The 922,746-nt window shown below is 40.6% G+C and carries 731 protein-coding genes, 10 tRNA genes, 9 rRNA genes, 1 other RNA gene and 4 pseudogenes (2 of these 755 cut by a window edge); 343 read left to right on the forward strand and 412 right to left on the reverse strand.

What is annotated here, in order from left to right; translation table 11 throughout:
• A protein-coding gene (locus AQ505_RS18995; protein WP_062549628.1) for a FecR family protein crosses the window boundary here: on the reverse strand, positions 1-567 show its 5' portion. 534 nt of this gene lie to the left of the window's left edge; only the first 567 of its 1,101 coding nucleotides appear in the window; its start codon is at positions 565-567; the stop codon falls past the left edge of the window.
• 114 nt (positions 568-681) lie between these two features.
• Positions 682-1,269, reverse strand: a complete 588-nt coding sequence (locus AQ505_RS19000; protein ID WP_062549629.1) for an RNA polymerase sigma factor — start codon at positions 1,267-1,269, stop codon at positions 682-684.
• A gap of 211 nt (positions 1,270-1,480) precedes the next feature.
• Between AQ505_RS19000 and AQ505_RS19010 the strand changes: the two genes are divergently transcribed.
• From AQ505_RS19010 to AQ505_RS19020, 3 genes are read left to right on the forward strand one after another with little or no spacing between them, the layout of a single operon-like run.
• On the forward strand, positions 1,481-2,071 hold the full coding sequence (locus tag AQ505_RS19010) for a porin family protein (RefSeq protein WP_062549631.1): 591 nt from the start codon (positions 1,481-1,483) through the stop codon (positions 2,069-2,071).
• 27 nt (positions 2,072-2,098) lie between these two features.
• The gene (locus tag AQ505_RS19015) at positions 2,099-3,172 is read left to right on the forward strand and encodes a sensor histidine kinase (RefSeq protein ID WP_062549632.1); all 1,074 of its coding nucleotides are present in this window, start codon (positions 2,099-2,101) and stop codon (positions 3,170-3,172) included.
• A complete protein-coding gene (locus AQ505_RS19020) occupies positions 3,159-3,902 on the forward strand; it encodes a LytR/AlgR family response regulator transcription factor (protein ID WP_062549633.1) in 744 nt (247 codons plus the stop codon). Before AQ505_RS19015 ends, AQ505_RS19020 begins: the two co-directional genes overlap by 14 nt.
• Here AQ505_RS19020 and AQ505_RS19025 read toward each other — a convergent pair.
• Positions 3,899-4,825, reverse strand: a complete 927-nt coding sequence (locus tag AQ505_RS19025; RefSeq protein ID WP_062549634.1) for a DUF6268 family outer membrane beta-barrel protein — start codon at positions 4,823-4,825, stop codon at positions 3,899-3,901. The genes AQ505_RS19020 and AQ505_RS19025 overlap by 4 nt on opposite strands.
• Before the next feature lie 221 nt (positions 4,826-5,046).
• On the opposite strand from AQ505_RS19025, the gene AQ505_RS19030 reads away from it, so the two are divergent.
• Together AQ505_RS19030 and AQ505_RS19035 are read left to right on the forward strand one after the other, a co-directional pair.
• Positions 5,047-5,847: a PAS domain S-box protein gene (locus tag AQ505_RS19030; RefSeq protein WP_062549635.1), complete on the forward strand. Its 801-nt coding sequence runs from the start codon at positions 5,047-5,049 to the stop codon at positions 5,845-5,847.
• 44 nt (positions 5,848-5,891) lie between these two features.
• The gene (locus AQ505_RS19035) at positions 5,892-6,374 is read left to right on the forward strand and encodes a GNAT family N-acetyltransferase (RefSeq protein ID WP_062549636.1); all 483 of its coding nucleotides are present in this window, start codon (positions 5,892-5,894) and stop codon (positions 6,372-6,374) included.
• Between the two features lie 94 nt (positions 6,375-6,468).
• On the opposite strand, the gene AQ505_RS19040 is transcribed toward AQ505_RS19035, so the two are convergent.
• The 10 genes from AQ505_RS19040 to AQ505_RS19085 all read right to left on the reverse strand — a co-directional run bounded on the left by AQ505_RS19040 (position 6,469) and on the right by AQ505_RS19085 (position 40,263).
• Complete coding sequence (locus AQ505_RS19040; RefSeq protein WP_062549637.1) at positions 6,469-6,789, reverse strand: helix-turn-helix domain-containing protein; 321 nt, start codon at positions 6,787-6,789, stop codon at positions 6,469-6,471.
• Positions 6,790-6,867: 78 nt separating this feature from the next.
• Positions 6,868-23,616 (reverse strand): hypothetical protein, encoded by a 16,749-nt coding sequence (locus AQ505_RS19045; protein ID WP_062549638.1) that lies wholly within the window; start codon positions 23,614-23,616, stop codon positions 6,868-6,870.
• A 36-nt stretch (positions 23,617-23,652) separates the two neighbouring features.
• Complete coding sequence (locus tag AQ505_RS19050) at positions 23,653-24,558, reverse strand: PorP/SprF family type IX secretion system membrane protein (protein WP_231634932.1); 906 nt, start codon at positions 24,556-24,558, stop codon at positions 23,653-23,655.
• 16 nt (positions 24,559-24,574) lie between these two features.
• Positions 24,575-25,336 (reverse strand): gliding motility-associated C-terminal domain-containing protein, encoded by a 762-nt coding sequence (locus AQ505_RS19055; protein WP_062549640.1) that lies wholly within the window; start codon positions 25,334-25,336, stop codon positions 24,575-24,577.
• A 35-nt stretch (positions 25,337-25,371) separates the two neighbouring features.
• A complete protein-coding gene (locus AQ505_RS19060) occupies positions 25,372-26,808 on the reverse strand; it encodes a TlpA family protein disulfide reductase (RefSeq protein WP_082461631.1) in 1,437 nt (478 codons plus the stop codon).
• Positions 26,809-26,826: 18 nt separating this feature from the next.
• On the reverse strand, positions 26,827-30,033 hold the full coding sequence (locus AQ505_RS19065) for a tail fiber domain-containing protein (protein ID WP_062549642.1): 3,207 nt from the start codon (positions 30,031-30,033) through the stop codon (positions 26,827-26,829).
• Between the two features lie 29 nt (positions 30,034-30,062).
• Positions 30,063-34,973 (reverse strand): beta strand repeat-containing protein, encoded by a 4,911-nt coding sequence (locus tag AQ505_RS19070; RefSeq protein ID WP_062549643.1) that lies wholly within the window; start codon positions 34,971-34,973, stop codon positions 30,063-30,065.
• A gap of 655 nt (positions 34,974-35,628) precedes the next feature.
• Entirely contained in the window at positions 35,629-37,827 is a 2,199-nt protein-coding gene (locus tag AQ505_RS19075; protein WP_062549644.1) for a hypothetical protein, read from the reverse strand.
• A 138-nt stretch (positions 37,828-37,965) separates the two neighbouring features.
• Entirely contained in the window at positions 37,966-39,519 is a 1,554-nt protein-coding gene (locus tag AQ505_RS19080) for an alpha-L-fucosidase (RefSeq protein WP_082461632.1), read from the reverse strand.
• Between the two features lie 129 nt (positions 39,520-39,648).
• Positions 39,649-40,263: a sterol desaturase family protein gene (locus tag AQ505_RS19085; protein WP_062549645.1), complete on the reverse strand. Its 615-nt coding sequence runs from the start codon at positions 40,261-40,263 to the stop codon at positions 39,649-39,651.
• Between the two features lie 242 nt (positions 40,264-40,505).
• Here AQ505_RS19085 and AQ505_RS19090 point away from each other — a divergent pair, with 242 nt between their 5' ends.
• From AQ505_RS19090 to AQ505_RS19175, 18 genes are all read left to right on the forward strand, one after another.
• Positions 40,506-41,441: a ring-cleaving dioxygenase gene (locus AQ505_RS19090; RefSeq protein ID WP_062549646.1), complete on the forward strand. Its 936-nt coding sequence runs from the start codon at positions 40,506-40,508 to the stop codon at positions 41,439-41,441.
• Between the two features lies 1 nt (position 41,442).
• Entirely contained in the window at positions 41,443-42,078 is a 636-nt protein-coding gene (locus tag AQ505_RS19095) for an alpha/beta hydrolase (protein ID WP_062549647.1), read from the forward strand.
• A gap of 9 nt (positions 42,079-42,087) precedes the next feature.
• A complete protein-coding gene (locus tag AQ505_RS19100; RefSeq protein WP_062549648.1) occupies positions 42,088-42,804 on the forward strand; it encodes a pirin family protein in 717 nt (238 codons plus the stop codon).
• Between the two features lie 4 nt (positions 42,805-42,808).
• Complete coding sequence (locus tag AQ505_RS19105; protein ID WP_062549649.1) at positions 42,809-43,114, forward strand: response regulator; 306 nt, start codon at positions 42,809-42,811, stop codon at positions 43,112-43,114.
• A 104-nt stretch (positions 43,115-43,218) separates the two neighbouring features.
• Positions 43,219-43,980: an ROK family protein gene (locus tag AQ505_RS19110; protein WP_062549650.1), complete on the forward strand. Its 762-nt coding sequence runs from the start codon at positions 43,219-43,221 to the stop codon at positions 43,978-43,980.
• The gene (gene gndA, locus AQ505_RS19115; protein ID WP_062549651.1) at positions 43,980-45,392 is read left to right on the forward strand and encodes an NADP-dependent phosphogluconate dehydrogenase; all 1,413 of its coding nucleotides are present in this window, start codon (positions 43,980-43,982) and stop codon (positions 45,390-45,392) included. The genes AQ505_RS19110 and gndA overlap by 1 nt, the downstream gene beginning before the upstream one ends.
• A gap of 33 nt (positions 45,393-45,425) precedes the next feature.
• Complete coding sequence (gene zwf / locus AQ505_RS19120; protein ID WP_062549652.1) at positions 45,426-46,937, forward strand: glucose-6-phosphate dehydrogenase; 1,512 nt, start codon at positions 45,426-45,428, stop codon at positions 46,935-46,937.
• A gap of 90 nt (positions 46,938-47,027) precedes the next feature.
• Entirely contained in the window at positions 47,028-47,753 is a 726-nt protein-coding gene (gene pgl / locus AQ505_RS19125; protein WP_062549653.1) for a 6-phosphogluconolactonase, read from the forward strand.
• 470 nt (positions 47,754-48,223) lie between these two features.
• Positions 48,224-51,259 carry a beta strand repeat-containing protein gene (locus tag AQ505_RS19130; RefSeq protein ID WP_082461638.1) on the forward strand — a complete coding sequence of 1,012 codons (3,036 nt, stop codon included), beginning with the start codon at positions 48,224-48,226 and terminating at the stop codon, positions 51,257-51,259.
• 27 nt (positions 51,260-51,286) lie between these two features.
• Positions 51,287-52,081 (forward strand): hypothetical protein, encoded by a 795-nt coding sequence (locus tag AQ505_RS19135; RefSeq protein WP_062549655.1) that lies wholly within the window; start codon positions 51,287-51,289, stop codon positions 52,079-52,081.
• A 17-nt stretch (positions 52,082-52,098) separates the two neighbouring features.
• Positions 52,099-53,040: a gliding motility-associated C-terminal domain-containing protein gene (locus AQ505_RS19140; RefSeq protein WP_062549656.1), complete on the forward strand. Its 942-nt coding sequence runs from the start codon at positions 52,099-52,101 to the stop codon at positions 53,038-53,040.
• Between the two features lie 157 nt (positions 53,041-53,197).
• Positions 53,198-54,325 (forward strand): NAD(P)/FAD-dependent oxidoreductase, encoded by a 1,128-nt coding sequence (locus AQ505_RS19145; RefSeq protein WP_062549657.1) that lies wholly within the window; start codon positions 53,198-53,200, stop codon positions 54,323-54,325.
• A 3-nt stretch (positions 54,326-54,328) separates the two neighbouring features.
• Entirely contained in the window at positions 54,329-55,078 is a 750-nt protein-coding gene (locus AQ505_RS19150; RefSeq protein ID WP_062549658.1) for a methyltransferase domain-containing protein, read from the forward strand.
• A complete protein-coding gene (locus AQ505_RS19155) occupies positions 55,075-56,127 on the forward strand; it encodes a type III polyketide synthase (protein ID WP_062549659.1) in 1,053 nt (350 codons plus the stop codon). Before AQ505_RS19150 ends, AQ505_RS19155 begins: the two co-directional genes overlap by 4 nt.
• Before the next feature lie 24 nt (positions 56,128-56,151).
• Entirely contained in the window at positions 56,152-56,598 is a 447-nt protein-coding gene (locus tag AQ505_RS19160) for a 3-hydroxyacyl-ACP dehydratase FabZ family protein (protein ID WP_062549660.1), read from the forward strand.
• Complete coding sequence (locus tag AQ505_RS19165; protein ID WP_062549661.1) at positions 56,591-57,868, forward strand: beta-ketoacyl-[acyl-carrier-protein] synthase family protein; 1,278 nt, start codon at positions 56,591-56,593, stop codon at positions 57,866-57,868. Before AQ505_RS19160 ends, AQ505_RS19165 begins: the two co-directional genes overlap by 8 nt.
• A 66-nt stretch (positions 57,869-57,934) precedes the next feature.
• Entirely contained in the window at positions 57,935-58,189 is a 255-nt protein-coding gene (locus AQ505_RS19170; RefSeq protein WP_062551118.1) for a hypothetical protein, read from the forward strand.
• On the forward strand, positions 58,186-58,653 hold the full coding sequence (locus AQ505_RS19175; protein WP_062549662.1) for a 4'-phosphopantetheinyl transferase family protein: 468 nt from the start codon (positions 58,186-58,188) through the stop codon (positions 58,651-58,653). The genes AQ505_RS19170 and AQ505_RS19175 overlap by 4 nt, the downstream gene beginning before the upstream one ends.
• Before the next feature lie 25 nt (positions 58,654-58,678).
• Here AQ505_RS19175 and AQ505_RS19180 read toward each other — a convergent pair whose 3' ends face one another.
• The 4 genes from AQ505_RS19180 to AQ505_RS19195 all read right to left on the reverse strand — a co-directional run bounded on the left by AQ505_RS19180 (position 58,679) and on the right by AQ505_RS19195 (position 62,595).
• Positions 58,679-59,560: a Ppx/GppA phosphatase family protein gene (locus AQ505_RS19180; protein ID WP_062549663.1), complete on the reverse strand. Its 882-nt coding sequence runs from the start codon at positions 59,558-59,560 to the stop codon at positions 58,679-58,681.
• Between the two features lie 5 nt (positions 59,561-59,565).
• Positions 59,566-61,623 (reverse strand): polyphosphate kinase 1, encoded by a 2,058-nt coding sequence (gene ppk1, locus AQ505_RS19185; protein WP_062549664.1) that lies wholly within the window; start codon positions 61,621-61,623, stop codon positions 59,566-59,568.
• Between the two features lie 109 nt (positions 61,624-61,732).
• On the reverse strand, positions 61,733-62,317 hold the full coding sequence (locus AQ505_RS19190; protein WP_062549665.1) for a hypothetical protein: 585 nt from the start codon (positions 62,315-62,317) through the stop codon (positions 61,733-61,735).
• Positions 62,314-62,595, reverse strand: coding sequence for a hypothetical protein (locus tag AQ505_RS19195; protein ID WP_062549666.1), 282 nt, complete (start codon positions 62,593-62,595; stop codon positions 62,314-62,316). The genes AQ505_RS19190 and AQ505_RS19195 overlap by 4 nt, the downstream gene beginning before the upstream one ends.
• Positions 62,596-62,746: 151 nt before the next feature.
• On the opposite strand from AQ505_RS19195, the gene AQ505_RS19200 reads away from it, so the two are divergent.
• Both AQ505_RS19200 and AQ505_RS19205 read left to right on the forward strand, forming a co-directional pair.
• On the forward strand, positions 62,747-63,238 hold the full coding sequence (locus AQ505_RS19200; protein WP_062549667.1) for a YajQ family cyclic di-GMP-binding protein: 492 nt from the start codon (positions 62,747-62,749) through the stop codon (positions 63,236-63,238).
• 98 nt (positions 63,239-63,336) lie between these two features.
• A complete protein-coding gene (locus tag AQ505_RS19205; RefSeq protein ID WP_062549668.1) occupies positions 63,337-63,780 on the forward strand; it encodes a GNAT family N-acetyltransferase in 444 nt (147 codons plus the stop codon).
• 102 nt (positions 63,781-63,882) lie between these two features.
• On the opposite strand, the gene AQ505_RS19210 is transcribed toward AQ505_RS19205, so the two are convergent.
• Positions 63,883-65,196 carry a hypothetical protein gene (locus AQ505_RS19210; protein WP_062549669.1) on the reverse strand — a complete coding sequence of 438 codons (1,314 nt, stop codon included), beginning with the start codon at positions 65,194-65,196 and terminating at the stop codon, positions 63,883-63,885.
• Between the two features lie 93 nt (positions 65,197-65,289).
• Here AQ505_RS19210 and AQ505_RS19215 point away from each other — a divergent pair, with 93 nt between their 5' ends.
• Positions 65,290-67,011 (forward strand): ABC transporter ATP-binding protein, encoded by a 1,722-nt coding sequence (locus AQ505_RS19215; RefSeq protein ID WP_062549670.1) that lies wholly within the window; start codon positions 65,290-65,292, stop codon positions 67,009-67,011.
• Positions 67,012-67,027: 16 nt separating this feature from the next.
• On the opposite strand, the gene AQ505_RS19220 is transcribed toward AQ505_RS19215, so the two are convergent.
• Positions 67,028-67,921 (reverse strand): mechanosensitive ion channel family protein, encoded by an 894-nt coding sequence (locus AQ505_RS19220; protein ID WP_231634933.1) that lies wholly within the window; start codon positions 67,919-67,921, stop codon positions 67,028-67,030.
• 174 nt (positions 67,922-68,095) lie between these two features.
• Between AQ505_RS19220 and rnr the strand changes: the two genes are divergently transcribed.
• Both rnr and AQ505_RS19230 read left to right on the forward strand, forming a co-directional pair.
• A complete protein-coding gene (gene rnr, locus AQ505_RS19225; protein ID WP_062549671.1) occupies positions 68,096-70,225 on the forward strand; it encodes a ribonuclease R in 2,130 nt (709 codons plus the stop codon).
• A 40-nt stretch (positions 70,226-70,265) separates the two neighbouring features.
• The gene (locus AQ505_RS19230) at positions 70,266-71,234 is read left to right on the forward strand and encodes a polyprenyl synthetase family protein (RefSeq protein WP_062549672.1); all 969 of its coding nucleotides are present in this window, start codon (positions 70,266-70,268) and stop codon (positions 71,232-71,234) included.
• Between the two features lie 50 nt (positions 71,235-71,284).
• On the opposite strand, the gene AQ505_RS19235 is transcribed toward AQ505_RS19230, so the two are convergent.
• The gene (locus tag AQ505_RS19235) at positions 71,285-72,247 is read right to left on the reverse strand and encodes an ATP-binding response regulator (RefSeq protein WP_062549673.1); all 963 of its coding nucleotides are present in this window, start codon (positions 72,245-72,247) and stop codon (positions 71,285-71,287) included.
• A 208-nt stretch (positions 72,248-72,455) separates the two neighbouring features.
• On the opposite strand from AQ505_RS19235, the gene AQ505_RS19240 reads away from it, so the two are divergent.
• Complete coding sequence (locus AQ505_RS19240; RefSeq protein WP_062549674.1) at positions 72,456-72,809, forward strand: helix-turn-helix domain-containing protein; 354 nt, start codon at positions 72,456-72,458, stop codon at positions 72,807-72,809.
• Between the two features lie 67 nt (positions 72,810-72,876).
• Here the strand turns inward: AQ505_RS19240 and AQ505_RS26990 are convergent, their stop codons facing one another.
• The 5 genes from AQ505_RS26990 to AQ505_RS19260 all read right to left on the reverse strand — a co-directional run bounded on the left by AQ505_RS26990 (position 72,877) and on the right by AQ505_RS19260 (position 75,644).
• Positions 72,877-73,017, reverse strand: a complete 141-nt coding sequence (locus tag AQ505_RS26990) for a hypothetical protein (RefSeq protein WP_231634934.1) — start codon at positions 73,015-73,017, stop codon at positions 72,877-72,879.
• On the reverse strand, positions 73,002-73,259 hold the full coding sequence (rpmA, locus tag AQ505_RS26125; RefSeq protein WP_231634935.1) for a 50S ribosomal protein L27: 258 nt from the start codon (positions 73,257-73,259) through the stop codon (positions 73,002-73,004). The genes AQ505_RS26990 and rpmA overlap by 16 nt, the downstream gene beginning before the upstream one ends.
• A gap of 57 nt (positions 73,260-73,316) precedes the next feature.
• Positions 73,317-73,628 carry a 50S ribosomal protein L21 gene (gene rplU, locus AQ505_RS19250; protein WP_062549675.1) on the reverse strand — a complete coding sequence of 104 codons (312 nt, stop codon included), beginning with the start codon at positions 73,626-73,628 and terminating at the stop codon, positions 73,317-73,319.
• 84 nt (positions 73,629-73,712) lie between these two features.
• Complete coding sequence (locus AQ505_RS19255) at positions 73,713-74,225, reverse strand: hypothetical protein (RefSeq protein WP_062549676.1); 513 nt, start codon at positions 74,223-74,225, stop codon at positions 73,713-73,715.
• Between the two features lie 33 nt (positions 74,226-74,258).
• Complete coding sequence (locus AQ505_RS19260) at positions 74,259-75,644, reverse strand: dicarboxylate/amino acid:cation symporter (protein ID WP_062549677.1); 1,386 nt, start codon at positions 75,642-75,644, stop codon at positions 74,259-74,261.
• A 147-nt stretch (positions 75,645-75,791) separates the two neighbouring features.
• Between AQ505_RS19260 and AQ505_RS19265 the strand changes: the two genes are divergently transcribed.
• Positions 75,792-76,289 (forward strand): RNA polymerase sigma factor, encoded by a 498-nt coding sequence (locus AQ505_RS19265; protein ID WP_062549678.1) that lies wholly within the window; start codon positions 75,792-75,794, stop codon positions 76,287-76,289.
• Positions 76,276-76,875, forward strand: coding sequence for a hypothetical protein (locus AQ505_RS19270; protein WP_062549679.1), 600 nt, complete (start codon positions 76,276-76,278; stop codon positions 76,873-76,875). Before AQ505_RS19265 ends, AQ505_RS19270 begins: the two co-directional genes overlap by 14 nt.
• A 417-nt stretch (positions 76,876-77,292) precedes the next feature.
• On the opposite strand, the gene AQ505_RS19275 is transcribed toward AQ505_RS19270, so the two are convergent.
• The 3 genes from AQ505_RS19275 to AQ505_RS19285 all read right to left on the reverse strand — a co-directional run bounded on the left by AQ505_RS19275 (position 77,293) and on the right by AQ505_RS19285 (position 79,101).
• A complete protein-coding gene (locus AQ505_RS19275) occupies positions 77,293-77,748 on the reverse strand; it encodes a hypothetical protein (protein ID WP_062549680.1) in 456 nt (151 codons plus the stop codon).
• Positions 77,749-77,831: 83 nt separating this feature from the next.
• A complete protein-coding gene (locus tag AQ505_RS19280; RefSeq protein ID WP_062549681.1) occupies positions 77,832-78,689 on the reverse strand; it encodes a helix-turn-helix transcriptional regulator in 858 nt (285 codons plus the stop codon).
• 10 nt (positions 78,690-78,699) lie between these two features.
• Positions 78,700-79,101: a VOC family protein gene (locus AQ505_RS19285; protein WP_157262483.1), complete on the reverse strand. Its 402-nt coding sequence runs from the start codon at positions 79,099-79,101 to the stop codon at positions 78,700-78,702.
• Between the two features lie 198 nt (positions 79,102-79,299).
• Here AQ505_RS19285 and AQ505_RS19290 point away from each other — a divergent pair, with 198 nt between their 5' ends.
• Together AQ505_RS19290 and AQ505_RS19295 are read left to right on the forward strand one after the other, a co-directional pair.
• Positions 79,300-82,167, forward strand: coding sequence for a ligand-binding sensor domain-containing protein (locus AQ505_RS19290; RefSeq protein WP_082461878.1), 2,868 nt, complete (start codon positions 79,300-79,302; stop codon positions 82,165-82,167).
• A complete protein-coding gene (locus AQ505_RS19295) occupies positions 82,160-82,792 on the forward strand; it encodes a response regulator transcription factor (RefSeq protein ID WP_062549684.1) in 633 nt (210 codons plus the stop codon). The genes AQ505_RS19290 and AQ505_RS19295 overlap by 8 nt, the downstream gene beginning before the upstream one ends.
• An 81-nt stretch (positions 82,793-82,873) precedes the next feature.
• Here AQ505_RS19295 and AQ505_RS19300 read toward each other — a convergent pair whose 3' ends face one another.
• The 5 genes from AQ505_RS19300 to AQ505_RS19320 form a co-directional block, all read right to left on the reverse strand.
• Positions 82,874-83,500, reverse strand: coding sequence for a hypothetical protein (locus AQ505_RS19300; RefSeq protein WP_062549685.1), 627 nt, complete (start codon positions 83,498-83,500; stop codon positions 82,874-82,876).
• A 37-nt stretch (positions 83,501-83,537) separates the two neighbouring features.
• Positions 83,538-85,439, reverse strand: a complete 1,902-nt coding sequence (locus tag AQ505_RS19305) for a beta-N-acetylhexosaminidase (RefSeq protein ID WP_062549686.1) — start codon at positions 85,437-85,439, stop codon at positions 83,538-83,540.
• A 134-nt stretch (positions 85,440-85,573) separates the two neighbouring features.
• Positions 85,574-86,536: a thioredoxin-disulfide reductase gene (trxB, locus tag AQ505_RS19310; protein WP_062549687.1), complete on the reverse strand. Its 963-nt coding sequence runs from the start codon at positions 86,534-86,536 to the stop codon at positions 85,574-85,576.
• Positions 86,537-86,661: 125 nt separating this feature from the next.
• Positions 86,662-88,290, reverse strand: a complete 1,629-nt coding sequence (locus AQ505_RS19315) for an acyl-CoA carboxylase subunit beta (RefSeq protein ID WP_062549688.1) — start codon at positions 88,288-88,290, stop codon at positions 86,662-86,664.
• Positions 88,291-88,421: 131 nt separating this feature from the next.
• A complete protein-coding gene (locus tag AQ505_RS19320; protein ID WP_062549689.1) occupies positions 88,422-88,646 on the reverse strand; it encodes a hypothetical protein in 225 nt (74 codons plus the stop codon).
• A 438-nt stretch (positions 88,647-89,084) separates the two neighbouring features.
• Here AQ505_RS19320 and AQ505_RS19330 point away from each other — a divergent pair, with 438 nt between their 5' ends.
• Positions 89,085-90,398, forward strand: coding sequence for a TIGR00341 family protein (locus AQ505_RS19330; RefSeq protein ID WP_062551120.1), 1,314 nt, complete (start codon positions 89,085-89,087; stop codon positions 90,396-90,398).
• 24 nt (positions 90,399-90,422) lie between these two features.
• On the opposite strand, the gene AQ505_RS19335 is transcribed toward AQ505_RS19330, so the two are convergent.
• On the reverse strand, positions 90,423-91,118 hold the full coding sequence (locus AQ505_RS19335) for a diphthine--ammonia ligase (RefSeq protein WP_062549691.1): 696 nt from the start codon (positions 91,116-91,118) through the stop codon (positions 90,423-90,425).
• A gap of 81 nt (positions 91,119-91,199) precedes the next feature.
• On the opposite strand from AQ505_RS19335, the gene AQ505_RS19340 reads away from it, so the two are divergent.
• The gene (locus AQ505_RS19340; RefSeq protein ID WP_062549692.1) at positions 91,200-91,907 is read left to right on the forward strand and encodes a hypothetical protein; all 708 of its coding nucleotides are present in this window, start codon (positions 91,200-91,202) and stop codon (positions 91,905-91,907) included.
• Positions 91,908-91,976: 69 nt separating this feature from the next.
• Here the strand turns inward: AQ505_RS19340 and guaB are convergent, their stop codons facing one another.
• The 6 genes from guaB to AQ505_RS19370 form a co-directional block, all read right to left on the reverse strand.
• Positions 91,977-93,452 (reverse strand): IMP dehydrogenase, encoded by a 1,476-nt coding sequence (gene guaB / locus AQ505_RS19345; protein WP_062551121.1) that lies wholly within the window; start codon positions 93,450-93,452, stop codon positions 91,977-91,979.
• Positions 93,453-93,592: 140 nt separating this feature from the next.
• Positions 93,593-94,039: a DinB family protein gene (locus tag AQ505_RS19350; protein ID WP_062549693.1), complete on the reverse strand. Its 447-nt coding sequence runs from the start codon at positions 94,037-94,039 to the stop codon at positions 93,593-93,595.
• Between the two features lie 538 nt (positions 94,040-94,577).
• Positions 94,578-95,636, reverse strand: coding sequence for a hypothetical protein (locus tag AQ505_RS19355; RefSeq protein WP_062549694.1), 1,059 nt, complete (start codon positions 95,634-95,636; stop codon positions 94,578-94,580).
• A 72-nt stretch (positions 95,637-95,708) separates the two neighbouring features.
• Positions 95,709-97,007: a hypothetical protein gene (locus AQ505_RS19360; protein ID WP_062549695.1), complete on the reverse strand. Its 1,299-nt coding sequence runs from the start codon at positions 97,005-97,007 to the stop codon at positions 95,709-95,711.
• 285 nt (positions 97,008-97,292) lie between these two features.
• Positions 97,293-100,517, reverse strand: coding sequence for a TonB-dependent receptor (locus AQ505_RS19365; protein ID WP_062549696.1), 3,225 nt, complete (start codon positions 100,515-100,517; stop codon positions 97,293-97,295).
• 107 nt (positions 100,518-100,624) lie between these two features.
• Complete coding sequence (locus AQ505_RS19370; protein WP_062549697.1) at positions 100,625-101,653, reverse strand: FecR family protein; 1,029 nt, start codon at positions 101,651-101,653, stop codon at positions 100,625-100,627.
• Positions 101,654-101,931: 278 nt separating this feature from the next.
• On the opposite strand from AQ505_RS19370, the gene AQ505_RS19375 reads away from it, so the two are divergent.
• Positions 101,932-102,738, forward strand: coding sequence for a hypothetical protein (locus AQ505_RS19375; protein ID WP_231634936.1), 807 nt, complete (start codon positions 101,932-101,934; stop codon positions 102,736-102,738).
• A gap of 106 nt (positions 102,739-102,844) precedes the next feature.
• Here the strand turns inward: AQ505_RS19375 and AQ505_RS19380 are convergent, their stop codons facing one another.
• Complete coding sequence (locus AQ505_RS19380; RefSeq protein ID WP_062549699.1) at positions 102,845-103,450, reverse strand: RNA polymerase sigma-70 factor; 606 nt, start codon at positions 103,448-103,450, stop codon at positions 102,845-102,847.
• 106 nt (positions 103,451-103,556) lie between these two features.
• Entirely contained in the window at positions 103,557-104,957 is a 1,401-nt protein-coding gene (locus AQ505_RS19385; RefSeq protein WP_062549700.1) for a S41 family peptidase, read from the reverse strand.
• A 99-nt stretch (positions 104,958-105,056) separates the two neighbouring features.
• On the opposite strand from AQ505_RS19385, the gene AQ505_RS19390 reads away from it, so the two are divergent.
• Positions 105,057-105,476 carry a GNAT family N-acetyltransferase gene (locus AQ505_RS19390; RefSeq protein ID WP_062549701.1) on the forward strand — a complete coding sequence of 140 codons (420 nt, stop codon included), beginning with the start codon at positions 105,057-105,059 and terminating at the stop codon, positions 105,474-105,476.
• Here the strand turns inward: AQ505_RS19390 and AQ505_RS19395 are convergent.
• On the reverse strand, positions 105,465-105,971 hold the full coding sequence (locus AQ505_RS19395; RefSeq protein ID WP_062549702.1) for a GNAT family N-acetyltransferase: 507 nt from the start codon (positions 105,969-105,971) through the stop codon (positions 105,465-105,467). The two genes, AQ505_RS19390 and AQ505_RS19395, sit on opposite strands and share 12 nt — an antisense overlap.
• 5 nt (positions 105,972-105,976) lie before the next feature.
• The gene (locus AQ505_RS19400) at positions 105,977-106,846 is read right to left on the reverse strand and encodes an alpha/beta hydrolase (protein ID WP_062549703.1); all 870 of its coding nucleotides are present in this window, start codon (positions 106,844-106,846) and stop codon (positions 105,977-105,979) included.
• Positions 106,847-106,948: 102 nt separating this feature from the next.
• Between AQ505_RS19400 and AQ505_RS19405 the strand changes: the two genes are divergently transcribed.
• Positions 106,949-107,896, forward strand: coding sequence for a ketopantoate reductase family protein (locus tag AQ505_RS19405; RefSeq protein WP_062549704.1), 948 nt, complete (start codon positions 106,949-106,951; stop codon positions 107,894-107,896).
• Between the two features lie 151 nt (positions 107,897-108,047).
• Here the strand turns inward: AQ505_RS19405 and AQ505_RS19410 are convergent, their stop codons facing one another.
• The 4 genes from AQ505_RS19410 to AQ505_RS27000 are packed head-to-tail and all read right to left on the reverse strand — an operon-like array spanning position 108,048 to position 112,038.
• Positions 108,048-109,643 carry an MFS transporter gene (locus AQ505_RS19410; protein WP_062549705.1) on the reverse strand — a complete coding sequence of 532 codons (1,596 nt, stop codon included), beginning with the start codon at positions 109,641-109,643 and terminating at the stop codon, positions 108,048-108,050.
• Positions 109,636-110,697, reverse strand: a complete 1,062-nt coding sequence (locus tag AQ505_RS19415) for an HlyD family secretion protein (RefSeq protein WP_062549706.1) — start codon at positions 110,695-110,697, stop codon at positions 109,636-109,638. The genes AQ505_RS19410 and AQ505_RS19415 overlap by 8 nt, the downstream gene beginning before the upstream one ends.
• A gap of 1 nt (position 110,698) precedes the next feature.
• Positions 110,699-111,409 (reverse strand): TolC family protein, encoded by a 711-nt coding sequence (locus tag AQ505_RS26995; protein ID WP_231634937.1) that lies wholly within the window; start codon positions 111,407-111,409, stop codon positions 110,699-110,701.
• Positions 111,406-112,038 carry a TolC family protein gene (locus AQ505_RS27000; RefSeq protein WP_231634938.1) on the reverse strand — a complete coding sequence of 211 codons (633 nt, stop codon included), beginning with the start codon at positions 112,036-112,038 and terminating at the stop codon, positions 111,406-111,408. Before AQ505_RS27000 ends, AQ505_RS26995 begins: the two co-directional genes overlap by 4 nt.
• Positions 112,039-112,123: 85 nt before the next feature.
• Here AQ505_RS27000 and AQ505_RS19425 point away from each other — a divergent pair, with 85 nt between their 5' ends.
• The gene (locus tag AQ505_RS19425) at positions 112,124-112,939 is read left to right on the forward strand and encodes an AraC family transcriptional regulator (protein ID WP_062549707.1); all 816 of its coding nucleotides are present in this window, start codon (positions 112,124-112,126) and stop codon (positions 112,937-112,939) included.
• A gap of 4 nt (positions 112,940-112,943) precedes the next feature.
• On the opposite strand, the gene AQ505_RS19430 is transcribed toward AQ505_RS19425, so the two are convergent.
• Positions 112,944-113,420 carry a GNAT family N-acetyltransferase gene (locus AQ505_RS19430; protein ID WP_062549708.1) on the reverse strand — a complete coding sequence of 159 codons (477 nt, stop codon included), beginning with the start codon at positions 113,418-113,420 and terminating at the stop codon, positions 112,944-112,946.
• Between the two features lie 222 nt (positions 113,421-113,642).
• Between AQ505_RS19430 and AQ505_RS19435 the strand changes: the two genes are divergently transcribed.
• A complete protein-coding gene (locus tag AQ505_RS19435) occupies positions 113,643-115,652 on the forward strand; it encodes a transglutaminase domain-containing protein (protein WP_062549709.1) in 2,010 nt (669 codons plus the stop codon).
• A 2-nt stretch (positions 115,653-115,654) separates the two neighbouring features.
• Complete coding sequence (locus AQ505_RS19440) at positions 115,655-117,547, forward strand: DUF3857 domain-containing protein (RefSeq protein ID WP_062549710.1); 1,893 nt, start codon at positions 115,655-115,657, stop codon at positions 117,545-117,547.
• Between the two features lie 30 nt (positions 117,548-117,577).
• On the opposite strand, the gene AQ505_RS19445 is transcribed toward AQ505_RS19440, so the two are convergent.
• Positions 117,578-118,852, reverse strand: a complete 1,275-nt coding sequence (locus tag AQ505_RS19445; protein WP_062549711.1) for a M16 family metallopeptidase — start codon at positions 118,850-118,852, stop codon at positions 117,578-117,580.
• The gene (locus AQ505_RS19450) at positions 118,845-120,089 is read right to left on the reverse strand and encodes a M16 family metallopeptidase (RefSeq protein ID WP_062549712.1); all 1,245 of its coding nucleotides are present in this window, start codon (positions 120,087-120,089) and stop codon (positions 118,845-118,847) included. Before AQ505_RS19450 ends, AQ505_RS19445 begins: the two co-directional genes overlap by 8 nt.
• Before the next feature lie 98 nt (positions 120,090-120,187).
• Here AQ505_RS19450 and AQ505_RS19455 point away from each other — a divergent pair, with 98 nt between their 5' ends.
• On the forward strand, positions 120,188-121,312 hold the full coding sequence (locus AQ505_RS19455) for a CofH family radical SAM protein (RefSeq protein ID WP_062549713.1): 1,125 nt from the start codon (positions 120,188-120,190) through the stop codon (positions 121,310-121,312).
• 86 nt (positions 121,313-121,398) lie between these two features.
• Here the strand turns inward: AQ505_RS19455 and AQ505_RS19460 are convergent, their stop codons facing one another.
• Positions 121,399-122,244: a ferritin-like domain-containing protein gene (locus AQ505_RS19460; RefSeq protein ID WP_062549714.1), complete on the reverse strand. Its 846-nt coding sequence runs from the start codon at positions 122,242-122,244 to the stop codon at positions 121,399-121,401.
• Positions 122,245-122,261: 17 nt separating this feature from the next.
• Positions 122,262-122,978 (reverse strand): ferritin-like domain-containing protein, encoded by a 717-nt coding sequence (locus AQ505_RS19465; protein ID WP_062549715.1) that lies wholly within the window; start codon positions 122,976-122,978, stop codon positions 122,262-122,264.
• A 228-nt stretch (positions 122,979-123,206) separates the two neighbouring features.
• Here AQ505_RS19465 and AQ505_RS19470 point away from each other — a divergent pair, with 228 nt between their 5' ends.
• Positions 123,207-123,989, forward strand: coding sequence for a LytR/AlgR family response regulator transcription factor (locus AQ505_RS19470; RefSeq protein WP_062549716.1), 783 nt, complete (start codon positions 123,207-123,209; stop codon positions 123,987-123,989).
• Positions 123,990-124,032: 43 nt separating this feature from the next.
• A complete protein-coding gene (locus tag AQ505_RS19475; RefSeq protein WP_062551122.1) occupies positions 124,033-126,930 on the forward strand; it encodes a ligand-binding sensor domain-containing protein in 2,898 nt (965 codons plus the stop codon).
• Between the two features lie 358 nt (positions 126,931-127,288).
• Here the strand turns inward: AQ505_RS19475 and AQ505_RS19485 are convergent, their stop codons facing one another.
• Entirely contained in the window at positions 127,289-127,960 is a 672-nt protein-coding gene (locus AQ505_RS19485) for an acetyltransferase (RefSeq protein ID WP_062549718.1), read from the reverse strand.
• A gap of 635 nt (positions 127,961-128,595) precedes the next feature.
• Between AQ505_RS19485 and AQ505_RS19490 the strand changes: the two genes are divergently transcribed.
• Together AQ505_RS19490 and AQ505_RS19495 are read left to right on the forward strand one after the other, a co-directional pair.
• Entirely contained in the window at positions 128,596-128,781 is a 186-nt protein-coding gene (locus tag AQ505_RS19490) for a hypothetical protein (RefSeq protein ID WP_062549719.1), read from the forward strand.
• Between the two features lie 71 nt (positions 128,782-128,852).
• Positions 128,853-129,971, forward strand: a complete 1,119-nt coding sequence (locus AQ505_RS19495) for a hypothetical protein (RefSeq protein ID WP_062549720.1) — start codon at positions 128,853-128,855, stop codon at positions 129,969-129,971.
• A gap of 8 nt (positions 129,972-129,979) precedes the next feature.
• Here the strand turns inward: AQ505_RS19495 and AQ505_RS19500 are convergent, their stop codons facing one another.
• The 8 genes from AQ505_RS19500 to mce form a co-directional block, all read right to left on the reverse strand.
• Complete coding sequence (locus AQ505_RS19500) at positions 129,980-130,309, reverse strand: helix-turn-helix domain-containing protein (protein ID WP_062549721.1); 330 nt, start codon at positions 130,307-130,309, stop codon at positions 129,980-129,982.
• A 40-nt stretch (positions 130,310-130,349) separates the two neighbouring features.
• Entirely contained in the window at positions 130,350-131,705 is a 1,356-nt protein-coding gene (locus tag AQ505_RS19505) for a UDP-N-acetylmuramate--L-alanine ligase (protein WP_062549722.1), read from the reverse strand.
• A 53-nt stretch (positions 131,706-131,758) separates the two neighbouring features.
• Positions 131,759-132,598 (reverse strand): 50S ribosomal protein L11 methyltransferase, encoded by an 840-nt coding sequence (gene prmA / locus AQ505_RS19510; RefSeq protein WP_062549723.1) that lies wholly within the window; start codon positions 132,596-132,598, stop codon positions 131,759-131,761.
• Positions 132,598-133,362, reverse strand: coding sequence for a triose-phosphate isomerase (gene tpiA, locus AQ505_RS19515; RefSeq protein WP_062549724.1), 765 nt, complete (start codon positions 133,360-133,362; stop codon positions 132,598-132,600). Before tpiA ends, prmA begins: the two co-directional genes overlap by 1 nt.
• Before the next feature lie 67 nt (positions 133,363-133,429).
• Positions 133,430-134,596 carry a putative sugar nucleotidyl transferase gene (locus AQ505_RS19520; RefSeq protein ID WP_062549725.1) on the reverse strand — a complete coding sequence of 389 codons (1,167 nt, stop codon included), beginning with the start codon at positions 134,594-134,596 and terminating at the stop codon, positions 133,430-133,432.
• Between the two features lie 71 nt (positions 134,597-134,667).
• Positions 134,668-134,916, reverse strand: a complete 249-nt coding sequence (locus AQ505_RS19525; RefSeq protein ID WP_062549726.1) for a type B 50S ribosomal protein L31 — start codon at positions 134,914-134,916, stop codon at positions 134,668-134,670.
• Positions 134,917-135,011: 95 nt separating this feature from the next.
• Positions 135,012-135,299, reverse strand: a complete 288-nt coding sequence (locus AQ505_RS19530) for a hypothetical protein (RefSeq protein ID WP_062549727.1) — start codon at positions 135,297-135,299, stop codon at positions 135,012-135,014.
• Between the two features lie 3 nt (positions 135,300-135,302).
• On the reverse strand, positions 135,303-135,710 hold the full coding sequence (mce, locus tag AQ505_RS19535) for a methylmalonyl-CoA epimerase (RefSeq protein WP_062549728.1): 408 nt from the start codon (positions 135,708-135,710) through the stop codon (positions 135,303-135,305).
• 124 nt (positions 135,711-135,834) lie between these two features.
• On the opposite strand from mce, the gene AQ505_RS19540 reads away from it, so the two are divergent.
• From AQ505_RS19540 to AQ505_RS19565, 6 genes are all read left to right on the forward strand, one after another.
• Entirely contained in the window at positions 135,835-137,046 is a 1,212-nt protein-coding gene (locus AQ505_RS19540; RefSeq protein WP_062549729.1) for an IscS subfamily cysteine desulfurase, read from the forward strand.
• A gap of 65 nt (positions 137,047-137,111) precedes the next feature.
• Positions 137,112-137,525 (forward strand): Fe-S cluster assembly scaffold IscU, encoded by a 414-nt coding sequence (iscU, locus tag AQ505_RS19545; RefSeq protein WP_062549730.1) that lies wholly within the window; start codon positions 137,112-137,114, stop codon positions 137,523-137,525.
• Positions 137,526-137,585: 60 nt separating this feature from the next.
• Entirely contained in the window at positions 137,586-137,912 is a 327-nt protein-coding gene (locus AQ505_RS19550) for a HesB/IscA family protein (protein ID WP_062549731.1), read from the forward strand.
• A gap of 115 nt (positions 137,913-138,027) precedes the next feature.
• Positions 138,028-139,935, forward strand: coding sequence for an AMP-dependent synthetase/ligase (locus AQ505_RS19555; RefSeq protein ID WP_062549732.1), 1,908 nt, complete (start codon positions 138,028-138,030; stop codon positions 139,933-139,935).
• A gap of 149 nt (positions 139,936-140,084) precedes the next feature.
• Positions 140,085-141,806, forward strand: a complete 1,722-nt coding sequence (lysS, locus tag AQ505_RS19560) for a lysine--tRNA ligase (RefSeq protein ID WP_062549733.1) — start codon at positions 140,085-140,087, stop codon at positions 141,804-141,806.
• A gap of 86 nt (positions 141,807-141,892) precedes the next feature.
• Positions 141,893-142,105, forward strand: coding sequence for a hypothetical protein (locus tag AQ505_RS19565; protein ID WP_062549734.1), 213 nt, complete (start codon positions 141,893-141,895; stop codon positions 142,103-142,105).
• Between the two features lie 46 nt (positions 142,106-142,151).
• On the opposite strand, the gene AQ505_RS19570 is transcribed toward AQ505_RS19565, so the two are convergent.
• A complete protein-coding gene (locus AQ505_RS19570; RefSeq protein ID WP_062549735.1) occupies positions 142,152-142,691 on the reverse strand; it encodes a hypothetical protein in 540 nt (179 codons plus the stop codon).
• Positions 142,692-142,812: 121 nt separating this feature from the next.
• Between AQ505_RS19570 and AQ505_RS19575 the strand changes: the two genes are divergently transcribed.
• Complete coding sequence (locus AQ505_RS19575) at positions 142,813-143,328, forward strand: thioredoxin family protein (protein ID WP_231634939.1); 516 nt, start codon at positions 142,813-142,815, stop codon at positions 143,326-143,328.
• Between the two features lie 21 nt (positions 143,329-143,349).
• Positions 143,350-144,027 (forward strand): uracil-DNA glycosylase, encoded by a 678-nt coding sequence (ung, locus tag AQ505_RS19580; RefSeq protein WP_062549737.1) that lies wholly within the window; start codon positions 143,350-143,352, stop codon positions 144,025-144,027.
• A 92-nt stretch (positions 144,028-144,119) separates the two neighbouring features.
• Here the strand turns inward: ung and AQ505_RS19585 are convergent, their stop codons facing one another.
• Positions 144,120-144,590, reverse strand: a complete 471-nt coding sequence (locus tag AQ505_RS19585) for an Lrp/AsnC family transcriptional regulator (RefSeq protein ID WP_048906633.1) — start codon at positions 144,588-144,590, stop codon at positions 144,120-144,122.
• Positions 144,591-144,727: 137 nt separating this feature from the next.
• Between AQ505_RS19585 and AQ505_RS19590 the strand changes: the two genes are divergently transcribed.
• The 3 genes from AQ505_RS19590 (at position 144,728) to smpB (ending at position 147,791) form a co-directional block, all read left to right on the forward strand.
• The gene (locus AQ505_RS19590; RefSeq protein WP_062549738.1) at positions 144,728-145,381 is read left to right on the forward strand and encodes a metal-dependent transcriptional regulator; all 654 of its coding nucleotides are present in this window, start codon (positions 144,728-144,730) and stop codon (positions 145,379-145,381) included.
• Between the two features lies 1 nt (position 145,382).
• Positions 145,383-147,245: an Nramp family divalent metal transporter gene (locus tag AQ505_RS19595; protein WP_062549739.1), complete on the forward strand. Its 1,863-nt coding sequence runs from the start codon at positions 145,383-145,385 to the stop codon at positions 147,243-147,245.
• A 96-nt stretch (positions 147,246-147,341) separates the two neighbouring features.
• Positions 147,342-147,791 (forward strand): SsrA-binding protein SmpB, encoded by a 450-nt coding sequence (smpB, locus tag AQ505_RS19600; protein ID WP_182961031.1) that lies wholly within the window; start codon positions 147,342-147,344, stop codon positions 147,789-147,791.
• A 16-nt stretch (positions 147,792-147,807) separates the two neighbouring features.
• On the opposite strand, the gene AQ505_RS19605 is transcribed toward smpB, so the two are convergent.
• The 3 genes from AQ505_RS19605 to AQ505_RS19615 all read right to left on the reverse strand — a co-directional run bounded on the left by AQ505_RS19605 (position 147,808) and on the right by AQ505_RS19615 (position 151,419).
• Entirely contained in the window at positions 147,808-148,464 is a 657-nt protein-coding gene (locus tag AQ505_RS19605) for a protein-L-isoaspartate(D-aspartate) O-methyltransferase (RefSeq protein WP_062549740.1), read from the reverse strand.
• Between the two features lie 85 nt (positions 148,465-148,549).
• Positions 148,550-151,027, reverse strand: coding sequence for a replication restart helicase PriA (priA, locus tag AQ505_RS19610; protein WP_062549741.1), 2,478 nt, complete (start codon positions 151,025-151,027; stop codon positions 148,550-148,552).
• Between the two features lie 2 nt (positions 151,028-151,029).
• Entirely contained in the window at positions 151,030-151,419 is a 390-nt protein-coding gene (locus AQ505_RS19615; RefSeq protein ID WP_062549742.1) for a DUF423 domain-containing protein, read from the reverse strand.
• Positions 151,420-151,511: 92 nt separating this feature from the next.
• Between AQ505_RS19615 and AQ505_RS19620 the strand changes: the two genes are divergently transcribed.
• Positions 151,512-153,074 carry a hypothetical protein gene (locus AQ505_RS19620; RefSeq protein ID WP_062549743.1) on the forward strand — a complete coding sequence of 521 codons (1,563 nt, stop codon included), beginning with the start codon at positions 151,512-151,514 and terminating at the stop codon, positions 153,072-153,074.
• 55 nt (positions 153,075-153,129) lie between these two features.
• A complete protein-coding gene (locus tag AQ505_RS19625; protein ID WP_062549744.1) occupies positions 153,130-154,533 on the forward strand; it encodes a DUF5723 family protein in 1,404 nt (467 codons plus the stop codon).
• 30 nt (positions 154,534-154,563) lie between these two features.
• On the opposite strand, the gene tsaB is transcribed toward AQ505_RS19625, so the two are convergent.
• The 7 genes from tsaB to AQ505_RS19655 all read right to left on the reverse strand — a co-directional run bounded on the left by tsaB (position 154,564) and on the right by AQ505_RS19655 (position 158,867).
• Positions 154,564-155,247, reverse strand: coding sequence for a tRNA (adenosine(37)-N6)-threonylcarbamoyltransferase complex dimerization subunit type 1 TsaB (gene tsaB, locus AQ505_RS19630; protein ID WP_062549745.1), 684 nt, complete (start codon positions 155,245-155,247; stop codon positions 154,564-154,566).
• A gap of 24 nt (positions 155,248-155,271) precedes the next feature.
• Positions 155,272-155,505: a membrane protein insertion efficiency factor YidD gene (gene yidD / locus AQ505_RS19635; RefSeq protein WP_062549746.1), complete on the reverse strand. Its 234-nt coding sequence runs from the start codon at positions 155,503-155,505 to the stop codon at positions 155,272-155,274.
• Positions 155,489-155,884 carry a ribonuclease P protein component gene (locus tag AQ505_RS19640; protein WP_062551124.1) on the reverse strand — a complete coding sequence of 132 codons (396 nt, stop codon included), beginning with the start codon at positions 155,882-155,884 and terminating at the stop codon, positions 155,489-155,491. The genes yidD and AQ505_RS19640 overlap by 17 nt, the downstream gene beginning before the upstream one ends.
• Positions 155,885-155,947: 63 nt before the next feature.
• On the reverse strand, positions 155,948-156,106 hold the full coding sequence (gene rpmH, locus AQ505_RS26130) for a 50S ribosomal protein L34 (RefSeq protein ID WP_073232865.1): 159 nt from the start codon (positions 156,104-156,106) through the stop codon (positions 155,948-155,950).
• 109 nt (positions 156,107-156,215) lie between these two features.
• On the reverse strand, positions 156,216-156,953 hold the full coding sequence (locus tag AQ505_RS19645) for a LytR/AlgR family response regulator transcription factor (RefSeq protein ID WP_062549747.1): 738 nt from the start codon (positions 156,951-156,953) through the stop codon (positions 156,216-156,218).
• Positions 156,950-157,948 (reverse strand): sensor histidine kinase, encoded by a 999-nt coding sequence (locus AQ505_RS19650; protein ID WP_082461645.1) that lies wholly within the window; start codon positions 157,946-157,948, stop codon positions 156,950-156,952. Before AQ505_RS19650 ends, AQ505_RS19645 begins: the two co-directional genes overlap by 4 nt.
• 82 nt (positions 157,949-158,030) lie before the next feature.
• Complete coding sequence (locus tag AQ505_RS19655) at positions 158,031-158,867, reverse strand: LiaF transmembrane domain-containing protein (protein WP_062549748.1); 837 nt, start codon at positions 158,865-158,867, stop codon at positions 158,031-158,033.
• 180 nt (positions 158,868-159,047) lie between these two features.
• On the opposite strand from AQ505_RS19655, the gene AQ505_RS19660 reads away from it, so the two are divergent.
• Positions 159,048-159,917, forward strand: a complete 870-nt coding sequence (locus AQ505_RS19660) for a ChaN family lipoprotein (RefSeq protein WP_062549749.1) — start codon at positions 159,048-159,050, stop codon at positions 159,915-159,917.
• A 297-nt stretch (positions 159,918-160,214) separates the two neighbouring features.
• Here the strand turns inward: AQ505_RS19660 and mscL are convergent, their stop codons facing one another.
• Positions 160,215-160,658, reverse strand: coding sequence for a large conductance mechanosensitive channel protein MscL (gene mscL / locus AQ505_RS19665; RefSeq protein ID WP_062549750.1), 444 nt, complete (start codon positions 160,656-160,658; stop codon positions 160,215-160,217).
• A gap of 318 nt (positions 160,659-160,976) precedes the next feature.
• Between mscL and rpoN the strand changes: the two genes are divergently transcribed.
• Entirely contained in the window at positions 160,977-162,446 is a 1,470-nt protein-coding gene (gene rpoN / locus AQ505_RS19670; RefSeq protein ID WP_062549751.1) for an RNA polymerase factor sigma-54, read from the forward strand.
• 14 nt (positions 162,447-162,460) lie between these two features.
• Here rpoN and AQ505_RS19675 read toward each other — a convergent pair whose 3' ends face one another.
• Together AQ505_RS19675 and AQ505_RS19680 are read right to left on the reverse strand one after the other, a co-directional pair.
• Complete coding sequence (locus tag AQ505_RS19675; protein WP_062549752.1) at positions 162,461-162,928, reverse strand: response regulator; 468 nt, start codon at positions 162,926-162,928, stop codon at positions 162,461-162,463.
• 227 nt (positions 162,929-163,155) lie between these two features.
• A complete protein-coding gene (locus AQ505_RS19680) occupies positions 163,156-163,623 on the reverse strand; it encodes a response regulator (protein WP_062549753.1) in 468 nt (155 codons plus the stop codon).
• A 265-nt stretch (positions 163,624-163,888) separates the two neighbouring features.
• On the opposite strand from AQ505_RS19680, the gene AQ505_RS26135 reads away from it, so the two are divergent.
• Genes AQ505_RS26135 through AQ505_RS19705 form a run of 5 tightly spaced genes read left to right on the forward strand, consistent with a single transcriptional unit; the run spans position 163,889 to position 170,562 of the window.
• Positions 163,889-166,225: an Rv1355c family protein gene (locus AQ505_RS26135; RefSeq protein WP_082461646.1), complete on the forward strand. Its 2,337-nt coding sequence runs from the start codon at positions 163,889-163,891 to the stop codon at positions 166,223-166,225.
• Positions 166,226-166,915 (forward strand): hypothetical protein, encoded by a 690-nt coding sequence (locus AQ505_RS19690; RefSeq protein ID WP_062549754.1) that lies wholly within the window; start codon positions 166,226-166,228, stop codon positions 166,913-166,915.
• A gap of 47 nt (positions 166,916-166,962) precedes the next feature.
• On the forward strand, positions 166,963-169,077 hold the full coding sequence (locus AQ505_RS19695) for a sensor histidine kinase (protein ID WP_197286233.1): 2,115 nt from the start codon (positions 166,963-166,965) through the stop codon (positions 169,075-169,077).
• 11 nt (positions 169,078-169,088) lie between these two features.
• Positions 169,089-170,168, forward strand: coding sequence for a hybrid sensor histidine kinase/response regulator (locus tag AQ505_RS19700; protein ID WP_062549756.1), 1,080 nt, complete (start codon positions 169,089-169,091; stop codon positions 170,166-170,168).
• Positions 170,158-170,562 (forward strand): response regulator, encoded by a 405-nt coding sequence (locus tag AQ505_RS19705; RefSeq protein ID WP_062549757.1) that lies wholly within the window; start codon positions 170,158-170,160, stop codon positions 170,560-170,562. Before AQ505_RS19700 ends, AQ505_RS19705 begins: the two co-directional genes overlap by 11 nt.
• Positions 170,563-170,616: 54 nt before the next feature.
• Here AQ505_RS19705 and fabV read toward each other — a convergent pair whose 3' ends face one another.
• Positions 170,617-171,807 carry an enoyl-ACP reductase FabV gene (gene fabV / locus AQ505_RS19710; protein WP_062549758.1) on the reverse strand — a complete coding sequence of 397 codons (1,191 nt, stop codon included), beginning with the start codon at positions 171,805-171,807 and terminating at the stop codon, positions 170,617-170,619.
• A 153-nt stretch (positions 171,808-171,960) separates the two neighbouring features.
• Between fabV and AQ505_RS19715 the strand changes: the two genes are divergently transcribed.
• Positions 171,961-173,850 (forward strand): TonB-dependent receptor plug domain-containing protein, encoded by a 1,890-nt coding sequence (locus tag AQ505_RS19715; protein ID WP_082461648.1) that lies wholly within the window; start codon positions 171,961-171,963, stop codon positions 173,848-173,850.
• On the opposite strand, the gene AQ505_RS19720 is transcribed toward AQ505_RS19715, so the two are convergent.
• Complete coding sequence (locus AQ505_RS19720; protein ID WP_062549760.1) at positions 173,847-175,178, reverse strand: MutS-related protein; 1,332 nt, start codon at positions 175,176-175,178, stop codon at positions 173,847-173,849. The two genes, AQ505_RS19715 and AQ505_RS19720, sit on opposite strands and share 4 nt — an antisense overlap.
• Before the next feature lie 242 nt (positions 175,179-175,420).
• On the opposite strand from AQ505_RS19720, the gene AQ505_RS19725 reads away from it, so the two are divergent.
• Complete coding sequence (locus AQ505_RS19725) at positions 175,421-176,401, forward strand: hypothetical protein (RefSeq protein ID WP_062549761.1); 981 nt, start codon at positions 175,421-175,423, stop codon at positions 176,399-176,401.
• A 64-nt stretch (positions 176,402-176,465) separates the two neighbouring features.
• Here AQ505_RS19725 and AQ505_RS19730 read toward each other — a convergent pair whose 3' ends face one another.
• Positions 176,466-177,047 carry a tRNA-(ms[2]io[6]A)-hydroxylase gene (locus AQ505_RS19730; RefSeq protein WP_062549762.1) on the reverse strand — a complete coding sequence of 194 codons (582 nt, stop codon included), beginning with the start codon at positions 177,045-177,047 and terminating at the stop codon, positions 176,466-176,468.
• An 89-nt stretch (positions 177,048-177,136) separates the two neighbouring features.
• Between AQ505_RS19730 and AQ505_RS19735 the strand changes: the two genes are divergently transcribed.
• Positions 177,137-178,381 (forward strand): glycosyltransferase, encoded by a 1,245-nt coding sequence (locus tag AQ505_RS19735; protein WP_062549763.1) that lies wholly within the window; start codon positions 177,137-177,139, stop codon positions 178,379-178,381.
• Positions 178,382-178,392: 11 nt separating this feature from the next.
• On the opposite strand, the gene AQ505_RS19740 is transcribed toward AQ505_RS19735, so the two are convergent.
• The 6 genes from AQ505_RS19740 to AQ505_RS19765 form a co-directional block, all read right to left on the reverse strand.
• Entirely contained in the window at positions 178,393-180,288 is a 1,896-nt protein-coding gene (locus tag AQ505_RS19740; protein WP_062549764.1) for an ATP-binding protein, read from the reverse strand.
• Positions 180,289-180,399: 111 nt separating this feature from the next.
• Positions 180,400-180,960 carry an alpha/beta hydrolase gene (locus AQ505_RS19745; RefSeq protein ID WP_062549765.1) on the reverse strand — a complete coding sequence of 187 codons (561 nt, stop codon included), beginning with the start codon at positions 180,958-180,960 and terminating at the stop codon, positions 180,400-180,402.
• A 56-nt stretch (positions 180,961-181,016) separates the two neighbouring features.
• Positions 181,017-182,459: an amino acid permease gene (locus tag AQ505_RS19750; protein WP_062549766.1), complete on the reverse strand. Its 1,443-nt coding sequence runs from the start codon at positions 182,457-182,459 to the stop codon at positions 181,017-181,019.
• A gap of 93 nt (positions 182,460-182,552) precedes the next feature.
• Positions 182,553-182,990, reverse strand: a complete 438-nt coding sequence (locus tag AQ505_RS19755; RefSeq protein ID WP_197286234.1) for an META domain-containing protein — start codon at positions 182,988-182,990, stop codon at positions 182,553-182,555.
• Between the two features lie 185 nt (positions 182,991-183,175).
• Positions 183,176-184,096 (reverse strand): molybdate ABC transporter substrate-binding protein, encoded by a 921-nt coding sequence (locus tag AQ505_RS19760; protein ID WP_062549768.1) that lies wholly within the window; start codon positions 184,094-184,096, stop codon positions 183,176-183,178.
• A 23-nt stretch (positions 184,097-184,119) separates the two neighbouring features.
• The gene (locus tag AQ505_RS19765) at positions 184,120-185,217 is read right to left on the reverse strand and encodes a c-type cytochrome (protein ID WP_197286235.1); all 1,098 of its coding nucleotides are present in this window, start codon (positions 185,215-185,217) and stop codon (positions 184,120-184,122) included.
• Between the two features lie 214 nt (positions 185,218-185,431).
• Here AQ505_RS19765 and AQ505_RS19770 point away from each other — a divergent pair, with 214 nt between their 5' ends.
• The 18 genes from AQ505_RS19770 (at position 185,432) to AQ505_RS19850 (ending at position 199,922) form a co-directional block, all read left to right on the forward strand.
• Complete coding sequence (locus AQ505_RS19770) at positions 185,432-185,779, forward strand: hypothetical protein (RefSeq protein WP_062549769.1); 348 nt, start codon at positions 185,432-185,434, stop codon at positions 185,777-185,779.
• Positions 185,780-185,797: 18 nt separating this feature from the next.
• On the forward strand, positions 185,798-186,274 hold the full coding sequence (locus AQ505_RS19775; RefSeq protein WP_062549770.1) for a tetratricopeptide repeat protein: 477 nt from the start codon (positions 185,798-185,800) through the stop codon (positions 186,272-186,274).
• Between the two features lie 176 nt (positions 186,275-186,450).
• The gene (locus AQ505_RS19780; RefSeq protein ID WP_062549771.1) at positions 186,451-187,638 is read left to right on the forward strand and encodes a sensor histidine kinase; all 1,188 of its coding nucleotides are present in this window, start codon (positions 186,451-186,453) and stop codon (positions 187,636-187,638) included.
• A gap of 11 nt (positions 187,639-187,649) precedes the next feature.
• On the forward strand, positions 187,650-188,090 hold the full coding sequence (locus AQ505_RS19785; protein WP_062549772.1) for a response regulator: 441 nt from the start codon (positions 187,650-187,652) through the stop codon (positions 188,088-188,090).
• On the forward strand, positions 188,090-189,619 hold the full coding sequence (locus AQ505_RS19790) for a sensor histidine kinase (protein ID WP_062549773.1): 1,530 nt from the start codon (positions 188,090-188,092) through the stop codon (positions 189,617-189,619). The genes AQ505_RS19785 and AQ505_RS19790 overlap by 1 nt, the downstream gene beginning before the upstream one ends.
• Before the next feature lie 176 nt (positions 189,620-189,795).
• Positions 189,796-190,539 (forward strand): ParA family protein, encoded by a 744-nt coding sequence (locus AQ505_RS19795; protein WP_062549774.1) that lies wholly within the window; start codon positions 189,796-189,798, stop codon positions 190,537-190,539.
• 4 nt (positions 190,540-190,543) lie between these two features.
• Positions 190,544-190,804, forward strand: coding sequence for a hypothetical protein (locus AQ505_RS19800; RefSeq protein WP_062549775.1), 261 nt, complete (start codon positions 190,544-190,546; stop codon positions 190,802-190,804).
• 167 nt (positions 190,805-190,971) lie between these two features.
• Positions 190,972-191,751, forward strand: a complete 780-nt coding sequence (locus tag AQ505_RS19805; protein WP_062549776.1) for a hypothetical protein — start codon at positions 190,972-190,974, stop codon at positions 191,749-191,751.
• 167 nt (positions 191,752-191,918) lie between these two features.
• Positions 191,919-192,854, forward strand: a complete 936-nt coding sequence (locus AQ505_RS19810; protein ID WP_062551127.1) for a hypothetical protein — start codon at positions 191,919-191,921, stop codon at positions 192,852-192,854.
• Between the two features lie 58 nt (positions 192,855-192,912).
• Positions 192,913-193,788 (forward strand): ATP-grasp domain-containing protein, encoded by an 876-nt coding sequence (locus AQ505_RS19815; RefSeq protein ID WP_062549777.1) that lies wholly within the window; start codon positions 192,913-192,915, stop codon positions 193,786-193,788.
• Positions 193,789-193,888: 100 nt separating this feature from the next.
• Positions 193,889-194,302, forward strand: a complete 414-nt coding sequence (locus AQ505_RS19820) for a hypothetical protein (RefSeq protein WP_197286236.1) — start codon at positions 193,889-193,891, stop codon at positions 194,300-194,302.
• Positions 194,303-194,307: 5 nt separating this feature from the next.
• Positions 194,308-194,550, forward strand: a complete 243-nt coding sequence (locus AQ505_RS19825; protein WP_062549778.1) for a hypothetical protein — start codon at positions 194,308-194,310, stop codon at positions 194,548-194,550.
• Positions 194,551-194,589: 39 nt separating this feature from the next.
• On the forward strand, positions 194,590-194,718 hold the full coding sequence (locus tag AQ505_RS27390) for a helix-turn-helix domain-containing protein (protein WP_442952127.1): 129 nt from the start codon (positions 194,590-194,592) through the stop codon (positions 194,716-194,718).
• Positions 194,719-194,872: 154 nt separating this feature from the next.
• Entirely contained in the window at positions 194,873-195,367 is a 495-nt protein-coding gene (locus tag AQ505_RS19830) for an SRPBCC family protein (RefSeq protein WP_062549779.1), read from the forward strand.
• A gap of 35 nt (positions 195,368-195,402) precedes the next feature.
• Positions 195,403-195,810: a Dabb family protein gene (locus AQ505_RS19835; RefSeq protein ID WP_062549780.1), complete on the forward strand. Its 408-nt coding sequence runs from the start codon at positions 195,403-195,405 to the stop codon at positions 195,808-195,810.
• Between the two features lie 111 nt (positions 195,811-195,921).
• On the forward strand, positions 195,922-196,530 hold the full coding sequence (locus AQ505_RS19840) for a TetR/AcrR family transcriptional regulator (protein WP_231634940.1): 609 nt from the start codon (positions 195,922-195,924) through the stop codon (positions 196,528-196,530).
• A 48-nt stretch (positions 196,531-196,578) separates the two neighbouring features.
• Positions 196,579-197,370 carry an SDR family NAD(P)-dependent oxidoreductase gene (locus AQ505_RS19845; RefSeq protein ID WP_062549782.1) on the forward strand — a complete coding sequence of 264 codons (792 nt, stop codon included), beginning with the start codon at positions 196,579-196,581 and terminating at the stop codon, positions 197,368-197,370.
• A gap of 149 nt (positions 197,371-197,519) precedes the next feature.
• Positions 197,520-199,922, forward strand: a complete 2,403-nt coding sequence (locus AQ505_RS19850; RefSeq protein ID WP_197286237.1) for an outer membrane beta-barrel protein — start codon at positions 197,520-197,522, stop codon at positions 199,920-199,922.
• Between the two features lie 89 nt (positions 199,923-200,011).
• Here the strand turns inward: AQ505_RS19850 and AQ505_RS19855 are convergent, their stop codons facing one another.
• Both AQ505_RS19855 and AQ505_RS19860 read right to left on the reverse strand, forming a co-directional pair.
• Positions 200,012-200,878, reverse strand: coding sequence for a DUF808 domain-containing protein (locus tag AQ505_RS19855; protein ID WP_062549784.1), 867 nt, complete (start codon positions 200,876-200,878; stop codon positions 200,012-200,014).
• Between the two features lie 212 nt (positions 200,879-201,090).
• A complete protein-coding gene (locus AQ505_RS19860) occupies positions 201,091-201,459 on the reverse strand; it encodes a winged helix-turn-helix transcriptional regulator (protein ID WP_062549785.1) in 369 nt (122 codons plus the stop codon).
• A 149-nt stretch (positions 201,460-201,608) separates the two neighbouring features.
• Here AQ505_RS19860 and AQ505_RS19865 point away from each other — a divergent pair, with 149 nt between their 5' ends.
• Positions 201,609-202,139, forward strand: coding sequence for an NAD(P)H-dependent oxidoreductase (locus AQ505_RS19865; protein ID WP_062549786.1), 531 nt, complete (start codon positions 201,609-201,611; stop codon positions 202,137-202,139).
• Between the two features lie 74 nt (positions 202,140-202,213).
• On the opposite strand, the gene AQ505_RS19870 is transcribed toward AQ505_RS19865, so the two are convergent.
• Complete coding sequence (locus tag AQ505_RS19870; RefSeq protein WP_062551128.1) at positions 202,214-202,840, reverse strand: class I SAM-dependent methyltransferase; 627 nt, start codon at positions 202,838-202,840, stop codon at positions 202,214-202,216.
• A 217-nt stretch (positions 202,841-203,057) separates the two neighbouring features.
• On the opposite strand from AQ505_RS19870, the gene AQ505_RS19875 reads away from it, so the two are divergent.
• Positions 203,058-203,933, forward strand: a complete 876-nt coding sequence (locus tag AQ505_RS19875; protein ID WP_062549787.1) for a DMT family transporter — start codon at positions 203,058-203,060, stop codon at positions 203,931-203,933.
• Positions 203,934-203,971: 38 nt separating this feature from the next.
• On the opposite strand, the gene AQ505_RS19880 is transcribed toward AQ505_RS19875, so the two are convergent.
• Positions 203,972-204,607, reverse strand: a complete 636-nt coding sequence (locus AQ505_RS19880; protein ID WP_062549788.1) for a LysE family translocator — start codon at positions 204,605-204,607, stop codon at positions 203,972-203,974.
• Between the two features lie 130 nt (positions 204,608-204,737).
• Between AQ505_RS19880 and AQ505_RS19885 the strand changes: the two genes are divergently transcribed.
• From AQ505_RS19885 to AQ505_RS19895, 3 genes are all read left to right on the forward strand, one after another.
• Positions 204,738-205,379: a Pr6Pr family membrane protein gene (locus AQ505_RS19885; RefSeq protein ID WP_062549789.1), complete on the forward strand. Its 642-nt coding sequence runs from the start codon at positions 204,738-204,740 to the stop codon at positions 205,377-205,379.
• 23 nt (positions 205,380-205,402) lie between these two features.
• Positions 205,403-206,188 (forward strand): helix-turn-helix domain-containing protein, encoded by a 786-nt coding sequence (locus AQ505_RS19890; RefSeq protein ID WP_197286238.1) that lies wholly within the window; start codon positions 205,403-205,405, stop codon positions 206,186-206,188.
• Between the two features lie 72 nt (positions 206,189-206,260).
• Positions 206,261-207,796, forward strand: a complete 1,536-nt coding sequence (locus tag AQ505_RS19895; protein ID WP_062549790.1) for an FAD-dependent monooxygenase — start codon at positions 206,261-206,263, stop codon at positions 207,794-207,796.
• Here the strand turns inward: AQ505_RS19895 and AQ505_RS19900 are convergent.
• Positions 207,783-208,499, reverse strand: coding sequence for an SDR family NAD(P)-dependent oxidoreductase (locus AQ505_RS19900; protein ID WP_062549791.1), 717 nt, complete (start codon positions 208,497-208,499; stop codon positions 207,783-207,785). The two genes, AQ505_RS19895 and AQ505_RS19900, sit on opposite strands and share 14 nt — an antisense overlap.
• A 123-nt stretch (positions 208,500-208,622) precedes the next feature.
• Entirely contained in the window at positions 208,623-209,084 is a 462-nt protein-coding gene (locus tag AQ505_RS19905; RefSeq protein ID WP_062549792.1) for a DinB family protein, read from the reverse strand.
• A gap of 174 nt (positions 209,085-209,258) precedes the next feature.
• On the opposite strand from AQ505_RS19905, the gene AQ505_RS19910 reads away from it, so the two are divergent.
• Positions 209,259-210,089, forward strand: a complete 831-nt coding sequence (locus AQ505_RS19910; RefSeq protein ID WP_062549793.1) for a sulfurtransferase — start codon at positions 209,259-209,261, stop codon at positions 210,087-210,089.
• 95 nt (positions 210,090-210,184) lie between these two features.
• Here the strand turns inward: AQ505_RS19910 and AQ505_RS19915 are convergent, their stop codons facing one another.
• Positions 210,185-210,790 (reverse strand): HAD family hydrolase, encoded by a 606-nt coding sequence (locus AQ505_RS19915; RefSeq protein WP_062549794.1) that lies wholly within the window; start codon positions 210,788-210,790, stop codon positions 210,185-210,187.
• 123 nt (positions 210,791-210,913) lie between these two features.
• Here AQ505_RS19915 and AQ505_RS19920 point away from each other — a divergent pair, with 123 nt between their 5' ends.
• On the forward strand, positions 210,914-211,654 hold the full coding sequence (locus AQ505_RS19920; RefSeq protein ID WP_062549795.1) for a 3-keto-disaccharide hydrolase: 741 nt from the start codon (positions 210,914-210,916) through the stop codon (positions 211,652-211,654).
• 11 nt (positions 211,655-211,665) lie between these two features.
• Here the strand turns inward: AQ505_RS19920 and AQ505_RS19925 are convergent, their stop codons facing one another.
• Positions 211,666-212,415 carry a DeoR/GlpR family DNA-binding transcription regulator gene (locus tag AQ505_RS19925; protein ID WP_062549796.1) on the reverse strand — a complete coding sequence of 250 codons (750 nt, stop codon included), beginning with the start codon at positions 212,413-212,415 and terminating at the stop codon, positions 211,666-211,668.
• 171 nt (positions 212,416-212,586) lie between these two features.
• Between AQ505_RS19925 and AQ505_RS19930 the strand changes: the two genes are divergently transcribed.
• From AQ505_RS19930 to AQ505_RS19945, 4 genes are all read left to right on the forward strand, one after another.
• Positions 212,587-213,762 (forward strand): MFS transporter, encoded by a 1,176-nt coding sequence (locus tag AQ505_RS19930; RefSeq protein WP_062549797.1) that lies wholly within the window; start codon positions 212,587-212,589, stop codon positions 213,760-213,762.
• A 73-nt stretch (positions 213,763-213,835) separates the two neighbouring features.
• The gene (locus AQ505_RS19935; RefSeq protein WP_062549798.1) at positions 213,836-214,411 is read left to right on the forward strand and encodes a gluconate 2-dehydrogenase subunit 3 family protein; all 576 of its coding nucleotides are present in this window, start codon (positions 213,836-213,838) and stop codon (positions 214,409-214,411) included.
• A gap of 26 nt (positions 214,412-214,437) precedes the next feature.
• The gene (locus AQ505_RS19940) at positions 214,438-216,138 is read left to right on the forward strand and encodes a GMC oxidoreductase (RefSeq protein ID WP_062549799.1); all 1,701 of its coding nucleotides are present in this window, start codon (positions 214,438-214,440) and stop codon (positions 216,136-216,138) included.
• Between the two features lie 176 nt (positions 216,139-216,314).
• Entirely contained in the window at positions 216,315-217,190 is an 876-nt protein-coding gene (locus AQ505_RS19945; protein ID WP_062549800.1) for a sugar phosphate isomerase/epimerase family protein, read from the forward strand.
• Positions 217,191-217,257: 67 nt separating this feature from the next.
• Here AQ505_RS19945 and AQ505_RS19950 read toward each other — a convergent pair whose 3' ends face one another.
• The 6 genes from AQ505_RS19950 to AQ505_RS19975 form a co-directional block, all read right to left on the reverse strand.
• Positions 217,258-218,082 (reverse strand): hypothetical protein, encoded by an 825-nt coding sequence (locus AQ505_RS19950; RefSeq protein ID WP_157262485.1) that lies wholly within the window; start codon positions 218,080-218,082, stop codon positions 217,258-217,260.
• Between the two features lie 199 nt (positions 218,083-218,281).
• A complete protein-coding gene (locus AQ505_RS19955) occupies positions 218,282-219,463 on the reverse strand; it encodes a basic secretory protein-like protein (protein WP_062549802.1) in 1,182 nt (393 codons plus the stop codon).
• A gap of 89 nt (positions 219,464-219,552) precedes the next feature.
• On the reverse strand, positions 219,553-220,524 hold the full coding sequence (locus tag AQ505_RS19960; protein ID WP_062551129.1) for a hypothetical protein: 972 nt from the start codon (positions 220,522-220,524) through the stop codon (positions 219,553-219,555).
• Between the two features lie 71 nt (positions 220,525-220,595).
• Positions 220,596-222,422, reverse strand: coding sequence for a RagB/SusD family nutrient uptake outer membrane protein (locus AQ505_RS19965; RefSeq protein WP_062549803.1), 1,827 nt, complete (start codon positions 222,420-222,422; stop codon positions 220,596-220,598).
• 5 nt (positions 222,423-222,427) lie between these two features.
• Positions 222,428-225,634 carry a SusC/RagA family TonB-linked outer membrane protein gene (locus AQ505_RS19970; protein ID WP_062549804.1) on the reverse strand — a complete coding sequence of 1,069 codons (3,207 nt, stop codon included), beginning with the start codon at positions 225,632-225,634 and terminating at the stop codon, positions 222,428-222,430.
• Positions 225,635-225,679: 45 nt separating this feature from the next.
• Positions 225,680-226,243, reverse strand: coding sequence for a discoidin domain-containing protein (locus AQ505_RS19975; RefSeq protein ID WP_062549805.1), 564 nt, complete (start codon positions 226,241-226,243; stop codon positions 225,680-225,682).
• A gap of 223 nt (positions 226,244-226,466) precedes the next feature.
• Here AQ505_RS19975 and AQ505_RS19980 point away from each other — a divergent pair, with 223 nt between their 5' ends.
• On the forward strand, positions 226,467-227,912 hold the full coding sequence (locus AQ505_RS19980; RefSeq protein ID WP_062549806.1) for a sensor histidine kinase: 1,446 nt from the start codon (positions 226,467-226,469) through the stop codon (positions 227,910-227,912).
• 5 nt (positions 227,913-227,917) lie between these two features.
• On the opposite strand, the gene AQ505_RS19985 is transcribed toward AQ505_RS19980, so the two are convergent.
• Positions 227,918-228,640, reverse strand: a complete 723-nt coding sequence (locus tag AQ505_RS19985) for a response regulator transcription factor (RefSeq protein ID WP_062549807.1) — start codon at positions 228,638-228,640, stop codon at positions 227,918-227,920.
• Positions 228,641-229,131: 491 nt separating this feature from the next.
• Here AQ505_RS19985 and AQ505_RS19990 point away from each other — a divergent pair, with 491 nt between their 5' ends.
• The 3 genes from AQ505_RS19990 to AQ505_RS20000 all read left to right on the forward strand — a co-directional run bounded on the left by AQ505_RS19990 (position 229,132) and on the right by AQ505_RS20000 (position 233,900).
• Complete coding sequence (locus tag AQ505_RS19990; protein WP_062549808.1) at positions 229,132-229,797, forward strand: CPBP family glutamic-type intramembrane protease; 666 nt, start codon at positions 229,132-229,134, stop codon at positions 229,795-229,797.
• Between the two features lie 207 nt (positions 229,798-230,004).
• Positions 230,005-233,151, forward strand: coding sequence for a ligand-binding sensor domain-containing protein (locus AQ505_RS19995; protein WP_157262487.1), 3,147 nt, complete (start codon positions 230,005-230,007; stop codon positions 233,149-233,151).
• Positions 233,136-233,900 carry a response regulator transcription factor gene (locus AQ505_RS20000; RefSeq protein WP_062549810.1) on the forward strand — a complete coding sequence of 255 codons (765 nt, stop codon included), beginning with the start codon at positions 233,136-233,138 and terminating at the stop codon, positions 233,898-233,900. Before AQ505_RS19995 ends, AQ505_RS20000 begins: the two co-directional genes overlap by 16 nt.
• Before the next feature lie 16 nt (positions 233,901-233,916).
• Here the strand turns inward: AQ505_RS20000 and AQ505_RS20005 are convergent, their stop codons facing one another.
• The 10 genes from AQ505_RS20005 to AQ505_RS20050 form a co-directional block, all read right to left on the reverse strand.
• A complete protein-coding gene (locus AQ505_RS20005) occupies positions 233,917-236,190 on the reverse strand; it encodes a GH92 family glycosyl hydrolase (RefSeq protein WP_062549811.1) in 2,274 nt (757 codons plus the stop codon).
• 15 nt (positions 236,191-236,205) lie between these two features.
• A complete protein-coding gene (locus AQ505_RS20010; protein ID WP_062549812.1) occupies positions 236,206-237,177 on the reverse strand; it encodes a DUF4973 domain-containing protein in 972 nt (323 codons plus the stop codon).
• Positions 237,178-237,184: 7 nt separating this feature from the next.
• Positions 237,185-239,161: a RagB/SusD family nutrient uptake outer membrane protein gene (locus AQ505_RS20015; protein WP_062549813.1), complete on the reverse strand. Its 1,977-nt coding sequence runs from the start codon at positions 239,159-239,161 to the stop codon at positions 237,185-237,187.
• A 13-nt stretch (positions 239,162-239,174) separates the two neighbouring features.
• Positions 239,175-242,243 carry a SusC/RagA family TonB-linked outer membrane protein gene (locus AQ505_RS20020; protein ID WP_062549814.1) on the reverse strand — a complete coding sequence of 1,023 codons (3,069 nt, stop codon included), beginning with the start codon at positions 242,241-242,243 and terminating at the stop codon, positions 239,175-239,177.
• A gap of 18 nt (positions 242,244-242,261) precedes the next feature.
• Positions 242,262-243,587, reverse strand: a complete 1,326-nt coding sequence (locus AQ505_RS20025; protein WP_062549815.1) for an IPT/TIG domain-containing protein — start codon at positions 243,585-243,587, stop codon at positions 242,262-242,264.
• A gap of 435 nt (positions 243,588-244,022) precedes the next feature.
• Positions 244,023-246,515: a glutaminase family protein gene (locus AQ505_RS20030; protein WP_062549816.1), complete on the reverse strand. Its 2,493-nt coding sequence runs from the start codon at positions 246,513-246,515 to the stop codon at positions 244,023-244,025.
• A gap of 56 nt (positions 246,516-246,571) precedes the next feature.
• The gene (locus AQ505_RS20035; protein WP_062549817.1) at positions 246,572-247,765 is read right to left on the reverse strand and encodes an aldose epimerase family protein; all 1,194 of its coding nucleotides are present in this window, start codon (positions 247,763-247,765) and stop codon (positions 246,572-246,574) included.
• Positions 247,765-250,227, reverse strand: a complete 2,463-nt coding sequence (locus AQ505_RS20040; RefSeq protein WP_062549818.1) for a glutaminase family protein — start codon at positions 250,225-250,227, stop codon at positions 247,765-247,767. The genes AQ505_RS20035 and AQ505_RS20040 overlap by 1 nt, the downstream gene beginning before the upstream one ends.
• 200 nt (positions 250,228-250,427) lie before the next feature.
• Entirely contained in the window at positions 250,428-252,260 is a 1,833-nt protein-coding gene (locus AQ505_RS20045) for a glycoside hydrolase family 2 protein (RefSeq protein WP_062549819.1), read from the reverse strand.
• Positions 252,261-252,397: 137 nt separating this feature from the next.
• A complete protein-coding gene (locus tag AQ505_RS20050; RefSeq protein WP_231634941.1) occupies positions 252,398-253,486 on the reverse strand; it encodes a glycoside hydrolase family 76 protein in 1,089 nt (362 codons plus the stop codon).
• Between the two features lie 195 nt (positions 253,487-253,681).
• On the opposite strand from AQ505_RS20050, the gene AQ505_RS20055 reads away from it, so the two are divergent.
• The 3 genes from AQ505_RS20055 to AQ505_RS20065 all read left to right on the forward strand — a co-directional run bounded on the left by AQ505_RS20055 (position 253,682) and on the right by AQ505_RS20065 (position 257,227).
• Positions 253,682-256,204 (forward strand): beta-L-arabinofuranosidase domain-containing protein, encoded by a 2,523-nt coding sequence (locus AQ505_RS20055; RefSeq protein ID WP_062549820.1) that lies wholly within the window; start codon positions 253,682-253,684, stop codon positions 256,202-256,204.
• A 131-nt stretch (positions 256,205-256,335) separates the two neighbouring features.
• Positions 256,336-256,749 (forward strand): VOC family protein, encoded by a 414-nt coding sequence (locus AQ505_RS20060; RefSeq protein WP_062549821.1) that lies wholly within the window; start codon positions 256,336-256,338, stop codon positions 256,747-256,749.
• A 19-nt stretch (positions 256,750-256,768) separates the two neighbouring features.
• The gene (locus AQ505_RS20065) at positions 256,769-257,227 is read left to right on the forward strand and encodes a VOC family protein (protein WP_062549822.1); all 459 of its coding nucleotides are present in this window, start codon (positions 256,769-256,771) and stop codon (positions 257,225-257,227) included.
• A gap of 11 nt (positions 257,228-257,238) precedes the next feature.
• On the opposite strand, the gene AQ505_RS27005 is transcribed toward AQ505_RS20065, so the two are convergent.
• Together AQ505_RS27005 and AQ505_RS27010 are read right to left on the reverse strand one after the other, a co-directional pair.
• The gene (locus AQ505_RS27005) at positions 257,239-257,649 is read right to left on the reverse strand and encodes a DMT family transporter (RefSeq protein ID WP_231634942.1); all 411 of its coding nucleotides are present in this window, start codon (positions 257,647-257,649) and stop codon (positions 257,239-257,241) included.
• 103 nt (positions 257,650-257,752) lie between these two features.
• Positions 257,753-257,908, reverse strand: a pseudogene (locus tag AQ505_RS27010) (hypothetical protein); the annotation flags it as partial.
• A gap of 473 nt (positions 257,909-258,381) precedes the next feature.
• Between AQ505_RS27010 and AQ505_RS20075 the strand changes: the two are divergent.
• Positions 258,382-259,149, forward strand: a complete 768-nt coding sequence (locus AQ505_RS20075) for a DUF6266 family protein (protein ID WP_062549823.1) — start codon at positions 258,382-258,384, stop codon at positions 259,147-259,149.
• 186 nt (positions 259,150-259,335) lie between these two features.
• Here AQ505_RS20075 and AQ505_RS20080 read toward each other — a convergent pair whose 3' ends face one another.
• From AQ505_RS20080 to AQ505_RS20105, 6 genes are all read right to left on the reverse strand, one after another.
• Positions 259,336-262,482 (reverse strand): GH92 family glycosyl hydrolase, encoded by a 3,147-nt coding sequence (locus AQ505_RS20080; RefSeq protein ID WP_197286239.1) that lies wholly within the window; start codon positions 262,480-262,482, stop codon positions 259,336-259,338.
• Between the two features lie 25 nt (positions 262,483-262,507).
• Entirely contained in the window at positions 262,508-263,812 is a 1,305-nt protein-coding gene (locus tag AQ505_RS20085) for a hypothetical protein (protein ID WP_062549824.1), read from the reverse strand.
• Between the two features lie 61 nt (positions 263,813-263,873).
• Positions 263,874-265,463: a RagB/SusD family nutrient uptake outer membrane protein gene (locus AQ505_RS20090; RefSeq protein WP_062549825.1), complete on the reverse strand. Its 1,590-nt coding sequence runs from the start codon at positions 265,461-265,463 to the stop codon at positions 263,874-263,876.
• A gap of 41 nt (positions 265,464-265,504) precedes the next feature.
• Positions 265,505-268,564: a SusC/RagA family TonB-linked outer membrane protein gene (locus AQ505_RS20095; RefSeq protein WP_082461651.1), complete on the reverse strand. Its 3,060-nt coding sequence runs from the start codon at positions 268,562-268,564 to the stop codon at positions 265,505-265,507.
• 190 nt (positions 268,565-268,754) lie between these two features.
• Complete coding sequence (locus AQ505_RS20100) at positions 268,755-270,140, reverse strand: sugar porter family MFS transporter (RefSeq protein WP_082461652.1); 1,386 nt, start codon at positions 270,138-270,140, stop codon at positions 268,755-268,757.
• Entirely contained in the window at positions 270,140-271,933 is a 1,794-nt protein-coding gene (locus AQ505_RS20105; RefSeq protein WP_062549828.1) for a class I mannose-6-phosphate isomerase, read from the reverse strand. Before AQ505_RS20105 ends, AQ505_RS20100 begins: the two co-directional genes overlap by 1 nt.
• Positions 271,934-272,149: 216 nt before the next feature.
• On the opposite strand from AQ505_RS20105, the gene AQ505_RS20110 reads away from it, so the two are divergent.
• On the forward strand, positions 272,150-272,905 hold the full coding sequence (locus tag AQ505_RS20110) for a GntR family transcriptional regulator (RefSeq protein WP_231634943.1): 756 nt from the start codon (positions 272,150-272,152) through the stop codon (positions 272,903-272,905).
• Here the strand turns inward: AQ505_RS20110 and AQ505_RS20115 are convergent.
• Entirely contained in the window at positions 272,874-275,210 is a 2,337-nt protein-coding gene (locus AQ505_RS20115; protein ID WP_062549829.1) for a GH92 family glycosyl hydrolase, read from the reverse strand. The genes AQ505_RS20110 and AQ505_RS20115 overlap by 32 nt on opposite strands.
• A 314-nt stretch (positions 275,211-275,524) precedes the next feature.
• Between AQ505_RS20115 and AQ505_RS20120 the strand changes: the two genes are divergently transcribed.
• Both AQ505_RS20120 and AQ505_RS20125 read left to right on the forward strand, forming a co-directional pair.
• Positions 275,525-277,861: a glycoside hydrolase family 3 N-terminal domain-containing protein gene (locus tag AQ505_RS20120; protein WP_062551133.1), complete on the forward strand. Its 2,337-nt coding sequence runs from the start codon at positions 275,525-275,527 to the stop codon at positions 277,859-277,861.
• A 2-nt stretch (positions 277,862-277,863) separates the two neighbouring features.
• Positions 277,864-279,171 carry a hypothetical protein gene (locus AQ505_RS20125; protein ID WP_062549830.1) on the forward strand — a complete coding sequence of 436 codons (1,308 nt, stop codon included), beginning with the start codon at positions 277,864-277,866 and terminating at the stop codon, positions 279,169-279,171.
• A gap of 176 nt (positions 279,172-279,347) precedes the next feature.
• Here AQ505_RS20125 and AQ505_RS20130 read toward each other — a convergent pair whose 3' ends face one another.
• The 10 genes from AQ505_RS20130 to AQ505_RS20175 form a co-directional block, all read right to left on the reverse strand.
• Positions 279,348-280,061, reverse strand: a complete 714-nt coding sequence (locus AQ505_RS20130; protein WP_062549831.1) for an SPFH domain-containing protein — start codon at positions 280,059-280,061, stop codon at positions 279,348-279,350.
• Between the two features lie 3 nt (positions 280,062-280,064).
• A complete protein-coding gene (locus tag AQ505_RS20135) occupies positions 280,065-280,253 on the reverse strand; it encodes a hypothetical protein (RefSeq protein WP_062549832.1) in 189 nt (62 codons plus the stop codon).
• Between the two features lie 232 nt (positions 280,254-280,485).
• Complete coding sequence (locus AQ505_RS20140; RefSeq protein ID WP_082461653.1) at positions 280,486-281,919, reverse strand: alpha/beta hydrolase family protein; 1,434 nt, start codon at positions 281,917-281,919, stop codon at positions 280,486-280,488.
• A 193-nt stretch (positions 281,920-282,112) separates the two neighbouring features.
• The gene (locus AQ505_RS20145) at positions 282,113-283,813 is read right to left on the reverse strand and encodes a sodium:solute symporter family protein (RefSeq protein ID WP_062549833.1); all 1,701 of its coding nucleotides are present in this window, start codon (positions 283,811-283,813) and stop codon (positions 282,113-282,115) included.
• A gap of 14 nt (positions 283,814-283,827) precedes the next feature.
• Positions 283,828-284,730 carry a DUF4886 domain-containing protein gene (locus AQ505_RS20150; RefSeq protein ID WP_062549834.1) on the reverse strand — a complete coding sequence of 301 codons (903 nt, stop codon included), beginning with the start codon at positions 284,728-284,730 and terminating at the stop codon, positions 283,828-283,830.
• A gap of 27 nt (positions 284,731-284,757) precedes the next feature.
• The gene (locus AQ505_RS20155) at positions 284,758-288,192 is read right to left on the reverse strand and encodes a hypothetical protein (RefSeq protein ID WP_062549835.1); all 3,435 of its coding nucleotides are present in this window, start codon (positions 288,190-288,192) and stop codon (positions 284,758-284,760) included.
• On the reverse strand, positions 288,183-290,783 hold the full coding sequence (locus AQ505_RS20160; protein WP_062549836.1) for a glycerophosphoryl diester phosphodiesterase: 2,601 nt from the start codon (positions 290,781-290,783) through the stop codon (positions 288,183-288,185). Before AQ505_RS20160 ends, AQ505_RS20155 begins: the two co-directional genes overlap by 10 nt.
• Positions 290,773-292,338, reverse strand: coding sequence for a RagB/SusD family nutrient uptake outer membrane protein (locus AQ505_RS20165; protein ID WP_082461654.1), 1,566 nt, complete (start codon positions 292,336-292,338; stop codon positions 290,773-290,775). The genes AQ505_RS20160 and AQ505_RS20165 overlap by 11 nt, the downstream gene beginning before the upstream one ends.
• 49 nt (positions 292,339-292,387) lie before the next feature.
• Positions 292,388-295,540, reverse strand: a complete 3,153-nt coding sequence (locus AQ505_RS20170) for a SusC/RagA family TonB-linked outer membrane protein (protein ID WP_082461655.1) — start codon at positions 295,538-295,540, stop codon at positions 292,388-292,390.
• Between the two features lie 143 nt (positions 295,541-295,683).
• On the reverse strand, positions 295,684-297,960 hold the full coding sequence (locus AQ505_RS20175; protein ID WP_062549839.1) for an FAD-dependent oxidoreductase: 2,277 nt from the start codon (positions 297,958-297,960) through the stop codon (positions 295,684-295,686).
• A gap of 142 nt (positions 297,961-298,102) precedes the next feature.
• Between AQ505_RS20175 and AQ505_RS20180 the strand changes: the two genes are divergently transcribed.
• The gene (locus AQ505_RS20180) at positions 298,103-299,116 is read left to right on the forward strand and encodes a LacI family DNA-binding transcriptional regulator (protein WP_062549840.1); all 1,014 of its coding nucleotides are present in this window, start codon (positions 298,103-298,105) and stop codon (positions 299,114-299,116) included.
• A 20-nt stretch (positions 299,117-299,136) separates the two neighbouring features.
• Positions 299,137-299,721, forward strand: a complete 585-nt coding sequence (locus tag AQ505_RS20185) for a protease (protein WP_231634944.1) — start codon at positions 299,137-299,139, stop codon at positions 299,719-299,721.
• 20 nt (positions 299,722-299,741) lie between these two features.
• Here AQ505_RS20185 and AQ505_RS20190 read toward each other — a convergent pair whose 3' ends face one another.
• The 5 genes from AQ505_RS20190 to AQ505_RS20210 form a co-directional block, all read right to left on the reverse strand.
• Entirely contained in the window at positions 299,742-300,137 is a 396-nt protein-coding gene (locus AQ505_RS20190) for a YybH family protein (protein ID WP_062549841.1), read from the reverse strand.
• Positions 300,138-300,209: 72 nt separating this feature from the next.
• Positions 300,210-300,866: a Crp/Fnr family transcriptional regulator gene (locus AQ505_RS20195; RefSeq protein ID WP_062549842.1), complete on the reverse strand. Its 657-nt coding sequence runs from the start codon at positions 300,864-300,866 to the stop codon at positions 300,210-300,212.
• Between the two features lie 51 nt (positions 300,867-300,917).
• Positions 300,918-301,130 (reverse strand): hypothetical protein, encoded by a 213-nt coding sequence (locus AQ505_RS20200; RefSeq protein WP_062549843.1) that lies wholly within the window; start codon positions 301,128-301,130, stop codon positions 300,918-300,920.
• Complete coding sequence (locus AQ505_RS20205) at positions 301,120-302,082, reverse strand: class I SAM-dependent methyltransferase (protein ID WP_231634945.1); 963 nt, start codon at positions 302,080-302,082, stop codon at positions 301,120-301,122. The genes AQ505_RS20200 and AQ505_RS20205 overlap by 11 nt, the downstream gene beginning before the upstream one ends.
• A 150-nt stretch (positions 302,083-302,232) precedes the next feature.
• A complete protein-coding gene (locus AQ505_RS20210; RefSeq protein WP_082461656.1) occupies positions 302,233-302,700 on the reverse strand; it encodes a nuclear transport factor 2 family protein in 468 nt (155 codons plus the stop codon).
• A gap of 238 nt (positions 302,701-302,938) precedes the next feature.
• On the opposite strand from AQ505_RS20210, the gene AQ505_RS20215 reads away from it, so the two are divergent.
• Both AQ505_RS20215 and AQ505_RS20220 read left to right on the forward strand, forming a co-directional pair.
• Positions 302,939-303,283 (forward strand): helix-turn-helix domain-containing protein, encoded by a 345-nt coding sequence (locus tag AQ505_RS20215; RefSeq protein WP_062549845.1) that lies wholly within the window; start codon positions 302,939-302,941, stop codon positions 303,281-303,283.
• A complete protein-coding gene (locus AQ505_RS20220) occupies positions 303,277-304,563 on the forward strand; it encodes a type II toxin-antitoxin system HipA family toxin (RefSeq protein WP_062549846.1) in 1,287 nt (428 codons plus the stop codon). The genes AQ505_RS20215 and AQ505_RS20220 overlap by 7 nt, the downstream gene beginning before the upstream one ends.
• Positions 304,564-304,591: 28 nt before the next feature.
• Here AQ505_RS20220 and AQ505_RS20225 read toward each other — a convergent pair whose 3' ends face one another.
• The 3 genes from AQ505_RS20225 to AQ505_RS20235 all read right to left on the reverse strand — a co-directional run bounded on the left by AQ505_RS20225 (position 304,592) and on the right by AQ505_RS20235 (position 306,410).
• The gene (locus tag AQ505_RS20225; protein ID WP_062549847.1) at positions 304,592-305,365 is read right to left on the reverse strand and encodes a GDSL-type esterase/lipase family protein; all 774 of its coding nucleotides are present in this window, start codon (positions 305,363-305,365) and stop codon (positions 304,592-304,594) included.
• 17 nt (positions 305,366-305,382) lie between these two features.
• Complete coding sequence (locus tag AQ505_RS20230) at positions 305,383-305,895, reverse strand: DUF2199 domain-containing protein (RefSeq protein ID WP_062549848.1); 513 nt, start codon at positions 305,893-305,895, stop codon at positions 305,383-305,385.
• Between the two features lie 116 nt (positions 305,896-306,011).
• Positions 306,012-306,410, reverse strand: a complete 399-nt coding sequence (locus AQ505_RS20235) for a hypothetical protein (RefSeq protein ID WP_062549849.1) — start codon at positions 306,408-306,410, stop codon at positions 306,012-306,014.
• Positions 306,411-306,581: 171 nt separating this feature from the next.
• Between AQ505_RS20235 and AQ505_RS20240 the strand changes: the two genes are divergently transcribed.
• Positions 306,582-309,074, forward strand: coding sequence for a TonB-dependent siderophore receptor (locus tag AQ505_RS20240; protein ID WP_062549850.1), 2,493 nt, complete (start codon positions 306,582-306,584; stop codon positions 309,072-309,074).
• A gap of 11 nt (positions 309,075-309,085) precedes the next feature.
• The gene (locus tag AQ505_RS20245; protein ID WP_062549851.1) at positions 309,086-309,778 is read left to right on the forward strand and encodes a hypothetical protein; all 693 of its coding nucleotides are present in this window, start codon (positions 309,086-309,088) and stop codon (positions 309,776-309,778) included.
• A 123-nt stretch (positions 309,779-309,901) separates the two neighbouring features.
• On the opposite strand, the gene AQ505_RS26495 is transcribed toward AQ505_RS20245, so the two are convergent.
• Positions 309,902-310,054 carry a hypothetical protein gene (locus tag AQ505_RS26495; protein ID WP_157262489.1) on the reverse strand — a complete coding sequence of 51 codons (153 nt, stop codon included), beginning with the start codon at positions 310,052-310,054 and terminating at the stop codon, positions 309,902-309,904.
• Between the two features lie 599 nt (positions 310,055-310,653).
• Here AQ505_RS26495 and AQ505_RS20250 point away from each other — a divergent pair.
• The 5 genes from AQ505_RS20250 to AQ505_RS20270 all read left to right on the forward strand — a co-directional run bounded on the left by AQ505_RS20250 (position 310,654) and on the right by AQ505_RS20270 (position 319,012).
• The gene (locus tag AQ505_RS20250; protein WP_062549852.1) at positions 310,654-311,019 is read left to right on the forward strand and encodes a hypothetical protein; all 366 of its coding nucleotides are present in this window, start codon (positions 310,654-310,656) and stop codon (positions 311,017-311,019) included.
• Between the two features lie 422 nt (positions 311,020-311,441).
• Positions 311,442-314,534 carry a DUF5977 domain-containing protein gene (locus AQ505_RS20255; RefSeq protein WP_062549853.1) on the forward strand — a complete coding sequence of 1,031 codons (3,093 nt, stop codon included), beginning with the start codon at positions 311,442-311,444 and terminating at the stop codon, positions 314,532-314,534.
• A 46-nt stretch (positions 314,535-314,580) separates the two neighbouring features.
• A complete protein-coding gene (locus tag AQ505_RS20260) occupies positions 314,581-318,006 on the forward strand; it encodes a DUF6443 domain-containing protein (protein ID WP_197286241.1) in 3,426 nt (1,141 codons plus the stop codon).
• 5 nt (positions 318,007-318,011) lie between these two features.
• Complete coding sequence (locus tag AQ505_RS20265) at positions 318,012-318,539, forward strand: hypothetical protein (RefSeq protein ID WP_062549855.1); 528 nt, start codon at positions 318,012-318,014, stop codon at positions 318,537-318,539.
• A gap of 113 nt (positions 318,540-318,652) precedes the next feature.
• Positions 318,653-319,012, forward strand: coding sequence for a DUF4180 domain-containing protein (locus AQ505_RS20270; protein ID WP_062549856.1), 360 nt, complete (start codon positions 318,653-318,655; stop codon positions 319,010-319,012).
• Positions 319,013-319,086: 74 nt separating this feature from the next.
• On the opposite strand, the gene AQ505_RS20275 is transcribed toward AQ505_RS20270, so the two are convergent.
• The 3 genes from AQ505_RS20275 to AQ505_RS20285 form a co-directional block, all read right to left on the reverse strand.
• Positions 319,087-321,333 (reverse strand): response regulator, encoded by a 2,247-nt coding sequence (locus AQ505_RS20275; RefSeq protein ID WP_062549857.1) that lies wholly within the window; start codon positions 321,331-321,333, stop codon positions 319,087-319,089.
• A 15-nt stretch (positions 321,334-321,348) separates the two neighbouring features.
• On the reverse strand, positions 321,349-321,939 hold the full coding sequence (locus tag AQ505_RS20280) for a TlpA family protein disulfide reductase (RefSeq protein ID WP_062549858.1): 591 nt from the start codon (positions 321,937-321,939) through the stop codon (positions 321,349-321,351).
• A 101-nt stretch (positions 321,940-322,040) separates the two neighbouring features.
• Positions 322,041-323,135, reverse strand: coding sequence for a ligand-binding sensor domain-containing protein (locus AQ505_RS20285; RefSeq protein ID WP_062549859.1), 1,095 nt, complete (start codon positions 323,133-323,135; stop codon positions 322,041-322,043).
• Positions 323,136-323,238: 103 nt separating this feature from the next.
• Between AQ505_RS20285 and AQ505_RS20290 the strand changes: the two genes are divergently transcribed.
• Positions 323,239-324,147: a winged helix-turn-helix domain-containing protein gene (locus AQ505_RS20290; RefSeq protein WP_062549860.1), complete on the forward strand. Its 909-nt coding sequence runs from the start codon at positions 323,239-323,241 to the stop codon at positions 324,145-324,147.
• Positions 324,148-324,162: 15 nt separating this feature from the next.
• Here AQ505_RS20290 and AQ505_RS20295 read toward each other — a convergent pair whose 3' ends face one another.
• The 4 genes from AQ505_RS20295 to AQ505_RS20310 form a co-directional block, all read right to left on the reverse strand.
• Positions 324,163-324,870, reverse strand: a complete 708-nt coding sequence (locus AQ505_RS20295; RefSeq protein ID WP_062549861.1) for a LytR/AlgR family response regulator transcription factor — start codon at positions 324,868-324,870, stop codon at positions 324,163-324,165.
• The gene (locus tag AQ505_RS20300) at positions 324,870-326,039 is read right to left on the reverse strand and encodes a sensor histidine kinase (protein ID WP_062549862.1); all 1,170 of its coding nucleotides are present in this window, start codon (positions 326,037-326,039) and stop codon (positions 324,870-324,872) included. The genes AQ505_RS20295 and AQ505_RS20300 overlap by 1 nt, the downstream gene beginning before the upstream one ends.
• A gap of 57 nt (positions 326,040-326,096) precedes the next feature.
• Positions 326,097-326,672 (reverse strand): CPBP family intramembrane glutamic endopeptidase, encoded by a 576-nt coding sequence (locus tag AQ505_RS20305; RefSeq protein WP_197286242.1) that lies wholly within the window; start codon positions 326,670-326,672, stop codon positions 326,097-326,099.
• A 414-nt stretch (positions 326,673-327,086) separates the two neighbouring features.
• Positions 327,087-327,956, reverse strand: a complete 870-nt coding sequence (locus tag AQ505_RS20310) for a hypothetical protein (RefSeq protein ID WP_062549864.1) — start codon at positions 327,954-327,956, stop codon at positions 327,087-327,089.
• 223 nt (positions 327,957-328,179) lie between these two features.
• On the opposite strand from AQ505_RS20310, the gene AQ505_RS26730 reads away from it, so the two are divergent.
• Both AQ505_RS26730 and AQ505_RS20315 read left to right on the forward strand, forming a co-directional pair.
• On the forward strand, positions 328,180-328,407 hold the full coding sequence (locus AQ505_RS26730) for a hypothetical protein (protein ID WP_197286243.1): 228 nt from the start codon (positions 328,180-328,182) through the stop codon (positions 328,405-328,407).
• Between the two features lie 111 nt (positions 328,408-328,518).
• Positions 328,519-329,265 carry a PDDEXK nuclease domain-containing protein gene (locus AQ505_RS20315; protein WP_197286244.1) on the forward strand — a complete coding sequence of 249 codons (747 nt, stop codon included), beginning with the start codon at positions 328,519-328,521 and terminating at the stop codon, positions 329,263-329,265.
• Between the two features lie 160 nt (positions 329,266-329,425).
• Here the strand turns inward: AQ505_RS20315 and AQ505_RS20320 are convergent.
• Positions 329,426-329,499: transfer RNA gene (locus AQ505_RS20320), tRNA-Ile, on the reverse strand.
• A gap of 67 nt (positions 329,500-329,566) precedes the next feature.
• Between AQ505_RS20320 and AQ505_RS20325 the strand changes: the two genes are divergently transcribed.
• The 3 genes from AQ505_RS20325 to AQ505_RS20335 all read left to right on the forward strand — a co-directional run bounded on the left by AQ505_RS20325 (position 329,567) and on the right by AQ505_RS20335 (position 332,182).
• Positions 329,567-330,202: an HAD family hydrolase gene (locus AQ505_RS20325; protein WP_062549865.1), complete on the forward strand. Its 636-nt coding sequence runs from the start codon at positions 329,567-329,569 to the stop codon at positions 330,200-330,202.
• A gap of 50 nt (positions 330,203-330,252) precedes the next feature.
• A complete protein-coding gene (locus AQ505_RS20330) occupies positions 330,253-330,570 on the forward strand; it encodes a DUF962 domain-containing protein (protein ID WP_062549866.1) in 318 nt (105 codons plus the stop codon).
• A 106-nt stretch (positions 330,571-330,676) separates the two neighbouring features.
• Entirely contained in the window at positions 330,677-332,182 is a 1,506-nt protein-coding gene (locus tag AQ505_RS20335; protein ID WP_062551137.1) for a catalase, read from the forward strand.
• A 75-nt stretch (positions 332,183-332,257) separates the two neighbouring features.
• Here AQ505_RS20335 and AQ505_RS20340 read toward each other — a convergent pair whose 3' ends face one another.
• Positions 332,258-333,442: a proline dehydrogenase family protein gene (locus AQ505_RS20340; RefSeq protein ID WP_062549867.1), complete on the reverse strand. Its 1,185-nt coding sequence runs from the start codon at positions 333,440-333,442 to the stop codon at positions 332,258-332,260.
• Positions 333,443-333,539: 97 nt separating this feature from the next.
• Here AQ505_RS20340 and AQ505_RS20345 point away from each other — a divergent pair, with 97 nt between their 5' ends.
• The 6 genes from AQ505_RS20345 (at position 333,540) to aroC (ending at position 339,632) form a co-directional block, all read left to right on the forward strand.
• Complete coding sequence (locus AQ505_RS20345) at positions 333,540-333,746, forward strand: RNA-binding S4 domain-containing protein (RefSeq protein ID WP_062551138.1); 207 nt, start codon at positions 333,540-333,542, stop codon at positions 333,744-333,746.
• Positions 333,746-334,810, forward strand: a complete 1,065-nt coding sequence (aroB, locus tag AQ505_RS20350) for a 3-dehydroquinate synthase (protein ID WP_062549868.1) — start codon at positions 333,746-333,748, stop codon at positions 334,808-334,810. The genes AQ505_RS20345 and aroB overlap by 1 nt, the downstream gene beginning before the upstream one ends.
• Positions 334,811-335,214: 404 nt before the next feature.
• The gene (locus AQ505_RS20355) at positions 335,215-336,051 is read left to right on the forward strand and encodes a prephenate dehydratase (protein ID WP_062549869.1); all 837 of its coding nucleotides are present in this window, start codon (positions 335,215-335,217) and stop codon (positions 336,049-336,051) included.
• Between the two features lie 66 nt (positions 336,052-336,117).
• Positions 336,118-337,257 (forward strand): chorismate mutase, encoded by a 1,140-nt coding sequence (locus AQ505_RS20360; RefSeq protein ID WP_062549870.1) that lies wholly within the window; start codon positions 336,118-336,120, stop codon positions 337,255-337,257.
• A 2-nt stretch (positions 337,258-337,259) separates the two neighbouring features.
• Positions 337,260-338,513: a 3-phosphoshikimate 1-carboxyvinyltransferase gene (aroA, locus tag AQ505_RS20365; protein WP_062549871.1), complete on the forward strand. Its 1,254-nt coding sequence runs from the start codon at positions 337,260-337,262 to the stop codon at positions 338,511-338,513.
• Between the two features lie 24 nt (positions 338,514-338,537).
• Complete coding sequence (gene aroC, locus AQ505_RS20370; RefSeq protein ID WP_062549872.1) at positions 338,538-339,632, forward strand: chorismate synthase; 1,095 nt, start codon at positions 338,538-338,540, stop codon at positions 339,630-339,632.
• A gap of 90 nt (positions 339,633-339,722) precedes the next feature.
• On the opposite strand, the gene AQ505_RS20375 is transcribed toward aroC, so the two are convergent.
• Positions 339,723-342,146: an alpha-ketoacid dehydrogenase subunit alpha/beta gene (locus AQ505_RS20375; protein ID WP_062549873.1), complete on the reverse strand. Its 2,424-nt coding sequence runs from the start codon at positions 342,144-342,146 to the stop codon at positions 339,723-339,725.
• A gap of 132 nt (positions 342,147-342,278) precedes the next feature.
• On the opposite strand from AQ505_RS20375, the gene AQ505_RS20380 reads away from it, so the two are divergent.
• The 3 genes from AQ505_RS20380 to ssrA all read left to right on the forward strand — a co-directional run bounded on the left by AQ505_RS20380 (position 342,279) and on the right by ssrA (position 344,330).
• The gene (locus AQ505_RS20380; protein WP_062549874.1) at positions 342,279-342,671 is read left to right on the forward strand and encodes a DUF1573 domain-containing protein; all 393 of its coding nucleotides are present in this window, start codon (positions 342,279-342,281) and stop codon (positions 342,669-342,671) included.
• Positions 342,672-342,732: 61 nt separating this feature from the next.
• The gene (locus AQ505_RS20385; RefSeq protein WP_062549875.1) at positions 342,733-343,935 is read left to right on the forward strand and encodes a pyridoxal phosphate-dependent aminotransferase; all 1,203 of its coding nucleotides are present in this window, start codon (positions 342,733-342,735) and stop codon (positions 343,933-343,935) included.
• Between the two features lie 28 nt (positions 343,936-343,963).
• Positions 343,964-344,330: a transfer-messenger RNA gene (gene ssrA / locus AQ505_RS20390) on the forward strand.
• Between the two features lie 677 nt (positions 344,331-345,007).
• Here ssrA and AQ505_RS20395 read toward each other — a convergent pair.
• From AQ505_RS20395 to AQ505_RS20475, 16 genes are all read right to left on the reverse strand, one after another.
• Positions 345,008-345,892 carry a hypothetical protein gene (locus AQ505_RS20395; protein ID WP_062549876.1) on the reverse strand — a complete coding sequence of 295 codons (885 nt, stop codon included), beginning with the start codon at positions 345,890-345,892 and terminating at the stop codon, positions 345,008-345,010.
• 297 nt (positions 345,893-346,189) lie between these two features.
• Positions 346,190-348,850 carry a shufflon system plasmid conjugative transfer pilus tip adhesin PilV gene (gene pilV / locus AQ505_RS20400; protein ID WP_062549877.1) on the reverse strand — a complete coding sequence of 887 codons (2,661 nt, stop codon included), beginning with the start codon at positions 348,848-348,850 and terminating at the stop codon, positions 346,190-346,192.
• A 230-nt stretch (positions 348,851-349,080) separates the two neighbouring features.
• The gene (locus tag AQ505_RS20405) at positions 349,081-354,015 is read right to left on the reverse strand and encodes a hypothetical protein (protein ID WP_062549878.1); all 4,935 of its coding nucleotides are present in this window, start codon (positions 354,013-354,015) and stop codon (positions 349,081-349,083) included.
• 56 nt (positions 354,016-354,071) lie between these two features.
• Complete coding sequence (locus AQ505_RS20410; protein WP_062549879.1) at positions 354,072-360,377, reverse strand: hypothetical protein; 6,306 nt, start codon at positions 360,375-360,377, stop codon at positions 354,072-354,074.
• A 130-nt stretch (positions 360,378-360,507) separates the two neighbouring features.
• The gene (locus tag AQ505_RS20415; protein ID WP_062549880.1) at positions 360,508-360,864 is read right to left on the reverse strand and encodes a hypothetical protein; all 357 of its coding nucleotides are present in this window, start codon (positions 360,862-360,864) and stop codon (positions 360,508-360,510) included.
• Positions 360,865-360,894: 30 nt separating this feature from the next.
• Positions 360,895-363,627 carry an EndoU domain-containing protein gene (locus AQ505_RS20420; RefSeq protein ID WP_062549881.1) on the reverse strand — a complete coding sequence of 911 codons (2,733 nt, stop codon included), beginning with the start codon at positions 363,625-363,627 and terminating at the stop codon, positions 360,895-360,897.
• A 2-nt stretch (positions 363,628-363,629) separates the two neighbouring features.
• Positions 363,630-365,786: a hypothetical protein gene (locus AQ505_RS20425; RefSeq protein ID WP_157262491.1), complete on the reverse strand. Its 2,157-nt coding sequence runs from the start codon at positions 365,784-365,786 to the stop codon at positions 363,630-363,632.
• 8 nt (positions 365,787-365,794) lie between these two features.
• Positions 365,795-367,702 carry a hypothetical protein gene (locus AQ505_RS20430; RefSeq protein WP_062549883.1) on the reverse strand — a complete coding sequence of 636 codons (1,908 nt, stop codon included), beginning with the start codon at positions 367,700-367,702 and terminating at the stop codon, positions 365,795-365,797.
• 50 nt (positions 367,703-367,752) lie between these two features.
• Positions 367,753-368,310: a hypothetical protein gene (locus AQ505_RS20435; protein WP_062549884.1), complete on the reverse strand. Its 558-nt coding sequence runs from the start codon at positions 368,308-368,310 to the stop codon at positions 367,753-367,755.
• A 172-nt stretch (positions 368,311-368,482) separates the two neighbouring features.
• On the reverse strand, positions 368,483-368,872 hold the full coding sequence (locus AQ505_RS20445; RefSeq protein WP_062549886.1) for a hypothetical protein: 390 nt from the start codon (positions 368,870-368,872) through the stop codon (positions 368,483-368,485).
• Positions 368,873-369,346: a M15 family metallopeptidase gene (locus AQ505_RS20450; RefSeq protein ID WP_197286245.1), complete on the reverse strand. Its 474-nt coding sequence runs from the start codon at positions 369,344-369,346 to the stop codon at positions 368,873-368,875. It abuts the gene before it with no gap.
• A 118-nt stretch (positions 369,347-369,464) separates the two neighbouring features.
• The gene (locus AQ505_RS20455) at positions 369,465-369,863 is read right to left on the reverse strand and encodes a hypothetical protein (RefSeq protein WP_062549887.1); all 399 of its coding nucleotides are present in this window, start codon (positions 369,861-369,863) and stop codon (positions 369,465-369,467) included.
• Positions 369,864-370,067: 204 nt separating this feature from the next.
• The gene (locus AQ505_RS20460) at positions 370,068-370,526 is read right to left on the reverse strand and encodes a hypothetical protein (protein ID WP_062549888.1); all 459 of its coding nucleotides are present in this window, start codon (positions 370,524-370,526) and stop codon (positions 370,068-370,070) included.
• Between the two features lie 72 nt (positions 370,527-370,598).
• The gene (locus AQ505_RS20465; RefSeq protein WP_062549889.1) at positions 370,599-370,838 is read right to left on the reverse strand and encodes a hypothetical protein; all 240 of its coding nucleotides are present in this window, start codon (positions 370,836-370,838) and stop codon (positions 370,599-370,601) included.
• 9 nt (positions 370,839-370,847) lie between these two features.
• Positions 370,848-371,030 (reverse strand): hypothetical protein, encoded by a 183-nt coding sequence (locus AQ505_RS20470; RefSeq protein WP_062549890.1) that lies wholly within the window; start codon positions 371,028-371,030, stop codon positions 370,848-370,850.
• The gene (locus AQ505_RS20475; RefSeq protein WP_062549891.1) at positions 371,020-371,406 is read right to left on the reverse strand and encodes a hypothetical protein; all 387 of its coding nucleotides are present in this window, start codon (positions 371,404-371,406) and stop codon (positions 371,020-371,022) included. Before AQ505_RS20475 ends, AQ505_RS20470 begins: the two co-directional genes overlap by 11 nt.
• Before the next feature lie 138 nt (positions 371,407-371,544).
• On the opposite strand from AQ505_RS20475, the gene AQ505_RS20480 reads away from it, so the two are divergent.
• The 3 genes from AQ505_RS20480 (at position 371,545) to AQ505_RS20490 (ending at position 373,237) form a co-directional block, all read left to right on the forward strand.
• Positions 371,545-372,327: a helix-turn-helix transcriptional regulator gene (locus AQ505_RS20480; RefSeq protein WP_062549892.1), complete on the forward strand. Its 783-nt coding sequence runs from the start codon at positions 371,545-371,547 to the stop codon at positions 372,325-372,327.
• Between the two features lie 47 nt (positions 372,328-372,374).
• Positions 372,375-372,749, forward strand: a complete 375-nt coding sequence (locus AQ505_RS20485) for a helix-turn-helix domain-containing protein (protein ID WP_062549893.1) — start codon at positions 372,375-372,377, stop codon at positions 372,747-372,749.
• A gap of 68 nt (positions 372,750-372,817) precedes the next feature.
• Entirely contained in the window at positions 372,818-373,237 is a 420-nt protein-coding gene (locus AQ505_RS20490) for a hypothetical protein (RefSeq protein ID WP_062549894.1), read from the forward strand.
• A gap of 249 nt (positions 373,238-373,486) precedes the next feature.
• Here the strand turns inward: AQ505_RS20490 and AQ505_RS26500 are convergent, their stop codons facing one another.
• Positions 373,487-373,660, reverse strand: a complete 174-nt coding sequence (locus tag AQ505_RS26500; protein ID WP_157262493.1) for a hypothetical protein — start codon at positions 373,658-373,660, stop codon at positions 373,487-373,489.
• A 175-nt stretch (positions 373,661-373,835) separates the two neighbouring features.
• Here AQ505_RS26500 and AQ505_RS20495 point away from each other — a divergent pair, with 175 nt between their 5' ends.
• Together AQ505_RS20495 and AQ505_RS20500 are read left to right on the forward strand one after the other, a co-directional pair.
• Positions 373,836-374,801: a polysaccharide deacetylase family protein gene (locus AQ505_RS20495; protein ID WP_062549895.1), complete on the forward strand. Its 966-nt coding sequence runs from the start codon at positions 373,836-373,838 to the stop codon at positions 374,799-374,801.
• Positions 374,802-374,937: 136 nt separating this feature from the next.
• Positions 374,938-375,969, forward strand: a complete 1,032-nt coding sequence (locus AQ505_RS20500; protein WP_062549896.1) for an Atu2307/SP_0267 family LLM class monooxygenase — start codon at positions 374,938-374,940, stop codon at positions 375,967-375,969.
• A 100-nt stretch (positions 375,970-376,069) separates the two neighbouring features.
• On the opposite strand, the pseudogene AQ505_RS20505 reads toward AQ505_RS20500, so the two are convergent.
• The 10 genes and pseudogenes from AQ505_RS20505 to AQ505_RS20550 all read right to left on the reverse strand — a co-directional run bounded on the left by AQ505_RS20505 (position 376,070) and on the right by AQ505_RS20550 (position 389,192).
• Positions 376,070-377,436 (reverse strand): annotated as a pseudogene (locus AQ505_RS20505) (aldehyde dehydrogenase family protein).
• 19 nt (positions 377,437-377,455) lie between these two features.
• Positions 377,456-378,172 (reverse strand): gamma-glutamyl-gamma-aminobutyrate hydrolase family protein, encoded by a 717-nt coding sequence (locus tag AQ505_RS20510; RefSeq protein WP_062549897.1) that lies wholly within the window; start codon positions 378,170-378,172, stop codon positions 377,456-377,458.
• Between the two features lie 33 nt (positions 378,173-378,205).
• The gene (locus AQ505_RS20515; RefSeq protein ID WP_062549898.1) at positions 378,206-379,354 is read right to left on the reverse strand and encodes an iron-containing alcohol dehydrogenase; all 1,149 of its coding nucleotides are present in this window, start codon (positions 379,352-379,354) and stop codon (positions 378,206-378,208) included.
• 12 nt (positions 379,355-379,366) lie between these two features.
• Positions 379,367-380,725 carry a glutamine synthetase family protein gene (locus tag AQ505_RS20520; RefSeq protein ID WP_062549899.1) on the reverse strand — a complete coding sequence of 453 codons (1,359 nt, stop codon included), beginning with the start codon at positions 380,723-380,725 and terminating at the stop codon, positions 379,367-379,369.
• On the reverse strand, positions 380,722-382,038 hold the full coding sequence (eat, locus tag AQ505_RS20525) for an ethanolamine permease (RefSeq protein WP_082461657.1): 1,317 nt from the start codon (positions 382,036-382,038) through the stop codon (positions 380,722-380,724). The genes AQ505_RS20520 and eat overlap by 4 nt, the downstream gene beginning before the upstream one ends.
• A gap of 61 nt (positions 382,039-382,099) precedes the next feature.
• Positions 382,100-383,662, reverse strand: a complete 1,563-nt coding sequence (locus AQ505_RS20530; RefSeq protein WP_062549901.1) for a SusD/RagB family nutrient-binding outer membrane lipoprotein — start codon at positions 383,660-383,662, stop codon at positions 382,100-382,102.
• A gap of 16 nt (positions 383,663-383,678) precedes the next feature.
• Entirely contained in the window at positions 383,679-386,666 is a 2,988-nt protein-coding gene (locus AQ505_RS20535) for a SusC/RagA family TonB-linked outer membrane protein (RefSeq protein WP_197286246.1), read from the reverse strand.
• Positions 386,642-387,070, reverse strand: coding sequence for an STN domain-containing protein (locus AQ505_RS20540; RefSeq protein WP_157262495.1), 429 nt, complete (start codon positions 387,068-387,070; stop codon positions 386,642-386,644). The genes AQ505_RS20535 and AQ505_RS20540 overlap by 25 nt, the downstream gene beginning before the upstream one ends.
• A 329-nt stretch (positions 387,071-387,399) precedes the next feature.
• Positions 387,400-388,527, reverse strand: coding sequence for a FecR family protein (locus tag AQ505_RS20545; protein ID WP_062549904.1), 1,128 nt, complete (start codon positions 388,525-388,527; stop codon positions 387,400-387,402).
• Between the two features lie 71 nt (positions 388,528-388,598).
• Positions 388,599-389,192, reverse strand: coding sequence for an RNA polymerase sigma factor (locus AQ505_RS20550; protein WP_062549905.1), 594 nt, complete (start codon positions 389,190-389,192; stop codon positions 388,599-388,601).
• A gap of 338 nt (positions 389,193-389,530) precedes the next feature.
• On the opposite strand from AQ505_RS20550, the gene AQ505_RS20555 reads away from it, so the two are divergent.
• Together AQ505_RS20555 and trxA (AQ505_RS20560) are read left to right on the forward strand one after the other, a co-directional pair.
• Positions 389,531-389,827: a Dabb family protein gene (locus AQ505_RS20555; RefSeq protein WP_062549906.1), complete on the forward strand. Its 297-nt coding sequence runs from the start codon at positions 389,531-389,533 to the stop codon at positions 389,825-389,827.
• 136 nt (positions 389,828-389,963) lie between these two features.
• Positions 389,964-390,254 (forward strand): thioredoxin, encoded by a 291-nt coding sequence (trxA, locus tag AQ505_RS20560; protein WP_062549907.1) that lies wholly within the window; start codon positions 389,964-389,966, stop codon positions 390,252-390,254.
• Here trxA (AQ505_RS20560) and AQ505_RS20565 read toward each other — a convergent pair.
• From AQ505_RS20565 to AQ505_RS20580, 4 genes are all read right to left on the reverse strand, one after another.
• On the reverse strand, positions 390,247-391,950 hold the full coding sequence (locus AQ505_RS20565; RefSeq protein WP_082461659.1) for an ArnT family glycosyltransferase: 1,704 nt from the start codon (positions 391,948-391,950) through the stop codon (positions 390,247-390,249). The genes trxA (AQ505_RS20560) and AQ505_RS20565 overlap by 8 nt on opposite strands.
• Positions 391,951-391,963: 13 nt before the next feature.
• Complete coding sequence (locus AQ505_RS20570) at positions 391,964-392,374, reverse strand: GtrA family protein (protein ID WP_062549909.1); 411 nt, start codon at positions 392,372-392,374, stop codon at positions 391,964-391,966.
• Between the two features lie 386 nt (positions 392,375-392,760).
• Entirely contained in the window at positions 392,761-393,948 is a 1,188-nt protein-coding gene (locus AQ505_RS20575; protein WP_062549910.1) for a glycoside hydrolase family 130 protein, read from the reverse strand.
• A gap of 9 nt (positions 393,949-393,957) precedes the next feature.
• Entirely contained in the window at positions 393,958-395,787 is a 1,830-nt protein-coding gene (locus tag AQ505_RS20580) for a sodium:solute symporter family protein (protein WP_062549911.1), read from the reverse strand.
• 162 nt (positions 395,788-395,949) lie between these two features.
• Here AQ505_RS20580 and AQ505_RS20585 point away from each other — a divergent pair, with 162 nt between their 5' ends.
• The gene (locus AQ505_RS20585; RefSeq protein WP_231634947.1) at positions 395,950-396,828 is read left to right on the forward strand and encodes an AraC family transcriptional regulator; all 879 of its coding nucleotides are present in this window, start codon (positions 395,950-395,952) and stop codon (positions 396,826-396,828) included.
• A gap of 10 nt (positions 396,829-396,838) precedes the next feature.
• Here the strand turns inward: AQ505_RS20585 and AQ505_RS20590 are convergent, their stop codons facing one another.
• The gene (locus AQ505_RS20590; RefSeq protein ID WP_062549913.1) at positions 396,839-397,528 is read right to left on the reverse strand and encodes an MCP four helix bundle domain-containing protein; all 690 of its coding nucleotides are present in this window, start codon (positions 397,526-397,528) and stop codon (positions 396,839-396,841) included.
• Between the two features lie 27 nt (positions 397,529-397,555).
• On the reverse strand, positions 397,556-398,992 hold the full coding sequence (locus AQ505_RS20595) for an ATP-dependent DNA helicase (RefSeq protein WP_062549914.1): 1,437 nt from the start codon (positions 398,990-398,992) through the stop codon (positions 397,556-397,558).
• A 68-nt stretch (positions 398,993-399,060) separates the two neighbouring features.
• On the opposite strand from AQ505_RS20595, the gene AQ505_RS20600 reads away from it, so the two are divergent.
• From AQ505_RS20600 to coaD, 3 genes are read left to right on the forward strand one after another with little or no spacing between them, the layout of a single operon-like run.
• Complete coding sequence (locus AQ505_RS20600; protein WP_062549915.1) at positions 399,061-399,891, forward strand: DUF3822 family protein; 831 nt, start codon at positions 399,061-399,063, stop codon at positions 399,889-399,891.
• Complete coding sequence (locus tag AQ505_RS20605; protein WP_062549916.1) at positions 399,882-400,421, forward strand: RsmD family RNA methyltransferase; 540 nt, start codon at positions 399,882-399,884, stop codon at positions 400,419-400,421. The genes AQ505_RS20600 and AQ505_RS20605 overlap by 10 nt, the downstream gene beginning before the upstream one ends.
• Before the next feature lie 56 nt (positions 400,422-400,477).
• Complete coding sequence (gene coaD / locus AQ505_RS20610) at positions 400,478-400,939, forward strand: pantetheine-phosphate adenylyltransferase (protein ID WP_062549917.1); 462 nt, start codon at positions 400,478-400,480, stop codon at positions 400,937-400,939.
• Here coaD and AQ505_RS20615 read toward each other — a convergent pair.
• Complete coding sequence (locus tag AQ505_RS20615; protein WP_062549918.1) at positions 400,910-401,542, reverse strand: NUDIX hydrolase; 633 nt, start codon at positions 401,540-401,542, stop codon at positions 400,910-400,912. The genes coaD and AQ505_RS20615 overlap by 30 nt on opposite strands.
• A 549-nt stretch (positions 401,543-402,091) precedes the next feature.
• Here AQ505_RS20615 and pyrE point away from each other — a divergent pair.
• Together pyrE and AQ505_RS20625 are read left to right on the forward strand one after the other, a co-directional pair.
• Positions 402,092-402,751: an orotate phosphoribosyltransferase gene (pyrE, locus tag AQ505_RS20620; RefSeq protein ID WP_062549919.1), complete on the forward strand. Its 660-nt coding sequence runs from the start codon at positions 402,092-402,094 to the stop codon at positions 402,749-402,751.
• A gap of 7 nt (positions 402,752-402,758) precedes the next feature.
• Positions 402,759-403,157, forward strand: a complete 399-nt coding sequence (locus tag AQ505_RS20625; RefSeq protein WP_062549920.1) for an SRPBCC family protein — start codon at positions 402,759-402,761, stop codon at positions 403,155-403,157.
• Between the two features lie 76 nt (positions 403,158-403,233).
• Here AQ505_RS20625 and AQ505_RS20630 read toward each other — a convergent pair whose 3' ends face one another.
• Both AQ505_RS20630 and AQ505_RS20635 read right to left on the reverse strand, forming a co-directional pair.
• On the reverse strand, positions 403,234-404,064 hold the full coding sequence (locus AQ505_RS20630; RefSeq protein WP_231634948.1) for an endonuclease/exonuclease/phosphatase family protein: 831 nt from the start codon (positions 404,062-404,064) through the stop codon (positions 403,234-403,236).
• A gap of 7 nt (positions 404,065-404,071) precedes the next feature.
• Complete coding sequence (locus AQ505_RS20635; RefSeq protein ID WP_231634949.1) at positions 404,072-405,328, reverse strand: MFS transporter; 1,257 nt, start codon at positions 405,326-405,328, stop codon at positions 404,072-404,074.
• Between the two features lie 255 nt (positions 405,329-405,583).
• Between AQ505_RS20635 and clpB the strand changes: the two genes are divergently transcribed.
• The 3 genes from clpB (at position 405,584) to AQ505_RS20650 (ending at position 409,629) form a co-directional block, all read left to right on the forward strand.
• Positions 405,584-408,178 carry an ATP-dependent chaperone ClpB gene (clpB, locus tag AQ505_RS20640; protein ID WP_062549922.1) on the forward strand — a complete coding sequence of 865 codons (2,595 nt, stop codon included), beginning with the start codon at positions 405,584-405,586 and terminating at the stop codon, positions 408,176-408,178.
• Between the two features lie 154 nt (positions 408,179-408,332).
• Positions 408,333-408,953, forward strand: a complete 621-nt coding sequence (locus AQ505_RS20645; protein WP_062549923.1) for an outer membrane beta-barrel protein — start codon at positions 408,333-408,335, stop codon at positions 408,951-408,953.
• Positions 408,954-408,987: 34 nt separating this feature from the next.
• Positions 408,988-409,629, forward strand: coding sequence for an outer membrane beta-barrel protein (locus AQ505_RS20650; protein WP_062549924.1), 642 nt, complete (start codon positions 408,988-408,990; stop codon positions 409,627-409,629).
• 73 nt (positions 409,630-409,702) lie between these two features.
• Here the strand turns inward: AQ505_RS20650 and AQ505_RS20655 are convergent, their stop codons facing one another.
• Complete coding sequence (locus tag AQ505_RS20655) at positions 409,703-410,914, reverse strand: MFS transporter (protein ID WP_062549925.1); 1,212 nt, start codon at positions 410,912-410,914, stop codon at positions 409,703-409,705.
• Between the two features lie 121 nt (positions 410,915-411,035).
• Between AQ505_RS20655 and AQ505_RS20660 the strand changes: the two genes are divergently transcribed.
• Positions 411,036-413,330, forward strand: coding sequence for a glycosyltransferase family 4 protein (locus tag AQ505_RS20660; RefSeq protein ID WP_062549926.1), 2,295 nt, complete (start codon positions 411,036-411,038; stop codon positions 413,328-413,330).
• A gap of 2 nt (positions 413,331-413,332) precedes the next feature.
• Entirely contained in the window at positions 413,333-414,340 is a 1,008-nt protein-coding gene (locus AQ505_RS20665) for a glycosyltransferase family 4 protein (RefSeq protein ID WP_062549927.1), read from the forward strand.
• On the opposite strand, the gene AQ505_RS20670 is transcribed toward AQ505_RS20665, so the two are convergent.
• Entirely contained in the window at positions 414,333-415,928 is a 1,596-nt protein-coding gene (locus tag AQ505_RS20670) for a glycoside hydrolase family 130 protein (RefSeq protein ID WP_231634950.1), read from the reverse strand. The two genes, AQ505_RS20665 and AQ505_RS20670, sit on opposite strands and share 8 nt — an antisense overlap.
• A 432-nt stretch (positions 415,929-416,360) precedes the next feature.
• On the opposite strand from AQ505_RS20670, the gene AQ505_RS20675 reads away from it, so the two are divergent.
• Both AQ505_RS20675 and AQ505_RS20680 read left to right on the forward strand, forming a co-directional pair.
• Positions 416,361-417,002, forward strand: coding sequence for an outer membrane beta-barrel protein (locus AQ505_RS20675; protein ID WP_062549928.1), 642 nt, complete (start codon positions 416,361-416,363; stop codon positions 417,000-417,002).
• A gap of 171 nt (positions 417,003-417,173) precedes the next feature.
• Entirely contained in the window at positions 417,174-418,277 is a 1,104-nt protein-coding gene (locus AQ505_RS20680) for a C1 family peptidase (RefSeq protein ID WP_062549929.1), read from the forward strand.
• A gap of 368 nt (positions 418,278-418,645) precedes the next feature.
• On the opposite strand, the gene AQ505_RS20690 is transcribed toward AQ505_RS20680, so the two are convergent.
• Positions 418,646-421,144, reverse strand: a complete 2,499-nt coding sequence (locus AQ505_RS20690) for a S9 family peptidase (protein ID WP_062549931.1) — start codon at positions 421,142-421,144, stop codon at positions 418,646-418,648.
• Between the two features lie 248 nt (positions 421,145-421,392).
• Here AQ505_RS20690 and AQ505_RS20695 point away from each other — a divergent pair, with 248 nt between their 5' ends.
• Positions 421,393-422,280 carry a polysaccharide deacetylase family protein gene (locus AQ505_RS20695; protein WP_062549932.1) on the forward strand — a complete coding sequence of 296 codons (888 nt, stop codon included), beginning with the start codon at positions 421,393-421,395 and terminating at the stop codon, positions 422,278-422,280.
• A gap of 2 nt (positions 422,281-422,282) precedes the next feature.
• Positions 422,283-423,155, forward strand: a complete 873-nt coding sequence (locus AQ505_RS20700) for a polysaccharide deacetylase family protein (RefSeq protein WP_335337971.1) — start codon at positions 422,283-422,285, stop codon at positions 423,153-423,155.
• A gap of 213 nt (positions 423,156-423,368) precedes the next feature.
• Here AQ505_RS20700 and AQ505_RS20705 read toward each other — a convergent pair whose 3' ends face one another.
• From AQ505_RS20705 to AQ505_RS20715, 3 genes are read right to left on the reverse strand one after another with little or no spacing between them, the layout of a single operon-like run.
• A complete protein-coding gene (locus AQ505_RS20705; RefSeq protein ID WP_062549933.1) occupies positions 423,369-423,839 on the reverse strand; it encodes a hypothetical protein in 471 nt (156 codons plus the stop codon).
• The gene (locus AQ505_RS20710) at positions 423,824-424,402 is read right to left on the reverse strand and encodes a nitroreductase family protein (RefSeq protein WP_062549934.1); all 579 of its coding nucleotides are present in this window, start codon (positions 424,400-424,402) and stop codon (positions 423,824-423,826) included. Before AQ505_RS20710 ends, AQ505_RS20705 begins: the two co-directional genes overlap by 16 nt.
• 60 nt (positions 424,403-424,462) lie before the next feature.
• On the reverse strand, positions 424,463-425,062 hold the full coding sequence (locus tag AQ505_RS20715) for a hypothetical protein (RefSeq protein ID WP_157262497.1): 600 nt from the start codon (positions 425,060-425,062) through the stop codon (positions 424,463-424,465).
• 92 nt (positions 425,063-425,154) lie between these two features.
• Here AQ505_RS20715 and AQ505_RS20720 point away from each other — a divergent pair, with 92 nt between their 5' ends.
• Positions 425,155-426,777, forward strand: coding sequence for an ABC-F family ATP-binding cassette domain-containing protein (locus tag AQ505_RS20720; RefSeq protein ID WP_062549936.1), 1,623 nt, complete (start codon positions 425,155-425,157; stop codon positions 426,775-426,777).
• Between the two features lie 187 nt (positions 426,778-426,964).
• Here the strand turns inward: AQ505_RS20720 and AQ505_RS20725 are convergent, their stop codons facing one another.
• Entirely contained in the window at positions 426,965-427,600 is a 636-nt protein-coding gene (locus AQ505_RS20725) for a hypothetical protein (RefSeq protein ID WP_062549937.1), read from the reverse strand.
• Positions 427,601-427,748: 148 nt separating this feature from the next.
• On the opposite strand from AQ505_RS20725, the gene AQ505_RS20730 reads away from it, so the two are divergent.
• The 5 genes from AQ505_RS20730 to AQ505_RS20750 all read left to right on the forward strand — a co-directional run bounded on the left by AQ505_RS20730 (position 427,749) and on the right by AQ505_RS20750 (position 431,158).
• The gene (locus AQ505_RS20730) at positions 427,749-428,150 is read left to right on the forward strand and encodes a MerC domain-containing protein (RefSeq protein WP_062549938.1); all 402 of its coding nucleotides are present in this window, start codon (positions 427,749-427,751) and stop codon (positions 428,148-428,150) included.
• A gap of 216 nt (positions 428,151-428,366) precedes the next feature.
• Complete coding sequence (locus AQ505_RS20735; RefSeq protein WP_062549939.1) at positions 428,367-428,996, forward strand: ABC transporter ATP-binding protein; 630 nt, start codon at positions 428,367-428,369, stop codon at positions 428,994-428,996.
• Positions 428,993-430,267, forward strand: coding sequence for an ABC transporter permease (locus tag AQ505_RS20740; RefSeq protein ID WP_062549940.1), 1,275 nt, complete (start codon positions 428,993-428,995; stop codon positions 430,265-430,267). Before AQ505_RS20735 ends, AQ505_RS20740 begins: the two co-directional genes overlap by 4 nt.
• Before the next feature lie 16 nt (positions 430,268-430,283).
• The gene (locus AQ505_RS20745) at positions 430,284-430,721 is read left to right on the forward strand and encodes a hypothetical protein (RefSeq protein WP_062549941.1); all 438 of its coding nucleotides are present in this window, start codon (positions 430,284-430,286) and stop codon (positions 430,719-430,721) included.
• A 2-nt stretch (positions 430,722-430,723) separates the two neighbouring features.
• Entirely contained in the window at positions 430,724-431,158 is a 435-nt protein-coding gene (locus tag AQ505_RS20750; protein ID WP_062549942.1) for a Fur family transcriptional regulator, read from the forward strand.
• A 101-nt stretch (positions 431,159-431,259) separates the two neighbouring features.
• Here AQ505_RS20750 and AQ505_RS20755 read toward each other — a convergent pair whose 3' ends face one another.
• The 5 genes from AQ505_RS20755 to AQ505_RS20775 form a co-directional block, all read right to left on the reverse strand.
• The gene (locus tag AQ505_RS20755) at positions 431,260-432,330 is read right to left on the reverse strand and encodes a dipeptidase (protein WP_062549943.1); all 1,071 of its coding nucleotides are present in this window, start codon (positions 432,328-432,330) and stop codon (positions 431,260-431,262) included.
• A 12-nt stretch (positions 432,331-432,342) separates the two neighbouring features.
• On the reverse strand, positions 432,343-432,810 hold the full coding sequence (locus AQ505_RS20760) for a RidA family protein (protein ID WP_062549944.1): 468 nt from the start codon (positions 432,808-432,810) through the stop codon (positions 432,343-432,345).
• Positions 432,811-432,843: 33 nt separating this feature from the next.
• A complete protein-coding gene (locus AQ505_RS20765) occupies positions 432,844-434,376 on the reverse strand; it encodes a SusD/RagB family nutrient-binding outer membrane lipoprotein (protein ID WP_062549945.1) in 1,533 nt (510 codons plus the stop codon).
• An 11-nt stretch (positions 434,377-434,387) separates the two neighbouring features.
• On the reverse strand, positions 434,388-437,558 hold the full coding sequence (locus AQ505_RS20770; protein ID WP_082461660.1) for a SusC/RagA family TonB-linked outer membrane protein: 3,171 nt from the start codon (positions 437,556-437,558) through the stop codon (positions 434,388-434,390).
• Positions 437,559-437,918: 360 nt separating this feature from the next.
• Positions 437,919-438,419: an FKBP-type peptidyl-prolyl cis-trans isomerase gene (locus AQ505_RS20775; protein ID WP_062549947.1), complete on the reverse strand. Its 501-nt coding sequence runs from the start codon at positions 438,417-438,419 to the stop codon at positions 437,919-437,921.
• Positions 438,420-439,173: 754 nt separating this feature from the next.
• On the opposite strand from AQ505_RS20775, the gene AQ505_RS20785 reads away from it, so the two are divergent.
• The 3 genes from AQ505_RS20785 (at position 439,174) to AQ505_RS20795 (ending at position 441,469) form a co-directional block, all read left to right on the forward strand.
• Positions 439,174-439,356: a hypothetical protein gene (locus tag AQ505_RS20785; protein ID WP_062549949.1), complete on the forward strand. Its 183-nt coding sequence runs from the start codon at positions 439,174-439,176 to the stop codon at positions 439,354-439,356.
• Positions 439,357-439,736: 380 nt separating this feature from the next.
• Entirely contained in the window at positions 439,737-440,831 is a 1,095-nt protein-coding gene (locus tag AQ505_RS20790; RefSeq protein ID WP_062549950.1) for a mandelate racemase/muconate lactonizing enzyme family protein, read from the forward strand.
• A gap of 164 nt (positions 440,832-440,995) precedes the next feature.
• On the forward strand, positions 440,996-441,469 hold the full coding sequence (locus AQ505_RS20795) for a MarR family winged helix-turn-helix transcriptional regulator (RefSeq protein ID WP_062549951.1): 474 nt from the start codon (positions 440,996-440,998) through the stop codon (positions 441,467-441,469).
• On the opposite strand, the gene AQ505_RS20800 is transcribed toward AQ505_RS20795, so the two are convergent.
• From AQ505_RS20800 to AQ505_RS20810, 3 genes are all read right to left on the reverse strand, one after another.
• The gene (locus AQ505_RS20800) at positions 441,470-442,414 is read right to left on the reverse strand and encodes a glycoside hydrolase family 25 protein (RefSeq protein ID WP_062549952.1); all 945 of its coding nucleotides are present in this window, start codon (positions 442,412-442,414) and stop codon (positions 441,470-441,472) included.
• 77 nt (positions 442,415-442,491) lie between these two features.
• Positions 442,492-443,862 carry a dipeptidase gene (locus tag AQ505_RS20805; protein ID WP_062549953.1) on the reverse strand — a complete coding sequence of 457 codons (1,371 nt, stop codon included), beginning with the start codon at positions 443,860-443,862 and terminating at the stop codon, positions 442,492-442,494.
• A gap of 220 nt (positions 443,863-444,082) precedes the next feature.
• The gene (locus AQ505_RS20810) at positions 444,083-444,628 is read right to left on the reverse strand and encodes a hypothetical protein (protein WP_062549954.1); all 546 of its coding nucleotides are present in this window, start codon (positions 444,626-444,628) and stop codon (positions 444,083-444,085) included.
• A gap of 114 nt (positions 444,629-444,742) precedes the next feature.
• On the opposite strand from AQ505_RS20810, the gene AQ505_RS20815 reads away from it, so the two are divergent.
• The 5 genes from AQ505_RS20815 to murA all read left to right on the forward strand — a co-directional run bounded on the left by AQ505_RS20815 (position 444,743) and on the right by murA (position 451,555).
• Positions 444,743-445,270, forward strand: a complete 528-nt coding sequence (locus AQ505_RS20815) for a PH domain-containing protein (RefSeq protein WP_062549955.1) — start codon at positions 444,743-444,745, stop codon at positions 445,268-445,270.
• Complete coding sequence (locus tag AQ505_RS20820) at positions 445,260-446,855, forward strand: PH domain-containing protein (RefSeq protein WP_062549956.1); 1,596 nt, start codon at positions 445,260-445,262, stop codon at positions 446,853-446,855. The genes AQ505_RS20815 and AQ505_RS20820 overlap by 11 nt, the downstream gene beginning before the upstream one ends.
• Positions 446,856-446,975: 120 nt before the next feature.
• Positions 446,976-449,282 (forward strand): ATP-dependent helicase, encoded by a 2,307-nt coding sequence (locus AQ505_RS20825; protein ID WP_062549957.1) that lies wholly within the window; start codon positions 446,976-446,978, stop codon positions 449,280-449,282.
• Positions 449,283-449,492: 210 nt separating this feature from the next.
• Positions 449,493-450,188 (forward strand): DUF4290 domain-containing protein, encoded by a 696-nt coding sequence (locus tag AQ505_RS20830; protein WP_062549958.1) that lies wholly within the window; start codon positions 449,493-449,495, stop codon positions 450,186-450,188.
• A 41-nt stretch (positions 450,189-450,229) separates the two neighbouring features.
• Entirely contained in the window at positions 450,230-451,555 is a 1,326-nt protein-coding gene (gene murA, locus AQ505_RS20835) for a UDP-N-acetylglucosamine 1-carboxyvinyltransferase (RefSeq protein WP_062549959.1), read from the forward strand.
• Between the two features lie 135 nt (positions 451,556-451,690).
• Here the strand turns inward: murA and AQ505_RS20840 are convergent, their stop codons facing one another.
• From AQ505_RS20840 to AQ505_RS20855, 4 genes are all read right to left on the reverse strand, one after another.
• Complete coding sequence (locus AQ505_RS20840) at positions 451,691-453,052, reverse strand: pyridoxal-phosphate dependent enzyme (RefSeq protein ID WP_062549960.1); 1,362 nt, start codon at positions 453,050-453,052, stop codon at positions 451,691-451,693.
• 153 nt (positions 453,053-453,205) lie between these two features.
• Complete coding sequence (gene dprA / locus AQ505_RS20845) at positions 453,206-454,288, reverse strand: DNA-processing protein DprA (protein WP_062549961.1); 1,083 nt, start codon at positions 454,286-454,288, stop codon at positions 453,206-453,208.
• A gap of 598 nt (positions 454,289-454,886) precedes the next feature.
• Positions 454,887-455,519 carry a 16S rRNA (guanine(527)-N(7))-methyltransferase RsmG gene (rsmG, locus tag AQ505_RS20850; protein WP_062549962.1) on the reverse strand — a complete coding sequence of 211 codons (633 nt, stop codon included), beginning with the start codon at positions 455,517-455,519 and terminating at the stop codon, positions 454,887-454,889.
• On the reverse strand, positions 455,510-456,631 hold the full coding sequence (locus tag AQ505_RS20855; RefSeq protein ID WP_062549963.1) for a glycosyltransferase: 1,122 nt from the start codon (positions 456,629-456,631) through the stop codon (positions 455,510-455,512). Before AQ505_RS20855 ends, rsmG begins: the two co-directional genes overlap by 10 nt.
• A gap of 129 nt (positions 456,632-456,760) precedes the next feature.
• Between AQ505_RS20855 and tgt the strand changes: the two genes are divergently transcribed.
• The 5 genes from tgt (at position 456,761) to AQ505_RS20880 (ending at position 463,174) form a co-directional block, all read left to right on the forward strand.
• Positions 456,761-457,891, forward strand: coding sequence for a tRNA guanosine(34) transglycosylase Tgt (tgt, locus tag AQ505_RS20860; protein ID WP_062549964.1), 1,131 nt, complete (start codon positions 456,761-456,763; stop codon positions 457,889-457,891).
• Positions 457,892-458,995: an LptF/LptG family permease gene (locus tag AQ505_RS20865; protein WP_082461661.1), complete on the forward strand. Its 1,104-nt coding sequence runs from the start codon at positions 457,892-457,894 to the stop codon at positions 458,993-458,995.
• Positions 458,996-459,889, forward strand: coding sequence for a DMT family transporter (locus tag AQ505_RS20870; RefSeq protein WP_062549965.1), 894 nt, complete (start codon positions 458,996-458,998; stop codon positions 459,887-459,889).
• Positions 459,890-460,081: 192 nt separating this feature from the next.
• Positions 460,082-462,892 carry a TolB family protein gene (locus AQ505_RS20875; protein ID WP_062549966.1) on the forward strand — a complete coding sequence of 937 codons (2,811 nt, stop codon included), beginning with the start codon at positions 460,082-460,084 and terminating at the stop codon, positions 462,890-462,892.
• 3 nt (positions 462,893-462,895) lie between these two features.
• Positions 462,896-463,174 carry a lipopolysaccharide assembly protein LapA domain-containing protein gene (locus AQ505_RS20880; RefSeq protein WP_062549967.1) on the forward strand — a complete coding sequence of 93 codons (279 nt, stop codon included), beginning with the start codon at positions 462,896-462,898 and terminating at the stop codon, positions 463,172-463,174.
• Here the strand turns inward: AQ505_RS20880 and AQ505_RS20885 are convergent.
• The 3 genes from AQ505_RS20885 to ispE are packed head-to-tail and all read right to left on the reverse strand — an operon-like array spanning position 463,167 to position 465,576.
• On the reverse strand, positions 463,167-464,345 hold the full coding sequence (locus AQ505_RS20885; RefSeq protein ID WP_062549968.1) for a trans-sulfuration enzyme family protein: 1,179 nt from the start codon (positions 464,343-464,345) through the stop codon (positions 463,167-463,169). The genes AQ505_RS20880 and AQ505_RS20885 overlap by 8 nt on opposite strands.
• Positions 464,346-464,349: 4 nt before the next feature.
• Positions 464,350-464,766: an OsmC family protein gene (locus AQ505_RS20890; protein WP_062549969.1), complete on the reverse strand. Its 417-nt coding sequence runs from the start codon at positions 464,764-464,766 to the stop codon at positions 464,350-464,352.
• Positions 464,767-464,772: 6 nt separating this feature from the next.
• Complete coding sequence (ispE, locus tag AQ505_RS20895) at positions 464,773-465,576, reverse strand: 4-(cytidine 5'-diphospho)-2-C-methyl-D-erythritol kinase (RefSeq protein WP_062549970.1); 804 nt, start codon at positions 465,574-465,576, stop codon at positions 464,773-464,775.
• A gap of 418 nt (positions 465,577-465,994) precedes the next feature.
• On the opposite strand from ispE, the gene AQ505_RS20900 reads away from it, so the two are divergent.
• From AQ505_RS20900 to AQ505_RS20920, 5 genes are all read left to right on the forward strand, one after another.
• Positions 465,995-466,789, forward strand: coding sequence for a thymidylate synthase (locus AQ505_RS20900; RefSeq protein ID WP_062549971.1), 795 nt, complete (start codon positions 465,995-465,997; stop codon positions 466,787-466,789).
• Positions 466,786-467,271, forward strand: a complete 486-nt coding sequence (locus tag AQ505_RS20905) for a dihydrofolate reductase (protein ID WP_062549972.1) — start codon at positions 466,786-466,788, stop codon at positions 467,269-467,271. The genes AQ505_RS20900 and AQ505_RS20905 overlap by 4 nt, the downstream gene beginning before the upstream one ends.
• A gap of 113 nt (positions 467,272-467,384) precedes the next feature.
• Positions 467,385-470,342, forward strand: coding sequence for a protein translocase subunit SecDF (secDF, locus tag AQ505_RS20910; protein WP_062549973.1), 2,958 nt, complete (start codon positions 467,385-467,387; stop codon positions 470,340-470,342).
• Between the two features lie 81 nt (positions 470,343-470,423).
• Positions 470,424-471,728, forward strand: coding sequence for an NAD(P)/FAD-dependent oxidoreductase (locus tag AQ505_RS20915; protein ID WP_062549974.1), 1,305 nt, complete (start codon positions 470,424-470,426; stop codon positions 471,726-471,728).
• On the forward strand, positions 471,706-472,572 hold the full coding sequence (locus AQ505_RS20920) for a hydroxymethylglutaryl-CoA lyase (protein WP_062549975.1): 867 nt from the start codon (positions 471,706-471,708) through the stop codon (positions 472,570-472,572). Before AQ505_RS20915 ends, AQ505_RS20920 begins: the two co-directional genes overlap by 23 nt.
• 65 nt (positions 472,573-472,637) lie before the next feature.
• Here the strand turns inward: AQ505_RS20920 and AQ505_RS20925 are convergent, their stop codons facing one another.
• Entirely contained in the window at positions 472,638-473,063 is a 426-nt protein-coding gene (locus AQ505_RS20925; RefSeq protein WP_062549976.1) for a GNAT family N-acetyltransferase, read from the reverse strand.
• Positions 473,064-473,244: 181 nt separating this feature from the next.
• Between AQ505_RS20925 and AQ505_RS20930 the strand changes: the two genes are divergently transcribed.
• Together AQ505_RS20930 and AQ505_RS26145 are read left to right on the forward strand one after the other, a co-directional pair.
• A complete protein-coding gene (locus tag AQ505_RS20930) occupies positions 473,245-473,496 on the forward strand; it encodes a hypothetical protein (RefSeq protein WP_062549977.1) in 252 nt (83 codons plus the stop codon).
• Positions 473,496-473,660: a gliding motility-associated C-terminal domain-containing protein gene (locus tag AQ505_RS26145; protein ID WP_082461662.1), complete on the forward strand. Its 165-nt coding sequence runs from the start codon at positions 473,496-473,498 to the stop codon at positions 473,658-473,660. The genes AQ505_RS20930 and AQ505_RS26145 overlap by 1 nt, the downstream gene beginning before the upstream one ends.
• Before the next feature lie 88 nt (positions 473,661-473,748).
• On the opposite strand, the gene fbaA is transcribed toward AQ505_RS26145, so the two are convergent.
• Positions 473,749-474,828, reverse strand: a complete 1,080-nt coding sequence (gene fbaA, locus AQ505_RS20935; RefSeq protein WP_062549978.1) for a class II fructose-bisphosphate aldolase — start codon at positions 474,826-474,828, stop codon at positions 473,749-473,751.
• A 141-nt stretch (positions 474,829-474,969) separates the two neighbouring features.
• Between fbaA and accD the strand changes: the two genes are divergently transcribed.
• Positions 474,970-475,815 carry an acetyl-CoA carboxylase, carboxyltransferase subunit beta gene (accD, locus tag AQ505_RS20940; RefSeq protein WP_062549979.1) on the forward strand — a complete coding sequence of 282 codons (846 nt, stop codon included), beginning with the start codon at positions 474,970-474,972 and terminating at the stop codon, positions 475,813-475,815.
• A gap of 164 nt (positions 475,816-475,979) precedes the next feature.
• Here accD and AQ505_RS20945 read toward each other — a convergent pair whose 3' ends face one another.
• From AQ505_RS20945 to glmM, 5 genes are all read right to left on the reverse strand, one after another.
• Complete coding sequence (locus AQ505_RS20945) at positions 475,980-478,274, reverse strand: GH92 family glycosyl hydrolase (protein ID WP_062551143.1); 2,295 nt, start codon at positions 478,272-478,274, stop codon at positions 475,980-475,982.
• A gap of 225 nt (positions 478,275-478,499) precedes the next feature.
• The gene (locus tag AQ505_RS20950; RefSeq protein ID WP_062549980.1) at positions 478,500-478,706 is read right to left on the reverse strand and encodes a hypothetical protein; all 207 of its coding nucleotides are present in this window, start codon (positions 478,704-478,706) and stop codon (positions 478,500-478,502) included.
• Positions 478,707-478,816: 110 nt separating this feature from the next.
• Positions 478,817-479,362 (reverse strand): GNAT family N-acetyltransferase, encoded by a 546-nt coding sequence (locus tag AQ505_RS20955; RefSeq protein ID WP_062549981.1) that lies wholly within the window; start codon positions 479,360-479,362, stop codon positions 478,817-478,819.
• A gap of 10 nt (positions 479,363-479,372) precedes the next feature.
• The gene (locus AQ505_RS20960) at positions 479,373-480,527 is read right to left on the reverse strand and encodes a cysteine desulfurase family protein (protein ID WP_062549982.1); all 1,155 of its coding nucleotides are present in this window, start codon (positions 480,525-480,527) and stop codon (positions 479,373-479,375) included.
• Positions 480,527-481,915 (reverse strand): phosphoglucosamine mutase, encoded by a 1,389-nt coding sequence (gene glmM / locus AQ505_RS20965; RefSeq protein ID WP_062549983.1) that lies wholly within the window; start codon positions 481,913-481,915, stop codon positions 480,527-480,529. Before glmM ends, AQ505_RS20960 begins: the two co-directional genes overlap by 1 nt.
• 175 nt (positions 481,916-482,090) lie before the next feature.
• On the opposite strand from glmM, the gene AQ505_RS20970 reads away from it, so the two are divergent.
• Genes AQ505_RS20970 through AQ505_RS20980 form a run of 3 tightly spaced genes read left to right on the forward strand, consistent with a single transcriptional unit; the run spans position 482,091 to position 484,113 of the window.
• Positions 482,091-482,825, forward strand: a complete 735-nt coding sequence (locus AQ505_RS20970) for a class I SAM-dependent methyltransferase (RefSeq protein WP_062549984.1) — start codon at positions 482,091-482,093, stop codon at positions 482,823-482,825.
• On the forward strand, positions 482,819-483,382 hold the full coding sequence (locus AQ505_RS20975) for a phosphatase PAP2 family protein (RefSeq protein ID WP_062549985.1): 564 nt from the start codon (positions 482,819-482,821) through the stop codon (positions 483,380-483,382). The genes AQ505_RS20970 and AQ505_RS20975 overlap by 7 nt, the downstream gene beginning before the upstream one ends.
• Complete coding sequence (locus tag AQ505_RS20980; RefSeq protein ID WP_062549986.1) at positions 483,382-484,113, forward strand: ZIP family metal transporter; 732 nt, start codon at positions 483,382-483,384, stop codon at positions 484,111-484,113. Before AQ505_RS20975 ends, AQ505_RS20980 begins: the two co-directional genes overlap by 1 nt.
• Positions 484,114-484,262: 149 nt before the next feature.
• On the opposite strand, the gene AQ505_RS20985 is transcribed toward AQ505_RS20980, so the two are convergent.
• From AQ505_RS20985 to AQ505_RS21020, 9 genes are all read right to left on the reverse strand, one after another.
• Positions 484,263-484,721, reverse strand: coding sequence for a MarR family winged helix-turn-helix transcriptional regulator (locus tag AQ505_RS20985; RefSeq protein ID WP_335337972.1), 459 nt, complete (start codon positions 484,719-484,721; stop codon positions 484,263-484,265).
• Complete coding sequence (locus AQ505_RS26735; RefSeq protein WP_197286247.1) at positions 484,714-484,887, reverse strand: DUF5522 domain-containing protein; 174 nt, start codon at positions 484,885-484,887, stop codon at positions 484,714-484,716. The genes AQ505_RS20985 and AQ505_RS26735 overlap by 8 nt, the downstream gene beginning before the upstream one ends.
• Before the next feature lies 1 nt (position 484,888).
• The gene (locus AQ505_RS20990; RefSeq protein ID WP_062549987.1) at positions 484,889-485,830 is read right to left on the reverse strand and encodes an MBL fold metallo-hydrolase RNA specificity domain-containing protein; all 942 of its coding nucleotides are present in this window, start codon (positions 485,828-485,830) and stop codon (positions 484,889-484,891) included.
• A complete protein-coding gene (gene coaE, locus AQ505_RS20995) occupies positions 485,830-486,426 on the reverse strand; it encodes a dephospho-CoA kinase (protein WP_062549988.1) in 597 nt (198 codons plus the stop codon). The genes AQ505_RS20990 and coaE overlap by 1 nt, the downstream gene beginning before the upstream one ends.
• A complete protein-coding gene (locus tag AQ505_RS21000) occupies positions 486,426-487,373 on the reverse strand; it encodes a YbbR-like domain-containing protein (protein ID WP_062549989.1) in 948 nt (315 codons plus the stop codon). Before AQ505_RS21000 ends, coaE begins: the two co-directional genes overlap by 1 nt.
• An 81-nt stretch (positions 487,374-487,454) precedes the next feature.
• Positions 487,455-487,799, reverse strand: a complete 345-nt coding sequence (yajC, locus tag AQ505_RS21005; RefSeq protein ID WP_062549990.1) for a preprotein translocase subunit YajC — start codon at positions 487,797-487,799, stop codon at positions 487,455-487,457.
• Positions 487,800-487,827: 28 nt separating this feature from the next.
• On the reverse strand, positions 487,828-488,283 hold the full coding sequence (locus tag AQ505_RS21010) for a DUF1573 domain-containing protein (protein ID WP_062549991.1): 456 nt from the start codon (positions 488,281-488,283) through the stop codon (positions 487,828-487,830).
• Positions 488,284-488,288: 5 nt separating this feature from the next.
• Entirely contained in the window at positions 488,289-489,182 is an 894-nt protein-coding gene (gene nusB / locus AQ505_RS21015; RefSeq protein ID WP_231634951.1) for a transcription antitermination factor NusB, read from the reverse strand.
• A 111-nt stretch (positions 489,183-489,293) separates the two neighbouring features.
• The gene (locus AQ505_RS21020) at positions 489,294-490,382 is read right to left on the reverse strand and encodes a Glu/Leu/Phe/Val family dehydrogenase (RefSeq protein WP_062549993.1); all 1,089 of its coding nucleotides are present in this window, start codon (positions 490,380-490,382) and stop codon (positions 489,294-489,296) included.
• 112 nt (positions 490,383-490,494) lie between these two features.
• On the opposite strand from AQ505_RS21020, the gene AQ505_RS21025 reads away from it, so the two are divergent.
• Positions 490,495-492,294 (forward strand): ABC transporter ATP-binding protein, encoded by a 1,800-nt coding sequence (locus AQ505_RS21025; protein ID WP_062549994.1) that lies wholly within the window; start codon positions 490,495-490,497, stop codon positions 492,292-492,294.
• A gap of 139 nt (positions 492,295-492,433) precedes the next feature.
• Positions 492,434-492,760, forward strand: coding sequence for a DUF3276 family protein (locus AQ505_RS21030; RefSeq protein WP_062549995.1), 327 nt, complete (start codon positions 492,434-492,436; stop codon positions 492,758-492,760).
• A 191-nt stretch (positions 492,761-492,951) separates the two neighbouring features.
• Here AQ505_RS21030 and AQ505_RS21035 read toward each other — a convergent pair whose 3' ends face one another.
• The 11 genes from AQ505_RS21035 to AQ505_RS21085 all read right to left on the reverse strand — a co-directional run bounded on the left by AQ505_RS21035 (position 492,952) and on the right by AQ505_RS21085 (position 510,190).
• Positions 492,952-494,079, reverse strand: a complete 1,128-nt coding sequence (locus tag AQ505_RS21035; protein WP_062549996.1) for a TlpA disulfide reductase family protein — start codon at positions 494,077-494,079, stop codon at positions 492,952-492,954.
• Between the two features lie 36 nt (positions 494,080-494,115).
• Positions 494,116-495,336 carry a thioredoxin family protein gene (locus AQ505_RS21040; RefSeq protein WP_197286248.1) on the reverse strand — a complete coding sequence of 407 codons (1,221 nt, stop codon included), beginning with the start codon at positions 495,334-495,336 and terminating at the stop codon, positions 494,116-494,118.
• Positions 495,337-495,439: 103 nt separating this feature from the next.
• Positions 495,440-496,888 (reverse strand): RagB/SusD family nutrient uptake outer membrane protein, encoded by a 1,449-nt coding sequence (locus AQ505_RS21045; RefSeq protein WP_062549998.1) that lies wholly within the window; start codon positions 496,886-496,888, stop codon positions 495,440-495,442.
• 18 nt (positions 496,889-496,906) lie between these two features.
• Positions 496,907-500,467 (reverse strand): SusC/RagA family TonB-linked outer membrane protein, encoded by a 3,561-nt coding sequence (locus tag AQ505_RS21050; protein WP_197286249.1) that lies wholly within the window; start codon positions 500,465-500,467, stop codon positions 496,907-496,909.
• A gap of 369 nt (positions 500,468-500,836) precedes the next feature.
• Positions 500,837-502,051 (reverse strand): FecR family protein, encoded by a 1,215-nt coding sequence (locus AQ505_RS21055; RefSeq protein ID WP_062550000.1) that lies wholly within the window; start codon positions 502,049-502,051, stop codon positions 500,837-500,839.
• A 119-nt stretch (positions 502,052-502,170) separates the two neighbouring features.
• A complete protein-coding gene (locus tag AQ505_RS21060; protein WP_062550001.1) occupies positions 502,171-502,746 on the reverse strand; it encodes an RNA polymerase sigma factor in 576 nt (191 codons plus the stop codon).
• Positions 502,747-503,049: 303 nt separating this feature from the next.
• Positions 503,050-505,992 (reverse strand): outer membrane beta-barrel protein, encoded by a 2,943-nt coding sequence (locus tag AQ505_RS21065; RefSeq protein WP_082461663.1) that lies wholly within the window; start codon positions 505,990-505,992, stop codon positions 503,050-503,052.
• Between the two features lie 75 nt (positions 505,993-506,067).
• The gene (locus AQ505_RS21070) at positions 506,068-506,940 is read right to left on the reverse strand and encodes a hypothetical protein (RefSeq protein ID WP_062550002.1); all 873 of its coding nucleotides are present in this window, start codon (positions 506,938-506,940) and stop codon (positions 506,068-506,070) included.
• 229 nt (positions 506,941-507,169) lie between these two features.
• Positions 507,170-507,574 (reverse strand): hypothetical protein, encoded by a 405-nt coding sequence (locus AQ505_RS21075; RefSeq protein ID WP_157262501.1) that lies wholly within the window; start codon positions 507,572-507,574, stop codon positions 507,170-507,172.
• Positions 507,575-507,837: 263 nt separating this feature from the next.
• The gene (locus AQ505_RS21080) at positions 507,838-508,857 is read right to left on the reverse strand and encodes a cytochrome d ubiquinol oxidase subunit II (RefSeq protein WP_062550004.1); all 1,020 of its coding nucleotides are present in this window, start codon (positions 508,855-508,857) and stop codon (positions 507,838-507,840) included.
• Positions 508,858-508,861: 4 nt separating this feature from the next.
• Positions 508,862-510,190 carry a cytochrome ubiquinol oxidase subunit I gene (locus AQ505_RS21085; protein WP_062550005.1) on the reverse strand — a complete coding sequence of 443 codons (1,329 nt, stop codon included), beginning with the start codon at positions 510,188-510,190 and terminating at the stop codon, positions 508,862-508,864.
• 255 nt (positions 510,191-510,445) lie between these two features.
• Between AQ505_RS21085 and AQ505_RS21090 the strand changes: the two genes are divergently transcribed.
• Positions 510,446-511,294, forward strand: a complete 849-nt coding sequence (locus tag AQ505_RS21090) for a hypothetical protein (RefSeq protein WP_062550006.1) — start codon at positions 510,446-510,448, stop codon at positions 511,292-511,294.
• On the opposite strand, the gene AQ505_RS21095 is transcribed toward AQ505_RS21090, so the two are convergent.
• Entirely contained in the window at positions 511,295-513,898 is a 2,604-nt protein-coding gene (locus AQ505_RS21095) for a M1 family metallopeptidase (RefSeq protein WP_062550007.1), read from the reverse strand.
• 112 nt (positions 513,899-514,010) lie between these two features.
• On the opposite strand from AQ505_RS21095, the gene AQ505_RS21100 reads away from it, so the two are divergent.
• The gene (locus AQ505_RS21100) at positions 514,011-514,859 is read left to right on the forward strand and encodes a DUF2911 domain-containing protein (protein ID WP_062550008.1); all 849 of its coding nucleotides are present in this window, start codon (positions 514,011-514,013) and stop codon (positions 514,857-514,859) included.
• 80 nt (positions 514,860-514,939) lie between these two features.
• Here AQ505_RS21100 and AQ505_RS21105 read toward each other — a convergent pair whose 3' ends face one another.
• From AQ505_RS21105 to AQ505_RS21130, 6 genes are all read right to left on the reverse strand, one after another.
• A complete protein-coding gene (locus tag AQ505_RS21105) occupies positions 514,940-516,646 on the reverse strand; it encodes a sodium:solute symporter (RefSeq protein ID WP_062550009.1) in 1,707 nt (568 codons plus the stop codon).
• 88 nt (positions 516,647-516,734) lie between these two features.
• Complete coding sequence (locus tag AQ505_RS21110; RefSeq protein WP_062550010.1) at positions 516,735-519,179, reverse strand: PIG-L family deacetylase; 2,445 nt, start codon at positions 519,177-519,179, stop codon at positions 516,735-516,737.
• A 96-nt stretch (positions 519,180-519,275) separates the two neighbouring features.
• Positions 519,276-519,869: a hypothetical protein gene (locus tag AQ505_RS21115; protein WP_062550011.1), complete on the reverse strand. Its 594-nt coding sequence runs from the start codon at positions 519,867-519,869 to the stop codon at positions 519,276-519,278.
• A 78-nt stretch (positions 519,870-519,947) separates the two neighbouring features.
• The gene (locus AQ505_RS21120; RefSeq protein ID WP_062550012.1) at positions 519,948-520,379 is read right to left on the reverse strand and encodes a DoxX family protein; all 432 of its coding nucleotides are present in this window, start codon (positions 520,377-520,379) and stop codon (positions 519,948-519,950) included.
• A gap of 47 nt (positions 520,380-520,426) precedes the next feature.
• Complete coding sequence (locus tag AQ505_RS21125; RefSeq protein WP_062550013.1) at positions 520,427-521,032, reverse strand: TetR/AcrR family transcriptional regulator; 606 nt, start codon at positions 521,030-521,032, stop codon at positions 520,427-520,429.
• A gap of 117 nt (positions 521,033-521,149) precedes the next feature.
• A complete protein-coding gene (locus AQ505_RS21130) occupies positions 521,150-521,746 on the reverse strand; it encodes an alpha-ketoglutarate-dependent dioxygenase AlkB family protein (RefSeq protein ID WP_062550014.1) in 597 nt (198 codons plus the stop codon).
• 293 nt (positions 521,747-522,039) lie between these two features.
• On the opposite strand from AQ505_RS21130, the gene AQ505_RS21140 reads away from it, so the two are divergent.
• Positions 522,040-522,735, forward strand: a complete 696-nt coding sequence (locus AQ505_RS21140) for a LytR/AlgR family response regulator transcription factor (protein ID WP_062550016.1) — start codon at positions 522,040-522,042, stop codon at positions 522,733-522,735.
• 54 nt (positions 522,736-522,789) lie between these two features.
• A complete protein-coding gene (locus tag AQ505_RS21145) occupies positions 522,790-523,161 on the forward strand; it encodes an Hpt domain-containing protein (RefSeq protein WP_062550017.1) in 372 nt (123 codons plus the stop codon).
• A gap of 65 nt (positions 523,162-523,226) precedes the next feature.
• Here AQ505_RS21145 and AQ505_RS21150 read toward each other — a convergent pair whose 3' ends face one another.
• From AQ505_RS21150 to AQ505_RS21185, 8 genes are all read right to left on the reverse strand, one after another.
• Entirely contained in the window at positions 523,227-524,003 is a 777-nt protein-coding gene (locus tag AQ505_RS21150; RefSeq protein ID WP_062550018.1) for a DNA-formamidopyrimidine glycosylase family protein, read from the reverse strand.
• 136 nt (positions 524,004-524,139) lie between these two features.
• Positions 524,140-526,209 (reverse strand): glycoside hydrolase family 2 protein, encoded by a 2,070-nt coding sequence (locus AQ505_RS21155; RefSeq protein WP_197286250.1) that lies wholly within the window; start codon positions 526,207-526,209, stop codon positions 524,140-524,142.
• A 15-nt stretch (positions 526,210-526,224) separates the two neighbouring features.
• A complete protein-coding gene (locus tag AQ505_RS21160) occupies positions 526,225-527,664 on the reverse strand; it encodes an alpha-L-fucosidase (protein ID WP_062550019.1) in 1,440 nt (479 codons plus the stop codon).
• Positions 527,665-527,683: 19 nt separating this feature from the next.
• Complete coding sequence (locus AQ505_RS21165) at positions 527,684-527,887, reverse strand: hypothetical protein (RefSeq protein WP_062550020.1); 204 nt, start codon at positions 527,885-527,887, stop codon at positions 527,684-527,686.
• 67 nt (positions 527,888-527,954) lie between these two features.
• The gene (locus AQ505_RS21170) at positions 527,955-529,697 is read right to left on the reverse strand and encodes a RagB/SusD family nutrient uptake outer membrane protein (RefSeq protein ID WP_082461664.1); all 1,743 of its coding nucleotides are present in this window, start codon (positions 529,695-529,697) and stop codon (positions 527,955-527,957) included.
• A 9-nt stretch (positions 529,698-529,706) separates the two neighbouring features.
• Positions 529,707-532,757 carry a SusC/RagA family TonB-linked outer membrane protein gene (locus tag AQ505_RS21175; protein ID WP_062550022.1) on the reverse strand — a complete coding sequence of 1,017 codons (3,051 nt, stop codon included), beginning with the start codon at positions 532,755-532,757 and terminating at the stop codon, positions 529,707-529,709.
• 25 nt (positions 532,758-532,782) lie between these two features.
• The gene (locus AQ505_RS21180) at positions 532,783-534,354 is read right to left on the reverse strand and encodes a RagB/SusD family nutrient uptake outer membrane protein (protein ID WP_197286251.1); all 1,572 of its coding nucleotides are present in this window, start codon (positions 534,352-534,354) and stop codon (positions 532,783-532,785) included.
• A gap of 87 nt (positions 534,355-534,441) precedes the next feature.
• Positions 534,442-537,312: a SusC/RagA family TonB-linked outer membrane protein gene (locus tag AQ505_RS21185; protein ID WP_062550024.1), complete on the reverse strand. Its 2,871-nt coding sequence runs from the start codon at positions 537,310-537,312 to the stop codon at positions 534,442-534,444.
• A gap of 370 nt (positions 537,313-537,682) precedes the next feature.
• Between AQ505_RS21185 and AQ505_RS21190 the strand changes: the two genes are divergently transcribed.
• A complete protein-coding gene (locus AQ505_RS21190) occupies positions 537,683-541,882 on the forward strand; it encodes a hybrid sensor histidine kinase/response regulator transcription factor (RefSeq protein WP_082461669.1) in 4,200 nt (1,399 codons plus the stop codon).
• 70 nt (positions 541,883-541,952) lie between these two features.
• Here the strand turns inward: AQ505_RS21190 and AQ505_RS21195 are convergent, their stop codons facing one another.
• The 7 genes from AQ505_RS21195 to AQ505_RS21225 all read right to left on the reverse strand — a co-directional run bounded on the left by AQ505_RS21195 (position 541,953) and on the right by AQ505_RS21225 (position 550,648).
• Entirely contained in the window at positions 541,953-542,351 is a 399-nt protein-coding gene (locus AQ505_RS21195) for a PEGA domain-containing protein (RefSeq protein ID WP_082461670.1), read from the reverse strand.
• 293 nt (positions 542,352-542,644) lie between these two features.
• Complete coding sequence (nudK, locus tag AQ505_RS21200; RefSeq protein WP_231634952.1) at positions 542,645-543,250, reverse strand: GDP-mannose pyrophosphatase NudK; 606 nt, start codon at positions 543,248-543,250, stop codon at positions 542,645-542,647.
• 11 nt (positions 543,251-543,261) lie between these two features.
• The gene (dnaE, locus tag AQ505_RS21205; protein WP_062550028.1) at positions 543,262-546,204 is read right to left on the reverse strand and encodes a DNA polymerase III subunit alpha; all 2,943 of its coding nucleotides are present in this window, start codon (positions 546,202-546,204) and stop codon (positions 543,262-543,264) included.
• Between the two features lie 3 nt (positions 546,205-546,207).
• Positions 546,208-547,365, reverse strand: a complete 1,158-nt coding sequence (dinB, locus tag AQ505_RS21210) for a DNA polymerase IV (RefSeq protein WP_062550029.1) — start codon at positions 547,363-547,365, stop codon at positions 546,208-546,210.
• 481 nt (positions 547,366-547,846) lie between these two features.
• Entirely contained in the window at positions 547,847-549,652 is a 1,806-nt protein-coding gene (locus tag AQ505_RS21215; RefSeq protein WP_082461671.1) for an alpha-L-fucosidase, read from the reverse strand.
• Positions 549,653-549,711: 59 nt separating this feature from the next.
• Positions 549,712-550,179: a VOC family protein gene (locus tag AQ505_RS21220; RefSeq protein ID WP_062550031.1), complete on the reverse strand. Its 468-nt coding sequence runs from the start codon at positions 550,177-550,179 to the stop codon at positions 549,712-549,714.
• Positions 550,180-550,189: 10 nt separating this feature from the next.
• Positions 550,190-550,648, reverse strand: coding sequence for a GNAT family N-acetyltransferase (locus tag AQ505_RS21225; RefSeq protein ID WP_062550032.1), 459 nt, complete (start codon positions 550,646-550,648; stop codon positions 550,190-550,192).
• Positions 550,649-551,529: 881 nt separating this feature from the next.
• On the opposite strand from AQ505_RS21225, the gene ppnP reads away from it, so the two are divergent.
• Positions 551,530-551,847 carry a pyrimidine/purine nucleoside phosphorylase gene (ppnP, locus tag AQ505_RS21230; protein WP_062550033.1) on the forward strand — a complete coding sequence of 106 codons (318 nt, stop codon included), beginning with the start codon at positions 551,530-551,532 and terminating at the stop codon, positions 551,845-551,847.
• Positions 551,848-551,925: 78 nt separating this feature from the next.
• On the opposite strand, the gene AQ505_RS21235 is transcribed toward ppnP, so the two are convergent.
• Positions 551,926-552,372 carry a KTSC domain-containing protein gene (locus tag AQ505_RS21235; protein ID WP_062550034.1) on the reverse strand — a complete coding sequence of 149 codons (447 nt, stop codon included), beginning with the start codon at positions 552,370-552,372 and terminating at the stop codon, positions 551,926-551,928.
• A gap of 222 nt (positions 552,373-552,594) precedes the next feature.
• Between AQ505_RS21235 and AQ505_RS21240 the strand changes: the two genes are divergently transcribed.
• The 5 genes from AQ505_RS21240 (at position 552,595) to AQ505_RS21260 (ending at position 560,360) form a co-directional block, all read left to right on the forward strand.
• Positions 552,595-553,278: a response regulator transcription factor gene (locus AQ505_RS21240; protein ID WP_062550035.1), complete on the forward strand. Its 684-nt coding sequence runs from the start codon at positions 552,595-552,597 to the stop codon at positions 553,276-553,278.
• Between the two features lie 12 nt (positions 553,279-553,290).
• Positions 553,291-554,649: a sensor histidine kinase gene (locus AQ505_RS21245; protein WP_062550036.1), complete on the forward strand. Its 1,359-nt coding sequence runs from the start codon at positions 553,291-553,293 to the stop codon at positions 554,647-554,649.
• Positions 554,650-554,770: 121 nt separating this feature from the next.
• Positions 554,771-556,039 carry a TolC family protein gene (locus AQ505_RS21250; RefSeq protein ID WP_062550037.1) on the forward strand — a complete coding sequence of 423 codons (1,269 nt, stop codon included), beginning with the start codon at positions 554,771-554,773 and terminating at the stop codon, positions 556,037-556,039.
• A gap of 81 nt (positions 556,040-556,120) precedes the next feature.
• Positions 556,121-557,215: an efflux RND transporter periplasmic adaptor subunit gene (locus AQ505_RS21255; protein ID WP_062550038.1), complete on the forward strand. Its 1,095-nt coding sequence runs from the start codon at positions 556,121-556,123 to the stop codon at positions 557,213-557,215.
• Positions 557,216-557,243: 28 nt separating this feature from the next.
• Positions 557,244-560,360 (forward strand): efflux RND transporter permease subunit, encoded by a 3,117-nt coding sequence (locus tag AQ505_RS21260; RefSeq protein WP_062550039.1) that lies wholly within the window; start codon positions 557,244-557,246, stop codon positions 560,358-560,360.
• A gap of 3 nt (positions 560,361-560,363) precedes the next feature.
• Here AQ505_RS21260 and AQ505_RS21265 read toward each other — a convergent pair whose 3' ends face one another.
• Positions 560,364-561,788, reverse strand: a complete 1,425-nt coding sequence (locus AQ505_RS21265; RefSeq protein WP_062550040.1) for an alpha-L-fucosidase — start codon at positions 561,786-561,788, stop codon at positions 560,364-560,366.
• 172 nt (positions 561,789-561,960) lie between these two features.
• Between AQ505_RS21265 and AQ505_RS21270 the strand changes: the two genes are divergently transcribed.
• Both AQ505_RS21270 and AQ505_RS21275 read left to right on the forward strand, forming a co-directional pair.
• Positions 561,961-562,212: a hypothetical protein gene (locus AQ505_RS21270; protein WP_062551147.1), complete on the forward strand. Its 252-nt coding sequence runs from the start codon at positions 561,961-561,963 to the stop codon at positions 562,210-562,212.
• Positions 562,209-562,898, forward strand: coding sequence for an SRPBCC family protein (locus tag AQ505_RS21275; RefSeq protein WP_062550041.1), 690 nt, complete (start codon positions 562,209-562,211; stop codon positions 562,896-562,898). The genes AQ505_RS21270 and AQ505_RS21275 overlap by 4 nt, the downstream gene beginning before the upstream one ends.
• A gap of 127 nt (positions 562,899-563,025) precedes the next feature.
• On the opposite strand, the gene AQ505_RS21280 is transcribed toward AQ505_RS21275, so the two are convergent.
• Complete coding sequence (locus AQ505_RS21280) at positions 563,026-563,496, reverse strand: DUF5362 family protein (protein WP_062550042.1); 471 nt, start codon at positions 563,494-563,496, stop codon at positions 563,026-563,028.
• A gap of 101 nt (positions 563,497-563,597) precedes the next feature.
• On the opposite strand from AQ505_RS21280, the gene ychF reads away from it, so the two are divergent.
• Complete coding sequence (gene ychF / locus AQ505_RS21285) at positions 563,598-564,692, forward strand: redox-regulated ATPase YchF (RefSeq protein WP_062550043.1); 1,095 nt, start codon at positions 563,598-563,600, stop codon at positions 564,690-564,692.
• A gap of 128 nt (positions 564,693-564,820) precedes the next feature.
• Here the strand turns inward: ychF and mgtE are convergent, their stop codons facing one another.
• Complete coding sequence (gene mgtE, locus AQ505_RS21290; RefSeq protein WP_062550044.1) at positions 564,821-566,194, reverse strand: magnesium transporter; 1,374 nt, start codon at positions 566,192-566,194, stop codon at positions 564,821-564,823.
• A gap of 401 nt (positions 566,195-566,595) precedes the next feature.
• Between mgtE and AQ505_RS21295 the strand changes: the two genes are divergently transcribed.
• Both AQ505_RS21295 and AQ505_RS21300 read left to right on the forward strand, forming a co-directional pair.
• A tRNA-Arg gene (locus AQ505_RS21295) sits at positions 566,596-566,667 on the forward strand.
• A 435-nt stretch (positions 566,668-567,102) separates the two neighbouring features.
• Positions 567,103-567,459, forward strand: a complete 357-nt coding sequence (locus tag AQ505_RS21300; protein ID WP_062550045.1) for a hypothetical protein — start codon at positions 567,103-567,105, stop codon at positions 567,457-567,459.
• Between the two features lie 63 nt (positions 567,460-567,522).
• On the opposite strand, the gene AQ505_RS21305 is transcribed toward AQ505_RS21300, so the two are convergent.
• The gene (locus AQ505_RS21305) at positions 567,523-567,930 is read right to left on the reverse strand and encodes a VOC family protein (RefSeq protein WP_062550046.1); all 408 of its coding nucleotides are present in this window, start codon (positions 567,928-567,930) and stop codon (positions 567,523-567,525) included.
• A gap of 184 nt (positions 567,931-568,114) precedes the next feature.
• Between AQ505_RS21305 and AQ505_RS21310 the strand changes: the two genes are divergently transcribed.
• Complete coding sequence (locus tag AQ505_RS21310) at positions 568,115-569,095, forward strand: GlxA family transcriptional regulator (RefSeq protein ID WP_062550047.1); 981 nt, start codon at positions 568,115-568,117, stop codon at positions 569,093-569,095.
• Between the two features lie 69 nt (positions 569,096-569,164).
• Here the strand turns inward: AQ505_RS21310 and AQ505_RS21315 are convergent, their stop codons facing one another.
• The 5 genes from AQ505_RS21315 to AQ505_RS26510 all read right to left on the reverse strand — a co-directional run bounded on the left by AQ505_RS21315 (position 569,165) and on the right by AQ505_RS26510 (position 573,044).
• Entirely contained in the window at positions 569,165-570,229 is a 1,065-nt protein-coding gene (locus AQ505_RS21315; protein ID WP_062550048.1) for an META domain-containing protein, read from the reverse strand.
• A gap of 118 nt (positions 570,230-570,347) precedes the next feature.
• Complete coding sequence (locus AQ505_RS21320) at positions 570,348-571,511, reverse strand: TIGR03364 family FAD-dependent oxidoreductase (RefSeq protein ID WP_062550049.1); 1,164 nt, start codon at positions 571,509-571,511, stop codon at positions 570,348-570,350.
• A 28-nt stretch (positions 571,512-571,539) separates the two neighbouring features.
• Positions 571,540-572,574, reverse strand: coding sequence for a DUF5690 family protein (locus AQ505_RS21325; protein WP_250636621.1), 1,035 nt, complete (start codon positions 572,572-572,574; stop codon positions 571,540-571,542).
• A gap of 26 nt (positions 572,575-572,600) precedes the next feature.
• Entirely contained in the window at positions 572,601-572,876 is a 276-nt protein-coding gene (locus AQ505_RS27110) for a DUF5690 family protein (RefSeq protein WP_250636622.1), read from the reverse strand.
• Between the two features lie 6 nt (positions 572,877-572,882).
• Positions 572,883-573,044, reverse strand: coding sequence for a hypothetical protein (locus AQ505_RS26510; RefSeq protein WP_157262503.1), 162 nt, complete (start codon positions 573,042-573,044; stop codon positions 572,883-572,885).
• Positions 573,045-573,262: 218 nt separating this feature from the next.
• On the opposite strand from AQ505_RS26510, the gene AQ505_RS21330 reads away from it, so the two are divergent.
• Entirely contained in the window at positions 573,263-573,739 is a 477-nt protein-coding gene (locus tag AQ505_RS21330) for a TspO/MBR family protein (RefSeq protein WP_062550050.1), read from the forward strand.
• Between the two features lie 79 nt (positions 573,740-573,818).
• Entirely contained in the window at positions 573,819-574,349 is a 531-nt protein-coding gene (locus AQ505_RS21335) for a hypothetical protein (protein ID WP_062551148.1), read from the forward strand.
• A 69-nt stretch (positions 574,350-574,418) separates the two neighbouring features.
• Here AQ505_RS21335 and tamL read toward each other — a convergent pair whose 3' ends face one another.
• On the reverse strand, positions 574,419-576,845 hold the full coding sequence (tamL, locus tag AQ505_RS21340; protein WP_062550051.1) for a translocation and assembly module lipoprotein TamL: 2,427 nt from the start codon (positions 576,843-576,845) through the stop codon (positions 574,419-574,421).
• Between tamL and AQ505_RS21345 the strand changes: the two genes are divergently transcribed.
• The 3 genes from AQ505_RS21345 (at position 576,836) to AQ505_RS21355 (ending at position 577,920) form a co-directional block, all read left to right on the forward strand.
• Positions 576,836-577,585 carry a TrmH family RNA methyltransferase gene (locus AQ505_RS21345; RefSeq protein ID WP_062550052.1) on the forward strand — a complete coding sequence of 250 codons (750 nt, stop codon included), beginning with the start codon at positions 576,836-576,838 and terminating at the stop codon, positions 577,583-577,585. The two genes, tamL and AQ505_RS21345, sit on opposite strands and share 10 nt — an antisense overlap.
• Positions 577,586-577,635: 50 nt before the next feature.
• Positions 577,636-577,706: transfer RNA gene (locus AQ505_RS21350), tRNA-Cys, on the forward strand.
• A 37-nt stretch (positions 577,707-577,743) separates the two neighbouring features.
• Positions 577,744-577,920, forward strand: a complete 177-nt coding sequence (locus AQ505_RS21355; protein ID WP_062550053.1) for a hypothetical protein — start codon at positions 577,744-577,746, stop codon at positions 577,918-577,920.
• Positions 577,921-578,279: 359 nt separating this feature from the next.
• On the opposite strand, the gene AQ505_RS21360 is transcribed toward AQ505_RS21355, so the two are convergent.
• Positions 578,280-579,308: a quinone-dependent dihydroorotate dehydrogenase gene (locus AQ505_RS21360; RefSeq protein ID WP_062550054.1), complete on the reverse strand. Its 1,029-nt coding sequence runs from the start codon at positions 579,306-579,308 to the stop codon at positions 578,280-578,282.
• 292 nt (positions 579,309-579,600) lie between these two features.
• Here AQ505_RS21360 and AQ505_RS21365 point away from each other — a divergent pair, with 292 nt between their 5' ends.
• On the forward strand, positions 579,601-581,517 hold the full coding sequence (locus AQ505_RS21365; RefSeq protein ID WP_062550055.1) for an ABC-F family ATP-binding cassette domain-containing protein: 1,917 nt from the start codon (positions 579,601-579,603) through the stop codon (positions 581,515-581,517).
• A complete protein-coding gene (locus tag AQ505_RS21370; RefSeq protein ID WP_062550056.1) occupies positions 581,517-582,785 on the forward strand; it encodes a type IX secretion system plug protein in 1,269 nt (422 codons plus the stop codon). The genes AQ505_RS21365 and AQ505_RS21370 overlap by 1 nt, the downstream gene beginning before the upstream one ends.
• On the opposite strand, the gene AQ505_RS21375 is transcribed toward AQ505_RS21370, so the two are convergent.
• Positions 582,775-584,259 (reverse strand): alpha-amylase, encoded by a 1,485-nt coding sequence (locus tag AQ505_RS21375; RefSeq protein WP_062550057.1) that lies wholly within the window; start codon positions 584,257-584,259, stop codon positions 582,775-582,777. The genes AQ505_RS21370 and AQ505_RS21375 overlap by 11 nt on opposite strands.
• Before the next feature lie 99 nt (positions 584,260-584,358).
• Between AQ505_RS21375 and AQ505_RS21380 the strand changes: the two genes are divergently transcribed.
• Both AQ505_RS21380 and AQ505_RS21385 read left to right on the forward strand, forming a co-directional pair.
• Entirely contained in the window at positions 584,359-584,880 is a 522-nt protein-coding gene (locus tag AQ505_RS21380) for an acyl-CoA thioesterase (protein ID WP_062550058.1), read from the forward strand.
• 41 nt (positions 584,881-584,921) lie between these two features.
• Positions 584,922-586,118, forward strand: coding sequence for a sodium:proton antiporter (locus tag AQ505_RS21385; RefSeq protein WP_062550059.1), 1,197 nt, complete (start codon positions 584,922-584,924; stop codon positions 586,116-586,118).
• Here AQ505_RS21385 and AQ505_RS21390 read toward each other — a convergent pair.
• Both AQ505_RS21390 and AQ505_RS27395 read right to left on the reverse strand, forming a co-directional pair.
• Positions 586,115-586,531 (reverse strand): EVE domain-containing protein, encoded by a 417-nt coding sequence (locus tag AQ505_RS21390; RefSeq protein WP_062550060.1) that lies wholly within the window; start codon positions 586,529-586,531, stop codon positions 586,115-586,117. The genes AQ505_RS21385 and AQ505_RS21390 overlap by 4 nt on opposite strands.
• Positions 586,532-586,934: 403 nt before the next feature.
• Positions 586,935-587,066, reverse strand: a complete 132-nt coding sequence (locus tag AQ505_RS27395) for a hypothetical protein (RefSeq protein ID WP_442952128.1) — start codon at positions 587,064-587,066, stop codon at positions 586,935-586,937.
• A 103-nt stretch (positions 587,067-587,169) separates the two neighbouring features.
• Between AQ505_RS27395 and AQ505_RS21400 the strand changes: the two genes are divergently transcribed.
• The 5 genes from AQ505_RS21400 to AQ505_RS21420 all read left to right on the forward strand — a co-directional run bounded on the left by AQ505_RS21400 (position 587,170) and on the right by AQ505_RS21420 (position 590,630).
• Entirely contained in the window at positions 587,170-587,484 is a 315-nt protein-coding gene (locus tag AQ505_RS21400) for a transposase (RefSeq protein WP_062550062.1), read from the forward strand.
• Positions 587,485-587,723: 239 nt separating this feature from the next.
• Positions 587,724-588,347, forward strand: a complete 624-nt coding sequence (locus tag AQ505_RS21405; RefSeq protein WP_231634953.1) for an IS3 family transposase — start codon at positions 587,724-587,726, stop codon at positions 588,345-588,347.
• 281 nt (positions 588,348-588,628) lie between these two features.
• Positions 588,629-589,198, forward strand: coding sequence for a hypothetical protein (locus AQ505_RS21410; RefSeq protein ID WP_062550063.1), 570 nt, complete (start codon positions 588,629-588,631; stop codon positions 589,196-589,198).
• 10 nt (positions 589,199-589,208) lie between these two features.
• Positions 589,209-589,727 carry a hypothetical protein gene (locus AQ505_RS21415; protein ID WP_062550064.1) on the forward strand — a complete coding sequence of 173 codons (519 nt, stop codon included), beginning with the start codon at positions 589,209-589,211 and terminating at the stop codon, positions 589,725-589,727.
• Between the two features lie 549 nt (positions 589,728-590,276).
• Positions 590,277-590,630: a hypothetical protein gene (locus AQ505_RS21420; protein ID WP_062550065.1), complete on the forward strand. Its 354-nt coding sequence runs from the start codon at positions 590,277-590,279 to the stop codon at positions 590,628-590,630.
• Between the two features lie 40 nt (positions 590,631-590,670).
• On the opposite strand, the gene AQ505_RS21425 is transcribed toward AQ505_RS21420, so the two are convergent.
• Positions 590,671-591,075 carry a hypothetical protein gene (locus AQ505_RS21425; RefSeq protein ID WP_157262505.1) on the reverse strand — a complete coding sequence of 135 codons (405 nt, stop codon included), beginning with the start codon at positions 591,073-591,075 and terminating at the stop codon, positions 590,671-590,673.
• Positions 591,076-591,394: 319 nt separating this feature from the next.
• Between AQ505_RS21425 and AQ505_RS21430 the strand changes: the two genes are divergently transcribed.
• Both AQ505_RS21430 and AQ505_RS21435 read left to right on the forward strand, forming a co-directional pair.
• A complete protein-coding gene (locus AQ505_RS21430) occupies positions 591,395-591,961 on the forward strand; it encodes a Crp/Fnr family transcriptional regulator (RefSeq protein WP_062550067.1) in 567 nt (188 codons plus the stop codon).
• 121 nt (positions 591,962-592,082) lie between these two features.
• Entirely contained in the window at positions 592,083-592,412 is a 330-nt protein-coding gene (locus AQ505_RS21435) for a DMT family transporter (RefSeq protein WP_062550068.1), read from the forward strand.
• Between the two features lie 109 nt (positions 592,413-592,521).
• Here AQ505_RS21435 and holA read toward each other — a convergent pair whose 3' ends face one another.
• Positions 592,522-593,547: a DNA polymerase III subunit delta gene (gene holA, locus AQ505_RS21440; RefSeq protein WP_062550069.1), complete on the reverse strand. Its 1,026-nt coding sequence runs from the start codon at positions 593,545-593,547 to the stop codon at positions 592,522-592,524.
• A 56-nt stretch (positions 593,548-593,603) separates the two neighbouring features.
• Between holA and AQ505_RS21445 the strand changes: the two genes are divergently transcribed.
• Together AQ505_RS21445 and AQ505_RS21450 are read left to right on the forward strand one after the other, a co-directional pair.
• Positions 593,604-594,065 carry a type I restriction enzyme HsdR N-terminal domain-containing protein gene (locus tag AQ505_RS21445; protein ID WP_062550070.1) on the forward strand — a complete coding sequence of 154 codons (462 nt, stop codon included), beginning with the start codon at positions 593,604-593,606 and terminating at the stop codon, positions 594,063-594,065.
• Positions 594,066-594,148: 83 nt separating this feature from the next.
• The gene (locus AQ505_RS21450; RefSeq protein WP_062550071.1) at positions 594,149-594,373 is read left to right on the forward strand and encodes a DUF6965 family protein; all 225 of its coding nucleotides are present in this window, start codon (positions 594,149-594,151) and stop codon (positions 594,371-594,373) included.
• An 86-nt stretch (positions 594,374-594,459) separates the two neighbouring features.
• On the opposite strand, the gene AQ505_RS21455 is transcribed toward AQ505_RS21450, so the two are convergent.
• The 8 genes from AQ505_RS21455 to AQ505_RS21490 form a co-directional block, all read right to left on the reverse strand.
• A complete protein-coding gene (locus AQ505_RS21455) occupies positions 594,460-597,129 on the reverse strand; it encodes a valine--tRNA ligase (protein WP_062550072.1) in 2,670 nt (889 codons plus the stop codon).
• 309 nt (positions 597,130-597,438) lie between these two features.
• Complete coding sequence (locus tag AQ505_RS21460; protein ID WP_062550073.1) at positions 597,439-599,595, reverse strand: S9 family peptidase; 2,157 nt, start codon at positions 599,593-599,595, stop codon at positions 597,439-597,441.
• A 76-nt stretch (positions 599,596-599,671) separates the two neighbouring features.
• On the reverse strand, positions 599,672-602,125 hold the full coding sequence (locus tag AQ505_RS21465; protein ID WP_062550074.1) for an outer membrane protein assembly factor BamB family protein: 2,454 nt from the start codon (positions 602,123-602,125) through the stop codon (positions 599,672-599,674).
• Between the two features lie 281 nt (positions 602,126-602,406).
• On the reverse strand, positions 602,407-604,209 hold the full coding sequence (locus AQ505_RS21470; RefSeq protein WP_062550075.1) for a RagB/SusD family nutrient uptake outer membrane protein: 1,803 nt from the start codon (positions 604,207-604,209) through the stop codon (positions 602,407-602,409).
• Between the two features lie 11 nt (positions 604,210-604,220).
• A complete protein-coding gene (locus AQ505_RS21475) occupies positions 604,221-607,700 on the reverse strand; it encodes a TonB-dependent receptor (protein WP_197286253.1) in 3,480 nt (1,159 codons plus the stop codon).
• A gap of 140 nt (positions 607,701-607,840) precedes the next feature.
• Positions 607,841-608,752, reverse strand: coding sequence for a FecR family protein (locus tag AQ505_RS21480; protein ID WP_062550076.1), 912 nt, complete (start codon positions 608,750-608,752; stop codon positions 607,841-607,843).
• A gap of 105 nt (positions 608,753-608,857) precedes the next feature.
• Positions 608,858-610,291, reverse strand: coding sequence for a glycoside hydrolase (locus AQ505_RS21485; RefSeq protein WP_231634954.1), 1,434 nt, complete (start codon positions 610,289-610,291; stop codon positions 608,858-608,860).
• A gap of 274 nt (positions 610,292-610,565) precedes the next feature.
• Positions 610,566-611,108 carry an RNA polymerase sigma-70 factor gene (locus AQ505_RS21490; protein ID WP_062550077.1) on the reverse strand — a complete coding sequence of 181 codons (543 nt, stop codon included), beginning with the start codon at positions 611,106-611,108 and terminating at the stop codon, positions 610,566-610,568.
• 229 nt (positions 611,109-611,337) lie between these two features.
• Between AQ505_RS21490 and AQ505_RS21495 the strand changes: the two genes are divergently transcribed.
• The 7 genes from AQ505_RS21495 to mazG all read left to right on the forward strand — a co-directional run bounded on the left by AQ505_RS21495 (position 611,338) and on the right by mazG (position 618,832).
• Complete coding sequence (locus AQ505_RS21495; protein ID WP_231634955.1) at positions 611,338-612,231, forward strand: DMT family transporter; 894 nt, start codon at positions 611,338-611,340, stop codon at positions 612,229-612,231.
• Between the two features lie 299 nt (positions 612,232-612,530).
• Positions 612,531-614,564, forward strand: coding sequence for a M13 family metallopeptidase (locus AQ505_RS21500; protein ID WP_062550078.1), 2,034 nt, complete (start codon positions 612,531-612,533; stop codon positions 614,562-614,564).
• A 103-nt stretch (positions 614,565-614,667) separates the two neighbouring features.
• A complete protein-coding gene (gene mnmD / locus AQ505_RS21505; RefSeq protein ID WP_062551151.1) occupies positions 614,668-615,330 on the forward strand; it encodes a tRNA (5-methylaminomethyl-2-thiouridine)(34)-methyltransferase MnmD in 663 nt (220 codons plus the stop codon).
• A gap of 176 nt (positions 615,331-615,506) precedes the next feature.
• Positions 615,507-616,457: an aldo/keto reductase gene (locus AQ505_RS21510; RefSeq protein WP_062550079.1), complete on the forward strand. Its 951-nt coding sequence runs from the start codon at positions 615,507-615,509 to the stop codon at positions 616,455-616,457.
• Positions 616,458-616,579: 122 nt separating this feature from the next.
• The gene (locus tag AQ505_RS21515; RefSeq protein ID WP_062550080.1) at positions 616,580-617,695 is read left to right on the forward strand and encodes an AI-2E family transporter; all 1,116 of its coding nucleotides are present in this window, start codon (positions 616,580-616,582) and stop codon (positions 617,693-617,695) included.
• A 22-nt stretch (positions 617,696-617,717) separates the two neighbouring features.
• On the forward strand, positions 617,718-618,014 hold the full coding sequence (locus AQ505_RS21520) for a hypothetical protein (protein ID WP_062550081.1): 297 nt from the start codon (positions 617,718-617,720) through the stop codon (positions 618,012-618,014).
• Positions 618,015-618,025: 11 nt separating this feature from the next.
• Positions 618,026-618,832, forward strand: a complete 807-nt coding sequence (gene mazG / locus AQ505_RS21525) for a nucleoside triphosphate pyrophosphohydrolase (protein ID WP_062550082.1) — start codon at positions 618,026-618,028, stop codon at positions 618,830-618,832.
• A gap of 72 nt (positions 618,833-618,904) precedes the next feature.
• Here mazG and AQ505_RS21530 read toward each other — a convergent pair whose 3' ends face one another.
• Positions 618,905-620,206 carry a DEAD/DEAH box helicase gene (locus AQ505_RS21530; protein WP_062550083.1) on the reverse strand — a complete coding sequence of 434 codons (1,302 nt, stop codon included), beginning with the start codon at positions 620,204-620,206 and terminating at the stop codon, positions 618,905-618,907.
• Positions 620,207-620,327: 121 nt separating this feature from the next.
• Here AQ505_RS21530 and AQ505_RS21535 point away from each other — a divergent pair, with 121 nt between their 5' ends.
• On the forward strand, positions 620,328-620,795 hold the full coding sequence (locus AQ505_RS21535) for a DUF2059 domain-containing protein (RefSeq protein ID WP_062550084.1): 468 nt from the start codon (positions 620,328-620,330) through the stop codon (positions 620,793-620,795).
• Between the two features lie 150 nt (positions 620,796-620,945).
• Here AQ505_RS21535 and AQ505_RS21540 read toward each other — a convergent pair whose 3' ends face one another.
• The 3 genes from AQ505_RS21540 to AQ505_RS21550 all read right to left on the reverse strand — a co-directional run bounded on the left by AQ505_RS21540 (position 620,946) and on the right by AQ505_RS21550 (position 625,730).
• Complete coding sequence (locus AQ505_RS21540) at positions 620,946-622,703, reverse strand: ABC transporter ATP-binding protein (RefSeq protein ID WP_062550085.1); 1,758 nt, start codon at positions 622,701-622,703, stop codon at positions 620,946-620,948.
• Complete coding sequence (locus tag AQ505_RS21545; RefSeq protein ID WP_062550086.1) at positions 622,687-624,423, reverse strand: ABC transporter ATP-binding protein; 1,737 nt, start codon at positions 624,421-624,423, stop codon at positions 622,687-622,689. Before AQ505_RS21545 ends, AQ505_RS21540 begins: the two co-directional genes overlap by 17 nt.
• Before the next feature lie 86 nt (positions 624,424-624,509).
• Positions 624,510-625,730 carry an ABC transporter permease gene (locus AQ505_RS21550; RefSeq protein ID WP_062550087.1) on the reverse strand — a complete coding sequence of 407 codons (1,221 nt, stop codon included), beginning with the start codon at positions 625,728-625,730 and terminating at the stop codon, positions 624,510-624,512.
• Between the two features lie 419 nt (positions 625,731-626,149).
• Here AQ505_RS21550 and AQ505_RS21555 point away from each other — a divergent pair, with 419 nt between their 5' ends.
• Together AQ505_RS21555 and AQ505_RS21560 are read left to right on the forward strand one after the other, a co-directional pair.
• Positions 626,150-627,430: an exo-beta-N-acetylmuramidase NamZ family protein gene (locus tag AQ505_RS21555; protein WP_062550088.1), complete on the forward strand. Its 1,281-nt coding sequence runs from the start codon at positions 626,150-626,152 to the stop codon at positions 627,428-627,430.
• Between the two features lie 25 nt (positions 627,431-627,455).
• Entirely contained in the window at positions 627,456-627,674 is a 219-nt protein-coding gene (locus AQ505_RS21560) for a hypothetical protein (protein ID WP_231634956.1), read from the forward strand.
• 34 nt (positions 627,675-627,708) lie between these two features.
• Here the strand turns inward: AQ505_RS21560 and AQ505_RS21565 are convergent, their stop codons facing one another.
• Complete coding sequence (locus tag AQ505_RS21565; RefSeq protein ID WP_062550089.1) at positions 627,709-628,770, reverse strand: DNA topoisomerase IB; 1,062 nt, start codon at positions 628,768-628,770, stop codon at positions 627,709-627,711.
• Positions 628,771-628,830: 60 nt separating this feature from the next.
• On the opposite strand from AQ505_RS21565, the gene fmt reads away from it, so the two are divergent.
• The gene (gene fmt, locus AQ505_RS21570; RefSeq protein ID WP_062550090.1) at positions 628,831-629,739 is read left to right on the forward strand and encodes a methionyl-tRNA formyltransferase; all 909 of its coding nucleotides are present in this window, start codon (positions 628,831-628,833) and stop codon (positions 629,737-629,739) included.
• An 18-nt stretch (positions 629,740-629,757) separates the two neighbouring features.
• On the opposite strand, the gene AQ505_RS21575 is transcribed toward fmt, so the two are convergent.
• Both AQ505_RS21575 and AQ505_RS21580 read right to left on the reverse strand, forming a co-directional pair.
• A complete protein-coding gene (locus AQ505_RS21575) occupies positions 629,758-630,597 on the reverse strand; it encodes an aminotransferase class IV (RefSeq protein ID WP_062550091.1) in 840 nt (279 codons plus the stop codon).
• A complete protein-coding gene (locus AQ505_RS21580; protein WP_062550092.1) occupies positions 630,598-631,629 on the reverse strand; it encodes an RluA family pseudouridine synthase in 1,032 nt (343 codons plus the stop codon).
• A gap of 345 nt (positions 631,630-631,974) precedes the next feature.
• Here AQ505_RS21580 and AQ505_RS21585 point away from each other — a divergent pair, with 345 nt between their 5' ends.
• Positions 631,975-632,844 carry a 1-aminocyclopropane-1-carboxylate deaminase/D-cysteine desulfhydrase gene (locus AQ505_RS21585; protein ID WP_062550093.1) on the forward strand — a complete coding sequence of 290 codons (870 nt, stop codon included), beginning with the start codon at positions 631,975-631,977 and terminating at the stop codon, positions 632,842-632,844.
• Positions 632,845-632,886: 42 nt separating this feature from the next.
• Here AQ505_RS21585 and AQ505_RS21590 read toward each other — a convergent pair whose 3' ends face one another.
• The 5 genes from AQ505_RS21590 to AQ505_RS21610 all read right to left on the reverse strand — a co-directional run bounded on the left by AQ505_RS21590 (position 632,887) and on the right by AQ505_RS21610 (position 637,958).
• Positions 632,887-633,552, reverse strand: a complete 666-nt coding sequence (locus AQ505_RS21590) for a DUF6266 family protein (protein WP_062550094.1) — start codon at positions 633,550-633,552, stop codon at positions 632,887-632,889.
• A gap of 325 nt (positions 633,553-633,877) precedes the next feature.
• Positions 633,878-634,639 carry a non-homologous end joining protein Ku gene (ku, locus tag AQ505_RS21595; protein WP_062550095.1) on the reverse strand — a complete coding sequence of 254 codons (762 nt, stop codon included), beginning with the start codon at positions 634,637-634,639 and terminating at the stop codon, positions 633,878-633,880.
• Position 634,640: 1 nt separating this feature from the next.
• A complete protein-coding gene (locus AQ505_RS21600; protein ID WP_062550096.1) occupies positions 634,641-634,898 on the reverse strand; it encodes a hypothetical protein in 258 nt (85 codons plus the stop codon).
• Between the two features lie 48 nt (positions 634,899-634,946).
• A complete protein-coding gene (ligD, locus tag AQ505_RS21605) occupies positions 634,947-637,697 on the reverse strand; it encodes a DNA ligase D (protein WP_062550097.1) in 2,751 nt (916 codons plus the stop codon).
• 9 nt (positions 637,698-637,706) lie between these two features.
• Positions 637,707-637,958: a hypothetical protein gene (locus tag AQ505_RS21610; protein ID WP_062550098.1), complete on the reverse strand. Its 252-nt coding sequence runs from the start codon at positions 637,956-637,958 to the stop codon at positions 637,707-637,709.
• A gap of 203 nt (positions 637,959-638,161) precedes the next feature.
• Here AQ505_RS21610 and AQ505_RS21615 point away from each other — a divergent pair, with 203 nt between their 5' ends.
• From AQ505_RS21615 to AQ505_RS21640, 6 genes are all read left to right on the forward strand, one after another.
• Entirely contained in the window at positions 638,162-638,482 is a 321-nt protein-coding gene (locus AQ505_RS21615; RefSeq protein ID WP_062550099.1) for an ArsR/SmtB family transcription factor, read from the forward strand.
• Position 638,483: 1 nt separating this feature from the next.
• The gene (locus tag AQ505_RS21620; protein WP_062550100.1) at positions 638,484-638,951 is read left to right on the forward strand and encodes an SRPBCC domain-containing protein; all 468 of its coding nucleotides are present in this window, start codon (positions 638,484-638,486) and stop codon (positions 638,949-638,951) included.
• A 52-nt stretch (positions 638,952-639,003) separates the two neighbouring features.
• Complete coding sequence (locus tag AQ505_RS21625) at positions 639,004-639,570, forward strand: DUF4256 domain-containing protein (protein ID WP_062550101.1); 567 nt, start codon at positions 639,004-639,006, stop codon at positions 639,568-639,570.
• A gap of 21 nt (positions 639,571-639,591) precedes the next feature.
• Positions 639,592-640,170: a YdeI/OmpD-associated family protein gene (locus AQ505_RS21630; protein WP_062550102.1), complete on the forward strand. Its 579-nt coding sequence runs from the start codon at positions 639,592-639,594 to the stop codon at positions 640,168-640,170.
• A gap of 153 nt (positions 640,171-640,323) precedes the next feature.
• Positions 640,324-641,655: an L-lysine 6-transaminase gene (gene lat / locus AQ505_RS21635; RefSeq protein ID WP_082461675.1), complete on the forward strand. Its 1,332-nt coding sequence runs from the start codon at positions 640,324-640,326 to the stop codon at positions 641,653-641,655.
• Complete coding sequence (locus tag AQ505_RS21640) at positions 641,655-642,071, forward strand: hypothetical protein (protein WP_062550104.1); 417 nt, start codon at positions 641,655-641,657, stop codon at positions 642,069-642,071. Before lat ends, AQ505_RS21640 begins: the two co-directional genes overlap by 1 nt.
• A gap of 33 nt (positions 642,072-642,104) precedes the next feature.
• On the opposite strand, the gene AQ505_RS21645 is transcribed toward AQ505_RS21640, so the two are convergent.
• From AQ505_RS21645 to AQ505_RS21660, 4 genes are all read right to left on the reverse strand, one after another.
• A complete protein-coding gene (locus tag AQ505_RS21645) occupies positions 642,105-643,466 on the reverse strand; it encodes an acyl-CoA dehydrogenase family protein (protein WP_062550105.1) in 1,362 nt (453 codons plus the stop codon).
• A 98-nt stretch (positions 643,467-643,564) separates the two neighbouring features.
• Complete coding sequence (bshB1, locus tag AQ505_RS21650; RefSeq protein WP_062550106.1) at positions 643,565-644,281, reverse strand: bacillithiol biosynthesis deacetylase BshB1; 717 nt, start codon at positions 644,279-644,281, stop codon at positions 643,565-643,567.
• Positions 644,282-644,307: 26 nt separating this feature from the next.
• Positions 644,308-644,805: a glutathione peroxidase gene (locus AQ505_RS21655; RefSeq protein WP_062550107.1), complete on the reverse strand. Its 498-nt coding sequence runs from the start codon at positions 644,803-644,805 to the stop codon at positions 644,308-644,310.
• A 3-nt stretch (positions 644,806-644,808) separates the two neighbouring features.
• Positions 644,809-645,426, reverse strand: coding sequence for a DUF4294 domain-containing protein (locus AQ505_RS21660; RefSeq protein WP_062550108.1), 618 nt, complete (start codon positions 645,424-645,426; stop codon positions 644,809-644,811).
• Between the two features lie 341 nt (positions 645,427-645,767).
• Between AQ505_RS21660 and AQ505_RS21665 the strand changes: the two genes are divergently transcribed.
• From AQ505_RS21665 to AQ505_RS21680, 4 genes are all read left to right on the forward strand, one after another.
• Positions 645,768-647,978, forward strand: coding sequence for a RelA/SpoT family protein (locus AQ505_RS21665; RefSeq protein ID WP_062550109.1), 2,211 nt, complete (start codon positions 645,768-645,770; stop codon positions 647,976-647,978).
• Positions 647,979-648,041: 63 nt separating this feature from the next.
• Complete coding sequence (locus AQ505_RS21670) at positions 648,042-648,533, forward strand: Fur family transcriptional regulator (protein ID WP_062550110.1); 492 nt, start codon at positions 648,042-648,044, stop codon at positions 648,531-648,533.
• A 32-nt stretch (positions 648,534-648,565) separates the two neighbouring features.
• Positions 648,566-649,843 carry an adenylosuccinate synthase gene (locus tag AQ505_RS21675; RefSeq protein WP_062550111.1) on the forward strand — a complete coding sequence of 426 codons (1,278 nt, stop codon included), beginning with the start codon at positions 648,566-648,568 and terminating at the stop codon, positions 649,841-649,843.
• A gap of 80 nt (positions 649,844-649,923) precedes the next feature.
• A complete protein-coding gene (locus tag AQ505_RS21680) occupies positions 649,924-651,177 on the forward strand; it encodes an anthranilate synthase component I family protein (RefSeq protein ID WP_062550112.1) in 1,254 nt (417 codons plus the stop codon).
• A 66-nt stretch (positions 651,178-651,243) separates the two neighbouring features.
• On the opposite strand, the gene AQ505_RS21685 is transcribed toward AQ505_RS21680, so the two are convergent.
• Genes AQ505_RS21685 through AQ505_RS21700 form a run of 4 tightly spaced genes read right to left on the reverse strand, consistent with a single transcriptional unit; the run spans position 651,244 to position 654,055 of the window.
• The gene (locus AQ505_RS21685; protein WP_062550113.1) at positions 651,244-652,071 is read right to left on the reverse strand and encodes a M48 family metallopeptidase; all 828 of its coding nucleotides are present in this window, start codon (positions 652,069-652,071) and stop codon (positions 651,244-651,246) included.
• Positions 652,072-652,083: 12 nt separating this feature from the next.
• A complete protein-coding gene (plsY, locus tag AQ505_RS21690; RefSeq protein WP_062550114.1) occupies positions 652,084-652,731 on the reverse strand; it encodes a glycerol-3-phosphate 1-O-acyltransferase PlsY in 648 nt (215 codons plus the stop codon).
• Positions 652,732-652,783: 52 nt separating this feature from the next.
• Positions 652,784-653,626: a carboxylating nicotinate-nucleotide diphosphorylase gene (gene nadC, locus AQ505_RS21695; protein ID WP_062550115.1), complete on the reverse strand. Its 843-nt coding sequence runs from the start codon at positions 653,624-653,626 to the stop codon at positions 652,784-652,786.
• Between the two features lie 36 nt (positions 653,627-653,662).
• On the reverse strand, positions 653,663-654,055 hold the full coding sequence (locus tag AQ505_RS21700; RefSeq protein WP_062550116.1) for a DUF4783 domain-containing protein: 393 nt from the start codon (positions 654,053-654,055) through the stop codon (positions 653,663-653,665).
• A gap of 173 nt (positions 654,056-654,228) precedes the next feature.
• Between AQ505_RS21700 and gpmI the strand changes: the two genes are divergently transcribed.
• The 4 genes from gpmI to AQ505_RS21720 all read left to right on the forward strand — a co-directional run bounded on the left by gpmI (position 654,229) and on the right by AQ505_RS21720 (position 658,289).
• Positions 654,229-655,749: a 2,3-bisphosphoglycerate-independent phosphoglycerate mutase gene (gene gpmI / locus AQ505_RS21705; protein ID WP_062550117.1), complete on the forward strand. Its 1,521-nt coding sequence runs from the start codon at positions 654,229-654,231 to the stop codon at positions 655,747-655,749.
• Complete coding sequence (locus tag AQ505_RS21710) at positions 655,749-656,279, forward strand: hypothetical protein (RefSeq protein WP_062550118.1); 531 nt, start codon at positions 655,749-655,751, stop codon at positions 656,277-656,279. Before gpmI ends, AQ505_RS21710 begins: the two co-directional genes overlap by 1 nt.
• 318 nt (positions 656,280-656,597) lie before the next feature.
• On the forward strand, positions 656,598-657,830 hold the full coding sequence (locus AQ505_RS21715) for a PAS domain S-box protein (protein WP_082461676.1): 1,233 nt from the start codon (positions 656,598-656,600) through the stop codon (positions 657,828-657,830).
• A 63-nt stretch (positions 657,831-657,893) separates the two neighbouring features.
• Positions 657,894-658,289 (forward strand): response regulator, encoded by a 396-nt coding sequence (locus tag AQ505_RS21720; RefSeq protein ID WP_062550120.1) that lies wholly within the window; start codon positions 657,894-657,896, stop codon positions 658,287-658,289.
• A gap of 55 nt (positions 658,290-658,344) precedes the next feature.
• Here AQ505_RS21720 and AQ505_RS21725 read toward each other — a convergent pair whose 3' ends face one another.
• A complete protein-coding gene (locus AQ505_RS21725) occupies positions 658,345-658,971 on the reverse strand; it encodes a tetratricopeptide repeat protein (protein WP_062550121.1) in 627 nt (208 codons plus the stop codon).
• Between the two features lie 367 nt (positions 658,972-659,338).
• Here AQ505_RS21725 and lon point away from each other — a divergent pair, with 367 nt between their 5' ends.
• The 3 genes from lon to AQ505_RS21740 all read left to right on the forward strand — a co-directional run bounded on the left by lon (position 659,339) and on the right by AQ505_RS21740 (position 663,384).
• Positions 659,339-661,810, forward strand: coding sequence for an endopeptidase La (lon, locus tag AQ505_RS21730; protein ID WP_062550122.1), 2,472 nt, complete (start codon positions 659,339-659,341; stop codon positions 661,808-661,810).
• A 39-nt stretch (positions 661,811-661,849) separates the two neighbouring features.
• Positions 661,850-662,359 carry a hypothetical protein gene (locus AQ505_RS21735; protein ID WP_062550123.1) on the forward strand — a complete coding sequence of 170 codons (510 nt, stop codon included), beginning with the start codon at positions 661,850-661,852 and terminating at the stop codon, positions 662,357-662,359.
• A gap of 62 nt (positions 662,360-662,421) precedes the next feature.
• Entirely contained in the window at positions 662,422-663,384 is a 963-nt protein-coding gene (locus AQ505_RS21740; protein ID WP_062550124.1) for a lipid A deacylase LpxR family protein, read from the forward strand.
• A gap of 12 nt (positions 663,385-663,396) precedes the next feature.
• Here the strand turns inward: AQ505_RS21740 and arfB are convergent.
• Positions 663,397-663,771, reverse strand: a pseudogene (gene arfB / locus AQ505_RS21745) (alternative ribosome rescue aminoacyl-tRNA hydrolase ArfB); the annotation flags it as partial.
• Positions 663,772-663,888: 117 nt separating this feature from the next.
• Here arfB and cmk point away from each other — a divergent pair.
• From cmk to AQ505_RS21770, 5 genes are all read left to right on the forward strand, one after another.
• On the forward strand, positions 663,889-664,569 hold the full coding sequence (gene cmk, locus AQ505_RS21750) for a (d)CMP kinase (RefSeq protein WP_062550126.1): 681 nt from the start codon (positions 663,889-663,891) through the stop codon (positions 664,567-664,569).
• Positions 664,570-664,765: 196 nt separating this feature from the next.
• The gene (locus AQ505_RS21755; RefSeq protein ID WP_062550127.1) at positions 664,766-665,353 is read left to right on the forward strand and encodes a TetR/AcrR family transcriptional regulator; all 588 of its coding nucleotides are present in this window, start codon (positions 664,766-664,768) and stop codon (positions 665,351-665,353) included.
• Positions 665,354-665,409: 56 nt separating this feature from the next.
• Positions 665,410-666,576 carry an efflux RND transporter periplasmic adaptor subunit gene (locus tag AQ505_RS21760; RefSeq protein WP_062550128.1) on the forward strand — a complete coding sequence of 389 codons (1,167 nt, stop codon included), beginning with the start codon at positions 665,410-665,412 and terminating at the stop codon, positions 666,574-666,576.
• Positions 666,577-666,585: 9 nt separating this feature from the next.
• A complete protein-coding gene (locus AQ505_RS21765; protein WP_062550129.1) occupies positions 666,586-669,762 on the forward strand; it encodes an efflux RND transporter permease subunit in 3,177 nt (1,058 codons plus the stop codon).
• Positions 669,763-669,782: 20 nt separating this feature from the next.
• On the forward strand, positions 669,783-671,189 hold the full coding sequence (locus tag AQ505_RS21770; RefSeq protein ID WP_062550130.1) for an efflux transporter outer membrane subunit: 1,407 nt from the start codon (positions 669,783-669,785) through the stop codon (positions 671,187-671,189).
• 103 nt (positions 671,190-671,292) lie between these two features.
• Here the strand turns inward: AQ505_RS21770 and AQ505_RS21775 are convergent, their stop codons facing one another.
• The 3 genes from AQ505_RS21775 to AQ505_RS21785 are packed head-to-tail and all read right to left on the reverse strand — an operon-like array spanning position 671,293 to position 676,961.
• Complete coding sequence (locus AQ505_RS21775; protein ID WP_062550131.1) at positions 671,293-674,472, reverse strand: efflux RND transporter permease subunit; 3,180 nt, start codon at positions 674,470-674,472, stop codon at positions 671,293-671,295.
• A 15-nt stretch (positions 674,473-674,487) separates the two neighbouring features.
• Positions 674,488-675,603 (reverse strand): efflux RND transporter periplasmic adaptor subunit, encoded by a 1,116-nt coding sequence (locus tag AQ505_RS21780; protein WP_062550132.1) that lies wholly within the window; start codon positions 675,601-675,603, stop codon positions 674,488-674,490.
• Between the two features lie 8 nt (positions 675,604-675,611).
• A complete protein-coding gene (locus AQ505_RS21785) occupies positions 675,612-676,961 on the reverse strand; it encodes a TolC family protein (protein ID WP_062550133.1) in 1,350 nt (449 codons plus the stop codon).
• Between the two features lie 363 nt (positions 676,962-677,324).
• Between AQ505_RS21785 and AQ505_RS21790 the strand changes: the two genes are divergently transcribed.
• The 5 genes from AQ505_RS21790 (at position 677,325) to AQ505_RS21810 (ending at position 680,849) form a co-directional block, all read left to right on the forward strand.
• On the forward strand, positions 677,325-678,008 hold the full coding sequence (locus tag AQ505_RS21790) for a response regulator transcription factor (RefSeq protein ID WP_062551153.1): 684 nt from the start codon (positions 677,325-677,327) through the stop codon (positions 678,006-678,008).
• 44 nt (positions 678,009-678,052) lie between these two features.
• Positions 678,053-679,372, forward strand: coding sequence for a sensor histidine kinase (locus AQ505_RS21795; RefSeq protein ID WP_062550134.1), 1,320 nt, complete (start codon positions 678,053-678,055; stop codon positions 679,370-679,372).
• Positions 679,373-679,453: 81 nt separating this feature from the next.
• Positions 679,454-679,672, forward strand: a complete 219-nt coding sequence (locus AQ505_RS21800) for a hypothetical protein (protein WP_062550135.1) — start codon at positions 679,454-679,456, stop codon at positions 679,670-679,672.
• A gap of 106 nt (positions 679,673-679,778) precedes the next feature.
• Positions 679,779-680,687, forward strand: coding sequence for a 3-keto-disaccharide hydrolase (locus AQ505_RS21805; RefSeq protein ID WP_082461677.1), 909 nt, complete (start codon positions 679,779-679,781; stop codon positions 680,685-680,687).
• 88 nt (positions 680,688-680,775) lie between these two features.
• Positions 680,776-680,849, forward strand: a tRNA-Arg gene (locus AQ505_RS21810).
• A gap of 173 nt (positions 680,850-681,022) precedes the next feature.
• Here AQ505_RS21810 and AQ505_RS21815 read toward each other — a convergent pair.
• Positions 681,023-681,475 carry a GNAT family N-acetyltransferase gene (locus tag AQ505_RS21815; protein ID WP_062550136.1) on the reverse strand — a complete coding sequence of 151 codons (453 nt, stop codon included), beginning with the start codon at positions 681,473-681,475 and terminating at the stop codon, positions 681,023-681,025.
• 321 nt (positions 681,476-681,796) lie between these two features.
• Here AQ505_RS21815 and AQ505_RS21820 point away from each other — a divergent pair, with 321 nt between their 5' ends.
• On the forward strand, positions 681,797-682,714 hold the full coding sequence (locus tag AQ505_RS21820) for a GlxA family transcriptional regulator (RefSeq protein WP_062550137.1): 918 nt from the start codon (positions 681,797-681,799) through the stop codon (positions 682,712-682,714).
• Between the two features lie 94 nt (positions 682,715-682,808).
• On the forward strand, positions 682,809-683,588 hold the full coding sequence (locus AQ505_RS21825; protein WP_082461678.1) for a DJ-1/PfpI family protein: 780 nt from the start codon (positions 682,809-682,811) through the stop codon (positions 683,586-683,588).
• A 40-nt stretch (positions 683,589-683,628) separates the two neighbouring features.
• Here AQ505_RS21825 and AQ505_RS21830 read toward each other — a convergent pair whose 3' ends face one another.
• Together AQ505_RS21830 and serC are read right to left on the reverse strand one after the other, a co-directional pair.
• Entirely contained in the window at positions 683,629-684,489 is an 861-nt protein-coding gene (locus AQ505_RS21830; RefSeq protein ID WP_062550139.1) for a sigma-70 family RNA polymerase sigma factor, read from the reverse strand.
• Entirely contained in the window at positions 684,486-685,589 is a 1,104-nt protein-coding gene (gene serC, locus AQ505_RS21835) for a 3-phosphoserine/phosphohydroxythreonine transaminase (protein WP_062551155.1), read from the reverse strand. The genes AQ505_RS21830 and serC overlap by 4 nt, the downstream gene beginning before the upstream one ends.
• Positions 685,590-685,905: 316 nt before the next feature.
• Between serC and AQ505_RS21840 the strand changes: the two genes are divergently transcribed.
• Positions 685,906-686,367, forward strand: a complete 462-nt coding sequence (locus AQ505_RS21840) for an Lrp/AsnC family transcriptional regulator (protein ID WP_062550140.1) — start codon at positions 685,906-685,908, stop codon at positions 686,365-686,367.
• A gap of 474 nt (positions 686,368-686,841) precedes the next feature.
• A complete protein-coding gene (locus AQ505_RS21845; RefSeq protein ID WP_062550141.1) occupies positions 686,842-687,816 on the forward strand; it encodes a GlxA family transcriptional regulator in 975 nt (324 codons plus the stop codon).
• Here the strand turns inward: AQ505_RS21845 and AQ505_RS21850 are convergent.
• The 3 genes from AQ505_RS21850 to AQ505_RS21860 all read right to left on the reverse strand — a co-directional run bounded on the left by AQ505_RS21850 (position 687,797) and on the right by AQ505_RS21860 (position 693,997).
• The gene (locus AQ505_RS21850) at positions 687,797-689,284 is read right to left on the reverse strand and encodes a PepSY-associated TM helix domain-containing protein (RefSeq protein WP_062550142.1); all 1,488 of its coding nucleotides are present in this window, start codon (positions 689,282-689,284) and stop codon (positions 687,797-687,799) included. The genes AQ505_RS21845 and AQ505_RS21850 overlap by 20 nt on opposite strands.
• Positions 689,285-689,378: 94 nt before the next feature.
• The gene (locus AQ505_RS21855) at positions 689,379-690,893 is read right to left on the reverse strand and encodes a SusD/RagB family nutrient-binding outer membrane lipoprotein (RefSeq protein WP_062550143.1); all 1,515 of its coding nucleotides are present in this window, start codon (positions 690,891-690,893) and stop codon (positions 689,379-689,381) included.
• A gap of 50 nt (positions 690,894-690,943) precedes the next feature.
• The gene (locus tag AQ505_RS21860) at positions 690,944-693,997 is read right to left on the reverse strand and encodes a SusC/RagA family TonB-linked outer membrane protein (protein ID WP_062550144.1); all 3,054 of its coding nucleotides are present in this window, start codon (positions 693,995-693,997) and stop codon (positions 690,944-690,946) included.
• A 75-nt stretch (positions 693,998-694,072) separates the two neighbouring features.
• On the opposite strand from AQ505_RS21860, the gene AQ505_RS21865 reads away from it, so the two are divergent.
• The 3 genes from AQ505_RS21865 to AQ505_RS21875 all read left to right on the forward strand — a co-directional run bounded on the left by AQ505_RS21865 (position 694,073) and on the right by AQ505_RS21875 (position 698,895).
• Positions 694,073-695,059 (forward strand): helix-turn-helix domain-containing protein, encoded by a 987-nt coding sequence (locus AQ505_RS21865; protein WP_062550145.1) that lies wholly within the window; start codon positions 694,073-694,075, stop codon positions 695,057-695,059.
• 124 nt (positions 695,060-695,183) lie between these two features.
• Positions 695,184-697,118: a 30S ribosomal protein S1 gene (gene rpsA, locus AQ505_RS21870; protein WP_062550146.1), complete on the forward strand. Its 1,935-nt coding sequence runs from the start codon at positions 695,184-695,186 to the stop codon at positions 697,116-697,118.
• A 94-nt stretch (positions 697,119-697,212) separates the two neighbouring features.
• Entirely contained in the window at positions 697,213-698,895 is a 1,683-nt protein-coding gene (locus tag AQ505_RS21875) for a beta-N-acetylhexosaminidase (protein WP_062550147.1), read from the forward strand.
• Between the two features lie 24 nt (positions 698,896-698,919).
• On the opposite strand, the gene AQ505_RS21880 is transcribed toward AQ505_RS21875, so the two are convergent.
• Positions 698,920-699,378 carry a thiol-disulfide oxidoreductase DCC family protein gene (locus tag AQ505_RS21880; protein WP_062550148.1) on the reverse strand — a complete coding sequence of 153 codons (459 nt, stop codon included), beginning with the start codon at positions 699,376-699,378 and terminating at the stop codon, positions 698,920-698,922.
• Between the two features lie 227 nt (positions 699,379-699,605).
• Between AQ505_RS21880 and pyrR the strand changes: the two genes are divergently transcribed.
• The 11 genes from pyrR (at position 699,606) to AQ505_RS21935 (ending at position 716,132) form a co-directional block, all read left to right on the forward strand.
• Positions 699,606-700,154 carry a bifunctional pyr operon transcriptional regulator/uracil phosphoribosyltransferase PyrR gene (gene pyrR, locus AQ505_RS21885; RefSeq protein ID WP_062550149.1) on the forward strand — a complete coding sequence of 183 codons (549 nt, stop codon included), beginning with the start codon at positions 699,606-699,608 and terminating at the stop codon, positions 700,152-700,154.
• 1 nt (position 700,155) lies between these two features.
• Entirely contained in the window at positions 700,156-701,088 is a 933-nt protein-coding gene (locus tag AQ505_RS21890) for an aspartate carbamoyltransferase catalytic subunit (protein ID WP_062550150.1), read from the forward strand.
• A gap of 132 nt (positions 701,089-701,220) precedes the next feature.
• The gene (locus AQ505_RS21895) at positions 701,221-704,238 is read left to right on the forward strand and encodes a tetratricopeptide repeat protein (RefSeq protein ID WP_062550151.1); all 3,018 of its coding nucleotides are present in this window, start codon (positions 701,221-701,223) and stop codon (positions 704,236-704,238) included.
• 10 nt (positions 704,239-704,248) lie between these two features.
• Positions 704,249-705,952, forward strand: coding sequence for a TonB-dependent receptor (locus AQ505_RS21900; RefSeq protein ID WP_062550152.1), 1,704 nt, complete (start codon positions 704,249-704,251; stop codon positions 705,950-705,952).
• A 55-nt stretch (positions 705,953-706,007) separates the two neighbouring features.
• Positions 706,008-707,552, forward strand: coding sequence for an SPOR domain-containing protein (locus tag AQ505_RS21905; protein WP_157262507.1), 1,545 nt, complete (start codon positions 706,008-706,010; stop codon positions 707,550-707,552).
• A 3-nt stretch (positions 707,553-707,555) separates the two neighbouring features.
• Positions 707,556-708,266, forward strand: coding sequence for a MotA/TolQ/ExbB proton channel family protein (locus tag AQ505_RS21910; RefSeq protein ID WP_157262509.1), 711 nt, complete (start codon positions 707,556-707,558; stop codon positions 708,264-708,266).
• Positions 708,266-708,667 carry an ExbD/TolR family protein gene (locus tag AQ505_RS21915; RefSeq protein ID WP_062550154.1) on the forward strand — a complete coding sequence of 134 codons (402 nt, stop codon included), beginning with the start codon at positions 708,266-708,268 and terminating at the stop codon, positions 708,665-708,667. The genes AQ505_RS21910 and AQ505_RS21915 overlap by 1 nt, the downstream gene beginning before the upstream one ends.
• Complete coding sequence (locus AQ505_RS21920) at positions 708,667-709,482, forward strand: hypothetical protein (protein ID WP_062550155.1); 816 nt, start codon at positions 708,667-708,669, stop codon at positions 709,480-709,482. The genes AQ505_RS21915 and AQ505_RS21920 overlap by 1 nt, the downstream gene beginning before the upstream one ends.
• 29 nt (positions 709,483-709,511) lie before the next feature.
• Positions 709,512-710,798, forward strand: coding sequence for a bifunctional folylpolyglutamate synthase/dihydrofolate synthase (locus tag AQ505_RS21925; RefSeq protein WP_062550156.1), 1,287 nt, complete (start codon positions 709,512-709,514; stop codon positions 710,796-710,798).
• A 122-nt stretch (positions 710,799-710,920) separates the two neighbouring features.
• Positions 710,921-712,588 (forward strand): alkaline phosphatase PafA, encoded by a 1,668-nt coding sequence (gene pafA / locus AQ505_RS21930; RefSeq protein ID WP_062550157.1) that lies wholly within the window; start codon positions 710,921-710,923, stop codon positions 712,586-712,588.
• 151 nt (positions 712,589-712,739) lie between these two features.
• Positions 712,740-716,132, forward strand: a complete 3,393-nt coding sequence (locus AQ505_RS21935) for a methylmalonyl-CoA mutase family protein (RefSeq protein WP_062550158.1) — start codon at positions 712,740-712,742, stop codon at positions 716,130-716,132.
• A gap of 101 nt (positions 716,133-716,233) precedes the next feature.
• Here the strand turns inward: AQ505_RS21935 and AQ505_RS21940 are convergent, their stop codons facing one another.
• The 32 genes and pseudogenes from AQ505_RS21940 to AQ505_RS22090 form a co-directional block, all read right to left on the reverse strand.
• A complete protein-coding gene (locus AQ505_RS21940; RefSeq protein ID WP_062550159.1) occupies positions 716,234-717,214 on the reverse strand; it encodes an acyl-ACP desaturase in 981 nt (326 codons plus the stop codon).
• Positions 717,215-717,618: 404 nt separating this feature from the next.
• Positions 717,619-717,730, reverse strand: a 5S ribosomal RNA gene (gene rrf, locus AQ505_RS21945).
• A gap of 146 nt (positions 717,731-717,876) precedes the next feature.
• Positions 717,877-720,757 (reverse strand): 23S ribosomal RNA (locus tag AQ505_RS21950).
• A gap of 218 nt (positions 720,758-720,975) precedes the next feature.
• Positions 720,976-721,049, reverse strand: a tRNA-Ala gene (locus tag AQ505_RS21955).
• A gap of 14 nt (positions 721,050-721,063) precedes the next feature.
• A tRNA-Ile gene (locus AQ505_RS21960) sits at positions 721,064-721,137 on the reverse strand.
• A gap of 176 nt (positions 721,138-721,313) precedes the next feature.
• A 16S ribosomal RNA gene (locus tag AQ505_RS21965) occupies positions 721,314-722,835 on the reverse strand.
• Together the 16S, 23S and 5S rRNA genes with 2 tRNA genes alongside form the textbook arrangement of a ribosomal RNA operon.
• Positions 722,836-723,686: 851 nt before the next feature.
• Positions 723,687-725,072, reverse strand: a complete 1,386-nt coding sequence (locus AQ505_RS21970; protein ID WP_062550160.1) for an FGGY-family carbohydrate kinase — start codon at positions 725,070-725,072, stop codon at positions 723,687-723,689.
• A pseudogene (locus AQ505_RS21975) lies at positions 725,072-726,345 on the reverse strand (TIM barrel protein). The gene AQ505_RS21970 and the pseudogene AQ505_RS21975 overlap by 1 nt, the downstream one beginning before the upstream one ends.
• A gap of 31 nt (positions 726,346-726,376) precedes the next feature.
• Complete coding sequence (locus AQ505_RS21980) at positions 726,377-728,497, reverse strand: bifunctional aldolase/short-chain dehydrogenase (protein ID WP_062550161.1); 2,121 nt, start codon at positions 728,495-728,497, stop codon at positions 726,377-726,379.
• An 18-nt stretch (positions 728,498-728,515) separates the two neighbouring features.
• Positions 728,516-729,607 (reverse strand): L-rhamnose/proton symporter RhaT, encoded by a 1,092-nt coding sequence (rhaT, locus tag AQ505_RS21985; RefSeq protein WP_062550162.1) that lies wholly within the window; start codon positions 729,605-729,607, stop codon positions 728,516-728,518.
• Positions 729,608-729,743: 136 nt separating this feature from the next.
• Positions 729,744-730,775: a GntR family transcriptional regulator gene (locus AQ505_RS21990; RefSeq protein ID WP_062551158.1), complete on the reverse strand. Its 1,032-nt coding sequence runs from the start codon at positions 730,773-730,775 to the stop codon at positions 729,744-729,746.
• Positions 730,776-730,784: 9 nt separating this feature from the next.
• Positions 730,785-732,554, reverse strand: coding sequence for an alpha-L-rhamnosidase-related protein (locus tag AQ505_RS21995; RefSeq protein ID WP_231634957.1), 1,770 nt, complete (start codon positions 732,552-732,554; stop codon positions 730,785-730,787).
• 12 nt (positions 732,555-732,566) lie between these two features.
• Positions 732,567-735,833 carry a glycosyl hydrolase gene (locus AQ505_RS22000; RefSeq protein ID WP_062550163.1) on the reverse strand — a complete coding sequence of 1,089 codons (3,267 nt, stop codon included), beginning with the start codon at positions 735,831-735,833 and terminating at the stop codon, positions 732,567-732,569.
• Positions 735,834-735,895: 62 nt separating this feature from the next.
• On the reverse strand, positions 735,896-738,709 hold the full coding sequence (locus AQ505_RS22005; protein WP_231634958.1) for a glycoside hydrolase family 78 protein: 2,814 nt from the start codon (positions 738,707-738,709) through the stop codon (positions 735,896-735,898).
• A gap of 8 nt (positions 738,710-738,717) precedes the next feature.
• Positions 738,718-738,948, reverse strand: a complete 231-nt coding sequence (locus AQ505_RS26515; RefSeq protein WP_157262511.1) for a hypothetical protein — start codon at positions 738,946-738,948, stop codon at positions 738,718-738,720.
• A gap of 147 nt (positions 738,949-739,095) precedes the next feature.
• Positions 739,096-741,663: an alpha-L-rhamnosidase gene (locus tag AQ505_RS22010; protein ID WP_231634959.1), complete on the reverse strand. Its 2,568-nt coding sequence runs from the start codon at positions 741,661-741,663 to the stop codon at positions 739,096-739,098.
• A gap of 344 nt (positions 741,664-742,007) precedes the next feature.
• Positions 742,008-742,119, reverse strand: a 5S ribosomal RNA gene (rrf, locus tag AQ505_RS22015).
• A gap of 146 nt (positions 742,120-742,265) precedes the next feature.
• A 23S ribosomal RNA gene (locus AQ505_RS22020) occupies positions 742,266-745,145 on the reverse strand.
• 218 nt (positions 745,146-745,363) lie between these two features.
• Positions 745,364-745,437, reverse strand: a tRNA-Ala gene (locus AQ505_RS22025).
• A 14-nt stretch (positions 745,438-745,451) separates the two neighbouring features.
• A tRNA-Ile gene (locus AQ505_RS22030) sits at positions 745,452-745,525 on the reverse strand.
• 175 nt (positions 745,526-745,700) lie between these two features.
• Positions 745,701-747,222, reverse strand: a 16S ribosomal RNA gene (locus AQ505_RS22035).
• Positions 747,223-747,987: 765 nt separating this feature from the next.
• Positions 747,988-749,109, reverse strand: coding sequence for a Fic family protein (locus tag AQ505_RS22040; protein ID WP_062550165.1), 1,122 nt, complete (start codon positions 749,107-749,109; stop codon positions 747,988-747,990).
• A gap of 399 nt (positions 749,110-749,508) precedes the next feature.
• Positions 749,509-749,620: ribosomal RNA gene (gene rrf / locus AQ505_RS22045) — 5S ribosomal RNA — on the reverse strand.
• Positions 749,621-749,766: 146 nt separating this feature from the next.
• A 23S ribosomal RNA gene (locus AQ505_RS22050) occupies positions 749,767-752,646 on the reverse strand.
• Positions 752,647-752,864: 218 nt separating this feature from the next.
• A tRNA-Ala gene (locus AQ505_RS22055) sits at positions 752,865-752,938 on the reverse strand.
• Positions 752,939-752,952: 14 nt separating this feature from the next.
• Positions 752,953-753,026: transfer RNA gene (locus tag AQ505_RS22060), tRNA-Ile, on the reverse strand.
• Positions 753,027-753,201: 175 nt separating this feature from the next.
• Positions 753,202-754,723 (reverse strand): 16S ribosomal RNA (locus tag AQ505_RS22065).
• 810 nt (positions 754,724-755,533) lie between these two features.
• Positions 755,534-756,394: a DUF6266 family protein gene (locus AQ505_RS22070; RefSeq protein WP_157262513.1), complete on the reverse strand. Its 861-nt coding sequence runs from the start codon at positions 756,392-756,394 to the stop codon at positions 755,534-755,536.
• Between the two features lie 519 nt (positions 756,395-756,913).
• Positions 756,914-757,639, reverse strand: coding sequence for a hypothetical protein (locus tag AQ505_RS22075; protein WP_157262515.1), 726 nt, complete (start codon positions 757,637-757,639; stop codon positions 756,914-756,916).
• Positions 757,640-757,675: 36 nt separating this feature from the next.
• Positions 757,676-758,053, reverse strand: a complete 378-nt coding sequence (locus AQ505_RS22080; protein WP_062550168.1) for a GntR family transcriptional regulator — start codon at positions 758,051-758,053, stop codon at positions 757,676-757,678.
• 1 nt (position 758,054) lies between these two features.
• Positions 758,055-758,834: a hypothetical protein gene (locus AQ505_RS22085; protein WP_062550169.1), complete on the reverse strand. Its 780-nt coding sequence runs from the start codon at positions 758,832-758,834 to the stop codon at positions 758,055-758,057.
• Positions 758,835-758,844: 10 nt separating this feature from the next.
• The gene (locus AQ505_RS22090; protein ID WP_062550170.1) at positions 758,845-759,675 is read right to left on the reverse strand and encodes an ABC transporter ATP-binding protein; all 831 of its coding nucleotides are present in this window, start codon (positions 759,673-759,675) and stop codon (positions 758,845-758,847) included.
• Positions 759,676-759,838: 163 nt separating this feature from the next.
• Here AQ505_RS22090 and AQ505_RS22095 point away from each other — a divergent pair, with 163 nt between their 5' ends.
• Positions 759,839-760,201, forward strand: coding sequence for a DUF5655 domain-containing protein (locus AQ505_RS22095; protein ID WP_157262517.1), 363 nt, complete (start codon positions 759,839-759,841; stop codon positions 760,199-760,201).
• A gap of 6 nt (positions 760,202-760,207) precedes the next feature.
• Here AQ505_RS22095 and AQ505_RS22100 read toward each other — a convergent pair whose 3' ends face one another.
• Entirely contained in the window at positions 760,208-762,619 is a 2,412-nt protein-coding gene (locus AQ505_RS22100) for a glycoside hydrolase family 3 N-terminal domain-containing protein (protein WP_197286254.1), read from the reverse strand.
• Between the two features lie 375 nt (positions 762,620-762,994).
• On the opposite strand from AQ505_RS22100, the gene AQ505_RS22105 reads away from it, so the two are divergent.
• From AQ505_RS22105 to AQ505_RS22145, 9 genes are all read left to right on the forward strand, one after another.
• A complete protein-coding gene (locus AQ505_RS22105; RefSeq protein WP_062550172.1) occupies positions 762,995-763,924 on the forward strand; it encodes an outer membrane protein assembly factor BamD in 930 nt (309 codons plus the stop codon).
• A complete protein-coding gene (locus AQ505_RS22110) occupies positions 763,924-764,250 on the forward strand; it encodes a DNA-directed RNA polymerase subunit omega (RefSeq protein ID WP_062550173.1) in 327 nt (108 codons plus the stop codon). Before AQ505_RS22105 ends, AQ505_RS22110 begins: the two co-directional genes overlap by 1 nt.
• Before the next feature lie 43 nt (positions 764,251-764,293).
• Entirely contained in the window at positions 764,294-765,490 is a 1,197-nt protein-coding gene (coaBC, locus tag AQ505_RS22115; RefSeq protein WP_062550174.1) for a bifunctional phosphopantothenoylcysteine decarboxylase/phosphopantothenate--cysteine ligase CoaBC, read from the forward strand.
• A complete protein-coding gene (locus AQ505_RS22120; RefSeq protein WP_062550175.1) occupies positions 765,490-766,404 on the forward strand; it encodes a type IX secretion system protein PorD in 915 nt (304 codons plus the stop codon). Before coaBC ends, AQ505_RS22120 begins: the two co-directional genes overlap by 1 nt.
• Positions 766,405-766,560: 156 nt before the next feature.
• A complete protein-coding gene (locus tag AQ505_RS22125; protein WP_062550176.1) occupies positions 766,561-766,944 on the forward strand; it encodes a BlaI/MecI/CopY family transcriptional regulator in 384 nt (127 codons plus the stop codon).
• A 4-nt stretch (positions 766,945-766,948) separates the two neighbouring features.
• Entirely contained in the window at positions 766,949-768,778 is a 1,830-nt protein-coding gene (locus AQ505_RS22130; RefSeq protein ID WP_062550177.1) for a M56 family metallopeptidase, read from the forward strand.
• Between the two features lie 135 nt (positions 768,779-768,913).
• Positions 768,914-770,569 carry a DNA repair protein RecN gene (recN, locus tag AQ505_RS22135; protein WP_062550178.1) on the forward strand — a complete coding sequence of 552 codons (1,656 nt, stop codon included), beginning with the start codon at positions 768,914-768,916 and terminating at the stop codon, positions 770,567-770,569.
• 59 nt (positions 770,570-770,628) lie between these two features.
• Positions 770,629-771,888: a carboxypeptidase-like regulatory domain-containing protein gene (locus tag AQ505_RS22140; protein WP_062550179.1), complete on the forward strand. Its 1,260-nt coding sequence runs from the start codon at positions 770,629-770,631 to the stop codon at positions 771,886-771,888.
• Between the two features lie 39 nt (positions 771,889-771,927).
• A complete protein-coding gene (locus AQ505_RS22145; RefSeq protein ID WP_062550180.1) occupies positions 771,928-773,001 on the forward strand; it encodes a PA0069 family radical SAM protein in 1,074 nt (357 codons plus the stop codon).
• Between the two features lie 14 nt (positions 773,002-773,015).
• Here the strand turns inward: AQ505_RS22145 and AQ505_RS22150 are convergent, their stop codons facing one another.
• The 4 genes from AQ505_RS22150 to AQ505_RS22165 are packed head-to-tail and all read right to left on the reverse strand — an operon-like array spanning position 773,016 to position 777,338.
• On the reverse strand, positions 773,016-773,951 hold the full coding sequence (locus tag AQ505_RS22150; RefSeq protein ID WP_062550181.1) for a hydroxypyruvate isomerase family protein: 936 nt from the start codon (positions 773,949-773,951) through the stop codon (positions 773,016-773,018).
• 29 nt (positions 773,952-773,980) lie between these two features.
• Positions 773,981-774,994, reverse strand: a complete 1,014-nt coding sequence (locus AQ505_RS22155) for an FAD:protein FMN transferase (RefSeq protein ID WP_157262519.1) — start codon at positions 774,992-774,994, stop codon at positions 773,981-773,983.
• A 13-nt stretch (positions 774,995-775,007) separates the two neighbouring features.
• A complete protein-coding gene (locus AQ505_RS22160) occupies positions 775,008-776,327 on the reverse strand; it encodes a Gfo/Idh/MocA family protein (RefSeq protein WP_062550182.1) in 1,320 nt (439 codons plus the stop codon).
• A 45-nt stretch (positions 776,328-776,372) separates the two neighbouring features.
• Positions 776,373-777,338: a formylglycine-generating enzyme family protein gene (locus AQ505_RS22165; RefSeq protein WP_062550183.1), complete on the reverse strand. Its 966-nt coding sequence runs from the start codon at positions 777,336-777,338 to the stop codon at positions 776,373-776,375.
• 234 nt (positions 777,339-777,572) lie between these two features.
• On the opposite strand from AQ505_RS22165, the gene AQ505_RS22170 reads away from it, so the two are divergent.
• A complete protein-coding gene (locus AQ505_RS22170; protein WP_062550184.1) occupies positions 777,573-778,490 on the forward strand; it encodes a sugar phosphate isomerase/epimerase family protein in 918 nt (305 codons plus the stop codon).
• 86 nt (positions 778,491-778,576) lie between these two features.
• Here the strand turns inward: AQ505_RS22170 and ettA are convergent, their stop codons facing one another.
• On the reverse strand, positions 778,577-780,256 hold the full coding sequence (gene ettA / locus AQ505_RS22175) for an energy-dependent translational throttle protein EttA (RefSeq protein ID WP_062550185.1): 1,680 nt from the start codon (positions 780,254-780,256) through the stop codon (positions 778,577-778,579).
• Positions 780,257-780,802: 546 nt separating this feature from the next.
• On the opposite strand from ettA, the gene AQ505_RS22180 reads away from it, so the two are divergent.
• Positions 780,803-783,343 carry an ATP-dependent Clp protease ATP-binding subunit gene (locus AQ505_RS22180; RefSeq protein WP_062550186.1) on the forward strand — a complete coding sequence of 847 codons (2,541 nt, stop codon included), beginning with the start codon at positions 780,803-780,805 and terminating at the stop codon, positions 783,341-783,343.
• A gap of 72 nt (positions 783,344-783,415) precedes the next feature.
• On the opposite strand, the gene AQ505_RS22185 is transcribed toward AQ505_RS22180, so the two are convergent.
• The 9 genes from AQ505_RS22185 to AQ505_RS22225 form a co-directional block, all read right to left on the reverse strand.
• The gene (locus AQ505_RS22185) at positions 783,416-783,697 is read right to left on the reverse strand and encodes a DUF4172 domain-containing protein (protein ID WP_062550187.1); all 282 of its coding nucleotides are present in this window, start codon (positions 783,695-783,697) and stop codon (positions 783,416-783,418) included.
• 40 nt (positions 783,698-783,737) lie between these two features.
• A complete protein-coding gene (locus AQ505_RS22190) occupies positions 783,738-784,556 on the reverse strand; it encodes an alpha/beta hydrolase (protein WP_062550188.1) in 819 nt (272 codons plus the stop codon).
• A gap of 8 nt (positions 784,557-784,564) precedes the next feature.
• Positions 784,565-785,431, reverse strand: coding sequence for an ROK family protein (locus tag AQ505_RS22195; RefSeq protein WP_062550189.1), 867 nt, complete (start codon positions 785,429-785,431; stop codon positions 784,565-784,567).
• 279 nt (positions 785,432-785,710) lie between these two features.
• Entirely contained in the window at positions 785,711-787,705 is a 1,995-nt protein-coding gene (locus AQ505_RS22200) for an OmpA family protein (protein WP_062550190.1), read from the reverse strand.
• 15 nt (positions 787,706-787,720) lie between these two features.
• Positions 787,721-788,716 carry a PorP/SprF family type IX secretion system membrane protein gene (locus AQ505_RS22205; RefSeq protein WP_062550191.1) on the reverse strand — a complete coding sequence of 332 codons (996 nt, stop codon included), beginning with the start codon at positions 788,714-788,716 and terminating at the stop codon, positions 787,721-787,723.
• A 22-nt stretch (positions 788,717-788,738) separates the two neighbouring features.
• Positions 788,739-805,907, reverse strand: coding sequence for a gliding motility-associated C-terminal domain-containing protein (locus AQ505_RS26520; RefSeq protein ID WP_062550192.1), 17,169 nt, complete (start codon positions 805,905-805,907; stop codon positions 788,739-788,741).
• A 452-nt stretch (positions 805,908-806,359) separates the two neighbouring features.
• Positions 806,360-806,608: a DUF1456 family protein gene (locus AQ505_RS22215; protein ID WP_062550193.1), complete on the reverse strand. Its 249-nt coding sequence runs from the start codon at positions 806,606-806,608 to the stop codon at positions 806,360-806,362.
• 50 nt (positions 806,609-806,658) lie between these two features.
• A complete protein-coding gene (locus AQ505_RS22220; RefSeq protein ID WP_062550194.1) occupies positions 806,659-807,966 on the reverse strand; it encodes a DEAD/DEAH box helicase in 1,308 nt (435 codons plus the stop codon).
• Positions 807,967-808,031: 65 nt separating this feature from the next.
• Positions 808,032-808,250, reverse strand: coding sequence for a hypothetical protein (locus AQ505_RS22225; RefSeq protein ID WP_062550195.1), 219 nt, complete (start codon positions 808,248-808,250; stop codon positions 808,032-808,034).
• Positions 808,251-808,572: 322 nt separating this feature from the next.
• Here AQ505_RS22225 and AQ505_RS22230 point away from each other — a divergent pair, with 322 nt between their 5' ends.
• Positions 808,573-809,046, forward strand: coding sequence for a ribonuclease H-like YkuK family protein (locus tag AQ505_RS22230; protein WP_062550196.1), 474 nt, complete (start codon positions 808,573-808,575; stop codon positions 809,044-809,046).
• On the opposite strand, the gene AQ505_RS22235 is transcribed toward AQ505_RS22230, so the two are convergent.
• The 3 genes from AQ505_RS22235 to AQ505_RS22245 all read right to left on the reverse strand — a co-directional run bounded on the left by AQ505_RS22235 (position 809,047) and on the right by AQ505_RS22245 (position 812,336).
• Positions 809,047-809,727, reverse strand: coding sequence for a DUF4468 domain-containing protein (locus AQ505_RS22235; protein WP_231634960.1), 681 nt, complete (start codon positions 809,725-809,727; stop codon positions 809,047-809,049).
• Between the two features lie 105 nt (positions 809,728-809,832).
• Entirely contained in the window at positions 809,833-810,852 is a 1,020-nt protein-coding gene (locus tag AQ505_RS22240; protein ID WP_062550197.1) for a porin, read from the reverse strand.
• A gap of 107 nt (positions 810,853-810,959) precedes the next feature.
• On the reverse strand, positions 810,960-812,336 hold the full coding sequence (locus tag AQ505_RS22245) for an ammonium transporter (protein WP_062550198.1): 1,377 nt from the start codon (positions 812,334-812,336) through the stop codon (positions 810,960-810,962).
• A gap of 329 nt (positions 812,337-812,665) precedes the next feature.
• Between AQ505_RS22245 and AQ505_RS22250 the strand changes: the two genes are divergently transcribed.
• Complete coding sequence (locus tag AQ505_RS22250) at positions 812,666-813,148, forward strand: SRPBCC family protein (RefSeq protein ID WP_062550199.1); 483 nt, start codon at positions 812,666-812,668, stop codon at positions 813,146-813,148.
• Here AQ505_RS22250 and AQ505_RS22255 read toward each other — a convergent pair.
• Positions 813,127-814,083, reverse strand: coding sequence for a TIGR01212 family radical SAM protein (locus AQ505_RS22255; RefSeq protein WP_062550200.1), 957 nt, complete (start codon positions 814,081-814,083; stop codon positions 813,127-813,129). The two genes, AQ505_RS22250 and AQ505_RS22255, sit on opposite strands and share 22 nt — an antisense overlap.
• An 88-nt stretch (positions 814,084-814,171) precedes the next feature.
• Complete coding sequence (locus AQ505_RS22260) at positions 814,172-814,765, reverse strand: hypothetical protein (protein WP_157262523.1); 594 nt, start codon at positions 814,763-814,765, stop codon at positions 814,172-814,174.
• 170 nt (positions 814,766-814,935) lie between these two features.
• Between AQ505_RS22260 and AQ505_RS22265 the strand changes: the two genes are divergently transcribed.
• Positions 814,936-815,160 (forward strand): ArsR/SmtB family transcription factor, encoded by a 225-nt coding sequence (locus tag AQ505_RS22265; RefSeq protein WP_231634961.1) that lies wholly within the window; start codon positions 814,936-814,938, stop codon positions 815,158-815,160.
• A 284-nt stretch (positions 815,161-815,444) separates the two neighbouring features.
• Positions 815,445-817,001: a protein adenylyltransferase SelO gene (locus tag AQ505_RS22270; protein ID WP_062550202.1), complete on the forward strand. Its 1,557-nt coding sequence runs from the start codon at positions 815,445-815,447 to the stop codon at positions 816,999-817,001.
• Between the two features lie 66 nt (positions 817,002-817,067).
• On the opposite strand, the gene AQ505_RS22275 is transcribed toward AQ505_RS22270, so the two are convergent.
• Entirely contained in the window at positions 817,068-818,411 is a 1,344-nt protein-coding gene (locus tag AQ505_RS22275) for a deoxyguanosinetriphosphate triphosphohydrolase (protein ID WP_062550203.1), read from the reverse strand.
• Between the two features lie 104 nt (positions 818,412-818,515).
• On the opposite strand from AQ505_RS22275, the gene AQ505_RS22280 reads away from it, so the two are divergent.
• From AQ505_RS22280 to AQ505_RS22300, 5 genes are all read left to right on the forward strand, one after another.
• Complete coding sequence (locus AQ505_RS22280; RefSeq protein ID WP_062550204.1) at positions 818,516-819,034, forward strand: OmpA family protein; 519 nt, start codon at positions 818,516-818,518, stop codon at positions 819,032-819,034.
• 191 nt (positions 819,035-819,225) lie between these two features.
• Positions 819,226-819,828: a TetR/AcrR family transcriptional regulator gene (locus AQ505_RS22285; protein ID WP_062550205.1), complete on the forward strand. Its 603-nt coding sequence runs from the start codon at positions 819,226-819,228 to the stop codon at positions 819,826-819,828.
• Between the two features lie 121 nt (positions 819,829-819,949).
• Positions 819,950-822,703, forward strand: coding sequence for a TonB-dependent receptor (locus tag AQ505_RS22290; protein ID WP_062550206.1), 2,754 nt, complete (start codon positions 819,950-819,952; stop codon positions 822,701-822,703).
• A gap of 24 nt (positions 822,704-822,727) precedes the next feature.
• Positions 822,728-824,011 carry a parallel beta-helix domain-containing protein gene (locus tag AQ505_RS22295; protein WP_062550207.1) on the forward strand — a complete coding sequence of 428 codons (1,284 nt, stop codon included), beginning with the start codon at positions 822,728-822,730 and terminating at the stop codon, positions 824,009-824,011.
• Positions 824,012-824,014: 3 nt separating this feature from the next.
• Complete coding sequence (locus AQ505_RS22300; protein ID WP_062550208.1) at positions 824,015-825,094, forward strand: SO2930 family diheme c-type cytochrome; 1,080 nt, start codon at positions 824,015-824,017, stop codon at positions 825,092-825,094.
• 140 nt (positions 825,095-825,234) lie between these two features.
• Here AQ505_RS22300 and AQ505_RS22305 read toward each other — a convergent pair whose 3' ends face one another.
• From AQ505_RS22305 to AQ505_RS22325, 5 genes are all read right to left on the reverse strand, one after another.
• Positions 825,235-826,692, reverse strand: a complete 1,458-nt coding sequence (locus tag AQ505_RS22305; RefSeq protein WP_062550209.1) for an aminoacyl-histidine dipeptidase — start codon at positions 826,690-826,692, stop codon at positions 825,235-825,237.
• A 151-nt stretch (positions 826,693-826,843) separates the two neighbouring features.
• Complete coding sequence (locus AQ505_RS22310) at positions 826,844-828,727, reverse strand: RagB/SusD family nutrient uptake outer membrane protein (RefSeq protein WP_062550210.1); 1,884 nt, start codon at positions 828,725-828,727, stop codon at positions 826,844-826,846.
• Positions 828,728-828,760: 33 nt separating this feature from the next.
• Complete coding sequence (locus AQ505_RS22315; RefSeq protein ID WP_157262525.1) at positions 828,761-832,204, reverse strand: SusC/RagA family TonB-linked outer membrane protein; 3,444 nt, start codon at positions 832,202-832,204, stop codon at positions 828,761-828,763.
• A 170-nt stretch (positions 832,205-832,374) separates the two neighbouring features.
• A complete protein-coding gene (locus AQ505_RS22320; protein WP_062550211.1) occupies positions 832,375-833,526 on the reverse strand; it encodes a FecR family protein in 1,152 nt (383 codons plus the stop codon).
• A gap of 142 nt (positions 833,527-833,668) precedes the next feature.
• Complete coding sequence (locus AQ505_RS22325; protein ID WP_062550212.1) at positions 833,669-834,235, reverse strand: RNA polymerase sigma-70 factor; 567 nt, start codon at positions 834,233-834,235, stop codon at positions 833,669-833,671.
• A gap of 149 nt (positions 834,236-834,384) precedes the next feature.
• On the opposite strand from AQ505_RS22325, the gene AQ505_RS22330 reads away from it, so the two are divergent.
• From AQ505_RS22330 to AQ505_RS22345, 4 genes are all read left to right on the forward strand, one after another.
• Positions 834,385-835,017: a hypothetical protein gene (locus AQ505_RS22330; RefSeq protein WP_062550213.1), complete on the forward strand. Its 633-nt coding sequence runs from the start codon at positions 834,385-834,387 to the stop codon at positions 835,015-835,017.
• A 127-nt stretch (positions 835,018-835,144) separates the two neighbouring features.
• Positions 835,145-835,774, forward strand: a complete 630-nt coding sequence (locus tag AQ505_RS22335) for an ABC transporter ATP-binding protein (RefSeq protein WP_062550214.1) — start codon at positions 835,145-835,147, stop codon at positions 835,772-835,774.
• A gap of 2 nt (positions 835,775-835,776) precedes the next feature.
• A complete protein-coding gene (locus AQ505_RS22340) occupies positions 835,777-836,889 on the forward strand; it encodes a hypothetical protein (RefSeq protein ID WP_062550215.1) in 1,113 nt (370 codons plus the stop codon).
• Positions 836,890-837,008: 119 nt separating this feature from the next.
• The gene (locus AQ505_RS22345) at positions 837,009-837,644 is read left to right on the forward strand and encodes a hypothetical protein (RefSeq protein WP_157262527.1); all 636 of its coding nucleotides are present in this window, start codon (positions 837,009-837,011) and stop codon (positions 837,642-837,644) included.
• Between the two features lie 9 nt (positions 837,645-837,653).
• On the opposite strand, the gene AQ505_RS22350 is transcribed toward AQ505_RS22345, so the two are convergent.
• Together AQ505_RS22350 and AQ505_RS22355 are read right to left on the reverse strand one after the other, a co-directional pair.
• Positions 837,654-838,967, reverse strand: a complete 1,314-nt coding sequence (locus tag AQ505_RS22350) for a gluconate:H+ symporter (RefSeq protein ID WP_062550217.1) — start codon at positions 838,965-838,967, stop codon at positions 837,654-837,656.
• A 12-nt stretch (positions 838,968-838,979) separates the two neighbouring features.
• A complete protein-coding gene (locus AQ505_RS22355) occupies positions 838,980-841,343 on the reverse strand; it encodes a glycoside hydrolase family 20 protein (RefSeq protein ID WP_231634962.1) in 2,364 nt (787 codons plus the stop codon).
• A 163-nt stretch (positions 841,344-841,506) separates the two neighbouring features.
• Between AQ505_RS22355 and AQ505_RS22360 the strand changes: the two genes are divergently transcribed.
• The gene (locus AQ505_RS22360) at positions 841,507-844,143 is read left to right on the forward strand and encodes a family 20 glycosylhydrolase (RefSeq protein WP_062550218.1); all 2,637 of its coding nucleotides are present in this window, start codon (positions 841,507-841,509) and stop codon (positions 844,141-844,143) included.
• 59 nt (positions 844,144-844,202) lie between these two features.
• Positions 844,203-844,979 carry a DeoR/GlpR family DNA-binding transcription regulator gene (locus AQ505_RS22365; RefSeq protein WP_062550219.1) on the forward strand — a complete coding sequence of 259 codons (777 nt, stop codon included), beginning with the start codon at positions 844,203-844,205 and terminating at the stop codon, positions 844,977-844,979.
• Here the strand turns inward: AQ505_RS22365 and AQ505_RS22370 are convergent, their stop codons facing one another.
• The 4 genes from AQ505_RS22370 to AQ505_RS22385 all read right to left on the reverse strand — a co-directional run bounded on the left by AQ505_RS22370 (position 844,980) and on the right by AQ505_RS22385 (position 848,666).
• Positions 844,980-846,086, reverse strand: coding sequence for a D-TA family PLP-dependent enzyme (locus AQ505_RS22370; protein ID WP_062550220.1), 1,107 nt, complete (start codon positions 846,084-846,086; stop codon positions 844,980-844,982).
• A 24-nt stretch (positions 846,087-846,110) separates the two neighbouring features.
• Positions 846,111-847,133, reverse strand: coding sequence for a sugar kinase (locus AQ505_RS22375; protein WP_062550221.1), 1,023 nt, complete (start codon positions 847,131-847,133; stop codon positions 846,111-846,113).
• A 15-nt stretch (positions 847,134-847,148) separates the two neighbouring features.
• On the reverse strand, positions 847,149-847,616 hold the full coding sequence (locus AQ505_RS22380) for a RidA family protein (RefSeq protein ID WP_062550222.1): 468 nt from the start codon (positions 847,614-847,616) through the stop codon (positions 847,149-847,151).
• Positions 847,617-847,844: 228 nt separating this feature from the next.
• Entirely contained in the window at positions 847,845-848,666 is an 822-nt protein-coding gene (locus AQ505_RS22385; RefSeq protein ID WP_062550223.1) for a universal stress protein, read from the reverse strand.
• 260 nt (positions 848,667-848,926) lie between these two features.
• Here AQ505_RS22385 and AQ505_RS22390 point away from each other — a divergent pair, with 260 nt between their 5' ends.
• The 3 genes from AQ505_RS22390 to AQ505_RS22400 all read left to right on the forward strand — a co-directional run bounded on the left by AQ505_RS22390 (position 848,927) and on the right by AQ505_RS22400 (position 851,124).
• Complete coding sequence (locus AQ505_RS22390; protein ID WP_062550224.1) at positions 848,927-849,553, forward strand: chloramphenicol acetyltransferase; 627 nt, start codon at positions 848,927-848,929, stop codon at positions 849,551-849,553.
• A 5-nt stretch (positions 849,554-849,558) separates the two neighbouring features.
• Positions 849,559-850,128, forward strand: coding sequence for a Crp/Fnr family transcriptional regulator (locus AQ505_RS22395; RefSeq protein WP_062550225.1), 570 nt, complete (start codon positions 849,559-849,561; stop codon positions 850,126-850,128).
• Between the two features lie 102 nt (positions 850,129-850,230).
• Positions 850,231-851,124, forward strand: coding sequence for an EamA family transporter (locus AQ505_RS22400; RefSeq protein WP_062551165.1), 894 nt, complete (start codon positions 850,231-850,233; stop codon positions 851,122-851,124).
• A 20-nt stretch (positions 851,125-851,144) separates the two neighbouring features.
• Here AQ505_RS22400 and AQ505_RS22405 read toward each other — a convergent pair whose 3' ends face one another.
• Positions 851,145-851,906, reverse strand: coding sequence for a DUF1269 domain-containing protein (locus AQ505_RS22405; protein WP_062550226.1), 762 nt, complete (start codon positions 851,904-851,906; stop codon positions 851,145-851,147).
• Between the two features lie 161 nt (positions 851,907-852,067).
• Between AQ505_RS22405 and AQ505_RS26525 the strand changes: the two genes are divergently transcribed.
• Positions 852,068-852,226 carry a hypothetical protein gene (locus AQ505_RS26525; RefSeq protein ID WP_157262529.1) on the forward strand — a complete coding sequence of 53 codons (159 nt, stop codon included), beginning with the start codon at positions 852,068-852,070 and terminating at the stop codon, positions 852,224-852,226.
• Positions 852,227-852,359: 133 nt separating this feature from the next.
• On the forward strand, positions 852,360-852,557 hold the full coding sequence (locus AQ505_RS22410) for a DUF5808 domain-containing protein (protein ID WP_062550227.1): 198 nt from the start codon (positions 852,360-852,362) through the stop codon (positions 852,555-852,557).
• 44 nt (positions 852,558-852,601) lie between these two features.
• On the opposite strand, the gene AQ505_RS22415 is transcribed toward AQ505_RS22410, so the two are convergent.
• Together AQ505_RS22415 and AQ505_RS22420 are read right to left on the reverse strand one after the other, a co-directional pair.
• Entirely contained in the window at positions 852,602-853,183 is a 582-nt protein-coding gene (locus AQ505_RS22415) for a helix-turn-helix domain-containing protein (RefSeq protein ID WP_062550228.1), read from the reverse strand.
• A gap of 58 nt (positions 853,184-853,241) precedes the next feature.
• The gene (locus AQ505_RS22420; protein WP_062550229.1) at positions 853,242-854,705 is read right to left on the reverse strand and encodes an APC family permease; all 1,464 of its coding nucleotides are present in this window, start codon (positions 854,703-854,705) and stop codon (positions 853,242-853,244) included.
• Between the two features lie 393 nt (positions 854,706-855,098).
• Between AQ505_RS22420 and AQ505_RS22425 the strand changes: the two genes are divergently transcribed.
• The 3 genes from AQ505_RS22425 (at position 855,099) to AQ505_RS22435 (ending at position 859,939) form a co-directional block, all read left to right on the forward strand.
• Positions 855,099-857,399 (forward strand): sodium-translocating pyrophosphatase, encoded by a 2,301-nt coding sequence (locus AQ505_RS22425; protein WP_062550230.1) that lies wholly within the window; start codon positions 855,099-855,101, stop codon positions 857,397-857,399.
• Between the two features lie 133 nt (positions 857,400-857,532).
• Positions 857,533-859,233, forward strand: coding sequence for an amino acid permease (locus AQ505_RS22430; RefSeq protein ID WP_062550231.1), 1,701 nt, complete (start codon positions 857,533-857,535; stop codon positions 859,231-859,233).
• A gap of 139 nt (positions 859,234-859,372) precedes the next feature.
• Positions 859,373-859,939, forward strand: a complete 567-nt coding sequence (locus AQ505_RS22435; protein ID WP_062550232.1) for a MarC family protein — start codon at positions 859,373-859,375, stop codon at positions 859,937-859,939.
• A 153-nt stretch (positions 859,940-860,092) separates the two neighbouring features.
• Here AQ505_RS22435 and AQ505_RS22440 read toward each other — a convergent pair whose 3' ends face one another.
• From AQ505_RS22440 to AQ505_RS22460, 5 genes are all read right to left on the reverse strand, one after another.
• A complete protein-coding gene (locus tag AQ505_RS22440) occupies positions 860,093-861,262 on the reverse strand; it encodes an RNA methyltransferase (RefSeq protein ID WP_062550233.1) in 1,170 nt (389 codons plus the stop codon).
• Positions 861,259-862,488 (reverse strand): ABC transporter substrate-binding protein, encoded by a 1,230-nt coding sequence (locus tag AQ505_RS22445; protein WP_062550234.1) that lies wholly within the window; start codon positions 862,486-862,488, stop codon positions 861,259-861,261. The genes AQ505_RS22440 and AQ505_RS22445 overlap by 4 nt, the downstream gene beginning before the upstream one ends.
• Complete coding sequence (gene guaA, locus AQ505_RS22450; protein ID WP_062550235.1) at positions 862,445-863,977, reverse strand: glutamine-hydrolyzing GMP synthase; 1,533 nt, start codon at positions 863,975-863,977, stop codon at positions 862,445-862,447. Before guaA ends, AQ505_RS22445 begins: the two co-directional genes overlap by 44 nt.
• A gap of 43 nt (positions 863,978-864,020) precedes the next feature.
• Positions 864,021-864,485, reverse strand: coding sequence for a deoxycytidylate deaminase (locus AQ505_RS22455; RefSeq protein WP_062550236.1), 465 nt, complete (start codon positions 864,483-864,485; stop codon positions 864,021-864,023).
• A 61-nt stretch (positions 864,486-864,546) separates the two neighbouring features.
• The gene (locus tag AQ505_RS22460; protein WP_062550237.1) at positions 864,547-866,154 is read right to left on the reverse strand and encodes an MFS transporter; all 1,608 of its coding nucleotides are present in this window, start codon (positions 866,152-866,154) and stop codon (positions 864,547-864,549) included.
• 198 nt (positions 866,155-866,352) lie between these two features.
• Here AQ505_RS22460 and AQ505_RS22465 point away from each other — a divergent pair, with 198 nt between their 5' ends.
• Entirely contained in the window at positions 866,353-866,979 is a 627-nt protein-coding gene (locus AQ505_RS22465; protein ID WP_062550238.1) for a LysE family translocator, read from the forward strand.
• A 58-nt stretch (positions 866,980-867,037) separates the two neighbouring features.
• On the opposite strand, the gene AQ505_RS22470 is transcribed toward AQ505_RS22465, so the two are convergent.
• From AQ505_RS22470 to ubiE, 15 genes are all read right to left on the reverse strand, one after another.
• Positions 867,038-868,939 (reverse strand): class II glutamine amidotransferase, encoded by a 1,902-nt coding sequence (locus AQ505_RS22470; RefSeq protein WP_062550239.1) that lies wholly within the window; start codon positions 868,937-868,939, stop codon positions 867,038-867,040.
• A gap of 231 nt (positions 868,940-869,170) precedes the next feature.
• Entirely contained in the window at positions 869,171-869,710 is a 540-nt protein-coding gene (locus AQ505_RS22475) for a GIN domain-containing protein (RefSeq protein WP_062550240.1), read from the reverse strand.
• Between the two features lie 284 nt (positions 869,711-869,994).
• Positions 869,995-870,825 carry a glutamate racemase gene (murI, locus tag AQ505_RS22480; protein ID WP_062550241.1) on the reverse strand — a complete coding sequence of 277 codons (831 nt, stop codon included), beginning with the start codon at positions 870,823-870,825 and terminating at the stop codon, positions 869,995-869,997.
• 63 nt (positions 870,826-870,888) lie between these two features.
• A complete protein-coding gene (locus AQ505_RS22485) occupies positions 870,889-871,443 on the reverse strand; it encodes an OmpH family outer membrane protein (protein ID WP_062550242.1) in 555 nt (184 codons plus the stop codon).
• A gap of 54 nt (positions 871,444-871,497) precedes the next feature.
• Positions 871,498-872,028, reverse strand: a complete 531-nt coding sequence (locus tag AQ505_RS22490) for an OmpH family outer membrane protein (RefSeq protein WP_062550243.1) — start codon at positions 872,026-872,028, stop codon at positions 871,498-871,500.
• A gap of 25 nt (positions 872,029-872,053) precedes the next feature.
• Positions 872,054-874,603, reverse strand: a complete 2,550-nt coding sequence (gene bamA / locus AQ505_RS22495; RefSeq protein WP_062550244.1) for an outer membrane protein assembly factor BamA — start codon at positions 874,601-874,603, stop codon at positions 872,054-872,056.
• A gap of 63 nt (positions 874,604-874,666) precedes the next feature.
• Complete coding sequence (locus tag AQ505_RS22500; RefSeq protein WP_062550245.1) at positions 874,667-875,407, reverse strand: isoprenyl transferase; 741 nt, start codon at positions 875,405-875,407, stop codon at positions 874,667-874,669.
• An 18-nt stretch (positions 875,408-875,425) separates the two neighbouring features.
• Positions 875,426-876,247 (reverse strand): type IX secretion system protein PorG, encoded by an 822-nt coding sequence (locus AQ505_RS22505; protein ID WP_062550246.1) that lies wholly within the window; start codon positions 876,245-876,247, stop codon positions 875,426-875,428.
• A 1-nt stretch (position 876,248) separates the two neighbouring features.
• Positions 876,249-877,130 (reverse strand): NAD kinase, encoded by an 882-nt coding sequence (locus AQ505_RS22510; RefSeq protein WP_062550247.1) that lies wholly within the window; start codon positions 877,128-877,130, stop codon positions 876,249-876,251.
• A 9-nt stretch (positions 877,131-877,139) separates the two neighbouring features.
• The gene (locus AQ505_RS22515) at positions 877,140-877,802 is read right to left on the reverse strand and encodes a CBS domain-containing protein (RefSeq protein WP_062550248.1); all 663 of its coding nucleotides are present in this window, start codon (positions 877,800-877,802) and stop codon (positions 877,140-877,142) included.
• A gap of 4 nt (positions 877,803-877,806) precedes the next feature.
• A complete protein-coding gene (locus tag AQ505_RS22520; protein ID WP_062550249.1) occupies positions 877,807-878,571 on the reverse strand; it encodes an alpha/beta fold hydrolase in 765 nt (254 codons plus the stop codon).
• Positions 878,572-878,683: 112 nt separating this feature from the next.
• Positions 878,684-879,130 (reverse strand): GatB/YqeY domain-containing protein, encoded by a 447-nt coding sequence (locus tag AQ505_RS22525; protein ID WP_062550250.1) that lies wholly within the window; start codon positions 879,128-879,130, stop codon positions 878,684-878,686.
• A gap of 18 nt (positions 879,131-879,148) precedes the next feature.
• A complete protein-coding gene (locus tag AQ505_RS22530; protein WP_062550251.1) occupies positions 879,149-879,904 on the reverse strand; it encodes an SDR family NAD(P)-dependent oxidoreductase in 756 nt (251 codons plus the stop codon).
• Between the two features lie 169 nt (positions 879,905-880,073).
• The gene (porT, locus tag AQ505_RS22535) at positions 880,074-880,832 is read right to left on the reverse strand and encodes a type IX secretion/gliding motility protein PorT/SprT (protein ID WP_062550252.1); all 759 of its coding nucleotides are present in this window, start codon (positions 880,830-880,832) and stop codon (positions 880,074-880,076) included.
• Between the two features lie 62 nt (positions 880,833-880,894).
• Positions 880,895-881,626 carry a bifunctional demethylmenaquinone methyltransferase/2-methoxy-6-polyprenyl-1,4-benzoquinol methylase UbiE gene (gene ubiE, locus AQ505_RS22540; protein ID WP_062550253.1) on the reverse strand — a complete coding sequence of 244 codons (732 nt, stop codon included), beginning with the start codon at positions 881,624-881,626 and terminating at the stop codon, positions 880,895-880,897.
• A gap of 52 nt (positions 881,627-881,678) precedes the next feature.
• On the opposite strand from ubiE, the gene yihA reads away from it, so the two are divergent.
• From yihA to AQ505_RS22565, 5 genes are all read left to right on the forward strand, one after another.
• Complete coding sequence (yihA, locus tag AQ505_RS22545; protein WP_062550254.1) at positions 881,679-882,305, forward strand: ribosome biogenesis GTP-binding protein YihA/YsxC; 627 nt, start codon at positions 881,679-881,681, stop codon at positions 882,303-882,305.
• 15 nt (positions 882,306-882,320) lie between these two features.
• Positions 882,321-883,190: a UbiA-like polyprenyltransferase gene (locus AQ505_RS22550; protein WP_062550255.1), complete on the forward strand. Its 870-nt coding sequence runs from the start codon at positions 882,321-882,323 to the stop codon at positions 883,188-883,190.
• A gap of 150 nt (positions 883,191-883,340) precedes the next feature.
• Complete coding sequence (locus AQ505_RS22555) at positions 883,341-885,056, forward strand: M3 family oligoendopeptidase (protein WP_062550256.1); 1,716 nt, start codon at positions 883,341-883,343, stop codon at positions 885,054-885,056.
• A gap of 56 nt (positions 885,057-885,112) precedes the next feature.
• Positions 885,113-887,068 carry an amino acid permease gene (locus tag AQ505_RS22560; protein WP_062550257.1) on the forward strand — a complete coding sequence of 652 codons (1,956 nt, stop codon included), beginning with the start codon at positions 885,113-885,115 and terminating at the stop codon, positions 887,066-887,068.
• A gap of 163 nt (positions 887,069-887,231) precedes the next feature.
• Entirely contained in the window at positions 887,232-887,480 is a 249-nt protein-coding gene (locus AQ505_RS22565) for a hypothetical protein (RefSeq protein WP_062550258.1), read from the forward strand.
• Positions 887,481-887,954: 474 nt separating this feature from the next.
• On the opposite strand, the gene AQ505_RS22570 is transcribed toward AQ505_RS22565, so the two are convergent.
• Positions 887,955-889,907 (reverse strand): KUP/HAK/KT family potassium transporter, encoded by a 1,953-nt coding sequence (locus AQ505_RS22570; protein WP_062550259.1) that lies wholly within the window; start codon positions 889,905-889,907, stop codon positions 887,955-887,957.
• 196 nt (positions 889,908-890,103) lie between these two features.
• Here AQ505_RS22570 and AQ505_RS22575 point away from each other — a divergent pair, with 196 nt between their 5' ends.
• The 4 genes from AQ505_RS22575 to bcp all read left to right on the forward strand — a co-directional run bounded on the left by AQ505_RS22575 (position 890,104) and on the right by bcp (position 893,516).
• Positions 890,104-890,619 carry a T9SS type A sorting domain-containing protein gene (locus AQ505_RS22575; protein WP_231634963.1) on the forward strand — a complete coding sequence of 172 codons (516 nt, stop codon included), beginning with the start codon at positions 890,104-890,106 and terminating at the stop codon, positions 890,617-890,619.
• 89 nt (positions 890,620-890,708) lie between these two features.
• Entirely contained in the window at positions 890,709-891,320 is a 612-nt protein-coding gene (locus AQ505_RS22580; protein ID WP_062550260.1) for a fumarylacetoacetate hydrolase family protein, read from the forward strand.
• Between the two features lie 5 nt (positions 891,321-891,325).
• Positions 891,326-893,047 (forward strand): M23 family metallopeptidase, encoded by a 1,722-nt coding sequence (locus tag AQ505_RS22585; RefSeq protein WP_062550261.1) that lies wholly within the window; start codon positions 891,326-891,328, stop codon positions 893,045-893,047.
• Positions 893,048-893,051: 4 nt separating this feature from the next.
• Positions 893,052-893,516, forward strand: a complete 465-nt coding sequence (gene bcp / locus AQ505_RS22590; protein WP_062551167.1) for a thioredoxin-dependent thiol peroxidase — start codon at positions 893,052-893,054, stop codon at positions 893,514-893,516.
• 15 nt (positions 893,517-893,531) lie between these two features.
• On the opposite strand, the gene AQ505_RS22595 is transcribed toward bcp, so the two are convergent.
• The 3 genes from AQ505_RS22595 to AQ505_RS27270 form a co-directional block, all read right to left on the reverse strand.
• Positions 893,532-895,046 carry a response regulator gene (locus tag AQ505_RS22595; protein WP_082461682.1) on the reverse strand — a complete coding sequence of 505 codons (1,515 nt, stop codon included), beginning with the start codon at positions 895,044-895,046 and terminating at the stop codon, positions 893,532-893,534.
• Between the two features lie 252 nt (positions 895,047-895,298).
• Positions 895,299-896,363, reverse strand: coding sequence for a glucose/galactose MFS transporter (gluP, locus tag AQ505_RS22600; protein ID WP_335337973.1), 1,065 nt, complete (start codon positions 896,361-896,363; stop codon positions 895,299-895,301).
• Complete coding sequence (locus AQ505_RS27270) at positions 896,336-896,581, reverse strand: hypothetical protein (RefSeq protein ID WP_335337974.1); 246 nt, start codon at positions 896,579-896,581, stop codon at positions 896,336-896,338. The genes gluP and AQ505_RS27270 overlap by 28 nt, the downstream gene beginning before the upstream one ends.
• 252 nt (positions 896,582-896,833) lie before the next feature.
• Between AQ505_RS27270 and AQ505_RS22605 the strand changes: the two genes are divergently transcribed.
• From AQ505_RS22605 to AQ505_RS22630, 6 genes are read left to right on the forward strand one after another with little or no spacing between them, the layout of a single operon-like run.
• Positions 896,834-897,679 (forward strand): transketolase, encoded by an 846-nt coding sequence (locus AQ505_RS22605; protein WP_062550263.1) that lies wholly within the window; start codon positions 896,834-896,836, stop codon positions 897,677-897,679.
• Between the two features lie 2 nt (positions 897,680-897,681).
• On the forward strand, positions 897,682-898,641 hold the full coding sequence (locus tag AQ505_RS22610) for a transketolase family protein (RefSeq protein WP_062550264.1): 960 nt from the start codon (positions 897,682-897,684) through the stop codon (positions 898,639-898,641).
• A gap of 53 nt (positions 898,642-898,694) precedes the next feature.
• On the forward strand, positions 898,695-899,255 hold the full coding sequence (locus AQ505_RS22615; RefSeq protein ID WP_062550265.1) for an RNA polymerase sigma factor: 561 nt from the start codon (positions 898,695-898,697) through the stop codon (positions 899,253-899,255).
• Between the two features lie 34 nt (positions 899,256-899,289).
• The gene (locus tag AQ505_RS22620) at positions 899,290-899,892 is read left to right on the forward strand and encodes a hypothetical protein (protein ID WP_157262531.1); all 603 of its coding nucleotides are present in this window, start codon (positions 899,290-899,292) and stop codon (positions 899,890-899,892) included.
• A 37-nt stretch (positions 899,893-899,929) separates the two neighbouring features.
• Positions 899,930-900,382, forward strand: a complete 453-nt coding sequence (locus tag AQ505_RS22625) for a hypothetical protein (protein WP_062550267.1) — start codon at positions 899,930-899,932, stop codon at positions 900,380-900,382.
• A gap of 15 nt (positions 900,383-900,397) precedes the next feature.
• The gene (locus AQ505_RS22630; RefSeq protein ID WP_062550268.1) at positions 900,398-901,594 is read left to right on the forward strand and encodes an aspartate aminotransferase family protein; all 1,197 of its coding nucleotides are present in this window, start codon (positions 900,398-900,400) and stop codon (positions 901,592-901,594) included.
• Here AQ505_RS22630 and AQ505_RS22635 read toward each other — a convergent pair.
• From AQ505_RS22635 to AQ505_RS22650, 4 genes are all read right to left on the reverse strand, one after another.
• Complete coding sequence (locus AQ505_RS22635) at positions 901,591-902,511, reverse strand: DUF58 domain-containing protein (protein ID WP_062550269.1); 921 nt, start codon at positions 902,509-902,511, stop codon at positions 901,591-901,593. The genes AQ505_RS22630 and AQ505_RS22635 overlap by 4 nt on opposite strands.
• Positions 902,512-902,578: 67 nt before the next feature.
• Positions 902,579-902,896, reverse strand: a complete 318-nt coding sequence (gene trxA, locus AQ505_RS22640; RefSeq protein ID WP_062550270.1) for a thioredoxin — start codon at positions 902,894-902,896, stop codon at positions 902,579-902,581.
• 134 nt (positions 902,897-903,030) lie between these two features.
• Positions 903,031-907,461, reverse strand: coding sequence for a DNA polymerase III subunit alpha (gene dnaE / locus AQ505_RS22645; RefSeq protein ID WP_062550271.1), 4,431 nt, complete (start codon positions 907,459-907,461; stop codon positions 903,031-903,033).
• Positions 907,462-907,577: 116 nt separating this feature from the next.
• Positions 907,578-908,063: a lipocalin family protein gene (locus AQ505_RS22650; protein ID WP_062550272.1), complete on the reverse strand. Its 486-nt coding sequence runs from the start codon at positions 908,061-908,063 to the stop codon at positions 907,578-907,580.
• A gap of 260 nt (positions 908,064-908,323) precedes the next feature.
• Here AQ505_RS22650 and mdh point away from each other — a divergent pair, with 260 nt between their 5' ends.
• Both mdh and AQ505_RS22660 read left to right on the forward strand, forming a co-directional pair.
• The gene (mdh, locus tag AQ505_RS22655) at positions 908,324-909,262 is read left to right on the forward strand and encodes a malate dehydrogenase (protein WP_062550273.1); all 939 of its coding nucleotides are present in this window, start codon (positions 908,324-908,326) and stop codon (positions 909,260-909,262) included.
• 5 nt (positions 909,263-909,267) lie between these two features.
• Positions 909,268-909,693 carry an aspartyl protease family protein gene (locus AQ505_RS22660; RefSeq protein WP_062550274.1) on the forward strand — a complete coding sequence of 142 codons (426 nt, stop codon included), beginning with the start codon at positions 909,268-909,270 and terminating at the stop codon, positions 909,691-909,693.
• Between the two features lie 170 nt (positions 909,694-909,863).
• Here the strand turns inward: AQ505_RS22660 and gyrB are convergent, their stop codons facing one another.
• Positions 909,864-911,822 carry a DNA topoisomerase (ATP-hydrolyzing) subunit B gene (gyrB, locus tag AQ505_RS22665; protein WP_062550275.1) on the reverse strand — a complete coding sequence of 653 codons (1,959 nt, stop codon included), beginning with the start codon at positions 911,820-911,822 and terminating at the stop codon, positions 909,864-909,866.
• Between the two features lie 257 nt (positions 911,823-912,079).
• Between gyrB and AQ505_RS22670 the strand changes: the two genes are divergently transcribed.
• The 3 genes from AQ505_RS22670 to AQ505_RS22680 all read left to right on the forward strand — a co-directional run bounded on the left by AQ505_RS22670 (position 912,080) and on the right by AQ505_RS22680 (position 914,036).
• Positions 912,080-912,682, forward strand: a complete 603-nt coding sequence (locus AQ505_RS22670) for an OmpH family outer membrane protein (RefSeq protein WP_062550276.1) — start codon at positions 912,080-912,082, stop codon at positions 912,680-912,682.
• A 133-nt stretch (positions 912,683-912,815) separates the two neighbouring features.
• On the forward strand, positions 912,816-913,301 hold the full coding sequence (locus AQ505_RS22675; RefSeq protein ID WP_062550277.1) for a nucleoside deaminase: 486 nt from the start codon (positions 912,816-912,818) through the stop codon (positions 913,299-913,301).
• An 18-nt stretch (positions 913,302-913,319) separates the two neighbouring features.
• Positions 913,320-914,036 (forward strand): EcsC family protein, encoded by a 717-nt coding sequence (locus AQ505_RS22680; protein WP_082461683.1) that lies wholly within the window; start codon positions 913,320-913,322, stop codon positions 914,034-914,036.
• A 6-nt stretch (positions 914,037-914,042) separates the two neighbouring features.
• On the opposite strand, the gene AQ505_RS22685 is transcribed toward AQ505_RS22680, so the two are convergent.
• Complete coding sequence (locus AQ505_RS22685) at positions 914,043-914,450, reverse strand: RNA-binding S4 domain-containing protein (protein WP_062550279.1); 408 nt, start codon at positions 914,448-914,450, stop codon at positions 914,043-914,045.
• Between the two features lie 79 nt (positions 914,451-914,529).
• On the opposite strand from AQ505_RS22685, the gene AQ505_RS22690 reads away from it, so the two are divergent.
• From AQ505_RS22690 to miaA, 6 genes are read left to right on the forward strand one after another with little or no spacing between them, the layout of a single operon-like run.
• Positions 914,530-915,348 (forward strand): 2,3,4,5-tetrahydropyridine-2,6-dicarboxylate N-succinyltransferase, encoded by an 819-nt coding sequence (locus AQ505_RS22690; protein WP_062550280.1) that lies wholly within the window; start codon positions 914,530-914,532, stop codon positions 915,346-915,348.
• 2 nt (positions 915,349-915,350) lie between these two features.
• Positions 915,351-916,478, forward strand: a complete 1,128-nt coding sequence (locus tag AQ505_RS22695; RefSeq protein ID WP_062550281.1) for a glycosyltransferase family 4 protein — start codon at positions 915,351-915,353, stop codon at positions 916,476-916,478.
• A 6-nt stretch (positions 916,479-916,484) separates the two neighbouring features.
• Positions 916,485-917,051, forward strand: a complete 567-nt coding sequence (locus tag AQ505_RS22700) for an L-threonylcarbamoyladenylate synthase (protein ID WP_062550282.1) — start codon at positions 916,485-916,487, stop codon at positions 917,049-917,051.
• 25 nt (positions 917,052-917,076) lie between these two features.
• Entirely contained in the window at positions 917,077-918,483 is a 1,407-nt protein-coding gene (locus tag AQ505_RS22705) for a CCA tRNA nucleotidyltransferase (protein WP_062550283.1), read from the forward strand.
• Positions 918,484-918,533: 50 nt separating this feature from the next.
• Positions 918,534-919,196, forward strand: coding sequence for an IS1096 element passenger TnpR family protein (locus AQ505_RS22710; protein ID WP_062550284.1), 663 nt, complete (start codon positions 918,534-918,536; stop codon positions 919,194-919,196).
• A gap of 9 nt (positions 919,197-919,205) precedes the next feature.
• A complete protein-coding gene (miaA, locus tag AQ505_RS22715) occupies positions 919,206-920,117 on the forward strand; it encodes a tRNA (adenosine(37)-N6)-dimethylallyltransferase MiaA (RefSeq protein WP_062550285.1) in 912 nt (303 codons plus the stop codon).
• Here the strand turns inward: miaA and AQ505_RS22720 are convergent.
• Both AQ505_RS22720 and rpoC read right to left on the reverse strand, forming a co-directional pair.
• A complete protein-coding gene (locus tag AQ505_RS22720) occupies positions 920,114-920,428 on the reverse strand; it encodes a DUF3467 domain-containing protein (protein ID WP_062550286.1) in 315 nt (104 codons plus the stop codon). The genes miaA and AQ505_RS22720 overlap by 4 nt on opposite strands.
• 124 nt (positions 920,429-920,552) lie before the next feature.
• Positions 920,553-922,746: the 3' portion of a DNA-directed RNA polymerase subunit beta' gene (gene rpoC, locus AQ505_RS22725; RefSeq protein WP_062550287.1), read on the reverse strand. The gene runs 2,093 nt beyond the window's last position; the window shows 2,194 of its 4,287 coding nt (coding positions 2,094-4,287); the start codon falls outside the window, past its right edge; it ends in the stop codon at positions 920,553-920,555.

Here is a 922,746-nt window from a genome sequence, read left to right on the forward strand (position 1 = left end):
GCTATCCTTATTGTAGCCATGGGGTACTTTCAGGATACTGTTGGCATTTAGAATGACCTTGGAATTATCCGCCAGCGTGATGATCATTCTTTCTCCGAAAGGAGATTTATACACCTGATATTGCTGCTGTTCTTTCTTAATGGCAAGCTCTACTTTGCGTTCTTCCTGGTAATGATTAAATAAGGCAAGGCCCATCACCAGCAGTACTGCTGCTGCAGAAGCATACCATACGCGTACAAAATTACGGCTCTTATACAAAGGCGAACGTCCTTTGGTTTGTCCCTCTTCTTGCAAATACTGTGGCACAGCATTGGGAACTGAGCCTGCTGCATAGCGTTGTTCCTGCTCCAGGGCTAGTTTCTTAAATTCAGAAAGGGCCATTTTTTCCTCGCGACTTTTCAGCATCTGATTCAGCAGCAACAGCATTTTCCTGGCTTCCGTCACTGCTGCTTCATTTTCAGGAGATTGTGCGGCATAACCCTCCCAGGTCTGCACATCCTGCACATTACTTTTATAACAGTAATGAATAAAAGTCGGATCTAAAATGAGTTGTTCTATCGTGTACATTCGTATTGCGCTTTCTTACTAGACGGGATCAGGACTGTTTTTTACCATCATAATTTTAACATTCTCCACAAAACCACCTAAACCTCTGTAAAACAAGAAAATACATTTACATAATTAGGCAAAAATCAAGGTCATAAATATGCTCAGGTCTTTAGGGCTCAGGTTTTCCTTCGCCATTTCTTCCCTCATTCGTTTAATTCCTTCGAAAAGATTGTTATAAACGCTCCTGATTGTCAATGAAGTCCGTTCTGCAATTTCTTCATTGCTCAGTCCTTCATAATATTTTAAAAAGATGGCCGTCTGACATCTTCCTGGCAATCCATCATAAATTCTGGATAGTTTTTCTTTAAGTTCATCCAATGCCTGGCTATTGAGCATCAGTTCTTCTGTAGAGGGTTCCGACCAGGTATCAGAGAAATCGTCCAGCGATTCTGTTTTATACTTCTGTTCCACCCTATAGGTATCTATCAATTTCCTGCGGAAAGAAGTGAGGATATAAGCTTTCACATTTGTGATTTTACTGAAATCCGTTCCTTTTTCCAGAAAGCCAAGGAAAGTCTGGTTGATGTTGTCCTTCACATCAGTTAAATCCATTCCGCTTTTTAAGCCTACAAAGACCAGATAGTTGTAATGCTGCTGATACAGCACATAAATATCGTCCGATAAAATTACTTCTGGTTGGGTTTCCTTTAGCTCAGCCATGATTCAGCACTTCTTAAAATTGAGACTGCAATCTACTATTCTAATTCTTCACCCTAAAATAAATTTAAAACCGTTATTTCTTACCGATGGTCAACGCTGCTTTACCCTTCATCAAATTCTTTTCCTGGTCTTTTTAATTATTCTCCTTTTTGCAGGACAAAGGAAGGCCGTTAAATAGGTCCTTCCCCATCAAATCTTAATTATCATTCAAATGAAAAAACATTTTCTATTGCCTGCCATTGCTTTAATGATGCTGGCTAACACGGCAAAATCTCAGGACAGCAACCCTATTCATGTGGGCTTAAAAGCAGGTGCTAATTACAACAAACTTTCTCTTTCTGCCCCAAATGTATCCGGAAAATATGCCACCGGTTTTTCTGCGGGTGCTTTAACCAGAATTGACTTAGGCTCTGCTTATGTACAGGGAGAATTATTGTACAGCAAGAAATCAGGTAAACTGGAAGGAAACGCATTAAACGATCAGAAAGCAAAGTGGTCAACGCTTGACGTTCCTGTATTGCTGGGTTATAAAATCCTGAATACAGCGCAGATGAACCTGAGGATTTTTGGCGGAGCGGTGTACAGTTATACCTTAAATGAAAAAACTTCGGTCTTCAAACAGCTCAATCCAGCCTTTAAAGCATTCAGCAAATCAAATATTGGTTACCAGGCTGGTGCGGGAATTGATTTAGGAAAGCTTACTTTTGACCTGCGTTATGAAGGCGCTTTAAAGGACATCGATAAAACATTCAAATCACGTCCTCAGTCCTTCCAGGCAAGTGTAGGGTTCTTGATTTTTTAATCCTTCTCTTTATTTATCATCTTCGTAATGAAAAAATTCCACTTAAATAAACCACTTGTTTTCATCTCCGGCTTTTGGATCTTACTGGGTTTTACCTTATGGTCTCAATTGAAAAGAGATTACCCACTGCTCAATACTTTTGGCACCGCAGCATTAATGGTTTTATGTTCAGCTGTTATTGCACATACTTTAAGTAACGTTTTACTGCCTACTGCATTGAAAAAGGGGAAAATGACCTTATTTGTGTTTCAAACCATTCTGGCCACTGCGATTTTAACCGCAGCAATTGCGGGGGTATTTTATGGTACCTACTGGTTAGCCATTCATGGCTCAGCCTATGACAGTGCTTCACAATTAGCACAGAACACTGATTATTTTGTGGTATTCATTAGAACCATCCCCTCTGCTTTACTGATCATTGGCTCGACCTGTGGTTTTCAATTTTACCAGGAACATTACCAGATGGCGCAAAAACATACCCTTTTACAGCAGGCGCATCTGGAGGCACAGCTGAGAATTCTGCAGGACCAGATCAATCCTCACCTCATGTTCAATGTGCTCAATCACCTGCATATTCTGATGAAGAAAGATGTGGATCTGGCCGCGACCTTACTCGTCAAATTTTCAGACATCCTGAGGTACCAGCTGTATGAATGTAACCGGGAAACCATCCCATTGGAAAAAGAAGTGACTTATTTAAAAAACCTGGTCTCCGTCGAGAAGATCCGATGGGGGGAAGAACTGCAGGTAAATTGTATATGGAATATTGCGAATGGAAAGCGGGACATTGTCCCGCTTTTACTCGTTCCATTTGTAGAGAATGCCTTTAAACATGTTGCCCGTTTACCGTCACAGAAAGGATTCGTCCGACTGTCCCTACAACAGGAGGAGGAACTCCTTACCTTTACCATTGAGAATTCCAATTCCCCGAAGCCTGCAAGAAAAAGCGACAGCAGCGGTCTTGGTCTGGAAAATGTGCAGAAACGTTTAGAGATTCTTTATCCGAAGCAGCACGACTTACAAATTATACGCAGTGACACCCTTTTTAAAGTTGTTTTAACCATTCATTTAGATCAAAAAGCAAACTATGTCGGTTATTAAGCCCAACTCAGATGTACCCTTACAATGTCTCGTTGTAGACGACGAACCTATTGCCCGGGCAGGAATTATAGATTTCATTGATCAGGTAGACTTCCTCCAGGTTGCAGGTTCCTGCGGAACTGCGATGGAAGCTTCCGATTTTATCCATAAAAATCAGGTAGATCTATTGTTTCTAGACATTAACATGCCTTATTTATCAGGCTTGGAGTTACTGGAATCCATGGAAAACCCTCCCTTAACTATTTTCACAACGGCTTATTCTGAGCATGCGCTGGATGGATATCGCCTGCAGGTGGTAGATTATCTGCTCAAACCCATTACTTTTCAGCGTTTTCATCAGGCAGCGAGTAAAGCCCGGCAGATGTATGAATTGCAGCGCCTGCAAAAGCAACCGGCTGCGATGGATCCTTATTTATTTGTTCGTCAGAAAGACAGCTTTAAAAAAATCCAGTGGGCTGATATTTTATATGTGGAAGGAATGCAGAACTATGCCAAACTAAAGTTTGCAGATCAGGAACTGATCATTCATCAGACTTTGGTTTCCTTAGAAGAGATATTGCCCAGCGATCATTTTTTCAGGATCCATAAATCTTATCTGGTCAATATCTCTAAAATTGATTTGGTGTCGGGAGGAAGGATTTTTATAGCTGAGCATGAGCTGCCTATTTCCCGACACCGGAGGGAGGATTTGTTAAAAGAAGTTGTTTACAATAAACTCATCAGTCGTTAGCGTTTCCCAAAATTCCATTTGAGGCCTATGGCACCATAAGCTGTGGTCTCAAAATGCGGTGGATTTTCGTCCTTTTCTTTAAAGAAATCTTTTAGTTTCCTGCTGGTAAATTCCATAGACCGGTACAATGAAGCACCTGCGGTCAGCTGTAAGGTCAGGGATTTATTCAGCTTAAACTCTGGTTGAAATCCTGAAATCACTTGGAGGTAGGACAGCATGGCTTTGTCTTCCCTGTTCACATCTGCCGTCATCGAACTCACTTCGGCTACGGCCTTCAGCCTGATCGCCGGACTGGCTTTGAAAGCCAATTCTACCTTTTCCGGGAAGTTCAGCATCACCTGGAACTTGCCGTTGGTTTTCCAATTTAAAAAGATTGCTGGCAATACCATCGGGACACCAAAGGTATTGGATACTACCGGTCCGACACCCAGGGCCAGATTAGGGTTAAACTGCTTGATGAAAATTACCCCGCCCATCAGCAGCACATCTTGAGAAGAAATGCCTTTAAGGTCGGTATACACACCTGCTGAGGCCATGAACAACATATTCCAGCTCTTACTCAATGGCCTCAGGTGCATCAAGCCTACACTCGCATTCAGCAGCTCATCAGGAAACAACTGCTCCGGGTAATCCTGGTTCTTTATTTTTGCATAGGAACCGCCCAGGGTGACTGCCCAAACCTTTGGCCTGCCCAGGGAATCCATCTTTAGGGATAAAGGAATGCTAATGCCACCTTCTACCCTTCTCATGTCGCTTTTCGCTGTAGTATATTCCTCCGTTTTCCCATCAGTTTTTTTTGGTATATACCTGGACATAGGGATGTATTCGGCTTTCAGCCTGAAGCCAGACAATTCCGTCTGGGCCTTGCTTTCCAGGCTGATCAAGGCCATAAATAAGACTAAGCCGTAATTAAGAAATTTCATAGTGTTTTTCTGTGTCAATGAATAAATATATTTTTCGGCGAATTACGTCAGGATTCCTGTACTGGAGAAATATTATTGACCAGTGGTAATTCCATGTTGACAAGCGGCTTAACTTTGGTTTATTAAATAAGATTATTATAAATTTAACCCGAGTTTCATTTTTTTAATACATTTGCAGCTGAGTGGGTTACCCTAATTTATTCTAAAGCAACATCAGCAGTTTGAAGACAAGAAACTATAGAATTCCTATCATTTATATCGTAGTTGGTGTTTTATGGATTACAGGGAGCGATTACCTTTTAAATTCCCTGACTTCCGAACTCAGTCCTAAACTAACCTGGTATACCTCTTCCATAAAAGGAATTTTTTATATTCTGGCTACTGCATTTCTCCTCTACTATCTGATTAAGAAAGAAAGGGAACGGATTGCTGCGGTAGACAATAAAAGGATGGCAGAGATTGTCGATAAGATGAATAACCTGATCATCATGTCTGATACTTCCGGAAAAATCACCTGGGTGAACCGGGCATTTGTCAGCATTACCGGTTACACCATGCAGGAAGCGCTGGGGAAAACACATTCCAACCTTTTATACGGTCCGAAAACCAATGCGGAAGTGGTCAGAAAACTGACTATCGCCATTGCTAATAAAGAGTTTTTTAGCGGGGAACTGGTCAATTACACGAAAGACGGAAAAGCCTATTGGTCTCAGTTTAACCTCTCTCCGATGTTCAATATAGATGGTGGACTGGAGGGCTACATTTCGGTAGAGAATAACATTGACGACAGCAAGCATCGGGAAGACCTGATCGTGCAGCAGCACCGAAAATTAAAGGCGGTTTCCTGGTTTAATTCACATGAAATCCGGAAGCCTGTGGCCTCTATTTTGGCCTTATCAGAATTGCTGATGGAGGAGAAAAATGCGATAGAACAACAGGAACTGATAAAATACCTCCGACAAAGCGCTGTCAACCTGGATCTTATCATTCATCAGATCAATGAAGCGGCAGCAGTAAAATAATTTATGTACCTTTGATCCCAGCATCAAACCAACATTTCCTTAAAATGATCCGGCAGTTTACACCATCAGATCTTAACCCGATGAGGGAGATCTACAATCACTATGTGGAAAATACACTAGTTACTTTTGACGAAGTAGCATTGAATGAGCAAGAATTTGCGGATAAATTGAATCCGGTGATCCACAAATATCCATGCTTCGTGTATGAGAAAGAAGGACAGGTTCTAGGCTTCAGTTATGCTACGGAATGGAAAGAAAATCCTGCCTATCGTTTTACAGTAAGCACTGCTATTTACCTGGATCCGGAAGCCATAGATAAGGGAACTGGTACTGCACTTTACAAGAAACTGATTGAGGAGTTACGCGAAATGAATACTCATTCTATCGTTGCCGGGATCTTGATGCCCAATGAAAAGAGTACCAGAATGCACGAACGGCTAGGCTTCAGCAAAGTCGCTCACCTGAGCCAGATCGGCTATAAGTTCAATAAATGGATAGATGTCAGTTATTGGCAAATGATATTATAGCTATAGATATTAAAATAATAAACTTACTGATTCTTTGCAGAAAAAGGATAAAAGTAAAGTTTTTTAAAAAGTCATGGACTGAATACTGATAGTGCTAAATATTTTCAGCACTATCAGATTTTTTAGTATTTCCAGGCTGCTGTGCTGGTAGGATATCTTGAATAGAAATCTCCAGTATCTCCGCGATTTGATACAGCCGACTTACCGTCAGACTTGTCAGACCTCTTTCCAACTTAGAATACGAGTTTTGAGAAAGGTGAAGCCTTTCGGCCATGTAATCCTGAGTATAGCCTTTTATAACTCTCTGGATCCTTAAAGCATTTCCAAATTGCATATTTCTTTGATCTTGAATAAATCTAATAAGAATAAATATAATCCAAGCGTTGGTGTGGAGATATTCTGCTTTTAAAGCCAAAAAGGAGTGTTTTTCGCCCTGAAATTAGTATAAATCGCAGAAAAAAAAAGTACAAAACGCAAATATTAATGGAGCTGATTACTTTAGACATCTCAGCGGCATGGCCTCTGCTTTATTGTTGTCAATGACCTGCAATATCCCATTCCAATGAAACATTTTACCTGCAAGATTAGTTCCGGTTGTTCCGGTCCAATAATATAGTGAATTCACTCGCCAAACATAATTACCTGCTGGCAGTATAGATCCTGCCATATGGATTTTCAGGGGAGAATTGTAAATATGATCCAATGTTGTCCAGGCCTGTGGCGGAGCAATTACGGTACTCATTTCGGTAGCCGTAGGCAATCTCCAGCCAGAGCCCATCAGCGCGGCGCAGGGGTCATTTGCAGCTGTCCAATCTCCTATTTCATTGATTGCAGTTGTCCAGGCTGTAGCAGGCGTACGGGTAGTACCATCGTGCTTATAACCTTGTTTCCGATTAAACTGCCAGTACCATCCTGATGCAGCCTCTGAATTGTCGGCTACATTTGTTGCCTGGCGGTCCGCACCCAGATTCTGGGTGATCCAGCAGCGTGCAGCCCCACTCAAATTACTGCTCAGTGTACTATATGTTACTGTTTTATCTACTGGAGCGCCATTTACTCCTGCAACATGACTCAGTGTAATTGGCTTACAAATTTTAAAACTGGCCGCATCTGGGCTGTAACCTGTTCCAGTCGCATTGCTCGCATAGGCACGTACATAAATGGCAGATCCTTCTGCAAGACCTGTGATGGTCGCATTAAAGTCACCGGTCGTATTTCCTGTTACCGGCAATACCTGATCGTTCAGGTCCGGTACTGGATTTATAGTACTCCATACCAATCCCTTTGCGGTAATCGCAGATCTGCTGTTAGAAACTACTGTCGCTGAAGCCGCAGCTGAACTTTCCTTTATTCCTACAGCCGGAATAACCACTGAAGTCAGCACAGGGACACTAGCTTCTACCCCATCACGTAAACAACGTATTGAATATCCAAAGGATTTATAAGTTTCGGAAAAAGCACCTTGATTTACCAAACTATTACCGGCAGTAAATTGCAAAGGGATACCATACACAGGGTCGCTTGGATAAGCAAACTGGTTGCTACTCCAATAACGTCCATTAGCTCCTCTGGTGGTTCCTTTAACCCCGGTATTGTAATCCAGGTATCCCGCATTGTGTAATTTTAAGTCAGATTGATAAGCTTCCTGATCTTTCGTCCAATTTTGTGGAGGCGCATCTGCTGCGGTCCATTCTGCGGCAGTCGGCATGCGCCATCCGCCACCAAGTAATAAACGGCAAGGATCATTGGCAGGCAGCCAGTCGCTGTTTAAACTGACTTTTATCTGCCATGGTGCCCAACTGGTTGCTGCAGGAATCCGGTCTGTAGTATTTTGCTCATAGCCTTGTAAACGGTTAAACTGCCAGTACCAGCCTGCGGATTCTGCTGAGGCATCGTTAAAGGCTGTGGCTTGCTGTGTGGCCCCCAGATTCTGGGTAATCCAGCAGCGAGCTGCTCCGGTAATCGTACTACTTACTGTATGGTAAATTACTGTTTTATCGACCGGTGCCCCGTTGAATCCAGCTTTGTGAATCATGGTCACTGGATTACATATTTTGAAAGTACTGGCTTCTTCGCTATACACAATGCCTACACTGCTTTGCGCATAAGCCCTAACATAATAAGTAAACTCTTCAGTTAATCCTTCCATCAAGATGCTATACGTGCCAGAACCGCTACCACTATCTTTGATCTTCTGATCTGCGGTGGTTGGCATTTTATTACTGGTACTCCATACCAAACCACGTTCGGTAACTGCAGCAGTTCCCACCCTGCTCATCGTTGCAGTAAGCGTTGCAGCATTGCTGGTCATTCCTGAAGCAGGAACCAGCACATTGCTCACTGCAGGCAAAGTAGCAGTCGGTTCATCTCTTAGACAGCGTACTGGCATAGCACCTGCTTTATTGTCATCTACGACCTGCAATGACCCATTCCAGAAAAACATCTTAGCCGTAGTCGTCGTCGCACCTCCCGTGCTGGTCCAGTAATACATAGAAGTGCCACGTCCGGTAAAACTACTTCCTGAAGTGACATATCCAGCCATGTGCATTTTCAAGGGGGAATTGTAAATCTCTGAAGTTGCTTTCCATGCCTGTGGAATAGCTACCACTGTATTCATTTCTGTAGCGGTAGGCAATCTCCATCCAGAGCCCAGAAGAGAAACACAGGGATCCTGTTCTGCAGACCAGCCGCCATTTTCATTGATTGCGGTAATCCATGGTGTCCAGGCATTGGAAGGCGTACGGGTTCCTTCCAGTTTATAACCCTGTTTGCGGTTAAACTGGAAGTACCATCCTGAGGCCGCTTCGGTGTTGTCAGACACTGCGGCTGCCTGGCGATCAGCGCCTAGATTCTGGGTGATCCAGCAGCGTGCGGCACCGCTCAAACTACTGCTTACCGTACCATAAGTAACTGTTTTATCTACGGCAGCACCATTCAGTCCGGCCACATGAATCGCGGTAAAGGGGTTACATATTTTGAAACTGGTGGCCTGTGTGCTGTAACCTGTTCCATTTGCATTGCTTGCATAAGCACGTACATATATGGTAGGTCCTTCAGCAAGACCTGTGATGGTCGCATTAAAATCACCTGTGGTATTTCCTGTTACCGGTAATACGTTATCATTCAAATCAGGTTTTGGATTCGTGGTACTCCATACCAATCCTTTTGCGCTGATTGGAGATCCGCCATTAGCAACCAAGGTAGCTGAACCCTCAGCTGAACTTTCTTTCATTCCAGAAACCGGAATGCTCACTGGTGTCAGGACAGGAACACTAGCCTCTACCCCATCACGTAAACAACGTATCGAATACCCAAAGGATTTATAAGTTTCGGCAAAAGCACCTTGATTCACCAAACTATTACCGGCAGTAAACTGTAATGGGATACCATAAACAGGATCGCTTGGGTAAGCAAACTGGTTGCTGCTCCAATAACGTCCGCTGGCTCCTCTGGTGGTTCCTTTAACTCCGGTATTGTAATCCAGATAACCCGCATTGTGTAGTTTTAATTCTGATTGATAAGCTTCCTGATCTTTCGTCCAGTTTTGTGGAGGTGCATCTGCGACAGTCCATTCTGCGGCAGTTGGCATTCGCCATCCGCCGCCAAGTAATAAACGGCAAGGATCATTGGCAGGCAACCAGTCACTATTTGAACTGACTTTTATCTGCCATGGTGCATAGCTTGGTGCTACAGGAATGCGTTCTGTGGTATTCTGCTCATAACCTTGTACCTGGTTAAACTGCCAGTACCAGCCTGCGGATTCTGGCGTGGCATCGTTAAAAGCAGTTCCCTGCTGCGTAGCGCCAAGATTCTGGGTAATCCAGCAGCGTGCAGCGCCGGAAACCGTACTGCTTACCGTTGTATAAGTCACCGTTTTATCAACTGGTGCCCCGTTAAATCCAGCTCTATGGATCACAGTGACCGGGTTACAGATTTTGAAGGCACTTGCTTCCTCACTGTATACCATGCCTACACTGCTTTGCGCATAGGCTCTTACGTAATAAGTAAACTCTTCTGAAAGTCCGTTCATCACCAGATTAAAATCACCGGTACCATTACCGATATCCTTGATCTTCTGATCTACGGCAGTCGGCATTTTATTGCTGGTACTCCATACCAAACCACGTTCCGTTACCGCAGCCGTCCCCGCCTTGCTTACTGTTGCTGTAGCAGCTGCGGAATTATTGATCATTCCTAAAGCAGGAAATAATACATTACTTACTGCAGGTAAAGTAGCCGTGATTTCATCCCTCAGACAACGTACAGTCATTGCACCTGCTTTATTGTCGTCTACGACCTGCAGTGATCCATTCCAGAAAAACATCTTAGCCGTAGTCGTAGTCGTACCTGCGGTGCTGGTCCAGTAATACATTGAGGTGCCGCGTCCGGTAAAACTACCTCCTGAAGTAACATATCCGCTCAAGTGCATTTTCAGGGGAGAATTGTAGATCTCCGAAGTTGCTCTCCATGCCTGTGGAATAGCAATCACCGTACTCATTTCCGTAGCGGTGGGCAATCTCCATCCAGAGCCCAGCAGGGAAATACAAGGGTCCTGCTCAGCAGACCAGCCGCCATTTTCATTGATTGCGGTAATCCATGGTGTCCAGGCATTGGAAGGTATACGGTTTGCCCCTTCCAGTTGATAACCTTGTTTGCGGTTAAATTGGAAGTACCATCCTGATGCTGCTTCTGTATTATCAGACACCGTGCTCGCCTGGCGATCAGCACCCAGATTCTGGGTAATCCAGCAGCGTGGGGCACCGCTCAAACTACTACTTACCGTACCATAAGTAACTTTTTTATCTACGGCAGCACCATTCAGTCCGGCCACATGAATCGCGGTAAAGGGGTTACATATTTTAAAACTGGTGGCCTGTGCGCTATAACCTGTTCCATTTGCATTGCTGGCATAAGCACGTACATAAATGGTAGGTCCTTCTGTAAGACTGGTGATGGTCATGCTGAAGTCACCTGTTGCATTTCCTGTTACCGGTAATACATTATCGTTTAAACCCGGAGTTGGATTGATGGTACTCCATACCAATCCTTTTGAGCTGATCGGAGATCCGCCATCAGCAACCAGGGTAGCTGAACCCTCAGCTGAACTTTCTTTCATTCCAGAAACTGGAACACTTACTTGCGTCAGTATAGGAAGACTAGCTTCTACGGCATCACGTAAACAACGTATCGAATATCCAAAGGATTTATATGTTTCGGAAAAAGAACCTTGATTCACCAAACTGTTACCGGCAGTAAACTGCAAAGGGATACCATAAATAGGATCGCTTGGATAAGCAAACTGGTTGCTGCTCCAATAACGTCCACTAGCCCCTCTGGTAACCCCCTTAACTCCCGTATTGTAATCCAGATAACCCCCATTGTGTAATTTTAAGTCTGATTGATAGGCATCCTGATCTTTCGTCCAGTTTTGAGGCGGTGCATCTGCGGCGATCCATTCTGCGGCAGTTGGCATGCGCCATCCGCCACCCAGTAATAAACGACAAGGATCATTGGCAGGCATCCAGTCGCTATTTGAACTGATTTTTATTTGCCATGGTGCATAGCTTAGTGCTGCAGGAATACGATCTGTGGTATGCTGTTCATAACCTTGTATCTGGTTAAACTGCCAATACCAGCCTGCGGATTCTGGCGTGGCATCGTTAAAAGCAGTTGCCTGCTGGGCGGCGCCCAGGTTCTGGGTAATCCAGCAGCGTGCTGCACCGGAAACCGTACTGCTGACCGTTTTATAAGTCACGGTTTTATCAACCGGCGCGCCGTTAAATCCAGCTCTATGGATCACGGTTACTGGATTACAGATTTTGAAGGTACTGGCTTCAGCGCTATATACGATGCCTACACTGCTTTGTGCATAAGCTCTGACATAATAAGTAAACTCTTCAGTAAGCCCATTCATCAATAGATTAAAATCACCGGTACCATTACCGCTGTCCTTGATTTTCTGATCTGCAGTAGTCGGCATTTTATTGTTTGTACTCCAGACCAAGCCGCGTTCAGTTACCGCAGCAGTTCCTGCCATGCTCACTGTTGCCTTCGGTGCAGCAGCGTTACTGGTTATCCCTGAAGCAGGAACCAGCACATTACTTACCGCAGGTAAGGCAGCAGTGATTTCATCTCTTAGGCAGCGTACTGGCATTGCCTCTGCTTTGTTGTTATCTCCAATCTGCAGTGCTCCATTCCAGTAAAGAAATTTACCCGTAGTGGTGTTGGCACCTAAGGTACTTGTCCAGTAGGTTAATGTGCTGCCACGTCCGGCAAAACTACCTCCTGCAGTAACAGATCCTGACATGTGGATTTTCAGGACTCCATTATAAATATCTGCCTGCGTTTTCCATGATTGCGGCGCAGCAATCACCGCAGTCATTTCCCCAGCGGTAGGCAGTCTCCAGCCAGAGCCGAGCAGGGAAACACAAGGATCCTGTTCAGCAGACCATCCACCATTTTCATTGATTGCGGTAGTCCATGGCGTCCAGGCATTGGAAGGTATACGGTTAGCCCCTTCCTGTTTATAACCCTGTTTACGGTTAAACTGGAAATACCACCCTGAGGCCGCTTCTGCATTGTCAGATGGGCTGCTGGCTTGGCGATCAGCTCCAAGATTCTGGCTGATCCAGCAGCGCGGGGCACCACTAACACTGCTGCTTACCGTACCATAAGTGACTGTTTTATCCACGGCAGCACCATTTAGTCCGGCCACATGAATCGCGGTAACTGGATTACATATTTTAAAACTGGTGGCTTCCGGACTATAGCCCGTGCCATTTGAATTGGTCGCATAAGCACGCACATAAATGGTAGGCCCTTCAGCTAGACCCGTTAAATTTCCGGCCATATTCTCCAGATTTGCGTTTACCGCCAGCCTCTGATCTGTCAAATCGGGTTTCGTATTCGTGGTACTCCATACAAAACCAGTTGCCGTTACGGCCAGGCCTCCAGTTGAAGTTAAGAAAGCAGTCGCTTCTGCTGATGCCTCTTTCATTCCAGATACAGGAAGCGTAACCATACTTAATTTAGGTTTCGTCAATGCAATCGTATCTCTGATACAGCGAACAGAGAAGGCGTAATTTTTATTCAGGTTCATGACCTGCGGCGTTCCGCCTGTCACCATTAATCGGCCCATATCATTGGCCGACATATTACTGCTCCAGAAATACCCGTTTGTTCCTTGATACTGCATGGCTGCTCCAACCGTATATCCTGAACTGATCAGTTTCAACGGAGAGTTATAAGTATCGGTTACCGTATTCCAGTTTTGAGGCGGCCCATCTGCATTGCTCCACTCTGTTGCGGTTGGCAAACGCCATCCTCCACCCAGTAACAGATCGCAAGGGTCGTTCTCCGGCAGCCAATCACTATTTTCATTTATGGTTGAATTCCATGGTTTAATGTTATTATCTGGTGTTCTGACTGTGCCTTCTATTTTATACCCCTGACTACGGTTGAACTGCCATAACCAACCTGTTGCAGGTTCTGAGTAATCAGAAATCGTAGTCGGTTGACGATCTGCACCCAGATTTTGTGTGGTCCAGCAGCGTGCTGCGCCAGACATCGAAGAACTCACCGTGCCATAGGTCACCGTTTTAGAAACCGGTGCGCCATTTAAACCTGCAATATGACTGATCGTCATCGGATTACAGATTTTAAAGCTCGTGGTTTCTCTGCTATAACCGGTACCATTTAAATTAGTGGCATAGGCACGTACATAAATCGTAGGTCCTTCCGCAAGGCCGGCCAAGGCAGCAGTAAAGGTTTGCAGGCTTGATCCAGCCACCTTATTGTCTTTCAATTCAGGTACTGTATTTTTAGTGCTCCATACAAAACCACGTTCCAGAACTGGTAAACCTGCATCCGAAATCATAGTCGCGGTAGCCTCTGCTGAACTTACTTTCATTCCTGATACCGGAACGCTGACCAAGCCAACTCTTGGTCTCGCCAGTAAGATTGAATCTCTTAAACAGCGTACAGAGAATGCATAAGATTTAGCCAGGTCCATTACCGAAGCTGTTGAACTGCTGATCATCGCTTTTCCCACACTACTAGACACTGCAGTGCTGCTCCAGAAATAACCAAAACGGCCCTGAAACTGTACACTTGATCCATCGCTGTAACCTGTGGTATTCAGTTTCAAAACGGAGTTATACGTATCTTCAATGGTATTCCAATTTTGAGGCGGTCCATCTGCATTGGTCCATTCTGTTGCGGTTGGCAAACGCCATCCTCCACCTAATAAAACATCACAAGGATCATTTTCCGGTAACCAGTCGCCTTTTTCATCAATCACTGCAATCCATGGTGCTACCACGTTATTTGGTGTTCTGGCACTTCCATCCTGTTTGAATCCCTGACTCCGGTTAAACTGCCAAAACCAGCCTGTAGAAGGTTCCGTATAATCTGTAACGCTGGTGATCTGACGATCCGCACCAAGATTCTGTGCGATCCAGCATTGTGCAGTACCTGTAATATCTGTACTCACCGTCGTATAATTTACGGTTTTAGTGACCGGAGCACCATTTGAACCTGCGGTATGGGTCATGGCAAAAGGCTTACAGAATTTAAACCTGTTCACCTCATCGCTATAGCTGATGCCCACACTAGTGATGACATAAGCACGTGCATAATAGGTTGGATTTTCCAGCAGCTGATCTAAAATACCAGTCAGGTTAGGGCTCAGGCCCGATCCTGTTATGATCTTTTGATCTGCGATGGTTGGTGTTTTTGAGCTACTACTCCAGACTAAACCTTGCTCGATTACCTCTGCACCACCATAACTCAATACCTGTGCAGATAAATGAACTGCTGATACTGTAGTTTTATCAATTTTCACTTTAGTGACAGAGGGTAAGGTCAAAGCCGTTTTTAAACTGTCTAACGGACCGTAACCAGTACCGATCGTGTTTGTCGCATAAGCCTTGAAATAGTACACTGTACCAGGTAACAATCCAGTCAGCTTGCTCATAAATACGCCTGTCCCTGCACCATCCAAAGTTTTGGTGGTTAAGGCAACAGTTGGGTTATTTGTAGTACTCCAAACCAGTCCGCGAGCGGTGGCTTTAATACCTCCTTCATTGGTCACTTCACCCCCAGCAGTTGCCGTAGCCGCTGTGATTTCTGTGGCCCTGCTGGTTTTCAGTGAAGGCACATTAATGGTAGTTAAGCTGTCCAGATTACCATAAGCAGTTCCCATATCATTGGTTGCATAGGCACGGATATAATATTTTGTTCCTTTGGTTAATCCAGTGATGGACACGTTGAAGCCCAGCATCCCAGATCCACCAGAGACTTTTGTTTCCAGTGCAATGGTTGGGTTTTTCTCTGTACTCCAGACTACCCCTCTGCCAGTCACGGTAAGATTTCCTGCATAGGTTACCGTACCGCCGGTTGCAGCGGTAGTTTCTGTGATTCCAGATGCTGCAGTGGTGGTAACTAATGGCAGTGCTGGGGTATTTAATACCGTTGGCGCTGCGCTCCATGCGGTACCTATTGCATTGGTGACATAGGCCCAGAAATTATATTTCACACCTGAACTCAGGCTTTTGATGGTTCCGCTAAAAGTTCCTTCAGTTCCTACTGAAAGGAGGCTGTCTGGATGTAATGGCAATACTGGTGCTTTCGCGGAAGTGCTCCAATAAAAACCGCGGTCGGTGATGCCACCACCACCGGTATTGGTGATCGTTGCAGCTGCATCTACACCCGTTAACTGTGCCTTTGCTAAGGTCACGACTGATACTACTGGCATTTCGGCCAGTGTCGTAAAGCTGTATTCTTCACCATAAGCCAGCCCTTGCGCATTGTTTGCAAAGGCCCTGTAGTAGTATTTTGTAGCTAAAGCAAGGCCTCTTATTTCACCAGTAAACATTCCTGCAGCAGTTCCAACCACCAGTCTTGAACTGTTTTCATAAGTAGGATTCGGACTGGTACTCCAGCAAATTCCATTATTACTTAAAGGCAAACCTCCTTTGTCCAATACATCACCACCACCAATTGCCGAGGTACTTTTGATCGAAGTCATCAATGTGGTGGTTACAATAGGAATATCCACGGTATTTAAACTGTCCAAATTACCGTATCCGGTTCCTATGGCATTGGTTGCATAAGCTCGAACATAATATAAAGTTCTTTTCTCCAGACCAGTTAATACACTCGCGAAGGCAGCAACTCCTGTACCGTCTGATGTTTTGGTAGGTAAATCTGTGGTTAGCTCTTTTGTTGTACTCCATATCGTTCCTCTGGCTGTTACCGGCGAACCGCCATCCATAAATGCAGCGGCACCAGAACTTGCACCGGTTTTAAGGATATTATAAGGCTTGGTCGTGCTTAAAACAGGCACCGTTTTCGTGGTCGTGATGGTTGGCGCAGTACTCAAACCAGTACCCATGCTATTGCTGGCATAAGCCCAGATATAGTATTTTCCTCCGCTGATTAATCCGTTCAACGTTCCTGCAAAAACGCCGTTCGTACCTGCAGAAACTAAGCTGTCCAGCTGGAAAGGAAGCACCGGTATTTTCGATACTTTGCTGTAATAGAAACCACGATCCGTGATTTCATCACCGCCATTATTGGTTACTATTCCGCTCAGGTCTATACTATTGCCCAATACATTAGACACAATGGCCAGGCCTACAGCTGGCGGAATAGCCAGGGTAAAGAAGCTCAGTTCTTCGCCATAGGCGGTACCTTTAATATTGGTTCCAAAGGCGCGCAGATAGTATTTCGTACCTGGCAGTAATCCGGTCACAGGAATAGAGAAATCTCCTGTACCCCCAGTGGTATGGTTCAATCTTGTAGTTAAAGCAGTGGTTGGGTTCGGGCTGGTACTCCAGCAAATGCCGCGCTGGGTTACTGGCATTCCACCATCGTCTATCACATTTCCTCCGGTAATTACCTTGATACTTTCGATTGCTGTCGGGCTGTTCGTTTGCAGGGTTGGCAGCATCACCGGCTTAGTGACAAATGAAATCTGGCTGCCATAAGTGGTACCTACTGCATTGGTTGCATAAGCACGAACATAGTAAGTCGTCTCCCCAGACAATCCGGTCAGGAAGGCTTCAAATTTGCCGATTCCTGTAGTTGTTTTATCAATTGTTTTGGAGCTCTTTTCCAGCGTTGGTTCACCGGTTGTGTTCCAGGTTACGCCTCTAACCATAATCGGCGACCTACCATCATCGGTAATGTCTCCACCACTGGTAGCAGTAGTTGCAATCACATTTGTAACAGCAGTAGTCACCGTCAAAGTAGGGAGTGCATCGGTCAGGAAGGTTCTTTCGACACCGTAAGCAGTTCCTATTTTATTTTGGGCATAGGCACGGACATAGTACAAAGTATTCGGAACTAAACCGGTCATGACCGCCGCATACGTATCCTGACCAGGGCCATTTGCAGTTTTACTGTCGTTAATGGTTGGGTTGCTTCTGATGCTCCATACCAGACCTTTCTGGGTCACATCGGCACCGCCATCACTGGTAATCACCCCACCACTGCTGGCGGAATAGCCACCTAGTTCCGTCACCGCTGTGGTGCTTAAAATCGGAGCTGTTGGGAATAATGTGACGGTAACCTGGTTGCCATAAGCAGTACCGATGCGGTTCTTAGCATAAGCACGAACAAAGTAAGCGGTACTTAATTTCAGGCCAGTCATTTCGCTGCTGAACGTGCCCATTCCTACACCGTCGGCTGTTTTGTTCATCAGCTCTGCATCCGGGTTAAAACTGCGGTCGGTACTCCAGACTACCCCTCGTTCCGTTACCGGAGCTCCGCCATCTTTAGTGATCATACCACCTGTAGTAGCTGTTGATTTAGAAGAAGCCGTTGCGTAATTGGTACTTAATGCTGGCAATATTGCAGGAGTGGTAAAAGTGACTTCATTGCCATAAGCGGTACCCTGACTATTGACTGCGTAAGCACGAACATAATATAAAGTGATCGGCTCTAAACCGGTCAGGTTACTTCTGAAAGTATTTCCTGTACCGCTGTCATTGCTGGTTTGATTTGGCGTTCCTACCATAGGATTTGGTGTGGTACTCCACACTAACCCTTGGTTGTTTACTGTTGCTGCCCCATCAGAAATGATGGTACCCCCACCGATAGCGGTGATCCCTGCAGAAGAAACAGTGACTTCCGAAGTGGTCAATGTAGGTACGATCAATGTAGTAAAGCTCAGTTCATTTCCATAGGCTGTACCTACGCTATTAATGGCATAAGCACGCATATAATAGGTAGTTCCAGCTTTTAAGCCTGGAATTGTGCTCAGGAAGCCTCCTTTTCCGAGCCCCGCCTGCACTGTTTTAGACTGAATCACGGTGTCCGGTCTGAAACCAGACTGAGTACTCCATACCATTCCTCTGGTAGTTGGTGCTGCGCCGCCATCATCAAAAATATCTCCTCCGGAAGTCGCTGCTGATCCGGTGATCGCAACTGCAGCTCTAGTGGTCAGCTGGGCCAATACCGGTGGATCTGTGGTAAAGTTCAGCAGGTTGGCATAGGTTGTTCCGGCAACATTTGTCGCATAAGCCTGTACGTAATAAGTAGTATTTGCTTTTAGGTTTTTAAGTGGACTTTCAAAGGCACCGCCCCCACTCTCATTGCTGGTTCTGTTCATCGTGATCGTATCCGGATTAAATACCGGTACCGGGCTGTACACCACCCCGCGAGCATATACATTAGATCCTCCTTCATCGGTTATATTACCTCCTGAGCTGGCAGTAGTACTGCCAGTTGCTTTTGAAAAAGCAGTAGTCAATACCGGCAATTGAGGGGTCATAAAGTTGACCACATCGCCATAGGTAATTCCTGCGCTATTGGTCACATAGGCACGCACATGATAAAGCGTATGCTGTTTTAATCCGGATATTTTTGTGGTAAAACTGCCGGTAAAATAGCCGGTTTCTGAAGTTTTATTTACGGTAACAGTATCCGGATTAAAGTTAAGATCTGTACTCCAAAGTACTCCTCTAGTGGTCACTAATGCACCGCCATTGGTTAAAATTGTACCACCGGCATTGGCCGTAGTAGTGGAAGCGGCAACAGCCGGATTGGTTTTCAGCGTGGCAAGGATTGGCGGCAAAGTGGTAAAGCTTTTTTCTTCAGCATAAGCGATGCCTACGGTATTCATCGCATACGCCCGCACATAATAAGTCGTATTTCCAAGGAGACCGCCTATTGGAGAAACAAAGTTCCCCATTCCTGCCCCATTTCCTAATTGCTGATCACTGATAGTAGGCAATTGATGTATACTCCAGCATACACCGCTCGAAGTAACCGGGGTACCTCCATTACTGGTAATCGTTCCGCCGGAAATGGCAGTCATGCTGCTGATCGTATTTGCCGCAATATCGCTTGTACTCAATTTCGGGAAACCGAAAGTGGTAAATTCTATTTCATTAGCGGCATAAGCGGTACCGGCACTATTGGTGACAAAAGCACGCACATAATATACAGTACCGGGTAATAAGTCGTTCATGGTCATACCGAAATTACCAGCTCCGAATGAGTTCCGTATTTTGGTGTTTGAATCTGCCGGATCGAAACCTTTCTGCGTACTCCAAACTAAACCGCGATCACTGATGACAGCTCCGCCGTTGCTGGAAATGGTACCTCCGCTATTTGCAGTTATTCCTTGCGGGCCACTAATCGCCGTCGTAGTACTGATGGTCGCCAGTACTGGTGGCGCAGTTACAAATTGCTGTACATTACCATAAGCGGGACCTGCACTATTGATGGCATAAGCACGTACATAGTAAGTTGTGCTTCCGATCAGCTCATTGATGCCCTGAACAAAATTACCAATTCCTGTCCCACCTGCGGTATGTGCATCATCGGTAGTTGGCAAACCTGCGGTACTCCAGCAAAGTCCACTTTGTAATACTGGTGTTCCGCCATCTGCAATAATATTACCTCCGCTACTTGCCGTATTTGCAGTAATGGAGTTCACTGGTAAAGTAGTCAAGGTCGCGATCGTTGCGGTGGTAAAAGTCAGTTCATTTCCATAAACCACACCAACTTCATTGATGGCATAAGCTCGTACATAGTACTTCGTTAATGGCAGTAAATCTTTCATTTCGGCAGAGAAAATTCCTTTCCCTGTGCCGCTCGCTTTATTGCCGTCTGTGATTTCCGGATCAGCTGTGGTGCTCCAGCAAATCCCTCTCGAGGATACAAAACTACCCCCATCATTGATAATTTCTGCTCTTGCAGAGGCGGTTATCCCACCTATATTTTCAATATTCAGCGTCGTGATTGCTGGTAATACAGCCGGGGCAGTCATGAATGTTTCTTCGTTTCCGTAAACCGTAGCGACGCCATTTCCTGCATAAGCACGTGCATAATATCTGGTACTGCCGGTTAGCCCGGTCAGGTAACTGCTAAACTGTGCTCCGGTTTCGCCATTGCTGACTACCGTTCCCCAGGTGCTTGGATTTGGGCTGGTGCCATAAGCGACGCCGCGGAAGGAAATCCCTGAGCCTCCAGGGTTTAAAATCTGTCCACCAGTACTGGCCGTAAAACTGCTGATTTGTGTCACCGGCAAGGTGCTGATACTGATGTACAATGGAGTGATGAAACTCATTTCCCTGGTATACACTGTACCTGCACTATTGGTCGCATAACCTTTTGCATAGTACACGGTACCCGGCAATAGCCCTTCCAGCTGCACATTAAATCCACCCACATCCCCAGGTTCTATTGCTTCCTGCTGCAGGTAAGTGAGTTTATCAGTGCTATAAGCGACTCCTTTGGATAAGATTTTTCCACCGCCGTTGTTTTGTATATATACCTGACCATGTGCCTGGGTATCTTTAATATTGTTGATGATTAGATTTTGAGCAGCAAGCGTAGGCAGCTGAGAAGCTGGTGTCACAAAAGTGAGCAGGTCTCCATACGCTTTTCCAAACTTATTTTCTGCATAAGCGCGGATATAATACGTCGTATTTCCGTACAAGTTGCTCAGGAAACTCTGATAAGTTCCAGCACCAGGGCCATCCTTGGTCTGGCCAGCTTCCCGGTCATCCCCAGGATCACCGGTTCTACTCCAATATACCCCTTTAGCAATAATGTCTGCATCGCCATTGCTGGTAATGATTCCACCGCCGGTAGCGGTCATATTGGTAATCGCTATTACCGGCTGTGTACTGACTTCCGGAATCCCTGGAATCAGGCTAAAAGTTTTATCGGCACCATAAGAAGTACCCACCACATTGGTGGCGTAAGCCCTCACATGATACACGGCATTTGGTTCCAGGCCGGTCATGGTGCTACTGAATACGCCAAGACCACTGCCGTTGCTGCTGCTGGAACTGTTGCTCAGTGATGGGCTCTCTAATAAATTCCAGACTACACCACGGGCAAGAATTGGCGCATCCCCGTCACTCAGCACTTCTCCACCACCTCTGGCTGTGTTGTTGAAGAAAGATCCCGCAGCAAGTGTACTTACTGTCGGATAATCCGGTGTGCGGAATACTTCTTCATTACCATAAGCCACACCCACTGCATTGATCGCGTAAGCACGTACATAATAAGTGGTAGCAGGCACTAAATTCTTGATTAGACTGTTGTAAGCCCCGCTGCCATCACCAGAAAAAGACTGCTCTGTTTTAGTGGGCAGCTCAATAGTTGGCGTAGGACTGCTGCTCCAGCAAATGCCCCTCACAGTAATTTGAACCCCACCATTATGGCTGATCTGACCTCCACTGTAAGCCGAGATTCCGGTTAAGTTGTTTGGCTTAATGGTGGTGATCAGCGCCAGTGAATTGGTGATGAAACTGGTTTCACTTGTATAAGCGGTTCCTGCAATATTGGTCGCATATCCTTTGGCAAAATAAGTAGTTCCGGGAGCCAGATTGGTTAGATTCCCAATGTACACGCCAATATCTGTTGGGTGAATGGTTTCTGAAGTTCCATGAATCCAGGTGATGCGATCGGTACTCCAGGTAAAACCTCTGTCGGAAACTACTGCTCCTCCATTGTTTAATATATTGACTTCGCCTTTGGCGGATTTATCGGTAATGTGGGTCAGGGTGACCGTTGCCGAACTCAATGCTGGAGGCACTGGCGGCGGCGTGGTAAAGCTCAGTAAATTACCGTAGGCGATGCCCATCGTATTTACCGCATAAGCCCTTACATAATAGGTGGTATTTCCTAATAAGCCCACTAATGAACTTGGGAAAACGCCTACTCCTGAACCATCGTTGGTCAGTATGGCATCTTTATCTGCTAATGGATCCCCTTTGATGCTCCAACGGATACCGCGGGCAGAAACCGGGCTGCCACCATCATCAGTAATGTCGCCGCCACTGATCGCATCAATACTGCTGATGCTGTTTAAATCTAAAGTAATAATAGTGGCCAGGTCGAAAAGCGTGGTAAATGTTTTGTCTTCCCCATACACGGTTCCCTGGCTATTGGTGGCATAAGCACGCAAATGATAAGTGGTATTTTGAAGCAAACCGCTCAATGTATTGCTGAATGAACCTAATCCAGCACCGGTAACATGATTTACTGTTTTTGTGTTTAAAGAAATGTCCGGGTTAGGGCTGATGCTCCAGCAAAAACCTCTTGCCGTCACATCAGATCCTGCATTGCTGATCACTTCGCCATGCGCCAATACGGTGGTTCCTTTAATATCGGTCACATCCAGGGTCAACACTTCGGCCATACATCTGATGTCCTGCCAAAGTATACCATCAAAATAACGCAGTGTTCTGGAACTTGCATTGAGGTAAAATGCACCGGTTTGTACGGAAAGGATGGCTGGATCTGTAGATAACACCGGGAGTTTAAAGGTCTGTGCTGCTGTTCCTGCTGCAAAACCTGTGCTTGGTGTGAATAGGCTTCTGCTCAGGTCTTGAATTTTCACCCATGCTGCTCCGTCATAAATCATGGCCGATTTCTGGATGGAGGAGAAGTAGATCGTGCCTGCTGTGATACTTTTCACTGGATCTTTAGCCAATACTGGCAAATAAGAAATCCCGGCTTTGACCATAAAATAATCCTCCGGACTCACCATTTGCATGGTATTCGTACACAGGGTTTCCCAGCTGCTGCCGTTATAGATTAAAGGTTTCGCCAGTACATTACTATAAATCAGCATTCCTGTTTTAGGACTGCTGATGCTTTGCGGGTCTACCACCGCCAAATGCGGGATACCGTTCAGTACGCTAAAAGAATGCTGTGCAACAGCAGTATTCCCTAGAAAGAGTAAAAATAGAAATACAGCGTACAGAATTCTTTTCAATGGTAGAGCGCTAATTTGTATAAAATGGAGGGTGGTTTATTTTCCTTCGTTGAATAGTTTAATCTTGATGTTAATCTCAAAATCTCCACCGGTTCGCTGGCGTTCACCGGCCAGCTGACTGGTGTAATACCCCTGGATCACATATCTATCGTAAGCCACACCTACCCCAAAACTGGAACTCTTGTCGCTATGGTACATTCCTAAAAATGAAAGGATGTTATTTTCCAGCTTCACATTGGTTCCGATGTCCCAGATGTTATCAATGTCTTTGGCGCCTCTGAAACTGATCTTTGGTTCAATGGAAACGACATCCAGGCTGGTTCCGATTTTATAGGAAGCGGCTACAAAATAAGTAGAGCCGTCTACCGTATTCTGATCGTCCTTCTGCATGAACTTCTTTAAGTTCGGCAGGGCACCCTGCAGGGTAAACCTTTGGTTGGTAAAGGCAATTCCGAAATCACCATCTACAAATGCTTTGCGCTGATTGAAGTTCTGCGCAGAGATGTCATCAGGTGCAGCGATGATGTTGTTGTTGTCTAGCTTTTCTTTCATCATGCCCAGTGAAACACCGAAATGCAGACTTCTATTGTCGCCGTTTAAGGGCAAATGATACGCATAAGTTCCCATCACCCGGGTACGTCCAATCAGTCCTGCATTGTCGTTGTAAACGGAAAGTCCCAATCCCACTTTTTCAAAGCGATAATCACCGGTCAGCGACATGGTGACTGGTGATCCTGGAATGGATCTCCATTGATTACGGTAACCTATATTTACATTTAGGCCTTCATTCATCCCTGCAAATGCAGGATTACTGAGGTATTGATTTTCATAATATTGGGCACCCAAAGGTCTGATCTGTGCCAAGGCATTCTGCCCTGCTGCAAACAGTCCCATCATTATACTTCCGCTAACTAAAATCCTCCGCACTACTAATTTCATCATGATCAATTTTATCTGATTATTTGTCTCTTACTATAGAAATAAATCCTGTTTTCTTACCCTTCCCAGAGTCTAAAGTCAGGATATAATAATACGTATCCTCTTGAAGCGGAATCCCGTTAAACATCCCATCCCAGGAATTGTCATAGCCAAACATGGTAAATACCACCCTACCCTCGCGGTCAAAAATCTTCAGCTCATTGTTAGGATAGAGTTGGATATTCTTCACGATCCAGGTATCATTCTTCCCATCACCATTTGGAGTGATCATGTTATTTCCTTCCAGATCTGCGTACGGTTTCGCTACCGAAGCCACCATACTCACCGCAGTAATGTCTGAAAGCAAGATTGCCTTGGCAAACAGCTGACCAATGTATCTGTGATCGGGGTTGACTACACTTTCCGTTACCTGAATAAAATCTTTGGCATTGTTGCTGGTCATCGGCGCATAAGTCAGCACCAGGTTTTTAGCTTCATTACCATTCAACTCTACATTCTCATAACTCAGGGCCAGTTCTCCATCAAAGCTGAGGGGTTTACTGAACCGATACATCCTTTGAATGCTGTTAAATTTCGGAAAAATCACCACCGAAGGCTGTTTACTGATCGTCAGGTTATTCAATTGCAGATCAGTGCTAGGTACCAGGGTTAATCCTTCCGTACTGAATACTGTTCCATTTTGAATAAAAAGACTTTCCGAATTCACTTTTAGCTGTGCCTTCAATTTTACTGCTGGTAAAAGCAGGAAACCGAAGGCTAGTGATGCGATTATTTTCTTCATTATGGTCTATTTTAATCCCTTTTATATCGGGCTTATTATTTCATTTCTGCTTCCAACTGGGCAACCGTTTCCGGCAAGCCCACAATCTTATTAGTTTTGGCTTCTACCAATACCATTGTTGGCGTAGAAAGCACAAAATACGCTGCAGCTTCCGGGCTTCTAATGCCCTGATCTGCCCTTTTATGTTTGAAGGAGCTCAGTTTTACTTTTGCCTTTTCCCAGGCTGGAATTTCCGTTTCCGTTTCATCCAGACTGATGGCAAACACGTCCATCATTTCTTTCTTTGCCGCATCCTGATACCAGGGATGTAATTTTTCCATCAACTCTTTACAATGCTGGCAATCTGCCGACCAGAATAAGACCAGTTTATATTTGGCTTCTGTTTTAAAATCGTGGAAAGGCACCGTTTTTCCCGATGCTAAATTCCATTTGAAATTTGGGGCTACAGCACCTACAGTTAGGGTCTCCATGCCTTTCAGTCTTTGCTCAATCGCTTTTCTTTTGCTCGTTAAACAGGAAGGATCATTCAGGTAAGGTTCCAGCATTTTAATACCGGCAGTCATGTTGAAACTTTCAAAGCCATTATAGAAATAGTCTACCATCCATCCGTAAACCTGTGGATTTCCCAGTTTTGCTTTTTCAATCGCTCTCTTTCCAGCAAGGGTAAACAGGGAATCACGGAGCTCTATGGTTTTAGACATTGCACCATAAATGTTCACATATTTATTCATCCATTCCTTTAGCTCATTGGTTTGAATAATTGCGGGATTCTTGAAATTCATGCCATCAAAATAGTGGTCAATTGCACTGTTCAAGCGATCTGTTTCTGTCCCGTTCCAAACGATTGGCGGGATGTGCTGGAACACAAATGTGTTGCTCACGAAAAGGTTTTTATATTGTTCGGTTTGTGCGGCTAACCATTTGTTGTAGATTTCACGTCTGCTGTCGTACTCAGCAGTGCCCATAAGGAAAAACTTAGCTGTTGGCTGGTCATAGTTCATCAGGAAATTCTGCAACAAACCAAGCTGTTCTCTTTTCTTAAAGTTTTCCATGCTGAAGCGGGTCATCAGGGTATTTTCCCTTTCGTCCTTTTGGAAGTAAGTGCTGTCTGGATTGGACAGTGATTTTGGTTTCACCCATAACTCCAGGTTTTGATCATTAATGAAAATGTGTTTTTCCGAAGGATATGGGTTGCTGCTTTCCTGTTCCTGGAAATCAAAACGCAATACGAATTCTGCGGGCAGCAATGTTTTTGGAATGTACAGTGTTGCCGTTTGCCCTTTATGGATTGCAGGATGTTCCACAACCGTTTTAATGGAAGCACCTGTTAAGGAAAGTAAGGAGATCTTACTTTTGGCTACTCCAGATAAATGTATTTTTAAACTGACATCCTGTGCCTGTACGGTGATAGACATCATACCCGTTAAGGCAATCGTCAGGATGATACTTTTAAATGGATTAATGGTCATCATTATGGCTTCAATTCTTTGTTATTTTAATCTTTTAAGGATCTGGTCGATCTGCTCCTGTTGTTTAGTCATTTGCGTTTTCAAGTCCTCAATTTCTTTTTGTTGTTCTTTTATGGCTTGAATCAGGATTCCCGTCAGCTGGGTATAATCTACTTTTAGAAAACCATCTTTGCCTTCTGTCACCATTTCAGGATATACTTTTTGTAATTCCTGGGCGATGACGCCGATTTTCGGTCCTGCTGCATATTTGCGCTGGTCTTTGTATTCGAACCTTACTCCCCTGATCTGATCGATCTTTTGAAGGGTGGAACTTAACGTTTCAATATGGTTTTTTAACCTGCGGTCTGATGGGGTGTAAAAGTTGGCGCGGATCGTTAAATTCTGTGCAAAAATGGCACTTCCATCGGTTTCAAAAGTGACGCCTTTTCCTGCCATCCCATCTGCACTGATGGCATTTCCAGCGAGGATCACATTGGTGGTAGCGGTATGGTTACCCAAATTGTCTTTTCCGGCAGCTGCCGCAGCAGTTAATCCTGCATCCAGGGTTTGCTTATTTACAGCGTCTAGTTTTTCGATTGGATCAGCAACATTGCTTAGTTTAAAATTACCCATATCCAAGTCTTTTAATGGCAAGCCAAATCCAGATAATGGGATGGCTGTTTTTTCAATTTCTGAGGCTTTACCTGCAGTGTTACCCACTAAAAAGTAATCCTTTTTCAGGGCGATTGCGTCCGGGTTAAATGACTTTGTATCCAGGTAGTTTTTCGTGACCGCGTCTTGTGCTTCGCTTGGATCAGCAAGGCCAGTAATTTTCACACTACCCATTGCCAATGGCGCTGTAGGTACAGCAAATCCTGTTAGTGAGATGGCTGATTTCTCAATTTCCGAAGCTTTGCCTGAAGCATCACCAATAAAGAATTTTCCTACGGCTAAAGCAGGAAGACCTGTTCCTGCTGTTCTTGAATCCACATAAGCTTTTGTGGCTGCATCCTGACCTGCATCAGGCTCGGCAAGGTTCATCAATTTAAAATTTGTGGTCCCATCGCCGAAAGAAATGTCTGCTTTTGGACCTGCAAAATCGCTCAGCGAAATGGCTGATTTCTTAAACGGCTCTGCCTTATTTACACTATTTCCAACCAGAATATGGTCTGTAGCTAAGGTCATCGTTGCTGGATTGGCCACCTTAAGATCCACATAAGCCTTCGTTGCAGCATCCTGAGGTTGTTTCGGATCAGCCATAAAATTGATCTGAAACATATTATTTACATTATCTGCATCTCCCATCTCAATATTCGCTATTGGCTTTGCAAATCCACTCAAGGGGATTTGAACTTTAGGAATCGCGGTTGCTTTTCCTGTCGCACTTCCAACAAACATATTGTCTTCAGGGAGTCTCAATAATTTTTCCGGGGCCGTAAAAAGACCATCTACATATTTCTTATTTACCCCATCAGTTTCTACTTTAGGTTCGGCAAGGTCAGTCAATATCACACCGCCAAAAGACACACTTTTTATCGGTACCCCAAAACCACTTAAAGGGATTGTATTTTTTAACACATCTGCTGCTTTCCCATTGGCATCCCCTACAAAAAAATTGTCTGCCGTTAAGTTCAAACTGGAAGCTGGGATCTTTAGTTCATCCACATATTTTTTAGTTACTGCATCCAATTCGGTCTCTGGCGCTTTCAGATTGGTAATTTTAAAACCAGCCATAGATAGCTCCTTAGTAGGATCAGCAAATCCAGTGATTGAGATGCCGCTTTTTAATATTGGGCTCGCCACATTCAGGTCACTACCAATTAAAAAGCTTCCCTTCGCCAGGGTAATTTTGTTGGGATTGATCGCTCTGGTATCTACATAATTTTTAGTAGCTGCATCCTGCGGATCTAAAGGTTCTCCAAGGTTGACGATTTTAAATTTCGCTCCTGCTCCGCTTACCCCCATAGATACATTATCTATGGCTTTATCAAATCCAGAAATAGGGATCAGGTTTTTTGGAGTTGGGGTAGCCACATTTAAAATACTTCCTACAAAAAAGTTATTGGATGGCAATGTCAGAGCTGCTGGGTCCGCGAACAGGCCATCAACATAACCTTTGGTTGCGGCATCATTCGCTAAAGATGGACCTTTCAGATTTTTAATCGCAAAATTACTGGTGCCATTCCCCATACGAACATCCGCTGTTGGGAAACTAAAACCACTCAATGGGATATTTCCTTTATCCAACTTTTCGTTGAGAATGGCTAAATTATTAATGGTCAGTTTACCAACACTGTTTAACGTTGCATCACCAGATAGAGGAACAGAAACTGCTTCATTGGAAGCATTCCCCACAAAAATATGACCTTCACTCAGCACATTGTCTATCGACACCCAGCCGATGCTATTGTAGACATAAAGTTTATGATCAGACTGGTTATAAAACAAATCTCCTTCTCTTACCTTTACAACCGAAGGATCAGGATTTGTATTTCCCGTAGGCGTAGATCCATTGGTAGAGATTTTAAACCATAAAGCACCATTGTAGATATAAGTATTGTTATCGTCTTTATTGAAGAACATTTCCCCTGCCTTTGCCGGATTTGGGAACTCAGATTTAGTACCGCTGGCAATGACTCCACCACCTAAAGTGATCCAGCCTTTTTCTGTAAAGGCATAAAGTTTTTTGTCGGTTACGTTATAGAAAATATCACCGAATTTAGGGTTTTTAGGAATCTCTGCATCGGTACCCGATTTAAATGCACGTATATCCTTATCTATATCTTGAATTGCGGCATTCATAACCGCTATTTTTAAAGCATCATTTGCATACTCTGGATCAAATGTTCCTAATGAATATCCATTTGCCGTAGGTCTAAACAATGCCCCCATCGCATATGGTGTAGGATAGGTTAAATAATCAAAAGCTGCTCCCCTTAAATAAGTTACATCAACTGTTAGTTTTCCCCCGGCAATGCTCACAATTTTATCAATCCTATAGGTTTGGCCTGCAAAATCAGCTATTATGTCTCCTGGTAATATTTCAGATACTGAGAAAATAAAAGCAGGATCAGTAAATGTCCCTTCAATAGAATAATTCGAATTAGCCGAAGTAGGAGTTTCTGACGCACCGCTAATATAGAACCTCCCACTAAGTGATGTCTGAGCTTTACTTTCAAATCCACAAAAAACGTATATAAGTGTCAATAAAAACACATAAAACAGACTTCTTCCTATTCCAAATTTCATTATATCTTGCTTCAATAAATCTCAATAAATTAAAAACTCAACACTGCAGTATATGTCTTAAATGGTCCAGGAACAAACCTCATCACCATAACATTATTACCTATACTTTCAAGAGAAAATATATTACTTACACCCTTCACTCCAGATACCCAATAATTAGCAGGGTACCCTGAGAATCTATCAATCACATTAATATTCGCTGGCGGCCAAAAATCATCTACTGTACTATTATTCATGTTTGCGTCTCTAATCTCAAATAATACAACAGGAGCTTGTTCAGCTGGAGTCTTACCAAACATTGTATTATCAATATTTATCCTTAGCACATCTAGTCTTGTCCCTGCAGGAACATTAACTATAAATTTAGTTTTTAGTCCCGGTACATCACCATCTACCTGGGCTATAGTTATTCCATCTCCACTTGCTTTAACCATTGCATAAGCTAAACTATTTGGATGATAGTACTTTATGGTACCTCCACCACCTCCAGTACCTCCACCCGTAGCCGGAGTAGCCCAGGTTGCGGCTGTTCCAGCTGCATTTACTGTTAATACTTTATCTTTATCTCCCGCTGTAATGATCGGATATGGCGTCAATTTGCTTTTTTCTGCTGGTAACATTAAACCTGCCTCAGTGGTTGAACTTGCAGGAATCACAGCAGCAACATTACTTGTAGAACTATTGATCGTTCCATTTGTAGCACTGGCAGTATAAGTAAGATCTGTCTTAGTAGAAATTACTCCGGCTGCATCAATCGCAATACCGGCACCTGTTTTCACCCCACCCAATGCAGCAGCTGTAGCTGCAGGCAAAGTGTAAGTAGCACCGCCACCAGCTGCTGGTGTTACCCAGGTCGCATCGCCCGAAGCATTAGCGGTAAGCACTTTACCTGCATCAGCGGCAACAGGGCTTGTAATTTTATTTAATTTAACTTTATCAGTGGCTGGCATTAATCCAGCAGCAGTAGTGGTTGCACCGGTAATCGTTGCTCCAGCTCCTGCTGCAGTACTGGACTGCAGGGTTCCGTTGATTGGGCCTACTGTATACGTCAGGTCTGTTGGCACAGGTGTTCCCGGAATCGTAATGTTTGCAGAGCCATCAAAATTAACTCCGTTGATTGTTCTTGGTGTACTTAGTTTTGTCGCTGTTGTGGCATTAAAACTACCCGTACCATCTCTTTTTACAATAGTATTTGCCGTACTCGCTGTGGTTGCGGCATTGGCCAGGTCTACCCCTGATTTAATATTTGCAGCAGTTGCTCCGCCAACAGTTGCGACTAAAGGAAGGTCTGCTGTTCCTGAAGCATGTGCTAAATCACCTGCCAATTTAAGGATACCTTTTGTGGTAGAAGTTGCTGGTGAGCCACCTCCCACCTGAGCATCCACATAAGTTTTCACTGCTTTGGCAGTAGGGTATTTAATATCTGATCCAGCATCTGTGGTAATGCTAAGGGTTTTGTTACTAACCTCCTCTTTATCATCGATGCCCAGTTCTGTTTTAAGCGCTGCAGGCGTCACCTGTCCTAAGGTGGTTGCGCTAGTTGCTTTGATATAATTCCCTGCAGTATAGGAGTTCATTCCAGTACCGCCATTTGCTACGCCTACTGTTCCTGTAACTGTAGTTGCCGAACTTGCGTTTCCTGTCAGGTCCCCAACAATTTTCCCTGTTCCATCTCTTTTAACGATGGTATTTGCGGTAGCTGAGGTAGTTGCAGCGTTCGCTGCATTTGCACCATTGGCTACCTGTGCAGCGGTTATTCCACCAACGAAAGCAACTTTAGGGGCTGCTGCCGTTCCGTTTAAATCACCAGCCAATTGTAAGATACCTTTCCCAGATAAGGTTGCATCTGGTGCTCCTGCTGAAGTAGAGGCATCCACATAGGCTTTTACAGCTTTTACACTTGGATATTTCTGATCAGATAAAGCATCTGTGGTAATACTTAGACTTTTATTAGCCAGCAGCTCTTTGTCATCTAGCAGGGCCTGGGTAGCAATACTGACTGGCTTATTGGCATCACTGGTATTATTTACATTGTTTAAGCCAAGATCTGCAGCCGTTAAGGTTACATTTCCTGTTTTTGTATTTACGGATTGTACACCCGCACCTGGCGTAAGAATTTCTTTCCAGTTGTTCAAAGCACTTGCTGGAAGTGCTGCCAGCACAAAACTTTTAGATTCGCTGGTATTAATTACTGTACTTCCCACCTGGGCTCCCGAAATGGCCAGCATCTCTGCCTGTGTGGTCACTACATTTACTGAAGAGAAAGAAATTGCAGGAATCTGGCTGGAAGGAATTTTTCCATTGCCATCTAAGGTGGCTACCCCATTTACTGCTGCTTTCTCGGCTCTATCAATTTTATCCTGCAAAGCAGTTTTTGTGGCATCACTAATGATTTTATCCTTATCGGCAACGTTAGATACTTTATCTAAGCCCAGGTCTGCTTTTAACTGTGTTTTAGTAATTTGTGCGAGTTTCGTTGGCGTTTCTGCAATTAGGATTCCTCCTGTGGCATAAGTATTCAATCCTGTTCCACCTTTTGCAACTGGTAAAAGAGTGATCAAAGGTTCTTTTAGTGCTAAGCCAGGAACGGTAGGTGCTTCTGCAATACCTCCAAGATCTCCGGCCAGCTGCACCTTACCCAATAATACGGAGGTTGCATTTGGCACCCCTCCTGCTCCGATTACAGCAGCATTTACTTTATCCTCTACATAAGTACGTACGGCACTTTCTGAAGGGTATTTATTAGGTGAGTTGGTAGCCAGTGTACCATCTGTGGTTTTATTTGCCACATCTTCTTTAGCATTAATGCCCAGATCTGCTTTTACCTGATCAGGTGTTCTTTGCTGTAAAGTAGTTGCATCCACCGCATTGATATAATTTCCTGGTGTGTAAGAAACAATGCCGGTACCACCATTAGGTACCTGGACTACTCCGGTAACAGAGGTTGCAGAAGTCGCAGTGGAAGCATTACCAATTAAATCACCAGTCACTTTTCCGACTACAATATTGCCATTGGCATCTCTTTTCACGATGGTTTCCCCCAGATTGGCAGCAGTTGCTGCATTTGCTAGGTCTACCCCTTTTTTAATGTCAGCTGCAGTTACGCCCCCAACCTTAATTACTTGCGGCGCATCAGCTGTTCCACCGAGGTCATTTGAAAGCATCAACTGACCTTTTAAAGTCGTTGTTGCATCTACAATAGCGCCTTTTGAGTCAATATAAGACTTAACTGCTTTTACCGATGGATACTTGATATCTGAAGCGGCATCTGTTAGAATAGAAGTGCTTTTATTTGCTTTATCTTCTTTGGCGTCCAGTGCAGTTTGCGTTAATGTACTGATGGGTTTATCAAGGTCACTTACGTTATCTACATTACCAAGGCCTAAATTTGTTTTTGCATCAGCGGCATTGGTTGCACCTGTACCACCATTTGCAATCGCTATAATACCGGTCACATTTGTGGCATTTCCTGGAATATTTCCAGTGACTTTACCCCCGCTTACGGTTCCTATTTTAGCATCAGTTACACTGCCATCTTTAATTTTATCGGCAGTAATCGCATTGTCAGCAATAGAGAGAGGTGTTGCATTTCCGTCGCCGGTTAAGGTGGCGTCATGCTTTACGGAAGTCATCCCACCACCAGCTGCAGTGGTGATTTTTGCTTGTAATTCTTCTAATGCAGCCTGTACATTGGTGGAGGTTACCCCTCCCCTTGGATCTACAGGTACAGTACTCGCTACTTGTTTTCCTCCCGAACCGCCATTTCCTAATAAGCCCTGTAAATCAACTTTACTATTTCTTGGTCCAGAGATCGAGATCACCGTCCCTTCCAGGCTTAAACTTTGGTTTAAATCGGCTAAACTCACCGTATTACTGCCTCTAATAGACAGGTTATATCCAGCATCAAAGCTCAGCATGGGTAATGCCCCACCTGCTACTAATTTATCATCTACATATTTTTTAGTTGCTGCATCCTGATTATTAGTCGGATCTAACAAGTTTGTTAATTTAAAACCGCCCATAGAAACATTCTTTGCCGCTGCGCCGAATCCACTTAAGGGGATATTCTTTTTGTCTAAATCAACATTTGCGATAGAACCATCTGCAATCTTTATAGAAGTAACCGCATTATCCGCCAGATCAAGGGTTAAGTCTGTCAACACTGCTTCTCTTCCGTTGCCAATGGCAATAGTTCCAGATGACGTGACTGCTTTCCCCATTCCAGGTAAAGAATTCCCCGGAGTTCCCGGATCTCCTTTTTCTCCTTTAAGTCCTTGATCTCCTTTTATACCTTCTGGACCAATTAATCCTTGAATTCCCTGAAGCCCCTGATCCCCTTTTAAACCTTGTTGACCAGTTAATCCCTGAATGCCCTGAGCCCCTTGGTCTCCTTTTAATCCCTGTAGTCCGTTTGATCCCTGATCACCTTTCAGTCCCTGATCTCCTTTTAAACCTTGTTCCCCTTTATCGCCTTTATCCCCTTTTGGGCCGACTAATAAAATACCATTATTTGGCCATGCTCCTGCTGTTTTTGGCCCATAAAGGCTGTTATTACCTAAATGAAGGTAAAAATCACCATTGGTACCAATCATTGGAGAAGGCGTTGAAGCACCACTTAAAATGGTATTTCCACTGGCTCCAGTTCCGCCGCCAGCACTTAATTCCGAGTTATTTACCAATCGCTGCCATTGGCCGTTATTAAAATAATAGAAACCAGGAAGCGTATTGGTTTGGTAGATCAATAAACCATTGGCAGGATTATTGATCCCTTCACGTTGAATAAGGGTGAGTCTAGGAATAAGTAAACCTTTGGAAGTAGAGAGCACTTCAAGCTGCGCACTGGCATCCGGTACGTTAGTACCTATTCCTACCTGAGCTTTTGCACCAAATGCAAATAGCAACCCAATAAGCATGGCGTATTGCTTAACTGTTTTATTCATGAGATTACGGTATTGTTAATTTAGATCGTGATAGTATAGCTTTTACCCAAGACACCAATTTCCAGGTGCAGGGGTCTGATTCATTAATAATTCTTAAGGATATCCCGAAATAATTGGCCACAGATGTAGCAAAGTATGTTCTGGACTATGACTATTTTTGCAGCGTTTCGGTTCTTTTTTCTTTACTGGAAACATAATGAATACCATAATATTGAACAACAAGGCATTTGCTTTTTTGTACATATTGGAAGGTCAACATCTTACAAAAAACATCAATCCGGAAGCAAAGCTAATATAGATAAATGGAATATTATTGTAACTATAGTAAAATAATTGATGTAACCTGCAATAATTTTACTTAAAAGACTGTATATCAGTAGTTTTTAATTTTACCCATTTATGGGTATTGCAAAACTTATTGAACTAAAAAGAACAAAAGCCTCAATTATGGGATTAATATCTTGACTTTAGCTTATCAAACGCCCTGCAAAATGCAGGGCGTTTAGTCAACAGACGATTGGCCTTTGGGAGGTATTTATATTTTAATTATCTTTTTTAACCGAAACACTTTTGTTTTTTGAGGTATAACAGCACCTTTCCATTTTTCGAAACTTTCCAATTGCTTTATGTTGCGATAAATATCTTGCATCGAAATTTATTCATTAATTTTTATCCAGGTATAACTTTCTGGCTTCATTACCACAGGAAGCTTAATGTTATATTCCCGATCCAGCGTATATTTTTTAGGTGTTCCATTTTGAACGCTTAAGGTCGCTGTGTTTTTTAATCCGGTATAATACATAGGAATTTTAAGTTCTCTTTTTATTTCTTCTTTCAGTGGATTGTATAATAATATCATCCCCTTCGTTTTCAGCTGTGGATTCACGTGCATCAATCCATCCCAATCCCTGTCATCAGCCCTTCGTAAATGGATGATGTCTGCGTTTAGAATTTCCCGATTCTCTTTATACCAGCCGACTACCTTTTGCACCATTTTCCTGGTTTCTTCGGTATCATACAACCTCGGGCCACGGTAACAGGCTTGAATACCAGCACCATAATATTGCACCATCAACTGTTCGTAATCTTTTAAATGGTCTTTTAAAGGTTCCAAAACAGCTTCTGGCCCACCACCCTGGTATTTTGTAAGGGGCACAAATCCCCATACCATGGATGGAATCTCGTCCCAGGTTCCATCAAAAATGTTCTGACGATTCAGGATCATCTGCTGTTCACGCGATAGGGAGAAATTCACTTCTCTGTAACCGATGCCAATTTTATTGATGCCGTCCATGAAATACCAATCTGGTGCATTCACATAGATCCCATTTTCATTACACCAATGGTATAGACTTTTTTGCAATTCCATCTGTTTCCACTGGGAATCTGCCAATCCTTCATGGCCAGGGTGACTCGTAGAGGCACATACATCTCCTGGATAAGGACCATCGTTTTCGAAGATGTCGAATCCGGTTTTACTCATGAAGGTCTTCAATTTTTTCAGGTAGCCTAAGCCCCAGTTACTGCCAAAGCAAGGTGCATTTACAAAAAAAGCACCGCCTGGTTTACCTGTTTTAGGATCAATCACATCATCAGCATCGCTGATTTTACGTGAGCTAAACAAAGAATAACTGCCGATAAATAAGCCTTTACTATGGGCATAATCACTCAATGTTTTCCATTTATGGAGATTGGTACTACTGGTATCCTCCATATTACAATGGCTGCCAAAGCTCAGAATCAAGGCTTCATAACCCGTTGCGGCACATTGATCAATTGCAGTACGCACTTCCTCGTCGTTTTTACTCACGAGGTGCATGAAAATCGGGTTTGCGGTGGTCCATGGCATGGTGGTTCGGTACATTTTCCGAATGGCCAATCCTCTTCTTTCCCGATCGTAACTGTCCATCAGCAACTCATTGGTACGGATCGACTGAAATGCAGTTCCTGCTTTCAGTTCCACACCTATATTTCTACTGGGATGAACTTCTAATAAACATGGGGTTTGGTAGTCGTAATTAACCTGAGAGGTATACAATTTATCGACTTTCCAATGGGTACTCTGGTCGCTGATCGGGTAACGCATGGCATTGTTAAAAGCGAAATTACTTTCCAGGTAAATCCCCTGTGGTACCTTCATTCCCCGCGCTGTAGTATGGTCTAAAGATGCTGCGCCAACCACTGCACTTTCTTCCTCTACTACCGCCAGAACTTCATTGACCACCTGGTCCAACTGAATAGATTTTCCAGAATTATTCTTTATGCTGAGCCATTTGGTGATTAAAGGAAGGCCATCATAAATGGCATAATTCACTTGTACTTCGATATTTTTTAAAGCAGGCAAGTCTGATTGATAGCTGAAGGAAAGTACTTTTCCAACTGCTTGTTTTTTATTCCCGGCCCACATTTGTGTTTTCCAGTTCAGGAAGGGTCTTAATTCGGCAATCTGATGGGCAACATAGTGAAAACTACTGTCTCCGGCCTTAAAATCTTTGATCCAGGAAGGCAATAAATATGCATTTTCTTTTTGACCATATAAACCGCCAACATTGTAATTCCGACCATCAATAACCAGGCGTGCTTCTGGTTTTACAGCCCTGAGCAATTGCTGCCCGTTCATCAGGTTGATGAAATCGACACAAGCTACATCAGGGCTGATCCTAAAAGTTCTTTTCAGCAGGCCATTATCGAGCACTACTTCTTTTTTCTCAGGAACCGCATATATCTTAGCGGGATAAGCGGTGTTATCCAGCAACCAATCTTTTTTGACAGTTTGCGCGTTTAACCCAGTACCATTAAAAATTAAAAGCGAATACGCTGAAATTCTTAAGGCTGAAAAAATCAATCTTTTCATCTTCAGTTTAATTTGGTTTATTTTGTTTTAGATCTTCACCTTAATCAAAGGTGGAAACCTGCATTCTATAATTCCATCTCAGCACCTGAAAACTCGAAGGTGCTTCATCCTTGTTCACGCCTCCTATTCCTCTACCTGCTATTTAGCAGCAGGACGAAGGTATAATCCGATTTCTGCAATCGCTGGTGTCAGTCTGGAAGAAAGCATACGTAACCTAACTTCATTAGCCGTCACAGCCGGAAACCGCAGTAAACGTTTGTAACCGATAGTCGTCCCCTCAACAATTTTCTTCCAGGTTTCCCCCTCTTTATATTCCAGTACAAATGATTCTACACGCTGTCCAAGCTGCAGGTTTTCCTGCAGCGACAGCACATCAAATTTCTGCGGTTTATCCATTTTGAATTCCAGCACATCAGGTGTGGATTTGTCCCTCATTTTCCAGTAAGAACTGTCTTTCCCATCAAATAAAAGGGCTGTTTTTTTCGGATTGCTGCCAGTTAGCTTTGCAGTTTTCAATAGATTATTGGCAAAGGTTTCATCGAGTTGTTTTTTGAAACCTCTTAGTGCATTTACATCACTTTCGTTGATCAATCCTTCTTTATCTGGTGGAATATTCAACAGCAATACGCCATTACGACCAACAGAGCTGTAATAGATATCCATTAATTTCTCCGGAGTTTTCACTTTATCGTTTTCTGCCGGATGATGGAACCATCCCGGGCGGATCGACACATCAATTTCTGCTGGGTACCAGACTAGGCTTTTCGCTTTTGCAATTTTCGCTCTGCCCCCCAGGTCATTGTCCATCATATCTCTTGGTGCGAATTCTGCTGCTTTCTGAGAATTATCCGCAATCACTTCAGTGCGCATCTGATCTGCCGGAACCACACTCCACTCTGTCTCTCTGCCATAACCGGTTTCTGTTCCTACCCACCTCACATCAGGGCCAGAAACAGCAATAGTTGCTGCTGGCTGTAATTTACGGATCAGGTTATACCATCTATTATATTCATAAACCTGCTTTTTACCAGAAGGTCCTTCACCATTGGCACCGTCAAACCAGACCTCATCAATCTGGCCGTATTGTGTCAATAATTCGGTTAATTGATTGATGAAATAATCATTGTAGGCCATGCTTCCGAAATACGGGGAATTGCGATCCCATGGAGAAAGGTAAATACCGAAACCAATGCCAAACTCTTTACAAGCAGCAGCCATTTCTTTCACAATGTCGCCCTCTCCGTTTTTCCAGGGGCTATTTCTCACAGAATGTTCCGTATATTTACTTGGCCATAAACAGAAGCCATCATGGTGTTTAGCAGTTAAGATGACTTGTTTGAAACCAGCATCTTTACATACTTTTACCCATTGGCGGGTATCTAGTTTCTCAGGATTGAAGATCTTCGGGTCTTCTGTTCCATCTCCCCATTCTTTATTGGTAAATGTATTAATTCCAAAATGGATAAAAGCGGTCAGTTCGAGTTGCTGCCACCTCAGCTGCCTTGGGGAAGGTATTACATTTGCTGCTTTTCTGATGATATCAGCTTCTGTATCTGTTGGGCTGATCTTGACATAATTCTTATCCGTGAAAATTTGTGCAGTTCCTTTTTGCGGCAAACCGGCAAGGACTCCACAAGTAAAGACTGCAGCAATCTGACTCAGTACTTTAGCCCCTAAAACTTTTGTTCTCATTGTATGCGTTGATAAATTGCCTCACCGTTAAATAATATGGTAGGACAATTCAAAGAAAGCAGGAATTTGAGGTATAAAGTTTGGGTTAATTGTCAAAACGTTAAGCTTTTTTGGCAATTAGTATAATGGTTATCTTTTGGTCAGTTCAGAACCAAACACTTTATCCCAAATATCAGAAGTTACCCCATAACCTTTAGTCGCATCATCATAATGGTGCAGCATGTGGTGCTGTTTTAACTTTTTCCAGAAAGGATTATTGAATTTAGCATGGTGCAGCATATAATGTGTCATATCATAAAACAGGTAGCCCATGATGAAACCGGCAAAGAAACCATCCAGCATATTTACAGGGAATATTGCGCGGAAAAGAAAATAGAACGCAGCAGCCAAAGGAATGCTGGCAGATGGTGGCATCACCAATCGCTGGGCATCATTCGGATAATCATGATGTACCCCATGAAAGATGAAATGAATCCTTCTACCCCATTCGGATTTCGGATAGAAATGAAACACAAAACGATGTAATATATATTCTGTAAATGTCCAGATGAAAAGTCCTAATAACACATGACCTATTGCAGTAAGTATTGAATTGAGTACTACCGCCTGCCAGCAAAAATATACAATAACAGGAACGTATACCAGCAACGGCACAAAATATGGGATCTTAGATAAACTTTCTAAAAGCGGACTCTTGAACATTCTGATAGATTCCGGAGAATTGGAGATAAAATTCTTTTTCATCGTATGGCAATTCGTTTTTTACAAGTTCGCAAACTTAGGGAGGAATCCTGAACATTTACCCCCTAATAGTCAGTTATGAAACTTTTATGACATTAATTAACCCGCTGCAGCTGACTTCTGTTTCAGGTATGGCTGATGTTTTCTTTTTCTTAAAGATAAGCAAAAAATGTATTTCTTACGATATGGTAAGATCCAGGAAAATCCATAGCTGTAAATTTGTATTGTAATTTAACAATTGAGCTATGAAAAATGAAATTTTAGGTATCCACCACATTACTGCAATCGCAGGCAATGCAAAGAAAAATTATGATTTTTACACCCGTATACTGGGCTTGAGGCTGGTTAAAAAGACCGTCAATTTTGATGATCCAAATACGTATCATTTTTACTATGGTGATGAGTATGGAACTCCTGGGAGTATTTTAACCTTCTTCCCATGGGAAGGGATTGGCGCTGGCCGTCGCGGAACCAGACAGGTGACTGAGATTGGTTATAGCGTTCCTGCAGGAAGTCTTGATTTCTGGCAAAAAAGATTAGAAGAAAACAATGTCATTTATAATAAACCTGCGGTAAAATTTGGAGAAAGGTACCTGACCTTTTTGGATCCTGATGGGTTAAAATTTGAATTAACAGAAGCACAGTATCCAGATACCAGGCCGCAATGGGAAACTAAAGAAGTGACGAAAGCCCATGCGACACATGGATTTCACCACATCACCATTACCAGTAATAAAATAGAGGCTACCGCAGCAATTCTGACCGGTGTTTTAGGCTACAGATTACTGACTACAGAGGTAAACCGCTCCCGTTTTATTACAGATGCAGTACCACATGCAGCTATTGTAGATTTAGTAGAAGCTCCAGGTGAAGCAATCGGTCATGTGGCAGGTGGGTCTGTACATCATGTTGCCTTCAGGGTAAAAGATGAGGAAACATTGATGTATTTCAGAGATCAAATTGTAAAATTGGGCTTGAACATCACGGAAAAAATCGATCGTAATTATTTTTACTCGTTGTATTTCCGCGAACCAGGAGGTGTACTTTTTGAATTGGCCACCGACAATCCGGGATTCACCATCGATGAACCTTTGGAAGAATTAGGCACGCATTTAAAATTACCTGCACAATACGAAAGTAACCGTACCATTATTGAAGGTATTTTACCAAAACTAGATTAATATGTATATCCATCATAAAAACATCAGTACTGCCGGATTGCCTGTGAATTCGGTAGCTAAAGCGATCATCTTTGTACATGGTCGTGGCGCATCTGCGGAAGATATCCTTTCCTTAAATCAACATTTACAGGTAAATGATGCCGCTTTGTTTGCGCCGCAGGCTACCAACCACAGCTGGTATCCTTATAGTTTCATGGCTCCGGTTACAGAAAACCAACCGGCCCTGGATTCCGCGTTATCAGTGATCAAAGAATTAGTGGAAGAAATTGAAGCACAAGGCATTCCTCAAAACAAAATCTTCTTTGTAGGGTTTTCACAAGGTGCATGTCTGACTTTAGAATACGTCAGTAGAAATGCAGGGCGATACGGAGGTGTCGTTGCTTTTACAGGTGGATTAATTGGTGAACAGCTTGATCTGTCCAATTATTCGGGAGATTTTAACCAGACGCCGATATTGATCAGCACTGGAGATCCAGATCCGCATGTGCCTGTATCGAGGGTAAATGAAAGTAAAAAGATACTGGAAGAAATGAATGCACAGGTCACTGTTAGCATTTATCCAGGAAGAGTTCATACCATTAGTAAAGCAGAGCTGGAATTGGCCAGAACCTTGGTTTTTCAGCTCACAAATAGTTAAGATTAAATTATGGCACAGACCGTATTACATAAAGCAGACAGCCGCAGCATCGCAGATCATGGCTGGTTAAAAAGTTTTCAAACCTTCAGTTTTGGAGGGAATTATAACCCGGAGCGCATCCAATTTGGTGCATTGAGGGTATTAAATGACGATACAATTGATGGAGGCACCGGATTTGGAGAGCACCCTCACGACAATATGGAGATTATCTCCATTGTATTGGAGGGTGGCTTGAAACATGAAGACAGTATGCACAATGTGGCCATTATTGAGCCGGGAGAGATTCAGGTGATGAGTGCCGGAACAGGTATTTACCACCAGGAGTATAATAAGGAAGAAAATGTGCCTGCCAAATTCTTACAGATCTGGCTGTTTCCAAATCAACGGAATGTGACACCTAGATATCAGCAGGAACGTTACGATACTACTTTATTGCCAAACCAGTTTATTCAGATTTTATCTCCGGATAAAAACGATGCGGGCGTATGGATTTATCAGGATGCCTGGTTTCATCTGGGGAAATTTGATGCTGGATTAAAAACCGACTACACTTTAAAAGGTAAAGGGAATGGCGTTTATGTTTTTGTGATCAAAGGATCGATTCAGGTGAATGGACAGGATTTAACAGAACGTGATGGTTTGGGGATCTGGGAAGTTGACAAACTGAACATCAATATATTAACAGATGCGGAAGTACTCTTAATGGAAGTACCTATGAATTATTAAGTCCATGAAAAAGAAAGAAATACTGGTGATGTGCTGTCACCCGGGAATTTTAACCACCTTGATCCGATTGATTGAAAAGTCTGGAGAATTTGCAGTTGCCGGTGCGGCAACTGCAGCGGAAGCATTAAATAGCTTTCGTTCCGGAGCTTTTGACCTCGTATTGATAGGTGCTGGCCTGAGTCCTGAAGCGGAGCAGGAACTGGAAAAAGAACTAAAAAAAATTAGACCAGAAACCCCTGTGGTCTACCACTTTGGCGGTGGAAGCGGCTTACTTTTCAGCGAGATCAAACAAGGCCTGGATCAGGCCTAATGTTTTTTTATTGTTTTATATTGACGTTTAGCATCTTTAAATGGTCGATTTTTTGTTATTTTGAGTGTTATTAATACACCGAGCTATCTTTACATCAATTACACATGCCTGAAGCAGAGAAAAACAGCAACATTTTATCCATCGACATAGGTGGAACCAGCATTAAGGCTTGTATTTTAGATGTTAAAGGAGAACTCCTATCTGAATACACCAAAATCCCTACTCCAAAAAACTCTAGTCCGGAGGTAGTGATCAAATGTATCAAGGACCTGGCTTCAAAGCTGGACCAGTCATTTGTTAAAATTTCTATCGGTTTTCCCGGATATGTGAAATGTGGTGTGGTACTTACTGCCCCAAATCTCGCAAAGAACAAATGGAATAATGTGGACCTTGCCCAACAGATCAGTGATACCTTTGGCAAACCAGTACGTTTGGTAAATGACGCCGATCAGCAGGCCTTAGGGGTAGTATCTGGAAAAGGTTTTGAAATTGTATTTACAGTGGGGACCGGTTTCGGCACTGCCTTATTATACGACGGTGACCTGCTTCCTCACCTGGAACTCGCACACTTCCCTATTAGCAAGAATAAAGACTACGACGATTACATCGGCGACAGGGGCTTTAATAAGGTTGGCAAAAAGGATTGGAATGAACGCTTACAGCGTGTTATTGAAATTTATAAAACCGTATTTAATTACGACACCCTATATATCGGTGGTGGCAATTCAAAAGAAATTACTTTTCAGTTAGACCCTAACATCATACTCGTTTCCAATAAAGATGGAATCAAAGGTGGTGCAAAGCTATGGGACTTGGAAGATAAATTTCATGTATTTACTACTCACCCTAAAATCAACAACAAATAATGAACAAGTACACTTTAGGAATGATTGGCCTGGGCACGATGGGCCGCAATTTATTGCTTAACATGGCCGACAATGGCTATTCTGTAACCGGTTATGACAAGAGTCCTGACATGTTGAAGAAGCTGGAAGAGGACGGAAAAGCACATCAATTGAAAGGTTTTGCCGTACTGGAAGACTTTATACAGAGTTTGGAATTGCCAAGAAGAATCGTTCTTCTGGTACCAGCGGGTGCAATTGTAGACAGTGTAATTCAAGAGCTTGTTCCATTATTGGATAAAGGTGACCTGATCATTGACAGTGGAAATTCTCATTTTACAGATACCAGCAGAAGAGCAGAAGAACTTGCAGCGCAAGGATTCCATTTCTTCGGTATGGGTATTTCTGGTGGTGAAGAAGGTGCAAGATTTGGTCCTAGTATGATGCCTGGTGGTGATAAAGAAGCTTATAATGCAGTTAAGCCAATTCTTGAAGCAGTTTCTGCGAAAGTAAACGGTGATCCTTGTGTGGCTTATATCGGCCCTGGTGCTTCCGGTCATTTCGTGAAAATGGTGCATAACGGTATTGAGTACAGTGTGATGCAAATCCTTGCGGAGACCTATGACTTGTTGAAAAACAGCCTTGGTTATAACAACGAACAGATTTATGCTACTTTCGATAAATGGAATAACGGCAGATTGAAGTCGTTTTTATTGGAGGTAACCAAAGACATTTTCAAAGTAAAAGATGTGAAATCTGGTGGTTACCTGATTGATGTGATCAAAGATCAGGCGAAATCTAAAGGTACTGGAAAATGGACTTCTCAGGTTTCTATGGACCTGCAGTTGCCAATTCCAACGATTAATGAGTCGGTGAGTGCAAGAGATCTTTCTAAGTTCAAAACTTTACGCGTTGCTTTAGGTGCGGCATTGCCTCATCCATCACAAAAAGTAGAAAACACAGTAGAGTTTGAAGCACATTTAGAGCAGGCGCTTTATTTTGCCATGATCACTTCTTATGCTCAGGGCTTACATTTATTAGCACAAGCATCTATTGAATATAAATATGAACTGAACTTACAAGAGATCTCACAGATCTGGCGTGGCGGATGTATCATCAGAGCGGTATTGTTAGAAGATATTTATCAGGCCTATAAAAAACACCCTGAGCTTCCTCATTTATACTCCGATGAAAGTATCCAGAAACAGTTAAAAGACATTTTACCAGGAACTAGAAATGTGGTGATTACCGCCATTCAACATGGTATTGCGGTACCTTGCTATGCTTCTGCCCTGACCTATTATGACTCGTTAAGAACTGCAAATTCGCCTTTAAACTTAACGCAGGCACAAAGAGACTTTTTTGGTGCACATACTTTTGAACGCACAGACGAAGAAGGTATTTTCCATGCCAACTGGAACGAAAATAACCTATAAATAACCCAGTGAACTAATACAACAATTTCACAAATGAAAACAAGCATCAACGTCAACCCAACCATAATCGTCATTTTTGGTGGTACCGGTGATTTAAATTTGCGCAAACTTGCGCCTGCACTTTACAATCTATATGCTGATGGTTTTATGCCGTCAAAATTCGAGATTATTGGTACAGCCCGAAAGAAGCTTACGGATGATGACTTCAGAAAAACACTAATGGGCGGTGTAAACAGCTTTTCAAGATCCGGTAAGGTGAAAGAAGAGAAGTGGAGCAAATTTGCAGCACATATTTCTTATAGTCCTGTAGATGTGGAAGCGCCGGAAACTTTTGGTGTTTTAAAAGCTAATATTGAAAAGTTCCAGGAGGAATTTGGACCAACTACACAGGTGCTTTATTACCTGGCTGTAGCGCCAAACCTTTTCCCACTGATTGCGAAATGTCTTTCTGAATATGAATTGGCAGGTGATGAAGACAATTGCAGAATTGTAATTGAAAAGCCTTTTGGAAGAGATTTAGAGACTGCAAAAGAACTGAATGCCATTCTTACCGGCATCTTTACCGAGAAACAGATCTATCGTATTGACCACTACCTGGGTAAAGAAACCGTACAAAATATCATGGCTTTCCGATTTGCGAACTCCTTCCTGGAGCCGTTATGGAACCGTACTTACATTGATCACGTACAGATTTCTGTAACCGAGCAATTGGGTGTTGGCGAAAGAGGGGGTTACTATGAAAGTGCAGGTGCATTAAGGGATATGATCCAGAATCACCTGTTACAATTGCTTTGTCTGATCGGAATGGAAACGCCAATTAACTTTGACGCTGACGAGATCAGAAATAAAAAAGTAGATGTATTGAAAGCGATGCGTCCTTTTAGTCCGGAAGATATCAGATTTAGTACCGTCCGCGGACAGTATTCTAAAGGATGGGTTGAAGGAAAAGAAGTACCGGGATATAGACATGAAACTGGTGTTGATCCAGATTCTAATACCGAAACTTTTGCTGCAATTAAGTTCTTCGTGGACAACTGGAGATGGCAAGGCATTCCTTTCTATGTTCGTACAGGAAAGCGTTTGTTCCAGACTTCTTCATTGATCACGATTCAGTTTAAAGACGTACCTCACCAGGTATTCCCCTCTGCGGTAACTGAACATTGGCAGCAAAACAGGCTGATCATCAGTATCCAGCCGGAAATGAGTATCCGTTTACAGGTACAGGCGAAAAGACCAGGTTTAGACATGGTATTAAACCCAGTAGATATGGTGTTCGATTATAAAGGAACGTATTCTTCTCAAGCACCAGAAGCTTATGAAACCTTGTTATTGGATGTCATGACAGGTGATCAAACGCAGTTTATGCGTGCAGATCAGGTAGAAAGTGCCTGGGAATTATTGATGCCTATCGTGAATGCATGGGGCAATAAAAAATCATTGAGCTTCCCGAATTATCCGGCAGACTCATGGGGCCCGGAAGATGCAGAAGCATTAATTGCCAGAGACGGCTTCCACTGGTTCACTTTACCATTGAAAGAAGATTAAAAACATAAAATAAACATTGTTCAAGAGGCTAATCCTGATACGGTCTACACCGATTTAGGATTAGCCTTTTAGCTAATAAAACAAATACGAATGAACTTATTGATTTATAAAACCCAGGAAGAATTACAGCAGGATTTAGTGGATTATATTGTTGCAATTGCCAACAAAGCGATTGAAGAACAAGGCTATTTCAATTTTGTACTGACCGGGGGCAACTCTCCAAAAGAATTGTACCACTCACTGGCTACAACCTATAAAGATAAAATCGACTGGACTAAAGTATATTTCTTCTTCGGCGATGAACGGAATGTGATGCCTGATCATGAAAGCTACAACGGCTTAATGGCAAAAAGAGCCATGCTCGACCTGCTGGAGATTCCTGCAAACCAGATTTTTTATGTAGATACTACCCTTGCTCCTGAAAAAGCAGCAATCGAGTATACGAAAGCAATTAATGCCCATTTCGATGGTGCTGACCTTTGCTTTGACCTGATTTTGCTGGGTATGGGTGATGATGCACATACAGCTTCCCTATTCCCAGGAACTACGATCCTGAATAATAAAGAAGTAGAAGTGGACTCTGTGTTTGTAGAGAAACTTTCTACTTACCGCATCAGCTTTACTGCTCCTCTAATCAATAAAGCAAAGAATATTGCATTCTTAGTATTTGGTGAGAATAAAGCAGAAGCAGTGAAACATGTGATCGAAGATCAAAAGAAAAACCCAAAATTATATCCTACACAATTGATTAAACCAGTAGACGGAAGCGTGACCTGGTTTTTAGATGATGCTGCCGCAGCTCTATTAGATCATTAGTCTATATTTTAAAATCGGTTAAAAAGACCGGCTTCCTATCAGGATAGCCGGTCTTTTTATTATTGGGACTTCAGAATTTTCATTTAGCGTAATCCAATACAACAAGTCATTGACAATGTGGTAATTTGAGGAGATACAACCCCAAAAAACAGCAATAATTTTATCAAATCCAGGAATAATACGCGTTCCAAAAGTTAATGATTTTTTACAATCATATAGGTTTTCGTTACAATAAGAGAAAGAAACAATGTTGATTTTCTTAATGAGAAATATTTTTCACCACAACCAATTATTAAAGAGAATAACGAATCATATATACCTCAAATTGGAATAAAAAGCTTAATTCCTTAAAATGGAATGAACAATATGAACAGCCGTTAAACACCTATTCTCTATTATGTTTGAGTAACGTAAAAAAATAGCTGTTTTATCGGCCCTGAGGGTAATAAAACAATAAAAACTCTCTTAAAATGTCGCTGTTCAGTTTAAAAAACATAAGTAGAAATTGTTTTTTATTACTATTAACGATTACGTTAATTGTGATCTGGGGAGGCGATGTGAAAGGACAACGGGTATATGGACAATATGTTGTAACGACTCCTGCAAATTCAGGTGGTTCGCCAGGAGCAGGTGGTGCGGGTGGACTTTTAGGCGGTGCTGGTAATCAAGGAACATTTTTAGTAACGAATCCAGGAAATGCAAGTGATGGTGACTTAACAAATTTTGCAACCCTTAGTGCAACTAGTGGTAGTGGAGGTAATTTAGGCGGAAATGTAGGTCAACTTTCTACTGCATTTATCAACCTAAACTTTACAGGCTCTGTTACGCCAGCAGCTCAAAATGCGATTATTTTTAAACTTACAGGTGGAGATTTAACTAAAATTTTTGTACAAGCATATAATGGCACTACACCTGTTGGCACCGCACAAGCAGTTAGCGGTCTGTCAAAAACAGGCTCCGGTGATTATATTTTTACACCTACTGCCGCATGTAATTCTATAGGAATTATAATCAACACAGCTGTTTCAGGTTTACTTGGAGTTACCTCAATTAATAATGCAAATATTTATTACGCTTATTTCATGGATCCAACCTGTTCCTTAAGCAGTTATACAACCACTAGTATGACTGGAATAAACGTCAGTTCTACTTTTCTAACCCCAGACAATGCAATTGACGGAAATATAACAACTTATTCCAGATTATCTACCGGACTCGGCGTAGCAACAACCTTAAATCAGGACATATACTTATCTAAATTAACAGGTGCTCAAGACGCAGCTACCATCACCTTTTCTATTCCACCATCTGTTCTGGCAGCCGGTGTTGCTGCTTACATTAATATAATCACTTATAATGGTACAACAAATGTTGGTCAGATAGCCTTTTCTGGACTCTTGCTAGGTACTGATTTATTAAACTTAGTAAAATCCGGATTACCAACTACGCTCTCTTACGCACCTGGTGTCCCTTTTAATCGTATTCAGATTTCCAGCTCTTCTTTGGTCGGATTGGCGACTAGTTTAGACATTTATGAAGTTACTACCACTCCTGCGAAGCCTACTTTTACCTCGACAACTACACAAAATGTGACCATTTGCGCTGGAAACCCTGCCACCTTAAACGCTATACCAGCTAGTTCAGTTAATGAATTGAGGTGGTATTCTGCCATAATGGGTGGAGCATTATTACATACCGGTAACTCTTATACACCAATCCCTACGCCTACCGCCGATACAACTACTTATTTTGTAGCGACTGGAAAAATAGGTTGTACTATTGAATCAGAACGTGTTCCAGCCAAAATAATCGTCCGACCGTTACCTGTTGTAGCTGCGATTACCGGAACTTTATCTACCTGTATGGGCTCAACAACCCAGTTGGGAAATCCTACCACTGGTGGTGCATGGTCTAGCCTAAATACAGCTATTGCAACCATAAGCAGTACTGGGCTTGTGAGTGGTGTTGCTCCAGGAACAGCCACAATTAACTATGTCGTCAACGGGACAAACGGTTGTCCGACTACGGTATTAGCAACCATCACCATAAACGCTTTACCTGTGGTTAATGCAATTACGGGAACTTTATCTGCCTGTATCGGTAATACCACACAATTATCCAGCAGCACTTCTGCTGGAGTTTGGACCAGCGGCACTCCTGCTGTGGCCACTATAAACAGCAGCGGATTAGTGACGGGAGTAACCACCGGAACTTCCCTGATCACTTATACGGTAACCAATGGAAATGGTTGTGTAGCCAGTCAAACCGCAACAGTAACCATCAACGCTTTACCGGTAGTTTCCGCTATTACTGGAACATTAACTGCATGTATAGGTAATACCACACAATTATCCAGTACTACTTCTGGTGGAGTCTGGAGCAGTGGTACTCCTGCCGTGGCCACTGTAAGCAGCAGCGGGTTAGTGACTGGTGTAACTTCCGGAACTGCTGTGATTACCTATACCGTAACCAATGCGAATGGTTGTACTGCTTCGCAAATGACAACTGTCACCATCAATCCTTTACCAGTTGTTGCCGCTATTACCGGCACTTTAAGCGCCTGCATCGGCAATACTACTCAATTATCCTGCAGCACTTCTGGTGGAGTCTGGACCAGTGCGACTCCTGCTGTAGCTACTGTAAACAGCAGCGGATTACTCACCGGAGTAACTGCCGGAACGTCAGTGATCACCTATACAGTGACCAATGCAAATGGTTGTATCGCTAAGCAAACCGCAACCGTCACCATCAACGCTTTACCTGTAGTTGCTGCGATTACAGGAACGTTATCTGCCTGTATCGGTAATACTACTCAATTATCCAGCACCACTTCTGCTGGAGTCTGGACTAGCGGTACTCCGGCTGTGGCAAGCATAAATAGTAGTGGATTGGTAACTGGCCTAACCTCCGGAACATCCCTAATTACTTACACAGTGACCAATGGAAACGGCTGTGTCGCTACACAAACAACGACAGTTACCATCAATGCTTTACCAGTAGTTGCTCCTATTACAGGGACAATGAGCACGTGTATAGGTAAAACAACTCAGCTAGCCAATACGACAAGTTCAGGAGTATGGAGCAGTGTTAATCCAACTATTGCGACTGTAAACAGTGCTGGTCTGGTAACTGGTGTTGCTGTTGGAACAGCTACAATTAACTATACAGTAACCAATTCAAATGGTTGTATCACAATAGTGACTACCAGCGTGGCTGTTCATTTGCAACCTGCCCTCCCAGCGATTAGTCAGAAAAACTTATGCTTAGGCCAATCCATAGACCTGAACACACTAAATCCAAGCGATGGAAACGGAACAACAGGCGGCAATTACTCCTGGTCTGCGATTGGTGCAGGAGGAACTCCTCTAAGCGCTACTCTGGTCTCCCCTGCACTTGGCAATACCACCTATTACTTAAGATATACAAAAGATGGCTGCTTCAGCGACAGCAGTGTGCTGATCATTATGCACCCAAAACCGCCTACCCCTCATGTCACTTTAAATTAACCTACATAAACTCTTAAAACTTAAATTATGAAAACGAAATTCAAAACCCTGAGCCTAATTGCAATTACATTTATCTTATTTGCATTACCTTTCAGCTCCTCTGCAGCTTCTTTTGCACTTTACTTATGCGGAGGGGCTACTGCCGGACTGATTCCTGACGCTGCTGTCAATGCCACGCTAAAAAATGGTGATAAAATTATGTGGCAAGAATTCGATGCTGCAGGAAATACCCCAATTGGTAGCCCTATAACGGTAACAGTAGCCGCAGATGCCACTCCACTACCTTTCACCGTAGGAAGCGGACTAAGTGTAGGCGCTCATTATTTTAAAGTATTTATTATTGCTGTTAACCCAAATAACTGTTCGGGGGATTTATCTGATCCATTCAGCCTTTATGTTTTACCTACCGCTGCTGTTGCTATTGGAACACCTTCCCAAACTAGTTTCTGCGAGGCCAATTCCAATCCAACTACCCAAAATTCAGTACTTACTGCCACTGCAACAGCATTAGATGCAGCACTTACAGATGTAACGTATGCATTTACCTGGACTGCAACAAAAGATGCGGCGGCTGTAACTGATGTAACTACCATTGGAGCAATCGGCCCAGTAAGCCCTGTAAATGTGAATACTTTTACTTTAAACAACACTGCAGGACATGGTGCTTATATATTCAAAGCAGGTGTTAAATATGTGATTGCTCCTGGGAATGGCGTATTAAAATCACCTAGTGACCTGGGCTGTCCAGCAGAATCTGCGGCATCAGCAACGATTACTGTAACTCCTAAACCAGGCAAACCAGGTATCCAAATTGCGTCCTAATCATTAGCTCATAATTAATGTTTAACAGAAAAACAGGTTTTGTGTCAGGTATGCTGTTGCTCAGTGCAACGGCATGCTTTGCGCAATCTAGTGGCCAGGCAACTGCAGTAATCCCTGCTGGTTCGTCCCTAAAACTTAGGGCTGCTTCTGTTAATGCAGTGAGTTACCAATGGTTAAAAAATGGTGTCATTATACCGGATGCCACTAATATTGAATATGCCGCTTTCGATCCCGGCATCTACACCGTAATTTCTTACAATACAAATGGCTGCGCTTCCGATATTTCAGACCCCCTCCTGCTCACTGGCGGGACGGTACTGGTGTTGAGTGCAGATGTGATGATCACCAAAAGTTCAGAGAATAAATCGATCACCGTAAATGATGCTTTTGAATACCTGTTACAGGTAAAAAACAATGGCGTCGGCTCTGCCAGCAATGTGAAAGTTCAGGACATCCTTCCGGAAAACATGGTCTTAGAACAGTTGCTTCACCCTAGCGTAGGTTACGCCGATTATACATTGGGCAGTAGAACCGTCTTATGGCAGATTCCAAAACTGGAGAATGGAGAATCAGCAAACTTAAGAATCAGAGTTAAACCTTCGAAACCCGGTATGCTGGAAAACACAGCGACTGTTTCCGCCACAGAATCAGATCCTGATCTGTCAAATAATACTTCTACCAACCGGAAATCAGTAACAGATTTAATTATTCCGAATGTATTTACGCCAAATGGTGATGGAAAAAACGACACGTTTACCATCCCACAATTGGAAAGATATCCTGAAAATGAACTGAGTATTTTCAATCGCTGGGGATCAGCAGTACTGGAGAAAAAACCTTACAAAAATGACTGGGATGGCTCTCAGCTATCAGAAGGTACTTATTTCTACCTGTTGAAGGTTAAAATGGCCAATAATACCTGGGAGGTATACAAAGGATTTGTCACGATTATCCGTTAAAATATAAAATATGCGCTCGATAGTTGAAAAAATCCGGCTCCTCTTCCTGAGGTAGCCGGATTTTTCATTTTTAGGAATTTTTAATACAATGTATGCCCTCAACAACAAAAAACAAATCATCAAGACCTTATGTTATTCACAATAACTATGAAAAGAGATGGAATCTAAGATTGAAGTACTGATAATAGGAGCTGGACTATCTGGATTAACGGCAGCACTTCATTTTTTAAAATCAGGATTTCCAGTTACGATGGTAGAAAAATCGTCCTATCCTCATCATAAAGTTTGTGGCGAGTACTTATCAAATGAAGTAATACCCTATCTGGAATGGCTAGGTATCGATTTAAACCTATTGTCTCCCGTATCCATTGATAAATTTCAATTTTCCACGAATGACGGACAACTGCTGCAAGCTACTTTGCCTTTGGGTGGTTTGGGAATCAGCAGGTATGCTTTAGATCATTTCCTTTTTCAGGAAGCGATAGCCAGGGGCTGTCATATCATCCAAGATACAGTAGTAGACCTGATTTTTAATGAAGATCTGTTCCTTGTTAAAATGGCAAATCACGACCCGATTACAGCAAAAATTGTGATTGGTGCTTACGGCAAACGAGATGGCCTGGATCAAAAACTATCCCGCAGCTTTATTCAAAAAAAATCACCATGGCTCGCTATAAAGGCACATTATGATGGTTCCTTCCCTGATGATCTGGTAGGCCTCCACAATTTTGAAGGTGGCTATTGCGGCGTTTCAAAAGTTGAAAAAGACAGGATCAATATCTGCTACCTTGTTGACTATGCTACTTTTAAAAAGTATAAAAGCATTCCAGAACACCGTTTGCAGGTACTTTATAAAAACCCTCATTTGAGAAGAATATTTGAAACTTCGAAACCCTTGTTTGATCAGCCTTTAACCATTGGACAAATATCTTTTGAGAAGAAAACAGTCATAGAAAACCATGTACTGATGATTGGTGATACTGCCGGTCTGATCCATCCTTTTTGTGGAAATGGAATGGCAATGGCCATTCATAGTGCAAAAATTTGTGCATCCAGCGTGATCGCCTATCTGGAAGGAGGATTGTTATCCAGGTCAAAACTGGAAAAACAGTACCGAACCTCGTGGAATCAAAATTTCCTGAGTCGCATCACTGCGGGAAAAATAATGTCTGGAATTCTAAGAAAAAAACAACTGACCAGTAAATTCATGCGTATATTAATAAAATATCCCTTTCTATTGTCCATGATGATCAAGCAAACCCACGGCAAACCGATAATACCCTAACCAATGGTAGATACCACTTATAGAAGCGAATTGCCAGAAATTATGGATAACTTTTCCATGGAAGGAGAAATATTAAAAGACGCACTCGACAAAATAGCAGGAATTAACCAATTGTTGGGAGGCAATAAAGTGACGCTTGATGGGGTAAAAAAACTCCTGAATGAGGCTACGTCTCCCTTAAATAAGCCTGTAGCAACAGGAGTTACCTCACACAGCACCACAATCAGTATACTTGATGTGGGTTGCGGCAATGGAGATATGCTGCGTGTTTTAGCAGATTACGCCGCCAGCCATCAGTTGAAATTTAAACTCAAAGGCATAGATGCCAATGCTTTCACTATTCAACATGCCAGTCGGCTGTCCGCTTCTTACGAAAACATCAGTTATGAATGTATAGACATTTTCGACAAATCCGCCTTAAACGTCCCTTTTGATATTATTTTATGCACGCTTACTTTACATCATTTTAAAGACCCAGAACTCCTGCATTTACTCTCTATTTTTAAAGAAAATGCAAGTTTAGGCATTGTCATTAATGATTTACAGCGCAGTGCGATTCCGTATTACCTGTTTATCGCCTTATGTTTCGTTTTCCGGCTCAATAAAATGTCAAAAGAAGACGGACTGATTTCTATCTTAAGGGGATTTAAAAGAAAAGATCTGGAACAATACGCCAGTCAATTGAAACTAGTAAACACCTCCATCCGTTGGAAATGGGCATTCCGTTACCAATGGATTATCCCGACCATATGAGCGTAAAAATTATAACAGTAGCAAAAGCAATTCCTGAATTTTCAAGAACCACCAGCGAAATTATCCCCTTTCTTGACAGCTGGCTGGCTGCACAGGAAGAGCGTTTCAAAAGAAAAGTCAAGAAAGTTTTTGAGAATGCAATGGTGGATCAACGATATTCTATAATGTCGCCAGAGGATGTTTTTGGAAAAACATCTTTTGAAGAACGCAATAACCTGTACATCCGGGAAGGCATCAAACTTGGCACTACCTGTTTAAGGGAGGCGCTGGCCAAAGCAAATTGGAAATCTACCGACCTGGACTATATCATTACCGTCAGCTGTACTGGTATCATGATTCCCTCTTTAGACGCTTATCTGATCAATGCTTTGAACCTTCGACAAGACATTGTGCGTCTTCCGGTGACTGAGATGGGCTGTGCTGCAGGCATCTCCGGCATCATTTATGCCAAGAACTTCTTAAAAGCAAATCCTGGAAAACGAGCAGCTGTTGTGGCAGTAGAATCCCCAACAGCCACCCTGCAGTTGAATGATTTTTCTATGGCCAATATGGTCAGTGCCGCCATTTTTGGCGATGGTGCAGCCTGTGTTTTATTATCAGCGGATGAAAATGACTCCGGTCCTGAAATTATTGGGGAAGAAATGTATCATTTCTACAATTCCGAGCAGCTCATGGGTTTTCATTTGAGTAATACCGGTCTGAAAATGGTGCTGGACGTCGATGTTCCGGAAAACATAGCCGCTCATTTTCCAGAAATCATCCACCCATTTTTAAAGAAACATGATTTAACCCTGCAAGATATTGATCATTTGATCTTCCATCCAGGGGGGAAAAAGATCATTCAGGTGGTAGAAGAACTTTTCGGAAATTCCGGCAAAAACATCCTGGATACTAAAGAAATATTGCGGCAATACGGTAATATGTCTAGTGCTACCGTCCTGTATGTTCTGGAACGATTTATGGAAAAGCAGCCGAAAAAAGGAGATTTTGGTCTGATGCTCAGCTTTGGACCCGGTTTTTCTGCGCAGAGAATATTATTAAAGTGGTAACTTTACCGGATAATTGAAACAAATATGAACAAAGAAGAAATCCTAACCCACTTACCTTATAGCAAGCCATTTTTATTTGTTGACGAACTATTATCTATCGATGAGAATGGTTCTATTGGAACTTATACGTACGATAAAGACCTTGATTTTTACAAAGGACATTTCAAAGATAACCCAGTAACTCCAGGCGTAATTTTAACGGAAACTATGGCACAGATCGGACTGGTTTGCCTGGGTATTTTCCTGACTGCCACTGCCACTTCCGGACTTCCAGGACACGTGATGCTGACCTCTACTGCCATTGATTTCATGAAACCAGTTTTTCCGGGAGAAAAAGTAACTGTAACTACTGAAAAAGTGTATTTCCGTTTTAAAAAGCTCCATTGTAATGTTCAAATGACCAATGCAGCAGGTGAAGTAGTTTGTAAAGGAACGATTTCAGGAATGGTAACCAATAAAATGAATGCCTAACAGAGTGGTCATAACAGGTATGGGTGTAGTTGCACCAAATGGAGTTGGTTTAACTCCATTTCTTGAAGCTATACAGAAGGGCCGCTCCGGCATCAGTTACCATCCCTTATTGGCCAGCCTTGAATTTTCCTGTCAGATTGCAGGTACGCCTGTGCTTTCTGAGTCCTTAATTGCCAGCTATTTCTCTGAACTTGAATTGAGAAACTTCAACAGTTCAGGTATCTTATATGGCGTTATCGCAGCAATGGATGCCTGGAAAGATGCAGGACTAACAATTGATACTTCAGCAGAACCGGATTGGGAGAGCGGGACAATATTTGGCAGCGGCACTTCCGGAGTAGATAAATTCCGGGAGGCCATTTACAAAATCGATGCCCTGCAAACCCGCAGATTAGGCAGCAATGTAGTTTCCCAAACAATGGCCAGCGGTATCAGTGCTTATATCGGTGGAAAGCTGGGACTAGGCAATCAGGTCAGCAGCAACTCATCGGCCTGTACAACTGGCACAGAAAGTATTTTAATGGCTTATGAGCGCATTAAATCCGGACAGGCGACTAGAATGCTTGCGGGAAGCACCAGCGACAGCGGGCCTTATATCTGGGCCGGATTTGACGCCATGAAAGTTTGTACATTTAAGCATAATGAATCTCCGCAAACGGGTTCCCGTCCAATGAGTGCAAGTGCCAGTGGATTTGTGCCCGGAAGCGGCGCCGGTGCATTTGTTGTGGAATCGCTGGAGAGTGCCTTGGCCAGAGGTGCTAGAATTTACGCAGAAATCCTGGGTGGGAATATCAACTCAGGCGGACAAAGAGGTACAGGTACCATGACTGCCCCAAATGCAATGGCAGTACAGCACTGTATCCGAAAAGCGATTCAAGACGCAGGGATCCAGGCCAGCGAGATCGACCTGATCAACGGACACCTCACCGCTACCTCAAAAGATACCCTAGAGATCCAAAACTGGTCTGAAGCACTGGAAAGATCCGGCGAAGATTTTCCTTATATCAATTCTTTAAAATCAATGGTCGGGCATTGCCTGACTGCTGCAGGCAGCATTGAATGTGTCGCAGCCCTATTGCAGATGGAGCGGAGTTTTATCGCCCCAAACCTCAATTGCGAAGACTTGAATCCAGCCATCACCGCATTGATTTCGGCCAATAAAATTCCCCAGAAACAAATCCCTCATCCCATCCGTATTCTTGCGAAAGCCAGCTTCGGTTTCGGAGATGTGAATGCCTGTATCATTTTTAAAAAACATATTGACAACTGAGCTGTTTGTAAGAAACACCATCTATGATCCATCAATATGTTAGCCATACCATTTCACAAAGAAAACATGGACAGATCCGTTTTACTCTCCAAATTAAAAGTCATTGTTGCCAATTACAGCCATGATAAAGACGCTTTAGAGTACCTCAATGAAAGCACAGACTTCATTAAAGACCTTAAAATTAATTCTGCCAATCTGGTAGATGTGGTCTTAGACGTAGAAGAAGAATTTGATATCGAAATCGACAACCTGTCGATGGAAAGAATGATCAATGTGAGTGCAGCGATGGAGATCATCAGCGACAAATTGAAAGAAAAATGATAGGAAATGATATTATTGATTTGCGACAGGCCATGCTGGAAAGCAACTGGCGCAGAAAGGGATATCTGGACAAACTATTCTCCACAAAAGAACAAAATTGGATTCTGAAAGCTAAAGATCAAACGCAAATGGTTTGGTTGTTGTGGAGCATGAAAGAATCAGCCTATAAAATTCATTCCCGGAGAAACAACTGGCGCGCATTTGCTCCTTTAAAACTGACTTGTCAAACCCTGGAAATCAAAGGAGAACGGGTTACCGGCAACGTGCAATGTGAAAATATTACGTTCTTCACGCAAAGCATGCTCAGCCAGCATTTCATTCATACGGTTGCAACAGAGCAATACCCCTTGCCCACTATTAAGGTGAGTATTAGCAGCTATAATCCCATGGATCCAAGTTATAGAAATACAGATCCGGCCACAGTGAGTCACCATGGCCGATACCTGGCATTGGCCTATTTATAATTGGCCAGTTTTATCTGTAGCGCTGCTAACTTAAGTTTTCTTCGATTAAAAGATTGATAATCCCATCAGCAAGCCCAACTTTGGGCACATATATCTGCTTAATTCCCGTCCATTTTAACAAGGTAATGTAAATCTCACAAGCCGGAATAATTACATCCGCACGATCTGGATTTAAGCCAAATACCTGAATCCTTTCTTTTAAAGAATGACCGTTCAGGTTATTGTAAAGGGTCTTCAATTTCAAAAAAGACATTGGCATCCCTTCTTTCTCATCAGACATCCGGTATAGCTTGTTGATGTTTCCACCAGTACCGATAGCGGCAAGGTTTTTTAGTGATTTTGTGTTTTCTTTAACCCACAATTTCATCTCTTCCCAGGTTTCTTCCCTATCTTGATTGTCCAAAATCCTGATCGTTCCAATATCAAAAGATTTTGAGGCCACCGGAATGCGGTTTACAAACACGGAAAGTTCCGTACTTCCACCACCTACATCAATATATAAATAGCTTTTTTTATTGTCGAGTGTTTCCTCAATATGGTTGGCATAAATGATGTTTGCCTCCCTTTGTCCATGGATAATTTCCAGCTTAAGGTCACATACTTCCTTTACCTGCTTGATGATTTCTCCTCCATTTTCTGCTTCACGCATGGCCGAAGTTGCACAAGCAAGGTATTTAGACACCTGATATACATCCATCAGGTTTTTAAATGCGCTCATGGTTTTTAGTAAATCTTCCGTTTTTCTCTTAGAAATGCGGTGATCTAAAAAAGCATCATCCCCCAAGCGTAAAGGAACCCTGATCAATGTATTTTTCTTAAAGCCAAAACCTTCCTCAGTTTTAGTGATGTCGGCAATTAACAACCTCACGGCATTGGACCCTATATCTATAGCAGCATATCTAAGCATTGGCTTTATTGATGTTTATTTTTTAAGTAATTATAGGTTTGAACCTGTGCCCTTACCTTTGTTTTAAGTCTATTTTTATGGTACTTATTATTGTTCATTTTCGTGATGTCCCGGGCTTTCACATTGTCCTGAAGCTGAAATTCAATGATGTCACGAATTTCTTGTTTCACCTCTTCATCCAGCACTGGAAAACCAACCTCAACGCGGTGCTCGAAATTCCTGCTCATCAGATCTGCAGAAGAGAGAAACATCTCTTCTTTGCCATTATTCCCAAAAATGAAAACCCTGGCATGCTCCAGAAATTTGTCGATGATACTGATGACTGTGATATTTTCACTATAACCAACCACTCCGGGCACCAAGGTGCAGATTCCTCTCACGATCATCTTTACCTGAACTCCTGCATTGCTGGCCTCATATAATTTCTCTACAATTCCCTCATCCGCAAGACTGTTTACTTTTAAGATCATATAAGCAGGTTTCCCTGACTTGGCGATCTTAATCTCACGATCGATCAATTGATAAAATTTAGTACGTGTTTCCAGTGGAGAAACGATCAGATGCTTAAATCCGCTGACCACCGTTTTTTTATTCAAGCCATCAAACAGTTTCACCAGGTCCTGTGTAATTTCCTTTTTTGCCGTGAAAATACTATGGTCACAATAGATGCCTGCGGTTTTTTCATTGAAATTACCAGTGGCCAGGTTGGCATAATAAACAGCTTTCCCTTTTTCCATTCGTTTAACCAAACAGATTTTCGAATGTACTTTATAATCCGTCAATCCATAATTGACATTTACCCCTTCTTCTTTTAATCTCGTGCTCCAGAAAATATTTGCCTTTTCATCAAATCTTGCTTTTAACTCTACCAGACAGTTTACCTTTTTACCGTTTTTAGCGGCATTGATTAAGGCGTTAACCACTTTTGAGTTCTCGGCAAGGCGATAAAGGGTGATGTTAATCTCAGTCACCTTCGGATCAATTGCCGCCTCCCTTAAGAATAAAATGATATAATCATAAGATTGGTAAGGTAAGTTTACCAGGTAATCTTTCTCTGCCAGCTTATTGAAAATACTTTCTGTACGGTGTAATCCAGCTACTTTCAAAGGAACATTCGGCGGATATTCCAGCTCTTTCCCACCTACATTCGGGAAGGCAATAAAATCACCAAAACGATGGTATCTATTTCCAGGAATCAAACTCTCCGCTTCAATCTTCATCTTATTCAACAATACGGTCAGCATCTCGAAAGGCATTTCCGTATCGTATAAAAGTCGCATAGGTTTCCCTCTTTTTCGCTTATCCAGACTGCTCTTTAATTCTTCAATAAATTTATCACTGACTTTTTTATCGATATCTAATTCTGCATCTCTGGTCAGTTGTATAGAATAAGCGTCAATAACGTCATAATTAAATACATAAAAAATATCGTCCAGACAGTATTTAATAATATCCTCAGCCAAAATGATAAACTTTAATCCATTGGTTTCTGGTAATACAAGGAATCGGGGAAGATTTGGGGGCAATTCTATGAGTGCATATCTGGCACTTGTTTTAGAAGAGGCCTTTGAAAGGCGCACGAAGAAATAAAGATACCTGTCTTTTAGCTCAGGGAAGGGTTTTTCCAGATCGATCATAATGGGCACGAGGTTAGAAAGGATTTTATCTCTAAAATGGTTCCTTACAAACTCACCTCTAGCCACATTTAATTGTGTTTCATTGAGGATAAAAATCCTGTTCTGTGCCAGTTCATTGATCAGTGTGGCTTGGAAAAGCAATTCAAATTTCCGCTCCTGTCGCACCACAATATTCTTTATTTCATTTAGGATCTTTTTAGGGTTGAAACCCAATAAGGCCTTCGCTTTTTCATTCAGATTTGCCAAACGGCTCATAGTGGCTACCCTCACCCTATAAAACTCCTCCAGATTGGAAGAAAAGATAGAAAGGAATTTGATCCTTTCTATCAAGGGTACAGTTTCATCCGCCGCTTCCTGCAAAACCCGCTCGTTAAAATATAACCAGCTGATCTCTCTATTTAGGAATGGTGCCTTTTTTCGTGTCATGTATAAATAAAAAATCCCTGTAAGAAACAGGGATGCTCAAAACTGCAAATTCTATTGTTAAGTCAGTGTTAATTATCACCTCCACATAGAATTAAAACTTAACCTCCCGTTATTTGCTTTCTACGGCATCTTTTGCAGGTGTTGAATCCGTTGCTGCTGGTTTTTCCACCGCTGATTCAGCAGGCGCATTGCCTGATTCAGGTGCTTTTTCCGGAGCTTTAGCCGCTGCAGGAGCCGTTGTTTTTTTAGCAGGTCTGCCGACACTGGATTTAGCTACAGGCGATTTTGCCGCTGGAGCTTTCGTTGCAGCAGTTTTAGCAGCAGCAGGTGCTTTTACAGCTGTAGCAGCTTTTGCAGCAACAGGTGCTTTTGCAGCCGTTTTAGCTGGAACTTTCGCTGCAGCAGGTTTTACTTTTACAGCTGTTTTAACGCCAGCAGCAGATTTTTGAACTGCTCCATTTACTGCTTCAGTCACTTCTTTCTTCACTACAACTGCTTTGTCAGCTGTTTTTTTGGCAACAGATTTTGCTTTAACTGTTGCTTTTTTTAAGGGCTTAGCCAAGGCAACAGCGGCTTTTTCTTCGGTAGCAATCGCCGCAACTTTTACGCTTTGAACCACCGGTTTAGCTTTTGCTACTGCTTTCTTAACCACTTTCTTTGCTTTCTTTACCTCCTTATTCAACTCTTTTTTCAAAGATTTAGCCTTTTTCTCTGCTTTCTTTTCAAAGGCTTATTAGCTTTTGCTGCTTCTTCCAATTTTTGATTTACAGCTTCTTTCACTTCAAGGAATTTAGTCGACAATTTTTTTGCAACTACTTTACTCGCTTTTGCAATGTCATCACCAATCTTCTCTGCATCATGTCCCAAATGTTTTACCACTTCGAAAAACTTCTCACTTAGACTTTTCTCCAATTGTTTTTTCGCTGCACTTTTAGCAACTTTCTTTTCTACTCTTGATTTTTTGCCTTTCATATTCGTTTATTTATAAGTTTTTAGGTTGATCAGATAAATAGGACACTGCTCAGTTCATATTCCTCGTTTAATGTTTATATTTGTAAGGATCACCCACTACGGGTTAAATTTCAATTAAATCTAATATTTTTTTTATTCTAAAGCTATAATCATGCCCACTTTCGATATTGTAAGTAAAGTTGACGCGCAAACATTTGATAACGCGATGAACAATGCCAAAAAAGAAATCCTAAATCGTTATGATTTCAATACTTCTAAGAGTACAATTGATCATGATAAGAAAACTAACCAGATCACGATTGTTACTGAAGATGATATGCGTTTAAAAGCGATTCAGGATGCTATCATCTCCAGAATGGTTAAACAAGGACTAGACTCCAACAGTTTGGACTTTGGAAAAGAAACCTATGCTTCTGGAAATATGATCAGAAAAGAGATTTCAATCAAAGAAGGTATCGACAAAGAAACTGCTAAAAAAATTGTTGCAAAAATAAAAGCCAGTGGATTAAAAGTTCAGGCGTCTATGATGGATGACCAGGTTCGAGTACAGAGTAAGAGCATTGATGACCTACAGGGTGTCATTGCACTTTGTAAAGGTGAAGATTTTGGCCAGCCATTACAATTCATCAACATGCGTAATTAAACATTTACTGCTATCCAAAGCTGACCGTATTTTCAATGCGGTCAGCTTTGATTTCTCTCTTCATTTTTTTCAAACCCGTATACCAAAAACACGAGCCAATGGAAATTATTGATAGTGGATTTGTTTATTCTGATGATCCTCAGAAAATTGATCCGATTGCCATTCATCATTTTTTAAGTACCCAATCTTATTGGGCACAAAATATCCCGCTGGAAACGGTAAAAAAGTCTATTGCACATTCTTTGTGTTTTGGCATTTATACGGAAGGAAAACAGGTTGGTTTTGCAAGATGGATTACCGATCGGGCAACCTTTGCTTATATGGCAGATGTCTATGTAGAAGAAATTTACCGCGGCCAAGGCCTGGCAAAAAAGCTGATGTCCTTAATGCTTTTTCATCCAGACCTGCAAGGATTAAGAAGGTATATGCTGGCTACAGTGGATGCCCACGGTTTATATACTCAATTTGGATTCAAACAAATAGACCACCCGGATCGGCTGATGGCTATCGTCATTAAAGACCCCTACCTGGATAACGAATAGTAAAAAGCCAGTAGAAGCACGAAGTCCATTAAAGATTTGATCTTCAATGGACTTTATACTACACTATTTATATATTTTTATATATTGATATTTAGCTATCAATTACACAGTTTTTACATCTCCTTCGCTGTAATCTCTGATATCAGCGATATATCCGTTCAGGATCAGGAAGTCAAACAATGGCTTTGCATCCGGTGTGACAGGCATATTCGCACTGGTAATCACCGTATTGGTTTTTTTATCCAGGAAAGGATAGGCAAATAAACGTACATTTTTGCTAAACATATCACTCACATAACTCAGCAGCTGACTAGAATAGTTTTCTCCAAAATTACTGGAGTTGAACACAAATTTCAAGTTGTTGATGTTGGTAGAGATCCCTACACTCTTTGGCTTGCAGCGGTCTAGGTATTTTGCCAGTTTATTGTGTCTGGCAAAGTTAGACACCATCACAAGGTTGCCCGTTTTACACATATCTTCAGCTCGTTTTGCAACGGCTTCCAGATCGAAACTTTCCGGCTCATCATCTCCTGCACTCAGCACATTAGATAAGAGTACCTCAATCAATACGCTTAAATTCTCTTTACTGACACTCTCTGAGCGGACAAACTGGTCTACCGCTTTGTTTAACATGCTAAAATTCGGATTCGATTTCTGCGCATATTTGGTACGTAGAATCATAATGTCCTTTTTATAAAGCAAGTCTTTCGGCAGACAAGGGTTTCCTAATGAATCAAAAATGGCTGCATCAGAAAAGTCCTTTACAATCAGATAAAGGTTTAAAAGAATATTGTTAATCTTTCCAAAAGCAGGCCCGCTCACAGAAATAAGGTCGATCTCTACAGAACCTACTGTCAGGTTATCTGCTAAAGATTCGATCATTGTTTTAGGATCGTTATTATAATAAAACGCTGCGTAAACTAAATTCACACCAATAATACCCAATACATTCTGCTGTAAAGCAGCATCAGTATCCAGCAGCCTTACATGGAAAAATATCTCATTAGGCTCTCCTCCTGGTTCCGATTGAAAACGAATTCCAATCCAGCCATGCGGATCATTTGATTTATTGTAATTTAAGGTCGTTACGGTATCTGCGAAAGCAAAGAAAGTACGGTCATCATACTTCACTCCATTCAATCTTTCATTTAACAGGCCAAACTCATGACCTAACATTTTCAACAATCTGGATTGACTCACATACCGTCCTGATTCTTCTACACCATAAATGGCATCACTGAAAGTCATATCATATGCAGACATGGTTTTCGCAACCGTTCCAGAAGCAGCACCCGCAGTAAAAAAGTTACGGGCCACTTCTTGTCCCGCGCCAATTTCTGCAAAGGTTCCGTAAATCTTAGGGTTTAAGTTAATCTTCAAAGCTTTACGCTTGGTATCCAGAATTTCTCTTTCCATGCTGCAAAAATAACACAATAAGACGGAATTCAGGCCATAAAATTGCCTATCTTGAGTCAAAAATTTAAAGATCAAAACAAAGCTTGATTTCCGATGCTAAACGTCACCAACCTCCATATAGAATTCCTGAATAAAGATGAAAAATCCTGGCACAATGCGGTGAGCGACATTAGTTTCCGTGTAGACAAAGGAAAAGTTTTGGGAATCGTTGGAGAATCGGGATCAGGAAAATCTGTCACCTCTTTTTCGATTATGCGGCTTCATGATCCTTTAAATACAAAGATTACCGGAGATATTGAATTTGATCGAATCGACTTACTGCAGCTTTCTGCCGAGGAAATCCGCAAGTATAGGGGCAATAAAATTGCCATGATTTTTCAGGAACCTATGACTTCTTTGAATCCGGTATTTACCTGTGGCTACCAGGTTCAGGAAGCGATTATGCTCCACCAAAACAGCTCAAAAGCATTGGCTAAAGCCAAGACTATTGCCTTATTTGAGGAAGTACAATTGCCGCGACCAGAACAAATCTTTGAAAGCTATCCGCATCAGCTTTCCGGCGGACAAAAGCAAAGGGTGATGATTGCGATGGCACTAAGTTGTAACCCGGAACTTTTAATCGCCGATGAGCCCACTACAGCGCTGGATGTGACTGTCCAAAAAACGATCCTCCAACTGCTCATGCGGATAAAAAAAGAAAGGGATATGGCTATGATTTTCATCTCCCATGATTTGGCGGTAATCACTGAAATTGCCGATCAGATTGCAGTGATGTATAAAGGCCAAATCGTGGAACAAGGCCCAACAAAATCCATATTTGAGGCCCCAAAACACCCCTATACGAAAGGTCTCCTGGCTTGCAGGCCAAACCCGATGCAGCTGTTAAAGAAACTACCCGTAGTTGCTGATTTTTTATCCGGAGATCCAGCGCTTGCAGCCGCCCATCTTTTAGAAAGCAACACCTATCAGCCCCAGGAAATCAGCGAGAGAAGAACGTTTTTATATGGACAATCTCCAATTCTACAAGTCAAAAACTTATGTACCTGGTTTCCAATTCGCAAAGGTTTATTTGGAAAAACTACTGATTATGTAAAAGCCGTAGATCAGGTAAGCTTTGAGGTATTCCCTGGAGAAACACTTGGCCTCGTTGGAGAATCTGGCTGTGGCAAAACGACTTTGGGCAGGAGCATTTTAAGATTGATCAACCCAACTTCAGGCCAGTTGATTTTCGAAGAAAAAGAACTCTGTAAATTACCTAAATCTGAGCTAAGGAAAATAAGAAGAGACATACAGATCATCTTCCAGGACCCTTACTCCTCTTTAAACCCAAGATTAACCATTGGCAATGCTTTAATGGAACCTTTACAGGTACATGAGCTATTCGATAACGATACAAAAAGAAAAGCCCATGTCATGGAACTTCTGGAAAGAGTAGATTTAAATCCGGATACCTACAATAAATATCCTCATGAATTTTCTGGCGGCCAAAGGCAGCGTATTGTGATCGCAAGAGCATTGGCTTTACAACCAAAATTTATCATTTGTGATGAATCCGTATCCGCACTTGACGTGTCTGTTCAGGCACAGGTACTGAATTTATTAAGACAGTTACAGCAGGATTTCGGCCTTACTTACATCTTTATTTCGCATGATCTTTCTGTGGTAAAACATCTTTCTGATCGGATTATTGTGATGAACAAAGGCAAAATAGAAGAATTGGATTTTCCAGAAGAGATTTACTTCCATCCAAAAGCGGAGTATACTAAGAAACTAATTGCGGCAATACCTGGCTTTTCTCCTAAAGATCAGGATTAAAAAACTGATCAATTATTTAATGAATTTCCGGCTCTGCTGAACCACTGGCCAACTGGATAATTGCCGTATTGAGCAACCTCCTTACGGCGCGTTCTTTTACCTTATCATAATGTTTCAAAAGCACCATCACTTTAAAGACGGCAACATCTTTATTGATGGCAATCGTTTTGATCGACAAGCCACCTTCTACTACGTTATCAGCGTCATTTTCAATCGCTTTTTCCAGATATTCCTCCAGAAAATCCGGTGTATAACTGTGTCTCAGTGACAGGTCAAACTCTATGCTCAATTTCTTTGTATTCTGCTTGGATTGATTCACGATTACAGTACTAAAAGCAACTGAATTTGGAATGATCACCATATCACTGTCTTCATTTTGAAGAATCATATTAATCAGCGTAATGTCCAGAATTTTACCTTCATACTCTCCCAATTTAATATGGTCACCTAAAGACAATCGATCTGAAAACATAATGATCAACCCATTGATCATATTGGTGATGTAATCTTTAAAAGTTACTGCTAAAGCTGCCGCCACAATGGATACACTGAACACCAGGTCTAAAGGATTGACACTAAACAAAGTGGTCAATGCCAAGGCCATAAAGGCCGTATTTAAGATCGACACGACCCTATTGATGCCCAGGATAAAATTGTCCTTCACCGTCTTTTTTAACCGGTGCTTTTTGATATACCAAAAAATCACTACTTGCCTAAGGACGGAAACCAGCAAACTAGGTCCTAAAAACAAGATGCAGGCTTTGTTTAATTTACCGAGAAAAAGGTATTTTTCATACAATTGCGGAACCTCGATCGCAAAATAAATCAGTGCCATACAAATCACTGCCTTAATGAGGATCATGATCAGCTCTTTTCCTGTTTCCCGCTCTTTATCGTCTATAGTTATCAAAACCTATTTTCTTTAATAAAACCTTATTTATTCAAAGATACAAAAATCAGCCATCCATTATCACAGATTTAAGCCCTTTTACAACGCCGTATTGCCTGATTAAAGACATTTAACTGGGCATTTGACAGCTTTTCCACTTCAAATTGTTACCTTCGAATGATTCATATCTATACTATGGCAAAAAATAAATCATCTCACTTAGAACTCGTTTTAATACAATTAATCAGCGACGTTCTGGAGAAAAGCAATAAAGAGGCCCTGAATTACAAACAGGTGTCTGCAAAATTAAACATTACAGATTCCGATGCTAAGGAAACCATCCTCGATATATTAAAGCAACAGGCTAAAAAAGGCATTTTCGCAGAACCTGAACGTGGCAAGTTCAGATTGAAAGACCTGAAAACATTTATCATTGGAAAAGTCGACATGACTGCCGATGGTGCGGCGTTTATCGTCCCTGACGATGAGTTTGAAAAAGATGTATTCGTCTCTTCCCGTAAACTTCACAATGCCCTGCATGGCGATAAGGTAAAAGTTTACATTTACGCCAAGAAAAGTGGACGTAAGAACGAAGGCGAAGTAGTCGAGATCATTCAACGTGCAAAAACTGACTTCATTGGTGTCATCAAGATCTCCGACCGGTTCGCTTTTGTAAACGTGGACGATAAGAAAATGCTGCATGATATTTTTGTTCCTTTGAGCGACCTTAACGGGGCAAAAAACGGGCAAAAAGTACAGGTTAGCATTACAGACTGGCCGGAAGGTGCAAAAAATCCGATCGGAAAGATCAGCACCATCCTTGGAGAACAAGGAGAGAACAATACAGAAATGAACGCAATTCTTGCGCAGTATGGCTTCCCTTTAAGCTTCCCACCAGAAGTAGAAAAAGAGGCTAATGCCATTCCTGAACAGGTTTCCGCTGCAGAAATTGAAGGCCGCAGAGATTTCAGAGATACCGTAACTTTCACGATTGACCCTGCCGATGCGAAAGATTTCGATGATGCCATTTCCTTTAAAAAACTGGACAATGGAAATTACGAAATCGGTGTGCACATTGCCGATGTTTCTCATTATGTAAGGCCAAATTCGGCGCTGGATAAAGAAGCGTATGGCAGAGCAACCTCTGTTTACCTCGTAGACCGTGTAATTCCAATGCTTCCGGAGCGTCTAAGCAATGGCGTATGCTCTTTACGTCCGAACGAAGATAAGCTGTGTTTCGCCGCTGTTTTTGAACTGGATGAAAAAGCAAATATCATCACCCAATGGTTTGGCCGTACGGTAATACATTCTAACAGACGATTCAGCTATGAAGAAGCGCAGGAAGTAATCGAAACCAAGGAGGGCGATCATGCAGAAGAAATTCTAAAACTGAATGAACTGGCCTATATCCTGAGGGAAAAGAAATTTAAAGAGGGTGCCATCAGTTTTGAAAGTACCGAGGTCAAATTCAAGCTTGATGAGTATGGCAAGCCGATTGGCGTGTACGTAAAAGAACGTAAAGATGCCCATAAACTGATTGAAGATTATATGCTGCTGGCCAATAGAAAAGTAGCGGAATTTATCGCCAAAAAAGGAAAAGGCAAGCAAAAATATACTTTCATTTACCGCTCTCATGATTCTCCGAATCTGGAAACCTTAAACACCTTCGCACTTTTTGCGGCACGTTTCGGCTACAAGATCAATACGAAATCAGATAAAGAGATTGCAAAATCTCTGAATTACCTGATGGAAGACGTGGAAGGTAAAAAAGAGCAAAACGTATTGACACAACTGGCTATTCGTTCCATGGCTAAGGCAGTTTATACCACTAAGAAAACCAGCCATTACGGCTTGGCATTCGACCATTATACCCACTTCACCTCTCCAATCAGACGTTACCCTGATGTGATGGTTCACCGTCTTCTTGCCGCTTATCTGAACGGAGAGAAATCTGCAAATGAAGAAGAATATGAAATTGCAGCTTCCCATTCTTCAGCGATGGAAAAACGTGCTGCTGATGCAGAACGCGCTTCGATCAAATACAAACAAGCGGAATACCTGGAAGATAACATTGGAAACACCTACACAGGAATCATTTCCGGCGTTACTGAATGGGGTATGTACATTGAACTAATGGCCAATAAGTGCGAGGGCATGATTCGCTTGAGAGACTTAACGGACGATTTCTATGTACTTGACGAGAAAAACTACTGTATTGTTGGACAGCGTAAAAAGAAAACTTATCAGCTGGGCGATGAAGTACAGGTAAAAGTGAAAAAAGTAGACCTCTCGAAAAGACAAATAGATTTTTCTTTAATCCAATAATATTAAAACAGATACTTCGGTAAATTCCTTTGCAAAAAACATGTATACTCCTTCCCAATTACAAGAAATTATAGAAAATGCTATTTATAAGATCGAATACCCAGCACATCCTGCAAAACTTTATGAGCCGATCCGATATATCATGAGCCTTGGTGGCAAAAGAATCAGACCAGCCTTAGTTTTAATGGCTGCTGATTTATTTGACACCGACATTGAGCAGGCGATCCCTGCTGCATTGGCCATCGAGACCTTTCATAATTTCACTTTAATTCATGACGATATTATGGACAATGCGCCATTGCGCAGAGGTCAGCAAAGTGTTCATGAAAAATGGGGGGTTAACAATGCCATACTTAGCGGCGATGTCATGATGGTAGAGTCCAACAAACACCTCTCTATGTTAGCTGGCAATGTGCTTAAAGACGCATTAGACACCTTTAACGCCACCGCCCAAGGTGTCTGTGAGGGTCAGCAGCTGGATATGGAGTTTGAAGAGCGTGACGTAGTGGGTATTGCAGAATACATCAATATGATTCGTTTAAAAACAGCGGTCTTATTAGGCGGGGCAATGAAACTTGGTGCTCAGGTTGCAGGTGCAAGCCCAGAAGATGCTGCACAGCTTTACGAGTTTGGAGAAAATATCGGAATTGCCTTCCAGTTACAGGATGATATTCTAGATGTTTATGGTGATCCGGAAAAATTTGGAAAACAGGTTGGCGGCGACATTATTGCCAATAAAAAGACCATGCTCCTGTTGAAACTAAAAGAACTGGCGGAGCCTGCGGATCTACTGGAAATGGAACAGCAAAGCAGCAACACTGATTTCGATGATAAAATTGCCAACATGACCATTTTATACAATAAGTATGACATCAGAGGTCTGGCCAGCCTGGAAATGAGAAACTACTCCGACAAAGCCTTCCAGGCTCTGAGCGCATTAGCGGTCCCTGAGGAACGAAAAAAAGAATTGATACTACTTTCTAATCAACTGATGAATAGAGAGCACTAAGACGCTTAAAATCAACACAAAGACAAAATAGGCAGCTATAAGGAGAACCATTAATCTTCTAATAGCTGCTTTACTTTTTCTGCAGTCAATGGTTTGACAAAAAAATCCTTAACACACATAAAGGATTTAGCCCTCAACCTCTCTCTGGGGTCTATGGAAGAAGAGACAATAATGACATCTACAAAGATCTGATGTTCTTCCATCATCTGTAGAAATTTCCATCCATCAATTTCGGGCATGTGCAGATCCAGCAGGATCAGATCGGGATTGTTCTCTTTAATGTATCCCAAAGCGATTTGAGGATCATTGAACAAGGCTATTTTTTTTTCATGATATTGTTTCCGAATCAGCATCTGATGCAGTCTATTGGTGATCACATCATCATCTACGAGCACAATATGGTTGGTATCGGTCTTTTCCGTAAGTTCTGCAAAGAGGTCTTCATCCTCTTGTTTATGCATCATAGAGTTGAGCATCTTAATGATCCCATCCAATTTTACGGCCTGCAGGTTAATGTCATTCAGCAACTGATTGATTTTAGCCATTTCAAAGCTCTCTAGCTGCTGGTAATTGGTTAATGTAGAAAGGCTCAGAATATTGGTGATGGGCGCCCTCAATTCATGCGAGGTCAGATGAGAATACTCTCCCAGCATTTTCAGAGAGCCGGACCGATCATTATCATTGACCAGTGTACACAATACCTGGTCTGCAGCCCCTGCTTTAAACAAAGGGGTAAAAATAATCTGAAGAAACAGATCATTGATATTCTCAATTCCAAATCGCTGTACAATGCTGAAACTTTGTCCGCCGAAACACCTGATCAGCAAACTTTGAAAATTCTTTCTGTATTTCTGTGTAATGATTTCCACAGCTGAGTCCCCAATTGAGGGAGATTTTAGCAGAAAGCCATCCAGGTAGTCCTGTGCTTCCATTTTAAAAGACACCAGCTGGTATTTTTTATCTATGGTAAAAAAAGAGCAGTCTGCAGCTTCGCAAATCCTTCTAATTGGCATATTTTAAGTCTTTTAACGCACTTAATGAGTATAAACAGCCTATAAATACTTTCCTCCTGGTTTTCATTTATTAGCCTTAGCATTAATACAATTGAATTCTGTTTTGGATAAACTGGTACCTAAACAGATTATGGAGTCATAATTGCCTTATTTATCAAACAATTAACTCATTTGTAATCAACGCAAATCAACGAAATATATATTAGTTATGCAAGAAATTCTATCAAAGAAGGATATTGGGGACAGGATTAAAGACTTGAGGGCTATAAATGGTCATTCCCAGTCGTTAATTGCGGAGGTTCTTAATTTATCAAGAAGTAATTATTCTCAAATAGAACTTGGAAATCAGTACCCCACCTTTCATACGCTTCATAAACTGGCCAGGTATTATGGCAAAACCTACCATTGGCTGATTCATGGTGAAGAGGAGGAGCATTCAGCAGCGGGCTGTGAGACTGCAAACCAGATTATTCAGGAACTGGAGCAGACCTTAAAGCAATTCAGCAGTGCAGTAGATAAGCTAGCAAAGGAATTGGATCTACTGAAAGAGAAAGTCCACTAAAATAATAATTAAGCAAACAAAAAAGGGCCATTACATTACGTAATGGCCCTTTTTAAATATTGTTCTACTATTCTGCTTTTGCAGCAGCTTTCTTAGCAGGTGCTTTTTTAGCTGGAGCAGCTTCTTCCGTTGCAGGAGCGGCTACTTTTTCAGCTTTAGCAACTGGTGCTACTACTTCTTCTTCAGTAATTACTACTGGAAAAGGCAAGATAGAAACATAAGATTTGTTGTCTTGTTTCTTTTGAAGATTACAGTACCATCAACTAAAGCGAATAAAGTATGGTCTTTACCAATACCTACTCCTTTATCAGGATGGTGTTTTGTACCGCGTTGGCGTACGATGATGTTTCCAGAGATTGCTACCTGTCCACCAAAGATTTTGATACCAAGGCGTTTACTATGCGATTCACGTCCGTTTCTCGAACTACCGGCTCCTTTTTTGTGTGCCATGATTTATATTTTATGAACTACCTGATGATCTGGTAACTCGTTTTGTTTAACAATTAATTATAAACTGATACCAGAGATCTGGATTTTAGTGAAGTACTGGCGGTGACCATTTTTCTTTTTGTAACCTTTTCTACGTTTCTTTTTGAAAACGATTACTTTATCACCTTTTAAATGAGACACGATCTTAGCTGAAACCGAAGCGCCTTTCAAAGTAGGAGCACCTACAAGAATTTTACCATCTTCTTCAACCAACAATACATTGTCAAATTCAATACTAGCGCCTTCATCTCCTTGCAAACGGTGTACAAAAAGGTGCTGGTCTTTTGCAACTTTGAATTGCTGTCCTGCTATATTTACTATTGCGTACATTGTTAAATAATTATTATTTTAAACTGTTTATTTTTTTTATCGAGGTGCAAATATAGAATTAATTATTTTAAATCCATAACAGATTTACTTTTTCTTTCCATACCTTTCTTCTGCGTCATTGATACTCTGTGACACAAGGGTTTTCATTTGCTCTGCCAGCCCTTTTAATTTAGGGATTTCATTGTAATCCGTCAGGTAAATTACCTTTTTGGATTTTTTCTTGTAATTGAATGTGATCTCATAACGCAATGCTTTATTAGAATCCAGATTGGTCCCCTGGTTGGCAATTACGTCAGGGAAGTTCCAAAAACCAATCTCCGCAGCTTTGCTGTGTAAATACAGCATGTCATTGTGACGAAGCTTTACATTTGTTTTGATGACTGAGTCTCTCCCATCCACATACTGATAATCCCCTGTTTCGGAATTATAAGTGTTCTCCAGATTATTACCTACGCCCCATTTGTATTCAATAGATTTGAATTCTGTAGATTTAAAGGGCGCATTACGAAACATTGGCGTGTAATAGATGACACAATAGGCCAGAAAAGGGACGACAATGGTGAATAATAGGAAGATTTTCTTCGCGTTTGTACTCATGTTATGTATTGTAATTATTGGTGTGTTTATAAATTAGTCGAGGGGCTCAGTGAGCTCACCTTCCCATTTGCTGACCACCGCTGTTGCGATGCTATTTCCAACAACATTAGTTGCAGATCTACCCATATCCAATAATGGATCTATACCGATCAGCAAGGCCAGTCCAGCTTCCGGAATATTAAAGGTGGCAATTGTTCCTGCAATCACGACTAAAGATGCTCTAGGCACGCCTGCAATTCCTTTACTGGTTAGCATTAGGATCAATAACATCGTAATCTGCTGTTCAAAAGACAAATGAATGCCATAAGACTGCGCAATAAATAAGGAAGCAAAGGTCATGTACAGCATGGATCCATCGAGGTTAAAGGAGTAACCCAACGGCAATACAAAACTCACAATTTTATCTTTACAGCCAAAACGCTCTAGCTGAAGCATGGTTTTAGGATAAGCGGCCTCACTGCTTGCGGTACTAAAAGCAAGCAATACCGGTTCTTTCATTCTGTTCATCAGGTTAAACACCCGACCTTTAAGAATAGTCCAGCCGATCATAATCAAGACCATCCACAGCAACAACATACTGCCATAGAATTCTCCGATAAATATAGCATAGGTAGACAATACGCTTAAACCTTGCTTGGCCACAATCGCAGCCATGGCACCAAATACAGCGAAAGGAGCAAAGTTCATCACATATCCGGTTACTTTAAGGATCACGTGTGCAACTGCATCAAAGAATTTAATGATGATCTGACCTTTTTCTCCTATTGCAGCTGTTGCGACGCCAAAGAATAGCGAGAACACAACAATTTGCAGGATTTCATTGGTTGCCATTGCCTCTGTCATACTTTTAGGGACAATGTGCGAGATGAAATCTTTCATGGAAAGTGCTACTTTATGAATTCCAGTATCCGCATTTGCAGGAGGTAAAGGTAAATTCATGGCTAATCCTGGCTCAAAAATATTAACCATGATCATTCCGAGAATCAGCGACAATAATGACGCACTCATGAACCACAGCATGGTTTTTCCACCAATACGGCCTACCGCTTTAATATCACCCACTTTTGCTACACCAACCACCAGGGTAGAGAAAACAAGGGGGGCAACGATCATTTTGATCAGTCTCAAAAAGATATCACTTAATAAAGTCAGTGGCTCTAATGCCTTTTCTCTCAATTTTTCCGCTTCTGCTCTTGCTTTAGTAGCGACTACCTTTTGCGTTTTCAGTTCAGCATATTGCTGTACAGTCGTATCTTTAACGCTGAGCAATTTTACTTCAACATTTTTAAGCTGAGTTTCTGTTTTGGCAATGTTTTCATTGTAATCTTTAAATGAAGAGACATTTAAATAATATCCTAATCCAACACCTAATACCAAGGCCAGAAAAATGAAAAATGTTAACTTATTATTTTTTGACATACTAACTTTTAAAGTATTTATACAGTTTGTAAAACTACAACAATTACTTTATTCTCTAAATATTATTACCAAAGCAACTAACTTTATACATTCAACTTGTAACAAAAAGCTATATTTTTATCTAACCAAATAATAAAAAGACGCATATTGAAAGAGAAAGACCTGTTATTTAAGCAAATCTTCGACACCAATTCCAAGAAAATATTCCATCTTTGTTACGGTTATACTGGCGATCAAGACGCTGCAAATGACCTGCTTCAGGAGACTTTTCTTAAGGTTTGGCAGAACCTGGACAAGTTCCGGAATAAGTCGCTGATCTCCACCTGGATTTATAGAATTGCAGTAAACACTTGCCTTACCTATTTAAGGTCAGAAAAGCGTCAGGCAAAAGATGAACTCACAGAAAACATCATTGAAACCCGTCCGGAAGAGCTCTCTGAAAAGAACGAGCAGGTCGCATTACTTTATAAATCGATCTCTCAACTGGAAGAAAACGACCGTTTAATCATTACTATGGTATTGGATGAATTGCCATATCATGAGATTGCGGACATCTCAGGAATCAGCGAGGGGAACCTGAGGGTAAAAATCCATCGCATAAAATTAAAACTTACAGAATTATACAATCAGCATGCAAGAATTTGATCAGATACAATCGCTTTGGCAATCCCATACTGTAGCAGTTAAACTATCTTCAGATGAGATGCTGGCACAGGCAAAAAAGGAAGTAAATTCCATACGCAGACGGTCGATTTTAAACATCGCAGGTATGGGCATCTCTTTTCTTGCTGTGGCAAGTTTATGGGTATTCTTTGATTTTCAATCCTGGACTACCGATGCCGGAATTGCAGTAGTGCTTCTGGCAATTGCCGCCTCTATATTTATGTTATATAAAGGGCACTTATTAATTTCTAAAAATGATTTCACTACCCACCCGAATGAGTTTCTGAATCGATTGAAACAATATCAGCTTAGCAGATTCAGCCTCTACCATCAGATGTACTGGATTTACACTGCTGCGCTGAGTATCGGTTCGGCACTTTACCTCATTGAAATCGTGACTTATATGCCACTCTGGGCACAGGTACTCATCGTTCTTTTCACTACGCTATGGATGGTATTTTGTTCCACACTCGTGAGAAAAGCAGTCATTAAAAAAGATAAAGAAAGAATTTCTTTATTAATTGAGAAGTTCGAACGTTTAGGAAGTCAGTTTCAGGAACAGCCTTAACCGGCTTCAGTCTAACCAGGATCAGTAAAAAAGGAGCGATGCAAATGGCTCCTTTTTTTGTAATTTAGCTTAGCATAGCTTGTTTAATTTACATTAGCTTGAGCTGGGCTTGTGACTTTTCCTGACAGACCTTTAAGTATGCCTTAGCAGGGGGCTGGCAGGGCTTTGTAGGGCCTGCTCCCCTATCAAAGCTCAGCTAGCAACTTGTCACCCCTCTGCATGGACCGAGGAGTACCAGACGACATCCTCCACTTCATCCCAGGAAAATTAAGACGCAAAAAAAAAGTCAGCTCCATTACGAAGTTGACTTTTCCTTTTATTAACTAACCCAAATTTAAATCATCCGAAATTATATCTGGATTTCCTACTCCAAATATAGGTAGGAATCAAAATTCCTGATAAGCGAAAATCACCAAGTTAAATATTTTCGTTAAATCTATTCACTTGTGTAATTTCCCAAAGGCCTTCATCTCCACGTTCAATGGTAATGAAATTGCGTTGTACAAACAGGGGAAATTTAAGGTCTACGCGTACTACAGTCAGCGTGTTACTGCTGGATACAATTTCATAGTCCGATTCGCAGTTCAGATCTGTTTTACCTGTTTTTTTATAAAATGAAACCAATTGCTGCTTGGAGTGCTTTCCTATTTTTTTTCCCAGACAGACACACACTTTTGCATTATCGCTCAATACTAAATTAAGCAGTTTGGCATCCATGTGCGTGCTTGCATCAATGAATGCATTTACAACTGTAAGGGGTTTATTATTTACTGTTTTTTTGAGCAGTCGATCATCATTATTCAGCGGGCGACTGGAGCCGAATGTGCTACCGATACAAAGCATCAGAAAGCACGTAAATAAAATCTTTTTCATGAGCAGTTTTTTTATTAAAAATAACTCAACAATCTGACTATCAATATGCTAAAAACACTTTTCAATAGAAATCGCAAGAAAAACTAGCGATATTGACCGGGAGTAATGTGGAAAGAATTTCTAAAAAGCCGAATGAAGGAACTCGGGCATTCAAAACCTACGATATCTACAATTTCATTGACTGGATAGTTGGTATGTTTTAGAAAATATTTGGCCTGACGCAACCTGATGCTGGTCAGGAATTGATGCGGCGATTGATGATAGGCTTGTTTAAAAGTTCTCAGAAAATGGTTGACCGAAAGACAGGCAATCCTGGCAATCTCTTCTAAACAAATGTTTTTATTATAGTTACTGATGATATAATCTCTTGCGATACTCAGCCTTCTCAAAATTTCAGATTTGGTCGTATGGCTTAGAAATTTCAAAGAAGCTTCTCTGTTTACGACTTCTGCATTATAGAGGGCATAATAGTTAACCAGGCAATGTTCAAGATAAGTATTCAATAATAAATTATCCTTACTCCCTTGTTCGACCTGCTTTTTCAGGTTCAGGAGGTTAAATTTCATATCTCCCTGCAGTGGATAAATGGCTTCTACAAAAACAGGTGCGATTCGTTGGTTAGCCTCAGGCTCATCTAATAACAATTCATCCTTTACGGTTCTGGAATACTCAAAATCAATCACAAAATCAGGATCGAAAAGTACAGACATGGAATCGACTTTCACCGAAGAATCAATTATTCTAGAGTAAGCAGTGTCCTGGTTCAAAAAGATAAAATTTCCTGAGTAAAGATTCAATTCCCGATTGGCAATTGTATACGCTGCAGCCCCATTAAAGATCATCTGAATGGCATACTTCCCTTTTGTAAACGGAGAATTTGCCTCATAAGCAGATTCCATAATGACCTCATTCTTATCGACTAATGTTTTCTGAAACGTCATTTCCTTTTATTTAAGCGTCTGTATAATCTCTTTCCTCCAGTAACAAAATATGATTTCCTGAGGGGTCAAAAAACTCACATGACAGGCCTTTTGTCCGATAGATTGGTACAGAGAACAGCTCTATACCTTGTCTTTTGAGCTTACAAAAATCCCGCAGGCAATCGTCTGTATAAATTACTGTGGGTTCAGTTTCGGGTTCAAAATGTTTCACCAGCATTAAACGATGGCCATTAAACATTTTCAACACCGGACAATTTATCCCGGCAACCAACAGCTCCTCCTCTTTTTTCAAACCCAACTTCTCTATAAAGAAAGCAGCCGCTAATGAAATGTCTCTTACAAAAATGACCTGGTAATTTAACTCATCAGCCATCATAGGAAGTAGCAGGTTAGTTTTTAATAATTTATTCAACAAATTTAAGCTTCGAAAACCAGCATCTGTTCCCCCTTGAGGGGGTATATTTCTCCCATTGCAAAAAATCACCCTTAAGGGGGTATTTTTTAATTCTCTCAGTATAAATATATTTACGGTGGTTTAAACCATCAATTCCCACCCATAGTGTATTACAAAACGATTTTTTCCATTGGACTGTTCCTACTGTTAGGCAGTATGTACAGCTTTGCGCAGCGGTATAATTTCCGCCAGTATGATATTGAAGATGGCTTAACGCAATCGCAGGTCACGGCAGTTACTCAGGACAGCAAACGCCGTTTATGGATCAGTACCCTGGGTGGTTTAAGCTGTTTTAATGGCAAGCAGTTTTCTAGTTATACCAAATCTAATGGCCTGAATAACAACTTTGCCCTGGCACTCAGCTTAGGAAGGAATGATGAAATATGGCTGGGTACTTCCCGGGGCATTTCCAAATTTAACGGCAATCGCTTCAATAATTACGCACAAACCAAAGAATGGGTGAGCAAACTAGCCACCAGCGCCAATGGAATAGTATATGGTCTCTCCTCTTCCAGGCTTTTTAAAACCGACGAAAAGCAAATCACTTTTCTAAATGTCAGCAATGATCCTAAGGAAAATGTAACGGCTTTAAAAGTTGACGATAAAGGAAAAATTGCTGTAGCAATTTCAGAAAAAGGCATTTTTTTCCTGGAAAAAGACCGTTGGGTACCACATCCACAAAATGAGCTATTAAAGAACCTGGTGATCTCTGACTTTTTCACAGACCATCAGCATCGGGATAAATTCTGGCTGCTGGCAGCCGATGGCTTATATGGTTTGGATACCAAGCGGATGCGTCAATATGTATCCGGGAAATTTACAGCTATAGAACAGGATGCCAAGAACAATATATGGATCGGTTATAGTACAGGGGCCTATTACCTGAGCAGCAGCAGCCTGATTCACTTTAACGGAAAAAATGGTTTTACAAACAACATGGTCAATGCCATCTTTAAAGATGCAGAAAACAACATTTGGCTGGCAACGGATGGAACCGGCCTTTTCAGATATGTAGACAGGGATTATGTGATTTTCGATGAATCTCAGGGGCTCAATAGTAAAATCGTCATGAGTCTGGCGAATGGTCCTTCTGCCGATGAAATATGGATCGGCACTTATGGTGGTTTATTTCAGTATAAATCGGGAAAAATTAAAGAAATCCCTATTCCTTCCACCCTAGAGGATAGTAAAAACATCAATTTTCTATATAACGACCATCAAAAAAACATCTGGATTGGAACAGTTTATGGCGGGCTTTGGTGTTATGATGGTAAAAAAATCAATCAGATGGCATTAGACCGACATTCTATTGCCTATAATGCCATTTTAGAAGACAGCAAAGGTAAGATTTGGCTCTCTACCAATGCAGGCTGCTATTTGCTGAATAAAAAGACAAAACAATTGGAATGGGTGAGTAAACAATTTGGCAGTACTCTTTTGGAAACTCCAGAGGGAGAAATTCTTGTGGGTACCCAGGATGGCATTTACGCCATTAATATCCCTGGACAAACCAAACCATTAAACCTGCCGCAACTCAACGGCTCCTCCATCCTTTGCATGGAAAAATTAGGGAAAAATACCTTACTCTTTGGAACTTCGGACAATGGGATTCTAATTTGGGATCGTAAAACCGGGAAAACCAAATCCATAAATACCCATCAAGGTCTGGCATCCGATCATATTTATAGCTTACTGCTGGATCAGCAGGGGATTTTATGGGTCGGTACCGGTAAAGGCATCAATAAAATTAACATCAAGGATTTTAGTGTAATCCGCAATAACAATGAACCTAATTTATTAGTAGAATGTAATCAAAATGCCATTCTTCAGCGGGATAATGACATCTGGGTGGGTACAACCAAAGGCGCAGTCGTGTACAACCGCAACCACGAGTTAAAACCTTCGGTCCCTCCTTTCATCTATATCAATTCGGTTACTGCATTTGCCCAGAATAAAGGAAGGCAAAACAAGCAGCAAACGGTATTTAAAGGGAATGAACTGAGTAATATGGCAACTCTTCCCTATCAGCAGAACAACCTCAACATCAATTTTACCGGGATCTTTTTAGCCAATCCCGATGGCTTGGTGTATCAATATCGATTAGTTGGACTAGACAACAAGTACAGTGAAAGTATCAGCAATACTTCCATGAATTTCTCTTCCATTCCTCCAGGAAGGTATACTTTTCAGGTAAGAGCCATTACAAAAGCAGGTATAGCCTCATTAAATACGGCTTCGTTTTCATTTGAGATTACCCCACCATATTATCAAACGGGTGTATTCCGACTGTTTATCTTTGTGCTCATTGTGTTTTTGATGTTACTCATGGTTTACATCATTCTGAACTTGAATGAGCGCAAGCGAAAATTAAGGTTAACAATCAAGCTGGAAGAGCAATTTAAGGTCAGAAAACAGACGGCTGAAGATTTTCATGACGATCTCGGTAACAAATTGACCCGAATCTCCGTCTTATCAGAAGTATTGAGCAGTATGATCGATGAACATGATACAGAAAAGAGAAGTATCATCTCAAAAATCAACGACAATGTAAATGAATTATATAGGGGTACTAAAGACATATTGTGGTCGCTAAATCCTAAAAATGACAAGCTAACCGAGCTGTTAGGGCATATCCAGGAATTTGGAAAGGAAATGTTTAACAACACGAATGTAGCGTTCCGGTCGCATATTGACCTGGGGGGATACGATGGAAAACTATCATTAGATGTGAGCAGAAACCTGCTCATGATTTTTAAGGAGGCGATTCACAATGCGCTGAAACACGCAAAACCGGGGATGGTTGTGTTTTCAGCAACAGTAGATGGGGAAACTTTGAAAATCGTTGTAAAAGACGATGGACAAGGGCTTGATCCCATAGGATCCATGGATGGTCATGGGATAAACAATATGAATGTGAGAGCAAAAAGAATCAATGCAAAATTAAACATCAATTCAGACTCAACTGGTACAGAGATTAAATTAACCGTTAGTCTTTCCACTTTAATGCGTCTTAAAAATGTATAGTCAGCCGGAATCAAGAATTGTGATCATTGAAGATGATCAAACCATTAGAGAAGGGTATGCTTACTTAATTAACCACACTTCTCCTTATCAGGTAGTGGCTACTTATCCTTCGTTCGATGCGGCAAAACATAAAATCAGTAAAGATCAGCCAGATGTGATCATTCTGGATATCCAGCTTCCTGGTACCAATGGCATTGATGCTCTTCCACAATTGAAAAAACTGCTGCCACAGGTATACATTATCATGCTGACTGTTTATGAAACTGAGAAGACTATACTTGATGCGCTGGCCAATGGAGCATCCGGTTATTTCACCAAAAACACCCCTACAGCCAAATTGATTGAGGCCATAAAGGATGTACTGAATGGTGGTGGTCCGATGAGTCCTGATGTAGCTAAAACAGTGATTCTTTCCCTCCAAAAGAATCCGGACAGTCCACTTACTAAAAGAGAAACCCAAATACTAGAGCTGATGACCACTGGTAAAGATCGCGGACAAATTGCCAAAGAACTTTTCATAGAGGTGGAAACCGTAAAAACTCATACCAAAAACATCTATACGAAGCTGAATGTAAATACCAAAGCCGAGGCGATACAGGTGGCAAAAGATAAAAAGCTGGTTTAATGACGCGCTAAAAATGCAACATCAAACGGCCGTATCCTTTTTAGGAATACGGCCGTTTGATTTGATCCAGCAACTATCTCGCTATTCTTTTATCTCATTTGTTGAAAAACTGTTTCCATTTAACCGGTATTGCAGCATTTTCACTGTTTCCGCTTTATTCGTGGTATCTTTCTCATCCTTTACAGGGAAAGAACGGAAAAGGTCTCCATTTTTAATGATAAACTTGTCGCCACCAGCATAATTCTTCTTCATGGAAGCACTCAATGGAGGGAAGTTGATTTTCCTGAATTCTCCACCAGCATACTCATAAACATTCAGATCCAGCACATTTTTCTTGCTCAGCAACTCAATATAGATTTCTGGGTTACCATCATTGTCAAGGTCCATGTTCCAGGCATCAGTAATGATTCCCTTACGTTCATTAGAAAAAGATTTATAATTATTTCTTAGCGTATCTGACAAAAGAATCAGGTATCCGCCAATGCTATCCACTCCTTTCCCCCAGCTAACCACTTCAAAATTAACACCAGGTCGGATGGCAATGTCCTTGTAAAAAGGAAACTGACCCTTTGTTTTTTTAGCTTCAGTGGTGTTGGCGGTAGTCGATGGAGCAGTGATCTTTTCAGATGTACTGTTTCCGCAAGCGGCCAATAAAAGCAGCCCTGCAAACAACAGGGGCAGCTTTAGGAAATATTTACCTGGTTTCATTTATATATATATTTTGCAATTTGTTTCTTTTTGCAGCCTATTTCGTTTTTACATCAGCAGCACCATTGTTCAGAATGGTTTCTGTAACTACACTTTGTTTGCCAGTTGGAGTGATCACGATTGTTTTCAATACACGTTTCTCTCCTTTAGGAACGATCACTTTCATCCCCTTAGTATACAAATTTGCCGCTGTTGAAGGACGGGTAAGGTCTAGCGTATAGTAAATACTAGCGCCCGGCATTGGTTCTTTCAGATCAATGCTGATCGTTTCGCCATTGATTACCTTTTCATTTAATCCCAATGGTGTAGGTACCCAGTAGTTAGTCCCTGTTTTATCTAATCTAGCCAAATGCAAAGGAAGACGTTCTTCAGAGAAGTTTTTCAAGTCTTTACGTTCTGGTTGTGACCAGGCGATTTCCGCAAGGGAGAAAATTCTTGGCATAATCATGTATTCCACTTTTGCAGGCGTTTGGATGTATTCTGTCCATAAATTAGCCTGAACACCGATGATGTATTTTTGCTGATCTGCTGTCAATTCCTTTGGCATTGGATCATAGTTATAAACCTTAGCATAATTAGAAAGACCGCCAATATTTGTTGGTTCGTCCTCAGAAGTAGATTGTTTATGATCGAAATATAAACCACCGCCGTTAGGTGTCATGATCACATCATGGCTTTGCTGTGCTGCAGCAATACCGCCTTCAGTACCTCTCCAAGACATTACTGTTGCATTTGGTGCTAATCCACCTTCGAGGATCTCATCCCATCCGATAATCTGACGGCCTTTTGCATTCACATGTTTTTCAATTCTTTGGATGAAATAGCTCTGTAAACCATGCTCATCTTTCAAGTTCAGGTCTTTAATCATTTTCTGGCAGAAAGCACTTTCTTTCCAGTATTCTTTAGGACATTCGTCACCACCGATGTGGATATATTTAGAAGGAAATAAAGCGATGACTTCATCTAATACATTTTCAAGGAACTTGAAAGTATTGTCGTTAGGTACAAATACGTCGTCAAATACACCGAATGTTTGTTGTACTTGTTTTCCTTTTCTGCTGCCTGACCATGGCGTTTTTGCATCTACAAAGGTATCTCTTTCCGGAAAGCAGCTCAATTCCGGGTAAGCAGCAATTGCTGCTGAAGCATGCCCAGGAAGCTCAATTTCAGGAATCACATTGATGTACCTTGCCGCAGCATAAGCAATCACGTCTTTCACTTCATTTTGCGTGTAATAACCTTTATATTCTTTATTATCTGTAGCTACACCTGGATGATGACCGATGATGGTTCCATTTCTTTTACCACCAACTTCTGTTAATCTAGGGTATTTTTTGATTTCAATTCTCCAACCCTGATCATCTGTTAAATGCCAATGGAAATTGTTCATTTTATAGTCAGACATCACGTCGATGTATTTTTTAACCAGTGCCACAGGGTACATGTGACGAGATACATCCAGGTGCATCCCTCTGTATTTGAAACGTGGATAATCATTAATTTCTGCAGCAGAGATCAAGATCTGGTTATTTGCTTTTTCAGGCATCAGCTGCATCATAGATTTCATTCCATAAAACAAACCTGCTTCTGCGCCAACAATTGTAATATTTTTATCCGTAATATTGATTTTATAACCTTCAGCAGGTAATTTATCAGCGCCTACAGAAGTCAGGATGATCGCTCTTTCATTCGCTGCTGCTGCTTTAGCCGGCCTTAGTGCAAATCCAGCTTTAGTAACTACAAAAGCATTGAATAGATCTGCTATTCTTGAGTTTTTCGGGTCATTGGAGACTAAAACTACCGTTTTATCCAATTTAAAGTTACCATTGGACTTCTTTACAGATACGGGAGCGGGAATAATACCCATGTTCTGATCCTGCTGTGCAGAAGCTTCTATTGCAATAAATGCCAACAGAACAATTGTAAATAATTTCTTCATTTGTTTTTTTGTGTTTTTTTAATTTGGTTAATCGAGCGCAGTTTTAAATTGACTGCACAAGATAAAAAAACCTTTGATACAAAAAAAGGCGGAATTCTTACAAATTCCGCCTTTTCGAACAATATTGTTGTCGATTAAGATAAAACTTTTACCTCATCTTCTTTCGCAGCCAGGTAACGTTCTGCATCTAAAGCAGCCATACATCCTGAACCAGCGGCGGTTACCGCCTGACGGTAATAATGATCCTGTACATCACCAGCAGCAAAAACACCTTCTACATTAGTTTTTGTTGATCCTGGAATAGTTTTAAGGTAACCGGTTTCATCCATATCTAACCATCCTTTAAAGATGTCTGTATTTGGTTTATGACCAATAGCCACGAAGAAACCATCTACAGGAATCTCCGATTCCACACCAGTTTGGTTGTTTAATACCCTTACAGCAGTTACATTTTTACCATTACCCAGGATTTCCTGAGTTTCAGTATGGTAAATAATTTCAATATTAGGTGTATTTAACACCCTGCTTACCATTGCTTTTGAGGCTCTGAATTCGTCTCTTCTTACCAGCATGTACACTTTTTTACAAAGTTTAGCTAAGTAAGTAGCTTCTTCCGCGGCAGTATCACCAGCACCAACAATGGCAACATCCAATCCTTTAAAGAAGAAACCATCGCACACTGCACAGGCAGAAACACCAAAGCCATTATATTTTTGCTCAGAAGGCAAGCCTAACCATTTTGCGGTGGCCCCTGTTGAGATAATTACCGTATCTGCAGTAATGGTTTTAATATCATCTACTACCACTTTATGTGGCATTGAAGAAAAATCCACTGAACTTACGTAACCAAAACGGATGTCAGTTCCAAAGCGTTCTGCTTGCTTACGGAAATCTTCCATCATTTCAGGACCCATTATTCCAGCAGGATAACCTGGAAAATTATCAACGTCTGTGGTTTGTGTCAATTGTCCACCCGGCTCCATACCGGTATACATTACTGGTTTCAGTTCTGCACGAGCGGCATAAATTGCTGCAGTATATCCTGCCGGGCCTGACCCTATAATTAAACATTTAACGTGTTCTATTTCTTGTGACATATTATTTTTTCTGTTATACTACAAAATTACGCTTTTCTACAACGCTTAGCAAGTCCCATCGTGCCCGAAGGCTGCATTATGAGGCAGCGATTATAAAATGATACCGGGTGATTTGTTCAGAAAAATTAGGTTTGAATGATCCCTACATTAAAAGCTTTTTTAATTGGAGATTGATTTGCGGCCTCTATGCCCATAGAAATCACCTTCCGCGTTTCCAGAGGGTCGATTACGCCATCTACCCAAAGCCTGGAGGCAGCATAATATGGTGTTGTCTGACTATTATACCGATCGGTAATTTCTTTTAAAAGTTCGGCTTCTTTCTCTGGAGTGATGGTTTCCCCTTTTGCTTTTAAAGAGGCTTCCTGGATCTGTAACAATACTTTTGCTGCTTGTGAGCCACCCATTACCGCTATTTTAGCACTCGGCCAGGCATAGATCAATCGGGGATCATAGGCTTTACCACACATCGCATAGTTACCTGCACCATAAGAATTGCCCAATACAATCGTGAATTTAGGGACTACAGAATTGGCCACAGCATTTACCATTTTGGCACCATCTTTAATAATTCCTCCTTGCTCAGATCTGCTGCCTACCATAAATCCAGTTACATCCTGTAAAAATACCAAGGGAATTTTCTTCTGGTTGCAGTTCATAATGAACCTGGCTGCTTTATCGGCACTATCCGAATAAATCACGCCACCAAACTGCATCTCTCCTTTTTTAGACTTCACTACTTTACGCTGATTGGCCACAATTCCTACTGCCCAGCCATCTACCCTGCCTAATCCACAGATGATGCTTTGGCCATACAGTTGTTTATATTCTTCAAAATCGGAACCATCTACTAAGCGATGAATAATTTCCAGCATATCATAAGGTTTCTCTCTGCTTTCCGGCAGGATTCCATAAATATCTTCCGGATTCAACTTCGGCATTTCCGGCTTAATGCGATCAAATCCAGCAACTTCTGGTTTACCCAGCATACTCATAAGGTTACGAATGCTGTCCAGGCAAGCCTGGTCATTGGGATGTTTGTAATCAGTTACACCAGAAATCTCACAATGAGTAGTTGCACCACCTAGCGTTTCATTGTCGATATCCTCACCAATGGCTGATTTCACCAGGTAGGAACCCGCAAGAAATACTGATCCTGTACCATCGACAATCATTGCTTCATCACTCATAATCGGCAGGTAAGCACCCCCAGCAACGCAGGAGCCCATAATTGCAGAGATCTGCACAATTCCATCTGCAGACATTAGTGCATTATTTCTGAACATCCGGCCAAAATGTTCTTTATCAGGAAAAATTTCGTCCTGCATCGGCAGGTATACTCCTGCACTATCCACCAGATAAATCACTGGCAATCGGTTTTCCATGGCAATTTCCTGTGCCCTTAAATTCTTTTTGGCGGTCATAGGAAACCAGGCACCGGCCTTTACGGTTGCATCGTTCGCAATGATCATACATTGCCTACCGGAAACATAGCCAATTCCAGCCACTACGCCTGCCGAAGGGCATCCCCCCTGCTCAGCATACATGCCATCTGCAGCAAAAGCACCAACCTCCAGAAATTCAGTTTCTTTATCAATCAGATAAGCAATCCGCTCTCTTGCTAAAAGCTTACCTTTATCTTTTTGTTTTGCTGCATTCTTTGCTCCTCCACCTTCATATATCTTTTTAAGCCTCGTCTTCAACTCGTAAACCGACTGCTTATTCAAATCTTCATTTTTGTTGAATTCTATATTCATTTGGGCAAGTTAAATCTATTTTCCAATGAAACAAAAGTCCGTTTCGGGCTTTGGTATAAAGCCTTCATTTGTTTCCTCTGCAGCTAGAAATTTCTGCCAATTATTTTAAACCAGATGCTTTAAGGCCAACATTATGGATCTTTTAACTTTTCCATATTTCCCAGCAGTTCCTTCAAATCTGAATAGCAAGTCAGTACGCGCAGCCTTTCCTGCCGGTTTGTTTTAATGGAAACCTGATAAGCCCAAGACCTGTACAGCTGATATAAAACATCCCATACTTCTTCCGGAGGATAGTCTTTCAAGAAAGACCGTACCAATAAATTTAACCGATGTGATTGCTTACGATTTAGCCGCATCTTTAATCATTTCCATTATCCGTAAAAAATATCTGCTGCTTTTGCAGCTTTACTTTAAGCTGTACGATTTGCCCAGAATACCTCGAAATACCAGCGTACTGGGTATTTCGGCAACTGTCCTTTCCATGGCATTTTTTCCATAGAGAGGAAATGTACATGGATTTTGCTGACAAAACAAAGCCATCATAAAAAAGCATACTCTTTTCCTACTGAGATAATTTTACGTTAATAATTTAATGAAAAAGGGATGGGATAAATTGATAGTCAGGCTTAAACAAATTTAAACCAGCTAATCGAAGCTATATATTTTAATCTATTGAGTGGTTATAAAAAAGTAATTATCTTCTTTTACCTTTTAAAATTTACAAAGCAAATCCATTAGGAATAAACTAGTAATTTTTAGGATCAATAATTGCGATGATTTTAAAAATACAGACCATGAATGAGCTATACAGCGTACTCAAAAAGTTTTTCAATTATCGATTCAACTTACAGGAAGATAGTGCTCCGCAGGCAGAAACTATCGCCTCAATCAAGAAGAATGTTGCTTTTAAAGGTGCCAATTTATGGACTTTGATTTTCGCGATTTTTGTAGCGTGTATAGGACTAAACGTTAACTCTACGGCAGTCATTATTGGTGCGATGCTGATCTCCCCATTGATGGGTCCTATTGTGGGAATTGGCCTTGGAATCGGCACTAACGACTTTGATCTGGTTAAAAAGGGACTTAGAAACTTAACCCTGGCCACTATCATCAGCATTATTGCTTCCACGCTATATTTTAGTTTTACCCCACTTCATGAGGCTTCTTCAGAGCTACTAGCCAGAACTTCGCCATCTATATGGGATGTTTTTATTGCTACTTTAGGTGGATTAGCAGGTATTGTAGCTGCGACCAGAAAAGAAAAAAGTAATGTAATTCCAGGTGTAGCCATCGCAACGGCCTTAATGCCTCCATTATGTACTGCCGGATTCGGAATTGCCACCGGAAATTTGTACTATTTTATGGGGGCAATTTATCTGTACTTCATCAATAGTGTCTTTATTTGCGTGTCTACCTTTCTGATCGTTCGTTACCTGAAATTCAGAAAGAAAACTTTTGAGAACAAAGAGGATGAACAAAAAGTAAGTCGTTATATCTGGATCGTGGTGATGATTACCATCGCCCCAAGTATTTACCTTACTTATCAGATCGTAGGTAAAAGTATATTTGAAAACAATGCAAACAGATTTATCAGTCAGCAGTTAAATTACACCAATACACAGGTGATTTCGAAAAAGCTGAAGTACAATAGAAAAGGAAGTGAAATTGACTTGCTACTGCTTGGTGCAGAACTTTCCCCGCTGCAATTGGATTCTTTAACCAAAAAACTCCCTAACTATCAGCTGAAAGGAACAAAGTTATTGATCAGGCAGGGCTTGAATGCTAAAAATGAAGTAGATCTTTCCCAGATAAAAGCCAGCATTCTGGAAGATGTTTTTAAAAGCAATAGCGAATCTACTACTGTTAATGATCCGTTACAGTTATTGCTGCCAGATTTAAAGCCAGAACTCCGGGTACTTTATCCAGATTTAAAAAATTACAGCATCAGCAATACTGTATTTAACAGACTGGATTCTAATCAGTCGGATACGCTCACAATGGTGGTGGCTTCTTTTTACAAGCCGATTCCAATAGCTGATCAGGATAGGCTGAGGTTGTGGTTGAAAAGCAGGGTAAAAGCAGATTCTTTAAAGCTGATTGTTTTGTAAAGAAAGGGCATTCATCTGTAATTCCTAGGGTAGCAAATCAACGTACCAATATCCTGAGACCTCCCCTTCTTCAGCATTTGGTTTTGGAAACTCTTTATATACCTTTTCTCCAAGACTGAATTGAATTGGGCTCTTAAAAATCGGGCCATCAAAAACAAAGGTATGAAACTCCCCATTCTCGCCGCAAGGATCAATTCCGGCAGGCAGATCGGCGATAAAATGCTCATCAATCACTCTACCACAGAAACCTTCCAATCCTTTCTGGGCGCAGACTACAATTGTCCGGTATCCCAGCGAAATAAACTCGCTGATCAGTTCTTTTGTATCGCGTTTCCATAAAGGGAATACAGCCTTTAATCCTATTTGTGACAATTTTTGCTCCCTGTACGTTCTCAAATCCTCCAAGAAAATATCTCCGAAAATTGAATATTCTACTCCTTTACTACGAAGGGCATCCAAGTGTATATGCATACTTTCTTCATAGGCCTCCATGGTTGGTGCTTCAGACAATCGGACCTGGTATAAGGGGATCCCTATACTTTCCGCCTGGGCAATTAACAGGGCTTCTCTTACTCCGTGCATGCTCACCCGATTAAAAGCTTCATTTACTGTAGTCAATAAACAGCGAACTTCGAAAGCATTGGCTGCTAAAATATGGTGTAATGCCAGGCAGCTATCTTTTCCACCACTCCAGTTAAACAGGCTAATCTTTTTATCCATGAGGCTGCAATATTACAAGAAATTCTGGTGTTGAAGCCAACAAACACACTTTTTTGCTGACATAAACGTTAAATTTAACGTATGAAACTAAAAATAATTCTATTTCTTCTGGGCTGTCAGACTGCAGTTTACGCACAGAACTTCAAGTTTCCGACCTTAGCAAACCAAGGAAAATCTCTAGCAGATATTGTTCCTGAAAAATGGAAAATCCTGGATTCTGTGTCTGGAGATCTGAACCAGGATCATGTAAATGATCTGGCTGTGATTTTAGAATACCATCAGCAAATCCGCGAAAGCAGGGCTTATGGAGACAATACCACAGACCTCATCACAGAAATCCAAAAACCAAGGATCCTGGCTATCTATTTTAAAACCAGGAACGGTTATCAATTGGCTGCACAAAATAACAACTTCATTTTACGGTCGGAAGAAGGCGGTAAAATGGGTGATCCATTACGTCCAATGGGCATTGAACAAGGACAGCTTTCTTTATCCTTTCAAGGAGGTGGAGAATGGCGCTGGAAATTAAAATACAGCTTCAAATACCAGGAAAAGAACTGGACACTGGAAAAAGCGAGTAACTATTATTACAATGAAAGTTCGGGAGAACTAACGGACAAGCAGTACGACTTTGTAAACCGGAAGCGGATGGTCACTACCGGGCTCGGCCGTCAGAGTAGGGTGGTCAATAAAACCATTACACAGGATTTCCCACTAAAAACCCTGCGTACTTTTGAAAGTTTCAAGAAACCATGGACCTGGGAAATCAGCCCCGACGAATTCCTATAACCATATATTACTTAAAAACACAAAAGGGGTATCCAAATCATGGATACCCCTTTTGTTATGATCAATAAACTAGCTTCTACTAGAATAATTTGGTGATTCTTTAGTGATAGAAATATCATGTGGATGACTTTCTCGCATACCTGCAGCCGTGATGCGTACAAATTTAGCTTTCTGAAGGTCATCAATAGTTGCAGCTCCACAATAGTGCATTCCGGCTCTCAATCCACCAACATACTGATAGATTACTTCTGCTAAAGTACCTTTATAAGGAACGCGTCCAACGATTCCTTCCGGAACTAATTTGGTCACTACATCTTCTTCATCCTGGAAATAACGGTCTTTCGATCCTTGTTGCATAGCCTCTACAGAGCCCATACCGCGGTAAGATTTAAATTTACGTCCTTCATAGATGATTGTTTCACCTGGAGATTCTTCTACTCCTGCGAACAATGAACCTGCCATAATACAGCTTGCTCCTGCTGCGATTGCTTTTACAATATCACCGGTTTGTTTGATACCACCATCAGCGATTACAGGAATTCCTGTACCGATTAATGCTTGTGCACATTCAAAAACCGCATACAATTGAGGTACACCAACACCAGCGATGATTCTTGTGGTACAAATAGAACCAGGACCGATACCTACTTTAACGGCATCAGCACCAGCCTCAGCCAATGCTCTTGCTGCGTCTGCAGTAGCGATATTTCCAGCAATCACCTGTAAATCAGGAAAGCGTGCTTTAATGGCTTTCACCATATCGATTACCCCTTTAGAGTGACCATGCGCCGTATCAACGGTCACTACATCTACTCCTGCAGCTACTAATGCCGCTACACGGTCGATATTGTCTGCTGCCACACCTACAGCTGCACCAACGCGTAATCTTCCACGCTCATCTTTACAGGCTTTAGGGTAGTTTTTATATTTCTGGATGTCTTTGAAAGTGATTAAACCTGCAAGGTGTCCTTCTGCATTAATTACAGGTAACTTTTCAATTTTATAATCTTGTAAGATTTCTTCTGCTTGTAATAGCGTAGTACCTTCTGGTGCAGTGATCAGATTTTCTCTGGTCATCACTTCTGATACTTTACGTTGCATATCTTTTTGGAAACGAAGATCTCTGTTGGTGATGATACCTACCAATTTATTGTCGGCATCAATCACAGGAATTCCACCTATTTTGAATTCCTTCATGATCTGGAATGCGTCTGCTACTTTTGCATCAGCATTTAGAGTAACCGGATCCTGGATCATTCCACTTTCTGAGCGTTTTACTTTTCTAACTTCTTCAGCCTGACGTTCGATGCTCATGTTTTTATGGAGCATTCCGATACCACCTGCCTGTGCGATGGCAATTGCCAGACCAGCTTCAGTTACGGTATCCATTGCTGCAGAAACTACAGGCACATTTAAACGTATTTTTTTAGTTAAAAAACTTCCGGTATCCACGTCACGTGGCAGAACTTCAGAATATGCAGGAACTAACAATACATCGTCGTATGTTAAACCTTCAGATATAAATTTATTGGGATCGAGTTGCATAGCAAATAATTTAGGAGTTACTATTTGCCGGGCAAACATACGATTATTATTGCAAATACGCAACAGGTCTGCAAATATGGGCTCTTTTAGCTAAAAGATTACACTAAGATTAAGATTCCTTAACCTCAGCAGAGAAATGTCTAATATTTGAGAATTTGTCGGAGGTGATATTCGAGATGACTCACATAATCGTTAAACAACCAGGCAATCGTATGCTCTTCCTCTCCGCCGGTGACACACCGCTTTTCCAGATTTTCTGGAGCCATCAGCTGCATCAATTCCACAAGGTGGAGGTTGTAAGCGATCCAGAAGGCAAGTAGTCTTTTGCTGTCCATTGATTGATAATGACTAACTGAATTCCAGTTATTCTGATCGTAAATGATTGTTGGCAAGTGCTCAAACTGTGCCCTTACAAAACGTTGATGGTTACAGGCCGCACTATCGATCAAATGTCCAAGGATTTCTTTTTTACTCCATTTATTTGGTGCCGGCTTATCTGAAAGTTCAGTTTCCCTAAGTTCAGCGAATAACATTGGAATCGTTTCGCATAAATACAGTAATCTATTCAGGTTGATATCAGTCGTCATACCGCTAAATTAGAAAACTTATAAGTTACTCCACAATTACTTTATGTCCTATCACTTTAAACTTCGCCATTTTGTTGATTTCCAGTATTTTTAGACTTTTTTAATGTCACTGAATCGGGATATAGAACCTCCAATTTCCAGGTTCTTTTTTTGCGGGTCGGAAAACTCTACTTCTACATTATACTCACCTGCTGAGTTGTCTCATGATTGCGCCAAGGTCTAGTCAAAACTAAGATTAGATTATCATTATAATAAACATTTAATCTTCTTATAGCATGTTCATATTTTTCGTATTAAATATGATTAAAAATCGCTTCATTTACCAACAGCACACAAGGCAGTATCATACTCCATGAAAACTTCATTCTGGGCAGCATTTTCTTTAGAATCCCCAGGCCTCTTAACTTTTGATTCTTCACCGTTTGAATGATTTTTAAGTAAAAACTGGATACTACACTGAGTTTTACAGGAACCAGCGAACAATAACGTCATGTCAGCAAGCCAACATGACGAATCGAGCGTAGTATATTTAAGTATGTTATTTAAAGTACTGAGCAATGTCTGTAGCCTCCAGATTGATTCTTGTTCCTTTTACCGTTGAAGGGCCTGTTTTGGTCACCACCTTTGAATCTGTCATCACTACAATAGCACAGCCCCCTGCCGCAAATGGAAGAGTGGTAAAGCCACTTTCAGGTCTCATCGGCATAAACTCATCCTTAGTGTTATAAGCTAAATCAATGAGGGTTCCCCGCTTCACCAATTTATAGGAATAGGATTCTCCTGCAGCTGGTGGAAGTAATTCAACGGACTGACTAAAAGAACCATCTGCTGGCAATGGGATTCTAATAGTGGTTGGAGGAAATAAAGTAATATTCCCTTTCCCCTTATGCACGACCAGATCCGCTGGTCCGGTAAAAATATCCAGGGTGCTAGTAAAAGAAGCACTAAACAAGGCATTTTCCATATTTACAGGCAAAGCGATGTCAATATTATCCAGCAGCTGACCTGGTTCATAATAGAAATTTAATTTTTGTACTGCTTCAGTACTGGTCAATTTCTTATGATAAAGCACTTTAGAATCGCCTTGTTTACGAATTTGTATTTCACGATCTACCCCATCATTCACTCCAATACTCAGTCCGGCAGGAAATTCTTTATTCGTCCCGCTGCCAACTACAGTACCATCTATTAATAATTCCAAAACATCAGTTTTGGCATAACCTTTAATTTTCAGCAATACGGAGTTTCCATAAGCGTTAAGCCCATCATAATAACACTTAATTGTTTGTTGATAAGCATTTGACCGGATGGACCTCGTTGCCAGAATTTCTGTAGTTCCTTTCTTTCTGATCTGGATTTTTTCATGATCGCCAGAAACATATACCTTAGCCTCCAGAGTAAAGCTTCCCTGATCAGATGGGGATTTTGCAATGATTTTACCGTCTTTCAGGAACTCCAGCGTATCCTTTACCGTCGACATTTCAATGGTCACATTCACTATTTCCGGAGGATTAGCAACCGCTATTTCTTGTTTTTTACAACTAAAAACCAGCAGTATCACTAAGCTCAAACCGGCATATTGTATAATTTTTTTCATGTATCAAGGAGTAGTTAAAACAAGCGCAGTTACCGTTTTCATACGATAACTACGCTTATCAATTATAATAGCTTATAAAGTTGACCAGGTATTTGCCCAGGTAGTATCAGATGAAAATGCACCTTTGGCTGAATTACCAGATAAGTTTAAAGTACCATCATTAAAGAATGGCTGCACCATGCTGAAAGCATTAACTGAACCACCAAAAGTGGCAGTATTTCCTGCATAAGTTCCTGCTGGAGTAATCGCTGCAGAAAAACCATAGAAATCATTGTTGCTCAATACAGAAACACCACTTGTATAGAATGCCTCTGTTCCGTCATTAAATACCAATCCAGAAGGATAGCCAGTAATTAAAGAATTGTACAATTCAATTTCTGCACCACGACGGTTACGGATTGCAAATTTATATCCAGAATTGCTGGTTGAAGTACCAATGATAGTAATGAAAGACAACACAGGATGTGTTTTAGGTAACAAGCTGAAAGTTGCATCTTCTACAGGTGAGTTGTTATCAGATTCGATACCATTTGAATCTGAACTTCCTCCACTCTGACTGTGCGTAGAATTTTTATCCGCTACTGCTACTGCATAAGAAATCTCTCCATTGTAACCATTGTCGAAATCGAAGTTATCATCATCTGCTGCTTTTGAAATCAAATAAGAAGCATTTACAGATCCACCAAAGAATTCGAAAGAGTCATCTCTGCCGTAGTTCACTTCGATATGGTCTAATGTAGTTCCATTTCCAACACCACCGCAAGTAAGGCCATTCACCTCATTGTCTGTAGTTAAGTTGAAACCTGCATACTCAATACGTACATATTGAATGATACCCGAGTTATCAGACTCATTGTTACCACCGAAGATATAATCAGTTCCTGTTAATCCTTCAATGTATTTAGTACCTGTATTTACATGTGCATTACCCAATAGAATAATACCTCCAAAGTCGCCTGGAGTAGGAACATGAGTCGCATCACCTAATTTATAACGGCTAGTGAAAACAATTGGATTGTCTACTGTACCTACCGCAGAAATTTTAGATCCTGGCTGAACCACTAGAATTCCATTAGGAACATTAGCTGTGTTTACCGTAGATTTAATATAAGTTCCTGGTTGAATCGTTAATGTAGCTCCGTTTTTAACAGTTAATATGCCGCTGATTTCCCAAACTTTAGAATTATCCCAAGTGGTATTTGTAGTAATGTTGCCACTAACAGTTTGAACCGGCAATGCCGATGCCGAAGCATAGCTTGCTTTTGTTTTACGTTGTCCGAAAGTAGTGTCTGTAGATTGTTGATCTTTTTTACAAGAAGAGGCAAAGGTAAGGGCTGCTAAAGCTAAACCAGTAAATAATAGATTTTTCATAATTTAACAATTATTGTATTCGGTTTTTGGATGATAATGTTACTATTGTATGTTTTTATGATTAAATTGCAGTTGTAACTAAGCGAACTAATGCTTTAAAACGCCTGGCCCTTGGCCAGTTGCTTTTAAATACCGGGGCTTTGTTGATCTTCTTTTTACTGTCCGCACCTTTAGGGGGAGCACAGATTTATATTGGCAGGGCTTCTCAAGGGCCCTGCTTTTGCTTCAGTAAAAATTAAGAATGTGTGGTTCTCCTTTCCTTAAATAAATGAATCCTTAGGTTAATTAAAAGTTATAAGTCAATTGCAGGCTATACGTACGCCCAATCTTTTGTCTGAAAGTTTTCATATCGTCCTTTTCAAAATCATCAGTATACCCTGGCTTAAGAATAAACTGATCAACATCGGTAATCGGGATTCCATCTTCTGGAGTAGCCTGACGGTAACTCATTCTATTATTATAGTATTCAACCGCGTTATTTAACAGGTTACCCGCATTTAATTTTATTTCAATTCGCGGCTGCAGAAAACGATAGCTGAGCTGGGCATCCAACTGACTGTATGGCCTTTGGTATTCACTATCAGGCATTCGGTTAGAAACGATATACATCTTACGACCAGATCTGTTGAACACCACATTAGTACCGAAATGCTTTCCATCATACTGCAAACCAGCATTGAACAGGTAAGGGGCCTGCCCATATAATGGCCTTTTATTTCTGCTCAGCACGAATGGCTCAGTAGATTTACTTTGACTGGAAGTCTGTACTTCAGAATGGATAAATGTGGCGTTTCCATATATACTCATGTTGGTTAACCAAGTCTTGTTGGCAATAAAATCGAGTCGCTTGCGTAATTCCAGCTCCAGTCCATAATTTTTTGCCCATACCGCATTGGTCAATACATAGTCATACCTGGCATCCTGAGAAGGCTGTCTCGTTAATTCCACCGGTTTATCAAAATATCGGTAAAAAGCACCTACAGAGATTATTTCTCCCAGCGCAGGGAACAGTTCTGCTTTAAAATCCAGTGCATCCACTACCGTACTGGTCAAACCCTTACTATATACGGGTGCATCCAAATCAGGATTATACATCATAAATTTCGCACGCTCCAAAAACTCCGGACGAATGGCCGTTCTGGAATAAGCGACTCTCAGATTGAGGTCTTGCAGCGGACTATATGTTAGATTTGCAGAGGGCAGCCACCTCCATGTTTTGTCTTTCAGGTCTTTTATTTCCTCCACTCCTCCACTTGAATTGGTCGGGTTCTTCAATTCTTTGTATTTGTAATATTCTGCACGTAGCCCCCATACCAATCTCCACTGTTCGGAAAAACGGTTATCAAACATTGCGTATCCGGCATGCTGCTGACTTTTACCTTCATAAAAATCTATCAAAAAGGGATGCACTTCCCAAACAAATCCCTTCGGATTTAAATTCTCTGGTTTGATCTTTTCTGAGATGGGCAGATATAGCAAGCTATCCGGGGTGTATTGATAAATATCGTTCAGCTGTGCACCTTCCCAGTTTAATTTCAGGTGTTTTTTAGTCCCTGAATAACCGGTCTTCAAAATATTACGGGTATTGCCCAATGTAAATGGCATTGCGCCTGAAATGTTCCAGTTAAAATCTGTTTCCTTATTCAGATAATGACTTCTGGAATTTGGAAACTCACCGGTTTGAGTAGAATTGGTAGCGTTAACCAAGACATATTCCCCATTAATCATTCGAGGGTAAAGGTCTCTGCGGATCACATCTTTCTCGTTCCTTTTGATGCCGGTACGGGCTATATCCCAATCCAGTTTTACCTTGCCGAGCTGATGCTGAAAGCTCAGTTTATTTTGCAGGAGGTCAAGAAAACTTGGCAACACCGTAATCCTCTGATTTGGAGGCATCAGACCGATTTCTTCCGAACCGATATTGTCCAGGTAATTGTTCATGATCCGGGTGATGCTTTCAAACTTTCGGGTGTAGGTATTTCTCAAACTGATCCGATGGTTTTTCAATTTCAAACCTGCATTCAATAAACCACCAAGACTGGTGTTGAAGTTATAATCATTGCCATAGTTATTGAATCCAGGATTATATGTACCCCTCCTTAGTTCAGAGATTTCTGAAATATTTTGGGTATTCCGATAACTCAGGGAACCCAGTACCCCAAAAATACTGGAACTGTCTGCATGGTTGACTCTACCTATAGTAAACTGATAATTTTGAGCCATAGCCGCCGGTGTTTTATACAAAGTCAGGTTATCATTGGTAAACAGCCTGCTCTGGGCAAATTTATCTTCTGCTCGCTGTAGATCCGGACGGTTAGAAGCCAATGCAGGCGTATACCTCAGGTCTTTTGGAAAATCCCTTCTGCCATCATCGAAGCCCAGGAAATCATACTTTCCACGTTTTGGCGAATAAAAATCTTTCCCTATACTCTGGTCGTTGATCCCGGTACCAATGGAAAAACTGCTGAAATTCTGATCGGGAATATCTTTGGTATTGATCTGCACCAGGCCACCGGCAAAACTGGTGTTCATATCCGGAGTAATCGTTTTGCTGACCACCACATTGTCAATCAGATTGGAAGGAATCAGGTCAAAGGCAAAAGCTTTTCTCCCCACTTCCGTACTTGGCAATACGGAACCATCTAGGGTAGCCGCATTATAACGCTCCCCCATTCCTCTCACCACCACATATTTATTGTCTATTGTAGAAATCCCGGAGATTCGCTTTATTGCCTCCCCAAGATTGCTATCTGGTGTTCTGGCAATTTGCTCTGCACTGATGCCATTGCTGATTTCGGCAGCATTTTTCTGACGTGCCAGCAGCCCATCGGTGGAGCTTTTTTTATAACCTCCCGTGATCACTACTCCTGCCAATGTTGCTGAACTAGGTTTCATACTAATCGTTAATGGCGTAACAGTTCCTGATTTAATCACTACATCTGTTATTCTCCGGCCCTGGTAACTCACATAACTGACTTCTACGGTGTATGTTCCCGGCTCCACTGCGATACTAAAAGAACCGTCGACGGCCGTACTCACTGACCGGTTCAGCTCTATAATTTTTACTCCGGCACCTGGTAAAGCTGCTCCTTTTTCATCCAGGATTTTACCTGTTAATTGTCCTGTTTTTACCGGATCAGGTATTTTGTACAAGAGGATAGTTTTGGCATCAGCGATTTTATAGGTCACTCCTGTGCCTTCCAACAATTTTTTCAGCACCTGAGTGATGGGTACATCTTTCACATCAATACTGATGCGTTTTACAGATTTAAAAATTGCCGGGTTATAATTGATCACACATTCTGCCTTGTCTTCCAGGGCAAGGAATGCCTTTTGCAATTCCACATCCGACAATTTAATGCTGATTTTATTGTTTAAAACTTGCTGTGTATAGGTATTTCCCAAAACAGGTTTCATCAAAGCAGTCGAAAGAACTACCGTCAGCAGCAAAAAAGAGGGTGTAATTTTATTAAAGTATTTTTTTATTAAAGCGTATAGCATTACCTTCATGGATTCAAAAAGTTTTTTAATTTTCAAGAGTTACAAAACATTTTTTTGGAACCGTCCTGTTACAGCAGGGCGGTTTATTTTTTATAGGATCACATTCCTTTACTGCCTCATTCGCAAGCCTCCCCCCATAAAGTAATTGTGGTATTCTGATTGTTAAATTCATAATGTATTTTACCCGCGCTCATCAGCTGGAGTTGTCCGGCGATTTCTTTAATCGTATTGTGTTGAAAAGTAGCGTTGAAACGGCATCTTAATAAAGCAGGATTCTTCACTTTAAAACTGATATTATAACTTCTTTCCAGTTGAAGAATGATGTTGCTTAAAGACTCATTTCTGAAAACAAAGCGACTTTCTGTCCAGGCATTTACAGCTTCTACCGAAAGTTGATTTAAGCTAAATTTCTCCGCTTTCAGTTGATATACCAATCGTTTCCCGGGAGTAAGGAAAGACAAGTGTTGTAATCCATTGACATTGGCCGCTGAGACCCCAACTTTGCCCGTCTTTACGCTCACACTAAAAGTCTCTTTTCCTGGATAGGCATCTATATTAAACGAAGTACCTAATACGCGGGTCTGCAAGGATCCGGTATGTACTATAAAGGGACAGTTCGGGTCTTCTTTCACTTCAAAAAACGCTTCTCCTTCCAGATAAATATCCCGGTATTTTCCTTTTTCAAAATGATGCGCAAAACTCAGCTTGCTCCCTCCATTTAAATAAACCACAGAGCGATCAGGAAGTACCAGTTTTAGTCTTTCACCCTGTCTTGTAGATTTAGTTAAAAAGGCAGTCGCCGCTGTCACTTTGTGATCTCCTATTTTCATGGCGTACCAGGTTAGTGCCGCCGTACAAACCAGGAATAAAGAAGCGGCATATTTTAGCCAGGAAATATGACGTTTTTTATCCTGCTCTTCTTCTCCAATTCTATTCCAAACCGATTGCAGTTCTGCCTGTGCTGACAGAGAATCATCCCTAAGCGGGACATCTTCAGCCCACATCTCTGTGGTAGTTTTTTCAAAAGACTCATTTAGCAGATCCTCTTTACTCAGGATAGCAAACAATCTTTCTTCCTGAGCAGGACTGGTATTCCCTTCCAGGTATAACTTAAATAAAAGCTTAATTTCTTCGTTGGTATTCACTTGATACAATTAAAAGTCAGAAAATTCTCTGCCTGTCTAATAGTATATATCCCGTCTGGAAGTCAAATGTCTAGTCGGGCTTGAAATATTTTTCATATATTTATAGAAGAGACTAACACCGATGATATTGATCAATAACCCTTAAAATATTTCGATGAATATTCGTTTAATTTAAAGCCTCAAACATAGATAATCATAATCCGGCTGCTTATATTTATAACTATAATCACATAACAATGAAAAAATGGTATAGCTTTTTAATTTTAGTCTTATTTTCTATGAATTTAATGGCTCAAACCGGCAATAATACGAAACAAGATGTGGTTCAAAAAATTGATGCTGAGCAAATGAAAGGTAAGGTGATCAAGATTACCGACAGTGATGTCACTTTTGTTTATGCCGGAGAGACTGCAGAATATGTCATCAAAAAATCAGAAATTGCCCGAATTGTACATGCAAGTGGCAGGATTGAGAACATTAGCCAGCAAAACAGTCCTGCACAAAACCGTCAGCAGGATCAGGTAAATATGTCGGCCACCTCAGTAGACCATCATAATAAAATTGCAATTCTCCCCTTTAACTTCCTCATGGACAATCAGCCCGGTGCCGAGGCCATCGGGTATAAGGCCCAGGAAGACACCTACGGTTTTCTATCACAGCATTCAGCAGGATACACCATTCTTGATCCAAGAACCACCAATGCCCTGCTAAATAAAGCCGGAGTAACAAAAGAAAAAACAATCAATTTTACCATGAAAGAGATCTGTGATATCCTTGGGGTAGAATATATAATTGATGGTTCAATTACACAGAACAAAGGTTATCAGACCAGTTACAGCAGCGATGTTGCCAGCACTAAAGTAAAACGTAATGATAACGATAAGTTAAAAGGTGTTTCCACTTATGGCACTACAAATAGTAATTCTGTACAACGATATGATGTATCGGTTAGCATCCATATCTATATGGATAATAATGCCAGCATTTATAACCAGACACACAAAGCTTTCCTCAGCAATACGGACGGATCCTATAGCAGTCCACTAGAATATTTATTGAAGAGAAGTCCTTTGTTCAGAAAATAATATAAGATTTTACTGTTATTATTCTAATTCTTTGCTGTTTTTTCAATCAGGCAAAACAAAAATACGGGAATATGATGGCTAATTAAGACTGTAAATAAAAGGTCAATTACCAATTGATAACTGCCGTACATATAACCGGAAGCCAAACCAATACCGTTTCCGGTGTATGGATTTTAAAATACTGTCGGATATGACTCAATGATTTTGCCATGTGACTGTGCACGGTATTTTTTGAAATGTTGAGTTCATTCGAAATTCGCTCATAACTGGCTCCTTCTTCCCTGCTCAGCTTAAACACTTTTTTACTTTGTGGAGGCAGGCTCTCGATGGCACTTTCTGCCAGCTGGCGATAATCTTGTAAGTCCATAAAACTGGCCACGGGATCGTAGGTATGTTCCTGTTTTGCGAGCTCATTTTGATACGTATCTGCTTTTGCTTTCCGCTGGAATTCTTTATAAACCAGATTCCTGGTAATGGTTAATAAGAAAGCATCAAAGTCTTTGCTTACATCCAGCGTATGTTTATATTTCCATAAGCGTACAAATACCAGCTGCGTTAATTCAGTCGCTGTTTCGGAGCACCTGACAAAGCGATAAGCAAATTGGTGGATTTTACCTTTATAACGATAATACAACTCATTAAAGGCAGCAGTATCACCTTCGCGGAGTAAAACAACTAATTTTTCAAGCAGGACCTTATCTAACTGTTTCAAAATAATTGAGAATTATGAGTGATGCGTTTTTCTATTTCGAAAGTACTGCCCTCATTTTAACTCAGTATTAAGCTTAAGTCAAATATATATACCTATCATCATCATTTTACCGGTGTGTGAAAACGAGGCTAGTTTGCGCTTTTTGCCGATGCGTGTCAGAAAAAACCATTGTATTGCCCGGTTTATTTCCATTTTGTTGTTGGAGCAGGGAAATTCTAGAACTGCTGGAGGCCAGTACTGCAGGCTTTAAGAAACCAATCTGATTCAGCGCAGCTTTTAACAAGGGATCATTTACATCGCCAAAGGGCAAAAGTGGCAGCTGATTCAATTCATTAACGGCTATATCAGGGGAAATACCATTCTGATAGCCTCCCTGTCCATTGGCATTAAATAATTTATAAATGATAGGGTACATTTCCCAGGCTACCTTTTTTGGACTGTGCTGATCTTCAATTAAAAAACTGGCTTCATCTTTTCCGAGCGTTTGTGCACCAACAACTTTAACCTGTAAGTAAGGCTTCAAGTTATTTACCACTAATTCAGCCGCTGAGGCCGTTGCAGCTGTTGTTAATACAAACACCCTGCTTAAGCTTAAATTACGTTGTAAGAATGCTTTAAAATCCACCAGGGGGACATCAGCGGCTGCAGTGCCAATAGATTCATTCCTGGTGCCCCCATTTTTATTTCCTTTGTATATAATAAATGGGCTTTCTGCGGTTATTCCTGCCGGAATCATGGCGCAAAGTCCTGCTGCTTCTGACACCTCCCCACCAGAATTATAGCGTAGATCAATGACTAAATCAGTCAGACCTATGTTTTTAAATTGAGAAAATATGGGCAGTAATCCATTCAGTGTTCCGGCGGAAAAATCATCGAGATAAATATACCCGATATGCTTCCCTCCACTTTCCATAGTTTGGGAAATAGCAGGCTGTGCATAAGGTGTTAATCCGGCAATCAGGTTTAGTTCCCGATCTTCATAAAACACCCCATCCTGAAATTTAGCTAAAGTCAGCAGCGTACTCCGCCCGTTAATCAGTTCTTTTTCCAACGCCTGAATACGGTCCTTACTAAATTCCTGTCCATTAATTCTACGGATGTAAATCCCTCTTTTCAGGCCAGATCGCTCTCCAGGAGATCCCTTTAAGACAGATTTAATCACACAAAGCACCTGTTTGCTTAATGGTTCTTCAAATATGGCATAATCAAAACCATATAAAGCACGTGTGCTGGTGGTAAAAGTGCTGGCATCACTAGCCAGGTAAAGCCAGGAAAACCGATCTGCGGAATTCCTAATCGAATTAAAAAACGCTGGTGGAGTTTGTTCAAGTGCTGCTGTTTTAGGCAGCGCATCAGACCAGTAATAGTACTTACGAAGGCTGTCTAAGATCCAGGTATTGATCTGTTCATTGCTCCCTTCGGGGTAGATAGGCGTAGATTTATCCTTTTTACAGCTCGTCAGCAACAGGAGTATAACCACACAGGAACACAGGCTTTTAAATTTCATAGTACAGCGTTAACCCTACAAACTTAAGGATGCAGTATAAACAAATTGTTAAGCCAGCAGGCTAAAATCATTACATTTGAACACTCAAATTATAGATTTATGACGACTTACCTTGCCGAATTTAAAAATATCCCCCTGACCACTTATCTGAATTTAAGAAAAGACGCTGGCTTGAGCCCAAAAACAATGGAGGCAGCAGAAATAGGTTTAAAAAATTCCGTTTGTGAGGTCTTGGTTTCCGATCCGGAACAAGGTGGTAAACCTATTGGGATGGGCAGAATTACCGGTGATGGCGGCTGCCATTGTCAGATTACCGATATGTGCGTATTGCCGGAATATCAAGGCAAAGGAATAGGAAAATCGATTATGGAGAAACTGATGGAATTTATCAATAGTGAATTACCGTCTTCCTGTTACATCAGTTTGATCGCGGATGGCGATGCCTCATTTTTATATGAAAAGTTTGGTTTTAAAGACACCTTACCTGCTTCTAAAGGCATGGCTTATTTAAAGCGCTGATCTTTTTACCGCTATTCCATAACGCAGTAACTTTTCGGAATCCCGGTTGATTTCTTCCTCAAATGTCATCCCTAACTTTTCCAAAAGGCGAATAGAACGGACATTGTCTTTTAAGCTAATGGCCAGTAATCTAGAATGGGCAACAAGAACTTCTGGTGCTTCCAGTAAGGCCGATGCGGATTCATAAGCATAACCTTTTCCAGCGTAACCTGGCAAAAAAGCAAAGCCAATATCGTGGTGTGCTAAGTCATCCCTTTTAATCATTGTCAAAACGCCGACTGGGATTTTTGAACCTTTTAAACGAACAACCCGATAGCTGACAGCCGGATCATTTATGATTTTGTGAATATAACGTGCTGCATCCTGTAGGTCATGCACATTTCGCTCGCCAATAAACTGCTTCCAACCTTGCGTATTGAGCAAGTCCAGTATAAATGGAGCGTCATTTATACTCAGCTGATCTACTATAAGACTGGAAGTAATTATCGGCTTCATTTAGGTTATTTTTTTTTATTAAAAAGTTCAAAACCTTTGTACAAAGCATTGTGTAATACATTGGCATGGTTCCCTTCTGGGAAATACACAAAATGAACTTCTAAATTAGTCGTCTTTAAGGTTTCTGCCAGCTTTTTCGCATCACCTTCCATTACTGCTCCTTCTTTCCCAACTGCAACGTAAACTTTGGTTTTTGTAGCTGGCAATGATTTCAACAGCTCAGGTGCTTTAGCGAGCAACGATTCATTGTCCCACCATAAACTTGGGCTCACAATCATGTATTGGTTGAATAATACTGGCGATTTTAACAATATTTCTGTCGCTAAAAGGCCGCCTAAACTTTGACCAATCAACATTTTACTGACATTTGTTTTATAATTCTTCTCGATATAAGGCTGCAGTTCTTTTCCGATAAAACTGATGAACTTTTCTGAATGTCCGGTAGTAGGATAATCTTTGATGTCCGCAGCAATAGTTGTAGGGAAAGTATAATCTCTTTTTCTATCTACGTTTGCAATACCTACTACAATTGCTGCAGGCATAGTTTCCGTCATACTTAAAAACTGAGTCAGGCCTGCAACATGTAAAAAATCCTCGTTTGCAGAACCATCCAACAAGTAAATTACCGGATAAGTTTTTGCAGAATCCGGATGGTAACCATCGGGTAGGTAGATATTTAGTGTTCTGCTCTCGCCAAGTATGTTCGATTTAATTATATCTGTCCGGCCAATAGAAAAAGGGCTGCTTTCAGTTTTTTGACTGCTGATTGAGGTTGTTGAGGTACTGGTTTTTCGGGCAGCTTTCTTTTGCTGCTGGGCATTGGAATCAATTGTTGTAAGAAGTCCCAAAATCATTAGGGAATACAAATATTTCATAAATAGGTAGTTTTTTCAAAAATATGAATCATTTGACACAAACAAACCACATTCAATGATTTATTGTGATAATTTGCAATGCATAATTTACTACCCTATAAAATGGAAACAACAATAAAAATTACTGTCATTGGCCTTGGAGGTGTTGGCGGTTACTTCGGATTTAAGCTGGCACAACATTACTCAGATCAGCAGGAAGTGCAGATTTCTTTTATAGCCAGAGGAGCAACTTATACTGTCGTCAAAGAAAATGGTTTGACCTTACTGTCGCCAGAACATGAAAACCCAATCGCCCATCCAGCAAAAATCTACTCAGACTTTGCTATGTTCCCTTCAGCAGATGTGCTCTTAATTTGTGTCAAAGAATATGACCTGGAAAAGGTCTGTATGGAGTTAAAAGATAAAATCAAAGCCGATACACTGATTTTACCTTTAATGAATGGTGTAGACATTTATGAACGGATTAGAAAGGTGATCAATACTGGCATTGTACTTCCCGCCTGCGTATATGTCGCTTCTCATATTAAAGAAAAAGGAACCGTAGAACATAAAGGAAATGCAGGTAAAATTGTGGTTGGAAACGACCCGAAATATCCGGATTATGATGCACAGAAATTAATCAACTTAATGAAATCCGCAGGTATTGACATTCAATATAAGCAGGATGCTTTCCCTGACATCTGGACGAAATTCTTCTTCATAGCTAGCTTTGGGCTGGTTTCTGCCCGTTACAATCAGTCAATTGGAGAAATTAATGAGCTCCCGAAATTACGTGAGCGAGCGACCTTGATTATGGAAGAAATTAAGTCGATTGCCCACAAGAAAAACATTGATATCCCATCTGACATTATAGAAAAAACATTTCAAAAGGCAGCTACTTTTCCTTACGCCACCCCTACTTCATTGCAACTGGATATTCAATCCGGAAAAGAACATACAGAACTGGAATTATTTGCCGGCGCGATCATGGATTATGGAAAAGCATTGGATATTCCTGTGCTGGAAAGTAAGAGAATTTATGAAGAAATAAAATCAGGAAAAATCAATTGATATTTCCTGATCCCTAATTCAGTATTCATTTTCAGTATTCATCAAAAGAGAATTAAGCCTTATCTTCTGATGAATACTGAATTTTTTGATGAGTAATGAATGATCGTTTGATAAAATTCAAAAGAGCCCATTTGTAAGCCGTATTTGCACATTAAAATCCTGCCGCAGCGGGTCTTTTCCCCTTCACATTAATCATCGTTCTACTGATTACTGGTTGAAGTGCAATCAGCACGATAGTCAACAAACAAAGTGCGGCAATAATTTCATAATAGTTGACACAATACTGGAGAAATGCTTGCTTTTGCACCGCTTTATTTAAGAGTCCGACCGCAACTTTTGCCGCTTCATCTTTTAACATCCCATGACTTGACAATGCATTTTGATAGCCGGTCAATCGCTCAGATAAGCCCAAATCCAGCACCGTTAATCCGCTCCTCATGTCATTATTATGGTTTCCTCTAAAATACAACTGAAAATAATTCATTAAGGCCAGACTCAGACTGAATGCCGAAAAACGCACCAATACCCCAACTGATGCTGCAGATTGGCCCATTTGAACCGGCACCGCTGATACGATAAACATCACGATTGGTGACATCACCATTCCTGCACCCAGGCCCTGCAAAAATAACGGCAGGATAAAAGTACTGGCATCTGCTTCTGTTGCAAACAGAAAGCACATCAGCGTAAAAAACATGGCTAATAATGCAAAGCCAGCAACCCATAATACCCGCAGCATTTTTTGCAGAATCAAGAAGCGAATTGCAATATAGGAGCCAGCAATAATCCCTAAAATATTAAAAATCATGAGTTCATTTGCATGTAAGGAATCCATTCCCAATACTGTGATGAAGTAAGTACTGGTTAAGGTAAAAGCACCTCTAATCAGATATAAGATCACTAAAAAAACAATTCCAACACTAAAATTCCGATACTTGAATACAGAAAGATCCACCGTAGGACGCTTTAAAGCTTTTTGTCGCAATACAGACAAGACAGCTAAGCTGAGGATGGCCAATATACTGTAAACAATGCTTAGGTCTTCCAGCCAGTCTTTTTGCTGGCCATAAATTAACACATAAGCAATGAGGATCAGCATCACCACAAACAGTAAAAAACTAGCCCAATCCAGTTGATATAAAGGTTTTTTACGGATCAGGTGTACACGGTTTAAAATCGAGAACAGCAATGCTGCAGTTGGCAAAAAACAAAAGATAATTGCTTTGTACAAAACATTGTATTCAAAGTTCTCTACTAAAGGCGCGGCAAATAAAGCTGTCACTGGTGATACACACAGAATCATTCCATAAAATATGGTATATCCTACTTCTCTGGAATGCTCCGATTTTAATCTTCCAAACAATAGCGTCAGACAAATACTGGTAATGCCGCAATTGACAATTCCCTGTAAAAATCTAAAAGTAAAAACCAGCCATATTTCCCGGGTATGGTAACAGCAATAAGCGATCAGGATTTCGAGAACGATACAGATCAAGAGATAATCTTTGGTGATGATACGTTCAAAAAAACGACGTTCTACCCCTGCAAAGCTAGCTACTGCAGCATAAAATAGCAATAAGGAAAATTGCACATCTGCAGGTTCCATGCCATAATACCCTGCTGCTGCTGCCCCATCTGCAGTAGATAAAGCAAATAACAATACCGAAGATAACAGCAGTAATAGAATACTCAGTTTGATAAGCCATTCGGGAACCCATGACTTAAAAATGGGCAGTGATTTACTCATGGTCTTTTTTTATGTGAACGGTTGCGCTCATTCCAGCGTTTAATTTTGTTAAGGAGGCATCAGCACCTTCGAGACGAATTCTTACCGGAATACGCTGTGCAATTTTCACAAAATTACCCGTGGCATTATCAGGAGGTAATAAAGAAAATCTGGAACCTGTTGCGGCAGAAAGAGATTCTATTTTCCCTTCAAAGGACTGACCGGGAAAAGCATCGACTTCAATAGTTACAGATTCTCCGGCATACATTTTTCCAATCTGGGTTTCTTTAAAGTTTGCGATTACCCATTTTCCTGCATCTTTATCTACGATATAGGCGATAGTTTGTCCGCTTTGTACCAGTTGTCCGGGTTGAATAGTTCTTCTACCCATTTTACCGTTGTAAGGGGCTAAAATCACGGTATAAGAAGTATTCAAATGGTTTCTTTTTAACACTGCATCTCTGCGTTGAATTTCAGAAACGAGTACTTCCGATTGCACTTTAATATCATTAGTTTTAGAAATTGCAGCTGCATAATCTTCTTGAGCAGCATTGTACTCAGCTTGTGCCACCTCCAGCATACTTTGCATGCTTTCTAACTGCTGACGGGTAGCAGATTCTGCCTCAAATAGTTTTTTATAACGATCATAATCCGCTTGTTGCTTCCATAGTTTTGCTTTAGCAGCTGCAATTTTTGACTTACTGGCACTTGCGAGTGTACTGGCCGTTTGCACATTGCTCTGCAACACGGAAACCTGTGCTTTTGCATTAGAAAGTGAAGCCGCTGCTTCCTCTTGCTGAACCGTATAATCACTGTCATCAATCACCACCAACGTGTCTCCCTTTTTAACGTCCTGGTTTTCGATGTAACGAACAGATTTGATATATCCACTTACCCTTGCAGTAACCGGATTGATATACTCTTCCACCTGGGCATCATTAGTTTCTTCAAAACGTAAATAGCTGAAGACGGTTTTACCTCCCCAGATCAGCAAAACGACCATCACTACAGCCGCAATGACCGTCGTGACTACTGAAATTCTTTTATCTGTTTTATTTTGTGTTTGCGTGTTCATATTATAGGTTTCCTACGGCTTTTTCTAATTGATAGTATTGTATTTTGGCATTTACTTTTGCCGTTGTCAGTTCAAAACGAGATTGCAATAGCTGGGTTTCTGCATCCAGTAAATCCGTCAATAAAGACAACTGGTTGAAATAAGTATTCTGTACAATTCGATAACTTTCTGCAGCTTGTTTAATGTTTTCATTTGCCACTTCTATTCGTTTCAAAGACTCCGTGTAACGGATATAGTTTTCCTGTACTTCCTGACGAATATTGTCTTTCACGTCTTCGTCTTCTACTTCCTGCTGATGCAGTTTTATCTCCGCCACTTTCACCTTATGTTTATTGGTATAAAAGTTAGAAATAGGGATTTTCAGTTTGATGCCGGCCATACCGTTGCGATATGGAGCAAGTGCATAAGGATAAAACTGGATCTGTGGATAGGCGAGCATATACTCTCCGAACAAGCCAACAGAAGGAAGGATATTAGATTTTACCTGTTTCAATTTCAACTCCCCAAGCTTTTGTTCTTTCTCAGAAATCTGTAGCTTAAAAGAATTCGATTGTCCGGCTGTGAGGTAATTGGCCAGTCCTTTAATTAAGACCGGATCAGTTTCCTGGTCGGAAATGACAGGTATTAAAGGTGTATCGTCAGCCCTGCCGATCAATATATTCAGCTTTTGCTCCGCAATATGGATGCTGTTTTCAATTTCCGTCAGCATCATTTTTTGTTTGACAAACGCAGTTCGGCACGCAGCACATCACTTTTAAGGACGGTTCCATTTTTATACAGGACATTAATTTCCTGCAGTTGTTTCTCCCTATCTTTAATATCTTGCAGCAACAAATTCTGATACGACTGATTGCGGTAAACATCATAGAAATATACCGCAGCCAGGAAATGGATTTCCTGTTTATTCAGGTTCTTTTTGGCGATGGCCAGCTCAGTTTCTGTCTTTGAAGCGGCGATTTCACGATTGGTTTTACCCCCATTGTAAAGGTTCAGGTAAGCATCTCCGGATATTTTATAATACTTTGGCTCTACTGGGAATTGCGTTGGTGTATGGAACAATCCATTTTCATAAATGGGCATTTTAAAGATATGTGCCAATACCCCGTTTGCGGCTATTTCAGGAAGCCTTTCCGATTTGGCCACTTTAATTCCTGCTTCGGAAGCCAGCACATCGAGTTGTGTCATTTGTATCTTCCTGCTGTTGCTGTCTGTAAGCTGCCAAACCTGGCGGATTGAAAGTGGATTTCCTGGATCCACAGGCCCTTGTGCGTGGGTAAAAAGAGAGGATAAAAGAAAGGTCATTCCGCCGAGGAATATTCTTTTATACGAGCTAAAATTCATATATATTATTTAATGCTACAAATTTCGGCTAAGAATTCTTTCTTTATTTTATCTAAAGTGACATATATTTGTTCAAACCAGCCACATGGATCATAACAGTAAAGAAAGCCTATTAGCGGCCATAGATGAACAGCCAAAAAGTACGTATGTATGGCATAGCAAGTTTGAAGATCGATTTCGTCACCATCAACATTTGAAAGGTCAGCTAACTTATGTAGAGGGCGGAGTAATTTTCCTATATGCGAACGACAAGTCTTATTTTTTACCTGGCCGTCATTACCTCTGGATTCCTGCGGGTGTTGCACACCATTTAGAACACCGATATAGATCTGCGGTGGTAAGAAATATCTATTTTACACCTGATGATTTAAATCAGGACCCTTTTTTCGATCGTATCGGCATTTATCCTGTGAACAACTTGTTATTGGAAATGCTCAAATATTCTGAACTTTGGAATGGAAATATTACGCCAGGCAGCCCGCAATATGATTTCTTAAATACGCTGAAAAACATTCTGCCGGATATCAGTAAACATCCGCTTCCAATTGTGGTGCCAACTACCGATAATGAGCGCTTGCGTCCTGCTTTACAGTACATTCATCAGCATTTATCGGAAGATTTGACTTTGGAGCGCATTGCCGCAGCAACCGGTTTTTCTGAACGCACCTTATCTCGTGTTTTTCTGGCTTCTTTGGATATCTCTTTTTTTCAATACCTGAAACTGGTCAGGATCACTAAGGCAATGGAAAAGTTATTAGAAAGCGATCTGACGATAAGTGAGATCGCTTATGAAGTAGGTTACGATAGCATATCCTCCTTCAGTAACACCTTTTTCAAGATGACCGGAAGAAGACCTTCTTCGTTTAGAGCACTGAAAACTGCCAGCCTCAGCACAGATTAGGGAATTACGCTGTAGGTTCTTCCGGATCTGGCTCGGTATGCAGTCTTTTTTGTTTCGGTCCTTGAGGCCAGATATAACAGGTAGACTGTTTTTTCCAACCCAGGCTTTTATAAAAATCGCCTTTACCAGGAGCAGCGGTCAGGTTAACGAAATGGTAATTGTCGCCCAGCTTCTCATTTAAGGTATTCACCAGGTATTTACCTAACCCATTTCCCTGAAAATCAGGATCCACAATGATATCTGCAAGGATGGCATAATACCTGCCATCGTCTATGGTTCTTCCAAAAGCAATCAGCTGATCTTCTTTATAAATAAATAAAGTCCAGCTGCTTCTTCTAAAAGCTGCTTCTATATCTGCTTCTACCCTTGTTCTCCAATCCACCTTATCAAATAACTCACATACGTAAGTCCAGTCGATCGTCGACAAATCAGGATTTATTTTGTAAGTCAGGTCGTTCACATCTATTTTAATCGGAGACATATTTAGCTTAAAGATTTTAATTGGGCACAAATATCAACAAATAATCCATCTGTATTTAATAGTTTAGATAATTGTGGAAAAATCAATTTCTTACCTAAAAGGCCTAGTTATCATCTGCTATGCGCAACAACAAGATAATTACTTTATTCTAAAAATAAAAACGGGCCACAAATTTTTACTATAGAGAAAAAGTATTTATATTGCACAATCAAATTAACACTCATGAATAAAATCAAGTCAATACTGTGCAGTCTACTGCTCATGACTTCAGTCTATGTCTTTGCCCAGGAAAACGGCAAAGAAATCAAAACATCCAAATTTGGGAAGATAAATCCTATAGAATTTGACATTAAACCGACGGGAGTTGATTCTGCTGCAGCTGGAATCGCCATCTTTGATATTGGCCGCGGATGGTTTGAAATCAGCCCGAAAACTAAAGATTTTGTCTTTGTTTACGAGCGCCATTGCCGCTATAAGGTCATCAATAAAAATGGGTATGACCTCGCAGACCTGGAAATACAGCTCTATAATAACAACGGTTATGAGAGTACCTTAAGTAGCCTGGAAGCCTGTACCTACAATATGGAAAAGGGCAAAATAGTTCCTTACAAACTCAATAGCGATGGGAAATTCTCCGAGAAACAGGATAAAAATTACACCTTAAAAAAGATGACTTTACCTAATGTAAAGGAGGGCTCAATCTTAGAATTCAAGTACAAAGTGACTTCCGATTTCATTTTCACATTGAAAAACTGGTACTTTCAAAAAACCATCCCGGTGTTATATTCCAGCTACAAAATAAAGATTCCCGAATATTTTACTTATAAAACCACTGCAGGAGGCTTTGTTTTCTTAAACCCTAAGATTGTAAATTCCAATGAATCAATCCACCTACCAAGCAGTACGGAAAATGTGAATGTAAATGCTGTGGAAAGCACTTATACCGCAGAAAATGTGCCTGCATTAAAGTCAGAGCCCTTCATTACGACGCTAACTGATTATGTTAGCAAAATAGATTTTGAACTGAGTAGCATTCAGTATCCTCAGCAGATCAGGAAGAACTACACCAATACCTGGCCGAAAATTGTGCAAATGATTAAGGAGAGCCAAAAATTTGGTGGGTTCGCAAGTAAACGAAGTTATCAGAAAACACTCGTGCAACAAATCATAAAAGAGGAGAAAAATCCCGATAATGTAGTCAGTTTAATCTTCGACTATGTGAAAAACAACATCAAGTGGAATAATAAAATGGACTATTATACTTCTGAAAACAATCCTAAATCGGTTATTGAAAAGAAGATAGGGAACTCCGCAGACATCAACCTGACGCTTTATGCCCTGCTAAATGAGGCCGGAATTCCTGCTTCACCGGTGCTATTGAGTACAAGAGGCAATGGAGTCCATTCAGGATCGCCGATGTTGACTCAGTTCGACAATGTGATTGTTGCTATACCCAAAGACGAAGCTTATATTTTTCTGGATGCCATCAATAAAAATCATACTCCAGGACTAATTGCTTTTGACAACCTCAATCATGAAGGACTTAAAGTAGATTTAGAGGGAGAGGCAGGCGTTTGGATACCAATTGAACAACCAGAAGCGAGTAGAAAACAAATTACTTATACCCTGGTATTGGGGGAAGATCATAAATTGACTGGAAAACGTTACTCTTCACTCACAAATTATGAAGGCTTGGACTTTCGCAATACCTACCAGAAATCGATAAATGAAGCTGCTTATTTGAAAAGTTTCAAGAGCAATAAAACAGGTTTGGGCATAAAATCATATGAACTGCTCAATGTAAATAAACAAAATGAGGCTATTGTAGAAACTATGGATATAGAAATCGAGGATAACATAGAAGAAGCAGGCAATCTACTTTACTTTATGCCACTACTCTATGATAGAACTGCAGAAAATCCGTTTAAGCTTGAAGACAGAAAGTTCCCAATTGATTTTGGGCATCCTTTAGAAGAAATGTACCGCATTAGTATTGAGTTTCCTGCTGGCTATCAATTGGAGAAATTGCCAAAAAGTGAAAAAATAAACTTAGGTGATGAAAGTGCTTCATTTACATTTCTGACAGCCTCAGAAGGAAATAAGCTACAAATCAGTAGTAAAATATCCATCAAAAAAGCACTGTACACTCCCGAAGAGTATAAAGACCTACAGAACTTCTTCAAAAACATCGTGAGAAAGCAGGCAGAACAAGTGGTATTAAAGAAGATCTAAGGATGAAAAGAATAATATTTATGGTCATAGTGGGTTTTACCAGCCTAAATTTGACCGCCCAGGGAGTTTACGATGTGAGTAAAATTCCTGCAGCACTTTTAGAAAATGCACATTCTGTAGTTAGAAATGAGACGATGACCTATGAAGTAAAGAGTATAGGATCGGCCACAAGACAGTTTAAAGTTGCCATCACTATTTTAAATGAAAGTGGAGAAGGTCGTTCAGACTTTAGCGAGTTTTACGATAATTTTTCCAGTATCTCTAATTTAAAAGCAACATTATACGATTCAAGAGGCCAGAAAGTTAAAGAGTACAGAAATACAGATTTTAAAGATCAAAGCGCTGTTTCTGATGGTTCGCTATATGAAGAAAGCAGAGTAAAATATTTGCATTTCAGACATACCAGTTTCCCCTATACCGTTGAATACAGTTATCAGATAGATTATAAAGGCTTGCTTTCCTATACTTCCTGGATTGCGACAAATTCTTTTGGAATAGCCGTTGAAAAATCGGAATACACCTTTAAAATTCCTAAAGAACTCAGTTTTAAGTATCAGCATAGCAAAGGGCTAAAAACTGATTCTAGCCTGGTCAAAGACAAGATGGAATACAAATGGACCTGTATGGCGGCACCAGCATTGGAATATGAATTATTAAGCACTGGAATAAAAACGGTTACGCCTTGGGTTAGCCCTACCCCAAATCAATTCGAATATGACAATTCAAAAGCTAATATTGAGAATTGGAAAAATCTGGGCTCCTGGATATTTGAGCTGAGCAAAAATGGCCATACGCTTACAGGATCAGCAAAGATTAAAGTGCATCACATTATAAAAGATGCAGGATCTACAGCAGAAAAAATAAAATTATTGTATCAATACCTACAGGAAAATACCAGATATGTAAGCGTTCAATTGGGCGTTGGCGGTTTTAGACCAATCTCAGCAGAAAAGGTATCTGCAGTTAATTATGGAGATTGCAAAGGACTCTCAAATTATATGAAAGCCCTATTGGAAGAAGCAGGAATCAAATCCAACCTAGTTGTGATTGGTAATGGGATGCCTTCTCTGGATCGTAAATTCGCAAGCATGAACCAAGCGAACCACATGATCCTTTGTGTGCCCCTGGGAAAAGATACTACCTGGTTGGAATGTACTAGTAGCTATACTCCGGTAGGCTATATTGGCAAAGGAAACTCCGGAAAAACGGTATTACTGGTAACGGAAGAAGGCGGAAAACTTGTAGAAACACCTGTACTTAAACCGGAAAGTAATTACATGAAAAGCAGCTCCAAAGTACTACTGCATGAAGAAGGATCGGCAGAAATTCAGATAGACAGTAAATATGCTAATGCACAATATGAAGATCAGTTGAGCATGCTGTTGATGGAACCCGTAGAACAGCGTAAAAGGGTGATGAATTCCTTCTCCATACCAAATATGGAAATCAGCTCATTGAGTTATACCAGACCGGATAAAAACCTACCCATGATCAACTCCAGTCTTCAACTAAAGAGTAGTCAGCTGATCACTAAAGGAGGAGATAAACTATTCCTGACCTTAAATTTATTAAATAGGATAGAAAACACACTCACCGCTATAGAACATAGAAAAACACCTTTTGCGGTACCATATGGCTACATGGATGAAGATGAGGTCGTCTATACTATCCCTCAGGGATTCAAGATTGAGTTTGCGCCTAAAGATGTAGCTGTGGACTCTGAATTCGGAAAATATACGGCAACGGTGGTCATCAAAGATAACACACTGACTTACCAGCGTAAGATCATCATCTCTAATAAAACCTATCCTGCCGAAAAATACAATGATTATGTGGCTTTTCGTAAAAAGCTGCATCAGGCAGATAAACAAAAAATTGTCCTGGCTAAGCTATAGCAGCCAGGACAATTTTCATAAAAACGCTTTTTATTTCTTTCCTACAATGACTTTACTAAAGTCGGTTGTATTCAAATATTGGTTGGCCAGTTGTTTTAAATCTTCTGGTGTGATCGTTTTCACTGTTTTGATATAGTTATCATAATAAGTGTAATCTAAGCCAGAGAAATATGCATTTTTAAACTTATCTGCATGAGAAAACGCATTTTCTAGACTGCCTAGCATAGAGCCTAACATGTAATTACGTACCAGATTCAATTCTTCTTCCGAAACCAGCTCTGATTTTAATAAATCAATCTCTTTTTCGATTTCAATCAGGGTGTTGTTACAAACCTCTGTCCCAACTTCCGTAGCAATAAAGAAATAACCAGCATCTTTCAAGGAAACAATTGCGGAGCCAATCCCATAAGTATAACCTTTATCCTCACGGATATTGGCCATTAAACGGGATCCGAAATACCCACCCAGCAAACAATTCATCACTTGAAATCCAGGGAAATCTTTGTGTTTTCTGGTGATAGCCAATTTCCCCATACGGATGGCCGATTGGATCGCATCTGCCTTTTCAATCAGCAGTTCCTTCCCCGCTATCGGAGAAAAGTCGAATTTGTTGACTGCAGATGGCTCATTGTTGTTCCAGGTTTTTCCTAAAATATTATTCAAAAGATCAAACTCTGATTGTTCAAACTTCCCAGCAATAAAGATAGTACAGTTTTCAGGTTTATAAGCAGCTTTGAAATAGCTAAGTAGATCTGCCTGCTGTATCGCTTCGTAATCTGCGGCTTCGATGTTTGAACCATAACTGGAATCTCCAAAGATAGCATGTGCAAAATGCTTTCTGGCTAAGAAATCATTCTTCTGCAAGCTTACTTGTAAAGATTGTTTTTGATTCTGTACATAAATATCAAGTTCCTGCTGAGGAAAAACACTTTCGTTGAGGATAGATTGCAATATTGGCAATACCGCAGCCAGGTGTTTATTCAAGGTATAAACTTTTACGCTCGACTGGTCTGCACCATATTCCGTTTGTAGAAAAGCACCATAATAATCTACCTTTTCAGCAATCTCTTTGGCCGTTAATTTAGCCGTTCCGTTATTGATCAGGTGGCTCACGGTAACCGCTTGTAATGGTTTATTCTGGTCCCAGTTTACGTTTTCAAAGATAAACTCAATACGTACCAGTTCCTGTTTACCAGCATTGATAGTAAATACAGGGATTCCATTATTTAGCTGCTGTTTTAGTGGCTGAATAAAATTTATTTCATCTACCTGTTTTGATTCAGGCGCTAATGTACGATTAAGCATCTTGGGCAGTTAAATAGTATAAAATTGAAGACTGTTCTTTAACGAAGGTGCGTTTTGCCACCTCCAAAATACGCGATGAAGTCACTTCATGGTACCTGTCGATCTCTGTGTTCAGCATATTTGCATCCCCTAATAACTCATAATAAGCCAGGTTCATGGCCTTATCTAAAAGGCTCATTTCTGCGAATACGATGATAGACTCCGACTTGTTTTTCACTTTCGTGAGCTCGTCTACAGTCACTTCTTCGGTAGCAATGGCATTCAGTTCTTTCCAGATCGCCGCTTCTGCTGCTTCCATCGTCACCCCTTCTACCAATTTACCTTCAACAATGAATAGACCTTTGTCTATACTTCCGGTGAGGTAGGCATGAATATCACTGAACAATTGCTGTTCTTTAAGCAGGCTATTGTATAATCTGGAAGATTGGCCCTGAGAAAGAATATCAGACATCAGGTCGTAAACCTGGTAGTCTTTATCCGCACGATCCGGCATTTGGAAAGCCATGTAAATTGCATTCAATGGCACTTCTGCAACCACTGTTTCCTCACGGGCAGCAGTTTGCTGTGGTTCTACAGGAAGGTTTCTTTCAATTTGTTCCCCGGCAGGGATAGAAGCGAACCATTTTTCAGCCAATGCTTTCACTTCTTCAGTTTTCACATTTCCCCCAACCACCATAATGGCATTCTTCGGGTGGTAATGTTTCTTGAAAAATGCTTTTACATCTTCCATTTTAGCATCTTCAATCTGCTTTAAATCTTGTCCGATAGTTGCCCAGCGGTAAGGATGTGCTTTATAAGCAAGCGGTCTCAGCTTCAACCAAACATCACCGTAAGGTTGGTTCAGGTATCTTTGTTTGAACTCTTCACAAACCACATTACGCTGTGTTTCCAGACTTTTCTCTGAAAAAGCAAGGCTCAGCATGCGGTCACTTTCCAACCAAAAAGCCGTTTCCAGATTGGTAGCCGGTAAAGTGATGTAATAGTTGGTGATGTCATTGCTCGTAAAAGCATTGTTTTCACCGCCTACTCTTTGTAAAGGCTCATCATAGCTCGGAATATTTACAGAACCACCAAACATCAGGTGTTCAAATAAATGAGCAAAGCCGGTTTTATCTTGTTCTTCGTCTCTTGCACCAACGTCATATAGAATGTTTAACACCGCCATAGGCGTTGTATCATCTTCGTGTACCAGGACACGCAATCCATTGGCCAATGTAAAACGGTTAAAATCTACCATATGTATATAAATAATCTGGCAAAGATAAGCATAAAGCAAAAGGGAAATGTGATAATAATGTGAAATAAAAAGAAAGGAACTTATGGTATATTTGCAGTATGAATACAGCCGAATTATTGCATAGGGCGCTAAAATTCGACTTTCTTACACAAGAAGAAGGCGTTTTTCTGTATCACCATGCGTCAACTGCCGAACTGGCCTATGTGGCCAATGAACTGAGGAAAAAACAAGTACCTAGCGGGAAAGTCACCTGGCAGATAGACCGAAATGTAAATACTACCAATGTATGTATTGCGAACTGTAAGTTCTGTAACTTTTTTAGAAGACCAGGACATGACGAAAGCTATATCACTGACATTGAAACTTATAAAGTTAAAATTGAAGAGACTTTCAGATTGGGCGGAGATCAGTTACTGTTGCAGGGTGGCCACCATCCAGACCTCGGACTGAAATTCTATGCTGATCTGTTTAGAAAGTTAAAAGAATTATATCCTGACCTGAAGCTCCATGCTTTAGGTCCGCCAGAAATTGCCCATGTGGCTAAACTGGAAGGAATTTCACATACCGAAGTTTTGAGTGCTTTAAAAGCAGCAGGAATGGATTCTTTGCCTGGTGCAGGTGCAGAAATCCTGAACGATCGCGTGAGAAGGCTGATCTCCAAAGGTAAATGCGGTGGAAAAGAATGGTTAGATGTGATGCGTGCAGCACATCAACTAGACATCACCACCTCAGCTACCATGATGTTTGGTCATGTGGAAACCATTGAAGAACGCTTTGAACACCTTGTGTGGATCAGAGAAGTGCAGAGCGAAAAACCGGCAGATGCCAAAGGTTTCCTTGCTTTTATCCCATGGCCTTTCCAGGATGACGGCACATTATTGAAGAGATTAAGGGGCATCAGCAATAATGTTTCTGGAGATGAGTACATCAGAATGCTTGCGCTGAGCAGAATTATGTTGCCTAATGTTAAAAATATTCAGGCTTCCTGGCTTACGGTAGGTAAAAATGTAGCTGAACTATGTTTACATGCAGGTGCTAATGATTTTGGATCGATTATGATTGAGGAAAATGTGGTTTCTGCCGCTGGTGCACCACACCGTTTTACAGCGAAAGGAATTCAGGATGCGATCAGAGAAGCTGGTTTCGAGCCTCAGCTTCGTGGTCAGCAGTATAATTACCGTGACCTTCCAGAACATTTGGAAGAACAAGTTATCAATTACTAAAGAACAGGTGATTAAAAGGTAAAGAAAAAAGGGAAGGAGCACTCGCTCCTCCCCCCATCTTAAACCTAAACAAATCCCTATGTTATTTAAGAAACCCCAAATAGCTTCACAATATCTAATACTTGCTGTGTAGTTAATGGCTCATCAAATGATTCTGAAGCGGCATTCGCAGTCACTGCAGTTCCATTAATTCCAGTAATCGTAATTCCTGCCTGGATCACATTTTCTTCTCCTGCATATACCGCTGCTGCATTTGCAACACCGCTATCATTACCACCGGTAATCCATGGTTTAATAGAAAAGCCATTCTGTGCACGCATGTAACGGATTTTCGCAGCATGACGCGCTTCAACTGAGTGAATATTCAATGCTGCTTCGAGCACGCCACCCTGCCCCACTAATGCTGGAGCCTGACCTTTATAGGCACGAACTCCAGTATCTTCCAATGCCTGAGCAACGGCAAGAAAAATACCATAATTACCTGTTGCAAATGGATTTGGGAAAGCACCGCTTGCAGTCCAGTCATAGCTAGGTTTAGCAGTAACTGCATCTGAACCAATCACTCCTTTTAAAAAATTAACGTGTGAAGTTTCATGTGCAGAAATGATCCCAATAGCTGCTTTATCCAAAGTTGCCTGTGTAGATCCTGAGAAATCCGCACCACCAGTGGTTTTCAATGCCTGAGTATAAAAAGCGGCTTCAAAATGCTCCAGCGTTAAAGCAAATTGCAATACTGCTTTGACATTAGCAGGTAATGTACTTTGTCCGTATGCTTTGTTAAACATTGAGCCTAGTGCCAATGGTACTGCAGCCAGACTTATTTTTTTTCCTACATTGAAAAACTCTTTCATTGCAGTTCTACGTGGACTAAAGCGTTCATACACTTCTCCATCTACTTTTTCAATTTCTTCTAATATATCGACGATATTCATGATGTTTCAGGTTAAGGCTATAAATTAATCACGTTGATTTTTGTTTTGACGAATCCACCAGCAATAGCCAGTACTGCTTTTGGGTCACGGGAGGTCTCTAATCCGTTTACGGCATCCACTACTTCTACGTTAGAGAAGGAGTTCGGTGAAATCAGCTCTCTGATATAAGCCGCATGACGCGCTTCTACAGAAACGATTTTTCCAGCCAAGGTCAGATAAGTTGTACTTTTCAGTAATTTTCCTGCGCCATTATAAGCGGAAACGCCTAAATCTTCGAAAGCTTTTGCAGTCCCCAATACACTGGTTCTATCGGCGAAATTGATTTTTGAAAAATCAACTTCCAGTCCTGCGATGGCGGATGTACCCAGTGCATTTTTGAAAAATTCCCGGTGGGCAATTTCATGAAACTGTATATCTTTAAAGTAAGCCAGCTCTGCTGCGCTGATATTAGCATACGGAGTGGCAGCTACCTGAATATAAAATGCAGCCTCTAATTGCTCCAGGGCATAAGCATAATTTAAGACCCCGAAATCGTCTTTAAAATCAAGGGTAACTCCCCCCATACTTCCACCATTATCAATGATGTTTTTATCTTTTTTACATCCGGCAGCGATCAAAGCGATGCCTGCTGCGCCTGCACCTGCAAATTGCAGAAATGAACGGCGTTGCAATGGAGCGGTAAGAATACTGCGTTCCTCTTGCAGCACTTCTTTTTCATCGTGTAAGTTTTTCATAGTTGTAGCTTTGAGTTAAAAAATCATGGTTTTGCATCTGCAAATCATAATTCAAGTTTTTAGTTCAAAAGTTTATGAAACTTACCTGCGCAGGTTTAGTTTTCTAAAATTTCTTAGGTTTTATAGAGGCACTTACGGCAGAAATGAGTGCTTGGTTTTCAGACTAGTCAAAAAATATTCTTACATCCCTCATTTTTTTAATAAATTGACCCTATAAACCCCATAGAAGTGCTAAATACGATTATTGTTGACGATGAAGAATTTGCCCGGTCCTCTCTTTATTTCCTACTTCAGGAGAATTGCGAGAACATTCATATTTCCGGAATTGCAAAATCTGTAGCAGAGGCAAGGCTGCTATTGAGCAATCACCAGATCGATCTGATCTTTCTGGACATTGCTATGCCCGGTGAAAATGGATTTGAACTGATCCCTCAGGCACAGCAGTACAATTCACATGTAATCTTTACGACTGCGTTTGATCAATATGCGCTGAGGGCTATCAAAGCCAATGCATTGGATTACCTGTTAAAACCTATTGATATCGATGAGCTCAAGCTCGCTGTAGAAAAAGCAGGAAAATACATCTCCCTGAATAAAAAAGAATACAACAGGAATGAAAGCTTACAAAACCTGGCTGCGAATCTTTCAGACCGCTCTGAAATCCGAAAAATCAGTCTGCCCAATGGCCAGGGCTATTCTTTAATAGACATCAACGATATTATTCACATTGAAGCAGACAGTAATTACTCTGTTTTTCATCTGTCTAATAAAGAAAAAATCACCGTTTCCAAGGTCTTAAAAGAATATGAAGAAATTCTTCCTGAGCAGCAATTCGTGCGCATCCATAAATCAAGTATTGTAAACTTGAACTACTTAAAGGAATACAATTCGAAAAATGGTGTCGAAGTGCTTTTAAAAAATGGCGAAAAGATTGCCGTTTCCAGAAGACGTGCCAGTGATTTTGCGGAAAAAGTTAAATCCTATATCCGAATTGAAAGTGATAAATCCTAATAAAAAAAAGGTGGTAAGACTGATTCTTCCCCTTATCTTGTGTATGTTAGGCAGCCTAACGGCTTTTGCGCAAAGTACCTATCTGCAGCATTTTGACACGAAAGCCGGCTTACCCAGCAACAACTGCTTTTACACCATGCAGGATAGTAAAGGCTATATCTGGATCGCTACGGATGCGGGAGTAAGTCGTTTTGACGGGAAAATTTTCGAGACTTTTTCGGTGAATGATGGTTTGCCTGACAATCAGATTCTTCAACTAAAAGAAGATAAAGATGGCAAAATATGGTTCCTGGCCTTAAACGGCCAGCTCAGTTATTTTTTTAACGGAAAAATCTACAATGAAACCAATAACCAGCTGTTAAAGCTCTTAAAATTCAATGCTGTTATTGTTTCTTTTTTCCAGGATAGCAAAGGAAGGATCTGGTTAGGCACTAATAAAAATACCCTGGTGATGTACAATGGCAAGTCGATCACGAAATACATTTCCGCAGACCACGATCGTCAGTTTATCAATGCCTTTGTCCACGAGGACGAACAGGGAAAAATATGGGCCATCAGCAATACCTCTGTTCGTGTCATGGAACAGCACACCTTCAAAGTTGTTCCGCATCAGAGCTTGCCCTTATCTTATAAAACAGCCTTGAATTTACCAAATAAAACCCTTGCCTACCTGGATAAAAGGGGCTTGAACATCAGAAGAGGGAATCAGGAAATATTGAAATTAAAGCTAAGCCCGGAACTCCTGAACAATGATCCTGGGTATTTCTATACCGATCAAAACATGAACCTGTGGGTGAGTAATGCTACAGGGATTTACCATGTGGAAGCTGATGGAAAAACCCAGCGCTATCTGAATAACATCTCCTCCAGTCAGGTGATCAAAGATGCGAAGGGGAATATGTGGTTTACCACTACTAATGGTATTTATATGCTTCCACAGCAAAATGAACGCCTATATGTGTTTAATAAGAGTAATGGCCTGAGCAGCGATATTGTAAAAAGCATTGCCCACGACGACCGCAACAGGCTTTGGCTTGGTCTCGATGAAGCAAAAATCAACCTCATAGACCTTAAAGATAGTGGGGTTAGTAAAATCGCATTGCCGGATCAAAAAAAATACAACATCATCAAACAGCTGGCTTTTGACTCCTTGAATCATGCCATTTATTTTGCCTCTGATTATGGCCTCGGCAGGATCAATGACATTTACCAGCACACCCGGCAAATTGATTTCCTGAAGGAAACCAATAACTCTATGTTTGTCATTAAAAGTTTTAGTATTGCTGCAGGAAAGCAACTTGCATTGGCACTTTCTTCTGGAGTCGTGATTATTCCCGATCGGCAAAGGAGGTTTGAATTCACTTCCCTATCCTTTAAGCAAGGAGAAGATTTCTTTAACAACCGCTCTTACCGGGTGTTTTATGATCAGGCCCAGCAACTTTGGTTTTCCAATGTGAATGGCTTATCGCAGTTTTCTAATGGGATATTGACCAATTTCTTTGTCAAACAACCACTGTTAACAAAAAGAATCAATGACATACAGGAACTTTCCGACCATACGATTGTATTGGCAACAGATGGGAATGGCCTTATTTTCATGAGAAATGGCCGTATTTTAAAAGTCATCACGCAAGAAGATGGCCTTGCTGATAACATTTGCAAAAGGCTATTTGTAAAAGACGACCAGACTTGGGTAGTCACCAATAATGGCATCAATAAAATTGATTTCAAAAATGACAAGGCGGTCGTAGAATCCTTTGGTTTTACGAACTCCCTATTAACTGATGATGTCAATTGCTTATTTATAGGAGATAAAAACGCCTATTTTGCAACCAATAGCGGTTTGGTTTATTTTGATGTGAATTACTCTATTCATAAAAATGAAGCACCAAAGGTTTACATCACTTCCGTGCTGAACAATAAAAATAAGCTGGGTATGAACCACCCGGATCATATATTGGAGCCTTCTAATAATAGCATTACGTTTTTTTATAGTGCCATTGATTTCCAGAATAAAAACATTTTATACCGTTATAGATTAAAACCGGATGCACCATGGACCGAGACCCGGAGTCGCAGGATTGAATTCTCTAGCCTAGAGCCAGGAGCTTACGTCTTTGAGCTCTCGGCAAAATCCAATAACAGCGACTGGAGCAGTCCTGCCAAAGTAAGCTTCGTGCTGAAAGCTTACTTCTGGCAAACAACCTGGTTCCTTGTGCTGGTATTTTTACTTGCAGGACTCGCTTTTTACAAGTTGGCAGTCGTCGTTACACGCCGTCAAAAAAACAAAGAACAGGAACAGCTGCTCTTAAAGAATAAAATCCTAATGCTGGAACAACGCGCTTTACAAGCGATGATGAATCCTCATTTCGTATTTAACGTAATGAATTCCATCCAGCATTATATCAACACAAAGGACACCAATTCTGCTAATAAGATCCTGACAGGTTTTGCAAAGCTAATCAGGAAGAACCTGGAAATCTGTACACGGAGTTTCATTACACTCGAAGAAGAGCTGGATTACCTGGAGCTTTACCTGAGCCTGGAAAAGAAAAGATTTGGAGATAAACTGATCTATCAAATCCGGGTGAGTTCAGCCATCGACAAGGAAGAAACGATGATTCCTTCCATGATTCTTCAGCCTTATATTGAGAATGCGATCTGGCATGGTATTATGCCTAAAGAAGAAGGAGGTAAAATCGACATCCTCATTGACCTAAAAGGCCCCGATCACCTCATCATTAAAATTATAGATGATGGCGTAGGAATAGAAAACTCTTTGAAAAATAAAAAAGGGGAACATCAGAGTAAAGGAATGGACCTAACAAAAGAACGCATCCATTTATTGAACCAGGTAGAAGCAAATCCTATACAGATTAGTGTACAGCAAACTGGTTTATCTGGCACATTTGTGTCCATTTCTATCCCTATGTACCCATAAATTACCGTTTACTCAATTATAAGTACCACTTACTAAGTAAAAAGAATTGATATCTAAATTTGCACTAAACTTGTTATAGATATTAAAACAAACATAGTTTGTAAAAAGCGTTCTTATAGAATTGATCAAAGATATTTTACCTAACCTAAAACTATATCTCAATTCAGGTTTCATTTGTGTGTTAAAAAATGGTAAAGCCTCAAACTTTACCATTTTTTTTGCCCTTGATTTTCCCGCATCAAAGTCCAGTCCAGTCCAGTCCAGTCCAGTCCAGTCCAGTCCAGTCCAGTCCAGTCCAGTCCAGTCCAGTCGCAACAGTTCTTGAACTGTCTAGATAAGTATTAAAACTTTGTTTTAATTATAGAACTTGAGCTGTTTTGTGGAACAGTGTAAACCGCTTCGCGTCCCCTATCCTTTGAATTGTTGGTGGATTGGAAATGATAACATCCTCTTCTGTATTCTTTGTCACAAATACCCCAGCACCAATAATATTGTTATTTCCTATAAACACATCTTCTTTCACGGATGAATTGATCCCTAGGAAAGAATTATTTCCTACCGTCACATTTCCTGCAAGGATATTACCCGAGAGCAGTACATTATCCCCAATTGTGGAATGGTGACCGATACGTGCGCCAATTAACATGCAATTATTACCAACCTTAACAAAAGGCTGAATATCACAACACTGGTCTATAAAAATATTTTGCCCAACTATTAAATCCGGCCAAAGATTTGCTTTTGAGGAGATGTAATTTGCAAAACCATATCCAGCTTCCTTTACCTTATAGTAAAGGCTTTCCCTGGCACTATTTCTACCTATTGCAATATGCATTAAGTAATCTTCTTTTGGATATTGCTCTGAAACCTGATAAAAACTAAGTATCGGCAATCCGAGCAATGTGGTACCAGGCTCTGGCACATAGGCTTCATCTACACAAAAAGCAACCACTTCATGAGGACTATCGTTGTTAAAAGAGTAGCAAATAAATTCTGCCATTTTTCCAGTTCCATAAATAACTACTTTCATAATTTTATGTCTTTCGTTTGAATATGCCAAATAAAGATATGTTAAAATGAGCGTAAACATTACACAAACTGCCTTATTGAGAAACACACATCACACAGTTTTACAGTCAATTAGCTATAAAAATCAGCAATTAGAAGGCTTAACTGAACATATATTCCACCTTTTCAGTAAAAGCACTCCTATTTAATAGAGGAATGGATAATTCTTCGATTGTAAACCCATTTCACATTTTTAGCTTTTTAGATTTACAATTTTCAGCAGCAGTAGACTTAGGTTGAAGCTCAAATTATTAGTTTTTTAGGATTAAAAAAAAATCAGCCCCCGCTTCCCATTCATTAATTTTCAAAAAAAAACATAATTCCATTTGAACTAATCGCGAAAGTATTTAAGCTTCACCTTATTTATCAAATCAGAAGAAACTTTTCTGCAATTACGGACGGATTTCAATAAAAATTATACTGCTAAGCAACACATGATTTCAGTGATTTTTTTTTTAAAATAACTCTTCCCATAAAAGTTTTTTATACTAATTTTGATGCACGAAAAAATCAAATAAACACCGTTGTTTATATTTAAAAAGATTTTTTGTAATTTTAGCGTATCCATACAAACCTTACTGAATTTATTTTTTTGTAATGAAAGATCCAAAAAAACCTACTAGTAAAAGTTCATTAGTTGACCCTGAAACTGACATCGATGATTCAAGTGAAGAAACCGGCAACAAGAAGTCGTATCAAGATGAAGACGACGACTTTGACATGCCTTTAGATGATCTGGATGGCTTCGATAATTTCAGTGACGACGATGACGACGATTATTAAAGAACAGTACATAGTATCTCTTTAAGCATCCCCTATAGGGATGCTTTTTATTTTAATTCAGCCCAGCATACATGCAGATTATACCCGTATCCGATTCAAAGACAAAAAAGGAATTTTTAAATGTGGCCCGTTTTCTTTACAAAAATGATCCCAACTGGATTTGTCCGCTGGATAATGATATTGAGCAAATATTTGATGTGAAGAAGAATACCTTCTTTAACCATGGAAAATGCGCCCGCTGGATCTTAAAAGATACTGCCGGTCAAACCGTTGGCCGGGTTGCTGCTTTTATCAATGACAAAAAAGCACATCAATACGAGCAGCCTACTGGTGGCATGGGCTTTTTCGAATGTACGGCCGATCAGCATGCAGCTTTCCTCTTGTTTGATACTGCAAAACAATGGCTGCAGGAACAAGGAATGGAGGCCATGGACGGTCCAATCAATTTCGGGGAGAATGATTCTTTCTGGGGTTTACTGGTAGAGGGCTTTACGCCGCCTTCTTACGGCATGAATTACAATCATCCATACTATCATGACTTTTTCAAAAACTATGGATTTGAGAAGTCTTATGAGCAGATCACCAATCACCTGGCAGTTAGAAAGCCATTCCCTGAACGCTTTACCAAAATTGCCAACTGGGTAGCCAATAAACCTGGTTATACTTTTGAACATTTCTCTAAGAAGAATTCTGAAAAATACGTACAGGACCTGATGGAAATCTACAATGATGGCTGGCAGGATTTTGAGAAGTTCGTTCCCATTAAAAAAGAAACCTTACAGGAAAGCTTTAAAAAGATGGAAACCATTATGGATGAAAAGCTGATCTGGTTTGCTTACATCAATGGAGAACCTGCCTCCTTTGTGGTAATCATTCCTGATGCCAATCAAATGATCAAAGGATTTAACGGTAAATTGGGCTTAATTGAAAAGTTGATGTTCCTTTACAAACGCTGGGTTGGCGTTAATAGGATGCGTGCCATCGTGATGGGAACTAAGAAATCTTTCCAGAAACATGGATTAGAATCTGCACTTTTTATTAAACTTAAAGAATATGTGCTGCCTTTAAATCAATATGATGAGCTGGAATTGAGTTGGGTAGGAGATTTTAACGACAAGATGCTGTCGATACATGAAGCAACAGGTGCCACTTTTGGCAAACGACACCTGACGCTACGTAAAATATTTTAATAGCAAGCCTATCTTTCGCGGATTTCCTCATAAAGATCAATTACCTTCTTTTGGAGTTTAATGATCTCTTCTTCTCTCAAAGCAAGTTTATCTTTAAGGGCATTAATTTCTTCAAAATTAAGGGACTGCGGGTTCTCACCTTCTTTGGAGATAATGTCCATCGTCGATACCTGGAATAGGTTAGCAATTTGCTCTAATCTGGAGATGTTAATATCTGTAATACCAGTTTCTATTTTTGAAAAGGCAGGAATTGAAATATTTAGACGTTTGGCCACTTCCCCTTGGCTCCAGCCGTTCTTCTGGCGTAATTGTCTAATGTTTTTTCCAATGATATTCATGTGATAAATTTAGGTGTATTATTCTAGTTTGTACTTTATGCTAGTTAGTAGTCAACTCACGTGCCAATCTCACCAAATCTAAGCCACCAAAATTACCAGAGCTCATTAATAATAAATTTGTGTGATTAAAATTCATACTCATTAAGTAATCTTTTAATTCGTCAGAATTATTAAAAAACTGTAATTCATTACAATTAAACGCATTTTGTACATCAAATTTGCTAAATGGTTTAATCTTTTTATGTTTAAAAGTTTCCTCATCAATGAATACAACTGAACAGTCAGCTTGTTTCATTGTATCTCTATATTGTGCTAAAAATTCTTTATTCAAACTACTAAATGTATGTAACTCTATACACGCTACCAATTTCCTTTCCGTAAACTGTGTTTTCACAGCTTCTATGGTCGCTTTCAACTTTGAGGGGGAGTGTGCAAAGTCTTTATAAACGTTCGTATGGTCCTTTTTGATCAATACTTCCAGTCTCTTTGCAGCACCTGTAAAGGAAGAAATTGCAGCATTAAACTGTTCATTATTCAGACCTAAAGCCTCACAAACTAAACGTGCCGCATTGAGGTTCATCAAGTTATGATTTCCAAACACATTTAACTCTGTGTGTTCAGGTAAAAGATAAGTTACACCATCTTTCACTTCATGCTCGGGAATCCCGTATCCTATTTTCTGTACATTGGTCGTAGACCTTGCCACCAATTGATTTAAATCTTCATCGGCAGTACAGTAAATCAATTTTCCTTCCGGTTGAATGGTATCAATAAACAACTCGAACTGACGGGTATAATCTTCAAAAGTTGGGAAAACATTGATGTGGTCCCAGGCAATTCCACTAATTACTGCAATATTTGCTTTATATAAATGAAATTTTGGTCTTCTGTCTATTGGAGAAGCTAGGTATTCATCGCCTTCAATAATGATGAGCGGAGCTTCTTCTGTGACTTTTACCATCGTATCAAATCCCGCCAGCTGGGCACCTACCAGGTAATCAAAATCGCGATTATAATAATTTAATACATGAAGGATCATAGAGGTAATCGTGGTTTTACCATGGCTACCACCGATTACTACACGAAGTTTATCCTTAGTTTGCTCGTAGATATATTCTGGGTAAGAGTAGATCTTAAGACCTAATTCCTGAGCTTTCAGCAATTCCGGGTTATCCAGTAAGGCATGCATTCCTAAAATTACGGCATCAAGATCCGCTGTAATCCTACTGGCATCCCAGCCCATTTGCTCAGGCAAAATGCCATGTCGGGCTAATCTGCTTACTGAAGGCTCAAAAATAACATCATCAGAACCTGTTACCTGGTAGCCTTTTTTATGTAAGGCAATGGCCAGATTGTGCATGGCACTACCGCCAATTGCTATAAAATGTATGCGCATATTACAATGATAAAATAAGGTGCAAAAAAATACCGCCGGAGCGGTATTGATCTTTAATCTTTTCTAAACTGGGCAGCAACCCATTCTCCTATTTTTTTATGGTCAACATACCTGATCTGCAAAGTTTCACAGGCTGTTTTAATCATATCCAGATCTGGGCTTTCATAAAACCCACTGAAGAAAATACTTCCTCCTGAGGCCAGAACATCAGCATAAGTAGGGATTTGGTCCAATAGAATATTTCTATTGATATTTGCCAGAATGATGTCGAAAGTTTGCTGAGGAATGGTTTCCTTACCACCGCAGGCAGCGGTTAAGTTGGTAATACCGTTCAGCTCAGAATTTTCTAAGGTACTCAGGTAACACACCTCATCGTTATCAATCGCGACCAATGATGCTGCACCTTTTTTAGCCGCTAAAATTGCAAGAATCCCTGTTCCACAGCCCATATCCAGGATATTTTTCCCATGAACATCAGTAGACAGAATGTATTGCATCATCATGGTGGTGGTTTGATGGTGACCGGTACCAAAAGCCATCTTAGGATCAATCACAATCTCATATTGATATTGTGGCTGAGGTTCGTGGAAAGTCGCCCTTACATAACACTGCTCATTGATAATAAGAGGTTCAAAGTTCTTCTCCCACTCCTCATTCCAATTTTCCGCAGCAATCTCTGTAATGTCGTACGTAATTTCCAGTTCTTCTTTATAACTATCCAGCACTTCCTCTAAATTTTCTAACGAATAACTGTCCAGGTCAATAAATGCGGCAAAGCCATTTTCGGTATCTTCAAATGTATTAAAGCCAATCTCCGCCAAATCACTGATCAGCAAATCCTGCTGATATTCTTCTATCGCTGTAAAGCTGAATGTTACCTTGATGTATTGCATTAAGAATTGAAAGTTTTAACGATGTCAGTAAAGTCTCTTGATTTCAATGAAGCACCACCGATCAATCCACCATCAATATCCGGCTGAGCGAATAATTCTGCTGCATTTTTCGGGTTACAGCTACCACCATAAAGAATACTGGTACCTTCTGCAATTTCAATACCATATTTAGTAGCAATTTCAGCGCGGATAAAAGCATGAACTTCCTGTGCTTGCTCAGAAGAAGCGGTCAAGCCTGTTCCAATTGCCCAAACTGGTTCGTAAGCAATCACAATTTTAGCAAAATCAGCTGCTTCTAAACCAAAAACACCGTTTACCAATTGAGATTTAAGGACATCAAAATAACTTCCGTTATTTCTTTCGTCTAAAGTTTCACCGATACAAAAAAGTGGCGTAAGGCCGTTTTGTAAAGCGATTACTGTTTTTTGAGCCAATAACTCATCCGTTTCCGCGAAATACTGACGTCTTTCTGAGTGTCCGATGATGACATATTCGCAGCCTACAGATTTGATCATCTTTGCAGAAGTCTCTCCTGTAAAAGCGCCACTTTCATTTTGGTGACAATTTTGAGCACCAATTTTAACGGTTTCACCACCTAATTGTGCCAAACTGTTTAAATGAATGAATGGAGAACAGATGATGGCGATTTGGTCACCTTTTTTCTCATCTCTTACCATATTTACGATTTCTGAGAATAAAGATACCCCTTCGGCATAGTCTAAATTCATTTTCCAATTTCCGGCAACGATTTTTTTTCTGGTCATAATTTTATTGTTTTAGCGCCATGAAGCTAAGATAAAGGCTTCAATTCTGCTGTTTTTTTAGTGATAATTAACTCCTGTATGACTTAGTCAATTCAAATACAGCGGTTAATATATTTCTTTCTACTTCTTCAAAAGGTAAGTTCCTGCGTTTTAAAACCTGTTCCGCAGTCTCAAACATCTTGTCGAGGCGATACGTTTCAAATCCCTGAGCCCCGCCCCATGAAAAATCAGGAAGAAAGGTTTTAGGAAATCCTGCACCAAAAACATTGGCTCCTACCCCGATCACCGATCCGGTATTGAACATGGTATTGATACCACATTTCGCATGGTCGGCCATGATCATTCCACAGAACAGCAATCCTGTTTCCCGGAAATCATCCTGAGTGTAGTCCCAGATTTTTACAGGCGCATAGTTATTCTTCAGATTGGAATTATTGGTATCTGCACCAATATTACACCACTGCCCCATTACGGAATTACCCAGATAACCTTCGTGACCTTTAGAGGAATATCCCCAGATTACTGCGTTATTGATCTCTCCACCAACCCTGCTAAATGGCCCAATAGTTGTCTGTCCGTAGATTTTAGCCCCCATCTTGACCTGAGAATCATGACAAAGTGCAAAAGACCCGCGAATGTGTGCACCTTCCCAAATCTGGCTGTTCTTCCCAATATAAATTGGTCCGTTTAAACTATTTAGGGTGGCACATTCAGCTCCACCACCTTCTTCTACAAAAACCTGGTCTCCAAGTATCACGTTGGTACTGCTCAATATTGCGGAAGAACGGCCTTTTGTCAGTAAACTAAAGTCTTTTCTCAGTTCTATATCATTGTTTTTAAAAATATCTTCCGGATGGAGGATTCTGATAATCGAGGGCTCATAAGCGACAGATTTCAGCGCATTCAGCTCCTCTGGAGAGGTTCCGAAAGGCGCGCGATAAGCAAGCAACAAGTCTTCTTGTTTTAACACTTCACCATCACGCAAACGATCTATTGCTTCCAGTAAGCCTTCGTCAGGACATACCGATCCATTGATGGATAAGCTGGCATCTGGCTGTGCTGGATATTTAACAGAAAGATAAGGAACGGTGAGATAGCCGGTCTTCGCATTTAAATGCTGCTCCCATTTTTGAGCTATGGTTAAAATTCCGACACGGAGGTCGGCAACCGGTCTTGTGAAAGATAGCGGACGTAAAGATGCCCAGGCATTATCATCAAATAAATTGATTGTCATAAGCAACAAAAATAAAAAAAGTCCCGAAGCAACAGCACCGGGACTTTAAAATAATTACTTTTTTGGTAGAATTACTTCTTAGCGTAACGAGTTTTAAATTTATCGATACGACCAGCTGTATCTACTAACTTCATTTTACCAGTATAGAAAGGGTGTGAAGTATGAGAAATCTCTAATTTGTATAGAGGGTATTCGTTACCATCTTCCCATTTGATGCTTTCTTTAGTATCTACACAAGATTTCGTTAAGAAAGAGTACTCATTTGACATATCTTTAAATACTACAAATCTATAGTTTGATGGATGCAGATCTTTTTTCATGATGCTTTTATATTATTATTTCCTTATTTCTCGCTTATTTTTAAGGTTGCAAATATCCTAAAATTATTTTTCATTAGCAAGGAAGTCATGAAAAATTATCTACTATACTTTTTCCGGGTCTCAATTTTCTCTTTTTGCCGTCTTAAATAGGCATCAGCAATGACTTCAGCAGAAGGGAGTTCGGAATTACTGATCAAAAGACTTTTTAATTTCTCCTCATCTACGTCTGTCCGGTACAAGATGTTCATCATTTTGGAGATGTCATTATCGAGCAGATACGCAAAAGCCTGTACCAATCGTTCCCTGATTTGTGCTTCTGTCCAGATTTCCTCGACTTCAAAGTCTTTCCCTATTATGCTGGTCAATGCTTTTAAAGCTTCCATTTTTTATAGCGCTTTAATCTCCTGACACAATTCTACCAATACCCCGTTTGTCCCTTTCGGATGAAGAAAACACACCAGTTTATTATCGGCACCCCGCTTAGGCTGCTCGTTTAAAAGCACAAAACCGTCATTTTTTAACCGTTCCATCTCCACCAGAATATCTTCCACATCAAAAGCAATGTGATGAATACCCTCTCCTTTTTTCTCGAGGAACTTTGCAATCGGACTTTCCGGATTACTCGCAGACAGCAATTCAATTTTATTGGGTCCAACCTGAAAAAACGCAGTATTTACGCCTTCAGAAACTACCGCTTCTTTTTTATAACAAGCAGTATTTAACAATTTCTCATAAAGATCACAGGAAAAATCCAGGTCTTTTACAGCAATACCAATGTGCTCTATCTTTTTCATAATTGCTTAAACGGTTAGAAAAATGTAAAAATGCAGGTTTTACCTATACGGTCATAGCTATTATTTATAATTGTTGGCATTCTTTTTTCGTACATTTGTCTATTATTAAGAATAATTACATACGATGGAACTTCCTATTTACTTAGATAACAATGCAACTACTCCTCTTGATCCAAGGGTATTAGAAGCGATGCTACCATATTTCACCAACAAATTTGGTAATGCTGCCAGCCGTAACCACGCTTTTGGATGGGTGGCAGAAGAAGGTGTTGACTACGCTCGTGAACAAGTGGCGAAACTAATTGGCTGTACTGATAAAGAGATCATCTTTACTTCAGGTGCTACAGAAGCAGACAATTTAGGTATCAAAGGAGTTTACGAAATGTATCAGGACAAGGGTAATCATATCATTACCGCTACTACTGAGCACAAAGCAGTTTTAGATGCTTGTAAACACCTGGAAAAATTAGGTGCTAAAGTAACTTACTTACAAGTGAAAGCTGACGGTCTGATCGATCTTCAGGAACTTGAAGCTGCAATGACTGAACAAACGATTTTAGTAACCATTATGTATGGTAACAATGAAATTGGCGTCATTCAGCCAGTTAAAGAAATCTCTGCAATTGCTCATAAACATGGTGCATTGTTCATGACTGATGCGACACAAGCTGTAGGAAAAATTCCTGTAGACGTAAACGCTGATGGTATTGACTTAATGGCATTTTCAGCACATAAAATGTACGGCCCTAAAGGTGTTGGTGCATTATATGTACGCCGTAAAAACCCAAGGGTTAAAGTAACTGCACAAATCGATGGTGGTGGTCATGAGCGCGGCATGCGTTCAGGAACATTAAATGTACCTGGTATCGTTGGTTTAGGTAAAGCATGTGAACTTTGCCGTTTGGAAATGGATGAAGAAGCAAAACGTTTATCTGCATTAAGAGATAAATTAGAAGGCGCTTTATCTCAAATGGAAGAAAGTTATGTAAATGGTAACACAGAACACCGTTTGCCGCATGTAGCTAATATTTCCTTCAAATATGTAGAGGGTGAAGGCTTAATGATGTCAATGAAAGACCTTGCCGTATCTTCGGGATCTGCTTGTACTTCCGCTTCATTAGAACCTTCTTATGTATTGAAAAGCTTAGGTCTTTCTGATGATTTAGCACATTCTTCTATCCGCTTCGGATTGGGTCGTTTCACGACTGAAGAAGAAATTGATTTTGCTATTGAGCATACTAAAGCAGCAGTAAATCACTTAAGAGAACTTTCTCCACTATGGGAAATGTTTAAAGAAGGAATTGACTTAAGTAAAATTGAATGGGCTGAGCACTAAGCCCACCCATTAATAAACAATATTTAAATACAATCCCCGGAGACGGAGATTTGGAGGAAAACAAAATGGCATACTCAGAAAAAGTAATGGAACATTATACCAACCCTAGAAATGTTGGTACTTTAAATAAAGATAGCAAGAATGTAGGAACAGGATTAGTTGGCGCACCTGAGTGCGGTGACGTAATGCGCCTGCAGATTGAAGTAGATGACAACAATGTGATCACAGATGCAAAATTCAAAACCTTTGGTTGCGGATCTGCAATTGCTTCTTCTTCTTTAGCTACAGAATGGTTAAAAGGAAAAACTGTAGATGAGGCTTTGACCATCGACAACATGGACATCGTGGAAGAATTGGCGTTACCGCCAGTAAAAATTCACTGTTCAGTATTGGCTGAAGATGCGATCAAATCTGCAATCAATGATTACCGTGTTAAAAACGGTATGGAGCCAATTGCAATGCCTAAATCTCATCACTAATTTCAATCATAGTTTGGCAGGCAGTTTGATTTGTTTTGCTAAACTTTAATTTTTAAAACGATGATTACGATAACCGATAAAGCAAAAAGCAAAATTGATCACCTGATGCAAGATGCGCAGATGGATGATACTTATTTTTTGCGCGTCTCTGTAAAAGGTGGAGGTTGCTCTGGTTTATCATACAATTTAGATTTTGATAACGAAGAGAAAACCGGAGATCAGTTTTTCGAAGACAGAGGAATCAGGATAGCATTAGACATGAAATCCTTCCTTTATCTTGCCGGCACTGAACTTGACTTTTCAGATGGTTTAAACGGAAAAGGATTCAATTTCCATAACCCTAACGCAAGTCGTTCTTGTGGTTGTGGCGAGAGTTTCTCTGTTTAATTCCTAAACCTTATTGATTTAAAAGGGCACTGATGTGCCCTTTTTTCATGAACTGATTTTTTCTTTACAAAGAAAAGTTTATCATTGTTCCTCCAATCAAACAAAATAAATTAACATGGTAACATTTAATGAGTTTTCTACTGTCCCAAGTCTCTTGAGAAATGTGGTGGAAAACATCCATAAACCAACCGAGACTTTTCTCATTCATAAAAAGAATGCAGACTGGGAAGAAATCTCTTTTGAAACCACACTGGAACGTGCAGATGCTGTAGCTTCATTTTTCCTGGATAAGGGAATTGTAAAAGGAGATCGGATGGGTTTAATGATCGAAAACTCTCCGGATTATGTTTATTACGACCAGGGGATCCAGCAGATTGGTGCGATTAACGTCTCTATCTACCCTACGCTCTCTGAACAGGAAGTCACCTATATCATCAATGATTCTGGAATCAGAGCCATTCTGATCGGCAATCCTTTCCTCTATAAAAAAGTAACAAAAATAGCAGAGAACTGTAAAAAACTGCAATACATCATACCAGTTTTTGCAGATTATCAAAAGATTCCTTTACCAGAAGGAATGAAAGCAGAAGTAATTCCTTTTTCTGCGCTATTGGAAAGTCCGGTAAGTGAAGAAAGAGCCGCCGAGATTACCCGCATCCGGGAATCACTGCGCCCTGCTGATACTTCTTCACTGATTTATACTTCCGGGACTACCGGTACCCCAAAAGGCGTGGTTTTATCGCACAACAACTTTGTACAAAACGTAAAAGTCTGTTTACAGCAAATTCCTATCATCGACGAAACGGAAACCTTTTTATCTTTCCTACCCCTGTCTCATGTTTTTGAGCGTACGGCAACTTACCATGTTTGCTGTGCACAGGGCTGTAAAATTGCTTATGCACAAAGTTTAGAGTTGCTGGCCAAAAACATGGCAGAAATTAAACCAACGGTGATGAGCTGCGTGCCTCGTTTATTAGAAAGAATCCATGACAAAGCCATCAAAAGCGGCACAGCTGGCGGTGGGTTAAAAGCAAAGATTTTCCTTTGGGCTTTGGACATCGGACAACAATACCGTGCTGAAAAAGAAGCAGGCAGAAAGCCCGGCTTGATCTTATCCGCCAAAAAAGCAGTGGCTGAAAAACTGGTATTCAGTAAAATTAAAGAGAAAACCGGTGGCCGCTTAAAGTTCATGTTATCCGGCGGTGCTGCATTACCTAAAAATGTGGGTGAGTTTTTCGGAAACCTGGGAATTAAAGTGCTGGAAGGTTTTGGCCTAACAGAGACTTCACCGGTAATGGCGGTAACGGAATACGATAGACAAGTTTACGGAACTGTTGGCCGTGTCATTCCAGGAATTGAAATTGGCATTCAAAATGTAGAAACTAAAGAAATCATCAATATCCAAACGCATGAAACCTTCCAGGAGGATTTTGAATGTGCAGAAGGTGAAATCATTGTCCGAGGACATTGTGTGATGCAAGGCTATTTTAACAAGCCTGCAGAAACCGCAGAAGCCATTGATAAAGAAAATTGGTTCCATACTGGCGACATTGGTCGCTTTTACAAAGGAAATCTTCAGATCACTGACCGTTTAAAAAATATGATCGTCAATGCTTACGGTAAAAATGTATACCCTACTCCGGTAGAAAACATTTACCTGAAAAGCCCTAAGATCGAACAATTGTTTCTTATTGGAGATAAAAGAGAGTATTTAACAGCGATCATTATTCCAAATAAAGAAAGCTTACAGGAAGAGTTCCAATTGACAGAATCCTTTTTCCAACAACCGCAGTTATTTATTGAAGATAAAGAAATCGTGGACTGGATGGCTAAAGACATCAAAAAACTCTCAAATGAGCTGGCCAAGTTTGAGCGCATCAAAAACTTCAAAATCAAAAGAAATCCTTTTAGCATTGAAGATGGAGAGCTGACGCCAACCATGAAAGCGAAAAGAAAAGTAATTGAAAACAAGTACGCTGCTAACATCGACGAGATGTATCAGGAAGAAGTAGAGACAGATTAATCCTCATTTTAGAACAAATGTGATATTAATACCTCCTTTAATCGTTTAAAAACCTCACAAATCACTATTTTTGTGAGGTCACAGAATTCTGTGAATATTATCAGCATAAAATAAACCTTTTCCGGCATGATGCCGGACAGATCACAAATATGAGTACAGGACTATCAGAACAAGAGTTGTTGCGTAGAAATTCGCTAAACCAACTTCGTGAATTAGGGATCGATCCCTACCCTGCTGAAGCATTTGAAATCAATGCCCATGCCGCAGATATTTTAGCTAACTACGAAAGAGATAAGACTGCATATAAGAACATCAGCATTGCAGGCCGTATCATGACCCGCAGAATTATGGGGAGTGCTGCCTTCGTGGAATTGCAAGATTCGACAGGAAGAATACAAGTTTATTTAAAAAGAGACGAATTGTGCCCTGATGAAGACAAAACCTTATACAATACCGTATTCAAGAAGTTATTGGATCTGGGCGACTTTATAGGCGTAAAAGGCTATGTTTTCACTACCCAGACTGGTGAGATCTCTGTACACCTTACTGAATTTAAATTATTATCAAAATCCTTAAAGCCTCTTCCAGTAGTGAAACGCGATGAGGAAGGAAATATTTACGATGGTTTTACGGATCCTGAATTGCGCTACAGACAGCGTTATGTGGATCTTACGGTAAACCCTGGATTCAAACAAATTTTCATCAACCGTTCAAAAGTCATCAATACGATGAGAAACTACTTTGATGAACAAGGCTGGATGGAAGTTGAAACTCCGATTCTTCAGCCAATCCATGGTGGTGCAGCAGCGCGTCCATTTGCGACTCACCACAACACCTTGGATATGCCTTTATACCTACGTATTGCGAATGAGCTTTACCTGAAAAGGTTAATCGTAGCTGGTTTTGACGGCGTTTATGAGTTCGGTAAAATGTTCAGAAATGAAGGTATGGACCGTACGCATAATCCAGAATTCACCTCTATGGAAATCTATGTAGCTTATAAAGATTATATCTGGATGATGGCTATGGTAGAAGACTGTCTGGAAAAAATCACTGTGGCTATTCACGGAAAAGCAGAAATTGAAGTGGGTAAACACAAGATCAATTTCGAAGGTCCTTATGAAAAACTGACTATGTATGAATCTATCCAAAAATATACCGGAATAGATGTATCGGATATGACAGAAGATCAGATCAAAGAAGTTTGTAAAAGCCTGAATATTGAAATAGACGCCTCTATGGGTAGAGGAAAACTAATTGATGAGTTGTTTAGCGAAAAAGTAGAAGCCAACCTGATCCAGCCTACATACATCACGGATTATCCTTTGGAAATGACACCGCTTGCTAAAAAGCACAGAAGCAAAGAAGGTCTGGTAGAAAGATTTGAGCTGTTTGTAAACGGTAAAGAAATTGCCAATGCTTACTCAGAACTCAATGATCCTATTGATCAGAAAGAACGTCTGATCGACCAATTGAAACTGGCTGAAAGAGGTGACGATGAAGCCATGGCTATGGATGATGATTTTATTCGTGCATTGGAATATGGTATGCCTCCAACCTCAGGATTAGGAATCGGTATCGACAGATTGGTGATGTTAATGACGAACCAGTCTACCATTCAAGAAGTTTTATTCTTCCCTCAGATGAGACCAGAGAAAAAAGCGAAAGTAACTACTGATGAAGATTTCGTAAACGCAGGTGTTCCAGCAGAATGGGTACCAGTGATCAGAAAGATGAACATCAATACCATTGAAGAGTTGAAAGCCGCGAACCCAAATAAGGTTTTTAATGACTTAGGTGGAATGCGCAAGAAACTAAAGTTGGAATTAACGATGCCTTCAAAAGAGGCTGTGGAAGCTTGGTTTGCTTAACAAACACATAACATAAACTTAAAGGCTTGCTGCATAATATGTAGCAAGCCTTTTTTAATTTAGGATATATTTAAAACCTAGAAATTATGTACAGTTCAAGCTTAGAAATCACAGACAACGAATACTGCATTAAGCTCAATAAAGAAGACTTTGACTTGACTTTAATCCGTCAGCTGATCACCAGGATCCAATCGGAGCAATTGTTCTTCAGCAAAAAGAAAGACGATATGGAAGATGACATCATCAGCAGAGCCAATCAAGACAGCTATGAGAATTTCGACAGACTAAGTGAAAAATAAAAAGCCACATTTTCGTGTGGCTTTTTACTCATTCCTTTAATATTTTCTATTTGTACCTTACTTGCTGCTGTCTGTCCATCATGCCCATCTGATCTTTCATCTGTTTGATCTGGTCAGCAAGTAATTTATTCTTATCGGCTTTTTTCGCTTCTGCTAAATACATCTGCGCTTCTCTTTTATTTCTCTTTCCCATTGCAATTCCCGCAAGGCTTAACTTAGCCAATGCGATGTTGTGGTCCATGGTCATTCCTAAAGTCAGTGCTTTCTTGAAATACTTCTCAGAAGCCATTGGTGCTTTTCTGGATTCAATTAAACCGATCAGCAAATTGTAATAACCGTGCTGTGCTCTGATTAATTGTTTTTCATAATCAGTGATTCTTCTTAAGAAAACTTCCGATTTCGGCATGTTGTCCTTTCTCAAATACCACTGTGCAAGCAACATATTCTCATTGAAGAAGTAAGTTACCAGGATTAAAAGACTGATGAAAAATGCTAAAATTCCCCATCCCCATAAACCGAAGACCATTAGGGCGATGGCCCCTCCTAACACTGCGAAACCTATAATAAGGCGAACTATATTTGGCATATTCCTTTTAAATTATTTTTTGCAAATATCGTGTTTATATCACAAAAAGCAGATTTAATTTATAATTTCAATAAAGAAAAGGAAGATGCTCCCGATCAACCTATAAAACCAACCCAAATCTATGATGAAAAAGTTAATTACCTTTACGCTATTATTATTTGCTATGACAGCCAGTTCACAAGAAATCAATAAGAAAACAAAAGATGCTGCCGGTAATACGACAGGATTGATCAACATCTGCAGCAGAGCGGGTTTACAAGCCTTGCCAGAGATGCAGCACAGATATGACGTCGAATATCCAGCCTATCAGCCGGACGCAAATACGATCCTTGCCTTGCAGCCTCTAATGAAAGGTAAAAAGATCACCATTGTAATGGGCACCTGGTGCGGTGATAGTCAGCTGCAGGTCCCTCATTTTTACAAAATACTGGATGCCTTACATTTCAAGGAACAAGACATTACCCTGATTTGTGTAGACCACAGCAAACAAGCCGAAAATGGGCTGATCGATGGCATGAACATCAGTCATGTCCCTACTTTTATGCTTACTGAAGAAGGAAAAGAACTGGGCCGCATCACAGAATCACCAAGAGCAACACTGGAAAAAGATATGTTGAGTATCTTCGCGAAAAAATAAAATATGTTTATTGATATAGATATGCCACTGAATTTAGATAAGAGCTGGCTAACCCATTTGGAGCCAGAATTTGACAAAGCCTACATGAAAGCTTTGAAAACATTTTTACTGGAAGAAAAAGGACAGGGTCATGAGATCTATCCTAAGAGCACAGATGTATTTAATGCCTTAAACCATACACCATTTGACCAAGTGAAGGTGGTGATCTTGGGGCAGGATCCTTATCATGGACCAGGCCAGGCACATGGCCTTTCATTTTCCGTGCAAAAGGGAGTCACAGTTCCACCTTCCCTAAAAAATATTTATAAAGAATTGAGTACAGATATTGAGGGGTTCAAAACCCCTGACCATGGAAATTTGACCCAATGGGCAGATCAAGGAGTACTCTTACTAAATGCCACGCTCACAGTTAGGGCAAGAACAGCGGGTTCCCACCAGAAAAGAGGATGGGAAACCTTTACTGACACCATCATTAAAGAATTATCAGCAAAAGGAACCGGATTGATTTTCATACTCTGGGGCGCCTATGCGCAAAAGAAAATTGCCTTGATAGATACAAGTAAACATACCGTGATTACTTCGCCTCACCCCTCTCCTTTTTCAGCTTACAATGGCTTCTTTGGCAGCAAGCCATTTTCAAAAACCAACGCACAATTGATCAAAGAAGGGAAAACTCCAATCAACTGGCAAATCAGTTAAAAACCAAAAGAGCTGAGACAAAATATGGTCTCAGCCCTTTTAACCTTAAAACAGGAGCTATCCCGTCTCTGCTAATTGAATAGGAAGTGTTTTTAGTATTCCAAAGGAACAATTGGTTCTTTCTTCGTCGTAGACATGATCATCATGGTCTGGAAAGTTTTCACTACAGAGATCTTACTGATCTTATCCATAATCAAACGTTCATACGCTTTGATATCATTCACATATACCTTCAACAAAAAATCTGCTTGCCCGGTTACATGGTGACATTCTGTGATTTCTTTAATTTGATTTACTTCATCCAGAAAAATCTGAATCGTGTTGTTCTTATGAAAATCCAATTGAACCTGGATGAAAGTTTTTATTCCTAAACCTAGCTTCTCTTCATCTACCAAGGCATGATAACTTTTTATGAAACCCGACATTTCCAGTTTTCGCACCCTTTCTAAGGTAGGTGCCGGAGAAAGTCCGATTTCCTGGGATAAAAGAAGGTTGGTAATCCTACCGTTTTCTTGCAATAGTTTCAGTATTTTAAAGTCTGTTTTATCTAGTTCTGCTGCCATCTGTGTTTAAAATATGATCAAAGGTAGACTACCAACGTAAAAACACCAAATTTTATTCTAAAAATCGTACAAATAATTGTAGTTTATTTCTCTTTATTTTTTTAGATTTGTCTAAACATTTAGTTAGATACACAAAAATGCAATCATTCACCGAAGAGAACTACCTGAAAATCATCTACCATTTATCGGAGAACAATGAAGAGTCGGTACAGACCAATGCGATTGCTGAAAAAATGCAGACGAGGGCTGCTTCCGTAACCGATATGCTCAGAAAGCTTTCAGAAAAGGAATTGATCCTTTATAAAAAGTATCAGGGTGCACGTTTAACTCCCGCCGGCCGACAAACCGCGATCAATGTGATCAGGAAGCACCGCCTTTGGGAAGTCTTTTTAGTGGAAAAACTAAATTTTAAATGGGATGAAGTTCATGACATTGCCGAAGAGCTTGAGCACATCAATTCTCAGGAGCTGGTAGAGCGGCTGGATGAATTTCTGGCATTCCCAAAAAATGATCCCCATGGTGATCCGATTCCAGACAAAAACGGAAATTTCGATTTCGTTCCATTTATAAAGCTCAGTAAGCTTAAAAAAGACGACCGTGGTCTGATCATGGGCGTAAGTGAACATTCTTCTGCTTTTTTAAAGCACCTGGAGAAATTGGGCCTTACGTTAGGGAAATCATTAACCATTAGTACCATCAATGAATTTGATGGATCCGTAGAAATTATTGTAGAAGAAAAGAAAATAAGTGTCACCAGAGAAATAGCCAAGCACATACTCATCAGGATCTAAAATGAAGCATTCCGAATCTCTAAGCGAAGTAAATCAAAGTGTAGACACCAGCAAACGCAAAGGCTGGCGTCGTATTTTATCATTTATCGGCCCTGCATACTTAGTGAGTGTCGGTTATATGGATCCCGGAAACTGGGCCACCGACATTGCCGGAGGAAGTAAATTCGGATATCAGCTGATCTGGATTCTGTTAATGTCAAATCTGATCGCTCTGCTCCTGCAATCTTTGAGTGCCAGACTGGGTATCGTTAGAGGACTGGATTTAGCCCAGGCTTCAAGAAATGCTTATCCTAAATGGATCAATATTCCATTGTTCGGACTTGCGCAAACCGCGATCATCGCCTGTGATCTGGCAGAGATCATTGGTATGGCCATTGGTTTACAATTATTATTCGGGCTGCCTTTAATCTGGGGAATCAGTGTGACTATTCTTGACACCGTCCTGCTGCTGTTTTTGATGAATAAAGGCATGCGTAAAATGGAGGCTTTTATCGTATCCATGGTGTTTATTGTAGGCCTCTCTTTCCTCGTAGAGATGTTTATTGTAGAACCTAACCTAAAAGAAATCGTTAAGGGGCTTGAACCTTCCGTATTGTCAGGTGAAGCCTTATACATTGCGATTGGGATTATTGGTGCAACAGTGATGCCCCACAACCTCTATCTTCACTCCTCTCTGGTGCAGACCAGGAAGTTTGAGCGGGATGAAAAGGGTATCAAAGAAGCCATTAAATTCAATTTCATTGATACTGCAGTCGCCCTAAATCTGGCCTTCTTTGTCAATGCAGCGATCTTGATTCTTGCCGCGGCAGCATTTTATAAAAATGGCTTACATGAGGTTGCAGAGATCCAGGATGCCCACAGACTACTGCAAAACATCTTTGGAGATGTAGCCCCTGCATTATTCGCTATCGCTTTGATTGCTGCCGGACAAAGTTCAACAGTAACCGGTACCCTTGCCGGACAAATTGTGATGGAAGGCCATTTAAAACTGAGAATCCAGCCTTGGTTGCGCCGTTTGATTACCCGTTTACTTGCAATCATCCCTGCTTTTTTTACCATCTTAATTCTCGGCGACAATGCCTTAGGCGGTTTATTGATTTTGAGTCAGGTGGTACTGAGTTTACAGCTGGGCTTTGCAGTGATTCCATTGATTCATTTCACTTCGGATAAGAAAACAATGAAAAGCTTTGCTATCAAACCATGGGTTAAAGTATTGGCCTGGATCAGTTCTATTCTCATTGTGGCACTAAATGTGAAACTAGTAGTAGAAGAAATTAGCAGCTGGACCAGCGACAATCACAGTTGGTACTTATATGTATTGGTCATTCCTGCGGCCATTCTGATCGGCTTATTGTTATTATATGTTTTCATTTACCCACTGCTAAATAAAACGGAAGAAGGACAGCACAATGTACCGCATGGCGATGCACTGGACATAGAAGAGATCGAAAAAATCAATTATTCACGAATAGGTATCACGGTTGATTTCTCAAAAAATGACCGGAACACCATTCGCCATGCCCTGATTCAGGGTGGAAAAAAAGCGGACTACTACCTGATACATGTCGTGGAAACTGCTGTGGCCAGGTATCATGGAAAAGCAGCACTAGATGCAGAAACCTTGAGTGACGGAGAAAACCTGGAAAAATACCGCGCAAATTTAAAAGACCTGGGGTATAAATCCAGTGCTCACATTGGATACGGAGGAACGGTGACTGCTATTGTAGAAATCAGTAAACAGAATGACCTGGAATTATTGGTGATGGGGGCGCATGGCCACCAAGGTATAAAAGACCTGATTTTAGGAACTACAGTGAACTCTGTAAGACATAAAGTAACTATTCCCGTATTAATTGTCCGATAAAATTCAGAAATCCCTATTTCTTTCGGATATTAGCGGTATTCTTATAAAATCCGGCATAGAATTTATCTCTGCCGGGCTTTGTGAAAATTGATACAAATGAAGAACGATATTCAAATTAAAAATAAAAGAGCTTACTTCGATTACCATATTGTGGAAGAATTTAATGCCGGATTAGCCCTTTTGGGAACCGAGATTAAAGCCATCAGACAAGGTAAAGCGAATATGTCCGATGCCTTCTGCATGTTCATAGGTGATGTTCTTTACGTTAGAAACTTACATATTTCCGAATATAGCCATAGCTCTTTCCATCACCACGACATCAAACGTGACCGGGTTTTACTGCTCCATAAGAAAGAACTTAAAAAGTTAAAATTCAGAAGCGAAGAAAAAGGCTATACCATTGTTCCTTTAAGGATTTACACTAACGACAGAGGTTATGCAAAGATTCAGATTGCTTTGGCACAGGGTAAAAAAGAATTCGACAAAAGAGACAGCATTAAAGACAGAGAATCCAAAAGAGAAATGGATCGTGCGATGAAAGAATAAAAGCCTGGAAATTATCCTACCAGGCCTGATCTCCTACTAAAGGAACAAAGCGGAAAGTATCCAGTTCAATCCTATCGTAATCTGTTTCACTGACGCGGATAACGGTCACCATTTTCTGGGTATTTTCATCGCCAACCGGGATCACCAGAATACCGCCTATTTTCAATTGTTTCAATAGCGTTTCAGGAACCCATGGTGCGCCTGCAGTCACGATAATCTTGTCGTAAGGAGCATGCTCCACGATACCCTTAGAGCCGTCGCCGAAGAAAAAGTGTGCATTATATCCCATTCCAGGTAAAACGCGAATCGTATGTCGGTAAATGCTTTCCTGGCGTTCAATCGTATATACGTTGGCACCCAATTCCATTAATACACAAGTCTGATAACCAGAACCCGTTCCAATTTCCAGTACCTGATCTCCTTTTTTAATGTGAAGCAGCTCACTTTGATAAGCTACCGTATAAGGCTGTGAAATGGTTTGTCCATCGCCAATAGGAAAAGCAATGTCCTTATAAGCCTGATTCCAGAAAGTTTCATCAAAGAAAAAATGACGTGGGACTTTCCCGATGGCATCCAGCACCCGCTTATCGGTGATGCCTCTACCTTGAAGATGAGTAACCAATCTCTTTCTCGCTCCCCGCTCCCTATAATTATCTACAAACTTATACGCCATTACCCAAAAATAGCTTTTTGAAATCTAATGTGACCACATAATCGGTGTCAAAATTATAATCCTCACAGTATCAATCGCAATAAAACTAGTAAGGGTCTACATCCACCTGAACAATTGCGCCACGGTACTCCTTTTCTGCCTGAAATTGCAATATAACGTCCTTTAATATCGATTTGACTTTAGTAATGGCTGTATTTTTATCCGTCTTAATAATGATTTGTTTGATGTAATAATTTCTGATTCTACCTACCATTGGCTGCTCTGGTCCGAGTACCCGGCTCCCCAAATGTCCTTTCAAAACATTCGCGAATTTCTGCGCGGCAACATTCAGCAGGTTCATGTCTTTATGCTTGATATTGACAAAAATAACCCTGGTAAATGGCGGATACTGGAATTCTCTTCTCTCACGAATTTCATCTGTATACATTTCCTGGTATTTATTATCAATTACCTGAGTAATGATCCGGTGTTTATCATCATAAGCCTGAATGATCACCTTTCCCTGTTTGTCCCTTCTTCCGGCTCTACCCGCTACCTGTGCCAGCAATTGATAGCTTCTTTCAAAAGCTCTGAAATCCGGATAGTTCAATAAAGTATCGGCATTGATCACCCCGATGAGGGTCACATTGTCAAAATCCAGTCCTTTCGCAACCATTTGTGTACCGATCAGGATATCAGTTTTCTTTTCCTGGAAATCAGAAATGATCTGCTGCAATCCATTTTTCGTTCTGGTACTGTCGACGTCTAACCTTGCTATTTTCGCTTCCGGGAAGATCAGCGTCAGTTCCTCTTCTACCCTTTCGGTTCCAAAACCTTTTTGCTCAATATGTACGGAACCACAAGCCGGACACACATTGATGCTATTTTGATGGTAACCGCAATAATGGCAATGTAACTTGCCGCTGGTTTTATGGTAGGTTAAACTCACATCGCAGCTCACACATTTTGGAGCATAACCGCAAGTTGCACAGATCAGGATTGTGGCATAACCACGTCTGTTTTGAAACAGGATCACCTGTTCTTTTAGCTTCAAAGTATTTTCAATTTCTTCCACCAGCTGACTGGAAAAATAAGAAATCATCTTTTTCTTTTTTGTCTCTTCTGAAATGCTGATGACCTCCTGAATGGGCAGAGCAACTCCCCCAAATCTTTCAGACATCGTCACCAGGCCATATTTTTGGTGTAGCGCATTGAAATAACTTTCAATAGAGGGCGTGGCCGAACCCAATACTACTTTTGCCTTATGTAACCAGGCCAGATACACTGCTGCATCCCTTGCCTGATAACGTGGTGCCGGTTCCTGTTGCTTATAGGAAGATTCATGCTCCTCATCGATGACAATCAGTTTTAAGTTCTGGAAAGGTAAAAACACCGCTGATCTGGCACCTAAAACGATCCGATACTTTCCATTGATCACTTTATTCCAGATTTCTACCCTTTCGTTATTGTTGAATTTAGAGTGATATACCCCAATTGCATCTCCAAAATAACGCTGGATGCGCTCTACAATCTGAGTGGTCAAGGCAATCTCAGGCAGCAGGAATAAAACTTGTCCGCCGTTCTCAATTGCTTTTTCAATCAATCTGATGTATACCTGTGTTTTACCCGAAGCCGTCACCCCATGTAAAAGCACCACATCTTTCTTTTCAAATTCTGTTTCAATTTGTGTCAAAGCCAGCTGCTGGTTTTCGCTCAATTCAAAGTTCAGCACAAAATCCTCGTCCTGCTCTTTGAGTCTGCTCACCGGCTTCTTCTCCATCACAAAAACTTCTTTATCCATCAACGTTTTTAGCGCTGCTGGCCCACAATCGCTCTCTTCCAGCAGTTGTGCCTTCGGAATTGCGCTTTGTTGCCTGGACAGCTTTAAATAAGTCAACAGTGCATTCATTTGCTTTGGAGCGCGCTCTAAAACAGAGAAGAGCTCTTTCAGATTCTCTTCATCCTGGTAAAAGGGATGGAGAGTCACAAAAGATTTTAACAACGGCTTATACTTTTCTATCACCTCTTCGGCAATATAAACCATCTCCTTATCCAGTAAAGTATTGAGGATCGGATACACGGTTTTCTGGCCTAACAAAGCCGATACCTGATCTATTGTCAACCGACCATGCACTTTTAACGCATTGATCAGTGTTTCTTGCTTAAGATTGAGGACTTCACCATCCTGAGGAAATTCTTCTTTCAGCACGATGATCGTTTCACTGGCCAGTTTCAAACCTGCGGGCAATGCCGCCGACATTACTTCTCCTTCATTACAAAGGTAATAGCTCGTCATCCATTCCCAGAACTCCAGCTGTAAAGCGGTAATTACCGGATGTTCATCTACCACATCAATGATGTATTTGGCCTGATAAATTTCCGGAGCCTGCTGGCTGATGCTTTTAATCAGCGCCGTATAAATTTTACTTTTCCCGAACTGAACCACCACACGCTTTCCTACCGCAATCTGATCATTCAGTTCAAAAGGCACCCTATAGATATAATTCTTCGCCAACGACAATGGCAAGATCACTTCGATAAACAGCGTTTCCCGTTCTTCGAATTCCAGTTGACCAGCACTCATCCTTACTTATGATTTGAAGCGGCGAAAAACAAACTTCCCCATCCAAGAATAAACAGCAAGCCACCAATCGGTGTAATTGGCCCTAAAATAGCACCAAAGCCGATATGTGTAATCTCTCTGGTCGCCAATAGATATAGTGATCCTGAGAACAGGATAATTCCGAAAGTAAAGAAATAATAAGCTAGCTTAAGTAACTTAGGTTGGTTCATGCTCAGCAGAGAAAGAAATAATAAAGCGAACGTATGATAAAACTGATATTCCACTCCTTTGCTCCATATTTCCAGGGCTTCAGGGCTGACCTGGCTTTTTAAACCATGGGCACCAAAGGCACCTAATACGACTGCTGTTAATCCAAATAGAGAGGCGGTTAAAATAATAGGTCTGTTGCTCATAAAATCGGCTTTTTTAATCTTCCAAAATTAAGAAACTTGGTTGCATTTTCTTAGTAATCCCAACTTATTAAATTAAATTTGTAAGGACAGCAATGAAAAAGATTCTACTTAGCATCATCGTACTCCTAACGGCCATTATAACCATGGCCTATCTCTATTTTTCTAAATTAAATACGGCTCATGCAGAGTCCGACCTAAGCCTCTATGCCGCAGTTAGTGAATCCGGGTTTATCTTCTCTTTTGAGCAAGATAAAAGCGTACTGGATCTATTAAAAGAACAGGATAATTTCGAGGAAATCATGGGTTCGGAGAAATTCAAATCCCTGCAGTCTTTAAAAAATGGGGTATTATCCTCGCCTGCTTTAAATGCCCTGACGCAAAAACAAATGGTGTATCTGGCCATCCTTCCCGGGAAGGGAAAGGCCCTGGATTTTGTCCTCAGCACACAGAGCGATAAAGACATCAGCAAGATACAACTGTTTCAGGCTTTAAAAATGGCTGCTATTCAGATAGACAGCATTGCCGGTCAGACCAAATTAACTTTGGCCGACAGCAGTATTTTTTATCTAGGGATCAAAGATCATTTGATCCTGCTGTCCAATCGCCCCGAACCTATCAAAACCATATTGACGAAAACTTATGATAAAAAGGACGAAGCCTTTGTGGACTACATTAAATCGGGCAGTAAATTGTCTAAAAATAGCCTGGCGCAGCTGTATATCAATTTCAACCGGATTCCGGCATTGCTTCAACCAATTGTTCCAGGAAAATTGAATGGCGAACTTTCAATCCTGGCTCATCAGGATGCCTTTGCACTATTAACTTACAACTACAGTAAAGAAAGGGTTCTTTTTACAGGAACTACTCAAATCAATACCTCAGACAGTTATTACCAATTATTTTCGGAGGAAAATCCTCAAAAGATGAGCATCCAGAATATTTTACCGGAACGCACGGCTAATTACAGCATATATGCTCTGGATAAATATGACCCATGGCTTAAAAAGCTGGATCATTGGTTTAAGGAACATAAAGAGGAGCAGAAAAGAACAAAACTGGCAGCAGCCATCAATCAGAAATACCACTTAAACCTGGACCTGCTGTTTCCGAAATACTTTCAAAATCAAATGATGACTTTTCAATTGAGTACCGGAGAAAAACTTGGCGCGATTAACCTGAGTAATGGGGACAAATTAGATCAGCTGCTCATTGATTTAAGCGAAGACTACTCCGAAGACCTTAAACTGTTTAAAGAACCAGATCTGCTGTACACTTATTTCGGGATGCCTTTTCAGTCCTTCAAAAAACCGTATTACCTGATCATCGATAATTACCTGGTTTTCGCCAATAACGCCGCTACTTTACAATCTTTCTTAAATGATTACAGGGCGAATAAACTACTGATCAATACGCCGGCCTTCATCCATCTGAACAACCAATTGCCAAATAATTCCAACCTTAATTTTTATATAGACCATCAGAATTCCCACAATTTATTGGCAAAAAATATTTATCTACCATTTTTCAATCAGCTAAATACCGAAAAAGCATTAAAAAATTATGAGTCTTTTGTATATCAATTGACTGGAGATCACGGGAAATTTCAAACCAATCTGCTTATAAACAAATTTATACCGGCTGAAAAAGATTTCTAATATTCTCACCATAAATCATTAATAATCATCAAGTTTGTTAAGCAAATAACAATATGTGTTAAAAAAGGCGTTCTCCGTTTGTATCTTATTACTATTCGCCCTTCAGATAAAGGCGCAGCAATATGGTCTTTTCAATACAAAAACACTCTTTGACGGTTTTGAGAACCCGGCTCAGAAAGTATTTACACTGGATTCATCCCGACAATACGCTTCGAACTTTTTCTTGCCTTATCTGGGGCTGAATGCAGCCAGTAAAGGCAATGGCAATTATATACGCAGGCTCATTACAGAAGGTTCCACCAATTCCAAAGATACTCCATTAGGAGGCAGTTTGAATACCATTTACCAGCAAAGCAATGCCTACCTCCTGACTTTAAAAATATTCAATTCTTATAAATATCAGAAAGAACTTGGCTTTTCCTGGCAGGTCAGAACCGATGCACTGGCCAAGTATACCAATGAAAGTTTAATCATCATTGACGATCCTGACCGGCTAACCAATCAATCTTTCAGGGATGGTATTTTTAATGACAAAGGTTATGCGCAGAGTTATCACCAGTTCAGTGTTACTTACCGCGAAAACTATACAAAAAGACTGGCTTTTGGCGCTAAATTAAGTCTGCTGAGCGGAACTAGTTACAACAAACTGAACATTAAAGAATCCGGAATAGACACTGATGGACCGGCAGGTACCGCTCATGCTATTTTCAAAGGTGCTTACCGCAGTACCTTTATAGATGTGGATGAATTGAGCAGCAATACCTTCATGCCTACTTTCAGAAATCCGGGTGCCTCGATCAGTTTAGGTACTTCTTACCAAAGTAAAAGCGGGTACTTCCTGATGGGAAATCTAAAAGACCTTGGATTCATCAGATGGAATAGTCAATCGTATTATAAGAATGTGAATGCAAAAATCCTGTTGGACGGCAGTCCTGGTGAGGATCAAAGGGTCAAAAATGAGATTACAAACGCCTTGACAAAAAACGCGGATACCGGGGGTTTTTACTCCGCAACCAATGCAAAAATAGATTTTATGGTTTCTAAAAGCTTCGGTGTATGGACGCCTTCTTTTATCGTATCTAAGAACCTGTTTTTTGAAGGTGGTGATGCGGTGATGGTCAATAAATTCAAGTACGATGGCTTTTCTGTAACCGCCAGTCCTACTTATAATTTTCACAATTTATTTTACCTTGGGCTTCAAACCATGTATCAAACCCCAAACTTTGAAGTATTTCTGGGTTCAGATGACCTGCTGAAAACGACCAGTCAGGGGCAGGGCCTCATTAAAAAAGACGCCAGCATTGGTAAAGGCTATAACGGTGCTTCGGTATACCTGGGTGTTGGAATAAAGTTTGGTAATTTTGTAGAACATCCACAAAACAGCAGTACGATGCCAGGTATTGGAGAAGAATCACCAGGATTATTCAAACGCATTTTCAGTATCTTCTCTAAAAAGTAACTATTTTACTTTTCCCGGAAAACAACTATTCTATTTTTTCTTGGGTGTAGTTAATACGAAATCCTTTAGATAAAAGGGTTCAAAATAAGCCACATCTTCAAACTTACCTTGTGTATAAGCCTGCATGGCCAGCTGGCTCATGTTGCCTGCTGAGTTATAATTGGTAATAGAAAAATGCGCATTTTCATGTGTTAATGTTACTGCGCATTTTGCGGCACCGTCGCCAATAAAGGTAACCGGGTTTGCCGTTAATAAGCTTTCAAAGCTTTGTTCATCAATAATTTTCGCTTCTACAGGGGATACGTAATCCAGTTGCGCATCAAAAACTGCAGTGAACACTTCCATTCTTCTGGCATCTATCATAGCGCAGATCAACCCTTCATGAGCTGGCTCGGCTTTCAAAAAACCTTCTGCCATCATTTGTAAAGTATCAATTGCAATCAGAGGCTTGTCTAATGCAAAGCATAATCCTTTTGCCGTAGACACTCCAATTCTTAATCCGGTATAAGAACCTGGCCCTTTACTTACTGCAATCGCATCCAGCTCAGAGAACTTTAATCCTGCAGTATCCATGACTGATTGAATGAATAGCGTAAGGCTTCCCGCATGAATATTACTGGCCATTTCTTCTTTCAGGGCAATGGTTTTCCCATCCTGAGAGATAGCGGCAGAACAAACTTGTGTAGCGGTTTCGATTTGAAGTATGGTAATCATCGGGTTCAATATAAATATTCAGGATTAAGGAACAGGATCATGGCCATGTGCGCCCCAAGGGTGACAACGGCCAATCCGCTTCAAAGTTAACCATCCTCCTTTAAAAGGTCCATGTTTTTTTATCGCTTCTATTCCATATTGGGAACAGGTAGGCGTAAAACGACAATTGGCACCTAATAACGGCGATATAAACCATTGATATAGCTTAATCAGTCCTAAAAAGAACCAACCGATCACCAGTTTAATTGCCCGGATCATTTTTGATATTGCCGATTAACCTTTTCAAAGCAGCTTCCATTTTTTTCTCTAAGAAAGAGAACTCATAGATCTTCTTACCTACATATTGAATAGAAAAGATCAAAAGCTTTTCTGAATCTTCCAATGATGGATAGAGTGCTATGTTCTTTTGCAAACGGTATACCTCACGAATCCGCCTCTTGATCAAATTCCTGTCGACCGCCCTTTTGAAGCGTTTCTTAGGGGCATTGATCACTACCTGAGCAGGGAAACTATGCGGCACATCTACAAAATGATAGGAAATGCGGAATGGGTATAATAAAAAAGAAGAACCGTCTTTAAATAGCAGATCTAAAAGTTTTCTACTACATAACCGTTCTTCTTTATTAAATGTGTTCATGTTTTTGATCGCAAATTTGCAGATATTGTGATCTGCTAACACTTATTGTGCTGCAATCAAAAATTATGCTTTGTGACGACGTTCGTCAGAAACTGATAGCTTACTTCTTCCTTTTGCACGACGAGAAGCTAATACTCTTCTACCGTTTGCTGTAGCCATTCTTTCGCGGAAGCCGTGTTTGTTTCTTCTCTTTCTTTGCGAAGGTTGGAATGTTCTTTTCATAACTGTATTATATCTTAGACTATTTTTTTAAATAAGAGGTGCAAATATAGCTTGATTTTATTTTAATTGCAAATAGAATTCAAGGTAGTTTTCATTTTTCCTTAAAATCTTACAAGCCAAGCGCTGCTTTAAGCTTAATATAGCCCGTTTTACTTACCGGAAGCCATATATCAGATTTTAAAAGAACAATATAACTGTCCTTTTCTTTCAGTTCTATTTTTGTCACCTGGGCCAAATTTATGATATATGATCGATGAATACGAATAAATTGTGAAGATTCTAACGTTTGTTCAAAAAAGCTCATCGTCTTATTCTTATGAAAAACGCCTTCAGTGGTACTTAACTTCACATAATCATCGTCTGCTTCGAGGTAATGAATATCTGCCACGGCGATGATTTTTATGATGCCATTCTTCTTTACCACTACCCTATTCTGCTGCGCAGGATTCAATGCGGCCGAATCCAGCAGTTCTCTGCTGTACTGTTCCGTTTGATTTAAGCGGGCAGGAAGTTTTTGTATCGCCATGTCGAACCGACTTTTTTCTATAGGCTTCAGCAGGTAATCTACCGCATTTACTTCAAAAGCTTTAATTGCATACTCATCAAATGCGGTGGTAAAAATGACTGCAGGATGCTGCTCTACCAGTTCCAGCATCTCAAAGCCATTGATCTTGGGCATTTGAATGTCCAGGAAGATAAAGTCCGGCTGGTGCTGTGTAATCGCTTTAATCCCCTCAAAGCCATCACTGCATTCCGCCACTACCTCAATATCGGGAAAGTTGCTCAGATAATGCTTCACTACGTCCCTGGCCAGGGACTCATCATCTATTAAAATAGTTCTCATCATTGGTTCTGAGGTATTTTTAGGGTGGTTATATATATATTATCTTTTGTCGCCTTGGTTTGGAGCAATTGCTCATCCCCAAACAACAGGTATAACCTGCGCTTAATCGCTGATAATCCAAATCCAGTACCACCTGTGGCCCTCATTTCCGGATCAAAAGGATTCTGCACAGTAATTACCAGCTTGTTATTTTCTACTTTTACGAAGATCGAAATCGTAATGGCAGCAGCAGTATTGTACAAACCAAATTTAATGGCATTTTCTACAATGGGCTGTAACAGTGTACCTGGCAGACATAAATCTAAGGTTTCTTCTTCAACATTTACATCAATATTTAATCGGTGACTAAAGCGTACTTTTTCAATATCTAGGTACAGTTGAATGTATTCCATTTCTTCGGCTACTTTTACCCAGATCTCATCGTCTCTTTTCAGATTCCCTCTTAAAAAAGAGGCTAGTTTCATAATCATTGTCCCAGCTTCTGTAGGATTCATAATGGTCAGCGCATATACAGAATTGAGACTATTGAAAAGAAAATGAGGCTGCAACTGATGGCGTAATTTATTCAATTCGGCTTCTTTACTGAGGTTTTGGGCAGTAAGCAGGCGCTCTTGTGTGGCCGATTGTTCTTCTAAACGGTACCATAAAATATTGGCTACCGCACACCAGGCCAGGAAAACAAAGACGATAATGAACCTTAAAATTAGCGAAAGCTGTAAAAAACTCCGGTAAGTCTGCGCATTAGCAAACAAATAAGAGAGGGATACATTACTGATGAAAGTAATCAGTCCGGCGAGGATCAGTGTAATCACCAGCACAAACAAAATGGTTTCATTTTTCGGCTGGTAATAGCCCAGCATATTACTTAAAATCATGCAGGCAAGTACCAGCAAGCCATTTGTAACCAGGCTATCAGCAGCAGATATATACCAGTTAAAGTTTAAAGTATAATAGAAAAGCAGGACAAATACCGAGGTCCAGGCTACAAAAATAACCATGGCATATCGTTTAATATTCTTATTGGCTAGCGGTCTGTTGGTCAAAATAAAAGGAGTTTAACGTGGTGATTTGATATTATATTTAAAAATTCCGAATCTCCACCCCACCAAATAAGGCCATTCCGGTAATCTTAACAATCTTCGTTCCGCCATCTGAAAGGATAACTGGACCTCTTTTGTCTTCTATCCCACCAAAAATTGCCACCACTTCCGACTTCACTATCCAGCTTGATGGTATAATGATTTTAACACCTCCAAAAACAGCCACAATCTCCAGTACAATTGCTCCTTCAAAATCTGCCTGTGTTAAATTTACATTACAGCCTCCAAAAACAGCCACCATCTCTCCACCTTTAAAATTTTTGGAATACACATGCGAATCTGTTCCACCGAAAACACATACCGCGGCGATCACATCATTTTCATCTACCCAGCCAGCCTGATCAGTTTTTGGCTCTTCTATATCCAGCTCTTCTGCCTCAGTACCCTGCGCTGCTGTATTTAAACCATCATCTGAATCTGCAGCAGCGGATTGATTTGCAAAAGCGCCATCTGTAAAGTTGGCTTGTTTCTTTTTCCATTTCGGGTTATTTAGTCTACTGGGCTTAGGTCTAAAGATCAGGTACAACCCCATGATGATAAAGGCCATTGCGAAAAAATATTTAGACATATTAGCGTCTGTAATGCGCTGCAGTGTAAAAAATGCACCTACTAAAAACATGGCCAGCCATCCGCCGCCCTGAAAATTCTTTTTATAACCAATCAGCAGACCGATGACCATTAAAATCGTATGCCAGCTCAGCAGCCAACCCGGGAGCTGGAGACCTATATTTTTCAATAGGAAGACCAATCCAAATACTAAAAGAAACAGCCCGGCCCAGATGCTGTTATTTTTTTTACCATCATTCCACTTTTCCATCGTGCTCAATTTATTCGTTTAATCTATGTGTTTTCTACTCAAATGTAGCAGATCAGTCGCCATTTAAAAAGCCTAATTACTCCGGATGATGATAATGGTCGGTAAAGCCCCATTTTTTATCGGTAAAAATTATTCGTTAATTTGGAATAATTCTAATTAACGAACAAACAAGTAACACCCATGAAAAAAATATTCGCTGCACTGATGTGCATTTTACCCCTACTATCCCTTGCTCAAGCACCAAAAGCACACTACAAAGTTTATGATGTAAAAAAACAAAAGCTCATCCAGTTGGAGGAGATCATCAGCAATATGAAAGATGTCGATGTATTATTTTTCGGCGAAGAGCACAACGATTCTATTGGTCACCAGTTAGAACTTGAGCTGTTTCAAAAGCTCAGCGGCAGCTACCCAAAAACAGCATTGAGCTTAGAGATGTTCCATACCGACGTTCAGCCGGTGATGGATGAATACCTGTTGGGGTTGATTTCCGAGAAAAACTTTGTCAAAGAAGCCAGAGTCTGGAAGAATTACGAGGACTATAAACCAATGATAGAATACGCAAAATCACATCATTTACTGGTCATCGCCGCCAACGCAGCCACCAGATATAGCAACGCAGTAAGTAAATCCGGCTTATCGGTACTGGATCAGTTCCCAAAAAGTTCCGATTCTTTTCTTCCACCTCTACCTGTAGATACGGCAACTGGAAAATATTATGAGAAGTTTATCGCCATGCTTGGCGGCCATGGCATGGGTACCATGAAAATCTACCAAACACAAAACCTTTGGGATGCCACCATGTCCTGGTCTATTGCTAAATATATGAAAAGTAATAAAGCAGCAAAAGTTTTTCAGGTGAATGGCCGTTTCCATAGCGACGAACAATTGGGTACCCTGGCAAAATTGAAAACTCTCCTGCCGAAATTGAAAATGGTCAATATCTCCTGTTTTTCAGGCGAGGATTTCAGCACACCAGACTGGACGAAATACAGCCATCTTGGTGACTACATATTATTGACTGATCCTGCTGTTAAAAGAACCTTTTAAATCAAATTTTACAGCTCAAAAGGACAGCTATACTGTTCGGAAAGAGACCTGATGGCCTTTAGCCGCAGGAAGGGCTTCGGTTAGGGTTTGGATAGCAGAGACTAAGGCAACCCTAGGCGAACCCTACACGAACCCTACGCAGTGCCTATTATAAGGCCGACCTCTTCCCGAACACTTCCCGAACAGTAACAGTAAAAATTCAATTTTTCTTATCTACGAGAATTTATCATTAAAAAACCCCTTAAATTGAACAAAAACTTATTCAATCTAAGGGGTTGAGATTATTTTAAAAACAGCTTATTTGTTTCTCAGCAAATCGCGGATCTCTGTAAGTAATACTTGATCTTGAGTTGGTGCAGGAGCTGCAGCTGGTACTTCTTCTTGCTTTCTTTTCATTTTATTGATTGCTTTTACCATTAAGAAAATGATCATTGCAAGAATTAGGAAATTGATCACCTCTGTTGCAAAGTTTCCCCAGGCAAATACAGGACCTATTTTCCTGGCATCTTCAAGAGAAGCGGTAGGGTTAGTCGCTACAAATTCTCTCACCTTCGCACTCAGCGGGACATAGAAATTGACAAATCCCTTATCGCCAATCAGCAAACTGATCGGAGGCATAATTAAGTCATTGACCAGGGAAGTCACAATCTTGCCGAAAGCCCCGCCAATAATTACACCGACAGCCAGGTCAATCACATTGCCTTTGACTGCAAATTCCTTAAATTCTTTTACAAAACTCATAAGTAGTATTAGTTTTAGATGTTAAACGTCCTAATAAAAGTAGGTAAATATTTTCAAAACCTGCACCTATTCCGGCTATTCATCGATATTTCATCTTTTTCCTACTCAAGACTAAGTATTTAACAACACTTTAATCGCGATTGTTTGGCAAAATAATAGTAGCTAAATTGGAGGATAGTAAAAAATGTTTTAAGAAAACCCGATTTCGAAAAGCCTTTATTCCTACTAAACACACAATAATACTTTGTCTTGATAGTTTATATGTAAACCAAATTCGTATTTTTGGAACGGGTACATATAATACCGCTTTGATAAAACATGCTTAAACAACATCTACAACAAAAATTACTTCAAAAGCTCTCCCCTCAGCAAATCCAATTTATTAAATTGCTGCAAGTACCTACTGTTGCATTAGATACCAGAATTAAAGAAGAATTGGAAGAAAATCCAGCGCTTGAAGATCCCAGCTTAATGATTGCTGAAGAACCTAAAAGCGAGTATGATGATCTAAATGATACACCGGATGATTTTGATCCAGGTGCGAAGGAAGAAAACACAGATGAGTTTAACGTAGATGATTATTTACAGGACGACAATGTAAACGACTATAGCACCTCTTATAACAATGAGGATGATGAAGAAAAAAAAGAAACTCCAATTGCGATTGAAAGTACTTTTTTTGAGAGTTTACAGGAACAGCTGGACCTGGTTCCATTATCAGATCAGGATTTCATCATTGGAAAGCAAATTATTGGTAGTTTAGACGATGATGGTTACTTGCGCAGGCCAATCACCTCTATGATCGACGACCTTGCCTTCTCGCAAAATGCGATGGTAGAAGAAGAGGATGTTCTGGAGATGCTGAAAGTAATTCAAAGCTTCGATCCTCCGGGCATTGCAGCCAGAGACTTACAAGAGTGCCTTACCTTACAATTAAAGCGTAAAGATCCTTCCAATCCAATCATTCAGAAAGCCATTGTCATCGTAGAAAATTATCTGGATGAATTTACCAGAAAACACTACGATAAACTGGAAAAAGCTTTAGGACTGAACAGTGAAGACCTGAAAGAGATCATTGCGGAAATCCTGCGTTTAAATCCTAAACCTGGAGATTCCAATCAGGTGACGACTAAACAGCTGCAAGTTATTCCGGATTTTCATGTGAGCAACAATGATGGAACATTAATTCTAACGCTAAATTCAAAAAATGCGCCTGAACTGAGAGTAAGCCGGTCCTATATTGACATGTTTGATCATTATGACAAAGCCGCACAAAAAGATAAAAAATTAAAAGAGGCCGTTCAGTTCGTAAAACAAAAGCTGGATTCTGCAAAATGGTTCATTGATGCCATTAAGCAAAGACAGCAGACCTTGCTGAAAACGATGAATGCCATCATGCAATACCAATATGAGTACTTGCTTACCGGTGATGAGCGCAAAATGCGGCCAATGATCTTAAAAGACATTGCCGATAAAATTGACATGGACATTTCTACGGTTTCCAGGGTAGCAAACTCAAAATATGTACAAACGGAATTCGGCACTTTTCTATTGAAATCTTTCTTCTCTGAAGCTATCCAAACCGAAAGCGGCGAAGAAGTATCGAATAAAGAGGTGAAAAAAATCCTGGAAGACTGTATTGGAAATGAAGACAAGCGTAAGCCATTGGCAGACGAGAAACTGACAGAAATCCTAAAAGAACAAGGATATAATATTGCCAGAAGAACGGTTGCAAAATACAGGGAGCAAATGAATATCCCGGTGGCCCGTTTAAGAAAAGAGCTGTAAAATATAAATGGGGACTATAAATCAGTCCCCATTCTTAATAAGTTTTCCAGTTTCTCATTGGCTACCAATAAGCTGGCGGTGAGATCTCTGTTATCTTTTCTCAAAGTATAAAGTTCAAAGGCTTTCTCGATATTGATTCTCAAATCATCCTCCATCCAGGGTTTTTGAATGTATCGGTACACCTGCCCCTTATTAATTGCATCGATAACCGCGTTAATATCTGCATAACCCGTTAGTAAAATTCTAATCGGATCTGGAAAATCCGGAATAATAGATTCCAGAAACTCTATACCAGTGGTGACCGGCATTCTTTGATCCGTAACAATCACATGGATATCCTCAGATTCTAAAACTTTTCTACCCTCTATTGCAGAATTCGCAATGAAAATATTGAATTTACGGCGGAAGCTTGCTTTGAAAGCATTCAGGTTGTGAACTTCATCATCAACATAGAGAACGTTTACGGAAGTGTCAGAATTCATAGAATTTTTGCCTTTTTTTTGTTAAATATATTTCAATTATTATGAACAAAAAAACTATTTAAAGATAAAAATCATTTGCGGTTTTATTCTTAAATAATTACACAAATAGGCATTAAAATATCCATAGAAGGCGATTTATTAAAGAAATCATAAATTCATAAAGGACATCTTTTTCGGATCAATATCCGCACGAAACTGATATCGATCCGAAATTCTGGTCCCGATCTTTAGGATAAGAGACTTTGGCGGAATAAAAATTCCAGCTGTTGATTCACGATTAATAATTTTTCTGTGAGCTCCCGGTTTTCTTTTCTTAACGAATAGATTTCAAAAGCTTTTTCAATATTGATCCTTAGATCTTCTGCCATCCAGGGCTTCTGAATGTATTTATAAACCTGCCCTTTGTTGATGGCGTCAATTACAGCATTAATATCAGCGTAACCTGTAAGCAATATTCTGATAGGTTCAGGAAAATCAGGAATGATAGATTCCAGGAACTCAATTCCCGTCATGACAGGCATCCGCTGATCGGTAATGATCACATGGATTAATTGCTTTTCCAAAACCTTTCTCCCCTCCTCTGCCGACTCAGCGGTAAAGACATTAAACATTCTTCTAAATCCCGCTTTAAAAGAGTTCAGATTGTGAGCTTCATCGTCTATGTACAGGACATTTATGGATGCGTTAGAATTCATCTTATGAATTTAATATAATTTTTTTAAATATATTGCTTTTATAAGGTTCAATGAAGTAATTTGGTTGAAAATTTCTAAGAATAGAATATTTCTATCCTATTTTTTTGGGTAGGAATCAAAGGAATGGCGCTCATTATTAGTAGGTAACGCATTAATTAAAATTAACATCTCCATAATAATAAAAATTATACTTTCATTATAACGGTTAAAAGTATAATTTTAATAGAATTTTTGTAATGATTAAAGGGTATATCTCATAGAACAAATGCAATTAGATAAAGAATTACGTCAACTTAAAAAAGAGCTAGCTTCGCAAACAAAAAAGTATAGTGAAATCTATACTCCAATATTTTTTAGAATTCTAAATCGAGAAGATCAATCTTCGCTATTGAATTTGCTTAAAGAAAAACCACATATCCAGGTTTTTGACAGCATTACAAATCAACTCACTGACCTGGTTAAAGGCCTAAATCCAACTTTAGTACTGAGCAAAGATCAAATCGACGAGCTTATAGTAAAACGTTTGAATGGCCAGGACGCAGATACTTATGGTGTTTGGGTTTATTATCCATGGATTGAGAAATTGGTTCATATCCTTGACAAAGAAGAATTTATCCTTGTTCGAACCAATAGGAACAAGCATAAAATTACACAGCAGGAACAAGATCAGCTGATGGAGAAGAAAATTGGTGTAATCGGCCTTTCTGTTGGCCAATCCGTTTCCCTGACCCTGGCTATTGAGCGTGGATGCGGGGAATTGCGCATTGCAGACTTTGACCACCTGGACCTCACTAACCTCAATCGCATCCGCAGTGGTGTTCAAAATGTAGATTTAAGAAAAACGGTGATTGTAGCCAGAGAGATTGCGGAAATTGACCCGTTTCTAAAAGTAACTTGTTTCCACGAAGGCATCACTGAAGAAAATATTGAAAGCTTCTTAACAGAAAACGGAAAATTAGACCTTTTAATTGATGAGTGTGATGGCATCGACATTAAAATTCTTTGCAGAGTAAAAGCAAAAGCCCATCAGATTCCGGTATTGATGGAAGCCAGTGATAGAGGCACCATCGATATTGAGCGTTTTGACCTGGAGCCAAATCGTCCAATTTTACATGGATATATTGAGCATCTGGACATTTCTAAAGTCAAACACCTTAAAACCAACGAAGAAAAAATACCTTATATTTTGCCGATTGCAGGCGTAGAAACTTTATCCACCAGGATGAAGGCTTCGATGATTGAAATCCAGCAAACCATCACTTCTTGGCCTCAGCTGGCCAGCGCCGTTACTTATGGCGGTGGTATCACAGCGGATTTGTCGAGGAGAATATTGCTACAAGAGCTTTCCGTTTCAGGTCGCTTCTTTGTAGACATCGAAGAGATCATCGCAGATCCTGTAAAAGAAAATACACATACTGAAATCCTGAAACCCGCGAAAGGAATTTCCTTTCCGGAGATGGAGGTGCTTGCTGCACAGTTAAAAATTGAAAAAGCAGTAAATGCGATTGAATTAGACGGCGAACAGCTGGACGAACTCCTGCATACCGCACAAAGAGGAAGCTCAGCTGGAAACAATCAACCCTGGAAATGGCTGTATAAAGACGGTGCCTTACTTCTTTTCCATGATACTGAACGCTCCTTCTCTTTTGCAAATCATAAAAATATCGTGGCTTATGTCGGTTTCGGACTAACTCTGGAGAGCATCCGATTAAAAGCGGAGACGCTCAACCTGCAAGTGCAGGAGCAGCTTTTTCCTGACCCTCAAATTCCAGAATTAATAGCGGTGCTGCAGTTTTCAAATATAGCAGCAGCACATAAAAAAGATGGTCTTGCGGATTTTACCGACCTAAGAAATACCAACAGAAATCAACCTAAAGTCATCAAAGCCATTCCTGCCGAGACATTAGCCGAAATAAAAGCAGAAACTGAGCAGGTAGCAGGCGCGAAAATATATTTTATTGAAGATGCAGCAGCCATCCAAAAAGTGGCAAACATCATGGGCGAATCAGATAAACTCCGTTTGTATACTCCTACCGGTCACCACGAACTCTTCAACCTGGAGCTGAGATTTACCAAAGAAGAAAGTGAAAGAACTGGTGATGGATTGGATCTGGAGTCCTTTGGTCTAACAGCTGGAGAAGCCATTGGGATGAGAATTGCAAAAGACCCAAAGGTGCTGGACTTACTGAAACACTGGAAAATGGGTACAGGATTGGAACGCTTGTCGAAAAAATCCGGACTGGCTTCCTCAGCAATTGCTTTGGTCACTATGCCTAATTATACCTCTTCTGATTTCATTAAAGGGGGAAAAGCAGTAGAGCGGATGTGGTTAACCGCCAATCGTGCAGGAATTTCCCTTCATCCGATGACGGCGAGCATTTTACACTTCAACATTTTAAAATACGGAGATGGACTGAATCAGGATCTTTATCTTAAAAACAAGTTTTCTGAATTAAATGAGATTTTCTACAATTGCTTTCCAACAGTAAATGAGCAGGAAGTGAGCGTTTTTCTATGTAGATTATTCTATGCAGAAGCAGAAGGAACACCTTCGAAACGTTTACCAATAGATAAAATATTCATAGCTAATTTAACCCAATAAATGGTAAAGTTCACCGCATTTAAGGCGACAGATAACGAGGCTTTATGTCATAAATTTATAGATGGCCATCGAAAGGTGTTGGAAATCTACGGCATCACCATGATCACCTCGGCGAAACACGCTTGGATGCAGCATGAAAATACTTATGTCATCCTGGTAGAATCTACGGAAGATGGGCGGGCATTGGGTGGCGCGCGAATTCAGATTGCCGATGAGGACTTGCCGCTTCCGATAGAAGATGCGATTGGAAAACTGGATCCTAAAATATTTGATCAGCTGAAAGAAAGAAAACTACTGAAAACAGGCGAACTTTGCGGTCTTTGGAACTCCAGAGAAATTGCAGGATTCGGAATTGGCAGTATCTTTTTAATCCGCGCTTCTGTGGCATTGGCTTACACGCTTGGACTGCATAGCTTATTTGCTTTATGTGCTCCAGCAACCGTTAGAGGTGGTAAAAGAACTGGTTTTGATGTGAATATTGCCGTTGGTAACAATGGACAATTTTACTATCCTAAACTTGATTTGATTGCTACAGCAGTAATTATTGACAATTTAAGAACCCTGGAAAAAGCCGAACCTACCATTAGAGAGCTGGTTTTTGACCTCATTGAAAATCCTGTACAGGTGCGCTCGGAAACAGGCCCTAAAGGAGACGTAGATATCATGTACGATTTAAAGTTTAACAGATAATGCAGTACCTAAATAGTTTAAAGCAAACTCCACAATTATTTTGTTTGATGATGCTTTTTTTGCTGGGGATTGGTTCTGCAAATGCACAATTGATTCAGCTAAACGGCGCAGCTACCACGCCAATTAACATCAGTGACCAGGTTTCCACCTATGAAGATTCTTCAGGAAACCGTTCCCTGGAAGAAGTCATCAAAAACGGGAAGTTTATCCCTAATCACCATAAAATCGCCAATTTCGGACTCACAAAATCTACGATCTGGATCAGGTTCAACGTGGCAGATGCTCAAAAACCAACGGATTTTTTTCTTCAATTGAAAAGTCCAAATCTGGATAAAGTTGCATTTTATTATCCGGAGCATGGACAATACAGAGAGATTAAATCAGGAAATGAGGTTTCTATCCATCAGCGTGATGTGGTACATCAGGACCCAATTTTCAGACTGAGAACAAGTACAGATACCACCACCTACTACCTTAAAGTTTCTGCATCCAGTCCGATTACACTGCCTTTATTTATAGGTTCCTATACCTCTATTATGCAAGGTTTAAACCTGGAAAGTAACGTTTTCAGCTTGTATATCGGCCTGATTATCACTATGTTTTTATATAATATCTTTATATATTTCACGGTAAGGGACCGCAGTTACTTATTTTATGTAGTCTATATCTTTAGCGTTGGCTTTACACAGCTTTCTCTACAGGGCTATGCGTTCTCTTTGCTTTGGGGTGATAACCTGAACTTAAATAATCAGGGACTGATATTTTCCATTGTTTTCGTAGGAATCGCTTCAATTCTCTTTACCAAAGAATTCCTCCACGTTAAAAACTTCTACCGCAAGGTCAATCGCTACCTGAACATTTTAATCCTGCTTTACCTGCTGTGCTTTGCCATCAGCCTCGTAGGCTATCCGGTAGAAGCACAAATGGCTTTGCAGCTGCTGACCATCATCGCTTCCATCTCAGTTATTGTTACAGGTATCTTAATTTATAGAAAAAAATACCGTCCAGCTTTATATTTTACAATTTCATGGTCTTGCTTCCTAATCGGAGTTATTATATTCATCATGAAGGATATCGGTATACTTTCCTATACCTTCTTAACGAATAATGCGATTTTGATTGGATCGGGTTTAGAAGCCGTATTGCTATCTTTTGCACTTGCCGACAAGATCAACATCTTTAAGAAAGAGAAAGAAGAATCACAATCAGAGGCTCTGCGAATCCTGACGGAGAATGAAAAACTAGTACGTGAACAAAACGTCCTGTTAGAAATTAAAGTAAAGGAAAGAACAGAAGCGCTGGAAAATATCAACACCAGTTTAAATGATGCTTTATCTAACCTGAAAGAGACCCAATCTCAATTGGTAGATTCGGAAAAAATGGCTTCTTTGGGTCAGCTTACTGCCGGTATTGCACATGAGATCAACAATCCGATCAATTTTGTGACCTCTAATATCAAGCCGCTTCAGATGGATATTGACGACCTGAATCAGCTGATCGATATGTATGAAAACGTTGATCCTGCAAAGGACCTCCATCCACAGCTCAGCGAAATTGAGAATTTTAAACGATCTATTGACCTTGATTTCGTAAGAGAAGAGATTAAATCCCTGCTTTCAGGAATTGGTGAAGGCGCAACACGTACTGCAGAAATCATCAGAAGTCTGAAAAATTTCAGCAGACTGGATGAAAATGACACCAAACCCGTGGACTTGAATGAAGGCCTGGATTCTACCCTGGTTCTATTGAGAAGTACCTTCCCTGGAAATCTACAGATTGTGAAGAGTTATGGTACGCTGCCAAAAGTAGAATGTATGCCTGGAAAAATCAACCAGGTATTTATGAACCTGATCAGCAATGCCATCCAGGCGATTAAAGGAAAACAAGTACCAGATACAGAGGAACAATTGAGCATCAGCACCTGGCAAGAAGGAGAAGAAGTGAAAATCAGTATTAAAGATTCAGGATCAGGAATGACTGAAGAAGTTAAACAAAAGATTTTTGAACCATTTTTCACGACTAAAGATGTTGGAGAAGGCACAGGATTGGGCTTATCTATCGTCTTTAGAATCATTGAAAACCATCGTGGACGTATAGATGTTGTGACAAAAGTAAATCAAGGTACAGAATTTATTATTACCTTACCAGTAATCTCACGATAATAAACTTTATTATGAATGCCACAACTATACGTGTTCTGTATATTGATGATGAAGAAAATAACTTGCTCGCCTTCAAAGCAAGTTTTAGGCGACAGTATGAAATTTATACCGCCCTTTCTGCTGACGAAGGATTAAAAATCCTTGAAAACGTTGCAGTACAAGTGATTATTGCGGATCAGAAGATGCCGAATATTACAGGGGTGGAGTTTTTCAAAAGCATCAAAAATACGTTTCCAGATCCAACCAGGATTTTATTAACTGGTTATACTGATATTGAAGCCCTGGCTGATGCGATCAATCATGGCGATATTTACCGGTACATTACCAAACCATGGAATGATCTGGAGCTGCACAACTCTATCAAAAATGCGTATGACGCCTATAAATCTAAAATAGACCTGAGGAATAAAGTCGCAGAATTAGAAAAAACCAATGATGAGCTGAATCGCTTTATTTATAGCATTTCTCATGAACTACGGGCACCATTGGTATCTACAATGGGAATTGTAAATCTGGTAAAAATGGAAGGCCTGTTTAATTCCAGCGGTGAGTACTGGGGATTGATAGAGACCTGCTCCAACAGACTAGATTATTACATCCAGAAAACGCTGCAATACTATAAAAACAACAAGACCGTTTCGGAACATACAGAAATCAATTTCAAAAAATTGGTGGCCGATCTGATTGAGCTGTATGCTTATACCGATAAGGACATGAAGTTCAATGTGAACATCATTCAGGATGAACTGTTTTTTGGAGATGCCTTCCGCATTGAAGTGATCTTAGGAAACTTGATTTCTAATGCGATCAAGTATCAGAAAGAAACAGAACTGAATAAGAATGTAAACATATCCGTAGAGGTTCAGCCTACCCAGGTGCACATTAGCATCAACGACAATGGGATGGGCATCCTGAACGAACATTTAGAAAAGATATTCTTACAATTCTTTAAAAGTAAAATCAACCATGGAAGTGGCCTGGGCCTTTTCATAGTGAAAGAAGCGCTAAATAAAATCAACGGAAAGATTACAGTAAGTTCGAATGCTATAGAAGGTACCACCTTTAAAATCACGATTCCAAATGTTAAATAAGGTCAGAAAGGTTATGTTAATTGATGACAATGAGGTTGACCTGAAAATCAACTCCAAGATCATCACCATCACTAAATTATTTGATGAAATTATTCTTTGCCAATCGGGCGAAGAGGCGCTGAACTACCTCAGCAGAAACCAAAATGAGGAGGATAAGATTCCTGATTTCATTTTACTGGACATTCAGATGCCGGAGATGGATGGCTTTGAGTTCCTGGAAATTTATAAAGGGCTGCCAAAGTCAATCACTGAAAAATGTGTGGTAGCGATACTCTCCTCAACACTCGATTTTGGAGACATCAAAAAAGCGGAAGCGAATCCACATGTGGTGAAGTTATTCCGGAAGCCATTGTTTCCAAAAGAGCTGGAAGAAGAACTAAATAAACACTTATAAAACGAAAAGCGCCTCCAAATGGAAGCGCTTTTCTGTTATCATGATCAGATGATTTTATACCAATCCTGAAATTTCTACCATTTCATTCACATCAGCTTCGTAATTCACACCCGCTACATCAAAACCAAACAGGTTTAAGAAATCTTTTTTGTAACCAGCAAGATCGCCGATTGCAGGAAGTGTTTCTGTAGTTGCTTCTGTCCAAAGAGCAGCAACCTGCGCCTGAACATCATCACGCATCTCTAAATCGTCTACACGGATTCTTCCTTGCTCATCTGTCAATACTTCAGCACCTGTATACAAACGCTCTTTGAACAAACGTTGAATTTGCTCAATACATCCTTCATGAAGGCCTTCTGCTTTCATAATTTTGTACAATAAGGAAATATACAATGGAATTACTGGAATTGCAGAGCTCGCCTGAGTAACCAGGGCTTTGTTTACCGATACATAAGCTTTTCCATTGATGTCTTTTAATTGATCAGCAATCTGGAACGCTGTAGCCTCTAAATGGTCTTTAGCACGACCAATAGTACCTTTACGGTAAACTGCTTCTGTTAGTGATGGGCCGATATAAGAATAAGCAACTGTTGTTGCACCAGCTGCAAGTAAGCCTGCAGCTTTCAATTCGTCGATCCACATCGCCCAGTCTTCACCACCCATAACGGCAATCGTATTTTCAATATCATCACCTTGAGCAGGTTGAATAGAGATATCAGAAACGATTCCTGTATGGAAGTCTACTGTTTTATTGGTATAAACTTCACCAATTGGCTTCAATACAGAGCTGTGTACCACTCCTGTTACCGGGTGAACTCTTTTTGGAGAAGCCAAACTGTAAATTACCAGGTCAATTTGTCCAAGGTCAGCTTTGATCAGTTCCAAAGTTTTTTCTTTGATCTCTTTTGAGAAGGCATCGCCATTTATACTTTTAGCATATAAACCAGCTTTATGAGCCTCTGATTCAAATGCAGCTGTATTGTACCAACCCGCTGAAGCAGTTTTTCCAGGTGCTGGTGGTTTTTCAAAATATACACCAATAGTAGATGCATTAGATCCAAAAGCACTGGTAATTCTTGATGACAAACCAAAACCGGTTGATGCGCCTATAACAAGGACTTTTTTAGGTCCGTCGATAGGTCCTTTAGATTTCACGTAATTGATCTGGTTTAACACGTTTTGTGCGCAGCCATCAGGATGTGCAGTCAGGCAGATAAACCCACGAATTTTCGGTTCAATAATCATATTTATTCTCTTTATACGTTTTTTCTGTAAATTTTCCGCAGGGCGGTTCTTATCAAATTATTCAGCAAACATAATTAAAACAAAATAAGTATGCCAGTTCTGGGCAAAATTGGTTGGAAAACAATATATCTTTGGCCCTCAAAATAAACCACAATGCTTTTTAAAAATTCCGTGTATTTTATGGCCCTGATGGGTTCCAGCATAACTTTAAATGCACAAACAGCCAAACCTTTGGCTGACACCACAAAATTAAATGAAGTCATGGTGCAAGAAAACCGACTTCAACTTCCTTTTTCGAAACAAAATAGAAACATCTGGATCATTGACCGGGAAAAGATCAAGAGCTTACCGGCCAGATCAGTTAGTGAATTACTTAGCTATGTAACTGGTATTGATGTTCGTCAACGCGGTCCTGGCGGTACTCAGGCAGACATCAGTATCGATGGTGGTACCTTTGATGAAACATTGGTTTTACTCAATGGCGTTAAAATTACTGATCCGCAGACAGGTCACAATATGATGAATCTCCCCATTACTATGGATGATATTGACCATATTGAAGTCCTGCGTGGCTCTGCATCCAGAGTTTACGGCATCAACGCATTAACCGGAGCGATAAATATTGTAACCCGCAGTCCGCAGAAGACCGGCATTTCAGCCAATGTGTTTGCTGGAAGTAGTTTCAAACAGAAAGATGGTGCTGGCGGTATTTACTTAAACAATGGCCAGCATCTGAGTGGCACCCTCACTTTAGATCAATCCAGTCATTTATTCTCCATCGGACGGGAATCAGGCAATGGATACCGTTACAATACTGCTTTCAATAACCAGAAACTATATTATCAGGGAAAAATCAAAGTGGGAAAAGAAGACCAGCTGGAGGTGATGGCTGGATATACCTACAATAAATTCGGTGCAAATGGATTCTATGCTGCACCAAATGATAAAGAATCAGAAGAAACCGTAAAAACAGCGATTGCTTCTCTGGCTTATACTACAAAAATCACAGCGCAGTGGACCATGGTTCCAAGGATCAGTTACCGTAATAACGTGGATAATTACCTGTTTAACAAGGTAACATTAGCTTACCCTCCTAATCATCACGTAAGCAATGTCCTGGATGCAGAATTAAACAATACGATACAAACGGGCTTCGGTACCTTCGGAGTAGGTCTGGAAACCAGGACAGAATATATTAAGAGCAGCAGTCTCGGCAAGAGAAACCGCAGCAATTCCGGTTTTTTTGGAGAATATAAATTTGAACCTTTCGATCGTTTATCAGTTAATGTTGGCGCCTATACCAATTACAATTCTGACTATGGATGGCAAGCTTTTCCTGGCCTGGACATTGGCTACAATATTTACGGAAACTGGCGGTTATATGGCAATCTAGGTACTGGGCAGCGTTTGCCAACCTACACCGACCTTTATTATAAAGGACAAACCAATATCGGGAATGACCAATTACGTCCTGAAAAGTCAAAATATGCCGAAGCTGGACTTAAGTTCAATAACGCGCATTTCACCGCAAATGCGAGTTATTTTACGCGCCGGATCAATGATTTTATTGATTGGGCAAAGGAAAAAATAACCGATCCTTATCAGCCACAAAACTATGGCCAGGTGAATACTACAGGATTGACTTTAAGTGGAGATTATCGCTGGACTGCCCCTTCCGGCAGCACTGGCATCCTGAACGGCTTCCGACTGGGCGCTGCTTACACCTATCTGGATCCAACAATTAAAACTACAATTTCTACTGCCAACATCTCCAGATATGCCTTAAGAAGTTTGAAGAATCAATTGAACGGTACTTTAACGACTTCTTTCTGCCAGGTAATGGATTTAACAATTGCGGCCCGTTATCAAGACCGTATTACTTATAAAGATTACACGGTGATCGATGCAAAACTGGCCTACAAGCAATCTCATTACAATATTTATGTGGATGCAGGCAACCTGTTTAATGCACAATTTATTGAAGCGGAAGCCATTCCAATGCCAGGATCCTGGTACACTTTAGGCTTTAAGCTGAATTATTAGGCTTTTGAGGAAACAGCACGGATCATATCCACAATTCCTTCTTTTTGGATGATGTACATCCCTAAACGTTCTTCAGAAACCCCTGCTTTGAGCCGGTATGTAAATACCGGCTTTTCTCCTTCAAAAAAGGTATCCAGGTATTTGAAAGTAATATGATTTAGTGGCTTGAGCGCAGCTGCAAGCTCTACCAGATGTGTAGAGATAAAAAATACCGAATTACGGATGGCCGTCAGTTCTGAAATGATCAGGAACGAAGCATCATAAGCATCTCTTACATTTGTTCCTCTAAAAAGTTCGTCAAAAACGATAAACATTCGGTTATTTTCCAGGAGTGCCGTTGCAGCTTCTTTTACCCGTTTTACTTCAGAATAATAATGGCTGAGGCCTTGTCCGAGCTGATCTGGTAGGTTAATTGTGGTCAATAGACCATTAAAAACAGCTGTTTTCATTGAACTTGCAGGAACTGGAAAGCCTATATGCGCCAGGTAAACAGCCAATCCCAACGACTTTAACAGGGATGATTTACCTGCCATATTAGATCCGGTAAGAAAAACCATGTTTTCAGCTTGATTCAAAAAAATATCATTTTTAACGGGCTGATCAAAGGAAGGATGGAAGAAACCAACGAGCCCCATCTCCAGATTTTCACTCTCTGAATATTCAGGAAAGCAGAATTGTCTTTTTCTGGCCACTGTAGCAATGGCTTCATAAGCGTCCAGTTCATAAATCAGCTGTAACAAATGGAGGAGTACCGTTTGCGATGTCCCACGAAAGCTATGGTCTAACTTACTCACCTGATAAAACTTAAGCTTTTTTTCCTGAAGCCCCATAGCAGCCTTTAAAGGCTCCATATTCAATATCCTTTCGATCTCTTCCAGTTTATTCTTCAAATATTCCGGCACTATTGTCAAGTCCTGTTCAGCTATAAAACGGGAAAGATATTTCAAAGTACTGATCAGAAACTCTAACCCTTTAATTACGATATAATAGTCGTTGGTAGACTTATTCCCTACGAAATCCACCAAAGCATCCAGCATATTATTTCTGGAAAGTACTTTATTGAATTTCAGGTAATAGCTGATCAAGTCTAATTGTTCGCTTTTAACCTCCATCTGGAGCTTATAGTCATGAAAATATTTGATCGTAGATTGACGCCCATTCAGTAAATGAATATCAGAAGATGGCCTTTCCATCATTTCCTGAATTTTCTCCTTCCCTCCTAATGTTCTCGTTGATTTAAAAAAACTGAATATAGATTCGTCAACCGATGCATCGTTAAATACATTCAGGTCCCTAAAAGTTTGACGATCCATTTTAAAATTAGTCATAGTTTATTTTATAGACTTAATAAAGGAGGCAAAAGCCATTTTCTTTTCACAAACCCCTTGAATACAATCAGACTCCGAACTCAATATAGCAACAATGTCTAGTTTAATCCTTTCTGGTACTCATTTAATTAATCTTCCGAAATTAGCTTACATAAATAAATTGATGTACTATATTCGTTATCAGATTGCATCTACCTTCTATATTAATATAAACGCCTTAAACCAAAGAATCAATCAACAACATGGAAGAAAAGATTACCAGAAGCAAAGCATCCTGGCCAATAAAAGCAGTTATTATCATTATTTTATTCATTGGTGCTGGTTATTGGGCTTTAGAAAGTGGCAGATTTGATGCAGAAGCGAACAACTTAATTTCAATCGATACCCTAAAAAAGAAAGCGATGGTCAGCAGCCCTGATGACCACCGCGAGTTTAATTATACCCCTGAAAAACCAGTAAATGGGGAGTACAAAGGCGTGGTGGAAGTAGGCGCTTCAGGTTTCAATTCCTTCATTGTGAACATAGACAAAGAGAAACGCTGGGAAATTGTTTCTAAAGATTTCGGAAAATCATTTGTTTATGAGGGGATGGCCAGCACCACCGACATCAGAATGGGATTAAAAGATTATATAGGAGGTATGTTTGATAAGGGACTGAAATCAAAAAACATCCATTTTGTAATCAGTTCTGGTGCGCAAAAAGAGCCTAAAACTGCAGTCATCTCTTCAGAATTAAAAAACATGGGCTATGTCGTAAACCTGGTGACACCAGAAGAAGAAGGAAAATTAGCCTTAAAATGTGTATTGCCAGACTCTTATGCCAACACCTCATTTGTAGTAGATATTGGTTCTGGAAACACTAAAATATGCTGGAAAGACAATACTGTACATTTTGAAGAAGCTCCGGGTGCAAAATATTATGAAAAGGACATTACCGATCAGGTCGTTTACGATAAAGTAAAACAGGCGGCTCAAAAAATACCTGATGCCCGGCGTAAAGTATGCTTTATTATTGGCGGAGTACCTTTTGAACTAGCCAATCAAGGCCGGAAGGGACAGGAAAGATATACGGTATTAAAGGATCCTGGAAAATATAAAACAGATAAAATCAAGATCAAAAGTGGCGTAAACATCTATCAGGGAATTAAAGATGCGACCAACTGCAATACTTTTGTATTCGATTGGGATTCCAATTTCACTATTGGATTTTTATTATCGATTTAGTCTTCAGCTAAAAAGCAGTTCCATTAAAATTTTGGAACTGCTTTTTAGTTATACTGCTTAAATATTAGCCGTGTATCGCTTCTTTATTGCCATAACTTTGGATCAGTTCGCCTTCAAAGGCTAACCATTCTTTCCACCTCGCATCCACATCTACATCAATGGTATATTTACGGGCAAAATTTAAAAAAGTCGTATAGTGACCAGCTTCTGATACCATAAGATCATGATAAAACTTCGCCAGTTCAGGGTCTTTGATGTTTTGTGACAGCACGCGGAAACGCTCGCAGCTCCTTGCTTCAATCATTGCGGCAAATAAAAGTCTGTCAATAAAAGCATTATTTCTACTGCCATCTCTACGGCTAAATTTCACTAATCGGCCCACGTAATCATCTTTACGCTCTCTTCCGAGAGTATATCCGCGTTTATTGATAATTTCGATCACCATTTGAAAATGCTGCATTTCTTCAATCGCAATGGCGGTGAGTTCTTCTACCAAATCCATGTGCTCAGAATTATTAGTAATTAAAGTAATCGCATTTGTTGCGGCTTTTTGTTCGCACCAGGCATGATCCGTTAGTATTTCTTCTAAATTCGATTCTGCAATATTAGCCCAACGGGGGTCTGTTAATAATTTTAGTCCAAGCATGAGGGTATAAATAAAATTCTCTGCCCCAAAATTAGGAATAATCGCAGGCTTTGCAGTAAAAACATCTATTTTGCGACAATTTTAAAGAAATGAGCGAAAAGAAAACATTAATTATCGGTTTAGTATGGCCAGAGCCATGCTCATCAGCAGCAGGAACAAGAATGCTTCAGCTGATTGATTTCTTTATTGCTGAGGGTCAACAGGTGATTTTTGCTTGCGCAGCAGCTAAAACCGTATATAGTTTTGACCTGCCAGGAAAAGGCGTTACCGAACTGGTTATTGAATTAAATGATGATGTTTTTAATGGATTGATTCGGGAAATTTCTCCCGATATCGTACTTTTCGACCGCTTCGTAGTGGAAGAACAATATGGCTGGCGGGTACAGCAGGAATGTCCTGATGCAATTAGAATCCTGGATACGGAAGACCTTCATTGTTTGCGCCATGCGCGGCAACAGGCTATAAAAAGCGGAGAGCCTTTCCAAATCAGTGATTTATTTACGGATATGGCGAAAAGAGAAATCGCTGCTATTCTGCGATGCGACCTTTCTTTGATCATTTCCGAACTGGAAATGAAAATCTTAAAGGAAACTTTTCATATCGATCCTTCTTTAATTTACTACCTCCCATTTTTAGAAGAAACATTGGAAGAAAAAGACCTTAAGCACTGGCCATCTTTTGAAGAAAGAGCAGGATTTGTGTTTATTGGCAATTACTTACATGAACCGAATTGGCATACCCTGCAAACCTTAAAAACAGCAATATGGCCATTGCTTCGGAAAAAATTACCGGGCATAGCCCTGCATATTTATGGGGCTTACAGCAATCAGAAAGTGATGCAGCTCCACAATGAAAAAGAGAAATTTCTGGTTAATGGCCGTGCTGAAGATGCTAAGACAGCGATTGCTCAGCATAAAGTACTGCTCGCACCGATTCAATTTGGCGCTGGCTTGAAAGGGAAATTCATAGATGCCATGTTAACGGGTACACCAAATGTGACGAGTACCATTGGTGCGGAAGCCATGGCTGGCGATTTAAACTGGAATGGGCTCATCGCCGATGATCCTGAGCTTTTCATAACCGCAGCAGTTACTTTATATCAAATGAAAGATAAATGGCTGCAAGCGCAACAAAATGGTATCAATCTCTTAAATAATCGCTATGCTAAATCGGCATTTTTACCGGCTTTTAGAATAACCTTGGAAAACTTAACTGCTCAGCTAAAAACTCATCGCCAGCATAATTTCTTTGGCCAGATCCTGCAATACCACAATGCCAGCAGCACTAAATACATGTCTTTATGGATTACTGAAAAGAAACGGCATCGCCCTTAAAACACGTATGACTAAGAGATGGGCAATTCAAAAATCATCCTGGTTCCCTCGCCGAATTCACTTTCTGCCCAGATTTTTCCGTTGTGACTTTTCACAATCTCTGCGCATAAATACAGTCCAATTCCAAAGCCAGCAATATTTTTAGTATCCGCAGTTTCAAATCGCTGAAATCTGGTAAACAAATATGGAAGATCCGTTTCCCGAATCCCCATCCCACGGTCCGTTATCGAAATCTGGGCATTGGATTCATTTTTGCGGCAGTCCAGCCGAATATCTTTATGGTGTAAGGAATACTTAGCCGCATTGCTCAGGAGATTGGTCAGCACCTGGCCTATTTTATCCCGATCTCCGGTTAGCCACAATTCCTCAGTCCCGTCAAAAGCAATCACATGAGGATTGATGATTGCTTTCACCTCCTCTATCACCTCAAGAATCAATTTATTGAATTCGAATGGTGATTTTTCCAATACAATTCCCCCCGCTTCCAGTCTGGAAATATTCAAAAAACTATTGATCATACTGACCATCTTATTCACCTGATTATCTGCTTTTTCTAAGATTTCAACGGCCAGGAGGTCTTTCTCCTTCTTCCCTGTTCTTTTCAACAATTGAACATACGCTTTCAGGGAGGTCAATGGTGTTTTCAATTCATGGCTCACCATGGCTATGAAATCATTTTTAAGCTCTTCTTCCCTTTTTTGACGGGTGTTATCGAGCACCGTTCCAATAAATCTGCCTGGCAGTCCCTGGTCATTGAAAAACAATTTACCCTTTGCACGAACCCAGCGCATTTGTTCGTTGATCAGATTTACTGTACGAAATTCCACGTCATAATCCCCATTTTTCAATGGCCTTTTAAAAGCATTCCTCATGAGTTTAACCAGTCTGGTTTTATCTTCTTCATGCAAGGCCATCATAAAATCCCTTGCCTGATCATACACATCCCCAGCTTCTATTCCAAAGATTTCCTGACACCGCAAATCACACTTCAACAGGCCATGTTCGACATCCATATCAAACACCCCCAAATCTGCAGCTTCAATGGCCAACCGACTTCTTTGCTGCTCCTGCATTAATTCAACCCTGCCTTTCACCTCTTCTGTAACTTCTGAAGCCATAATAATCACTCCGCAAACACAGTCGGAAGTATCTCTAAGGGGATGGTAAACCATGTTGAAATAAGCTTCCTGTAAGGAACCCTCCCTTGCAAGCAGCATTTTTATGTCTTCATTATAATGCGATCGACCGGTGCAGTAGGTCTGACTGATCAGGCTGAGGACTTCTAATTTAATAGCCCGGGGAAGTACTTCTGACATCTTTTTACCGATGATTTCCTCCGATTTCCCCCATACTTCGAGCATGAGTGCATTGGCTAGTTCTACTTTCAAATCACGCCCTTTCAGCATCGCAATGGCCACTGGCGCATGGGCAAAAAATTCACGAAGGTGTTTATTGGTCCAGTCTTCCACCTCCATCTCAATCCTTTCCTTTCTAACCAGATCATAGGTAGAGGTGACATCTACATTAGTATGGACAATATAGGCTACATTTCCCTGATCATCAAGCACTGGAAAATTAGTTACCATCCAGTATTTCACTTCAAATTGGTCTGTTCCCCTAATCGGAATATCATATTTGAGAATGCTGAGTACCTGCTGTTCTTTAGTTTCCAGCACACGGAGCAGACTGTTATAAAACAGTTCCGCATTCTTAGTACTGCTGTCCTTAGGGTTCTGCGGAAAAGCAGTCAGAATGGGCCGACCCAGCAGATCTTTAATCCTGCTTGAGGTTACTTTAAGATAAGCATCGTTGGCTTCTACGATAGTAAAATACGGCGGGTCCGGCTTCAAAACTAAAATTGGAGGTCCCGCTTTATAAAATGCGTCGAAGTTAATATTTGGTTTCAAAAGAGATGGCGTAAGAATGGATATAAGGATGCTCAAAAGTATAAAAACCTATGGTCTTAAGGGAGAAAGCATGGTTTCACATTCTAATGTGAAACCATAAATTATATGATTTTACAACTTGTTTAGCTTTTTAAGGCATTCCAGAGAACGGCTGAGTGCAAGTCTACCTTCTTTGCTATCCAGATTGAACTGGTACTCATGAGGTAAAGAAGGCTGATGATTGCTTTTAAAGAAAAGTGTATCAACAGGAACTTTCAAAAGCTTTAATTTTCTGGCCAATGCTACTGATTGTGGAAGCAGTGGATCTTCGTTTCCAGCGGAAATAAAAGTTGCAGGATAGTCTTTTGTGATATAATTGATTAGCGATGCAGTTTTGAATACGGCTGCGTCTAAGTTTTTCTTACCGCTATATGCCCATAAAATAGTATTTAAGAAGCCACTAAAGTCTCCTGCCAAATTCACTAAACTGGTATCAAAAGGTCCACAATATAATATTAATCCGGACAATTGCTGTGGATGGATTGCCGGCTTGATCTGTATTAATTCTGAGTATTTACCATTGTAAATGAGATGTGCAGATTGAGCAGCAATATGTGCACCATCGGAATCCCCGGCAAGAATGAAGCGATTGGTCCTACCCAGATCCGCATTTTTTTGAAGTTCATGAAGCAAATTCTAAATCCAGTATTTGACCAGAAAGTCTGGTCAATATACAGAAAAATAGCGTTTTAACTTTTAGCTTGCTTCAATTTCCTCCTATTGACCAATACGTAGCAGATATATAAAAGAAGAATCCAGGCAGGAATCAACTCTACTGAAAGTTTCATTCCAGTGATCCACATGATCACTAAAATCCCCAGTAAAAACACCAGACAGATATAGTTAGACAAAGGGTAGATAAAAGAAGGAAACTTTGTTTTCACCTGTGCTGCATCCTTGGACTTCCTGAATTTCAAGTGAGTAATACTGATCATCAACCAATTGATAATCAAAGAAGACACCACTAGTGACATCAATATTTCCAAAGCTTTTTCTGGAATCAGTTTATTGATGACAATACAAATAGCGGCGAAAAGACTGGAAACCAGAATCGCTTTAATTGGTACGTGATTTTTGTTCAATTTCGATAAGAAAGCAGGCGCATTTCCTTGTTCGGCAAGGCCGAAAAGCATTCGGCTGTTGCTATATACACAACTATTGTATACAGAGAGCGCTGCCGTAAGTACGATCATGTTCAACACATTGGCAATGATACTGGTAAAATATATGGTTTTCCCAAAGGCATGAATTTCAAAGCCTTTCAGGCTTTCAAACACCATCACGAAAGGACTGCTATCCGTGGTAATATTCTTCCATGGCGATAAGGAGAACAAAATAACCAATGCCCCTACATAGAAAATCAAGATCCGATAGATCACCTGGTTTGTTGCTTTTGGGATCGTTTTCTCCGGATTTTCAGCTTCTGCAGCGGTAATTCCGATGAGCTCCAATCCGCCGAAAGAGAACATGATCAGCGCAATTGCGGCAAATAGACCTTGAAAGCCTCCTTTTCCATCTGCACTGAACCAACCCTTAGCAAAGAAACCGCCGTCATTCCATAAGTTTTGTACACTGGCTTGTGCTCCGCCGCTGCCGCTTAAAAGTAAATAAGCGCCAAAAGCGATCATGGCAATGATGGCAACCACCTTTATGATGGAAAACCAGAACTCTACTTCCCCGTATACTTTTACTGAGGTCAGGTTCAAGGCATTAATCACGATGAAAAAGAATAGACTGGAAGTCCACAATGGGATTTCTGGCCACCAGAAATGCACATAAATCCCAATGGCTGTCAATTCAGACATGCTCACTAAAATATAGAGTGCCCAATAATTCCAACCGGAGGCAAATCCAGCAAAGGAACCCCAATACTTAAAAGCAAAGTGGCTGAAACTTCCTGACACAGGTTCTTCTACCACCATTTCGCCCAATTGGCGCATGATAAAGAAGGCGATAATCCCTGCCAGGGCATAACCTAAAATTACGGATGGACCTGCTAAAACTGCAGCAGAACCGATACCTAGAAATAAACCGGTTCCTATAGCACCGCCAAGGGCGATGAGTTGGATATGTCTGTTTTGTAAACCCCTTTGTAGCTTCTGCTCCTCAGGCTTTTCTTCTACTTGCTTCAATCTTTATGTTATTGCGCTAATGATAAATGAATATAAGTTGCACAAAAGTGTGAACTTATATTCATTTGAACGATTAAAAGCCTAAAAAATTTACTATTTTTTTGTGAACTTCATTGCCGGAACATCACCCATCATTAGGGTAAGTGTGTTACCATCTACGGTATAAGCATCTACTTTTTTAAGCATCTCCAGGAATCTCATTTCCCCTTCACCTTCACAATGTTTCATTGTCATTGGTCCTGATAAATCAACTTTAAATTTGCTGCCATTTACCACTAATTTCGAACCAAACGAATTACAGCTGGTATTTCCACTAAGCTCATTAAGCGCCGCATTGATATTGATATTCGGTTTTGATTCTGGATATAAACCATTAAAGGCGATTCTTACCCCTGTAATGTAATTTAACTCCCAGTTGCCGCTTAATTTTGAAGCTGCAGCATTTAGCTCTGTGTTTTGACCTTTGTTCATCATTTTACAAGATGTTAAAGCGGATAAAGAGATCAAGATAGCGAAGATTGCCTTTTTCATAATTTTTCTTTTTTTACTAAACAACCTAATTTCCATTAAGTTCTAAAGGTTTGTACAACCGTTGAAACGGCGTTTATTTCTAATGACAAATTAAGCAAAGATCCGGCCATTTAAATGCTAAAACCGCGTTTTCAGGCAATTTTCAGCCTACTTGATAAATCGTACCACTGAATTATTAACTCATATTACGGCAGATCAAAGCCAAATTTCTTATATATAGCGCCAGCTTCTTCGCCTACCAGAAATTCCATAAAGTCCTTTGCTGCTTCTGGATGCGGAGCATTTTTTAGCTGACCGGCAATATATTGAGAGCGGATATTTTCAGTTTCCGGAACTTCGATCATTTCTACCGGATGTCCCAGCATTTTCTGATAATAAACTTCAGTATACCATACCGGAGCAGCATCGCTCTGGTCATAAAGAATGCGCATTGGCGATTGTCGGTGATGGATCTGTGTAAGATAAGTACTTTTATCTGCCACTTTACTTTCCATAACAGTCTGTTTTAGCGCCTCACCTCCTGCTTTCACATAGGCTTCTTCAATTCTTTTTCCTATTCCTTCAAAATCCGGATTGGGCATACTGATTCTTAAATCTTTTCTGCCCAGGTCTTGTAGCCCTTTTACTTTTTTAGGATTTCCTTTTTGCACCATAATGGCCAATCTATTTTTAGCATAGACTTGTGTTTTACTAAACCATTCCGGAGTTTGTTCGATTCTGCTTTTTCCGGCAGTATACACATCAGGTTTTAAGGTAATCCTCATATTTCCAATCACAATACTGCCACTGGCAATTTGCTTGGCTAAAATACCTGGAGGAAGTGTTTCCGCGAAGACCCTTTGATATTGGGGATACTTTTTCTTAAAGGCACCAATCAATTCGTCAATGCACATAAACTGATTCCCTGCAAAGAACACCACCAATTGAGGGTCATTAATATCACCGAAAAGATCAGGAACATTATCTATTCCAGGAACGGTAAACTGTACTTTGCTTTCCGGCGGGGTATTCCATGGCGGATCAAAGCGATGTTCCTGAGCATTAACTTCGGAGGAAAGGGCAAATAGGCCGATTGCGCCACAAAATAGCTGATTTAAAATTTTCATATAGGTTAAAATGATCTAGGTTATTAATGATTAGAGGCGATATCTTTCAATGCCATCACGATTGGAGGAAAAGGTCCGTATTTATGCTGCTGCTCAGTAAAGCCATCCAGATAAGGACCATAAGGCGCATCAATAGGTTTTTTACTGCGATCTGGATAATCTTCTTTTTGTTCTTTATGAGGTCTGGGCTGAGTATTGACAAATGCAGCTACGTCCCAGGATTCTTCATCTGTTAATTGTGCATCTGGATAAGTCACGCCATAAGGCATATTATTTTTCACGAAACCTGCAAAATTGCTCAATCTGTACATACCTGCACCATCGTTATAACTCTGCGGTCCCCAGAGCGGTGGGTATACAAAGGCCAGCTGGTCTGCTGATTTAATTCCTTCGCCATGCTGTCCGTGGCAGCTTAGGCATTTATTCTGGTACACGATCAGGCCTTTTTCTGGATCTGCAGCTCTATCCATATAGTTCAATTTTTCCGTGCCCGAACCAAATGCTTTTTTTCCTTTTTCTTGTTCCGATCCTACCCATTGCATGTAAGCGAGCATAGCCTTTACTTCTTTTCCTGATAAATCAGGAACTTTTCCATTTAAGCTCCGCTGAAAACAATCGGCAATACGTTCGGTGGCTTCAGCCATTTTACCTGAGCGTGCACTCTTTTTGGGATAGCTGGCAAAAAATATCGAATAGTTATTACCAAAAGTTTTCGTTCCTGCTTCCAGGTGACAATTCTGACAGTTCATTCCATTGCTGATTCTGGCCACAGAACCATTTGGTCCAAAATACTTAGCGGTATTCTTCACCAGTTCCCTTCCATAACGGATCATTTGACCATACTCATCGGCAGGAATAGTGCTGTCCTCTGGTGATTTCCAGGCATCAGCAGGAATGGCCTTCGCTTGCTTTATAGTCTTTGTATTTACATTTCGGCTAATGCCCTGATCTGGTCCTGCAGCAGCACTTTCTTGAGTTGAGGTCGAAGGTGCATCTTTAAAATAGTAGGCGCTGATCCCAATTAAACTGGCTAAAATAAACAACAACGAAACTAACACGACGGATTTCGCGGTATAAATAAGGGTTTGCCGGCTTTGGTCAGGTTTAGTTTCTTCGCTCAAAATATTTGGTTTGGTACCCAAAAATGCTATTAATAATGAGGATGACAAAAATATATAAAGTTATCAGTCATAACTAAAGGTTATAATATAGAGAAAGAGATCCGCCCGCTAAAAAAATTGATTCCGGCTATTTTGTCATCAGTTTACAGATTAAAGGCTGCCAGCTCATGAATTCCTATTTTATTATCCTAATTTTGCGCCCAAAGAACGGATTATGGAATCAAGCGAATTAAGAATAGGAAATTATACATTAGATCACGGCCATCCTGAGCAAATCCCTTATGGATCTGATATTGACTCAGCCGGATTAATGGAGCCTATTAAATTAACGGTAGATTGGTTGATTAAATTTGGCTTTGAAAAATTCGTTTTTGAATATGAAGAAGGCGATGAGATCACTTATGTACTAGAGAAAAAAAATGGCCATCAGTTTGTTTTAAGTGATGACTTTCAGCCTATGGATGGTGAAATCGCCATGCTGGACTATAAATTACTATACGTACACCAGTTACAAAACCTTTATTTCTGTTTAACAGCTGAAGAATTGGTCTTAAAAGCATAATCTTATTATAAGCTTTACATGAAATCATTCCGAAACCTATTGAGCATCCTCCTCCTATCGGCCATTACTTTATTTAGTGCATCTTGTAACTCAAACAGCGCTTATGAAGATTGGAAAGTGCGTGCTAAAACGGACATGAGGTTAATGCCTAAATACGGTGGCCTGGTAAAATCACAAAAGTACTTAGAGATAGACCATCAGTTTATAAAAGAGGCAACGGAACAATTTGGCACAAAAGAACGTGCCTCTTATGTTTATTCCAGATGGGGAATGGAATATGCAAAAAAAGGTGATCCTAAAACAGCAATGTACCGTTTAAATCAAGCCTGGTTACTCAATTCAAAAAATGCGGAAGCTTACCATGGATTTGGCTATGTAATGGCAGGATTAGGTGCCTTCAAAGAAGCGCTGAATGAATATAATGAAGGGCTCAAATTTACGCCGGAAAATGAGCAGATGAAAATAGAACGTGCCGCTATTCAGCAAAAGCTTTAAATAACTCATCTTTCTACTATCGTTATACGATTGTTATAAGGATTTGTCCCTGATTATCATCAGGTCCCACTTTAATGTGTTAGCTTTATAAAATACAAAGAACAGCTAAATTCTTCCTTTAGCCTAATTCTTTTCTTCTTTCCATTATTTTCAACCACTACCCTTTTAATACGGACATGAAAAAAGACGATTCCGATGAATTGATGATTGCCAATAGAAAGATTGCTTTTCAACATCAGGAAAAAGAAAACCGGGCAGCAGAGTTAATCATCGCCAATAAAGAACTTCTTTTTCAAAATGAAGAGCGTGAAAACCGTGCTGCAGAGCTCGCAATTGCCAATAAAGAACTCATCTTTCAAAATGAAGAGAAGGAGAAAAGAGCCGCAGAACTAGTGATTGCGAACAGGGAACTGATTTTTCAAAATGAAGAAAAAGAAAACCGTGCGGCAGAATTAGTCATTGCCAATAAAGAGCTTGCTTTTCAAAACGAAGAAAAAGAAAACCGTGCGGCTGAACTGGTCATCGCCAATAAAGAGCTTGCTTTTCAGAATGAAGAAAAAGAAAAAAGAGCGGAAGAATTAGTTATTGCCAATAGGGAGCTTAAAAATGCAGAGGATGAAGTTCGTCAGCTCAATGACGAATTGGAACAAAAAGTAGCAGAACGTACTGCACAACTGGAATATGTTAATAAAGAACTAGAGTCCTTCTCCTATTCCGTATCTCATGATTTACGTGCACCAATCAGGGCAATTAATGGCTATACTAAAATTTTAGTAGAAGACTATGAGTCGGTCATAGATGAAGATGGGCTAAAGATCCTGCAATCCATCATTAACAATTCTAAAAAAATGGGTGTATTGATCGATGATTTGCTGGCCTTCTCAAAATTAGGAAGAAAACAAGTTACAGTTTCAAAAATAGATATGCTCGATCTTGTCCACCAGGTAAAGGAAGAGGTATTATTGGAGCAGCATAAAAACATGCCTGAATTTAACATCACAGCATTGCCAAATGCTAAAGGCGATAAATCACTGATTAAACAAGTTTGGATAAACCTGATTTCCAATGCCATTAAATACTCGCGGCACAAAGAAAAGACAACAATAGAAATTGGTGCTTACGAGGAAGAAGACCATATCGTATACTTTGTAAAGGATGGTGGTGCTGGTTTTGACATGCAATACTATGATAAACTCTTCGGGGTTTTTCAGCGATTACACTCCCAGGAAGAGTTTGAAGGTACTGGTATCGGCCTTGCTATTGTCCATAGGATTGTGCAAAGACATGAAGGAAAAGTTTGGGCGGAGTCAATATTAGACGAAGGATCTTGCTTTTATTTCAGCTTACTCCACATAAACCATTAATACTAAAAGAGATGAACTATCATAACATAGAAATTTTATTTGTAGAAGACAGTGCTGACGATGCCGCATTGACCATTCGCGCACTAAAAAAAGGTGGTGTGACCAATAAATTACATCATGTGATCAATGGTGCTGAAGCACTTGACTTTCTATACTGCAGAGGGGAATTTTCTTCCAGAAGCGATCAGGAGTTTCCTAAATTAATCCTATTGGATTTAAAAATGCCTAAGATATCAGGAGTACAGGTCCTGGAAAAGATTAAATCAGATCCAAAGCTAAAGTCTATTCCAGTAGTGATGCTGACCTCCTCTAATGAAGGTCCGGATATTGAAAAGTGTTTTTCATTGGGGGCAAACAGTTATATCGTGAAGCCTGTAGATAGTGATAACTTTTTCAAAACAGTCAAAGAGATTGGTTTATACTGGATGGTATTGAGCCAGCCGGCACATTAATGGCCACAATCCTTAGAATACTCATTGTTGAAGACAATGAAAGCGATGCTGACTTACTATTGCGTGAGCTGAAAAAATCTGAGCTGAGTTTTACATCAGCAGTGATTCAAACACGTGCAGAATTTGAAAAAGCGCTCGATAATTTTAGTCCTGACCTGATATTATCAGACTATTCGCTTCCATCATTTGATGCGGAAAGTGCTTTTCACATTAAACAGGAACACCATTCAGAAATCCCATTTATCATTGTATCAGGTATCATTGGAGAGGAAAATGCCGTTAAACTGATTAAAGCTGGTGTGACTGATTATGTATCAAAAAACAGTCTTTTCACCTTATCTACTAAAATCAACAGGGCCTTAAATGACAGTCAGATCAGGAAGGAAAAGTTGCTGGCGGATGAAAAGTTAAAACAGATTAATGAGGAACTTTCATTGCTAAATCAGGAGCTGGAAGACCGCGTGATCAAGCGCACCAGAGCTTTGGCTGAAAGTGAACGTCGTTTCCGAAGCATGATGGAGACCATTCCACAACTTGCCTGGACAAATACAATCAAAGGAGAAGTGGTATTTTACAACCAGCGATGCTCAGATTACACAGGTTTAGATCGCAAAATAAACCGAATGATCGCATTTAAATCGGTGATCCATGAGGAAGACCTCCATGCGGCCATTGACCAATTCCGCTCGATCCTAAACAACGATGAAGGCGGTGAGTTTCAAATTCGTATCAAACGCGTCGATGAGCTTTATAGATGGCACCTGATTCGTTTAATGCCCGTTAAAGATCAAACTGGCCAATTGGAGCTTTGGGTGGGAACTGCCACAGACATTCAGGAACTTCGCTTATTACAGCAGCATAAAGATGACTTTATCATCATTGCCAGTCATGAACTTAAAACTCCCATCACCAGCTTAAAGGCATCTTTGCAACTTCTAGATCGGATAAAAGACAACCCACCGGCTACTGGCATGCTGGCTAAACTGGTTGTTCAAGCCAATAAAAGTTTAGGAAAAGTCAATGCGCTGATTGAAGACCTATTGAACTCCAGCAGGGCCAATCAGGGACAGCTTCACATCAATCAGGAGAATTTTGTATTGTCCAGTATCATTAAAGACTCTTACCATGATTTAACCACTGATGGAGTTTACTCCATTAAAACAGAAGGTGATCTGGATATCGCCGTATATGCCGATGCGATTCGGGTGGAGCAGATTGTAATCAACTTCCTCAATAATGCGATAAAATATGCGAGCCAGTCTAAAGAGATCAGGATTCGTATTGAGAAGAAAAATGATATGGCTAAAGTCTCTGTCATTGACCGGGGTCCAGGGATACCACCAGAAAAATTGCGTTACATATTTGACCGCTATTATCGTGCAGATAATTCTGGCAATCAGTATACCGGATTAGGCCTCGGCCTATATATTTGTGCAGAAATCATCAAACAGCACAATGGACAAATCGGCGTAGAAAGTGTATTGGATGAAGGCAGTAATTTCTGGTTTACCATACCAATGGCCAATTAAACAATAGCCAGATATCTAGACATCTTCAGACACACCCATATTTCTGAAAATTATCAGCCTCAAAATCAGCCCATAAAGCGCTTAAATGAAAATTACTGGTGAATAATCAACATTAAGATATCTCCACATCAATATATCTTAGTATCATTGCGTATTCGTATAAAGGATATATAGACATGAAGATTATAGCTGTTATAAATCATAAAGGTGGTACAGGAAAAACAACTTCTACCTTAAATATTGGCGCCGGTTTAGCTCGTGCGAAAAAGAGAACATTACTAATTGATATTGACCCGCAATCTAACTTAACAGAAGGTTTAGGATTCAGAGATGTGAAGGTGTCGATTTATGACAGTATCAAAAGTGACACCCCTCTTCCTATAGAAAACATTTCAGAATATTTAGACATTGTCCCTTCCTCACTGGATTTATTAGGTGCAGAGATTGAACTGGTTTCCAGATTGGGCAGAGAAACTATTGTAAAAAGATTGCTGAAAGCAGTTGATGGAAAATACGACTATGTTTTGATCGATTGTGCGCCTGCTTTAGGCATGTTAACAGTAAACGCATTGGTTGCGGCAGATACTGTATTGATCCCATTAGAAGCAGAATACTTTGCCTATAGAGGTATTGACCGCCTGGTTTCCATTATTTCAGATGTCCGCACACATTACAATGAAAACCTGACGATCGGTGGTGTATTTATTACCAAAATAAACCCGAGAAGGGTGATCACCGAGCAAATCACAGACAGTATCAAAAAATATTTCAGTGATAAGCTATTTGATACTTCCATCAGGGTAAACGTAGCCTTGATAGAAGCACAGCTGAAAGGCGTAGATGTATTTGAATATGCACCGCTATCGAATGGTGCAGTTGATTACGAAAACCTTACGGAAGAAATTTTAGTTAAATTATAAGATTATGGCAAAGAAAAATCTGGGTGGCATAGAGGATAACAATAAAAACTTAGGCGGTGTATCCGCATTGTTCAATTCTCCTTCAAAAGAGACGGCCCCTGTAAAAGGAGAAAAGCAAGCTCCGCTAACGGACGACGAAACCGTCACTTATCCATTAAGACTTAAAAAAAGTGCTTTAAAAGCGTTGAAAATCCTGGGCGCACAGCAAGGAATAACCGTTAAAGACCTGATCTTAAAAGTGGTGGAAAAAGAATACAATTTATAAAATTAAGAATAGCCTCAGCTTATGATATGTTTATAATCAATCATGACATCTAGGTATCTTAATGTCAAAGTAACTGCTGGATAACGTCTACAATGTATTTTGTTTCTTACAAATAGATTTTTGGGTTGTAATTTGTGTTAACCACATACACACAAATGTAAACTGTTATGAAAAAATTACTCTTAAGCGTGATGGCATGCTATGCCCTGAGCGCTGGTGCCCAAGAGGTGCCCGACAACAAAAACTATCTATACCTCTATTCTGATTCCATCATTTACGCTAATAGAATTCAGCTGAGGCCTGATTTCTCGGGCTATTGGCAGCTGAGAGTAGATTCCCGCCGAATTCCGGTGGATCAGGTAAAGTTTTTCAACAATGAAGATGGCTTCTTTGCGAACACAAAAAAGCTGAATTTTGCCAGAATCAGTCAATTTTCTGAAAGGATTATTGAAGGAAAAATCAACCTTTACCAGGAAAGACCCTATGATCCATTCAGCTATGACGGAAGTTATAGACATGGCTATGGATACAGACCAGGTCGATATCCGGCAGTAGACATGTCTATGTATTACAACAAAGGTTATACTGACCTCAAAAAGGTAAACTACAACAACCTGAAGTATGATATGGCTGACAATCCGGAGAGCATGAAATTTCTAAATAAGTATAGAAAAAGCGCCAGCCGCAGTAAAATCATGTACGTCACTGCAGGCGCATCAATTATTGCTGGTTTTGTTTCTTTTCTGGCTACAGGAACTGGTCATAACGATAGGCCATCTGGCTTTGGTTTTGATAACGGTCCCAGCCTAAAAAGTCCAAGTTACACCGCCAGTTATGTATTAATGGGCGTTGGTTTCGGCATGGCAGTGGGCGGATACGCAGTACAATCTGCTGGTGCAGGAAACATTGAAAATGCGGTAGATGCCTATAATAGGGAATTAAGGTGATCCATTATAAAATAATGAGTAGCGAGCGAGTTGCTTAATTTCAATGCCCCCATTAATTATTTAAAATTTTTGGGGGCATTTTTTTTTAAAGTAACCTGGTTAAAAAATCTCATTAAAAAGGAATTACCTTGATCACAATTCAGGAAAAACCTCCTACTTTTAGCGTAATGAAAAGTACAGCCCCCATCATTCTTTTTGTATACAACCGTTTATCGCACACGCAGCAGGTGATTGCCGCTTTAAAAGAGAATCTGTTATCAAAAGATTCTGAATTATATATTTATTCCGATGCTGCAAAAAATGAGGATGCACTGGATAATGTGAACGAACTTAGAGCTTATTTACCTGGCATAACCGGATTTAAAGACCTTCATATCCGCCTGCGAGATCAAAATCTTGGAGTAGATGAAAATGTGATTTTGGGAGTAACCGAAGTCATCCATCAGCATGGTAAGGCCATAGTACTGGAAGATGATTTGGTGACCTCTCCCTGGTTCTTAAAATACATGAATGATGCTCTTGATTATTATGAAAATAAGGAAGAAGTAATTTCCATACATGGTTATGTCTACCCTATTCAGCGAGGATTAAAAGAAGTTTTCTTTTTAAAAGGAGCGGATTGCTGGGGTTGGGCCACCTGGAAAAGAGGATGGGATTTATTTGAACCAGATGGAAAAATATTGCTGGATCAAATGCAGGCCAGGAATCTTCAGAAAGAATTTGATTTTGACAATACTGCCCCCTATTTCAAGGCATTGGAAGAGCAAGCAATGGGCAAAACTAAAGTTTGGGATATCAGATGGTATGCTGCTGCTTTTTTAGCAGGAAAATTAACACTCTACCCTGGCCAGTCAATGGTGGCTAATATTGGTCATGACGCAACTGGGGAGCATTGCGGAGCCAGTACAAATTTTGATGTGGTCCTTGCCCAATCCCCTGTGTCGGTGGAAACAGAGGTTGTCCCAGACCCAGCAGCCTTTCTCGCATTTTCAGATTTTTTAAAAAAGCTATCGGCTGATCAAACTAGACCACCAAAAGGAATCCTGTCCAGATCTTTTAAAAAGCTGAAAGACACCACTAAAAAACTGTTCAAAGTGATTTAATTATTCTTTAATATCCATTACCTATTCATTGCATTTTTATGCGCCAAATATTTACATCATGAAAATTGCTTACGTTTCTTACCATATTCAGGAAATATATACCTCCACTACAGAAGATGAAGAGTTCACACTCTTAAATTTCCTTTTAGATAAAGGCCTATCCATTGAGCGCGTCATCTGGAATGACCCCTTGGTTAAATGGGAAAATTATCAGCTTGCTATTCTTAAATCACCATGGGATTATACAGAACACCTAACTGATTTTCAGAACTGGCTGCATCAGCTCGAATCTTTAGGCATTCAGCTATTGAATCCTTATGAACGTGTGAGATGGAACATGGACAAGCATTACCTCAAAGAAATTACGGACTCCGGCTTGCCAGTGATCCCTTCATCCTATCTTGAAAAAGGCAGTGTGCTGACTGATTTACAAGCCTTACTCAGCTCGTTTAATGTCGATAAACTGATTATTAAACCTTGTGTCAGTGCCGGAGCCAGGAATACATTTATCCTTAACGCAGCAAACTTTTCCGAAAAACAGGAACTCATCAACAGTCTGCTCCAGCAGGAAGCTTTTATAGTTCAGCCTTTTATGAAAGAAGTTTTTGAAGGTGAGTGGTCTTTTCTATTCTTTAACGGAAAATACAGTCATTGCCTTTTAAAAGTACCTAAAGATGGAGAATTCAGGGTCCAGCATTACTATGGCGGCAGCGTTAATGCCGCACAAACCGCAGACAAATACATTCCCGAAGCCCAGGCTTATGTAACTCAATTTGCGGAAGGATGCCTTTATGCCAGAGTCGATGGTCTCATCGTGAACGATCAATTAAACCTCATGGAACTGGAACTTATTGAACCTTATCTTTTCCTAAGTACACAACCTGAATCTTTTATAAATTATTATCAGGCTTTATCAGCTCATCTTCGGGATTAAGCTCAGGAAATCATAGCTAAAGGAACTGTCAGCTTAAAGCAATTTGATATTGGTTATTATTGACAGTTCTTTAGCCATTTTTAGCATTTATTGACCAGATTTGGAGGCTACTTTGTACCATGCATTAAAAAGCCATGGCCTTCCTAAAGACCAATTGCAATTGGTTTGGGACACCATTGCGCTGCATACCACCATCGGCATTGTAGAACATAAAGAGCCGGAAGTGGCATTGATGTACTCCGGGGTTGGACTTGATGTGATGGGTGAAGGCTATGAGCACCTGACTGAAACCAACCGGGTAGAGATCATCAAAGCATTCCCGAGAAATGATTTCAAGAAAAAAATCATTCCCACTTTTTTTGGCGGATTTGAGCATAAAACAGAGACGACATTTGGAAACATTAAAGCTGATGTTTGTGCTTATATGATCCCCAATTTCGAACGTAAAAACTATTCCGCCACATTAAAATGCTGGGTGAAGAGTTTAAAAAACCCAATTACGTCAATAAAATAGAAGTCATGGCTGCTTATTTAAAGATCATCATGATTAAGATCGCAAATATAAATATCGGTCAGAGCAGTGGCATTGATACCTATGAAAATCATCTTTACCGTCAATTCCTTGAATTACTTAGCGAGTACTACCGGAAATATCACGAAGTATCGGATTACGCCAATCTACTTTCCATCTCTTCCCGAAAGCTCACTGACCTCTCTAAGCGCTGTGCCGGAAAAGGAGCAAAAGACAACATCAACGGCTAACAGATTGAAGAGGCTAAACGCTCGCTGCAATTCAGTTCGCTGCCTGTTAAGGAAGTCGCGTATCAACTTAATTTTGCCAGTCCAGAGCAATTCAGCCACTTCTTTAAAAAACACACCACCTTCTACCCTGGCGACTACCGCAGCAATTTTGTGAAAATAGGCCCGTAATTATCATCCCAGTAAACCGATAAGCAGTTAGAACTCCTGAGGCTAATATTTTCCATTCAAAATATAGTTCCTATTTTTTTTTATAAATTAGATCACTGTAAATGAACACTTAACTCATTAAATTCTATTAATTAAACAATACCACTATTCGTTTATGAAAAACTTTGATTGGACTTCTTTTACTAAAACAATCGCCATTAAAGCACCTTTATCAACTATTTATAATGCCTGGACGCAAGTTGAAGAACTGGAGAAGTGGTTTCTGGAACGTGTGATTTTTACTGATGAGCAAGGAAAAACACTGGATAAAACGCTAAACGTGACCGCTGGATGCACTTATGACTGGCTTTGGTATTTATATGAGGATGCGATGCAGGGACTAATTAAAAAAGCAAATAGTAAAGACTTTATTCAGTTCAGTTTTGAAGGAGATTGCCTGGTAGATGTGAATTTATCTGAGAAAAACGGTTATACCATTGTCGTGCTCAGGCAGCACCACATTCCTGAAGACGATCAATCTAAACAGTTCATCAGGCTTGGATGTGCAAGTGGCTGGGCTTTTTACCTGCTCAACCTAAAATCCGTATATGAAGGTGGCCTGGATCTTAGAAATAAAGATGAACATTTACAACCAATGATCAATAATTAGTATTCAAATCTTTATTTTTCATAGATTTAGGAAATATGAATAAGGCTAACAGAAGAAAATTTATTGGGACTGCAGCTGTTCTTTCCGTTGGAACAATGGCAAGCGCAATACCCTTAACCCATACAAAAGATGATTATCCAGTGGTACATCATGTATTTTTCTGGTTGAAAAACCCAGAATCAAAAGCAGACCGTGATCAATTGATTGCAGGCGTAAAAACACTTTCTAAAATACCAACTGTACGAAAAATCCATGTTGGCGTTACCGCTAGCACAGAAAAACGTGATGTCATTGACAGCAGCTGGAGCGTATCCGAACTGATGTTCTTTTCTGATCTTGAAGGACAGGCCACTTACCAGACGCACCCCATACATCTGGAATTCATTAAAAACTACAGTCATTTGTGGGAAAAGGTGCTCGTTTATGATATAATAGAGGCCTAACTCAGCCTCTGTTTTCTTCATCTAAATTCTTCGTAATCTCCTAAAATAAAAGCCAACTTGTAAATAATAACATAAAAAACAGGAATTCTAAATTAATTCTCTAATTTTGTATTGAACAACACAAAATTAAATCTAGAGATGAGAGGCAGGCCAACTGTATACGATAACGAACAGATTTTACAAAAAGCACAGCATGTTTTTTGGACAAAAGGCTTTACAGCAACTTCTTTGGAAGACTTGCTTAAAGCCATGGAAATCGGAAGCGGAAGCTTCTACAATGCGTTTAAAGGCGGAAAAAAAGAGCTGTTCCGCAAGGCAATACAACAAAGGAGAATAGCTTTCAATCAATTTAAAGCCGAACTGAAACAAAGTGAATCTCCCATCAATTTAATCAAAGACTTTTTTCGAAGCATCGCTAAATCTGACCAGGAGAGCCACCTTCAAGGCTGTATTATTGCCAATACCGTGGTCGAAATGACTTTCGTAGATGAAGAATTAGAACAGGAGTCTGTGGCAATCTTGAAAGAAGTAGAAGCCATGTTCACAGCTGCAATCGACAAGGCACAGAAAAATGGAACACTTAAAAACCAAACAGATCCGATCGTTTTAGGAAGGTACCTGATCACCTTATGGAATGGTTTAAATGTTACCAGACGGATGTATCCAGACAATAAAGTGCTTAAAACACAAATTGAAATGCAATTAGAAATTATCAGCTAATTTTTTTGGCTATTTATGTAGTGATCAATACAAAATAAAAACAACAATATGGACTTACAATTAAAATCAAAAACGGCCTTTATAAGTGGTTCTACACAAGGAATCGGATTTGCTATCGCAAAACAGCTGCTTGCTGAAGGTGCTAAAGTAATCATCAATGGTAGAACACAAAAGAAAATTGACCTTGCTATACAAAGCTTAATCCGAGAAATCCCTGGTGCTGATGTTTCGGGAATTGCCGCTGACTTTAGTCAGACAGAAGAAGTGAATGAATTGCTAGCTAAACTCCCAAACATTGACATACTCATTAATAACGTTGGGATATTTGAACTCAAGCCCTTCACCGAAATTACAGACCAGGACTGGGCTCATATTTTTGAAGTAAACGTGATGAGCGGAATCAGGTTATCAAGACAGTTGCTTCCTAAAATGTTAGAGAGAAAATGGGGCAGAATCATATTTATCAGTAGTGAATCCGCGATAAATATTCCAGAAAATATGATTCACTATGGGATGACTAAAACAGCCATGCTTTCTGTAAGCAGTGGTTTAGCAAAACTCACCAAAAACACGCAGGTTACTGTAAATACAATATTAGGCGGCCCAACTTATTCTGATGGAGTGGCTGAAACCGTCACACAAATCGCATCGGCACAAAACCAGGATGTGGAACAGGTCAAAAATTACATCATGAATAATTTCAATCCATCCTCATTACTTCAACGATTTATTGATCCTTCAGAAATAGCGAATCTTGCAGCCTATCTTTCCAGTCCTTTGTCTATCGCGACAAACGGTTCTTCAGTTCGTGCAGATGGAGGTGTACTCCCTACGATTTAAGTATTCTTAAAATACTCCTTTAAATTATTATAATTTAAAACCCTTAAGAATAAATAAAAGATATATTTTTGAAAGAACCAAATTAACCAGCTATTCCCATATATCTCATGACCAACGCGCCAGTTAAGTGCTCCTACTTTTTAGTTTTTTTGATCACCTGTTTATTTTCAAAAGCATTCGCACAAATCAACCCAGAGATCACCTTAAAAGGCACCCTCAAGAATACGAAAAATGAGGGGATTGATGGGGCAACATTGCTGTTAAAGGACAGCAATAATGGTAAGCTGGTTAAACAAGGATTGAGCAATCCGGACGGCAGCTTCTCCTTTGAACTCGTTCCGGGAAGCTACATACTTTCAGTTAGCTATTTAGCGGCACTTGCTTACCAGACTGAGGTGTTGAAATTATCAGGCAGCACGGACCTGGGAATGATTAAGATCGAAACAAATCCACGCAGTTTAAAAGAGGTAGTCATTCAAAGTTCCAGCAATAAACCCTTGATTAAAATCGATGGACGGAAGATGATCTATAGCATAGAGAAAAGCATCACCGGACAAGGAACGAATGCACTAGAGGCCTTAAAAAAGACACCAGGAATTATTGTGAATCAGGACAACTCGATCACCTTGAATGGATCTAGTGCTGCTTTGGTGATGATCAATGGCCGACAAACCTACCTGCAGTCAGAGGAGCTGGCCCAATTGCTAAAAACGATGTCGGCTTCCGACTTAAAATCAATAGAAGTCATTAAAAACCCTTCAGCAGAATACGATGCTGCCGGAACTGGAGGCATTGTGAATCTTGTTCTCAAAAAATCAGTAGCTGAAGGCTTCAATGGCAGCATCAATAATGGACTTGCTTATGGTCGCAGTTTAAAGCAAAACACCAATCTAAACCTCAACTTCCGCAAGGGAAAATTGAATCTGTTTGGTGGCTACAATCATAATTTAGGGCATTTTGAGATGGATTATGACAACGACAGAACTACAAATGGGAAAATCTATTTAAATGCCAATCACGACATTGATAAACGCCGCAACATAGGTTCCACAGTTGGTGCCGATTATGAGATAGATACCACAAAAACACTGGGCATAGTCATGAATGCTAATTTTTCTAGTGGTGGTGGCCTAATCATCCCGACCACTGATATCTACGATCAAGCTGGTAACCAGCTTTTACAACAGCTGAGAAGCGAGAGCAGCTACCCTGCGCAGCGCGCAAACCGATACAATGCCAACGTAAATTACCGCTATAAAGGCAGTAAAGGTATCAGCCTGAATATAGATGCAGACTATGGAATTTTTGATGCAGCCACAAAAAATCTGAGCACCAACTCCTTGTATTCCCCGGATGGCACCTTGCTAAACAGCAATAATTTTCTGGTAGCCAATAGCAGAGACATCAAATTATACGCGGTTAAAGCGGATTATGGCTTCCCCATAGGGAAAGGAAAAGTATTAGCAGGTGCAAAATTCTCTGAGGTTAGCGCCGATAATGTGTTTAACCAGTATGACATGAACAAGGAGGCTCCCGTACTTGACATCGACTTATCCAATACTTTCAATTATAAAGAGCAAATCACCGCAGGATACTTGAAATATGAAAGGCCTATTGGTGATCAATTCAATTTTGATCTGGGCTTGAGGCTGGAAAACACACATTCCGAAGGCGATTTGCAACCCTCAGCAGGCAGCAGTGTATTGGCTACATCGGTAGTTAGAAATTATCTGGACGCTTTCCCAACAGCCTCTTTCACTTATAAAACCACCGAATCCGGTACTTATAATTTAAGCTTTGCCCGTCGCATTGATCGTCCTGCTTACAATAACCTCAATCCCTTTTCATACCCTGTAGATGAACTATCCTATTGGAAAGGAAATCCATTTCTAAAGCCTCAATATGCAAACACACTGGCGCTCCAGTATAGTCACAAAAAAACAACTATTGCAACCAGTTATACGCGTACCAATGACATCAGCAGTTCAATTACAGAAGTTTTGGAGGACAACCTGATTTATATGGTACCCAGAAATATTGGGTTACAAAACAACCTGAATCTGACGATTACACAGCAACTGCCATTGGCAAAATGGTGGAACCTGACCTTAACCGGTATAGGATACCGCCTGGAAAATAAAGTTGGTACCGCTGAATATGGAAATTATAACCGCAGCCGTTTTGCAGGTACACTTAATGTTCAGCAAACTTTTAACCTGCCAGCTGGCATTACCGGAGAACTGGCCAGTGTGGTTAATTCTAAAAACATCAGTGGCTTGAATACTTATATCCGGGGAAATTCACAGGTCGATCTTGGTTTTCAAAAGAATTTAATGAAGGATAAAGCCACCCTAAGATTGGCAGCTACTGATGTATTCAGGTCCAACAAAATCAGAACTGATACTCAGCTGAATAATTTATTACTGCATACCACTTACGTCGGAGAAAGCCGTCAGATCCGGTTAAATTTCAGTTACCGATTTGGTAATAACAAAATCAAGACGAAAGACAGCCGCGAGTCGGGCTTAGAAAATGAATCACAAAGGTTGTAACAAATGGGAATTAACTACTGCGGAATACAAAGCCTGTATTCCGCAAAAAGGTCCATATAATTTCTTTTGTCGTCGTAAATAGCTGACGATTATCGCTTAAATAAGGAGATGACTTTTTTAGTTCCTGTGATCACTGCCACGACAACTAATCCGGCAACTAATCCAATCAGCGCCTCTTTAACCATTGATGGCCAGGTCGGAAGTAAGTGATGTAAAAATTCGATATTATGGACAAAAATTCCACCAGAAACCAAGATCAGTGCTATAGTACCAACCACACTTAGAAACCTGATGATCAACGGCAATGCTTTTACCAATAGCTTCCCCAGGCCGGCAAACAAACCTTTATTATGGGAACGTTTGATTAAATTATGGCCTACATCATCCATTCTTACGATTACTGCAACGATTCCATAAACCCCCACAGTTGCCAATAAGGCAACCACTGAGACGGTCAGAATCTGTATCGGTAATGCTTCTGTTAAAACTGTGCCCAATGCAATAATGACAATTTCCACAGAAAGAATGAAATCGGTGGTTACTGCAGATTTGACCTTAGCTTTTTCAGCTTCATTACCGTCCTGTTTGATCTCTTGAACAACCTCATGACCTTCTTTTGGACGGTGAAAAAGGTATTCCACAATCTTTTCTACCCCTTCATAAGCGAGATAAAAACCACCCAAGACCAGGATAAATTTAATCGCCACCGGAAAAAAAGCATTTAACAATAAGGCGATGGGAACAATGATCACCTTGTTCAGTAAGGAGCCTTTGGTAATTGCCCAAAGTACAGGTAACTCACGTGAAGAGAGGAAACCAGTTGCTTTTTCTGCATTTACCGCTAAGTCATCCCCTAAAATTCCTGCTGTTTTTTTCGTTGCTATCTTTGCTGCAACTGAAACATCATCCATTAAAGCAGCTATATCGTCCAAAATCGCAAAAATACCTGAGGCCATATTTATTTATATTTTATTTAATTAGTTAATTTGTTCGCAAATTATAAATAGGATTTCAAACTACAGCTAAAACAGCTGTATATATTTATAAAAACTACTTTGATTGCTACAGGGAACATTTAAAAAACAGGATTGTTTAAAAGAATCGATCGCAAAGCTGATGGTCAAAGAATTTTTTTACTCCAACTCCCAGATTAAAAAATCTACTCAGATCAGATTTTTTCTACGAACTCCTCTTTTTCTAAGATCGTTTTCAATTGAGGTGCAAATTCCAAACCCCATTTATCAACAGCAGAAATTAAGGGTAAAATGGTTTTTCCCAATTCAGTGAGGTAGTATTCTACTCTTAAAGGGACTTCCGCATAAATTGTTTTTCCCAGAATACCATGCAATTCCAATTCACTCAGCTGCTTTTGCAAAACCCTTTTTGTAATGCCGTTTATGGAATTCACCAGATCCCGGGGTCGCGTGATTCCTTTTGAAATTTCATTCAATAAACAAAACTTCCATTTAGACCCGACTACTTCCATCGCGATACTCAGTCCACAACTATAATCAATTGGAATTTTTCGTTGATACATCTGCTTGAATTCTAATTAAGATTTACAAAAGTAAGCAAATAGACGGTTTAATGAATGGTGATTAATTTATCACCTAGTGATTAAATCAGCCCTTATTGTACAAGCAGTCAACATCGATCATCTTTGTAGCACAAATTAAAAATTACAAGATGAAAACTCTAGTCATTATTATACATTCAGATCTTGAAAACTCGCTGATCAATAAACGCTGGATTGAAGCCTTAAATAAACACCCTGAAAAATATACCTTACGTAACCTGCACAACTTATACCCAGATGAAAAAATCGATGTGGAAGAAGAACAGCGATGGGTAGAAACACACGATAAAATTATCTTCCAATTCCCATTTTATTGGTTTAACTCTCCGCCGCTTTTCAAAAAATGGCTGGATCAGGTGTTAACGCATGGATGGGCGTATGGTAAAGGCAGTCCGTATGCGCTAACAGGTAAAAAAATCGCTTTAAGCATTACTGCAGGTATAAATGAAGCTGATTATCAATCCTCAGGAAGGTATAAATATACGCTGAAAGAATTGACAGCACCATTTGAAGTGAGTTTTGATTATGTAAAAGCGGAGTACAAACCTTTGTTTGCTTTCTATGGGGCGGAACATGATCCCAATACAGAAATAATTGAAAAAAGCGCTCAGGATTACCTTTCTTTTATAGATGCTTTGTAAAATTAAAACCCAGGTAGAAGGTCGTTTTCCTATTTGGAAAACGACCTTCTACCTACACTTTCAGTAAGCTGCTTTTAACGCTGCTCCTTTTTACATTTGATCAGGAAAAACGGCTGACTTTCAGTAATTGCCGTCACTTCCAATAATCCGAATTCACCAAACTCCGTTTGAATGGACTCCTGATCATAAAAATACATGTTCAGGCCTTCGAATATTTCATAACAATCCTTACTCACAAATTTCCCCTTTCCATAGCTAGGAGCCGTTTTCGAAATCACCGCAAAAACCATATAACCACCATTTAATAGTTGATCATAGCAATCTCGAATGAGTTTTTCTCTCTCAGTTCTGCCCAACAAATGGATTAAAGCGTAACAAAATATTCCGTCATACAGGTTCTTATCGAAAGGCATAGCAGTCACAGAACCATGATGGATCAGCATCTTTGTTCCATAATGGTTCTCCGCCATTTCAATCGCTGTTTTTGATATTTCAATTCCGGTGACGGTCATTCTATTATCAGCGAAAATCTGTGCGTTTCTTCCATAACCAATTCCAGGTATCAGGATATTCTTCAATGATTTCCCGACAAAAAAATCCTTTATTAATACCGCAGAATTTGAAGGTTTAAAGCCCCACATCTCCTGTTTATCCTCAAAAGCTGTTTCCCAGAATTCTGGTTTCCCAGTGTGATCTTCCATAATGTTCATGCTAAGCTCAGGCAATTTAACAAGAAATGCCTGAAATTAATTTGAAGAATTTCCTATATTTATCCCAATATGAACAGAAGAAGCTGCCTTCCTCCTCCAACTCTGTAATTCCTTCTAAAATACGGCACCTATAACGACAATTAGTCGTCCATAATTTTGTGCACAAAGATTTCAGTTTTATTCTCATTTAAATTATAAGATCATTCTTATGAAAAAATCATATTTCCTATTGCATATCGCCATATTATTAGCCGGATTTACGGGAGTTTTCGGCAAACTCATCACACTTAATGAAGGTTTATTAGTATGGTATAGGGTGCTATTTTCCGCAATTATACTCCTTGCTGTCTTAAGGATATTGAACATACAATCGAAAGAAAGTCTTGCAGAGAAGTTTAACATTGGCAAAATTGGACTTTTCTTAACGATTCATTGGGTTTTCTTTTACGCCAGTATAAAGTACTCCAATATCTCAATTGGTGTAGTTTGCTACTGCCTAACCAGCCTTTTTACCGCAATATTTGAGCCCATAATCAACAAGAAAAGGTTTTCTACCTCACAACTTTTATTGAGTGGATTAACACTCATGGGGATCAGTCTTATCTTTCATTTCGACACTTCCTTCCAAGTGGGCATTATACTCGGCGTGATATCCTCATCTTTTGCTGCACTTTATACCGTATTTAATGAAAAACTGGTACAAAGATTTGAGAGTATCAGTATCAATTATTATCAAATGATAGGAGGAACTATTGGCCTGGGGCTGATCCTTCCGATTTATTTATACTATTTTCCGGTAGCCACAGTCCTACCCAGTCTTTCTGACTTTTGGTATTTGATACTACTGGCTTCGTTCTGCACGGTTGCCTTATATGTATTATTTGCGGAATCCCTTAAGAAGCTATCGGCATTCACGGTAAATTTAAGCTTCAATCTGGAACCCATTTATGCCGTAATGCTGGCCTTTGTCTTTTTTAATGAAGGAAAGGAGCTGAATGCTTCATTTTACATTGGCTGTAGTTTTGTCATCGCCTCAGTAGCCCTGCAGGGATTATTATCGGCCAGGAAACAGGCAATTGCGTAGTATTTTCAGGAAGGGGATCATGATATGATTCCCCTCTTTTATTTCGCTTTTGAAAATGCCATTTTTAGCGCAAGTCCGGTTAACACACTTGCCATAAACCATTTCTGCACTTTTACCCAGGATGGTTTCTTAGCAAAAAATACGGACACTCTTGAAGCAGTCAATACAATCGTTGTGCTCACCATTAAGCTCACTAAAATCTGAACGAAGCCCAGTTCTAAACTCTGCAACATAATGGAGCCATATTCCGGTTTTATAAACTGAGGAAAAAAAGACAGATAAAATATGGCCACTTTCGGATTGAGTACATTGGTTAAAAATCCTATGCTAAATAGTTTGCCGGGTTTATCTTCTGGCAAGTCATTTTTTGCTTCAAAAATATTTTTACTATTTGGCTTTACAGCCTCATAAGCTAAATACAGCAGGTAAATAACGCCTAAGGATTTCAATAAGGTATAAGCAAATGGGACGGCAAAAAGAACTGCGGTAAGCCCAAAAGAAACCATGATGATATGGAAAAAAAAGCCAACAATCACTCCTGCTAATGAAATCAATCCAGCCTTTCTCCCTTGGGTGATAGAACGGGAAATTAGATAAATCATATTGGGTCCAGGGCTGATCACCAGCACGAAAGCAGCCAATGCAAAAATTAAAATATCAGGTAAGGGTATCATATCCTTTAGTTTTTTCAAATATAGGAAGATTTGGATTTAATTTCTGTAACCATTCCCTGCGTAATTAAGTTACAGCCTAATTAAATGCAGACAAATAGCTATATTCATTACCTGATTAATTGTGAAAAGTATGACTGTAAAATACGATAAAGCAAACAAATTGCTGCTAACAACCGGGATGCTCAGTGGATGGTTTGCCTTAATCGCACAACTCTACCTGATGCTTCTAAATAATCCAATTCCTGCACTCGAAGCACTCACCAGGTATATCAGTTACTTCACCATCCTCAGCAATATCATGGTGGCTTTGTGTTGTACGATGCTGCTATTTAATTTCTATGAAAAAGCCGAACGATTTTATGCTCAGCCAAAAACTTTGGCAGCGGTCACCCTTTACATCTGCGTAGTTGGCCTCATTTACAACTTAATCTTACGCTTCACATGGCAGCCACAAGGATTGCAGCGCCTTGTAGATGAATTACTTCACTCATTTATCCCAGCTTTATTTCTGATATACTGGCTGATTTTTGCGCCTAAACATACCTTAAAATGGGCTGATGCCTTCCCTTGGCTGATCTATCCCTTAATTTATTTAATATTTATCCTGATTAGAGGCGCATATACTGGATTTTACCCCTACCCATTTGTGGACGTTACCGCATTCGGCTATCCAACTGTTTTCCAGAATAGCTTTTACATCCTGATTGTTTTTCTGGGCCTATCATTCCTGCTCATCTGGGTAGGAAAATCAATAGCCAAACGCCAGAAATAATCCCCAAACGCTTATCTTGTAAAATGCATCACGAAGAATTTGATCCGCCCAAAGAATTACAGAATAGTATAAAATGCTTTTGGTACAATCGTAGAGAATCAGGAGCATTACCAGCTAGTTTTGAGGTAGTCCCAGATGGCTATGCTGAAATCATTTTTCATTTCGGAAACAGCTGCAGTATAGCTTATGACGGAGGCTTGCTGCCATTACCATCTCCATTTTTGATTGGACTGCTCCATCAGCCGATCGTTTTTCATACCACAAACCGCTTAGAAATCATTGGGATCAGGTGTTTTCCATGGATGGTATTCGACTTACTTGGGCTACCGCCCGGTAAGGATGGCCTACGGGTATTTGAACATCCCATTACCCAGCTCCAGCCCCTATTACATCAATGTATTGAAGCTGGTCAGTTAGAGGAGGCGGTTGCTCATTTAATACAGTACTTTTTGAACCTAAAAACACAAATCACCGATCCTCCTCTCCTATTGAAGGCGGGAGCTGCAATCGTAAAAGGGAAAGGAACGATGCCGGTAACTGAAATCGCCGCGGTGGCTCATGCCACGGTTCGTACATTGGAACGAAAATTCAAGCAATCTGCTGGCTATACCGTTAAAGATGTGTCCGGTCTGCTGCGTTTTGAACAGGTACGCAACCATTTATGGCATTATCCAGATGGTAACATTGCCAGTTTAGCGTATGAGCTGGGCTATACCGATCAATCGCACCTGAGCAGGGAATTTAAACGTTACAGTGGCAGTACTCCGGCTGCATTCGCTCGGAAAGCAAAAAAGAGGAGTCAACAGTAAGCCGCGATTTTGTCGCTTTTATACAAGCCTGTGCCAAGCCCTTTCCAGAGATTTGTGCTTCAATCATTTTGTATGAAAAACCAATTTATTTACGATGTCATCATTTCCGGTGCAGGACCTGTAGGACTATTTCTTGCAGCAGAACTTGCCCTGGCCAAATGTTCCGTGCTGATACTGGAAAAATCAACGCATCCACAATCGCCATTAAAGCAGCTTCCTTTTGGAATAAGAGGACTTACGGCACCCAGTATTGAGGCACTGTACCGTCGCGGCTTATTAGGAGAACTGGAACTGCATAAACGCCTCAAAAACCCGCATTTAAATGCCGTAAAAGGAGCCCGACGACAAGTAGGACACTTTGCAGGCATTCCATTCCATGAAGGCGATATCGATACCTCACAATGGAAGTATCGTTTGCCAGGAGCCACAGAAACCAGTTTGATTTCTGAAATGGAAGAACTGGAGACTTTACTTTCCCATCGTGCAGCAGCGCTTGGTGTTGTGATCCAGCGAGGATTGCCCATTACCGACTTTCATCAACACAAAGACGACGTAACTGTGCTGTCGGATGCCCAATCCTTTCAAGGCAAATGGTTGGTCGGCTGTGATGGAAGTCGCAGCATAGTACGCAAATTAGCTGGGTTTGAATTTGCCGGAACCGAGCCAGAATTTACTGGTTACTCCGCCCATGTGGACATTGCCGACCCACAAAAGCTCAGTCCTGGTCGCAACATTACCTCAACAGGCATGTACCTGCAATCGCAGCCTGGCTACCTGCAGATACAGGAATTTGATGGCGGCGCATTTCATAAATCTGAAAAGCCGATCAGCCTTGAACATATCCAGGAAGTATTACGACGAATTTCGAACACCGAGGTGACCATAAATGCCCTTCACATTGCAACCACATGGACTGACCGTGCCCGACAAGCCACAGCCTACCGAAGCGGAAGGGTGCTTTTAGCTGGTGATGCCGCACATATCCATGCTCCTTTAGGAGGTCAGGGCCTTAACCTTGGCTTAGGTGATGCCATGAACCTAGGCTGGAAACTTGCTGCGACTCTTAAAAACAAAGCGCCGGAGGGACTGCTGGATAGTTACCAAAGTGAACGCCATCCTATTGGAGTACAGGTCCTGAATTGGTCACGTGCACAGGTTGCGATCATGAAAACAGATCCAGCCTCAAAAGCGTTGCATGCAATTGTCTCTGACCTCATGAACACCCGCGATGGTGCCAGCTATTTTGCAGGACGGGTATGGGGCATTTTCACTTCCTATAACCTTGGAGCTGATCACCCCTTGGTTGGTCAGACTGTCCCAAATTTTGAGTTGGAAGACGGTACAGCCATAGGCCAAATGATGCAGGACGGCAAAGGGATACTCCTGGATTTCTCCGGAGATACCACCCTAAAAACGATGGCAGCAGCATTTAGCAGCCAGATCAAGTATGTTTCGAGCCGGGCAAAAGAACAATTGGGTTTAACTTCAGTACTGATACGTCCTGATGGGTTTGTGGGGTGGCTTGCCGAAAATAAACCTGACTATAGCGAACTGAAAAAGACACTCAGCCGCTGGTTTGTTCCTGATCAATTCGTTAATCCTGCATAAAATCTATCCTCAATTTATTACTACCCGCATATTTCCTGGACATCTCATCAGGAAATATGTCCAGTTTATTTAATGCGATATCATTACAAATATTTCCAACTAATGCCGCTGGTGATATTTTCTCAATCACCACATCCGAAACCATAGAAGTATCTACATAGCCGGCATACACACCAAATACCTTAATCTCCTCCTTTAACTCTTGTCTGACTGCCTGTGTAAACAGATGCAACGCAGATTTCGAAGCACAATAAGTACTGATGTTTTTAATTAAAATCAAACTGCCTATAGAAAGAATATTGACGATTGCTGGATTCGGGTTTGCTTTTAGTACCTTAAGAAATTGATGGCATAAATCTACAGGTCCAATATAGTTGACCTTCATTTCAAATAGTGCTTTAGCAGCTGATTTATCCTCTAGGAAACTCGCTTTTAGCTCCACGCCTGCATTATTGATCAGGATGGTGGTATCTCCACATTTTTCTACACATCCTTTGATCTCCAAAGTGTCGGTCACGTCTAATTTCATAGGAAAAATCAATTCCGGATTAACCAGACTTAACTCTTCAAGAGCCGCAGTATTGATCCCTGCAGCATAAATTTTCTTAACCTCCCGGGTTAAAAGCTCCGCAATAAATGCCTTCCCAATTCCTCCGTCTGCCCCTGTAATAAAAACTACACTGTCTTTTAAAATATGATCCATGCTTCAATAAAAAATGATCTGCTTAAAGATGAGATTAATCTCAAGTTAAGACTGCCAATGTTAAGTATAATTTTTAACATCTGGACCTCAGCATCACAAAAGCAAGAACTGATCAATATCGCCTTATTTCCATATCCCTAGCAAACGCCGGATGACCACAATTTCAGCAACATGGTAGGCGGTATGATCCGCAATTTGAAGCGTTTCCCGCAGCAGGGTTTGTCCTGTACCATGAGGAATCGGCTCATACAAATCTCTCGTCTGGATCAGTTCAATAAATGATTTCAAATCGCCTTCATATTGCATCAGCGTTTTGTCCCAACTCTTTTCATCTGGCGGAGCGGCTTCTTTTGGCCAATATCCATCAGGCCATTCTGGTGATTTATGATGAGCGTCTTTGCTGAACTCCAGCATGTCCCATTGCGCAATTCTGATATGTTCCAGCAATTGCCAGATACTATAAGGTAAATCATGCGGTTTTTCACCAAGGGCTGCAAAGGGGATATTTGCCGTAGCCTCTCTTAATCCCACATGCGCTCCTCCACCTGCTAATAATTTTTTGAGTTCTTTTACCAATGGGTCCATATAATGATATCTAAATATGAGGTGTAATTTTTAAAAGCTCTCTTAATAATACAATTCATCATAAGTAATGTTTCGGCACAACACACCTTGATTAAATTACCTTTTATTTCTCCTCAACATCAATTGAGCTGGAATATCCAATAAGGTTGTTTACATTCATGTTTTCAAAAAACTATGAAATTACCATCGATTATACAACCTGAACAATTGCTGACCTCAGGCAAAAAAGATTTCCTTCTTTTTGATGTAAGTGCAGGATCGAAACCCAGATATGATGAGCAGCATTTGAAGGATGCCTTTTATCTGGATTTAAATACGGATCTGGCCGATATTAAAGATTTCGCCATTGGTGGTCGGCATCCACTTCCAACTTTTGAGCATTTTGCCCAGTTGTTAGGAAAATATGGGCTCACAAAAGATACGCATGTAATTGTTTATGACGATAAAAACGGATCCAATGCTGCCGCAAGATTCTGGTGGATGCTAAAGTCAATCGGTCATGAAAAGGTTCAGGTTTTAAACGGAGGTTATACTGCGGCAATAAAAGCAGGTTTTCCAGTGACTGCTGAAGTTCCATTAGCAAATCCAGTTTCCCCATATCAAATCAGCGCTTGGCAATTGCCATTAGCCGAAATAGAAGAAGTCGAGGCTGCGACCCAGCTGGAACACCATGCAATTATTGATGTCCGTGATGCAAATCGCTTTGCTGGTTTAACCGAGCCTATAGATTTAATTGCCGGACATATCCCCAACGCGACAAATATTCCTTTCACCGAGAACTTAGATGCTCATGGTGCTTTTTTAAGTCCTGAAATTCTAAAGGAAAAGTACTCCAAAGCGCTGGCAGATTATAATATTGAAAATGTAATCATACATTGTGGTTCTGGTGTCACCGCTTGCCATACGCTTTTAGCAATAGACTATGCAGGTTTACCCATCCCAAAATTGTATGTAGGCAGTTGGAGCGAATGGAGTAGAAACCATAAGAAAATGATTTTAACTTAAATCTCCATAAGCCAATTACAGCAGAACTGCAATTGGCTTATGGAAATCATGGATTACCAAAGGGCAAAAAAATTGCTCCAATAAATCAGGTCCTGTTAAAGCATTACATGATAGTGTTTCAGCTCCTCTTTTAAAGCTGGAGCACTTACAAAATGTATCGCATGAATCCCCAATTCCTTTGCTGCTGCAACATTCGCAGGATTGTCATCTATAAACAAAGACTCTTCCGCTTTAATACCGAACCTTCCCAAAAGCAGCTTATAGATTTCCTGATCTGGCTTGATTAATTTTTCCTCACCCGAAACAATAATACCCTCGAAATACTTAAAAAACTCATAGTTGTCATAAGCGATGTTAATCTTTTCCGCAGACCAGTTTGTCAGGCCAAAAATACGATGCGTTTTACTGAGCGCTCGCAATATCTCTACCGTGCCAGGGATTTCAGCGCGCAGCATGGTGCCCCAGCACTCATCATACAAGGCAATTTTCTCCGCGTAAGCTGGGAATTGCTCCTGAAGTACTTTCACCGCCTCTGCAAAAGGCCTGCCCCGATCCTGCTCCCGATTCCAATCATGATTGCATACATTTTCAAGAAAATAATTCATTTCACTTTGATCAGCAAAATGCTGCTCATATAAATATTTAGGATTCCAGTCCAGCAAGACTTCTCCAAAATCGAATATTATATTTTTAATTTCCATACTTCTTATCACTAATTGCAATTATAAGCAATATTGCATATAATTGCACTACAACTGCTCATTTACAGCGCAGCACCTTTAACTCAAACCTATCCAATTTCAAACTAATAATAAACTAATTTTATGAAAAAAATCAAGGCATTCCTCAGTGCGACAGCACTGACCGCGATGATGATTTCCGCCTGCAGCTCAACAAAACTGAAGGACAATGAACTCTCCAGAGAGGAGCAGGCACAAGGATATGAATTGCTCTTCGACGGCAAAACTTTAGATGACTGGCATGTTTACAATCAAGGAAAAATTTCCTCCTCATGGGTCGCACAGGATGGAGAATTAAAGTGCCTGCCAGGTACAGACGCCAGACACGGAGATCTCGTAACAGATCAGGAGTTTGAAAATTATGAATTCCAATTCGACTGGAAAATCTCCAAAGAAGGAAACAGTGGTGTATTCATTAATGTAGTCGAACGGGAAGACATCTCCACGGCCTGGTCTTCAGGACCAGAATATCAGCTCCTCGATAAAGAGCACCAGGATTATGTTAAGGAAATGAAACGTCCAGGCTGTCTCTACAATTTCTCTCCGCAATTGAATCCTGCAGAGCCGAAGTCCTCAGACGAATGGAACCACTCGGTCATTAAACAACAGGATGGAAAAATAGAATTTATGCTCAATGGGATAGTCACCGCTAAACAAGACTTTACTACTGCCGACTGGAAAGCTGCCGTTGCCAATAGCAGTTTCAAGCATTTCCCGGAATTTGGTAAACAAATCAAAGGTCGTATTGCCTTGCAGGACTGGAACAAAGGAGTGGCCTTTAAAAATCTAAAAATAAGAAAGCTGGAAAAGACTGCCGCGCTGTAAAACGGCAATTATTAAATAATCTTAAGGTTTTTAAAACGCAACTCGTCCAGCTTGGAATCATCACTTGGAAGCTCAGTAACCAGCACATGAATTCGTTGTAATTCACAAACCACAAAAGGTTCGTTGATACCGATTTTTTTGCTGTTGCTGAGCACTACCACCGATTTAGAACCCTTCAGCATCGCCTTCTTCACAGCCCCATCCTCTCTAATTGCAGCAGTAATACCGAAATCTTTGGAAATCGCGCAAGTGCCCATCAAATACAGATCAACCACAAAATCAGCCGCTTCCTCACAAGTTTTAGCCCCTAAATTGGTTTGCGTGTTCCGGTCGTAATTTCCGCCAAGTACAATCACCTCAATATTCTTAAAACGACCCAGCAAAGGAACAAGTGCGATATTATTTGTAATCACTCTCAATGAAGCATTCGCTGTTAAACATTCCGCAACCGCACACACCGTGGTCCCACCATCCATAAATACAGTCATCCCTGACTTCAGTAAAGGTTGAACCTTCAACGCGATGATCTCCTTTTCTGTAGCATGAAAATCAGCGCGATCCTGAAAAGAAAGCGGATTTTTATCACGTGATATGGCTCCTCCCCTAACTTTCGACAAAAGACCATTCTCATGGAGGTAGTCTATATCCCTGCGAATGGTGTCTTCAGAAACGGATAAGTCCATAGACATTCCGCTATAAGTAACCGCACCTGCCTTCTTAATACTCGATATTATATGCTCAAAACGTTTTTCTCTGATCATTTCCCAACAAATATAATTCTTTCCTCCCGATGCCTGAAATCCTTATCCCATTATAATCGTTTTGTAAAATGTAAGCTACGAAAGCATCAAAATCACCAACAACGCTGTTTCCTTAAAAAATCATTAAAGCTACTATTTGCAAATTTGCATGATTTTGCATTTATTTGCAGTATGAATAACCAAGAGGTCATCAATGATGCCAAAAAAGCAACACAATATATATTCCTGGTCTGCGGCTTTGCGCTTTCCAGCTGGGCACCCATGGTACCTATCGTAAAAGAGAGATTGCAGCTTAATGATGGCAATCTTGGCTTACTGCTCCTATTCTTTGGCGCTGGAGCAATTTCCATGATGCCTATCAGCGGATACCTTTCTAAACGTTATGGAACACGAATTGTCATTTTGTTTTCAGGAATAGTCGCTGCAATTTTCCTTCCCGTCTTATTACTGATGCCAAATCCATGGTTGATGGGAGCCGCCCTATTTATTTTTGGAGGAGGAATTGGAGTGATTGATGTAGCGATGAATTCCCATGGCATTCATGTGCAGAACCGATATGGACGCCCAATCATGTCCTCCCTTCATGGTCTTTTTAGTGTAGGTGGCTTATGCGGTGCCTTAGGATTAGGATTATTAATGAAAGCAGGGCTCAATCCACTAACTGCTGCAATTTCAATTGCTACACTCCTCTTGATCATCCTGGCCTGGAAATTTAAATCATTATTCTCTAAAGAGCAGGAAATTGAGGAACCGGCACACCACACCAATGAAGAACACCAAACGAAAACAGCAGCTGGCTGGTTCAGTACAAGAATAATCTTTCTCGGCGCTGCATGTTTTGCCGTCTTTCTTTCTGAAGGAGCAATGCTGGATTGGAGCGCGCTTTTCTTAAAAGAAAACAGAGGAATAGCAGCAGAACTTGCTGGAGTTGGATACGCCACTTTTTCAATTGCAATGGCAGCCATGCGTCTTTTGGGGGACCGCATTGTGGAGCGTTTTAGTGGAAAAACCGTCGTGGTTGCTGGTGGTCTTATCGCTGCCTTAGGAATATTCATTGCGGTATCAACGCCATGGATCCCAACCACACTGCTGGGATTTGTACTCTTAGGTATAGGCGCCGCAAACATCGTTCCCGTGTTTTTTAGTGAGGGAGGTAAACTTAAAGGGATCCCAGCATCAGTCGCCATTCCTGCCATCAGCACGATGGGCTATGCAGGTCAGCTCGCCGGACCAGCACTATTAGGATTTATTGCCTACCATTTTTCCCTGACCATTGCACTCACCTTCACAGGAGTATTGCTCTTAAGTGTTGCCCTGGCCTATGCCATCAGGAAACCCAGTGTATAAAAGAAAAATAAAGCTTTCAACAGCCCAACAAAGGCAAATGCCCTTGAAAATATAATTAATACCTAATATCAAAATGAAAAGAAGAGAAGCATTGAAGAACGTTGCGCTCCTACTGGGTACTGCGGTTTCTGCAACTACGATGAGCGCGCTGTTCGAGAGTTGCAACACGCCAGCAAAATTGGCTGATCAGATTCAGTTTTCAGCTGAGGATAAAAAGTTGCTTGCAGATTTTGCGGATATCATCATGCCTCCTACAAAAGATGCTGGCGGCGCAAAAATGGCCGGACTTGGAGATTTTATTCCAATGATGATCACAGACTGCTACCCAGAGAATGAAAGATCAGCATTTTATAAAGGATTATTGGAATTCCGCGAGAAAGCAGTACAGGACTATAAAAAGGATTTTACAGCAATGAGCCTGGCTGAGCAAAACAGCTATCTCGGAAAGATCAGAGAAATGCTGATTGGCCATATCAACACCACTTCAGAATCCCTGAAAACATTTTTCGTACTCGGACGCGACCTGACACTACTCGGTTATTTCTCCTCTGAAATCGGCTGTACACAGGCAAGAGCCTATGTGCAGGTTCCGGGAAGATATGACGGTTCTGCCCCAATGAAACCAGGTCAAAAATCCTGGGCAACATAATATATCAAAACAACTAACCACACCTCATGAATATAAATACAAATTTAAAGGCTGAAAATACTTACGATGCAATTGTAGTAGGCTCAGGGATTAGTGGCGGATGGGCTGCAAAAGAATTAACGGAGAAGGGACTTCGTGTGCTCATGCTCGAACGCGGGGAAAATATCGAGCACATTAAAGATTACGATACCGCTATGAAGAACCCCTGGGAGTTCGAACATGCAGGCAGACTAACCGAAGAGCAAAAAAGAACACATCCGGTACAAAAAAGAGACTATCCATATCAGGAAGCAAATGCAAAATGGTGGGTAAACGATCTAGAATGCCCTTATACAGAAGACAAAAGGTTTGATTGGTACAGAGGCTATCATGTTGGCGGAAAATCCCTGATGTGGGGCCGACAAAGTTACCGCTTTGGTGAAGCAAATTTTGAAGACAATGCCAAGGATGGATATGGGGCAGATTGGCCAATCCGATACAATGACCTCGCTCCATGGTATGACTATGCGGAAAAGTTCGCAGGAATCAGTGGATCAAAAGAGAACTGGCCGCTATGTCCTGATGGAAGTTTCTTGCCTCCAATGGACCTGAACATCGTAGAAAAAACGGTAAAAAAGAGAATAGAAGATAAATATAATAGGGAACGGATCATGATGATTGGCCGAGTGGCGAACCTGACTGTTCCACATAAAGGAAGAGGCAATTGCCAGTATCGTGACCTTTGCAGTCGTGGCTGCCCATTTGGTGCATATTTTAGTACCCAGTCTTCCACCCTGCCTGCTGCCGTTGCCACTAATAACCTGACTTTAAGGCCTTATTCGATTGTCAATCATATTATCTATGATAAAGACACTAAGAAAGCAAAAGGAGTGATGGTGATCGATGCACAAACGCAGGAAACTATGGAATTTTATGCAAGAATAGTTTTTGTAAATGGTTCAACCCTGGGCTCCACCTTTATCCTGCTCAACTCTACTTCTGAAGCCCATCCAAACGGTCTGGGAAATGGCAGCGGACAGCTTGGTCACAACCTGATGGACCATCATTTCAGATGCGGGGCCTCAGGAGAAGCAGCCGGATTTGAAAACACCTATACTTATGGACGCAGGGCAAACGGAATCTATATCCCCCGCTATCAAAATGTAGGTAAGGACAAGAGAGATTACTTGCGTGGATTTGGGTATCAGGGAGGAGCAAATCGGGACAATTGGCAAAATGATGTCGCAGAATTATCATTTGGAACAGACCTGAAGCAAAAATTAACCAGCCCCGGCAACTGGTCTATTGGTCTGAGTGGCTTTGGAGAGATGTTACCTTACTATGAAAACAAAGTATACATCGATCATTCCAAAAAAGACAAATGGGGACAGCCAGTATTGGCCATCGACTGCGAATACAAGGAGAACGAGAAAAAGATGCGCAAAGATATGATCAATGATGCAGCAGAAATGCTGGAGGCCTCAGGCATGAAAAACGTGCGTACCTTTGATGACGAGTGCTATCCAGGTATGGCTATCCATGAAATGGGAACAGCAAGAATGGGTAAGGACCCTAAAACTTCTGTGCTAAATAAATGGAACCAGATGCATGAGGTGAGCAATGTATTTGTAACCGATGGTTCCTGCATGCCATCTATCGCGAGCCAAAACCCTTCCTTAACATTTATGGCACTAACCGCCAGAGCATGTGATTATGCAGTGAAGGAAATGAAAAACAATAATTTATAAACCAACAGAAAGGAACGCAGCACATGAACAGACAAATTCATCAATGCTGCAGTAAATCAGCAAAATAACTAGCCAAAGGCTGATAAGAAATTTTGGTTAGGATCAAGGGGGCCGGGGCTAAATGTTGATTGTTGTGTACCCGGTACCCCTTCCTATTTAAAACTTAAAAAAACTATATGTTTAAATCACAGAAAAATCGATTAGGAGTACTGCTCGCTGGGATCCTGCTCTTCACAGCGGCATTGACCGCAAACGCTCAAAAGAAAAAAGATGTAGGCCTACAACTGTATTCTCTTCGTGAACTCCTGCCCAAAGATGTTAAGGGAACTTTGCAAAAGGTTGCACAAGCCGGCTACACTCAGGTGGAGCTTTATGGTTTTAATATCAAGAACCAGTTCTGGGGATTGAAACCAATAGAAATCAAAAAAATACTTGAAGAATACCAGCTCAAACCCATCAGTGGGCATTTTAATATGACGCCATACTTTGAGGATGGAAACACCGCTGAACTTAAAGCCGCAATTGATGCCGCTAAAATTCTAGGGCTAAAATATGTCACCATTCCATGGATAGAGCCAAATAGAAGAAATAGTGCCGAAGATTATAAAACCATCGCTAAAAGACTGAACTATGCAGGTCAGCTGTGCAAAAATGCCGGACTAAAACTGGCTTACCACAACCATGATTTTGAGTTTATCAAATACGGTAATGAAACTGGGTGGGATATCCTCCTGAAAAACACCGATAAAAAGCTAGTTAATTTTGAACTCGATATCTATTGGGTGATCCGTTCAGGCCTTCAGCCTTCCGATCTTTTTAAAGCCAATCCTGGCAGATATGTGATGTGGCATATTAAAGACATGGACAAAGCGGATCATACCTTAAATGCGGAAGTGGGTTCGGGAACTATCGATTACAAGGCTATTTTCAAACAGGCAAAGCTTTCCGGAATGAAATATTTTTTTGTAGAACACGAGTCGAATTATAAGCCGGATATGATCGGTTCCATCACTCAAAGCTGCAATTATATTAAAGAGCAGATTCTAAAATAATCGCAAAAAAACAGACGATGCTGGTGTTTCTAACATCGTCTGTTTCTTAAAAAAGCCTTCCCTAAGGTTATTTGATTAAATAAATTCCTGTAGCATAGCTGAATAAATAGTTCTGCCCCTTTAGCTGAATGACCTTGGGTAAAGTCATATCGTCACATTTAAACTTATACTGACCAACCTGATAATAGGCCAGATAAACAGGAGAAGCCATCCTTCCATTTTTCCAGCGAATCAATACGTCCTCATCGAAGCGCCTCGCCTCAACCGGTAGTTTAACAAAATCATTCTTATAGCGTTCCTCCTGCCTGACGAGTAAAACATTGTTCCTGATTTCAAAAACATCACACCTTTCTCTGTTCACAATCTGATACTCACAGGGCTTCAATCCATAGGGCTGCAGTAATTTAACTTCATAGTCATCCAGCATTTTAAACTTTACACTGTCGGCAAACCGGGAACCCAACACCTCAGACCTTTTATCAATACTGTCTTTAAAAACTACTGTTTTAAATGGCCCATGCTTTTTATAGTCTGGATACTCATATTTTTCCTGATTGAAGTATAGGTTTCCTAACTGATCCAGGTAAAATGGTAATTTCCAATCAAAATACTGCTCAATGAGCAGCTTTCCAGAAATGTCTATAATTTTAAAAGGGAGATCGCTATTGCCCGGCTTCAATAATATCCTGTCGTCCTTTAGGAAAGCCAATTCAGAAAGGTGATCAGTGCCTGCAATCTGTTTAAACTTAGCGCTGTCTTTTAAAAGATCAGCCAGCAAAGGCACTTCAGGATGGGTATCCTTTTTAGGAAAAGGATTACATCCGGCAAGAAATACTATTGAAAATAATAAACTAAGGGGTAACAGCAGCAATACTATCGGGACTTTTCTCATTTTATGATCTATTAAAGAACCCTGACAGGAGCCAATCATTCTTTTCTAACACCTAAAGTACGATCAATCTTGTAATAACTGGCCAGAATTGGAAATTTACAGATTAGATGATGTACAGATTTGATGTCGATCCCCTGGAATTACTTAACAATAACCTTCCGTTGCATGGACTTCAATACAACGGAAGGTATAGCTTATATTATAAAGCAGGATTTTGTGTGTAATCGCTCCAGAGCTGATCTACATTTTTACCTGTTTCTAATTGCCAGAAAGCACCATTGTTATAGGTACCTGTGCGTGCTGCGGTATTCAATTTAACCATGAGTCCAGGGTTTCTGATTTCCAGCCAAACAAAGAAACGTGCAGTGATTCTATAAGCATCCGTATAGTTTTGTCCGGCTTGATAATTAGGCAAACTCCATTTAGCAGTAGCATTGCTGAGGCCAATACGGTTGCGTTCATAATCTGCTAAACCTTCAGTAACCCATCCTGGTGCACCACCAGAATAAGCCTGCACGATGTGCATCATCTCATGAGTGGCTACATCTAAATCCAAAGGATTAGCTTTAAAATAAGCAGGGTCATAACGCACTACGCCACCTCCATAGGTTGCAGCAACGCCTTTATAATCAGGATCCATAATAAAGGTAATACTGGTCAACGCATTTGGATTATAGGTATCCACGGATTTACCATAGTTCTTTTTGAAAGCATCAATCAGTCCTGCTTTCACCGATGGCAGGACATCGGTATTGCGGTCTACATAAGTAAGCGTATATTTACCTTCTTTGATTGTTTCTACGGTCGCTGATGCTGGAGTTACGGTTTGTTCTTTTTCTGGAACCTCCAATAAGCGCCACTCTGCAAGTTGAAACAAAACGTTTGCACCTGTTCTGTTTTGCGAAGTCCCGCTAACATTCAAACGGTAATGCTTATAACCTTTCGTATTTTTAAAGTTAAAACGCTTCGTCTGCGTTCTAAAACCAAAAGCTTCATATTGTCTGGTATCCAGTTGAACCCAGTTTGTGCCATCATTTGACGCCGTTATTTTCCAGTCGCGGGGATCTCTTTCCTGAGCATCATCTCCAGAAGTAAGCGTATATGCAGCAATCACTTGTTCTTTTGGAAAAGACAGCTGCATATAGGAAGCAGCATCAAAAGAATAAGTCAGGAATTTCGTCGTAGTGATATTGTCTACTAACTTCGAAGAACCTTCTTTTCCATTCGCACCTGATGTATTCTCAGTGCTTACCGTAATTGTACCTGATGCCGTCACATCCTGCTCTTTAGTTGTTGTGATTGGATCTACGGTGTTATGATTTGATGTCGTTCCTTTATTACAGGAAGAATGCGCAACCAGCACGCAAAAAAGGGGCGCCATAAGGCATGAAAATTTCAACATATCAATTAGTTTATTTGTGTGTGTTTATCGCATAGAAAAAGCAACCTTAACAAGATTGCCTTCGTTTATTAATAGGTAATACCTGGAAAATCGATTTTAGCCTTTACCAATTGCGCCTTCCAATCATTTCCTTTTTCATCTTTATCTCCAAATGCAATCAAAGCCTGGTTTTCAAGATTAGCTCCTGCAGCACCGCTCCAGAAATGGATAAACTCACCGAAGTTCATTCTACGGTCGTACTCCATATATTGTTTCCCGTTAACAACGATCTGATGTTTTGGAAAATGCTCCGCTAACTTGCTGAAAAAGCCATTCAGCACGCGTGTTTTACCAAACTGATCATAGATGGGGAAGAACCAGTCTTTAAACCATTTTGTTCCGGCTCTAGGATAAGTATCAGTAGTGTTAATCATCAGGTTATACCAGCGTTTGGCATCATCAGTTCTGTTCAAGCCCAGATACACATCATATTGATAGATTTCCATCCATTTACTATCATGCCAGATGTCCCATGCTGGTGAACCTTTCACCCCTTTTACAGCACCTTCAACAATATGTCCGATCTCATGCGTAGAAATGTCAATGTCATTCTCTTTACCCGACATCCATGCATTGAAATCCCCAGAACCGCAATCGGTCACATTGCGATAATCATGACTGGCATCCATATAAGTGGAAGGATGACCACCGCCATATTTTCCTGCATGATAAATCACAAACAAACGACCATCATCACCAAAATTCCCATAAGTCTTTTTGGTATAATCCCAGGCCTCAGCCATGTATTGAAATGGCCAGGTAATCGTTCCTTTCACATCGCCATCATAGTACACCGCCACATTGCTATCATAATACACCCGGTTTACAACCTGAACATGATCAAACCAATGTTCTTTCCATGTTTTAGGTGGTGCACCTGGCGGATCCTGAGCTTCTGCAATTGGAGGGGCTGGTGGGATGGGTTTTATGATTTCTTTTTTGGAATTACATCCAACACTTAAACCGGCTAAAAAAATTACTGTATACACGCTATTCTTCATAAAATTTAATTTAACAGGCAATAAATAACACCGGACGATCATGCCCCGCCCGATGTTAATACTGCCTTCATTTACCAACCTGTGTTTTGTACAATTTGGGGTACTTTCTGTATTTCACCATTTGGGATAGGCCACAAATAATGTCTTTTTTGGAATACTCTGTTTTCAGTGGTCACCACAGTATAGAATGCCGGGCTATCCTTCGTGATGTCTAATCCACGAATAATATTATCGGTAGTTTCTGCAATTTTCCATTCTCTGGTATAGAAATAACGATCCAGTTCAAAAGCAAGCTCTACCCTTCTTTCCTTACCGATCGCAGCTCTCATATCAGTTGGAACAGGTAGTCCACCAGTACCGTATACAGGGATACCTGCACGTTCACGAATCCTGTTCAGATAAAGTAACAGGTCAGGATTTGTAGGGTCTGACTCCTGCAAGGCCTCTGCATAATCCAGATAAATTTCTGCCAAACGAATCACTGAGAATAAAGTACGACTGCTCGTCCATCCTGCCACTGTCAGGTGTTTTCTTGAAGTATAGCCTGTTTTGGTATAATCGGAATTCGCAATACCAGCTTTACCAGCATTTCCGGTATTGGTGAAATTAGTAATGATATTAGATTGCGGATTAATCCATTTACGACCTGTATACGTGATATTCGCATAAAAACGCGGTTCACGGTTCACATACATATTGCTGATCAAACGAACCGCATTCTGGTCATTCGGATCTGGTGCCTGATAGTCAGAGAAACCAGTAGCCTTATAACTTGGATCGCTGTTAATAGACAATCCATTTACAGTAAAAAATGCATCCACCATTTGCTGAGAAACAGACAGGAATGAGCCACCTTTATCACCTCCGGAAGCCCCATTATGATTTGGCGCTAATGAATATTGATAATTGGTCACATCTCCTGCTCTTCCAAAGATCATTTCAGAATTCCAGCCATTCAAGACTACATCTCTACTAGCCAGGAAAGCCCTGTTGAATGCCGTATTTGGAACTCCGGTTGGCGTGCTGCTGACCGAATATAAACTGTAACCTGAGTAATTCGCATTGTTTAAGAATTCTCTGGCAGCAGTAGCCAGTCTTGTCCATTTCGCAGGACTGCTGGTTTGATTGATCAATTGTTTACCATCTTGATTTTTAAGATTGGCATAGTCAGCATTGCCATTAAACAAAGGTCTTGCTGCACTAAGCAATGCTTTTATTTTATAAGCCTGGGCAACTGATCCATTTACATGTCCATAATCTTCAGATGATTGAGGGATAGGTGGAAGCCCAGCAGTTGCCGCATCCAGCTCAGCTACAATATAGTCGATACATTCATCAAATGAATTACGAGGTTTACTGATTGCAGCCAATGGCGCATCAGAAGGTATCGGTTCGTTGCCTAATAAAACAACCGGACCGTATATACGGACTAAATGATAGTAATAAATCGCCCTTAACGCTCTCGCCTCGTTGAAATAACGACCCACAAAATCAATTCCACCAAGGTTACAGTCTGTACATCTGTTTACATTCGCCATGAAAGTACTGGCTGCCTGTATCCCTTTGTAGAAATTCTGCCAGTGGTAATTCACTTCACCTCTTGTGGCATCCCATGCACCGGTATTTACGTTTTCAGAGAAATTGGCCAGTGTATAATCCGCTTCATCAGAAGCGGCCGTCCATGGACCAATATTACCTGTCTGACTTGGGAAACGATCCTGATTCTGACTTGGCAAAGTCGAATACACATTTGCCAGGGCCTGCTCTACAGTCGCTTTCTTTTCAAAAGCCTGCGTAAAAGTCAATCGGTCATCAGGTACCTGGTCTAAAAATTTTTTACAACCGTAATTTCCGGCAATTAGCAGAAAGGCTGTTGTATATATAAATATTCTTTTCATTATGTTTAAAAATTAGCGGTGAAACCCAGAGAATAATTTGAAGTCAGCGGATAACGGGTACCATTACTGGTCAACAGTTCTGGATCCCATAACTTAAACTTGCTGAAAGTATACACGTTATAACCCGTTGCATAAATTCTTAGACGTTTCACACCGATGGACTTAATTCCTTCTTTAAGGGTGTATCCCAAATCAACATTTTTCAATCTCAGGAAGCTCACATCACGTTTCCACCAGGTGCTCGACTGATAATTGTTGTTGTTGGTGTTGTAAGATAATCTAGGATAAGTAACATTCTGACTTGGGTTAGCTACCGTCCATCGGTCTGTAGCCACTGCCAGCATATTTCCCTGTCCTCCAGAGTTAGCAAATGAAGGAATGTCAATTAAGATATCCGCATTGCTTTGTCCTTGGAAAAAGGCACCAAAATCAAAATTCTTGTAGCTTAGAGAGAAACCAAAACCATAAGTGGTCGTTGGCATATCACCTCTTCCGATGATGGTCTTATCAAAATCGTTGATTTCACCATCACCATTCAAATCCTTGTACTTAATATCACCTGGCATTAGGGTACCAAATTGTTTCGGACTGGCATCAATTTCTGCCTGAGTATCGAATAATTTCTCTGCAATAAACCCAAAACGAGTCGCTGCTAAGATGTTATATCCTCTTTGCTCCATCCATGGATAAGCTTTAGGTGCCTGATCATTTTCAATCACCTTATCCTTGTTGTAAGTATAATTCGCTCTGAAATTGATAGACAAATCCTGGCTGAATTGCGCATTGTACTCTATTGTACCGTCAATACCTTTATTTTTCACTTCACCAAGGTTACCCAGTGGGGTATTGGCAAGTCCGATATAGTTTGGCACTACACCACGGCTGATAAATGTCCCTGTTCTGTGTTCTTTGTACACATCTACAATTAGGGAAAGGTTGTTATTTAAGGTCTTCAACTCGAAACCTAAATCCTGCTTGCGCGTCTCTGCCCAGGTAACATCCACGCCATAAGCAGTAATCGCTAAACCGCCAAAGCTGTTCTGCCCGGTCTGTCCAAAAGTATAACCGGGAATATCTGTATTGCTGATTTTGGTCAGGTAGAAGAAACGATCTGCTTCATTATCTGCATAATTTGCCGTACTTCCTCCAGATCCTACGATACCATCAGAATAACGGAACTTCACCATCTGGAAAGTGTTTTTCAACTTCTCAAAGAAAGGCTCATTAGACACCAACCAGCCTACACCAAATGCTGGAAATGCACCGTAACGTTTACTAGGCGCAAAATTCTCTGAACCATTATAACCCAGGTTAAACTCTGCAAAATACTTGTTATCATAAGCATAAGTAGCACGTGTAGCCACACCCTGCAACCTGTAAGGTATAGAAAGTGTTAAATTACCGGCAAATGGATTACTATTATCATTCTGATTGTAAAGTACCAAACCACTTACCGCATGTTTACCAAAAGTACGATTGTAATTGATCCCTATTTCAGCATATACTTTCTTGTCTCCAGAATTGGTATTGGCATAGTTTAAGAAATCCTGCCCTTGTAATACCAAGCCATATTTATAACCTGAACTTGGGTCGTTAGGGGTATTGTAAGGATCATTAGGGTTAATTCTGTACAAGGATTCTCTTTTAATCCTGTTGATGCGGTTATCGTTTTTAACATCGAATGAGAACATTCCTGTCATAGACAAACCAGGGGTAATCGCTTTTAAATCCTGGGTTAAACGAAGGTTGGAATACAGCTGAGTAGTATATCCAATGCGATATCCATTTCTGGTGATGTCACCATAAGGGTTACGCTGATCGGCCTGCGGACTAATTCCTGGCAAGCTTCCGTTTGGATATAAGATTGGAAATGAAGTTGGATTGATCAGGAAAGCCTGACTAAAAATATCCTGTGCATTAAAGTTACTTGGGAAGTTAGTTTGTGACAACACCCCTTTTACGCCCAGATCCATCTTAGTGGTTCCCGTAATGTCCCAGTTTAAATTGGTACTTACATTAAAACGGTCATAACTTTGGTTGATTTTCTTATTGTCTGCATCACTGGTTTTAAACAATCCGCTTTCGCCGTAATAACCTAAAGACACATAATACCTCGCATTACTTACCCCACCAGATAAATTGGCAGTAGCTGTTCTGTTTTGTCCGAAATCATTGTAAATGGCATCAAACCAATTTACATTTGGATACAGGATTGGATCAGCACCACTGGCTGTTTTTTGAATCGCATCCAGACTAAAAGCAGGATTAAATGCACCCGCAGCACCGCCTCTCAGGTATTCAGTATATTTTGCCTCATTGGCAAGGTTCATATAATCGATACCATCAATCAGCTGTGGCTTACGTGTAAACTTGCTGATCCCCTGATAAAAATCTACAGAGATCGTTGGTACACCCGTTTTACCCTGCTTGGTATTGATCAGGATGACCCCGTTTGCACCACGAATACCATATACCGCAGTCGCCGCAGCATCTTTAAGCACAGTAAAGTTCTCTACGTCATATACACTGATGTCATTTAGGTTTCTACCCGGCACCCCATCTATGATGATCAAAGGACTTCTGTCACCGGCCGATTGTGAAGTAATACCACGGATAAAAATATCTGAACCTGTAGCACCAGGCTCTCCATTTCTGCTCACATTAATTACACCTGGAATACGACCCGCCAACATCTGACTTAAGCTGGATACCGGCTGCTTTAAATCTTCTACTCTTACCGACGATTGTGCCCCTACCAGACTTTCTTTCTTCTGTGTACCAAAACCTACAATAGCGATCTCTTTCAGGTCTTCGCCACTTTTTGGTTTCATCTCAATAGTTAAAGCCGTTTGCTTTCCGACAGCAACTTCCTGAGTTTCATAACTTACATAACTTATAATTAAGACTGCATTTTCATTTGGTATGCTGATCGTAAAAGCACCATTCACATCAGCAGCAGCAGTAGTAGTGGTTCCTTTAACCCTGATACCGGCACCTGGTAATGGCAATCCTTTTTCATCCTTTATAATACCACGGATCGTAATGTCCGCATTTGGCTGTACTGTGGTGACAAACGTATCTGCTTTAATTGCAGGTACCGATGCTGAGGCAGTGCTGCAAGTTCCTGCAGCTACAGAAAAGGCCAGCACCCGAAGGGCAATATCCCTCGATAGCAGCTCTCTTCCAATTAACATTCGTAATTTTTTTCTCATAATCAATTTGATTGTATCTAATTTGTTTGTTGGTTTTTGATCTTTTTACTGTTGATCTTCGGGAACTTCTATCACTCTCCATTCACCCAGCTGAAATAAATCGCCAGAGCCAATTGAAGTAATACTAATGCGGTAATACTTGTACGCGTTAAGGTTTTTGAAACTGAAGAATCTGGTTTGTACACGTCCAGCAAAAGCTTCATTTGTCCTGGTATCCAATACCGTCCAGGTGCTGCCGTCATTAGATCCGTTAAATGTCCAGTTCTTTGGATCTCTCAAAGGAGCATCCCCTCCAGAAGTTAGTGAGTAAGAAGCCACTTGCTGAGCTTGAGGAAACTCCAGCTGCATGTAGAAATTAGGCGCATAAGAAAAGATTAAGAATTTCGAATTGACATCATCATCCACCACTTTCTTCGAACCTTCACCACTATCAATCCCATCTCTGTTTTCTATGTTCACACTCAGTTTACCTTTTGAGGTCACATCTACCTTCGCCTTCCAGGTAAATAATTCGGTTTTTGGATAGTCCTGCTTTTCACAGCCTGAACATAATGCGGCGACTAGGAAAAGCACTGGTGATGCTTTCCTGGGCAATTTTAATAAGTCCATACAAATTTGGTTAATTGGTTTTTAGTTTGTTATTGAATTGGTCATTAATTGTTTCATTTTCTTCTCCTGGATACTGTTAAAAGGTTTTAGGAAAATCTTTAAATAAAAACATTTCAATAAAAATAGGCTTTGCCGCATCTTGAAGTTGTTAAGGAAATCTTAATGAAATGTTAATGTTTATTTTAAAATCATTTGTTGTGATAAAACGATTATTTTAGCGTTAATGACCCTTAATAAAATACAAGCATCCCCTCGAACGCACAAGATAATTGCGCTGATTAGTCTGGTTATCCTTTCTTATTTACAATTCAATCTGATTTATACTACCTATAAATTAAAAGACAAGCAATATATATTAAAGGAAAGCCGCTCTATCGAGAATAGCTACAAAGAAGTGGTTCGTAATGACAAGTTATATCCTGGGGGACAGAAAATTGTAGATTCCGTCATTTACAGGAATATGCAAGCGATGGAAGATACTTATTACCATAATCCTGCTGCTTTTGAACGCCTTAAAGAAAGGGTTTGCGACAGTATCGTCCGGAATCTCCGCTTAAACAGCAACATGGACAGTGTCTTTACTGCGATTTTAACAAAGGATAACCTGGATCGGGATCTAAAATATCTATTGGTCATGAATGACCTTGCCATTACCTTTAATGGTGTCAATTACATTTCATTGTACAAACCAGAAAAAGAAAAGCTTGCTTACCTGGCCCTAAACATTCAAAACAAATACGGAATCGCCATAGATGGCAACCTCCAAAATCCTACAAACCAAAATCATACTGCAGGTTTGATGGTCAGCTCCCCAACACCAAGAAGCTATTACATGGGTTTTGCAATCCATGTAGATTACGACAACAGGAAAATGATTATCCTGAAATCAATGTCCTTCACCCTATTGCTCTCCATCTCCTTTATTCTGCTGGTCATCAGCATCTACTACTTCACGTATAGAAATTGGCTAAGACAAAAGAAACTGGCAGATATGAAGACGGATTTTCTAAATAGCATTACTCATGAATTTAACACGCCTATTGCTACAATTTTAGTCGCCAACTCCAGTATTCAGAACAAGGAAATTATTGCTGATCCTGCCAAGGTTTATCCACTCACAGAAGTCATCAAAAGGCAAACACAGCGACTTCAAACCCTGATTAATCAGGCGCTGGACATTAGCCAGATGAATAAGAATGAGATAGAAAGAGAACTTTATGACATGGCTTCTCTTTTAGAAGAACTCATCAACGACTATAAACTTAAAATCACCGAAAATGTAACTATCAGTTACAACTTTGAAGATATTCATGCTTTGGTGTTATTGAACAGGTTTTTACTGACCACCATGCTTTATAATATTTTCGACAATGCGCTGAAATATAACACGAAAGACGCCAAAGAAATTAAGCTGGAGCTGATAACCCATGGCCAAAGCTTAACACTCTGCATCCGGGATAATGGAGTAGGCATGAACAAAAAGCTCATGAAATCTATATTCGACAAATTTTACCGTGGTAAAAATGGAGTGAAGACACGTGGATTAGGATTAGGCCTGTTTTATGTCAAACAAACCGTAGAAGCGCACAACTGGGAATTAAATTTAAGCAGTGAACCAAACCAGTATAGTACATTTTGTATTACCATGCCGATAGAAAAAGAGAAATAACATCCTTACTTTTTTGAGAGTTCCGCAATGCTGAATATATAGCCAACACCATATACATTCTGGATACTCACCTCCGAAGAATGATTCAAAGCTTTACGTAATCTGGAAATGAATACATCCAGGCTTCTGCCCAGAAAATAATCATTCTCCCCCCAGAGCTCCAGCAAAATATCCGCCCTTTTTAAAATGCGGTTTTGATGTAAAAACATATATTCCAGCAGCTGAGCTTCGCGAAGGGTTAAAGAAATCACGGAATGATTAGGTAAAAACAACTTTAACAAATCCTTTTTAAAAGTTAAATCCCCTATGGCCAGCTCAGTTTCATTTACAGTAGACACCAGCGCTTCAGTCAGCTCAAGCGGTTCATTCCTTTTTAAGATGTTTTTTATTCTGAGTACCAGCTCATCAATATCAAAAGGTTTGACAATGTAGTCATCAGCGCCAATCTTCAAACCCCGAAGCCTGTCATTCTTTTCATTTCTTGCCGTAACGAAAATAAAACTCTGATTTTTATTCAGGGACTTAATCTTTTCTACCAACTCAAAACCATCATAATCTGCCAGTTGAATGTCAAGGATCAAGATGTGAAATTTTGTGGTCTGATAGATATTCAACGCATCTTGGGCATTTAAACACCAGGTCACTTCAAATCCTACCAGCTCCAAATACTGCTTTACCACATTACCAAGATCCCTTTCATCTTCTACAAAAAGTACATGTTGTTTCATTGCTTCATAAGAATAAGATTAACTGACTCCAGTTCATAGCTGAACTACCCCGAAGTAAACATATTCAAAAAAAACAATTCATTTACAGTCGACATAGATAAATTTTACAGGAGCAATGGGATGCACTGAGAAAACTATTACGTTTTAGCATTCAAAACCAAGCTCCTGAAACAGTTTCAGGCCTTTTTGAATCACCCTGTTCCCAGATAGATATTTTCAACATTTCAATTCAACACTTCAACATTATGTCTCATAAATTCCACCCCGGTATGAGCTGCTAAAAGCAAGTAAGCTTTTAATAGGTTAAAATTTGATGCCCTGGTATCCATTTCTTGAGCGACTAAAAGTCAACAGCACTTTAACTGGAACTCATCAGCCCTTTAATAGATTTACGGAATGAACCGAATAACTTCCTGCAACGGTAGATATATGATCAGTATTTGATTTTAAACAGTACTTTAGATTTAAATTAACGCCTTAAATCATCTGAAATGAATATACTACGTACCTGGAAAGATTTCTTTAGCTTTCTTTTAGCTCCGGCTATCGACCACAAGGAAGGCAGCCTGCTGGAGAAGTCGCTCAGCGCATTCTACATCTTTATCCTTAAAGTAATCCTGGTAATTATCACAGGGCTGCTGCTACATCTTTTATTCGGCAATCCGGATCCCAAAATATTAAATAGCACCTTAATTAATACCTCTATTTTTATTGCGCTCTTTGCAGGTGTATTTGAAGAAATCGTTTACCGCTTATCTCTCACTAAATTCAATCCCTGGTACCTTTCCATCTCCCTGGCTGGCTTCCTGTTCATCATCATCAAAAAACTATATTTCAGAAATATGCTGCTAGAAAATGAAGGCCTGCTGGTTTCTTCTTTGATCGCAGTCGCCTCTTTCCCTATATTTTATTTAATAACCAAAAAATTTACTGAGCAGCTGGAACGTTTCTGGCAGAAACATTTCGGAATTGTTTTCTATATCAGTGCCTTTCTTTTTGCCATTTCACATTTTTTTAACGCCAAAGAACTGGAACTAGTTAATTTAAAATCAAACATCAGCCATCTATTTAGCGCATTGATCCTGGGCTATGTGCGCATAAGATCTGGGATCGTAGCCGCAATAATTCTTCATATCGTCTGGGATTTAATGCTCTGATCATGTATACCATTCCGTTTATGGCTTTCTCATCCGCAAAGCAGTTTAGAGAATAGCCCTATCCTCAGCGCTAAATCCTTTTCTCCATAGCATCGCAGGTTTTAATCAAAATTTCAGCATTTTGTCTCAATCTCTAGGAGATACTAAAAGCAATGCTATATTTGATTAACGAGCCAAACTACATTGAGAATAACCACCTTCATTTTTTTGCTGCTATTCGCGAAAATATTACACGCGCAACCCTACTATTTTAAACACTATCAGGTAGAAAACGGGCTGTCCAACAACAGTGTATTTGCCGGTGTTCAAGATGATAAAGGATTTATGTGGTTTGGCACAAAGGATGGTTTAAACAGATTCGATGGCTATTCTTTCAAAACTTACCGCCATGATTCTGCAGATCCTACCAGCTTAGGAAACGACAAGATTTATTCCCTATTCAGCGATAAAACTACGGGCCTATGGGTGGGCACAGATCTCGGTCTGTATAAATACAACCCGGAGAAGGAAACTTTCAGCGCAGTCAAGGAAACCCTCCATATTGGCATCCGCAGCATACACGTCGACAAAAAAGGCAACCTTTGGCTCCTTTCAAACAGCAAACCCTATCGTTATAACCCAGCAAAAAAAGAGTTTTCAGCCATCAAAGTGGAGGACTCATTTGACGTTGGCTCTATTTACTGCCGTTCGAACGGAGAAATCCTCATCACCAGCCCTGATGGCAGGATTGCGATCTACAACCCCCAGAGCAAGTCTTTCCAAACCCGTTATCAAATGAATAAAAAAGGGGCTGTTAATATCGGCTGGATACCCGTATTTACAGAAACCAGCGACCAGCTGCTGCTGCTGGGTTCCAGCAGTCAGGGAATCAAATTATTCAACCCCAAAACAAATGAGTTAAAAGACATCATTACCCAGAATAAAGACAAAACACACATTTATGTGAGGGATATGCAGGCCAGAAATGAAGATGAATTCTGGATCGGTACCGAATCCGGATTATACATCTATAACCATAAAAATGGCCACATTATCCACCAGCAAAAGAAATACAGCAATCCATACACCCTTTCAGACAATGCCATTTACTCGGTATGCAAAGACAGAGATGGAGGCGTATGGATGGGCACCTATTTTGGTGGAACCAATTATTATGCCCCCTCTTCTTCCATCTTCAGCAAATACTTCCCGGAACAGCAGCCAAACTCCATTAGCGGCAGCGATGTCCGAGAAATCTGTAAAGATAAAAACGGCAATTTCTGGATCGGCACCGAGGATGCAGGCCTGAATAAAATGGACCCGAAAACAGGTCGATTTACCTCCTTTTTTCCTACCGGAAAAGAGAGCACCATTGCACATTCTAACATCCATGGCTTAGTAACCGATGGTGATAAATTATGGATCGGTACTTTTGAGCATGGCTTAGATGTGATGGACATCAATACCGGTATGGTCATTAAACATTACGTACCGGGGAAAGGAAATTCTTTACGCTCCAGTTTTGTATTGAGCATGTTTAAAACTAAAGCCGGGGATATCCTCCTGGCCACAACCGTCGGGCTCTATAAATACAACCGCAAAAAGGATGATTTTGATGCCATACCTGATATCCCGTTTTATTTCTTCAACAACATCATGGAAGACAGTGAAAGTAATATATGGGCTGGAACTTATGATAAAGGATTGCTTCGTTTCAGGTTGGGCGAAAAAGGTTATACCAATTTTAAAAACGAATATGGCGATAAAAACAGCCTGAGCAACAACACCATCAACGGGATATTCGAAGACAGTAAAAAGAACATCTGGGTGGTCACCGATGGCGGCGGATTGTCCTTGCTGGATAAGAAAAAATCAACCTTCAAATCTTACCAGACAAACGATGGGCTCCCAAGTAATTTCCTCTTCAGGATCCTGGAAGATCAGCACCATAAATTATGGATCAGCAGTACCCGCGGACTGTTTCGCTTTGATCCACAAACAGCAGAAGTAAAAATATATACCAAAGCAGATGGCCTGCTGACCGACCAGTTTAATTACAACTCTTCTTTCAAAGATACAGACGGCAGAATGTACTTTGGCAGCCTGAAAGGCATGGTGAGTTTCTTGCCAGACCAGCTCAATACCACCGCTAAAACAGCCCCCGTATTTCTAACCGGCTTCCAGATCGACAATGCAGACCGTACAGATCCCAATGCAGATAAGATCCTCACCAAATCCGTTACTTACACCAATGAGATTACCCTGGAGTACAACCAATCCTCTTTTAGTATAGACTTCGCCGCACTCAGCTATGCCTCGCCTGTTACCACAGAATACGCATACAAGATGACCGGACTATACAATAGCTGGGAATATTTAAAAACGAATAGAAAGGTATACTTTACAAAACTAGCCTCTGGAACCTATATATTTGAAGCCAAGGCAATGATTAACGGCAGTAAAGAATGGAGTAAAGACAACGTTAAATTACGCATCATTGTATTACTCCCATTCTGGAAAACCTCCTTAGCCTATGTCGGCTATTCGATTTTATTTCTAGGATTGCTCACCGCCATCATCCTCGAGTACCATAAGAGAACAGACCTTAAAAACAAAAGGCGCATGAAGCTTTTTGAGCATCAAAAAGAAAAGGAAATCTACCAGGCCAAAATCGAATTCTTCACCAATGTAGCGCATGAAATCCGTACTCCCCTTACCCTGATCAAAGGGCCTATGGAAAAGATTATGAAACTTTCAAAAGAAGTGCCAGCCATTGAGAAGAACCTGAATACCATGAACCGAAATACCAATCGTTTACTGGAACTCACCAATCAGCTGCTGGACTTTAGAAAAACGGAGGTACAGGGCTATTCCTTAAACTTTGTAAAAGTCGACATCTCAGAACTTATTGAAGATATCAGACTGCAGTTTCAGGATGCTGCTGAAAGTAAAAAGATCAGTTTTGAAACTCTCCTGCCTCCCACCCATTTTTTTGCTTACGTAGATACAGAAGCATTGTACAAAATCATGAGTAACTTGCTGGACAATGCTTTAAAGTATGGTCAATCGAAAGTGAAAGTCGTATTGAGCATCAACCAGGAGGAAGACCAGTTCAGTATTCGCGTATATAGTGATGGACCTAAAATTGCACCGGAGATCAGGAACAAAATCTTTGAGCCTTTTTTCAGGGCCAGAGAAACAGAAATGCAAAGGGGAACAGGTATCGGGCTGTCCATATCCAGATCGCTCGCAGAGTTGCATCAAGGGAGCTTGTACCTGGAAGAAAGTGGCCCGGAGGGCAATGTATTTGTAATAGTACTCCCCATACATCAGGCAATGGGATTTAACTTAGACGGAAAATGGAAAAAGAAATAACCATCCTACTTGTAGATGACAACGAAGAAATCTTAGAATTCATCGCAGATGATTTAAGCGAAAAATATCAAGTCCTGACCGCTATGAACGGCCTGGAAGCCCTTGCTATCTTAGAGACAGAAACCGTCCATCTGGTGGTTTCTGATGTCATGATGCCGGAAATGGATGGATTTGAGTTCTGCAAAAAACTAAAATCAAGCATTGAATTCAGCCATATCCCCTTGATTCTGCTAACCGCAAAAGACACCCTGGATTCCAAAATACAAGGATTGGAACTGGGAGCCGATGTGTATGTAGAAAAACCATTCTCACCAGAATTTCTGCAAGTACAGATCTCCAGCCTGATCGCCAATAGGAACAAAATCAAAGCTTATTTTTCCAATTCACCGCTTTTACACCTTAAAGGAATTGCCCATTCCAAAGCAGATGAGCAATTCCTGGAAAAGATTCAATACATTATTGATAAAGACATCAGCAATCCTGAGCTGGATGTAGAACACCTGGCCAACCACATGAACATGAGCAGACCCACCTTGTATAGGAAAATCAAATCTATTTCAAACCTCAGTCCCAATGAACTGATCAATATTTCTCGTTTAAAAAAGGGCGCAGAACTTCTGAAACAGAACGACCTGAAGATATATGAGATTTCCGAATTGGTTGGATATAGCTCTCAAACTCACTTTGGGCGAGTTTTCTCCAAACAATTCGGAATGTCTCCTACAGAATATGCGAACCACAAATCATAAGTTGATTCCTATCATTTTACTTTCCTGCACTTAAAGAAAATGGCCGATCAGCTGCTGCAAGCCCTCTGGTCAGCGAGGGCTGGTCAGACATTTCCAGCTTTAACACCCCGCCATTCAGTAGATCACTGTGACGGATATAATTAGCTGTATACGGCTTCCCGTTCAACGTGGCTGATTTAATATAGACATTTTTAGCGCTGTTTTCAGGAGCCTCAATCACAAACTGCTGTCCATTTTCCAGGTTAATCGTCGTTTTCTTAAACATCGGACTGCCCATCACATACTGATCCGTCCCAGGAGTCACGCTGTAAAATCCTAAAGCACTCAACACATACCAGGAAGAAGTCTGCCCTTGATCTTCATCTCCCGGATAGCCGTTTTCCGTCGCATCATAAAGTTTAGACATCACATTCCTCGCATGAAACTGCGATTTCCAGGGCTGTCCCGCATAATTATAAAGGTACACCATGTGCTGAATCGGCTGATTGCCATGTGCATACTGCCCCATATTTGCCATCACCATTTCCGTCATCTCATGGATCATTCCACCATAAGTCCCTACATTCACCGTATTTGGCTCAGAAAACACCGAATCCAGCTTCGCACTGAAGTTCTGCTCACCTTTCATTAAATCAATCAAACCCTTCACATCCTGGAATACAGACCACTGATAATGCCAGGCATTCCCCTCCGTATAAGGACCTCCCCATTCAAAAGGATCAAATTTCGGCGTCCATTGACCATTCGCATCTCTCCCTCTCATGAATTTAGTGGAAGGGTCATACACATTTTTATAATTGTACATCTGTCTCTCAAAAATACCCGCGTAAAAATCATTACCGGTCATTTTTGCCAGAGTCCAGCCACAATAATCATCATAAGCATATTCCAATGTTTTTGCCGTAGCCTCCCTGTATTTAGGATAAGGCACATACCCCAGCTCGAAGTATTCTTTCCAGCCATCCCTGCCATTTGCAGGGCCCCATGGGCCTTTATTCGTCGATTCATGCAGGTAAGCGGCCAGGGCTTCTTTAGGATCAAATGTCCTGATCCCTTTTGCCCAGGCATCTGCCAGCAGCGAAATCGCGTGATTACCAATCATACTGCCCGCCTCACTTGGGAAAGACCAGGAAGGCAGCCAGCCGCATTGCTTATACGCGTCAATTAAGGCCTGCATATAACGGCCATGCATTTCCGGATGCATCAAGGTATTTAAAGGAAATTGAGCACGAAAAGTATCCCAGAAACCAGTATCGGTGAACATATAACCGGGATGTACTTTCCCATCATACGGACTAAAATAATAAGGATTTCCATTGGCATCGATTTCATAAAACTTCCTGGAGAAAATACTCGCCCTAAAGAAACAAGAGTAGAAAGTTGCTTTATCGGCTTCCGTTCCACCCTCCACCACTACTTTCGACAATGATTTGTTCCAGACCTCTGCAGCTTTCTCCTTAGTCACTTCCAAACTTTTATCTGCGCCTAACTCCCTGCTCAGGTTCAATTCTGCCTGCTCCATACTGATGTAAGAGGAAGCGGTTTTCACCTGCACTTTCAGGCCATCTTTGAACTGAACATAGGCGCCTTTACCTGAACCTTCAGCACTTTTCTCTCCGGGATTAATGGTGTTCTTCTTATTTTCCCAGGTGCCATAAGCTTTAAAAGGCTGGTCAAAATAGAGTACAAAAAAGCTTTTGAAACCTTCTTTAAAACCCTCTCCATTGTTTATAAAACCAGTAATCTTGTTTTCCTCCGGATAGATTTTAACCCCGCTGATGCCAGTATACCCATCTAAAACCAGGAAACTTTTCTTACCTGATGGATAACTGAACCGCAAATGAGCACCACGCTCAACTGGTGAAATCTCAGTAGTAATCTGGTTTTCGAACTTCACTTTATAATAATTGGGTTTCGCCACCTCATCATGATGACTGAACTTCGCTTCCCGATCATTTTCATTCACCACCAAACGGTCTGTCATAGGCATCAAAGAGAATACCGCATAATCCCTGGACCAGGAACTGCATTGATGTGCCTGTTGGAATCCCCGGATCTTATCTTTAAAGTACTGGTATTTCCAGCCATCGCCGTTTCTTCCGGTCTGAGGTGTCCAGGTGTGCATGGCAAAGGGTAAAGCAGTGGTAGGATACGTATTCCCCCTGGTCAGTTCATGTTTTGAATTCGTTCCCTGCAAGGTATTTACATATTTAACGAGGTCGGCCTTTTGGGCCAAACCTCGTACACTAACCTGCACACAAATGAAAAAGACAATAAATTTAAGTTTCATAATGGGTAATAAATATTAGGGTATAATGATCGTTCCCTGCTGGTCTTCATCAGGAATTAAAGTATTTCGTTTTCTTTCCAGAATCATAGAGCCCACAAAGCGGTAGTCAATCGGGAAGGTCGGATTTGAAATATCGCTGTATTGATACTCCAGAAAGACAGTGGTATAAATGCGCTCCAGATATGGCAGCACCCCATCTTTTTCTTTCTTGACGGTAAAAGTCCCACGCTGCTGAGAAAACCGTATCGCCGGATTCTCGCTGCTGAGCGTCACCGTTTTATTGCCCTCATTAAAGGAAGCTTTTATCTTATATTCTCGACGGTCAAGCGCCTCCTCTTCTGTAACTCCCGCAAAGAAAAAAACGGTTTTTTCATCCACCACATAAGCATTTCTAAAAGGTACCGTTAATGGTTTCTGCTCATTCTGAGGACGGTTCCGGTCCCATACCTCTGCAGCAATAGAGTATTTCCCAGAATAATCATTAAAAGGAACGATCCGCATCAGCGATTTTTTATATCCCCTGCCAGTAGCAATAGCCAGGGAAGAGGTCGAAATGATCTGTACCGGTAAAATGTACTTGTTGCTAAAATCCAGTCCTGCCAGCTTTAGGTTCAAGTTATAGGAGCCCTGGTTTTTACCGGCAGGAATCGTCGTATTCATAGATTCAAATTGATAAGCTTCCTTCGGAAGTTCATTGAAATACAAATCACTCCTCAGCCTGAAGCGCTCGAAATTCAGGTTCTGAAGGGTATCCACATCCGTATTGATGGTCACAGTCACCTCAGCACTATTCTCCGTAGATCCGCTCACAATAATGGGAACTTTTACAGGAATAGCACCACCCGCAGCATTGTATTTCACATGGACTTCCACCACGCCATTGTTCACAAAAGACACCGATTTCCGGAATAACTCATCCTGCCACTCCTTGTTACAGGAGCTGATGAGCATGCAGCCAATTACAGCCAATATATATCCTCTTTTCATAAATTTTCTAGTTAAAAGTAGTCCAACCTGGATTCTGGGTCAATTTTCTGTTCTTCCTCAGCTCACTATGCGAAATCGGCCAGAGGTACATTTTGTCAACAAAAATGGTCGGCATAGAAGGAATTGGAACCGGCGTATTGAACAAATCCCTTTGACTCTCCGTCATATTCATATTGCAGCCCGTCACTGCTGTAGCCTCTTCTACCGGCGCATCTTTCCATCTCCTCAGGTCAAAATACCGCTGACCTTCAGCAAAAAGCTCTATCTGACGTTCTCTTTTTATCGCTTTTCGCAGCAAATCCGTACTGCCATAAACCTCATTTCCATAATCAGGAACACCGCCACGGATGCGCACTTCAGAAATATATTTACTCATTTCTGGTATATCCCTGCCCACTATAATGGTTTCAGTACCAGTATAACTTGGTATCGAATAGCTGCCCGTTAATTCATTCATCGCCTCTGCATAGACCAGCAAAATATCAGCATACCTCATGGCTGGTTCTACCTTTGGCACGATAAAACCACCCTCCATATAAGAATCAATCGGGTTGTAATACTTCTTGATGCCCAGACCGGTCCTGATGTAAAAATCAGGAGAGGAAGCTTGTTTACCATTCGGGTGATCCCTGTAGTAAAAGACCTGGATATGGCGATTTTCAGGTTTCAAAGCACTGATATTTTCCCATATACTGCCATTGTAAGCTACCGAAGCATAGAAACGTGGTTCCCGCTCTGCATACTGTAAAGATACTTTTGCTGGTAAGGGTAAATGTCCTGTTGCATCGGTAGTATAACCCGCCCTGCGTGGGAAAAGTGCAATATCTTTCCCATCATTCATGTAATAAGCATCTGCTTGTTTCTGTGTGATGCCATGGGTATTCCATCCTTTCATAGAAAAGGGCATCTGGTGCAGAACCATCTGGTCTATCCCCTCAGAACTCTGCTCCATGACTCTGGAAAAGATCAGCTCCGGGTTGTCAGAATAAGAAATTGCCCCATTGAACAGCTGCCTGTAAGATTCAAAAGGATCAATATTCTTCCAGCCATTCGGAAAGCTCTGATCAGAATATTTCGGATGATACGGAGGTACGATGGTTTTCGGTTGGCCCGGCCCCTGATCTGCAGCTTTAAACGGCGCAGTAAAAAGACGGTAAACGTTCATATTGATGACATCCTTTGCCGCGGCGGCAGCCTTCGCCCATTTTTCATTCCTGTAGTCCTGTGGGATCAGTTTCTTCCCCTCATTATCGACTAAATTCGCCATCCCTGAATTACCATTAAACAGCGGGCTCGCGGCAAAAAGATAGACCTTTGCCCTTGCAGCAAGTGCAGCACCTCTGGAAGCACGCCCTTTATCCCGATTGGTATGGTACAGCGGCAGATCCCTTGCCGCCAATGCAAACTCTGCAGTGATGAAATCTACACATTCATCATAAGAACTTCTTGGTCTGGCGATCTCCTGATAATCTTTGGTGTAATCCTCCCCCTCATCCGGTAATAAAGGAATCGGCCCGTACTTCCTCAGTAATAACCAGTAGTAATAAGCCCGAAGAAACCTGGCCTGTGCCTTCGTATCGGCCACTTCAGTAGGCGTCATCTCTTTATTCTTGTCGATATTATGAATAAAAATGGAGGCATCACGAATCCCTTCATAACAGGACCCCCAGCTGCCTTGCTCCGATCCTTCATCATATTCTCCATTTTTGAACCGCTTGTAGGCATTACTCCTATCGCCATAAAACATATCATCGGATATAAAATTAAATGGTGTAAGTCCTTTACTGGCCACTTCCGCATTTGATCCGCGGAGGTGGGTATAAACATCAGCAAGCCACTGATTGGAATAATTTTTATTGGTAAAGACTTTATCCAGATTCAGGCGATCTTCTTTAAAATAATGCTCTGTATTGAGGTACTTTTTACAGGCTCCAAATGAAAGCAGCAAGGCCGATAGCGTGACTATATAAATATATTTTTTCATCTCTAATTTGTGATTAAAAGTTCATGGTCAGTCCTAAAGTGATGGTTTTTGAGATCGGGTAATTCATACCGCTTCCGCTTCCCAATTCCGGATCCCAGATTTTCAGGCTATCCCAAACCGCAAGGTTATAGCCCATCACATAGACCCTGGTCTTGTTCATATGGATGGCCGACAGGAAACGGGAAGGCAAGGTATAACCCAGCTCCACATTCTTTAAGCGCAGGTAAGCACCATCTCTCAACCAATAAGAAGATGCCCGGTAATTGTTTCCATTTCCACCGTAACTCAGCCGCGGATATTTGGCATTTGGATTTTCAGTGGCAGGATCCCCGGAGATTTCCTGAGAGATCCAACGATTTTTAGGATTTCCGATCTCTGTGAGCACATTGCCCCAGCTTCCATCCACAAAAGGAAAAACACTGGCCCCATTGATAAAATAAGAAGAGCTTCCGGCACCTTGTAAATGGACGTTCACATCAAAGCCATTCCACATCACCGAAAAACCAAATCCATAGATCAGACTCGGAATGCGTGAGGCTCCAATCGGGACCACATCATCATCGTTGATAATTCCATCCCCGTTCACATCTTTGTACTTGACATCGCCTGGCATATACTCTCCAAACATCTGTTTTGGGCTGTTCCTGATCTCTTCATAAGACTGGAATAAACCCAAATCTATCAGCCCCCTGGCCTGGCCATAACGAAATCCCTGGGTCATCCGGTAAGGTAAATTATTCGCCTCTTCATCGAACTCCAATACTTTATTTTTGGAATAAGTGACATTACCACGGAAGGTAAAATCTACTTTATTCACGCGTTTGTTGATATTAAATTGTCCGTCAAAACCTTGAGACTCCATTTTTCCAACATTTGCCCATGGGTCACTGGATACCCCCACCATGTCGGGCAAATGCTGTCTTTGTTTAAAGATTTTCTCTCTGGTATCCTTAAAAACATCGATTCTGAAAGAGAATAAATTACCTAGCATATTTAGGTCGAAGCCCAGATTGTGCTTCTTTGCCACCTCCCAGGTCAGCTGATCAGAGGCCACCTGCGCATAATACAATCCCGGATAATAATTCGGACTGATGCTCTCGCCAAAATTATATCCTGGTCTTTCCCTAATGTCACTCAGGTAGGGAAAACGAATGTTGCCAAAATTATCATTCCCCACTTCACCGTAGGAATAACGGACTTTAAAAAGGTCCAGCCATTTCAGATTTTTCTTTAGGAAAGCTTCTTCAGAGATATTCCAGCCTACAGAAACTGCTGGAAAAAACCCAAACTGGTGTCCGATTTTAAAATTCTCAGAACCAGTATAACCGAAGTTAAATTCTGCTAAATAACGGTCTCTGTAGCCATACATCACACGGCCGGATACCCCCATATTACGTCTGGCAATCCCCTTAATAATGTCACCGCCAACGTTAGAAGTTTCCCTTTGTTCGCGCTGGTTGTACTTGATTAAAGCCCCGATGTTATGTCTTTCATTGATCGTGGTATTGTAGATCAGGTCGGTTTCAAACATATTGATCCGCTCTCCCCAGGCATTAGATTCCTGATACATCAGCCTTTCCGGCGACAAGCGTTTCATGATTAAATTGCCATCTCTGTCGCGTCTGCGCTCTACATTGTATTGTTCCGGCCATTTCACCCGGTTGATGTTATTGTCGTTATTCGTATCGTAAGCAAAACGCCCGATGGCCTGCAAGCCCTTGGTGATGAAATCCAATTTCTGCTCCAGCGTAACATTGATCTCATTTTTGTTTTTCCAATATTCACGGTATCCGGTTTGGGTAGCTAATACCCATGGATTAGTCCGATCTGCAGTACCATAAGAAGGCACCAATCCATTGGAATACAGCACAGGAGTGGATACCGGCGACTGTCCCACTAAGGAATTCCAAATGCCTGAAGTCAGCCCCGGGAAATTCTGCTTTTCAAGGTAGCCCGATACGCCAAGTTTCAATAAAGTGGTCTTCGTAATGTCCATGTCTACATTGGCCCGGTAATTAGACCTCGACATGTTCGCATTGGTATTGTAATCCTTCAGTGATTTATCCGATTTATACATTCCTTCTTCCTCCAGGTAACTTCCAGACACGAAATAACGTACCGTAGAGCCCCCACCATCCAGGTTCAGCGCTGCCCGGTAAGTATTTGCACCGTCACGCAGCATGACGTCCTGCCAGTTGACATTCGGATATAGATCAGGATCAAGACCATTTTTAAAAAGCATCAGCTCGATGTCCGTATACAGTGGTTCCTGATTACGGGTGATCTTTGCCTCATTCACCAGGCTGGCATAAGCCGGGCCATCTACAAATTCTGGTGTCCGCGTACGGGTCAGGTAGCCGTACTCCGTTTTAGCGTTGATATTTATTTTTCCGGCATGTCCCTTTTTGGTAGTAATGAGCACTACCCCATTCGCCCCTTTTGAACCGTAAATCGCCGTCGCAGAAGCATCCTTCAGAATCGAAAACGATTCAATATCTTCCACATTAATCTCATTAAATGCACGCTCAAATCCATCTACCAGGACAAGCGCAGCCGTATTGGCACCAAATGTGGAAATTCCGCGAATCCAGAATTCGGACCTGTTATTTCCCGGTTCCCCGGAACCCTGCATGGCAATTACTCCAGCCACATTTCCTGCCAGGGCGTTCGTGATATTTCCTGTTGGTGTGCGCAGGTCCTTCACATTCACCGTGGTAATGGCCCCGGTTACCGTCACCTTTTTTTGAAGTCCGGTACCCGTCACCACCACATCTGTCAGCACGCTGGCTTCACTCTCTTTTAATACAATAGAAATCCTGGTTTTTCCAGCCACTTGAATTTCTTGCTTTTCATAGCCCAGATAAGAAAAAATCAGGGTGCTGTAAGTGCCCGTTTTGATTTTGTAAACTCCGGCTTCATTGGTCATGGTGCCCAATCCTGGGCGGTCTTTGACCACCACCGTGACACCAGGGATAGGCTTATTATGACTATCTGTGACCATTCCTGTTACTTCTATTTCTCCCTGCGCATACGTCATGATGCGGCAGAATAGCAGAAGTAATGTGATATAATATAGTTTCATTTTAAGGCGTTTTATAGGTTATTCGATGGAAATTGTGCGTATGCGACGGTTAATTAGATCAGCAACATAGAAAGTACCAGTGGTGGAATCGTAGATGATCCCATAAGGCTGATCAAACTGTGCATCCCTAAGTGCACCATCTGCGTATCCGGCACTGCGAGGCCTGCCTGCAAAAGTGCTGACCACTCCCTGAGGAGTGATTTTACGGATGCAATGGTTAAATATATCGGCGACATAGAAATTGTCATTTTCATCGAATGCGCCTTGATGCGGCTGGTCAAACCTAGCGTCTACACCTACCCCATCATTATGCCCTGCACGCCCTCTGCCCCCCACAAAATGTACGGGAGCCTCCAGTTTTCTGGTCTGTCGGTTATACCTGGATTTCAAAATATAATGCTGATTAACGACCACGATATAAGCGAAATCCCCGCTTGGCGCAAACTGAATGTTGAACTCCCAGTTGTTATCGTCTACACGGAAAAGCAGCTCTGAAGCATTATTTTCCTTGTTCCATTTAAATACCTCGCCTTTTTCATAACTGTTATAAAAAAAGTCTCCGGTCTGAGGATGTGCAGCACCCCCATTAGTAGTTTTATTATAAATCAAAGAGTTCCATTCGGTAAAACCAGAAGCCGGTGTCAAAGCAGCCGTACTCAAGCCCCTTTCATCCCATTGATCATTGGTCACATACAAGGTATCCCAGGTTGGACTAAAGGAAAGTGTTCTTGGTCTGTCCATGCCTTTACCCGTCCTGAACAAGGTCTTCACCTCCTTTTTTGCCATATCAATAAAGCGTAATCCCCTGCGCTGCTCAATCAGATAGATATTTTTATGCTGATCAAAGGTCATCCAGTAAGGTTCTTCAAACTGCGCTTTATCAAAGGTTCCATCTACAATAGCGGTCCTTCCATCTTTATCGGTAAAGCCCACCAGGGTGCTCACCGCCGGCATAAAAATATACTTGAATTCGTTCTTGGAAATGATTTCCTGAACCTGATCGCCATTGCCTACCTCGATCCTTACCGGGCCTATATTTGCACGGGATGGTACCAGGACGTATAATGCGGAGGTACTTGCACCCACCAATGGCGCACGCTTATTATTGATGAATACTTTAATCAAAGAAGTATCACTTCCGAAGTTATTTCCTTCGATCACCATTTGTGTGCCCACTCCCCCGCTATCGGGAAGGAAACGTGACAATTCAATTGGTTTATTTGGATCGTAGACCTGGACAGCAGGTTCAGTGTCCTTCTTGCATCCCCAGAGGAAAAACAGGAGTACAAGACAAAAAAGGCATAGCTTGATATGCACTTTTAAGTAGGTAAAAATTTTATTCATAATTGTTTATTTGGTTTAAAATTTGGTTCGCTAAATGACAGTCCACATCCCGCAGAATTTGTGCAATACAAATCCTGACGACCTGTAAGAGACCATCGATTAACATTTAAAATGAAACGCAAAATTTGTTTTGCGCAGACTAAAGGAGGCTTAGCCTGCTAAGTTGAATTCCCGAAATTAGAGTTGATGTTCATGGTCTGTTTTGGCTTGGTTTATATATTTGGTTATTCTTTTGAATTCAACTTAATCTTGGCAACGGAAATCATTAAAACATGATGAACTGTGTTCATCTAAACAATATGAATTTGAGCAGCTTTTTAGGACTGCTCAGTAGGATGAATACTCTTTATTACAATGATGTTGTACTCCTGTTATTTTGTACAACTTTTATTTTTTATAACTGTTACTTTTTACAACTTTTACTAATGATGACTGCTATTTTGTGTTACTATGGTTCTCTTGTTGCTGATTCCACTGGCTTTCCAATAGCTTGATAAAATAGCCTCCTACCACACTCCTTGCCGTAAAATTCTGACGAAGCGCATCTGTTGTCCCATGCCAGTCGCTCAGTGGAGAACGCGAAGGTGTTTCTATCGCATACAAGTAAATCGGATCGATGAAAGCTTCAAAATCAGCCCGGTTATCGGCCAGTACAGAGGTCCAGATCACCCAATCAGATTTAGTATAGGATTTGCGGCTATCCAGTGGTAAACCATACTTATTTTGTTTACCTAGATAATACTTCACTTCCTTCTCATAAACCGTTTTAGGAAATAGATCAAGACCTAATAACTTATCCCATACTAAATTATACTTCTGACTCCAGGTATCTTTTTGACCAAAAGCCAGGCTATAATGATCGCCATCATCTGCCAGCTCCATCCATTTTTTAGCCATTTCTTTAGCCATGCTGGTATACTTCGCCGCAGTTGCGGTTTCTCCCATTTGCTGTGCCATCCAGCCATAAGAACCTAAAGCCACAATCGCTTTCGCGGATAAATTTGCATTTCTATTCAGGTGACCTGCAAAATCATCTGTACACAATTGATTTCCAGGATCAAAACCTTCTTTACTCAGGTATTCAGCCCAGGTCGTTAAAGTTGCCCAATGTTTTTTCGCATATTCTGGATTGCCTTCTGCTTTTACAGTTGCCGCAGTAATGATGATCATATTCCCAGCTTCTTCTACCGGCATGTCTTCCCCGTAAGTCTGACCATTTGCTAAAGGATAAGTGCCTAAATCATGTGCAGGATAAGGTTTTTTCCACCTGCCGCTTTCAGAATATTCGAACATACCATTCAACAAACCTTTCACTAATTCCGGGTTATAAGCCAGAAATAAAGGCGCAGATGGATAGGTAAGATCCACAGTGTAAATAGAGCCGTTACTGTAGTTCTCTTTCGACATAAACAGCAATTCTCCCTTCGGACTTATCACTAGTTTATGCGCAGAAATCGCTTGTCTGTAGGCAAGAACGCATAAACCTGCATACTTCTCTCCTCCGGATTTAACCGCAGCAGTATACATCTGGGTATCGAAAGCATTACATTTTTCCAGGATCTGCGCATACTCATTGGCAGATTTTTGAAGCATAGCAGCAAAAGTCGTTTTGCCATCATTCGTCCAGTAGGCTTTCAGGTTTTCACCGAAATACTGTATCGATTCCAGGTCCTCATAAGCCAGCATCACAAACTGTTGTTTTGCCTTATCTTCTACCTGACCAAAATCCAGCACCGTATTCAGCGCATACTTTGTTCCTTTCACTCTATTGGTATTTATAGCTTTACTACCGGATTGAAATAAAGCAGGACTAGCGGAAGATTTAGCAATAAACTGCGTACTCTTTTGGGATTGAGGTACCGCTACATAGACATACCCCCAGTCGATCCGCACATTATCGCCACTTTTTTGCAGCACCGGCTGAGAAGTTGTTCCAGCTTTCAAAACCGACAATCCAGGAACCTTTAACGATTGGGCTTCAATTTCCTGAGCAGGTGTATGTACCGCCAGATCCGAGGAAGCAGCAAAAAGAATTTTCACCTGATGCTTCTTTTTATCATTGGATTTAACGCGGTAAGTCAGGTAAGAAACAGGTCTGGAGATCAAGTCCAGATGATCCATCAACAATGGAGAAGTAAAGGCAAGCTCTAAATCAACACCGCCAGCTTTAAATGAATACGTAGTCTGGGTTGCTTTTACCATTCTGCTGGTCTGTGTGGCCAAGGCAACTTTAGGGTTGTTTGCAGGATCATCTGTGGAAAGCCCAACATCCAGCCATTGTCCACCAGCTGTGTTTTCAATGTGGACGGCCAAAACATTGTTTCCTTTTTTCAGGCTTTTCAATGCAGCTCCTTTTATAGGCACATATACATACTTACCTTCCGTGAAACCTATTTTCTTCAAGACCTCCTGGCCGTTTAAATAGACAGCCACATTGTCATCATGGTTGATTTTAAGGTATAATACCTTTGGAATTTCGGCACCAAGCTGAAAATCTCTAATTGCCCAAAGGTGTCTGCTTTTCCATTCCGTTCCTGCCTCATCAGGACGGTCGCCAAAAGGCGCCGCACCTGATTTCCAGCCGGAAGCGTCAAAGTTAAGGTCATTCCAATTCGATTTTGGCGCAGTTTCCGTATAACGGAAGGTATAAGGCTTTTCATCTGCAGCAGCCAATATGGTTTTATAAGTCCTCTCGGAATGCCCCATGAAATTATAGGACTTTCCATCCACCTGAATCAGCCCGCTCAATGCTTGTTCCGCACCTGTCCAGTGTGAAGTTGCGGATTGGGTCAGCTGATCGGTAGTAGACCAGATGCTGAAATAAGGATCGTGAGTAATTAAAGGGTATGCCGGGGCCTTACGCTGCTGTGCCTGAGCAGATACCAGCGTAAGTCCTAGAGTTATAAAGGTTAAAATTTGACGAATCATATAAATAGGGGATCTTTTCAATTTGATTGGATACGGAAATGAATTGGATACGGATGTTATTTAGCGACCGAGAATTGATAAATGGACTGGCTCTGATAAGTTTCGCCTGGTTTCAATACTGTCGTCGGAAAGGACGGATGATTTGGGCTATCAGGAAAATGCTGCGTTTCCAAAGCAAAAGCCGTTCTGAAATCATCTTTATGATTTCCTTTCATGGTATTTTTACTTTGCATAAAATTCCCGCTGTAAAACTGCAGACCCGGCTGATCGGTATATACGCGCATCAAAATCCCGGTTTTATTGCCAGTCACCACAGCCACAGCATCATTCGCCCCATGCGGATTCAACACAAAATTATGGTCATATCCCTTTCCATTATCCAATTGAACGTTTTTAATCTCAATATCCTTTCCTATAGTTTTAGGTTTTGTAAAATCAAAGGGCGTACCTTTTACACCCTCTATTTTTCCAGATGGAATTAACGTGGAATCAACCGGAGTATATTTATCTGCATTGATTTCAAGCAAATGATTTAATATACTTCCGCTCGCTGAGCCATTCAAATTGAAAAATGCATGGTTGGTTAAATTGACAACCGTCTTTTTATCGGTGGTCGCTTTGTAATTGATTTTAAGGGCATTGTCGTCGGTTAAAGTATAAGTTACCGTCACCTTCAGATTTCCAGGAAAGCCTTCTTCCATATCTTTTGATAAGTACTGCAGTTCTAAAGTTTGTGCATCTGGCTGTGTGGCTTCCCAAACTACATCCTGATACCCTTTTTTTCCGCCATGTAAAGTATTCAGCCCATTATTGGTGAAAATTTGATAGGCTTTCCCGTCCAGGGTAAACTTTCCTTTCGCAATCCGGTTGCCATAGCGACCGATCGTAGCGCCAAAATAAGGCTCTGTAGAATTCTGGTAGCCATCAATACTGTCAAATCCAGCCACTACATCCACTAATTTCCCCTCTTTGTCCGGAACAAATAGTCCAACCAGCCGGCCACCAAAATTGGTGACCAGCGCTTTTGAACCAAACTTATTTTTAAGACTGTACAGGCGAACCGGTTTACCGTCTATTTCTTTTTCAAAGTTTTTAGCTGCGATACTTGTCGTATCTGTAAGGCCTTGACTTGTGGTATCTGAAACGCCTTGATTTCCTGCAGACTTTTGCGAATTCATAGTACAGGAAGATGCAAAGAGCATCGTGCCTAGCGCTAAAGCTGGAATAGTTTTATTTATATATGCTTTCATTACCTTTTATTTAACTTATCATCCAATAATTTCATAGAATATCCACCCACTACACTACGTGCCTGGAAGCCAACTTGTTTTCCGTCTGTAGTCTCATGCCAGTCGCTCATTGGCACCCTGTCTGTAGTTTCAACTGCAAACTTGTATATCGGATTGACCAGCTGATCAAAATCAGCTTTGTTGTCTGTCAATGTTGCCGTCCAGATGATCCAGTCTGATTTGGTATAGGTCCTGCGACTGTCCAAAGGCAAGCCGTAAGCTTGTTGCTGTTTCAGGTAAAACTTGATTTCTTTGTCATAAACAGCCTTAGGGAAAATATCCAGCTTCAGAACTTTGTCCCATACCAGGTTGTACTTTTGGCTCCAGCTGTCTTTGTTGTCAAAAGTCAGGGCGTAATGGTCTCCGGCATCAGCCATCTGCATCCATTTTTGCGCCATTTCTTTGGCCATATTTTTATACTTCGCTGCGATCTCCGTTTTTCCTAATTGTTCCGCAAGCATGCCATAACTGCCCAGGGCAACGATCGCTTTAACCGATAAATTGGCATTACGCGCCAGGTGACCCGCAAAATCATCCGTACAAAGTTGATTGGCAGGATCAAATCCTTCTTTACTCAGGTAATCTGCCCAGATGCTCAGCGTTTCCCAGTGTTTTTTTGCGTACTCCGCATTGCCTTCCACTTTGGCAAGGGCAGCAGTTAAAATGATCATGTTTCCAGACTCTTCTACCGGCATATCTTCGCCGTAAGTTTGTCCGTTTCCTAATGGATAAGTACCGATATCATGCGCTGCATAAGGCTTTTTCCATCGGCCGCTTTCACTATAATAAAAAATACCGTTCATCATGCCTTTCAGCAATTCTGGATTATAAACCAGGAATAATGGTGCAGAAGGATACGTGATATCTACCGTATTGATAGAGCCGTTACTAAAGTTCTCTTTCGAAAGAAAAAGCAATTCCCCATCCGGGCTTTTCACTAATTTATGAGCAGAAATCGCCTGTCTATAAGCCAATACACAAAGTTTCGCGTATTTTTCGCCCCCGGCATCCAATACACTTTTGTACATCGAAGCATCAAACTCATCACATCTTTTCAGGAGTTGTTTGTAGCTATCGGCAGCAATGACCAATTCATTTTCGAAAGTCTTATCCCCATTGGTATTCCAGTAGGCTTTCAGGTTTTTACCAAAAAACTGAACCGATTCCAGGTCGTCATAACCAAGCATCACATATTGTTCTTTTGGGGTACTTCCTACCTGTCCGAAAGAAAGCTGAGTACTCAATGATAATTTAGTGCCAATAGCAGAAGTTGATTTAGCGGTTTGATTAGGGTTCACAAAAGCATCAACCGCATCTTTTAAAGGCAATACATATTGACTGCTCGAAGCTCCGGTAGGGGTAGCTACATATAAATAACCCCAATCTATTCTAAGGTCGTCACCAGCTCTGCTCATGATCTTCTGATCCACAGTTCCTGCTTTCAATACCGAAAGGCCTTTTGCATTTGCCTTAGATACTTTTACCTTTTGTCCGGTAGTATTCACGGCAAGATTGGTGGAAGCATTAAAAAGTACGGCTACCTGATGCTGCTTCTTATCATTTGATTTTACACGATAAGTAATATAAGAGATTGGTCTGGAGATCAAATTCAAATCATCCATCAATAATGGAGAACTGAAGGTTAAAGAAAGGTCTACCCCTCCTGCTTTGAAATCATAACTGGTTTGCGTGGCAGTGATGTCTGCCCGCTTCTGCTCTGCCATTAAAATTGGTTTTACCGCCGGAGCAGAAGAAATCAACCCGGCATCCAGCCAGGCGTCACCAATGGTATTTTTAATATGGATAGCCAGTACATTTTTACCTTTTTTAAGGTTTTTCAGTACCGCGCCTTTTAAAGGGATATAGGAAAAGCGGTTGCTGGTCCATCCGATAAAGCTATAAATCAAATCACCATTCAGGAAAACTTCTACGTTATCATCGTGGTTCAGTTTTAAAGTCAAGTCTTTTAAGGCAGGATCTTTGAGTTCAAAAGTTCTCCTTACCCATAATTCTTTGGTGGTCCAGGCGGTCTTTGCACCATTCCTCAAATCACCAAATGGTGCTCCGGCAGTTTTCCAGCCAGCAGCATTAAAATCAATACTTTTCCAATTTGCAGCCGGTGCAAATTCCGTATAGCTGAACTGATAATCTGCATCATCAGAGGTAGCCAGCACATTGGTATAAGGTTTAGACGCTGCGCCTAAAAAACTGTAAGGAACGCCGTCAACTTTAATAATTCCCGTTAAGGATTGTTCTGTACCTGTCCAGTGTTTGGTAACAGAGGAATTTACCTGATCCGTGACAGACCAGACGCTAAAATAAGGATCGTGTGTAATTAAAGGATAGGATGGGGCAATGCGTTCCTGAGCGGAAGCATTCCACAGCATAGCCGATAAACCTAAAGTCATCAATATTCGTTTCATATATTTTGTGGTGTGTTTGTGTGTTTTATATTTTCCGCATTCTATATATATATATATATATATATATATATATATCTAAACGTATAGATACATAAACACAAGATGTCTTGATAGGCAATCCTGTGTTTACATTTCAGCCCTTTACGCCGTATTTCTGCATGCTAACCTCTATTTTCTAAGTTTTGGCTTTAGTTTATAAATTAAGGCTTAACCAAATACAGCCTATCGTTTGCAGTTTTGATTTTTGCTTCAGGGAGTTTTAAGATTCTATCGTAGGTCATCAGCCCATTTGTTTCCTGCTCCACATCGGTGGTCTGTGTATATACCGCAGCCGACAATCCTTTTTTGATTAAACCTTCCAGGCTTCTGATAAAGGAATCATACTTTTCGAAAAGTTCATCCGCAGTTTTAAATGACTGGTATCCCCAGTTGTCTTTATCCTTCCAGGTATGCCCTGCTACTGGCAAGCCCAACCCGCCAAATTCTCCGAGAACAATTGCATGTGTAGTCCCAAAAAGGTCTGGTCTTGGCATTTTTGGTTCTGGATAATGGTGTAAATCGACGATATCTCCAGTGATGACGTGATTGCCGCCACTTGCACTATTCACCAATCTGGAAGGATCTTTTTTCTTGGTCCATTCTGCAATTTCCTTCGTTTTAAATTGTCCCCATGCTTCATTGAATGGCGTCCAAACTACAATTGAAGGGAAATTATGAAGGTCCTCCATGATTTTACTCCATTCTTTGCGGTACATGGCTTCTGATGCTGGACTCCGGTCTTTATCCGTTCCTCCCATTGTGCCCAGATTCGGTTCCCAATGGTTTCCAAGATCGCCGCTCGGCATATCCTGCCATACCAGCATCCCCAGCTTATCACATTCGTAATACCACCTGGCCGGTTCTACTTTAATGTGCTTGCGAATCATATTAAAGCCCATTTCTTTGGTTTTTATGATGTCGAAAATCAAGGCTTCTACTGTAGGCGCAGTATATAAACCATCTGGCCACCAACCCTGATCTAATGGACCATATTGGAATACAAATTCATTGTTCAGCAACATCCTTTCAATGCCATGCTGATCCTTGGCCATAGATGATTTACGCATGGCGAAATAACTACCAACCTGATCAATCACTTTTCCTTTACGGAGCAATTCAATTTTTAAATCATATAAGAAAGGGCTTGTTGTAGACCATAATTTTGGGTTTTCTATCGCTAAAACCACCTCTTCATTAATATCGGCTTCCTTTTTAGCGACTTCATTTTTACCATCAAATGCAGTAATTCTGACCTGATCCCCTGCTTGTGCAGCCGCAACATTTACATTTACTGAAAGTGTTTTTGCATCAATATCCGGAGTATGTTTTGTAGAAATCAAATGTGTTTTTGGAACGCTTTCCAGCCAAACGGTCTGCCAGATACCGGTAACAGGAGTATACCAGATTCCTTCTGGCTTTCTCACCTGCTTCCCTCTTGGCTGCGGCCCTTCATCTGTAGGATCCCAAACGCGTACTTTTATTTCCTGTGTACCGCTTTTCTTAAGCAGGCTGCTGATGTTAAAAGTAAATGGATCGAAACCACCTTCGTGCTTTCCTGCGCTTTTGCCATTCACAAAAACCTCAGCCTGCCAGTCTACTGCACCGAAATGCAACAACACTTCTTTATTTTTCATATTGGCAGGAATGGTAATGTGATGCTTATACCACAATACACTGTCTTTACCTACCGTTTTTCCTACGCCTGACAATGCTGATTCTACTGCAAAAGGGACAAGGATACTGCCTTGATATTTAACCGGATCATTTTGATCTTTTGGAGTAATCGCATAACTCCAAAGGCCATTCAGGTTTTTCCAGTTTTCTGAACGAACCAATTGAGGGCGGGGATAATCCGGCAAGGGAGCTTTCGGATTAACCTTTTCCGCCCAAGGGGTTGTTATTTTATCTTTAATTAATGTCCAATTTTTTTCTTGCGCAGGCAAGGAGGAATAGCTCAGCACCAAAAGCAGTGCGCCGGATAGTAGTCTCTTCATAAAGTTCAATATTTGGTGATCAAATATTGGAATTTACTCTTTAGATCGTCCTACAATTTTGTATCATAATTTCCTCATTTCGTCTCTATTTAATTAAAAATGAGCACATAAGGGTTTAAAAGCATTTATGACGGCCATTACTGCGCTAATTGTCTGAGTCGGGCATAGATCTCCATCATTGCAGCCTGATCAATTAAAGTTTTCTCCTGGTGTTCGCCAAGCAGGTTTGCGCCATCCCGTTCTTCGGTCCAGATCCGCTGGGCCTCATTTCTGAAAATATTGATCCAGTCGGGATTCTTGTCAATTTTATAAAGTTCGATATTGCCTCTTAACAAGACCGCATTGAACCAATAATGTCCGGGTAAACGATTGTCTTTAAAAAAATAGCTTTTAGCCGCTTTCGAAATCTGCTGTGCCTCTGTTAAATATTTCTTTTCAGCAGTGATGCCGAACAATAAGGCATTGGCCTGAAGCATTGCCCCCGTATTATAAGTATAGAATTTGCGGTCGATCTCCCCGGAAGGGATTTTTATTGCGTCATAAAACAGCCCTTCCGGAGCACGAAGTGTTTTATTGGTCCAGTTGTACACTGCTAAGGCCATCTCCATGTATTTCTTCTCTTTGGTAATCTTATATAACTGCAAAGCGACCAATATAGCAGGTGCATTGGAGCAGGTGTTTTTGGTACTGAAATCACCGTCCTTCCAGTATAAACCTCCACCAGCTTTCTCATCTACTCCTGTAATCATATAATCGTAGACCATGATCGCCTTTTTCAGGTACCCGGCTTCCCGGGTACGGTTATACGCATCCAGGTAAGCAATCGCGATCCACTGGTTATCATCATAAAAACGGGAGCTCAACCGCTCGGCGGTTACATAATCCTGATAAGCCACAGGCGATTTTTCACTATAATACTGATCAATCGCTTTATTGACCGGCTTCAGATATTGCTGCCGAGCATCTAATACATCCATTTCATTCGCCGCCTGTACCAATGCACATAGCGGCCATAACCAGGAGTGCGGGTTTTCCTTTTGTATGGAATCCGTGGTTTCAAAATACAGACCAGTCTTCCGGTCTCTCAAAAGGTGGTTGATATTTTTATGGATCGTCGAAGTATACGCTTTAAAATTAGCCGTCTTTTCTTTAAAACCGGAAGACTGGGCAAAGGCAGCGGAAGTTACCATGCAGGCTATGCACGCAAAAAATGTAAATGTTCTCATAAATCGTTTATTTTAACGAACTGGCTTAATAGTTTAAAGCTGAATGTAAGCTAAGCGCTTTTTGCCAGCCTTTCTTCAGCAAAACAGATCAATTTTTCAACAAAAGCGATCATTCTGAAAGCACAAGTAACTGATATCTGGCATTTTATAATAAACTTACCTTTTAAACACACACAAAGAAACCATTTATAAATTATGAACCTCAGGAAATCCATGCTGTTGATGCTGGCTATGACTCCGTCATGGCTATTTGCTCAAAATGAATCCAACGCGCAATACATTTTTAACCGAATTCCACTAAATACAGCCGCTTACGTACAACTGCCATTAGGCAGTATCAAAGCTAAAGGTTGGTTGCTAAAACAACTTCAGCTGCAAAAAGATGGTGCCACAGGAAATGCGGAAGCACTTTATCCGGAAAGCGGCAACCTTGGGGCTGAGTCCGACTGGTTAGGTGGTACCGGCGAAAGCTGGGAACGGGCCCCCTATTACGTAAAGGGACTGGTCGCATTGGCTTATACCCTTGGAGATACTGAATTAAAAGCAAAAGCAGAGAAATGGATCAACTGGACATTGGATCACCAACAGCCTAATGGTGCATTTGGCCCCGTTAAAATGAACGACTGGTGGCCAAGGATGCCCATGATGTACGCGGTTCAAAGTTATTATGAAGCAACTGCCGACAAGCGCGTCATTCCCTTTTTCAGCAGGTATTTTAAATACCAGCTGGACAACCTCGATCAAAAACCTTTATATGAATGGAGCAAATCCAGAACTGCCGACAATATAGAAATCGTCCTTTGGCTTTATAACAGAACCGGAGAAAAATCACTTTTAGTACTGGCAGAAAAGCTGAAATTACAAGCCTATCCATGGACAGACATTTTCACAAACAACCAGTTTTACCATTATGGAGATGATTTCCATACCAAACACAGTGTGAGTGTCGGACAGGCGCTTAAATTCCCCTCCCTCTATTCACAGCTGAACAACAGCCCATTTTACAGGGAAGCGACTCAGAAAGGGATCGACAATTTAATGAGAGACCATGGACAATCTACCGGTATTGCCTCGGGCACAGAATTTCTTGCCGGAAGAAGCTCATTTCAGGGAACCGAAACCTGTACCGTAGTAGAATGGATGCAGAGCCTGGAAACCGCAGCAAGAATCATCCATGATGCTCAACTTGGAGATCGACTGGAAAAGATTGCTTTTAACACTTTGCCGGCTCAGTTTAGCAGGGACATCAAATCCCATTTATACTATACACAGCCGAATCAGGTACTTTGCAAACATGGCAATTCCGGCTTTGATGAAGATTATGATGGTGCTTTACTATTGAGCCCCTACTCAGGAATGGGCTGCTGCAGGTACAATATGCACATGGGCTGGCCGTATTTCGTTAAAAACAGCTGGGCCGCTACACCAGATAAAGGTCTGGCCGTAATTGCTTATGCCCCTGTAGAAGTCAATGCTTTCGTTGCAGAGGGCATTCCGGTGCAGCTCCAGGTCATGACCGATTACCCTTTTGAAGAAGAAATCAAAATAAAAGTCACGTTGGAAAAGACAACCCAATTTCCACTAAAGCTCCGCATTCCGGCATGGTGCAAAAACCCCTTAATTACTGTGAATGGCAAAGCCTTGCCAGGTGTTAAAACCGGTCAGATTTATACCATTAGCAGGGTATGGAACAGCAATGATCTGGTTAGTCTGAACTTCCCAATGGATGTAAAACTGAGCAATCAGGTCAACAATTCAGTGACTGTAGAACGCGGACCGATTGTTTACGGACTGCAGATGGATGCCAAATACAGCATTAGCAAAAAACACCCAGTGGATGGCTTTTTCGATTATGAAGTCGCTTCCGGTTCCCCATGGAATTATGGATTACTGCTCAGAGGCAAAGACCTTAAAGAAAGTATCAAAGTTCAGCGTACTGCAATGCCCGAAAACCCTTTTATACAAGCCAATACGCCTGTAAAATTAAAGGTCAAGGCAAAGAAAATCCCTTCCTGGACTATGGCCTATAACAAAATGCACTCACTGGAAGTCCCTCGAAGTCCGGTAGCCTCCTCCGAGCAGACAGAAGAAATCACCCTGATACCATTCGGATCGGAAAATATCAGGATCAGTAATTTCCCGGTGATCGGAATACCAGAAATTGCAGTAAAAACCTATAAAGAAAACTTCAGCAAGGCCACACTAAAAGATTGGCTCCTCTATGGCGGCAGTTGGTTTATTAAAGATGGCGCCATCCATGCCGCCTCTAACAAAGGTTCCTGGGGATATGGCATACATGGCTCTAAAGCCATCGCCAGCAATACCAATTTTAAGGACCTCAGTTATGAAGCAAAAGTACAGCTGAACTCCACAGGTGATGCGGGACTAATGTTTAGAGTAACCGATCATGTGATCGGAGCCGACGCTTATAATGGCTATTATGTAGGCATCAATGCCGAGTCTGGACAGATACAATTGGGTAAATCTTCCCATCAAAAATGGCTGGTGCTGGCCTCTGCAAAGCAGCAGCTGGAAATTGGCAAATCCTATCCGGTTAGAATAGAAGCGAAAGGCGCTGACATCAAAGTATACTTTAAAAATGGAGTAAAGCCTATATTCTCTGTGACCGATGGGGAATTCAGCACCGGAGCTATTGGCGTCAGGGCATTTGATGCGCTGGCTAGTATTACCGATCTACAAGCACAAGCAATTAAATGACAGGCATTTCCCTTGAACCGTTCATCAGATGATTTTAATTAGTCGCATTTCCCCCCTTAACTTGTCACTTTTGCACATCCTAACGTAATCGGTATTACTGTAAATTTGAATAAACTAATCAGAAAAAACTCATGGCAACTCAAATTTTTGTCAACCTAGCCGTTAACGACCTCAACAAATCTGTTGAGTTTTTTACCAAACTTGGTTACAGCTTTAATCCTAAATTTACCGACGAGAAAGCAACCTGCATGATCATCAGCGATACCATTTATATTATGCTGCTGACCAGACCTTTCTTTCAGACTTTTACTAAAAAGGAAATCATAGATGCTCACAAGTCTTTGGAGTGCTCCATTTGCATATCTGCTGACAGTAAGGATGCCGTGAATGAAATGGTAGATAAAGCAGCAGCAGCAGGCGCCACGATACCAAATCCGGCCACCGACTACGGCTTTATGTACCAGCACAGCTTTGCAGATCTTGATGGTCACCACTGGGAATTTGTATGGATGGATCCTAATGGCGCGCCTGAACATCAGGGATAATTTTAAAGGAAGATAAATTATGGTAGAAAATAAATTAATAAGGATGGACAATGTCGGCATCGTTGTGGAATCGCTCGATAATGCCATCCTTTTTTTTTCGGAGATTGGTTTAAAACTTGAAGGGCGGGCCATAATTGAAGGAGAATGGGCCGGTCGTGTAACCGGCTTAGGCGATCAACACGTAGAGATTGCCATGATGGTTACCCCTGATGGCCACAGCCGTCTGGAGCTTTCCAAATTTCTCCACCCTGCTCCTGTTTCAGACCATCGTATATCCCCTGTAAACACACTCGGTTATTTACGTGTCATGTTCACCGTTGAAGATATCGATGAGCTGGTAGCCAGGCTCATCAAAATTGGTGCTCAGCTCGTTGGAGAAATCGTTCAGTATCAAAACTCCTACCGACTGTGTTATATTCGTGGAGCAGAAGGTATCTTGGTTGGTCTAGCCGAACAAATAGCCCTAAATAAGGATTAGAATAAATCCATTTATCTGGCGAATTTCTTTGTCCCTGCTACACACAGAATCACACCTACAGTGATGACTAACATACCGATGCTCACCTGCTCCTTTAGTAAGGTAGCCGCTAAACTTAAACCAAAAAGCGGTTGTAAAAGCTGCAACTGTCCAACGGTAGCAATCCCACCCTGAGCCAATCCACGATACCAAAATATAAAACCAATAAACATACTGAAAAAACCAACATAGGCTAAGCAAAGCCAGGCTTCCAGACTGATTTCCGCAAATGATTCAGGACGGAAGAAGATGGTTAGCGGAGCAGTGACAGGCAGGGACAGCACTAATGCCCAGGAAATGACCTGCCATCCGCCTAATGTCCTGGATAGTTTTGCTCCTTCCGCATAACCGAGTCCGCATAAAATGATGGCAGTGAACATCATAATATCTCCAATAGGAGAAGCAGCAAGGCCTTGGGAGATCGCAAAGTTGATTCCGATTGGGATGCTTTTCTTTGAAAATCAGCAGGACAGCAAGTGCCAGAATCCCCGCAATTGTTGCGCGGGCAGCAGTAAAAAATACCGGATCAAAATCTAAAACCGCGACTTTAGTTGCCGGCAATGATCCACTAAAGATGACTACCCCAATAAAACCATTCAGCCAACCACTGGAAGATTTCTCTTTATTTATTACCTCTTTCATTATTCTAAAAATTCAGCTGCAAAATAAGGACACATCATCTCACGAATACAGTCACAATTTCATGTTTTTTAATGGATACAGTTGATAATTTCGTAATGAAAAAGGTTTATAGTGGTCTACATTCATCGATAAAGAACATAATGAATTAATCAAAAAAAGGAAGGAGGCAGAATGGCTCGTTAGAATCCTTATATTGACGACTTATTTAGCTCTGCCTTTATTGCTTGTTACTTGGAGGTTGGTAGGGCCTAATTGGGCTAATAACCCTATCAAGACTTGTAAGAACCCGTAAAAACTTACTATTAATACTTTAAAAAGTATAGCCTCAATAGTCTGATAACCCGAACATTATACCTATATTGATCCTGCTACACCAAACTGAATATCAAACCCTTAACCTCTCAACTAGGGCAATCGCATCAAAAGGCCCACACGGCCACCTTAATGGAAAAGTAGGCAATATTGTTTTTTATATGCTGAATGGACAGCCTGTAGTACGCTTAATCGGCAAAAAAGGCAAACCAAGTACACTTCAGCTGGCCAATTACCAAAGCATGGCGGTGACCACCAAACTGCTCAGCAGAATGGGTAGTTTTATCAAACTCGGTTATGGTTTACAGGCAAAGGGAACAGTATATAACGCACACAACTTAGCAACCTCCTACCATAAAAAACAGGCTTTAACAGGCGATTACCACAATATTAAGGTGGATTACTTCAAAGTAAAACTGAGCCAGGGTGTGATGCCAGAGACTGCTGATGTAAAGATCAGCAAGGTTACCGGCGGACTAGAAATTAGCTGGGACCCTAGCTATAACGAAGATTTACAACATAACGACAGTGTAATGGTGATGATTTGCTGCCCGGAAACCGGAGCCGATAAAGAATATCTGAACATTGCCAGACGATCGGAAGGAAAATGTTTCATTCCTCTGCAGGAAGAAGTCCTGAATCAACAAATAGAGCCCTATATTGCCTTTATTTCTGCGGATGGAACAATGGTGTCCGACAGTATTTACCTGGGTAACCTGAACGGTCGGGGTAAAAATGAAGCACAAAAACAAGAAGAAGAAAAATACCAGCAGGTAAAAACAAGGTTTGACCAGGTCGCAGTCAGTTATTCCGCTCAAATGGAGGCACATTACGGCAATCGTCCAAGGACTAAAGCCTTTAAATTTTTGGAAAAAGAGTATGATACACTTAAAAATCAATTGAAACACTTACCCGGAAAGCCAGGTTAAGCAACAGCCATCTTTCATACCCGATTTTTACATTTTTAGACCTTAACTGAGCGTAGCTGATAGCAATTATGATCAGTTTCGCGCTGAGATCAGGGATACTATGGAATTTAAACTTAAAGAACATAGGTCAATTTTTGAAGCTGAGCTATGTTCTTCAGGATATTATTTTAAAATCCTTATCTCATTTTATTGTGCTGATGGAGGATGCTGAACCCCCCAGTTTTCATTAGGATGTTCCCCCATTTCCAAGGTCAGTTTCCCTCCTTTTAGCAATTCTGCTGCAGGAAACCAGAAGGAATTTAAGGCTTTGCCATTTAATGTAGCAGATTGTACATATTTATTAGCTCTCGAGGCATTGGCGGCTTCAATGGTAAAGCTTTCCCCTCTGCCATACAATTCATTCAGGTGAATGGTGACCTTCGGGAAGATCGGGCTTCCGATTTCATAGATCGGATTGACACTTGCTCCTCCGTCTGTTTGAAAGAGGCCAATGGCATTCATGATAAACCAGGCACTCATTTGCCCCTGATCTTCGTCGCCCAAATAAGCATTTGCCGGTCCGTAGCCATAGAAACGGTCCAGAATAGAACGGCTCCACTTTTGGGTTAACCATGGCTTTTCTGCCCAATTAAACAGGTAGGCAAAATGCATCGATTGCTGGTTGCCCTGGATCACCGGATAATCCCAGTATTGATCTCCTGGCGCATTAAAGCGAAGTTTATAACTTTCTCCAAATCCCCAAGACAAGCGGTCTGTAAAACGATCTTTACCTATCTTATGAATCAATCCAGGAATATCCTGCGGCACAAAATAGGTCAGCTGCCAGGCATTGCCTTCCACATAATGCTCGTTGGCACCGGATTTAAATGGATCGAAATCCGGAAACCAGCTGCCATCAGATTTCTTCAGACGTGCATATCCTGTTGTTGGATCGAGCACATTTTTCCAGTAACCAGAACGGCCCTGGAACTCTTTATATTCTTTATCTTTTCCTAGTGCCTTCGCGAACTGTCCAACTGTCCAATCGTCATAGGCATATTCTAACGTATTGGAAAAACGACCTTTGTCGTAAGGCACAAATTTATATTTCAGGTAAGGTTCCAGGTCTTCATTACCTGCAAAACCAGCAGTCCCCACCTTTTTAGCGGGTGTCGTCTGCATTTTATAGACCGCTTTAAAAGCCTTCTGCGCGTCAAAATCACGAATCCCCATTTGGTATGCACCTACTATTAAAGGAATCTCATGTTCAGCCACCATGACCGGAACATAGTTCATTCCGGCAGGGCCTTTAGAAAGCCAGCCATTGGCATCATACATCGCCAATTGCGACTTTACCCATTTGGAGGACCATTCTGGGGTAGCCAGGTTCCAGAATTGATTCAGGTTCCAGAAAGTATTCCAGAAAGCATCGCAGCCCAGGGCTAATGCTTCCGGATCTTTTAACTGCTGCACTCGTTTTGAAGCATCTACCCAGCTTCCATCTACATCACTCCAGGTATTTCTGCTGGCCAAAGCCCGGAACATATTGCTATAAAAGCGCATCTTTTCCCTTTTGTCGTTACTGCTGATTTCCAATCGGCCAAACCAGTTGTTCCAGCTTACTTTCTGAGCGTCTACGACTTTGGCAAAGCTCCAGCCAAAGGGCTTCGTAATTTCTTCTGATAAATTCTTCCCCGCACTTTCCAGGCTGACCAAAGAAATCCCTGTTCTTACCTGTACGGCCTGGTTTTCCCTCGTGTCAAATTCGACGAAGGCACCGGCATCTTTTAAATCTTTTGCCCCTATAATGTCTGTTCCGGCAATACTGCCATTTGTCCAGGTCCCATATTTTTTAATCGGGCGGTCGAATTCCATTACAAAATGAACCGTATAATCCTGGTTTACCCCGCCAGACCAGGCGTCTTTTGTAAACTGCTTGCTGGATCCTTCAATACGGTAATCACTTACCTTTTTAAGCGTAACCTCTTTCAGTTCATAACTATATTCCGCAGGGATCATTAAGTCGATCATTACCCTGGAATTTTCTCCCTTAGGATAGGTGTAGCGCTGGAAACTCGCCCTGGTGGTTGCGGTAAGTTCTGCCTGAATCTGATAATCTTTCAGCATCACTTTATACACCCCTAGCGGTGTTTCTTCTGTACTTTTATCAATTGCAGATCGGTATCCGCCGGAAGTATTGTGCTGATCGCCCATCTTGATCTGTAATGCTCCGCTGGTGGGCATCATGCCCAAACCGGCCATCGTCCATTCATGAATGTGACTAAAGGTACCAATGCTTTCGAAAGTGGGATCATAGCCCCCCATCCAACCAGAATTCTGATTATCAGGGCTTAATTTCACCATTCCAAAAGGCATCCAGGGCCCTGGGGCAATCATCCACCTGGAATGTGCCGAACCTAGTTTCGTATCTACATAATCAGCAGGGCTAGCTATTTTTTGAGGAGAACGCTTTACTTTCCCTTTCTGAACTACACGACCATTTACGAGAATTTCATACTCACTATTTCTGGGCTTAGTCACCGCAGGCATAGGCACTTCAAATTCGTATCTTGAGGTATCCAATTGCTCCTTAAAAATCTGTTTGCGGTCGAGTTTTACTACAAGTACAGGTTTTCCCTGCAAATGATTTACATCCAGCACCAATGGCTGGAAATTTTGCTCCTTTTTCCTGATCAGATAGTTTGCCGCTTTTACCTGACGAATATAAACCTCGCCGGGTTTTACCACCTGCAAACCTGAAGGCCCTTCCAGCTTCACCTGATCAAAAATCAGCCAGGAACCAGAAAGTGAAGTCAGCTGAATTTCGTTTCCTCCGTTCCTCAGGTTTTCAACTGGAATCGACAATTTATAGGATTTAGCGTTGGTTAAATCACCTTTCAGGGAACCTTCTTGATGCGGTCTTACCGGCAGCTGGGTGGTGCTGGCTTTTCCATTTACGGTTACCTTAACCAGTGGCGGCAAATTGCCTTTATAATCCAATAGCTCAATCATCAGGGTTCCTTTGCTGTTTCCAGCGACATTTCCCAAGCCAAATAGAATATTTAACACCTGCGACCGGATACCGGAAGTATTTCCCGTTCCACCCCATTCATCTGCAGGTCCTGGCAGGGCATAAGGCCATTCTTTGGCGGCATCCGAATAACCGACCAGGTAAAAACGGTCTTCCCATCCAAAATCTGATGCTAAGAAATGAGCATAATCTGAGGGGGCAAGCGCCATACCAGCACTGCTATGATCAGACTTCCCTATTTCCCAGATCGTTTTTTGCTGTGCGGAAACCACACTGGTGATCCAACAGCAAATAAACATCAATATTGCGCTTTTCTTTATCATGATGACAGCTCTCAAATTTTCAATATTACTTCTTAATTTCAGCCGCAGCCCATTTTTTCAACAGGGCAATCGCATCGTATAAAACCCCTGCTTCCCCTCTAAATTCTCCGGATCCTTTAGGTTCACCGTTTCTTACATCATACCATTCAAAAAAGCCTTTTTTGGCAATTGTACGGTCTACCATGGGCAGCAGCTCCTGATAAGCTTCATTGACCATACCGTAGTTCATTAAAGCAGGCATCATTCGTCCGCCAAACCAGGTCCAGTCGCCACCATTCTGATATTGATAAGCGGGCATATTAGGAAATTCTTCTACAGGATATGGCGGATAAACCGTGATTCCAATAGTAGCATGTTTCTCTTTTTTGGCAGCGGCTACGATTTGCTTATTGATTGCTGCAACTTCTGCAGGGGTATTGAAATCTGCCAGGATTGCACAGATGGAACCACCGGTGTACAAGATTTTATCTTCATCAAAGTTCTTTGAAAACGGACTGCTGTTTAAGTATAGATGTGGTCTGTATTTTTGGGCATCCTTCATCCATAAATGGATGCGAACATTCTTTTTAATCTGATCAGCTACATTTTTCCAATTCTCTACGGTCTTGTATCCTTTAGGAGCCATCGCTAAAAAGTCATGGATTGCGATCACATACATGGCATTATCATAAATATCAATCGCCATTTTAGTTTTATCATTGATGGAAACTCCCCAGCCGGTTTCTGGCTGTACATCGCCCCAATCTACAGTAGTTGCACCTGTCACCAGACCATGTTTTACTGACCATCTTTCTTTCCTGATATAGCTAAAAGCATCTTCCATACGTTGCAGCACAGATTTTCCACCGATCACTTCTGTCAGAATCGAGCGGTCATTGGTGACTTCAATATATTTCTTTACGGCCTGTACCAATGAGGATTCCTGATCCGTTTCCACGGTGTTTTTATGCGCAGCCCAACCCGGTAATAAGTCAGAATGACGATAATCATATCCTCCCGTTGCCTTTGTCGCCTCTACCACACCATCTACGATATTACCATCCTGACCTTGTATTTTGAAAAACATCAATAAGGCATTTTTCACCTCTTCTTTTGGTCTGACTTGCAGTGATCCTTTTAGGAAGGTATTAAAATCTCTGATCCAGATTTCACTATAAGATGTTCCGGCTGAAAAGCGGTCTAATAGTTTTAAAGCTTTCTTCTGAACGGTGTCTAAACGGGCATCTGCAAGAATTGTTTTCGCCAATGTTTTCCGGTCTTGCTTTTGTGCCTGCGCAGAAAAGGAAAGAAAAAACATGGCGATAAATACATAAATAGTAGTTGATTTCATAAATCAAAGTGTTTAAAATAAAAAATATAAATGGGTCTCCCCGGGGGAGACCCATTTGGGATTAATAACCTGGGTTTTGAACCAGTTTTCCGTTACGCTGTAACTCATCTGTAGCGATTGGAAAGAGCAGATTTTTCTCCTGGATGGTGGCACCAAAATTATTTGCATGACCAATCACCGGTTCAAACAAAATGTTTCCAGAGCCATCACTTGCCGGAACAGGAAATAACCTGGTCCGCTGGATATCAAACCAGATCCTGCCTTCAAATACCAATTCTCTGTAACGTTCTTTCCAAACTTCCTTGATGAAGTCATCTTTAGAAAGCTGGGAAAGCTGTGTTTTAATTGCTGTTATATCATCTTTCCAATACGCTCTGCCTCTAACCTGCGCCAAGTAACCTACTGCTTCGCTAGTCACACCTTCAGCCATTGCAATTGCTTCTGCTGCGATCAGCAATGGGTCTGAATAAGTGTAAATAGGCTGATCTTTCCCAGAAGTTGCCGTCTTAAAAGTGGCTTCTTCATCCTGCCAAATATAAGGGGCTGTTGCAAAGTTCAAAGTAGTTCCATTGCTTTTGATCAGGGAAGAATGAAAGAACTGTTTTTCCTGAATTCTTAAGTCCTGGGTTTTATTGTAACCTAGTAAGAATTTGGCCGTTGGCCCGTAAGTATTGACGGTAATTGCAAATTTAGTTTCTGAGGTTGCTGTGGCTGGCAATGACCAGGAAGCATAGGCTGAAGTAGAGATTCCAACTGCAAATTCATAGTAATAGATGTATTCATTGACTGAATTATCGGCTAATCGCAGCTTATTATACGCAGAGCTAGCAGGGATCACATTTCCATTGGCATCCACATTATGTGTGGTCAAACTGTATTTATTTGAATTGATGACCAGTCTGGCGTTTAATGCCGCCTTTGCATACATGTCCTTTTTCAAAGGAAAACCGCTCATTGTCAAATACACATCTGCCAGTAAAGTAGCTGCTGCGCCTTTAGTAATGCGTGCGCCATTGTTCAACATCGCCACATCCGGCAGTCCACCATCATTTACCGCAGACTCCAGATCGGAGGTAATTAAATTGTAAACCTGTTCTACTGTGCTTTTTGCTACGTCCATATTGCTGATATTTTCGTAAGGCTCTGTGATTAAAGGAACGCCTCCATACATCCGTACCAATTGAAAGTAACCATAAGCTCTGAAGAACCTGGCTTCAGCAGAAAGCTGTTTTGCTTTTTCCGCGGAAAGTCCTGGCGTTACAGGAATGTATTTAATGGCATTATTGGCTCTGGAAATTCCAGTATACATGCTGCTCCATATTCCCTGCAGGTAAGAAGAAAGATTGGTTCCGTTTAAAGTCATGTTCTGCGCATACTGCACATGAATCTCCTGCCCTTTATACTCATTGTCGATATAGCCCGACATATAAGGACCAAACATCATTCTTGAGCCAGAGTAGGCGCCCAGATTTGATTCATACATTTGCGGCGCACCACTTCTGTATAGTGCATTTACTGCATTTTCGGCATGTTTAGGATTCTGAAAATACTGGCCGCTGGAAATTTCGTCCCTTGGCACTTCATCCAGGAACTTTTTACATGATGTACTGAGCATCATGACTAATAATAAACTTATGATTGTAGGTTTCATAATCGTTTTTTTGAGTTCATTTAATATTCAATTTGCTCCACTTAAAACTGGAAACTAGCGCCCAATGTAAAAGTTCGGGGTTTAGGATATTGGTGGAAATAGATATTTTGTCCCCATTGGTTATCACCATAAGAAGTCGCTTCCGGATCATATCCTTTAAAGGATTTCGATTTAATTAAGAAGGCGTTCTGAACACTTACATAAAAGCGCATGCTTTTTAACTTAAGTCTGCCCATTTGCTCTGGACTAAGGTTATAGCCTAAGGTAATTGCACTGGCGCGGATGTATGATCCATTAGCCACCCAATGGTCGTCTACTTCACTGCTCTGACCAGAATAAGGACCATTACGGATCTGCTGAATCATGGTATTTTGGTTTTGTGGTGTCCAGCTGTCATACAGCGTCGATTTGAAACCATTTGAATACCCTGTTCTATCCTCCGTAGAGTGAAGAAACTGCTGTAGGATATCTACGCCAGCCACAAACTGCATTTCGATATTTAAATCCAGGTTTTTGTAGCGGAAGGTGTTGATGAAACTTCCGTTCCAATCTGGCAAACCTTTACCAATTACACCACGTTCCGTACTGCGTTTAGCGGTGCCTGGAACAGCACCTACCAGTGCAGCTTCTGCGGCTTCATCTGTACCCCAGGTTCCAAGTCGCTTATAGCCATAGAATGAACTCAGACTTTCGCCAACACGCAGGATGGTCTGACTGCCGGAAACAAAACCTGGTCCTGGAAATATGTCTTCATTATTGGCACCTAAGGCCTCGATTCTATTCTTGTTGTAACTAAAATTCAATGTAGTTTCCCATCTGAAATCTGGTGTTACGACAGGGCTGCCACTCAACAGTACCTCTACTCCTGTATTCAATACAGAGCCGATATTATCTCTAACCGCAGCAAATCCGGTAGAAGTAGGTACTGGTCGGTCTAACAGTAAATCTGTAGTGAGTTTATGGTAATAATCAGCGCTGAACCTTAACCTGCTTTTAAATAAAGAAAGGTCGAATCCGGCATCAAACTGTTTTGTTTTCTCCCATTCTAAATTTGGATTCGGAAGTCGGTTCACGAAGCTTTGAGATACCCTGGTGCCATTGAGCAAGGTGGTTTCAGATGAAATCGTTCCTAAAGATTGATAAGTAGGAATTTCGGTATTTCCCGTTACCCCATAACTTGCGCGCAGCTTCAATTCATCGATAGATTCCACTCCGCTAAGGAAATTTTCTTTAGACACGATCCAGCCTAATCCTAAGGATGGGAATACGCCATATTTATTGTTTTTTCCAAAACGGGAAGAGCCATCCACACGACCGGTAACGGTGAGCAGGTACTTGTCTTTATAGCTATAGCTACCTCTCAGGAAGTAAGAGTTCATACTCCAGCGGTCAAAAGAAGAGGTTGGCGCTCCTGGCTGACTGGCAGATTGTATGCTGTTGAACCTGAAAAAGTCATCAGAAAAACCCTGAGCAGAAACGGCGGTATTGTCTGCCGTTCTTTCCTGCCAGCTTAATCCCAGCACCGCATTGATCCGGTGATCTCCTAATTGTTTGTTGTAATTTAAATAAGTCTCTTCCTGCCAGTAAAAGGAATGCTGATTGTCAACAGACGCAGAGCCTAAAGGAGCAGAAATATTGATTAAGTCCGTCGGACTGTAGTTTTGGAATAGGTTATCTCTTTTGTCAAATCCAAATTGGGTCCGCAAGTCCAGACCTGGGATGATGTGAAAAGTCAGGTAGGTATTCCCGAACAATTGGTTCCTTTTTCTCAATCGGTCTTGTGTGGATAATACATGTACCGGATTCGCAATCGACTCCAGAGAATAAGGATCCGTGATCATGCTGCTGTTTGACCAGCTACCGTCTGGAAACTTCACTGGGAATATAGAAGGCATTTCCAGCATCGACCGTCTTGGCGACTGGTCTCCGCCGTCTTCCTGAGTTTCATTTGCTTTGGTACTGTTGACCAATAAATTTAAACCCAGGGAAAGCCATTTTTTAGGCTTTGCATCGTATACAATTTTGGAATTGATCCGATCCAGCCAGCTGTTGAGCATAATCCCTTCCGTTCTGCCATAGTTCATAAATGCACCAAAAGAGGACTTTTCAGATTTCCCTAATATGCTCAACTGGTGGTTGTTGGAGAATGCCGTACGTGTCGCTTCCTCCTGCCAATCCGTATCATACAATGGGTTGCCATTTGCATCAAATAATCGGGGATCAGATTTTGAAAACACTGGTGGTGTTCCTGTTGGATTGTATTTACTGTAGTTTTCGAAACCTTTTTGGATCACTTGTAAAAACTCGGCTGAGTTCAATACTTCCAGTTTTTTAGGCAATACGCCGACGCTGAGGTAGCCGTCATAACCTACGGTTACGCCTTCAGTTGTGGCACCACGCTTGGTGGTCACCAGGATCACTCCGTTCGCACCACGGGCACCATAAATTGCGGTTGAAGAGGCATCTTTCAGCACTTCCATGCGGTCAATATCATTTGGATTCAGGAATTGTACATCTTCCATCACTACTCCATCCACCACATACAAAGGGCTTGAAGAGGAATTGATGGTTCCCAGACCTCTGATCAGCACTTTTGGACTGCCTGTTGGAGATCCTGAATTCAGGAACACGTTTACCCCTGCGACCTTACCTTTTAAACCTTGCAGGGCATTATTTACAGGCGCATTCAGGAGGTCTTTTCCAGTGATTACAGCCACAGAGCCGGTCACATCAGATTTTCGCTGTGTGCCATAGCCTGTTACTACGACTTCGTCCAAAGCCTGATTATCAGCCGTCATGTATACGTTTAACTGTCCGCTTTCAGGAACTTTAACTTCCTGATTCTGCATCCCGATATAGCTGAATATCAAGGTAGAATTTGCAGAAGGCACTTCGATTTGGAACGTTCCATTTGCATTAGTAACGGTTTTTTTATTACCGCCTTTTAGCATCACTCCTACTCCGGGTAAGCTTACAGAACGATTGGCCGCTTCATAAACAACTCCTTTTACGACGATGCCCTGCGGAGTTTGCGCATAGCCAGGGCTGCCTCCTCCTAAATAGATCAGGAAGGACATTAAAAAAATAAACATTCTTTTCATTTCATACAGATTTAGTGATTTGGTATTTGGTTGTTTGTTTGTTATTCGGTTATGATTAGGGTTTTTGTTCAGTTAATATTGAAGCTTTATTTAGGTTATTATTGGGCTGCTCAGCAGGTTGTAATTCTTTTTTATTTTTTGCTGGATAAAGCCTGGCATCCTGGCTGTTATTCCGGCGAGACCCCTGAGCTCAGACCATGTTATTTTCTATGTCTTCTAATGATTTCCCTTTAGTTTCGGGCAGTAAAAAGTAAACGGTAATAAAGGCCGCGAGACAAAAGGCGGAGAATATCCAGAAAGTGTAGGCGGTACCTAATTCCTGGAGAAAAATGGGGGTCAATTGACCTACGATCGTATCTGCAATCCACATTACCATGATGCTCAAGGCCATTGCCCGGCCACGGATCCTTGCAGGAAAGATTTCGGAAGCCACTACGAATTTTAAAGGGCCAATAGAAAATGCGAAACTGGCTAGAAAAGCAAGAACTGCGATTAACAGAAATACGCTATGCGTTGCATGGTTATAGAAGCATAATCCTGTAACAAATAAGCTAATTGTGGCACCGACTGTACCAATCAGATATAGTGGTCTGCGGCCTAAAGCATCGACTTTCCAGACTGCAATTAGGGTAAACAGCATGTTTGCCAGGCCAAAAATCACCTGACTTTGGAAAGAGTTACTCAGGCTGATTCCTGCACTGGTCAGGATACTGGGGCCATAGTAAATAATGGCATTGATACCACTAAACTGAGAAAACAGGGGTAAGAATAAACCCAGAATTAATGCGCGGCGCAGGCGTGGCGACCATAATTCTTTGTAGGAACCTTTACCTGCTCCCTGATTCTTCTTTAGTTTATCTGCATCCTCTATAGCTTCTTTTTCACCGACTAATTCTTTCAGTAATTGTAAACCTTGTACTTCCCGTCCATTTTGAATGAGCCATCTTGGGCTTTCCGGCACAAAGAACAAGCCTGCCATAAATAGCACGGCGGGAATGATACCAATACTGAACATTCCTCTCCAGGCTTCTTCCACAAAGAGAAAATGAAATGGGGAATTGCTGCTATCAGCAGACCACGCTAATGAATACTTTAGAATCGCGGCATTACTCAAATAAGCCACCAAAATCCCCAGCGTAACTGCGAGCTGATAACAGGTCACCAATCGCCCTCTGATTTTTGTGGGTGCAATTTCCGAGATATAGAGTGGAACAATGTTAGAGGCAATTCCGATCCCGATTCCCGCCAATATCCTTGCAGTCACCATCAAGGAAAATGTGGGAGCCCAGGTACAGCCTACTGCGCCTATTAAAAATAGAATCGCCGAAAGCATCAATAATTTCTTACGTCCAAGGCGGTCTCCCAATTCGCCAGAAATGGCCACACCAATGATACAGCCCAGTAGTGCGGAGGAAACAAACCATCCTTCCTGTACGGCGCTGAGGTTAAATTGCTTTTGTACAAAAGGCAATACACCGGAAATTACCGCCATGTCAAAGCCAAACAGTACTCCTCCTAATGCTGCAATGCAGCAGACCATTAGGAGAAGATTTCTTTTATATACGATCGGTTCCATCAATCTTTAGTTTTTAGGAATGCTTTGATCACTTTTGCCTTATTATTTCCTTTATTGATCAGTTTATAGGAATTGGCTGCTGCAGGGACCACAAATGTTTCTGCGAAATGGAATGCTGCAGTAGTACCATCTGCTGTTTCTATCGCCAGGCCATCACCTTCTACCAGCATCAATACATGGCAGAGATTTTCGGTTTTTACATCAATTGTGGTTGAAAACTCCAGTCGTTCCACATCATAGAAATGATCCGGATGAGTGGGTAGATGGATGATTTCCCAGTCTGCACCTGAGCTTAGTAATTTTGGTTTTGACACCAGCTCTTCTCTAACTTTCTCCCCTTTTCTTTCAAAGTTTAAGTTGTTGAAAGCATGTTCAATATTGATTGGCCTTGGATTTCCATTTAAATCAGGACGAACCCAGTCGTACATTTTAAAGGTGAAAATATAGGGCGTAGCACTGATTTCCAGTACCAGATTATTGGTACCAGCACTGTGTACCGTACCATTAGGGATCAAAAAGAAATCGTGCTGGTGGGCAGGTAATTTTTGTACATATTTTTCTATGCCAACTTCTTCTCCTGAATTGAAACTATGCTCCAGTTCTGCTTTAAAAACTTCCGGCTGAATGTCTTCCTGAAATCCGATATATACGCCTGCATCTTCTTTGCAATCGAGAATATAATAGGTCTCATCCTGTGTAATAGTTTCACCAAATTGCTCCTGAATATATTTCAGACTAGGATGGCATTGAATGGAGAGATTTCCTCCATCAAAAGTATCCAGGAAATCAAAGCGGATTGGAAATTCGAATTTAAACTGCTCGGCATGTTTGCCTAACACAGCTTCATTTTCCTGGAACATCAGAAAGTCGAAAGAGATTTCCAGCAGATGACCATTGCTTTCAAATACCAGCCCATTTTCTGGGGTGATGAGTTCGAAAGACCAGGCGTAATTCACTTCCTCCTGGTTTAGTTCAGAGATGTGCTGCTTTAACCATTGTCCGCCCCAGGCTCCTGCTTCAAACCATGGTAATGCCCTGAATACTGAGGTTGACAATTTATGAAGGCCGTTTTTGATGGCTCCGAACATGGCCCAGTTGGGTTCTGGCAGGATTTGTCCATCTGCAATTGCGGTGATCTGATCTTTAATATTTTGCTTATGACGATTCAGCACTACCCAATCCACAAAGTAAAAACGCTTGTACATTTGTTCTTCATTGGCCAGGCCTGTTTTTCCAAGATTGCTGACAGATCCTCCGCGCATGCGGTACTTTACTTCATTTTTAGGCAGGTCAAAATAGATGATCGGAGCTTCCCAGTTTAACAAAGCGGCGCCTGTTCCAATCCCTATATTAATTGCGGTCTTTTGATCAGGCTGCTGTGCAGACAAAGTTTCCAGCTGGAAAAAGTCTTCTAATATCAAAGTGGTTTTTGTACCCCAAACGGAGTCTGGAGTTCCTAAGAATGGATCAACCAATCGGTCAATATCGGTATCCGGTTTCAGGTAATCTGCCGTTTTTACCCAGTTGACCTCCAGGTTTCTTTTTTTAAACTCCTTTTCCAATGCGGCAGCGATATTGTTCCATAGTGTTCCGGCATATCCGTCAATCAACACTGTTTTTTGACTGCAGATCCAATCTGCTAAAGAGGAATACCCTTTAAATACCTGATCATCTCCGATGGAATGAAAAGGATACATGCTGTAGTCCTGGTTTTTTTCAACTAGTTCATTAATACTTGAAGGCAATGGTTTCTGGCTTGCCTTCCTAATAGATTCTTGTACTTCAACCTTCATTAGTGTGTGTTTAAAATTATGTACCTACATATATACAGTAATCTTGTTTATTCAATTTATTTTAGTTAAAAAAACCGAAAAACAACATACATATATACATACATACGTTAGTATGTATAAACATACAAAAACATCACAATAATTATAAAAATATTTTAAATGAATTTTCGGGACATTAAAACACGTCATACTTTCCCCAAATGAATGATTTTGTATATGTTTGAAGAAAACACCTACATGAAATTGTCGATAGATCACAAAAGTCCGGTTCCTTTACATGTACAAGCTGAGGCTTTGCTCCGAAAACTGATCGAATCACCTGATTATCAGGGAGGAAAATTACTACCTATAGAAGTTCAGCTGGCACAGCAGCTGGGCATCTCCAGAACCACCTTACGTCAGGCCCTGAACAAATTGGTCTATGAAGGATTGCTGGTCCGTAAAAAAGGGGTGGGTACTAAAGTGGTAGAGCAGAAATCTGTCAGCTCAAAATCTAAAAACTGGCTGAGTTTCTCTCAGGAAATGCAGGCCCGTGGTATTGTGACCCGAAATTTTGAACTCCATGTCAGCTGGGTGTATCCGGATGAAAGGCTCGCTTCATTTTTTGACATCAAAACGGACAAAAGGATTTTAAAGCTGGTTCGTTTAAGGGGTAAACCTGATGGGCCTTTCGTTTATTTTGAATCTTATTTTCACCCTAGAATCGGCCTTACCGGAGAAGAAGACTATACCCGTCCATTGTATGAAATGCTGGAGAATGAATATTCCGTCATCGCCACCATCTCTAAAGAAGAGATCAGCGCCATCTTAGCGGATAAATTCATTGCTGGAAAACTGGAGTACGAAGTGGGCAGTCCTGTACTGCTGCGGAAAAGGTTTGTTTTTGATAAAATGGAAAGACCTATTGAGTATAACCTGGGTTTTTACAAGGCCGATAGTTTTATTTATACTGTGGAGAGCGAGCGAGAGTAAGGTCGAGGACTCCACCTTTTTCCAGGTCCTTAAATTTAATCTTCAGCTCGTTTAATGGCTTAGCATTGAGCCTTCCGCTCTGGATATAAGGATGATTTGGATCCTGCTGATTCACTTTAATGAGGAAATCATTTTTACGTATTTCCTTAGGCAGTTTAATCCTGACGCTTTCAAACAATGGCGCACCAATGAGGAAAGAAGGTTCAGCTGCTGTCAGTGCTTTTACATCAAAAAGCCCCATTGCGGACAATACATACCAGGCACCGAGTTGTCCCTGATCTTCATCCTGTCCATATCCATAACCATGGATGCCGTCGGTTCCATAGAACTCATTGCAGATTGCCCTTACCCATTTTTGGCTGAGATCCGGTCTTCCCGCATAATGGAACAGCCAGGAAATATGCAGGTTTGGCTGATTTCCATGATTATACAAACTTTCAATTCCTGCAAAGGCATCAATATGCTTCCCTCCCCCAAATAAGTTTTTCTGGGAAATGGTGAAGATACTGTCTAAGCGGTTGCTGAAAGTGGTTTTTCCAACCAGGTTGACCAGCTCTTCCGGAGCATGCGGCACATAAAAAGTATACTGCCAGGCATTGCCTTCCTGGAAACCACGCCATGATTCGTAGGGATTAAAGCGGTCCAGGAATTTACCTTCCACATCTTTCGGTCTGACAAATTTGGTTGCTGGATCATATAGCAATTTCCAGCCCTCTGCGAGTTTATACAGCTGTTCCGCATCTGCTTTCTTATCCAGTGATTTGGCAAATTGTGCTGCGGCGAAAGAAGAAAAAGAATATTCTAAGGTATGGGAGGCGCCAAAAGGAGAGCCTGCTGTATTTAATTCCGGGTTGCCGCTCGAGTCCTTTACATAGGGAGAATAGCCTTTTTCTACGAAAACGCCTACGTCAAGTTTTCCTGATCCGGGGATGCGGTTTTTTGCTTCCAGTTCATTTTTTCTGACCGCTTCATAGGCCAATTGGACATCATAATTCCGGATACCTGCATTATAAGCTGCAGCAATCGCCAGTCCGGTGAAATTCGTTCCAACACCGGAAACATATTTACTATTTGCAATCCCATCACCAAGCCATCCTGCATCTTTATAAACCAGCAATTGACTTTGCACCCAATCATTATAGTATTCAGGGTAGGCAATTGCCCATAACTGAGTCAGGTTCCAGAATGCACCCCAAATGGCATCTGTATTGTAATGATGATGTACAGGGCTGCCATTTTTCAATAAAGGAATCTGACCAATGCTTCCGTCATTTTTAGGATAAGCCCCATTCACATCATCTGCCAGGCCCCTGCCTAAAAGTGCATGGTATAGCCCGGTGTAAAACTTGATTCGATCGTTTAATAAGCCACCTTTCACCTCAATTCTGCCCAATGCGCTGTTCCAGTTTTCTGTAGCTTTATTTTTTGCTTTTGCAAAACTTAGTCCGGAGGCTTCTTTCTTTAGATTGAGCTGAGCATTCTCTACAGAAGTATAGGAAAGTCCGGTTTTGATGCCAATTTGTTCTCCATTTTTAGTTTTAAACCTCAGGTAGATGCCCGCGCCTTTTCCCTGTATACTTTTCTGCCCTTTAAATTGCGTGTTGTCTATAAATGTACCATAAGCAGCAGGCGTTTTATCCAGCTCCGCATAGAAATACATGGTCACATTTGCTGCTTCCTGATATTTCTGCACATATACCGGCTTTGTTACTACATAACCCCAAACATGACGGTCATCGTAAGTCACTTTAGCATCCAATACGGGTCCGCTCTCACCCATCTTATGGCCAATGTCAAAAATAACGTTGGCGGAGTCTGTTTCCGGGAAAGTATACTGATGAAAACCGACCCTTTCTGTAGCAGTCAGCTCGGCTTTGATCTGATAATCTTTTAATAATACGCGATAATATCCAGCAGTTGCAAACTCATCTGCCTTATCAAAAGAGGATCTGTACCCGGAATTCTTTTCATTTTCTTTACCTGGGACCGTTTTTAAGGTACCAACAGTTGGTGCAAATACAATCCCGCCTATCTGAAACTCATGAAAATTTGCAAAGCCTTCTATGGAGCGATGACGATCGTCGTAACCTACAGCCTCCCATCCGGAGGCGTTACCTTCAGATCCATTGGTACTCGGTGCTAATTTAGCCATCCCAAAAGGGACTGCTGCCGGAGTATAGAAAAAATACCGGCTATGCGCAGATCCGATGTTAGGTTTCACATATTGAATCAGATCCCTCGCTTCTTGTGCGTAAAGTAAGGTGGCTTGTATACTAATTAATGAGATTAAAAGAATCCTTTTCATTGTGGTTTAAGGTTTAAGTTTTATGCTGTATGACCTGTAAAGGCTGCGATCTGAAAAATGAAAACCTCAGATCCGCAAATCAAGGCCTCATCCAGAACAAACAAAAGCAACAGTCTGAGCAAACAAAAGCAGCATCCAGGCCAAATGTACATACATAGTTTTCAAATATATTTTAAATCTCCAGTACTTTAAAATTTATTATAAAATAAACAGTTAAACACTTAAAAAGAAGAATCAAAAGATAAAAATTCAATTATTTATGAGTAATATTTAAATTTCACTATACTTGTATGTACATACAATCTAACCAAACCATGAATAAGCTTAAACATTTGACCTGCTGTGCCTTTTTTTCTTTGCCATTGACTGCTATTTGCCAGCAGCCTTTATATAAAGATGCCAGTCAGCCTATAGCAATAAGGACCAAAGATCTGATCAGTAGAATGACACTCAAAGAAAAAGTAGGTCAATTGCTGAGTCCGCTGGGCTGGGAAATGTACGAGCGACAAGGGAACAAAGTGAAAGTGTCTCAAAAATTCAAGGATCTTATTGCTGAAAAACAGGCTGGGATGCTCTGGGCAACTTTCAGAGCTGATCCATGGACACAAAAAACGCTGGCGAATGGCCTTAATCCAGAAATGTCGGCGGAAGCAGCGAATGAATTACAGCAGTATATGATCAAGAATACCCGTCTGGGGATTCCTATATTTTTAGCAGAAGAGGCACCCCATGGCCACATGGCCATTGGGACCACCGTGTTTCCAACGGGCATTGGGCAGGCTTCTACCTGGAATCAGGCCTTATTAACCCGTATGTCGGCGGCTGTTGCTAAAGAAGTTCGTCTGCAGGGCGCTCACATCAGCTACGGCCCGGTATTGGATTTATCACGTGATCCACGCTGGTCGCGTGTAGAAGAAAGTTATGGAGAAGACCCGATATTGACTGCTAAGCTTGCCAGCGCTATCATTACTGGTTTAGGTGCCGGAAAACTTTCCAATCCTTATAGTACCATCGCCACGCTGAAGCACTTTGTAGCTTACGCCATACCTGAAGGCGGGCATAATGGCGCTGCTGCCAGTGTTGGTGAGCGTGAATTGCGGGAATATTTTCTCCCTCCTTTTCAATCTGCGGTAAAAGCAGGTGCAAGGTCCATCATGGCGGCTTATAATTCCATAGATGGCATTCCATGCAGTTCCAACAGTTTTTTATTGACGGATATTTTGATCAAAGAATGGGGATTTAAAGGATTTACGGTTTCTGATTTGGGCAGTATTGAAGGAATTAAAGGCAGTCACCGGATTGCCAGGGATTACACCCAAGCGGCCAAATTGGCCCTTACTGCAGGCTTAGATGCAGATTTGGGCGGAAATGCCTACCCTAACCTGATTGCTGCAGTGGAGCAGGGAAAAGTTGAAGCGCGATTTATTGATACTGCTGTATCGCGGGTACTCCGCCTAAAATTCGAAATGGGATTATTTGAACACCCATTTGTCGATGTGCAAAAAGCTAAGAAAGAGATTAAAACGAAAGAAAACATCCTGCTTTCCCGTCAGGTAGCCAGAGAATCCATCATCCTGTTAGAGAATAAAAACAGCCTGCTTCCCTTGAAAAAAGGGCTCAAACTTGCTGTTGTAGGTCCTAATGCCGACAATGTTTACAATATGCTCGGCGATTATACTGCTCCGCAAGCTGAAGGAAATGTAGTCACCGTATTGCAGGGGCTGCGTTCCAAACTCTCCCCTTCCATGGTGACTTATGTGAAAGGCTGTTCGATCCGTGATACCACAGCTAGCAGCATCCCTCAGGCAGTGGCGGCCGCAGCAGCGTCTGATGTGATCGTTGCCGTTGTAGGTGGTTCCAGTGCACGTGATTTCAAGACCTCCTACGCTGCCACAGGAGCGGCAATCGCCTCTGTTGAAACGATTTCGGATATGGAAAGCGGGGAAGGTTTTGATCGTTCTACGCTGGATCTGCTGGGCAAACAAATGGAGCTATTGCGAGCCTTAAAGAAAACCGGCAAACCATTAATTGTCATCTACCTACAAGGAAGGCCGCTCAATATGAACTGGGCTAAAGAAAATGCAGATGCTTTATTGTGTGCCTGGTACCCCGGACAAGAAGGTGGATCGGCAGTTGCCGATGTATTATTCGGAGATTATAATCCAGCAGGCAGGCTTCCAATTTCAGTCCCTCGGAGTGTGGGGCAAATCCCTGTTCATTACAATCGGAAAAGCCCTTTGGATCATCGTTATGTGGAAGAAGAAGCTACGCCACTTTATGCGTTTGGCTATGGTCAAAGTTATACCAGCTTTATTTATGATCAGCTGAATGTGAACGCCGCAGATGCAGATGGCAATTATAAAGTATCCTTTACTTTGTTGAATAAGGGCGCCTATGATGGCGATGAAGTAGTACAGCTTTACCTGAAAAATCAATATGCTTCCACCTCACAACCAGTTCAGCAACTGAAGAATTTCGAGCGGGTTCATCTTAAATCCGGAGCATCAAAGCAAGTCGAATTTGTACTGAGCAGGGATGACCTTTCCATCATCAATCGGGATATGAAAAAGGTATTTGAACCGGGCAGCACATTTACCCTGATGATCGGATCAGCCTCTGATAAAATTCAACTCCAAAAACAACTTAATTAAATATGAGAAAACATTCACTTTACGCTTTATCCTGCGCATTTTTTGTATTCGGATGCTATTCTAAGGGAAAAGCTCAGCATCAACAGCTGGCTGCACAAATTCTTGCAGATTCGTCCTTAACCATGGTTGATAGTCTGGCAAAAAGCATCATTAAAGAGGGCTTTAATGCTGGAAGCGGTTACTCTCAGATCTGGGCACGTGACTTCAACACACTTATTGAGACTTCCTTAGACGTACGTTCCAAGGAAGATGTACGGGGCGCTATCCTGATGTTTTTTGCCTTGCAGCAAAAGAATGATGAGATGGTAGATGGTTATGTGGTTAAAAAAGATTTCACCTGGAATGACGATACCCCATACTATTCTGATGCTGCCCCAGGTCATGTTGGCTTTAAAAACACTGTCGAAACGGACCAGGAAACTTCATTAATCCAGTTGGTAGGAAAATACATTCAAAAGACCGGAGATGTTGGACTGTTACAGGAAAAAGTGGCCGGAGTAACCGTGCTTGTCCGAATGGAAAAGATGATTGATTACCTGCTGCGTGAGCGTTACAACAAAAAATACGGTTTATTATGGGGAGCCATGACGGCGGATTGGGGCGATGTACAGCCCAACGACAGCTTTGGCTGCGATTGGAATGAGCTGTCTGACGAGGCCATCGATGTTTACGACAATGCCATGTTCATGATCGCGCTGCAATATTTAATTGAAGTGGTACCAGACCCACAAAAAGCTGCACAATGGGCAAAAATGAAAAAAGGCATTCATGAAAATGTGAGGAAATACCTTTGGGATGCAAAAAGACAGAAGTTCATCCCTCATATTTACCCTGGGAAATCACCTATTCCAGCTGGGTTCGATGAAAACACCATTCATTATCATGGCGGTACCGCAGTTGCCATAGAAGCAGGATTACTTTCTAAGAAAGAGATTGCAATAGTGAATAAGCAGATGCTGGAAAATGTAAAACTTTCCGGTATGCCGAGTATTGGCCTGACTTTATACCCTACTTATCCGGATGGCTTTTTTAAAGGTGGAATGGCCAAACCTTATCATTATCAAAATGGGGGTGATTGGACCTGGTTTGGTGGAAGAATGATCCAGCAATTAATAGCCAATGGTTTTGTAAAAGAGGCTTATGAAGAGGTTAGACCGATGATCAATCGTGTCGTAAAAAACCAGGGTTTTTATGAATGGTATGGCAAAGGAAATGTTCCTGATGGGTCTGGTAAGTTTAAAGGATCTGCCGGAGTATTGAGCAAAGCGATTTTACAATTCAGGGAATGGGCGGTGGTCAATCAAAAATAAACGAAGAAATTATTCGGGTAACACAATAATTTCTTCGTTCCAGCGTCTTTGTATATGAGAGCGTTAATTTAGATAAAGGGAAATTGTCTTCGGATAATTTCCCTTTTCTTTTATACTGGAAAAGAAGTTCTAATATTTTCCACTGAAGTAGGTTTTAATGGGAAGGTTCTAATTTTCTAGTCCTCTTTTACAGGCTGATCGTCTTTTTTCACTGTAACTTCGACCTTAGTCGCTCCTGCCCTTGCTGCTGATACTGCTTTTCCGATTTCAGTCAGTCCTTTTGATTCATAAATTTTCATTGCAGTCACCACATCAATTGCCTGTCTGGTTTGCTCTTCAGGAATTGGAACGAAGGAAAGGAAGTTTATAGTTACTCCTTTTGTTTTCAATAAGTCATTTACATTTTTTAGCAGCTCGGCTTCAAACTCATTCTGGTTGAAATCGACAATATCTTCCGTCAATAAAAGATCCCTGGCTATTTCCTTGATTCTTTTATCGATCACCGAGTTTTCAGCAGTTTCGTAGGCTTTTGAACTGTTCACCTCACTATCGCTGTCGCTATTCATTTTCCCCAGGTATTTCGCTTCTCCGATATACAATTTGGCGTCAGTTATGGAATAATCGTAGGTGACTTCAATCTTTGCCATGACCCGGTTTTTGAAGGCACTTTTGAAAACGCTCTCTCCTTGCATTGGATAATCAGGCACAGTAATTTTATAAGAGCACATGCCCACTCCTTTTGGAACGGTTTCTCCTGCTTTGATCAACTCCCAACTCACTCCGCAGTTACTGGTATATAAAGTCTGTACATTTGATTGCGCACGGTCGCAGGAAGTTAAAGAGACAGCCATCAGGCCGAAACATAAGGTGGTGGTCAATAAGTTTTTCATTGTTTAGCTATTTTTTATTCGTTTGATTAATAAGAAGGCAATGTAGATCAGCGCGATTGGAATCAATGCACCGATGGTGGTAAAGAATAAGCCGGCACTGGCGTAATACCTGCCGGTCACATAAATCTGATACCAGAAATTGATCAGGATGGCAGCTATTGCAGCTATCAAAATGTAGAGTGCTAATTTCATTTAGCTAAAATATAATTTTCGTTTGATTCTTGATTTAAATCTTCAATTATAACTTTCAATCTATACAGCAAGACATATAGATATATTTATATAAATACATAAAAAAAGCTCAAACATTCTTTGAAAATGCTTGAGCCTTTTTTATGTATTTGTATCAGTTAAAATCGTCAACTATTTTCAGGAAGTGACAAGGGTATTGATTTCGGCTGTTTCTTAGCCAAGTATTATACCTCTATTTTATTTTTAAGATCCAATTGTTCATAATCTCCAGTACCTCTGGGGCAATGGTTTCTTCAATTACACCGTATTCGTCTGCTCCCCCGGTCTTTGCATGCTGGAAAAGATGATTAAGATTTGGCAGCAGTACTACTTTAACATTTTTGTTCCCCGCTTTCTTTAAAAGCTGATCAAATCCTGCCAGGTTTTCTTTTGCACTTACCTGAATATCCTTTTCACCATTTAATGCCAGGAATGGAATTTGTATTTTAGTCAGAACAGGTGCAGGATCATATTTTAGAAAGTACCGCATCCATGGAGAAAAGTACAGCTCTGCACTTTTCCTGATGTGATCATCAGCATTTGGCCCTTTAAAACCTAATTTAACTAATAATGAATCGGGTTGCTGCTTAAGCCAGTCTGTCATCGATTTTTTAAACAGCGTTTTCCGTTCTTCTTCCCCTATATCCAAGCTGGCCACCTCAATGAGCATTTTTGTATAAGAGTTTGCAGCTTCCAATTCTACTTTATTAAGACCAGTCAGGCGGTACATTTCCGAGGATTGTTTTTTCATCAGATCAGCACCTTTAACTGCTACGCCTGCAAGACTTACAATGAAGGCAATATCTTTAGATTGGCTGGCGGCTAAGGGCGCAATAATACCACCTTCACTATGTCCAATTAAACCTATTTTCCCCAGGCCAAGCTCCTTACGGGATTTCAGGTAAGCTACACCAACGAGCACATCTTTAGCAAAATCAGCAGAAGTGGCCTCATAAACATTGCCAGTAGTTTCTCCAACTCCCCGATCATCCACTCTTAAAACGGCAATCCCATTTCTACTCAGGTGATCTGCAATTACCCAAAATGGTTTATGGCCAAAAAGTGATTCGTCACGATCCTGCTGGCCGGAACCGGTGATTAAAATGACTACAGGAGGATTTTTCACTGATGGCGGAAGCGTTAATGTGGCCCCATACTGAATAGTTTTATCCTTATTAAAATAGATTACTTTCTCTTCCGAATAAGGAAATGGTGCTTTAGGTGTTTGTGGCCTCTTCAGGAGAGTCTGATTGGCTACTCTTTTTAAAGAGAGGTCGAACGCTCTACCACTTTGGGTCCATTTACCGGATACTTCCGATTGATCTGCGTTGAACTTTCCCTTAAAACCACCTTTTAAAAGGGCTGTATAAGCGGTAAGGCTATCGCTGCTGATGGTCAACTTTGAAACTTTTATCCCAAAAGCACCTTGATCAGGACTATCGAATACAGCGGTTGGCTGTTTAGATAAGCTATCCTCTGATAGCTTTAAAACGAAACGCATACCAATCAGCTTCCCTTCCCAGGTAGTGTTTGGCGGCAGATTTTGTGCCGAGGAGTTAAAAGAGCAAATGAAAAGTCCAAGAAATGCCGAGATACGAATCGTACTATAAAAAGGGAGGTGATACATAGGATAAACAAGCGTTAAAATTGGAGAATAAATTTTCAGAAGATCAGAATTTATCTACCAAGATATACTAAAAAATTAGAAAAGGACATATTGGTCCGGCTATTAAAAATTACCATTGAGAGGCTGGAAACGAAAGCAGCCGTTCTCCTTTTCAGAAAAACGGCTGCTTCAGCTTGCCGACCTTGAGCAAAGCCTATTCAATAGGTGCTAAGGCTTCCATATTTTTTTTAGAGGCATGATACGGAATCCATGCACTGAGCAATATGATCGTTGCAATTACCGCTACCATCACTGTTCCTTTGGCTGTAAAAGCACAAAGTATGTATAACATGAGGGCAATAAAGCCTAATGAAAATGAGATGACCTGCAATCCAAACTTATTTTGTCTTTTGATTTCTGCGGCTTCTTTTTCATCAACTACGATGACCTTTGCGTCTCTTACCGCTTTACGCAGCTGCAAATCCAGGTATTCAGCACTCAGTTTCCCTTTTGCAGCAGCATAGATTTCATAGGCTAATAGCAGGACAAAAGGGAGCAATACACCCAGCAGCATTTCATTAGCCCGACTTAATTTGTCATCTGTCAGCAGTGGCAGTACGATCTTAAATATTAGGTTTACTGCCAAACTGATCATGGTAATGAAAATGGTCGCTTTACCTGTAATTCGTTTCGAAAACAAAGCCCAGATTGGCGGGGCCAATAAAGGACCACCAGTAATTGCGCCAACGCTCAATGTAAATTCTACAATCCCACCGATATAAGGCACAATCAGTGCAATCAAAATCATTCCGAAACCGAAGCACCAGGAAGAGGTACGTGCCACCTTCATTAGTTTCTCATCTGATGCTCCTGGATTGATCGTTCCTTTATAAACATCATTGGTAAACACTGCAGAAACCACATTTAAGGCTGTATTTGCAGAGGCTGAGGTAGAAAAATACATTCCAGTCAGAATGAGACCCATGAGTCCTGCCGGAAGCACTTGTTTACAGACCATCAAATAAGCATTTTCGGTTTCCAGTCCGGTTAATCCAGGATTAATGGTTTGATAAATCATTGGAGGCAGCATCCATAAAACCGGACTTACGATGTATAATCCAGCGAACAGAAAAGCCACTTTAGAAGCTGATTTTGGCGTATCCACACTGGTGTACCGTTGAACAAAAGTCCAGTTTCCGCCAATATAAAAGATGTGATAAAGGGCGAAAGCAGCAATGAAACCCCAGGTATACTCGCCATTTACGGCTTCAAAAAAGTGATCAGGAACTTTAGACACAAAACTATGTACTCCTCCGGCTTCTGTAAAAGCCAATGGAATGATCAGCAATACTGCGGTGGTTAGAATCACAAACTGCAAAATATCGGTCACCATTACTGCCCATAAACCACCCACGGCAGTATAGGCAATCATAAATATCCCCAGCACTAAGGTCACTGGGATAAGCGGGAATTCCAGCGAGGAGCCCACTAATTTAGAGACAGAGTACAATACTGAGCCTTTAATGAACAGCGATACCAGCATGAAAATATAGATAAAACTCTTCTGCACATTCTCCCCTAGCCTATCCTTTATAAATTCGGCTGCGGTCAGGTTTCCTGTTGCTTTCCATTTAGGGGCAATGTATAATCCGGTTACTAAACCACCGATGCACATCGTCCACTGAATGGTTACCGCTACCCAGCCGTATTTGTAGGCAATGGATCCCCAGGCTACAAAAGTACCGGCGGAGAAGAAACTCATAAACAGCGACAAGCCTCCAATAAACCAGGGTACAGCCTCACCACCTGCAAAAAAAGATTTAAGGTTTCTGCCTGTACGTGAAAACAGTAAACCTATAATCATAATGAATACTGAAAATACAACGATAACTGTGGTGTCTATTACTGAGTTCATATAGTTTGTTTAAATTATAAATTCTTCACTGTTTTTGCAGCAACATTTCTTAAATAGGCGGCAAAATCAGCAGGAACTTCTTTTGGCTGATAGGTTAGTTTTTCCGGCGACACCTTAAATAAAATGGCGTACCAGATTAAAGAACCCAGGTATCTTCCGGCTTCATTGGCGTGGTTAGGATCAAATACCAAGGCATTGTCTTTCCAATAATAGCCCATATTTAAGGAATTGGTCTGGATGGGAAGGTTTGGTGCTACCGCATGGTCAGCATCAAAATTCATATCTTTTGTAAAGCGAAATTCCGGTCCCGAAGCAACTGTGTTAAAGGCATCTCCCACAGGAATGATTCCTACGTTCAATTGCCTGGCTACTGTATGGTAGGCAGCCCTGGATTTCTGCCACATTTCCTGCTGATTTTTAGCGGGCTGCTCAGGAGCTACGCGACCAAATTTCTTTGCATCAGAACGGTATGCCCAGCTTTGATGTAAAAGAATCTTTGCATTTGGCTGCAGTGATTTAATGTAGTCGTACAGCTTTTGGGCATAAGGGCTATAGCTTTCCAGATCCGCCGACAAATAAGAAAACTGCTGCATGGTGACCACATCCCAGGTACCTTCCGCTAAAAGCATGCGCAGTGATTTTCCGTTGTATGGCTTGCCTTTGGGGTCTTCAGGATTGGCTTCCGCAGCTGCTGCATATTCCCAATGCTGCTGTAGGGAGCAACCGCCAAGCTCAGCTCTGCCCAGCAGCAATTGCTGGTTATTTTCCTTTGCAAAACTTGGCAGATAAGCAGTAGCATTTTTGGAGAAGCTGTTGCCAATAATAAACAATCGCATTGCTTTCCCGGCAACCTGTCCGAATGAAATATGGCTGATTAGCAGCAAGCAGAGCAATAAGGTATTTTTTAGGTATTTCATCTTTATATATTCTAGTTTAAAAATTCATTATTTATCATTATTTCCGAACAGCAGCTCTACTTGAAGGACTTCTTTACTGTCCTTACTTTTCAATTTCAAGCTGATAGATGCAGGCTTTTCCGGGTAAATCCGACTGAAAGACCATTCAAAAGGATATCCTACGCGTTTCACCATGCTGGCAGAATCCTCATTCAATTCCATCTCCGCTTCTGCTCCTGCTAAAGGTGCTGTGCTCAGGTAAGCATAAATGGAATCCCAGCCAAAGGGCGAGCGAATCCGAAAAGCGTGAAGTTTGCCCCATGGAGCGCCAATATTTATTTCCTGCATCCCATTTTTAACTGGAGAAAGCACTTTTTCAGCCACTGGTTTTGCGAGTGGGAATGAGTAGGCAGTTAGCCCTTTACCTGCAATCACCGCTTTCATGTTCTTTCCGGAAAGCGCTATATTTTCTGGCTTAGCAGCAGCACCTTTATAAAATTTAACGCCTGTATTTTTAACGGCCAGCTGATCCAGGTCCAGCCCAATTTCCAACTGCTGTTCCTGTTGTGCTTCATTTAATAAGACCAGCCAAAAGCGATCCTCAGAAATCCCTGTAATGTAATTAATCGCAGGATTATCAATCGTCACCAGGCCTTTCTTCAGCCAAAGTTTCACGCGGTTATCGTCGAAAATAGTTCCTTTTCCTGCACCATAAATCCGGTTGTTAAACCAAACAAAACCTTCTTGTTTCCCCCATGGGAAAGTGATACTGCCTTTAGACCTTTGAATGGCTTCGGTAACCAGAAAATCAAGGGTAAAAGCCAGGTGCGGTGAGATGTGATGGTAATAAATGGAATTGATATCCGGTCCTTTGTAAGGATAATCTGCCCGGTAAGTAAGGTCGGTATAGCCGGTTGCATAGTAACCTGGATAGTTAGAAAAACGGCCTATAATGGAGTTCCGCGCATAAATCTCAAAAATATCCTTGTTGCTTTCGGCAGAAAGGCGCAATAAATGCGGTGCCCAGGTAGACATAAAGATATGACGTACATTTTTATTGGGAAGGAAGAAAGTAATGGGCTGTTCCAAGCCCAAACCTACAGGTGAGATCAGTGATTCAGGGACTTCTTTCTCAGTGATATCGCCTGCGATGCGTGGAAATCCTAAACGGAATTTCTTCCCATCTTTCCACCACAGGTTTGTATTGCCCTCATAGTTGCCTCCTTCATGAATCAGCTGTGGCTTATTTTGAACCAGCGGATAGGAACGAATTCCTGCCATGGTAAAAAATGAGGAATATTTGGCGGCTTCTAAAAAGGTCTTGTCTTTGTTGATCTCATAGAGGTCCATCAAATCCCACCAATAGGGGTAAAATGAGGTATTGTAAAATGGCTGGGCCGTCAATAGCTGTGTCTTTTGGCCATAAACCTCTTTCTGGACAAACTCCTTCGCATGTAAAACCGCTTTATCAAGCCATTGTTTGTCTTTTGTGAGTCGGTAGGCTGCCAATTCCTGCGTCCATGCCGGAAGGTTTACGCTATAGCCAGACAATTTTCTAGGTTGCTGATCTGGCATACCTACCTGTACCAGCCATGGGTTCTTTTGTTCTAAAAGCTGGTTCAGTGCATCAAAATAAGCGGTGTTAAATTGTACGTTTTTATAGGGATCCAACACCAATGAAGCTTCTTTCAGGTTGTATGGTGCACCAGCAGCCTTGGCCCATCTGAATGCACTTCTTGATAAGGTATATTCTATGGTCGGTAGTGCACGACTGAGGTATAGTTCCTCATCCCGGCCCATAATCGCTGCAGAAATCACTGCCAGAGGGGCTGATTGTGCTACTGTTGGTGCTATTTTTGGATCGGCTTCGATATCATAAAAGCCTTTCAATTCGGGGTTCCATCCTGAAGCATCTTCGTTCCTGATCAGATCGATCATGTTAAATGCAGCATTGGTGAGGGAACTGGAATCCTGAGAACGGTAATCTTTGACCTGATAAATCGCATTCGAAATGTATTCTAATGCGCCATTCCAGTTGTCTGGTACTGCGCCAAGATTGAATGTTCTTTTTAAAGATTGTCCGGCCAGGAGTTTGGAATCATCCAGCCCTAAGACTGGTGCAAATGCTACTGGCTGTACCTTATTGAAGGCATTTTTAAGGGAGAAACCGATTCTGGAGGTATTGTCTTTTCCCCAGTCTAATGGAAAATCAGTTAAAGAGCCGGTGACAAAAAAACTCAGTTGCTTGTTATTTTGGCCAAGCTCTACTATCGCCAGCGGCTGTGGCGTCATCGCTCCGGGAACCATTATCGGCTCTGCTGGCAAACGTTTATAATTAAACATTGGAGGAAGCTGTACATTTTTCAGCTCCTGCTCAGGAACATCCTGGAATGCAGAAAGAACAAAACTGTAATAGCCAGCGTCTTTAGCTACATATGTTAAACTCAGCTCATAATGGGAGGCTCCGGGTTTAAGTTTCCAGACTCCTTTAACCTCCTGACCTTTATCCGTCAGGTACGTTACCCAGAGTTCTTCCGGGGAAACCTGCTTTACAGCGGAGGGCAGACAGGCGGAAAGTTCTCCGGCCAGGAAAGGATTTTTGGCCGCATTCTGGTCCATCGGATGATAGGTCTTTCCTTTTACCACGAACTCGGTTAAGCTCTTCACATTCTTCCATGAGGTAAAGTAAGCGCCAAATTCTACTTTAGCTTTTTTGGCAGTCAGCAGGAATACCCGGTGTTCTTCTACCTGCGCCTTTAATGTGGTCCAACGTTTATCCTGAAAGATGGCCGTAGTGGCAACGATCTGTTGTTTCCCCGTTTTATCATTCATTACTTCTTCAAAACTCAGCTTTAATTTATCATTAGACAGCGAAGCGAGCGTATTTGGCTTTTTTGTAAAGGTGCTGGGTTCGGAAATCGGTAACACTGCCGGCGTTTCTTTCACCAGACTTGGTTTTAAGGCATAACCAGCAAGGGCATTACTTTCCTTATTCGGATTAAAAGCCTCCTCAGTGGTCAGCAAAATGGCATCACAGCGTACAAAATACTTACTGGTATTTTTTAACCTTAACACATTTTCTCCGGCATCAAGATCCGCGCGGCCTACTTTTTCCCAGGCATAACCTTCTCCGATATGATGGCCGGATTCCTGGCTCATATCCTGTTCATTTACCGATAAAAGAAACCTTCTCGTTCCCGGCTTTTGGTCTGCATAGGCTCTGGATCTGGTCCAGACGAAAAAGCTGCCTTTTGTTTTTAGGGTAATCACGGTGAGTGCATCAGGAATTGGTTCTTTCGAAGCCGCCGAATATAAGGCACCTTTTCCGGAGACATTTGTTCCTGCTTCTTTACTAAATACCCAGCCTGCAGGAAACTGGAAGTCTTCAGCTTCGATAAAATAAGTATGTTGCCCATATATTTTACCAGAGGCAAATACAGAGCAGCTGAATACCAAACACAATATTATCTTTTTCAATAGCATAGTTCTATTACTTTTAAGCCAAAGGGGGCCAGTTCAATGTTCAGGGAATTGGAATTGCCGGACAATAAGCTGCGCTTACCATGTATATCAATCAGCGCAAGTTCTTTTGATACCCCCGCTGAATGGCCTGGAATTTTTCCGGGGTTAAGCTGTACCTGTGTGTTCAGCCTCTGATCTGAATTGTTCATGAGTACCACAAAACACTTACGTTGATCAGCATTGAATGCCGTTACATACTCCAGGTACGGACTTTCGGCCTTAACTAGTCCTTGTTCTAAAATTAAGGAAGCGGCTGTACCATACACTTTGCCTGCTGCAAAGCCATAAGTTTGATGCGGACCAACTTTAGGCGTAATAAAACCTCGTGGAAATGAGATCTGCCCATCTGAGCGAAGGTTTGCTTCTGAGATCAAATAATCCATGATCCAGCCAATCTGCCACCAGGCATGGTGGGGAAATGGCCCTGCTCCCTTATCCATTGCGTCCCAATAGTAAGAAGCTACGCCTGTTTTTTGATCCACAAAAGCATCTCTGCCCCATGCCGCAGCTCTGGACATGGTTAGAAATAAGGAATCTTTGGTGATGGAGAACATCCGGAGAAACATCCCTGCATGGCTGGCCAGTAAAATTGGCCCATGATGGTTTGCGGACCCAAGGATCCCGCCATGCTCAAAACTTAGTCCGGCCTGACTGATTTCCCAGTCTGCTCTTTTAACTCCATTTACCAGTTTTTCCTGTGCAGAAGGGATGGGATGTGTATAGACCGATGCGGTATAAATTTTAGCCGCAGCAATTGCAGCATTTTGATATTTGGGGTCTTTATCAATCTCATAAAGATCCAATAAGGCTTGTACACTCTGTGCAGTTGCGAAATCGGGTGCAAACCTGGTGTCGCCGCAAACACCGATAAATGCGCCTTTATTGATCGCCTGCTCGATGTACCAATCGGCCCCTTTTTTAGCGGCATTTAAATACTTTTGATCTCCTAATAATTTGTAGGCAATGAACAAGCCATAAAATGTGGGCCTTAGGTCTAAAATATCCTTGAACATGGCCTGATTGGTCTTATTGTCGTAAGCCACTTCCCAGCTTCCATCAGGTTTCATCCAGGACAATAATTTCTCAGCGGCTAATTTTAATTCCGCACGCAATTTCGCATCATCCGGGTTGAATAAGAGCATGTTTCCTATATCCATCATCAGGTAATAAGTACTTCCGATTGGTTCTGTATAAGGCCCCCACTCTTCCGTGAATTTCTTACTGTTTTGTAAAAAGTATTGGCCTTCGGAAGCGCCATAGAAGAAATCTTTTTCGGAATGCTGCTGTGCGATTTTAAAGTTTCTGGCATAAGGAAGGCGGTTATTGATCAGCTTTTGATTGCTGGTCAACTTTGCGAGCATCCACATCGCGCCATAATCTGAATTTTTGATCGCATCTTTTTCGGAGCCATACACTCCGCCCAGGTATTTCTGAGCACCGATCTCCATGTTCTTATAGGGAGAAAGCTGCCACATAGAAAGGCTGTCGTCAGTTACATATTTTGTCATTTTAAATACGCGATCTGTAAGGGAGCTTGCTGTCTTTTTCAGCGCCAGCACCTCTTTAAATTGGTAGATATCATTCGCAGCATGTTTCATGACTGTAAACCAGTCCTCCGCCATGATGGTATAGCGGAAAGAAAAGCTGACTGATTCCCCTTTTGCCAGATAAGAATTGGCTTGTCCCAGTACCGGGTGATAGGCTGTTGGCATCATATTCCCTTTTCTGTTCAATACTGATAGTCCAACATTCCAGCTTCCCTGAGTTTTTGTATCCGATGCCCAGGGGTCTCGTCCTGTCCCGGGTTCTGGAATAACCGCTAAGGTGATGTTTTGATTATTTTGAACTAAAGGCGAAAGGGTGGAAACCGTGCGCTCCCTCACCATCACTGGTACATCGGGAATCCCCTGTCCATAGGCATAAGCATTAACGAAATTTGCATTTAGTTGATTTCCTTGAAAAACACCTGGAACGGTTGCCCATTTAAAGTTGTTTTTATCAAACAATGCTAGTTCTGGCGAAGCAGTGGAATAATACCCTGGCTTTTTCGCTGTTAATTTCAGCGTCACCTTCAGGTCGTTTGGATGCTGTGCATCAAACTCCCAGGAAGAACTGAGGGAGAACTGGTCAAGTTCCTTCTGAAAAATCAGTTGATCAGGACTTTCTTTTGTCCTATCGGGATAAAAATCGAAAGCTTTTCCGGCCTTATTCATTTGAACCAAAGCGGTGCCTTGCTTCCAGATCGGAATGATGTAACGGTAAATAGATTCCGGAAAATCATTGCCTTGCGCTGTACCTTTCTCCTTTAGAGATAGGGTATCTGCAGTATACAGGACAGAAAATTCTCCGGATGGTTTTGCTGACAGCTCCATCCATGATCCTTTATTGAGGACTGATATCTTATTCAGGTGATACCCTTTCGCAGAATTTACCCATTCTAAGTTCAAATGTCCATTGGCCAAAGCAGGCCCTTTAGACTTTGAAGGTGCTTTAGACTGTGCGAAAACGAAATATGGGAAAAGACATATCAGTCCTATTAATCTACCAACCATTATTTTGTTTTATAAGTTTGTTCACTGTTAATTCTGTTGTAGGGATTGGGAAAAACACATCTCTATCTGTCGTATTGTTGCCGGCATTTGCGGCATATTTATAGGTGGAAGGTGCTGTTGCCGTAATGTTTTTACCTAAATCATTCATTGTCTTCACATAAATATCCCAGCGGATCAGGTCATGCTTGCGGATTCCTTCAAAGCACAATTCTCTTGCACGTTCGTCCTGAATATTTGATAAAAACTGTGTTTTATTTAATCCTGCTGGAATGTCACAAATGGCATTGGCAGTACCGAGCGGCTTATTAAATGCTCTTCTCCTCACCTTATTGATCGCATCGTAAGCAGCGGCTGTTGGACCTCCGTTAACTTCATTCTCAGCCTCTGCTTTCATCAATAAGACATCTGAATAACGGATCACCGGGAAATTAGTGGAGGTATAGCTCCTTGCTTTGGATCCGGTTTCGTACTCTCTTCTCCATTTACCAGGATTGCGGTCGTAGATTTGTTTATCGGTAAAATTAGACTTTAGGGTATTGCCGGCAGTCGTTACAAAGCGATATGGCGCGATGCTCCAGTTTCTCCTGGCGGTATCTGCGGTACCAAAAAGCTCATACAGTTTGGCGGTGATTTTCATCGCACCTCCGGAAAAACCGATGGCCTCACTTGGGCATTCAATTCCATTTTCTACGCCCATGGACCCGGCAAGGTCTACTGTCCCTACTTTATTGCCATACATTCCAATTTCCCAGATACATTCTTTCTTTTCATTGATGTCCTGAGTATGGTTAATGAAAATCTGCTTATAATTCGCGTTCAGCGCATGTTTGTTTGATAAGATCACTTTGTCTGCATATTCCAGCGCGTCTTTATATCGGGCCACGTCTTTTAATGGTGCACCTGCCATCTTCAGAAAAACCCTTGCCAGGATGGCCTGCACCCCCGTTTTGGAGATGCGTTCATTGTATGAGAAGTAGTCAATATCGTTGACCAGCTTTTCTGCGTCCTGCATATCTTTTACAATCGAAGCATAAACTTCTGGTAAAGGGGCACGTGGCAGGTAGGGATCATTGGGCGATTTAGTAGAACTTAGTTTTAGAGGGACAGGGCCAAAAAGATCTGCGAGCAGGTAATAATAATAGCCGCGCAAAAACAAGGTCTCCCCTTTGATGGCGTCGCGCTGCGTTTTATCCATATTCACTTGATCTACCTGTTCCAGCAGCAGGTTTGCACGGTTCACCCCTTCATACAATACTTCCCAAAGTCGGCCAATATCCAAATGACTGGCATCCATTACCATGACACGGATGTTGTTGATGGAAATGCTTTTAAAAAACGCTTCATCACTTACTACAAAATAGCTGAATAATCCACGGCCATACACGCGTCCATTAGGGTCGATCAATCTATTGTACACTCCATTAAGACCATTTTTCAGGTCTTCTTCTGTGTTAAAATAGGTATCTGGCGTTACAAAATCAGGATCTTTATTTAACAGTTTGGAGCAGGAAAGCATCATGATGCTCATCAGCAGTATTAATATTTTCGTTTTCATACCTCTATATTTTATTTAGGATAGTTTATCCCTATCACTGATTAAAGATTTAAAAATTAGCATTCAATCCTATCGCGATGGTCCGCGGTCTTGGATATGGCGACCAGTCAAATCCAGGAGTCAAAGCCGTATGTCTGGTTGACACCTCTGGATCCAGGCCAGAGTATTTTGTCCAGGTGATGAGGTTTTGAGCGGACAGGGAGAACCTCAGGCTTCTCATTTTTAAGGTTTTTAAAACTGAGGCGGGTAACCTGTAGCCAATGGAAACCGTTTTTAACCTGATGTAAGAGCCATCTTCAATGGTACGGGAAGAATAATAGGCAGGGCCTTGTCCACCTAACCGGTATAAATCATTGGTTTGATTTTCAGGAGTCCATCTGTTTGCAAAAGAAGCGAACATATTTAGCAGGTTTCTTTGCGTAGGATCTCCACCTTCAAATTCTATTCGGTTGGCATTTAATACATCATTGCCATAGCTCCATTGGAAGAAAATATTCAGGTCGAAATTACCATAGCTAAAATCGTTGCTAAAGCCACCGATATGAACTGGGTTAGGATCTCCAATCACCGTACGGTCATTATCATCGATCTGACCATCATTATTCAGGTCTTTAAACTTGATGTCGCCAGGAAGGATATTGGCACGCGGATTACCATTGTTCGGCACATTGGCTTTCAATACATAGGTTCCATTTGGCTGCACCTCAAAATCGCTATACTGGTATACTCCATCGAACCTCATCCCATAAAACTGAGCGATAGGTTTTCCAGGAACGGCGATGTAGGGGAAGGCATTGTTAAAATTTCCCCAGGTTACTCTTGAAAGCAGGCTTGGTTCATCATCGTTCAGTGCCAGCACTTTGTTTCGGTTAAATGCGATGTTGAAATTGGAGTTCCAGGAGAACATCTTTCCTTTAATATTATTTGTATTGATGCTTAGCTCGATACCGCTATTGGAGACCTTTCCTACATTTTTAAATGCAGTTAAGAAGCCCATACTTGGTGGTAAGGTGGCATTTAGCAGCAAGTCGCGTGTTTTCTTATGGTAATAATCCGCTGTTACTGCAACTCTATTTTTAAAGAAACTCAGGTCAAGACCAATATTAGACTGTATAGTGGTTTCCCATTTCAGCTTTGTATTTCCAAGGTTGACTGGTACGATTCCTTTTCCCGGAACATTTCCGGTAGAATATCCTGAAGAAGGCAGCATTTTCAAGGCAGTGAGGGCGGCATAATCGTCCACACGATTATTGCCGGTATGTCCGTAGCCTATTCTCAACTTTCCATCACTTAAAAAGCGGAGTTCTTTCATAAATGATTCGTCGCTGAAGCGCCATGCAAAGGCTCCGGAAGGGAAAGATGCCCATCTGTTGTCTTTAGGAAATCTGGACGATCCATCCGCACGGAAGGAAACGGTGATTAAATATTTCGATTTATAATTGTAATCTATTCTTCCCAGATAGGATAGCAAACCGTTTTTCAGATCTGAAGTTGGTGCTACTGTAATCTGGCCTTCGCCTATTCCTTTCATGCCCAAAGACTCATTAGGAATTTGAATGGAAGAAAAGCCATTAGAATAACTTCTTACATCCTGCATGGTTAAACCAGCAAGTACTTTTAAGGAATGTCCTCCTTTAAACTTGGTCTGATAAGTCAGTGTATTTTCATTCAGCAGGTTGGTATTATCGATATTATTTACCGCCCCATTGACCTTGTTATTGTTGTTTGGATTTCCGAGGCGGGAGGATGAATTATTGAAAACCTCCTGTCTGATGCTTGCTTTGTTAATCCCTCCGGTAATTCGCAGGGAAAGGTTTTTTAATAGCTTATAATCTAAATAAGAATTGATGGCCAATGAATTATTGAAAACCGGTTTATATTCGTTTTGTGCTGCTAGTCGCGGGTTAATCCGATAATCAGTAGTCATGTTTAAATCCGGGTCATACAGCTCATCGATCATATTGTCGTCGAAATCCACATTTCCGGTTACCGGACGGTAGCCCCATGCGCTGTACATTAAACTGGCAGTAGGACTGGTTTGTGATTCGGCGACTACCGTTCCAAATTTCTTTGAAGACGCGTAGTTGAGGTTTACACCTACTCTCATTTTTTTATTGATGGTCTGATCCAGGACAATACGTCCTTGATATCGTCTAAAACCGCTATTGATAATAATTCCGGGTTGGTCTAACAATGATCCGGAGATTGCGTACCTAGTTTGCTCGCTTCCTCCTCGCAGGGAAAGGCTATGGTTCTGTACATAGGCATTTCGGAAAATTTCGTCCTGCCAGTTGATGCCTTTGCTATCTCTATAACTTTCCAGCGTTTGTCCGTCTTTAAGATAAATAGGGCCATAGATGTCCGGGTTTAATTCCAGCTGATATTTAACAAATTCATAAGGGCTCAGCACTTCTTGTTTTTTGATGATAGAATTCATTCCTGCCCAGCCATCATAATTGATTTGTGGCGCACCGACTTTCCCTTTTTTTGTGGTGATCAACACGACCCCATTAGCGCCACGGGCGCCATATATCGCAGTTGCAGAAGCATCTTTCAATACTTCAATGGACTCAATTTCTTCATTATTGATACTATTCGCTGCTGAAGTTTCCATAGGGAAACCATCAATTACGTATAAAGGTGCATTATCCTGAGTCACAGAATTGGCTCCCCTAACGATGATATTCAGTTCATTTCCTGGTTGGCCATCGGTTGAAGAAACCTGAACTCCGGCAATTCTACCTGCTAATGCTTCAGTAAAGGTTCCCACAGGTGCTTTGGTCATGTCTTTTATATTGGCTGAACCGACGGAACCTGTTAGATCCCCCTTGGTGGTGCTTCCATATCCAATCACAATTACTTCATTCAATCCTTTGAGGTCCTCCTCGAGCCTCACATTGTAGATACTTCCTGCAGCCAGGACCAGCTCCTTTGTCAGGAAGCCGATATAGGAGAATACCAGCGTTCCTTTCCCTCCGGGAACACTAATTTTATACAGGCCTTCGGTACCGGAGGAAACTACTGTTTTTGTTCCCTTTAACTGGACGCTAACACCGATAAGCGGTTTTCCTTCGGCATCGGATACTTTTCCGGTAATCAATTTGACTGGTAAACTTGACTGTCCGTAGAGCAATTGCTGGGACATACAGAGGACTATGGATAGCAATAGCCATGTTCCAAAAATCGGGTAAATTTTTCTCATGCAATAGTTTATATTTGGTTATTTGGTTCAGGATCATTAGATCCAGGGTTTTATCTTCCCCGGATCTTGTGGCGGTTTGTGCCGAAAATAGCAAAACGAGTTTATCTAAATGATAACAAAAACGTTGCTGTGGTTAACAAAACTTAACTATAACAACGTACTGCAAATAATGCAGCTGGAATTTCCGCTGATGGGTGTTCAAATTTCAGTGTCAATTCATTGGTTAGCAGGGTCTCTGGCAATTCGATAATATTGATGGATTGGTAATTGTCTTTTTTAACGAAGAGTTCCTTTCCATTCCCATCTGTTATGGTATAATTTCTAATACAGAAGGGCATTGTTCTTTCTGGATGCGTCATCAATACGGACTCCATCGGATGATCGTAATCTGTATCAAAACAAAGTTCTATTCTCTTGATGCTGGTTTGGTCTTTCCATTTTAAAGAGAGTTCCGGATTTTGATCAGTGATGGAGGACACCCAGGCATTTGGTTGGTTTACAGGTCTGCCGATTCCATTTTTTAGCTGTTCCACTATAAAAGGATTTAATGGCGGGTTTATTTTCAGGGCAATATTATGGCCTTCAGGTCTGCGCTGCGGGCACCAGAACTCAAATTCATCCACACCAATGTCTTCAGTTGGCTTTTGGCGGCCGAAATTTGAAACTGCTTTATTTACCGAGTTAAAAACAGACAAAACGCCTGTGATCCGGGTATTAGAAAAGCCGAGTTTAACTGCAGAATTCTTCCTGAAACAAAGGTATACGTAAGCGTTTTCGTTTAGCTTCGCAGCAAAATCAGCACTTAGCACCTGAGTACCAATCTTTACTGGGATCTGCTGAATTTCTAATAGTTCATCAGGGCTAAAGTTTCCGGATTTAGAGCTGATTCTGAGTTCCACCTGCAGGGTGGTTTCTTCCGATGATGCTACTTTAAAAGAAAAAGAAGGAACGTTTCCAGCTTGTAGAGGAATCATTTGTCCGGCAGAAATATCGAGGTTCTTCATGAAATCAAAAGGGATTTCCTGCAGGTTCATTTCACTGGAAGCGGTAATCGCTGCCGATTGTACCAGATCTGCTGCATCTGTAAGGGTCATACCTGGAATGTGCTGACCGCTTTTCATGAGTTCCAGTTGCAGGGACTTCATGATTTCTTTTTCGTTCAGTTCTTTTGGCTGCAAGCCATTTTTCTTTGCAATGAATGCTGCCATCCCCACTGCTTGTCCAAGGTATGCTCCTGTGGCCATCACCCTTGAAGAGGCGAATGCCACATGGCTTGCGCTAATGATCCGGCCGGTCAGGAAGAGGTTTTTGATGTTTCTGCTGTATAGGCACCTGTATGGAATTTGATAAATGCCTTTACTATGCCATTGGTTACATCCTGGTTTATTGCTAAAAACGCCATCTGCCGGATGCAGATCGATAGACCAGCCACCAAATCCGATGGCATCATCATGTTGGTGCTGCGCAACGATATCCTGCTGATTGAGCATGTAATCTCCTTCAAATCTCCGGCTTTCTCTTTTACCTGGGATATTTCCCACCCATTCCAGTGTCATGGTTTCGGCTTCCGGAAATTCCCCAGAATTTTTAATGTAGTTCCAAACGCCATACACTACTTTCCAGAGTTCCTGTTTGATATTTTCACTTTCATGAACGGTGTCCATTCGTCCGCCGAATTCTAACCACCAGAGTTTACATCCAAATTCCTTCGCATTAAAACTCTTGAATCTTGGAATCTTCGTGATGTCGGCCAGGGCAAATGAAGGGGCGATATATTTGACAGGCTTGCCTGTATCTTTACTATAAAAATAAATGCTGTGTCCAAGCAGTTCTCCGTATTCCTTTTCGGGGGCAAACTTCTCTCCGAATTCTTCTTTATTCTCTGCGCCCATTCTAAACGCGGCACCGGCTATAAATCCTAGGATCCCATCGCCGGAAGCGTCACAAAACAGATTGGCAGCTAAGATATATTCGGTGGAATTCTGACTACAAAAACATTTCACCGATGAAATTTCATCGGTATCAGATTTTTCCAAGTCGTATACGACCGTATTTAAAAGCAGTTTAATATTTGGTTCCTGATATACTTTATCCAGCAATACGGTGTCGAAAATTACCGGATTGCCTTCGGGATTCCGCTGCATGTTTTCTATTAAGATTTCATCCACTACTCCACCTTCCCTGGCCCATCGGTTGTTATTTCCCATGTGGGATGTTGCACCCAGGATCCACAACCGAACTTCAGAGGAGGAGTTTCCACCTAAAACCGGTCTATCCTGAACAAGCACCACACTGAGGCCTTTTCTTGCGGCGGTGATGGCACAGCATACACCAGATAACCCTCCTCCAACAACGACCAGGTCGTACCCGGCAGATGCTGATTTAACAGCTCTTTTATTTTGAGATTCTTCCCTTATCATTTAGAAATATATTTGGTATTGGATCCAAATGTATTCGGTACTTCCTAATTACGTATTGAAAATGAGGGCAAAATAAATTGGGAGCGCTCCCAATTTTAGGGATCGCTCCCATGAAACATAATTTATGATATATTTGATTTGCATGAAAAATCATCAGATCACCATATTTGACCTGGCCAGGGAGCTGAACATCTCTAAATCAACGGTATCCAGGGTATTGACCGGCCATCCGAACGTACATCCTGATACGAGGAAACGGGTTTTGGACCTGGCGGAAAAACTAGATTACCAGCGCAATATGATTGCCATACAATTGGCCACGCAGCAGAGCCGCACGATTGGGATCATCATTCCTGAGATTTTGAGTTCGTACTTTCCTTATGTAATTGCCGCCATACAGGAGGAAGCACATAAAGAAGGGTATAATGTACTGATCAGTCAATCTAACGAGTCGTATGAAACGGAGGTGATGAATGCAAAGGTTATGCTGGACAACCGTGTGGATGGGGTTATTGTCTCTATTACTAAAGAAACATTAAACTACGATCATTTGAAAGTATTCCAAAAGAAAGGAATCCCAATTGTGTTCTTTAACCGGGTTTGCAATGAGATGGTGGTTCCTAAGGTGATTGTTGACGATTATGAAGGCGCTTTTGGTGCGGTGGAACATTTGATCCTGTCGGGAAGAAAGCGGATTGCTCATCTATCCGGCCCCGCTGCTTTAGCGATCAGCGTAAAAAGATTAAATGGTTATCTGGCCGCATTAAAAAAACATAACATCCCAGCAGATCCGGAGCTGATCATTTCCTATGATTTTAGCAAGGAAAAAATAGCCATTTATGTGAACCACCTGATTAACCTTGAAAATCCGCCTGATGCGATCTTTGCCATCAACGACCCTACCGCGATTGATACGATTCAGATCATCAAGAAGAACAATTTACGAGTTCCGGAAGACATTGCCGTTGTTGGCTTTAGCGACGACTATGTCTCTGCGCTGATTGAACCCGCGCTGACCACAGTTGCCCAGCCAGTTAGGGAGATTGGGATCACGGCTGCGCAGCTGTTATTCGATCAGATTAAGAAGGATTCTTCGCAATGGAAAACGCCGGTTAAGGTGCTCAAAACGAAGCTGATCATTAGAAAATCCTCTTAAGCTAAAAAATGGCTCCCGAAATGATCAAGCTATCTCCTAAAGATGATGCGGAAGCCAGGCAAAAAGGATATTTTTACAGTATGAAAAACTTAAGTATCTTAACATCTACCCTGATTGTATTGGCATTTTCATCTTGCGGGATGAACAACAATACGGCAAAAAACAGTGCTGACACCACTTTGACTACTGTGGCTGTAGATAGCACAGCTGAAAAAGGTCTATTTGCAAAGATGTCAGTGAAAGACACGATTAAAGCTGGCGAATTAGTGGAACTAAAATTTACAGTGTATAATCATGCTGACACTGCACAGCGTTTTTGCAAATGGCACACTCCTTTCGAGCCATTCATCAGCAAATATCTGGATGTAAAATCAGCTTCTGGTGAAGAAGTAAACTATAAAGGCGCGATGGCGAAACGGATGATGCCGCCACCGGCCAGCAGTTACCTGTCTGTAAATTCTAAAGACAGTGTTTCTACTAAAGTTGATCTTTTAAAAGGATATGACATCGCCAAACCTGGCCAGTACACCATTACTTATGTGGGGCAAAACATGAGTGGATTGGTGGTTAAAGACAGTATTTCTTTTGTTTACCTGAAAAAGTAAATATTACCTTTAGGGATCATTTACTGTTTTAGTATTGCTGCACCGAAGGGATTATCGACTAACCATAGCCAAATCCCTTCCGTGTTTCTTTTCATCATACAGGTCGTATGTCCATTCATTTTAATCGCCTGCCCGTCGGGTGTTTCACCTATCATTTCCCATTCGTCCAGCCAGAGTGATAAATCTCCAATGGTAGTGACATGAGGTTCGGTCCCTTTAATTTCAGGTCCCAATGCGCATAGGTATTCCATTGCCTTTTCCAGCTCTGTCCGCCCGCTTATTTTTTTACCCTGTCTATCAATATAAACTCCTTCTGGATCAAAGCAGCTCACTGCGTCTTTCACCTCTCTATTTTTTAGGCAGTTACGAAAAAAAGCTACTGCTCCAATCTGTGTTTTTCTGTTCAATTCTTCCATTTTTGTATTTCATTTATTGTGACACAAAAATCAGAGGAATCCGGGCCAATAAAAATGACAATTGTTAGGAAATTAACTTCTTATGCGGCTTAAAGATTCTGGTTTCACACCAATATAAGAGGCGATATATTGAACTGGTACATGGTTGATGAGGTCGGGTCTTTCCTGCATTAATTTTGCGTAGCGCGCTTTTCCCTTTAATTTACCAAAAGTGAGGATTCTTTCTTCTTTTTTCAGCAAGGCAGATTTGAGGCATTTCATGCCTAAGTCGATCCATTTTGGATCTTCCAAAGCCAATTCTTTAAAAGACGCTTCAGATATTTTACATACAAGCACATCAGTGATGCACTGGATACACTCGAAAGAAGGCGCTTCTTTCAATATACTGTACATTGAGGATGCGAACTCCCCTTTTCTCAAAAGATCGATGGTGACTTCCGTTCCACTTTCTGTGTTATAGAACGTACGCAGATAGCCCTCAAGAATGAAGAAATAATCGGTAGTTATTGTTCCTTCTTTGACCAGATAGTCCTTTTTCTTTTTATTATAAAAATGAAAATGCTTTTTGATGGATGAAAAATCAGGGATTGTAAAATCCAGGTGGTCTTTAAATAATTTTAGTAATAACTCCTCCTGGTCTGTTGCGATCTGTGGTTTGATCAATTCTGCTTGCTTCATTTCTAAAGCGAAGTTAAAATTCTTTCTCTCTTTTCCGGATCTGGAATTCATTTAATTAAAATCGGTTTGGGTTTAGCCCAAACCGATATTTTATTTATACGATCATCTGCTTTTATTTTTTCCTTTCACAGTTTTCATGATGCTATACTCGCTAAGTCCATTTTGAATATATTCTATTTTATATTCTGATAGCAGCTGGGTAATGATCTGTCGGGTATCACTTTCATTTAGACCCAATTTCTCGCCCAATTCTATTTCATTATAACGTCCATTACTTTCCTTGAAGGCGTTAAAGTATCTATCTTTATGATTCATAATTTGATTGTTTTTTTACCGCGATCATCATGTGCGGGCTAAAAGGTAAAAGGTTAGTATCGTTTTCGGTCAGCTGAATCAGCTCCAGCAGGGGTTTTCTTTTTTTCATATCCAGGATATTCAAAAAGTAGTCTTTATCCAGCCATACCATCCCCTCAACAGCATAGGTGTTTATATAGGTCAGATCCTGTTTCAGGAATTCATCTTTTAATTCATTGGGTTTATGATAATAGGCTTCTGCCAGCAACCAGGGAAAATCATCTGGAGGATTATGGATGCCGGTTGTCAGTTCTTCTTTACACATATTGAAAAAGCTACTTTTATGAATTAATCCCTGTAAAAGCCCCACTAAAGTTGATGCCGTATAGTTTATAGAAAATCCTAAAATGATACCTCCTCTTTTTACAACACGGCTGGCTTCAAGAATGGCTTTTTCTCTATCTTCTTTTTTCTGAAGATGATAAAGCGGGCCATGCAGAATGACGATATCAGCAAAATTATCAGGGAAATCTAAGTTCCTGGCTTCTCCCAAATGAACAGTATATTTATTTTTTAGCTTATTAGCTCTTTCCCTGGCTATTTGAATGTGTTTAGGTACGGGCTCAACTAAGTATACTTCGTGGCCTTTTTTGGCTAGCCATTCTGAATATTTACCTGTACCTCCACCAACATCAATTATTTTAGAAGGATGGGATGGAACATATTTTTCGATGAGCGTTTTAATCCTTTCAAATTCAAATATGCCCATACCTTTGTTCAGTCTGGTTTCTTCGGATGCTTTATTATAAAAAACTTCTATATCTCGACTTATTAACTGTTTACTATTCATCTTGAATATTTTAACCTCTATCAAATTGCAGGGGATATTATCCATTTTGCCAATGTGATAAAGTAATTGATTTAAAAAATCAATGCTTGTGTCATTAAAAATTGTGGGTTGAAATTGATGCACATATTATCCATTACATCTATAACCGAGAGGTTCTGATGCATTAGGTCTTCAAATAAAGCATGGCTTTATGGAAGGTTGATAATATGTTAATTAGCGTATAACAGATGATAAAGGTAGAAATTAAGAATGACCAAACAAGCTATATGGATCTTATTTATGTCGGTCACTGTCATGATATTGCCAAAGCACATTCACTATTTTCCATGAACCATTCAGTTTCGCGAGATGCAGGTAGTCAATCCATTCATCTGCGATGAGTTTCATTGAGGCTGTTTTGTCGGAAACGTCAAGAAACCGGACTTCCTTTTTAGGTACTTCAGGGAATTTATCTTTTTTCTTGTTATAGCTTTCGGCTAAGAGTGTCATGGATTCAGCATTGGTTTCCCTTAGGTAATCTTTCCCGGTCTCCTTATCTTTCCAAAAAGTACGCTTGACCATTCTGGGATGCAGTGCACGTTCCATTTGTGCTGCATTAGGGCTATGCTGCGACTCAATATAATCTAGAACAGCGATTTTTATCGCTAGGCTATCTTGCTTAGTCTGACTAGAACAGGTAAAACTTATGGCTAATAGCGCGATAAAAAATAGGATTGGATTGAGTTTGGATGGCGTTAACATTTGGATGCTGATTTTAATGAATATCCTAATGTAAGTTTTTTATTTGACCATGCCTCAACTGGAATGGTCAATAATGTATTACAAATACACATTACATCTAAACGAATGACATCTCATTCAATAAAGCTAAAAAAAGGGATAACGAATGAAATATCATACAAATACAACTCACTAATTAAGAGATTATTTTTGTATATTTGAATGAAAACTTATGCATTAAGTATAAAAATAGTACTTTATGAATGATATATCATACAACTCCAGCTATAGCGATGCTGCTATAATTAAAGAGATCGGGCATTTCATTAAGACCAAGCGGATAAATCAAAATCTTACACAGGATGAAGTAGCCAACAGGGCAGCGATCAGCCGCTCCACCCTTAGTCTGGCAGAGCGTGGCGAAAATATCAACTTTATGAGTTTACTAAAGATCTTACGTGTATTGGATGCACTCTATGTCTTTGATCAGTTTAGAATCACCCCGCAGATCAGTCCTTTACAATTGGCAAAGGAAGATGAAAAGATGCGAAAAAGAGTTTCCAGGAAAAATTCTCAACCCAATAAAGGAGATATAGGATGGTAAGGACGGCTTTTGTAAAATTATGGGGAAAGAGAATCGGCGCAGTAGCCTGGGATGAAAATCAGGAGCTTGGCTATTTTGAATATGAAAAAAAATTTATGGCGGGCAATTTGGATATCTCCCCATTAAGAATGCCCTTATCAACGCGTGTCTATTCTTTTCCAGAACTGCGCAATACTGCTACCTTTAAAGGCCTCCCAGGGCTTTTAGCAGATGCACTGCCGGACAAATATGGGAATGAGCTGATCAATATCTGGCTGGCCAGAAATGGACGACCAGAAAACTCCCTCAACCCTGTAGAGCTGTTATGTTTCATCGGTAACCGAGGTATGGGTGCCTTAGAGTTTGAACCAACTACCCTTCCCAAGAAGGATCATGCGAGTACCCTGGAACTTTCCAGTTTGATCACTATGACGATGAAATTATTGGAAAGCAGAGAGAATTTTGAGGCTCATACAGACCATGCCATGCAGGATGTATTGCTGGATGTATTAAAAATGGGTACTTCGGCCGGCGGTGCCCGCCCAAAAGCGATCATTGCCTATAATGAAGCCACTGGGATGATCCGTTCAGGACAAACTTCTCAGGATAAAGGTTTTGAACATTGGCTGATTAAATTTGATGGTGTGAAAGATACACAGTTCGGAGCAACTTACGGGTATGGTCGAGTAGAAATGGCTTATTACAAAATGGCAACTGACGCTGGTATCGACATGATGGAGAGCCGCCTCATTGAAGAAGAAGGAAGAGCTCATTTTATGACCAAAAGGTTTGACCGCAGGAATGGCAGCCAAAAGCTTCATGTACAAACTTTTTGCGCTATACAGCATTACGATTTTAACCAAATTTCAAGTTATAGCTACGAGCAATTGTTCCAAACCATGCGCCAGCTAAGGCTAAGTTATGCTGAAGCGGAGCAGATGTACCGAAGGATGGTATTTAACGTCTTTGCGCGAAATTGTGATGACCACACCAAGAATTTTGCTTTTTTGATGGAACCTGATGGTCAATGGAAACTTGCCCCCGCCTATGATGTATGTCATGCTTACCGACCTGAGAGCGATTGGGTCAGTCAGCACAACCTAAGTATAAACGATAAACGGAAAGACTTTACAAAAGATGATTTGTTAATCATCGCCAAGCAGAATTCAATCAGAAATCCAGAAGGAATTCTCGCTGAAGTATTGGATACGGTAAACAAATGGCCGGAATATGCCCAGGCCTATAAAGTAGAAGAGCCGCTGGCAAGAGCAATTGACCGCACACTCATCAGAACAATATAGGCCGAAGTTCAGAATACTGGTTAAACAATCATTTTGTTGCTTTTATAATCCCTTTTACCCAAAACTCAGCTAAAGCTTTAGAACCTTCAGCATTGGGATGCAAATAAAATAGGCCATGCTTGCCATCTTCAGGTTTAAACAGTTTTTTATGCTGCTGCTGAAAAAAACTAAAAACACCTTTATCGCCTAGATAAACCTTATTTGGCTGGCTAATTTTATACGCTGCATGTAAAGTTTCTATTTGCGTAAAGTAACTCTTTAAGCGATCAAGCCCTTCCTGCATATATCCTGCATTATTGTGTGTATTTGGGCTATACCAAAGCGGATATTGCAGGACAAATTTAGCATTGGGGTATTTCTCCATCAAGGCATTGATCAGCCCATTCAAATTATCCTTGTATTGAGCGGCCTGGACAGGGGCCCCGTTTGGTCCGAACATGGCGCTATCATTTGTGCCCAGCATAATAGAGAACAATAAAAGCGCTGTTTTATCTTTTGCAAAGGTATCGGCTGCCTGCAGGACTTTTGGGAAATCAATATTATTCTTTGGCAAAAAATCTACCGTGGTATGCCCACTAAAACCTTTATTACTAATATTCACAGCGCTAATGTCTTTACGTTGTCTCAATAACTTTGCGACATGGAGCGGTGCAGCTTCGGTTTTAGGATCTGCTAAAGCACCGCCTTCTGTAATGCTATCACCGATAAAAACAATATTGATTTGATGCTCTTTTTTTGCTGAAAAAGAAGTCAAAACGCATAGCAAAAGCAAACAGGTATAATTAAAGATAGGTTTCATCATGTTATTTATGAGTTATTTTATGCAAACAATGCCGCAATCCTGCACTCAGCTTCTTTCAATGGAATCCCCGAAAAATAGTCCTGAACGAATGGATGGCTGGTATCCTGATGAGGAATAACGTCTGGACGTTGATCCCCTTTTCTCGTTTCAACATTCATCGGAATTGAACCACTAAATTCATAGTCAGGAAGAAAATTTGACAGCCATCCAAAGTAAACTACCTCATGATTTTCATTATTAAAATTCTCACTGTAATCCAGAAAACTGGTTTCACTGAGTGAAACCCATACGCCGTAATCCAATCCATTACAGTTCCCTATTACTTTTTGAGTCAAGGTGACTCTTATAAAAAAATCAGTCTGATCTGGGCGGTCAATCACGCAAAAATCCTCATTGAGTTCAGTTTGTCCGTATTGTTTTTCTTCCTCGCTGAGTTCAGCATAGCTGGAGGGACATGGGAAAGCCAAAGCAGGCCATTCGTAATGTTCTTTGCCGCATGATTGGCAAGTAAAAGTAGTTAAAGCATTCATAATTCTTCTAATGTTATCATCTGATTTTTTCTAAAGGAGTTGATTGAGTTTTTCCATCCAATTGATCTATGTACTTCTTGCTTTGGTCAATCCTGGAGTAGTTTATACAAGAGTTATTATGGCAAGAAGGTTTCATGTAAATCCAGCCATTGTAATTGGACATTTTCATGATGCACAAATAAAGCGGTTGAAATGCGTTTATTATCTGCTCCTCCTCCGGTTTGGATCTCTATATATTCCATCAATATTATACCTTCCTGCTCAAAACGCAGACTGATATCTTTTACTTCTAATACGATTCCCGTTTTCGCGGCATATACTTCCGGCAACCAATCTGCCAGATCAGCGCGACTTCTTGCTACTCCTGTTGGACTGATCATTCTGAAGTTTGCATGAAAAGCCTTCAATGCCAGCATTTCTTCCATTTCCGAAGGGCTCATCTCTCCCCTAAACCATTTTTCAATTTGTTCATGGAAATGAACAATTTCATGTCTGGCCAATTCATTTAAATTCATAGTGATTAATTCTTATCGTTTTTCTACCATTGACAATTTCTGAGATATCAGTACCAGGAACGCAATATAAATGTCAAAACTAAGGAATAGATATGGAATAAACTGACAAAACAAAGCGACCTGTTTGGATTAAGTCTAAATAAGGTCTACTTTTGCAGGAAATTTCAAAGCATGAGAAAAATCTTATTCATCATACTATTTACCAGCATTCACATCATTGCATTCGCACAGCAAAAAACACTGATCCAAGGCCATATTCAGAACCCGAATGGTCAAGCACTAGACGGTGTGACCGTTTCTCTTGTTGAACAAAAGAGTACGACCATGACCGATGTGAAAGGCAATTTCCAATTCAGTACAGATTTAAAAGGGAAACTGACCATTAAGGCTTTATTGATCGGGTATAATATGGCTACGAGTAAAGTAGATATCCAGGATACTAACGTAAAGCAAATTAAACTAATACTCATCCCTAGTGATGAAACTTTACAAACAGTAGAAATCACAGGTAGAAAGGAGAAGAATTATACAAATTCTGTTTCTTTCGCTGGTACCAAGACCGCAGCAGAGATTAAAGATGTCCCACAATCCATCCAGTATGTCACCAAAGAACTGATGCAGGATCAAGGTGCGGTACGGATGACAGATATTGTAAAAAACGTGAGTGGTGTAAATCAGTACACTTTCTACGACGATGTTTCTATCCGTGGATTTAGAAATCAGGGTGGTGTGGGCAGCAACAGCTCTAACCAGCTCTTCAACGGATTAAGAACTTTTAACGGTTTCTGGCGACAAAACCTGCTGAACTATCTGGAACGCGTTGAAGTGATCAAAGGACCTGCTTCTGCTCTTTTCGGCAATGCAAATCCTGGAGGAACGATCAACAAAGTCACGAAAAAGCCTTTAGACACCACTCTTAGGTCCATCAATTTTCAGTTGGGCAGCTTCAATACGGTGAGAACAAATGCCGATTTTACCGGACCAATGAATAAGGAAAAAACATTATTGTACCGTCTTAACCTTGGTTATGAAAATGCAAATTCCTTCCGTGACCTCCTGTTTGACAAGAATATAGTGGTGGCTCCATCACTTTCTTACATTCCTTCGGACAGAACCAGGATCAACTTTGACCTGGTTTATAATAAGTCAAACAGCAGATTAGATCGTGGACAATCTATCTTTGGATCGACAGACCTTTACTCCACCCCAACATCGCTTAATGTGGCAGACATCAATGACTTCCTGAATGAGGAGACCTATCTTGTCACCACCTCAGTTAGTCATAAGCTAACTGACCACATCACCTTTAATACTTCATTTTTAAGAACTGGCTATCGTCAGGACTTATTCGAGCACCGCAGCACTGCATTTGCAGTAGATGAAAAGGGAAAACAAATTCAGGAACTTGCTTTCAGACGCGCGAGTTTACGTCACAACGAGCAATTTAGTGACAGTTTTACCGCTTACCTATCTTCAGATTTCAAAACCGGACCATTACAACACATGCTGGTGACCGGATACGATTACAATAATAGTGTGATCCCAATTGGCTCCTCACAGCAAGACGCAACAGGATACCGTTTAAAAGACGGCTCAGTAACTGCTAAATATGTAGTGAAAGACTCCGCTAAATATGAAATGTATTCCTACAAAGGAAAAATGATCCCAAAACCAAATGTTCCTTCCTTTGACCTGAGTAAAAATACTCACTCCTTACTTGATGTAAACGGTTATGTTTATGCGGCCAACAACACAGACGTTGTGGTGCCTTCTTACTCGCAGCAACACAGTATTTATGTGCAGGATCAAATCTCCATCAACAGACTTAAAGTTTTGCTTGGTTTACGCTATGACACCTATCTTACCGATATGGGTTATAAAACAAGTCAGGTAGAGCGTGTTAAACAAACGGCATTACTTCCGCGTTTTGGCTTAACTTATGAGGTTAGCCGGAATATAAACGCTTATGCGACCTACACCACCGGGTATAACCCACAGACTGCCAGCAGTCAAAATTCAAAATCAGGTGGACCATTTGATCCATTGAAGAGTAATTTATTGGAAGCAGGCTTAAAAACCGACTGGTTCAATAATAGGTTAAGTGCAACTGCTTCCGTATATAAGATTGAGCAGCGAAATGCACTTTACAATGCTTTGGATCCAGACAATCCTGACCTGATGATTCAAATCGGCAAGGATATTTCCAAAGGTGTAGAAATGGATGTGGTAGGTTATATTACCCCTAACCTAAACATTATTGCTACTTATGCCTACATCCATGCGGTACTGAAGGGAGCGCAAGGTGGTGCCGATAGTTTGTACAACAATCAACAAAAGCCAAACACCCCAAAACACATGGGTAGCCTATGGGCTAAATACCAGTTCAGCAATCCATTACTAAACGGTCTTGGTTTAGGAGCAGGTGCCTACTATGTGGGGAATCGTACTTTCGGTTTCCAGGGTCAGCAAAGTATATTGCCTTCCAAAGGCCCTTCTTATCTGCTATTCAACGCTGCCATCTATTACAAGATTGATAAAGTACAATTACAGCTGAACATGAATAACATCACCAATAAAACCCATTGGGTGGGTGGTTATGACAGCTCACGTTTATATCCAGGAGCGCCAAGAAACTGGCTCACTTCCGTTACTTATTCCTTTTAACAATAAATAATATGATGATACAAAAAACAATTACCTTCCTGATATTCAGTCTTATTTTTCTGGGTGTTCATGCACAAAGCAAAAAAAACCGTGGGAATATTCTTTATGTCCTAAGGATGGAATATCGTGACAGACCGATTGATGAAAAAGTAAAAGCACATTTGGATTCCCTGGGTTACAAAGTAACTTTCGCTGACCAGTCGGCGGAGGTGCCGAAAGCCCATGCTTATGATCTGATTATTATATCTTCGACGGTAGGCTCACAGGATTTTGAAGGAAAATACAAGGATATGGAGACTCCAATTCTAAGCTGGGAAAATGACATCCTCGACGACTTAAGATTTACTGGTAGAAATAAAGACGTAGATTTCGGCGAGGTGACCAAGGAGCATTACATCTGGATCGTGAATGCCCCTCACCCACTCGCAGCAGGACTTCCTGCCGGCATCAATTCGGTTTACAGGAAAGATCAACCAATGGGTTGGGGGAAACCTGGTTTAGGTGCTTCAATTATCGCTACGATTCCCGGACAGCCGGATAAAGCGATCATTTTTGGTTACGAAAAGGGAGCAACTATGGATTATAACTTTCTTGCGCCAGCGAGAAGAGTAGCTTTCTTTTTAGACAATACAACATTTCCATTGCTAAAAGAAAATGGGTTAAAATTATTCGATGCCGCAGTAAATTGGGCCATCGCAAAATAGATTAGGATCATCCAGAAGATGCTTTCAAAAAACACTAGAACCTGATTCCACTAGCGATTTATGTTCTGGTGTTTTTTTTTTACCTGCTTTTCCTAATTAGTCTTTTGAGATTTTTAACTTAATCTATTTATCCATTTTCAGCTTTAAGAAACTGCGAATGGAAATATCGACCCATTTAAAAATGATATAAGCAAAGGCAACCAGCAGTAAAACGCCGCCAGCAATAACTGGAGCCATCTGACCTATTGAAGGTTTCGTTACTTCCACCCAGCTCATGAACCACCAGTAAAAGGATAGTGAATCGATGCATAAATAATATTAGCGATGTATTCCCAGAACAAAGACCAAATTCGTGGGTTAAAATAATGTTCGGGAACGGGAGGGTAAGGAATACAGAATGTCAATTTCAATGGAGAAATCAAGATACAATTAAATAAAAAAGAGTATAAAACGTATTGGCTTTATCATTTTGTTCATCTCATACTGAAAATACAATTATTGAGTTATCCTAAATATTACAAATATTATCTTTAATGTAATGAAATTTCACTAAATATTTAAATCTAAAAAAACATAGTAGGAACAGCAGCAAATCTTTAGTAAATTGTAAATAAAACTCCTTTCCTAAAATTAGCACTTTAAACTACAGATAATTAAAATAAACAATAAAAAACTCAAATCAATCTATTAACAACAAACCCTTCATAAATTAATAGCAAAAAAATTCTATTCTAGATCCTTTTTTTAATACAAAAATTAATTATATGTAAATAAATTACTAAATAATACTACAATTTCCGTATTACTCTAGCTTTTGTCATTTTTTATATTTATAATTATTTATAATTATAAATATCTTACTATTAGCTAAGTTTATGAAATTAAAGTTATTATTTCTGTTTGCTTTTTACATATTAACACTTCCAACATCCGCACAGAATATACCAAAGTTACCTAGTGCCCCTGATATTGCTGTACTAAATAAATTTATCGATTTCCCTGTAAATAAAAGTACCGGTACAGTAGGCATAACTATACCAATATACACTATTGATGTAAATGGATATAGTTTACCGATATCTTTATCATATCACACCGGAGGCATTAAAGTCTCTGAAGTCGCTGGATCTTTAGGGCTGGGGTGGGCATTAAGTGCCGGAGGGCAAATATCAAGATCGATAAACGGTAAAAATGATGATGGTGGTTATTTTACACATGGGGGCTTTTTCCGTTATTCGTAGAAACCATAATTGATGTAAATGCCCCACCTAAACCTCAAGGTCATGCTTATTATAAGGATTCTTTTACGAATGCCGATCAAGATTTAGAACCTGATGTTTATTATTTTAGCATAAATGGTTATTCTGGAAAATTCATTTTCGATAAGAATAAAAAAGTACATTTAATTCCAGAACAAGATGTCATTATTCAAACCGACAACCTTAACTCATTTAACATTAAAACTCCAGATGGAGTTAAATTTTTATTTGAGGACAAAGTAGACAGAAATATATATTCTGACATAGCAGTAGGAAATGTTGAAAATACAAGTGCATGGCACCTTTCAAAAATTATAACTAATAAAAACGATACAGTAAATTTCCTTTACAACGAAATTAGTTATACATCAAGAGAAAAATCATTATCTACAGAGAAGGGAGGAATGGCTGGTATATGTGTGAATTGTATAACCAAAGAAGCACAGACAAGATTGTATGGTTATATTATTAGTGAAATTTCTTACAAAACTACTAAAGTTAAATTCAATTATAAATCTGAAAGAAGATTAGATGTAAAAGACGGGGGAACTTCACATGCATTAAATGACATCTCCATATATGATAATTTGTCTAACAGCCTAATAAAAAAAACTATTTTTTCAACCAGCTATTTCCAAAGCAATGATAACACACTAACAATCAATGGAATACCATCAATCATTGATGATTACTTGCAAAAAAGATTAAGACTTGATGAAATTTTGGAAATCTCTAATCTTGGTAAGGTGACTCCAGCTTATAAGTTTTCTTACAATAAGCATAATAAGTCGTTAAAGTTACCGCATAGATTATCAAATGCTCAAGATCATTGGGGTTACTACAATGGAGCTTCTCAAAATCTATGCTTGATAGGACAATATACATGGCTTAACTCTTCAGGTGTTTATGAATGTAATTTGGCAGATAGATTTGTTCATTCAAACTATAACAAAGCTTTTATATTGGACGAAATTATCCATACCACTAAAGGAACCACTAAATATTTCTACGACAATGACACAGATTTCCTACCCGGATTAAGAATAAAAGAAATTCAAAGTTTTTCTGGAGAAACGGCAGACGTTCAGTCTAAGCTTTACGAATACTCAAATGTTTCTATTGCTGGAGGAATACCTGTTTATAGACAGCAATATGATATTACTGAGATGCATCCTGGAACAATTGTTAATTCAGGATCAGTAGCAGTAGGCAGTACTTATTGCGATGAGAACTATGTAGAACCTTATCTGGCTTTCCAAAACCCAATAAATTTTTCTGGAGATTTTTTTGGAAGCAATGCCTATTATGGGCTTGTAAGAGAGAGTATACCTAATAATGGATATACTGAGTCATACTTTTCTACTGAAGAATCGGATGACATTATGTTGGATGCTTCCGTATATCCATTAATAATTAATAAACCTGGCTTGCTTTCCGGCAAGTTAATTCGTGAAACAACCCACAATGAAGAAGGAAAGTTGATTAAGGAGTCTAATTTCATCTATCGCAAGTATTATCGATTAATTGTAAAGGAGGAAGATTGCGCAAAGTTCATTAATTCGACTTGCTTCGAAAATGTTAGATTCTTCCCTTTATATACTGGTTTCGCTTTTTTAGTAAAAAAAGAAGAAATATCATTTAGTGGATTCAACGAGAACAAAATAATCACAGAATATAGTTATGATGGAATTCCTGATGTTTTCAAAAATGGTGAATGGGCTATGAAAATGAACTTATTAATGCCAGCTCCATTACATCATTTCATTTCAGGCACCCGTACTTCTTTAAGTGATAAATCAGAATTAATAGTTCAATCGAAATATCCAATAGATTATTCATCTGATATCAATGGATGGGCAACTACAAATAATTGGGATGCGGCATCATTAGCAATAAAGCACATGATTTCTAATTGGATAATTAATAAACCAATAGAACAGATAAACATTATAAAACGCGAAAACTCTGAGTATGTAATATCTTCTAATTTATTCACGTATGATTTTTTTTCTACTGCGGCTTTTTCTGGCATAAATATTAAATCAGTATTTGAGTTAAAACTTCAAAACCCAATTTCTTACAACGTGGGTTTTTCATCAAAAATTATCAAAGAAGGAAATAATTACAAATTCAATTTTAATGAAAATTACAAACCAAATATAATATTTGACGCATACGATTCCAATAATAATCTTCTGCAATACCATGAAATGTACAAACCAAACACAGCTTTATTAAGAGGTTATAAAAAAAGTTTAATAACTGTAAGTGCGGTTAATGCGGCATTTGATGAAGTATATTATGATGGTTTTGAGGAAAATCTTAACGTGAATGTACTAACTGATAAAAATAGCTCATATAATGGATTAAGATACATGAAAGCTAATAGCCTATTTATTGGCTGGATTAAGCCTAATGCCAAAACTTACATAATTACATATTGGTATCTTGTTGGGTTGGTTTGGAAATATGAAGAACAAATCTATGATGGACCTCTTACCCTATCCAAAGGAACAGGTTATGATGATATTTGTATTTACCCTTCTGATGCTAAGATAATGATATACAACTACAAACCCCTTATTGGACTAGAAAGTTTGACTGATTCGAGAGGAAATGTGAAACATTTTGAATATGATGATTTCAACAGACTCGAATCAATAAAAGATCAAAATAAAGATATAATCGGCGCATATATATATCATTATAATACGATTACAACTAATTTTCTAAACTCAGCGACAAGTATTACATTCAAAAAAGAAGGATGCCCCAATCAAGCTGTGGGTTCTTCTATAATTTATACTATCCCTGAAGGGAAATATAGTTCACCTTTTAGTCAAAAAGAAGCTGATGGAATGGCTCAAGAGGATCTAAAGAAAAATGGTCAAGCTTACGCAAATATACATGGGGAATGCTTAGGAGGAACCCAACCATATTTTAATGTTGATATGATTCGAAAATTTAAGGCCGAATGCGGCCCTGGTCAGGCAGGTGATGAAATAGAGTATATTGTTGATGCTGGAGACTTTAGTTCAATGATCAGCTTAAGTGACGCAAATAATAAAGCCCTGAATAAATTAATTTATCAAGGACAACTTGAAGCAAATCTTACTTGCCGTGATATGGGACAAGTAGAGTGGGATAGTTCTGTATCGGACAACAATGCTAGAATAGTTAGTATTAAATTCTATAATCTTAGCGGCACTACTCTATTATATCAATTAACAGCTCCAGAACTATATAATATGTATGATATTCATCACGTGAATACAGGAAATTATAAAATAATTGTAGAAGTACATGGGGACTATTACGAAGATATTGAACAAACTGGCTACAAGTCATTAAAGATGACTTCTTCTTCTGTGCCAATCCAGCAAATTTGTCTTAAACACCCACAAGAAGGTAAAAACTCTATATATATATTTAATTCCGTTAGTATTGGATTAATGGGTAGTGTTAGGTTTGTTATAATGGGAGTGAATTGTAATTGATATAAATTGTAAATAGCAGCATACAATGAGATTAAGGTATAAAATAATGGCACTAATCTGCACCCTAAGTACGACAAGACTTAGTGCTCAGGAGAGTATTTTTAAAAACGTTTATAATGGAGAAGCAGTAATTACATCTGCAGGTAGTATCACTTTTGAAAGTGGATTTCATGTCCCTTCTGGAGCAAATTTTAGAGCATTTATTACTAATAGCCCCTCTATGAACTGTAAATGGTTAGGTTCATTTGAAATTGAGAGCAGAAATTACATTCTTAGTTATTCTCCAAAGGTTGAAGGGATAAAAACAATAGAACAATTAAGAGCAAAAAGTATTTGTGCTGTCACGCCAACTATAAATTTCATTGATGGCCTCGGCCGTTCATTACAAACCGTTCAGATTGGAGCAAGTCCAAGTGGAAAAGATGTGGTTAAAACATTTAAGTATGATGCGAATGGTAGAGAAGTCATTAAATATTTACCATATTCCGATTTAAGTGGTCAAAATGGAAATTATAAGTCTGACGCAGTAGAAATAAATTCCGGAGTTTTTTCTTTCTATAATTCACCTAACAACCTAATTATCGGAATTGTAAAAACTCCAAATCCATATCAAGAGATTAAATTAGAAAACTCTCCTCTTAACAGGATGTTGGAGGAAGGGGCTCCAGGTGTTGATTGGCAATTATCCAATGGTCACACCACAAAAATTGAATATGGATTCAATGCTACAGATGAAGTTATATTATGGTTGGAAAATGGGAATTCCTGTGTGGGAAATTCATTTTTTTCTGAAAATCAATTATTTAAAAAAACTTTTAAGGATGAAAACTGGGTAAATGGTAAAACCGGAACCATTGAAGAGTTTAAAGATAAATTAGACAGAGTGATTTTAAAAAGATTATGGCAAAATGAGATGAATTCCTTATCAACATACTATGTCTATGATGACTTAAATAACTTACGGTATGTCATTCCACCAGGGCTTAATTTGCAGTCATTTAACGAAGGTAGCCCAGCTTTTAACAATTTCATTTATGCTTACTCTTATGATTCAGATAAAAAATTAGTTCGTAAAAAGATTCCAGGAAAAGGATGGGAAGAAATGGTTTATAATAAAATCGGTCAACTTGTTTTAAGTAGAGATGCAAGACAGTTCATTTCTAAAAATTGGTCCTTTTACAAGTATGATGTAATGGGAAGAAGGATCTTATCAGGCACTTTGACTAGTGAGGATACTAGGGAAAGCTGGCAGGAAAGATTTAAATCAAATGCACAAGTTAATATATGGGAAAACCGTGATAATGATAATTTATGTGGTAATGGGACTGGCTACACTTCTATTTCTCTACCTTTGGATAGTGAAAGGGTCACATATAAAATAAATCAATATTTAAATGTAAATTATTATGACGACTATTCTTTTTATAATAACACTTTTAAAGGAGATACAGCTAGGCATACTTCAAGAACTAAAGACCTACTAACTGGCACTAGAAATTGTATTTTAGACAGTAATTTATTCATGCTAAAAACACATTATTACGATCTTAAAGGACAATTAGTACAAAGTCAAGAAGAGAATCACTTAGGGGGGAAAAATCTCGTAAATTTTGCTTACAATTTTGTTGGAAATGTAACGGATAAAAATCAAATAAATACAGTAGATGGAAGTTCTATTATCATTGCTTCCCGCTTTGAGTATGATCAGGGCGGCAGAAAGACAGGGACGTTTGTAAAAATAAATGATTCTCCTGAAGTTATGTTAAGCAAACTTGATTATAATGAACTAGGACAAATTTGGAAAAAAGGTTTACACATTAAAGATCAAGGAGAAAATTTTCTCCAACAAACAGTTTATGAATATAACGAGCGAGGTTGGATAAAAAATAATATTTCAAATGAGTTTAGTACAAAAATACTTTATCAGGACGGAAATTCACCACAATACAATGGAAACATATCCGCACAGCACTGGGGCTCAGCGAATAACTATCCAAATAAATTCACTTACACATATGATGCAATAAACCGGCTTCTCAAAGCAATTAGCACAGGAGTGAGTATGTCGGAGGAGTTAAAATATGATGACATGGGAAACATCTCAATGCTAAACAGAGACGACCTTGGACAAAATCAATACAATTATACAGGGAATCGTTTGAATAACATCAGTAATGGACCGTTGGAAACTGGATTATATGAATACGATGCTAATGGAAATACAATTACAGATGGACGAAACCTAGTTAATGTGACTTATAATCAATTAAACCTTCCTGCTACTGTAAAAAAAACAGGATTAAACGTGGTATACACTTATAACTCCGAAGGAGTTAAGTTACAAAAAATAAGTAACGGAAATATTAGAAACTATGTTGGTGGCATTGAGTATATAGGTACTACTGTTGATTTGATTCATACTGAGGAAGGGATTGCCAGAAATAATTCGGGTGTATTTAGTTATGAGTATAATTTAACAGATCATCTGGGAAATGTGCGCTATAGTTTCCGTCAGCATCATGAGACCGGATTATTAGACCGTTTACAAAGTGATGATTACTATGCTTTTGGAAAACGTAAATCTTCAGGTACTTTTACCTCTACGTTAAATAAGTATCTATATAACGGAAAGGAAATTCAAGATGAATTGGATGGGCAATATGATTACGGTGCGAGGTTCTATGATCCGGTGACAGGCCGCTTTAATACTATTGACAGATTTTCCGAGAAGTATTATGATTTGAGCCCTTATCAATATGGGGCAAATAATCCAATAAAGAATATTGATGTCAATGGGGACAGTATAAATGTAGTTTTAATGCAGCAGTATGATAAAACGAATAGCACAAATCACGTTAGCCAAACATTAACTGATTTACAGTCTCAAACAGGTTTATCCCTCTCAATTGACGCCAAAGGCCAATTGAGTTACCTGAAAGACCCAGTATCAGGAACCCCATTTTTGAATATTCAAATGGGATCTGGAAATAATTTAATGGGAGTAGGAAGTGCAGAAGCCAGAAATCTTATAACATCCGCCATTGATAATACTACTACAGGATATGCAAGAATAACTTCATCTGGATCCAGTGCACCATTAGGAGGCAACTTGATGAGTCTTAACCCCAGCCAAATTAATAACTTTATAAGTGGAGTAAATGGAGTGGATTCTAGGACACTAGGTTTTGGAATGACATTTATGCACGAATTAACTCATTCAGGATTAGGAGGAGGATTGACCGATCCATCGAGGTCTGCAGGCTTTGGTCCAACAGGACCAACGGTTGACAGGATGAACATTATTAGAAGTGAACTAAATGACAAAGGTGGTAATTATGGTCAAAGATCTTCTTACCAAGCTGTGATGACTACTCCAGGAGGTCCTGCGTATTTGCCATTTAGCCCTAGTTCATTAAATTCCCTAAAAGGAGGCATTGTTCCTGCAATCACCGATAAATTTATTAAATTCTAATTGTTATGAAAATATCATCAAGGTTACTAATTTTAAGTCTTTACTTTTTTAGCTGCAATGCATCAAAAGTCGAATTACCTTTGGAGAGATATAAGTCCAAATATAAATTAGCTTATGATTATCTAATAATTAATCAAACATCTCAAAAAAACAATTTCACCATTGCTGATTCTACAGTTAATATTGATTTATCTCCGTTTTATGTTGAGTTGAGTTTAGAATTTCATAAATCTAAAGATGCTACACTGTTCGAACTCGATAGTTTAAATCACACAACTTCAGCTGAATTTATGATTGAGACAAGTGACCTCAAGCAACAACAAAACAAGGAGCTAAATCGCCCAACTTCTATTATATTTTTTTCCAAAATGCATGATTATATCTTAGCTGCCGAAATTCTGGATAATATCAGCAATCCAAAGGAAACTTATAAAAACGCTACGTCGTTTAATAACGGAACGCGTTACTTGTTTATATTCGATAAGAGAGGCAAAATCAAAAATGTTTATAAAAAAGGAATTCAATACAATTAATCAAAGCTATCTTGATATTAGAGTCTTCAGTGTAACTGGATATTCCAAATAAAGTTCTACCTGCTGTAGAAGAGATAATAATACTTATAATTTTTATATCATATTTAGCTACCATGAAAATAGAAGTCCACCAAAGTGAAGCAGTAAAAATTGCGGAAGTCATTTCGGATGTTATTATAGTGACGAATGCCGAAGAAGGTTTGCAGCTGATGGTCGATTTATATTATCAGGACTTTGACAAAATCATCATTCCAGAGCAAAGTGTAACTCCTGATTTTTTTGATCTGAAAACAGGAATCGCTGGAGAAATCCTACAAAAGTTTTCCAACTACAGGGTGCAGTTAGTCATAGTTGGTGATTTTGCTAAATATCCAGGGCAGCGTATTCAGGAGTTCATCTATGAAAGCAACAAAGGCAGGCAGGTCAATTTTCTGGGTACAGTTGAAGAAGCGGTTGAACGGTTGTCTAAGTAAAGGTTTATCAGCATTATTCTAAATCCGGTTTCCTTCACAAAGGCAATATATTTCATCTGCATTTTTCATTGTATCTATTTGCACCATTTTTTTAGTTTAGCCATTAAGTCTTCCAGACGAATAGGTTTAGCAATATAATCGTCCATCCCAGCATTTAAACAATCTTGTTCATCCCCTTTTAGTGCATTGGCAGTTAACGCAATAATAACCGGCTGTTTAATTTGCTCTTTTCTGATCAGTTGAGTTGCTGTTAATCCGTCCATTACTGGCATATGCACGTCCATTAAGACCAGGTCATACTCTTTTTTATGAATAGCCTCAATGGCTTCTTCTCCATTTTTCACCAGGTCTGGCTGATAACCCAATCGATTAAGAATATTAACGATTACCAATTGGTTTGGTAATTTATCCTCCGCAATCAGCAATGTACAAGGGAAATTTGCTGAAAAATCAGTCGACAATCTGTTTTGAAATACCTGTTCTTCTATCTCTTCATGCTTTCTTATTTGCAATGCATTTGAGACTTGTTCAGCAAGGATATGTTGGCGGATGGGCTTTGTCATCACAGAACAAAACAACGCAGGCTGACGCTCTTCAAAGTCTTCTCCAATAGAACTGAGCAGAAGAATCGGAATAATTGGATAGCGCATCTTCATCAACTTGGCCAACATGACACCATCCATTCCAGGCATCTGCAGATCTGTAATCATTAAATCAATTGCAGGATCAAGCGACAGCATTGCCAATGCCTGTTTAGCCGAACTTGCAGGTATAGGCTGTAATTTCCAATACTCAAGCTGCTTATTTAAAATACTCAGGCTCGTCGCATTATCATCAACAATCATTACCTTTTTGCCAGCATGCTCAGTCATCATGTAATTGCTGGACGGCAAGGGTAACTTAGTTCCAGTTTGCGTCAGCATCATAAATGAGAAGGTTGATCCCTGATCCAGCTCAGTCTCTACATTAATTTCGCCACCCATAAGTTTGACCAGCTTTTCTGAGATTGCAAGGCCTAAGCCAGTACCGCCATACTTACGGGTTGTAGAAGAATCAACCTGTGTAAAAGAGTTAAACAGATTACCCAATTTATCAGCTGGTATTCCTATACCTGTATCACGTACTGCAAATTTGAGTTCGAACTGTCCATTTTGTAAAACACTCCCCATAGAAAGGGCTACAAAAACCTCCCCCTGCTCAGTAAATTTCATCGCGTTTCCAACCAAATTAATCAACACCTGCCTCAGGCGCAGCTGATCACCAACAATCTGCGAAGGAATATCTTCGTCGATATGATATATTAAATCCAACTGAAGTTCAGCAGATTTAATTGCAAATATGTCAAGAACATCTTCGATGCACTTCCGCAAATTAAAATCTTCAGACGCTAATTCCATATTGCCTGATTCTATTTTAGAGAAGTCCAGTACATCATTGATCACATTAATCAATGATTCGCCGCAATTAGCAATCACATCCGTAAACATATACTGCTCTTTATTCAAATCAGTTTCCTTTAAAAGCATCGCCATTCCCATTACCCCATTCATCGGGGTACGGATTTCATGGCTCATATTAGCCAGAAAAACACTTTTGGCCTGATTGGCCCGATCGGCTTCTGTCCTGGCTTTTTCCAATTCTAAATTCGCTTCTTTAAGCTGCTCGTTGGCTTTTTCCAATACCTCTTCATTCTGTTTCCGAACTGAGGATAGTTGAGCTTCTTTTTGCAGTTCAGCCATTGCTAAGGTCTGGACAATCTGCCTTTCATTTGATTTCCTTAGTAAGTAGGCCCATAATCCACAGATAAAAAAGATCATGGCGGACAGCAATATATGAATTACAAAAGTCTGAAAATCAAAATAATCCAGCTGCGTAAAATAGATTCCGATTACCCCACTATTTTGCAAATAGCCAAATAATGCATGATGAACCATCACCACAATTAGCATAGGTATCTGTAATTTCCATTTCTCATAGGTGATTAACAGCGTACTGCCAATAAAGGCAAAGAAATGCATTTCAAATAATCCATGCATCTGGTAAATAAACTGTGCCATAAAAATACCCAGCACAGCGCTTAAAACGTATTGATAAAGATCAGATGATGGTAAAAGATATTTAACGGAATAATAAGCCAGTAAAGAAAGGCCACCTACTCCAAATGCAATTAACCAGGTATCATAAAATTGCGCAAAAATTAGCCCAAGTATGAAGTATCCCCATAAGAAGTAATTCATTAAACGATCGGTTCTTTCCTTTACTCCCAAGAAAAGCAAGTGATTTTGGTGATCAGAATTAGTGGTATGAAGGTTAGAAATCATTACTTAAATTAATTATTATCTGCAGTCTGGCAAAGTACAACCATAGGATTTTAGAGCTGCCTGACTGAAAACCAAGTCATTTTGTTTTTTCAATAAACCATTCAATGCTATTTTTGCGAAACTGGTCTTTTCATCTGTACAATAACGAGTGGTGTTATAGTTCCCTCTATAATATAAATGCTGAGCCTGGTCTAATAAAACTGCCTGAGGGGTAGAATACACACCACAAGCTTCGGCAAGGCTTTTATCAAATAGAACAGGGATTTGGAGACCAAACTTATCCTGGATGCTTTCTGGAGTAAAAGATTTTGGACTCAATACCACTACTCTAAAATCAATACGATTGCCGTATTCTTTAACCAGTGATTTAAAATGCTTCATGTTGAATCTTGAACAGGGACAGTCTGGATTAAAAAAATGAAGAAAAATTGGTTTACTATGGTTATTGTTCAAAGCCTCGTTAACGATCAAACTTCCTGTTTCCATAGATTTATAGTTTTTAGGAATTGGCGTTGGCAATTGGTAGATGATATCGTTGTACCAGAATAGATACCCAATGAGAGAAAACAAAAATATTAACCAGGAAAATACGAGCGCTTTTTTCATATTGAAATACAAAATAATATTAGGTTGTATTTGTAAGTCCAATAACGGCATTTATTATATTAAACGGAAGTAAATATCAAACATACCTATTATTTCTCTTCCTATTTACTTTGAAAGTCAGTGATGGTCTTTCCATCATAACGATATACTCCCTTCAAACCACCAAACCAGATACTTCCGTCATAGGCTTCTAAAATCCCGAAGATCATTGGTTTATTTGTTATTTCAGTTACAGTTGGCTTTTTACCAGACAAGGACTGCTGATCATAACGCGAAAGTGCCCATGCTGCAGTATTAGAACGAGCACCAGAAGGCATGCTAATTAGGTCATTGGAACTTTTTGAACTGGTCCAAATATTACCTTTTTTATCTTCGTAAATATAACCAACAAATTTCCTGGTAAAATTGGTAAATGTATTGCCGTCATAGCGGCAAAGGCCATCATTGCCCCCGAGCCAGATATTGCCTTTTTTATCTTTGATGATCGAACGAACATTCTCAAAAGGTTTTCCGTCTTTATTGGTGATCGTAGTAAATGTTTTTCCATCATACAAGAAGGCATAACCTCTTGTACCAAACCAAAGTTTTCCTGTTTTATCTTCGATGATCGCATTCACATCATTATGCATCCAATGACCTTCTGGAAGCGCTTGTTGGTAAAATGATACCTGGACAGAATCTGTAGCATTAGCGAATGCCCCTTCTTTCATTTTAAAATTTCGAAAGGATTTCCCATCGTAGCGACTTGCTCCCCCTTCAGTGCCGAACCAAATATTACCGGTTTTATCCTCATAAATATGGGTAACACGATCATTTGCAAGTCCATCCTTGGTTGTAAAATTATGAAAGGATACCCCATCGTAATGGTAAACCCCTGAGCCAACAGAAGCGAACCAGAAATTTCCCTTTTTATCTTCTAAAACAGAAAAAAAGCGCGCCGGACTCACTTTATTTGTAATATTGGTAAAAGACTTTCCATCGTATTTAAAAACACCCTCCCATGAAGCCATCCAAATGTTGCCCTTACTGTCTTGCTTGATCGTACGAACAATACTCTTTGGCCCATAGGAAGTGGAAATGTTTTTGGTTTCAACGAAATCTTTAGCGCCTTTTTTTTGCTGCGCCTGTACAGGAAAACAAATTACTCCAGCCAATATGATCAGCAGGTTGTAAAAAACGTTTCTTTTATTTTTCATATGCTATTAAAATTGATTCAGCGAATCTACTTTGATCTTTTTCGGCTGGAGAGAATTGGATTGTAAATAAAAATGTAAACTTTGTAAATAAAAAATTGACACTATGCATGTTAGCAGAAATCTCAGCGCCGCGAAACACAAGTACGTGTTTGGATTGATACTACTCTTGTTTATCTCTACCATCTGCGTAGCTTTCAGTATATCAGACAATGACGATTTCCATATCGCCAGGCGGGAGGTTTTACTCCGCAGGATCGGGCATGAGCTGCTTCTTCAGTCGGGCGATAGTACATCAAGGGTGCTGCCGGTAAAAAAGATCTCAGAAAATGAATACGAAATCCGGTTTGAGGATGAGCTTACTTTTCAACCGGATTCTCTGGTGAATACTAGCCTGCGTTTACTAGCCAAAGATCCCCTCACAGGTGACTATGTTGTTAATGTGCTGAACTGTGGCAACTCCAGTGTAGCCTATGGGTACGCTATATCCAAAAATAAAAAGGATGATATTGTGGCATGCCTGGGAAGAAAGCAACCCAGAGCATGTTACATGATCAATGTTAAGTTCAAATCAACGGGCATACCTATAACAAAGAATGGATATCTTCTAGGCAGCCTCCCATTTTTAGCAATTTTTGGTTTTATATTTTTGAGATCGTTTAAGCCAGGAAAAGCCTTCACTGAGCATCAGCATACAGACATGTTAACTTTAGGTGCGGTGCTGTTCGATGCGAAACATCGGAAGCTTATCATAAACGGAAAAACAATAGACTTAACAGGAACTGAAACACGTGTACTGCGCATTTTCGCGGTATCTCCTAATGAGACTATAGAAAGAAGCCGTTTACAAAAAGAGATCTGGGAAGATGAAGGTGTTATTGTAGGCCGCAGTCTGGATATGTTTATCTCAAAACTTAGGAAAAAACTGGAATTTGATCCGAACATCAACATTGTTGTGATACGTGGCAAAGGATATAAGCTTGAAATTACTACCAATTGTTTTGCAGATAGCTGATATGGTGCGTCAGCCTTATTTAATCCCTAAAAGATCAAATAATTCCTCTTTCTTGTTTAATGCAACAGAAATAGACTTGCCATTAATAAGTTCTACCATATTTCCATTTACACTTCTTACTGCCTCCAGATTCAGGATAAATGAACGCTGAATTCTGAAAAACTTTGGTAAGGACAAGATTTCTTCCATAGATTTAAGCGTTGCCTGTGTGCTATAAATAGCTGAAGAAATCACGATTTTTAAATAATCACCCTGGGCTTCAACGTATAAAATTTCTTCCAATAAAACCTTAATCAGCTTTCCTTCTGATTTTATAAAAATTCGATCATTATTTATCTGTTGCAGAGAAGAGGAACGTTTTAGATCCAGGTATTCTTTTGCCTTATTAACGGCTTTTAAAAAACGATCAAACCTTACCGGTTTAACCAGATAATCAGTTGCCCCAGTCTCAAAACCGTCTAGCGCAAAATCCCGGTAAGCCGTGATGAATATTACCACCATAGAATTTCCCAGAGCCCGTACAAGCTCTAAACCATTCATCTTAGGCATTTCTATATCGCTGAAGACGATATCTACAGGCTGATCTTTTACGAATAAAAGGGCATCAACAGGATCTTCAAATGCAGCCAGAACATTCAGAAAAGGAACGGCTTTAACAAAAGACTCCACAACATCCCTTGCCAGAGGTTCATCGTCAATAATGACACAATTTAATTTTTCCATTAATTTTTTAGCGCTAACTTTAGTGATACTTTAAAACATCCTCCGAGATTTTGAATTTGCAATTCATATTTATCCGGATACAATAGCTGTAATCGTTTCCGGGAATTCTCTAAACCAATTCCACCAAAATCTACCACTTTCCTAGTATCATCAATATCATTTTCGACATCAAAATAAAAACATCCATCTTCAATCTTTATACATAGATTCAGTAATGAACCAGTTTTGGACTTCAGCCCATATTTAAAAGCATTTTCAATAAAAGTAAATGTTAAAAGCGGTGCAATATATAACCCTGAACATTCCTCCTCAGCAGGAAATTCGAATTGAATATTTTTGCTTCCTGAATACCTCATTTTTTCCAGCTCCACATAATTTTTAATGAATTCCAGCTCCTTGCTGAAAGGAACTTTTTCTGTATTGGATTCATACAAGGTATAGCTCATCATATCGGAAAGATTCAAAACAACTTCTGGAACCAGGTCATCCTTTTTAAGACTTAAACTATACAGGTTATTCAATGTATTAAAAAGAAAATGAGGGTTGAGCTGGGCCTTCAGAAAATCCTTTTCAATATTGATATTCTGAATCTCCAATGCTGCTTTTTGCTTCTGTACAGTTAGTGTTCTATTATAAAGCCTGGAGATCTCAAAAAGAATTTTGACAATAAAAAACGGCGCCAAAATGGAGATAATAATAATTGCCTGGGATACCATCCTTTTTACAGCTATAGCCTGGAAAAAAGTCTGACTTGCAGCCCCTGCGATCGCCCCTTTCAATTCGCCATCTAAAATTTCGAAACCAAGTGAATGGTATGCAATAGAAAAAAAGTAAGTCACTAAAAGCCAGATCACCACAAACACTGGAAATGTAATGATGATCAGTAAAATCGCCGTACTTAACCTGACTTTAAAAATCCTGGGTAAGGCAACATAAAAAAACAAATAAAAAACAACCATATTCACAATGGTCATCCTCAACGTTAATATAAAACTGTTAAAGTAGGTCAGGTGATAGGCGATTCTGTAACTCAGGAATAAAAGTACAGCGAAGCTCAACCACATCAAACTATGAAACAAAAACCGTTTCCCTTTAGTATAGAATTTATCAAAATCAAACGCTCCAATCCTGTCTGTAAAATATTCTGAGAAAACCTGTTTATTCTGCATTTGTGTCTTTTAAAGCAAACCAAAGATAGTTTTTTGGTTCGCCTGATTATATTTCAATTATAAAATTCTGATGATCGCATTCATAATATTGATGGTGTTGTGTCCCAAAATAGGATAAATTAGATTACCGGAAAATTTTCTAAGTACACCAACGCTTAACGATGAAATTAGGGACAGATAAACAATCGTCATTAAATCGAATTTAAGTTCATGATTCGGTGTCAGAAATACTCCATGAGCCACTCCAAATAAAACAGTGACCATAATAAATCCCCAGCCAAACTTTATTCCTTTAAAAGTCCATTTTGGTGAAAAGGCCTTTTCCAGCAGCCATAAACCGATTCCTCTAAACGCAAGTTCTTCCGTTAATCCAGGTAGTGTGGCCTGAAAAGCAAAGGTTTCCAGATCGAAAGCACCTCCCTTTGGGAATAGAATCATCTTAAAAATGAAATCAAAAAATAAAAATCCAAAGAAGAACAAAAGACCAATAATCACCTGCTTTTTAGCATTCGTTTTTGTCGTAAAGCCAATTTCCTGCCTGTTGGATTTTGATACCGCATAAATGATCATTAAAGACATCAGTAGACTTAAGATCTTTCCAATCCAAGAAAACTTAAGTCCCATAAATTCCATGCTTATGTATTGTTTTGACAGTTGCTGAATATAACAGTCCGCTAAAAAATACAAAATAAAGAAGCCTAAATACTTTAGCTGGCCTTTTTCTGACTTGATTAATGCGAGGAGAATGATTGGCAGGAGGATTAGAATCCAAATAAGTGGTGTTAGTAGTGACATATCTTTTATAATTTTTATCAAAACTATCCAACCCTGAACCAGATTAAAATTCTACCGATGAGAACCCGTCTTTTGCCGATGAAACATGGGTATTGTAAGATTAAACAACATTAGAATTTGTTGTTTATCGATACATTTTACATTAGAAACAAAAAAGCCGTTATTCTTATCGAACAACGGCTTTTTAAACTGTGCGTCCAACAGGATGCTTATCGAAGCATTTGTTGTCTGACCTAGGTTTATCGGTATCTATTATTTCATTGTGATGATTTCACTTAAAAACTTTCCGTCCCAAGTATATTTTTTCTGACTTTTTGTTTCTTTATATTTTAGATCATCCGGATTCTCGCTGGTATTTTCGGCATCAATAATATTTTTATAGATCATTGATGGATCGCCTTTGTGCTCGGACGGGAATAAGATGTTCTCCTGGTGATAAAAAACACCGGCATCAGACACCGACATTTTTTCGGGAAAATGAATGAGGTTGGTCCCATTCCAGGCAAAGTAATAATACTGACTTGCAATGCCGCAGGCTTCGCCTAAAAAACCTAAGCGGTGAATATTTTTGATATTTTGTAAGCCCATTCCAGGCAATATTTTGGTCTCTATTCCCGACTGACCATTTATATTAGCATGGAAAATCTCTTTAGTAATGAACATTTGTTCTTTATCAAAAATTTTCAATTCCGATTCATAATATGAGGGAGAATATGCTGTAGCAGGCCTAAATTTCTTGAGACCGCAAATAAACAATTCTCCTTCATTATTCTTAGAACCGTTAAGGGCCAAAAGTCCTAGCCAAACAAATCCTTTTTTTTGTTGATTATCTTTTATATAACTAACCTCATGCCATGGGGCATAGAAACCTCTAATGGTATTACCACGATATGCAACGCTTTTAATGATAACTTGATTTCCTTGTGTTAAAGAATCAATTACTCCTGCCTCAAGATTTGGGTAGTCACGGATATAGGCTAAATCTGCAAAAATATAAGCGGTATCCGCTTTCTGGAAGTTCCATAAATTATATTCTTCATCCAAGGCGTAGGCTGTAGGTTTCTCCTGTGCTTTAGCAAATATGGATAACACACAAAAAAGTAGTAATAATGATGATTTCATATCGCCAAATTTATAATTTGATAATGAAATAAAATATATTCAAAGTTACAAAACATCAAATTACACCCGATGAGGTATAATAAACTCTGACTAAAAGATTATGAGTCTTCTACTCTGATAGTGTATACTATGATAAAAAACTGCATTCAAATCAAAATTTATTATATGTATCGAATTACCACATTAATTACAAAAGCAGTAATTTTACAGTACATGTAAAAGTATGAATTTCGAAAATCTTTTAATAGCAATTGAAGAGACCCATGTCAAGCTCAATAGAAAAGCTATTAGCCAAGTCAATTATTACAATACCATTCGCAACTGGTTAATTGGTTACTTTATAATAGAATTTGAACAATATGGTGAAGACAGAGCTACCTATGGAAATGCAGTACTAAAGAACTTAGCTGGAAAACTTATCCACATTAAGGGAATGTCAATGACGAATTAAAAGTTATTCAGACAGTTTTATCAAGTCTACCCTGAAATTGGTCAAACATTGTCCGACCAATTCAAACAACTGGGACTACCATCAATTGGTCAGACAGCGTCTGACCAATTGATGGGTAAAAAACATCCGGACTCTTCTCTTAGCCCTCAAGAATTACTGACCCAACTTAATTTCTCACATTTCATAGAACTGATTAGGGTAGAAGACACTTTAAAACGACATTTCTACGAAGTGGAAGCTGTTAAAAATGCTTGGAAAGTCCGAGATCTTGCCCGTGCCATTGATACTTTATTGTTTGAAAGAACAGGCTTATCGGCTAATAAGGCCGCTGTGATTGCAAAAATCAGAAACAATCAAAAGGTCGAAATGACAGATGTGATCAAAAATCCTTACTTACTAGAATTCTTAGGTTTGGAAGAAAAGTCAGAATACACAGAGCATGATCTTGAATCGGCCATTATTGATCATCTCCAGCACTTTTTAACAGAAATGGGCCGGGGATTTTGCTTTGAGGCAAGACAAAAACGCATTACTTTTGACAATGTCCATTACCGAATCGATCTAGTGTTTTATCACCGTATCTTAAAATCGCATATCCTTCTTGATCTAAAATTAGGCCGTTATGACCATGCCGATGCCGGACAAATGAATCTCTATCTGAATTATTACCGTAAGCATGAAATGAGTGAAGGAGATAATCCCCCTGTAGGGATTATTTTATGTGCAGATAAAAATGATGCCCTAGTAGAATATACCACAACCGGCTTATCAAATGAAGTCTTCGTCTCAAAATATTTGGTTCAGTTACCTAGCAAAGAGACTTTAGAAGCATTCATTCGAAATGAAATGAACCCGTAATCTTTGGAGTGTGGAATATTGAATCGAGTATTTCTCACGTATTGTCTTTAGTAAAACTATAATGGACTCTAACTATAAAACAACCTTTATACTACCATTAAGGCCGATAAATTTCCCAGCTAAAAACAAAACCCTCTTTACGGACTGTAAAGAGGGTTTGTGGGCCATGATGGGCTCGAACCATCGACCAAAAGATTATGAGTCTTCTACTCTAACCAGCTGAGCTAATGGCCCTGAAAAATCATATTGATTTTGCGAATGCAATGTTACATATTTGAATCGAATTTTGGAAACACTTTATATGAAAAAAATAAAAAATATCATCTTCGATTATGGCAACGTGATCTTTGAAATAGACTTTAAAAGGGCTCAAGAAGCTCTTATACAACTCGGTATCGAGAATATCGAAGACTTTTTTGCACATAAAAGTCACCACAATATTTTTAATGATTTGGAGACCGCAGCAATCAGTCCAGCCGAATTTAGGGCCGGAATTAGGGAAGCATCCTCAAAAAAAGACATCACAGATGAACAAATTGATGCTGCTTGGAACAGTTTATTGATCGGAGTTCCAGAAAATGTGCACGAAGTATTATTAAAAGTGAAGGACAAATACCGCACATTTCTACTCAGCAATAACAATGAAATCCATTACAACTGGATCGTGGATTATTTGAAAAGAGAATTCGATATGCCGGATAACAGCGGACTATTTGAAAAAGCTTATTATTCTCAGCAAATGTTTTTAAGAAAACCTAATGTAGAAATATTTGAAAAGGTTTTAAAAGAGAACAACCTCGATCCGGAAGAGACTTTGTTTATCGACGACAGTCCGCAGCACCTGGTTGGCGCAAAAGCCGCAGGTATGCAGACCTTATTGATGACAAAACATCCGAAATACCTCGAGGATGTATTAATTGAGCATCAGATCTTATAATGGCTCCCGAAAAAACTGTAAATTGCGGGCCTAAATAAAAATCACACCTAATGACTGAGCAAAAGTTTAAAACTCTGAAAGAATTCTATCCATACTATTTAACAGAGCATACAAATTTAACCAGTCGAGTGTTACATTTTATAGGAACAGGCCTCGTTATTCTTTCTGTATTTACAGGAATCCTGTTTCATGAATGGCGTTTCATTTTAGCGACGCCATTCCTGGGATATGGTTTTGCCTGGATTGGCCATTTCTTTTTCGAAAAGAACAAACCTTCGACCTTCAAATATCCGATGTATAGCCTGGCCAGCGACTTCCTTTTGTTCTGGGATTTATTGACCGGACATCAGGATTTCAAAGTAAAGTAGTCTCCAGATTTTCAGCATAGAAAAACTCTATATCAGTATAGATATTTACAGTTTGTGGACGAAAATTATTAACCATAGATTTATAAAAATCAATAAATCAATGTTTATGGAAAATAACAACACGAACAAGCGTAAACTCACTACTGCATCTGGCAGACCTTATGCTGAACATGAGAATACACAATCTGTAGGAAGCCGTGGCCCATTACTTCTTCAAGACTTTATTCTCCATGAAAAGATGGCCCACTTTAATAGGGAAAGGATTCCTGAACGCGTAGTTCACGCAAAAGGTACTGGTGCCTATGGTACATTTAAAGTAACAAACGATATCACCCAACATACAAAAGCTAAAATTTTTGGAGCTATTGGCAATGAATGCAAGGTATTTCTAAGATTTTCTACCGTTGGTGGTGAAAAAGGCAGTGCCGATTCTGAAAGAGACCCACGTGGCTTTGCCATTAAATTCTATACCGAAGATGGGAACTGGGACCTTGTTGGAAACAACACACCGGTATTCTTCGTTAAAGACCCTAAGAAATTCAGCGATTTCATTCATACTCAGAAGAGAGATCCAAGAACAAATTTGAAAAGCCCTACTATGATGTGGGATTTCTGGTCGTTAAATCCAGAAAGCTTACACCAGGTGATGATCTTAATGTCTGATCGCGGCACTCCTTACTCGCTCCGCAATATGGACGGATTTGGAAGTCACACTTACTCCTTCATCAATAAAGACAACGAGCGCGTATGGGTGAAATTCCACTTTAAAACACAGCAAGGCATTAAAAACTTTACGGGGCCGGAAGCTGATGCGATGCGTACGCAAGACATGGATCATTCTCAAAGAGATTTAGTAGATGCTATTGACCGTGGTGACTTCCCTAAATGGAACTTAAAAATCCAGATCATGACTGAAGCGGAAGCAAAAACTTTTAGATGGAATCCATTTGACCTGACTAAAGTATGGCCGCATGGCGAATTCCCACTGATAGACGTAGGCGTGCTTGAATTGAATCAGATCCCTAGAAACTATTTCGCTCATGTAGAGCAAGCGGCTTTTGCACCTTCTAATACTGTAGACGGAATTGGTTATTCTCCAGATAGGATGCTTCAGGGCCGTATTTTGTCTTATGCAGATGCACATCGCTATCGCTTAGGCGTAAATTACGAGCAAATTCCTGTAAATGCTTGTCCGTTTATGGTGAACAATTACCATCGCGATGGGCAAATGAGGATTGATGACAATGGAAATGACGATCCAAATTACTACCCGAATAGTTTTGGGGATGTCATACCTGACGAAAGCTATAAAGAGCCGGCATGGGAATTAGATTCTAACGTAGCCGATTGGTACGATAGAAATGCAGGTCCTGGCGATAACGATCATTATACTCAGCCAGGTGATCTTTACCGCAAAGCAATGAGTCCTGAGGACCGTATAAATCTGGTGAATAACATTGTGGCTGCGATGAGCGGCATCACCGGCCCTAAGAAAGCACAAATTATCAATTTACAATTGTGCCATTTCTTTAGAGCTGATATTCAATTGGGAATGGCTGTGGCTAAAGGATTGGGGGTAGACGTGGATCAGGCTATGGCCAGTAAACACTAATCAAAAACTTGTAAAAGTTCTAAATAAAAAATCCCCGTCTGATGTTCAGACGGGGATTTTTTATTTAGTATCGAATTATAATCTTCTGCGTTGTTTCTCTTTCATGATCAAACCCAACTCTCTGCTCGTTTGTCCAGCAATCGAAGTGTTTTCCTGTGCTCTTCTGAAAAGATAAGGCATAACCGCTTTAATTGGCCCATAAGGCACATATTTAGCGACATTATAACCAGCATCAGAAAGATTAAAGCTTAAATTATCGCTCATTCCCAATAATTGCGCGAAATACACATGAGGATGATTATGGTCTACTTTATGTTTATCTAATAGTTCCGCCAGCACTCTACAGCTGTCTTCATTATGCGTACCACAAACAATAGCAATCTCTTCAATATGAGCCATGCAATAGTTTAACGATTCATCATAATCTCTATCAGAAGCTGCTTTGTTAGGTTGAATCGGAGACAAATAGCCCATTTCTTCGGCTCTTTTTCTTTCTTTCTCCATATAAGCACCTCTTACCATTTTCACACCCAAAATATAACCTGCTGCTTTTGCGATCAAATGATCTGCTTTCATATCAGCCAGTTTATCATGGCGGTACATTTGATAAGTATTGTAAACAATGATACGCTCTCTGTTAAACAAACGCATCATATCTATAGCTAACTCATCAATCGTATCTTGAATCCAGGTTTCCTCTGCATCCACCATGATCGGTACATTTTTATCATAAGCTACTCTGCAAATCTTCTCACATCTGGCTTTCACTTTAGCAAATTCTGCTTCTTCAGCTGCAGTAAGCGCTTGTTTTGCATCTAGTTTTTCTAACAATCCAAAACGGCCAATCCCCGTTACTTTAAATACAGAAATCGGAAGACGTTGATCTCCTGCCGCTCTGTTTATCGTTCTGATGATCTCTTCACAGGTAAAATCAAATACTGATTCCTCCTCTTCTCCTTCTACAGAATAATCCAGAATGGTACCCACATTTCCGGCAGCCAATTGCTCAATCGTGTGTTCACACTCCGCAATTGTTTCTCCACCACAAAAATGTTTAAAAATTGTAGCCTTAATGATTGATTTTATAGGCAAGCCTATGTTTAGAAAAAAATTGGTGATTGGAGGGCCAACTTTTGTTAAGAAATTACTGCTGATTACCTTGAAAAGCCAATATCCAGCGTTTAGTTCTGAATTAGATTGGTTACGAAAAGCAACCTCGGTGTTGTCAAAGTTTAGTGTTTTTTTGGGGAAAATTTCCATTTAATTCGTATGGTTAGTCATATTGCATGCAAAAGTATAAATTCCAAGGCTATCCATGGTACAACACTTTATAAATAATTGTAAATTTGCAGGTATAATGATAGAATTCAAATTAGAAGGTGAGTTTATTCCACTCATTCAGTTGCTAAAAGCAACTTCACTAGTACAAAGTGGTGGCGAAGCACAAACAGTTGTAGAAGACGGTTTGGTAAGATATAATGGCAAAGTAGACTTCCGTAAGAGGTTGAAAGTACGCGTAGGCGATGTAATTAGCTTTATGGGTCAACAAATAACCGTAATTTAATGAACGTTATAGAAAGCTCAGGCCATAACATCCACTTTGAATCGGAACTTGCGCCATTAGCACAAATCATAGAAGAGGGTAACTACAGTAAGGTTTTTATCTTTGTAGACAGGAATACATCAGAATTTTGTTTGCCGCTGTTGCAGGGAATGCTGGACGATTATACTAATTTCGATCTAATTGAAACCGACCCTGGAGAAGAGAACAAAAACATCGATTTTTGTATTGGTATCTGGAAAACCTTATTAGATTTTGAAGCAGATCGCAAATGTTTGATGATTAACCTTGGTGGAGGTGTGATTACAGATATGGGTGGGTTCATTGCATCAACTTATAAAAGGGGCATTGATTTCATCAACATCCCTACTACCTTATTGGCACAAGTAGACGCTTCTGTAGGCGGAAAAACAGGTATCGATATTGATAATGTAAAGAATATGGTAGGCACATTTGCTCTTCCACAAGCTGTATTTATCGAAACATCCTTCCTAAAAACTCTGCCGGAAAGAGAATTGCTATCTGGATTTGCGGAAATGATCAAGCATGGTTTGATTGTGGATGCCGCTTATTACGAGCGTTTAAAAGTTGCAGACTATAAAAACATTGCTCCAATTGAAGTACACCGTTCGGTAGAGATCAAGAATGAAGTAGTGACTGAGGATCCTCAGGAGAAAGGTCGCCGTAAAATCTTAAACTTTGGTCATACGATCGGTCATGCCGTAGAAAGTTATGCCCTGATTAATGATAAAGCGCCGCTGACCCATGGGGAGGCTATCGCCATAGGAATGGTTGCAGAAGCTTACTTATCCAGCACAAATAACACGCTGACTTCTGAAGAGCTGGAAGATATTACCAGGTACATCCTTAGCATTTACCCTGCATATCACATCAAAAAGGAAAGCTTTACTGACCTTTTAGGTTTCATGCAGAGCGATAAAAAGAACGAACATGGACAAATTATGTTTTCTTTACTCAGCAAAATTGGTGTTTGCGACTATAATTGTATCGTTACAGAAAAGGATATTTTAGAGGCTTTAGCTTACTATAACAATCAGGCTAAATAGTGCGTTAAATAGATTTTTACTGCATTATTTTATAAAATAATTGTCGGCCTGTCTTTCAGAAAACACCTAATGTTTTGTGATACAATGAATAACAACCGACACACCATAAATAATTTTTTTAAAGAAAGTATTGACAAATTAAATTTTGTTAGTACATTTGGAAAAACGAAAACGAAAAAACAATCGAGATGAAAAATGTTACTACATATTGGTTTGGTTACTTTTACTACTTTAGTAAGAGCCGGGACTGATATGCAACATAAATCATAAGATAAGAGTGTATATGAAAAGTCCCGGCCTAAAGCCGGGACTTTTTTTTTAAAAAAAATTTTGGACCCCGCAGAAGAACAGCAATACCATCCTTCCGCAAGCGATAAGAACCACAGAAAATTCAATTAGGCAAAATGAAACAGAAAAAAACAAGAGTAGCAATTCAAGGTATTAAAGCGTCATTTCATGAAGAAGCCGCTTTCAAGTTCTTCGGAAAAGACATTGAAACCATAGAATGTAATTCTTTTAAGCAGACTTGCGAAAGCCTGGAAAACAAGCAGTCTGATTTTGTAATCATGGCTATTGAAAACTCTATTGCGGGTAGCCTTTTACCAAACTACACGCTAATCCGTGAGTACAATTTCGCCATCGTTGGTGAGGTTTACCTGCCGATTCAATTGCACCTGATGGCTTTGCCAGGGGTTAAATTTGAAGACATTAAATTTGCGACTTCCCACCCTATTGCGATTCGTCAATGTGTAGATTTCTTCGATGATTTCCCACACATCCAGGTGATTGAAAGCAATGATACTGCAGCTTGTGCAAAACGCATTAAAGAAGAACAACTAACTGATACCGTGGCTATCGCAAATACATTAGCTGCAGAATTATACGGACTAAATATCATTGAAAGAAGAATTGAGTCCAACAAAAAGAATTATACCCGTTTCCTAGTGTTAAAAAAAGACAAAACAGACGATCTGCCAGAAATCAACAAAGCATCTATCTGCTTCCAGGTAGGTAACCATGTTGGTGCCTTATCTAAAGTGCTCAACATCTTTGCGGAACAGGAAGTGAACTTGACAAAAATCCAAAGTATGCCGGTTCTTGGAAAAAGAAATGAATACTACTTCTATGTAGATATGGAATGGAACAGCAATGAGCAATATGACAAAGCCATCCGCCAAACTTTAAAATATACGGTCAACTTCAATATCATGGGAGAATACCTAAGAAACGACAAAGTATAATACAAGAAAAACCCCGATACAAATAGAAAACCCTTCATAAAACATACAATAAAAACCCCCAAAAAAATGAAATTACAATTGAACATCCAACCAATCAGTACTTGGTTGAACACCAACAACGAACCACTAATCATTTCAGGACCATGCAGTGCAGAAACTGAAGAACAATTGTTAACTACCGCACATTTACTAGCTGCAACAGGTAAAGTATCTGTACTTAGAGCTGGTATCTGGAAGCCTCGTACCCGTCCAGGAGAATTCGAAGGTATCGGAAGCATTGGATTAGAGTGGTTGAAAAGAGCAAAAGCAGAAACAGGCTTACCTACTGCTGTAGAAGTTGCCAACGCAAAACATGTGGAAGAAGCTTTAGCAGCTGGTGTAGACATCCTTTGGATTGGCGCACGTTCAACTGTAAATCCATTTTGTGTACAGGAAATTGCTGACGCTTTAAGAGGTGTTGACGTTCCAGTATTGGTTAAAAACCCAGTTAATCCTGATCTTCAATTGTGGATTGGTGCATTAGAGCGTATCAATGGTGCTGGTATCACTAAATTAGGTGCGATTCACCGTGGTTTCTCTTCATTCGAGAAAAGCTCATTCCGTAACGAACCAATGTGGGAACTTGCGATTCAATTGAAAACATTATGTCCTGATCTTCCGATCATCAACGACCCAAGTCATATCTGCGGTAACCGCGAATTAATCCCTTACATCTCACAAAAAGCATTGGATTTAGACATGCAAGGTCTAATGATTGAGTCACATGTTGACCCATCAGTAGCTTGGACAGATGCTAAACAACAAGTGACTCCTGCAGCTTTAAGCGAGCTTGTAGAGCGTTTAACTGTTCGTGAACCAGAATCTCAAAACGAAGCATTTGTAGATCAATTGGCTGATTTACGTAAGCAGATCGACAAAATTGACGATCAGTTGTTACAGAAATTAGGTGAGCGTATGGCGATCGTTGGTAAAATTGGTGAGTTCAAACGTGACAACCAGGTAACGATCCTACAAGTTAACCGTTGGGATTCGATCATGAATAAAGGTAAGGCATTTGCAAAGGCTTTGAAATTAGACCTGAGCTTTACCGAGAAATTCTTAGAATTGGTTCACGGTGAGTCTATCCGTAAACAAACAGAAATTATGAATGCTGGCAAAGCAGAAAAAGGTCTTGCAGCAGAAACACATACAGAAGTTAAATCTTAAGAATGAGTAAGCATGCACTTGTTTCTTTTACCGGAAACACAGAAATCCATACAGAGATCACCCTTACGGGTTCAAAAAGCGAGTGCAACAGGGCATTAATCATTAGTGCTTCAAGTAAAGGAGCGGTAAAAGTAGAGAATATGTCTATCGCTGCCGATTCCGTAACACTTGAACGCATCTTAAATCAGATTTCAACCGCAGCTCCACATCAACAAACCGTTGATGTGGGACCAGCGGGTACTGCCATGCGCTTTTTAACGGCTTACCTCCCTACTCTTCCAGGTCAGTTTTTACTGACTGGTACCGAAAGAATGAAACAACGTCCGATCGGTATTTTAGCAGAAGCTTTGAAAGCAGTAGGCGCGGATATCAGCTATGCTGAGCAAGAAGGCTTCCCACCGTTGAACATCCAGGGTCCATTAAAACAAACTCAGGCAACTGTGAAAATTAAGGGAGACATCAGCAGTCAGTATATTTCTGCCTTGCTAATGATTGCCCCGACTTTGGAACAGGGTCTTACTTTACAGATTGAGGGCGAATTAACCTCCCTTCCTTATGTCAACATGACGCTGAATATGCTGGAAGAAGCTGGTATCAGTCATTCCTGGGATGGTCAAAATATCAGCATCAAACCACAGCCTTTTAAAGCGGCAACGCTAGTAGTAGAGCCAGATTGGAGCGCTGCTTCTTACTGGTACAGCATTGCTTGTCTGTCTGAAAAGGCAGAAATCTCGCTTCCTTATTTAAAGGAAAAAAGCTTGCAGGGCGATAGCCGAATCCGATCTATCATGACTGCTTTTGGTGTAAAAACAGCAACTACAGCTCAAGGAATTACGCTTAGCTCTACTGATAAAAATTTCGGTGAAGAAGTTTTAGACCTTAAAGATTGTCCGGATTTAGCACAAACGATTATCGTATGTGCGGCTGCATTGAAGCAAAACCTTGCTTTCACTGGACTGGAGACCTTAAAAATTAAGGAAACAGACCGCGTTAAGGCGTTACAAACTGAACTTGCAAAAATTGGCGTAACTTTAAATGAAGACAACCTGGTTTATACTTTAAACTGCGAAAACCTTCATTTCCCTGAGCGTGTTACTTTCAGCACTTATGAAGATCACCGCATGGCGATGGCTTTTGCTCCGCTTAGTTTACTGATCAAAGAAGTGGTATTGAAAGAAATGGATGTGGTAGAGAAATCATATCCAGACTTTTGGAAAGACCTGGAAAAAGCAGGATTTACAGTTACAGTGATTTAAATTAACCTATAAACTAACGAAAAAATGGCAGGTAATACATTCGGACAATTATTTCGCATCAGCACTTTTGGCGAATCACATGGTGCAGCTATTGGTGTTATTTTAGATGGCTGTCCGGCACAATTGCCCATAGATCTGGATTTTATTCAGTCGGAACTGGATAAACGCAGACCCGGACAATCGAAAATTACCACACAAAGGAAAGAAAGCGATACCGTTCAAATTCTTTCCGGCGTATTTGAAGGTAAGAGTACTGGAACTCCTATTGCAATGTTGATTCCAAATGAAGACCAGCGCAGTAAAGACTATAGTCACAATACCGATGTTTACCGTCCTTCTCATGCAGATTATACTTATGATGCAAAATATGGTATCCGCGATCACCGTGGTGGTGGCCGTTCCTCTGCAAGAGAAACTGCTGCACGCGTAGCTGCGGGTGCGATTGCCAAGTTACTTTTAAAGCACCATGGCATTGAAATCTTTGCTCATGTATCTGCGGTAGGCAAAATTAATGCACCAAATCTGGAAGCTTCTTTAACTGTAGATCAGTTATTGGAGATCAGAGAAGAAAACATCGTACGTTGCGCAGATCCGGCTACGGCAAAGGAAATGATCGAGTGTATTGATGGTATTAGAAAAGATGGAGATACTATTGGTGGAAAAGTAAGTTGTATCATCAGAAACTGTCCTGTTGGCTTAGGCGAGCCTGTTTTTGATAAATTACATGCAGAGCTTGGAAAAGCAATGCTGAGCATCAATGCGGTACATGGCTTTGAATATGGTTCAGGATTCAGCGGAAGCGAAATGAGGGGATCAGAACACAATGATATCTTCCTTGTTGGAAAAGATCAGCCTAAAACACTAACCAACTTCTCTGGAGGAATTCAGGGAGGTATTGCTAATGGCATGGAAATCGACTTTACAGTTGCCTTTAAGCCTGTAGCAACGATTATGCACAACCAACAGACCATTAATGCAGCGGGTGAAGCCGCAGAAATTAAAGGGAAAGGTCGTCATGATCCATGTGTGGTACCTCGTGCAGTCGTGATTGTAGAAGCAATGGCAGCTTTGGTATTAGCAGATCAGCTTCTTAGAAATAAGAGCAGCAAATTGGATTAATCCAATCGCGGCTTAATGGTCAGAAATCTGGCTCATAAAAAAAGGTGTTCCTCATTGAGAAACACCTTTTTTTATATAAGTCAGTATTTATTAGAATATAGCGGGAAATTTAACCGCATTATGTTCATGCATCATCTGATAAACAGTTTCTACGATATCATCTACAGATGGCTTAGTGAAATAATCGCCATCAGATCCATAAGGAGGACGATGCGCTTTTGCGCTGATCGTTTTTGGCTGTGCATCCAGGCTATAATAACCTTTTTGCTCTTCTAAGATCTGCTGTAAGATAAAAGCAGATCCGCCACCTGGTACATCTTCATCTACCACCAGTAATTTATTGGTTTTCGTTAAAGACTGGGCGCAGAGTTTATCTGTATCAAAAGGAAGTAAGGTCTGAGGATCGATGATCTCTACAGAAATACCGAATTGAGCCAGTTCTTCTGCCGCTTCTTCAACCACTCTAAGTGTGGATCCATAAGAAACGATGGTTAAATCTGTTCCTTCTTTTACCACTTCGGCTTTACCTAGTGGGACGGTATACTCTCCTACATTTTCAGGAAGTTTTTCTTTTAATCTATATCCGTTCAGACATTCAATCACTAAAGCGGGTTCGTCAGATCTGAACAAAGTATTGTACATACCGGCAGCTTGAGTCATGTTACGAGGCACACAAATGTGTAATCCGCGCAATGAACCCAAGATCATACCCATAGGAGATCCAGAATGCCATACGCCTTCTAATCTGTGTCCGCGGGTTCTGATGATGACTGGGGCTTTTTGTCCGGCTTTAGTACGGTAGGATAAACTAGCCAAATCATCACTCAATACATTCAGTGCAAACAACAGGTAATCCAGGTATTGAATTTCAGCAATTGGCTTTAAGCCTCTCAACGCCAATCCAATTCCCTGACCAACAATCGTCATTTCTCTGATTCCTGTATCGGTAATTCTAAGATCACCATATTTAGCCTGCAAACCAGCAAAACCCTGATTTACATCGCCAATGGCACCTAAATCTTCTCCAAAAGCAACTAATCTAGGATCACGGCCAAAGTTTGCATCGAAACAAGCATTTAACAATTCGCGTCCATCCACCATTTTGCTGGATTCATTATACTCCGCATCAACCGCATTCACTAAGAATGGGCTTTCTTTTCCATCGGTAAATAATTTTGAATTGTATCTTTCTGCATTCAGCTCATGCTGTTCGTTATACCATTGCAACAATGCTGTTCTTTCGCTGCTCAACTGATGAACGGTTAAGCGTAATGCTTTTCTCGCAGAAGAAATCACTTCTTTACGCATTGCATCAGGCGTACTGGCCAATTGAGCGGTAATTCTCGTTATTGTAGGATTTCCGTTGGCTACGTTATTGATCAGCTCAGTTACCTGGTCTTTTTCAGTTTTAATAGAGGCAAGGAACTCATTCCAGGCTTCTTTTTGGGTATCACGAACCATTTTCTTAGCCGTGTTTTCCATTTCCAGCAATTCCTCATCAGAGATAATGGCAGATTCAATCATCCATTTACGCATCTGAAGAATACAATCGTACTCTTTCTCCCAATCCAGGCGCGCTTTATCTTTATAACGCTCATGAGAACCAGAAGTAGAATGTCCTTGTGGCTGAGTCACTTCAGTTACGTGGATCATTACCGGTACATGTTCTGTACGGCATACATCGATCGCTTTTTGGTAAGTTTCACATAAAGCCGGGTAATCCCAGCCTCTCACTTTAAAGATTTCATATCCATCGGCATTTTCATCCCTTTGAAAACCTTTGAGAATCTCAGAAATATCTTCTTTAGTCGTTTGAAACTTTGCAGGAACAGAAATTCCATATCCATCATCCCAAACAGAGATGGCCATAGGAATCTGTAATACACCGGCGGCATTAATGGCTTCAAAAAAGATACCTTCAGAAGTAGAGGCATTGCCAATCGTTCCAAAAGCCACTTCATTTCCTTCCACCGAAAAGTTTTTCAGGTATTCCAGTTCAGGGTTTTGTCTGAATAATTTCGATGCATAAGCCAGTCCGACTAATCTCGCCATTTGTCCACCTGTAGGTGCAATGTCTGAAGAAGAGTTTTTCATGGCTGTCTGATCTTTCCAATTTCCGTCTTCATCAATAGAACGGCTTGCAAAGTGACAGTTCATTTGTCTGCCTGCGGATGCAGGTTCAGCTTCAACACTAGGGTTGGCATATAATTGGGCAAAAAATTCTTTGATGGTGCAGATGCCTGTCGCAAATGCAAAAGTCTGATCTCTGTAATACCCAGCGCGCCAATCTCCATTCTTAAAGGCCTTGGCCATGGCAATTTGTGGAATTTCCTTTCCATCGCCAAAAATACCAAACTTAGCCTTGCCCGTTAATACCTCCTTACGACCTAATAAACTGGCTTGTCTACTTTCGAAAGCTATTTTATAATCGTTTACCACAATAGTCTTAAAGTCCTCAAAACTTAACTCTGAAGCATCAATAGGATTGGTAGTAGGTGTAATATCCGGCATCATAAGCAATATTAGTTAGGGCACAAAGATACATAAAATCTAAAGTATGACTTATGGCTGTTCTGTAATTTATATATTGGAATACTTTTTGATTTATGAATCAAAAGTTTAAATTTGCTTTAAATCACCATAATCATGAAAAAGTTATTACTATTATTTACATTAATTTTAGGAGTAAGTATTGCTACTAATGCTCAAACTAAACCGGCTGAGTTCAAATTTGATAAGGAGCTGAACGATTTTGGTAAAATCCCTGTTAACAAAGCTGCAACCGTGGAATTTAAGTTCGTAAACACTGGCGATCAACCATTAATCATTTCAAAAGTAGAAACGACTTGTGGTTGTACTGTTCCTGAATACACTCAAATTCCTGTTAAAAAAGGAGAAGCTGGTACCATCAAAGTTACTTATAACCCAACTGGTGCTGCAATGCCATTTAGCAAAGCGATTACGATCACTTCAAATGCTAAAACCACTACTAAAGTTTTATACATTAAAGGTGAAACTGTAGCGGCTCCTACTAAGTAATTTTATAAACGATATTTTTATTAAGACCTCGTTCTACAACGAGGTCTTTTATTTTTGCTATATGCCTAACATTTCAGAAAAAGGGTTCCAAATGCCCGCATCACCAATCAGAAAGCTGACTCCATTTGCTGACCAGGCAAAAAAAGATGGCAAGAAAGTATTTCATTTGAACATTGGCCAGCCAGACATAGCTACACCAGAAGGCATGTTAAATGCCATCAAAAATATAGACTTTGATGTATGGGCTTATACCCCATCAGAAGGCACGCTTTCTTACAGAACCAAATTAGCGGAATACTATAACAAATTAGGTTACAACATTACTCCAGCAGATATTTTAGTGACTGTAGGTGGATCTGAAGCCATCACTATTGCTATGCAAACCTGCGTAAATGAAGGTGATGAGATCATCATTCCTGAGCCTTTCTACGCGAACTATAATGGTTTCGCCTGTATGAGCAATGTAGTGGTAAAACCAATCTTATCTCATATTGAGAATGGCTTCGCCCTTCCTCCTATCGCTGAGTTTGAGAAATTAATCACGCCACGCACCAAAGCAATCATCATCTGTAACCCGAATAATCCTACTGGTTATTTATATTCTAAAGAAGAATTAGCAGCGTTGAAAGATCTTTGTCTGAAATACGACTTATTCTTGTTCTCTGATGAGGCTTACCGCGAGTTCTGCTATGATGGCAAAGAGTTTATTTCTCCAATGCATTTAGATGGATTAGAGGAGAATGTGGTAATTATGGATACTGTATCAAAAAGATACAGTGCTTGTGGCGCAAGATTAGGCTGTTTGATTACTAAAAACAAGGCAGTGATCCAATCTGGATTAAAGTTTGCTCAGGCAAGGTTAAGTCCGGGGATGGTAGAACAGATTGCCGGTACCGCAGCAGTAGACACTCCAGATAGTTATTTTGAGGCTGTGAATAAAGAATATACGCTTCGCAGAGATACAATTGTAAAAAGATTGAATGCAATTGAAGGTGTTTTTTGTCCGAATCCAGGTGGTGCATTTTACGTGGTAGCGAAGTTTCCAATTGATGATGCTGACGCATTTTGTCAGTGGATGCTGGAAAGCTTTGAGCATAACAATCAAACAGTTATGATGGCTCCTGCTACAGGTTTCTACTCTACCCCTGGTTCTGGAAAAAACGAAGTAAGAATGGCTTATGTCTTAAATACTGATGATATTAACCAAGCTATGGATTGTCTGGAAATTGCATTAAAACAATATCCTGGTAGAACTATGGCATAAATTTCGTAGATTTGTGTTACTAACACATGGGGCCGTTTTGGATTTGACAGGGTGGCGCTACGTATGTTAGCATGCAGTGCGTTGTACGGCGAGCACTTAAAAGAGAACGTTCACACTATAATTGGCGAAAATAACTACGCCTTAGCTGCCTAATTTAGAATTACGCTAGCTTTTGTCCCTCTGACTGCTGCATTGTTAGGTTAGAATATGGGGCATCGAAATAACAATGCTGGCTGCTAATAGGTACGGATTAGCGGCGAGATAAAGTACCTAAGGAAAAAGACAAGGTAGGTTTCCGGCCCGTCTGCTCCCGACAATAAATTGGAAAACAAGCATGTAGAAGGCATAACTTATCACACAACTGGACAAGGGTTCGAACCCCTTCGGCTCCACAATCAGCGAACAAGTCGGTTAAGTTTGGAAACAAACATAGCCGCCTTTTCTTTTTAAGACGGTTTAATAATTTTTTTAGTATTTTTGATACCACTCTAAACTCCTTATTGTTGACACCATGTTGACACCGGGCTTTGAAAAACTGTTGACACCATGAAAATCACACTTAAACTCTCCCTTTTTAAAGGCAAGGTATATGGAGTTGTCTTTACATCGCGATCTTCACCGGTAATTTTGAAGTTTAATTCTAGCATATGGCTAAATTACCATAGCTATTTCTTGATAAGGAAACCCTTTCTTGACAATAGAATTGTACAGAGCCTGATGATGAAACAGGAATACCAAACTTTACTCCTTTCTTTAATCTCTTTTCATGTCTCCTTTTTTTCATGTCTCCTTTATGTTTAACTTTTCAACAAAGCTATCATGAGACTCCTTTGGAAAGCAGAAGAGTTTTTGATTATAGAGCTGTTGGTCTGAAATTTATATTTAACACAAAAAACCCGGTTGTTAGCCGGGGTTTTATTGCTTTAAACTAATAACACACACACTCCACCTTATACATCTGAATTTATAAGATTTTGTAGTTTCTTATTATTTCCCTATTATAATTTATAATCCAATAAATCAAAAAAATATAATAATTAAAAATACAATAATTTAAATTAATATTTTTTTCTTAATTTGCACATTGATAGATAGTACTTCCCCTAGACCCTGCTACAAATTGGTAAACACCACCACCAGTGTGGAAGTAACCAGTTAACATAAGGCCATCCTGGCCTCTGTAATATGTTCTTCGACCTTTTTGCGTAGTTCTCAGCCATACCTCAACTGGTCTTTCCTGATTTTGACCATTTACACAAGCATCTTCCTTACTGTTACCTTCATAATACACACCTTGACGGGAGTTACTAACCAGCTTATCATAAGCTGGGTCATTAGGCGGCCAGTTGTCGGGATAACCACTTGAGGATGTCACGCTTCCCATTGCTGTAATCTCGTTTCTATCTCTAGCATTAATATAAGAAACCAGATACCACCTTACACCATCTGAATATGCGCCAGCTGCAACTTCATATCCGTCGTTTAAAACTGGGGGATCATTTTGGAAGATTCTGGTACCAATTCCAAAAGTTAAGGGCAAGGAATCAGTATAATAATTGATCCTTTCTCCGGTATTCCAATCCTGGTAAGCTATGGATGGAGAGTCGTTGCTAGCAAGAGTTACCAACCTGACACGCATTGTATATAATATTGATGAATCGCTTATAAAGGTTCCTTCTGCATTAGTAACCTGGGCCCTGAAATAAACCTGATCATCTGCTTTAAATAAATCTGTGTGATTAAATGGAATATCTTGTTCTAATGTTTGACCTAAACCGCCAATACCGGCTGGTGTGGTCCAAGCTTCACCATTAACTGAATACTGCCATTTAACTTCATCCGAATGGACGTAATAAGCGGATTTGGTTTTCACATACCCGGCGAGGGTTCCAACCCGGGTATTGGTGATCACAGGTGGATGAACAAAGGCTCTAGTGTTTAAACCAGCATCGTTCATTACGATGTAGGGTTGATTTGTCTCTACTGGAGCTAACCGTTGCTTAAACCAACGCGTCGTATTGTGCATTCGATAATTCAAGGATCCAGGGATATCTTTCAAAATGCCTAAGAAGGCTTTATTTCCCTGCTCATCATCGACTACCAGGAGTGCATCAACATAAAATAACTCTTTAATTTTGTCCTCATATTCGGGAGGAATAAGGCTGGAGAGCTATCCAGTTTTACCTCCCCTTCAATATGAATAGGTAAAGTGGCAGTCCCACCGAATAAATATTTGTTGCTTGATGCGCTCATGTTAATTGTCTTGTACGTAAAGTGACCATTGTTTGCCTGAGGTTGATGGAATGAGAAGTTTGCTGGTAGCTTTTACAATCGGAGTAGTTACCATTCCATCGAAAAATGCTCTACCATCATCTAAATCAATAGAAGCATGAACAGCTCCAGCTTGTCTAAATACCATTTGATGATTTCCATCTACATACTTAGTTTTATAGGAGTAACCAATTCCATACATACTTTCAATGGTGTTCCAGTTATCACCAATAGTCCATACTATTTTATCGGTAGTTCCAGCTGTATCATAATCACCGGCTATACCTCTAAATCCAAAGCATTTATAGTGACCTGATGTTTCGAATCTTTGTCCGGCTTGTATAGCTGTTCCAGAAAAAATACTAGCATTGTTGTATGTTCGAATCCATGTAGAATCTGACATATAAAGACCTCCTCCATAGGATTCATTAATCCATCCTGTATTTCCACTACTCCTAAACCAGTTAGAAGCACATACTGATCCTTGAAGACCTGAATCGTAACCAAAACTCCCCCTGCCTCCTGAGACGTTACCATTGGCTGAAATTCCTCCGTTTGCATATATAGTCTCAGCAATAAATGCTTCATAAGATGTCCCGGGATTATTTTTTATAGCGATTCTGCCACTTGGCTCTATTGAAATTTGAGAAGCTACCATACCAGGCCAATGGAAGGATAGGTTTGGTGACCTTCCTGATGAACTGCGAACCTCTAAATTTGCACTTTCAAAATCGCTACCTGTGCCTCCTAAAAACACACCTCTTCCGTAGACCTCTAAATTGCTAGCAAATGTGCCAGTGCTATTGCCAACGAATACGCCATCTGAAACTAATGAGCCGTTAATTCTTGTATTTCCTGAGAAATTGACATTGCCGTCAATATCAATACCATTTCCCCATATACTGACTTTTCCAGATGCTGATTGCAAGAACCCGTAATAACTAGCTGTATTAAAATCCCTATGGCCAAATCTCGCTATAGCAATATTACTAATCCATCCGTCGATCGCATATGAATGACCAACTATGGGTCCATTGAAATAAGAATTACCATTGACAGCAAAAGTATATCCTAGATCAGACGTATAACCAATATGTGTATTGCCGCTTTCAGCTATAAAAAATGGCGTTGTGCCTCTGTTATTATAAATTGAAAAACCATCTTGACTAATTCCCCAAACTCCTGAGATTAATCTGAATGAGGTTCCTTCTGAATTTAATACATTTTTTAGCTCATAATAACCATTTCCTGGGTCTGTAGCTTGTAATTGAATAGATTGCCCTTGATTGCCTTGGGTACCTCTCGCTAATACACTACGCAAAGTTTCACCTCCTGGATTTACTCCAATATACGCCTGCATTCCCTCTTGTGAAATAAGTCTTGCCTCATTAGTACCGGTAGTCCTGCCAAATATCAAATCAAAACCGGAACCGTATGCATTAGACTTATCAAAATCATAGCCATTCCACTGAGCTGAATTATAAGATAATGCCGAGGTACCGGATATATTATTGAACAATGTAGCCCCATTGTTAACATCTATAAAGGTCTGAACCGCTGTTTTGCTCTTTGGACTCCACTTGCTATCGTAACTGAAACCCATTAAAAAAGTATTCACAGCAGTTGTACCATCGCCACTATATTGTGCCTGACTTGTAGCATCACCCCAACTGTTGGCTGCATTATTCAATACTGAACCATTATTCAATCCTAGCCAGTTTTGAAATAAAGGTACCGTACCCAACTTCCCTTTTCCATCTGTACCATCTATTACTACAGGAGCAAACACAAGTGCTGCATTATTATTAAGTTCAGCACTTCGCCCTCCCCAATTCATTGCATTAGTCGCTACTGCTGCTGTTCCGGTAATATCTATTTTCCATGTACCTGTTGCGTTGTCTCCACTAGTATTCGCTTTGCCAGGCACAGTAGGTGCATCAGCTGTACCTCCAAGATCACCCGCCAATTTTAACTTTCCTTTTGACACAGCTGAAGCATCCTGGACTGTTGCATCAGAACCAGGCACCCCTTGATTTCCCTGGGCTCCCGTCGCACCGGAAGCACCTGTATCACCCTTCGGCCCCGGTGTTAACACAATGTCATTAATCGCGTCTACCACTGCCTGTGTTGTCGGGTATCTCGTGTGATCTGGATTATCCAGACTGACCGCCTTATTAGACGTATTTTCCGGGCTAAAATTCAGTGCATTCTGTTTGTCTCGCAGTGCCTGCAACGTTGCTACTGAAATTGGTTTGTCCGCATCTGAGGTATTATCGACATTCTCAAGATCAATAACGGCCTTATTCAACTGGCTAAAGAGCGCGATCTCCCCGCTTTCTCTTGGTAATGTATATATGTAATTCTGACTCTGATTTAAGGGATTTCTCAATAAACTGGCGAAGCCATTTTTTATAAAAGAAAGCTCTTCCACACTGATCTGAGTAAAGCTTTTAGTACCAGTGATGTGCTGAGTTCCACTAATATTTACGACATCAGAATTACTTTCCTCTATGCGGTCACGAAGTCGCTTAATCAGCTCCCTCAATTTAACACCTTGAGTTTTATTTAATGCTGGGTTATACACTCCAGCTGATTTAATAGTTTGATCAATATACTGATCATCGATAAATGGAATTTCCGACATGTTTTGTTTTTTTTAAATAAATGATTTATGATCTCCAGCTTCTTTGTTTAAGCTTTGGCAATACGAACTATTGAGCTGGATAAGAAGTTATCTGAATGCCTTAGTGAAATTCCAAAGTTTGGCTATCTTCAGAATTTAATTGTGAGGCACCTATCGCATTGAACACGATTTTAAATGCGTTTTCAGGGGTTAATTGTTGATTTTTCATATTTATTTTTGAATTGTTAATTTTATACAGTAAGCTCATTATCTATCAGATTAAATAAACTTGATGCATTTATGACCTGCATTTTAAACCTATGGTAAATTCGATTTCCATCCTCATCCACAGTAACTAAAGGAGTGGCTAAAGTGTATTCGGCAAGCCCATCAGATTCCGAATGGGAAACACTGTAGATTCTTTCCCAGTTACCACGGCTGTTCTGTTTAAAGAGGTAGTAAGTACCATAACTGGTAGTTGGTATCCAGGTTAATTTATGCGCTGAAGCCTGATAAATTAGTTGAGGTGCTTCTGGAGCTTGGGTATCCATCAATCTGGCTGTCAGCAATTCTGACTGATTTGAAAACACCTCTTCCCGCATTTCATTTTCATTAATAATCGTTCTGATTCCAACAAACCTGTAGTAAACTGTTTGTCCCAATGGTGCGCTACTTAGCTCAGAAAAATCATCTGTAACTTCAAACTCAGCAAGATTTGATTCTTCAATATCTACCTCAAAGTAACGATCCATCGCATAAATACTACTTGTTTTAGCCTGATCTGTGGTAGTGTAAATTCTAATTTTAGAAATGTGATCTGCTGGAGAAAAAGGTGCAACTAGAAAAGTTACCGCAACTCCGTGAACATTTGAAGCATAAGGTTTTACTTCAAACTGATTAACCAATGGCGCTGCAGCAGCAGCAACATTTAGTACGGTTACAGGTCCGGTAAACAAACTCAAAAGGCCAGGAACCAGTTGATTCGTTACTTCTGCTGCAGTATAGAAATAAAAATTTCTTGAAGATGCATTCAAATTATAATCAGTAAACCTAACATAGGTCACGTTCTCTTCTGCCGGTTTTCCGTATTTTCTTACCATCGGAAATGGATTGAAATCAGGACTTAACCCAGACAGTAAATGACCATCAACATCTCTGATGATCGGTAAAGTATTTTCTGTTTGCAGCCCCTGTTTAAGAAAACTGAAAATCGGTGGCTGCTCTGTAAGCGGCATTAATGTACCCTGAATAGCTGCGTATAATTTTTCCTTCTTCAGCGCATCAGAATCATCTGCATTTTTTAACAATACTTTATCCGGAACAGGAAAACCATAAGCCTGAGGTCTCGCTTCATAAATCTTAAATTCTAGGTCTTTGAGTGGATCAAAAATCAGGTTTGCCAGTTCATAAGCTCGCAGATTATAATGGGGATCTTCCTCCAGAGATACCAGATCAGTTAGTATCTGATGTACCGTTTCAGGCTCATAAAGTACATAAAGAATTTCTTCCAGAGTAGTCCTATAAAACATAAAACCAAATGGGTTCCTCATCATTCCTTTCTGACTTTCAGCTATCTTCATATCAAAAGTAAAAGCCGCTTTTCCTGTCTCATCCGGCCTCACCTTCAAGCCAACAGCTATAGGTGCTTCGAGTTCCACTGGTTCTTCAATTCTACGTGCCAACAGCACTACCGGCACAGATACCTGCGATACAAAATCATTTCCTGAAATTGTATCTACACTTTGTAAACCAAATAATGATTTCCTATCGTTCTCTTCATCAACAGGCAAGATGTTTGATCCGTTAAAACCATGGGGAGCCGACTCAGGGTATATATAAGCTTTATACCCTGGGTGATAGTTGACGTTAATCCACTCCCATTGATCTCTGGAATGTGTAATTGGCGACTCCTGGTAGCTGGTATCCTGTACATATAAGATCAGCGGATTGGTTTCCTCCACAAAGGCCACTTCTAACACTTTCATCTCCGCACCTTCTTTTACCTGAGGAATCCTAATCTGCCCTTTATACCATTCTACGTGTGTGGTGTTTAAAGAATCAGGATTATTTTTCTGAGGATTTCCTGGATCAAAAGGAAGGTTTTTCTGAGGATGTGCGGGCAATGATTCTGAGCAGCTGATCATGTAATAACCGGGTAGATCATCCGGACTTCCACCATCACTAAATAAAGGAATCACTTTTGCAGCACTATGCAGTCCACCGATCCAGTATTTACTGACGTTACCTTCGGAATCCACTGAGCTTTCGATATTCGGCTGCTGCGGATTGGTAAAGCTGACTAATGAAATACTTTCAGCCAAAGGCTTCCAATTTTCCTGATTACTCAGGTTCTCTACTATAGAAAACCTGCTATTCAGTTCAGGTGCACTATAATTCCTTTGTGAAGCATACAATCCCGGATCTGTTTCGTCATCAACCAGACTCAAATCATAAGCCTTTTCAATGGTAATGATCGGACCCAACAAGGCGTAATCTACCTGAACAACTCTGAACTGACCTGCTGGTGTAGACAAAATACAATCTTTAAACCTGAACAAATCTTCATGGGGAACAAAAGGCTTTACCACTGTACCATCAATCAACTTATAACTTCCGGTAGACAGCTTCAATAAAGTATCAGATCCTTTAATCGGTTGTATATTTTTAATCATTCCAATTACTTCCAAAGGGAGTCCTTGTTTGAAATGTGCTTTGATTTTATCAGGTCTTACCACAGTGGATAATTCCTCAACTGAGGTATCCTCCAGGTGAGAGACATCCACAATGTCCATCCAACTGAAAGTGGTTCTTGTAAAATTCGTATCCTGACCTGGAAAAGTACTGTTTTGATCTTTTAACCAGCTTTGTTCAAATCCCGTAGTAAAGAGTAGCTGATCTTCTTTTTGGATATATTGAACCGTCACATCGGTAGGCGGCATTAGCGAATTTTTGACTGGAATTTTAGTAGCATTGGTAGCTGCTTCATCGCTGATGGCAGAAGCTCTGGAAAACCAATTGATTCCATAGATGGCATAAAAATGCACTCCTGATTTTCTTTCAAAGTGTATGTACAAACTTGTAGGGTCATCAGGAACAGGGACCGTTTCAAGAACTCCTGTTGATGGAAATTCATCATCAAAACTATAGAATGAGCTACCAATTGCTTTTTCATGTGTAATCTCAGGTTTGATATAAGATTGCTGATTTTGTGCACGGTACTCAATACCATAAAGAACCGGTTTTGGGTTTTCAAAAACATTCTCATTTTCAATGAAAGAAAGATCAGCAAAGAAATCATGGGCTGGCATTTCATCATTAAAAGGGATCCTGCCAATATTCACCGCTCTTACATTATCTAAACTAGTATATCCCTGCTCGTCAAAACTATTGTTCAGCTCAGTATCCATTACAGGGAGACCATAATTGACCGCTCTCATCACTGGTTTTTCAGGTAAACGACTGTCCGACTTTTTTACAGGTAAGCTGGTATAGGTATAATTTATCATTTCAGCCCCGTTCAATTCCTTGCGATTCATGTACTCCAGTCGATAGATGAACTGATCATTCAACGCTGCATTTGTAGGGGTATCAATATGCCCAAGTCCGAGCATTCTTGCCATATGATAGTCCATTCCCTGCAGGTTTAAAATATCCAGGTAGCTCACAGACAGCCCGGGGATGTCTGCCCCGTCCTGATCATCCTTCAAGAGATCAACCGATCTTGGATCAACCTCACTTAATTTCAGGTAACGCGTTACTGCATCTTTAATTCCTGGCTCAGCAGGGTCTGAAGAATTCCATTTGGTCTGGTAATTGGCAATTCTTACTCTGGAACCGTTGTTGTAATGCGGCCATTTATTATCAATGGGATAAGCTGTACTTTCCAAACGCTCCATCACTTCGGCATCATCAAGGGAAAGACCAAAACCATTCCCTACAGGAGTCCATTCTGCAGAGGACCTAGTGATCAGGAAATCATGATAGGTTTCAAAAAAGAAAGTTTTAAATACACCAGTCGCTGATTTCCTAAGCCCTAAAGTTTTTATATTTTCTCCAATGAGCTCTACCTGATCAATAGCACCTTGCGGTAAAATGAGCGTCTTTCTAACATTTACCGGCTCTGAGGCTTCAACAGTATTGGAAGACTGGCAAAATGCCTCCATTTTCAGGTTAGCCTCCATTGAGGCAGAAGAATTTTGAAAACCTAAGGCTACCTTAAATGCGGTTTTGTTAATGATTCCGAGCTTAATCACTCCAGTGTAGCTATTCAGGAACTGGAAAGAACTTACTGCAGGATTCAAACTTTGAGTCAGGCGGTTATACTTATTCTTATCTGTAAAACTCAGCTTCATCCTGTTAGTAATGCGCTGTCCATTGATCGTTTTAGTGATCACATAAGTCCATTCCCTTTTGCTGTTGTTAACCACCGGCTTGTCCAACTCAAAATCGACATCCATGATTGCAGGATTGACATACGGCGTACGGGAGATGTGAGCGAAATCATCTGGCTTATTAAAACCAAGACTAGAGCCGCTGGTATTGTTATAAGTACCTTTCGGTATATGATTGGTTCCCAATTCCCCACTTAAGCTCCAGCGAAGGTGTAGTCCTTCGGCAATACCGTCTGCACCATCAGAACCCGAAGCCTGAAGGTAAACACCAGGTGAGTTATTTTTAAACCGATCATCCAGATTCCCGCAAGGATTTAACCCTAAAATGGATAGATAATCTTTAATTTCATCCAAAGCTTCGAGTACCGGAATCAGCGCATCATCAATCGCTGCTTTTCCTTCTTCAGTAATTTCAGCACTTCTGCTGCAAAGCGCTTGCAGCATGTTCAGTACGGTTTTGAAATCAGAACCATAACCATCATTGCTATCGTCCTTATATCCTACCCAAAAATCCAGGCTGGAGAAATCAACAGCATCAAAGTCGCCAAAATCATATATGAAATTTCTGCCACTTCCAGGATTCATTGAAACTTCTTCTACGCCATTAATAATCCCAAGGATTCTGATAACCCGTAGATATAATTTACGCAGGATGTCATTTTTAAAAAGTTTAAGCAGCCCTAATGCTTTCGCATTAAGGGCTCCACTATCTTCTAAAGCTTGTATTGAGAATAAACATGCTGATAATTCATTGTAATCAGCACAAAAGGCATAAGCCCTGCTTCTTGTCGGCATTGAGAAATATTTTATAGGTGAAATCAATAATTAAATTCCGTTTAAGAACGGATTGATTAAACAGCTGCTGTAATAGGGATTACAGGACTGGTGTAATCTTCATGCAAAGTCCGATAGTCATTGCCGTTGAAGATTTTATATCTGAAGTTCAATTGCATATCGGCTGCAGGAATTTCCATAGCTGCATTGGTTATAAAAACAGCTGAAGTATCCCTGGAATGGATGTAGATCAATTGACCCGCAGCTGAAATGACCTGACCAGCTGAGGACAGTATCATTTTAACAGTATTTGATAATTCTGACAGCGGAAGCTTAGGATCATTGAAAGGTTCAGGATTTCTGATTAAAATCCCAAGGATCTTTCGATCTGCTGGATCCTCCGGGTTGACATTAATCACAGGCTGGATCACCGTATGCGAAATCGCCTCCGGATTTTTCAGTCTTAGACCGCCATAAATTAATCTGTCGAACTTAACCGCATAATTCAGTACTGCCTCGGGATCATTTTCTGAATCATTATCTATCAGATTTTGTAAGGTACCTCTGATCTCCTGATTGGTAAAACCTACAAATTCCGGATCAATGGCATACACTGGGTTTTCTGCTGAGCTATCGAGGATAAAACTGCCTGCCTGTGCGGCAAAATTAGGGAAAGCGGAAGTTTTGAAACTAAACTTATGTACTTCTTCTTTTTGCTCCTCTTCTCCCTGAGGCTGATAAACTGCATTAAACAGTGCCGTATAAAGTCTTTTTGGCTCCAGATCAGGAAGGTGATATGCCCCTTGTTTTGTTCTCTTTTTAATGGCGATTGGATTGGCATTACAAGAGTCCGATAGTGCCGATAAGTTCATCAGGAATAAAATCTGCTGGTCTGGTGGCAGCGAGCGGAAATTATCAAGGGTGATTTCCTGATCAGGTAATTGCTCCCATATTAACTCCGGATTTATCGCTTCACCAAATGGATCAACTAACTGAAGTTCCAACCTGCTTTTTACCTCTGGCAGGCCTTTGTAACTATCCCAATTGGCATACATTGCATGAATATATGGCTTGGTAAATAGTAAGCTGATTTTTGGATCCTGACAGAAAACAGGTTTACTCAAATCATAACGGCTTAATGCATCAGGAAATGACCGTTCGTAATCAATATAATGTTTAAGGTTAGCCAATTTAAATTCAGCCGCACGATCCTGGGCTGCCAACTCTTTATAGACCTTACTTTTCTGCTGAAAATGGCCAATAGGTCCGGCAGTTTTAAATCCAAAAACATGGGTTTTAACCGTTCCTGAGCTCGAATTTCCTTTTGTTACTTTATCCCTCGTTTTAACTGCAATCGCAAAAGTAGTATCAGGCCGCCATACCGGTTGAACCGTTTTGCTCATTCCATCTCCAAGCACTTGAATCTCATTGATCAAGCCTTCTTCTGTGACATCATTTTCTTCCTTTCTGCGTTGTAAGCTTTCAGAAAGATAACTGATCTGATTCAGCATGGTAGCTCCCTCAGTATGCTCATAGGGCTTAAACACATTGTCTAAAGCGATACTTGTTTTTAAGATCTGATCGATGTAAAGGTTCAGTTTTCCAGTTTCTCGATCCACAGAGAGGAATATATTTTTATGCTGTTTCTCTGTGAGCAGACCTGTATTACAATCCAAAGTATACGTATCTGTACTTTCCACTACAGTATGGCTATGTCCATCATAAACTGTCAATACCACCTTGAACTGTGGGATCGTATTCTGATCATACGCTGTCTCTGCATCACCAGGTGTTTCCTGAATCAGCTGCATAACAAAACCTTTCTTTTCTCCTGTACTGAAATCTTCGTTTACCTTGTACATCAATGTGGATGCTCCAGCAATGAAGGGATTAAAAACTGTCAGAAGTTCAAATGCAAAACTTCCATTCTCCACTTTCAGATCAGGGTCATACGGTACATAAAAAGCATCAGTTCTGGCAGTGAATGAATAGCTGGAGTTTATCGTTTCTACCTGATTTTCATCCTTCTGATAAAAACAAGGAACCTTGTCTGGGCTTCCTAAGATCATTCCAAGATTTCTTCCGAGCTGGTCGTTGCTATTGTTCATTTTCCAATAACCTACCTGTCCTGACATCTGATCGTAGGTTTTATTTAGTACCTCTTCTGCATTCAGACTTCGGTTAAATAACCTGGCGAATAATATGGACTTGTCTAATTCCTGCAGCTCATAGTTCGTACCTGTATCGTAATATCCACCCATTAAAAGATCTGCCTCAAAATCCAGCATTTCATTTTTGAAAAACTTAAGCACGACTTTGTTTATAGGATTGGCCAGGTCATTGTAGATTAAACTACTATTCTGATTCCAATCGAAAAGCTTTTCTTCTTTTCTTTTGACATCTTTTCCTAATAGTTTCCCTAATAAACCAGGCCTATTGACTCTGCTGAAGTAATCGACGAGGATATTATTTTCATTTGGTCCGAAGTCCAGTTTCAAATAAGAAACAGGCTTTGATAAGTGAATCGTCATCATCCCCGTAGATGCTGCCAATTCCAGGCTATTTCCACCGTAACTACTGTTATAAGTTACCTTAGCTTTAACACCATCAAGAACAAACGTTTCTCCTTTAAAAGAGAAATCAATATTTTCTTCATAAATCTTATCCAGAGCTTCCGTTTTCCAATTGATGACCGTTTCTTTATTAACCGTTTCGAAGCAGAATAGGTCTTTACTCTTAAAATTCAATCCGTCCAGATCGGCTGCAGCACTAGTGGTCTGGTTCGCATAGCTGAACATATTCTGAGACATCAGGCGAATTTTATTGTACTTATTCGGCTCTGTAAACTGCCAGAATCCATCCTTAAGTGTACTCAAATCAATCGCATTTGCACCAGTGTTTTCAGAGGTAATAGCGGTTACTGCTTCATAAATATGATAAGGCTGCCATGAGCCTACACCTGAAGGATTCCAAGCATAAATATCAAGGCCTGTCAGTTCATATTCATGGCGGATCTGATCACCCAATCCTTTTTGAGGAGGCATAAACTCTGAATAACCATCAGGAAGCTGGTTGGCTCCTCCACCCAATTTTGAAAGTCCTGGTTTAACTGGCTTCAGTAGTTCAATGTCAATAAAACTATCCATCGGAATCGTAAAATTGAGCTCAGAATTTTGATCATTAAAATTGTATTTCCAACGTCCGTCACCTGGGATTGGAATAGAGTTCAGCTCCATACCGATGTCCTGGTTTATATAGTTCAGCTGAAAGGTTTCATTGGATAAAATATTGGTTGCTACTGCTGGCAGATAGCCTTTTTCAGGATCCGGCAATTGCAGCACTTCAACCGGTTGCAGCAGTGGTCCATCATTATTATTAATGTACCAGCTGACTTCAAATCTGAATTTAATATTCTTAATTGGCCATGGAAGTTTTAATTTAATTTCCAGTGATCCTGAAATATTGAAAGGGTGAGGTGCTTCCACAGCAAGGCCAATCTGTACGGCTAAACCTAATTTGATAAAGAAGATTTTCAGATAAGCGTATCCCCCAAACTGGATAAACGCACCAATTTGTACCGGCTTAATACTGATAGATCCGCCCATATCCAGGAAGGCACCAATACCGACTGCCACTGGACCGAATTTTTTGTTAAAATCAAACCTTGCACCGGCTCCTGCTTTAAACCCACGGGAGGAAATCATCAAATAAGCATAACCATTAAATAAGCTCAATATTTTCGCCCTTACTCTTGCATTTTCCGGTTGATCTTTACCAACATTCAGGTACCATCCAGAGGAGTTATTAAAGAAGAAGGCCATGTCGAGGTTACCACTTAAGGAGAATAAATCCCCATCAAAAGATCCCCCTTCCGGAAGTCTATAATTAACCCCAAGATTACCTCTGAATGAATTTCCATCAATGGCAATAAAGGCACTGAAAGGAGGATCAACATCATCTTTCAACCCTATTCTGGACCTTAAAATCCCTGCTTGCCCCTGTATTAAAAACACATCTGGTAAGCCCAGTAATAAAAATAGTTTGCTGGAGAATACCTTTCCTGAATCAAAAGCAGTAGCAATAGAAACACCTGCCCCAACAGAATATCCAGCCTTATCGGCAAACTTATCCAGTTCAATACCTTCACGCTTGGTAATTGTACTCTTGGTTTTATAATAATCCCACCAGGAACCGGTTTCCGGAACCTGAGGTGTTGTAGCAGATTTGGAAGGCAGGTAATGTTGTCCGATCAGACCTCTGAAACCATAGATCCCTAAACCCGTAGCTCCTAAAGGAATTGGGGTAGAAAGTTCCATACCAATGTCTACAACGAATGCTGGAATATTTGGATTCATCCTCATTCCAGCGCTTCCTGCCATTTTTAACTTAGGCATGGAGAAGGATACAGAACCCGTGTATTCTGATCCGGCATTCGAACCAGATATTGTCGGATCAGGATTGTTCATACTCAAATAACCATTGAGCAGGAATGCCGCATTATCTTTACTTGCATTACCGGGTACGGTCAGGTCAATTCCGATTTTATCAATACTGGCAAAACTATCAAATGGTTTATCCTGATCGTTATCGTCAACTGTGAAATAGTATTTAATTCCGTTACCTGTCGCATTGACACCTGCTCTTCCTGTATTGATCATTCCATCGAAGCCGAAGAAACGATATTTACGCTCGATGCCATTATGTTTTCTGGTGTAGGCACCCAGGGAGATATTATTTACCTCCAGTTTTACCGGTCCTACTGACAGACGGAAAGATTTAGGAACAGCCAGGCCTCCGCCTTCAAACTCAATATCCCCATTACTCCAGATGCGGAGCTTCTGAATGTCAATTCCTTTAGGCAGCACCTTCCCTAAACCTGGCAAATCTGCAATAAAATCAAGCTTCCCTGCTACCTCTACATAGAATCCACGGTCTTGCTTACCCAGGCTCAGGCTTCTTACCTCTAGTTCAAAAACCTTCGGCAAAGTGATTTTCAAGGGCGATCCCGTAGATAGAGCGGTCATATTGAAATCACCATTATCCATAATTTGTGCCTGAATATCAATAACTGCAGGCAAGCCATCCTGTTTAAAGTGACCGATCGTTAGTTTACCTTTGATATCACATTTGATAATCGAGTTTTGCTGAAAATTAATCGCAAACCTATTCAATTCCACATCGAAATTACCGAATTGCCTATGCAGCAAACCATTTGACTCTAGTGCGATCTTACCAGAAACACCACCTGTACCAATTAAAAGATCGTCTCCAATAATTTTCGCACTCAGCTTTTGCTGATGGTCTTCACCAAATTTATTAAAACCGATGACCGCATGCTTTACATACAATCCCATAAAATCCGGTAAATAGCCTGCTGCATCTGCTTCCGGAATATTTTTTTTTCGGCTTAGGTCGAGCTTTGCATTAGTGAAACCAATCATTAGACCAGTATTTCCAATCTGTGAATATTCAGGAACCAGTGATCCTGCCAATTCCAGTTGTGAACCAATACCTGCTTCAGTATCTGCATAGAAGGTAGCCTTTGCAAATTTAAACAGTGTTTTGGCATTGGGAATCGCAGTACCATCAGCTGTTACTGGTTTTAGTACATGACTTGGGAATTCTATACCTGCAGCTAGTGTTAAAGTCGCTTTGATTTTAGGGATCAACAGCTTTTTTATATAGTTCTCAATACCTTCAGGTACCATGGAGACATAAAATCGCTCCAAATTGTCCTTAACTATGGAAGTATCCGTATCCAAAATATAAATGGCAAACATCACTTCAGAAATGCTTTCTGGAATATTCGGATTTGTAGAGATGATAGCAGCTACCTGTTCCACAGTCACTTCTCCTTCTAGAGGCAAAGCGATTTGAGCATTGGGGTATGCCTCATTTATGGCATCAATTACATTTTGAAATTTTAATCTTGTGCTTTCTTCCTCTTCCACAAAGCGATTGAGCACATGTGCAATCACCTGTTCTTCTGATATTCGAAAGATCTTAAGACCTAGCTCAAAAAAAGCTTGTGGTGTAAATGCAAAGCTATCCAGGTTGAATGACCTTAAAAAAGCAAGTACTTCCCATTGGTATTGCAGGGAAACAGGAAATGAAGAGATACTGGAATCTTCATCAGGATTAAGAACCAGTCGCAAACCAAATGGTAAATCTATACCCAGGCTTTTTGATATGATATCCAGACTGTAAAATGCAGAGTCCCCTCTTGGGCTTCTGGAATATTGAAAGTTCTTATAATGGATGTGATCCAGAATAGAACCCAACCCATTTTCCGCAAAGTGCAAGAACTCTGGAAGATCATCCACCTTGATCACTTCTGATAAGGCAGGATAGTATCTTTTGGTTATGGCTGTTGTTTCTGACATAGTCATTTGTTTAAATTTTTGGGCAATAGAATCCCTGTGCAGATGTCGGGAGACAACAACAGGGCATATTTATCTCTTGATAGGTATGTTTTAGCACATGCCTATAGGAATTCCTTGAAAAATTTTGTTATTATGGTTTAGCTCCGTTTAAAGGGGGCGATAATAGAAAATCACGCCAGCCTTCAACAATTTGTTTGAATTCAATTGTAGGCATATGGAATTGCTGAATTTCATCAGAATAAAAATACACATCGTCTTTATTAACGTCAATTAAAACTATTTCATTCTGACTTTCAAACTCCTTATCTGGTTCATTCAATACTTTATTAATCTGAGGAAGAAGATCTTCATTTAATTCAGATGATCCCCAACCGTAAAGAAAAATGGTGAGATCAGGAATATTAGTATGAGGAACTTTATCTATTTTATTATTGATGTTCTTGTTTTTAAAATCTACACCGTATTTTTTGATTATATTTTGATTCATATTCTTTTTAGTTAAAATAATAACAGTTTATTAGATTTTAGGAAATGAAGGGTGAGCGGATGTTATTTTCCCATTTCTAATATAAAAAATACACTCCACACCGTCCGACATTACGCCCTTAAATATATCAGTACCATTCTGAGAATAGGAGTAAACTTTCTTCGAATATGCCAAAGCCATTTCCCGCTTAACTTTTAAAGCTGTCCATTCATCTGGAAAAAAAGTACTCAAATGTGCCTTAACTTTCCAACCTATAGCTCCATCGATCGAAGAAGCCCCTTTAAAAGCAACATCATAAACCTCTACCTTACAAGTATAATATCCTGAAGCAATGTTATCTCCTATGTTTCTTTTAGGACCAATCATTCGAGCGCCAATTTCATCCAGTGCATCGATATGATGCACACCTACAACTCTCCATTTATAATTTATATATAGATCTGTCGCTCCTTCCTTTAATTTCCCCACACACTTTCCCTTAAAAACTTCCTCGATCATCTCCTTAGAATTCTGAATTGTTTTGAAAGTACTAAAAAATGTTCTTTTTCCTTTAAAAAGGTTATAGTCATCACGGCTTAATTTTCCCCAAAAATCGATTAAACTACCATGATCAGCATTAAATAAATCAAGTAAATCTTCTGTTGCATTCTCAAATTCGAAGATAAAATCATCTTTTTTTACATTCGACAATTCACTTATTTGGCTTCTATCTATTTTCCTCCAGATATTAGAATTATCTCCATATTTTTGCATCAGTTTTACACGAAAAATTTCTCTGATTTCATCTAAGGAACCAGCAAATTTCCTTAGAACATTTAAGGCATCCGGGTTAAAATCATTAGGGATAGGACCATTTAACATCTCGCTTGCTGCAGTTCGCAGCTTTTTAGAAAATGCCAAATCAATTACCGATCCCACCAATTGTAAGGCAAAAAAGAAATTATCCAACCTTGTGTAGAATTTACAATCATCGGCATTGTATTTAGAACTTTTTACATCACAATAAGTTTCTCTGTAATTCGTACTATAATTAATAAAAATAGAAGCTAGTTCTGATGTGATCTCAATTGCACTTAATACTCCCTGGGCCAATTCATACCTGATCAACACTAACCCAGGTTCTGCCGCTTCAAGACTCAATGCAACTCGGCCCAATTTACCTAAACTCCTTAAATGCCTCAGTTTTGAAAGATTACCTACCGCAGAAAGAGTCATAATCAACTCAGCAGTTAATTCTGCCCCAGTGATTAAATTTTCTGTTGATTTTTTATCATCAATATATTTTAAATAAAAAATGGGAATCGCAACTTGTGACGTGCCATTCAGATTGATGGCAAGAAATTTAGTATCATTAGTATTGGTAGGTGTATTACTAATGGTTAATGCCTGGTACATCTCATAATCACCAATTTTATTGGTAAAAGTGGTCACTGTATTTTCACCTACCTGATCCATTTCTTCCGTAACTTCTATCCTTGAGGAATTGAATGAAAAATCATAGTTAGAGGCATTAAACATTCCCAGAATTCTTGATGATTCATACTTTAAAAGAATTGGATTACTGCGATAAGTACCTGGATTGATCAAGTTATCTTTCATTGGTGATCCATCTAAACTATATGGATTATAAGAACTTCCAACCCATATTCGATAAATTTCATCTATAAAAATTCTTAAATTTTCTGCGCCAATACCAGTATCATTAATCTTATCATATAAAGATTGATAAAGAGTTGTTCTCTTCTTTCCATCAATAAATGCTACATTTAATAATCCTGCTAAAAGATCATCCTGCTGATCACCTATTATTGATCGAAGGATTTTTATTGCATATTCTTCTTCATTTTGAGTTGTTAAAACAAAGTTACTCAACGCACCAAGAATTACCCCTTCTGCAATTGACCTCAAAATCTCTATCTTATCATAGGCTGGAATTATTTTTAAACTCCTCTCAGAAAGAACAAATCCAAGCCAATATAATTTGGTCTGGGATTTAGCATTTTTAATAGTCAATTGATTCGAATATAAAGCCTCGTAGAATTCAGTTATATTCTCCAGATAAGTTTTATAATCCTCCAAAATTGGATTATTAAAAATATCGACACTACTCCACTCCAGATTTTGAGAGGTGATGTAGGATTGAAATTTTTCATCTCCCATAAAAAGAGGATAAATATTATTTTGGATATTATTGATGTATAATGCAATTTTTGCAATTATATAGGCTGCATTCTCCTTTTGAGTATCGGGAAAAAGATTACTTTTCACCAATTCAATATTTCTTAAATAAAATGCTTTTGCTACGCTATGCACTGGAATATCCACAGTACTTACAGTAGATATAGGTTCCTTAGGTATATCAAAGTTACCATCTACAATTTCACCACCTTCATAGGTCCAGGAGATATCATATAATTTGCAAAATTCGAAATCAGGTCCCTTAATCTTCAATTTTTTGACTTGAACCCGATCACCAATAGATCCATTTTCAATCGTGTCTAAATTTAATTTGAACCCTGGAAGCTCCTTTCTTTCGATTTTTTTTACACTATAAAGTAAGAACTTGGCTTCTTCATAATAACCTGCTGTAGTATAGGCAGAATCTTGATCATCACTTCTAAAATCTGTATGGTTGACATGAACATAGACTTTGTTATTTAACGTGAATTTAACCAGATATCCACTTTTATGGCTAAAACCTAAGTTGCTAAGGTGGTTTGTTCTTTTTAGATACTCCCCTTTTAATACTGCTGAATTTGCCATAATTACATATATATATCTAAATCTAAAATCAGGTCAAGTTTTACCTCTTCCTTTACATTTTTGCTGTATTCATCCGAGAAGTGATATTTCCGATCTAATGAGTATACCATAATATCGTTCTCAGGCAGATAAAGCTTTAATTGTCCATTTTCTTCACCAACAATTCCTACTTTGTATTTTTGAAACCAGATGTTTTCAGTCGAGATAAACTCACTTCCATCTTCAAAGAGATCTATAAGAACCAAACTGGAATTATACATATTCTTACCTGCAATCAGACTTTTCAGCAACTCATTTTCAACTTCAGAAAGTCCCAAAATTATCTTTGACGGAATACTCTGATCAGAGGTATTCAGGATCAGGCCATTAATCAACTGAGCATTGTCTGTAAAAGGCTTTAACGTATGATAAAAAGGCTCGGGGAGCTGGTATTCATAGTTATCCTCATTGGATGCAGACACGGATGAAATTCCTTTAATATCAGTTGAAATTTTACTCGTTGTGGAAACATTTGTTTTGAGCTGGTCCACTGAGTCTGTGAGGTAAGTTATCCTTCCAGTATAAGCAGTGCCTGTTTTGATCCTATCTCTTACAATAACGGATTGAACTGCAGAAATTCCTTTTTGTTCTTTTCCATAATAATGGTTGATCAATTTTATTTTTTGATGTGAAATCAAGTAATATCCATAATTTCCCGCTTTTAGTAGCGACATAGCTTGAATTCCATGAAATACTTCATCAAAGAAATTGGGTTGGTCATACACTGCTATAGACTGATTCTGATCATTAAGAACCTGCCTCCTCAAGTAATTATATACTCTTCCCTGATATATCAAAATATTAAAAGATGCTACATTTACCTTGGCTCCCTCAGGTCCGACTGCTGGATTAGAAAGTTCAATGATCTTCGTAAATGAACTGGGAATTCCTTCCGGAGAATCCGGCAACCTCAGGTCTTCCGCATTACAAAAATTATTGTGCTGTGCATTTTCAATCTCTGCCACCTGACCATACAGCATTGTATTAATATGATTATCTGTCACCAATTGTAAAAACAATTTATTACGTGACTCCTGGTGCCCCTGAACTGCTTCATTAATGATAATTGGCCAACCCTGTATTCCATAAACACCTTCTGTTAAGCCCGTTAAACTGTTTCCAATTTTAATTGAATTGGCATTCCCTTCAGAGATGGTATAATTTCCGTAAAAATTATACGATCTCGTCCTGTCACTTTGAATATATAGATAGAGCCTATTTTTCGTTTTAAAATTAAAGATGACCTCATCATAAATCGCTCCAGCAGTTTTGCTAACTTTTGTACCATTGTGATCAATTTTAACCTTCCCTCCATCACTGTGAAAACCAAAAAATGCAGCTGCATCCAGAAATTGAAAGATCTGTTCACGTTTAACCTTCTTTTTAAAATCGGACAGGTTATTATCAAGGGTGATCACTGCTTCTTTCGCCCTGGCATAAGCCAGATCAAAAACAAACTCTTCATTTGGTAATGGCAGCTGATAATCGCCATAATTCAAAACGATATCAATACCTGCCTCAGCTCCAGAGAAATTCCCCAACGACTCACCCATTTCTACCAGAGGCAGTTCAAAAGCAGTTGCATCAATTTCAGAAGAGGATCCGTTCTCTTCAACAAGCTCTGTTTCTTTAAAAAAGAAGCTATCAATCATCAGCGCATCTTCCTGCACCAATGGATTATATCCAAGGTACTTGGCCAGAAATGGGGGTATTGGTTCATTTTCCTTCTGATGAAAAGAGAGAAAATCCTTATTTACCTTATTGATCAAATCAGAGGAAGTATCTGATTTTTCAATGACCTGATCAGCAGCAAAAAAACTACTTTTGTCCAGCCCTCTATAGATGAAATATTTAATATTAAATCCTGTGATCGGTTGTGTATAAGGTCGCAAAATTAGGTTCACCTTATCACTACTCCCAACCTGTGGCTGTATCAATACGATTCCTTTGCAGATTGCAAAGGCTGTTGCCGCGGGGGCGTTAAATTTGGTGGTCAGACGAAATTCACGGTCGTTTATCGGCCCGAATATTTGGGCCTCATTTTGAGTCATTACAGATGGATCCGTAAAAAAGTGTGATTCTGGTGAAAACCTTGACCTATAACTATTTTTAGTTGCCATAAAATTGATTAAGTAGATTCATTAATTGAGATGACAGCGGATGCTGTCCGTTTATTATAGCGCAGCGTGCCTATTTTGAAGTAACTGTAAGGTAGTTTCGAGTTATCTACTCTTAGCTTAGTATTCATCATTACGAGATTAGAAGAAATCTTCCTGCCTCCAATATTGACGAAGTCTGTCCCTTGGGTATTCATGGTACCACCTTTGTAAGTGATCAGTTCAACACTGAAATCTCCGCTTCCTGCACCTGAATACCAGGCGGCGTATAAGCCAACCTCAACCACCTCTGGTAAAGAAGGATATGCTGCTAAAAATTTATTCATACCAACCAGGACTCCTTCATAGCCACTTATTCCGGTACTATCTCTTGCCCACCACAAATAACCTTTAGATCCATCAAGCTCAAAAGATGGAATTATTACATTACCCTGGCCATACCCTACATACCGACCATCGTACTCCGTTCCCGTTTTTTCATAGCCAACAAGAATATCAAGATCTTGTCCTGCACCCTCTTCCCAATGATACCTGACCGCCATATAATCAAACTCAGCAACTTCTATTGGTGGCTGTATTAAAGAATAGGTCAACAAAGAATTCGGCACATTGTAATTGAAACTAATGACCAGGGGTAAATTATCAGAGTTATAATCTCCATTAGCACCATTAGAGACCTGAGCACTAAAATTCACAGGTGACCCCACATCCGCACCTCCAATTACATTTGGCATATACGTACCTTCACTTCCGTTCATAGCCATTTTTGCGGATCTGGTTTTAAGACTAAAAGCTCCTGAAACGGCTTTAGCATGAGCAGACCTTCCTTTGATTTGAAATGCAAAATCTGCAGTTCCCGGATTATCCCTGATCAGCTTTGCCAGGTTAAATTCAAACCTCCAATTTGTTGAAGAGGCTTGGTTAAGATCTGAAGCCAATACCAGCGCATCTTCCGCCAACAATGTATCTGAAGGAATAATATTAGCATGTTGATGTGCTGGTATGCGGTAGCCAGAAATGACCTGAGTATCAATCATGGCAACCAGGTTCATACTAGGGTCATTGTAGAAGTCAACCATCAGTACTCCCGACTTCATTTGGTCAATATGTACATTAATTTGTCTGCTGACCTGTACAAATCCATTTTTCATCGCAGTGATACTAACTGCTCTTACTTCATTTGCAATGCCATTTAAACTAGCCACATAGGTCTGTCCTCTGAAATAGCCCTCTGATGCAACGAGTACAAAATCCTGGGAGATATCCTTCTGACTTCCATCAGAATAATGACCGATAACAGCATATCTTGCTTGACCGCCCTGATCTACATTTGCCGGACCTGAAATCTCAGTAGACAATAATGTAACCGGCTTGACATTTTGTATCATCACCTGTTTTGTTAGAGTTTCAGCACCAGTTTTCGCTGCAGAAATCGTAATTTCCTCATCAACAATATGATTTGGATCCTTGCTGGCGAGGAATGTATTTTTGGTAAATGAACCCGCAGCACTGGCCGAGAAAGTGTAATGCGCTGAAATATTTTGATGAGACCCATCGGAGAAGAATTGCAGTACCTCATATTGGGTGCTGCTGCCTGCATCTACCGAAGCCGCACCATATAGGGTCACTGAGGTACGAGTTTTACAGGTCGTAAAAGGAATTGATTTTATGCCTGACCACCCTTCGGCAGTCAAAATCCTCAATCCAAGCTCATGTGTTCCACAGCTGATCTTGTCATTGAAATTTATGATACTCTGATCAATCACAAGCATACCATTAAGGTACCATTGATAAGTCAGCACCTTTCCCTGATCTGAAGAACTGTTAAATACAGCCTGGAAATTAGCGCCTTTGTCGCTAAAATACGCATCTCCATTAATGGAAAAGGCAGGGCCAAACAAGCAGTTGTTTACTGTCATTTTAATTTGTTTTATCGTAAAAAAAGGGGTTAATAATTAGATTGGAAAGACTATTTTCTTCCAATCATGAATACAAAAGTGACTGCAATGATCAGCACAACCATGGCTATCAGCCAATATTGAATTTGACCAGGTTCTTTCAGTTTTACCGATGTGGATTTCGTCACTTCTGATGCTGAAAATGAGCTTTCTGAACTTCCGACACTAGTGTGTAAGTCTTTATGGATCAGCGTTTCCTTCTGGATTTTGATGGGTATATGCCTCGGATTTAAAACCGCCGACACCGTTAGCCGCTGAGTTTGTGGATTTAAAATCAGTCTGACATCTACAAGCTCATTCTTTATCGCCGTAATTCCATTCAGCAGACTATCCAGTTGAAAATAACTCGCCTGACTAATTTCTTGTCCAGCCAGAGTAACCACCGTATCCGCATTTACTTTAATCTGGATCACCGATTGGTCTCTAATCACAGCTGTTGAATCCAAACGATGTATTTTACGCTCCTCCGAACGGTCAACCGTCTGGTCTATGGAAACCTTCCTAAACATTCCACAACCAGAAAGCACAAGCACTAAAAAGCATAAAATATAGTTTAAAAAATGTTTCATAATTTTCTGATTAAAAGTTCTAGTTCTGCCGCTTTAAGGTTTATGCTGTCGAGCTTCTTATTCATTGGAGTACCATAAGACCCTGCAGGTATTTTTTGGGAAAAATGTCGGTTTGAAGACACCCCGGATACACACAGAACCAATACCATCACTGTGGTTATCATTCTCTTTTTCATCTCTTCTTATTTTTGTTAAAATATTTCTTTACGGACTCTACAGTTCCATTTAAGTTGAGTAAAGAAGTGTCCAACTTCCTGCTATTGCTATCCTGCTGCTCTTTGTAAGGCGCCAATTGCCTGGGAAGTTCCCGCTGAACACCAGTAACCACTGCAAGATTTATCTTCTCATTTAGCATAGTAATGTCCTGAATCCGCAGACGGTTCATTTCATTATTGATGTTGTACTGCCAGAAATTTAATCCTACAGAAAGAATGAGCATGGTGGCAAAAGGATTCTGTTGAACCGCCATAAATAAACGATCAAACATCCTCTCTATCCAAGCCGTCTTTCTGTCAATAAGATCCTGGTTAGGGTCTGGATTATTAGTATGCATCGGTTCCATCTATTTCGCAATTTCAAAGTGCATCCAATCGTAGTTCTTTTCCCTGCCCAAGGAAAGAAAGCCATGCTGGTAAAAGATATCGATCATATCCCTATACTCAGACCTGGCAAATCTTGCCGTTTTCGAACTCTCTCTCAACAGATTTCTATCCGGATCCAGGTCAATAGCCGTTCCCCAGGAATGGCGGGATAAGGTTTGTGTACTGCCACGCATAAAGCGATAGTTGAAACATCCGCCGTATAAATCTATTCCCAATTCGACAATCTTTTGAACCCCATAATGGACCAGAATATCGTCGAAAGTAGCCACCAGTGGCTCAGCAATCAGTTTATGACACTGAATCCTAGTGACGTAAGAACTTCTTTGCCAGGCAATTCTCATTTCAAAAGGAAGTTCAATCGTAGTTAAATAGCCTATACCATTTGCATTGGGAATTCCATATTTTGCATTTAATTGTTCTGAACTTATCATCATTTTTCATCTATTGGCAGATACCAGGAGGTATCCGCCACACCACAATATTTTAATTTTACAAGATGAGGTCAACAAGAAACCAGCATCAATAGGAACTCAACCCGCTAAAAGGAAAAGATTAAGCCAGCATTAACATCAATACTTCCAGTTCATTGGTCGTTAATGTAGAATTCTCTGCAAATAAATCCTCCAGTTGTTTTTCCTTCAGCAGCTTTAAAGCCGCCAAACTGACCTCGGTTTCATCCTCACTTAATCTTTTGAGCGCCTGGCTTACCTGATTTACTTCCTCGATATCTGTGGCGCCGCTTAGTGTGCCATCCGCATTAAATACTAAACCACTTTCCTTATAAATGGCCTCTCTGATTTCATGAAATCTCTTGGTGGCCAAGGATAAATCTGTCTTAAGTTTAATCACAGGGAATAAAAGCTCGGCCCCTAAAGATTTGATGGTACATTTACCAAGAATAGCAGAAATTTCTAATGCTGTAGTGTAATTGATCACTGTGTTTGAAGTCATAATTTTGATATTATTATTGTATTATTTGATTAAATATATTGCAATTGAACGCCCTCTGCGAAATGGCGTTAAGCCAGATGCAGGTGCTGCTGAATACTAGAATTTGTTTTCTTTTTAGCTTTCGCTGAGATTGAATATAAAGGTACTTCAAATATCAATACCTTTGTTTTTTAAGGTTTTATGAACGTTATACTATAAAGTATATCAGTCGAAAAATTCATTTTCAATTCTAATGAGGTCGTAAATACGATAAACTTCTTCTCTAAAGTCCTCATAAGCTTTGAATGCAACAATCACACCGGGGATAGACATACTGAGGACCTCTTGAGAAGTCCCAATCAGGGCAGATGCCTGTTTCAGAAGTCCGGGTAAGGTATTCCTCCGTACCAGCTGCATGATCTTCTCTGGATCATAAAATAACAAAAGAACAGCGAGCAGCAATTCCCTTTCATAAGTGATGTTTACCCTGCCCTTTCCATTAGTCCAGGAATCTACTTCAATTCCTTTGATCTTTTTAAATGTAGAAACAATTCGTTCTATGTTAGAAAGATCCGTTAACCGTTCCTCGGGTAAAGTATCTTTAATTTTTTCTGTGATGACCTGTGCAATTTCAGGATACTCTTTGCGCAATACTGCAACCATTAATTTTGAACTGTATTCCATAATTATTGATGATAAGGATGTTTTGTGCGCAATAGTTCCTTTTTGCACAAATACTCCGTTTAAAATTAAATTTTATATATTATTTACTTCAAATGCACGGTAAGTGGCCATGTTCGCATTTGAAATGACCATGAGGTTTAGCTTCAGTTTAAAGATCAGTAATTTTGCAGCGGCAACATTTCTTTCCAGATCTGGCTGCCCCCTCAATTCAATCCCATTTTTCAGTCTTTTATATTTTCCAGGATCGAATAACAAAATAAAGGTCTGAAGATCATCTTTCTTTATTGCAGGTTTCAATGTTTGTTTGTTCATACGCTATTTTTATAGTATTTCCTGAAGGCTAATAACACTTTTTATCTTACCACGAGGAACCATGAATAAGCTGATCAGTGCATTTGATTTCTGACATAACAAATCATTTTTTAAAACCTCTTCCAACAGCATTCCCTCCAGTACTTTAACTCTTTGCTGCAGTTTTTTGATTTTAGAGCGTTTATCTGTCATACCTATCCTCCAACCTTTTAACGACCAAGATTTCTTCTCCAAGTATTTCTGATTTCTGAACATCAAAAATCCGATCGGAATATTTAAAAGTAATCACCCTGCTAATCATCAGTCTGATCAGCCCCATTTGCTCAAATGAACACTCAAATTGTCCCCCTATTTCCAGACTTTCAACCTTAGACTCCCAGGTCGTGTAATTAAAATGTTCCAGCACTTCCGCCCGATTAGATGCTACATCAGCCTTCGGAGAAATCAGTTCGCTTTCTCCTTTTACCGAACAATATCTTAATGGAGAAGTTCCGCTTTCAGGCGCTGGATTTGGAACCCCTGATGTTTCCAATTCAGGTGTTAATTCTGGTTTCAAAGTAGTTTCCATATTTATCATGAGTTTAAAATTGTTAATAAGCCACGTTTATATTTATATTTGCCGAATCAGTGAATCAAATATAGTTCGTAATTACGAACTATCAAAACACAAACGTTCGCTTTTACGATACTTAAATTATAACAATCTGTGAATCAAGAAGAAAAAATTTCAAATAAATTCCAGAGACTGAGAGAAGTTATCAGTTTTTTTAAATTTAAAAACGACAGCGAGTTCGCAAAAGCGATCAAAATGTCTAAATCTTATGTTTCAGAAATCCTTAAAAGCGAAAAAGCACCAAAAACAATGGGGCAAAAGCTAGAAGATAATTTGGGGGTATCCAGAAAATGGTTTGAAGAAGGAGATGGAGAAATGTTATTGGAGCCTAGTGTTTCCCAAAAAGAAAACAGTACCTTTATTGGAGAGATACATTACCCTTTAGAGGTGGGAGAAACTCCATTTATTGACCTTGGAGAAGGAAAATACATTATGGTTGTTCCCTTAGTTAATGAATATGCATATGCCGGATATTTACCTGGCTACAAAGATCCCGAATATTTAGAAGAATTACCAAAGCATACGATTATAGTGGACAAACATCACCGAGGTCAATACAGAGCATTTGAAATTGTAGGAGACAGCATGGATGACAATACCAAAGAAAGCATCAGCGACGGAAGTATTGTTACCGGAAGAGAAATACAACAGCATCTGTGGACCAGCAAATTCCACACACACAGATTCAAAGACTACATCATCGTTCATAAAAAATATGGCATCATGACCAAAAGAATTACACATCATGATACGGATACTGGCATCATTACCTGTCATTCCCTTAATCCTGATAAAAAAAGATATCCTGATTTTGATGTTCAACTAGACGACGTCAAACAAATGTTTAACATTGTCAATGTCTTACAAAAGCGATAATTAATCAAATGTACTTTTAGATCAAGGGCTAAGTAACTCTTCAAAAAATGGCAGAAATAAAAGAAACCACAGAAGCAGCAGAAAGGTTAAAGATATTCAGAAAAGCAGAAAAGATGGGCCAGGAAGAGTTTGGAAAAAGTCTCGGCCTAGATCATTCTGTCATCAGCAGGTATGAAAATAACCGGTTAAATATTCCCATCGACTTTGTCAAAAAGCTCCATGAGGTATTCAATATCTCTTTTGAATGGTTTTACACAGGTAAAGGAAATAGAAAACATACCCCAGAGAAAGCAAGTTTGATCAAAGACATCAAAACACTGGAAACCAATCAACAAATACTCAGCCAGCAAGTAGAGTCGCTAAAAGCAGAGTTATTAAAGCTTCACCGTGATTTTCATGCTTTTAAAGCGAATGTTAAATAATTAGAATAAACGGTAACCCGAGCTGTAAATTAACAAAATTTCAATAATTACAATAATTACAAATAGATATGAATGTAAACGAACTAAGAATTGGTAATTATGTATTCCCAAATAATGAAATCCTCAACGGGCTTGCTAATCCTTGCGAAGTACTTGGCATCCTGCCTAATCAAAAGATAGCCTACCAGGGAAACAGCAAAGATCCAGTCCAATTGATGGAATGCAGCCATGATCAGGTAAACCCTATTCTCATCAATGCGGATTGGCTAGTAAACCGGTTAGGATTTAAAGATAATGGTGGCGGATATTATCAGCATGAAGATTTCAACTTCTTCCTATTTCATGTAGAAGAAGATGAGTATTATGATTGCTATAAGCAGGTTCCGGCAAATGACGATACCGGTGATTTTAAAACACTGCAGCATGTCCATAAATTACAGAATCTGTTTTTTGAATTATTCGATGAGGAATTAATCAATAATAATTAGTCAGCAAATGTTCTTTTCCAGCATTCTAATAGTTTAATCTGTTTTCTGACAGTAGATAATCCCCCACTAAAAAGAAGGGATTATCTATCATAGCTATTTTAGAAGTTCTATCATCAGACTGGCAGTTTCCTGAGGTTTCTCCTCCAGAATAAAATACCCGATTTCTTCCATTTTAACCCATTCAAATCGCTAATATGAGCATCATTTTATGAAATGCCCCACAAGTCTGCGGCAAGCATGTGATTAAGATTAAGGGTTCTCCCTATCCACCTTCAACTCAATATCATTGTCCTTTAATGCCTGATTATATCCTATAGAATATTTAATATGCCCCCAGGCAGTCAGCATTAAGATCAAATCTTCTTCTTTTAATTCGCCAGTTACCTGAGCATTGCAATAATCTAAATATTCTTTTTCCGTCATCTGATGTTACTTTTTAGCAGTAGTGTCTTCGTAATAAATCAATTAAATGGCGTCAAAACTTAGTTTGAACCATTGATTTTCCAAAGATCGGAATATATATCATGATAAATAAAACCAGGGATCACATTCTGAACATAAACTACTATCTTGATTCAGGAATCTTTACCATTTACAAATGATAAAATTATACAGCACACTCCTGCTTCTTTTTTTCTGTCTTTTTTCACAGGCTCAAAACGAAATACAGCAGTACAAAACTTACTATGCAACTGGCAGTTACGCAGGGGAAAATATATTGATCTTACGGCAATTTAACCAAGCCGCACAGCAATCCTATCTGATTGTAAATCCACAGACCCTGGAAACACAAATCATCAGCAGCAGACAGGTAGCAGTAAAACCGATTACCTTTCAGGAATTCGGAACATTCCTCAAAAATACCCCTTATTACAAGGCGCTTCAAACTGCGCAGGAGCAATCGCTGAATCTTCAGGATGCGGGAATTATCCATGGCTTTCCCAAAGAAAAAGGGATAACACTAACCATAGACTTGTGTCCTTCTCATAAACCATTAGACAGAAACATATTTACCTCATTGATTGCTGCCTTTCAAAAAGAAGAGCGACCAGTTCCTGTCGCTTTATCAATTACGGGAAAATTTATGCTCAGCCATGCCGATGATATCCGCTGGCTACAGGAACTTCAAAAAACCGGAGACCTGGATATTACCTGGACCAACCACACCTACAACCACCATTACAACCCAAAAGCGCCTTTAAATATCAACTTCCTAATGGAACCAGGGACAGACCTTAATTTTGAAATATTAGGTCTGGAACAAGCCATGATTGAGCGGGGATTACTACCTTCGGTTTTCTTCAGATTTCCAGGATTGGTATCTGATCAAAAATTAGTGAATCAGGTGACAAGTTATGGCCTTATACCCATTGGAAGTGATGCCTGGCTGGCAAAGGGACAGGCGAGTCATGCCGGAAGTCTTGTGCTGATTCATGGAAACGGCAATGAGCCTATTGGCGTTAAAGATTTTATTAAATTATTGGCTACCGAGAAATCGACCATCAACCAGCAGCAATGGTTGCTTTACGATTTGAGATCTAGCGTTGAAAATGAGTTCAGGTGAGAAAATCCAAGTTTAATTAAAAACATAAGCTGTTTTAAGACTATTCCTCTATTTTAAATCACAAGGGAATAAGCCTTAATAAGATAACAGCAGAAGGTATAAAACGTATAAAAGCAAAGCATATTAAATTTATATAATGGAAATTGGGATCAGTACATTTGGAGAACTACAACCAGATGGTGTAGCAGGAAAAGCCGTTAACGCGCATAAAAGAGTTCAGGAATTATTAGAAGAAGTAAAACTTGCAGATGAAGTAGGTCTTGATGTTTATGCATTCGGAGAGCATCACCGCTCGGACTTTGTCATCTCCTCCCCTGAAATTATGATGGCAGCCGCAGCAGCCATTACTAAAAAAATTAAACTTTCCAGTGCTGTGACCGTATTGAGCTCAGCAGATCCGGTACGGACCTTCCAAAACTTCGCTACCGTAGACCTCATCTCTAATGGAAGGGCAGAAATCATTGCAGGAAGAGGCTCATTTACAGAATCCTTTCCTTTATTTGGGTACAATCTGAATGACTATGATGACCTTTTCAGGGAAAAGCTAGGTTTATTGCTGCAACTCAATGAAGAAGAAATCGTCACCTGGCAAGGAAAACATAGGAAATCAATTGTAAAAAGAGGAGTATATCCCCGTCCGATACAACCTTCTATCCCAATATGGATTGGCGTAGGCGGTACTCCTGCCTCTGCACAGCGCGCAGGAAGAATGAACCTCCCTATGGCAGTAGCGATCTTGGGCAGTCCGCCAGAACAATTCGTGCCTTTTATCAATCTATATCGTAAATCTGCTGCAGAAGCCGGTCATGACCCCGCTAAACTTCAGCTGGCCATCAGTTCGCAGTTTTACGTCGCAGAAAATGCACAGCAGGCAGCCGACGAATTTTACCCTTCTTATGAGCAATTGATGAACCGCGTAGGAAAAGACAGAGGCTGGTCGCCGATGAGCAGACAACAATTCGATTATTTACGCAGTGATGGACCATTAGTGGTCGGCAGTCCGCAGCAAGCGATTGATAAAATCATGCATCAGTATGAACTCTTCCAGAATACCAGGTTCCTGGCACAACTGGTTACCGGATCAATTTCGCATAAACAGGTCTTGAAAACCATAGAATTACTGGGTACAGAGATTGCACCAGTGATTAGAAAAGAAACTAAAAAATAAACAGTAGCTCTATAAAAAAACAACAGCAATTATGGTCTTCCCAACAAAGAAAACGATAATTGCTGTTATTGAGATCTTGCTGATCAAACCGTAATCAACTTTAGGACTTCCTCAGGTGCCAGGCTTTGGGTTTCACAAAAGCCCTAAATCCCTGATGGGAAAGCGTAGCGCCAAAGCCAGAATGCTTCCTCCCGCTCCATGGTAAACCTGCACTTACCCGATCGCAGCAATTCCAATATCCAGAACCAGCATCTATATCAGAAAGTATCCGCTGTGCCCGATCCACATCCTGGGAATATACCGCTGCTGTTAAGCCATAAGCAGTATCTTTCATAAAGATTAAAGCTTCCTCATCATCTTTTACTTTCATGATACCGATAATAGGACCAAAACTTTCTTCGCGCATCACTTTCATCTCATTCGTCACATTGACCAATACTGTGGGCTCAAAATAATAACCTTTACCCGCTCTTCTTTTCCTCCATACAGCAAGGCTGCACCTTTTGACAAGGCATCCTGCACCTGATCTTCCAATATATTCAATTGTTCTTTTCTAGTTAAGGCCCCTATATAAACGCCTTCTTCTGTAGGTAAACCTATTTTCCAGGATTGTACTTCTTTCAAAAATGCAGCTTCGTATGCCTCATAAACATCCTCATGCACATAAATCCGCTCTACTGCGCAACAGCTTTGTCCGTTATTATAAAAGGCACCATCGGCAGTTCCTGCAGCTACAGCAGCCACATCCAGTACATCATCAGCAACATACAGCGGATCTTTTCCTCCTAATTCCAGCTGACAAGGCACCATTTTATGCGCCACCTTTTCATAAATATACTTTCCGGTACGGTAAGAACCGGTAAAAAAATAACCATTAAAATCCAGTTCCAGTAAAGCTTGTCCTGTTTCTTTAGCACCAATAGCGACTTCAAAAACGCCGGAAGGCAATCCAGCTTTTTCCCATAATTGCTCAATTTCCAAACCTGTTAAAGTCGCATATTCTGAGGGCTTATACATCACCGCATTTCCTGCCATTAGTGCCGGTACAAATACATTTACGCCAACGAGATAAGGGTAATTCCAGGCCGAAATATTACAAATCACACCCAGCGGCTCATAAGAAATCTTTTCCTGCATAGCCTCAGTATCGCTGATCAATTCTTCAGATAAGTAACGCGCAGCATTGTCCAGCATCCAAAGTATCCTTGCTCTGGCTCCATTAATTTCATTGCGGGATTGCGCCAAAGGCTTACCAACTTCGGCTGTTAAAACTGCTGCCAGATTTTCAATTTCCTCAGCCAATAAATCATAAAAGCGCTGCACTACTGCCAGCCTTTCCGACAAGCTTTTCAAGCCCCAGGCTTTCTGAGCCTGACGCAATACCGTATATTTTTCATGTAACGCAGCAGGACTGTCGTCCTGAACCGTCTTTATAATTTCTTCTGTAGCGGGATTGATGATATTCATTTCTGATGAGTTCTAAATCCTAAATAAATTGATTTCTTACTTCCTGAATAAACTGTTTTTTGATCTTTTGAGAGAAAGGATTACTTTCTTTCTCTTTCATTCTTTCTGGATGCCATTGCAGAGCGATCATAAAACCGCTGTTCGTTTTATCCTTATACTCCAAACCTTCCACTATTCCTTTCCCCGACACCGCATACGCATTGATCATTAAATTCTGACCAAGACGATCCGGATTCACTGCCTGGTGGTGTGCACTATTCACGATACCACAATCTTCTCCTGTGATTTCTCCCAGCAAAGATCCTTCGACCACCTTTATTTCATGCGCTTTATCCAGTTCTCCTTTTTTATGAAGTTCATTTTCAGGCGCACCAATATCATCAAATACGGCTCCTCCCTCCATAATATTGATGTATTGCATACCTCTGCAAACTCCGAGTAAGGGCAATCGCTTTGTTTTCGCAAATTCATAAATCTGACGTTCAAATTCATCTCTTTCCGGCGAGAATGCCGCTGGGCGATGCGGGTAATCTTCTGCTCCACCAGAAATTGAAGGCGTTACATCGATCCCTCCTGTGAGTACAAAACCATCGCATTGCTCAATATCTTTCGTATTCCCCTTTTCAAAAGAGAGTTCCAGCAATTCCAGATCTTCTGCCAGTTCTGCAGTGCTAAACCAATTCCAATAATTTTGAAATCCTGCTTCTGTGAAGCTAATTCCTATCTTTTTCCGCATGGATTAAATACATTAACAATGATCAAATAATTTCTAAAGTGCTTCTAAATACAAAGCTTTAAAATCTTCCCTGCTTACTGGCTTAGGATTATTCGGATGCGCAAAATCTGCAAAAGCGAGATCTGCCAAGGTATCGATATGTTCCGTTCCCACACCAATATCTCTCAAATGATGCGGAATTCCTAAACTGGAATTGAGTTCAAAAAGGTAATTTACTACTGCGGCACCGTTTTCTTCTTTCAGCTCCAATACCTTAGCGATGCGCTTAAATTTATCCTCGAAACCAGCAATATTAAAGGCCATTCCATAAGGGATATTGACGGCATTTGCTAAACCATGATGCGTATCCAGCAAGGAAGAAAGCGGATGCGCCAAAGAATGGACTACTCCTAAACCTTTCTGGAAAGCAATTGCCCCCATCATAGAAGCCATCAACATCTTGCTGCGACTTTCTACATCTGGTCGATGAGTCGCAGTTTCCAGGGCATCTTTAATCAAATGAATCCCTTCCAAGGCAATTCCATCACACATCGGATGGTAGTTTTTAGCCAGGAAGGCCTCCATATTATGAGTAAGCGCATCCATCCCGGTGGCTGCAGTAATGTGCGGCGGCAAGTCCATCGTCAAAAGCGGATCTGCAAACACGATTTTCGCCATCAGTTTAGCTGAAAACAAGATCTTCTTCTGATGCGTCTCATCATCAGAAATAATGGCACTCCTGCCTACTTCGCTTCCTGTACCAGAAGTAGTAGGTACCGTAATAAAATGCGGTACTTCATTGGTCACGTACACATCTCCACCAATCAAATCATCATATTTGAACAGGTCTTCGCGATGGTTTACCCTTAGAACTATAGCTCTGGCTACATCTAAAGCAGCCCCACCGCCAATTCCGATCACTACATCCCTATCCTCTTCATCCCATACCTCTGTCCCTTTATACACATCACTTTTCACTGGATTTTTATGAATATCACTAAAAACTACCACGGAAAAACCCTGTGTTCTTAAGTCGGCTACAATACTGCTAAAAAAAGGCAGCGTCGCCACTATAGGATCACTGACCAGCAAGGGACGTTGTAACCCATTGGACTTTAAATAGGCAGGTAATTCTCTGATGACACCTGCACCAAAACGAATCGTAGTCGGAAAATTAAATTGGTGTATTTTATCAAATATCATGGCTCAACGAATTTAAATAATTTCAAAATATCTTTTCATCTCCCAGTCGGTCACAGCTTTAGCATACTGCTTACATTCCCATTCCCTGGTCAGCGTAAAATGTTCAACAAAGTCGGCTCCAAATAAAGTGGCGGCCAAAGGCGACTCCTTCATTTTTCTGGTCGCCTCTTGTAAACTACCTGGAAGGATGCCATTAGAAACATCCAGATAGCCGTTTCCGGTGGTTGCCGCTTTATCCAATACCAGGTTATTCTTGATCCCATACAGTCCCGCAGCCAGGCAGGCCGATAAGGCGAGGTATGGGTTCGTATCTGAACCTACCACCCTTGTTTCCAACCTTGTGGTTTTAGAATGCCCAGGCAATGCGCGTAAGGCTACCGTCCTATTGTCGATTCCCCAGGTTAAAGTTGTAGGTGCCCAGGCACCCTCCACCAATCTTTTATAACTATTGATCGTCGGTGCAATCATGGGTAAGATATAGGGTAAACAATGGAGCTGTCCGGCAATATAAGAGTTCATCATCGCCGACATTTTAGAAGGATCTTTCTCTTCATAAAACAGATTTTGTTTACTATTTAAATCCCATAAACTTTGGTGTACATGGCCACTGCAGCCAGGAAGATTTTCATTGATTTTAGCCATAAAAGTGGCCATGATACCATGTTGGTAAGCAATCTCTTTCACTGCTGTTTTAAATAAAACCGCCTGATCTGCGGCCTCCAACACCCCTGCGTACTTAATGGCGGCTTCATATACGCCCGGTCCAGTTTCGGTATGCAGTCCTTCAATAGGAATTCCGAATTTGCAGAGGAGCTCAAACAGGTCCGACATATAACTATTTTTCAAACTGCCTCGCAGGATGGAATAGCCAAACATTCCAGGCGTTAAAGGCTGGAGCTGCTGGAAATTTTTCTGATGGGCGGATTCTGGCGTTTCGGCGAAATTAAACCACTCAAATTCCTGGGAAAAATAAGGCTTAAAACCTAGGGATTCAGCCTCTGCACGTATTTTAATAAGCAATTGCCTCGGACAAGTATACAAGGCTTTACCTTGCTCATCCACAAAATCACCAAGAAAAAAAGGAAGGTCATTTTCCCAGGGGATCTTACGGAAGGTTTGCAGGTCTAATTTCACCTGAGCATCAGGATAACCGGTATGCCAGCCTGTAAAACGAACATTATCATAGGCAACATCACCCATATCCCAGCCAAAGGTGACATCACAAAAGCCCAACCTCCCCTCCAGAATAGAGAGAAATTTCTCTGTTGCAATATATTTACCCCTCAGCACCCCATCAATATCTGCAACAGCCACTTTTACTTTACCTGAGGGATGTTGTTTTACATAAGCTAAAATTTCTTCTGTTGTCATTTATCTGCAGATTTAAAAGTCCTGTATAATAAAAAGGTAACCGCTAAAATGGAGAAGTAGATCAAGCCCAGTTTAGGATTAAAAATAAACATCGCAATGATGGATATACTGGCGATGATTAATGCAATAATTGGGAACAAAGGATAGAAACGCAGTCGGAATGGACGCGGCAAATTGGGTTCTCTATTCCTTAAAATCATGATGGAGATCATCGAGATGATATAAAGTGTGAGTGCTCCAAAGACGGAAACGATAATAATTTCCGAAGTTTTTCCTGAAAGCAGCGCCAGAATACCGATGAGCATATTCCCGATCAGCGCATTTGCAGGCGTATGAAATCTCGGGGAAATTTTCCCTAAAAACGAAGGAATATGATGCACACGTCCCATCTCATAAGTGGAGCGTCCTGCGGCCAAAATCAATCCATGAAAAGAGGCAATCAGTCCAAACAAACCAACTGTAATCAATAAATGATACATCAAATGGTCATTTCCGGTGATTTTCGCTAATGCCAGTGGAAGTGGCGAATCCGAAGTCTCACCGCTCATTCCGTTTTTATAAACGATGGCTTCCCAACCGGCAATCCCTGTTGCCGTCACAAAAACCAGGACACACAAAATCGCCAGTGTAAAAATTGCCCATCCGAACCCTCTGCTGATGTCTCTTTGAGGATTTTTTGTTTCTTCAGCTACATTTGCGATTCCTTCAATCCCCAGAAAAAACCAGATGGCAAAAGGGAGTGCTGCAAATACCCCGCTCCAACCGTTGGGCAGGGCATTGTGTGTGAGGTTTTGCATTTCAAACTTCGGCATGGCAATTCCAGAAAACAGCAGTAATTCGCCAACGGCAAAAACCGTGATGATCACTTCAAATGAAGCTGCTGCTTTTACGCCATACACATTCAGTGCAGTAAAGATGAAATAGATGGAAATGGCACTGGTAAGAATAGGTACCTGGGGGTAGAAAGCATTAAAATAGGCACCGATCGCAAAAGCGATTGCGGGCGGTGCCAATATAAATTCGACAATTTGGGCAATACCGGCTATAAAGCCGATATTTTCTCCCATTGCTCTTTTTGCATAATCGAATACGCCTCCTGCTTTAGGAATTGCGCATGCCAGCTCTGCGTAACTAAATGTAAAAGTAATGTACATCAGCATGATGGCAAGGGTGGCAATGGCCATCCCTCCGGTCCCTCCTTTTTCAAGGCCGAGATTCCAGCCGAAATACATTCCTGAGATGACATATCCAACGCCAAGTCCCCATAACATAAAAGGAGTCAGTGTTTTTTTTAAACCCTTGCTTTGTGTCATTGGCCGTTCTGGTTTAGGTATTTACATAGAATTTACCGTATTATAAATATAACATAAAATCTTACTTTAAGATCCACATCGTCTGATTAACATCATCACTACCACCATATTGACTCTGAATAGCTGCTGAAACATTGGCTGCATTATAATCGAGTTCATTGGCAGGATAAAGCCAGCGCAATGGGAAATTAGTAGTAGGTGTATTTAAGTTGGTACTGCTGTTTAAAGTAAAGACCGGATAGCCCGTTCTTCGGTTCTCCATCCAGGCACTATACTTGCCCCCATGTAAGAAATTAGCCAGGTATTTTTGGGTGATAATTTGTTCCAGCTGCTGTGCATTGCTTCCTGATAGTGCTACACCTGCAGAATTTGGAAAGGACGAAATATAGGCCGCATCCATTTTCATATTGTGGTGATAATCGGCCATATCCGGCGTACTTGAGGCTACAAAAGTCATTGAACTGCTGATGCCTGAAGCATAATAAGACTGTGCAGTAGCAGTGCTGATCCATCCTCTTAAACTCGCTTCTGCCAGGATAAATTGCTGGTCCCAAAAGCTGAATAAGCTCACTGCTTCTGCATTCACCAACTGCACATAACGGTTATTTAAATCTGCATAATCCTTTCCTACCCTACGGGTCTGCAGACTAGAAAAAGCATCAGAAGGTGCTACGCCAGGGTAAGCATTATAATCTGAGGCCAATAGTCCGGCAGTAATTTTGATGGCTGATGGTTTCGCATAATAAAATAAACGCTGATCCTTTGAGGCTTTCATTGGTGCTAATAAGTTATCGGAAAGCATCGTATAATTGGATTTTACAAATGAATTTCCTGAACCTGCCGGCACATCCGACCAGGGGTAATTTTGTCCGGCAACATTGTTATAAGCTAATGCAAAGTTGTCTTTGTAATCCCTCATCAGCGGGCGATTGGCTACGATATCTTTAAAACGATCGGTTACTTTTAACTCTGCATCTCCTGTTTTTTTGTACAAATTCATCAAGACATGAAGTTCGAAGCTATTCGTCAGCCTTCTCCAATTGTCTATGTTCCCGCCATAAATTGGATCGCCCTCAAAATTAACGCCTTCGGAAAACAATTGATTGGCCTGATCCAGCTCATTTAAGATCCCTAGAAACACAGTTTTTTGGGAATCATATTTTGGCTGCAGCACTTTTTCACTTTCTCCTTTAATGGCATCTATATACGGTACATCTCCAACTTGCATGCTGGCATTAAAGAACTGCCATGCACGAATAAAATGACCCAGAGCCTGATAAGATTTTCTCAATCCATCGCTTGTCGCATATTTTTCCATTGGCGGAATGTTGCGCAAAACGGTGAGGCGGGTAAAATCTGCTCTCCCCAGCCTATTGTACTGCAGGTTTTCCTGACCTTCTCCCCAGGTGATGTATTTAGCTAATAAAAAGGGTTGTATGAAACCCTTCGTATTGGCGATTTCAGATTTGGTAATGTTCAGAATCATTCCTGTGGCCAGGATAGAAGAGCTGACCTCTGTCGTCTTATCCGGATTCGAATTGATATCTTCAAACTTCTGGCATCCAGTGCCCAACATTAGCAATGCCGGCAAAATCGATATATATTTTAAAACGTTAGTTTTCATAAGAATTTTTTAATGATTAGAAGCCTATTTTAAAATTGAAACCCAGCATACGCTGCGATGGTGAATTCAAGTTCTCTGTGTCCACATCTGGATCGGAATACTTAAAATTAGTCCACATCCATAAGTTTTGTCCTGTTACCGAGAAGGAAGCTCTTTTTAACCCTAGTTTACTAACGAATTTCTGGTTGAAACTATAGCCCAGCGACAACTCACGAAGTTTCACAAAAGACTCATTTTGAATCCCTTTATCTCCACCTCTAAAGTTCTGTGCATAATCCTGATAACCTACTTCTACATCATTAGGGGCATACTGACGGGTATCGCTTGTAATCTGGCCATACTTATCATAGGTGACATTTCCGGAGATTACTTTTACCCCTTTACCTACAAAATTATTCTTGCCATTGACCACCTGGTCATAGCGATACTCATTATCAGAATCAGGATTTGTACCGGTATCCCACATCTTATCGTACATATAATTGTACATCAGACCACCAATGCGGCCATCAATATTTACATTCAGGTTCCAGTTTTTATACCTGAAACTATTGATAAAGCCGAAGCTAAAATCAGGCTCTCCATAACCATATTTTTTGTTGTAATCACTTTCCACTGGAGAACCATTATTGAAAATGATATTTCCTTGTGGATCTCTCAGCCAATAACTGGCTTTATAAGTATCCAGTCTTTCTCCTTTTTTAGTCCATAAATCATCTGGAGAATATAAAGGATCGATATCTACATAATAACGGTGCTGCTGGGCCCAGTTCATGGTAGCATACCATTCAAAATCTCTTCCTTTAATCACAGATCCATCTACAGTAATCTCAATTCCCCTGCGTTCGTAAGTTTCCTTAGTATTGACGATTGCCATACTAAAACCGCTTGAATTAGGCAGATAAGCAGTATTTCCTTTTTCCTTAAGGTCGGTTTGTCTGTTATAATAGTACTTATTAAAATAAGCCACATCGAAATGCAGACGTTTTTTAAACAGGTACCCTACAGCACCAATCTCCCAGGTACGCTGTGAACTTGGCAACAGGTTTTCACCCAATAAGTAATTAGGATAGGTAGCGGCATTGAGTGTGTTCCAGGCTGCGGTATTCGTCGTGTATACGCTATTGATTGCATAAGGATCGAAGGCTTTTTTAAAGATTGTCCATGACCCACGCAGCTTAAACATATCCACTGCTTCAGGGAATTTCAGCAGTTCAGAGATCACCACACTGGAACCTATAGAAGGATAAAAATAGTCTCTTGACGATTTCGGCTGTGCCGAATTCCAGTCATTTCTACCGGTTACATCTAAGAAAACCGCATCATTCCAGCCAATAGAAGCCCGGCCATATAAACTATTGATTTGTCTGGAATTATGAAAAGGAACCACAGTTGGCGCCTCGATAGAACCTGCCAGAGAGAAGAAGGTCGGAGAGATCAAGCCATTTCTGGTGGTAGATTTCAATCCCTGATCCGCGAAATAATAAATCGTTCCTCCCACCAATCCATCAAATGACCATTTGTTCAATTTCTTTTTATAGGTTAAAATCAGGTCATCATTGGTACTATATCCTGTGGTATTGTCGATGCTATACATCCCTCTGGCATTCCAACCTCCTCTGGTAGAGAAGATATTTGCGGTCGGATTCCGCTTTGTTTCTGAGTTGTTGTAATTGTCGTAACCCAGACGCAGCATCAGGTTAAACGCTTCATTAAACTTATAATTTGCGGTTACATTCGCATTGACGGTATTTTCCGTTTTTCCATTTAACTTCTCATGGGCAATCAGATAAGGATTGTCATACCAGTTGGTGTACATCCAATTCTGCGTTTTATTGGGCACTACCCAGTAATCTTTATAATCACGAATATCGTATTCGGTACCCGTCCACATCACCAATTGATACAGGTAGCCCTGGTTGTCATAACCACCACCCCAGATTTGAGGTGCAGAACGCCTGCTCAGACCAAAATGACTTTCGATTTTAAATTTATCATTGATTCTAATCTCTCCACCGGAGGTCAAGTTCATCATGCTCAGCTTCTGATTAGGAAACTGTCCTTTATTATAAATGTGATTTAAGCCAATTCTGAAGCTGCCATTTTCCCCGGTCTGGGCAATCGAAATGTTATTATTGGTTACGATACCGGTATTCATAAAGTTCTTCAGGTTGTCTTTGCCGACAGATACCAGCGGGCGATTGTCTTCGAACTGTTTCGTTACCGGATTCCAATCTCTGGCAGTATTTCCAGCATCCAGCCTAGGGCCCCAAACATAATCGTTGTCGATCACCCCATTTTGTCCGCGGCCATAAGAACTCTGTACTTCCGGGACAGCCAGATAACCTAGCTGAAACATTGTATTGCTATTGATATCAACGGCGAAGCCTTTACCAGCTGCCCCTTTTTTAGTCGTAATCAGCAATACCCCACCATCCGCACGTGAACCGTATAAAGCAGAAGCGGTAGATCCTTTTAACAAGTCCATGCTCTCAATATCATCAGCAGGCACATCGCGAAGTGTCATATTCCCATAAGGTACCCCATCAATGACCAATAATACCCCTTCCCCACGAAGTTCCAGTTTTGGCTTTTCATTAAATTCCGTAGAATTCTTAACCACCAATCCGGCCACCTGCCCTGTTAAGGAAGTACCAAGATCCACACCTTTTACAGTCTGCACTTTATCGCCGCCAATCTTTTGAACGGCATATCCCAGAGATTTTTCCGAACGCTTCACTCCTAAAGCGGTAACGACTACTTCAGATAAATCTTGTTTTTGCGCTTCCAGTACGATGTTTAGCACTCCATTGGCAGATGCCACAGTAATTTCTCTGGTGCCGTAACCGAGGTACCTGACTACCAGTATATCTCCTGCTTTTGCATTGATCACAAAATCACCAGAGGTGCTGCTTGAAGCACCTTCTTTTGTGCCTTTCACAATAATTGAAGCACCTGGCAGGGGATTTCCTTCTGTATCTACCACTTTTCCCTTAATCGGCAAAAGAGCCACAACTTCCCCCTTGAACTTGCCTCCTTTTCAATTATTTTCTTCTTAATCACCACTGTTTTATTGAGGATCATATAAGAATAAGGTCTGTTTTTAAAAATCTGGTTTAAGGCATCTTCCAGGCTGACTTCTTCCATTTCAATGCTGATCCGGCCTTCCTCCTTGATCAATTTATTATTGTAGAAGAACGTATAACCACTTTGTTTTTTAATATTTTCAAAAAGGGCATTGAAAGTGGTGTTCTTTTCCGACAATGTAATTTTTTGGGAGAACCCATCTGCGGATACCTGGAGGCAGCCAAAGAAGATTAAAATTACGGTGAGTTTCATGGCCAATACGGTCTGTGTTGAGCATAACCACCTCATAAAAGGGGCTTTACTACATGAGTTTAATTTCATATTTTTGAATGTTTTGGTTTATTCATTAATTATCCAATAAGTTTTTTTGAGGTCAACCGGAACATTGTTCCATTCTGATAGGATCGGATTGGGCAGACAGGGCCCTGTTGCGAGCAGGGTCCTGTTTTTTCCTTCCTAACAGCGTTGTTTTGCAGGTATTATCTTTCCATAAGCGTTGGTGGTGGTTTTAGTTCGTTAGAATTTGTTCCTTTGGTTAGGGATTTATTAGCTTGTTTATAGGTTTAAGTGCTTATTTATAGGTTAATCGTTTAGGTACTGGTTTAAGTTTAGCTACTGGTTCAGGTGTTTGATTAAGGTTCAATTAGATTTTACTTCTTAACGATCAGCTTATGTCCCTCAATCCTAAATTGAGTTCCCTCAAAAGACAATATTTTGAGTGCTTCGCTGAGCTTAATTCCTCTGGGAATATCTCCCATAAATTCGTCATCATGACGGTCTACTTCATAGATAACTTCTATATCGTACCAGCGTGAAAGCTGTCTCATGACCTCATGCAGGTTTTCTTTTTCAAAATGGAAAAACCCGTTTTTCCATGCCATCACCTGTGTTATATTTGCCGTACTGACTTTTAAATCTCCTGATCCATTTCTTTTCAAATTGGACTGCTGCCCCGGTTTAAGCACAATGGTATTTGCGGCTATCACCTTTACGCTACCTTCAAGAAGTGTAGTTTTCAATTCTCCTTCATCACTATAAGAACTGATGTTAAAATGGGTACCTAATACTTGTACCTGCTGACCACCAGTAGAGACTACAAAAGGAACTTTCTTATTTTTTGCTACTTCAAAATAGGCTTCTCCTTCGAGTTCAACTTTTCGCTGACTCAGCTGCGCAAATGTGGTAGGGAATTTTATGGAGGATGCGGCATTCAGCCATACTTTTGTGCCATCCGGAAGATTGACCTGATAGACGCCGCCTTTGGGGGTACTGATGGTATTAAAAGCTAATGGTGTGGCATCAGATGCAATCACTGAATACACCAGTTCTCCATTTTTACTTTTGGAAATCTTTACCCCACTTTGCTTGGCAAGCTCTCCGTTATTGGCATCAGTTAAGGAAATTTTTGAACCATCGGCGAGTGTTAAAGTTGCTTTGTTTCCGCCAGGATCTACATCATGAGTGTTTACCGATAGCCGATTTTCAGTCTCTATGGACCTGTTTTGAGAATAAAAGTATCCACCAACAGACAGCACCATTAAAACAACGGCAGCCGCGGCAGCAACAGCTTTTGGCCAAAGGACCCTAGGCTGCTGACTGCGGTTAAAATCCAATTCATCTGCTTCCGTGATCTCAGCATCCCCATTCCATGCCCTAAGCAATTGATTGTCCAGTTTACCTGTACTCAGCAGTTCAGCAAAAAGCTCCAGCTCCTGATCCGTCAGCTGTTTCTTCAGATAACGTTCAACAAGTAGTTCATAAAATCTATTCTCTTCCATAGGATGTCCATTCAAATATTAAGACAATATTTATGGGGGCTCAGGGTAGCTGAAAATTATTTATTCTGTAATTATTTTAAGAAGACGGTCAGAAGTATGCCTAAAGATATTCCAAGGTCTTTTTTCACGGAAGCGCTCAATACTTTCATGGAACCCACCATGTGATTTTTGACTGCATTTCTGGAAATTCCCAAGGCCAGGGCCACCTCTTCATAACTTTTCCCTTCCTGCCTGCAAAGTTTAAAAATTTCCCTTGTCCTCAATGGCAAAGCTGCAAGCGCTTTCTCCAGGTATTCCAGGTATTCTTTTGCCAAGAGCTCCTCTTCAGTATTGTTCCTTTGTTCCACAAAATTATTGATCACCTCGCCCATGGCTACATCAGACCTCATTGCCTTTTTAAGGCTATTTAGCGTATGGTTTCTTGCCATAATAAACAAGTAAGCCTTTATCGATCTGACCTCTTCCAGCTTAGATCTGTGCTGCCATATTTTAATAAAAACCTCCTGAGTCAAGTCTTCTGATAGATCTGAAGAATTTACAAATCTTTTGATGTACAGGAAAATAGAAGGACTATACCTATCGTAGAGCTCAGAAAAAGCAGACTCCTCCCCTGCCATTATTTTGGCCTGCAGCTCCTGATCAGAAATGGTATGTTTTATTGACATTTAGAAATCCCCGAAACTAAATTATCGAAATTAAGTCAATGTTACCCTAATGTTTTCGAATTAACCAATTCCTTAATATAAGTGCTAAAATTTTGCTTCATCCTGTTGATTTCAAAATTTTTCAAAGCTGCTGTAGCGATTAGCAGATCAATCTCGTTTATTTAGATGCACGCTAGATTATGTTACCGGAGGGAGACCCATATCTTTCTCCGGTTTCTTTTCCACAGCAAACCACTAGCCCTGACTAGGGGATTCACGATTCCCTGCCAGCCGGAATATTCGATTCCGCTTTCTCCGGCACCATACAATTCCCTATATTTACCAAAAAACCCTTATATATGTTAGCTCATCACGTTTTATTCTGGCTAAAAGCCGACACTACAGAAGATCAAAAAGCCGCTTTCAGAATCGGTCTGGAAGGATTAGAAGCCATAGAGACGGTAGAAGCTTTCCACATCGGAACTCCCGCTCCAATTGACCGCGCAGTAGTGGACACGACTTATACTTTTTCTTTAATTTTATTTTTCTCAGACCTGGAAGGACACGATGTATACCAGATTCACGATTTACACAAAGCATTTTTGGATGAATTCCGTGGTCTTTTTGAGAAAGTAATCATTTACGACGCCCATTAATTTTTTAATAATGTCCGTTTTATTTTAATTAAAATTGTCGCATCCATATAAAAACCAGAGAAAAACAATACGCTAAGCAGGTTGTTTTCTCTGGAATACATTATCTCACCTTATTAGGATTTTAAAATAAACAGCTATGAGTGCATTTCAAGAATTGATCCAGTCAGGTCAGCCAATACTCGTTGATTTTTATGCAGATTGGTGTGGGCCATGCAAAACCATGAACCCTATCGTGCAGGAAGTCGCCAGAATTACTGATGGCACTGCTCGTGTAATCAAAATCAACATTGATAAAAACCAGGCCGCTGCACAAAAATATAATGTACGGTCTGTACCGACCTTTATGGTTTTTAAAAATGGAGAAATTGTTTGGAGGCATTCTGGTACTATCGACCAGATGAGCTTGTTAAAACAATTGTCTATTTAACAGTAACGGAAATCATATTGCTATTCCTGGCTCCTGAAAAAGGGTCTGTTCTTAAAGAAAAGATCAGTTTATACTTACCGTTTGCTTCAGGACTTTCGATTTCTGCATCTATCGTTACTGATTGTTTTGCAGGAATCCTTAGCTTTTCCAAATCAGCTTTCAGGATTTTAAATTCCCCGAAATCTTCCCCTTTTTTGTAGCCATACTCCAGTACGCAAGCCCATTTCTGCCCAGCATTTCCTAAGTATATTTCCTGATCATAAGGATTTTCGATCTTCAGTTTTAACTTTAATGTTTTGCCTTTTTCAAGTATGGAAGGAATTTCCAGCGGATTAACAGCTACCTTCTGGTACATCCTTACCGAATCCACCCAGTTGCCATAAAGCAGTCCCTTTGCCGTATTCAGTGTATCCTGACCCGGTAAACCTTTACTATCTTCTACCACCCAGTACACCCGTTTATTTCTTAAACTATCTTCCAATGGCCAGATATCGTATTGATTTTTGCGATAATCGCGTGAATCATAGCCAAAACCTTTCGTGGTTTTGTTGTAATAATTGTATTTCGAAGGCTCCTGAAAGGCATTCATAAAGATCACCGGAGCATCTCCTGCCTTTTCATGAATCTGTTTTGCCCAGCTTTCATTGCCAAAATAATAAGCAACACTCCTATTCTTTATCAGGAAAGGAATCGGAATCAACAATACCATTCTGACCAATAAAATCAGGACAATATTAACGATAGCCAGCCTTTCGAACCATTTAGGAACAGGTCTTTTTGATAAATAAAGATACGCCAGGATAAACAGGCAGATCATTCCTGGTAAAGTCCAGTGTGCCTCTACCCTGCCTTTAAAAGTGCTGAACAGGAAGAAAATGAATACCCCGTAAAAATTGACTTTAACTGCCCTCACAAAAGCATCAGGAGTTTTCAGCAAAGTTGCTGAACGGTATAGAAACCAACCCACTAATGGACCTGCCAATGCCAATTGAGCCAACAGGTATTCTGTGGTAAACTTTGATTTATAGAAAGCCGCAGAGCGATCAATTACATGGTAATAAAATGAAGGGTAATTGTTTTCTACCTGCCACCAGATGTGTGGGAGAAAAGCGAGAATAGCCAGCCCAACGATCAACCAGAAAGAAGGGCGTTTGAGCAGTTTCAGATTAGAAAGAATGCTGAAGCCCAATACTAAAATCCCATGGTACTTGCTATACAGCAGGCAAGCAATAACAATGGCCAGCAATAAGGCCCATTTCAACTCATCCGCTGCGACATATCTTTGATAGATATAAAAAAATAAGATCGTAAAAAAGAACAAAGGTGCATCTGGTGTGGTGATGAAACCATAGACATGAAAGAGCACGATGGAACTGAACAGCAGGATAAACAACTTGATATTCTCCCCATAAGGCTTTACAATTTTCCAGAGCAGCAGCACCGATAAGGAGCTCGTGATCACCGTAATAAAGCGCATCCCCAACGTGGAGGGCAATAACAGATCACCGATTTTGATAAACAGTGCCACCATTGGAGGATGGTCAAAATAGCCCCAATCTAAAAATTTAGCATACATCCAGTAGTAAGCCTCATCCGAATGAACCTCTACAAAACTAGCTTGTATGATGTTCAGCAACGTCCACACGCCTAAGAAAATAAATAATATTTGCTCAGTACTCTTTTTCGTTTGTAGCATTTACAGATTGATTTTAACTGGAGAAAGTATATAGGTAATTGGCAAAGAAGTTCCATAAGGAGATGACCACTATGGCGCAGCCTTTGGCCACATAAAAGTTCCATTTCAATTTATCATGAAGCAGATAAATCAGGATGTTGCTGAGGAATAGGCCCACGAGGGCGATCATAAAAAACTTACCGAATTGCGTGAAGCTGGCTCCGTCATGGTCTTCAAAGGTCCAGTTGCGATTGAGGGTGTAATTGGAGGCCGTAGCCACCATAAATCCCAATGAACTGGATACATATTTATGGATCTTAAGTTTTTCCTTGCAGAGGTAGGTAATGCCAAAATCTATGGCCAGACCAGAAAATCCCACCACACCGAATCTGATAAACTTATACAGTAAAGTAGGACTAAATTCAATTACGGCAAGCTTCATCATAGAAATAGAAATCGGTACGTTTCGCAAAAGTACATATTAATTTCATTTTCGGAGGATTTCAAACTCCTTAAAGCTTCAGGGATGGTTCGGGAAGAGACCTGCTGGCCTGTGGGGGGAGGAAGGGGTTCGGTTAGGGTTTGGATAGCAGAGACTAAGGCAACCCTACGCGACCCCTAACCGAACCCCTTCCTCTCCCCATTGTAAGGCAGGTCTCTTCCCGAACACTTCCCGACCAGTACCAGTAAAAAACTTCAATTCCCCAATAGTATCTTCTACTGAAATTATTTATCTACTTAGAGTAATTCCTGGGCATTACTAAACGTCTACCCTTTAAATCTGATTTCTTCCTGACATCTTTGAAATTAGTACGCTAAGCTCAGGATGTTTTATTTTGATCCGGGCTGGTCGTTTTCTTTATTCTGATCAATTAAATGATGAATGCGCTGCACAGTGGCTGCTGATCTCCAATCATCTTCTGGTGTATGCAGCACATAGTCCAGCAACTGATCAATGGTACTGGTAGCCACATGAATTCTGGAATCTGAAGCAGCGTAATAAATAAACACCTTACCATCTTCATCTGCAATCCAGCCATTACTGAACACCACATTAGACACATCACCAATGCGCTCTGATCCTTCTGGTGCAATAAAATATCCAGCAGGTTTATGCGTCACCAGACTAAGGTTATTAAGGTCTGTCATGAACATATAAAGTACGTACCTCAGTCCTGCAGCAGTATTTCTAACGCCATGAGCCAGGTGCAGCCAGCCGTATTTTGTTTTTATTGGTGCTGGTCCTTGTCCGTTTTTAGCTTCATAAACGGTATGATATTCTTTTCTATCAATCACCTGTTCTTCGGGAATCTCTGCATTTTCCATAGATTCGGAAAGTCCAAAAGCAATTCCTCCGCCGTTACCTGCTTCAATAAAAGAATCCTGAGGGCGGGTATAAAACGCATATTTTCCGTTTACAAACTCTGGATGCAGCACCACATTTCGCTGCTGCTGAGAGCCTGTTTTCAAGTCTGCCAGGCGTTCCCAGCTCAACAAATCTTTACTTCGGATAATTCCACATTGTGCCAATGCTGCCGACTGGTCTCCTATCGATGCGGAAGGATCTCTTCTTTCCGTACAAAACAACCCGTACACCCATCCATCTTCATGCGCTGTTAGCCGCACATCATACACATTGGTATCCGGCAAATCTGTTTCAGGAATCACTACCGGGTATTCCCAGAATTTAAACTGGTCAATCCCATTATCGCTTTCCGCAATGGCGAAGAAAGATTTCCTATCGCTAGCCTCTACTCTGGCCATCAACAGGTATTTATTGTTCCACTTGATTGCCCCGGCATTGAATACAGAGTTGATGCCAATCCGTTCCATCAGATAAGGGTTATTTTCTTTGCTCAAATTATAACGCCAGTAAAGCGGCGTATGGGCAGCAGTTAATACTGGATTTTCATAACGGTTGAAAATACCATTTCCTAAGTTTTCAGATTTGTTTCTGCGCGTAATTAAAGACTGATGGGCGCGGCTCAGCTCCTCCAGTCTTTTGTCGTAATCCATCATATAATTCTATTAATCTTCGAGTTTATTCCACCAGGTTCTTTTCAGGATGAACACAATCACAGCCAATATGGCGATGGTGATCATCAATGGCATTTTCATCATTAAAATCAGGTACATTGGTAACAGGGTGAGGCAAAGCTGTGCGATAATGCCCAGCAGCACATTGAACATATCCCTGCCAAAATTCTTGTTCGCCTCAAAGGAAGGGTCATCTTTTAAGACCATTTCATGAACGGGCTTCCAGAATCCCCATGGCCGCACTGTCTTATAAAAACTTTTCAAGGTATTTTCATCTGTGGGCGGTGCCATATATGTCCCGATCACTGATCCAGCTAAGGAAAGCAGGAACAGCAATGGGAAATAGTATAGAAATTCTACACCAGAGAAGAATCTCGTAAATACCAAGGCAGCTACAATACCAGTAAACATTCCCCAGAAAAAACCGTTGGAATTGAACCTCCACCAATGCCATTTCAGTACGTTTGCAGCGATATAGCCCCCATATAAAGCGGATACGATCCATTGCAGTACGCTATTTACATCTCTCGCAAAGAAACCTAGTATGATGCCTACGATAACGACCGATACACCGGATATATAGTTCATGGAAATGACCTTTTTAACAGAAGCATTCGGATTGATATATTTGAGGTATACATCATTTACGATATACGCCTGTGCAGCATTCAGTGTTCCGGAAAAAGTACCCATAAAAGCACCTAGCAAGCCTGTTAATACCAATCCGAACAAACCTACAGGTACAAAACTTTTGATACTTGCCGGTAAAATTCTTTCGTAATCTATCGCTCCGTCCAGCCCTTTTAAGTTCATTTGATCGTAGTAAAGAATACCTAAAACGGTGAGTCCTACAATCAGGGAATACCTGATCGGCAGCAATACAATAGATACAAAGCCACTCATTTTACTGGCTTCTTTTGGCGATTTTGTAGATAAGATCTTTTGCATATCATAGTTTGGTGGCGGGCCTGCAAGAGAGGCAAAAACCCCTTTGAACAGCATCATCATAAAGAAAATGCTGAATAAAGAATAGCCATCACTTTCAATTTTTTTATTGACATCGTCGATAATACCGGTCCAATTGAGCTCCAAATGTGTTCCGAAGAAAGGGTTATCCCAACCTTTTGGCACATTTAAATGCTGCCCATGCAAGTTAATCATGGCAATCACGGCTATAGAAATACAAACCACTGTCATGATGGCGTACTTGATCATGTCGCCAAACACGATCCCATGCATTCCTCCTAAAATGGAATAAAACATCGCAAAAAGCGTGAATATGATACCGTAAAAGTGAGGTACATAATGCGGGGAGACTTCAAAGGGCACATATCCTTTCACAAATTCCCAGGGAATAAAGATTTCGACAAACTTCCCTAGACCTATAAAACCATAAGCGAGGAAGCCCAGACAGCTCAATAGTGCAAAGGCCACCACTACCTTGTGTGAAGCACCAACTCCTTTTCCTTCCAATCCGAACCTAGTAGACAACCATTCGGCGCCAGTAGTCGCATTGGAACGCCTCAGCCATTTGGACAAATACATCATCAGAAAGACCTGATTAAATACCGGCCATAACCATGGAATCCAAATACTTTTCATGCCATAAACAAAGCAAAGGCTCACCATCCACATCGTGCCGCTAATGTCAAACATATCAGAGGCATCGCTTAATCCCAGTTTATACCAAGGCAATGATTTACCTCCCATGATATAACTCTGGTTATTCTCTTTAGCCTTTTTACGGTACCAAAAACCTATAACAATGGTGCTAATCAGATAAGTAATGATAATGAGCACATCAATGAGTTGAAACTTCATAAAATCAAAACTATACTATTTTCGCATACAGGTTCAATACTATTTTAACAATTAATTGTATTCACAAAACAAAAAGACTTATTACTATGGCATTAGTACTAATTTAGACTAGTACTATTTTAACATAAAGCTAATTCATTACGACTCAATTATTATATTTATATGATGGCCAATAATATAGTCAGGGAAATTACCCCTTTAACACAAAGCGATTGCTTTACTATCTTTTCCAGAACTAAAAAGGAGTTCGATTTCCCCTTACACTACCACGAGGAGTACGAATTGAACTTGATTCTCCATGCGGAAGGGGCAAAAAGAATTGTTGGAGATCATATTGAGGTGATCACAAATGCAGAACTGGTATTTATTGGCCCCAATCTATACCATGCCTGGTTTACTCATCAATGTAAAGGCGAGGAGATTCTGGAAATCACCATTCAGTTTCACAAAGACCTGTTTGACGATCGCCTGCTCAAAAGAAATCAATTGAGTTTCATTTCTAATATGTTTGAACGGGCACAAAAAGGGATATTGTTTGCTGCGGATACGATTGAAAGATTGACTCCACGCATCCTTTCTTTAAGTCAGAAAAAGGGTTTCGACTCGGTGCTGGAGCTTTTTTCTATTCTTCACGACTTGTCAATTTCCAGAAACATGCGCACGTTATCAAATTCCAGTTTCAATAATGAGCAGTTCAATTACAACAGCCGAAGGATAGAAAAAGCGTTTGATTACATGAACATGAATTACAATCGCGGCGTTTCACTGGAAGAAGTAGCGAAGGCGGCAAGTATGCCGGAAGTATCTTTCAGCAGGTTCATCAAGAAAAGGACAGGGAGCACTTTTATCGACAGCTTAAATGAGATCCGCTTAGGTCATGCCACAAAAATGTTGATTTCAAGTACACAGACGATTTCAGAAATCGCTTATAAATGTGGGTTTAACAACATTTCTAACTTCAACCGAATTTTTAAAAAGAAAAAAAACTGCACACCAAAAGAGTTTAGAGACAGTTTTTCGGGTACTCGTTCTTTTATTTAATAAAGCTCATCTAATTGAGGTTGAACTTATCACTTTTCACTTGTACCACATTAGAAGCAGAGATAATACCGACTACCAGAATCCCGATCAATATGGCCAATGCGATTTGCAGCGTGGAGTAGAGTTTGCTTCTGGACACCATAGATGCAGAACTTTGAATCAATTCCTGCCCTACCTGCGTTTGGATGGTCATCAGCTCTGTTAATTGCTGCAAGGTTCTTCTCGAAGTTGCTCTTCCCACCGTCTCATAAAGTTTTCTTCCATCCTCAATACTATGGCTATCACTTAAAGCAATCACGTGCTGTTCTGCTGCGATAGAGCCGATCAACCGAATTTTCAATTCTTTCAGCTGTTCCTTTTCCTGTTTCACCAAAAAAGTCTTTTCATATTTTTTCATCAGTGAGTCAATCGTAGTGTTGAACTTTCCAAATTGGGTTTTCAGTAAATTGACATCCTTATTATCGGGATTTCCAGAGTACAGAAAACTATCGAGGGTATATTTTTTCGCAAAGATGTTTTCTGCGATGTAGAAAAGGTCTGTTGCAGGAACCAGACGGTCGTTATACATGGAAACGAAAGATTCATTCATACTTTTCACACTCTTATCCTCGAGGATTCTAATGAGAATCATACAGGCCATAATCGCAAAAAGGAACGTAGCGATTTTCATTTTCTGTTTTAAAGAATAAGCAACTTTCATAGCATTCAGGTTTAATGGGCTTTAGAATTAGTCTTCCAAAGGGGTAATGAAAAGGTTAGCTGCAAAATTTACTAAAAATAATTCTCTTTTTGCCCTGGTGACCCCAGTATATAACCATCTCAGGAAATCCAGGTCGATCATTTCTTCTGTTAAATAGCCTTGGTCTACGAAAACAGCCTCCCATTGGCCACCTTGTGCTTTGTGACAAGTAACCGCATAGGCGAATTTGATTTGCAGCGCATTATAGTAAGGATCTTCCTTGATGGCTGCAAAACGTGCTCTTTTATTGGTCAGGTGTTCATATTCAACATTTAGTGCTTCAAACAGTTTATTTCCCAATTCATAAGAAAGGTTTGGTGTTTCGGCGGTTAACGTATCGAGCATCACTTTACAGGAAATTTGTCCGGCATCCGGGAAATCGAGAAATTCCAGTGCTACTTCGGCGAAACGGAAGCCAAAACGCTCTTCTGTACCCCTCACACGTACGATCTTAGCCATGTCGCCATTGGCAATAAAAGCAGCAGATTCATTATCCGGGAGCCAGTAATAATTATTCTTAACTACCATAATCTGGTCGCCGCCGGTTAGTTCTTCTTCTCGGTAAAGTATCCTTGCGCGAATTTGCTGGTTGTACACATTGGCTGATTTATTAGACCGGCAAACCACCAGTGTATTTTCCATACCAAATTTACTATAGGCATATTCCAGCCCTTCAACTAGCTTAAGGCCGGTCATCCTGAAAATGTCTTTATATCCAGTGGTGATAAATTTAGGCAGTTCAATTTCATCAGCCTCTTCAGATGATCCTTCATTGATCAGTTTCCGCAGCATGGTGGCATTGGCAAGAATTCCGGATTCCTTTTCTTGTCGCACCACCTCCTGAAGTTCTACCGCCCGCACTGACATCCCAAAATTAGCCGCTATATATTCTTTGTTTAGTGCCGGACTGTCAATACTGCCAACCGGTGGCAGCTGTGCCGTATCCCCAACAAAAATTGCTGCACAATTTTTCTGGTTGTATACATATTGCATCAGATCCTTCAAAAATGAAGAACTGGTTTGTGTATTCCATTCATCGGCAATCATGGAGGCCTCATCGATAATAAATACCGTATGTTCTGATATATTTGGCGTAATCTGAAAAGACATATCCGTGGATACTGCAGATTTTTTCCTGTAAATTCTCTTATGAATAGTAAGTGCTTTACGCCCGGTATAGTTGCTCATCACCTTTGCAGCACGCCCTGTAGGCGCCATCAGCACTGCTTTAAAACCAAACTTTGGTAAAGCTTTAACCAGTGCCCCAACAGAAGTAGTCTTTCCGGTACCCGCATATCCCCTCAATATAAAACACTGATCGTCTAAGTCTTGACTTAAAAAAGCAGCCATTTCCTGGCAGAAAACCAGCTGTTCGGCAGTCGGTGTAAAGGCATAAGACTGGGCTATAATTGATGCTTTATCCATTTAACAAAGATGCAATGGTGATGTTATAGAAAAAAGGATTAATTTTGATCTTAAATAATTAGATACAGATGAGCCATAAAAACAGCATTTTATTAGTTGATCCGGAATTTGATCCTAGTACTGCGCCAGACTGCAATTTACTGTTAAAAATTACCGCAGATAGCTTCTCTTACGCCATTATTGACAAAACCAGCAATCAGCTGAAAGCTGTTTATGATCAACAGGAATCTAAAAATATTCCTCATGATCTTGCTGTAAAATTAAAGAACGACAGTTACTTGAATTTGGTTTTTAAAGACATCAAAGTAGCAGTATACAGTCAAAACTCAATTTCTATCCCAACCGAGTTATTTGATGCCAAGAATTTGGATCAATATGCAAAGTTCTTCACAGATGAACAATCGGATAACCTTTATGTCAGGCCATTTGCTAATTATGGATTCACTTCTATTTTCACGCTGCAGCGTTTTATGGATGAGACCTTAGCGGATGCGCTGCTGAGCTGTAAATTATTCGACCAGATGGCGCCAATACTAGCCATGGTTCCGGATAAAACCAGCAAGACTTTGGTACTTGATTTTACCGCAGCCTCTTTTACAGCAGTGCTGACAGCAGGAGAAAAGCTGATTTTCCGCAATTCCTATGAGATTGAAAATGCGGAAGAGTTTAACTATTATCTGCTGCTGATGATGAACCAGGTTCAAATCGATACTAAAGAGACGGAGGTATTATTGAGTGGCATTGTTCACGAAGATGATGCTTACCATCAATGTCTGGAGAAATACTTCCAGAAGATAAAATTTAACACTCCCTTAAGTGATCAGGTAGATCACAAAATTTTAGAAGACATGCCTGCTCATTATTACAGCAGCTTGCTAGCACTGGATATATGCGAATAATTGGCGGTACATTAAAAGGCATTCGTTTCAATGCCCCGGAAAGCTTACCGGTAAGGCCCACTACAGATATGGCCAAAGAAGCTCTTTTTAACATTCTTTACAATACTTACGATTTTGATAGCTGCGATGTGCTGGATCTTTTCTGTGGTACAGGAAATATCAGCTTTGAATTTGCTTCCAGAGGAGCAAAAAGCGTGACAGCAGTGGATAAACATTCGGGATGTATCTTTTGGGTACAGTCGGTGATTGCCAAACATAAACTAGACGTGATTGAGGTGCAGAAGGCCGACGTGTTCAAGTTTTTAGATACGCATAAAAAATCTTACCAGATCATTTTTGCCGATCCTCCTTATGATTTACCTACGATTCCAAAGATTCCTGAATTGGTGATCAAAAATGATTTGCTGACTGATAATGGTTTATTGATCGTGGAGCACCCTTCATTGTTAAAAATGAACAATCAACCCGGGTTTAAAGAGACCAGAAGATATGGGAATTCGTCCTTTAGCTTCTTTGAAAAAGTAAAATAATCACTTCGCCACCTTTTTAAGGGTGGCGATTTTATAACCTACATATACTGATACTAATGAAAATCGCCCTGTTCCCAGGATCATTTGATCCGATTACTATCGCCCATGTGGATATCCTGAAACGTGCTTTGCCGCTATTTGACAAAGTGGTAGTGGGTATCGGATTGAACAGCTCTAAACAGAGTTATCTATCTGCAGAAAAACGGGAAGAAATTGTTAAAACGGTGTTTGAAGCAGAAGTTAAAGTGGAAGTACAGCTTTATGAAGGGCTAACTGTAGATTTCTGCAGGAAGATTAATGCGCAATATATGGTTCGCGGAATCCGTTCTGTAGGTGATTTTGAATACGAACGTGCCATTGCCCAGATCAACCAGACGATGATGCCAGAAATGGAAACGATTTTTATCCTGAGTAAGCCGGAATATTCGGCAATCAGCTCCACCATCGTCCGTGACATCCTAAGAAATCACGGAGATGTGAGTCAGTTTTTACCTCAAGATGCTATCCCGTTCCTCTAACAAAGAACCTACTTCCAACACCTGGATGATAGAAGGGTAAGTGTTTACGAGTACAGGAGCCAAATCAGCTTTACTTAGCCATTTGGCTTTCGTAATTCCTTCTTCTTTTTGGGGAATCAATTTTGGTTCTCCTTTAACGGTCATGCTGTACCATTTGGTTTTCTTTAAAACCAGTTTATTCCCCATTGGGTAAACATGGTAGGTTTTACAAAGCTTCTCATCGTTGGTATAAATCGTTACGCCGCATTCCTCTTCCACTTCTCTCAATCCGGCTTCTCTCATCTTCTCGCCTTTCTCTACTTTTCCTTTTGGCAGGTCCCACTTTTTATTCCTGAAGATAAACAGGTAATTGCCTTTTGCACTTTTAACGAGTCCGCCGGCAGCTTTGATCAAAGTAAGGTTGTTTTTAATCTGCTTAAAAACCGCTTTAGGGTCAGCTACCAACAGTAGATAATCTGTAGCAGCATTTAAAGGCAGATTTTTGTAGAACAATCTGAAATCAAAACCTTCCAGCTCCAATTGCTGAATTTCTTTTTCCTGTGTAGGCTTAGAATCTGCAATAAACAAGGTATTGTCGTTGATATAAATGCTGTATTTTTTCATGCTTAACGCTTAAAATGCTTTTTATGACAGGCTGTAAAATTTCCTTAGAAAAAACAGACCCCTTTGAATTGCATTCTAAAGGGGGTTTCAATCAAATTTCTTACAAAATCGCCTGGATGTTTGAGTTTTTAAAATTATAAATATTTATCTAATAATCCCCATCAAAAGAATGGAGGATGACTAAAAAAATATGGATCAGAGATTTTTAGCAGATTATTTTTCTACGTTTAGTGTAGCACTATGGAAAACAAGCAGCACGATAAAGGGCTATGCTAATTATCTTCCCTTTAATCAAACCTCATTAAGGAATTTAAGCAGGAGACCCTTCTTATATTAACCAGGAAAATTTATGTTTTTCCAGGTTTCCCAACAAATTTCTATTTATTTCCCTGATGTTCAACGACTCAGAAAAAACTCCTTTTCTTGCTAACAATAATTACCGACCTTTATGGGACACAAATAATTAATTAAACCAGGATTTATTTATTTTGCCCTTCACATTAGCAATTAGTGTTAGGACAAACGTATGAAAATCTGTAATTTTGTAGTATGTATAATAAAAGTGATATTGAATTAAAGGTAGCTGAATTTTTATTACAAATAAAAGCAATAAAGTTACAACCGAATAACCCGTTTACATGGGCATCAGGCTGGAAATCTCCAATTTATTGCGATAATAGAGTTACACTTTCCCATCCCTCAGTAAGAACATACATCAGACAAAAACTGACGCAATTGATCCAGGAAGAATTCGGTTCTGTGGACATCATTGCAGGAGTAGCAACGGCTGGTATCCCTCAAGGCGTACTTGTTGCACAAGAATTGGGATTACCTTTTGCTTATGTGAGAGCGAAAGCAAAAGAACATGGCACAGGAAGTCTGATTGAAGGAGAAATCGTAGAAGGTCAACGTGTAGTTGTGGTAGAAGATTTAATTTCTACTGGCAAAAGCAGTTTACAGGCAGTGGAAGCATTGAGAAATGCTGGACTATCAGTAGCAGGTTTGGTTTCTATCTTTACCTATGGTTTTGACCAGGCTGAAGAAAACTTTAAAGCGGCAAAATGTCGTTTCGCCACCCTATCTAATTACAATACATTAATTGAATATGCTGCTGAGCATAGCTTCATCGCTCAAAATGATGTTGATCTATTGACTAAATGGCGCAGAAACCCTTCAGAGTGGGGAAAAGAATTAGAACAACTAACCTAAAATCATAATGACAGTTATTGAGAGTACTACTGACATCAACCAACCTGTAGCAAAAGTCTATACATTTTTAGCTGATATGAACAATCATCAGCAATTGATGCCGGAAAACATCTACAACTGGTCGTCCACTACTGATGAAGCTAGCTTTACCATCCAGAACATGGCTAAATTAGCGATCAAGATTTCTAATCGTGTAGAAAACCAGGAATTAACCGCTATCCCAACAGAGAAACCTCCGTTTGATTTAGAGTTAAAATGGACAGTTGCAGACAATGGAAATGGTGGAACTACCGCAACATTGATCATTTCTGCAGACTTGAACATGATGATGAAAATGCTTGCTGCTGGCCCATTAAAAAAATTGGCTGACCATCAGACTCAAAAACTATCAGAAATATTGAATTAGTTTAAACACATAAAAAAATAGCCGATCCCTCAAGGACCGGCTATTTTTTTATGTTCAATTTTCAGAGATGCCACATTTAATTAAGAGAGAATTCCAGGTAAACAGGCACATGATCAGAAATGCTCCTCGCTTCTTTTAAGTCCCCAAATTCGGTGTAAAAAGGAACAATTCCGGTGCTGATCACCTTTAGCTTGTCTCCATGATAGAAGAAGTTGTCATATTCTGAAGCCAGAGACTCACCTTTGACCACCTTTTGCTTCAAAGAGGTCTTCTGATTTACCATTGCCGATACATAGCCCATATTCCTTAACGGATTAAACACAGAATGAGATTGCGGCAGATTGAAGTCCCCGCAAAAGATGAGTGTTTCTTTCGGGTATAGATCCGGCATGAATTTCAGGTATTTAATTTCTGTTTCCGGCTGTTTCGCCTTTGGCTTCGCATGAAAAGAAACCAGCGTAAATGTTTTCTTTCCGACTTGAAACCTCCCGAAATATGGCTCTCGCTCTACTTCCAAATGATATTTTGTCTCCAGCCAGGGCTCCCCAACTTTTTTCAACTTTTTGCTCTTCCACATAAAAGCATAACGTTCTTTGCTGTATCTATCGCTCGAAGTACCATGGCTAAAAACATACTCCCATTGCTCTCCGCTCCTATTTAATGCTTCCGCAAGCCTGATGACCGCTTTTGGTCCGCCATAACCAGCCACTACTTCCTGAATCGCAATGACATCAAAACGCTTGACCACATTGGCAATGAAAAGGATATTTTCATCTGTTTTGGACTGGCCAAAATCTTTAAGGTTCCAGGAACCTACACGAACACTTTGCCCGGAGGCACTAAAAAAACAAAACGCAAACAGCACCAGGAGCGTATTCCTACGCAGCCACAAAAGGGAATTTCTCAAAAGATATTTATTTAATGGTATTTAATTTCATTCTTTTCATCACGAAAAAGAAGCCGATGGCGGTTAGCAATAATACTGCTGCTGTTCCCCACCACAAGGTATTGAAACCATAAATTGCCGCAATACGGGTTCCCAGAAAAGGGGAAAACACATGCGCGGCAGAAGTACAAAGTGCATTAACCCCCATATACGCCCCCCGAGTTTGAATTGTAGAACGCTGCAAGGTGACAGTTGCCATAAAAGGCATGGCCAGAATTTCCGCCAGACAAAGTACGAACATTGCCATATAGAGTACCCATATTCCATGGGCAAGGTTTAAGATCAGGAAAGAAAAGCCGCAAAGTAGCGTCCCCATTACCATGATGTCTCTAGGGGTAAAGCGCTTCTCAGCAATATGTACCAGCAGCATTTCCAAAAGAAAAACAACAATCCCACTAAAGGCGAGTATGATCCCAATATTTCCTTCCGTCATCTGATATACTTCTCTGTAATATAGAGGCAGTGTGCTTAACAATTGAAGGAAGCAGATCGTGAAGATACTGCAAAGCAGACTGAACAGCATAAATAGCAAATCTTTATAAGGAGATTTCGCCGGGACTGTGGACACTGGATCTTCATGTAATGCTGCTTTCGCTTGTTCAGATTTCTCATTCCCTTTTCTATTTCTAAAATAGATGAAAAACAAGATGGCAGAGCAAAACGCAGCTATGGCATTGCCATAAAACAAAAAGGTATAGGAGATTGCCGCCAGGAAACCACCGAGTGCTGGGCCTATAGAGAAACCGAGGTTCATCGCCATCCGGTTTAAAGAAAAGGAACGAATGATGTTATCCGGTTTTGAATAGTAGGCAATCGATACAGAGTTTGCGGGTCTGAAAGTCTCGGAAATTACACTCAATATAAATACGCCTACCGCTAATTTTAAAACAGTATTCAGCTCAGGAAGCAGAAAAAACATAGGCACTGTAAAAATCAAACTAAATAGCTGCACTTTAAAGTGTCCCACCTTATCGGTTAGCCAGCCGCCGGCAAAAGAGCCCGCTACCGCTCCAACCCCAAAACAGCTCAATACCGTTCCGGTATCCTCCAAAGAGAAACTCAAATGATTGATCATGTATATCCCCAGAAAAGGGATCACCATGGCACCACTCCTATTGATCAGCATCACCAGCGCCAGCATCCAGGCTGGTGTGGATAGCCCACGATAGGCATCTAAATATAACCGTAAAAACTCCTTCATCTCTCTCCTTACTATAAAATTCATCAATATGCCAGGCTTGCGAATTTAAGAAGAATATTGCCTTTAAGACCAATATTTGGGCATTCAATTTCTAAAATGATGTTGCAGATTCGAATTATCCTTTAGCAGCTCCGATAGACTATTCCAGGGTTGCCGGACAAAACTTCAGGTGGCCACAGATTAAGCAGCCATTATGTCATATCAATCTCATTAAAACAGACAATATTTCCGGAATTTCTTTTAAGAACAATATGGCATCTACTTTGTTTAACAGATGATATGAACTTCAATAATTTCACTATAAAAGCACAGGAAGCGATTCAACAGGCTTCTGAAATAGCTCAAGGCAACCAGCAACAAGCTATTGAGACAGCGCATATACTTAAAGGGCTGCTCACTGTTGATGAAAATGTGGTTTCTTATATTTTAAAGAAATTAAATGTAAATCTAAATGTGGTGAATCAACATTTAGATAGCCAGATTGCAAAGTTCCCTAAAGTGAGCGGAAGTAGTCCGTATTTAACTTCAGGCAGTAACTCCGCAATTCAAAAGGCGCAATCTTATTTGAAAGAGTTCAAAGATGAATTCGTTTCAGTAGAGCACCTTTTACTGGGTTTGCTGTCTGTAAACGACAACACTTCTAAGCTACTAAAGGATCAAGGGGTGACTGAGAAAGACCTTAAAAAAGCCATTGTGGCTTTGAGAGGGGACAATCATGTCACTGATCAAAATGCTGAAGCAACATTTAATGCTTTAAATAAATATGCAAGAAACCTGAATGAATATGCAGAATCAGGAAAGCTTGACCCTGTAATTGGTCGTGATGAAGAGATCCGAAGAGTGATCCAGATTCTTTCCAGACGTACCAAGAACAATCCGATTCTGATCGGTGAACCTGGTGTTGGTAAAACTGCCATCGCCGAAGGGATTGCCCACAGGATTATTCAAGGAGATGTTCCTACCAATCTAAAGACAAAAACAGTATTCTCTTTAGATATGGGCTCCCTGATTGCAGGTGCAAAGTACAAAGGAGAGTTTGAGGAACGGCTTAAAGCAGTGGTTAAGGAGGTGACTCAAAGCGATGGAGACATCATCCTTTTCATTGATGAGATCCACACTTTGGTGGGTGCCGGCGGTGGAGAAGGCGCAATGGATGCGGCCAATATCCTAAAACCTGCATTGGCCAGAGGTGAACTTCGCGCAATCGGAGCCACTACCCTCGATGAGTATCAAAAATATCTGGAAAAAGATAAGGCCCTGGAACGCCGTTTCCAAAAGGTCATGGTGAATGAGCCGGATACTCAGGATGCGATTTCTATTCTGCGTGGACTGAAAGAAAAATATGAAACTCACCACAAGGTGAGGATAATGGATGAGGCGATTATTGCCGCAGTAGAGATGTCGCAGCGCTATATTGCTGACCGTTTCTTGCCGGATAAAGCCATCGACTTAATGGACGAGGCCGCTTCTAAACTACGTTTGGAAATGGACAGTGTTCCGGAAGAAGTAGATGAACTGAACCGCAAGATCATGCAGTTGGAAATTGAGCGTGAGGCCATCAAAAGAGAGAATGACGACAAGAAAGTACAGTCTCTCGGCGAGGAAATCGCCAATTTATCTGCGGAACGAGATCAGCTGAAAGCTAAATGGCAAGGTGAAAAAGACCTTGTAGATGCGATTAACGCAGAAAGCGAACAAATTGAGCATTATAAACTGGAAGCAGACCAAGCGGAACGTGCCGGAGATTATGGTAAAGTAGCGGAAATCCGTTATGGAAAAATTAAAGAGTCGCAGGACAAAGTTGAACAACTGAAAGCGAAACTGGAAGGTCAGCAGTCTGAAAGCAGAATGCTGAAAGAAGAAGTGACCGCTGATGATATCGCTGGAGTTGTAGGTAGATGGACCGGTATTCCGGTGACAAAACTGATCTCCAGTGAAAGGGAGAAATTGCTGCACCTAGAAGATGAATTGCACAAACGTGTGGCCGGACAGGATGAAGCAATCGAAGCCATTTCTGATGCGATTCGCAGGTCAAGAGCTGGATTACAGGACAAACGCAAGCCAATTGGCTCGTTCATCTTCCTGGGTACTACCGGTGTGGGTAAAACCGAGCTGGCCAAAGCATTGGCAGAGTTCTTATTTAACGATGAGAATGCCATGACCAGGATTGACATGAGTGAGTATCAGGAGCGTCATGCGGTATCCAGACTGATCGGAGCGCCTCCAGGATATGTAGGTTACGATGAAGGCGGACAATTAACGGAAGCCGTTCGTAGGAAACCATATTCAGTGGTACTGCTGGATGAGATTGAAAAAGCGCATCCGGATGTGTTCAACATCTTATTGCAGGTATTGGATGATGGTCGTCTAACAGACAATAAAGGCCGCATGGTGAACTTTAAAAACACCATCATCATCATGACCTCCAATATTGGTGCACACATGATTCAGGATAATTTCAAAGACCTGAACGAAGGAAACCGAGAAGAGGTGATTGCAAAGACGAAGAACGAACTGTTCGAAATCTTGAAACAAACCATCAGACCGGAGTTCTTAAACAGGATTGATGAGCTGATCATGTTTACACCATTGAACCGCAGCGAGATCAGAAACATTGTGAACCTACAGTTCAACCATGTGAAAGAGACGCTTGCTGAGATGGGCATCCAGATTGAAGCGACTACAGAAGCTTTAGACTGGTTAGCAGAATTAGGTTATGATCCTCAATTTGGAGCGAGACCGTTAAAACGCGTCATCCAGAAGAGAATTTTAAATGAATTATCTAAAGAGATTCTTGCTGGAAAAATAGATAAAGACAGTAAGATAAAATTAGATACATTCGACAACAAATTCGTATTCTTAAACAACAACTAAGCGTCATCGCTTATTTAATTGCGAAAGTTGTTAAATAAAAAGCCTTCAGATATAATCTGAAGGCTTTTTTTATATTAAAAAAATTTATAATTAATAAAAAATAAAATAACCAGTTGTTTTCATTAACATTACTACACACAAATGAAATCAACGCATGAAGAAGAAAATAATCATGATGGCGGTACTATGCGCCGTCGGGACAGCTGCAACCGCACAGCTTGAAAAAGGGAAAGTAATGGTTGGAGGCAATGTCAGCTATTATAAAAACGTTTACAGGAATGGTCCAGAATCTGAGACGACTTATAACAGCATCTCTCCAACAGCAGGTTTATTCCTAAAGAACAATCTTGCTATTGGGACTTCCGTACGCTACGGTCACAGTTACTCTGGAGATTTAGGTAACTTTGAAAGACAATCAAATTTCGCTCTCATCCCTTTTGTCCGTTATTATTTAAACATTACTACTGATTTCAAATTCTTCACGGAATTCGTGGCTATTGCTGGAATGGGTAGGTCAAAAGGATTGAGTAATTACGACAACCAGCGTTTTAAAAAGAAAACTCAGGAATTCGGAGCAGGCATCTCCCCAGGGCTTACTTTTCTACCTGCAAAAAGATGGTCAATAGACTTACGTTTTAGCCTTTTAGATTACACGAACGTACGTGTAAAGAACAACAGCCCAAATGCTGAAAATACAAAGTATGTTGGATCCGATAATTTTAATTTTGGATTAAACACTTTAAATCCATCAATCGGAGTCCAGTACCACCTATAATCCAGTTTTTCTTATCCCCATCTATATCAACAAAATGAAAAAAATCATAGTAACAATCGCAGCATTATCCATAAGCACACTTACCCTTCAAGCTCAAACAGAAAAAGGAACCAAATTCATTGGAGGTAATTTTGGTTTCAATAGCAATAACAATAGTAGAAATTCAGAAAATGTATCCAAAAACTCGTCCTATTCATTTAACCCAAAGGCAGGCTATTTCATCAGTAATAATTTTGTACTAGGGGCCAACCTGGGAATTGTCTACACAAAAACCAGATATTCGCCTTCGCAAACAGAGAACAACATTATTTCTTTTGGAGCTGGCTCCTTTTTACGTCATTACCTAACCATCACCGAGCGCTTCAGATTCTTTTCTGAAATTGAGCTTTCCTGGATAACCTCAAAAAATGAACCTACTAAAAATAATGAAAATGTGATTAAACAGTACGCTAGATATAACGTGTACAGCGCAAATCTAAGACCAGGCCTGGCTTTTTTCCCTACAAAAAATTGGGCAATAGAGATGTCATTCCCTTTATTCGGTTACACAAGACAGACTCAAAAAAATATTTTTAAAGAAGTTGACAGGTCGTCTGATTACACTATAATTAGTGACAACTTTAATTTCGGACTAAGTACACTGAGTCCCTTAATCGGCGTAAACTACCATTTTTAAAGAATTGTCCTTGTATTAAAAAAAAAATCCCGGTTAAACTCTGACTTAACCGGGATTTTTTTTAACATAATTTCTAGGCCTTCTTTTTACTGCCTTCAATATTTGGCAGGAACCCCGTCAATAGACCGATTAGCGGCAAGAAAGAACAGATGTGGAACACATAAGCAATACTGGTACTGTCGGCCAGATTACCTAACAATGCAGATCCTATCCCGCCCATTCCAAAAGCGAAACCGAAGAATAATCCGGACACCAGGCCTACTTTACCAGGAATCAGCTCTTGCGCATACACAAGAATTGCAGAAAAAGCTGAAGCCAGGATCACTCCAATCGGTACAATCAATACTCCCGTCCAAAACAAATTGGCATAAGGCAGCATCAAAGCAAATGGGGCGGTACCAAGAATTGAAAACCAGATCACATATTTACGACCGAAACGATCACCAATAGGTCCACCGATCAATGTTCCTGCCGCTACAGAGAATAAGAACACAAACAGGTATAACTGGGAAGTCTGCACAGAAACATGGAACTTTTCAATTACATAAAACGTGAAATAACTCGTCAGACTAGCCATGTAAAAATATTTAGAGAAAATAAGGATCAATAAAATTGAGACTGCAAAAATCACTTTTCTTTTAGAGAATTGACTGGCTACGGTCACTACAGGAGTACCTTGTTTGGCTTTCTTGATTACATGTCCTTTATACCACTTCCCTACCCTACTTAAAATCAGAATCGCCAGTAATGCAATCAACGAAAACCAGATCACGCTAAATTGTCCTTGCGGTACAATGATCCAGGCCGCCAGTAATGGTCCCAAAGAACTTCCTGCGTTTCCACCCAATTGAAAGATGGATTGCGCCAGGCCTCTTCTGCCACCAGAAGCTGCATGTGCCATCCTAGATGCCTCTGGATGAAAGATAGAGGAACCTGTACCAATTAATGCCACAGATATTAACATCATATAAAAACCATTGGAAAGGGATAATGTGACCAAACCAATCAATGTAAAGCCCATTCCTATGGCTAAAGAATAAGGCTGCGGCTTTTTATCGGTATACATTCCAACAAAAGGCTGAAATATAGAGGCCGCCATTTGAAACATTAAGGTAATCAGACCAATCTGCGAAAAACTAAGCTTATAACTCTCTTTAATTACCGGATAAATGGCAGGAATCAAAGATTGGATGGTGTCATTCAGCAAATGGGAGAAACTGATGGCGAAAAGAATAGGAAATACGGTATTTTCTACCATTTTCCCCGTAGAAGGAGCAGAATTCATAATAAAACTATAATTAAGCCCAAAGGTATAAAAAACAATCCCCTTTCATATATGTTGTTAGCAATGAGATCTCCGCATCTGCATGAACCCCTATTATTGAAGCTAAAAAACGCATATTATTATGAAAATCGCTTATATTTCTTCTTATCCACCACGAGAATGTGGCATCGCTACGTTTAACCATAATTTACTTCGGGCAATTGGATCTGATAAGGTTGCTGTATCAGACGACAGTTTCGTAGTGGCCATGAATGATTCAGAGCACTTAGACGAGTATGAGTACCCTAAAGAAGTGAAATATGTCATCCGCCAGGAAAATCAAAAAGATTATATCAGGGCAGCAGATTATATCAATACGAGTCTGGCTGACGCCTGTATTCTGGAACATGAGTTTGGAATTTATGGTGGAGAAAGTGGGATTTATATCCTTCCTTTAATTGCCAGGTTACAAAAACCACTAATCACGATTTTCCATACTATTTTAAAGGATCCGAATTACCTGCAGCTAACGATCATCAGAGAGATTGCAAAACACTCTTCCAGAGTAGTCGTGATGAGCCATCGTGCAGTAGGCTTCCTGACCGGAATTTATGGGATTCCTTTTTCAAAAATACAGCTTATTGAGCATGGTGTTCCAGATCTGGAAGCAAAAATTGAAAATCCAGTAAAACAATCCCTGGCTTTTAAAAATAACAAAGTACTGTTTACCTTCGGGCTGATCAGTAGAAATAAAGGATTGGAAACAGTGATTGAGGCTTTGCCTAAAATCGTAGCACAAAATCCAGATGTGATGTATGTGATCCTCGGGACTACCCACCCAGGAGTCATTAAGAACTCCGGGGAAGAATATCGCGACAGCTTAAAAAAGCTGGCAAAAAAATTGAATGTATCAGACAACCTGACTTTTATCAACAAATTTGTTTCGGAGGAAGAGTTGTTTGATTACCTGACTGCAGCAGATATGTACATCACACCTTATTTAAATGAGGCGCAAATTACCAGCGGTACTTTATCTTATGCAGTTGGCGCCGGTGCAGCAGTAATTTCTACCCCCTATTGGCATGCGCAAGAATTACTTGCTGACAATAGAGGTCGATTATTCGATTTCAGAGATAGCGACGGACTGGCTAACATCGTAAATGAATTGTTTAAAGAGAAAGATAAACTAGAACAATTACGTTCTAATGCTTATGAATATGGTTTGCATTTACGCTGGCCAAGTACCGGACAAGTATTTATTGATGTATTAGACGAAGCCGTTTCTAAATATCTTTCCGAAAAAGAAAAAGGTGGTAAACAAATTATAGATCCTGACATGATGCCTGCATTTAGTCTGGCGCATGTGCAGCGCTTAACAGATGACACCGGAATTGTGCAGCATGCAAAATATGGCATCCCAAATCTTAAAGAAGGTTATTGTTTGGACGACAATTCCAGAGCATTGATTCTGGCCATCCTGGCTTATCAGCAAAATAAAAGTAAAGCTGCATTGGAATTGCTGCCCATCTATTTGAGCTTCATCCAATACATGCAATGCGACGACGGGAATTTCAGAAACTTCCTCAGCTTTAAGCGCGAATACCTGGATGAAGTGGGCTCTGAAGACTCTTTTGGACGTACGGTATGGGCATTAGGCTACCTGATCAGTAATGCACCCAACAATTCATACCGGGAATTTGGTAAAGATTTATTCTTAAAATCTGCCCCTCATTTCAGCAAGCTGACCCATTTAAGAGGAATCGCCAACACAATAATTGGCCTAGAAAAATACCTGGAAGCGCATCCTTATGACGGCCATATCAAAGAGCAGATGAACATGCTGATTGTGCCTTTAAAAGCAGCTTACCAGACCCATCGCAATGATAAATGGCATTGGTTTGAAGAAAAAATGACGTACGACAATGGCATTCTTCCACTCGCTTTACTTTGCCATTATCAGGTGACCAAAGACGAAGAATCTTTAAGCATGGCATTGGAAAGCATGGCATTCCTATCTAAACACACCATTTCTGATGGTTATTTGAATCCAGTAGGCAATGATGGCTGGCTATTTAAAGAAGGCGGTCAAATGGCACTTTACGATCAGCAAGCCATTGAAACTATGGCTATGGTATTGATGTATTTCAAAGCTTATGAAATCACCTTAGACCTTGGGTATATCAAGCAAATGTACTTGTGTTACCAATGGTTTTTAGGCGAAAACAGCTTAAAACTTCCATTGTATGACCATGAGACTAAAGGTTGCGGCGATGGTTTACAGCCGCATGGTGTCAATAGAAATCAAGGTGCAGAAAGTACATTGGCCTATTGGATTTCACACTTAATTGTACTTCAGGCATTGGAATCAGAGTATGAATATATTCAAAGCGGCGAATTATTTGGCATTCAAAAAGAAGAGAACAAGCGTTTAATATAAGTATGAAAATCGCAGTATTAGCGCCCGTAGCCTGGAGAACTCCTCCAAGGCACTACGGGCCCTGGGAGCAGATGGCTTCAAATTTAACAGAAGGGCTGGTTAAATTCGGTTTGGAAGTCACCTTATTTGCAACCGGCGATTCGCTGACTTCAGGAAAACTGGATGCCGTAATCGGAGCAGGATATGAAGAAAATAGAGATCAGGATGCAAAAGTTGTAGAATGTCTGCATATCAGCAACCTGATGGAAAAGGCTGGATCATTTGATTTGATCCACAACCATTATGACTTTCTACCATTAACGTATACTGGTTTGATAGAGACGCCTATGATCACTACCATCCATGGCTTTTCTTCAGAAAAGATCATTCCTGTGTATCAAAAATACAATTCAAGGGGGCATTATGTGTCGATTAGTGATGCGGACCGGCATCCTGCTCTTGAATACCTTAAAACAGTTTACAATGGCATAGACCCTGCAGGTTTTGAGTTTAATGCAGTTCCTGAGGATTATCTTTTATTTTTTGGGAGGATTCATCCGGATAAAGGAACTGCTGAAGCGATACAGATTGCCATTCAGAGTAGCAAAAAGTTAATTATTGCAGGCATTATCCAGGATCAGGGTTATTTCAATTCCCACGTTGCCCCCTTTCTAAACGGAGCTATTGAATTTGTAGGTGCTGCTGGCCCTGAACAAAGAAATCAATTATTGAAACAGGCTTCTGCCTTGTTACATCCAATAAACTTTGAAGAACCCTTTGGCTTGAGTGTTGCGGAAGCAATGATTTGCGGAACACCAGTGATCGCTTTTAACAGAGGATCTATGTCTGAGCTCATCAAAGATCAGGAAACTGGTTTTTTAGTAACTGATGTGGAAGGAGCTGTAGATGCAGTTCATAAATTGGCTAGTATCCATAGGAAAAACTGCAGGGATTGGGCATTGAGTCAATTTTCGCAAGAAAAAATGGTAAAGGACTATATCAGCCTTTACCATCATATTTTAGCTACTTAGTTTTTTTTGGAATTTCCTTGTTTTGTTCTATAGCAGTTGGTGTAGCTATGAGTAATTCAGCCTCAGTTTTTTCCATCAACAGTTCGGTTTCCTCTTCTTCGCTTTTTTCCCCAGCTTTGATTAGACATTCAGAACTTCTCAAACGTGCTAAAACCAAGTCTATTTTAACGGAAGCGAATGAAGAACAATAATCGGACAAGCCATAAGGAATGATCAATTCACCATTGTGAATGATCGATCCACAAGAATAAAGCACATTGGGCACATAGCCCTCCCGCTCATCTGTATTTGGGATGACAAGGGGCTCGTTTAGTCGGCCGATTTCTATTGAAGGGTCTTCCAGATCAAACAAACTTGCACCTAAGCAATATCTGCGCATTGGCCCTACCCCATGCGTGATCACCAGCCAGCCATCCTCGGTCTCAATAGGGGAACCGCAATTTCCAATCTGTATGAATTCCCAAGGGAACTTTGGCGACTGCAGTTTCACTGGATTGTCCCAAACCGTTAACTTATCGGAATACATCAGGTAATTGTTCCAACCATCGATTCTGGACATCATTACATATTTCCCATTGATCTTTCTTGGAAACAATGCCAGATTTTTGTTCTGAGCTCCAATACCATGTAATGGGCTAACTTTAAAATCGTAGAAATCTGTGGTCTGAAGCAGCTTAGGCATGATCATCGCACCATCAAAAGCAGTATAAGTGGCATAATAGATGACCGATCCATCAGCTTTCACAAAGCGTACAAATCGTGCATCTTCAATTCCTTTCCTTTCAAATTCGGAGATTGGGAAGATCACACGGTCTGAAATATCGGTATCCCTGGAGAAACTAATTTCGTGATAGGTATCAGAAAGCCATAGAATCTTATCATATTCCAATTTTCTCAGGTCATCTTCCTGAAGGCTTTTAGTGTCCAGTATGATTCTCCTTAAGGTCGCATAATCGAATTTATCTTCTAGCTTATGACCTAGCTCATCCAAAATCTCAATATCAATCTTGGAATCCGCAGCTTTCTTAAGGAATAGTTTCTTGTTATAAACGGCATTTTTAATCACCTCTGCTTCGTCAATATAGCTTCCAGCAGGGATAACCGTAATATTATTGTCTTTATCGATCAGAGCCCTTCTAAAAACGACTGAGGAGATGTGTCCCTCTCCCACTGCTCTAAAACTGATGATGACTCTTTTTTCGCCTTCCACTAGTTCCGATTGATCTGGATCTTCTACAATAGAAGGATTGAAGAAGGCTGCTGACTCGATAGAATATTCATGTGTAAAATAAGAACCGATCAATAAACGTTGGTATTTATCCAGCGATTCAGGATCATGGCCCGCTTCTTTAATGGCATTGACTACCTTTTTGCAATGCCTGGTCAGGATTTTTGTAATGTTCCTATGCCTTTTCGAGTATTCTTGCAGCAATGGAGAGATGATGCCAAATACTTCCTGCTCAGAAAGTGCCAATACATGTTTGATCACTTCTACTGCCCGCTCTTCACCATTAAAGAAAAAACGTGCAATCACGCGTTTAGGATCGGGATATACTTTAACCGGTTTTCGTTCTACAGATAATCTCATGTGTTATTAACGTTTTATAGGGGTAAAAAGGTTTATGAAATTATACATTTTTTAAAATAAATACTGCGGTGTGCAGAATTATTCTTGAATTCCTCGAGAAATAGTGGGTACCAAAGTCTGACGTGAACCGGCTTTTTGTCAGACTTTGTACAAAAAGGCATACAAATAAACCTGACAATCCTACAAAAATAGTCAGGACGAAGGGTCTATTATCAGACCCTAAAATGACAATACTCAGGGCTTTGTCACCGGAAAATAATAATGAATTAATCGCATAAAACCTATTTGATTATCAATTAAGTACTTACAAAAAACAGGGCTCTCTGGCACGGCAAGAAAGATGTGCTTTGGCATAAGTGTTGACTATAGTACGTAAATGGTCAGAAATAACAAAAGTATTAACGACCAGATTAATCATTAAAAAACAAGAAAATGAAAAAATTAGTATTATCATTAGTTGCAGTTTCTGCATTTGCTTTCAGCACTCAAGCACAAACTGAAAAAGGAAAAATTATTGTAGGTGGTAATGTTGCATTCGATACTCAAAAAAGTGATGCTGCTGGTGCAAAATCAAACAGCAATTTTCAAATCGTACCAAGTGTAGGTTACTTTGTTTCTGATAACATCGCAATCGGTACTGGTATCGGATATGGTTATAGCAAAACAAATGGCACTGCAGGTGCTGACAACACTACGGCACAATTTGGTAATAAAAACACTTCATTTGTCGTAAATCCTTTCGGACGTTACTATGCAAACTTATCTGAGTCTTTTAAATTCTTCGGACAATTATCAGTTCCAATGGCATTCGGTAAAGACAAAGCAGTAGATGCAGCAGGTAACACAGGCGCAAAAACTGGCACTACTACTGAAATCGGTGTAGCTTTATCTCCAGGTTTTGCTTTCTATCCTACTAAGAAAATCGGTATTGAATTCGCATTAAATGGATTAAACTACAATACACTTCGTAAAGAAGGTGTGAATGATGAAAAATTAAAAGGTCAAGGTTATGATGAGTTTAGCTTCGGTGCAAACTTCTTCTCTCCAAAAATCGGTGTACAGTTCCATTTCTAAGCACTCTACTTAATTTAGTTTTTTATAAAGGCCCGGGGAAATTCTCCGGGCCTTTATAGTTTACACAGATTTACAGTTCACAAAGCTTTCTACTTTTACGGCTGTTTATTTTATTGATTTTCGTTAATTTAGCTCTTGATTTAGCGCCTAACTAACCTAACATTATTATACATGAAAAAAATATTTCTAATTGCCTGCAGTATTGGCTTCAGCTTTTCCCTGTATGCGCAGGAAGCCCCTTTAAAAAAGATTAAAGACAATGCGGCAACATCCGTGAAAAACCAGGGTCAGTCTGGTACTTGCTGGAACTACTCTACCACTTCCCTTATAGAATCTGAAGAAATGCGGAAGGGATTGGGCGAATTTAACCTTTCAGAGATGTTTCCCGCTAGAAATATCTATATCGAGAAAGCAAAAAATTACGTACTTCGTCAGGGGAAAGCGCAATTTGGAGAAGGTGGCTTAGGTCATGACCTGATCCGGGCAATTTCCCTGTATGGTGCCATGCCACAAGAAGCTTTTCAAGGTGTCAGCGGAGAAATCCCAGACCATAGCGGACTGGAATTAGCGCTTAAAAGCTATCTGGATACGGTATTAACAAAGCGCCCAATTGCAAACAACTGGCTTATAGGTTACGAGGAAATTTTAGATAAAAAATTGGGTACTCCACCTGCAAATTTTGATTATAAAGGAAAAAATTACACGCCAAAAACCTTTGCGAAAGAGGTGTTAAAGTTTGATGCCAGCGACTATGTAAATATTTCTTCTTTCACACACCATCCGTATTATTCTTCTTTTGTACTAGAAGCTCCGGATAATTTTGCCAATGGTTCTTTTTACAACTTACCACTGGAGGAGATGGTAAACCTGACAAAAACTGCCGTTAAAAACGGATATACCGTGATGTGGGATGCCGATGTGAGCAGCAAAAACTTCCAGCAGAAAAAGGGTTACGCGATGTTGTTTGCTGATGATGCAGATGTAAAAGCGGAAAAGTTAAACCCTAATGCAAAAGAAAAAGCATATTCCCCGGAATTACGTCAGAAATTGTACGAGGATTTGACCACACAGGATGATCATTTGATGCATTTGGTTGGCTTAGATCAAGCTACTGATGGCAAGTACTTTTTTAAAGTGAAAAACTCCTGGGGTGATGTAGGCCCATTCAAAGGATATATTGAGGTGTCTGAACCTTATTTTGCGATTAACACGGTGAGTTTGGTAGTGCCAAAAGCAGCACTTTCTTCAGAATTGAAAAAGAAATTAGGGATCTAATTCCGAAAAATATAAGCCTGTGCGCTTTAACTGCAGAAAATCTTGAATGATGAGATTAACATAGTTAAAGTACACAGGCTTTTTTTATGGTTCTCAAAACACAATGATGCATATTTACATCAATACACAATTAAATCAATACACCTTGATATCTATATATCAAAAAACAATCCTCAATTAGACCTTAAAACTACCCAGAACATTCTTCACAATGTAGAAGCAGCTTATGAAATAAACTACCTAAATCACAGCTTATTTTTAGCAGCAGCTAATTTTGAACATAAAAAAGCCCGGACTTTTTGAGTACCTGCAAACCTCTCCTTTAAAGATTTGAGTACGAAAAGAACCCGGGCTTTTAAAAATTAGAACTATTTCTTCGGCTCCAACTCCATACCAGTTACATCAACCTCGCCTGTCTGCGAAAAATCGCCAATCAGGTATTTATTGAAATGATCTGCCAGTTTCCAAAACGTATATTCTGTTAGGTCGCCAAAACCATGACGCTGACCAGGAACGATCACAAATTCGAATCTTTTCCCAGCTCTCATCAGCGCGTTTGCTACTCTAATTGTATTAGCAGGGTGAACATTGTTATCAATATCACCAGTCATCAACATCAAGTGACCTTTCAGGTTTTTAGCAAGATCAGGATTCTTATCAATACTATATTTGAAAGTCGTGTCGCCTTTAGCAGAAATCACTTCTTTCACACCATGGTGTTTCTCACTCCACCAACGGTTATAAATGCTGTTATCATGGTTACCGGCATTAGATACTGCTGCTTTAAAGAAGTCAGGATAAACCAACATCGCGGCTGTAGACATAAATCCACCACCAGAGTGGCCGGTGATTCCTACTTTAGTGGCATCAATAAACTTGTTTTTATCAGCCAATTGCTCTACTGCGGCTTTTTTGTCAGCCAATCCATAATCACGCAGGTTGCCATAACCGTAGGTATGATACCATTTAGAACGGGCAGGATTTCCACCTCTGTTCCCAACCGTGATCACGATATAGCCAAATTGTGCCAATCGCTCTGTTCTATCCATGCTTTTGCTGAAAGCTTTGTTTACAGCTTCTGTTTGAGGACCTGGATATACATACTCGATAATTGGATATTTTTTGTTTTGATCGAAATCAAACGGTTTATACATCACGCCATAAATATCTGTAATTCCATCGTCGGCTTTCACTTTAAAAGGCTCAGGGAATTTGTACCCAGTGGCCATTAGCAGGGATAAATCTGTGGTTTCAAGATTCATGACTACCCTTCCGTTATTGTCCATCACCACTGCTTTAGGCGCTGTGTTCACTCTAGAGAAATTGTCTACAAAGAACTTCGCTTCGTCATTCATGCTGATGGCATGATCGAAATCACCTTGATTTAACAGTTTCATACCTGAACCATCAAAGTTGATGCGGTACAAGTGCAGGTAATAAGGATCTTCTTTGCTTTCTTTGCCGTTGGCAGTGAAATAAAGCACCCTGTTTTTCTGGTCTACATTTACGATTTCTTCGCAATGGAAAGCACCTTTAGTGATTTGATTTTTCAGTTTACCGGCAGCATCGAACAAGTAAAAATGTCCCCATCCGTCACGTTCCGACCAATGAATCATTTCTTTCCCATCATTTACTAATCCCGGACGGTTTAACTCCAAATAAGTATTGAAACGTTCTTCAATTAATGGGGTAACTGTGCCAGTTTGAATATCTACCGCACACACATCCACACGCTTCAGGTCTCTGCTGGTACGTCCAAAATAAATTTTATTATTTGTACCTAACCAGATCGATGGTCTGAATTCATTGTCCCTATCCTTATTCAAATTAGGCGCTGACCATACCGATAAATTCTGGTCTTTAAACGATGCTGTGTTCAGCTTTTTATAAGTTTTGGCTGTGAAGTTGAACAATAGCATCTCGTCGATAGGTGCTTCTGCTTCACCGGGCATCTGGTATTTATAAGTTTCAAGAGTAGGCCTTCCAGGAGCAACATTATTGATCACCCAAAGGTCTTTTACTTTACGGCTATCAGATCTGTTCAACACAAAGTGTTTTGCATCCGGCGACCATAATACGTAGGCTCTTCTTCTTTTTTTATTGTTCTTTTCGTTCTCTTCATTGTTCTCACCATCGCCATTGCTGCCGTAAGAATAGAACTTCTGACCATCTTTTGTCAGCTGGTTTTCTACGATTGTACTGTCTTCCTCGTTCTTAACCGCTTTTTTGTAGTTTTCTTTATCCATCCAGTACAGGTTGTAATTTCTGGTAAAGATGATGGCAGAAGAATCCGGAGCTACTGCGCCCCAGGTTGGCTTCGCCTTTGGCTTGGTGTAATTAGGTACTTCGGTCAGCTTTGTTGTTGCCATTACATAGTTGAAAAAGAAAATCTTCTTCTGCAGGGAATCTGCTGCTTTTTTATCTTTTCTATCCTTCTTTAACTCGTCAATCGTACTTTTTACTTCAAAAGTAATTGCCTTCTCATCAGCTGAGAACTTCAGGTTTTCCAATGGCAGGTGTTGCGCATCAAAAGGATCACGCATGATCGTGGTGATTTCTGCGGCCAATTTAGCGTTGTCAAAAATCTTCTTTTTTGTTTTCGCAGATGGATCTACCAAATACCATTCTTTACCCGATGGTGTTTCATATTCATACCAGAATCGGTTGCTCAGCTTTAACCAATGTGGATCTACTGCTGTAGAATAAACCAGTTTTTTAAGCTTAGCAGGTGAAAATCTTGCTGCCAACTGGTAATTGGCCTTCGGAGCAGGAATGGTAGACTCTGTAATGGTAAAAGTTTTGGTTTGCGCCATCGCACCATAACTCATAACAAATGAGAGTAAAAGAGGGGTATAAAGTTTCTTCATTAGTGGTTTTAAATAAACCGTCTAAATTATTGATTAAAGGCGGTAAGAATGAGCTCTATTTTGTAATAAATGCGATAGATTTTGAATCTTTTTGAAAGATTCGATCAAAGTTTTATGAGCGAAGAGGGCCTTTCCATTACATCTAGCCGCTGTGCCAACAGTTTTGCAGTAGTGATTGGTATTCCCGCATTGCAAATATTATGAGTAAATCAGGATTGATTTTTTAGTTTTGTATGAAATACTTATTTATGAAACATACCTTCCTCCCTATTCTAGCAGCTGCAGTCCTATTTACTGCAGCTTGCCAGTCAAAATCCCAGACCAGTGCTGCTGGCGACCACAAAAAAGACTCTTTAACTACGGCTACTGCAGATGGCGCTGCAGCAGCGGATCAAAGTCCGACGCCAACTACAGACATCTCCAAAATCAAGGTTGCTGATGCTAAAACCATTCTTGCACGTAAGCAAGTGCCGATTTTATGTTACCATCAAGTACGCGACTGGAGAGAAAAAGACTCAAAAGCAGCTAAAGATTATATCATTCCTATCGCAACTTTTAAAGATCACATGAAAATGCTGGCAGATAGTGGTTACCATACTATCCTTCCTGATCAACTATATGATTACTTAAATAACGGCACTGCATTGCCAAGTAAGCCAATCATGCTGACTTTTGATGATACCGACCTGGATCAGTTTACCATTGCAGCTCCAGAAATGAAAAAATATGGTTTCAAAGGCGTGTTCTTCGTGATGACGGTTTCCCTTGGAAGACCAAATTACATGAGTAGAGACCAGGTGAAACAACTTTCCGATATGGGCCATGTGATTGGTTCTCATACCTGGGATCACCACAATGTGAAAAAATACCAAGGTCAGGATTGGGTAACACAAATTGAAAAACCTACCAAAACGTTGGAAGAAATCACAGGAAAAAAGATTCAACACTTCGCTTATCCTTTTGGATTGTGGAACCCAGAAGCAATTCCAGAGCTTAAGAAAAGAGGCATGAAATCTGCTTACATTCTTGCCACTAAACGTGATGAAAATGATCCTTTGTATACCATCAGAAGAATTATTGCCAGCGGTTACTGGACTTCTAAAACGTTAAGCAATAGCATCAAAAACAGCTTCTAAGAATGAACATGAGAAATATATTGTTCACACTGACCGGATTTTCGGTCTTGTTTTTTTCTTCTTGTGTGGAGAATAGTAAAGCTGAAAAAGAGGGCGCTACTTTAACTGGAACTAATCCTACTGGGGCCGCTTCTTCTTCCGACACTTCCGTTGTGAGAACGAAAAAAAAAGCAACCGCAGCAGAAATATTGGAAAAAAAAGAAGTACCAGTACTTTGTTACCATCAGATTAGAGATTGGAAAGCTAGTGATTCGAAACGTGCACATGATGATATTATCCCACCAGCAAATTTTAGTCAGCACATGAAGATGCTGGCCGATAGTGGCTACCATACCATTTTGCCTGATGAGTTGTACGATTACCTGAATTATGGAAAAAAGCTTCCTGAAAAGCCGATTATGATCACTTTTGACGACACCGACCTTGATCAATATACAGTAGGCGCTAAAGAGCTGAAAAAGCATGGCTTTAAAGGTGTTTTCTTTATCATGACCGTATCCATCGGCAGACCGAGGTATATGAGCAAAGCGCAGATTAAGGAACTTTCAGATGATGGCCATGTGATTGCCAGTCATACCTGGAACCATAAAAATTTCGCAGAGTTTACAGATGAGGATTGGGAAATTCAAATTGATAAGCCAACGAAAACTTTGGAAACGATAACTGGGAAAAAAGTGGAGTATTTTGCCTACCCTTACGGAGTTTCTAAAGCGGCAAACTTACATAAGTTACAAGAACACGGATTTAAAGCCGCTTTTATCTTATCGACAAAGAGAGATTCTGAATATCCTTTGTTTACGATTCGCAGGATTATTGATCCAGGAACTTATACTGCTAAAAATTTATACAATAGCATCAATAAAAGCTTTAAATAACAGAGTTTACTGGATTTTTAAATAAAAATAGAGGTATGCAAATAATGCATACCTCTATTTTTGTATAGGGGCATTTCAATGCATTAACCCATTGGAACTCATTTAATCGATTGGACGAATTCGTGCAGTCCATATTGGAAAAGCTGCGCCTTGTTTATTGAAATCATCAAAATATGTTTCATCAGTCATAATTTCTAAATAATATCGGAATAACTAAATGATTTGTTTAATGATATAATTCTTGCCATTAAAATCAAAAGATGCACCCTTTTCTTTTCCAATCAACAAGTTACCAATTGGAGAAGCTGCTGAAATTGCAAAAATAATTTCGTTCTCTAATTTTAATTGTCCGGCACTGATGCTGATATAAAATACGCCTTCAGAAGTGTGCACTAAATTTCCATTTCTTACTTTATCATTTAAGGGCATGTCTTTAATGGAATTAAGCAAAATCAGATTTTGCTGTGCATCCATCAACAGTCTTTTGTTCCTGCTGATATCTTGCTGCATCATTTCTCGTGTAGTTTCAAATTTATCGCCTGCACTACTCTTGGTATCGTCATTACTCGCTTCACGTGCCTGTTCCAAAGCCGTCTCAGCAGTATGAATTCTTTGTTCTATAAAGTTCAAACAGAGCTGGTATAATTTTTCTTTAATATCTTCCATAATTACGACTCTACCCATTTCACTTTATCTGCAATTGGACTTCTTTTTGCAGTTTTAGGCGCTTCATTATGGTAGCCCATGTAGAAAAGACCAAAGCATTTTTCATTCTTTTCCAAATTCAGAAAACTACTAAGTTGATCAATCGTACCAGGAGAACTCCAATAAGCCCCAATATTTAACGCCTCAGCAGTGAGTGCCATATTTTGCACAGCACAGGCCAGAGCTGCTAGTTCTTCCCATTCAGGTATTTTATCCGAATGTAAAGCCGCATTTAAGGTGATGATACAATTTGCTTGCGCTGCTTTTTCCAAAATGCTATCGTATTTCTTTTGGAGGAACTGATGCTCCGGAATTGTTTCTTTGTATAATCTTGCCAACTCTTCGCCAAGTTTCATTTTACCTTCGTTTCTGAATACAGTGAAACGCCATGGTTCTGTCAGTTTATGAGTAGGTGCATAGTTTGCGCTTTCCAGCACCTGCTTGATCAATGCGACTGGAATCTCCTGTGTGGTGTAACTAATTGGGAAAACACTTCGGCGACGCTGAATAATATTGGTTAATATATCTATTTCTTTTTCCATGAATCTTTGATGTGATATAACTATTGGCAAAAATAACAATATCAGCTCCCCTTTTGTTAGCTAAAGCTGATTGTTTTCCGACTTGATCTTTTTAAGCTGTTTTTTTACCTGTTTTGCCCTTCCAAAGAAAGCGATGCTTTCCAGATCTTCTAAATGAGCAATGGTTTCCAGTAATTCGTCTTTAACCCAGGGATATCTAGGCGCAAGATTCGCTAAGGCTTGCATGGCATGAACTTTTGCAGCTACTAATACCTTTTCATCAATCAGCCAATCGAACATTAAGCCGATGAGCGGTTCAAAATCTATCTTTTCTAGTTGCCCGGGATGTAAACCTTTTGCCTGCTTCCCAGTAAGAAAGGCGAGGATCTTACCATAATGCCGCATCGGCCCGGGCTGCCTTTGGTTTCGAAAACGGCTGAGGAAATCTTCCAGGTGATCTCCAATGCAATAGTAATTGAAGAAGATATGTTCGAGCAGCCATGCTGCCCTGAAAGCCAATTCTTTCCTGGAATGAAAGGTCAAATCAATCACATCTTTAACTGTGAAATCATTTTCAGTATCACGGTACAAATTCCGGTTTTCAGCAATTTCTGAGATTACCTTTACCATTTTAGCCTCCATAGAGGCCCCTAATCGGGTTGTTAATTCATCCTTCGTCACTATATTCAAATTAAATTACTCAAAACTAATCAATCCCCCATTCAAATCATTTTATAAATTATGACTACCTTTGCGGCTTATTTTTCAGCAATATGATTTCAGTATCTAACTTATCCCTCCGTTACGGAAAACGTACCTTATTTGAAGATGTGAACCTAAAATTCACTCATGGCAACTGCTATGGTGTAATTGGGGCAAACGGCGCAGGTAAATCTACATTTCTTAAAATTCTTTCAGGAGAAGTAAACCAAACTTCGGGTAGTGTGGCTTTTACTCCAGGCGAACGCATGGCAGTTTTAAAGCAAAATCACTATGAGTTTGATGAATTTTCAGTGATTGAAACAGTAATGATGGGTCACAAGGAATTGTACGACATCATGAAGGAAAAAGATGCCATCTATATGAAGGAAGATTTTACCGATAAAGATGGTGAGCGTGCTGGTGAGTTGGAAAACAGGTTTGCAGAAATGGACGGCTGGAATATGGAAAGCAATGCTGCTACTATGTTGAGCAACTTAGGAATTAAAGAAGAACACCACTATAAACTTTTAAAAGAGCTGGATGGTACTCAAAAAGTACGTGTATTATTGGCACAGGCTTTATTTGGTAACCCGGATGTTTTACTACTGGATGAGCCTACCAACGATTTGGACATTGAAACTATCGCCTGGTTAGAGAACTTCCTTGCGGATTACCAAACTATCGTATTGGTGGTATCTCACGATAGGCACTTTTTAGATGCGGTATGTACACATATCGTTGATATTGATTTCAGCAAAATGAGCATTTACTCAGGTAACTATACCTTCTGGTATGAGTCTAGCCAACTTGCGTTGAAACAACGTGGTGATCAAAATAAGAAACTGGAAGAAAAGGTTAAAGAACTTCAGGAGTTTATTCAGCGCTTTAGTGCGAATGCTTCGAAATCTAAACAAGCTACTTCTCGCAAGAAAGCTTTAGATAAAATAGATATTTCAGAAATTAAAGCTTCCAGCAGAAAATACCCTGCGATTTTATTCAATAATTTAGGTAGAGAAGCTGGTGATCAAATTCTGCAGGTGGAAAATCTTTCATGCACTTTAAATGGAGATGTGATGTTTAAAAACATCAGCTTTATGGTGAATAAAGGAGATAAAGTAGCTATTCTTTCTCAAAACAGTTTAGCGACTACTGCATTTTATAATGTGCTGACGGGTCGTGAGCAAAACTACACCGGTGAATTTAAGTTTGGTATCACCATCAGTATGGCAGATATCCCTAATGATAACACGCCTTACTTCGAAGGAAAAGACGAAAATCTGGTAGACTGGTTACGTGAGTATTCAGGTACAGAAATGGACGAGCAATTTGTAAGAAGTTTCTTAGGTAGAATGCTGTTTTCTGGTGAAGAGGTTTTGAAAAATGTGAAAGTATTGTCAGGTGGTGAGAAAATGCGTTGTATGTTCTCTCAAATGATGTTAAAACATGCGAACTTGTTATTATTGGATGAGCCTACGAATCACTTGGATTTAGAGTCGATTACCGCATTAAATAATGGATTAAAGGATTTCAGGGGTACCGCTTTGTTTACTTCACGAGATCATGCTTTAACAGAATCGGTAGCAACAAGAATTATCGAATTGACGCCTAAAGGTACAATTGATAAAATGATGACTTACGACGATTATATTACAAGCGAAGAAGTTGCTCAACTAAGAGCTGAAATGTATAAATAATTCCAAAGGGGGCCTCATAGCCCCCTTTTTTATGGACGTCTGATTAAACATTGGTCTCGATAAAGTTTTTGAGTAAGCGATACAGATTTCACTGCAATAAGCATAAGTATTTTGGAGCAATATAATAACCCGTTCATAAAGGTGCCGCCGGAAAATCAGCTAATTAACCGGGGCCCCTTATTTTTAATTAGTGGTTATGACCATCCGCTTCAACAGGATGCAGCTCAAATTTCAAGTCCAGTTCGTTCGCTCCGGAAAACTTAAGCGCAAAACCGGGTTCGTTCCAGTCTGCAGCAGTAATTCCAGCCTTTACACCTGAATTCAAATGGCGCAGTACATAACGAAATGTAAATCCTGCCGATGCCTCATCTACGGTTAGATATCCAGTTACCCCAACATTTATTTTCTTATTGTCTTTGTCGCGATCTGCATAAGCATAAGTTAAAACTCCTGCTGGAGCTCCCAAAATAAAGGCCTGATGCAGCTCCTGCTGGTCTAAAAAGGCTTGCTGCAATTCCTTGCCGGCAGCATCAAATGACCGTAAACTCAATTTATAGGTTTTTCCTTCCTGTAAATGGGCATGCGTCCCTGTCGGAGGCAATCCTTTACCATCAAATGTGATCACCAAAGGCTTTGCAGCAGTTATGGTATTGTAATGAAAATGATCTCCATGTGCTTCCCGCTCTACTTCTAAAAAAGTAAGTTCTGATTTTCCGGTCTCCTCTTCCGGTGATTCAGGTTGAGCATCTTTTTTACAGGCGTTAAAAGTTAACGCAATCAGCGCGACTAAAATGGCTAGGGAATACTGACGTAATTTGTTCATGGTTGTTTTTGTTAAGTATTAAAATTTGTAAGCTATTGATGTTCCTGGCCAGGTTTCTCATCTTATTGCAATCATGTTGCAAATATATCTCAATAAATTACAAATGCAACTATATTGCTTTTATATTTGTAACCTTAATATTTATACCATGATCAAAGCCCCTAACAAAAAAACATTATTGAACTCTGCCCGCTTAGACCAGTTTGGCATCACCGCCTCTGTCGCCTGCGCCATTCATTGTGCCGCCCTCCCTTTTCTCATCACTTTATTGCCGCTCTGGGGTTTGAGTTTCCTTGCCCATCCATGGGTCGAGTTCAGTATGATTGGCTTATCGCTTTTGATTGGCACCTGGTCTCTGGCACATTCCTATCCTAAGCACAAAAGAATCATTCCTATTCTGGTATTAATTATTGGATTTATGCTGATCGGAACCGGACATTACATTTTCCATTTTTTAGAAGCGCTATTGATTCCTTTAGGGGGGTTCAGTATCGCACTCGCACACTTTCTCAATTGGAAATACACGCGAAACTGTACACATCAATCCTAACCTGCACGCAGTAGCAAAGACTTTACAACCAAAGCACTTGCAATCTTATGGCATTTACTACTTTTGTAACTACACAAAAATGAATAGAAAACTAATATTCGGTGTATTTTTGCTCTTTGTGAGTATGATCAATCCTGGCTGCAATCACCCGCATCCAGATGCAAAACAGCTCTACTTAAAGTATTTAAAAAGTCGCGTAATAAATACCAAACATTTATGATCTCTTTAAAATCTGTAGCTCATCAATATACCCCTCAGCAAGACATTCGTTTTGAGGATTGGCAAATTGACGCCGGATCCCAATGGCTGCTTCTTGGAGCATCAGGAAGTGGCAAATCAACCTTACTTCACATCCTGACAGGAATTTTAAAACCTGCACAAGGTAATGTAACCATCAAAGGAACCTCCATCTATGACCTATCCGCCAAAGCACTGGATCAATTTAGAGGCCGGAACATCGGGATCATTTTTCAACGTCCACACTTGATTAAAAGCCTGAGTATATCCGAAAACTTAGTGATAGCGCAAAGTTTTGCAAATTTACCTACAGATCTGAAAAGAGTAAATGAGGTATTGGATGCTTTAGGCATTGCCGGTAAGAAGAATGCTTATCCAGATCAATTGAGTCAGGGACAACTGCAGCGAGTATCTATTGCGAGGGCAGTCATCAATAAACCCGCCTTACTGATTGCAGATGAGCCCACTTCCAGTCTTGACGATAAAAACGCCCAGATTGTATTGGAACTATTGATGCAGCAATCAGGTGCAAATCAGGCCACACTAATTGTGGCTACGCACGACAAAAGAGTAAAAGACGCGTTTAAACATACTTACGAACTATCATGAGCCCTATAAAGATCAGCTGGAAGAGCTTATGGTCTAAGCCGCTTTCTTCCGCATTAAACATGATGCTCATTGCCTTTGGCACTGGAATATTGACCATATTATTATTAGCATCCCATCAGATTTCACAAAAGCTGGACAACAACTCGAAAGATATTGACCTGGTAGTGGGGGCGAAAGGCAGTCCGCTGCAATTGATCCTGAGCAGCATTTATTACATTGATTTCCCTACCGGAAACATCCCGCTTAAAGCAGCAAAGGAATTGTCGCGCAGTCCTTTTGTGAAAAGAGCGGTACCACTTGCTTTGGGCGACAATTACAATGGAACCCGAATTGTGGGAACAGACAGTAATTTCGTAGCCTTATACCAATTGAAATTGAAAGATGGAAAGTTCTGGAACAATGATTTTGAAGCCACTGTAGGCGCTGGAGTCGCAAAAGAGCAGCAGCTAAAAGTTGGCGATACATTTTTCGGCGCGCATGGATTAAGCAGTACGAGTGATGTCCATAAAAGTCACCCGTATACGGTATCAGGAATTATGGAGTCTCAGGGAAATGTAACAGACAACCTCATTTTAACCAATATTGCCAGTGTATGGAAGATGCACGATGATCACGAAGATGACCATCAAAAAAAGGCAGCAGACAACCATGATGATCATCAGCATGATGTAACAAGCAAACAGGAAGACCACCAGCATGCTACTGCAAAGCAGGTAGATAATGATGAAGATAAAGAATTGACTTCTTTACTGATCCAATACCGTTCCCCTATGTCTGTAGCGATTTTCCCTAGAATGGTAAATGAAACTACAAATATGCAGGCGGCCTCTCCTGCACAGGAAAGTACCAGACTATTCTCTTTAATTGGGGTTGGTGTAGAAACACTGCAGTGGTTCGCCGTTTTAATCATGCTCATCGCAGCAATCAGCGTATTCGTAAACCTTTACAATTCGTTAAAAGAACGTCAATACGACCTGGCGATCATGCGTACACTAGGTGCCTCCAGAGGAAAGCTCTTCCTGATTGTCATCATAGAAGGAGTCATTCTTACCTTTGTGGGGACGATTATTGGGGTAGCACTAGGCCACTTTGCTTTACAATTTATTGGTAATTATCAGGAAAGTAATCAGGCCCGCCTTACAGGAATCATCTTCCTGAACGAGGAAATATATTTATTTGTTGCTGGCTTAGCGATTGGTATATTTGCGGCTATCATCCCTGCAATACAGGCTTACAAGTCCAATATTTCTAAAATATTGTCTAAAAATTAACACTAATACAAAAGAAATGAAACGATTCCTGCTCGCTATTTTACTCTTTACCGGATTTGCGGTAAAAGCCCAGCACAATCCTGATGATCAGATCCTGTCCGACAACTGGGATGTGGTAGGTGGTGTAGACTTTAAAATTGTTAAAGACTCAGAAATGTATGCGGTTTATTCGCCTGAAATTAAAAAACATGCCAATAAAACTTTTGAATTGGAAGGATATATCGTTCCAATTAAAGATGGTATGAAACAAACGAAGTTCATGCTTTCTACCTTGCCAATTAATCAATGTTTTTATTGCGGAAAAAATGGCGTTCCAATCATGGTGCTGGTAGAAATGACAGAACCAATTAAATTCACCTACAAAACAATTGTCGTAAAAGGCACGTTGAAATTAAATACAGGAAATGCAATGGACAACCCACCAATTTCCCTGATCAACGCAAAAACGATATAAGTATGAAACTAGATCCTGTAAATATTTTAAAAGAACACGACCTTAAACATACCAAACAAAGGGTACGTGTGCTGGAAGAAATTGCGCTGGATACGGTCGCAATCTCCCAGCCTGAGCTGGAAAAAAAACTAGGTAAAGAGATCGATCGCGTTACGCTGTATAGAATCCTCAATACCTACGAAGAAAAAGGAATCGTACACCGGATTATGGACATGAATGGCACTGCAAACTATGCATTATGCTCAGCTGCCTGCTCTGAAGACCACCATCATGATGAACATGTACATTTCAACTGTACCACTTGCGGTAAGATCTATTGCCTGGAAGTAACGGTGCCTAAAATTAAAATGCCAAATGGCTTTACTGCTAAAACAGTGAACACGACTGCTTATGGCACCTGCGAAAAATGTCACGCACTCATCCCCTTGTCCGCATAAAACAAGAGGCTTATCCAGCATAAAAAAACCGGAAACTTCTATTCTAAGCTTCCGGTTTTTTATTTTTATCTGTATTTGAATAGAAGTACAGCTTCAAGAAGCTAGGCCCAGGCTTTGTACAAAAAATTCAGCCAGTTCTTGTGAAAAATCAGTTCCAGGTCTGCTACAGTGTAGCCTTTATCCGCAAACATGGCGACCATCTTTTGCAAGTCGGAAATCGTATCCAGGTCAAAAGGCGATTGCTCTGTCCCAAAAGCACCATCCAAATCTGATCCGATACCAATATGTCTGGCATTACCTGCCAACTGGCAGATATGATCTGCATGCTCCACTACTTTTTCTAATCCACAGTTCATTCCCTTTGGTGTAGATACCCCTCTTTGCCAGTCAGGAACAATCATCCAGGCATCTAAAGCGCCGCCGATAACAGCTCCTCTATTGATCAATGCCAGAACCTGCTCATCGCTATATTGTCTGTTGTGGTTTACAAATGTCCGGCAATTGTTATGACTTGCCCAAACTGGGCCAGAGAAATAATCCAGTGCTTGCCAGAACGCATCATCACATAGATGTGTCGCATCCAGAATGAAGTTTAACCGCTCCATTTCCTTTAATAAATCCAAGCCCATTTGCCCCATCTTTCCGGTAGCATCGGTTCCATTTGCATATCTGCCAGGGCCATAGTGCGCAGGACCGATAGCTCTTAATCCATATTGATGGGCACGCTCCAGATAAGAGATGTCGACAATAGAATCTGCCCCCTCTAAGCTTAAAATATAACCGATCGCTTTCTGATCATTTGAAGTCCCATCGTTCCAGAGCTCATAATGGCTTTTCAATTGCTGCACATTCGTGATCTGAAACAGTTCACCCGCTTCTTCCATCGCTTTATACCAGGCCAGTTGTCCTTGAGTTTGCGCCCAGGCCTGTTCTGGCGAATTCCAGCCAGGAATTAAACTATCAGGTTTCACATATCTGGCAATCTGTGTCGCCACAACAATCCCAATATTTCCTTTCCTAAGTTCCGGAAATGAGACGGTAGACTTTTCACGGTCGGGTTTATCCTTCATCCCTTTTTCCAAAGTTCTGATCGTAGGGACTGGCAACCTCAAATCCCTGTTCCATTCCATGGCATTCATGCTAAGGTCCAGGTGGGCATCGATTATAAACATAGGTTCTAATGGTTAAAATAATTCAAAAACTGCTTCTACTTCTACCGGGATATTATCCGGCAAAGAGCCCATTCCTACTGCACTTCTTACGCCAATTCCGTTCTCCTGGCCCCAAACAGCCGCAAATAATTCACTGCAGCCATTGATGATGTAAGGATGTTTTTCAAAATCTGCAGAACAATTGACCATTCCCAAAACTTTGATTACTCTTTTTACTACATCAAGACTGCCAAAATTGGTTACAATGGTAGACAACATGGTCAAACCAACCTGGCGAGCAGCAAGCTTCCCTGCTTCAGGATCCATATCCTCACCAATCCTTCCTATAATCAGCGACTGATCTGGCTGTACTGGCCCGTGACCGGATAAATATAAATATTTACCATCTACCAAAAACGGTTTATAAATTCCCAACGGTTTTGGAGCGGGTGGTAATACGAGTTCTAATTTTAAAAATGCTTCTTGGGCTGATAAATTCATGGTAATTATGATATAATTTTTGTTAAAATTTGCTTATTTATCCCACCACACTCGGGTGGTCAAAGTGTTTGCTCCCTGTCGGGCAATCGCCTCCTGTACATTTTTTGTATTACTTGCACCTTCAGCATTTGGGTAGATCAACCTTCTTGGAATCGTTCCAGCAGTTACATTTCCAGGATAATTTACAGGAACCAACACCGGATAACCTGTTCTTCTCCAATTGGCAAATACTTCATATTCATCCAGGTATAAAGCCACCCAGATCTGGGTATTGATCTGCTCCAGCTGTTTCTCAAATGCCCCCCCTGTTTGATAGGAATGCGTCAGCCAATATTGGTTTTTCTTATCTGCAGCGATACTATAGTTCGAACCATAAATGCTGGCCTGATCAAATGATCCATTTACACCTTTTTCGTAAAACTCAGCAGCAGTACCCAATGTATTCCAGCCACGAAGCGCTGCTTCTGCCAGGTATAAATTAGTCTCGGCATTCCCTAATACCATCAATGGTGCATCTAATCTAAACACTGTACTTTGGTTAGGTTCCGAATACGTTCCCAGCTCATTTGCAGAGGGAGCTACACCTACCCCATTCGGAAAACCTTTTTGAATAGCAGGATTCAAATCTTGCGCTGTCCCGACCCATACACCAGCATAAACGCTCAATCTAGGATCATTGTTGCTTTTAAGGTAGTTGATAAATGTGGCGCTTAACTTCCCACCTTCAATATTATTCTTTCCAAATGAATTCGGAGAAAAGTCTCTGCTTCTGGATTCTCTTGCTACAGGATTACGGTTCAAATCTTGTGGACCATCAGTATATTTCATTGTAGCATTGTCTTCTTTATTTAAAATTACGCCACCGGAGATGGCCTTTTTTACCCAAATTTCTGAAAGTGCTGCATCCTTTTTGCTGACTCTTAATCCAAGTCTAAGCATCATGGAATAAGCAAACTTTTTCCATTTCAATACATCACCATTATAAATAAAATCGTTGCCACCATAAGAGGGCTTTGCAGCATCCAGTCCTTTAGCGGATTCGTCAAGTTCTTTCAATAAGTCCTTGTAAATTGATTCCTGAGTATCATATTTTGGGTTGAAATTTAAGTCAGTCAGCCCTTTTCCAGCTTCGCTATAAGGAACATCACCATATAAATCAGTGATTCTATGGTAAATATAGACCCTCCAGATACGTGCGATATTCAATTTATTAACATCGGCAGGGTTCGCTTTTACTGCTCTGATCACTTCCTCAATTTCATTGACTGCAACGGGATAACCATCTGTAAAATAGGGCGCCTGGTAAAAATCATTGGCAAAATACTTATCTCCAACTCCGGAAACCTCTTTATAAGTGGCATAATGCTGGATAAAACCACCTAAATTTAATACGGCGGTCAGGTAATAACTGTTACTCATCGCACTCAACTGGGACTTTGAAAACAAAAAAGCAGGTGTTGGTGTGGATAAAGAATTTGGGTTATCATTCAAAGTACCAAAATCTTTCTTGCATCCTGCGATCGTTAAGATCAACAGGGTAGCTATATAGTATATATATTTTTTCATTGCGCTGATGTTTAAAATTTAACACTTAAATTCAATCCGTAGCTTCTCGTGCGTGGCACACCGAACTGCTCAATACCCTGTGCATTTCCTGCACTAAACACAGATTCAGGATCTACATTTGGTGTTTTCTTGTAAAGGATAAAAAGATTACGACCTACCAATGAGAGGGTAGCAGAACTCAATTTGGATAACATTTTCACTTTACTTACTGGCAGCTGATAGCTCAGGACCACCTGACGCAGTTTAATAAAGCTGGCATCATAAACAAATAATGAAGAGATGTTCCTGAAACCATCGCCATAATATTTCTCCAGTAAGGAAGGATCGATTACCATATTTACAGGATTTCCGGCAACATCCACCCCGTTAATTGGCACACCTGTATCGCGGCCATCAAGGGTCATTTTTGTTAACCCCATACGGGTTCCGTATAAGTCAGTACCAGAGTATAAACTTCCTCCGAATTTGCCGTCAATCAAGACGTTCAAACTAAACTTCTTGTACCTGAAATCATTAGAAAAACCTACTGCCCAAGGATGCACTCCTTGTCCTAATTGCTCAAGAGGCCCTGGAACTGGAGTAGCTACCCCACCAGAAACATTATATACCGTTTTTCCATTTGCATCTTTCGTTTCTCTTCTACCCATGATTACACTGTAAGGGCTACCCACCTGACTATAGATGTAAGCGTAACCATTTACTGCAGAAGCCATCACAATAGAGTTCAGGTTTTCAGCCAACTGTAAAACCTCATTTTTGTTATAAGCAGTATTTACACTGGTATTCCAGGAGAAATTTGCCTGATCAATTAGCTTTCCGCTGATCAATAACTCGACCCCTTTATTGCTGATTTCACCCACATTTAATAAAGCTGTTCTATAACCCGATCCTGTAGAAACTGTAGTTTCTACAATATCTTTAGTGGTACTTCTATTATACCAGGCAAAGTCAATTCCTAAACGATTCTGAAATAAAGAGGCTTCAAAACCCGCTTCAAAAGTAGTAGAGGTTAAAGGACTTAAATTAGGATTGGGAATTCGAGTACTGGTAACCTGCTGTAATTGTTGTCCGAGGTGCCCGTTTTGAATCATCGAATAAGAAGGATTCAACGCATAAGGATCCGGAGTTGCTCCTCCTACCTGTGCCCATGAAGAGCGCAATTTCGCATATTGAATCCAGGAAGGCATTTTCAAGATCGACGAAAGGATGATACTCGTTCCAATCGAAGGATAGAAAATCGTGTTATTCTTAGGGGCCAAGGTAGAAAACCAATCCTGACGTCCAGTTAAAGTCAGGAAAACCAAGTTCTTATAGTCCAGATCTGCAGAGCCAAATAATGAAGAAGTTTTCGTTTTTCCATAAGGATAAGTGGTGGTTACTGTTCCCAGATTAGAGATCGAATAGAAATTAGGGGTGATAAAATCTTTCCCCTGAATGAGCACTTCATCCCTTGCAGAAGAGCGATTATTGACACCAAACAAAGCGTTTAAGGAGAAGTCTTTCAGCAAATTCTGCTTATTATAATTGATCGTTACTTCACTATTGATCGTAGTTAAATTAGACCTTTCTTCTTTTGCACCTCCTAAGGGCGTATATAGAGAGCCTGTTGGCACAATGCCCAGGTACTTAAAGTCATTATAATCCTGTCCGATCCTTGCATTGAAGAACAATTCCGGTAAAAGGTTCAACTTCAGGTTAACCATGGATAAAAAGCGGTTTCTGGTATCGTTCTTCTGGAACTTGTTGACCACAAAATAAGGATTACTTGCAATTGGAACTGGATTCCATGCGATTTCATTGCCATTAGCATCGTATCCAGGAGCCAGATTACGAATATCAACGGTATTCCCAATCATATAAGTTCCCCAGTTGGGATTACCATAAGCATCATTTACCACCGTTCTGTTTTTCGCGTTCTCCAGGTTATATTGCATCACCGCATCAATCCTCAGCCATTTAGAAAGCACCAGCTCTCCTGCAAAATTGAAAGTTTTTCTATTGAAATTAGTATTGGGAACGATACTTCTATTGTTCATATCCGACAATGAAAAACGACCGTTGGCGGATTCACTTCCACCAGAAAGTGCCAATGTATTGGTTGTAGTGGTTCCGGTTTGGTAAAAGTTTTGAATGTTACCTTTCTGTGGGCTATAAGGCCTTTTTACACCATCAAACTGGATCACATCAGAACCGTCAATTTTGGCACCCCAGGAAGAACGTCCCGCAGCAATTGCATCTGCCTGTGTCACTGGTTTTGTTCCGTTTTTACCTGAACCATATTCATATTGCCAGTCCGGAATAACAACCGGTGATTCCATCGTAAAACCAGAATTGAAATCAATTCCTAAACCTTTCTGTGCACCACCTCTTTTAGTTTTGATCAGAATTACCCCATTGGAGGCCAGAGAACCGTATAAAGCAGCAGCAGTACCACCTTTTAAAATAGTAATACTTTGGATATCGTCTGGATTAATCCCTGCAATTCCATCTCCACGATCTATGTTTAGGCCATTGGCGATCCCGTCCGATGTATAACCTTCCGTTAAGGGCAATCCCAACAAAGTATTGTCGATTGGCATATCGTTGACTACATACAAAGGCTGGTTATTCCCGTTTAAAGAACCATTTCCCCTAATGATCACCCTACTCGATCCGCTTGGCCCCGTAGCAGTACTGGTTGCATTTACTCCTGCAACTTTACCCACAAGCGCATTGGCCAAATTCGTTTCTCTTGCTTGTGTAAACTCCGTACCCTTTACTTCCGTTAAAGCGTAAGGAAGGGCTTTACGGTCTTTCTTAATTCCCATTGCAGTAACGACCACCTGATTCAAGGTATTTTCTTCCGCAGGAGAAAGTTCTACCTCCAGCTGTTTTTCAAACTGAACAGTTACTTCTTTTCTTTTATATCCGATGTAAGTAAAGACCAATACCTGTGGTCCTTCTGGGATGTTCAGCACAAAATTTCCTTTTTCATCTGTTTTCGTTCCTTTAGTTGGATCTGATTTTAAAAACACAGATACACCAGGAATAGAAAGCTGATCATCCGAAGCGGTTACGCGACCTTTAATTTCTCGCACATTCACCCCTACATGAGCGTAGGGAGGTAACGTAGCAAATACTGCTGTTGAAAGTACCGGTATCGGCCCGAGCAACAGAAATAACAATGGTAGTTTTCGAATCATGGTTTTTAGGTTTGGTTGGTTGGTTGGTTGGTTGGTTGGTTGGTTGGTTGGTTGGTTGGTTAAGTCAAATATAGAATTTTTTTAGATAATTTGCATATTATTTGCAATTATTTTTTGCAACTAAAATAATAAGATAAACAGGTTGCTCCAAAAAACTGGTCAATAAAAGGAAATAAAAACCACAAGAAAAATACATTCAAATAAATTAAATGCATATAAAACCAGAACAGGTTGGTCTGGAAATTAGTAAAAGAACAGTAAGTAAAGGAGATTAAAAACTGTCTAATTGCAAAAAATATGCAACAAAAAAAAATAGGGTATCCTGATCAGGATACCCTATTTTATATCATTTAAGATCTACTAGTGACCTTGGTGACCGTCTGCACCGTGTGCATGGCCATGACTTAATTCTTCTTCAGTTGCTTCACGCACAGAAAGGATTTTACCAGCAAAAATTAGGTTTTTACCAGCCATTGGGTGATTCAAATCTACAGAAACAGTAGTTTCGTGGATTGCAGTTACACCAGCTCTGAAATGGTTACCTTGGTTATCTTGCAAAGGAATTACATCACCTACAGCAGGTAATCCAGCTTCTTTGAACATATCAATAGGTAAATCAGCGAAAGCTCCCGGATCTAAATCACCGTAACCATCAGCTGCAGAAAGCTCAAAGCTATACTCATCACCAACATTTAATCCAGCCAAATGCTCTTCAAACTTAGGCAACATCATTCCTGTACCATATAAAAACACTAGTGCATTTTGCTCATCTGCTTTTTCTACGAAAACTTGTTGTCCTTCTTCATTAGTCGTATGCAATTCGTACGTTAATGATACTACTGTATTGGGTTTAATACTCATTATGATGTTATTTTAGTTATCAATTTTAATGTTTCATCACCGGTTTTAGGCAAAATGACCTACCGGTTTTATGCCATTTGGCATAATAAGTTGGCAAATATAACCAGATTTTTAATAAACCGGCTTTGTTTAATCGTGAGGGAATAGAATCTGTTTTAAAACCAACAATTAAACCGCCTTTATTGTTCGATACAAGCGCTTTAAAAAATTTCATTCACATTCAAAATACAGCATCAGAAAAAGAACAGGAACCCGCTGATAGAATCAGCTATCATTGTTCTTATTGGTCAAATAACAATGATACTTCTACACCAATCATTAGTTACTTTGCTGGTATTGTTTTTGTATCTTAACTTCTACACACACAAAGAAAACCAAATAAAAATATTAACGTTAGGCATCATCCTGTCTATTATTCCTACCTTAGTTCACAGCCAAACTACCCATTATAAATATATAAGTAGATTCTTTTGGTGATACCATTCTTGTTGATGAGAAAGACAATACCATCGGTAAGCAGAAAAAAGATGTTTTTGGCAATACCCTAACAGAAGATGCGAACGGCAAAGTTATAGGTAAGCAAAAGAAAGACATTTTTGTAAACATTGTAGTGGAAGATGGTAAGGGTAAACGAATTGGAATTTACAAAACGGATATTTTTGGTCATAAAGTTTTTGTCTCAGATAAATAACAGAAAAAGCCATAGATGCCCTTATCTTTAACCACTATTAAGAGCCGATAAATACCCTAAATCATGATCAGATTAAATAACGAAACCCCAGCAGAAGTATTACAAGAAGTAAAAAAAGGAGATTTGGTAACGGATACGTTTAGTAAAACAGGCCTTGTAGAAGAAATTGAAACGTCTGATGATGGCTTATATAGGATTTACACCTTCCACCTGGTCACTGGCAGAACTATTACCATCAAAAAGTAATTCCTGTGTGCTTAAAAAAATCATGCTGTATGTAAAGGTTATTCCTGATCATGTAAAGGCCCATGACTTAAATAAAGGTTATTCTTGCGAGCCTGCTAGCTTTTCTTCTTAATTTTCAAAGAATTTAATGCTGGTATTATTCACATGTAAGGTGGCCATAAATCCTTGGTAATAGTCATGCGCATGAACCTTAGCACTGTGTTTCTGATAAAATCATCATCCGTACTTAACAAAATGAGGGCGGTTTGCAGTTGGCATAATGCAAGAAATCAAGGGAGAATTCATCATTATCGTTGTTTTTCTAAAAATAAAAAGAAAGGCATAGCCGGATAGGGACAAATGACACAAAATCGGTAATTTTAAGAAAAACAAGGACCGCCATGAAGATCAGCCATACAGAAATATATCGCTTTAGTATCCCTATGATTCCATTTGTGATTGCCACTGGGACTATGGATTTCGCTCAGAATGTGTTGATCAGAATCCATACCGATACTGGAATTTATGGCCTGGGCGAATGCTCTGCCTTTCCAATGATTGTAGGTGAAACCCAGGAAACTTGTCTGGCCATGGCAAAAGTCTTTGCTAAAATACTGATTGGGAAAGACCCCCTGGATATCCCTGAGAGAATGAACGACTTAATGGGTTATGCCCACAATGGAACCATCAAAAGTGCGTTTGACATGGCCTTATTTGACATTTCAGCAAAACACGCTGAACAACCACTCTATCAATTTCTTGGCGGACAAAACAGAATCGTAGAAACAGACATGACCATTGGTATTGATACCCCTGAGACCATGGCCAATACCGCTTTAAAATATCAAGAACAGGGATGCAACATATTAAAAATAAAACTGGGTAAAAACATTAAAGACGACATCGAGCGTGTGAAACAGATCCGTCAGGCCGTAGGAGAAAACATAAAAATTCGCCTGGATGCCAATCAGGGATGGAGTTTTGATGATGCGCTATTCGGATTGGGGAAACTTGCTGAACACAACATAGAGTTTTGCGAACAGCCCATGAGAACATGGTATGACGACCAACTACCAGAATTAAACCTCAATTCTCCGGTTAAAATCATGGCTGATGAAAGCTGTTACAACCATCATGATGCACGTAGACTCATCAACAGTAAATCTTGCGAATACCTAAACATCAAATTCTCCAAATCCGGAGGTATTCTGGAAGCCCAAAAGATCCATGAAATCGCATTGCAAACCGGCACAAAATGTATGATTGGCAGTATGCTGGAAAGTCGAATCGCAACCAGTGCCAACCTTCATTTTGCTTTATCCAGCCCAAATGTGGTGTTCTTTGACCTGGATACCTGCCTACTTGGACATCTCCTGGACCCCGCAATAGGCGGTGTTACTTACAATGGCTATTTGCTGGAAGTTCCTGAGACTCCCGGCATTGGAGCAGATGCGGATCCTGAATTCTTGAAAACATGCGAGCTTTTTATAGTCTGATATCTATTCAGTCAAATCAAACTCCCCTGCTTAACCCAACAAATCCATCCGGTTTTCAACGCATCTTTTTAGAGAAAAAAATTGTAAATCCCGTATAAACAACCTTGACATTTTTAATCCATTTTGTTAGTTTAGTCAACTAAGTTTACAAAACCACCACATTAATGATAGACTACCATAAACAAGCTGTGCTTTTTAAACAGCTATATGTCCTCAAGAAGTTAACAGACGATTGGGGAGATAAAAATATATGCCACCTACATCAGCCGCATTTCAACATGGCTTTCCTACCTTTTTTCATGGCCGTAGGATTGAGTGGAAAATCCAGCAGTGCCATTGCTGCGGACTTAAAAGTAAGCAGACAGGCAACAGGAAAAATCATGAAAGAACTAGAGCAGAGCGGCTTGATTAAAGCAGAAAAAAGCACAATTGATGCTCGCGCGAACCTTTTGCAATTGACCGAAGAAGGTCGGAAATTCTACCTTCAAGTGGCGCAGCAGGCCAGTTTACTCAGTAGTAAATACGAAAAACTAATCGGAAAGAAACAACTGGAAATGATGACAGAAACAATGGAAAAAATGATTCATTTTCATGAGAAACTAAACCAATGCCACCTCCTCGGTGGCACATGCGGTTAGCTAGTAACTGAGGATTTTAGGAATCCTCAGTCGCTCAAAAGCAGTACTATCACCATTAAACGCATTAAAATCCACTACATGATTGATCCCTGTAATCCGTGCTTTATCTGAATGCTGCCAGAAAAACCAATTGGTATCTCCGCTGACTTTCAGTTTTGCCTGATGATAATGGGCAATCCATAATGGATATTCATCGAAATGTCCTTTCAAATAATCTCTATAAAAAGTAAGGCCGGAATAAATAATCGGCTTTACCTTCGTTTTCTTCTCTACATAGCTGATAAAATCCTGGAGTTCCTTACGCATACTCGCTGGATCTACCCCATTCAATTGCTCAATATCCACTACTGGCGGTAAATCTCCCTCCTCAAATTTCACCGTCTGCAGGAAAAACTTAGCTTGCCATTCGCCAGATTTTTGTGGCCTAAAAAAATGATAAGCACCGCAAATAACCCCAGCCTTTGCCGCTTCTCTCCAATTGCGCTGAAAATAAGGATCTACACTTAAAATACCTTCGGTAGCTTTTATAAACGCGAATTTAACCTGCACCTCATCCTCTTTCATCGCCTTCACTTTACGCCAATCGATCTTTCCCTGGTAATAAGAAACATCAATACCGTGAATCGAATATTTCTTTGGAATACGGATATCAAAACTGCTGTACGTACGGTAATTCGGGTCTTGTCCCCAATCTTTCACCCAGCGCCAGGTAGAGCTGAACCCCTTAATGATATACCCGTAGTAAAATGGCGACAATAAGATCAGCATTAAGCCCACAATGGCAAACTTCCATTCCATGGCCATAGGCTTCTTCTTTTTCACCACTTTCCGCCTCACTGGAGTCTTTGCTGCGGACTTTACTGCCGGCTTTTTTCTAGGGGCAGCTGGCTTTTTAGCAGCAGGTTCTTTTTTAAGTAAAGGAGAATTTGGAGGTATCAAAGGCATGGGGTAAAAATACAAAAGGGCAGCCGATTTGGCCACCCTTTTTTGAATAACTATTTATTCATTTTAGAAAAAAGCGCTTATTTGCTCAACTCTGCGAAATATTTATGGAATAAAGGTAAAGTCTCAATTCCTTTATAATAATTATAGATGTCAAACTTCTCATTTGGAGAGTGTAAAGCATCACTATCTAATCCGAATCCAAACAATACAGATTTAATACCTAATGAACTTTCGAACAAGGCTACAATTGGAATACTTCCGCCACCTCTTGTAGGGATTGGTTTTTTACCAAATGAATCTAAAATTGCTTGTTCTGCAGCACGGTAAGCGATACTATCTGTTGGCGTCACTACTGGTTCACCACCATGATGCGCCGTAACTTTTACTTTTACATAATCAGGAGCAATGCTTTCAAAATGCTTAGCGAAAATTTCAGAGATCTCTTCAGAAGTCTGATTTGGAACCAAACGCATAGAGATTTTAGCATTTGCTTTAGAAGGCAATACCGTTTTCGCACCTTCCCCAATATAACCACTCCAGATACCATTTACTTCTAAAGTTGGTCTTGTCCCGGTACGCTCCAAGGTAGAATAACCTTTTTCGCCCCATTCCGCACCGATTTCCAGGTCTTTTTTATATTCCTCCAAATCGAATGGTGCTGAGTTTAAAGCTGCTTTTTCAGCGTCAGTCAATTCGATTACTTTATCATAAAACGCAGGTATCGTAATGTGGTTATTTTCGTCATGCAAAGAAGCAATCAGTTTACACAGGATTGTTGCCGGGTTTGCCACTGCACCACCATATACACCTGAGTGTAAATCTCGGTTTGGACCTACCACTTCTACTTCCATATAAGCCAAACCACGAAGTCCGGTCTCAATAGAAGGGTTTTCCATGCTGATCATAGAAGTATCAGAAATCAAGACCACGTCAGCTTTTAGACGCTCCGTATTTGCTTTCACAAATACACCAAGATTTGCAGAACCTACTTCTTCCTCTCCCTCGATCATGAACTTCACGTTACAAGCCAAAGTATTGGTTTTCATCATCAATTCAAAAGCCTTAACATGCATATAAAACTGACCTTTATCATCACAGGCACCACGTGCATAGATTTTACCATCGCGTACTGTTGGTTCAAAAGGAGGCGTTTTCCATAACTCCAAAGGATCTGCAGGCTGCACATCATAGTGACCGTAAATTAAAACGGTAGGTAATGCTGCATCAATGATTTTCTCCCCGTAAACAATAGGATAACCGGCAGTCTCACAGATTTCAACATTATCCGCACCAGCATCTTTCAACTTCTGAGCTACAAAATCAGCTGTCTTCAATACATCCCCTTTATATTTAGGGTCTGCACTTACCGAAGGAAAACGTAACAGTTCAAACAACTCCTCTAAAAAACGTTGTTTGTTGTCTTCTACATATTTTTTAATCTCTTGCATAACAAATGGTTATTTCAAAATTTAGTTTAAACACCTATCAAGTCGTTTGTGAGCTGGTAATGAAGAGCTGAGCAGCCAATTGAAGCGCATCTTCCCAACAATTCCCTCCTTTAAAACGCCAATAATTTGAGTCGATAAAACTAGAAAAATTTATTCTGAAAAGCGCATAAAAAAACCCTTATTAAAATCATTAATAAGGGTTACTGAAGGATGATATCTCCTACAAACTCTTTTGCAAGCCAATAAGATCAGCTACTAATTGATCTCTAAGCGCAATAAAATCATAATTTAAGAAATCACAAGAATATTTTCTAAAGGCCATTTTATAGCCAATTGTAAATTCTCCCATTTCATAAGTACTGTCTTTAATTGCGGTCTCCAGTTCGCCGTCGTTTTCAGCGACTTTAAGACCTTCGATCAGTTCATTAAAGATGTATTTCTTATCTTCTCTGTGCGCATCAGTACTATATATAAAAGTGAATAAAGCTTCAGAGTAAACTCTAATGGAATCCATCATCGTAATGTGTTCCGAAATCGCTTTTTTCAGTCCTTTATTAATTTTATCCTTTATCTCTTTTTCCGTTCCGGCAACCTCTTCCGCATCTTCCTGGATCAACGCTGATTTGTATTCTTTCAGTGAATCAATACCTAAAAACGTCATTTTAACACCACCATCCACACTATCAATAAAAGCAGGTGCTACTATCTTTCCTTCAAAATCAGCCAAATGAACACCTATAACATCTACTTCAATTTCTAACTTCATAAAATATTTTTTATAAAAATATGAAAATAAACACAAATCCTTCTGAAGCCGGGCATAAGAATAATTTATTAACTTCGTTTCGAACGCTATTTTACCTGTGAATTTACCTACAAAATGCAAGATTTTACGAACGAAAACTTAGACCTCAGCCTGCTTCCAAAGTATGAAACTGTGTCCCTTAATGAGGTAGACAAAAAATACTGGAAGGTAATTTTATTAAATATAGTAGTGTTTATGGTCTTTTTAGCCCTGGCGGCGGCATTCCTGTTTTTCCTGCTGAAAGCCTTAAAGCCTCAACCTTATCTTTTTATTGGCGGATATGTATTGATTGGAATTTTATTAGTTGTCTTTTATGCAATTAGTGTCAAAAAAAGAGGTTATGCTATACGGGAAAAAGACGTGATTTATAAAAGCGGCATCATTTCTATCAGCACTTCCGTTATTCCCTTTACGAGAATCCAGCACATCACCCTCAACGAAGGTGTGTTCTCCAGAATGTTTCAATTGGCCACTTTACATATTTATACTGCCGGTGGAATTTCCGGAAATATTGCGATTCCGGGGTTACCAATTGAATTGGCTAAATCCATTAAAGAAGAACTGACCAGACAGCTCAACAACCAGGAGGCCAATGGAAACTAATTTTTCCGCCCCAAAAAGGCAATCTCCGATTGGTGTGGTCATCATCTTTGCCAACCAGCTCCAGCAAAGCATCCGGGTATTGATATTCCCGATCATCTTACTGCTTGTCCGCACAAAAAGCAGTGGTACGGGATACCTCATCGCAGGATTTCTTGCTTACCTGATCGTTCTCGCCATCCATTCCTATTTCAGCTATCTTAAATTCACGTTCTTTCTCGATGAAGAAAAACAGGAATTCATCATCCAAAAGGGCATATTTAACCGGGAAAACCTGATCATCAGGCTGGATAAAATCCAACAGGTAAACATCAACCAATCCTTGATTCAAAGAATAGTTGGTGTTTACAGCCTCGATATTGATACCGCGGGAAGTGATCAAAAAGAAGCCAGTATCAAGGCTATTGATCATGAGGCAGCGACCATCCTCAGAGAGAAATTATTGAGCAGAACATTTGCCACCGCAACAAACGAATTGACAGCTGCAAATCATACTGAATACTCAGCTACTCCAGGAGCTACTACTCAAAAATCAACTAATACCGATAAACAGCAGCACAGCAACAACCAAGGTCACTATGGCGGTTACAGCAATATCCCAATCTTAAAATTAAGCAGCAATACCCTATTTAAAGTAGGATTGACTTCTAATTACGGCGCAAGCATCGCTCTGTTAGGTGGTTTTATCTATGCGATCCTGGAGGCCACAAAAAACTATACCGAAGCATTTCAGCTGGAAGAAAACCCCATTAGCCAACTGGCTACACAAGGCCTCGGTCTGATTTCCTTATGCATTCTGCTGATTTTTGCATTGATCATCGTTTTAGGAACCAATCTGATCCGAACCTTTCTGAAGTATTACAACTTTGAAATCAGAAAAGAAAAAACTTTCCTTTCTATTCATTCTGGGCTCTTTGAAAAGAAACACATCTTGCTGAAACCTGAAAGGGTGCAAATTAGCAGCTACAGCCAGAACTTTTTCCAGAAAAAAATGAACCTGATCAATTTAAAATTTAAACAGGCAGCATTCAATACGGCCGAAGAAGAAGATAAAGACAATAAGAAACATGATATAGAAATCCCGGGATGTGATGAAAAGGAAAGAAATGAAATCTTAAAAATGATTTACCACTGTCTGCCTGTGAAAGGCAGTTCTTTTGTACCCAACTACCGCTTCCTCCTACTGACCGTCATGCTACGCATTGTGCTTCCAGCTATTATTTTTGTAGGATTAGCACAGCTGAGACTGGCTTTACAACCTTACCTATGGATAATTCTTCCCTATGCTATTTTCGCTGGGATCCTGCTCTATTTTGAATATGCCCACCATAGGTTATTTGTATCGGAAGATTTCATCCTCAAAAAAAGTGGCATCTGGGACATTGAATATCAAACGATGGAGCCTCATAAAATTCAAAAAATTACTACTAAACAATATTTTTGGCATAAGAAAGCAGATATCGGTCATTTGATCCTGCATACTGCTGCCGGTACCTTGCATTTTAAATACGGAAAGTACGCCGATATTCATCAGATCGTAAACTATTGGTTATATAAAGTAGAGTCAGGCAAAAAAGATTGGATGTAACTCCAATAAGAGACATAGTTTTCTTATTTTTGTCTGAATGTAGCCGGACGTACTTTTAGGGTAGTCCGATAGCAATACATGGTTTAACAATACCTTTAAAAAGCAGAACAAGATAGCATTTTGGATTATTTAGCAGGATTAAACCCCCAACAACGCGCAGCAGTAGAAAACACCCAGGGACCAGCAATGATTGTCGCAGGTGCAGGCTCCGGAAAAACACGTGTCATTACTTATAGAGTAGCTCACCTGATTGAAAAAGGAGTAGATCCATTCAATATTCTGGTGCTTACTTTTACCAATAAAGCCTCCAAAGATATGCGCGAGCGAATCATGAAAGTGATTGGCGCAGAAGCAAAGAATATCTGGATGGGTACTTTTCACTCCGTATTTGCGAAAATATTAAGAGTAGAAGCAGAGAAGATCGGTTATCCTTCCAGTTTCACCATCTATGATACAGACGATAGTAAAAGTCTGATCAGAGCGATACTGCGCGAAATGCAGCTGGACGACAAGCTTTACAATGCCAATTTCGTATACAACAGGATCTCTTCTGCGAAAAACAACCTGGTTTCCCACATCGAATACCAGGAGAATGCAGAAATCCAGGCAGAAGACATCAGCAATAAACGTCCTTTAATCGGAGCGATTTATGAAACGTATACCAAACGCTGCTTCAAATCAGGCGCAATGGATTTTGACGATTTGCTGTTTAAAACAAATGTGCTGTTAAAAAATCATCCTGACGTCTTGAATAAATACCAGCAGAAATTCAAATACCTGATGGTAGATGAGTACCAGGATACTAACTTTTCACAGTACACCATCGTGAAGAAATTAGCAGCAGCCTACCAGAATATCTGTGTGGTAGGTGATGATGCGCAAAGTATCTATGCTTTCAGGGGTGCAAATATTCAGAACATCCTGAATTTTGAACGCGATTACCCGGATTTGAAAGTGTATAAACTAGAGCAGAATTACCGCTCTACCCAAAATATTGTAGAAGTTGCAAACAGCATCATCGCCAACAATAAAAACCAGTTGGAGAAGAATGTATTCTCTGACAATGAGCCTGGCGACAGGATCAGGGTACAGCGCGCCTTTACCGACAATGAGGAAGGTAAAATTGTAGCAGAAGCCATCATTCAGGAACGTAGTTCTAAAGGGTATAACTACAATGATTTTGCTATCTTATACCGTACCAACGCACAGTCCAGAGCAATGGAGGAAGGTTTAAGAAAACTCAATGTCCCTTATAAAATATATGGCGGACTATCTTTCTACCAACGTAAAGAGATCAAGGATTTAATTGCTTATTTCCGCTTAACCTTCAACCCAAGTGATGAAGAGGCCATCAAAAGGGTAATCAATTACCCAAAAAGAGGGCTTGGTGATACGACCGTAGAAAAACTATTGGTTGCTGCTGATGAACACAATGTGACCATGTGGGAAGTCGTATGTAATCCACAACAGTACATTGCCGGCAGAATCGCCAATCAATTGAATGATTTCGCAATGATGATCAAGAGTTTCACTGTAGAAGCCAAGAAATTGGATGCTTATGAAGCCGCTTTATACATCGCACAACATTCTGGGATTTTAAAAGAATTACATTCCGACATGACTGATGAAGGTCGTGGGCGACATGAAAACATACAGGAATTATTAAACGGGATCAAGGAATTTGGAGAACGCGAAGATATCGAAGACCGCAGTCTGGAAATATTTATGCAGGACATTGCCTTGTTGACCAATGACGATAAATCAAACGACAAAAACGTAGATACCGTTTCATTAATGACCATTCACTCTTCAAAAGGGCTGGAATTTAAGAACGTATTTGTAGTTGGTTTAGAGGAAAACCTCTTCCCTTCTCAGATGTCGCTCAATTCAAGGTCTGATTTAGAAGAAGAACGCAGGTTATTTTATGTAGCAGTAACCCGGGCAGAGAAGAAACTGACCCTTACCTACTCTACTTCGAGATACAGATGGGGAACTTTAACCAATTGTGAGCCAAGTCGTTTTATCGAGGAAATCAATGCCCGTTACCTGGAAATTGAGGTACCAAAATCTGCTAAACCACCTACTAGCGACGACAGTTTCTCTTCTGAAAGAAGAAGCTGGACACAGCAAAGGGATAGTTTCAGCAAACCAAAGCCTGCTGCTTCTGGCACAGCAACCGGTACTTCTACCGCTCCAAGACCTAAAACATCGGTATTGCCTAAAGCCCATGTGCCTACACCGGGTTTCGCACCTGATGCGGCAAACCTTTTTCAAAATGGAATGGAAGTGGAGCATGAGAAATTCGGTTTCGGTAAAATTGTGAGTCTGGAAGGCAGCTTACCTGATGTAAAAGCAACGGTATTTTTTCAAGGTCTGGGTAATAAGCAGTTATTATTAAAATTTGCTAAATTGCGAATTGTTAAATAAAATATATCTTTACAGAATCCGGAGGAGTTTATAAATCCGTGATTGCTACTAATTTGATTATAGATTATACAATTAATGGCTATAATTCGTTATCACCTGATACGATCAGCCTTTAGCAAACTTAGCTTATTCAAGAAGATAAATACGCCCTAAGGGCCGACCGGCACTTTAAACCGGTCGCACATAAAAATAAAAAGTATAATTATACAGATGAATTTCGATTATAATACCACAAGAAACGAGTTAATCCTCGCCGAATACGGCCGTAATGTACAGAACATGGTGAAGTACATTATTGAATTACCCGACCTTGAAGAACGTAATAAATATGCTCAGGCGGTGATAGATCTTATGGGATTCTTAAACCCCCATTTGCGTGATGTTGCTGATTTTAAGCATAAATTATGGGATCACCTACACATCATCTCGGGTTATAAAATCGATGTAGACAGCCCTTATCCAAAGCCTACCCCTGAAGATGCTTTAGTAAAACCGAAACATATCGGCTACCCTCAGCAAAAAATCACCTATAAACACTACGGTAAAACTGTGGAAACGATGATTGAAAAGGCAAAAGCCGTTGATGATCCGGAACGCAGAGCGGCAATGGTACAAGGCATCGCAAATTTCATGAAAATGGCTTACGTCACCTGGAATAAAGACAGTGTTGCGGATGAAACGATCCTGAAAAACCTGCGCGAGCTGTCGGGTGGTGAGCTGCAACTGGATGAAAATGTAAACCTGGCGAAGGTTGAATTCAAACCTGTAGTGACCAGACCAGCGAACAACAATAACCGCGGCAGACAAAACAACAATAACAACAACGGTAAAGGCAGACAAAACAGCACCAGTAACAACAACCGCCCTCAGCGTAACAACAATAGCAATCCAAAACCACGTCACTAGATCTTACCAATTTTAATACTACTATACAAGCTTACTACAACATGAATGCATTCGAAATAATTGGTGGACAAAAGTTAAAAGGTGAAATCACACCTCAGGGAGCGAAGAATGAAGCCCTACAAATTATCTCAGCAGTTTTATTAACTGAAGAAAAAATCACCATCAGTAATATCCCTGATATTAAAGATGTTAACAAACTAATTGAACTATTAGGAGACCTTGGGGTAACCGTAGAACGTCTTTCAAAAGACACTTATACTTTTGAAGCCAAAAACATTAACCTGGATTTCTTCCAATCAGATATTTTTAAATCTAAAGGCGGCAGTTTAAGAGGATCAATTATGATCGTCGGTCCACTATTGGCCCGTTTCGGTAAAGCAGCAATTCCTAAACCAGGCGGCGATAAAATCGGCCGCAGAAGATTGGATACGCATTTCTTAGGCTTTGAGAAATTAGGTGCTAAATTCGTTTATGACGCTAAAAAAGAGTTTTTTAACGTAGATGCTACCGCCCTTAAAGGTGCTTATATCCTGATGGATGAAGCTTCCGTAACCGGAACTGCAAATATTGTGATGACTGCTGTTATGGCCACAGGCATCACGACCATTTATAACGCTGCCTGTGAGCCTTACTTACAGCAACTTTGTAAAATGCTGAACCGTATGGGTGCCAAAATTACTGGGGTAGGTTCCAACCTGCTGACCATTGAAGGTGTCACCAAACTTGGCGGTACAGAACACCGCATGCTGCCTGATATGATTGAAATCGGTTCTTTCATTGGCCTTGCGGCGATGACCGAATCAGAAATCACGATTAAAAACGTATGCTATTCAGAACTAGGAATTATTCCTGAAGTTTTCAGAAAACTAGGTATCAAATTTGAACTTAGAGGTGATGATATTTTCATTCCTTCTCAGAAACATTATGTAATTGAATCCTTTATTGATGGCTCTATGCTCACTATCGCAGATTCTCCATGGCCAGGATTCACTCCTGATTTGTTGAGTATCGTATTGGTAGTAGCTACTCAAGCCAAAGGATCAGTATTGATTCATCAGAAAATGTTTGAAAGCCGTCTGTTCTTTGTCGACAAACTGATTGACATGGGTGCTCAAATCATCCTATGTGATCCACACAGAGCAACAGTAAACGGAATCAACAAGCAATATAAATTAAGAGGTATCAGCATGACTTCTCCGGATATCCGTGCAGGAGTATCCCTATTGATCGCTGCTTTATCTGCGGAAGGAAAATCAACGATTTTCAATATCGAGCAAATTGAGCGTGGTTACCAGGACATTGACACCCGTTTACGCGCCCTTGGTGCACAGATTAAACGTGTTGATGCTTCAGCACCTAGTCACTAGAATAATTGAGCAAAGTCACTTGGTTTAAAATAACAAGGCATAAAAAAATCCCGGAAATCCGGGATTTTTTATGCTTAATAAATTCCTACTTTACCAATATGAAGGACTCAGCCTCCTATTGAAATCGCATTGATCCTATGCAGAAATCGCGTTGATGATGTCGTATTGAGTGATGATCTCAATTCTGCCATCCTCATCTTCTACCAATACCGCTGAATTTTCTTTATTGATCAATGATGAAATCTTATCAATCGAAGTGTTCATATCCACAAAAGGAAAGGTACTTGACATAATCTCTTTTACTGGCGCAGATTTTAAAGATGGGTTCTCTAAAAGTGCTTTAATGATATCACTTTCGGCCAATTTACCGACTACCATTCCTTGCTGAGTAACCGGAATCTGAGAGATATTTAAAGCATTCATATTGTTGATGGCTTCCAGAATTGTCTTCTCACAATCAATGGTAATGATTTCTGCAGATTCCTTTTTGGAAAGAATAGACCTTGCAGTCAGCTTCTCATCTTTAAGGAAACCTCGTTCTCTCAACCAATCTTCATTGTACATTTTCCCCATATAACGGCTTCCATGATCATGAAAGATCACCACCACCACATCTTCTGGCTTCAATTTATCTTTCAACTGTAATAGTCCGGCAATAGCCGATCCTGCAGAATTCCCCACAAAAATCCCTTCTTTACGTGCAATATCCCGCGTCATTAGGGCTGCATCTTTATCCGTCACTTTCTCAAAAAGGTCTATGATATCAAAATCTACGTTCTTTGGTAAAAAGTCTTCTCCAATCCCTTCCGTAATGTAAGGATAGATCTCATTCTTATCTAAAATGCCTGTTTCTTTATATTTCTTAAATACCGATCCATAAGTATCAATACCCCAGATCTTAATATCAGGATTCTGCTCTTTCAAATATTTCCCTGTACCAGAAATGGTACCACCAGTACCTACCCCAACCACTAAATGCGTGATCTTTCCTTCAGTTTGTGCCCAGATTTCAGGTCCCGTCTGCTCATAATGTGCCTGAGAATTAGCCAGGTTATCATATTGATTCGGTTTCCATGAATTCGGAACTTCACGTTCTAAACGCGAAGAAACTGAATAATAAGATCTTGGATCTTCAGGTTCTACGTTCGTCGGACAAACGATCACTTCCGCACCAAAAGCACGTAAAGCATCTACTTTCTCCTTAGACTGCTTATCTGTAGTCGTGAAAATACATTTATAGCCCTTAATAATTGCCGCCATAGCCAGGCCCATCCCGGTATTTCCAGAAGTACCTTCTATGATCGTTCCACCCGGTTTAAGCTTACCGCTCTTCTCCGCGTCTTCAATCATTTTAACTGCCATACGATCCTTAATCGAATTACCAGGGTTGGTACTTTCAACTTTCGCCAATACCGTAGCCGGAATTTCTTTCGTAATGTTATTCAATTTTACCAGTGGTGTATTACCAATGGTTTCCAAAATATTATTGTACCACATGGTTACAAAAATACAAATTGGTGCTTAGAATTCTATTTATAAAACATAATTCAATATTTAATATTGTAAAAAACAATTAAACAAAATAACATTTTAATCTACTAGTCCAATAGACTTATCTACCATCTATTATATAGGTAAATGAAGAATATCTCAATTGAGCCGATACCGTTTCCCCGGCAAAGAAGTCAGCAAGCCCTCGATTTCCAGCGTCAATAAATGCAATAATAACTTACTTTGGGGAAGTCCTATCTGATGGGTCAGCGCATCAAGTTCCATCTCCGAAACCTTTAACACCTTCAATATCTGTACTTCTATATCAGAAAGATCGGCTGGCAACTCTGTTGGCACAACTGCTTTATATTCCTCCCAGCCTAAAAAATAAGGAAGGTCTTTCGCATGGCTAATTAGCCCGGCTCTATTTGTCTTAATCAAGAAATTACAACCTTCAGAATAAATATCCGTTGTTCTTCCTGGAAAAGCATACACATCCCTATGGTAAGAATTGGCCAGATCAGCCGTAATGAGCGCCCCGCCTTTGGATGCTGCCTCTACCACAATTGTCACATCCGAGATCCCTGCAATAATCCGGTTGCGCTTAGGAAAATTCTCCTTATCAGGATTAGTGTACGGAGGGAATTCCGTTAACAGGCCCCCATTCAACACCATTTTTTGAGCAGCAGGACCATGCACTTGAGGATACATCCGGTCTAAACCATGCGCCAGTACCCCTACCGTCGGAATACCTTGCGCTAAACTTTCCTGATGCGCGCAAATGTCAATGCCATAGGCGAGTCCGCTTACAATCAGTACGTCATAAGGTGCCAGCACTTCTGCCAATTGCTTACAGAGCATCTTACCGTAGCTAGTGGCCATACGAGTTCCTACTATACTAATAATGCGTGGATGATTCAGGTTTGCAGTCCCACGATAATAAAGTAGGATTGGCGCATCATCACAGTTTCGCAATCTTGATGGATAATCATCATCCGTATAAAACAGCACCTTCACCTGATATTTCTCTATAAACTTCAGTTGTTCTTTCGCTTTTAATAGTGCGTTCTTCCCTAAAATATGTTCTGCAGTAATGAGGCCAACTCCCGGAACCTGCATCAATGCTTTCTTATCCGCTTTAAATACCGCTTCCGGTGTGATAAAATGGGTCAACAGATGTTTAGCAGTAACATGCCCAACATTTTGGATCATACTCAGGGCAATTTTATAAATTAAGCTCATTGGTCTAACTTATATTTTATCTATTGGATTATCACAATATCTATTAGATTATCACAATGTTTACTGTAATTCTGCTTCTATTCGTAAAAAGAGGTTTCGGCGTCAACGACTGGAATCTTTTACGCTGAAGGAGCGCAAAATTTCCTAGGTCGTTTCCCGCAAAATCTCTTTTTACTAACTCATACTGCACAATTAAGATAAACCTGATCTGATATTGGAGGGGGCATTGCCAAAGCAGCATAGAGGCGATGAAGAGCGATTAGTCTTATCGTTTATATGGATAAACCTGACGCGTTATTGGAGGGCGCATTGCCAAAGCAGAGAGGCGATGAAGAGCCGTTAGTCTTTATCGTTTATATGGATAAACATGATGCGATATTGGAGTAGTCATTGCCAAAACATGCACAATGAAAGAGATGACAAGAAAGCTTTAGAAAACTTAGCCAATAGAAAGTTTCCCTGTGATGAACGCATGTAGCCCCGAAAAAAAAGCAGTTTGCTCTTTGAAGACATTCGAAGATTTGCCCTTCAGCAAATATTCGGGGATGAAAAGAGTAACTGCTTTTTTATAAAGGTCTCTCAAAGAAAAGAACCCTTACTATTGTGGAATATACATCACATACTTAGTATCGAAGAACTCTTCTTTAAAGTAATCTGAAAGCGGATAAAGCTCGGCTTTCAACCTTGTTTCTTTAATTTCTTCGGCCAGATCACCACCTTTAAGGTAGAGAATCCCGTTTGCAATTGCATTTTTAGAATCTTTATTGAACTTATCTTTTACCCAAGGATAGAAATCAATCAGGCGTGTCACCGCTCTTGAAACAACAAAATCATATTTATCGCTCACTTGTTCTGCTCTCAGGTGACTGGCTTTAACATTCTTCAATCCTAAACCAGCAGCAACTTCCGTAACTACTTTGATTTTCTTACCGATAGAATCTACCAGGTGAAATTGTGTTTCCGGGAACATTATGGCTAATGGAATCCCAGGAAAACCACCACCAGTACCTACATCAAGCACTTTAGTACCAGGCTTGAATGTACAAAACTTAGCGATACCCAAAGAATGAAGGATATGGCGTACATATAACTCTTCAATATCTTTTCTGGAGATCACATTGATCTGGGCGTTCCAGAAACTGTATAAATCATATAACTGATCGAATTGAGCAATTTGCTCTTCAGTCAGATCTTTAAAATATTCTTGTATTAGCGTTGATCTTATTTCCACTTTACCTTTTTTACAAATATAGACAGAATGCCATTAAACACGAGGAAAATGAATAAGAGAATGTCCAGAATCGGGAAACACCACCTTAAATCACTATAATTTAGCCGCTTTAAAATGCGGGGATAGATAAAACAGCGGATCACAATGCTCAGCCCCAGAATCCCCAATGCCGGGTACAATGTGGCTTTAAAGAACAATAATCCTGTGAAGAAAGCATAAAATAGAAACTGGAAGATGATCTGACAGGAAAGAATGAACTTATGCTTTCTTTTATATAATTTTCCAGCACCGAAGTGGCGTTTTTTTTGTCTTAGGTAGCCCCCCCAACTTGTATTTGGTTCCGACCATACCTGTGCATCTTTATTGATTCTAATTTCCGTATTTGCTGCGGTTGCATTTGCATTTACGAACAAATCATCATCACCTGAAGGAATGTGCATGTGTGCTGCAAAGCCTTTATTCTTAAAGAAAAGTGTCTTTTTATAGGCCATATTCCTACCCACTCCCATATAAGGCATTCCTTTTATGGTGTAAGACAGGTAGTTTACTGCGGTAAAGAAGGTCTCAAAACGAATCAATGCGTTTAAAACCCCTCTTTTTCTCATATATGGGGAATACCCTAAAACAATATCGACCTCTGGATCTTCACTTTGCTGCATGCCCATTAACCAGTTTTCTGAGGCTGGCTGACAATCCGCATCTGTAAAGACCAGCCAATCATTGGAAGCGGCTTTAATTCCCATGGTTACTGCAAATTTCTTTCCGGCAATGAACTTTTCACCTTCCCCAATCGTCACAATTTTCAATCGCCTGTGCTGTGATGCAAAGTTTTCTAAAAGTTGCCGTGTACCATCCCATGAGCGATCGTTCACCACAATTACCTCAAAATCAGGGTAATTCTGCGCCAGCACTGAGGGCAGGTAAGCGGTTAAATTGTCGACTTCATTGCGGGCACAAATGACCACGCTTAAAGGTTTCTTTGCCGTTTCAGGTATAGGTTCTACGGGATAAAATGCAAGTTTCAGATGAACGAACAGGCTAAAGTATAATTGTATAAAGAAACAGAAGATAAATGCGCCCAGCAGGCAGGTCTCTAGTAAGGTTAATTCCACGTTGTATTTTTGTAGCCTCCAAATTTCAGGTTTTTAATCTGTAAATTCCTTTATGTGGATAAAAATTTAGGGCCATTTATAGCGTTATTTTTGCTATTTTTGGCAGATTTTAGTGGAGCATACAGATTTATGAAATTTACCTTACAGGCAAAAGATACACATTCAAAAGCACGAGCAGGAACAGTAACAACAGATCATGGGGACATACAAACTCCTATTTTCATGCCTGTAGGCACTGCGGGAACTGTTAAAGCAGTTCATCAACGAGAACTTAAAGAGGATATTGACGCCAAGATTATTCTTGGTAATACCTATCACCTATACCTCAGACCAGGTTTAGACATTATTGAAAGAAGCGGTGGATTGCATAAATTCATTGGCTGGGATCGCCCTATTTTAACAGATAGTGGAGGTTACCAGGTTTATTCTTTGAGTAAAGTAAATAAGATTAAGGAAGAAGGGGTTACTTTCCGTTCCCATATTGACGGTTCAAAACACTTATTTACCCCAGAAAATGCGATGGACATCCAGCGCACGATTGGAGCGGATATCATCATGGCATTTGACGAATGTACGCCATACCCATGTGATTATAAATATGCGGCGAACTCTATCAATATGACCCACCGCTGGTTAAAACGCTGCTGCAAGCGTTTCGACAGTACTGAACCTAAATATGGTTTCAGCCAAACCTTATTTCCTATTGTACAGGGCTCTGTTTATAAAGATTTAAGAAAGAAATCTGCAGAATTTATTGCCAGTATGGATCGTGAGGGAAATGCGATTGGTGGTTTATCTGTTGGAGAACCCGCCGAAGAGATGTACGGCATGACTGAAGTGGTCTGCGACATCTTACCTTATGAGAAACCACGTTATTTAATGGGTGTAGGAACACCAATCAACATCCTGGAAAACATCGCTTTGGGTGTAGATATGTTTGATTGCGTGATGCCAACCAGAAATGCCAGAAATGGAATGTTATTTACCAGAAACGGAATCATTAACATCGGCAACAAGAAATGGGCAGATGACTTCTCTCCTATTGATGCAGACAGTGATTTATACGCTGATCAGGTTTATTCTAAGGCCTATTTAAGACACCTGATGCACTCGAAAGAGATGTTAGGTGCTCAGATTGCCACTTTACACAACCTGCATTTTTACCTTTGGTTAGTGAATACTGCCAGAGAAAAAATCATCAATGGTGAGTTTTATGCCTGGAAAAACAAAATGGTGACCATCTTAGGTAATAAACTATAAATGAACTTTATAAAAGGCAGGATTAAAATTATCGACTGGTATATTATCAGTAAGTATCTGGGTACATTTATTTATACCCTGACGCTTTTTGTCATCATCATTGTCATCTTTGACCTTTCAGAGAAACTTGATGACTTTCTTGGTAATAACCTGACCTTCTGGCAAGTGGTATCCCTGTACTATGCAGGATCAATCCCCTTTTATGTCAATATGCTTTCTCCGCTAATCAACTTTATTGCTGTGATCTTTTTTACGGCAAAAATGGCCGATCAAACGGAAATTGTACCCATTTTAAGTGGAGGAGTAAGCTTTAACCGCTTCCTCCTTCCTTATTTCATCTCCGCATTCATTATTTTCGCAGTCAATCTGGGTTCCAATCTGTACATCCTTCCCTACACCAATCAGATTAAGAACAACTTCGAAAACAACTTCATCAAGAAGAACGATCCGAGTAGTAAAACGGACATTCACATGAAGCTGGATGCGAAGACATACATCTACATGAAAAGTTTTGACAACAAGACTAAGATTGGATCACAGTTCACTTTGGATAACTTCAAAGGGGATATCCTGACGAAGAAAATTGTAGCGGATGAAATCAAATGGGATTCCCTGAAACGCTCATGGAAGCTGACAAACTATACTGTAAGAAATATTGACGGCTTAAAAGAAACTATGGTGAACGGCAGTACCGTACCGAAAGATACTGTTCTGGATATGCGTCCTGATGATTTCTCTGCTTACGACAACATCTACGAAAACCTGTCTAACAAAGACCTCTCTGAGAAGATTAAAAAAGAAGAAATCCGTGGTTCCGGGATCATGAACGACCTCTTATTTGAACGTTATAAACGATATTTACAACCCCTATCTGCCTTCGTACTCACCCTGATCGGCGTGGCACTTTCTTCCAGAAAAGTACGTGGAGGAGTCGGTTTACCCCTTGGAATAGGGATTATTCTGAGTTTTGGCTATATTGTATTGAACCAATTCGCCAAGATGTTCTCCCTAAAAGGAGGGATTTCCCCACTGTTTGCAGTACTGCTCCCTACCATATTTTTCGGCTTACTGGGCTATTATTTACTCCGTAAAGCACCAAAATAAGTGAAACCTTCAGTTCAGACTTCCTCCAATAGAAACCTGCTCATTTTACATGCAACCGTCTTTATATGGGGCTTTACCGGCATTTTAGGCGCTGTGATTTCTGTGAATGCGGTTCAACTAGTCTGGTACCGCGTACTGATCGCCAGTTTAACCTTATTCATCTACTTTCTCTGTTCAAAAACGAGCTTAAAGATCTCCAGGAAACAGTTTCTGCAATTTTTCTTTACTGGAAGCGTGGTGGCCCTGCACTGGATTCTGTTCTTCTATGCCATTAAAGTTTCTACCGTTTCCGTCACGCTGGTTTGTCTCTCTTCTTTCACCCTATTTACTGCGATATTAGAGCCCCTGATTAAGAAAAAGCCAATTCGGGTTCCGGATGTAGTGATCGGGCTGATCATTATCCTGGGCATCTATATGATCTTTAAATTCGAGTCAGGTTATACGTTGGGGATCATTATGGGACTATCTTCTGCATTGGCTTCGAGTTTATTTTCTACGATTAACTCTACTTTAGTTCAGAAAAGTGATCCAAAAATCATCGGCTTCTATGAAATGGCAGGCGCACTATTCTGGATTACACTATACCGTTTTTTTGACCGCTCCTTACTTCATGAACATTTTGACCTCAGCTTTTCAGACTGGTCGTACCTCTTGTTGTTAGGCACAATCTGCACTGCTTTGGCTTATGTGGCTGGCGTTTCAGTGATGCGAACCCTATCTGCATTTCGGGTGGCACTCATCACCAACCTAGAACCAGTTTACGGGATCATTCTGGCCTTTCTTTTCTTTGGCACCAAAGAGACCATGTCTGTCGGTTTTTACGCAGGAGCAATTTTGATTATCGGCGCTGTTTTCCTATACCCGATTTATCAAAAACGCAGGAAGCTCAACTAGCTGTCAGCGCTTTTAAGCCTCTGGAACCAAGCTCATCCATCTCCGAAAAAAATACTTATATTCAACCGCAATAAGAAGTATTAAAAGGGGAAAACAAGATATAAACACTACATATTTAAGAGTAAACCAAAGATCAACCGATAAAGAATTGAAAGTTTCCAATAAAAACAAACACATTAGCATCGCAAATTAATGACGACATCTATCGCAAACAGAACATTAATCATCAGTGCAATCACTTCATTAATATTAAGCTTAACCGGGCTAAAAAGCTTCTCCCAGATCTTTAACTCCGAACAGAATCCTCTTAGTGTAAAATGGCGACAAATTAATGCCACAGGATTTCGGATCATTTACCCAATAGAGCTGGAGAAAGAAGCCCAGCGCATGTCGAACACCATTACCAAGATCTATCCTTATGTAGGGGCGAGCCTAGGCCAGCAAAAGGCTAGTATTCCGATCCTTTTACAAAACCGGGGGGTCATCGCAAATGGCTTTGTGCAGCTGGCTCCAAAAAAATCCGAATTTTACACCACACCTCCACAGCAATTCGATAGTCAGGATTGGCTCAACAACCTGGCGGTGCATGAGCTTCGCCATGTGGCGCAGTTTGATAAGCTGACTGGTGGCGCAGCACATCCCTTTCCAGAAACCGTGTACTTTGCATGGCTGGGTGTAAGCCTGCCGCTCTGGTATTTTGAAGGAGACGCAGTAAGTACAGAAACCTCACTTACCAATGCCGGGCGTGGAAGAATTCCCAGCTGGATCATGCCTTATAGAACGCAGCTGCTGGAAGGGAAAAATTATTCCTATACCAAATCTAACTTTGATTCAGAGAAAGACCTGACCCCTGGCTATTACCAGCTGGGTTACACACTGGCTTCCGCCATTCGGGCATCTGCCGGAGAATTTGTGTTCGATAGTGTCCTTACTGATATTAAAAAGCGCCCTGTCCGGCTGTACCCTTTCTCCAAAAGTCTGAAAAAATTTAGCGGAAAAGGCACCACAGATTGGTTTCATGCCAATACCGAAAAACTACGGGAAGAATGGACAGCGCAAGCCAATAAAACGCCTTCCAAAGACTACGCTTCGCTAAATGGGAAACCGAATTACGCAACCAGCTATTTTTTGCCGGTCAAGATCAGCGACCAGAAGGTGTTGGCTTTGAAACAAAGTAAGGGAGAAACTCCTCATTTTGTGCTCATTAGCCCGGACAAAAAGGAAACAAGGCTAATTTCCATTGCTGGACAGGAACAGCCCTGGTTCAGCTATGCGAACGGTGTGGTAGTTTGGGATGAAATCAGATATGATCCCAGATACAGACAGCGCAATTACAGTGTGATCAACAGCTATGATTTAAAAACCGGCCGGAGCTATAAACTTAGCTCCCGAAGCAGGCTTTTCTCTCCTTCTCTATCCGCGGATGGCAAGAAAGTAGTTGTGGTGAGGTACGACCTGAGTAACAAAAGTAATCTGCTGGAACTGGATGCCGCAACAGGAGCAATTCTCCACACCTATCCAAACCCGGAAAACCTGATCCTCCAAACCCCGGCCTTTAGTCCGGATGGCAGTTCGATTGCTTTTATCGCAGTGACTGAGCAAGGTAAATCTCTTCAGCAAATGGATCGCAGCGGAAAAACTGAAGTTTTAATCCCCGCTACACAACAGCAGCTGAGCAGACCAGTTTATTTTTCCAAAGGAATCGCTTTTAACGCGCACTACAACGGAATTGACAACATTTACTACATAGAACCGGAAACCAAAAAAATAAGTGCGCTGAGTGCCGCTAAATACGGTGCATTTAACCCTGCGTTCTCTGCCAATGAAAAATCCATGGTGTTCAATAATTACGGGATTGATGGTTATAATGTGGCAGAAACCGAGATACAGCCACAAGCCCCTGGAGAAAATCACTTTGTTTTTCTTGGAGCAGCCGCTGTAAAACAGGAAAATACCGGCAGTGTTTTTGCCAACATCCCCGATAGCACTTATGCTTCCAGGCCTTATGGTGGATTAAAAAATCTGTTTCAGGTTCACAGTATCAATCCAGTGATTGAAGATGAATACCGTGGCGGCTTACAAATCAACTCAGATAACCTGCTGAATACGATGAATGTCTTTGCAGGCGTAAATTACTTTCGGGACCTGGGGAGATTTGAATACAATGCGGGATTTACCTATAAAGGATTTTATCCGATATTGAGTACCACCTACCGCAACAGACCAAGACGTGCTTTTTACAGCAGCAATAAAGGAGTTCAGCAGGGAGACTGGAGGGAAAACGACGTTCGCCTGGCCGCAACTTTACCGATCAGCCTGAACGCTTTAGATCATTTTTACAACTTCTCTTTCACAACGGCTACCAGTTATACCAAAAGGTATCAGCCTGAAAACATGCCGAATAACTACATCACCACCCTAAAATTCCCATTGGAATACAGCTTTAGCTTTACACACAGCATCCGGCAGTCGGAAAGGGATATTGCCCCAAAATGGGCCCAGGTAATGCGCTTAACCTATCTGCACCAACCCTTTGACCCACAGCTGTCCGGTGATATTTTTTCAGCAGAAAGCTTCTTTTATTTCCCTGGATTCGCCAGAAATCACTCTTTCCTGGCCAATTTCAGCTACCAGCGCAGCTCTGGTGTGAGAAAATACGACCAGCAGATCAATACGGTATACGGCTATAATAACATTCCAGCGCTCAATATTCTTAAAAACACCTTATTGCTCAACTACCGCTTCCCAATTGTTTTTCCTGATGCGGAAATTGGTCCTTTGGCATATATCAGAAACCTTCGTGGCGGCGTATTCTGTCACTATGAAAACCTTGGAGAAGACACAAATCTTGGTCAGCCTAAAACTTTTGGCTTCGAATTACGTAGTAGTATGAACTTACTTCGCTACCAGCCTGTGCTGGATGTAGGCGGCAGAGTCGTTTTTGTGAACAAAATGTATCACCAAAATCCTATCTTAGAATTACTTTTAAATTATAGCTTTTAACACATGCGTACTAAAACCATTTTCATCATCATCTTTACCGTCCTGATTACTGTCTTTTTAATGATCAACACCGATAAGGTAAAGTTCGATTTCATTTTTGGAGAGGCAGATGTTTCTAAACTATTAGTGATTGGTGTCTGTACTTTTATTGGCTTTATATTGGGTTATATGGCCGGGCGACCAAAAGTGACCATCAGTACTTATGATAAAGAAAGTCCCCAGGAAGCTCCTGAGGACCATAAAAAATTGATCAGCGACGAAGATCGCGATTATATTAGCTAAGTGCCTGTTTGATATCCCCAAGGATATCATTGATGTGCTCCAGGCCAATTGACAAACGAACAGATCCTTGTTCAATACCAACCTCTAACCTTTGCTCTTCCGTTAATTTGGAGTGAGTACTGGTTGCAGGGTGTGTAGCGATAGATCTGGTATCTCCAAGATTTGCAGAGATCGAGAACATTTTTAAGCTGTCCATGAATTTACCTGCTGCAGCTGCACCACCTTCAATAACCAGAGTCACGATGCCACCACCTTGTTTCATTTGCTTTTTAGCAATGTCATATTGAGGGTGAGAAGGCAGGAAAGGATATCTCACTTTTTTAATGCGGGGATGACTTTCTAAGAATTCTGCTACTTTCAACGCATTTTCACAATGTCTGTCCATGCGAACAGCCAATGTTTCTAAACTTTTCGACAGCAACCAGGCATTGAACGGCGACATTGCCGGCCCACTGTGTCTGGCGAAAGCTTCAATTTCTCCAATCAGTGCATGCGATCCTAAAATCACACCACCAAGTGTACGACCCTGTCCGTCGATAAATTTAGTAGCCGAATGAATAGAGATGTCTGCACCCAATTTAATAGGCTGCTGCAGGTATGGCGTAGCAAAACAGTTGTCTACCACCAATAATACACCATGCTTTTTTGCCAGCTGTGCCAACCATTCCAGGTCGATAATATCGATTCCAGGGTTAGAAGGTGTTTCTACAAAAATCATTTTTGTATTTGGCTGAATCCCCTGCTCCATTTGTTCTGGTTTATCCAGATCCGCATAAGTATAGCTGATTCCCCATTTCGGAAAAATATTATTCAAAAGCTGGTGTGTAGATCCAAAAACAGATCTGCTGGCCAGTACGTGATCGCCAGATTGTAAAAAGGCAGCAAAAGTGGTAAAAATCGCAGCCATACCGGTTGCGGTTACCCATCCTGATTCTGCACCTTCTAAAACGGCCATTTTATCAATTAATTCAGAAGTATTCGGATTGGCATAACGGCTGTAAACGTTGCCTTCCTTCTCATTTGCAAACAAAGCGCGCATTTCTTCTGAGTCGTCAAATTTATAACTTGAAGTCAGGTACAAGGGCACAGAATGCTCTTTAAAATGGGTTCTCTCGGCTTGTAAGCGTATGGCCAGGGTCTCGAAATTCTCTTCTTGATTCTCTTCTTGCATTTTGTTAGTGATGAATAGTATATGTAAAGTTGATGGTTGCTGATCTTCCCAAAATATTGGATACCGAACAGTATTTATCGAAAGTAAGGGCCAGTGCACGTTCTACTTTTTGTACGTTTAAAGCACCATACATGTCGAAATGAATGTTGATGACGTCAAATATCGGAGGCATTTCTTCTGTTTTTCTAGAAGCCTTGATTTTGATTTTCACATCATTCAGTGGTTCTTTTTGTTTAGTGAGGACGTTGACCATGTCGATTCCGCTGCATCCGCCAAGGCCAATCAGCAGCATCTCCATTGGGCGGAAACCTTTTCCCTCACCACCGATTTCCGGCTTTGCATCCAGTTCTACCTTAAAACCGCTAGAATTTTCTGCTTCAAAATTAAATTTATCGTTTTTTCTTATCAGGTTGATTTCCATAATTCACTAAACGTTATAAAATACTTTATTGGTTCTTTCGAGTTCAGGAAGTTGCACTGCTGCTTCAAATATTGCGTAAACCGCAGATCCACTGCCACTCATCGAAGCATAGATTGCGCCTTGCTGGTAAAGACTTGCTTTGATGGCTTCAATTTCGGGGTACTTCAAAAACACAGAAGCCTCGAAATCATTTTTCAGATTCGCTTTCCAATCCCTCAAAGGCAAATGTATTAAATCTTTTACCGATGTCCCAGTATCGGCCACCATTATTCCTGCATAAGCGTCGGCAGTAGAGACATGAATATCTGGTTTCACCAAAACAAGAAAACAAGCAGACAGATCTACCTGAATATGAGTAAATTCATCACCTTTCCCTTCGGCATATCTAGGCTCATTTTGAATAAAAAAAGCACAATCGGCACCAAGCTGTCTGGCATAATCCTCCAATTGCGGAATTGAAAGCCCCAATTTGAATTTATCATTCAACAGTTTCAGGATAAAAGCAGCGTCGGCAGAGCCGCCTCCTAGTCCTGCACCTACGGGAATATTTTTCAATAGACAAATGTGCTGCGGAGGAAGATCAAAGTCCTGTTTCAGCAACTGGTACGCTTTCAGACAAATATTATCTGTGGTAGCACCTGGAACCTCAATACCTTCGATAGTACAGCTCAAAACGTCTGCATCAAGGCATTCGACTACGTCGTAAAGCTTTACCGGATAAAATACGGTTTCAATATTATGATATCCATCGGCACGTTTCCCGGTGATCCGTAACCCAAGGTTAATTTTAGCATTCGCAAAAGCAAGCATCTATTCTTATTTTTTAAGACAAACTTACAAAATCAAATTTTCCATTTGGACAAGTACTTATGAATATGAGAATTTTTCCAGAAAAAAAATGAACTATTAGTCAGGTAGTGGTCTGGAAGTGTTCGGGAAGAGAAGGGCATTGGCGTGGAGAGCAGAAGGGGTTCCGATAGGGTCCGCGTGGTCTTGCCTTAGTCTCTGCTATCCAAACCCCTTCCCAGCCCCCTCCTCCGGCTAAAAGAAATCAGGTCTCTTCCCGAATACAACTACAGCGCATTCCCTGAAGAATAATTCCTACTTTTGCAGCGGCTGATCATAAAATGGGAATTAATCCAGCCTTTTCCTAAAAAACATCCTGCGAAAAACGGCAAAAATACTATCTTGCAAGAGTCGCAGGCCGACAAAAGAAGCTTGCCAACAGATGAAACAATATTTAGATTTAATGCAGCACGTGCTGGATCATGGCACACAAAAACATGACCGTACCGGAACAGGAACCATTAGCGTTTTTGGTTACCAGATGAGGTTTAACCTTCAGGAAGGCTTTCCTATGGTGACGACCAAGAAATTACACCTGAAATCCATCATTCATGAACTGATCTGGTTTTTAAGCGGAGATACCAATATCAAATATCTGAAAGATAATGGCGTGAAGATCTGGGACGAATGGGCGGATGCCGATGGCAACCTCGGTCCTGTTTATGGTTCTCAATGGCGCTCATGGCCAACACCTGATGGCCGTAAGATCGATCAGATCAGCCAGATCATCAACACTATAAAAAACAACCCAGATTCCCGAAGGATTATTGTATCCGCATGGAATGTAGCCGATATTGAAGAAATGGCCCTGCCACCCTGCCATGCCTTTTTCCAGTTTTATGTAGCAGATGGTAAACTCAGCTGTCAATTGTACCAAAGAAGTGCAGATATCTTTTTGGGAGTTCCGTTTAATATCGCATCTTACGCCTTGTTGACCATGATGGTTGCCCAGGTATGTGGATTGGAATACGGAGATTTTATTCATACCCTTGGTGATGCCCACTTGTACAATAACCATATAGACCAGGCCAGACTGCAATTGAGCAGGGAGCCAAAAAAATTACCGCTCATGAAGATTAACCCAGAGGTCAAAGACCTGATGGATTTTAAATTTGAAGATTTTAACCTGGAGGGTTACGAACCACATCCTCACATTAAAGGAGCTGTGGCCGTATGATCGTTTCCATTGTAGTCGCCATTGCCGAAGATAATGCCATCGGTAAAGACAACCAATTGTTATGGCATCTGCCAGCAGACTTAAAACATTTTAAAGACATTACCAGTGGACATACCATCATCATGGGCAGAAAAACCTATGATTCTATCGGCAGGCCACTTCCCAACAGACGTAATATTGTGATTACCAGAAATACCGGATTGGAGCTTCCGGGAACAGAAATCACCAATAGTCTGGAGGAAGCACTAGCACTTTGCCAAGGTACAGAAGAGGTATTCATTATCGGCGGTGCCGAACTCTACAAGCATGCTTTAGCCGCTACAAACCGGATTTACCTGACCAGAGTGCATCAAACCTATGAAGCAGACACTTTCTTTCCGGAAATTGATCTGGAAGAATGGAACGAACTTAGTAAGGAAAAGCATCTTCCAGATGAGAAAAACAAGGTCGCTTACACGTTTTCAACACTTGAACGCAAATAGTTAAGCGCCCATAATAAAAAATTGAGAAGGTAGTCTATTATTTAAAAAAATAATTAGATTTGCCGACTTGTTAAAAAAATATATAGCTTATATAGACTAATAATTACAAACAAATGCAGGGTAAAGGTTTTATTAAATTTATGGCAATACTTCTAGGTATTGTCTGTGTGTATTCTCTCTCATTCAACTTTGTCACTTCGAAAGTTGAAAAAGACGCAAAGGCTTATGCCAAAGGAGACTTAGATAAGGAAAAAGCTTATTTAGATTCTATGGCCACAGTGCCGGTTTATCCTGTTTTTGGATTTAACTACCAGTTCTGTAAAGAAAAAGAAATTAACCTTGGGCTAGACCTTAAAGGCGGGATGAACGTAACGATGGAAATCTCGTTAGCGGAACTGGTTAAATCATTAGCTGGTAATCCTGATGATGCTAATTTCAACAAAGCATTAGCAATTGCTCAAGAGAAACTAAACGCTGGTGGAAAAGATTTCATCGCCATATTTGTAGATGAGTTTGAGAAACTTTCTCCAAATGTGAAATTAGCTGACTACTTTTCAAATCAGGACAACGCTAAATTGCTTAAAGCTAACGCCAGCAATTCAGATGTTAAAAATTATTTGTCTAAAGAAGCAACAAGTGCGATCGATCGTTCTTTCGTGATCATCAGAAGCCGTATCGATGGTTTCGGTGTGGTAAGTCCTAACATGCAGAAACAAGAAGGTACTAACCGTATCCTGATTGAGATGCCAGGTGTTCAGGATAAAGAAAGGGTTCACAAATTATTGCAAGGATCTGCAGAATTACAATTCTGGCAGGTATACAACAATGAGGAAGTGTATCCAGTATTAGAAAATATCAACAAGACACTAGCTGCCACTTTAAAAACTACTGATGTAGCTCCAGCAGGTACAGATACCACTGCCGCTAAATCGGAAAGTAAATTGGCTGGTCTTGCTAAAAATAAAGACACTAAAGATTCTGCAGCGGTTAAAAACAAAGACCTTGCGAAATCGAACCCATTGTTCTCTGTATTAAACGTGCCTACTTACCAAGGCGAAAATGGTCAGACTTCATTACGTCCAGGACCAGTTGTAGGTTGGGTAGCTCAAAAAGATACGGCTAAAGTAAATTCATATTTCAAAAGATCAGAAGTAGCTTCTATCATTCCTCAGAGTTTCAAATTCATGTGGAGTGTGAAACCAATGGACGTTTCGACGACTGGTGGTGCTAAGATTTTCGAACTGTACGCCATCAAATCTACTTCAATGGATGGCAAACCAGATTTAGGTGGTGATGCAATCAGCGATGCCCGTCATGATTACGATCAGAAAGGCAGACCAGAAGTAACCATGTACATGACTGGTGATGGTGCTACGAAATGGAAAAAAATTACCGCAGAAGCAGCAGCAGATCCAAACAACAAAAAATCTATTGCAATTGTATTAGACAACACGGTTTACTCTGCACCAACTGTACAGAACGAAATTCCTAACGGTATCTCTTCTATCACTGGTAACTTCACTGTAAACGATACACAAGATTTAGCCAACATCTTAAAAGCAGGTAAGCTTCCAGCTCCAGCTAGAATCGTTGGTGAGTTCGTGGTTGGTCCTTCTCTAGGTGAAGTAGCGATCCATGACGGTTTAATCTCTTTCGTACTTGCCTTCGTGGTGATCTTAGTATTCATGGCTTTATATTACAATAAAGCAGGATGGGTAGCTAACCTTGCGTTAGTGATCAACTTATTCTTCATCATGGGTATCCTGGTTTCACTGGGTGCGGTATTGACCTTGCCAGGTATCGCAGGTATCGTATTGGTAATCGGTTTATCCGTAGATGCGAACATCCTGATCTTCGAACGTGTAAGAGAAGAGCTGACCTTAGGTAAGCCAACTCCTGTTGCGATCAAAGAAGGTTTTAAACATGCGATGTCTTCTATCATTGACTCGAACGTTACCGTATTTGTATTAGGTGCGATCCTTTACATCTTCGGTACTGGTCCGGTTCAAGGTTTTGCAACGACACTTTGTATTGGTATTCTTTCTTCATTATTCTGTGCAGTATTGATCTCACGTTTAGTGTTCGACTGGTTATTAGAGAAAAAATCAAACATTACTTTCGGTAATAAATACACCATTCACGCCTTCAAAAACATCGCGTTTAACTTCGTTGGACATAGAAAAATCTATTACAGCATTTCTACTGCGATCATCGTTTTAGGTTTTATCTTCTACTTCAAAAATGGTGGATTGAACCTAGGTATCGACTTTAAAGGTGGTAGAACGTATATCGTTCACTTCGATAAAGGAATGGAAACGGAAGATGTAAAAGCGAAATTAGCCGCAGTATTCCCTGAGTCGGAAACTGTAGTTAAAACTGCTGGTGCAAACAACGAACTGAAAATCACCACTACTTACCACATCACTGATCAAGATAATGGTGCGGATAAATTAGTAGAAAAAGCCCTTCAGGAAGGTCTTGCTAAAACGGGTGTTCCTTATAAAATTGAAAGTAATGAGAAGGTAGGTCCAATCATTGCAAGTGACATCGTTTACGGAGCTTACGGAGCAATACTGTTCTCTTGTTTAGTGATGTTTATCTATATCGTAGTGAGGTTCAAGAAACTGAATTATGGTTTAGGTGCGGTAATCGCGTTATTCCATGACGTGTTGCTGGTACTATCTTTCTACACGATCTTAGACGGTGTGCTTCCATTCTCATTAGAGATTGGCCAGGATTTCATCGCGGCGATCTTAACGGTAATGGGTTATACCATGACGGAAACTGTAGTTGTATTTGACCGTATCCGTGAGAAATTAGCGGAAACTGGAAAAGAAGACTTACATGGTGAAGAACGTAATAAACTGATCAACTTTGCCCTAAACAGCACATTGAGTCGTACTATTTTGACTTCATTAACGGTATTCTTCGTATTACTTGTGATCTTCATCTTCGGTGGCGCAAGTATCCGCGGATTTATCTTCGCACTATTGATCGGTCGTATCATCGGTACTTACTCTTCATTGTGTATCTCTACCCCTATCGTTATCGATTTAGGTAAGAACAAATAAGAAATCTAAATATTTATTGATTAAAGGCACCCTTTTTGGGTGCCTTTTTTGTTATCAGTATATTTAAGAAACTCAAATACTATGGAGCAACACTTTCCGAAAGGCAGCAAAACGAGAATAGTCATTGTAGGTGGCGGATTTGGTGGAATAGAATTGGCAAAAAAACTAAGAGATAAAGAGATAGAAGTGATCATGGTAGATAAACATAACTACCATACTTTTCAGCCATTATTGTATCAGGTTGCGACCGGTGGATTAGAAGCCGACTCTATCGCCTTCCCCCTCCGCAAGATTTTTAAAGGTCAGAAAAACCTGACTTTCCGTGTGGCGGAAGTGAGTGCTGTTGATCCCTTGAACAATTGCATCCATACGAGTATCGGTAGCATTGATTACGACCATTTGGTGATTGCCACGGGTTCTACCAGTAATTTCTTCGGTCAAGATGAGATTCAGGAAAATGCCATGCCGATGAAGTCCATACCAGAAGCTTTAAATCTGAGAAGTTTGATTCTTCAGAATTTAGAGGCTGCACAGATCGCACCAGATCCTTTAGTGGCCAATGAACTGCTGACTTTTGTAGTCGTAGGTGGTGGTCCTACCGGCGTGGAGACCGCAGGCGCCATTGCCGAACTTAAAAAACACGTGTTAAAAAGTGATTACCCGGAATTGGATATTGATAAGGTGCGCATTTATCTGATTGAAGGTTCTCCAGAATTATTAGGCGCCATGTCTCCCCAGGCTTCCAAAAAAGCACGTCTGTTTTTAACAGAATTGGGTGTTAATATTATGACTGAAGCCAGGGTGCAATCTTTTAATGGCAAAATGCTAACGCTTGCAGATGGACAACAGATTGGCTCTTCCAACGTGATCTGGTCAGCAGGTGTAAAAGGTGTCGTGCTGGATGGCTTAAATCCAGAGGTCATTGTTCGCGGCAATCGTTTAAAGGTGGATGAAATCAATAAAGTGGAGGGTTACGCCAATATTTACGCCATAGGCGATGTTGCTGCGATGATCACGACAGAATTTCCTAATGGACATCCAGGCGTTGCTCCCGCTGCCATTCAGCAAGGAAGGCAATTGGCAGGAAATTTATTGAATATTATTGAAAAGAAAGCCACCGTCAATTTTAAATATAAAGATAAAGGAGCTATGGCCACTGTAGGTCGCAACCGTGCAGTTGTTGATTTACACAAGATTAGATTTCAAGGGGTATTCGCGTGGTTTACCTGGATGTTCGTACATTTGATGACACTCGTTGGATTTAGAAATAAACTCGTGGTTTTTGTAAACTGGGTTTGGAGTTATTTCAGCTATGATCGCGGCACAAGATTGATTATCCGACCTTACTACAAGAAAATAAAGCATGAACCAGCAAAAGTCGATTAAACTGATAGAATGTCCAAGGGATGCAATGCAAGGCATCCATGATTTTATTGATACTGACCTGAAAGCAGCCTATATCAATTTGCTGCTGCAGGTAGGTTTTGATACCATCGATTTTGGCAGTTTTGTGAGTCCTAAAGCCATTCCTCAGTTAAGAGATACTGCTGAAGTATTGTCAAAACTTGATTTGAGCAGTACATCATCAAAGTTGCTGGCTATTGTAGCCAATTTAAGGGGGGTAGAAGCCGCAGTTCAGCATCCGGAGATCGATCAGCTCGGTTTTCCTTTTTCTATCTCTGAGACTTTTCAAATGCGCAATACGAATGCTACGATTGCTGCGTCCCTGGATACGGTAAAACAAATGCTGGAGCTTTGCAGTAAACACGATAAAACGGCGGTAGTATATTTATCAATGGGCTTTGGAAATCCTTATGGCGATCCATGGAATGAAGATATCGTGATGCATTGGGCATCTACACTAGCTAATATGGGTGTCAAAATACTTTCTTTATCAGATACCATTGGGGTGTCCTCTCCGGAAAGAATCAAAAAGATTTTGCCAGGAATAATTCAAGGCTTTAATCAGGTAGAGGTTGGTGTTCATTTACACAGTACTCCGGAGACGCGTATTGAAAAAATACAGGCTGCTTATGATAATGGGTGCTTTAGGTTTGATAGTGCCTTAAAAGGCTTTGGAGGTTGTCCTATGGCAGCCGACGACCTTACTGGAAATTTAGCTACAGAAGACCTGATCTGGTTTTTGGAAAGTAAAGGAAAAACTTTAGGACTGAATATGGAGAAATGGAAAGCTGCATTACAGCTCTCCAGTCAAATATTTTTCAGTTAATCACTACCCTTTCTAAGCAAGTTTTTCTTTTCGGCTGTTGTTTTTTAGCGTAATGCCATACTTTACTAAGCTTTCTTTACCATTTTAAAGTGCTGAAATCCTGCTTCTTCAAATTGCGGGCCTTCGGCTACAAAACCGAATTTAGCATACAAAGGCATCGCAGGAAGCTGTGCGTTTAGGTAAATGTAATGCGCATCTGCAGGTAAATCTGCTAAAGCTGCCGCTACCAGCGCCTGGCCTATTCGCTTACCCCTATATTCTTTCAATACAGCAAACCTTTCCAGCTTATAGCCCTGATCGGTTTTTCTCCATCTACAGGCGCCACATGGCTGATTGTCCATCGTGGCAAGAAAGTGGGTCGATTCTTCTTCATTTTCCCATTCCAGTTCTGGTGGACAACCCTGCTCCTCCACAAAAACAACGCTCCTGATCGCAAATACATGATCTAATGTCTCTTTTCCGATTGCTTTATTTACAAATAGTGTTTCCATTGCTTGCTGATATTTCTACAAATATGGTAAAAAATAGGGCTTCGACCGAAAGTAATTTTGGGTCATTTGACCCTATTAATGCATAAAAATTTCGTTAAATTAGAACTGTATTTTTTTCTTTACAGAAGCCGCCGAAAACCTGGAACAGAGTAGGCATTCGATCCAAAGTTCTTACTGTTTTTTGATTTATAAAAACTGGTATGCATATAAGGGAACCGGCGATTATTTTGATTCGCACAATTACCGGAGAATAGCGAAAAAAAGCACTCCTTCTTATGTCAATGGCTATAAAATTTGTGCAGTACTGCTGAAAGATAAAGCTTTAACCCCAAGCACAGGATTTAGTAATGAACTGATGCAATATATGATCGATACTATTGCCGCGCAATTGCCTCGGCCTTTTGAAAAACCAAAAGTTTTAATGTTAAAGTGATGAACAGATACGGAGAAAAAGTCTTCAGTGCGAAAGGCAATTTTCAAAACTGGGATGGCTGGTATAAAGGAAAAAGTTTACCAGTAGGGACCTACCTTTATTGGATCGACCTCCATGAGGCTCGCCAAAAAACTGTAGTTGGTCCAGTAACCATTTTGAAGTAAATAACAAGGCCTGTCCCATGTCATGGAGCAGGCCTTGCTGTTATTTTAACATTTCTAAGACTCCTGATGTTGATCTGGAAACGAAAAACTATAGTTTATCACTAGCATCTCTACAGTTCAGGTCTTCGAAAGCCTGAGTTAAACGTTTAACAAAAGCTTCTTCACCTTTACGTAACCAAACGCGAGGATCATAATATTTCTTATTTGGTTTATCATCACCATCTGGGTTACCGATTTGCGCTTGAAGATAAGCTTCATTTGCTTTATAGTAATCCAAAACACCTTCCCATAATGCCCATTGCATGTCAGTATCGATGTTCATTTTGATTGCTCCGTAAGAAATCGCTTCTCTGATTTCTTCCTGAGTAGAACCTGAACCACCGTGGAATACAAAGTTGATCGGTTTTTCAGCAGTGATCGCGTATTTTTCTCTAATGAAATCCTGAGAGTTCTTAAGAATTACCGGCTGTAATTTCACATTACCTGGTTTGTATACACCGTGAACATTACCGAAAGCTGCTGCTACCGTAAATTTATCACTTACTTTACTCAATTCTTCATAAGCATAAGCTACTTCTGAAGGTTGAGTGTATAATTTAGAGCTATCTACATCACTGTTGTCTACTCCATCTTCTTCTCCACCAGTTACACCTAGTTCGATTTCGATAGTCATACCAATTTTCGCCATGCGAGCAAGGTATTTAGCAGAAATCTCGATGTTTTCTTCGATAGATTCTTCTGATAAATCTAACATGTGTGAAGAAAACAATGGTTTACCATGCGCTGCGAAGAATTTTTCGCCATGGTCTAATAAACCGTCGATCCATGGTAATAGTTTCTTTGCTGCGTGGTCAGTATGCAAAACTACTGCAACACCGTAATGCTCAGCTAATAAATGAACATGTTTAGCTGCAGATACTGCGCCTAATACACATGCATTCAAATTGTCATTATTCAATGTTTTTCCAGCATAAAATTGGGCTCCGCCATTGGAAAGCTGAATAATAACAGGTGAATTAACTGCCTTCGCTGTTTCCATTACCGCATTAATTGTGTTGGTACCGGTAACATTAACTGCAGGTAATGCAAACTGATGTTTTTTAGCCTGTTCAAACAATTCCTGAACGGCATCTCCGTAAATTACGCCTTTATAGCCTTTTAAACTCATTTTTTATAATTTTATATATGCCGAAGTTAGGAAAAATATCCCTCTGGCCAAATCTAAGGCCGATTATTTTTAACTAAAAACTACCTTAAACTCTTCTAATTTTTTTTTGTTTCTTTGTACTCGCATTTTTCAACAAATAACATGGCTTGGTTTAAGAGAGAAAAAAAAGGTATCAGTACAAGGACAGAAGAAAAAAAAGAAGCGCCAGACGGTTTATGGAACAAGTGTCCTAATTGTAAGAAAGCACTCCACAGTGCCGATCTGGTTGAAAATAAATACGTTTGCCAATATTGCGACTACCATTTACGGGTAGGATCAAAGGAATATTTTCAGGTATTGTTTGACAATAATGAGTTCACAGAGTTATTTGCAAATCTAACTTCAGGTGACCCATTGAACTTCACAGACAGTAAACCTTATGTAGACCGTTTGGTAGAAAGTCAGGCTAAAACTGGCTTAAAAGACGCAATCAGAGCAGGTGTAGGTAAGATTGAAGGACAGGATTTAGTAATTGCCTGTATGGATTTCAACTTTATCGGTGGTTCTATGGGATCAGTAGTAGGTGAAAAAATCGCCCGATCTATTGACTATAGTATCAAGCATAAAATTCCATTTCTGATGATTTCTAAATCTGGTGGTGCCAGAATGATGGAAGCCGCATTTTCGTTAATGCAAATGGCAAAAACATCGGCTAAATTAGCCTTGTTGAGCCAGGCAAAAATTCCGTACATTTCGTTACTGACAGATCCTACTACAGGTGGTGTAACTGCATCTTACGCAATGCTGGGCGATATTAACATCGCAGAACCAGGCGCTTTGATCGGTTTTGCTGGTCCAAGGGTAATTAAAGAAACAATTAAAAAAGACCTTCCTAAAGGATTTCAAACTGCGGAATTTGTACAGGAACATGGTTTCCTTGACTTTATTGTAGACCGCAGGGCGATGAAAGCTAAAATTGCAGCTTTCCTTAAAATGGTCGCAAACTAAGATCAGCATTCAATATTCAGTTCAATTGAACTGAATATTTTAAACATAAAAAAAGTGGGAGTTGTAAAAACTCCCACTTTTTTTATGTGATTTACTTTTTGTTTTACATTTCCATTGAAGAAATCTACCCTATTGTAGACTTCTTCAATTCTTTGCCTCTAAGCCTATTTATTAGGGTCAGTAGAGAAAGAGTAAGGGAAATCTGTTTCTTTCGTTCCACGCTGCTTATTTGGCGTTGCTGACATATTAAAATCAAGCGTTGCACCTTTAACCAGTTCAGAATGGCTCAACCAGTTTTTTGGATAAGCAGCACCGTTGTATTTCAATCCTTGAACGTATCTATTGGCATCGCTGTTATTAGCCGCATTGATGACTACTTTTTTACCATTTTCCAGGCTTAAAGTCACTTTTTTAAATAATGGTGCACCCAATACATACTGATCTGTAGCAGGGGTTACCGGATAGAAGCCCAATGCCGAGAATACATACCAGGCAGAAGTCTGGCCATTATCTTCATCACCGCAATAACCGTCAGGAGTTGCTTTATACATGCGGTTCATGGTTTCACGTACCCAATATTGAGTTTTCCATGGCGCACCAGCATAATTGTACAGGTAGATCATGTGTTGAATCGGTTGGTTACCATGCGCATACTGACCCATATTGGCAATCTGCATCTCACGAATTTCATGGATTACACCACCATAATAGCTGTCGTCAAAGATTGGAGGCAAAGTAAATACAGAGTCCAGTTTCTGAACAAATTTCTCTTTACCACCCATTAATTTAGAAAGTCCATCAATATCCTGGAATACTGACCAGGAATAATGCCAGCTGTTACCTTCTGTAAAAGCATCACCCCATTTGAAAGGATTAAACGGAGATTGGAAATTACCATCTTTATTTTTACCTCTCATCAATCCACTAGCTGGATCAAAAAGGTTTTTATAGTTCATACTACGTTTTGCATAAAGATCAGTCTCTGCTTTCGGCTTACCTAAAGCTTTACCCAATTTGTAAATCGTGAAATCGTCATACGCATATTCTAAAGTACGCGCCGCATTTTCATTGATTTTCACATCATAAGGTACATAACCTAATTCGTTATAATACTTCACTCCTGCTCTCCCTACTGCATCTAATGGCCCTTCATTGTTTGCACCATGGATCAAGGCATCGTATAGCGTATTGATATCATAACCACGAAGTCCTTTAATGTAAGCATCAGCCACTACCGAAGCAGAGTTGTTTCCTACCATTACGTTCGCATAACCTGGGCTAGACCATTCTGGTAACCATCCGCCTTCTTTATAGTCGTTGATCAAACCTTCCTGCATTTCTTTATTTATAGATGGATAAACCAGGTTCAAGAAAGGATACAATGCCCTGAAAGTATCCCAGAATCCTGTTCCAGCGAACATATAACCTGGCAGAATTTTGCCATTATATGGGCTCCAGTGCACAATTTTATTGCTGGCATCCAATTCATATAATTTGTTTGGGAAGAATAAAGTACGGTAAAAGCTAGAGTAAAAAGTACGGGTCTGGTCTACAGTACCGCCTTCAACAGCCACTCTGCTTAGCGTTTTATTCCAAATATCTTTAGCTTTTGCTTTGGTAGCATCGAAAGTATCATTGGCCAGTTCTCTCTTTAAATTGAGTTCTGCCTGATCAAAGCTGATGAAAGAAGAAGCAACTTTCATTACTACTTGTTCCCCTTTTTTAGTTTTAAAACCTACGATTGCACCGGAATGATCTGCTTTAATCTCCAGTTCATCTTTCAACAGCTCTTTACCTTTCCAGGCATTCGCAGACACGAAATCTTTATCGAAATAGGCTACAAAATAGTTTTTAAAGTTTTCAGGTGTCATCTTATGACTGTGTCTGGTAGTATAACCAATCACTTTTCTTTCTTTAGGAAAAATCTTAATGTAAGATCCTTTGTCGAAAGCATCAATCACTACAAAAGAGCTATCCGATTTTGGAAAAGTAAACCTGAACTGTGCCGCACGTTCTGTAGGTGTGATCTCTGTAGTCACATCAGCGTCTGCCAGGTAAACGCTATAGTAATAAGGTTTAGCTACTTCCGCTTTATGCGAATACCAGCTGGCGCGATCATCCTGATCAATGCGTTTTTTACCGGTTACTGGCATGATCGAAAACTGACCATAATCGTTCATCCATGGTGATGGCTGATGGGTTTGTTTGAAGCCACGAATTTTATCGGCGTCGTAAGTATAGGCCCATCCATCTCCCATTTTACCGGTTTGTGGTGTCCAGAAGTTCATACCCCATGGCAGGGCAATTGTTGGATAAGTATTTCCGTTAGACATTGAGGGCTTGCTTGCCGTCCCCATCAAAGGGTTGATCCATTCAACCGGATCGCTCAATTTACCAACGGTTTGCGCAAAAGCTGCGGAAGAACCGGCAATCAATAATGCGGTTAAGTAACGCTTCATCATCATGATATTGGATAAGTAGTTTATGTTATTTGGTTTAAAATCTAGCCTCAAACGCTCCATTTGAACATTTCTGTAAACAAACGATTGTTTTATGTGTTAAAAACGTTTTAGCACAGTCCTAAAGTAGGAGATTTTTTTAAATAAAAAAAGGCACAATATTTAAATATGGTGCCTTCCTAAGCAATGTAGCTGTAATTGTTACTTTAGAACAGACGCTTAAGTTTACCTTCCTGGGAAGGTTCCGGGCTCGTGACTGGATCCCATAGGCCTATTTGTTCTGCGGTGGTGCTTGAAAAAATCTGTCCGACTAAAGTCTCCGGCAGAAGAGGTATCGCCAGTATCTGGCTTATTGTTTCCAAAATCTTCTGTCTCTTTGTACACCGTTTTTCGATGACTGTGTTTTTCATTGTTGTTTTCCGGCCTTTTCATAACATTATGATTTTATTGATGATACCGCACCCAGTATAGAAACAACGTATATTCACTTATGTTTAATATAATATAATTAAAAAATCACAAAAAAATTGGATAGATTCTGCTTACGAATGAGCAGGTAAAGACTTTGGCGTATATATCTTTTCCTTGATCAGCGCGGCTAATACAGTCAGCTCAGTTTCTTGAAATGTCGAAGTGGCCATCAATAACATTGGATACGATACCAGGGGATCGGTATAAGAAGGTTGTCGGTAGCTAAAATCTAATACCTGGAAACCAAGACGTTCATAAAACCCGATTCTACGAATGGAATATTCATCTTCAGGAGGTTCTACTTCTAGCAGAATCCTGCCTGGAAGCAATGATTTATAATAATTGAGCACGGAAGCGCCATAATTCTTGCCCCTTAACTCCGCATCAATTGCAAAATGTTCTACAAAATAACTACCGGAGATCTCCCACCAGATGATAAAACCAATATGTCCATCGTCAGTATGAATCAGATCCAAGTGCATTTCCTGATCCGTAGAAATTCGTTTGAGTAAGGAATCCCAATCCCTCCGCTCATGCGGAGGGAAGGCATCCTCATATAGTTTTTTTATAAAGGTCAGCGAGGGATCGCTGGCCGTAGTAATTCGGTGAAACTGCATGGAAAACTCTTTATGCAGTAACGTTCTGACTTACGATTTGTTTGACTTTATCTACTACAATATCCAGTTCTTCTTTCGTGTTGTATTTACTGAAAGAGAACCTTACAGATGGTCTGTTTGGATCTGCATGAATACCTGTTAACACATGAGATCCGATGTTAGATCCTGAAGAACAAGCACTGCCGCCAGAAGCAGAAATGCCGTTGATATCTAGGTTAAACAACAACATGTCAGACATATCCATTGCCGGGAAAGAAACATTCAATACCGTGTACAAGCTCTTATCCGCATCTGTCTCGCCATTAAAACTAATATCAGCGATTTCAGTACTCAATCTATTTTTCAAGTAATCTTTTAGACCCTGAATATGGTTCTGGTGACTTTCCATTTCTGCATACGCCATTTCAAGGGCTTTTGAAAGCCCGATAATTCCGTATACATTTTCTGTACCACCACGCATATTGCGTTCTTGTGCACCACCATAAATCATCGGAGCTATTTTCACATTGTGGTTTACAAATAGGAAACCAACGCCTTTGGGACCATGTAATTTATGCGCTGAGCATACAATAAAGTGCGCTTTTAGCTTTCTCACATCATGCTGGTAATGACCCATCGTCTGAACGGTATCACAATGATAAATGGCATCATACTGCTCGCAGATCTCTCCTACGCGCTCAATATCGGTTAGGGTACCCAATTCGTTATTGGCATGCATTAAAGAAACAAATGAACGGCCGTTTTCTTTTAGCAATTGCTCCAAATGGTCGTAATCAACATTTCCCTTTGCATCGATATTCACAAAACTCAGCTTGTCAATCACACCTTGTTTCAGCAGCATATCTAAAGTATGTTCTACTGCATGGTGTTCAATCTTCGAAGTAATGGCATGCCTGATGTTAAAAGCAGCAATTCCGCAGCGAATAGCGGTATTGTCAGCTTCTGTACCTCCAGAGGTAAAAAAAACCTCAGCAGGAGTCGCATTTAAGAGACCGGCAACTGTTTTTCTTGCTTTTTCTACCAACGTTCTTACCTCTCTACCCTGAGCATGAATTGCAGATGGATTCCCGTAATAATTAGTCATTACATTCACCATCTCCGAAATTACCTCTGGATCCAGAGGCGTTGTTGCCGCATTGTCTAAATAGATCCTGTTTACCTTCATTAGTTCAATTTTAAAATTTCTTTGATGTCTGATATGATCTTTGAAGCCAGGTTTTCAGCGACTGTCTCGCTGCCTGCTTCGCTATAGATACGAATGATTGGTTCTGTATTAGACCTACGTAAATGCACCCATTCTTTATCAAATTCTATTTTCAAGCCATCAATAGTGCTGGTAGGCTGATTTTTATATTTCTCCTGAACTTTAACCAATAGGGCATCGATATCCATTTCAGGGGTTAATGTAATTTTATTTTTAGAGATATAATAAGCTGGATAGCTGCTTCTCAAAAGAGAAATCGACTTACCAAACTTCGCCAAATGCGTTAAGAATAAACCGATGCCTACTAAAGCATCACGGCCATAATGAGATTCCGGATAAATGATACCACCGTTACCTTCACCACCGATGATCGCTTTATTTGCTTTCATTTGATTTACTACATTCACCTCTCCTACTGCTGAAGCATGGTATTCCATTCCTGCTTTTTCCGTTACATCTCTCAATGCTCTGGTGGAAGAAAGATTAGAAACCGTATTTCCAGGTGTGTTTTTAAGCACATAATCCGCCACTGCAACTAAGGTATATTCTTCACCAAACATGGCACCATCTTCACATACAAAACATAAACGGTCTACATCTGGATCTACTACTATACCTAAATCAGCATTTTTAGCTTTCACTACTTTAGCGATTTCCGTCAAGTTTTCTGGCAATGGCTCCGGGTTGTGTGGGAAATGACCATCAGGTGTACAGTACAATTCATAAACCGTTTCTACTCCTAAAGCTTTCAATAATGCAGGAACAAAAATTCCTCCTGTAGAGTTCACACAGTCGATCGCAATCTTGAAGTTTGCTGCTTTAATAGCAGCAACATCCACTAAAGGTAAGGCCAAAACAGCATCTATATGCTTTTGCAGATAGCTGTCATCCTTAGTCACCGTACCCAGATCATCTACCTCAGCGAAGCTAAATTCTGCTTTCTCAGCGATCTCTAAAAGCTCTTTTCCATCAGCATCGCTGATAAATTCACCTTTATCATTCAATAATTTCAAAGCATTCCATTGTTTTGGATTGTGACTTGCCGTTAAGATGATCCCACCACCAGCCTTTTCAAGTGGCACTGCGATTTCTACTGTTGGAGTAGTTGACAAACCCAGGTCAATCACTTCAATGCCTAAGCCCTGAAGGGTACCGATGACCAGGTTGTTCACCATTTCACCAGAAATTCTGGCATCACGTCCAACAACAATTTTCTTAATGTTCGTTTTATTGATAATCCATGAGCCGTAAGCTGCTGTAAATTTAACGATATCAATAGGAGTCAAGCCATTACCGGCGATTCCTCCGATGGTTCCTCTTATTCCGGAGATAGATTTTATTAGTGTCAAGTTATTCGGTTTTTTTTCAAAAATAGGAAAAAAACAACATAAAGCCTGATTTATAGCAGTTCAAATCGTAAAATTAACATCATTAAAATCATGTAGGAAGCTTAAATAATCCTCATTGTTGCATTTGAAAATACTATATTTGTGTTTTTCTTAAACATCAACAAAAACGGGCTTTATGCAGCGCAAGTGGTTTCAATATTGGTTCAACTCTCCCTATTATCATATTTTATATAGTCAACGCAATGATGCTGAAGCAGAATTCTTAATTGATAACCTGTCGGCACACCTGAAACCTGCTGCTGATTCCAGGATTCTGGATATTGCCTGCGGACGCGGCAGACATTCCATTTACCTGAACAAAAAAGGTTATGATGTAACCGGAGTTGATCTTTCTGAACAAAGCATCAAATATGCGCAGCAATTTGAGCAGAAAAACCTGCATTTTTTCGTGCACGATATGCGTAAGCTGTCATTCATCAATTATTTTGACCTTGCCTTGAACCTGTTCACCAGTTTCGGTTATTTTGAAACAGAAAAAGAACATGTAAGCGCATTAACCTCATTCAGGAAAAGCCTAAAGCCTGATGGGACCTTGGTGATCGATTATTTCAATACTCAAAAGATCATCAAAAACCTGACTCAGCAGGAAACAAAAACAATGGAAGGCATAGAGTTTCACCTTCATAAATTTGTTGCTGATGGCAAGATCATCAAACATATCAATTTCGAACACCGCAATAAATCTTTCGCTTTTGAAGAACGTGTACAAGCTTTTCAAAAAGAAGACTTTGAAAGAATGTTATTAAATAGCGGCTTACAAGTCACGGAAACCTTTGGTAACTATGCTTTAGAGCCCTTTGACGAGGCTAAATCTGACCGTTTGATTTTAATCTGCAAAAAAATATGCTAGAAGCCCTGCATCAATTTGACGTAGAACTGTTCCTTAAAGTAAACCGCGATATGGGCAACCCAGTTTTTGACTGGCTACTTCCTTTAATGCGCAATCGTTATTTCTGGGTTCCATTATATCTATTTATCATCATTTTTTGTGTAAAAGAGTACAAGAAAAGAGGTTGGTATATCATAGGGATGCTGGCATTCACAGTGGCGATGGGTGATTTAATCGCTTCAAGAGTGATCAAGCCATTAGCCGGACGCATCAGGCCTTGTAACGACATCGATTTGGTTGGAGAACTCGTTCGACGTGTGCCATGCGGCAGTGGATACAGTTTTCCTTCTGCTCACGCCACCAATCATTTTGCCATGGCCGTTTTCCTGATTTTCGTATTTTACGATAAATGGAAGCCTATTTTACCGATCGGACTGGCCTGGGCCTTTATCATTTCATTCTCACAAATTTATGTTGGGGTTCACTACCCAATTGACACCATGGTTGGCGCCCTTCTCGGCAGCCTGATTGGTTTCAGTACTTCAATCATCTACAAAAAAATACAACCACAAGTATAATGGAAATCTGGAAGTTGCTCATCTTATTCTTTAGCGCCTTTTTAGGAGGCTCTGCCATTTTTATGGTGAAGAGCGATAAATCGCAGCTGCTGAAGTTAATTCTTTCCTTTAGTGGGGCTTATTTATTCGCCATTACGGTATTACACCTGATTCCAGAAGCATACAGCGGACCAGATCATGCGCAGATTGGGATCTTCATTCTAATTGGTTTCCTTTTTCAAATCCTGTTGGAACAGTTTTCCGAAGGGGTAGAACATGGCCATATCCATAAACACGGAGATTCAAAAGCATTTCCTTATGGGATCATGATCAGTCTTTGTTTACATGCCTTTCTGGAAGGGATGCCATTGGCCAAGGATCAGCACAATGCCTTAATTTTTGGCATCTCCTTACACCATATTCCCGCTGCTTTTGCATTGGCCAGTATTTTGATGCAAAGCCATTTCAAAAGAAACAGCGTGCTTTTTTACATCAGCATTTTTGCAATCATGGCACCACTAGGATTTTATGTAAGTTATGGCTTAAGCAACGGCACTATTGGTGGTGTTGAAGACTACTTCAACAAGATCATGGGTATTGTAATTGGTATCTTTTTACACATTTCTACGACCATCTTATTTGAGTCAAGTGTAGACCACAAAGTGAGTAAAAGAAAAATGATTGCGGTATTGTGTGGTGTGGGCATTGCCCTGATTGGTTATTTCATGACCGGCCAAACGCACCAGCATTAACCTCCTTCAAGCTAACTATCTTGATGTTTTGCATATTTCGAGGAACTACCTGTCAATAACGTATTCAATAAGTTAGCTGGAAAAATTTTTCACAAAAAAACGCTAAGCTGTTAACAGCTCAGCGTTTTTTTGCACAGGAATACCTAGGGTTAACCCCTCATTTTATCCAGTAAGTCGTTCAGTAGCTGTGCTTCCTCAGCCGACAAGTTCTTTGCTGCCAGCGCGGAAAGGTCTACCCCATCGTCCATTTTACGGAGTAAAGTCAATCCTTTTTCCGTGATTAAAATATCAACCGCCCGTTTATCATGGACATTCACACCTTTGGCCACCAATTTCTTATGTACCAGACGTTCAGTGATGCGGGAAGCATCACACATCTTATCCAGCATTCTTGATTTCAACAAATTGATCGTGGAAGGCGCAGGATATTGTCCTCTCAAAATCCTCAAAATATTGAACTGCTGAGGAGTAATCTCATAAGGAGCAATGACCTGTTTAAAATAATCATTGCACCAACTGTTGGTAAACACCAAATTCGCAATTGCTTGCTGGTATATATCTTTAAATTTTGTAGCCTTTATTTCTTTCTCCAACTGCATCTCAGTCATTCTGTTTATTCTCATTCCCTTTTCCTGGACTGGTCTTTTTCTTACCAAATCCCCATGGGCAGTGTTTACATTTATTCTTACAGCAATAGCCCCTTTTTAGATGATAAGCTTCAGTAAAAACCATTAGCCCATCTTCATTCAAATAATAGTCTATCCCTTCTATCATATTATGTAAGCAATTTAACGACCAAACTATTTGCAAAATGTTCCTTCAGCTGCTTTCCATCGCCATGATTGGTCCAAACCTCTGTAGGTTTTACCTGATCTATGGTGTAAATGATGTCGTTCCAGTCTGCATGATCAGACACATACAGTTGAATTTCACTATTGTTTTGCAAGTGCTTCCAACCCGTAGCGAATACTCTAATTACATTTATAGCTCTAAAATAGCTCCTAAACACCATTGGAGGAACCATATACACCATATTGGTTGGTGTATTCTTCATCACCTTACGATCGTACATTTCATATTTTCCCATATTTATTCCATTCTGCTCATAAATTTTCACAAAAGGCATCATACTGTGGTGTACCAGTATCCTTTTTTCCGGACAATGGTCATTCATCAGACTAATCAATCGCTGGCATTTACCTAAGGCATAAGCGCCTAGCATAATGTTACTCTGCGTTCCATTCAGTTTCAAAATTTCCTCTTCAGCTGCTGGGTGACGGGTATTTGGATCAGCAAAAGTCGTCTCTGTGATGAGCACGTCTGCGGGTACAAACTCAATGGGCTCACAAGTCTTGTCCGGCTGCAATTTATAATCACCGGTATATAAGTATTTAATGCCTTGATACTCCATTAAAATCATTGCCGAGCCCAGAATATGTCCGGCAGGAATAAAGCTGATTTTCACGCCATTCAGCGTAAAATCTTCATGATAACCTTTTAAATGAAACTCACCTCCGGCAAATTTCTTATAACGGTGTTTCATAAACAATGAGGTCGTTTCCGTACAATAAACATGGAGGTTACCTCCGATGGCGTGGTCTCCATGGGCATGGGAGATCACCGCGTCTTTCACTATTTCCTTTGGATCCAGATAAAAATCACCATATCTACAAAATAAACCAGTTTTTGTAGCAACTATAAAATCATCTAATATCATTAAGGGTTTGTATTTAAGAATTGATGATGTAAAGCCATCACTTGTGTAATTAAAGAATCTGTTTCATTATTGTGGACCAGCATATCCGCCATTGTAGCTTTCTCTTCGTCAGAGAGCTGTTTATCCATACGTGCCCTCACTTGTTCCTCAGTTACTCCATCGCGCTGCATGACGCGCTGTAATCTGGTTGCTAAGGGTGCAACCACCAGCACATTAAGGTCGCAAAGCTGATACGAGCCGCTTTCAAAAAGCAAGGCCGCTTCTTTGAGGATATAGGGTACATTCGATGAAATCTGAGTAGCCCAGGTTTCAAAAGCCCGAAATACGGCCGGATGCACCAATTGGTTGAGCTTTTCCAATTCTGCTGCCTGATTAAAGACAATCCCGGCGATGTGTTTATTGTTCAATACCCCCTCAGGTGTATAACTTTCTACTCCAAAAGTATCTTTTACCCCTTGAATCAGGATGGGGTCAGTAACCATAATTTGTTTGGCTACGGTATCCGCATAAAATACCGGAATGCCCAAGGTTTCAAACACCCGGCATACCGTAGTTTTTCCACTTCCAATCCCACCTGTTATCCCTATTTTTAACATTATCTTTCTATAATAAAATCAACTTTAGCAGGTTTAATCTGCACTAGTTTACAATAATCAGGGAAGCGATTCAACCTAACGGTTAACTCATTGTGCTGAAAAACCTTCCATTCATTCATATCTACTACCGCCTCTATGAACTCTTCATTGATCTGACTGTACTTAGACAGTGCGACCATTAAAGTCACCTTCACCTTTTTAGGATAGAGTTTTACATTGTAATACTCTTTGTTGTTGATCACCTTTAAAGGCACTTCTATCACTTTTTCTGTAAACTCATCCACCGGTAATTTCACGTCTACACTGGTTGGAAAGATGTTTACATTTTTCATCTTATTCTGCACCATTGCTACCCTGGCGACCGTAGAACTCTGGATATCCTCCAACTTCAAAGTATCGGTATTCCATTCCTTAATCTTAACAATATCTTCTTCCGGACCGGAGATGGTCACATAATCCGGATTTACTTTTATGGCATTCGATAAGCCATACTGTGGTACAAATTGAAGGTTGGAAACCAGTTTCACAGGAACTCTTTTTACCCTCCTTTCAGAGAAGTCAAAATACAGCGTATCTGGTTTTACAGAAATGATCTTTTGAGAAGATTCCAGCTGACGGTTCACATTGAACAGCTGCTCAGAAAACAGCACATAATTCCTATTGTTTAATTGTTCCAGGTTAATGGAAATCGACTGTGGTTTGATCCTCAATCGGGCAAACAACAGCTGCCATCCCGTTCCTTCCACCTGTAAATCAACCGTATCTGATTGCAGCGGATGAAAGGCCTTCTTTTGAGGAAAGTTCTTATAGTCGAGTACCGTTTTGGCCGTATAAACATATTTATTGTTCAATGCCATGAACAACCATGCCGCAACAGCCAGGAACAGACAGGTGACCAGCGCCAGAAAACGCTTTTGCTCTACTTTTGTGAGTTTGATGATGGGCATATAGACAAAGTAATCAAATATACTGAAATGCAAAAGCCGCACCAAACAAGGATGCGGCTTTTACCAGTATAGCTGTAAAACCTATGCTTTTGGAGCTTCAGTTTTTGCAAGGTCAACTTTAGGAGCTGCAGCTTTCGTTGCATCTAAAGAGACCGAAGTTTTATCAAAACGGATTTTAGTACCACTTTCTACTTCAATAACGAAAGTAGTGTCGTTCATATCTACAATTTTACCGTGAATACCGGCAGTAGTTACAATTTTATCGCCTTTTTTCAACTCTTCAACCAGTTTTTTATGGTCTTTAGCTTTTTTAACCTGAGGTCTGATCATAAAAAAATAGAATACCACCATGATTAAAACCATTGGTACCAGAGTACCTAGCATGTTGCTACCACCTGTTGCTTGTAAGATTACTGTTGACATCATAATTATATATAAGATTTTTTATTAATACTTATTTAGTTTCTTTAATTTCTCCTGTTAAATGAAGTTCTGCAACGGCTGGATTTGCATTTGAAGTCACTGTAATGACTTTATCCTGCATTCCAAATTTACCCGCACTGTCGAACACTACTTTAATACTGCCTGTTGCACCAGGAAGAATTGGCTCTTTAGGTGGCTCAGGAATAGTACAACCACAAGTTGCGGTTGCATTACTAATGATTAAAGGGCTTTTACCCGTGTTTTTAAACTTATATTCGTAATGAACTTTTTCTCCCGGAGCTATCTTACCGAAATTATAGTTTTCATTTTCAAAAGTCATCACTGCGGCATCAGCTGCGGCTACCGGATCGGTACCTTCAGCAAGGGAAGTTGTCCCTGCTTCAGTGCTTGCACCAGCAGTTTTAGTTGTGTTTTGGCAGGAAGCAAATGTCATCGCTGCAATTGCAATTAACAAGATTCGTTTCATATTCTTTATTCTTCGATTAATCCGCGGCCCAATTTATGGATGCTATCCGTTCTTTTCAGGTCGCCTAAAATTTTGTCCAAGATACCGTTAATAAACGAATTACTTTTCGGAGTACTGTAATCTTTTGATAGATCAAGATATTCGTTAATCGTTACTTTAACAGGAATAGACGGGAAATTCAACAATTCACAGATTGCCATTTTCATCAGAATGGTATCCATTAATGCAATCCTTTCCGACTCCCAGTTTTTGGTGCGTTCGGCAATAAGTTCCTGGTATTCTTTGTTATTTTTAAGGGTATAAATGAAAAGATCTTCTACGAATTTCTTATCTTCTTCCCAGTCCTGACTGATTGGCGTCAGTTTGTTTTTGCGTGGATCTTCTGAAGTGAAGTTTTTTAAAGTTTTCGCAACCATTCCCTGCATCACTTCTTTATCTACAGACCAGTTGATGAATTTATCCTCAAAAGCCTGAATGATATTATGGCTTTTTAAAATGATCTTTCTAAAGATAAATTTGATGATTACTTTGGATTCTTCTAAGCTATTGTCCTCATCTGCAAGATAAGCGATATACTCAGGAGTAACTTTCAAGGCATTGAAGATACCTTTTACAAATTCAGGATCAGACATCCAGTTGATCTGATATTTGTTGACGTTGTCCTTAAAGTCCGGGTTTTCTTTTAGTGTAACCGCAAACTTATTGTGGAGCAGTTTCATGTTAGGGTTCAGATCCTCTGGTGTAGGCAAATGTTTATTTGACCTTTCAATAGCGTCGATGCTAGTGTATTCTGTAACTTCAACAAGTAGTGATAGCATCCAGATGTACATCTCGTACACGCTGTCAATACTTTCCAATAAAGCTTTCTTTGAGGAAGCTAAATCTCTCTTGTCTGTCATCTGCCATGCAAAAATGTTTTGCAAAGCTTTAATTCTTAAGTGCCTTCTGTTTAACATGAATGTGTAAGAACGAGTGGTAAATTACCGGTGATTTAATTTGTGATTTGTGTATTAAAATGATGATTTTATTTTCTTGATATCGATGATTCTTTGTTCAGCAATGTGATTGGCAGCCAGGATAGTTGAAATCTTATCCTTCTTAGACATCCTGATCACATCGCGGGTGGCATTGTAGATATTCTCCGTCAGCTGAATGGTTCGTTTCTTACCGTAACCTGTCAATTCAGAGTAACAGCTGATCAAACCGCCGGCATTGATCAGGTAATCTGGTGCAAATAAGATCCCTTTTTCTAATAATAGCTGCCCATGTACCAGTTCATCTGCCAACTGATTGTTTGCAGAACCCGCAATAATGGCGAACTTCATTTTAGGGATGGTTTTATCATTTACCGTAGCTCCTAAGGCACATGGCGCATAGATATCTGCGTCTATTCCAAATATCTTGTCGGCCGCAATAGGCTTGGCTTTATAAGTACGTGCAACATGCTGCAAACGTTCTTCGTTGATGTCACTGATGTAAACTTCTACATTTTCAGCTCTTAATAGAGCTACCAGGTGTTCCCCTACCTTACCAATTCCTTGCACTACTACTGAACGTCCTGCCAGCATATCTGTTCCAAACACCTCTTTTACGCAGGCTTTAATGCCTAAAAACACACCTTTTGCCGTGTGTGGTGCTGGATCACCTGCTCCACCCAAAGATTCTGGAACGCCGGTTACATGCTCGGTTTCCATACGGATATACTCCATATCTTTAGTGGTGGTTCCTAAATCTTCTGCTGTGATGAATTCTCCATTCATGTTTTTGATAAATCTGCCGTAGCTGCGCATCATGGCTTCTGATTTTCCTTTTCTGGAATCACCAATAATTACTGCTTTACCACCGCCAATATTTAATCCGGTGATCGCTGCTTTATAGGTCATACCTCTGGATAATCTGAGTACATCCTCCAATGCTTCCGCTTCTGAAACATAGCTCCACATCCTTGTTCCGCCTAAAGCAGGACCTAATGTAGTATCATGAACAGCGATAATGGCTTTGAGGCCGGTATCGGGATCATTGCAAAAAACGACCTTTTTATGCCCTGCGGCGCTTAACTGATCTAAAACTGAATTCACAAGAGAACTATTATCAGGCATATAATTTTGTTTATCAGATATGTCGCAAAACTAGCATAAAAAAACATTATTTACACAGTTTTAACCAAAGTCTTTAAAAAAATTACCTTCATTTGGCTAACTTTGCTTACTCATGAAACACCTCAGATTTTTAAACAAATACTTCTATAAATATAAATGGTGGATTATTCCGGGGGTGTTTTTCGTGGTCATCTCGAATATCTTCGCAGTGATCCCGGCACAAGTGATCGGCCATGCCTTCAATTTAATTACTGAAAACATACAGATCTATGGCTTATTTGAAGGTTTCGAACGCCGAAGCATCATCTATGATATCTTTAGTCAGAGTCTCTTTTACTTTGGACTTTTAGTACTTGTACTTTATCTGCTGAGAGGGATATTCCTCTTTTTCATGCGTCAAACCATTATTCTGATGTCCAGACATATTGAGTACGACATGAAGAACGAGATCTATGCCCATTACCAAGAATTGAGTCTGGGTTTTTACCGCCGCAACAATACCGGCGATTTGATGAACCGTGCGACTGAAGATGTAAACCGGGTTCGTATGTATGTAGGGCCTGCCATCATGTATGCCATCAATACAGGTGTATTGTTCATATTGATCATTTATGCCATGTTCTCGGTCAATGGTACGCTGGCAATTTTCTCGCTGCTTCCCCTTCCGGTACTGGTGGTGATCATTTATTTTGTCAATACCATTATCAATAAAAGAAGTGAGGAAATTCAGGAACAGCTTTCCCGACTGAGCAGTTTTGTGCAGGAAAGGTTTTCGGGGATCCGAGTGATCAAGTCTTATGTGCGTGAAGACCATACTAAAGCAGTCTTTGCAGCAGAAAGCCAGGGTTATAAAAATAATGCCATGGGATTAGTAAAGGTTCAGGCTTTATTTTATCCGACTATGCTCCTGCTTGTTGGCTTGAGTACCATCTTAACCGTTTATATCGGCGGTAAACAAGTCATCGAAGGTGCCATTACTCCAGGAAATATAGCGGAATTTATTGTGTATGTAAACCAGCTTACTTTTCCAGTATCTATGCTGGGCTGGGTCACCACACTGATTCAACGTGCCTCGGCTTCTCAAAAAAGGATCAATGAGTTTCTTCATTTGAAGCCAGAGATTGTTTCCGGCGATGCAGACATCTTGCCGGTGAACGGAAATATCCGTTTTGAAAATGTGAGCTTTACTTATCCGGATACCGGAATTCAAGCTTTAAAAAACATCAGCTTTGAGATTGAGCAGGGCCAGTTTGTAGCCATCATTGGCCGTACAGGCTCTGGGAAGTCCACCCTAGCGAACTTAATGATGCGCATGTACGATGTGGACGAAGGGAAATTGATGATGGATGGTGTGGCGATTGATACGCTTAACCTACAGCATTACAGAAGTCAGTTTGGCTTTGTTCCACAGGAAGTCTTTTTGTTTTCGGATACAATCAGAAACAACATCGCCTTTGGCCTGGACGTAGTCGATCAAGACGCAGTGATACAGGCATCTAAAAATGCTGCTGTATATCATAACATCATCAATTTTGAGCACAAATTTGAAACCATGCTTGGCGAACGGGGCATTACCCTTTCCGGCGGACAAAAACAGCGGGTATCTATCGCCCGTGCTTTAATTAAAGAGCCGAAAGTCTTAATTTTCGACGATTGTCTTTCCGCAGTCGACACCCGCACAGAAGAAGAAATCCTCAACAACCTGGGCAGGGTGATGAAAGGAAAGACCAGTATTCTGATTGCGCATCGGATATCCACTATAAAGAATGCCAATAAAATCCTGGTTTTAGACGATGGGAAGATTATTGAACAAGGTACACACGCCGAATTGTTGCAAATTAATGGCAATTACGCTGAAATGTATCAAAATCAATTGTTAGAAGAGGAAACAAACAGCAGCTCTGCCATATAAGCATCCCCTTAAAGGGGTAGTATGGGATTTTGCATCAGAAATAAGCAAAAGAAAGTCCTTTTGTGTAATTTTCTATTTTGAAGTTTAATAATTATTCCTTTATATTTACCCGAACCAAAAACCAAGATTATTACCAACCATGGGAGAATTTGACAACAAAGAGAGAGAAGAGGTTTTTTCGAAGAAAGTAAGGGCCGGTAAGAGAACGTACTTTTTTGACGTAAAAGCGACAAGATCAGGGGACTATTACCTAACTTTAACTGAGAGTAAGAAAAGACTAGAAGACGGCGTGTTTGTAAAGCATAAAATCTTCTTATATAAAGAGGATTTTGAGAAGTTTGCAGAAGGATTAAATGAAACTGTTGAGTATATCAAAAACCACCAGGATGTAGTTGAAAAACGTTACGAATACTCCGAGAACCACGAAGGTGTAGCCAATAAAAGTAACGACGATTTTCCTTACTAATATCATACAAAAGTAATTCAAAGTCCCTCATCAACCAGGGGCTTTTTTTTATGCCTAAAAATCCTGCTGATACGAAACCACCTTCTCCCCTCCTTCCTGTAATCGAGTTCCAGCTCTTTAAATAAAAAAGGCTCATTGAACTGGTGGAATGAAACAGTTCAATAAGCCTTTTTCAGCAGCTATTATAGCTGTTATTTTAAAAGTTCAGCCAGCTTATCATGAAGCGCTTTGCCTCTAAGGTCTTTCGCTACGATTATACCTTTAGCATCTACCAGAACAGAATGAGGGATCCCTCTAACTGCATATAATTTCACCATTGGGCTCTGCCAGTATTGAAGGTCAGAAATCTGGTACCAGGTTAATTTATCGTCGGCAATAGCTTTCTTCCATGCAGCAGCTGCAGTTGGCTTATCCAGTGAAACGCCAAGTACGTTTAACCCTTTATCATGAAATTTTTCATAAGCAGCTACCAGGTTTGGATTTTCCTGTCTGCATGGGCCGCACCAGGACGCCCAGAAATCAATCAGTGTATATTTACCTTTAGCCACGACCTCATTTAAAGAAAGTGTCGTTCCTTCTGCTGTCTGCGCACTGAAATCTGGTGCTTTAACCCCTATCCCTACTTTTATTAAGGCATCTAAACGTTCTTTTAACTTTAGGCCATAAGTGCTGTTTTTTACAGCTGCGGCTAATACATTATAAACTGGTAAGGTGGTTGATGGCTCAACATCTCCATTTAAGATCAGATAGGCCGTATAATAAGATTGCGGATTGTTCTTAATGAACTCAGCCGTTACTTTTCCCTGTTCAACTTCTATCTCATCAAACTTCTGACTTACAGCTGCCATTTTCTCCTCATTGCTGGCTTTTTTCGCATCGCCATATTCTTTGTTCAAAGCCCTCATCGTACTGGTTAGAGGAGCCACTGCTGACAAATATTTCAAATGATCTGCATGTGCTGGCGATCCAGTGATGATCAATTGAGAAAGATCATCCGCATTCCCTTTTAAGGTCATGATGGAATTGTCTAAAAATGCATTGTATCTGATGCGTTTGTCCGTTACCCGAATGCTGAAAAACTCAGCACTATTTTTTACACTTCCTTTCAACACAAACTTCCCTCCTTTTATGGTTTGCGAAAGGGTATCTGAAGTATTCTGATCTGTACTGCGGATGAATAAGATTTTTTCTCCGTCTTTTACGCCCGACAGTTCACCTTTTACAGTAAAACTTTTTGCCTGCTGTGCATTTGCACCTGCTACATTCAACAAGGTAACCAAGCCTAGCGACAAAGTTGAAATCTTTAATAAGTTATTCATTTTCTATGTTTACGTTTTAGGTGTGCTATTATTTTATTATAACAATTCGATCTTACCCAGCAGCTCCTGCGCAAGTTTCTGAATTTTCGAAGTTTCTGCATCGGCAAGGGCTCTTGATTTCCTTGCAGCGATCAATCCCTCCTCTTTCTTTTTAAGGGTTAAGCATACTTTAGCGAAAGTGCTGACAACAGCATACTCTTCCGGCTCTAAGGATGCCGCGCGTTTTGCCATCTTATAAGCTTGTTTCAGCACTTTAGGATTGGCTGCATCTTTTCCTTTTGAACGCTCCTTACCATAGGAAACATTTTTAGAATCTGCTCTTCTAGCTAAAAAGCTTAATCTTTCTGCATCATCTTTCAAATCACCTTTCAGCGCTGCTTCGGTTATTCTGATGTATTCTGAAGTCCTGCTGTTGTCCAGGTAGAAATCTGCTTCCAGCATAATTCCCTGCTTTCTGCGGTCAATTCTATCAGCGTTTTTAAAATAAGAAAGGTGGTCCATAAAAGCCTTTTCATTCTTACTGTACAGGTAACCATACATGGTACTGGTGATCAAACGGTCTTTCAGCTTTTCTCTTTCTTCTTCCGTGGCAAAAGCAGTGTAAGCCATTTGATTGGCCATGAAATGGCCACCTAAACGGTCGCTTTCTGTTCTCGCCAGGGCTTTAATTGCTTTCCAACCTAGAGCTGAATTTAACTCCTTTAAGGTGATGCGTTCCGAAATATCTTTTCCGATCAGTTCTGCTTTATTTCGGTCTGTTTTCTGTACTGCCAAAAAGTAATCCAGTAAAAAAGGGATGTCCCTTTGTCCAGATTCATACTTCTGACTTAGGAAAGAAAAGTTTCTTTTCGGATCTGCGGCCATCTTTCCCTCTTCCAGGAATTCGGCAACTGTCATTTTTGAAGCTGTTCTATGGATCACTTCCCCTTTATCATTTACAAAAAGAAAGGTCGGGAAGGACTGCACGTTATATTTTTTACGAAGCTCAATTCCTTCTCCTTTTTCCATATCAATCTTAGCATTGATGAAATGAGTATTAAAGAAGTTAGCTACTGAAGCATCATTAAATACGTTTTTGTCCATCCATTTGCAGGGTGCACACCAGGAAGTATAGCAATCGATAAAGATCAGCTTGCCTTCGTCAGCGGATTTAGCGGTAGTACCAGCCCAGGTTGTGGTTTGGTTAAATTTGATTTCTTCCTGTGCTTTGATGCCAGTAGCGATCAGCAGGAATATAAATAGATTGAGGTATTTCATATATTCTGTTTTATAAGGGGACTCAAAAGCCCAGATTTTGATCATTAAGCTGTTGCCGCTATTTAAACAGGCAGCAACAGCTTACGAAGGCAATACATTTTTTTTAACGATCCAACACTGGAATGGAAGGATTTAGCGCCAATACTTTAGGTGGGATTGGCAGCACATAACGTTTATCATTGGCCGGCAGGGTAAATGTTTGTGTTCCGAAAAAATGGCTGACAGATTTGGCGAAACGCGGATCCTTATTGAGACGTTTCAAATCTATCAAGCGTGTGATTCCCTGGAAAGGCATTTCTCTTCTTCTTTCCTCCAGCACAAGAACCAGGACTTCCTCTTTCGTAGCCGCTGTCAATGGTTTATTGCCAACGATACGTGCATCTCTCAGGGTGTTCAGGTGCTGCAAAGCGACCCCCATATCTCCAACTCTGGCTTCTGCTTCCGCAGCGATCAACATCAATTCTCCTGAACTGAAAGCCATGTTAAATTCAATGTAAGGCGCCCAGAGTGATCTTCCAGGAAACCTGGTGAGATTCCCTCCCAATTGTGCAGAATCGGTACAGAAGAAAAGATTTAAACGTTTGTCGATCCCCCCTGCAGGTAAGTCTTTAGCGTAAGTGTTTAATAAATCTTTGCTGGCGTATAATTCTCCAAACACCGCACCAGAACTTGAAGCTGTTTGGCGTGCCCAAACGGTTTCGATGCTCTTATCGACAGGAGGAAAAAACACATCCTTATTACTTGACAGAATTACTCTTCCATAGGTCAGCCCTAGTTTGGTGGTATAATCCTGGTATTTGATCAAATTACGATTCACCTTCAAAGCCTCATTGGCATTTTGCAGTGCTTCTGAGTATTTGCTCATCACCAGGTAAACCTTACTTAACAACGCATTCGCTGCTGCTTTTGTAGGACGAAATTTATGATCTGCAATCGTGCTCAGGTTAGGTTCTGCTGCTGCCAAATCATTCAAAATCTGTGCATAGACTTCAGCCACCGTATTTCTGGTATAACTTTTCGTTACATCTTCTACCAATACCAAAGGAACACCAAGATCGGTAGCGGCAGTTGCGGCATCGTATTGAACGGAATAACCATTGACTAAATTAAAATACTCAAAAGCTCTTCCAACAAGCGCTTCTGCTTTTAACTGTCTTTTTTGAGCAGGCACACCATCGGGAACATTTTCTATATTATTGATAACCGTATTGTAAGTAAAGATTTTCGAATAAGCGGCCTCATAAAAGCTATCGTCATTTCCCGATTCTAAAATAGCACCAGGGGCAAAACTATATAGGTTCCGTTTTAATAGGGTATACAAAGTATAATCTGTAGCACTATTGACATCTTTCTCTGTTCCAACCTGTGCATCATCTGTCAGGTAATTTGGATAACCCGAGGAACTTCTATTCAGGCTGCTATTATTTAATAACTTTTTATAATCTTCAAAAAACTCAGGAATGGTGTATCCTTTTGGCTTAATATCCAGATAATCTTTACATCCGGTAAAAATCCCTGCAGCAAGCAATAAAGCAATAAATATCTTTTTCATTTGTATATAGGTTATGGATTAAAAATTAACAGAAAGACCGAATGTATAGGTTGCTGGAATATAAGCACCTCTTGATGGAGGCGGTTTAATTGCAGGTTTTGCTACTTCACTGGTACTATTTACTGGGATCAAACTAGGACCGCTCCAAACTTCAGGATCCAGGTTTTGTTTATTTGCAGACCATCTCCATGCGTTTTGTACCTGGAAGCTCAAGCGTAATTTTTGGATAAAATTCTGCTTCAGGAATGCATTAGCCAGAGAATAGCTGATCGTAACATCCCTTAATTTGATATAATCTGCTCTTTGAACATTTTGGTCTGCTGCTGTCCAGAGCTGTGTAATCACATCTGAAGCATTGGAGTAAAAAGCAGGAGCAATTCCTGGAATGTTTTCATCCCCAGGTTTTTTCCAATAATTTAAGGCCAGTCTATCCATGTTCGCAGTGTAGTTCAATTCCGGCAACCTGGTTAGGTATGGACTGATCACATCACGCATTTTATTTCCACCATAGTAAATGAACATGAAAAACAGGTCAAAATTCTTATAGCTGATTGTATTCATCAATGAAGCCGAAAAAGGTGGCGTAACTGTACCTTGATAAACGAGATCGTCCATGATCAGGTCAGTGGTTTTGCTCACCTCCCTACCATCTTTAGTCCATGCAACTGGTCTGCCTGCAGCATCTAATCCCTTATAACGAATGCCATATATCGCCCCCATTGGCTTACCTACCCTCATGTTTTTATTTGGATCTTCTACATAACTGTAAATTGTATTGTCGGCATTTTCAATTTTGGTCACCACATTTTGATTGTAATTGAAGTTCATCGAGGTCGTCCAGCTAAAATCAGTGGTCGACAGGTTCTTGCTGCTGAAAGCAACATCAATTCCACGATTGCGCATGCTGCCATAATTCATAAAGATTTTATCCCAGCCAAGAGTTGGATCCAGATTTCTTTCCCCTAATAGATCACTTGTATTCTTATTGTAAAGGTCTATACTTCCAGAAAACTTACCTTTCAACAAGCTATAGTCCATACCAAAATTGGTCACCTTGGTTTTCTCCCATCTTAAGCCAGAATTAGGTGGACTGTCCACATACGCCTGCGCTTCATTGTTCATTGGGTTAGGGCTGGCATAGTCTTTCATGATCAGATATGGGCCTCCTTTTTTTGAGATGTTACCATTGATACCATAAGTGGCGCGAATGGCCAAACGGTCAAGCCAGTCGTTGTCATTTTCAGAAAGCACGTACAATAATCCGGTAGACCAAAGTGGCTTATATTGATATTTAGGATTGGTACCAAACAAATTCGATTGGTCCATGCGGATACTTGCTGTTGCGGTTAGCTTACGATCAAACGTATAGGATCCGTTACCATAGAAAGAAACAAAGCGGTCTTCTTTGTTGAAGATTCCCTCCTCTTTATTTTTGGAATAAAAGAAACTGTTACTCAGTGATTGCACCCCAACCTGCTGTTTACCTAAAGCAACTTCATCCAGTAAACCGTAAGAAAGGCTATTGTCATTGTATCCATATCTGTATGCTCTGGTACTTGTGGCTAGCATGCTGCGTTGTTCAGCACCTGCAATAAAATCAATGCGGTGTTGCTCTCCGAACAATTTGTTGTAATTCACCTGGGCGCGTAAAGTATGTGAATTGATATCTGCTCTGGTTTCATCGATTTGTCCGCCATTAGGAATCAGAAACTCTCTGGAACCATCAGATTTAATTCTGGTGGCATCATTGATCATCGTTTTTACCTCATAGGCATTTTTGCTCAGGTATTGCTTGATATAATTATCCGTCCTTTCTTTCTGATAAAGGAGATTCAAGGAAAGACCATCTGCCAATTGCATTGTCGCATTAAAATTAAGATTCAGGTAATTGCTGTTGTTCTTATAATGTTTACTGCTCATATAATTTACTGGCGCATAATTTTCATCTTGTAAACCCAGTGCATTTAAACGGTCAATCTCAAATTGTGATTTTGAATTGTACCAGTTTACCGGATTTCCGTTATTGTCTCTTAGCATATAGTAAGAGGCTTTACCGTTATTCAATTGGTTAAAACCGATCACGCCATTGTCGTAATCTTCCTTTAAGGAGCTGCTCAATACCCCTACATTTACTTTCAGCCATTTTGTAAAATTGAAAGTATTGTTCAGGTTAAAGCCTACCCGGCTATTGCTTTGTTCGCGCTCATAGGGATTGTTGTTCATGTAATTTCCACTCAGGTTATAAGTATAGAAATCTGAACCACCAGAAAGCGATAGGTTATGCTGCTGTACCAAGGCTGTTTTACGCATAAATTCGTCTACGACCTGGTCATATCTATCGTTATTTCTGTAGAAGTCCAGGGATGATTGTAATTGCGCTTCATCTGCAGCATCCCATTTACCATTTACCTTCTGTTTTTGTCGGGCATCATACAGCAGTCGGTAGACGTCGTTCATAGATTTACGCGGATCGATCGCTTCGTAAGAACCTGACCGGTAGCTGAACATTTCTCTTTGAAAATCCACCAGCTCTGAGCTGCTCATTTTATTCGCATAATCCGGATTAGGGAGCGGCGTAAATTTAGCTGTTCCATTATATGCAATCCTCACTGGTCCTTTTACCCCTTTACGCAGGGTAATCACAATCACCCCATTTGCAGAGCGTGCGCCGTAAATAGAAGCTGCGGTAGCATCCTTCAGCACGTTTACCGATTCCACATCAGCAGGATTAATTGATTGAACATCCCCTTCAAAAGGTGCTCCATCCACTACGATAAGTGGTTTCATCTCTGCATTCAAGGTAGAAACACCACGAATCTGATATTTAGTTTTCCCTTCAGAACTATAACTGGTAAAACCGGCAGCCATCCCTTCAATTCTATCCAGAATATTGGTTTGCATTTTACCTTTCAGGTCTTTATCTGCATTGATGGTGACAATAGAACCTGCTGCACGTTCCTTAGGAATGTCCTGGTAGCCGGTAGAGACAATCGAAATCTCCGATAGCAGCCCAGGATTTACCTCTAAAGTAACGGTAAGCGGACTGCCCTGACTTACTGGCACTTCTTTTTCTTTATAGCCGATAAAAGAGACGATCAGAATTGCTTTTTCGTCTACAGCATGAAGTTCAAACTCTCCATTCCCATTGGTAATGGCATTTTTCTTGGTATCCTTCACCTGAATGGTTGCTCCGGGCAGGGGCAGTCGGTTTTCGTCCAGTACTTTTCCTTTGACCTCTACGAATTTGAAGGTGCTTTTGAGCTGATCCAATACTGTGAAATCCTTCTTCTTGATGACTACCGTATTTTCGATGATTTTAAAGCTCAGGTCCTGTCCCTGGAAGCAAGCATCCAATGCCTGTTCCAATTGTACATTCTCCAGGTTCAAGCTCAGCTTTTTTGCGCTTTTGATCAGGTCGCTGTTGTACAGAAAAGTGTAATTAGTTTGTTTTTTGATGGATAAGAGTACTTGTTCTAAACTGGCATTCTTTTCCCGCAGGGTAACCCTCTGACCAAAGGTACTCGCCGCAGCCTGTACCAGCGTCATAGTGATCAGGATAGCGATCAAATTAATCCGCATTATAATTTGTTTTCTGGTGAAGGTATTCATGCTGGAAAACCTTGCATAAATAACCTGAAATGGTTTAAAATATGGCAAAGGGCGAGCCCTGTCCATACCCTTTGAAGTATTAAATAAATACATACATTTGTAAGGTTTGGTTAAAAATAGTTAGGTCTATTGCTACGTTTTTTTCGTCCCGATCAGCATCGGGACAAACAGAAAGAAATGATTAACCGGACACTGATCCCGAGTATCAATCAGGATCTTCGACCGGGGAAGTGCTTCAACACTTTCCCGGTTATATGTGGGTTAATAGTTATCTTTTCCTACTCTTGGGCTGGTAATTGTTTCTTCATCTTTTTTAGTTTATGGTTTATGATTTGTTGATTATAGCGATACCAGAATCTTACTCCTGGCATTGGTTTGCTTTTCTATTTTAAACTTGACATTCAGGTACCTCAGCATCTCCAAAAATGCAGTAGCATCGACCTGTCTGCTTACTTCTCCGGTAATTAAAAGCGGAGGAATATTGCCTTCATACACGACATCAACATTATACCAGCGCGAAGCCTGGCGCATAATGGTCTTTAAATCGGTATTGTTGAAACGGAAGTAACCGTTTTTCCAACTCATCACCTCTTCCACATCTACTTTAGCCGATAACAATTGACCATCGCGATCTGTAGCTTGCTCTCCTGGTTTGAGCATCACTGTATTTTTGTGGCCAGTTACGCTTATGCTTCCTTCCATCAACGTGGTCTTCAAGCCAGGCTCCTCTTTATAGGCGTTGATATTGAAATGGGTACCCAAAACTTCTACCTGCTGTTTTTCAGTTTGCACGATAAAAGGAACCCTTTCTGATTTACCCTTTTTAAATTGTTTGGCGACTTCAAAATAAGCCTCTCCTTTTAGTTCTACTTTTCGTTCGCTCATCTGATCGAAAGTCAAAGGAAACCTTAAGGAAGAAGCTGCATTAAGCCATACCTTGGTGCCGTCTGGCAGCACCACCTGATATTGGCCACCATTAGGGGTACTAATTGTGTTGTAAATATTGGGTTTATTGACGTTGGAGAGATGGTATACCAGCTGTCCATCTTTAGTTTTAGCGATGCTGATACCCGACTCAGTAGCGAGCGTGCCTTTTTTAGCCTCTAATAAAGAAATTTTTCTGCCATCATCGAGTGTGAGTACGGCATTGTTTCCTCCTGCAGGGATTTGCTGTATAGCGGCTTGTACCAGCAAGTTTTCGTCTTCCCTGGCGGATTTAGAATTGTAGAATAATAATCCGGCAGTTAATGCGATTGCAACCCCTGCAGCTGCAGCAATTGAAGGCCATAAAAGAAGACGTTTTGGTTTTTCTGGCTGAGCTTTTTCCTGCGGGGCATGTTCCCGCTGAGCTTTTTCTTCCTCTAGCTGTAATCTTCCCCACACCTCCTCTAAATCCTCAGTCCGCTCCTTTTCCGTTAAATCAAAATCAGGCATTTGATCATCCCTGTCTGCGGTTCTGTTCAAGTGCCATTGCGCCAATAGCGCCTGCTCTTCTTCCGTACATTCACCGGAAAGATATTTGATCAATAACTCTTTTGCGTCTAGTTTTGCCATAATGCGAAGGAATGCTGTTTCTCCTTATCAAAACAACAGACAGGCAACCTGACCTTAGGGGGTAAATAAAAATGAAAAAAATAAGATGAGATTCTAACAATTAGAAATCAGCATCACTCCTAGGGAGAAATAAGAAATAAAAACACCACGAGTCCGAGTTTTACCCTTAAAATCTTTAGTGCATGCTGCACATGTTTCCTTACGGTCTGTTCGGAAAGCATCAGCTGTTCAGCAATTTCTTTATGACTCAACTGCTCTTTCCTGCTCAGCTCAAAAACTGCCCTCATTTTAGCTGGTAAGGCCGCAATCTCTTTTTCAATCAATAAGGTCATTTGCTTTTCCCGAACCAGGTGATCTGCTGCTGCCTGCTCTTCATCGATAAAAGCTTGCAGGGAATTCAAATATTGGGAGGCTACTTTTTGATGGGAAATGACATTAAAAATCCGGTTACGAACCGCAGTATACAGATATGCAGATAAATTATCAGGAAAGGACAGGCTTTCTCTTTTCGTCCATAACGCGGCAAAAAGTTCATGAATAATATCTTTGGCTTCCTCGCGGTCCTGCATCCATTTATAGGCATGGGTATGCAATAACCATTTATATCTGTTGTAAATTTCTGTGAATGCAGCCCTATCCCCAGACCTCAACAATTCGGCAAGTTCATTGTCCGATATTGTTTCATAATTCAGCATTTCATTGTATCCCCCGGACGAATATAAGAATTATCAATAAATACCACGCCCTATAGCGATTGAGTTATTGATAGATGATAAAACAGAAAGCCTCTGAATCATAGGATCGAAAATAAATCTTCGACCTTATGATTCAGAGGCTTTTACAAAATTTCTTATTTCGTGTCTGCTCTTCCTTTCTTCCCTTTTCTTTTCTGCTCCTCCCTTTCTACTCCCAACAAAATCAATGTCTGTGAAAAGGCCTAGGAAGGTTTACCCTCTTCGGGGAAATTTTCCAGCCTTCGAACAGACATTGATTTTGTCTTACATGAAGCTTCCATCCCCTCTTCTCATCACTCCTCTTCCATTTCTCCCTGTCGCACCGGACCATTTCTGCAATCTCATGGTCAGCTTCACCATAAAATACCTACTCAGGGCGTTAGATTTTGTATCGACAATATCGGTACCATCAATCTGCTGTGTGACAAAGTTATTTTGGTTAAGTACATCAAATGCCTGAACGGTTACTTTTCCTCTACGGTCAAAAAATTCCTTTTCTGCATACATATTGATTACAAAAGGGTTGGAAGTGATGTTAGAGCTGATACCTCTTACATAGTTTTTGCTGGCGCTATAGCCAAATAAGTAGCTATCCCATAAATACACCCTTCCATCTACATTTAGGGCTAGGGTATTGGTATTCGTATTGGCAGCAGTGATCACACTGTTAGTCGAACGCGTATTGGTATAAGAAACATTCGGATTAATCTCGAACCATTCAGTCGGGTTGATCCTTGGTCCAAAACGTTCCATCATCGTTTGCACATTAGCCACATTTAGTACCCCATTCGACATAGACAAACGGTGATCATAACTATAGGAACCACTTAAAGCGAGATTATATTTTCTATCATTTAATTGTTTGTTCACAGAATAGTTGGCATTAATACGATACACGCCATTGGTGTTTAAATACCTGGTTTCATTGATCGTATTGGTCCCACCTTTAGGGAGTTCTGTTCTGATCTGCACGACATTTCTGATCACCGCATTGTCTGTAGTTGAGGCATTCACATTCAGGGAATAATTCAACTTTGAGTTGGCGATATAATTATTGTAATTGGCATTCAGGGTATGAGTAAAAGAGGCCAAAAGATCGGGGTTACCGATCACGGGGCTCTGTGGATTCGTCACATCTCTAACTGGCTGAATCTGATCAAATGAAGGTTCAACTGCATTTCCTGAATAGTTGATTTGGACTTTATGCTGTCTGGACCACATATATTCAAAGCGTGCAATTGGGATCAGGTTAAAGCTATTTCTATGTGTACTGGTTCCTAAGCTCGCCTTCGTTCCTGATAAAACAGCAGGTACGCCGGTTAATCCTACGGAGAACCTCACTTTAGACATCCTATCCAGGCCGTAGCGATAATTTAATGCAATTCGTCCCTGAGTAAATGAATAATCGTAAATATTACTCAAGGAATCGATCACGGCAAGTGCACCATTCTCACCAATATTTCTGGTCGTGGCTGTATTGTCGTAACCATTATAATTCAATTGGGCATTAAATTCCAATTGCGTATTGAGCGTCAAAGGCTCCACGTAAGTCAGACTACCTCTATAATTCTTCTGCAAATTCTTACGTTCCACAATCCGATTCACCAGGGAGTCGTAGGGTAGAATTAAAGGATCTTTATTGTAAAAGGTATACTTACCATCTTGTATCTGCTCTGAATCCTGGTTATTATTATTCAGATCCACCTGCATGGAAACATTTCTTCTTGGTTTTTTGAATATATGCTGATAGAATACAGAGGCACCGATCTGCGGTCTTGTATTTTTTGTTAAATTCCTGATAAACTCATCTCTGTTGTTGTACCCTCTCTGAAAAACAGTATCCAAACGGGTACTTGTTGTTGAATTGGTTCTGAAAGTAGGGATCACTCTTAGAAAGTTGCTGCTATCAAGGTCAGCTTCTATTTCTAATCTAAAATTATGACTTTGAGTCAGGTTATCAGACATCCTTCTCGACCGCTCATTTGTCAAATTGTCGACCACCCCTTTTTGTACATTTGTATCAATCACTGCATATCTTTTCGCTGTACTTTCAGTGATGGAATTCACATCTGAGGAATTGAAGCCATAATTCAGGTTCACTGCAATCTTCTTACTTACTTTATCACGGTAGCTCACTGAACCATTACCGATCTGAGTGGTTCCCCCACTTGCGCCACCGCTGCTGCCGGAACTACCAGAATTGTTTCCACTGTTTCCTCCGCGGCCACCGCCACCGCCAGTATTGCTACTTCCACCGTTATCACCGCTGGAAGCCACACCATTTATCGTGTTATTGAAGCTTCCATTCACACCGATAATTTGATTTCCATTAATTCTCGTTCCGAAAACTCCGCTTTCAAATCTTTTATTACTTCCTGCGGCCAGGTTTGCATTGACCATATTTCCTACAGATTTATCTGTTCGGGTGGTGATGTTTAAAATCTTTTCCGCGTCGCCGTCTTTTACGCCGGTTCTTGCCGCCTGATCTCCATAATCGTCAACAATTTGTATTTTATCAACGATTTCTGCAGGAAGATTTTTAATTGCATTCGCGATATCTCCTCCTAAATATTCTTTACCATTCAGTTTAGCTTTTGTGATTGACTGTCCCTGGTGAACTAATGTTCCATCGGTTCCCACTTCCATGCCTTCCATCTTCTTCAGTAATTCATCAACGGAGGCATTCTTCCTGACGATATAATCGCTGGCTTTATACTCTACGGTATCTGTTTTATAAGTAATTGATGGCGTACCACTGATCACGACTTCATTCAGGAGATTTTTTTCCTCTTTTAGCGTAATTGGATCCATTACAATTCTCGGAATCGCATCATTCTGCTTATAACGAACAGGTTTAGTAGGCGCATATCCAATGCTTTGAACCATCAGCGTATAAGTAGCAGATTTTACATTTTTGAAGACAAAAATACCATCTGAATTTGTACTGGTTTTCAACGTATCCTTAGCCGAAGTCAGGGTTACGGTAGCGCCAATTACCCCCAGATCCGTAGAGTCTTTTACAATTCCACTGATTTCCCTTGTAGGAAGCGGTGGTGGTGCGGTTTCTTTACCTTGGTTTTGGGCAAATCCGTATGCTGAACTGAAAATGAAACCTAATAACAGTAATGTTCTTTTTAATAGCCCAGAATGCCGGGTACGCTGAAATTGCTGCAGTCGGGGGACTGTAACCGAGTAGAAATGGTTCATGAGTTTGTATGGTTGGTTTGTGTGTGTCTATGTGTAAACTGGGACCCGGCTACTGGTTCCTTTTTTTAGGCCAGATTATTTCTTTGCTAAGGTATACTTGCCCCAAAAATCAGTTGGGCTGATCAGTGCCTGAAAGTCGAAGTTACCACCTCCGCCTCCACCACGAGGACCAAAATTACCACCGCCACCGCCTCTTGGACCGCCGCCGCCACCGCCATCAAATCCTGGCATCTGTAAGCCGTTCAGTTTAATATTGTAGGCAAATTCTGCAGCGCTGTCTTTAGAAAGCCCCAAAGCAGATAATGGAATAGCAATTTCATAAAATAAAGCATTGTCTTTGGTGATATTAGCAACTGCTTTAATCCCGTATTCATTATATATAGATATCAAGGTGTCCGTGGTGTTTTTAAAGCCATTGATTCTAATCTCTTTAACTTGTGCCAATTGCTTTTTCTGCATTTCGGCCATCATAGAATCTCTTTGTAACTTACTCACTTGCCCTCCAGCAGCCGAACCCATCACTGTGCCCATCATCATCGTTCTACGACCGCCAGGACCCTGACCGCCACCGCCACCAGTTCTCATGTTGGCTCTGTTCACGACAGGATAAGTTAAAGTAATGCTTTCTTTTTCTTTCTTTTTACCATCAGGATTGATAGAAAGTGTTATCCCACCAGCCAGGATTTTAGTATTATTGCTAGCCTCTGTAGATTTGATGGCAACATACAGGTTATTGTCGTCATTGGCCATCGTATAATAGATATTTGTTCTCTTATTTAGTGCCTGAAAACTATCATTCCATTCTGTATTTCTTCCATCCGCTCTTATTCCTGCCGGTGCATATACCCCATTTGTTTGTACATCTGGTAGTTTCTGAGCATATCCTGCTGAACTGATGGCCAGCAATAATAAGGAAGAAGGGATTAATTTGGAGAGTTTCATTTTCATAGTGGTTCAAATTAAAGAGATCGATATATTCTTTGATGTGTTTAGGACTTTAGAAATTGGTTTAGGTTTAATCTTTACACAAATTTTCTCTGTGTAAAGATTTTTGTTCTTCAGCCATTCTTCTTTACAGCCTCAGACCCGCTCCAAAATCAATGCGAATTAAACATAAAATATATACTGGATAAAATATCTACCTTAATTTGTTACATACAGAATTGTGAATCAAGAACTAACCTTCACAATTTTTGATTTCGATTTTAGCGATTCCCAGCCAATTTTCTGCCGAGACACCATCAGCACCCAGCAAAACCTTAGGATCATGACCTATATGGCCGCCAATTTCATGGATCATTTCCTTACTGATTGCTTTGTTATTAATCCGGACCGGTTCATCTAAAGTATCCGTACAAATTTCCAGATCATAGATGCCATCCACCATAGTTTTACAGATCATCAGGTCAATACCTTTCTCTTGAACCATTCGTTTTAATTCAGAAAAAGCATGGTTAACCTGTGCAGTACGATCCTCAGTGAAGCCCATTTTTAGTGCTCCATTAAATCCATCGCGACTATCTCTTGTTAAATTAAAGCCATTTACATCCGCTAACACGGATTCTATAATCAATCTGTCCATAATTTCCATTTTAAAGAATTCTCTCTATTTAAAAGCTAATAAACGGTCTAATTGTTTGATCAAAATTAAAAACAGCAGTTTTTTTGGTTTTATTTTATACCTTAAAAAAAAAATAAAAGCATGAACATACAAGGAGTAAAAGTAGGACTGTCAGAAATCATGATCATGTTGATGGGGCTCATCATTGTCTTTTTAATTATAAGGGCCTTTATTGTCAAGCCAAAAGGATAAAATGAATCCTCATTTTATCCATCGCAATTTGGTTAATGATCAGTCTCAACATTCGTTTTCTTTTGGAAAATATAGATGAGGTACACTAAGGCCGGCAAAATAAATATACTGCCGATCAATAAGGCATAACCTAAAGTCTCTATGGTTTTAGCCTGGCCCTGATGCGTCAACAAAGAAAGATTAGCACCATCTTTTAATAAAAGAATATCAGGAAAGTGGCTGTAGGTAGCGGCAAATAAAATCATGGTGACCTGGAAGCCTGCCAGCAGCCTTAACATAATAGGCTTATTTTGTCCCAATACAAAGAACATGACTACTAATGAAATACTGGCCGCAATGATAGCAATCAGTCCTGGGGTATCTCCAAAAATCCAGTGAATCAAAGGAATTTGCTCAAAGTAAGCCGCAAGGAACACCAATGCTCCACAAAACATCACGATAAAAATAATTCTTCTTGCTTTTCTAATAAAATGGTTCCTATCGTTTTCTTCTGTTGTTTGTCCAATGATAAAGATAGTGGCTAAAAAAGCACAGATACTAACAGTAAAAATGCCTACGGCAACAGAGAACCAGTTCAGCCAGCTGAATACATAGGCCGATAAGAAGTCATTTGCGTGTGGATCTATCCTTCCTGAAACAGCGCTCGCCGCGATTATCCCCAAAAAGAATGGGGTAATCAAGCTAGAATACACAAATATTGGCGTATAAACTTTCTGCATGTCATCTTCTACAGCATCATAATTCCTAAATACAAAAGCGGTACCTCTGGCGATGATGCCCAAAAGCATCCCCACCAGTGGGATATGAAGATATATAGATACAGTGGTATATATTTTAGGAAAGCCTACAAAAAGAATCACAACAGCAATGATCAGCCACATGTGATTGGCTTCCCAAATAGGGCCAATTGCTTTATACATCGTTTTTCGGGTCTTTTCCTTGTTTTTTTCCGAGGTAAACAGTTCAATGATACCAGCTCCAAAATCGGCACCACCCAATAAAATATAAAGTAAAATAGCGGTCCAGAGAAAAATAATCACAACGTATATCATAATATTAGCTTTTAGGAACTTCGGATGATGAATTGTACAATTTACCTACCATGGTAATCTGGCGGTACAATAACAAGCTCACGATAACTGCCAGAGAGATGTATACCGCAGTAAAAAGATAAAAAGAATAGGCAATTCCGGGCATAGGCGTAACTGCATCAGCAGTACGCATCACCCCATGAATAATCCAAGGCTGTCGGCCAACCTCAGTGACTGTCCAGCCGGCTTCTAAAGCAATAAATCCCATTGGTGTGGCCAGGACAAATAACTTAAGCAGCCAATTACTTCTAAGCCAGCTTTTTTTCTTCCATAAGGCAAGGAAATATAAGAATGCTATGCCCACCATCGCCATGCCTAAGCCCACCATAATCTGAAAGGCATAGTGTGTCACTGCAACCGGAGGCTGATCTTCTTTCGGAATGCTATCCAGACCTTTTACCTCTCCATTAAAATCGCCGGTAGTCATAAAACTAAGTAAACCAGGAATTCTGATCGCATAATCAACTGTTTTTCTAGCGGTATCAGGAATACCACCAATGATCAATGGGGCATTTCTTTCCGTATGAAAATGGGCTTCCATTGCGGCTAATTTTGCCGGCTGACGTTTGGCCACGTCTTTTGCAGATATATCTCCACTTAAGGGCTGTAAACAGGCGAAGACAGTAGCAAATATTGCAGCAATTCTAAAGGCCATACTATGAAAAGCTACATTTTTACCTTTCAGAATCATCAGTGCATGGACTCCTGCAACAGCAAAACCGGTAGACACGAATGCGGCTACCGTCATGTGTAAGGCCTGAGAAAACCAGGCGTCATTAAACATCGCTTTAACCGGATCTATATTTAAGTACTGTCCGTCTATATAATCAAATCCTGCAGGGCTGTTCATCCAGGCATTTGCGGCTACCACCAGAATTCCTGATAGCAAACCACTAATCCCTACCACTACCCCTGTTGCCCAATGAAACCATGGATGGAGTCTGTTCCAGCCATAGAGATAAAAACCTAGGGCAATTGCTTCAATAAAAAATGCCGTTCCCTCTAAGGAGAAAGGCATTCCAAATATTGGGCCGGCATGTTCCATAAATTTTGGCCAGAGCAGGCCTAGTTCAAAAGACAAAACCGTTCCGGAAACTGCTCCGGTAGCAAAGAAAATCGCTACACCGGCACTCCATGCTTTTGTGACATCCCGATAAACTGTTTTCTTGGTTTTAAGCCAGTAAAAATGTGCCAGTGACATGAAAAATGGCATGACCATTCCGATACAAGCAAATACAATGTGAAAGCCTAAGGAAAAGGCCATCTGAAGGCGGGCAGCTAAAAAATCGTCCATATTAAATTTAAAATAAACGGTAATGGATAAAAGAAATCTTTGCCCGCTAAGGTACTGCTTAATGCGCGCAGAACATATTTTTCATGGATTAATTAAACATTTCCAGGTAAAAAATCAAAGGGTTAAACTCTTCAAAACTTCCTATCTAATTTTAACCAGCAGACAACATTAAATATCTTTAATTAATTATTAGTTACAAAACTCACCATAAATCGATAATTAAATATAGATTCGAAGCTCATCAATCCCACTTATATGAACAGAAAGATCGTACGCTCCATTGGAACATTCCTGCGCCCAGTTTACCTATGCGCGTTGTGCTGTATTTTACTGAGTTATAGCTGCAGCAAAAATGAAGAATCGCCAGATCCGGTAAAAGAACAGGACAAATCAAAGGAGCCAGAAAAACCTGATCCGCCGTTAAATACGGCCTTGGTACCTTCCACTATCAAGTCACAGAATTTACTGCTGACCTTCAAGTATGATGAAGAAAAAAACCTACTGATGGAGTTGGTTCAATCTGATGGATGGCTTACTAAATTCTTTTATCGCTCAGACCAGACTCCGATGGAGCTGGAATACTACAAAGACAATAAGCTGCAGCAAAGCGTCGGCTATATCTTCAACAAAGATGGTCGGCTGGACAAGATTGCATTGTTTGATAAAAATTCAATATCCTATGGTTTCTATTTGGTGGTTCAGGATGAGGGAAAACGAACCACGCAATTAAAGAAATATGATGCAAAAGGCAAATTGATGGAAGAGGAAAACATCAGTTATGATCAGCTGGGGAATATCACCACAATCATGCTGACCAACAATGGCAAAATCACCACCATGAGCAGTACTTACGACGACCGCCCTGGAATTTACCGCAATATCCCCCACTTTCAATTGTTATTCCTGGCACAGCCACAACAGCAAGCCAGAGCCCTTTACTCCATCAGTAACCCTTTGCGGCTAGATTACCTGCCTTCTGTTACAAGCAGCAGTATATATACTTACGAATACAACAGCAGTGGCTATCCATCCAGCCTACAGATGACCCGGGGAAACCTCAGTGAAGCAGTTAAAATGACCTATAAAACACTTAAGCCAAAATAATTATTTAGCTGTACTCCTGAATGCAGAAGCCCGGTAAAGGTTATCTGTGGCCTGCAGAATTTTAGCTTTAAGCTTTGGATTATAATCAGGGTGTGCTTTCAGGAAATCTGTAACCAGGGCTGCGGCTTCCTCCGTCTGGTAATAGCTAAAGGTAGATTGCAACCAGCTTTGAGGGAAGAATATATCACCTGTTGTTTGGATTTCAACAAGCATATCCAAGCTCTTAGGCAAGTACGCAATAGAAGTTGCTTGCCTAAGCGGGTGATGCAGGTAGTACAAGGCAACACCCACATTGGCTTCTTTTTCCCTGTTCACCTTTAATTCTAAGCGTTTGAAAAAAGCATTCCGGTCAGTAAGATTTGAAGAAACAGCAGGCCTGATGTATTCATAACGTTTCCTGCGGTCTGCATTAGTGATTCTATCTAACTGTGATTGGAGCAGACTGGAATTATCTTCCATTCTAAGAGCCAAAGCAAAGGTTAATGCGGTATAATCATCTTCCGATAAGATCAAACCTTGCGGTGCTTTTTGATTTTTCCAGATGAGGTTTAATTGTTCAGTTGCGGTTTTCGATAGGAAGATGTCCTGATAAGCCTTGAAATATAGTTTTTTCTGATTTGCTTTAGGCTGGTTAATCATGGCATTCCATAGTACATTTTCTAATCTATTATGAATGGCCATTCTTTCTTCAGGCTTCATAAACTCCCAGAAAATAGTACTAATGTAACCAGTCATCAGTTTCAGATTAAGTTCTTCTTTTTCCTGACCAATACCACTCATCAACAACTCCAGCAATGCAGCGGGTTGGATTGATCTGCCATTTAACATGTTCTCATAAAGAGAAATATAGGCCGAAGCACGATTTAATGGCTGTTCAATTTTGTAAAGTTTTGAAAACATGGCATTGTCTACCGGCCATACGCCATACCCTTGTCCTGATGAATTAAACTGTACAAATAAGGGGGTATCCATTCCTATGACTTCTTTTACCGCCACTTCTTTTGCATTCAGATTTACCGTCAGTTCTTTAACACCATCAGGGTAATATAAACTGACTTCGAAAAGCTGAGGCCAGATTTTTTCGTCTTCAACTCTGCTTGAGCTAGCATTTCCGCTGCCATACTCTGCTTTTTGCTGGATATTGAAGCTGGTAATTTTACCATCTTTCTTTTCCAATTGGTAATCAACAACGGGTCTACCGCTATCATTTACCCATACTTTATTCCATTTTTGTAAATCAGCATCGGCATACTTATCCAGGATGGATATCAAGTCTGGCCATGAGGCATTGCCATTCGCAAACTTTTTAAGGTATTCACGAACTCCATGTTGAAATTTATCTTTTCCCATTAACCGCTCCAGCTGACGCATCATAATAGGTGCTTTATGATAAATGATATTGCCATAAAGTGTTCCGGCATCTTTTAAATTGTCCAAATCCTGACGGATAGGGTTTGCACCAATGGTACGGTCTACCCCATAAGCAGCGGGGAAGTGATCCACCAGGAATTTCAAATCAAAATCTGCCTTTCCGGTAATTTCTTCTGTGCTTTTATCTGCCATAAAATTGGCAAACACCTCTTTCATCCAGACATCTGTGAACCAATTCATGGTTACTAAATCTCCAAACCAGATGTGTGCCGTTTCATGTGCAATCAAATTACTTCTGGAGTTCAGCTGATCTTTCGTAGCCCCTCCATCTAAAAACAAGGAGGATTCTTTATATTGAATTGCACCTACATGTTCCATTCCTCCGAATTGGAAATCCGGGATGGCCACGAAATCAAACTTCTGGAATGGGTAAGGAATTCCCGTCCATTGCTCCATAAATTTCAAAGAATTCCCATGGATCCTGAAGATTTCATTTAGGCTATGATTAAGCTTTGCAGTATCTGTTTCACGGTATAAGAAATTTCCAGACAGGCGATCCATTGGCGCTGTCATCTTTTTAAATTTCCCTGCGGCAAAAGCAAAAAGATAGGTACTGATCGTATCAGAAGGTTTATAATGATAAGTTTTGCGATTCGCTGTCAGTACTGAATCTCTCAGTGCTGCATTTGCAATTGCATTCCAATCCTTGGCTACCTTTAGAGTCAGGGTATAAACTGCTTTCATATCTGGCTGATCAAAACATGGAAAAACTGTTCTTGCACGATCCGGCACAAATAGCGTATATAAATAGTCTGAGTTTCGATTCAAAGCACCATTACCCGCCCAGAACTCTATAGAGACCCCATTTTTTCCGGATTTCAGATATTTCTGATCTACAACCAAGTGCTCATTAACTAACTGTATTTCAACAGGCATCCCATTTACTAAAAGTTTTTTAAGCAGACTTTTATCTTCTTTAAAATCAAGCTGCAGGGGATATTTTGTCGATTTAAGCTGAAATGAAACCTCAGCTACTGCAGCAATTTTTTGCTCTTTCTCTGCTGGAATATCCAATTCCATCAGGTAATGAACCTCTGAAATATTAGCTTTTCTATAATTCGCAAGATTTCGGGAAACTCCGGTTTCTATTCCTGGATCAGGAAGAGATTTTACCGTCGCACAGGATAAAAAAACAGTGGCCACCAGGGGAAACAGATAACGTACATTCAGCATTTGGCTAATTTAACAATGATTCTCTAATTTGTTCGTCATATATAACCTCTGAAACTTGATTTATAGCAAATAATCATTCTTTAGTGTAAATTAGTAACAAAAAAATAATCAAATGAAGACAACATTAAAAGCTTTGATGATTCTCGCACTGGCAGTTTCATTAAACACGGAACTTCAGGCTCAAGGTATCAAAATACCTCAGGCGAGTTCTGCTCAGACCATCACACAGAGTTTTGGATTAGGTAAAATCAACGTTTCTTATTCACGTCCAAACACCAAAGGCCGTAAAGTTTTTGGAGGAATGGAGCCATTCGACAAAGTTTGGCGTACGGGCGCTAACTCAGCTACTTCCATCACCTTTAGTGACCCGGTGAAAATTGGCGGACAAGAGCTTGCAGCTGGTACTTATGGCTTATTTACCATTCCTGGCAAAGATGAGTGGACGGTTATCTTCAATAAGGATTCAAAACAATGGGGTGCTTATGAATACAAGGAGGCTGAAGATGTATTGCGCATCAAAGTAAAACCTGTTAAACTAAAAGAGAAAGTTGAAACTTTCACTATTCAGTTTGCTAATGTGTTCCCTACTACTGCAAAACTACAGTTATCATGGGAAAACACAGGTTTAAACATTGACTTAAGCACAGACATTGATGCTCAGGTAATGGCTAGTATTGATGAGGCCATGAAAGCTGAGAAAAAGCCTTATTTCGCTGCCGCACAATATTACTTTGAAAACGGCAAAGACCTGAATAAGGCATTAGAATGGATCAATGCTGCTGAAGCTGCAGATCCTAAAGCACCATGGGTAAGGTTATGGAAAGGCCGTATTCAATTGAAAAAAGGCGATAAAGCCGGAGCAATTGCTTCTGCAGAAGCTGGAATTAAATTGGCTACTGAAGCTAAAGTGGATGAATATGTAAGACTAAACAGCGCATTACTTGCTGAAGCAAAAAAATAACATCCGGTTTATTCACATCGGTTAAAACAAAAACGGGTTGCATCCTAATGATGCAGCCCGTTTTTGAATAAATAGCCGGTCTATACCGGTTTTTCTAAGCGCTTAGTTTCCTTGGTAAACTGCTGAATGACGATCGACAATAGCACAACCAGCATACAACCAATCACATTGAGCCATAAATAAGCAACCCAATCTTGCCTGCCAATGAGTACCACTGCGATTTCAGCCGTAATTGCAGCAAGAAAAACCGCTCTCCCATTGACCTGTTTGATGTAAAAAGCTACTAGAAATACCCCTAAAATGGTCCCATAAATATAAGAACCCAGGATATTCACTGCTTCCAGCAAATTCCCGATTTTACTGGCATATAAGGCCATAATGATACAGATTACTCCCCAAAACACGGTTGCCCATCTGGAAGCCTGCAGGTATTCATGATCAGACCCATCCTTGCGGATCAGTCTTTTATAAATATCGATAACAGTTGTAGAGGCCAGAGAGTTCAAGGCACTGGCTGTTGAGCCCATCGAAGCTAAAAATATAATAGCAATCAGCAATCCAATTAGCCCTTTAGGCAAGTATTGCGTTACAAAACTCAGAAAGATATAATTGTTGTCATTGACATCTGCATGTTCATCATTCTTCGTCATCAGTGTAGTCACTTCCTTTCGGATCGACTTTCCTTTTTCATCAGCCATTTGTAAGTCAGTCCGATAACGATCAATTTCCGATTTATCCCCTTTGTTTAAAGCCTGATTCATCTGATCTACTACCTTTTGTTTTTCTACAAATGACAGATCATAAGCAGTTTTTAACTTATTCAGTTCCGGCTGGTATTCGCTCTTTTCCAACTTATTTAATTCAAAGCTGTTAAAAAAGATAGGCGGGCGATTGTATTGGTAAAAAGTAAACACAAGTACGCCAATCAAAAGAATCAGGAATTGCATCGGGATTTTAACCAATCCATTCATCAGAAGCCCTAAACGGCTTTGGTTCACAGAAGCACCCGATAAATACCGTCCTACCTGACTTTGATCCGTTCCAAAATAAGAAAGCTGCAAAAAGAATCCACCAATCAGGCCAGACCAAACCGTATAAGGATTGTTCAGGTCAAAGGTGAAATCGATCGCATTTGTCCTGCCCATTTTTCCGGCAATGCTCAGGGCTTTCCCAAAACCAATATCTCCAGGAAGTAAATGCACCACCATGATTCCTGCAGCAAATAGTCCACAGAAAATGATACTCATTTGTAACATCTGGGTATAGGACACTGCTTTTGTACCTCCATAAACCGTATAAAACACCACTAAACTTCCAATGAACAGCGTAGTGTAAGTAGTATTAATATCTAATATCGTGGAAAGAATAATCGAAGGTGCATAAATAGTAATTCCGGTAGACAAGCCCCGCTGAATCAAGAACAAGAACGCGGTTAATGCCCTGGTATTTAAATCAAATCGCTGTTCCAAAAACTCGTAGGCGGTATACACCTTTAGTCTGTGATATATCGGCACGAAAGTAATACACAATACAATCATCGCCAATGGCAGACCGAAATAAAATTGCACAAAGCTCATTCCTGAAGAGTAAGCTAAGCCTGGAGCGGATAAAAAAGTAATCGCACTGGCCTGTGTGGCCATTACCGAAAGACATACCTGATACCATGGTGCCGTTTGGTTGCCCAGCAAAAAACCCTGAATATTTTTAGCTCCCCGGCTTTTATAAATGCCATAAACGACAATGGCCACCAGGGTAATGATCAATACTGCCCAATCTATGTTACTCATTGAAAATATTTAGTAAACGCATAAAATGCTATGATTAAAAAGATGAGCCAGCCAATTAAAAACCTATAAAATACCCGGTAATTATCCATTATTTCTTTTTTGAAAGCAGGTTTATAAACAGTCGGTAGGCGCCTGGAACTCCTGCAGGCAACTGCCTGAAAAAGGATAGGGAAGTATAAACAAATTTACCTTTGCCATAATCGGCAACCAGTAAGGAACCACTTTTCTCCGTATCACCGGTATCGTGCATTCCAAGGATAGGTATATATTTAGCATCAACATCTACGGCGAAGTACAAGCCTCTTTCTTGTACCCAGCCTTCAAAATCCTGTTGACTGATTTTATTAGGATAATTTAAGGCAGGATGATTAGGCGCCAGTACATGAACAGCTGCATCTTCCTCAGTTACCCTTTCGGTGGTTAAACGGAAAGGGTAAGGCCCGATATGATCCAGCTTCAGTGGGGAATTAACATTGTATTGCACTAATAAAACACCACCATTCTCTACATACTTCATCAGTTTTGGCTGCATAGCATTAATCTGAGCATTGATATTATATAAACGAACGCCAGTTACAATGGCATCAAAATGAGCAAGATCCCCATTTAGAACTTGCTGCTCAGAAAGCTGTGTCAGTTCAAAACCAATCTGCTTCAGAGATTCCGGAATCAGGTCGCCTGCTCCGGCTATATAACCAATTTTCTTACCGGCAAACTTCAGGTCAGTCTGGTCGATCTTTGCGGAAGCCAGTGGAAATAACGTTTGTAAGGGAATATGGTCATAATTCAACACCCGTAATCCCTGATGAAAAGTTTTCCCATTTACATTGACATTCAACCCCATTTCTCCAGTTTTAGCATGGGCGGCCGGACTCAATTTAAAAGTCAGCATTTCCTGTGCTCCTTTTTTACTGAGTTTAAAATCCAACTGCTGTGGCGTCATCTTCCAGCCTTCTGGCAATTGCACGGTTAAGCTGCCATTTACCTCTTTCTCCTGAAAGCTTTTCAGTGCCACAGTGATCATTTTACTTTCCTGACCATTAAAAAGGAAGGCATTTTCCTGGAAGGTCGCTGTTACTGGAGGAGCAATAACCAATGGCTGATAAACTTCTCCTCTTACAGGATCCGTAAATTTATAAATGACAGGTACCTTTTTTTCGATCAGCTGATCTCCAATTTTAACATGAAATATCCCGTTTATGAAAGGTTCATTTTCCGGAAGTCCGATTAAGGATTGGTCATCTACAGTATAACTACCCTGACCATGTTTCTTCTCCAGCCAGTAAGGCTGGGTAATTCTGGAAGCAGTTCCAAATATCTTACGGTCTAACACCACCAATTGATTAGGCGCAAGTTGTACACTGGCTCCGCTACTTTCTTCGGTGACTAAAATAGGATAAGAGAAATCTTTTCCCGCTCTTGCGATCGCCTGTATTTTCACTGGAATAGAATCATTCAAAGTATAGGCAGGATTTAGGGCCGCCACCTCCAGCCATACCCCGGAACAAGCAAGAATCAACTGATCTAGCAAATCCTGTTTAAATGCCTTTCCCTTCACTAATTCTTTTAATTTTAACAATTTTGGCACAGAGGCTCCAGGATTGGAAACCTGGTATTCGTTATTGATATCTGTTACCAATTGTTGGATTTGTTTGGCTCCAGGATAGCTGTTGAGCGTAAAATCCAGCCCTTCAAACAAGTCAGATTTCGCTTTTGATCCGGCGATAGGGCTAAAATATTCCAAAGCTGAACCGCGTTGCTTTGCGGAACCAAACCCCTGACTTTTATGATTAGATCTGCTATCCGCAGCAATTTCCCCATAACTTTTACCCAATAACACATTGTATGTACCAACATCAATCTTCAATTGATCATCGGCAGTCGTGTTCATTCCTCCAAAATTATAAGTATTCCAAACGATTCTTTTAGCTTGCCATGGTTTCACATACGTCAATTGATCAGGAAACTGTTTTGGATCTGCTGCGGCCACAAAGGCCTCGCGTGCGAGAATTGCGGAACCAGAATGATGCCCATGTCCGGCACGTCCATCTTCCGGGAAACGGGTAATGATCACATCAGGCTGAAACTTACGAATCACCCATACAACATCAGCAAGAATTTTATTCTTATCCCAGATTTTGAAACTTTCTTCTGGTGTTTTAGAGAAGCCAAAATCATTGGCTCTGGTAAAGAACTGTTCTGCTCCATCCGTTTTTCTGGCGGCTAACAACTCCTGAGTACGGATCAGGCCAAGTAATTCGCCCTGCTCATTGCCAATTAGGTTTTGGCCACCGTCTCCCCTTGTGAGCGATAGATACCCTGCTCTTACCTTTTTCTCCTTGGCCAGATAGGCCAGGAGACGTGTATTTTCATCGTCAGGGTGTGCCGCGATATACAAAACACTGCCAGTCACATTTAACGCTTCCAGGCCTTGCTTAATCTCTGCTGCATTCAACTGCTGCACAGTAGATTGCGCTTTTAAAGAAAATGGAAGAACAAATGGTATTAAAAACAAATATTGACGAAGGTTCATAAACAGATCTTAATATCCGAATGTAAATAAAACATCCTCAATCTGAAACTTAATTTCGTCAATATTTGTAATCAGGTTGTAAAACAAAAAGGCGTCTTACAACAAAATCTTACTGCTCACCTCTTTATCTATAGTGATGAATCCTGGATATTTAATCAATGCACCGGCAACTTTAATGCTCGGTCTGATTTTTAAAGTAAGTATACCTTTTTTCTCTCCACCACCTTTGTTTCCCTTAAGAAATTCGGTGATCTCCCCCATCACCTTGCTATTCGTCACAAAAGGATAAATATTTGCCACCATATCTACAGGGACAACAGTTGATTTTCCTCCTTCTACCTTTACTTCCTGGTTTACAAAACCAGAAGCAATTTCCGCTTTGTTGATCAGAATTTTATATTCAAATTCATTTATTGCAGCGGTATTGGGAGTTGGATTTGTAATTTCAAGGTTTATGCGTGCTTTTAAAGGCACATCTTGCCTTAACAATCCAAGCGCTAATCCAGGAAGACTGGCCAAATTAAGCTCCTGACCATTCAGCAATCGCTTCACATCTGTACCTCCAAGAGAGATCTGATCAGCAGAAACGACTTTATAGGTGCATTTTTCCAGCGCTTTTATTTGTTGTTTGCTGACACTACAGCTTTGAATGATAATCGCCGTTAGGCAAAGGATAATAATCTTTTTCATGATTTACTGTTCTTGTGTGTGACCTAGCTATAACGGATTATTCTTCCAATTGATATAAAAGACCTGCAGGATAAGTGTCTAGCGTCTTCTTTTACTTTGGTTCCGGCTAATGATATAGTCGATACTGTATTTACCGCTTCCTGATATCAATAGAAATAAGTAAACCAGCAAATAATGACAAGCCAGTTCTTTCTTTTCAAAAGCATCTGCTGCATGCACCATAAATATGGCGATCAGCATAGTTACTATTAAAGGGAGGACTGCTAATCTGGTTCCTAATCCAAACAGCAATAATATAGAGCAGAAAAATTCAGCAAAAACGGCGAGTGCAAGGGAAGCAGTTTGACCGATTCCTAAGAAATCCATAAATTCTATTGGGCCACCAGAGGTTAGATATTGTAGTTTTGGATAACCATGTGCTAACATAAAAGCAGCAATGGCTACACGCAGGACTAGCAACATAAAATGAATGCCCTCTTGATTAAAATTCGTGTTGAATAGTTTTCTCATTGACGTAGGTATGGTTTATAGGTGATAAGATAGATTAAAATTAAGAATTACTTCCTGTTTATAGAGATAATGAAGCCAGAAATTGCATCTTGAAGGATCATTTTCTTCGCTGCATCTGGTTTTCCTTCTTTTTGAATCATCTGAATAGAGACCAGACCATGAAGAATAGACAAATAAGTATGGTATTTTAAAAAGTAGTCGGTTTCAGGATGGCTGCTTTCTTCGATTGCATTTTTGATGCTAGAAATCATAATGCTGGTCGCATTTTTCAGTTCTTCGATTTCATTTACACGGTCGCAGGCAGGAATACCTAAACCAAACATCAATTGATAGTATTCTTTATGGTCAAATGCGAAATCCCAATAAGCATGTGCCATGGCTTCCAATTGCTCTGCTGGAATGGTATATTGGCCTTTAACTGTTTGCAAAGTATCCGCCAGTTTCTGAAAACCTTCTTTTGTAAATTCTAAAAGAATCGCCTCTTTGTTTTCGAAGTGATTATAAATCACTGGAATGCTGTATTCTATAGCATCGGCAATTTTTCGGATAGATAAAGATTGCCAGCCGTCAGAAATAACCTGCTGCCATGCTGCTTCTAAAATACTAGCTCTGAATTCTTCCCTCTGTCTGATTTTACGCTCTGCAATTCCCATATCATGTATACTTTTGTTAACACCGTTAACAAAAGTAATGGGTAAATTATATTTACAAAACTCTTTCCGCTATTCTGACTTAAATACAACAATCAGCACAGGACCATTTAAGACGACTTATTTATCCAGGATCAGCCTAAAAGTCAGGTTAATTCTAGGCTCAGTTACTTTGACCGTTTTCGGCAGCCGATGCTCCCAATAATGCTGGGTTTCCCCTTTCATGATCAGCACACTCCCTGCAGTAAGGTCTATAGAGATGATAGGCAGTTTTTCTTTATACCTCCTGAATTGGAAAATCCTGTGGGCACCAAAGCTCACAGAAGCAATGAAAGGATACCTTCCCAAACTCTTTTCATTGTCTCTATGCCAACCCATACTATCGCTCCCATCCCGATAATGATTCAGCAAACACACATTAAATTTCACCTGGTAACGTGTTTCAATTTTTTCCTTTATCGCCAATAAAGCCGCTGTCCATGGTAAAGCATCCATGGTGATCCCAGAATAGCTATAGCTCAGCTCTGGATCCCCATAAAAAGCAGTAAAACGAGGCTGTAAAACAGTTTTACCAAAAATCTGGATCGGTTCCTGTTTCCAGGTGATACCAGTAGTCAGTTCATCAAAAAATACATTACTTTCTTCTTCCGTAAAAAAAACTGGAAGGAACAACGCTTCTCCGGGAATTGGAAGAAGGTTTACATGATCTCCGTACATCGAGTATGATAAGCTAAATTTATTTAAAGATAGCTCATTTAAAATGATCTTCAACTAATAATGCAGATGGAAAATACCGAAGTATTTTAACCATCTGCAATTCTTCCCCCCCACTTATCCGCTCTAAAAAATCTTTCTGCTCTGATCGATTTAGTAAGACAAAATTAAATAGGTTTAACGAATGTAGAAAGCAAGAATAGATAGAAAGGCATAATCGATCGTTAAACAAGCTAAAAAACACTTTCATTTTTTGATCATTTATAACTATTTTGAACCAGGTTAACTTAACGCTCATGAATTGCCTCATCGTTGACGATCATAAAATCGCCCGAACTACCCTCAAAAAGCTGATCAGTCTGGACAGTTCGCTTACGCTTGCCGGGGAATGCAGCAATGCTGAAGAAGCTTATAATGAAATCATTAACCAACCTATTGACCTGTTGTTTCTGGACATTGAAATGCCTGGTATGACAGGGATGGAATTGGTAAAAAGCCTTGGAAAAAGCAGCCCGATGATTATTTTCACCACTTCGGAGCGGAACTATGCTGCCGATGCTTTTGACCTTAATGTGATTGATTTTATGATCAAACCAGTGAGTCCCGTCAGGTTTCTTCAATCCATGGAACGTTTGCGGGAATTTGTAAAGACCAAAACATTCAGCACTGCGATCAGGGATAAAGATTATATTTTCATCAGAGATTCGAATACGATCAGAAGATTATCGCTCGACCAGGTTTTATTTTTGGAGGCACAGGGTGATTACGTAAAAATATATGTCAGCGACCATACTTACCTCATTCATTCAACACTTAAATCGGTAGTTGATAAGCTGCCAGACAATTTTTTTCTTAGGGTTCATCGCTCCTTTATCGTTAATGTCAGCAAAATAGATACCCTGGAAGGCAATACTTTAGTCCTCGATAAAAACTTCGTTCCTGTTTCCGATGCCTACCGTGCTGCCTTAAATAAACGCATGCAAATCTTATAAATCAGGAACTGGCTTATTTTTTGCTTATAGCAGTTAATTATCGCAACTCAACAAATGCCTCAACCTAACTCCTATACCGCTCCAGAATACGAATATATAGACCTCAGCTATATTGAGACCCTTAGCAATGGAGATTTAGCCTTTGAAAAAGAGATTGTAGAAATTTTTATTGATCAAATTCTCGAAGACCTCCATCTATTGAATACGAATTTCAATGAGGGCAATTTTAATCAACTGAAACAAAGTGCCCATTATATGCTACCCAGTATTTCTATTCTTGGCTTAGAAAACAAGCTAAAAACTGAACTTGAAGCCTTAGATACTTTGGATGCTCCTTATAAAATTCTAAAAAAACATGTGCATACCATTACTATGGTGTGCCAAAAGGCGAGAAAAGAAGCCATTTCCTTAGTGCATACCTTATAGTTAAGTAGCCTGCCATCAGGCTGTCTTTATAAAGATCAGTAAACCTACATTTTTTACTTAAAAGATCAATTGAAAAGCTGCTGCTCTTCTGTATAATAAGTTTTCCTGGCGCCACTCTTATGAATGAGAATCTCTGCACCGGTTGGACTTGTGGGGTTGTGCTGCGTATGTACTTTCAGGAAATCTCTGAATTCCCCAGTTATACTTCCTGGATGTGCTTTTCTGATTTCCTCTACCGCATCTGTCAGCACTTCCTGGATGGCATGATGTAAATCTTTAACTTTTCCTTCAGGAATCTTTCCGGCAATAGAAAAGGGAGAAATCCTGGCTTTCCATAAAATCTCATCAGCATATGCATTGCCAATTCCTCTGATTTGGTGCTGATCTAATAATATCCCTTTAATAGCTGCCTTTTTACCCTTTAAGTGCTCCTTCAAAAACTCTGGTGTTACTTTTTTGTCCAGCGCATCAGGTGCAGCTGCAAGCCCAGGATTTAAGGTTGGTGTTGCAATTTTTTGTGGATCTGACATCACTAAGCCCAGATCACCCTCAAAATACAATGCTATAACCGGATATTTTATAGCATGAATTTCTTCAAAGAAATGCAATTGCCCCCTTAACATGAGGTGTAATGCCAGCAAATCCTTCTCAAAGTTAAAATGAAGTTCCTTTCCGGATCGGGTCACAGATTTCAGTAGCTGACCATTCAGTACTTCCCTCAATTCTTCAGGAGTTACATTCAGTTTTTTATCATTAGGCACTTCTACTGTGCTCAATTTTCTACCGGCAAAGGCTTCATTAAGGTTTGCGCTGAATACTTCTAAATCTGGTAATTCTGGCATAATAAAGAGTTCAAAAATGAAAATACATTTATGGGATTAAAACAAATTAAAACGATGATAGTTTGCGTTTACTCTTGTTCGGTCTGGATTTCTATAAAAGACCTACCTGTTGAACAGGTAGGTCTTTTATAAGTGGTTAATTCAGGTTCCAATCTACCTGATCTCTTAGGTTATTTGTACTGACAATGGCCTCTACTTTATTTTTTCCTTTTTGAAGTCTCACATTCTCAAATATATAATGGACACTGGTGGTCCCTTTCTTCACATCAGTAATCTTCTTACCATTCACCATTAATATCGGTGTCCCTGTATTTGAATACACGGTCACCGTTATTTTCGGATTTGTTCTTTTGGTAAAGCGTCTACCTGTAATATAGACCATCGGTTCAGGATTCCAATTTGCTTTATACCAGTAAAACGCATCTTTTTTCACCTTTCTATCGAAAGTCATCAATCCCTTCATATTTCTTGCAGGAACATTGCCTCCATTTGCAGGTGGCACTGCAAAATCAAACATATTCCATACGTAAGAAGCCGCGATGTAGGGATGTTTGTCTATAATCCCCCATTGAATTTCATGGAATTTCTGCTGATAGGCTTCCGGCCATATTTGTCCGGATGGATTTCCGGTTTCCCTGCTTACTTCTTCCTGCTGCGCGATATTTGCTTCAGTTCCATACTCCGACAAGACCATTCTATAGTCTGGAAACTTCTGCTCCAGTCCGGAAACCCATTGTTCCAAATCCCCAATCTTACCTTCATACCAGCCATAATAGCGGTTCATCCCTTGGATGTCTGCATTTAAATTTGTTGGACGATCCATCTCTCCGTAGCCACTCACACTTACGGTGTAACGATCCGGGTCTTCTGTTTTTGAAATATCATCTAAATCTCTGGTCAGCACCGCGGTATAATCATCAGGTGTTTTTCCATACACCTCATTATGAAGCCCCCAAACATATATTGAAGGATGGTTATAATTCTGACGGATCAATTCCCTAAGCTGCGATTGTGCGTTTCCGGCTTCCTTAGTAGATACTGCATTTACAAATGGGATTTCTGCCCAGATCACGAATCCCATGCTGTCACATTTTGAATATAGGTATTCTGACTGCTGATAATGTGCAAAGCGAATGGAAGTAGTGCCCATTTCTTTGATATCTTCCAAGTCGGCAGCATGCTGGGCATTCGACAACGCATTTCCTTCATCTTGTTTATCCTGGTGTCTGCAAACCCCCAATAATCGGTAGGGCTGGTCGTTCAGGTAAAAACCTTTTCCGGGTTTCATCTCAAATTTACGCAGTCCCAATGGCTGTGTAACTTCATCAATGATCCCTTTTTCATCGGCTAATCGTACCACCAATTTATACAGATAAGGATCTTTTATCCCGTTCCAAAGGTGTGGATCTGACACCATCAGCTGTTGATTAAACAGCTGTTCCCCTTGTCTGGAAACCATGATTTTTTCTGCTGCTTGTTTCACCATCTTACCTGCGGCATCATAAATACTGGTAGACAACGTCAGTTTAGCCGCTGCGGCTTCCGATTTGTTTTCCAGCTTCACCTTTACTTTTAATGCTGCTGATTTAGCCGATACGTCCTGCTGAGTAATAAACACACCAGACGAAGCCAGGTCAGTCACTGCGATGTTTACACTATTGGTTATGATCAAAGCTATTGGACGATAAATTCCTCCATAAATTGGGAATAATCGATTGTTAATCGGGATCACATCTTCCCGCTCTTCATTGTTCACTTTTACTTCAATCTTATTCTGTTCCCCATACTTGAGAGCATAGGAAATATCGAATACAAAGGCAGAATAGGAACCTTTATGTTCACCGATATAACGGTCATTTACATATAAACGTGCTACAGATCCGACACCTTCGAAACGTATAAATACACGTTTCCCTTTCCAGTCTGCAGCGGCAAAAAGTTCTTTCTGATAGCTCGCATCACCAGCATAAAAACCCTTTCCAGCTTGTATGTCCTGGTCGTTCCAGGTATGTGGAATTGTTACGTTTTTCCATTTCAGATCCGTCAGTGCAGCATCCCTCCGGTTTGCATCTTTCTTAAACTGCCAGTCGCTATTGATGTTAATCACCTGTCTTGCGGGCTTAGTTTGCGACCTTACTGTGGCATTGAACAACATCATCAATGCCATTACTAGGAACAGCGGTCTTCCAGGTTTCCTCATCATCATAATCGTATTTCGTTTTTAAATTTTAGCTTTCTCGTATTTTGTCCCGTTATTGTCTTGTTTATTTGCCGTCTCGAGTACAATGACAAAGGGTTGCTGATGATCTTTCTTTTTCAGGTGTAAAAAATATTCATTGCTGCTGATCTCTTCCGGAAGGAAAGTTTCCTGAGCATTCGCCAATAAATAAGCTTTGCTGATCGTGGTTTTTCCAGGAGTCTTTACCCTTAAAGCACCAGAAACAGGCACATTAAATACCAGCATATAAATTTGATCAGAGTCGTTCTTTTTGGTAAAATAACCCCAGTCCTGCTTGTCATAGGCGGCATAACCACAATTATAAATGGCTGCCTGATTCACCTTCATCCAGTCTCCAATCTGTTTGGCGAGTGTTAATTCTTCATTACGGATAGCCCCATCACCCTGAGGACCAAAATTGAGGACAAAATTTCCGCCCAGAGAAACACATTTCGCAGTCATCTCCAGCAGTTCATTGGTCGTTTTAATGTGACCATTCCAGGCTTTATTATAGCCCCATTGGTTCTCAGGAACGGTCATCACACAATCCCAGTCGTTGCCATGTACATCTTCAATTGTATTAGGAATTTTACGCTCCCAACCTTGCTCATAATCTCCCATCAACACGCCGTTGGAATCAAAATGACGTTTCCCGTTTTCATCAGCCCTAAATCGGCTGCCAATGATTAACCCCGGACGAAGTTTGCGCATTTCCGTTTCCAGTTCATCCGCAAAAGCAGCTTGTTTTACCCATGATTTATCCCATGTGCCATCAAACCAAAGCCCTTTTGCCTTCGGATAATTCGTCAGCAATTCAATCAGCTGGTTGCGGGTAAACTTCTTAAAACGCTCAAAAGCGATGCTGTCTTCTTTTGTCTTGAGGTCATAACGCCAATCCGGATGGCTCCAATCCATGACCGAGAAATATAAAATCACATCTATCCCTTCTTTATCATAAGCATCAACAACCGCCTTTACGATATCCTTTTTATAAGGAGAATTGGCTACGGTATACTTGCTGTACTTACTTGGCCACATGCAAAAACCATCGTGGTGTTTTGTGGTAAAGGTGACATACTTGGCGCCCATTTGTTTCGCTGATTTCGCCCATGACGTCGCATCAAATGCGGTAGGATTAAACTTGTAAATCAGGGAATCGTAGGTAGAATTGGGAATCCCATTCCAGGAACGAATCCATTCCGCAGCACCATTATAGGGTTTTCCGTTCCATTCACCACCTGGAATGGCATAAAGGCCCCAGTGGATGAACTGCCCTAAGCCGTAGCCACGCCATTTTTCCATAGCTGCATCCATACGTTTTCCGGCTCTATGGGAACCATGCATTAAATTGATCTTTTCTTTCGGACTTGTTTGTTGTGCCATTAGGGGCTGCAAACTCATCAATGCTGCAAGGCCTAATCCTGCAATCAATAATTTCTTCATTGTTTCGGTTTTGTGTATTCTAGTTTCGGTAAGTAGTTACTTTGGTGGCGATGTCCTCAAAACTAAAGCCTTTGACAAAGTCACTACTAAGCCCATTTCCAAGACTTTCAGGCTGCCCAAATGCAGCCTGAGCCCCGGTCAACAACCATACGATGATCAACATTTTTTGTAAGGATCGCCTTGAATCAGGATAGGTGTAGGGCATTTTTGGGTGGTTGATCATGTGTTTGATTATTAAAAGGGGTTCAGGGATTGCAATTGTTCAGTTGTCAGCTCTAATTTATAGATTTTTACCAACCTGGATTCTGAATTAAAAGGTTGTTTTTGTTTACTTCTTTCAATGGAATCGGCTGATAATACATCTGCGGACTATTGAATTTTCTGGTTTCAAATACAATACGCGCTCCGGTAAAAGTGCTGCCAGTTTTTGTCCAGCGCATTCCTCCCATTGGACCGTTCAATACATCCTCTGCCACCTTCCATCTATAAATATCAAACAGGCGGTGTCCTTCTTCATTCGCAAATTCAATGCGTCGTTCATGACGAATGATCATGCGCATCTGCTCTTTGTTTAAACCTGTCGCCAGAGCGTAAGGCATCAAACCGGCGCGTTTACGAACCGCTTCCACTGCCGTATACACTTCCGAATTCGGCCCTTGATACTCATTTAAGGCTTCTGCATACCCTAACAAGATATCTGCATATCTAGATACCACCAATCCGATCTGACTAGTTACTCCAAAATTACCACCTGCATTTTCATTGCAGAATCGTCTCCATAAGTATCCGGTAACGGTATTATATGGAGCAGTACTCATTCCATCACCGGGTGCCTGCATGTATAAATCAACAGGTTTCTTCGTTAAGCTAGTCCTGTCAAGCCAAAGCGATTGGTTGTATAAAATAGAATATCCGAATCTTGGATCACGGTTTAAATAAGGGGCAGTTTCCACATATCCTGACCCTGCTTCAGTAATCAATTTACCATTGGCCATTCCATAGTCATCTACCAATTGCTGTGTAGGGTTTCCATAGTTCTGTCCACCTCTGGAAGCTGGCAAAAGATACTGCTCATAAAAACGTCCGGTGTTCATCATGATCTGAAAGATATACTCCGAATTTTTACGCTGGATACCCATATCATAATAACCATATCCTGGCGCAGTGGTATTATCCTCTACCAGGTGGTAAATGCCCAGGTCCATCACTGTCTTTGCCGCATCAGCAGCTTTCTTCCAGCGATTCGCGTCCGGATTCCCATAGCCAAGAAGCTCTTTTACGGGCCCTGAATTCGGATTACTTTCATTGTAAAGCGGGCTGGCCACCAACAGCAGCAATTTCGCTTTAATGGCCAATACTGCACCTCTGGTTGGGCGTCCGAAATCTTCCGGCGGATAATCCAGTGATAAGATTGGTACCACTCCATCCAGCTCTTTTTCGATGTAATCGACAGTGGCTGTGAAAGTACTCCTTGGCAGCATAAAATTGTCTGTCAGCTCATATTTCGTATCTCCCAATAGGGGAACACCTCCAAAAGTTCTCAACAAATGATAATAAGCGAAAGCCCTTAAAAATCTGGATTCTGCTTTCAGTCTGGTTTTCTTTGCTGCAGAAAGCGGTGCTCTGTCGATATTAAATAAAAATACATTCACCCTTCTCACCATAGCATAACAGGTGGTCCAGGTAGATAAGCTAAAGGCATTATCCGATCCACCGGCAACGTTGGCCATATTATAACCCTGAGAAAAACCACTGGACCAGCGTGCTTCCCCATCATCTGTGGCGTCTGAGAAAGCCCAGATTCCACCGCCACCGGTTCCATTCTGCATGAAATAGGTTCTATTGAGCTCTCCATATACAGAGTTTAAAAACTGCATACTCAGCGCACTATCGGCAAATACAGTCTGCTCATTGATTTGTCCAATATCGGTCGGATCAAGGAAACCTTTATCCGATGCTTTCTTACACCCTGTGCTCCACACTGCTAGGCCTAAGCTTGCAGCGATCATTATATATTTAACTAAATTCTTCATGCTTTCTTCTTAAAATGTTACTTGTAAACCAAAATTGATGATCTTCATCTGAGGATAATTCTGATACGCTTCTACGCTTCCACGTTTCGATTCAGGGTCCACATCATAGATTTTCAGCTTATTAAAGGTCAGCAGGTTTAGTCCATTAGCATAAAATCTGATGTCTTTCAACTTTAACCGCTGCGTAAAATGCTTAGGTAAATGGTAGCCGAGTTCCACATTTTTCAGTCGGAGATAATCTGCAGGTCTCAGCCAGAATGTAGAAGCATCAAAGCTTACCCCGCCTAATCTTGGATATTCCGCATTGTCCCTGTTCTCTGGTGTCCAGCGTTTCAGGTGAATTGCTGCAGGAATCCCGTTCACATTTCCAATTTGCAAAAGCGTATTCGAGCTGACGCTGCTTCTGGAAGCCCCTTGCAGCAAGAACGAAAAGTCGAAATCTTTATAAGTAAAGCCTGCAGAGAAGCCATAGGTCAGTTCCGGTACTTCCGGTTTACCGATCGCGGTGATGTCATTTCCATCAATGATCCCATCCCCATTTACATCTTCATATTTTAAATCTCCAGGCTTAACGGTTTTCCCGAGTACTTTCGGGCTATTGGCAATATCTGCCTCATCATAATAGAAACCCTGGGAAATATAGCCAAACAGCTGGCCTACCGGACGTCCGGTTTTCTTTAAATTTGGAGCTACACCATCCGGTTCATCGCGGAAAAGAATCTTGTTCCTGGCGAAAGAAGCATTTGCACGGATGAAGTACATAAAATGATCGTTAACGGCATTTCTGTGGTTAACTTCCAGCTCAAACCCCTTATTACTCACTTTACCCAGATTTACAGGAGGAAGTGTTAATCCAGAATAGGCTGGAACCGTTTCCCTCTTGGTGAGGATATCATAGCGCATATGGTCAAAATAATCAGCCGTAATCTCCAGCTTGCTATTAAACAGTTTCATGTCTATACCAATATTGGTTTTGCGTTCCTTTTCCCAGCGTACATCTAAATTTGCCAGCGTTCCAGGTGTTACTTTTGGTTGCCCGGTAGGACTTTCCCCAAAATAATAACCATCATTAGCTACCGTATATACCTCCTCATACAGGTATCTGTTTCCTTCTACTTCATCACTTCCTACAGTACCATGAGAAGCCCTGATTTTTAAGTAATTGATGACTTTGATATGGTTCTTAAAGAAAGGTTCTTCACTGATGTTCCATCCTCCGGAGATTGCTGGAAAAAAGCCGTATCTGTTCTTAGATTTGAAACGATCGGAGCCATTATATCCTGCATTAAACTCTACTAAATAGCGGGACTTGAAGTTATAACCTACTCTTCCTGCATAGCCCTGAAAGTTTGCCGGAGCATTTGAACCTTCAATATCACCGGTACGGTTGCTGAGTACCAAACCATAAACGCTATGGTCGCCGAATTGCCTGTTGTAGTTCACAATCCCCTGGAAATTCACGCGTCTGAAGGGAACAGAATAAGAACTGGTTCTCACTAAAGGCTCTATCCTGAGTAATTCAGGATATACCGGATCTAACACATCAGAGCCGGGAACGAGGGAATATACCGGAAAACGACCTCTGGTCAGCTCTCTCGCAAATCCAGATTTGTTGGTATACGCAATCACCCCTTTTACAGATAAACCTTCTGTCAGGAAGTTCAATTTATGATCTGCACTTAAATTCACGTTCAGGTCGTTGCTGTAACTTCTTTTATAACCACCATATTCCAGAGCGCCCACCGGGTTTAATGACCCTGCTTTCACCCCCCCATAGCTGCCATCCGCATTTCTAACCGGGTAGACCCAAGGACCAAGTAATCCACTGGAAATCCTGCGCCAGAAAGGCAAGGCACCACCGGCCATAGGATCTGGCAGGTTAGGCTCGTTGATTTCACTGAAACGGGTAGAAAGGTCTAACTTCAGGCTTAAGTTTTTATTTACATCCAGATCCACGTTAGAGCGGATATTGTAGCGTTTTAAATAATAATTGTTATCGAAATTCTCTTTTCTGCTCATCTCTTTAAGAATCCCATTTTGAAAGATGGAACCTGCAGAAATAAAATAGCGAAGTGTGCTGGTACCTCCATTGATATCAATATTATTGCGTTGCTGCAAAGCTGATTTTTTCATCACCTCATCATACCAGTTCACATTTGGATAACGAAAAGGATCATCACCAGTACGGAAATGTTCTAATGCTTCATCGCTCACTAAACCAGGATAAGCCACATTCGGGTCCTGACCTGCATTAATCGCCTGTTCTTTTAACAATTGCAGTGACTGGTAAGAATCTAGTGATTTCCTCAGTACGGTAGGCATCTGTAAGCCTGCTTCGGTACGGAAAGTAATCACTGCCGGGCCCTCTTTCCCCCTGCGCGTGGTGATCACAATTACTCCATTTGCCCCTTTAATCCCATAAATAGCTGTGGTTGCTGCATCTTTAAGAATGGAAAGGCTTTCAACTTCATTTGGATCCAGCTGGTTCAGCTGATCATATTGGTATTCCACATCATCCACAATAACCAGGGGTCTGTTGGCATTTCCAGCAAAGGAACTAATCCCTCTAATGTAAATATTTGCAGCATCTTTACCTGGCTGACCGCTGGTTTGCTGCTGGAATAAACCAGGCAATCTACCGGCCAAGGAGTTCTGGAGACTTGCCGCCGGACTTTGGCGCAATTCCTTCCCACTAATCGTAGAGATGGCACCACTGCTGTTGATCTTCTTTTGTTTGCCATAACCGACCACGACCACCTCATTCATCTGGGAATTGTTTTCCTCTAATTTTACATTGATGTTGTGGTTATTTCCTATCGCGATCGTTTGCGGCACATAGCCGATCATACTTACGGTAACTTGTTTGCTGTTAATTTTTATACTGAAAGTGCCGTTATTATTGGTAAAAGCCCCGTTTTTAGGGTTTACTGTTTCTATGACCGTAGCATTAGGAATTGGGCCACCATCCTGATCGGTCACCTTTCCCGTTACTGTGATCTGCTGTGCAAAGGCAATTGTGCCCAGGCAAAGTATCAAGCATAAAAGAATTATTTTTCTCATTATTTCTAGGTTTGTTGGAGGAGAGTTAATAAGTATATCCTGGATTTTGAGTCATGTTTGGATTGGTCTGGATCTCTGAATAAGGGATCGGGAACAGGTAGTTTTTCGAAACATCGAACACGGAAGGTGCAATATCCAATACGGTGTAACTGAATGTAGCATCTGGATTTCTTATGATATTCATTCCTTTTACCGGGCTGTTCATCACCTGTCCGGCAATCTTCCACCTTCTGATGTCCCAAAACCTTTGCTCTTCGAAAGCCATCTCAATGCGTCGTTCATTTCTGATGAGTGTACGCAGCTCAGTCTGCGTAATTCCAGCAGGAATTCCATAACGGTTGTCCGCAGCAGCAGTTATGCCTGCACGTTTCCTGATCGCAATGATCGCATCTACCGCGTCATTAACTGGTCCGCTTGCTTCGTTCAAAGCTTCTGCATAGTTCAACAGCATTTCTGCATAGCGGAATAAGATCACATGGTGATTTTGATTGCTATAGGTACCTGAACTTTCAAATTTTCCCATGAACTTGCGCAGGTAGTATCCGGTTTTTGTTTGTGTTCTGCTGCCTCCTGGACGGTCCTTACCCCCATTAAAAGTCTCCACAGGCCTATTCAGCCATTTGGTGGTATTGAACATGATCGTGGCTGCAAACCTATTGTCTCTATTGACATAAGGATTTGCCGGATCATAATTTGAACCTGCTTCTCCAGGCATTTTACCGTTTTTCATCAGGAAAGCATCTACCAGATTCTGCGAAGGGCTTGTATTTCCAGTACCATCGGTATACCCGATCGGCCCATTGTAAAGTTCTACCGTCTGACTTTGCGCCTGCTCTTTCATGAAAATAATCTCCGCATGTTTCACCGAATTGAAGAGTGCAATAAAGTCGGTACCTAAGCTGTAATTACCCAAAGTCATCACGTCTTTTGCAGCATTTGCAGCTGCAGTCCAGCGCTGTACATCTCCAGTAGGATTCCATAAAGGGCTGGCTCGATACAGCAATACTCTTGATTTCAAAGCCAATGCAGCTCCTTTATTTGCGCGTCCAATGTTTTGATCTACCACAGCTGCAGGAAGTAATAGATCTTTTACCGCTTCAATTTCTGAAAGGATATAATCATAGCATTCATCTGCAGTGTTCCTTTTAAGGTTGAGGTTGTCGTTAAGGCCATAAACTTTATCGCCTAATAGTGGAACCCCTCCCCAGCGTTTCAACAGCTCGAAATAGAAATAAGCACGAAGGAATCTCGCTTCGGCTCTCCATTGCACTTTCAAAGCTGCGGTAGTAGGCACCACATCAATCTTACTCAGGAAAATATTCGCTCTGCGGATTCCTGTATAATTTTTCACCCATTGGTTGTCGATTACATTCTGACCGGAAAGCAGTCCTGTTCTAAACCCTTCTACCATACTTCCATCTTGTGAAGACACTGCATCATCGGTTCCAGCATCAAGGAAGGCAGTCAGCAGCCGGTTGTAACCATCAGGTAATTGCAGATAAGTACCATTTAGAAATTGCTTTGCATAATCTGCATTTTTATCGATCTCATCGAAAACCAGGTCTTCATGAATTCTTTCCAGTGGTTCTAGTTCCACTGATTTTGAGCAGGAAGCCAAAATGACAACCAGGCCAAGTCCTGTAATTATATGTTTTACATTCTTCATTACTATTCTTTCGTAGGGTTAAAATTGTAGGTTGATACCAAGATTGAATACACGCTGGTTTGGATAATCCCAGGCTACTACCTCAGGATCTACCCTATCCAGACCAGTGAAAGTGAGCAAGTTAGTCCCATTCACAAAGATTCTGGCCCGGTCGATTTTCACAAAGCTGATCCAGCGTTGCGGCAGTGAATAAGCCAGTTCCGCATTTTTCAGGCGGAGATAGCTGCCGTTTTTCAACCAGAAAGAAGAAGGACGCTGGTTGTTCATATTGGTCCCTACCGTTAAGCGTGGATAGGTCGCTGTTGCTGCGGTTTCTGGCGTCCAGCGGTCCAGATGATGGGTAAAGGCTTGTCCATAACCTCCTACGCCCACCGATTGGAATTCATAGGTACCGGCACCCATTACATACACATTTCTATTGGTTACAGCATTCCAAACCATAGAAAATTCAAAACCTTTATAGTTGAAACCTGCCGTCAGTCCGTAAAGCACCATTGGATTGGTACTGCCTATTGCCTGCTCATCGAACACATTAATCACCCCATCGCCATTCAGGTCTTTATACCTGATGTCGCCCGGTACTGCTTTGTAGCCATCAATTTTTGCAGAATTGTCGATTTCGGCCTGGTTGTTAAAGAAACCATCAGCTACCATCCCGAAAGGCTGTCCGACTGGCAAACCGGTTCTTCTCATCCAATCGTAAGGTCTGATGACTTCATCCATAAAATCGACCCTGCTCTTACTAAAGGAAACATTAGCATTTACAAACCAGTTTACATTACCCGTTTTCTCGAAAAAACCAGCTGTTAATTCTATACCGCTATAGGTTCTCTTCCCTATGTTTTCATCTGGTCTGCTGTTTCCCAAAATAGCGCTTGCATTGGTACCACGCTGCTGTAATAAGTCTGAATATTTATTTTGATAATATTCTGCACTGAACTGCATTTTGTTCTGAAAAGCAGCAATGTCTACTCCCAGATTCAGTTTATTGACACTTTCCCAGGTAATATTAGGATTGGCCAATTGCGCCTCTACCATAGAACTTGTACCTGTGGCTGGAGATCCAAAGTAAACACTGCTGAAGCTATTGTAAAATTGGTCATATACGTAGTAACCGGCACCGGAATTGTCGCCGCTCTTCCCATAACTCCCCCTGATTTTAAGCTGATTTAAAGCGGTCACAGATTTCAGAAAATCTTCTTTTGAGATATCCCATCCCAAACCTGCTGCAGGGAAAAATCCCCACTGGTGGTTCTTTGGATACCTATTCATGCCCATGTAGGAACTTACCAATTCTACAAAATACTTTTTGCTGTAATTGTATTGAAACCTGCCAGCAATCGCATTGTTGTTCAGACTTAAATCTGATCCGGTGATCAGGTTATCACTATTAAAATTAAGGGAAGCATTGATTTCATGTTTTCCGAAAACCTGGTCATAGCCAGCCAGCATTTCTGCATAGATCTGCCTGTTGGTCAGTTCTATCGATGAAGTGTTATTCTGTGAACCATCCGTTCCGTATTTATTGATGATGGGCTTGCCAGCAGGATTAGCTAGATATTCATAAACTGCAAAAGACTTACTCCTATTGATTAGCTCTGAATAATAAGTATTAAATGAGCCTTTTCCTTTGATGTACAAGCCATCCAATACCCCATCTAATTTTTGCCTTAAACTCAAGTCTACTCCAAGATTTCGATTATAACTCGGGCGGTAACCGGAACCAACTACCTGACCATACAAATTGTAATTGAATTGCTGATTTCCCCCAAAAGAGCCATCAGGATTCAGTATCGGGTACGCATTATTTGGCGTTCTCAATAAACTAGCATAGATGAGATCTGATCCTCTAATCCCACTTAGATTTGCATCTAGTGCCCCTGGTTCATTGCCATTTCTTATTCTGCCGAAGATATTCAGCGACAGCAATAGGTTTTTAGTCAGGTCCGCATCGATGTTTGTTCTAAAACCATAGCGTTTATATGAGTTATTTGTTTCATAGCTGTTTCGTTTTGGATCAGATACAAAGAAACCATCCTGGTTCAGGTAATCCAGATCCACAAAGTAACGTGCAGTTTCATTTCCACCTGAAAAGTTCAGATTATACCGCTGGATAGCTGCTTTCTTCTTTAAAATGGCATCGTACCAATCCACATTGGGATAAGCAATCGGATCTGAGCCATTTCGGTATTTTTCGATCGCCTCCGCCGTATAAATCGGCTGTTTGCCATCATTTACTAAAGCCTCATTAAAAAGCGTCGAATAATTCGCAGCATTCAGGAATGAAGGGCTATTGAGCTGTTTCTGAATAGACGTTTGAGCGGTAAAAGAGATTTTTCTTGGCGCAATACCTCCTCTTTTAGTTTCAATCAGGATCACCCCATTTCCACCTCTCATGCCATACATCGCCGTAGCCAGGGCATCTTTTAATACAGATACCGAAGCAATCTGTTCCGGGTCAACATTGGTTAAATTTCTAGGTACTCCATCTACCAATACCAATGGCGTCCGGCCTCTTAAAGAAATAGATGGCGCATCATCGCCAGGTTTGGCAGAAGTCTGACTGATGTAAAGACCGGCGAATTTACCATACAGAGCCGATTCTACCTGTGAAACCGGAAAGCTGAGTAATTCATTGCCGCTGATTACCGCCTGTGATTGTAAGACCTGTTCTTTGCGCTGTTTCCCAAACAATACTGGCAATTGGGCATCCGGAAGGTGATAGCCATAAGAACTCTTTACTGCCTTTCGGGCAGAGTCATTTAGCGCTTTCTTATTGAAAGTACTGTCCTGGGCTTGTGCAAATGCGCGCTGATGAACGCTTGCTGCAGTAAAGCAGAGGATACACAATCCCAAATTTTTAAATGAATAGCGTAGTTTTTCTTTCATATATATGGTGTTAGGTTTAGGCGGGAGATAATTATGCATCAGTCAAAAGAGAGCATGCTTCAGCGGGGGGATACGCAAGGATGAAAGATCCCCTCGCTGCTGCTACCACACAGCGGGCGAAGGGTAATCCAACCTAAACGTATTTTAATTATTTGCTGATCAAAAGAAATCGGGGAGTAAAAAGAAGGTTTTTCATAGTTTGGTTTATGTTTTTTGGTTAAACCAAAGCTGTAGGAATATTATTTTTTAAAAGATGATTATTCTAAAAGAAAGGGTAGAAAAATCAAAAATCAGGGGGGAATAAGGATGAATAATCAGATATTCATAGCTTTAAATACTAACCATTCATAAACTCGGGGGAGGAAAAATCATGATATTCAATAAAAGGGGCTTTTGCATCGCATTGCTTTCCTTTCTTGTTTTATTGCCGGCTATAGCCTGCGCTCAGCAACAGCTGCGTTTTGGTAACATGACCCTGGAACAAGGCTTATCCCAAAACTCTGTCATGGCGATCAGTCAGGACGAGCAGCAGCTGCTTTGGTTTGGCACCAAACATGGATTAAACCGCTACGATGGTTACCAGTTTAAAGTCTATAAAAATAATCCAAAAGACACCAACAGCATTTCAAGTGATGAGATTACTGCCACCCTCAGCGATTCAAAAGGGATACTTTGGGTGGGGACAGTAAACGGCCTGAACAGGTATGATGCAAAGAAAGATAACTTTCAACGGATATTTTATCAGTCCAAAAACAAAAAAGGATTGAGTAGTAATAGCATTGAACATATTTATGAAGATCCACAAGGGAATATTTGGGTGGGAACTTTACGTGGTGCAAACCTGCTGACAGATCGCAATAAAAATGAGTTTCAGTCTTTTCTATTTAAGGATGACGGGAACAACCGTGGAATAAACAATGTATATTCCATCATCCGGCAAAAAGATGGAGCGGTTTGGCTGGCTACTTTAAACGGATTAATCCGCATGAACCTAAAACCAGGAAAATTCAGCTATGAGGTTTTCCACTATGACGGCGGTAAACCCGGAACGATCAGCTCCAATTACATCACCAGTTTGCAAGTAGATAAACAGCAAAATTTATGGGTGGGTACTGACAATGGTTTAAACCTTTTTCATCCGGCAAGCCAATCTTTTATCACCTATAAACATAATGAAAACAGCAACTCTATTGTCCACAACGACATTAGAGAAATTATGCTGAACAGAAATGGAACATTATGGATTGGCACTCAGGAAGGTTTGAGTATCCTCGATCCACAGCAAAAAACCTTTAGTAATTATCTCCATGACCCAGAGAAAAAGGGTAGTCTAAGCCATAATTCTATACATAGCATTTATCAGGACCGCAACAATAGCATTTGGATCGGCACCTTTTATGGCGGCGTAAACATCATTCATCCTTTTGCGACGCAATTCCATGCCTCCAAAAACAGTCGGTTAAGGCCAAGTATCAGCAGTAATATTGTCAGTTCTATTGTAGAAGATGCACAGCATAACCTGTGGATTGGAACGGAAGGCGGGGGGTTAAACTACTTCAACCGCAGCAACAATACCTATACGGCCTATAAAATCAACCTGAATGACAAAGCTGGACTAACCTCCAACCTCATCAAAACTATTTGTAAAGACAAAGCCGGAAATTTACTCATCGGTACGCACCATGGCGGATTAAACTTTTTCAACACCAGCAACAAGAGCTTTCAGCACATCATCAATATTAAGGACAGCAGCAATGCGCCTAGTACAGCCGAAATTATCGCCATCTGCGCCACCAGCGATCAGAATATTTGGGTGGGTACTTATAGCGGACTCAATCTGCTGAAAACGGTAAATGGCCGTTATGAAAGTCAGACCCGCAAAAGTCAGGTAGAAAATAAGCTGCAAAGTAAAAGGATCCAATTTCTTTATGAAGATCGGGACAAAAACCTATGGATAGGCACACAAGCAGGCCTATACGCCTATGATCTAATCGGCAAAACCCTCCGCTCCTTCTTAAAAGATAAAGGAAATCCTGGCAAATTACAGTCGGACTATATCAATTGTATCGTCCAAATTTCCGATGGAAACCTAGCTGTAGGCACCTATTTTGGTGGACTGAGCATTTACAATCCGCAAAGCGGAGAATTTAAAACTTATACCGAAAAAGAAGGACTTTCCAATAATAATGTTCTGGGTATTATTGAAGACGACCAGCATAATTTATGGATCAGTACCGATCATGGTTTATCAAAATTCGATCAGAAGACGAAGACCTTCAGGATTTATACCAAAAGTGATGGTCTTGCAGGAAATGATTTCAATGTCAGGTCTTACTTTAAAGATAGCGCTGGCGAGCTTTTCTTTGGTGGATACAATGGCTTAACGTCATTCTTTCCAGTGCAAATAGAAATCAACCGCCAAACCAACCCGATCATTTTTACCGGCCTGAAATTATTCAATAGACCTGTGACTGTAGATGGCCCTGATCAGCTGTTAAAAGAAGACATCAGCAGCAGTAAAAGCATTACTTTTGAACACGATCAAAACCATTTCACCATCGGTTTTGCCCTGTTAAATTACATCAAACCGGATAAAAACAGGTATTCCTATAAACTGGAGAACTACGATGAAGAATGGAATGAGGTGAGCAACCCTTTTGCAACTTATACGAATCTACCCTCCGGTGCCTATACCTTTCTGGTCAAAGGAAAAAATAATGATGGCACACCCGGCGGCAGTGTGGCCAGTATAGACATCCATATCCTACCTCCTATTTGGGCGCGTTGGTGGGCTTATTGCGTCTATGCGCTGATCATTTCCATTATTTTATTCCTGGGTGTGCGCTATCTGATCATTCGGGCTTTACTCAAAAGATCGGAAGACATCCAGCAGATGAAGCTGAGTTTCTTCACCAATATATCCCATGAAATCAGGACACCATTGACGCTCATTCTTGGGCCTTTAGAAAACTTATTGAAAAATACAGAAAGTCAGCATGACCTCCACAAACAAGTGCTGCCCATTAAAAACAATGCCGACAGGTTGATGCGTCTCATTACCGAACTAATGGATTTTAGAAAAGCTGATTCCGGCTATCTAAAACTCAATATCGGTCCCGAAAACATCGTCAGTTTCAGTAAAGAGATCTTCTATGCTTTTCAGCACCTCGCCATCAGCAGGAATATCCGTTATACATTTAATAGTACTGACGATCCTATTCTCCTATATTTTGATAAAGTACAAATGGAGAAGGTATTATTCAACCTGCTCAGTAATGCCTTTAAATTTACAGACGATCAAGGCGCAATCTCTCTTTCTATTGATGATCAAGGCGATGCTGTGGAAATCAAAATCCGCGACAATGGAAAAGGGATTCCTTATGAGAGTCAGAATAAATTATTCAGCAATTTTTTCCAGGTAGATGAGCAGGGCTCTAATCACATCGGATCCGGGATTGGACTGGCACTCTCTAAAAGCGTAGTAGAAGCACATCATGGAAAAATTGAGATTAAAAGTAATGTGGCCAGCCCTGTAAGAGCGGGGGATACTTATTTTACCGTAAAACTGAAAAAAGGTAAAGCCCATTTCAAAGCGGAACAGCTTCAGGAAAATCAAGTCCATGAATATTCAATTTCCTCTTTTACTAATCCTGCTGCAGTTAGTGCTACAACTGCTGTTTTTTCGACTCCCCCTGAACTGACTGCGGCAACATCTGCTCAGACTAATATTATAGCTGAAAACAAGCCGCAAAACGAAAGTACTAAGCAGTCTGTTTCCGGACCAGGAAAATCAATCCTAAGCGCTAAAGAAACTGTATTAATTGTAGAAGACAACCCAGAAATCAGAGATTTGATTGCCCATTTAATGAGACCACAGTACCAGGTGGAAGAAAGTGTAAATGGATTAAAAGGCTGGGAAGCGGCTATAGAATTACTACCAGACCTGATCATCTGCGACATTATGATGCCGGTAATGGATGGCTTAGAATTATGCAGAAGGTTAAAAACAGATGAGCGCACCAGCCATATCCCAGTGATTTTACTCACCGCCCGATCTTCACATATCCATCAAGTTAGTGGTCTGGAAACTGGCGCAGATGTTTATGTAACGAAACCTTTCAGCACTGCCCTGCTCGAATTAAATGTTAGAAACTTATTGCAGTCCAGAGCGATGATGCGCCAGAAATATGCCCAGCAGATGACCTTACAGCCCCAAAATATTGTAATTGGCGCTACAGATCAGGTATTCATCGAAAAAGTCATGGCTTATATTGAGGCTAATCTGGCAGATCAGGAGGTTGGTGTTCCGGAATTGGCGGTAGATGTGGGGATGAGTCAGCCGGTATTGTATAAAAAGATACGCGCCATCACAGATCTATCGGTCAATGATTTTATTAAAACGATCCGACTAAAAAAAGCAGCGCAGTTGCTGGAGCATAAAGTATATACGATATCGGAAATCTCCTACCTGGTGGGGTTCAATGATCCCAAATATTTCAGCAGAGAGTTTAAAAAACAATATGGGGTTACGCCAAGGGTGTTTATCCAAAACTTACACGATAGCCCATAAAAAAAGTTGAAGCCGGATTTCTCCAGCTTCAACTTTTTAAACCTCCCTGTTTAGGGGATGTTCTTATTTTTTAGTTCGCTTTAGCTGTTTCTTTAGCTTCTTTTGCTGGCGTTAACTTCACATCAATCACTTTAGGATCATATTTCATCATTGCACCTGTAGCTGCATCGATTCCCCAGCCAATAATGCCGAATAAGTTTAAAATTGCCACTGGATTAAAGGTAGTAGCAGGCTGTAAGAATTTTGCTTCATAACCGTCTTTTTTCAAGCTTACTGTTTGACCGGTAAAGCCTTTTTTAAGTCTAACGGCTGCTGGAGTTACTCCTGCAGAAATGCCATCTACTTCAATATCTGCTCCCGGAGGCGTCGATTGGATTTGAACTGTCTGCTTTGAACCTGTAAAAATAGTGGCGCAGCTAGAGAAAAGTAAAGTCACTGATAATGCTGAAATAGATAGAATTTTTTTCACTTTGTGTGGTTAGTTTGTTCCCTACTCTTATGGCCTTTCGGTATCGCCCCGTTTTTTATTCTGTTTACTAGACTACAGATATCTTTAATCCAAGAGACAAGCAGCGGTATCACCTCCTTATTCCTTTAGAATTTTAATTTGCAGTAAACAAAAACAGTTAAAAAGAGCGTATTTGAGAAAGCAGCATTAATATTCATTGCGAAACTAACAACATTATCTCATAAAAGGAGTAAAAAAATTAAATATTATCAACAAACTATCTGATCAGTTATCATTCCAGAAGAAAGCACGCTCTAAAGCAGTTGATGCAACCTTACATATTGCAGTAACATGATAGTTTTGGCATCTTTAATTTCTCCGGTTTCCATCATTTTAATGGCTTCTTCTATGTCGAGTTCCAATACTTCAATATTTTCCTCTTCATGTTCTAGTCCTCCTCCTTCATTCACCTTCATCGACTGGTTATATTCTGCCACGAAGAAATAAAGAATTTCGGTCACTGAGCCCGGCGACATATACGCTTCAAAAACCTTTTTCACTTCAGTAATCTGGTAGCCGGTTTCTTCTTCAGTTTCTCTTTTGATACAATCTTCCGGATTATCGGTATCCAGCAATCCAGCACAGGCTTCAATTAACATTCCAGACGCATTGCCATTTAAAAATGTAGGCAGGCGAAACTGCCTGGTCAGGATCACTTTACGCAGTTCCTTGTTGTATAATAAAATCACTGCACCATTCCCCCTATCATAGGCTTCTCTGCTCTGCACCTGCTTGCTGCCATCTTTTTTCAAGTATTCATAGGTGACTTTTCGCAGCGTGTACCAGTTGTCGGAAAGTAGTTCTGTTTCCAGGATCTTCACATCATTAATCATAGGTAATTCGTTATTGGGTGAGTCCAAATCTACATCTTTTAGGCCATTACCGGATTGCCAACAATGGGTAATTTTGCAAATTTGATCACCTCCACACTGGGGAAACCAAAATCGGAAACTACCTTTCCCAGGATCAGATAACAACCTGTACCTCTAAAGGGATAAACGGGCGTAGTTGTTGGAAAATGTATCGTATCAAAGAAGTTTCCGGCAACATCCAGAAATGTTCCGAACCACATTTTTTTATTGTTTTTCATCTGAACTGTTTTCTCACAGACATACTGTCCCACCATTTTGACTGTTTTTCCAATATGTTGATTCAGATCATTCGTACAAAGGTCTCCACGATAGCTGGTCTGCAATAAATCAAACATAGACAAGCTGATTGGAAAGCCCAGCAACTCCAGTTCATGGTAGGCATCTTCCAATAAGGTATTGAGGAGCACAGGCAGTTCATAATGTTTTGCCGGAATCTCAAACAATTCTGCCCCCTGAACCGGCCGGCTTTTGCTGCCTAATAAAGCGTGTACTTCCCAAAGCAATACTTTTTTACTTTTCCCGGTAAAGCGAAGCGCACCTACACGAATCAGAATAATCGCCTGCTCCAAGCCTATTCCTGTCCGTTTTACCAGGTCTTCCAATCCGAGGAAATCCCCATTATGTTTTCTTTCTTCAGGAATCTGGGTGATGAATTTATTTTCCAGCCCCTGAATGCCAATAAAACCAAGGTATGCGGCCATTCCATTGATGGAAACCACTTCCGAACTATGATTTACACAAGGGAGATGAATTTCCGCACCTGCTTTTTTCAGCTCATGCACATACAGCCATCTGGAATAAAAGCCCCCATAATTATTCAGCACGCCTACCATAAACTCTCTCGGAAAATATGTTTTTAAGTATAGACTCTGGTAACTTTCTACGGCAAAACTTGCAGAATGTGCTTTGGAAAAACTATAGCCGGCAAAAGATGATACTTGTCGCCATACCTCTTTAGTCACCTCTTCTGCCCTTCCTAAAGCTTTAGAACCTTCCATAAACTTCTCCACCAGTTTATCAAATTCCATCCTGGAACGGTATTTCCCACTCATCCCTCTTCTCAAAATATCGGCATCAGTACCATCCATTCCTGCATAATGAATACATACTTTGATCACATCTTCCTGGTAAACCATTACGCCAAAAGTATCCCCCAGTGTCTCTTCCATCACCGGATGCAGGTATTTCACATTTTTAGGATCGTGGTAACTCTGGATATACGTTTTCATCATGCCCGACTGTGCCACTCCCGGTCGGATAATAGAACTTGCCGCCACGAGTGTCCTATAGTTTTCACAGCGCAGCTTTGTCAATAATTGGCGCATGGCTGGAGATTCAATATAGAAACAGCCAATCGTATTCCCGGTTTGCAGGCGGGCATTAAGTTTCGGATCCTCCATAAAGGTTTTCACCTGATGCACATCGATTTTTCGCTGCAGGTTTTCCTCCACCAAACGCACAGCCTCTTTGATATGCCCAATTCCCCGCTGGCTCAGTATATCGTATTTATCAAAGCCTATTTTTTCTGCTTCATACATATCCCATTGTACGGTAGGCATCCCTTTTGGCGGTAAATCCAATGCGGTATAATAGGTAATTTCCTCTTCCGAAATCAGCACCCCTCCCGCATGAATAGAACGCTGATTCGGCATGTCTGCCATCATCGCATACGCGGCCATGATCTTTTTAAAAGTAGGATGGTCCTGATTTGCGATCAGCTGTGTACGATCGGTAAAGCTGTCGATCTCAGCTTTCGGTAAACCCATCACCTTCCCTATTTCCCGGATCACACTCCGATCTTTGAAAGTAGACATTGTGCCTAACAGTGCGGTATGTTCCTTTCCATACCGTTTAAATATATAATCCTGTACATCTTCCCTTTCATCCCAGGAATAATCAATGTCAAAATCCGGTGGAGAAGTTCGCTGTGCATTCAGAAAACGTTCAAAATAAAGGTCCAGCTCAATCGGATCTACATCTGTAATTTGCAGACAATACGCCACCGTACTATTAGCTCCAGAACCGCGGCCTACATGGTAATATCCTTTTGCCATAGAATAACGGATAATGTCCCAGGTAATCAAAAAATAAGCACAGAAATCCAGGTCGTAGATCACTTTTAGCTCTTCTTTCACCTTATTTAAAGCCCCTCGGTTATTTTTGCCATAACGGAATACTACTCCTTCCATGGCCAGCTTATAAAGCAAAGCTCTATCGTCCTCTTTTTTCCCTGTAAAAGTTCTCCTGTTCAGGTTAACACGCCCTTTCGGATAATCCATGACACAGGTATTCATCAGGTTTCGGGTATTATCGAGGATAAAAGCATATTTATTAAAACGGCTTTCCAATGTTCCCGGAGGAAGAAATGTATCCGTATTTCTGCATTTATCATCTGGTTCTACTTTACTTAATAAGGCATTAAGGTCTATTCCACGAAGGTATTCATGCAGACGATACTCCAGTTTATCAGCTACAAATACCGGCTGCAAGGCCAATAGTTTATCTTTTATCGCAGTCAGATCTTTTTGGTATAAAAGCGGGAGTTCTTCAAAATGAATGCCCAGGTATTCATTGGTTTTCAGCGGTTCTGCATAGCCATACGGATAAATGATATAGGCATACTGCATTTCCGGAACAGTATCCGGCAAGGCTTTTTCTTCCAGGTTATGTCGTGTTAAAAAATCATTCAGCTCCTTCATTCCCTCTTTATTCCTGGCAATGCCGATATAAAGTAGCTTTTTATCACGTCGGAATTCTATTCCTCCAATCGGCTTAACCCCTTTCTCATCACAGGTACGGATGAACTCCATGATGCCTGTAGAATTATTAATATCGGTCAGCACCAATTGAGTGATGCCCAGCGATACCGCTTCTGCGATCAATTTAGGAATAGACATCGTTCCGTAACGCAGGCTATATTGAGAATGAACATTCAAATACATGGCCTATAAATCTATATTCAAGGTAGAGGCCAATTTAATGGCCTTATCTCCAAATCGGTTCCGAATTTTGTCTAATGCCTGATACAGGCTATACTGTTCCTGAGATTCACTGTACAAATCAATTTGTTCATGACCGGTTACCAAGTTGGACAACCGTACTCCAATCAGGCGCAATAACATCCGTTTTTGATACAACTGACGAAACAATTCTTTGGCTTTAGCAATCAATACACTATCCAGCGAGGTATAAGAAATCGTAGCTTGTCTGGTTACATCTTCGAAATTCGCATAGCGAATGGTGACGGTGATGCAGGCGGTCAGTTTCTTCTTCTGACGCAGGTCGAAAGCAAGGTCCATGACCATCGAGGTGATCAGGTTATTGATTGTATCTACATCAATTGTATCTGCCTTAAAAGTGCATTGAGTACTGATACTTTTCTGCTCCTGATAAGGAATCACCGGCGAATGATCGATTCCTTTTGCCTTCTGCAGCAGTACCAGTCCGTTTTTCCCTAAAATCGTATTCATTTGATCGGGATGAATCTGTGTCAGCGTATGGATCTTTTTAATCCCCATATCACTGAGTTTCACAAATGTTTTTTCCCCGAGTCCTGGGATTTTACGAATGGATAAAGGATTCAGGAAATCCTGAACCTTCAGCTGCTCCACATTCAGTTCCCCATTTGGTTTACATTCATTGGTAGCCATTTTGGAAACTGTTTTATTGACCGACAGCCCAAAAGAAATGGGTAATCCAGTTTCTTTCATTACAGTTTGCCGCAGCTCATGCGCATATTTAAGTACCCCATGAAAGCGGTCCATCCCCGTCATGTCAATATAATGTTCGTCTATGCTGGCTTTTTCTATTAATGGAACGCGTTCCCTCAAGATCTCCGTAATTTCAAAGGAAGCTTTAGAATAAGCATCCATATTTCCTTTCACAAAAATCGCATGCGGGCAAAGCATTTTTGCCATTCGGGAACTCATGGCAGCATGTACCCCAAACTTTCTAGCTTCATAACTACAGGAGGCCACTACCCCACGATCGGAAGTCCCGCCAATAATGACCGGTTTTCCAATTAAACTGGGATCCTTTTTCACCTCCACAGACACGAAAAAGGCATCCTGATCCATGTGGATGATGTGTTTGTTTGAAGTCATGAAATATTTTTTTGATGCCAGCAAAGTTATACTAAAAAAATTAACATTTTTACTATTTTACTAATTATATTAGTAATTATAAAACCAGCAAGATTACTTTATTCAGCAATCGTCTGCTTAAAATGGTCTTTGGTGGAATACCACTGGTTACTGGTCAATTACTTTTCCCTTATTCGTAAAGTGCCGGTATTTTAGTGAAAATCAAGAACTATTAACCTAAAAAGCATCCTAAATTATCATTTTATGAGCCGATTAAACATTATGACACAGCTAACTACAGATTTCTATTTTTGGTTGTCCAGCTGTTTATTGATCACCGCGCTGCTGTTCCTTATTATCCTGACCTACCTTTTAAAAATCATTTCTAAACCCAAGCGACCTTGTTAAAAGCAGCTTTAAAGTCCTTTTAGCCTGTCCATAAAAAGGGCCGAAAATCGTCAATTTCCGGCCCTTTAGGATCATTTACAAAAATCACCTCCCTCTACATTGGGATCAGCGTAATGCTGCTAATTTCAGCCATCAACTGGCCTTTTAGTGTTAAAAGTCTTAGCTGCAACCTCAGGGACGCTGCTCCGATCGCTTGTTGAGAAATGTCGATTACACCTACCTCTACCTCTTTGAAACCAGGAGTTTCTGAGCTAGGAAGGGTATAGTTCAAGGTATTTTTCTCCAGTGCGATGCTCAGTTCTCCGCCGGTATTTGCATTTGCAAAATAATTGACCATTACTTTATACTTACCTGGGCGCTGAACTTTCATATCCCAATGCGCGGCATCTGATTTATTAGTCCAGAAAGCGATGGTATTTGGTCTGTTAGGATCATGGGTGGATGCGCCTTTTAATTTTATTCCGCCATCTCCAGTGAGCTGTGCCTGGTTTGCAGTGAGTACAATCCTGCCATCTGCCAATGAACTCACGCGGTTATTCAATACTTTTGGTGCTCCTTTGATCTCCAGCACCAGCACCATTGGTTTAGGACCCGAAAAATCTGCAGGCAATTGCAGCACCTTTCCTTTGTCTGTTGTTTTTACCACTAAGGTTTTCCCTTTAGTCCCTAAGATATAAGCTTTGGCAACTGTATTAGAAAGGGGTACTTCTAAAGTACCATCTTTTGGTACATCAAATACTTCCAGGTAAAGTTTTCCTGGCTTCTGTGTTGCATACCCCCATTCTAAAGGTTGGAATGGACTTGCTGTAGTTCCATAAATCGCTTCATTATTGACCTTCATCCAGGTTCCGATCTGTTTTAAAATCGCTGCTGCTGGTTCGGGAATTAAGCCTTCTGCATCCGGACCTACATTTAGCAGGAAGTTCCCTCCTTTGCTCACCGTTTCGATAAACAGGCGCATCATCTTATCATAAGATTTCCAATTTTTATCATGTGCGCTATAGCCGTAGCTTTCATTGGTAGTATGGCTCACTTCCCAGTTCATCCCAGGTAATCCTGTTGGCGGGACATATTTTTCAGGTGTTCCCATATCTCCATTTTTATTCTCCAAGCCATCCCAAAAACGGTTATTCACCAAAATCCCAGGCTGCCATTTGATCAGGTCGGTTAGGATTCGCTTGGTGCCCCAGGTTTCTCCCTGTCGATTTTTTGAGCTGAAATCCAACCAAAGAATATCCATTTTACCATAGTTATTGGCCAGTTCTTTAATTTGACCGTACAGGTAATCTTTATAGACTTCATAGTTGGGATTTTCCTTAGGAGGATTCGCGGCAAACTTATCGTAAGAATCAGGGTGCTGCCAATCCAAAAGAGAATAGTAAGCACCAATTTTCAGGCCTTCTTTTTTAAATGCCGCCACCGTTTCTCCATATAAATCTCTTCCTTTCGGGGAGATATTTGTACCTCCGGTAACGGAATTATTTAAAGAATAGGGCTGTTTACTGTTGAAGATGCTAAATCCTTCATGATGTCTGGAAGTGATCACCATATATTTCATACCTGCTTCTTTAGCCAATGCGGCCCAATCTGCAGCATTAAATTTTGATGCGGTAAATTTTGGTTTCAGCTCCGCTGCATATTCTTTGCTGGGCACCTGTGCCCAGGTCTGAATCCATTCGGCATAATGCTGCGGATATTGTTTCCCCTTCCAGGAACCTCCCGCAGCACTGTATAAGCCCCAGTGAATAAACATTCCAAAGCGGGCATCATTGAACCACTTCATGCGTTGATCTTTTGTTTCCGCCCATCCCGACACCCCTTCATAGGGTTTCGATTCTTCCTGGGCAGTGACCCTACCTACTGTTAAAAGCAGAGAGAGCATTACAGTTACTTTTTTCATTTATGTGTTTGTGTTTGGTTCTCCAGGTTCCTTACCCACCTGGTTTTTGTTTAAGTTTTTTATTTATGATCATCATTTACTTCCAGCCAATGCCCATCAGGATCCTGAAAATAGATTTGTTTGATCCCATCGACTCTTAGTGTGATGCGATGCGCAGCCCCTCCCCAGTCTTCATAGGGAATATGACTCGCGTTGAGCTTTTCAATGAATGGGTCTATAGCTGCAACACTGAAACACAAGTGTTCATTTTTATCGAAATTTCCTTTTCCCTTTGCTCCCTGTATTAAATGAAGCTGTCCGGCAGCACCCAGACTAAACCAGGTATGTCTGCCATCATGGAAAGGTTCAGGAATTTGGTTCAATTCAAATGTATTCTTATAGAAATCTGTAGATTTCTCCAAATTAGTTACATATACTGCAATATGATTTAATACTGCTGGGCTTGTTTTTTGCATGTTTTGTGCTTTGCTGTCTTGAAAAGAATGAAGTGTTATAGTCAATACGAGGATTAGGGTAAAAAGCTTCATGATCTTTGTTTTAAACTAAATTAATATCTCTGTCCAGTCGGTATAAGTCAAAACCAACTTCCCAATAATCTTTAACGACCTCTTTAAGTTCCAGGCCAAATTTCTCATAGAATTTATAAGCCATTTGCGAGGTTCTGACGGAGAGGATTTTTACACTATCGATTTCTTTAATCTTCTCAATCCTAAACTTCGTTAATGCGGTACCCAATCCTTTTCCCTGGCTGTCGGGATGAAAGATGTCCCAGGAGATTTTACCGGTTTCGCCGTCTTCGGATAAATTGAAGCCACCGCAGCCAAGAATTTCTCCATCTATTTCCAATACGTAATAATTATCGGCGAAATGGTCTAAATAATCAATAAAATCCGCTTCCTCTTCTGGCGAAAAATATGCTGGTGTATTTAACCTGAGCAAATTGAGCAGATGCGGTCTATCTTCAGGCTGATGTGCCCTAATTTTGATCTTGTTCATGTTTATAAATTGGTTATGCCGGCTTGATGATTCGGTAAAAGTAAAAATACAGGAATATTTCAATTCAGCAACGCATCAAAAGGTATATCCACAAAGTTTAACGAGCTGATCTTGCCGCTGATTTTCCAGCAAAGTTAGAAAGCCATAACAGCCTCTGACTAACCAAATAAAGACAATTTAAAAAATACAAAGAAATAATTATTTCTCCACATATTTCCATAAAAAACCATAAAATTCAGCCGATAAGAAAGAAGATACTGCAAAAAATGGGCACTAAAAGACTGTTTTGGAGAGACATATTAGGATCAAAGATCGCTATCTGTTTTGCTCTTGTTTTGCTCTTGTTTTGCTTTTCTTTTGCTCTGTTTTTACTCCAGTAAAAGAAAAGCAAAACAATAATAAAATAGTAATTGTGGAATAAAGGTCCTGCGATCGGCCAGTCTCAGCATTAACCTATAATTAAACTTCTGCTTTAATGAGCTTAGAGGATCGCCGGAAAACAGGTTCTCTTCATTGCTTAGCTTCAAAAGCTGGCGCAATAATTACTCCTATTTTTTTTATTCGGTTGATCCCTGACTTCTCGGTCCTGACTCAGCATAATTTTGTGCTATTAATCCGTTGGATTTAACAGAAATCTTAAATTTATTTTCTCTGTTAATTTTTATTACCATCTTGTTCAATACATTTGTTTTTAAACAATTAGCTGCAGCAATAATTTGAAGCGATTAATATGCGAAATTGAAATACGCAGATAAATTTAAAGCTGGTATAAAAGAAATTAAAAACAGCAGCATGCAGCTCAAAACAACAAATCTGAAAAAAATAGATTATTGATTAAAGAATGAATAATTAATTAAGCCCTTAACCAAAATAAATAAACCATGAGTCATTCTCACCATACTGCTCCGGCAGCAGAAACCGTATCCCACAATGTATATTTTGAAGGCAAAGTTCAGAGTCTGGGCATGGAAACGCCAACAGGTAAAGCCACCGTTGGGGTCATGAAACGAGGAAGTTATACATTTTCAGCCGCTTCAGCAGAAACCATGGTTGTGATATCGGGCCGTATGCAAGTGCGCTTGCCTGGTATGGATGGCCAGCAGCAATATGAAGCACAGGAATCATTTGAAGTTCCTGCCGGCAGTTCTTTCGAGGTACACTGCGAAGCCGATGTTGCTTACATCTGTTACTACGCCTAATAAAAAAGGGGTTACAAAGCACCCTGCCTGTAACCCCTTTTAAGGAAATTAAATATATAATGTGACTAAAAACTGCGCTTATGCAGTTTGAAGTTTAGCTATATTTCTATATGGGAATGAATTGAAGATATGACGACGTGCGAATCTACCTGGAGAATCAGCATTAACCAATTTCACGTAAACAGCTTTAGGAACACCAAAGTATTCATAAGCACTGCCATCCAAGAAATGAACGGTTAGCACTAAACCTGCCCAAGTATAATCAGCAATACCGCAAGTTGCAGTAGTTTGCGTATATTCTTCAATAGAAAGCTCTAATGTTTCTGGAGCAATACTTACTAAGAAATGATATGCTTCAATGATTTCCTTACTTTTAGCCTCTGCTTCTGCTTTAGCTTCTTCACTATCCTGGAATTTATCCGGGTGCCAGTCTTTCATCAAATTCCTGTAAATGGTCTTCAATTCTTTTAATTCGGCATCTTTTTGTACACCTAATAGCTTTCTGTAGTCAACAATCTTCTTCATAAATATTTTTAATGGCAATTATTGCCTTTGAAAAGCAGCCTGTTTTTTTAAGGTAAATCTGCTCCATTCAAACAATATTTTGCAAAGATACGCTTTTTTATGTTAAAGAAAGAGTAAGATTGCATTAACAAATCAATTGATAGTCTGAGAGATAGGAAGAAATAATCAGGATGGCTATTTTTAAATTACATTTGTGCCTTCAACAAAAACCATTTTTCAGGTATGTTTAAAATCGGATTAGCAGAAGATGACCTTAAAATAGCCGGATTGATAAAAACCGGATTGGAAGAGCAGGGATACCTGGTTACCATCGAATCTAACGGGGAACAGGCCCTAAAAACATTTAAAGATCAGGACTTTCATCTGGTGATTCTGGACATCATGATGCCCGGATTAAATGGCATTGCGGTTTGTAAAGCATTGCGTCATACCGATAAAAATCTGCCAATTTTAATGCTTACCGCATTGGGAACAATTGACGATAAGGTGACAGGATTAAACTCCGGCGCAGACGATTATTTAGTAAAACCATTCCATTTCAAGGAGTTACTCGCCAGAATAGAAGCACTGCTGCGCAGGCAGCATGGAGTAATTGGCAGCAGCACTGAAGATCATATCTTAAGTTTTGACGACATCAGTCTGAATACTTATAGCAAAGAGGTAAAAAGAGCGGGGGTACTTATTGAGCTGACGGCAAAAGAACATACGCTGCTGGAATTGTTTCTGCGCAATCCAAACCGTTTGCTTTCCCGACAATACATCGCGGAAAACGCCTGGGACATTAGTTTTGACACGGGTACCAATGTGATTGATGTTTACATCAATTTCCTGCGTAAAAAAATAGAAAAAGGTTTTGCCCGTAAACTCATCCACACCAAAATCGGCATGGGTTATATCCTTAAATAGATACACTGCTTTATGAAACTGAAAGACCGTCTTTCTTTATATTTCACACTCATCAGTACATTAACCCTGCTGGCAGTATTGTGTGCGGTCTATTTTACTTTCATCAAATTTTTAGAAGCAGATTTTTTTGACCGGCTCACCGACCGGACTATGGTTACGGCCAAACTCTATCTGGAAGCGGATGAGATCTCTGCAGATTCATTGAATACAGTTAGAAATCAATACCTGAAAACCTTAAATGGAGAGGTGATCAGGATTTACAACTCAAAAAACAGGGCTACTTTTATTGGAGACGACCAGCAATACTGGAGTCATGAAACGATTGAGAAAGTCAGAAAAAACAAGAAAATCCAATTTATTGATGGCGACAGACAGGTGGTCGGCATTTTTTACAAAGACAATCAGGGCGATTTCGTGATCCTCGCCTCCGGCATAGACCAAAGTACACACCTCCGAATAGACAAGCTGCAGAAAATCATGGTGATGATTTTTGTGTTCATATTTATTGGGCTCCTGCTCTCTGGAAGATGGATTGCAAAAAAAATATTAAAACCCTTGGATCGCTTTATAGAGGAGGTAAAGCAGATCAAATCCAGCAACCTTCATTTTAGGGTTCAAGAGGGAAATAATAAGGATGAGATCAGCCTGCTCGCACAGAACTTCAACAACCTCATGGAGCATTTGGAACAGGCTTTTGTACTGCAAAAAACCTTTATTGCCAATGCCTCTCATGAGCTGCGAACTCCGATTACCAGGATGATGATCGCTGCAGAAATCACCCTATCGCAGGAAAGACAAATAGAGGATTATAAAAAGGCCTTACTTTCTGTGATGGAAGATTCCGAAAAGATGGACAACATCATCACGGGACTGCTCAACCTTGCACAGGCAGACCTGGAATTTGGTGCCCCGGAATTACAGGACATCAGAATTGATGAAAGTCTCTGGGCCATATCGGAAGAATGGAACAAAAAAGAAAGCGGCAAGCTCTTGGTAGACATAAAAAACATGCCGGAAGACCCTGCTGAATTGCTGATCAAAGCCAATCCTACCCTATTGGGCATCGCTTTAAATAATATCATTTCCAATGCGTTTAAATTCTCCGACCATCAGGATGTGCATTGCTTACTGGATATCCAGGAAAAAGAAACCATCATTTCTATCAAGGATCAAGGTCCGGGGATTTCTGAAGCAATACAAGAAGAGATTTTTAAACCTTTTTACAGTTTCAGTCCAGAAAACGGGCATGAAGGCAGCGGAATGGGTCTTTATATGGCGCATAAAATCATTACGCTGTTTAAAGGCACGCTAACCGTGCAATCGAAAGAAGGCCATGGAGCTCGTTTTATCCTTCGTTTCCCTAAACCTTAAACTGCCTATTCCTCCGGCAAATTGGCCATCTTTTAGATTAAAAATCTCAGCTCCCAATTTTAATCTCCTTTTAATTTCTCTTTAATTAGGGTTTAATTCACTCCGGATAGCTTTGTGGGAGATGAAAAGACAATTAATTCTGAGCGGCCTGCTCATTCTGGGATTTAGCGTGACAGGTATGGCGCAAGACAGCCTAAAACTTTCTCTCCGGGAAGCCGAGCAATTATTTATCAAGGGAAACTACGAGCTTATTGCCCAAAATTACCAAACGGAAGAAGCGAAAGCAGAGATCATTACGGCCAAGCTTTTCGACAATCCAGAGCTGAGCTATGAGAATCTTTTTTACAACCATGAGACTAAAAAGTTCTTTCAAACCTCTATGGCTTACGGGCAATACAACGCACAGATTTCTCAGCTGATTAAGCTGGCGGGAAAAAGAAATAAGAACATTCAATTGGCTAATACTGGGGTTAAATTAGCAGAATACGCCTATTTCGACTTGATGCGCACCTTGCGATATAACCTGCGCAGTGATTTTTACAAGGCCTACTATGCGCAGCAGTCTGCAGCCATTTACCAGCAGCAAATCATTTCGCTGGAACAGCTTTTACAAGCTTCAGAACAGCAGCTTAAACTCGGCAATATTGCCCTTAAGGACATCATCAGAATTAAGTCACTGGTTTACAACTTAAAAGCAGAACACACCGGTTTACTGAATGATATTGAAGATATGGAAACCTCTTTAAAGTTGATGACCAATATCAAACCTGATGTGGCTTTACAACTGAGTGTTCCTGCTGAGGATGAGCAAAACTTTTCATTTGAAAAACAGCCTTACTTACAATTACTGGAAAGTGCAAAGGCAAACCGTGCAGATCTGCAGCTGGCAAAAACAACAGTCAGCAATGCGGAAAATAACCTGCGTGTCCAAAAAGCCAACGCCATTCCTGACGTAGAACTTTCGCTCAGCTATGATTTGAAAGGTAATTATCCAGAAAAATATACAGGTTTGGGTATTAAAATTCCATTGCCACTTTTTAATAGAAATCAAGGGGAAATCAAGAAGGCTAAAATTGCCATAGCAGCGGGTAATATCGGCATCCAGCAAAAGGAAAATGCCCTGGAAAATGAAGTCTACAACAGTTATAAATCTGCGATCAGAACAGAAGGTTTGTACCAGAGCCTGGACCATAATTTCAGCACAGATTTCACAAAACTCATTCATGAAGTGACTAAAAATTACCGCAGCAGGAACATCAGCCTGATCGAGTTTCTGGATTTCTATGATTCCTACAAAGAAAACACCTTGCAGCTGAACCGTCTGAAATATGAACGGATGAATGCCAAGGAAGAAATTAATTATGTGACCGGATCTAATATTTTCAAATAAACGACTGAGCCTGGTTAGCGCCGCTCTTCAATAAACCCTATTCATCTCTAAATAAGCTACACTCATTTTAAATAGTTCTACATGCAAATCTTTCTAAAAAACATCAGCAAACTCTCTTTCATTGGATTGGTTATCGCCAGTCAGAGTTGCAGCAGCTCAAAAGAAGCACCAGTATCAGAGAAATTTGTGGTGACCGATTCTCTCCTCAACAAGTTATTAATTGATACTGTACAGCAAGCAAATAGTAAGACTGACCTGAGTTTTTCTGCAAAAATCACCGCAAATGAAGAACGTAAGGCCGAGATTTTCCCTATGCTGAGCGGCGTAGTACGCAGTGTCCCGGTAAGATTGGGTGATAAAGTAAATGCAGGACAAGTATTGGCCACGATGGGCAGTTCAGAAATGGCTGGATTTGATAAGGAAGTAATCAGTGCTGCTGCAGAATTGAGAAATGCGGAACGACAAGTGAAACAGGCGGAAGAGCTTTATAAAAGTGGTTTATCATCGGCCAGAGAATTGGAGGAAGCTAAAAACGACTTCTTGATCAAGCAGGCGGAAAACAAACGCGCCAGTGCCACTCTAAAACTAAATGGCGGAAATAGCAGTGGGAATTACACTATTAAATCACCTTTATCAGGTTTCATCATCGAGAAAAATGTGAATGCAAACATGCAGCTGCGTCCTGATCATGATAAAAACCTGTTTACCATAGCAGATCTTTCTACCGTATGGGCGATGGTGAATATCTATGAATCTGACATCTCAAGAATCAAGGAAGGAGATCAAGTACACCTTTCTATCCTCTCTTATCCGGAAAAACCGTTCACAGGAAAGATCGATAAGATTTACAATATGATCGATAATGAAAGCAAGGTGATGAATGCAAGGGTCAGTATCGCCAATCCTGGCTATTTATTAAAACCAGGGATGATGGCTACGGTAATGATTTCTGCGAATTCAGGATCAGACCTTCCCCTGGTCAATTCCAGAGGCATTATTTTCGATGACAACAAAAACTATGTACTGGTGGTAGATGGCGCGAGTAAATTACGCATTCAGGAAATAGAAATCGGCCGTAAGACCGCGGATAAGGCCTATATCAGTAAAGGATTGAAGGCTGGCGACCGTGTGGTTGCTTCCAAGCAGGTATTTTTATTCGAAAGCCTAAAAAACTAATCTATTCATCACCAAAAAAACAGCTGTAATGAATAAATTCATTAAGACCATCATCGGCTTTTCGCTAAATAACAAGTATTTTATTTTCTTTGCCACTTTCATTTTGATCCTGGCAGGGTACTTTAGTTTCAAACATACTACGATTGAAGCTTTCCCCGATGTGACCAATACCAATATTACCATCATCACCCAATGGCCCGGACGAAGTGCAGAAGAGGTCGAAAAGTTTGTGAGCAGGCCTTTAGAGATCGCCATGAATCCTACCGAGAAAAGGACGAGTATCCGATCCTCCTCTCTATTTGGCTTATCCATTGTAAAGATCACTTTTGAAGACAATGTAGATTATGCCGAAGCCAGGGTCCAGGTGAACAACCATATTGATGAAGCAGATTTACCGGAAGGGCTGAAACCAGAGATACAACCTCCTTACGGACCTACAGGAGAAATTTTCCGCTATACTTTAAGCAGTGACAAAAAATCAGTCAGGGAGTTAAAAACCTTGCAGGATTGGGTGATCCAGCGGGAATTACTTTCCGTTCCAGGCATTGCCGATGTAGTGAGTTTCGGTGGAGAGGTCAAATCTTATCAGATCACTGTAGATCCACAAAAAGCAATACAATATGGGGTAAGTGCGACTGAATTATTTGAGGCAGTTTCCAAAAGCAACATCAATGTTGGCGGGGATGTGATTGTTCAGGGCGGACAGGCTTATGTGGTTCGTGGAATCGGGATCTTGAACAATATTGATGAAATAAAAAATGTAGTGGTTGATAACTTTAACGGCACTCCTGTTTACGTTAAAACAATCGCTGAAGTCGCAGAATCGGCATTACCGCGGTTAGGGCAGGTAGGCCGGGACCTCGATCCCGACGTGGTTGAAGGGATCGTGGTGATGCGCAAAGGGGAAAACCCAAGCGAGGTAATCAGCAAGCTGAAAGAAAAGATTAAAGACATCAATGAAAATATACTACCGGGAGATGTAAAGATTAACCCTTTCTATGACCGGGAAGACCTGGTTAACTATGCTACGCATACGGTAATCGGCAATATGATGGAAGGGATTATTTTTGTGACCCTGATCGTATTTCTGTTCATGGCCGATTGGCGCACTACATTAATTGTATCTATTGTCATTCCTTTAGCCTTGTTATTTGCCTTCATCTGTCTAAAAATGAAGGGGATGTCGGCCAACTTATTATCTATGGGGGCAATTGACTTTGGGATCATCATTGATGGTGCTGTAGTCATGGTTGAGGGTATTTTTGTTGCCCTCGACCATAAAGCCAAAAAGGTGGGCATGGAGAAATTCAACCGCCTGAGTAAACTGGGATTGATCAAGAAAGCAGCGCTGGAGAATGGAAAAGGTATTTTCTTTGCCAAACTGATCATCATTACCGGCTTACTGCCGATCTTCACTTTTGAGAAGGTGGAAGGAAAGATGTTCTCCCCATTGGCATGGACACTAAGTTTTGCTTTACTGGGTGCCCTGCTCCTTACATTTACCCTAGTGCCGGCATTGGCCAGTGTACTGTTAAAGAAAAACGTAAGAGAGAAGCACAACATATTCTTGGAGTTCGTTATTAAATACGTGACCATGTTCTATGATAAGTGTTTTAAATTCAGAAAACTGGCATTTGGTATTTCTATAGGTCTCCTGGTGGTTGGGCTGTTCAGCGCTAAATTTCTGGGTACAGAATTCTTGCCTACTTTGGATGAAGGATCTATCTATGTCCGTGCGACCGGCCCGCTGAGCATCTCGCTCGATGAGACAAAAAAGCTTTCAAATGACATCCGAAAGATCTTTTTAAGCTTCGAGGAAGTTAAGCAGGTGATGTCGCAAACCGGCAGGCCGAATGATGGTACCGATGCGACCGGATTTTACAATATGGAGTTCCATGTTGACATTTTCCCAAAGAAAGAATGGAAGCGCAAGCAGACAAAAGAGCAACTGATTGAAAGGATGCAGGAGAAGTTGAAGAGTTTTCCGGGGATAAGCCTGAACTTCTCTCAACCCATCTCAGACAACGTAGAAGAGGCTGTCTCCGGGGTAAAAGGTTCTATTGTGGTGAAGATGTTTGGCAATGATTTCGAGTTTATAGAGAAAGAAGAAGAGAAGATTGAGAATATTCTGAAAACTGTAGAAGGGATTGAAGATTTAGGGATCCTGAGAAACCTTGGACAGCCAGAACTGCAGATCAACCTGGATCAGAATAAAATGGCTTTATATGGGGTGAGCACTGCAGATGCCAATGCGGTGATTGAGATGGCGATCGGTGGAAAAGCGGCTACACAGATTTATGAGGGAGAACGAAAGTTTGACCTAATTATCCGCTATCCGGAAGACTTCAGAAAAGACGAAAGCGATATTGCAAAACTGCGTATTCCTACCATTTCCGGTGCAAAAGTACCATTAGGGGAAATCGCCAGCATCAAGAAAATCACTGGTCCCAGTATGATTTACCGCGACAAGCACCAGCGGTATGGTGCCATTAAGTTTTCCATTCGCGGCAGGGATATGGGCAGTGTGATTGCGGAGGCTCAGGCCAAAGTAAATGAGAAAATTAAGCTTCCAAAGGAGTATAAACTGGAATGGGCAGGTGATTTTGAGAACCAGCAAAGGGCAACCAGCAGGTTATCACAAGCCGTTCCTATCAGTCTGTTGCTGATCTTTTTAATTCTATTTGTATTGCTAGGTAATATCAAAGACTCTTTATTGGTCTTGAATAATGTGCCTTTTGCCATGGTTGGTGGGATATTGGCTATCCTGGCTACCGGTATCAATTTTAACATTTCGGCGGGGATTGGTTTTATTGCCCTGTTTGGGATCTGTGTGCAGAATGGGGTGATCCTGATTACCAAGTTCAAGCACAATATTATAGAGCTGAGGCACCGTCCGGATTGGACTTTTGCGGATGCGATAAAAGACGGGGTATCGAGCAGGATACGTCCGGTACTGATGACGGCAATGATGGCAGCTATCGGCCTGATGCCCGCAGCAATGTCTACTGGAATTGGTGCTGAAGCTTCAAAACCATTGGCAATCGTAGTCATCGGAGGTTTAATTACCGATACCCTGTTTAACCTTTTTGTATACCCAATAGTATTCTATTGGGCATACCAGAAAAAGGTAAATCAAATGAATTAATGTCTATAAGTCCGGTGCGTTATATGCTGCTATCTCTGATAGCACCGGACAGGCATTTGCTTCCAGTATATGGACACGGAGTTTAGTGGTTTTTATTCTTGGAAAAGAAAGGATTCGCTTATGACCAATCGTGGTTTGCTGGTCTAACGTTTTGTAAGTATCGCCATCTAAGTACTCGACAGAAAATGATTTGACACGTTGTCCGAGGGTGATATATTCCTGTAAAACCAGGCGGTTGAGTTCCGTTGCTTTACCAAAATCAAGGGTAATCGCAGCGGTTTTCAGCTGATCATCTGTAGCCCAATAAGTAGCAGGATTTCCATCAGTCAGGTTTGCAGCATTAAATTGTGCGCCTTTTCTGGTATTGCTCACCGTAACTTTCTTTCCTTTCGCCAGGTTTATTTTATAGCTGGCATCAATGGTTCTTTTGAATTCCATCAAGCGGGTGGAATCGTTGGGATGAATCAGTCCTTCCCGGTTTACCGGAACGTTCAACAACAGGTTGCCATTGCGGCCGATAGAGGTTTCATAAATAGAAACCAGTTCTTTTAAAGTTTTCACTTTATCATCTGTATTCGCGCTATAGAACCATCCTGGTCTGATGGAAACATCCACTTCAGCAGGAATCCAGTATTTTCCATTTTCATTTCCGGTATTCAATATGCCTGCTGCAGGTGCTGCTGCCCCTACCCCAAAACCATCGGTATTTAGCGTAGACCAGTTGGTAGTTCCAGCAACTCCTCTTTCATTTCCCATCCAGCGGGCATCAGGTCCGATGTCGCTAAAGATCACCGCTTGTGGATTATTTGCTCTCACAATGCTGTTGAACAGCTTAAAGTCGTAGTCCTGATTTTTCTCTTTTTCTCCTTTTGCACCGTCAAACCATTGCTCAAATACAGGCCCATACTGAGTATGTACTTCTTTTAGCGTATTGGCAAATACTTGATTGTACTCCGGCGTGCCATATTTAGGATGGTTACGGTCCCATGGGGATAGGTATACGCCGAATTTCAAGCCATATTCTTTACAGGCTGCAGAAAGTTCTTTCAGTACATCGCCTTTACCATTTTTCCAGGCACTTTCTCTTACGGTATGAGTACTGTATTTACTTGGAAACAGGCAAAAGCCATCGTGGTGTTTTGCAGTGATAATAATGGCTTTCATCCCTGCATCTTTCGCGGTACGCGCCCATTGACGGGCATCCAGTTTGGTTGGGTTGAAGACTTTAGGATCTTCATCACCATGCCCCCATTCCTTGTCGGTAAAGGTATTTGGCCCGAAATGGATAAACATATAGTATTCCATATCCTGCCATGCCAGCTGGTTTTTATTTGGGACTGCGCCATAAGGAGCAGGTGCCTTTTGCGCAAAAGTACCACCAGTACTCAGCAAAAAAGAACATAAGAAAAAAAATGACGACTTCTTCATACAGTTAAAATTCATTTATGGTTAGGTATAGCCTCCTAAATTGCAATATATAAGCGGCTGTAAGTTCTTTTTTTTTGCCATTAAATTAAATGATTTTGGCCTGATTTCCAGTCGCCTGTAAAACACTAAGCCTATTTAGGTGTTATATAAGCTGAAATTAAACCCAGCAAACATGAAAGACAATAAATCAGGTCCGGATGAGTTTGACATTCATCTGGATATAGATGGCGCAGACACTGTAATAACCGTAAAACCAGATGAAACCAGCGATGGTGCACGTTATTTCATCTGCTATATCGGTAACGACAGAATCACTCAGCTAAGGGAAGAAATAGATGGCAGATGGGAACAGATATGGGGAATATTAGACCACTATATGGTAGATGCAATTGGGAAAGAAATTAATCATCGTCAGAAATCATGAGTACTCCATTAAAACTAAGATCCGGAAGATTTTCTATTGAAAAGCATCAGTATGAAAATATAGGATGGTCGGAACGTATGGTATCGATGTTTCTGAGCGGAGCATTGATCAGCTGGGGCCTGAGAAAACCATCAAAAACAAAATTTCTTTATGGCGCATATATGGCCTACCGTGCTGTAACAGGCCGCTGTCTATTTTATGAGCAATTGGGAATTGATGCCCGAAGGCCTCGTGCAGTCAATATCCGGGGAGAATTTGTAATTGAAAAGCCTGTAGCAGAGGTGTTCTCTTATTGGCGAAACCTGAATAATCTTCCGGGAAGTATTCATCACCTGCTGGATGTAAAAGTAATTGATGAGCAATTGTCGACCTGGAAATCCAATGTTATTGGCAATTTGTTTTCCGTAAACTGGGATGCAGAAATAGTGAAGGAAGAGCCAGGCCGCCTGATTGGCTGGCAATCTGCTCCAGGATCTCTGCTCGGTCATGTAGGGAGGGTAGAATTTACCCCTTCTGAAGATGGAAAAGATACTTTTTTGAAAGTGGTGCTGTCTTATCGTCCAGTTGGCGGAGGAGTAGGAATTGGTATTTCAAAAATGATCAATCCTTATCTGGAAGGTTTACTAAAAAAGGAAATGAAAAACTTTAAGCATACAATAGAGCATAGAACTCCGGTTTATATCTGATTTGTAAGCGTTCAAGACCTTAATAAAAAAGGGCCTCGATCATTTTTGATGATCCAGGCCCTTTTATTTATTTCCCAACACTTTTCCTTTATGAGGATATGTATCTTCGAGTTTGTGGCTTTGCTAGTTAGCTGGCTGCACCAATTGCAGTGACTACGCTCAACAACAAGATGACCGCGTATAGCCCTAACATGACAATGGTTAAGATCCCCCAGAATTTGAAGAATGATTTCATCTTACTCATGGCTTCAGCTAAACTCTCCTGATCTAGAAATAACACTGCTTTTTTCGCTGAGTTAGCATATTTAAACAACATTAAACTTGGATAAAAATATAGCAGTGCGAAAAGAATATAAATTACAGAAAGTGCACCAGTAGCTACGCCCATCATCGGATTTTTGCCCATTGCGGTCATCGCTGCAAGGATTGCAGGTAAACTTAACGCCAATAAAATGATTAAAACGCAAAATATAAAACCCATAACAGATAGAAATTTCGCCCATTTAGCCGTTTCATAGATGTAGCTGCGGATATCTTCTGTGACAATAAGTGTTTCTACCTCTGTGTGATCTGGTTTTGTTTCTTCGAATTCTTCCATATAGCTGTGATTTAAACGTTAATTAGTTTTTAGATACCCTAAACATAAAGAATATTTTTAAAAAATTGGTAGCTTTGCGCCAAAACTAGAAAAAATCATTCATGGCATTACAATGTGGTATAGTTGGTTTACCAAATGTTGGAAAATCTACCTTATTTAACTGTTTATCTAACGCAAAAGCTCAAGCGGCTAATTTCCCTTTCTGTACAATTGAACCTAATATCGGTGTGATCACCGTTCCAGATGAAAGGTTAACTAAATTAGCAGAATTGGTACAGCCAAACCGTATTGTACCTAATACAATTGAGATTGTTGATATTGCAGGTTTAGTGAAAGGTGCTTCCAAAGGTGAAGGACTAGGCAATCAATTTTTGGGTAACATCAGGGCTACAAGCGCGATTATCCATGTTTTGCGTTGTTTTGACGACGGAAACGTGATTCACGTTGACGGCTCAGTTGATCCGATTCGCGATAAAGAAATTATAGATACTGAGTTACAGCTTAAAGATCTTGACACCATCACGAAACGCATACAGAAAGTAGAGAAAATGGCTAAAACCGATAAGGATGCCAAGAGAACTTTCGATATTTTAAGCGTGATCAAAACACATGTTGAATCTGGCCAATCGGTACGTTCAGCGGCAGTTGCAGCAGAAGATTTTGAGTTCATTGCCGATATGGGTTTATTGACTCAGAAGCCAGTGATGTACGTTTGTAATGTTGATGAGAACTCGGTGATCAATGGCAATGCGTATGTAGATCGCGTAAAAGAAGCTGTAAAAGATGAGAAAGCTGAAGTATTGGTGATCTCTGCGAAGATAGAATCAGAAATTGCAGAACTGGAAAGTTATGAAGAGCGTCAGGAATTTTTGGCGGATCTAGGATTAACAGAATCTGGTGTAAACAAACTGATCGTTGCAGCTTACCGTTTATTAGATCTTTATACTTACTTCACCGCAGGTGTTCAGGAAGTACGTGCATGGACGATTACTAAAGGATTTACCGCGCCTCAGGCTGCTGGAGTAATCCATACAGACTTTGAAAAAGGTTTTATCCGTGCGGAGGTGATCAAATATAATGACTTCGTAACTTTAGGTTCTGAAGCCGCTTGTAAAGAAGCTGGTAAATTAGCAGTGGAAGGAAAAACGTATGTTGTGGAAGATGGAGACATCATGCACTTCCGTTTTAACGTATAATTTGCGGGCTTAACTGCCCTCATTATTCATAAAATAAAAACCCGGATGATTAAGAATCATCCGGGTTTTTTATGGGCTTAATTCCCGGGTAGTTTTCCGGGAACTTATTTTTTAGGTTCTTTTATGCTTTAGAGGAGCACTCCGGTCAGGAACATCACCGCTACTGAGAAGTAAATGATCAGTCCGGTTACATCCACCAGCGTCGCTACAAAGGGCGCGGAAGAGGTTGCAGGGTCTGCACCCAGCTTTTTAAGAATTAAAGGCAGCATGGAACCTGCCAGTGATCCCCATAAAACGACTCCGACTAAGGAAACGCCAACAGTAACACCGATTAACATCCAATGAGGGCCATACATATCGGTAAAGAAGGTCCATGCAAAAATCCTTAGGAAACCGATACAGCCTAATACCACCCCCAGCATAAGTCCGGAAATGATTTCGCGTCGCATCACTCTCCACCAATCTGAAACCGTAATTTCACCAAGTGCCATTGCCTGGATGATTAGTGTAGAGGCCTGAGATCCACTATTTCCACCGCTGGAAATGATTAGAGGAACAAACATGGCCAGGATTACTGCTTTAGCGATGTCTGCTTCAAAATGGCCCATTGCACTGGCGGTTAGCATTTCTCCAAGGAAAAGTACCACCAGCCAACCTATTCTTCGTTTAAATAAACCGAGAATAGGCATATCTAAATAGGGTTCATCAAGTGCCTGTGTACCCCCTATTTTCTGCATATCTTCTGTGTACTCTTCATTTGCAATCCAAAGAATATCATCTACAGTCACAATTCCTAACAATACATTATGGTCGTCCACGACAGGTAAAGCGACGCGATTGTTCATTCTAAAGATATTAATTGCTTCTTCCTGATGGTCATTTGCTTTTAAAGCGATCAGGCGACGATCGGTGAGGTCACCGATTTTGGCTTCAGGATCGGCAAGGAGAATTTCCCTGATCCTGATGTCGTCCAATAAGGTCCCATCTTTATCAATGACATAAATGACATCAATCGTTTCGGAATTTTTCCCATAACGTCGGATGTGTTCCAATACCCTCGCTACTGTCCAATCTTTCTTTACCGCCACATAATCCGGCGTCATCAGCCTTCCTACACTGTCTTCTTCATATCCTAAAAGGGAAAGCGCTTCTACCCTATCTTTTGCAGGCAATAGGATGATCAGCTTTTTTACAGCTTCACCACTGAGCTCAGAAAATAAGGAAGTACGGTCGTCTGGAGGTAAGAGGTTGATTAACTCGGCGAGTTTATTACCGGGAAGTTTTTTAATGATCCTTTCCTGAGTTGGAAAGTCGAGGATTCTGAAAACGTTAACTGCCCTTTTGATGGACAACGTATCTATAAATGTAACTGCGTGCTGGGGAAGTTCGTCTATTAAATGCTCCACATCCGAAATATTCAGATTGTCTAAATATTCCTTTAATTGTGCATTGTCTTCCTGCTCTAAGAGCTTTTCGATCTCTTCAACAATCATTTCTTCCATACGCCCCTTCTTTACATGATTTTCATTAATGTATTCTTTTAATGCCTAAGTTATTAGGATGGGAATTTTTGATCCTCATTCCGTACTGACGGCATTTATCATTTTTGCAAAAGTGCCTTTTTATTTTTGAAAAATGGCGTTTATATCGGATTATTATTGTCTTTTAAAGGAAGGCCTGATTTTTAAACATCGGGTCCCAGCTATCTACTTCATTATCACATTTTAAGAGAACAGATTTGATCCTGAATTTGATTTACTTATTTGAAGATAAACAGCGGCTTTTGTAGTGGAAGCTTATTTTTTCAGGTATTAACGGGCATTATCAGGTAAGAAATCATGAAAAGCCGGAAATTTAAAGAGTATAAAGGAATAACCAATCAAATTGATATATTTGCCAAAATGTTTCCGTAGTTCAATGGATAGAATTGTTGATTCCGGTTCAACAGATATGGGTTCGAATCCCTTCGGGAACACATTAAAAGCCTTTAGAGATCTCTTTAAAGGCTTTTTTCGTTCAATAGGTTACAGTTTAGTGATTATAAAATAATATTTGCTGTTCCACAAGGAGAAATCCAGTTCTATAAACCTTTCATTTTCTAAATGGCTGAACACCGATCCTGACAGAAGCCCTTATAAAAGTCCTTACGGTTAATCTTAGCAGGATGAACAGCTACTGAATGGGCTATTCTTTCCGCCATTTATTCGATTCAGGTACTGCAAAATGGTTATTTGAGATTCTTTTTTAATTTTTAAATTAAAAAATTAAACCAATAGTTGGTTGCTAAGAATAATATAGTAACATTAGACCAGCTCATGATTTAATTTTAGAAATACTTCAGCCCTATTTTAATGTTGGGTCGAAAATGTGTGAGGAAAGACTAAAAATCTTGTCATAAAATAGATTAACTATGGAAAGTACAAATGATTTTGTTAAACAAAGTATCTTAGACCTTGTGAAAAAGTTTGAAAATATTCAAGCTTCGCTGCATTTTGAACCATTGATCAATGCCTATTATATAGAAATTAAACCGAAGAATTTTCTATCTAATTCAGCGGAATTGAAAGCTAGCCGACTGGAAATACAAGCGAAATTGTATGCGTTTAATGCTAACTCTACCCTACTTTTCATTGCTGAAGGCGCGGTACCAGGACTCAGCTCATTCAGCAGTACAGTGATTGGAATAGCGTGTCTTCAAACCGCAACCGATCTCATACCTGAATATTCTAATCGCTGTTCAAATACGCACAAGAACGATATTCAATAGCAGACATTTTGTGTAGGTGTTTCATCCACAAAAGTATGAACCTGACTACTCTTATATTGAGTATTATTTGTTCAAACTCAACAACCAATAGTTTCCATATTTATCCCTTACAGTACCAAACAACACACCCCAGAAATTCAATTCCAAAGGATGGCTATTTTGCCCTCCTTCGGAAAGTTTCTGGTAACATTCCTTGATGTCTGCTTCTTTATCAAAATTGAGGAGAATAGAGACGGAATTACCTTTAATTAAATGTTCATCAGCCACCAAATCAGTCGCCATTAAGACCAGTTTTTCGCTGATCAAACTGGCTTCCAGAATACATTCTTTTATTTTTTCGGGAAACTCCTTCGATGATGGAACATCCGCAATACTTTGACAAGTAAGTATTCCACCAAAACAACCTTGATAAAAGGTCATTGCTTCAAGGCAATTGCCGTTAAAAGTGAAGTAAGGGCTTATGGTGATCATGATTATTTATTAAAGGAATCGTTATCAGATTTATGAATAAGTGATGCTCAAATTTAACCAGCAGACTAGCCAAACATCCTGTGCAAAAACGACAATTAAAGGGGTTGTATGCGACAATAAAACCTGATATATTTGACATAGAAACGAAAGTATTAAGGACAACCCTTAGCAACGAAAACAATCGATGAAACACATTTCAATCTTAGTTCCTGAAACAGCAGTGATTGAATCCATCGCTGACCCCAGTTATTTGTTCAGAATGGTCAATGAATTTTTGGAATCTTCCGGAAAATCAGCTTTATTCAAAGTACAGCTGGTTGGTTTATCAAAAGAAGTCAGGTTGAACAACAGTTTATTTTCTGTACATCCAGATCAGGTAATATCAGAGGTAAAGCAAACAGATTTGATTTTCATCCCTGCATTGAGTGGTTCATTAAATACGGCTTTAAGTTTAAACAAAGATTTTCTGCCATGGATCGTAGCGCACTATCATAAAGGAGCAGAAGTTGCGTCTTTATGCATCGGCGCATTTTTACTGGCCTCTACGGGATTGCTGAAAGGAAAACAATGTTCTACTCATTGGCTTCATGCAAATGAGTTCAGGGAAATGTTTCCAGATGTTACCTTGGTAGATGGCAGCATTATTACTGAGGAACAAAGACTTTATTCCAGCGGTGGCGCCAATTCTTACTGGAATTTACTTCTATATCTTGTAGAAAAATATACAGACAGAAATACGGCCATCCTCGCCTCAAAGTTTTTCGCGATAGACATTGACAGGGAAAGTCAGTCTGCATTTATGATGTTCCAGGGCCAGAAAGATCACGAAGACCTAGAAATAAGAAAGGTTCAGGAATTTATAGAGAGTAATTATCAGGAAAAAATCACAGTAGACCAGCTCGCTGAGATGTCTGCTCTGGGAAGAAGAAGTTTCGAACGAAGATTTAGCAAAGCAACAAATAATACCGTAGTCACCTATATTCAAAGAGTGAAAATTGAGGCTGCAAAGAGAAGTTTTGAAAGCAGCAGAAAAAACGTCACAGAGGTGATGTATGACGTCGGTTATACAGATACTAAAGCCTTTCGAGATGTGTTTAAGAAAATCACTGGTTTAACACCTATTGAATACAGGAACAAATACAACAAACAAGCAGTTGTTTCTTAAAAAAACGGGCTAAAAAATAGCCCGTTTTTACATACTGTAATTAACCCATAAGAGGGCTAAATATGGCTGCTATTTAGTTACACCAAACATCAGCACCAAACGGTCATTCTGATACAGATTCAGTGTCTGGTCTGCCACATCAAACTTAAAGTTTTTACTTCCTAAAATGGTCAGGAATTTACGCTCTAGTTCGTTCAAATCTTTATCCATACAAGCACGACGTGTACTTGCTGCCGGACCGAAAGCAATGGTCGTACTTCCTGCGTTATAGGTACCGAAATAATTATTACAGCCAGAATTACCGCTAAAACGGCGCTCTGCTAGATTGAAAGAGATCGTAACCGGTGAATTCTCCTGTGTTACACCTTCCATTTGAATCAATTTCCAACGATTTTTACCAATATAATTCCAGATATCATTGTTATTATTCGCTTCAGTTCTAAACTCTAAAGCTTTCAGTTTTCCTTTATAAAAAATCAGTGTATTGCCACTGGTCTCCAGTCTAAACGTTTGATCGCTTAAGGCCTGTGTAAATTCAGTTTCCAGCTTGTTCACCTTTTCATCTGAGCAAGCCATCATAGTAGAAGCTACTTTTCCTATACTCAGACTTTTACTTTTCGATACATAATTAAAGCTTCCGAAAATGCTGTTACAGCCTCCAGAACCATTAAACTTATTCCCCTTCTCATCAAGGCTGATAAAAACGCGATCGCTATTTACCGCTTGACCATTAATTCTGCTGAGGGTCCATTTCTGGTTTGCAGCAGCTAATAATGGATCTTTAGTATCAACTGGCTTAACCGCGATCTTTTCCTTTTTGATCACCTTTTTCAATTTGTAGGTATAAGCAGACGCATCAGCAGGAACATTTTTCCTTTTTGTCCTAATCACTGAAAGGGTATAACGATAACCTTCCTGGTGCTTAAACCCTTGGATTTCGCTATAGAAAAGTTCCCAGTTTTTGCTGTTTTTGTATTTTACCTGTAAACAATTCATAGGTGCAACTCCTGTACAAGAGGCACGGTCTTCCTTCACCATCAACGTAATCACATCCGCGGCCATTGCGCTAACCACACTGCCAAAAACAATCAGCAATGAGAGAATTCCTTTTTTTGTAATGATACTTTTTAACATTTTGCGTGTATTTAAAATGATATTTAACCTTTGTCCATTTCCACAGACGTCTGGGTAACTACAATTCTCACACCAAAATTAAATGGTCGATTACATCCAAGCAAAATACCGAAAACAATTAGTGCCCTAAAATACTTTTCATACTGGCTTCAGTATATCCAGCACTCGCGGTCATCCCTTTACCACCAATACAGGTGCGAATGTGAATACAATCTTCGATATTATATTCCAAAATATGCTCTGTAGGGTGCTGAGGGTAATAACCGGCCCAGGTAGTTCCCATATCACGAAGATTGAAGTTCACAATGCGCTCCCCTTCTTTCAACATCAGTTCATTTATGTGTTGTTTCACATTAAAACCAAGATCATCAAAATGAGCAACATCAGCATATTCATGAGAATCACCGATGATGAAACTACCATCTACTGCCTTTTTAAAGAGTAAATGAATACCCCATTCTTTCAATTCCTTATAATGATCAGGAGTTGTCAAATATTTAAAAGAAGGACAGTAATCTTCAAAGCTTTCATACCTTCTGATGGTCAGTCCTGTTAAAATATTTCCTTCCAAAGCAACTTCTGGCATAGGCACTGTACGCATCATCTGAAGTTTACTGATTACCTGTCCGCTGGAAGCAAATAATTCCGGAAACAGTAATTTGAACTCATAACCATTACAAAGAACTGCTTTATCAGCCTGATAAGTACGATTACCAGACACCCGAACCTCGACTCCATTTCCAGTAGGAGTACAATCTATTACAGGCGAATTACACATCAGTGTATAACCTTCAAATTTCGCCTGCATAAATTCCTGAAGACGGTAAATCATCATGGCTGGTTCTACACTCACTTCTTGCTTAAAAAATATCGCTTCTTTGGCATAAGTATCCCTGATTGCCGGATATTTAGCTAAAACCTCTGCCTTTCCTAACAGCTCCTGCTGATAACCTAGGGTATCATAATGCGCTTTTAGCTCATGGATCAGGTTTTGTTCTTCGTCATCAGAAGCAATATAAACGGTTCCATTATTTCGGACAGAAATATCAAACTGCTGCTGGATTTCCTGATAGATCTCTAATCCACGGACACCATAATCAAACCAAACACCTGACATTCCAGAAGGCACTACCTGTCCGAAGTTACGTACCGTTGAACCTACCGGATAGTTATCTTTTTCCAGCTGCAAAACCTTTTTTCCTAGTTTTAATGCATGGTAAGCGTGAAAAGTCCCTAAAATCCCTCCTCCAATTACAATCAGGTCATAATGCTTTGTGTTCATTTCAAATATTTTTATGTGGTCAAAAAATTTATTTTGTACCTCCCTCTACATCTAATACCAATGCAGGGAGGGTAATATTACTTTCTTTTTTTTTATTCTTTACGCTTTTCTGGTGAAAATAAAGTAAGGAAACCATACTGCAGGTTACGCCTACTACTGCTGCTACAACAGTGCTTTGTCGGAAGAAATGGCCCCAGCTAATTTGCGCATCTCCAAATTCTTTGAAGAGTAAAATACTAACACTTCCCAGGTATCCGATCGCATCTGAAACATACATGACAAAGCCGATATTACTTTTATAATTAAAAGTAGCGATCATGCGTTCAAAAAACATGGCATTATAAGGAATATAGGCCATATAAAGTCCCATTCCTACCATACACATCCAGACCACCGGACTGATATAGTGTGCATCAAAAAGTAAGGTTGCAATTCCGGTAAGCGCACAGCCTCCAATGATCATCCAGTGGATCACTACAAAAGCTTTCAGGTTGTTCCGCACCAGGATCAACAAGCCTATCATGGATAATACGATCAAGGCAATAAAACCATCTATTTTCGCATAGATATGGTTATCAGTTACACCCAGGTCATGCCAGATCTCTACTTCAAAATTATCGCGAAGGTCTCGGATGACAGTTAACACTACATAAATGATGACGGTTAAAATCACTCCTGGCAGGAAATTAAGCAGGAATTTCTTCCGCTGACTACCATTCATTGGCAGACGTTTGGTTCTTAAGCGCTGATCTTCTTCTGTTGGCGGCGGAACCAATTCCAGTAATCCCACAAAGAGCAGCAGAGGAATAACAAATAATAATCCGGTGCAGAAAGGCATCCAATATTCATTAACCGGAAGCAAATCCATAACTGTTCTTGCTACCGTTTTGATAAAACCAGAGGCAAATATTAAACTTACCGACATTACAGCCCCCATGAATTCTGTATTCCTTCTTCCTTCCAGATAGCTAAAAACCAGGCCCCAGATCATCCCTAATGGGAAACCATTGATAAAAAGAAAAGCAATATTCCATGGTGCAGGGATGATTGCGAAACCCAGCAAGGCGATCCAGGAGATTCCAATAAGCTTTATAATACTGCGTCCCCTATTTTTCCAGTAGATTCCGAGATAAAACGAATCCCATAAAATTTACTAAAAGTATAGCCCATTACCTGGGCAATCACTAGCCATACTTTATAATCAACTTCAAAATATTCGTGTCCATCAAAAGTTCCCGCAGTAAAAGCCTTTCTAAAAGCATACATGCTGGTGTAACAGCCGAAAGCCGCTAAACCCGCCATTATAGAGATATAAAGATATGGCCAACCAGCAACCTTATTCCGACAGTGTTTTAACAGGTTCATACGGAACTATTGGTTGATAATTAATAATTCGGAAATATCACCGATCAGCTGTGTAGGATGATATCCCATTTGCAGATCACCATTAGCTTTCTCCTCCTGAGAGGCCAGGCCCAGATCATTCTTATCTTTTATAGTGGTTTCCGTCCTATCGAGTACTATTAATTTCACTGGCATCATTGAACATTTAAATGTTCTGCAATACTAAACTTTGTGCATTAATACTAAACAAAGTTTAAGTTAAGGAATTGTTAGATTTCAATTACCTTCGTCTACGGAAGTCAAATCAATTAGATTTGCGCTTATTACTTTGAAAATCTATGATTTTTAGGAGTCTGAAGCCAGGATCATGGTCCTTACTCCTATCTTTAACATTCAATTCATAAAAGATGAAATTCAATCCTGTTGCCTTTGTCGTTAATCTTGCGATTCCTTTAGCAGTTGGTGCTCTTGGAAGCATTCTTACCCTAACTTCTGTAAAAACATGGTATCCAACCTTAGCTAAGCCTTCTTTCAATCCACCGGATGCTATTTTTCCACCGGTATGGACATGTATTTTTATCCTGATGGGTGTTTCTGCCTATTTGGTATGGCAAAAAAGAGCACAGATTGTCCATTTCCCTCGTATGGTAGCGGTGTATGCCATTCAACTGGTACTTAATATCATGTGGTCTTTCCTGTTTTTTTACGCAAAATCATTAGGTGCTGCCTTATTTGAAATTATTTTCTTATTGATTGTGATTGTCATCAATGCTTCGATGTTTTATAAGATTGACAAGACTGCAGGTTTGTTGTTCATCCCTTATTTCTTATGGGTATGCTTCGCAACCGTATTGACTTACAGCATCTTCTCGCTGAACGGTTAATTTAACAGCGGATCTGTAAAAAACATATTCGCTTTTACTACATTTGAAAAAATTAATAACATCAATGATTTTTAGCGCAATGAAAAGATTATCCTTAGTGCTTTTGCTAGTTATGGCTTGTACAGCTGTCTTCGCACAACATGCAGACATCAATAATTTTATCGTAAAAGAGAGCTTATTGAAAAACAGCAAACTGGCCATTATTGCCGCGGATTCGCTGGATAATCCAATAGAGAAGATCAATGGTGTTTATACTTTTACAGTAAGCGGCTTTACACAGCCTATTACTTTCAATGACGGAATTGCAGTATTGCCGCTACAATTAGAAAGATCGGCTTTTGTTTACCTGAAACACCAAAATGATAAGGGTACGCACAGTAAATTATTGTATGTATACAAAAAAGATGGCACGCTAAACCCTTATACGATTAGCAGTTTATGGTTGGTCTTATTTCCTTTAATCCTGGTATTCCTGGCTTTTGCCTTTAGAAAATTCATTATTATAGCGGTGATCCTACTGCTGGTTTTCTTTTACTTCAACCACAGCAATGGCTTGAGTGCCTCCACTTTCTTTGAGACTATTTTTGATGGTTTAAAGAAGATGTTTTAACCTATAAATAGCAGCTGATCAGGACAACCTCAATTCATTAATATGGCCTGATCAGTATTAAAACTACATTTAGAAAGGCATTCCGATTCCAAAATTATATTGTACAAAACGATACCGGTCTGGCGTATTAAGTGCATCATAATCTGCTCTAAATTTCTTACCACCGCCAAGGAATTTAGAGATCACCCATTGATCTGATCCGGTAAACTGTGGATCTTTAAGTTTGAGTCCTACATCAAAACGGAATACAAAATACTGTACATCATAACGAAATCCCATACCAGTACCAATCGCAATCTGTTTAGCCAGATTTTTGATTCTGAAAACTGTTTCATCGCCAACATTGGTTACTTTAACTGAATCTGTTGCTCTTGCGGAGAGGTTCCAGACATTTCCCATATCTAAAAATACAGCTCCTTTTAATTTACCGCCAAAAAATTTATTGACCAGCTTAAAACGATATTCCAGATTTGCCTCCATGTGCATATCACCAAGTTGATCCAAACCATAAAGCGTCCTGCGGTCTTCTTCTTTTGGAATCGCAATTCCACGATTATAAGCGCCAGGGCCTAAAGTTCTGGCTTGCCATGCCCTTACACCCGATGATCCACCTGCAAAGAACTGTTTCTCAAATGGCATATCCACAGAATTCCCATAAGCATAGCCAACACCCAGGTTTAACCTGGCTACAAATTGTTTGTCAATCCCCAATCCTTTATACCACCTCACATCGATTTCAGGACGTACATACTGGTTAAATTGAACCCCTAACAGCTTCCCATAAATCTCTTCACGAGGATCCATCTTTACACCAGAGAGTTTTGAAAAAGCATAAAGCATATTTCCTGCTACATCTATATTCCCACGGAAATAAATAAAATCATTACCGGACAATAGTTTATCTGCATTCAAGGAATAAACGTATTTAATACCTAGCGTGATACTCTTTCTGGTCAATAGATTGATCGTATAAGCATTGTTTTTAACAAGATCCTGAATGTATTTCGACGTATCATTTTTATCAAAAAGCAGGCTACCAAATCTATATTCAAAGTTGATTGGCGTAACTGAATGAAGCTTAGATTTTGTTTCTATAAACTCATAAGTCAGGGAATTTAAAAACACTCTTCGGGTAAAGAAGTCCTTTTGCAAAGCAAATACATAACTACTTGAAAAAATTGTATGAGGCATTCCTCCCTTCCCTGTGACGTATTTAGAAAAATAAGGCATCATCAGCCGCGGAACGGTTAAACTGGCACTTACGGAAAAATCACGCTGGTAAATGTCACTAAAAATAGAACCTCCTTGTCCTACTCTGGATTGCAAACCACCCTTAATCTGAAATTCGAAACGTTCTGTCCCCCTAAACAAGTTATTATTGGTATAGGTATTACTCAGGTTAAATCCAACAGTACCTCCATTAAATGGAACTTCTCCTTCCACCCGGTTACTCATGATCTTTTGAGGAATCAATTGTATGAATGGATTTACCTTTAAAGTACTGTCTTTCGCTTTCTGATAATCGATTTTCACATTCTTAAATACATTCAGCTCATACAATCTATCGAAAGTGATATTTTCGTTCCTGATGTCGTACTGTTCTCCTTCACGCAGGAAATTATAACGTACAACTGGATTTCTTCGGAATTTCTTAGAGAGATCAGTATACCTTATACCTTTAAAAATTCGTTTGTTCAAAGTAACAGAATCAGGATAACCATCTGAATTTGGTGCGACAACTATATTGGTTTCTCCTATGTTATATTTTGAATGCTGTGCTTTGTCCAATGGATTATCGATTAGTAAAGTCACTTTCGCCTTACTGGCATTCAGATTTGAATCCACCAAAAACCTCACATAAGGCTTGGCGAAATCAAAATAACCATTCTCTTTCATCAATTGATAAATCTTATCTCTCTCAAAAGAGAGCGAATCATCATCAAAGCGCATTCCTTGTTTAATATGGGTAAACAAATCTCTTTGTGAAAGGTACAATTGCTTTACGGCGCTATCTGGAATCTGGTAGATAAATTCTGAAATTTTAAAATCCGGACCGGTATTGGCTACAAAAGTTACTTCTGCTTTTTGGTCTTTCACCTTAATATCAGACTTCACTTTGGCATTAAAATACCCCTTACTCATCAGGTATTTTTCAATTTGACTACGGGAGATATCCACAATTGCACTGTCTAGAATTGGCGGCGGGCTTCCCAAAGGCTTGATGTTACTGGTCTTATAACGACCATCCTTAGTGTTGAACATATTATAGAGCAACACATTGATTCCTAACTTGGAAGTTGGACGAATGTCTTTTTGGATGTAGTTATAAGCCTCCTCTTTAAAAGCTGGATCTATGCTGTCAATTTTTACTTTCTTAACGATGGATTGGTAGGGTTCGATGTACTTTGTTGAAGAACATCCTGCCACAAAAACAATAATAAGTAGTAATATTGCAAGAAACTGGACATTCTTTTTATAATTATAGTATGCTTTCAAAATCTCAAATAGGTTTTATAAAATCGTTACATCAAAAAAAGTACCGTAAAGAAAATGGGATATTTATTATTGAAGGTATAAAATCTATTGCAGAATTTATTCATTCTTCTTACCAGGTTCACAGCATCTATTATCTGGCTCAATATCAGTCTCTACTCCCTGAATTACCTGCAAATATAAAGTTATTTGAAGTAAACAGTACGGAACTGGACAAGATAAGTACTTTACAAACCCCACAGGGGATTCTGGCATTGGTTCATCTGCCTAAAAACCCGGTACTGAATACAAAACAGCTCAAAAACAACTTTTCATTAGTACTTGATGGTATACAAGATCCGGGAAATCTAGGCACCATCATCCGCACTGCAGATTGGTTTGGTTTTAAAAATATCATTTGTTCTCAAAATACAGTAGAAGTTTATAATCCGAAGACAGTACAAGCTACAATGGGCTCCTTAAGCAGAATGGATATCTATTATCAGGATCTTGCACCTTTACTTTCTTCCCCTCCAGTTCCTGTGTTCGGAGCGGTGTTAAATGGGAAAAGCATGTATGATGTAGACTGGGGAACCGAAGGATTGGTGATTTTGGGAAATGAAGGCCAAGGGATTTCACCTGAAATCATGAAATTAATCACCGTACCTGTAACGATTCCGAGGATTGGCGGAGCAGAATCTTTAAACGTAGCAGTTTGTGCAGCAATACTATGCGCAGATATCAGCAGAAATTTTCAAAAATAAATTGCATACTTAGATTTAATTGCTACTTTTGCATTCTAAATTTTTAGAAAGGTCGAGTGGCCGAGTGGCTAGGCAGAGGTCTGCAAAACCTCCTACAGCGGTTCGAATCCGCTCTCGACCTCAGATTTACAATAAATAAAAAAATAAAGGGTTACACCATGGCAGTTACTAGATTAAAAAGAAAAGACAGAAGAAATAAGACTTTCGCTAAATTAGATGTGAAAAACTTAAAATTAGCGACTAACATTGAATTAGGTAGCCGTTCTAAACAGTCTACTACAGATCAATTGGCTAAAAACAATGCTGTTCTAGACAAACTTACTGCAAGAGCATAAGTTTCTGTTTCAAGAAATAAGAAAGACTTTAGGAAATTCCTAAGGTCTTTTTTTTGTTTATACCGTATTATACTTCTTATTGTAATACATTTCATAGTACTCTCCCCTGCGCTTCTTAAAATCAGCAATCTATTCTAAGGCTGAAAAATTTGCCCGCAAGAGGGCAAACCTTCCCCTGCCTTCTCACAGACTCGCTGATTTTCTTTCGCTGGCCTAGGGCAATGCTTCAGCTATATTTACTTAAATCATAGGTATAAAAAAAACAGCAATGAAATCAATCATTACTGCTTCTATTTTTTTTATCTGTAAGATAGGAACTAAGTTAACCTACAATTCCCATTTAAGGCCTGAATATCCGTTTAAACGAGTTCCTTGCAAATCTTTTTCACGATACCAGGGCCCTCATAAATAAAGCCGGTATAAAGCTGCACAAGTGATGCACCAGCCTCCAATTTATCTTTAGCATCCTGAGCGGAGTGAATTCCCCCTACGCCTATAATAGGGAATGCTTTATTTGATTTCGTAGAGATGTATCTAATCACCTCTGTAGAACGTGTAGTCAAAGGCTTTCCACTCAATCCACCAGCTTCTCCAGTTAATTCAACTGGACTGTTCAAGCCGCTTTTATCAATAGTGGTATTAGTAGCGATGACACCGGCAATGCCAGTCTCTAAAACGATCTCTACAATATCATCCAATTGCTCATTGGTCAGGTCTGGAGCAATTTTCAATAAGATTGGTCTGCTGGTTTGATGCGTTAGATTTCTTTGCTGTAAAGTATTTAATAGGTTCATCAATGGCGCTTTCTCCTGCAACTCTCTTAACCCTGGAGTATTTGGAGAACTTACATTCACCACGAAATAGTCGACTACGTCAAATAAACGGTCGAAACATTTGATGTAATCGCTTACGGCATCTTCATTGGGGGTATTTTTATTTTTGCCGATGTTCCCGCCGATCACAATGCTCTTATCTTTTAGCTTTAATAACCTCAATCGCTCCGCAAGGGTATCTACCCCTTTGTTATTGAAGCCCATGCGGTTGATGATTGCTGAATCTTCCTGCAAACGAAACATACGTGGTGCGTCATTTCCTGGCTGCGGTAAAGGTGTTACCGTTCCTACTTCGATGAAACCGAAGCCCAGGTTACTCAGGGCCTCAATATATTCTCCGTTTTTATCAAAGCCTGCTGCTAATCCAACTGGATTTCTAAACTTGATACCGAATACTTCGCGTTCCAGTCCTTTGATATTGACATCAAAGCTGCTGCGTAAAATTGTTTTTCCCATTGGGAAATGATCATTGAACCATTTTAATTGTTTCACCACAAAATGGTGTACTTTTTCAGGATCAAACTGGAAGAATAAAGGCTTTATTAGACGGTACATGTAACGAATATAGAAACGTTTTGATTAATACAAAGGATTTGAGATGATGGTACCCTGAGGTACAATATCTTCCCTCCCAAAAACGCAAAAATACGCAGTAATGTTAACAATGCAGTAACAATAGCTATAAAATTCGTTGTCTTCAAAACCATCAATTTTCTACCAGTACTTCGAAAAATGCGTAAATCCCCTCAGAACACGCATTTAGCCCTCCTATCTCCTAAAAATAAATTACAAATCCGTCAAATTTAATGCAAGTGTAGAGCAAACAAAATCGTATTTTTGCAGGCAAATGATTTCAATAAACGACTTAACATTCCTGATAGGCTCCAGAGCTTTATACGACGAGGCAAACTGGCACATTAAACCAGGAGAAAGAATTGGATTAATCGGAGCCAATGGAACCGGTAAATCTACCCTTCTAAAAATAATAGTGGGCGAATATGGCCCCTCTTCAGGCAGCATTTCCATGTCGAAAGACCTGAAAATAGGCTACCTGAACCAGGATTTACTTTCTTACGATTCACACCATAGTATTTTACACGTAGCAATGGAGGCCTTTGAGCGCCAAAATCAGCTGCATGATGAAATTGAAGAACTCTTAAAAAAGATAGAAACAGATTATTCGGAAGAAGTATTGAACAAACTGAGCGATAAGCAGCAGGAGTTTGAAGCTTTAGATGGATACAGCATAGAATATAGAGCAAATGAAATCCTTGCAGGTCTTGGTTTCAGCACTGAAGATCAGCACAGACCATTAAACACCTTCTCCGGAGGATGGAGAATGAGGGTGATGCTGGCAAAGATTCTTTTGCAGACTCCAGACATTCTATTGCTGGATGAGCCTACCAACCACATGGATTTACCTTCCATCAAATGGCTGGAAACTTACTTATTGAGCTTTGAAGGTGCCATTGTGATCGTTTCTCACGATAGGTATTTCTTAGATAAAGTAGTGAACCGTATCGTAGAATCCCGCAAAGGAAAACTGACTCCTTACGCTGGTAATTACACCTTCTATCTGGAAGAAAAATCCCTGCGTGGAGAGATCCAAAAGGGAGAATTTAAAAACCAACAGGCAAAAATCAAACAGGAAGAGCGTTTGATCGAGCGTTTCCGTGCAAAAGCTTCTAAAGCGAAAATGGCACAATCAAGGATGAAAGCCTTGGATAAAATGGAACGTGTAGAGGATGTTGATGACGATAACCCAACAGTAAACTTCCAGTTTAAGTTCTCTAAACCTTCTGGACGACACGTGATTCGCGTAGAAGAAGCTTACAAAAGCTATCCAAACATCGATATCTTAAATAATGCAGATGGTTTGATTGAAAAAGGTGATAAAATCGCTTTAATCGGTGCCAACGGTAAAGGTAAATCGACACTACTACGTATCATCGCAGGTGCAGAAGGATTTGATGGTAAATGTGAAGTTGGTCATAATGTAACCACTACTTTCTTTGCACAGCATCAGCTGGAATCTTTACACCTGGACAACACGATTCTTGAAGAATTGCAGGCTTTCGCGCCTAAACATACTGATACAGAATTACGTGGAATTTTAGGCTGTTTCCTTTTCACTGGTGATGATGTTTTCAAGAAAATCCGTGTACTATCCGGGGGAGAGAAATCAAGGGTGGCATTGGCTAAATCTTTAACCACCGACTCTAACTTCCTGATTCTGGATGAGCCTACGAATCACCTGGACATTCAATCAGTGAATATCCTGATTCAAGCTTTAACACAATATGAAGGTACTTTTATTGCCGTATCTCACGATAGGTACTTCTTAGATAATGTAGCCAACAAAATTTGGTTTATCGAAGATCAGGACATTAAAGAATATCCAGGTACCTACGCAGAATACGAAGAATGGAATTCAAAAAGAATCCCTTCTCCAGCAACCAGCATTCCGGTTAGACCTGATAAAGAGGTGAAACCTAAAGCGGCTGCAGTAGAGAAATCTGCTCCAAATACACAGCAGCAACTTAAAAAGCTGAATGAGCAATTGAAAAAGATTGAAACAGAAATCGCTGAATTTGAGAAAAGTGTGAAAGCTATTGAAGCACAAATCGCTGATGAAGCTGTATATTCGAATATAGGAAAGCTAGCTGAAGCCAATAAAACTTATACTGAAGCCAAACATCAGCTAGACAATGCCCAGAATAAATGGGAAGAACTGGCTTCCGATATTATGGAATTAGAAGGATAATGATAAAACTAAGCGGATTGTTTTTCGTGCTGTTATTTAGTATGCAAATTGCTCTGGCTCAAAACCAGCAATTTGTATACGATAACAAAGTATATTTACCGGAAATCCGGACGATACAATGTTATAATACACAAAAAGAACAGTCGCTTCCTGTGATTGCTTTAAATTCTAATGAGCTTTTATACTTCTCTTTCGACAACCTAAACGGTGGCAGTAAAATCTACTCTTATACCGTTGAACATTGTACTTCCGATTGGAAACCTTCCCGGCTTTCTCCGCTAGATTACCTGGACGGTATGTCGGAAGACCGCATTACGGAGTATAAATATTCTTTTGGAACGCTGCAGCAATACACCAATTACGCCCTCACGCTACCTAATTACCAGATAAAACCAAAGATTTCGGGCAATTACTTATTAAAAGTTTATGAAGATGGCAATCCTCAGAAACCTGTAGTCTCTCAACGGTTTTATGTGGTGGATAATCAGGTCGCTGTTGGCATAAATATTACCGCTAGTCCGCAGGTAGATTTACGCAGAACACACCAGAAGGTAGATTTCACCATTTCCCACAAAACCCCTATTCAAAATCCATCCTTAGATTTAAAAGCAGTAGTGATGCAAAATGGTATTCCACAAACTGCTTCCTGGAATAAGACACCCACATTCGTCAGACCAGCATCCCTGGTATATAACGATGTAAACTACAATGATTTTCCCGGAGGAAATGAGTTTAGAAAATTTGACATGCGGAGTTTCCGTTATAAAGCGGAAAATGTGAAGGAAATCATTAGAGATACCACCAACAAAGTGATGCTCTTTACCGATCAAAACGGAAATGTAGCGAAGTTCACCAATCAATTTGATGAAAATGGCAGCTTTTTCATCAGAAACCAGGATGGCCGTGATGCCAATATCGAAAGTGATTATGCCCGTGTTTATTTCACCTTAAACTCCCCAGTTCCTAGTACGCCTGGTGATGCTTATGTAGTTGGCCGATTTAACAATTACGTCTTAAATGAAGCCAGTAAGCTCGTTTACGATGCTTCCGCTAAGCGTTTCCATACCAGTATTCTTCTGAAACAAGGACTTTATGACTATAAATACGTTTGGCTGGATAAACAAACAGGCAAAGCTGATCTGACCATTTTTGAAGGCGCTTTCTTTGAAACCGAAAATACTTATCAGGTGTATGTATATTACCGTAAGCCAGGATCCCGCTGGGAAGAACTGATTGGCTTTGTCAATGTAAACACGACTAAACGATAGTCCATACCGACACGCTTTCCGCATTACAGAAAAACTCTGCCCAGCCGTTCTCATCAACAATGATGGATTCGTTTCTATTGCCTAGGACATCAATCATTGTCTTTCCGCTATGTTCTGGACCCATTTCCATTTCTTTGAATCCTTCTGCACCATTGCTCATGATGACTGCAATACCTGAATTTTGCTTTTCAGGAACACCGGCCCTGGTCCAGCCAATACAATTTGGAAAATCCAGATAATCACGCTGTAAACCATAAGAAACGTCTTTTCTGACCTTCAGCATTTCTGGCAACTCCGCTAAAGGAACCAGATTTACCTCTACCAAATCTTCTTCTTTGTCCTCGTCCTTATATTTTGCACCGTATAAATCGGCATAGAAAACACAAGGAATCCCCCCTTCCCGTAATAAAATCAGGGCATAGGCCAAAGGGCGAAACCAAAAATCTATATAGGATTCCAAAGCTTGCAGCGGTTGAGAATCATGGTTATCTACGAAAGTAACGGCATACAAAGGCTGCGACTCTACTAAAGTCCCTGCAAATATTTTAGACAGATCATATTGTTCTTTTTCTTCTCCAGCCAGGAAAAGCTGATGATGAAGCAAAGAATCAAATAACTGCATACGCCCTTTTGTGATTTCCAGATATTGCTCCAGTTCCGCTACATTATCGATATTCCAATTTTCTGCGACAATAAAAAAGGAAGTCTCAAAAGTTTCATTCATGTGGTCCAGCCATTCTATCAGGAAATCTGTAGCGATATGTTTTACTGCATCTAAACGAAAGCCTTTCATACCACAGCTGTTTACGTACCATTCGCCCCATCGTTTCAGCTCTTCCCGTACCTCGGGATTTCGGAACTCGATATCATTGTACATCAGGTAATCGTAATTGCCTAGTTCTTTAGAAGGGACATCTTCCCAACCTTCACCATAAATGTTCTGGATGGAATAAATTCCCGTTTCTTTTAAATCTTCTGCCCAATCTATACCGCTAAAGCAATCTTTATCCCATATAAACTGGGAATACTGGCCATTTCTACCTTTAAAAGTAAACTTTGTCCAGGCTTCAATCTCAAAAGGTTCAGAGGTAAATTCTTCTCTATCTTCTGGATTTACAGTCCTGACCATCATTTTTTCCAGCTCATCCCCGCCTGCTTTATGGTTAAAAACGACATCTGCGATTACATTTACTCCATTTTTTTGGAGTAATTGAATCGCATTTTGATAATCCTCCTTTGTACCATATTTCGTAGCTACCGTATTCTTTTGATCGAATTCGCCAAGATCGTAAAGGTCGTAAGGATCATATCCCACTGAGGACGCGCCTGAATTGGCTTTATAAGCCGGTGGAAACCAGACGCCAGTAATCCCCATTTGCGCGAGTTTTTCGGCTTCTTTTCCTGCTTTAATCCATAACTTATCGGCTTCATTATAATACCAGTGGAAGTACTGCAAAAGGGTTTGATTGTCCATATTTTAAGATAACATCAACGGTGTACATTTGTTTAAAAAAACAGGCTGATCCTGAAATTACTCCATCTATGTTCATTTTTACTTACTTTTGCAGAGATTATGAGTACAAAGATAAAAAGCCCGAAAGAGTCATTTACCATTATGAATGAGTTGGTACTGCCGAATGATACCAATACATTGAACAATTTAATGGGAGGCCGATTGCTCCACTGGATGGACATCGCCGCTGCTATTTCTGCGCAAAAACACTGCAATAGGATCGTGGTTACTGCCTCAGTAGACAATGTATCTTTTAAACAACCCATCAAACTGGGCGATGTAATTACCATTGAAGCAAAAGTAACACGCGCGTTCAATACCTCAGTAGAGGTTAGATTGGATGTCTGGGCAGAAAATATTCCTTCCGGAGCACGTGTCAAATCAAATGAAGCATATTATACGTTTGTAGCCATCGATCAAAGTGGCAGAACCATTCCTGTTCCTGAAATATTGCCAGAAACTGAAGATGAAATTGAATTATTTGCCGGTGCATTAAGAAGAAGACAGCTTCGTTTAATCCTGAGCGGTAAAATGAAAGCAAACGACGCTAAAGAGCTAAGAGCTTTATTTTTCGAAGAATAAAATAAGATATCAATAAATTAGATAGGAACCAAAAGGAAAATATGACGACATACACCACATTAATCATTTTAAGCGGACTTGTCATATTTTCCTATCTATTTGATCTTGTTGCCAGTAAGACCAAACTTCCCTCCGTTTTACTGCTGTTATTATTGGGCATTGGTTTACGTGTCCTGGTAGATAAGCTCCATTTACACACCTTCGATTTCCTGACGATCCTGCCTACTTTAGGTACAGTCGGTTTGATTTTAATCGTTTTTGAAGGTTCCCTCGAACTTAAATATGAAAAGGAAAAAAATAAGCTGATCAAAGGGGCATTTTTTTCCGCTTTTTTCGTGTTGCTGGCCACCGTATCCGTGATCACCTTTATCATTTACCAGATCACCGGAAAAGAATTATACGTTTGTTTCACAAATGCCATTCCTTTCAGTGTGATTAGTTCGGCCATTGCCATTCCCTCGGCAGCTGCATTAAGTAAGAAAAGCAAGGAATTCATCATTTATGAATCTTCCTTTTCAGATATTTTAAGCATTATTCTTTTCAATTTTGCCATTACGAATCCACACATTTCGCTGTCTTCTTTTGCAGGATTGGGATTGAATACATTGTTGATTATTGTGTTATCAGCGATTTCCTGCATTACTCTGCTGTATTTAATGGGCAGAATTTCACACCACATTAAGTTTTTCCTGATCATTTCTATTCTGATTCTGGTGTATGCTATCGGACAGTCTTATCATTTATCTTCATTAGTCCTCATTCTCGCTTTCGGTTTGTTCTTAAACAATGCAGATACCATTAAACATGCCTATTTCAGGAGCGTTTTTATTTATAAGAACTTATCAAATGACTTAACGCAGCTGTACCAGCTTTCTGCTGAAAGTGCCTTTATTATTCGTACGTTTTTCTTTGTGATTTTTGGCTTTACAATGAATATTTACGCCTTGGATGACGTGCCAGTAATTGCCAATGGATTGATTATTTTAGCGACCATTTTTTTCATTCGCTTCGCTTATCTGAAGATTTTCAGAAGAGAAAACAGTGGTTCAGAAAGCTTTATTGCACCTAGAGGGTTAATCAGTATCTTACTGTACTTTAACCTACCTCCAGCATTAAAAATACCAGAGGTAGGCACGGCTTTTCTGTTCCTTGTGGTACTTGGATCCAGCCTGATTATGAGTGTCGGATTGCTAGCCGCAAAGAAAGTCATCCATCCTGCAGAAGATAAGGTTCATTAAACAGAACCCATTTCCAGGATCTTGTCAAACTCTTCCGCTTTCAATGGCATCACTGATAAACGTCCTTGTCTAACTAATGATATGTCTTGTAAGCTTTCTTCTGCTTTGATTTGCTCTAAAGATACCGGTGTTTTTAATGCCTCCACTGGCGCTAGATCTACTACCACCCATTTAATATCATCCGTAGTAGGATCCTGATAAAATTCTTTTACCACTTTGGCAATTCCGACTACATTTTTACCTTCGTTACTGTGGTAAAACAGGACTAAATCGCCCTCTTTCATAGCTTTCAGGTTGTTGCGCGCCTGGTAATTTCTTACGCCATCCCAAAAGGTACGTCCGTCTTTATTAAACTGATCCCAACTGTATTTAAACGGTTCACTTTTTACTAGCCAAAATTGTGTATTTTTCATATTCTAAAGGGGTATTTCTCTCATTCATTGACAAAACCGTTGACAATTTACTATTAATTTATCTATAGATTTAGACATCAAATACTAGAAATGATGGATAAAAAGTCTACAAATATCTTCCTTAGAGAGTGGAACGGCATTGAATTTAAACTCTCAATTCCGACAAAAATAACAAACAGCAACAAACCTTTCATTTATTTTTATTTTCCCGATCCTTCCAAAGGAGATAAACTAGTTAGAATCAGAAAAGGTGGTGTGAAGGATTCACCGAATAAAGTGAAAAAGTTCATTAAAAAAATCTTTTGCTTGCATCTTTTAAATTCCTTTCTCTCATTTACATAAAAATGGGATCTAAATTTTTACCTCAAATCCCATTTACACAGTTTCTTGGATACTGCCATTTTTAAAGAAATGCAGATAAAATTAAAATTCCAAAAAAGATTAAGCTAAAAATTGACAATATACTCCATTTCTCTTTTGTTTCAAATTCATCAATTGGTTCTCTTTGTTGTGATGCTGGGCTAAATAATACCACAACTACTATTAATACCAATATACAGATACTAAAATAACTCCAGTGGAGTTGCTACATTTGAGTGGACAGTAAGTTAAGTGAATTTTATAACTTAACAGAAATTATGTCACGAGAAAGAAAAACCTATCCGAAAGAGTTCAAGCTGATGAGCGTTGAACTGAGTAATACCCGAACAGATCTGAGTGCGCTGGCCAAAGAACTAGATATTAGTTCGGCATTGTTATACCGTTGGCGGAAGGAATTCTCTAGCAAACAAGGCAGTAGCTTTCCTGGAAAAGGGAAAGTTATACTCAGCTCAGCTGAGCAAGAGTTGGCTTTATTGAAGAAAGAACTGCGTGAAACGCAGATGGAGCGCGATATTCTAAAAAAGGCTATCAGCATTTTCTCCAAGGGCGACAACAAATATTCGGGTTCATAAAGGATCATAGCAGGATGTTTTTAGTTGGGAAGATGTGCTCAGTATTTAAAGTAAGTAGAGCTGGATTTTACAAATGGACAATCAGCAGTCCATCAAAAAGAAATATTGAAAATCAGATAATTGAAGCAGAGGTTTTATTAGCTTTTGAAAACAGCAAAAAGATATATGGTAGTCCCTGAATTACCCTGGAGCTCCGTAAAAAATCGATTATGATTTCCAGGCCAAGGGTTGCCAGAATCATGAGAAAAGCAAAGCTGAGAAGCATTGTGAAGAAAAAATTTAAGGTTACGACAGACTCTAGCCATAAATTCCCTGTTCCGGATAATGTATTGGACCGTGACTTTAAGCCAGGAATATCGGGTGCTGTATGGGTATCAGATATTACTTATATCAGGACCAGGCAAGGCTGGCTGTATCTGACAACGGGGATCGATCTAGGTGATAGAAAAATCATTGGCTGGGCATTAAGTGCAACGATGAAAGCATATGACACAGTAATCCCTGCCTTTAAAATGGCACAATCAAGACGACCGATTACTCAGAAGATTATTTTTCATTCTGATCGAGGTGTTCAATATGCCTGCAATGAATTCCGATGGTTGTTGGAGAAAAACTCATTGATCATAAGAAGCATGAGCAGAAAGGGTAATTGTTGGGACAACGCGGTGGCAGAGAGCTTCTTCAAGACACTTAAAGCTGAATGTATATATCAGCAACAATTTACTGACAAAGAGCAAGCAGCCCGCATAGTTTTCGAATATATTGAAACTTGGTACAACCGTAAAAGACTACATTCTGCCCTCGGATACTTGTCCCCAGAGGAATTTGGAAAAAATTTAAACAAACAAAATATTGCAGCTTAACTGAATGTCTACTTTATTGTTGCAATTCCAGAATCACCCTGCATAGGAAAAGTGTTCCATGTGTAGAACTTCCACCTGTAATTATCACCCCTGAATTGGGTCAGCCTGGCCTTCCAGAACGATCTTCTGGAGCTGGAAGTGGTGGTGGTAATTATGCCCCCCAAACCTGTAACCCCGACCCAAATTACAAAGTACCTACCACACCTCCACCCAAAGGTAAATAATGGCTCTCACCATGTCCTCCTCCTATCGTTAAAGAACCATTAGAGCAAAAAAGAGAGGTGAAAAATGAGGTTAAAGATCCTTGTATAAATGAGGCAGTTGAAACCGCAAGAAACGCAAAAAATACAATAAGAGACATGCTTAATAATACGTTCAGTGGAAACGAATATGAGGATAGTGATATTACATTTAAAGATGTAACGACACTTCCGGATAACATCGATGGAACAAGCAGGCAAATAAATAGTAAGATTTTTGAAATTGAATTAAACAAAAATAAGCTTCTAGGAAGATCAAAGGAATATATTGTGGCTACTGTATACCATGAGGTATTACATACTTACCTGGATACAAAATACCCAAAAGGTTTAGATGGAACAATATCAATTGGAGATGGTCATTCCAAAATGGCCGATGATTATATAGCTTTGTTGACTGGATCTTTAAGGGTTGCATTCCCATCATTGAGCCTACAGGATGCATGGGGTTTATCTTGGGGCGGCTTACAGTTTACCTCATTTTATAAGAATAAATTAAGTGATAGTGAAAGGGCGGAGATTGAAGATATCAATGAACAGCACAAAAAGTCGACTCCTAGTTCAAAAAGAAGAGGCGTCTTTTGTGAATAAACTAAAAACAATGAAATTACACCTAACCATTTACTCATTCCTGATGCTAAATTGCCTATTTGGCTACGCGCAGGATAGCCTAAGTATTAATATTAGTCCAAATAAAAAAGCACTAGATATACGTCTTCCAATAATAAAAACTATCGGAGGGCATCTTAATTCCGACCTTTTATTCAAAACCCCTAAAAATCAAGCTTATTTTATTTCTATCGCTGTAGCTTTTGATAAACTTGGAAAAATAGATACCGTATATTTCTCTAAGGATATGTCCAGTCGCATAATTGAGACGATCAAACCTGACCATGAGCTAATTAAAAAATTAAAAGACTTAAAATTAATATCTAAGGAATATTCCTCAAAGATAATTATTTTTCCAATTTTATTCCGAAGACAAGCCGATCAGAAAATAGATAACATGAATGATTTTTTAAATAGTTTTGAGAATTTATGGCCAAACTTCAACGCATTAGAAAAAAGACCGATTATACTTTTAAAACCCTTTATAAATTCATATCGTGAGGTGCATTAGTCTTTTAATTAGATATTAATCTCTCTTCTTTGAAAATGAGGAACTTTAACGTAAGATCCGAATATTGATCATATCTTATGATTAGACTTAAGATGATATTAATTACTTGCCTAAGCCAAACTGGTCCCCTTAACACTTTTCAAGAAATTCTGGCATAAACGCTCATGTGGCAACCGTTCCATCTATTTATACAGAATTTATTGACTTAGTTAGGTTGAAAGTTTTCCTAGTCACCAAAGGACATAGATGTAATGTGAACAAAAAGTAAATTTGGACCATTAAAAGGAATTTGGAAGTTGACCATCATTAATAGTTAATATAAAAAGTTATTTAAGACATAATTAGGGATTAATGATCCCTAAATTAACTTCAATTAATTTCTTAAATATTCAAAATCATGTACCTAATTCAATAGCCCCAACGCATCAAAAGGGATGGAAATTCCTCTAATGCTCTCAACGAGCAACCGCTGTATTAAAACCTGAATTAAGGAATAATATTGCTATGAAATAAACTTTCTCATTTCCTGAATTTTAATATATTTATAGTATGAAAAAAATGCTCTTAATCTCCATTGCAGTATTAGGTCTTTCTGCCTGTACTAAAAAAAAGCCCTTTGAATCTGTAAAATCAGGAATGAACACTGCCAAAGTAACTGAATTGGTTGGTGAGCCCACGCAGAAAATGCCGATGATGATTGCGGAATGGTGGGTGTATCCTGATGATAATAAAATGATTATTATGGTCAATGATACCGTATCAAAAGTGGTGATCGATTTAAAGTCAGTACAAGACAGTATGCAGTCTGTAACCGGAGACCTTAAAAATCTAAAACATCAGCTGAATAACCAGATGGACAGTATGCAAATTCAGTTGAAAAATCAGCTAGATAGCTTAAAATAACGCAGAAGATACTGTTTAAATCTTTGGAGGCAAGCAGTATCTAATCTTTGTATACTTTTTCCTTACAAATCTGATTTAATACCTGCCTTAACTCCTCCGGCTTATGGGTTCCAATTAAGAGTTTCTGATCATTGTTAAATTCCAACTGTAAACCTTTGTTTCCGGAAACATTCAATGCACGCCCATTTCCCATCAGTCCGTATCTGATTCCCCAGCCGCCATACTCCATAATTGGGCTATACTTTCTGACATAAGCTTTATTGATGCTTTCCCAAGGATAAAACCTGAAGGATAAATGAAAAGGATAAAACCGAACATGAATTCCTTTATCACTGATTTGAGTCTCTAAGCAAAGAATAAAGAAGAAAATAGTGATCAATAAGGAAACCGTAACTGAGATCACTAAAGCGGTATTGCTCATCGGGTGATCTCCAATCTGTTTCATGATAATGAGCTGCCTGAAAGCTCCTGTTAGAAAGAGCCCATTTATAATCAGAAAGATCAACCAAAGCCACCACTGCCTGAACCTTTGTTTCTCGGAAAAAATAATACTCTCCCCCATTATTTCATCTGTTATTTTGTAGGAATTAAATCTCTAAAGATTGCTTTAATTATTTTTAAGCTATAAAACAGCTTTATAATCAACAATTTAGCGATAATCATTTACAATAAGCATAAAAAAAACAAAAGCACGATCATTTCAAATTCTATATTTGTACAAACGATTATAAAAATACTTTTCGGTAAAACTACATCCACCACAAATGGAAACCATCAAGCAGATCATCACCAATATTACGCCCATTACCGAGCCCTCTTTAGAGAAGTTAGCCAGCCTTTTTGTGGAAATAAAATATCCCAAAGGGCATCTATTGTTCCGTCAGCATGAAGTGGACCGTACAGTATATTTTATAAAATTGGGTATGGCCAGAGCGTATTATCGTACTGAAGAATCCGATGTAACGTTTTGGTTTGGCAAGGAAGGAAGCTCTGTTTTTTCTTACAATAGTTACATCAATCAGACGCCAGGCTATGAAAGTATTGCATTATTAGAAGATGCCATGCTCTACCGAATAGACCATCATCAGTTGGAAACATTATATACTACTGATATTGCCATTGCCAACTGGGGAAGAAAACTCATAGAAAAAGAGATCATTCTGGTAGAAGAGCGTCTGATTTCAAGGTTACTGCTCAATGCCAGCGAACGTTATAAAAATCTGATGGACCATTATCCGGAACTTTTACAGCGTGTGCAGCTGAATTATATCGCCTCCTATTTAGGCATTACCCCCGTTTCTTTGAGTAGAATCAGAGCTGAAATCAAGTAATTATTGAATCTCCTTGATTTCTTATCATTTGTTTAGTCGGTTTTTATGCTCAAATGCGGAAATTTGCCTTCACATTTACCGAAGCCTGAAATTACAGTAGCCGGCAATAAAAAACAATAAAATGAACTGGATATTTTTAATTCTTGGCGGTCTTTTTGAAATCGCCTTCGCTTCCTGCTTAGGAAAAATGAAAGAAACTACTGGAAACGCGACCCTGATGTGGGGTGCAGGTTTCTTAGTCTGCCTGACCATCAGTATGGGCTTATTGCTTAAAGCAACTCAGACGCTTCCTATTGGAACAGCGTATGCGGTGTGGACGGGTATTGGAGCCGTAGGAACAGTATTAGTTGGGATTTTTGTGTTCCATGAACCAGCTACTTTCTGGCGAATTGTGTTCATCACGACACTGATTTGTTCTATTATCGGCTTAAAAGCAGTTTCTTCTCACTAAGGAACTAAAAAAGATAATTATAAAAAAGGAGGCTCTGGCCTCCTTTTTTCGTATCTATAAAATTTTCAATGTCTGTCTTAATTGGCTGATTAAAGCATTTGCTTCGCAACTAATGCAGCATTTTAAAGAGCAATTCTTTCAATAATTCACCATCCGTAATGTTCCCAGTACTATCTACGCCCTTACTTTTAAGGTCATATTCTCTCAGCAAGCTGATGATATCGAAGGTTTTATTCAGGTTATAGCTGCGTGATGCAGTTTCGTAATCTTTGATAAAGTAAGGATTAACCCCCAGTTCTTTTGCCGCTTCTGCTTTATTTGGCAGATAATGATACTTGAGAATTTTTGAGAAATAGGCATTCAGGTTGGCCATCACCATCACCATTGGATTCGCTTTAGGATTGTCGGCGAAATAATTAATGATCTGGTTACACTTCAGTACATTCCTTATGGCCAATGCCTTTTGTAGCTCAAATACATTATATTCCTTACTGATCCCTATATTTCGTTGAATCAAGTCGGTATCTATGGTTACTTCTTTACCAATATTGAGCAGCAGTTTTTCCACTTCATTGGCGATCTTAGAAAGATCAGCACCTAAATATTCTGCCATCAGTGCGGAAGCCTGAGGAGCAATCTTATAGCCTTTCTCTTTCACAAAATCTTCGATCCAGGCCGCCAATTTATAATCGCGTACTAGATCCGATTGAAAAATCACCCCATTTTTGTCAATGGATTTATAGATTTTCTTTCGTTTATCGAAATTGGCGTATTTATACCCCAGCACCAGAATTGTACTTGGAAGCGGTTTCTCAAAATAGCTTTGTACAAACTCTGCTTCCTTGCTGCTTCCTTCTGCTTCCTTGGCCCATTTAAGGTCCTGTGCTTCCTTCACCACTATCAATTGATAGTCTGACATCATTGGGTAGCGTTTCGCCGCATTCATGATCGTAGCCATGTCTGTATCCTTCCCATATAAAACGGTCTGGTTGAATCCTTTTTCCATATCGCTCAGCACGTTTTCTTCCATATAATGGATAATCTGGTCGATATAATAAGGTTCTTCACCGTGTAACAGGTAAACAGGCTTAAACTTTCTGGCTTTAATGTCTTTGATTATATTGGCAACACTCATATATTTATCCAAATGTAACGGCTAAAAACTAATTATTAAAGGTTATTTTTGCACAAATGGCATTTAACCCTACAGCGCTGAACCTTCCACAGTATCCTTTTAAAATTACACTGAAGGATAACAAGCACTTTATTTTCGACGAAGTGCGTAAGAAACACCTGGTTCTGACTCCGGAAGAATGGGTGAGGCAACATTTCATTCAGTATCTTATCTTAATCAAAAAATTCCCCAGAACACTGATTCAGATCGAAGGGGGGCTAAACCTCAACCAACTCAGGAAAAGAAGTGACATTGTTATTTTTAACACTTCCGGCGAGCGAATTATGGTGATCGAATGTAAAGCCCCTGCTGTAAACATTACCCAGGCGGTTTTTGACCAGGCCTCCCGATACAATTCTGTTCATAAAGCCAAATGGCTGGTCGTAACCAATGGCTTAAAACATTGCTATGCGATGATCGATCATCTGGCAGAAAGCTTCCAATTTATTGAGGAATTACCTGAATATCAGCAGCTCTAAGAAGAAAACATACTGATCATTCAAAAAACAAGCTAATCCTGAAAAAAACAAGGAGTAAATTATATTAGTATTACCTTTGCATCATGACTGTTTCCGACTTAGAAGACTATTTTTCTGGTATTAATTTACCGCAAACCCTGGAACTCTATCCAGGAACTATATTAAATGATGTCCCTCACTGTGTAGATACACATCTTAATGTATTAAGAATCTATGGTAATGTCAGGCCATACGAATGTTTTTACGATCGATTGATTAAAATCAAAGACATGGTAGAACAGGAACAAGAAAACTCAGAAGAATCTTAAATATCAACATGACTATAAATGAAAAAGACAACCTGATGAGGGTTGTCTTTTTCATTTGATCATATATCAAAGGGCATCATTAACGATTACCCTAAAGATTCGATTTGTCCTAAAATAGTACTGATTTTAGATTCTGCGTCTGCCTTTTTATTGCGTTCATTCTGAATGATCTCAGGTTTCGCATTTTGAACAAAACGTTCGTTGCTCAACTTCGCATCTACCGACTTCATGAAACCTTGCAGATAAGTCAATTCAGCATTTAGACGTTCTTTTTCTGCTGCTACATCAATCGTTTCATTCAGTTGAATAAAGAATTCATCTTTTCCAACCATGAAACTCACAGCACCAGCGATTTTATCTGTTACAAAGGTTACTTCAGCAATATTTACAACTTTAGAGATCACATTGAACCACTTTTCATAATCCAATCCAGAGTTTACCTTAATACTCAAAGGCAAAGCATCTTTTGGAGAAATTTGTTTGGTGTTACGTACATTTCTGATCTCTGCAATCAGTCCTTTTACGATCTCTACATCTTTCAATAATGGCACATCAATTGAACCTACAACAGGATATGAAGCTACAATACAGCAATCCATCTCTCCTCTTGCACTGAACAACTCATCATGCCACAGCTCTTCCGTAAGGAAAGGCATATATGGATGTAAAAGCGTCAAAATCTTTTCAAAGAAACCGATGGTGAACTTTAACGTTTCTGCATCAATTGGATGCTGATAAGCAGGTTTTACCATTTCCAGATACCATGCACAGAAGTCATCCCATACTAATTTATAGGAAGTCATTAACGCTTCTGATAAACGGTACTGTTTAAAGTTATCTTCAATTTCTACTAATGCTTCATTGAAACGATTTTCGAACCATGAAATCGCTTGTTGATTTGGATTCGGCAAAGTATAATCTACTTCCCATCCTTTTACCAACCGGAATGCATTCCAGATCTTATTAGCAAAATTCCTTCCTTGTTCGCAGTAACTTTCATCAAACATCAAATCATTTCCTGCAGGAGAGCAAAGCAGCATCCCAACACGTACCCCATCAGCACCGTATTTTTCAATCAGTCCGATTGGATCAGGAGAATTCCCTAATGATTTAGACATTTTACGTCCTTGTTTATCCCTAACAATACCTGTTAAATAAACATTCGTAAATGGCTTCTGACCGCGGAACTCATGTCCAGCCATGATCATTCTTGCTACCCAGAAGAATAAAATCTCAGGAGCAGTCACCAAATCATTGGTCGGATAGTAATAATTGATTTCTTTATTATCTGGGTTTTTAAATCCATCAAACACAGAAATAGGCCATAACCAGGAAGAGAACCAGGTATCCATTACATCAGGATCTTGATTTACAAACGGAGCCAACTGGTTTTTGAAACCATTTGCTTCTTCTTCCGTAAACGCACCATCAATATCTTTTAGCTTTAAAAATTCCGTTAAAGCTTCTTCTTTAGTTTTTGCAACTACCCAGTTCCCCTGATTGTCATACCAGGCCGGGATTTGTTGTCCCCACCATAACTGGCGACTGATATTCCAATCACGGATATTTTCCATCCAATGACGATAAGTGTTCTGGAATTTTTCTGGAATTAATTTCACATCACCATTCAACACATCTTCCAATGCAGGCTTCGCCATTTCGTCCATTTTACAGAACCATTGCATAGATAGTTTTGGCTCAATTGCCGCATCTGTACGCTCAGAAAAACCTACCTGTGATTTATAGTCTTCTACCTTATCCAGGTGTCCAGCCTCATCCAATAATTTGGCTATCTTTTTTCTCGCGATAAAACGATCTTCACCCACAAGAATCTGTGCCAGCTCATTTAAAGTCCCATCGTCATTTAAGATGTCAATTACCGGTAATTTATGTCTCAATCCTAATTCATAATCGTTCAGATCATGCGCCGGAGTAACCTTTAAACAACCTGTTCCAAAGTCCATCGTTACATAATCATCCTCAATTACAGGAATCTCACGGTTGATCAACGGTACAAACACTTTCTTCCCTTTCAGGTGTGCATAACGCTCATCATTTGGGTTCACACAGATGGCTGCATCCGCCATAATGGTTTCCGGACGCGTAGTGGCAATAGTCAGAAACTCCTGATCATTGCCTCCCGCAACTGTATATTTGATATAATATAGTTTTTGATTTACCTCTTTACGGATCACTTCCTCATCAGAAACAGAAGTTTTTCCTGCCGGATCCCAGTTCACCATCCTTACCCCGCGGTAAATTCTTCCCTTTTTATATAAATGGATGAAACAGTCGATTACCGCAGCAGACATATCGTCTTCCATGGTAAAACGAGTACGCTCCCAGTCGCAGCTGGCACCTAATTTCTTCAATTGTTCCAGAATAATACCACCGTATTTTTCTTTCCATTCCCATGCATATTTTAAGAATTCTTCCCTTGTCAGGTCCTTCTTGTCAATACCACGTTCTTTTAACATCGCCACGACTTTCGCCTCTGTCGCAATAGACGCATGGTCAGTACCAGGTACCCAGCATGCATTTTTACCTTGCATTCTTGCCTTACGAATCAATACATCCTGAATCGTATTGTTCAACATATGTCCCATGTGCAATACACCTGTGACGTTTGGAGGTGGAATTACAATGGTATATGGCTCGCGTTCATCCGGTTCAGAATGGAAAAAGTTCTTTGACATCCAGTAGCTGTACCATTTATCTTCGGTCGCTGCCGGGTCGTATTTTGTGGAAATGCTCATTATTACGAAAAAGTATCTGTTGAGATGCAAAAATAGCTTTTTAATTCAGAAAGAGAAAAATTCGGGTTACTACTCGCCGACTCAAATCTTTTGCTAAAGGGCAAAATATTTACAGGTCGGCTCCTAGCATTCCCTCATTTTTAGTTAAGCGGCCCCTCGAACAACTGACATCCTGCATTTCAGTCCTCCAGGGACCTTAATTAAAAAAAGCGGGTTTGTGCTTTGAGGGCCTGTAAAATCTTGTTTTCAAAAGATTTTGAGACCGAAAAGTACAACCCGCTTTTTTAGCAGTATTAATTTACTAACTCCTTATTTTTTCAGGTTCTGCATAAAGTAATCTGTTACTTTCTGATAAAGATGAACACGGTCCTTGCCAATCACATTATGCTCATGCCCCGGATAGATCATATAATCCAGCTGAATATTCTTATCCACTGCATGTTTAATAAAATCAACGGTATGCTGTTGTACAACTACTGGATCCTGCACCCCGTGAATCAATAGTAATTTACCTTTCAGGCTGCCCACATGGTCAGATAGATTCGTTTCTGCATAGCCTTCAGGATTCTCTTTAGGTGTATCCATATAACGTTCCGTGTACATGATTTCATAAAAGTTCCAATTGATGACCGGGCCACCAGCAACCGCAGCTTTGAATAGACCTGGTTCCTTTAGCATCACATTTACGGTACTAAAACCGCCAAAACTCCAGCCAAATAAGCCCATATTACTAGGATCAACATAGGATAATGATTTCAGGTAACCTACGGCTTTTTTCATATCTTCCAACTGAACGGCACCAGCATGTCTAAACATCGACTGCTCAAAAGCTTTTCCTCTATTGTCACTGCCGCGGGTATCCATAGTCAACACTACAAAACCCTGCTGTGCCATATATCTGAACCAGTAATCACCGGCACCAGCGTTCCAGCTATTGCTAATTAATTGTGCATGTGGGCCACCATACCAGTAAACAATTACCGGGTATTTTTTCGTACTATCAAAATTTAGGGGCTTGTAAATACTGCAATAAAGGTCATCACCAGTATCACTCTTAATGGTGAAAATGGATGAGTTTTCAGTAGCATATTGCGCCAGCGGATTTGCTGCTTTCAATAATACCTTAGTTTTTTCGGTAGCCACTTCCAGCAACTGGATTAGTTTTGGTACCTCAGGACTGCTGTAATTATCAATCACTGTATTTCCTGTGCTGCTGATTTGCGTATTATGCACTGCAAAACCTTGCGTAATCCGTTTAGATTTTGCCGATTTTAAATCCAATGAATATAAATTTCTTGTAATTGGAGATTCTTCAGTAGACACATAAAACAGCTGATCACCTTTAGGGTTAAAGCCTTTCACTTCTGTTACTTCCCAATTGCCTTTCGTCAATTGTTTCAGAACTTTTCCTTTTAGATCATATAAATACAAATGATTCCATCCATCTCGGTTACTTTGCCAGATAAATTTAGAAGGATCTGTTTTAAGGAATAACATAGGTACCAATGGCTCAACATATTTTTCATCTTTCTCTTCAAAGATAGTTTTAACAAAATCACCTGTTACTGCATCATATTGATTTAGTTTCATGTGGTTTTGCTCGCGGTTTACGATCGCAATAAATACAGATTTATCATCCGGGCTCCATGCAATATTGGTCAGGTATTGTTCTATCGGTTCGCCGGTTTTCAGGTATACCAACGCTTTTGTAGCTGGATTATATACTCCTACTGTTACATGGTGACTTTTGTCGCCTGCCATCGGATATTTAATATTGACATTTTTGGCCGGACGGCTTGTCCAATCTGAGATTGGGTAATCTGTAACCATACTCTGGTCCATCCTGTAGAAAGCCAGCAGTTTACCACTATTACTCCAGAAAATCCCTTTTGAGATCCCAAATTCTTCTCTATGAACAGAAGAAGCATACACAATATCTGCAGTTCCGTCTGTTGTTACTTGCTCAGCAGTAGTTCCATTAGTAACAAAAAGATTGAATTTATCCAGGTAAGCCACATAGCCGGCTTTACTTTCTTCGGCATTTGTTTTAGCAGCAAGTTCTGCGCTTAGCAATGTTTTAAAAGTGTTATTAACAGGATTAAAGGCCATTTTAGCACCTTTAACATACATAATCCAATCAGCCCCCTGATTAAACTGAATCACTGGCATCGTATTTAGCGTATCCTGTTGAACTGCGCGAAGCTTTTGATTGAGTTGTCCGAGTGAAAGAAGCGCTTGTTCTTCTTTTGCTTTAAAGTTTCCCGACATCCATACCGGTCCATTGGCCTGACGTTTGGCATACACATAGTTTTCTGTTCCGTAGATGAACTGCAGCTGTGATAAATTTTCAGGTGCAAGAGTGGTACGGGCATTACTCATTGCGTCCTGCATGGTCAGCATTTTATTCTGGGCAACCCCATAAAATGAGAGGGCCACCAACTGACATAGTAAGATAAATTTCTTCATTGTTTTCTAATTGATGGCCCAAATGTAACAATTAACCAGGTATCCCTGTTAAACTGCAACAACATTGCAACATAATTTACTTTATTTCGAACCCATACACGTTACCAGCAAAATCAGCTAGAAAAAGCTGTTTTCCATTTAGTGCAGGATCAGCAAATACTGGTGCTCCCAGGTTTAGTTTTTGTAGTACTTCTCCTGACTTTTCATTGATCACATATAAATGACCATCAGAAGCTGCAAACAGCAAATCATTTCCATATTTAACGACGGTACTTTCTACGGTGGCAGCTCCCGGACCAGTATAAGGTGCCGAATAAACCAAAGCATTGCCGGTAGGCCTATTCCATACTTCTTTTAATGTTTTCAAATCGTAAGCAACAACGCCATTTGTAGAAGTCGGCATAATCAGATGCTGATCTGTAATTAAAGGAGTTGCCATTACTTTAAAGTCGTAGGTCCCCTCAATTTTATCTATATTTTTTCCTGTTAAAGGATCCAGGATAAATATGGCATTCAAGCCTGTGATGTATACTTTGCCTCCTTTATAAATTCCTGTGCTGCTTCTAAAACGAAGTCCCTCATCACTTCTTTTCCATAGCAATTTCCCGGTTTTACGGTCATGACCAAATAAACTCTGCCAGTTACTTCCAGTGATCAGAACCTCTCCTGCCATTGTCATTTTCTCTGGTGTTCCTTCTCCTCCAGTCCAATCTTTATTGATCCAGATTGTTTTTCCGGTAGCCACCTCTAAAGCCTGCAAATAAGACCCTGAACCAGTATAGTAGATACCTTTGTCGGCAATACCCCCAGATATATAACCGGGAAGAGTTTTCATTCCCAAGTCCTTTTTCCAGATCAATGCCCCATTGTCAGGTTTTAATGCATAGGTAAATCCTTCCATATCCGTCCCTAAAATTATCCCTCTTTCATCAGCAAGCGTATGTTTTATAGAATTACGCGTTTTATAATGCCATAAGATTTTGCCAGTTATAGGATCTAAAGCGCTAATCCCACATTGCAGGTTATTCGCATCATCAATAGTGGCAACAAATAATTTACCTTCGGCAAGTAAAGGACTGCCTTTCCATATACTTCCTTTGATATTGTTTACCCATTTCAAGGCTAAAGCAGTCGCTTTTCCCTGGTTAGACTCCACAGATCCTATTGAAGCAGCAGAGTGTAATCCTGAGTTCGAAGACATTCCCATCCTTGCATTTACTGGTAAAATAAAAGCTTGTTTTTCGATATGCACCCTTCCACCGTCATAAGTTACTTCCGTTTGAATCATATAGGACTTACCTTTAGTGATTTTAGCAGCAGGCACTTTTCCATACCAGCTCCAATCTGTATTTGCAGTTAAAGCTGAGACTGCAATCTGGTTTCCTTTTTCATCATAGATGATACTTTTGGCTGATTTCACTACATTTTCAGTATCGTAAATGTTCGCAGAAATCATCAAATTACCATCTTTCACTATTATCATATCTGAACCATTAGGGCTATTTACCACTAGATGATCATGTAAATAAGTGTAATGAGGCTTAATTTCTTTTACTCCATCCTTATCAATTTCTATGGATAAAAACTGTCCGGCAGAGTTGTCGATCCCCCCCATACTTGGCGCGGCAGAAGACACATATTGAATCCCCGTTTTATCACTTTTCCTGACAAAATTATTGTGCCAGTGGCCATAAACCCAGGCTTTCAAATTATTTTCATTCAGGTTGATGGAGTCATTTTTCCCTTTCAATACAAACTGATCATTATAGGTCAGCAGATCATGGTTAAAAATGATCACCGGTTTATTTTTATCGGTGGCAGCAAGGTCGTTTTTCATCCAGCTGATCACCTCATCAACCGTATAAGAAGGCTGTACGTCACCGGAGCGCATTGGCGTCACAATAAAATGTGCCGGACCGGCATCGAAGGAATAATAAACCGGACCAAAAAGACTTTCAAAAAGTTCTTCCCCATAGGCACCTTTTACCAGGTCATGATTTCCAATACAGTAAAAGATTTGTTTCCCCAACGCTTCTGGAGTCACCTGATTTGCATGAAAATTAAGCCCTTTTTCATAACAGATATCGCCCGTATGAACAATAAAGCTAACCTCCTGATTCTTCGAAAAATTCTTCAGGTTGGTAATCCAGTCGTTGTATTTGTCGGTTTCGGTATCTGTAATTTGCAGCATCTTCACCGAAGAACCTGCACTGGTAGGGTCTGGAAGCAGACCGAAATTATAAGCTTCTACCTTATCTTCAATTTTAAGGTAATGTTTTGCACTCAGTTTATACCCGGCAGGAACCGTGACAAATATAAAGCGGTTTTTTGTATGCCCTGGTAAGGAAAAATTGCCGTTCATATCTGTTTTTAAGACATTTTGTCCATCGGATACGGAAACATCTTTCATACCCTTTTCGCCTGCGTCCCAGGTTTTATTCTTATTCTCATCCAGGAAAACCTTCCCTTTATATTGTGCTCCCGCCACATTGGCCAGGAGCGCAAAAGCTACTGTAAAAATTAATCTCATTAGGGTTTCATTTAGTGTTTATGGTAATTGTGTGTGGTTCATTTCATCAATTGATCGTATCGTATAGGACCAGGTCAATTGGTGGTTTATCAATAGCTCATTCATACATCATGACATCAACATATCATAATATCAGTATATTATGATATCAGTTCTTAACAGCTGATGTGATTGCCAATCTGAATTCACCTGATACCAATTAAAAAAGCAGCAGGTATTTAGACCTGCTGCTGTATAAGGGGCATTAAATAACAGTTCAAAAATACCTTTTCCTGCTTAATTTACCAGCCAAAAACCTGTTTCAGCTGAGGATTAGCGACCACTTCTCCTACTGGGATTGGTCGGTAATAATATTTCGGGCTAATAAAATTCCTTGGCTGATCTCTGTCTCTGGTAAAGGCAATAAAGCCTGAATTACCATTGCTCAGGTAGAAATTCTGATCTTTTCCAGCTTTATCTTTCAGGTAAAACTTCGACAATTTTGCTCTTTCTTCCGCTGGAATACTGGCAATTGAAGATTCATCATCAGGATGAGGCAGAATGGCAATATCAGGTTTCCCGTCGCCGGTAACATCCATGGCACCCAATGCAGGAACATACATTCCCTGCTGACTGTCCTGGAATAAATTACCCGATTTCCAGCGCATTAAATCACTAAAACGGAAACCTTCACAAGCAGTTTCTACCCTTCTCTCACGACGTATTTCCAGCAATACCGCAGTGCTTACATTTGGATACATTGCAGCCAGAACAGGATCTACAGCTACCCCCATATTCAATGGAGGCATTTGTACACGGCTGCGTAATAGGTTGATGGTCTGATCAAGATCTATCTGACTGATACTTCCTAATTCTGCTTTTGCTTCTGCATTGATCAACAATATCTCCGCATACCTAAAAACTGGCAATCCAGTATAATTTGCCTGCCATCCTTGTCTTAGTGCCGGATCACGAGGGTAAAACTTGATTTGATTGTATCCACCTAAAGTTGCTTTGATCACATAAGGCTCATTAAGTGTATTGAATCCTCTGAATGCTGGGTTAATAATCGTTTCCGCCATCCTCGGATCGCGATCCTTAAATACTTCCGTATAAACCTTGGTATTATACCCCGGACTGGAAGTAAAAGGGCTCCCATCTGTTTTCAAATAGGTATCTGCAAGACTTCTGCTCAGCGACCAGGTATAATCAAGAACCGTATGGGTATTATTTCCTACGCCCAATTCTCTGTTATAATCTGCCCACATGATCATTTCCTTGTTGCCGGATAGCGTAGGACTTGAAAATAGAGACCTATAATCCGCCGCACCATTTCCAGTACTCAGCAATTCAAAACCACCTTCTTTCATAATTTTGTCGGAAGCCGCTACTGCAATATCTAAGAAACGCTGATAATCACTGGTCAATCCAAGTTCATCATGATACTTTCTGAATGTGCCTTCATGTAAAGCAAAACGAGACAATAAAGCCAGTGCCGCCCATTTCGTTACCCTGGTTTTCGTATCTTTTCCTTTTGCATCAATTTTGATATTCGTTGCTGCATAATTCAGATCGTTCAATACAGAATCAACAACCAATGCTCTTGGGTCTTGTCCTTTGTACAATTCAGGATCATTTTCAGACAGAACATGGCCATACCAAGGTACATTGCTATATTTTTTTATTTTATCGAAGTAAAACATCGCGCGGAAAAAGCGTGCGATACCGACATAATGTTTGATCAATACTGGATCGCCTTTTGCCTGTCCAATATGATCCAGCATAAAGTTGACCCTTCTTAAATCTTCCCAATCATCTTTTCCCCAACCGCCAACGTTAGCGGCAGATAATCCTCCTCTGACTAATAAATCGACCTCTCCATTCGCATTATAATTTGAAATATTGTCTGAATTAATATCAGAATAATTGGGTTCAATTTGTTGGTAAAAACCATTGCTATAAGTTTCTAAATCTGCTGGTGATTGAAAGAATACGCCTTCAGTAATTTCGGTTTCCGGGTTTCTCTGCAGGAAATCTTTCTTGCAGGCCGTCATCCCTATCGTCATCAATCCTAGTGCAAGGATATAAGTTGTTTTTAGTTTCATGAGGTCTTGCGTTAAAAATTAAGGTTTAAACCAAGGGAGTATGTTTTTTGGAAAGGATAGACTTTTCCGTCCAATCCTTCAGGGTCTAACCTGGCTTTGATGTGTGAAACATCAAATAAGTTTTCTGCACTGAAGTACACCCTAAGCTTGTCCATCTTCATCTTTGTAGTTAAAGATTTAGGAAGTGTATAACCAAGCGTTAGATTTTTCAACCTCAGGTAAGAAGCATCCTGCAGGTATCTTGTTTGTGGATTTCCCAATTCTGACTCATCTTCCGCGATATAAGCTTTTACACGTGGAAAATAGGCATTTGGAGTTTCCGGAGTCCAGTGGTCCAGGTTGTGTACCTGCACATTGGTCCATGGCTGCGCGTACACGCCCCAGAAATAATGGTTACTTGCATTGGGATACCAGTCTCTTTTACCCACGCCCTGGAAGAACATCCGGATATCAAAACCTTTCCATCCTGCACCGAGGTCAATTCCATATTGGTATCTGGCCGTGGTATTTCCAATGATTTTTTGATCTCCATGGTTCGCAAGGGTATTGTCACCTTTGTCGATTTTACCATCACCATTCAGGTCTTTAAACTTTAAATCACCTACATCAAACAGGTATCCGGTATCATCAGCACCTACTGCACTTTGGTCGGCATGGTTGGCAATTTCTTCTTTAGATTGGAAAAACCCTTCTGTTTCCAATCCCCAGATTTCTCCAAGTTCTTTACCTACATAGTATCTTTCGTTACCAAATTCATCTTTACCAATCTGTCCGCTAGGGTTGTCAAACTTGGTAATAAAACTACGGCTATCGCCGATATTAAATCCGATGTTATAGTACAGCTGACTGTTACTCACCATAAAACCATCTTTCCATCCGATTCTCAATTCCCATCCTTTAGTTTTCAAATCAGCCGCATTTACTTTGGGTTCAACTGTTCCAAAAGGACCCGGCAAGACCTTACCTTTGGTCAGCATTCCTTTGGTATACCTGGTATAGCGATCAAAATTCAGGTCTAATCTGTTTTTCAGCAAACTTACATCCACACCAAAGTTCAGGGTAGAAATTCGTTCCCAGGTTAAACTATTGGCTACTGCGCCTGGAGGATTTACGGTAGTCGGTTTACTTCCGTCCAGAATCTGCCCAATAGTACCTGGTTTCATTGTTGGGATATAGTAATAAGCGCTCACATCCTGATTACCCAATGCACCATAAGAAGCACGGAATTTCAGTAAGTCGATTTTTAGCTTTTCCGCTACAGGTTTAAAGAATTTTTCATTACTGGCTACCCATGCCACAGAAGCAGAAGGGAAAAAGCCCCATCGATCATCAGCAGGAAAACGGGAAGTACCGTCATAACGGCCATTTAATTCCACAATATACTTGTTGTCGAAAATATAGTTGAAGCGATAGAACCAACCCCTAACCGCCCAATCTTCAATACTTTCTTCTGCTTCAAATGCACCTGTAGCCAGATTGATAGAAGGCAATGTTGCACTGATTAAGCCTTTTCGAGATACCGAGCTGTAGTTCCAGTTTCTGGTTTCCTGATTAAAACCGGCAAGAACTTGCAAGTAATGCTTTTCATTAAAGGTTTTGTGGAAGTCGGTATAGATATTGTAAATATTGTGTCTGATGTGTCTATCTACATTCCTTGCCGATCCTGCTGGATCGCCGCTATAGCTAATCGCCGAATTTGGTCCTGTTTTATAAGGAATAGGGAGGTCATAGGATCTTCCGGCACTATCAATTTTTCTAACTGTGGCGTCTGCTTTTAAATCCCAGATGTCTTTTACCAGAGATGCTTTTGCAGTAAAAGTGGTCTGAAAGCTATTTCCTCTGGTTACTCTGCGGCCGCCACTTTGCATTTTACCCAATAAAGCGGCTCCAGTAGAAGTCCAGCTGCCATCCGGATTGGTAGGCACATCCAATGAACTTTGTCTGTTTACGTTATGAAAGAAACCCTCTCCATTATAGGAAGGCTCATCATAGGTACTGGTCATAAAGGAAGTATTATTTCCTATGGTCAGCCATTTCGATAAATTATAATCTGCTTTAGCGCGAAGGTTGTAACGGTCGTAAGTATCGTTTCCATACTTAAACATCCCTTCGTTTCTAAAATATTCTGTAGACATATAATAGCTTAGTTTATCATCTTTTTTGGAGATGTTCACATTGGCATTATAAGTCGGGGCAGATGGATTATAAACTTCGTCCATCCAGTTTGTACTGCCATAATACATCCAGGCATTTTTATCTGTTGGAGAAATAATAACTGATGGTAAAGAAGGATCTGCGGCAAGTTTCCTGGCATACTCCCTATCGCTTTCCGGGAATAAGTTATATAAAGGATAAGCGGCATCATGTTTATATTCCATTACGGTCAACGGATCAGTCACCACTTCCGGCACTTTACCTAATTGTCTGATGGCATAATACGTATTAGCGCTAATCTTCAAATCGGTACTCTGTGCTGATTTAGTAGTAATTAAGATCACTCCAAAAGCACCTCTTGCACCATAGATCGCTGCCGATGCCGCATCTTTCAATACCGTTACATTCTCAATATCTGCAGGATTTAAAGCCATCAGCTCCTCATTCGTAAAAGGCACGTTGTCCACTAAAATATAAGGAGAACCACCATTTAGAGAGGTAAAACCACGGATGTTAAATTTTGGCGCTTTGTTCACCTGACCACTGGAAATGCTGATGTTCAGGTTGGGAATCAATCCTTGCAAACCTGCACCAACACTGGTAATCGGCCTATTGGCGATTTCCTTACCGGAAACACCGTCTACCGCACCGCTCAGATTTACCTTTTTCTGTGTACCATAACCAACTACAACTACCTCATTCAGAAATTTTTGGTCGTCTTGTAAAATCACATTGATCTGTTTACGCGTACCGATCACGATTTTTTGCTCGGTCAGACCAACATAGCTGAACACCAATACATCTGCCGGCGAACCTGCTTCAATCTGGTAGTTACCATTTCCATCAGTGGTTGCAGTTTTTGGCGTTCCCATAATTCGAACTGAAACTCCTGGAATAGGCAGTCCTTTTTCGTCAGTCACCATCCCTTTAATCAAAATCGCTTCGTTTACCCAGGATAAAACCGGTAAGGCATCCTGATCACGTCTTCTAAAGATCACGACATTATTTTCGGACTCCCGATAAGAAAACGGAGTGCCATGTAACAGCTCCAGCAGCACCTCATTTAAGGGCTTACCGGATACGTCCATCATGATTCCTTTCACTTTTCTCAGCTCATTGTTATTGTAAGAAAAATCCAGATTGCTGCTTTTACTGATTTTCTCTATTGCTTTTTCTAAGGATTCGCCTTTTAGGTGAACACTCACCTTAACATTTTTTAGCCGCTGACTAAATACCGTTTCCGCAAATAAGGTTCCGGCGGTAGTCAGCAATGTGGCAAACACTATTAATCCTACTCTCATCATCTTAAGAATTAGTGTAGTAATGTTTTTTTTCATATTTTTATTCGTTTTAAAATTTCATTGAAACATAGCACGGCCATCTGGAGAATTTTTCGAAGAGTTACCCAAATGCTGTACATTCTGATCAGTATCTGCGCTAACAGATACTGATCTTCTTTTTTAATACTATTGACCGATTAGTTACATCCACTACCTGTTATAAGCACCTCCTTTTCTTTGTTAATTTGGTAAGTAATTCCTTGTATTTCCTTGATGAGGTCCAGTACCTCTGTTAAGCTTTGATGGGTGTTAAAGCGAATGCTGTTCTGACAATTTTTAAATTTCTGCTGATCGTATTTGATCTTTACCTGATAGGTGTTTTCTATGGCAAGCACGAGGTCTTCAAAATAAGCGGCATTCAGGATCACATTGCCGTCATTCCATGCCATACGCTCAGTTGCTTTTACTTTTAATACTTTGGGTTTCCGGTGATCTGTGTTGTAAACCACCTCTTCATTTTTGATTAAAACACTGGTTTGATCGTGTTCATCTGTTACCGCCACCTTTCCTGTTACTACGGCTACACTTCTTGTAGACAATGCCTGATAAGATTTTACGACGAAGGAAGTTCCGAGCACATTGGTCTTAATTCCTGAAGCTTCTACTACGAAAGGAACCTTATCATCATGAATGATGTTAAAAAATCCCTCTCCATCTACCAGATAGACCAATCTTTTCTTTCCGAATTTTTTAGGGTATTTAAAAGTACTGGCAGAATTTAACCATACCGTAGAGCCATCTGGCAAGACCAGTTGTCGGGTCTCTCCTTTTGGAACGGTTACCGTGATGTAATTGCTATTATAGGAATAGTAAAACAGCAGACCTGCTGAAAGTATGAGGAAACTAATTGCTGCAGCCATACTCAGCATTGCTTTCTTTCTTTTCAGTTTGACGCTATGCTGCTGTTGCTGCTGGATTTTTTTGGTAGCCTGTAAACGTCCCAGGATTTCCTGACGTATGGCCTCTTTATCATTTTCACCCTTAAAAACACCGGAAGGACCATTGATTCCGAATTCTTTATACAGGTCGTTTTTGTCTTTTTCGTTCATATACTAAATACATAACGAACGAGGTAGAAAGAGGTACTATGAGAAAGTTATTTTTTTTGAAAATAGGCAGCAGCTCTAGCCTATGCTACAGCTGCTGCCCATTATTTAATTTTTTTGACCGGTAAAAGTGGTCACACTCTGAGCAGGAACACTAATCGTAAAACTGCCATCTGCGGCTGCACTTAAAGTACTTCCTTGCTGCCAATGTGCCGTATTACCTCCTGAAGTCTGAAAACTCAGCAATGTTCCAGCCGAAAAACCTTGTAAGCGTAAGGTCGTGCTGATCGCATCCGTACCAGGATTGATCACCACCAAACTGAACTTCCCTGTATTCGGATCTTTATAAGCAGAAACTTTTAACACAGAATTGTTTGCTACAGTACTGCCAAACCTGTAGTAACCGGCGTGGATATATCTGGAAAACTGTCCCATTATGTCGTAAGTTTTTGGAAAATCCAGGGAACCATCGCTGTTTGTACAGATCAGAGATTCATTATTACGAATGGCCAGCATCCCAAGCCAGTATACAAAAGCGTTGACATTACATTCTGCTAAGAACTTATGCATACTGGTCGCCAGTTTTAATCCACCAACAATGGTATTGTCATAACTTCCGCTATCATCAGAAGTTTCTGTCATCCATACCGGTTTATTTGCAGTAGCATAATTCCAGGTCACCGGATTCTGATTTAAGCCCCGTTTTCCGCCAATTAACTCGCCAACTTCCACATAACCATGTCCGGCAAGAATATCTACATTACTCCTGTCCATACCGGAAAGAAAAGTATTCGCAGTACCCCAGGCCGCGTTCTCAGAAGAGAGAATTTTGGTGGTACTCAACCCTGCCTGGTTTAGTGCCGGTCTTAAATTATTGGTTACAAATTGTCCAAGATGTGCCGAAGTCCAGTAAGAAGCATCCCAGTCTGAGAACACATTTTCAGGTTCATTGGAAGGAGAAATTGCATAGAAATTCACACCTTCATTTTGGTAAGATTTCGCAAATCCAGCCAGATACTTTGCAAAATCACTGGAGCTGGTACTGAAATTCAATCCATTAAACCACTTTGCACTTTCAACATTCGGATTTGTTTTCATAGACAAAGGAGGTGTCCAGGTACTGGCAAACGTAATGGGTACCTGATAACGTTCTTTAATCTTTTTCAAAATCCATAACTGTCCTAAATGTTCCTTTTGAACTGCCGTAAGTGAAGTATAGCTGGTACTATTTACATCTACATCGATATCTACCCCAGCTGGCTTGATGGTCACTACTCCCGTCTGTTTGTTAAAAGGATAGGTATGCAGGACTTTTCCTCGCACCATATTTAACTGTAAACCTGAATTCCCCCATAAATAAGACATAATACTATCTCTTTTTGGAGATTCAAAAAATGGCACGATACGTCCGCCAAAAGCGCCAAACCCATCAATACGCTGATAAGTTTGCTCCCAGTTGATGGTGACTTCTGCTGCACCAGCCGCTGCCACAGCCAGCTGATTTGCTTTTAATTTTCCGGAACCTGGAACCAGGTCTTCCATTGTTTTCTTTTACAGCTTCCGGCCAGGACGAGCGTTAACATGGCCAAAAAAGTTAATCGTAGGTTGTTGCACCTCATAATTCATTTAATTTGAGTTCACGTTGTACAAGCCATTATTGACCTGCATTTTCATTAAATAATTTAGGACATCAATTGGGGAAGCATCCGAAAATACCACACCTTAAAAGCGCTTTTTTTGTTGTCTTGTCGTATACTAAATACATAACTAACTTAAACAAAAGGAGTAGGGTAAGTAAATACTTTTTTATCCAATTTTAATACAATTGGCATTTTACGCGAAGTCTTTTCAATGCGCTGGTAATTTGATTTTTTACCGTTTGAGACGAAATAGATAATTTTCCGGCAATCTCATTCACAGAAAGTTCTTCTTCTCTGCTCATTTGAAAAATTTTACGCATACCAACGGGCATGTTCTGTATTTCCAGACTCAACTGGCCGGCCATCTCCTTTGTAGTGTATTGCTCAAAAAGGGAATGCTCTGTTTCCTCGGTAATCTTTAAATATTCCACATCATGTTTGACGCGTAAGGTTTGCCGGCGGTTGAGATCCGTCAGCTTATTTTTTAAGATGGTATAGATAAATCCAATAAAAGTGGTGGTAATTTTTAAAGTATGGCGTTTTATCCAGATCACCATAAACAAATCGTGAACCACATCTTTTGCCTCCTCTCTGTTGTTCAGCTTTTTGCAGGCAATCGCATATACCACATCCCAATAGCGTGAATAAATTTCATTAAACGCGTCATCATTGTCTTCTCTCAATAAGGCCAGCAAAGCCAGGTCTGTAAGCTGTTTCAATAAATGGAGGTCTTAGGTGCTGTTATATTTGGTGATCCAATATATAAATTAATTACAAAAGTAAAGGAATAGAAAAGCAGAGCTCCCCCCTTTATCATTAAGTTTTTATTAAGTTCTTGTACATAAAAACAGATGATAACTTCATTTATCAATTCTTAGCGTTTTTTTATCACCTTCTTAAGGTTTAAAGCTTCCATAAAATCAGCAATTTTCTTAGGTTTAAAACGAAATGACAAAAGGGACTATAAAGACAATCGGGATCGGCGTATTATTCTCCATGCTTTGGGCATCTGCCTCTGTGGCTACAAAATTTGGTGTGCGCTCATCCCCTCCACTGATTCTCGCTAATGTTCGTTTTTTCCTGGCAGGAATTGTCTTACTGGGTTATTGTTATGGCATCAGTAAAGATAAAATCTATCGCCTGCCCAATGCCATAGAATGGAAACAGCTGGCTATTTTTGGCTTCCTAAATACCGCGGTGTATTTGGGACTGTATGTTTATGCCATGAAATTTACTGCTGCCGGGATCGGTAGTTTAGCCGTATCCACTAATCCCCTACTGATTGTGCTATTTTCTTCCTGGCTGATTGGTAGAAGGCCTTCAGGAGCAGAAATACTAAGCATTGTACTTGGAATGACCGGAATCGCTTTTGCCACCTACCCTTTATTGAGCAATCAAAGTACGAGTTTGATGGGCATAGGACTGCTCATGCTGAGTATGGTGGTCGTTTCTTTCGCAAGTGTATATTATGCAAGGGTGACCTGGACCTTACCAAATCTGCTGATCAATGGATGGCAAGTTACCCTCGGAGGGCTGTTCCTGCTTCCTATTACCGCTATATTTGGTGATTTTAAATCTTTTCAACCCGATGCTACCTTCTGGTATTCTGTATTGTGGCTGAGTCTCGCCGTTTCTGTAATCGGACTGATCTGCTGGTTTTTTCTGCTGAAACTAGATACGGTAAAAGCCTCCCTATGGTTATTCTTATGTCCTTTATTTGGTTTCTTTTATGCCTGGTGGCTGATGAATGAACCCATCACCTGGTATACCGTCTGCGGAACATTCCTGGTAGTCCTAGGCTTATATATCGGTCAGCGTCAGCGCATTAAAAAACAAGTATAATCATACAGCTTGCCGAAGTTTATATCATATTTTTCATAACATCACACAATAAATTGTGTTAAAATATGTTAAATAGATATAAAAACCCAAGTTATGAAAGCGATCAAGATAGTTCTATTTACAGGGGTCATCTTTAGAAAACTCGGCTTAACCAAGCTATATTACTGGTTCAATAAGTAATATTTTTAATAGATATATTATTTGTTTCCAGGGATTTGCTACATTGATCCTCTGATGGCTAAGCCAACATTTCCTTTCGGATCAAGAGGGCTGTATCTATCTACTATTAACTAACTATTATGACTACTAAACTGAAAAGCTATTTTGCTGCTTTGGGGATCGTGGCTGCAAGCTACACTGCAAATGCGCAATCGCAGATGAAATTTATTGATCCTGCAAATATGGATCTTACCGTGAAACCAGGTGATGATTTCTACCAGTATGCCAGTGGCACCTGGATCAAAAACAACCCTGTTCCCGCCAAAGAAACACGCTGGGGAAGCTTTAACGCCCTTCGCGACTTTAACATCAATGCTGTAAAGGGCCTGGTAGAAGGTGCTGCAGCAGACAAATCAGCTCCTGCTGGTTCTGTAAAAAGACGTGTAGGTGATTTTTATGCAGCGGCAATGGATAGTGTAACCATTGAAAAATTAGGTTATACACCGATTAAAGCTGACCTGGAGAAAATCAAACAGATCAAAGACCTGCAAGGAATTCTGGATCATGCTGCTTACCTGAGAACAACCGGACTGGCTGCACCAATGTTCAGCTTTTATGTTGGCCAGGACAGAAAAAATGTAAATAAATACATGGCACAGCTAGGCCAGGGAGGAACGACCTTACCTGACCGTGATTATTACCTGAAAGACGACAGCAGAAGTGTAAAAATCAGAGAAGCTTATGATAAATACATGACTACCCTGTTTACCTTAACTGGAAACAGCCCTGCTGAAGCTAAGAAAAAAGCCGCTACCGTGATGGCCATTGAAAAACAATTGGCAGAAGCACAAATGGCAAGAGTGGAAATGCGTGATCCACATAAAACCTATAATAAATTTACAGTAACAGACTTTAGCAAAACTACCCCGCAATTGAACTGGGTAACGATGCTGCCTAAATTTAAGGTAACTGGTCAGGATACGATCCTGGTTTCTTCGCCGAAATTCTTTGTCAGCCTGGACGGAATGTTAAAAACTGTTCCTGTAGCCGACTGGAAGACTTACCTGGAATGGAATGTATTAAAATCATCCGCTTCTAACCTGAGCAGCCCATTTGTAAATGCTTCCTTTGCCTTTACACAAGCACAAACTGGTCAGAAAGTACAAACTCCAAGATGGCAGCGCATGTCGCAGCTAACCGATGGTACCATTGGTGAATTGCTGGGACAATTGTACGTGGCGCAATATTTCAAGCCAGATGCTAAAGTCCGCATGACAGAATTAATTGCGAACCTTAGAAAAGCTTTTGAAATCAGAATCAATAACCTGGACTGGATGAGTGATGTGACCAAAGGAAAAGCATTGGAAAAATTAAACGCCTTTGTTCCTAAAATTGGTTACCCAGACAAATGGAAAGATTATGAAGGCCTAACCATCACCCGTACAACTTACCTTCAAAACTTGCGTAACGCAGGCGCATGGGGATATAATGAAATGGTGACTCAGCTGGGCAAACCGGTAGACCGTACCCGTTTCGGTATGACGCCTCCTACTGTGAATGCTTATTATAGTCCTACCATGAATGAAATTGTCTTCCCTGCCGGAATCCTACAATTCCCATTCTTCGATCCTAATGCTGATGATGCCGTAAACTATGGTGGTATCGGTGCAGTTATTGGTCATGAAATGTCTCATGGATTTGATGATTCTGGAAGTCAATATGACAAAGACGGAAACTTACGCAACTGGTGGACACCGGAAGACAAAGTTAAATTTGAAGCAAAAACTAAGGCCCTTGGCGAACAGTTTGATGCTTATACCGTTTTAGATACCATTCATGTAATTGGTAAACTGACGATGGGAGAAAACATCGGTGACCTAGGGGGTTTAAACGCAGCATACACTGCATTTAAAATGACCAAACAAGGGCAGTCGGAAGATAAAATTGATGGATTTACTCCGGATCAACGCTTCTTCTTATCCTGGGCTCAGGTATGGAGAGGAAATATCCTGGACGAAACTGCAGCACAGCTGATCAAAACAGATCCACACTCTCCAGGTCCATACAGAACCATCGGTGCACCAGTAAATATGGATGCCTGGTACAAAGCTTTTGATGTGAAACCTGGTGATAAATTATATAAAAAACCAGAAGACAGAATTAGGATGTGGTAATCCAAATCTGCCTTTAAGCTTAAGCGCGGCCTCCTTATTTAGGAAGGCCGCGCTTTTTTGTTATCTTGCGGTTCATCTATTAAGCTTAGGGCTCATCTCTAAAATGAATATCATAACTTTAACTGCCGACGGCTCCAATACCTTATTTAACGAAACGATTGGCGAACATTACCATTCCAAACATGGTGCTTTACAAGAAAGTAAACATGTGTTTATTGATACCGGATTAAAACACGTAGCCGACAATCAGCGGGAAATCTCCATCCTGGAAATTGGATTTGGTACCGGACTAAACTTTTTGCTGACGTTGGAATATGCGGCAGCCAACAATCTGGAGCTAAAATATACCGGACTAGAGGCTTTTCCTTTAGAACTGGAAGCCTTAAAATCTACTGGTTATCAGCAATACGTTCCTGAAAACATCTGGAATAGTTTAGAGAACAATTACTTAAACGCACTAACCACACCAGTAATCCTGTTGCCAGGCCAGGAACTAACCATCCCACACATTACACTGGATCAATTTCAGAGCCCTGCTACATTTGACCTTGTTTACTACGATGCCTTTTCCGTACAGCATCAACCAGAAATGTGGTCTGATGAAATCATTGCACATACCTGCAGCTTCCTGAAACCAGGCGGAACATTTGTGACTTATGCCATCACAGGGAAGTTAAAACGTGCCCTAAAAAGTAATGGCTTTACCATTGAAAAACTACCCGGGGCACCTGGAAAAAGAGAAATGCTAAGGGGAACCAAGCTATAGTTACTGCATGTAATCGATTCCCTCCTCTTTTAACATGGTTTTCCTGCGACTAATGTCATTTTCAAGGACTCAATTTTGATGGTACAACAATTAGCGCTGCTTTGTTGTTAAATAGATACGCCCTTTAAAATTATTAAAGACGTTCAAGAAACAATTAGAACAATAGATAGCTGGCAATGGAAAAAAGAAAATTAGGCAACTCCGATTTATTTGTATACCCGATCACTTTTGGCGGGAATGTTTTTGGCTGGACCATAGACGAGGCGGAATCCTTTGAAATATTAGATGGCTTCACCGGAGCCGGTTTCAACTTCATCGATACTGCAGATGTGTATTCGCGATGGAAGCCAGGCAACTCTGGTGGCGAATCTGAAACGATTATCGGTAACTGGATGCAGCAAAGAAAAAACCGGAATGAGGTCATCATTGCAACTAAAGTAGGCGGAGATATGGGACATGGAAAATCACTATCTAAAAAGACTATTCTGGAGGGGGTAGATGCTTCCCTAAAAAGACTTAAAACAGACTATATTGACCTTTATCAGAGTCATTACGATGATCCAAATACACCGATCGCTGAAACACTAGAGGCTTACGACGAGTTGATCAGAGCAGGAAAAATTCGTTGGATTGGCGCTTCAAACTATACTGGAACACGTATGAAAGAAGCATTGGAAACGGCTCAAAAACTGAGCCTGCCAAAGTATCAGACCTTCCAGCCAGAGTACAATTTATATTCCCGTGAAGGATATGAAAAGGACCTGGAGCAGGTGGCCATAGACCACCAGCTCGCAGTGATCAATTACTATGCTTTAGCAAGTGGTTTCTTAACCGGAAAATACCGTACAGCAACCGACTTAAATAAAAGTCAGCGGGGTACCGGTATTCAAAAATACCTGAACGACCGTGGTTTTAAAATATTGAAAGCACTTGATGAAGTATCCGAACAATACAATGCTACACCGGCAAGCGTATCCCTGGCATGGCTGATTGCCCGTCCTTCTATAACAGCACCCATTGCCAGTGTAACGAGCCTTTCACAGTTAGAAGACCTCAAAAAAGCAGCAATGCTGAAATTGAATATGGAAGATATTGCTATTTTAGACGAGGCAAGCAATTGGGAATAATCTTCCTGTACTTGTAAAAATGATAAGACATCTCTATTAATGCCTTGCTGAATAAAATTTGGCAAGGCATTTGTCTTTATGTGTAAATTACTAAATTACGCCTATCTAACACCTTATCAGATATGAAGAACAGTTTCAGTCAACCATTCAATGCAAAATTAGCGATAGTGCTGTTCTCAATTATTTCTTTAGGATACCTGGCCATACTAGGCCGAACAATCCTTGCTCCGCTACTCACTTCATTTTTACTGGCTATTTTACTTTTACCACTGGCCAACTTTCTGGAACAGAAATGCCGGCTAAAAAGAAGTATGGCTTCCATCATTTCTGTAGTCCTGATGATTGCCGTGATTTGCAGCATATTATTTTTCCTGGCCAACCAGCTCACAGACCTCTGGAAAGACTGGCCCCTACTGAAACAACAGGGAGAGACCTCTTTCCACGACTTGCAGCATTGGATCTCCTCTAATTTTGGCGTAAATGCCCAAAAACAGATCGAATACGTGAAAGAAGGAGCCTCAAAAGTATTGTCCACCAGTGCCGTATTTGTAGGTGCTACCCTACTTACACTTTCGACCTCTTTATTATTTCTCTTTTTCTTATTGCTGTTTACCTTCTTCCTCTTAAACTACAGAAGGGTATTGTTCAGCTTTTTAACCTCAGTATTTGAAGAGCAGCACACGGAAAAAGTAAGTGAAATCGTAAGACAAATACAATACATCATCAAGAAATACATCACCGGACTATTCCTGCAGATGTTCATCGTAACCAGTTTAATGATGCTGGTACTTTGGATATTGGGTGTTAAATATGCGGTTTTGCTAGGCTTAATCACCGGAATATTTAACATCATCCCTTATATTGGGATATTTAGTGCACTCGTAATCAGCGTGCTGATCACTTTTGCCACTGCAGGCGCCGCTAAGGTATTACTGGTCATCATTGCCTTTATCGCTGTTCATACGATAGATGGAAACGTATTAATGCCATTGGTAGTGGGCTCAAAAGTAAAGATCAATGCACTTTTCGCCTTTATTGGGATCGTAGTTGGAGAAATGGTCTGGGGCATCTCCGGAATGTTTTTATGCATCCCTTATCTGGCCATGCTAAAGATCATTTTCGACCGTATTGATTCTTTAAAACCATGGGGAATCTTACTTGGTGGAGAAGATAAACCGAATAAGAAAAGGAAGGTTTATCGACTCAGCAAAAACATCAAATTAGAAGAGCAAGAATAGTGATATTGCAAGATTTTTAACCATGAGAGAGAACCGTTCACCCCATATTTTAAATACTTCTGCCAACCTTTTAGGGCTTTGTTTTATTGTATTAACCTCGATAAAGGTATCCAAAATGCAGGATGTAACCTTGATTGATGAGACTACTGCACTGGCTATTGTACTATTTATGGCTAGCTGTATGCTCTCCTTCATTTCCATGGGGAAATCTTTAGGCAACAGCCGTCGACTGGAAAAAGCAGCAGACATTATCTTCTTATCGGGCCTTGTCGTTCTTTTTTTAACCACAATGATGATTACCTTTAACGTCATTAAATAAAACACAACACAATGCCCAATCATATCGCCCCAATAACGGCTGCCGATCCGGCAACCGCATTTCAAAGGTTGTTAACCGTATTAGATACCCTCCGTACCGACTGCCCATGGGATAAAAAACAAACGATGGAAACCCTTCGTCACCTCACTATTGAAGAGACTTATGAATTATCAGATGCCATTCTGGAAGGTGACCTGGACGAAGTAAAAAAAGAACTTGGTGATGTAATGATGCACCTGGTATTTTATGCCAGAATCGCGTCTGAAACTAATGATTTTACAATCGTTGATGTACTAAACAGCGTTTGTGATAAACTGATTAATCGTCATCCGCACATTTATGGTGATGTGGAAGTAAAAGATGAAAATGATGTAAAACGCAATTGGGAACAGATTAAACTGAAGGAAGGAAACAAATCAGTGTTGGCAGGTGTTCCGGCAGGTTTACCCTCATTGGTTAAAGCCAGCCGCATTCAGGAAAAAGCCAGAGGTGTAGGCTTCGACTGGGATAATAAAACTCAGGTATGGGAAAAAGTGGAAGAAGAACTTCAGGAGTTTAAAGACGAATACAATACTAAAGATAATGAGGCCATAGATGTAGAAAAAGCAGAAGAAGAATTTGGAGACCTGTTATTCTCATTGATCAATTATGCGCGTTTCATTAATATAAATCCAGAAAACGCATTGGAAAAAACCAATAAGAAGTTCATCAAAAGGTTCCAGTACCTGGAAAGTAAAGCCAAAGAAAATGGTAAAGCTTTGCAAGATATGACCCTTGCCGAAATGGATGTTTACTGGAATGAAGCCAAAAAAGTTTAAACAATAAAGCCCTTAATTCAAATGAGCTAAGGGCTTTATTTCTGACAGCCGATGTGCTGATCAGCTAGGAAATTAGCCGTGTTTCTTTTTCATAGTCATCTTTGCCTTCTGGCCGATACCATAGTTATAATCTTTAGTGTTGCTTTCTTTCTTGTCATGGAAAGCGCCGCCACCGCTAGGAAGAACATTTTTCTCTTTAACAATCCTGCTTTTATCAAGACCACCGGTTTTGGCAACTTTATCTATCACCAATCCTTCTGGTAAATCCATTACTGTTAACTTTTTACCTATAGACTGCTCAATCTTTTTCACTTCTACCAGTTCCATATCTGTCGCAAAAGTAATTGCAACGACTTCTTCATCACCATTTTTCAAGATTCTGCTGAGGAAAGTTTCTTTTTGCTCAGGAACTTCGAAATGGAAGATAAAAGGAATACCAGAAAGATCCAGACTAGCCGTACCTTCATTGGCAACGATTAAGATCCTGGCTTCAGGAATTTCCTTAAAATCTTCGATATGGTCAAACCCATTCTCATCATCAAAGAACAAAGGATTCAATACAGATACATCTCCCGGCTTTGCAGAATGCAAACTTTTACCAAGTTTCTGAGCTGTTAAACGTGTATTTACGAAAATAACAACCTTATCAAAAACCTCATCATCTCTCAATAACATATTGAGTAAATTCACTTTGGTCTTATGATTAGGAACAGGATATAAAATCAGTTCATGAGTACTTGCCTGATTTTCGCCTAGATCTTCTACTTCTAAGGTAGTTGGGAAATGCAGGAATTGATCAATCATATAGTTCAGCTTTTCATGAACAACAGTCGTAAAGACCAAGTGCTGGCATTTACCTGCACTTCTGGCCAATTCACAAACCGGCAGCTGCATTCCCTGTTTCACAATTACTTCCGCATCGTCTACGATAAACATCTGCAATCTACTCAGGTTTAAACCTAGTTTCAGATAAATAGCGCGTGCTCTGGTTGGCAAAGCCACCACAATATCCACCCCATCTACCAGATCCAGTACATCCTGCTCTGTTCCTCCATTCCCGTATAAGCCCATAATACGGAGGTTTTTATTCTTATTTAGTTTCTCAAATTCTTCAATCACCTCTAATACCTTTTCCTTTGAAGGAACAAGGATCAGCACTTTTGGCGCTTCATCTGTGCTGTATTTCAGGCGCATTAGAACCCCAAGCACATAGTTCGTCGTTTTTCCTGAACCTTCAGGACCAACAGCGATGATATCCTGTCCGCCAAGAATTCTTGACATTGTTTTTGCCTGAATCTCTTTTGCAGATATATATCCGGCATCAGTCATTGCCGTTACCAGTTGCTTGCTTAGTTTTAATTTCTCTAATGACACAGTTTCTCTATTAATATTATTATTCTGCAAATTTACGTAATATTTAATTGAGGACTGTAGCCTTTTATAATTCGGGAAAGATTATACTAGAAATCTCAGATTATTCTCTTTAATTTGAGGTATGAAAAACATACCCAATACCATTAAAAAGCTGTTTTTAGTTACAGCTATACTATTTAGCAGTACTTTAATTTCCTTTGGACAGGATAGTAATTCCTATAAAACCAGCTTAAAAGAGATGATGGATGCTTCTGGTTCTGCTGCAACTTACAAAGTAGCAATTATACAGACTATAAAAATGTTGAAATCACAAAAAACCGATGTTCCTGAATCCATCTGGCAAGATTTTGAAGATACTTTTCTTAAATCTGCTCAGGATGAACTATTTGGATTACTGCTTCCTATCTATCAAAAATACCTGACTGAAGCTGACCTTAAAGCAATCACTGTATTTTACCATACCCCTTCCGGCAAAAAACTAGCCGAAAAAACACCTTTTATCATGCAGGATTCTATGCAGGCTGGCCAGCAATGGGGCATGAAATTAGGCGAAGAATTCACAAAGAAATTACAGGAAAAAGGATATTAAAGAAAATTTCAGCTACTCAGCAGAATGAGCAGCGTCAGCTGCAGAGTTAGTTTAAATAACATACAGCCCTGGTTACACCAGATAACCTTTATGCCTGATGATAAGAAAGATGGGCAACAGTGCCCGTCTTTCTTATATTTTCTAAGTCTTTTAACTCTTCCGTTTACCCTTTAACAAAAGATCCATCGCATGGTCAAGCGTACCAGCGCGCGTCACCTCTCCTGAGTTCACAAAGAAGATCTCATCTGCATTTTCAATCGTATTTAAACGGTGTGCAATGATCACTAAGGTGGTTTCTTTAGGTAATTTTTTTAGAATAGCGCTGAGTAACTGCTCCGTAATTGTATCAATGTTAGCAGTTGCCTCATCCAGGATTAACAACTCTGGATTTCGTAAAACCGCTCTCATAAAGGCAATCAGCTGCTTTTGTCCCAAGCTAATGTTATCAGAACCAGAAGTCACTGCCGTATCCAGTCCATCTTCAAAAATGGCCAACAAAGCATCCAGATTCGCTTCCCTGATCACCTCTTCCAGCTGTTCATTACTATAATCCTTATATCGGTCATTGCCATATAAAATATTATCCCTCACCGTCCCTGTAAACAAAAAAGGTTCCTGCAAAATGAAGCCAATTTTAGCTGCCCGTTCTTCATGGGAATAAGAACGAATGTCTTTACCACTCAATAAAACTGTTCCTTCCGTGGCATCATATAAACGTGCAATCAAGGATGCGGTAGTTGTTTTTCCACCACCTGTAGGGCCAATCAGGGCATAAGTTTTTCCTTTCTCCAGACTAAAGCTGATGTCGTGCAAAATCTCTTTGCCGCTGGTATAAGAGAAATGGACATTTCTGAATTCCAGTAAAGCATTAGAAGTTTCTGTACTTTCTTTGAGCTGCTGCAAATCATTTTGCATGGATAAGATTTGCGAAATCCGATCCCATCCTGCCATGGCGACCTGGAAATTTGCCCATAAAGCGGCCAATTGTCTTAATGGATTATAGAAATTGGTGGCATAAGAAAAATAACTCACCAAGAGTCCAATCGTAAACTGCCCTTCAGAGATCAGGTAAATTCCAAACAGCAAGACAATCAGCTGTGCCATGCTGGAAAACAAACCATAAACAGGCATTAAAATATTATTGGCCAGGCCTGCCCCTATTGCTGTTTTATAATTGTGGCGATTTGCCTCATCGAACCTTTTCCGGAAATAATCTCTTCTGTTGAAGGCAATGATCACTTTAAAGTTATTCAGACTTTCCTGAATTTCGGCACTCAGGCCACCTACACTTTTCAGATTGGAGGCATTTCTTCTTTTTACCCAAGGAGATACCAGCGCGGTAAAAATCAGGATCAGCAATGCTGGAACCAGGGCCGCAGCACCCAGCTCAAAATTAATCATCAATAAGAAAATACCAGCACCAGTCATCGTCACAATACTGCCAATAAACTGCATCAGCGACTGAGAAAAAAACTGATTGATCTTATCCGTATCATTGTTCACTCTGGAAATCAAATCTCCAGCCTTATTCTCATTAAAAAAGGCTACAGGAAGCTCCTGAAGCTTATTGAAAACAGCATTCCTCAAGGTGTACAGCATACGCTGCCCCACCCCGCCCATCAGTTTTGTCTGAAAGTATCCCGTACAGAAAGCCAGCAGATACATACCAAATATAATTCCTGAAAAGACAAGAACGCCGTGATAATCTTTAGTGCGGATATAGGCATCAATAGTATGTCCGATTAATAGCGGCCCCAATAAGAGTAAACCAGAGTTCAAAAGGATAATCCCTGAGGCAATCCACAGATTTTTCTTCTCATCAGAAATCAATTGAATCAGTTTTTTTAAGGCCTGAAAAGTAGACTGTTTTTCTTCCTGGCCACTGTTCTGGTTAAGATTGTAATTCATAATTGCTGGTACTCTGTTGTGAGTTAAAAATTTGAATATACTCCGGACTGGTTTTCATCAGGTCCTCATGTTTACCTTGTGCTACGATTTCGCCTTGCATCAGAACAATTACCTTATCATAATGCGCGACAGCGGCAATTTTTTGTGTGACCGACAATAAAGTAATGCCAGGATAATTCTGCTGCACGTTTTCTAATATTCTCTTTTCAGTATGGTGATCCACCCGGGAAGTAAAATCATCTAACAGCAAAACCTTAGGATTGACGGCCAATGCTCTTGCCAGCATAATTCGCTGCTTTTGTCCACCGGAGAGATTAGATCCCCGCTCAGAAACAATCGTATTTAATTGCTCCGGTAAGGCAGTGATAAAATCATGCAGTTCTGCAGTAGCAATTGCTTTTTCTAAAGATTGATCTGTCACCGTATCACTGAAGGCAATGTTTTCACGGATACTCATATTAAATATAATACTGTCCTGAAACACAAAACCTACCTGCTGGTGAAAAGCTTCCGGGTTATAATCTTTAATATCATGGCCATCAAAACGAACTTCGCCTGTATCCGGCAAAATTAATCCGGTCAGGATATAGAGTAATTGTGACTTTCCTGCAGCCGTAGGGCCAATAATTGCTGTTTTAGAGCCCGCTTCTAAAGAAAAAGAAATGTTTTTTAAAGCCGGTTTCTGACCATAAGACACCGATACTTCTTTTAGGGTAATTGCTCCGGCCAATGGTTCCGTAATTTTCCCTTCTGCCGGACTTTCCTGTAAGTTCAATACCCCTTCAATACGTTTATAGGAAGTAGTTGCCTGAGCAATCACGTTACTCATGAAACCAATCACTAAAATCGGAAAAATCAGTATGCTCAAGTAACTGTTAAAGGCGGCAAATTCTCCTAAAGACATGGTTCCCTGGATCACAAAATGACCACCCAATGCCAAAATCGTTAGACCGGCCATATTGGCGACAAATATAATCAGTGGAATTAAACCGGCGAATAGCTTCAAAATAGCCAACCCAAGGTCTCTGGCTTGCGCATTGGCGGATAGAAACTTACTATATTCCAATTGCTGTGAATTGATCACGCGGATCAATGCGGCACCCAAAATACTTTCGTTGATCACCTTATTTAACCAGTCTATCACCTCTCTACTCTTTTTAAATAAAGGTTTAACCTTACTCAATACCAGGTAAAAAGCAGTTCCAATAATAGGCACAATAGCGATTACTGCTAATGCCAATCGCCAGTTTAAACCCAGCAGCAAAATGCTTGCACCTATAATCAGAAAGATGGAAGAAGCAATGGAAACAATCGCCTGTGCTACAAAAGACTTGATCGCGTCTACATCAGCAGTTAGGTTGGTCAGTAATTTTGAGGGATTTGCCTTTTCTATATAAGCATGACTTTGGCGGGAAATCTGATCTGAAAGTTGCCTTCTCAGGTCTCTTGCCACTTTTTCCGAAGCATAAGTCTGTACCACACTTTGTAAATAGGTAAAGATAAAAATCAATACAATCGCCCCTGAGAACTCGATCAGTACCGGCTTAATCAGAAAGGTACCAGCAGTATAGGCATCAATTCCATTTGCGATCAGTTTTGGCAGCAATAAGTTCACCCCATTACTCAGCAAAGCGAGGAAGATCAATAGATAGATCATTCCACGATAGGGCTTCAGCAGACTAAAAACGCTAGATTTTTTCTCTTTTACTGTTGCTTTCATATTTCAATTCCCTCTATTTATAAGGCTTAAAAGGACCCTACAAAGCTATATTTTTGCAGTACACAAAGTACCAAACATTCATTAAATTATTTAAACCGAATTGCTTTTAACGGAGATATTTTGCTGACCAATAAGGAAGGAATAATCAATACCACAAAACAGATCACTACGATTCCAATATTTAAAACCAATACATCTACAAAATGGAGTTCTACAGGCACGTACGATAAATAATAAGAACCCTGATCCAATTTAAACAGATGGGTGTATTTTTGGATAAAGCCCAGTCCTAACCCAAGAATATTCCCCAAAAACAAGCCTATACCAACAAGATATACCGCATTGTAAAGGAAAATTTTGATCACACTATAATCTGTCATTCCAAAAGCTTTCAGCATACCTATCATATTGGTACGTTCCAGAATCATGATCAACAGCGCGGTAATCATATTGATCACCCCTACTATCATCATCAGGATGAGCAGCACCCTGGTGTTGACATCCAATAAAGACAGCCAGGTAAAAATGGCTGGAAAAAATTCAGCTACAGATTCTGACCTGAGGTTGACCTCCAGGTTCTCATATATTCCCGTAGAAACTTCTTTTAATTTAGAAAAATCTTTAATTCTGATCTCCAGTCCGCCAATCTCGTTAGGACTCCAGTTGTTCAGTCGACGAATCACATTGATATCCCCGAGCACAAAACCTTTATCAATTTCCTCTACACCAACGGCATAAATTCCTACAATTTTAAACTTCCGGTTTCTTGGAGGATCCTGTACAAAATACATAATAAAATCATCACCGGTTTTAAGTTTCAGTCGGTTTGCCGTAAACTGAGAAATCATAATCTCTTTCATCGCCTGCGCACTATCCGCAAAATTAACTACCCTTCCGGTTACCAAATGACTTTTGATATAATTCCAGTTGAAATCTTTATCGACACCCTTAAAATTGATTCCTTCCACCTCATCATTTACCGAGATGATGGCCGGTTTTGTCGCATAAGCCTGATAGTAGGCCACATTTGGATTTGCCTTTAAATGCTGAAGTGTTTCCGCTTCTGGAACAAATGGTGTCTGCTCAAAGGAATTATTCAGATCAAATTTGAAAATGCGCACATCACCGATGTATCCCCTCACCTTCTCTTGAATTTCCGTTTTAAACCCTTTAATAATGGCTACAGAAAGCATCATGACAGCTAAACTGAGCATTACGCCTGCAATCGCAATGCGCACGATCAGCTTCGAAAAAGTACGCTCAGATTTGATGGCTATACGCCTCGCTATGAAATATTCTATGTTCAAACTTTTTGCTATAAATAGTGACTTAGCAAAAATACGCCTACGGCATTTTTACAGCGATAAAGTTGCAAATATTATGTGAATTTCTCGACTTAAAATATCTTGAGATGCGAGGATATGGTTTTAACCCTACAAAACGATAGGCCTATTGATTGCTCAATGTAAGCTATAAGACCCAAAATAAACAATTATCGCAACATAAAATCATAAGATATCTTGATATAAATACCTCAACACATCCAGCCAAAAGCATTTTAAACCGTGTTATTGGATATTAAGATATCTAAATATCAAGACATATAAATATAAAAACACCTTTAAATCTTTATGACCATAATACCTATACCTCCCCCCTTCTCAAACTATTCCAATTTTCCTATCTTTATCCTTCTATATCAAATGATCACCAAATAATTTGCTGAATGAAAATATCCCGTTCCTCTTTACTTTTACTTACAGGTCTTAGCCTGCATTTATCCGCCTGTGCAGCAGGCCATGGTAGTACTCCTATTGCTGTTAAAGCAACAGAAAAGAAAGCTTTGGAAAACCCGCGGAATAAAAACAAAGTTCAAGATAAGGAGATTCGCACCGGAGCTGAGCAAACAGAGCAATACCTGCCTTACCTGAAGGGTAAACGTGTAGGCATGGTGGTCAATCCAACCTCTATTATTGGTAAAGAAACCAGTGTAGACAGTCTACTGAAATTAGGTGTAAACATTGTAAAGATATTCGGACCGGAACACGGTTTTAGAGGAAATGCCAGTGCTGGCATCCATATAAATGACGCTATAGATAGCAAAACCGGCATTCCAGCAGTTTCTCTATATGGCAAACACCTTACACCTACTAGAGAAGAACTGGCAGATGTAGACGTCATGGTTTTTGACATTCAGGATGTAGGCGTCCGTTTTTATACTTACATAAATACACTGCAGCACGTGATGGAAGCCTGTGCCGCACAAAATAAAGAAGTATTGATCCTGGATCGTCCAAATCCCAATGGCTTCTACATTGATGGCCCCATCCTTGATCCGAAACTGGCCTCAGGAATCGGCTTACAACCCATTCCAATTGTCCATGGATTAACCGTTGGCGAATATGCGCAGATGCTGAACGGAGAAGGTTGGTTAAAGAACAAGCTGAAATGTAAAATCAAAATTATTAAGGTGGCCAATTACAACCATGACCTCCCTTATGAACTGCCGGTAAAACCATCACCAAACCTAAATACGGCACAGTCCATTTTACTATATCCTACCACTTGCCTGTTTGAAGGCACCTATTTAAACCATGGCCGTGGCACTTTATTTCCTTTTACCATCCTTGGCGCTCCGGCATTAAAAGGTAAATACAGCTTTAGTTTCACCCCAAAAAGCATCAAAGGAATGGCCGAAACACCATTACATGTCAATAAAGTATGCTATGGACTGGACCTCAGAAACTACGATACGGAAAAAATCCGCCAGGATAAAGTCTTAAACTTAAATTGGCTGATCGAACTCTATCAAGCTTATCCGAATAAAGCTGATTTCTTCAACTACAAGCTGAGCAATCAAATGAATAATTTTGACAAACTGGCTGGTGATAGCAGTATGAGGTTACAAATCATTGCCGGAAAATCCGAAAAGGAAATCCGGGACAGCTGGGAACCTGGCTTAACGCGCTATAAAACAATGCGTAAGAAGTATTTGTTATATCCTTAACAAATACTAATTACAAAACAACCAGATGATGAACAGCGAAGCGAAAAAGAAAAGCGATAAACCCAGCAGTAATTATCAGGAAGAAGTTCCAAAAGATAAAGTGCCGGAAGGTAATAAAGCAGTAAAAAAGCCGGAAGACAAGGACTATCAACAAGAAGAAGCTCATTTTAAAAACCCTGCTCAGCAGAGAGAAGAAAGCGAGCAACCTGTTCATCCGGTCAAGAAAGCCCCAAAAGAATCATAAACAGGATAATCATCTAGACCAATACAGGCCCTGATCAATTCAGGGCCTGTTTCTTTTTCATCGCTTTCAGAAACTGCATCAATACCTTTTCCTGCAATTCCAAACCCTCGGCGGTGTCAAACGGAACTGTCTTTATCTTTTTCAAATATTTTCCGAGTTGCTCATTTTCAAAAGCTTCCAGTAAAAGCGGATAAACGTAAGCACTTTTACATACTGCCCGTGTATTCCCGAGCTTCGCAGCCACACAATCCAGCACTTCTAAAATAATTTTCTTTTTAGGCTTTTCTGAAGCCAGGTCATCGGCACAGCAAATCGCCAGCTGACGCATTGCCTCCAATGTACCTCCCCAAGTTCGAAAATCCTTAGCCGTAAAATCATCTCCGGTGATTTCTTTGATGTAATTATTTACCTTCCCAGAATCGATCGCCTGCCGCTCTTTCCCTGCTGTATAATATTGGAACAAATCCTGGCCAGGGATTTCCTTGCATTTCTGCACCATCCTGGCCAGTGTTTTATCCGTCAAAGTCAATTCCTGCTGCACTCCTTTTTTACCGATAAAACTCAGCATCAATCGATTTCCATTGATCTTTACATGTTTATTCTTCAAAGTACTGAGGCCATAACTGCCATATAGCTGCTGATAAGCGGCATTTCCCACACGGATCAGCGTTTTTTGCATCAGCTGCACACAAATCGCCAGCACCTTTCTTTCGTCAAGTTCCTTGCGTTTCAAATCCCTGCTGATCTTTTTCCGGGCAGCGGGCAGTGCTTTTCCAAAATCCAACAACCTAAAATACTTGCGATCTGATCGCCTGGAAGTCCATTCAGCATGGTAACGATACTGCTTCCTACCTGCCTGGTCTATTCCTGTAGCTTGTAAATACCCAGTCTTACGTGGAGAGATCCAAACAGATGTCCATGCCGGAGGTAGCACCAATTGCTGAATCCTTTCCAGGTCCGGCAAGGCCGTAATCCGCTTTCCCTCTTTATCTACATAATGAAAATTACCGGGTTTTCCTTTCCTGTATATCCCAGGTTTAGCGTCTGTTACGTATACCAAACCGCTTGATTTTAGTTCTTCCAGAGTCTCTACCATACAATTGTATAAAATAAGCCTAAGATTATTTGTTATTTTTGTCCTCTAAAACAATGGACAATGAGATTAGTTTTTATGGGTACGCCCGATTTTGCAGTAGCTTCTTTAAATGCTTTAGTAGAAGCAGGATTTAACGTAGTAGGGGTAGTTACCGCCGCCGACAAACCTGCCGGAAGAGGCCAGAAACTTCAGGAAAGTGCCGTAAAACAATATGCTGTAGCCAAAGGATTAAAAGTATTACAACCTTTAAAGCTGAAAGACCCTGAATTTATTCAGGAATTACAAGCTTTACAAGCCGATTTACAAGTGGTAGTCGCTTTTCGTATGTTACCAGAAATCGTGTGGAATATGCCTGCAAAAGGAACGATTAACCTTCATGCCTCTTTGTTGCCGCAGTATCGTGGTGCTGCTCCAATCAATCATGCCATTATCAATGGAGAGAAAGAGAGTGGCGTGACTACCTTTTTCCTGAAACATGAAATCGACACAGGCGATACGATCTTCTCTGAGCGCGTTGCCATTGGCGAGAACGAAACTGCCGGAGAACTCCATGATCAGCTCATGAACGTAGGCGCAGGCTTGTTAGTAAAGACAGTAAAAGCGATTGAAGAAGGAAATTATACAGAACAACCGCAAATTCAAAGCGATTCGCTAAAACATGCACCGAAAATATTTAAAGAATTTTGCATGATCAACTGGGACCAGCCTGCAAAGACGGTTTACAATTTGATCCGCGGACTAAGTCCATATCCTACTGCATTTACCAAACTCGGTGAAAAAACATTGAAAGTATTCAAAGCGGAGTTGGAAAATGAAACACCAGATATTGCCCCAGGGAAATTCCTGTCAGATGGAAAAACGTATTTGAAATTTGCCGCCAAAGACGGCTATATTAAACTTACAGATCTTCAATATGAAGGGAAAAAGAGAATGACAGTAGAAGAATTTTTAAGGGGAATGCGTTTGTAAACCCCTTAGGCTTTTCTTTTACATTTCATTTAAACGCGCACTCAGGTGCTTGGAGATTTCATTAAAATAACGTTTCCTGCCATATCCCATTACCCATCTGATCCCTCCTGTTGCATTGGTGATGAAGACCTCTTCGGCTTCCTTCAGCACTTCCGGATTGATCTGAGCCTCGGTTAATGGGATATTGTTGCTTTTAGCCATACCCATGACTACACTGCGCATCACGCCGGCAATACAGCCTTCCGACAATGCAGGGGTATAAATCTGCTTGTCATACACTACAAAAATATTGGAGCTGATGCTTTCACAAAGAAAACCTTGTTGGTTTAAAATGAAAGCCTCATCCAGGTTATATTGTTTCTTATACAAACCAGCCATCACAAATAACAGGGAATTGGTGGTTTTATAGTTAGAAAGTTTATTTACAGGCTTCGTGATTTCATCATAAACATCCACAATTAATCCTTTTTTATTGAGTTCATAGGTACTTTGAGGAAGCGCAGTAGCTTCCAGCACATAACCGGATTTATTGCTATCTGGCGTGTATAAACCAGCACCAGCTCTGTAAACTGACAATCGAAAACGTACATTATCCTTCAGTTTATTCCTTTTACAGAGTTCCACGGTTTTCTGTTTCAAAAAATATTCATCCATCAGGTCCGCCCCGTCCATCTTTAAAGCTTTCATACCCGCTTTTAAGCGATCAGCATGCAGCTCTGCAAATTTAAGCTTCCCATTGTTCATGCGCATAGATTCAAACAGGCCATCACCATATCTAAATGCCCGGTTTTCCAGCCCAATCACAGGCTGGTTTGCCGCTACGAACTCGCCATTATGTAAAATATATTCTTGCTGCATTTACGAAGGCTCCACGATATAGTTTCTCCATTTGTTCAATACCGAATCAAAATCAGCTGGCAGAGGCGCCTCAAATTCCATATATTCCTTAGTTGTAGGATGTATGAAACCTAAAGTCTGTGCATGTAAAGCCTGACGAGGAATCATATTAAAGCAATTCTGTACAAACTGTTTGTATTTATTGAAAGTTGTTCCTTTAACAATTTTATCACCACCATAATTGGCGTCATTAAATAAAGGATGTCCGATGTGCTGCATGTGTGCTCTGATTTGGTGTGTACGGCCAGTTTCCAGCTGACAACTAATTAAGGTTACATAACCTAAACGTTCCAAAACAGAATAATGTGTTACAGACCACTTACCTTTTTCTTCATCATCATAAACATCCATTACAATTCTATTCTTCAAGCTGCGCCCGATATATCCCGTAACGGTACCATTTTCCTCCATATCACCCCATGCTAATGCGATATATTTACGTGTGATGCTGTGGTCAAAAAATTGTTTCGCCAATTTAGTCATGGTGATTTCGTTTTTGCTGATCAGCAACAGGCCGGAAGTATCCTTATCAATACGGTGTACTAAGCCCGGTCTTCCTTCATTCCCCGGTAACTGCGGTAAATTTTCAAAATGGTAGGCTAACGCATTCACCAATGTTCCGGTGTAATTATTAAATCCTGGGTGTACCACCATTCCAGCAGGTTTATTTACCACCAATAAATCATTATCTTCATAAACAATATCTAATGGGATATTTTCCGGATAAACTTCTGTATCTCTTGGCGGATGAGGGAACACGATAGAAATCTCATCTTCCGGTTTCACCTTGTAACTCGCCTTAACCGTAGCTTTGTTAACTAACACATTTCCAGCCTCAATAGCGTTCTGAATACGGTTACGGGAAGCATTTTCCATACGCCCCATTAAAAACTTATCTACCCTTAATAAAGACTGTCCTTTATCAACAACAATATTAAAATGTTCGTATAAATCCTGCTCTTCTAATTCCTGCACCTCGCTGCTATTTTCCATGAAATCTATGTCTGTTTGTGATTTGGAAAGCCTTCTTTAACTATGGTTCCCCACTGCAAAACTAATCTTTAACAATTACATAATTGAAAAAAAATAATTTGGTCTGCTTTTTGATAACAGGGATAGCAATTACCCGCGGCAAATTTTTACTGTTTTAAACGTGTTTACAAACACAAAACAGCTAAGAAACTTGTTATGAACCAGGTTATTAACTTTAACTCCAGTACTATGAAAAACTTTACTCAAAATGTTAAGATCATTCTTAATTTCTTTCCTTACTTGTTAAGAAAGATCTATTTTAAGCCATAACCATTCGCTTAAAAAAAGGCTTATATCTTTGTAAACATGTTTACAGATATCCATAGCCCAGTTCAGCAATTAAAACATCCCATCCTTCAGCAACTCTGGATTAAAAGAGATGATTTGATTGACCCCTATATTTCAGGGAATAAATGGCGTAAACTAAAGTATTTATTATCGAAAGCCAAAAAAGAAAATAAGCACCACCTCGTCACTTTTGGCGGTGCTTATTCCAATCATCTGCTTGCAACAGCCGCTGCTGCATCCAGAGCAGGGCTAAAATCTACAGCCTTTGTCCGCGGAGAAACCGTAAAAAACGAAATGTTAATGTTATGCCAGCTTTTTGGGATGACCCTCCTATTTGTGGACAGAACCAGTTATAAAAACAAAACTTCCTTATTTGAACAACATTTTGGCGATGATCCCAATGCCTTTTTCATTGATGAAGGAGGGGCAGGTATGGAGGCCCTGACTGGCTGTGCGGAGATTATAGCAGAACTTCCTGAAGCTACCGACCATATCTTCTGTGCTGCCGGAACTGGAACTACCGCAGCAGGTTTGCTGAAAGGAATTCATGAGCGAGGTTTAAAAACAATATTGCATGTAGTACCAGCATTGAAAGGAGGAGAATTTATTGCAGATGAGATTTTTAAATACCTCGGACACACCCATCAGTTGATCTTACATACAGACTATCATTTTGGAGGCTATGCCAAAACTAAACCTGAGCTGATCGATTTCATAAAAAGCTTTGTGAGCAGTCAGGGGGTACTCATTGATCCGGTCTACACCGCTAAAATGATGTATGCCATTGATGACCTTTCCAAAAGGAATTACTTTAAAAAAGAAGAGAAAATCATCGCCATTCATACGGGTGGCCTGATGGGCATCCTGGGTATGAAAGACAAATTCTAAAAAATGCAAGGTCTATATTTTTATAGACCTTGCAGGTGAATCTTACTTCAAATAGATTCTACCAAGGTACATGCTGTCTGAAACAGCCATCCGATCATCAGAGATGAATGCAATGTAAGTTTCTACAAAATCATCCTCCGGATTGATTTTTTTCCATTCTGGCATGTTCGATAAAGACATTTCATCTGTCCCGGTAATTCTTCGGTTTCCACTTAACACATGAAAACTTTTTCCCCGTAGTGGATGATAAGCCAGCATCATCACCTGATCCCTGTTGAAGCGATATTCCAGTGCCGGATCTACGCTCCATTCAAAAATCAGATTCGGCTGTACATATTCCACTGTTGGTTGAATGGCCATGGGCAAATTTCCTTTGCTCAGCAGCACTTTGCTGTAATCCAGCTTAAAATCAGGATAGACTCCAGCCATCGCCTCTTGAAGAATACATGAACTCGCTACATTTTGTGCGGTTTTCCCTGTTCCCAGAGCCGCGCTCTTATAGCCCACATCGACAAACTCCCGGGTATGGGAAATCAATTTCCTGGCCATTTTAAATCTGTGACTCACCACCAACTGCTTCGCAGTTCTGGGTTTTTCAGATTTTTTAGGTGCATTACGTACCCAGGGATTCCCCAGCCTAACGTATCCGACAACCCCTCCAACTTTTCCAATAAAAGTACCAAAGGCACCTCCTGTTACACGTCCCATAATTATAATTTAAATGATAAAATAACTACCCAAAAGTAGATAACTTTAACATACAAATTATATGTAATTCAACTATTTAACTGTTTTTTCCTTAGTACTGGCCTGCTGCTGTTTTAATCAGGCAATTGAAGTGCAAAAGAAAAACAACACCATAGCAAAAGAATAGCAAAACAGATAGCGTTCTCTACCACCGCTAAATCCCCGGCATATATGGCCAAAAATCCGATAAAAAACAGCAAAATTTAGTTTAACCCTGAATTAAAGAGTAACCTTCAGCTGAACTCAAGGTAAACACAGCCAGATAAAAATAGAATGCCAAAAAGAACTATGCTCCTTTCAAACTTTCCAGCAATTGCTCATATAAATCGTCGCTACTTGCTTTTTTAGTTTTCATTTTTTTAACAGTCGCGCGCTTGCCCTGGGCTTTCGCTTTTATAATCTTTAATAACTCTTTTGAGTAGTCATTTTTAAAGCTATCTATGTTAAATGGCGCAGCATATTGCTTAATTAAGGCCATTCCTACCGATAACTCTTTTGGATTAATGCTGGGCGCTTCTTTTGGCTTTAAATCCTTTGTATCCCTAATTTCTTCCTGAAAACGGATCTTGGTGATGACAATAATTCCGCCCATAGGATGAATGACACAAAGATGCTCACTGTTGCGCAGCACAAAACGCGCAACGCCTGCCTTCTTTGACTTTATTAGTGCCTGTAAAAGTAAAGCATAGGCCTTTTTCCCTTGACTTTCAGGTTGAGTATAATAGGAAGTTTCATAATAAACAGGATTAATATCCACCAGATCAACGAAATTTTCAATTTCTATGACCTTCGTTTTTTCCGGTTTCACTTCTTCAAAATCATGCTCATTCAAAACAATGTATTGGTCTTTCAGGTAATAACCTTTCACAATATGCTCGAAAGGGACTTCCTTCTGCGTTTTCTCATTTACTCTCTTAAACTTGATATTGGCATGATCCCTTTCGTCCAGCATATCTAAATCCAGGGTACTGCTTTGTACTCCTGAGAATAATTTTACCGGGATATTTACCAGACCAAATCCTATAGCACCTTTCCAGATAGACCTCATGTTATTCGGGTTTATTTAAATAATACTGATCAATTTGTTCTCCGGCCTGATCCACCAGCGCTTTGGCGATCAAGCCCTCGGCACACCATACCTTGCCCTGGGCAGTTTTTTCTGGCCATACCAGGCCTACTGAAGTTTGCTGATCAAACAATTCATATTTTGGTTCTTCCCGATCGGGAATCACTAATAATCGTTCCCACTTCCCTTCGATCAACACCTGAATATCAAAGGGTTCCCATGGTTCTTCTATCTTTCCCATTCTGTTAATTTTCTATTTAAAAAATCAATTAAAAACCGGTTCCTACAATTACTCCAATAACAGGTCTTCGCTTTTATTGTTTTTAATAACCGCCATTAGGTCGATTCCTTTTCCCAGTACCGGCCTAAAAATATCGCCCATTTCATTTGCTCTGGCTACCGCATTGAAAATGGTAAAATCTTTCATCTGCAGGCCTTTTTTTACTTCCTCCCAATGTAAGGGCATGGAAACGGTTGCCCCAGGTTTCGGACGAAGGGAATAAGGTGCTGCAATGGTAGCCTGTGGCCTGTTTTGCAAGAAGTCAAGGTACATTTTACCCCTCCGATTGGCAACTACCCGTTCCAGACTGGTGAATTTTGGCAACTCGCGGTTAACGAGTGTAACGATAACTCTGGCAAATTCTTTACTCTGTTCATAGGTGTACCTATTGGCCATGGGGATGTATATGTGCAGCCCTGTAGATCCACTGGTTTTACAGTATGAGGGCACTCCCATCCCGTCTAAAACAGCTTTAGTAACTTGCGCTGCCTCAATTACCTGCTCAAAAGAATTTTTCCCAGGGTCAAGATCGATGATGCACCAGGTTGGATGGTCAGGCTTTTTTATCGTACTGCTCCAGGGATGCAGCTCAATACAACCTAAACTAGCCATATACAATAATGTCGCCTCATCATTGCCCACTAAAAAATGTTTGTCGGTATCATCCCCTTCCGCATGGTACAAATAGGTTTTTATCCATTCCGGAACTTTTCCTGTCACATCCTTCTGGTAAAAACTTCCTCCTGTAATCCCATTTGGATAACGATTTAAAGATTGCGGCCGATCCAGCAGATAAGGCAATATGAAAGTGGCCATTTCATGGTAATAATTGATCATATCCCGCTTGGTGATCTTTTCCACTGGCCAATATATTTTGCTGAGGTTACTGAACTTTACACTGTGTCCGTTTATTTTTTTTACCTGCGTCTCTTCTTCAGCAGCCAGTAAAATGTTTGCGCCCTCAGCTTTAGGGGTATCCAGAATGGAATTTTTATCTTTTTCTTTACTTTTCTTTTTGCTTATATTTTTCTTAGCTGCTTCCATTATATTTTTATAAATCAGGGTGTCCGGATGTGCTGCCGCTTCCAGTAATACCGCTTTCGGATCTTTGTCGGATCGCATTCCTTCAAAAGAAGGGTGCCTCATCAGTCCATCTGCTGTGAGTTCAGCAAAGCTGACTTCACAAATCAGTTTAGGCTTCAACCAGGTAGCTGTTGCATTCAATGGATCGTATCGGAAAGGACTGGTTTTATTGACATCTGGTTTGGTCGCAAAGGGGCTCTTATCTATTACCAGGGGCTCGAACTGCGCCAGCATCTCCTGCTGTGTTTTTACACTGAAACCAGTTCCAATCTTCCCGATATAGTTCAATTTTCCCTTTTCAAATACCCCAACAAGTAAAGAACTGAAGGGTTTCGGACTGTCTTCATTTCTAGTGTAACCGCCAATTACGACTTCCTGTCGATGATTGGCTTTAATCTTTAGCCAATCCTGCGTACGATTTCCAGTATGGTACTTGCTGTCCATGCGTTTCGCCATAATGCCCTCCAGACCGGCGCGTTTCGCAGCCTCCAGGAAATCGATGCCCGAAGTTTCAAAATCTTTACTCAATAAAATTAGCGATGAAGCGGGAATAATTTCTGCAAGAATTGCTTTTCGATCCACCAGCGGAAGCCCTCTTAAATCATAACCATCATACCATAAGATATCGAAAACGTAATACCTCAGAGCTCCATCTGTTTCATTGTGCCAATTTTGCAAGGCCCCAAAATTAGCCGTACCTTTTTCATTCAGCACCAGGACCTCGCCATCCAGCACTGCATTTACTCCCCATTCTTTCAAGGCCTCATATATGGGGTAAAACCGCTCGTTATAAGGTTTATCATTGCGGGATTTAAGCTCAATTTTGGAATCCTGCATGAAAGCGAGGGCACGATAACCATCCCATTTGATCTCATAAAGCCAGCCTGGCTCGTCAAATGCTTCATCCACCAGGGTAGCCAGCATGGGCTGCACATGATCAAAGAAAGGGGCTTTGGTTCCCTTTTTTACTAAGCTTAGCAGTTTTTTTCCAGCAGACAGGATGGTTTTGGCTTCCTTATTTAAGGCTTTACTTATTTTTTCAGGTTTAGGATCCGAGGGCTTAGCTTTCGGAGGTTTCGCTTTTCCGTATACCCGATCCGGCTGCTTTTCCATTTGTGCAATGCTTTTCCTGGAAATCACCGATTTATCTTTTAACAGTATATCTTCCGTCTGCGCATATTTATCCTCCAACTTCATCAGCAGCCAGGTATTTTCACCCTTACCATAAGCTTTTATCAATGCAAAAGCCCCTTTCAGCTTTTCCCCGCTGAGAATAAATTTGAGTTTACCGCTATGCAATTGATGGAGCAGCTGCTTTTCCTGTTTTTTTAGATCATCGGTTTCCGGCTCAAAAGGCACATATGTTCCCTCATCCCATACGATCACCGTTCCGCCGCCATACTGTCCTTTAGGAATAATGCCTTCGAAATTCCGGTAATCATAAGGATGATCTTCCACCATCATCGCCAAACGCTTGATTTCCGGATCCATAGCCGGGCCTTTTGGAACGGCCCAGCTTTTCAGCACACCATCCATTTCTAAGCGAAAATCATAATGAAGGTGGGAAGCATCATGCTTCTGGATCACAAAACGCAGACTTTTCCCAGTTCCTTTCCCTCCCTGAGGTTCAGGAGTATCTGCAAATGAACGTTTCTTTTCGTATTCAGTAAGACTCATCTTCAGCAGTTATATATTTGATTGATCTACCAATTGCTCAGTTAATTTTCTTCCTTCAATGGCCATTCCTATATTGATGAGGAACCTGGGAGCCACATGGTGATGATCGGCAGACCGCCAGGCCCCTGATTGGGCAACAATAAAAAAACTAGCACCGTTCGGGTATCTAATTCTCATTCCATGCTTTCCCTGATAGTTTTCAGATTTAGCATCCAGGAGCAATAAAACCCCTGTTCCAGGTTCTTTTACTTCAATTTGCATAATTATAGAGTTGAGTTAAAGTATGCTATGTCACCTTAGAGATAAAAACAAGCACCGGAAGGAATAGTTTCCAGAGCCCACAACTAAAACAACCACTATCACACTGTATCACAAACACATAATTAAAAAATTTCAAAATAAAATCAGCAAACACTTGTGTAGTTAAATAACTACACTTAAATTAGTAGTCAAATGACTACACAATGAATTTAAGACGAGATGTATTTCAGGCCATAGCAGACCCCACAAGAAGAGCTATACTGGTCTTGCTTGCCACACAATCCATGAGTGCCGGAGCGATAGCTGCTAATTTTGATACCGCCAGACCAACGGTTTCAAAGCATTTACAAATACTCACGGCCTGTGAACTCCTCAAACAAGAACAGACCGGCAGAGAAATTCACTATCACATTAATCCAGAAAAAATGAAAGAAGTGGCCGACTATATCGAGCCATTCCGCAAAATGTGGGAAGAACGTTTCAACAAATTGGAAAACATCATGAAAAACTATAAAAACGAATAACATGGAACAAAAAACGAAAGTTCATGCCGAAGATGGCCAGCAGGAATTAGTAATTACCAGGGAGTTTGAATTACCAGTGGCATTACTTTTCAAAGCTTACGATGTACCCGAAATTGTAGCGCAATGGATGGGAACGAAAGTAGTTAAGCTCGACAATAAAAAACATGGCAGCTATCGGTTTGAAACCAGCGATGCCTCAGGAAATGTAGTATTTCAAGCCAATGGAACAATTCATGAGGTGATTCCAAACGAAAAAATCACCCGGACATTTGAAATGGAAAACAGCCCATTTGAGGTTCAGCTAGAATTCTTATCATTTGAAAAACTTGGAGAGGACAGCAGTAAACTGACGATGCACATCGTCTATAAATCGGTCGAATTAAGGGACAAAATGCTAAAAATCGGTTTTGCACCAGGACTGAACTTTGCACATAACCGACTTCAGGAAATCCTGGCCAAACTCAAATAAATGATAGAAAAGTTAATTCAGTATATTTATAAAGGTATAAGCAACTATAGATATGAGCAAGCCTAAAAAGGAATTATCGATCACTCAGCGTGAAGCACTATTGAACTTATTGAGTGTTCGCTTTGAGAAAAACAAAAACCGTCATCAAGGTATAGACTGGGCAAAAGTACAGGCAAAACTGGAAAGCCGCCCGGAAAAACTGTGGTCGCTGGATGAAATGGAAAGCACAGGTGGTGAACCGGATGTAGTCGCTTATGACCCGCAGACAGATGAGTACATCTTTTATGATTGTGCTGCTGAAACCCCAAAAGGCCGTAGAAGTCTTTGCTACGATTATGAAGCACTGGAGTCCAGGAAAGAACATAAACCGGAAAACAATGTGGTAGATATGGCAGCAGCAATGGGCATTGAACTGTTAACGGAAGCACAATACCGGGAACTGCAGCAACTCGGGAATTTCGATCTGAAAACTTCGAGCTGGCTGCAAACACCAGCCAGCATCAGAACACTTGGTGGTGCCATTTTTGGCGATCGCCGCTACGACACCGTTTTTATATACCATAATGGTGCGCAATCTTATTATGCTGCAAGAGCATTCCGTGGTTCGTTAAGGGTCTAAATCTACAAAAGAAAATGCATTATGAATCCTCAGGCAGACTTCTATTTTAATCAGGCCAATAAATGGTCCGAAGCACTGCTGCAATTGAGAAAGATTGTTCTCGATTGCGGTCTCCAGGAAGAATTGAAGTGGGGCAGTCCCTGCTATAGCTTCCAGGAAAAAAACATCGTGCTGATTCATACATTTAAAGCCTATTGTGCGCTTTTATTTTTCAAAGGAGCCCTTTTAAACAATGACCATGGCCTGCTCATCCAGCAAACTAAAAATGTACAGGCCGCACGCCAGATCCGTTTCACAAACGCTCTTGAAATCATTGCGCAGCAAGCCCTCATAAAATCTTATATCCATGAGGCGATTGCAGTAGAAAAGGCCGGACTGAAAGTAGATTTAAAAGAAACTGCCGAATTTCCGATTGCGCAGGAATTTCAGCATAAATTAAAAGAAATCCCTGCCTTGAATACGGCGTTCAACAACCTGACTCCTGGAAGGCAGCGGGCCTACCTGCTTTATTTTGCTGCTCCAAAACAATCTAAAACCCGGGAAGCAAGAATAGAAAAGTGTATGCCGAGCATTATAAATGGAAAAGGATTGAAGGATTAAAACAACAATATTTACTAGACCAAAAGTCGATCTATACCAAAATCATACTTTAAACTGTTTAAAGTATGATTTTTCATTTTTGCAGTAAAAACCGCCTGCACTTGTTTCTTTGGCACATTTTGTTAAATTTGATTACACCAAAATATAGAATTTATGTATGAACTAACGGTAAGCCCAGGTCAGGTAAAAGAGACTTTAAGCAAACATATTTTAGCAGATGGTTTAGACCTCACCTATGATATGGAAAAAAGCCATGGATCTTATATCTACGATTCAAAATACAATCGGAAATTATTAGATTTCTTTACTTGTTTTGCATCAGTTCCCTTGGGATATAACCATCCTAAAATGGTCAATGATGAAGTGTTTCTGGAGAACCTGTTGCTGGCTGCTTTAGCCAATCCTTCCAACTCTGATGTTTACACACAGCACTATGCGCAATTTGTAGCTACATTCTCAAAAATTGGTATTCCTTCCTATCTTCCTCATGCTTTTTTTATTGCCGGTGGTGGCTTAGCGGTAGAAAATGCGATAAAAGTAGCGATGGACTGGAAAGTTCAAAAGAACTTTGCCAAGGGTTATAAAGAAGAGAAAGGGTTTAAAGTGCTTCATTTTGAGAAAGCATTTCATGGCCGGACGGGTTATACGCTGAGTTTAACCAATACCCTGCCCGACAAGACCAAATGGTTTGCGAAGTTCGACTGGCCAAGAGTTGCTGTGCCTACCGTTAAATTCCCTCTGCAGGATGAAAATCTGGAGAAAGCAATTTCGACAGAAGAAGCTTCCATTGCCCAGATTAAGCAAGCTTTTGCAGAAAATAAAGATGAGATCTGTGCCATCATCGTGGAACCGATTCAATCTGAGGGTGGCGATAATCATTTGCGGGAAGAGTTTTTGATTCAATTGAAAACCCTTGCCGATGAAAATGATGCCTTTTTGATTTATGATGAAGTACAAACAGGTGTAGGCCTAACGGGTAAATTCTGGTGTCACCAGCATTTTACTGAAAAGGCACGTCCGGATATCCTTGTCTTCGGTAAAAAAATGCAGATCTGTGGGATTTTGGTAGGCCATAAAGTAGATCAGATAGAGAACAATGTGTTCCATGTACCCTCAAGGATCAACTCCACCTGGGGTGGTAATCTGGTAGACATGGTGCGTTCTACTCAGATCCTGCAAATCGTTGAAGAAGATCAGCTTTGTAATAATGCCACCGTTGTTGGTCAGTATTTACAAGAAAACCTGGCTCAATTTGCTCAAAAATATGATAAGGTGACCAATGTAAGAGGAAAAGGCTTACTTTGTGCTTTTGATTTCCCAAGCAAAGAAATGCGCAATGCTTTTGTCCAAAAAGGAATGGAAAACAATGTGATGTTTTTAGGTTGTGGAAACCAGACCATCCGTTTCAGACCTGCGCTTTGTATAGAGAAAAAGCACATCGATGAAGGAATGGAGGTTATGAATAAAATTTTACCAACTTTATAATGCGTCATAAAAAGTTTAATATTTTTCTGAGTGTACTGATTTTAGTGTTAGTGGGATGGATGATGAAAGGCACTTTTACCCAGCCGGGGATTGACGATCTGAAAGGAGCGTTTACCGAGGTCGCACATTACCGGAATGAAAATAATACCGGCCCCATACAATACGTATTTACGGTAACCGTAAAAGACACGGTCTGGTCTGAAATGGAGACTTATGGTAATTTTAAACCCCATCATAAAGGCGGAAATACCAAGGTTTACTTCTTTCTAAAAGGAACAGCCGTACCCAATCAATTAAGCCCGGGAAAAATAAACTTTGATCCTTCTTATAATGGTGCTTGTATTGCCCTTTATGAAAAAAGTGCAATGGGCAATACAAGCTTAACCAAATACCCCTTCAAATCACCCTCCTTTTAGGTCATTCTTTAAGCCGCCCTGATTTAAGGAGATTTACACAAAGGCAGAAAAGCCAGTGATGGCCCTGCCTACGATTAAAGTATTGATTTCTTTAGTTCCTTCGTAAGAATAAATCGCTTCGGCATCTGCAACGAAACGCGCTACATCATACTCCAGTAAAATCCCATTTCCGCCCATCACTTCCCTAGCCCGGCTCACCACATCTCTGGTTCGCATAGAACAAAACACCTTCGCTAAAGAAGCGTGTTCGTCGGTTAATAGGTTTTGATCCTGCAGCTGCGACAGCCGGAAACAAAGGGTTTGCATAGCGGTTAAATTCGACAGCATTTCTACCAGGTGGTTTTGAATCAATTGAAAAGAAGCAATAGGTTTACCAAACTGCTTCCTGGTTCTGGTATAGTGTAAGGCACTTTCATAGGCTCCCCGGGCGCAGCCTACTGCCTGCCATGCCACTCCTGCCCTGGTCATTTTTAATACCTTAGCCGTATCTTTAAAAGAATTGGCATTTTGAAGGCGATCTACCTCATCTACTTCACAGTTGCTTAGCGTGATCAAACCATTTTGTACGATCCTGAGGGCCATTTTATCCATCATTTTCTCTACTGCAAAGCCTTTGGTCCCTTTTCTAACGAGAAAGCCTTTTACCTGCTGATCGTCCAGGTCTCTGGCCCAGATGATCGTAACATCAGAAAAAGGCGCATTGCCAATCCATTTCTTCTGTCCGTTTAAGATCCATTTACTCCCCTGACGCTTTGCTGTAGTGGTTAAGCCCCCTGCTGCTCCGGATCCTACTTCTGGTTCTGTTAATCCGAAAGCACCGATAGTTTTCATTTGCTGCATTCCGGGCAGCCATTCTTCTCGCTGGGCTTCTGACCCCAGCAAATAGATCGAGCCCATCGCAAGTCCGCTTTGTACGCCAAAAAAAGTGGACATAGAGGTATCTACTCTAGCCAATTCCATCGCCAGAATACCCTCCATTAAATTTGATTTATTCGGACAGCCGTATCCTTTATAGGTCAGGCCGCAGATGTTGAGTTCTGCAATTCCAGGAATCAGTTCAAAAGGAAATTCTGCCTTCAGCCAGTATTTATTGACAACAGGTTTTACTTCCCGCTCCAGAAAATCTCTTACTTTAAGCTGTAAGGCGCGGTCTTCCGCTTTTAAAGCTTCATCGCCCAAGTGGTAAAAATCTCCTTCAATCGGCGGTAGTTCCCGATGTTTATGCGGTGTCCCGATCATTTTCATCAGGCCCTGCAATTGTGTTTCATCAAGATTGGCTACGGAATCTACAATTTTAGTCAGGTCGACCTTTTTAGAGAGTGCCTCCAGTTTCTGGAAATCTACACTTTTGAAAAGCGTGTAGGCATTTTTAAGGGAAGAGAAGATATTCGCCATATTTTGCTGTTTCTATTAAAAACAGCAAAAAGGCGATTTTGTTAGTTTTGATCAGAATGCTGCAGCAGGACAAAGCAGCAGCAGACGTTTTTTAAGCATTACCTTAAATCAAATAGGTTATTTACACCCAACAATTTACGGGAAGTAAAGCCTTCGCCATAAGTCGCACCGATAGATTTACCAAACTCACGGGCACGTCCAATCACGCTGTCGAAAAATTCCGGTGAGGAAATATAAGTCTCCTGCTCTTCATGATCCGGATTAAAAAACTGTGTTTTGAATGCCTTGATGGAATCTATTTTGGTTTGAATAAAAGGGGTAATGTCTATAATAATGTCAGGTTCAATATACCGGTCCTGAATGTATTGCAGCACCAACCTCGGTCTCCAGGCCTCCTGAGCTATCCCATCCAGCTCTGTATGGATCTTTGGCAAACCCGATAGAAAGCAGGCGTCATTGCTCAAATCACCCGCACGGCCATGATCTGGGTGTCTATCGTGGAGGGCATTGGTTAGAATGAGCTCTGGTTGATATTTACGGATCATTCTGATGATAGCCAATTGATGTGCTTCGTCATTGGTAAAGAAACCATCTCGGAAACGCAGGTTTTCACGGGCATGGAGGCCTAAAATTTTAGCTGAATCTGCGGCTTCCTCATCTCTGATTTCTGCGGAACCTCTGGTGCCGAGTTCACCTCTGGTAAAATCAACAATCCCTACTTTTTTTCCAAGGGCAATGTGTTTTGCTATTGTTCCTGAACAACCTAATTCTGCGTCGTCCGGGTGAACGGCAAGTACTAATATATCTAACTTCATACGTTTAATAATTCTTTGGGAGATGATTATCCCAGTCGCTGGATTTTCTTTTTTACTTTGTTGGACAATGGTTTGGTGAAAGGAAAGAAATAATCCACCACTTCTCCTTTTTTATTGATCAGGTATTTGTGGAAGTTCCATCTAGGTGTAGACGTCAAATTTCCATTGAGTTTTTTATCTCCCAGGAATTTGTACAAAGGATGCGCATGTGCCCCTCTAACCATCGTTTTTTCAAACACAGGAAATTCCACCCCATAATTTACTTCGCAGAATTCCTGAATTCCAGCCCCCTCTAAAGGTTCCTGTCTGCCGAAATCATTAGAAGGAAAAGCTAATACTTCAAAATCCTGAGATTTCAGCTCTTCCCTTAATTCCTGTAACTCCTTCAGCTGAGGTGCAAAACCACAGCCCGAAGCAATATTGACAATCAATAAGTTTTTATTTTTATAATCTGAAAGGTTCTTCTCTTTTCCATTGATCAATTTCACCTTAAACTGGTGTATACTTTTTGGCTGATCCGACATATTTTATTGATAAAATCCGGAAGAAAGAATGATCGCTTCAATGTCCCGCTCTTCCGTTGGATTGTATTTACTTTTTAGGTTATGGCCAACTACTCTGGCTACTGACTGATATAAAAAGGCGGTAACGCCCCCTTTCGTTTCTTTTACAATTTCATAAGTGGTACGTCCTACTTCCCGGTCGATCAGCTTCGTTAAAATCTGTCCCTGAGAAATGGTCAGTTCCTTAATTTCCCTGTTAAACATGTCTTTAATCTCTTTGTCACACTGTTTAACCAGGCCCTTTTGCGTCTTTTTATCTGTTGCCAATGCAAGATCTTTCTCCAGCTGCTCATACCTGCGCTTTGCATACAAAGCATAAGGCATCACCTTCATCACATTGTAACGCAGTCGGTTGTAAGCCGCTCGATCTTCAGGAGTTTTAAAAATCCGATAACCATAGATCGTCACTTCTGAAAGCGGAATCCATGGAATCATCTCGCCATTTTCATTTGTGGAGGCCACACGAATGGTGTCGTTTTTCCCCAATACAGGGTATTTCACGGCCACAGCACCGGTCTGCCCTTTAGCAGAAGCCGCTGTAATCATGACAATTGACAGAAAAAACAACCTATAAAATTTCATAAATTTATACCTCTTCAATAAAGGCCAATTTAATATATTAATTGATTACTATTCTAAGATAAAATTTTCATAGGGAAAGCTTATCATCCTGGCGTAAATAATACAAATGAAATGCCAATGATCATTTCTCAAAATCATCGATTAAGAACGCAGGAGGAATAACTTAGAGAAACTTAAAATTGGAGGAATTATTGTGTATCACTATAGGATCTTTACAAAAAGCTTATATTAACAAAAGTATAGGGGCAATAAACTAGTATTTAAGTAAAATTTTAGGTTCATTTGCCATTTGAACAGCGATCCATAACCAATAACATTACCGAAAAACAATTTATAGATTGATGAAGAACACACTAGTGATTGATTTAGAAGCAGAGAAGCAAGAGATATTGAAGCGATACCGAGCGCTTTTGCGTGCCTGTAAGCCAACACTTCAAAGGGGGGATAAAAAGGAAATCAGAAAAGCATTTGATATGGCATTAGAAAGCCATAAAAACATGCGCAGAAAATCAGGTGAGCCTTATATTTATCACCCTATTGCTGTTGCGCAGATTGCTGCAGAAGAGATCGGACTAGGAACCACTTCGATTGTATGCGCTTTATTACATGATGTTGTAGAAGATACGGACATCACATTGGAAGATATTGAGCGTGAATTTGGCAAGAAAACAGCCAAAATCATTGATGGTCTAACCAAAATATCAGGAGTTTTTGATTACAACAGCTCTTTACAGGCGGAGAATTTCCGTAAGATGCTGCTGACACTGGCGGATGATGTGCGGGTAATTCTGATCAAACTGGCGGATCGTTTACACAACATGCGGACGATGGACTTTATGCCCAGACATAAGCAGTTGAAAATCGCTTCAGAAACCATTTACCTTTATGCTCCCCTGGCCCACCGCCTGGGATTATATGCAATTAAATCTGAGCTGGAAGATCTTTCCATGAAATATCTGGAGCCAGACACATATAAATATATTGCCACACAACTGAATGAGAAAAAGGCCGAGAGGACTTTATTTATCAAAAGGTTTGTGGAGCCGATCAATGAGATCCTGGCAGAACAAGGACTGACGGCCGATATCTACGGTCGCCCGAAATCCATCCATTCCATTTGGAATAAGATGAAAAGTAAAAATATTCCTTTTGAGGAAGTATATGACCTTTTCGCCATCAGGATCATTCTGGACAGTGCACCGGAAAATGAAAAAGCAGATTGCTGGAAAGCTTATTCCATTGTAACCGACTTATACCGTCCAAATCCTGATCGTCTGCGCGACTGGGTTTCGTCTCCAAAAGGAAACGGTTATGAATCTCTGCATACTACCGTAATGGGTCCTAAAGGCCAATGGGTAGAAGTTCAGATCCGTACACAGCGGATGAATGAGATTGCAGAAAAAGGTTTTGCAGCACACTGGAAATATAAAGAATCCAGCAATGATAATGGCCTGGATCAATGGATCATGAAGGTAAGAGAAATGCTGAACAATCCGGAAGCCAATGCTTTGGACTTCCTGGACGACTTCAAAATGAACCTTTTCTCGGATGAGATTTTCATCTTTACCCCTAAAGGAGCTTTACTTCAACTGCCACTGGGTGCTACTGCCTTAGACTTTGCCTTTGAAATCCATACCGATGTAGGTGCCAAATGTATTGGGGCAAAAGTGAACCATAAACTGGTGCCTTTATCTTACAAATTACAGAATGGCGATCAGGTAGAAATTATCACTTCCAGCAAACAGACGCCAAAAGAAGATTGGCTGAATATTGTGGTAACAGCGAAGGCCAAATCGAAGATCAAGTCGTCCTTAAAAGAAGAGAAAAGAAAAATTGCGGATCAGGGTAAAGAAACGTTGGAGCGTAAGTTGAAATCCTTAAAGATTACTTACAATACAGACAACCTGAACAAGCTAACTTACTTCTTCAAACTACCTTCAACACAGGAGCTTTTCATCGCCGTTGCGAAAGGAAAGATTGAGTTGAAAGACTTGAAAGATTACCTGGCTAGTGAAAAAGAGATTGAAAACAGAGGTTCTTCTGAGAAGAGCGACAATCAAAAGATCGAAGCTTTACTGAATAAAGTAAAAGGGCCGGAATCAGATATTCTTTTGATTGGCGAAGACCTGCAGAAGATTGATTATACGCTTGCCGCCTGCTGTAATCCCATTCCTGGGGATGACGTTTTTGGTTTTGTAACCGTAAATGAAGGGATCAAAATCCACCGTACCAATTGTCCGAATGCGGCACAGCTGATGGCCAATTATGGATACCGTGTGATCAAAGCCAAATGGAACCGTCAGCAGGAACTCACGTTCTTAACCGGATTGCATATTATTGGAATAGATGACGTAGGTTTGATCAATAATATCACGAAGGTGATTTCCGGAGATTTCAAGGTAAATATGCGTTCTATTACTGTCGACACAGATAATGGCATCTTTGATGGTTCCATTATGGTTTATGTAAATGATAAAGAACACTTAGACAACCTGATTAAAAATCTATTGGAAGTAAAAGGCGTGACGGCAGTTACCCGTTTTGATGCCTAAAAAAACGAATAAAACATACAGGTTTATATAAAAATTGGTACCTTTGAAAGGAGTTTAAAAACTATGTCTACAAACCACAACAGCGAGTTAGTAAGAAAAATATTCGAAGCTTACCTCGAAAATAAGAGTCTGAGAAAAACACCGGAACGTTTTGCCATCTTAGAAGAAATATATTCCAGAGATGACCATTTCGATGTAGAGACGCTCTATATCCACATGAAAAACCAAAAATATCGTGTCAGTAGAGCTACTGTATACAACACTTTAGAGCTATTGGTTTCCTGTGATCTGGTTACTAAACATCAGTTTGGTAAAAACATGGCGCAGTTTGAGAAATCTTATGGCTACCATCAGCACGACCATATCATTTGTATTGACTGCGGGAAAGTAGTAGAGTTCTGCGATCCGCGTATTCATCAGATACAAAGCATGGTCGGAGATTTGCTAAAGTTTGAAATTAAACACCACTCACTGAACCTTTATGGCGTTTGTTTCGATTGCACTGCAAAAAATGCAATGAACAATCAGAATAGCGAAGTAAAACATGCAAGTTAACATATCCAATTTATAATATTCAAATTTAAATAATGACGCAAGTAGACGTGCTTCTGGGCCTGCAATGGGGCGATGAAGGCAAGGGAAAAATTGTTGATGTATTAAGTCCTCAATATGATTTGATAGCTCGTTTTCAAGGCGGTCCGAATGCCGGACATACTTTAGAGTTTGATGGCAAAAAGTTCGTTTTAAATACTATTCCATCAGGTATTTTCAATGAAAAAACAATGAATCTTATTGGTAATGGTGTGGTTATTGACCCGATCATTCTAAAAAGAGAGTTAGACAACCTAAAAGCTGCAGGACATGATCCAGTAGCCAAAGGGAAATTGGTAATTGCCCGTAAAGCACATTTGATTTTACCAACGCACCAGTTATTGGATGCTGCAAATGAGCAAAAAATGGGTAAGGACAAAATCGGTTCTACACTTAAAGGTATTGGCCCAACTTATATGGACAAAACCGGTCGTAATGGATTAAGAGTAGGTGATACTACCCTTCCTGATTTCAAGGAACGTTACAACAAATTGGTAGAGAAACATAAAGAGATTCTTTCTCATTATGAATTCGAATACGATTTAACGGAAAAAGAAGCTGCATTCTTTGAAGCGATTGAGTTTATCAAAACCATTCCTCATGTAGACAGTGAGCATTATGTAAATGGTTTCCTTAAAGAAGGAAAGAAAGTATTGGCAGAAGGTGCACAAGGAACATTATTGGACATCGACTTCGGTTCTTATCCATTTGTAACTTCTTCTAACACCACTACTGCTGGTGCTTGTACTGGTTTAGGTATTGCGCCAAACAGAATTGGTAATGTATACGGTATCTTCAAAGCTTACTGTACACGTGTTGGTGGTGGTCCATTCCCTACGGAACTGGATGACGAAGTTGGTGAAAACCTACGTCAGGTGGGTCATGAATTCGGTGCAACAACTGGTCGTGCCCGTCGCTGCGGATGGATTGATATCCCTGCATTAAAATATGCGATCATGTTAAATGGTGTAACTGAGCTGATCATGATGAAAGCAGATGTATTGGATGGTTTTGATACTATTTATGCCTGTACACATTATGAGCACAATGGTGAGACTATTGATTATATGCCATACGACATCATTTCTGTAAAACCTACGCCTGTTTTAAAAGCAATCGAAGGTTGGAAAACTGATGTAACTAAAGTAAATCAGGTAGCAGATATCCCTGCAAAACTTTCCGCTTATATTGCTTTCTTAGAGAAAGAATTGGAAGTACCAGTAAAATATCTGTCTGTCGGACCAGATAGAGTTCAAACTTTAGAATTGATCTAGAAATTATCTTCAGATATATCAGGAAGGCGGCCAATGGCCGCCTTTTTTTATAGGCTGTTTTCCCTTACCTTTGTAGCGAAATGAGCCATCTGGAATTATCGTTACTTAAGAGTAAAGCACTGCATTGGGCCAATACTTTTGAAATCTGCTGCTGTTTAGATTCTAATAATTATGCTGACCCCTACGGGAAATTCGATTTCATCATTGCTGCTGGAGCTACAGAAGTGCTTTCTAAAGAAACCGGCGGCGCATTTGAAGCCTTACAAGCTTTTTATGAACAGCACAAAACCTGGATGTTCGGTTTATTCAGCTATGACCTGAAAAACGAAGATGAGCAGCTGCAATCCAATCATCCAGACTTCCACCAATTCCCTGATTTATTTTTCTTTGTTCCTCAATATCTGATTGCCTGGAAAGATGGTCAGGCACAAGTGATTTTTGGTGATGACCAGCTGTTAGAAACCATTTCCAGTTTTGAAATTCCAGAGGTAAAAACTTATCCGGCTTTAGCTATCCAGGCTTCGATGAATAAAGATAGTTATCTGGAGAAAATCAAACAGCTGCACCAGCACATCAGCAGGGGTGATATTTACGAGGTTACTTATTGTCAGGAGTTCTTTGCCGAAAACGCTGAGATTGATCCTTTATATGTATTCGAACAGCTCAACGCCCTTTCCCCTACCCCATTTGCAGGCTATTTTAAGATCTACGATCAATATATCCTTTCCGCCAGTCCGGAAAGATTTCTTTGCAAACGAGCGAGCAAACTGATCTCTCAGCCCATTAAAGGGACAGCGAAACGGAGTCAGGAAGCCAATACCGATGAGCAGATCAAACAGGCTTTAAGTGAAAATATAAAAGAACAGGCAGAAAACGTGATGATTGTAGACCTGGTGCGCAACGACCTCACTAAAAGCGCCTTAAAAGGAAGCGTTAAGGTGGAAGAACTTTTTGGAATTTATACTTTCCCACAAGTGCATCAAATGATCTCTACGATCAGCTGTGAGCTGGCACCAGACTTACATTTTGTAGAAGCGATCAGGAATACTTTTCCAATGGGCTCAATGACAGGTGCGCCCAAAATCCGGGCAATGCAATTGATAGAAAAATATGAATTGAGTAAAAGAGGCTCATATTCCGGTTCTTTCGGCTATATAAGCCCTAATGCTGAGTTCGATTTTAATGTCATCATCCGCAGTATCTTCTACCAGGAAAGCAGCAAACACTTGTCTTTTCAGGTCGGCGGCGCTATTACTTATGCCGCTGATGCCCATGACGAATACGAAGAATGTTTGTTAAAAGCATCAGCCATTATTCAAACCTTAACTCCCTAAATCTCATTCCATTAAAAAGGCCGTTACCTATGGGTAACAGCCTGTCTATTAAATTTTCTTATTCACTTAACCAGTTGGCTTGCCAGTAGTCGAGTTGAAATATTTTTTAGCTTCTGGCAAAAGTCTTTGAATTTGCGCAATACGTGTAGCATCAGAGGGGTGGGTACTTAAAAACTCAGATGGTTTTTGAGCACCTCCACTTGCTGCAGCCATTCGCTGCCAGAAGGAAATCGCATTTGTAGGGTCATACCCTGCCATCGACATAAAAATTAATCCCAACTGATCTGCTTCCAACTCCTGCTTTCTGGAATTAGGCAGCAATACAAAACCTTGCGCTCCCAATCCATAAGCCTGGTTGATCATCGCTTGTGCAGTCTGCGATTTCCCTGCAGTTGCCGCACCCAATAAACTACCCCCAGCTTGCGCTAAAGTAGCTTGAGATGCTCTTTCTGAAGAGTGCTGTGCAATGGCATGTGCAATCTCATGACCCATTACTGTGGCTAATCCTGCATCATCCTTTGCAATAGGCAAAATACCGCTGTAAACGGCTACTTTCCCACCAGGCATACACCAGGCATTCACTTCTTTGCTGTCAATCAGGTTAAATTCCCAGTTGAAGCCTTGGATCTGGCTCGCATAACCATTGGCATTCATATACTTTGTCACCGCAGCCTGAATCTTCTGCCCTACTCTTTTTACTCTTGCAGCATCCGCATTGTTGAGCACCTTAGTTTTAGGGTCTCTTAACAAAGAGGTGTAACTTTGAGCGGCCACATTCTGCATCTCACTTTCACTCACAATACTCAGTCTGCTACGCCCCGTTAATGGCACTGTAGAACAGGAGGAAATGGAAAGCATCGCCGCAGCAATGACCATTAAATTTAAAGCTTTCATGAATTCGTTGTTTTAGGTTGTTTTCTTTTTAAACAGGTAAACTTTGGATTCTTTGCCCATGAGGAGTCGCTCTAAATTCTTCTGATGTGTCACCAAAATGAGGATACACACACACATTCCATATAATACTTCTGATTTAACAGAAGAATGCAGGATGAATATAATGCTCAATGGAAAGGTAAAACCTGCACATATAGAGCTTAGGGAAACATATTTAGTGGTTAAGAGCACAACTACAAAGACCAGAACACAAAGCATTGCTGCCGGGAAGTTAACTGCCAAAATCATTCCAAAAAGTGTGGCCACTCCCTTACCTCCTCTAAAACCTGCAAATATTGGGAACAAATGTCCCATCACAGCAGTTACTCCGAGTGCAAGTTCGTAATTGATAAATTGGGAAGAGTTCTGCGGACCGGTAACGGACAGCCCTATAAAGTAGGCAAGTTTAGTTGCAGTATAGCCTTTGGCGATATCTATCGTCATCACGGCAAGTCCTGCACGTTTCCCCAACACCCTAAAAGTATTGGTTGCACCGGCATTTCCACTACCATACTCCCTCACGTCGACACCGTAAAATGCTTGTCCGAGCCATACCGCTGTTGGTATAGACCCAAATAAATAGGCTAAAATTACTGCTGATATAGAATAGACCGAAATCATTAACTACAATTATAGTAAAAAAACAGAATCAAATTCTGATGAATTAAGTTGTTTAGCATGCTTTTAAGCTCATGTCTAAACTTTTAACAGAGTGGGTTAAAGCACCCATAGATATAAAATCTACCCCACACGCCGCGTATTCTGCTACATTTTCTTCAGTGATTCCACCAGAAGCCTCTGTTACAAATCTGCCATCGATTACTTTCACCGCTGCTCTTAAATCGGCAAAGCTGAAATTATCCAGCATAATCCGGTCTACCCCTCTATTCGTTAAAACATCATTTAACTCCGAAAGGTTTCTCACTTCTATCTCTATCTGTAAATCTTTATTTTGATCTGCTAAATATTGATTGGCTGCTTTGATCGCATTGGCGATTCCACCAGCATAATCTACGTGATTATCCTTGATCAGAATCATGTCGTATAAGCCGATGCGGTGATTTACTCCCCCACCGATCACAACTGCCCATTTCTCCAGATACCTTAATCCAGGTGTGGTTTTACGCGTATCTAACAATTTAGTAGGATATGCAGCCAGCAAGCCAACAATATAATTGGTTTTCGTGGCAATACCACTCATCCTTTGCATACAATTTAAAACCAGTCGCTCAGCCAGCAAAATAGCGTGTGTACTGCCGGAAACCGTCAGTGCAATGTCTCCATATTTGACTTTTTCTCCATCCTGAATATTTACCGATACGACCAATTGATCATCAATATAGTTGAAAATTGCTACCGCAAGCTCCACGCCTGCAATCACCCCATCTTCTTTAATGAGCAATTTTGCTTTGCCTTGTGCATTGGCTGGAATGGTAGAAAGTGAAGTATGATCCCCATCGCCTAAATCTTCGGCAACAGCGTTTTTTATGAATTGATCTATGATTTGCTTATCCAAAACTTAAAATTAAACCCAAAAATAGCATTTTTACTATTATTTATCCGGCTCTATTCTCAATTCCGTAATAAAAAAAGCATTATTAGACTTTTTCATCGTGATTGAAACGCGGAATTTTCCATTCTTGGTCTGTAGAGAAAGGATGCCAAATCTAAAGTTTGGATTGGCATTAATGGTATGTGTAACCGATGATTTTATAGGTGGGTACTTGGTAAAGAAGTTCCTTAATATCTGTTCTGCCTGTGCTTTAGAGTAGACATCTTCTTCATCAATGACGATAAGCTCCAGGGAAGAAGAAAAATTTACCGCTACTTCTTTCGCATTGCCCGCTTTAAAATAACCGGAAAGATTGTCGATAATATCGCTTTGAATAGCAACAGCAGAAGAAAAAGAGGTAAACAGAATCGTAAAAAAAAGTAAGGGCTTCATATTCTCTATATAGCTAACAGACCAATCTTACATAAATTATGCCATGATTGGCTGCAGCCAGGAAAACAAAGATACTACAGTTGAATTACAATTAGGCTCAAAAAAAACACACAATACGCTTATATTTGTTAGATTGACAGACAATCGTACGACAATTACTAAATTAATTCAAGATGAATAATAAAAAATTAGTTCTACTTATTCTTGACGGCTGGGGCTACGGGAAGCAAGACGAATCCGATGCCGCTTATGCAGCTAACACTCCTTTCTTTGACTCTTTATTGAAAAATTATCCTAACTCCAAACTGGAAGCTTCGGGTGTAGCGGTAGGATTACCGGCCGGACAAATGGGGAATTCGGAAGTTGGACACATGAATTTAGGTGCAGGCAGAGTAGTTTATCAGGAATTAGGCAGGATTAATAAAGCAATAGAAGACAAAACACTGCACCAGAACCCGGTGCTGCTAGATGCTTTTCATTATGCTAAAGAAAATAACAAGGCTGTTCATTTCATCGGATTGGTATCTGATGGAGGTGTACATGCCCATATCAATCATCTGAAAGCGTTATGCGATGCTGCTGGCGAACAAGGATTGAGTGACGTATTTATCCATGCTTTCTTAGATGGCAGGGATACCGATCCAAATTCTGGATTGACTTTCATCAAAGACCTGGAACATCACCTGGAAAGTTCTACGGGTAAAATTGCCAGTTTAGTTGGCCGCTATTATGCGATGGACAGGGATTCGCGCTGGGAAAGGGTAAAACTTGCTTATGACGTGATGACTAAAGGTATTGGGAAACCAACTACCGATGCGGTAGCTGCTATTGAGCAATCTTATCACGAAGGCATTACGGATGAGTTTACCGCTCCGATTGTAGTGACTCAGCCAAATGGCAGCCCGGTAGCTACTATTCAGCCTGGTGATGTAGTGATCTGTTTCAATTACAGAACAGACAGAGGCAGAGAAATTACTGCAGCACTGACGCAAAATGACTATCCTGATTTTGACATGCATAAATTGCCATTATATTATGTAACGATGACTACTTATGATGAAAACTTCGAGCATGTAAAGGTAGTTTTCACTAAAGATGATCTTTCGGAAACTTTAGGTGAAGTATTAGAGAAAAACCATAAAAACCAGATCCGTATTGCGGAGACTGAAAAATACCCACACGTTACTTTCTTTTTCTCTGGTGGCAGAGAGCTGGCATTTGAAAATGAGAAGAGAATACTTATTCCATCTCCAAAGGTAGCTACTTACGACTTGCAGCCAGAGATGAGTGCCGCAGGAATTACAGCAGCGATCAACAAGGAGCTGGCTTCAGGATGGCCTGATTTTGTATGTCTGAATTTTGCCAATCCAGACATGGTAGGTCATACCGGTGTGTTTGAAGCAGTAATTAAAGCTGTAGAAACTGCCGACCATTGTGCAGAACAAGTGGTAAAAACAGGAATCGAAAACGGTTACTCTTTCATCATCCTTGCAGATCACGGAAATTCGGAATACATGCGCAATGCGGATGGATCTGTGAATACTGCACATACCACGAACCTTGTTCCCTGCATTTTAATTGACAATGATTATAAAACCATCGCTGATGGAAAACTTGGCGACATCGCCCCTACCATCTTGAAGATTATGGGTATTGAGAAACCAGCGATCATGACCGGTAACTGCCTGGTATAATGAGAAACCATTTATTATTATGTGCTTTTCTTTTGTTGTGTTTTGGCTGTGGAGACAGGGCCGTAACCCAGCAAAAGGAAACACATCCTTACTTCGATCTTAAAGGATACTTTGCGGGAGAAGCGGCAAGATTAAGTCGCCAGAAACCAAAGATTCATAAAACAGTGCTGGTCAATGACTCTATAGAAAGCAAAGAGCTGGTGATTCAGGACTGGCCCAAAGAACTGAGCATCTTTTCTGATGCCGACCTCAATAAATCGGCCTGGAAAGGTTTGTTTCGGGTAAAAAAAACAGATACGATGGAGCTTTATACCTCCGATAATAAGAAAGTTCCGGTGAAGGAATTGAAAGTCACCAAGAGAAATGGCCAGATTTACGGCCTTCAAATTTTGATCTGCAACGCCAATACACTCTATACTTCCTCAGATACGCTCAGCTATTTTCCAGATAGCCTATATGACGTAAAAAAGAACCAGCACATCAGGTTACTTGCGGAAAAGAATTACCGGATCACCGGAAAATTCAAATAGAGATCCCCTATTTTATATCCATCACAAAATCTTTATCACATAAAATCCTGCGTACGGAAAACAATCCTTACGCAGGATTTTCTATACCTGATATCTGGCAATACTGTGGCATGATAATAGGCCTATTTCTGTGGCAAATATGGGGAGTTTAACGAGCAAAACGCCTGATAGGAGCAAGAAAGTCTCTTTTATGAACTGCGATTAAATGGTTTAAATACAACCTGATGCGTATGCAGTCAGATTTCGGGAAATAAATTCCTCATTTAATGTATTCATATCAGCGATATAAATTCAGTTAACACTTTGATCCCTTGGAAAATGGCAACAATAGCGTCATACTTGAAGAAATACAGGAGAACATTTCTTTATGTTATTCCCGCTGATCATCAGTTTACGCTTTTCAGGATCAGTTCATGGAAACTGAATTTATTTAGAGACACCATCATGTATTGCCTTCCATTAGGCATGATTGGGATTCTTTTGTTCCTGGTTAATGAGCTCGTTAAAGGAAAAGTGTTTTTCCCTGTATTTATGGTGCTGGTTATCATTTCTCTTATGGGTTTTGTAGTAAATAGAAAAATAAAGCTGGATTACAGGATGGTCATGGTGGTGGCCCTTCTCTATCTGATTGCCATATTGTACCTGCTTTTTGTTGGCTCTGATGGCCCTGGAGCATTGTACCTATTGATCATTACGTTTTTCACGGCAATGATCTTTCCCACAAAAGCCACTTTCATTCCATTGATGGTCAATATTGTGATTTGTATACTGATTGGCTTAATTATACAGTTTAAGCTTTTCCCTAATGCATTGTCTGAAACCTATGACCTCACTTTATGGATTGCCTATTCCTGGAATTTCATTTTTGTCAGCTTTATCAGTGTCTTTATGATCAGTACCATTCTGAATGGTTTTGAAAAAACCCGGTTTAAAGAAGCCATATTGGTCAAGAAACTGGATGCTTCGGAACGTTACTACCGGAATATCTTTGAAGCGAATCCGGTACCTATGTACATTTTTGAACTGAATACCGGTAATTTCCTGAAAGTGAACGAAGCGGCTATAAAGAAATATGGTTATACCCAGGAGGAGTTTTTATCGATGAACATCACGAAAATCAGACCGGCCTCAGAGATCAGTAAGCTGATGGACATTTTTAGCACTATAAAAACCAGGGAATATTCGGGAATTCTGACACACATGAATAAAAGTGGACAATTGTTTCCAGTTGAAATTGACACTACCATCGTAAATATCGATGGGATCGACGCCAGGCTGGTTTTGGCGACAGACGTCTCTAAGCGAATGAATTATGTGAGAATGATTGAAAAACAAAACCAGGACCTGAAGGAAATTGCCTGGATTCAAAGCCATAAAGTGAGGGCACCATTAACGAATATCATGAGCTTAACGGAGATGATGCTTCAAAATCCCCATGGCGACCATATTGATTTACTGTATATGCTAAAAGAATCTACCCAGCAACTGAATGAATCTATTGCTTCGATAGTATACCAGGCAGATAATAACCAGATGCTTCCACCAGAATGAACGGAATTAACCTCCGAAACACCTAAATAAACAAAATGATAACCAACGAATAAATATAATCCAATGAAAAAATTTTATCTGATAGATGACGACACTATTTTCGTTTTTTTAACAAGAAAAACGTTACAGGTTGCCAATCTAAGTACCGACCTGACCGTCTTTGAAGATGGAAAAAAAGCTTTATTAGATTTGGAGTTGAGCGCCAACCAGCCGGAGTTATTACCAGATGTGATCTTTCTGGATTTAAATATGCCGGTATTGGATGGCTGGGGATTCCTGGAAGAGTATTCATTGCTGGAACCTAAAATGAGCAAGAAAATCGAGATTTATATCGTTTCTTCTTCGATCTCTCCATCAGAACTGGAACGTTCTCAGCGTATTCCTGTGGTGACCGACTTTTTAACTAAACCCCTGAGTCGCTCCAAATTTGTGGAGATATTTGATGGCGCAGAAGTATAAAAAAAATGCCTGCTATTGCGGTTACAATAGCAGGCATTTTTGATGTCAGTAATCCTTATTTCAGACTGGCAATCTGTGCTTTCACATAATCTACTAAACCGATGATATCCTTACGTAAAGGCTGTACCACCAATACCTTTTGAAAATCAGCAATAGAGTTATTAAATAAAGTGATGACAGCAGCTTTTTCCGGTCCTTTCTTCACTTTATACGATTTATAGATGGCGTAATCTTTATAAGCCAGCCCTCTATTTTGCAATAACTGTGTATCTTCTTCCCCATTCAGCTCAATTGCTTTACTGAAATCTTTAATTGCGGAAAGATAAAAATTGTCTCTCATTTGACTCAGTGACTCTTTTGGATCATTTGCAATGTTCAATCTTGCTTTTCCTCTATAATAATAGGCAGAATAATCTGAAGGCTTTACTGTAATCAATCGACTATAAGCAGCGATTGAATTTTCAAAATCTCCACATTGAAAATAAGAATATCCCAGCATCTTCAACACATTCGCATTGTTCGGAGTTTTGGTATCCGCCTTCTCTAATTGTCCAACGGCAGCCTTATAATCCCCTTTCATCATGGCTTGCAGCCCCAATTTATCGTAACCGCTATTTTGAGCGATACCGACCTGAGCAGAAAAGACAAATAATAATAAGATGGTTTGCTTGAAATAGTTCATTAAGTTTTATTTAAAATATTAAATATATTTAGATTTGATTCCCAACTCCTAAATAAGATTACGTGATCCGGGAATGATAAAAGTATTTGAAGGCAACTATCATACCAGTTACAAATACCTCTCTTAAACGCTAAATAAATGAAAATATGATAAGCCGAAGAATTATTCTGATTTTTTTTCAAAAAAGGTCAGACAATTACGCATATTGCTTTAGCTGTTCTTCATTTATTCCTGACTTTTTAACAGGGAAAAGGGCCCATGCCTCTTTTGGCACAGGAGTTGAAAATACAGATAATACAATATAATTAATAATTTCGTAGACGGCATACTGTCAGATTGTCGTTTTTATTTTAGAAAGACTTAATAAATGAGTAAACAAGATCATTTTGATTTTAGCAACGCACTACCCATTATAAATGAAGATACAGAGTTTTTCCCGCTGATGTCCCAACAAGACGAAGACGAGATGAACAATGAAGAGACTCCTGAGGTACTGGCCATCCTTCCTTTAAGGAATACCGTACTTTTTCCAGGAGTAGTCATTCCAATTACTGTTGGCAGGGATAAATCTATAAAGCTGATCAAGGAAGCTTACAAAGGAAACCGGATTATCGGAGTAGTATCCCAACGGGATGTTTCGATAGAAGACCCTACGTTTGAGCAGCTGAATAGTGTAGGAACGGTGGCGCAGATCATAAAAATGCTGCAGATGCCAGATGGAAATACAACTGTAATTATCCAGGGCAAACAACGTTTCCGCCTGATTGAAGAAGTTCAATCGGAGCCTTACATTAAGGTAACCATCAGCAAATTCGAAGAGTCGAAACACAAAAGCGACAAAGAATTTAAAGCAATGGTGGCCTCTATCAAGGAAATGTCTTCGCAGATCATTCAATTGTCGCCGAACATTCCAAGTGAAGCTGGTATTGCCTTAAAAAACATAGAAAGCACTTCTTTCCTGATCAATTTCATCTCTTCAAATATGAATGCAGATGTTTCTGATAAGCAAAAAATGCTGGAAATGGGCAACCTGCGTGAGCGCGCAATGATGGTGATGGAACTATTGACCCTGGAACTTCAAATGCTGGAGTTAAAAAACCAGATTCAATCGAAAGTCCGCACCGACCTGGACAAACAGCAAAGGGATTACTTCCTGAATCAACAATTAAAGACCATACAGGAAGAACTGGGTGGTTCTTCTTCCGACCTCGAATACGAGGCTTTGCAAGTACGCGCAAAGAAGAAGAAATGGTCTGAACCTATAAAAGAACATTTTACGAAGGAGCTGGATAAACTGGGAAGAATGAATCCCGCAGCCCCTGACTATTCTATACAGATCAATTACCTGGAGCTCTTACTAGACCTTCCATGGAATGATTTCACGAAAGACAACTTTGACCTTAAACGTGCACAGCGCGTACTGGATAAAGACCATTTCGGTTTAGAAAAAGTAAAACAGCGTATTATAGAATACCTGGCTGTTTTGAAGCTCAAACGCGACATGAAAGCCCCTATCATTTGTTTAGTAGGCCCTCCGGGAGTAGGTAAAACCTCATTAGGAAAATCAATTGCGAAAGCATTAAACCGTAAATATGTGCGTATGGCACTGGGTGGCATCAGAGATGAAGCTGAAATCCGCGGCCATAGAAAAACTTATATCGGTGCTATGCCAGGCAGAATCATTCAATCCATTAAAAAAGCCGGTGCTGCAAATCCTGTATTTGTTCTGGATGAGATTGATAAAGTGGGTGCTGATTTTAGAGGCGACCCTTCTTCCGCATTACTGGAAGTATTGGATCCAGAGCAAAACTCTGCTTTCAACGACCACTATGTAGAGGCTGATTATGACCTTTCCAATGTACTGTTTATCGCTACTGCCAACTCATTGAGCAGCATACAGCCAGCTTTGCTGGATCGTATGGAGATCATTGAAGTGAATGGTTATACGATTGAAGAAAAGATTGAGATTGCTAAAAAATACCTTTTACCTAAGCAAAAAGAACAGCACGGGATCAAAACAAAAGACATCGTTCTAAAGAACAGTCTGATTGAAAAAGTAATCGAAGATTATACAAGAGAATCTGGTGTTCGTGGACTGGAGAAAAAGATCGGTTCCTTAGTACGTGGTGTGGCGACTAAAATCGCGATGGAAGAAACGTATGAGCCAAACCTGACCTTAGACGATGTAGAGCGTATTTTAGGTGCCCCTATATATGATAAGGATCTTTATGAAGGCAATGAAGTTGCCGGAGTAGTGACTGGTTTAGCCTGGACACAGGTTGGTGGAGACATTCTATTTATTGAGGCGAGTTTAAGCCCAGGTAAAGGGAAGTTAACCTTAACGGGTAATCTGGGTGAAGTGATGAAGGAGTCTGCAGTGATTGCATTGGCTTACTTACGTTCACACGCAGCCATTTTCGGAATTGACTATGCCCTTTTCGATCAATGGGATATCCATGTACACGTACCTGCCGGCGCAACGCCAAAAGATGGTCCATCTGCTGGTATTACCATGCTAACTGCATTGACTTCTGCATTTACACAGCGTAAAGTAAAATCTAACCTGGCCATGACCGGAGAGATCACCTTACGTGGAAAAGTATTGCCGGTTGGTGGAATCAAGGAAAAAATCCTTGCCGCTAAACGTGCCAATATTAAAGATATCATTCTTTGTAAATCGAATAGAAAAGACATTTTAGAGATCAAGGAAAGCTATATTAAGGACTTAAATTTCCATTATGTAACGGAGATGAAAGAAGTGATTGAGCTGGCGTTAATGAAGGAAAAAGTGAAAGATGCGCAAGACCTGAGTGTTAAAATCAAGCCGGTTGCAAAATAGGCTGTTTTTACTTATTATTGCGGCACCAAACAAACCTTAATGAGAAAATTAACACTGGCTTTTACTTTATTTTTAGCCCTTACCAGTACACAGCAGCTTTTCGCACAGGAAAGCAGCAATACGAGTCCTGCTACGTCAAGAGCACAGAACATATTTATTGAACTGGGCGGTCAGGGTTTAACTTTTACAGCAAATTACGACTCCAGGTTCTCTAACAAGAGAGATGGCATCGGAGGTAGAGCCGGTATTGGATACCTATCTGTAGATGGCGATAAAGTGACTACCATTCCTTTATCCTTGAATTACCTGCTGGGAAAAAGCGGGAAGTACTTTGAACTGGGATTAGGCGCTACTTATATTTCTACCAGCGGCGATGCGGAAGTACTTTTCAATAAGAATGAAAGCAATGTAATTGGTACCATGAGTTTTTTCTACCGGGTACAACCGGAGGATAGCGGTTTCGCTTTCAGGATTGGACTTAGTCCAGTCTTCAGCAGAGACTTCTTCCTACCTTATTATGGTGGTCTAAGTCTTGGCTATACTTTTTAACATAAAAAATACGATATTCAACTCCGGCAAATCTGCCGGAGTTTTTTTTTAGAAAAATAATAATGAAAGCTATAAGCAAAGTACTGCTCCCTTTATCCCTGATTTACCTGCTGGCCACCAGTCCGGTTTCAGCACAAAGCTTCAAAAATGAGTTTGGTTTTAAAAGCGACAATGATTCCTACCTGCTGCAGGGCTCTGACCGCTATTATACCAATGGCTTATTTATCAATTTCCGCCATGCCTTGAATCAAAGCGGGCTCCCGGAAAAGCTGGAAAAGAAAACTTATGAAATTGCTATTGGCCAAAAGATGTACAATCCTTATTCTGGTGCCGCACCCGATCCGGCAAAACAAGACCGTCCATTTGCAGGCTACCTGTATGCGGAAGGTGCATTGAACTGGTTTTATAAAAATGAAAGCATTTTGAAGACCAGCGCACAGATTGGGGTAACCGGACCGGCATCACTGGCAGAAAAAGGCCAGGAGCTCTTACATAAAACCGTTGGCTTCTATCAACTGGAGGGCTGGGATTACCAGATTAAAGAAGAAATGCAGGTAAATCTATCCGCGCAATACACCAGATTATTACACCGTTTTAAAGACCAGGCTGCAGACTTCTCTTTTGAAGGTTATGCGAATGTTGGAACGACCTTTAGTGGGGCCGGGGCAGGAATTTTATTCAGAGCAGGTCGAATCAATCAGCTTTTCAATGCAGCTTATACCAATTCAGTAATTGGAAACCAGTCGAAAACAAAGAATTTAGTAAAAAGTGAGCTGTTTTTTTATGCAAAACCTCAGCTTAATTTTGTGGCTTATGATGCCACCATACAAGGCAGTATGTTTAACAATGATAGTCCGGTTACCTTTGGGGTTAAACCAGTCGTGTTTGCGCAGCAATTGGGATTTAATTACAGCAGTCAGCGCTTTACCTTCGATTTTGGGATGATATTTAAGACTAAGGAAGTGAAAAGTACCGCCAGAGCCCATCAGTATGGCAATATTAGTATGTTCTACCGCTTCAACTAATTCAGCAGTAAATTAGTCCAGGGCAGGACGTTTCCGCAAGGTTTTCTTTGTGGAAACGCTCTGTTTGTCCTGTAGCCGCTTCCTGATCACCGATTTCGGTGTCTTGGTGGGCTTTCTCTTTTTTTGAATGTGCAGGCCCGATTTCAGCAGGGCCATCAATTTTAGGATCGTTTGCTCTTTGTTCATCAGCTGACTCCTGTCTTCCTGCGAAACGATGTGCAGGTTTCCTTCCTGATCCAGGCGATTGTCCAATCTTTCCATCAGCAAGGTCCTTTCTTCTTCCGTCAAAAAAGCTGCAGAAGGCAAATGAAGGATCAGTTCTACTTTACTGGAAACCTTGTTTACATTCTGGCCGCCTTTACCTCCGCTCCTGGAAGTTTTAAAGGTGGCTGTTCTAAGTATATCTTCTTTATTGGGTAACATGCAGTAAAAGTAGCTAAAGAAAATCGGCCATTTAAAAAAAATTTGGGGGAACAATTCCCTAAAACATTAACTTTGCCCTATATGAGGAAAAATCTGGTTGTAGCTATCGACGGCTACTCATCATGTGGAAAAAGTACATTAGCGAAAGCATTGGCAAAGAAACTAGGTTTCATTTATATTGATAGCGGAGCGATGTACCGGGCGGTTACGCTTTATTTCCTTCGCAATCACATCGACATGAATGATCCTGAAGCAGTAAAAGACGCTTTACAGCATATCGAATTAAACTTTCATTCCAGGGATTACGAATCGCACATTACCTTAAATGGCGAAGAAGTATCTGAAGAAATCAGACTGATGCCGGTTTCGGAAGCAGTAAGCGAAGTATCAGCCAATAAATTTGTCCGCAAGGATATGGTGAAACAGCAGCAGCGCATGGGCAAATCAAAAAACATTGTGATGGATGGCCGTGATATTGGCACTACTGTTTTCCCGGATGCTCAGGTCAAGTTCTTCATGACTGCCGATCCAAAAATCAGGGCAGAACGTCGTTACAAAGAAATGCAGAGTAAAGGGGACACTTCTACCACTTTAGAAGAGGTATTCGAAAATCTGGCTCACCGTGACTATGCAGATACTACCCGCGTTGAAAGTCCGCTCACACGTGCAGAAGATGCCGTAATCCTCGATAACACTAACATCACTCCACAAGAGCAACTTGATTTTGCAATTGAGCAAGTAAAGCTTCATTTCCCTCAATAAGTAAAAATGACCAAAATAAACTAACTATGGCATGTTATATACCGTAATTATCAATACATACAGAAGGGCCTCGGCCCTTTTTTTTGTCAATAATCAGTTACAAATCTCCTCTTAGCTTAAACATTACAATTCCATGTTTTAACTCATATACCAGATTAATACTTTTGTTTAACAATTTTGTCAAACTCAAAAGTATATGTCAACTCGCGAAACTGGTACGGAACAATTAATAAAAGATACGGCTAAGCACCTGTTTTTTTCGGAGGGTAAATTACATGCTACCACACAGGAAATCGCGGATGCAGCCGGAGTGAATCGTACACTCGTAAATTATTATTTTCGCTCCAGGGACATCCTGTTTGATCAGGTGTTCAATGAGGCACAAGAAGGATTTGTCTGCACGCTGGATGAAGTATTTGACTCCAAAATGCCTTTTAAAGAAAAAATCAGAAACCTGATCTCTGTATTCATCAAAGAAACTGCTCAATACCCTTTTCGCCAGCTCTTCATCATCACAGAAATGAATAGAAATGAGTTGATCAATGCGAAAAAAGCTAGGGCTAAAAAAGTGAAAGTTTTTTTACAAGAAGTCCAGACTGAAATGGACAATGGCATCGTAAAAAAAATGGATCCAAGACAATTCATGCTGAACCTATTCTCTTTAATGGCACACCCATTTATTACTGCGCCACTTAACAAAGCTTTATTTGGCATGAATGATGAAGAATATGCCGGTCTGATGGAGGATCGAAAACAGCTGATCTTTGAAACCATTTTCCCATAAAATCATCCTTTATATTATATTCTCTTAAAAACAAAAAACGAACAATACCCATAAAAATGAGATACACAATTCAATCACTATTATTGCTTCCGGCATTAATGATTTTAAGTTCATGCGGAAATAGCGGATCAAAACCAGGCGGTCCAGGAGCGGGTGCCCCTCAGGTCAAAGAATACAAAGTACTAGAGTTGCAGCCACGCAGCGCAACGTTAAACACAGACTACCCTGCCAGTATCCAGGGTCAGCAAAATATAGAAATCAGACCAAGAGTGGATGGGTATGTGGAGAAGATATTTGTAGATGAAGGCTCAATAGTCAAAAAAGGACAGCCCTTGTTCAAAATCAATGCCCCTCAATATGAGCAGGAAGTGCGTACCGCTACTGCGAGCATTAAAAGTGCAGAAGCAGAAGTGAGTTCAGCAAACATGGCGGTAAATAAAGTAAAGCCATTGGTAGAGAAAGATATCGTGAGTAAATACGAGTTAGAATCTGCACAATATACTTACCAGGCGAAATTAGCAGCATTGGCACAAGCGAAAGCAGCTTTATCAAATGCAAGAACCAATTTAGGTTATACTACGGTAACCAGTCCGGTAGACGGTGTAGTAGGTGCGATTCCTTTCCGTTTAGGAAGTTTGGTGAGCGGTAACAATGCAGAGCCTTTAACTACCGTATCCAGCACAGGAAACGTGTATGCTTATTTTGCATTCAATGAAAAACTGTTACTTCACTTCTTTAAAGACGATAAAGGAATGACGCTTGCTCAAAAGCTGGCTAAGCTTCCTGAAGTTTCTTTAATCTTATCTGATGGTAGTTTATACGATCATAAAGGGCGTATTCAAACCATCACCGGACAAATCAATACCACTACAGGTTCGGCAAATGTACGTGCGAGTTTCCCAAACCCTAAAGGTCTGATCCGCAGCGGAAGCAGTGCAACAGTAAGAATCCCAGATGCCATTACAGATGCTATTCTAATTCCTCAGAGCGCTACTTTTGAATTGCAGGATAAGCGTTTTGCAGTGGTGGTAGATAAAGATGGTAAAACGAAAAGCACCGCAATTACGGTATTGAAAAACACTGCAGGTACTTACTTCGTGGTAGAAGAAGGCTTGAAAGCAGGTGATAAAATCGTATTAGAAGGCGTTGGTACCTTAAAAGACGATACTCAGATTAAAGTAACCCCAGTAAGCGCGGACGTTGTTTACGCAGATTTAAAATAAGATCCATATATGTTTAAGATATTCATACAGCGCCCGGTACTTTCTACAGTGATCTCTGTGATCATTGTGATCCTGGGACTACTAGGGCTGCTCGCGCTGCCCATTTCACAATACCCAGACATTGCCCCTCCTACTGTGCAGGTTTCTGCAGCATACACAGGTGCGAATGCCGACGTGGTACTTAAAAGCGTCATCATACCACTGGAAGAGCAAATCAACGGGGTGGAGAACATGACTTACATGACCTCTACTGCAACCAATGATGGTTCTGCCAGTATTAACATTTTCTTTAAGGTAGGAACAGATCCCGATTTAGCTGCCGTAAACGTGCAGAACAGGGTTTCCAGAGCGACCAGCTTATTGCCTCAGGAGGTAACACAAGCCGGAGTTACCGTAACGAAAAGTCAGAGTAGTAATCTATTGATTTTCTCACTTTACAGTGATAATCCTGCTTACGACCAGACTTTCTTACAGAATTATGCGAAGATCAATCTGGTTCCTGCTATTCAAAGGGTAACTGGTGTAGGTAATGCGACGATTTTCGGATCCAAAGATTACTCGATGCGTATTTGGTTAAAACCAGATATGATGGCACAATACAGTTTGATTCCTGCTGATATCTCAGCGGCTTTGGCTGAGCAAAATATTGAGGCTGCTCCAGGGAAATTTGGAGAGAATGGCGACGAAGCTTTTCAATATGTAATTAAATACAAAGGAAGGCTGACGAAAGCAACTGAATTTGAAAATATCGTGGTTAAATCAGCGGGTAATGGCCAGCTGCTGCGTTTAAAAGATGTGGCCAGAGTAGAACTAGGCTCATTAAGTTATAGCTCTAACATCACCACCAATGGTAAACCATCAGTGGGTGTGGCCATTAGCCAGACTCCAGGATCAAATGCAAGAGACGTTATCAATGAATCGAAAAAGATCATTGAACAGTCGGCTAAAAACTTCCCTAAAGGTGTAAATTATATTTACCTGGTAGATGTCAATGAAAACCTGGATGCTTCAATTGAGAAAGTAGTACATACCCTTATTGAAGCCTTTATCCTGGTATTTATCGTTGTATTTATTTTCCTGCAGGATTTCCGCTCTACCTTAATTCCTGCGATAGCAGTACCGGTAGCGATTGTGGGTACCTTCTTCTTCTTAAACTTATTTGGTTTTACGATCAACTTACTGACCTTATTTGCCCTCGTCCTCGCCATTGGTATTGTGGTGGATGATGCGATTGTGGTAGTTGAGGCCGTCCATGCCAAGTTAGATCATGGTTATAAATCCGCCAGAAAAGCGACGATTGATGCCATGAGTGAGATTTCAGGAGCGATCATTTCGATTACCCTGGTTATGGCAGCAGTATTTATTCCCGTAACCTTTATTACAGGTTCTACAGGGGTATTCTACAAGCAATTCGGCATTACACTTGCGGTAGCAATTATCTTATCCGCAGTAAATGCATTGACCTTAAGTCCGGCATTGTGTGCTTTATTATTAAAACCACATGCAGACGACCATAAGCATCAAAGCTTTATTCAACGTTTTTATACCGCATTCAACGTATCATTTGATAACGTAACCAACAAATACAAAAAATCAATCCAATTCCTTTCTGTGAAGAAATGGATTGTATTGGGAGCTATTGTACTGTTCAGTGGCGCTTTAGTTTTCATGATGAAAACTACCCCATCTGCTTTTGTTCCTGCGGAAGATCAGGGTACTATTTTTGCCAATATCAGCTTACCGCCATCGGCATCTATGGAACGCTCTACGGTTATCGCGAAGCAAGTAGATAGTTTGGCACATACCATTCCGGAAGTAAAAAACACCTTACGTATTGTGGGGCAAAACTTTACTGCTGGTCAGGGTAGTGCTTACAGTATGGTAATTCTGAAACTGAAAACCTGGAGCGACCGCGACCGTGGTATTCAGGAAGTCATCGGCGAACTTTTCGCTAAGACTGCAGGGATCAGAGATGCGAGTATTTTCTTCATCTCCCCTCCTACGATTCAAGGATTCGGACAGAGTGGTGGATTTGAGTTCCAGGTACAGGACAAAGGGGGTCATACCGTTCAGGAGCTGTTCAAAGTAAACTCTGATTTCCTGGCTAACCTATCTAAACGCCCGGAAATTCAATATGCAACCACTTCATTTAACCCGAACTTCCCACAATATATGCTGGATGTAAATCTGGAAAAATGTAAAGAAGCAGGAATTACAGTAAACTCTGTACTGAACACCTTACAAGGTTATTATGGTGGATTGTATGCTTCAAACTTTAACCAGTTTGGTAAGCAATACCGCGTCATGATTCAGGCAGATGCCAATTACCGTAAAAATCCAGAAGGATTAAACAAAGTCTTTGTTAGAAACAGCAAAGGCGAAATGGCGCCAATCACGGAATTCATCAACATGACCAGAGTATACGGTCCAGAGTCGATTTCGAGGTTCAACCTTTTCAGCTCTATTGCCGTTACAGGTGCACCAAATGCAGGTTATAGCTCTGGAGATGCGATTAAAGCAATTCAGGAAGTAGCTGCAGAATCATTACCGGCAGGTTATGGCTATGATTTCTCAGGCCTTACCCGTGAAGAGTTGGCTTCTGGTAGTCAGACGGTGTTTATCTTTATCCTGTGTCTGGTATTTGTTTACTTCCTTCTGAGTGCGCAATATGAAAGTTATATCCTTCCATTTGCGGTAATCCTTTCTATTCCATTCGGTCTAGCGGGTGCTTACTTATTCTCGATCATCTTTAAATTAAACAGTAATATTTACCTGCAGATCTCCCTCATCATGCTGATTGGTCTATTGGCCAAGAACGGTATTTTGATTGTAGAGTTTGCGCTGGAAAGAAGACGTCAGGGGCTGGACATCGTCCAATCGGCCATTCAAGGTGCAGTAGCACGTTTCAGACCAATCCTAATGACTTCATTCGCCTTCATCTTTGGATTGGTTCCATTGATGTTCTCTACCGGTGCCGGTGCAGTGGGTAATAAATCTATTGGTACAGGTGCTGTAGGTGGTATGTTGATCGGAACAATTTTAGGGGTATTTGTGATCCCGGTATTGTTCATTATTTTCCAGACGTTACAGGAAAAAATCAGTGGTCCTTTACACTTAAAGACTTACGACGATGATGACGAAGACGCTATCGATCCGACTAAAGCTAAAAAAGCGCCGCAGCATTAATCCATTAATTAAGAGAAACAATGATTTTATCCTATAAAAAACAGATGTTCACCCTTGCATTGGCGGTTACCGTTTTTGCCTCTTGCAGGGTGACTAAACCTTACGAAAGTCCGCAGTTAAAAACGATGGGATTATTTCGTGAGCAAACGTCAACAGACAGCACCACCATGGCGAATACGCCATGGCAAACGGTGTTTGCTGATCCGCAATTGGCTGGTTTAATTCAGGAAGGCCTGGATCAAAATCTGGACTTGAAAAATGCGGTTCAAAATATTGTACAGTCGAAAGCCACTTTACAGCAAAGTAAAGCAGCCTTTTTCCCTACGCTAACCGCTGATGTGAACGCATCAAGGAATAAGCAGTCACAAGCTGGATTGAACTTTCCTCCGGGCATCAATATCAATACGCTGACCAATTCTTTCAAAGCGCAGCTGAGCACCAGTTGGGAAGCCGATATCTGGGGTAAGCTGAGCAGTTCGAAAAGAGCTGCCTTAGCGACTTACTTCCAAACAGATGCTGCAAAAAGAGCCGTACAAACTCAGCTGATTGCTGATATCGCGACCAATTACTATACACTACTTGCATTAGACAGTCAGCTGGAAATTACGCAGCAGACTTTGAAAAGCAGAATTACAGGTGTAGAAACGATGAAAGCTTTGAAAGAAGGTGCAGTTGTAAATGGCGCTGCGGTAGTTCAAAGTGAAGCCAGCAGATATGCAACAGAAGTAACGATTCCAGATTTGAAGAGAACCATCAGAGAGACGGAGAACGCGTTAAATATCCTATTAGCGAGGGCTCCAGGACCTATTAACCGTGGTAAACTGCAAAATCAGAATCCTACCAGCGATTTAAAAATCGGTGTTCCTACGCAATTACTTGAAAACAGACCAGATGTACAAGCTGCAGAATTTGCTTTCAGAAGCGCATTTGAGAACACCAATCTGGCCCGTACTTATTTCTACCCTTCCTTCACCATTACGGCGACAGGTGGTTTGTCAAGTCTGGATCTTAAAGACTTTTTTGACAAGTCGGTATTTTACAATTTGCTGGGTGGATTAACACAGCCGATCTTTAACAAAGGTTTAAATAAAGCCAGATTAACTACTGCAAAATCCGTTCAGGAGCAAGCAGTAAACAGCTTCCAGAAAACATTACTGGTAGCAGGTCGCGAAGTATCGGATGCTTTATACACTTACCAAACAGCAGTAGAAAAAGAAGAAGCGCGTGCAAAACAAATTGCGGCCCTACAAAAAGCAGTAGATTATACCCAGGAATTATTGAGATATAGCTCTGCTACTAACTATACAGATGTCCTGACTTCAGAACAAAGTTTGCTTGCAGCACAGCTGAGCGGTGTAAATGACAGGTTACAAAAACTACAATCTGTAGTTAATTTATACAGAGCATTGGGTGGAGGCTGGAAATAATTCCCGCTAAAGCTTGATCATAAAACGCCCCCTTAAAGTATTAACTTTTCGGGGGCGTTTTTATAAAATAGGAAATCCTGATAGGCCTGTAAAAATTAAGGAGTTAATCATCCTCTGCATGTAAAGTGTTTTTATGGTCTTCCGGTTTATAACTGGCTTGTAATTCGGCCAGTTTCTTTTTACCATAAGCAAGTTTAGTAATCAATACAAACAATACTGGCACAATAAACAGCGCCAATATTGTAGCTGACAACATCCCCGCAGCTACTGTCCATCCAATCGTCTGACGAGAAACAGAACCTGCTCCGGTAGAGATGATCAAAGGAATTACCCCCAGTACAAAGGCAAGCGAGGTCATAATAATCGGTCTGAGCCTTAACCTCACGGCCTCAATTGTTGCCGCAATGAGCTCCATCCCCCAGTCTACCCTTTCCTTGGCAAACTCCACAATCAAAATCGCATTTTTAGCGGATAAACCGATCAGGGTAATCAATCCTACCTGCGCATAAATGTTGTTGTCTAATTTCGGCAGGAAGCTTAAAGCGAGAATTGCCCCAAATAAACCTAGCGGTACGGAGAGTAAAATAGAGAACGGAACGGACCAGCTTTCATACAAGGCGGCCAGTAAAAGAAACACGAATACGATAATCAATGAAAAGATTAGCGTGGTACTGTTTCCTGCTTCCGTTTCCTCTAAACTCAAACCAGAGAAATCATAAGCATAATTGGCGGGTAAAGTTTGAGCGGCTACTTCTTGTAAAGCTTTCAGGGCATCACCGGAACTGCTGCCTGGTTTTGCGGCGCCACCAATCTCTATAGACCGGAAAAGGTTGTAGTGATTGATAATAGAGGCATTTTCTATCACCTTATAACTCACCAAAGAACTCAGTGGCACGGAAACGCCCTGTGCATTCATCACCCGAAGGTGTTTCAGGTTGTCAATATTTGCTCTATAATTGGTGTCGGCCTGACTCACTACGCGGAAGTTCCTGCCATATTTCGTAAAATCATTGATGTAACTGCTGCCCAGATAGGTGGAAATAGTACTGTACACGGCGCCAATAGAAACCCCCATCTTTTTCGCCAGATCCCGATCTACATGTATTTTATAGTTTGGTGTTCTGGAGTTGAACAGCGTATAAGCCATTCCAATTTCAGGTCGCTGATTTGCTGCTGCGAGGAATTTCCCCACATTGGCTTCAAACTCTTTGATGTCTCCACTCTGTTTCTCCTGAATCTGTAAGCTGAAACCACCACTGATTCCCAATCCTGGAATTGCCGGCGGCGAGACCACCAGAACACTTCCATCCTTATCACCGGCAAAACTTTTCGTTACGCTGGCCATAATTGCATTCACATCCCTTTTACGAAGGTCCCAATTTTTAAGCTGCACAAAGAAAGTACCTGCATTCGATTTGAAAGACCTGTTCAGGATATTGATTCCACTGATGGAAGTAATGTTGTCTACTTCAGGATTATTTTTGCGGATACTATCTGTGATTCTTTTGATAAATGCATCTGTACGTACGGAAGAAGCACCTTCGGGCAAACTTGCCCCGATTAAGAAAATCCCGGCATCCTCAGAAGGGATGAAACCTGTTGGCTTTTTAACAAATAAACCACCCGTTCCCAGGTAAATACAAAGCAGGATGATCAGTACCAGAGGAATTGACTTTAAGGCCTTTTTAACCCCCATAGAATAATTATGGGTTACACCAGCAAACCACCTGTTAAACTTGTAGAAGAACTTATTCAGCCCTTTGGAATCTGCTGTTAAATTCATTGGAACTAACAAAAGAGAACACAATGCCGGCGTTAGAGAAAGTGCAATAAAAGCAGAAATCAATACAGAAACGGCAATGGTAATTGCAAACTGCTGATACAGCTGTCCAACCATTCCCGGAATGAATCCTACTGGAATAAATACCGCAGCTAAAATCAGGGCAATGGCAATTACCGGCGCAGTGATGTCGTTCATCGCCCTGCGTGTTGCATCTGGAGCTGATAAACCATCATGGTCCATATAATGCTGTACTGCCTCTACCACCACAATCGCATCATCCACCACAATCCCGATCGCGAGTACAAAACCAAACATCGTCAGGGTATTGATGGAGAAACCAAAGAAAGTAAAGAAGATAAACGTACCAATGATGGAAACGGGGATGGCCAGTACGGGAATCAGGGTTGCTCTCCAGCTTTGCAGGAAGAAGAATACCACCAATGTTACCAGTACCAGGGCCTCAATTAAGGTACTCACTACCTCACTGATCGACACCTTTACGACGGTAACAGTTTCATAAGGAACCGTATAATCCAGGTCCTTTGGAAAAGACTTTTTCAATTGATCCAAAGCTTTTTGAATCCCATCTGCGGTTTGTACCGCATTCCCTCCCGGCGTCTGGTTGATCATCATCAGGGAGGCCACTTTTCCATTTACTTTAGAGCTATTGGCATAACTAAAGGCACCTAACTCCACTCTTGCTACATCTTTCAGAAAAACAACGGAACCATCTGCACCTGTTTTGATCACTATATTATTAAACTGATCTACAGTATTCAGGTCGCCATCCAGAATCACAGAAAACTCAAATGTCTGGTGGTTTGCTTGTGGAGGTGCACCCACACTCCCCCCTGGAATCCTCGTATTTTGCTCCTGTACCGCAGTAGAAACTGCTGCTGGTGTTAAACCATAATTGGCCAGTTTATTTGCATCCAGCCAGATCCGCATACTAAATGGCTGACCAAAAGCCTGTACATCTCCTACCCCTTTCACCCGCAATAATGCGTCTTTTACATACAGATTGATATAATTGGAAATAAATTTGTCATCATAAGTTCCGTTCGGAGAATACAAACCAACCACCATCAAAATATCATTGTTGGCTTTTTTCGTGGTCACTCCTAAACGGGTCACGGCCTCTGGCAAGGAGGGTTCTGCAATACCTACCCTATTTTGTACATCCAGGGCGGCGATGTCAATATTTGTACCTACATCAAAGGTGACGGTAATCGAAGAGCGTCCATCGGAGGTACTGTTGGATGATAAATATTTCATACCCGGGGTACCATTGATCTGACTTTCTATGGGAGTAGTCACTGTTTGCTCCACGGTCTGCGCATCAGCCCCGGTATAAGCTGCAGAAACAGTAACCGTTGGCGGCGCAATACTTGGGTACTGACTGATGGGCAAGGTAGTGATGACAATAGTTCCAATCAGTACAATTAAAATGGAGATGACGATGGCCGTGACCGGGCGCCTGATAAATACTTCTGAGATCATAAGCTTGAAATTCTTTTAAAATTTTACCACGGCACCAGGCCTTACATTTTGTGCACCATCTGAAACAATCAATTCGCCCGCTTTCAATCCATCTTTCACGACTACATTTTTATCAAATTGTTTTCCCAGCTGGATGATGCGTTGTTCTGCCTTGTTACTATCGGCCACTACATACACATTAAATGAGCCCAATTGCTCTATCACCGATTTATATGGAATCACCAATTCGTTGTCTTCAGATTTATTCAATACTTTCATATTCACCGTCATCCCGGCAATCAGCTTTCCAGATTCATTCGGATAACTGATCCTCACCTTGATCGTTCCTGTGGCCGGATCTACTGCACGGTCTATGGTAATAATTTTACCCTGACGTTTATACAAACTGCCATCTTGCAGCTGGACGGTAAAAAGAGAATCTTTGACCGCCGCCGGATTACTTTTCAGTTTCTGGAAATGCGGAATATCTGCCTGGTTTACGGTGATATCTACCGCAATCGGATTTCCGGTTGAAACCGTATTTAAAAGCGTAGAGCCTGCCGTTACCAACGCACCTGGTTTCACTTGGGAAATACCTATTGTTCCGGTTAATGGAGATACAATCACTGCATTTTGAAGGTCATTATTTGCAGAAGAAAGCGTTGCTTTTGCTGCAGCGACCTGCGATTCAGCATTGGCCAGATCCGTTAGCGCATAATCAACCCGCTGTTTAGCGATTGCATCCTGAGCGGCTAGGTTTTTATAGCGATCTGCGTCTTTTTTAGCCTTATCACGATTGGCCTGTGCCATCTGCACATTTGCTTTAGCAGAATTGTAGGCAGCCAGGTACTTTGTGCGGTCAATTTCATAGAGCTTCTGACCCCTGGTTACTTTCTGTCCATCCTTTACAAAGATGGCGGTCACAAAACCACCCACTTGTGCACGGATTTCGACTTCATCTAAAGCCACTACTACCCCTGGATAGGAATCCACGGTAGTAACCGGCTGAGCAGCTACCTTATAAACAGATACGGGAGTTGCCGGAGGTGGACCACCCTGCTGCTGTGCAGCTTTATTTCCATTACCGCATGATGCTAAAGAAATGGACCCCAAAATAACAATGCCTAGTTTTACGTGATTAATCGTCTTCATTTGAGTACTTATTGGTTTACGGTAATTGTGCCTAATGCTTGTTCTACGTCCAGTCTGGAAGAAAGCAGACTATACAGAGAGTTTAAATAATTGAGTTGTGCGGTACGCAGGTCTGTTTCCGAAGTCATCAGATCCAGATAGGCTTTTATGCCTTCATCGTATTGCAATTTGATGGTTTGGTAAACCTGCCGCGAAATTTCCACATTTGCACCCGCTGTTTTCCAATCGTTCAAATTGGCCTTATAAGTGGCCATGGCCTGCTCATATTGCGTCTTGATTTGATTTTTGGTATTGACCAGGTCGAGGTCTATCCTTTGCTCCTGCAGCTGCGACTTCCTGAGTTCCTGAATCCTTTTTGTACCCTGGAAGATCGGCAGCTTCAATGATAACCCAAACAATGAACTTGGATAATTCTTATCATAGAGGTTGCTGAAATTGTTATTCAGGTAATTCCAGTTATAATTGATAAATCCGGAGATATTGGGTAAGAAAGCCCATTTATTATAACTGGTATTCAGGTGCTGCAATTGCTTTTGCGTTTGCAGTAAGCGGTATTCCACCCTATTCTCATAAGTTTCTCTTTGATTGGTATCGATCAGAATTTGGTTTTCCATCTTTACTGCATCAAAATTCAGACTGAATTCCTTTTCACTATTATAACCAACCAACTCTTTAAGGTAGGCATATTTGTATTTGATCAGTTCCTCTGCCCGCTTTTTATCCGCTCTGGAATTACTGAGACTGATCTGTGCACGCTGATAATCGGTTTTATCAACGAGTCCAAAATCATACTGTGCTTTTGAATCTTTGAGTTGTTTTTCTAATCTCGCATTGTTTTCATTAATGATCTTAATTTGTTCTATACTGGTGAGCACATCAAAATAAGCCTTACTTACACTCACTACGGTATTGATTTTCGTATTTTCTGTATTTTGCAAGTACTGCTGTCTATAGTATTTGGCAGCTTTAGAAGCCTGAATTAAGCCTGCATCCAGAAATTTCTGATCGGCTTGCAACGTAAATGCGGAAGTGTTTTTGGAACCAAACGTCAACAAGGAGGTTTCCCCATTCATCGTCAGCTGCTGGACTTGCTGTTTCAGGTTATTGTTATAAGTGGCTGTTCCATTGATCTGAGGGAACCAACCTGAAAGCGCTGATTTGATATCACGTTCCCCTATTTCTTCATCTATTAATGATTGTTTCACTCCAGGTTTATTCAGCAGTGCATAAGCAATCAAGTCAGGAAGTGTTACGTTTTTAAGTTCTTTGGTGTTCTGTTCCGTTTGTCCAAAAGCAACCGAGCACCAGGTAACCGGCAGGATCAAGAGAAACGTTAAGATCGATTTGTGTAGTTTCATAAGGTAGGAAATGAAGTATTTATAAAATCATCATAGTTTGTGTTCCTTTCTAAAAAATGAATACCAGTTCCCCTTTTTAATCTTTTTTATCGCCGTCGCCTACCGATACACATTGTTCATTTGATGCTATTGATTTAACCAGATGAAGAGAACTTCTCAAGGGATATTATCGTGGTGTTTATCATAAAACGTTAATTAATCCTGCTGATATTGTAGAGGTTTATGATTTGACAACAACCTATGTATCAATATTGTTTCAGGATATTTAAAATTATAATCCAGCTGATTCAGCACCAGATTTGGTTGTTTTTTACTACGATCAAATCCAGAATATTAATTGTTTTTTTATGTAATATTGGCCTTATGAATATCCTGATTGTGGAAGACGAAAAAAACCTGGCACTGGAAATGGCCACATTTCTGGGAAAAGAAGGTTATACGATAGAGCATGCCTGGAAGAAATCCTCCGCAGCAGAAAAAATATTTGTGAATACATACGACTTTATTCTGCTGGATCTTGGCCTTCCTGACGGCGATGGTTTTGAATTGCTTCATCAGTTTAAACAATTAAAAGACCGGGAGGATGCAGTGATTATCCTGACTGCCAGAGGCGATGTGGAAGACCGGGTGAAAGGCCTGGAATCTGGAGCAGATGATTACCTGCCAAAGCCCTTTTCCTTAACGGAGCTACTGGCCAGAATGCATGCCATCATCCGAAGGAAACATAAACTGGAAATGAATGAGGTGAATATCCATCATTTTATCTTAGACATTAAAAACCATAAGCTCAGTTTTGAAGGACAAAAAATCAACCTGACTGGAAAGGAGTTTGAGATTTTCAATTACCTGGTATTGAATAAAAACAGAGTGATTTCGAGGATCAACCTGACAGAACATGTATGGGGTGATATTCTGGAGATCAACTCGGACTCGAATTTTGTGGATGTTCATGTTAAAAATTTAAGGAAAAAGCTGTCTGCACATGCGCCAATTGACTGGTTTGAAACGGTAAGAAGTATCGGTTACCGGATAAATTCCAACCTGTAAATACTTTTGAATATTCATAAAGACCTGTAAAAACTGCCTTAAAGATGAAACTGCAACTCAAGCTTGCGTTATACAATACCCTCACTAAGGTGGCCATCATCACCCTGATGGGAATTTTCATCCTGGTTTCTATCAACAGGATTTCGGTGAACCACATTCACCAGCGACTGATTCAGAAAAAGAATAAACTGGTGACTAACCTTTCCAGTACTGCGATCAATGATTTGCTGACACAGCAAAAGACTTTTACAGATTACAACTTACTCAAAGAGGAATACATCATTCTGAAAGAGGTAAAAAACAACCGCAAGCAAAAATTAAAGCAATATTTTAGTCGGGAGACCCGGGAAATTGAAGGCAGTCAGGAAGAATATGAGATCCTGAGCGCCGAATTTGAATACCGCGGCAAAAGATACCTGCTGGAACTTGGAGAAACGATGTCGACGGTAGGACAATTGGAAAACACGATTTCCGTCTTTACCTTCTTAATCTTACTCGCCGCAGTAATCCTAACCCTCCTCACCGACCTTGCTTTCAGTAAGTTTTTATTGGCCCCATTCTATCAGATCATTGATCAGAAACTCAACAAAGTAAATGATCCGATCAGCTTCAATTATGAACCCGTAAAGACGACTACAGAAGATTTCAGGATCCTGGATCAAAGTATCAGCAGCTTGATGAATAAAATCACTGATCTTTTCCTGACCGAGAAAGAATTCATTGCCAATGTTTCTCATGAGCTGTTAACCCCCATCTCCATTTTAAATACCCGATTGGAAAATGTGCTGAATGATGAAAAGTTAAGTGTAGAAGGAGAGAATAAGATTTTTGCCTGCTTAAAAACACTCAACCGCCTCAAATCAATTATCAATAGCCTCCTGCTCATCTCGAAAGTAGAAAACAACCAGTATAAAAAACCAGATTCGATCGTCCTGAAAGAAATGATTCATGAAGTTTATGAAGAATTAGAACATCGACTGGCAATGATGGATTTAACTTTTACCATCAATTTATCCGAAGATTACATTTTTAAAGGGAATCGTTCTTTATTCCATACCTTATTAATGAATATTGTAAACAATGCAATTAAATACAACCTTCCCTCCGGCAGTGTTCATATTTCTGACACTTTTATAGAGGATAAATATGCACTGATTATTGAAGATACCGGTCAGGGAATGGCCGTAAACCAGGTTTCACATGCGTTTCAACGCTTTGAAAAATTCCAATCCGAAAAAGAAGACAGTTACGGCCTGGGGCTTTCCATTGTGAAAAGTATTGCTATTTTCCATGAACTAGACCTCGAAATTGAGTCGGAAATCGGTAAAGGAACCCGGGTAATTTTAATCTTTCAAAAAAAATAACCATACCTGATCAATCTTCATAAAATCTTCATGTTTGATGAGCAACTTTGATCTAACAAATCACATAAAACAATTAAAAACATGAAAAGAACAATTTTAGCGCTTGCATTAGTTGCAACAACTTTCGGCGCATTCGCACAAACTCCTGCTGCAACTGCAAAACCAGTAGCTCACAAAGCACACGCTAAAGCGGTAGCAACAAAAACTGAAGTAACTAAAACAGCACCAGTAACTGCAGCTAAAACTACTGCAGCACCTATGACTAAAGCAGCTGTTAAACCTGTAGCAAAACAAAAATAAGTCTTAACCACCTCGTTAAGAACTATAGCCTAAGGGGATATCCAGATATGGATATCCTCTTTTTTTTGTATTTTGGCTTCAACCACACACCAACCTGAACCAAATTATGAGAAAATTCTTCCTTGTTCCCATCGCTTGCGCGGGGCTTTTTCTGAGCTTTAATACCATAAAGAAACCAACTGCAGACTTTCCGATAAAACAGCAAACTTTATCCACGAAAAAAAATCCACAAATTTCAGATACGCTAAGCCAGAACACCCTCGCACCATTCCCTAATAAAAAAGGCTGGATCTCACTTTTTAACAAAAAGAATATTGACGATTGGTTTGTGAAGATTGCTCATCATGAAGTTGGGGAAAATTATGGCAATACCTTTCGCGTGGAAGATGGCATGGTTAAAGTAAGATACGACCAGTATGGTGATTTCAACGACCAGTTTGGCCATTTATATTATAAAGTACCTTACTCGTATTACCATCTGGTAGTAGAATATCGTTTTGTAGGTGAACACCAAAAAGGCGCTCCTGACTATACGTTAAGAAACAGCGGAGTGATGTTTCATTCCCAGGATCCAAGAACAATGCCTAAAGAACAAGATTGGCCGATTTCTGTAGAGATGCAGTTTTTAGGAGGCTTGGGTGACGGCAAACCCAGACCTACAGGAAATATGTGTTCACCAGGTACTAATGTAGTGTATCAGGGCAAAATCGCCGCATCCCACTGTCTCAACTCGACTTCAAAAACTTATCATGGCGACCAATGGGTTCGTGCAGAATTGATTGTTTTGGGAGATTCCCTGATCACTCATATCATCAATGGCGATACCGTACTTCAATATTCCAAACCACAAATCGGTGGTGGAACTGCCAATAACTATGATCCTAAAATCAAAATTGACGGCAAGTTATTGAGCAGTGGCTACATCGCCTTACAAAGTGAAGGACAGCCTATTGACTTCCGAAAAGTAGAACTAAAAGACCTATCGGCTTTAAAAGAAAAAACCAAAGGCAAATAGGTCTGGTTTTCCTTTAATTATTTGTTTCTGCAAACTGTTGTAGATGTCCATTTTTACTTATACCTTTGCGACTCCAAAATTTGGATATGCATCCATAGCTCAGCTGGATAGAGCAACGGTTTTCTAAACCGTAGGTCATAGGTTCGAATCCTATTGGGTGTACAAGAGATTTATCTCTTAAATTAAGGCGACGTTGCTCCAGACGTCGTCTTTTTTTGTTTAGAAGGGTTGAATTAGAAATTAAACCCGTGATGATCAGTTATCCTTAACTTTAGCACCCAGGCTCATTACATTTCTCCCGCAATTAAGTTGTGATGCCATTTTAAAAGTCTGCCTTAATTGGGATCTATAACCATTTCCATATGAGGTATATCGTCCTCCAAATACGTTATCCCTGTTTCCTTAAAACCAAGTGCCGCATAAAAATCCTTTGCATAAGTTTGGGCGCCAATACGAATGGCCACCTCGCCAAAAAGTTCATGACATTTTTCAATAGCCAGCTGCATTAATATTTTACCAGCCCCAGTGCCCCGCACTTCAGAAGCAGTAAGAACCCTGCCGATTGATACCTCCGAAAAAGACAGACCAGCAGGAACTAATCTTGCATAGGCTACCAAAATTCCATTTTTTAAAAGCATCAGGTGGTTACAATGCTGGTCCTTGTTATCGGCATCCTGATAGCTGCATTGTTGCTCAACCACAAATACTTCATTACGAAGTCTTAAAATTTTATAAAGTTCATCAGGGCTCAAATCTCTGAATGTCTTTACAACTGTCTGGTATTCCATTTCTAAATTATTTTATGTGTTAAAAACCTACAGCCTAAATACAGTCCAATGGAAGTTACAGCAAGGTCAGGCAGCAAAGATAAGACGTATAATAATGCAATAAAATGCTAATTTCTCGTGTATTAATGATTTAAACGCATTACAAAATGAACGTCCAGCAGATACGGAACTTCTGAAGCTTGCCCAGGAACTTTCCTGTACTGAAAACCAGGCTTAACATTATTGATCAAAAGGAAGTTAAATAAAAATAAGCATCAAAAGATCATAGATTGAACCTGAGGCCAGCTCGTATTTTCAGCTCCTAACTATTAACTTTGAAAAATGAAGCCCAATCGTGTTATATTTTTCTTATTTGATAGCGTTCATTTGCTGGATCTGGCAGGGGCAGTAACTGTTTTCTATGAGTCCGGTTGCTGTGGAAAAAAGTACGACATGCGTTATGTGTCGCCATATCACCATCCGGAAACCTCCTCTGGTCTTGGATTTACAAATGTGGAGCCACTCAGTTCAGTAACCGTTCATCAGAATGATATCGTTATTGTGGCTGGGATGGAAATTGACAAATGGAACAGGGCAGATGATCAGCTCTGGATCCCCTGGTTACAAGCGGCTGCTAAAAGTGCTGCGATCGTCGCTTCGGTTTGCACCGCAGCCTTTGCGCTTGCTGCAGCAGGTCTGCTAAATGGTCAAAACTGCACTACTCATTGGGCATGGACTACAACTCTACAGAAAAGATACCCTTTAATTAAGGTCATCGAGAATAAGCTATTCGTACAAAGCGGCCGGATTTTCACCAGTGCGGGAATTGCGACAGGCATCGACCTTGCGCTTTATCTTATTGAACAACAGCATGGAGTAGCTTTTGCCTGTCTGGTAGCACAAGATATGGTAGTTTACATAAGAAGAGATGGAGCAGATGCTCAAAACAGCATCTATCTACAAAATAGGCAACACATTAACCAATATATACATCAGGTACAAGATTATATCACCAAGCATTTACACCATAAAATAACCATAGAAGAACTGGCCAATTTAATCTTTATCAGTCCGAGAAGTTTGACACGCTTATTCAAATCTGCCACGGGAGTCACCATAGGGCAATATATCCAATTGCTAAGACAGGAAAAAGCCAAACATTTGCTAAAAACCAAACACAAAATGGCCTGGATAGCGAAAGAATGTGGCTATAGCAGTACTGCTCAATTGAGAAAATCTGTCAAAGAAGCAAACGATTAAAACATTGACCTAAGGTCGAATGGCCGGATTGTGATGATAACTGTCCTGATTTATGAGCTGAGTTGTCTTAATTTTACAGTTAAATAATATACTGATGAAACGATTATTACTGTTCATACTTTTAATTCCTTGTTTTGCCTTTACGCAAGGATATGGAAATACCTATGTTTGTCCGCCTTGCAACCATCCATGTGATTCGGCAACTTACCAGCAACCCGGTGTTTGTAAGCATTGTGGAATGACATTAGTCGAGAAAAAGCAACAGTTGTCGGAAGATAAAAAAACAATGGTTTGCTTTTATTTATATGATGGAGTAGAAGTGCTTGATTTTGCAGGGCCGATGGAGGTATTTTCCTATGCAGGCTTCAAAGTCATCACTGTTGCAAAAACCAAAAGTCCTCTTTTGTCACAGGGAATCCTTAAGATCATTCCGGATTACAGCATTAAAGATGCTCCGCAAGCAGATATTTTCGCCGTATTTGGTGGTTCAGATGAAGTGGCAGCGGACGACCCTGAAGTTATTTCCTGGATAAAATCGCGGGATAGCAGTACTAAAAGCTATTTTTCTGTCTGCACTGGCGCGTTTATTCTTGGAAAAGCAGGCTTGCTGGATCAGCTGACCGTGACCACTTTTCATAAAAGCATCGCCAATCTTCAAAAAGCGGTACCAAAAGCTAAAGTACTTCAGAATGTTCGCTATGTGGACAATGGCAGGGTCATCACTACAGCAGGAATATCAGCTGGAATAGATGGTGCATTGCATCTGGTTGCAAAATTGAGAGGTAAAGCCGCCGCTGAAGCCATTGCAAAGCAAATGGAATATGATAAATACCAGCCAGAACAGGGTTTAGATCTATCGCATCCGAAAAATTAAAAATAAAGGCGACCTGAGTACAAACGTCGCCTTTTATTATTTAAAAATATTCTGCTAAATATGGCGTTCTGCAATGCTGTCTTAAAGTTTTCAGCGCCCTATCTTTTAATTGTCTGATGCGTTCCTTACTCAGGTTAAAAACTTCCACCATATCATCCAATGTCAATGCGGTATGATTATCCAGGCCAAAGAACAAGGTGATGATCCATTTTTCCCTTTCCGGAAGTACACCTAAAGTACGCTGTAAATCCTCGCTCAATGATTCTGTCATCATTTGTGCATCTGTATTCGGTACATTCGTATTGACCAGACTGTCTAACAGACTAAAACCACTTTCTTCATTGGTTGTCATATCCAGCGAAAAAGACAAAGGGGCACTGGATAAATAATCGGAAACCTTATCTGCAGAAAGTTCTGTTTCATGAGAAATTTCCTCATAAGTAGGCAAGCGTTCCAGCTTCTGCTCCAATAAATCTGATGCTTTATTAATTTTGATGATACCCAACACCTGATTTCCTGGGAGGCGGATCATTCTCTTTTGATCGGCCAATGCCTGCATAATGCTCTGGCGAATCCACCATACGGCAAAAGAGATAAATTTGAAGCCTTTGGTATCGTCAAACCGCTCCGCAGCTTTAATTAAACCCAGGTTGCCTTCGCTGATCAGGTCAGCCAACTGCAAACCTCTATTCTGGTATTTTTTGGCTACAGAAACAACAAAGCGCAAATTGGTTTTCACCAGTTTATCCAGGGCTGCTTTATCTCCTTTTTTAATTCTTCTGGCCAGATTCAACTCTTCCTCTACATTTACCAGATCGATTCTTCCGATATCGGTCAGGTATTTATCAATAGATTCGGAGTCCCGATTGGTAATGGATGGTGCAATCTTTAACTGTCTCATACCGTAACTTCATTTTTTAATGATACCTGCTTATTTAAGATGTAAGTTTCAAAATCCTGCATAGCTTTCACGAGTACTTCCACACTCGATATAGGCAATGCATTGTATAAAGAAACTCTGAAACCGCCTGCGGAAGGATATCCTTTGATCCCTACGATACCTTTTGTGCTTGCAAAATCAAGGAATTCCGCCTCTAATGCAGGATGCTTTGTTTTGAAAGTCACATTCATTCTTGACCTGTCTGCGGGATTTGCCAGGCCATAAAACAAGGTATTTCTATCTATTTCTTTATATAACAATCCTGATTTGGCGACGTTTTCTACTTCCTGCTGTGCTATACCTCCTTTTTCCTTTAGCCACCTTAAATTCAACATGGCTACATAAATTGAAAATACCGGAGGGGTGTTAAACATAGAATTGTTGTCTATGTAGATCTGGTAGTCAGACATAGAAGGTACTTCACGCTGAATTTTTTCCAGTAAACTATTCTTGATCACGACAAGTGTCATACCAGCAGGGCCCATATTTTTCTGTGCACCTGCATAGATCAGGTCAAAATCTGCGACATCAATAGGTCTGCTGAAGATATCAGAAGACATATCGCAGATTACCGGGATATTGCTGGCCGGCACGCTGAATACTTCTGTTCCTTCAATCGTATTGTTGGAGCAATAATGAAAATAAGCGGCATCGGCTGGAATTTTGTAGCCAGCAGGAACATAGTAATAGTCTTTGTCTTTGGAAGAAGCCACGATCTCCACCTGTCCAAAGAACAAAGCTTCTTTGATGGCTTTCAAAGAGAAGAATCCAGTATCCAGGTAAGCTGCTTTTTTATCCTGCTGCAGGAAATTCATCGCCAGCATAGAAAACTGGGTGCTGGCACCGCCTTGCAAAAATATAATGCTGTAACCTAAAGGTACTCCCAACAATTCTTTCACTAAATCCTGTGTTTCATTGATGACAGCTTCGAACTCCGGAGTACGGTGGGAGATCTCTAAAATACTAAGGCCAATGCCATTAAAATTCCTAACTGCATCTGCTGCCTGATCTAAAACTTTAGCAGGTAAAATACATGGTCCTGCACCAAAATTATGTTTGATCATTGTTTTATAGGTTCTGGTTGATAGCTCCAAAGTTCGGAACGTCAAAACGGATATCTCATTTTCCACTTACATTCAGCAAATTTTTCTGTTTTGACTACTTTATACCATACAATTTTTGGGTACCAATTCTAATGCTAGGCTGCTGCAAAATTTAATTTCCCTACTTCCTTATTTTTTAAGGGGTTAAGGTAAGTTTTACACTATCCTTTCGCAGAAAGACCGTAAATGTTTCATAAAAAATAAATAATACTATATTTGACCTTAATTACGTTGCAAAACATCTACACTAAGCTAGAAATCTATCTTCTGAAAAATGTCTAAACTAGATCCTACCCATCTTGGAATTTTGCGTCTTTTACAGGAAGATGCCCGAATGACGCATAAAGAACTGGCGAGAAGATTAAGGAAAAGTGTTTCTCCGATTTTTGAGCGCGTAAAATGGCTGGAGCAAAACGGCTATATTAAAGGCTATACTGCCTTGGTAGACCTGCAGAAAAGCAGCAATAGCATCATTTCCTTTACACATATCCAGATGAATGACCATTCTGAAGAAGCTTTAAGTGCTTTTCAAAAAGAAGTGGTACAGTTTGAAGATGTGAGAGAGTGTTATTATATCACTGGTAATTTCGATTTTATCCTGAAAATCGTCTCTCCTGATATGAAAGGTTACAACGATTTTTTACGCGGCCAGTTGTCAAAATTGCCAAATGTAGGCAGTGTACAAAGTTTCCTGGTGCTTTCTGAAGAGAAAAGAGATACCAGCTACAAGATCTAAGCGCTTATATCTAGGTCCATCCCTATTAAAACATTCCTTTTTCCCAATTGTTAAAACATCAAGTAATTTCAGTTTAAGCGCATTCTTCAACAATTCAATAACAGACAAATCAACAAGTAATTTCAGGTAAATACAATTGCAGGAATTTCCCTGGTAGTGGTCGGAAAGTGTTCGGGAAGAGAAGGGCCTTATAATAGGGAGCGGAAGGGGTTCGCGTAGGGTCCATCTAGGGTTGGCATAGTCTCTGCTATCCAGATACTAACTGAACCCCTGCCTCCGGCTAAAGGCCAAGCGGTCTCTCCCCGACCACAACTACACCTTATACCCAGCCTTAACCACTGGCCAGCCAGAAGCGTATGATTGTCTTTTTCTGAAATTACTTATTGATTTGAGCTCGGTCATTATTGCTATTCCTATATCTTCGGGATAATGAAATATAAATACTTAAATTGCAGTGCATAAAACGTAAATCAGATGGTACAGGTAGCCTTATTACTCCCCAATAATTATCGTTTACTAAGCGTAGCCGCAATACTTGATGTATTTGATACAGTAAATCATCATTATGAGGAAATCGGCAGAGCGCCTCTTTTTCAGATTAACCTGATCAGGAATACGACCATTTCCAAGGAAGGAACTACTTTTGAAAAATACAATGCGCTCAGCTTATCCGAATCCGGACCGCAAAACCTCATCTTAATTCCAGCATTTGGTACATCAGACCTCAATACTGCCATCCAGGAAAATCTGGAATTCCTGCCCTGGTTACAGCAGCAATATAAGAAAGGTGCGGAACTGGCCAGTTTTTGTACAGGAGCCTTTTTATTGGCTGCCACAGGTTTGCTCAACGGAAAAATTGCCACCACCCACGTAAATGCTAGTCCCGCCTTTGCCAGCTGTTTTCCCGATGTTTATTTTACACCGGAAAAGGTGGTTACCGCCGACCAGGGTATTTATACCAGCGGTGGCTCAACAAGTAGTTTTCATTTGATGCTGATGCTGATCCACAACTACTGCAGCCGCGATACCGCCATACACATTGCCAAAATATTCTCCATTGACATGAACCGAGAACAGCAAAGCCATTTCGGGACTTTTCATCCGGTAAGAGATCATGGTGATGAACTGGTTGCCAAAACACAGCTTTGCATCGAAAATGCTTATAAAGAATCGGTAACGATTGAAGATATTCTGCAGCAGATTCCCTCTAGCAGACGAAACATTGTGCGTAGATTTAAGCAGGCTACGGGAAATACCCTGATTGAATATTTACAAAAAACCAGAATTGAGGCGGCTAAAAAGCTTTTAGAGCAAACCAACCTCAGTATTCTGGAAGTCATGTTAGGTTCCGGCTATAACGATCTGAAAACGTTCAGACAGCTTTTTAAGAAAAACTCCGGAATGACACCTAAAGATTATAGGGATAAGTTTAAGCCGAAAGCCGCATAGCTGGCCTTTTATTTACCTTTTTCTTTCTTTTCTTTTTTAGCTTGTTCAGCCAGATCAGCGTACCTGTAACCGGCAGACTAGTTGCAATCAAACAGGCCAGGAAATAAATGATCTTGGTAAACATACCATATACATCACCCAGATGCAGCGCTTTGATAGAACCGGATACACGTTCGTTGAAAGGTTTATCACTAAACACTTCTTTCTGAAGTACAGTACCCGTATATTGATCTAAAAGAACTTTATCACCTGCAGCAGGTGCGAAAAATCCTATTTTGTTCTTCATGACCGTAATGGCTGAAGCAGAATCTTTTGGTAAACTGATGCTATAATCGCCAGTATAAGGTAATGCCGCATCTGCTTTTTTCAGGTAATCGCTCAGATTTAGTGGAGCAGCACCTGCTATAACTGTCGAAACAGGATCTTTAGGCGGCTCAAATCCTTCAGGTTGATACGTGCCCAAAGATTTCCTTAAAGCCTCTCTATACCAAGGGAAAGACCATTGAGGACCAGTAATTCCCATCAGAAATAGAAAGATACAAGCGTAGAAACCCAGGCTGTTGTGTAAATCATGATTTGTTCTTTTCCAACTTCCAGACCATTTTACCTTTAGCCCTTGTCTCCAGGATTTAACCCTTTGAGGAAACCAGATCACCATGCCCGTAATAACGCCCAATGTAAATAAGATAGTAGCCGCACCGGTAATGTAACTTCCCAGTTTTCTGTTCTCCAGTTCACCGAAGATCGGTTTTTCTACTTTATCTAATAGCAACCACCTGTGCAGGCTAAACATAGTTTTCATGAAGGAAGCAGTAGCTCCTTTCACTTCAGAAATATTGCCAATCACTTGGCCGGTATATTGGTTTACCGCAAAAGCAGAAGGACGTTTTCCTTGTTCAGGTTTTCCGCCTTTTTCTTTCCCTCTTCCTTCTCCGCCTTTTCCTTTTCCAACTTTATTTTCTTCAGCAGCTTTATGCCCTTCGCGACCTTTATCTGCGCTTTCTTTATCTTTTCCGGATTGCTCATTTCCTACTCCTACAATTGCAGGCGCAGTTGCTGCAGCAGCCATTGTCAACGCCTGATCTTTAGGCCCATGTTTTCCCTCTGCAGCTTTTCCTTCTCCTCTTTCCCCTTTTCCTTCTTTATCACCTTCCTTCATCCTTACCATAAATTGGTAAGTACGGTTCGGATCTGCAGGAATTTTTACGGAAACTACTTTTCCTCCTGTACTTTCCTTCACTTGCTTGATTAAAGATTCAATCGGCATCGGATTTGCACCTGCCGGAGCAGTTACTTTATACAATTCAGGATTGGCCATCTCCTTCAATTCCGTATTAAAAACATACAGAGTTCCACTTAAACAAACCAGGATCACAATGATCCCGCTCGCTAATCCGATCCACAAATGGATGTCGTTAAAAAGTTTACGTGTTTTTTGCCAGGCGCTTTTAGGTGTGTTTGGTTTCATTAAGGCTATTTTTTACAAATATAAAACAAATCCGCAATTATTTAGACTAATTCTTAATACTTGCGGACTTGCCAGATAAACTTGATAATTGTTGTTATTTATTCCACCAGACCTTACCTACAGTAACTTCATCATTGCCTTGTTTCCCGCTTTCTACAGCATTGGTCTGGCGTTCTGATTCCGGATACATCAACCTTAACGGTCTTGCTGTTGGCGCAGGGGCCAGTAAAGAATTAGGAATTTCAGGGAATCCCAATCTTCTGTAATCACTCCAAGCTTCCAGACTGCTGATGCTGTTCAGGGCCAACCATTTTTGTTCGATAATCCTCTTTAAGCGATCAGCTGGTGCTGCTCCACTTAACTTCACCGTCTCTTGCCCATTATAGGCTGTAAACGCTGCTGCATCTACTTCCATATATTTGAATGATTCTACAATTCCCTGTTCGTAGAAAGTCTGATCTGAACCGGCAATCCATCCTCGGTTTGCCGCTTCCGCCTGCAGGAATAAACTTTCAAAAGAACCCATTAAAATCAGTGCCTGATCAAAGCTTTTGAAAAGCCCGGTAGGTTTTCCATCGTTTTCAGTTGGCCCTTTAAAAGCAGAAGTGCTTTTTGCTGCATATTGAGTGTCCACATTCGGATTGCCAAAAAGTACACCTTTAAAAGTACCGCCAATACTCACATATAAGCTAGCCAGACGAGGATCATTCAATCCTTTATATTTGTCAATGATGTATTGTGTTGGACGTAAATCCACATGATTGGTAGCCGAGGCATTTACACCTCTGTAATTCGTTTCCCAGAAAGGATTCATTTTTCCTTTAGAGTTAATGTAACCTGGTTTGGTTGCTGCATTTTGTCCTAAACCTAAAAAGCCACTTCCTTCCACTTTGATCTTATCGATCTCTGCAGTGATGTAGGCATCATTATTTGCCTGCGACTGGCGGATCAATGCTCTTAACTTAATGGTATTTGCAAATCTAGCCCAAAGCTGTTTATCGCCACTAAAGATAATATCGGCTTTTCCCGGACTTTGATCTGCTGCTGCACCTTTAATTTCTGCCATTCCCTCAGTAATCAGCGAAACAGACTTTTCATATACGGTCTTTCCATCTTCATATTTAGGCTGCAGGTACAATGTTCTGTTCAAAGCTTCATCAAAAGGAACATTGTTATAAATATCTACTAAATGCAAAAAGTGCCATCCCTGCATAATCTTCGCAATTCCCGAATAAAACGGTGCATTTTCTTTTTGCGCCTGCTCCTTGATCAATTGATAGTATAATAAGGTGTTGTAAGTCCCTTCCCAGATTTGGATTCCATCTCTGGTTCCGCGAATGGCTACCCCATTATAGGTCTTCTCTTTATAAAACTTATTGGTTGCTTCACTGGTGGTGCCCCAATAGCCTGCCCAGAAAGCCGCCAGCTGATTGATTTGTACTGTTTCCTGATTTATCGTGCTGACTAAAGCACCCGGTAAACGGGCGCTTAGGATCAGGTATTGCTCTGTTGGACCATTCGGATTGTCATTCACATCCAGGAATTTTTCGCAGGAAGTCAGACTGAATAAGCCGGCAGCGAAAACGAATATTTTTATACTTTTCTTCATTATATGTTATTCTTCAGCGTGTATATCTTAAATAAACTCGTGTATGTCAATTAGAACGTAACGTTCAGGTTAAAACCAAACATTCTGGTTGGAGGAATCTGTCTGAAACTCAGGTAACCATCTGTCTGATTGTACAAGGATTCAGGATCGCCATAAGTATTGCTCTTATGTCTGATGATGAATAAATTGGTTCCTACCAGTCCGAAGCTAGCTTCACGGATTACTTTCTGTTTTGCCAATAATGCTTTAGGCAAAGCGTAATTGATATTCAGTTCTCTTAGTTTAAAAAAGTCTGATTTCGCCGCCGTGTTTCTTTGTACTTTTCCTTGTGTATCCCAAAATGCTTTATCGCCTTTAGACATCACCGTTGTGTTTTCTACATATACCGGCTGATCTGCAGTTCCGGTATTGATCACAGAATTAGGGAAAATGAATGGCTGACGACCATATTCAGCCGTAGCCGGATGCGTACCAGCAGTATACATTCTTGGTACCACCTCAGAATACAGCCAGCCACCAAGACGGGCGTCAAACTGAGCACCAATGCTGATACCTTTGAAGTTAATCATTGTGCTTAAACCCATTTGATAAGGAGGAACCATAGTGCCAAGAGGTGCGCTATCAGCTACTGTAGTCGTATTTCCTTTCGAATCCACCACTACTCTTCCTTGCTCATCTCTTAGGTAATCACTCACTTTTAATAGCGGATAGCTTTGTCCGACTACCGCATAAGCTTGTCTGAACATTCTGAATTCTTCCTGTCCGCCGAAAATAGTTTTCACCTTATTATTAATATGTGTGAAGTTAAAACCAAGGTTCCATCTGAAGTTGTCGGTACGGATCACATCACCGCTTACCGTCAATTCAATGATTTTATTGGTCAATCGCCCTGCGTTAACAATGGTGGTATTATAGCCTGTTGAGCTGGAAATCGGCGCATCAAAAATCTGACCGTCAGAATCTGAGTACACATAAGCCGCTTCAAAGTTTAAGCGGTCATTGAAGAAGCCCAACTGTGTACCCACTTCGTATGATTTGACGAATTCGGGTTTAATATTAGGATTCGGGCTGGTTAAATTCGGCGTAAAACCTACTAAACCGCCAAAAGGAAAACCATTGATCTGCGAATAAGCGTTGTTTAAGTTGTAAGGGTCTAAAGTGACGTTCCCTGTTTTGTTATAAGAAGCAAAGACCTTTCCGAAGGAGAGTACTTTACTGTCCTTTATAGCTTTTATCCCTTCTGTAAATACAAAGGAAGTACTGACACCAGGGTAAAAATAAGAGCGATTTTCTTTACTCAACACAGAAACCATGTCGTTTCTACCGGTTAAGGTTAAGAACAGATAGTTGTTATATCCAGCAGTATACTCGAAATACGTACCCAATGCTCTGTATTTAGTGATCGAAGCAGCACCATCTAACTCACCTGCACGGCTTCCAGGATTGAAAAGGTCTGGGAATAGTAAGTTGGCACTTCCTACAGAAATCAGCTTGGAATCATCCATACGGATATTTTGCCCAACCAATAAACGGTTCGTAAATTTTCCGAAATCTTTCTTAAAGTTCAGGATTAAATCACTGTTTATTCTACGGAAATCATTGCTGCCATCATTTACAGCACCATTCACGTTCCTGTTTCCTGAAGGAGCAGCCAGTTTATTGGTCGTTGCCCTGCTTTCTTCTGAAGTACTGTACAATCCAATGCGATAAATTGCAGAAAACCATGGTGTAAAATCATAATCCAATTGGATCTTTCCATTAATAGTTTGCTGATCAGAAGTGTTTCTATTGTTATCCATTAAGAAAAACGGATTCTTTGCCGCTGTTGCATCTGTGTAATAGTTCAGCGGATTTGCTGCTGAGTTTGGATCTCTCCAGTTTTTTAAACTTTTAAGGTCAAGGTTTGCAGGCTGCACATAAGTGCTGTACCATGGACCATCCGGTGTGGTATTTCTATTGGCCGAAATATAATTGACGTTATAAGAAGTATTCAGTTTACCGAAAGTTCTGGAACCGTTAAACCTCGCTCCTGTTCTGGAGCTTTTATCGCCAGGAATTACCCCTTTTATATTCACGTTTTGAACAGAAAAAAAGTAAGTAGAATTTTCATCGCCACCAGAAAAAGAAAGGTCGTTCTGTAGAGTTCTACCAGTTTGGAACATATCCAGGCGATTATCTTTTGAAGGCGCTGCGAATAATGCAGTAGGTTGTACACCGTTTGGCAGTTTTAAGCCCAGGTCTTTGGTACTGCCATCAAATGCAGGTCCCCAGGATTCATATTCTGTTGGAGAATATACGCCATTTTGCCCTTGCCCGAATTGCGTTTGTGCAGGTGGCAATAGGTAAACATTTGAAAAAGTAGTGGTATTGGAGTAATTCACAGTTCCCCTACCTCTTTGTCCTTTCTTAGTAGTGATCATTAAAGCACCATTTACACCTTCTGAGCCGTATAATGCAGCAGCATTTGCACCTTTAAGTATGGTGATGTTTTCAATGTCGTTCGGGTTTAAGCGGCCGATGTCTGGAACAGGGACGCCATCTACTACATATATAGGATTGTTTTTCGCATCATTGAAAGATCTGGAACCACGCAGCCTGATTTGTACCAGCTGATCTGTTTTACCAGTAGTGGCATCGTTCATGTTGATTCTTAATCCGGCAACTTTACTGGCCAGGCCTTGTAATGGGTTCACTACTTTACCCTGGTTCAGACTTTCGTTACTGATCAATGTTGCGGAGGTTCCCAATTCTCTTGCCTGACGTTTAATGCCTAAAGCACCAGTGACTTCAACTTCCGACAATTGGTTTACTGAACCATCCAGGTAAGCATTCACCGTGTTTTTATCAGCAGTCACTTTCAATTCTACAGTAATGTAACCTGTATAAGAGAAGGAAAGCAGGTCGCCGGTTTCTGCGTTAATGGAATATTTTCCGTTGGCATCGGTGCTCACCACCTCTTTATTCGCTTTGCGGATCACGGTTGCGCCTGGAAGGGTTACTCCAGTCTTTTGATCTATTACTTTTCCACTGATCATCCTTACCTGAGCAAAGAGACCTGTTGAGATCGTCAATAGTAAAATAATTAGGGTAGCTTTTTTGTTCATCTAAATATTATTTTGATATTTTATTAAGATTTAATCTTAATAACTTTAACTTCGCCGCAAAGATATCAGTAGCCGATGACGCAAAAGGGAGAACAGATGACGCTAAAAGGAGAAAAACAAGACCGTTCATTTTACGGATCTAAGGAACTTACTATTGGTTATTCAAAGAAAATCGCTTTGTTAAATGCGGGGCAGGATACCAAGCGCTTCGATCAGCCCGTCAACCCCATTGGTTATCAATTGATCTTCGTGCTCAAAGGAAAACTGTCTTTTAGTAGTGATACAGCTAGCGAGACCTTGCCTTTACTGGAAAGTCAGCAGTACAATCTGATCTGGACCAATGGTAATCTCAACCTTTATGAGAGTTTATCCAAGGAATCAAATGAGGTTATTTTTGTAGAGATCAGTGCCGGATTTTTATCGAGATACCTGCCGGAAGATCATCCAGCAGCGATTCATCTGCAAGCACGCCCTGTTCCTGAGCTCGCTCTCAGCCCTGCTATTCAAAACGTCATCTTTTTCTCTGAGCAGCATCTACACATTACCCCGGAAATCAATGCCATTTTAAATGGTCTGGAAAACTCAGCACATACCGGTTTTTGCGAACGGTTATTTCTGGAATCTAAAGTAATTGAACTGCTGGCTATCAAAATATCACAGCTCGAGCAGCAGCAGCAGCCGATCCCACGTTTAAAGCAGGATGAAATGGATAAAATGCAGGAAGCGCGAGAAATTCTGATTCAGAACATTGACGCTCCTTTCTCTTTAAGGACTTTAGCCCACATGGTAGGTACGAATGAGTTTAACCTGAAGAAGCAATTCAAGGCGGCGTATGGGACTACTGTTTATGGATATCTAAACCAATATAAGATGGAACAGGCTAAAGCTATGTTACTTCAAGGGGATTCCAGGGTATCAGAGGTGTCGGAAAAAATGGGTTATAAACATGCAACCCATTTCACTAGTGCCTTCAAAAAGTACTTCGGCTACCTTCCCAATAAAATCAAGATGTTCCTCTTGCTTTTTGATCCGGAATTGTGTCTGGTTTTCTTCACTGCATAGTGAAAAAAGGAAGTTTTCCGTCCAATCTCTTCTAAATCAACAACATTTATCAAGAAATTCTTTTCTTTAAATTATTTTATTTATACCTTTGCAGTCCCTCACGGGAAAAGGAGATTAAATTTTAATGGCTAAAAAACAAGTAGCAGAAAAAGAACTAGAGGCTAAAAAAGCCGAATTACAAGGTGCAGACGCTCGTCTCACTGAGAAAGAAACCATTGAGTCAGAAGCTGATTCAGTGTCGATCGAACAGATCAAATCATCATTAGCAACACCAGATCAAGATTTTGATTGGGATGCAGATGATAAAGTTTTCGGAAAATACTCTGATGAAGACCGTAAAAAGTTTGAAGACATGTATACCGATACTTTCAATCAAATCAACCAAGGTGAAATCATCAGCGGTATTGTTGTGTCTATCAACAATAAAGACGTAGTATTAAACGTAGGATTTAAATCTGACGGATTAGTATCTACATCTGAGTTCCGTGATACACCTGATTTGAAAATTGGTGATACCGTTGACGTATTCGTGGAAGCTCCAGAAGACGCAAACGGTCAATTGATTTTATCTCGTAAAAGAGCTAAAACCCAAAGATCATGGGAGTCTATTAATGAGGCTCTTGACAATGACAGAATCATCAACGGATTTGTTAAAAGCCGTACTAAAGGTGGTCTTATCGTTGACATCATGGGTGTTGAAGCTTTCTTACCAGGTTCACAAATCGACATCAAACCTATCCGCGATTACGATGTATACGTGGGTAAAACAATGGAATTCAAAGTTGTTAAGATCAACCATGAGTTTAAAAACGTAGTAGTTTCTCATAAAATCTTAATCGAAGACGATTTAGAAAGCCAAAAAGTTGAAATCGTATCTAAACTTGAAAAAGGACAGGTATTAGAAGGAACTGTTAAAAACATTACTGACTTCGGTGTATTCATCGATTTAGGTGGTGTTGATGGTTTACTTCACATCACTGATATTTCTTGGGGCCGCATAGAGCATCCAAAAGAAGTATTAAGCTTAGATGAGAAAATCAACGTTGTAGTTCTTGACTTTGATGACGAGAAAAAACGTATTGCATTAGGTTTAAAACAATTGACTCCACACCCTTGGGAATCTTTAGATACTAACTTAGCTGTTGGTTCTAAAGTTAAAGGTAAAATTGTTACTGTTGCTGATTACGGAGCTTTCTTAGAAATCATTCCTGGTGTTGAAGGTTTAATCCACGTATCAGAAATGTCTTGGTCACAAAACCTACGCAGCCCACAAGAATTCTTGAAAGTTGGCGATGAAATCGAAGCTGAAGTATTAACTTTAGACAGAGACGAACGCAAAATGAGCTTAGGTATTAAGCAATTAACTCAAGATCCTTGGCAAAATGTTGCTGAAAGATATCCTATCGGAAGCAAACATACTGCTGTAGTTAAAAACATGACTAACTTCGGTGTATTCGTAGAAATTGAAGAAGGTATTGATGGTTTAATTCATATCTCTGATCTTTCTTGGTCTAAAAAAGTTAACCACCCTAACGAATTCACTAAAGTAGGTGATACATTAGACGTAGTTGTTCTTGAATTAGATGTAGAAAGCCGTAAATTGAGCTTAGGTCACAAACAACTAGAAGAAAACCCATGGGATACTTTTGAAACTATCTTCACGTTAGATTCAATTCACCAAGGTACTGTTGTTAAAGTAACTGATAAAGGTGCTGTTATTGCTTTACCATACGGTGTAGAAGGTTTCGTACCAACTAAACACATGGCTAAAGAAGACGGAACAACTATCAAAGCTGAAGAAACTAATGACTTCAAAATCATTGAGTTTAACAAAGATGCTAAACGTATCGTTGTTTCTCATGCCCGTATCTGGGAAGAGGCTAAAGCTGAAGCTGTTGCTGAAGAAAGAGCTACTAAGAAAAAAGAAGCTAAAGCTTCAAACACTGCAGTTAAGAAAGTTAAAGATTCAGTTGAGAAATCAACTCTTGGCGATCTAGGCGTACTTGCTCAATTAAAAGAGCAAATGGAAGGTGAAGAAAGCAAAAACAAAGCTAAATAATCTTTTAAGCTAATATATAAAAGGCATCCCAATCCGGGATGCCTTTTTTTTGCTATTTTGCCAAAGTGAATACCCGTTTTTAGTATTGAACTTTATGAAAATCTTTATATCCATACTGAGCGCTTTGCTTTGCCTTCAGCTGAGCAGCTTTGCTCAATATCCTGCCCCTGCGTTAATCCCACAGCCTGTGGAAATGAAAATAGGAAAAGCCACCGATAACTTTATCATCGACAATAATAGTACACAGGTATTTATCAGTGATGGCAGTTTGAAACCTTCCGCCGAATTCTTCATCAGCTTCATTAAAAAATATTACTTGCTGAACTTAACACTGACCACTACCGCAGATCCGAATAGGAAGAATGTGATCAATCTGATTAAAGATTATCCAGCACAGCAGAACTTAAATAAAGTGCCAGGCCAGGAATTGACAAAAGTATCCTCAGCCAAAGTCGACATTGAAAATCCAGAGCAATATAGTCTTGAAGTATTGGCGAAATCTGTAACTATACGCTCCAATGCACCTGCAGGTGCATTTTATGGAATTCAAACGCTGATCCAGCTTTTACCCCCATCCCCAAAACCACTTCCTTTACAAGTAAAAGCAGTGAGTATAAAAGACTATCCCCGCTTCGCTTATCGCGGAATGCACCTGGATGTGAGCAGGCACTTTTTCGACATCATCTTTGTCAAAAAATACATCGATTTCCTCGCCATGCACAAGCTGAATTATTTTCATTGGCACCTGACTGATGATCATGGCTGGCGTATAGAAATTAAAAAACATCCCCGCTTAACTGCTATTGGTGCCTGGAGGGATGGTTCTATCATTGGCCTATATCCTGGAAAAGGAAATGACGGCATCAGACATGGCGGTTATTACACGCAAGCAGAAGTAAAAGAAGTGATCAAGTATGCCGCAGAAAGGTACATTAACATTATCCCGGAGATCGAAATGCCAGGTCACAGTATGGCCGTCCTTGCCGCTTATCCGGAACTGAGTACCACGCCAAAACAACCGAAGAAAGTAGCAGAAACCTGGGGTATCTTCAATAAGTTCAATAATGTATTACTCCCTTCTGAGCAAACCTTTAATTTTCTGGAGGAAGTACTCACAGAAGTGATGGCACTATTCCCCTCTCCTTATATTCATATTGGTGGAGATGAGTGTTCAAAGATCTGGTGGAAACAATCTGCTTTTTCTCAGCAGCTGATTAAAGAGAAAGGACTAAAAGATGAAAATGGACTGCAAAGCTATTTCATCCATAGGATTGAAAAGTTTGTGAACAGTAAAGGAAAAACCATCATCGGCTGGGATGAGATTCTAGACGGTGGCCTTGCCCCTAATGCGATCGTAATGAGCTGGCGTGGAGAAAAAGGAGGCATCGCCGCTGCCAAACAAAAACATAAAGTGATCATGACACCGGAAAACTTCATGTACTTTAACCACTCACAATTTTTAAAGGATGATTCCTTAACTGCAGCCAGGTATTTACCTTTAGCAGATGTCTACAATTATGAGCCTATACCCACTGTGTTGACTCCTGCTGAAGCCAAATACATTTGGGGTGGACAAGGTAACTTATGGTCGGAATACATCACCAATCCAGCTAAAGTGGAATATATGCTTTTCCCTAGATTGGATGCCTTAAGTGAAGTTCTTTGGAGTCCGAAGCCTAAGCGTAATTTTGCGAGTTTTCAGGAACGACTTAAAGAGCAGTTTCGGAGGTATGATATGATGGGTGTTAATTATAGTAAAAGGTATTTGAAGCCCTAAATTGCTTTTACTGAATGATATCTTTCATAAAAATTTAGATTTAAGTGCTGCTGAAGGTACCATACAGCTTTCCTGTTTACCCCAGATGCGGTACCTCTTTTTTGAAATCAGCTCATAGAGGAAATCCCTTATAAATGGAGGGATAATAATGAAAATATAAAGCAATGGCCAAACGCCGCTGAGCCTTCTCGCAATACGCAGTGCTGCTGTAGAACGATCATACATTTTTCCGTTTTCCAACAAGATGATGGTATTTAATTGTTGCTCATGAGCGGTTAATGATGCCTGCTGATTTTTGGATGAAGCAGCTCTTTTCTCTTCAATGTTTAAGACAGCCAATTGCGCTTTCGCGACCTCGGTCTGCAAAGCGGCAAAACGAAAGTAATCTTGCTGATCTCTTTTTATAATGAACTGCACAGCATGATTGCATAGATTACAAATTCCGTCAAAAAATATCATTCCATGCTCTCTATTCTCATTCATTTGTCTGCCTCTCCCTTATACTATATCCATGTTCAAACATTGTTCCGATACTGCAATTAGACAAATATATATTTTAAATTCAGGGCATGATCTATAGTTTTATAAATAAGACACTTAAAGGATTTTACATTTAAAATCCTTTAAATTTCCTTAAAACTGGCACAAAATTTCCTTTTCAACTTTACAGAGTTAGAACATTTTACTATATTTGACCAATCCTTTAGTCAATGCAAAAAAGAACCCTGCTAGACGGTCAGAAATTCCAGATCACAATTAAGAGACTTTGTCATCAATTAATTGAGAACCATAACGATTTTTCAAATACTGTTTTAATTGGCATTCAGCCAAGAGGCAGTTATTTTGCCGATAGAGTGCAAAATGAACTGTCCCAAATCCTTAAAAAAACCACAATTAAGAAAGGCAATTTAGACATTACCTTCTTTCGCGATGATTTTAGAAGGAAAGACGGCATGCTTGCCGCCAACGCGAACACCATAGATTTTATTATTGAAGGGATGAACGTAATCCTGATCGATGATGTATTGTGGACCGGACGTACCATACGTTCTGCCATGGATGCATTATTGGCTTACGGCCGACCAGCACGGGTAGAACTCATGGTCTTGATTGACAGGCGTTTTTCAAGGCACCTACCGATTGAACCCGATTATATCGGTCAGCAGGTAGACAGCTTAAATTCACAGCATGTGAAAGTGAGCTGGAAAGAAACAGAAGGAGAAGACAAAGTAATCTTAATATCAGAAAGCAATAAATAACATGGCAGAAGAAAAATTATCAACCCGACATCTTTTAGGTATCAAAGATATTAACCGAAATGATATCGAATTGATCTTACAAACTGCAGATAATTTTAAAGCTGTAATCAACAGGCCGATTAAAAAGGTTCCTGCATTGAGAGATATCACCATTGCGAATATCTTCTTTGAAAACTCTACACGTACCAAACTCTCTTTTGAGCTAGCAGAAAAGAGGCTTTCTGCAGATACCATCAACTTTGCCGCCTCCTCTTCTTCTGTAAGTAAAGGAGAAACGCTGATTGATACGGTAAATAATATCCTGGCCATGAAAGTGGACCTGGTAGTGATGAGACACCCCTACGCGGGCGCTGGCCAGTTCCTGAGCAGACACGTCAACGCACAAATCGTAAACGCTGGCGACGGCGCACATGAACATCCTACACAAGCACTTTTAGATGCTTTCTCTATCCGCCAGAAACTAGGTGATATTCAAGGTAAAAAAGTAGTAATTGTAGGTGATATTTTACACTCCAGAGTAGCTATTTCCAACATCCTTTGCCTGCAGAAACTAGGTGCAGAAGTAATGGTATGCGGACCAACTACACTGATTCCCAAACACATTGAAAGTTTAGGGGTAAAAGTAGAACACAACTTAATCAAAGCTTTAAACTGGTGTGATGTAGCCAATATGCTGCGCATCCAGCTGGAAAGACAAGATATCAAATACTTCCCTTCCCAAAGGGAATATGCCATGATGTATGGCTTAAATAAGCAAATCCTGGATAACCTGGATAAGGAAATTATTGTGATGCACCCTGGCCCGATCAACCGTGGTGTAGAGATCACCAGTGATGTGGCAGATAGCAAACAATCTATCATCCTTGAACAGGTGGAAAACGGTGTTGCAGTAAGAATGGCAGTACTTTATCTCCTTGCTTCTCAAAGAGATTAAAACTTCGCGATTTTTTTTATAACATTCTTGTTTTCTTTTCGTTAAAACCAGTGTTATCAACAGTTGTTAGTTTCTTATGCTAACAAGACCTAATACTATTTTTATATTCGTAGCAACCATATTTGAAATCAGATGCAGAAAAAATACCTTTTTATTCCGCTATTCTTAGCAGGTAGCTTTACAACTGGCTATGCGCAGTCTAGCATACTAGTTCACCTCAATGAAAATTATCGAACAGGTCTGGAGTTACTAGACAATGAAAAATACGTTGCAGCAGCAGAACAATTTAGGTTGGTCGATAGAGCCCGCCAGAAAGCAGATGCTCAGCAGGAAAGTAATGCTGAATTATCGTTACTCAAAGAAAATGCAAAATTCTACGCCGCCGTTTGTGCCTTAGAACTTGGAAATAACGATGCAGAAAGTCTTTTTCAGAAATTTATTAAGGATTATCCCCTAAATGCAAATACCAAGCTTGCTTATTTTCACGTTGGTAAATCGTATTTCGCTCAGGAAAACTATCAAAAAGCATTAGATTGGTTCGAAAAAACCGACCCTTCTACCCTTTCTCAGAAACAACGTGTGGAATATCAATTCAAACAAGGATACGCCTATTTCATGTTGCAGAACATTGAAAAAGCAGAGCCATTGTTTGAAGCTGTTAAAAAAGAAAAATCAGCTTATCAGGAAAGCGCAACTTACTATTTTGCCTATATCAATTACCTGAATAAAGAATATAAAACTGCATTGGCCAACTTTGAAAAGTTGAAAGGTTCTCCTACGTACGAAGCCAGCTATCCTTATTACATCACTTCGATGTATTACCTGGATGAACGCTACGACGATGTCATCAGTTATGCGGTTCCCATCTTAAAGACCACTAAACAACAGTATGAAGCAGAAATGCTCAGCCTGATTGCAGCCTCTTACTTCGCTAAATCTGATTATACCAATGCAGAAAAATATTTCCAGGAATATTATGCGAAGAGTAAATCGGAAGTTAAAAACAACTTGTTCATCTATCAATATGGCTACTCTCTGTTCCAGTTGAAAAGATATCAGGAAGCCGTAGCGATTCTTGAAAAACTAGATACAGATGATGTGTACCTGCAAAGCGGGATGTATACGCTGGGTCGCTCTTTCATTCAATTGAAAAATAAAGAAAAAGCACGTAGCGCCTTCTTTAGATCTTCCAGACTTGACTTTGATAAGTTCATACAGGAAGAGGCATGGATCAATTATGCCCGCCTGAGTTATGAGCTTGATTTCAATCAGCAGGCATTGGAATCTACACAAAGCTTCTTAAAACAATTCCCGAAATCGCGCAAAGCGAATGAAGCGAAAACGTTATTAGGGGAAATTTTATTGACCAGCAAAAACTACCAGGCAGCAATTGATATTCTGGAGCCTATTCCAGATAAATCTCCGGAAGCCAAAGAAGCTTATCAAAAAGTAACTTATTTCAGAGGTTTAGAGTTCTATAATGAACGTGCATTCCCAAATGCACTATCTATGTTCCTGCGCTCTGAAAAGTTCCCTGAGGATCAGGAAATTCATGCACTGAATACTTATTGGAAAGCAGAAGCCAGCTACGAATTGAGAAAATTCGGAGAAGCAGTAGCCACTTTCGAAAAGTTCCTGGAAATGCCAGGAGCCGATAAGACTGAGGTGTATAACTTTGCAAATTATGCATTGGCTTATGCCGCCTTCGAAGATGAACGTTATGGAAAAGCTGCTTCCTATTTTGAGCGCTTCCTGAGAGGAAATGATAAAGATGCGAAAACAGTAAATGATGCAACAATCAGGTTAGCCGATTCTTATTTTGTTAATAAGAGCTATGGCAATGCCTTGGTCAACTACAATAAAATCATCGCTGCCAAAGCAACAGGTGAAGATTATGCACTGTTTCAACGTGGTATGATTCAAGGCCTGGATGGCCAGAATGATGCAAAGATCACCACGATGCAAAGTTTGCTGAAGCAATTTCCAACTTCAAACTATGCCGATGATGCCGGATTTGAAACTGCTTATACTTATTTCAATAAAGGAGATCTTGACAAGTCAAAAACTGACCTTATTGCTTTAATCAGCCAGTACCCGCACAGCAGCTATGTGCCTCGCGCATTAGTGACCATTGGTTTAGTTCAATACAACCAGGATCAGGATGATGCTGCATTGCTGACCTTCAAAAAAGTAATTGCTGATTATGCCAGCAGTGAAGAAGCCAAACAAGCATTGGAATCTATTAAAAATATTTATGTAGATAAAGGTGACTCAGAAGGTTTCATCGGTTATGCCAAGACTACCCCTATCGGAGATTTCTCTATCGCTGAACAAGATAACATTGTATTTCAGGGCGCCAACAACCGCTACCTGAAAGGAGATGCTAAAGGTGCTTTCGAAGCAGTAAATGCTTATTTTGATAAGTTCCCTAAAGCAATTCATGATAAGGAAGCCAAGTTTATCAGAGCTGAATCATTGGTTAAATTAGGACGTCCTGATGAGGCCATCCCTGATTATGAGTATATCCTGAACGACTGGACCAGTGATTATACGGAGCGCTCACTAGTGAGTATCTCTAAGTTATTCCTGGATCAAAAGAAATATAATGAAGCTATTGTTTATCTGAAAAGACTGGAAACAACCGCAGATTATAAAGTGCATTATACTTATGCCATTAACAACTTGCTGAAAGCATACAGTGCATTGAATATGCCAGATGATGTGATCAAATATGTAGCCCTGATCAAAGAATCTGATAAATCTTCACAAGAAGAGAAAAGCAGTTCTGACCTGTTCGCAGGCAAGGCTTATTTAGCAAAAGCAGATACGACACAGGCCGTAAAAGCTTTCAGTAATGTAGTGGAAAAAACTAAAACACTAGCCGCTGCTGAAGCAAAATATAATCTTGCTGCGATTCAATATGCAAAAAGAGAGTACAAAACTTCTACAAAGACTTGTTTTGACCTGATCAATAATATGTCTTCCTACGATTATTGGGTGGCTAAAGCTTTCATCTTGCTGGCAGACAACTATGTCGCATTAAAAGATAATTTACAAGCAAAAAGTACACTGCTTAGCCTAATAGACAACTATGACGGTAAAGATGATATTGTACCCACTGCTAAGGAAAAATTAAAGAAAATTAAATAAGACAAGCACGATGAGATTGACGAAATTAATATATAGCACCCTACTTTTTGTGACTGCCGGATCTCTAAGCACATTGGCACAGGATACAAAAACTACTGATAAGAAAACTGAAGAAAAAGCCGTAACGGAAGAAATTGAAGTCGTAAGACCTTACAAACCTGTACTGGCAGAAGCAGTAAAATTGAGAAGAAGCCCGGATTTAAATACAGTAAAGACCTATAAAGCTAAATTTAATTATAGCCTGACGGATAGAAAACTGGAATTGAATTCTGACATTAATAAACTGCAGGCGCAGCAAGTAGCTAAAGAAAGAGAAACAGAATTGATCAATAACTACCTGAAAGGTGGCTTCGGAATCCGTACTACCGTACTTGGCGAAGCATACATCAACCTGGGTAGAGATGAAGCTTTGCAAGCCGGTGCTTTCTTCAAGCATTTCGGACAAAAAGGTAAGCTGGCAGGACAAGAGGTAAACCAACAGCAACTCGGTGTTTTTGGTAGAAGTATTGGCGATGTTGTGACCATGAGTGGTCGCGTAAACTACCAGAGAAACGGTTTGTTTTTCTATGGATTTAACCCTGAAAAACCGGAGTTAAACTTAAATCCAGATAAACAAACGTTAAATTTTATCGAAGCAGAAGGTGAAATTGTAAACAAATTCACAGATGATCCGGATGCATTAAGCTATGCGGTTAAATTAAACGGATATCTTTGGAATGATAGGTATGCAGCAAAAGAAAACTCGATTATTTTAAATGGTTATGTGAACAAAAGAATCAGCAGCTTTAACTTAGGCCTGGCCGCTTCCACAGAACTTGGAAATACTAAAGATGCGTTGACTAGTGTAAGTAACAACCTTTTTAAATTAAATCCTTACATTAAATTAGAAGCAAATGGCGTGAAGATCAATGCAGGAATTAATTTCGTGCAGGAATTTGGTGCTTTCTCGAAAAGTAGAATCTTCCCTTCCGTTACTGCCGATCTAACCCTGATTCCTGATTACCTGCAATTGTTTGCAGAAGTAAAAGGGGATGTAAACCGTAATTCATTAAAACAGTTTACAGATGAAAACCCGTTCTTAAATCCCAATATAGACATCAAAAACTCTGTAGAGAAATTGTCATTCAGTGCAGGAATTAAAGGAACCGGCGGACCAGGATTTGGTTACAAAGCCAGAGTATACCGCAAGAAAATTTCGGATATGGCCTTGTTCGTAAATAACTTTGCCAACCCTACCCGCTTTGATGTCATCTATGATTTTGGAAATACAACCATGACAGGTTTAGAAGGCGAAATCTCTGTTCAGATCAGTAATTCATTGAAATGGACCGGTAAATTAAACTTTGAAGATTACCAACCTGCTCAAGAATCAAATAGCTGGTACAAACCTCAAATGAGAATCAGCTCTGACTTAATGTTTAACGTAACCGATAAAATTACCTTAAATGCAGCGGTAGCAATTCAGGATGCCAGCAAAGCGAAATTATACACAGTTGCCCCTGCAAGTCCATACATCATTCCTGATCCATCAAATGAGACTGTTGTAAGTGTAAAAGGTTTTGTAGATCTTGGCGTTGGTGCCAGCTATAAGATCAATAACAAGTTTTCTGCTTTTGCAAGAGCAAATAACCTGTTCAACTCTTCTTACAGCAGATACCTTTATTACCCAACTATCGGAACCAACATCTTTGGAGGATTAACGTATTCCTTCTAAGCGGTTTTCGATTTAATAATTGGTGGATATAGAATTAAAATTTAATTTTACCAGAATGGACATGTTATCATACCTTACAGTGCTTATTAAAACCCGTAAAGAGGTTGGAATCCCCGGACTTGGAACGATCTATAAAAAGAAATCACCGGGAAGGTATGATGCAGCAACACACTCCTTTTTGCCGCCCAGTTTCGTGCTGGATTTCAATGCGGAAGTGCTGGAGCATTCCTTGCTCATTGACCATATCTGTAAGCAAAGAAATATAAGTCCAGACTCCGCCAGTTATTTTATAGAAAAATTTGTTGAAGAAATAAAGAAACAATTGGAAGAACACCAGGAGGCCAGTTTAACGCCCCTGGGTACTTTATTTCAATCTTCAGGAACGCTTATCTTTAAGCCCTTAAATGATCAAAACTTCGGTTTTGATTTTTATGGTTTACCACCTGTCAAAGAGGAACATTCAGTACCAGCGGCAACAGAACTAAGGACTGAAGAAGTCATTCCTACTACAGAACAGGAAGCAAATGAACTGGCCGAAATACATGAAGCTCCTAAAGCCCATCAATTGAGCGAAGAACAGCAGCCAACTGAAGAACAGCTGGAACTTGAAAATAGCAATGCTGATCTTAGAGATGAGTCCAGTCCTGTTGCAGCTCCAGTTATTGAAGAGATAAAAGAAGAAACACAATTACTGAACGAAGAAGTTGAGTACATCAATGATCAACAAATAGTTGAATCCAATGAAAAAGAATCAATTCCTGAGCAGGATGAACAACCTGTTTTTGAAGAAATAACAGAAGTTGAAACACCAAAACAGCCGCTGGCTCAACCGGAGATTGAAAGTATTGGAAACATAGAAGAGCAGCCAAAAGCGATATTTGAAGAACCTGCTGCAACTACGCGTCCAAGCATTAACGATAGTTATGCAGTAGCCAGCAAACTGGCTGAGACGCCTATTGTAGTCAGCACTCCAATACCTGCAGCAGATCAGATCAGTAATAATACTGGTTTCTATAATTCTAATGATGAGCCTGAAGAAAGACCTGGAATCCCGATCTATCTGAAGATTCTGATCGCCCTTTTATTGGTGCTGATTGGATTGGCAGCAGGATATTTTATCAGACCTGATCTTTTCGATCCTATCTTAAAAATGGGTAAAAATCCGATCGAGACTCCTGTAGCTACACAACCTACTGTACCAGTTATAGACTCCCTTGCGAATTCAGGTAGCTTACAAAATACTTTACCATTAAATGATACCCTAAAAAAAGATTCAGTTGTGAATGCAAAACCTGCATCAACAACCGTAACGAATGATGCTCAAACTGCTCAGGTCAATGCTCCTGCGCCGCAAACAGGAATTACTTATGAAGTGATTGGTGCTTCAGTTGCCAATCAAAAAGAAGCCGATCGTTTTATTGCCCAAATGAAAACATTGGGATTAAATGCAAAAGCCATCGCTCCTATTCCTGGGAAAAAGAAAATAAAAATCAGCATTGCAACGTTTAATGACTACAACAGCGCCGATGCACAAATACCTGCACTGCAAAAAAAGTTAGGCATTAAAGATTTATATATACACACAAACAAACCATTATAAATTATGATCGCATTAATACAGGGTGCTAATGATAGCCTTAACAAAATTGTTGATACCGCGAATAACGCCAGTCAAGCCGTAACTGCAGCAGCTCCCGAACTACATTTCATCGACCTGCTCTTTAAAGGTGGCTGGGTAATGATTCCCCTGGCCTTCCTTGCATTTGCAGGTTTGGTAATTTTCGTTGAAAGGTACATCACCATCAGAAAGGCCTCTAAAACAGAGTCTAACCTGATGCTGCACATCAAACAATATATTCATGAAGGTAGATTAGACAATGCCATCACCCTATGTAGAAACAATAGTTCTCCATTAGCCAGAATGCTGGAAAAAGGTTTGAAAAGAATCGGCCGTCCAATCAAAGACATTGAAGCGGCAATTGAAAACAATGGAAAACTCGAAGTATCTAAACTGGAGAAAAATATTGGTATCCTGGGTATCATCGCCGGTATCGCACCTATGCTTGGTTTCGTAGGAACAATCATTGGGGTAATTACCATTTTCCATGATGTATCCATCAAAGGAGCTATTGAAATCGGAACCATCTCTGGTGGTCTTTATACTAAAATGATTACTTCTGCAACAGGGTTGATTATCGGTATTATCGCTTACGTATTGTACCATATCCTGAACATGATGGTAGAACGCATCATCTTAAGAATGGAAACTGACGCTATTGAGTTCATCGATTTATTAGAGGAGCCAGGAAAATAATGAATCTACGCAAAAGAAATAAAGGAACTGTAGAGGTTCATACTTCCGCATTGAATGATATCATGTTCTTCCTCATGCTGTTTTTCCTGCTGGCATCTGCTGCAGTGAATCCGCAAGTGGTCAAACTGCTATTACCAAGATCGGAATCCGGACAGCAATCTGCGGCGCAGAAAACAGTGACCGTATCTATAGATGAAAAATTAAATTATTACGTAGATAAAGAACGTACCTCTCTGGAAGGTATTCAGCCGGCAATTGAAGTATATCAAAAAGCTTCTCCCGACCTGACTATCGTACTCTATGTAGCCAGAGGAGTTTCTATTGAAAATACCATGGCAGTATTCGACGTGGCGAATAAATTAAAGCTTAAAGTTGTACTCGCCGTAGAACCTAAGAAATAATGACGTACCCAAAGGAAGAAAATAATTATCCTAAAGCAGTAGCCATCTCTACTGGTATTATGATTGCCCTCATCGCATTGAGTTTCTTCATTGTGATTGGGTCATTCCAACCTCCTGTGGAAGCAGGTATGGGTGGAATGGTGGTCAACTACGGAACCTCTGTCGAAGGAATGGGATCGGATTATACCAGTATTGAAGAACCTTCTGCAGATCCGAATGCCAATCAGAAAGCACCGGATAAGGTAGTGCCAACAGAGCCTACCAAGGAGACGCCAACGCAGCAGAACAGTACCAAAGAAATTGTGACTCAAAGTACAGAAGATGCGGTGGCCGTAAATACTAAAAGCAGCCAAAAAAACACGGCTCCAACAGCAACGGTAGAAAGTAAACCCGCAAAACCGGTCATCAACCAAAATGCCCTTTATAAAGGTAAAGCCAATAAAGGTACAGGTGGTGGTGATGGAACGGGAACAACTCCAGGAAATCAAGGCGATAAAGACGGTGATCCATTAGCCAATAATTACGGCGAAGGTGGATCTGGGTTTGGCGAAACCCCGATTGCACTTAGAAAATTCACCAATTTAGTTACCCCGCAGGATGATGGTCAGAAAACCGGAAAAATTGCGGTAAGGATCAAAATCAATAAAAGTGGTGTAGTCATCGATGCAACTCCTGGTGTCAAAGGAACCACCCTGAACGATAGAGAACTGTGGCAAAAATGTAGAGAAGCCGTAATGGGCGCCCGTTTAACACAGGCAGATAATGCTCCTGATGTTCAAATCGGTGTAGTAGTATTCAATTTTAAGGTAAAATAAAACCCTGGTATTCTTTTTAGAACTCCAAAATGAACTATAAACAAACCCTCGATTACTTGTACAGTAAACTACCCATGTTTACTCGTGTTGGCGCTGTAGCCTATAGAAAAGACTTACACAACACCATCGCCATGTGCGAACAACTGGGAAATCCACAGGATAAATTCAAAACCATACATGTAGGTGGAACTAATGGCAAAGGTTCCACTTCACATATGCTTGCTGCCATCCTTCAACAGGCAGGATACAAAACAGGTTTGTACACCTCCCCGCACCTTAAAGATTTCAGAGAACGCATTAGAATTAACGGGGAGATGATCCCCGAAGCTTTTGTAATTGATTTTGTGGAAGAACAGCAAGACATCATGGAGTTCCTGCAGCCTTCATTTTTCGAAGTGACTGTAGCCATGGCTTTTTCTCATTTCGCTAAGGCAGAAGTAGACATCGCCATCATCGAAGTTGGACTTGGTGGAAGAATCGACTCTACCAATATCATCACTCCGGAGCTTTCCGTAATTACCAATATCAGCTTAGACCATACTAATATACTGGGGACTACCCTGCCGGAAATTGCAACCGAAAAAGCAGGGATCATTAAAAAAGACCTGCCGGTAGTGATCGGAGAAACCCAGCAAGAAACTGAAAATATATTCCTTCAGAAAGCTGAAGAAACCAATAGCCCCATCTATTTTGCAGATCAGGAACTGCGTTTGCAGCAGCTAAAAAAAACAGGTAAATATTTGAATGTAGCAGTTTACAGTGGAAATAAGCTAATATATCCTGACCTGGACTTAGACCTCAATGGAGCTTATCAGCGTAAAAACGTGCTGACAGTCATTGAAGCCATTCAAATATTAAAGCAACAAGGTTTTAAAATCGAAGAAAAAGCAGTTTATGATGCACTAAAAAATGTAAAAGGACTTACTGGCTTGCAAGGAAGATGGCAGACCTTAAGCGAAAACCCGTTAGTAATCTGCGATACCGGTCATAACATTGCAGGGATCACAGAGGTTGTACAAAATATCAATGATACCCCACATGATCAGTTACACATCGTAATTGGGATGGTGAAAGATAAAGACATCACTGGTGTTTTACAGTTGCTGCCAACAGACGCACATTATTACTTCTGTCAGCCTGATTTAGAACGCGCATTACCTGTGTTAGAACTGGCAGAGCAGGCCAAGAATTATTATTTAGTTGGTGATGTCTTTCCAAGTGTTCAATTGGCCTTTCATGCAGCGAAAGACAATGCAAACGCTAATGACCTGATTTTCATAGGTGGCAGCACTTTTGTGGTTGCTGAAGTACTATAAAATCTTTACACAATAGTAATCTCAATACCTATTTCGATTACCTACCTTTAAAAATTCATTAACACAAAATATGATTCGTTTATTCCATAATAAACGAATCTTTGCTTTTAAAATAATACACAATGAAAAGAGTTTACCTGTTATTTTCTGCACTGCTGATTACCTGCAGTGTATCCATGGCCCAAAAGAAAACAGTTACTGTTTCTAAAAAAGATTTCCCGGCGTCAGTCGACAGACCGAAACTGGTGGTTGGTTTGGTGATCGATCAAATGAGATGGGATTATCTTTACCGTTACTACAGCAGATACTCTGCCGGAGGTTTTAAAAGACTGATCAATGAAGGTTTCTCAGCAGAGAATACTTTTATCCCATACACGCCTACTTACACGGCCTGCGGTCATGCAAGTATCTATACCGGTTCTGTTCCAGCCATCAATGGAATTATTGGTAACGACTGGTACGATCCACAATTAGGTCGTAATGTATATTGCGCAGAAGATACCAGTGTAACCAGTGTTGGCAGTACCACAATGGCAGGTGTAATGTCTCCCAACAACATGCTGACTACTACCATTACTGACGAGCTTCGCCTGGCTACTAACTTCCAGGGAAAAGTGATCGGTATTTCACTGAAAGATCGTGGTTCTATCCTTCCTGCCGGACATTCAGCGAATGCAGCCTATTGGTTCGATGGCCAAACCGGCGACTGGATTACCAGTACCTACTACATGGCTAACCTTCCATCATGGATGCAGGATTACAATAAAATGAAATTGGCTAATAAGTTTTATGAAAAGAACTGGCCAACCTTATATCCAATCGAAACCTATACTCAAAGTACAGCAGACGATAAAAGCTATGAAGGAAAAGCCAGAGGCGAACAAAGTCCAACTTTCCCTCATCCATTAAAATTATACATGGGCAAGAATTATGAGATGATCAAAAGCACGCCTTATGGAAATACCATGACCTTAGACCTGGCTAAACTAGCAATCGCTTCGGAAGACCTTGGAAAAGATAACATCACCGATTTCCTTGCCGTAAGCTGCTCTTCTACGGATTATGTGGGTCACCAATATGGTCCAAACTCTATCGAAGCAGAAGATACTTACCTAAGATTAGACAAAGATCTTGCAGACTTTTTCGATTATCTGGATAAAACAGTAGGTAAAGGAAATTACTTATTTTTCTTATCAGCAGATCATGGAGCAGCACACGTACCAGGTTTCATGGCTGAAAACAAATTGCCAGGTGGAACAGTAGACGATGGCCCAGTTATGAAAGAATTAAATGGACGTTTAGAAGAGAAATTTGGGGTTAAAAAAGCCATTATTAAATCGATGAACAACCAGATCTATTTTGACCATAAACTGATCAATAATGCAAAAGCTGATTTTGATGCGATCAAAGCTTTCAGCATCGAGTTCTTAAAAACTCAAACTGGTTTTATGGATGCCGTTGATTTGAACAAAGTTGGTGCAAGCAGTCTACCTGAGCCGATCAAAACAAGGATAGCAAACGGCTACAATGCCAGAAGAAGCGGCGACATCTATTTTCTGCTGAAATCAAACTACTTCGACAGCAGCAGCAAAACAGGTACGACCCATGGTTCATGGAATCCTTATGATTCCCATATTCCATGCGTATTTATGGGCTGGAATGTAAAACCTGGAAAAACCAATAAAACACATTATATGACAGACATTGCAGCTACCTTAGCAGCCATGCTCCACATACAAATGCCTAGCGGCTGTGTTGGTGAACCCATCACAGAACTAACGCATCAATAAGATACACCGTTTTCATATACTTAAAAAGGCGGCCGGGAAGATTATTCCCGGCCGCCTTTTTTTATGCCCACTACTTTTGTATTGATTTAGCTATGCTCACCACCTAAGCCCAGTTTTTGTTACATTTGTTGACCAACTATAAAACCTATCTATGGAGCAAATCGAGATCTATAAACCTAAAAATAAAATACGTTTTGTAACTGCAGCTGCTTTATTCGACGGGCATGACGCAACGATCAACATCATGCGCCGAATCCTTCAATCTTCTGGAGCGGAAGTGATACATCTTGGTCATAATAGATCCGTAGAAGAAGTAGTGAACTGTGCTATTCAGGAAGACGTTCAAGGAATCGCTATGACCTCCTATCAGGGTGGTCATATTGAATATTTTAAATACATGTACGACCTGCTGCAGGAACGCGGTTCTTCTCATATCAAAATATTTGCCGGCGGTGGCGGTGTGATCCTTCCATCAGAAATTGCCGAGTTACAAGCTTATGGAATCACAAGGATTTATTCTCCTGATGATGGCCGAAAAATGGGTTTGCAGGGCATGATCAATAACATGCTCGAACAAACAGATTATATTACCGTGACCAGCCTGAATGGAGAGCTTAAATCCATCCCTCAAAAAGATGTAAAAAGCATCGCCTCGGCAATTACCGTTGCAGAGAACGATCCTGAAGGAGCGCAAGCCTTTGTAGACGAACTAAAAAAACTAACCCTAAAAAATCAAGCCCCAGTACTTGGGATTACAGGAACTGGTGGCTCGGGAAAATCTTCTCTCGTAGATGAATTGGTGAGACGCTTCTTAATGGAAGTGAAAGACAAAACCATGGCCATTATCTCTGTAGACCCTTCCAAACGTAAAACAGGAGGCGCCCTACTTGGAGATAGGATTCGCATGAATGCCATCAATAATCCAAGGATTTATATGCGTTCACTGGCTACCAGACAAGCGAATTTAGCATTATCCAGAAATGTACAAGAGAGTATCGATATCTGTAAAGCTGCTGGTTATGACCTGATCATTGTGGAAACTTCAGGAATCGGCCAGTCCGACACAGAAATCACAGAACATTGTGATGTTTCTCTTTATGTAATGACACCAGAGTTCGGTGCTGCTACCCAATTGGAAAAAATTGACATGCTTGATTTTGCCGATCTTGTAGCGATCAATAAATTTGATAAACGTGGTGCACTGGATGCTTTACGCGATGTTCGTAAACAATACAAACGTAACCATAACCTCTTCGATGCGAAGGATGAAAATATTCCGGTGTTCGGTACCATGGCGTCTCAGTTCAACGATCCTGGAATGAATAATCTCTTCTCGGCTCTTATGGACAAGATTAAAGAGAAAACAAAGGTTAATTTTAATGCCCATCTGGAACTGAGCTCCGAACAATCAGAAAAAATTTATATCATTCCCCCAGACCGGATCAGGTACCTTGCAGAAATCGCAGAAGCCAGTCAGACTTATAATGAATGGGTGGAAAAACAAAGTGCCATTGCCAGAAAGTTATATCAGCTTCAAGGTGTAATTCAGCTTTCTAAAGAGGAAAAATTAAACAAAGACTTTCCAGGCATAGCCGGCATAAATGACAGCTTACAAGATGTATATGAACACCTGGAAGAGCAATTGGACGGCGAATGCAAAAGATTACTTCGCCAATGGCCAGATACAAAAATCAAATACAAACAAGAGTTCTTTGTTTATAAAGTCAGAGATAAGGAAATTAAACAACCTTTATTTTATGAGTCTTTATCCAAATTAAAAATCCCCAAAGTCTCTCTTCCCCGCTATGAAGATTGGGGAGATGTACTCCGCTGGTTACTGACAGAAAATGTACCTGGCGAGTTTCCGTACGCTGCTGGTGTTTTCCCTCTAAAACGTGATGGAGAAGATCCGACCCGTATGTTTGCTGGTGAAGGCGGACCGGAACGAACCAATAAAAGGTTCCATTATGTATCTTTAGGTCAACCTGCGCATCGGCTGTCTACCGCATTTGACTCCGTTACTTTATACGGTGAAGATCCACACATCAGACCTGACATCTATGGCAAAATCGGCAACTCTGGAGTAAGTATTGCCACCTTAGACGATGCCAAGAAACTATACTCCGGCTTTGACCTTTGTGCCACATCTACTTCTGTATCCATGACAATTAATGGTCCTGCTCCTATGTTGTTAGGTTTCTTTATGAACGCAGCCATTGACCAGCAATGTGAAAAATACATTATCGAACAAGGACTTCAAGTTGAGGTAGAAAAGAAAATAAATGTCTTGTATAAATCAAAAGGCATTCAAAGACCGAGTTACAGCGGAGCACTGCCCGAAGGAAATAATGGTTTAGGTTTGATGTTGCTTGGTGTAACCGGAGATGAAGTATTACCAGCTGATGTGTATGCAAAAATCAGAGCTTATGCCATCAGCACAGTGAGGGGCACAGTTCAGGCAGATATTCTTAAAGAAGATCAGGCTCAAAATACCTGCATTTTCTCTACAGAGTTTGCACTGAGGATGATGGGAGATATTCAAAGTTATTTCATTACTGAAAAAGTACGTAATTTTTATTCTGTATCCATCTCTGGCTATCATATCGCAGAGGCTGGAGCAAATCCAATATCTCAACTTGCCTTTACCTTAAGTAATGGTTTCACCTTTGTAGAATACTATTTGAGCAGAGGAATGAATATCGATGATTTTGCTCCTAACCTATCATTTTTCTTCTCTAATGGGATTGATCCGGAGTATTCTGTAATTGGAAGAGTAGCCAGACGAATCTGGGCAAAGGCCATTAAAAATAAATACAAAGGCAATGACCGATCCCAAAAGTTAAAATATCATATTCAGACTTCTGGCAGGTCTTTACATGCACAAGAAATTGATTTCAATGATATCAGGACAACATTACAGGCATTGTACGCGATCTACGACAATTGCAATTCCCTCCATACCAATGCGTATGATGAAGCCATTACTACGCCCACAGAAGAATCCGTACGCAGGGCGATGGCCATACAGCTGATTATTAATCGGGAATTGGGTTTAGCAAAAAATGAAAATCCTTTACAAGGTGCATTTATCATTGAAGACCTGACGGATTTGGTAGAAGAAGCAGTCCTACAGGAATTCAAGCGCATCAATGACAGAGGTGGCGTATTGGGTGCGATGGAAACCATGTACCAACGCGGAAAAATCCAGGAAGAAAGTCTTTATTATGAAACCTTAAAACACAACGGGGAATACCCAATCGTAGGTGTAAATACTTTCCTAAATAAGAATGGTTCCCCTACTGTTGTTCCTGGAGAAATCATTAGAGCTACAGAAGAAGAGAAACAATATCAAATTACTGCTTTAAAAACCTTCCAGGACAGAAACGCAGCACATACAGCCACTATCCTCAAAAAACTACAAAAGTCGGCTATAGCCGGCGAAAACATCTTTGAAGAGCTGATGGAAGTATGTAAGGTCTGCTCATTGGGACAAATTTCGAATGCCCTTTATGAAGTTGGTGGACAATACAGAAGAAATATGTAAATATCATCTTGTGAATTACCAAGACCCTATTAATTTGAGATAAAACAAGAAAGCCTGAATAAAATTATTCAGGCTTTCTTGTTTTATTCTATTGGTGTAGCTTATGAATGTATCCAGCTAAATTTATAATCCATTGTAGGGTTTTTCATTCTATCTGCTACGCGTAACAATCGATCTGGTAAAGCCATGATATAATCACGGGCTTTTTCTCCCGTTTCATTTAGATCGCGCATGCTCTCTAATTTCCACTCTTCAATCAACTGCTGCATGATCTCTACATAATCTACCGCAGTATATACGCCTAAACGCTGTGCAGCATCTGTAAAATGACCAAACGTTTGTCCGATTTTAAGTCCCATTTCACGAAGGAAGTGAGCAGGCATTACAATCTTCTTACGCATCATATCCTCAAAAGCAACCATGGCTTCGTTTGGATCTACTTCAAATATTTTAGCCATGAAGTCTTTATAGGCTTTAGCATGACGAGCTTCATCAGAAGCAATTACACCACACATTCTGGAAAGTAAAACATCACCATCCTTCTTAGCCATCGAAGCTACTCTTCTATGCGAAATATTAGTAGCTAACTCCTGGAAACTAGTATATACAAAGTTTCTGTATGGATCATGTCCGGTACCTATATCAAAACCGTCAGCAATCAGATATTGAGTAGAAATTTCCATTTGTCGCATATCTACGCGACCGGAAAGGTAAAGATATCTATTTAGTAAGTCTCCGTGTCTATTCTCCTCTGCAGTCCAATGACGCACCCATTTCATCCAGCCACCTTGTTCATCTTTAGTGATTCCGTCTACCATCGTTAACCATGATTCATAAGTAGGCAATGCCTCTTCTGTAATGGTATCACCGATTAAGACAGCAACAAGGTCATAAGATAACCCGTCTGCATTCTCACGTAATTGCTTTATATCCTGAAAAAACGTATCGCTGGTTGAATCCGGCAAGAAATCAGAAGGCTGCCAATTAGTGTCAATCGGTTTCAAGTAGGTGTCCATCATCTCTAGCATATAGCTTTCGATATGTAACATCACTTCTCGTCTTTTTTCTGCGAAAAAACTCATTGTTTTTTATGTTTTAAATTAGTTTCAAAGATAACCAAAAATTGCATATTTTGTCGTTACACCAATATTTTATTCGCAATTAAGCGCCTTAAAAACCAGCATTCCCGACATTAAATTTGGCACCTCTACCTTACAACATCCTACAAAAGATTAAGTTTTCAATTAAGGCATTCTCAAATACATTTAAACCTTTACTGTCTCATACAAGAAGGCTTTTAGCAAGAATAAGTTTATAGAAATCGAAGAGTTATAAAAACCTCAAATGGTAAGCGATCGGGATCACCTATCCTTTCAGAGATTGGCTTAGTTATGAAATTACAGCTGTACAGCTATGGAACCTTCATCAACAGAAAAAAAGGCGGTATACAAGAAAAGCCTGTAGTTTCCTACAGGCTTCCTTTAAGATTTGGCACCGACCTACTCTCCCACGTGTTACCGCAGTACCATCGGCTCTGGCGGGCTTGACTTCTCTGTTCGGAATGGGAAGAGGTAGACACCGCCGATATAGGCACCTAAATATTTTTATTGTTTGCTTTTCCGTATCAGGTACCCTTAGCAAAAGCTATCGGTATTCCCATATACACGAACCATATTCTATGGCCCACAAACAGTGACATATTATTGAAAGAAGTTATTATGAAGAACAAACAACAGTTTATTGCTCTTGAAAGCTTCGGATGATTAGTATTACTCGACTTTGATGTCACCACCTTTACATCTGTAACCTATCAACGTAGTAGTCTGCTACGGTCCTATATGGAATTCTCATCTCGTGGCTAGTTTCGCACTTAGATGCTTTCAGCGCTTATCTATTCCCAACGTAGCTACTCTGCAATGCCCCTGGCGGAACAACAGATTCACTAGAGGTTAGTCCAACCCGGTCCTCTCGTACTAAGGTCAGCCCCACTCAAAATTCCTACGCCCACAACAGATAGGGACCGAACTGTCTCGCGACGTTCTGAACCCAGCTCGCGTGCCACTTTAATCGGCGAACAGCCGAACCCTTGGGACCTTCTCCAGCCCCAGGATGTGACGAGCCGACATCGAGGTGCCAAACCTCCCCGTCGATATGAGCTCTTGGGGGAGATCAGCCTGTTATCCCCAGCGTACCTTTTATCCTTTGAGCGATGGCCCTTCCATGCAGAACCACCGGATCACTATATCCGTCTTTCGACCCTGCTCGGCTTGTCTGCCTCACAGTCAAGCAAGCTTATGCTATTGCACTCCTCATACGGTTACCAAGCGTATTGAGCTTACCTTTGAAAGCCTCCGTTACCTTTTTGGAGGCGACCACCCCAGTCAAACTACCCATCAAACAATGTCCCCCCCGAAAGGGGTTAGACACCGAATACAAAAAGGGTGGTATTTCAACGTTGACTCCACAACACCTAGCGATGCCGCTTCACAGTCTCCCACCTATCCTACACATCTTGTATCCAATGTCAATGTTAAATTGTAGTGAAGGTGCATGGGGTCTTTCCGTCCCGTTGCGGGTACCCGGCGTCTTCACCGGGACCACAATTTCACCGAGCTCATGGCTGAGACAGCGCCCAGATCGTTACACCATTCGTGCAGGTCGGAACTTACCCGACAAGGAATTTCGCTACCTTAGGACCGTTATAGTTACGGCCGCCGTTTACTGGGGCTTCGATTCAATGCTTCTCCTTTAACAGATGACATCCCCTCTTAACCTTCCAGCACCGGGCAGGTGTCAGGCCTTATACTTCATCTTTCGATTTTGCAAAGCCATGTGTTTTTGTTAAACAGTCGCCTGGGCCTTTTCACTGCGGCTGATATTGCTACCAGCGCCCCTTCTCCCGAAGTTACAGGGCCATTTTGCCGAGTTCCTTAGCCATGATTCACTCGAGCACCTTAGAATTCTCTTCCCGGATACCTGTGTCGGTTTGCGGTACGGGTTTTTATAACCTGAAGCTTAGCGGTTTTTCTTGGAAGTCTGATTACCTGCGCTATCTACGCCCCCGAAGGTTTGCAGTACTATCGGGTTTCAGCTAGGTCTGCGGATTTGCCTACAGTCCTAATACCTACGCCCTTTAACGATCTATTCCGTCAGATCGCGGCAGTGTCACTACTCCGTCCCCACATCGCAGTTATAAAAAGTACTGGAATATTAACCAGTTGTCCATCGAATTTCCCCTTCGGGTTCTCCTTAGGCCCCGACTAACCCTGATCCGATTAGCGTTGATCAGGAAACCTTATCCTTTCGGTGGGCGGGTTTCTCTCCCGCCTTATCGTTACTTATGCCTACATTTGCTTTTCCAGAAGCTCCACCACAACTTACGTCATAACTTCGCTGCCGCTGGAATGCTCCCCTACCGTAATATTTAATATTACCCATAGCTTCGGTGTATAGTTTAATGCCCGTTTATTATCCATGCCCGATCGCTCGACTAGTGAGCTGTTACGCACTCTTTAAATGAATGGCTGCTTCCAAGCCAACATCCTAGCTGTCTATGCAATCGGACCTCGTTAGTTCAACTTAACTATAACTTGGGGACCTTAGCTGATGGTCTGGGTTCTTTCCCTCTCGGCCCGTGACCTTAGCACCCCGGGCCTCACTGCAGTGTATATTATATAGCATTCGGAGTTTGTCTGGATTTGGTAGGATTTGACTCCCCCGCACCCAATCAGTAGCTCTACCTCTATATAACTTAACCACCACGCTGTTCCTAAAAACATTTCGGGGAGTACGAGCTATTTCCCAGTTTGATTAGCCTTTCACCCCTACCCACAGATCATCCGGAAACTTTTCAACGTTTATCGGTTCGGTCCTCCAGTACGTGTTACCGCACCTTCAACCTGTCCATGGGTAGATCACAAGGTTTCGCGTCTACCTCCCCTGACTATACGCCCTATTCAGACTCGCTTTCGCTGCGGCTGCGTGTCTTAAACACTTAACCTTGCCAGAGAAGAGTAACTCGTAGGCTCATTATGCAAAAGGCACGCCGTCACGCCACCTGGACGCTCCGACCGCTTGTAAGCACACAGTTTCAGGTTCTATTTCACTCCCCTGTTCGGGGTTCTTTTCACCTTTCCCTCACGGTACTGGTTCACTATCGGTCTCTCAGGAGTATTTAGCCTTACCGGATGGTGCCGGCAGATTCCCACAAGGCGTCTCCGACCTCGCGGTACTCAGGATACTACTAGACTAATGTTACTTACGTGTACGAGGCTCTCACTCTATATTGCCAGGCTTCCCATCCTGTTCCACTTCATTTCATTAATGCCATATCGTAGTCCTACAACCCCAGCTATGCCGTAACATAACTGGTTTGGGCTCTTTCCCGTTCGCTCGCCACTACTTAGGAAATCATTATTATTTTCTCTTCCTCTGCTTACTTAGATGTTTCAGTTCGGCAGGTTTGCGTACATTGTACGACTAGTCTTCAACTAGCCAGGTTTCCCCATTCGGAAATCTCCGGATTAATTCATATTTGCTAATACCCGAAGCTTATCGCAGCTTATCACGTCCTTCATCGCCTCTGAGAGCCAAGGCATCCCCTGTGTGCTCTTATTTACTTTCTTCTCTCCATAGCCTTTTGCGCCTATGGAAATGCTTTTTTTGATTGTCGTTATCTTATCGGTTTGTCGTAATTACTTACTCTATCCCTAAAAGCTAACAACGTCTCTATTGTTGTTTGCTCTTCTTTATTAACTTCTTCCAATATGTCAAAGAACTTTAGTTCCCCTAATTGCCTGCTGGCAACTATATTTATGGCCTCTCGTATTTAGACCGGGTAATGTGGAGAATAACGGAGTCGAACCGTTGACCTCCTGCGTGCAAGGCAGGCGCTCTAGCCAGCTGAGCTAATCCCCCTTAGAGTATATATGTAGTCCCGAGCAGATTTGAACTGCTGACCCCTACATTATCAGTGTAGTGCTCTAACCAACTGAGCTACGGGACTAGGTTAAATTCAGCTTTGGTAATTGTTCTGAGGTGTCTCATTCACAATCCCTGTAGCCTCATCCACTCCCTCGCTTAGTCAGAAACACTTTATGATGCTTCATTCTATGGGTTTTTCTTTTGAGATTTTATTGTCATTTATATCATTTACGTAGCGAGTAGTCTGAACTACTCCAGAAAGGAGGTATTCCAGCCGCACCTTCCGGTACGGCTACCTTGTTACGACTTAGCCCCAGTTATCGGTTTTACCCTAGGACGCTCCTTGCGGTTACATACTTTAGGTACCCCCAACTTCCATGGCTTGACGGGCGGTGTGTACAAGGCCCGGGAACGTATTCACCGCGTCATTGCTGATACGCGATTACTAGCGAATCCAACTTCAAGAGGTCGAGTTGCAGACCTCTATCCGAACTGTGAATGGCTTTTTGAGATTTGCTTGCTGTTGCCAGCTTGCTGCCCTCTGTACCATCCATTGTAGCACGTGTGTAGCCCCGGACGTAAGGGCCATGATGACTTGACGTCGTCCCCTCCTTCCTCTCTGTTTGCACAGGCAGTCTGTTTAGAGTCCCCACCTTAACGTGCTGGCAACTAAACATAGGGGTTGCGCTCGTTGCGGGACTTAACCCAACACCTCACGGCACGAGCTGACGACAGCCATGCAGCACCTAGTTTCGTGTGATTGCTCACTCATCTATCTCTAAATGATTCACTAACTTTCAAGCCCGGGTAAGGTTCCTCGCGTATCATCGAATTAAACCACATGCTCCTCCGCTTGTGCGGGCCCCCGTCAATTCCTTTGAGTTTCAATCTTGCGACCGTACTCCCCAGGTGGAATACTTAACGCTTTCGCTTAGCCGCTAACTGTGTATCGCTAACAGCGAGTATTCATCGTTTAGGGCGTGGACTACCAGGGTATCTAATCCTGTTTGATCCCCACGCTTTCGTGCCTCAGCGTCAATAACACCATAGTAAGCTGCCTTCGCAATCGGTGTTCTGTGACATATCTATGCATTTCACCGCTACTTGTCACATTCCGCCTACCTCTAGTGTATTCAAGCTCATCAGTATCAAGGGCACTGCGATGGTTGAGCCACCGTCTTTCACCCCTGACTTAATAAGCCGCCTACGCACCCTTTAAACCCAATAAATCCGGATAACGCTTGGATCCTCCGTATTACCGCGGCTGCTGGCACGGAGTTAGCCGATCCTTATTCCTTCGGTACATTCAGCTACTTACACGTAAGTAGGTTTATTCCCGAATAAAAGCAGTTTACGACCCAGAGGGCTGTCTTCCTGCACGCGGCATGGCTGGTTCAGAGTTGCCTCCATTGACCAATATTCCTTACTGCTGCCTCCCGTAGGAGTCTGGTCCGTGTCTCAGTACCAGTGTGGGGGGTCATCCTCTCAGATCCCCTAGTCATCGTGGTCTTGGTGAGCCGTTACCTCGCCAACTAACTAATGACACGCATGCCCATCTCAATCCTATAAATATTTGATCATTGGATAATGCTATCCTGTGATTTTATGCGGTGTTAATCCGAATTTCTTCGGGCTATCCCCCTGATTGAGGTAGGTTGCATACGCGTTACGCACCCGTGCGCCACTTTCCCGAGAAGCAAGCCTCTCGGTATCGTTCGACTTGCATGTATTAGGCCTGCCGCTAGCGTTCATCCTGAGCCAGGATCAAACTCTCCATTGTAAAATGTTGTGTTTGAACGCTGACCATTCTTAACTTGTTAATAATAGTCTTTATTCTTTTTTGTATTGTCTGTCAGTTTCTGACTCGAAATAATAGCTTTGGTTTTCATGTACTTTGAAACTGTACTATCTGTACCTCGCTACGTTTATAAATGACATCTCTTTAATGAACTTCTCGAATCACCTCGCGGATCTTCTTTATATGTTGCAATCGAATTTCGATTGTTTCAGTCTTTTTGTTTTGTTATCAAACTCCGTTTGGTAACCCCCGTTTTTGTTGGGACTGCAAAGGTAGAAATCTTTTTGTTATTGTCAAGCTTTATTTGAAAATAAATCTTTTTGTCTTTCTGGTGGTTAAACCGGTAAAACCGACTTTAACAAACTCCTACTGCAATCTTTCAAATCTTCTCTCTCTGTATCTTTCGCACAAACCCTTCCTCCGAAGCGGGATGCAAAAGTAGGAAAATTAACACAACATGCAAACAATATTAATTTTATAATTGTATCACAAAGCTAACTACATGAACTACAGCGAGAAAATCGAAAATTAAAATCTGAGGAGCCAATCAATCTATATAGTTCGCCTCCTATAGAAGGTATCTAAGCAATTAAACAAAGCTTCAAACCATCTTGAGCAAACGAAATGAATCATTTTTCATTGGCTAAATATTTAGAGCGCGCAACAATTGTAATTTGACATTCCCAACGGCCATCTATATCCTATTATATATACTACTATATATAATACCATAGCATCTATTTCTCTATTGAGTCTAGTACATAAAAAATCCTGATCTGCTTTAATTGAAATAGAAGCAAATCAGGATGATCAACCCTAACAAGGTTATGGTATTATAATACCTTATCATTATTAGTGGCATAGTACTTTAATTCAATAATGTCATTTGGCATAGGTTTACTATTCCAATGTTCATGTATAGCTAATGCCGTCCCTATTGCTGTTGCCTGTGCCATTGAGGCTGCAAAAACTTCAATTTTTGGAAATAGGCGAGCCAATAGGTTCATATATATTGCATTTTTACTAAATCCTCCGTCCACAAAAATGCGTTTCACACTGTCCCCATTCATAACGAGACTAGAAGAAGTATGCTGTTGTATAACTATATCCAGCATAAATTGGTGGTAGGCCTCTTCATCCGTTGCAAAAACAGAGAGATCTCTTGATCCAAATTCCCAGACCTTACCTTTTGGAATCTTCACTTTTTCTTCTTTAAGTGAGGCCAGCAATTGGTCTGCAATTATAGCATTATAGCGCATATTCCGATAACGGCTTACCCCTTGTCCAAAATACAGGCCTATTCGCTTCACTTGTTGCTCATGCTCATAACCAGAAAATATGCGGGATGCCTTTACCGGCTTACCTTTAAACTGCAGGTAACACAAACAATCTTGCTCCAATTCTTCCGCACTAAGCGGATCAACATTAAAGGGATTCATAGTAATGCACCAAGTTCCAGTGGAAATCAAGACAAAAGGTTCATGGAAATTGATCAGATAAGGAATTAAGGCCGCAGAGCTATCATGCAATCCTATTCCTACCTTATATAGATTTCCTGGAAATTCAGCAGGAAAAACCTCATCCGCCTGATGTATTGGTGCCAATTTTTTATCCAGCCCTTCCTTCAGCACCCAGTCATGGTAATTTTTACGGGTAAAATCCCATAATTGCGTATGACAACCAATACTGGTTAAGTCGGAACATTCTATACCAGAAACCAGATAACTCAAATATTGTGGAAGATGTAGTGCATAATGAATCTGGCGAAACAATTCCGGTTTTTCCTTTTTAATACGATACAACTGCATACCGGAATTTAAACTCCCTAATATTGGAGAAGCCGTTTCAGAAGCAATCTTTTCCTCCCCTCCGTACTTATTATAAAATTCATCTTTTAACGCTTCGGGATAAGGCTTCAGATAATTATAGAGTGGTGCCAATGGTTTCCCATACTCATCAATATACACGAGACTTGCTCCGTAAGTAGAAAAATTAACGGCTTTAATGATAAACTCTTTGCGCCTCATTATCTCCCGCAAAGAATCAAAAATAGAAAGACGCAAACTTTCCAAATTTTCACAAGCATCACCAGCCTCATCACAGGTTTCTATAAACCTGGCGGAACGCTCAAATACAATCTGATAATTTTCGTCGAACAAAAAAATTTTCTTGTTGGTTTTACCCACATCAAATACAACGACAACTGGAATGGCCTCCATTATAATCCTGTAGCTATAGTTTTTAATCCTCTCTCCTTAATCAAGTTTTCTCTGACCTGCAATTTCCTATACAAGACCAATGGATTGGCCGCCCCTCCTACTCGTATTCTAGCTTCTCGAACAATCGAACGAACATCGGTTCGGAATGCATTCTGTAAAATTTCCTGACACAAAGCCACATCATTGTTCCCCTGTGCATTGGCTAACGCGACACGATCCACGAGCAAAGCCTGTGTATAAGACAACATAATGGCCTCTACCGATTGTAGCAAATCTTCTAAGGGATCTTTGACATTATGAGAAGCATCAATCATCCAACCTAAACCAGTAGCATGGTCTATTCCTTTTGCGTCCATCCCTTCAATCAATTCATTGAAAATTAAGAACAACTGATAAGGTTTTATGCTACCAGCAGTGAGGTCATCATCACCATATTTAGAGTCATTAAAATGAAAGCCACCAAGCTTCCCTTCCATCAATAACAAGGAGACAATCTGTTCAATATTGGCATTAGGCAAATGGTGACCTAAATCTACTAAGCTGAAGGCCTTAGACCCTAACTTATTTGCCAGTAGCAATGACTGCCCCCAATCTCCAACTGTCGTAGAATAAAAATTAGGCTCAAAGGCCTTGTACTCTACAAAAACTTTCCAGTGCTCAGGTAAAGCTGCATAGATTTCCTGCAGACTTTCCAATGTATTTTGAAAAGCTTTTCTAAAATTTAGCTGACCTGGAAAGCAAGAACCGTCAGCAAGCCAAACCGATAAAACATCCGATCCTAGTGCCTTTCCATGTTCAATAACTTCTATATTATGGGCAATTGCCTGTTGTCTAACGGCTTTGTCTACATGCTGCAGAGAGCCAAATTTATAACTATAGCTTTGGCCCGGCAGATCTTGAAAAGTATTGGAATTCATCGCATCAAACTTTAATCCATGATGGTGCGCTAATTCCTTAATCGATTGATAATCCTGAGGCACATCCCAAGGGATATGCAATGAAATTGCGCCACTAGACTGATTTAAACAATGAATTAAACCAACATCCGTTATTTTTTCTTCTAAACTCCTCGGCTCACCCCCCCAGAGAAACGCCCAAAACGAGTGCCTCCGGTGCCTAACGCCCAACTTGGGATGGCAATTTGGAATTTCATCAATTTAGTGACTACCTCCTCGGTCCGATCATTCATCGAGGCCGTATATTCAAACTCATGCTGATGAGACTTTATATGTTGTTCATTATGTGCTGCTATTCTATCTTTTACTATTTCCATTTTGTCTTCTTTATTACTAACTCCATTTTGTTTAGCGTACAAATGCCATTGCTACTCCGCCATCAACATTCAATACATTTCCTGTGGACTTATTTAGCAAGCCACCCACATATACCATACAAGCATTGGCAATATCTTCGGGAAGGATAATCTGATTTAACAAGGTTCTTTTTGCATAAAATTCTGGCAGCTCTTCTACTTTAATACCATAGGCCTTAGCTCTTCCGGCTGCCCAATCGCCTTCCCATATTTTACTATCTGAGATGACTGCATCTGGGTTAACAACATTTACTCTAATCTGATCACTCCCTAATTCTGCTGCATTTAAGCGACTCAAGTGGAGCTGAGCGGCTTTAGCAGAGCCGTATCCTGCATTGTTGGGTCCGGAAACCAACGCATTTTTGCTAACAATATTGATGACATCGCCACCGACACCTTGTTTTCGCATCATATTAACGGCCTCCTGTGTAATTCTAAACTGGCCTTTAACCAACACATCATACAATAAATCCCAGTCCTGTACGGTGTGTGCCTCCAGTGGTTTTGAAATAGATAATCCCGCACAATTGACTACAATATCTATCCCTCCAAATGACAAAGCTGCTTGATTAAATGCTTCATCAATAGCTTCTTTATTTGTTACATCTAATAATACAGAGGAAAAAGTATCATCCCCAAATAGCTTTTTGAATTCTTTCCCTGCATGATCCAGCCTTTGAGCGTCATTGTCATTCAACAATACAACTGCACCTTCTTCTAAAAACTTTTTGGCTATAGCCTTACCAATCCCCCCTGCACTTCCAGTTACCAATGCTATTTTCCCGGAAAGAGATTTAGACTTAGGCATCCGTTGCAATTTAGCCTCCTCCAATAACCAGTATTCAATATTGAAAGCCTCTTGTCGAGGAAGCGAAGTGTAGGTTGAAACTGCTTCTGCACCTTTCATTACATTAATAGCATTGGTATAAAATTCCGCGGCTACGCGTGCGGTCTGCTTATCTTTTGCGAAGGAAAATAAACCAATTCCAGGATATAAAATAATTACAGGATTAGCATCTCGGATAGCCGGACTGTTAGCATGCTTACATGCCTCATAATAGGCTTGATACATTTCTCGATATGCTTTAAACGCCGGGGCAAGCTTTGCTTTAAGGAGTTCAGAATCCGTTAAATCTTCATCAGGATTCAATTCCAATACCAGCGGACTGATCTTAGTGCGCAAAAAATGATCAGGACAACTCGTTCCTAATGGTGCAAGGCGATCCAGATCATTAGAATTAATAAATTCAAGTACACGGGCATCGTCACTAAAATGTCCGATCATACTCCGCTCGGTGGAACAAAATCCACGTAAAAATGGAGCTAGCAGCGCGGCTTGTTTGACCCTCTGATCAGCTACTATAGTATTAATACGTTGGCCGCCAAACACCGGTCCTTTCTGCCCATAACTTGCTTCAAGATAGGCCGCACATTTTTCTACCACTTCCAGGGTGTTAAGATAACAATCATAAGCCGTATCTCCCCAAGTGAATAACCCGTGAGACCCCAGCATAATGCCGCGAATTCCAGGGTTTTCTGCCAAACAATGTTGTAATTGTAAGCCCAGGTCAAAACCAGGCTTCTGCCAATCTACCCAACCGATTGCCCCCTCAAATAACTCTTCTGTAATACGTTTACCATCTTTTGCAGCAGCAATTGCAATCGCCGCATCTGGATGCAAATGATCAATGTGCTTGAATGGTAAGAAACCATGAAGTGGTGTATCTATCGATGGCGCTTTAGAATCCAAATCGTAAATGCAGTGGTTAAATAATTCCACCATCGCATCTTCTTGCTCAATACCTGTATAGATTTTTTGAAGGCTATGGAGCTTGTCGACATATAAGGCGGCCAATCCATTTCGTTTAAGTGTGCCAATATCACCACCAGAGCCTTTAATCCACATGACTTCAACGTGCTCCCTAGTCAGGGGATCTATTGCATTCGCTTTACAAGAGGTATTCCCACCACCGTAATTTGTTAAACGCAGATCTGCACCCAACAGGTTAGATCGGTAAATTAACAACCCAACTTCATCACCTTCGAGCTTATCGGCTTTGTCTTTATCCCATAAATAATTGACGTACTTGAAACGGTCTTTTTCGTCAGACATAAAATTTGATTTATATTTTTATTTAATTGAATTTCCATATCCTACAATAAGGATGGACAGAATTATAAATGCTATACCTGTTAACACCGTCATTAGTGTTTTTTTGCTGACTGCAGACCACTCTTTCAATACCAATCCCCAAACATTCGCTACCAGAATAATAAAGGCCATATGCAAAATCCAGGAACTCGCCCCATTCCCCAACTTACTTTCGGCCATACCATAAAAAAAGAACTGTAAAAACCAGGTAGTACCGGCCAGGGCGCAAAAGATATAATTTGACAACAATGGCGTTTTGGTGTTGCTATAATCTTTAAATGACTTGTTTCTGAAATTCAGCACCATACACCAGAATAAATTGGTCGTTAAACCTCCCCAAAGGATAATAATATAGGTGACGTTGTTTTGATACAAAAACTCGCCATCACCGGGATGGAGTGTTTTCCAAAGTTGGTTAGCTTCATGGGCCATATCTTTGCCGGAATCAATTCCAAAAGCAAAACAAGAACTTAATATCCCAGAAATCACTGCGACAATCAAGCCCAGACCAATCTTGAATTCTGTACTTTGCTGGGTTTCTTTCTTTTGACTTTCTTTTAATTTGGCCAGGTCTTTCTCTTTGTCCATGCCTGCTTTCCCACAAATAATAATCCCTATGATACAGATAAACAAACCAAGGATGACCATTTGCCCCCAGGAACTGTGAATCATACTTGAAAAACTATCCTTTCCTGCTTTTGGAAAAAAGTCGTAGTATATGGAAGGCAATAGTGCGCCGAATACAGAACTCAACCCTAAAATAATGGAGCTTCCAAGAGAAACACCCAAATATCTAACGCCCAACCCATAAGTTAAGCCACCTATCCCCCATAAAAGACCGAAGAAGTAAGTAATCCATAAAATAGATTCTGAAGTGTGTGTGATGATTTGAGTAAAATCGGGTATGGTCAACCATGCCGCTAAAGGCGGAATAAGGAGCCAGGAAAATAGCCCGCCAACAATCCAGTAACTTTCCCATGCCCAGCCTTTGACTTTGGTATAAGGAATATAAAAACTACCGGAAGCGAAGCCTCCAATAAGATGGAAAAACACACCAAGAATGACCTGCATACGTGAATTTTATATTTGGTTATAATAATAAGCGATATTAATTCTTTAGAATTGCATAACTGTCATTTACTGTCCTGCTCCATTTAAGGAATTCGCTTTTAAGTAAAACAACCCTGTGCTTTGATCAGCCAAAAATTTACAAGGAGGGCCTGAGCGTAAGCCTGAACGGTGCCTGATGATTTTGCTTTCTATTGCTCAAAATAATTTCAGCAGCCATGGTACCCATCATTTTAAAATCAGTGGAGATGGTGGTTATGCCATTCAACAAAAACTTTTTTAATGGAGTCTCGTTGTAAGAAATTATGCCTACATCTATCCCTAAGATTAAATCCGAATTACTGATTATTTCCATCAACAACACCAAATCATCTTCCATAAGGTTGATGTATACTGTCCCGGATTCTATTTGTTCCTGCTTCAAATCATGAATAATAAAGTGACTGAAAGCGTATTGCTGACAAAACCTTCTAAAACCATTGATGATTTCACTTGGAAAATAACTCTTTTTAGGAAAAATCAATTTAATGGTATCGTATTTTGTCAATGCTTCTTTTGCCTCCGTCAGCGCACCAAAAATATCCTTCTCAAAGTCCTCGTATACGGCGGAATAGGATCCGCAGATCCCATTAACTTTTTTGTCCAGCAAAATTAGTTTATCCGTAGGGATGGTATTAATGATCTGATGAGCATCTTCTCCACCTTCTACAAAATGGGGCAAAATCACATAATGTGAATACTCCGTCCGCTTGTTTTGGATCAACTTTTTGAAAATCGAAAAATCATTATTATAGATATAAAAATCAATCAGCGCATCGTCTCCTAATGCCTCCACAAATGAATCATAAATAATTTTTTTATGAACGGACAGCTTATTAAACAACAAAAATATCTTGATTTTCTTTTTGAACTCGGTATTGTGTATATAATAGCCCTTACCAGGAACCGAGAGTATTACCCCCTTATTTTTCAAATATTTATATCCTTTTTCTGCGGTATCTCTGGAAATTTCCAATACACAGCTCAATTCATTGATAGAAGGAAGTATGTCATTCTTAACAAGTAGCCCCTCTTCCATGGCTTCGATAATAGAATCGCTGAGCTGCAGGTATTTAGGTGTGACTGAATATTCATCAATATGAATAAACTTAAAGTAATCGGCTGTTTTCATCATATATATTTATTGGATCACCCGAACCTCTGCTGGTCCACTAATCTCAGATTTTATTTTTCCGTTGTCTAATTTAGTATGCTTGATTTTCACTACACCATAAGGTGTAGGAAAAGTTCCTTCTACAAATTTCAGATCCCCCAAGTGTGGTTTGACCTGTATAACCTTACATCCTGGTTCCAATACCTGCACCCCCAACACATGCTCCGTCAGCCAGGCAGTTGGCCCGGATGCCCAGCCATGTGCCAGACTATGCCTGAAATTTTTATAACAGTAGTTTCCATAGGTTGCATGAACATCAATTTTACCCTCAGGAACCAGTTCATCTATACGCCCAGCATTTTTCATCCAATCCAAATCAAAGTCCTCCCAAAAGGTAGTCGCCCCCAAATCCAACATCCCTCCCCAATAATCCCTGATATTGTCCAATCCTCCTTGATAATCACCAGCCTTTGCTTTTGCCTGCAACATATAGTATCCATAAAAGGTAGAGAAGTTCTTGGTACCGCCAACCGCTATAAAATCCCGATTCGCTTTTTCCGCTGGCATTAACCCTGCAAGGGCCATCAAAGAAGCAGCTTGTTTACTATTAGCTGGGTCAGGCACATGTTTTTTAAGCCGTCCAATTGCCTCATCACATTTTTTTGCGGTTGCCTCATCTCCCAAAATACGGCATAACTCTGCCCCATCTTGAAAAGTCATTACCATCATTGCCTGTAACCCCGCATGAATCGCTGGTTGGTTTTCTGAAGAAGACCAATCCAGGAAACGCATACCATCCAAGTGTTCTTCATTACCTTTAATTTTAGTCATTAGATGGTGAAGTAAATCCACCAGATAAGTACGCTGTGCTTCCAGATAATCCTTACGGCCCTGATATCTATACCAATCTCGCTGAATCCGGATCCACCACATAGAATACGAGCTGATCCCATTCATCCAGGAAGGCAGTGGATTGACCTCCTTAATTAGATCGAGGCTTTTAGGAACCACATCATTATAACCAAAAACGCTGTTGATGGTCATAATTTCCGGATGCATATCCCCTACCCAAACCAATCGGTCACGTTTTACACCATCCCATAAATACTGTTGCATATTCAGATGAACGGTGTAAGCACCGGTTGCCCAAATTTCATTGAGCCGTGCATCACTGCTGTGGAATGAGCCTATATATGGAGTATCTCTGTAACTAAAAACAGCACGTACTTCTTTTAACAACAGTTCCCGATTAGGATCTACCAGGTCAATGCGGACAAAGCGAAAGCCGGTATTACCAAACTCCATCGCCCCTAACCAAGGTAATTCTACAATCATATCGCGGATCGCATGATCATTTGTAGCCCCACTTATAGTGTCAATTGAGGACATTGCCTCGGACGCTGATTCCCCAAAACGAATGCGTACTTTCAGCGGTTTCTGATTTTGCATCAAACCAGTTACGAGCTGAATCCCTCCCTGTAACTCCTTCCCAAAGTCCAACAAAATCCCAGGTTCAGTCTGCCCATCACTTTTTAATGTAATGAGTGCTTTATTGACCAATTCAGCCTGACCATTTCCCGAATTTAACAAATATTGCGCATCTTTAATGTACTTGCCACTTCGGTCTGACTGCCACAAAATCCGCTGTGGAATAAGGTACATCCTTATCCTAGGGTCTTTTCGAGCCTCATTAGCATTGTGAAGCCCATCATAAACGGGGGGCAGTTGTGCAAACAACCCAGGAACGACACCTAAAAAAATTAAGAAAATAAATAATCCAAATTTAACACGCATCATGCTTTCTATTTTTTAATGGGTTTGATTGACAGGGTAACTAAATAACCTCACCGGGCCAATTAAGCCCGCCGGCGATAATGGGCTTTCTGGTTTAAAATGATTTACGCTGGTCCAGGTTGTCCTTTCAGTAGCAGGCAACTTACTATCCCCGATCAGTCTATTGTCCCAGGTATTCACCACACTGATCTCAATTTTATTTTCTCCGTCCTGCAAAGCAGAGGTAATATCTAGCTCCCAGGGAGCAGTCCATAGCCCCCCAACATCCTTACCATTAATTTTAACTTTCGCCATTACATTTACCTTCCCGAGATTTAACATAATGAGTTCACCCTTAGCTGGTCTTTTCAACATAAAAGTGTTGTTGTAATTCACAGTGCCACTATAATATTTGATTTTCTCTTCCGGGCTCAAGGTCCAGTCAGTTAATTTATCAAAGAAAATAGACTCCTTAGGTCCCCTAAACTGATCCGTAAATTTCAGCTCCCATCTTCCCTCAATCTCTTTCAGCAGATTTTGCCTTGGAAAGTTCTCTTCAGTGGATCGTCCTACTTTACGTGGATCTGTAAAGACAATAAAAACACTTTGCAGAGGAGCCAATTTTAACGGAATAGCTGTTGCCGTACTTGTTTCTGTGTATGCTGGCAAGACACGTGTATTACCCGTTATTGGATCCCATAGTTGTGCAGCTCTGCCAGTGATGCGAAAATCAGGATTAATAGTAAGCTCCTGCTCTGTTTGGTTACTCACAAAGTAAATATCCTGATTAGCCAGTTTACGATGGATATATAAAACCGGACTGGCTGTATTCGTTTTGAAATCTGGAACAATCTTTAAAATATTCAATGCAGTTTGCATATCCATTCCTTGTAACACGCGTCCTTTACCCAAAGAACGGGAACTAGAAACTACCTCTCTTTTTTCACCCCAAAGTAGGGTGGCTAAACGATCTACTTCCCGGTCTGCAGCAGGATATCCCTGTAAACTAGGTGATCGCAGTGGTGCCGACCCCAATATGGTAGCCCCCTGTTCCACCAACTCTTTAATTTTAGCCAGTAATTCTGGCCTCATAGTTTCCAATTTGGGTAAAACGAGTAAGCTATAACTCATTCCATCCGGTAAGACCAATTTACCATCTTTCACTTTTACCCGATCGCGAAGCACTTCTCCATTAATATAGTCGAATGAATATCCAGCCGGCAAAGCGGGATCTGTCACCCCTGTCATTTTTGGTGCATCTTCACCAATGAAGTAGGCTACGTCTGCGACATAATTGCCTTGTTGCAGCAGAAAGTTAGTTCTTTTCAAATAAGAAGTGAACAGATCCAGGTAATTGAACCAAGTATTGTGTCTGTTAAACTCATTTCCAAAATCAGCATTGATACCTGGGACTAAATTGTCTGTAGGCTGTTGTATAAATACATGAAGCAATGTATTATTTATCCCTTCTGCAAAAAAGCGATCTCCCCGCTGTTTCATCAATGCCGGATAACGTGCATAAGGTTTTCCACCAGCGGTAAAGGATTCAGCGGAGACTTTGGTTTTTCCATAGATGTGTGCTGCAGATGAGGCTGCTCTATTTTCAATATTTCCTAGCTCCCCTTCACTCCAAAATTCCCCCCCAATTTCATCGGATTGGCCTCCATATTGCAAGAATTCTCCTGGAAAACCCCAGTGTCCATAATTCTCAAGCCAGGTTCGTAAACCATGACTATTACTAACTGCTCGTAATCCACCTACATAATCATAGGCAACCCGATCAGCAATTAGCCTTCTCAAATCCCATAGAAAGCGATCAGACATTTCCTGACTCCCCACTACACGGCCTCTCATCACTGGCAAATAAGGCAGAGGGTCATATCCATAAGTCGCCTGGAACTGCTCCATTATCTTATCCGTCCAATTTTGTCCACCAGTTTCATAACTATCTTGTACAGCTACGCGCCAGGTCTTTCTATGCTTAGCAGGAATTCTGCGTATTATTTCTCCTAAAAAGCTATCAAAATGACTTAAAATATGGGCTTTACTCATTTTATCGACCTCCAAACCGGTACCTTCCACAGAAGCGGGGCTATTGGTTACTTTTGTAGGTACCATTCCCGTACGCATTACAATCCAATCGCCTGTCGGAAAATCCCAAGTTAAAATGCCATCAACCGACAAACCGGAAGAAACATCTATCACGCCAGCTGGGTCAATCACTAAGTTTTTCGAACTCGCCTCTGCCTGTGGCTTCCATTGATACTCTTTCCAATAAGGCAAGGGTGATTGAAACATCTTAGCCAGTGTTTTACCTATAAAGTCTTCTACAACTGGTGAGGCAGACAATTCTATTTCCGTCAAAGCAAAATCTGTAGAAGCCTGGCTTAAAACCAACCTGAATTCTTTAGCGGAAACTTCCGGAAAAGAAACGGATATAGGCCCATAAGGATCAAATCCTACGTTTAAGCTTGGATTACTTCTATCCATCTCGAAAGTTTTTAGCGTTCTGTAATGCGCCCCGTCCTTTACCTGTAATTCAGCATGTGCTTTCAATGCAAAGTGCGCGGGGTAAATCACCAGACTTCTGGCAAGGAAGTTATGCTCCACCGCCACATCAATATGAATGCTTTGTTGAGCAGGAATTTTTACAGGATTTGAACGATCTCCATCAACCAGAGCTGTTGCTGCTGAAATCGGAATACTCGTTTTTACAGTTGGCTTTAATGCCGATAAGTATATTCCATAATCAAGAGGGGCTTTGAAAGCAATTACTTTTACATCTTGAAATTGCGGATCAGGTTTAACGAGTTGCGTACTGATTTTCTGACCACCCTTCAGACGTTGTTCTGAAAAAGTCAGGTAGCGCATCGATTGTTCAGGCTTAATCCATGGTCCGCCCGACTGGCTCCAACCTGGACTATTAAAAATACCTATTTCAATATTTAGCTTAGTGGCGGTTAATAAAGCGGTGTCAAGAATTGACCACCATTCTTCAGATAAGAGCTTCACCTTACCATAAGCCGTACTTTGTAAGCCAATGTTTCCGATAAAGGCACGGTTTATGCCTATTTTTTTCATGGCATAAAGATCCTTAACCACGCCTTCTTTGGAGATATTATCAGACATCCAATACCAATACACTGAAGTCTGAATGGTATCTGGCACCTTTAAAAAGCTATTTTTCAGGTCGGCTAGCACATGATCCTGATGTGGTGAAATTGTTTTCCGCTGACTGCTACAGGCAGCCACGAATGCAATTATTGAAATCGCAGAATATATAATTCTTCTCCCTTTGTTCATCAGAAATCTTTGGTTAGTAGAACAGGTAGGTATATGCCCATCTGTTTTAGCGGCTATAATATCTACAATTTAATCGCGTATTCAAATGTATAAGTACCTGAACCGGCATATACTTCAAGATCGTTACCTTTCTTGTTGATTCCACTTAATTCTTTAATCTTACTTAATGATTGTTTGTTTTCCGTCACCTCTACATTGGCTGCTCCGGGTAAAAGGATAGCTGCAGAAGTATTTGGCGGAATAGTCACCTTCAACTTAAATCTACCATTTTCTATCGTCCAATCACTACCCGTGATCCCATACTGACTGTTCAGCGTTGCTTCAGCGTGTGTAATTTTACCGCCAGGTTTAGGTTTAATGGTAATTTTCTTATAACCCGGACCACTTTCATCAGTATCTAAACCAGCCATAATACGATACATCCAATCTCCAATTGCACCATATGCATAGTGGTTGAATGAATTCATACCCGTTGTTTGAAAACTCCCATCAGGTTTAATCCCATCCCAACGTTCCCAAATAGTGGTAGCACCCATTTTCACCGGATACAGCCAGGATGGATAAGTTTCCTGAAGCAATAATTCATAAGCAATGTCATTACGTCCAAAACGCGTCAATACCTCGCATAAATATGGTGTCCCCAAAAAGCCTGTTGTTAAATGATTTCCATAACTGTTAATGTTACTAACCAACCGATCAACGGCCTGAGCACGTGCATCTTCTGGTAACATATCAAAATTTAATGCCAATACATAAGCTGTTTGTGTTCCGGATACCAATCTTCCATTTGGAGACATATATTCTTTCACATAAGCCGCTTTAATTCGTTTCAACAAATCACTGTACTTTCTTTCATCTTCCTGATTTCCCAGAACGCGGGCAGCATTTATCAGTAATTGTGTAGAGTGGGCATAAAAAGATTGTGCAATCAAATATTTATCTGTTACTGCTGACCTCCCGTCAGTATCGTCTTGTAAATGGAAATAAAGCCAGTCTCCGAAATGAAATCCTGTACTCCAAAGATCATTCTTACTCGTATTCTGCATAAAATCTACCCAGGCCTTCATACTCGCATACTGATTTTTCAAAATACCTTTGTCCCCATAAGCCAGGTACATATTCCAGGGCACTATTGTAGCGACATCTCCCCAACCGGCTGAACCCGCTGAATTTTCATCCAACACATTCGGTACTACAAAGGGTACGCTTCCGTTAGGCAACTGATCACCAGCCACATCTTTCATCCATTTAGTAAAAAACCCAGCCACATCCATATTAAAAGCTGCAGTCCGGAAAAACACTTGCGCATCTCCTGTCCAGCCCAAACGTTCATCTCTTTGCGGACAATCCGTAGGCACATCCAGAAAATTACCTTTCTGTCCCCATTGAATATTATGCTGTAACTGATTTAACAAAGGGTTTGAAGTATTAAACGTTCCAGTTGGTGCCATATCCGCATAAAGTGCGATCCCTTTAAATGCTACAGGATCAATTTCTCCCGTATAACCGGTTATTTTCACGTACCTAAAACCCATATAAGTAAAGTTTGGCTCATACCTTTCTTGTCCCACTCCTTTAAATGTATATTGGATATGTTGTTTCGCACTGCGCAGATTTGCGTCATAAAAATTCCCTTCTTTATCCAATACCTCACCATGTTCGAACTTTATAGTAGAACCAGCCTTCCCTGCCAATTTAAATTGTACCCATCCCACCAGATTTTGACCAAAATCTAGTACTGTTTCACCTTTTGGTGTTTTAATCACTTTAAGTACTTTGAATTCTTCGTGTTTACGGGCTAGTGGAGATATACTGCTAACCAAGGCCGCGGAACTTGCCGGAACGATACTAACAGGCGTCCAATTCTGGTCATTATAACCTACAGAAGACCATCCGCATTTCTCTAATCTGGCGTCATAAACTTCTCCATCATAAAGGTCTGAATATTGGATAGGGCCCTTTGTGAATTTCCAGCTGCCATCACTTTGAATTACTTTACGACTACCATCCTGATAAATAATTTCTAATTGTACAAGACCGGCTAATCGTTTACCATAAAAGCTACGCTGCCCGCCGAAGCCAATGCGTCCGCGATACCAACCATCACCTAAGGTAAAACCAATTACATTTTGCCCACTATTTACCAGGTTTGTAACTTCGTAATTCTGGTACAATAAACGGTCATTATAACTGGTCCATCCAGGTGTCATATAATCCTTACCCACCCTTTTACCGTTAATCATCGCCTCATATATACCATGGGCAGTAATATGTAAAGTTGCTAAACGGATCTTTCCATCCAGCGCAAAAGCTTTTCTAAAAATTGGGCTTGGTCCTGCAAGTGTATCCGTAGCCTCTGCACCGATCCACTGCGCTGTCCAATCAGATTTCTTCAATAAACCCGTTTGCCAAAAATTCATTTCACTCCAGGGAGATTCATTGCCGTGGTTATCTTTAACTTTTACTTGCCAATAATACCTAGTAGAAGATTCCAGTGGCCCAGCATATGGCAACAATACGGAGACCTCACTTTTCTGCAGACCACTGTCCCATAGTAATCCCTTTCCTGCCTTTACGTGCAGAGAATCCTTGCCAACACGAATCTGATAACTATCTTGCTTAACATTCCGCTGATTGGTGCTGATTTTCCAGCTTAATCTTGGTGCATCTGCATCTATACCCATAGGATTTTTCTGATATTCCGTCTTCAGTTCCTGAACCTGAATTTTTTGAGCCCATACACCAGTACTCAGCAAGCCACATAATACGATTACCATAGAACTGACCTTCCAAACAGGAAGCCCATTCTTGTGCATGTTTTTCATCATCATATACTTGTACTTTAAGGATTGAAAATCTTGTTTAAATCTATTCATAGGTGCTATTATTGTGGGTTTTGAACTAAGGCGTCAAGATTTACCTCTTTTTGATGAATCGGAAGTAATAATTTATTATCTGCCACCAGATAAGCACCGGCAGGAAACGTAGTTTTTTCAACCAGTTCTTCCTTTCCTCGTGCGATCATCCGCTGTGAATATGCGAGTGCATTATTGCTGAAAACGAACACTATTATGCAAATCACTACAGAAATGAATCTTAGTATCCTTTTATCCATTGTCATATATATTTGGTTTTACTAAAATAGACCAAGGCCATAAAAGCGGCAACCTGTACTATCCTGTAATTCTGTACTTTAATGAAAAAAAATTAGCATAAAAAGGCGGTTAAGTAAATAACCGCCTTTTTATGCTAAATAGTTAATTTATTGGATTTCGAAAGTATACTTACCAGCACTTGCCTGATATACTTCAGGAAGCATTGTTCCAGCCATCCTGGCAGACTGTCCGGCTTCGAGTGGAAAGTGAATTGTTGCAGAAGAATTTGCTGGTATATGCACTTCATAAATGATCTTCTGGCCGTTTCTCTTCCATGAAGATTGAATGGTCCCAAATGGTCCTTCATGTATAGATTCAAATTCATTCAAGCCAGTAACGAAATGCGGCATCAACCGAATATTTTTAAAACCTGGTGCCTTTTCATCTGTCATAATACCACCAAGCCCTTTAAAGAACCAACCACCTATTTCTCCAAACATCATGTGATTTAAAGAAATATCTCTTCCTGCCTGAATATTCCAATTTTCATATAAGGTAGTTGCACCATTGGCTATCCACCAACCCCAGGAAGGATAAGTATCCTGCACTGCCAATTTATAGGCAATATCCGCCTGCCCATTCTCACTCAACGCATTCAGTATAGCTTTGGCACCAAGCACACCAACATCCAAATGCATATTGTCCGCTTTTACCCGATCGGCAAGCTTTTGTGCAACCTTTATTCTCAAGTCTTCTGGTACAATTCCCCATAATAGTGCAACGCTGAGTTCTGTCTGCAAACCAGTACCATAAATTCCTTCGTTGCGATTCAAATATTTATCATTAATTGCTTTTTTAATCTTCTCGGCTAATGCACTATAGTGTTTATAATCTTCCACCTTTCCGAAGAGTTTAGCCGCTTTTGCCAATATTATGGCATCAGTAAAATAATATACTGAAGAAGTGTATTCCAGTGGAGATTCAGACTTAACAGGTACCCAATCTCCCCGTCCCCATGTCGTCAATCCATCAGGACTAATCTGAGTCACATAATCTACATAAGATTTTATATTTGGATAGCAACTCCGCAACAAATGGGGGTCCCCATAAAATAGGTAAATGTTCCAGGGAATAATTGCGATTGTACTCGTCCAATCTGTACCATTCGATTTTCCATAGCCCCAACCTCCTGTCGGAATAATATCTGGCAACACCCCATTAGGTTGCTGTTCATCCTGATGATCAGCTAACCATTTTTCATAAACGGTGATGCCATCAAAATTATACAATCCAGTTTCAACAGCAAAGTGCCCATCACCGGTCCAGCCATTTTTTTCCCTTTGTGGACAATCAGTTGGATAGCCAAATAAATTAGATAAATACGAATTGTTAGTCGCCGCCCATAATTTATTAACCATCTCACTTGAGGTATGTATCTTCCCTGCAACAGGCACATCACTATGCATAAAATGCCCAATGATACTTTCATTATTCAGATTTATAGGTTTGCTACTGGTTACTTCTATATACTGAAATCCCTTATAATTGAACTTAGCCATAAACGCTTCTGTTCCTTGTCCGTTAAGGATAAAGATATCGGTTTGGAAAGGATCATTCTGATCTTTGGGTCTATAATAGACATCAATATTAGACAAATCCAATCTCCCATTAGCTAATAACCTTTCTCCATGTTTGATGCTCAAACGAGTGCCCCGATCTCCTTTCAATTTAATTTCACTTACACCTGCTATATTTCTTCCCAAGTCAAACACATAAGTAGTATCGTTAAATTTCCGAACAGACTTCACAGGTATTTCTTCTACATTCCGAATAGGATGCATAACCTGGCTAACAATCTGCTTGGAGGGGGCAGCACGAAGTGCAATTCCCTTCCATTTACGGTCATCAAAACCGGCAGTATTCCAACCTTTCTGTTCCTTCCGCGCATCATAATGTTCCGCAGTATAAATGCTATTAAAAACAATAGGACTATCGTCAGTTTTCCAACTATCATCGCTCAGCACAACATCAGTTGATCCATCGGTGTAAGTTATCCTTAGATCCAAGCAAAAAGTTGGCCTTGCCCGCCATGGCGCTTTATCAAAATCCCATACCGCTAACGATTGATGGTTGTACCATCCATTCCCCAATAAAACGCCCACTGCATTTTCACCGTTTTTGAGTTGAGCCGTTACATCATAACTCACATATAAGTTTCTTCTGTCAAACCTGGTATACATTGGATCAAGCCGATGGTTACCTACCTTCTCGCCATTGAGATACAACTCATAAAGCCCTGCGGCTGCCATATACGCACGAGCTGATTTGATCTTTTTATCCGCCTTAAATTCCTTACGGAAATACGGAGCTGGTAGTTTGTTAATATCCTTATTGTCGCTGATCCAGGTACCTTTCCAATTGCTCATTTTAAGCATTCCAGTTTCAAAGCTACTTATGGGTATAAAAGCAGCTGGCTTTCCATCTTTATCCCAGATTTGTACCTGCCAGTAGTACTTCGTAAAAGGATCCAGTCCTTTTCCGGAATAATTGGTCAGCTGAGCTGAGCTTCCTATCTTTCCAGAGTCCCAAACGCGACTTCCCTCCTTTTTCATTAATGCTAAAGAATCCGTGCTTACGGTAATCCGATAGGCACTTTGGACAGCAGCACGCCTATCATCTTTTAGCTTCCATGCTAGCCGGGGCTGAAGTGCATCAATACCTATAGGACTAATCATATGCTCACATTGAAGCTGCTCCGCATGAATTTGCTGCTGACTAAAAGATGGGAACGATGACAAACTAAAAAACAAAAAAAGACAGCCGTAAATACGCTTGTTAATATTTGGGATCATAACAAAGAAATTGTGGATTTGCAAAGTAAAACTCAAAGTTTGCAAAATAGGAAATGGTACTGAAATCAGCAACCTGTGCTGTCCTGTCTACCTAAGGATTAGCTGGCTTAAGCTTAAAAACTGATGAAATTAAGCCTAATCTTGATCAGCTGAGCAGCAGAATTATCCGAGAATAAAAAAGGCGGTATACAAGAAAAGCCTGTAGTTTCCTACAGGCTTCCTTTAAGATTTGGCACCGACCTACTCTCCCACGTGTTACCGCAGTACCATCGGCTCTGGCGGGCTTGACTTCTCTGTTCGGAATGGGAAGAGGTAGACACCGCCGATATAGGCACCTAAATATTTTTATTGTTTGCTTTTCCGTATCAGGTATCCTTAGCAAAAGCTATCGGTATTCCCATATACACGAACCATATTCTATGGCCCACAAACAGTGACATATTATTGAAAGAAGTTATTATGAAGAACAAACAACAGTTTATTGCTCTTGAAAGCTTCGGATGATTAGTATTACTCGACTTTGATGTCACCACCTTTACATCTGTAACCTATCAACGTAGTAGTCTGCTACGGTCCTATATGGAATTCTCATCTCGTGGCTAGTTTCGCACTTAGATGCTTTCAGCGCTTATCTATTCCCAACGTAGCTACTCTGCAATGCCCCTGGCGGAACAACAGATTCACTAGAGGTTAGTCCAACCCGGTCCTCTCGTACTAAGGTCAGCCCCACTCAAAATTCCTACGCCCACAACAGATAGGGACCGAACTGTCTCGCGACGTTCTGAACCCAGCTCGCGTGCCACTTTAATCGGCGAACAGCCGAACCCTTGGGACCTTCTCCAGCCCCAGGATGTGACGAGCCGACATCGAGGTGCCAAACCTCCCCGTCGATATGAGCTCTTGGGGGAGATCAGCCTGTTATCCCCAGCGTACCTTTTATCCTTTGAGCGATGGCCCTTCCATGCAGAACCACCGGATCACTATATCCGTCTTTCGACCCTGCTCGGCTTGTCTGCCTCACAGTCAAGCAAGCTTATGCTATTGCACTCCTCATACGGTTACCAAGCGTATTGAGCTTACCTTTGAAAGCCTCCGTTACCTTTTTGGAGGCGACCACCCCAGTCAAACTACCCATCAAACAATGTCCCCCCGAAAGGGGTTAGACACCGAATACAAAAAGGGTGGTATTTCAACGTTGACTCCACAACACCTAGCGATGCCGCTTCACAGTCTCCCACCTATCCTACACATCTTGTATCCAATGTCAATGTTAAATTGTAGTGAAGGTGCATGGGGTCTTTCCGTCCCGTTGCGGGTACCCGGCGTCTTCACCGGGACCACAATTTCACCGAGCTCATGGCTGAGACAGCGCCCAGATCGTTACACCATTCGTGCAGGTCGGAACTTACCCGACAAGGAATTTCGCTACCTTAGGACCGTTATAGTTACGGCCGCCGTTTACTGGGGCTTCGATTCAATGCTTCTCCTTTAACAGATGACATCCCCTCTTAACCTTCCAGCACCGGGCAGGTGTCAGGCCTTATACTTCATCTTTCGATTTTGCAAAGCCATGTGTTTTTGTTAAACAGTCGCCTGGGCCTTTTCACTGCGGCTGATATTGCTACCAGCGCCCCTTCTCCCGAAGTTACAGGGCCATTTTGCCGAGTTCCTTAGCCATGATTCACTCGAGCACCTTAGAATTCTCTTCCCGGATACCTGTGTCGGTTTGCGGTACGGGTTTTTATAACCTGAAGCTTAGCGGTTTTTCTTGGAAGTCTGATTACCTGCGCTATCTACGCCCCCGAAGGTTTGCAGTACTATCGGGTTTCAGCTAGGTCTGCGGATTTGCCTACAGTCCTAATACCTACGCCCTTTAACGATCTATTCCGTCAGATCGCGGCAGTGTCACTACTCCGTCCCCACATCGCAGTTATAAAAAGTACTGGAATATTAACCAGTTGTCCATCGAATTTCCCCTTCGGGTTCTCCTTAGGCCCCGACTAACCCTGATCCGATTAGCGTTGATCAGGAAACCTTATCCTTTCGGTGGGCGGGTTTCTCTCCCGCCTTATCGTTACTTATGCCTACATTTGCTTTTCCAGAAGCTCCACCACAACTTACGTCATAACTTCGCTGCCGCTGGAATGCTCCCCTACCGTAATATTTAATATTACCCATAGCTTCGGTGTATAGTTTAATGCCCGTTTATTATCCATGCCCGATCGCTCGACTAGTGAGCTGTTACGCACTCTTTAAATGAATGGCTGCTTCCAAGCCAACATCCTAGCTGTCTATGCAATCGGACCTCGTTAGTTCAACTTAACTATAACTTGGGGACCTTAGCTGATGGTCTGGGTTCTTTCCCTCTCGGCCCGTGACCTTAGCACCCCGGGCCTCACTGCAGTGTATATTATATAGCATTCGGAGTTTGTCTGGATTTGGTAGGATTTGACTCCCCCGCACCCAATCAGTAGCTCTACCTCTATATAACTTAACCACCACGCTGTTCCTAAAAACATTTCGGGGAGTACGAGCTATTTCCCAGTTTGATTAGCCTTTCACCCCTACCCACAGATCATCCGGAAACTTTTCAACGTTTATCGGTTCGGTCCTCCAGTACGTGTTACCGCACCTTCAACCTGTCCATGGGTAGATCACAAGGTTTCGCGTCTACCTCCCCTGACTATACGCCCTATTCAGACTCGCTTTCGCTGCGGCTGCGTGTCTTAAACACTTAACCTTGCCAGAGAAGAGTAACTCGTAGGCTCATTATGCAAAAGGCACGCCGTCACGCCACCTGGACGCTCCGACCGCTTGTAAGCACACAGTTTCAGGTTCTATTTCACTCCCCTGTTCGGGGTTCTTTTCACCTTTCCCTCACGGTACTGGTTCACTATCGGTCTCTCAGGAGTATTTAGCCTTACCGGATGGTGCCGGCAGATTCCCACAAGGCGTCTCCGACCTCGCGGTACTCAGGATACTACTAGACTAATGTTACTTACGTGTACGAGGCTCTCACTCTATATTGCCAGGCTTCCCATCCTGTTCCACTTCATTTCATTAATGCCATATCGTAGTCCTACAACCCCAGCTATGCCGTAACATAACTGGTTTGGGCTCTTTCCCGTTCGCTCGCCACTACTTAGGAAATCATTATTATTTTCTCTTCCTCTGCTTACTTAGATGTTTCAGTTCGGCAGGTTTGCGTACATTGTACGACTAGTCTTCAACTAGCCAGGTTTCCCCATTCGGAAATCTCCGGATTAATTCATATTTGCTAATACCCGAAGCTTATCGCAGCTTATCACGTCCTTCATCGCCTCTGAGAGCCAAGGCATCCCCTGTGTGCTCTTATTTACTTTCTTCTCTCCATAGCCTTTTGCGCCTATGGAAATGCTTTTTTTGATTGTCGTTATCTTATCGGTTTGTCGTAATTACTTACTCTATCCCTAAAAGCTAACAACGTCTCTATTGTTGTTTGCTCTTCTTTATTAACTTCTTCCAATATGTCAAAGAACTTTAGTTCCCCTAATTGCCTACTGGCAACTATATTTATGGCCTCTCGTATTTAGACCGGGTAATGTGGAGAATAACGGAGTCGAACCGTTGACCTCCTGCGTGCAAGGCAGGCGCTCTAGCCAGCTGAGCTAATCCCCCTTAGAATATATTTGTAGTCCCGAGCAGATTTGAACTGCTGACCCCTACATTATCAGTGTAGTGCTCTAACCAACTGAGCTACGGGACTAGGTTAAATTCAGCTTCGGTAATTGTTCTGAGGTGTCTCATTCACAATCCCTGTAGCCTCATCCACTCCCTCGCTTAGTCAGAAACACTTATGATGCTTCATTCTATGGGTTTTTCTTTTGAGATTTTATTGTCATTTATATCATTTACGTAGCGAGTAGTCTGAACTACTCCAGAAAGGAGGTATTCCAGCCGCACCTTCCGGTACGGCTACCTTGTTACGACTTAGCCCCAGTTATCGGTTTTACCCTAGGACGCTCCTTGCGGTTACATACTTTAGGTACCCCCAACTTCCATGGCTTGACGGGCGGTGTGTACAAGGCCCGGGAACGTATTCACCGCGTCATTGCTGATACGCGATTACTAGCGAATCCAACTTCAAGAGGTCGAGTTGCAGACCTCTATCCGAACTGTGAATGGCTTTTTGAGATTTGCTTGCTGTTGCCAGCTTGCTGCCCTCTGTACCATCCATTGTAGCACGTGTGTAGCCCCGGACGTAAGGGCCATGATGACTTGACGTCGTCCCCTCCTTCCTCTCTGTTTGCACAGGCAGTCTGTTTAGAGTCCCCACCTTAACGTGCTGGCAACTAAACATAGGGGTTGCGCTCGTTGCGGGACTTAACCCAACACCTCACGGCACGAGCTGACGACAGCCATGCAGCACCTAGTTTCGTGTGATTGCTCACTCATCTATCTCTAAATGATTCACTAACTTTCAAGCCCGGGTAAGGTTCCTCGCGTATCATCGAATTAAACCACATGCTCCTCCGCTTGTGCGGGCCCCCGTCAATTCCTTTGAGTTTCAATCTTGCGACCGTACTCCCCAGGTGGAATACTTAACGCTTTCGCTTAGCCGCTAACTGTGTATCGCTAACAGCGAGTATTCATCGTTTAGGGCGTGGACTACCAGGGTATCTAATCCTGTTTGATCCCCACGCTTTCGTGCCTCAGCGTCAATGACACCATAGTAAGCTGCCTTCGCAATCGGTGTTCTGTGACATATCTATGCATTTCACCGCTACTTGTCACATTCCGCCTACCTCTAGTGTATTCAAGCTCATCAGTATCAAGGGCACTGCGATGGTTGAGCCACCGTCTTTCACCCCTGACTTAATAAGCCGCCTACGCACCCTTTAAACCCAATAAATCCGGATAACGCTTGGATCCTCCGTATTACCGCGGCTGCTGGCACGGAGTTAGCCGATCCTTATTCCTTCGGTACATTCAGCTACTTACACGTAAGTAGGTTTATTCCCGAATAAAAGCAGTTTACGACCCAGAGGGCTGTCTTCCTGCACGCGGCATGGCTGGTTCAGAGTTGCCTCCATTGACCAATATTCCTTACTGCTGCCTCCCGTAGGAGTCTGGTCCGTGTCTCAGTACCAGTGTGGGGGGTCATCCTCTCAGATCCCCTAGTCATCGTGGTCTTGGTGAGCCGTTACCTCGCCAACTAACTAATGACACGCATGCCCATCTCAATCCTATAAATATTTGATCATTAGATAATGCTATCCTGTGATTTTATGCGGTGTTAATCCGAATTTCTTCGGGCTATCCCCCTGATTGAGGTAGGTTGCATACGCGTTACGCACCCGTGCGCCACTTTCCCGAGAAGCAAGCCTCTCGGTATCGTTCGACTTGCATGTATTAGGCCTGCCGCTAGCGTTCATCCTGAGCCAGGATCAAACTCTCCATTGTAAAATGTTTTGTTTGAACGCTGACCATTCTTAACTTGTTAATAATAGTCTTTATTCTTTTTTGTATTGTCTGTCAGTTTCTGACTCGAAATAATAGCTTTGGTTTTCATGTACTTTGAAACTGTACTATCTGTACCTCGCTACGTTTATAAATGACATCTCTTTAATGAACTTCTCGAATCACCTCACGGATCTTCTTTATATGTTGCAATCGAATTTCGATTGTTTCAGTCTTTTTTGTTTTGTTATCAAACTCCGTTTGGTAACCCCCCGTTTTTGTTGGGACTGCAAAGGTAGAAATCTTTTTGTTATTGTCAAGTTTTATTTGAAAAATAAATCTTTTTGTTTTTCTGGTGGTTAAACCGGCAAAACCGACTTTAACGAACTCCTACTGCAATCTTTCAAATCTTCTCTCTGTATCTCTTTCACTCAAACCCTTCCTCCGAAGCGGGATGCAAAAGTAGGAAAATTAACCGGCTCTGCAAACAATATTACCCTTATAATTGTATCGCAAAGCTAACTACATGAATTACAGAGTGAAATAATAACGTAGAATTAACACAAAAGTTAACATAGTGCTTGAAAAATGAAACAAACGTTCGGATCCCGCTTTGAAAGCCAATATATAATGGCACTGTTATTCAATAAGCCATAGCAAATAGTAGTTTAGTAGTAAAAGAAAATAGAAATCTTCTAAAGATTTAGAGAAGAAAGAAAAGAATCACCTTAAAGCTAATCCACAAAACAACTGATCCGACCTACCTCTTTACTCAGAAAGAATCCTGTAGAGCTCTAAATTCAGGTAATAATTAGCACCCTGTATGGTTCTTTTCTCTAAAATCTCTAGACCGGTCAGCTGATCCAGATACTTCCTCGCTGTATTCTCAGCATATAAGCCCATCGACGTAAAATGTTTTACCCTGGTATATGGTTGACTAAACAAAGCAGACACCAAAGATTCAGGTCTAAGTATATTTCCTTCTTCAATAACTGCAGACAAAATAGCCTCTTGCGCAGAAATAATATCATTAATCTTATGATAAGTCAGGTCAGAGGTGATCTCTATTGCTTTTAGCATATACAATAGCCAATTTTTCCAGTTCCCTCTCTGACTAATTCCAGACAATCCTGCATAATAATCTTCCTTATGCTTCATGATATAACTACTTAAAAACAAAATCGGATAATCCAATAACCTCTTATTTGTCAGATAATGAATATTGAAGATTCTACCAGTACGTCCATTTCCATCCCTAAAAGGGTGAATTGCCTCAAATTGAAAATGAGCAATTGCCATCTTGATCAGAGGGTCAATAGGGTATTTCAAATCATCATTTAAAAAATCAATCAGATTGTCCAGTTTTCCTTCTATAACTCCCTTCCCTCTCGGTGGTGTATAAGATGCCTTTCCAGCATTTGGCCCAGTTCCTGATTCTTTTATGTAAATTTGGGCTATGGGCGTCCGAATTCCATCGCTAAACTGGCTAACTACCTGGTACATTTTTATAAAATATGCTTTATCAAATTGCCCGCTGATTTTCAGATGATCATAGCCTAGCCATAATGCTTCCCTATAATTAAGAATTTCTTTTGTAGGACCATCTGATTGTTTTGCTTCATCTTCACTATAGGCTTTATAAAGTTCATCATCTGTAGTAAAGATATTTTCAATTGCACTTGAAGCTTTTGCTTCCTGTAAACTGATAGAATTTATTAGCAAAGCCTGATTAGGTATAGCAATGCTCCGCCCCTGCAGCCTGCCTATCGCTGCCTTTGCCTCACCAAGCTGTTTATAAATCTCCAAATCTTCGTATAGGTTTTTGTCTATTGGCAGATCTGGTAAATCATTCCAGGGTTTATTACGATCAGCATTTATTTTATAGGCCATATTCAAATATACACAAATATCATAGTATACCTTAAAATTTACATATTTTAAGGTATACTATGATATTGACCTTAAAAAAAAGTCTTGGTACTTAACTAACCTTAACTTTTTGATTTTTTAAGGTTAACTCCAATTCTAGCCTTAAAATGATGTAGCGGATTATTAGAAACGTATTGAGCATCACTTTTGTGATTAACCCAAATGGCTGTAATTAAAAAAAACTATCGCCAGCAGCGTATATTATTATATTCTATGTAATGATTAGACGATCGGGCTAAAGTATCTGCCAGAGATTGGCTTAGTTATGAAATTACAGCTGTACAGCTATGGAACCTTCATCAACAGAAAAAAAGGTGGTATACAAGAAAAGCCTGTAGTTTCCTACAGGCTTCCTTTAAGATTTGGCACCGACCTACTCTCCCACGTGTTACCGCAGTACCATCGGCTCTGGCGGGCTTGACTTCTCTGTTCGGAATGGGAAGAGGTAGACACCGCCGATATAGGCACCTAAATATTTTTATTGTTTGCTTTTCCGTATCAGGTATCCTTAGCAAAAGCTATCGGTATTCCCATATACACGAACCATATTCTATGGCCCACAAACAGTGACATATTATTGAAAGAAGTTATTATGAAGAACAAACAACAGTTTATTGCTCTTGAAAGCTTCGGATGATTAGTATTACTCGACTTTGATGTCACCACCTTTACATCTGTAACCTATCAACGTAGTAGTCTGCTACGGTCCTATATGGAATTCTCATCTCGTGGCTAGTTTCGCACTTAGATGCTTTCAGCGCTTATCTATTCCCAACGTAGCTACTCTGCAATGCCCCTGGCGGAACAACAGATTCACTAGAGGTTAGTCCAACCCGGTCCTCTCGTACTAAGGTCAGCCCCACTCAAAATTCCTACGCCCACAACAGATAGGGACCGAACTGTCTCGCGACGTTCTGAACCCAGCTCGCGTGCCACTTTAATCGGCGAACAGCCGAACCCTTGGGACCTTCTCCAGCCCCAGGATGTGACGAGCCGACATCGAGGTGCCAAACCTCCCCGTCGATATGAGCTCTTGGGGGAGATCAGCCTGTTATCCCCAGCGTACCTTTTATCCTTTGAGCGATGGCCCTTCCATGCAGAACCACCGGATCACTATATCCGTCTTTCGACCCTGCTCGGCTTGTCTGCCTCACAGTCAAGCAAGCTTATGCTATTGCACTCCTCATACGGTTACCAAGCGTATTGAGCTTACCTTTGAAAGCCTCCGTTACCTTTTTGGAGGCGACCACCCCAGTCAAACTACCCATCAAACAATGTCCCCCCGAAAGGGGTTAGACACCGAATACAAAAAGGGTGGTATTTCAACGTTGACTCCACAACACCTAGCGATGCCGCTTCACAGTCTCCCACCTATCCTACACATCTTGTATCCAATGTCAATGTTAAATTGTAGTGAAGGTGCATGGGGTCTTTCCGTCCCGTTGCGGGTACCCGGCGTCTTCACCGGGACCACAATTTCACCGAGCTCATGGCTGAGACAGCGCCCAGATCGTTACACCATTCGTGCAGGTCGGAACTTACCCGACAAGGAATTTCGCTACCTTAGGACCGTTATAGTTACGGCCGCCGTTTACTGGGGCTTCGATTCAATGCTTCTCCTTTAACAGATGACATCCCCTCTTAACCTTCCAGCACCGGGCAGGTGTCAGGCCTTATACTTCATCTTTCGATTTTGCAAAGCCATGTGTTTTTGTTAAACAGTCGCCTGGGCCTTTTCACTGCGGCTGATATTGCTACCAGCGCCCCTTCTCCCGAAGTTACAGGGCCATTTTGCCGAGTTCCTTAGCCATGATTCACTCGAGCACCTTAGAATTCTCTTCCCGGATACCTGTGTCGGTTTGCGGTACGGGTTTTTATAACCTGAAGCTTAGCGGTTTTTCTTGGAAGTCTGATTACCTGCGCTATCTACGCCCCCGAAGGTTTGCAGTACTATCGGGTTTCAGCTAGGTCTGCGGATTTGCCTACAGTCCTAATACCTACGCCCTTTAACGATCTATTCCGTCAGATCGCGGCAGTGTCACTACTCCGTCCCCACATCGCAGTTATAAAAAGTACTGGAATATTAACCAGTTGTCCATCGAATTTCCCCTTCGGGTTCTCCTTAGGCCCCGACTAACCCTGATCCGATTAGCGTTGATCAGGAAACCTTATCCTTTCGGTGGGCGGGTTTCTCTCCCGCCTTATCGTTACTTATGCCTACATTTGCTTTTCCAGAAGCTCCACCACAACTTACGTCATAACTTCGCTGCCGCTGGAATGCTCCCCTACCGTAATATTTAATATTACCCATAGCTTCGGTGTATAGTTTAATGCCCGTTTATTATCCATGCCCGATCGCTCGACTAGTGAGCTGTTACGCACTCTTTAAATGAATGGCTGCTTCCAAGCCAACATCCTAGCTGTCTATGCAATCGGACCTCGTTAGTTCAACTTAACTATAACTTGGGGACCTTAGCTGATGGTCTGGGTTCTTTCCCTCTCGGCCCGTGACCTTAGCACCCCGGGCCTCACTGCAGTGTATATTATATAGCATTCGGAGTTTGTCTGGATTTGGTAGGATTTGACTCCCCCGCACCCAATCAGTAGCTCTACCTCTATATAACTTAACCACCACGCTGTTCCTAAAAACATTTCGGGGAGTACGAGCTATTTCCCAGTTTGATTAGCCTTTCACCCCTACCCACAGATCATCCGGAAACTTTTCAACGTTTATCGGTTCGGTCCTCCAGTACGTGTTACCGCACCTTCAACCTGTCCATGGGTAGATCACAAGGTTTCGCGTCTACCTCCCCTGACTATACGCCCTATTCAGACTCGCTTTCGCTGCGGCTGCGTGTCTTAAACACTTAACCTTGCCAGAGAAGAGTAACTCGTAGGCTCATTATGCAAAAGGCACGCCGTCACGCCACCTGGACGCTCCGACCGCTTGTAAGCACACAGTTTCAGGTTCTATTTCACTCCCCTGTTCGGGGTTCTTTTCACCTTTCCCTCACGGTACTGGTTCACTATCGGTCTCTCAGGAGTATTTAGCCTTACCGGATGGTGCCGGCAGATTCCCACAAGGCGTCTCCGACCTCGCGGTACTCAGGATACTACTAGACTAATGTTACTTACGTGTACGAGGCTCTCACTCTATATTGCCAGGCTTCCCATCCTGTTCCACTTCATTTCATTAATGCCATATCGTAGTCCTACAACCCCAGCTATGCCGTAACATAACTGGTTTGGGCTCTTTCCCGTTCGCTCGCCACTACTTAGGAAATCATTATTATTTTCTCTTCCTCTGCTTACTTAGATGTTTCAGTTCGGCAGGTTTGCGTACATTGTACGACTAGTCTTCAACTAGCCAGGTTTCCCCATTCGGAAATCTCCGGATTAATTCATATTTGCTAATACCCGAAGCTTATCGCAGCTTATCACGTCCTTCATCGCCTCTGAGAGCCAAGGCATCCCCTGTGTGCTCTTATTTACTTTCTTCTCTCCATAGCCTTTTGCGCCTATGGAAATGCTTTTTTTGATTGTCGTTATCTTATCGGTTTGTCGTAATTACTTACTCTATCCCTAAAAGCTAACAACGTCTCTATTGTTGTTTGCTCTTCTTTATTAACTTCTTCCAATATGTCAAAGAACTTTAGTTCCCCTAATTGCCTACTGGCAACTATATTTATGGCCTCTCGTATTTAGACCGGGTAATGTGGAGAATAACGGAGTCGAACCGTTGACCTCCTGCGTGCAAGGCAGGCGCTCTAGCCAGCTGAGCTAATCCCCCTTAGAATATATTTGTAGTCCCGAGCAGATTTGAACTGCTGACCCCTACATTATCAGTGTAGTGCTCTAACCAACTGAGCTACGGGACTAGGTTAAATTCAGCTTCGGTAATTGTTCTGAGGTGTCTCATTCACAATCCCTGTAGCCTCATCCACTCCCTCGCTTAGTCAGAAACACTTATGATGCTTCATTCTATGGGTTTTTCTTTTGAGATTTTATTGTCATTTATATCATTTACGTAGCGAGTAGTCTGAACTACTCCAGAAAGGAGGTATTCCAGCCGCACCTTCCGGTACGGCTACCTTGTTACGACTTAGCCCCAGTTATCGGTTTTACCCTAGGACGCTCCTTGCGGTTACATACTTTAGGTACCCCCAACTTCCATGGCTTGACGGGCGGTGTGTACAAGGCCCGGGAACGTATTCACCGCGTCATTGCTGATACGCGATTACTAGCGAATCCAACTTCAAGAGGTCGAGTTGCAGACCTCTATCCGAACTGTGAATGGCTTTTTGAGATTTGCTTGCTGTTGCCAGCTTGCTGCCCTCTGTACCATCCATTGTAGCACGTGTGTAGCCCCGGACGTAAGGGCCATGATGACTTGACGTCGTCCCCTCCTTCCTCTCTGTTTGCACAGGCAGTCTGTTTAGAGTCCCCACCTTAACGTGCTGGCAACTAAACATAGGGGTTGCGCTCGTTGCGGGACTTAACCCAACACCTCACGGCACGAGCTGACGACAGCCATGCAGCACCTAGTTTCGTGTGATTGCTCACTCATCTATCTCTAAATGATTCACTAACTTTCAAGCCCGGGTAAGGTTCCTCGCGTATCATCGAATTAAACCACATGCTCCTCCGCTTGTGCGGGCCCCCGTCAATTCCTTTGAGTTTCAATCTTGCGACCGTACTCCCCAGGTGGAATACTTAACGCTTTCGCTTAGCCGCTAACTGTGTATCGCTAACAGCGAGTATTCATCGTTTAGGGCGTGGACTACCAGGGTATCTAATCCTGTTTGATCCCCACGCTTTCGTGCCTCAGCGTCAATGACACCATAGTAAGCTGCCTTCGCAATCGGTGTTCTGTGACATATCTATGCATTTCACCGCTACTTGTCACATTCCGCCTACCTCTAGTGTATTCAAGCTCATCAGTATCAAGGGCACTGCGATGGTTGAGCCACCGTCTTTCACCCCTGACTTAATAAGCCGCCTACGCACCCTTTAAACCCAATAAATCCGGATAACGCTTGGATCCTCCGTATTACCGCGGCTGCTGGCACGGAGTTAGCCGATCCTTATTCCTTCGGTACATTCAGCTACTTACACGTAAGTAGGTTTATTCCCGAATAAAAGCAGTTTACGACCCAGAGGGCTGTCTTCCTGCACGCGGCATGGCTGGTTCAGAGTTGCCTCCATTGACCAATATTCCTTACTGCTGCCTCCCGTAGGAGTCTGGTCCGTGTCTCAGTACCAGTGTGGGGGGTCATCCTCTCAGATCCCCTAGTCATCGTGGTCTTGGTGAGCCGTTACCTCGCCAACTAACTAATGACACGCATGCCCATCTCAATCCTATAAATATTTGATCATTAGATAATGCTATCCTGTGATTTTATGCGGTGTTAATCCGAATTTCTTCGGGCTATCCCCCTGATTGAGGTAGGTTGCATACGCGTTACGCACCCGTGCGCCACTTTCCCGAGAAGCAAGCCTCTCGGTATCGTTCGACTTGCATGTATTAGGCCTGCCGCTAGCGTTCATCCTGAGCCAGGATCAAACTCTCCATTGTAAAATGTTTTGTTTGAACGCTGACCATTCTTAACTTGTTAATAATAGTCTTTATTCTTTTTTGTATTGTCTGTCAGTTTCTGACTCGAAATAATAGCTTTGGTTTTCATGTACTTTGAAACTGTACTATCTGTACCTCGCTACGTTTATAAATGACATCTCTTTAATGAACTTCTCGAATCACCTCACGGATCTTCTTTATATGTTGCAATCGAATTTCGATTGTTTCAGTCTTTTTTGTTTTGTTATCAAACTCCGTTTGGTAACCCCCCGTTTTTGTTGGGACTGCAAAGGTAGAAATCTTTTTGTTATTGTCAAGCTTTATTTGAAAAATAAATCTTTTTGTTTTTCTGGTGGTTAAACCGGCAAAACCGACTTTAACGAACTCCTACTGCAATCTTTCAAATCTTCTCTCTGTATCTCTTTCACTCAAACCCTTCCTCCGAAGCGGGATGCAAAAGTAGGAAAATTAACCGGCTCTGCAAACAATATTACCCTTATAATTGTATCGCAAAGCTAACTACATGAATTACAGAGTTAAAGGCATTAAAAAAAATCAAATATCCTTCCACATCTTCCTAAACTAAAAGAAAAAGCATCTATAACCTTATTCCAGGCCAGTCGATCTTGATAAGATAAGAGCTAAACTTAGCGAATCCAGGTAAATTCATTCCTAAAACTCCTCCAGCATCAAGCAAAAGCATACCCTTCCTCGCTGCTGCTCCAACATCGCTGCTACATCACAATACATACCATCATATAGTACTATACGGCATTAAGGATGCGCACACTATATATATACTACAGAATCTTAGACAGGCTTATTTTTTCGGTCCCTGGAAATAGACTCGTACCTGTTCATAAGCACCAGGTATTCCTTTTCCAAACTGTTGAAAGCTTTCCGCGGCAATCTGTCTTCAGGCTTTAACTTCATTTGCAGCCCGTATTGTTCTTTTACTTGCTCAAATCGAAGATTTGTTCCCAGATCCTCTACAGGATTTTCTTCACATTTTCTACTACCAGGCTTCTCCCAGGTACCATTCAGGTTGCCCACATATAAGGTATCCGACACTGAAGTATGATTTGCAGCACTTAAAAACAGATATACTTCCATAGATGACTCCAGCTTATCCTCGTTTACAGGTAAGAAAGCAGTCCCAATTCCCCTTTTAGAAAAATTCAATTCGATTATTTGGGCTTTCCTTTCTGGAAGATATACTGCCAACTGTAAACAATCGTCATATAGTTCTCCCTTTTCATATTGGACCAAAGGATTCCAACTGATTTGTAAACCTCCTTCTACCTTTTTCATACCTACACTTTCAGGGTTCGTTAGACTGCCCTTACTGAGTTGTACTTTAGCATAATCAATGCTGACGTTCGGATATTCCCCCTTCAATGCATTTTTCTTATTGTAGGAAATGGCAAGATTATGTTGATTTCTAATCGTTCCACGCGCTTCCAGTTCAAAACCATTGTTCAGATATTCTTTAAAATGTCCCAGAAAATGCGTCACTACCGCCATAGACTCGTGGTTAGCCTTTTGTTTCAGACTAGGTTTCCCTGGTTTACCGATGGATCTCTGAACAGGTTGACCTCTTAACATATAATACACCACTCTACCTAGCTTACCGCTTGGCCAGCCATGTATGCCATTTCTTGAAATTGCCATAATTTTAAAATTTAAGTTTTTTACTCCAGGCAAATTGGACATAATAGTCCGAGAAAACAACAAACTACAAACAATTCAAGAATTACGTAAAACACAGGCATACAACTACTTTAAAGGTCGTTTTAAGCTAAAAAACACCGCAGACAGTTATCCAAAAAAAGCATAGACAGATGAGCAGGAGAAAGGTGTGACATCAAATAGGAAGAATTACACCTTGCAACTCAATGGAATTGAACGAGCCTGGAGATAATAAGCTAAAACAGATTGGTAGGAAATTCATTGGGAACTGTGGTTATATCAAAAAGGATGAGTAAACTTTGAAAAGGCATAGACCGGGCATAAGACCGGCGGAGGCCCCATCAACTCCGATTCAAAACCAGCTCAAAACCCTATTATCTACAAGCACTCTCACCAGTTTTCCAGCACTTTTACACTGCAAGAATCTAACATCTAATAAAAAAGGGTTCATGCGCTTCGCATGAACCCTTAAATAGAAATCCTTAAATTAATATCCCTGGTTTATTGATTTTTGATGACCTGTAATGCAGCACCATTTAAAGTCACAGTTGCTACATCTGACAAATTATACCTCGTCTTTACGATTTTAGGATTGTTCAACACCAGTCTGCTTGCTCCTGGTATTTCAAAATCTGCAAATTCAATCTGATTAGCCGAATCCAGGTCGAGCACAGCAAGATCACCTCCCAGGCCTACCATCGCTTTTAAGGTGTTGAGCACTACTTTATTCATGGATACCGCTGTTCCTGAGCCTATCTCCAGCTCAAGACTTCCAGCTTTAATACCTTTCAAATTCACACCTCCTCCATATCTTTTTCCATCTGTCACCTCAGTTTTATCTAAGAAGAAAGCCTTCGTATTCAACTTGGTTAAGTTATTTACCACCAAGACAATATCATCTTCACCAATGCTCCTGGAGGTTTTTCTGGCTTCATCTGTCAGACCAATCGTTAAATCATTTCCCTCTTGTTTTAATACCAGCCGGTCTTTGATTCTATTCCTAATCCAGATTCCTTCTTTCTGTCCAGGTTCTACTACAATTGCCATTAAATTGGCTGCAGTTACCTTCAATGTTTCAATATTCTTAATTTCTGTAAACTCGCTTTCATGAAAGCGGTTTTTATATTCACCAGCTTGATAAGCGGCCTTTAAAGAGAAGTTATAGGTAGTTAACATCCCTAAAGTGACGATAATAGCGGCAATGATCAACATGTTACTTGTTTTCATGTATGTATAATTTTATGGTTGATGGTCTCAGTTCTATTAATCCTGTTGGTAATGTGCTGCTTTAAACTGCTCGAACCTTTCTTCAATCTCCTTCATACTGATGTCCAGCAGATAAATGTTTTTGAAAAATTCAGGAAGTGCATTCCCAAGAAAACGTTCTTTACTATATTCCTTTATTTTCATTTCTGCATCTGCAGCGATAAAGAAACCGATTCCACGTTTGTTGACAATCACTTCTTTATTCTGCAGAAATTCATAAGCCCTGAGCACTGTATTGGGATTAACCTGTAGTTCTACTGCCAAATCCCTGACCGATGGAATCTTCTGATCCAAAGGCCATTTACCCAGCACGATGTGTTCTCCGACATAAGCTGCAATCTGCAGATATATCGCTTCATTCTCCCTAAATTCCATTTTACACCTGTTTTTCTTTCAATTTAAAATAAGTTCCTATCCATAAGATCAGGGTAAATGTGTAAGCCATTCCCTGAATAATCGGTCTAACAGATGATTGTGCCTGAATGTTAAAATAGCTTTCTCCTTCTTTAATGCGCAATTCGCCTAAAGGTACAACCTTATCTAAATCCACTCCTAAAATTGTAGTTGCTAAAGGATGGTTGATCAGAATAAGCAGCAGACAGATGAGCGAAACCAAGCTTGCTGTTTTTATAAAGTGTAATTTTTCAAAAGATACCGCACCAAGAAAAGCCATACTATGAATCATGGAGAAAGTAACCAGCGCCATGCCATAAGGAGTATCGGGGTTTTGTAAGTCCAGCAAGGTTATTTTCCCAGTCATTCCAGAATTCTGCAAGTTCAAAACCACAAGATCTACCGCATAGAAACTCAGTAAAAAAATCAATTGGTAAATTACAAAAGAGTACAGCCAGGCCACCAAATACTTCTCGAAATGCGATGCTGGTAAGGTCATCATTGCAATTGACTTCCTGCTATTGCCCAGGTCCGAGAAAACCATACTCGTAAAGATCGATCCAGCGCCTATAATGAAAAAGAAGAAAATGGCATACTGACTTTTAATGCCCAGGTTACCACCACTTAAATAAGAAGTGAAACCTAGTACGGTGGCCAATAAGGCCAATAGTACCGTTACAGATAAAAGATAAGTTTTAAAATATTCCTGACTATGCTTAATGAAAAGCTGTGAAAATCTCCGGAGACTAAATATATTGTTCATGAGGCGTATTTTAGTTTAAATGGTTTGTAACTGATTTATGATCACTAATGATTGCACTAAAAAGGAGTTCCATATCCACTTTACTGAAAGCTTCTTTCACATTGATGCTCATGGTATTCAAACCTATTCTGTGTGCTTCTTCATAGATAATCGTCTCCTTGTCTACTGGCGCTGTACTGCTAAAATGAATTTTTTCAGCAATTTCATCGAGGCTTCTGTTCAATACAATCTCTTGTTCATGAACGATCAATAGGCTATCAATCAGGCTATCCAAATCTCTGATCTGATGGGTAGAAATGATGATACAGCGTTCCTCTGATAATGCTGCTGCAATGATCTTCCTGAATTTCGTTTTAGAAGGAATGTCTAAACCATTGGTTGGCTCATCCATAATTAGCAGCGTGGTATTTGTTGCCAGACCAAAAGCAATCATTACTTTTTTCTGTTGGCCAAAAGAAAGCTTGTTCAATACACTGCTATGTGGCACATCAAATTCGGACAGCATCCGGTAATAATAGGCTTCATCAAATTTAGGGTAGAAATGGCCTGTACTTTGGGCAAATTGAATTGCTGTGGTTCCTGGCAGATAAATTTCTTCAGGAATAAAAAACAGTTCCTGAAGAAAACCTGGTAAACGGTCTGCTGCGCGATAGCCTTTAAGTTTACAAAGTCCTTCCTGTGGGAATACCAAACCAGCAAGGTTTTTAAGCAATGTGGATTTACCTGCTCCGTTTTTTCCAAGGAGCCCGTAGATATGGCCCATTTGAAGTTTTAGATTGAGATTTTTAAATAACAGTTTCTTTTTGCTGTATCCAAAAGTCAGGTTAGAGATTTCTATCATAGCGTTAAAGTTTAGTGTACTAGCTAACTAGTACACTGTAAATCTAGAGAATAATTTGAGTTATTCAAATTATTTATGTGAAAAAATTTTTACGGTGATGAAAACCGGGCATTTAGGTATATTTAACTTGATTTCAAACAAAAGGGCACAAATTATTAAACCTATGACCAACAAAAACAGCGGAATTTCCTCATTTTTACAAAATAAGTCAGCACATAGTATTGCGCTATTCGAAGGGTTGCTTGGCTCATTTCAGGAGATTGGCGATGTAAATCTACATGCTGCCAAAACGATGATTTCCATTTCTAACCGGGTAAACTTTGCTTATGTCATTCAAATAGGCAAAGACTTTATAGATGTGGTGCTCCCATTTAAGCAAGGCTATGAGGATAATTATTGCTTCCGAAAAATCAAAAAGGTACCTGCAGGTGATGATTACAATCATCACCTGCGGATATATCAATTGGAAGATCTGAATGAAGAAGTTCGAACTTTCCTAAAAATGGCTTATGAAAAAGGGAGATAAGCTCCCCTAAGGAAGGATATTAAATTCTTCTTTTAATTTAATGTCTTCGGAGGAATGGCCGATCATCACGCGGAATTTACCGGGTTCTACCCTCCAGTTCATGTCCTTATCAAGAATAGACAAGTCGTCTGGATTGAGCACAAAACGGACGATTTTTTGTTCTCCTGGCAGCAATCCTATTCTTTCAAAACCCCGCAAATCGGAGTCATAAGTAGTTACACTGCTCACCATATCTTTCAGGTACAGCTGTACGACATCATCACCTTTACGTCTTCCTATGTTTTTTACATCTACTGTTACTTCAATTACAGATCCCGCTTGCTGCGTGCTTTGCTTCACTTTAAGGTTAGTATATTCGAAATTGGTATAGCTTAAGCCATAACCAAAAGGATACAAAGCACCATTAACGCTGGTTTTACCGTATCCATTATTACCACTGCTCGGTTGTCCGGCTTGAGATGCAGGTTTAAAAGGAAAGTTGTATTCCAGCTGGCCAATGGATTTAGGAAAAGTAATGGGCAATTTACCTCCCGGATTATAGTCGCCGAACAAAGTTTCTGCAATGATATTTCCACTTTGCGGACCAGGAAACCAGGCTTCCAATATGGCGGGCAGATTTTTATTTTCCCAATTGATGGTGAGTGGCTGTCCATTGATCATCACCATCACGACTGGTTTACCGGTGGCATGCAGGGCCATTAACAACTGTAATTGTCTGCCGGGAAGGTTCAATCCGGTACGGCTCAGACTTTCTCCCACACGCTTTTCATCTTCTCCTACTACTGCAATGATCACATCCGATAACTTCGCTTCTGCCACTGCGGCATCTATACCTGCTTGTTCTTCGGCAGTTAATGGCGTTGGAATGATCTCACTTTCCGGCCAGGTTGGGTCGATAATTTCGCAGCCTTTCACATAATTCACCCTTGCTGCAGTACCCACATATTTTTTCAGCCCGTCAAGCACAGAGGTAATCGGATTATTTGAAGGACCATATCTGCTGGTCGTATAATTTTGTTCTGCGGCTAACGGTCCAGTTACCATGATTTTCTTCACATTTTTCAATGTTAAAGGCAATAGGTTTCCTTCATTTTTTAGTAGAACCAATGATTCCCTGCTCAGCTGTGCGGAAAACGCTTCATCTTCTACGGTATGTACCAATTTGTCTGAGCCTTTGGTATCCTGCACATAAGGCTGGTCAAAAAGACCTAATCTGAATTTAACGCGCAGCACATTTCCTACCCGCTCGTCGATCGTTTTCATGGACACACGACCTTCTTTGATCAATGCTCTTAAAGGCATGATGTATTCTTCAGGCATGGTAAAATTGGTCCGCACATCCAGACCTGCTTCTACTGCTTGCTTTACGGCACCTTTATAATCGTCCACCACGTGATGCTTAGAATAAATGTATTCTACGGCTTCGCTATCAGAAACGATATACCCTTTAAAACCATATTTTTCTCTCAGTAATTCCGTCAGGAAATAATGACTTCCGGTAATGGGAACACCATCATAATCGTTATAGCTGCTCATTACCCCCATTGGGGCGGCTTCCTGCAGGACTCTTCTGAATGGATATAGATGAATCTGGTGTAATTCACGAAGTGCCACATGAGGATCGGTACGCGCATGTCCATCTCTGCCACCTTTAGGGATACTGTAGACTGCAAAGTGCTTTAAAGTAGCAGCCACGCCATTTTCCTGGATTCCTAACACCATTTGTTTACCGAGTTCGGCGATATGATAAGGATTTTCACCATAGCATTCTACCACTCTACCCCATCGCTGGTCTCTTGCCGGATCCAGAATCGGCGCATAGACATTGGTGTATCCCAGCGCTTTTGCTTCTCTTCCTACAATTGAACCGGCTTGTCGCACCATGGCTTTATTCCAGGTACTCCCGATATTGATGGGTGCGGGTAATGGGGTGGCCCGATCATGGCATAATCCATGGATGGCTTCATTGGTAAAATCTACTGGAATCCCCATCCTGGTTTCTTCGATAAACCATTTTTGAAGGGTATTTATCGCATCTGCATGCCTGCTAAAGGGGTAAGAATATTTCGTTTCGGCCTTTTTATTATAGGCGAGACTGTTTAAAGCTTCGTCAATATTAGCTATGCCGTCTTTCCAGACCTTTGTTTTCCATTCGGCAGTTGGCATTTCATCTTTTAATACCCTTCCATAGCCATATAGTGTGGCCATCTGACAGGTTTTCTCTTCCACATTCATTTGGGAAAGCAGGTCGGCCACCCGCTTTTCAATATCCTGAGCAGGGTCTTCGAAGATGTCCTTCTTCCCGTTTTTATTAAAGTCAATCCAGTTTTTCCTGTAAATGTTTTGATGTTGGGCATAGGACACACTCTGTAAGGACAAGAGTGCAGCGGCAACAATCAGCGTCTTTTTCATCATCATTGGCAAGGGCTATACTTGGTTGTAAATCCGACTAAATTAGCAGAATTAATCGATTTGTTACTGGCTAAACGATCAACTATATTGGCAATACAGAAACCAGAGGAAACCAGCATTTGTCTCATTTACTTGTTTTTATTCCCTCCGGAAAGGTGAGGTTCCAATTGCGGTAATATTTTTTGGATCATGATCCTGATTAACTGTTAAAAATCAGGAGAAATACGTATATTTAATCCGCTTTACCGCATTGGCGGATGCTTTTAAGGAATCTCATTTGTTAAATTATGTTAAGGGTTTGACAGGATGAATCGCTTTACATAGCTTAGCGTCCTATTATTTTTAATTGACGTTATCGTATTATTAACTTATCTTTGCAGAATGTTTAAAATTAAACACGTATTACTATTAAGTTTCACCATTATAGCCCTGACTATCGCGGGTTGCAAAAGCCAGTTTGAAAAGATCAGATTGAGCAATGATGTAGCCAAAAAATATCAGGAGGCCATGAAGCTCTACAACAAGAAGAATTATTCGAAAGCGATTATTCTTTTTGAAGACCTTTCACAGAAATACAGAGGTAGAGCGGAAGCAGAGGACTTGAACTACTACTACGCCCTAACCCTTTACAAATTAAGAGATTACACCACTGCAAGATACCAATTTAAATCATTTGCGGATACTTATCCGACCAGTAAATATGCAGAAGAATGCAGGTATCTGGGCGCTTACTGTTACTACTTGGAGTCGCCAAAATCTTCTTTAGATCAGGCAAATACGAGGGCAGCAATTGACGCTTTACAGCTGTTCATCAACTTTTATCCAAGAAGTGAGCGTGTAGCGGATGCGACAAAATACATTGCCATTTTACGTGGAAAGTTAGAGACGAAAGCTTATGACAATGCCAGATTATATTTTGATTTAGGCGGCTATGACATCAGCAACTATAAATCAGCGGTGATCGCATTAAAGAATGCGCAGATTGATTATCCTGATATTAAATATGCAGAGGAAATGGACTTATTGATCGTAAAATCTCAATACAACTATGCAAAAAACAGTATTGAAATCCGTCAGGAAGACCGTTACAATGAAGCGATTACTTATGCAAATGAGTTTATAGAATCGCATCCAGAGAGTAAATTACTAGATGCAGCCAAGTCTTTAAAAGAAGACAGTGAGGCTGGTATCGAGCACGCAAAACGCGTTATTGCTGAATTCCAAAAGAATCAGGAAAAATATAAAGCCATGTTGGCGAAAGAAGCTAAGGCGGATAGTACCAATAATACAATTAAAACCCCCATCAAATAATGAACACGAATAAACCTGCTGTACCGAATACTACGGTTACTAGAAATGTTAATGATTTAGATCAGAAAACTGAGAATATCTATGAGTCTTTAGTAATTATTTCTAAAAGGGCTAATCAGATTTCTAACAACATTAAAGAAGAGTTACACGGTAAATTAGCTGAGTTTGCTTCTTCAAATGACAACCTGGAAGAGATCTTTGAAAACAGGGAACAAATCGAAATCAGTAAGCATTATGAGCGTATGCCTAAGCCTAGCTTAATTGCTATTGATGAGTTTCTTAATGACAAAATTTACTACAGAAACCCTGCTAAAGAGCAGCAATAAGATCAGGCATAGGTATTCCACTGCATTCATGCATTAAAAAACTATGCTAGAAAATAAAAATATAATTCTTGGCGTTTGCGGCAGCATTGCAGCATATAAATCAGCGATACTGGTCAGGTTACTGGTAAAGGCTGGCGCAAACGTTAAAGTTATCCTTACAGCCGATGCGGCGAATTTCATTACTCCGCTCACCCTGGCTACCCTTTCAAAAAACCCTGTATATACGCAATACTTCGATGCCGAAACCGGTGTATGGAGCAACCATGTGGAGTTGGGCCTTTGGGCTGATTTCATGATAGTTGCACCAGCAAGTGCGAATACTTTGGCTAAAATGGCTACAGGAATCTGTGACAACCTTTTATCTGCCGTATACTTATCTGCCAAATGCCCTGTTTTTGTTGCTCCGGCAATGGATCTGGATATGTGGAAACATGAAAGTACGCAGCAGAATATAGGAAAGCTGCTTTCTTATGGAAATCAGGTGATCCCTCCTGGTGATGGGGAACTGGCAAGCGGCTTATATGGCGCTGGTAGAATGGCTGAACCAGAAGATATTCTTTCCTTTTTAAATGAGGCTGCGAAAAAAGGACTTCCTTTATTGGGTAAAAAAGTGCTGGTTACTGCCGGTCCTACTTATGAAGCCATTGATCCGGTTCGTTTTATTGGCAACCATTCTTCCGGGAAAATGGGATTTGCCATTGCGGATGTATTTGCTTCTTTGGGTGCGACTGTTACACTGATCACCGGGCCTACTGCTGAAAAAACCAACAGTACCTTAAAAAGGATAGATGTGGTGAGTGCGGCTGATATGCTGTCGGCCTGCAAAAATGCTTTTCCTCAAACGGATATTATGGTGATGAGCGCCGCTGTAGCAGATTATACTCCGGTGACTGCCGCAGATCAGAAGATCAAGAAAAATAGTGCAGAATTTAGTCTGGAGCTTAAAAAGACCACAGATATTCTGGCTACTCTCGGACAAGTCAAATCTGCAGATCAGATTTTAGTAGGCTTCGCCTTAGAGACTGAGAACGAAGAGGCTTATGCCAAAGGAAAACTCAGCAAGAAAAACCTGGACCTGATTGTCCTCAATTCCCTGAACGACAAAGGTGCTGGATTTAAAGTGAATACCAATAAAATCACTATATTTAATAAAGCAGGTGAAAAAACCGTTTTTGAAACCAAATCGAAGACGGAAGTGGCAAAGGATATTTGCAATGAAATACTAAAACTGGTTCATTAATGAAAAAGCGTTCTCTCCTCTTCTTTATTGTTTTTCTTTTTAGTCAGGCTGCAGTTCATGCTCAGGAGCTGAATGTACGGGTTACGGTGACTGCTCCTACTGTTCCGAATGTGAATAAGCGGAACGTAGAGATCCTCCAAAATACCATCAGAGACTTTTTAAACAATAATAAGTGGACGAATGAGACTTACCTGCCAAATGAGCGGATAGAGACTAATTTCGTGATTACAGTAACGGCCTGGGATGGCGGCTCCGGCTATAAAGCAGAAGCACAAATCCAATCCAGCAGACCGGTTTATGGCAGCGCTTACAACAGCACCATTCTAAACATCAGCGATAAAGATTTTGATTTCAATTATAATGAAGGGTCGGCACTTGATTACTCAGACCTGAACTTCATTTCCAACTTAAGTTCTTTATTAGGTTTCTATGCGCATACCATTATTGGACTTGATAAAGATAGTTTTAGCTACCTAGGTGGCAGCCCCTATTTTATTAAGGCACAAAACACCTTAAATCTGGCACAAGCATCCGGCAACAATGGATGGAAGGCCTCAGATGGCTTAAGAAACCGTTACTGGCTAAACCAGAACCTACTCGACAATAGTTTTGAAGAGCTGAGGGGTTTTATCTTTAACTATCATTTTAATGGCCTGGACAGGCTGCAGCAAGACCAGGACAAGGGCACAAAAAAGATCATTACCTATCTTTCCAGCCTCACAAAAATGGACCGTCAAAAAATAGGGTCCATCTTTCCAAACGTTTATTTTTCTACTAAGGCAGATGAGTTGGTGAGCGTCCTTTCCCTTGGCAATCCTCAGGAAAGAATCGCTGCTTATCAGCTGCTCTCAGAAATCGATCCTGCAAACCTCAACAAATACGAGGGCTTAAAGCCGGCTAAACAAGGCCTATAACACCTATACAAAGGAGCTAACAGCGCTTACAATAACGCAGTTAATAGCCTACTCAACAGGTATTTAGTACAATTTCTCATTTTTTTTATAGAATTATTTTGTTTCTACGAATAGATTCGTACATTTGATTACGAAACAATTCGTACATCAAAAGATATGAACCCATCTACCCCCCTTAAACCTACCGAAAGCGAATTAGAGATCTTACAGATATTGTGGGAAAAAGGCCATTGTACCGTAAGAGAGGTACATGAGATATTGGAGCAGAACAAAGAAGCGGGATACACGACCACTTTAAAGCTCATGCAGATCATGGCGGAAAAGGGTTTAGTGATTCGTGACACCTCTTCAAAAACACATATCTATCGGGCATTGGTGAATCAGGAGAAAACCCAGCAGCATCTGGTGAGTAAAATGATCGACAATGTTTTTAATGGCTCCGCCGCACGTTTGGTCATGCAGGCTTTAGGAAACCATTCTGCGAGTAAAGATGAAATCGATTCTATTAAAAAATACCTGGACAACCTAAGCGACAAATAACATTATGGAAGCAATTGTAAATAACCTGATCAAAGCAACCGGCTGGAGCATCTTTCACTCTTTATGGCAAGGAGCCATCATTTATGGCCTGTTATTCCTCATCGTCATTTCCTTTCCAAAGCTGAGTTCGGCAAGGAAACACAACCTGGCTTATGCTGCGTTATGCCTGATCTTTGTTTGCTTTTGCATCACCTTTTTTTCCATATTCAAATTGCCTCAGGCCAATGGAACTCAGCAGGGAGCAGAACTTCAAATCAGCGCTGCCTATTATGAATATCTAAATAACATTCCTCAAAATATCAGCAGTAAGGCAGAACAGCTTTTTCCTTATCTGGTGAGTATTTATGGTGTCGGACTGCTTTTTCAGCTGTTTATTCTTTTAGCTGGTTATCAGAAAATGCAGCAGCTAAAAAACTCCGTTCATCTGGCTGTTCCAGCAGCCTGGAACACCGCATTTGAGGAGATGCGCGGGAAGTTAAACCTGAAACAAACGATTGGGTTTTACCTTTCTGAGCAGGTAAATGTGCCCTTGGTATTGGGGTATTTTAAACCTATTGTTTTGTTTCCAATTTCCCTGGCCACACAATTGGACCTGAAACAAGTGGAAGCCATTTTAATCCATGAGCTTTCCCATATCCGCAGAAATGATTACCTCTTAAACCTTATTAAAACCGGTATAGAAACCATTTTATTTTTTAATCCTTTCATCTGGCTTAGCGGCAGGTTCATCAACATCGAGAGAGAGCATGCCTGTGATGACCTGGTGGTACAGCTGACCGGGACGCCGGTAACCTATGCCCATGCCTTGCTTAAGCTGGAGATTCTGAAAGACAAGTCTGCCCCTGCCCTTTCTATGGCAGCGACAGGCAAAAATCAACATTTGTATCAACGTATAAAAAGAATTACAGACATGAAAACGAACTATATGAATGCAAAGCAGCAGTTCTTTGCCATCACACTAACAATTGTTACCGTAATTTCTTTGGCATGGGTGAAGCCTTCTAAGGCAGAAGCGGTAAGTACGACGACCAGCAATGCTACCCATGAAATGGAAATCGCCGGTGTGGGGTTGAAATTCAAAAAACAGGAAATTCAAGCTTTGAAAGCTGCTCAGGAAAAAACAAGCTGGCCAGCTGACACGACCAAAAAGAAAAAAACGCAGCGTGTGGTGATTAAGCAGAACACCGATGGCCATCAAACCTATTATTATCCTGACAGTTCAGGGAACACCATTTATATGGCAGATAGTGCCACCAAGGCAAGTCTAGCTTTCTTATCTTCTCCGGAGTGGAAGAAACAACAGGCAGAAATCATGCTCAATGCAGAAGAAATCAAAAAGCGCTTTAGTACTGTAGATTGGAAGAAACAACAACTTAATATTCAAAAGAATGCTGAGAACATCAGAAAACAGTTTGATTCTCCAGCATGGAAAAAACAGCAGCAAGCGCTGATTGCTAATGCAGAGGCCATGAGAAAGAAATTTGATTCACCTCAATGGAAGCAGCAGCAGGAAGACATGCTGAAAACATCGGAAGAACTGAGAAAGCATTTTGATTCTCCGGAATGGAAACAGCAGCAAGAGGAAATCGCTAAAAATGCCCAGGAGATGGCTAAAAAATTCGACACGCCGGAATGGAGAAAACAGCAGGAAGAAATCGGCAAGCAAGCTGAAAAAGCTGCTGCTTATTACAATTCCTCTGAATTTAAGGCGAAAGTAGCCGCCGAAAAAGCATTTCAAAGTTCTGCAGAATACAAGGAACTTCGCAAAAAATATGAGCAGGAAGTAGAAGCTTTAAAAAAGAAAAAAGAAGCTGAATCGAAGAAAACCTGGTAATTCAGCAACCTAGACCAAACCATAGATTAAAGGCAGAAGATTTTTCTTCTGCCTTTATCATGTGAAAGAAAGCATGGTTATTATATGAAAGAAACCACCGGCATTGCTTAAGATTTCTTATTTTAGCAGCGTAATATGCTACAGAAACTTTCGATCCGTAACTACGCTTTAATAGACAGTGTTGAGTTAAAACTCGACAAAGGTTTAAACATCATCACCGGGGAAACTGGTGCTGGTAAATCCATTATGCTGGGTGCCCTCTCCCTCATTTTGGGACAACGCGCAGAAACCAAGTATTTCTTTAATCAGGAGAAAAAATGTATCATAGAAGGTCAGTTTCTACTGACTGATGATACCCTGCATTCTTTATTTGAAGAGAACGACATTGATTTTTATGAAGAAACTATTTTAAGGAGAGAGATTTCTACGGATGGTAAATCCAGGGCATTCATCAATGATACGCCGGTTACACTTGGCGTAATGAAACAAGTTGGAGAGAAATTGATAGACATTCACTCGCAACACGCGACTTTAGAAATCAATGATCCAGGTTTTCAATTGTCGGTGGTAGATACATTGGCAGATCATCAGTCGCTATTGGCACAATATCGCAAAGGGTACAAACAATACAAAAAGCATTTACAGCATCTTGCCGCTTTGCAAACCGCAGCTGATGAAGCGAAAAGCAGGCAGGATTATGAACAGTTTCTATTTAATGAACTGGAAAATGCAAATCTGAAAGCTGATGAGCAGAGTTTGATGGAAATAGAATTACAAACGCTCAACAATGCGGAGAGTATTAAGAGGAGTTTGGTCAATGCCTATAGTTTACTTTCTGATCAGGAAGTATCGGCATTACCGGTTTTAAAAGAAGTCATTGTTCAGATCCAGGCGATAGAACGTTTTAATCCAGACTATGCCTTGCTCAATGAACGTCTTCGTTCTGCATTGATTGAATTGAAAGACATCGCTGCAGAAACTTTAAACCTCGAAGAAAGCACCGTTTTTAATCCTTCCAGAATTGAAGAGATCAATAACAGGCTTGATGTGATTTATACTTTAGAACAAAAACATAAAGTCAATAGTATTGAAGAGCTGATGGGCATTCATCAGAAGCTTTCCGATAATTTAAACAATTTACTAAGCAGCGATGAAGAAATTGATCGTTTAAACCAGGAAATTGCTCAGTTGAAGGAGCAATTGGAGCAAATGGCAGCGACTTTATCAGCAGATCGCGGTCAATCTATCATTGCGACCGAAAATCAAGTGGCTGCTGTATTGCAATTGGTAGGGATGCCAAATGCAAAAATTAAAATTGTAAAGACACCTTTAGAGGAGCTGAATAAGGATGGGAAAGACAATGTGGTCCTGTTGTTTTCTGCAAATAGCGGTCAGCCGCCAGCTCCGGTAGGCAAAGTGGCATCTGGCGGGGAACTTTCCAGATTGATGCTGGCCTTGAAATCAATTATGGCCAAACATACGGCATTGCCTACTTTAATTTTCGACGAAATTGATACAGGGATTTCAGGCGAGACCGCTTTACGTGTAGGTGATGTGATCGGTGATCTGGAGAAAAATATGCAGGTGATGTGTATCACCCATTTGCCGCAAATTGCAGCTAAAGGAGAGGCACATTATTTTGTTTACAAAAATGAGAAAGGGGTGCGTCCTACTACAGGAATCCGCAGACTGGCTCCGGAAGAGCGCATTCATGTGATTGCAGAGATGCTGAGCGGCAAAGATCCTGGTCTTCCGGCCATCGCCAATGCGAAGGAACTTCTGGGGTATTAAATTCAGGGAAATTATTTGATTTTTCTTTCTAGTTTATCAAGCTTTAGCTACATTAGTCTATGACGAAATGGTTGCGCTTTTGTAGTTTATTCTTATTCATAGGGCTGAGTAGTTACGGCCAAAACAGTTTTAACATCTCGGGAATTATCCGCGACAAGGAAGGGAAACCTATTCCTGGTGCCGGCGTTTACCTGAGTAGTTATAAAATGGCGACGGTCACGAATAATGAGGGTGAATTTGTGCTCCCAGGTCTGAATCCGGGCAACTACGACGTGTTAATTGAGATGATGGGTTACCTTCCGCTCAGCAAAAATGTAGTCATCTCCAACAAGTCTGCCAAAATTGCGGTGATACTGCAGGAGAATACCATTCAACTCCGGGAGGTCGTGATTAAGGCCGATCCGAATCGGGATCGATACATTAAAATATTCCTGCAGCAATTTATAGGAATGACCCCAAATTCCGCACAGTGCAAGTTATTGAACCCTCAAGTCCTCCAAACAGATTATAATAAAGTTGAAAATGTATTGACGGTTACTGCAAATGAGTTCCTGATTATTGAGAACAAATCACTGGGTTACCGCATTAAATACCTGCTGAATAACTTTGAGCGGGACTTTAAACGCAATATTGTTTACTATTCTGGCTTCCCTACTTATGAAGATCTACCCGGATCAAGAAATCAAAAGAAGAACTGGGCTAATAAAAGGGAGATTGCTTATTTAGGTTCTTCCCAGCACTTTTTCCGTTCCTTGTATCAGAACAGCACTACTGCTGATGGTTTTATCATTTATAAACTGGCAAGAGTCCCCAATAAAAACCGTTATCCGGATAGTCTGATTGATGCAAAACTGAGGCAACTTTTCAAGCCTGGAAACCCCATCACCAGGTTAGACCTTGTTTTTGCCAAACCCGGGAACTCTCCTTTAAATGATTCTATTGCTTATTGGCGTAAACAGCAAGCTGTACCAAAAACAATAGAAATATTAAACCGGGCGGAAATCCGGTCTGACACTTTGGTGAAAACAATAAATAATGATTTGAAAACGATTAATTTCAGTGATGAACTTTATGTGATCTATACCAATGAAAGGGAAACCAAGGAGTATACTGAAACGTCTAACCATGCGATCAATCGTCCATTAGATATTCCAAATTATCAAATTTCCACTATTGTATTGCTTCAACCTCCTATTAAATTTTATATGGATGGTGGCACGTACAATGCACAATCCTCACTTTTCAGTGGTTTTTGGGCTTATGAAAAGATGGCAGATACTGTACCCCGGAATTACATCTCTACAACAACGGCTAAATAGCGATTTGCTAATTACTAATATTATTAGTAATTTTAACTAATGATATTAGAGGAAGAGGCCGGAGAAAGCTATTTTAAGGGTAGAGGTGCACAATTCAACCCTCACAACAGGTTTGCAAAGGATAGTTATGTCAAAGAACATCAGGAGGGAATAGACGAATGGGAAGAAACAGACCATAAAACTACTTTTATCTTTGGTCAGAGCAAATCTATTGTCAACAAAGTGGACAGTCCAGATGTTGGGATGGCTTATTCTCTGAATCCTTACCAGGGATGTGAACATGGCTGTACTTATTGTTATGCCCGTAATGCACATGAGTATTGGGGCTTCAGCGCTGGACTTGATTTCGAGCGTAAGATTGTGGTGAAGAAAGATGCACCGATGCTCTTTAAAAAGTTTCTGGAGCGTAAAGGCTGGGATGCTTCCGTTATTTCTCTTTCTGGCAATACGGATTGTTATCAACCGGCAGAACGCCAATTTAAAATTACCAGACAGTTGTTAGAAATTGCGCTGGAATACCGTCAGCCGATTGGGATGATCACGAAAAATTCTCTTATCCTTCGCGATATGGATATTTTGTCGGAGATGGCAAAGCTAAACCTCTGTATGGTTTATGTATCGATCAACAGCTTAAATGAGCAATTAAGACAAAAGATGGAGCCCAGAACAACTACTGCCAAACAAAGATTAAAAGTAGTGGAAGAGCTGAGTAAAATGGGGATTCCGATGGGTGTGATGGTTGCGCCACTTGTTCCTGGTTTGAGCGACCATGAGATTCCAACCATCTTGAAAACGATTGCCAATGCTGGTGCACGTTCGGCAGGTTATACAGTGGTTAGACTCAATGGGGCTATTGGTGGTATTTTTGAAGATTGGCTTCGTAAAAATTACCCGGATCGGTTTGAAAAAGTATGGCATCTGATCCAGTCTTGTCATGGAGGGAATGTGAATGACAGCAGGTTTGGGGAAAGAATGAAAGGTGATGGTCATATTGCCAAGCTGATCAATGACAATTTTAAGCTTCATTGTCGACTGAACCATTTAAACGAAGAGCGTTTTAAACTGGACTCCGGTTTATTTAAAGTTCCCGGAACCCAGTTTAGTTTGTTTTAGGCTAGCGCTTTATTTTAAGCCAAAAAATTATCTACTTCACGGTAAGCCTGGATCACGCGCAGTTCTCCTTCTTTGCCTGGTCTGGAATTGCCATGTTCCATTCCCATAACTCCTTTATAACCTTTTCCATGAATGTGTTTGAATAAATTCTTGTAGTTGATCTCTCCGGTAGTGGGTTCTTTTCTTCCTGGATTGTCTCCAATCTGGATGTAAGCAATTTCGTCCCAGCAGCGATCCATATTTACGATCAGGTTACCTTCTGTTTTCTGCATGTGATAAATGTCGTAAAGGATTTTGCAGGACGGACTGTTAACGGCTTTACAAACGTTAAAAGTTTCGTGTGTTTGCTGCAGGAAAAGTTCCGGAGTATCACTTAAGGTTTCCAATACCATGATCAGACCGTGTGGTTCAAAGATCTCTGCTCCTGCCCTCATCGCGTCTACGACATTGGCCATTTGATTTCCATAAGGCAGTCTACGTTCATAAAAACCGGGAACAACCGTGAGCCATTTGGCATTACAGCGTTTTGCTGCTTCCACAGAACGCTTGCAGGTATCGATGAATTTATCTTTAAATTCCTTTTTGCCGGTCGTCAGGGAAGTTTTCCAATTGTCGCCACCATCTACTACAAAGACGCCCATGGTCATTCCCAATTTGGCCAATAGTTCAGCAATTTTGGTTTGTTCCTCTAAAGATCTTCCAAGGTAACCGTTATCTTCTATTGATCTGAATCCCTGATCATGCATAAAACGAATCTGGTCCAGAAAATTCTTACCTGCATTATTGGCAAACATCCCTTCATGCGGTGCATAGTCCAGGTTAAATGTTTTCCCTGCTGCTCCATTAAATGAATTGGCTGCAGCAGGATCTGCCACTGCATTCACAGCTGATCCGGTTAACAATGCTCCGGTAGCTATAGCAGTATTTCTTAAAAATTCTACTCTGTTCATGATTAGTATTTTAATAAGGTATTGAATAGTTATTTAATTAAAATCATTTTTCTGAAGCCATTAGTCAGGGTATCGGCTACACTTCCATCTTTACGATGGTAAATCAGGTAAGCTTCCATTCCTTTCTTACGGGCTACAAAAGCTAGGGCTTCTTCTACGCTCATGGCCATTACTGCATTGTCATATCCATCGGCGGTAATGGCATCTTTTGCGAAAATTGTGGCACTGATCAATTGATTATCCAGGGGATAACCTGTTTTAGGATTGATCAGGTGGGCAATTTTCCCTTTTCCACGCTGCAGGTATTTTCTATAGTTTCCTGAGGTAGTGATGGCTCCGGTACTAAAACTGAGTACATGTCTGATTTCCGGCTCATCGATACTGGATGCTGCTGGTCCTTCAATACCTATCCTCATGACCGATCCATCAGGTTTTGGCCCTTCTACCCTAAGTTCTCCACCAATTTCTACAATAAAAGAGCGGATTCCTTTTTTCAGAAGATAGTCTGCCACCACATCCACACTGTATCCCTGGGCGATGCCGTTCAGGTCTATGGTCATGGCTGGCTTTTTCTTTTTCAGGTAGTTTCCTTTTAGGCTCAGGTGGTGCATGCCTACATTTTGCAGTAGCTGTTTTATCCGGGCAGAATCCGGAAAACTGGTCACGGGTTTTGGGCCAAAGCCCCAGGCTTGCACCAATGGTGCGACGGTTACGTCAAATTTTCCATTTGTTTCCCGGTAGACTTCAAATGATTTTCGCATTACCGCAGCAAAATGATCATCTATGCGCATCCCAGTCTTGCTCCTGTTAAACTGGCTGATCTGGGAATAGGGTTTATAGAGCGACATAGAAGAGTCGATCTTGATCAGGATGCTGTCAATTGAAGCTTTTGTGACGATGCTATCAGTCGCGAAATATTTAACGGAATAATCTGTTCCCTGAGCATAGCCATGAATACTATACTGCTGCTGATCTGCTTTCTTTGTAAGCAGCGAGACCAGCAGCGGTAATAATAGCAAAGCCGATTTATGAATTCCTGCCACCAGCAGTTCCGACTTAAATTATTTTAGATTTCCCCGGAGTTGGGATTGGGTATAGCCCATTTGCATCCGGCATTAGTTTTGGATTTGCAGTCCAGCTCAATTCATCCGGCATCAGGCTATTGTTGGCCTGTAAAGCTTCATCCCATTTAATCGTTTGTCCGGAATAAGTAGCATATCTACCTACGATGGCTGTGAAACAGCTTTTCGCACCACGTTCTGCATCAGCAAATTTATAGTCTCCTTTTGCGATCGCTGCAAATAACTCATCATGTTCTGTCTGGTAAGGATTTGCATTTCCTTTTGTTGGGTGGCTAAACAATTCTTTTCCTTTCAGGTCCCAAATTACGCCATTGTTTCCTGCCGATAAATAGGTACGCCCTTTTGTCCCCTGAAATGTTTCATCCACACGGTTGGCAATACCTTCAAAATGGCGGCATTGGCTGTAGATGACAGCACCATCGGCATAGGTTAATTCTACTGCATGGTTGTCATAAATCTCGCCGTAGTCTTTGCCTGTTCTCCAGGCGCGGCTACCCGTTCCCTGAACAGAAACCGGATAAGCATTTTTCACCCAGTTGGCAATATCAATATTGTGTACGTGCTGTTCTACGATATGGTCTCCGCATAACCAGTTGAAGTAATACCAGTTTCTCATTTGGTATTCCATTTCTGTTTGCTGTGGCTGACGTTTTTTTACCCAAACACCACCGCTATTCCAGTATACCTGTCCACTCATTACTTCCCCTATTGCACCATCCTGGATACGTTTTAAGGTTTCTCTGTAATTCGCCTGGTACCTGCGCTGCAGTCCTACGACTACGTTTAATTTTTTCTTTTTAGCCAATTCTGCTGCTGCAAGGACTTTACGGACACCTGGTGCATCTACTGCTACTGGTTTTTCCATAAATACATGTTTTCCTTGTTTCACTGCTTCCTCAAAATGGGTAGGTCTAAATCCTGGAGGCGTCACTAATAATACTACGTCTGCCAGCGCAATTGCTTTCTGATAGCCATCGAAACCAACAAACCTACGTTCTACCGGTACATCAACTTTCTCTTTAAATTTCTCAGAAAGCACTTTATAACTGTTGTCCATGCGATCCTGAAAAGCATCAGCCATGGCTACTAATTTAATATTTTGTTTTGTGCTTAATGCCTGAAAAGCGGCACCAGTTCCACGATCACCACATCCAATCAATGCGATTTTAATCGTATCATCGGTAGAGGAATGGCCTCCTGCAAAGGCGAATTGGTTGAGCATAACGCCCCCTGCCACCAGGGCGGATGTTTTTAAAAAGTCACGGCGCTTGTCGCGTAAATCTTCATTGTTCATAATTTGGTTTGGTTTATATTTGGTTGTTAATATGTGAGTTCTTTTTTAAAAATCAGAGATCACCGGCTTATTGTAATAGGCTTCGATTTCTGCTTTTGAGGGTAGTGTAACAGGTCTAACCAGACGCATTCCTATAAAAGGCGCTTCGGGAAACCACCAGTTACTTTTTGGAATCTGCGGATCCAATTGTTTCCATATCGGATCTGAGGCTAGTCTGGCAGCAGAACGTAATTCTTTTGCGCCATCATCATAGGATCCGCCGCGGATCACATGTGCATACAGCTGATCTGGTATTGCTACCGGGTTTTTACTATTTTCTCCTTTTACGCTGGCGTAGAAATCCGGGCGATATTGGTCGTAAGTCCATTCGCCAACATTGCCATACATATCGTAAAGTCCCCATTGATTCGGTTTTTTCTTTCCTACTTCATGGGTTTTGCCACCGCTATTTTCTTTATACCAGGCATATTCTCCCAGTTTGGAAGCTTCATTACCAAAAGCATAGTCGGTTGTACTACCTGCTCTACTGGCATATTCCCATTCTGCTTCTGTTGGCAGGCGATAAAATACCCCTGTTCTGGCATAAAGCCATTTACAATACTGGATGGCATTGTAATTTGTCATGGCTAAGGCGGGGTGGTTTTCTTTTCCCATTCCAAAAGTCATATCGAGATAAGGTTTAGTTGGACGGGTTACGGCATCTACATTAGCTGGAACGGCGCCGGTACTATGGGTAGTTTCGTAATCTTTATATAAGAAGGGCTCATAAATATCCCAGGTCACTTCAAAAGTACTCATCCAGAAAGGATCGATAGTAACTTTATGCTGAGGCAATTCATCAGCTTTTCCTTTTTTGCTGCCCATCTGGAATTCTCCTCCGGGGATGGCCTGCATTTCGAAGTTTAACTTTGTGCCATCAATCTGTTGGTTATAAGGTTGATGTTTCTCCTGAGCGGAGGCAGAAAAAGCAGCTACCAATAGCGGAACTGCTAATAATTTGTTGAGTTTCATTTATAAGATTTTGATACAATTGATATTTTAACCTAACCTATTCCTTCCCTAAAATAGAAGCATTTACCTAGAAAAAAAAATCTGAGCTCGCTTTAATTAAGAAAATGTGTGAAGTACACACTAAGTTACTGTGAATTCATGCTCCAACAGGTGTTTATACGTCTTTTTTAGAAAGTGTTTTTTTTACAATAAGAAATTAATACCTTGTAAGATCAACCCCTAAACCAAACACAAATGAAAACAAACGACCGTAGAAAATTTCTTAAGGACCTAGGCTTATTGTCTGCAGCTGCAGGTCTGACTTCCGTTATCCCTTTGGATACTTTTGCTTTTGAAAAGAAAGAGTTTTTTCAGATTTCCTTGGCGGAGTGGTCCTTTCACAGGGCGCTATTTGCTGGAAAGCTGACCAATATGGATTTTCCATTAAAAGCTAAAAAAGAGTTCGGGATTAATATTGTAGAATATGTCAGTCCTTTCTTCAATAAGAAAGAGACCGACAAAGCTTATTTAAATGAGCTTAAAGACCGTACGGACAGTGAGGGCATTCAAAATCACCTGATCATGATTGATGGAGAAGGTAGTTTGGGTGATTCTGATGATAAAGCGAGGTTAACTGCAGTTGAAAACCATTATAAATGGATTGATGCGGCGAAATATCTAGGTTGTAAAACCATTCGTGTGAATGCAGCAGGTAAAGGCACAGCTGATGAGGTTAAAACTGCGGCAATTGATGGTTTAGGAAAATTAAGTGAATACGGAAAGAAACAGAAGATCAATGTGATTGTAGAAAATCATGGTGGTTATTCTTCTGATGGAAAATGGTTATCTGCAGTCATTAAGGGGGTAAACAATCCCTACTGTGGTACCCTGCCTGACCTTGGGAATTTCAGGATCAGTGCGGATAAGGAGTATGACAAATACCTGGGTGTGCAGGAGCTGATGCCTTATGCGAAAGGGGTAAGTGCAAAAACGCATGATTTCCTTCCTGATGGAGAAGAAAAAGATATTGACTATAACAGGATGTTTGAAATCATCAAAGCCGCCAAATGGTCTGGAATTGTTGGGATAGAATATGAAGGCAGTGTACTATCGGAAGATGAAGGAGTTAAAAAGACTAAGGAGTTATTAGAGAAAATCAGGCGTAAGTTCTAGAACTTAAATTTTAATATTTTAGCCTACAAAAAAGCGGCTTTTCCTTTCGGAGCAGCCGCTTTTCATTTTTATAGTTAACCAGATATTTATACTAGTTTTTTATATTTCAGACGGTGTGGTGTGACATCACCTAGTCTTTTCTTACGGTTTTCTTCGTAATCACTATAGTTACCTTCAAAGAAGTAAACCTGAGAATCACCTTCAAAAGCAAGAATATGTGTACAGATGCGGTCTAAGAACCAACGATCGTGACTAATCACTACTGCACAACCACCAAAATTCTCTAATGCTTCTTCCAATGCTCTCAACGTATTTACGTCAATATCATTGGTTGGCTCATCCAGTAATAATACGTTGGCACCTTTTTTCAAAGTAATGGCCAGGTGAACCCTGTTGCGTTCTCCACCGGAGAGTACGCCTACTTTTTTCTGCTGGTCGCCACCATTAAAGTTGAATTTAGACACATAAGCTCTTCCGCTTACTGCTTTATTACCCAGCTGAATGTTATCTAAACCATCAGTAATATTTTCATATACTGTTTTATCCGGATCAAGGTCGTTGTGCATTTGATCCACATAACCTAAGGCTACGGTTTCACCTACGCGGAAAGTTCCGGTATCTGGTGTTTCCTGCTGTGTGATCAATCGGAACAAGGTGGTTTTACCTGCACCATTGGGGCCGATAATTCCAACAATACCTGCTGGAGGCAGGGAGAAGCTTAAGTTTTCGAACAACAGCTTATCGCCATACGCTTTAGTAATGTTATTCGCTTCAATCACTACGTTACCCAATCTTGGTCCCGCAGGAATAAACAGTTCCAGTTTATCTTCTCTTTCTCTAGAATCTTCAGAGGCTAATTTATCATAGTTTGATAAACGCGCTTTAGATTTAGCATGTCTGGCTTTTGGTGCCATACGTACCCATTCCAACTCACGCTCCAATGTTTTCTGACGTTTGCTTTCTGTTTTCTCTTCCTGCGCCAGGCGTTTTGCTTTCTGATCTAACCAGGAAGAATAGTTTCCTTTCCAAGGAATACCTTCACCTCTATCTAGTTCCAGAATCCATCCTGCCACATTATCCAGGAAGTATCTATCGTGGGTTACTGCAATTACAGTTCCTTTGTAGTCTTTTAAGAATTGCTCTAACCAATCGATACTTTCCGCATCCAAGTGATTCGTAGGCTCATCCAATAGTAATACATCTGGTTCCTGAAGTAATAAACGGCACATCGCTACACGACGGCGTTCACCTCCTGACAATACACCAATTTTAGCATCCGGGTCCGGGCAGCGCAGTGCATCCATGGCACGTTCCAGTTTATTATCCAGTTCCCAGGCATTACAAGCATCGATTTTATCTTGTAACTCCCCTTGTTTGGTCATCAGTTTATCCATTGCATCTGCATCTTCATAAACTTCAGGTAATCCAAACTGCTCATTGATAGATTCGTATTCTTTCAGGATGGCAGTAATTTCTGCTACTCCTTCTTCTACTACTTCTCTAACGGTTTTATTTTCATCCAGGATAGGTTCCTGCGCCAGGTAACCTACGGTATATCCGGCAGAGAAAACGACTTCTCCCTGAAATGATTTGTCCAAACCGGCGATAATTTTCAAAAGAGAGGACTTACCAGATCCGTTCAAACCGATGACACCAATTTTGGCACCGTAAAAAAAGGAAAGGTAAATGTTCTTTAGAACTTGCTTTTGGGGTGGATAAATCTTATTTACCCCCGCCATTGAAAATATTATTTTTTCGTCTGACATAGTTACTTATTATATTTCATGCCTATAAAAAAGGCGGTTACTTTAATTATTGGATATGGTAATGGAAAACCTCAACCTGATGTTGTTTAGCCGGGGCCAATGACTGCAAAGATAAGGATGTAAAGCCCATTAAAAAATTTGTTTAGCATATATACATTCGATTCCTTGGCGGGCAGGTCAGATATTGATACATATAGATATCTATATATCTTTTTAAATCAGCTAATCACCTGATTAGCAACTACAATAACGAAGTTGTATTTGAGGAAGTTTTAGCACACAATTAAGTTTACAAACGTTGGAATCTAAAAAAGAAGGCCATGATATGAATCCAGGATTTTGTATATTTATGCTGACATATTTGCTTGTGGGTTAGGGAAAGTAACCAATTAAGTCAGTAATTGGTAAGATTCATGAAATATCGGCAGTTCCAACATCCGTTTCCTTCCCAATGGCGTAATTGTTGATAAAATAAAAGAATCGGGGGCTGCCTGATTATAAAACAAATTTTATAGTTTAGAGCATTCCCGATTTAGAAAGGTATATATGGAAGCTAAATTTTCTCCACAAGTAAAAGACGTGATATCTTTTAGCAGGGAAGAAGCCCTGAGATTAGGTCACGATTACATAGGCGCAGAACATCTTTTGTTGGGCCTTATTCGCGAAGGCGATGGTATGGCCATAAAGATATTAAAATCGCTGGGTGTAGACACTTCAAAGCTGCGTCGCTCAATAGAGGACTCTGTTAGAGGTACGTCCAGTGTGACGGTCAATCTGGGAAATATCCCATTGACTAAGCAAGCCGAAAAAGTTTTAAAGATCACGTATCTGGAGGCTAAAATCTTCAAGAGCGATCTGATTGGAACAGAACATCTGTTGCTGTCCATCTTACGTGATGATGATAATATTGCTTCTCAGATCTTATTGCAGTACAGCATCAATTACGAGATTTTCAAACAGGAAGTTGAAGTGAATAAAAACGGTTTCAGAGATGAGACTCAAAACAGTGCTTCAACTGGTGGTGATGATGATTATCGTGAGGAGGAGAGCTTCAGCAGTCCTAAAAAGGTGTCTGACATTAAATCTAAGACTCCGGTATTAGACAATTTCGGAAGAGATTTAACGAAAGCAGCAGAGGAAAACCGTCTGGACCCTATCGTAGGTCGTGAAAAAGAAATTGAGCGTGTATCACAGATCTTGTCACGTCGTAAAAAGAACAATCCAATTTTAATTGGTGAACCTGGAGTAGGTAAATCTGCGATTGCAGAAGGTCTTGCTTTACGTATTGTTCAACGAAAAGTGTCCAGAGTATTGTTCAACAAGCGTGTGGTAACCTTAGATCTTGCCTCTTTAGTGGCAGGAACTAAATACCGTGGTCAGTTTGAGGAGCGTATGAAAGCGGTGATGAATGAGCTGGAAAAATCTACAGATGTGATCCTGTTTATTGATGAGATCCATACGATTGTTGGTGCCGGTGGTGCTTCAGGCTCATTAGATGCGTCTAACATGTTCAAACCTGCATTGGCAAGGGGCGAAATTCAATGTATTGGGGCGACTACTTTAGATGAGTACCGTCAGTATATTGAGAAAGATGGGGCATTAGACCGTCGTTTCCAAAAAGTAATGATTGAACCTGCTACACCGGATGAGACCATTGAGATCCTGAATCGTATTAAAGAAAAATATGAGGATCACCATGGGGTAACTTATACGGATGAGGCGATTAATGCTTGTGTGGCCTTAACTTCAAGGTACATTACTGATAGGTTTTTGCCGGATAAAGCGATTGATGCTTTAGATGAGGCTGGATCAAGGGTACATTTGACTAACATTCATGTTCCTGAGAACATCATTGAGATTGAAAACAAGATTGAAGAAATCAAGCTTGAAAAGAATAAAGTCGTAAAAAGCCAGAAATACGAAGAGGCTGCTAAATTGAGAGATACAGAAAAGAATCTTTTAGAGGAGCTGGATCGTGCGAAAGCAGAATGGGAAGCGGATACTAAAACCAAACGTTATACCGTAACGGAAGATAACGTCGCAGAGGTAGTTTCTATGATGACAGGTATCCCATTGCAGCGTGTTGGACAAACAGACAGTGCTAAACTGTTGAATATGTATGATACTGTAGCCACGAAAATTATCGGTCAGGATGAAGCGATTAAAAAGTTAACCAAAGCGATTCAACGTACCAGAGCAGGATTGAAAGATCCGAAGAAACCAATTGGTTCCTTCATCTTCTTAGGCCCTACTGGTGTTGGTAAGACTGAATTGGCAAAAGAACTTGCGCGCTTCATGTTCGACAGTGATGATTCGCTGATTCAAATCGACATGAGTGAGTATATGGAGAAATTTGCAGTATCCCGTTTAGTGGGTGCGCCTCCGGGATATGTAGGTTATGAAGAAGGTGGACAGCTGACAGAAAAAGTACGTCGTAAACCTTATGCGGTGATTCTATTGGATGAGATTGAAAAAGCACATCCGGATGTATTCAATATCTTATTGCAAGTATTGGACGAGGGTCAGTTGACGGACAGTCTTGGTCGCAAAGTAGATTTTAGAAATACGATCATCATTATGACTTCTAATATTGGCGCACGTCAATTGAAAGATTTCGGACAAGGTGTTGGTTTCTCTACTACGGCTAAAACAAACCAGGTAGATGCGCATTCAAGAGGCGTGATTGAAAATGCTTTAAAACGTGCTTTCGCTCCTGAGTTCCTGAATCGTGTGGATGACGTAGTTGTTTTCAATACTTTAGGTAAAGATGAAATCTTCAAAATCATTGACATTGAATTGAAATCATTGTTCGGTCGTGTTCATAACTTAGGTTATGAAGTGAAATTAACCGAAAGAGCAAAAGACTTCATCGCGGATAAAGGTTTCGACATCAACTTTGGTGCAAGACCATTAAAACGTGCTATTCAGAAATATCTGGAAGATCCTATTGCAGAAGAAATCTTAAAAGGTGAAATCAATGATGGCGATACGCTGGAAATTGACTACAATAAAGAAGATGATCAGATTGTAGTAGAAAACAAAAGCCCAGGTAAGAAAAAGAAAAAAGAAGAAGGAAGTATTGAATAATACTTTGTTCAAGTAAAATAGATGATAAGGCCCCTGCTGTTGAAAGTAGGGGCCTTATTATTTTATAGGCCTTTAATCCGATAATACTTCAGGGATGGGATTAAGGCCTAAATTATTCCTTATAGAGGACATTACATCTGTACGATTTAAATATTCTCCTTCTATTTCGGAACTTTTAATGGCTTCAGTTAACATCAACTGCAATAATGTTTCCTGCTGCATGGGATCAGGTAATTCATTTAGCATGCCATTTACCTCTCCGGTTTCTACAGCAAATTCGTACCATATTGGTTCTAAGTTTTGCAGCTGATATTTGAAATTTGGCCAATCTGGCAGTTCCCAATTGTATATCATGAGCCGATTAATTTAGTTAATCGGCTCATGGTCGGAATTTCTATGCCTTGTTAAAGAAATTATGGAAGTATAGCAACTGATAAACGATGGCATTTTTCCAATAATCAAAATTATGTGCGCCGGGTCTGACGATATAATCGTGTGGAATATTATGGTAGGTTAAATCTTCATGGAGCTTACTATTAACCCCAAGAAAGAAATCATCCTTCCCACAGTCGATGATTAAAGCCAGTTGATTTGGTATCAGCAGATGGGTCATATTTACGATGCTATTCTGTTTCCATCGCTCTGGATATTCGGCGTAGCTGCCTAATCTTTTGGCGATCTCCCATTTAAGGGGGAAAGGGGTCATGTCTACTCCTCCACTCATGCTTCCCGCAGCACCAAATACATCCTGATGTTTAAAAGCAAGGTATAGTGCTCCGTGACCGCCCATACTCAGTCCGGTAATGGCGCGAGCTTTACGATCTTTTATCGTTTTATATTTGGCATCGATCTGTCCAGGTAACTCCAGACTCACATAAGTCTCATATTTCCATTTGGGATCTATCGGGCTGTCAAAATACCAGCTTGCATAATTTCCATCGGGACACACCAGAATCATTTGAAACTCGTCTGCATACTTTTTAATATCCGGTACATAATTGACCCAGGCATTATAAGTATCATCATAACCATGCAGCAGGTAAACGCTTGGATAACTTTTTTGCTGATCGTAACCTTCTGGCAGGATCACTACTGCTTTAATGTTCTTTTTCATTGCAGTGCTATACGTCTGCAACGTATCTACTTTTGCTGCTTTCGCGGCAACAGGACTGAGCAGGGCTAGTAAGCTTGCAATAAAAAAGTATTTTTTCATCTGTTTGATTAAGCTAATGCATTGGCTGCACCTACTAGTGCCGCATCTTCCCACATCTCACTTTGTCTGATTGCTACAGTTTTATCTTTAATCTTGGCTGTTAGCAGCTCAATAAAATGATCCCATGTCTTTGCGATATTACCACCGATCACGACCACTTGTGGTTGTTCCTGTGCAATAAAATCATTCAGAAAGATACCTAGATTGTCTGAAAATTCTTCAAATATTTCATTTTTCACCGCTTGATCGGCTACTTCCAGCAGGACTTCTACGTTTTTAACTTCCTTGCCGGTGATCTCCTTATATTTTTTCAGGAACCATCTTGTAGAAATATACTCTTCAGCGATGCTATCTTTAAATGGACGGAAGGCCCAGTTCATATCACGGGTGATCCCGCTGCCATTGCTTGTAGAACCCAATCCGGTACCTAAGGTAATCCCGATTGCTCTTTCTTTATCTGCGGCTGCTCCTGAGGCCAGTTCACCTCTTAAAAAAGCCTCAGCATCATTTATGAATACGATATCGGACGCTGGAATTTCCAGACGCTCCGCAAGGATTTCCTTTACATTTACTCCGTACAGTGCATCATATTTTTCCTGGTTCTGCATCATGGAGATCCCTTTTTCATAATCAAAAGGTCCTGGCATAGCAATACCTATTTTAGTACTTTCTCCGTTATTGCGGACAATCAATGCAGAAAGGACATTCAACCAGGATTGAATGATCACTTCTAAAGTATCCATCGCTGCTACTCTTTCCCTTTTCAGGGTATTTTCAATTACCTTAAAAGTTGTGGCATCAACATGGGCAGCAGTAATGTGCGAACCTCCTATATCCACACCTATATAAGGCAGTTTTATTGAATTTGAATTCATTGTACTCGTTCTCTATTTTTTAAAATCTCAGCAAATTAAATAATTACTTTTAGATTATCTAATTGTTATTAAATAGTTTTAGCAGTAATTCAAAACGAGATAATTGATTTTGCTGGCTACTAATTTTCAATTTTAAGCATTTGCTTTCTGAACCGCAATTATAAAAGCGATACCGGCCCGATTTTAGAGCCATACAAGCTCGATCTAAAGAAGGTCTTTAAACAAAACAGCCTGTATTCTTTTAAAAGAAGACAGGCTGTGCCATTGGTTTTAGAAAAGTTATTTCTTGATAATTTTAAATTCAGTTCTTCTGTTGAGCTGGTGTTCCGCATGGCTGCATTTCACACCATTTCCACATTTATTGAGTAACATCGTTTCTCCGTATCCTTTGGCAATGATGCGGGAATGGTCGATCCCATGGTCAATGAGGTATTGTGCCGCAGCATTTGCCCTTTTTTGAGATAACCATTGGTTGTATTGATCTGCTCCCCTACTGTCGGTATGCGATCCAAGTTCAATTGAAATTCCTGGATTTTCCTTTAGAATGGCCAGCAGTTTATCCAGCTCTCTTGCTGCATCTGGCCTAATGTTCGATTTATCGAAATCATAATAGATGTTTTTCAGCACATAGGTTTTACCGGGTTCAAACTTATCTTTATCCAGGAAAGCCTGTATGCTTAGCGTATCAGATTTAGTCAATCCTTTGGTGCTTATACTTTTCAGGTCTTCTGAATATCCTGGTTTACTAAAGGCCACTTTATAGTCCTGATCTTTGGTTAAATTGAAGAAGAAATTTCCATCCTGAGCGGTTGCTTTACTGGCTACCTGTATGCCATTGCCATCGGTTAAGGTCACCAATACCTCATTCAGGCGTGCTTTACTTTGCTGGTCAAATACGGTTCCTGACAATGCCAGTATCATCAGCGGAGGGGTTTGATCAGAGAAGCTGTAAATATCATCGTCTCCAGCTCCTCCCTTTCTGTTAGAAGAAAGATAACCAAATTTACCATCCTTGGTATACAGGTAAAAATCATCGCTGGTGGAGTTCAACGGATACTTCAAGTTTTCCGATTTACTCCATCTCGTTTTCTCACCCGTGCTTTTATAGATATCATATCCTCCCATTCCGATTTTCCCTTTAGAGGCGAAGAACAATGTTCCATCGGGACCTATGGTTGGGAAAGCTTCTTCTTCTTCTGTATTAATTTCTGGACCGCAATTTACGGGTTTGGCCCAGTTGCCGTCTGACTGCTGCTCACTGAACCAGATGTCTGACTTACCGAATCCACCTGGCATATCTGAAGCGAAATAGATTAGCTTTCCATCATTAGAAATGGCAGCATGTCCCAGGGAATATGTTTTTACATCATTGTAAGGAAAAGATTTCAGCTCCCATTTATCACCGTTTTTGCGGGCTGTTAACAATTCCAATCGACGGGTATATAAACGATCTCCGCCTTTTGTTTTATCTAAGGGGATATCTGCCGCAGGTGCTCGGGTGGCAATGGTGACAAAAGCTGCATCGCCAGTGTGATTAAATACGACTGGCCCTACATGGTATTCTGCTTTGGCAGGCATATTGGCTTCCGTCACGATTGGCAGTTCTCCCTTTAACTGGCCATCAGCGGTTGCGCTGAAAAGTTTTAACCAGGGATTTCCATTCCATTTATACAAGTCGCTGCCTTTGGTTTCTCTGGCTAAGGGACGTTCAGAGGTGAATACAAAACCGTTATTGCCATCCGTACTCAAGCCCCAGTCCGCGGCTTTGGTATTCAGCGACTCCATATTTTTAATCTTGATGTCTTTTGGCATTTTGATCCATTTGGCAGCACTATCACAGGAAGCGATCTTTAGAGTTACTTCTTTTGGCTGGCCAGTAATCTGACCATACTTTTCATATTCAGCCTTAGCGAGGTCAAACTTTTCATTTCTTTGCAGCGCTTCTGCATAGTAGTAATGACTTAAAGGGCTGGCTTTCGGATTGGCGACTGTTTTCGCGTACCAATTTTCGGAAGCTTCATAATCATTCATCATCCGATAGCAGGCTGCAAGTTTCTCCAATAGTTTCACATCAGGATTCTTCCGCTCTGCCAATGGCAGATACAACCTGGATGCCGGATAATACTCATAGCGGTTGAAAAATACATCCGCCTGTTGCTTCCTGCTCAGCTGTTCCTGGGCCATTGCCTCATTTCCTAAAAATAGCGCCATTATTCCGATGATCAATAACCTCGTTATGGAACGATCTGGACTTTTAAATGCTGTTGTACTCATATAATTCTGTACCGCTTAAAAATAACGTGGACTTAATACCCTTGCTTTTTTGCCAGGGAAACTCATACTCAATGAAAACTCATGTGATCCGCTTTGGTAACTGGAAAGCTTGCTGGTGGTGTAGTCATAAGAATACCCCAGGCGGAAGCGGCTGCTCATCTGCAGCTCCACAATCCCGGCAATGGCATCACTATGACTCAATCCCTGTTGCAGGTTTTTCTTATCCCATAGGGCGACTCCTGTGCGGTAGGAAGCACCCAGCCAAACCACTTTACTGATCAGCAGGTAGGCGTTTAAATCTAAATTTGTAGGTCCTTTAAAATCTTCTTTCAGCATAAAGCTAGGCTTTAGGTCTAATGATTCTGATAAAGGAATCATGACTCCACCGGTCACATACAGGTGCCGTACCTGGCGCAGTACTTTATAATCTCCTTCGGTAGCGATGTCATCCGTTCTCAATCCGGATAGTAAATCCAGCACCGAGGCACCGATATAAAATTTAGGCGTATAGAAGTAGACACCTACCCGTACATCCGGTCTCAATTTACTTTCATTTCCTATCGGAATCACTCCATCTCCCAAGTCTGTAGAGATGAATTTTGAACCATCCAAATTATACTGAGTGGCCCCTGCTCCGATACCAAAGCTCAATCTTTTGGTGTCTTCCGCATCCAGCTGTAAACGGTAAGCATAATTCACATAAAAGGCAGAGGTATTCTGCGGTCCCAGGCGATCGGTGGAAGCAATAAATCCGAGTCCCATCTTCTTACCTTCCTGATCGGTTAAACCATCAAAAGAGGCTGTTCCAGTACGCGGCGCACCATCAATACCTACCCATTGCGAACGGAAGCTAAAATTAGCGGTCCATTCTTCTTTGTAACCTGCATAAGCGGGGTTGACTGCTAAGCCATTAAAAACATACTGACTAAACTGGATCGTCTGCTGTGCGTATGCACTGCTCATACCAAGTACGAGCAGTGATACTAAACCATATTTCTTTAAATCTCTCATTGAAGCGTCTGCTTAAAATGTTCTACCTTTTAATAAATAACCAACCTTTAAACGGTGTTGTCGTACCCGATTTCTCTCTTCTCAAAATCAGGTAATAGTAAGTACCCTCATTTAACTGACTACCATTCCAATCGTTGTTATAGTTGTCGGAGCGGTACACCTCATTTCCCCATCTGTTAAAGATAGTGACCTGAGTTCCCGGATAATTCTCCAGTCCTTTGATTTTGAAAGTATCATTGCTGCCATCACCATTTGGCGTAATGATATTCGGAATAATGAAATCGGCATTGTCTACAGTTGTGGATACGGTGTTACTACTTACTTCCGGAGTTCCCGAAGTAGACAGCACCCTTGCCGTATTCTCCAGTTGTCCAGTAAATGATTTCGATACCGTACCTATAATTGTCAGCACAATTTTATTTGCTGTTCCTGCCGGAAGATCTGCTTTCAGCGTTACATTACTACCTGTACCTGTATCACCGGAAAGAATCTTTCCAGTACCAACTGCTTCTGATGTCCATTTTACATTTTGAATAGCTGAAGGTACTAAATCCGTGATCGTTAAATTATCCGCATTACTTAGGGAAGGATTTACTACTGTGACCACATAAGTAATGGTTTCACCAGATTTCAGTTGTGCCGGACCGGTTTTACTTATACTCAGCATTGGCGTTTTAGTTACTATAGTTTCTGCTGGTGGCGTTACTACTGGCGGAATGCCCGGTTCTATTGGTTTTGCAGTTGCGATATTACTCAGTGTTCCTGCGAAACCTGCATTCACCGTACCAGTTACCGTAATGGTTATTTTATTATTGGTACCAGTTGCGATATCTCCTGTTACTGCCACCGCATTGCCTGTTCCGGTTGCACCCGCGGTTACTGCGGCCGTTCCAGCAGTGGTTGCTGTCCATTTCACATTGGTAATATCTGCAGGTACGTTATCGGTGATCAACGTTCCTTTTGCATTACTCAATCCTGTATTTCCAACTTCAATTACATAGGTAATATTTGCACCTGCAGTGATCGCAGCCGGACCGGTTTTCTTAATGGTCACTGATGGCTGTGCAACGGTCACCGTGGTTACCGGCGGCGTTACTACCGGCGGATTACCCGGTTCTATTGGCGTTACTGTAGCTGTATTACTCAATGTACCCAGATAAGCGGCATCTACTTTTCCGCTCAGATTGATCACTACACCATCACTGGCACCTGCAGGAATCGTTGCTGTTACGCTTAACGCATTTCCTGTTCCTGTTAGTCCTTTGCTGATGGTTGCTGCTCCATTAGTCACAGCCGTCCAGGTTACCCCGGTTAATTGCGCAGGCACCACATCGCTGATGACTGCATTTTGTGCTGTACCCGGACCGTGGTTGATTACTGTAATCTGGTAATTCATCAGGCCACCGGCAGTCACTGTTGCAGCTCCTGTTTTAGTGATTTTAAGCGCCGAAAGGCTGGTTACCGTTGTACTCACTTGTGCATTAATCACTGGTTTATTCGGATCTGCAGGCGTTAATGTGGCTTTATTAATCAGCGTTCCGGCATAAGTAGGATTTACCTTACCGCTGATGTTGACCAGGATGCTGCTATTTGCAGGAACATTAGCTGTTAGTGCTACTGTATTCACATTACCCGTAGCTCCTGAGCTGATGGTCGATCCATTGATCAGACTGGTTGTCCAGGCAACATTCGTTACCGCAGGATCCACTACATCGGAAACTTTAACACCTATGGCATCTGATGGTCCGTCATTTTTAATGGTCAATGTATAGTTGATGGCTTCCCCTGAATTTAAAGTACCAGGCCCACTTTTCACCAGACTTAAGCTTGCATTATTGACAATACCGGTCGTTACTGTATTAGAAGGAACTGTTGGATTACCTGGTTCTGATGGCTTAATTGTAGCGGTATTGCTGATATTTCCTACTGCTGTACTTCCCGGAACCAATCCGCTGATATTTACAGTAACGGTTCCATTTCCGGCTGGAAGATCTGCTGTTACTAGTACATTATTACCTTGTCCTGTTGCACCTGAATTGATGACTGCAGCACCTGAAACAATTGTTGTCCAGCTTACATTGGTCAATTGAGCAGGGATCACATCGGCAATCTCTGCATTTAGGGCATTACCCGGACCAGCGTTATTAATCGTCAGTGTATAACTCACCGTTTTACCAGCTTCAATGCTATTCGGTCCTGTTTTCACGATTTTCAGTGCCGATTTATTCAGGACATTCGTGGTTACCGGAGGGGAAGTCACTGGAGGATTACCAGGTTCTGAAGGCGTTACTGTAGCTGTGTTGAGGATTGGTCCACTGAAACCAGCATCGATTGTACCATTGATGGTAATCGTTACCTCTGCGTTTACACCTGCAGGAACATCTGCATTTACGGCTACTGTATTTCCTGTTCCACTGGCTCCGGAGTTGATCACTGCATTACCTGTTGCCGCAGCAGTCCAGCTTACCCCTTTAATACCTGCCGGCACTACATCCATGATCTGTGCCTGACTTGCATTACTCAATCCATTGTTGCGTACTTTGATGGTGTAAGTGATTGCGGAGCCGGAAATTCCATCCTGAGGACCAGCTTTGCTGATTGTTAATCCAGAAACAGAACTGATTACTGTTTTCACTTCGCTGGTATTGTTCGCCAAGTTAAAGTCGACCATATTTACCGGTAAAGTTACCGCAGCGATGTTACTGATATTTCCAGAAGGTACATTGGCGTTCACCGTACCATTCACTGTTATCAATACATAATTAGCTGCACCAACTGGCACATCCGCATTTACTGATACTGCATTCGTGGTACCTGTTGTTGGTCCATTCACACTGGCATTACCCACCGCTTGTGCCGTCCAGCTGAGTTGTCCGATTTGCAATGGAACATTGTCTTTGATGGTCAATCCGACTACATCTCTTGGTCCCTGATTCGTTACTTTAATGGTATACGTAATTGCAGACCCGGAGATCACTGCCTGTGGACCAGATTTTTCGATCTTAACATCTGTTGACTGATTCACGGCAGTCACTACAGAACTTGTGCGTTCTCCGTTGGCAGTTACAGTAACCGTATTTGTAAACACGGCATTGGCTGTAGTCTTTACGGTTCCCGTTACGGTAATCAGCACCGTAGTATTCACATTGCCATCGGCAGGAATATTTGCGGAAGTCACGATCGAATTGGTCGTACCTGAGCTTGCTCCATTTAGTGTTGCTCCACCTGTAACCGTAGCACTCCAGCTCGTTACAGCTACATCAGCAGGCACCGGATCGGATATCATTGCATTTAAAATATCTCCTGCACCACCGTTTCTAACTACAATTGTATATTGAATTGGATCGCCAATATTTACTGTTGCCGGACCGCTTTTCGAGACTTTCAGTACCGGATCATTGTTAATGATCGTTGGTACCGTACTTGTATTTGAACTCAGGTCTGGATCAATGATCAGGCTGCCCGAAGGGAAATTAGCGGTTGCCGTATTCGTGAACACTGTTTTATCTAAATTATTTGCTTTTACTTTTCCGATGATACTGATTTCGATGATACCTGTTCCTGAAGGAATACTTCCAGTGAGGCTAAGGTCTCCTGTTCCTGAAGCCTGGCTCAGCGTTGCTCCACCTTGAAGTGTACTTGTCCAGGTTGCTCCAGCTTCCAGATTCGGCGGAATCACATCATTGATCAGCACGCCAATCGCATCACTTGGACCATCATTTACGATGCGTAAGTTGTAAGTCATCATTTCTCCAACTCCAATATCGGCAGGACCTGATTTACTGATTCTCACATTTGCTATTTTACTGATGGAAGTTGTTACGGTACTGCTTCCTGGTGTTGGGTCTGTTACTCCAGCTTCCGGCGTTGCTGTTGCGGTATTGATCAGACTGGTTCCTGCAAAGTTTGCATTCACTTTTCCATTGACCACAATCTGTACGTTTGCCGTTCCGGCTGGGATTGCTGCGGTTACACTTACATTGCCAATTCCATTGGCTGGGCCACTGATGACCGCGCCATTTTGGCTGGTCGCCGTCCAGTTCAGTACTGTAAAACCAACTGGAAGATTGTCGGTAATCGTTGCAGCAGTCACATTACTTGGACCTGCATTTTTCACATTAATCGTATAACTGATGTCTGAACCTGCAACAACTGCGGCAGGTCCTGTTTTAGTGATTTGCAGATCTGCAGTTTTAACCACACTTGTGGTTACTTCTTCAGAAGGTACTGGTGGATTTCCAGGTTCTGCAGGGGTAGCGATAAAGCTATTTTTCAGTGTTGCACCGGTATAACCTGGGTCTACCAATCCTGTAATCAACACAGTTATTGAATTACCTGCACCTGCTGGAATGTTCACACTTGGGTTCACTGTATTTCCATTTCCCGTACCATTTGCAGCTATGCTTGCGGTACCAGCAGCATTGGTAGTCCAGCTTACATTGGTAATTCCTGCAGGAACCACATCACTGATTGCCAGGTTAAGGGCATCGCCTGGGCCATCATTATAAACCTGTAGGGTATAGTTGATGTTTTCACCGGCAGCAACCGAGGTTACTGCAGATTTCAGGGCTCTGATACTGACCTTATGGTCTACTGTAGTGGTAATGGTATTTGAAGTTACCGGAGGATTACCTGGTTCCGACGGTGTAGCAGTAGCCACATTTGTGAGCGAACCTGCCGCCGCCGAAGCTGGCACTTTTCCGTTAATGGTTACTAAAATCGCATTCGCGGCACCTGCAGGAATATCAGCGGTTAGCAGTACATTGTTACCTGTACCATTTGCGCCTGTTAATACTGAAGCTGTTCCTTGTGTGGCCACCGACCAGGTTACGCCCGTCAAGCCTGCTGGCACTGCATCAGTAATGCTCAGGTTACGTGCATCCGAAGGACCATTATTTCCTGCCAGCAAGGTATAAGTAACCGTCTGACCTGCTGAAATTTGTGAAGGACCTGTTTTAATCAGACTCACTGAGGATGCAGATTTTAAAGTAGTCGTTACTGTTGAACTTGCAGGAAGCGTTCCGCTTTCTGAAGGTGTAATCGTTGCTTTATTAACCAGGTCTGCTGTTGCAGCCGGGTTGACCGTTCCTTTAATCGTGACCAGTATCATATTGGCTGCACCTGCAGGAACATGTACATTCATAGATAAGTTATTCGTATTTCCTGTTGCACCGCTCACAATACTTGCCGCTCCTTGTGCCACTGCGGTCCAGCTAACCCCTGTAATATTTGCAGGGATGGCATCCGTGATAGTGGCATTGTTGGCATTGGCTTTTCCAGTATTGCTGATACTCAGCGTATAAATGATCTCCTGACCTGCAGCAATTGTATTAGGTCCGTTTTTCGCAATGGCCAATACTGGCGTCTTGCTGACAATGGCCGTAGTTGAAGCATTTACGGGAACCGTATTCGGCTCTGCTGGGGTAGCCACTGCAGTATTGCTTATGTTGCCATTGTACGAAGGATCAACTGTTCCTTTTACCGTAATGGTAATCAGGTTATTTGTTCCTGTAGGAATATCCCCTTTTAAAATCAAGACGTTTCCTGTACCGCTGGCACCAGTATTGATTACCGCAGTTCCGGAAGCCGCACTTGTCCAGCTTACATTGCTCAGCAATGCAGGTATTGCATCTGTAATGGTCAGTCCGGCTGCATTACTCAATCCAGTATTTCCTGCAACAATTGTATAAGTAATTTCTGATCCGGAGATGACCGCAGCAGGACCTGTTTTAACCAGTGTAATTCCTGGTTTGGCATCTACTGCCGTTTGTACTGGCGGTGTAATTACATTAGGGAAATTAATTAATGGTACTGCAATAGAGGCCGCATTTTCCAGTGTTCCGGAGAAAGCAGGGTTCACTGTTCCTTTTAAAGTAATTGTGATTTTATTGCTGACATTACCTGCCGGAATATTCGCGGTTAGTACCAGGAAGTTACCTGTTCCTGTACCACCGCTAAGAATCGATGCTGTTCCTCCTGCAACTGAGGTCCAACTTACATTCTGCAATGCAGCAGGCACATCATCCACTATGGTTACTCCGGAAGCATTACTCAATCCGTTGTTTACCGCAGTAATTATATAAGTTACCTCTGCTCCTGCCGTAGCTGTAGGCTGTCCGGTTTTAGTGATCACTACAATTGGTTTCTGATCGATATTGGTTTCTACAGGGTTACTATTTACAGGAACAATACCTGGTTCTGCAGGCGTTGCAATGGCCATATTGACCAATTTACCTTGCGCTGCCGGATTGATCGTTCCAGTAATACTGATGCTGATCTTATTCGCTGCACCAGCAGGGATATTTGCGTTCAGCACTACATTTCCAGTACCAGATACTGCACCATTGATGGTACTGGTTCCTGCTGTACTAGCCGTCCAGGCGACCCCGGTAATTGCCGGATCAATCTGATCGGTTATGTTTAGGTTTTTCGCATTACTCAAACCAGTATTACTTACTTCTACTACATAAGTGATGGTACCACCGGCAGTAGCTGATGCAGGGCCTGTTTTATTGACTACAATTACCGGCACCTGGTTCACTACCGTTTCCACTGGCGGCGTTACCACTGGTGGAACTCCTGGTTCTTCAGGTGTAGCAGTTGCCGAATTGCTCAATGTCCCTGCAAATGCCTGGTCCACTGTACCTGTGATGGTAATCGTTATTTTATTAGCCGCACCAGCTGGGATATTTCCTTTAACCAGTACTGCATTTCCAGTGCCCTGATTACCGCTGATGATGCTGCTGCCACCAACGATACTGCTGGTCCAGCTTACATTTTTAATATTTGAATTTACTGCATCTGAAATGACCAGATTACTGGCATCACTTAATCCTGTATTATTCGCTTCAATGGTATAACTGATTTGTCCGCCAGCTGTAACTGTTGCCGAACCTGTTTTACTGATATTGATTTCAGGCTGTTTGGTCACCACGGTTTCTACTGGTGGGGTGACCAATGGTGGATTCCCTGGATCTGCCGGAGTTACTGTAGCGATGTTACTTAACGTACCTGCATAAGAAGCCAGGATGGTTCCGGTTACTTCAATCACGACTTCGTTTTGCTGACCTGCAGGAATGTTGGCTTTCACACGTAAAGTGTTGCCTGTTCCCTGTGCCCCTTCTGTAATCACTGCAGCTCCCAGTCCAGTTGCTGTCCAGCTTACGTTTTGCAGCGGTACCGGAATCGCATCCGTAATCAAGGCATTTAGTGCAGTACTCGGTCCGTTATTGATCACCTTAATCTGGTAAGTCATCACCTGGCCTGCAACTGCGGTATTGACCGCACTTTTACCAATCTGTAGATTCGTTAATTTACTGACTTCTGTAACCGCCACTGCATTTACAGGCTGTTCGCCTGGTTCCTGCGGGCTCAACAATGCAGTATTGGTAAGTGTTCCTGTGAATAAAGGATCTACTGTACCCTTCACATTTACCAGGATCGTTCCGTTCAATGGAATATCAGCCGTTAAGTCGATATTATTTCCAGATCCTGTACTTCCATTGGTAATTGCAGTGCCACCAGTTACCGTACTCGTCCAGCTCACATTTTTGATGTCTGCCGGAACCGCATCTGTTAACCTTGTTGCAATAGAATTTGAAGGACCTGTATTTTTAATGGCTAGTGTATAAGTGATGTTCTCTCCTGCATTTAAGGTTGGAGGGCCTGATTTGGTTAAGCTCAGGGTCACATCTTTTACAATTCCAGTAGTCACTTCATTAGAAGTAACCGGTGGATTATTTACATCAGGAATTGCGGGTGCTATTGAGGCCGTATTGCTTACCGTAGACAACTGGCTGTTTGCCGGAACATCTGCCAGGATCGTAACTATCAGATTTCCTGAGCCTGCTAAGAAATTAGCAGTCAGTGATACCGGATTTACATTTCCTGTTGCACCTGCAGTTACTACTGCACCAGTAGTAGCTGCCGTAGTCCAGCGCACATTAGTCAAGCCTGCAGGAATCTGATCAGTGATGACCATGCCTACTGCATTACTTGGCCCGGCATTGCTTACTAATAACTGGTATTGAATTGTTGTTCCTGCAGCGACACTTGATGGCCCGGTTTTGACGATACTCAATGCTGATTTATTCGTGACGTTAGTCGTTACATTTTGGGAGGTTACCGGAGGATTGCCAGGCTCTGCAGGTGTTGCTACTGCATTGTTTAGCAGCGTACCTTGAAAGCTAGGGTCGATTGTTCCTTTGACCACAATGGCCACCTCATTTCCTGCACCTGCCGGAATATCCGCGGTTAGCGTAACCAGGTTATTTGCTCCTGCAGTTCCTGTTGCACCTGCAGTAATGCTGGCTGCTCCAATCTGACTAGAGGTCCAGGTTACATTTTTAACATTTGCAGGAACAGCATCAGTAATTACTGTACCTACCGCATTACTTGGACCGGCATTCGCTACGATAATCGTGTAGCTGATTTCAGCTCCGGCAACTGCATCTGCTGGTCCCATTTTACGAACCGATAATCCAGATTTTGAAGCCACCGTGGTGGAAGCAGTGCTGGTATTATTGGCCAGGTTAAAATCAGACACTCCTGCTGGAAGCGTCAAGGTTGCAACATTATTAATGGTAGTCAGATTCGTAGCTGGATCAACTATACCCTGAACATTAATTAAAATATAATTGGCAGGGTCTGCATCAATTGAGGCAGTAGTTTGGATGCCATTAGTCGTTCCAGTGGTTGCTCCGGTTATCGTTGCCGTTCCGAAAGCAGTAGCGGTCCAGCTTACATTTTGAATGACTGCTGGAATCACGTCTGAGATGCTCAGACCGGCCACATTGATCGGACCGTCATTACCTACTTTGATCTGGTAAGTAATTGGAGCACCTGCAAGAATACTTTGCGGTCCATTCTTCTCTATATAAACATCAGTAGAGGCGTTTAAGGCAGTCACCACCGCACTTTCTTTGATGCCATTTGCTTCTACAGTTACCGTATTGGTAAAGGTCGCTTCGGCAGTAGTTTTCACTATGCCCTGGATGGTCAAGAGGATAAGAGATGGATTGCCTCCAACCGTAGCTGGGATATCACCATAAGTGATCACGGCATTACCCGTACCAGAAGCCGTTCCATTCTGTACCCCTTCTATAGACGCCCCATTTGATGCCACTGCAGTCCAGCTGCTCACTGCCACTGAATTAGGCACCACATCGGTAATAGCCGCATCAGTGATGTCGCTCAATCCATTATTTTTAATTTCTATGGTATAAGTAATCGGATCGCCAATATTGATCTTGCTTGGTCCGCTTTTCGATACGGCTAAATTTGTTTCCACAGTTACGGCAGTAGTCACAGCGCTCGTATTAGAACCTGGATCAGGATCTGTAACCGAACTTCCCGGAGGGAATAGCGCAGTGGCTGTGTTTATAAAGGCTCCCGTAGCAGCCGGACTCACTGTTCCCTTAATGGTCACTTCTACTACCCCTGTTTTGGAAGGTATATTTGCGGCAAAAGCTACATCCCCGGTTCCAGTAACCGTATTGTTTACTGCTCCACCGTTTAATGCTGCTCCTGTTGTGGCTATAGCAGTCCAGGTTACATTGGTTACAGGAGTATTTTGAATAGAAGAAAGCAGATCTCTGATCAATACACCTGGAGCCAAGCTAGGTCCATCATTCACAATTCTTAAGGTATAAGTAATTGGCTGACCGGCAGTAATATTTGCCGGGCCAGATTTAGTAATTCTTACATTGGCAGATCGGCTAATCGCGGTTACCACTGTACTTGTTGCCGGCGTTGGATCTGTTACACCTGCTTCCGGAGTTGCAGTGGCGGTATTTGTCAACAGCGTTCCTGTAAAACCAGGATCAATTGTTCCGCTTACAATAATCGTTACCGTTCCAGAATTCGCAGGAATAGCTGCCAGCACGTTGATGTTATTTGTATTCCCAGAGGCTGGGTTAGAATTGATCACTGCACCATTTTGAGCTGTGGCAGTCCAGGTTACCCCTGTAATTCCTACAGGAACCTGATCCACAATAATCGCATTCGCGGAATTAGATGGCCCTGCATTGTTCACTGTAATTGTGTAACTGATCGTTCTTCCTGCAATCGCTGCTGCGGGACCTGTTTTTGAAATCTGCAGGTCTGCGGTTTTATTGATGAGAGTAGTGGTGGTATTTGAAGTTACGGTAGGATTTCCCGGTTCTAAAGGAGCAACGGTGAAGGTATTGACCAATTGTGTTCCTGTAAAATTAGGATCTACTTTACCGGTCACTGTTACCAGAATTACATTAGTGTTCCCTGCTGGGATATTAGCACGGATACTCAGGGAACTACCTGAGCCTGTTCCGCCAGAAATTACTGATGCAATTCCTGTAGCAGTAGTCGTCCAGTTGACATTCGTAATGCCGGCAGGCAGCTGATCTGCAATCAATAAGTTCTGCGCATCACTAGGACCGGTATTTTTTACTTCTAAAGTATAACTGATGTTCTCCCCTGCCGAAAGCACTGCTGTTGCAGATTTAACGGCAGCGATGGTCACTTTTTTATTAATAGTAGTGGTAATCGTATTTGAATTTACCGGAGGCACACCTGGTTCCGACGGACTAGCTTTAGCCACATTGCTGAAAGCAGTGGCTGTGGTATTTGATGGCACCAGACCAGTGATGGTCACCAGAATTCTATTCCCTGCACCCGCAGCGATGTTTCCAATAACGGTGACACTGCTGCCTGTACCAGTTGCGCCTGTAGTAATTGCTGCGCTACCTTCTGATACTGCGCTCCAGGATACGTTGGTTAATGGAACTGGAACGACATCGGTAATGTTCAGGTTAGTTGCATTCGAAGGGCCAGTATTGCCAGCAATCAGGGTATAAGTAACTATTTGACCGGCGGCGATCTGAGAAGGACCAGATTTAGAAATGGTAATTCCCGGAACCGATTGTAAAGTAGTGGTCACCGTAGAGCTTGATGGGTTAGCACCTGCTTCTGATGGGGTGACCGTAGCTGTATTGACTAAATTTCCTGTTGCAGCTGAATTCACATTTCCTTGTACATTTACCCTGATCACGTTTGTGACTCCTGCAGGGATATTGGCATTAAAGGTCAGGGCATTTGTATTTCCCGAAGCAGTACCTATAATTACTGCTGTACCTCCTGCATCGGCTACTGCCGTCCAACTTACATTGGTAATTCCTGCTGGAATCGCATCTGCAATCGTAGCATTTAAAGCATCTGCAGTTCCAGTATTGCCAATTGTTAAAGTATAGTTGATTTGCTGTCCCGCAGAAATCGTTGCAGGACCTGTTTTTTGTATGGCCAATACCGGTATTCTACTAATGGTGCTGGTACTTGTTGCTGTTTTAGCCACCGTTCCAGGTTCGGCTGGAGTAGCAGTAGCGGTATTGCTCAATGTTCCGTTAAATGATGTATTGACTTTACCTTTCACCGTAAGGGTAATGGTATTGCTGGCACCTGCCGGAAGGTCTGCATTCAGGCTGATTGCGTTTCCGCTTCCTGCAGCAGTACCATTTATTAAAGCGGTACCTCCTGCTATTGCCGACCAGGTTACTCCTCCTACAGTTGCAGGTACCTGATCTGTGATCACCAATGCTTTCGCATCCGATGCACTAAAGTTATTTACGGTAATGGTATAGGTAATATTTTGCCCGGCCACCAATGCGGCAGGTCCGGTTTTAGTAATGCTCAATTCTGGTGTACGCGTTGCAGTAGTCGTTACTGAAGAGCTTACTGGTGTTGCGGCACTTTCTGTAGGCGTAGCCGTAGCGGTATTTAAAATACTGCCGCTAAAGGCTGGGTCGACCGTCCCTCTAACAGTCAGGGTAATTTTATTGGCTGCTCCTGCTGGAATGTCTCCGGTTAGGGAAAGGTTATTTCCAATTCCGGTGGCCCCATTGTCTATCAATGCTGTTCCTCCAGTCGCAGCAGTCCAGGTTACATTTTTAATACTGGCAGGCACCACATCTGCGATGACTAAATCTACCGCATCCGAAACTCCGGTGTTGCCCACAGTTATCGTATAGGTAATCTGGTTACCAGCAGTAATTGTAGCCGGGCCCGTTTTCAGAATACTTAAGGCTGGCTGTCTAGTAGCAATACCTGTACTAGTTGCTGATTTCACTACCGTTCCCGGTTCTGCGGGTGTAGCTGTTGCGGTATTTGCCAAGGTACCTGAAAAAGCAGCACTCAAGGTTCCACTGATATTGATCACAATTTTATTGGCCGCTCCTGCTGGAAGATTTCCGGTGACGCTAACTGCATTAGCGGTTCCGTTTCCTGTCCCAATTACTGAGGCTGTTCCTTGTGTACTGGTGCTCCAGGTCACATTGCTCAGTTCGGCAGGCACTGCATCTGTGATGACTAAAGCTTGCGCATCCGCAGTGCTAGTATTGGTTACGGTAACCACGTAGCTGACCTGCTGACCGGCAACTAAGGTAGCTGCCCCTGTTTTAGTAATCGTTAATACTGGTGTACGACTCACCTGAGTAACCACGATAGAACTTGATGGGGTACCTCCAACTTCTGAAGGAGTCGCGATAGCCGTATTGCTAATTCTGCCGCTGAATGATGGATCAACAATACCATTGATCGTTACCAAAATTGCATTGGCTGCGCCTGTTGGTATATTTCCATTCAGACTGATGGCGTTATTTCCACTACCAGCATTTGGACCGATAATGGTTGCCGTACCTTGGACTGTTGCGTTCCAGGTTATGGTTTTTATACTGGCAGGTATCGCATCGGTGATACTTGCATTTAAGGCATCACTCAATCCGTTATTTGTAATTTTCAAGGTATAAGTAATTGCAGTTCCTGCCTGCGCATTGGATGGTCCGTTTTTCAGCATCACCAATCCAGATTTGCTGGAAACTGTAGTGACTACCGTATTGGAATTTACTGGCGGCACATTTTCTACAGGTGTTGCGGTTGCGGTATTACTGAAGCTTCCTGTTGCAGAAGGCAATACAGTTCCAGTCACATTGATGACTACTGTATTGGTTGAACCCGCAGGAATCGTTGCTGTAAAGCTGATGTTATTTCCGGTATTACTGGTGTTCCCTGTAAAGGTTGCTGTACCGGTTTTACTAACCGTCCAGTTCACATTATTAATTTGTGCAGGAATCAGGTCTTTAATGGCAGTACCAATGGCATCACTGGTACTTGTATTTTTGACAATAATTTTATAGGCGATGGCATCTCCTGCAATTACATTTGCCGGGCCGTCTTTCTCGATCACCAGTACTGGTTTTCTATCCACCGGACTGGTTACTGTAGAAGTTGCCCCATTCGGATCTGGAATAATTGGAGAAGTCACCGTAGCTGTATTTACCAGGTTACCGGAGTAATTGGCAGCAACGGTACCGTTCACATCAATAGTGATGCTGTTACCAGCACCGAAAGCCAGGTTACCTGTTATATTTACGGCATTCCCGGAAGAAATATTCTGAGTAATTGCAGCGGTCCCCATGGCATTGGCACTAATGGCCAATACGGAGATATCAGCAGGTACATTGTCTAGTAGTTTTAATCCAGTAGCATCACTTGGGCCATTATTGGTAGCTACAATGCGATAAACAATCGGTTGTCCGGCAACAAATGGCCCCGGAGTCACTACCGATTTCGTTACTTTAATATCTGCACTTCTGGTATAGGTGATCACGACTTCATCTGAAGAAGCGGTACAAGTACCGTTAGTTACTGTCCAGATTAAGGTTGCCGTGGTTCCTGGCGCGATAGTGACCAGCGTATTTGCTGCGGCTGGTGTGGCAATTGTTGCAGTGCTTCCTGCCTTAACAGTCCACACCCCGGTTCCTGACGTTGGCACATTAGCATTCATTGTGAATGCAGCACTATTATATTGAGTGATATCCGGACCTGCGTTGGCAGTGGTTGGATTATTGAAATTTGTCAGGGTTACGTTACTTACTGAAGACGGGCAAGCGCCGGCACTGATGGTCCAGGCTAGTGTTGCTGTATTTCCTTTTACGACAGTCGCCGTTGTATTTGCCTGATTAACATTCGCAATCACGGCTTGTCCAGACACTACTGACCATACGCCTATTCCTGAAACCGGTACATTTCCGTTCAGTTGGAATAAGTCTGTAGCACATTGCTGTTGGGTAGGCCCTGCATTCGAAGGGGTAGGGGCAAGATCTATATTGATAATCACTGGAATACTGATAGAAGTACATGAACCAGAAGTCACTGTCCTCCGGAATAGCGTCTTTTGAGACACAATCCCAGGAGTTAAATTAACAGTATTGCCACCTACCACGGTGAAAGTATTACCACCATCGATACTGCTTTCCCATTTGTAAACATAAGTTCCACTGCCACCAGAAGGTATTGAACCCGTAATTATACCAGGATCGGATGGTCCGCAATAAGCAGTTACTACTGGAGTAGTCAATACGTTTCCAGAAATGGCTGGAGTTACTGTAACGCCAACTACCGGACTGCTCACCGGACTACAGCCTGAAGCGGCTGAAATCACTGTTCTTCGGTAATAAGTAGTTTGTGTAATTGGGCTGCTCGCAGTATAACTGATTTGTGTAGCACCTGCAATGTCAGCAAAACCAGTAGTTGCACTAGTGGTACTGCTTTGCCATTGATAGGCATATATCTGATCTCCGCCGGCAGCAGGTGTTAATTCGTTGAACGTAGCCGGTGTACCACTCTGGCAGAATGCTTGCGCTGCACCGATTGTACCTGCAGTTAATACCGGATTTACAGTAAACTTGATGACGTTACTGATATTCGCTACTGTACAAGCTCCTGATGTAGCCAGGCGGCGATACCAGGTGGAAACGGTAATTGGTCCCGGATCATAATTCACTGCGGTTGCTAAAGCAATATTAGTATAAGTCACATTGTCCGTACTGAATTGCCATTGATAAGCTGGGTTTCCGGTGCCTCCAAGTGCTGCGGAACCAGTGATCAATCCAGGATCACCTGTCCCACAAAGAGACAGACTAGCTGGAGGAACAATCGTATTTGAACTGATGGCTGGCTGAACTGTCACAGTAACCACATTGCTAGTATTTAAGCAGGCGCCGCCAGTCACATTTCTACGATAAGCGGTAGATGCAGTTAATGCTGCAGGGGTATAATTTGCCTGGTTATTCGTACCAGATGCTGCGGTCCATGCGCCGCCATTTATGCTTTGCTCCCATCCATAGGTGTAAGTTCCTGATCCACCGTTTGGTGTTCCCCCCTGCAATACAGCAGGGACTATGCCAGAACAAATGGTCTGATTGGCAGTAATGGTATTTCCAGTTATTACAGGCTGAACGACCACGTTAATGGCGGTCATAGGCCCTTCACAACTGCCATTACTTTGAGTTACATAATAAATGGTCGTACCCGCGATAGTCGTATTTGGCGTTGGAGCAGTTGCACTTCCTGTTCCTCCAACAGGAACGGTATACCATTTTAAGTTTGTACCGGTTGCTGTTAATGGACTTGCGGTTGCTCCTACACAATAGTTTACAGTAACAGCAGCGGCAGTTGGTGCGGCTGGAATGGCATAAGTAAGCACATTCGCTGTATTGTTCGAAAGGTCTGAATCCAGTGCATATATTACAGTTGCCGTATTTGTCCATGGCCCTCCGGTTGTCGGGCCAACAGCTTTTAACGTAATCGGAGGATAAGCAAAGCCTGGAGCCAATGGATCAGCCAGTGCTCTGGTGAAACTATAAACCCCAGCAGATAAGCTAACCGTCCATCCCGTACCTGAAGGAGTACCTACTACAGTGAATCCAGCAGGAGCAATATAACGCACCGTAACTAGGCCAACTGTAGCAGTTGAACTCTGATTTGTGACCGTATAATTAAAGGTGTTCCCTCCCGGAACGTAACAGCTATTGTCTACTACACCTGAAATGGCTACATCCGCATTTTGTTTCAATACATTTGTTGACACCGTATAATAGTTATTTGTTAAATCCGTATCTGTAATTCCGGTTTGTGAAGGATCTATCCCAACGGAATTTTTCAGGATACTATTGCTATATGCGTTATTAATTGTCCCTTTTATGGTGAAAGTACTGGTGGTATTGGCAGCCATATTCAAAGTAGCATTAAATGGATTGGTTCCACCTGCAACTACTGTCCCATTGGTATAACCAGGAGCCGTATTTCCTGCATTCCCATTGTTACTGAAACTGATGCTATTAATGGTAAAGTCTGCTGATGTAAGAATGGCGTTGTTTGAATTTCTTATGGTATCTGCCAGTTTCAAATTAGCAATTCCAGCTGGCGTAGAGTTGGTTACATTCACAGTATAGGTTACATCCTGACCAGAAATCGCACTTGCCTTATCGACTGCTTTATCTACCCTAACCCCGCCTGGAGTTGTGATGATTACATTCCTCACCTCATGGTTATTTACAAAACCACCTGTTGATCCAGCAAAACCTAACTTTAGATTTGCTGGTGGCACTGTGGTCATCACATAAGGACCCAAAATAGTAGCAAAATTCCCAGTTAGCGTAGTTTTTAGCTTTACTGTGATTTGGTATTTGCCTATATTTACTCCCGTTGTTATTGGTATAATCTCTATTTGGACCCTTCTATAAAATACAGTAGGATCTGGTCTCGTAGCTACAGCAGTAGGGTAATCTACTCCACCTGCAATCACTGCACTGGTCAAATATTTATAATTTTCTGCTTCGGAGCCTCTCATCGAAATCCTATCAGGCCATAATGTACCTGCATTAGCATCTACCCCGCCTGTTCTTCCTTCTCCGGGATTGGAGAAATTTCCATATTCATCCAAGCCAATACCGACATAACCACCCACTACTCCTGCACTTGTATTTGCCCCTCCTACGATTGGTGCATAACCTAATGACCCCCCTCTTCCGCCTATAGAGTTGGCTTTTGAGGCATCATAAAGAAATACAGAAAATCCATCCGCAGGAGAATTATTCACTACGATTCTTCGCCAGTCGGTATATTCAAAATCGACCAAAACACCTAATGTGGAAGGAAAGGATTGATTTACATAACCATATCCAAGTTTATTTGTAGAATCTGGTGTCAGTCGCAGCCAACCACTACCTACCGGATCTTCCTTTCCTGAAGTCAGTTTAGCATTACCGCCAATGGTGATATTACCCGTAGAATTACCTTTAAAATTTTCCGTAATTGTAAACTGAGCATTTGCCTGCTGGCCGAAAACAATCAGCAGTAGCAAACAGACCAAAAATTTCATTTGATTAGCGAAGAATGGTAAAATCAACGAAAATGTTGTTTCTAGAAATTTGGATACAGAAGATCCTCGGGCAGAAGCCGAATTGAGAGGTAATTTTGTAATCATAAGGATGGATATAATAAGTAAAGGTATTCTACGTTATTGACAACATTCATTGAAGCCTTTACAATCCACGTTCCACGTTAGGTAATTACACCTACTTCTTTAAAGGCGTTAATTCCCTAGTTGTCAGTTACAATATACAAAATTTTATCTTTTCTCTCAGCAATATCTAAGTCTATAATTATATCTTAAACAAGAAAGATTTAAATTATAAATTGATCAACTATCTGTGGAATTTTATAAATTCTAACTTAACCGCGCAATCAACCCATTTTAACTGGGTTTTTCGCATAAAAAAGCCGCGTAGAAAAAGGTAATTTTCTACGCGGCTTAATAAAAAAAATTAATTTCTAGTTTGCTGGTTTTTCAGTAGGTTCAGTCACTCTTGGACCTCTTTTATAAATCACCAGACCATTTAAAAAGTTTCTTAAAATCTGGTCGCCACATGGCTTAAAATTTGGGTGGTCATCGCTCCTGAAAAAGGAACCAAGCTCACTTTTCGTGATTTTGAAGTTCACTAATTCCATTATTTTGATGATATCATCATTTGTTAGCTCGAGTGCTACACGTAATTTTTTAAAAATATCGTTATTGCTCATTATTTAGAACTTTATGTATTAAATTCAGATCAGTAATTAAATATTACGATTTACATCGCTACTTCAATCTTCACCTTTTTGTTTTTAATTTTTTCATTATTTAAAGCAGCCAGTACCCTCCCTACCATGTTTCTTTTTACAGCCACATAAGAAGCGGTATCTTTCACTTCAATCAGTCCAACATCATCTTTTTCAAGACCACCTTTTTTAAGTAATAAACCAACGATGTCAATTTTATTAACCTTATCTTTTTTACCTGCAGCGATGTATAAAGTTTGCCACTGACTGTCTTTAGGCAGCGCAAAGCTACCTTTCAGGTTCTCCGTCTCTATATCTGCTTTCAGAAATGGGTACTTCTCATCATCAGCAATCACTAGGTAGGCCGTTCCTTTTGCATTCATACGGGCAGTACGTCCGTTACGGTGCAAGAACGCATCTTCTGTATATGGCAATTGGTAATGAATGATGTATTCTACCTCAGGAATATCCAGACCGCGTGAAGCCAGATCCGTTGTGATTAAGATTTTAATACTTCCATTTCTAAATTTCAGCAAGGCACGCTCACGCTCATCCTGCTCCATGCCACCGTGGAAAATATCGTGTGCCAAATCTTTGTCGATCAGCAAATCACTGATTCTGTCTACTGTTTCCCTATGGTTACAGAAAATCAAAGTAGTTTTATTTCCAATTTTACAGATCAATTGAAACAAGGTGTCCAATTTATCTGCTGCGGTAGTCAGCACCTTTTTCAGTTTTAAATCTGGTGCTACCTTTACATCTTTCAGAAAATCAATTTCCACCGGTTTTTTTACCCCTGTAAAATCAGGAATCTGATCCATTGCTGTAGCTGAGGTCAGGATTCTTTGTTTTAAAGAAAGTAATTTTGCAATGATATAGGCCATATCCTGTTGGAAACCGAATTCCAGTGCCTTATCGAACTCGTCTAACACTAAGGTGTGGATCGGAGATTCATCGAAATTTTCATGACGTAAATGATACGCTATTCTTCCCGGTGTACCAATTAATACCGCCGGTGGTTGTTCTAAATTATTTCGTTCTGTTTTAACAGGGTGCCCCCCGTAACAGCAGTTCACTTTAAAACCAGTTCCCATCTGCTTGAATACCTGCTCAATTTGTAAAGCAAGTTCACGAGAAGGTACCAGCACTAAAGCCTGCACTCCTTTTACATCTGCATTGAGGTTGTTCAATAGAGGAAACAAAAAGCCTAATGTTTTACCAGAACCTGTAGGTGCCAATAAAACCACGTCACTTCCTTTTCCGGTCGCCGCAAGTGATGCCTGCTGCATCTCGTTCAAAGAAGTAATTTTTAATTTCTCCAGTATCTTTTCTACCATAATGGCACAAAGATAAGGGAATTAAGCCTTAACCATTACTGTTAATGCTGCGAAATATAAAATTCGGATTAAACCTTCAGGTATTTTCTTCTCAAGTGCTTCATGGAGCTGTTCATCTTCCGATCCAGGGTCATCAGCATTTTCCCTCGTCTATAGATCCAGGAGGTCATTTTATGATTTGCTTTCTTTAGAGGTTCATAAACCTGCTCCTCAATTTTCTCACGATAATCAAAAGGAGCCATGCTTTGCTGTAGTAAATAAAACTCATTAATCAATTCTGCTTTCATAATGCTTATATTTAGATAAATAACCTGTTCTTCTATAGGAAACGACCCTTAGGGAAGAAATATTATAACAAAAATGAAAAGAAAGGGTTTTCATTTTTTGTCTTAAGGCAGCTGATTTTAAGTATTCTGAATCCTCTTGTAAAGCGCCAGCAGCTAGCTGTAAGACATCTTTCCACCCTTACTTAACCACACATAACACACAACCTGTTGAAAACTAAGTGTTTGTTGACAATTAAACCACATAGAATTAATGGTTATTTAATTTAATCCACTTATTTTTAAGAAACCTGAATACGGGTTGTTTATTTAACACCAATAACGTATGACCTGGAAGAAATTTAGCGGCGAAGTGATTCACACGTCGATTTTAGAAGAAGTAGAACAAGCCATCATCAGGGAGACCGAAAAAGGGTTCCACCTGAAGGTCTGTATCGGTACAGACTCACAGGTAAAAGGGCCCCTCACTGATTTTGCGACTGTCATTGTCCTGTTGAGGGAAAACCATGGAGGTTTCATGTACATCCATCAGGAAAAAACGCCACAGAAGATGAGCATCAAGGAAAGGATGCTGGTAGAGGTACAAAAATCTATTGAAACGGCCTATTCCGTTTGTGATTTACTGGACTTGTACGATGTGGATCTGGAGGTTCATGCAGACATCAATACCAATCCCATGTTTAAGTCTAACAAAGCTTTAAATGAGGCGATGGGTTACATTCTAAGTATGGGCTTTATCTTCAAGGCTAAGCCTGAAGCTTTTGCCAGTTCTACCTGTGCGGATAAAATGGTACACTAATTACCATTTTTGATTTTTTGTGCTTTGTACCGGAATCGCTTTTGCGGCAGGTTTAATTATTGGGGTATCCGCCAACATACCCTGCTTTAAATGAGCGGCAAACTCCTGTGCTTCTTTTGTCGTTGCTTTAAGGTAGGCAGTCCATTCTGCTGCATTTAATTTTCCCGGTTTTTGTTCTAATGGCAGTCCTATCGAAGTTGCAGGAACAAAATTACCATAACGATCCCGCTGATAAGGAATAAAGCAAAAATCAGTTAACCAAAAACGATATTTACCTTCTTTAAAATCCAGGTATAGCTGATAGCGAACTTCTCCGGAAGGGCGAGTCAATACAAAAGCTGTTTTATTGATGATGAATTTCCCTTTTCCGGTATAAAGGGAGTCCTTTTCCAGAAGGTTGACTTTAGGAGCTGACTCACTTTTAAAATATGCTTTCGCTAATTCAATGAGTTCTTCTTTTGTTTTCCCTTTTCGGATCATCACTTCATAATAGATGTATTTTCCTCTGTCGTCTAATGGCAGTTCTTCTTCAGTTTTTGCTGGAGCTCGCAATTGCTCTTTTTTTGTATTTTGTGGGGAGTAGATCTCCTTTTGATCCGATTTTTGTTTTTCTTTGAGTTCCTGCGCAAAAACGCCAGTCATTCCAACAAAAGACAACACTCCTATTGCAGCTAATTTCATAAGCACATTTTTAAAGAAGGGTAATTTAGTTAAAAAGGGAGAAGGCTGCTTAAAACAGCACGTAAAATCTGATTTAAACAACCTCCTATATTGATTTAACGAAGACTAAAAAGCATAAACCACTGCCAGAGAAAATTGCGAGGCATTTTTAGAAGGGTTAAGGTTCTTTTTCACAAACATTGGCGTAGATCCATCATCAAAACGAACCTCAGGAATAAAAGTAAGTCCGCCGGATTTCAGGTTAGCTGATAAAGTAAGCGCTGCAATGTGCTCATCGCTCTCCTCCCCTGTTCCTTTCCAATTAAAATATTCTCCCCTCAGTCCTAAAGAAAATGCAGAAGTAAATGCATTCTGTGCATACAATGCAGCTCCGGTATAACCTCCCCCATCATGGGTTACGGTGTAATCAGCGGCATTCAAACCCAATTTCACTTTTTCCGTCACCTGATAAGCCGTGGTTAAATCCAGGATTGTCCCTGTACCTACTGCTCCCGCTGATTTCCCAGACAATACATTCAGGTAAGCCGTCCAACCTTCTACCGGGCTTACTGTTAATTGCCCACCCACATGCGACACACCATTCAGGTCTTTGTACACATTCCAGTCGTTGAACAAGCCCAGCATCAAACTTACTTTACTTGAAAAAGCATAACTTCCTTTGATTCCTGCATTTTGAAAAGGCCCGCTTGTGAACAAGTACGAAGTCGAATAATTATAGTTTCCTGTTGGAGAGATCACTTCATAGCCAATAAATGTTCCCATATATCCAGCCGTTACTGTAAACTTATCTGTAAAAGCATAAGCGGCATATAAATTCTGAATGTGAAAGGAATTGTCGTCAGTTCCGTCTCCATTGATTAAAGATTGGTATTGTCCTCGTGGTCCAAAAGACAATTCACCAACAAATGAAGCTTTTCCTGTAGTCTTCTTTAGCGCCAGATCTATCATACCCAGGGAGATAGAGTTCTGGTCGCTGGCAAAGCTGGTTCCGATGTTAGGTTGTTTCGAAAAATCATACTTATAGTAGGTATCGACAGATCCGGAAATCTGCAAAGGTGCTTCCTGAGCATAAGAAAAGGAAGCGAAGGACAGTGATGCAGTGGTAAAAATTGATTTCAGTTTCATGGTTTGGTTGGTTTGAGGTATAGAATCAATAATGAGTTAAAGCATTTGTACTGGGGTAATATTACATAGGCAACCGTATTTTTAATGGTGATTTGCAAGGGACATGATTAATCAACGTTGTCGATTTCTACTCCTGTGGCGGCCACAATTAAAGTACCCTGGAAATATTTCTCATCATGCTGACTAGCATCCAGACCTGCTTCCTCTTCTTCAGAAGTCACACGGATTGGCTGAACAACATTGATTAGTTTGAAGATCAGGAAGGAAACGACGAAACTAAAAATCGCTACGATGAGCACACCTTTCAGCTGGGTAAAGAAAAATGCCGGGTTTCCATATAACAAGCCATCTACACCACCTGCATTTACTGTTTTTGTTGCAAATATGCCGGTCAGCAGCATTCCAACGATACCACCTACTCCATGACAAGGGAATACGTCTAATGTATCATCCAAACTGGTTTTTGATTTCCAAACTACCGCAAGGTTAGAGACTACTGCAGCTGCTGCTCCGATAAAAATACTGGAGGGAATGCTCACAAATCCAGCACCAGGTGTGATGGCGACCAAACCTACTACAGCACCGATACAGAAACCAAGTACGGAAGGCTTTTTACCTCTGGCTACATCGAAAAACATCCAGGATAATCCTGCTGCACCGGCAGCGATGTTGGTCGTTGCAAATGCAGAAACCGCTAAACTATTTGCGCCTAATGCAGAACCTGCATTAAAACCAAACCAGCCGAACCATAGCAAGCCAGTACCAATCAGTACATAAGGAATATTTGCTGGTGGAACTTCCTGATGGTCCTGGTGACTTCTTCTTCTTTTTAATACTAAGGCACCTGCTAAAGCAGCCATACCAGCAGAAATGTGTACGACGGTACCGCCAGCAAAATCGAGCACACCCATTTTAAACAGGATGCCTTCCGGATGCCATGTCCAATGTGCTAATGGGGAATAGACAAAGAGTGCAAACAGCACAATAAATAGGATGTATGAAGTGAAACGAATACGCTCAGCAACAGCGCCTACCACCAGGCCTGGAGTGATGATCGCAAACATCAATTGAAAAAGTGCAAATAAGGTTAAAGGTATGGTTGGCGCCAGGCTCCATGATGGTCCGGAGTTTACGCCCTGAAAGAACAAATAGGTCAATGGATTTCCGATTAATCCATGAATACTTTCACCAAAAGCCAGACTAAAGCTAACGGTTACCCATAAAACGCTGATCACTCCTGCGGCAACCACACTCTTGATCATCGTAGAAAGTACGTTTTTACGGTGAACCATACCTCCATAAAAGAATGCAAGACCTGGAGTCATCAAAAATACCAGAGCAGTAGCCACTAAAATGAATGCAATATCTGAAGAATTGTATTTTCCCTCATCAAAGTTCGGATGCAGGGGTACAAAAAGGGCTAAAATTGCAATTATTGCTAAAACTGCAAAAGGTCCCACCTGTTTTAATAAAATTTTGGCCATAACGCTCGGTTTTTAAGATTTAAATTTGATTTTTTTAGCTTATTTTTCATAAAACTAAGGAATAAATAGAATTATCCGAAATAAAAAGACAATAAAATAACAAAAACGTTGTATAAATTCTTAAAAAATCAATAAAAAACAAATAAAAGCACCAATAATTTAGGTTAATAAATTGAAAAATCACAAATACACAACAAAAGACTCATTTGAAATTGAAATATTCAAAATAAACAGCACTAAAAATAGAAAAACAGATAAAAATAAATTGATTTAAAGAATTTTAAGAGATAAAAACCGGAAATAGAGAAAAACCGTACCTTAGCTATACGATGAAAGCATACCATTTAAAGTTTAGTCAGCAGTTACCAATTAATCTTGCGGAAGCCTGGGATTTTTTCTCTTCTCCGATGAATTTAGCGAAGATCACTCCGACAGAAATGGCCTTTGAGGTTACTTCTGAACCGCAATTAAGGGAAAAAATGTATCCAGGAATGATCATTACTTATAAGGTATCTCCATTATTGGGCATCAAGCTGAACTGGATGACAGAAATCACCCAGGTAAAAGATCAGGAATACTTTATAGATGAGCAGCGGTTTGGGCCATATCAATTCTGGCATCACCAGCATCACTTTACTGCGATAGAAGGCGGCGTGGAGATGAACGACATTTTGACGTATGGCATGCCTATGGGCATTTTCGGACAAATGGCCAATGGTTTATTTGTCGCTGCACAATTACAGCAAATTTTTGAGTTTAGAAAGAAGAAAGTGATCGAACTATTTGGCGATTATTCCACTACCGGAATATAAGCAGATCCTTGCACTACTCCTCTGCGTTCAATTTCTTTATCGATATAAGTCTGAATAGCAGATTTGTTTAATCCCCAGTTTGGCGCGATCAACAAATCCCAATCAGAAATTCCAAATAAGCGCTGAATCACTACATCAGGACGCAGCAATGGAATTGCCTTACAAAGGAAGTCTGTATATTCTTCTAAGCTGAAAAGCTTGAAAGGTTCTTTTTTATATTTCGCACCCATGATGGATCCTTCTACTACATGAAGGTGGTGGAATTTAACGAATTTGATTTTAGGAAATTTGTTAATTTCATGAATGTAACCCAGCATCATTTCCTCTGTTTCCCAAGGGAAACCAAAAATAGTATGAACACATAGGTCAAGCTTGGAGTTGTCCAGCAATTTAACTGCAGCTACAAATTCCGCATGACTACAGCCACGGTTGATCTGGTTGAGGGTCTCATCATAAATAGACTCCATTCCCATTTCTAAATCCACATCGTAACGATCTGCATAACTTTCCAAAAGGGCTACTTTTTCGGCATCTATACAATCCGGGCGGGTTCCTACAGAAAAACCAACTACGTCTTCCGTATTGATAGAAAGCGCTTCATCATACATCATTTTTAAATAATGTACTGGTGCATAGGTATTGGTATTAGGCTGAAAATAGACAATAAACTTATCTGCTTTATAAAAACCTTTCCCTCTTTCTATCCCTTGTTCCAGCTGCTCACGGATAGTTGGCAGTTTCCTGGAAAGCTCTGGTGTAAATGAATCTACGTTACAATAGGTACAACCGCCATAACCTTTACTGCCATCACGATTTGGACAGGTAAAACCACCATCAACGATTACTTTGAATACACGCTGCCCCTTATACTTCTCTTTCAAGTGCGTTCCGTAATTATTATATCCCTTTATTCCTAAGTCCAGTAGAGTTCCCAATTGCTTTAATTTTTCACAAAAGTACGGCTTTTATTTTTAATACCTTTTCTCAGGTTAGGAGTAATTTTTTGATGGGTTATTCGATCTTCTACTTATCAACCCTCATCCCTTCAATCTCGTTCATATATTTAGAGAAAACCTGCAAATAATTCAGCTCCGCATGCTCGGGGCGCGAGATGAAAATTTTGAAATCCTCCAGGTCATTGATGGTAAATCCCATCCTAACAAACAGCTCCTGATCTGCTGGCCAATCCTGCAGGTTCACTTTCTTCTCTGCTATTTTCCGATACAATGCTAATCCATAAGAAAAATCCTTGTACTCGGCAGTCTTCCTAAAATTTTGAAAGAAATCTACAATCGTACGGTAAGTAGCGGGTTTTCCAGCTCTCACCTCCTGCAGCATTAACATCCCCAGCATATTACCTTTAAGAAAAGCACTATCTACCGGGTTAAAATTACCGCATCGTTTCAGGATTTCAATATCCCGCTGTAAGGCCTGATCTTTCTCCCCAGATTTATGTTTTACAAAATAAGGTTCCTGGTCTAATGTCTTTTCACAATCTATGACTTCCTGGGCATGAGCTGAAATGCTGATCGTCGATAACAGCGACCATAGCATCAGATATTTAGATAAAAGGAATACATACTTATATACATATACAAACTGGTTCAATATCTTCATCAGGATTTCTTTTTTGGCAAAGGTATAAAACACAAAGAGTTTAACCCTGTCTTTCCCAACAAAGAGAAAAGAGTAGCCGATGCCAGATCAGCAGCACCTCTCTCCTCAACCATAAATCCAAAAGACCCTAGGCTAGATTGCATTTATATCTGCAACCATATAGTTGCATTATGATCATTAGAAGAGATGTATTTCAAGCCATAGCCGACCCTACACGCAGGCAGATTATAGAGAAAATTGCCGGGGGCCCTATGCACCTAAACGCCATTGCAGAGAGTTTCGCTAGCAGCAGACAGGCCATATCCAAACACATTCAGATCCTGACGGAGTGTGGTCTGGTTGAGGTTACTCAAAAGGAAGGGAAAGATATTGCGAAGCCCGTTTGGAATGACTGAACGAAGTGTGTGATTGGGTACAGCAATCCAAAAAAAAATGGCTGCAAAAATTCGAGAAACTAGACCAGTACCTGGAATCGCTTAAAAATGAAAACCAAAAATAAAAGAAAGAATAAAGAGAAAAGACAGGTAATTATATATCTATATGTATTAACATCTATACATATAGATATATTTAATAACTTCATCAGGCAAAAAAAATTACTTAGTTCAGATGTAAGTGCTGAGCGGTAATTCCTGAATTAACCTGATATTTGTCATCAACGTAAAATTCAGAATTACCTATGCAGCACCTGAGCACCCATAAATTTGTCAATGATTTTACTGAAGCTTTTGAGGGCGATCAAAGCGGCAATCCGCAGCCCCGTCAGACTCCAGGAGTATTATATAGCAGGGTTTTACCCAGCCCGGTTAAACAGCCAAAACTATTGGCATGGACCGGAGATCTTGCTGCGGAGTTAGGTATCGAAGCGCCAAATGAGAACGACCTGAACATTCTTGGCGGTAACGCGATTAATGCCAGCATGAAACCTTATGCTGCTTGTTATGCAGGGCATCAGTTTGGAAATTGGGCAGGGCAATTGGGCGATGGCAGAGCGATCACCCTTGGCGAATGGCCGCTACCAGACGGTAAATCCTGGGAGTTGCAGTTAAAAGGTGCCGGTCTTACCCCCTACTCTCGTCGTGCAGATGGCAGAGCGGTATTACGGTCTTCGGTTAGGGAATACCTGATGAGCGAGGCGATGTACCATTTGGGCGTACCTACCACCAGAGCCTTAAGCTTGGTGGCGACAGGTGACCTGGTGATGAGAGATATGTTTTATGATGGCCGTCCGGCTCCAGAACCAGGTGCGATTGTGATGCGTGCTGCTCCTAGTTTTTTACGCTTCGGCAACTTTGAAATGTTATCAGCCAGAAAAGAATATGAAAACTTACAAAAACTAGTCGACTGGACCATTGAAAAGTTCTATCCGGAACTTACAGGTCCTGATAAAACCTTAAATTGGTTCAAAAAAGTCATGGAAAGCACCGCCATTATGGTGGTGGAATGGCTTAGAGTAGGATTTGTACATGGAGTAATGAATACAGACAACATGTCTATTCTTGGTTTGACGATAGATTACGGACCTTACTCATTCCTGGATGCTTATGACCTGAATTTTAGCCCGAATACTACAGATCATCCGGGACTTCGTTATGCTTATGGTAAACAACATTCCATTGCATACTGGAACTTGAGTTGTCTGGCCAATGCGATCTCTCCTTTATTCGAAGATCCAAAAGAGCTGATCAGTGCGGTGGAAAGCTTTGGTCCGATTTTCTATGAGAAATTCTATTCGATGAAAGCCAGCAAGATGGGATTTGATGACCTTTCTGATGGAGATATTGGCTTGATTGATGATTTCGAAAATCTACTGGCCAACCTGCAACCAGACATGACTATTTTCTATCAGTTGTTAGGGGAAATTCCTGAGGATTTAATATCGGCTGCTGATATCAGCGCTCATTTTGATAGCGCTTTATACCATGATTTATCAGAGATAGAACAGGAACTATTGGTTAATAACATCCTTACTTATCAGGAACGTCTGGCAAAAAATAACATTTCCAGAAGAGATGCTCAATCAAAAATGCGGACCAGCAATCCAAGGTTTATCTTACGAAATTACTTATTATACCAGGCGATCTATGAACTTGAAAAAGGAGATGATGGGCTTTTCAAAAGATTACAGACTGCATTAAGTGATCCCTATTCAAAAGCTCATGATGAGTTTTTTGCATTGAGGCCACAATGGGCAAATGAACAGCCTGGCAGTGCCACTTTATCCTGCAGTTCTTAGTTTTCCGCTGTAAAAAGATTGATTCCCATGCTTATTCTGGTGATGGGAATCAATCCTAAAAAATGATTAGCTCATTGAAGGAAATGAGATTCCCTTGATCTTTCTAAACAACTCTACCGCATAAATATCTGTCATCCCAGAAATAAAGTCCAATACGGATTGAATTTTAGTGTAAGTATCCGTTTCCTGAGTTAGGAACTGTTTTGGAATCAGTTCCACCAGTTTTTTATGGTATTTTGACTCATTTTGCAAATAGGCAGGAATAAACTCTTCTAATAAACCACCCATTACTTTATAGCCGGCCACCTCTATCTGAACTACCGAGGTGTAATTGTAAATCTTTTTATAGGAAACCCTTTCAATTTCTTTCATTACAGAAAGAAAGGGCTGTTCTATTGCATCCATCAGGCTCTGGTTGAAATCTCCATTCAATATTACGTCCTGCTGTTCGTAAAACACATTTGAGCATAAGCCAATCAGTGTGCTGATCGATTTTGCACGCATCAGGGTAATTTTAGCATCGTCATCTTCGATGGTTGCTAAACGTGCGGGTAAATTAGGGTCGTTACATAATGGGATTAACAAGGTCTCTACTTCTGCATAGGAAAGAATTTTGAGGCGATGGGCATCTTCCAGATCGATGATATTGTAGCAAATATCGTCGGCGGCCTCTACCAGGTATACTAACGGATGACGTTTGTAGACCATTGGTTCGTCCTGCACTTTCATCAGTTCCATTTCTTCTGCAATCTTTTCAAAGCCGCTTTGTTCTGATTGAAAGAAACCATATTTTTTGGTGTAGATATTTTCTTTGTTGTGTCCTGCAAGTGAGGCACAAGGATATTTAGCGATTGCCGCTAATGTCGCGTAAGTCAGCGCAAAGCCTCCGGTACCTTTTCCGGCAAATTGGTGGGTTAAGATTCTTAATGCATTGGCATTTCCTTCAAAGTTAATCAGGTCTTCCCATTCGGCTTCGCTGACTTGCTCCTGGTATACTTTTCCATCACCATTGGTGAAATAATGGGAGATTGCCGCTTCTCCGGAATGACCGAAAGCAGGGTTTCCTAAATCATGGGCGAGGCAGGCGGAGGCGATGATATTGCCAATTTCGCACAGCAATGGACAGGTTTCATCTACATCAGATTCCTGAGCTTTGAATTTATTATAGAATATAGTACCTAAAGAGCGGCCCACACTGGCTACTTCTAAACTATGCGTTAGTCTGTTGTGAACAAATACGCTCCCGGGAAGTGGGAATACCTGGGTTTTGTTTTGCAATCTGCGAAAAGGAGAAGAGAAGATGATCCGGTCGTAATCTCTTTGAAATTCTGACCTGGCTTCCTTTTGATTTCCTGCAAATCTATCTTCATTTCCCCAGCGTTTTGCCGACAATAATTTTTCCCAATTCATATAATGGATTAAATTGTTAATTCCTGGTTATCTTAAACTTGATACAAAGGTAAAGGAATAATCGCCTGATTAATGGCTATATTTACGGTTAATTTCGTTTCTTAATGACACATAAAACAACCCTGATTTTAGCATTATTGCTTACCGTTACCCTTTCTTGTAAGACAAAAAAGACGATTGTAACTACCCCAGCTCCTGTAGCAGAAAGTACAGACAAAGCGTTGGATAAAATGAAAAAAGATCTTCCTGAGGATCAGATTGAACGCACAGATGAGGGCTTAAAATTCACCTTCAGCTCTGAAGTCTTGTTTCCTACCAACTCTTCTTATTTAAGTGAAGCGGCAAAAAAGAGAATTTTGGCAGTAGCCAATGTCATCAAAGATGAGCAGGCGACTAACATTCTGGTTGCAGGACATTCTGATAAAACGGGAACGGCAACTTATAACCAATGGTTATCAGAAAAGCGTGCTGTATCTGTAAAAAATTTCCTGGTGAGTCAGGGGATTCCGGCAAACCGGATTAAAACTGCTGGTCTTGGTGACACCAAACCTATTGGCGACAATAAAACTAAAGAAGGAAGATTGCAGAACCGAAGGGTAGAAATCGTCCTGTTAAAATCATAAGATCCATTCTGATCATTTCTTATTTGCAGCGGGGGATTCTCTCCCGCTGTTCTATTTTCTACTAAATCCTTTTTCTTATTCCCCTGAATACTTTAAGTTTACAGCAATGTACAAGCTTTTTTCAATTTTCAAACGTTTTGTTAAAACATTTGGATTATTGAAAATATGTTTATAGTTTTAAGGTAAGGAACATGAGTAAAAAAGAACTGGTAAAACAAAAGATCGGAAGATCAGCCATGCAATGCTTTGCAAAATTCGGATTAGACAAGACTACACTTGATGATATCGCACAGGCAGTTGGGCTTAATAAAGCGTCGTTATATTATTATTACAAGAATAAAGAGGACATATTTATTGAGGTAGCGCTCAAAGAAGGAGAGGATTTTATCAACTCTTTGCAGGAAACCACCTTGCTTAAGGAAGGGATAGAAAACCGGATTGCTTTTTATCTGGAATCGAGGTTTAACTATTATAAGAACGTCTTGAACATGAACCGTGTATCTGTAGATACGCTGAACAAGATACTGCCTCGTTTTTTTGAGTTATACAATGCCCTGATGAAAAGGGAAAAAGTATTTGTCACCCAATTATTAGGAAAAGCAGTGGAAGATGGAGAGGTGTACATGACAGATTTGGAAAACACAGCTTCAGTATTGATCAATCTGACCGATGCTTTGAAACACAGTGTGGAGCAGCAGGCGATTTTAAAAGGGGAGACGGAAATTGACTATACGCAGAGTCTTCAGGACATTAAGTTTCTGGTTTCACTGATATTTAAAGGAATAAAAAAATAGAAGACCTATAAGCACAGGTACATCAAGATTAGCGCTGATCAAGATTGGAGATTCTATTTGAGTAAAATGCTGCTTGCAGCCATTATGTTGATTTTTTAATACAACCTAAACCAAACCAAATATGAACAAGATCATGTTACTCAGCCTGATGCTTTACTTCTGTATGCCCGATTCCGTCAGGGCACAAGACCTGATCAAGGGCAGCATTAAAAACAATGTAACAAAGGAAGCTGCGTATGCGGTTTCCGTACGCATCAAAAACGGCACTGAAGGTACTTACACTGACGACCGTGGAAGGTTTCAATTGAAAACTTCAAAAAAGCTCCCCCTTACTTTACTCATTTCTTCCATCGGTTTTGAGCCTAAAGAAGTTACTGTTCAAAGTTTCTCTGAAAACCTGGAGATTGGGTTAGAACCGGCTTCTATGCTAGGACAGGAGGTCGTGGTTTCTGCCAGCAGAACCGTACAAAAGAAGCTGGCCTCTCCCGTCACGATTGAGCAAATTAGTACTAAAGACATCGTCAATTCCCCGCAGCTGAATTATATGGACATGATACAGGGACTAAAAGGGGTTGATGTTACTGTTTCCAGTATCGGTTTTACCAGTATTTCGACCAGGGGGTTTAATACCAGCGGTAACACGAATTTCACGCAGATTGTGGATGGAATGGACAATCAGGCTCCAGGTCTGAATTTCCCCTTAGGTTCAGCCATTAGCTTAACACAATTAGATGTAGACAATATAGAGGTACTTTCCGGGGCTTCCTCCGCCCTTTATGGCTCCAGAGGATTGAATGGCACCATGGTAATGACCGGTAAAAACCCATTTAAGTATCAGGGTTTAAGTGTACTGGTTACGCAGGGTGTAAACCATCTGAACAGTAAAAACAACAATGACCCTGTTCCTGCCGCTCCCTATTACGATTGGACGATTCGCTATGCGAAGAAAGTAAATGAAAAATTTGCTTTTAAGGTGAATGCACAATATACACAGGCAAAAGACTGGGTAGCCAATAATATGGACAATAAAAATGGGCCTGGTGATGCACTGACTGATCCGAATTACAATGGGGTAAACATGTATGGCAGTGCTACCAACACCAATATCAATCCATTTCTTGAAGCCGCATTAGCCGGCAATCCTGATCTCGCACCATTAATTGAGCCCTTATTGAGCAAACAAAATTATGTGGCTAGAACCGGCTATCCAGAATATGGCTTTCTAGACAATAAGGCAAAGCTTTTTAAAGCCAATGCAGAGTTGAGGTACAAGTTTAACCCAAAAATAGAAGGTATTTTATCCGGTACTTATGGCACAGGAAACATCGTGTACACGAATGACACCCGGTATCAATTGAAAGGTTTTAAAGTAGGTCAGTATCGGGCAGAAGTTAAGAGCGACAATTGGTTTGTACGTGCGTATATGACTTCGGAAAACTCGGGTAAGACCGTCATTGCTGGTCCTACCGCGCAATTGATCAATGAAGCCTGGAAAGTAAGTTATGATGGCGGCATGGGTGGTTGGTATCCTGAATATACAGCAGGTTTACTGAATTCACTTGCCGGTGGCGCGTCCTTGATGGATGCCAATCTTGCGGCTCGTGGCTATGCAGATCGTGGACGTCCTGAATTGGGGAGTCAGCGTTTTAATCATCTGAGAGACAGCATCAGCGGCACACCAATTTCTGAAGGAGGCACCTTATTTTTAGACCGCAGTAAACTTTACAATGCAGAAGCACAATATAATTTTGCGGAAGAAATCAAGTTTATGAGTGTGATTGCAGGGCTAAACTTCCGTTTATACAGCTTAAATAGTAAAAACACACTTTTCCCGGATAAAAATAAACCTATTCATGTAAAAGAATACAGTGCTTACGTGCAATTCGCGAAAAAGGTCCTGGATGATAAACTGAGTTTAAGTACCTCCTTCCGTTTCGACAAAAACACCTTATTCTCTGACCCGAAGGTCACTTCCAGAGCATCAGCGGTGTTTGAAGTCGCCAAAGAAAACTTCATTCGCTTCTCTTACCAGAATGCCTACAGTTTCCCATCAAATATCCAGGCTTTACAAAGCACCTTGAATGGTATGAACAGTTATTCTTCCGGAGGTTCTTCTTTGCTGTTAAACGGCACGTATGAGTTCGACAAATATCCTCCTTATACTTTAGAGAGTGTCAATAAATACCGCGAAACAGGTGATGCAAATGTGTTAGAGCGCTTCCAATACAACGACATTAAGCCGCAATCGGTGAATGCTTTTGAGTTGGGGTATGCTGCCCTGATCGGTAAAAGAGTAATTTTTGATATATTGGGCTATTTCTCTACCTGGGAAAACTTCATCGGCTATGCTAATGTAGCCAATACTCCAGGCACGAATGATGTACTTGCTTTTAATGACCAAAGCACTTACTCGATCTACAATATTGCTTTTAATGGCGGACAGACGGTGAATACCTATGGATATGCCGCTAGTGTAAGTGTAGATCTGGGGCATAATTTCCTGACCAAAGTGAATTATTTCTCGGATCATTTGAAAAATAAAAATAACAGCCAGGTCAACAATTTCAATACGCCAAGTTACCATGTGAATTTAGAGTTTGGCAATAGTGGTTTTGGCAAGCGACAAGTATGGTCATTCAATACCAGTCTTCGCTACAAACCAGGTTATTTATATGTGGTTTCTGGTGGTCTGGCAACTGGTGTTGTACCTAGTTCAGCGGTCATTGATGCACAGGTCAGCTATAAATTGATCAAAGCGCGTTCTGGCATCAGATTAGGTGCGACTAATGTTACCAATAAATATTACTCCACAGGAATTGCGAATCCAAATATCGGAGCGGTGTATTATGTGACTTATGCTTACAATATTTTTTAACGACCTAAACACAAAAAACCAAATATGAAACAATCTATCCGCGCGGTGCTCCTCTTACTTCTGGCTTCAGGAGTCTGGACTTCCTGTACTCAAAAGGCAGGCCCGCAGCATCCTTACAAAACGATGCTGACTTTCAATCCTGGAGAGGAAGCTAAAATCGAAGAAGCTTTTTTATCACTGAAAGACAGCACAAGTATTTTACTTAAGGCTGGAAACTACAAGTTTGACAATCTGAGTATTGCACAGGTCAACCATATCCTGATTCAAGGGGAAGGCCATGACAAAACGATCCTTGATTTCTCTAGTCAGAGTCAGGGCGGCGAAGGCATACGGGTAACGGATGTAAAAGGCTTCACTATTGATGCGATGACGATTAAAGACTCTAAAGGAGATCTTTTAAAAATTAATAAAAGCCGCGATGTAACGGTGACTAACCTTCATGCGGTATGGAGCAAAGCTGATTCTACCAGTGGTGGTTATGCGATTTATCCGGTGATGTGTAAAAATGTATTGATTGAAAACTGTTATACAGAAGGTTCTTCTGATGCAGGAATTTATGTAGGTCAGACGGATAGTGCCATCGTTAGAAAATGTAAAGCCGCTAAGAATGTCGCTGGCTGTGAGATTGAAAACACCTCTAATGCGGAAGTTTATGACAATGAGTTTTACAACAATACTGCTGGATTTTTAATCTTCGACTTACCTGATCTTTCTAAAAGAGGCGGTCACGTAAAAGTTTACAACAACAACATTCATGATAACAACTTCAGAAATTTCGCAAAAGCGGGAAGTTTTGGAACCACCTGGGGAGTAGGAAATGCTTCTCCTGGTAGCGGTATTATTATTCTAGCCGCTTCAGATATTGAGATCTACCACAACAAGATCATCAATAATAACACTTCTTCGATTACTATCGCTTCTGGTTTTGCGGTTGATGAGAAAGCAGGAGAGAAAATCAATGCGAACTACTCTCCTATTCCTAAAAACGTCAATATCCATGACAATACGATAGAAATGGGCCCGGAATTTCCGAAACCTGCTTATGAACATCGTATTGGTCAGCTGTTGGTAGCCACAGAAGCACAGTTGAACAAGCTGGAGCCGACGCGTAAAAACAAACGTATTCCATTCATCATGTATGACGGGATTACCAGTAATGTCCTAACCAAGGGAACCTCTTTAAATCCAGATTCTATCTGTATCAAACAGACAGGAGACCATGTTTTTGTGAATGCAGATTTCCTGAATATTGCCAATCCTGCGAAATGGAAACCGAATACAAATATCAGCCCATTCCAATGTAAATAAACAATGCGAAAGACCTATATTTTTGGCTCCCTGATCCTGATTGGCATCTTTTTATCGATGCTGACGGAGCAGGGATGCAAAAACAAAACCAACACCAGTACTAAAACAACCGCATCCGAGGATTTTCAATTTAAGGAGCAACTGTCTGATTACGGATTTTTCAAAGGTAAGCTGAATGAATTAAAGCCGGATTCGGGGATCATTCATTATGAACTGAGTACGCCGCTATTTACCGATTATGCAGTAAAAGACCGATTTATTGTGTTACCAAAAGGTCAGCAAATTAAATATACAGCAGATGGTGCACTGGATTTTCCTGACGCTACGATTATCGTTAAAAACTTCGCTTATACGAATGCAGCGCGGCAAAAAATCATGATTGAAACCCGGCTATTGGTCAAAGACCCTAAGGACAAAAAATGGAAGGTGATGAATTATTTGTGGAATAAGGAACAGACAGATGCGAAGAAACACATTATCGGTGCTAAAGTTCCTATCACTTTATTAGACGACCAGGGAAAGCAGTATTTTACCAATTATCAGGTGCCAAACACCAATGACTGTAAACGCTGTCATATTAAAGATGGGGTTTTAACACCAATTGGTCCAAAAGCCAGAAATCTGAACTTTACCGTTCTTGGGCGAAAGGAAAATCAGCTGGCAGAATGGGCGGCTCATGGGCAGTTAAGCGGTCTTCCAGAATTGAGTAAGGTACATCAATTGCCGGTATGGACAGATACCAAGCATTTCACTCTAGATCAACGAGCGAGAGCTTATCTGGATGTCAACTGTGCACATTGTCATACTAAGGGCGGTGATGCCTACAATACAGGGCTTTTTCTTGATTATGCGGAAAAGAATCCGGATCATCTGGGCTTTAAAAAAGCACCGGTATCAGCAGGTGGTGGTGCAGGTGGATTGGACTACGACATTATTCCGGGAAATGCGGATCAATCGATTTTATATTATAGGATGAACAGTACCGAACCAGGAACAGCCATGCCGGAGCTCGCAAGAACATTAACTCATAAAGAAGGTGTTCAATTGATCAGAGACTGGATTAATAGTCTGCCAAAAAAATAAATAAAAAACAAAAGCCCTGACATCCATCGGGGCTTTTGTATCAACTAAACCTAAACTTATAAATACTAACCAAATATTTATAGCGCAAAACTAAGGTTGCATTGTAAAGTTCAGGTTAAGGATATATGATCTATAAAGTTTTATTTCTTTTCTGGAATTTCTTGTAGAACTTGTAATAAATATCCCCAGAACTTCTGTACAGAAGAGATTTTCACACATTCATCTGGCGAGTGTGCACCATGGATGGTTGGTCCGAAAGAGATCATATCCATACCTGGAAGATGCGCACCTAAGATCCCACATTCTAATCCCGCGTGGCAAGCATTTACATTTGGCTCTGCGTTAAATGCAGTCTGATACAATTTGGTCATTAACCTTAAGATATCTGAGTCTGCATTTGGCTTCCATCCTGGATAATCTCCGCTGCGGGAAACATCGCAGCCCATGTTTTCTAATGCTGCACCAACTGCGAAAGCTACATCATCTTTGGTACTTTCCACACTGCTACGCTGCAGCGACTGCGTGATAAACTCACCACCTTTGATGATCACTCTCGCCAGGTTTGAAGAAGCTTCCACCAAGTCTTTGATGTCCGGGCTCATTCTGAACACTCCATTTGGCAAGGAATAAATTGCATTTACAATTTTCAGAAAATCCAGTTTAGACATCCCATGTTCTGGAAGTTCAGTTTCTTCGATACTGATGTTCATCGCCGTTTCAATACTTTTATATTCCTCTTTTAATACTGCTGAAAAATCAGTGAAAGCTGCAAGGAAAGTATCTTTTTGTGCTGCAGGAATAGCTACTACTGCTTTAGATTCCCTTGGGATCGCGTTTCTTAAGCTTCCACCATCTAAGGTACACAATTGCAGGTCTGAAGATTTCAGTGCTGCATTCAATATACGGTTCATTAGTTTATTTGCATTTCCTCTACCTTTATGGATATCCATTCCGGAATGGCCGCCTAATAATCCTTTAACTGTCACCTGGAAGGCCAGGTGATCTTTAGCGATCGGATGTTGCTTATAGTTATAAATGCTATTGGTATCTATTCCACCTGCACAGCCGATGGTCAGTTCATCATCTTCTTCTGTATCCAGGTTCAACAAAATTGTTCCTGTAAAATTTGAAGGGTCTAATTCTTTAGCACCGGTCATCCCAGTTTCCTCATCAATGGTGAACATCGCTTCAATAGCCGGGTGTACAATGGTTGAAGAGGCAAGAATCGCCATAATGGTGGCTACACCAATTCCGTTATCTGCTCCTAAAGTTGTACCGTTTGCACGTACCCAATCGCCATCCACAAACATTTCAATTCCCTGTGTAGCGAAATCAAAGTTGCGGTCGCCATTTTTCTGATGAACCATATCCAGGTGTGACTGCATGATTACCGTTTGTCTGTTCTCCATGCCTGGAGTTGCCGGCTTCTTGATCACCACATTCCCTGTCTTGTCCTGAATGGTTTCCAGCCCTAAGCTATGTCCATATTGAACCATGAATTCAATCACACGTTCTTCTTTTTTTGAAGCGCGGGGCACTGCATTCAAAGCAGCAAAATTACTCCAAAGTTCCTGAGGTTCTAAATTTTTGACTTCCATTAAATCTCTTTGTTATTTGAAGCAAAGCTAGAAAAACCAGGGCGATATTTCTGCAAAGGAAGGCAATGAAAAGTAAAGACAAAAAAAAAGACCGCACCGGCGTGTGAAACAACCGGCGCAGCCTTCAGATATTAAACAAGGTTTGTTTACGTTAATAGCCTGGGTTTTGTACCAGGAAGGTATTCTTATTTACTTCATCCCTGCTGAAAGGTCTGAAATAAATTTTATCCAGCCATACTCGGTTTTCCTGAGCCGTCTCTGTGGTTGGCGTATAGGTATAATCGTAAATGGTAGGATCGTAACGGTACAGGTTCAGCATGGTTTTACCCGGTTTAAATTTACCGGAAACCTTGATATAGGTGGTTTTTCTACCCAGTGTTGTCTTTCCGATCATCCAGCGGCGTGCATCATGGTAACGCTGTTCTTCATATACCATCTCAATTCTACGCTCATGACGATAAACTTCTTTTAGTCCTTCTTTATCGGTTGCTGTAACTGCAGGCATTCCGGCTCTGAAACGTATTTTATTCAACCAGCTGGTGGCTTCTCCCAATTGATCCAGTTCTATACTTGCTTCAATATAGTTCATCACCGCCTCTGTGTATCTAAAGAATGGCCAAGGGATAAACTGAGGATTAGAAGCTTCAACAATATTAGGATCCGGATCGGTGAATTTCTGAGTATAGTAACCAGTCCAGCTGCCATTCCAGCTTTCAATAGGGCCTGAACGCGTATCTAAGCCTTTGTAAGTGGTTAATTTTCCATCTATCATTAAATCATATTCACCGGTTTGAATTTGATTGGCAGGGTCTACGCCCCCCACTACCTTATCTCTTGGTTTCCAGCCTGCGCCATCATAGAGTATAGTGGCATAAAAACGCGGATCCCGATTTTCGTAAGGGTTCTGTTTTTGCGCTGGATTTGACCAGCTGAACTTCGTCCCATCATTCATTTCATAATCATCCACTAACAGCCCTATTGGTGTATTTCCTGCCCAGTTTCGATAGCCGTTCGGACCATTTGCTCTGCCAAAACGCATGTCAGAACGGTCGATAAAATACCTGCCCAGGATAAGTTCTGAAGCCGCAGCAGCATCCATTCCTGGAGCTTTACTGCCGCCGCCCATGGCCAGACTTTTATAATTCAGGCGACCTGCTGCAGCTGATACCGGAGCTGAAAGGTCTAATTTATAACCTGTACCTAAATCCATCACTGCTTTTGCCGCATCCTTTGCCGCCTGCCATCGCTGCGTCTGGTTGTTGTCGTCGTAAGCCAATAATGGCAGGGCCTCTGCGAAACCTTGTGCACTGGCAATCTCTAAGGTTGATATTTTTGACTTGGTATGTAAGTCACTGGCAGCATACAGTAATACCCTTGATTTTAAAGCCAGCGCAGCAATGATGCTTCCTCTTCCTTTATCCATGGTTTTACCGACAAACAATCGCTGTGCATCTTCACAATCCTTTACAATAAAATCGGTACATTCTTTATAAGTTGACCGTTTGATTCTAAAATCATCATTAAGGCCATACACTTTAGTGATCAGTGGAACTCCGCCATAGTATCTCAGCAGCTGATGATAAAAATAGGCACGCAAAAAATGTGCTTCTCCCAACAGCTGATCTTTCAGATTCTGATCGGTTAAACCGTTATCTGAGCCAGACAATCTTTCAATGGTCATGTTACAGGCACGTATGCGGTTGTACATTTTGGCATAAGCCCAGGTATCATCTACCCAACCCAATGTAGAGGGATTGATGGTACTGGCATTCACCAGGTCTATTCCACGGTTTGGATGCGTAAATAAAGATTCATCAGATACCGAGCTGAGCATTTGTTCAGAAAATCCACCTACACTCAGGCCATTATAAATATCGGTTACGAAAGCCTGAGCCAGGGCACCGTCCTGCCAAACGAGGTCAGCGCGGATCTTATCTGGTGGTTCGACTGTCAGCATATCTTTCTTGCAGCCTGAAGCCAGGACTGCCATTAATGCAATTGTAAGTATATATGTATTTCTGATTATTGATTTCATCGTTCTATATTTTTGTCTTCTGGGAAGATTCCATTAAAAAGTAACTTTAACACCGGCGTTGATTACCCTAGCCTGAGGATAGTATTGAGAGCTGGAGTTGGTAGATTCCGGATCCCAGATTTTAATCTTATCTACTGTAAACAAGTTTAGTCCACTTATATAAAAGCGGAGTGCTTTTAAGCCGAGCGACTGGCTGTTTTTATCCGACAAAGAGTAACCTAGTTCCACATTTTTCAGGCGGACATAATTGTTGCTTCTGAACCAATAGGTATTTCTGGCCGCATTGTTCATATCGGTATAATACGTCTTACCACGATTAGATAAACGCGGGTTTTCTGAACTCGGGTTATCTATCGTCCAGCGATTTTGATAAGACCATTCCAGGAAGTTTCCTATATCTCCAGACTCGGTTAAGCCAATAATCTGAACCCCGCCTGTGGCTCCTTGTACCAATACAGAAAGGTCGAAGTTTTTATACTGCAGGTTGAAATTCAGTCCGCCAGTAAAAGTTGGTGTACTGGTTTTGTCCATTCTCACCTGGTCATCTCCATTGATTTTCCCATCGCCATTGGTGTCTACGAATTTCATATCTCCAGGTAATAGCGTTGGCGTAATGGCACTATAGTCGATTTTATTATTGTTGATTTCGTTCTGATCTCTGAACACCCCATCATAGCTATAAGCTAGTTCTGTCTTTGTTGGCCTGCCGGTAGAACGCTGCCATTCCGGAGCTCCGGGAGTTTCATCCCAGAATACGATTTTATTCTTCGCATATCCACCATTTACGCTGACACCGTATCCCAGTTCACCTACCTGGTCATTATAGCTCAGCTTGAATTCAAAACCTCTATTGTCTACTTTCCCTAGGTTTACAGGAGGTAATTTGTCAAGGATTCCTGAGCTTTCAGGTACGGAGTTGCTTTTGCTGATCAGGATCTTTGTTCTTTTATTATAGAAATAGTCAAATTCAAAAGCCAGTCTATTGTTCAGGAAGGAAGCATCTAAACCCACATTCAGGTTGTTGGCCACTTCCCATGTAAAGTCTGGATTGGGTACACTCGCTTCATATATTGTGGGTGTAAATTTATCATTGATGACATAGTTAGAAAAGCCCATTGTGCTCAGGTATTGATATTCTGCCAGTGCATCGTTGTTATAGGCTTCTGCACCCATCTGTCCCCATGAACCTCTTAGTTTTAAGTTATTCACGAAGCTGACATTTTCTTTGAAGAAACGCTCTTCAGACATGCGCCATCCTACCGATACACCAGGGAAGAATCCGAAACGCTTATCCGGAGGGAAGATATAAGAACCGTCTACTCTCCAAAGGAATTCTGCCAGGTATTTCTCTTTATAGTTATAACCTACACGGCCGAAATAGCTCAAACGTGCTCTTTTGAACAAGTTATTAGGGGCCTCTGTTGGATTGCCCACCGTCTGCTCCTGATCACCGCCAGCCAGCAATTCCTCTAATGCTGTAGAAATAAAGTACCTTCTAGAGGCATTAAATCCATCATTATTTACCTTTTCACTGGTTACACCTGCCATTAAAGCAAAGGAATGTTCGCCTATTTTTTTGTCATAGTTTAACATGGAGGTCAGGTTCACAGCGAGTTGTCCACCCGCTGCTTCTGATAAGCTAGGATCTTTACGCTCCGAACTTACCGTCCCCACTAATACAGGAGTTACTCCATCTGCTTCGAAAGAGCGTTTATCCCATGAATACAGTGTCCATGGCTTTTGCCATCTTTTAGCACGCCCGGCAAACTTATCAATAGAGGCCATTCCAGTATATTTCAAACCTTCTACACCTGGAATTCTGATCTCTACTTTACCGGTAGATTGAAAATAATCTCTGGTATCTTTTAAATATCCGGTTTGATCTGTGGTGGTCACATAAGGGTTATAACCGAACTCAATTGCCGGTCCTGGCAGTCCATTTGGCCAGACTTCCATCTCATTTGGTCTTCCGCGCATCAGCATTCTGAAAATATCTCCAGCACCTACTGTTGAGGAATTTCTCAGCTCTTCTCTCGCGGTAATCCCCAATGAGGTGGTGATGTATTTATTCAAATTCGCCTCGAGGTTTACCCGCATATCGTATTGTTTGTAGCCAGTCGCGGATTTTTTATAATAAGCATCCTGATCCAGGTAGCCCATAGAGATCAAATATTTGATATTCTCTGCTCCTCCGGTCAATTGCAAATTATGTCTTTGCTGAGGCGACCATTTTTTAAGGGTGGTTTTAAACCAGTCAGTATTTGGGTAGCGCAGGGGATCAGATCCATCGCGAAAAGCTTGCATTTCTTCCGGACGATAAACGCCGGTAAATAGGGCGCCATCATCTGTTCTTACATATTGTCCTGTATTTTTTATGCCTTGCCATGCCGCATTCCACTGATTTACCGGGATATCAGAGAACACTTTCAGCTCGTTTAAGATCTCAGCGTACTGTGCTGAATTGGCCATTTTTGGTGTGCGTGTAGGTTGCTGTAAGCCATAGGAATAGTCGTACGAGAACTGAGGTTTACCTGATTTACCTTGCTTGGTAGTCACTAAGATTACCCCGTTTGCTGCTCTGGAACCATAAATGGCGGCCGAAGCATCCTTTAAAACGGAAACACTTTCGATATCATTCGGGTTGATCCGCTCTAAACCTCCAGACCTATTTGGTACCCCGTCAATCACGATCAGGGCTTCATTATTTCCCAAGGAGTTGATTCCGCGGATTCGGATCGTAGAACCATCACGTCCCGGCTCACCGCCTGCCTGAACTGCCGTTACTCCTGGTAATCTTCCTGCCAGGGAATTCGAAAGGTTTGCGGTTGGCGATTTTGCCAGTTCTCCACCTTTTACAGAGCTAATTGCACCAGAAACGACTGCTTTCTTTTGTGTGCCATAACCTACCACAACAATTTCAGACAGATCTTCTGCCTTTTCAGACATTTTCACATTGATCAATGTCTGGTTATTTACAGCGATTTCCTGGGTTACGTAGCCCATATAGGTAAATACAAGGGTTCCATTATCGGGAACTTTAATGCTGTACTTGCCATTAGCGTCGGTCATGGTTCCGATCGTGCCGCCTTTAAGCTTCACACTGACTCCTGGAACACCGCCTCCTGTGGCATCTGTAACCGTACCTTTCACGACCAGCTCTGCCCTGGCCGAACTTTCAGTGCGGATCACCACCAATTGATTTTCCAAAGTTTGAAACTTCAATCCTGTGTCCTCTAAGAAGATTTTAAGCGCATCAAGCACGAGAATATCATGCTCTACCAAACTAATATTTTTATTTAAAGGCAGGTCGGCTTCGCTGTATAACAGTCGGAAATTCCCTTTCTTTTGGAGGATACTCAAAGCATCCTTTAACTTCACTTTTTTCAGGTCAAGATCAACCTTGGTATATTGTGAATAAGTTGATGCCGATACTTGCAGACACAAGAGAAACGACAAAACAAAGCTCCAGTTTAACATCAATAGAATTTTTTTTCGGGAAAATCGGGCACATAGAACTTTATTGCACAGTTCTTTTTTTTTCATAGATTTGTGAATTTCAAAGTTAAAAATCTGATAATGGTAGTTTTAACTACCGCTTGAAGGTTGGGAAAGGGGGAAAATGTTGGCGCATTTACTCCCTTTTTTTGTTAGTAAATAATTACGTCATCTGCTTTTAGTTTAAAGTGAAATGGTTTGATTAATTGCATGGCGGTTAAGGCCTCTTTAATATTTTCATTTTTCAGTACACCGGTAAAGCGGTAATCACTGGGAATGGTTTGTCCGAGTTCGATGTGTACATTAAACCAGCGTTCTAAACGGGGTTTTAAATCTTCCAACGATTCATTCTGAAACACCAGTACATTGTCTTTCCAGGAAGTTTCTTCTATATATTCAGATCCGGCAATACGAAGCGGGACGATATGCTCCACCATCAGATCAAGAGTAGCAGCCTGTTCCTGATTTCCTTGCTGATTTACATTGTATTTTTTCTGTGTGCCGGTAGCAAACTTTTCAGAAGGTTTCAGGATGATCTTCTCTGCAGGCTTATCATTCATAGACAACTCTATTGAACCTCTTAATAAGGTCGCTTCTGTTCCCTTGTCTTTTTCATAAGCTTTCACATTGAATGCAGTACCCAATACTTTGACTGAAAGCTCCTGAGTATGTACAATGAAAGGTTTATTCTGCTGATGAGCAACATCGAAAAATGCCTCTCCAACCAAGTGTACAATTCGTTTGGTACGTTCAGCCAGATGGCTGTCGTAAGACAGACTGCTTTCCGCATTTAACCACACCAACGTTCCGTCAGGCAGTAGAATCTTTTTACGGACCCCTTTTCCACAGGACACCTGCGTATCAAATTCTTTGGTATTGTTTTTTAAGTAAAAGAAGGAAGCCATGGAGATGATAAAAATCCCGCATGCCACGCCAAGAAGGCGTGTATATTTCTGAAACCAGGAATTTAGTTTAGTTGGTATATCCTCGACAGCTGTTTGATTGATGCGTTCGACAGTAGCGTCGACGTTGGCCGAAGCGCTGTTCAGCGGCACTATTTTCGGCGTATTAAATGCCAGTTCTTCTCTGAATTTGAGTTCATGCGCCTGATAAAAAGCATTTAGCTCTTCTTCGCTCATGTCCTCAGCCAGCTGTTCTTGAGTCCAGATTTCAGAAACCACTTCGTCAAAATAAAGCGCATCGGGAAAGGAAGTCAGGAGTTCTTTCAACTCTTCCAATTCACGCGGCGTAGCCTCATTGGCCTTTTTACGGGCCAACAGTTCTATGATTCTGTTATTATCCATAAGGATGGTTCGTTCTGAAGTTTATATTGGTTGTAGGTATAGGACAATATTTTTCAGAAAACTCCCTAGTCGATCAGCAAAAAAAAATAAAATAAATTAAAAAGGGCTCCCTTACGTAATTACAGCAGGATTAAATACATAGTCACAACAGGTTGACTTCCATGTGTAAAACCAGGGCCAGCTTTTTTAAGGCGGTCACCAAATGTGCATCTACAGTTTTTACCGAAATATTTAAGAGGCTAGCTGTTTCTTTATAACTGAGACCATCCTCTTTGATCAGTTTAAAAACCATTTTACACTTATCTGGCAGGGATTGCGTGGCTTGTTCCAATCTTTTCTTTAGTTCCCCATTGATGAGCAGTTGTTCCGGATTCAGGGAATCCAGTGCGACTTCTATTTCGATATCATCAATAGAAACCAGCTCATGACGGGAGTGCTTATTCAGTACGTTTAAAGAAAGGTTACGTGCAATGACGAGTGCATATACCTTCACATTCTCCAACTCTGGCAAGTTTTTTATATTTTTCCAGAGGGTAATCATGACGTCACTAGCTACTTCTTCCGATAGTTCTTTAGATTTCAACAAACAATAGCTGAAACGGTATAAAACAGGAAACAAATATTTAAAAAATTGCTTGTAAGCACTTTCGCTATCATACAAAGCAATGTGACTAATCAGGTTATTTAAGTCGGATGAATGCTTGGACATTGTGGTTCGGTTTGATTATTTCAAATGTAACAATTTAACAATACCATCCAAATCTTTCTATATTTACATAGAATAGAACTTTCTGAGTTTAAAACTGTTACTACTGGCGATCTATAGTGTTATTTGTACATTAACAACCCTATTACTAGATGTATAAACAAGCGATTTTATTTTATAAAACAAGCTGGCCAGGATTGATACTGGTGATCATTTTCTGTTTATGCTTATTATTTGGCTTCTTCAAAGCTGCGGCTCCAAATCTTTTTTATGAAAAACAAAGTGGAACAATTGACACCGCGAAGATTGGCATGGGATATTATCAAAATAACCACACGCTTTATTTAAAATTAAAGGAAATGCCGGCTGCTTTAAAACAAGACTATCCGATTTGGTGGTATGCACCGCACCCTAAAGCCAGCGACTTAAAATCCGGGACACTGCTCAGTTTTTACCGGAAGAAAGGAACAGACCGATTTTATGGAATAAGTACAGTTCAAAGGACGATTCAGCCCGCTTGGTTTGATATTTTAACCCGTTATTTCAATACCAGAACAACCTTGTTTCTGATGCTCGGTTCGCTGGTACTGGTATCCGTATATCATTTCCAGGAGCTGATTAAAAACCGGTATTTATGGTTTCCCTATGCGCTGGGCATCTTCGTACTTTTGATTTTCTGGGGTTATTTAAATGTGATCATTTTCTTGATTGTGGCTGCTATCGTATTGAAATACATCCTAAAAAAAAGAAAAGACAAATTGAGTACTGAGCCGCTGCCTTTGTAAGATTTCAGGAGTCTACTCTGCCTCCCCTCTTCATTCCAAATAATTACGTATAGCTACTTATTCCTATTGTAACAAGCACCTGAAAATCAAGTCAAAGTAAGCACATTCTTCAGAAAATTGCTTGTATATGTTACACTTTGAAAAGTTTAAGAAGTTTTACCAGGGGCGGCAAATCATTAGCGTTCCAAATCTGACCTTATCTCCAGGAATTTACTGGCTGAAAGGCAGCAATGGATCTGGAAAAAGTACACTTCTAAAAGCCGTTGCCGGCCTGCTCTCTTTTGAAGGAGAAATCATCCTTGATCCCCAAATTGCTTTAAAAAAACAAAGTATTGCTTACCGAAGACTGGTTAATTTTGCAGAGGCTGAACCGATATTTCCCGCATTTTTAACTGGAAAAGAAATGATTCAATTGTTTAGCACTGCCAAGGGAGGTGTTTTCGGACAAACCGAATACTATCTGGAAAGTATGCAGATGCAGCATTATATGGATCAGCAAATCGGCACTTATTCCAGTGGGATGCTGAAGAAGCTTTCCCTGGTTCTGGCTTTTATTGGCAAACCAGCACTGATTTTATTGGACGAACCGCTGATTACAATGGATGCGGAATCTTTGGCGGTACTTTATCGATGGATTTTAGAGAAAAATCAGCAGGAAGCCACCAGTTTTCTACTGGCCTCCCATCAGGAACTCGAACATCCTGAATTGTCCAAGGCATCTGTATTGCAAGTCATGGAAGGTCTAATAAAATTTTAATTATGGCCAATCCTTTAACTCAGGTACTAATTAAAACATTTTCAAGGGGGTTTTTCCGCTTAAATTCAGGCTTGCTGCTTTTTTTATTTGTAGCAGTTTTCAGCTATTGTTTTTTTATTCTCACTGCTGGCACGATTACTCCAGAAAAAGCATTGGTTTTCAACCTTATTTTCATGATTAGCTTTGCAAGCTCCCCCCTGATGATGCTCCTGGTTTTCCTGGTCTGGCTGATCTATACCATCAAAAGCTGGCAATATGTAGCCGCACAATTATTAACAGATCAGCATCGTTTTCTATTTTACAGCAGCACAGCAATGTCTAAAATCAGGCAGTTTAAAAGCTGGTTTCTGGTGCAGCTGTATATCTCCATCCCTTTGCTGGTATATGGGGCTTTCAGCATAGTGGTAGGCATAATTTATGGACATTACCTGATCCCTGCTGGGATTGTATGCTACTTGCTGCTATTGAACCTCATCAGTGCAAGTTTATACCTCCAAATCATCAACCGCTTAAACAGAAATGAAGAAAAGATATTCTGGACTAAGCTGCTGGGAGGCTGGCGGAAACCATTTTCTTTTTTGTTCTTTTATGAGCTGCTGCATCGAAAAAAGATGGCTTTACTGCTTACAAAAATTCTCAGCTGGGGCATCCTCACCGGCGTCTTCCTTATTTTTTCAGACCTCAAAAACGACTCTAGGATTGCTGCTATTGCCGTACTTGGCGTTGCTTTGGCACATGCATTTCTATGTTATCAGGGCCAGCGTTTTGAAATGATCAACTTAACTTTCACTAAGAATTTCCCTTACTCCAGAACTCAGATTTTTCTTCAAATGCTTTCTTTTTATGCGATACTACTGATCCCCGAAGGCATTTGGTGTTTTCTGAAATTTGAGTTGATAACTGCTATAGGGCTTTACCTGATGATGCTCAGTTTTATCTTATTATTCCGGGCTTTACTCTATCGCTTAGGCCCTCAGATGAACCGCTATCTGCCCTGGATATTCGGCTTATTTTTTATCTTTTTCTGGTGCATCATGTTTCAATGGATCTGGGTATTGATCCCTGTTCCGCTCTCAATGGCTTACCTGATTTTCTATCACAACTATTATCGGTAATGTCCATATCATAGAAAATCAACTCATGATGACCACACAACTAATTGATTTGGAAGTATTTTGCATTTAATGTAATTTTGTATCCTGCTGAACGGGAAATAAACACAAGCAATACTTACATGAGGACGAGGAAAGAGAAAATGCCTGTATTGATACAGGTGATGTATGGTACTGTAATTGCATTGAGCTTTTTCAGACTGGCTTCGGAAATTCCTACCGATTTAAGGCTGGTCAATTCCACGGCTGAATTCATCCATTTTCTTCAGGGTCCAGCTTTTTTTAGATTTTTATTTTTGGTGCTCACACTCTTTCTGCTTCTGCAAGAATGGGTAATGCAAGAACAAGTGAGACAATCGAGAATGCAGAGTCCATGGCAATACTTCCCTCAACTTCTGGCTTTATTCTGTGTTTCACAATTATTTATTGCCTTGGAAGGGCTGCACCTGAAATATTGGTATGCTGCAGCACTCGGTTATACCCTCTGCAATGTCGCCTACTTTTCTTTGTGCAACAGAGAAAAAAACCGGGCTATTAACGCCGTTCATTATGTCAGGTATTTATTACAGATTTTCCTGCTGGAAATATTTTTCTTTGTTATTCCAAATGATTTCTTCTGGCCATTTTATCTCATTGCTGTATTGCTGACGGCTTACTTGCTGCTCTTCTTCGCATGGCTGAGTAAAGTGCTTATCCTATACTTTCAATTACAGGAAAAAAAGGATTCACAAGCCGTACCAGAGCATTATCCTGTTTAGGGTTATTCTTTAAATGATTTGATTTAAAATCAGCACCCCAAACAAACCAATTACTGCCACCAATGTTTCCATCACCGACCAGGAGCGAACTGTTTCTTTAATACTCAGGTTAAAGTACTCCTTAAACATCCAGAATCCCGGGTCATTGACATGGGAAAACATCAAACTTCCTGCACCAATAGAAAGCACCATCAGTTCTGGATTTACATTAGAATTGACCATTAGTGGTGCTATAATCCCTGCTGCTGTTAATCCTGCTACTGTTGCAGAGCCCAGACATACCCGAATGACTGCTGCGATCAGCCAACCTAAAAACAAAGGTTCTATCGACCATCCTGCCAATACGTTTCCAATTTCTACACTCACTCCGCTATCTGAAAGGATCTGCTTTAATGCTCCAGAGCCTGCAATAATCAATAAAATCATGGCAATATCTTTAACTGCTTCTCCATAAATCGACATCACCTGTTTCATGCTTTTCCCCATTTTTATACCCAGTGTAAAAGTCGTTACACAGAGGGTAAGCAGCATTACAATCGAAGGTTCTGCTAAGAATCCGGCGAAGCTGGTTACCGTGCTATCATCTTTAAACAGCAAGACACCTACCGTAGTCAGGGCCATTACAATGACCGGTAATAAAGCAGAAATGAAACTGTTCCGGGCTGTCGGCAGCTGATCTTCCGGTAAATCATCAGATTGAAAAGTTTTCAAAGGAACTGCCACAATCCCCTTTAATGTCCTGGCGTACAATGGCCCTGCAATGACAATGGCGGGAATGGCCAGTAAAATCCCATAAAGCATCGTCATGCCCATATTGGCATGAAACTGCAGCACCAATGCGGCTGGAGAAGGGTGAGGCGGTAAAAAACCATGGGTAACCGATAATGCGGCTAGCATAGGCAGGCCCAGATATACTGCAGGTAATTTATACTTGTACACCACTGAAAATATTAAGGGCACCATCAGTACAAAACCTACATTATAGAACAAAGGAATTCCGATAATAAAGCCAGTAGTCATCAAACCCCATTGAATATATTTACGCCCAAAGATCTTCATCATCACCGAAGCAATTTTCTGTGCTGCGCCACTTGCAGCCACCAGCTTACCCAGCATCGCACCAAATACGATCACCATAATGAGCGAGCCAAGAATGTCTCCTACTCCTTTTTGCAAGGACTTCGTGATTCCGGACAAGGGAATCCCCAGTAAGACCCCAGCAAGAATGGAGACTAATAAAAATGCGATGAAAGCATTTACTTTGCCCCAGGTGGTCAGTAAAACGAGTAATAGTATAGCGCCTACAACGATAAATAAGGTCATGGATTATGGGATTTATTGGATTATAATTTCATCTGCCATCAGCCAGGCCTTTTCTCCTTCTCCATAAGATCCTTTCGGAATAGTTCCTACATTTTCTCCGACCACCCGTACATATCGTACTTGCTGAGCAGGAAAACGGGCCTGAACTTTATTGATCCCATCTTTTTCAAAATTCTCTCTAGTATATATTTCTTTAAAATTTGTTCCGTCTGCTGACACCAGAAAGCGAAGTCGTGTTGGTGCCCACATCCGCTGCCAATGGTAATTTAAAATATTGATTCCAATATTGGATACCGGTGTCAGTTTACCTAGGTCTACCACCGCATCCAGGTCTTTCCCGCTAAAGCCTAACCATTGACCGTCATTGAACCTATGGTGTCCTTCCATGCCATTCAACAGCAGGTTTGCCGGAAAAGCATATTTTCCTGCTGGCGGATTTACCAAGGTAATTTTCTTTTGCGAACCCAGGTGATGCTGGAACTGCTGGTTAAACACCCTTCCTGTCGGCTTTTTCCCCACAAATAACTGCGCATTCAATACCATCGAACGGTTTAATAAAATTGGCTGCTGGTACAGTTTGCTGCTGGCTACTGGTTTTGAACCATCAGTAGTGTACCTAATTAATGCCTTAGGTAAAGTAGTTTTTAGCGCAAGCGTTCCAACCTGTCCCACTTCATTTTTTGATTCTGCAGTAAGCTCATCAAAATAAGGGAAATAGTTCACATTTTTCTTTTTGAGCAAAGCTTCCTGCTGACGTAATTTGTTTAAAAACCAAGGATAGTTTTTCCGGCCTCTTTCCGACCAGGCGATTTCCGATACGGCCAATGCACGTGGAAAAACCATATACTCCAAGTGTTTTTCGTCACTCATATATTCCGTCCATACCGCTGCCTGAATTCCTTTAATGTAACCTGCTTCTTCCGGACTTAGCGCATCAGGAACAGGCTCATAAGCGTAAACCTTTGATAATGGAGTATAATTCCCTGCTGCTATTGGTTCATTCTTATTTAAACTCTGGTAATAGTCCAGGTACAATAGATTTTCAGGCGTCATAATGACTTCATAACCGGCTTTTGCCGCAGCAATACCACTTTGTTCTCCTCTCCAGTTCATGATTGTGGTACTTTTAGAAATGCCACCTTCCAGTACCTCATCCCAGCCAATGGCTTTTTTATTTTTACCTGCCAGATAACGCTCTATGCGCTTCATAAAATAACCCTGCAGTTCATGTTCATCTTTAAGACCTTCATCTTTGATGCGCTTTTGACATTTCGGACAATGCTCCCATTTTAATTTAGGGCATTCATCACCGCCAATATGGATATAGGCATAGGGAAACAGGCTGATCACTTCATCCAAAACGTCTTCCATGAAAGTGTAAACCTGTTCATTACCGGCGCAAAAGACATCATCAAATACACCCCAAAACTGTGCAGTCTGATAAGGTCCACCGGTACATCCCAATTCTGGATAAGCTGTCAGTGCTGCCAGTGCATGCCCTGGCATTTCGATCTCCGGCAATACGTTCACATATTTAGAACCTGCATAAGCCACCACTTCTTTGACCTGTTCCTGCGTATAATATCCACCATATTTCTTCCCATCAAAAGTATGTGGACTTTCTTTTTTATGGCCGATAATCGTTCCTGATCGCCATGCGGCAATAGATTGCAGTTTAGGATATTTCTTTATTTCTATACGCCAGCCTTGATCTTCTGTCAGGTGCCAATGAAAAACATTGAATTTATAAAGGGAAAGAAGATCAATAAACCTTTTCAAGAAATCAACGCTGTATAAATGCCTGCCTACATCCAGGTGCATTCCTCTATAATTAAAACGGGGGTAATCCTTAATTATTCCCTGAGGCAATGACAATATGTTATTTTCAGAACGAGATAATAATTGCATCAGCGATTGAATGCCATAAAATACACCTGCAGGATCATGTCCAACAATGGCGATCTTATTGTCCTGAATGGCCAACTGGTAACCACTTTGCTCTTTTACCTTTACCGAATCCAGTTCAAGTATCAGCTGCTGACTTGAAGTTCTACCTTTCCCAAAACCGATGGTAGCCGCTATCGTATTTTCGGGCTGTGGCTTTAAAGGGAGCCCATAACCAGTATAGGAACGGATCGCTTCATTGAGCAGGGCTGCATCCGCGGCTAAAGATTCAGGGTAATAAATAGCGGTTTCCGGATGAATAAATGTCTTCAGGCCTGTACTTTTTGCATAAACTGGTTCGGGAATCACCCGAAATAAGGAATCCTGAGCATATAATGCCCTACCTGAAAATAGTAATGCCACCATCAGAATCAGCTTAAAGCTGAGCTTTAAATATCGACCTTTGTTCTTCCGTTTGTTTCCGAAAATCATACCTGTACATTTGGTTTGCATATTTTTTGCAACAAAACACGCGTTTCAAACATAAGAATTAAATAATTAAGTTTCTGCTCCTCAATTAATTTATTCAGAAGAAGTTCCTTGACTTGCAGATTAATGATGTAAATACTATATTAGGCTTATAATCGGTATAAAAATGAGACGACTACTGCCACTGTTCCCCATGGTTTTATGGGCATTCCTTGCTCCTGCTCAAGCGAAAAAAGACGCATCAGATGCAAAAAACATTGCAATTAATTGGCAAATAATAGAGAATAGCCATGCTGGCGCAGGTCAATTCCTATCTGTATTGAATGTTCAAAACAACAGTGAAATTCCTTTAATGAACAAAAACTGGAAGTTATATTTCAATTTTGCGAGAAGAATCCTAACCAAAACAGTGACTGGGGAAGTAGACATTGTACATGTCAATGGAGACTTGTACTATATTCGTCCAACTGATAAATTCGTCCCTATTAGTAATGGAGCTTCCGTAAATATTGAGTTTGCCTCCAGCGATTGGGCAGTAAATTTCACTGATGCTCCGGAAGGCTTTTACCTGATTTATGATCATGATCCAAAAAAACCTATTCCTATAAAAAATGTGAAGGCTATTCCTTCTACCAGTCCGGCACAATTTGCCAGAAATAAACAGGATCGTGTGCCTGCGATCACTCCTGAACTCATCTACGAAGAGAACAAAATCATTACGAACCTACCAGATAAGGACCTTCAAAAGGTATTCCCTACTCCAGTAACCTATGAAAAAAAGAGCGGCAGTTTTATCCTGGATCAAAGTGTCAAAATAACAGCAGATCCATCATTTAGCGATGAAAGAAATTTCCTAAACGAAAAGATAGGGCTGCTATTGACCTCTGGAAAAGTAGTCAGTGGTAAAACAATCCATGGTAAAGCTGCAGTTAAAGGGCTTGCGGATAAAAAGATTCTATTAAAACTGGATAAATCAATTGCAAAAGAAGGTTATATCTTAAACATCAATCAAAATAGCCTGGCGATCAGCGCTGCTGATCCAACAGGAATATTCTATGGCATTCAATCTTTACTCAGCAGCTTTCCACCGCAGAAAAGAGGCGTAAAAGTAGCCAGCATTACCATTCAAAATGCGCTGGTTCAAGATCAGCCACGTTTCCCATTCCGGGGATTGATGATCGATGTGGCGAGAAACTTCCAGACTAAAGAAGAAATCATCAAACTTTTAGACCTGATGGGCATGTATAAACTGAACGTTTTACACTTCCATTTAAATGACGATGAAGGCTGGAGGCTCGAGATTCAAGGCTTGCCTGAGCTGACCGAAATCGGCTCAAGAAGGGGACATCCTATAGACAGTAATGCAAATTACCTGATTCCATCATTTGGTTCTGGGCCATTTATGAACAATCCACATGGTACTGGCCATTACAGTATTGCTGATTTCATTGCCATTTTAAAACACGCCAATGCCAGACACATCCGCGTGATTCCAGAAATCGAAGCTCCAGGACACGCTAGAGCAGCGGTCCGCTCCATGGAGATCCGTTACCACAGATTAATGAAATCAGGTAAGCCAGAAGCCGCAGCGGAATATCTGTTACAAGACCTTAACGACCCTTCTACCTACCGTTCGGTACAAAATTGGAACGACAATGTGATTGATCCTGCACTTCCTTCCGCCTATAATTTTATGGAAAAGGTAACTGATGAGATCATGGCTATGTACAAAGCAGCAAATGCGCCGCTGGAAACTATACATTTTGGTGGCGATGAAGTTCCTGATGGTGCATGGGAAGCTTCTCCAACTAGTTTAGCCTTTGTAAAAGCAAATCCGGAATTAAAAGATGTAAACGGTTTATGGGCATATTTTTACACCCGCCTAAATGAGATGCTGAAGAAAAAGAAGCTGTATTTATCCGGCTGGGAAGAAGTAGGCATGCAGCCTGTAGTTGCCAGTGGAAAGAAATCTTATGTGATCAATCCAGGACTAGCCGATAAAAATATCCATTTAAATGTATGGAACAACATCATTGGCTGGGGAGCAGAAGACCTTGCTTATCGCTTGGCAAATGTGGGCTATAAAGTCATATTGGGTGGTGTGAGTAATTTCTATTTCGATATGGCTTATCAAAAATCATTCGATGAACCTGGTTATTACTGGGGCGAATATGCCGATATCGACAAGGCTTTTAATTTCATTCCCTTCAATTCTTTCCTAAATTCCAACAAAGACAAATTCGGCAATACCTTAAAAGAAGGTTTTTACGATTCAAAAGAACGTTTAACTGCTAAAGGAAAGGCGAACATCGTTGGTTTACAAGGATTATTATGGAGTGAGACAATCAAAGGATCGAAAGATCTGGAATATATGATCATGCCCAAATTGCTGGGATTAGCAGAAAGAGCCTGGGCTACCGATCCGGAATGGGCAAATGAACCGGATTCTATCAAAAGAAAACAATTGTACAACCGTGCCTGGTCGCAATTTGTAAATGTAGTTGGCAAAAGAGAGCTGCCAAGAATTGATGCAGCGTTTGAATCGATGAATTACAGGCTCCCTACAGCTGGCGCAGCGGTTAAAGATGGCCTGGTACATTTGAACATTCAGTTCCCTGGTTTAACCATCAGATATACAACAGACAATTCAGAACCGACTATAAACAGCACGGTTTATACCAAACCAATTCCGGCAAAAGGCTCCATCAGATTCCGTACGTTTGATAGTAAGGGAAGGGGTGGAAAAACAAGTTCGATACATCCAGAAGAGAATTGGACGGCAAGCCCTAAGCAGCTGCCATAAGTACAAAATTTGCCTGTTTTTTATAATTAAGCCGTATTATTGTAATCATATCATTAGTAATGACTACCGACCAACAACCAGCTCCATTAACAAAAGCACAGCGTAAGCAGCTCATTGTTAAAGAAATTAACATCCATACCCGCGCTACATTTGAACATCTGGCATTGATCGTCAATGTATCTGAAGATACCATCAGAAGAGATATTAATGAACTGGAAAAAGAAAACCTGGTGATTAAGGTAAAGGGTGGAGCAATGGCTAGTGCTTACCACCATACTTCTGAGCAAAAAGCTTATTCTCAGGACGATAAAATCACCATCGCTCAAAAACTACTTCCCTTACTGAAAAAAGATATGCTTTTGCTGCTTGGTGGCGGTACTACCATCAGGGAATTCATTAAACTCATTCCCGGAAACCTGAGGATCACCATTGTGACCGCCAGTGTTTTATCAGCAGTAGAATTACTGGACAAACCGAATGTGAGAACAATTATGCTTGGCGGACAAATTTCTACTTATAGCCAAATGTGCTTTAGCGGGGATGTGTTCAATCAACTCTCACACCTTAAAACTGACCTTTGCATATTGGGAACAAATGCATTGGATATTGAAGGTGGTTTTTCCGATTCTGACTGGGATACAGTACAAGTAAAAAAGGCTATGCTGGCTTCTTCTGATAAGGTAGCGATCGTGTCCATTTCCGAGAAACTGAATTCTACGATGAAGATCAAAATTGCCAACTTATCAGAAGTGGATTATATTGTGACGGAGCTTCCACCAGATGCCCCATTATTGGATCCTTACAAACGGGCAAACCCGAACCTTACTTTTCTATAACTAGATAGAGATCTTTTTATCCCTGGCCTTGATGCTCCAGCTCTTTTCAATCTGTTGATTATTGACCACCTGTGCTTCTTCATATAATGCACAGGAAGGACAAACATGATATGGGAGACCGTAAATCCGGTCTCCAACTTTATATATCGTTGGTCCAACATGTTTCAAAGTCAGGTGTTCTTCGGAATGCCCTATTGGTATCAGATCTGGATTCCATGGAAAAACCACCCGCTTCTCTATTGGATTTTCAGAAGAAACAGACTTATATCCTAAATCTACACATAAAAGCCCCGGTGTCGGTAAAGAGATCACACTGCAGACCAATACCGCTGCAGGTTTAAACGCCAATTCCGGCAATAACCTGGTATAATTCTCATCCCAGAACACAAAGGTTCCCGGACTACACTCCAGCCTTTCTATCCTGGCATAATAAGAAAATGTATTGGAACCACCGGCTACGATTTTTAAATCGCTAAAACCCTGCCTGATCAGCTCATCCGCATCTGCAAGCACTTTATCCATCGCTGGTTTGGCACGAGCTGCACGGATCGCCGGATCAGGATCATGGATATGACCATCATATACATGTAAGCCCATAAACTTCAAACCACTGATTTCATTCAAAGCATTTACAAAGGCAAGCACATCTTCTGAAGCAGGAAAGCCTGTTCTATTCATGCCCGTATTCAGATCCAGATATACTTTTACTTCCTGACCTTTTGCTGCAGCTCCAATCTCCCGCGCCGTATCCAGGTTATCTACCAAACAGGAAAACGAACATTCAGGGAAAGCGGCAATCAGCGCCATCAGTCTATGAATCTTAAAGCCCACCGGCTGATAGGCAATCATCACATCTGTCATCCCATTTAAAGCAGCAAGTTCTGCTTCTGCAATGGTTGCACATTTGATTTTATATAGGCCATAGCTGGCAAAAATCTGGAGTACCTCCCCCATTTTATGGGTCTTAATGTGTGGCCTGAATCTGGATACATCACCAGAAAGCAAATCGATTGCCATTTCAATATTCTGCTTAATGCGGTCTTCGTACACCACAAATAAAGGGGTATCATATTGATCCAGATTAGAGATCTTCTGCCAGTTTTCCATATTTCAGTATTTAATTACAAGGTTTTACCTATTGATTTTAGTGGAGATTCCACTTTGTATAAATGATTCAATTTCGGACTTGCTGATCAGTGCCCAGTCGCCATGTACACTTTGTTTCATAACGCCGCAGGCTGTTGCCCAATTGATCATTTTTTCAGGGCTAAAACCTGAAGAAAGGCCATAAAGGAGTCCTGCAGTAAAAGCATCCCCTGTTCCAATCTGATCGGTCACCAATGGAAGGGTATGAATGGTAGAATAATAAAACTTTCCTTCATGAGCTAAACCCGCAAAATAAACATGATTTAGTCCCTCCACTACTCTAAAGCTCATGGCAAAGGTTTGAAGCAAAGGCATTTTATCTTTAAGCAGGGCAAAGCAATGTTCAAATCTGTCGGTTAATGGTAGATTTTCCTCTGCTTTAATACCGAAATAAATGGCCACACTGTCCAGATCTGCAACTGCCACCTTGCAGTAAGCGAGTAATTCCGGCATCACTTCTTTTGCTTCCTGCCCGTAGTTCCATAGTTTTCTACGGTAGTTGAAATCGGCAGAGATGGTGATTCCTTTTTCATGCGCCAGGTTGATTCCTTCGCTGCAGACTGCTGCTGCACTAGCAGATAAGGCAGCTGCGATCCCCGACCAGTGGAACAATGTGGTATCCACAAGCTGTTTTTCCCAGTCGATCATTCCCGGTTTAAGCTGAGAAAAAGAAGAACCCGAACGGTCATAAATGACTTGAGTTGGGCGGATATGGTTACCGTTCTCCACATAATAAGTGCCGATACGCTCTCCACCTTTAGCTATTCCGCTGGTATTTACACCATATTTTCGCAGCTCAGCAATTGCCATTTCTGCCAAATCGTTATCAGGGAGCCTGCTCAGCATCCGGCTGTCCAGACCTAACCTCGCCAATAGCACCGCAACATTAGCTTCTGCACCGGCAACATAGATATTTAAAGCAGCAGACTGGATCAATCGCAAACCCATCTGCGTATTGAAACGCAATAAGATTTCACCAAAACAGGTAATACAAGGAGTCAAATTCATGGGGACTAAATTAGCTTAAACCAATTCAAATAGGCCTTCTACCTCTACGGGGATACGTCCGGGAAGAGAACCCATTCCTACTGCACTTCTTACACCGATCCCATTTTCATGACCCCAAACTGATTCAAACAACTCACTGCAGCCATTGATCACGTAAGGATGACTTTCGAAATCGGAAGTACAGCCTACCATTCCCAATACTTTGATCACACGTTTTATCGAATTAAGGCTTCCGAAATTGGCTACAATAGTAGAAAGTATGGTCAGTCCTACCTGACGGGCGGCCAGTTTCCCCTGGTCTTTGTCCATATCATCGCCAATACGGCCAATAATCAGACTACCATCCGTTTGAACGGGACCATGACCAGAGAGGTATAAATATTTACCGTCGATCAGGTAAGGTTTATAGATCCCCAACGGCTTTGGGGCAGGTGGTAAGGTTAAACCTAAGTTCAAAAAGCGGTCTTGCGCAGTTATATTCATGAGAAATTGATTAGGATATACTAATTTATCAAATATATCAATCCCACGCTAATTTGCGTAAAATTTGCACAAATAAGCGGATTATTTTTAAAAACTTCATAAAAACCCCCTTAAAACCAATAAATTCGCTATCCTGCAAAATATTTGCAAAATAGCGGATTTTAATTCAGATGGTTATTTTTACAAGCCTAGTTTTCTAAAATGAGACCATTAGCCTGCGTAAACCGGTTAAACTGGAATGGAAAACAAAGGAATTTCAAGTCCTGAAGCCATTACCCTAGTTTTACTTCTATGCACCAATGAGGCCCAGAAGCCGTATTTATTAGGGATCATGATCAACAGATCTGCATTAAATGCTTTAATCTCTTTTTCAATCTCTTTGATCACCGCATTAGACTTCACGTTTTTATAGTAATAACTCACCCCAGCGAGGCCACTTCCAATTGCATCCTTTTCAGGCAATAAAGCATTTTCAGATTGCAATTCTTCAATTGCGCCATTCACATGGAAAACTTCTACCTCTGCATTCAGGCTAATTGCCAATTCCTGAATCCGTTTTAAGATTTTTTCTGGCACACCACGAAGTACATCACAGGCAAATAAGATTCTTTTCAATCCTTCAAATTTAGCACCGATAGGAACGGCAATGACTGGAAATTTCAATTGTTTAATGGCAGCAGTGGTGGTATTTCCAATCAGATCTTGTTCCAGCGTTTTCGACCCCATCCCAAGAATGAGCAGATCTGCCTCATACTTTTTGATTAAATCATGAAGCTCATCGCCTACAAAGGAGAATCTGGTTTCAAAACCAACCGTGATCCCATAGGTTTTTGCAATGTCCAGCGCACGTTCCTGTAAACGGTTGTTGTTATCATCAATTAATTTCTGGACGCTCGATGCGGGTAAAATAGTATTTGAAGCATGATGAGGAAGGGCATAAGAATTGAATAAAATCAGTCTTGCCTGACCATGTTTTGCAGCGGCGGCAGCGTAGGCTACTGCATTCTCTGCGACATCGGAAAAATCTGTTGCGACAATGATTGTGATCATAAGAATAAATAAATAGGTTATCCGTAAATTAACTAATAGTTTCTGCGATAAGCCATACCAAGTGCTTTTTAGAAATTAATTTGACAATAAACAAACCGTCCAGTTAATTTACTATGACAAACCAGATGTTTTGGCTAAAAGCCCGATATTTGAGTCCGTTCTAAACCAATACCATGGGGAATGCAGTTTTTGATGCTGATCAACATTGGCTGAGATTTTGCCCTTAGGACGCTAAGCATTCCCATTTTACTAAAACCCGAATGACACAAATATTAGACTTAAATACCTGGGCAAGAAAAGACCATTTCCATTTTTTCAGCCAATTTGAAGAACCATTTTTTGGCGTGACCATAAACATAGACTGTACCATTGCCTACACGACGGCTAAGGCAAAAGGCATTTCCTTTTTCTTACATTACCTGCATAAAGCACTACAGGCAGCAAATCAGATTCCTTGTTTCCGATACCGTATTGTAGAGGATCAAGTCTGGGTATTCGATCAGGTCGATGTGTCTGCTACCATTGGCAGAGCAGATGGCACCTTTGGTTTCTCTTATATGGAATATGCAGCGGATTTTTCCGAGTTCAAAATCATCGCTGAAAAAGAAATTGAAACGGTAAGCAATAGCACCTCTCTCTTCCCTGCCCGTTCAGGAGATTGTGTAATTCATTTCTCCGCATTGCCATGGATTGATTTCACGTCCATGTCGCATGCCAGAAGTTTTACTTTTGCAGACAGCAGTCCGAAGATTTCCATTGGTAAAATGACTGAATCCGAAGGTAAAAGAACCATGCCAGTATCGATTCACGTACACCATGCGTTAATGGATGGCTACCACTTAGGACAATTTATCGAACGCTTTCAGGAACTGCTAAACGAATCCTAAAGCTCATGGAAGAATTCTGGAAATACATCAACCGCTATGCGACGATTTCAACTGCTGCTCAGGAAGCCTGGCAGGAATTGCTAAAAGAACAGAAACTGGCCAGGCATGAACATCTACTGCTGGAAGGAGCGATTCCTAGAAGAGTTCATTTTATAAAAAAAGGACTGCTTTCCTATTTCTATACCGATAAAGACGGTGCGATGGTGATCAAGAAATTCTTCCCCGAACAAACGCTGGTGGCCTCCACCAGCGCCATGCTCTTAAAGCAACCCAGCAAATTTACCATCCAGGCCTTAGAAGAAACAGAAATTATCAGCTATCCTTTTGAACAGTTTTCCCGGCTAACAGCGCAATTTCCGGACATCGCCAGATTTTATATTCATTACCTGGAACAGCATTGGGTCATTGAAAAAGAAATCGGGGAAATCAGTTTGAAACATGAAACTGCCGGACAACGGTATGCGGAATTCAAACAAAACCACCCGCAATTGTTGCAGCGCTTAAAACTGCACCACATTGCTTCCTACCTTGGAATTACCCCGACACAGCTCAGCAGAATCAGAGCTGAATTGTAAAAGCCTCAACCTATGTAAAGACTTTCTCTCTGAAAAAGCGCTTTCTTTGCAACAATAATTAGCTATTCGATGAGCACATCGCCTCATCACAATCCTATACTGATGAAAAACAATTTAATAAAAGGAAGTATTCTGGTGGCATTAGGTTCAGCAAGCTACGGCATGTTGGCCACATTTGTTAAAATGGCCTATAAAGAAGGTTATTCTACAGCAGAAGTTACCCTTTCTCAATTTGCGATAGGCGTGATCAGTTTATTGCTCATCAGTATGTTTAGCAAAAAACCAGCAGCAACCACTGTTCCGGTATCCAACTGGAAAAGCTTATTGAAACTAATGGTTGCCGGAACAGCAATGGGCCTTACAAGCACCTTCTACTACCTTTCGGTTCAATACATTCCGGTGAGTGTAGGAATTGTACTGCTGATGCAAACCGTATGGATGGGTGTGGTCTTGGAAATGATCCTGCATAAAAAACGTCCCGGAAACCGTAAAATCATTGCCGTACTGATCATTATCACTGGAACGATATTGGCGACTAATCTGCTTCAATCGTCGGTAACACTAGATTGGCGCGGTATCGGTTTTGGAATGTTAGCCGCATTATCTTACACCATTACCGTGTATGCTTCCAATGGCATCGCCCTGCATTTACCAGTAGTTAGAAGAAGTTTATACCTGGTTCTCGGCGGACTGATTATTATCATGCTCATTTTCCACTCCTCTTTAAACATGAATTTCTCTTTTGACATCTTTTGGAAGTGGGGAATTGTCCTTTCACTTTTCGGAACCATTCTACCTCCTTTACTTTTTACCATGGGAATGCCGCTTACCGGAGTTGGACTGGGGACTATTATCGCAGCAGTGGAAATACCTGTCTCGGTAGCCATGGCACATTTTATCTTAAAAGAACCGGTTAGTCTGACGCAGCTGGGGGGAATCATTTTGATCCTTGCTGCAGTCGTGCTGATGAATATAGAAAAACCAAAGGGGGCTTAGCCCCCTTTTAATTTTTACTGCTATCTATCTTTTTTAATTTCGTCAAGGCGCGTTTTCTGTTCCTTAATTCTATTTTCCAGGCGAGCCTGTTTGTCTGCATCTTCCGAATGGTCGGCCGGAGATTGACTGATCCATTCCTCATATTGTTTTTCCTGCTGTGCAGTATGCGTTCTTAATTTATCCTCCAGTGCCGCTCTTTTTGCTTTTAAATTCGTCAGGGTAGTTTCCCAATCAGCTTTTTCAGTTTCAACCACTTCTTTCAGTTTGTTTTCTGCGGCTTTGATATCGGAGTTCAATTTATCCAGCTCTGTTTTTGCTGGCACAAAAACTTTCTCATCCAGATTAAAGCGTTTCAAATCAATACTCAACGGACCGAGCAAAGCATCTACTGGTGTTTCCCAATTCTCCCATACGTGAGCGATTAAAACAGATTTACCATCCGGAATATTCGCAGAAATCTGGTCCAGATAATCTGATACGCCTTCTGCTTTTAATGTTTCCCCGGCAGAACCCGCAATCATTCCACCTGCCAGGCCAACAATAAATCCCAATGGGCCTGCCAACAACCCAATTAGACCACCAATTACGCCACCGGTTAAGGTGCCATTACCCAAAGATTCATTCTTAGCTGACCGGATATTTACTTTTCCATCTTCATCACGTGTTAATATATAGGTCTCACCAACTGAGATGTCGTTTGTCAGGTTAAGTTCCTGCAACGCTTTTAAACCTTTGAATGCCTCTACTTCAGTGTTGAATAAGGCCTGAATCATTTTTTCCATGGAAATGTTTTTTGTTCTTAATTACGTGATATAACTACAAATCAATGGATATTTTGTTTTAATCGCCAAGCTGTAATTGTGATTATTCTGGGAAGCCCCATTTAAACCAAAATATTCTTCAATTGTTTATCTGTTTATACTTGAAACTAAAAGAAATCACCATGAAAAATTCAAAAGACAGCATTAAGGGCAATCCAAAAACCAAAACTCAGGAAAAAGAAATGGCAGATGCCGGTAAAAAAGCCAAAGGAGCAGAACCAGGGAATGAAACTTCTGCCAAAGATGCGAAAAAGGTACCTATAAAAAAAAGCAAGGCTTAGTTTGCCTTGAAAACAGATGAAAAAACAGGAAAAAAAAGCCGCAAAAAAAACTGCAATTATTTTTTAACAGTGTTTTATAAATTGACTGAAAATCATATATTTATACAAACCAAACTTAAAAAACAAGCTCAAAATGGACTTAGACCCTGTAGACAACATTGTTAATTACAAGATGGGATTCATCTATTGGAACCCAAGAGATTCCAGGCTTTTCGTGCCTAAGCGCGAAAGATCCATGGGATATACCTTAAACTTTGCGCATAAAATGAATATCCTCATTTTACTGACTATTAGTGTCATGTTCATCTATACCCTTCTTTACCTTCCATAGTAATTAGCCAGGGAAGGTAAAGAAGGTAATGGTGTGGCGTATTGTTATGACTTTACTTCTTCAAAGAAGTATAGGATTAGCATAATTGCTTTATCTGTGCCTGTATTTTTTGGGGTATGTGCCAAGCGACCGTCGAAAAGTAAAGAATCACCTGCAGACAACTCTATTTCCTGGTCTTCAAAATGGTATTTCACATTTCCTGCCAGGATATATTTGTATTCGAAAGCTTCCGTAGTCACCATTGGCCGGGAGGCATTGGGTTCCAATTCCAGCAACACAATATCTACGGTAGCATTCTTTATAGACTTGGTCAGGATGCGCTTGTATAAAAAGCCTAAAGCCTGCTCCTTTTCAAAGGACTCATATTCCGATTTTCTTTTGACAACTACCGGAGCTTTATTTGCACTGTCGGAGATATCTTTAAAAAACTGGTTTAGATCCACATCCAACGACTTGATAATGTCTATCAAGACCATCAAAGAAGGAACGGTACGGTTATTTTCAATTTGAGAGATCAAACCTTTGCTCACCCCTGCACGATCTGCCAATTCCTGAACGGTAATGCCTCTTTCTTTTCTTATTTCTTTTATCCGGTAACTGATCTTCAGGATTACATCCTCTTCCATAGTACATTTTATTGTCCAAAAATAATCAAATTATCGCCGCAGCAATACTAGATATCTTTTAATTTACAGGATCACCTGTTATCTCTTTTTGTTTTGTGAGGTAATAGACTGGAATCCCTGCCAGCATAATTACGACACCCCATCCGCAGGTACTCATTTTGGTAATTAATAAGGACACACAAAAGACTGTGGCAAAGATGATGTATAACATCGGCAGTACCGGATAACCAAAGGCACGATATGGGCGTTCTGCATTGGGCATCTTTCTTCTTAAAATAAAAATACCCAGAATGGTCAGGATATAAAAAATCATCACAATGATCATCACAAAATCCAGCAATGCGCCGTACTTTCCAGTCAGGCATAGAGCTGATGCCCAGAAACACTGGATCCATAGGGCCCAGGCGGGTACGCTTGCTTTATTCAGTGTAGCCGCCTTTTTGAAGAAAAGACCATCCTTCGCCATCGTGTAATAAACCCGTGCTCCTGCCATAATCAGCCCGTTGTTACAGGCGAAAGTAGAGATCATAATCATCAATGCGATGATAATGGTTCCGGCATTTCCAAAGATATGCTGGGCAGCAACAACCGCTACCCGATCCGATTTTGCGGTGGCAATGTCATTCATGGGAATCACGGCCACGTACATCAGGTTGGCCAGCACATAAATCACGCTGACAATAAAAGTACCCAGAAACAAGCTGAGTCCAACATTACGTTCCGGTCTTTTAATTTCTCCGGCAATAAAAGTTACTCCATTCCAGGCATCACTGGAAAACAGGGAACCCACTAAAGAGGCGGAAATGGCTGCAAAAAGAACGGAACCACCAATCGTCATCCAGGAACCTGTTTCTACATTCATTGATTTTAGGCTCCAGGCATCTGCCCAGTTGGCATTCCATATTTCTGCCTTCGCTCCCAGTGTAAAACCAAAGACGATTAAGCCAAAAAGTGATAATATTTTAATGATGGTTAGAAAAGTCTGCAAGGTTTTGCTGTCTTTTACCCCACGGCTATTCAGATAAGTTAGAAAAACGATAGTTACTATAGAAACCAGCTGTGCAGCACTTAGGGAAAAGTACTCTGGCACTCCAGCTGCGGTAGTCCCTGTTTGAAGCTGCCAAAGAATATTGGTTTCACTAAAAGGTTCGTATAAATAGGCGGCAAATTTGGAAAAGGCGACCCCTACAGCGGCGATGGTTCCTGTTTGTATGACTGCAAAAAAACTCCATCCATATAGAAAGGCGATCAGTTTATTATAAGCTTCTTTCAGGTAAACATATTGTCCGCCTGCTTTAGGAAACATGGCACTCAACTCTCCATAACTCACTGCAGCGATCACAGTGACCAATCCGGTAAGCAGCCAGATCACAATCAGCCAGCCTGCCGAGCCTACTTGTCTGGCGATATCCGCACTGACGATAAAAATACCAGAACCGATCATGGATCCTACGACCAGCATGGTACCATCTAATAATCCAAGTTCTCTTTTGAAAGAGCCATCTTGACTGTCTTTTTCCATTTAGTTTGTTTTTAATGAGGGATTCTCTTTTACCGAATAGCTGGTTGGGTTATTCAAAAAATTCCTCTTTGTTGGTTGTTGGTTTTCAAAATGCAAGCCGCTTCCTAATGGAAGTAATTGTGGTTCAATTTGATGCTTTCATTTTGTTTGGTTAGTTTGTGCTAATATATTTAAAAAAATTAAAACCACTGACCTGTAAAGGCATTCCTAATATTAAATTATTTTTTCTAAAAAAAACCTTAGCAATCAGTTCATTAAAAATTTGCTTTTTACAAGAACACTGTTAATTTTACGTAGCACTTATCTGAGCTGTGAACGCGCTACTCCGAACTACCCCAAGGAGTAAATCTATACCCAGTAAACTAAAATCAACCAAATAAACTTAAACTAAGTATGGAGTTCTTACAAAAAAATCTAATTTATTTTATCCCTTTACTGGGTTTAATTGGCATTATCGTCATGGCGATAAAAAGCGCCTGGGTCAACAAGCAAGATGCTGGAGATGCGAAAATGCAGGAACTTGCGGGTTATATCGCTGATGGTGCCATGGCTTTTTTGAAAGCAGAATGGAGAGTGCTCAGCATCTTCGTGGTATTTACGGCAGCATTGCTTGCTTATTCCGGGAATGTACATGAAGTAAATGGCGTAGCACTACACTCCAGCTGGATCATTGCCATTGCCTTTATCATTGGGGCTGTGTTTTCTGCAACGGCAGGATATATCGGTATGAAAGCTGCCACTAAAGCTAACGTACGCACCACACAAGCTGCCAGAACCAGTTTATCGAAAGCTTTAAAAGTATCTTTTACCGGCGGAACAGTAATGGGTTTAGGTGTTGCCGGATTGGCGATACTGGGTTTAGGCGGATTATTTATAGTTTTCCTGAAGGTCTTTAATGTAATCGAAGCCAATAGTACGGAAATGAGAACTGCGATAGAAGTACTTACAGGCTTCTCTTTAGGGGCAGAGTCTATCGCTTTATTTGCTCGTGTTGGTGGTGGTATTTATACCAAGGCTGCAGATGTAGGTGCTGATTTAGTAGGTAAAGTAGAAGCAGGAATTCCAGAAGATGATGTGCGTAATCCTGCTACCATTGCCGATAACGTTGGCGATAACGTCGGAGACGTTGCCGGTATGGGTGCCGATTTGTTCGGTTCTTATGTAGCCACGATCCTGGCCACCATGGTATTGGGACAAGAAATTATAGTAGAGAAATTAAATGGTGTGGCTATAGATCAGCTGAATGGCTTTTCTCCGGTACTACTGCCCATGGTGATCTGCGGACTAGGGATTTTATTTTCCATAGTAGGCACCTGGTTTGTCCGTATTAAAGGTGAAGATTCCAATGTGCAGACCGCTTTGAACCTGGGCAACTGGAGTTCTATTGTCCTCACTGCAATTGCCTGTTATTTCATTGTGATGTTTATGCTGCCTCCTCATTTACACCTTCGTGGCGTAGATTTTACGAATCTGGATGTTTATTACGCCATTTTAGTAGGTCTTGTAGTGGGTACGCTCATGAGCATCATTACCGAATATTATACCGCAATGGGTAAAGGCCCGGTCAATTCCATTATACAGCAATCAGGAACCGGTCATGCCACCAATATCATTGGCGGATTGTCTGTAGGGATGAAATCTACTGTTGCTCCTATTTTAGTGCTGGCAGGCGGAATTATTTTCTCTTATTCTTTTGCTGGTTTATATGGTGTAGCGATTGCTGCTGCCGGTATGATGGCCACGACTGCTATGCAGCTTGCCATTGATGCTTTCGGCCCAATTGCAGACAATGCAGGGGGTATTGCAGAGATGAGTCAGCTTCCACCGGAGGTGCGCGAACGTACTGATAACCTGGATGCCGTAGGAAACACCACCGCGGCCACAGGTAAGGGTTTTGCTATTGCTTCTGCTGCATTAACCTCATTGGCCTTATTTGCTGCCTTTGTAGGCGTTGCTGGTATTGATGCGATCGACATTTACAAAGCGCCTGTACTGGCCGGATTATTTGTTGGCGCGATGATTCCTTTCATCTTTTCGGCCCTGTGTATCGCCGCAGTAGGTAAAGCCGCGATGGATATGGTGCAGGAAGTCCGCCGTCAATTCAGAGAAATTCCTGGAATCATGGAATACAAAGCCAAACCAGAATATGAAAAATGTGTCGCCATTTCTACCAAAGCTTCCATCCGTGAGATGATGCTGCCTGGTGCCATTGCCTTATTGACACCGATCATTGTTGGTTTCGGATTAAAAAACGTGTTTCCTGCGGTAAGCTCTGCTGAAATATTAGGAGGTCTGCTGGCTGGAGTCACTGTTTCCGGTGTCTTAATGGGTATTTTCCAAAGTAATGCAGGTGGTGCATGGGACAATGCAAAAAAGTCATTCGAAAAAGGAGTGAAAATTAACGGGGAGCTATTCTATAAAGGATCTGAGCCTCATAAAGCTTCAGTCACTGGTGATACGGTAGGAGATCCTTTCAAGGATACCTCTGGTCCTTCCATGAATATTTTAATCAAATTAATGTCGATTGTATCCTTAGTAATTGCCCCTTACATTGCTGTGAGCGTAGTTCCTGAAATGAAATTAAGTCAGGAGATTAGAAAAGAAATCCGGGTGATGAAAACCATAGATGCCAATGGAATTGAGAAAATTGACACCTTAAAGAACCTGCTGGACACCATCAGTGTCAAACGATAATCTTATGATGTTACTAATAAAAGGGATTTTGAATAAAAATCCCTTTTATTTTTAAACATCTTTATTTAGGTTTGACAATCAGATTACAAATCAAAAACACCACTATAAACAACCTTTTACTAAACTTTAAACTATGAACTTTAGAAAGTCGATCGACTTACTTACAAAAGAAGCTTCCGAAACCGGAGAAGGGGCACTGAAGAGAACCCTGGGCCCGGTAAATCTGGTCGCTTTGGGTATTGGGGCTATTATCGGTGCTGGATTATTTTCCATTACCGGTTCAGCAGCAGCCAATAACGCCGGCCCGGCGATTACCATTTCCTTCGTTATTGCAGCAATAGGCTGTGGGTTTGCAGGATTATGTTACGCAGAATTTGCTTCCATGATCCCTGTTGCAGGAAGTGCATATACTTATTCTTATGCCACCATGGGCGAATTAGTAGCCTGGATCATTGGCTGGGATTTGGTATTGGAATATGCGGTCGGTGCGGCTACAGTTTCTATCAGCTGGAGTCGATACCTGGTCAAGTTTCTCGAATATTACGACCTTCACCTGCCCGCACAGGTAGTGATGTCGCCATTTGATACTGCTACCCTTGCCGACGGAACCATCGTTAACGGTATGTTTAACCTTCCTGCCGTATTCATCATCGTATTGATGTCATTAGTATTGATCAGAGGCACTAAAGAATCAGCGATCATCAACGGTGTGATTGTAGCGGTTAAAGTAGTGATCGTATTCATCTTTATCTTCTTAGGATGGAAATACATCAATGCAGACAATTATTCTCCATATTTTATCCCTGCCGACAAGCCAGGTCATGCCAGTTTCTTTGAAAACGGATGGGGTGGTGTGATTAGAGCAGCGGGTATTGTATTCTTTGCTTATATTGGTTTTGATGCAGTATCTACTGCGGCTCAGGAAGCTAAAAACCCGAAGAAAGATATGCCAATTGGTATCCTCGTTTCGCTATTCATCTGTACTGTTCTTTATATCTTATTTGCACACGTTATGACAGGTGTTGCCAACTACGACCTATTCAAAGGTCAGGATGGTATCGCACCGGTTGCGGTTGCAATTGACAATATGGGTGTTAAAAATGCGGCAGGAATCGTTACTCCGGCATATCCGTGGTTAAATAAAGCAATTATCCTGGCGATTCTTGGCGGTTACGCTTCAGTGATCCTGGTGATGTTATTGGGTCAGTCCAGGGTATTCTTCTCGATGAGTAAAGATGGTTTATTGCCTTCAGTATTCTCTAAAGTTCACCCTAAGTTCAGCACACCTGCAAAAAGTAATATCCTTTTCATGGTATTTGTCAGTTTATTTGCAGCTTTTGTTCCGGCAAGAGTAGTAGGTGAAATGACCAGTATTGGTACCTTATTCGCCTTTATTCTAGTATGTATCGGTATCATTATCCTAAGAAAACGCATGCCTGATCTTCCAAGAGCATTTAAAGTACCAATGGTACCGCTGATCCCGATCTTAGGAGTAGTGGTATGTTTAGGAATGATGGTATTCCTTCCGTTAGATACCTGGGTTCGTTTATTGGTATGGATGATTATCGGTGTAAACGTGTATTTGTTCTATGGGATCAAAAACAGTTTATTATCTGACAACAATCCGGTTACCTTAGCCAGAAGTAATAAAGTAGTTTCTTATATCGGCTTAGCCCTTGCGGTATTGCTGATTATTGTGGCCATCATTCACCACCATACCACCAATGGTACAGATACTGGATTATATTATTTCTCTCTGGTATTTGCCGTAGTACATTTATTCATTTACATATACCGTGCGGCCACGTCTAAAAACGTGAAAGCTAAAGTATAAGCCTTTCTTTTGCTAAAGGAGCGCCTCTTTTAAACAAAAAAGGCCTGAGTTCTTTCCATAGAATTCAGGCCTTTTTGTTTTCCGCTTGTCACCTTCTTATTACAAAATAATATACCTTTGCAACATAAATACAGCTGCTATGGAATTTAATTTCAGTCAAATCCTCTCTTGCTCAATGATCATGTTCGCGATTATTGATATTCTGGGTGCCATCCCGGTGGTGATCGAACTAAGAAAAAAAGCCGGTCATATACAATCTGAAAAAGCAACTATTGTAGCTACAGCATTGATGATTATCTTTCTTTTTGCGGGAGAAACATTATTAAAAGTAATCGGCCTGGATGTAGAATCCTTTGCGATTGCAGGTTCATTTGTGATCTTTGTGATTGCAATGGAAATGGTACTTGGACTGACCATCTTCAACGAAGATGTGCCAGAAACCGTGTCGATTGTACCCCTTGCCTTCCCTTTAATTGCAGGAGCCGGAACCATGACTACGTTATTATCCTTAAAGACAGAATATGCCACGCAAAACATTATTGCCGGTATCCTGATCAACATGATGTTTGTTTATTTTGTATTGAAAAACACCAATCGTTTAGAGCGTTTACTTGGTAAAGCCGGCTTGAACGTATTGAGAAAGGCATTCGGAGTGATCTTACTGGCCATTGCCATTAAGCTATTCAGAAACAATACGGGCTTATAATCCGCCAATTTCTATATAAAAAATGGCCTCAGAATTTCAATAATTCTGAGGCCATTCTATTTTAGATCAACCTGATTATTTTTCTGAACATTCGCAGTTCTTTAAAACTCAGGATTAACTTTCTTATTGCTTCCCGGATTTCTACTTCCAGAACTAAGCTTCTGTTTTAATCAATCGGGCTACAAACATGGTATCCGCCGCATCTTTATACCCTTTAACTACTTCCATTTTCTCCAGTTTCAGCGGAAGCATTTCTTCCAGAAAGCGGACTACTTCTTCATTTTCCTGTTTAAAAACTGAGCAGGTAATGTAAATCAATGGTTTTCCTACCTTCAGGTATTTGACCACATTGCTTGCGATCCCTTTCTGTAAACGGTTATACATGGTGATTTTATGGGCATCAAAGTAGTACAGCATTTCCGGTGTACGTCCCCAGGTACCCGATCCTGAACAAGGGGCATCGAGTACAATGCCATCAAACACATAATCATGCAAGTCCTGATCGTTATTTTGCAGCAGGTCTAATACTTTCTTTTGATACTTCTTAATCCCTGCTTCATGAAAACGATCATCGAGGTTGTTTAAGCTTGTTTCTCTCACATCACTTACCACGAGCTGAACGCTAGGTTCTAAATCGTGCAGCAGCAAGGATTTGCCCCCTGAGGCGGCACAACAATCCCACCAGCGGTCATAAGCTTTAGGTTCAAAGAACAAACCTGTCTTTTGAGAAGACAGATCCTGCACCTGGTAAAACTTCTGATTGGGGAATATATTTTCGAGTTTTGTCCCATTTGGCAGGGCCAATGTGGTTTCGCTCAGTTCTTTTACCGGCACTTCATGCGCCTGTAAATCGGATAGTAAAGCTTTCAGATGTCCTTTGGTGATCCTTAAAAACAAATCAGGCTGTGTAAAGAAAGATTCAAAGAAATCCCCTTGTTCCACCTCCGCACTTAGATTCTGGTGGAAAGAAAAAACATCCTCCAGGTTAAAAGCTGGAAATACCGACTGGATCAGCGCCAGCTTAGCTTTAAGCGGCAATTCAATTTGATCAGCAAATTCAGACAAATAGGTATCTACGACTAAACTATGGGTATGATTACATAAAAAATCGGCAATTGCCAGACGCTGCACCTGGGGTTCTTTCATCAGGGCTTTTCCTAATCTGAAAAAACTATAGATATAACGGCTGGACCATCTTCTGTCTGAAGAGCCCATTTTTTTATTCTGTTTGAAATAGAGGTGTAAAAACCGATGTAAAGGCAGCAGCCCATCGTAGCTTTTAAAAATCTGCTCAAATGCCCGGATCTGGTGTTCTATTCTCATTCTACAACGTTTATGGCAAAATTCTTATAGCGTAAAAGCATTAAACTGGTATTGATATAACCCAGTTTTTCATCATGACGAAAGTCGAAGGAATTGTGTAAGCCTTCATACTTTTCTTTGGTCAGGTACTTCAAATAATTGGCACCATGCTCAGCAAATAATTTACCGAAATAAAACCCGATATCAAAGCCTTTAAAAGAATATTCAGAAGGCTCAAACTTGAAAGCTTCTCTATATTTTTTAACGAACTGAACCGTTGCTGCGCTTCGGTAATTGACATGGTATGAAGCCGTGATACTGGTATTTAAAGCCTGTAATTTATCGACATTATAATTCTGTTTGATCCAGTCCGGGTGACCGAATAAGTTCAAATCATACCCTTTATTCTTTATTTTAACTAGTCTATCTAGGGTAGGAACCACAAATTTACGATCGGATGAAGTAACAATGACTACATATTGCTTACCCTTTTGCATCTTGGTTTCCATACTAAATACCGAGGGATACTCCTGTACCAGAAAGACCTTTTTACTGGCTTTAAAATATTCGCGTAATGGTCCTCCCAGCACTTCATCGCTGCTTGTTTTTGGATTGATCAACACCACTATCGTGTTTTCCGGCGCATAATTTTTAGCTACATAATTCACAATTTTGGCGGCATGAAGGTCAATATTATTGACCACCGAAATCAGATTGGGATTGTTAAACTCTTCCGGATGAGTAGCTGCCAATGGAGAGATGACCGGAATATTTCTGGCAATAGAATAAGGCATCAGGTGCTTAATTCCCTGAGGAAATACCGGACCAACTACGAGATTTGTATACGTTAAAGTCCCTTTATTAATCAGCGCATCGATCTGCGCATTAGAGTCACGGGTATCAAAGACATTCACTTTGAAGTTTAATCCCAAACTTGCTGCTGAGTCTATTCCCATTTTGAAACCCTGGTAAAAGTCGATGGCCATTGCCGATTTATCGACCTCGGCTTTGGTGGCCGTTCTCAGGTTAATTTCATTTAGGCGGAATGGGATCAGTAAGGAAATATTAGCCTGTGTAAACCGCTCTACAGGTTTTTCTACTTCTTTAACTTTGCCCTGGCCTTCTGGGGTTTTATTTGCAGGCTTTCTTATTTTCGGCGAACAGGCCGAAAATAAGAAAGCAATACAAATGATCAGCCAATACTTATTCCCACTCAATTGTAGCGGGTGGTTTTGAACTGATATCATATACTACGCGGTTTATTCCTTTTACTTTGTTAATAATTTCATTAGAAATTTTGGCGAGTACGTTATACGGTAAATGACACCAATCGGCAGTCATACCATCTACAGATTCCACTGCACGAAGGCAGATGGCATTTTCGTAGGTACGTTCATCACCCATTACGCCTACAGACTGTACTGGAAGGAAGATTGCTCCTGCTTGCCATACTTTATCATACAGACCTGCTTCTTTTAAGTTATTGATATAAATCGCATCTGCTTCCTGAAGAATAGCTACCTTCTCTGGAGTCACCTCACCAAGAATTCTAATGGCTAGTCCCGGTCCAGGGAAAGGATGACGGCCAATAATGAAATGCTCTAAACCTAATGAAGTACCGACTCTTCTTACTTCATCTTTAAATAAAGTTTTCAAAGGCTCTACTACTTTCAGTTTCATAAAGTCAGGCAATCCGCCTACGTTATGGTGAGATTTAATCGTTGCTGAAGGGCCTCCATTTACAGAGATTGACTCGATTACGTCTGGGTAGATTGTACCTTGTGCCAGCCATTTTACATCTTCTACCAGGTGTGCTTCTGTATCGAATACTTCGATAAATACACGTCCGATTGCTTTACGCTTCAACTCAGGATCAGTTACACCAGCCAGTTGGCTTAGGAAACGATCTTTAGCATCCACCCCTTTTATGTTTAAACCAAGGTGTTTGTATTGTTCTAATACACTTTCGTATTCGTCTTTACGAAGTAATCCGTTGTCGACAAAAATACAGTGTAAATTGGTACCGATTGCTTTGTGTAATAATACAGCAGCAACACTAGAGTCTACCCCACCTGAAAGGCCAAGTACTACTTTATCGTCACCAATAGTTTCTTTTAAATCTGCAATGATCGTTTCTACAAAAGCTTCGGAAGTCCATTCCTGATGACATCCACAGATATCTACTAAAAAGTTTTCCAGCAATTGCTTTCCGTCCGTGCTGTGTGTCACTTCCGGGTGGAACTGAATCGCATACGTTTCGCTATCTTTAATCTGGTAAGCCGCAACTTTTACGCTGTCAGTACTTGCAATCAGTTCAAAGTTTTCAGGGATCTTTGTGATGGTATCTCCATGAGACATCCACACTTGAGAATCCAGGTTGATGTTTTTAAATAATTTATTTCCGCTAGCAACGAAATTCAGGTTAGCCCTGCCGTATTCACGAGTTGATGAAGCCTGAACTTCACCACCAAGCTGCTGCGCCATATATTGCGCACCATAACAAACGCCCAATACTGGGAATTTAAGGTGGAATTTAGTCAGGTCAATCTGTGGAGCATCTGCTTGACGCACCGAGAACGGACTTCCTGAAAATATAATACCTTTTACGTCTGATGTGATTTCAGGAATATTGTTGAAGGGATGAATTTCGCAATACACATTTAGTTCGCGTACCCTGCGGGCAATTAGCTGCGTGTATTGGGAACCAAAATCGAGAATAATGATTTTTTCTAGCATGGCCAAAGTTAAGAAAACTTACCTGCTGGTACAAGACAGAATGTCAATTAACCTCGATTTGATACTTATTTACCTCCACACCGAATCTTCGCAGAAAATCTACACCTTCATCACTGGGTAATCCTTTGTATTCAGCATAAGAATCGAGGTATAAAACCTTCCTGATTCCGGAAGATAAAATTAACCTCGCACAGGCAATACAAGGGGAAAGTGTGGTGTATAAGGTGGCGCCTTCAATCTTAGAACCATTCTTTGAAGCATATAAAATGGCATTCTCTTCTGCATGCAGGGCTAGAGAGCAGCTGCCGCGGGAATCCCTGTCGCAGCCTGTTTCCGGCCATTCTTCATCACAGTTGTGTGTTTCTGGCGGTGGTCCGTTATAACCGATAGAAATGATCCTGGTATCTTTTGTAAGTACTGCACCTACATGTGCCCTTACACAATGGGAACGTGCAGCAAGATCCACTGCCAGATTCATATAAATATGATCGAAACTCTTTTTACTCATATTAGGTATAAATAAAAAAGCTTCCCATCGAATCAATGGGAAGCTTTGCTGTTAAATATAATTAGTGACCTCCTTCGGCCTCAATATTTTCTACATTAATGCCCTGACTTTTCAGTACAGCACTTACTCTCCAGGCAAAGAAGATCAGGTAAGCAAACCCGATTGCCGGAACAATATAAGAACTGTGGATACCAATGGTATCAGCAAGTTCACCTTGAATTGGCGGAATAATCGCACCACCCAAAATCATCATGATTAAGAATGAAGACCCCTGACTGGTGTATTTGTTCAGTCCGGTGATCGACAATGCGAAGATAGAAGGCCACATGATCGAGCAGCACAATCCACCACTTACGAAAGCAAAGATCGCGATATGACCAGTAGTTAATAAACCGATCAGCATAGAAATCGCACCTAAAGTACCGAAGATCGCCAATGTTTTGGCTGGTTTCTCCTGTCCAAGGTAAAAAGCAACAATCATTACTGCGATACAAATGCCATATACATATAAGTTACCTACATCAGTTCCTGTAAAGTGGTTCACTACTAAGATCACCCCAAAAGCAACGAAAGGAACGATTACCGTCAGGATATTTCTCATCGTTTTAGACATTTTAAAGGCCGAGATTGCACCTGTCCAACGTCCGATCATCATACTTCCCCAGTATAAGGAGATGTATTGTTTGATCTCAGATTCTGCTAAACCACCAAATTCTTTTAAGTTCAACAAGGCACCAAGGTTACTTTGAATGGTTACCTCTGTACCTACATACATGAAGATTGCCAGCATGCCCAATACCAATTGCGGGTATTGCATTGCGCCCCATTTTTCAGGATTGTCTTTCTTAACGGTGTAAGCGAACAGCAAGGCACCAAGAATGATGGCCAGTGAAGAGTATACAAATACTGAAGCAGAGATACCGGTAGCATTCGCTAAAGGACCTGCAGCAGCTACCATTAAGAAACCAAGGATCATCACTACTAGCGGACCGTTAGGTTTAGGACTGGCCTCTACTTTCTCATTACTGGTTACTTCTGGCAATTTAGACAGCGCGAAGAAGATCGCCACTGCGATGAATAGACCTGCAAGAATCAGGTACAGGTTATTGATAGAACTAATTTCTACTGCTTTCGGAACAGCATCATTTGCGGTACCGAATAAAACCACACTCACGATCACTGGTCCCATTAAACCACCAAGGTTATTGATACCACCGGCAAGGTTTAAACGGTGAGTTCCACTTTCAGGTGCACCTAAAGCCACGACAAAAGGGTTAGCTGCAGTTTGCTGAAGGGAGAATCCCAGGGCAATCACGAAAAATGTGAATAAGATAAAGATAAAAGATCCGGAATGAACAGCAGGGATCATGATCAATGCGCCTACTGCAGAGATCACTAAACCGGCGATAATTCCCTTCTTGTAACCGATTTTATTTAAAATATCTACTTTACTGGCTTGAGAAGCGAAGTACAGCAACAGTGATCCAATAAAGTATCCGCCGTAAAATGTGAAGTCAATAAGCTGAGACTCAAACTGAGTTAGATTAAAGTGCGCTTTACAGAATGGTATAAAAATACCATTTGAAGCAGCAACAAAGCCCCAGAAAAAGAACACAGTAATAATTGTGTACAAAGCGGTGCCGTAATTTTTTTTTGATTGTTGTTCCATATAACCGTATTAACTTATTTTGGTGCGCTAAACATAAATAAAAAAAACTGTTTGCTAAAGTGTAATGTTTACACAGTGATAAATCGTATTACTGTTTTTAGGGAAAGATCGCCGGGGTACGATGGGAGATCTATTAAAATAATAAGGGTGATTTTATTCTTAAAATCGCATATTAGCATAATTTTAGAAGTTAGGTGAATGTTTGAAGCAATATTACAGGGGGTAGGTGCAGGTATATTATTTTCGTTTTTAACGGGGCCTGTGTTCTTTTCCATGATTAAAACGAGCATTGAGAAAGGCTTCAAAGCTGGGTTTTCTCTTGCGGTAGGTGTGATTTTTAGTGACATTATCTTTATCACCCTGACCATTTTCAGTGCACAATTTGTAGATTATAAGTCGGAGTATTTTCAATATATAGGCATCGTTGGAGGCCTCTTTTTATTTGGTATTGGTTTGTATTACCTATTTAACAAGGTAAAAGTAAGTTATGATGTGGGAGAGATTGCGAAGATTAAGAAACGCGGTTACATCCTTAAAGGCTTTTTAATGTGCCTCTTATCTCCTACTACCTTGATGTTCTGGATTATGGTAGGCGGCATCATCTCGGTGCAGCTGCACTTAACCATGGCAGAAAAAGTAGTGTTCTTTATTGTGGCTATGGCTACACAGCTGACCGTAGATGGCCTAAAGACTTATTATGCGGCTAAGCTGAGGTACCGCATCAAAGAGAAGACTATACAGAACCTGAACAGGGTTGCCGGCGCGGTGATCATCATCTTTGCCATCCGCTTATTTATTGAAGTCTTCCTGAAACATTTTAAATAAAAAAAATCCCCGTCAGGCTTAAACCAGACGGGGATGTATATTTTATTAAAGTGTCGTATTAATAAGCTCTTTGATTGTTTCCTTCTTTCCAGTTTACGAAAGCTTTAATCACAACTTTGTTACCACCAGGTGTTGGGTAGTTTCCTGAGAAATACCAGTCGCCAGTGTGATTAGGACAAGCCACGTGTAAATTGTCCAAAGTCTGATAGATCACTTCTACTTCTGCATTGATGTTTTCAGGAGTGATAATTTTCGTGATTTGTGCAGAGATCTCTTCTTGAGTAAAAGGTCTGTAAATGTCTTTCACATGGTTTACAATCTCTTCTTTTGGCAGCAGCAATGAAGCTTTACATTTCTGATAAACTTCTTCGATGATGTGTTCCATACCACGTGCTTTCAACAACTGAATAGCCGCTTCAAAAGCAACGAACTGTCCCATTTTAGACATATCGATACCATAGCAATCCGGGTAACGGATTTGCGGAGCAGAGGAAACAATAATGATTTTCTTAGGATGCAACCTGTCGATGATCTTAATGATACTTTGTTTCAGCGTAGTTCCACGAACGATCGAATCATCAATGGCCACTAAAGTATCCGTACCATTCTTGATCACTCCATAAGTAGTGTCATAAACATGGGCAACCATATCACTTCTATCGGCATCCTGAGTGATGAATGTTCTTAGTTTCACATCCTTAATCGCCAGTTTTTCCACTCTTGGACTCATGGATAGCAATTCATTCAGTTCTTCATCGTTCAGTTGTTCTTTACGATTCAGTAAAGTATCTTTTTGTACGCCTCTGATATAACCATGTAAGCCTTCTACCATTCCGTAGAAAGAAACTTCAGCTGTATTAGGGATAAAAGAGAATACCGTATTTTTTAGGTCTGCACTTACTGCTTTCAGAATCTGATCACATAACAATGCGCCTAAATGTTTTCTTTCTTTATAGATTTCTGCATCAGAACCTCTCGAAAAGTAAATGCGCTCAAATGAACATGCTCTTTTTTCCTGAGGCTCTCTAAAAATTTCCTCTGTTACTTTACCGTTTTTCTTAACGATCAAAGCATGTCCAGGTTGAATTTCTTTTACATCTTTAAATGGAATATTGAAAGCAGTTTGAATGGCTGGTCTTTCAGAAGCAGCGACTACAATTTCATCATCTGCATAATAGAATGCCGGACGAATTCCTGAAGGGTCACGTAAGATAAAAGCATCACCATTACCCACGATACCAGAGATCGCATAGCCACCATCCCAGTTCTTTGCAGAACGGCGTAAGATTTTAGCGATATCTAAACCTTCAGAGATCTTGTGTGTAATTTCAACGTTATCTAATCCTTCTTTTTTATAAGCATCAAAAAGCTCCTGATTCTCATCGTCCAGAAAATGACCGATTTTTTCAAGTACAGTTACTGTATCCGCTTTTTCTTTCGGGTGCTGTCCAAGCTCATATAATTGCTCTAATAACTCTTCCACATTCGTCATGTTGAAGTTACCAGCAATCACTAGATTACGGGTCATCCAGTTGTTTTGACGTAGGAAAGGGTGACAGTTTTCAATACTATTCTGACCATGGGTACCGTATCTAAGGTGACCTAGTAGAACTTCTCCAATAAAACTAACATTAGTTTTCAACCATTCTGCATCTTGCATCAGCTCTGGCGTTTCATTCTGAATGTCTACAAATTTACTTTGTACATATCCAAAAATATCCGCAACAGCATTTTGAGCCATAGACCGGTACCTGCTGATGTAGCGGTGACCTGGTTTAACATCAAGTTTAATGGTTGCAATACCGGCGCCATCTTGTCCACGGTTGTGTTGCTTTTCCATTAAAAGGTAAAGCTTATTAAGGCCATAAAGGGTGGTACCGTATTTTTCCTGGTAGTATGAGAGAGGTTTTAAAAGGCGGATAAAGGCAATACCGCATTCGTGCTTGATCGAGTCGCTCATTGTGTGTGATTTGAGCCGCAAATTTACCGTTAATAATTCTCAGAACCTAGAAAGAAATACAATCTTTCATTAAGATTATAATCACTTAATCAAATACCGTTTAAAGCGTTTAGCAAGTAAAATAACGAGATCAGCACCCACAAAGAAACCGCTCTGGAAGGAGCGGTTTCTGGTATATATCGACAGATCTTTTAAATGGATCTGATTATTTTTAAGGTTGATCTGGTCATTTTAAAGTTTAGCGATGACGAAATCGTTCAGGTTCAACTTAGAGACATCGTTTTTAACCAATGCGTGTTCTTTAGAAGAACCGCTCAATTTCAAGTCTGAATAACCGCTGATGTCGGTATAAAGACTGCTAACTTTTGCATTTACATCTGCTTTGGCTTCGTCTTTTAAGAAGATCTGAAGAACCGCTAAATCAAAGTTACCACGGGTTTTAACGGTTGCAGTATTTGCGGCATCAATTCTCTGCAGGTCTTTTACATATACATAGATCGTGCTGTTGTCCGTAGAGTTGATGTGTAAGGTATATCCTTTTTGAACTACGCTTGTTCCGTTTTCAGCTAAAGCATCATAGCTGCTGATGTCCTCTCTGTTTCCTTGTACCAGAACTACTTTGGCGTTGCCGGTTACCACTACTTTATTGAATTTTACCGGAGCAGCGATGCTCAGTGGTGTTTTCTCCTTTGCGAATGTTGTGAATGCTGAAGAGGTTAAAACGATAGCAGTTAGAGAAGTTGCGATTAGAGTTTTGATGGCAGTTTTCATATCTTTTAATTTTTTAAGTTTTAAATTTTTAAGGTTGTTTTGTAGATAAGACGTAGCCAAATGAGAAACGTTTCAGCGATTTTCTGCGCTTTAGACCATGGGAGTGTACCTCTCGACGAAATGCCAGAACTTCTCGACCAATCGACGAAAATATTTTCGTCGATCCGCTGATAAACCATCCCCCGAAATAGAATCAGGAATTGATTCAGAAAAAGCGGCTAAAGAAAAAGGCGGTCTCAACGACCGCCTTTAACAGGTAATACCTTAGATATACAGAAAATGTGTTAGATTTTGAGGTGCATCTGATCTGACTCTACCTCTTCTCCGAAGAAAATCGACGCATGCTGATCAAAAGTCCCGCGATCTCCGGAAGTAAAAAACCTGCGGCTTCCTTGCTGGCTGATCTGCTCCGCAATTTCCGGATGGTTCTGCAAATACAATTCCAGGCTGTTCGCTACAATATCCGCCTGGCCCAGCAGTTCAATACCTGCTGGTAAAATGGCCTGAAGTTTAGGAATCAGCAAAGGATAATGTGTGCAGGCCAAAAGAATGCAATCAATAGCTGCATCTTTCTCCAGCAGCTGATCCAGGTATTTTTGGACAAAGTAATCTGCTCCGCGATGAATGTGCTCATTGTTCTCGATCAACGGAACCCACATCGGACAAGCCTGCTGTGCCACTTCAATATCAGGATAAAACTTATTGATCTCCATTGGATAAGAAAGGGAATTCACAGTACCGCGCGTACCCATTACGCCAATCTTTCTATGCTGGGTATACTGACCTACCACTTCAGCGGTTGGCCTGATCACCCCCAGCACCCGATGGTTTGGATACTTGAACGGCAGCACCTTTTGCTGAATGCTGCGCAGCGCCTTTGCAGAAGCCGTATTACAGGCAAGGATCACCAATGGGCACCCTTGAGCAAACAGCCATTCTACGCATTCTAAAGTGTACTGATAAACCGTTTCAAAAGAATGGTCTCCATAGGGAGCGCGGGCATTGTCGCCCAAATAAATATAATTGTATTGCGGCAATTGTTTGGCGATAGATTTAAACACCGTTAAACCACCGTAGCCAGAATCAAAAACGCCTATAGATTGTCCAATATTCATGGTAAAAAAAAGCGGGATGGAGTTTGATCACTCCATCCCGCAATTTATATATTTTAATTCTAATTATTTCTTTGGAGCTGCAGTTGCAGTGATACCCAATTTAGCTTTAACAGCAGCAGTGATATCATCACCACCATCCCAATAAACTAATGCCTGGTTAGCAGTATCGAATACGTAAGCAAAACCTTTTTCTTTAGAAACAGCTTTGATTGCTGCATCAGCTTTTACCTGAATAGGGTTAAACAATTCTGCATTTTTAGCTTCCATTTCTTGCTGTGCTTTAGCTCTTGCATCTTCGATACGTTTCTGAAGATCTTGTAATTCAGCACCCATTGTCTGTAATTCTTTACCAACAGTTTCTTTGTTGGCTTCACTCAATGTTTTCTGTTTTGCTTCAGCAGCTGAAAGTTTACCTTGATATTCAGTAATCATTTTCTCTACATCAGCTTGTTTAGTTTTACCAAACGCCTCTAATTTAGTTCTGGCATCTTTAACTTCTGGCATAGCTTCAATGATCAATGCCGAGTTCAAGTGTGCTAATTTTTGTTGTGCATTTGCTACGTTAGCAGTAAACAATAACCCCGCTGCGATAAAAAATGCGTTAATTGACTTTCTCATTTCTATTTGTCTTAATAAATTGTTTTTACTTGTTTATCTATTTGTGTTGTTAACTTACTTAAGGATCGTACCAGGTTTAAAACCCAGCAATCTGATTACATCGTTGCTGACATCGTAGTTGCTGCTGGCATAAATCATCATGGTTGCTTCACTGCTTTTATCAAAGATGAAGTCCAGTTGTTTGCCTTTTGCAACTTCTGTAATGGTCTTGGTTACTTTGTCCTGAATAGGACCTAATAACTTCGTGCGTTTTTGAAAAAGTTCTCCGTCCGGACCGAAGATTCTACGTTGAAAATCTTTCGCCTCTTTCTCTTTTTCAATGATGTCATTTTCTCTTCTCTTACGCATATCCGCAGTAAGTAATACCTGATCTGCCTGATAAGCTTTGTACATTTTGTCGATCTCTACAAAGTTTTGATCCACTTGTCCTTGCCATTGCTGTGAAGCTACATTCAACTCATTCAGTGAAGACTTATACTCTGGAAGGTGCTTTAAAATGTATTCTGTATCTACATAAGCAAACTTCTGTGCAAAAGCTCCCATGCAGGTAAAGCTTAAGAAGCATATTAAAAGGTATTTTTTCATAGCCTATTTTTTATTATTCCAAACGTTAATTAAATCCACCCATCTGTTGAGCAATACTAAAGGTAAAGGATTGCTTTCCTCCGTTTTCAATTCCAGGAATTTTATCGAAAGGAATACCATAATCAATACCCAACAATCCAAATATCGGTAAAAATATCTTCGCACCAAAACCTGCAGAGCGCCTAATGTTAAAAGGATTGAAATCACCGAACTTGTTCCAGGTATTACCACCCTCAGCAAAAGCCACAAGGAAGGCAGTAGCAGACGAACTTGCAATTACAGGATATCTGATTTCCATAACATACTTAGCAAAGATCGGGCTACCTGACTGCTGCGCGATGGCTACGTTTGCACCATTAGGAATGACCGCAGAGTTCGCATAACCACGCATAGCGATCAGCTCTGATCCTTGTAGGAAGTCGAAACCTTGCATACCATCACCACCCAGTTTGAAACGCTCGAAGGCTGGATCTCCAACTTCTTTATTGTATGATCCTAAGAAACCAAACTGTGCCTGTGCTTTCACTACGAATTTACCTGCCAGTTTATGGAACCATTGAGATTCAAATTTCCATTTGTGGTACTCTGTGAATTTATAGAATTCTTTATCAGAAGCAGTTTTATAGTTCAACTTGTTCAGCAACGAGTATGGAGGTGTTGCCTGAATTGTAAATTTGAAATATGAACCACCTTGAGGGAAGATAGGATGATCACGTGAATCCCTGCTCAGCTCTTGTGCTAAGCTGATGTTATAAGCAGTACCGGTACTGAATTTATAACCACCATAATTGTTCAGGATATATTGCTGGAAACTCAAGGCATGGCTCAACTGGAAATAATTGTCTGGCCATTTTAACATTCTACCCAAACTTACAGTTACCCCATTCAATCTGATTCTTTGCTGCTGACCTAGTGGATCATCCACTTTACGTCCGTTAGACTGTAGGGAAGTAAATGCACTTACACCAAAACTCACTGGTTTTTTACCACCTAACCATGGCTCAGAGAAAGAGAAACTGTAAGACTGGTAGTATTTACCATTCGTTTGCCCACGTAAACTTAATTTCTGACCATCACCTTTTGGTAAAGGTTTGTAAGCACTTGGATTGAAAAGATTTCTTAAGGAGAAGTTATTGAAGGTAAGTCCTAGGGTACCGATGATGTTACCACCACCAAAACCACCAGACAGCTCAATCTGATCAGAAGGTTTTTCTTCCACTGTATATTCAATATCTACGGTTCCATCAGCCGGATTTGGCTTAGGTGTAGGTACGGTTTTAGACTCATCAAAGTTACCCAATTGGCCGATGTCACGAACCGTACGGATCAATAGATCTTTAGAGAACTTATCACCTGGTTTGGTACGTACAGTACGTAATACTACTCTATCGTTAGTGATCGTATTTCCTCTCACTGTGATACGGTTGTTGGTATATTGAGGACCTTCATATATACGGATTTCCATATCAATGGTGTCGCCTTTAATTTTTGTCTGAATGGGGTCAACGTTAAAAGTTAAGTATCCATCATTCAGATATAAACTGGAAACGTCATCACTATTTGGACTACCTCTTAGTTTCCGTTCTAATTTTTCCTCACTGAATACCTCTCCTTTTTCGATGCCTAAAATACGCTCCAGGTCTTTTCCGGAATACTTTGCATTTCCTACCCAGGAGATGTCTCCGAAATAGTATTTAGGACCTTCAAATAAGTCGATCTTAATTCCGATAGATTTATCGTTGTAACGGTAAATACTGTCTTTTAGAATCACCGCATCACGGTAACCTCTGTCCTGAATTTTAGCAATCAGTGTTTTCTTATCCTCGTCGTATTTTTCTTTATTGAATTTACCTGATCCGAAGACTTTATAGAAAGCCTGTTGTTTTGTTTTCTTTAAGAACTTACGCAGTTTCGCATCCGAAAAAACTTCATTTCCTGTAAAATTGATCTCATGAACTTTTACCTTACGGCCTTTGTCTACGATCACTTCCAAAATCACATGGTTCTCCTGATTTGGATCTGGTTTAGTCTTATAATTTACCGTAGTAAAGAAATAACCTTTCTCTAACAAGTACTTTTTAATGGTACTGGTGGTTGAATTGTATAAGTTTTCGTTGATAATAGATTTCGTAGACTTCGCATTCAGTTTCTCCAGGATGTCTGTTTTCTGAGATTTACTCACACCTTGAATATCAAAAGAGGAAAGGCGCGGACGCTCTACCACTTCAATATCAAAGTAAACTGAATCACCGTCGATCTTAGCAATGTCTAATTTTACATCATCAAATAATCCTTGTTCCCAAAGGATTTTAATTGCGTTTGCTGTTGCTTCACCAGGAAGTACAATGCGTTCCCCTTTAATTAATTTTGAAAGGGTAATGATCACGTCTTTATCTAGAAATTTCGTTCCAGTCAGGGTTACATCTGCGATAGTGTATTCCTTGGGGTTAAAATAATCCAGATCCAGACCATTAACTTTTAATGTAGGAGTTGCAGGATTGGACTGAGGACGGATCTGTGCCATTGTTGGTAAACCAATCAATAACAATAGTATGAGTTGATATATTCTTTTCATTTACAATCTAAAAATCGATGCTAAGTTAATTTAAACACATGTTAAAAAGTGTTAAAAGTAAAATTAGTTCAGTTGTTCACTAATTTTACCGAAGCGGCGTTCGCGTTTTTGGTAGTCTACAATGGCTTCAAAAAGGTCTTCCCTTCTGAAGTCTGGCCAAAGCTTATCGGTAAAATACAGTTCAGTATAAGCCATTTGCCAAAGCAGAAAATTACTCACCCGATGTTCTCCACTGGTTCTGATCATCAGTTCCGGATCAGGAATATCGGTGGTAGTGAGCTGGGCAGAAAACAGTTCTTCATTGATGGCATCGATTTCAATCTCCTGATCTTTAACTTTTTGAGCTATTTTTTTAGCAGCTTCAAGGATTTCCCATTTCGCGCTGTAACTCAAGGCAAGAGTAAGGGTACAACGGGTATTTTTCGCCGTATTGTCCATCGCACTTTTCAAGTCATCGATACACTTTTGAGGAAGTGAGGCAATATCGCCGATGGCATTTAACCGGATGTTATTTTTGTTGAGTGTAGCGGTTTCCTGATTAATGGTAGAGATCAGTAATTCCATTAAAGCATTTACTTCTTCAATAGGTCTATTCCAGTTTTCAGTAGAAAAAGCATATACAGTCAGGTGTTTAATGCCGATATCGGCACAGCCTTCCACAATATCTTTCACAGAGAGTACTCCACTTTCATGGCCGAAATGCCTGAATTTGCCTTGATTTTTTGCCCATCTCCCGTTTCCATCCATGATGATAGCGATGTGTTCAGGCAGGCGTGTAACGTCAATTTGTTCTTTAAATCCCATTTATGATTGCAAATATGCTTAAAATGTATAACATTTTTGGGACACAAAGGTATAAGATATGCCAATACCTACAAACATATAAGTATCTCTTTTTCTTAAGTCTCCTCTTTGGGTCCCGTAAAGATTAGCTCCTGATCCTGAAGGGTCTGCAAGATGCTGACCAATTCTTAAAAGTTCAGGAGTATTCAATACCTCCAGATTAGGGGCAGCATACCTGCCGCTCACATCATCCAGGTAATCTGTATAAGCCGTCCGGTAGCCGATTTGGGAGAATAATCCCCAATTATCTTTCAGTCTTACCTTAAAGCCAACACCATAAGGCACTGTTAATGCCACATTCTTATAAGCTTCTTTTTGTCCTTCAGTGCGATAAAAGCGCAGCTGATATTCACTGACTTCCGTATCCGGGGCAACCTGGTATTTCCCGATCGGATTGAACCAAACCCCTCCTATTCCGGCAAATATATAAGGTGTAAAATTTTTAGTCCCCCCACCTGCAAAATATTCAAAGAAATTGAAATCTACCTGCAGACTGATTTCATTTAAAGCGGTTTTAAAATTAAGCCCTCTTTTCTGGAATTGCTCATTATCGGAATGCAAGTCGTTTTCTTTGATTTTGCCGTAGCTGTAATGCAGGCCCAAAGTCCAGTAAGGATCAAAATTCACCTTCACATTTGCACCTGCCGAAAGGCCGCTTATTTTCAGCGGCTTTGACTGGTTCAGATCGCCCATATATCCTGCCCCTCCAGCGATCAATCCAAATTCCAGGTTCTGGGCAAAGGCAGGAGATCCGATGAAAATCAAGGCAAAAAAACAGAAAATCTGAGTTCTGTACGGCATTTTAATAATTTCGGGTATCGATTCCCCAAAGTAGTTTATTTCTCAATGTCTTCAAATAACTTTCCTCATTTAATCTGATCAGATTGACATGAAAAGCTGCTTTATTCAGGGTCAGTTTCACCGACCTGTCTACGGTAGCAGTTCTGGAATCACAGGAAACCAAGAACTTCGCACTTCTAGCCTCTACTTCGAAAGTAAGCTTTACATCATCAGGGATGATCACTGGCCTTACATTCAGGTTATGAGGAGCAATTGGCGTAATGACAAAATTTTGTGAACTTGGGTAAATGATCGGTCCGCCGCAACTCAAAGAATAGGCAGTTGAACCTGTAGGTGTGGCAATGATCAAGCCATCTGCCCAGTAAGAATTGACAAATTCGTCATTCATGTAGGCATGAATGATCATCATCGCCGACTTATCTCTTCTATGGATTGTGATGTCATTTAAGGCGAAATTCTCTTCTCCAAAAAGGTCTAATTTAGAATCCAGATTGATCAGCGTTCTTTTATCCAGCGCATATGCTTTCTGGCGTAAAGCTTCCATTGCAACGCGGATTTCATCTTTGTTGATACTGGCTAAAAAACCTAACCTGCCGAAGTTAATCCCGATTACTGGAATTCCAGAATCACGGATTAAAGATAGCGTATCCAGCAAAGTTCCGTCGCCTCCAAGGCTGATCAGCACATCAGTCTGATTCACCAGTTCGCTATGGTGACTAAAAGCGACAATACCATCTGGCAGCTTTATTTTATCTCTGATAAAGTCTAAATACTCTTTGTAAACAAGAATGGGCTTCTTAAATTCCCCCAACACATTGAATACTTCCTGTACGTATGGTAGAACACTATTATTGAACTCTCTACCGTATATTGCAGTTCTCATTTATGGGGTTTATACGTTTAAATAATTCATGAATGAATTATATCTGTCTTCGGTACCATTGTCTGAAATGGTGCTGTTAAACACAGCTTTTACCTGGTAATTATACCGCTCAAAAGAGGCGATAATTCCCGACAACTCAGTTTTATTGATCTTTAATGTCACCTCTAATCTTGTAGAATCGGGAAAAGATTGCACATAAGAAGAAAGGATCTGCGCATTGTCTGCTTCTACAATTTGTGCCATGTGGGAAAGGGAGTTATTGCGGTTGCTGATTTCCAGCACTATAATCCCCCCCGGCTCTTTAACCGCATAAATATCAGCGGTATAATCCAGCAGATTGTTTATGGAAATGAGCCCCAGATAGTTCTTTTTATAGTCCAGTACTGGAATTACCGATAAATGCAGTTGGTGAAAAAGCCTGATGATGTCATAGATATGCGCATCTTCATATACAAAAGGGTTTAAAATGGATAAAGGCAAACTTCCGATTGCCTGAGTATGGTCCCTAATTTCTATCAGCTCTTCCTCTGCCAGCAATCCCAAAAACTGAGTCTCATTGACAATGGGCAAGTGGTATAGCTTGAACTCAGTCATCCGATCCAAAGCTTTCTGAACCGAATCAGAAGTCTTTAGCGGAGGAATTGAATTAGATATGAGTTCAGCTGCAAACATTATTTTATTTTAATAATACTCTATTCAAAAACTTCTCCAAATATTCATTGAAGATTTCCGGACGCTCCATCATCGGTGCATGTCCGCATTTGTCTACCCAGTTTAACTCTGAATTTGGCAATAGTTCATGGAATTCTTCTGCCACTTCCGGAGGAGTAATTTTATCCTGCTTTCCCCAAATTAAGGAAACTGGAATTGTAATTCTTGACAGTTCCTTCGACATATTATGGCGGATGGCAGATTTTGCCAGGGCCAGAATTCTGATCACTCTAGAACGGTCGTTCACACTTTTATAAACTTCATCTACCAATTCGTCAGTTGCCGTAGCAGGATCATAAAAGGTAAATTGTACTTTTTCTTTAATATAATCGCGGTTTTCTCTTTTTGGGAAAGAACCACCAAATGCATTTTCATATAAGCCAGAGCTTCCGGTCAATACCAGTGCTTTTACGTTTTCCTGGTGCGCAGCAGTAAAGACTAATCCAATATGCCCGCCCAATGAATTTCCAATTAAAACAACCTGATTTAACTTCTTATATTTTAAAAATTTGTGAATATATTTTGATAAACTTTTTACACCTAAAGTAAGGATAGGTAGTTCATAAATTGGCAGAATGGGTACGATAACGTGATAATTTTGCTTAAAGTGATCGATTGCCGGTTCCCAATTGCTCAACTCTCCCATTAAACCATGAAGTAATACCAGGGGTTCTCCTTTTCCAGCCTCAATATATTTAAACCCGTCTTCGTCTATTACTTCGTATTTCATATTTTGTGTTAATAAGGTAATGCTACTAAGTTAGTGCAGTATATTTAAATTAAATGTAATTTAAGACATTAATTTTCGAAAAAAGTTTAAACACATAAAATTCAAGCATAATCTATGCCAATTGCGTTTTAACGATTTCAGCGATCAATTTACCATCTGCTTTACCCGCTAATTCTTTGTTGGCCAAGCCGATAACTTTACCCATTTCTTTCACCGAAGTTGCACCTGCATCTTTAATGATTTGAGCGATAATGCTTTCTATTTCTGCCTGCTCTAATTGCTTAGGTAAGAACTTGCTAATTACTTCAATCTCTTCTTCTTCAATAATACTCAAATCTTCACGACCTTGTGTTTTGTAGATATCAGCAGATTCTTTGCGTTGTTTTACTAGTTTTTGAAGGATTTTAGCTTCTGCTTCTGCTGTCAATTCCTCTGCAGATCCTTTTTCGGTTCTTGCTAGTAATAATGCTGCTTTAATTGCTCTTAATCCTCGTAATGCAGCCTGATCTTTAGCCAGCATCGCTTTTTTAATTTCCTGATCTATAGTAGTTGATATCATATCTTTTGAATTGAAATTTTAATCTCTTTTAATGATGGTACCCGTTGCTTGTGCAGTTGGCATAATCAGCATGTCGTTGATATTGACATGCGCCGGTCTGCTCACTGCAAACCAAATTGCTTCCGCAATATCATTGGCCACTAAAGGCTCTAATCCATCGTATACTTTTTTAGCGCGGCCTTCATCTCCTTTAAAACGAACTTTAGAGAACTCCGTTTCTACCATTCCAGGATTGATGGCTGTTACCTTAATTCCATGGGGCAGCAAATCAATGCGCATCCCTTTATTCAGTGCATCTACTGCATGTTTTGTGGCACAATATACGTTTCCATTTGGATATACCTCTTGTCCGGCAATTGAACCAATATTGATAATGTGTCCCGATTTTCGGGCAATCATCCAGTTAGACACTATTTTAGTGACATAAAGCAAGCCTTTTACATTGGTATCGATCATGGTGTCCCAATCAGAAATGTTACCTTTATCGATTGGATCAAGTCCCTGACTTAAGCCTGCATTATTAATCAAGACATCTACCTCTTTCCATACCGCCGGCAAAGTTTCCAATACATAAGAAAGATCGTCATGAATTCTGACATCTGCGACCAAAGTTTTGGTCTCAATTGCATATTTCTCTTCCAAACGTCTGGCCGCTTCTTTTAACAATTCTTCTCTTCGGGCAACCAGGATCAAATGATAACCTTGTGCAGCGAATAACTCCGCACATGCAGCGCCGATTCCTGAAGTTGCTCCTGTAATTAATGCAGTTTTCATTGTTCTATTGTTTCTTTAATGCTAATTGTTAAAAAAATGTTTCTCGTTTTTTATATCGGTTATTGCTTTTCAATACGGATATTCTTTTTGGCAGGCTTTGTTTCTTAGTACCGATATTATGCGGTCAAGCAGCTAATGGTATGAACAAAACTAAAAAAAATCTGACAAATCACTCAAAAAACAAACTGAAGGTTACATGGCGCAGCATCAGCTTATCGATTGGATTGGAAAACACGTGTGGTGCTTCCCTTTTCATAACATTATCAAGAGAATAAGATAGTTTTAGTTCCGGAGACATTTTGAAGTATTCAAAATACAAGTCCATTCCTAAACCTGCTTCATAAGAAAGAAAACTTCTTTTGTTATTCAGGAACATCTCCATCGGATCAGTCACCTTGGTATTGTCGCTCTTTTTCTTGGAAGAAATGTCCGCAGAATATTTAATGCCTCCAATCATGTAAGCTCGGAAATTGTTCCTTCTGTTCGACTTAATTTTCAGTCCTAAAGGAAATTCCACCAAAGTAGACTGCACCTTTTTCTCTACTTCTAAAAACTCTTGTCCGGGGCTGATTGGTATATTTTCAAAGCGATAGGTCAAAACCCGATCGTTAAAGACCAGCACGGGTGTTAAGCGGAGATCCACATTTTCCAGTACTTTTTGATTGACCACAAAGCCAATTCCAAATCCAGGAGAAGGCTTTGCCGCTATAGAGCTCAATCCTCTGGGCACATAGCCCGGCAAATCGCTGATATATCCCGGACTTTCCTTCCAATCTGCTTTCTTTAATACTTTATACTCCGAAGAGAGGTATTGAAAAGTAAATCCAAAGTGAAGATCAGTATCATCTATTCCTCCGCCCCAATTCTGCGCTTTTCCTGTAGAAACGATCAGCATCAAGAGAGAAAAAAAGAATAGTTTTATTTTCATTCTGGGTTCTTTGATTGGAATATCGTGATTTTCTGCTGCAGAATGTAGTTTTTCCTACAGAATTATTTTACTCCGGTATAAATTGCACACACGCCGAATGTCAGCCTGTTGTCCTTCGCTTCTTTGAAACCAACTTTAGTCATCATTTGATTAAAAGCATCTCCATCCGGGAATGCTGCAACTGATTCCGGTAAATAAGTATAGGCTTTGTTATCTTTTGAAAAGATCTTTCCAAGCGTCGGCGTGATGTGGTTAAAGTAAAAGTTATACCCTTGTTTAATCGGGAATTTTCTTGGTTTTGAAAATTCAAGGATCACAATTTTACCACCTGGTTTCAATACCCGGTACATATCTGCCAATCCCTTTTCTAAATTTTCATAATTTCTTACCCCAAATGCTACGGTAACCGCATCAAAATGATTGTCGTCAAAATGTAAACCTTCAGAATCGCCCATTTGTACAGAGAAAATACTGCCCAAATTGCGCTCTTTTATCTTTTTTCTGGCCACTTCCAGCATTCCATCAGAAATATCTACCCCAATTACTTTCTCCGGTTTCAGAATTTTTATCGCTTCAAAAGCAAAATCTCCGGTCCCCGTTGCGACGTCAAGAATCAAGCGCGGCTGTAATGCTTTTAGCTCAGCAATCGCCTTTTTACGCCATAGAATGTCAATTCCGAGCGACATAAAGTGATTTAAAAAATCATAAGTTTCAGATATGTTATCAAACATAGAGGCTACTTGTTCCTTTTTAGTAGCGGTTGCAGACTGGTATGGTGTAATCTTTTCGTTCATGGTATGCTGCAAAGATAAGTATTGTTGAAAACTAATTTTCTACCTTTGTCAAATGATTATAAAATCAGCAACATTTATTTGTAGTAATACAAAGGTTTCAGCTTTGCCTGTGGCCAATATGCCCGAATACGCATTTATCGGACGTTCCAACGTAGGGAAGTCTTCATTGATCAATATGCTGGTGAATCAGCATGGTTTAGCAAAAACGTCCCAAAAGCCGGGTAAAACCCAGCTAATTAACCATTTTCTCATCAACGAAAAATGGTATATTGTAGATTTACCAGGGTATGGTTATGCCAAAGTTTCGAAGAACAGCAGAGAGAGCTGGGAGAAATTTATCCGTTACTACATCACCAGAAGAGAAAGTCTACAATGCGTTTTCGTATTGATAGACAGCAGATTAGAACCTCAAAAAATCGATCTTGAGTTTTGCTGCTGGATGGGCGAAATCCAAATTCCTTTCGTACTGGCTTTCACTAAGGCAGATAAACAATCGGCAACGAAAACGGATAAAAACATTGCCGCTTTTAAGAAAGCATTGGGTGGATGGTTTGAAGAAATCCCTCCATGTTTTGTCACTTCTGCGGAGAAACAACAAGGCAGAGAAGAGATCCTGGACTTTATTGAACAGACAAATCTTGACTTCGCCATGCCAATTTTAACCCCTCAGGAAGACTAAACAGGTATTGCGGATATGAAAAAATATTTTTCACTGGTACTGTTTGCCCACTCCGTTTTTGCATTACCCTTTGCAATGATTGGATTCTTTTTAGGTGTAACAACGACTACCAGTCCTTTTAAATGGACTTTATTGGTGATGGTATTGCTGTGTATGGTCTTTGCCCGCAATGCGGCAATGGCTTTTAACAGATACCTGGACAGAAATATCGATGCCAAAAACCCACGTACGCAAATGCGTGATATTCCGGCAGGAAGGGTCTCCGCTAATGAAGCGCTGATTTTTGTGATCGTCAACTGTATCTTATTCATGGTGACGACCATTTTTATCAATCCGCTTTGCTTTTACCTTTCCCCGATAGCGCTGTTTGTGGTGTTATTTTATAGCTATACCAAAAGATTCACTGCGCTTTGTCACATGGTACTCGGTTTAGGGCTTGCCCTGGCCCCTATTGGTGCTTACATCGCCGTTACCGGACAGTTTGCCGTCATTCCAGTACTTTATTCTTTCGCAGTGCTCTTCTGGGTAAGTGGTTTCGACATCATTTATGCCTTGCAGGACGAAGATTTTGACCGCGATGAAAAACTCCATTCCATTCCCGCAGCATTGGGAATTAAAAATGCCTTGAAGCTTTCAGAAGTACTTCATGTATTTTCAGCATTGTGTGTCATTGTTCCCATTATTCTGGCACCGGATAATTTTAGCTGGTTCTATTACCTGGGTGTTGCCTTTTTCTGCTCGATGCTGATTTATCAGCACCTGCTGGTGAAGCCAAACGACATTAGCAAAGTAGACAGGGCCTTTATGACCACCAATGGTTTTGCCTCTGTAATTTTTGCCGCCTGCTTCCTTTTAGACACCTTAATGAGGACACTGTTCTATTAACCAGCAGCTATTGCGGTCAGCATATTTTAGAAAGCCTTTTTCAAGCCCTGCTCGAAAAAGGCTTTTTACATTAAGCCGCATTTTAATTGGCAGATTTATCAGCCTCTGCCCCGCGTTCATTATATTTGCCATAGTAATTTAAAAAAAGCTATGATCAATCTTAATATACCGGTAAAGCAAAGGGCTTATATCCCACAACAATTGGAAATGAAATGGGATAATTTATCCCCAATTTTACAAGAATTGCTGGAGCGTCCAATTGCTGATGTTCAAGAACTTGAAAAATGGCTTAAAGACAAAAGTGAGCTGGAAGCGGCCTTAGAGGAAGATTTTGCCTGGAGATACATCCGCATGAGCTGTGATACGGCAAATGAAAAGCTAGTGGAAGATTTTCAATATTTTGCTACGGAAATTGAGCCAAAGATCTCCCCTATTGCCAATCAATTAAATCAAAAATTCAACGACAGCCCCTTTATTGACGAGCTGGATCAGGAAAAATATTTCGTTTACATCAGAGCGATCAGAAAAGCAATTGAAATCTATCGCGAGGAAAATGTGGAACTGCTGACTAAGCTACAAGTGGCTCAGCAGCGCTACCAAGGCATTACCGGCGCGATGAGTGTAGAAATTAATGGCCAGGAATACACGCTTGAACAAGCTTCAAACTTCATTAAAGATACAGACAGAGCGGTTAGGCAACAAGCCTGGGAAACCATTCAGCAGCGTCGTTTGGTAGACAAAGACGATTTAAACATCCTCTTTGATGAACTGCTGGTGATGCGTCATCAGGTAGCCTTAAATGCGGGTTTTGAAAACTACAGGGATTATATGTTCCAGGCCTTGGGCAGATTTGATTATACGCCACAGGATTGTTATCATTTCCATGAAGCTATTGAAAAGCAGGTCGTGCCTATTCTGAAAGAACAAGCGCAAAAACGTGCGGATGCTTTAGGATTAACTACCCTAAAACCCTGGGATATGGAAGTGAGCACCACTGGTAAAGCCGCTTTAAAACCTTTCAAAAATGGGGAAGAGCTGATTGATAAAAGCATCGAATGTTTCCATGCCATTGATCCTAAGTTAGGTCAAATGCTGACTACGATGAAAGCAAATAACCTGTTTGATGTAGAAAGCAGAAAAGGAAAAGCACCTGGAGGATACAACTATCCGCTGGCAGAAACTGGTGCCCCATTTATTTTCATGAACTCCGCAGGTTCCCTAAGAGACCTGACTACGATGGTTCATGAGGGCGGCCATGCGATCCATACCTTTATGACTGCAAACCTGGAGCTGAACGACTTTAAACATTGTCCATCTGAAGTAGCAGAATTGGCTTCCATGAGTATGGAATTAATTTCTATGGATTACTGGGATGTTTATTTCGATAAGGAAGAAGATTTATTACGCGCTAAAAAAGAACAGCTGGCAGATGTACTGAAAACCCTTCCATGGGTAGCGGTGATCGATCAGTTCCAGCATTGGATCTATACCAATCCTGGTCATAATGCAGCCGACAGAGAAGAAACTTTCAAACAGATTTATACACGATTTGGTGCTGGATTTGCAAATTGGGAAGGTCAGGAGGCTGAATTTGGCAACCTATGGCAGAAACAATTACACTTATTTGAGGTTCCTTTTTATTACATAGAATATGCGATTGCGCAATTGGGCGCCATTGCGATCTGGAAAAATTACAAGGAAAATCCACAAAAAGCATTGGAGCAATACCTTGCTGCATTATCCCTGGGTTATACCAAACCAATCAATGAAATTTATGAAACAGCAGGCATTAAATTCGATTTCAGTCTGAGTTATATTGAGGAACTGGCTTCCTTCGTAAAGGACGAATTACAGAAATTAGGTTAATTGTTTAGAAGTAATTTATAAGTTTGAATAATACAAACTAAACTAACCAGCATTCAATGTTTGAAAAACTCTTCAGAAAGAAGTCCATATCCAAGATATTAGAAGATGCCGCAAAGGGCCATGGAGAACATGGGGATTCCCTGCAAAAGACCTTAGGCGTAAGAGACCTGACCGCTTTTGGAATTGCGGCCATTATTGGCGCAGGTATCTTCAGTACCATTGGAAAAGCAAGTGCGGATGGAGGTCCGGCAGTGATATTCCTGTTTATCTTTACCGCCATTGCCTGTAGTTTTGCCGCCTTCGCTTATGCTGAATTTGCGTCAATGGTACCTGTTTCAGGCAGCGCTTATACCTATTCTTATGTCGCCTTTGGCGAATTAGTAGCCTGGATCATTGGCTGGTCGCTGATTATGGAATACTCCATCGGGAACATCACCGTAGCCATTTCCTGGTCCGACTACTTTACGGGACTCCTCTCCTCCATCAACATACCCGCATTGGGCATCAAAGGGATACATGTGCCTGATTGGGCCACCATGGATTACCTTTCTGCCTATAATGGTCATAAACATGCGGAAGCATTAGTCAATGCCGGGAAGGATTTCGCTAACCTGGATGAAGCGACTAAACTGGCCAATAATGCCTGGATTACCGCACCAAAAATTGGTGACTTCCACATCGTAGCCGACATTCCAGCACTAGGGATTATCATCTTGATTACCTGGCTGATTTACAGAGGAATGAAGGAATCCAGAAATGCAAGTAATGCTATGGTAGTGGTTAAACTGGCTGTGATTTTACTGGTATTGTCAGTAGGTATTTTCTATGTAGATACGGCAAACTGGGATCCTTTCGCGCCAAATGGGGTATCGGGAGTACTTAAAGGGGTATCGGCAGTATTCTTTGCCTATATAGGTTTTGATGCCATTTCTACTACTGCAGAAGAATGTAAAAACCCGCAGCGCGATCTGCCCAGGGGGATGATGTGGGCGATTATCATCTGTACCATTTTATACGTAGCCATTGCTTTAGTGCTGACCGGGATTGTAAATTACAGCCTTTTAGCTGTTGGTGATCCATTGGCCTTCGTATTTGACCACATCAACCTGAAGCTAATGAGCGGAATTATCGCCGTGAGTGCAGTGTTTGCTATGGCCAGTGTGTTATTGGTATTCCAAATGGGACAGCCTAGAATCTGGATGAGCATGAGCCGTGATGGTTTATTGCCAAAATCATTTTCTAAGATTCATCCGGTCTATAAAACACCTTCTTTCGCAACGATTGTGGTGGGTTTTGTAGTGGCCATCCCTTCCTTATTTATGAACCTGACGATCGTTACCGATCTTTGCTCTATAGGAACCTTATTTGCATTTGTACTGGTTTGTGCGGGTGTGTTGGTGCTTCAAAATAAACCAAATATTCAGCGAGGGAAGTTTAAAACACCTTATGTGAACTCTAAATACATTATCCCTTTTGCATTGATTGCTGCTTTAATTTTCGGTTTTACCACTTATAAGCAAGAAATGAATGCCTTTGTTTTCAATACTCCAAAGATTGTTGCACCAGTTCATTTCATTACTTCACTAAACGGGAAAGAACTGGAATCCGTGAAAGAGGAAATTAAAAATGGTCCGATAAAAGTTGCCCCAGGACAAACATTAGATGCTGCAGGTTACCTGGCTGAGCTTTCCGAAATACAATACCAACAGTTTGTGGATCAATCCGCAGTAAGCATAGAGAAGAAATACGAAGAAGGATGGTCCTTATTTAAGCATAAAATCCCCATGTGGATTTTCTTTATGATTTGCCTAGTGATCACTTATTTCTGTATCACAAAAAACTTATCATTGATTCCTGTTTTAGGCTTAATGAGCTGTTTATATATGATGTGTGAGCTTGGAATTTCCAACTGGATCGGCTTCGGCATCTGGCTGGCCATCGGACTGGTAGTCTACTTCCTTTATGGTTACAGACATAGTAAATTAGGTAAAGAAAGCAGCGCGATCTCCTAATTCGGCTGATCAATTTATCATATAGGGTGTCTTTTCAGACACCCTTTTTTTGTTCTGGAATTTACACTCTTAACCATATATTAACCAATGATTAACCCTGGAAATCTCCTATTTCAACTCATAATTTTACCTGCACTACTATTGCTCTTGTTTTGCTGTTGTTTTGCCAGAGCAACAGCATTGGAACAGAAAAGCAAAACAAGAGCAAAACAAGAGCAAAACAGATAGCGAAGTCATCCTTTGTTTTATACGCCATTTTAAGGAGTCATTTAAAGAAAATCAGGTAGAAATCCAGCCAAAAAAAAGACATCTTGAAAAACTCAAAGTTCAGTGCAAGCCTTTATACCAAAAAACATCAGGAAATAAATATTTCCTGATTAATTTATTTATTTCTTCATCAACGGGTGTATAAAAATTTGATTTTGCCCCCCACTTATGACTTGTTATCTCATAAATCCATCTTTTAGAAAATAATTACCTATCTTAGATATGGTATTTATACCCGTTAAATTGCCCTCCTATAATTATCCCTATAGTTGTTCGGTCAGAAGACCAACACTAAAGGCTCCTCCCCGGAGCCTTTTTTATTTAACAGGATTTCCATTTTTTATTGCCTATACTTTATAATTCACCTTAAAAAACCGCGATTTTTCCTTTTATGATGACCATGGCTGGCCGATGAATGGTATCGAAATTTATCATTGCCGTTTCTATGACCTGCATGGCGACAGTCCGCATTTAGCTCCAATTCATCGAGTATGGAAATGCTTTCTTTTTCTTAAGATAATTCCAATGAACCATTTTAATGAAATTTGAGAAAGCTTTTAAGTGAAAAAGGCTGTTCAAAAATGAATATGAACAGCCTTCAAACAAGAACATGAATGTTTTACACGGGTAATCTTGTCAATTCAATATCGTCTGGTGTGACAAAGATCAAAGGAACCTTCTCTACATCTACATAACTGGAATCCAGCCCGAAACTTCTTTCCTCAGAAAGACTGAAGCGTTTCAGGATGAAGTAATAATCCATTACACTGCGCTCATAGAAGCTCAGTTTAGAGAATTTCGATAAGTGTTTTTCTAACAGTACAAACCTGAAATCTCCTGCAATTTTATGTTTATTTAAAGAGGTGTACTGACTGGTAATGTCTACTTCACCATTTTTCACCAGGTCTTCGATTACTTTTCTATACAGCAGGTTTACACTCTGCTCTACTCTGAAACCCAATTTAAAATCGATACGGATCAGTTTTCCTGGGATCAGGAACTCTACCTTATATTCTCTTGTATAGGGTTCATCCACCACATCTACGTGCACCAACCAATAAATATCGGCACGTTTTGGTTCTTTTTGAATGATCGAATAAATGATTTTCGATTCGATTTCTGTTTTAAAGTTGGCACTGGTTAAATACACCAACTGCGAAGAATATTTAGGTACAGACTCATCAACACTCAGCTCAGAAATGATCTGGAAGTAATCTTCAATCTCTACATATTTAACAAATCTATTTTTGATTTTTCTAGCTACATACCAGCTCCACATCACAGTAAACAGGGCAGAACCGATCAATACGGTCATCCAGCCACCGTGGAAGAACTTGGCAAGGTTACCTACCAGGAAGGTCGATTCTAATACGCCATAAATCACTAAGAAAATCACAATCACGTAGACTGGTACCTTTTTACGTTTCATATAGGCCGCTACAAGGATCGTTGTAGATAAGAAAGTTAAATTGATCGCAAGGCCATAGGCCCCCTCCATTGCACCTGATTTCTTAAAGATCAGCACGATAGCCACACAACCCAGCCATAGTAACCAGTTGATAGAAGGCACATAGATTTGACCCTTTTGATTACTTGGATAATTGATCCTGACTTTCGGCCAAAGGTTTAATCTTACGGCCTCAGAGATCAAGGTAAAGGAACCAGTAATCATCGCCTGACTGGCAATCACCGCTGCTAAAGTAGCCAGCGCTACCATAAATAACAGATATGCAGGAGGTACAATTTCAAAGAAAGGGTTTAATTCTACTTCGTAATGAGGTCTGTGTAATACCCACACTCCTTGTCCGAGGTAGTTTAAAATCAGCATGATTTTCACGAATACCCAACTCACCCTAATGTTATTTTTTCCACAATGTCCCATATCCGAATACAGCGCTTCTGCTCCGGTAGTACACAGGAATACACCACCTAAAATAAGTAAGGCGGCAGGATTATGGATCAACAATACCACAGCATAATAAGGATTCAAAGCCTTTAGGATCGTAAAATCCTGTACAACAAATAACAATCCTAAGATCCCTAACGCACTAAACCACAAGAACATGACTGGCCCAAACAGCTTTCCAACCAGGTTGGTTCCAAATTGCTGAATGATAAAGAGCCCAGTAATGATGGCAATAACGATTGGGATAACCGGTACATCCGGGAATTTCAGCTGTAAGCCCTCAATCGCGGTTGTTACCGTAATACTGGGGGTGATAATTCCGTCTGCAAGCATGGCACATCCACCAATAACGGCAGGTATGACCAGCCATTTGGCATTCTTCCTGACCAGGGAATAGAGTGAAAATATCCCTCCTTCTCCTTTGTTATCGGCTTTAAGGGTGATGACAACGTATTTAATCGTCGTTTGCAGAGTCAGCGTCCAGATGATACAGGAAATCGCACCAAGTACCAACTCCGGGGTCACCGCTTGCCCTGCTCCTTTAACTGCTGTGAAAATTGCTTTTAGGGTATAGAGTGGTGAGGTTCCAATGTCTCCATATACAATACCTAAACTTATGAGTAACCCTCCGGCACTGAGCGCATTTAAATTTTTCTGATTCGACACCTTGTTCTAATTATGCGGTAAAATTACAGTAAATAAACAAATTTACAATCCCCTAAAATTTTAGCAGACTAATTATGGTTGAAAATATAAACAAGACAGAACGCCATAAGTTGTTAAATATTGTTAAATATTAAATTAGCGAACAAAATCATTGATTATTTTGTTTTTTTATTTATATTTTTGGAACTATCCAAGCATGAATATAAAACTACAAATTAAGCTGCTCTTGAAGATTTCTTGCATTTTATGCCTGAGTGTTTTCTGTGGCCTAAATGTTTTAGCACAGCGACAGGACAGTACCATCTCAAATGTAAGGGCAAAGAAAATCTACAAGACTCCGCAAATCAAAGCCAATGTCCCTACGTATAAACCTAAATCAGCTTTCGGTTATATTCCCTATAATGAGGTATTGTCGAGTGCAAAGGGAAATACAACCATTAAAGCCGATAAAATCCTGACGGTGTTAAAAGTATATCCAAATCCGGTAACTGATCAGATCAACCTGATTTTGAAATTGGACAGGGAGTCCAACTTTTCAGTTAAAATCATGGATTTGTTAGGAAACGAGGTGGTGACCCTTGCAAATGAACGCATTAATCCAGGTGAGCAGACAAAAAGCTACACCATTCCCAACCGCTTAAACAGTGGAATCTATTTCCTGAAGATCATTTCTGGGTCTGAAACCATAGTAAAACGTATTTCCGTTTTATAATTCCCCCTATTCTTTAGTATTTTTGGGGAGGAAGAAACTTTCAGGACCGAATCTTGTTAGTTCCATAATTATTAATCCCAAATCTGAAGATGAAGATCATTGCCATTGGCCGCAACTATGCTGCGCATGCCAAAGAATTAAACAACCCTATCCCAGGAACACCGGTTATATTTCTAAAGCCGGATACAGCTGCCTTAAGAGAAAACAAGCCTTTTTACATTCCTGAATTTTCTTCCGACATACATTATGAGCTGGAAGTAGTTTTGAAAATCTGCAGAGAAGGAAAACATATCGCTGAAAAATTTGCAGGTAATTATTTTGAAGAAGTTGGGCTGGGAATTGACTTTACCGCAAGGGACATTCAGACCCGTCATAAAGAAAAAGGTTTACCATGGGAACTAGCGAAAGCATTTGACCATAGTGCAGCAGTGAGCGCTTTTGTGCCAAAAGGACAGCTGAGCGATTTGCACCAGCTTCCATTTGAACTTCAGATCAATGGAGAACCGCGTCAGAAAGGAAACACAAAAGACATGATCTTCTCTTTTGAATACCTGATCTCTTTTATATCTCAATATTTCACCTTAAAAAAAGGAGACCTGATTTTTACAGGCACACCAGAAGGCGTTGGACAAGTACATGAGGGTGATAAATTAGAAGCTTGGATGGATGGCCATCAGTTGTTAAATTTTGATATAAAATAATTTTCATGATAAAAGCGAAATTGTTATTGCTGAGCCTGCTGTTTTTTAGTTTTGCAGCAAATGCCCAACAAGTTTTTAGTACCCAGAAATATCCATTGGTAGATTTCAGGTCACCACTGGATATTGTTCCTCCGGCACTGGCTGGTTCTTTTGGAGAGCTCCGCCCTAATCATTTTCATTCAGGAATGGATTTTCGCACCAATCAGCGGGAGGGTTATCCGGTATATGCCATCGCCGATGGCTACGTTTCGCGTCTAAGGGTTCAGAACAGTGGTTTCGGACTAGCAATTTACCTGACCCACCCTAATGGATATACATCGGTTTATGGCCATTTATCGCGTTTTAATTCTAAAATTGCGCAACAGGTGAAAAGCTTACAGTATCAAAAAAAATCTTATGAGCTAGATACCTTCCCTTCAAACCTACTGTTGCCTGTCCGCAAGGGGGATATTATTGCTTATACAGGTAATACCGGAAGCTCTGGTGGTCCTCATTTACACTTTGAAATTAGAGATACCAAGACAGAAGCGATCATTAACCCACAATTATTTGGCTTCGAAATCCCTGACAATATTCCTCCGGTAATTTATGCGATGTACGTTTACCGCTTAAACCATTTACCTTTTAATGAACTGACACCAAAGCAGTATTTTCAGGTAGTGGGTGGTTCCGGAAATTACGCCTTGAATCAGGTGAACACGATTCATTTAGACGGAGAGGTTGGATTTGGAGTGATCAGTACCGACAAACACAATGGTGCTTCGGGTACCAATGGCGTATATTCTATTGAATTGGAGCTGGATGGTAAAATTGTTTTCACTTCTGCGATGGAACGTTTCAAATTTGAAAACAGCAAAGCAATCAATTCCCACATTGACTATCCTACATTTATAAATACGAAGAAAAGTATTCAAAAGAGTTTTGTAGATCCTGGTAATCCATTAGGTATATATAGCAATCTTGTGAATAATGGCAGAATAGAGTTTAATGATGGCAAATTGCATCAGTTAAAATACATCATCACTGATGGGAAAGGAAATAAAAGCGTGCTGCAGTTCAAGGTGCAATCGGATCCGAAAGCGGTAATTAAAACACCAGAACAAGCTGCTGGTATTCCTTACGCTTATGGCAATATAAACGAATTTAACAATTCAGAAGTAAAAGTGATCTTTCCTAAAGGTACTTTGTATAATGACCTGAACTTCCAGTATAAAGCTTTTCCTAGGCCTGCAGGAAATGCTTTTTCTGCAGCACATCAGATTCATAACAGCTTGACACCACTTCACCTGGGTTTTGAGCTTTGGATTAAAGCCGACAGCAGTTTGTCGAAGTATAAAGAAAAAGCATTGATCGTTAATTCTGGTGGGGGTGCTCAAGGCGGCAGTTTCGACAATGGTTATGTGAAAGCCACACCAAGGAACTTTGGCCGTTTCCACATTGCAATAGATACCATTCCTCCTAGCCTGACGCCTTTAAATATCAGCGATGGTAAGAATATGGCAGGAATTAGTAAGATGTCATTCAAATTAAGAGATAACCTTTCCGGCTTGAAAAGCTTTAATGGCTATGTAGACGGCAAATGGATTTTGATGGAATTTGACGCTAAAACTGCCAGTTTATGGCATACTTTTGATGGCAGTATTGCGCCGGGGAAACATACCCTGGAAGTGATTGTGAGCGACATGAAAGGCAACAATAGAAATTATTCAATTACATTTTATAAATAGTATGATGACTGAATTAACAGCAGGTCAGGCAGCGCCTGATTTTACCGCAACAGATCAGGATGGAAATCCGATTTCCCTGAACCAGTTCAAAGGAAAAAAAGTGGTACTTTACTTCTATCCAAAAGACAATACTCCGGGTTGCACTGCGGAGGCATGTGATTTCAGAGACAATTACCAGGGCTTAATAGCGAAGGGTATTGTGGTATTGGGAGTAAGTATCGATTCTGAGCAATCTCACCAGAAATTTGCCAGCAAATACGAACTTCCTTTTACCTTAATTGCTGATCCTGACAAAAAGATCGTGGAGGCTTATGGGGTTTGGGGCGAGAAGAATATGTATGGTAAAAAGTATATGGGCACCAATAGAAAAACTTTCCTGATTGATGAAAATGGCGTCATTACACACATCATAGCGAAAGTGGATACAAAGAATGCAACAGCTCAGGTATTGGAATTATTAAACGCATAACTCAGGCTAGAAAAGTCAGATTTGGGATTTCTGATCGGAAACGACCCTGGATCTGGCTTTTTCTATGATGATTTCTATCTTTTGATACAATTCTGCAGCATAAAAAGGCTTGGAAATGTAATCATTCATTCCGATACTAACACATTTTTCCAGCTCACCTTTGATGGTATGGGCTGTCATGGCCACTATAGGGATCTCGCCTTTATCACCGGCCATCTTTCTAATGATTCGCGTAGTTTCATAACCGTCCAGTTCCGGCATCTGCAAATCCATCAGGATAATATCAAATGATTGCTTTTCATAAGCTTCCAATGCGATGCGGCCATTGCCAGCCAGGGTAATTTCATAGCCCTGATTTTCGAGTACTTTAGTAACCAGTAACTGATTGATCGGATTGTCCTCCACAATCAATACTTTAATACCTTTCCCATTCTGAAGGATGGGCTGATGAAGTCTGGATCTTCGGTTATTTATGGTTTGTGTTTTGAGTTCTTCCGATACTTTCTCGAAATTCATGGTAAAGTAGAAATCTGAGCCACGGCCAACTACGCTATCCATCGCCACAGCCCCACCCTGTAACTCCACCAAGCGTTTTACAATACTCAGTCCAAGTCCTGTTCCTGCATATCTTCTGGAGGTATCATTGGTTACCTGTTCAAAGAAATCAAACACTTTCTGCTGTTTATTCATTGGGATCCCTATTCCAGTATCGTGCAGCTGGAATCCAATAGAGATGGTATCTTCTTCCTCATATACTGCTCTTAAAGAGATTTTCACTTCACCTTTTTCCGTGAATTTGATGGCATTTGAAGTGAGGTTTAATAGGATTTGTCCCAGACGAAGGGCATCACCGCTCAGGACTTCCGGCAAGGTATCAGGAATCTCGTAGCTAAAGTTCAGGTTTTTACATTTTGCACTATGTTCCATCATTCTATAGATAGAATGTACGGTGTCTTTTAATGTGAATGGAAGGTTTTGAAAATTGATGTCTCCGGATTCCAATCTGGAAAAGTCAAGGATGTCATTGAGGATGGCCATAAGCTGATCGGCCGATTTGATGATCATCTGAAGAGATTGATGGTGATCTTCGTCCACTAGAGATTCCTCTAATAACTGTGCGAAGCCCATAATTCCATTCATAGGAGTACGGATTTCGTGGCTAATATTGACCAGAAATATTTGTTTTGCTTTTTCAGAAGCTTCCCTGATTTCCTGTTCTTTAATCAGTTCCAGGCCCATTCCATTTAATTCCTTGTCTTTTTGAGCTAATGCCTGATGAAGCTGCCCTGTTGCTGGCATTTGCAGTTTGCTTTTGAGTACGCTTTTAAACTGCTGGATCAGGCCATAACAGGCGATTAGGACTGCAATGCCAGAGGCGATCGAAAACCAGATACGGACTTGCTGGTTGTTCGCAGAGAGAACTATCCAGTAACTGAGTACCATACAAAGCACGATAAAGGACACTAAAAGATATATTGTTCTTAAACCACGAACACTATCCTCCCCCCTTCTAAAGGTAGAAATTGCCATACACACACATTAAAGTTAAGCCCCCCAGGCAAACAATAAGGACAAAAATACAGTTTTATGTGAGATTAAAACTTCAGATCCGGCGTTCATTTTGTTCAGTATTAAGGAGATAAGCACAGATTTCAAAACTTATTTGGGTATCCGGACTTTCTCATGTAAAGCTTTGTTTTTCAGAAATCCTGCTGCATAAAAAAAGGGAGAAACTTTGGCTTCTCCCTTTCTATAGCTAAGGTTGTTTACGGCCTATTTATATTATCCTTTAGTACGAACTTTATGTCCGGCTACAGCAAAATACCAGATGTATAAGTAACAAGGCAGCACACTTACAAAGAATGCCAATTGGAAGTCCATGTGTAAATAGTCTTTCAGGTAACCGTAAATCAATGGCCAAACCGCACCACCTGCAATACCCATCACCATAATCGCTGATCCTGTTTTAGTGAATTTACCAAGTCCTTTGATGCCTAGAGGGAAGATTGCTGGCCACATTAATGAATTCGCCAGTCCTAATAAACCTACGAAAATCACGGAAGTATAACCATGCGTTAAATATGCTGCACCTACAAAAATCACCCCTAAAATCGCACAGATTTTTAAGGCAAACTGCTGGGTAATGTATTTAGGGATCACAATAATACCAACCACATAACCAACCAGCATACTCGCTAAAGTAAGGGTGGTAAAGTATTTGGTAATATCGGCACTAATGCCTAATGATTTTCCATATACGCCGATGATATCGCCCGCCATTACTTCTGCCGCTACATAAACGAAAATACAGAATGCACCAAGGAAAAGGTGCGGGAATTGGAAGATGGAAGTTTTTGTAACTTTAACTTCTCCATCAATTACTTCATCTTCTTTATCTACGTCAACTTCCGGCAGGTTTGAATATTTAATAAATATGGCAAAAAGTGTGAACACAATCGCCAATACAATATAAGGTGTATGAACACGTCCTAAAACTTCTTGTAATAATAGTTCACGTTCTGCAGCTGTAGTGGCAATGTCAGCGATTTTACTTTCAATTGCACTTGCATTTTTCAGGAAAATAGTACCCATTACAATTGGCACAATCACACCGGCAAATTTATTGCATAGTCCCATGATACTCATGCGTTTTGCTGCACTTTCTATTGGGCCAATGATGCTGATGTAAGGATTAGAAGCGGTTTGCAATAGTGAAAGGGCTGCTCCCTGGATGAAGATACCTGTTAAGAACAAACCAAAACTCCTGCTGTCTGCCGCAGGGATAAAAATTAAAGATCCGAACGCCAAAATCAGTAAGCCTATAATAATTCCGTTTTTAAATCCCAATTTTTTAAGATCCACGAAGAAGGAAGGGATAGAAAGAAGTAAGCGATATAGGATGCGAAGGTGACCAAGAAGGCTTCAAAATCTGTTTTAAGTCCGCAAGCTATTTTCAGAAAGGGAATTAAGGTACTATTGGCCCAGGTTACAAAGCCAAAAATGAAGAATAAAGCCCCAATGGTTACAATGGGCGAAATGACTGATTTTTGTGTTTGGTTTGTCATGATTTAGTTTGTGTGGTTTTAAATATCAATTTTTTGAAGTTTGGTTAGTATTTTTATCAAAATCGAACATAAAAGTTCCTAAAAATATAGAATTCTCTGGAATAACAAGCTTATATTGATAAATCGATAGAAAAATAAAATAAAAAGCAGTCAATAGTTGTATTTTATGCCTTTCTACTGAACTTTAGCTTAACATGTTACGTCCAAAGTATTTTTAATTACATTTGTCATATTAATCAACAACCCCAATTAATGAAACATACAATCAATGAATTAGAAGATATCGCTTCTCAAGTAAGAAGAGATATTGTTAGAATGGTGCACGGTTGCCAATCAGGCCACCCCGGAGGATCATTAGGATGTGCAGACTTTATGACTGCATTGTATTTTGATGTGATGAACCACACTACTGATTTTAAAATGGATGGAATAGGAGAAGATATATTTTTCCTTTCTAACGGACATATTTCACCGGTTTTCTATAGTGCGCTGGCTAGATCAGGCTATTTTGAAGTTAGTGAGCTGGCTACATTCAGAAAATTAAATTCAAGATTACAGGGACATCCAACTACACATGAGCACCTTCCAGGTATCAGAATTGCTTCCGGATCTTTAGGTCAGGGCATGTCTGTAGCGATTGGGGCTGCACAAGCGAAGAAATTAAACAAAGACCATTCCACAGTTTATGTGTTATTAGGAGATGGAGAATTACAGGAAGGCCAAAATTGGGAAGCCATCATGTATGCACCATTCAATAAGGTTGACAATTTGATTGCTTCTATTGATTATAATGGACAGCAGATTGATGGTCCTACTGAAAAAGTACTTTCTTTAGAGAGTTTACAGGCTAAATTCGAAGCTTTCGGATGGCATGTAATCACCTCTAATGGTAACGATATGGCTGATATTGTGAAAGCTTTACACTATGCTAAATCTTTAACTGGTAAAGGCAAACCTATTTTAAACTTAATGAGTACTATCATGGGTAATGGTGTAGATTTCATGATGGGATCACACAAATGGCATGGTATTGCTCCAAATGACGAGCAATTAGCCGCAGCATTGGCACAATTACCTTCTACCCTAAAAGACTATTAAGCATGAAAAAGTACACATATACTGAAAAGAAAGATACCCGTTCTGGTTTTGGAGCAGGATTACTTGAAGCAGGACAGAAAAACCCGGAAGTAGTTGCACTTTGTGCGGATTTAGTAGGTTCTTTGAAAATGGATGCCTTTATTAAAGAATTCCCTGAGCGCTTTTTCCAGATTGGTATTGCCGAAGCAAATATGATCGGTATTGCTGCTGGTTTAACCATTGGTGGTAAAATTCCTTTCACAGGAACTTTCGCCAACTTCTCTACAGGAAGGGTTTATGACCAGATCAGACAGTCTGTTGCTTATTCGAATAAAAATGTAAAAATCTGTGCTTCGCACGCTGGTTTAACACTAGGTGAAGATGGAGCAACTCACCAGATTTTAGAAGATATCGGTTTGATGAAAATGCTTCCAGGCATGACTGTGATCAATACTTGTGATTATAACCAGACTAAAGCGGCGACTATTGCAATTGCTGAATATGAAGGTCCTGTTTATTTACGTTTCGGCAGACCAGTAATTCCTGTATTTACTGATCCTGATCAGAAATTTGAGATTGGAAAAGCATGGATGGTAAACGAAGGTACTGATGTAACGATCGTTGCTACCGGACACATGGTCTGGAAAGCAATTGAAGCTGGTGAGCAATTGGCAGAATTGGGTATTGATGCAGAAATTATCAATATTCACACAATTAAGCCATTGGATGAAGCTGCAATCTTAAAATCTGTGAAGAAAACAGGTTGCGTAGTGACTTGCGAAGAACACAATAAATTTGGTGGTCTTGGAGAGAGTGTAGCCAGATTATTGTCTACAGAACTTCCTTCACCTCAGGAATTTGTAGCCGTAAATGATAGCTTCGGAGAAAGCGGTACTCCTGATCAATTGATGACTAAGTACGGTTTGGATACGATCAATATTGTTGAAGCTGTTCAAAAAGTAATGAAAAGAGCCAATAAATAAGCCTTAACTGGCGTTTAATATATCTGTCCATATTAACAGATTAAATACTATAAATGAAGCAGGTTGAAGATTCAGAAATTTTAGAGAAATTCTCCAGTAAAGAGACTCGCAATGAAGCCTTTAACCTGCTTCTTCAAAAGTACCAGCAAAAGATCTACTGGCATATCCGCCGGTTGGTGATCGACCATGATGATACGGATGACCTGGTTCAGGAAGTTTTCGTGAAAGTCTGGAAAAATCTGGAGAAGTTCCGCAGCGATTCCAAGTTGTATACCTGGATCTATCGCATAGCCACCAATGAATCTATTACTTTTCTGAATAAAAAGAAACAACGCAACAATACGCCATTAGATGATGTTTCTGAAGAATTGGCGGAAAGCCTGGTCGCTTCTTCTTATTTCAATGGGGATAAAATACAGATGAAATTACAGCAGGCATTGTTGACTTTACCAGAAAAACAACGTCTCATTTTTAACATGAAGTATTTTGATGACCTCAAATATGAAGAGATTGCGGAGATCACAGGAACTAGTGTAGGTGCCTTAAAAGCCTCTTTTCATATTGCAGTAAAAAAAGTGGAAACTTTTATGCTAAATGAGGACATTACCTTTTAAACCTTTTGCTCTGAAATGTATCAATACTTATGCAATGGAAAATGATTTAGAAAATAGCGAATGGATGAACGAAGCCCCTCACCTGGCCGGCTTAGACCTGAAACATCCTTTTTCTATTCCAGAAGGGTATTTTGAAGGACTGCCAGCAGACATTCATGAAGCTATATTTTTGGATGATTTGAAAACCAGCACACCAGAATCAGGCTTCAGTATGCCGGAAGGTTACTTCGAGTCGCTTTCTACAAAGATTCAGGCAGATGTGGTTGGCTATACCGTACCCCCCGATTATTTCCAACAACTGCAGGCAAAGATTGCTGCAAAAACAACAGAAGAAAAGGTCGCAAAAACCATTCGCTTATGGCATTCTAAGTCATTAAAATACGCATCAGCTGCCTGTTTTGTATTGGTGAGTGCCTTAAGTGTCTATTTTTATCAGAATGCAAATCCTGCAGCAGTACTTCCACTTTCTGCTGAGGCCACAACAGAACAGATGCTTTTTGATATTGACGAAAGTACCATTATAGAACATATTCAATCTAATCGCCTAACGCAGGAACAGCCTTCGGTAGCAGATGCTGATTTAGAAAACTATATTCTCAGCAACTACAGCCAGAATGAAATTGCTTCGAATTTATAATTTTTGATCTCTTCATCACTAATAAAATAATACCCTAATGAAAAATATAATTGTTGCCTCCATGCTTTTTATGCTGCCTTTCTTTGCTTCCGCACAGAAGTCCGGAGGTAGATCTCCTGAAATCGAATCCTTAAGAATTAGCTATTTAACACAGAAATTAGACCTTTCTGAGGAAGAAGCGAAGATTTTTTGGCCGATTTACAATGACTACAAAAGAGAACAATCTGCCTTGCGTAAAGAAAAGTCTCAAAATATGATCAGCTTTAAAAAGAGTACAGAAATCGACGATTTGTCAGATACAGAAGTACAGAACTTGATTGTGAACGAGCTGGACTTTAAACAAAAAGACTTATTAATTGATAAAAAGTATTTTGGCAAATTTAAATCAAGCCTGCCGATCAAAACTGTTGGAAAATATTACCGTGCTCAGGAGACTTTTAAAAGAGAACTCCTATCGAGATACAAAAATGGAAGGCCTGAGCGGAATTAATTTGTATTTTTGTGTATGCTTACACAACGTCAATTATTCCTTCAACATAACGCCCAAACTACACTAGAGCCACTTCTTTTAGAATTTACTAAAGCCAGCGGTATGTATCTTTATGATACTGCAGGCAAAAAACACCTGGATTTAATTGCCGGTATTGGTGTGAGTAATGTTGGCCATTGTCACCCTGCCGTAGTAAATGCGGTAAAGGAACAAGTGGAAAACTACATGCACATTATGGTTTATGGCGAATTCGTTCAGAGTCCGCAGGTAAACTTTGCTAAAGCTCTAGCAGATGTACTTCCAGGTCACTTAAACTGTACTTATTTCGTTAATTCCGGTGCAGAAGCCGTAGAAGGTGCCATGAAACTGGCTAAACGATATACCGGTCGCTCGGAAATAATTTCCTGCCATAATTCTTATCATGGCAGTACTCAAGGGGCCTTAAGCTTAATGGGCAACGAAGAATTCAAACAAGCCTACAGACCATTACTTCCCGATATCCGTTTTATCAATTTTAATGTGATCGCAGACCTGGATCTGATTACAGAACGTACCGCAGCTGTATTTATGGAGACCGTACAAGGTGAAGCTGGCCTTAGAACTGCCGATAAAGCCTATTTTGAAGCACTAAGAGCAAAATGTACGGCCACAGGCACCTTATTAGTACTTGACGAAATTCAATGCGGTTTTGGACGCACTGGAAAGATGTTTGGCTTTGAACATTACGGAATTGCTCCTGACATTCTTTTATTGGCTAAAGGTATCGGTGGCGGTATGCCTATCGGTGCATTTATCAGTTCTACGGAGATTATGAGGGCCTTGGCAACAAATCCTATTTTAGGACACCTGACTACCTTTGGCGGTCACCCAGTAAGCTGTGCAGCAGGTTTAGCCACTTTGCAAACCATCCAAAAAGAAAACATTGTAAATGGTGTAGAAGAAAAAGGAGAATTATTTAAAAAATTATTGGTTCACCCTGCCATCAAAGAGGTACGTGGAAAAGGCTTAATGATGGCTATCGAGTTTGAAAACTTTGAGATTAATAAAAAAATCATTGATGCCTGTATTGCGGATGGTGTGATCAGCGATTGGTTCCTGCATTGCAGTAATTCTATGCGCGTAGCTCCACCATTGATCATCACAAAGGAAGAAATTGAATACGCCTGCGAGGTGATTCTAAAAAATGTAGCAGAAATAGTTCCTTCCGTTTAACTCATTTTTTGTCTTTTGATCAGATAGGCCTCCAATATAGGTTGAAATCCAGCTGCAATATCGGCATCGATCATATCGATTTTATATTGGCTGCATTTCAGCTGGATGGCCTGTCTATATTTACTCATCCTGCTGAGGTATTCCATTTTCAAATTTGCAGCATGCGCCTTAATGGTCGCACCCGTTTCCATATCTATAAACTCGTAAGGCCGGTTTTCAAATTCGAAATCTACTTCTCTGGATTTATCTGTCACATTAAAGATCACTACTTCATGTTTGTTGAATTTTAAGTGTTGAAGCGCCGAAAACAACGTTTCCAGCTGCTCTTCACCTTGGTCACTGTTCAGCATATCACTAAAAATCACAACCAATGAACGCTTATGAATTAGTTCTGCAAGCTGATGTAAGGCTTGTGCCACATTGGTTTGCAGGTTCATTTCCGATTTATTTAAAACTTGCTCGAGCTGACTGAATAGGTATTTCTGATGGACAGTGGTTGATTTAGCAAGGGTATTCAGTAATAAATGATCGGAAAACAAGCTGAGTCCGAAAGCATCCCTTTGTCTTTTCAACAAATAGATCAAGGCAGCAGTCGCCTGTACAGAAAAGTTAAGTTTATTATATTCTCTGGAAGGGAAATGCATGGAGGATGAAACATCCACTATAAACTGACAACGGAGATTGGTTTCTTCTTCGAAGCGTTTAATGAAGAGTTTATCTGTTTTAGCGAAAAGCTTCCAGTCGATATTTTTTACACTATCTCCTACATTATACAGTCGGTGTTCCGCAAATTCCACAGAAAAACCGTGAAAAGGGCTTTTGTGAAGGCCGGTGATAAAGCCTTCAACAACTTGTTTGGCTAATAATTCAAGATTGCCATGAAAAGAGATGCCTTGCTCATCGATTGGATACTGCATAGGGTAAATATAAAAAAAGCGTTCATAAATCTATGAACGCTTTTTTAACTAGTATATGTTGAGTTGATTACAACTGTGCATCTAATTTTTGTGCCAATACTGATTTTGGAACAGCACCAACTTGTTTATCTACAACTTCACCATTTTTGAAGAACAATAACGCTGGAATGTTGCGGATACCGAACTGAGTAGAGATTTGAGGGTTGTTGTCCACATTTACTTTACCTACGATCGCTTTTCCTTCGTATTCTTTTGAGATCTCGTCTACTACTGGTCCTACCATGCGACATGGACCACACCACTCTGCCCAAAAATCAACCAAAACGGGTTTATCTGATTTTAATACAACTTCCTCGAAGTTTGCATCTGTAATTTCCAAAGCCATAATTCTTATTTTTTAATTAGTTTTTTATTGTATCGTCTATTAGTTTGAATCGGCAAATCTAATCTTTAAATCCAAACTCTATGCAAAGATATAATCAATTGTAATGCCATCATCCTGACAATGCCAAAATGACATTAGTTCAACTTAGGATTTACATTCAAAGCAGTTAACTGCTCCAAAAAGTCATTATTAGGATTAATCTTCAATGATTTGGAAGGCAATTTTACATTTACGTTCTGTTCCCTATCATAAACATCAAACAGCAACTGACAATTCTGGTGGTCGGTGCTGGCTTTATTTTCTTCCAGTATTGCGTTGATTTTCAGCATAAAATCATCAGTAATCTTTTCAATAGGCACTTGAATTGTTACACTTTTTGCCAGTTTATCACGCAACTCAGATAATAAATGGATAGAAGTGATTTTGAACTCCCAATCTCCTTCTTTTCTGAAGCGTTCCCCTACCCTACCTCTGATCTGTAAGAAATAACCATCAGTGAGGAATTGTTTAAACTTGATAAAATCATCACCAAATAAGGCCAGTTCACAGGTATCTTCATAGTCTTCGAACACAATGGTTCCAAAAGGTTTCCCCGTCTTCGTCATTCTTTGCGCAGAAATCACTACTAAACCACCTACTACCAGTTCCTTATTCTTGATGCCTTCAAACTCTGCAAGTACTTCCTCGGTAGAATCACCGGTTCTGATCTTATTGACTACAGAAAGATGTCTGACTTTATGCTGGCAAAACTCTTTAAGCTCTAATTTATAGTTATCGAGCGGGTGACCACTTAAAAAGATACCGATGGCATCTTTTTCATATTTCAACCTGTCGATCAGACTCCATTCCGGAGATACGGGTAAACTAGGTTCATACACCATATCAGAAGCTGTTCCACCAAATAAAGAGGATTGTGCAGAAGATTCGTTGTTCTGGAAATCATTCGCAAACTTGATCATCTTCTCTATACCATTCATTTTATCGTTAATGCCAACAAAGAAATACTGCGCCCTATGGTAGCCGAAGCCATCAAAAGCGCCGCTATAGACAAAACTTTCGTAAGCTTTCTTATTGACGGTACGGGTATTGGAACGTTTGGCAAAATCATAAACACTCTTATATTGGCCATTTTCATTACGGTCAATGATGATACTTTCTACGGCTTTCTCTCCTACACCTTTAATTCCAGAAAGACCAAATCGTACTTGTCCGCTGGTATTTACGGAGAATTTAGTGCCTGACTCGTTCACATCAGGGCCCAATACAGAAACGCCCATCTGTTTGCATTCTTCCATAAAGAAGGCCACTTGCTTGATGTCACTCATATTATTGGAAAGTACCGCAGCCATATATTCTGCAGGGTAATGCGCTTTTAAATAGGCGGTTTGGTAAGCAATCCAGGCATAACAGGTAGAGTGAGATTTGTTGAAGGCGTAAGAAGCGAATGCTTCCCAATCTTTCCAGATTTTCTCTAATGTAGTAGGATCATGTCCCTTTTCTGCAGCCTGAGCTACGAACTTAGGTTTCATTTTATCCAGTACATCCTTTTGCTTCTTACCCATCGCCTTACGTAAAACGTCGGCTTCACCTTTGGTAAATCCGGCAAGTTTCTGGGAAAGTAGCATCACCTGCTCCTGGTATACGGTAATTCCGTAAGTTTCTTTTAAATATTCTTCGCAAGCGTCAAGGTCATATTTGATCTCTTCTTCTCCATTTTTCCTGCGTACAAAAGATGGAATATACTCCAGTGGTCCTGGGCGATAAAGTGCATTCATCGCAATTAAATCCCCGAAAACGGTAGGTTTCAATTCCTTCATGTACTTCTGCATCCCGTTAGACTCGTACTGGAAAATTCCGATGGTTTCTCCACGCTGGAACAGCTCATAAGTCTTCGCATCGTCAATCGGGAAGTTATCCGGATCGAGGTCGATCTTATGTCTGAATTTAACCAGTTTTACAGTGTCTTTGATCAGGGTCAACGTTTTTAACCCAAGGAAGTCCATTTTCAATAGACCGGCACTTTCTACAACGGAATTGTCGAATTGGGTAACATACAGGTCTGAATCTTTAGCGGTAGCTACCGGTACAAAGTTGGTAATGTCGCTTGGTGTAATGATCACCCCGCAGGCATGGATTCCTGTATTTCTTAGTGAGCCTTCCAGGATTTGTGCCTGTTCCAGTGTTTTTGCACCCAAATCGTTGGCACCTGCCAAAGATTTTAACTCTAACACCTTTTCATATTCGTCTGCCCGAAGTGCGCCTTTCAGGCTCTTCTCATCCAGTGTAAATATTTTCGCCAGTTTCATGTTAGGAATCAGCTTGGCGATTTTTTCTGCCTCATAAAGTGGCAGATCCAATACCCTTGCCGTGTCCTTAACGGATGATTTAGCCGCCATGGTACCATAGGTAATGATCTGTGCCACCTGGTTGGCTCCATATTTATTGATCACGTAGTCCATTACCCTTCCACGGCCCTCATCATCAAAGTCGATATCGATATCGGGCATAGAAACACGGTCTGGATTCAGGAAACGCTCAAATAGTAAATCGTATTTGATGGGGTCAATATTGGTGATCCACAAACAGTAGGCCACCGCGGATCCCGCCGCAGATCCCCTTCCTGGGCCTACAGAAACATCTAACTGCCTGGCCATGGCAATGAAATCCTGTACGATCAAAAAGTATCCCGGATATCCGGTTTTCTCGATCGTTTGTAATTCGAAGTCCAAACGCTCGGCAATGTCGTCCGTAATTATTCCGTAACGCTTTTTCGCTCCTTCATAAGTCAGGTGGCGTAAATATTTGTTTTCCCCTCTTTTACCGCCATCTTCTTCATCCTCTTTTACAAGGAATTCTTCAGAAATATCGAACTTAGGTAAAAGGACTTCACGGGCAAGTTTATAGATTTCTATTTTATCTACAATTTCTTGTATGTTGATAATCGCTTCTGGTAAATCAGCGAAAAGATTTTTCATTTCTTCAGGAGTTTTGAAATAATACTCCTGGTTTGGTAAGCCAAAACGGTATCCACGGCCACGGCCAATTGGGGTAGCTTGTTTCTCTCCGTCTTTTACACACAATAAAATATCGTGGGCATTGGCATCTTTTTTATTGATATAATAGGTGTTGTTTGTGGCGATCACCTTCACATCATGTTTTTTAGCCAGCGCAACTAATGAAACATTGACAATATCTTCATCCTCCTGGCTATGGCGCATCACTTCGATGTAGAAGTCTTTACCAAATTGTGATTTCCACCATAACAATGCTTCTTCTGCTTGTTTTTCACCAAGGTTTAGCAATTTGCTGGAAATCTCACCATATAAGTTACCAGACAAGACGATGATGTCCTCTTTATATTGCTCTATAACGGCTTTATCAATCCGGGGGATATAATAGAATCCTTTCGTATACGCGATAGAAGACATTTTTGCCAGGTTATGATACCCTTGTTTGTTCTTCGCCAGTAATACAACCTGATATCCATCATCTTTTCTTTTCTTATCCAAATGGTCATCGCAGACAAAGAACTCACAACCAACAATGGGTTTAATAATAACCTCATCCGGTGTTTCTCCTTTTTCCATCGCTTCCTTATTCCTGGTTTCCACTCCTTTATTGTGGTTCAGGATCTGCGCCACGAAATGGAAAGCACCCATCATATTCGCATGATCGGTCATCGCTACTGCAGGCATTTTATGTGCAGCTGTGGCTTTGATTAGAGAAGGAATATTAATGGTAGATTGCAGTACAGAAAATTGCGTATGGTTGTGTAGATGGGCAAAAGCTACGTTGGCCAGTTCCTGCTTGTTCTCTTCCAGCGTCTTTTTAGATACTTTAGGAGCTTCAGTTTTCTGCAGCCGTTTTCTAATTTCATCAGAAGCAGACTTAAGGTTTACGTGGTTTAAACCGATCCTTTCAATCGTCCCTGGATTCTGCTTGTTAAAGGCCGGGATATAGTTGGCATCTGCCTGTAATTGCTCCAGCGTAAATACCTCCATTTTGATCAACTGCAAAAAACAACGCGTGGTTGCCTCCACATCCGCCGTAGCATTGTGGGCTTCTGAAAATGGGGTTCCAAAAAGGTATTGGTGTAATTCTGTAAGCGTAGGCAGTTTAAATTTACCTCCACGGCCACCTGGAATCTTCAATAATTCTGCGGTTACTTCAGTACAGGTGTCGAGCACTGGCATGGTGCTCATTGGACTTTCTATCCCTAAACGGTGAAACTCACAACCCATAATATTGACATCAAAGCCAATATTTTGTCCGACAACAAACTTAGATTTTGACAGCGCAATATTAAATTTCTCTAATACTTCTGCCAGAGAAATACCCTGTTCTTCGGCTAATTCCGTCGAAATACCGTGGATTCTTTCTGCATCATAAGGAATATTGAAGCCTTCAGGTTTTACCAGATAATCCTGATGTTCGATCAAATTTCCAAGCTCATCATGTAACTGCCAGGCGATTTGAATACATCTGGGCCAATTATCCATATCGGTAATCGGCGCATTCCAATTGCGTGGCAATCCCGTCGTTTCGGTATCAAAAATCAAATACATAGCTAGGTAATTAGAAAATCGTCTTTTTAGAAATCAATATGATTGATCAAAAATACGGAAATTTCAGTTCTTCCAGTAATTGAAGCAGGGAATTTTATCCAGAAGGCCGGTATTTTTTACATAGAATGGACTGCCGGAATTGGCCCGGAAGATTTGTGTTCCTGAGAAACCAGTTTACTCGTATCGTAACCCTTTTTCTGACAGCGGTCTATAATTTCCACAAGCAATTCTTCAGGAATATTAGGCTTTCTCGCCATAATAAAAAGGTATTTGAATTTAGGATGCCCGACTACCACATAAGAGTAATCCTCAGCAAGTTCGATGACCCAGTAATCCACTTTTACCGGCCAGATAAATTCGGCTTTAAAGCGAGTATTTCTACTTCCGCGAACCACAAAAAGCTTGGATCTGAAATACTTTTGTTTGTCCTCACCCAGCACTTTATAACCCGTAAAAACAGCATAATAGCCATCTGGATGGATCACGTAGGTTTCCACAGTCTGGCGCCAATGTTTATCAATGAAAGTGGGAATCGAATATAAAGAGTACCACTTCCCTGCATACGACATGATATCAACTTTTTCTACAGGTACATTATCCATAATAGATTCTATTTGTTTGCGACTATTAAGCAAATGTAAATTCTTTATCATAAAACCAGCAAGGTTGAAGAAAGTTTTAAAAAGCGTTTTTTAAACTGACCTAAATTTATAACTTCGGCAGGAGGCGTAACCAGATTGGCTTTGCTTTAATAATTAATTATATTGTAAATTACTTTATCAATGCGCATTTAAAAACAATAGATTTAACCCCTGTAAACAAGCTTTATGCTTGTTGCTATTAAAATAAAATTAGATTCATTATGAAAATAACGGTTGTAGGTGCCGGCGCTGTAGGCGCCACTTGTGCAGATAATATTGCCAGAAAAGAATTAGCAGAAGAGCTTGTTTTATTAGACATCAAAGAAGGTTTTGCAGAAGGCAAAGCAATTGATATGATGCAAACGGCCACTCTATTGGGCTTTGATACAAAGATTAAAGGGGTTACAAATGATTATAGTCAGACGGCAGGATCAGCAGTAGCAGTGATTACTTCAGGTTTACCACGTAAACCGGGAATGACCCGCGAAGAACTGATTGGAATCAATGCAGGCATCGTGAAAGGGGTAGCCGAAAACATCCTAAAATACTCCCCAGAGGCGATCATCATTGTGATCAGCAATCCGATGGACACCATGACCTACCTGGCCTTAAAATCACTGGGATTACCTAAAAATAGAATTATCGGTATGGGCGGAACTTTAGACAGCGCCCGTTTTAAATATTATTTAAGTGTAGCCTTAAACTGCAATTCAAATGACCTGCAAGGTTTTGTAATTGGAGGTCATGGCGACACCACTATGATCCCCTTAACACGTTATGCCACTTATCAAAGTTTACCGGTAACGGAATTGCTGGACAAAGCAACTTTAGACAAAGTAGCCGCAGATACTATGGTGGGTGGAGCTACGTTAACTGGTCTTTTAGGTACTTCTGCCTGGTATGCGCCAGGAGCGGCAGGTGCTGCTTTGGTAGAAAGCATTGTACGTGATGAAAAGAAATTGTTTACCTGCTGTGTAGCCCTTGATGGCGAATACGGTCAGCAGGACATCTGTCTAGGTGTTCCTGTAATTGTTGGCCGCAATGGCTGGGAAAAGGTAATTGACTACAAATTGAATGAGGAGGAACAAGCTTCCTTTAATAAAAGTGCAGATGCCGTTCGTGCCATGAACAGTGTTTTACATGACATGAAACTAGTATAAATTTGATGAGAACGATTGCTGTTCCCTTAACCTTAATAAATCTACAAGATGACGGTTTCCACCTTTTGGTGGAAATTGTTGTTTTTGGGAAAAAGTGTTTTGCTGTTCTAGACACAGGAGCCTCCCGTTCCGTCTTTGACATGGCCTTGATTAAGAACAACATTTCAGAACTTGCTTATAGTGAGGAAACCCAGGCCACTACCCTCTTTGCTACGTCCAGCACGATTCAAGCTACCATTCCTAAAATTAAAATGGGCAGGTTAATTATTCATGACTATGAAACTGTAGCCCTGGATCTGGAAAGTGTAAACCAGGCTTATGACCAGATGGGACATCCCATGATTGCCGGCATTATTGGCAGTGATGTGCTCCTGAAATATCAGGCAGTGATCAATTATAACAAGCTGAAGCTATTTTTATACAGCGAATAATCCCTTTCCTGAGTTTTCAGAAAAAATGATCATAATAGACTCAATAAGAAAGAATTCTTAATTAACATTAAGCACTCAGCCCTCTTAAATCTAATTCTTATTAAATATAAAAGGAGGCACCTTTATCAGGCACCTCCTTTTATATTTTAATTGTTATTTTGAACTGCTAATTAGGCATCAATCTTAGCATATTTAGCATTTCTCTCGATGAAATCTCTTCTTGGACCAACTTCATCACCCATTAACATGGAGAAGGTATGGTCACATTCAGCAGCATTTTCAATCGTTGCCTGTAATAAAGTACGTGTTGCAGGGTTTAAGGTAGTATCCCATAATTGCTCTGCGTTCATCTCTCCAAGACCTTTATAGCGTTGGATGTGTACACTCTCTTCTTTACCTGCACCTTTTAAGCGCTGTACTGCCTGATCGCGTTGTTGATCATTCCAGCAATATTCATGCTCTTTTCCTTTTTTAACCTGGTACAATGGTGGCGCTGCGATGTACACATAACCAGCTTCAATCAATGCTTTCATGTATCTGAAGAAGAAAGTAAGGATCAAGGTAGTAATGTGTGATCCATCGATGTCTGCATCCGTCATGATCACTACCTTATGGTAACGAAGTTTGGTTAAGTTCAGCGCTTTATCATCTTCCGGAGTTCCGATACTTACCCCTAAAGCGGTAAACATATTCTTGATCTCGTCGTTTTCATAGATCTTGTGCTCCATTGCTTTCTCAACGTTCAGGATTTTACCTTTCAGTGGAAGAATAGCCTGGAAATTACGGTCTCTACCTTGTTTGGCAGTTCCACCCGCGGAATCTCCCTCGACCAAGTAAATCTCACATTTTTCCGGATCACTATCAGAGCAATCGGCAAGCTTACCAGGTAAACCTGAACCACCCATTACACTCTTACGCTGCACCATCTCACGTGCTTTACGTGCTGCTGCACGTGCTGTAGCAGCAAGAATTACTTTATTAACGATCAGCTTTGCTTCTCTAGGATTTTCTTCCAGGTAATTGTTCAGTGCCTCACCAACGGCGATATCCACCGCACCCATTACCTCCGAGTTACCTAACTTTGTTTTCGTCTGACCTTCAAACTGTGGTTCCTGTACTTTTACAGAAACTACTGCAGTCAATCCTTCTCTAAAGTCATCACCGGTAATCTCAAATTTCACATTTTTAAGCAAGCCAGATTTATCAGCATACGCTTTTAAAGTTCTGGTTAAACCTCTTCTGAAACCTGCAATGTGTGTACCACCTTCATGTGTATTGATATTGTTCACATAAGAGTGTACATTTTCTGCATAACTATCATTATATTGTAAAGCCAGTTCTACTGGAATACCATTTTTGATACCTTCTACATAAATCGGCTCTGCAATCAGCGAAGGGCGACCTCCATCTAAAAACTGAACAAATTCTTTCAAACCGCCCTGAGAGTGGAAAAGTTCCGTAATCGGATTTCCTTCTTCGTCTAATTCACGCTCATCAGTAAGTGTCAGTTTAATTCCTTTATTCAGGAAAGACAGTTCTCTTAATCTGCTGGCTAAAGTATCATAACGGTACTCTAAAGTTTGGGTAAAGATCTCAGGATCCGGAGAAAACGTAATTACTGTTCCTCTTTTATCGGTTACCCCTACGATTTTCACATCGTATTGTGGCTTACCTTTTTCATATTCCTGTTCCCAGATTTGTCCGTCACGGTGAACTTCTGCTTTTAAATGTGTTGATAATGCGTTCACGCAACTTACCCCCACACCATGCAGACCACCGGAAACTTTATAAGTATCCTTATCAAATTTACCCCCGGCATGTAATACCGTCATTACGATCTCCAGAGCTGATTTTTGCTCTTTCTGCATAATTCCAGTAGGAATACCACGACCGTTATCTTCAACTCTGATCGAGTTGTCTTTAAGAATATTTACATATATCGTGTCAGCATGACCTGCTAACGCCTCATCAATAGAGTTATCTACTACCTCGTAAACTAAATGGTGTAATCCTTTTACTCCGGTGTCTCCTATATACATCGAAGGGCGCTTACGCACCGCTTCTAAACCTTCTAAAACCTGTATATTATCTGCCGAATAATTTGACTTTGGATCCTTTTCTTCGCTCATAATTTTTAAAAAAACAATTAGATTCAAAAATAACCATTTTAGCCCAATTAACCGCAAATGTGGATAACTATTTGACCAAAAAACCATTAAAAATGAGCTAAAAATCGTAGTTTTTTAGGATACTAAATTTGAAATTTTATATTTGTTGAAATTTATCATTCCAAAGGGTAAGAAATATCCTAAAAAACCAGTTTTAAAATAGCTGGAAGGGTGATGGGAGTCAAAAAAGTAAAACAAAAATCAATTATACTCATTAGATGAAAAGATCAACATTAAAACTTGGCAGCATTGCTACTGCAGTTGCATTAGTTTCCGTAATGGCTTCTTGCCAGAACAAAGAAAACGCAGGGACTACTACTGCTCCGAAATCTGAGTCGGCCACAGTAACAAGCGCAGAGAAAATCGTCTATGTAAATTCTGATTCCCTGTTAACAAAATATCAGTATTTCAAAGACTTAAAAACTAAACTTGACGCGAAGTCGAAAACAGCACAAACAGATCTTGCTTCTAAACAACAAGCTTTCCAACGTGAAGTAACTCAATATCAGCAACAACAAAACACCTTACCTGCTGATCAAAGAGCTGCTACTGAAGAAAGATTAGCACGTAAACAACAAGAATTACAGTCTTATTCTCAAAATGCAGGTGCTGCACTTCAAAATGAGCAAGCTACTGAGAATGAAAAATTATATGATAAGGTTGCAGAATATTTGAAAACTTATGCCAAAGGAAAAGGTTTCAAAATGGTATTGACCTATTCAAAAGGCAACAGTGCTATTTTATTTGCTGACGAATCTTTAGATGTAACCAGCGAAGTAATCGTAGGATTAAACGAAGCTTATTCAAAAGACAAAAAATAATCATCAGCTGATGAATTTTAAATGCTCCGGGAAATCGGGGCATTTTTTTTGTGCACTTATTTTAGCATAAGCACTGAGGCATCAATATTGGCAGCAGTATGATCCCCATTTCTAAAATCAATAAATCGACAATATGGACGTTACAAAGCAGCAGCACGAAAAGTTTATGAGAATGGCCATCGGCCTTTCAGAGAAGAATGTGACCGAAGAATTAGGTGGCCCCTTTGGTGCTGTAGTGGTAAAAGAGGGGAAAGTGATCGCGAAAAGCGGTAACAGGGTCACCAGTACCAATGACCCGACAGCCCATGCAGAAGTATCAGCTATTAGAATTGCCTGCAAGAAACTGAAAACTTTTGACCTGACAGGATGTGTAATTTATACCAGCTGTGAACCCTGTCCAATGTGCCTGAGTGCTGTTTATTGGTCAAGAATCAATACCATTTATTACGCCAACACAAAAGTAGATGCAGCAAATATTGGCTTTGATGATCAATTCATTTATGAAGAATTGGAAAAACCAATGACGGAACGCAGTCTACCTATCCAGCAAATGCTAAGAGACGAAGCCCTCCAGGCTTTTAAACTTTGGGAGCAGTCTTCTAGGAGAGTTACTTATTAAATATTGTAATATACAGCTGTGAATTACGAAGAGAAAATAACTATTGAACTGGAATTCTGGAAACGAAAAATGAGGCTTAAACCCTCATTTTTCAATAAAATTACTAATAACTTTCAAAAGAAAATCAACAGCTATATTCCTGAAAAAATTCATACCGCGATCACGGTGACCATTAAAAATATGATCAAAGGAGTGTTGTATGGTTCCACCTACACCACTTCCAATATGCCTGCATTAGAAATGAGCCTGGTACATAGAGAGGCTTTGGTAAAGCAGAAAATTGACAATTATTGCAAAACCGGAGCTGCAGAAGGCGGTATTACCGGTGCTGGAGGTTTCCTTATGAGCATGGCCGATTTCCCTATCCTCATCGGTATAAAAATGAAACTGCTATTTGAAATCGCAGCACTATATGGCTTTGATGTAAAAGATTATAAAGAGCGTTTATACTTACTGTATATTTTTCAACTTGCTTTCTCCAGTCAGCAGGGACGTACTAAAGTTTTCATGCACCTTGAAAACTGGGAGGATAAACTGCATATACTCCCGCAAAATGTGGACCGTATCGACTGGAAAACCCTTCAGCAGGAATACCGAGATTACATCGATCTCGCCAAATTAGCCCAGCTATTGCCTGTAGTAGGTGCAGCTGTAGGTGCGATTGCCAATTATCAATTGATCAAACAACTTGGCGAAACAGCGATGCAAGCCTATAGAATGAGACTATTAAAATAACGTCAATTACTTCTCGCCTTCTTCTTCAAACAGCCCCCCCGTCAGGTCGTCGATTTCCCTACGGTCTTTCTTTGTTGGTCTACCTGCACCACGATCTCTGATCAATACCGGTGAATGGAACATAGATTTATAACCCTGGGTCTCCTCCAGAGGCGTAATGTCTTTATATTTAGTAACCGCAATTTTAGCCTCTACCCTATTGTATAGCAGCTCCACTACTTCAATTACTTTCTTTTCTATTCCTTTGGATACCTGGTACACATCACCAGGTTTGACTATTGCAGAAGCTTTAAGATTATTCCCATTGAATTTCACACGACCCGCTTTACAAGCCTCTGTCGCCAAACTCCTGGTCTTAAATAATCTGATTGCCCATAAGTACTTATCTATCCGTAATTTTTCTTGCTCTGCCATAAAAAATCAAAAATACATTATAGAAAACAATGGTCTATACATAAAATTGATTTATTTTGTCAAAAAAATAACTTAAAACATGATAGCACAATTAAAAAAGTTAGTAGAAGCCGCTTGGGAAGACAGAACTTTATTAGGATATAGTGAATATTGCGAAGCAATAGAAACGGTAATTATGCAACTTGATAAAGGTGAATTGCGCGTTGCTGAACCAGTACTGAACTCCTGGGCTGTGAATGAATGGATCAAAAAAGCTGTAATCCTTTATTTTCCAATCAGAGAAATGAAAGAAATTGAAGTTGGTCCTTTCGTATTTCATGATAAAATGAAATTGAAAACCAATTATAAGGAACTAGGTGTAAGAGTAGTACCTCATGGTATTGCACGTTATGGTGCTTATTTAGCCAAAGGTGTGATCATGATGCCTTCTTATGTAAATATCGGTGCTTACGTTGACGAAGGTACAATGGTAGATACATGGGCTACTGTAGGTTCATGTGCACAGATCGGCAAACACGTTCACTTAAGTGGTGGTGTGGGTATTGGCGGTGTATTAGAGCCAATTCAAGCTGCTCCGGTCATCATTGAAGACAATGTTTTTATTGGTTCAAGAGCGATCGTTGTGGAAGGTGTTCGTGTGGAAAGAGAAGCTGTTCTAGGTGCAAACGTAGTTTTAACTGCCTCTACAAAAATTATTGATGTTACAGGCAACACGCCAGTGGAATATAAAGGTATCGTTCCTGCACGTTCAGTAGTAATTCCAGGTAGCTATGCGAAGAAATTCCCAGCTGGTGAATTCCAGGTTCCATGTGCATTGATCATTGGTCAGCGTAAAGAATCTACAGATAAAAAGACTTCTCTAAATGATGCATTGAGAGAAAATAATGTAGCAGTATAATAATGAAGATTGGTTTTGACGGAAAGAGGGCAGCGAATAATTTAACAGGACTAGGGAACTACAGCAGGTCTTTGGTTACCCACCTGGCAGAATTTTTCCCTCAAAACCAATACTTTGTTTATACACCCAAAGTAAAGGATCACACTCAGATCTCCCGGTTTTTGCAAATCAAGGGAGTTAAAACTGAGCTTCCTGATCGTCCGGGATGGTTCTGGAGAACTTCTGGAATTAAAAAGCAACTATTAAAAGATCAGATTGACCTGTTTCATGGTTTGAGCCATGAGATCCCATTGGGGATTCAGGATTCTGGAATTGCAAGTGTAGTGACGATACATGACCTAATTTTTCTCAGGTTCCCTCAATATTACGGCAGGATCGATCGATTCATTTACCAGCTAAAATTCCGCTATGCCTGCAAACATGCAGACAAGATTATAGCCATCAGTGAATGTACAAAAAGAGACCTTGTCCATTTCTTCCACACCGACCCTGATAAAATTGAAGTTGTTTACCAAAGCTGCGATGACAGTTTCAAATCTATAACTGATCAAAAGAAAAAGCAGGAAGTCAGGGATAAGCACCAGTTACCAGAAAAATATGTTCTGAATGTAGGAACAATTGAAAGCCGGAAAAACCTGCTGACGCTGATCAAAGCGTTGCCAGAAATTCATCCGGATTACCAACTCGTAGTGGTTGGAAAAAAAACAGCTTATAAAGACCTGGTCAACAAAGAAATTGTAGCATTGGGCTTAAAATCCAGGGTTACTTTTTTACAGAACGTACCTTTCGAGGACTTACCCTCTATTTATCAAATGGCTAAGGCCTTTGTATATCCATCCTTATATGAAGGATTTGGTATTCCTATCATTGAAGCTTTGTATTCCGGCATTCCGGTCATTGCAGCAACCGGTTCCTGTTTAGAAGAAGCCGGAGGCGACAACAGCTTGTATGTTGCTCCTTATGACCATCAGGCGCTCTCCGATGCCATAAATAAAGTATTAAACAGCCCTGCTCTCGCCACAGTGATGACAGTAAAAGGGCTGGAGTATGTTAAAAAATTTGATACCCGGGTCCTCACTGAGGAAATGATTAAAATTTATACCCAGGTACTTTCCAATCACCAGAAATAACAGGTTATGCTTAGAACAGAAATTGAAAAAACCCTTCAGGTATTAAAAGACGGAGGGGTGATTCTTTATCCTACAGACACAGTTTGGGGATTAGGATGTGATGCTACAAATGAAGCAGCAGTAGCCAGAATAAATGACATCAAACAACGCAGCGCGGATAAAAGCTTTATCGTCTTGCTCGACAATGATGCTAAACTCCAAAGTTACGTAACTGAAATCCCTGAAGTCGCTTACGACTTAATCGAATACGCAGAAAACCCATTGACGATTATTTTCTCAGGCGCAAAAAACCTCGCTAAAAATGTGATCAATGAAGATGGCAGCGTAGGGATTAGAATTGTAAAGCATGACTTCTGTAAGGAGCTCATTCAACGCTTCCGTAAACCCATCACCTCTACTTCTGCCAATAAATCTGGTGAACCCGCCCCACTGATCTTTGATGAGATTTCAGAAGAAATTAAAGCGGCAGTAGATTACGTAGTTGATTGGGAACAAGCGTTACAGACCCCGAAAAAACCTTCTACCATCATGAAATTAGCTCCCGGAGGTCAATTTTCCTTTATTAGAAAGTAAGTTTTATTACTTTTGTAACTCATTAATGGAAAAACATTTACAAAATCCAATATTTAAAGTCCTTGCCGATATTGCTCAAACACATCAGATTGAAGCATACGTAATAGGTGGGTATGTGCGCGATATTTTCTTAAAAAGACCCTCCAAAGACATCGATATTGTGGTGCTGGGGAATGGAATTGAGTTCGCCGAATTAATAGGTAAACAGCTCAAAACCAAGGTAGCGGTATTTAAAAACTTTGGCACCGCCATGTTAAAAACCCGCGATCTGGAAATAGAATTTGTTGGGGCCCGAAAAGAGTCCTACCGTGCAGATTCCCGAAAGCCTATCGTAGAAAATGGTACCATCAAAGACGACCAGCTGAGAAGAGATTTCACCATCAACGCCCTGGCCATCTCTCTGAATAAAGAAAATTATGCACAGCTTGTTGATCCATTCAACGGAATTAACGACCTGGAGCAAAAACTCATCAGAACTCCTCTTGATCCTGAGCTTACTTTTTCAGATGATCCATTGAGGATGATGAGGGCTATTCGTTTTGCCACTCAATTAGAGTTCAGCATAGACGAAGGTGCCATCAATGCCATCAAAAAGCAGAAAGAAAGAATCAGTATCGTATCAAAAGAGCGCATTACTGATGAACTCAACAAGATTATTCTTTCTAAAATACCTTCCATAGGTTTCAAATACCTGTTTGATACTGGTCTTTTACACTTGGTATTTCCACAAATGGCCAATCTTTATGGAGTGGAGATCATCAATGGAAAAGGGCATAAAGATAATTTTTATCATACCTTGCAGGTGCTCGATAATATTTGTGAAGCGACAGACGATCTTTGGCTTCGCTGGGCGGCTATTCTTCATGACATTGCTAAACCGGCAACCAAGCGTTTTGAAGAAGGACATGGCTGGACTTTTCATGGCCATGAAGACAAAGGTGCCAGAATGGTGCCTCAGATTTTTAATCAATTGAAGCTTCCATTAAATGAGAAGATGAAATTGGTCCAGAAATTGGTACAGCTTCACCTCAGACCTATTGTTCTTGCGCAGGAAGTGGTTACGGATTCGGCAGTCAGAAGGTTATTATTCGATGCCGGTGAAGATATAGAGAGTCTGATGATGCTTTGCAATGCCGATGTCACCACAAAAAACGAGTACAAAGTAAAGAAGTACCGAAATAACTTTGAGCTGGTTAAACAGAAGCTTAAAGACGTGGAAGAACGCGATAAGGTGAGAAACTGGCAGCCACCAATCACAGGTACCCATATTATGGAGATCTTTGGTTTAGGCGCAGGCAAAGAAGTAGGGCTGATCAAAAATGCCATCCGTGAAGCAATTCTGGAAGGTGAGATCAAAAACGACTATGACGAGGCGCTGCAGTTCATGCTGGAAAAGGCTAAAGAATTTGGCCTGCAGCCCGTAAAGCACTAATACAAAGTACAATAATATTTTATAATTTTATAGCTAGAAAAAAAGCTCAGATGGCAATTTATAGATTTAGAATAAGTTTCGAGGATTTCGATGAGGTAGTTAGGGAAATCGATATCAAACCAAACCAGACATTTGAAGATTTACATCGTGCGATACATCGCTCAACAGGATATTCTGCTGAAAAATCCTCTTCTTTTTATGTGAGTACCGATCATTGGATCAAAGGAGACGAAATTGCCTACCTGCCAAATCAACGTAAAGCAGATAGAGGGGTAACTTTAATGGAAAAAGCTAAACTGAGCAGCTTCATAGAAGATCCACATCAGAAATTCTATTATATCTACAATTTCGATCGTCCGTTTGATTTTCATGTAGAACTGATCAAGATCATTCTGGAAACTGATCCGAACCTCGAGTACCCTGTATTGGTTAAAAGTGTTGGAGAAGCGCCTAAAATCATCGACAAAGACAACTTCAATGCCGTTGCAGTATCCTCAAATGAGGCATCTACTGAATTTGACTTCTTGAATGAGCTGGATTTTGTTCCTGGTGATACGGAAGAATTGGCAGCAATGGACGGAAGAGGTATCAATACGGAAGAAAAAACAATTGACGACGATGCCGATGAAGATTCAGCGGATGCTGATGAGTATGGCAGCGACGAAGACAACTACGAAGATGATGAGTACGGTGGTAAAGACGACGATTACTAGTATTCGATCATGTTATTGAATAAAACCTTAATTGTAATTGTTGGTCCTACCGGAATAGGAAAAACGGCACTGGCTATTGAACTGGCCAGACATTTTTCTACAGAGATCATTTCGGCAGATTCCCGTCAGTTCTTTAAGGAGATGGAAATTGGGACTGCAAAACCTTCCCCGGAAGAGTTAAATGCGGCCCCACATCATTTCATTAACTCACACAGTATACAAATGCTATTCAGCACTGGCGACTTTGAAATACAGGCGTTACAGCTGATGGAGGACCTTTTTAAGAAACAGGATCTGCTGATTATGGTTGGCGGATCCGGTTTATACATTGACGCCGTCTGCAATGGCCTCGATGACCTTCCGGATACAGATCTTAATATCCGTGAACAGTTAAAACAACAGCTGGAAGAGGAAGGGATAGAATCCATTAAACAGCAGTTAAAAATCTATGATCCTGAGTATTACGAAAAAGTAGACCAGGCAAATCCGCAAAGAATGGTCAGAGGATTGGAATTCTTCCTTTCTACTGGCGAGAAACTCTCCTCCTACCAAACCAACAGCAAAAAGCAAAGGCCTTTCAATATCATCAAAATAGGGCTTAATATGAACCGTGCAGCATTATATGAGCGCATCAACCATAGAGTAGACCAAATGATGGATGCAGGCTTACTGGAGGAGGTAAAGGAGCTTCAGGAGTACAGAAAGTACAATGCCTTAAATACGGTGGGTTATTCGGAACTATTCGATTATCTGGATGGTCACATTCCCCTGGAGACTGCCGTAGATAAGATCAAACAAAACACACGTCGCTTTGCGAAACGCCAGCTGACCTGGTTTAGAAGGGATGACAACACTGCCTGGTTTGAACCCAATGCCAGCAAAGCCGTCATCCTTCATATCAATAATGTATTAAAATCTTAAGCCTGGGCTGTTGGTCCTCCAAAATTCATTGGAAATCCAGGAGGCTCATCTTGTGTTTTAATTTTGCCATAGGCAGTTTCATATTTTTCCAGATTATCTTGCATTGCCGCCATTAGCCTTTTAGCATGTTCCGGTGTCAGGATAATCCTTGATTTCACTCTTGCCTTAGGCACCCCAGGCATCACTCTGATAAAGTCCAGTACAAACTCCGTATTGGAATGTGTGATGATGGCCAGGTTCGAAAAAATCCCTTCTGCGATCTCTTCAGAAAGTTCAATACTTAATTGGTTGTCGTTTTGCTGTTCTTCCATAGCACAAAACTATTACTTTAATCCATATAGAGGTAGTGGATAGTCAATTATTTTCCAAACCATCGCGCACAAAAAAGTCCCCCGACTTTATCAGAAGGGGGACTTTTCAAAAGATATTTAAATATTAAGCATCTACTTCTTCTTGTTTCGAAGCTAATAATTTATCGTATTCTTCTTGAGAACCTACAATGATACGCTCATATCCACGTACACCTGTACCTGAAGGAATTAAGTGTCCAACAATTACGTTTTCTTTTAATCCAAGCATGTTATCACGTTTACCAGCAATTGCTGCCTCGTTTAACACTTTTGTAGTCTCCTGGAAGGATGCTGCAGAGATGAACGATTTCGTTCCTAATGAAGCACGTGTGATCCCCTGTAACATTGAACTCGCAGTTGCAGGTCTTGCATCACGAACTTCAATTTGTCTCAAATCTTTACGTTTCAATTGAGAATTTTCGTCTCTTAATTTACGTAGAGAAAGGATTTGTCCTGGTTTCACAGTGTTAGAATCACCAGCTTCTACAACAACTTTCTTGTCATAAATCTCGTCATTCTCAATCATGAAGTCCCAACGATCTGCAAGATTATTCTCTAAGAAAGTGGTATCTCCTGGATCTTCAATATGAACTTTTTGCATCATCTGGTGTACAATCACCTCAAAGTGTTTATCATTGATTTTCACACCTTGTAAACGGTAAACCTCTTGAATACCATTCACTAGATATTCTTGTACAGCAGCTGGACCTTTAATCGCTAAGATATCCGCTGGAGAGATAGAACCATCAGACAGAGGCATACCTGCTTTCACAAAATCATTATCCTGAACAAGGATGTGTTTAGACAATGGAACAAGGTATTTTTTAACTTCGCCGTCTTTAGATTCAATCGTCATTTCGCGGTTACCACGTTTAACGCCACCTAAGGTTACCACACCATCAATCTCTGTTACTACAGCAGGGTTTGAAGGGTTACGTGCTTCGAAAAGCTCCGTTACACGTGGTAAACCACCTGTGATATCTCTAGTTTTACCAGTTGCACGAGGAATCTTAACCAGGATCTGACCAGTTTTAACTGCGTCACCTTCATCGATAGCGATGTGGGCTCCAACAGGGATGTTATATCCTCTGATCAATTCACCTTTTTTATCCACAACCCGTACAGAAGGGTTTTTAGTTTTATCACGTGTATCGATAATTACTTTCTCACGGTGACCAGTTTGCTCGTCCGACTCTTCACGGAAGGTTACACCTTCAACGATCGCATCAAATTCGATTTTACCAGCGAACTCAGAGATAATTACCGCGTTGTATGGATCCCATGAACAAATCTTATCACCCTTAGTGATTTTAGCCCCATCCTCAACATATAAGAATGAACCGTAAGGAATGTTATTGGTCATGATCACTTTGTTTGTACCAGGCTCCACAATTTTGAACTCTCCTGAACGACCTAAAACAATTTGTTTCACGCCTTCTTCAGTATCATTCTCTACTGTACGAACATTTTCAAACTCAATGATACCATCAAATTTAGCATTGATTTGAGACTCTGCAGCGATGTTCGATGCAGTACCCCCAACGTGGAACGTACGAAGTGTTAACTGTGTACCCGGCTCACCAATGGACTGTGCAGCAATTACACCGACAGCTTCACCTTTTTGAACACGTTTACCAGTTGCTAAGTTACGACCGTAACAAAGCGCACATACTCCGCGTTTATTTTCGCAGGTTAATACCGAACGAATTTCAACACCTTCTAATGGTGATTCTTCAATCGCTTTCGCAATATCTTCATCAATATCAAGGCCCGCACCTACTAATAATTCACCATTCAAAGGATTGAATACATCATGCAGAGAGATACGACCCAATAATCTGTCGTACAATGGCTCAACGATGTCTTCATTATCTTTCAATGCAGTAGTGTACATACCTCTTAAAGTACCGCAATCTTCTGCATTAACGATCATATCCTGTGCTACATCATGTAAACGACGTGTCAAGTAACCCGCATCCGCCGTTTTTAACGCCGTATCCGCAAGACCTTTACGCGCACCGTGAGTAGAGATAAAGTATTCTAATACCGATAAACCTTCCTTAAAGTTAGATAGAATCGGATTTTCAATAATCTCACCACCTGAACCTGATTTCTGAGGCTTAGCCATCAAACCACGCATACCGCATAGCTGACGAATCTGCTCTTTCGAACCACGGGCTCCAGAGTCCAACATCATATAAACTGAGTTGAAACCTTGGTTATCGCTCGATAACTGAGTCATCACGAATGATGTTAAACGGTTATTGATACGAGTCCAA

Origin of the sequence: Pedobacter sp. PACM 27299, assembly GCF_001412655.1 — a bacterium.
Classification (GTDB): Bacteria; Bacteroidota; Bacteroidia; order Sphingobacteriales; family Sphingobacteriaceae; genus Pedobacter.

What these genes read in the sequence shown, in the direction of transcription:
- AQ505_RS19315 (WP_062549688.1), bottom strand. Translation starts at nt 88,290, where the DNA reads ATGAATATAGAATTCAACAAAAATGAAGATTTGAATAAGCAGTCGGTT.
- AQ505_RS20820 (WP_062549956.1), top strand. Translation starts at nt 445,260, where the DNA reads ATGGAAACTAATTTTTCCGCCCCAAAAAGGCAATCTCCGATTGGTGTG.
- ettA (WP_062550185.1), bottom strand. Translation starts at nt 780,256, where the DNA reads ATGTCAGACGAAAAAATAATATTTTCAATGGCGGGGGTAAATAAGATT.
- AQ505_RS20265 (WP_062549855.1), top strand. Translation starts at nt 318,012, where the DNA reads ATGAAAATATCATCAAGGTTACTAATTTTAAGTCTTTACTTTTTTAGC.
- secDF (WP_062549973.1), top strand. Translation starts at nt 467,385, where the DNA reads ATGCAGGGTAAAGGTTTTATTAAATTTATGGCAATACTTCTAGGTATT.
- AQ505_RS19950 (WP_157262485.1), bottom strand. Translation starts at nt 218,082, where the DNA reads ATGAGAAAAGTCCCGATAGTATTGCTGCTGTTACCCCTTAGTTTATTA.
- AQ505_RS20175 (WP_062549839.1), bottom strand. Translation starts at nt 297,960, where the DNA reads ATGATAAGGGAAGAATCTCAAAATAAAAGAGCTGTTAAATCAGCATCT.
- AQ505_RS19810 (WP_062551127.1), top strand. Translation starts at nt 191,919, where the DNA reads ATGAAAAGTACAGCCCCCATCATTCTTTTTGTATACAACCGTTTATCG.
- AQ505_RS21385 (WP_062550059.1), top strand. Translation starts at nt 584,922, where the DNA reads ATGACGACATACACCACATTAATCATTTTAAGCGGACTTGTCATATTT.
- AQ505_RS19145 (WP_062549657.1), top strand. Translation starts at nt 53,198, where the DNA reads ATGGAATCTAAGATTGAAGTACTGATAATAGGAGCTGGACTATCTGGA.
- AQ505_RS21875 (WP_062550147.1), top strand. Translation starts at nt 697,213, where the DNA reads ATGAAAATCTTTATATCCATACTGAGCGCTTTGCTTTGCCTTCAGCTG.
- AQ505_RS21655 (WP_062550107.1), bottom strand. Translation starts at nt 644,805, where the DNA reads ATGTCGGATCAGCCAAAAAGTATACACCAGTTTAAGGTGAAATTGATC.
- AQ505_RS22710 (WP_062550284.1), top strand. Translation starts at nt 918,534, where the DNA reads ATGGCAATTTATAGATTTAGAATAAGTTTCGAGGATTTCGATGAGGTA.
- AQ505_RS22330 (WP_062550213.1), top strand. Translation starts at nt 834,385, where the DNA reads ATGTATAAACAAGCGATTTTATTTTATAAAACAAGCTGGCCAGGATTG.
- AQ505_RS19785 (WP_062549772.1), top strand. Translation starts at nt 187,650, where the DNA reads ATGAACTATCATAACATAGAAATTTTATTTGTAGAAGACAGTGCTGAC.
- AQ505_RS21140 (WP_062550016.1), top strand. Translation starts at nt 522,040, where the DNA reads ATGAATTGCCTCATCGTTGACGATCATAAAATCGCCCGAACTACCCTC.
- AQ505_RS21465 (WP_062550074.1), bottom strand. Translation starts at nt 602,125, where the DNA reads ATGAGATTAATTTTTACAGTAGCTTTTGCGCTCCTGGCCAATGTGGCG.
- AQ505_RS21155 (WP_197286250.1), bottom strand. Translation starts at nt 526,209, where the DNA reads ATGATGATGAGGAAACCTGGAAGACCGCTGTTCCTAGTAATGGCATTG.
- AQ505_RS19910 (WP_062549793.1), top strand. Translation starts at nt 209,259, where the DNA reads ATGAAATTACCATCGATTATACAACCTGAACAATTGCTGACCTCAGGC.
- AQ505_RS20225 (WP_062549847.1), bottom strand. Translation starts at nt 305,365, where the DNA reads ATGATGAAACCTATCTTTAATTATACCTGTTTGCTTTTGCTATGCGTT.
- AQ505_RS21345 (WP_062550052.1), top strand. Translation starts at nt 576,836, where the DNA reads ATGCTTTCAAAATCTCAAATAGGTTTTATAAAATCGTTACATCAAAAA.
- ku (WP_062550095.1), bottom strand. Translation starts at nt 634,639, where the DNA reads ATGAGGTCTATCTGGAAAGGTGCTATAGGATTTGGTCTGGTAAATATC.
- AQ505_RS19620 (WP_062549743.1), top strand. Translation starts at nt 151,512, where the DNA reads ATGAAAAAGATTCTACTTAGCATCATCGTACTCCTAACGGCCATTATA.
- AQ505_RS20980 (WP_062549986.1), top strand. Translation starts at nt 483,382, where the DNA reads ATGGAAATCTGGAAGTTGCTCATCTTATTCTTTAGCGCCTTTTTAGGA.
- mnmD (WP_062551151.1), top strand. Translation starts at nt 614,668, where the DNA reads ATGAATATCATAACTTTAACTGCCGACGGCTCCAATACCTTATTTAAC.
- iscU (WP_062549730.1), top strand. Translation starts at nt 137,112, where the DNA reads ATGGCATACTCAGAAAAAGTAATGGAACATTATACCAACCCTAGAAAT.
- AQ505_RS21265 (WP_062550040.1), bottom strand. Translation starts at nt 561,788, where the DNA reads ATGAAGAAGTCGTCATTTTTTTTCTTATGTTCTTTTTTGCTGAGTACT.
- AQ505_RS20135 (WP_062549832.1), bottom strand. Translation starts at nt 280,253, where the DNA reads ATGAAATTAGCACTCTACATTTTGATAGCTGCAATAGCTGCCATCCTG.
- AQ505_RS22500 (WP_062550245.1), bottom strand. Translation starts at nt 875,407, where the DNA reads ATGGGATTTAAAGAACAAATTGACGTTACACGCCTGCCTGAACACATC.
- AQ505_RS21105 (WP_062550009.1), bottom strand. Translation starts at nt 516,646, where the DNA reads ATGAGTAACATAGATTGGGCAGTATTGATCATTACCCTGGTGGCCATT.
- AQ505_RS20165 (WP_082461654.1), bottom strand. Translation starts at nt 292,338, where the DNA reads ATGAAAACGAAAATATTAATACTGCTGATGAGCATCATGATGCTTTCC.
- AQ505_RS20720 (WP_062549936.1), top strand. Translation starts at nt 425,155, where the DNA reads ATGATTTCAGTATCTAACTTATCCCTCCGTTACGGAAAACGTACCTTA.
- AQ505_RS19680 (WP_062549753.1), bottom strand. Translation starts at nt 163,623, where the DNA reads ATGAATTCTAACGCATCCATAAATGTCCTGTACATAGACGATGAAGCT.
- AQ505_RS19655 (WP_062549748.1), bottom strand. Translation starts at nt 158,867, where the DNA reads ATGGAAAAGTGGAATGATGGTAAAAAAAATAACAGCATCTGGGCCGGG.
- AQ505_RS22250 (WP_062550199.1), top strand. Translation starts at nt 812,666, where the DNA reads ATGAAAGCATACCATTTAAAGTTTAGTCAGCAGTTACCAATTAATCTT.
- AQ505_RS21060 (WP_062550001.1), bottom strand. Translation starts at nt 502,746, where the DNA reads ATGCTGAATTATGAAACAATATCGGACAATGAACTTGCCGAATTGTTG.
- AQ505_RS22465 (WP_062550238.1), top strand. Translation starts at nt 866,353, where the DNA reads ATGTTTGAAGCAATATTACAGGGGGTAGGTGCAGGTATATTATTTTCG.
- yihA (WP_062550254.1), top strand. Translation starts at nt 881,679, where the DNA reads ATGATTATAAAATCAGCAACATTTATTTGTAGTAATACAAAGGTTTCA.
- AQ505_RS21630 (WP_062550102.1), top strand. Translation starts at nt 639,592, where the DNA reads ATGAATCCTCAGGCAGACTTCTATTTTAATCAGGCCAATAAATGGTCC.
- AQ505_RS21895 (WP_062550151.1), top strand. Translation starts at nt 701,221, where the DNA reads ATGCAGAAAAAATACCTTTTTATTCCGCTATTCTTAGCAGGTAGCTTT.
- AQ505_RS22605 (WP_062550263.1), top strand. Translation starts at nt 896,834, where the DNA reads ATGAAACATACAATCAATGAATTAGAAGATATCGCTTCTCAAGTAAGA.
- AQ505_RS19700 (WP_062549756.1), top strand. Translation starts at nt 169,089, where the DNA reads ATGAATGCCACAACTATACGTGTTCTGTATATTGATGATGAAGAAAAT.
- AQ505_RS21125 (WP_062550013.1), bottom strand. Translation starts at nt 521,032, where the DNA reads ATGGGAATTGCAGAGCGTAAAATCAGACAGAGGGAAGAATTCAGAGCT.
- AQ505_RS22270 (WP_062550202.1), top strand. Translation starts at nt 815,445, where the DNA reads ATGCAGCACCTGAGCACCCATAAATTTGTCAATGATTTTACTGAAGCT.
- AQ505_RS20550 (WP_062549905.1), bottom strand. Translation starts at nt 389,192, where the DNA reads ATGTCAATAAAACATACCATTTCTGATCAGGAGCTGCAGGCCAAAATA.
- AQ505_RS22675 (WP_062550277.1), top strand. Translation starts at nt 912,816, where the DNA reads ATGGACGTTACAAAGCAGCAGCACGAAAAGTTTATGAGAATGGCCATC.
- AQ505_RS22555 (WP_062550256.1), top strand. Translation starts at nt 883,341, where the DNA reads ATGATCAATCTTAATATACCGGTAAAGCAAAGGGCTTATATCCCACAA.
- AQ505_RS21940 (WP_062550159.1), bottom strand. Translation starts at nt 717,214, where the DNA reads ATGAGTTTTTTCGCAGAAAAAAGACGAGAAGTGATGTTACATATCGAA.
- AQ505_RS20800 (WP_062549952.1), bottom strand. Translation starts at nt 442,414, where the DNA reads ATGCCTTTGATACCTCCAAATTCTCCTTTACTTAAAAAAGAACCTGCT.
- eat (WP_082461657.1), bottom strand. Translation starts at nt 382,038, where the DNA reads ATGACACAAAGCAAGGGTTTAAAAAAAACACTGACTCCTTTTATGTTA.
- rpoN (WP_062549751.1), top strand. Translation starts at nt 160,977, where the DNA reads ATGCTTAAACAACATCTACAACAAAAATTACTTCAAAAGCTCTCCCCT.
- AQ505_RS21365 (WP_062550055.1), top strand. Translation starts at nt 579,601, where the DNA reads ATGATTTCAATAAACGACTTAACATTCCTGATAGGCTCCAGAGCTTTA.
- AQ505_RS19465 (WP_062549715.1), bottom strand. Translation starts at nt 122,978, where the DNA reads ATGAAAAACTTACACGATGAAAAAGAAGTGCTGCAAGAGGAACGCAGT.
- AQ505_RS19540 (WP_062549729.1), top strand. Translation starts at nt 135,835, where the DNA reads ATGGAACTTCCTATTTACTTAGATAACAATGCAACTACTCCTCTTGAT.
- AQ505_RS20645 (WP_062549923.1), top strand. Translation starts at nt 408,333, where the DNA reads ATGAAGAAGAAAATAATCATGATGGCGGTACTATGCGCCGTCGGGACA.
- AQ505_RS20355 (WP_062549869.1), top strand. Translation starts at nt 335,215, where the DNA reads ATGAAACAGAAAAAAACAAGAGTAGCAATTCAAGGTATTAAAGCGTCA.
- ychF (WP_062550043.1), top strand. Translation starts at nt 563,598, where the DNA reads ATGGCATTACAATGTGGTATAGTTGGTTTACCAAATGTTGGAAAATCT.
- AQ505_RS21435 (WP_062550068.1), top strand. Translation starts at nt 592,083, where the DNA reads ATGAACTGGATATTTTTAATTCTTGGCGGTCTTTTTGAAATCGCCTTC.
- AQ505_RS22315 (WP_157262525.1), bottom strand. Translation starts at nt 832,204, where the DNA reads ATGTTAAACTGGAGCTTTGTTTTGTCGTTTCTCTTGTGTCTGCAAGTA.
- AQ505_RS20405 (WP_062549878.1), bottom strand. Translation starts at nt 354,015, where the DNA reads ATGCCGACAAGAAGCAGGGCTTATGCCTTTTGTGCTGATTACAATGAA.
- AQ505_RS19795 (WP_062549774.1), top strand. Translation starts at nt 189,796, where the DNA reads ATGAAGATTATAGCTGTTATAAATCATAAAGGTGGTACAGGAAAAACA.
- AQ505_RS22630 (WP_062550268.1), top strand. Translation starts at nt 900,398, where the DNA reads ATGCTTACACAACGTCAATTATTCCTTCAACATAACGCCCAAACTACA.
- AQ505_RS21300 (WP_062550045.1), top strand. Translation starts at nt 567,103, where the DNA reads ATGGAAAGTACAAATGATTTTGTTAAACAAAGTATCTTAGACCTTGTG.
- AQ505_RS20090 (WP_062549825.1), bottom strand. Translation starts at nt 265,463, where the DNA reads ATGAAACCTACAATCATAAGTTTATTATTAGTCATGATGCTCAGTACA.
- AQ505_RS20110 (WP_231634943.1), top strand. Translation starts at nt 272,150, where the DNA reads ATGTTTGAAGAAAACACCTACATGAAATTGTCGATAGATCACAAAAGT.
- AQ505_RS22440 (WP_062550233.1), bottom strand. Translation starts at nt 861,262, where the DNA reads ATGAGAATAGAACACCAGATCCGGGCATTTGAGCAGATTTTTAAAAGC.
- AQ505_RS21640 (WP_062550104.1), top strand. Translation starts at nt 641,655, where the DNA reads ATGCGTCATAAAAAGTTTAATATTTTTCTGAGTGTACTGATTTTAGTG.
- AQ505_RS19100 (WP_062549648.1), top strand. Translation starts at nt 42,088, where the DNA reads ATGGCACAGACCGTATTACATAAAGCAGACAGCCGCAGCATCGCAGAT.
- AQ505_RS26145 (WP_082461662.1), top strand. Translation starts at nt 473,496, where the DNA reads ATGAACAGATACGGAGAAAAAGTCTTCAGTGCGAAAGGCAATTTTCAA.
- AQ505_RS22070 (WP_157262513.1), bottom strand. Translation starts at nt 756,394, where the DNA reads ATGGCAATTTCAAGAAATGGCATACATGGCTGGCCAAGCGGTAAGCTA.
- AQ505_RS21620 (WP_062550100.1), top strand. Translation starts at nt 638,484, where the DNA reads ATGGAACAAAAAACGAAAGTTCATGCCGAAGATGGCCAGCAGGAATTA.
- gyrB (WP_062550275.1), bottom strand. Translation starts at nt 911,822, where the DNA reads ATGAGCGAAGAAAAGGATCCAAAGTCAAATTATTCGGCAGATAATATA.
- gndA (WP_062549651.1), top strand. Translation starts at nt 43,980, where the DNA reads ATGAACAAGTACACTTTAGGAATGATTGGCCTGGGCACGATGGGCCGC.
- rpmH (WP_073232865.1), bottom strand. Translation starts at nt 156,106, where the DNA reads ATGAAAAGAACATTCCAACCTTCGCAAAGAAAGAGAAGAAACAAACAC.
- AQ505_RS21555 (WP_062550088.1), top strand. Translation starts at nt 626,150, where the DNA reads ATGAAAATATCCCGTTCCTCTTTACTTTTACTTACAGGTCTTAGCCTG.
- AQ505_RS19965 (WP_062549803.1), bottom strand. Translation starts at nt 222,422, where the DNA reads ATGAAAAGAATATTTATATATACAACAGCCTTTCTGCTAATTGCCGGA.
- AQ505_RS20920 (WP_062549975.1), top strand. Translation starts at nt 471,706, where the DNA reads ATGAACCAGCAAAAGTCGATTAAACTGATAGAATGTCCAAGGGATGCA.
- AQ505_RS19390 (WP_062549701.1), top strand. Translation starts at nt 105,057, where the DNA reads ATGACGACTTACCTTGCCGAATTTAAAAATATCCCCCTGACCACTTAT.
- yajC (WP_062549990.1), bottom strand. Translation starts at nt 487,799, where the DNA reads ATGATGTCAACAGTAATCTTACAAGCAACAGGTGGTAGCAACATGCTA.
- AQ505_RS22470 (WP_062550239.1), bottom strand. Translation starts at nt 868,939, where the DNA reads ATGAGCGACTCGATCAAGCACGAATGCGGTATTGCCTTTATCCGCCTT.
- dprA (WP_062549961.1), bottom strand. Translation starts at nt 454,288, where the DNA reads ATGAGCTTAATTTATAAAATTGCCCTGAGTATGATCCAAAATGTTGGG.
- AQ505_RS21785 (WP_062550133.1), bottom strand. Translation starts at nt 676,961, where the DNA reads ATGAAACTACACAAATCGATCTTAACGTTTCTCTTGATCCTGCCGGTT.
- AQ505_RS22265 (WP_231634961.1), top strand. Translation starts at nt 814,936, where the DNA reads ATGATCATTAGAAGAGATGTATTTCAAGCCATAGCCGACCCTACACGC.
- AQ505_RS19270 (WP_062549679.1), top strand. Translation starts at nt 76,276, where the DNA reads ATGCAAGAATTTGATCAGATACAATCGCTTTGGCAATCCCATACTGTA.
- pyrR (WP_062550149.1), top strand. Translation starts at nt 699,606, where the DNA reads ATGCAAAAAAGAACCCTGCTAGACGGTCAGAAATTCCAGATCACAATT.
- AQ505_RS22625 (WP_062550267.1), top strand. Translation starts at nt 899,930, where the DNA reads ATGAAAAATATAATTGTTGCCTCCATGCTTTTTATGCTGCCTTTCTTT.
- AQ505_RS22615 (WP_062550265.1), top strand. Translation starts at nt 898,695, where the DNA reads ATGAAGCAGGTTGAAGATTCAGAAATTTTAGAGAAATTCTCCAGTAAA.
- AQ505_RS20840 (WP_062549960.1), bottom strand. Translation starts at nt 453,052, where the DNA reads ATGTGGTACAATAATATTTTGGAAACCATTGGTAATACACCACTGGTA.
- AQ505_RS22080 (WP_062550168.1), bottom strand. Translation starts at nt 758,053, where the DNA reads ATGGAATTTAGGGAGAATGAAGCGATATATCTGCAGATTGCAGCTTAT.
- AQ505_RS20275 (WP_062549857.1), bottom strand. Translation starts at nt 321,333, where the DNA reads ATGATTTCTAACCTTCATACCACTAATTCTGATCACCAAAATCACTTG.
- AQ505_RS19035 (WP_062549636.1), top strand. Translation starts at nt 5,892, where the DNA reads ATGATCCGGCAGTTTACACCATCAGATCTTAACCCGATGAGGGAGATC.
- AQ505_RS20260 (WP_197286241.1), top strand. Translation starts at nt 314,581, where the DNA reads ATGGCACTAATCTGCACCCTAAGTACGACAAGACTTAGTGCTCAGGAG.
- AQ505_RS19615 (WP_062549742.1), bottom strand. Translation starts at nt 151,419, where the DNA reads ATGAGCAACAGACCTATTATTTTAACCGCCTCTCTATTTGGATTAACA.
- AQ505_RS19835 (WP_062549780.1), top strand. Translation starts at nt 195,403, where the DNA reads ATGAATAAGGCTAACAGAAGAAAATTTATTGGGACTGCAGCTGTTCTT.
- AQ505_RS20890 (WP_062549969.1), bottom strand. Translation starts at nt 464,766, where the DNA reads ATGGAAATCAACCTGATAAGAAAAAACGATAAATTTAATTTTGAAGCA.
- AQ505_RS21320 (WP_062550049.1), bottom strand. Translation starts at nt 571,511, where the DNA reads ATGAACACAAAGCATTATGACCTGATTGTAATTGGAGGAGGGATTTTA.
- AQ505_RS21055 (WP_062550000.1), bottom strand. Translation starts at nt 502,051, where the DNA reads ATGGCAAAACTAGACGCAAAAGAGTTATTGATCAAATATCTTTCCGGT.
- AQ505_RS22100 (WP_197286254.1), bottom strand. Translation starts at nt 762,619, where the DNA reads ATGATGATGAAAAAGACGCTGATTGTTGCCGCTGCACTCTTGTCCTTA.
- aroA (WP_062549871.1), top strand. Translation starts at nt 337,260, where the DNA reads ATGAGTAAGCATGCACTTGTTTCTTTTACCGGAAACACAGAAATCCAT.
- AQ505_RS21935 (WP_062550158.1), top strand. Translation starts at nt 712,740, where the DNA reads ATGGAGCAAATCGAGATCTATAAACCTAAAAATAAAATACGTTTTGTA.
- AQ505_RS21315 (WP_062550048.1), bottom strand. Translation starts at nt 570,229, where the DNA reads ATGTTAAAAAGTATCATTACAAAAAAAGGAATTCTCTCATTGCTGATT.
- AQ505_RS21260 (WP_062550039.1), top strand. Translation starts at nt 557,244, where the DNA reads ATGAATAAATTCATTAAGACCATCATCGGCTTTTCGCTAAATAACAAG.
- AQ505_RS21670 (WP_062550110.1), top strand. Translation starts at nt 648,042, where the DNA reads ATGTCTACAAACCACAACAGCGAGTTAGTAAGAAAAATATTCGAAGCT.
- AQ505_RS20250 (WP_062549852.1), top strand. Translation starts at nt 310,654, where the DNA reads ATGAAATTAAAGTTATTATTTCTGTTTGCTTTTTACATATTAACACTT.
- pilV (WP_062549877.1), bottom strand. Translation starts at nt 348,850, where the DNA reads ATGTCGGAAATTCCATTTATCGATGATCAGTATATTGATCAAACTATT.
- AQ505_RS19800 (WP_062549775.1), top strand. Translation starts at nt 190,544, where the DNA reads ATGGCAAAGAAAAATCTGGGTGGCATAGAGGATAACAATAAAAACTTA.
- AQ505_RS19845 (WP_062549782.1), top strand. Translation starts at nt 196,579, where the DNA reads ATGGACTTACAATTAAAATCAAAAACGGCCTTTATAAGTGGTTCTACA.
- AQ505_RS22445 (WP_062550234.1), bottom strand. Translation starts at nt 862,488, where the DNA reads ATGATATCAGTTCAAAACCACCCGCTACAATTGAGTGGGAATAAGTAT.
- dnaE (WP_062550271.1), bottom strand. Translation starts at nt 907,461, where the DNA reads ATGTATTTGATTTTTGATACCGAAACGACGGGATTGCCACGCAATTGG.
- AQ505_RS20140 (WP_082461653.1), bottom strand. Translation starts at nt 281,919, where the DNA reads ATGTATCACCTCCCTTTTTATAGTACGATTCGTATCTCGGCATTTCTT.
- AQ505_RS21375 (WP_062550057.1), bottom strand. Translation starts at nt 584,259, where the DNA reads ATGGACAATCAAACCCTTTTGCAGTACTTCCACTGGTATTATAATGAA.
- AQ505_RS20485 (WP_062549893.1), top strand. Translation starts at nt 372,375, where the DNA reads ATGGCAGAAATAAAAGAAACCACAGAAGCAGCAGAAAGGTTAAAGATA.
- AQ505_RS19445 (WP_062549711.1), bottom strand. Translation starts at nt 118,852, where the DNA reads ATGCTTAATCGTACATTAGCGCCTGAATCAAAACAGGTAGATGAAATA.
- lon (WP_062550122.1), top strand. Translation starts at nt 659,339, where the DNA reads ATGAGTAAACAAGATCATTTTGATTTTAGCAACGCACTACCCATTATA.
- AQ505_RS19520 (WP_062549725.1), bottom strand. Translation starts at nt 134,596, where the DNA reads ATGACAATCAATTTATTTGATGATAATGCCTGGGCATCTTTACGTCCG.
- AQ505_RS19450 (WP_062549712.1), bottom strand. Translation starts at nt 120,089, where the DNA reads ATGGTAGATTTTAACCGTTTTACATTGGCCAATGGATTGCGTGTCCTG.
- mce (WP_062549728.1), bottom strand. Translation starts at nt 135,710, where the DNA reads ATGAAAAAGATAGAGCACATTGGTATTGCTGTAAAAGACCTGGATTTT.
- AQ505_RS19870 (WP_062551128.1), bottom strand. Translation starts at nt 202,840, where the DNA reads ATGGAAGATCACACTGGGAAACCAGAATTCTGGGAAACAGCTTTTGAG.
- fmt (WP_062550090.1), top strand. Translation starts at nt 628,831, where the DNA reads ATGAGATTAGTTTTTATGGGTACGCCCGATTTTGCAGTAGCTTCTTTA.
- AQ505_RS20990 (WP_062549987.1), bottom strand. Translation starts at nt 485,830, where the DNA reads ATGATATTAGATGATTTTATAGTTGCTACAAAAACTGGTTTATTTTGT.
- AQ505_RS20470 (WP_062549890.1), bottom strand. Translation starts at nt 371,030, where the DNA reads ATGACAGATAAACGCTCTAAAATCAAAAAACTGCAGCAAAGAGTTAAA.
- AQ505_RS19585 (WP_048906633.1), bottom strand. Translation starts at nt 144,590, where the DNA reads ATGGCAGCAGAACTAGATAAAACAGACTTTAAAATACTGAAACTATTG.
- AQ505_RS21175 (WP_062550022.1), bottom strand. Translation starts at nt 532,757, where the DNA reads ATGAGAAAAATAATTCTTTTATGCTTGATACTTTGCCTGGGCACAATT.
- AQ505_RS21535 (WP_062550084.1), top strand. Translation starts at nt 620,328, where the DNA reads ATGAAAAACATACCCAATACCATTAAAAAGCTGTTTTTAGTTACAGCT.
- rnr (WP_062549671.1), top strand. Translation starts at nt 68,096, where the DNA reads ATGGCAAAAAATAAATCATCTCACTTAGAACTCGTTTTAATACAATTA.
- coaD (WP_062549917.1), top strand. Translation starts at nt 400,478, where the DNA reads ATGAAAATCGCCCTGTTCCCAGGATCATTTGATCCGATTACTATCGCC.
- AQ505_RS19855 (WP_062549784.1), bottom strand. Translation starts at nt 200,878, where the DNA reads ATGGCCTCAGGTATTTTTGCGATTTTGGACGATATAGCTGCTTTAATG.
- ligD (WP_062550097.1), bottom strand. Translation starts at nt 637,697, where the DNA reads ATGAGTCTTACTGAATACGAAAAGAAACGTTCATTTGCAGATACTCCT.
- AQ505_RS19015 (WP_062549632.1), top strand. Translation starts at nt 2,099, where the DNA reads ATGAAAAAATTCCACTTAAATAAACCACTTGTTTTCATCTCCGGCTTT.
- AQ505_RS20635 (WP_231634949.1), bottom strand. Translation starts at nt 405,328, where the DNA reads ATGAATTTTATAGTAAGGAGAGAGATGAAGGAGTTTTTACGGTTATAT.
- mdh (WP_062550273.1), top strand. Translation starts at nt 908,324, where the DNA reads ATGAAAATAACGGTTGTAGGTGCCGGCGCTGTAGGCGCCACTTGTGCA.
- AQ505_RS21075 (WP_157262501.1), bottom strand. Translation starts at nt 507,574, where the DNA reads ATGGACAGATTGATTATAGAATCCGTGTTAGCGGATGTAAATGGCTTT.
- porT (WP_062550252.1), bottom strand. Translation starts at nt 880,832, where the DNA reads ATGAAAATAAAACTATTCTTTTTTTCTCTCTTGATGCTGATCGTTTCT.
- AQ505_RS20905 (WP_062549972.1), top strand. Translation starts at nt 466,786, where the DNA reads ATGATCGTTTCCATTGTAGTCGCCATTGCCGAAGATAATGCCATCGGT.
- AQ505_RS22240 (WP_062550197.1), bottom strand. Translation starts at nt 810,852, where the DNA reads ATGAAACTGAAATCAATTTTTACCACTGCATCACTGTCCTTCGCTTCC.
- smpB (WP_182961031.1), top strand. Translation starts at nt 147,342, where the DNA reads ATGAAGAACGATATTCAAATTAAAAATAAAAGAGCTTACTTCGATTAC.
- AQ505_RS19020 (WP_062549633.1), top strand. Translation starts at nt 3,159, where the DNA reads ATGTCGGTTATTAAGCCCAACTCAGATGTACCCTTACAATGTCTCGTT.
- clpB (WP_062549922.1), top strand. Translation starts at nt 405,584, where the DNA reads ATGAACTTCAATAATTTCACTATAAAAGCACAGGAAGCGATTCAACAG.
- AQ505_RS22085 (WP_062550169.1), bottom strand. Translation starts at nt 758,834, where the DNA reads ATGAACAATATATTTAGTCTCCGGAGATTTTCACAGCTTTTCATTAAG.
- AQ505_RS21050 (WP_197286249.1), bottom strand. Translation starts at nt 500,467, where the DNA reads ATGCGGATTAATTTGATCGCTATCCTGATCACTATGACGCTGGTACAG.
- AQ505_RS22005 (WP_231634958.1), bottom strand. Translation starts at nt 738,709, where the DNA reads ATGAATAGATTTAAACAAGATTTTCAATCCTTAAAGTACAAGTATATG.
- AQ505_RS20975 (WP_062549985.1), top strand. Translation starts at nt 482,819, where the DNA reads ATGCTAGAAGCCCTGCATCAATTTGACGTAGAACTGTTCCTTAAAGTA.
- AQ505_RS22405 (WP_062550226.1), bottom strand. Translation starts at nt 851,906, where the DNA reads ATGGAAAAAATGATTCAGGCCTTATTCAACACTGAAGTAGAGGCATTC.
- AQ505_RS21840 (WP_062550140.1), top strand. Translation starts at nt 685,906, where the DNA reads ATGTCTAAACTAGATCCTACCCATCTTGGAATTTTGCGTCTTTTACAG.
- AQ505_RS21030 (WP_062549995.1), top strand. Translation starts at nt 492,434, where the DNA reads ATGGGAGAATTTGACAACAAAGAGAGAGAAGAGGTTTTTTCGAAGAAA.
- tpiA (WP_062549724.1), bottom strand. Translation starts at nt 133,362, where the DNA reads ATGACCAGAAAAAAAATCGTTGCCGGAAATTGGAAAATGAATTTAGAC.
- AQ505_RS22145 (WP_062550180.1), top strand. Translation starts at nt 771,928, where the DNA reads ATGATATTAGAGGAAGAGGCCGGAGAAAGCTATTTTAAGGGTAGAGGT.
- AQ505_RS22010 (WP_231634959.1), bottom strand. Translation starts at nt 741,663, where the DNA reads ATGATTAGTCCTATAGGTATTGATGCACTTCAGCCCCGGCTAGCATGG.
- AQ505_RS19590 (WP_062549738.1), top strand. Translation starts at nt 144,728, where the DNA reads ATGCAATCATTCACCGAAGAGAACTACCTGAAAATCATCTACCATTTA.
- AQ505_RS19085 (WP_062549645.1), bottom strand. Translation starts at nt 40,263, where the DNA reads ATGAAAAAGAATTTTATCTCCAATTCTCCGGAATCTATCAGAATGTTC.
- AQ505_RS21725 (WP_062550121.1), bottom strand. Translation starts at nt 658,971, where the DNA reads ATGAACTATTTCAAGCAAACCATCTTATTATTATTTGTCTTTTCTGCT.
- AQ505_RS20815 (WP_062549955.1), top strand. Translation starts at nt 444,743, where the DNA reads ATGCAAGATTTTACGAACGAAAACTTAGACCTCAGCCTGCTTCCAAAG.
- AQ505_RS21990 (WP_062551158.1), bottom strand. Translation starts at nt 730,775, where the DNA reads ATGAAAACAGCCGATTACTTTAAGTTTATTCATATTGATGAATATTCA.
- AQ505_RS20080 (WP_197286239.1), bottom strand. Translation starts at nt 262,482, where the DNA reads ATGATAAAGAAAAGCGCAATATTGATGTTTATTTGCTGTTGGATCACC.
- AQ505_RS21860 (WP_062550144.1), bottom strand. Translation starts at nt 693,997, where the DNA reads ATGAACAAAAAAGCTACCCTAATTATTTTACTATTGACGATCTCAACA.
- AQ505_RS19815 (WP_062549777.1), top strand. Translation starts at nt 192,913, where the DNA reads ATGAAAATTGCTTACGTTTCTTACCATATTCAGGAAATATATACCTCC.
- AQ505_RS19150 (WP_062549658.1), top strand. Translation starts at nt 54,329, where the DNA reads ATGGTAGATACCACTTATAGAAGCGAATTGCCAGAAATTATGGATAAC.
- AQ505_RS22525 (WP_062550250.1), bottom strand. Translation starts at nt 879,130, where the DNA reads ATGATATCAACTACTATAGATCAGGAAATTAAAAAAGCGATGCTGGCT.
- AQ505_RS22390 (WP_062550224.1), top strand. Translation starts at nt 848,927, where the DNA reads ATGACACAAATATTAGACTTAAATACCTGGGCAAGAAAAGACCATTTC.
- AQ505_RS21770 (WP_062550130.1), top strand. Translation starts at nt 669,783, where the DNA reads ATGATTTTATCCTATAAAAAACAGATGTTCACCCTTGCATTGGCGGTT.
- AQ505_RS21235 (WP_062550034.1), bottom strand. Translation starts at nt 552,372, where the DNA reads ATGAAGAAGATTGTTGACTACAGAAAGCTATTAGGTGTACAAAAAGAT.
- AQ505_RS21280 (WP_062550042.1), bottom strand. Translation starts at nt 563,496, where the DNA reads ATGGAAGAATTCGAAGAAACAAAACCAGATCACACAGAGGTAGAAACA.
- AQ505_RS22550 (WP_062550255.1), top strand. Translation starts at nt 882,321, where the DNA reads ATGAAAAAATATTTTTCACTGGTACTGTTTGCCCACTCCGTTTTTGCA.
- AQ505_RS21335 (WP_062551148.1), top strand. Translation starts at nt 573,819, where the DNA reads ATGAAAAGATTATCCTTAGTGCTTTTGCTAGTTATGGCTTGTACAGCT.
- AQ505_RS20885 (WP_062549968.1), bottom strand. Translation starts at nt 464,345, where the DNA reads ATGCAAGAAGAGAATCAAGAAGAGAATTTCGAGACCCTGGCCATACGC.
- AQ505_RS20655 (WP_062549925.1), bottom strand. Translation starts at nt 410,914, where the DNA reads ATGAATTCTGCTCCTTCTACGGGGAAAATGGTAGAAAATACCGTATTT.
- AQ505_RS21995 (WP_231634957.1), bottom strand. Translation starts at nt 732,554, where the DNA reads ATGATGCGTGTTAAATTTGGATTATTTATTTTCTTAATTTTTTTAGGT.
- murI (WP_062550241.1), bottom strand. Translation starts at nt 870,825, where the DNA reads ATGAATATTGGACAATCTATAGGCGTTTTTGATTCTGGCTACGGTGGT.
- bshB1 (WP_062550106.1), bottom strand. Translation starts at nt 644,281, where the DNA reads ATGAAGTTAGATATATTAGTACTTGCCGTTCACCCGGACGACGCAGAA.
- AQ505_RS20220 (WP_062549846.1), top strand. Translation starts at nt 303,277, where the DNA reads ATGGTAAGGACGGCTTTTGTAAAATTATGGGGAAAGAGAATCGGCGCA.
- AQ505_RS19500 (WP_062549721.1), bottom strand. Translation starts at nt 130,309, where the DNA reads ATGAATATCATTGGAAAAAACATTAGACAATTACGCCAGAAGAACGGC.
- AQ505_RS20060 (WP_062549821.1), top strand. Translation starts at nt 256,336, where the DNA reads ATGGCAACTCAAATTTTTGTCAACCTAGCCGTTAACGACCTCAACAAA.
- AQ505_RS22505 (WP_062550246.1), bottom strand. Translation starts at nt 876,247, where the DNA reads ATGCCGTACAGAACTCAGATTTTCTGTTTTTTTGCCTTGATTTTCATC.
- AQ505_RS27110 (WP_250636622.1), bottom strand. Translation starts at nt 572,876, where the DNA reads ATGAACCTGTTAAAACACTGTCGGAATAAGGTTGCTGGTTGGCCATAT.
- AQ505_RS20755 (WP_062549943.1), bottom strand. Translation starts at nt 432,330, where the DNA reads ATGTTTATAATCGATGCCCACCTGGACCTTAGCATGAATGCCATGGAA.
- AQ505_RS19060 (WP_082461631.1), bottom strand. Translation starts at nt 26,808, where the DNA reads ATGATGACCATTAATCCATTTAAAAGTATCATCCTGACGATTGCCTTA.
- AQ505_RS21925 (WP_062550156.1), top strand. Translation starts at nt 709,512, where the DNA reads ATGAACTATAAACAAACCCTCGATTACTTGTACAGTAAACTACCCATG.
- AQ505_RS19790 (WP_062549773.1), top strand. Translation starts at nt 188,090, where the DNA reads ATGGCCACAATCCTTAGAATACTCATTGTTGAAGACAATGAAAGCGAT.
- AQ505_RS22310 (WP_062550210.1), bottom strand. Translation starts at nt 828,727, where the DNA reads ATGAAATCAATAATCAGAAATACATATATACTTACAATTGCATTAATG.
- AQ505_RS20025 (WP_062549815.1), bottom strand. Translation starts at nt 243,587, where the DNA reads ATGAATAAAATTTTTACCTACTTAAAAGTGCATATCAAGCTATGCCTT.
- AQ505_RS21735 (WP_062550123.1), top strand. Translation starts at nt 661,850, where the DNA reads ATGAGAAAATTAACACTGGCTTTTACTTTATTTTTAGCCCTTACCAGT.
- AQ505_RS20380 (WP_062549874.1), top strand. Translation starts at nt 342,279, where the DNA reads ATGAAAAAGTTATTACTATTATTTACATTAATTTTAGGAGTAAGTATT.
- AQ505_RS20730 (WP_062549938.1), top strand. Translation starts at nt 427,749, where the DNA reads ATGATCAAAGCCCCTAACAAAAAAACATTATTGAACTCTGCCCGCTTA.
- AQ505_RS20605 (WP_062549916.1), top strand. Translation starts at nt 399,882, where the DNA reads ATGCGAATAATTGGCGGTACATTAAAAGGCATTCGTTTCAATGCCCCG.
- AQ505_RS19210 (WP_062549669.1), bottom strand. Translation starts at nt 65,196, where the DNA reads ATGGAAAGAGAAATTCTGGATACCAAGCGTAAAGCTTTGAAGATTAAC.
- AQ505_RS22180 (WP_062550186.1), top strand. Translation starts at nt 780,803, where the DNA reads ATGGAAGCTAAATTTTCTCCACAAGTAAAAGACGTGATATCTTTTAGC.
- AQ505_RS19495 (WP_062549720.1), top strand. Translation starts at nt 128,853, where the DNA reads ATGCAGATTATACCCGTATCCGATTCAAAGACAAAAAAGGAATTTTTA.
- AQ505_RS20005 (WP_062549811.1), bottom strand. Translation starts at nt 236,190, where the DNA reads ATGAAACTTAAATTTATTGTCTTTTTCATTTGTGTGCAGGTTAGTGTA.
- AQ505_RS19255 (WP_062549676.1), bottom strand. Translation starts at nt 74,225, where the DNA reads ATGAGTACAAACGCGAAGAAAATCTTCCTATTATTCACCATTGTCGTC.
- AQ505_RS19355 (WP_062549694.1), bottom strand. Translation starts at nt 95,636, where the DNA reads ATGAAAAAAATTATACAATATGCCGGTTTGAGCTTAGTGATACTGCTG.
- AQ505_RS20125 (WP_062549830.1), top strand. Translation starts at nt 277,864, where the DNA reads ATGAGAAAACATTCACTTTACGCTTTATCCTGCGCATTTTTTGTATTC.
- AQ505_RS22195 (WP_062550189.1), bottom strand. Translation starts at nt 785,431, where the DNA reads ATGAATTCAAATTCAATAAAACTGCCTTATATAGGTGTGGATATAGGA.
- AQ505_RS26520 (WP_062550192.1), bottom strand. Translation starts at nt 805,907, where the DNA reads ATGAAATTTTTGGTCTGTTTGCTACTGCTGATTGTTTTCGGCCAGCAG.
- AQ505_RS20540 (WP_157262495.1), bottom strand. Translation starts at nt 387,070, where the DNA reads ATGAAATTAAACTCATGTAGTAAAGCCCCTTTTATGAGGTGGTTATGC.
- AQ505_RS19155 (WP_062549659.1), top strand. Translation starts at nt 55,075, where the DNA reads ATGAGCGTAAAAATTATAACAGTAGCAAAAGCAATTCCTGAATTTTCA.
- AQ505_RS22345 (WP_157262527.1), top strand. Translation starts at nt 837,009, where the DNA reads ATGAGGACGAGGAAAGAGAAAATGCCTGTATTGATACAGGTGATGTAT.
- AQ505_RS19365 (WP_062549696.1), bottom strand. Translation starts at nt 100,517, where the DNA reads ATGAAGGTAATGCTATACGCTTTAATAAAAAAATACTTTAATAAAATT.
- AQ505_RS21010 (WP_062549991.1), bottom strand. Translation starts at nt 488,283, where the DNA reads ATGAAACGAATCTTGTTAATTGCAATTGCAGCGATGACATTTGCTTCC.
- AQ505_RS19490 (WP_062549719.1), top strand. Translation starts at nt 128,596, where the DNA reads ATGAAAGATCCAAAAAAACCTACTAGTAAAAGTTCATTAGTTGACCCT.
- AQ505_RS22170 (WP_062550184.1), top strand. Translation starts at nt 777,573, where the DNA reads ATGAAAACAAACGACCGTAGAAAATTTCTTAAGGACCTAGGCTTATTG.
- AQ505_RS20200 (WP_062549843.1), bottom strand. Translation starts at nt 301,130, where the DNA reads ATGAATCATAAAGATAGATACTTTAACGCCTTCAAGGAAAGTAATGGA.
- AQ505_RS19455 (WP_062549713.1), top strand. Translation starts at nt 120,188, where the DNA reads ATGAATACAGCCGAATTATTGCATAGGGCGCTAAAATTCGACTTTCTT.
- AQ505_RS20065 (WP_062549822.1), top strand. Translation starts at nt 256,769, where the DNA reads ATGGTAGAAAATAAATTAATAAGGATGGACAATGTCGGCATCGTTGTG.
- AQ505_RS22260 (WP_157262523.1), bottom strand. Translation starts at nt 814,765, where the DNA reads ATGAAGATATTGAACCAGTTTGTATATGTATATAAGTATGTATTCCTT.
- AQ505_RS20240 (WP_062549850.1), top strand. Translation starts at nt 306,582, where the DNA reads ATGAGAAAAATCTTATTCATCATACTATTTACCAGCATTCACATCATT.
- AQ505_RS21880 (WP_062550148.1), bottom strand. Translation starts at nt 699,378, where the DNA reads ATGAATGAGAATAGAGAGCATGGAATGATATTTTTTGACGGAATTTGT.
- AQ505_RS21150 (WP_062550018.1), bottom strand. Translation starts at nt 524,003, where the DNA reads ATGCCAGAATTACCAGATTTAGAAGTATTCAGCGCAAACCTTAATGAA.
- AQ505_RS22320 (WP_062550211.1), bottom strand. Translation starts at nt 833,526, where the DNA reads ATGGATAATAACAGAATCATAGAACTGTTGGCCCGTAAAAAGGCCAAT.
- AQ505_RS22275 (WP_062550203.1), bottom strand. Translation starts at nt 818,411, where the DNA reads ATGAATTGGGAAAAATTATTGTCGGCAAAACGCTGGGGAAATGAAGAT.
- AQ505_RS21035 (WP_062549996.1), bottom strand. Translation starts at nt 494,079, where the DNA reads ATGAATAACTTATTAAAGATTTCAACTTTGTCGCTAGGCTTGGTTACC.
- AQ505_RS21800 (WP_062550135.1), top strand. Translation starts at nt 679,454, where the DNA reads ATGAAAAGAACAATTTTAGCGCTTGCATTAGTTGCAACAACTTTCGGC.
- AQ505_RS19865 (WP_062549786.1), top strand. Translation starts at nt 201,609, where the DNA reads ATGAAAACTCTAGTCATTATTATACATTCAGATCTTGAAAACTCGCTG.
- AQ505_RS22650 (WP_062550272.1), bottom strand. Translation starts at nt 908,063, where the DNA reads ATGGATAATGTACCTGTAGAAAAAGTTGATATCATGTCGTATGCAGGG.
- AQ505_RS22400 (WP_062551165.1), top strand. Translation starts at nt 850,231, where the DNA reads ATGAAAAACAATTTAATAAAAGGAAGTATTCTGGTGGCATTAGGTTCA.
- AQ505_RS20015 (WP_062549813.1), bottom strand. Translation starts at nt 239,161, where the DNA reads ATGAAAAAATATATTTATATAGTCACGCTATCGGCCTTGCTGCTTTCA.
- AQ505_RS20790 (WP_062549950.1), top strand. Translation starts at nt 439,737, where the DNA reads ATGAAGATCAGCCATACAGAAATATATCGCTTTAGTATCCCTATGATT.
- AQ505_RS21920 (WP_062550155.1), top strand. Translation starts at nt 708,667, where the DNA reads ATGACGTACCCAAAGGAAGAAAATAATTATCCTAAAGCAGTAGCCATC.
- AQ505_RS22140 (WP_062550179.1), top strand. Translation starts at nt 770,629, where the DNA reads ATGACGAAATGGTTGCGCTTTTGTAGTTTATTCTTATTCATAGGGCTG.
- AQ505_RS19320 (WP_062549689.1), bottom strand. Translation starts at nt 88,646, where the DNA reads ATGCGGCTAAATCGTAAGCAATCACATCGGTTAAATTTATTGGTACGG.
- AQ505_RS26730 (WP_197286243.1), top strand. Translation starts at nt 328,180, where the DNA reads ATGAATTTCGAAAATCTTTTAATAGCAATTGAAGAGACCCATGTCAAG.
- AQ505_RS20155 (WP_062549835.1), bottom strand. Translation starts at nt 288,192, where the DNA reads ATGCTATTGAAAAAGATAATATTGTGTTTGGTATTCAGCTGCTCTGTA.
- AQ505_RS21825 (WP_082461678.1), top strand. Translation starts at nt 682,809, where the DNA reads ATGAAACGATTATTACTGTTCATACTTTTAATTCCTTGTTTTGCCTTT.
- AQ505_RS20615 (WP_062549918.1), bottom strand. Translation starts at nt 401,542, where the DNA reads ATGAAAAAATACAGCATTTATATCAACGACAATACCTTGTTTATTGCA.
- AQ505_RS21425 (WP_157262505.1), bottom strand. Translation starts at nt 591,075, where the DNA reads ATGAAACAGATTGGAGATCACCCGATGAGCAATACCGCTTTAGTGATC.
- AQ505_RS21580 (WP_062550092.1), bottom strand. Translation starts at nt 631,629, where the DNA reads ATGGAAAATAGCAGCGAGGTGCAGGAATTAGAAGAGCAGGATTTATAC.
- plsY (WP_062550114.1), bottom strand. Translation starts at nt 652,731, where the DNA reads ATGATTTCGGTCTATTCTATATCAGCAGTAATTTTAGCCTATTTATTT.
- AQ505_RS22560 (WP_062550257.1), top strand. Translation starts at nt 885,113, where the DNA reads ATGTTTGAAAAACTCTTCAGAAAGAAGTCCATATCCAAGATATTAGAA.
- AQ505_RS19205 (WP_062549668.1), top strand. Translation starts at nt 63,337, where the DNA reads ATGGAAATTATTGATAGTGGATTTGTTTATTCTGATGATCCTCAGAAA.
- AQ505_RS20950 (WP_062549980.1), bottom strand. Translation starts at nt 478,706, where the DNA reads ATGAAAAGGCCGGAAAACAACAATGAAAAACACAGTCATCGAAAAACG.
- AQ505_RS20210 (WP_082461656.1), bottom strand. Translation starts at nt 302,700, where the DNA reads ATGTTAACGCCATCCAAACTCAATCCAATCCTATTTTTTATCGCGCTA.
- AQ505_RS22350 (WP_062550217.1), bottom strand. Translation starts at nt 838,967, where the DNA reads ATGACCTTATTTATCGTTGTAGGCGCTATACTATTACTCGTTTTACTG.
- AQ505_RS22370 (WP_062550220.1), bottom strand. Translation starts at nt 846,086, where the DNA reads ATGGAAAACTGGCAGAAGATCTCTAATCTGGATCAATATGATACCCCT.
- AQ505_RS20270 (WP_062549856.1), top strand. Translation starts at nt 318,653, where the DNA reads ATGAAAATAGAAGTCCACCAAAGTGAAGCAGTAAAAATTGCGGAAGTC.
- AQ505_RS20915 (WP_062549974.1), top strand. Translation starts at nt 470,424, where the DNA reads ATGGAGCAACACTTTCCGAAAGGCAGCAAAACGAGAATAGTCATTGTA.
- AQ505_RS19215 (WP_062549670.1), top strand. Translation starts at nt 65,290, where the DNA reads ATGCTAAACGTCACCAACCTCCATATAGAATTCCTGAATAAAGATGAA.
- AQ505_RS21445 (WP_062550070.1), top strand. Translation starts at nt 593,604, where the DNA reads ATGGCATTTAACCCTACAGCGCTGAACCTTCCACAGTATCCTTTTAAA.
- pafA (WP_062550157.1), top strand. Translation starts at nt 710,921, where the DNA reads ATGAAAAGAGTTTACCTGTTATTTTCTGCACTGCTGATTACCTGCAGT.
- AQ505_RS21615 (WP_062550099.1), top strand. Translation starts at nt 638,162, where the DNA reads ATGAATTTAAGACGAGATGTATTTCAGGCCATAGCAGACCCCACAAGA.
- rhaT (WP_062550162.1), bottom strand. Translation starts at nt 729,607, where the DNA reads ATGCAGGTCATTCTTGGTGTGTTTTTCCATCTTATTGGAGGCTTCGCT.
- AQ505_RS22695 (WP_062550281.1), top strand. Translation starts at nt 915,351, where the DNA reads ATGAAGATTGGTTTTGACGGAAAGAGGGCAGCGAATAATTTAACAGGA.
- AQ505_RS22365 (WP_062550219.1), top strand. Translation starts at nt 844,203, where the DNA reads ATGACTACCGACCAACAACCAGCTCCATTAACAAAAGCACAGCGTAAG.
- AQ505_RS20530 (WP_062549901.1), bottom strand. Translation starts at nt 383,662, where the DNA reads ATGAAAACTAACGTTTTAAAATATATATCGATTTTGCCGGCATTGCTA.
- AQ505_RS19460 (WP_062549714.1), bottom strand. Translation starts at nt 122,244, where the DNA reads ATGAATATCGTCGATATATTAGAAGAAATTGAAAAAGTAGATGGAGAA.
- fbaA (WP_062549978.1), bottom strand. Translation starts at nt 474,828, where the DNA reads ATGAGTTTAAAAGGCTATAAAGGCGTAATTTACGGAGATGCCGTTCAG.
- AQ505_RS20040 (WP_062549818.1), bottom strand. Translation starts at nt 250,227, where the DNA reads ATGAAACGAATATTGATGACTTTAGGTTTATCGGCTATGCTGTGGAAT.
- AQ505_RS20105 (WP_062549828.1), bottom strand. Translation starts at nt 271,933, where the DNA reads ATGAAGGTTGAAGTACAAGAATCTATTAGGAAGGCAAGCCAGAAACCA.
- AQ505_RS20690 (WP_062549931.1), bottom strand. Translation starts at nt 421,144, where the DNA reads ATGAAGAAACTTTATACCCCTCTTTTACTCTCATTTGTTATGAGTTAT.
- AQ505_RS19940 (WP_062549799.1), top strand. Translation starts at nt 214,438, where the DNA reads ATGAATATAAATACAAATTTAAAGGCTGAAAATACTTACGATGCAATT.
- AQ505_RS20455 (WP_062549887.1), bottom strand. Translation starts at nt 369,863, where the DNA reads ATGACTTCAAACACAGTGATCAATTACACTACAGCATTAGAAATTTCT.
- AQ505_RS22125 (WP_062550176.1), top strand. Translation starts at nt 766,561, where the DNA reads ATGAACCCATCTACCCCCCTTAAACCTACCGAAAGCGAATTAGAGATC.
- AQ505_RS19955 (WP_062549802.1), bottom strand. Translation starts at nt 219,463, where the DNA reads ATGGCGCCCCTTTTTTGCGTGCTGGTTGCGCATTCTTCCTGTAATAAA.
- AQ505_RS27005 (WP_231634942.1), bottom strand. Translation starts at nt 257,649, where the DNA reads ATGATGTTCACTGCCATCATTTTATGCGGACTCGGTTATGCGGAAGGA.
- AQ505_RS21815 (WP_062550136.1), bottom strand. Translation starts at nt 681,475, where the DNA reads ATGGAATACCAGACAGTTGTAAAGACATTCAGAGATTTGAGCCCTGAT.
- AQ505_RS21500 (WP_062550078.1), top strand. Translation starts at nt 612,531, where the DNA reads ATGACTACTAAACTGAAAAGCTATTTTGCTGCTTTGGGGATCGTGGCT.
- AQ505_RS20705 (WP_062549933.1), bottom strand. Translation starts at nt 423,839, where the DNA reads ATGGGTAGAGTCGTAATTATGGAAGATATTAAAGAAAAATTATACCAG.
- AQ505_RS20500 (WP_062549896.1), top strand. Translation starts at nt 374,938, where the DNA reads ATGGAAATTGGGATCAGTACATTTGGAGAACTACAACCAGATGGTGTA.
- AQ505_RS22235 (WP_231634960.1), bottom strand. Translation starts at nt 809,727, where the DNA reads ATGAAATTAGCTGCAATAGGAGTGTTGTCTTTTGTTGGAATGACTGGC.
- AQ505_RS22200 (WP_062550190.1), bottom strand. Translation starts at nt 787,705, where the DNA reads ATGAGTACAACAGCATTTAAAAGTCCAGATCGTTCCATAACGAGGTTA.
- AQ505_RS20290 (WP_062549860.1), top strand. Translation starts at nt 323,239, where the DNA reads ATGCATGTTAGCAGAAATCTCAGCGCCGCGAAACACAAGTACGTGTTT.
- AQ505_RS20735 (WP_062549939.1), top strand. Translation starts at nt 428,367, where the DNA reads ATGATCTCTTTAAAATCTGTAGCTCATCAATATACCCCTCAGCAAGAC.
- AQ505_RS22690 (WP_062550280.1), top strand. Translation starts at nt 914,530, where the DNA reads ATGATAGCACAATTAAAAAAGTTAGTAGAAGCCGCTTGGGAAGACAGA.
- AQ505_RS21000 (WP_062549989.1), bottom strand. Translation starts at nt 487,373, where the DNA reads ATGCCCATCATCAAACTCACAAAAGTAGAGCAAAAGCGTTTTCTGGCG.
- AQ505_RS19485 (WP_062549718.1), bottom strand. Translation starts at nt 127,960, where the DNA reads ATGAAAGTAGTTATTTATGGAACTGGAAAAATGGCAGAATTTATTTGC.
- AQ505_RS22215 (WP_062550193.1), bottom strand. Translation starts at nt 806,608, where the DNA reads ATGAGCAATAACGATATTTTTAAAAAATTACGTGTAGCACTCGAGCTA.
- AQ505_RS19595 (WP_062549739.1), top strand. Translation starts at nt 145,383, where the DNA reads ATGAAGCATTCCGAATCTCTAAGCGAAGTAAATCAAAGTGTAGACACC.
- AQ505_RS19395 (WP_062549702.1), bottom strand. Translation starts at nt 105,971, where the DNA reads ATGAAGCCGATAATTACTTCCAGTCTTATAGTAGATCAGCTGAGTATA.
- AQ505_RS20020 (WP_062549814.1), bottom strand. Translation starts at nt 242,243, where the DNA reads ATGAAACTATATTATATCACATTACTTCTGCTATTCTGCCGCATCATG.
- AQ505_RS19725 (WP_062549761.1), top strand. Translation starts at nt 175,421, where the DNA reads ATGGAAGAAAAGATTACCAGAAGCAAAGCATCCTGGCCAATAAAAGCA.
- AQ505_RS20180 (WP_062549840.1), top strand. Translation starts at nt 298,103, where the DNA reads ATGAAAAATCATCAGATCACCATATTTGACCTGGCCAGGGAGCTGAAC.
- AQ505_RS22430 (WP_062550231.1), top strand. Translation starts at nt 857,533, where the DNA reads ATGAACTTTAGAAAGTCGATCGACTTACTTACAAAAGAAGCTTCCGAA.
- AQ505_RS20170 (WP_082461655.1), bottom strand. Translation starts at nt 295,540, where the DNA reads ATGAGAAAAATTTACCCGATTTTTGGAACATGGCTATTGCTATCCATA.
- AQ505_RS21970 (WP_062550160.1), bottom strand. Translation starts at nt 725,072, where the DNA reads ATGGAGGCCATTCCAGTTGTCGTTGTATTTGATGTGGGTAAAACCAAC.
- AQ505_RS21830 (WP_062550139.1), bottom strand. Translation starts at nt 684,489, where the DNA reads ATGAGACAGTTAAAGATTGCACCATCCATTACCAATCGGGACTCCGAA.
- AQ505_RS19935 (WP_062549798.1), top strand. Translation starts at nt 213,836, where the DNA reads ATGAAAAGAAGAGAAGCATTGAAGAACGTTGCGCTCCTACTGGGTACT.
- AQ505_RS19065 (WP_062549642.1), bottom strand. Translation starts at nt 30,033, where the DNA reads ATGAAATTTGGAATAGGAAGAAGTCTGTTTTATGTGTTTTTATTGACA.
- AQ505_RS22245 (WP_062550198.1), bottom strand. Translation starts at nt 812,336, where the DNA reads ATGGCCAAAATTTTATTAAAACAGGTGGGACCTTTTGCAGTTTTAGCA.
- zwf (WP_062549652.1), top strand. Translation starts at nt 45,426, where the DNA reads ATGAAAACAAGCATCAACGTCAACCCAACCATAATCGTCATTTTTGGT.
- trxA (WP_062549907.1), top strand. Translation starts at nt 389,964, where the DNA reads ATGAGTGCATTTCAAGAATTGATCCAGTCAGGTCAGCCAATACTCGTT.
- AQ505_RS19415 (WP_062549706.1), bottom strand. Translation starts at nt 110,697, where the DNA reads ATGAACACGCAAACACAAAATAAAACAGATAAAAGAATTTCAGTAGTC.
- AQ505_RS20805 (WP_062549953.1), bottom strand. Translation starts at nt 443,862, where the DNA reads ATGCAAGAGATTAAAAAATATGTAGAAGACAACAAACAACGTTTTTTA.
- AQ505_RS22455 (WP_062550236.1), bottom strand. Translation starts at nt 864,485, where the DNA reads ATGAGTAAAAAGAGTTTCGATCATATTTATATGAATCTGGCAGTGGAT.
- AQ505_RS21120 (WP_062550012.1), bottom strand. Translation starts at nt 520,379, where the DNA reads ATGAGAAAACTATTCAACACGAATTTTAATCAAGAGGGCATTCATTTT.
- AQ505_RS19930 (WP_062549797.1), top strand. Translation starts at nt 212,587, where the DNA reads ATGAATAACCAAGAGGTCATCAATGATGCCAAAAAAGCAACACAATAT.
- AQ505_RS21980 (WP_062550161.1), bottom strand. Translation starts at nt 728,497, where the DNA reads ATGTCTGACGAAAAAGACCGTTTCAAGTACGTCAATTATTTATGGGAT.
- AQ505_RS21250 (WP_062550037.1), top strand. Translation starts at nt 554,771, where the DNA reads ATGAAAAGACAATTAATTCTGAGCGGCCTGCTCATTCTGGGATTTAGC.
- AQ505_RS21370 (WP_062550056.1), top strand. Translation starts at nt 581,517, where the DNA reads ATGATAAAACTAAGCGGATTGTTTTTCGTGCTGTTATTTAGTATGCAA.
- AQ505_RS20425 (WP_157262491.1), bottom strand. Translation starts at nt 365,786, where the DNA reads ATGGCAACTAAAAATAGTTATAGGTCAAGGTTTTCACCAGAATCACAC.
- AQ505_RS20280 (WP_062549858.1), bottom strand. Translation starts at nt 321,939, where the DNA reads ATGAAAAAAGCGCTCGTATTTTCCTGGTTAATATTTTTGTTTTCTCTC.
- lysS (WP_062549733.1), top strand. Translation starts at nt 140,085, where the DNA reads ATGAGTACAGGACTATCAGAACAAGAGTTGTTGCGTAGAAATTCGCTA.
- AQ505_RS22105 (WP_062550172.1), top strand. Translation starts at nt 762,995, where the DNA reads ATGTTTAAAATTAAACACGTATTACTATTAAGTTTCACCATTATAGCC.
- AQ505_RS20510 (WP_062549897.1), bottom strand. Translation starts at nt 378,172, where the DNA reads ATGCGGAAAAAGATAGGAATTAGCTTCACAGAAGCAGGATTTCAAAAT.
- accD (WP_062549979.1), top strand. Translation starts at nt 474,970, where the DNA reads ATGGCTTGGTTTAAGAGAGAAAAAAAAGGTATCAGTACAAGGACAGAA.
- AQ505_RS21045 (WP_062549998.1), bottom strand. Translation starts at nt 496,888, where the DNA reads ATGAAAAAGATATTTATTGCTTTATTGCTTGCTGCAGGGATTTTTACC.
- AQ505_RS22360 (WP_062550218.1), top strand. Translation starts at nt 841,507, where the DNA reads ATGAGACGACTACTGCCACTGTTCCCCATGGTTTTATGGGCATTCCTT.
- AQ505_RS20465 (WP_062549889.1), bottom strand. Translation starts at nt 370,838, where the DNA reads ATGAACAAACAAACATTGAAACCTGCAATAAAGAAAGATGATCTTCAG.
- AQ505_RS21855 (WP_062550143.1), bottom strand. Translation starts at nt 690,893, where the DNA reads ATGAAGAAAAGTATAAAAATATTCGTTTTCGCTGCCGGCTTATTCAGT.
- AQ505_RS22225 (WP_062550195.1), bottom strand. Translation starts at nt 808,250, where the DNA reads ATGAAAGCAGAATTGATTAATGAGTTTTATTTACTACAGCAAAGCATG.
- fabV (WP_062549758.1), bottom strand. Translation starts at nt 171,807, where the DNA reads ATGATTATTGAACCGAAAATTCGTGGGTTTATCTGCCTGACTGCACAT.
- AQ505_RS21665 (WP_062550109.1), top strand. Translation starts at nt 645,768, where the DNA reads ATGAAGAACACACTAGTGATTGATTTAGAAGCAGAGAAGCAAGAGATA.
- AQ505_RS21225 (WP_062550032.1), bottom strand. Translation starts at nt 550,648, where the DNA reads ATGAACAAGATCAAAATTAGGGCACATCAGCCTGAAGATAGACCGCAT.
- aroB (WP_062549868.1), top strand. Translation starts at nt 333,746, where the DNA reads ATGAACGTTATAGAAAGCTCAGGCCATAACATCCACTTTGAATCGGAA.
- AQ505_RS19000 (WP_062549629.1), bottom strand. Translation starts at nt 1,269, where the DNA reads ATGGCTGAGCTAAAGGAAACCCAACCAGAAGTAATTTTATCGGACGAT.
- AQ505_RS21865 (WP_062550145.1), top strand. Translation starts at nt 694,073, where the DNA reads ATGACGCAAAAGGGAGAACAGATGACGCTAAAAGGAGAAAAACAAGAC.
- AQ505_RS26495 (WP_157262489.1), bottom strand. Translation starts at nt 310,054, where the DNA reads ATGAGCTGGGTGGAAGTAACGAAACCTTCAATAGGTCAGATGGCTCCA.
- AQ505_RS19960 (WP_062551129.1), bottom strand. Translation starts at nt 220,524, where the DNA reads ATGAAGAATAGCGTGTATACAGTAATTTTTTTAGCCGGTTTAAGTGTT.
- AQ505_RS21675 (WP_062550111.1), top strand. Translation starts at nt 648,566, where the DNA reads ATGACGCAAGTAGACGTGCTTCTGGGCCTGCAATGGGGCGATGAAGGC.
- AQ505_RS19350 (WP_062549693.1), bottom strand. Translation starts at nt 94,039, where the DNA reads ATGACGACTGATATCAACCTGAATAGATTACTGTATTTATGCGAAACG.
- AQ505_RS21765 (WP_062550129.1), top strand. Translation starts at nt 666,586, where the DNA reads ATGTTTAAGATATTCATACAGCGCCCGGTACTTTCTACAGTGATCTCT.
- AQ505_RS21100 (WP_062550008.1), top strand. Translation starts at nt 514,011, where the DNA reads ATGAAGACAACATTAAAAGCTTTGATGATTCTCGCACTGGCAGTTTCA.
- AQ505_RS26525 (WP_157262529.1), top strand. Translation starts at nt 852,068, where the DNA reads ATGAAAAATTCAAAAGACAGCATTAAGGGCAATCCAAAAACCAAAACT.
- AQ505_RS20345 (WP_062551138.1), top strand. Translation starts at nt 333,540, where the DNA reads ATGATAGAATTCAAATTAGAAGGTGAGTTTATTCCACTCATTCAGTTG.
- AQ505_RS21760 (WP_062550128.1), top strand. Translation starts at nt 665,410, where the DNA reads ATGAGATACACAATTCAATCACTATTATTGCTTCCGGCATTAATGATT.
- AQ505_RS21170 (WP_082461664.1), bottom strand. Translation starts at nt 529,697, where the DNA reads ATGAAGAATTTAGTTAAATATATAATGATCGCTGCAAGCTTAGGCCTA.
- AQ505_RS20120 (WP_062551133.1), top strand. Translation starts at nt 275,525, where the DNA reads ATGAATAAGCTTAAACATTTGACCTGCTGTGCCTTTTTTTCTTTGCCA.
- AQ505_RS22485 (WP_062550242.1), bottom strand. Translation starts at nt 871,443, where the DNA reads ATGAGAAAGTCAATTAACGCATTTTTTATCGCAGCGGGGTTATTGTTT.
- AQ505_RS19550 (WP_062549731.1), top strand. Translation starts at nt 137,586, where the DNA reads ATGATTACGATAACCGATAAAGCAAAAAGCAAAATTGATCACCTGATG.
- AQ505_RS20230 (WP_062549848.1), bottom strand. Translation starts at nt 305,895, where the DNA reads ATGAATGCTTTAACTACTTTTACTTGCCAATCATGCGGCAAAGAACAT.
- AQ505_RS21585 (WP_062550093.1), top strand. Translation starts at nt 631,975, where the DNA reads ATGTTTACAGATATCCATAGCCCAGTTCAGCAATTAAAACATCCCATC.
- AQ505_RS20130 (WP_062549831.1), bottom strand. Translation starts at nt 280,061, where the DNA reads ATGAAAAACTTATTGACCACCACCTTATGTTTCGGCCTGATGGCTGTC.
- AQ505_RS20420 (WP_062549881.1), bottom strand. Translation starts at nt 363,627, where the DNA reads ATGGCAAATTCAGCAGTATTAAAAGGGGAGTATCTAAAAAGAACAAAC.
- AQ505_RS19170 (WP_062551118.1), top strand. Translation starts at nt 57,935, where the DNA reads ATGGACAGATCCGTTTTACTCTCCAAATTAAAAGTCATTGTTGCCAAT.
- AQ505_RS19805 (WP_062549776.1), top strand. Translation starts at nt 190,972, where the DNA reads ATGAAAAAATTACTCTTAAGCGTGATGGCATGCTATGCCCTGAGCGCT.
- AQ505_RS21255 (WP_062550038.1), top strand. Translation starts at nt 556,121, where the DNA reads ATGCAAATCTTTCTAAAAAACATCAGCAAACTCTCTTTCATTGGATTG.
- AQ505_RS20460 (WP_062549888.1), bottom strand. Translation starts at nt 370,526, where the DNA reads ATGGAATACAGTTCAAAATTAATGGTTGCAGTATTGCGCAAAGAGTAT.
- AQ505_RS21850 (WP_062550142.1), bottom strand. Translation starts at nt 689,284, where the DNA reads ATGAAACCAAACACACCTAAAAGCGCCTGGCAAAAAACACGTAAACTT.
- AQ505_RS20075 (WP_062549823.1), top strand. Translation starts at nt 258,382, where the DNA reads ATGCTGAATGGACAGCCTGTAGTACGCTTAATCGGCAAAAAAGGCAAA.
- AQ505_RS19650 (WP_082461645.1), bottom strand. Translation starts at nt 157,948, where the DNA reads ATGGTTATTTTTGTAGCCTGGACCTCGGTATTTGTCCTGCTTTTCTAT.
- gpmI (WP_062550117.1), top strand. Translation starts at nt 654,229, where the DNA reads ATGAATAATAAAAAATTAGTTCTACTTATTCTTGACGGCTGGGGCTAC.
- AQ505_RS20410 (WP_062549879.1), bottom strand. Translation starts at nt 360,377, where the DNA reads ATGTCAGAAACAACAGCCATAACCAAAAGATACTATCCTGCCTTATCA.
- AQ505_RS20675 (WP_062549928.1), top strand. Translation starts at nt 416,361, where the DNA reads ATGAAAAAATTAGTATTATCATTAGTTGCAGTTTCTGCATTTGCTTTC.
- AQ505_RS20765 (WP_062549945.1), bottom strand. Translation starts at nt 434,376, where the DNA reads ATGAAAAAATATATATACTATATAGCTACCCTGTTGATCTTAACGATC.
- AQ505_RS21910 (WP_157262509.1), top strand. Translation starts at nt 707,556, where the DNA reads ATGATCGCATTAATACAGGGTGCTAATGATAGCCTTAACAAAATTGTT.
- AQ505_RS20255 (WP_062549853.1), top strand. Translation starts at nt 311,442, where the DNA reads ATGGCTGGTATATGTGTGAATTGTATAACCAAAGAAGCACAGACAAGA.
- AQ505_RS22075 (WP_157262515.1), bottom strand. Translation starts at nt 757,639, where the DNA reads ATGAAAACAAGTAACATGTTGATCATTGCCGCTATTATCGTCACTTTA.
- AQ505_RS22595 (WP_082461682.1), bottom strand. Translation starts at nt 895,046, where the DNA reads ATGGCAATTTCTACCTTTAGAAGGGGGGAGGATAGTGTTCGTGGTTTA.
- AQ505_RS21520 (WP_062550081.1), top strand. Translation starts at nt 617,718, where the DNA reads ATGAGAGAGAACCGTTCACCCCATATTTTAAATACTTCTGCCAACCTT.
- AQ505_RS20710 (WP_062549934.1), bottom strand. Translation starts at nt 424,402, where the DNA reads ATGGAAAAAGAAATAGATATATTAACCAATATTATTCAGCGTCGCCGA.
- tsaB (WP_062549745.1), bottom strand. Translation starts at nt 155,247, where the DNA reads ATGATTACCATACTTCAAATCGAAACCGCTACACAAGTTTGTTCTGCC.
- AQ505_RS22720 (WP_062550286.1), bottom strand. Translation starts at nt 920,428, where the DNA reads ATGGAAGAACAGCAAAACGACAACCAATTAAGTATTGAACTTTCTGAA.
- AQ505_RS19565 (WP_062549734.1), top strand. Translation starts at nt 141,893, where the DNA reads ATGTACAGTTCAAGCTTAGAAATCACAGACAACGAATACTGCATTAAG.
- AQ505_RS22090 (WP_062550170.1), bottom strand. Translation starts at nt 759,675, where the DNA reads ATGATAGAAATCTCTAACCTGACTTTTGGATACAGCAAAAAGAAACTG.
- AQ505_RS20985 (WP_335337972.1), bottom strand. Translation starts at nt 484,721, where the DNA reads ATGACTGAGATGCAGTTGGAGAAAGAAATAAAGGCTACAAAATTTAAA.
- AQ505_RS19295 (WP_062549684.1), top strand. Translation starts at nt 82,160, where the DNA reads ATGTATAGTCAGCCGGAATCAAGAATTGTGATCATTGAAGATGATCAA.
- AQ505_RS21915 (WP_062550154.1), top strand. Translation starts at nt 708,266, where the DNA reads ATGAATCTACGCAAAAGAAATAAAGGAACTGTAGAGGTTCATACTTCC.
- AQ505_RS22205 (WP_062550191.1), bottom strand. Translation starts at nt 788,716, where the DNA reads ATGAGAGATTTAAAGAAATATGGTTTAGTATCACTGCTCGTACTTGGT.
- AQ505_RS20520 (WP_062549899.1), bottom strand. Translation starts at nt 380,725, where the DNA reads ATGACAACAGAAGAAATTTTAGCTTATGTAAAACAACATCCCTCAGGT.
- AQ505_RS20775 (WP_062549947.1), bottom strand. Translation starts at nt 438,419, where the DNA reads ATGAGTATTAAACCCAATACAGTAGTATCATTAACGTACGAATTGCAT.
- rpmA (WP_231634935.1), bottom strand. Translation starts at nt 73,259, where the DNA reads ATGGCACACAAAAAAGGAGCCGGTAGTTCGAGAAACGGACGTGAATCG.
- AQ505_RS22340 (WP_062550215.1), top strand. Translation starts at nt 835,777, where the DNA reads ATGGCCAATCCTTTAACTCAGGTACTAATTAAAACATTTTCAAGGGGG.
- AQ505_RS19180 (WP_062549663.1), bottom strand. Translation starts at nt 59,560, where the DNA reads ATGCTTAGATATGCTGCTATAGATATAGGGTCCAATGCCGTGAGGTTG.
- AQ505_RS22095 (WP_157262517.1), top strand. Translation starts at nt 759,839, where the DNA reads ATGACCAACAAAAACAGCGGAATTTCCTCATTTTTACAAAATAAGTCA.
- AQ505_RS19335 (WP_062549691.1), bottom strand. Translation starts at nt 91,118, where the DNA reads ATGGATAAAAAGATTAGCCTGTTTAACTGGAGTGGTGGAAAAGATAGC.
- AQ505_RS22190 (WP_062550188.1), bottom strand. Translation starts at nt 784,556, where the DNA reads ATGAAAAAATACTTTTTTATTGCAAGCTTACTAGCCCTGCTCAGTCCT.
- AQ505_RS22660 (WP_062550274.1), top strand. Translation starts at nt 909,268, where the DNA reads ATGAGAACGATTGCTGTTCCCTTAACCTTAATAAATCTACAAGATGAC.
- AQ505_RS19275 (WP_062549680.1), bottom strand. Translation starts at nt 77,748, where the DNA reads ATGAAAAAGATTTTATTTACGTGCTTTCTGATGCTTTGTATCGGTAGC.
- AQ505_RS20435 (WP_062549884.1), bottom strand. Translation starts at nt 368,310, where the DNA reads ATGAAACATTTTTTAAACTATATTTTATGCTTTTTAGTGCTTGTGCTT.
- recN (WP_062550178.1), top strand. Translation starts at nt 768,914, where the DNA reads ATGCTACAGAAACTTTCGATCCGTAACTACGCTTTAATAGACAGTGTT.
- AQ505_RS20785 (WP_062549949.1), top strand. Translation starts at nt 439,174, where the DNA reads ATGATCAGATTAAATAACGAAACCCCAGCAGAAGTATTACAAGAAGTA.
- AQ505_RS21310 (WP_062550047.1), top strand. Translation starts at nt 568,115, where the DNA reads ATGAAACACATTTCAATCTTAGTTCCTGAAACAGCAGTGATTGAATCC.
- rplU (WP_062549675.1), bottom strand. Translation starts at nt 73,628, where the DNA reads ATGTACGCAATAGTAAATATAGCAGGACAGCAATTCAAAGTTGCAAAA.
- AQ505_RS20575 (WP_062549910.1), bottom strand. Translation starts at nt 393,948, where the DNA reads ATGATGGATTACGACAAAAGACTGGAGGAGCTGAGCCGCGCCCATCAG.
- AQ505_RS22395 (WP_062550225.1), top strand. Translation starts at nt 849,559, where the DNA reads ATGGAAGAATTCTGGAAATACATCAACCGCTATGCGACGATTTCAACT.
- AQ505_RS22685 (WP_062550279.1), bottom strand. Translation starts at nt 914,450, where the DNA reads ATGGCAGAGCAAGAAAAATTACGGATAGATAAGTACTTATGGGCAATC.
- AQ505_RS21430 (WP_062550067.1), top strand. Translation starts at nt 591,395, where the DNA reads ATGGAAACCATCAAGCAGATCATCACCAATATTACGCCCATTACCGAG.
- AQ505_RS22150 (WP_062550181.1), bottom strand. Translation starts at nt 773,951, where the DNA reads ATGAACAGAGTAGAATTTTTAAGAAATACTGCTATAGCTACCGGAGCA.
- AQ505_RS21165 (WP_062550020.1), bottom strand. Translation starts at nt 527,887, where the DNA reads ATGATCAACCACCCAAAAATGCCCTACACCTATCCTGATTCAAGGCGA.
- AQ505_RS20955 (WP_062549981.1), bottom strand. Translation starts at nt 479,362, where the DNA reads ATGCAGTTTCACCGAATTACTACGGCCAGCGATCCCTCGCTGACCTTT.
- AQ505_RS20145 (WP_062549833.1), bottom strand. Translation starts at nt 283,813, where the DNA reads ATGAACTCAGTAATAGACACCACAGTTATCGTTGTATTTTCAGTATTC.
- AQ505_RS21685 (WP_062550113.1), bottom strand. Translation starts at nt 652,071, where the DNA reads ATGAAAGCTTTAAATTTAATGGTCATTGCTGCGGCGATGCTTTCCATT.
- pgl (WP_062549653.1), top strand. Translation starts at nt 47,028, where the DNA reads ATGAACTTATTGATTTATAAAACCCAGGAAGAATTACAGCAGGATTTA.
- holA (WP_062550069.1), bottom strand. Translation starts at nt 593,547, where the DNA reads ATGAGTGTTGCCAATATAATCAAAGACATTAAAGCCAGAAAGTTTAAG.
- AQ505_RS20695 (WP_062549932.1), top strand. Translation starts at nt 421,393, where the DNA reads ATGAAACATACCTTCCTCCCTATTCTAGCAGCTGCAGTCCTATTTACT.
- AQ505_RS20085 (WP_062549824.1), bottom strand. Translation starts at nt 263,812, where the DNA reads ATGAAATCAACTACTATTTATGTATTTATCGCCATGTTTTTTCTTTCC.
- AQ505_RS19640 (WP_062551124.1), bottom strand. Translation starts at nt 155,884, where the DNA reads ATGAACACATTTAATAAAGAAGAACGGTTATGTAGTAGAAAACTTTTA.
- ispE (WP_062549970.1), bottom strand. Translation starts at nt 465,576, where the DNA reads ATGCTTGCTTTTGCGAATGCTAAAATTAACCTTGGGTTACGGATCACC.
- AQ505_RS22420 (WP_062550229.1), bottom strand. Translation starts at nt 854,705, where the DNA reads ATGGAAAAAGACAGTCAAGATGGCTCTTTCAAAAGAGAACTTGGATTA.
- AQ505_RS20555 (WP_062549906.1), top strand. Translation starts at nt 389,531, where the DNA reads ATGTTAGCTCATCACGTTTTATTCTGGCTAAAAGCCGACACTACAGAA.
- AQ505_RS21215 (WP_082461671.1), bottom strand. Translation starts at nt 549,652, where the DNA reads ATGAAAAAAGTAACTGTAATGCTCTCTCTGCTTTTAACAGTAGGTAGG.
- AQ505_RS20585 (WP_231634947.1), top strand. Translation starts at nt 395,950, where the DNA reads ATGATGGCCAATAATATAGTCAGGGAAATTACCCCTTTAACACAAAGC.
- AQ505_RS20680 (WP_062549929.1), top strand. Translation starts at nt 417,174, where the DNA reads ATGAAAAAAATATTTCTAATTGCCTGCAGTATTGGCTTCAGCTTTTCC.
- AQ505_RS19025 (WP_062549634.1), bottom strand. Translation starts at nt 4,825, where the DNA reads ATGAAATTTCTTAATTACGGCTTAGTCTTATTTATGGCCTTGATCAGC.
- AQ505_RS21380 (WP_062550058.1), top strand. Translation starts at nt 584,359, where the DNA reads ATGAGTACAAAGATAAAAAGCCCGAAAGAGTCATTTACCATTATGAAT.
- AQ505_RS20830 (WP_062549958.1), top strand. Translation starts at nt 449,493, where the DNA reads ATGAATTTCGATTATAATACCACAAGAAACGAGTTAATCCTCGCCGAA.
- AQ505_RS19475 (WP_062551122.1), top strand. Translation starts at nt 124,033, where the DNA reads ATGTTAGGCAGCCTAACGGCTTTTGCGCAAAGTACCTATCTGCAGCAT.
- AQ505_RS20810 (WP_062549954.1), bottom strand. Translation starts at nt 444,628, where the DNA reads ATGAAGTTAGAAATTGAAGTAGATGTTATAGGTGTTCATTTGGCTGAT.
- AQ505_RS19110 (WP_062549650.1), top strand. Translation starts at nt 43,219, where the DNA reads ATGCCTGAAGCAGAGAAAAACAGCAACATTTTATCCATCGACATAGGT.
- AQ505_RS19925 (WP_062549796.1), bottom strand. Translation starts at nt 212,415, where the DNA reads ATGATCAGAGAAAAACGTTTTGAGCATATAATATCGAGTATTAAGAAG.
- AQ505_RS22520 (WP_062550249.1), bottom strand. Translation starts at nt 878,571, where the DNA reads ATGAAATACGAAGTAATAGACGAAGACGGGTTTAAATATATTGAGGCT.
- AQ505_RS20310 (WP_062549864.1), bottom strand. Translation starts at nt 327,956, where the DNA reads ATGAAATCATCATTATTACTACTTTTTTGTGTGTTATCCATATTTGCT.
- mgtE (WP_062550044.1), bottom strand. Translation starts at nt 566,194, where the DNA reads ATGGAAGAAATGATTGTTGAAGAGATCGAAAAGCTCTTAGAGCAGGAA.
- AQ505_RS21565 (WP_062550089.1), bottom strand. Translation starts at nt 628,770, where the DNA reads ATGGTAGAGACTCTGGAAGAACTAAAATCAAGCGGTTTGGTATACGTA.
- AQ505_RS22355 (WP_231634962.1), bottom strand. Translation starts at nt 841,343, where the DNA reads ATGATTTTCGGAAACAAACGGAAGAACAAAGGTCGATATTTAAAGCTC.
- AQ505_RS19660 (WP_062549749.1), top strand. Translation starts at nt 159,048, where the DNA reads ATGAAAAAAATATTCGCTGCACTGATGTGCATTTTACCCCTACTATCC.
- AQ505_RS19770 (WP_062549769.1), top strand. Translation starts at nt 185,432, where the DNA reads ATGGAATCAAGCGAATTAAGAATAGGAAATTATACATTAGATCACGGC.
- AQ505_RS20325 (WP_062549865.1), top strand. Translation starts at nt 329,567, where the DNA reads ATGAAAAAAATAAAAAATATCATCTTCGATTATGGCAACGTGATCTTT.
- AQ505_RS21560 (WP_231634956.1), top strand. Translation starts at nt 627,456, where the DNA reads ATGATGAACAGCGAAGCGAAAAAGAAAAGCGATAAACCCAGCAGTAAT.
- AQ505_RS19880 (WP_062549788.1), bottom strand. Translation starts at nt 204,607, where the DNA reads ATGATACCCTTACCTGATATTTTAATTTTTGCATTGGCTGCTTTCGTG.
- AQ505_RS21245 (WP_062550036.1), top strand. Translation starts at nt 553,291, where the DNA reads ATGAAACTGAAAGACCGTCTTTCTTTATATTTCACACTCATCAGTACA.
- AQ505_RS20385 (WP_062549875.1), top strand. Translation starts at nt 342,733, where the DNA reads ATGCCTAACATTTCAGAAAAAGGGTTCCAAATGCCCGCATCACCAATC.
- AQ505_RS22510 (WP_062550247.1), bottom strand. Translation starts at nt 877,130, where the DNA reads ATGAGAACTGCAATATACGGTAGAGAGTTCAATAATAGTGTTCTACCA.
- AQ505_RS22185 (WP_062550187.1), bottom strand. Translation starts at nt 783,697, where the DNA reads ATGATATACAATTGGGAACTGCCAGATTGGCCAAATTTCAAATATCAG.
- AQ505_RS19175 (WP_062549662.1), top strand. Translation starts at nt 58,186, where the DNA reads ATGATAGGAAATGATATTATTGATTTGCGACAGGCCATGCTGGAAAGC.
- AQ505_RS20570 (WP_062549909.1), bottom strand. Translation starts at nt 392,374, where the DNA reads ATGATGAAGCTTGCCGTAATTGAATTTAGTCCTACTTTACTGTATAAG.
- AQ505_RS21470 (WP_062550075.1), bottom strand. Translation starts at nt 604,209, where the DNA reads ATGAAACTAAAAACAACTTATATCCTTGCACTAGGATTGATGACGATA.
- AQ505_RS21185 (WP_062550024.1), bottom strand. Translation starts at nt 537,312, where the DNA reads ATGAAAGAAAAACTACGCTATTCATTTAAAAATTTGGGATTGTGTATC.
- lat (WP_082461675.1), top strand. Translation starts at nt 640,324, where the DNA reads ATGTATGAACTAACGGTAAGCCCAGGTCAGGTAAAAGAGACTTTAAGC.
- trxB (WP_062549687.1), bottom strand. Translation starts at nt 86,536, where the DNA reads ATGTCACAAGAAATAGAACACGTTAAATGTTTAATTATAGGGTCAGGC.
- AQ505_RS22705 (WP_062550283.1), top strand. Translation starts at nt 917,077, where the DNA reads ATGGAAAAACATTTACAAAATCCAATATTTAAAGTCCTTGCCGATATT.
- AQ505_RS19385 (WP_062549700.1), bottom strand. Translation starts at nt 104,957, where the DNA reads ATGAAATTTAAAAGCCTGTGTTCCTGTGTGGTTATACTCCTGTTGCTG.
- AQ505_RS20285 (WP_062549859.1), bottom strand. Translation starts at nt 323,135, where the DNA reads ATGAAAAATAAAAGAAACGTTTTTTACAACCTGCTGATCATATTGGCT.
- AQ505_RS22410 (WP_062550227.1), top strand. Translation starts at nt 852,360, where the DNA reads ATGGACTTAGACCCTGTAGACAACATTGTTAATTACAAGATGGGATTC.
- AQ505_RS20185 (WP_231634944.1), top strand. Translation starts at nt 299,137, where the DNA reads ATGATCAAGCTATCTCCTAAAGATGATGCGGAAGCCAGGCAAAAAGGA.
- AQ505_RS22530 (WP_062550251.1), bottom strand. Translation starts at nt 879,904, where the DNA reads ATGAAAACTGCATTAATTACAGGAGCAACTTCAGGAATCGGCGCTGCA.
- AQ505_RS21485 (WP_231634954.1), bottom strand. Translation starts at nt 610,291, where the DNA reads ATGGAAGACCTGGTTCCAGGTTCCGGAAAATTAAAAGCAAATCAGCTG.
- AQ505_RS19105 (WP_062549649.1), top strand. Translation starts at nt 42,809, where the DNA reads ATGAAAAAGAAAGAAATACTGGTGATGTGCTGTCACCCGGGAATTTTA.
- ppk1 (WP_062549664.1), bottom strand. Translation starts at nt 61,623, where the DNA reads ATGACACGAAAAAAGGCACCATTCCTAAATAGAGAGATCAGCTGGTTA.
- AQ505_RS22385 (WP_062550223.1), bottom strand. Translation starts at nt 848,666, where the DNA reads ATGATCACAATCATTGTCGCAACAGATTTTTCCGATGTCGCAGAGAAT.
- AQ505_RS19970 (WP_062549804.1), bottom strand. Translation starts at nt 225,634, where the DNA reads ATGAGAAAAAAATTACGAATGTTAATTGGAAGAGAGCTGCTATCGAGG.
- AQ505_RS20450 (WP_197286245.1), bottom strand. Translation starts at nt 369,346, where the DNA reads ATGATGATAAGTTCAGAACAATTAAATGCAAAATATGGAATTCCCAAT.
- AQ505_RS21700 (WP_062550116.1), bottom strand. Translation starts at nt 654,055, where the DNA reads ATGAAGCCCTTACTTTTTTTTACGATTCTGTTTACCTCTTTTTCTTCT.
- AQ505_RS21545 (WP_062550086.1), bottom strand. Translation starts at nt 624,423, where the DNA reads ATGAAAGCAACAGTAAAAGAGAAAAAATCTAGCGTTTTTAGTCTGCTG.
- AQ505_RS20545 (WP_062549904.1), bottom strand. Translation starts at nt 388,527, where the DNA reads ATGGAAGAGAATAGATTTTATGAACTACTTGTTGAACGTTATCTGAAG.
- AQ505_RS19860 (WP_062549785.1), bottom strand. Translation starts at nt 201,459, where the DNA reads ATGTATCAACGAAAAATTCCAATTGATTATAGTTGTGGACTGAGTATC.
- AQ505_RS19230 (WP_062549672.1), top strand. Translation starts at nt 70,266, where the DNA reads ATGTATACTCCTTCCCAATTACAAGAAATTATAGAAAATGCTATTTAT.
- AQ505_RS20660 (WP_062549926.1), top strand. Translation starts at nt 411,036, where the DNA reads ATGAAAATCGCTTATATTTCTTCTTATCCACCACGAGAATGTGGCATC.
- AQ505_RS26515 (WP_157262511.1), bottom strand. Translation starts at nt 738,948, where the DNA reads ATGGATAAAAGGATACTAAGATTCATTTCTGTAGTGATTTGCATAATA.
- AQ505_RS21780 (WP_062550132.1), bottom strand. Translation starts at nt 675,603, where the DNA reads ATGAAGACGATTAATCACGTAAAACTAGGCATTGTTATTTTGGGGTCC.
- AQ505_RS26995 (WP_231634937.1), bottom strand. Translation starts at nt 111,409, where the DNA reads ATGATGCTGACGGAAATTGAAAACAGCATCCATATTGCGGAGCAAAAG.
- AQ505_RS21190 (WP_082461669.1), top strand. Translation starts at nt 537,683, where the DNA reads ATGATATTCAATAAAAGGGGCTTTTGCATCGCATTGCTTTCCTTTCTT.
- AQ505_RS21455 (WP_062550072.1), bottom strand. Translation starts at nt 597,129, where the DNA reads ATGAGCATTTCCACAAAATACGACCCGGCAGCGACCGAAGATAAATGG.
- AQ505_RS22130 (WP_062550177.1), top strand. Translation starts at nt 766,949, where the DNA reads ATGGAAGCAATTGTAAATAACCTGATCAAAGCAACCGGCTGGAGCATC.
- AQ505_RS19900 (WP_062549791.1), bottom strand. Translation starts at nt 208,499, where the DNA reads ATGGATCATATTTTAAAAGACAGTGTAGTTTTTATTACAGGGGCAGAC.
- AQ505_RS19160 (WP_062549660.1), top strand. Translation starts at nt 56,152, where the DNA reads ATGAACAAAGAAGAAATCCTAACCCACTTACCTTATAGCAAGCCATTT.
- AQ505_RS20050 (WP_231634941.1), bottom strand. Translation starts at nt 253,486, where the DNA reads ATGAGAACATTTACATTTTTTGCGTGCATAGCCTGCATGGTAACTTCC.
- AQ505_RS20865 (WP_082461661.1), top strand. Translation starts at nt 457,892, where the DNA reads ATGAACTTTATAAAAGGCAGGATTAAAATTATCGACTGGTATATTATC.
- AQ505_RS21510 (WP_062550079.1), top strand. Translation starts at nt 615,507, where the DNA reads ATGGAAAAAAGAAAATTAGGCAACTCCGATTTATTTGTATACCCGATC.
- AQ505_RS21625 (WP_062550101.1), top strand. Translation starts at nt 639,004, where the DNA reads ATGAGCAAGCCTAAAAAGGAATTATCGATCACTCAGCGTGAAGCACTA.
- dnaE (WP_062550028.1), bottom strand. Translation starts at nt 546,204, where the DNA reads ATGTATTTGAATGTTCATTCTCAATATAGCCTGCGTTACGGAACGATG.
- AQ505_RS19945 (WP_062549800.1), top strand. Translation starts at nt 216,315, where the DNA reads ATGTTTAAATCACAGAAAAATCGATTAGGAGTACTGCTCGCTGGGATC.
- AQ505_RS21330 (WP_062550050.1), top strand. Translation starts at nt 573,263, where the DNA reads ATGAAATTCAATCCTGTTGCCTTTGTCGTTAATCTTGCGATTCCTTTA.
- AQ505_RS21355 (WP_062550053.1), top strand. Translation starts at nt 577,744, where the DNA reads ATGGCAGTTACTAGATTAAAAAGAAAAGACAGAAGAAATAAGACTTTC.
- AQ505_RS19260 (WP_062549677.1), bottom strand. Translation starts at nt 75,644, where the DNA reads ATGTCAAAAAATAATAAGTTAACATTTTTCATTTTTCTGGCCTTGGTA.
- AQ505_RS22515 (WP_062550248.1), bottom strand. Translation starts at nt 877,802, where the DNA reads ATGTTTGCAGCTGAACTCATATCTAATTCAATTCCTCCGCTAAAGACT.
- AQ505_RS22160 (WP_062550182.1), bottom strand. Translation starts at nt 776,327, where the DNA reads ATGAACAATGAAGATTTACGCGACAAGCGCCGTGACTTTTTAAAAACA.
- AQ505_RS22425 (WP_062550230.1), top strand. Translation starts at nt 855,099, where the DNA reads ATGGAGTTCTTACAAAAAAATCTAATTTATTTTATCCCTTTACTGGGT.
- AQ505_RS21600 (WP_062550096.1), bottom strand. Translation starts at nt 634,898, where the DNA reads ATGGGAAAGATAGAAGAACCATGGGAACCCTTTGATATTCAGGTGTTG.
- AQ505_RS21900 (WP_062550152.1), top strand. Translation starts at nt 704,249, where the DNA reads ATGAGATTGACGAAATTAATATATAGCACCCTACTTTTTGTGACTGCC.
- AQ505_RS19735 (WP_062549763.1), top strand. Translation starts at nt 177,137, where the DNA reads ATGAGCGAAAAGAAAACATTAATTATCGGTTTAGTATGGCCAGAGCCA.
- AQ505_RS21495 (WP_231634955.1), top strand. Translation starts at nt 611,338, where the DNA reads ATGACAAAAGGGACTATAAAGACAATCGGGATCGGCGTATTATTCTCC.
- AQ505_RS22120 (WP_062550175.1), top strand. Translation starts at nt 765,490, where the DNA reads ATGAAAAAGCGTTCTCTCCTCTTCTTTATTGTTTTTCTTTTTAGTCAG.
- AQ505_RS20565 (WP_082461659.1), bottom strand. Translation starts at nt 391,950, where the DNA reads ATGCTACAAACGAAAAAGAGTACTGAGCAAATATTATTTATTTTCTTA.
- AQ505_RS22165 (WP_062550183.1), bottom strand. Translation starts at nt 777,338, where the DNA reads ATGAAACTCAACAAATTATTAGCAGTTCCGCTATTGGTAGCTGCTTTT.
- AQ505_RS20035 (WP_062549817.1), bottom strand. Translation starts at nt 247,765, where the DNA reads ATGAAAGCATATATAAATAAAACTATTCCAGCTTTAGCGCTAGGCACG.
- AQ505_RS21090 (WP_062550006.1), top strand. Translation starts at nt 510,446, where the DNA reads ATGAACAGAAAGATCGTACGCTCCATTGGAACATTCCTGCGCCCAGTT.
- AQ505_RS22040 (WP_062550165.1), bottom strand. Translation starts at nt 749,109, where the DNA reads ATGGCCTATAAAATAAATGCTGATCGTAATAAACCCTGGAATGATTTA.
- AQ505_RS22230 (WP_062550196.1), top strand. Translation starts at nt 808,573, where the DNA reads ATGACCTGGAAGAAATTTAGCGGCGAAGTGATTCACACGTCGATTTTA.
- AQ505_RS21400 (WP_062550062.1), top strand. Translation starts at nt 587,170, where the DNA reads ATGTCACGAGAAAGAAAAACCTATCCGAAAGAGTTCAAGCTGATGAGC.
- AQ505_RS21360 (WP_062550054.1), bottom strand. Translation starts at nt 579,308, where the DNA reads ATGTACCGTCTAATAAAGCCTTTATTCTTCCAGTTTGATCCTGAAAAA.
- AQ505_RS20430 (WP_062549883.1), bottom strand. Translation starts at nt 367,702, where the DNA reads ATGACAGTAAACAACTGCTTGTTTGGCCCTGCCTTTTCCATTAATGGA.
- AQ505_RS21790 (WP_062551153.1), top strand. Translation starts at nt 677,325, where the DNA reads ATGAATATCCTGATTGTGGAAGACGAAAAAAACCTGGCACTGGAAATG.
- AQ505_RS19605 (WP_062549740.1), bottom strand. Translation starts at nt 148,464, where the DNA reads ATGGCGTATAAGTTTGTAGATAATTATAGGGAGCGGGGAGCGAGAAAG.
- AQ505_RS20960 (WP_062549982.1), bottom strand. Translation starts at nt 480,527, where the DNA reads ATGAAGGTAAACAGGATCTATTTAGACAATGCGGCAACAACGCCTCTG.
- ung (WP_062549737.1), top strand. Translation starts at nt 143,350, where the DNA reads ATGCCACTGAATTTAGATAAGAGCTGGCTAACCCATTTGGAGCCAGAA.
- AQ505_RS19290 (WP_082461878.1), top strand. Translation starts at nt 79,300, where the DNA reads ATGTACAGCTTTGCGCAGCGGTATAATTTCCGCCAGTATGATATTGAA.
- AQ505_RS19375 (WP_231634936.1), top strand. Translation starts at nt 101,932, where the DNA reads ATGAATTTAATGGCTCAAACCGGCAATAATACGAAACAAGATGTGGTT.
- AQ505_RS20340 (WP_062549867.1), bottom strand. Translation starts at nt 333,442, where the DNA reads ATGGAAATTTTCCCCAAAAAAACACTAAACTTTGACAACACCGAGGTT.
- AQ505_RS19715 (WP_082461648.1), top strand. Translation starts at nt 171,961, where the DNA reads ATGCTTTTTAAAAATTCCGTGTATTTTATGGCCCTGATGGGTTCCAGC.
- AQ505_RS21720 (WP_062550120.1), top strand. Translation starts at nt 657,894, where the DNA reads ATGAAAAAATTTTATCTGATAGATGACGACACTATTTTCGTTTTTTTA.
- coaE (WP_062549988.1), bottom strand. Translation starts at nt 486,426, where the DNA reads ATGTTAAAAATAGGGATAACAGGTGGGATTGGAAGTGGAAAAACTACG.
- AQ505_RS21775 (WP_062550131.1), bottom strand. Translation starts at nt 674,472, where the DNA reads ATGATCTCAGAAGTATTTATCAGGCGCCCGGTCACGGCCATCGTCATC.
- aroC (WP_062549872.1), top strand. Translation starts at nt 338,538, where the DNA reads ATGGCAGGTAATACATTCGGACAATTATTTCGCATCAGCACTTTTGGC.
- AQ505_RS21065 (WP_082461663.1), bottom strand. Translation starts at nt 505,992, where the DNA reads ATGAACCATTTCTACTCGGTTACAGTCCCCCGACTGCAGCAATTTCAG.
- AQ505_RS19920 (WP_062549795.1), top strand. Translation starts at nt 210,914, where the DNA reads ATGAAAAAAATCAAGGCATTCCTCAGTGCGACAGCACTGACCGCGATG.
- AQ505_RS21275 (WP_062550041.1), top strand. Translation starts at nt 562,209, where the DNA reads ATGAGTACTCCATTAAAACTAAGATCCGGAAGATTTTCTATTGAAAAG.
- AQ505_RS21420 (WP_062550065.1), top strand. Translation starts at nt 590,277, where the DNA reads ATGAAAAAAATGCTCTTAATCTCCATTGCAGTATTAGGTCTTTCTGCC.
- cmk (WP_062550126.1), top strand. Translation starts at nt 663,889, where the DNA reads ATGAGGAAAAATCTGGTTGTAGCTATCGACGGCTACTCATCATGTGGA.
- AQ505_RS20195 (WP_062549842.1), bottom strand. Translation starts at nt 300,866, where the DNA reads ATGAATTCCAGATCCGGAAAAGAGAGAAAGAATTTTAACTTCGCTTTA.
- AQ505_RS21740 (WP_062550124.1), top strand. Translation starts at nt 662,422, where the DNA reads ATGAAAGCTATAAGCAAAGTACTGCTCCCTTTATCCCTGATTTACCTG.
- AQ505_RS21805 (WP_082461677.1), top strand. Translation starts at nt 679,779, where the DNA reads ATGAGAAAATTCTTCCTTGTTCCCATCGCTTGCGCGGGGCTTTTTCTG.
- AQ505_RS19400 (WP_062549703.1), bottom strand. Translation starts at nt 106,846, where the DNA reads ATGAAATATTTGTATTCCCTAATGATTTTGGGACTTCTTACAACAATT.
- AQ505_RS20475 (WP_062549891.1), bottom strand. Translation starts at nt 371,406, where the DNA reads ATGGAAACTACTTTGAAACCAGAATTAACACCTGAATTGGAAACATCA.
- AQ505_RS22285 (WP_062550205.1), top strand. Translation starts at nt 819,226, where the DNA reads ATGAGTAAAAAAGAACTGGTAAAACAAAAGATCGGAAGATCAGCCATG.
- AQ505_RS19775 (WP_062549770.1), top strand. Translation starts at nt 185,798, where the DNA reads ATGAAATCATTCCGAAACCTATTGAGCATCCTCCTCCTATCGGCCATT.
- AQ505_RS20490 (WP_062549894.1), top strand. Translation starts at nt 372,818, where the DNA reads ATGAATGTAAACGAACTAAGAATTGGTAATTATGTATTCCCAAATAAT.
- tgt (WP_062549964.1), top strand. Translation starts at nt 456,761, where the DNA reads ATGAAATTTACCTTACAGGCAAAAGATACACATTCAAAAGCACGAGCA.
- AQ505_RS20000 (WP_062549810.1), top strand. Translation starts at nt 233,136, where the DNA reads ATGGAAAAAGAAATAACCATCCTACTTGTAGATGACAACGAAGAAATC.
- AQ505_RS21575 (WP_062550091.1), bottom strand. Translation starts at nt 630,597, where the DNA reads ATGCAGCAAGAATATATTTTACATAATGGCGAGTTCGTAGCGGCAAAC.
- AQ505_RS19280 (WP_062549681.1), bottom strand. Translation starts at nt 78,689, where the DNA reads ATGACGTTTCAGAAAACATTAGTCGATAAGAATGAGGTCATTATGGAA.
- AQ505_RS21680 (WP_062550112.1), top strand. Translation starts at nt 649,924, where the DNA reads ATGAGCCATCTGGAATTATCGTTACTTAAGAGTAAAGCACTGCATTGG.
- AQ505_RS20670 (WP_231634950.1), bottom strand. Translation starts at nt 415,928, where the DNA reads ATGAGATTATCTGTAGAACGAAAACCGGTTAAAGTATATCCCGATCCT.
- AQ505_RS22280 (WP_062550204.1), top strand. Translation starts at nt 818,516, where the DNA reads ATGACACATAAAACAACCCTGATTTTAGCATTATTGCTTACCGTTACC.
- AQ505_RS22610 (WP_062550264.1), top strand. Translation starts at nt 897,682, where the DNA reads ATGAAAAAGTACACATATACTGAAAAGAAAGATACCCGTTCTGGTTTT.
- AQ505_RS20880 (WP_062549967.1), top strand. Translation starts at nt 462,896, where the DNA reads ATGCGTACTAAAACCATTTTCATCATCATCTTTACCGTCCTGATTACT.
- AQ505_RS20900 (WP_062549971.1), top strand. Translation starts at nt 465,995, where the DNA reads ATGAAACAATATTTAGATTTAATGCAGCACGTGCTGGATCATGGCACA.
- AQ505_RS22295 (WP_062550207.1), top strand. Translation starts at nt 822,728, where the DNA reads ATGAAACAATCTATCCGCGCGGTGCTCCTCTTACTTCTGGCTTCAGGA.
- AQ505_RS19440 (WP_062549710.1), top strand. Translation starts at nt 115,655, where the DNA reads ATGAAAAGAATAATATTTATGGTCATAGTGGGTTTTACCAGCCTAAAT.
- AQ505_RS19895 (WP_062549790.1), top strand. Translation starts at nt 206,261, where the DNA reads ATGAAAAACCAATTTATTTACGATGTCATCATTTCCGGTGCAGGACCT.
- AQ505_RS19530 (WP_062549727.1), bottom strand. Translation starts at nt 135,299, where the DNA reads ATGGAAGCTTTAAAAGCATTGACCAGCATAATAGGGAAAGACTTTGAA.
- AQ505_RS22110 (WP_062550173.1), top strand. Translation starts at nt 763,924, where the DNA reads ATGAACACGAATAAACCTGCTGTACCGAATACTACGGTTACTAGAAAT.
- AQ505_RS19975 (WP_062549805.1), bottom strand. Translation starts at nt 226,243, where the DNA reads ATGGACTTATTAAAATTGCCCAGGAAAGCATCACCAGTGCTTTTCCTA.
- murA (WP_062549959.1), top strand. Translation starts at nt 450,230, where the DNA reads ATGAATGCATTCGAAATAATTGGTGGACAAAAGTTAAAAGGTGAAATC.
- AQ505_RS19430 (WP_062549708.1), bottom strand. Translation starts at nt 113,420, where the DNA reads ATGTCTCCGATTAAAATAGATGTGAACGACCTGACTTACAAAATAAAT.
- AQ505_RS19760 (WP_062549768.1), bottom strand. Translation starts at nt 184,096, where the DNA reads ATGAAAATTTTAAATCAGCTATTTTGTGGCGCAATCGGCCTATTTGCC.
- ubiE (WP_062550253.1), bottom strand. Translation starts at nt 881,626, where the DNA reads ATGAACGAAAAGATTACACCATACCAGTCTGCAACCGCTACTAAAAAG.
- AQ505_RS22575 (WP_231634963.1), top strand. Translation starts at nt 890,104, where the DNA reads ATGAATATAAAACTACAAATTAAGCTGCTCTTGAAGATTTCTTGCATT.
- trxA (WP_062550270.1), bottom strand. Translation starts at nt 902,896, where the DNA reads ATGGCTTTGGAAATTACAGATGCAAACTTCGAGGAAGTTGTATTAAAA.
- AQ505_RS19425 (WP_062549707.1), top strand. Translation starts at nt 112,124, where the DNA reads ATGGATCATAACAGTAAAGAAAGCCTATTAGCGGCCATAGATGAACAG.
- AQ505_RS20700 (WP_335337971.1), top strand. Translation starts at nt 422,283, where the DNA reads ATGAACATGAGAAATATATTGTTCACACTGACCGGATTTTCGGTCTTG.
- AQ505_RS21480 (WP_062550076.1), bottom strand. Translation starts at nt 608,752, where the DNA reads ATGAACGAAAAAGACAAAAACGACCTGTATAAAGAATTCGGAATCAAT.
- AQ505_RS21515 (WP_062550080.1), top strand. Translation starts at nt 616,580, where the DNA reads ATGAAGAACAGTTTCAGTCAACCATTCAATGCAAAATTAGCGATAGTG.
- AQ505_RS19885 (WP_062549789.1), top strand. Translation starts at nt 204,738, where the DNA reads ATGACTGTAAAATACGATAAAGCAAACAAATTGCTGCTAACAACCGGG.
- AQ505_RS21460 (WP_062550073.1), bottom strand. Translation starts at nt 599,595, where the DNA reads ATGAAGAAATTTATCTTACTATGTCAGTTGGTGGCCCTCTCATTTTAT.
- AQ505_RS21645 (WP_062550105.1), bottom strand. Translation starts at nt 643,466, where the DNA reads ATGGCGAATATCTTCTCTTCCCTTAAAAATGCCTACACGCTTTTCAAA.
- AQ505_RS21080 (WP_062550004.1), bottom strand. Translation starts at nt 508,857, where the DNA reads ATGATATACGTTGTGATTATTTTTCTCTGGACCGCTATTTTACTTTAT.
- AQ505_RS21715 (WP_082461676.1), top strand. Translation starts at nt 656,598, where the DNA reads ATGGCAACAATAGCGTCATACTTGAAGAAATACAGGAGAACATTTCTT.
- AQ505_RS19090 (WP_062549646.1), top strand. Translation starts at nt 40,506, where the DNA reads ATGAAAAATGAAATTTTAGGTATCCACCACATTACTGCAATCGCAGGC.
- AQ505_RS20770 (WP_082461660.1), bottom strand. Translation starts at nt 437,558, where the DNA reads ATGATTCGAAAACTACCATTGTTATTTCTGTTGCTCGGGCCGATACCG.
- AQ505_RS20740 (WP_062549940.1), top strand. Translation starts at nt 428,993, where the DNA reads ATGAGCCCTATAAAGATCAGCTGGAAGAGCTTATGGTCTAAGCCGCTT.
- dinB (WP_062550029.1), bottom strand. Translation starts at nt 547,365, where the DNA reads ATGACTTCAAACAAACACATCATCCACATGGATCAGGATGCCTTTTTC.
- AQ505_RS19780 (WP_062549771.1), top strand. Translation starts at nt 186,451, where the DNA reads ATGAAAAAAGACGATTCCGATGAATTGATGATTGCCAATAGAAAGATT.
- AQ505_RS21085 (WP_062550005.1), bottom strand. Translation starts at nt 510,190, where the DNA reads ATGGACGATTTTTTAGCTGCCCGCCTTCAGATGGCCTTTTCCTTAGGC.
- bcp (WP_062551167.1), top strand. Translation starts at nt 893,052, where the DNA reads ATGACTGAATTAACAGCAGGTCAGGCAGCGCCTGATTTTACCGCAACA.
- coaBC (WP_062550174.1), top strand. Translation starts at nt 764,294, where the DNA reads ATGCTAGAAAATAAAAATATAATTCTTGGCGTTTGCGGCAGCATTGCA.
- AQ505_RS19980 (WP_062549806.1), top strand. Translation starts at nt 226,467, where the DNA reads ATGACCCTTAATAAAATACAAGCATCCCCTCGAACGCACAAGATAATT.
- AQ505_RS22325 (WP_062550212.1), bottom strand. Translation starts at nt 834,235, where the DNA reads ATGTCCAAGCATTCATCCGACTTAAATAACCTGATTAGTCACATTGCT.
- AQ505_RS22700 (WP_062550282.1), top strand. Translation starts at nt 916,485, where the DNA reads ATGCTTAGAACAGAAATTGAAAAAACCCTTCAGGTATTAAAAGACGGA.
- AQ505_RS19200 (WP_062549667.1), top strand. Translation starts at nt 62,747, where the DNA reads ATGCCCACTTTCGATATTGTAAGTAAAGTTGACGCGCAAACATTTGAT.
- AQ505_RS22620 (WP_157262531.1), top strand. Translation starts at nt 899,290, where the DNA reads ATGGAAAATGATTTAGAAAATAGCGAATGGATGAACGAAGCCCCTCAC.
- AQ505_RS19405 (WP_062549704.1), top strand. Translation starts at nt 106,949, where the DNA reads ATGGAAACAACAATAAAAATTACTGTCATTGGCCTTGGAGGTGTTGGC.
- AQ505_RS20760 (WP_062549944.1), bottom strand. Translation starts at nt 432,810, where the DNA reads ATGAATTTATCAGCCCAAGAAGCATTTTTAAAATTAGAACTCGTATTA.
- AQ505_RS21710 (WP_062550118.1), top strand. Translation starts at nt 655,749, where the DNA reads ATGAGAAACCATTTATTATTATGTGCTTTTCTTTTGTTGTGTTTTGGC.
- AQ505_RS19985 (WP_062549807.1), bottom strand. Translation starts at nt 228,640, where the DNA reads ATGAAACAACATGTACTTTTTGTAGAAGATGAAAGGGATCTTGGTAAT.
- AQ505_RS22000 (WP_062550163.1), bottom strand. Translation starts at nt 735,833, where the DNA reads ATGAACAAAGGGAGAAGAATTATATATTCTGCGATTTCAATAATTGCA.
- AQ505_RS21540 (WP_062550085.1), bottom strand. Translation starts at nt 622,703, where the DNA reads ATGAATTACAATCTTAACCAGAACAGTGGCCAGGAAGAAAAACAGTCT.
- yidD (WP_062549746.1), bottom strand. Translation starts at nt 155,505, where the DNA reads ATGATCCGGGCAATTAAACTGGTGATCGGTTGGTTCTTTTTAGGACTG.
- AQ505_RS20725 (WP_062549937.1), bottom strand. Translation starts at nt 427,600, where the DNA reads ATGAACAAATTACGTCAGTATTCCCTAGCCATTTTAGTCGCGCTGATT.
- AQ505_RS19130 (WP_082461638.1), top strand. Translation starts at nt 48,224, where the DNA reads ATGTCGCTGTTCAGTTTAAAAAACATAAGTAGAAATTGTTTTTTATTA.
- AQ505_RS19875 (WP_062549787.1), top strand. Translation starts at nt 203,058, where the DNA reads ATGAAAAAATCATATTTCCTATTGCATATCGCCATATTATTAGCCGGA.
- AQ505_RS19095 (WP_062549647.1), top strand. Translation starts at nt 41,443, where the DNA reads ATGTATATCCATCATAAAAACATCAGTACTGCCGGATTGCCTGTGAAT.
- AQ505_RS21475 (WP_197286253.1), bottom strand. Translation starts at nt 607,700, where the DNA reads ATGAAAAAAAACATTACTACACTAATTCTTAAGATGATGAGAGTAGGA.
- AQ505_RS19435 (WP_062549709.1), top strand. Translation starts at nt 113,643, where the DNA reads ATGAATAAAATCAAGTCAATACTGTGCAGTCTACTGCTCATGACTTCA.
- AQ505_RS21305 (WP_062550046.1), bottom strand. Translation starts at nt 567,930, where the DNA reads ATGATCACCATAAGCCCTTACTTCACTTTTAACGGCAATTGCCTTGAA.
- AQ505_RS20100 (WP_082461652.1), bottom strand. Translation starts at nt 270,140, where the DNA reads ATGGAACCGATCGTATATAAAAGAAATCTTCTCCTAATGGTCTGCTGC.
- miaA (WP_062550285.1), top strand. Translation starts at nt 919,206, where the DNA reads ATGTTATTGAATAAAACCTTAATTGTAATTGTTGGTCCTACCGGAATA.
- AQ505_RS19570 (WP_062549735.1), bottom strand. Translation starts at nt 142,691, where the DNA reads ATGCCAAATATAGTTCGCCTTATTATAGGTTTCGCAGTGTTAGGAGGG.
- AQ505_RS20190 (WP_062549841.1), bottom strand. Translation starts at nt 300,137, where the DNA reads ATGGAAGAATTGAACAGAAAAACACAGATTGGAGCAGTAGCTTTTTTT.
- AQ505_RS19555 (WP_062549732.1), top strand. Translation starts at nt 138,028, where the DNA reads ATGGTAACATTTAATGAGTTTTCTACTGTCCCAAGTCTCTTGAGAAAT.
- AQ505_RS20625 (WP_062549920.1), top strand. Translation starts at nt 402,759, where the DNA reads ATGACAGTTATTGAGAGTACTACTGACATCAACCAACCTGTAGCAAAA.
- AQ505_RS21755 (WP_062550127.1), top strand. Translation starts at nt 664,766, where the DNA reads ATGTCAACTCGCGAAACTGGTACGGAACAATTAATAAAAGATACGGCT.
- rpsA (WP_062550146.1), top strand. Translation starts at nt 695,184, where the DNA reads ATGGCTAAAAAACAAGTAGCAGAAAAAGAACTAGAGGCTAAAAAAGCC.
- AQ505_RS21890 (WP_062550150.1), top strand. Translation starts at nt 700,156, where the DNA reads ATGGCAGAAGAAAAATTATCAACCCGACATCTTTTAGGTATCAAAGAT.
- AQ505_RS19305 (WP_062549686.1), bottom strand. Translation starts at nt 85,439, where the DNA reads ATGAAGAAATTATTTACAATTGTTCTGTTGGCATTTATTGCAATAGAA.
- AQ505_RS19730 (WP_062549762.1), bottom strand. Translation starts at nt 177,047, where the DNA reads ATGCTTGGACTAAAATTATTAACAGACCCCCGTTGGGCTAATATTGCA.
- AQ505_RS26135 (WP_082461646.1), top strand. Translation starts at nt 163,889, where the DNA reads ATGCAATTAGATAAAGAATTACGTCAACTTAAAAAAGAGCTAGCTTCG.
- AQ505_RS22585 (WP_062550261.1), top strand. Translation starts at nt 891,326, where the DNA reads ATGATAAAAGCGAAATTGTTATTGCTGAGCCTGCTGTTTTTTAGTTTT.
- AQ505_RS21025 (WP_062549994.1), top strand. Translation starts at nt 490,495, where the DNA reads ATGAAACACCTCAGATTTTTAAACAAATACTTCTATAAATATAAATGG.
- AQ505_RS20445 (WP_062549886.1), bottom strand. Translation starts at nt 368,872, where the DNA reads ATGGAACCGATGCATACTAATAATCCAGACCCTAACCAGGATCTTATT.
- AQ505_RS20750 (WP_062549942.1), top strand. Translation starts at nt 430,724, where the DNA reads ATGAAACTAGATCCTGTAAATATTTTAAAAGAACACGACCTTAAACAT.
- AQ505_RS19575 (WP_231634939.1), top strand. Translation starts at nt 142,813, where the DNA reads ATGATGAAAAAGTTAATTACCTTTACGCTATTATTATTTGCTATGACA.
- AQ505_RS22305 (WP_062550209.1), bottom strand. Translation starts at nt 826,692, where the DNA reads ATGGAAGTCAAAAATTTAGAACCTCAGGAACTTTGGAGTAATTTTGCT.
- AQ505_RS19135 (WP_062549655.1), top strand. Translation starts at nt 51,287, where the DNA reads ATGAAAACGAAATTCAAAACCCTGAGCCTAATTGCAATTACATTTATC.
- AQ505_RS19055 (WP_062549640.1), bottom strand. Translation starts at nt 25,336, where the DNA reads ATGAAGAAAATAATCGCATCACTAGCCTTCGGTTTCCTGCTTTTACCA.
- AQ505_RS22300 (WP_062550208.1), top strand. Translation starts at nt 824,015, where the DNA reads ATGCGAAAGACCTATATTTTTGGCTCCCTGATCCTGATTGGCATCTTT.
- AQ505_RS20580 (WP_062549911.1), bottom strand. Translation starts at nt 395,787, where the DNA reads ATGAAGTTTCAACTCATTGATGTGCTCATTATCATTACTTATCTGATT.
- AQ505_RS20360 (WP_062549870.1), top strand. Translation starts at nt 336,118, where the DNA reads ATGAAATTACAATTGAACATCCAACCAATCAGTACTTGGTTGAACACC.
- AQ505_RS19915 (WP_062549794.1), bottom strand. Translation starts at nt 210,790, where the DNA reads ATGGAAATTAAAAATATAATATTCGATTTTGGAGAAGTCTTGCTGGAC.
- AQ505_RS21130 (WP_062550014.1), bottom strand. Translation starts at nt 521,746, where the DNA reads ATGTACGGAGATCATGTAAACCTTCTTCCAATTCCCGGAGAAGCGTTG.
- AQ505_RS20115 (WP_062549829.1), bottom strand. Translation starts at nt 275,210, where the DNA reads ATGAAAAGGATTCTTTTAATCTCATTAATTAGTATACAAGCCACCTTA.
- AQ505_RS20795 (WP_062549951.1), top strand. Translation starts at nt 440,996, where the DNA reads ATGATAGACTACCATAAACAAGCTGTGCTTTTTAAACAGCTATATGTC.
- AQ505_RS20595 (WP_062549914.1), bottom strand. Translation starts at nt 398,992, where the DNA reads ATGGATAAAGCATCAATTATAGCCCAGTCTTATGCCTTTACACCGACT.
- AQ505_RS21095 (WP_062550007.1), bottom strand. Translation starts at nt 513,898, where the DNA reads ATGCTGAATGTACGTTATCTGTTTCCCCTGGTGGCCACTGTTTTTTTA.
- AQ505_RS22290 (WP_062550206.1), top strand. Translation starts at nt 819,950, where the DNA reads ATGAACAAGATCATGTTACTCAGCCTGATGCTTTACTTCTGTATGCCC.
- AQ505_RS19755 (WP_197286234.1), bottom strand. Translation starts at nt 182,990, where the DNA reads ATGAAAAAGGCAATCTTCGCTATCTTGATCTCTTTATCCGCTTTAACA.
- AQ505_RS21820 (WP_062550137.1), top strand. Translation starts at nt 681,797, where the DNA reads ATGAAGCCCAATCGTGTTATATTTTTCTTATTTGATAGCGTTCATTTG.
- AQ505_RS19905 (WP_062549792.1), bottom strand. Translation starts at nt 209,084, where the DNA reads ATGGACCCATTGGTAAAAGAACTCAAAAAATTATTAGCAGGTGGAGGA.
- AQ505_RS22635 (WP_062550269.1), bottom strand. Translation starts at nt 902,511, where the DNA reads ATGCAGTATCCAATCGATGAGCAAGGCATCTCTTTTCATGGCAATCTT.
- AQ505_RS21405 (WP_231634953.1), top strand. Translation starts at nt 587,724, where the DNA reads ATGAGAAAAGCAAAGCTGAGAAGCATTGTGAAGAAAAAATTTAAGGTT.
- AQ505_RS21145 (WP_062550017.1), top strand. Translation starts at nt 522,790, where the DNA reads ATGCCTCAACCTAACTCCTATACCGCTCCAGAATACGAATATATAGAC.
- AQ505_RS22380 (WP_062550222.1), bottom strand. Translation starts at nt 847,616, where the DNA reads ATGAATATAACTGCGCAAGACCGCTTTTTGAACTTAGGTTTAACCTTA.
- AQ505_RS20590 (WP_062549913.1), bottom strand. Translation starts at nt 397,528, where the DNA reads ATGAAAGTTGCTTATTCTTTAAAACAGAAAATGAAAATCGCTACGTTC.
- AQ505_RS19300 (WP_062549685.1), bottom strand. Translation starts at nt 83,500, where the DNA reads ATGAAACCAGGTAAATATTTCCTAAAGCTGCCCCTGTTGTTTGCAGGG.
- AQ505_RS26735 (WP_197286247.1), bottom strand. Translation starts at nt 484,887, where the DNA reads ATGATAGAAGGGATAGACTATTATTTGAATGAAGATGGGCTAATGGTT.
- AQ505_RS19695 (WP_197286233.1), top strand. Translation starts at nt 166,963, where the DNA reads ATGATGCTTTTTTTGCTGGGGATTGGTTCTGCAAATGCACAATTGATT.
- AQ505_RS20215 (WP_062549845.1), top strand. Translation starts at nt 302,939, where the DNA reads ATGAATGATATATCATACAACTCCAGCTATAGCGATGCTGCTATAATT.
- AQ505_RS20330 (WP_062549866.1), top strand. Translation starts at nt 330,253, where the DNA reads ATGACTGAGCAAAAGTTTAAAACTCTGAAAGAATTCTATCCATACTAT.
- mscL (WP_062549750.1), bottom strand. Translation starts at nt 160,658, where the DNA reads ATGAGTTTTGTAAAAGAATTTAAGGAATTTGCAGTCAAAGGCAATGTG.
- AQ505_RS20055 (WP_062549820.1), top strand. Translation starts at nt 253,682, where the DNA reads ATGAACCTCAGGAAATCCATGCTGTTGATGCTGGCTATGACTCCGTCA.
- AQ505_RS21110 (WP_062550010.1), bottom strand. Translation starts at nt 519,179, where the DNA reads ATGAACCTTCGTCAATATTTGTTTTTAATACCATTTGTTCTTCCATTT.
- AQ505_RS20395 (WP_062549876.1), bottom strand. Translation starts at nt 345,892, where the DNA reads ATGAACGATGCTGGTTTAAACACTAGAGCCTTTGTTCATCCACCTGTG.
- AQ505_RS20010 (WP_062549812.1), bottom strand. Translation starts at nt 237,177, where the DNA reads ATGAAAAGAGGATATATATTGGCTGTAATTGGCTGCATGCTCATCAGC.
- AQ505_RS19340 (WP_062549692.1), top strand. Translation starts at nt 91,200, where the DNA reads ATGAAACTAAAAATAATTCTATTTCTTCTGGGCTGTCAGACTGCAGTT.
- AQ505_RS19720 (WP_062549760.1), bottom strand. Translation starts at nt 175,178, where the DNA reads ATGACTAATTTTAAAATGGATCGTCAAACTTTTAGGGACCTGAATGTA.
- AQ505_RS19235 (WP_062549673.1), bottom strand. Translation starts at nt 72,247, where the DNA reads ATGCCAATTAGAAGGATTTGCGAAGCTGCAGACTGCTCTTTTTTTACC.
- guaA (WP_062550235.1), bottom strand. Translation starts at nt 863,977, where the DNA reads ATGCTAGAAAAAATCATTATTCTCGATTTTGGTTCCCAATACACGCAG.
- AQ505_RS21450 (WP_062550071.1), top strand. Translation starts at nt 594,149, where the DNA reads ATGACTGTTTCCGACTTAGAAGACTATTTTTCTGGTATTAATTTACCG.
- AQ505_RS21115 (WP_062550011.1), bottom strand. Translation starts at nt 519,869, where the DNA reads ATGAAAAAGATTATTATCCTTTGCCTAACGGCGATTATCATTCAAAGC.
- nusB (WP_231634951.1), bottom strand. Translation starts at nt 489,182, where the DNA reads ATGACAGACAAGAGAGATTTAGCTTCCTCAAAGAAAGCTTTATTGGAA.
- AQ505_RS19675 (WP_062549752.1), bottom strand. Translation starts at nt 162,928, where the DNA reads ATGAATTCTGACACTTCCGTAAACGTTCTCTATGTTGATGATGAAGTT.
- AQ505_RS22490 (WP_062550243.1), bottom strand. Translation starts at nt 872,028, where the DNA reads ATGAAAAAATACCTTTTAATATGCTTCTTAAGCTTTACCTGCATGGGA.
- AQ505_RS21590 (WP_062550094.1), bottom strand. Translation starts at nt 633,552, where the DNA reads ATGGGACGTGTAACAGGAGGTGCCTTTGGTACTTTTATTGGAAAAGTT.
- AQ505_RS21905 (WP_157262507.1), top strand. Translation starts at nt 706,008, where the DNA reads ATGGACATGTTATCATACCTTACAGTGCTTATTAAAACCCGTAAAGAG.
- AQ505_RS19890 (WP_197286238.1), top strand. Translation starts at nt 205,403, where the DNA reads ATGCATCACGAAGAATTTGATCCGCCCAAAGAATTACAGAATAGTATA.
- priA (WP_062549741.1), bottom strand. Translation starts at nt 151,027, where the DNA reads ATGAGTGCTGGTCAACTGGAATTCGAAGAACGGGAAACGCTGTTTATC.
- AQ505_RS21240 (WP_062550035.1), top strand. Translation starts at nt 552,595, where the DNA reads ATGTTTAAAATCGGATTAGCAGAAGATGACCTTAAAATAGCCGGATTG.
- AQ505_RS21795 (WP_062550134.1), top strand. Translation starts at nt 678,053, where the DNA reads ATGAAACTGCAACTCAAGCTTGCGTTATACAATACCCTCACTAAGGTG.
- pyrE (WP_062549919.1), top strand. Translation starts at nt 402,092, where the DNA reads ATGTATAATAAAAGTGATATTGAATTAAAGGTAGCTGAATTTTTATTA.
- mazG (WP_062550082.1), top strand. Translation starts at nt 618,026, where the DNA reads ATGCCCAATCATATCGCCCCAATAACGGCTGCCGATCCGGCAACCGCA.
- AQ505_RS21610 (WP_062550098.1), bottom strand. Translation starts at nt 637,958, where the DNA reads ATGCAAATTGAAGTAAAAGAACCTGGAACAGGGGTTTTATTGCTCCTG.
- AQ505_RS22460 (WP_062550237.1), bottom strand. Translation starts at nt 866,154, where the DNA reads ATGGAACAACAATCAAAAAAAAATTACGGCACCGCTTTGTACACAATT.
- AQ505_RS20745 (WP_062549941.1), top strand. Translation starts at nt 430,284, where the DNA reads ATGAAACGATTCCTGCTCGCTATTTTACTCTTTACCGGATTTGCGGTA.
- AQ505_RS26500 (WP_157262493.1), bottom strand. Translation starts at nt 373,660, where the DNA reads ATGACGGAAAAAGAATATTTAGATTATTGCAATGCTCAGGTAACTGGC.
- AQ505_RS21845 (WP_062550141.1), top strand. Translation starts at nt 686,842, where the DNA reads ATGGTACAGGTAGCCTTATTACTCCCCAATAATTATCGTTTACTAAGC.
- AQ505_RS27000 (WP_231634938.1), bottom strand. Translation starts at nt 112,038, where the DNA reads ATGAATTTTAGCTCGTATAAAAGAATATTCCTCGGCGGAATGACCTTT.
- AQ505_RS21220 (WP_062550031.1), bottom strand. Translation starts at nt 550,179, where the DNA reads ATGAAGCTTTTTACCCTAATCCTCGTATTGACTATAACACTTCATTCT.
- AQ505_RS22335 (WP_062550214.1), top strand. Translation starts at nt 835,145, where the DNA reads ATGTTACACTTTGAAAAGTTTAAGAAGTTTTACCAGGGGCGGCAAATC.
- AQ505_RS19690 (WP_062549754.1), top strand. Translation starts at nt 166,226, where the DNA reads ATGGTAAAGTTCACCGCATTTAAGGCGACAGATAACGAGGCTTTATGT.
- AQ505_RS20315 (WP_197286244.1), top strand. Translation starts at nt 328,519, where the DNA reads ATGGGTAAAAAACATCCGGACTCTTCTCTTAGCCCTCAAGAATTACTG.
- guaB (WP_062551121.1), bottom strand. Translation starts at nt 93,452, where the DNA reads ATGCAACTCGATCCCAATAAATTTATATCTGAAGGTTTAACATACGAC.
- AQ505_RS19825 (WP_062549778.1), top strand. Translation starts at nt 194,308, where the DNA reads ATGGCTGCTTATTTAAAGATCATCATGATTAAGATCGCAAATATAAAT.
- AQ505_RS19010 (WP_062549631.1), top strand. Translation starts at nt 1,481, where the DNA reads ATGAAAAAACATTTTCTATTGCCTGCCATTGCTTTAATGATGCTGGCT.
- AQ505_RS20030 (WP_062549816.1), bottom strand. Translation starts at nt 246,515, where the DNA reads ATGATTCGTCAAATTTTAACCTTTATAACTCTAGGACTTACGCTGGTA.
- AQ505_RS20305 (WP_197286242.1), bottom strand. Translation starts at nt 326,672, where the DNA reads ATGGAATTTATGGGACTTAAGTTTTCTTGGATTGGAAAGATCTTAAGT.
- AQ505_RS21040 (WP_197286248.1), bottom strand. Translation starts at nt 495,336, where the DNA reads ATGAAATACCTCAATCTATTTATATTCCTGCTGATCGCTACTGGCATC.
- prmA (WP_062549723.1), bottom strand. Translation starts at nt 132,598, where the DNA reads ATGCAATACATCAAGGTAACATTCAGCTTTACAGCGATAGAAGAATAT.
- AQ505_RS19075 (WP_062549644.1), bottom strand. Translation starts at nt 37,827, where the DNA reads ATGAAAAGATTGATTTTTTCAGCCTTAAGAATTTCAGCGTATTCGCTT.
- AQ505_RS19705 (WP_062549757.1), top strand. Translation starts at nt 170,158, where the DNA reads ATGTTAAATAAGGTCAGAAAGGTTATGTTAATTGATGACAATGAGGTT.
- AQ505_RS20335 (WP_062551137.1), top strand. Translation starts at nt 330,677, where the DNA reads ATGGAAAATAACAACACGAACAAGCGTAAACTCACTACTGCATCTGGC.
- AQ505_RS19525 (WP_062549726.1), bottom strand. Translation starts at nt 134,916, where the DNA reads ATGAAAAAAGATCTGCATCCATCAAACTATAGATTTGTAGTATTTAAA.
- AQ505_RS20150 (WP_062549834.1), bottom strand. Translation starts at nt 284,730, where the DNA reads ATGAAATACCTAAAAAATACCTTATTGCTCTGCTTGCTGCTAATCAGC.
- AQ505_RS22435 (WP_062550232.1), top strand. Translation starts at nt 859,373, where the DNA reads ATGGAATTTAATTTCAGTCAAATCCTCTCTTGCTCAATGATCATGTTC.
- bamA (WP_062550244.1), bottom strand. Translation starts at nt 874,603, where the DNA reads ATGAAAAGAATATATCAACTCATACTATTGTTATTGATTGGTTTACCA.
- AQ505_RS19830 (WP_062549779.1), top strand. Translation starts at nt 194,873, where the DNA reads ATGAAAAACTTTGATTGGACTTCTTTTACTAAAACAATCGCCATTAAA.
- AQ505_RS20650 (WP_062549924.1), top strand. Translation starts at nt 408,988, where the DNA reads ATGAAAAAAATCATAGTAACAATCGCAGCATTATCCATAAGCACACTT.
- AQ505_RS20875 (WP_062549966.1), top strand. Translation starts at nt 460,082, where the DNA reads ATGACGACATCTATCGCAAACAGAACATTAATCATCAGTGCAATCACT.
- AQ505_RS21415 (WP_062550064.1), top strand. Translation starts at nt 589,209, where the DNA reads ATGAAATTACACCTAACCATTTACTCATTCCTGATGCTAAATTGCCTA.
- AQ505_RS20300 (WP_062549862.1), bottom strand. Translation starts at nt 326,039, where the DNA reads ATGCAGAATAAACAGGTTTTCTCAGAATATTTTACAGACAGGATTGGA.
- AQ505_RS20095 (WP_082461651.1), bottom strand. Translation starts at nt 268,564, where the DNA reads ATGAAAAGAATGTTTATTTTTTTAATGTCCTTCCTGATCTATTTAGGA.
- AQ505_RS20495 (WP_062549895.1), top strand. Translation starts at nt 373,836, where the DNA reads ATGATAAAATTATACAGCACACTCCTGCTTCTTTTTTTCTGTCTTTTT.
- AQ505_RS22475 (WP_062550240.1), bottom strand. Translation starts at nt 869,710, where the DNA reads ATGAAAACTGCCATCAAAACTCTAATCGCAACTTCTCTAACTGCTATC.
- AQ505_RS21270 (WP_062551147.1), top strand. Translation starts at nt 561,961, where the DNA reads ATGAAAGACAATAAATCAGGTCCGGATGAGTTTGACATTCATCTGGAT.
- AQ505_RS20295 (WP_062549861.1), bottom strand. Translation starts at nt 324,870, where the DNA reads ATGGAAAAATTAAATTGTGTCATTATTGACGATGAACCTCTGGCAAGG.
- AQ505_RS27270 (WP_335337974.1), bottom strand. Translation starts at nt 896,581, where the DNA reads ATGACAAACCAAACACAAAAATCAGTCATTTCGCCCATTGTAACCATT.
- AQ505_RS21020 (WP_062549993.1), bottom strand. Translation starts at nt 490,382, where the DNA reads ATGCCTGATAATAGTTCTCTTGTGAATTCAGTTTTAGATCAGTTAAGC.
- AQ505_RS20600 (WP_062549915.1), top strand. Translation starts at nt 399,061, where the DNA reads ATGAGCCATAAAAACAGCATTTTATTAGTTGATCCGGAATTTGATCCT.
- AQ505_RS19070 (WP_062549643.1), bottom strand. Translation starts at nt 34,973, where the DNA reads ATGAATAAAACAGTTAAGCAATACGCCATGCTTATTGGGTTGCTATTT.
- AQ505_RS20160 (WP_062549836.1), bottom strand. Translation starts at nt 290,783, where the DNA reads ATGGTTGGTAGATTAATAGGACTGATATGTCTTTTCCCATATTTCGTT.
- ppnP (WP_062550033.1), top strand. Translation starts at nt 551,530, where the DNA reads ATGAGTCATTCTCACCATACTGCTCCGGCAGCAGAAACCGTATCCCAC.
- AQ505_RS22670 (WP_062550276.1), top strand. Translation starts at nt 912,080, where the DNA reads ATGAAAAGATCAACATTAAAACTTGGCAGCATTGCTACTGCAGTTGCA.
- AQ505_RS20925 (WP_062549976.1), bottom strand. Translation starts at nt 473,063, where the DNA reads ATGGAAACACTATTTGTAAATAAAGCAATCGGAAAAGAGACATTAGAT.
- AQ505_RS19165 (WP_062549661.1), top strand. Translation starts at nt 56,591, where the DNA reads ATGCCTAACAGAGTGGTCATAACAGGTATGGGTGTAGTTGCACCAAAT.
- AQ505_RS21660 (WP_062550108.1), bottom strand. Translation starts at nt 645,426, where the DNA reads ATGAAATTTTATAGGTTGTTTTTTCTGTCAATTGTCATGATTACAGCG.
- AQ505_RS19645 (WP_062549747.1), bottom strand. Translation starts at nt 156,953, where the DNA reads ATGATGAGAACTATTTTAATAGATGATGAGTCCCTGGCCAGGGACGTA.
- AQ505_RS20235 (WP_062549849.1), bottom strand. Translation starts at nt 306,410, where the DNA reads ATGAATTTAAATGAATTGGCCAGACATGAAATTGTTCATTTCCATGAA.
- AQ505_RS20970 (WP_062549984.1), top strand. Translation starts at nt 482,091, where the DNA reads ATGCAGCGCAAGTGGTTTCAATATTGGTTCAACTCTCCCTATTATCAT.
- AQ505_RS22375 (WP_062550221.1), bottom strand. Translation starts at nt 847,133, where the DNA reads ATGAATTTGACTCCTTGTATTACCTGTTTTGGTGAAATCTTATTGCGT.
- AQ505_RS20665 (WP_062549927.1), top strand. Translation starts at nt 413,333, where the DNA reads ATGAAAATCGCAGTATTAGCGCCCGTAGCCTGGAGAACTCCTCCAAGG.
- AQ505_RS20945 (WP_062551143.1), bottom strand. Translation starts at nt 478,274, where the DNA reads ATGAAGCGTTACTTAACCGCATTATTGATTGCCGGTTCTTCCGCAGCT.
- AQ505_RS20415 (WP_062549880.1), bottom strand. Translation starts at nt 360,864, where the DNA reads ATGAATCAAAATATAATCAAAAAATACGGTGTAGATTTTAAAAACAAG.
- AQ505_RS21390 (WP_062550060.1), bottom strand. Translation starts at nt 586,531, where the DNA reads ATGAAAAATACACAATTTTGGCTAGTAAAAAGTGAACCGTTTAAATAC.
- AQ505_RS19990 (WP_062549808.1), top strand. Translation starts at nt 229,132, where the DNA reads ATGAATATACTACGTACCTGGAAAGATTTCTTTAGCTTTCTTTTAGCT.
- AQ505_RS19240 (WP_062549674.1), top strand. Translation starts at nt 72,456, where the DNA reads ATGCAAGAAATTCTATCAAAGAAGGATATTGGGGACAGGATTAAAGAC.
- AQ505_RS20375 (WP_062549873.1), bottom strand. Translation starts at nt 342,146, where the DNA reads ATGATGCCGGATATTACACCTACTACCAATCCTATTGATGCTTCAGAG.
- AQ505_RS19050 (WP_231634932.1), bottom strand. Translation starts at nt 24,558, where the DNA reads ATGATGAAATTAGTAGTGCGGAGGATTTTAGTTAGCGGAAGTATAATG.
- AQ505_RS20515 (WP_062549898.1), bottom strand. Translation starts at nt 379,354, where the DNA reads ATGATATTTGATAAAATACACCAATTTAATTTTCCGACTACGATTCGT.
- AQ505_RS20245 (WP_062549851.1), top strand. Translation starts at nt 309,086, where the DNA reads ATGATGATACAAAAAACAATTACCTTCCTGATATTCAGTCTTATTTTT.
- AQ505_RS22580 (WP_062550260.1), top strand. Translation starts at nt 890,709, where the DNA reads ATGAAGATCATTGCCATTGGCCGCAACTATGCTGCGCATGCCAAAGAA.
- AQ505_RS19330 (WP_062551120.1), top strand. Translation starts at nt 89,085, where the DNA reads ATGAATGAGCTATACAGCGTACTCAAAAAGTTTTTCAATTATCGATTC.
- AQ505_RS20045 (WP_062549819.1), bottom strand. Translation starts at nt 252,260, where the DNA reads ATGAAGAGACTACTATCCGGCGCACTGCTTTTGGTGCTGAGCTATTCC.
- AQ505_RS21160 (WP_062550019.1), bottom strand. Translation starts at nt 527,664, where the DNA reads ATGAAGAAATTATTGATTGCAGGATTAGGCCTTGCAGCATTGATGAGT.
- AQ505_RS19080 (WP_082461632.1), bottom strand. Translation starts at nt 39,519, where the DNA reads ATGAGAACAAAAGTTTTAGGGGCTAAAGTACTGAGTCAGATTGCTGCA.
- AQ505_RS19410 (WP_062549705.1), bottom strand. Translation starts at nt 109,643, where the DNA reads ATGAGTAAATCACTGCCCATTTTTAAGTCATGGGTTCCCGAATGGCTT.
- AQ505_RS19195 (WP_062549666.1), bottom strand. Translation starts at nt 62,595, where the DNA reads ATGAAAGGCAAAAAATCAAGAGTAGAAAAGAAAGTTGCTAAAAGTGCA.
- AQ505_RS19140 (WP_062549656.1), top strand. Translation starts at nt 52,099, where the DNA reads ATGTTTAACAGAAAAACAGGTTTTGTGTCAGGTATGCTGTTGCTCAGT.
- AQ505_RS19505 (WP_062549722.1), bottom strand. Translation starts at nt 131,705, where the DNA reads ATGCGCATACATTTTATAGCAATTGGCGGTAGTGCCATGCACAATCTG.
- AQ505_RS19360 (WP_062549695.1), bottom strand. Translation starts at nt 97,007, where the DNA reads ATGAAAAATCTATTATTTACTGGTTTAGCTTTAGCAGCCCTTACCTTT.
- AQ505_RS21070 (WP_062550002.1), bottom strand. Translation starts at nt 506,940, where the DNA reads ATGAAAATGAAACTCTCCAAATTAATCCCTTCTTCCTTATTATTGCTG.
- AQ505_RS22415 (WP_062550228.1), bottom strand. Translation starts at nt 853,183, where the DNA reads ATGGAAGAGGATGTAATCCTGAAGATCAGTTACCGGATAAAAGAAATA.